Annotated in this window: 803 protein-coding genes, 7 tRNA genes, 3 rRNA genes and 30 pseudogenes (2 of these 843 running past the window's edge); 377 read left to right on the top strand and 466 right to left on the bottom strand. The window is 58.9% G+C overall.

The features are described from left to right. The 4 genes from ACYZT8_RS17040 to mhpA form a co-directional block, all read right to left on the bottom strand. On the bottom strand, positions 1-607 hold the 5' portion of the coding sequence (locus tag ACYZT8_RS17040; protein ID WP_461974418.1) for a VOC family protein. Its footprint begins 485 nt before the window's first position; the window shows 607 of its 1,092 coding nt (coding positions 1-607); it begins with the start codon at positions 605-607; its stop codon lies off the left edge, out of view. Positions 608-689: 82 nt separating this feature from the next. After that, positions 690-1,304 (bottom strand): TetR/AcrR family transcriptional regulator, encoded by a 615-nt coding sequence (locus ACYZT8_RS17045; RefSeq protein WP_461974420.1) that lies wholly within the window; start codon positions 1,302-1,304, stop codon positions 690-692. A gap of 256 nt (positions 1,305-1,560) precedes the next feature. After that, a complete protein-coding gene (locus ACYZT8_RS17050) occupies positions 1,561-2,208 on the bottom strand; it encodes a TetR/AcrR family transcriptional regulator (RefSeq protein ID WP_461974421.1) in 648 nt (215 codons plus the stop codon). Positions 2,209-2,210: 2 nt separating this feature from the next. Further along, on the bottom strand, positions 2,211-3,869 hold the full coding sequence (mhpA, locus tag ACYZT8_RS17055) for a bifunctional 3-(3-hydroxy-phenyl)propionate/3-hydroxycinnamic acid hydroxylase MhpA (protein ID WP_461974423.1): 1,659 nt from the start codon (positions 3,867-3,869) through the stop codon (positions 2,211-2,213). Positions 3,870-4,205: 336 nt separating this feature from the next. On the opposite strand from mhpA, the gene ACYZT8_RS17060 reads away from it, so the two are divergent. The 7 genes from ACYZT8_RS17060 to aqpZ all read left to right on the top strand — a co-directional run bounded on the left by ACYZT8_RS17060 (position 4,206) and on the right by aqpZ (position 15,517). Next, complete coding sequence (locus ACYZT8_RS17060; RefSeq protein ID WP_461974425.1) at positions 4,206-7,103, top strand: AAA family ATPase; 2,898 nt, start codon at positions 4,206-4,208, stop codon at positions 7,101-7,103. A 121-nt stretch (positions 7,104-7,224) separates the two neighbouring features. After that, a complete protein-coding gene (locus ACYZT8_RS17065; protein WP_461982501.1) occupies positions 7,225-7,440 on the top strand; it encodes a hypothetical protein in 216 nt (71 codons plus the stop codon). Between the two features lie 118 nt (positions 7,441-7,558). Continuing rightward, positions 7,559-9,073 carry a TolC family protein gene (locus ACYZT8_RS17070; protein WP_461974427.1) on the top strand — a complete coding sequence of 505 codons (1,515 nt, stop codon included), beginning with the start codon at positions 7,559-7,561 and terminating at the stop codon, positions 9,071-9,073. A 30-nt stretch (positions 9,074-9,103) separates the two neighbouring features. Continuing rightward, the gene (locus ACYZT8_RS17075; RefSeq protein ID WP_461974429.1) at positions 9,104-10,216 is read left to right on the top strand and encodes an efflux RND transporter periplasmic adaptor subunit; all 1,113 of its coding nucleotides are present in this window, start codon (positions 9,104-9,106) and stop codon (positions 10,214-10,216) included. After that, the gene (locus ACYZT8_RS17080) at positions 10,213-13,308 is read left to right on the top strand and encodes an efflux RND transporter permease subunit (RefSeq protein ID WP_461974431.1); all 3,096 of its coding nucleotides are present in this window, start codon (positions 10,213-10,215) and stop codon (positions 13,306-13,308) included. Before ACYZT8_RS17075 ends, ACYZT8_RS17080 begins: the two co-directional genes overlap by 4 nt. Positions 13,309-13,638: 330 nt before the next feature. Beyond that, positions 13,639-14,655 carry an AbrB family transcriptional regulator gene (locus ACYZT8_RS17085; protein WP_461974433.1) on the top strand — a complete coding sequence of 339 codons (1,017 nt, stop codon included), beginning with the start codon at positions 13,639-13,641 and terminating at the stop codon, positions 14,653-14,655. 163 nt (positions 14,656-14,818) lie between these two features. Continuing rightward, positions 14,819-15,517, top strand: coding sequence for an aquaporin Z (gene aqpZ, locus ACYZT8_RS17090; RefSeq protein WP_461974435.1), 699 nt, complete (start codon positions 14,819-14,821; stop codon positions 15,515-15,517). A 566-nt stretch (positions 15,518-16,083) separates the two neighbouring features. On the opposite strand, the gene ACYZT8_RS17095 is transcribed toward aqpZ, so the two are convergent. The 7 genes from ACYZT8_RS17095 to ACYZT8_RS17125 form a co-directional block, all read right to left on the bottom strand. Continuing rightward, positions 16,084-16,446, bottom strand: a complete 363-nt coding sequence (locus tag ACYZT8_RS17095) for a DUF6124 family protein (RefSeq protein WP_461974437.1) — start codon at positions 16,444-16,446, stop codon at positions 16,084-16,086. A gap of 507 nt (positions 16,447-16,953) precedes the next feature. After that, positions 16,954-17,508, bottom strand: coding sequence for a YdeI/OmpD-associated family protein (locus ACYZT8_RS17100; protein ID WP_461974439.1), 555 nt, complete (start codon positions 17,506-17,508; stop codon positions 16,954-16,956). 89 nt (positions 17,509-17,597) lie between these two features. Then, positions 17,598-18,731: an aminotransferase class V-fold PLP-dependent enzyme gene (locus ACYZT8_RS17105; protein ID WP_461974441.1), complete on the bottom strand. Its 1,134-nt coding sequence runs from the start codon at positions 18,729-18,731 to the stop codon at positions 17,598-17,600. 239 nt (positions 18,732-18,970) lie between these two features. After that, a complete protein-coding gene (gene mqo / locus ACYZT8_RS17110; protein WP_461974443.1) occupies positions 18,971-20,623 on the bottom strand; it encodes a malate dehydrogenase (quinone) in 1,653 nt (550 codons plus the stop codon). Between the two features lie 318 nt (positions 20,624-20,941). After that, entirely contained in the window at positions 20,942-21,652 is a 711-nt protein-coding gene (locus tag ACYZT8_RS17115; RefSeq protein ID WP_461974445.1) for a GNAT family N-acetyltransferase, read from the bottom strand. Between the two features lie 100 nt (positions 21,653-21,752). After that, positions 21,753-23,366 carry a DUF1254 domain-containing protein gene (locus tag ACYZT8_RS17120; protein ID WP_461974447.1) on the bottom strand — a complete coding sequence of 538 codons (1,614 nt, stop codon included), beginning with the start codon at positions 23,364-23,366 and terminating at the stop codon, positions 21,753-21,755. A gap of 159 nt (positions 23,367-23,525) precedes the next feature. Next, positions 23,526-24,158: a TetR/AcrR family transcriptional regulator gene (locus ACYZT8_RS17125; RefSeq protein ID WP_461974449.1), complete on the bottom strand. Its 633-nt coding sequence runs from the start codon at positions 24,156-24,158 to the stop codon at positions 23,526-23,528. A gap of 163 nt (positions 24,159-24,321) precedes the next feature. Here ACYZT8_RS17125 and ACYZT8_RS17130 point away from each other — a divergent pair, with 163 nt between their 5' ends. After that, positions 24,322-24,762 (top strand): hotdog fold domain-containing protein, encoded by a 441-nt coding sequence (locus ACYZT8_RS17130; protein ID WP_461974451.1) that lies wholly within the window; start codon positions 24,322-24,324, stop codon positions 24,760-24,762. Positions 24,763-24,918: 156 nt separating this feature from the next. Here ACYZT8_RS17130 and ACYZT8_RS17135 read toward each other — a convergent pair. Beyond that, positions 24,919-25,156 (bottom strand): annotated as a pseudogene (locus ACYZT8_RS17135) (hypothetical protein); the annotation flags it as partial. A 129-nt stretch (positions 25,157-25,285) separates the two neighbouring features. Here ACYZT8_RS17135 and ACYZT8_RS17140 point away from each other — a divergent pair. Continuing rightward, complete coding sequence (locus ACYZT8_RS17140; protein ID WP_461974453.1) at positions 25,286-25,771, top strand: hypothetical protein; 486 nt, start codon at positions 25,286-25,288, stop codon at positions 25,769-25,771. A 32-nt stretch (positions 25,772-25,803) separates the two neighbouring features. On the opposite strand, the gene ACYZT8_RS17145 is transcribed toward ACYZT8_RS17140, so the two are convergent. Next, complete coding sequence (locus ACYZT8_RS17145; protein WP_461974455.1) at positions 25,804-26,931, bottom strand: GGDEF domain-containing protein; 1,128 nt, start codon at positions 26,929-26,931, stop codon at positions 25,804-25,806. 304 nt (positions 26,932-27,235) lie between these two features. Between ACYZT8_RS17145 and ACYZT8_RS17150 the strand changes: the two genes are divergently transcribed. Continuing rightward, positions 27,236-27,679 (top strand): hypothetical protein, encoded by a 444-nt coding sequence (locus ACYZT8_RS17150; RefSeq protein WP_461954563.1) that lies wholly within the window; start codon positions 27,236-27,238, stop codon positions 27,677-27,679. On the opposite strand, the gene ACYZT8_RS17155 is transcribed toward ACYZT8_RS17150, so the two are convergent. Continuing rightward, positions 27,676-28,245 (bottom strand): YceI family protein, encoded by a 570-nt coding sequence (locus ACYZT8_RS17155; RefSeq protein ID WP_461982503.1) that lies wholly within the window; start codon positions 28,243-28,245, stop codon positions 27,676-27,678. The genes ACYZT8_RS17150 and ACYZT8_RS17155 overlap by 4 nt on opposite strands. Before the next feature lie 181 nt (positions 28,246-28,426). Here ACYZT8_RS17155 and ACYZT8_RS17160 point away from each other — a divergent pair, with 181 nt between their 5' ends. Then, positions 28,427-29,173, top strand: coding sequence for an SDR family oxidoreductase (locus tag ACYZT8_RS17160; protein ID WP_461974457.1), 747 nt, complete (start codon positions 28,427-28,429; stop codon positions 29,171-29,173). A 35-nt stretch (positions 29,174-29,208) separates the two neighbouring features. Here ACYZT8_RS17160 and ACYZT8_RS17165 read toward each other — a convergent pair whose 3' ends face one another. From ACYZT8_RS17165 to ACYZT8_RS17190, 6 genes are all read right to left on the bottom strand, one after another. Continuing rightward, complete coding sequence (locus ACYZT8_RS17165; protein ID WP_461974459.1) at positions 29,209-29,700, bottom strand: DUF2269 family protein; 492 nt, start codon at positions 29,698-29,700, stop codon at positions 29,209-29,211. Positions 29,701-29,702: 2 nt separating this feature from the next. Then, positions 29,703-30,830 (bottom strand): saccharopine dehydrogenase NADP-binding domain-containing protein, encoded by a 1,128-nt coding sequence (locus ACYZT8_RS17170; RefSeq protein ID WP_461974461.1) that lies wholly within the window; start codon positions 30,828-30,830, stop codon positions 29,703-29,705. Positions 30,831-30,958: 128 nt separating this feature from the next. After that, complete coding sequence (locus ACYZT8_RS17175) at positions 30,959-31,639, bottom strand: phosphoribosyltransferase (RefSeq protein ID WP_461974463.1); 681 nt, start codon at positions 31,637-31,639, stop codon at positions 30,959-30,961. 297 nt (positions 31,640-31,936) lie between these two features. Further along, complete coding sequence (locus ACYZT8_RS17180; RefSeq protein WP_461974465.1) at positions 31,937-32,584, bottom strand: hypothetical protein; 648 nt, start codon at positions 32,582-32,584, stop codon at positions 31,937-31,939. Positions 32,585-33,128: 544 nt separating this feature from the next. Continuing rightward, positions 33,129-34,487: an MATE family efflux transporter gene (locus ACYZT8_RS17185; protein ID WP_461974467.1), complete on the bottom strand. Its 1,359-nt coding sequence runs from the start codon at positions 34,485-34,487 to the stop codon at positions 33,129-33,131. A 118-nt stretch (positions 34,488-34,605) separates the two neighbouring features. After that, positions 34,606-36,465 (bottom strand): ABC transporter ATP-binding protein, encoded by a 1,860-nt coding sequence (locus ACYZT8_RS17190; protein ID WP_461974470.1) that lies wholly within the window; start codon positions 36,463-36,465, stop codon positions 34,606-34,608. Positions 36,466-36,640: 175 nt separating this feature from the next. On the opposite strand from ACYZT8_RS17190, the gene ACYZT8_RS17195 reads away from it, so the two are divergent. Together ACYZT8_RS17195 and ACYZT8_RS17200 are read left to right on the top strand one after the other, a co-directional pair. Next, complete coding sequence (locus tag ACYZT8_RS17195; protein WP_461974472.1) at positions 36,641-37,918, top strand: flavohemoglobin expression-modulating QEGLA motif protein; 1,278 nt, start codon at positions 36,641-36,643, stop codon at positions 37,916-37,918. Then, positions 37,887-38,390: a hypothetical protein gene (locus ACYZT8_RS17200; RefSeq protein ID WP_461974474.1), complete on the top strand. Its 504-nt coding sequence runs from the start codon at positions 37,887-37,889 to the stop codon at positions 38,388-38,390. The genes ACYZT8_RS17195 and ACYZT8_RS17200 overlap by 32 nt, the downstream gene beginning before the upstream one ends. Before the next feature lie 26 nt (positions 38,391-38,416). On the opposite strand, the gene ACYZT8_RS17205 is transcribed toward ACYZT8_RS17200, so the two are convergent. Beyond that, positions 38,417-38,692 (bottom strand): hypothetical protein, encoded by a 276-nt coding sequence (locus ACYZT8_RS17205; RefSeq protein WP_461974476.1) that lies wholly within the window; start codon positions 38,690-38,692, stop codon positions 38,417-38,419. Positions 38,693-38,970: 278 nt separating this feature from the next. On the opposite strand from ACYZT8_RS17205, the gene ACYZT8_RS17210 reads away from it, so the two are divergent. The 6 genes and pseudogenes from ACYZT8_RS17210 to ACYZT8_RS17235 form a co-directional block, all read left to right on the top strand. Beyond that, positions 38,971-39,456: a DUF6130 family protein gene (locus tag ACYZT8_RS17210; RefSeq protein ID WP_461974478.1), complete on the top strand. Its 486-nt coding sequence runs from the start codon at positions 38,971-38,973 to the stop codon at positions 39,454-39,456. Between the two features lie 811 nt (positions 39,457-40,267). Continuing rightward, a complete protein-coding gene (locus ACYZT8_RS17215; RefSeq protein WP_461974480.1) occupies positions 40,268-40,456 on the top strand; it encodes a hypothetical protein in 189 nt (62 codons plus the stop codon). A gap of 370 nt (positions 40,457-40,826) precedes the next feature. After that, the gene (locus tag ACYZT8_RS17220) at positions 40,827-41,099 is read left to right on the top strand and encodes a hypothetical protein (RefSeq protein ID WP_042932149.1); all 273 of its coding nucleotides are present in this window, start codon (positions 40,827-40,829) and stop codon (positions 41,097-41,099) included. Between the two features lie 182 nt (positions 41,100-41,281). Continuing rightward, positions 41,282-41,599 (top strand): DUF6966 domain-containing protein, encoded by a 318-nt coding sequence (locus tag ACYZT8_RS17225; RefSeq protein ID WP_461974482.1) that lies wholly within the window; start codon positions 41,282-41,284, stop codon positions 41,597-41,599. Between the two features lie 188 nt (positions 41,600-41,787). Further along, on the top strand, positions 41,788-42,093 hold the full coding sequence (locus ACYZT8_RS17230; protein WP_461982505.1) for a panthothenate synthetase: 306 nt from the start codon (positions 41,788-41,790) through the stop codon (positions 42,091-42,093). Positions 42,094-42,206: 113 nt separating this feature from the next. Further along, positions 42,207-42,521, top strand: a pseudogene (locus ACYZT8_RS17235) (phage infection protein); the annotation flags it as partial. Between the two features lie 111 nt (positions 42,522-42,632). Here ACYZT8_RS17235 and ACYZT8_RS17240 read toward each other — a convergent pair. Further along, complete coding sequence (locus ACYZT8_RS17240) at positions 42,633-43,487, bottom strand: LysR substrate-binding domain-containing protein (RefSeq protein ID WP_461974484.1); 855 nt, start codon at positions 43,485-43,487, stop codon at positions 42,633-42,635. A 106-nt stretch (positions 43,488-43,593) separates the two neighbouring features. On the opposite strand from ACYZT8_RS17240, the gene ACYZT8_RS17245 reads away from it, so the two are divergent. From ACYZT8_RS17245 to cls, 3 genes are all read left to right on the top strand, one after another. Continuing rightward, the gene (locus ACYZT8_RS17245; RefSeq protein ID WP_461974486.1) at positions 43,594-44,289 is read left to right on the top strand and encodes an FMN-dependent NADH-azoreductase; all 696 of its coding nucleotides are present in this window, start codon (positions 43,594-43,596) and stop codon (positions 44,287-44,289) included. 279 nt (positions 44,290-44,568) lie between these two features. After that, complete coding sequence (locus ACYZT8_RS17250; RefSeq protein ID WP_461974487.1) at positions 44,569-45,129, top strand: lipid-binding SYLF domain-containing protein; 561 nt, start codon at positions 44,569-44,571, stop codon at positions 45,127-45,129. An 82-nt stretch (positions 45,130-45,211) separates the two neighbouring features. Beyond that, the gene (cls, locus tag ACYZT8_RS17255; RefSeq protein ID WP_461974489.1) at positions 45,212-46,618 is read left to right on the top strand and encodes a cardiolipin synthase; all 1,407 of its coding nucleotides are present in this window, start codon (positions 45,212-45,214) and stop codon (positions 46,616-46,618) included. Between the two features lie 58 nt (positions 46,619-46,676). Here cls and ACYZT8_RS17260 read toward each other — a convergent pair whose 3' ends face one another. Further along, positions 46,677-47,366, bottom strand: coding sequence for a winged helix-turn-helix transcriptional regulator (locus tag ACYZT8_RS17260; RefSeq protein WP_461974491.1), 690 nt, complete (start codon positions 47,364-47,366; stop codon positions 46,677-46,679). A 105-nt stretch (positions 47,367-47,471) separates the two neighbouring features. On the opposite strand from ACYZT8_RS17260, the gene ACYZT8_RS17265 reads away from it, so the two are divergent. From ACYZT8_RS17265 to ACYZT8_RS17285, 5 genes and pseudogenes are all read left to right on the top strand, one after another. Continuing rightward, positions 47,472-48,413 carry a carbon-nitrogen hydrolase family protein gene (locus ACYZT8_RS17265; protein ID WP_461954588.1) on the top strand — a complete coding sequence of 314 codons (942 nt, stop codon included), beginning with the start codon at positions 47,472-47,474 and terminating at the stop codon, positions 48,411-48,413. Positions 48,414-48,460: 47 nt separating this feature from the next. Beyond that, positions 48,461-48,910 carry a GFA family protein gene (locus tag ACYZT8_RS17270; protein WP_461974492.1) on the top strand — a complete coding sequence of 150 codons (450 nt, stop codon included), beginning with the start codon at positions 48,461-48,463 and terminating at the stop codon, positions 48,908-48,910. A gap of 82 nt (positions 48,911-48,992) precedes the next feature. Next, positions 48,993-49,397, top strand: a complete 405-nt coding sequence (locus ACYZT8_RS17275; protein WP_461974494.1) for an antitoxin Xre-like helix-turn-helix domain-containing protein — start codon at positions 48,993-48,995, stop codon at positions 49,395-49,397. Continuing rightward, positions 49,391-50,083 carry an RES family NAD+ phosphorylase gene (locus tag ACYZT8_RS17280; protein WP_461974496.1) on the top strand — a complete coding sequence of 231 codons (693 nt, stop codon included), beginning with the start codon at positions 49,391-49,393 and terminating at the stop codon, positions 50,081-50,083. The genes ACYZT8_RS17275 and ACYZT8_RS17280 overlap by 7 nt, the downstream gene beginning before the upstream one ends. A gap of 133 nt (positions 50,084-50,216) precedes the next feature. Beyond that, a pseudogene (locus ACYZT8_RS17285) lies at positions 50,217-50,453 on the top strand (phage infection protein); the annotation flags it as partial. A 128-nt stretch (positions 50,454-50,581) separates the two neighbouring features. On the opposite strand, the gene ACYZT8_RS17290 reads toward ACYZT8_RS17285, so the two are convergent. Beyond that, the gene (locus ACYZT8_RS17290; protein WP_461974498.1) at positions 50,582-51,172 is read right to left on the bottom strand and encodes a TetR/AcrR family transcriptional regulator; all 591 of its coding nucleotides are present in this window, start codon (positions 51,170-51,172) and stop codon (positions 50,582-50,584) included. Between the two features lie 193 nt (positions 51,173-51,365). On the opposite strand from ACYZT8_RS17290, the gene ACYZT8_RS17295 reads away from it, so the two are divergent. From ACYZT8_RS17295 to ACYZT8_RS17305, 3 genes are all read left to right on the top strand, one after another. Continuing rightward, positions 51,366-52,079, top strand: a complete 714-nt coding sequence (locus ACYZT8_RS17295; protein ID WP_461974500.1) for an SDR family oxidoreductase — start codon at positions 51,366-51,368, stop codon at positions 52,077-52,079. A 138-nt stretch (positions 52,080-52,217) separates the two neighbouring features. Next, on the top strand, positions 52,218-52,526 hold the full coding sequence (locus ACYZT8_RS17300) for an alpha/beta fold hydrolase (RefSeq protein ID WP_461974502.1): 309 nt from the start codon (positions 52,218-52,220) through the stop codon (positions 52,524-52,526). A 104-nt stretch (positions 52,527-52,630) separates the two neighbouring features. Then, the gene (locus ACYZT8_RS17305) at positions 52,631-53,956 is read left to right on the top strand and encodes an epoxide hydrolase family protein (protein WP_461974504.1); all 1,326 of its coding nucleotides are present in this window, start codon (positions 52,631-52,633) and stop codon (positions 53,954-53,956) included. An 83-nt stretch (positions 53,957-54,039) separates the two neighbouring features. Here ACYZT8_RS17305 and ACYZT8_RS17310 read toward each other — a convergent pair whose 3' ends face one another. Further along, on the bottom strand, positions 54,040-54,369 hold the full coding sequence (locus ACYZT8_RS17310) for a DHCW motif cupin fold protein (protein ID WP_461954600.1): 330 nt from the start codon (positions 54,367-54,369) through the stop codon (positions 54,040-54,042). Between the two features lie 172 nt (positions 54,370-54,541). Then, positions 54,542-55,222 (bottom strand): TetR/AcrR family transcriptional regulator, encoded by a 681-nt coding sequence (locus ACYZT8_RS17315; RefSeq protein ID WP_461974506.1) that lies wholly within the window; start codon positions 55,220-55,222, stop codon positions 54,542-54,544. Between the two features lie 154 nt (positions 55,223-55,376). On the opposite strand from ACYZT8_RS17315, the gene ACYZT8_RS17320 reads away from it, so the two are divergent. Next, the gene (locus ACYZT8_RS17320; protein WP_461982507.1) at positions 55,377-55,802 is read left to right on the top strand and encodes a hypothetical protein; all 426 of its coding nucleotides are present in this window, start codon (positions 55,377-55,379) and stop codon (positions 55,800-55,802) included. A 51-nt stretch (positions 55,803-55,853) separates the two neighbouring features. Then, positions 55,854-56,429 carry an S-(hydroxymethyl)glutathione synthase gene (gfa, locus tag ACYZT8_RS17325; protein WP_461974508.1) on the top strand — a complete coding sequence of 192 codons (576 nt, stop codon included), beginning with the start codon at positions 55,854-55,856 and terminating at the stop codon, positions 56,427-56,429. 54 nt (positions 56,430-56,483) lie between these two features. On the opposite strand, the gene ACYZT8_RS17330 is transcribed toward gfa, so the two are convergent. After that, positions 56,484-57,440, bottom strand: coding sequence for an AraC family transcriptional regulator (locus ACYZT8_RS17330; protein WP_461982508.1), 957 nt, complete (start codon positions 57,438-57,440; stop codon positions 56,484-56,486). 198 nt (positions 57,441-57,638) lie between these two features. On the opposite strand from ACYZT8_RS17330, the gene ACYZT8_RS17335 reads away from it, so the two are divergent. Then, the gene (locus tag ACYZT8_RS17335) at positions 57,639-58,592 is read left to right on the top strand and encodes a diiron oxygenase (protein WP_461974510.1); all 954 of its coding nucleotides are present in this window, start codon (positions 57,639-57,641) and stop codon (positions 58,590-58,592) included. A 77-nt stretch (positions 58,593-58,669) separates the two neighbouring features. Then, positions 58,670-59,092, top strand: a complete 423-nt coding sequence (locus ACYZT8_RS17340) for an MAPEG family protein (RefSeq protein ID WP_461974512.1) — start codon at positions 58,670-58,672, stop codon at positions 59,090-59,092. Positions 59,093-59,209: 117 nt separating this feature from the next. Here the strand turns inward: ACYZT8_RS17340 and ACYZT8_RS17345 are convergent, their stop codons facing one another. Both ACYZT8_RS17345 and ACYZT8_RS17350 read right to left on the bottom strand, forming a co-directional pair. After that, positions 59,210-59,395 carry a hypothetical protein gene (locus tag ACYZT8_RS17345; RefSeq protein WP_461974513.1) on the bottom strand — a complete coding sequence of 62 codons (186 nt, stop codon included), beginning with the start codon at positions 59,393-59,395 and terminating at the stop codon, positions 59,210-59,212. Positions 59,396-59,537: 142 nt separating this feature from the next. Next, positions 59,538-59,732 (bottom strand): hypothetical protein, encoded by a 195-nt coding sequence (locus ACYZT8_RS17350; RefSeq protein ID WP_461954608.1) that lies wholly within the window; start codon positions 59,730-59,732, stop codon positions 59,538-59,540. A gap of 217 nt (positions 59,733-59,949) precedes the next feature. On the opposite strand from ACYZT8_RS17350, the pseudogene ACYZT8_RS17355 reads away from it, so the two are divergent. The 6 genes and pseudogenes from ACYZT8_RS17355 to ACYZT8_RS17380 form a co-directional block, all read left to right on the top strand. Beyond that, positions 59,950-60,113: pseudogene (locus ACYZT8_RS17355) on the top strand (arylsulfatase); the annotation flags it as partial. 202 nt (positions 60,114-60,315) lie between these two features. Then, the gene (napE, locus tag ACYZT8_RS17360; protein ID WP_461974515.1) at positions 60,316-60,483 is read left to right on the top strand and encodes a periplasmic nitrate reductase, NapE protein; all 168 of its coding nucleotides are present in this window, start codon (positions 60,316-60,318) and stop codon (positions 60,481-60,483) included. A 33-nt stretch (positions 60,484-60,516) separates the two neighbouring features. Further along, positions 60,517-60,777 carry a chaperone NapD gene (locus ACYZT8_RS17365; RefSeq protein WP_461974517.1) on the top strand — a complete coding sequence of 87 codons (261 nt, stop codon included), beginning with the start codon at positions 60,517-60,519 and terminating at the stop codon, positions 60,775-60,777. Beyond that, positions 60,774-63,278 (top strand): nitrate reductase catalytic subunit NapA, encoded by a 2,505-nt coding sequence (gene napA / locus ACYZT8_RS17370; protein WP_461974519.1) that lies wholly within the window; start codon positions 60,774-60,776, stop codon positions 63,276-63,278. Before ACYZT8_RS17365 ends, napA begins: the two co-directional genes overlap by 4 nt. Before the next feature lie 11 nt (positions 63,279-63,289). Continuing rightward, the gene (locus ACYZT8_RS17375) at positions 63,290-63,775 is read left to right on the top strand and encodes a nitrate reductase cytochrome c-type subunit (protein ID WP_461974521.1); all 486 of its coding nucleotides are present in this window, start codon (positions 63,290-63,292) and stop codon (positions 63,773-63,775) included. A 9-nt stretch (positions 63,776-63,784) separates the two neighbouring features. After that, complete coding sequence (locus tag ACYZT8_RS17380; RefSeq protein WP_033059988.1) at positions 63,785-64,381, top strand: cytochrome c3 family protein; 597 nt, start codon at positions 63,785-63,787, stop codon at positions 64,379-64,381. Positions 64,382-64,405: 24 nt separating this feature from the next. Here the strand turns inward: ACYZT8_RS17380 and ACYZT8_RS17385 are convergent, their stop codons facing one another. Beyond that, on the bottom strand, positions 64,406-64,864 hold the full coding sequence (locus tag ACYZT8_RS17385) for a winged helix-turn-helix transcriptional regulator (RefSeq protein WP_461974523.1): 459 nt from the start codon (positions 64,862-64,864) through the stop codon (positions 64,406-64,408). A gap of 125 nt (positions 64,865-64,989) precedes the next feature. Between ACYZT8_RS17385 and ACYZT8_RS17390 the strand changes: the two genes are divergently transcribed. From ACYZT8_RS17390 to ACYZT8_RS17410, 5 genes are all read left to right on the top strand, one after another. Beyond that, complete coding sequence (locus tag ACYZT8_RS17390; RefSeq protein WP_461982510.1) at positions 64,990-66,261, top strand: MFS transporter; 1,272 nt, start codon at positions 64,990-64,992, stop codon at positions 66,259-66,261. After that, positions 66,258-67,157, top strand: a complete 900-nt coding sequence (locus tag ACYZT8_RS17395; RefSeq protein ID WP_461974525.1) for an EamA family transporter — start codon at positions 66,258-66,260, stop codon at positions 67,155-67,157. The genes ACYZT8_RS17390 and ACYZT8_RS17395 overlap by 4 nt, the downstream gene beginning before the upstream one ends. Positions 67,158-67,263: 106 nt before the next feature. Then, positions 67,264-67,566, top strand: a complete 303-nt coding sequence (locus ACYZT8_RS17400; protein WP_461974527.1) for an ArsR/SmtB family transcription factor — start codon at positions 67,264-67,266, stop codon at positions 67,564-67,566. 152 nt (positions 67,567-67,718) lie between these two features. Next, positions 67,719-68,708 carry a zinc-dependent alcohol dehydrogenase family protein gene (locus tag ACYZT8_RS17405; RefSeq protein WP_461974529.1) on the top strand — a complete coding sequence of 330 codons (990 nt, stop codon included), beginning with the start codon at positions 67,719-67,721 and terminating at the stop codon, positions 68,706-68,708. Positions 68,709-68,736: 28 nt separating this feature from the next. After that, entirely contained in the window at positions 68,737-69,081 is a 345-nt protein-coding gene (locus ACYZT8_RS17410) for an antibiotic biosynthesis monooxygenase family protein (RefSeq protein WP_461974531.1), read from the top strand. An 81-nt stretch (positions 69,082-69,162) separates the two neighbouring features. Here ACYZT8_RS17410 and ACYZT8_RS17415 read toward each other — a convergent pair. Then, positions 69,163-69,297, bottom strand: a pseudogene (locus tag ACYZT8_RS17415) (serine dehydratase); the annotation flags it as partial. 212 nt (positions 69,298-69,509) lie between these two features. Here ACYZT8_RS17415 and ACYZT8_RS17420 point away from each other — a divergent pair. Beyond that, positions 69,510-70,181: a class I SAM-dependent methyltransferase gene (locus tag ACYZT8_RS17420; protein WP_461974533.1), complete on the top strand. Its 672-nt coding sequence runs from the start codon at positions 69,510-69,512 to the stop codon at positions 70,179-70,181. Between the two features lie 18 nt (positions 70,182-70,199). Here ACYZT8_RS17420 and ACYZT8_RS17425 read toward each other — a convergent pair whose 3' ends face one another. Genes ACYZT8_RS17425 through ACYZT8_RS17435 form a run of 3 tightly spaced genes read right to left on the bottom strand, consistent with a single transcriptional unit; the run spans position 70,200 to position 73,722 of the window. Further along, the gene (locus ACYZT8_RS17425) at positions 70,200-71,432 is read right to left on the bottom strand and encodes a nucleoside permease (RefSeq protein WP_461974535.1); all 1,233 of its coding nucleotides are present in this window, start codon (positions 71,430-71,432) and stop codon (positions 70,200-70,202) included. Positions 71,433-71,488: 56 nt separating this feature from the next. Beyond that, positions 71,489-72,586 (bottom strand): sugar phosphate isomerase/epimerase family protein, encoded by a 1,098-nt coding sequence (locus tag ACYZT8_RS17430; protein WP_461982512.1) that lies wholly within the window; start codon positions 72,584-72,586, stop codon positions 71,489-71,491. Further along, entirely contained in the window at positions 72,583-73,722 is a 1,140-nt protein-coding gene (locus ACYZT8_RS17435; protein ID WP_461982514.1) for a Gfo/Idh/MocA family protein, read from the bottom strand. Before ACYZT8_RS17435 ends, ACYZT8_RS17430 begins: the two co-directional genes overlap by 4 nt. A 227-nt stretch (positions 73,723-73,949) precedes the next feature. Between ACYZT8_RS17435 and ACYZT8_RS17440 the strand changes: the two genes are divergently transcribed. Beyond that, complete coding sequence (locus ACYZT8_RS17440) at positions 73,950-74,954, top strand: LacI family DNA-binding transcriptional regulator (protein ID WP_461982516.1); 1,005 nt, start codon at positions 73,950-73,952, stop codon at positions 74,952-74,954. Between the two features lie 75 nt (positions 74,955-75,029). Here ACYZT8_RS17440 and ACYZT8_RS17445 read toward each other — a convergent pair whose 3' ends face one another. The 4 genes from ACYZT8_RS17445 to ACYZT8_RS17460 form a co-directional block, all read right to left on the bottom strand. Next, positions 75,030-76,613, bottom strand: coding sequence for an MFS transporter (locus tag ACYZT8_RS17445; RefSeq protein WP_461974537.1), 1,584 nt, complete (start codon positions 76,611-76,613; stop codon positions 75,030-75,032). Beyond that, on the bottom strand, positions 76,610-77,692 hold the full coding sequence (locus ACYZT8_RS17450; protein WP_461974539.1) for an HlyD family secretion protein: 1,083 nt from the start codon (positions 77,690-77,692) through the stop codon (positions 76,610-76,612). Before ACYZT8_RS17450 ends, ACYZT8_RS17445 begins: the two co-directional genes overlap by 4 nt. 92 nt (positions 77,693-77,784) lie before the next feature. Further along, the gene (locus ACYZT8_RS17455; protein ID WP_461974541.1) at positions 77,785-78,195 is read right to left on the bottom strand and encodes a cupin domain-containing protein; all 411 of its coding nucleotides are present in this window, start codon (positions 78,193-78,195) and stop codon (positions 77,785-77,787) included. Positions 78,196-78,265: 70 nt separating this feature from the next. Continuing rightward, on the bottom strand, positions 78,266-79,027 hold the full coding sequence (locus ACYZT8_RS17460; protein ID WP_461974543.1) for an SDR family oxidoreductase: 762 nt from the start codon (positions 79,025-79,027) through the stop codon (positions 78,266-78,268). 254 nt (positions 79,028-79,281) lie between these two features. Between ACYZT8_RS17460 and ACYZT8_RS17465 the strand changes: the two genes are divergently transcribed. Together ACYZT8_RS17465 and ACYZT8_RS17470 are read left to right on the top strand one after the other, a co-directional pair. After that, positions 79,282-80,862, top strand: a complete 1,581-nt coding sequence (locus ACYZT8_RS17465) for a winged helix-turn-helix domain-containing protein (RefSeq protein WP_461974545.1) — start codon at positions 79,282-79,284, stop codon at positions 80,860-80,862. A gap of 65 nt (positions 80,863-80,927) precedes the next feature. Continuing rightward, entirely contained in the window at positions 80,928-81,422 is a 495-nt protein-coding gene (locus tag ACYZT8_RS17470) for a PaaI family thioesterase (protein WP_461974547.1), read from the top strand. Positions 81,423-81,586: 164 nt separating this feature from the next. Here ACYZT8_RS17470 and ACYZT8_RS17475 read toward each other — a convergent pair whose 3' ends face one another. After that, on the bottom strand, positions 81,587-82,252 hold the full coding sequence (locus tag ACYZT8_RS17475; RefSeq protein ID WP_461982518.1) for a TIGR02466 family protein: 666 nt from the start codon (positions 82,250-82,252) through the stop codon (positions 81,587-81,589). A gap of 210 nt (positions 82,253-82,462) precedes the next feature. Further along, entirely contained in the window at positions 82,463-83,059 is a 597-nt protein-coding gene (locus ACYZT8_RS17480; protein WP_461974549.1) for an eCIS core domain-containing protein, read from the bottom strand. Positions 83,060-83,168: 109 nt separating this feature from the next. On the opposite strand from ACYZT8_RS17480, the pseudogene ACYZT8_RS17485 reads away from it, so the two are divergent. From ACYZT8_RS17485 to ACYZT8_RS17500, 4 genes and pseudogenes are all read left to right on the top strand, one after another. Continuing rightward, positions 83,169-83,387 (top strand): annotated as a pseudogene (locus tag ACYZT8_RS17485) (cupin); the annotation flags it as partial. Between the two features lie 40 nt (positions 83,388-83,427). After that, on the top strand, positions 83,428-83,706 hold the full coding sequence (locus ACYZT8_RS17490) for a hypothetical protein (RefSeq protein ID WP_461974551.1): 279 nt from the start codon (positions 83,428-83,430) through the stop codon (positions 83,704-83,706). Positions 83,707-83,863: 157 nt separating this feature from the next. Next, the gene (locus ACYZT8_RS17495; RefSeq protein WP_461974553.1) at positions 83,864-84,163 is read left to right on the top strand and encodes a hypothetical protein; all 300 of its coding nucleotides are present in this window, start codon (positions 83,864-83,866) and stop codon (positions 84,161-84,163) included. A gap of 488 nt (positions 84,164-84,651) precedes the next feature. Continuing rightward, a complete protein-coding gene (locus ACYZT8_RS17500) occupies positions 84,652-85,161 on the top strand; it encodes a YkgB family protein (RefSeq protein WP_461974555.1) in 510 nt (169 codons plus the stop codon). A gap of 46 nt (positions 85,162-85,207) precedes the next feature. Here the strand turns inward: ACYZT8_RS17500 and ACYZT8_RS17505 are convergent, their stop codons facing one another. From ACYZT8_RS17505 to ACYZT8_RS17520, 4 genes are all read right to left on the bottom strand, one after another. Continuing rightward, a complete protein-coding gene (locus ACYZT8_RS17505; protein WP_461974557.1) occupies positions 85,208-86,053 on the bottom strand; it encodes a helix-turn-helix transcriptional regulator in 846 nt (281 codons plus the stop codon). An 86-nt stretch (positions 86,054-86,139) separates the two neighbouring features. Continuing rightward, positions 86,140-87,813: a tetratricopeptide repeat protein gene (locus ACYZT8_RS17510; protein WP_461974559.1), complete on the bottom strand. Its 1,674-nt coding sequence runs from the start codon at positions 87,811-87,813 to the stop codon at positions 86,140-86,142. Positions 87,814-88,050: 237 nt separating this feature from the next. After that, on the bottom strand, positions 88,051-88,710 hold the full coding sequence (locus ACYZT8_RS17515; protein WP_461974561.1) for a DUF2931 family protein: 660 nt from the start codon (positions 88,708-88,710) through the stop codon (positions 88,051-88,053). Then, a complete protein-coding gene (locus ACYZT8_RS17520) occupies positions 88,710-90,257 on the bottom strand; it encodes a T6SS phospholipase effector Tle1-like catalytic domain-containing protein (protein ID WP_461982520.1) in 1,548 nt (515 codons plus the stop codon). Before ACYZT8_RS17520 ends, ACYZT8_RS17515 begins: the two co-directional genes overlap by 1 nt. A 218-nt stretch (positions 90,258-90,475) precedes the next feature. On the opposite strand from ACYZT8_RS17520, the pseudogene ACYZT8_RS17525 reads away from it, so the two are divergent. Continuing rightward, positions 90,476-90,679, top strand: a pseudogene (locus ACYZT8_RS17525) (phage infection protein); the annotation flags it as partial. 200 nt (positions 90,680-90,879) lie between these two features. Next, entirely contained in the window at positions 90,880-91,281 is a 402-nt protein-coding gene (locus ACYZT8_RS17530; protein WP_461974563.1) for a RidA family protein, read from the top strand. Between the two features lie 3 nt (positions 91,282-91,284). Here the strand turns inward: ACYZT8_RS17530 and ACYZT8_RS17535 are convergent, their stop codons facing one another. Continuing rightward, positions 91,285-92,190, bottom strand: coding sequence for a LysR family transcriptional regulator (locus ACYZT8_RS17535; protein ID WP_461974565.1), 906 nt, complete (start codon positions 92,188-92,190; stop codon positions 91,285-91,287). Between the two features lie 192 nt (positions 92,191-92,382). Between ACYZT8_RS17535 and ACYZT8_RS17540 the strand changes: the two genes are divergently transcribed. The 4 genes from ACYZT8_RS17540 (at position 92,383) to ACYZT8_RS17555 (ending at position 95,583) form a co-directional block, all read left to right on the top strand. Next, complete coding sequence (locus ACYZT8_RS17540) at positions 92,383-92,955, top strand: chorismate mutase (protein ID WP_461974567.1); 573 nt, start codon at positions 92,383-92,385, stop codon at positions 92,953-92,955. Between the two features lie 131 nt (positions 92,956-93,086). After that, the gene (locus ACYZT8_RS17545; protein WP_461974569.1) at positions 93,087-93,527 is read left to right on the top strand and encodes a phage infection protein; all 441 of its coding nucleotides are present in this window, start codon (positions 93,087-93,089) and stop codon (positions 93,525-93,527) included. Between the two features lie 130 nt (positions 93,528-93,657). Further along, positions 93,658-94,989, top strand: coding sequence for an IS4 family transposase (locus ACYZT8_RS17550; protein ID WP_461974571.1), 1,332 nt, complete (start codon positions 93,658-93,660; stop codon positions 94,987-94,989). 165 nt (positions 94,990-95,154) lie between these two features. Then, complete coding sequence (locus tag ACYZT8_RS17555) at positions 95,155-95,583, top strand: nuclear transport factor 2 family protein (RefSeq protein ID WP_461974573.1); 429 nt, start codon at positions 95,155-95,157, stop codon at positions 95,581-95,583. A 69-nt stretch (positions 95,584-95,652) separates the two neighbouring features. Here ACYZT8_RS17555 and ACYZT8_RS17560 read toward each other — a convergent pair. Beyond that, positions 95,653-95,823: pseudogene (locus tag ACYZT8_RS17560) on the bottom strand (Lrp/AsnC ligand binding domain-containing protein); the annotation flags it as partial. Positions 95,824-95,968: 145 nt separating this feature from the next. Between ACYZT8_RS17560 and ahr the strand changes: the two are divergent. After that, the gene (ahr, locus tag ACYZT8_RS17565) at positions 95,969-97,000 is read left to right on the top strand and encodes an NADPH-dependent aldehyde reductase Ahr (protein ID WP_461974575.1); all 1,032 of its coding nucleotides are present in this window, start codon (positions 95,969-95,971) and stop codon (positions 96,998-97,000) included. 85 nt (positions 97,001-97,085) lie between these two features. Further along, positions 97,086-97,538 (top strand): hypothetical protein, encoded by a 453-nt coding sequence (locus ACYZT8_RS17570; protein ID WP_461974577.1) that lies wholly within the window; start codon positions 97,086-97,088, stop codon positions 97,536-97,538. 133 nt (positions 97,539-97,671) lie between these two features. Here the strand turns inward: ACYZT8_RS17570 and ACYZT8_RS17575 are convergent, their stop codons facing one another. Together ACYZT8_RS17575 and ACYZT8_RS17580 are read right to left on the bottom strand one after the other, a co-directional pair. Further along, on the bottom strand, positions 97,672-98,877 hold the full coding sequence (locus ACYZT8_RS17575) for an epoxide hydrolase family protein (protein WP_461974579.1): 1,206 nt from the start codon (positions 98,875-98,877) through the stop codon (positions 97,672-97,674). A gap of 104 nt (positions 98,878-98,981) precedes the next feature. After that, positions 98,982-99,434, bottom strand: a complete 453-nt coding sequence (locus ACYZT8_RS17580; protein ID WP_461974581.1) for an Ohr family peroxiredoxin — start codon at positions 99,432-99,434, stop codon at positions 98,982-98,984. 346 nt (positions 99,435-99,780) lie between these two features. Here ACYZT8_RS17580 and ACYZT8_RS17585 point away from each other — a divergent pair, with 346 nt between their 5' ends. The 3 genes from ACYZT8_RS17585 (at position 99,781) to ACYZT8_RS17595 (ending at position 102,008) form a co-directional block, all read left to right on the top strand. Beyond that, on the top strand, positions 99,781-100,698 hold the full coding sequence (locus ACYZT8_RS17585; RefSeq protein ID WP_461974583.1) for a LysR substrate-binding domain-containing protein: 918 nt from the start codon (positions 99,781-99,783) through the stop codon (positions 100,696-100,698). Positions 100,699-101,067: 369 nt separating this feature from the next. Then, positions 101,068-101,763, top strand: coding sequence for a tRNA (adenine(22)-N(1))-methyltransferase (locus tag ACYZT8_RS17590; protein ID WP_461974585.1), 696 nt, complete (start codon positions 101,068-101,070; stop codon positions 101,761-101,763). Between the two features lie 83 nt (positions 101,764-101,846). Beyond that, entirely contained in the window at positions 101,847-102,008 is a 162-nt protein-coding gene (locus tag ACYZT8_RS17595) for a DUF2986 domain-containing protein (RefSeq protein ID WP_461954647.1), read from the top strand. Between the two features lie 16 nt (positions 102,009-102,024). Here the strand turns inward: ACYZT8_RS17595 and ACYZT8_RS17600 are convergent, their stop codons facing one another. Then, the gene (locus ACYZT8_RS17600; RefSeq protein ID WP_461974587.1) at positions 102,025-102,951 is read right to left on the bottom strand and encodes a Gfo/Idh/MocA family protein; all 927 of its coding nucleotides are present in this window, start codon (positions 102,949-102,951) and stop codon (positions 102,025-102,027) included. A 195-nt stretch (positions 102,952-103,146) separates the two neighbouring features. On the opposite strand from ACYZT8_RS17600, the gene ACYZT8_RS17605 reads away from it, so the two are divergent. Then, complete coding sequence (locus ACYZT8_RS17605) at positions 103,147-103,728, top strand: hypothetical protein (protein ID WP_461974589.1); 582 nt, start codon at positions 103,147-103,149, stop codon at positions 103,726-103,728. A 766-nt stretch (positions 103,729-104,494) separates the two neighbouring features. Here the strand turns inward: ACYZT8_RS17605 and ACYZT8_RS17610 are convergent. Beyond that, complete coding sequence (locus ACYZT8_RS17610; RefSeq protein ID WP_461974591.1) at positions 104,495-105,130, bottom strand: NAD(P)H-dependent oxidoreductase; 636 nt, start codon at positions 105,128-105,130, stop codon at positions 104,495-104,497. A gap of 92 nt (positions 105,131-105,222) precedes the next feature. Here ACYZT8_RS17610 and ACYZT8_RS17615 point away from each other — a divergent pair, with 92 nt between their 5' ends. Then, positions 105,223-105,882, top strand: a complete 660-nt coding sequence (locus ACYZT8_RS17615; protein WP_461974593.1) for a TetR/AcrR family transcriptional regulator — start codon at positions 105,223-105,225, stop codon at positions 105,880-105,882. Between the two features lie 206 nt (positions 105,883-106,088). Here the strand turns inward: ACYZT8_RS17615 and ACYZT8_RS17620 are convergent, their stop codons facing one another. Together ACYZT8_RS17620 and ACYZT8_RS17625 are read right to left on the bottom strand one after the other, a co-directional pair. Continuing rightward, positions 106,089-106,268 carry a DUF1214 domain-containing protein gene (locus ACYZT8_RS17620; RefSeq protein WP_461974595.1) on the bottom strand — a complete coding sequence of 60 codons (180 nt, stop codon included), beginning with the start codon at positions 106,266-106,268 and terminating at the stop codon, positions 106,089-106,091. A 25-nt stretch (positions 106,269-106,293) separates the two neighbouring features. After that, complete coding sequence (locus tag ACYZT8_RS17625) at positions 106,294-106,860, bottom strand: hypothetical protein (protein ID WP_461974597.1); 567 nt, start codon at positions 106,858-106,860, stop codon at positions 106,294-106,296. A 528-nt stretch (positions 106,861-107,388) separates the two neighbouring features. Here ACYZT8_RS17625 and ACYZT8_RS17630 point away from each other — a divergent pair. Then, positions 107,389-107,637 (top strand): hypothetical protein, encoded by a 249-nt coding sequence (locus ACYZT8_RS17630; RefSeq protein ID WP_461954655.1) that lies wholly within the window; start codon positions 107,389-107,391, stop codon positions 107,635-107,637. A gap of 289 nt (positions 107,638-107,926) precedes the next feature. Here ACYZT8_RS17630 and ACYZT8_RS17635 read toward each other — a convergent pair whose 3' ends face one another. The 6 genes from ACYZT8_RS17635 to ACYZT8_RS17660 form a co-directional block, all read right to left on the bottom strand. Then, positions 107,927-108,748, bottom strand: coding sequence for an alpha/beta fold hydrolase (locus ACYZT8_RS17635; protein ID WP_461974599.1), 822 nt, complete (start codon positions 108,746-108,748; stop codon positions 107,927-107,929). A 264-nt stretch (positions 108,749-109,012) separates the two neighbouring features. Beyond that, the gene (locus tag ACYZT8_RS17640) at positions 109,013-109,789 is read right to left on the bottom strand and encodes an alpha/beta fold hydrolase (RefSeq protein WP_461982522.1); all 777 of its coding nucleotides are present in this window, start codon (positions 109,787-109,789) and stop codon (positions 109,013-109,015) included. A gap of 331 nt (positions 109,790-110,120) precedes the next feature. Then, a complete protein-coding gene (locus tag ACYZT8_RS17645) occupies positions 110,121-111,239 on the bottom strand; it encodes an agmatine deiminase family protein (RefSeq protein WP_461974601.1) in 1,119 nt (372 codons plus the stop codon). 23 nt (positions 111,240-111,262) lie between these two features. Further along, positions 111,263-112,360, bottom strand: a complete 1,098-nt coding sequence (locus tag ACYZT8_RS17650) for an extracellular solute-binding protein (protein WP_461974603.1) — start codon at positions 112,358-112,360, stop codon at positions 111,263-111,265. Position 112,361: 1 nt separating this feature from the next. Further along, positions 112,362-113,270 (bottom strand): N-carbamoylputrescine amidase, encoded by a 909-nt coding sequence (gene aguB / locus ACYZT8_RS17655; RefSeq protein ID WP_461974605.1) that lies wholly within the window; start codon positions 113,268-113,270, stop codon positions 112,362-112,364. 4 nt (positions 113,271-113,274) lie between these two features. Further along, a complete protein-coding gene (locus tag ACYZT8_RS17660; protein ID WP_461974607.1) occupies positions 113,275-114,327 on the bottom strand; it encodes an agmatine deiminase family protein in 1,053 nt (350 codons plus the stop codon). 135 nt (positions 114,328-114,462) lie between these two features. Between ACYZT8_RS17660 and ACYZT8_RS17665 the strand changes: the two genes are divergently transcribed. The 8 genes from ACYZT8_RS17665 to ACYZT8_RS17700 all read left to right on the top strand — a co-directional run bounded on the left by ACYZT8_RS17665 (position 114,463) and on the right by ACYZT8_RS17700 (position 126,605). Beyond that, positions 114,463-115,350, top strand: a complete 888-nt coding sequence (locus ACYZT8_RS17665) for a LysR substrate-binding domain-containing protein (protein WP_461974609.1) — start codon at positions 114,463-114,465, stop codon at positions 115,348-115,350. A gap of 601 nt (positions 115,351-115,951) precedes the next feature. Then, positions 115,952-117,190, top strand: a complete 1,239-nt coding sequence (gene wecB, locus ACYZT8_RS17670; protein ID WP_461982524.1) for a non-hydrolyzing UDP-N-acetylglucosamine 2-epimerase — start codon at positions 115,952-115,954, stop codon at positions 117,188-117,190. A 41-nt stretch (positions 117,191-117,231) separates the two neighbouring features. Next, positions 117,232-119,445, top strand: coding sequence for a hypothetical protein (locus ACYZT8_RS17675; RefSeq protein ID WP_461974611.1), 2,214 nt, complete (start codon positions 117,232-117,234; stop codon positions 119,443-119,445). Positions 119,446-119,457: 12 nt separating this feature from the next. Continuing rightward, positions 119,458-121,572: a glycosyl transferase family protein gene (locus ACYZT8_RS17680; protein ID WP_461974613.1), complete on the top strand. Its 2,115-nt coding sequence runs from the start codon at positions 119,458-119,460 to the stop codon at positions 121,570-121,572. Then, positions 121,569-124,112, top strand: a complete 2,544-nt coding sequence (locus tag ACYZT8_RS17685; RefSeq protein ID WP_461974615.1) for an NfrA family protein — start codon at positions 121,569-121,571, stop codon at positions 124,110-124,112. The genes ACYZT8_RS17680 and ACYZT8_RS17685 overlap by 4 nt, the downstream gene beginning before the upstream one ends. Positions 124,113-124,120: 8 nt before the next feature. Then, a complete protein-coding gene (locus ACYZT8_RS17690) occupies positions 124,121-124,774 on the top strand; it encodes an alginate O-acetyltransferase AlgF (RefSeq protein ID WP_461974617.1) in 654 nt (217 codons plus the stop codon). 8 nt (positions 124,775-124,782) lie between these two features. After that, entirely contained in the window at positions 124,783-125,745 is a 963-nt protein-coding gene (locus ACYZT8_RS17695; RefSeq protein WP_461974619.1) for an alginate O-acetyltransferase AlgX-related protein, read from the top strand. After that, the gene (locus tag ACYZT8_RS17700) at positions 125,742-126,605 is read left to right on the top strand and encodes an alpha-amylase family protein (RefSeq protein ID WP_461974621.1); all 864 of its coding nucleotides are present in this window, start codon (positions 125,742-125,744) and stop codon (positions 126,603-126,605) included. The genes ACYZT8_RS17695 and ACYZT8_RS17700 overlap by 4 nt, the downstream gene beginning before the upstream one ends. Before the next feature lie 11 nt (positions 126,606-126,616). Here the strand turns inward: ACYZT8_RS17700 and ACYZT8_RS17705 are convergent. Beyond that, a pseudogene (locus tag ACYZT8_RS17705) lies at positions 126,617-126,864 on the bottom strand (VOC family protein). A gap of 223 nt (positions 126,865-127,087) precedes the next feature. Between ACYZT8_RS17705 and ACYZT8_RS17710 the strand changes: the two are divergent. Together ACYZT8_RS17710 and ACYZT8_RS17715 are read left to right on the top strand one after the other, a co-directional pair. Continuing rightward, positions 127,088-127,606: a hypothetical protein gene (locus ACYZT8_RS17710; RefSeq protein ID WP_461974623.1), complete on the top strand. Its 519-nt coding sequence runs from the start codon at positions 127,088-127,090 to the stop codon at positions 127,604-127,606. A 33-nt stretch (positions 127,607-127,639) separates the two neighbouring features. Next, positions 127,640-128,296 (top strand): hypothetical protein, encoded by a 657-nt coding sequence (locus ACYZT8_RS17715; protein WP_461974625.1) that lies wholly within the window; start codon positions 127,640-127,642, stop codon positions 128,294-128,296. Positions 128,297-128,456: 160 nt separating this feature from the next. On the opposite strand, the gene ACYZT8_RS17720 is transcribed toward ACYZT8_RS17715, so the two are convergent. The 4 genes from ACYZT8_RS17720 to ACYZT8_RS17735 all read right to left on the bottom strand — a co-directional run bounded on the left by ACYZT8_RS17720 (position 128,457) and on the right by ACYZT8_RS17735 (position 132,099). Next, complete coding sequence (locus tag ACYZT8_RS17720) at positions 128,457-129,665, bottom strand: MFS transporter (protein ID WP_461974627.1); 1,209 nt, start codon at positions 129,663-129,665, stop codon at positions 128,457-128,459. Positions 129,666-130,158: 493 nt separating this feature from the next. After that, positions 130,159-130,674 carry a GNAT family N-acetyltransferase gene (locus tag ACYZT8_RS17725; RefSeq protein ID WP_461974629.1) on the bottom strand — a complete coding sequence of 172 codons (516 nt, stop codon included), beginning with the start codon at positions 130,672-130,674 and terminating at the stop codon, positions 130,159-130,161. A gap of 31 nt (positions 130,675-130,705) precedes the next feature. Then, positions 130,706-131,095: a c-type cytochrome gene (locus ACYZT8_RS17730; protein ID WP_461974631.1), complete on the bottom strand. Its 390-nt coding sequence runs from the start codon at positions 131,093-131,095 to the stop codon at positions 130,706-130,708. 38 nt (positions 131,096-131,133) lie between these two features. Beyond that, positions 131,134-132,099, bottom strand: a complete 966-nt coding sequence (locus tag ACYZT8_RS17735) for a GlxA family transcriptional regulator (RefSeq protein WP_461974633.1) — start codon at positions 132,097-132,099, stop codon at positions 131,134-131,136. Positions 132,100-132,204: 105 nt separating this feature from the next. On the opposite strand from ACYZT8_RS17735, the gene ACYZT8_RS17740 reads away from it, so the two are divergent. From ACYZT8_RS17740 to ACYZT8_RS17755, 4 genes are all read left to right on the top strand, one after another. Then, entirely contained in the window at positions 132,205-132,780 is a 576-nt protein-coding gene (locus tag ACYZT8_RS17740; RefSeq protein ID WP_461974635.1) for a thioesterase family protein, read from the top strand. Between the two features lie 75 nt (positions 132,781-132,855). Next, complete coding sequence (locus tag ACYZT8_RS17745) at positions 132,856-133,164, top strand: DUF7693 family protein (protein WP_461974637.1); 309 nt, start codon at positions 132,856-132,858, stop codon at positions 133,162-133,164. Between the two features lie 187 nt (positions 133,165-133,351). After that, the gene (locus ACYZT8_RS17750; protein ID WP_461974639.1) at positions 133,352-135,037 is read left to right on the top strand and encodes a sensor domain-containing diguanylate cyclase; all 1,686 of its coding nucleotides are present in this window, start codon (positions 133,352-133,354) and stop codon (positions 135,035-135,037) included. A gap of 127 nt (positions 135,038-135,164) precedes the next feature. Further along, on the top strand, positions 135,165-136,496 hold the full coding sequence (locus ACYZT8_RS17755; protein WP_461974571.1) for an IS4 family transposase: 1,332 nt from the start codon (positions 135,165-135,167) through the stop codon (positions 136,494-136,496). Positions 136,497-136,552: 56 nt separating this feature from the next. Here ACYZT8_RS17755 and ACYZT8_RS17760 read toward each other — a convergent pair whose 3' ends face one another. After that, positions 136,553-136,888 (bottom strand): hypothetical protein, encoded by a 336-nt coding sequence (locus ACYZT8_RS17760; protein WP_461974641.1) that lies wholly within the window; start codon positions 136,886-136,888, stop codon positions 136,553-136,555. A gap of 152 nt (positions 136,889-137,040) precedes the next feature. After that, a complete protein-coding gene (locus ACYZT8_RS17765) occupies positions 137,041-137,439 on the bottom strand; it encodes an MFS transporter (protein ID WP_461974643.1) in 399 nt (132 codons plus the stop codon). Here ACYZT8_RS17765 and ACYZT8_RS17770 point away from each other — a divergent pair. The 3 genes from ACYZT8_RS17770 (at position 137,432) to ACYZT8_RS17780 (ending at position 138,841) form a co-directional block, all read left to right on the top strand. Continuing rightward, positions 137,432-137,590, top strand: coding sequence for an alpha/beta fold hydrolase (locus tag ACYZT8_RS17770; RefSeq protein ID WP_461974645.1), 159 nt, complete (start codon positions 137,432-137,434; stop codon positions 137,588-137,590). The genes ACYZT8_RS17765 and ACYZT8_RS17770 overlap by 8 nt on opposite strands. 6 nt (positions 137,591-137,596) lie before the next feature. Continuing rightward, positions 137,597-137,887, top strand: coding sequence for a hypothetical protein (locus ACYZT8_RS17775; RefSeq protein ID WP_461974647.1), 291 nt, complete (start codon positions 137,597-137,599; stop codon positions 137,885-137,887). A 660-nt stretch (positions 137,888-138,547) separates the two neighbouring features. Further along, a complete protein-coding gene (locus ACYZT8_RS17780; RefSeq protein WP_461974649.1) occupies positions 138,548-138,841 on the top strand; it encodes a DUF3077 domain-containing protein in 294 nt (97 codons plus the stop codon). A 160-nt stretch (positions 138,842-139,001) separates the two neighbouring features. On the opposite strand, the gene ACYZT8_RS17785 is transcribed toward ACYZT8_RS17780, so the two are convergent. Then, complete coding sequence (locus ACYZT8_RS17785) at positions 139,002-139,937, bottom strand: Ppx/GppA phosphatase family protein (protein WP_461974651.1); 936 nt, start codon at positions 139,935-139,937, stop codon at positions 139,002-139,004. Between the two features lie 199 nt (positions 139,938-140,136). Here ACYZT8_RS17785 and ppk2 point away from each other — a divergent pair, with 199 nt between their 5' ends. Beyond that, positions 140,137-141,054, top strand: coding sequence for a polyphosphate kinase 2 (ppk2, locus tag ACYZT8_RS17790; protein ID WP_461974653.1), 918 nt, complete (start codon positions 140,137-140,139; stop codon positions 141,052-141,054). An 82-nt stretch (positions 141,055-141,136) separates the two neighbouring features. Here the strand turns inward: ppk2 and ACYZT8_RS17795 are convergent, their stop codons facing one another. Further along, entirely contained in the window at positions 141,137-141,595 is a 459-nt protein-coding gene (locus ACYZT8_RS17795; RefSeq protein ID WP_461974655.1) for an arsenate reductase ArsC, read from the bottom strand. A gap of 217 nt (positions 141,596-141,812) precedes the next feature. On the opposite strand from ACYZT8_RS17795, the gene ACYZT8_RS17800 reads away from it, so the two are divergent. Continuing rightward, the gene (locus ACYZT8_RS17800) at positions 141,813-142,265 is read left to right on the top strand and encodes a thiol-disulfide oxidoreductase DCC family protein (RefSeq protein ID WP_461974657.1); all 453 of its coding nucleotides are present in this window, start codon (positions 141,813-141,815) and stop codon (positions 142,263-142,265) included. Then, positions 142,262-142,630, top strand: a complete 369-nt coding sequence (locus ACYZT8_RS17805; RefSeq protein WP_461974658.1) for a DoxX-like family protein — start codon at positions 142,262-142,264, stop codon at positions 142,628-142,630. Before ACYZT8_RS17800 ends, ACYZT8_RS17805 begins: the two co-directional genes overlap by 4 nt. Positions 142,631-142,702: 72 nt before the next feature. Here the strand turns inward: ACYZT8_RS17805 and ACYZT8_RS17810 are convergent, their stop codons facing one another. Beyond that, positions 142,703-143,347, bottom strand: a complete 645-nt coding sequence (locus ACYZT8_RS17810) for an HD domain-containing protein (protein WP_461974660.1) — start codon at positions 143,345-143,347, stop codon at positions 142,703-142,705. Between the two features lie 258 nt (positions 143,348-143,605). On the opposite strand from ACYZT8_RS17810, the gene ACYZT8_RS17815 reads away from it, so the two are divergent. Next, complete coding sequence (locus tag ACYZT8_RS17815) at positions 143,606-144,667, top strand: alpha/beta fold hydrolase (RefSeq protein ID WP_461974662.1); 1,062 nt, start codon at positions 143,606-143,608, stop codon at positions 144,665-144,667. Positions 144,668-144,761: 94 nt separating this feature from the next. Here the strand turns inward: ACYZT8_RS17815 and ACYZT8_RS17820 are convergent, their stop codons facing one another. Both ACYZT8_RS17820 and ACYZT8_RS17825 read right to left on the bottom strand, forming a co-directional pair. Continuing rightward, positions 144,762-145,220 (bottom strand): metallophosphoesterase family protein, encoded by a 459-nt coding sequence (locus ACYZT8_RS17820; protein WP_461974664.1) that lies wholly within the window; start codon positions 145,218-145,220, stop codon positions 144,762-144,764. Positions 145,221-145,331: 111 nt separating this feature from the next. Further along, on the bottom strand, positions 145,332-145,931 hold the full coding sequence (locus ACYZT8_RS17825; RefSeq protein WP_461974665.1) for a TetR/AcrR family transcriptional regulator: 600 nt from the start codon (positions 145,929-145,931) through the stop codon (positions 145,332-145,334). A gap of 149 nt (positions 145,932-146,080) precedes the next feature. Between ACYZT8_RS17825 and ACYZT8_RS17830 the strand changes: the two genes are divergently transcribed. The 4 genes from ACYZT8_RS17830 to ACYZT8_RS17845 all read left to right on the top strand — a co-directional run bounded on the left by ACYZT8_RS17830 (position 146,081) and on the right by ACYZT8_RS17845 (position 150,025). Further along, complete coding sequence (locus ACYZT8_RS17830) at positions 146,081-147,181, top strand: alkene reductase (RefSeq protein ID WP_461974667.1); 1,101 nt, start codon at positions 146,081-146,083, stop codon at positions 147,179-147,181. Positions 147,182-147,249: 68 nt separating this feature from the next. Then, positions 147,250-148,038 (top strand): SDR family NAD(P)-dependent oxidoreductase, encoded by a 789-nt coding sequence (locus tag ACYZT8_RS17835; protein ID WP_461974669.1) that lies wholly within the window; start codon positions 147,250-147,252, stop codon positions 148,036-148,038. 42 nt (positions 148,039-148,080) lie between these two features. Beyond that, on the top strand, positions 148,081-148,950 hold the full coding sequence (locus ACYZT8_RS17840; protein WP_461974671.1) for an alpha/beta fold hydrolase: 870 nt from the start codon (positions 148,081-148,083) through the stop codon (positions 148,948-148,950). A 76-nt stretch (positions 148,951-149,026) separates the two neighbouring features. Further along, positions 149,027-150,025, top strand: a complete 999-nt coding sequence (locus tag ACYZT8_RS17845; protein WP_461982526.1) for an NADP-dependent oxidoreductase — start codon at positions 149,027-149,029, stop codon at positions 150,023-150,025. A 203-nt stretch (positions 150,026-150,228) separates the two neighbouring features. On the opposite strand, the gene ACYZT8_RS17850 is transcribed toward ACYZT8_RS17845, so the two are convergent. Both ACYZT8_RS17850 and ACYZT8_RS17855 read right to left on the bottom strand, forming a co-directional pair. Next, positions 150,229-150,507 carry an oxidoreductase gene (locus ACYZT8_RS17850; RefSeq protein ID WP_461982528.1) on the bottom strand — a complete coding sequence of 93 codons (279 nt, stop codon included), beginning with the start codon at positions 150,505-150,507 and terminating at the stop codon, positions 150,229-150,231. Next, positions 150,408-150,785 (bottom strand): hypothetical protein, encoded by a 378-nt coding sequence (locus tag ACYZT8_RS17855; RefSeq protein WP_461982655.1) that lies wholly within the window; start codon positions 150,783-150,785, stop codon positions 150,408-150,410. Before ACYZT8_RS17855 ends, ACYZT8_RS17850 begins: the two co-directional genes overlap by 100 nt. 10 nt (positions 150,786-150,795) lie before the next feature. On the opposite strand from ACYZT8_RS17855, the gene ACYZT8_RS17860 reads away from it, so the two are divergent. Further along, on the top strand, positions 150,796-151,020 hold the full coding sequence (locus ACYZT8_RS17860) for a winged helix-turn-helix transcriptional regulator (RefSeq protein WP_461982530.1): 225 nt from the start codon (positions 150,796-150,798) through the stop codon (positions 151,018-151,020). Between the two features lie 98 nt (positions 151,021-151,118). After that, positions 151,119-151,721, top strand: a complete 603-nt coding sequence (locus tag ACYZT8_RS17865) for a P-loop NTPase family protein (RefSeq protein WP_461974673.1) — start codon at positions 151,119-151,121, stop codon at positions 151,719-151,721. A gap of 84 nt (positions 151,722-151,805) precedes the next feature. Here the strand turns inward: ACYZT8_RS17865 and ACYZT8_RS17870 are convergent, their stop codons facing one another. Continuing rightward, positions 151,806-152,804, bottom strand: coding sequence for an acyltransferase family protein (locus tag ACYZT8_RS17870; RefSeq protein ID WP_461974674.1), 999 nt, complete (start codon positions 152,802-152,804; stop codon positions 151,806-151,808). Between the two features lie 248 nt (positions 152,805-153,052). Further along, the gene (locus ACYZT8_RS17875; RefSeq protein WP_461974676.1) at positions 153,053-153,394 is read right to left on the bottom strand and encodes a hypothetical protein; all 342 of its coding nucleotides are present in this window, start codon (positions 153,392-153,394) and stop codon (positions 153,053-153,055) included. A 207-nt stretch (positions 153,395-153,601) separates the two neighbouring features. On the opposite strand from ACYZT8_RS17875, the gene ACYZT8_RS17880 reads away from it, so the two are divergent. Then, positions 153,602-153,850, top strand: a complete 249-nt coding sequence (locus tag ACYZT8_RS17880; protein WP_461974678.1) for a hypothetical protein — start codon at positions 153,602-153,604, stop codon at positions 153,848-153,850. A gap of 449 nt (positions 153,851-154,299) precedes the next feature. Beyond that, positions 154,300-154,659, top strand: coding sequence for a DUF6124 family protein (locus ACYZT8_RS17885; RefSeq protein ID WP_461974680.1), 360 nt, complete (start codon positions 154,300-154,302; stop codon positions 154,657-154,659). A gap of 293 nt (positions 154,660-154,952) precedes the next feature. On the opposite strand, the gene ACYZT8_RS17890 is transcribed toward ACYZT8_RS17885, so the two are convergent. Then, positions 154,953-157,589, bottom strand: a complete 2,637-nt coding sequence (locus ACYZT8_RS17890) for a hypothetical protein (RefSeq protein ID WP_461974682.1) — start codon at positions 157,587-157,589, stop codon at positions 154,953-154,955. 343 nt (positions 157,590-157,932) lie between these two features. Further along, positions 157,933-158,316, bottom strand: a complete 384-nt coding sequence (locus tag ACYZT8_RS17895) for a VOC family protein (RefSeq protein WP_461974684.1) — start codon at positions 158,314-158,316, stop codon at positions 157,933-157,935. Positions 158,317-158,511: 195 nt separating this feature from the next. On the opposite strand from ACYZT8_RS17895, the gene ACYZT8_RS17900 reads away from it, so the two are divergent. From ACYZT8_RS17900 to phnE, 5 genes are all read left to right on the top strand, one after another. Next, entirely contained in the window at positions 158,512-158,994 is a 483-nt protein-coding gene (locus ACYZT8_RS17900) for an HIT family protein (protein WP_461974686.1), read from the top strand. Between the two features lie 173 nt (positions 158,995-159,167). Further along, complete coding sequence (locus ACYZT8_RS17905) at positions 159,168-160,019, top strand: putative selenate ABC transporter substrate-binding protein (RefSeq protein ID WP_461974688.1); 852 nt, start codon at positions 159,168-159,170, stop codon at positions 160,017-160,019. Beyond that, a complete protein-coding gene (locus ACYZT8_RS17910) occupies positions 160,016-160,813 on the top strand; it encodes a phosphonate ABC transporter ATP-binding protein (protein WP_461974690.1) in 798 nt (265 codons plus the stop codon). The genes ACYZT8_RS17905 and ACYZT8_RS17910 overlap by 4 nt, the downstream gene beginning before the upstream one ends. Further along, on the top strand, positions 160,807-161,634 hold the full coding sequence (locus ACYZT8_RS17915; protein WP_461974692.1) for a PhnE/PtxC family ABC transporter permease: 828 nt from the start codon (positions 160,807-160,809) through the stop codon (positions 161,632-161,634). Before ACYZT8_RS17910 ends, ACYZT8_RS17915 begins: the two co-directional genes overlap by 7 nt. After that, the gene (gene phnE / locus ACYZT8_RS17920; protein WP_461974694.1) at positions 161,631-162,398 is read left to right on the top strand and encodes a phosphonate ABC transporter, permease protein PhnE; all 768 of its coding nucleotides are present in this window, start codon (positions 161,631-161,633) and stop codon (positions 162,396-162,398) included. The genes ACYZT8_RS17915 and phnE overlap by 4 nt, the downstream gene beginning before the upstream one ends. Before the next feature lie 3 nt (positions 162,399-162,401). Here phnE and ACYZT8_RS17925 read toward each other — a convergent pair whose 3' ends face one another. The 5 genes from ACYZT8_RS17925 to ACYZT8_RS17945 all read right to left on the bottom strand — a co-directional run bounded on the left by ACYZT8_RS17925 (position 162,402) and on the right by ACYZT8_RS17945 (position 168,038). Continuing rightward, positions 162,402-162,794 carry a GFA family protein gene (locus ACYZT8_RS17925; protein ID WP_461974696.1) on the bottom strand — a complete coding sequence of 131 codons (393 nt, stop codon included), beginning with the start codon at positions 162,792-162,794 and terminating at the stop codon, positions 162,402-162,404. Positions 162,795-162,958: 164 nt separating this feature from the next. Continuing rightward, positions 162,959-163,756, bottom strand: coding sequence for a transporter substrate-binding domain-containing protein (locus tag ACYZT8_RS17930; RefSeq protein WP_461974698.1), 798 nt, complete (start codon positions 163,754-163,756; stop codon positions 162,959-162,961). A 69-nt stretch (positions 163,757-163,825) separates the two neighbouring features. Continuing rightward, on the bottom strand, positions 163,826-164,995 hold the full coding sequence (locus ACYZT8_RS17935) for an NAD(P)/FAD-dependent oxidoreductase (RefSeq protein WP_461974700.1): 1,170 nt from the start codon (positions 164,993-164,995) through the stop codon (positions 163,826-163,828). 4 nt (positions 164,996-164,999) lie between these two features. Next, entirely contained in the window at positions 165,000-166,655 is a 1,656-nt protein-coding gene (locus ACYZT8_RS17940; RefSeq protein WP_461974702.1) for an FAD-dependent oxidoreductase, read from the bottom strand. A gap of 36 nt (positions 166,656-166,691) precedes the next feature. Next, complete coding sequence (locus ACYZT8_RS17945; RefSeq protein ID WP_461974704.1) at positions 166,692-168,038, bottom strand: NAD(P)/FAD-dependent oxidoreductase; 1,347 nt, start codon at positions 168,036-168,038, stop codon at positions 166,692-166,694. A 127-nt stretch (positions 168,039-168,165) separates the two neighbouring features. Here ACYZT8_RS17945 and ACYZT8_RS17950 point away from each other — a divergent pair, with 127 nt between their 5' ends. Both ACYZT8_RS17950 and ACYZT8_RS17955 read left to right on the top strand, forming a co-directional pair. Next, complete coding sequence (locus ACYZT8_RS17950; protein WP_461974706.1) at positions 168,166-169,059, top strand: LysR substrate-binding domain-containing protein; 894 nt, start codon at positions 168,166-168,168, stop codon at positions 169,057-169,059. Between the two features lie 128 nt (positions 169,060-169,187). Next, the gene (locus ACYZT8_RS17955) at positions 169,188-170,894 is read left to right on the top strand and encodes an amidase (RefSeq protein ID WP_461974708.1); all 1,707 of its coding nucleotides are present in this window, start codon (positions 169,188-169,190) and stop codon (positions 170,892-170,894) included. A 92-nt stretch (positions 170,895-170,986) separates the two neighbouring features. Here ACYZT8_RS17955 and ACYZT8_RS17960 read toward each other — a convergent pair whose 3' ends face one another. From ACYZT8_RS17960 to ACYZT8_RS18000, 9 genes are all read right to left on the bottom strand, one after another. Then, on the bottom strand, positions 170,987-172,138 hold the full coding sequence (locus ACYZT8_RS17960; protein ID WP_461974710.1) for a carboxylate-amine ligase: 1,152 nt from the start codon (positions 172,136-172,138) through the stop codon (positions 170,987-170,989). A 319-nt stretch (positions 172,139-172,457) separates the two neighbouring features. Further along, on the bottom strand, positions 172,458-173,279 hold the full coding sequence (locus ACYZT8_RS17965) for a DUF3618 domain-containing protein (protein WP_461974712.1): 822 nt from the start codon (positions 173,277-173,279) through the stop codon (positions 172,458-172,460). Beyond that, a complete protein-coding gene (locus tag ACYZT8_RS17970; protein ID WP_461974714.1) occupies positions 173,276-173,707 on the bottom strand; it encodes a phage holin family protein in 432 nt (143 codons plus the stop codon). The genes ACYZT8_RS17965 and ACYZT8_RS17970 overlap by 4 nt, the downstream gene beginning before the upstream one ends. Then, positions 173,707-174,345, bottom strand: coding sequence for a hypothetical protein (locus ACYZT8_RS17975; protein ID WP_461974716.1), 639 nt, complete (start codon positions 174,343-174,345; stop codon positions 173,707-173,709). Before ACYZT8_RS17975 ends, ACYZT8_RS17970 begins: the two co-directional genes overlap by 1 nt. A gap of 247 nt (positions 174,346-174,592) precedes the next feature. Next, the gene (locus ACYZT8_RS17980) at positions 174,593-175,918 is read right to left on the bottom strand and encodes an OprD family porin (RefSeq protein WP_461974718.1); all 1,326 of its coding nucleotides are present in this window, start codon (positions 175,916-175,918) and stop codon (positions 174,593-174,595) included. A gap of 137 nt (positions 175,919-176,055) precedes the next feature. After that, complete coding sequence (locus tag ACYZT8_RS17985) at positions 176,056-177,405, bottom strand: GntT/GntP/DsdX family permease (RefSeq protein ID WP_461974720.1); 1,350 nt, start codon at positions 177,403-177,405, stop codon at positions 176,056-176,058. Positions 177,406-177,589: 184 nt separating this feature from the next. Beyond that, a complete protein-coding gene (locus ACYZT8_RS17990) occupies positions 177,590-177,970 on the bottom strand; it encodes a RidA family protein (protein ID WP_461974722.1) in 381 nt (126 codons plus the stop codon). A gap of 64 nt (positions 177,971-178,034) precedes the next feature. Then, positions 178,035-179,261, bottom strand: coding sequence for an MFS transporter (locus tag ACYZT8_RS17995; RefSeq protein ID WP_461974724.1), 1,227 nt, complete (start codon positions 179,259-179,261; stop codon positions 178,035-178,037). Positions 179,262-179,408: 147 nt separating this feature from the next. Continuing rightward, positions 179,409-179,990 carry a TetR/AcrR family transcriptional regulator gene (locus ACYZT8_RS18000; RefSeq protein ID WP_461974726.1) on the bottom strand — a complete coding sequence of 194 codons (582 nt, stop codon included), beginning with the start codon at positions 179,988-179,990 and terminating at the stop codon, positions 179,409-179,411. A 169-nt stretch (positions 179,991-180,159) separates the two neighbouring features. Between ACYZT8_RS18000 and ACYZT8_RS18005 the strand changes: the two genes are divergently transcribed. Further along, positions 180,160-180,315 carry a hypothetical protein gene (locus ACYZT8_RS18005; protein ID WP_461974728.1) on the top strand — a complete coding sequence of 52 codons (156 nt, stop codon included), beginning with the start codon at positions 180,160-180,162 and terminating at the stop codon, positions 180,313-180,315. A 52-nt stretch (positions 180,316-180,367) separates the two neighbouring features. On the opposite strand, the gene ACYZT8_RS18010 is transcribed toward ACYZT8_RS18005, so the two are convergent. Continuing rightward, a complete protein-coding gene (locus ACYZT8_RS18010) occupies positions 180,368-181,384 on the bottom strand; it encodes a M14 family metallopeptidase (RefSeq protein WP_461974730.1) in 1,017 nt (338 codons plus the stop codon). A 173-nt stretch (positions 181,385-181,557) separates the two neighbouring features. Between ACYZT8_RS18010 and ACYZT8_RS18015 the strand changes: the two are divergent. Next, positions 181,558-182,043 (top strand): annotated as a pseudogene (locus tag ACYZT8_RS18015) (TetR family transcriptional regulator C-terminal domain-containing protein); the annotation flags it as partial. On the opposite strand, the gene ACYZT8_RS18020 reads toward ACYZT8_RS18015, so the two are convergent. The 5 genes from ACYZT8_RS18020 to ACYZT8_RS18040 form a co-directional block, all read right to left on the bottom strand. Next, complete coding sequence (locus ACYZT8_RS18020; RefSeq protein ID WP_461974732.1) at positions 181,999-183,006, bottom strand: DMT family transporter; 1,008 nt, start codon at positions 183,004-183,006, stop codon at positions 181,999-182,001. The pseudogene ACYZT8_RS18015 and the gene ACYZT8_RS18020 overlap by 45 nt on opposite strands. Next, on the bottom strand, positions 183,006-183,704 hold the full coding sequence (locus tag ACYZT8_RS18025; RefSeq protein ID WP_461982532.1) for an ABC transporter permease: 699 nt from the start codon (positions 183,702-183,704) through the stop codon (positions 183,006-183,008). The genes ACYZT8_RS18020 and ACYZT8_RS18025 overlap by 1 nt, the downstream gene beginning before the upstream one ends. A 5-nt stretch (positions 183,705-183,709) precedes the next feature. After that, a complete protein-coding gene (locus ACYZT8_RS18030; RefSeq protein ID WP_461974733.1) occupies positions 183,710-184,423 on the bottom strand; it encodes an ABC transporter permease in 714 nt (237 codons plus the stop codon). A gap of 143 nt (positions 184,424-184,566) precedes the next feature. Further along, the gene (locus tag ACYZT8_RS18035; RefSeq protein WP_461974735.1) at positions 184,567-185,349 is read right to left on the bottom strand and encodes a transporter substrate-binding domain-containing protein; all 783 of its coding nucleotides are present in this window, start codon (positions 185,347-185,349) and stop codon (positions 184,567-184,569) included. 28 nt (positions 185,350-185,377) lie between these two features. Then, complete coding sequence (locus ACYZT8_RS18040; protein WP_461974737.1) at positions 185,378-187,381, bottom strand: aminotransferase class I/II-fold pyridoxal phosphate-dependent enzyme; 2,004 nt, start codon at positions 187,379-187,381, stop codon at positions 185,378-185,380. Positions 187,382-188,113: 732 nt separating this feature from the next. Here ACYZT8_RS18040 and ACYZT8_RS18045 point away from each other — a divergent pair. The 3 genes from ACYZT8_RS18045 (at position 188,114) to ACYZT8_RS18055 (ending at position 191,326) form a co-directional block, all read left to right on the top strand. Then, entirely contained in the window at positions 188,114-189,874 is a 1,761-nt protein-coding gene (locus ACYZT8_RS18045) for a caspase family protein (protein ID WP_461974738.1), read from the top strand. 23 nt (positions 189,875-189,897) lie between these two features. Beyond that, the gene (locus ACYZT8_RS18050; RefSeq protein WP_461974740.1) at positions 189,898-190,602 is read left to right on the top strand and encodes an NlpC/P60 family protein; all 705 of its coding nucleotides are present in this window, start codon (positions 189,898-189,900) and stop codon (positions 190,600-190,602) included. Positions 190,603-190,780: 178 nt separating this feature from the next. After that, positions 190,781-191,326 (top strand): hypothetical protein, encoded by a 546-nt coding sequence (locus ACYZT8_RS18055; protein WP_461974742.1) that lies wholly within the window; start codon positions 190,781-190,783, stop codon positions 191,324-191,326. 39 nt (positions 191,327-191,365) lie between these two features. On the opposite strand, the gene ACYZT8_RS18060 is transcribed toward ACYZT8_RS18055, so the two are convergent. Together ACYZT8_RS18060 and glcC are read right to left on the bottom strand one after the other, a co-directional pair. Continuing rightward, positions 191,366-192,001 (bottom strand): hypothetical protein, encoded by a 636-nt coding sequence (locus tag ACYZT8_RS18060; RefSeq protein WP_461974744.1) that lies wholly within the window; start codon positions 191,999-192,001, stop codon positions 191,366-191,368. Between the two features lie 106 nt (positions 192,002-192,107). Next, entirely contained in the window at positions 192,108-192,875 is a 768-nt protein-coding gene (gene glcC / locus ACYZT8_RS18065; RefSeq protein WP_461974745.1) for a transcriptional regulator GlcC, read from the bottom strand. A 234-nt stretch (positions 192,876-193,109) separates the two neighbouring features. Here glcC and glcD point away from each other — a divergent pair, with 234 nt between their 5' ends. Genes glcD through ACYZT8_RS18085 form a run of 4 tightly spaced genes read left to right on the top strand, consistent with a single transcriptional unit; the run spans position 193,110 to position 197,316 of the window. Next, a complete protein-coding gene (glcD, locus tag ACYZT8_RS18070) occupies positions 193,110-194,609 on the top strand; it encodes a glycolate oxidase subunit GlcD (RefSeq protein ID WP_461974747.1) in 1,500 nt (499 codons plus the stop codon). Continuing rightward, positions 194,609-195,673: a glycolate oxidase subunit GlcE gene (gene glcE, locus ACYZT8_RS18075; RefSeq protein WP_461974749.1), complete on the top strand. Its 1,065-nt coding sequence runs from the start codon at positions 194,609-194,611 to the stop codon at positions 195,671-195,673. The genes glcD and glcE overlap by 1 nt, the downstream gene beginning before the upstream one ends. Before the next feature lie 3 nt (positions 195,674-195,676). Next, positions 195,677-196,918, top strand: coding sequence for a glycolate oxidase subunit GlcF (gene glcF / locus ACYZT8_RS18080; RefSeq protein ID WP_461974751.1), 1,242 nt, complete (start codon positions 195,677-195,679; stop codon positions 196,916-196,918). Beyond that, the gene (locus ACYZT8_RS18085) at positions 196,915-197,316 is read left to right on the top strand and encodes a heme-binding protein (protein ID WP_461974753.1); all 402 of its coding nucleotides are present in this window, start codon (positions 196,915-196,917) and stop codon (positions 197,314-197,316) included. The genes glcF and ACYZT8_RS18085 overlap by 4 nt, the downstream gene beginning before the upstream one ends. Positions 197,317-197,481: 165 nt before the next feature. On the opposite strand, the gene ACYZT8_RS18090 is transcribed toward ACYZT8_RS18085, so the two are convergent. Beyond that, on the bottom strand, positions 197,482-197,817 hold the full coding sequence (locus tag ACYZT8_RS18090; protein ID WP_461974755.1) for a hypothetical protein: 336 nt from the start codon (positions 197,815-197,817) through the stop codon (positions 197,482-197,484). Positions 197,818-198,091: 274 nt separating this feature from the next. Here ACYZT8_RS18090 and ACYZT8_RS18095 point away from each other — a divergent pair, with 274 nt between their 5' ends. The 6 genes from ACYZT8_RS18095 to ACYZT8_RS18120 all read left to right on the top strand — a co-directional run bounded on the left by ACYZT8_RS18095 (position 198,092) and on the right by ACYZT8_RS18120 (position 203,266). After that, positions 198,092-198,868: an ABC transporter substrate-binding protein gene (locus ACYZT8_RS18095; RefSeq protein ID WP_461974757.1), complete on the top strand. Its 777-nt coding sequence runs from the start codon at positions 198,092-198,094 to the stop codon at positions 198,866-198,868. Positions 198,869-198,959: 91 nt separating this feature from the next. Then, the gene (locus ACYZT8_RS18100; protein ID WP_461974759.1) at positions 198,960-199,649 is read left to right on the top strand and encodes an ABC transporter permease; all 690 of its coding nucleotides are present in this window, start codon (positions 198,960-198,962) and stop codon (positions 199,647-199,649) included. Positions 199,650-199,662: 13 nt separating this feature from the next. After that, on the top strand, positions 199,663-200,361 hold the full coding sequence (locus ACYZT8_RS18105; RefSeq protein WP_461974761.1) for an ABC transporter permease: 699 nt from the start codon (positions 199,663-199,665) through the stop codon (positions 200,359-200,361). 9 nt (positions 200,362-200,370) lie between these two features. After that, positions 200,371-201,483, top strand: coding sequence for a succinylglutamate desuccinylase/aspartoacylase family protein (locus ACYZT8_RS18110; RefSeq protein WP_461974763.1), 1,113 nt, complete (start codon positions 200,371-200,373; stop codon positions 201,481-201,483). Between the two features lie 18 nt (positions 201,484-201,501). Then, positions 201,502-202,266 (top strand): ABC transporter ATP-binding protein, encoded by a 765-nt coding sequence (locus ACYZT8_RS18115; RefSeq protein WP_461974765.1) that lies wholly within the window; start codon positions 201,502-201,504, stop codon positions 202,264-202,266. A 91-nt stretch (positions 202,267-202,357) separates the two neighbouring features. After that, complete coding sequence (locus ACYZT8_RS18120) at positions 202,358-203,266, top strand: MurR/RpiR family transcriptional regulator (protein ID WP_461974767.1); 909 nt, start codon at positions 202,358-202,360, stop codon at positions 203,264-203,266. Positions 203,267-203,491: 225 nt separating this feature from the next. Here ACYZT8_RS18120 and ACYZT8_RS18125 read toward each other — a convergent pair whose 3' ends face one another. Next, a complete protein-coding gene (locus tag ACYZT8_RS18125) occupies positions 203,492-203,755 on the bottom strand; it encodes a DMT family transporter (RefSeq protein ID WP_461974769.1) in 264 nt (87 codons plus the stop codon). Positions 203,756-204,132: 377 nt separating this feature from the next. Here ACYZT8_RS18125 and ACYZT8_RS18130 point away from each other — a divergent pair, with 377 nt between their 5' ends. Both ACYZT8_RS18130 and ACYZT8_RS18135 read left to right on the top strand, forming a co-directional pair. Continuing rightward, positions 204,133-205,335, top strand: a complete 1,203-nt coding sequence (locus ACYZT8_RS18130; protein ID WP_461974771.1) for an NAD(P)/FAD-dependent oxidoreductase — start codon at positions 204,133-204,135, stop codon at positions 205,333-205,335. Positions 205,336-205,507: 172 nt separating this feature from the next. Beyond that, on the top strand, positions 205,508-206,959 hold the full coding sequence (locus tag ACYZT8_RS18135) for a M15 family metallopeptidase (protein WP_461974773.1): 1,452 nt from the start codon (positions 205,508-205,510) through the stop codon (positions 206,957-206,959). 207 nt (positions 206,960-207,166) lie between these two features. Here the strand turns inward: ACYZT8_RS18135 and ACYZT8_RS18140 are convergent, their stop codons facing one another. Then, entirely contained in the window at positions 207,167-207,625 is a 459-nt protein-coding gene (locus tag ACYZT8_RS18140) for a GNAT family N-acetyltransferase (protein WP_461974775.1), read from the bottom strand. Positions 207,626-207,645: 20 nt separating this feature from the next. Continuing rightward, on the bottom strand, positions 207,646-208,299 hold the full coding sequence (locus ACYZT8_RS18145) for a peroxiredoxin (protein WP_403104202.1): 654 nt from the start codon (positions 208,297-208,299) through the stop codon (positions 207,646-207,648). A gap of 397 nt (positions 208,300-208,696) precedes the next feature. Between ACYZT8_RS18145 and ACYZT8_RS18150 the strand changes: the two genes are divergently transcribed. The 4 genes from ACYZT8_RS18150 to ACYZT8_RS18165 all read left to right on the top strand — a co-directional run bounded on the left by ACYZT8_RS18150 (position 208,697) and on the right by ACYZT8_RS18165 (position 214,341). Beyond that, positions 208,697-210,070, top strand: a complete 1,374-nt coding sequence (locus ACYZT8_RS18150) for a glutamine synthetase family protein (RefSeq protein ID WP_461974777.1) — start codon at positions 208,697-208,699, stop codon at positions 210,068-210,070. A 10-nt stretch (positions 210,071-210,080) separates the two neighbouring features. Then, a complete protein-coding gene (locus ACYZT8_RS18155) occupies positions 210,081-211,472 on the top strand; it encodes an aldehyde dehydrogenase family protein (protein ID WP_461974779.1) in 1,392 nt (463 codons plus the stop codon). Between the two features lie 3 nt (positions 211,473-211,475). Beyond that, positions 211,476-212,636 carry an iron-containing alcohol dehydrogenase gene (locus tag ACYZT8_RS18160; protein ID WP_461974781.1) on the top strand — a complete coding sequence of 387 codons (1,161 nt, stop codon included), beginning with the start codon at positions 211,476-211,478 and terminating at the stop codon, positions 212,634-212,636. Between the two features lie 139 nt (positions 212,637-212,775). Further along, positions 212,776-214,341, top strand: a complete 1,566-nt coding sequence (locus ACYZT8_RS18165) for an amino acid permease (protein WP_461974783.1) — start codon at positions 212,776-212,778, stop codon at positions 214,339-214,341. 360 nt (positions 214,342-214,701) lie between these two features. Here the strand turns inward: ACYZT8_RS18165 and ACYZT8_RS18170 are convergent, their stop codons facing one another. From ACYZT8_RS18170 to ACYZT8_RS18210, 9 genes and pseudogenes are all read right to left on the bottom strand, one after another. Then, a complete protein-coding gene (locus ACYZT8_RS18170; RefSeq protein WP_461974785.1) occupies positions 214,702-215,061 on the bottom strand; it encodes a DUF6124 family protein in 360 nt (119 codons plus the stop codon). A 589-nt stretch (positions 215,062-215,650) separates the two neighbouring features. After that, the gene (locus ACYZT8_RS18175; protein WP_461954735.1) at positions 215,651-216,553 is read right to left on the bottom strand and encodes a universal stress protein; all 903 of its coding nucleotides are present in this window, start codon (positions 216,551-216,553) and stop codon (positions 215,651-215,653) included. Between the two features lie 650 nt (positions 216,554-217,203). Next, the gene (locus ACYZT8_RS18180) at positions 217,204-217,878 is read right to left on the bottom strand and encodes a hypothetical protein (protein WP_461974787.1); all 675 of its coding nucleotides are present in this window, start codon (positions 217,876-217,878) and stop codon (positions 217,204-217,206) included. A 406-nt stretch (positions 217,879-218,284) separates the two neighbouring features. Continuing rightward, positions 218,285-219,253: a tetratricopeptide repeat protein gene (locus ACYZT8_RS18185; protein WP_461974789.1), complete on the bottom strand. Its 969-nt coding sequence runs from the start codon at positions 219,251-219,253 to the stop codon at positions 218,285-218,287. Between the two features lie 119 nt (positions 219,254-219,372). Continuing rightward, positions 219,373-219,813: a GFA family protein gene (locus ACYZT8_RS18190; protein ID WP_461974791.1), complete on the bottom strand. Its 441-nt coding sequence runs from the start codon at positions 219,811-219,813 to the stop codon at positions 219,373-219,375. A 58-nt stretch (positions 219,814-219,871) separates the two neighbouring features. Continuing rightward, positions 219,872-221,215: an IS66 family transposase gene (gene tnpC, locus ACYZT8_RS18195; RefSeq protein ID WP_461974793.1), complete on the bottom strand. Its 1,344-nt coding sequence runs from the start codon at positions 221,213-221,215 to the stop codon at positions 219,872-219,874. Between the two features lie 62 nt (positions 221,216-221,277). Beyond that, positions 221,278-221,613, bottom strand: coding sequence for an IS66 family insertion sequence element accessory protein TnpB (tnpB, locus tag ACYZT8_RS18200; RefSeq protein ID WP_461974795.1), 336 nt, complete (start codon positions 221,611-221,613; stop codon positions 221,278-221,280). Continuing rightward, a complete protein-coding gene (gene tnpA / locus ACYZT8_RS18205; RefSeq protein WP_461974797.1) occupies positions 221,610-221,933 on the bottom strand; it encodes an IS66-like element accessory protein TnpA in 324 nt (107 codons plus the stop codon). Before tnpA (ACYZT8_RS18205) ends, tnpB (ACYZT8_RS18200) begins: the two co-directional genes overlap by 4 nt. A 168-nt stretch (positions 221,934-222,101) precedes the next feature. Beyond that, positions 222,102-222,532, bottom strand: a pseudogene (locus tag ACYZT8_RS18210) (bleomycin resistance protein). A 629-nt stretch (positions 222,533-223,161) separates the two neighbouring features. Here ACYZT8_RS18210 and ACYZT8_RS18215 point away from each other — a divergent pair. After that, the gene (locus tag ACYZT8_RS18215) at positions 223,162-224,844 is read left to right on the top strand and encodes a SulP family inorganic anion transporter (RefSeq protein WP_461982534.1); all 1,683 of its coding nucleotides are present in this window, start codon (positions 223,162-223,164) and stop codon (positions 224,842-224,844) included. 52 nt (positions 224,845-224,896) lie between these two features. On the opposite strand, the gene ACYZT8_RS18220 is transcribed toward ACYZT8_RS18215, so the two are convergent. The 6 genes and pseudogenes from ACYZT8_RS18220 to ACYZT8_RS18245 form a co-directional block, all read right to left on the bottom strand. Then, positions 224,897-225,337 carry a potassium channel family protein gene (locus ACYZT8_RS18220; protein ID WP_461974799.1) on the bottom strand — a complete coding sequence of 147 codons (441 nt, stop codon included), beginning with the start codon at positions 225,335-225,337 and terminating at the stop codon, positions 224,897-224,899. 309 nt (positions 225,338-225,646) lie between these two features. Then, positions 225,647-226,009, bottom strand: coding sequence for a DUF5064 family protein (locus tag ACYZT8_RS18225; protein ID WP_102615852.1), 363 nt, complete (start codon positions 226,007-226,009; stop codon positions 225,647-225,649). Positions 226,010-226,075: 66 nt separating this feature from the next. Beyond that, a pseudogene (locus tag ACYZT8_RS18230) lies at positions 226,076-226,225 on the bottom strand (carbamate kinase); the annotation flags it as partial. 290 nt (positions 226,226-226,515) lie between these two features. After that, positions 226,516-227,568, bottom strand: coding sequence for an alpha/beta hydrolase family protein (locus tag ACYZT8_RS18235; RefSeq protein ID WP_461982536.1), 1,053 nt, complete (start codon positions 227,566-227,568; stop codon positions 226,516-226,518). A gap of 205 nt (positions 227,569-227,773) precedes the next feature. Next, positions 227,774-228,050: pseudogene (locus tag ACYZT8_RS18240) on the bottom strand (hypothetical protein); the annotation flags it as partial. Between the two features lie 158 nt (positions 228,051-228,208). Continuing rightward, positions 228,209-229,177 (bottom strand): tetratricopeptide repeat protein, encoded by a 969-nt coding sequence (locus ACYZT8_RS18245; protein ID WP_461974801.1) that lies wholly within the window; start codon positions 229,175-229,177, stop codon positions 228,209-228,211. A gap of 517 nt (positions 229,178-229,694) precedes the next feature. Here ACYZT8_RS18245 and ACYZT8_RS18250 point away from each other — a divergent pair. The 5 genes from ACYZT8_RS18250 (at position 229,695) to ACYZT8_RS18270 (ending at position 233,355) form a co-directional block, all read left to right on the top strand. After that, positions 229,695-231,233 (top strand): cryptochrome/photolyase family protein, encoded by a 1,539-nt coding sequence (locus ACYZT8_RS18250; protein WP_461974803.1) that lies wholly within the window; start codon positions 229,695-229,697, stop codon positions 231,231-231,233. Beyond that, entirely contained in the window at positions 231,230-231,370 is a 141-nt protein-coding gene (locus ACYZT8_RS18255; RefSeq protein ID WP_461974804.1) for a DUF2256 domain-containing protein, read from the top strand. Before ACYZT8_RS18250 ends, ACYZT8_RS18255 begins: the two co-directional genes overlap by 4 nt. Positions 231,371-231,837: 467 nt before the next feature. After that, positions 231,838-232,182 (top strand): hypothetical protein, encoded by a 345-nt coding sequence (locus ACYZT8_RS18260; protein WP_461974806.1) that lies wholly within the window; start codon positions 231,838-231,840, stop codon positions 232,180-232,182. Between the two features lie 308 nt (positions 232,183-232,490). Next, positions 232,491-232,826: a hypothetical protein gene (locus tag ACYZT8_RS18265; protein ID WP_461974808.1), complete on the top strand. Its 336-nt coding sequence runs from the start codon at positions 232,491-232,493 to the stop codon at positions 232,824-232,826. 121 nt (positions 232,827-232,947) lie between these two features. Beyond that, entirely contained in the window at positions 232,948-233,355 is a 408-nt protein-coding gene (locus ACYZT8_RS18270) for a hypothetical protein (protein WP_461974809.1), read from the top strand. Between the two features lie 584 nt (positions 233,356-233,939). Here ACYZT8_RS18270 and ACYZT8_RS18275 read toward each other — a convergent pair. Further along, entirely contained in the window at positions 233,940-245,822 is an 11,883-nt protein-coding gene (locus ACYZT8_RS18275; protein WP_461974811.1) for a peroxidase family protein, read from the bottom strand. A gap of 691 nt (positions 245,823-246,513) precedes the next feature. Between ACYZT8_RS18275 and ACYZT8_RS18280 the strand changes: the two genes are divergently transcribed. The 4 genes from ACYZT8_RS18280 to ACYZT8_RS18295 all read left to right on the top strand — a co-directional run bounded on the left by ACYZT8_RS18280 (position 246,514) and on the right by ACYZT8_RS18295 (position 254,505). Further along, entirely contained in the window at positions 246,514-248,250 is a 1,737-nt protein-coding gene (locus tag ACYZT8_RS18280) for a type I secretion system permease/ATPase (RefSeq protein WP_461982539.1), read from the top strand. Between the two features lie 6 nt (positions 248,251-248,256). Further along, positions 248,257-249,597 carry an HlyD family type I secretion periplasmic adaptor subunit gene (locus ACYZT8_RS18285; RefSeq protein WP_461974813.1) on the top strand — a complete coding sequence of 447 codons (1,341 nt, stop codon included), beginning with the start codon at positions 248,257-248,259 and terminating at the stop codon, positions 249,595-249,597. A 1-nt stretch (position 249,598) separates the two neighbouring features. After that, positions 249,599-250,927 carry a TolC family outer membrane protein gene (locus ACYZT8_RS18290; protein WP_461974815.1) on the top strand — a complete coding sequence of 443 codons (1,329 nt, stop codon included), beginning with the start codon at positions 249,599-249,601 and terminating at the stop codon, positions 250,925-250,927. Positions 250,928-251,481: 554 nt separating this feature from the next. After that, the gene (locus ACYZT8_RS18295) at positions 251,482-254,505 is read left to right on the top strand and encodes an Ig-like domain-containing protein (RefSeq protein WP_461982541.1); all 3,024 of its coding nucleotides are present in this window, start codon (positions 251,482-251,484) and stop codon (positions 254,503-254,505) included. A 736-nt stretch (positions 254,506-255,241) separates the two neighbouring features. Here the strand turns inward: ACYZT8_RS18295 and ACYZT8_RS18300 are convergent. The 8 genes from ACYZT8_RS18300 to ACYZT8_RS18335 all read right to left on the bottom strand — a co-directional run bounded on the left by ACYZT8_RS18300 (position 255,242) and on the right by ACYZT8_RS18335 (position 262,825). Then, positions 255,242-255,895: a hypothetical protein gene (locus ACYZT8_RS18300; protein ID WP_461974817.1), complete on the bottom strand. Its 654-nt coding sequence runs from the start codon at positions 255,893-255,895 to the stop codon at positions 255,242-255,244. Positions 255,896-256,209: 314 nt separating this feature from the next. Further along, positions 256,210-256,836 carry a response regulator gene (locus ACYZT8_RS18305; RefSeq protein WP_461982543.1) on the bottom strand — a complete coding sequence of 209 codons (627 nt, stop codon included), beginning with the start codon at positions 256,834-256,836 and terminating at the stop codon, positions 256,210-256,212. A gap of 232 nt (positions 256,837-257,068) precedes the next feature. Next, positions 257,069-258,391: a purine-cytosine permease family protein gene (locus tag ACYZT8_RS18310; protein WP_461974819.1), complete on the bottom strand. Its 1,323-nt coding sequence runs from the start codon at positions 258,389-258,391 to the stop codon at positions 257,069-257,071. Between the two features lie 111 nt (positions 258,392-258,502). Continuing rightward, a complete protein-coding gene (locus ACYZT8_RS18315) occupies positions 258,503-259,477 on the bottom strand; it encodes a 5-oxoprolinase subunit C family protein (RefSeq protein WP_461974821.1) in 975 nt (324 codons plus the stop codon). After that, a complete protein-coding gene (locus ACYZT8_RS18320; RefSeq protein ID WP_201188123.1) occupies positions 259,474-260,346 on the bottom strand; it encodes a 5-oxoprolinase subunit B family protein in 873 nt (290 codons plus the stop codon). Before ACYZT8_RS18320 ends, ACYZT8_RS18315 begins: the two co-directional genes overlap by 4 nt. Next, the gene (locus tag ACYZT8_RS18325) at positions 260,343-261,716 is read right to left on the bottom strand and encodes an acetyl-CoA carboxylase biotin carboxylase subunit (RefSeq protein WP_461974824.1); all 1,374 of its coding nucleotides are present in this window, start codon (positions 261,714-261,716) and stop codon (positions 260,343-260,345) included. Before ACYZT8_RS18325 ends, ACYZT8_RS18320 begins: the two co-directional genes overlap by 4 nt. 10 nt (positions 261,717-261,726) lie before the next feature. After that, positions 261,727-261,972, bottom strand: a complete 246-nt coding sequence (locus ACYZT8_RS18330) for an acetyl-CoA carboxylase (RefSeq protein ID WP_095079351.1) — start codon at positions 261,970-261,972, stop codon at positions 261,727-261,729. A gap of 94 nt (positions 261,973-262,066) precedes the next feature. Next, positions 262,067-262,825, bottom strand: coding sequence for a 5-oxoprolinase subunit PxpA (locus ACYZT8_RS18335; protein WP_461974826.1), 759 nt, complete (start codon positions 262,823-262,825; stop codon positions 262,067-262,069). 125 nt (positions 262,826-262,950) lie between these two features. Between ACYZT8_RS18335 and ACYZT8_RS18340 the strand changes: the two genes are divergently transcribed. Together ACYZT8_RS18340 and ACYZT8_RS18345 are read left to right on the top strand one after the other, a co-directional pair. After that, positions 262,951-263,868, top strand: a complete 918-nt coding sequence (locus tag ACYZT8_RS18340) for a LysR family transcriptional regulator (protein WP_461974828.1) — start codon at positions 262,951-262,953, stop codon at positions 263,866-263,868. Positions 263,869-263,946: 78 nt separating this feature from the next. Next, positions 263,947-264,135: pseudogene (locus tag ACYZT8_RS18345) on the top strand (hypothetical protein); the annotation flags it as partial. A 114-nt stretch (positions 264,136-264,249) separates the two neighbouring features. Here ACYZT8_RS18345 and ACYZT8_RS18350 read toward each other — a convergent pair. The 3 genes from ACYZT8_RS18350 to ACYZT8_RS18360 form a co-directional block, all read right to left on the bottom strand. Further along, positions 264,250-264,780, bottom strand: coding sequence for a glyoxalase superfamily protein (locus ACYZT8_RS18350; protein WP_461974829.1), 531 nt, complete (start codon positions 264,778-264,780; stop codon positions 264,250-264,252). 453 nt (positions 264,781-265,233) lie between these two features. Then, positions 265,234-266,073: a nitrilase family protein gene (locus tag ACYZT8_RS18355; protein ID WP_461974831.1), complete on the bottom strand. Its 840-nt coding sequence runs from the start codon at positions 266,071-266,073 to the stop codon at positions 265,234-265,236. Then, the gene (locus ACYZT8_RS18360; protein ID WP_461974833.1) at positions 266,070-267,569 is read right to left on the bottom strand and encodes a purine-cytosine permease family protein; all 1,500 of its coding nucleotides are present in this window, start codon (positions 267,567-267,569) and stop codon (positions 266,070-266,072) included. The genes ACYZT8_RS18355 and ACYZT8_RS18360 overlap by 4 nt, the downstream gene beginning before the upstream one ends. Positions 267,570-267,717: 148 nt before the next feature. Between ACYZT8_RS18360 and ACYZT8_RS18365 the strand changes: the two genes are divergently transcribed. Then, positions 267,718-268,617, top strand: coding sequence for a LysR family transcriptional regulator (locus ACYZT8_RS18365; protein ID WP_461974835.1), 900 nt, complete (start codon positions 267,718-267,720; stop codon positions 268,615-268,617). Here ACYZT8_RS18365 and ACYZT8_RS18370 read toward each other — a convergent pair. Then, entirely contained in the window at positions 268,614-269,144 is a 531-nt protein-coding gene (locus tag ACYZT8_RS18370; protein ID WP_461974836.1) for a cysteine hydrolase family protein, read from the bottom strand. The two genes, ACYZT8_RS18365 and ACYZT8_RS18370, sit on opposite strands and share 4 nt — an antisense overlap. A 970-nt stretch (positions 269,145-270,114) precedes the next feature. Between ACYZT8_RS18370 and ACYZT8_RS18375 the strand changes: the two are divergent. Beyond that, positions 270,115-272,787, top strand: a pseudogene (locus ACYZT8_RS18375) (beta strand repeat-containing protein); the annotation flags it as partial. 160 nt (positions 272,788-272,947) lie between these two features. Here ACYZT8_RS18375 and ggt read toward each other — a convergent pair. Then, the gene (gene ggt, locus ACYZT8_RS18380; RefSeq protein ID WP_461974838.1) at positions 272,948-274,675 is read right to left on the bottom strand and encodes a gamma-glutamyltransferase; all 1,728 of its coding nucleotides are present in this window, start codon (positions 274,673-274,675) and stop codon (positions 272,948-272,950) included. A 150-nt stretch (positions 274,676-274,825) separates the two neighbouring features. On the opposite strand from ggt, the gene ACYZT8_RS18385 reads away from it, so the two are divergent. Then, a complete protein-coding gene (locus ACYZT8_RS18385; protein ID WP_461974840.1) occupies positions 274,826-275,341 on the top strand; it encodes a methylated-DNA--[protein]-cysteine S-methyltransferase in 516 nt (171 codons plus the stop codon). A gap of 66 nt (positions 275,342-275,407) precedes the next feature. Here ACYZT8_RS18385 and ACYZT8_RS18390 read toward each other — a convergent pair whose 3' ends face one another. The 4 genes and pseudogenes from ACYZT8_RS18390 to ACYZT8_RS18405 form a co-directional block, all read right to left on the bottom strand. Next, positions 275,408-275,995, bottom strand: coding sequence for an NUDIX domain-containing protein (locus tag ACYZT8_RS18390; protein ID WP_461974842.1), 588 nt, complete (start codon positions 275,993-275,995; stop codon positions 275,408-275,410). Positions 275,996-276,138: 143 nt separating this feature from the next. After that, positions 276,139-277,140, bottom strand: a pseudogene (locus ACYZT8_RS18395) (chitinase); the annotation flags it as partial. Between the two features lie 39 nt (positions 277,141-277,179). Further along, positions 277,180-277,815, bottom strand: a complete 636-nt coding sequence (locus ACYZT8_RS18400) for a lytic polysaccharide monooxygenase auxiliary activity family 9 protein (RefSeq protein WP_461974844.1) — start codon at positions 277,813-277,815, stop codon at positions 277,180-277,182. Positions 277,816-278,037: 222 nt separating this feature from the next. Continuing rightward, complete coding sequence (locus ACYZT8_RS18405) at positions 278,038-278,475, bottom strand: hemerythrin domain-containing protein (protein WP_461974846.1); 438 nt, start codon at positions 278,473-278,475, stop codon at positions 278,038-278,040. Between the two features lie 152 nt (positions 278,476-278,627). Between ACYZT8_RS18405 and ACYZT8_RS18410 the strand changes: the two genes are divergently transcribed. Further along, on the top strand, positions 278,628-279,059 hold the full coding sequence (locus ACYZT8_RS18410; protein WP_461974848.1) for a GNAT family N-acetyltransferase: 432 nt from the start codon (positions 278,628-278,630) through the stop codon (positions 279,057-279,059). A gap of 146 nt (positions 279,060-279,205) precedes the next feature. Here the strand turns inward: ACYZT8_RS18410 and ACYZT8_RS18415 are convergent, their stop codons facing one another. Beyond that, positions 279,206-279,556 carry a hypothetical protein gene (locus tag ACYZT8_RS18415; RefSeq protein ID WP_461954758.1) on the bottom strand — a complete coding sequence of 117 codons (351 nt, stop codon included), beginning with the start codon at positions 279,554-279,556 and terminating at the stop codon, positions 279,206-279,208. Between the two features lie 148 nt (positions 279,557-279,704). On the opposite strand from ACYZT8_RS18415, the gene ACYZT8_RS18420 reads away from it, so the two are divergent. From ACYZT8_RS18420 to ACYZT8_RS18460, 9 genes are all read left to right on the top strand, one after another. After that, positions 279,705-279,950, top strand: coding sequence for a hypothetical protein (locus ACYZT8_RS18420; RefSeq protein ID WP_169374052.1), 246 nt, complete (start codon positions 279,705-279,707; stop codon positions 279,948-279,950). Between the two features lie 21 nt (positions 279,951-279,971). Beyond that, positions 279,972-280,301 (top strand): DUF6388 family protein, encoded by a 330-nt coding sequence (locus ACYZT8_RS18425; protein ID WP_461974850.1) that lies wholly within the window; start codon positions 279,972-279,974, stop codon positions 280,299-280,301. A 35-nt stretch (positions 280,302-280,336) separates the two neighbouring features. After that, a complete protein-coding gene (locus tag ACYZT8_RS18430; RefSeq protein WP_461954760.1) occupies positions 280,337-281,041 on the top strand; it encodes a YoaK family protein in 705 nt (234 codons plus the stop codon). A 210-nt stretch (positions 281,042-281,251) separates the two neighbouring features. Then, positions 281,252-281,644 (top strand): sulfurtransferase complex subunit TusD, encoded by a 393-nt coding sequence (gene tusD, locus ACYZT8_RS18435; RefSeq protein WP_461974852.1) that lies wholly within the window; start codon positions 281,252-281,254, stop codon positions 281,642-281,644. Position 281,645: 1 nt separating this feature from the next. Continuing rightward, positions 281,646-282,008 carry a sulfurtransferase complex subunit TusC gene (tusC, locus tag ACYZT8_RS18440; protein WP_461974854.1) on the top strand — a complete coding sequence of 121 codons (363 nt, stop codon included), beginning with the start codon at positions 281,646-281,648 and terminating at the stop codon, positions 282,006-282,008. Continuing rightward, complete coding sequence (gene tusB, locus ACYZT8_RS18445; RefSeq protein WP_438658405.1) at positions 282,008-282,301, top strand: sulfurtransferase complex subunit TusB; 294 nt, start codon at positions 282,008-282,010, stop codon at positions 282,299-282,301. Before tusC ends, tusB begins: the two co-directional genes overlap by 1 nt. Further along, positions 282,298-282,633 carry a TusE/DsrC/DsvC family sulfur relay protein gene (locus tag ACYZT8_RS18450; RefSeq protein WP_461954763.1) on the top strand — a complete coding sequence of 112 codons (336 nt, stop codon included), beginning with the start codon at positions 282,298-282,300 and terminating at the stop codon, positions 282,631-282,633. The genes tusB and ACYZT8_RS18450 overlap by 4 nt, the downstream gene beginning before the upstream one ends. Continuing rightward, entirely contained in the window at positions 282,630-283,631 is a 1,002-nt protein-coding gene (locus tag ACYZT8_RS18455) for a glycosyl transferase family protein (protein WP_461974856.1), read from the top strand. Before ACYZT8_RS18450 ends, ACYZT8_RS18455 begins: the two co-directional genes overlap by 4 nt. Positions 283,632-283,721: 90 nt before the next feature. Next, complete coding sequence (locus ACYZT8_RS18460) at positions 283,722-284,723, top strand: glutathione S-transferase family protein (RefSeq protein WP_461974858.1); 1,002 nt, start codon at positions 283,722-283,724, stop codon at positions 284,721-284,723. A 131-nt stretch (positions 284,724-284,854) separates the two neighbouring features. On the opposite strand, the gene cysG is transcribed toward ACYZT8_RS18460, so the two are convergent. The 6 genes from cysG to ACYZT8_RS18490 all read right to left on the bottom strand — a co-directional run bounded on the left by cysG (position 284,855) and on the right by ACYZT8_RS18490 (position 292,514). Next, positions 284,855-286,249 carry a siroheme synthase CysG gene (gene cysG, locus ACYZT8_RS18465; RefSeq protein WP_461974860.1) on the bottom strand — a complete coding sequence of 465 codons (1,395 nt, stop codon included), beginning with the start codon at positions 286,247-286,249 and terminating at the stop codon, positions 284,855-284,857. Beyond that, positions 286,250-287,530 (bottom strand): serine--tRNA ligase, encoded by a 1,281-nt coding sequence (serS, locus tag ACYZT8_RS18470; RefSeq protein ID WP_461974862.1) that lies wholly within the window; start codon positions 287,528-287,530, stop codon positions 286,250-286,252. Positions 287,531-287,545: 15 nt separating this feature from the next. Further along, positions 287,546-287,920, bottom strand: coding sequence for a fluoride efflux transporter CrcB (gene crcB, locus ACYZT8_RS18475; RefSeq protein ID WP_461954768.1), 375 nt, complete (start codon positions 287,918-287,920; stop codon positions 287,546-287,548). Continuing rightward, positions 287,920-289,242, bottom strand: a complete 1,323-nt coding sequence (locus ACYZT8_RS18480; protein ID WP_461974864.1) for a replication-associated recombination protein A — start codon at positions 289,240-289,242, stop codon at positions 287,920-287,922. The genes crcB and ACYZT8_RS18480 overlap by 1 nt, the downstream gene beginning before the upstream one ends. A gap of 172 nt (positions 289,243-289,414) precedes the next feature. After that, a complete protein-coding gene (gene lolA, locus ACYZT8_RS18485; protein ID WP_461974866.1) occupies positions 289,415-290,038 on the bottom strand; it encodes an outer membrane lipoprotein chaperone LolA in 624 nt (207 codons plus the stop codon). 67 nt (positions 290,039-290,105) lie between these two features. After that, complete coding sequence (locus ACYZT8_RS18490) at positions 290,106-292,514, bottom strand: DNA translocase FtsK (RefSeq protein ID WP_403104285.1); 2,409 nt, start codon at positions 292,512-292,514, stop codon at positions 290,106-290,108. A 307-nt stretch (positions 292,515-292,821) separates the two neighbouring features. On the opposite strand from ACYZT8_RS18490, the gene trxB reads away from it, so the two are divergent. The 4 genes from trxB (at position 292,822) to infA (ending at position 295,609) form a co-directional block, all read left to right on the top strand. Further along, entirely contained in the window at positions 292,822-293,781 is a 960-nt protein-coding gene (gene trxB, locus ACYZT8_RS18495) for a thioredoxin-disulfide reductase (RefSeq protein WP_461974868.1), read from the top strand. 64 nt (positions 293,782-293,845) lie between these two features. Beyond that, positions 293,846-294,526 carry a leucyl/phenylalanyl-tRNA--protein transferase gene (gene aat, locus ACYZT8_RS18500; RefSeq protein WP_461974870.1) on the top strand — a complete coding sequence of 227 codons (681 nt, stop codon included), beginning with the start codon at positions 293,846-293,848 and terminating at the stop codon, positions 294,524-294,526. Between the two features lie 56 nt (positions 294,527-294,582). After that, the gene (locus tag ACYZT8_RS18505; protein ID WP_461974872.1) at positions 294,583-295,290 is read left to right on the top strand and encodes an arginyltransferase; all 708 of its coding nucleotides are present in this window, start codon (positions 294,583-294,585) and stop codon (positions 295,288-295,290) included. Between the two features lie 100 nt (positions 295,291-295,390). After that, positions 295,391-295,609 carry a translation initiation factor IF-1 gene (gene infA, locus ACYZT8_RS18510; protein WP_002553999.1) on the top strand — a complete coding sequence of 73 codons (219 nt, stop codon included), beginning with the start codon at positions 295,391-295,393 and terminating at the stop codon, positions 295,607-295,609. A 912-nt stretch (positions 295,610-296,521) separates the two neighbouring features. On the opposite strand, the gene clpA is transcribed toward infA, so the two are convergent. Next, the gene (gene clpA, locus ACYZT8_RS18515; RefSeq protein WP_007946437.1) at positions 296,522-298,792 is read right to left on the bottom strand and encodes an ATP-dependent Clp protease ATP-binding subunit ClpA; all 2,271 of its coding nucleotides are present in this window, start codon (positions 298,790-298,792) and stop codon (positions 296,522-296,524) included. A gap of 30 nt (positions 298,793-298,822) precedes the next feature. Next, complete coding sequence (clpS, locus tag ACYZT8_RS18520; RefSeq protein ID WP_461974874.1) at positions 298,823-299,206, bottom strand: ATP-dependent Clp protease adapter ClpS; 384 nt, start codon at positions 299,204-299,206, stop codon at positions 298,823-298,825. 224 nt (positions 299,207-299,430) lie between these two features. On the opposite strand from clpS, the gene ACYZT8_RS18525 reads away from it, so the two are divergent. Further along, on the top strand, positions 299,431-299,712 hold the full coding sequence (locus tag ACYZT8_RS18525; protein WP_461974876.1) for a cold shock domain-containing protein: 282 nt from the start codon (positions 299,431-299,433) through the stop codon (positions 299,710-299,712). A gap of 79 nt (positions 299,713-299,791) precedes the next feature. Here ACYZT8_RS18525 and icd read toward each other — a convergent pair whose 3' ends face one another. Then, positions 299,792-301,048 (bottom strand): NADP-dependent isocitrate dehydrogenase, encoded by a 1,257-nt coding sequence (icd, locus tag ACYZT8_RS18530; RefSeq protein ID WP_461954776.1) that lies wholly within the window; start codon positions 301,046-301,048, stop codon positions 299,792-299,794. Positions 301,049-301,542: 494 nt separating this feature from the next. Between icd and ACYZT8_RS18535 the strand changes: the two genes are divergently transcribed. The 25 genes from ACYZT8_RS18535 (at position 301,543) to ACYZT8_RS18655 (ending at position 329,980) form a co-directional block, all read left to right on the top strand. Then, entirely contained in the window at positions 301,543-303,768 is a 2,226-nt protein-coding gene (locus tag ACYZT8_RS18535) for an NADP-dependent isocitrate dehydrogenase (RefSeq protein ID WP_461974878.1), read from the top strand. Positions 303,769-303,850: 82 nt separating this feature from the next. Next, complete coding sequence (locus ACYZT8_RS18540) at positions 303,851-304,297, top strand: NUDIX hydrolase (protein WP_461974880.1); 447 nt, start codon at positions 303,851-303,853, stop codon at positions 304,295-304,297. Between the two features lie 59 nt (positions 304,298-304,356). After that, positions 304,357-305,481, top strand: coding sequence for a tRNA 2-thiouridine(34) synthase MnmA (mnmA, locus tag ACYZT8_RS18545; protein WP_461974882.1), 1,125 nt, complete (start codon positions 304,357-304,359; stop codon positions 305,479-305,481). Then, a complete protein-coding gene (gene hflD / locus ACYZT8_RS18550) occupies positions 305,478-306,101 on the top strand; it encodes a high frequency lysogenization protein HflD (protein WP_046047459.1) in 624 nt (207 codons plus the stop codon). Before mnmA ends, hflD begins: the two co-directional genes overlap by 4 nt. 127 nt (positions 306,102-306,228) lie before the next feature. Further along, positions 306,229-307,599: an adenylosuccinate lyase gene (gene purB / locus ACYZT8_RS18555; RefSeq protein WP_461974884.1), complete on the top strand. Its 1,371-nt coding sequence runs from the start codon at positions 306,229-306,231 to the stop codon at positions 307,597-307,599. A gap of 86 nt (positions 307,600-307,685) precedes the next feature. Then, positions 307,686-308,855: a ribosomal protein uL16 3-hydroxylase gene (locus tag ACYZT8_RS18560; protein ID WP_461974886.1), complete on the top strand. Its 1,170-nt coding sequence runs from the start codon at positions 307,686-307,688 to the stop codon at positions 308,853-308,855. Continuing rightward, positions 308,848-309,273, top strand: coding sequence for a GNAT family N-acetyltransferase (locus tag ACYZT8_RS18565; protein WP_461974888.1), 426 nt, complete (start codon positions 308,848-308,850; stop codon positions 309,271-309,273). The genes ACYZT8_RS18560 and ACYZT8_RS18565 overlap by 8 nt, the downstream gene beginning before the upstream one ends. A 171-nt stretch (positions 309,274-309,444) precedes the next feature. Next, entirely contained in the window at positions 309,445-310,206 is a 762-nt protein-coding gene (locus tag ACYZT8_RS18570; RefSeq protein WP_461974890.1) for a secretin N-terminal domain-containing protein, read from the top strand. A 498-nt stretch (positions 310,207-310,704) separates the two neighbouring features. Next, positions 310,705-312,030 carry an isocitrate lyase gene (gene aceA / locus ACYZT8_RS18575; RefSeq protein WP_033057066.1) on the top strand — a complete coding sequence of 442 codons (1,326 nt, stop codon included), beginning with the start codon at positions 310,705-310,707 and terminating at the stop codon, positions 312,028-312,030. A 563-nt stretch (positions 312,031-312,593) separates the two neighbouring features. Next, positions 312,594-313,007 carry an NADH-quinone oxidoreductase subunit A gene (locus tag ACYZT8_RS18580; RefSeq protein WP_003223812.1) on the top strand — a complete coding sequence of 138 codons (414 nt, stop codon included), beginning with the start codon at positions 312,594-312,596 and terminating at the stop codon, positions 313,005-313,007. A 10-nt stretch (positions 313,008-313,017) separates the two neighbouring features. Continuing rightward, complete coding sequence (locus tag ACYZT8_RS18585) at positions 313,018-313,692, top strand: NuoB/complex I 20 kDa subunit family protein (protein WP_010458867.1); 675 nt, start codon at positions 313,018-313,020, stop codon at positions 313,690-313,692. Positions 313,693-313,764: 72 nt separating this feature from the next. After that, positions 313,765-315,549, top strand: coding sequence for an NADH-quinone oxidoreductase subunit C/D (gene nuoC, locus ACYZT8_RS18590; RefSeq protein WP_461974892.1), 1,785 nt, complete (start codon positions 313,765-313,767; stop codon positions 315,547-315,549). Between the two features lie 2 nt (positions 315,550-315,551). Beyond that, positions 315,552-316,049, top strand: coding sequence for an NADH-quinone oxidoreductase subunit NuoE (gene nuoE / locus ACYZT8_RS18595; protein WP_007946422.1), 498 nt, complete (start codon positions 315,552-315,554; stop codon positions 316,047-316,049). Then, positions 316,046-317,401, top strand: coding sequence for an NADH-quinone oxidoreductase subunit NuoF (gene nuoF / locus ACYZT8_RS18600; RefSeq protein ID WP_008146041.1), 1,356 nt, complete (start codon positions 316,046-316,048; stop codon positions 317,399-317,401). Before nuoE ends, nuoF begins: the two co-directional genes overlap by 4 nt. A 138-nt stretch (positions 317,402-317,539) precedes the next feature. Then, positions 317,540-320,254 (top strand): NADH-quinone oxidoreductase subunit NuoG, encoded by a 2,715-nt coding sequence (gene nuoG, locus ACYZT8_RS18605; protein ID WP_461974895.1) that lies wholly within the window; start codon positions 317,540-317,542, stop codon positions 320,252-320,254. Then, positions 320,251-321,258, top strand: a complete 1,008-nt coding sequence (gene nuoH / locus ACYZT8_RS18610) for an NADH-quinone oxidoreductase subunit NuoH (protein WP_436274337.1) — start codon at positions 320,251-320,253, stop codon at positions 321,256-321,258. The genes nuoG and nuoH overlap by 4 nt, the downstream gene beginning before the upstream one ends. A gap of 12 nt (positions 321,259-321,270) precedes the next feature. After that, positions 321,271-321,816 (top strand): NADH-quinone oxidoreductase subunit NuoI, encoded by a 546-nt coding sequence (gene nuoI / locus ACYZT8_RS18615; protein WP_007905075.1) that lies wholly within the window; start codon positions 321,271-321,273, stop codon positions 321,814-321,816. A gap of 9 nt (positions 321,817-321,825) precedes the next feature. Next, complete coding sequence (gene nuoJ, locus ACYZT8_RS18620) at positions 321,826-322,329, top strand: NADH-quinone oxidoreductase subunit J (RefSeq protein WP_095631557.1); 504 nt, start codon at positions 321,826-321,828, stop codon at positions 322,327-322,329. A gap of 2 nt (positions 322,330-322,331) precedes the next feature. Beyond that, the gene (gene nuoK, locus ACYZT8_RS18625) at positions 322,332-322,640 is read left to right on the top strand and encodes an NADH-quinone oxidoreductase subunit NuoK (RefSeq protein WP_010458852.1); all 309 of its coding nucleotides are present in this window, start codon (positions 322,332-322,334) and stop codon (positions 322,638-322,640) included. After that, positions 322,637-324,490 (top strand): NADH-quinone oxidoreductase subunit L, encoded by a 1,854-nt coding sequence (gene nuoL / locus ACYZT8_RS18630; protein WP_461954788.1) that lies wholly within the window; start codon positions 322,637-322,639, stop codon positions 324,488-324,490. Before nuoK ends, nuoL begins: the two co-directional genes overlap by 4 nt. A 40-nt stretch (positions 324,491-324,530) precedes the next feature. Beyond that, positions 324,531-326,063 (top strand): NADH-quinone oxidoreductase subunit M, encoded by a 1,533-nt coding sequence (nuoM, locus tag ACYZT8_RS18635; RefSeq protein ID WP_461974897.1) that lies wholly within the window; start codon positions 324,531-324,533, stop codon positions 326,061-326,063. A 7-nt stretch (positions 326,064-326,070) separates the two neighbouring features. Then, entirely contained in the window at positions 326,071-327,534 is a 1,464-nt protein-coding gene (gene nuoN / locus ACYZT8_RS18640) for an NADH-quinone oxidoreductase subunit NuoN (protein WP_461974899.1), read from the top strand. Between the two features lie 287 nt (positions 327,535-327,821). Beyond that, entirely contained in the window at positions 327,822-328,172 is a 351-nt protein-coding gene (locus ACYZT8_RS18645; RefSeq protein ID WP_461982545.1) for a toxin, read from the top strand. Continuing rightward, positions 328,162-328,476, top strand: coding sequence for a helix-turn-helix domain-containing protein (locus tag ACYZT8_RS18650; RefSeq protein ID WP_094468064.1), 315 nt, complete (start codon positions 328,162-328,164; stop codon positions 328,474-328,476). The genes ACYZT8_RS18645 and ACYZT8_RS18650 overlap by 11 nt, the downstream gene beginning before the upstream one ends. Before the next feature lie 178 nt (positions 328,477-328,654). Further along, positions 328,655-329,980 carry an OprD family porin gene (locus tag ACYZT8_RS18655; protein WP_461974902.1) on the top strand — a complete coding sequence of 442 codons (1,326 nt, stop codon included), beginning with the start codon at positions 328,655-328,657 and terminating at the stop codon, positions 329,978-329,980. 164 nt (positions 329,981-330,144) lie between these two features. On the opposite strand, the gene ACYZT8_RS18660 is transcribed toward ACYZT8_RS18655, so the two are convergent. The 5 genes from ACYZT8_RS18660 to ACYZT8_RS18680 all read right to left on the bottom strand — a co-directional run bounded on the left by ACYZT8_RS18660 (position 330,145) and on the right by ACYZT8_RS18680 (position 336,572). Further along, the gene (locus ACYZT8_RS18660; RefSeq protein ID WP_461974904.1) at positions 330,145-330,477 is read right to left on the bottom strand and encodes a DUF2790 domain-containing protein; all 333 of its coding nucleotides are present in this window, start codon (positions 330,475-330,477) and stop codon (positions 330,145-330,147) included. A gap of 78 nt (positions 330,478-330,555) precedes the next feature. Then, positions 330,556-330,756 (bottom strand): co-regulatory protein PtrA N-terminal domain-containing protein, encoded by a 201-nt coding sequence (locus ACYZT8_RS18665; RefSeq protein WP_461974906.1) that lies wholly within the window; start codon positions 330,754-330,756, stop codon positions 330,556-330,558. A gap of 111 nt (positions 330,757-330,867) precedes the next feature. Further along, a complete protein-coding gene (locus ACYZT8_RS18670) occupies positions 330,868-334,020 on the bottom strand; it encodes a CusA/CzcA family heavy metal efflux RND transporter (RefSeq protein WP_461974908.1) in 3,153 nt (1,050 codons plus the stop codon). A 52-nt stretch (positions 334,021-334,072) separates the two neighbouring features. Beyond that, positions 334,073-335,266: an efflux RND transporter periplasmic adaptor subunit gene (locus tag ACYZT8_RS18675; protein WP_461974910.1), complete on the bottom strand. Its 1,194-nt coding sequence runs from the start codon at positions 335,264-335,266 to the stop codon at positions 334,073-334,075. 49 nt (positions 335,267-335,315) lie between these two features. Then, complete coding sequence (locus ACYZT8_RS18680) at positions 335,316-336,572, bottom strand: TolC family protein (RefSeq protein ID WP_461974912.1); 1,257 nt, start codon at positions 336,570-336,572, stop codon at positions 335,316-335,318. A 402-nt stretch (positions 336,573-336,974) separates the two neighbouring features. Here ACYZT8_RS18680 and ACYZT8_RS18685 point away from each other — a divergent pair, with 402 nt between their 5' ends. Then, entirely contained in the window at positions 336,975-337,649 is a 675-nt protein-coding gene (locus ACYZT8_RS18685; RefSeq protein WP_461974914.1) for a heavy metal response regulator transcription factor, read from the top strand. Continuing rightward, the gene (locus ACYZT8_RS18690; protein WP_461974916.1) at positions 337,646-339,040 is read left to right on the top strand and encodes a heavy metal sensor histidine kinase; all 1,395 of its coding nucleotides are present in this window, start codon (positions 337,646-337,648) and stop codon (positions 339,038-339,040) included. The genes ACYZT8_RS18685 and ACYZT8_RS18690 overlap by 4 nt, the downstream gene beginning before the upstream one ends. 300 nt (positions 339,041-339,340) lie before the next feature. Here the strand turns inward: ACYZT8_RS18690 and ACYZT8_RS18695 are convergent, their stop codons facing one another. Genes ACYZT8_RS18695 through ACYZT8_RS18720 form a run of 6 tightly spaced genes read right to left on the bottom strand, consistent with a single transcriptional unit; the run spans position 339,341 to position 345,277 of the window. Beyond that, a complete protein-coding gene (locus ACYZT8_RS18695; protein WP_461974918.1) occupies positions 339,341-341,083 on the bottom strand; it encodes an ABC transporter substrate-binding protein in 1,743 nt (580 codons plus the stop codon). A 47-nt stretch (positions 341,084-341,130) separates the two neighbouring features. After that, positions 341,131-341,403, bottom strand: a complete 273-nt coding sequence (locus ACYZT8_RS18700) for a DUF2160 domain-containing protein (protein WP_109629387.1) — start codon at positions 341,401-341,403, stop codon at positions 341,131-341,133. Between the two features lie 10 nt (positions 341,404-341,413). Next, on the bottom strand, positions 341,414-342,214 hold the full coding sequence (locus tag ACYZT8_RS18705; protein WP_131062347.1) for a carbohydrate ABC transporter permease: 801 nt from the start codon (positions 342,212-342,214) through the stop codon (positions 341,414-341,416). An 8-nt stretch (positions 342,215-342,222) separates the two neighbouring features. Beyond that, the gene (locus ACYZT8_RS18710) at positions 342,223-343,089 is read right to left on the bottom strand and encodes a carbohydrate ABC transporter permease (protein WP_131062346.1); all 867 of its coding nucleotides are present in this window, start codon (positions 343,087-343,089) and stop codon (positions 342,223-342,225) included. Beyond that, positions 343,086-344,183, bottom strand: coding sequence for an ABC transporter ATP-binding protein (locus ACYZT8_RS18715; RefSeq protein ID WP_461974920.1), 1,098 nt, complete (start codon positions 344,181-344,183; stop codon positions 343,086-343,088). The genes ACYZT8_RS18710 and ACYZT8_RS18715 overlap by 4 nt, the downstream gene beginning before the upstream one ends. Then, positions 344,183-345,277 (bottom strand): ABC transporter ATP-binding protein, encoded by a 1,095-nt coding sequence (locus tag ACYZT8_RS18720; RefSeq protein ID WP_461974922.1) that lies wholly within the window; start codon positions 345,275-345,277, stop codon positions 344,183-344,185. Before ACYZT8_RS18720 ends, ACYZT8_RS18715 begins: the two co-directional genes overlap by 1 nt. Positions 345,278-345,706: 429 nt before the next feature. Between ACYZT8_RS18720 and ACYZT8_RS18725 the strand changes: the two genes are divergently transcribed. After that, positions 345,707-347,542 carry a sigma-54-dependent Fis family transcriptional regulator gene (locus tag ACYZT8_RS18725; RefSeq protein WP_461974924.1) on the top strand — a complete coding sequence of 612 codons (1,836 nt, stop codon included), beginning with the start codon at positions 345,707-345,709 and terminating at the stop codon, positions 347,540-347,542. A 124-nt stretch (positions 347,543-347,666) separates the two neighbouring features. Here the strand turns inward: ACYZT8_RS18725 and cysS are convergent, their stop codons facing one another. Beyond that, the gene (gene cysS, locus ACYZT8_RS18730) at positions 347,667-349,049 is read right to left on the bottom strand and encodes a cysteine--tRNA ligase (protein ID WP_461974926.1); all 1,383 of its coding nucleotides are present in this window, start codon (positions 349,047-349,049) and stop codon (positions 347,667-347,669) included. Between the two features lie 17 nt (positions 349,050-349,066). Then, a complete protein-coding gene (locus tag ACYZT8_RS18735; RefSeq protein WP_461974928.1) occupies positions 349,067-350,767 on the bottom strand; it encodes a glutamine--tRNA ligase/YqeY domain fusion protein in 1,701 nt (566 codons plus the stop codon). Between the two features lie 276 nt (positions 350,768-351,043). Here ACYZT8_RS18735 and ACYZT8_RS18740 point away from each other — a divergent pair, with 276 nt between their 5' ends. Beyond that, positions 351,044-351,550 (top strand): peptidylprolyl isomerase, encoded by a 507-nt coding sequence (locus ACYZT8_RS18740; protein WP_415768223.1) that lies wholly within the window; start codon positions 351,044-351,046, stop codon positions 351,548-351,550. Beyond that, the gene (lpxH, locus tag ACYZT8_RS18745; RefSeq protein WP_461974930.1) at positions 351,547-352,299 is read left to right on the top strand and encodes a UDP-2,3-diacylglucosamine diphosphatase; all 753 of its coding nucleotides are present in this window, start codon (positions 351,547-351,549) and stop codon (positions 352,297-352,299) included. Before ACYZT8_RS18740 ends, lpxH begins: the two co-directional genes overlap by 4 nt. A gap of 67 nt (positions 352,300-352,366) precedes the next feature. Here lpxH and ACYZT8_RS18750 read toward each other — a convergent pair whose 3' ends face one another. From ACYZT8_RS18750 to ACYZT8_RS18780, 7 genes are all read right to left on the bottom strand, one after another. Next, positions 352,367-353,896, bottom strand: a complete 1,530-nt coding sequence (locus ACYZT8_RS18750; RefSeq protein ID WP_461974932.1) for a DHA2 family efflux MFS transporter permease subunit — start codon at positions 353,894-353,896, stop codon at positions 352,367-352,369. Between the two features lie 216 nt (positions 353,897-354,112). Then, a complete protein-coding gene (locus ACYZT8_RS18755; protein ID WP_461974934.1) occupies positions 354,113-355,318 on the bottom strand; it encodes an HlyD family secretion protein in 1,206 nt (401 codons plus the stop codon). Between the two features lie 15 nt (positions 355,319-355,333). Continuing rightward, the gene (locus ACYZT8_RS18760) at positions 355,334-356,803 is read right to left on the bottom strand and encodes an efflux transporter outer membrane subunit (protein ID WP_461974936.1); all 1,470 of its coding nucleotides are present in this window, start codon (positions 356,801-356,803) and stop codon (positions 355,334-355,336) included. Further along, the gene (locus ACYZT8_RS18765; protein WP_461974938.1) at positions 356,800-357,273 is read right to left on the bottom strand and encodes a MarR family winged helix-turn-helix transcriptional regulator; all 474 of its coding nucleotides are present in this window, start codon (positions 357,271-357,273) and stop codon (positions 356,800-356,802) included. The genes ACYZT8_RS18760 and ACYZT8_RS18765 overlap by 4 nt, the downstream gene beginning before the upstream one ends. A 376-nt stretch (positions 357,274-357,649) precedes the next feature. Continuing rightward, on the bottom strand, positions 357,650-361,318 hold the full coding sequence (locus ACYZT8_RS18770; RefSeq protein ID WP_461974940.1) for a translocation/assembly module TamB domain-containing protein: 3,669 nt from the start codon (positions 361,316-361,318) through the stop codon (positions 357,650-357,652). After that, positions 361,315-363,042 (bottom strand): autotransporter assembly complex protein TamA, encoded by a 1,728-nt coding sequence (locus tag ACYZT8_RS18775; RefSeq protein WP_461974942.1) that lies wholly within the window; start codon positions 363,040-363,042, stop codon positions 361,315-361,317. Before ACYZT8_RS18775 ends, ACYZT8_RS18770 begins: the two co-directional genes overlap by 4 nt. A 77-nt stretch (positions 363,043-363,119) precedes the next feature. After that, entirely contained in the window at positions 363,120-363,770 is a 651-nt protein-coding gene (locus ACYZT8_RS18780) for a GNAT family N-acetyltransferase (RefSeq protein ID WP_461974944.1), read from the bottom strand. A 331-nt stretch (positions 363,771-364,101) separates the two neighbouring features. Here ACYZT8_RS18780 and xthA point away from each other — a divergent pair, with 331 nt between their 5' ends. Further along, the gene (gene xthA, locus ACYZT8_RS18785) at positions 364,102-364,914 is read left to right on the top strand and encodes an exodeoxyribonuclease III (RefSeq protein WP_461974946.1); all 813 of its coding nucleotides are present in this window, start codon (positions 364,102-364,104) and stop codon (positions 364,912-364,914) included. Positions 364,915-365,121: 207 nt separating this feature from the next. Then, positions 365,122-366,462, top strand: a complete 1,341-nt coding sequence (locus ACYZT8_RS18790; protein ID WP_461974948.1) for a substrate-binding domain-containing protein — start codon at positions 365,122-365,124, stop codon at positions 366,460-366,462. Positions 366,463-366,590: 128 nt separating this feature from the next. Here ACYZT8_RS18790 and ACYZT8_RS18795 read toward each other — a convergent pair whose 3' ends face one another. After that, complete coding sequence (locus ACYZT8_RS18795) at positions 366,591-367,820, bottom strand: acyl-CoA dehydrogenase (RefSeq protein WP_461954811.1); 1,230 nt, start codon at positions 367,818-367,820, stop codon at positions 366,591-366,593. 153 nt (positions 367,821-367,973) lie between these two features. Here ACYZT8_RS18795 and ACYZT8_RS18800 point away from each other — a divergent pair, with 153 nt between their 5' ends. From ACYZT8_RS18800 to ACYZT8_RS18810, 3 genes are all read left to right on the top strand, one after another. Continuing rightward, positions 367,974-368,903 carry a LysR family transcriptional regulator gene (locus ACYZT8_RS18800; RefSeq protein WP_008148497.1) on the top strand — a complete coding sequence of 310 codons (930 nt, stop codon included), beginning with the start codon at positions 367,974-367,976 and terminating at the stop codon, positions 368,901-368,903. A gap of 206 nt (positions 368,904-369,109) precedes the next feature. Continuing rightward, entirely contained in the window at positions 369,110-369,511 is a 402-nt protein-coding gene (locus ACYZT8_RS18805; RefSeq protein ID WP_461954812.1) for a MerR family transcriptional regulator, read from the top strand. Positions 369,512-369,726: 215 nt separating this feature from the next. Beyond that, complete coding sequence (locus tag ACYZT8_RS18810; RefSeq protein WP_461974950.1) at positions 369,727-370,626, top strand: hydroxymethylglutaryl-CoA lyase; 900 nt, start codon at positions 369,727-369,729, stop codon at positions 370,624-370,626. Positions 370,627-371,280: 654 nt separating this feature from the next. On the opposite strand, the gene ACYZT8_RS18815 is transcribed toward ACYZT8_RS18810, so the two are convergent. Then, a complete protein-coding gene (locus tag ACYZT8_RS18815) occupies positions 371,281-372,978 on the bottom strand; it encodes an AMP-binding protein (protein WP_461974952.1) in 1,698 nt (565 codons plus the stop codon). A gap of 203 nt (positions 372,979-373,181) precedes the next feature. Here ACYZT8_RS18815 and ACYZT8_RS18820 point away from each other — a divergent pair, with 203 nt between their 5' ends. The 4 genes from ACYZT8_RS18820 to ACYZT8_RS18835 are packed head-to-tail and all read left to right on the top strand — an operon-like array spanning position 373,182 to position 378,749. Then, positions 373,182-374,345 (top strand): isovaleryl-CoA dehydrogenase, encoded by a 1,164-nt coding sequence (locus tag ACYZT8_RS18820; RefSeq protein WP_438658451.1) that lies wholly within the window; start codon positions 373,182-373,184, stop codon positions 374,343-374,345. 12 nt (positions 374,346-374,357) lie between these two features. Then, entirely contained in the window at positions 374,358-375,965 is a 1,608-nt protein-coding gene (locus tag ACYZT8_RS18825; protein WP_461974955.1) for a carboxyl transferase domain-containing protein, read from the top strand. A gap of 13 nt (positions 375,966-375,978) precedes the next feature. Continuing rightward, positions 375,979-376,794, top strand: coding sequence for a gamma-carboxygeranoyl-CoA hydratase (locus tag ACYZT8_RS18830; RefSeq protein WP_461974957.1), 816 nt, complete (start codon positions 375,979-375,981; stop codon positions 376,792-376,794). Then, entirely contained in the window at positions 376,794-378,749 is a 1,956-nt protein-coding gene (locus ACYZT8_RS18835; protein WP_461974959.1) for an acetyl/propionyl/methylcrotonyl-CoA carboxylase subunit alpha, read from the top strand. Before ACYZT8_RS18830 ends, ACYZT8_RS18835 begins: the two co-directional genes overlap by 1 nt. Before the next feature lie 39 nt (positions 378,750-378,788). On the opposite strand, the gene ACYZT8_RS18840 is transcribed toward ACYZT8_RS18835, so the two are convergent. Continuing rightward, complete coding sequence (locus ACYZT8_RS18840) at positions 378,789-379,436, bottom strand: LexA family protein (RefSeq protein WP_461974961.1); 648 nt, start codon at positions 379,434-379,436, stop codon at positions 378,789-378,791. A gap of 129 nt (positions 379,437-379,565) precedes the next feature. Here ACYZT8_RS18840 and ACYZT8_RS18845 point away from each other — a divergent pair, with 129 nt between their 5' ends. Further along, entirely contained in the window at positions 379,566-379,904 is a 339-nt protein-coding gene (locus ACYZT8_RS18845) for a DUF6124 family protein (RefSeq protein WP_461954819.1), read from the top strand. A gap of 483 nt (positions 379,905-380,387) precedes the next feature. Next, the gene (locus tag ACYZT8_RS18850) at positions 380,388-381,539 is read left to right on the top strand and encodes a M14 family metallopeptidase (RefSeq protein ID WP_461974963.1); all 1,152 of its coding nucleotides are present in this window, start codon (positions 380,388-380,390) and stop codon (positions 381,537-381,539) included. A 145-nt stretch (positions 381,540-381,684) separates the two neighbouring features. Here the strand turns inward: ACYZT8_RS18850 and ACYZT8_RS18855 are convergent, their stop codons facing one another. Both ACYZT8_RS18855 and ACYZT8_RS18860 read right to left on the bottom strand, forming a co-directional pair. Then, positions 381,685-382,230 (bottom strand): cytochrome b, encoded by a 546-nt coding sequence (locus ACYZT8_RS18855; RefSeq protein WP_461974965.1) that lies wholly within the window; start codon positions 382,228-382,230, stop codon positions 381,685-381,687. Next, positions 382,227-383,318 carry a catalase family peroxidase gene (locus ACYZT8_RS18860; RefSeq protein ID WP_461974967.1) on the bottom strand — a complete coding sequence of 364 codons (1,092 nt, stop codon included), beginning with the start codon at positions 383,316-383,318 and terminating at the stop codon, positions 382,227-382,229. Before ACYZT8_RS18860 ends, ACYZT8_RS18855 begins: the two co-directional genes overlap by 4 nt. Before the next feature lie 158 nt (positions 383,319-383,476). Here ACYZT8_RS18860 and ACYZT8_RS18865 point away from each other — a divergent pair, with 158 nt between their 5' ends. After that, a complete protein-coding gene (locus ACYZT8_RS18865; RefSeq protein ID WP_461954823.1) occupies positions 383,477-383,983 on the top strand; it encodes an RNA polymerase sigma factor in 507 nt (168 codons plus the stop codon). Beyond that, a complete protein-coding gene (locus tag ACYZT8_RS18870) occupies positions 383,980-384,732 on the top strand; it encodes an anti-sigma factor family protein (RefSeq protein WP_461974969.1) in 753 nt (250 codons plus the stop codon). The genes ACYZT8_RS18865 and ACYZT8_RS18870 overlap by 4 nt, the downstream gene beginning before the upstream one ends. A gap of 67 nt (positions 384,733-384,799) precedes the next feature. On the opposite strand, the gene ACYZT8_RS18875 is transcribed toward ACYZT8_RS18870, so the two are convergent. The 7 genes from ACYZT8_RS18875 to ACYZT8_RS18905 form a co-directional block, all read right to left on the bottom strand. Further along, positions 384,800-385,762: a Csu type fimbrial protein gene (locus tag ACYZT8_RS18875; protein WP_461974971.1), complete on the bottom strand. Its 963-nt coding sequence runs from the start codon at positions 385,760-385,762 to the stop codon at positions 384,800-384,802. Next, positions 385,759-388,116, bottom strand: coding sequence for a fimbria/pilus outer membrane usher protein (locus ACYZT8_RS18880; RefSeq protein ID WP_461974973.1), 2,358 nt, complete (start codon positions 388,114-388,116; stop codon positions 385,759-385,761). The genes ACYZT8_RS18875 and ACYZT8_RS18880 overlap by 4 nt, the downstream gene beginning before the upstream one ends. A gap of 105 nt (positions 388,117-388,221) precedes the next feature. After that, positions 388,222-389,010, bottom strand: coding sequence for a fimbrial biogenesis chaperone (locus ACYZT8_RS18885; protein WP_461974975.1), 789 nt, complete (start codon positions 389,008-389,010; stop codon positions 388,222-388,224). A 28-nt stretch (positions 389,011-389,038) separates the two neighbouring features. Continuing rightward, positions 389,039-389,542, bottom strand: coding sequence for a Csu type fimbrial protein (locus tag ACYZT8_RS18890; RefSeq protein WP_461974977.1), 504 nt, complete (start codon positions 389,540-389,542; stop codon positions 389,039-389,041). A gap of 3 nt (positions 389,543-389,545) precedes the next feature. Next, positions 389,546-390,082 carry a Csu type fimbrial protein gene (locus ACYZT8_RS18895; RefSeq protein WP_461974979.1) on the bottom strand — a complete coding sequence of 179 codons (537 nt, stop codon included), beginning with the start codon at positions 390,080-390,082 and terminating at the stop codon, positions 389,546-389,548. A 19-nt stretch (positions 390,083-390,101) separates the two neighbouring features. Next, complete coding sequence (locus ACYZT8_RS18900) at positions 390,102-390,632, bottom strand: Csu type fimbrial protein (RefSeq protein ID WP_461974981.1); 531 nt, start codon at positions 390,630-390,632, stop codon at positions 390,102-390,104. A gap of 22 nt (positions 390,633-390,654) precedes the next feature. Continuing rightward, positions 390,655-391,167 (bottom strand): Csu type fimbrial protein, encoded by a 513-nt coding sequence (locus ACYZT8_RS18905; protein ID WP_461959347.1) that lies wholly within the window; start codon positions 391,165-391,167, stop codon positions 390,655-390,657. A gap of 283 nt (positions 391,168-391,450) precedes the next feature. Between ACYZT8_RS18905 and zapE the strand changes: the two genes are divergently transcribed. After that, the gene (gene zapE / locus ACYZT8_RS18910; RefSeq protein ID WP_461974983.1) at positions 391,451-392,572 is read left to right on the top strand and encodes a cell division protein ZapE; all 1,122 of its coding nucleotides are present in this window, start codon (positions 391,451-391,453) and stop codon (positions 392,570-392,572) included. 196 nt (positions 392,573-392,768) lie between these two features. Further along, a complete protein-coding gene (locus ACYZT8_RS18915) occupies positions 392,769-394,073 on the top strand; it encodes a protein kinase (RefSeq protein ID WP_461974985.1) in 1,305 nt (434 codons plus the stop codon). A 133-nt stretch (positions 394,074-394,206) separates the two neighbouring features. Here the strand turns inward: ACYZT8_RS18915 and ACYZT8_RS18920 are convergent, their stop codons facing one another. Further along, positions 394,207-394,914: a YebC/PmpR family DNA-binding transcriptional regulator gene (locus tag ACYZT8_RS18920; protein WP_007946909.1), complete on the bottom strand. Its 708-nt coding sequence runs from the start codon at positions 394,912-394,914 to the stop codon at positions 394,207-394,209. 231 nt (positions 394,915-395,145) lie between these two features. Between ACYZT8_RS18920 and ACYZT8_RS18925 the strand changes: the two genes are divergently transcribed. Beyond that, a complete protein-coding gene (locus tag ACYZT8_RS18925) occupies positions 395,146-396,474 on the top strand; it encodes a type VI secretion system Vgr family protein (RefSeq protein WP_461974986.1) in 1,329 nt (442 codons plus the stop codon). 78 nt (positions 396,475-396,552) lie between these two features. Here the strand turns inward: ACYZT8_RS18925 and ACYZT8_RS18930 are convergent. Further along, a pseudogene (locus tag ACYZT8_RS18930) lies at positions 396,553-396,657 on the bottom strand (hypothetical protein); the annotation flags it as partial. Between the two features lie 170 nt (positions 396,658-396,827). Further along, the gene (locus ACYZT8_RS18935; protein ID WP_461974988.1) at positions 396,828-397,691 is read right to left on the bottom strand and encodes a LysR substrate-binding domain-containing protein; all 864 of its coding nucleotides are present in this window, start codon (positions 397,689-397,691) and stop codon (positions 396,828-396,830) included. Between the two features lie 115 nt (positions 397,692-397,806). On the opposite strand from ACYZT8_RS18935, the gene ACYZT8_RS18940 reads away from it, so the two are divergent. The 3 genes from ACYZT8_RS18940 (at position 397,807) to ACYZT8_RS18950 (ending at position 400,673) form a co-directional block, all read left to right on the top strand. Further along, positions 397,807-398,916: a 2-aminoethylphosphonate--pyruvate transaminase gene (locus ACYZT8_RS18940; RefSeq protein WP_461974990.1), complete on the top strand. Its 1,110-nt coding sequence runs from the start codon at positions 397,807-397,809 to the stop codon at positions 398,914-398,916. Positions 398,917-399,110: 194 nt separating this feature from the next. Next, complete coding sequence (gene phnX, locus ACYZT8_RS18945) at positions 399,111-399,938, top strand: phosphonoacetaldehyde hydrolase (protein ID WP_461974992.1); 828 nt, start codon at positions 399,111-399,113, stop codon at positions 399,936-399,938. 186 nt (positions 399,939-400,124) lie between these two features. After that, positions 400,125-400,673 carry a cytochrome b gene (locus tag ACYZT8_RS18950; protein WP_461974994.1) on the top strand — a complete coding sequence of 183 codons (549 nt, stop codon included), beginning with the start codon at positions 400,125-400,127 and terminating at the stop codon, positions 400,671-400,673. Positions 400,674-400,857: 184 nt separating this feature from the next. On the opposite strand, the gene ACYZT8_RS18955 is transcribed toward ACYZT8_RS18950, so the two are convergent. The 3 genes from ACYZT8_RS18955 to ACYZT8_RS18965 form a co-directional block, all read right to left on the bottom strand. Further along, positions 400,858-401,784 carry a 1-aminocyclopropane-1-carboxylate deaminase/D-cysteine desulfhydrase gene (locus ACYZT8_RS18955; protein ID WP_461982547.1) on the bottom strand — a complete coding sequence of 309 codons (927 nt, stop codon included), beginning with the start codon at positions 401,782-401,784 and terminating at the stop codon, positions 400,858-400,860. A gap of 170 nt (positions 401,785-401,954) precedes the next feature. Continuing rightward, positions 401,955-403,994 carry an oxidoreductase gene (locus ACYZT8_RS18960; protein WP_461974996.1) on the bottom strand — a complete coding sequence of 680 codons (2,040 nt, stop codon included), beginning with the start codon at positions 403,992-403,994 and terminating at the stop codon, positions 401,955-401,957. 278 nt (positions 403,995-404,272) lie between these two features. Further along, entirely contained in the window at positions 404,273-405,202 is a 930-nt protein-coding gene (locus tag ACYZT8_RS18965; RefSeq protein WP_461974998.1) for a LysR family transcriptional regulator, read from the bottom strand. A gap of 227 nt (positions 405,203-405,429) precedes the next feature. Between ACYZT8_RS18965 and ACYZT8_RS18970 the strand changes: the two genes are divergently transcribed. The 5 genes from ACYZT8_RS18970 to ACYZT8_RS18990 all read left to right on the top strand — a co-directional run bounded on the left by ACYZT8_RS18970 (position 405,430) and on the right by ACYZT8_RS18990 (position 410,202). Next, on the top strand, positions 405,430-406,398 hold the full coding sequence (locus ACYZT8_RS18970) for a TauD/TfdA family dioxygenase (RefSeq protein WP_461975000.1): 969 nt from the start codon (positions 405,430-405,432) through the stop codon (positions 406,396-406,398). Between the two features lie 4 nt (positions 406,399-406,402). After that, complete coding sequence (locus ACYZT8_RS18975; protein ID WP_461975002.1) at positions 406,403-407,161, top strand: sulfite exporter TauE/SafE family protein; 759 nt, start codon at positions 406,403-406,405, stop codon at positions 407,159-407,161. A gap of 15 nt (positions 407,162-407,176) precedes the next feature. Next, entirely contained in the window at positions 407,177-407,656 is a 480-nt protein-coding gene (locus ACYZT8_RS18980; protein ID WP_461975004.1) for a YbaK/prolyl-tRNA synthetase associated domain-containing protein, read from the top strand. Positions 407,657-408,027: 371 nt separating this feature from the next. Beyond that, positions 408,028-409,158, top strand: a complete 1,131-nt coding sequence (locus ACYZT8_RS18985; RefSeq protein ID WP_461975006.1) for a carbon-nitrogen hydrolase family protein — start codon at positions 408,028-408,030, stop codon at positions 409,156-409,158. A 3-nt stretch (positions 409,159-409,161) separates the two neighbouring features. After that, entirely contained in the window at positions 409,162-410,202 is a 1,041-nt protein-coding gene (locus ACYZT8_RS18990; RefSeq protein WP_461975008.1) for an AraC family transcriptional regulator, read from the top strand. Positions 410,203-410,551: 349 nt separating this feature from the next. Here the strand turns inward: ACYZT8_RS18990 and ACYZT8_RS18995 are convergent, their stop codons facing one another. The 12 genes from ACYZT8_RS18995 to ACYZT8_RS19050 all read right to left on the bottom strand — a co-directional run bounded on the left by ACYZT8_RS18995 (position 410,552) and on the right by ACYZT8_RS19050 (position 421,013). Continuing rightward, a complete protein-coding gene (locus ACYZT8_RS18995) occupies positions 410,552-411,382 on the bottom strand; it encodes a DUF2242 domain-containing protein (RefSeq protein ID WP_461975010.1) in 831 nt (276 codons plus the stop codon). 228 nt (positions 411,383-411,610) lie between these two features. Beyond that, entirely contained in the window at positions 411,611-413,482 is a 1,872-nt protein-coding gene (locus tag ACYZT8_RS19000) for a SurA N-terminal domain-containing protein (RefSeq protein ID WP_461975011.1), read from the bottom strand. Between the two features lie 102 nt (positions 413,483-413,584). Beyond that, positions 413,585-413,662, bottom strand: a tRNA-Leu gene (locus ACYZT8_RS19005). A 53-nt stretch (positions 413,663-413,715) separates the two neighbouring features. Continuing rightward, positions 413,716-413,988 (bottom strand): HU family DNA-binding protein, encoded by a 273-nt coding sequence (locus tag ACYZT8_RS19010; RefSeq protein ID WP_002552737.1) that lies wholly within the window; start codon positions 413,986-413,988, stop codon positions 413,716-413,718. A gap of 147 nt (positions 413,989-414,135) precedes the next feature. Then, complete coding sequence (gene lon, locus ACYZT8_RS19015; RefSeq protein WP_010458711.1) at positions 414,136-416,532, bottom strand: endopeptidase La; 2,397 nt, start codon at positions 416,530-416,532, stop codon at positions 414,136-414,138. A gap of 162 nt (positions 416,533-416,694) precedes the next feature. Continuing rightward, positions 416,695-417,978, bottom strand: coding sequence for an ATP-dependent Clp protease ATP-binding subunit ClpX (clpX, locus tag ACYZT8_RS19020; RefSeq protein ID WP_007946893.1), 1,284 nt, complete (start codon positions 417,976-417,978; stop codon positions 416,695-416,697). 112 nt (positions 417,979-418,090) lie between these two features. After that, positions 418,091-418,726 (bottom strand): ATP-dependent Clp endopeptidase proteolytic subunit ClpP, encoded by a 636-nt coding sequence (gene clpP, locus ACYZT8_RS19025; protein ID WP_046047575.1) that lies wholly within the window; start codon positions 418,724-418,726, stop codon positions 418,091-418,093. A 93-nt stretch (positions 418,727-418,819) separates the two neighbouring features. Then, positions 418,820-420,130 carry a trigger factor gene (gene tig / locus ACYZT8_RS19030; protein ID WP_461975013.1) on the bottom strand — a complete coding sequence of 437 codons (1,311 nt, stop codon included), beginning with the start codon at positions 420,128-420,130 and terminating at the stop codon, positions 418,820-418,822. Positions 420,131-420,532: 402 nt separating this feature from the next. Continuing rightward, positions 420,533-420,608: transfer RNA gene (locus ACYZT8_RS19035), tRNA-His, on the bottom strand. 79 nt (positions 420,609-420,687) lie between these two features. Beyond that, positions 420,688-420,772, bottom strand: a tRNA-Leu gene (locus ACYZT8_RS19040). A 56-nt stretch (positions 420,773-420,828) separates the two neighbouring features. After that, a tRNA-His gene (locus ACYZT8_RS19045) sits at positions 420,829-420,904 on the bottom strand. Positions 420,905-420,936: 32 nt separating this feature from the next. After that, positions 420,937-421,013: transfer RNA gene (locus ACYZT8_RS19050), tRNA-Arg, on the bottom strand. 275 nt (positions 421,014-421,288) lie between these two features. Between ACYZT8_RS19050 and folD the strand changes: the two genes are divergently transcribed. Together folD and pbpG are read left to right on the top strand one after the other, a co-directional pair. After that, complete coding sequence (folD, locus tag ACYZT8_RS19055; protein ID WP_403104728.1) at positions 421,289-422,143, top strand: bifunctional methylenetetrahydrofolate dehydrogenase/methenyltetrahydrofolate cyclohydrolase FolD; 855 nt, start codon at positions 421,289-421,291, stop codon at positions 422,141-422,143. Between the two features lie 236 nt (positions 422,144-422,379). Beyond that, on the top strand, positions 422,380-423,318 hold the full coding sequence (gene pbpG / locus ACYZT8_RS19060; RefSeq protein ID WP_461954849.1) for a D-alanyl-D-alanine endopeptidase: 939 nt from the start codon (positions 422,380-422,382) through the stop codon (positions 423,316-423,318). A gap of 57 nt (positions 423,319-423,375) precedes the next feature. On the opposite strand, the gene ACYZT8_RS19065 is transcribed toward pbpG, so the two are convergent. The 3 genes and pseudogenes from ACYZT8_RS19065 to ACYZT8_RS19075 form a co-directional block, all read right to left on the bottom strand. Next, a complete protein-coding gene (locus ACYZT8_RS19065; protein ID WP_461954850.1) occupies positions 423,376-423,591 on the bottom strand; it encodes a hypothetical protein in 216 nt (71 codons plus the stop codon). Between the two features lie 17 nt (positions 423,592-423,608). Beyond that, positions 423,609-423,815: a DUF6021 family protein gene (locus ACYZT8_RS19070; RefSeq protein WP_461975015.1), complete on the bottom strand. Its 207-nt coding sequence runs from the start codon at positions 423,813-423,815 to the stop codon at positions 423,609-423,611. 94 nt (positions 423,816-423,909) lie between these two features. Beyond that, positions 423,910-424,637: pseudogene (locus tag ACYZT8_RS19075) on the bottom strand (cysteine peptidase family C39 domain-containing protein). A gap of 167 nt (positions 424,638-424,804) precedes the next feature. On the opposite strand from ACYZT8_RS19075, the gene ACYZT8_RS19080 reads away from it, so the two are divergent. Continuing rightward, positions 424,805-424,975 (top strand): hypothetical protein, encoded by a 171-nt coding sequence (locus ACYZT8_RS19080; RefSeq protein ID WP_461975017.1) that lies wholly within the window; start codon positions 424,805-424,807, stop codon positions 424,973-424,975. Between the two features lie 75 nt (positions 424,976-425,050). Here the strand turns inward: ACYZT8_RS19080 and ACYZT8_RS19085 are convergent, their stop codons facing one another. Next, positions 425,051-425,800, bottom strand: a complete 750-nt coding sequence (locus ACYZT8_RS19085) for a TerC family protein (RefSeq protein WP_461975019.1) — start codon at positions 425,798-425,800, stop codon at positions 425,051-425,053. 26 nt (positions 425,801-425,826) lie between these two features. Next, a complete protein-coding gene (locus ACYZT8_RS19090) occupies positions 425,827-426,069 on the bottom strand; it encodes a hypothetical protein (RefSeq protein ID WP_461954854.1) in 243 nt (80 codons plus the stop codon). Between the two features lie 135 nt (positions 426,070-426,204). Between ACYZT8_RS19090 and nhaR the strand changes: the two genes are divergently transcribed. Beyond that, positions 426,205-427,104 (top strand): transcriptional activator NhaR, encoded by a 900-nt coding sequence (nhaR, locus tag ACYZT8_RS19095; protein ID WP_010458685.1) that lies wholly within the window; start codon positions 426,205-426,207, stop codon positions 427,102-427,104. A gap of 4 nt (positions 427,105-427,108) precedes the next feature. On the opposite strand, the gene ACYZT8_RS19100 is transcribed toward nhaR, so the two are convergent. Beyond that, positions 427,109-428,263, bottom strand: a complete 1,155-nt coding sequence (locus ACYZT8_RS19100) for an MFS transporter (protein ID WP_461975022.1) — start codon at positions 428,261-428,263, stop codon at positions 427,109-427,111. A gap of 278 nt (positions 428,264-428,541) precedes the next feature. Between ACYZT8_RS19100 and sstT the strand changes: the two genes are divergently transcribed. Next, positions 428,542-429,774 carry a serine/threonine transporter SstT gene (sstT, locus tag ACYZT8_RS19105; RefSeq protein WP_461975024.1) on the top strand — a complete coding sequence of 411 codons (1,233 nt, stop codon included), beginning with the start codon at positions 428,542-428,544 and terminating at the stop codon, positions 429,772-429,774. A gap of 201 nt (positions 429,775-429,975) precedes the next feature. On the opposite strand, the gene ACYZT8_RS19110 is transcribed toward sstT, so the two are convergent. Beyond that, entirely contained in the window at positions 429,976-430,485 is a 510-nt protein-coding gene (locus ACYZT8_RS19110) for a DUF1993 domain-containing protein (RefSeq protein ID WP_461975026.1), read from the bottom strand. 139 nt (positions 430,486-430,624) lie between these two features. On the opposite strand from ACYZT8_RS19110, the gene ACYZT8_RS19115 reads away from it, so the two are divergent. Continuing rightward, on the top strand, positions 430,625-431,272 hold the full coding sequence (locus ACYZT8_RS19115; protein WP_461975028.1) for a YceH family protein: 648 nt from the start codon (positions 430,625-430,627) through the stop codon (positions 431,270-431,272). Between the two features lie 172 nt (positions 431,273-431,444). On the opposite strand, the gene ACYZT8_RS19120 is transcribed toward ACYZT8_RS19115, so the two are convergent. Both ACYZT8_RS19120 and ACYZT8_RS19125 read right to left on the bottom strand, forming a co-directional pair. Beyond that, complete coding sequence (locus tag ACYZT8_RS19120) at positions 431,445-431,963, bottom strand: cupin domain-containing protein (RefSeq protein ID WP_461975030.1); 519 nt, start codon at positions 431,961-431,963, stop codon at positions 431,445-431,447. Between the two features lie 239 nt (positions 431,964-432,202). Continuing rightward, entirely contained in the window at positions 432,203-433,021 is an 819-nt protein-coding gene (locus ACYZT8_RS19125) for a shikimate 5-dehydrogenase (RefSeq protein WP_461975032.1), read from the bottom strand. A 246-nt stretch (positions 433,022-433,267) separates the two neighbouring features. Here ACYZT8_RS19125 and ACYZT8_RS19130 point away from each other — a divergent pair, with 246 nt between their 5' ends. The 4 genes from ACYZT8_RS19130 (at position 433,268) to ACYZT8_RS19145 (ending at position 435,782) form a co-directional block, all read left to right on the top strand. Then, positions 433,268-433,633, top strand: a complete 366-nt coding sequence (locus tag ACYZT8_RS19130; protein ID WP_461954862.1) for a hypothetical protein — start codon at positions 433,268-433,270, stop codon at positions 433,631-433,633. A 111-nt stretch (positions 433,634-433,744) separates the two neighbouring features. Beyond that, complete coding sequence (locus ACYZT8_RS19135) at positions 433,745-435,076, top strand: IS4 family transposase (RefSeq protein ID WP_461975034.1); 1,332 nt, start codon at positions 433,745-433,747, stop codon at positions 435,074-435,076. Positions 435,077-435,304: 228 nt separating this feature from the next. Beyond that, positions 435,305-435,499 (top strand): hypothetical protein, encoded by a 195-nt coding sequence (locus ACYZT8_RS19140; RefSeq protein ID WP_003179723.1) that lies wholly within the window; start codon positions 435,305-435,307, stop codon positions 435,497-435,499. Positions 435,500-435,599: 100 nt separating this feature from the next. After that, positions 435,600-435,782 carry a hypothetical protein gene (locus ACYZT8_RS19145; RefSeq protein WP_461954863.1) on the top strand — a complete coding sequence of 61 codons (183 nt, stop codon included), beginning with the start codon at positions 435,600-435,602 and terminating at the stop codon, positions 435,780-435,782. Here ACYZT8_RS19145 and ACYZT8_RS19150 read toward each other — a convergent pair. Further along, on the bottom strand, positions 435,779-436,840 hold the full coding sequence (locus ACYZT8_RS19150) for an AI-2E family transporter (protein ID WP_461975036.1): 1,062 nt from the start codon (positions 436,838-436,840) through the stop codon (positions 435,779-435,781). The two genes, ACYZT8_RS19145 and ACYZT8_RS19150, sit on opposite strands and share 4 nt — an antisense overlap. A gap of 175 nt (positions 436,841-437,015) precedes the next feature. Here ACYZT8_RS19150 and trhP point away from each other — a divergent pair, with 175 nt between their 5' ends. Next, positions 437,016-438,341: a prephenate-dependent tRNA uridine(34) hydroxylase TrhP gene (gene trhP, locus ACYZT8_RS19155; RefSeq protein WP_461975038.1), complete on the top strand. Its 1,326-nt coding sequence runs from the start codon at positions 437,016-437,018 to the stop codon at positions 438,339-438,341. 32 nt (positions 438,342-438,373) lie between these two features. Here trhP and ACYZT8_RS19160 read toward each other — a convergent pair whose 3' ends face one another. The 7 genes from ACYZT8_RS19160 to ACYZT8_RS19190 form a co-directional block, all read right to left on the bottom strand. Further along, positions 438,374-438,991, bottom strand: coding sequence for a hypothetical protein (locus tag ACYZT8_RS19160; RefSeq protein WP_461975040.1), 618 nt, complete (start codon positions 438,989-438,991; stop codon positions 438,374-438,376). A 37-nt stretch (positions 438,992-439,028) separates the two neighbouring features. Further along, positions 439,029-439,700 carry a hypothetical protein gene (locus ACYZT8_RS19165; protein WP_461975042.1) on the bottom strand — a complete coding sequence of 224 codons (672 nt, stop codon included), beginning with the start codon at positions 439,698-439,700 and terminating at the stop codon, positions 439,029-439,031. 84 nt (positions 439,701-439,784) lie between these two features. Then, complete coding sequence (locus ACYZT8_RS19170; protein ID WP_201205025.1) at positions 439,785-439,991, bottom strand: helix-turn-helix domain-containing protein; 207 nt, start codon at positions 439,989-439,991, stop codon at positions 439,785-439,787. Between the two features lie 9 nt (positions 439,992-440,000). Further along, positions 440,001-440,606 (bottom strand): hypothetical protein, encoded by a 606-nt coding sequence (locus ACYZT8_RS19175; RefSeq protein ID WP_461975044.1) that lies wholly within the window; start codon positions 440,604-440,606, stop codon positions 440,001-440,003. A 264-nt stretch (positions 440,607-440,870) separates the two neighbouring features. Continuing rightward, positions 440,871-441,500: a hypothetical protein gene (locus tag ACYZT8_RS19180; protein ID WP_461975046.1), complete on the bottom strand. Its 630-nt coding sequence runs from the start codon at positions 441,498-441,500 to the stop codon at positions 440,871-440,873. 124 nt (positions 441,501-441,624) lie between these two features. Further along, on the bottom strand, positions 441,625-441,966 hold the full coding sequence (locus ACYZT8_RS19185) for a hypothetical protein (protein WP_461975048.1): 342 nt from the start codon (positions 441,964-441,966) through the stop codon (positions 441,625-441,627). A gap of 30 nt (positions 441,967-441,996) precedes the next feature. After that, entirely contained in the window at positions 441,997-442,188 is a 192-nt protein-coding gene (locus ACYZT8_RS19190; protein ID WP_461975050.1) for a hypothetical protein, read from the bottom strand. Positions 442,189-442,239: 51 nt separating this feature from the next. On the opposite strand from ACYZT8_RS19190, the gene ACYZT8_RS19195 reads away from it, so the two are divergent. Next, positions 442,240-442,890 carry a hypothetical protein gene (locus tag ACYZT8_RS19195; protein WP_461982549.1) on the top strand — a complete coding sequence of 217 codons (651 nt, stop codon included), beginning with the start codon at positions 442,240-442,242 and terminating at the stop codon, positions 442,888-442,890. Positions 442,891-442,921: 31 nt separating this feature from the next. On the opposite strand, the gene ACYZT8_RS19200 is transcribed toward ACYZT8_RS19195, so the two are convergent. The 3 genes and pseudogenes from ACYZT8_RS19200 to ACYZT8_RS19210 form a co-directional block, all read right to left on the bottom strand. Next, the gene (locus ACYZT8_RS19200) at positions 442,922-453,829 is read right to left on the bottom strand and encodes a hypothetical protein (protein ID WP_461982551.1); all 10,908 of its coding nucleotides are present in this window, start codon (positions 453,827-453,829) and stop codon (positions 442,922-442,924) included. A gap of 141 nt (positions 453,830-453,970) precedes the next feature. Then, positions 453,971-454,345 (bottom strand): annotated as a pseudogene (locus tag ACYZT8_RS19205) (ESPR domain-containing protein); the annotation flags it as partial. Positions 454,346-454,804: 459 nt separating this feature from the next. After that, the gene (locus ACYZT8_RS19210) at positions 454,805-456,007 is read right to left on the bottom strand and encodes an EAL domain-containing protein (protein WP_461975052.1); all 1,203 of its coding nucleotides are present in this window, start codon (positions 456,005-456,007) and stop codon (positions 454,805-454,807) included. Between the two features lie 563 nt (positions 456,008-456,570). Between ACYZT8_RS19210 and ACYZT8_RS19215 the strand changes: the two genes are divergently transcribed. Beyond that, complete coding sequence (locus tag ACYZT8_RS19215; RefSeq protein WP_461975054.1) at positions 456,571-456,882, top strand: hypothetical protein; 312 nt, start codon at positions 456,571-456,573, stop codon at positions 456,880-456,882. 63 nt (positions 456,883-456,945) lie between these two features. On the opposite strand, the gene ACYZT8_RS19220 is transcribed toward ACYZT8_RS19215, so the two are convergent. The 10 genes from ACYZT8_RS19220 to ACYZT8_RS19265 all read right to left on the bottom strand — a co-directional run bounded on the left by ACYZT8_RS19220 (position 456,946) and on the right by ACYZT8_RS19265 (position 474,142). Further along, on the bottom strand, positions 456,946-460,596 hold the full coding sequence (locus tag ACYZT8_RS19220; RefSeq protein WP_461975056.1) for a transporter substrate-binding domain-containing protein: 3,651 nt from the start codon (positions 460,594-460,596) through the stop codon (positions 456,946-456,948). A 201-nt stretch (positions 460,597-460,797) separates the two neighbouring features. Then, entirely contained in the window at positions 460,798-464,445 is a 3,648-nt protein-coding gene (locus ACYZT8_RS19225) for a transporter substrate-binding domain-containing protein (RefSeq protein ID WP_461975058.1), read from the bottom strand. Then, complete coding sequence (locus ACYZT8_RS19230; RefSeq protein ID WP_461975060.1) at positions 464,446-465,072, bottom strand: response regulator; 627 nt, start codon at positions 465,070-465,072, stop codon at positions 464,446-464,448. Positions 465,073-465,224: 152 nt separating this feature from the next. Further along, positions 465,225-466,361 (bottom strand): EAL domain-containing response regulator, encoded by a 1,137-nt coding sequence (locus tag ACYZT8_RS19235; protein ID WP_461975062.1) that lies wholly within the window; start codon positions 466,359-466,361, stop codon positions 465,225-465,227. A 175-nt stretch (positions 466,362-466,536) separates the two neighbouring features. Next, positions 466,537-467,754 carry an EAL domain-containing response regulator gene (locus ACYZT8_RS19240; protein WP_461975064.1) on the bottom strand — a complete coding sequence of 406 codons (1,218 nt, stop codon included), beginning with the start codon at positions 467,752-467,754 and terminating at the stop codon, positions 466,537-466,539. A gap of 99 nt (positions 467,755-467,853) precedes the next feature. Then, entirely contained in the window at positions 467,854-470,649 is a 2,796-nt protein-coding gene (locus tag ACYZT8_RS19245; protein WP_461975066.1) for an ATP-binding protein, read from the bottom strand. A 6-nt stretch (positions 470,650-470,655) separates the two neighbouring features. Then, on the bottom strand, positions 470,656-471,282 hold the full coding sequence (locus ACYZT8_RS19250; protein WP_461975068.1) for a response regulator: 627 nt from the start codon (positions 471,280-471,282) through the stop codon (positions 470,656-470,658). Positions 471,283-471,433: 151 nt separating this feature from the next. Further along, positions 471,434-472,624 carry an EAL domain-containing response regulator gene (locus ACYZT8_RS19255; RefSeq protein ID WP_461982553.1) on the bottom strand — a complete coding sequence of 397 codons (1,191 nt, stop codon included), beginning with the start codon at positions 472,622-472,624 and terminating at the stop codon, positions 471,434-471,436. A 288-nt stretch (positions 472,625-472,912) separates the two neighbouring features. After that, entirely contained in the window at positions 472,913-473,143 is a 231-nt protein-coding gene (locus tag ACYZT8_RS19260; RefSeq protein WP_461975070.1) for an Arc family DNA-binding protein, read from the bottom strand. A gap of 129 nt (positions 473,144-473,272) precedes the next feature. Then, complete coding sequence (locus ACYZT8_RS19265) at positions 473,273-474,142, bottom strand: LysR family transcriptional regulator (protein WP_461975072.1); 870 nt, start codon at positions 474,140-474,142, stop codon at positions 473,273-473,275. A 96-nt stretch (positions 474,143-474,238) separates the two neighbouring features. Between ACYZT8_RS19265 and ACYZT8_RS19270 the strand changes: the two genes are divergently transcribed. Both ACYZT8_RS19270 and ACYZT8_RS19275 read left to right on the top strand, forming a co-directional pair. Next, on the top strand, positions 474,239-475,144 hold the full coding sequence (locus ACYZT8_RS19270; protein ID WP_461975074.1) for a DMT family transporter: 906 nt from the start codon (positions 474,239-474,241) through the stop codon (positions 475,142-475,144). A gap of 86 nt (positions 475,145-475,230) precedes the next feature. Beyond that, on the top strand, positions 475,231-476,643 hold the full coding sequence (locus ACYZT8_RS19275) for a hypothetical protein (protein WP_461975076.1): 1,413 nt from the start codon (positions 475,231-475,233) through the stop codon (positions 476,641-476,643). Positions 476,644-476,806: 163 nt separating this feature from the next. Here the strand turns inward: ACYZT8_RS19275 and ACYZT8_RS19280 are convergent, their stop codons facing one another. After that, positions 476,807-477,520, bottom strand: coding sequence for a FadR/GntR family transcriptional regulator (locus ACYZT8_RS19280; protein ID WP_461975078.1), 714 nt, complete (start codon positions 477,518-477,520; stop codon positions 476,807-476,809). 280 nt (positions 477,521-477,800) lie between these two features. On the opposite strand from ACYZT8_RS19280, the gene ACYZT8_RS19285 reads away from it, so the two are divergent. Together ACYZT8_RS19285 and gudD are read left to right on the top strand one after the other, a co-directional pair. Continuing rightward, a complete protein-coding gene (locus ACYZT8_RS19285) occupies positions 477,801-479,147 on the top strand; it encodes an MFS transporter (RefSeq protein WP_461975080.1) in 1,347 nt (448 codons plus the stop codon). Between the two features lie 24 nt (positions 479,148-479,171). Beyond that, complete coding sequence (gudD, locus tag ACYZT8_RS19290) at positions 479,172-480,515, top strand: glucarate dehydratase (RefSeq protein WP_461975082.1); 1,344 nt, start codon at positions 479,172-479,174, stop codon at positions 480,513-480,515. Positions 480,516-480,658: 143 nt separating this feature from the next. Here the strand turns inward: gudD and ACYZT8_RS19295 are convergent, their stop codons facing one another. After that, complete coding sequence (locus tag ACYZT8_RS19295) at positions 480,659-481,537, bottom strand: LysR family transcriptional regulator (RefSeq protein ID WP_461975084.1); 879 nt, start codon at positions 481,535-481,537, stop codon at positions 480,659-480,661. Between the two features lie 160 nt (positions 481,538-481,697). Here ACYZT8_RS19295 and ampC point away from each other — a divergent pair, with 160 nt between their 5' ends. Further along, positions 481,698-482,864, top strand: coding sequence for a class C beta-lactamase (gene ampC / locus ACYZT8_RS19300; protein WP_461975086.1), 1,167 nt, complete (start codon positions 481,698-481,700; stop codon positions 482,862-482,864). A 249-nt stretch (positions 482,865-483,113) separates the two neighbouring features. On the opposite strand, the gene ACYZT8_RS19305 is transcribed toward ampC, so the two are convergent. Both ACYZT8_RS19305 and ACYZT8_RS19310 read right to left on the bottom strand, forming a co-directional pair. Continuing rightward, on the bottom strand, positions 483,114-483,491 hold the full coding sequence (locus tag ACYZT8_RS19305; RefSeq protein ID WP_461975088.1) for a DUF6124 family protein: 378 nt from the start codon (positions 483,489-483,491) through the stop codon (positions 483,114-483,116). Positions 483,492-483,850: 359 nt separating this feature from the next. Then, the gene (locus ACYZT8_RS19310) at positions 483,851-484,414 is read right to left on the bottom strand and encodes a DUF4174 domain-containing protein (RefSeq protein WP_461975090.1); all 564 of its coding nucleotides are present in this window, start codon (positions 484,412-484,414) and stop codon (positions 483,851-483,853) included. Positions 484,415-484,594: 180 nt separating this feature from the next. Between ACYZT8_RS19310 and ACYZT8_RS19315 the strand changes: the two genes are divergently transcribed. Then, entirely contained in the window at positions 484,595-484,963 is a 369-nt protein-coding gene (locus ACYZT8_RS19315) for a VOC family protein (protein WP_461975092.1), read from the top strand. Between the two features lie 18 nt (positions 484,964-484,981). On the opposite strand, the gene ACYZT8_RS19320 is transcribed toward ACYZT8_RS19315, so the two are convergent. Together ACYZT8_RS19320 and ACYZT8_RS19325 are read right to left on the bottom strand one after the other, a co-directional pair. Next, positions 484,982-485,767 (bottom strand): sulfite exporter TauE/SafE family protein, encoded by a 786-nt coding sequence (locus ACYZT8_RS19320; RefSeq protein ID WP_461975094.1) that lies wholly within the window; start codon positions 485,765-485,767, stop codon positions 484,982-484,984. Between the two features lie 258 nt (positions 485,768-486,025). Beyond that, positions 486,026-486,775 (bottom strand): hypothetical protein, encoded by a 750-nt coding sequence (locus tag ACYZT8_RS19325; protein WP_461975096.1) that lies wholly within the window; start codon positions 486,773-486,775, stop codon positions 486,026-486,028. Between the two features lie 250 nt (positions 486,776-487,025). Between ACYZT8_RS19325 and ACYZT8_RS19330 the strand changes: the two genes are divergently transcribed. From ACYZT8_RS19330 to ACYZT8_RS19340, 3 genes are all read left to right on the top strand, one after another. Next, positions 487,026-488,174, top strand: a complete 1,149-nt coding sequence (locus ACYZT8_RS19330; RefSeq protein ID WP_461975098.1) for an aldose epimerase family protein — start codon at positions 487,026-487,028, stop codon at positions 488,172-488,174. Positions 488,175-488,415: 241 nt separating this feature from the next. Next, complete coding sequence (locus ACYZT8_RS19335) at positions 488,416-489,237, top strand: aldo/keto reductase (RefSeq protein ID WP_461975100.1); 822 nt, start codon at positions 488,416-488,418, stop codon at positions 489,235-489,237. A gap of 30 nt (positions 489,238-489,267) precedes the next feature. Next, entirely contained in the window at positions 489,268-489,738 is a 471-nt protein-coding gene (locus tag ACYZT8_RS19340; protein ID WP_461975101.1) for a DUF1810 domain-containing protein, read from the top strand. Here the strand turns inward: ACYZT8_RS19340 and ACYZT8_RS19345 are convergent. Beyond that, positions 489,703-492,063 (bottom strand): DNA polymerase II, encoded by a 2,361-nt coding sequence (locus tag ACYZT8_RS19345; protein ID WP_461975103.1) that lies wholly within the window; start codon positions 492,061-492,063, stop codon positions 489,703-489,705. The two genes, ACYZT8_RS19340 and ACYZT8_RS19345, sit on opposite strands and share 36 nt — an antisense overlap. A gap of 345 nt (positions 492,064-492,408) precedes the next feature. Here ACYZT8_RS19345 and ACYZT8_RS19350 point away from each other — a divergent pair, with 345 nt between their 5' ends. After that, positions 492,409-492,849, top strand: a complete 441-nt coding sequence (locus ACYZT8_RS19350) for a CBS domain-containing protein (protein WP_131059904.1) — start codon at positions 492,409-492,411, stop codon at positions 492,847-492,849. A gap of 131 nt (positions 492,850-492,980) precedes the next feature. Here ACYZT8_RS19350 and ACYZT8_RS19355 read toward each other — a convergent pair whose 3' ends face one another. Both ACYZT8_RS19355 and ACYZT8_RS19360 read right to left on the bottom strand, forming a co-directional pair. Further along, positions 492,981-493,604 carry a glutathione S-transferase gene (locus ACYZT8_RS19355; RefSeq protein WP_461975106.1) on the bottom strand — a complete coding sequence of 208 codons (624 nt, stop codon included), beginning with the start codon at positions 493,602-493,604 and terminating at the stop codon, positions 492,981-492,983. Positions 493,605-493,697: 93 nt separating this feature from the next. Next, a complete protein-coding gene (locus ACYZT8_RS19360) occupies positions 493,698-494,318 on the bottom strand; it encodes a cysteine hydrolase family protein (RefSeq protein ID WP_461975108.1) in 621 nt (206 codons plus the stop codon). A gap of 226 nt (positions 494,319-494,544) precedes the next feature. Here ACYZT8_RS19360 and ACYZT8_RS19365 point away from each other — a divergent pair, with 226 nt between their 5' ends. Beyond that, complete coding sequence (locus ACYZT8_RS19365) at positions 494,545-495,024, top strand: phage infection protein (protein ID WP_461975110.1); 480 nt, start codon at positions 494,545-494,547, stop codon at positions 495,022-495,024. 80 nt (positions 495,025-495,104) lie between these two features. Here the strand turns inward: ACYZT8_RS19365 and ACYZT8_RS19370 are convergent, their stop codons facing one another. Further along, positions 495,105-496,199: a DUF1615 domain-containing protein gene (locus ACYZT8_RS19370; protein ID WP_461975112.1), complete on the bottom strand. Its 1,095-nt coding sequence runs from the start codon at positions 496,197-496,199 to the stop codon at positions 495,105-495,107. A 383-nt stretch (positions 496,200-496,582) separates the two neighbouring features. On the opposite strand from ACYZT8_RS19370, the gene ACYZT8_RS19375 reads away from it, so the two are divergent. Next, on the top strand, positions 496,583-498,805 hold the full coding sequence (locus ACYZT8_RS19375) for a TonB-dependent receptor (protein ID WP_461975114.1): 2,223 nt from the start codon (positions 496,583-496,585) through the stop codon (positions 498,803-498,805). Between the two features lie 128 nt (positions 498,806-498,933). Then, the gene (locus ACYZT8_RS19380) at positions 498,934-500,469 is read left to right on the top strand and encodes an FAD-dependent oxidoreductase (protein ID WP_461975116.1); all 1,536 of its coding nucleotides are present in this window, start codon (positions 498,934-498,936) and stop codon (positions 500,467-500,469) included. A gap of 123 nt (positions 500,470-500,592) precedes the next feature. Here the strand turns inward: ACYZT8_RS19380 and hemB are convergent, their stop codons facing one another. The 3 genes from hemB to ACYZT8_RS19395 form a co-directional block, all read right to left on the bottom strand. Beyond that, positions 500,593-501,567: a porphobilinogen synthase gene (gene hemB, locus ACYZT8_RS19385; protein WP_461975118.1), complete on the bottom strand. Its 975-nt coding sequence runs from the start codon at positions 501,565-501,567 to the stop codon at positions 500,593-500,595. Positions 501,568-501,862: 295 nt separating this feature from the next. After that, a complete protein-coding gene (locus tag ACYZT8_RS19390; RefSeq protein ID WP_461975120.1) occupies positions 501,863-502,705 on the bottom strand; it encodes a PhzF family phenazine biosynthesis protein in 843 nt (280 codons plus the stop codon). A 33-nt stretch (positions 502,706-502,738) separates the two neighbouring features. Then, positions 502,739-503,437 (bottom strand): glutathione binding-like protein, encoded by a 699-nt coding sequence (locus ACYZT8_RS19395; RefSeq protein ID WP_461975122.1) that lies wholly within the window; start codon positions 503,435-503,437, stop codon positions 502,739-502,741. Positions 503,438-503,810: 373 nt separating this feature from the next. On the opposite strand from ACYZT8_RS19395, the gene ACYZT8_RS19400 reads away from it, so the two are divergent. Continuing rightward, complete coding sequence (locus ACYZT8_RS19400; RefSeq protein WP_461975124.1) at positions 503,811-504,485, top strand: histidine phosphatase family protein; 675 nt, start codon at positions 503,811-503,813, stop codon at positions 504,483-504,485. 102 nt (positions 504,486-504,587) lie between these two features. Here ACYZT8_RS19400 and ACYZT8_RS19405 read toward each other — a convergent pair whose 3' ends face one another. The 4 genes from ACYZT8_RS19405 to selD all read right to left on the bottom strand — a co-directional run bounded on the left by ACYZT8_RS19405 (position 504,588) and on the right by selD (position 508,013). Then, positions 504,588-505,424 (bottom strand): IS3 family transposase, encoded by an 837-nt coding sequence (locus tag ACYZT8_RS19405; protein ID WP_461973779.1) that lies wholly within the window; start codon positions 505,422-505,424, stop codon positions 504,588-504,590. Continuing rightward, positions 505,421-505,726 carry a transposase gene (locus tag ACYZT8_RS19410; protein WP_461973777.1) on the bottom strand — a complete coding sequence of 102 codons (306 nt, stop codon included), beginning with the start codon at positions 505,724-505,726 and terminating at the stop codon, positions 505,421-505,423. The genes ACYZT8_RS19405 and ACYZT8_RS19410 overlap by 4 nt, the downstream gene beginning before the upstream one ends. 149 nt (positions 505,727-505,875) lie before the next feature. Beyond that, complete coding sequence (gene mnmH / locus ACYZT8_RS19415; protein WP_461975125.1) at positions 505,876-506,979, bottom strand: tRNA 2-selenouridine(34) synthase MnmH; 1,104 nt, start codon at positions 506,977-506,979, stop codon at positions 505,876-505,878. Next, complete coding sequence (gene selD, locus ACYZT8_RS19420; RefSeq protein WP_461975127.1) at positions 506,979-508,013, bottom strand: selenide, water dikinase SelD; 1,035 nt, start codon at positions 508,011-508,013, stop codon at positions 506,979-506,981. The genes mnmH and selD overlap by 1 nt, the downstream gene beginning before the upstream one ends. 351 nt (positions 508,014-508,364) lie before the next feature. Between selD and ACYZT8_RS19425 the strand changes: the two genes are divergently transcribed. Further along, positions 508,365-509,321: a nucleoside-specific channel-forming protein Tsx gene (locus tag ACYZT8_RS19425; RefSeq protein WP_461975129.1), complete on the top strand. Its 957-nt coding sequence runs from the start codon at positions 508,365-508,367 to the stop codon at positions 509,319-509,321. A 24-nt stretch (positions 509,322-509,345) separates the two neighbouring features. Then, positions 509,346-510,368, top strand: coding sequence for a purine-nucleoside phosphorylase (locus ACYZT8_RS19430; protein ID WP_461975131.1), 1,023 nt, complete (start codon positions 509,346-509,348; stop codon positions 510,366-510,368). 109 nt (positions 510,369-510,477) lie between these two features. Here ACYZT8_RS19430 and ACYZT8_RS19435 read toward each other — a convergent pair whose 3' ends face one another. The 3 genes from ACYZT8_RS19435 to ACYZT8_RS19445 all read right to left on the bottom strand — a co-directional run bounded on the left by ACYZT8_RS19435 (position 510,478) and on the right by ACYZT8_RS19445 (position 512,681). Beyond that, on the bottom strand, positions 510,478-511,434 hold the full coding sequence (locus ACYZT8_RS19435; protein WP_461975133.1) for a quinone oxidoreductase family protein: 957 nt from the start codon (positions 511,432-511,434) through the stop codon (positions 510,478-510,480). 30 nt (positions 511,435-511,464) lie between these two features. Beyond that, positions 511,465-511,638 carry a DUF1427 family protein gene (locus tag ACYZT8_RS19440; RefSeq protein WP_010458583.1) on the bottom strand — a complete coding sequence of 58 codons (174 nt, stop codon included), beginning with the start codon at positions 511,636-511,638 and terminating at the stop codon, positions 511,465-511,467. A gap of 263 nt (positions 511,639-511,901) precedes the next feature. Further along, entirely contained in the window at positions 511,902-512,681 is a 780-nt protein-coding gene (locus tag ACYZT8_RS19445) for an AraC family transcriptional regulator (protein ID WP_461975134.1), read from the bottom strand. A gap of 145 nt (positions 512,682-512,826) precedes the next feature. Between ACYZT8_RS19445 and ACYZT8_RS19450 the strand changes: the two genes are divergently transcribed. Then, a complete protein-coding gene (locus ACYZT8_RS19450; protein ID WP_010458578.1) occupies positions 512,827-513,054 on the top strand; it encodes a DUF6555 family protein in 228 nt (75 codons plus the stop codon). Between the two features lie 64 nt (positions 513,055-513,118). Here ACYZT8_RS19450 and ACYZT8_RS19455 read toward each other — a convergent pair whose 3' ends face one another. The 3 genes from ACYZT8_RS19455 to ACYZT8_RS19465 form a co-directional block, all read right to left on the bottom strand. Next, positions 513,119-513,286, bottom strand: a complete 168-nt coding sequence (locus ACYZT8_RS19455) for a metallothionein (protein WP_461975136.1) — start codon at positions 513,284-513,286, stop codon at positions 513,119-513,121. An 84-nt stretch (positions 513,287-513,370) separates the two neighbouring features. Next, positions 513,371-513,826, bottom strand: coding sequence for a DMT family transporter (locus ACYZT8_RS19460; RefSeq protein ID WP_461975138.1), 456 nt, complete (start codon positions 513,824-513,826; stop codon positions 513,371-513,373). Further along, positions 513,826-514,311, bottom strand: coding sequence for a DMT family transporter (locus ACYZT8_RS19465; protein ID WP_438662538.1), 486 nt, complete (start codon positions 514,309-514,311; stop codon positions 513,826-513,828). Before ACYZT8_RS19465 ends, ACYZT8_RS19460 begins: the two co-directional genes overlap by 1 nt. Positions 514,312-514,576: 265 nt before the next feature. Here ACYZT8_RS19465 and ACYZT8_RS19470 point away from each other — a divergent pair, with 265 nt between their 5' ends. After that, a complete protein-coding gene (locus tag ACYZT8_RS19470; RefSeq protein WP_461975140.1) occupies positions 514,577-515,512 on the top strand; it encodes a LysR family transcriptional regulator in 936 nt (311 codons plus the stop codon). 119 nt (positions 515,513-515,631) lie between these two features. On the opposite strand, the gene ACYZT8_RS19475 is transcribed toward ACYZT8_RS19470, so the two are convergent. The 3 genes and pseudogenes from ACYZT8_RS19475 to ACYZT8_RS19485 form a co-directional block, all read right to left on the bottom strand. Continuing rightward, a complete protein-coding gene (locus ACYZT8_RS19475; RefSeq protein WP_461959350.1) occupies positions 515,632-516,453 on the bottom strand; it encodes a methyl-accepting chemotaxis protein in 822 nt (273 codons plus the stop codon). Between the two features lie 84 nt (positions 516,454-516,537). After that, a pseudogene (locus ACYZT8_RS19480) lies at positions 516,538-517,314 on the bottom strand (cache domain-containing protein); the annotation flags it as partial. Positions 517,315-517,549: 235 nt separating this feature from the next. Then, entirely contained in the window at positions 517,550-518,866 is a 1,317-nt protein-coding gene (locus ACYZT8_RS19485; protein WP_461982555.1) for a Na+/H+ antiporter family protein, read from the bottom strand. Between the two features lie 608 nt (positions 518,867-519,474). Between ACYZT8_RS19485 and ACYZT8_RS19490 the strand changes: the two are divergent. Together ACYZT8_RS19490 and ACYZT8_RS19495 are read left to right on the top strand one after the other, a co-directional pair. After that, positions 519,475-520,497, top strand: a pseudogene (locus tag ACYZT8_RS19490) (PDC sensor domain-containing protein); the annotation flags it as partial. Between the two features lie 393 nt (positions 520,498-520,890). Next, positions 520,891-521,403 (top strand): annotated as a pseudogene (locus ACYZT8_RS19495) (methyl-accepting chemotaxis protein); the annotation flags it as partial. A gap of 144 nt (positions 521,404-521,547) precedes the next feature. On the opposite strand, the gene ACYZT8_RS19500 reads toward ACYZT8_RS19495, so the two are convergent. Genes ACYZT8_RS19500 through ACYZT8_RS19515 form a run of 4 tightly spaced genes read right to left on the bottom strand, consistent with a single transcriptional unit; the run spans position 521,548 to position 524,143 of the window. Next, complete coding sequence (locus ACYZT8_RS19500) at positions 521,548-522,861, bottom strand: sensor histidine kinase (protein ID WP_461975143.1); 1,314 nt, start codon at positions 522,859-522,861, stop codon at positions 521,548-521,550. Beyond that, on the bottom strand, positions 522,858-523,526 hold the full coding sequence (locus ACYZT8_RS19505; RefSeq protein ID WP_030131520.1) for a response regulator transcription factor: 669 nt from the start codon (positions 523,524-523,526) through the stop codon (positions 522,858-522,860). Before ACYZT8_RS19505 ends, ACYZT8_RS19500 begins: the two co-directional genes overlap by 4 nt. A gap of 3 nt (positions 523,527-523,529) precedes the next feature. Then, positions 523,530-523,835, bottom strand: coding sequence for a PepSY domain-containing protein (locus ACYZT8_RS19510; protein WP_461954905.1), 306 nt, complete (start codon positions 523,833-523,835; stop codon positions 523,530-523,532). Beyond that, positions 523,835-524,143 carry a PepSY domain-containing protein gene (locus tag ACYZT8_RS19515; RefSeq protein ID WP_461975145.1) on the bottom strand — a complete coding sequence of 103 codons (309 nt, stop codon included), beginning with the start codon at positions 524,141-524,143 and terminating at the stop codon, positions 523,835-523,837. The genes ACYZT8_RS19510 and ACYZT8_RS19515 overlap by 1 nt, the downstream gene beginning before the upstream one ends. 184 nt (positions 524,144-524,327) lie before the next feature. Here ACYZT8_RS19515 and ACYZT8_RS19520 point away from each other — a divergent pair, with 184 nt between their 5' ends. From ACYZT8_RS19520 to tnpC (ACYZT8_RS19555), 8 genes and pseudogenes are all read left to right on the top strand, one after another. After that, positions 524,328-525,407: a patatin-like phospholipase domain-containing protein gene (locus tag ACYZT8_RS19520; protein ID WP_461975147.1), complete on the top strand. Its 1,080-nt coding sequence runs from the start codon at positions 524,328-524,330 to the stop codon at positions 525,405-525,407. An 85-nt stretch (positions 525,408-525,492) separates the two neighbouring features. Continuing rightward, a complete protein-coding gene (gene queD, locus ACYZT8_RS19525; RefSeq protein ID WP_008152165.1) occupies positions 525,493-525,849 on the top strand; it encodes a 6-carboxytetrahydropterin synthase QueD in 357 nt (118 codons plus the stop codon). Between the two features lie 229 nt (positions 525,850-526,078). Next, entirely contained in the window at positions 526,079-526,912 is an 834-nt protein-coding gene (locus ACYZT8_RS19530; RefSeq protein ID WP_461975149.1) for an alpha/beta fold hydrolase, read from the top strand. A 249-nt stretch (positions 526,913-527,161) separates the two neighbouring features. Continuing rightward, positions 527,162-528,433, top strand: coding sequence for a cytosine permease (gene codB / locus ACYZT8_RS19535; RefSeq protein WP_461975151.1), 1,272 nt, complete (start codon positions 527,162-527,164; stop codon positions 528,431-528,433). A 13-nt stretch (positions 528,434-528,446) separates the two neighbouring features. Beyond that, positions 528,447-529,694, top strand: a complete 1,248-nt coding sequence (codA, locus tag ACYZT8_RS19540) for a cytosine deaminase (RefSeq protein WP_461975153.1) — start codon at positions 528,447-528,449, stop codon at positions 529,692-529,694. A gap of 377 nt (positions 529,695-530,071) precedes the next feature. Further along, a complete protein-coding gene (gene tnpA / locus ACYZT8_RS19545) occupies positions 530,072-530,389 on the top strand; it encodes an IS66-like element accessory protein TnpA (RefSeq protein WP_461975155.1) in 318 nt (105 codons plus the stop codon). Positions 530,390-530,429: 40 nt separating this feature from the next. Beyond that, the gene (gene tnpB / locus ACYZT8_RS19550) at positions 530,430-530,720 is read left to right on the top strand and encodes an IS66 family insertion sequence element accessory protein TnpB (RefSeq protein WP_461975157.1); all 291 of its coding nucleotides are present in this window, start codon (positions 530,430-530,432) and stop codon (positions 530,718-530,720) included. Positions 530,721-530,863: 143 nt separating this feature from the next. Continuing rightward, positions 530,864-531,520: pseudogene (gene tnpC / locus ACYZT8_RS19555) on the top strand (IS66 family transposase); the annotation flags it as partial. Between the two features lie 37 nt (positions 531,521-531,557). Here tnpC (ACYZT8_RS19555) and ACYZT8_RS19560 read toward each other — a convergent pair. Beyond that, positions 531,558-532,103 carry a hypothetical protein gene (locus ACYZT8_RS19560; RefSeq protein WP_461975159.1) on the bottom strand — a complete coding sequence of 182 codons (546 nt, stop codon included), beginning with the start codon at positions 532,101-532,103 and terminating at the stop codon, positions 531,558-531,560. A gap of 332 nt (positions 532,104-532,435) precedes the next feature. On the opposite strand from ACYZT8_RS19560, the gene ACYZT8_RS19565 reads away from it, so the two are divergent. After that, positions 532,436-532,726: a hypothetical protein gene (locus tag ACYZT8_RS19565; RefSeq protein WP_461975161.1), complete on the top strand. Its 291-nt coding sequence runs from the start codon at positions 532,436-532,438 to the stop codon at positions 532,724-532,726. Positions 532,727-533,001: 275 nt separating this feature from the next. On the opposite strand, the gene ACYZT8_RS19570 is transcribed toward ACYZT8_RS19565, so the two are convergent. Further along, positions 533,002-533,994, bottom strand: coding sequence for a diaminopimelate epimerase (locus ACYZT8_RS19570; RefSeq protein ID WP_461975163.1), 993 nt, complete (start codon positions 533,992-533,994; stop codon positions 533,002-533,004). A 44-nt stretch (positions 533,995-534,038) separates the two neighbouring features. Continuing rightward, positions 534,039-534,245, bottom strand: a pseudogene (locus tag ACYZT8_RS19575) (helix-turn-helix domain-containing protein); the annotation flags it as partial. Positions 534,246-534,445: 200 nt separating this feature from the next. Here ACYZT8_RS19575 and ACYZT8_RS19580 point away from each other — a divergent pair. Further along, positions 534,446-535,597, top strand: coding sequence for an MFS transporter (locus ACYZT8_RS19580; protein ID WP_461975165.1), 1,152 nt, complete (start codon positions 534,446-534,448; stop codon positions 535,595-535,597). Between the two features lie 116 nt (positions 535,598-535,713). On the opposite strand, the gene ACYZT8_RS19585 is transcribed toward ACYZT8_RS19580, so the two are convergent. The 8 genes and pseudogenes from ACYZT8_RS19585 to ACYZT8_RS19620 all read right to left on the bottom strand — a co-directional run bounded on the left by ACYZT8_RS19585 (position 535,714) and on the right by ACYZT8_RS19620 (position 544,970). Further along, positions 535,714-538,137 (bottom strand): TonB-dependent siderophore receptor, encoded by a 2,424-nt coding sequence (locus tag ACYZT8_RS19585; RefSeq protein WP_461975167.1) that lies wholly within the window; start codon positions 538,135-538,137, stop codon positions 535,714-535,716. Positions 538,138-538,245: 108 nt separating this feature from the next. Continuing rightward, on the bottom strand, positions 538,246-539,220 hold the full coding sequence (locus ACYZT8_RS19590; RefSeq protein WP_461975169.1) for a FecR family protein: 975 nt from the start codon (positions 539,218-539,220) through the stop codon (positions 538,246-538,248). Between the two features lie 41 nt (positions 539,221-539,261). Continuing rightward, positions 539,262-539,762 (bottom strand): sigma-70 family RNA polymerase sigma factor, encoded by a 501-nt coding sequence (locus ACYZT8_RS19595; RefSeq protein ID WP_131059869.1) that lies wholly within the window; start codon positions 539,760-539,762, stop codon positions 539,262-539,264. Between the two features lie 247 nt (positions 539,763-540,009). Further along, a pseudogene (locus ACYZT8_RS19600) lies at positions 540,010-540,371 on the bottom strand (DUF6124 family protein). 427 nt (positions 540,372-540,798) lie between these two features. After that, entirely contained in the window at positions 540,799-541,293 is a 495-nt protein-coding gene (locus ACYZT8_RS19605) for a hypothetical protein (RefSeq protein WP_461975171.1), read from the bottom strand. A gap of 233 nt (positions 541,294-541,526) precedes the next feature. Next, entirely contained in the window at positions 541,527-542,363 is an 837-nt protein-coding gene (locus tag ACYZT8_RS19610) for a helix-turn-helix transcriptional regulator (protein ID WP_461975173.1), read from the bottom strand. Between the two features lie 53 nt (positions 542,364-542,416). Next, entirely contained in the window at positions 542,417-543,835 is a 1,419-nt protein-coding gene (locus tag ACYZT8_RS19615) for an aminotransferase (protein WP_461975175.1), read from the bottom strand. Positions 543,836-543,866: 31 nt separating this feature from the next. Further along, on the bottom strand, positions 543,867-544,970 hold the full coding sequence (locus ACYZT8_RS19620) for a polyamine ABC transporter substrate-binding protein (protein ID WP_461975177.1): 1,104 nt from the start codon (positions 544,968-544,970) through the stop codon (positions 543,867-543,869). 229 nt (positions 544,971-545,199) lie between these two features. Here ACYZT8_RS19620 and ACYZT8_RS19625 point away from each other — a divergent pair, with 229 nt between their 5' ends. Then, the gene (locus tag ACYZT8_RS19625) at positions 545,200-545,982 is read left to right on the top strand and encodes an enoyl-CoA hydratase (protein ID WP_461975179.1); all 783 of its coding nucleotides are present in this window, start codon (positions 545,200-545,202) and stop codon (positions 545,980-545,982) included. Next, complete coding sequence (locus ACYZT8_RS19630) at positions 545,979-547,160, top strand: acetyl-CoA C-acyltransferase family protein (protein WP_461954926.1); 1,182 nt, start codon at positions 545,979-545,981, stop codon at positions 547,158-547,160. The genes ACYZT8_RS19625 and ACYZT8_RS19630 overlap by 4 nt, the downstream gene beginning before the upstream one ends. A 71-nt stretch (positions 547,161-547,231) precedes the next feature. Here ACYZT8_RS19630 and ACYZT8_RS19635 read toward each other — a convergent pair whose 3' ends face one another. The 5 genes and pseudogenes from ACYZT8_RS19635 to ACYZT8_RS19655 form a co-directional block, all read right to left on the bottom strand. Then, positions 547,232-548,083: a hypothetical protein gene (locus tag ACYZT8_RS19635; protein ID WP_461975181.1), complete on the bottom strand. Its 852-nt coding sequence runs from the start codon at positions 548,081-548,083 to the stop codon at positions 547,232-547,234. Between the two features lie 52 nt (positions 548,084-548,135). Further along, on the bottom strand, positions 548,136-548,849 hold the full coding sequence (locus ACYZT8_RS19640) for a hypothetical protein (protein ID WP_461975183.1): 714 nt from the start codon (positions 548,847-548,849) through the stop codon (positions 548,136-548,138). Positions 548,850-549,162: 313 nt separating this feature from the next. Next, a complete protein-coding gene (locus tag ACYZT8_RS19645) occupies positions 549,163-553,674 on the bottom strand; it encodes a hemagglutinin repeat-containing protein (protein WP_461975185.1) in 4,512 nt (1,503 codons plus the stop codon). A gap of 105 nt (positions 553,675-553,779) precedes the next feature. Continuing rightward, positions 553,780-555,507 carry a ShlB/FhaC/HecB family hemolysin secretion/activation protein gene (locus ACYZT8_RS19650; protein ID WP_461975187.1) on the bottom strand — a complete coding sequence of 576 codons (1,728 nt, stop codon included), beginning with the start codon at positions 555,505-555,507 and terminating at the stop codon, positions 553,780-553,782. A gap of 108 nt (positions 555,508-555,615) precedes the next feature. Then, positions 555,616-556,221, bottom strand: a pseudogene (locus ACYZT8_RS19655) (MFS transporter); the annotation flags it as partial. Here ACYZT8_RS19655 and ACYZT8_RS19660 point away from each other — a divergent pair. From ACYZT8_RS19660 to ACYZT8_RS19670, 3 genes are all read left to right on the top strand, one after another. Next, positions 556,179-556,838, top strand: a complete 660-nt coding sequence (locus ACYZT8_RS19660) for an AraC family transcriptional regulator (RefSeq protein WP_461975189.1) — start codon at positions 556,179-556,181, stop codon at positions 556,836-556,838. The pseudogene ACYZT8_RS19655 and the gene ACYZT8_RS19660 sit on opposite strands and share 43 nt — an antisense overlap. Positions 556,839-556,936: 98 nt before the next feature. Then, positions 556,937-558,058 carry an HlyD family secretion protein gene (locus tag ACYZT8_RS19665; protein WP_461975191.1) on the top strand — a complete coding sequence of 374 codons (1,122 nt, stop codon included), beginning with the start codon at positions 556,937-556,939 and terminating at the stop codon, positions 558,056-558,058. After that, complete coding sequence (locus ACYZT8_RS19670; RefSeq protein ID WP_461975193.1) at positions 558,055-559,647, top strand: DHA2 family efflux MFS transporter permease subunit; 1,593 nt, start codon at positions 558,055-558,057, stop codon at positions 559,645-559,647. The genes ACYZT8_RS19665 and ACYZT8_RS19670 overlap by 4 nt, the downstream gene beginning before the upstream one ends. Positions 559,648-561,098: 1,451 nt before the next feature. Here ACYZT8_RS19670 and ACYZT8_RS19675 read toward each other — a convergent pair. The 5 genes from ACYZT8_RS19675 to ACYZT8_RS19695 form a co-directional block, all read right to left on the bottom strand. Beyond that, positions 561,099-562,961 (bottom strand): DUF3857 domain-containing transglutaminase family protein, encoded by a 1,863-nt coding sequence (locus ACYZT8_RS19675; RefSeq protein ID WP_461975195.1) that lies wholly within the window; start codon positions 562,959-562,961, stop codon positions 561,099-561,101. A 188-nt stretch (positions 562,962-563,149) separates the two neighbouring features. After that, a complete protein-coding gene (locus tag ACYZT8_RS19680) occupies positions 563,150-563,590 on the bottom strand; it encodes a carboxymuconolactone decarboxylase family protein (protein WP_461975197.1) in 441 nt (146 codons plus the stop codon). Positions 563,591-563,848: 258 nt separating this feature from the next. Then, positions 563,849-565,291: a mechanosensitive ion channel domain-containing protein gene (locus ACYZT8_RS19685; protein ID WP_461975199.1), complete on the bottom strand. Its 1,443-nt coding sequence runs from the start codon at positions 565,289-565,291 to the stop codon at positions 563,849-563,851. Positions 565,292-565,472: 181 nt separating this feature from the next. Beyond that, complete coding sequence (gene ycaC, locus ACYZT8_RS19690; protein ID WP_461954935.1) at positions 565,473-566,099, bottom strand: isochorismate family cysteine hydrolase YcaC; 627 nt, start codon at positions 566,097-566,099, stop codon at positions 565,473-565,475. Between the two features lie 126 nt (positions 566,100-566,225). Continuing rightward, positions 566,226-567,092 carry a pirin family protein gene (locus ACYZT8_RS19695; protein WP_461975201.1) on the bottom strand — a complete coding sequence of 289 codons (867 nt, stop codon included), beginning with the start codon at positions 567,090-567,092 and terminating at the stop codon, positions 566,226-566,228. A 104-nt stretch (positions 567,093-567,196) separates the two neighbouring features. On the opposite strand from ACYZT8_RS19695, the gene ACYZT8_RS19700 reads away from it, so the two are divergent. The 3 genes from ACYZT8_RS19700 (at position 567,197) to dkgB (ending at position 569,753) form a co-directional block, all read left to right on the top strand. Continuing rightward, on the top strand, positions 567,197-568,105 hold the full coding sequence (locus ACYZT8_RS19700) for a LysR family transcriptional regulator (protein ID WP_461975203.1): 909 nt from the start codon (positions 567,197-567,199) through the stop codon (positions 568,103-568,105). A gap of 95 nt (positions 568,106-568,200) precedes the next feature. Further along, positions 568,201-568,740 (top strand): PaaI family thioesterase, encoded by a 540-nt coding sequence (locus tag ACYZT8_RS19705; RefSeq protein ID WP_461975205.1) that lies wholly within the window; start codon positions 568,201-568,203, stop codon positions 568,738-568,740. 209 nt (positions 568,741-568,949) lie between these two features. Then, positions 568,950-569,753, top strand: a complete 804-nt coding sequence (gene dkgB, locus ACYZT8_RS19710; RefSeq protein WP_461975207.1) for a 2,5-didehydrogluconate reductase DkgB — start codon at positions 568,950-568,952, stop codon at positions 569,751-569,753. Positions 569,754-569,756: 3 nt separating this feature from the next. Here the strand turns inward: dkgB and ACYZT8_RS19715 are convergent, their stop codons facing one another. The 6 genes from ACYZT8_RS19715 to ACYZT8_RS19740 form a co-directional block, all read right to left on the bottom strand. After that, on the bottom strand, positions 569,757-572,981 hold the full coding sequence (locus ACYZT8_RS19715) for a response regulator (RefSeq protein WP_461975209.1): 3,225 nt from the start codon (positions 572,979-572,981) through the stop codon (positions 569,757-569,759). Next, positions 572,982-573,602, bottom strand: coding sequence for a response regulator (locus ACYZT8_RS19720; protein ID WP_461975211.1), 621 nt, complete (start codon positions 573,600-573,602; stop codon positions 572,982-572,984). 142 nt (positions 573,603-573,744) lie between these two features. Next, a complete protein-coding gene (locus ACYZT8_RS19725) occupies positions 573,745-574,155 on the bottom strand; it encodes a response regulator (protein WP_461975213.1) in 411 nt (136 codons plus the stop codon). Positions 574,156-574,257: 102 nt separating this feature from the next. Then, a complete protein-coding gene (gene mgtA / locus ACYZT8_RS19730) occupies positions 574,258-576,960 on the bottom strand; it encodes a magnesium-translocating P-type ATPase (RefSeq protein WP_461975215.1) in 2,703 nt (900 codons plus the stop codon). Between the two features lie 506 nt (positions 576,961-577,466). Continuing rightward, on the bottom strand, positions 577,467-578,804 hold the full coding sequence (locus tag ACYZT8_RS19735) for a lysine N(6)-hydroxylase/L-ornithine N(5)-oxygenase family protein (RefSeq protein WP_461975217.1): 1,338 nt from the start codon (positions 578,802-578,804) through the stop codon (positions 577,467-577,469). A 122-nt stretch (positions 578,805-578,926) separates the two neighbouring features. Further along, positions 578,927-579,409 carry a sigma-70 family RNA polymerase sigma factor gene (locus ACYZT8_RS19740; protein ID WP_131059844.1) on the bottom strand — a complete coding sequence of 161 codons (483 nt, stop codon included), beginning with the start codon at positions 579,407-579,409 and terminating at the stop codon, positions 578,927-578,929. A 321-nt stretch (positions 579,410-579,730) separates the two neighbouring features. Here ACYZT8_RS19740 and ACYZT8_RS19745 point away from each other — a divergent pair, with 321 nt between their 5' ends. The 3 genes from ACYZT8_RS19745 to ACYZT8_RS19755 are packed head-to-tail and all read left to right on the top strand — an operon-like array spanning position 579,731 to position 584,279. Beyond that, the gene (locus ACYZT8_RS19745; RefSeq protein ID WP_461975219.1) at positions 579,731-580,903 is read left to right on the top strand and encodes an efflux RND transporter periplasmic adaptor subunit; all 1,173 of its coding nucleotides are present in this window, start codon (positions 579,731-579,733) and stop codon (positions 580,901-580,903) included. Beyond that, positions 580,904-582,877: a MacB family efflux pump subunit gene (locus ACYZT8_RS19750; protein ID WP_461975221.1), complete on the top strand. Its 1,974-nt coding sequence runs from the start codon at positions 580,904-580,906 to the stop codon at positions 582,875-582,877. It abuts the gene before it with no gap. Positions 582,878-582,884: 7 nt separating this feature from the next. Then, entirely contained in the window at positions 582,885-584,279 is a 1,395-nt protein-coding gene (locus ACYZT8_RS19755) for an efflux transporter outer membrane subunit (RefSeq protein ID WP_461975223.1), read from the top strand. A gap of 253 nt (positions 584,280-584,532) precedes the next feature. On the opposite strand, the gene pvdP is transcribed toward ACYZT8_RS19755, so the two are convergent. Continuing rightward, positions 584,533-586,161: a pyoverdine maturation tyrosinase PvdP gene (pvdP, locus tag ACYZT8_RS19760; RefSeq protein WP_461975225.1), complete on the bottom strand. Its 1,629-nt coding sequence runs from the start codon at positions 586,159-586,161 to the stop codon at positions 584,533-584,535. Between the two features lie 376 nt (positions 586,162-586,537). Here pvdP and pvdM point away from each other — a divergent pair, with 376 nt between their 5' ends. The 5 genes from pvdM to ACYZT8_RS19785 all read left to right on the top strand — a co-directional run bounded on the left by pvdM (position 586,538) and on the right by ACYZT8_RS19785 (position 594,842). Next, positions 586,538-587,887, top strand: coding sequence for a pyoverdine-tailoring dipeptidase-like protein PvdM (gene pvdM, locus ACYZT8_RS19765; RefSeq protein WP_461975227.1), 1,350 nt, complete (start codon positions 586,538-586,540; stop codon positions 587,885-587,887). 27 nt (positions 587,888-587,914) lie between these two features. After that, positions 587,915-589,195: a pyoverdine-tailoring periplasmic protein PvdN gene (gene pvdN, locus ACYZT8_RS19770; RefSeq protein WP_461975229.1), complete on the top strand. Its 1,281-nt coding sequence runs from the start codon at positions 587,915-587,917 to the stop codon at positions 589,193-589,195. 139 nt (positions 589,196-589,334) lie between these two features. Further along, positions 589,335-590,213, top strand: coding sequence for a dihydropyoverdine dehydrogenase (gene pvdO, locus ACYZT8_RS19775; protein WP_461975231.1), 879 nt, complete (start codon positions 589,335-589,337; stop codon positions 590,211-590,213). A gap of 240 nt (positions 590,214-590,453) precedes the next feature. Next, on the top strand, positions 590,454-592,103 hold the full coding sequence (locus tag ACYZT8_RS19780) for a cyclic peptide export ABC transporter (protein ID WP_461975233.1): 1,650 nt from the start codon (positions 590,454-590,456) through the stop codon (positions 592,101-592,103). Between the two features lie 273 nt (positions 592,104-592,376). Then, the gene (locus ACYZT8_RS19785; protein WP_461975235.1) at positions 592,377-594,842 is read left to right on the top strand and encodes a TonB-dependent siderophore receptor; all 2,466 of its coding nucleotides are present in this window, start codon (positions 592,377-592,379) and stop codon (positions 594,840-594,842) included. A gap of 248 nt (positions 594,843-595,090) precedes the next feature. Here the strand turns inward: ACYZT8_RS19785 and ACYZT8_RS19790 are convergent, their stop codons facing one another. The 5 genes and pseudogenes from ACYZT8_RS19790 to ACYZT8_RS19810 all read right to left on the bottom strand — a co-directional run bounded on the left by ACYZT8_RS19790 (position 595,091) and on the right by ACYZT8_RS19810 (position 619,937). Further along, on the bottom strand, positions 595,091-596,047 hold the full coding sequence (locus tag ACYZT8_RS19790) for an alpha/beta hydrolase (protein ID WP_461975237.1): 957 nt from the start codon (positions 596,045-596,047) through the stop codon (positions 595,091-595,093). 172 nt (positions 596,048-596,219) lie between these two features. Beyond that, positions 596,220-607,985: a non-ribosomal peptide synthase/polyketide synthase gene (locus tag ACYZT8_RS19795; RefSeq protein ID WP_461975239.1), complete on the bottom strand. Its 11,766-nt coding sequence runs from the start codon at positions 607,983-607,985 to the stop codon at positions 596,220-596,222. 86 nt (positions 607,986-608,071) lie between these two features. After that, positions 608,072-609,859: pseudogene (locus tag ACYZT8_RS19800) on the bottom strand (amino acid adenylation domain-containing protein); the annotation flags it as partial. 60 nt (positions 609,860-609,919) lie between these two features. Beyond that, positions 609,920-618,946 (bottom strand): annotated as a pseudogene (locus ACYZT8_RS19805) (amino acid adenylation domain-containing protein); the annotation flags it as partial. A 256-nt stretch (positions 618,947-619,202) separates the two neighbouring features. Continuing rightward, positions 619,203-619,937 (bottom strand): thioesterase II family protein, encoded by a 735-nt coding sequence (locus ACYZT8_RS19810; protein ID WP_461975241.1) that lies wholly within the window; start codon positions 619,935-619,937, stop codon positions 619,203-619,205. Positions 619,938-620,176: 239 nt separating this feature from the next. On the opposite strand from ACYZT8_RS19810, the gene ACYZT8_RS19815 reads away from it, so the two are divergent. The 4 genes from ACYZT8_RS19815 to ACYZT8_RS19830 all read left to right on the top strand — a co-directional run bounded on the left by ACYZT8_RS19815 (position 620,177) and on the right by ACYZT8_RS19830 (position 624,463). Continuing rightward, on the top strand, positions 620,177-620,977 hold the full coding sequence (locus ACYZT8_RS19815) for a glucose 1-dehydrogenase (protein WP_461975243.1): 801 nt from the start codon (positions 620,177-620,179) through the stop codon (positions 620,975-620,977). After that, positions 620,970-622,796, top strand: coding sequence for a glycoside hydrolase family 15 protein (locus tag ACYZT8_RS19820; protein ID WP_461975245.1), 1,827 nt, complete (start codon positions 620,970-620,972; stop codon positions 622,794-622,796). The genes ACYZT8_RS19815 and ACYZT8_RS19820 overlap by 8 nt, the downstream gene beginning before the upstream one ends. 327 nt (positions 622,797-623,123) lie before the next feature. Next, entirely contained in the window at positions 623,124-623,513 is a 390-nt protein-coding gene (locus tag ACYZT8_RS19825; RefSeq protein WP_461975246.1) for a hypothetical protein, read from the top strand. A 47-nt stretch (positions 623,514-623,560) separates the two neighbouring features. Then, entirely contained in the window at positions 623,561-624,463 is a 903-nt protein-coding gene (locus ACYZT8_RS19830; RefSeq protein ID WP_461975248.1) for an alpha/beta fold hydrolase, read from the top strand. On the opposite strand, the gene ACYZT8_RS19835 is transcribed toward ACYZT8_RS19830, so the two are convergent. After that, positions 624,432-625,415: a GlxA family transcriptional regulator gene (locus ACYZT8_RS19835; protein WP_461975250.1), complete on the bottom strand. Its 984-nt coding sequence runs from the start codon at positions 625,413-625,415 to the stop codon at positions 624,432-624,434. The genes ACYZT8_RS19830 and ACYZT8_RS19835 overlap by 32 nt on opposite strands. Before the next feature lie 88 nt (positions 625,416-625,503). Between ACYZT8_RS19835 and inhA the strand changes: the two genes are divergently transcribed. Beyond that, complete coding sequence (gene inhA / locus ACYZT8_RS19840; protein WP_461975252.1) at positions 625,504-626,181, top strand: isonitrile hydratase; 678 nt, start codon at positions 625,504-625,506, stop codon at positions 626,179-626,181. 619 nt (positions 626,182-626,800) lie between these two features. Here the strand turns inward: inhA and ACYZT8_RS19845 are convergent. Both ACYZT8_RS19845 and ACYZT8_RS19850 read right to left on the bottom strand, forming a co-directional pair. Then, positions 626,801-627,601: an aminoglycoside phosphotransferase family protein gene (locus ACYZT8_RS19845; RefSeq protein WP_461975254.1), complete on the bottom strand. Its 801-nt coding sequence runs from the start codon at positions 627,599-627,601 to the stop codon at positions 626,801-626,803. A 7-nt stretch (positions 627,602-627,608) separates the two neighbouring features. Further along, the gene (locus ACYZT8_RS19850) at positions 627,609-628,097 is read right to left on the bottom strand and encodes an SRPBCC family protein (protein WP_461975256.1); all 489 of its coding nucleotides are present in this window, start codon (positions 628,095-628,097) and stop codon (positions 627,609-627,611) included. Between the two features lie 274 nt (positions 628,098-628,371). On the opposite strand from ACYZT8_RS19850, the gene ACYZT8_RS19855 reads away from it, so the two are divergent. After that, entirely contained in the window at positions 628,372-628,773 is a 402-nt protein-coding gene (locus ACYZT8_RS19855) for a lysozyme inhibitor LprI family protein (RefSeq protein ID WP_461975258.1), read from the top strand. A 138-nt stretch (positions 628,774-628,911) separates the two neighbouring features. On the opposite strand, the gene peaD is transcribed toward ACYZT8_RS19855, so the two are convergent. The 4 genes from peaD to peaA all read right to left on the bottom strand — a co-directional run bounded on the left by peaD (position 628,912) and on the right by peaA (position 633,471). Beyond that, positions 628,912-630,030, bottom strand: a complete 1,119-nt coding sequence (gene peaD / locus ACYZT8_RS19860) for a quinohemoprotein amine dehydrogenase subunit beta (protein ID WP_461975260.1) — start codon at positions 630,028-630,030, stop codon at positions 628,912-628,914. A gap of 23 nt (positions 630,031-630,053) precedes the next feature. Beyond that, complete coding sequence (gene qhpC, locus ACYZT8_RS19865) at positions 630,054-630,377, bottom strand: quinohemoprotein amine dehydrogenase subunit gamma (RefSeq protein WP_008027961.1); 324 nt, start codon at positions 630,375-630,377, stop codon at positions 630,054-630,056. A 1-nt stretch (position 630,378) separates the two neighbouring features. After that, a complete protein-coding gene (peaB, locus tag ACYZT8_RS19870; protein ID WP_131059818.1) occupies positions 630,379-631,809 on the bottom strand; it encodes a quinohemoprotein amine dehydrogenase maturation protein in 1,431 nt (476 codons plus the stop codon). A gap of 81 nt (positions 631,810-631,890) precedes the next feature. Continuing rightward, entirely contained in the window at positions 631,891-633,471 is a 1,581-nt protein-coding gene (gene peaA / locus ACYZT8_RS19875) for a quinohemoprotein amine dehydrogenase subunit alpha (protein WP_461975262.1), read from the bottom strand. 343 nt (positions 633,472-633,814) lie between these two features. Here peaA and ACYZT8_RS19880 point away from each other — a divergent pair, with 343 nt between their 5' ends. Further along, complete coding sequence (locus tag ACYZT8_RS19880; protein ID WP_461975264.1) at positions 633,815-634,171, top strand: hypothetical protein; 357 nt, start codon at positions 633,815-633,817, stop codon at positions 634,169-634,171. 48 nt (positions 634,172-634,219) lie between these two features. Here the strand turns inward: ACYZT8_RS19880 and ACYZT8_RS19885 are convergent, their stop codons facing one another. Beyond that, positions 634,220-634,474, bottom strand: a complete 255-nt coding sequence (locus tag ACYZT8_RS19885; RefSeq protein ID WP_461975266.1) for a DUF1652 domain-containing protein — start codon at positions 634,472-634,474, stop codon at positions 634,220-634,222. Between the two features lie 274 nt (positions 634,475-634,748). On the opposite strand from ACYZT8_RS19885, the gene ACYZT8_RS19890 reads away from it, so the two are divergent. Beyond that, entirely contained in the window at positions 634,749-636,239 is a 1,491-nt protein-coding gene (locus ACYZT8_RS19890; RefSeq protein WP_461975268.1) for an aldehyde dehydrogenase family protein, read from the top strand. A 138-nt stretch (positions 636,240-636,377) separates the two neighbouring features. On the opposite strand, the gene qhpG is transcribed toward ACYZT8_RS19890, so the two are convergent. From qhpG to mrdA, 5 genes are all read right to left on the bottom strand, one after another. Further along, positions 636,378-637,667: a flavin-dependent monooxygenase QhpG gene (gene qhpG / locus ACYZT8_RS19895; RefSeq protein ID WP_461975270.1), complete on the bottom strand. Its 1,290-nt coding sequence runs from the start codon at positions 637,665-637,667 to the stop codon at positions 636,378-636,380. Continuing rightward, positions 637,664-638,341 (bottom strand): subtilisin-like serine protease QhpE, encoded by a 678-nt coding sequence (gene qhpE / locus ACYZT8_RS19900; protein ID WP_461975272.1) that lies wholly within the window; start codon positions 638,339-638,341, stop codon positions 637,664-637,666. The genes qhpG and qhpE overlap by 4 nt, the downstream gene beginning before the upstream one ends. After that, positions 638,331-640,049 carry an ABC transporter ATP-binding protein gene (locus tag ACYZT8_RS19905; RefSeq protein ID WP_461975274.1) on the bottom strand — a complete coding sequence of 573 codons (1,719 nt, stop codon included), beginning with the start codon at positions 640,047-640,049 and terminating at the stop codon, positions 638,331-638,333. The genes qhpE and ACYZT8_RS19905 overlap by 11 nt, the downstream gene beginning before the upstream one ends. Continuing rightward, positions 640,049-641,953 (bottom strand): sigma-54-dependent Fis family transcriptional regulator, encoded by a 1,905-nt coding sequence (locus ACYZT8_RS19910; RefSeq protein WP_461975276.1) that lies wholly within the window; start codon positions 641,951-641,953, stop codon positions 640,049-640,051. The genes ACYZT8_RS19905 and ACYZT8_RS19910 overlap by 1 nt, the downstream gene beginning before the upstream one ends. Positions 641,954-642,188: 235 nt before the next feature. Then, positions 642,189-644,081: a penicillin-binding protein 2 gene (mrdA, locus tag ACYZT8_RS19915; RefSeq protein WP_461975278.1), complete on the bottom strand. Its 1,893-nt coding sequence runs from the start codon at positions 644,079-644,081 to the stop codon at positions 642,189-642,191. Positions 644,082-644,357: 276 nt separating this feature from the next. Here mrdA and ACYZT8_RS19920 point away from each other — a divergent pair, with 276 nt between their 5' ends. Continuing rightward, the gene (locus ACYZT8_RS19920) at positions 644,358-645,281 is read left to right on the top strand and encodes a TIGR03571 family LLM class oxidoreductase (protein WP_461975280.1); all 924 of its coding nucleotides are present in this window, start codon (positions 644,358-644,360) and stop codon (positions 645,279-645,281) included. A gap of 114 nt (positions 645,282-645,395) precedes the next feature. Here the strand turns inward: ACYZT8_RS19920 and rrf are convergent. The 5 genes from rrf to ACYZT8_RS19945 all read right to left on the bottom strand — a co-directional run bounded on the left by rrf (position 645,396) and on the right by ACYZT8_RS19945 (position 650,625). Next, positions 645,396-645,511 (bottom strand): 5S ribosomal RNA (rrf, locus tag ACYZT8_RS19925). Positions 645,512-645,670: 159 nt separating this feature from the next. After that, positions 645,671-648,562, bottom strand: a 23S ribosomal RNA gene (locus ACYZT8_RS19930). Positions 648,563-648,801: 239 nt separating this feature from the next. After that, a tRNA-Ala gene (locus tag ACYZT8_RS19935) sits at positions 648,802-648,877 on the bottom strand. A gap of 9 nt (positions 648,878-648,886) precedes the next feature. Next, positions 648,887-648,963: transfer RNA gene (locus ACYZT8_RS19940), tRNA-Ile, on the bottom strand. Between the two features lie 123 nt (positions 648,964-649,086). Next, a 16S ribosomal RNA gene (locus tag ACYZT8_RS19945) occupies positions 649,087-650,625 on the bottom strand. The 16S, 23S and 5S rRNA genes sit together here with 2 tRNA genes alongside, the layout of an rRNA operon. Positions 650,626-651,295: 670 nt before the next feature. Here ACYZT8_RS19945 and rhtA point away from each other — a divergent pair. Both rhtA and ACYZT8_RS19955 read left to right on the top strand, forming a co-directional pair. Next, positions 651,296-652,183 carry a threonine/homoserine exporter RhtA gene (gene rhtA / locus ACYZT8_RS19950; RefSeq protein WP_461975282.1) on the top strand — a complete coding sequence of 296 codons (888 nt, stop codon included), beginning with the start codon at positions 651,296-651,298 and terminating at the stop codon, positions 652,181-652,183. 168 nt (positions 652,184-652,351) lie between these two features. Next, entirely contained in the window at positions 652,352-652,633 is a 282-nt protein-coding gene (locus ACYZT8_RS19955) for a hypothetical protein (RefSeq protein ID WP_461975284.1), read from the top strand. On the opposite strand, the gene ACYZT8_RS19960 is transcribed toward ACYZT8_RS19955, so the two are convergent. Then, positions 652,620-653,192, bottom strand: coding sequence for a TetR/AcrR family transcriptional regulator (locus ACYZT8_RS19960; RefSeq protein WP_461975285.1), 573 nt, complete (start codon positions 653,190-653,192; stop codon positions 652,620-652,622). The two genes, ACYZT8_RS19955 and ACYZT8_RS19960, sit on opposite strands and share 14 nt — an antisense overlap. A gap of 92 nt (positions 653,193-653,284) precedes the next feature. Here ACYZT8_RS19960 and ACYZT8_RS19965 point away from each other — a divergent pair, with 92 nt between their 5' ends. Both ACYZT8_RS19965 and ACYZT8_RS19970 read left to right on the top strand, forming a co-directional pair. Next, complete coding sequence (locus ACYZT8_RS19965; RefSeq protein ID WP_461975286.1) at positions 653,285-654,013, top strand: SDR family oxidoreductase; 729 nt, start codon at positions 653,285-653,287, stop codon at positions 654,011-654,013. 37 nt (positions 654,014-654,050) lie between these two features. Continuing rightward, positions 654,051-654,641, top strand: a complete 591-nt coding sequence (locus tag ACYZT8_RS19970) for a 2-hydroxychromene-2-carboxylate isomerase (RefSeq protein WP_461975287.1) — start codon at positions 654,051-654,053, stop codon at positions 654,639-654,641. Here ACYZT8_RS19970 and ACYZT8_RS19975 read toward each other — a convergent pair. After that, positions 654,638-655,636, bottom strand: a complete 999-nt coding sequence (locus ACYZT8_RS19975) for a zinc-dependent alcohol dehydrogenase family protein (protein WP_461975288.1) — start codon at positions 655,634-655,636, stop codon at positions 654,638-654,640. The two genes, ACYZT8_RS19970 and ACYZT8_RS19975, sit on opposite strands and share 4 nt — an antisense overlap. Positions 655,637-655,740: 104 nt before the next feature. On the opposite strand from ACYZT8_RS19975, the gene ACYZT8_RS19980 reads away from it, so the two are divergent. Continuing rightward, positions 655,741-656,661, top strand: a complete 921-nt coding sequence (locus ACYZT8_RS19980; RefSeq protein WP_461975290.1) for a LysR family transcriptional regulator — start codon at positions 655,741-655,743, stop codon at positions 656,659-656,661. Here ACYZT8_RS19980 and ACYZT8_RS19985 read toward each other — a convergent pair. From ACYZT8_RS19985 to ACYZT8_RS20000, 4 genes are all read right to left on the bottom strand, one after another. Next, positions 656,654-658,462, bottom strand: a complete 1,809-nt coding sequence (locus ACYZT8_RS19985) for an aminopeptidase P family protein (protein WP_461975292.1) — start codon at positions 658,460-658,462, stop codon at positions 656,654-656,656. The genes ACYZT8_RS19980 and ACYZT8_RS19985 overlap by 8 nt on opposite strands. 65 nt (positions 658,463-658,527) lie before the next feature. Next, positions 658,528-659,682 carry an aminotransferase class V-fold PLP-dependent enzyme gene (locus tag ACYZT8_RS19990; protein ID WP_461975294.1) on the bottom strand — a complete coding sequence of 385 codons (1,155 nt, stop codon included), beginning with the start codon at positions 659,680-659,682 and terminating at the stop codon, positions 658,528-658,530. Between the two features lie 204 nt (positions 659,683-659,886). Then, positions 659,887-660,501, bottom strand: a complete 615-nt coding sequence (locus ACYZT8_RS19995; RefSeq protein WP_461975296.1) for a LysE family translocator — start codon at positions 660,499-660,501, stop codon at positions 659,887-659,889. A gap of 102 nt (positions 660,502-660,603) precedes the next feature. Next, entirely contained in the window at positions 660,604-660,873 is a 270-nt protein-coding gene (locus tag ACYZT8_RS20000; protein WP_461975298.1) for a hypothetical protein, read from the bottom strand. A 400-nt stretch (positions 660,874-661,273) separates the two neighbouring features. Here ACYZT8_RS20000 and msuE point away from each other — a divergent pair, with 400 nt between their 5' ends. The 4 genes from msuE to ACYZT8_RS20020 all read left to right on the top strand — a co-directional run bounded on the left by msuE (position 661,274) and on the right by ACYZT8_RS20020 (position 665,462). Continuing rightward, positions 661,274-661,837: an FMN reductase gene (gene msuE / locus ACYZT8_RS20005; RefSeq protein ID WP_219095270.1), complete on the top strand. Its 564-nt coding sequence runs from the start codon at positions 661,274-661,276 to the stop codon at positions 661,835-661,837. Between the two features lie 10 nt (positions 661,838-661,847). After that, positions 661,848-662,993, top strand: coding sequence for an FMNH2-dependent alkanesulfonate monooxygenase (ssuD, locus tag ACYZT8_RS20010; RefSeq protein WP_461975300.1), 1,146 nt, complete (start codon positions 661,848-661,850; stop codon positions 662,991-662,993). Between the two features lie 153 nt (positions 662,994-663,146). Continuing rightward, positions 663,147-664,334: an acyl-CoA dehydrogenase family protein gene (locus ACYZT8_RS20015; RefSeq protein ID WP_461975302.1), complete on the top strand. Its 1,188-nt coding sequence runs from the start codon at positions 663,147-663,149 to the stop codon at positions 664,332-664,334. A 24-nt stretch (positions 664,335-664,358) separates the two neighbouring features. Beyond that, positions 664,359-665,462 carry a sigma-54 interaction domain-containing protein gene (locus ACYZT8_RS20020; protein WP_131060111.1) on the top strand — a complete coding sequence of 368 codons (1,104 nt, stop codon included), beginning with the start codon at positions 664,359-664,361 and terminating at the stop codon, positions 665,460-665,462. Here the strand turns inward: ACYZT8_RS20020 and ACYZT8_RS20025 are convergent. Next, a complete protein-coding gene (locus tag ACYZT8_RS20025) occupies positions 665,459-665,824 on the bottom strand; it encodes an antibiotic biosynthesis monooxygenase (RefSeq protein WP_017339947.1) in 366 nt (121 codons plus the stop codon). The genes ACYZT8_RS20020 and ACYZT8_RS20025 overlap by 4 nt on opposite strands. Positions 665,825-665,919: 95 nt before the next feature. Here ACYZT8_RS20025 and soxR point away from each other — a divergent pair, with 95 nt between their 5' ends. The 4 genes from soxR (at position 665,920) to ACYZT8_RS20045 (ending at position 669,099) form a co-directional block, all read left to right on the top strand. Further along, complete coding sequence (gene soxR / locus ACYZT8_RS20030) at positions 665,920-666,387, top strand: redox-sensitive transcriptional activator SoxR (RefSeq protein WP_461975305.1); 468 nt, start codon at positions 665,920-665,922, stop codon at positions 666,385-666,387. A 269-nt stretch (positions 666,388-666,656) separates the two neighbouring features. Beyond that, entirely contained in the window at positions 666,657-667,115 is a 459-nt protein-coding gene (locus tag ACYZT8_RS20035) for a VOC family protein (RefSeq protein ID WP_461953861.1), read from the top strand. Between the two features lie 139 nt (positions 667,116-667,254). Beyond that, positions 667,255-668,130 carry an alpha/beta fold hydrolase gene (locus ACYZT8_RS20040; RefSeq protein WP_461975307.1) on the top strand — a complete coding sequence of 292 codons (876 nt, stop codon included), beginning with the start codon at positions 667,255-667,257 and terminating at the stop codon, positions 668,128-668,130. An 18-nt stretch (positions 668,131-668,148) separates the two neighbouring features. Further along, entirely contained in the window at positions 668,149-669,099 is a 951-nt protein-coding gene (locus ACYZT8_RS20045; protein WP_461975309.1) for a LysR substrate-binding domain-containing protein, read from the top strand. 153 nt (positions 669,100-669,252) lie between these two features. On the opposite strand, the gene leuD is transcribed toward ACYZT8_RS20045, so the two are convergent. Together leuD and leuC are read right to left on the bottom strand one after the other, a co-directional pair. After that, complete coding sequence (gene leuD, locus ACYZT8_RS20050) at positions 669,253-669,867, bottom strand: 3-isopropylmalate dehydratase small subunit (protein WP_461975311.1); 615 nt, start codon at positions 669,865-669,867, stop codon at positions 669,253-669,255. Next, a complete protein-coding gene (gene leuC, locus ACYZT8_RS20055; RefSeq protein ID WP_461975313.1) occupies positions 669,864-671,285 on the bottom strand; it encodes a 3-isopropylmalate dehydratase large subunit in 1,422 nt (473 codons plus the stop codon). Before leuC ends, leuD begins: the two co-directional genes overlap by 4 nt. 427 nt (positions 671,286-671,712) lie before the next feature. Here leuC and ACYZT8_RS20060 point away from each other — a divergent pair, with 427 nt between their 5' ends. From ACYZT8_RS20060 to ACYZT8_RS20095, 8 genes are all read left to right on the top strand, one after another. Then, positions 671,713-672,906, top strand: a complete 1,194-nt coding sequence (locus ACYZT8_RS20060; RefSeq protein ID WP_461975315.1) for a PepSY-associated TM helix domain-containing protein — start codon at positions 671,713-671,715, stop codon at positions 672,904-672,906. After that, on the top strand, positions 672,903-673,445 hold the full coding sequence (locus tag ACYZT8_RS20065) for a thiamine pyrophosphate-binding protein (RefSeq protein WP_461975317.1): 543 nt from the start codon (positions 672,903-672,905) through the stop codon (positions 673,443-673,445). The genes ACYZT8_RS20060 and ACYZT8_RS20065 overlap by 4 nt, the downstream gene beginning before the upstream one ends. Further along, positions 673,442-673,765, top strand: a complete 324-nt coding sequence (locus ACYZT8_RS20070) for a hypothetical protein (protein WP_461955003.1) — start codon at positions 673,442-673,444, stop codon at positions 673,763-673,765. Before ACYZT8_RS20065 ends, ACYZT8_RS20070 begins: the two co-directional genes overlap by 4 nt. Beyond that, complete coding sequence (locus ACYZT8_RS20075) at positions 673,762-674,334, top strand: DUF6162 family protein (RefSeq protein WP_461975319.1); 573 nt, start codon at positions 673,762-673,764, stop codon at positions 674,332-674,334. The genes ACYZT8_RS20070 and ACYZT8_RS20075 overlap by 4 nt, the downstream gene beginning before the upstream one ends. 35 nt (positions 674,335-674,369) lie before the next feature. Next, positions 674,370-675,296, top strand: a complete 927-nt coding sequence (locus tag ACYZT8_RS20080; protein WP_461975321.1) for a metal ABC transporter substrate-binding protein — start codon at positions 674,370-674,372, stop codon at positions 675,294-675,296. A gap of 74 nt (positions 675,297-675,370) precedes the next feature. After that, entirely contained in the window at positions 675,371-676,129 is a 759-nt protein-coding gene (locus ACYZT8_RS20085) for a metal ABC transporter ATP-binding protein (protein WP_461975323.1), read from the top strand. Continuing rightward, positions 676,129-677,028 carry a metal ABC transporter permease gene (locus ACYZT8_RS20090; RefSeq protein WP_003226663.1) on the top strand — a complete coding sequence of 300 codons (900 nt, stop codon included), beginning with the start codon at positions 676,129-676,131 and terminating at the stop codon, positions 677,026-677,028. The genes ACYZT8_RS20085 and ACYZT8_RS20090 overlap by 1 nt, the downstream gene beginning before the upstream one ends. Further along, the gene (locus ACYZT8_RS20095; RefSeq protein WP_461975325.1) at positions 677,029-678,009 is read left to right on the top strand and encodes a metal ABC transporter substrate-binding protein; all 981 of its coding nucleotides are present in this window, start codon (positions 677,029-677,031) and stop codon (positions 678,007-678,009) included. 169 nt (positions 678,010-678,178) lie between these two features. On the opposite strand, the gene ACYZT8_RS20100 is transcribed toward ACYZT8_RS20095, so the two are convergent. The 6 genes from ACYZT8_RS20100 to ACYZT8_RS20125 form a co-directional block, all read right to left on the bottom strand. Further along, a complete protein-coding gene (locus ACYZT8_RS20100) occupies positions 678,179-678,406 on the bottom strand; it encodes an MbtH family protein (RefSeq protein WP_010461182.1) in 228 nt (75 codons plus the stop codon). Positions 678,407-678,487: 81 nt separating this feature from the next. Then, on the bottom strand, positions 678,488-679,900 hold the full coding sequence (locus ACYZT8_RS20105) for a diaminobutyrate--2-oxoglutarate transaminase (RefSeq protein WP_461975327.1): 1,413 nt from the start codon (positions 679,898-679,900) through the stop codon (positions 678,488-678,490). Positions 679,901-679,977: 77 nt separating this feature from the next. Further along, complete coding sequence (locus tag ACYZT8_RS20110) at positions 679,978-680,463, bottom strand: GNAT family N-acetyltransferase (protein ID WP_461975329.1); 486 nt, start codon at positions 680,461-680,463, stop codon at positions 679,978-679,980. A gap of 193 nt (positions 680,464-680,656) precedes the next feature. Then, positions 680,657-681,925 carry an IS110 family RNA-guided transposase gene (locus tag ACYZT8_RS20115; protein WP_461973989.1) on the bottom strand — a complete coding sequence of 423 codons (1,269 nt, stop codon included), beginning with the start codon at positions 681,923-681,925 and terminating at the stop codon, positions 680,657-680,659. A gap of 297 nt (positions 681,926-682,222) precedes the next feature. Beyond that, the gene (locus tag ACYZT8_RS20120) at positions 682,223-683,548 is read right to left on the bottom strand and encodes an ATP-binding protein (protein WP_461975331.1); all 1,326 of its coding nucleotides are present in this window, start codon (positions 683,546-683,548) and stop codon (positions 682,223-682,225) included. Next, positions 683,545-684,228 (bottom strand): response regulator, encoded by a 684-nt coding sequence (locus ACYZT8_RS20125; RefSeq protein ID WP_461975333.1) that lies wholly within the window; start codon positions 684,226-684,228, stop codon positions 683,545-683,547. The genes ACYZT8_RS20120 and ACYZT8_RS20125 overlap by 4 nt, the downstream gene beginning before the upstream one ends. 339 nt (positions 684,229-684,567) lie before the next feature. Between ACYZT8_RS20125 and ACYZT8_RS20130 the strand changes: the two genes are divergently transcribed. From ACYZT8_RS20130 to dsbG, 4 genes are all read left to right on the top strand, one after another. Beyond that, positions 684,568-685,254, top strand: a complete 687-nt coding sequence (locus ACYZT8_RS20130) for a hypothetical protein (protein WP_461975335.1) — start codon at positions 684,568-684,570, stop codon at positions 685,252-685,254. 93 nt (positions 685,255-685,347) lie between these two features. Continuing rightward, positions 685,348-687,084, top strand: a complete 1,737-nt coding sequence (dsbD, locus tag ACYZT8_RS20135; RefSeq protein ID WP_461975337.1) for a protein-disulfide reductase DsbD — start codon at positions 685,348-685,350, stop codon at positions 687,082-687,084. Further along, positions 687,084-687,950, top strand: coding sequence for a TlpA family protein disulfide reductase (locus tag ACYZT8_RS20140; protein ID WP_461975339.1), 867 nt, complete (start codon positions 687,084-687,086; stop codon positions 687,948-687,950). The genes dsbD and ACYZT8_RS20140 overlap by 1 nt, the downstream gene beginning before the upstream one ends. Beyond that, on the top strand, positions 687,926-688,696 hold the full coding sequence (gene dsbG / locus ACYZT8_RS20145) for a thiol:disulfide interchange protein DsbG (protein WP_461975341.1): 771 nt from the start codon (positions 687,926-687,928) through the stop codon (positions 688,694-688,696). Before ACYZT8_RS20140 ends, dsbG begins: the two co-directional genes overlap by 25 nt. A gap of 129 nt (positions 688,697-688,825) precedes the next feature. On the opposite strand, the gene ACYZT8_RS20150 is transcribed toward dsbG, so the two are convergent. Then, positions 688,826-689,638 carry an alpha/beta fold hydrolase gene (locus ACYZT8_RS20150; protein WP_461975343.1) on the bottom strand — a complete coding sequence of 271 codons (813 nt, stop codon included), beginning with the start codon at positions 689,636-689,638 and terminating at the stop codon, positions 688,826-688,828. A gap of 220 nt (positions 689,639-689,858) precedes the next feature. Next, a complete protein-coding gene (locus ACYZT8_RS20155) occupies positions 689,859-702,842 on the bottom strand; it encodes a non-ribosomal peptide synthetase (RefSeq protein WP_461975345.1) in 12,984 nt (4,327 codons plus the stop codon). A 380-nt stretch (positions 702,843-703,222) separates the two neighbouring features. On the opposite strand from ACYZT8_RS20155, the gene ACYZT8_RS20160 reads away from it, so the two are divergent. Next, positions 703,223-703,771: an RNA polymerase factor sigma-70 gene (locus ACYZT8_RS20160; RefSeq protein ID WP_010461205.1), complete on the top strand. Its 549-nt coding sequence runs from the start codon at positions 703,223-703,225 to the stop codon at positions 703,769-703,771. 126 nt (positions 703,772-703,897) lie between these two features. On the opposite strand, the gene ACYZT8_RS20165 is transcribed toward ACYZT8_RS20160, so the two are convergent. From ACYZT8_RS20165 to ACYZT8_RS20175, 3 genes are all read right to left on the bottom strand, one after another. Next, a complete protein-coding gene (locus ACYZT8_RS20165; protein WP_461975347.1) occupies positions 703,898-704,911 on the bottom strand; it encodes a GNAT family N-acetyltransferase in 1,014 nt (337 codons plus the stop codon). Positions 704,912-705,010: 99 nt separating this feature from the next. Further along, a complete protein-coding gene (locus tag ACYZT8_RS20170; RefSeq protein WP_461975349.1) occupies positions 705,011-705,805 on the bottom strand; it encodes a substrate-binding periplasmic protein in 795 nt (264 codons plus the stop codon). Between the two features lie 93 nt (positions 705,806-705,898). Further along, positions 705,899-706,525: a TetR/AcrR family transcriptional regulator gene (locus ACYZT8_RS20175; protein ID WP_461975351.1), complete on the bottom strand. Its 627-nt coding sequence runs from the start codon at positions 706,523-706,525 to the stop codon at positions 705,899-705,901. A gap of 178 nt (positions 706,526-706,703) precedes the next feature. Here ACYZT8_RS20175 and ACYZT8_RS20180 point away from each other — a divergent pair, with 178 nt between their 5' ends. The 8 genes from ACYZT8_RS20180 to ppnP all read left to right on the top strand — a co-directional run bounded on the left by ACYZT8_RS20180 (position 706,704) and on the right by ppnP (position 716,069). Then, a complete protein-coding gene (locus tag ACYZT8_RS20180; RefSeq protein WP_461975353.1) occupies positions 706,704-708,506 on the top strand; it encodes an acyclic terpene utilization AtuA family protein in 1,803 nt (600 codons plus the stop codon). A gap of 12 nt (positions 708,507-708,518) precedes the next feature. Beyond that, positions 708,519-709,388 (top strand): SDR family oxidoreductase, encoded by an 870-nt coding sequence (locus tag ACYZT8_RS20185; protein ID WP_461975355.1) that lies wholly within the window; start codon positions 708,519-708,521, stop codon positions 709,386-709,388. Between the two features lie 3 nt (positions 709,389-709,391). Next, a complete protein-coding gene (atuC, locus tag ACYZT8_RS20190; RefSeq protein WP_461975357.1) occupies positions 709,392-711,008 on the top strand; it encodes a geranyl-CoA carboxylase subunit beta in 1,617 nt (538 codons plus the stop codon). Positions 711,009-711,141: 133 nt separating this feature from the next. Beyond that, positions 711,142-712,299 (top strand): citronellyl-CoA dehydrogenase, encoded by a 1,158-nt coding sequence (gene atuD, locus ACYZT8_RS20195; RefSeq protein ID WP_461975359.1) that lies wholly within the window; start codon positions 711,142-711,144, stop codon positions 712,297-712,299. Continuing rightward, complete coding sequence (locus tag ACYZT8_RS20200; protein ID WP_461975361.1) at positions 712,296-713,093, top strand: enoyl-CoA hydratase/isomerase family protein; 798 nt, start codon at positions 712,296-712,298, stop codon at positions 713,091-713,093. Before atuD ends, ACYZT8_RS20200 begins: the two co-directional genes overlap by 4 nt. A gap of 48 nt (positions 713,094-713,141) precedes the next feature. Next, positions 713,142-715,103, top strand: coding sequence for an acetyl/propionyl/methylcrotonyl-CoA carboxylase subunit alpha (locus ACYZT8_RS20205; RefSeq protein ID WP_461975362.1), 1,962 nt, complete (start codon positions 713,142-713,144; stop codon positions 715,101-715,103). A gap of 71 nt (positions 715,104-715,174) precedes the next feature. Then, positions 715,175-715,723: a 3'-5' exonuclease gene (locus ACYZT8_RS20210; RefSeq protein WP_461975364.1), complete on the top strand. Its 549-nt coding sequence runs from the start codon at positions 715,175-715,177 to the stop codon at positions 715,721-715,723. Positions 715,724-715,784: 61 nt separating this feature from the next. After that, complete coding sequence (gene ppnP, locus ACYZT8_RS20215) at positions 715,785-716,069, top strand: pyrimidine/purine nucleoside phosphorylase (protein ID WP_054614024.1); 285 nt, start codon at positions 715,785-715,787, stop codon at positions 716,067-716,069. Positions 716,070-716,140: 71 nt separating this feature from the next. Here ppnP and ACYZT8_RS20220 read toward each other — a convergent pair whose 3' ends face one another. Both ACYZT8_RS20220 and ACYZT8_RS20225 read right to left on the bottom strand, forming a co-directional pair. After that, positions 716,141-716,947, bottom strand: coding sequence for an MOSC domain-containing protein (locus ACYZT8_RS20220; protein ID WP_461975366.1), 807 nt, complete (start codon positions 716,945-716,947; stop codon positions 716,141-716,143). Positions 716,948-717,130: 183 nt separating this feature from the next. Continuing rightward, on the bottom strand, positions 717,131-718,066 hold the full coding sequence (locus tag ACYZT8_RS20225; protein ID WP_027925758.1) for a chemotaxis protein CheV: 936 nt from the start codon (positions 718,064-718,066) through the stop codon (positions 717,131-717,133). 462 nt (positions 718,067-718,528) lie between these two features. Between ACYZT8_RS20225 and ACYZT8_RS20230 the strand changes: the two genes are divergently transcribed. The 3 genes from ACYZT8_RS20230 (at position 718,529) to ACYZT8_RS20240 (ending at position 720,973) form a co-directional block, all read left to right on the top strand. Next, a complete protein-coding gene (locus ACYZT8_RS20230; protein ID WP_131060073.1) occupies positions 718,529-718,999 on the top strand; it encodes a hypothetical protein in 471 nt (156 codons plus the stop codon). A 424-nt stretch (positions 719,000-719,423) separates the two neighbouring features. Continuing rightward, positions 719,424-720,317, top strand: coding sequence for a sensor histidine kinase (locus ACYZT8_RS20235; protein WP_461982557.1), 894 nt, complete (start codon positions 719,424-719,426; stop codon positions 720,315-720,317). After that, positions 720,314-720,973: a response regulator gene (locus ACYZT8_RS20240; RefSeq protein ID WP_461975368.1), complete on the top strand. Its 660-nt coding sequence runs from the start codon at positions 720,314-720,316 to the stop codon at positions 720,971-720,973. Before ACYZT8_RS20235 ends, ACYZT8_RS20240 begins: the two co-directional genes overlap by 4 nt. Here the strand turns inward: ACYZT8_RS20240 and yegS are convergent. After that, positions 720,957-721,874: a lipid kinase YegS gene (yegS, locus tag ACYZT8_RS20245; RefSeq protein WP_461975370.1), complete on the bottom strand. Its 918-nt coding sequence runs from the start codon at positions 721,872-721,874 to the stop codon at positions 720,957-720,959. The genes ACYZT8_RS20240 and yegS overlap by 17 nt on opposite strands. A gap of 323 nt (positions 721,875-722,197) precedes the next feature. Between yegS and ACYZT8_RS20250 the strand changes: the two genes are divergently transcribed. Beyond that, a complete protein-coding gene (locus ACYZT8_RS20250; protein WP_461975372.1) occupies positions 722,198-722,506 on the top strand; it encodes a hypothetical protein in 309 nt (102 codons plus the stop codon). Positions 722,507-722,572: 66 nt separating this feature from the next. Here the strand turns inward: ACYZT8_RS20250 and ACYZT8_RS20255 are convergent, their stop codons facing one another. Continuing rightward, positions 722,573-723,799, bottom strand: a complete 1,227-nt coding sequence (locus ACYZT8_RS20255; RefSeq protein WP_461975374.1) for a molybdopterin molybdotransferase MoeA — start codon at positions 723,797-723,799, stop codon at positions 722,573-722,575. Beyond that, on the bottom strand, positions 723,783-724,322 hold the full coding sequence (moaB, locus tag ACYZT8_RS20260) for a molybdenum cofactor biosynthesis protein B (protein ID WP_461975376.1): 540 nt from the start codon (positions 724,320-724,322) through the stop codon (positions 723,783-723,785). The genes ACYZT8_RS20255 and moaB overlap by 17 nt, the downstream gene beginning before the upstream one ends. Before the next feature lie 81 nt (positions 724,323-724,403). On the opposite strand from moaB, the gene mobA reads away from it, so the two are divergent. Further along, positions 724,404-725,006 (top strand): molybdenum cofactor guanylyltransferase MobA, encoded by a 603-nt coding sequence (mobA, locus tag ACYZT8_RS20265; RefSeq protein WP_461975377.1) that lies wholly within the window; start codon positions 724,404-724,406, stop codon positions 725,004-725,006. A gap of 76 nt (positions 725,007-725,082) precedes the next feature. Continuing rightward, positions 725,083-725,304, top strand: a complete 222-nt coding sequence (locus ACYZT8_RS20270; protein ID WP_109633577.1) for a YgdI/YgdR family lipoprotein — start codon at positions 725,083-725,085, stop codon at positions 725,302-725,304. A gap of 69 nt (positions 725,305-725,373) precedes the next feature. Here ACYZT8_RS20270 and ACYZT8_RS20275 read toward each other — a convergent pair whose 3' ends face one another. The 3 genes from ACYZT8_RS20275 to ACYZT8_RS20285 all read right to left on the bottom strand — a co-directional run bounded on the left by ACYZT8_RS20275 (position 725,374) and on the right by ACYZT8_RS20285 (position 727,062). Then, positions 725,374-726,264: a pseudouridine synthase gene (locus tag ACYZT8_RS20275; protein ID WP_461975379.1), complete on the bottom strand. Its 891-nt coding sequence runs from the start codon at positions 726,262-726,264 to the stop codon at positions 725,374-725,376. Positions 726,265-726,335: 71 nt separating this feature from the next. Beyond that, positions 726,336-726,656 (bottom strand): transcriptional regulator, encoded by a 321-nt coding sequence (locus ACYZT8_RS20280; protein WP_461975381.1) that lies wholly within the window; start codon positions 726,654-726,656, stop codon positions 726,336-726,338. A gap of 169 nt (positions 726,657-726,825) precedes the next feature. Beyond that, the gene (locus ACYZT8_RS20285; RefSeq protein WP_461982559.1) at positions 726,826-727,062 is read right to left on the bottom strand and encodes a glutaredoxin family protein; all 237 of its coding nucleotides are present in this window, start codon (positions 727,060-727,062) and stop codon (positions 726,826-726,828) included. Between the two features lie 210 nt (positions 727,063-727,272). On the opposite strand from ACYZT8_RS20285, the gene ACYZT8_RS20290 reads away from it, so the two are divergent. Beyond that, complete coding sequence (locus ACYZT8_RS20290; RefSeq protein WP_461975383.1) at positions 727,273-728,985, top strand: cation:proton antiporter; 1,713 nt, start codon at positions 727,273-727,275, stop codon at positions 728,983-728,985. A 1-nt stretch (position 728,986) separates the two neighbouring features. On the opposite strand, the gene ACYZT8_RS20295 is transcribed toward ACYZT8_RS20290, so the two are convergent. Continuing rightward, a complete protein-coding gene (locus tag ACYZT8_RS20295) occupies positions 728,987-730,195 on the bottom strand; it encodes an ammonium transporter (protein WP_461975385.1) in 1,209 nt (402 codons plus the stop codon). A 307-nt stretch (positions 730,196-730,502) separates the two neighbouring features. On the opposite strand from ACYZT8_RS20295, the gene ACYZT8_RS20300 reads away from it, so the two are divergent. The 7 genes and pseudogenes from ACYZT8_RS20300 to ACYZT8_RS20330 all read left to right on the top strand — a co-directional run bounded on the left by ACYZT8_RS20300 (position 730,503) and on the right by ACYZT8_RS20330 (position 736,225). Further along, positions 730,503-730,817 carry an ElaB/YgaM/YqjD family protein gene (locus tag ACYZT8_RS20300; protein ID WP_090186370.1) on the top strand — a complete coding sequence of 105 codons (315 nt, stop codon included), beginning with the start codon at positions 730,503-730,505 and terminating at the stop codon, positions 730,815-730,817. Between the two features lies 1 nt (position 730,818). Continuing rightward, positions 730,819-731,208, top strand: a complete 390-nt coding sequence (locus ACYZT8_RS20305) for a phage holin family protein (RefSeq protein ID WP_461975387.1) — start codon at positions 730,819-730,821, stop codon at positions 731,206-731,208. Then, positions 731,205-731,546, top strand: coding sequence for a hypothetical protein (locus ACYZT8_RS20310; protein ID WP_461975389.1), 342 nt, complete (start codon positions 731,205-731,207; stop codon positions 731,544-731,546). The genes ACYZT8_RS20305 and ACYZT8_RS20310 overlap by 4 nt, the downstream gene beginning before the upstream one ends. A 125-nt stretch (positions 731,547-731,671) precedes the next feature. Further along, on the top strand, positions 731,672-732,835 hold the full coding sequence (locus ACYZT8_RS20315; protein WP_461975391.1) for an EAL domain-containing protein: 1,164 nt from the start codon (positions 731,672-731,674) through the stop codon (positions 732,833-732,835). Positions 732,836-732,902: 67 nt separating this feature from the next. Then, on the top strand, positions 732,903-734,234 hold the full coding sequence (locus tag ACYZT8_RS20320; RefSeq protein ID WP_461975393.1) for a deoxyguanosinetriphosphate triphosphohydrolase: 1,332 nt from the start codon (positions 732,903-732,905) through the stop codon (positions 734,232-734,234). A 156-nt stretch (positions 734,235-734,390) separates the two neighbouring features. Next, positions 734,391-734,483: pseudogene (locus tag ACYZT8_RS20325) on the top strand (response regulator); the annotation flags it as partial. 425 nt (positions 734,484-734,908) lie between these two features. Further along, complete coding sequence (locus ACYZT8_RS20330) at positions 734,909-736,225, top strand: tyrosine-type recombinase/integrase (RefSeq protein WP_461975395.1); 1,317 nt, start codon at positions 734,909-734,911, stop codon at positions 736,223-736,225. A 460-nt stretch (positions 736,226-736,685) separates the two neighbouring features. Here the strand turns inward: ACYZT8_RS20330 and ACYZT8_RS20335 are convergent, their stop codons facing one another. Further along, positions 736,686-737,270, bottom strand: coding sequence for a recombinase family protein (locus ACYZT8_RS20335; RefSeq protein WP_461975397.1), 585 nt, complete (start codon positions 737,268-737,270; stop codon positions 736,686-736,688). Positions 737,271-737,988: 718 nt separating this feature from the next. On the opposite strand from ACYZT8_RS20335, the gene ACYZT8_RS20340 reads away from it, so the two are divergent. The 8 genes from ACYZT8_RS20340 to ACYZT8_RS20375 all read left to right on the top strand — a co-directional run bounded on the left by ACYZT8_RS20340 (position 737,989) and on the right by ACYZT8_RS20375 (position 745,234). Then, the gene (locus ACYZT8_RS20340; protein ID WP_461975399.1) at positions 737,989-738,447 is read left to right on the top strand and encodes a hypothetical protein; all 459 of its coding nucleotides are present in this window, start codon (positions 737,989-737,991) and stop codon (positions 738,445-738,447) included. After that, entirely contained in the window at positions 738,444-738,671 is a 228-nt protein-coding gene (locus tag ACYZT8_RS20345) for a hypothetical protein (RefSeq protein WP_461975401.1), read from the top strand. The genes ACYZT8_RS20340 and ACYZT8_RS20345 overlap by 4 nt, the downstream gene beginning before the upstream one ends. 30 nt (positions 738,672-738,701) lie before the next feature. After that, on the top strand, positions 738,702-739,625 hold the full coding sequence (locus ACYZT8_RS20350) for a hypothetical protein (protein WP_461975403.1): 924 nt from the start codon (positions 738,702-738,704) through the stop codon (positions 739,623-739,625). A 2-nt stretch (positions 739,626-739,627) separates the two neighbouring features. After that, a complete protein-coding gene (locus ACYZT8_RS20355; protein ID WP_461975405.1) occupies positions 739,628-742,984 on the top strand; it encodes a hypothetical protein in 3,357 nt (1,118 codons plus the stop codon). 187 nt (positions 742,985-743,171) lie between these two features. Next, complete coding sequence (locus ACYZT8_RS20360; protein WP_461975407.1) at positions 743,172-743,426, top strand: hypothetical protein; 255 nt, start codon at positions 743,172-743,174, stop codon at positions 743,424-743,426. Next, positions 743,419-743,970, top strand: coding sequence for a hypothetical protein (locus ACYZT8_RS20365; protein WP_461975409.1), 552 nt, complete (start codon positions 743,419-743,421; stop codon positions 743,968-743,970). The genes ACYZT8_RS20360 and ACYZT8_RS20365 overlap by 8 nt, the downstream gene beginning before the upstream one ends. Next, positions 743,970-744,938 carry a hypothetical protein gene (locus ACYZT8_RS20370; RefSeq protein WP_461975411.1) on the top strand — a complete coding sequence of 323 codons (969 nt, stop codon included), beginning with the start codon at positions 743,970-743,972 and terminating at the stop codon, positions 744,936-744,938. The genes ACYZT8_RS20365 and ACYZT8_RS20370 overlap by 1 nt, the downstream gene beginning before the upstream one ends. Before the next feature lie 11 nt (positions 744,939-744,949). Further along, on the top strand, positions 744,950-745,234 hold the full coding sequence (locus ACYZT8_RS20375; protein ID WP_461975412.1) for a hypothetical protein: 285 nt from the start codon (positions 744,950-744,952) through the stop codon (positions 745,232-745,234). 176 nt (positions 745,235-745,410) lie between these two features. Here the strand turns inward: ACYZT8_RS20375 and ACYZT8_RS20380 are convergent, their stop codons facing one another. The 5 genes from ACYZT8_RS20380 to ACYZT8_RS20400 form a co-directional block, all read right to left on the bottom strand. Continuing rightward, entirely contained in the window at positions 745,411-746,175 is a 765-nt protein-coding gene (locus tag ACYZT8_RS20380) for a hypothetical protein (protein WP_461975414.1), read from the bottom strand. Positions 746,176-746,236: 61 nt separating this feature from the next. Next, positions 746,237-746,452, bottom strand: a complete 216-nt coding sequence (locus ACYZT8_RS20385; RefSeq protein WP_461975415.1) for a hypothetical protein — start codon at positions 746,450-746,452, stop codon at positions 746,237-746,239. A gap of 481 nt (positions 746,453-746,933) precedes the next feature. Further along, on the bottom strand, positions 746,934-747,155 hold the full coding sequence (locus tag ACYZT8_RS20390; RefSeq protein ID WP_461975417.1) for a hypothetical protein: 222 nt from the start codon (positions 747,153-747,155) through the stop codon (positions 746,934-746,936). Continuing rightward, complete coding sequence (locus ACYZT8_RS20395; protein WP_461975419.1) at positions 747,145-749,091, bottom strand: primase-helicase family protein; 1,947 nt, start codon at positions 749,089-749,091, stop codon at positions 747,145-747,147. Before ACYZT8_RS20395 ends, ACYZT8_RS20390 begins: the two co-directional genes overlap by 11 nt. Positions 749,092-749,156: 65 nt before the next feature. Then, positions 749,157-749,444, bottom strand: a complete 288-nt coding sequence (locus ACYZT8_RS20400) for a helix-turn-helix transcriptional regulator (RefSeq protein WP_461975421.1) — start codon at positions 749,442-749,444, stop codon at positions 749,157-749,159. A gap of 103 nt (positions 749,445-749,547) precedes the next feature. Here ACYZT8_RS20400 and ACYZT8_RS20405 point away from each other — a divergent pair, with 103 nt between their 5' ends. Genes ACYZT8_RS20405 through ACYZT8_RS20415 form a run of 3 tightly spaced genes read left to right on the top strand, consistent with a single transcriptional unit; the run spans position 749,548 to position 756,825 of the window. Next, positions 749,548-750,174 carry a response regulator transcription factor gene (locus ACYZT8_RS20405; RefSeq protein ID WP_094468347.1) on the top strand — a complete coding sequence of 209 codons (627 nt, stop codon included), beginning with the start codon at positions 749,548-749,550 and terminating at the stop codon, positions 750,172-750,174. Positions 750,175-750,182: 8 nt separating this feature from the next. Continuing rightward, positions 750,183-753,827, top strand: coding sequence for a transporter substrate-binding domain-containing protein (locus ACYZT8_RS20410; RefSeq protein WP_461975423.1), 3,645 nt, complete (start codon positions 750,183-750,185; stop codon positions 753,825-753,827). 49 nt (positions 753,828-753,876) lie between these two features. After that, a complete protein-coding gene (locus ACYZT8_RS20415; protein ID WP_461975425.1) occupies positions 753,877-756,825 on the top strand; it encodes an HD domain-containing phosphohydrolase in 2,949 nt (982 codons plus the stop codon). On the opposite strand, the gene ACYZT8_RS20420 is transcribed toward ACYZT8_RS20415, so the two are convergent. Both ACYZT8_RS20420 and ACYZT8_RS20425 read right to left on the bottom strand, forming a co-directional pair. Further along, on the bottom strand, positions 756,826-757,308 hold the full coding sequence (locus ACYZT8_RS20420; protein ID WP_094468350.1) for a GAF domain-containing protein: 483 nt from the start codon (positions 757,306-757,308) through the stop codon (positions 756,826-756,828). Beyond that, entirely contained in the window at positions 757,305-758,195 is an 891-nt protein-coding gene (locus ACYZT8_RS20425; RefSeq protein WP_461975427.1) for an ATP-binding protein, read from the bottom strand. Before ACYZT8_RS20425 ends, ACYZT8_RS20420 begins: the two co-directional genes overlap by 4 nt. A 168-nt stretch (positions 758,196-758,363) precedes the next feature. On the opposite strand from ACYZT8_RS20425, the gene ACYZT8_RS20430 reads away from it, so the two are divergent. Continuing rightward, positions 758,364-760,685, top strand: a complete 2,322-nt coding sequence (locus tag ACYZT8_RS20430; protein ID WP_461975429.1) for a hybrid sensor histidine kinase/response regulator — start codon at positions 758,364-758,366, stop codon at positions 760,683-760,685. On the opposite strand, the gene ACYZT8_RS20435 is transcribed toward ACYZT8_RS20430, so the two are convergent. The 3 genes from ACYZT8_RS20435 to msrB form a co-directional block, all read right to left on the bottom strand. Beyond that, positions 760,669-761,130, bottom strand: a complete 462-nt coding sequence (locus ACYZT8_RS20435) for a MarR family winged helix-turn-helix transcriptional regulator (protein WP_461975431.1) — start codon at positions 761,128-761,130, stop codon at positions 760,669-760,671. The genes ACYZT8_RS20430 and ACYZT8_RS20435 overlap by 17 nt on opposite strands. Next, positions 761,127-761,612 carry a glutathione peroxidase gene (locus tag ACYZT8_RS20440; protein WP_438659299.1) on the bottom strand — a complete coding sequence of 162 codons (486 nt, stop codon included), beginning with the start codon at positions 761,610-761,612 and terminating at the stop codon, positions 761,127-761,129. Before ACYZT8_RS20440 ends, ACYZT8_RS20435 begins: the two co-directional genes overlap by 4 nt. 188 nt (positions 761,613-761,800) lie before the next feature. Continuing rightward, entirely contained in the window at positions 761,801-762,196 is a 396-nt protein-coding gene (gene msrB / locus ACYZT8_RS20445; RefSeq protein ID WP_461975433.1) for a peptide-methionine (R)-S-oxide reductase MsrB, read from the bottom strand. Between the two features lie 226 nt (positions 762,197-762,422). On the opposite strand from msrB, the gene ACYZT8_RS20450 reads away from it, so the two are divergent. Both ACYZT8_RS20450 and htpX read left to right on the top strand, forming a co-directional pair. Continuing rightward, positions 762,423-763,634, top strand: a complete 1,212-nt coding sequence (locus ACYZT8_RS20450; RefSeq protein ID WP_461959356.1) for a pyridoxal phosphate-dependent aminotransferase — start codon at positions 762,423-762,425, stop codon at positions 763,632-763,634. 316 nt (positions 763,635-763,950) lie between these two features. Next, complete coding sequence (htpX, locus tag ACYZT8_RS20455) at positions 763,951-764,838, top strand: protease HtpX (protein ID WP_428278323.1); 888 nt, start codon at positions 763,951-763,953, stop codon at positions 764,836-764,838. 128 nt (positions 764,839-764,966) lie between these two features. On the opposite strand, the gene ACYZT8_RS20460 is transcribed toward htpX, so the two are convergent. Further along, positions 764,967-765,623, bottom strand: a complete 657-nt coding sequence (locus ACYZT8_RS20460; RefSeq protein ID WP_461975436.1) for a thiopurine S-methyltransferase — start codon at positions 765,621-765,623, stop codon at positions 764,967-764,969. 103 nt (positions 765,624-765,726) lie between these two features. On the opposite strand from ACYZT8_RS20460, the gene ACYZT8_RS20465 reads away from it, so the two are divergent. Beyond that, the gene (locus ACYZT8_RS20465) at positions 765,727-766,494 is read left to right on the top strand and encodes a DODA-type extradiol aromatic ring-opening family dioxygenase (RefSeq protein WP_461975438.1); all 768 of its coding nucleotides are present in this window, start codon (positions 765,727-765,729) and stop codon (positions 766,492-766,494) included. 243 nt (positions 766,495-766,737) lie between these two features. On the opposite strand, the gene ACYZT8_RS20470 is transcribed toward ACYZT8_RS20465, so the two are convergent. Continuing rightward, entirely contained in the window at positions 766,738-768,411 is a 1,674-nt protein-coding gene (locus ACYZT8_RS20470; RefSeq protein WP_461955053.1) for a DEAD/DEAH box helicase, read from the bottom strand. A gap of 421 nt (positions 768,412-768,832) precedes the next feature. Here ACYZT8_RS20470 and ACYZT8_RS20475 point away from each other — a divergent pair, with 421 nt between their 5' ends. After that, positions 768,833-769,624, top strand: a complete 792-nt coding sequence (locus tag ACYZT8_RS20475; RefSeq protein ID WP_461975440.1) for a crotonase/enoyl-CoA hydratase family protein — start codon at positions 768,833-768,835, stop codon at positions 769,622-769,624. 138 nt (positions 769,625-769,762) lie between these two features. Here the strand turns inward: ACYZT8_RS20475 and ACYZT8_RS20480 are convergent, their stop codons facing one another. Then, on the bottom strand, positions 769,763-770,518 hold the full coding sequence (locus ACYZT8_RS20480; RefSeq protein WP_461975441.1) for a spermidine synthase: 756 nt from the start codon (positions 770,516-770,518) through the stop codon (positions 769,763-769,765). 149 nt (positions 770,519-770,667) lie between these two features. On the opposite strand from ACYZT8_RS20480, the gene ACYZT8_RS20485 reads away from it, so the two are divergent. Then, positions 770,668-772,014: a class II 3-deoxy-7-phosphoheptulonate synthase gene (locus ACYZT8_RS20485; protein WP_461975443.1), complete on the top strand. Its 1,347-nt coding sequence runs from the start codon at positions 770,668-770,670 to the stop codon at positions 772,012-772,014. Between the two features lie 108 nt (positions 772,015-772,122). Here the strand turns inward: ACYZT8_RS20485 and ACYZT8_RS20490 are convergent, their stop codons facing one another. After that, positions 772,123-773,331 carry a winged helix-turn-helix domain-containing protein gene (locus tag ACYZT8_RS20490; RefSeq protein WP_461975445.1) on the bottom strand — a complete coding sequence of 403 codons (1,209 nt, stop codon included), beginning with the start codon at positions 773,329-773,331 and terminating at the stop codon, positions 772,123-772,125. Positions 773,332-773,395: 64 nt separating this feature from the next. Continuing rightward, the gene (locus ACYZT8_RS20495) at positions 773,396-773,611 is read right to left on the bottom strand and encodes a DUF1127 domain-containing protein (RefSeq protein WP_461975447.1); all 216 of its coding nucleotides are present in this window, start codon (positions 773,609-773,611) and stop codon (positions 773,396-773,398) included. A 96-nt stretch (positions 773,612-773,707) separates the two neighbouring features. On the opposite strand from ACYZT8_RS20495, the gene ACYZT8_RS20500 reads away from it, so the two are divergent. Beyond that, positions 773,708-774,562: a LysR substrate-binding domain-containing protein gene (locus tag ACYZT8_RS20500; RefSeq protein ID WP_461975449.1), complete on the top strand. Its 855-nt coding sequence runs from the start codon at positions 773,708-773,710 to the stop codon at positions 774,560-774,562. Here the strand turns inward: ACYZT8_RS20500 and ACYZT8_RS20505 are convergent. Beyond that, on the bottom strand, positions 774,552-775,286 hold the full coding sequence (locus tag ACYZT8_RS20505) for a sulfite exporter TauE/SafE family protein (RefSeq protein ID WP_461982561.1): 735 nt from the start codon (positions 775,284-775,286) through the stop codon (positions 774,552-774,554). The two genes, ACYZT8_RS20500 and ACYZT8_RS20505, sit on opposite strands and share 11 nt — an antisense overlap. Positions 775,287-775,410: 124 nt before the next feature. Between ACYZT8_RS20505 and ACYZT8_RS20510 the strand changes: the two genes are divergently transcribed. Then, positions 775,411-776,367, top strand: a complete 957-nt coding sequence (locus ACYZT8_RS20510) for a LysR family transcriptional regulator (RefSeq protein WP_461975451.1) — start codon at positions 775,411-775,413, stop codon at positions 776,365-776,367. 69 nt (positions 776,368-776,436) lie between these two features. Further along, entirely contained in the window at positions 776,437-776,898 is a 462-nt protein-coding gene (locus ACYZT8_RS20515; RefSeq protein WP_461982563.1) for a MarR family winged helix-turn-helix transcriptional regulator, read from the top strand. A 110-nt stretch (positions 776,899-777,008) separates the two neighbouring features. On the opposite strand, the gene ACYZT8_RS20520 is transcribed toward ACYZT8_RS20515, so the two are convergent. Then, positions 777,009-778,277, bottom strand: a complete 1,269-nt coding sequence (locus ACYZT8_RS20520) for an IS110 family RNA-guided transposase (protein ID WP_461973989.1) — start codon at positions 778,275-778,277, stop codon at positions 777,009-777,011. A gap of 228 nt (positions 778,278-778,505) precedes the next feature. Between ACYZT8_RS20520 and ACYZT8_RS20525 the strand changes: the two genes are divergently transcribed. From ACYZT8_RS20525 to ACYZT8_RS20535, 3 genes are all read left to right on the top strand, one after another. Continuing rightward, complete coding sequence (locus ACYZT8_RS20525) at positions 778,506-778,706, top strand: hypothetical protein (RefSeq protein WP_461975453.1); 201 nt, start codon at positions 778,506-778,508, stop codon at positions 778,704-778,706. A gap of 84 nt (positions 778,707-778,790) precedes the next feature. After that, positions 778,791-779,210, top strand: coding sequence for an organic hydroperoxide resistance protein (locus ACYZT8_RS20530; RefSeq protein ID WP_010461312.1), 420 nt, complete (start codon positions 778,791-778,793; stop codon positions 779,208-779,210). 32 nt (positions 779,211-779,242) lie between these two features. Continuing rightward, the gene (locus ACYZT8_RS20535; protein WP_461975455.1) at positions 779,243-780,256 is read left to right on the top strand and encodes an alpha/beta hydrolase; all 1,014 of its coding nucleotides are present in this window, start codon (positions 779,243-779,245) and stop codon (positions 780,254-780,256) included. A 176-nt stretch (positions 780,257-780,432) separates the two neighbouring features. Here ACYZT8_RS20535 and ACYZT8_RS20540 read toward each other — a convergent pair whose 3' ends face one another. Both ACYZT8_RS20540 and earP read right to left on the bottom strand, forming a co-directional pair. Then, the gene (locus tag ACYZT8_RS20540) at positions 780,433-781,002 is read right to left on the bottom strand and encodes an elongation factor P (protein WP_007943632.1); all 570 of its coding nucleotides are present in this window, start codon (positions 781,000-781,002) and stop codon (positions 780,433-780,435) included. Between the two features lie 48 nt (positions 781,003-781,050). Beyond that, positions 781,051-782,193 carry an elongation factor P maturation arginine rhamnosyltransferase EarP gene (gene earP / locus ACYZT8_RS20545; RefSeq protein ID WP_461982565.1) on the bottom strand — a complete coding sequence of 381 codons (1,143 nt, stop codon included), beginning with the start codon at positions 782,191-782,193 and terminating at the stop codon, positions 781,051-781,053. A gap of 133 nt (positions 782,194-782,326) precedes the next feature. Here earP and ACYZT8_RS20550 point away from each other — a divergent pair, with 133 nt between their 5' ends. Both ACYZT8_RS20550 and ACYZT8_RS20555 read left to right on the top strand, forming a co-directional pair. Further along, on the top strand, positions 782,327-782,737 hold the full coding sequence (locus ACYZT8_RS20550; protein ID WP_461975458.1) for a hypothetical protein: 411 nt from the start codon (positions 782,327-782,329) through the stop codon (positions 782,735-782,737). Between the two features lie 14 nt (positions 782,738-782,751). Then, positions 782,752-783,234, top strand: a complete 483-nt coding sequence (locus ACYZT8_RS20555; RefSeq protein ID WP_461975460.1) for a GreA/GreB family elongation factor — start codon at positions 782,752-782,754, stop codon at positions 783,232-783,234. Between the two features lie 5 nt (positions 783,235-783,239). Here ACYZT8_RS20555 and cysB read toward each other — a convergent pair whose 3' ends face one another. The 5 genes from cysB to ACYZT8_RS20580 all read right to left on the bottom strand — a co-directional run bounded on the left by cysB (position 783,240) and on the right by ACYZT8_RS20580 (position 787,197). Continuing rightward, positions 783,240-784,214 (bottom strand): HTH-type transcriptional regulator CysB, encoded by a 975-nt coding sequence (cysB, locus tag ACYZT8_RS20560; protein ID WP_461975462.1) that lies wholly within the window; start codon positions 784,212-784,214, stop codon positions 783,240-783,242. Positions 784,215-784,327: 113 nt separating this feature from the next. Further along, positions 784,328-784,831 carry a universal stress protein gene (locus ACYZT8_RS20565; protein WP_461955063.1) on the bottom strand — a complete coding sequence of 168 codons (504 nt, stop codon included), beginning with the start codon at positions 784,829-784,831 and terminating at the stop codon, positions 784,328-784,330. A 95-nt stretch (positions 784,832-784,926) separates the two neighbouring features. Next, entirely contained in the window at positions 784,927-785,832 is a 906-nt protein-coding gene (locus ACYZT8_RS20570; protein ID WP_461975464.1) for a 5'-nucleotidase, read from the bottom strand. Positions 785,833-785,857: 25 nt separating this feature from the next. After that, the gene (locus tag ACYZT8_RS20575; protein ID WP_461975466.1) at positions 785,858-786,814 is read right to left on the bottom strand and encodes a putative 2-dehydropantoate 2-reductase; all 957 of its coding nucleotides are present in this window, start codon (positions 786,812-786,814) and stop codon (positions 785,858-785,860) included. After that, positions 786,811-787,197 carry a thioredoxin family protein gene (locus ACYZT8_RS20580; RefSeq protein ID WP_461975468.1) on the bottom strand — a complete coding sequence of 129 codons (387 nt, stop codon included), beginning with the start codon at positions 787,195-787,197 and terminating at the stop codon, positions 786,811-786,813. The genes ACYZT8_RS20575 and ACYZT8_RS20580 overlap by 4 nt, the downstream gene beginning before the upstream one ends. Between ACYZT8_RS20580 and ACYZT8_RS20585 the strand changes: the two genes are divergently transcribed. Both ACYZT8_RS20585 and ACYZT8_RS20590 read left to right on the top strand, forming a co-directional pair. Continuing rightward, entirely contained in the window at positions 787,196-787,639 is a 444-nt protein-coding gene (locus ACYZT8_RS20585) for a PilZ domain-containing protein (RefSeq protein WP_438658199.1), read from the top strand. The genes ACYZT8_RS20580 and ACYZT8_RS20585 overlap by 2 nt on opposite strands. Before the next feature lie 162 nt (positions 787,640-787,801). Then, positions 787,802-788,878: a 3-deoxy-7-phosphoheptulonate synthase gene (locus ACYZT8_RS20590; protein ID WP_017339811.1), complete on the top strand. Its 1,077-nt coding sequence runs from the start codon at positions 787,802-787,804 to the stop codon at positions 788,876-788,878. A gap of 66 nt (positions 788,879-788,944) precedes the next feature. Here the strand turns inward: ACYZT8_RS20590 and ACYZT8_RS20595 are convergent, their stop codons facing one another. After that, positions 788,945-789,232, bottom strand: coding sequence for a GNAT family N-acetyltransferase (locus ACYZT8_RS20595; RefSeq protein ID WP_010461341.1), 288 nt, complete (start codon positions 789,230-789,232; stop codon positions 788,945-788,947). Positions 789,233-789,874: 642 nt separating this feature from the next. Between ACYZT8_RS20595 and oprI the strand changes: the two genes are divergently transcribed. Beyond that, positions 789,875-790,126, top strand: a complete 252-nt coding sequence (gene oprI, locus ACYZT8_RS20600) for an outer membrane lipoprotei OprI (RefSeq protein ID WP_002553018.1) — start codon at positions 789,875-789,877, stop codon at positions 790,124-790,126. A gap of 123 nt (positions 790,127-790,249) precedes the next feature. Here the strand turns inward: oprI and ACYZT8_RS20605 are convergent, their stop codons facing one another. The 3 genes from ACYZT8_RS20605 to ACYZT8_RS20615 form a co-directional block, all read right to left on the bottom strand. Then, positions 790,250-791,221 (bottom strand): L,D-transpeptidase family protein, encoded by a 972-nt coding sequence (locus ACYZT8_RS20605; protein WP_461975470.1) that lies wholly within the window; start codon positions 791,219-791,221, stop codon positions 790,250-790,252. A 102-nt stretch (positions 791,222-791,323) separates the two neighbouring features. Then, positions 791,324-791,617, bottom strand: a complete 294-nt coding sequence (locus tag ACYZT8_RS20610; protein ID WP_123432651.1) for a hypothetical protein — start codon at positions 791,615-791,617, stop codon at positions 791,324-791,326. A gap of 56 nt (positions 791,618-791,673) precedes the next feature. Further along, complete coding sequence (locus tag ACYZT8_RS20615) at positions 791,674-792,279, bottom strand: arylesterase (protein WP_461975472.1); 606 nt, start codon at positions 792,277-792,279, stop codon at positions 791,674-791,676. A gap of 10 nt (positions 792,280-792,289) precedes the next feature. On the opposite strand from ACYZT8_RS20615, the gene ACYZT8_RS20620 reads away from it, so the two are divergent. From ACYZT8_RS20620 to greB, 3 genes are read left to right on the top strand one after another with little or no spacing between them, the layout of a single operon-like run. Next, positions 792,290-792,973, top strand: a complete 684-nt coding sequence (locus tag ACYZT8_RS20620; RefSeq protein ID WP_109633656.1) for an ABC transporter ATP-binding protein — start codon at positions 792,290-792,292, stop codon at positions 792,971-792,973. Then, a complete protein-coding gene (locus tag ACYZT8_RS20625) occupies positions 792,973-795,477 on the top strand; it encodes an ABC transporter permease (RefSeq protein WP_461975474.1) in 2,505 nt (834 codons plus the stop codon). Before ACYZT8_RS20620 ends, ACYZT8_RS20625 begins: the two co-directional genes overlap by 1 nt. A gap of 34 nt (positions 795,478-795,511) precedes the next feature. Next, on the top strand, positions 795,512-796,009 hold the full coding sequence (gene greB / locus ACYZT8_RS20630; RefSeq protein ID WP_033057207.1) for a transcription elongation factor GreB: 498 nt from the start codon (positions 795,512-795,514) through the stop codon (positions 796,007-796,009). Positions 796,010-796,013: 4 nt separating this feature from the next. Here greB and ACYZT8_RS20635 read toward each other — a convergent pair whose 3' ends face one another. The 3 genes from ACYZT8_RS20635 to ACYZT8_RS20645 all read right to left on the bottom strand — a co-directional run bounded on the left by ACYZT8_RS20635 (position 796,014) and on the right by ACYZT8_RS20645 (position 798,530). Then, positions 796,014-796,322 carry a hypothetical protein gene (locus ACYZT8_RS20635; RefSeq protein ID WP_010461613.1) on the bottom strand — a complete coding sequence of 103 codons (309 nt, stop codon included), beginning with the start codon at positions 796,320-796,322 and terminating at the stop codon, positions 796,014-796,016. 248 nt (positions 796,323-796,570) lie between these two features. Further along, a complete protein-coding gene (locus tag ACYZT8_RS20640; protein ID WP_461955071.1) occupies positions 796,571-797,005 on the bottom strand; it encodes a DoxX family protein in 435 nt (144 codons plus the stop codon). A gap of 103 nt (positions 797,006-797,108) precedes the next feature. Next, positions 797,109-798,530, bottom strand: coding sequence for an MltF family protein (locus ACYZT8_RS20645; RefSeq protein WP_461975476.1), 1,422 nt, complete (start codon positions 798,528-798,530; stop codon positions 797,109-797,111). Positions 798,531-798,765: 235 nt separating this feature from the next. Between ACYZT8_RS20645 and ACYZT8_RS20650 the strand changes: the two genes are divergently transcribed. The 3 genes from ACYZT8_RS20650 (at position 798,766) to ACYZT8_RS20660 (ending at position 801,866) form a co-directional block, all read left to right on the top strand. Then, positions 798,766-799,575: a TatD family hydrolase gene (locus tag ACYZT8_RS20650; protein ID WP_461975478.1), complete on the top strand. Its 810-nt coding sequence runs from the start codon at positions 798,766-798,768 to the stop codon at positions 799,573-799,575. 209 nt (positions 799,576-799,784) lie between these two features. Then, positions 799,785-801,266, top strand: coding sequence for a methyl-accepting chemotaxis protein (locus ACYZT8_RS20655; RefSeq protein WP_461975480.1), 1,482 nt, complete (start codon positions 799,785-799,787; stop codon positions 801,264-801,266). Positions 801,267-801,500: 234 nt separating this feature from the next. Further along, a complete protein-coding gene (locus ACYZT8_RS20660; protein WP_461975482.1) occupies positions 801,501-801,866 on the top strand; it encodes a terminase in 366 nt (121 codons plus the stop codon). Here the strand turns inward: ACYZT8_RS20660 and ACYZT8_RS20665 are convergent, their stop codons facing one another. The 3 genes from ACYZT8_RS20665 to ACYZT8_RS20675 form a co-directional block, all read right to left on the bottom strand. Continuing rightward, positions 801,867-802,664: an acyl-CoA thioesterase gene (locus ACYZT8_RS20665; protein ID WP_461975484.1), complete on the bottom strand. Its 798-nt coding sequence runs from the start codon at positions 802,662-802,664 to the stop codon at positions 801,867-801,869. A 231-nt stretch (positions 802,665-802,895) separates the two neighbouring features. Beyond that, complete coding sequence (locus ACYZT8_RS20670; protein ID WP_461975486.1) at positions 802,896-803,663, bottom strand: CHAD domain-containing protein; 768 nt, start codon at positions 803,661-803,663, stop codon at positions 802,896-802,898. Positions 803,664-803,706: 43 nt separating this feature from the next. Beyond that, positions 803,707-803,985: a hypothetical protein gene (locus ACYZT8_RS20675; RefSeq protein ID WP_131060017.1), complete on the bottom strand. Its 279-nt coding sequence runs from the start codon at positions 803,983-803,985 to the stop codon at positions 803,707-803,709. A 223-nt stretch (positions 803,986-804,208) separates the two neighbouring features. Between ACYZT8_RS20675 and ACYZT8_RS20680 the strand changes: the two genes are divergently transcribed. Beyond that, a complete protein-coding gene (locus tag ACYZT8_RS20680) occupies positions 804,209-805,246 on the top strand; it encodes a patatin-like phospholipase family protein (protein WP_461975488.1) in 1,038 nt (345 codons plus the stop codon). A gap of 107 nt (positions 805,247-805,353) precedes the next feature. Here the strand turns inward: ACYZT8_RS20680 and ACYZT8_RS20685 are convergent, their stop codons facing one another. The 7 genes from ACYZT8_RS20685 to kdpF all read right to left on the bottom strand — a co-directional run bounded on the left by ACYZT8_RS20685 (position 805,354) and on the right by kdpF (position 814,303). After that, positions 805,354-805,944 (bottom strand): Ig-like domain-containing protein, encoded by a 591-nt coding sequence (locus tag ACYZT8_RS20685; RefSeq protein WP_461975490.1) that lies wholly within the window; start codon positions 805,942-805,944, stop codon positions 805,354-805,356. A 145-nt stretch (positions 805,945-806,089) separates the two neighbouring features. Then, entirely contained in the window at positions 806,090-806,827 is a 738-nt protein-coding gene (locus ACYZT8_RS20690) for a response regulator (protein ID WP_461982567.1), read from the bottom strand. A gap of 62 nt (positions 806,828-806,889) precedes the next feature. Next, positions 806,890-809,541, bottom strand: a complete 2,652-nt coding sequence (locus tag ACYZT8_RS20695; protein ID WP_461975492.1) for a DUF4118 domain-containing protein — start codon at positions 809,539-809,541, stop codon at positions 806,890-806,892. A gap of 139 nt (positions 809,542-809,680) precedes the next feature. Further along, positions 809,681-810,226 carry a potassium-transporting ATPase subunit KdpC gene (gene kdpC, locus ACYZT8_RS20700; RefSeq protein WP_461975494.1) on the bottom strand — a complete coding sequence of 182 codons (546 nt, stop codon included), beginning with the start codon at positions 810,224-810,226 and terminating at the stop codon, positions 809,681-809,683. 216 nt (positions 810,227-810,442) lie between these two features. Further along, the gene (gene kdpB / locus ACYZT8_RS20705) at positions 810,443-812,500 is read right to left on the bottom strand and encodes a potassium-transporting ATPase subunit KdpB (RefSeq protein WP_461975495.1); all 2,058 of its coding nucleotides are present in this window, start codon (positions 812,498-812,500) and stop codon (positions 810,443-810,445) included. Positions 812,501-812,510: 10 nt separating this feature from the next. After that, the gene (gene kdpA, locus ACYZT8_RS20710) at positions 812,511-814,205 is read right to left on the bottom strand and encodes a potassium-transporting ATPase subunit KdpA (protein WP_461975497.1); all 1,695 of its coding nucleotides are present in this window, start codon (positions 814,203-814,205) and stop codon (positions 812,511-812,513) included. Between the two features lie 8 nt (positions 814,206-814,213). Next, entirely contained in the window at positions 814,214-814,303 is a 90-nt protein-coding gene (gene kdpF / locus ACYZT8_RS20715; RefSeq protein WP_007899818.1) for a K(+)-transporting ATPase subunit F, read from the bottom strand. Between the two features lie 404 nt (positions 814,304-814,707). Between kdpF and eat the strand changes: the two genes are divergently transcribed. Then, positions 814,708-816,072, top strand: a complete 1,365-nt coding sequence (gene eat, locus ACYZT8_RS20720) for an ethanolamine permease (RefSeq protein ID WP_461975499.1) — start codon at positions 814,708-814,710, stop codon at positions 816,070-816,072. A gap of 138 nt (positions 816,073-816,210) precedes the next feature. Further along, a complete protein-coding gene (locus ACYZT8_RS20725; protein WP_094468421.1) occupies positions 816,211-816,378 on the top strand; it encodes a DUF2897 family protein in 168 nt (55 codons plus the stop codon). Positions 816,379-816,424: 46 nt separating this feature from the next. Here ACYZT8_RS20725 and ACYZT8_RS20730 read toward each other — a convergent pair whose 3' ends face one another. Together ACYZT8_RS20730 and ACYZT8_RS20735 are read right to left on the bottom strand one after the other, a co-directional pair. After that, on the bottom strand, positions 816,425-817,276 hold the full coding sequence (locus ACYZT8_RS20730) for an urea carboxylase-associated family protein (protein WP_461975501.1): 852 nt from the start codon (positions 817,274-817,276) through the stop codon (positions 816,425-816,427). A 15-nt stretch (positions 817,277-817,291) separates the two neighbouring features. Further along, positions 817,292-817,945 (bottom strand): GntR family transcriptional regulator, encoded by a 654-nt coding sequence (locus ACYZT8_RS20735; RefSeq protein WP_461975503.1) that lies wholly within the window; start codon positions 817,943-817,945, stop codon positions 817,292-817,294. Positions 817,946-818,121: 176 nt separating this feature from the next. On the opposite strand from ACYZT8_RS20735, the gene ACYZT8_RS20740 reads away from it, so the two are divergent. Beyond that, positions 818,122-818,679, top strand: a complete 558-nt coding sequence (locus ACYZT8_RS20740; protein ID WP_461975505.1) for a TetR/AcrR family transcriptional regulator — start codon at positions 818,122-818,124, stop codon at positions 818,677-818,679. On the opposite strand, the gene fabF is transcribed toward ACYZT8_RS20740, so the two are convergent. Together fabF and ACYZT8_RS20750 are read right to left on the bottom strand one after the other, a co-directional pair. Next, entirely contained in the window at positions 818,676-819,950 is a 1,275-nt protein-coding gene (gene fabF, locus ACYZT8_RS20745; protein ID WP_461975507.1) for a beta-ketoacyl-ACP synthase II, read from the bottom strand. The genes ACYZT8_RS20740 and fabF overlap by 4 nt on opposite strands. 32 nt (positions 819,951-819,982) lie before the next feature. Further along, the gene (locus tag ACYZT8_RS20750; RefSeq protein WP_461982569.1) at positions 819,983-820,777 is read right to left on the bottom strand and encodes an SDR family NAD(P)-dependent oxidoreductase; all 795 of its coding nucleotides are present in this window, start codon (positions 820,775-820,777) and stop codon (positions 819,983-819,985) included. Positions 820,778-821,263: 486 nt separating this feature from the next. Here ACYZT8_RS20750 and ACYZT8_RS20755 point away from each other — a divergent pair, with 486 nt between their 5' ends. Next, a complete protein-coding gene (locus ACYZT8_RS20755; protein ID WP_461975509.1) occupies positions 821,264-822,529 on the top strand; it encodes a chain-length determining protein in 1,266 nt (421 codons plus the stop codon). A gap of 65 nt (positions 822,530-822,594) precedes the next feature. Here ACYZT8_RS20755 and ACYZT8_RS20760 read toward each other — a convergent pair whose 3' ends face one another. From ACYZT8_RS20760 to mtnA, 43 genes and pseudogenes are all read right to left on the bottom strand, one after another. Continuing rightward, entirely contained in the window at positions 822,595-822,930 is a 336-nt protein-coding gene (locus ACYZT8_RS20760) for a ComEA family DNA-binding protein (protein WP_461975511.1), read from the bottom strand. A 110-nt stretch (positions 822,931-823,040) separates the two neighbouring features. Beyond that, on the bottom strand, positions 823,041-825,035 hold the full coding sequence (locus ACYZT8_RS20765) for a polysaccharide biosynthesis protein (RefSeq protein WP_461982571.1): 1,995 nt from the start codon (positions 825,033-825,035) through the stop codon (positions 823,041-823,043). A gap of 116 nt (positions 825,036-825,151) precedes the next feature. Then, a complete protein-coding gene (locus ACYZT8_RS20770; RefSeq protein ID WP_461982573.1) occupies positions 825,152-826,168 on the bottom strand; it encodes an MraY family glycosyltransferase in 1,017 nt (338 codons plus the stop codon). Positions 826,169-826,284: 116 nt separating this feature from the next. Beyond that, entirely contained in the window at positions 826,285-827,247 is a 963-nt protein-coding gene (locus ACYZT8_RS20775; RefSeq protein ID WP_461975513.1) for a UDP-glucose 4-epimerase family protein, read from the bottom strand. Beyond that, positions 827,244-828,497 carry a glycosyltransferase family 4 protein gene (locus ACYZT8_RS20780; RefSeq protein WP_461975515.1) on the bottom strand — a complete coding sequence of 418 codons (1,254 nt, stop codon included), beginning with the start codon at positions 828,495-828,497 and terminating at the stop codon, positions 827,244-827,246. Before ACYZT8_RS20780 ends, ACYZT8_RS20775 begins: the two co-directional genes overlap by 4 nt. A 16-nt stretch (positions 828,498-828,513) precedes the next feature. After that, positions 828,514-829,644 (bottom strand): non-hydrolyzing UDP-N-acetylglucosamine 2-epimerase, encoded by a 1,131-nt coding sequence (gene wecB / locus ACYZT8_RS20785; protein WP_461975517.1) that lies wholly within the window; start codon positions 829,642-829,644, stop codon positions 828,514-828,516. Between the two features lie 108 nt (positions 829,645-829,752). Further along, positions 829,753-830,871: a UDP-2-acetamido-2,6-beta-L-arabino-hexul-4-ose reductase gene (gene wbjC / locus ACYZT8_RS20790; RefSeq protein WP_461975519.1), complete on the bottom strand. Its 1,119-nt coding sequence runs from the start codon at positions 830,869-830,871 to the stop codon at positions 829,753-829,755. Positions 830,872-830,875: 4 nt separating this feature from the next. Continuing rightward, complete coding sequence (locus tag ACYZT8_RS20795) at positions 830,876-831,910, bottom strand: polysaccharide biosynthesis protein (protein WP_461975521.1); 1,035 nt, start codon at positions 831,908-831,910, stop codon at positions 830,876-830,878. Positions 831,911-831,944: 34 nt separating this feature from the next. Then, positions 831,945-832,730: an AglZ/HisF2 family acetamidino modification protein gene (locus ACYZT8_RS20800; RefSeq protein WP_461975523.1), complete on the bottom strand. Its 786-nt coding sequence runs from the start codon at positions 832,728-832,730 to the stop codon at positions 831,945-831,947. A gap of 1 nt (position 832,731) precedes the next feature. Continuing rightward, on the bottom strand, positions 832,732-833,346 hold the full coding sequence (hisH, locus tag ACYZT8_RS20805; protein ID WP_461975525.1) for an imidazole glycerol phosphate synthase subunit HisH: 615 nt from the start codon (positions 833,344-833,346) through the stop codon (positions 832,732-832,734). Beyond that, positions 833,343-834,482, bottom strand: coding sequence for an N-acetyl sugar amidotransferase (locus ACYZT8_RS20810; protein ID WP_461975527.1), 1,140 nt, complete (start codon positions 834,480-834,482; stop codon positions 833,343-833,345). The genes hisH (ACYZT8_RS20805) and ACYZT8_RS20810 overlap by 4 nt, the downstream gene beginning before the upstream one ends. A gap of 51 nt (positions 834,483-834,533) precedes the next feature. Then, entirely contained in the window at positions 834,534-835,745 is a 1,212-nt protein-coding gene (locus ACYZT8_RS20815; protein WP_461975529.1) for a glycosyltransferase family 4 protein, read from the bottom strand. A 285-nt stretch (positions 835,746-836,030) separates the two neighbouring features. Next, the gene (locus ACYZT8_RS20820; RefSeq protein WP_461975531.1) at positions 836,031-837,128 is read right to left on the bottom strand and encodes a hypothetical protein; all 1,098 of its coding nucleotides are present in this window, start codon (positions 837,126-837,128) and stop codon (positions 836,031-836,033) included. A gap of 62 nt (positions 837,129-837,190) precedes the next feature. Next, a complete protein-coding gene (locus tag ACYZT8_RS20825) occupies positions 837,191-838,474 on the bottom strand; it encodes a hypothetical protein (RefSeq protein WP_461975534.1) in 1,284 nt (427 codons plus the stop codon). Further along, on the bottom strand, positions 838,471-839,211 hold the full coding sequence (locus ACYZT8_RS20830; protein ID WP_461975536.1) for an acylneuraminate cytidylyltransferase family protein: 741 nt from the start codon (positions 839,209-839,211) through the stop codon (positions 838,471-838,473). Before ACYZT8_RS20830 ends, ACYZT8_RS20825 begins: the two co-directional genes overlap by 4 nt. Beyond that, positions 839,174-840,229: a nucleotidyltransferase family protein gene (locus tag ACYZT8_RS20835; RefSeq protein ID WP_461975538.1), complete on the bottom strand. Its 1,056-nt coding sequence runs from the start codon at positions 840,227-840,229 to the stop codon at positions 839,174-839,176. The genes ACYZT8_RS20830 and ACYZT8_RS20835 overlap by 38 nt, the downstream gene beginning before the upstream one ends. Positions 840,230-840,238: 9 nt before the next feature. After that, positions 840,239-840,898, bottom strand: a complete 660-nt coding sequence (locus ACYZT8_RS20840; protein WP_461975540.1) for an acetyltransferase — start codon at positions 840,896-840,898, stop codon at positions 840,239-840,241. Further along, complete coding sequence (gene neuB / locus ACYZT8_RS20845; RefSeq protein ID WP_461975542.1) at positions 840,895-841,983, bottom strand: N-acetylneuraminate synthase; 1,089 nt, start codon at positions 841,981-841,983, stop codon at positions 840,895-840,897. The genes ACYZT8_RS20840 and neuB overlap by 4 nt, the downstream gene beginning before the upstream one ends. A gap of 3 nt (positions 841,984-841,986) precedes the next feature. Continuing rightward, on the bottom strand, positions 841,987-843,141 hold the full coding sequence (gene neuC, locus ACYZT8_RS20850) for a UDP-N-acetylglucosamine 2-epimerase (protein WP_461975544.1): 1,155 nt from the start codon (positions 843,139-843,141) through the stop codon (positions 841,987-841,989). Next, the gene (locus ACYZT8_RS20855) at positions 843,138-844,289 is read right to left on the bottom strand and encodes a LegC family aminotransferase (RefSeq protein ID WP_461975546.1); all 1,152 of its coding nucleotides are present in this window, start codon (positions 844,287-844,289) and stop codon (positions 843,138-843,140) included. The genes neuC and ACYZT8_RS20855 overlap by 4 nt, the downstream gene beginning before the upstream one ends. Before the next feature lie 9 nt (positions 844,290-844,298). Further along, positions 844,299-845,279, bottom strand: a complete 981-nt coding sequence (locus tag ACYZT8_RS20860; RefSeq protein ID WP_461975548.1) for an NAD-dependent 4,6-dehydratase LegB — start codon at positions 845,277-845,279, stop codon at positions 844,299-844,301. A gap of 24 nt (positions 845,280-845,303) precedes the next feature. Then, the gene (locus ACYZT8_RS20865; RefSeq protein ID WP_461975550.1) at positions 845,304-846,521 is read right to left on the bottom strand and encodes an N-acetyl sugar amidotransferase; all 1,218 of its coding nucleotides are present in this window, start codon (positions 846,519-846,521) and stop codon (positions 845,304-845,306) included. Between the two features lie 7 nt (positions 846,522-846,528). After that, complete coding sequence (hisH, locus tag ACYZT8_RS20870; RefSeq protein ID WP_461975552.1) at positions 846,529-847,137, bottom strand: imidazole glycerol phosphate synthase subunit HisH; 609 nt, start codon at positions 847,135-847,137, stop codon at positions 846,529-846,531. After that, complete coding sequence (gene hisF / locus ACYZT8_RS20875) at positions 847,134-847,883, bottom strand: imidazole glycerol phosphate synthase subunit HisF (protein ID WP_461975554.1); 750 nt, start codon at positions 847,881-847,883, stop codon at positions 847,134-847,136. Before hisF ends, hisH (ACYZT8_RS20870) begins: the two co-directional genes overlap by 4 nt. 43 nt (positions 847,884-847,926) lie before the next feature. Further along, on the bottom strand, positions 847,927-848,448 hold the full coding sequence (locus ACYZT8_RS20880; protein WP_461975556.1) for an acyltransferase: 522 nt from the start codon (positions 848,446-848,448) through the stop codon (positions 847,927-847,929). Continuing rightward, positions 848,445-849,737 carry a lipopolysaccharide biosynthesis protein gene (locus ACYZT8_RS20885; RefSeq protein WP_461975558.1) on the bottom strand — a complete coding sequence of 431 codons (1,293 nt, stop codon included), beginning with the start codon at positions 849,735-849,737 and terminating at the stop codon, positions 848,445-848,447. Before ACYZT8_RS20885 ends, ACYZT8_RS20880 begins: the two co-directional genes overlap by 4 nt. Further along, entirely contained in the window at positions 849,738-850,844 is a 1,107-nt protein-coding gene (locus ACYZT8_RS20890) for a DegT/DnrJ/EryC1/StrS family aminotransferase (protein WP_461975560.1), read from the bottom strand. Next, positions 850,841-851,422 carry an acyltransferase gene (locus ACYZT8_RS20895; RefSeq protein WP_461975562.1) on the bottom strand — a complete coding sequence of 194 codons (582 nt, stop codon included), beginning with the start codon at positions 851,420-851,422 and terminating at the stop codon, positions 850,841-850,843. The genes ACYZT8_RS20890 and ACYZT8_RS20895 overlap by 4 nt, the downstream gene beginning before the upstream one ends. Before the next feature lie 7 nt (positions 851,423-851,429). Continuing rightward, on the bottom strand, positions 851,430-852,380 hold the full coding sequence (gene wbpB / locus ACYZT8_RS20900; RefSeq protein ID WP_461975564.1) for a UDP-N-acetyl-2-amino-2-deoxy-D-glucuronate oxidase: 951 nt from the start codon (positions 852,378-852,380) through the stop codon (positions 851,430-851,432). A gap of 17 nt (positions 852,381-852,397) precedes the next feature. Beyond that, positions 852,398-853,711 carry a UDP-N-acetyl-D-glucosamine 6-dehydrogenase gene (wbpA, locus tag ACYZT8_RS20905; protein WP_461975566.1) on the bottom strand — a complete coding sequence of 438 codons (1,314 nt, stop codon included), beginning with the start codon at positions 853,709-853,711 and terminating at the stop codon, positions 852,398-852,400. A gap of 272 nt (positions 853,712-853,983) precedes the next feature. Continuing rightward, positions 853,984-854,523: a transcription/translation regulatory transformer protein RfaH gene (rfaH, locus tag ACYZT8_RS20910; RefSeq protein ID WP_461975568.1), complete on the bottom strand. Its 540-nt coding sequence runs from the start codon at positions 854,521-854,523 to the stop codon at positions 853,984-853,986. 500 nt (positions 854,524-855,023) lie between these two features. Beyond that, positions 855,024-856,100 carry an LPS O-antigen chain length determinant protein WzzB gene (locus ACYZT8_RS20915; protein WP_461975570.1) on the bottom strand — a complete coding sequence of 359 codons (1,077 nt, stop codon included), beginning with the start codon at positions 856,098-856,100 and terminating at the stop codon, positions 855,024-855,026. A 144-nt stretch (positions 856,101-856,244) separates the two neighbouring features. Beyond that, positions 856,245-856,514, bottom strand: coding sequence for a DUF1049 domain-containing protein (locus tag ACYZT8_RS20920; protein WP_461975572.1), 270 nt, complete (start codon positions 856,512-856,514; stop codon positions 856,245-856,247). Between the two features lie 26 nt (positions 856,515-856,540). Continuing rightward, positions 856,541-856,843 (bottom strand): integration host factor subunit beta, encoded by a 303-nt coding sequence (ihfB, locus tag ACYZT8_RS20925; protein WP_461982575.1) that lies wholly within the window; start codon positions 856,841-856,843, stop codon positions 856,541-856,543. Positions 856,844-856,987: 144 nt separating this feature from the next. Then, positions 856,988-857,267: pseudogene (locus ACYZT8_RS20930) on the bottom strand (hypothetical protein). A 206-nt stretch (positions 857,268-857,473) separates the two neighbouring features. Beyond that, on the bottom strand, positions 857,474-859,165 hold the full coding sequence (rpsA, locus tag ACYZT8_RS20935; protein WP_008148721.1) for a 30S ribosomal protein S1: 1,692 nt from the start codon (positions 859,163-859,165) through the stop codon (positions 857,474-857,476). A 119-nt stretch (positions 859,166-859,284) separates the two neighbouring features. Further along, positions 859,285-859,974, bottom strand: coding sequence for a (d)CMP kinase (cmk, locus tag ACYZT8_RS20940; protein WP_131061367.1), 690 nt, complete (start codon positions 859,972-859,974; stop codon positions 859,285-859,287). Then, the gene (locus ACYZT8_RS20945) at positions 859,971-862,178 is read right to left on the bottom strand and encodes a bifunctional prephenate dehydrogenase/3-phosphoshikimate 1-carboxyvinyltransferase (protein WP_461982577.1); all 2,208 of its coding nucleotides are present in this window, start codon (positions 862,176-862,178) and stop codon (positions 859,971-859,973) included. The genes cmk and ACYZT8_RS20945 overlap by 4 nt, the downstream gene beginning before the upstream one ends. A 28-nt stretch (positions 862,179-862,206) precedes the next feature. Then, complete coding sequence (gene hisC / locus ACYZT8_RS20950) at positions 862,207-863,319, bottom strand: histidinol-phosphate transaminase (RefSeq protein WP_461975574.1); 1,113 nt, start codon at positions 863,317-863,319, stop codon at positions 862,207-862,209. A gap of 10 nt (positions 863,320-863,329) precedes the next feature. After that, the gene (pheA, locus tag ACYZT8_RS20955; protein WP_028620536.1) at positions 863,330-864,424 is read right to left on the bottom strand and encodes a prephenate dehydratase; all 1,095 of its coding nucleotides are present in this window, start codon (positions 864,422-864,424) and stop codon (positions 863,330-863,332) included. Next, the gene (gene serC / locus ACYZT8_RS20960; protein ID WP_461975576.1) at positions 864,424-865,509 is read right to left on the bottom strand and encodes a 3-phosphoserine/phosphohydroxythreonine transaminase; all 1,086 of its coding nucleotides are present in this window, start codon (positions 865,507-865,509) and stop codon (positions 864,424-864,426) included. The genes pheA and serC overlap by 1 nt, the downstream gene beginning before the upstream one ends. Before the next feature lie 258 nt (positions 865,510-865,767). Next, complete coding sequence (gene gyrA, locus ACYZT8_RS20965; protein WP_461975578.1) at positions 865,768-868,422, bottom strand: DNA gyrase subunit A; 2,655 nt, start codon at positions 868,420-868,422, stop codon at positions 865,768-865,770. A gap of 434 nt (positions 868,423-868,856) precedes the next feature. Next, a complete protein-coding gene (gene mtnA / locus ACYZT8_RS20970; RefSeq protein ID WP_461955118.1) occupies positions 868,857-869,933 on the bottom strand; it encodes an S-methyl-5-thioribose-1-phosphate isomerase in 1,077 nt (358 codons plus the stop codon). 108 nt (positions 869,934-870,041) lie between these two features. Between mtnA and ACYZT8_RS20975 the strand changes: the two genes are divergently transcribed. The 5 genes from ACYZT8_RS20975 (at position 870,042) to ACYZT8_RS20995 (ending at position 875,039) form a co-directional block, all read left to right on the top strand. Further along, complete coding sequence (locus tag ACYZT8_RS20975; protein ID WP_461975580.1) at positions 870,042-871,373, top strand: TRZ/ATZ family hydrolase; 1,332 nt, start codon at positions 870,042-870,044, stop codon at positions 871,371-871,373. Between the two features lie 61 nt (positions 871,374-871,434). Beyond that, positions 871,435-872,133, top strand: a complete 699-nt coding sequence (gene ubiG, locus ACYZT8_RS20980) for a bifunctional 2-polyprenyl-6-hydroxyphenol methylase/3-demethylubiquinol 3-O-methyltransferase UbiG (RefSeq protein ID WP_131061361.1) — start codon at positions 871,435-871,437, stop codon at positions 872,131-872,133. 3 nt (positions 872,134-872,136) lie between these two features. After that, positions 872,137-872,808, top strand: coding sequence for an N-acetylmuramic acid 6-phosphate phosphatase MupP (gene mupP, locus ACYZT8_RS20985; RefSeq protein WP_461975582.1), 672 nt, complete (start codon positions 872,137-872,139; stop codon positions 872,806-872,808). A gap of 189 nt (positions 872,809-872,997) precedes the next feature. Beyond that, positions 872,998-873,738 carry a YciK family oxidoreductase gene (locus ACYZT8_RS20990; protein WP_461975584.1) on the top strand — a complete coding sequence of 247 codons (741 nt, stop codon included), beginning with the start codon at positions 872,998-873,000 and terminating at the stop codon, positions 873,736-873,738. Between the two features lie 374 nt (positions 873,739-874,112). Then, positions 874,113-875,039, top strand: coding sequence for a GGDEF domain-containing protein (locus ACYZT8_RS20995; protein WP_461975586.1), 927 nt, complete (start codon positions 874,113-874,115; stop codon positions 875,037-875,039). A 141-nt stretch (positions 875,040-875,180) separates the two neighbouring features. Here the strand turns inward: ACYZT8_RS20995 and ACYZT8_RS21000 are convergent, their stop codons facing one another. The 7 genes from ACYZT8_RS21000 to ACYZT8_RS21030 all read right to left on the bottom strand — a co-directional run bounded on the left by ACYZT8_RS21000 (position 875,181) and on the right by ACYZT8_RS21030 (position 882,948). Continuing rightward, entirely contained in the window at positions 875,181-875,942 is a 762-nt protein-coding gene (locus tag ACYZT8_RS21000) for a TenA family transcriptional regulator (protein WP_461975588.1), read from the bottom strand. Positions 875,943-876,020: 78 nt separating this feature from the next. Next, entirely contained in the window at positions 876,021-878,480 is a 2,460-nt protein-coding gene (locus ACYZT8_RS21005; protein WP_461975590.1) for an EAL domain-containing protein, read from the bottom strand. 135 nt (positions 878,481-878,615) lie between these two features. Then, complete coding sequence (locus tag ACYZT8_RS21010; protein WP_461975592.1) at positions 878,616-880,433, bottom strand: ABC transporter ATP-binding protein; 1,818 nt, start codon at positions 880,431-880,433, stop codon at positions 878,616-878,618. Further along, the gene (locus tag ACYZT8_RS21015; protein ID WP_461982579.1) at positions 880,426-881,028 is read right to left on the bottom strand and encodes a DsbA family protein; all 603 of its coding nucleotides are present in this window, start codon (positions 881,026-881,028) and stop codon (positions 880,426-880,428) included. The genes ACYZT8_RS21010 and ACYZT8_RS21015 overlap by 8 nt, the downstream gene beginning before the upstream one ends. A 39-nt stretch (positions 881,029-881,067) precedes the next feature. Next, positions 881,068-882,009: an oxygen-dependent tRNA uridine(34) hydroxylase TrhO gene (gene trhO / locus ACYZT8_RS21020; protein ID WP_461975594.1), complete on the bottom strand. Its 942-nt coding sequence runs from the start codon at positions 882,007-882,009 to the stop codon at positions 881,068-881,070. A gap of 102 nt (positions 882,010-882,111) precedes the next feature. Next, positions 882,112-882,411, bottom strand: a complete 300-nt coding sequence (locus tag ACYZT8_RS21025) for a BolA family protein (RefSeq protein ID WP_008151216.1) — start codon at positions 882,409-882,411, stop codon at positions 882,112-882,114. Positions 882,412-882,423: 12 nt separating this feature from the next. Next, a complete protein-coding gene (locus tag ACYZT8_RS21030) occupies positions 882,424-882,948 on the bottom strand; it encodes a DUF2059 domain-containing protein (protein WP_461975596.1) in 525 nt (174 codons plus the stop codon). 191 nt (positions 882,949-883,139) lie between these two features. Here ACYZT8_RS21030 and ACYZT8_RS21035 point away from each other — a divergent pair, with 191 nt between their 5' ends. Further along, on the top strand, positions 883,140-884,534 hold the full coding sequence (locus ACYZT8_RS21035) for a class II fumarate hydratase (RefSeq protein ID WP_461975598.1): 1,395 nt from the start codon (positions 883,140-883,142) through the stop codon (positions 884,532-884,534). A 129-nt stretch (positions 884,535-884,663) separates the two neighbouring features. Here ACYZT8_RS21035 and ACYZT8_RS21040 read toward each other — a convergent pair whose 3' ends face one another. Further along, the gene (locus ACYZT8_RS21040; RefSeq protein ID WP_461975600.1) at positions 884,664-885,623 is read right to left on the bottom strand and encodes a DMT family transporter; all 960 of its coding nucleotides are present in this window, start codon (positions 885,621-885,623) and stop codon (positions 884,664-884,666) included. A 210-nt stretch (positions 885,624-885,833) separates the two neighbouring features. Between ACYZT8_RS21040 and ACYZT8_RS21045 the strand changes: the two genes are divergently transcribed. Next, positions 885,834-886,028, top strand: a complete 195-nt coding sequence (locus ACYZT8_RS21045) for a DUF6316 family protein (RefSeq protein WP_461982581.1) — start codon at positions 885,834-885,836, stop codon at positions 886,026-886,028. A gap of 138 nt (positions 886,029-886,166) precedes the next feature. Here the strand turns inward: ACYZT8_RS21045 and ACYZT8_RS21050 are convergent, their stop codons facing one another. Together ACYZT8_RS21050 and pap are read right to left on the bottom strand one after the other, a co-directional pair. Further along, on the bottom strand, positions 886,167-887,351 hold the full coding sequence (locus ACYZT8_RS21050) for a thiolase family protein (protein WP_461975602.1): 1,185 nt from the start codon (positions 887,349-887,351) through the stop codon (positions 886,167-886,169). A gap of 102 nt (positions 887,352-887,453) precedes the next feature. Continuing rightward, entirely contained in the window at positions 887,454-888,977 is a 1,524-nt protein-coding gene (pap, locus tag ACYZT8_RS21055) for a polyphosphate:AMP phosphotransferase (protein WP_461975604.1), read from the bottom strand. A gap of 207 nt (positions 888,978-889,184) precedes the next feature. On the opposite strand from pap, the gene mnmC reads away from it, so the two are divergent. Continuing rightward, positions 889,185-891,167, top strand: coding sequence for a bifunctional tRNA (5-methylaminomethyl-2-thiouridine)(34)-methyltransferase MnmC2/FAD-dependent 5-carboxymethylaminomethyl-2-thiouridine(34) oxidoreductase MnmC1 (gene mnmC, locus ACYZT8_RS21060; RefSeq protein ID WP_461975606.1), 1,983 nt, complete (start codon positions 889,185-889,187; stop codon positions 891,165-891,167). A gap of 5 nt (positions 891,168-891,172) precedes the next feature. On the opposite strand, the gene ACYZT8_RS21065 is transcribed toward mnmC, so the two are convergent. The 3 genes from ACYZT8_RS21065 to ACYZT8_RS21075 form a co-directional block, all read right to left on the bottom strand. Then, complete coding sequence (locus tag ACYZT8_RS21065) at positions 891,173-895,987, bottom strand: NEL-type E3 ubiquitin ligase domain-containing protein (RefSeq protein WP_461975608.1); 4,815 nt, start codon at positions 895,985-895,987, stop codon at positions 891,173-891,175. Between the two features lie 452 nt (positions 895,988-896,439). Next, complete coding sequence (locus ACYZT8_RS21070) at positions 896,440-896,856, bottom strand: hypothetical protein (protein ID WP_461975610.1); 417 nt, start codon at positions 896,854-896,856, stop codon at positions 896,440-896,442. Positions 896,857-897,010: 154 nt separating this feature from the next. Then, positions 897,011-897,151 carry a hypothetical protein gene (locus tag ACYZT8_RS21075; protein ID WP_461975612.1) on the bottom strand — a complete coding sequence of 47 codons (141 nt, stop codon included), beginning with the start codon at positions 897,149-897,151 and terminating at the stop codon, positions 897,011-897,013. A 413-nt stretch (positions 897,152-897,564) separates the two neighbouring features. On the opposite strand from ACYZT8_RS21075, the gene ACYZT8_RS21080 reads away from it, so the two are divergent. The 6 genes from ACYZT8_RS21080 to ACYZT8_RS21105 all read left to right on the top strand — a co-directional run bounded on the left by ACYZT8_RS21080 (position 897,565) and on the right by ACYZT8_RS21105 (position 900,199). After that, complete coding sequence (locus ACYZT8_RS21080; RefSeq protein ID WP_461975614.1) at positions 897,565-898,065, top strand: DUF4224 domain-containing protein; 501 nt, start codon at positions 897,565-897,567, stop codon at positions 898,063-898,065. Between the two features lie 68 nt (positions 898,066-898,133). Beyond that, positions 898,134-898,331 (top strand): DUF4224 domain-containing protein, encoded by a 198-nt coding sequence (locus tag ACYZT8_RS21085; protein ID WP_461975616.1) that lies wholly within the window; start codon positions 898,134-898,136, stop codon positions 898,329-898,331. A 33-nt stretch (positions 898,332-898,364) separates the two neighbouring features. After that, positions 898,365-898,607: an excisionase gene (locus tag ACYZT8_RS21090; protein WP_461975618.1), complete on the top strand. Its 243-nt coding sequence runs from the start codon at positions 898,365-898,367 to the stop codon at positions 898,605-898,607. A gap of 288 nt (positions 898,608-898,895) precedes the next feature. Next, positions 898,896-899,105 carry a hypothetical protein gene (locus tag ACYZT8_RS21095; RefSeq protein WP_461975620.1) on the top strand — a complete coding sequence of 70 codons (210 nt, stop codon included), beginning with the start codon at positions 898,896-898,898 and terminating at the stop codon, positions 899,103-899,105. Between the two features lie 105 nt (positions 899,106-899,210). After that, positions 899,211-899,606, top strand: coding sequence for a hypothetical protein (locus tag ACYZT8_RS21100; RefSeq protein ID WP_461975622.1), 396 nt, complete (start codon positions 899,211-899,213; stop codon positions 899,604-899,606). Positions 899,607-899,866: 260 nt separating this feature from the next. Continuing rightward, positions 899,867-900,199 (top strand): hypothetical protein, encoded by a 333-nt coding sequence (locus tag ACYZT8_RS21105; RefSeq protein WP_461975624.1) that lies wholly within the window; start codon positions 899,867-899,869, stop codon positions 900,197-900,199. Position 900,200: 1 nt separating this feature from the next. On the opposite strand, the gene ACYZT8_RS21110 is transcribed toward ACYZT8_RS21105, so the two are convergent. The 29 genes from ACYZT8_RS21110 to ACYZT8_RS21250 form a co-directional block, all read right to left on the bottom strand. Next, entirely contained in the window at positions 900,201-900,626 is a 426-nt protein-coding gene (locus tag ACYZT8_RS21110) for a cell wall hydrolase (protein WP_461975626.1), read from the bottom strand. Positions 900,627-900,688: 62 nt separating this feature from the next. Continuing rightward, positions 900,689-901,054, bottom strand: a complete 366-nt coding sequence (locus ACYZT8_RS21115) for a phage tail protein (protein ID WP_461975628.1) — start codon at positions 901,052-901,054, stop codon at positions 900,689-900,691. Further along, positions 901,051-901,383, bottom strand: a complete 333-nt coding sequence (locus tag ACYZT8_RS21120; protein WP_461975630.1) for a hypothetical protein — start codon at positions 901,381-901,383, stop codon at positions 901,051-901,053. The genes ACYZT8_RS21115 and ACYZT8_RS21120 overlap by 4 nt, the downstream gene beginning before the upstream one ends. Positions 901,384-901,402: 19 nt before the next feature. Beyond that, on the bottom strand, positions 901,403-902,320 hold the full coding sequence (locus ACYZT8_RS21125; RefSeq protein WP_461975632.1) for a phage tail protein: 918 nt from the start codon (positions 902,318-902,320) through the stop codon (positions 901,403-901,405). A gap of 24 nt (positions 902,321-902,344) precedes the next feature. Further along, positions 902,345-903,007 carry a hypothetical protein gene (locus ACYZT8_RS21130; RefSeq protein WP_461975634.1) on the bottom strand — a complete coding sequence of 221 codons (663 nt, stop codon included), beginning with the start codon at positions 903,005-903,007 and terminating at the stop codon, positions 902,345-902,347. Continuing rightward, positions 903,004-903,312, bottom strand: coding sequence for a hypothetical protein (locus ACYZT8_RS21135; RefSeq protein WP_461975636.1), 309 nt, complete (start codon positions 903,310-903,312; stop codon positions 903,004-903,006). The genes ACYZT8_RS21130 and ACYZT8_RS21135 overlap by 4 nt, the downstream gene beginning before the upstream one ends. Before the next feature lie 48 nt (positions 903,313-903,360). Then, a complete protein-coding gene (locus tag ACYZT8_RS21140; protein ID WP_461975638.1) occupies positions 903,361-906,960 on the bottom strand; it encodes a TipJ family phage tail tip protein in 3,600 nt (1,199 codons plus the stop codon). Between the two features lie 59 nt (positions 906,961-907,019). Then, the gene (locus tag ACYZT8_RS21145) at positions 907,020-907,607 is read right to left on the bottom strand and encodes a tail assembly protein (protein ID WP_461975640.1); all 588 of its coding nucleotides are present in this window, start codon (positions 907,605-907,607) and stop codon (positions 907,020-907,022) included. Next, entirely contained in the window at positions 907,604-908,386 is a 783-nt protein-coding gene (locus ACYZT8_RS21150) for a C40 family peptidase (protein ID WP_461975642.1), read from the bottom strand. The genes ACYZT8_RS21145 and ACYZT8_RS21150 overlap by 4 nt, the downstream gene beginning before the upstream one ends. Positions 908,387-908,388: 2 nt before the next feature. Beyond that, a complete protein-coding gene (locus tag ACYZT8_RS21155) occupies positions 908,389-909,090 on the bottom strand; it encodes a phage minor tail protein L (RefSeq protein ID WP_461975644.1) in 702 nt (233 codons plus the stop codon). A 55-nt stretch (positions 909,091-909,145) separates the two neighbouring features. After that, positions 909,146-909,490, bottom strand: coding sequence for a phage tail protein (locus ACYZT8_RS21160; protein ID WP_461975646.1), 345 nt, complete (start codon positions 909,488-909,490; stop codon positions 909,146-909,148). Beyond that, positions 909,490-912,057, bottom strand: coding sequence for a phage tail tape measure protein (locus ACYZT8_RS21165; RefSeq protein WP_461975648.1), 2,568 nt, complete (start codon positions 912,055-912,057; stop codon positions 909,490-909,492). Before ACYZT8_RS21165 ends, ACYZT8_RS21160 begins: the two co-directional genes overlap by 1 nt. 50 nt (positions 912,058-912,107) lie before the next feature. Beyond that, the gene (locus tag ACYZT8_RS21170; protein ID WP_461975650.1) at positions 912,108-912,908 is read right to left on the bottom strand and encodes a DUF6694 family lipoprotein; all 801 of its coding nucleotides are present in this window, start codon (positions 912,906-912,908) and stop codon (positions 912,108-912,110) included. 54 nt (positions 912,909-912,962) lie between these two features. Then, positions 912,963-913,175, bottom strand: a complete 213-nt coding sequence (locus ACYZT8_RS21175; RefSeq protein WP_461975652.1) for a phage tail assembly protein T — start codon at positions 913,173-913,175, stop codon at positions 912,963-912,965. Next, positions 913,172-913,597, bottom strand: coding sequence for a phage tail assembly chaperone family protein, TAC (locus ACYZT8_RS21180; RefSeq protein ID WP_461975654.1), 426 nt, complete (start codon positions 913,595-913,597; stop codon positions 913,172-913,174). Before ACYZT8_RS21180 ends, ACYZT8_RS21175 begins: the two co-directional genes overlap by 4 nt. Before the next feature lie 9 nt (positions 913,598-913,606). Next, complete coding sequence (locus tag ACYZT8_RS21185; RefSeq protein ID WP_461975656.1) at positions 913,607-914,095, bottom strand: phage tail tube protein; 489 nt, start codon at positions 914,093-914,095, stop codon at positions 913,607-913,609. 63 nt (positions 914,096-914,158) lie between these two features. Continuing rightward, positions 914,159-914,527, bottom strand: coding sequence for a DUF3168 domain-containing protein (locus ACYZT8_RS21190; protein ID WP_461975658.1), 369 nt, complete (start codon positions 914,525-914,527; stop codon positions 914,159-914,161). Beyond that, positions 914,527-915,012 carry an HK97-gp10 family putative phage morphogenesis protein gene (locus tag ACYZT8_RS21195; protein WP_461975660.1) on the bottom strand — a complete coding sequence of 162 codons (486 nt, stop codon included), beginning with the start codon at positions 915,010-915,012 and terminating at the stop codon, positions 914,527-914,529. Before ACYZT8_RS21195 ends, ACYZT8_RS21190 begins: the two co-directional genes overlap by 1 nt. Continuing rightward, complete coding sequence (locus ACYZT8_RS21200) at positions 915,005-915,343, bottom strand: phage head closure protein (protein WP_461975662.1); 339 nt, start codon at positions 915,341-915,343, stop codon at positions 915,005-915,007. The genes ACYZT8_RS21195 and ACYZT8_RS21200 overlap by 8 nt, the downstream gene beginning before the upstream one ends. Then, positions 915,340-915,672, bottom strand: a complete 333-nt coding sequence (locus ACYZT8_RS21205; protein WP_461975664.1) for a head-tail connector protein — start codon at positions 915,670-915,672, stop codon at positions 915,340-915,342. The genes ACYZT8_RS21200 and ACYZT8_RS21205 overlap by 4 nt, the downstream gene beginning before the upstream one ends. After that, on the bottom strand, positions 915,669-915,917 hold the full coding sequence (locus ACYZT8_RS21210; protein ID WP_461975666.1) for a hypothetical protein: 249 nt from the start codon (positions 915,915-915,917) through the stop codon (positions 915,669-915,671). The genes ACYZT8_RS21205 and ACYZT8_RS21210 overlap by 4 nt, the downstream gene beginning before the upstream one ends. Before the next feature lie 37 nt (positions 915,918-915,954). Further along, positions 915,955-917,121, bottom strand: coding sequence for a phage major capsid protein (locus ACYZT8_RS21215; protein ID WP_461975668.1), 1,167 nt, complete (start codon positions 917,119-917,121; stop codon positions 915,955-915,957). 3 nt (positions 917,122-917,124) lie between these two features. Then, positions 917,125-917,787: an HK97 family phage prohead protease gene (locus ACYZT8_RS21220; protein WP_461975670.1), complete on the bottom strand. Its 663-nt coding sequence runs from the start codon at positions 917,785-917,787 to the stop codon at positions 917,125-917,127. Between the two features lie 18 nt (positions 917,788-917,805). Beyond that, complete coding sequence (locus ACYZT8_RS21225) at positions 917,806-919,077, bottom strand: phage portal protein (RefSeq protein WP_461975672.1); 1,272 nt, start codon at positions 919,075-919,077, stop codon at positions 917,806-917,808. Then, entirely contained in the window at positions 919,077-920,798 is a 1,722-nt protein-coding gene (locus ACYZT8_RS21230) for a terminase large subunit (RefSeq protein WP_461975674.1), read from the bottom strand. Before ACYZT8_RS21230 ends, ACYZT8_RS21225 begins: the two co-directional genes overlap by 1 nt. Then, positions 920,798-921,283 carry a phage terminase small subunit P27 family gene (locus ACYZT8_RS21235; protein WP_461975676.1) on the bottom strand — a complete coding sequence of 162 codons (486 nt, stop codon included), beginning with the start codon at positions 921,281-921,283 and terminating at the stop codon, positions 920,798-920,800. The genes ACYZT8_RS21230 and ACYZT8_RS21235 overlap by 1 nt, the downstream gene beginning before the upstream one ends. 159 nt (positions 921,284-921,442) lie before the next feature. Next, a complete protein-coding gene (locus ACYZT8_RS21240; RefSeq protein WP_461975678.1) occupies positions 921,443-921,817 on the bottom strand; it encodes an HNH endonuclease signature motif containing protein in 375 nt (124 codons plus the stop codon). Next, positions 921,808-921,987: a hypothetical protein gene (locus ACYZT8_RS21245; RefSeq protein ID WP_461975680.1), complete on the bottom strand. Its 180-nt coding sequence runs from the start codon at positions 921,985-921,987 to the stop codon at positions 921,808-921,810. Before ACYZT8_RS21245 ends, ACYZT8_RS21240 begins: the two co-directional genes overlap by 10 nt. Before the next feature lie 273 nt (positions 921,988-922,260). Continuing rightward, on the bottom strand, positions 922,261-922,746 hold the 3' portion of the coding sequence (locus ACYZT8_RS21250) for a DUF2514 family protein (protein WP_461975682.1). Its footprint extends 24 nt past the window's final position; 486 of the gene's 510 nt are visible here — the last part of the coding sequence; its start codon lies beyond the right edge, outside the window; the stop codon is at positions 922,261-922,263.

The following is a 922,746-nucleotide window of genomic DNA, read 5'->3' on the forward strand; positions in this document are numbered from 1 at the left end:
GCACATCGCTGGGAATAAACCCGAAATGCTGCGTGTACCAGGCACAGGTCGCTTGGTAGTCGGCCACTTCGATGACGATGTGACCAAGCTTGAGGACTTCAGGTGGAGCAATCGGCGGGCGCTGCGTGGCGTTGATTCGGGGTTGCTCGTGCGCCAGATTCCAGTTCAGAGGAGCTCTATGTGCCAGAGGCTTGCCCGGCGTCTGGTCGCAGACGGCTTCCACAATGAAACCGGAAGGATCCATCAGTCTGACGTAATACCCTTTGCCAGGATGTTCCGACTTCTCTACCGATGACGCACCCGGGATTCGAGTGAGCTTTTCCAGATCTTCCAGGGACTGCACTGCAAGTCCGAACCCGATAAAACGTGCATGTTCGGCACGTTGGACACGGTAACAGTAGGCAGTCGCTTCGGTGGCCCGTAGATAGACCGTATCGGCGTCCTGCCGACTTACCGTCAGGCCGAAGTCAGTCAGGAAACGCGCCGCCTCATTCAAGTCCGGCCGTTGGAAGATCAGGTGAGTCAGATCCTGGGCCTTCACCGTCGGCTGCGGATGCCGGGCGGGCTGTTGCGTCGCCAACCGGTGCAGTTCGATTTTGTTGTTCATTGTTGTTTTCCGGTTTTTTAGGGAAAAACTGTCCCGAACCCCTGAAAAATCAGGGGTTTATTCAATCAAGAGAGTTACGAGTTCAGTCGAGAGATGGAAGTGCCGGCAACTCTTTGGTCGCCAACGCACGAGCCTCCTCTGGTGGCACACCCAATGCCCGCAGTACCAGCTCGGCGGTATCAGAGCCCGACTCGCGCCACGTTCGGTGACCTTCCAGTACCAGGAAAATCGAGCCAAGCACGCTGCTCGATAACAGCGTCAGTACCGAGAGCAATTGCTCCTGCGCAAACGTATAGCGCCCAGTGGCAAGCCCGCTCAGAAGATCCTTGGTCGCCTGGCTGCTGAACATTTCGCGCAACGCCGAATTGCTCATGGCGAACTTATGGATGAACGCGCCCCACTGGGAGTCTTCGTGCGCTCGGCGAATGAAGAATCGAATGCCATTGGCAAGGCGATGAGCGGGATCCGAGAGGGAGTCGAAGCTCTTGTTGACGCGCTCATGCATCTCCCTCGCGAGATGGCTGGCGACCGCCTCGAACAGACTATCCATGCTGTCGATGTTGCTATAGACCGTTCCGCGCGCCACGCCTGCCTCTTGCGCAAGGTCAAGGATGTTCACTTGTGAGGTGCCTCTCTCGGCGAACAGGCGAAAGGCAGCTTGATGAATGCGGCGCTGTGTTGGATTCAGGGATTCCACGGTTCTCTCTCCAGGATTACCTCATGGACTCAATTGAACACCTGTGTTCAGTTGGCGTCAACAGCATTTTTTGATCCAAAGCACGCTCGCGCCATGAAAACGGTTATAGGCCTATGATGCTGGATTATCAGACTGAGCGATTAGACCGCTGGCTGGATTTACACTTGAGAATAATGAACACGCATGTTCAGTTTCCGCGTGTCTCTGGCTCGCCTTCCTGGCAGGTGATCAAGCCGGCTTGCTGAATTACATAAGATCAAGTGGGTAGCGGCTTGCCGGCGATTTTCCTGGCTTTGGCAGGTGTGACGCCCAGTGCCTGGAGAACCATTTCGGCGACCCGCAGATCGTGCTCCGCCAATGCCCGCCCCTCTACAACCGAGCGCATGGCTCCGGTTGTGCACGACAGGACGATGTCCAGGGCGACCCCTTCGTCCTCGTAGGCAAATGTGCCCGCACGCAGCCCCTCACGCAAATCGCCCAGCACATGACCAGCCAGACGCGAGCGCATGGCCTGGTCGAAATGGATAATGCGCAGCAGCGCATTCGCCCATTGGTGGTCGGCCGCCGCCCGGCACACAAACATGCGCACACCGATCGAAAGCCGCTGTGCGCCGCAGTGCACGTCCCTGCTCATGGCGGAAATGGCATCGGAGAACTCAGCGGCCATGGCTATGCCCACCGCCTCCAGCACTTCGTCGCGAGTGCGAAAATAGTTGTAGATGGTGCCGTTGGATACCGCGGCTTCCGCAGCCACCTCGAGCAGTGCGATCTCCCCCACTTCCTTACGTGCGATAAGGCGCAATGCCGCGTCCATCAGGCCGCGACGGGTGCGCTCACGTTTCTTGTGACCTCTCGTGAGAGGTTCTTGCGCATCAGCGTCTAAAGGAAGTGTGGGGGAATGCATGATCAAGCTCGCAATCTAATGGGCTCGTTGATGGTAATGGAAACGCTGTCAGCAGTGGCGTCTTCGCTGGCCAGCAGATTCCGGCAGTCTCGAAGGAGATTGCCTGCCTCGGCGCCGGGGGCGTGGTGCATGATGATTCGGTCGGGGCGAACCACAACGAGCGTTCCCTTGGCAGCCAGCGGCAGGATCTCATGGTTCATGTCTTCGATGAAATCACAGCTGCCGCCGGAGCGTTGGCCACGTGCTCTGACCTCTAAAAAGTGACCTCCCATTTTTTCCCAGGAAATGATCTGATCAGGGGTCAGCAGTGACAACGGGTCAACGCCGAATCCAACCAGGGTCAGGTTGTCTCCAAGCGCATCGTCGCTCAGTTTGATCTGCTTTTGCAGGTTGCGAATCCAGGCCTGGGGAAACAGGCTGCCACGCACCAGCTTGTCGCCTCGGCGATGCTGCACGAACAGGCCGTGTTTGAAGGTGTTCTTCGGCTTGATGTCCAACTGTTCGAAGTACCTCCGGGTAGCGGGAGTCAACGCCAGCGTACGCATCAGGCCGTGGACAAAGAACGCTGCGATCTTGTTCTTGGGCATCACCAGACGGCCCATGAGTTTCGCCAGATTGATCATCGCCTGAGCATGGGGGCGGCGCTCTACGTCATAGCTATCGAGTATTGCAGGCGCGGCATGGCCGCGAAGGACCCAAGCCAGTTTCCAGGCAAGGTTGGCGCCATCCCGAAGTCCCGCGACGAGGCCCTGCCCCACAAACGGAGGAGTGATGTGCGCTGCGTCGCCGGCGAGAAAGACGCGCCCCTTGCTGAATCTGTTGCAGCAGCGCGCATGGAATCGATACACCGCCTTGCGCTCGATTTCCAGCTCCTGCGGGTTGATCCATGGCGCGATCAGCCGGGCTATGCTTTCCGGGCTTTCCAACTCTTCCCGGGACTCGCCGGATTGCAGCATGAACTCCCAACGCTCCCTGCCACCGGGTGCCGGCATGTGCGGCGTTGGCCGTCGCGGATCACAGAGAAACTCGATGTGATCAATCGCAGACTTATGCCGGTTCTTGACATCGACAATCAGCCAATCCTCCGCATAGGTCTGCCCATCGAACTCCTGGCCAATCAGCGCTCTGACTCTGGAGCTAGCGCCATCCGCTCCGATCAGGTACTGCGTGCGAACGGAGTGCGATTGCCCATTCTGATCCCGTACGGAGGCGACGACGCAATCCGACTCCTCGACCAGGTTCTCTAGCTCGAAGCCACCCAGGCTGGTCACGGCCTTAAGCCGGGAAACCTGGCTGCGCATCGCGTGTTCGAGATCGGGTTGATAGAACGTCACGAGTTTTGGATGGCCGTCGACGCACCCTTGGGTATTGGCTCGACCGAATTGCCCGAGGACCGGGGAGTGCATCTTCACCTCAGGGATTACGATTTTCTCGAAAGCGTCTTCCGACAAACCGGCTTGTTGCAGGATGCGCAGCGCCTCGTTGTCCAGGGCAATGGCACGAGGCATTAGTACGACGTCATGGACCTTGTCCAGTACCAGGGTCGTGACCCCATAGCGGCCGAGCAGCGCCGCGATAGTCGCACCTACCGGACCATAACCGATGATCAGCACGTCGACGGCGGTGGGAGGCAATTCGCAAACTTTCTTGTTGTTGTTCATCTTGAGCCCTTGTTGTGATTGAAGTCGTGAGACACGAGGTCTCATCGTCAGGCAAGGTGAAGGTATTCAATATTGAGAGATATTTCAATATTGATGTTTTTGTCATTATTTTTTGAGATCATGCTCAAGCCGTGTTGGGGCCAAGGGGCGAGCCGAAGTACGCGGCGTGAACCGTGTTTGCGCGTGTCCAGTTTCCGACCGGCGACGCTTGGCTTCAGAGCCGATCAGCGTTGTCATGGGAGCACTGGCCCAGGAAGCCGGGTACATCTGTTGCAGTATCGAACCCCATGTGAAGCTTCTCGGCGCACACCATGTTTTAGTCTTCAGGAATCAACCGTGGCACGTCCGCAGCTCCATCCGAACCCAGTCTTGCTCCACTTTGTCGAGTTCGAACTCGACGAGACCAACGCCTGTTTGTCACGTAATGGGCAAGCGGTGGCGTTGGCACCGACGCCCTTCACATTGTTATGCGCGCTTGCACGCCAGCCAGGGTCGCTGGTGACCAAGGATGCGTTGCTCGATGCCGTGTGGGGGCATCGGTTCGTCAGCGATTCGGTCCTGAAAACGGCCATCAGCGATTTGCGCAAAGTGCTGGGCGATGACCCCAGGCAGCCTCGCTTCATCGAGACGGTGTCGCGGCGCGGCTATCGCTTCATCGCCTCACCCTCCTCCGCACTTTCGATACCGCCTGCACCCGCAACGGTTGCAACGGCCGGCACACCTCCGCCACCGTCTTTCATCGGTCGCACCGACGAGGTTTCCAGGCTGCAACGGGCCTGGGAGCGGGCGTATAGCGGACAGCGCGCGGTGGTCTGGCTCGCCGGAGAGCCGGGGATTGGCAAGACGACGCTGATCGAATGTTTCCTCGCGAACCTTGGCGATATCGCCTGCGCACGCGGCCATTGCGTGGAGCACTACGGCGCCGGCGAGCCGTATCTGCCGGTGCTGGAGGCGTTAGCCGATCTGTGCCGTAGCGACCCCACCCTGCCGACGCTGATGCGCGCCGTGGCACCGACGTGGCTGCTGCAACTTCCGTGGCTGAGTACCACGCAGGAGAAAGACGCATTGCGGCGCGAGCTTGCCGGCGTCGGCCCGGATCGCATGCTCAGGGAAATGGGTGAGTTACTGGACCGTTACACAGAGCAGCGCCCGCTAATGCTGGTGACCGAAGACCTGCATTGGAGCGATCGGGCGACGGTCCAGCTCATCAACTATGTGGCACGGCGACGTGGCCGCGCGCGGCTGATGTGGCTGTCGAGCTTCCGCCTCGCCGAAGTGGTTGCGCTCGATCATCCCCTTAGCTCGTTGCGCCACGAACTGCGCCAGCAACGTCTGTGCGAAGAAGTGGTGCTCGACCCATTCTCGGAAACCGAGGTCGCTGACTACGTCGCGCTGCGTTCGACCTCGCTGGCACGCGATGAAGCCTTCGTGCGCGCCCTGCACGAGCGGACCGACGGTGTGCCGTTATTCGTTTCGTCAATCGCCAGTGAAGTGATGGGCCCAAAAGACGACAAAGCCACCATCGAGGCTCGGCTTGCAGATCTGGCGGTTCCCGAAAACCTCGCAGCTATCATTGATCACTACATCGCCAGACTGAGTCCGGAGCAACGTACACTCCTCTCGGCCGCAGCGGTGTGCGGGGTCGAATTCAGAATCGAAACGGTTTCACTGGCCCTCGAGCGCGACTTCGCTTCGGTGGCCCACACCTGTGAAGAGCTGATACGCGAACAGGTATGGCTCATACGGTCGCGGGCCACAGAAATTGAAGAGACGCTAGAGCCACCCCACTCTTTCCGACATGCCCTCTTCCGCCAGGTGTTGTACGACCGCACGCCGCGGTCATTGCGCACCCAACTCCATCGCCAGGTCGGCGCCGCCCTCGAACGCGAGCGCACGACCGGCGTACCGGTTGCTGCCTCGGAGCTGGCAATGCACTTCGACCGCGCCCGTCTGCCGATGATTGCGCTGCGTTACTACGCCGAGGCCGCAGAAGCCGCGCTACTGCACTTCAGCCCGGACTTGTGCATTGGCCTCACTGAGCGCGCCTTGGTCCTGCTGATGCAGGCACCCGAAGGGACGGAGCGCAATTCGCTCGAAATTACCCTGGCCACGCTGCAAGGGGTTTCGGCGTTCCACGTGTTCGGTGTCGGCAGCGAAGCCAAGAGCGCCTTCGAACGTGCATACAGGCTGCTAGCGGATGTACCCGAGCACCCCATGCGCGGTCGCCTGCTGCACGGATTCGGCTATCTGCTTGGTCTGCGCGGCGACTATGCGTTGGCGCTCGAGGTGGCGGAGCGTGCAGAAACCCTCTCCTGCGAAGCAAATGATCAAGAGCTCATGCTGGCGGCATGTATCGTCCAGGGCGAGGTGCATCACCTCCAGGGACGCACAAAAACGACTCGCCGTTGGCTGGAACGCGCCCTCGCGATCGCCGAGCCGCTGGACATCGGGACGAACGAGATTTTTGCGGCTGATCCTCAGGTCATGCTGCACGGCATGCTGGCCATAGAACTCGTGCGTTCTGGTCTGGTTGAGCAAGCCCGAGTCCATATGCAGCAGGCGGGGGTACGCGCGCAGGTGTTGCGTCAGCCCATGACCTCGCTGGTCGCCGCCTGGCAGGAGGTGTTGATCGAGGTGAGGATGGGAAACCACGTGCGTGTGGCTGCGCTGGCCGATGATATGCAGGCGCTGGTCGATGAATATTCTCTCGCCCTCGGGCGTACGGCTTGCCGCTGGTGGCGCGGCTGGGCCGACGCGCGCAACGGTGCACCGCGCGATGGCTACCGTCGCATCCGTGAGGCTTATGAAGAACACACCGGGCTTGGAATGCGCTCCGGTGCCAGCGAGGTGCTCGGCTACGCCACCGAGGCGCTGCTGCTCGCAGGTGATTGCAACGCAGCGCAAGTCGAGTTGCAGGAAGCATTTCGGGTGGGCGAGGAACTGGGCGAGCGCGTTTACCTGCCGCAGCTATTGCTGCTGGAGGCAGCGATCTCGCGAGCGCAGGGTCAGCCCGGCGCCGGCATCGCTGCGGTGCGGCGCGCGGTTGAAGAGGCTCGCGCCCAGGAAGCACCGTGGCTGGAGCTGCAAGCGCTGGTCGAACTGTGCGAGCACCCTGACGCTACGGCGGAGGACCACCAGGCATTGGCCATGCTGGTTGACCAGTCACCCGAAACTGACGGAACCGAGCTGGCAAAACGTGCGCGCTCGCTGATTCACGCTGCCAAGCCGGCATGAAGCGACGCGATTTCTCTGCGGTGAGGGTTACTGTTCCGACCGAAGCCTGACCTTTCGCTTACGACTCGAGCCAGGGGGCGGCTTACGCTGTCGTCGAACTTTCTTGCCCCCCTGGTCTGCGATGATCCTGAACCCTGAATCCAAATACCCGAGCCGCCGCTCATACGTAGTGAAACTGCGTAGCGACGCCGCGCCGGGGGCCCTGGTGGGCCGCCTCGAAAACCTGGTCACCGGACGACAGCGCGAATTTTCGTCCGCCGAAGAACTGTTGGAGTCGATTGCCTCGGACCTCGCGTTGGCAACCGGCGAGCACACGGCCGATGCCGGCGGCGAGTGAAGCCCCCACCACGAATCAGCGCTCGATATGGCGACCGAACGGCGACCCTTCGCTGACGACTTCGCGCACACCGGGCCCTACGCTGATGCCACCTCGAATTTTCACGAGTCCCAATCCGATGCCGCGACTTCCAGCTTTCCATCTGTTGACCCGCAACGGGCAGACGCCCCTGCAATATGCCGAACGCATGGTCAGCATCGTCATGGGGGCAGCGCTCGCCGCGTCTGTTGCCCTGGTCTTGACCGGTTGCTCCACCGAGGTGCTCACGCCGTCGGTAGACCTGCCGAGCCACTTCTCCGCGAGCACGGCCTCCGAAATGGAACCCGAGGCGGCATGGTGGGAGGTTTACCACGACCCGGTTCTGACGGATCTGGTGCGCCGGGCCGCGCGTGAGAACCGCGACGTCAAGATTGCAGCCGAGCGCCTGCACGCCGCACGAGCCGGCGAAACGGTCAGCCAGTCCTGGCTGTTCCCGAGCGTCGGCGCATCCGTCTCCGGCAGCGATCGCAGCAGTGGCTACAACTCGGCCACGAAACAGGGTTATCCGGATACCAAGACCACCAGTGCAGGCCTGGACGTCTCGTGGGAGCTCGACCTGAGCGGCCGTCTGCGAGCCGGCGCAGCGGCGGCTGACGCCGATGCGCTGGCTGCGGAGCACAACATGCGTGGCGTACGCCTGCTGGTGATGAGCGACGTCGTCAGCAACTACTTCACACTGGTCGGCGCACAACGCCAGGTCGCGACACTGCGCGCTATTTCCGCGATGCAGGACGAGACGTTGCGTCTGGTCGTGGCGCGCCAGCAGACGGGGCTGGCATCCGCATTCGACGTCGAACGCGCGCAGACCGACGCCTTGTCGGCGCGGGCGCAGATTCCGCCGCTGGAAACGCAGGTGGCTGTGTCGCGCCATCGTATCGCGGTGCTGATTGCCGACCAGTCTTTCAATACCGCGAACATCCAGACTTCGATCAGCGATGTGACAGTGGTGCCCGAGGCCAAGCCGGGCCAGCCCGCCGAGCTGCTGCAACGCCGACCTGACGTGCTGGCGCTGATGGCGCAACTCGATGCAGCCAATGCGCGCCGCAAGCAGGCCGCGGCCGAGTGGTTCCCGCGGCTGTTCCTCGATGCCTCCTTCGGACGCCAGGGCTTGAGCCTGAACGGCGCCGATCTCGGCGTTGCACGCTTCACCAACGTGGCGGGCCTGCTGGCAATGCCGCTCTTTAACGCCGGGCGCACGCAAGCGATCAACGATGCTGCCGAAAGTGCTCAACAAGAGGCGCTGCTACGCGCCGAGGACGGGATCGTACGGGCGCTCGAGGATGTGGAAAACGCCCTCGTCACGCTGGCGCAGGAACGCCGCCGCGCCGGGTCGCTGCAATTGGCCGCCGCGTCCGCCGAGGCTGCGCAGAACCGCGCCCAATCACTCTATAACCGCGGGCAGATCGACCTGTTGCCACTGTTGGATTCGCAGCGGGCGCGCCTGGCGGCACGCCTGAACTCCAATGAAAGCAACACCCGCCTGCTGATCGATAGCGTGCAGCTCTATAAGGCACTGGGCGGGGGCTGGCAGGTGTTCGAACAACCCTCCAATCCAACCGCATCCGCCAAAGCCGACCGGCCACCACTTTCCTAAGAATCTGTCGTTTTCCAAAGAGGAACCGTCTTGAAGAATTCCCTTACTGCGGCCGGCGCCTTGGCCGTAGCCGTCATGCTGTCCGCGTGTAGCCCCGACCAGCCCACCGTGCAGGCACCACGACCGGTGCGCACCGTTGCAATCAGCTACGACAATGCCCGCGACATCAGTCGCTACGTAGGCACCGTACAGTCGCGACATGAAGTCGACCAAGCCTTCCGCGTGGGTGGCAAGGTAGCCCAGCGCAAGGTCGATGTAGGCCAGTTTGTGCGTGAAGGCGACATCCTGGCTGTACTGGATGACGCCGACTACCGCCTCGCCGAAGAAGCGTCGCGACAACAGTGGACGGTTGCCGTCGAACAGACGCGTCAGGCCGACTCGGACCGCCAGCGCCTGACCGCTCTGAAGACTGACGGCTCGGTCAGCGCGGCCGACGCCGAGCGCGCTCAGACCAATGCCCAAACCGCGCATGCGACCTCCGAGGCCGAGGCTCGAAAGCTCGAACTCGCGCGCAACCGCCTCAAGTACACCGTGCTGCGCGCCTCGCGTAGTGGGGTCGTCACGGGTGTGCGCTTTGAGGCTGGGCAAGTCGTGCCGGAGGGTCAACCGGTTGTCTCGATCGCGAACCCGGATGAATCCGAGATCGTCATCGACGTGCCCGAGGATCAGCTAACCGTCTTCAAGGACGCGCGCTTCAAGGCCTCGCTGGCCAGTGCGCCGAACGAGGTCTTCGATGTCACGCTGCGCGAGCTGTCGCCGCAGGCGGCAGCGCAGACGCGCACCTATCGCGCGCGGCTCAAGCCGTTACAGGCGCTGCCGCTGGGCGCCACCGCCACGGTGATGGCCGAGCGAGTCATGACAAGTGTCTCTGTGGCGGCAGTGCCAGCCACTGCATTGACGCAGATTGGCGGCCAGCCGGCGCTGTGGGTGGTCACGCCCACGGGCAATGATCCGGCAGGCATCGTCGATCTGGAGCGTGTGGCAGTTTGGGGCTACCGCAATGACCAGGTGCTCGTCTCAGGGCCGCAGGCTGGCGTATTGGTCATCACTGCCGGCGTCCAGAAGATGACGTCCGGCCTGAAGGTCGCGCTTCCCGGCGCAGCGATTGTTGACGCGAACACCACACAGCAGGCCGCCCGATGAACAATTTCAACCTCACCGACTGGGCGCTGCGCCATCGCGCCATCGTTCTGTTCATGCTCCTCATTGTGGCGTTGGCCGGTGCCTTCAGCTTCACCCGGCTCGGTCAGCTGGAAGACCCGAACTTTTCCGTACCCTCCATGACCGCCATGGTCATCTGGCCGGGCGCCACTGCCCAGCAGTTGCAGGACCAGGTCCTCAACCGCATGGAGAAGAAATTCGAACAGATCGACAACTTCGAAAAGGTGGTCACCTACGCGCGTCAAGGATACGCAGGCATGACGCTCACCGTGCGCGGCGGCACTTCCAAGGCTGACCAGCGCGAAGCCTGGTACCAGGCGCGCAAGAAACTCAACGACCTGAGCCTCGAGATGCCTGACGGTGTGATCGGCCCGGTCCTGAACGACGAGTACGGCGACGTGTATGGCCTGATGTACGCGGTCAAGGGTGACGGCGTCGGTCACGCTGACCTGTCGGCCGCGGCTGAGGACATCAAGCGCCAGATGCTGAAGGTGCCGATGGTCAAAAAGATCGATCTCATCGGCAAACAGGCCAAGCGTGTCTACGTCGAGTTCTCGCACGAGCGCCTGGCCGCACTGGGCATTACCCCGCTGGCCATCGCCGACAGCCTCAAAAGCCAGAACTCAATGCTGCCCGCAGGCCAGATCGACACCCGCGGCGACCGTGTCATGGTGCGCGTGAGTGGCCAATTCGCCAGCGAAGAGGCTATCCGCAACGTGCCCATCTCTGCGGGCGGCCGGCTGATCAAGCTCGGCGACATCGCGACCGTTACCCGTGGCTTTGAGGATCCGCCGACCTACACGGTGCGCCACAACGGCCAGCCGGTGCTGATGCTCGGCATCACAATGACCAGCGACGGCAACATCGTGGACCTCGGCAAGGCGATGAACACAGCAGTCGCCAAGATCCAGTCGGAGCTTCCACATGGCGTGGAGCTGGAACTCGTGGCCGACCAGCCAACCACGGTGAAGGATGCAATCCTGGACTTCGGGCGCGCACTGGCCGAGGCGCTGATCATCGTGATCGCGGTCAGCCTGGCCAGCCTGGGCTGGCGCGCCGGACTCGTGGTTGCGGCGACGGTGCCGCTTGTGCTGGGCGGCGTGGCGCTGGTGATGCTGGCGATGGGCTGGAACCTCGAACGCATCTCGCTCGGCTCATTGATTATCGCCTTGGGACTGCTGGTGGATGACGCGATTATCGCCATCGAGATGATGGTGGCGAAGATGGAAACCGGCATGGACCGCGTAAAAGCGGCCGCCTTCTCCTATCAGTCCACCGCCATGCCACGCCTGACCGGCGCACTCATCACCGTCGTAGGCTTCTTGCCGATCGGCCTATCGAAGTCCACCACCGGCGAGTACGCGGGTGGCATTTTCTGGATCGTCGGTGCCGCGGTGCTGTTCTCGTGGATCTGTTCCGGCATCTTCACGCCGTACCTGGCAGTGAAGATGCTGCCCAACGATTTGGGCAAGCACCAGCACGCCGATCCGCACGACACGAAGTTTTACCGCAGCCTGCGCCGCCTGATCGACGCCGCCATCGAGCGCCGCTGGGTGGTCATCGGTGCGACAGTTGGCGCGCTGGTGCTTGCTCTGGCTTGCATCAAGCTGGTGCCGCAGCAATTCTTCCCCAACAGTTCGCGCCCTGAACTGGTCATTGACCTGCGCGTCAAGGAAGGCTCCTCGTTCGCCGCGACAACCGAGCAGGTCAAGCACATGGAGGAGATCCTGGCGAAGGACGAGGACGTGCGTTTCTATACCGCCTACACCGGCGCCGGTGCGCCGCGCTTTTATCTCTCGCTCAACCCCGAACTGCCGAATCCGGGATTTGCCCAGTTCGTTGTGATGACCAAGGATCTGGATGCACGCGAGCGAGTACGTTCGCGGCTGGTGGCCTCGGCTGACCAACAATTCCCACAGGCGTGGGTACGCGTGACCCGGCTCGAGTTGGGGCCTCCTGTCGGCTACCCGGTGCAGTTCCGGGTCGTAGGCCCCGATACCCAGGTGGTGCGCAAGATCGCCCGCGACGTGGAGAAGGTAGTTGCGTCCAACCCGAAGGTGCGCGACCTCCAGCTTGACTGGAACGACCCGGTGCGCACGCTGAAGGTCGAGCTTGATCAGGACAAGGCGAGCGCGCTGGGCCTCACGCCGGCCGACGTGTCGCTGGCGACCCAGACCGTGATGAACGGCGCAACCCTGTCGCAGCTACGTGAGCGCGAGGACCTGATCGACATCGTGGCCCGTGCCGTGCCAGAGGAACGCTTGAACCTCGACACACTGAAAGACATCAACCTCTACACGCGCCAGGGCACGGTGGTGCCGCTGTCACAAGTCGCACAGGTACGCGCTGAACTGGAAGAGCCGGTACTGTGGCGCCGCAACCGCGATATGGCGATCACGGTGCGTGCCGACGTGAAGGATGGAGAACAGGGTGTCTCGGTGACGCAGGAAATCCAGCCGTTGCTTAAGGACATCGAAGCCAAGCTGCCGACGGGGTACCGCATCGATGTGGGCGGAGCGGTTGAGGAAAGTGACAAGGCCAACAAGGCGCTACTCGCAGTGGCCCCGTTGATGTTAATCACTATCCTGCTGTTACTCATGCTGCAACTACAGAACTTCTCCCGCATGTGGATGGTGATGCTGACTGCACCGCTGGGCCTGATCGGTGTGGTGCCGGCGCTGCTTGTATTTCAGTCGCCGCTGGGCTTCGTCGCGATCCTGGGCATCATCGCACTGGGTGGCATGATCATGCGGAACGCAGTGATCCTGATCGATCAAGTGCAAATCGAAATCGCCGAGGGGCGTGACCCGTGGAACGCTGTGCTGGATGCCGCTATTCACCGAGCACGCCCGGTGATGCTGACGGCGCTGGCCACCGTACTCGCAATGGTCCCGCTGACGCGCAGTGTATTTTGGGGGCCGATGGCAATTGCGATCATGGGCGGCCTCACTGTGGCGACGCTGCTGACGATTTTCTTCGTCCCGGCGTTGTACGCCGCATGGTTCAAGGTGGGTCGCCAGTCGGCAGCTGATACTCAACACGTAGAGGAGAACGTCGCGCTCGCTTCCGAGTGAGCAATCATTGCACTGGGCCCTCGACACCACCGTATTAGAGAAGTTTGTTCAGCGTCGTTCTGAAAACAACCAAGGTCAGCCGTGAGGGCCCGGCAAACGTCGGCTGACGGTTTTTATTAGTGATCAGGTCTGGAAACCTACACCGCCGGACGACGCAGTATTTTAAACATCGGCTCTCGTGGCCCGCATCGTTTGAGTCTCGGCCCAATACGACAGAGATCGCGTTTTACAGCGCTGGATGCGCGCACTTGACGCCTCACGTCGTTAAGTGGGAAAACGTGCACGGCCCAAATGGAAGCGCTGGCTTACTTCAAACATCAAGGACGACGCATGAAAACCCTATTGTGCTTGCTGATCGCCACCGGCGTCGGCACCGCGTTGCAACACGCCGGTATCCCCCACGGCCTGTTGCTGGGCTCGATCCTCGCGTCCGCGTTGATCGCCAGCAACCTGCGATTCTCCCCCACCCTGCCCTTCGGCCTTGGTTACGTGCAGATCGTGCTGGGCGTCGCGACCGGGCTGATGTTCACCTCGTGGGACAACCACACAGTAGCGGCCATGTTGCCCAGCCTCGGTTTCATGTTGCTGTGCCTGACGGTCCAGAGCAGCGTGGCCGGTTTCTGGTTGTTCAGGGTCTCGGGCTGGAACCTCAAAGATTCCCTGTTATCCGTGTATCCAGGCGCACTCGCCGCCGTCTTCGACTTGATCGAGTCCGAACGCGCGTCCGGCAAAGTGATCGTTGTGCACCTGGTCCGATTGTTGTCGATCACCTTGCTCGTCAGCTTTTGCATTCCGGGGCATGTCGACATGGCGCTTGTGCAGAGCAGCCCGCTGGACTTGAGCACGGCACTGACGCTGCTGTCGCTAATCGCCATGTGCCTGTTGCTCGGCCGCTTGCTGTTGAGCGTCGGCGTGCCGGCACCGTTCATGCTCACCGCGATCGTCCTCACCGGCGCCTACATCAAGCTGGGCTACCTCGAAACGTTCCACCTGCCGCAGTGGAGTGTCGACTCTGCCGCCGTCCTCATCGGCGTGCTGATTGGCTCGAAATTCAAGGACATCACCTTCGCCGAACTCGTCCGTCATGGTCGCGCCGGGCTGATCGCCGTCGCCTTGATGCTGGTGATCGCAGCGGCGTTTGCCGGCGTGGCGGGACGGGTGATGGGCAGCGATCCCTTGTCGTTGTGGCTGGCATACATGCCGGGCGCCATCGAGACCATCGCCATCGTTGCGTTCAGCGGCGGGTTGAACGTGGTGTTCATCCTGACTCATCACTTGGTGCGGATGGTCGTGCTGCACTTTGCTCCGGCGCTGATCGTACAGGCGCGGCGGTTACGGGAAGAGTGATTGTTGAGAACGGCTGATCTTTTCTTTTTTCGGAGCGATTGCAACCCATTCCGAGCGTAAACAGAGCCTAGGAAAATGAAGCGTGATGCTTGGGAAATGTCCTACATCGGCAGCGGACATCTCTCGTTAGTGTTTCGGCTCCATCTCGATAGGACACCGTCTTATGTCTCTGTTTAAACGTTCGGCTACTGAGTTGTTAGGTACGTTCTGGCTGGTGTTTGGTGGTTGCGGCAGTGCAGTGTTGGCCGCGACGTTTCCAGGCGTGGGAATTGGTTTACTGGGTGTTTCCCTGGCGTTTGGTTTGACAGTGCTGACGATGGCCTTCGCCATCGGCCACATTTCCGGCTGTCATCTCAACCCCGCGGTCTCGGTCGGACTGGTAGTGGGTGGAAGATTTCCGGCCAAAGAACTGCCCGCTTACATCCTCGCCCAAGTGTTGGGCGGGGTAATTGCAGCAGCCCTGCTGTACTTCATTGCCACTGGCAAACCCGGCTTCGAACTGGCCAGCGGCCTCGCGTCCAATGGCTACGGCGAACACTCGCCAGGTGGCTACTCGATGGCGGCGGGGTTTGTCACAGAGTTGGTGATGACCGCGATGTTCATCCTGATCATCCTCGGTTCCACCGACAAACGTGCCCCTGCCGGTCTGGCACCGATTGCTATCGGCCTGGGGCTGACCCTGATCCACCTGATCTCGATCCCCGTCACGAATACCTCGGTCAACCCGGCGCGCAGCACTGGCCCGGCACTGATTGTGGGTGGCTGGGCGATTGAGCAACTGTGGCTATTCTGGTTGGCGCCGATGTTGGGTGCCGTCATCGGTGGCGTGACCTATCGTTGGCTGGGTAAAGACAACCGTTAACCAGTGTGGCGATGATCAGCTTTGTTCATAGAGCAAGGCGCGAAGCCATCGCCATCGGCAATTTCTGCCGCAACGCCTCCCACTGTGGAGGCGTTGTGCTTTTTGGCTGACGGGAGGAAGGGACTAAACGGGAGAGATCGTGGCCAGGGCACCAATCAAAATGGTTAACACCAGAAATCCACCCAGGAAAATTGCCATCTTGCCCATAGGGCCTCCTACATTATGAGTTTACGGTGCAGTGACTAAGCGAGTGCGGACCGTGGCGTCATTGTGAGCCTCTGGCTGGGTGCATTACAGAGGCAGATGGCGAAGGAAAATACGGATCAGAGTGAGGCCACAGGCTATGCATAAATCCCATGTAGCAGCTGCCGAGCAGCGCGAGGCTGCGTCCGAGGACGAAGTCCTCGCAAACCCGGTAAACGAGGTACTCCTGCAAAAACCAGTCGCCTGATTTTACGACTGCTTTGCAGCCGAACGCAGCCTCGCAGGCTCGACAGCTGCTACATCGGGATTTATGCCGATTTCCCTGCAGCGACGGTTTGTCCGTTCGCCACAGGGATGGTGATTTACGCTTTCGGCTCGACGTTATCCAACGCCTGGTTCACCGCCAATTCGCCCAACATCACCACTTGCGTAATCCCCAGCAAGGTCTTGCGATGGGAGTTATCCAGTAACGCCGCGAAATTGCTGAGCATGGTGGTGGCCGAACCCAGTGATTCGCTGGCGTTGGCCAGCAGGGATTCGGTGTCGTACTTGGGGTTGGCGAGGAACATGGGTTCGGGTTCGTGGGTGCTGGCCATGATGTGGGCGCCCGGATTGAGGTAGTGGTCGAGGGCGCGTTCGGCGGCGTCGTTGAGTTTTTTGGAATCGAGGGATTCGTAGGGGGATGCCGGATCAGTATCCGGTGGATTTGGCGTTGGTTTGAACATAGATGAAACTCCTGGAAGAACTAATGAGGAGCCATCACCCTTCGCTACCAAACGAATGGGAGGCGGCCATACGCGGGTTGGTAGACCGGTCCAGGAACCCGGCGCCCCGAAGGAGCCCTGCGCATGACCACCATAAAAAACAGAGATTAAAACAACCTCTGCAAAAGGTGGCGCTATGCGCCTGGAATACCGGGCTACCAAACCCGATCACTGTTTTTCAGTGACCCAGCAACGATAAAACCCGCGCCCCAGACGCACAAGCCGGCGGATTCTGTCTTACGTGTAGGGGGTGGCGCAAGGCGATGTAGCCTTGATGCGGTAACAGCAAGCTTCATTTAAACGTGCCTGAGTTTTTTTGTTTAAACGGGCTGTTGGCGAAACAATTTCCGCCCCCAAAGTAACCGAATCCCAGACACAAAAAAGCCCGCTGACCGTTATCGGTTCAGTGGGCCTTGTACTGCGTGTCACGTTAACGCGTTGTCAGGCGTATTCAACGGAATGTTCCATTTAAAAATTTTCTGCCTCGGGCGCACGGAAGGCCTTGCTGTAATAGCCGGACTGGTCGAAACAGCACACCTGCTTCTTGCCGGTTGCAAGCATATCGCAGGCATCACCAATGCGCTTTTGCCGCGTCTTGAGTTGCTTGGCTGAAGTAATCCAGTGGATCCAGTCTACTCGTGCGAGGGTCGTTGTATTGTTCCAGACTTTACGAGCCTCAGGACTGGCTGCCAGTGCTTCCTCAAAATCTGCCGGGAGGTCAGGCTCGGGTTCCTTCTTCACCGGGGTTAGCTCGAGTGTAACGATATCCCCAACGGCCACACCGGCGGCGTCGAGTAACTCGCTACTTACCTTCAGCCAATGGCTCAGCTGGCCATCGGGCTCAAGGGTTGCCTGGAAAGGTTGCCCATTGATTGTGCCTTCAACTGTCGTCCTTCCTCGCCTCGGAAGCGGTTCACTCGCGTCTCTTGGCAGTACTGCGAACGCCCACGACGTATCATTACCGGGCTTTGCCGGACGAAGAAGCTTTGCTTCGAATCGGGATTTCACATCGATTGTTGTCATTGCAACTCCTCCAACTGATACGCCTGACTACTTTCTGGCGACATCACTGCCGCGTTCAAATGCGACAGTGATGACGCCAAGTTGAGCGCTTATTTACCCATCACCTCGTCCAGTGCCTGCTCGAGGGTGCTGACCGTGCGCTCGATATTGTGCAGCTTTTCGAGTCCGAACAGACCGATGCGGAAGGTCTGGAAGTCGGCTGGCTCGTCGCATTGCAACGGCACTCCGGCGGCGATCTGCAGGCCGTGGCTGGCAAATTTCTTACCGCTCTTGATGTCGGCATCATCGGTGTAACTCACCACTACGCCAGGGGCCTGAAAGCCGGTTGCGGCCACGCTTTTGATGCCTTTGCCGGTCAACATTGCGCGCACCCGATCGCCCAGAGCCTGTTGCTCGCCGCGGACCTTGTCGAAACCGTAGGCTTGCGTCTCTTTCATCACTTCGTTAAATCGCGCGAGAGAATCGCTGGGCATGGTCGCATGGTAGGCATGCCCGCCCTGTTCGTAGGCCTGCATGATCTGAAGCCACTTTTTCAGGTCGCAGGCGAAGCTGCTGCTTTGCGTTTGTTCGATGCGCTCGAGGGCCAAAGAACTGAGCATCACCAAGGCGCAGCAAGGGGAGGCGCTCCAGCCTTTCTGTGGTGCGCTGATCAGCAGGTCGACGGCGCATTTGTGCATATCAACCCAAAGCGTGCCCGAGGCGATGCAGTCCAGCACGAACAGGCCACCCACCGCATGCACGGCGTCGCCGACGGCCCGCAGGTACTCGTCGGGCAGGATAATCCCTGATGAGGTTTCAACGTGGGGGGCGAAGACAATCTGCGGCCTCGAAGCCGCAATGGCTGCCAGCACTTCGTCCAGAGGGGGTGGGGCGTAAGCAGCCTGGCGACCCGTGTCGACCGGTCGGGCTTTCAGCACCGTGGTGGCCGCCGGGATGTTGCCCATTTCAAGGATCTGGCTCCAGCGATAACTGAACCAGCCGTTGCGTATCACGAGACATTGCTGGCCGGTGGCAAACTGTCGCGCCACCGCTTCCATGCCGAATGTGCCGCTGCCCGGGACCACCGCAACAGCCTGGGCGTTGTAGACCTGTTTCAGGGTCTTGGAAATGTTCTTCATCACGCCTTGAAATGACTGTGACATGTGGTTGAGCGAGCGGTCCGTGTAGACCACCGAGTACTCGACCAGCCCCTCAGGATCGATACCGGGATATATCTTTGACATGGGGTGACTCCTTTGGCAGAGATGTCAGTGGTATCGACCCTGCCCTAAGCCTTGGCAAATGACAAGATTGCTCGGGATTGAATTGCGACTTCTGTCGAGCGACTGGCATCACCAGTGAATGCTTATGGCCGAAAGCAGGCATGTAGGCCGAGATGAATTTACCCCTTGAAACCCCCTCCCCACAAAAAAGCCCACTGACCGTTACCGGTTCAGTGGGCTTTTTCTGATTACGCTTCTACTTACAAAGCCATATCACTAGCAGCATTAGCCTTCGGCGCCTTCGCCTTATCAGCATCAGCCGGAGCAGCAGCCGGAGCCGCCACCTGACCAATCGCCGGCGGCGGAGTCAGCTGCAACACCTTGGCGGTGTAGGCCCACTCCTGCGCAACCTTCTCAGGACTGCCATTCAGCTGAGTGCCATAGCTCGGCACGATCTGATGCAGCTTCTCTTGCCAGGCTGGCGAAGCAACCTTGTCCTTGAACACTTTCTGCAGCACGGTCAGCATGATCGGTGCAGCAGTCGAAGCACCCGGCGAAGCACCCAGCAGACCGGCAATCGAGCCGTCAGCGGAAGCAACGATCTCGGTACCCAACTTCAGCACGCCACCGGCCGCTTCATCACGCTTGATGATTTGCACGCGTTGGCCGGCTTGCCACAAGCGCCAGTCTTCGGCTTTGGCGTTCGGGAAGTATTCTTTCAAGGCGTTGAGGCGGTCTTCGTCGGACAGCATCAGTTGGCCGGCGAGGTACTCGACCAGCGGGTATTCCTTGATGCCGACCTTGGTCATTGGCCACACGTTGTGCGTGGTGGTGGTGGTCAGCAGGTCCAGGTACGAGCCTTCTTTGAGGAACTTGGTGCTGAAGGTCGCGAATGGGCCAAACAGGATGACGCGCTTGCCGTCCAGGACACGGGTGTCCAGGTGCGGAACCGACATTGGCGGTGCGCCAACGGAGGCTTTGCCGTAGGCCTTGGCCAGGTGTTGCTCGGCGAGGGTCGGGTTCTCGGTCACGAGGAACGAGCCGCCAACCGGGAAGCCTGCGTATTCCTGGGCTTCAGGAATGCCGGACTTCTGCAGCAGGTGCAATGCGCCGCCGCCCGCGCCGATGAACACGAACTTGGCGTCGGTTTCGGATTTGCTGCCGTCTTTCAGGTTTTTGTAGCTGACGCGCCAGGTGCCGTCTTCGTTCTTGGTGATGTCTTGCACTTCGCTAGACAGTTTCAAGTCGAACTTCGGCGTGGTTTGCAGGTGCGCAACGAACTGGCGGGTGATCTCGCCGAAGTTGACGTCGGTGCCGATCGGGCTCCAGGTCGCCGCGATTTTCTGGTTCGGGTCGCGCCCTTCCATCATCAGCGGAACCCACTTCTTGATCACAGCCGGGTCTTCTGAGTACTGCATGCCGGCGAACAGCGGGCTCGCTTGCAGGGCTTCGTAGCGCTTCTTCAGGAACTTGATGTTGTCATCGCCCCACACAAAGCTCATGTGCGGTGTGGAGTTGATGAACGAACGGGGGTTCTTCAGCACGCCTTGCTGAACCTGCCAGGCCCAGAACTGACGGGAGATCTGAAAGGCTTCGTTGATTTCAACGGCTTTCGGGATCTGTACGTTGCCCTTGTCGTCTTCCGGGGTGTAGTTCAATTCGGCCAGGGCGGAGTGACCGGTACCGGCGTTGTTCCAGCCGTTGGAGCTTTCCTGGGCGACACCGTCGAGGCGCTCGATCATTTCCATCGAAGTGCCAGGTTCCAGCTCGTTGAGCCACACACCGAGGGTCGCGCTCATAATGCCGCCGCCGATCAGCAGGACATCAACCTTCTTTGCCTCTTCCGCGTGAACGGACGTGATCCCCATCGACAAAGCCAGCCCCAGCAGGGCCGTGTTCATTTTCTTAAACATCTGTAGCACCTATGATAAAACGCCATCCGCCCTTCCATCCTCACTTACGGGCCCCTGGTTCACGACATTCAGGCAGGACGTCGTGGGTGCTCGTACATAAGGATTGGAGGGTGGGCACACAAGGCCGACGTGTCTCCATCGACCTCAGTTTATATGTCCCTACTGAACTGACTTTTTATCATTATTGGCTTCAGCTACTTGAGCGACATTGATCCTGCTGGCACGTCTCAGGGACGGGCAAACTGAATAGGTCAAACCAAGTTGGCGCGCAGAATATCACGGCTCGATGACCGCGCGCTTCCGAAAGGACTTATGAGTCTAGTCCAGACGGGGCTCGTTCGCCGCGTTCTGGCCCAAACGGTTCAGCACAAACACCTTGGCGTTGTGGGTCATTTGGTCCAGATGCCGGTCGCGCTGCTTTTCAGCATCGACCATCGCGCGCTTTCCGTGTTTTTGCAGCAAGTAGGTATGTATCTGCCGGACCTCTAAAGAACTGTAGATAAATGTGACATCCAAGAGTCCCATCAAGCCTTCACTGCTGTGGTCGCGGGTGTTCATCAGCACCTGCGTGCCGCGCACGCCCAGCACTTGAAAACCCATCGACTCGAACCACGGCACCTTGGCGACGGTGCAGGTCAGTTCGGCGTGCGGGTAGCGGCTGATCATGTCGTGCAACATGGCCCGCGCGACACCTCGGCGACGTTGACCCGAATCGACGGCCATGTAGGCCACGCCGCACGCGTCGGGATCATCCTTGACCGGCAGGTACAGCAGAAAGCCGATGACTTTTTCAGGGTCTTCATCGTCGGTGGCGACGATCAACTCGACCGCAATGCCCTTGGTCCCGCCGAGGGCTTCCAGGTACAGGTGCACTTCGTAGCCGACCGCGTATTGATACACGTTGTACAGCGGGTTGCTCGGCGCGATGCCGACCATGCTGATGTCGGTCAGGTTGTCGACGACCATCTGCAGGATCTGGCTGTTGATGTGCTCCGGGCACGGGGTTTGAAAGTGGCTGAGCTGGGGCATTGCGTGACGGACTCCAAGGATCAAGGCGCACCCGTGACGTGAAATGTTGGCATCGGGCGCGCCTATGATAACTGCTGTGGCAGCCTTTCCCTCGACTGACTTATCGAACCTCTTCTACTTCACCCGGACGCCAGGCCTTGGTGAAGAACGGTTCAAGCGGTCCGTACAGCCGCAAAAGCATGAACCAGCCTCTGCCCGGCAGCGTTTGAATCCAGTTGCCACGCTTCACGCCTTCCGGCTGTTGAGGGCCGAAGTAGACGGTGGTCGAGCCATCCGTATCGGCCTCGGCGGCTGGCGACGGGTAGCTCTGGCTGCCGGCGCGCGGGTAACGTTGCGGGGTATCCAGCATCGATCGGGTCTGGTTGTCGTACACGGTGAACGACCAGAAGTTGGCTTCAGGAATACCTTTTGGCAGCGTCACCTTGTAGGTCTTGGCCCCGTCGAAATACTCCTTCTTCGAGTCCAGCATGGCGAACAGATATTGCGATCCGATGCCTGGCAAACGCATCGCCATTGCCGGCGTGATGCCGGTGACGCCGTAGAAAAACGCCGAGCGAGCATCCAGGGTGCGGTAGCCCGTCGCCGGGAACGGCTTGGCACCTTCGGAGGTAATCATCGGAATGGGCGTTTCAAATTCACTGCCACTGATGAACAGGAAGTTGGACCAGGCAGAGCCCGGGTAGTAATACCAATCCGGATCACGTGGATTCATCAGCAAGCTGCGCGAGGTGGCATTCGCCGCTGCCAGCGCTTCGGTCATGATTTTCTTCATCCGCGCATCCGGGGCAAAAGGCTTGCCCTTGACGATGCCGATGGCGGCCAGTGAGCCCATCAGTTCGGCATCAAGCGTGGTTGCGGGCTCCTGTTGCACCAGCTCATTGAGCAGTTCGAAGGCGCCGAAGTCGTTCGGCGGAAGGGTGTTCATCACTTTGCCGCTGCCTTCATGGAACACCGTGGGCGTCGGCTCGACGACCTTGGCCAACGCGACCTGGCCACTGAGAAACTGCGCCACGCTGGTGCCGTAACCGCCCGCTACATAGGGATAGATTTTGGTGGTTTTCTTGATTAACTCGACCACTGGCTTGGGGTCGCTCTTGTCCATGAAAGCGCGCCCCAGGATCAGCACTTTGCTGGTAGGCGCACGTGTGACGAAATACCCGCCTTCGGGAACGGGCCCGTCGTAGCCTGGCGGCAGCACCAGGTATTTACCGCCTAGCCCCCGATCCGGCCCCGGCGCGCCGAAGTCGATCATCCAGCGCCACCAATAATCGTCCAGCGTGCCCAGCGAGTTGGGCGGAGTTTCCAGCACCATCGGCCCTTTGCTCACGTCGATGAAGCCGAGGAAATAAATGGTATCGGCGTTGGCCGTCAGGAACAGCGACTTGGCGTCCATCAATTCGGAAAAGATCAGGATCTCGTTATCCTTGACGCCGATGTCCTGGAAGCCTTTTCGAATCGCCACCGTATTGACACCCTGGAAGGTGTTGGTGATGGCATTGAACGCGTGGATGTAATCGAGGTTGTCGTAGACTTTGTCCAGTGTGTCTTTGCTCGGCATCCCGTCCTTGAAGTCCAGCGTGCCGAAACGGGTGTCGACTTTGGCGGGCGTGCTGATCGAGGCGGAAATGGGCGGAGTGTCTTGCGCGGCAAACGTCGGGAGCGTCAGTGCAATGCACGCAGCCGGGACTGTCAGAAGCTGAATGAGTGGTCTCACGGTTTCATCTCCATCAGTAATGGATTGAACGCCTGCCCTCTCTACATTGGAAAACGGCCCGATTGACTCCCACTGTTTGCGGCAGCAGATCAAGCATAGCCATACATCAACGGAATAATGGCCGTTCAGCGGAGAACGGCCTTGTTGAACCGATGTTTATCAGCCAGGAACGGCTTCATCGCTACAGATTGATCGCCAGGCCGCTTGCGCCAGCAATTTCCTGTAGTCCTTCGGACTGCCAGCCACCCTCCCCGACAACCATGCCCGGCAGTAACTGTCTGCCTGGCCAATGATCAGCGACGGCAGCAGTTCGGCAGGAAATGCTCGCAGCTCGTCGCGCCGGCCGGGTTCTGCCAGCCATTGTCCGAGCTTTTGATTGCGAGTTTTGTTGCGGCTGGCCAGTTCTTCCTTGAACGGGCCTTTGGTGACGGCGAACCGCGCGTGGTACTGAAACCGCGCCCACTCGGGTTGGCTGTCCACCCAATCGACGTAGCTGTGGACCAGCGCGTGCACGCCCTCTTCGGTTGTCTGTGCTTCGGCGAGATAGCTGTCGCGAAGCAGTGCCTGGTCGTCCAGCGCGGTGAAAAACAGCGCGGCCACCAGGCCTTCCTTGTTGCCGAAATGATGGTAGATCGCGCCCACGCTGGTATCGCATTCGGCGCGGATCATTTCGATGGTCGTGGCTTCGAGGCCTTGTTCGTTGAACAGGGCCAGGGCCTTTCTGAAGATGTCGCGCTTGAGTTCGGCTCTTCTGCCGGGGTAGCTGCGCTCGAGTAGATCTGACGTTTCCATGCTGGACAAAGGCCGAGAAAATCCATGACAAGGCAGTCGGCTGCCGATGAGAAAGCTGCGCTAGGTTGACAGATTTAACCGCGACAGAATACTGTTCCGTCACAGAATATTATTCTGTTACGGAACATCATTCTGTAAAACCCCCCCTCAGCGAGGCTTCAAAATGAGTCAGTTTCTCAGCATGTTTAACAGCGCAGGCCCGGAAGCGTTCAGCAAAATGGCCTGCCAGGTGGCGCCCTACTTCAGCACCATCAACCCGCTGATCTCGGCGTTGCGCCCGGGTCATGCCACGGTGCAGGTGCCGTTCAGCAAGGAGATCACCAACCACTTGGGCTCGGTTCACGCGATTGCGATGTGCAACGCCGCCGAGCTGGCCGCCGGGACGATGACCGACGTGTCCATTCCCGCGGGTGCGCGCTGGATTCCAAAAGGGATGACGGTTGAGTACCTGGCCAAGGCCAAAACAGACGTGACGGCGGTGGCCGATGGGGAGGCGGTGGATTGGCAGACTGAAGGCGACAAGATCGTGCCGGTGGATATTCATGATGCTGAAGGCAAGAAAGTGTTCACGGCGCGGATCACCATGAACGTTAAGCTCTCCTGAACACCCGCAGCCCTGTAGCAGCTGGCGAAGCCTGCGTCCGGCTGCGCAGCAGTCGTAAACCCTACATGCACGGTCTGCCTGATGTACCGCGTGCTCGGATTTTACGACTGCTGCGCAGCCGGACGCAGGCTTCGCCAGCTGCTACAAAGATTTGCGTTACCAGTCGTAGCTCATTTCAACCGCCGCAACCCGCTCCTGGCCGCCGTAGCAACCGAACGAATAATTGCAGTCCGAGACGTACTCGCGATCAAACACGTTTTGCACATTCAAGCGAGTTTGCAAACCACGCAGGCTTGGGTCGAGTTAGCCCCGTCAGGCGATTGAGCGCCGCTTGGGTGAAGCGATAATCCGCCCACAATGAGGCGGATACCGGCGACTGCGCTTCGTTGCGGTTGGGTTACATCGGTGGCTGGATACGGCCAAGGAAAAAGCCAGGGACAATCGCCGTTTGATCCGGCTCGACTAAAGTTGTCCCCCCGCGCGCCGACTCCTTCTGGTGAATTCACCGACGAAGGACCGTGAAATGTATTACCCCCGCGAAGCTGAAAAAGATCACCTGTTCAACCGAGTGATCCTGCTCACCGTTGCCTGCTGCGTGGTGCTGATCCTCGCCGGCATGGCTCGGCACGAGGGCATTGCCTATGCCGCCATCCGCTTGAGCCCTGTCGAGACCACTGGCACGGTGACGCAGCTGGACACCATCTTGATGAACAGCGACGGCAAAGTGATCCATTACCGCTACACCGACCACAACGGCCAGGTGCACGACGATCAATACGTCGACGAGCGTTACGCGCAAAAAGCCGCCTATGAAACCGGCGGCAGCATTGACCTGATTTACTCGCGCTGGTTACCGGGGCAGAACAGCATTGCCCGGGAGCTGAACGGCAATCGCCCCGGGTTTTACATTATGTTGGGTGGGGTATTGCTGGCGTTGTTGTTCCTGGGGATATCGGCCAGGACTCTGGGACGGATTTATGCGATGAAGGAAGAAGACCGGTTTTATTGAGGAACCGTTTACGCATTAAACCTTCCGCCCCGTTACTCCGAAACCGCCACCTGATTACGCCCACGCGCCTTGGCTCGATACAGCGCTTTATCCGCGTTATTCAGCAAACTCTGCAAATCGTTGTCGCCGATCTCCATGGCCGCAACACCCAGACTCGCCGATATGCGGTGAACCGGTCCGGTCATCAATCCACCGATAGACTGGATAAGTTGCTCGGCGATGTTAAGGGCGGTTTCAATCGCTGTATTCGGAAGCAGGATCGCGAACTCTTCGCCACCGAGCCTGCCGAAGACATCGGTATCGCGGAAGGACCGGTTGATGATCGCGCCCATTTGTCGCAAAACCTGATCGCCGACCTGATGACCGTAGGTGTCATTGATGTGCTTGAAGTGATCCATATCCAGCATTACCGCGCACAAGGGTAACTGGTTATTTTTGCAGTCATGGAACAATTGTTGGGCGTGTTCGAAAAAAGCGCGGCGGTTTTTCAGGCCGGTGAGTTCATCGGTTTGTGCGGCATACGTCGAGATTCGATGGGCGCGTTCCATTTCACGGGTTAACTGGAAGGCGGTTTCCAATGCTTCGGACAATTTGCGTGTCGCGCTGGCCACGAACGAGGCGAACACAAGTACGGCCAACGCCATGCCGATCTGCATCGCTGACGATTGAAACAGCAGCCAGAAGGTACACGGCAACAAGACCAGGCCAATCGACGCCAACGTCATGAATCGATAGGACGAGTAACACGACACGGCGCTGACCGACATGCCGACGGCAAAGAGCATGACCAACGCCTGGGACAACAGGTCGTTTGCCGGCATCACCGCTAAAGCGCCTGCCCCCCAGATACTGGCGGACAACACCAGCGTGAACCAGTATCGCTTCTCCCAGCGTTGCGGAGTGCGCTCACTTTCAGGGCAGCGAAACCAGGCAACGAACATCAGGATGCGCAGCACCGAAGATGCCGTCAGCAGGCCAATCCACCAGAAAATGACGGCGTGATCAAAGCGTTCCCAGCACAAGCCGCACAGCATGAGCGCGGCTAGAAAACTACCGAAAATCGCCGGGAATGACTGGTGGAATAGCTGATGCAATCGATCACTGCGCACCTGCGCGGCGATGAAAGTATCCTGGTCGTGCCGAAATCCTGGGCCACCCATTTGATCCGCCTGATCATGATGCTGCGACAAAAAAGACGATTGTGGCACCTTGCCACTCAGGCAAACAAACAATTAAGACTCATGGGCACGCGCTAATTCGCGGTAATGCGTCCATGCTTCTAATTGAAAGCCCCAAAAAGTAATAGCACACAAGTGCGCTCTCCATGCCTTGTAGTGATCAAGTCAAATGCCATCCCGCCATCACATGCAACTCGTCCGTCCTGCTACGCTTTTTAGGCCTCGAATGGAATCCGGCGATCATCACCCAATACTGTTGTCCCCCTGATTGTTGAGGTTGTGCAATGTGAGAGCCCAATTATTTAGCGCCATCATCACTCTGGCCGTGATCAGTGTGACGACGTATGGGTTTATGGAATGGAAGGCGAGTGAAAGCGCACGGCAGGAAGCGGTGTGCAAGACAGCAAAGCAGCATATGGAAACCCTGCAAATTCGCGCACGAGCGATGGCTGCCGGGCTGTCCGTTGACGCTTACGCCGATGCCGAGAAAGCGGAGGTCGACAAATTAGTCTCCGCCCTGGATACCGCGAAGAATGATGCCGAGGTTGAAGCCGTCATAGACGCACACGCTGCCGAGTTGCAGGCACAGGACGCCGCGTCTGACGCAGAGTTGAAGAACCAGGGGAGTCAGATATTCCTGGAACAGAAACACAAGGAACAACGGATCACCACTGACATCAAGCAGGAAATTGAACGCGCCGAGAAGGCCGTCGCTGATGCCTGTCGTTAGCGCTGCGGCGCAACCATCCGAAAACGGATGTTGATATCGTCGGAAACCACGCTATCGGCCCATTCCCCCTCACCGACTTTGAAGTCGCTACGTTTGAGCGTTAACTGGCCATCGAAGATACCGACGGCTTTCTCTGCCTTCAGGAGGACCGGAACGGCCACCTCACGGGTGACCCCTCTGAGCGTGAGTTTGCCGGTGATGGTGTAGTGGTTGTCAGCCAGCGTTTTCACTCCTGTCGACTCAAAAGTCGCCTCGGGATACTTCTGCGCGTCGAACCAGGCAGGCTTTTGCAGCTCGGTGTTCGCGTCTTCGCTGCCGGCATCGATGCTGTCGAGCTGGATGGTAAGCGCAGCATGGCCCGCTGAGGGGTTGGCCGTGTCGAAATCAAGCGTGGCCTTGAACTTGCCGAAAGTGCCATACACCCGCGAGCTGAACTGCTTGTAGGTAAAGGAGATGGTGCTGGCGGTTTCATTCACTTGCGTGTATTCGGCCGCTTCGGCACAGGGGAAAAAGCTCAAGGCAAGCGCAACAGCCAGTATGGAAATCGACGGGAATCGAGCATTCATGGGGCGCTCCGGTCGCGGCACACGCAGGCCGACGATAGGTGGACTAAAGCAAAGAACCACGGTTTGTTCCACCTCGCGCCGAGACTTCCGACCACCTGTCGGCAACGCGAGCCAGCGCCCGATGCGGCCACCCGCGCAGGTGTTTAATGACTCAAGCACTCACCGCATCGGGAGACAGGACATGAAAATCGTCGTCATCGGTGGCACCGGGCTGATCGGCAGCAAACTCTGCCAGAACCTGAAGGACCTGGGGCATGAAGCCCTGGCGGCGTCGCCGAGCACCGGCGTCAATGTCATCAGCGGTGAAGGGCTGACGGAAGCGTTGAAAGGCGCGGACGTGGTAGTCGACGTGGCGAACTCGCCCTCTTTCGAGGACCACGCGGCGCTGCACTTCTTCGAAACCGCCGGGCACAACCTGATTGCGGCGGAGAAGATCGACGGCGTCAAACACCATATTGCCCTGTCGGTCGTCGGCACCGAGCGGATGCTCGACAGTGGTTATTTCCGGGCGAAAATGGCCCAGGAAAGACTCATCCAGAAGTCGGGGATTCCCTACACCATTTTGCGGGCCACGCAGTTTTTCGAGTTTATCCATGCCATTGCTCACTCCGGGCGCGAGGAAGGCGACACCATTCACTTGACGTCCGCCGCGCTGCAACCGGTGGCCTCGGCCGATGTAGCGGCGGCACTGACGGACATCGCGCTGAAAGCGCCGATCAATCAGACCGTCGAAGTGGCTGGCCCTGAAAACCGCCCCCTCATCGAGTTCGCGAGCGATTACCTCAAGCACACCAAGGACCCGCGCCAGACCGTCGCGGACGACACGGTTCCGTACTTTGGTGCGCCGATCAATGACCAGTCGCTGACACCGGGTGCCAATCCCATCGTCGGTGCGACGCGGTTTCAGGACTGGCTTGAAACCCACTAGACGGTCAAGTCAAATAGTGAGGCGTGGCCGTTGCGCTAGACCACCGCCTCAACCAGCTGCATCGGCGACATCTTCGTGACCATCATCATCACGATCACAAACATCCCCGCAAAACCGGCCACGCCCATCCAGAACCATTTCTTGTAGACCGACCGGAATTGCGCGTCGAGCCCCTCACCGGTTTCCACCGCGCTCAGCGCCATCACGTGAAGGCGCTTCTGCAGTACCAACACCGGAAGCCACAGCGAACCCACACACAGGAAAATGATCAACGAGGTCAGAATCCACTCCGTGGTCATGGGCAGCCCCGAGACTTTCATCAGCAGATAACCCGTGGTGATCTGAATGAAGCCTGCCGGGGTGGTAATCCAGGTGTCGAAGCGCACCACCATTCTGGCCACGTGCGCGATCACTTGCGGGTTGGCCGTGCGACTCGCCGCGATCAAATAGAGGTAGGAGCCCATGCCGAACCCGAACAGAAAAATCGCGGCAATCACGTGCGTGTACTTGAGGCACAGATAGAGCATGCTCAGCCCTGCTCGTCAGAAAAGCGCACGGACAAGTGCAGGTTGGTCGGGTCGTTGATCGCGGCCATGTACTCGTCGACGCTGATCTCGCCCACGCAAGGACGGGCGCCGGGTGCCGGCGCGTAACCCGCGACCAGTTTTGCCGCCAACGCGACAGCCGCGCAGCTAGGGATTTCCGGGCCCTTGTCGTTGTGCGCGGTCAATTGCACGGTCATGGACAGGGGTTGCCCATCAAGGCCCTGCCCCTCGACGTCGATGTACATCGCACTGCGGCCATCACCGAAGCGCTCGAACCACGTTCCCCAGCGATGCAGTCGTGCCGCCCAAGCCGCAGAGTCTCGTACCAGGCCGATTCTCAGCGCCTCGGCGAGCACGTAGCTGGCCACGCCACCGAGTTTCAGCCCCGAGCCTGCCTTGAAACTCAAGGTATGGGCGCCGTAGCGGCTCGCGAAAATATCCATGTCCGGCACATCGACGTTGGACAGGACCCGGCTCCCCAATTGCGGCATCTTGCGCAGGGTCAGGTCCTGCCAGCCCGACACTTCGTGCACCTGGCCATTCTTGAGCTGCATGATCGGTTTGCCCGCGTAGGCCAGCACGCCTTCGACGGTCGAGAGGCCCGGCATCTTGGCCGAGGAAGAAATGCCATGCTTGATCGAGTCGATGCGTTTGAAGCGATAACGGTATTGATCGATGAGCGCCGACGACAGCGTCGGCACCGAACTGCAGCCACTGAGAATGGCCACGCCGGCCTGCTTTGCGCTCGCGTCGAGCACATCAATGCCATTGACGAAGGTGCGGCAGTCAGCCAAATCGCAGTAATTCACGCCCGCGTCGATGCAGCTTTGCGCGACCGCATAGGATTGCCCCTGAAACGGGCCGCCGGTATGGACCACCCACTGAATACCCATTTCGCTCAGCGTGGGCCCGAACGCGGTGCCCATGGCATCGCCGCACCAACTTTCACAAATGCGGTCGGACTGGGTTTTGAGCTCATCGATCTTGCGCTGCAACTTGTGAGAGTTGCGGCCCGAGATCACCAGTTCTACGCCCGGCATCGCGACTAAATGCCTGCAAACGATGCTGCCGAAATTTCCGTAGCCACCGATCACCATTACCCTGAGTGCCATTCAACGCTTTCCTTGACCATTGGATCGTGTAGCCAACCCGCCCGAGACTGGGCGCGGCAGAGCTTTGCTGATTTCGGATGGCCGGGCAAGCAGCGACGCACTGAAGACAATCAAATCGCCCTGCCCGCTTACCGTTGAGCGGAGCCGGACTCTCTCAGCCACGCCCGCTGCAACAACCTGATGACCTCCGCATCCGAAGTCTGGGAAAAATCCATGTACCAACGGCCGATCGACATCAGCCATTCTGGGATGAGCGGACAAATCAGCTCATCCACTTCACTGCGCAGCGCCTCCGCCGTCTCAATCGGAGCAACCGGCACGGCGACGACAATCCGAGCCGGCGCATGCACCCGCACCGCGTGGACCGCCGCCATCATCGAGGCGCCTGTCGCCAGGCCGTCGTCAATCAGAATCACCACCTGATCCTTGAGCTGCACCGGCGCGCGCGTTCCCCGGTAAACCTGCTCACGTCGCAACAGTTCCCGGGTTTCCCGGGCAACCACGGCATCAAACGTAGCCGTATCAATCGGGTGAACCCGCAGCGCGTGTTCGTTGAGGATTTGTATGCCGCCGCTGGCAATCGCGCCCATCGCGAACTCTTCATGGGACGGCACTCCGAGCTTGCGCACCAGCATCAGGTCGAGGCGAACCTCCAGGGCGGTGGCCACTTCATAGGCCACCGGCACCCCGCCACGGGGCAAGGCAAGAACAATGACGTCGGGGCGATGAGCGTATTTGAGCAGCGGTTCAACCAGACGCCGACCGGCTGCGGCCCGGTCTTGCAGGATGGTGGGCGATGAGGGACTCATTGGAAAACCTCCTCAGGCGATCACGCCTGTCGGTTTGCGTCAGATGGTCACTCTTGATTGTCAGTCTGAAGATGGCTGACAGCAAGTCCAGCCACCGATGCACCGGAGCGTATGCACCGGCGTCAGCGCGAACTCATACAGGGCTTTTCACAGAAGTGTTTAAAGTCTGGAAGCATCCGGCCTTCTGACTCAAAACAAAGCGACCTCCCCGATGCAGGTTTTAATGATCCCCTGCACAAAGAAGGTCGCGCCTGGCAGGCTCAGGACAAGCCCGCCAGTTTTACGCAGTGAACCGGCCTACCGTGCGTTCGCTACTGTCCGCGGAGAAATAGCGATGGAGTCCTGTATTTTCAGACGCTGAGTCAATGCCAGCATCGTTAGGAAACCCAGTGCGATCAGGAGCGGATACGCCATCAACAGTTCGGAGAGAGAGTATTTCCAGGCCAACGGGCGCCCGACCCCCAGCATGGCCGCATACATCCAGGACACGGCCGACAGCGAGCCGCAGAACAGCGCCATCATCCGTGCGCTGAACCCGAGATTGAGCAGGGAGCCCGCCTTTTGCAGTGCGGGCAATACCAGCCGATGCAACAAGAGGCCGTTGTAACTCAGCAACACGACAATAATCACTTTGGCGTGAAGCTTTGGATTCATAAAGTAATTCATACCTTTTTCCAGGTAATCAATACCGATGATTGCGGCACCCGTCACCCACAACGCTATCAGTGCAGCGATGACAGACTTCTGAAGACTCTCCATGTGAGCATTATCATGCTCAGTGAATGTCTTTCGTTTTAACAAGTCTCTGACCATCGCAACATCACTAGTCAATACCAAACCAATGGCCACACAACACGCCACTAAATGAATGTAAATAACACCCAATCGCAAAAATTCCATGCATTCTTTATTTTCGAGCAGGCTCATAATTGTATTTATCGCCACGGTACTTTCTCCACCTTATTCGATAGTACAGATCGATAGTTAACAGGGCATTCAACTCTTCTAAGCCCTGCGCGATCTTACTTTTATAAGATATGCCAACTCATAGACTTGGCACTGCTTAGCCCATTGATTCGCCTGGCAAACCAATGACCGGCTATTTCTTGCCTCCTGAATTTCAGGTAAAAAAATCCCCATTAGCATTCAATGCCCATGAGGTTTATTTTCCACTTCTTTTCTGCGGCTGCAGGAGCAGGTCTTGAGTGACGTGCTGCAGGATCAGAGGCCTGTGATCCCGGAATGTTCATTTTTTGAGCAGCCCACCGACAAACGGCGGTTATTGTGAACGTCCCACACGCAGGTACTAACGTATCAACTTCTCTGTCAGCCCCATGACAACTGGGCTGGTGAATGACAGGGGTTTCCAATAGTGTTTATTGGATCCATTAGTTGTTAGGTAACTTACGAAAAGTGCAATAACGAGCTGCTCGCATTTAGAATCTTACCCTACTGAAACAGTCATACTTTTACCATTGTGGTCACGACCCTACACCAACCGCTCAATCTTCTGATGCTGCCAGACCAGTTTGTAATACGCCGTCTGCAACATCAGCATCCCCAGATACGCCACCGGAAACGCCATCCATACCCCCTGCAAACCGAACTGCCCGTCCAGCACATACGCCACCGGCAACTGCACCCCGACCACGCAAAAAATCGAAATCGCCATCGGTACCAGCACCGAACCACTGGCGCGCATGATGCCGCCGACAATTGCCTGGAAGCCAAACACCAACAGACTCCAGAGCATGATGTGCAACAGATGCTCGGCTTTCGCCCGGGTGGAATCATCCGTGAGGAACAACCCCAGCAACCAGTGCGACAACAGATAACCCAGCACCACCAAACCACCGGTCAGGCACACATTGATCAACAGCCCCGTGCGCAGAATCGGCCCCATACGCTCAAGCCGCCCTGCCCCGATCGCCTGAGCACCCAGAATCGATGCGGTGATCGCAATCGATAGCGCCGGAAACTGCACGTAATTGACGATCTGCGTCACCGCCCCATACGCCGCGGTCGCCTGCGAACCGTGCTGATTCACCAGTGCCAGAATCACCAGCTCCGACACCGACAACACCACCATCTGCAACCCGGTCGGCAACCCGATGCGTAACACCTTGCCGAGAATCACCAGGTCCAGACGCATCGCCGCGAACATCTCCCGATCCGGCGCCAACGGATGCCCCTTACTGATCAACCGCCACGCCAGCCACCCCATCGCCGACAAGTTACCCGCCAACCCGGCATACGCCGCACTCTGAATCCCCATCATCGGCAACCCGAACCAACCGCGAATCAACGCCGGCGTCAGCGCCAGACCGATGCAGGTCGACACCACCAACGCGATCAGCGGCGACACCGTATCGCTGACCCCGCGCAGCAGTTGGGTGAAGAGCACGTAGACCAGCAGCGACGGCATGATCCACATCATGACGTGGGCGTAGGACACCGCATCGTCCAGAACGTCTGCCGGGGTCCCCAACCCTTGCAACGCTGGCCTGGCGAAGACGCTGCCTAGCACCGCGGCTGTCAGGCCGATTATTGCGCCCAAGAGCAAGGTTGTACCGGCGATGGCTTTCACCAGATGCGGTTCACGCGCGCCCCAGGCTTGGCCGATAAGCACGCCCGCGCCCGCGCCGAGGCCGATGACCAGGGCGATGAAGAAGAAGACGATGGGGAACATGCCGGAGACAGCGGCCAGGGCTTGGGTGCCGAGCATTTGGCCGATGTAGATGCTGTTGATGGTGCCCGACATGGATTGGAGAAAATTGGAGAGGACCATGGGCGCGAGGAAAAGGAGGTACGTTTTCCAGAGGGGGTGGTTGGTTGTGGGGGTTTGCATTGAGGGTCCGTCTCAGGTGGGGGCTCGCGGTGTGCAAATTCTACGCTAGGGAGCTGACACCAACGCGCTCCGATTTCGAGTGAGTGTCAGTTTTTTTGTGTGCGCCCCCCCTGCATCCTCACACCTGATCCATAGCCTCGACCACGCCCTTATCCTCGCCCAGGAACCCTCCGCTTTGATGGTGCCACAGCCGCGCATAGACGCCGTTCTTCCCAAGCAATTCGGTGTGAGTGCCCTGTTCGATGATGCGTCCGTCATCCATGACGATGAGCCGGTCCATGGCTGCAATCGTGGACAGCCGATGGGCTATCGCGATCACGGTTTTGCCCTGCATCATTTCATCGAGGCTTTCCTGAATGGCGACTTCGACTTCCGAGTCCAGCGCGCTGGTGGCCTCGTCAAGCAGCAGGATCGGGGCATTCTTGAGCATCACCCGGGCAATCGCGACGCGTTGGCGCTGGCCGCCCGACAGCTTGATGCCGCGCTCACCCACAAGGGTGTCGTAGCCGGTACGGCCCTGCCGGTCGCTCAGTTGGCTGATGAACCCGTCGGCCTGGGCATTGGCCGCGGCGTTGCGAATTTGCGCGTCGGTCGCATCGGGACGGCCATAGGCGATGTTGTCGCGAATGGAACGGTGCAGCAGGGAGGTATCCTGCGTGACCATGCCGATGGTGCCGCGCAGGCTTTCTTGCGTAACATGGGCGATGTTTTGGCCATCGATGCGAATCACCCCGCTGTCGACGTCATAGAAGCGCAGCAGCAAGTTGATAAGCGTGGATTTGCCGGCGCCAGAGCGACCAACCAGACCGATCTTTTCGCCCGGGCGGATGCTCAGGTTCAGGCCATCCAGCACCTGACGTTCGCCATTGTAGTTGAAGCTCACATTGTCGAAAGTTACCGCGCCGCCGGAGGTCACCAGCACGCCCGCTCCCGGCGCGTCCTGCACCTTGGCGCCTTGGGTCAGTGTCGCCATGCCATCCTGCACGGTGCCGATGCTCTCGAACAGCGAGGTCATTTGCCACATGATCCAGTGCGACATGCCATTGATCCGCAACGCCATGGCGGTGATCGCCGCCACAGCACCTGCGCCGACATCACCCTGGTGCCATAACCACAGCGCATAGCCACCTGCTGCCATGATCAACGCCACCACCAAGGCCTGGTTGACGATCTCGAACTGGCTGACCAGGCGCATCTGGCGGAAGCCGGTCTGCTTGAAATCCTCCATCGCTGCACGCGCGAAATGCGCTTCACGATTGGAGTGGGAGAACAGCTTCACCGTCGTGATGTTGGTGTAGGCGTCTGAGATACGCCCGGTCATCATCGACCGCGCATTGGCCTGTTCCTGCCCGACTTTCCCCAGACGGGGTACGAAGTACACCATGGCCAGACCGAACAACACGACCCAGGCCACGAAAGGCAGCATCAGTTTCAGAGCGAAGCCGCCGGCCAAGGCGATGATCGCAATGAAATACACGCCGATCCCGGGTGCGATCTCGATCAGGGTGAATAGCACGTCGCGCACCGCGAGCGCAGTCTGCATCACCTTGGTAGTGACGCGGCCGGAAAACTCATCGGAAAAAAACGAAAGGCTTTGCCGCAGCATCAGCCGATGGAAGTCCCAGCGCAGCCGCAACGGCAAGTTAATCGCCAATATCTGGTGCTGCACCATGGTGCGCAACGCCACCAGCCCGACACTGGCCACCATGACGATGCCCATGCCCCACAACACGCGACTTTCCTGCGCAGCCGCTTCACCGCCTGCCTGCCAGGTCGAGAGCAAGTCCACGACCTGCCCGAGGAAGGAAAACAGCCAGGCTTCATAAATCGACACAGCGGCACTGAGCAGTGCAAGCGCAAGGATGTAACCGCGGGCGCCCCGGGTACAGGCCCACAGGAAGCGAGCCAGGCCGTTGGGTGGCGGTGGTACCTCGTCAGGAGGAAAAGGGTCGAGTCTTCGTTCAAACGCACGAAGCATGGTGTTCTCCAAAACGATCAAGTGTAGGAGATTCTGTCATTGAACGGGTGCTTTGAGGGTTTTGCGAAGTTGAGGTCTGGCGCTGAACAGCAGAAGGCCCCTTGACCGGTTACAACGCAATGCATCGGAGCGGCTAAGCTTTTTCGAAGGAACCTCGTCTTTCAAGGGACACTTCATGAACAGCGCCCCCCTGTCTGAACTTGATGCCGCTCTACCCGGTCTGGCTCGCAAGATCCGCGTACTGGATGCCCTGTCCTGGCCGGATGGCGTCGAGGAAGTCTTCCTGGCGCATTGGCGCGCAGGCAAAGCAGCATTGCCTGAAGTCGAGCAGCTACCACGCGAGCACAGCGCCGACATCGCCGCGCTGGAAGCTTTTATCGGGCGTTGCGATCAGGGGCATCCCGCCGGGAACTACCTCGCCATGACAGCGCGCAGCTATGCCACTGCTGGACGCATGCTCGGTGCGATTGGCACGCCCGCCTTCACTCAATATTCATCCGCGTTGTACCGGCGCCCGGATTTCTATTATCCGAACCAGAAACTCAGCATGCTGGACGCGGCCCGTTTCTTCCTCACGACCACCGACGCCCTGCTGGGGGGTGCCCGGATTCCACCGACTCAGGCTGAGATCCCGGCCGAAGCCTTCGCCGCCTGGATGCAGCCGGAACTGGACCGTTTCTTTGGCGAGGGCCGGGTCACGGTCGTGCTCGATCCGAGCCTTGCTGCCAAGGCGATCGCCGGGGCAAGCCGCATTCGTCTGCGTAGCGGCGCACTGTTCTCTGAACTGGACAAGAATCAGTTATTGCAGCATGAGGCCTTCGTGCACGTCGCGACCGCACAAAATGGCGCGCTCCAGCCCAACCTCAAAAGCCTGGGCTTGGGAGCGCCGCGCACGACTCAAACTCAGGAAGGCATTGCCACCCTGGCAGAACTGTTCACCGGCAGTATGGACATCAGCCGATTGCGCCGCCTGGCCCTGCGCGTGCTGGCGGTCCAGCAAGCGTTGGACGGCGCCGATTTCATACAGGTCTTCGAGGGTTTTCTTGCCGCCGGCCAGTCGCAAGAGGAGTCCTTCCGCTCGACCCAGCGGGTCTTCCGTGGCGCCGACCTGCGTGGTGGTTCGGCGTTTACCAAGGATGCCGCCTACCTGACGGGTTTGCTCGGTGTTCATACCCTGCTGCGCATCGCGATCCGCGACAATCGACCGGAGCTGGTGGGTCACTTGTTTGCGGGACGCCTCAGCCTGGCGGATACCATGCGCCTGGCGCCTCTATTCGAGTCCGGCTGGCTCCAGGGACCCACCTATGTACCGGCCTGGGCCTGCGATCTACGTCTACTCGCCGCCAACCTGGCCTTCTCCGCTTTTATCGCCCAGATAAAACTGGATGTGCTCGACCTGGAGGTGCTCATGGCGTTTGCAGATGACCACGAAAACGATGCCAGCGCCCTGTGAAAACGGCACCGATACATTCACCCTTTTTCAGGAGAGAAAAATCATGCGAAGGATGATCGCAACGGCAGCACTCTTGCTGGCCTTGGGCGGGTGCGCAACATCACCCATGCAGGTTTCTGAAGCGCGGCCAGTGCCGGCCGACAAGATGTACGCGTTCAAAAGCCAGGGGACGAAAGATCCGGGACGCCTGACTGTTCTTCGTGATGACGGGTTTGTCGGTTCGGGATGTGACGCCGTGTTCTACATCGATGGTCAGCGCGCAGCCAAGATAGGTCCCGGTCAGATGGCATCTTTCGTTTTGCCTGCCGGCGAAGTGAATCTCGGTGCCGGGCTCGCCGAGTCTGGATTATGTGTGGGTGCCGCGATCAAAACCGTTGCGGCCAAGATCAAGACAGGGAAAGAAGTGATTTATCGAATCAACTGGGACACGCAAGCTTTCAACCTGGCCCCGTACGTTGAATATGGACGTTGAGCCCAGACAGCTCCGGCACACTTGTTTTATTTCAGTTCCGTTCTTATTTCGGTTCCGGGGACGAAAAATTTACTGGGATCATCGACCTTCTTCAGGTCAACCAAGGCCCGGCAAATGCAATGTGAGAATTGTTTCTGCAACGTTTCGGGGTCTTTCCATTCCATTTGCGATACCTGCAAATGTTGTCCCTCTGGCGATTTATAGCAGACACAATTGTCGAGTCGGGTGACGCCATTATCATTTGTGCTCTGACAAGCCGTGGTCAGCAAAGAGATCGCGATGAGCAAGACGAAACGTTTCATTGGCTCCCCTCCGAGGCTGTTGTGAAGGGCTGACGCTCAGCAGGATGTTGTGACCGCTGAAGGCGGTTTTACGCCATGGACGGAAAGCCCAATCTGCTCAATAAGCCCGACAGTAGAAGAAGCTTAGCTCTCATTTTGCGTCGCTCCATTCATTGGTTGTTTTTGGCCGATCTTTTGTCCCTCCCCACTCGGCTGTTTTGCAGAGCGTGGCAGCTTTGGCATCGACAACTGCTCGGTTTGATCTAGCCTTGAATGAGATCACGCGGGAGAAAAACACCATGCCCTTCGCTCTCAGAAAGCTATTTGCCGTTGCTTTGGGTGTGTTCTTTTGCGTGGCCGCTTGGGGTCAAGAGGTAGCAGACACCAATTCCCCACCGGCCATACTCCCATTGGAATCTGAGACGGGGCCAAAACTCATTGCCTATCCACCGCTCGCCGCGCCGCTCGCACGCGGAGTTGTCATTATTCAGTATCGAACCGAGCACGCCAGGATCATGTCGGTGTTTGGCAAAGTGGCCGCTGATGTCTCACCTCGTCTCGGGCACCTTCACGTGACCGTCGACGACTGGAAAGGTACATGGGCGCACACCAGTGAAGATCCGATTATTTTGGTTGGGCTGACGCCAGGTGCTCACAAGGTGCTTCTTGAGGTGGCTGATCCGAGTCATACGATTTTGACCAGTACGGAGGTGAGTTTTGTGGTTCCGGAGAAGAAACCAACGGACGCTCCCCACGTTGACGATAGCCACGCAGTGAAACCATAACTGCCGTGGGAATCAGGGGACTGACTTGAATGGCACTTACTTAACAGCTAATTCGCTGATACGGCTGAGAAATGACGGGTGTTGAAACTGCTCCAGTTGATTGTCCAGAAACGTGTCGAAAATCACTCTGACAGATTCGAGCCTCGAGCTATAAAACGATACCAAGCCTTACCCTATGCTGATGAAAACACGTCGATCAGCCAGAGCGGAGGTCAGGAAAAATGGGCATCCGAAGGTTAGTTCCATTCAGATCTGCCCCCTTAGTTCTTTTCTTCTTTGTAAATTCGACAACGAGAACTAAAAGGGAGCGCTCATTGGCAGCCCCCCTTTTCTCTAATATTCGATGAGTAAAATAGATGGTTCTTTTAGAATTTTTCTCTTCTCATGTTATTACATCTTGTCGGAAGAGCCCCACCCGCCTTTGCATCCACACGTACATCGGCCACCACTCGGATGATTCCATTTCTTCATCACGTCGCTCCACGTCGGAGGTGAGTTTCGTTCTGGCGGGGGGACGTTGCGACTAGCCTCATACATTTCAACTTTACGTCTGTATTCGTCCAGTTCATCAGTCACTTTAAAACTCCTTTCGTTTATTGAGCCTCTATCATTACTTTATTTTTTTAACCTGAGACACTGTCAGAAATAACAGTTCTAAAGAACATTTCCTAATAACCATGCTATTTTTTATTGCTTCGAGAAAAGAAAAGAGAAAGAAAGGGGGTGTTTAGTTTTGAAATAGGGTTTACACCTATTTCACCCTAACGCCCAACGAACAAAAAAAAAAAAAAGATGAACAACGGGGTCGGACTTGAATGACACTTACTCATCAGCTAACAGAAAAAATGGCTGGAGTCGAATTACCAAAGCCTACTCCGCGTCCTGCGAAGGAGGAAAAAGCAAATACATTAAGGAAGGCAACAGCGCCAACGGCAACGGCAACGGCATCCAAAATGGAAAATTGGGAAAGGAATGTACTTTGCCTACTGCGCTGGCATGACATTGAACAACAAGGTCTATCTCGACGCTAACTCAGGAGAGGTCAGCCGATAGCTGACAATGGTGTCAGATCTGGTCCTACACTCATCTCGGAATCCCTCACCTTGCCCGCCGTTCCGATGAGGCTTATAGTCCGCCCGTCGCCCAAAATGGCGATCGGGTTTGGCGACCCGAGATACGAGTGCGAGGGCGTCCTGCTTATTTGCAGGCGTCATCGCATCCGCAAAACTGCAGTCTATGGCGGTTGTGCGCGGGAGACCTCCGGGTCTGCCGGTTACTCGTTTCCGGTTCGCCAACCTGCGCACAACTGCCACCCTACTCGTTTGGCGACGATCTGTTGGCAGTCTCAACAACTAAACGAGATTTTATCTATGGAAAGATACATGCCCCTCACCGGAATCGACCTGATTCCGGCCTCCCTGCTCATCGACACCCAAGCCCCACTCGACGTCCTGCAAGCCATGGCCGATTACCGCATCCGCACGGTCACGCAGGTGCTGGAAAATATCGCCTTCCGCGCCGAGCTCGGTTGCGACACGGTAGTGTTGACGGACTTTTCCAAACTGCTGGCCATCCCCTTACGCGACGGCTGTGACTTGATGGATGTGATCGGCCGACGCTTGCGGGCGCAGGCGGCGGAGTAAATGAAAACGGGCGCCTTGTCAGGCGCCCGTTTTGTTTGTGGTGTGAGTCAAAACAATTCCAAGGCGCCCTTCACTTCCAGAGCTGACTCGTCATTGGGAGACGACATTTGCCTTATGCCACGCGACGATAATCATACGAATGGCCGACGTTGGCTGGATATACAGATTAGGTAATTTGAAAAATGGGACCAGCGACCGAGCAATTGATTGGTGTTCTAGATCAACTCGCAACCGTGCTTGAAAGCGATGGAGCCACTCACTGGAGCCAGTGGATGCGCAAGGCCAGAACCCACCTGATTAACTCTGATTATTATGGGATCGAATATTTGCTGTCAGCCTATGGTGGAATGGGCTCGCTCAATGACCTGGTACTTGGGCAAAGCCGCGTCGATGGCGTTTTTACCTGGAAGCACGGGTACGTTGAGTTGAACGAGAAATTTGATGCTTTACGCAGAGAAGCTGCAGCGCTCGCCAATTCCATAAAACGTGCGCAGGACTGACTGATTAACTCTGTGACGGGTTTGAAGCGAAGCTTCATGACCATCGGTAACCCTGCCCGAGGGCCGGCACACGCTTCGCTATTCTTGATAGAACGCGCTGCGAGCACTGTTGAGTTGAAGGCCGTCGGCACGGGCGTCGGGCGCATAGGCCTGGCTTTAGGGTTGCAGGTTGAGCGGAGGATTGAATGATGAAGATGTTACTGATGGTCGAATGTCCTAACGAACCCTTCAACTCCCTTGTCAAAGCCGGGAGGGTGGGCGAAGTGATTGAGCGCATTCTGGCGAGCATCAAGCCGGAGGCGGCGTATTTTACCGAGCAAGATGGTATGCGCGGCGGGATCTTTCTGGTCGACGTGAAAGAGCCATCCGACATCCCCGCTTTGGCCGAGCCCTTTTTTCTTAACTTCGATGCCAACTGCAAGTTCCGAATTGTGCTGAGCGCGGAGGATCTGCAAAAGGCCGATTTGGGGAGGCTCGGGCAAACCTGGGCGTAAGGCGCATCCATTGCCGCCATCGATAGTCACCATCAACTCAATGAAGTTCTCTTAAAAACTCCGGGGCGTAACATCGGCTCCATCCAAACAACTACACCCCGGAGCACACCATCATGAAACGCCAAATCCTTCTCAGCATCGCTTTCTCGGTTTTTGCAGTTAACGCTTTCGCAGCTACTTCTGCTCACCCGGTTGTCGCTGAAGGCGGCTCGGATCGTCTGATTGAAAGTCGTGTGGCTGAGGGTGGTTCGGATCGCCTGATCGAGAATCGTGTTGCCGAAGGTGGTTCGGATCGTTTGATCGAAAACCGCGTCGCTGAAGGTGGTTCCGACCGTCTGATCGAGAACCGCGTCGCTGAAGGTGGTTCCGACCGTCTGATCGAAAGCCGCGTCGCCGAAGGTGGTTCTGACCGTCTGATCGAAAGCCGCGCTGTTTAAATGAATGGCTTCACCGCGGTGCTCAACGAAAAGCCCGGCCTGATCAGCCGGGCTTTTTAACGCTCTGACTTTACTCAGCCAAGCTCCCGACAGGCAGGCCTATCAAGCCCTGCGCGTGGAGCAATACCCCACGATGAGCTGAGTGAACGCTGCCACCATCGCCTGATCCGCATCTGCCGAGGTGAACAGCCGACACTGCGCATCCGGCAAATCCGGCAACCCGTGTTCAGCCCCAAGCACCGCCAGTCCCTGCCCTAACTGACTGAGCGGCATGGGCGCGACCGCGAAGCCTGCCAGTGCCGCCGCCCGCAACCCGGCGGTGCTGCTGCACAACATTGCCGTGCGCTGGGCGATCCCCGCCTGCGCCAGCCTCGTCAGCGCGGCCTCGCGGTAAGGGCACGGCTCGGGGAACAGGGCCAACGGCAACGGCGTCGGTAACCGGGTGACGGGTTGCGCCGACCAGGCCCATACCAACGGCTCTTGCCACAGTAGCAACCCCGCTTCGCTGGTTTCGCACAGCGAACCGATGACCACTTCCAGATGCCCTTGCTTCATCAGCGCCAGTAACGAACCCGGAATGTTCACCTGCACCTCGATTTCCATCCCGGGGTACTGCGCCGCGAACGCCTGAACAGTGCGAAGCAATCGAGACTCGACAAAATCTTCGGACACCCCGATCCGCAGCCGCCCGTGGAACGGTGTGCGTGTCAGGTCTGTCCAGGCATCACGGTTCAACGCGAGGATCGTGCGCGCATAAGAGACCAGGCGCTCGCCATCGGCCGTCAGTTGCTGGGAGCGGGTGGTACGCGTCAACAGGGGTTTACCAATCTGCTCCTCCAATCGCCGCACATGGCCACTGACCGCCGACTGAGTAAGGTGCAGCTTCTGGGCGGCACGGCTGAAGCCGTCTTCATCGACGACCGTGACAAAGGTCTTGAGCAGTAGAGCATCGAACATAGTTTTATACGTGATCAATCGAACAGGAATTTACGATTTATATTTCAAATACAACTATGTTGCAATGCTCCCACCTGCCCTGCCTCCCATCAATTCAAGGTGTGCCATGACGACGCTTCTCCATATTCAGTGTTCTCCACGCAAGCAGCGTTCGGCTTCCCTTGAAGTCGCGCGTAGCTTCATTGCGCGTTATCAAGCAAACAGCCCGGACACCGAAATCATCACCCTCGACCTCTGGAACATGGCTCTGCCGGAATTCGATGATCTTGCGATGGAGGCCAAATACGCCGGGCTCAATGGCACGCCGTTGACCCCGCAGCAACAGGACGCCTGGAACACCCTGGAAGATCTGGCTGCACACCTGCACCGCGCGGATGTACTGGTGATGTCTGTCCCGCTGTGGAATTTCAGCATCCCGTACAAACTCAAGCATTTCATCGACCTGGTATCGCAGAAAGACATCCTGTTCAGCGTTGACCCGGAACGCGGTCTGGAAGGCATGCTGCACAACAAACTGGCCGTGGTGATGTACGCCCGCGGTCTGGACTTTTCAGCACAGTCGATCACACCGGCGGAGCGCTTCGACTTCCAGAAACCGTACGTGGAAGCCTGGTTGAAATTTATCGGCGTCACAGACGTGCACTCGGTGATTGTGGAGAAAACCATCCTGGGGGAAGACGTTGATTTGCGCGCGCGGGAGGCCGCGACTCAGGAGGCCAGGAGCCTGGCAGACCGATTGTCGCTGGCGCTTCAGCCCCCCCTGCCGAAAATCGATTCATTACAAACCGAAAAACTTCAATAGCCACGGCCCGCCCATACGCAGCATGGGCAAAATCCGAGAATCATCTGGCCGGCCTCCCCTGCCTCACGGTATTTACCGACGAACCCGCCCCGCCCCCAGAGGTCAAAGCAGTTGATGGCATCGCCAATGATCAAAGGCTTCTAGCCTATTTCATTCAAGGCCGAAGCCAGTCGTTCACACACTGTAGGGTGCGCCGGATTATTACAGTAGGCTCGGATTCTGCCGGGGGCAGGTGCAGACTGCTGCTCACATCCAATGCTCCCGTATCGGAGTACGAAAATGACTCAGTCAATGCGGTTCTTCCTATCCATCGTCCTCGCGACAGCCTCATTGGCATCGGCGAGTTTCCTGAACTCTGCCGGTGCGGCAACCGCCGAGGATCTGACTACCGACTCTCGGCAAGCGTTGCAAACGCTCTACAAGACTCATCCATTTGCCGAGACCATGTCGCGCAACGCCAAAGCGATACTAGTTTTCCCGAAAATCATCAAGGCCGGCCTTGTGTTTGGTGGCAGCTATGGCGAAGGCGTTTTGTTCAAAGGCAAGGCAGCTGAGGGTTATTACAACTCCGTCACCGGGTCATGGGGGCTGCAGGCCGGTGCCCAGTCTTATGGCTATGCGGTTTTCCTCATGACCGATAAAGCCGTGAACTATGTTCGCGAAACCAAGGGGTGGGAAATCGGCGTAGGGCCCACCGTCGTTGTAGTGGATGAAGGGATCTCGAAGAACCTGTCCAGTTCGACGCTGAAGGACGATGCCTATGCGTTCATATTTGACCAGCAAGGGTTAATGGCCGGGGTCAGCATCGAGGGCACGAAGATTTCCCTGATCAAGCGCTGAAAGCCGTCTATCAAGGCGCCTTGCGTTGTCTGCAAGACGCCCCGACAAAGCGTTATCACCGTCCTCGCCAAGAGGTGGCCTGATGAATCTTCTAACCAGATGCAAGGGTGTATGTATTCTTCTGGTGCTGTGCATGGCGGTGTTCCTGACACTGGTGATTTCCTGCAGTACATTGCCGAGGATAGTGCCCGACATGGCTCGCGCACCCTCTGCGCCAGTGCAACTCGACGGGGTCCACGGACCTCTGTCAGCCGAGCGCAGCAAAGCCATTCTCGACCGACTCAAGTCCACAGGCGCAGAAACCAACATCTTCGATGTGCACCTCGCTATCGAAGAATCCGTTGTCGGTAGTCCGCTAACGGAAGGAAACAAGGTCGACTTGCTGCAGGACGGCCCCTCCACCTACCAGTCGATGATCAAAGCCGTGGAAGGTGCGCGCGACCACATCAACATGGAGACCTACATCTTCGACGATGATGAAGTCGGCCAGCGCTTCGCCGCCGCACTGATCGCTCAGCAACACAAAGGGGTGCAGGTCAATCTGATCCGTGACAGCGTCGGAACCCTTGGAACACCCTCAGCGTTTTTCGCTCGATTGACCGACGCGGGCATCAAGGTGCTGGAGTACAACCCGGTCAATCCGGCGACGGCCAAAGCGGGCTGGGACGTGAACCAGCGCGACCACCGAAAGCTGCTGATAGTGGACGGCCGTGTTGCCTTTCTTGGCGGGATCAACATCAGCAGCGTCTATTCGGGGGGCTCGTTCAGCTCTCACTCGAAGACTCGCCCCAATGGTGATTTGCCCTGGCGCGATACCGACTTGCGCGTCGAGGGGCCAGTGGTTGCGGATCTGCAGAAGCTGTTCATCGAAACATGGACGACCCAGAAAGGTGAACCGCTCGCCGCTCGCCAATACTTTCCGCCACAGGAGCGCAAAGGCACCGAGGTGGTTCGCGCCATCGGCAGCTCGCCAGATGAGCCGTTCAGCCTGATCTACGCGACGCTGATTTCGGCGCTGCATAGCGCGCAGACCGAGATATGGCTGACGAACGCCTACTTTGTGCCCGATCCGCAGTTGCTGGCGGCACTCAAAGAGGCGGCGGCACGTGGCGTCGACGTCAAACTGGTGCTGCCCAGCAGCACTGATTCGTCGCTGGTGTTTCATGCCGGACGCGCTTACTACAGCGAGCTTCTGAAGGCCAACGTCAAGCTTTACGAACGCCGTGACGCGCTGCTCCACGTCAAGACGGCAGTCATCGATGGCGTGTGGTCGAGTGTCGGCTCCACCAACTTCGACTGGCGCAGCTTTCTGCACAACGATGAAGTCAACGTGGTTGTGCTGGGCACCGGGTTCGGAAAAAAGATGCAAGCGGCATTCATGGCTGATCTGGCGAAGTCGAACGAAATCAAGCTGGAAAAGTGGCAGCGCCGCTCGCTCGCGGTGAAAGCCAAAGAGCAGATGGCGCTACTCTGGGAATACTGGCTCTGAGCCGAGTGGCGCATCGCCGGGATGCGCTCTTCTGCTCCCTGATGGGTATTTCGCCAACCTACCGAGTCACTGCCGCACGGCGAGTCCCCGCAAACGCACTCGTACCCAGCCAGCGCCACAAACTCTGCGCATCTTTCACCGCGCCATCCACGCGCAACTCTTGCGACTGAAGCACCTCCTTCGGTGTGCGATCACCCGCCCACACCTCAGTCAACGCCCGCACGCTTGAATCCACAACCAGCGTCAGTTCACGCCCAGGGTCGTCGCGGCACAAATCCGCCACGCCCTGCTCTACCACCAGCCACCACGCTTGCTCGCCGGGCCGCGCATCGCGGAAGGTGAACTGGATGACCACCGGTCGCGACGGGAAGGTTTCGATGCACACGAACCGGCGCACGTCCCACATCAGCAAGCCGGCGTCGAGTTCGTCGTCGCGCAGGCGGCTGCCGATCCAGCGTGCGCCCCAGTGCCCTAGCGCCATGATGATGGGGCGCAGTTCCTCGCCCGCCTCGGTCAGGCTGTATTCCCAGACTTTGCCGGTGGCCGTGCGGTGTATGACGCCGATTTCTTCCAGATGGCGCAGCCGTTGTGTCAGCAGGTTGGTGGACATCCGGGGTACGCCGCGGTGCAGTTCGTTGAAGCGTTTGCTGCCACACAGCAGTTCGCGCACCACCAAGGGTGTCCAGCGTTCGCACAGGGCTTCGGCACCGCGGGCGACCGTGCAGAACTGACCGTAGCCTTCTTCCATCGTCTGGACTCCCGCTACTGCAACGCTTCACTTTTTGAACTAGCCCGGCCCCTTCGCCACGCGCACGCTCAAGCCTTCGAAAGCCAAAAGCCAATGGAGAACGCCATGATCAAGGTAGCCATCATTCAGCGCCCACCCGTGCTGCTCGATCGCAGCGCAACGATCACCCGAGCCGTGGAATCGGTCGCCGAGGCTGCGGTGGCGGGAGCCTCGCTGATCGTTCTGCCCGAACAGTTCATTCCGGGTTACCCGTCGTGGATCTGGCGGCTGGCAGCGGGAAAGGACGGGGCTCTAATGGGCCAGTTGCACACGCGGCTGCTGGCCAACGCCGTCGATATCGCGAACGGTGACCTGAGCCCATTGTGCGAGGCCGCCAGGGTTCACGCCGTGACGATCGTGTGCGGCATCAATGAACGCGACCGGCGCAATGGAGGCGGCACGCTCTATAACAGCGTAGTCGTTATCGGCGCGAACGGCGCCGTGCTCAACCGACACCGCAAGCTGATGCCGACGAATCCCGAGCGCATGGTGCATGGCTTCGGCGATGCGTCCGGGTTGCGTGCGGTCGATACACCGGTCGGTCGCATTGGAGCGCTCATCTGCTGGGAAAGCTACATGCCGCTGGCACGCTATTCACTGTATGCCCAAGGCGTGGAAATCTACGTCGCGCCCACTTACGATGCCGGCGAAGGCTGGATCAGTACGATGCGGCACATTGCACTCGAAGGCCGCTGTTGGGTGCTCGGCAGTGGCACCGCGCTTCGCGGCAGTGACATTCCCGAGGACTTCCCGGCGCGTGCGCAACTGTTTGCCGATCCGGAGGAATGGATCAACGACGGCGACTCGGTGGTGGTCAGTCCCCAAGGCCGGATCGTGGCCGGTCCACTGCACCGGGAGGCCGGCATTTTGTATGCGGACATCGACGTCGCACTCGTGGCACCGGCACGGCGGGCGCTTGACGTCACCGGGCATTACGCGCGCCCGGACATTTTCGAGCTGCAGGTGCGGCGCACGCCGACGACAGCGGTGCGCTATATCGACGAGTGAAGACAAGCAACCGCGTATCGCCTGGTCATTGATGAAGGAGTCATGCCATGAGCATTGAACGGTCTTACAAGGGCAGTTGTTTTTGCGGCGCGGTCGAGTTCACCGTCAGCGGCGAGCCGGCCGGAATGGGTTACTGCCATTGCGAGTCGTGTCGGCATTGGTCGGCAGGACCGGTCAACGCCTTCACGCTGTGGAAACCCGACGCGGTGCAGGTGACTCGGGGCGCTGACAACATTGGCACTTACAACATTGGCACTTACAACAAGACACCGCGCAGTTACCGTAAGTGGTGCAAGACGTGCGGCGGACACCTCTTCACTGAGCACCCTGAGCTGGGGTTGATCGATGTGTATGCGGCGGTCATTCCGGATCTTGAATACTCGCCTGGGGTTCACGTGCACTATCAGGAGACTGTGTTGCGGATCAAAGATGGATTGCCGAAGCTGAAGGATGTCCCCGGTGAATTAGGGGGGTCGGGTATCAGCTTGGAGGAATAGAATCCACTGGTCGGGCCTGCCTTGCTCTGTAGATTCAATCGATATAGTTTTGAATCTATGGATTCACAGCGAGGCACAGAACATGGCAGTCCCCCTCCAGGAACAAGCCTTCACCAAGGCCCAGTGCGTGACAGGTCTACGCGCCGCCGTTGGCATCCTCGAAAAATGGAGCGCATCCAGCGATCAGGCCTGCCGCATCCTGCGCATCTCCCGCAGCACCTACACCCGCGCCCGGCAGCGCGATCCCTCTTGGTCCGTGGCGCTGGACTCAGACCAGATGCAGCGCATCAGCTTCGTCCTCAACATCCACGCCGCCCTGCGTCTGATCTTCGACAACCCGGAAAATGTCTACGGCTTCCCGTCGATGGCCAACCACAACGAGTTTTTCAACGGGCGCAGTCCGCTCGAAATCATGGCTCAGGGCGACATGATTTCCTTGTATGAAACCTTCAAGCGCATTGACGTGCTGCGTGGTGCGCAATGGTGACGGTGAGCGAACTGGCCGAACTGGCCGGTGAGCAGCTACAGGCTTACCGATTGGTCAATTCGAAGTTTCCACCGATCACGATGTTTGATGACGTGGCGGACGCGGACGAGTTTGATGTGCTGTATCAGATTCAGGCGTTGACGAATCCCCGGCTGAAAAATGAAGTGGGTCATCTTGAGTTGATTGCGCGGGATCAGATCCCGTTCGGCATTCCTGGCTGCTCTTATGCGACGGCACCTTTTACTCACGTCAACCCGGCAGGCTCGCGATTCAGCGATGGCAGTTTTGGGGTGTTGTATCTGGCGGACTCCATGGAAACGGCGTTGGCCGAGGTGCGGCATCACCAAGGTCTGTACTGGTCGAATGTCCCGAGCCTCAACTATGAGCGGTTTGTGTTCCGGGGGTTGTCCTGCTCTTTCGTGGATGTAGCGATGAGGGATGCTGCCGCCATTGCGCTGACTGATCCTGTTTACGATCCTGACAATTACACGGAATCGCGGCGTTTGGGGAGGTCCGTTAAAGAGGCGCGATGGCCTGGTATTCGTTACCACTCCGTGCGGATGCAGGGCAGTTACTGCTGGGCGTTGATGACGCCGAAACCGGTTGTTTCAATCGTTCAAGCAGCGCATTACGAGATGGTCTGGAATGGTCAGGTGACCAGCGTCAGCAAGATTAGCGAAGCCTGAAGCGTCTAGACAGGGCCTTTCGCACTCATTGCCGACATCGATAGTCACCATCAACTCAATGAAGTTCTCATAAAAAATCCGCGGCGTAAGATCGGCTCCATACCAAAACAACTACACCCCGGAGCACAAAATCATGAAACGCCAAACTCTTCTCAGCATCGCTTTCTCGGTTTTTGCAGTTAACGCTTTTGCCGCTACCTCAACTCACCCGGTTGTCGCTGAAGGTGGCTCGGATCGTCTGATTGAAAGTCGTGTGGCTGAGGGTGGTTCGGATCGTCTGATCGAAAATCGCATCGCTGAAGGTGGTTCCGACCGTCTGATCGAAAACCGCGTCGCTGAAGGTGGTTCCGACCGCCTGATCGAAAGCCGCGCTGTATAAATGGATGGCTTTACCGCAGTACTCAAAAATGAGCCCGGCCTAACCAGCCGGGCTTTTTTACGCCCTCCATTTGCGACCGCCAGGTGCCCTTTCGGGCCTGCCTTGCGCCAGACCTCCCACTACACCGGTTTGCTCAGTGCGGCATCGATCATGAGACGCACGCCGCGCAGCACCTGAGCCGACACGTCTGGCCTGGCCTTCGCCGTGGCCCGCGCTACCGAAAGGGAGCCCACCATGGCCGCAACGATGCCCATGGCGGTGGCCAGCGCGTCGACCTCGGGATTGTTAGCGGCGACCCGGCGCTCAAACGCCCGCACCAGCACCATGTAGCCCTCGGTGTACTTCGCGCTGATCGCAGCATCCTGGCGGCCGATTTCGCTGGCGGACGCCGCCATTGCACAGTGCTCGGCGTAGTTGTCGCGGTTGTCGACGGCCAGATACTCGGACAGAAAACGGTCCAGGTCCGGCTCGCCATCGACCGTGTTCGTGTAGAGCTTGGCATTGCCCTGCTCCAGGCTCCACGCCAGTGCCTCGGCGGCCAACGCTTCCTTGGACGGGAAATGCGCGTACAGCGCACCGTGGGTCAAGCCGGCCGACTTGCTGATTTCGGCGACGCCCACCCCATCGATCCCTTTCTCGCGAAACAGACGGCTGGCGGTCTCCACCAGCGCGGCGCGGTTGGCTTCTGATTTTTCTTTCGAGATTTTCATGATGAGGTTCCTCCGTGATCATTCTTGCACACTATGATTGCACTCACAATTATCGACAAGCCAATGCCCACAGGCCTTTATTACAACTCTAATATTTGTATTGACTTTAATAAATGCGAGCACCATTATTAACGCAATGATTGCGAACGCAATCTTACAGGGCGAAAGCCTCACCCAACCAGAGCACACGATCATGAAAATAAAAAATTCCGTTGCCTTCGTTACCGGTGCCAACCGTGGTCTTGGTCTCGCGTTCGCGAAAGAACTCGTGGCACGCGGCGCGAGCAAGGTTTATGCCGGGGTGCGCAACCCTGAAGGCGTCAACATTCCGGGGGTGATTGCCATTCGCCTTGACGTCAGCGACCCGGCATCGGTTGCCGCAGCAGTGGCCCAAGCGGGCGACGTGACGCTGCTGGTCAACAACGCCGGCATCGCCCGCCTGCTGCCTTCCATGCTGGATCCTGGTCTGGTGGAAGCTGCTCGCGAAATCTTCGAAACCAATTACTACGGCGTCATGCACGTCAGCCTGGCATTCGCCCCTGTGCTTAAAGCCAACGGCGGCGGCGCAATCGTCAACGTGCTGTCGGATGCGGCCTGGATTGCGGCGCCTTTCCTGTCTGCCTACGCGGCATCGAAAGCGGCGGCGTGGAGCTTCACCAACTCACTGCGCATCGAACTTCAAGGACAGGGCACCAGCGTGCAAGGCCTGCATGTGGGCTTTATCGACACCGACCTGACCCACGGCTTTGACGTGCCGAAAGTTCAGCCATCCGACGTCGTGATCCAGTCGCTGGACGGCGTGGAAGCGGGCCTGAAAGAAGTGCTCGCCGACCAAGGGACACGCGACATAAAAGCCAGCCTGTCTACCGGGCAAGCGGCTTACCTGAATCCCGAAACAGGCGCGTAAGGAGCATACCCATGCACCTCTTCCAGCGGCTGGCCCTCGGGGCTGTCTTCGCCTTCGCAGTCAGCGGCGCCATTGCGGCGCCGGCGGCCACGCACAACAGCGCACCCAATCAATTCGTCGAAGCTGACGGCGTGCGTTATGCCTATCGCCAGTTCGGGGCAAGGCCTCGACAAGCTCAGTTCGATGAAAGTCATCGCGCCCCAAGGCGCGGCGCTGGGCAAATGGAGCGCTCCCGGTGACGGCACTTTTTCGCAATTGAGCCAGATTACCCAGCCAACCCTGGTGGTCAACGGCAGTAAGGACAGGATGGTGCCCACCGAGAACTCCTACACGCTGCAACAGCATATTCCGAATGCCAAATTGCTGATCTATCCACATTCGGGGCACGGCGCATTGTTCCAATATGCCAACGATTTCGTGTCGCAAGCCAACGCCTTTCTGAACTAACTCGAACCCATCGCGTTTGAAATCGCTTTGAGCGGCCCGCCGTTGCGGAATCCAATGTAGTCCGTCGTTGAATTTTATCGCCCCCAATTCCCTGGAGAACGACCATGTCAGCAGTATCGTTTACGGCGTTCCGGCGCTGCCTGTTAGCTGTTTCTGCAACCGCTGGTGCTCTGGCACTGGTAGCCCTCGTCTCGCCCTCTTACGCCCGGGCCAGTACGACGCCGGAGGTTGCCGCCACCGTCGAGAAGGACAGCGCCATTCGTCCTTTCAAGGTCAACATTCCTGAAGACGCAGTGGCCGATCTGCGCAGACGCGTATTGGCGACCCGTTGGCCCGACCGCGAAACGGTCAACGACCAATCTCAAGGTGTACAACTGGCCAAACTCCAGGCGCTCGTGGGCTACTGGGGTACGCAATACGACTGGCGCAAGGTCGAAGCCCAACTCAATGCCTTGCCCATGTTCGTGACCAACATCGACGGCCTCGACATCCAGTTCATCCACGTCAAATCGAAACATCCCAACGCTCTGCCGCTGCTGCTTACCCATGGCTGGCCCGGTTCGATTCTGGAGCTGACCAAGGCCATCGGCCCGTTGACCGACCCGACGGCCTACGGCGGTCGTGCCGAAGATGCCTTTGACGTGATCATTCCCTCGATGCCTGGCTACGGTTTCTCGCAGAGACCCACCGACGGCGGCTGGGGTCCCGACCGTATCGGCGCGGCGTGGGATGTGTTGGTCAAGCGCCTTGGCTACAAGCGCTACGTGTCGCAAGGTGGCGACTGGGGATCGGTGATCGCCGACGCCATGGGACGCCAGGCACCGCCCGGCTTGCTGGGGATCCACGTGAACATGCCGGCCACCGTGCCTGCCGATGTCGCCAAAGCGATCAACGACGGCACCCCGCCTCCCGCCGGTCTATCGGTCAAGGAGACAGCAGCCTATGAGTCGCTGAAAACCTTCTTCAGCAAAAATGCGGCTTACGGCGCCATGATGAGCACCCGACCACAAACGGTCGGCTATGGCTTGTCGGACTCACCCGCTGGCCTGGCCGCGTGGATGTTCGACAAATTCAACCAGTGGACCTACAGCGGCGGCGATGCGGAAAAATCCCTGACCAAGGACGAAATACTCGACGGCATTTCGCTCTACTGGCTGACCAACAGCGCGATTTCGTCTGCTCGCCTGTATTGGGAAAACAACACCAACAACTTCAATGCCGTGGAACAGAAGACCCGGGACATCAAGATCCCCGTGGCGGTCACCGTATTCCCCGGGGAAATCTATAAGGCGCCGAAAACCTGGACCGAGCGCGCCTATCCCAACCTGATCTATTTCAACGAAGTGGACAAGGGTGGCCATTTCGCGGCCTGGGAGCAGCCTGAATTGTTCGCCAGGGAACTGCGCGCAGCCTTCCGTTCGTTGCGCTAAAAGCTGCGTTGCACGGGCCTGCCTATTGTTTCTGATGGGCAGGCCGCACCACCGATTTCTGTCCGCAAGAATCGATCCCGGCGTTAATCCACAATGAACAACTTGGCTCCCGTGGTGCTGAATGATCGATGCCCCTCGGCGTTGTTGCCCACCTGATAGCTCATCCCGGCGGTGAGCGTGAACTGGCGACCATCCTCCAGTTCGGTGTGCAATTCGCCTTCCAGGCACAACAGGATATGACCTCTCCAGCACCAGTGATCGGCCAGATAGCCGGGACTGTATTCAACCATCCGCACACGCGTCGAACCGAACTGGCAGGTTCGCCACCAGGCGGTACCGGTCTGTCCAGCGTACTGGACAGGCTCGACAGTCGACCAATCGGTCGTACCAAAGGGAACAGCCGTCAGATCCATGGTTGCCTCATCAGCGAAAGAATGTCTGCGGACCGTACCCACCCAGTGATACTTTCGATAGACACAGACTCCACTCATTTATGAGATACAGGCGCCCAGGCCGGAGGTAGCTTTCGTGCGTATGGGTTGGCCTATGGCAGCCCCCGTGTTCACATCATTCCGGCCAGCCGTATCATTTTGAAGGAGAGGACCGCGAGCTTGTAGCATTGCGCTTTCGTCGAGCATCTTCCTCCTCCGTCAGCGCCTGACGAACCAGCGCCCGAGCGGCCCAGGCGGCGGCGTCGAGTGATTCTTCAACGCTCGCACGACTGATATCGCGCACGGCGATCAATGCCTCGGTACCCATCACGATCGACAGCGCCTGCTTCAGTCGTTTGCGCGCCCGGGGTGAGAGCACGTCCTTCAGTGAGTCGACAATCGGCTCGATGTAGCTCATGCGCCGTCCAGGCCGCAGCGGCGTCTCGTGGGACTCGTTCTCGAGCCACACCGTCATGAATGAACGCTCCATCACGTGCAGGCCGATCTCGTCATCGATCAATAGCTTGTTCAAGGCGTTTGCCGCCAGACCAATGCCTTTTACCGGATCGTCTCCCGGCTGCCAGAGGCGCTCCAGCGGCAGCAAGTCACGATCGGCCGCGGTCTCGCTGATCAACGCCTCGGTCGAGGGAAAGTAGCGATACGCCGTGGCGCGCGACACCATCGCGCGCTCGGCCACTTGCGAAAGTGTCGGGTTATGGCCTTCGTCGCGCAACGCGATGGCGGCATCGATCAGTGCCTGGCGCGTTCGGCGCTTCTGGTTGTCGCGGCCCTGTTCGCCGTCACCGCTGGACGGGCTTGACTTCGAATTTGGCATGGAGTAAATGAGATCCTGTCTTGTCGTGAGACTTGAGTCTCATAATAGACTCGGTATTACCAACCAACAAGAGGTCGCCCGCCCAAGCTCGCGGCGACTTCCTATCGATTGTTTCAGCAACTGAGCGCGCCGCAGGGCGCATGAGGTGAATGCCATGAATCACAACCCCCGTTCGCGGACCTGGTTTCGGCTCGCTGCCCTCTACTTTGCCATTGGCGTGATGCTGGGTGTGGCGATGGGTGCGTCCGGCGACCATTCGCTCTTCGCGGTACATGCCCATATCAACCTGTTGGGATGGGTGTCGATGGCCCTGTTCGGCATCATCGGCACAGCGCACCCGTCGATCACCGAAGGGCGCGCTGCTAAAGCACAATTCTGGACGTACAACGTTGGCGTCCCGGTGATGCTCGGCGCTCTGACGCTGCGGTTCAAGGGCTTCCCGTCAGTCGAGCCATTGATTGGCGTCGCATCAATCCTGATTGGCTGCAGCGTGCTGCTTTTTGTGTGGCTGGTGTTCTCGCGCATTGGCATGACGGCCGAGCGTTTGAGCAGCGCAACAGGCGAATCGCGTCTGTCATAACGCGCAACCGCTATTCTTATCTGGGGACACCCTGAAAAAGGAGACGCCAATATGACTACCTTGAAACTTCACCCTGCACTGGACAACGGTATCCAACCCGCCGCCGAGAACTTCACCGGTGGCACCCTGCAATGCCTGTGTGCGACCGACAAGGTCGAGGTCAAGATCGGCGCACAAACCCTGCACAACCACGCGTGTGGCTGCAGCAAATGCTGGAAACCGCAAAACGCGACATTCGCCGTCATCGCCGTGGTACCTAGGGATAAGGTCAGCGTCACGGCCCACGAAGAAAAACTGGCGATTGTTGACGAATCCGCCACCATCCAGCGCCACGCCTGCAAGCAGTGTCACGCCCATCTCTTCGGGCGCATCGAGAACAAGGACCATGCGTTTTATGGCCTGGACTTCGTCCACACCGAGCTCTCACCCCAGCGCGGATGGGCTGCACCGGGCTTCGCGGCATTCGTGTCCTCCATCATCGAAACCGGCACACCGCCCGCGCAAATGAAGGCTATTCGTGAGCGCCTGCGCTCGATCGGCCTGGAGCCCTACGACTGCCTGTCTCCGGATTTGATGGACGCAATGGCGACACATGTCGCCAAACAGAAAGGCCTGCTCCCCGCCTGATTGATCGGTCGCCGCGGTTTCTTCGCCGGGCCGCGGCCCCGGTTCAATTCCAGCTCATGCGGATTGTCTGCGCCAAGTTCCGGGCGATGTGCCGAACTGGCGCTTGAATGCACGACTGAACGCGGCTTCGGATTCGTAGCCAACAGCAAAGCCGATTTGCGCCACATTACCGCGACCTTCGCGCAGCTGTTGAGCGGCCACGTGCATACGCCAGAGCGTCAGGTATTGCATCGGTGGCTGACCGACCAATGCCGTGAAACGCTCCGCGAATACCGAACGCGACATGCCCACTTCAAGCGCCAGGGCTTCTGCGGTCCAGCCCTCGGTTGGACGAGCATGGAGCAGCGCCAATGCACGCCCGACATGCGGATCTCGCAAACCCGCCAGCCATCCGCGGCGCTCGGCCGGGAGGCTCGCGACATACTGGCTGACGGCTTCAACGAACAGCAATTCGGATAGCTTGGCGATGACCGTTGCCGAGCCGACGCGGCCCGCCGCGATCTCACTGACCGCGAAACGGAATGAGCTCTCAATCCAGGCTCCCGAAGCCGTCGCGCGTACGTCCAGTTTCAATAAGGATGGTAGCGACGAAAGCAACGGGCTGAACGGTGTTTCAGAGCCGAGGAATCCGCACAATAACTGTGTGGCGTCGCCGCCCCCGCCGTACTTGATGCGTGAAATGCCGCCGACGTCCGGCGGCTGAATAACGTCGCGCGCAGACATAGGCGCAATGCTCAGATCACTGCCAAACGTATGAACGTCATTGCGCGGCAGCAGAATGAGTTCGCCGGCCCGCACGTCGAGGGTAGCGCCATCGTCGATGCGCAATTGCATGTGCCCCACCGCGACAAAATGCGAGGCAATGATATGTCGAGGCGCTGCCAGGAACGGTTTGCAATCGTCTGCAGAGATTCTTCCGCTGATGCACCAGGGCGCAGTGAACTCCGCCTCGAGAAAGACCCCTCCAGACAGCCGAATCACCCGCAAGACATCAGAAAGCGCATCCAACACTTGCCAGCCCTCCATTCCGGAGTCCGGAGCATGTAATCAGGCGCACCGGTCATTCGCCGCCTGACCTGCGAGGCCTAGATTAGCACCAACGTGGACTCAGTGATCGAGACGATCCCCAAGCGCTTCACCCAGGATCATTGGCTCCGACGTCACCCTAATCGCCCTATCCCGATTCGACCAGGGAAGCAGGAGATCACTATGAACACCGTCGCCACCCTACCCGTCTCAGACTCGGCCAACGCCGCCCGTTATGCGCAACTTGTCAGGTCATCGAAGAAAGCCGAATGGCAGATCGATCGCGATTTGCTTCAGGACCGCAGCTTCGACTTCTCGCGCAAATTCTTGCCCGACGGACTGTCGAGGATCGACCGCCTGACTTTTCTCACCGCGCACGAGGCGCGCCTCCTCAGCCAGATTCAGGGCCGAACCTATGCGTATCTCTTTGGCCTGGTCGAGCGCTTTATCAGTGCCAAAATGCTCGATCAAGGTCGGGCCCATGTGTTTGACGATCAGCTCGCGCTCGAAGCGCTGGTGCGCTTTTCCAACGACGAGATCAAGCATCAGGAGCTGTTCCGGCGCATTGAGACAATGATGGGTACGCAATTGCCAGCGGGATACCGTCAAGTCGCCGATCCCAACGAGGTGGCGCGTGCGGTACTGGCGTCCAGCACTTGGTCGGTACTGGCGCTGACCTGTCATATCGAGCTGTTTGTGCAGACGCACTACGTGCAAAGCATCGCCCCGCGCGAAGAGTTGTGCCCACTGTTCAAGGATGTCTTCAAATTCCACTGGAAGGATGAAAGCCGGCACGTCGTACTCGATGAACTGGAGTGGAAGGCGGAGCACGCGAAACTCTCTCCGGCCGAGCGCGACCAGGCCGTGGACGATCTGATTGCGCTGGTGGCCGCCGTCGACACGATCCTGCAGGCACAATCGGCAGCCGACGCCGACTACTTCATTCGAAATGTTTCACCCTCCTTCGGTGCCGATGAGACAGCGCAAATCAAAGCCTGCGTGCTGAGCGCCTACCGCTGGCAATACATTATCTCGGGCGTGCAGCATCCGCACTTTGGCCGGCTGCTTGAGCGCATGACCACACCCGAGCAGATGTCCAGGATTCTGACCGCACTGGCACCCATCATGAGCAACTGATCGACAAGAGCCCGCCGACCGAGCCCCGGTCGGCTGCGGGATGACGTGTTGAAAATGATTGATTGAGGATGGCAGCCATGACGACACCGATGTGGATGTTGCTTGGATTTGCGACCTGGACTTTGCTGCTGTTGATGGCCACCGTCGGGGTGTATCGCTGGGTCAGAATCCTGTTCTCGAACGTGCCGATTGCCTCTTTCCGAAGCGATCAGCCCGAAGGCGAGGATTGGTATCGGCGCGGAACAAGAGCGCACGCCAATTGTGTGGAAAACCTGCCTGTCTTTGGCGCGATTGTGTGGGTGATTTCAGCCCTGGGTCTCGACGGCCCCGCAGTGAGCTACTTGTCGACCATCGTCCTGATCGCTCGCGTGTGCCAGTCTCTGGTTCACGTATGCCATGTGCAAACCGATGCGTTTGTGGCGGTTCGGTTTGCCTTCTTTAGCGTCCAGCTGGTCTGTTTTCTTGCGCTTATTGTTATGGCCGCTTGTTACGGCGTATGAGCATCTTGAACAGGGTGGTCTCTGCCAATATCCGCTGTATGAAATCCAAGAGCGCATTGCGCGACCCAACTTCCAGATGATCCACCAGCCCCCAATCCAGTCAGTGGGGGCAGAAAATCAGATCAGTCTGGCCACCAACGCGACGACGATAAAGGTCGTAAGGGCGAACGCAGCACCGATGCTGAAAGGCAACAGAAAAGCACGCACCGCAGTCGGGGCCGGGCTGCTCATTTCTTCGGCCAGAGCGGCTACATCACGGTGCAACTGTTCAATGCTGGCTTGATTCGTAGGTTGTGACGCCATGCTACTTCTTCCTTTGCGGGTCACAGGTAAACCCATGTGTGTGTGTGTGTGTGTGTGTGAACCTTTGTCAGGCAATGTGGGCCGCGCAACGGCAACACTCAAATACCGCCGATGTACGGTCCCGCTGTTGCGAACCCGGTGCTCAGAACTTTGACCAAAGACCCGCAGCGGCGACGATGGCAGTCACGATACCAGCCCCCACTGCGAACGGGTACCAGAAGGCTTCTTGCTTCAGCTTGCTTTCTTCTGCCATGAACTTGCGTGTTTCGGAGGTAAATTTCCGAATTTCAACTTGTAGTTTATCGAGCTCCAGATTGTCGCGGTCGTTTTGTAGCATAAGCCATCCTTTCGGGATTAAGCGGGCACTCTATGGCTGCTTTTCCGGGTAATCGATGAACGCAGTTAGAAGCTCCTCACCCATGCCGGTGATGCTTCGCTGTTCTGCCCTATCACTATTTCCTTTCCATCAATACCCGGATAGCAGGTAACTCCCGTTGAGTTGGAGGCAAAGTCCGAGAGCTGCGAACGAAGGTGCACTGGCTATACCTTCCGGTAGGAATGCATACCTCGTTTCACTCGCCTCGTTTGAAGCCGCAAAATTCCTGAAACCTTCGTCGAGTATCCGCCAAGCCAGAAACCGGCGAGCTTCAGCATCGACCAGATCCGGGGCGCGGTTGACGCAAAAATCGAAAAGGAAACGAAAGAACAATCAAAATAGCGGACAGTGCATCCGCCCATTTTTTTGATTGGGCGGAGATACCCGCGCATTTGTAACTTGAGGAAATAATGATTTAAGGCGTTACAACCGTTTATGACACCCAGCCATAAATGAATCACCGTCGGTCGTTAAAAGTGCGCGCCAGGAAACTTTAAAAACGTCGTGATCTAGGCTGAGTGCAAGTTAGGCGGGAGATTGCTTAATGCCATTGGTCGAAGAACGCAAACCCGAGCGCCGCAAGGAAACCCGGCTTTTCTTGTTTCTTGTCGTCTTCCTCTTTCCGCTGCTGTCGATTGCAATCGTCGGCGGCTACGGCTTTATCGTCTGGTTTTTTCAGATGTTGTACGGCCCACCTGGACCACCCAACTAATAGCCTTTTAGTAAGGCTTATTGGAGCCAGCACATGGACGAAGCCCTGCATATCGCCAGCCTTTTAGTCCTTGCCCGACCTGAATATTTCGACGCGGTCAAAGCCAACCTGCGCCTGCTGGAGGGCTTGGAGCTACACCAGGAAAGTCCTGCCGGAAAACTGGTGGTGGTCCTTGAGGCCGTGCACGAAAGCCAGATCCTTCAACGCATCGAACAGATCAACAACCTGCCGGGCGTACTCAACGCCGCGCTGGTCTACCACGAACTCCTCGAACCCGAAGGAGACATCGAATGAGCATGACCCGCCGAGCATTCGTCAAGGCGCAGGCCGCCGCCATTGCCGCCGCCGCTGCCGGACTGCCGATTGTGACCTCCGCCAGTAACCTGGTGACCGAAGCCGACTTGGTCACCCTGGACTGGAACAAGGCGCCCTGCCGCTTCTGCGGTACCGGTTGCAGCGTGATGGTCGCGACCAAGGATAACCGGGTGGTCGCCACCCATGGCGACGTCAAGGCAGAGGTCAATCGCGGGCTGAACTGCGTAAAGGGCTATTTTCTGTCGAAGATCATGTATGGCGTCGATCGCCTGACCCAGCCGCTTTTGCGCATGAAGAACGGCCAGTACGACAAGCAGGGCGAATTCCAGCCTGTCAGCTGGGAGCAGGCCTTCGACATCATGGAACTCAAATTCAAGGAAGCCTTGAAGAGCAAAGGCCCCGAATCGGTCGGCATGTTCGGTTCCGGGCAATGGACCGTGTGGGAAGGCTACGCCGCCAACAAGCTGATGAAAGCAGGCTTTCGCAGCAACAATATCGACCCCAACGCCCGACATTGCATGGCCTCGGCGGTCATGGGCTTTATGCGCACTTTCGGTATGGATGAGCCGATGGGTTGCTATGACGACATCGAAGCCACCGACGCCTTTGTGCTCTGGGGCTCGAACATGGCCGAGATGCATCCGATTCTGTGGAGCCGCGTCACTGACCGGCGTCTGAGTTACCCGCACGTGAAAGTCGCCGTGCTGTCGACCTTCGAGCACCGCAGTTTCGAACTGGCCGACATCCCGATGGTGTTCAAGCCGCAAACCGATCTGCTGATCCTCAACTACATCGCCAATCACATCATTGAAAGCGGTGCGGTGAATCAGGACTTCGTCAGCAAACACACCCGCTTCGCCAAGGGGGCCGATGACATCGGCTACGGACTGCGTCCGGATGATCCACGGGAAAAACAGGCGAAGAATGCCGACAAGGCCAACACCTGGACAGACATCGACTTCGAGCAATTCGCCGCGTTCGTCAAACCCTACACACTGGAACGCACTGCCAAGGAGACCGGCGTATCGGCTGAACGGCTCAAGAGCCTGGCCGAGTTGTATGCCGACCCCAAACGCAAGGTCGTGTCGTTCTGGACCATGGGTTTCAACCAGCACACGCGCGGCGTCTGGGCCAATAACCTGATCTACAACATCCATCTGCTCACCGGAAAAATCAGCGAGCCGGGCAACAGCCCTTTCTCGTTGACCGGTCAGCCGTCGGCCTGTGGTACGGCACGCGAAGTCGGGACATTCTCCCACCGCTTGCCTGCCGACCTGGTGGTGACCAATCCCAAACATCGTGCCACCGCGGAAAACATCTGGAAACTGCCCGCCGGTACCATTCAGCCCAAGCCTGGTTTTCACGCGGTGGAACAGAGTCGCATGCTCAAGGACGGCGTGCTCAACGTCTACTGGACCCAAGCCAGCAACAACATGCACGCTGGGCCGAACATCATGCAGGAAGTCCTGCCGGGTTGGCGTAACCCGGACAATTTCGTGATTGTTTCGGATGTCTATCCCACCGTGTCCGCCCAAGCCGCCGACCTGATCCTGCCCAGCGCCATGTGGGTTGAGAAGGAAGGCGCGTTTGGCAATGCCGAACGGCGTACACAATTCTGGCATCAGTTGGTCAGCGCACCTGGGGACGCCAAGTCGGACCTGTGGCAGTTGGTGGAGTTTTCCAAACGGTTCACCACCGATGAAACCTGGCCTGCCGAATTGCTCGCCCAGTCTCCCGATTACAAGGGCAAGACCCTGTTCGACGTACTGTTCAAGAATGGCCAGGTTGACCAGTTCCCCATTGAGCAAATGGAAGCAGGCTACAAAAACGATGAGGCCAAGGCCTTTGGCTTCTACCTGCAAAAAGGGTTGTTCGAGGAGTACGCCCGGTTCGGTCGCGGCCACGGGCATGACCTTGCGGCATTCGACCGCTACCACAGCGAACGCGGGCTGCGCTGGCCAGTGGTCGAAGGCAAGGAAACACGCTGGCGTTACCGCGAGGGGCTCGACCCCTATGTGGAGAAAGGCAGCGAAGTGCAGTTTTACGGCTACCCGGACAAGAAGGCGATCATTTTCGCCCTCCCCTACGAACCGCCGGCCGAAGCGCCAGACGCCGATTACCCGTTCTGGCTAAGCACCGGCCGCGTTCTCGAACACTGGCATACCGGCACCATGACCCAGCGTGTCGAGGAACTGTACAAAGCAGTGCCTGACGCACTCGTCTACATGCACCCCGAAGACGCCAAAGCGTTGAAGGCACGGCGAGGCAGTGAAGTGAAGTTGATCAGCCGACGCGGTGAAATCCGTGCGCGCATCGAAACCCGCGGCCGCAACAAACCGCCTCAAGGGCTGGTGTTCGTGCCGTTCTTTGATGCCAACAAGCTGATCAACAAGGTCACGCTCGATGCCACCGACCCGATCTCCAAGCAAACCGACTACAAAAAATGCGCGATCCGAATCGAGTTGGTCAGCGTGGCCTGAGGAGAACTGTCATGCCTTTTCGAATCCTGCCATGGCTCCTGCTCGCGGCGATGGGCGTGGTGAGCGCCGCCGAGGTCAATTACCCGCTCGATGCGCCTGGGCCTGACGGGCGCCGGCCCGGCGGAACCCTGACCCAGAGCCTGCCAGCCCCGCCCATCGCCAACGAAGAAAACAAGGACCTCAAGCGCGAACGCAACTACCCGGATCAGCCGCCCACCATCCCCCACAGCATTCGCGGTTATCAGATCGACATGAACGGCAACAAGTGCCTGTCCTGTCACAGCCGGGCCAACAGCGCGCGGACGCAGGCGACGATGATCAGCATCACTCACTACATGGACCGCGACGGCCAACCACTGGCGGCAGTGTCACCGCGCCGATACTTTTGCAACCAATGCCACGTGCCGCAAACAGAGGCTGTCCCTCTGGTGGGCAACAGCTTCGAGACCATCGACAAAATACTGCAAGACGACGCCAACGCCGCACAGAAACGCTGAGGAGGCAACATGAAAGCACTGTTCGCCTTGCTCAAGGATTACTGGGGCATTCTGCGTCGTCCGAGCCTCTACTACAGCCTGGGCTTTCTGACGCTGGGGGGCTTTATCGCCGGCATCATTTTCTGGGGCGGTTTCAACACCGCGCTCGAGCTGAGCAATACCGAGAAGTTCTGCATTTCCTGCCATGAGATGCGTGACAACGTATTCGTCGAGCTCAAGGATACGATTCATTACACCAACCGTTCCGGCGTACGCGCCAGTTGCCCTGACTGCCACGTGCCCCACGAATGGACGCATAAGATCGCGCGCAAGATGCAGGCTTCAAAGGAGGTGTGGGGCAAGATTTTCGGCACCATCGATACCCGCGACAAGTTCCTCACCCTGCGCCGCGAACTGGCCGAACATGAGTGGGCCAGGCTCAAGGCCAACGACTCTCGCGAATGTCGCAACTGCCATAACTTCGAGTTCATGGACTTCACACGCCAGAGCAAGCGCGCTTCTGCCATGCATTCGACATCCCTGGCCAACGGTGAGGCCACCTGCATCGACTGCCACAAAGGCATTGCTCACAAGCTGCCCGATATGAGCGGAGTGAAAGGCTGGTAAGAAGGCGGCAAGTCGACTATCGATTCACAACCCGCCGTCAACCAGCCTCACCCTGTGGCAGTCAGACGGCCCGAGTTTTTGACCGCTTGATGAGCGAACATCCATTGGCATCAGAGGCTGGCCGGACGCGTTGTCCAGCAGCACCGAACGCGTCTCCTGCGCCTCGAACAGGAAACGTTCGCCCCACTGCCTCATGCTGATCACCACCGGAAAGATCTCCCGTCCTTTGTCCGTAAGGACGTACTCCTTGTAGGCGCTTCCGTCTGACGCCGGTCGAACGTCGAACACTCCGACCTCAACCAGCGCTTTCAGTCGCGAGGCCAGAATATTCTTGGCCACGCCCAAACTCTTTTGAAATTCGCTGAACCGGCGAATGTCGTCAAACGCGTCGCGGATGATCATCAGCGACCAACGATCCCCGATCGCATCCAGTGTTCTTGCTACGGGGCATTCGCTGCTGTGCGGTGAAGTGCCTTCGACCATCGTATTTACCTTTTGGATAAGGATTGCCTAGTCTGCCGATCAATCTGGTTGCAATTTAAAACTTGATTCAGCAATAATCGAAACAAGTTGTTAATTGAAACCAGTTTAACGCCATGGAGGCGCGCATGACAGCAGACGCCCAACGTTTCTCCCGGCAGCCTTCGCCATTGCCGCCTGTGGATGCGGGTGAACGCAGCAGTATTGACCGGCCTGCGGGGCTTTCTCCGTCGCTCACGTTATTGTTTTCCGTCACCTGCGCACTGGCCGTCGCCAATGTTTACTTCGCCCAACCCTTGCTCGCCTCAATGGCTGAAAGCCTGGGCGTCACCTCAGGATTGATCGGTGTCGTGGTGACGGCCACTCAGGCTGGATACGCGCTGGGGTTGCTGTTCATCGTACCGCTGGGTGACAGAGTCAACCGTAAACGACTGATTTTGACCCAAGTGATGCTGTCTGCAATTGCGCTGGCGGCAGTCGGTGCCTCACAGCAATGGCTGGCCCTGCTGGGCGCCATGATCGTGATGGGCTTACTGGCCGTGGTCGTGCAGGTGCTTGTGGCCTATGCCGCCGTGTTGGCAACGCCCTCACAACGTGGGCAGGCCGTGGGAACCGTCACCAGCGGCGTTGTCCTGGGCATTCTTATGGCACGGTTCACCTCTGGACTGATCGCAGATCTGGCGGGTTGGCGCGCGGTTTATTTCGTTTCCTCGGGATTGATGCTGATCCTCGCGGCGGTGTTCTGGAAGGTGGTGCCTGCCGCCGTGTCGCCACGCAATAAAGAGTCCTACCTGGCGCTCATCGGCTCGCTTTTCAAGCTGTTCATGACCGAACCGGTTTTGCGGATCAGGGGCCTGCTGGCCTTGCTGATCTTTGCCGCTTTTTCCGTGCTATGGACCTCCATGGTGCTGCCGTTGAGCGCGCCACCGCTGTCGCTTTCACACACAGCCATTGGCCTGTTTGGCCTGGCCGGCGTCGCCGGTGCCCTGGCTGCCAGAAGAGCCGGTCGCTGGGCCGATCAAGGTTGGGGACAACGGGTGACCGGCCTTTCGCTGGGGGTCCTGACGCTGTCCTGGTTGCCCATCAGTTTTGCCGAGACATCCCTGATCGCGCTGGTCTTGGGAGTGGTCTTGCTCGACTTTGCGGTGCAAGCCGTCCATGTCACCAACCAGAGCCTCATTTTTGCGGCACGACCCGACGCCCAAAGTCGCATGGTCGGCGCCTACATGTGTTTCTACTCGGTCGGCAGCGCGCTGGGGGCGGCTGCCGCGACTCAGGTTTATGCGCTCTGGGGCTGGACGGCAACCAGCCTGCTGGGCGCCTTGATCAGCGCGACTGCTTTGGTGCTGTGGGTTCTCACCAGCCGTTTTTCAACGACCCTTCAAGGAAGATCAACATGAAAGCCAGACACCTGCTACTCGCCATCTCGATCACTGCCATTTGGGGCCTGAATTTCTCGGTGATCAAACTGGGCCTCACCACCGTTGACCCGCTGATACTTGCCGGCATTCGCTTCACGCTTTGTGCCCTTCCAGCGATCTTTTTCATTCCGAAACCCGATGTGCAGTGGCGCTACATCATTGGCTACGGTCTGGTCTTCGGTATCGGACTGTGGGGCGTGGTCAACCTTGGCATCAAGTCTGGGCTTTCCGCCGGCATCGCTTCGCTGGTGCTTCAATTCAGCGCGTTTTTCACCCTTCTGCTGGGCTCCTGGATATTCAAGGAATCGATTTCCCGCTACCAACTGGCGGGTATCGGTATCGCCTGCTGTGGCTTGTTGAGCATCCTCTCGATTGTTGACGGAACCGTCACGACGGCCGGGCTGATTCTGGTGCTGCTGGGAGCGGTCGCCTGGAGTGTGGCCAACGTGATCAACAAAAAAGCCAGGACCACTCAGGTTTTCGCTTTCCTGGTGTGGTCCAGCGCGTTTTCGCCCATCCCGCTTTTCGCGCTTGATTACGCTGTCAACGGCTCGACGGGTTACAGCGCCTTGGTGAATCAACTCGACTACCGTGCCGTCCTGTCGATCCTGTTCCAGGTCTACCCCAACACCCTGTTCGGCTACTGGGTGTGGAATTCACTGCTGAAACGATATCCCGTGTCCACCGTCGCGCCCTTGTCGTTACTGGTGCCGGTATTCGGACTGCTCGGTTCAGCGATGATTTTCAATGAGAGCCTGTCGCTCAACAAAATTTTCGCCGTTGTCCTCATCGTGTCGGGTCTTGGGGTTGGTTTGTATGGGCAGCGTGTACTAAGTGCGGCGCTGAGGCATTCTGGCAGACTCGGCAATAGCTAGAAAGCAGGCACCAAGACCACGATTGCCGGCGGCTGACTGCACATAACGGCAACTGGCTCTTGAATTGATATATTGACATATCGGTAAATTTCGATATCTTCAGGCCATGGAATTACTCGAAATATTCAAAGCCCTCTCGAACCGTACGCGCCTTGAAATCTTGAAAGGTTTGAAGGATCCCGCGAAAAGCTTCCCTCCGCAGGATGAGGGTGACGTTCATACGGTTGGCGTTTGCGTCAGCAGTATTCAAGAAGGCGTCGGACTGTCGCAGTCAACGGTGTCTGATTACCTTGCAACTCTGCAACGAGTGGGCTTGGTCGAAGTCAGGCGCATCGGTCAGTGGACCTACTACAAGCGGAATGAAGCAACCATCAGCGCTCTTGCCGAGATCATCGGGAGAGAGCTTTAATCTTCACCCTCAGAATATCGACAATTCCCGATATCCCTTTTTCCAGAAATAAGGTGCAGCAATGAAAGCAGTGACATAGAGAAATTCGTATTTTTTTGCCTTTTAATATCGAGATTTCCCGATATCCCTTTTTCCAGAAATGAGGCTTTACAATGAAAGCGATAATCCTTGAATCATTTGGTGGCCCGGAATCGTTCCAACTGTGCGACGTGCCCAAGCCAGTGCCGCACACGGGACAAATCCTGGTCCGGGTACACGCAACCTCCGTCAATCCGTTGGATTATCAGGTCCGACGTGGCGATTATCCCGACCTGGTACAACTGCCGGCGATTACCGGACACGACGTATCTGGCGTTGTCGAAGAGGTCGGGCCGGGTGTGACGACCTTCGCTGCGGGAGACGAAGTCTGGTACACCCCGCAGATATTTGACGGATCAGGAAGTTACGCCGAGTACCACGTTGCTGCCGAAAGCATTGTCGGGAAGAAGCCTCCCTCGCTGAGCCATCTTGAAGCGGCAAGCCTGAGCCTGGTCGGCGGAACCGTGTGGGAAGCACTGACCGTGCGTGCGGCGCTCAGAGTGGGGGAAAGCGTTCTCATACACGGCGGCGCAGGGGGCGTCGGTCATGTGGCGATCCAACTGGCAAAAGCCATGGGGGCAAGGGTCTACACGACCGTGCGCGAGGCAAACTCCGAGTTCGTCCGACGTTTAGGTGCCGATGTGGTCATCGACTACGAAAAGGAGGATTACGTCGACGCCATCATCCGGGAGACGGATGGCCGCGGAGTCGATGTCGTGTTCGACACCATCGGCGGAAACACACTGTCGCGTAGCCCCGACGTGCTCGCACAACTTGGCCGCGTGGTCACGATTGTGGACATTGCACAGCCACAAAACATCGTTCAGGCCTGGGGCAAGAACGCGAGTTATCACTTCGTTTTCACCAGACAAAACCGCGGCAAGCTTGATGAGCTGAGCGCATTGGTTGCGCGCGGTCAGTTGCGGCCACACGTTGGCGCCGTCTATTCGCTTGCCGACATTGCGCTCGCCCATGCCCGGCTGGAGAGTCCGAACAACGGTGTTCAAGGAAAAATCGCGATTGCCGTCGGGCCGTTGGCTCATCTCGTCAGCGCTAACGCTTAAACCGCTGAACTCACTTCAAGGGAACGCCATGATTTATGAGATCGCTCTACTCCCCGTTCATAAAGAACACATCGAAACGTTCAGACGTGCATTTGCCGAGGTCGCTCCTTTGCTCTGCCGCGCAAAGGGTTACCGCGGGCACTTGCTCGCGCAAGGGATCGAAACCCCCCAGTTATTCAACCTGATCGTGCGATGGCAATCACTTGAGGATCACACTCCTGGCTTCGAAGCGAGTGAAGACCATCGGGTATTCATGATGGGCTTACAGGATTATTTTTCGGAAGAACCGAGGGTCTATCATATTGAGGGGGAGGCTTTTGCTATAGACGAACACGATGACCCGAACAGCTCCGTTGATCGCCACGTCTGCTGAAAGCATTTCTTCTCTGCTGCCGGGCGGGCTGGGGTGACCCGGTCCGCTTTGGGCTCAAAGGCACCCCGGCCTCCCAATCGATCAACCCAATAACCGGGCATACCGCTCCAGATCAATATTCCCTCCGCTGACGATCACCCCTACCCGCTTCCCCTCCAGCGCCTTGCCTGAATGTCGAACAGCCGCCAGTCCCAAACATCCGGTTGGCTCGACCACCCTTAGCGCGGCTTGGTGGTGAAGCCGTTCAGTGTTGACGTGCCATTTATCAGCATCCTGGTTTTCCAGGCGGGTAAACCCATGACCGACAACGCCAGACAACTCATCCGCGCCCTGCGCATTCAACTCAACCGCGACCTGGCGCACCTGCCGCAAAAATAAGCACCGCATGTCCTATTCTTCTAACCAACCCACAACGCCAGACACCAAACATGCCCGCCCCCGAATCCACCCTCCTCGACAGTTGGCACCAAAACGCCCGATCCTGGATCGAAGCCATCCGCAGCGGCGCCATCGAAAGCCGCCTCACGGTGACCGACCAAGCCATCCTGCTGGCGGTGCTGGGCCGCCAGCCGGAGCGTGTGCTCGATCTGGGCTGCGGCGAAGGCTGGCTGTTGCGCGCGCTGGCTAAACGGGGCATTACGGCAGTCGGTGTGGATGGCGATGCGACGTTGGTCGAGGCAGCGCGGATGGCGGGCGCTTCGCAGGTGCATGTGGCGAGCTATGACGAGTTGGTGGAAGCGAAGGTGGACATCGGCCGCGATTACGATCTGATCTGCGCCAACTTCGCTTTGCTGCACCAGGACATCATCCCGCTGCTCGCCGCCATGAACGCCCTGCTCGCCCCTGGTGGTGCGCTGGTGATCCAGACGCTGCATCCGTGGGCCGTGGCGGCGGGCGATTATCAGGATGGTTGGCGGGAAGAGACCTTTGCCGGGTTCAAGGGCCAGTGGCAACCCATGCCGTGGTATTTCCGCACCTTGTCCAGTTGGCTGAATGCGCTGGACATGGCCGGGTTTCGGATGGCCGGCCTGCAGGAGCCACAGCACCCGCAAAGCCAGGTGCCGCAGTCGTTGCTGTTGGTGGCCGAGCCGCGGCAGTGAGTGTGGGCAAAGCGCTGTTCAGACAGTCGATTGAACAGCCACGGCCTGCCGCCCCTTGAACGCCTGCGCAAAGCAGAAAAATATCGCCAGGGCGAACCCGGCAGGAAACAACCAGATGCTCTTCCAGTCATGGCTACCCGTCAGGGCAAAGTGGTCGGTCACCTGCCCTGCGACCCAGAATCCGATCAGCATGCCCAGGCCGTAAGTCGCCAAAGTAATCAGGCCTTGGGCCGAGCTTCTGAAGCGTTCCGGGGCTTTTGCATCGGTGTAGATCTGGCCGGACACGAAGAAGAAGTCGTAGCAGATACCGTGCAGGGCGATGCCGGTAAACAGCATGAACGCCAAGTCGCCGTTGTTACCGTAGGCGAACAGCACGTAGCGCAAAGCCCACGCCAGCATGCCCACCAAGAGCGCAAGCTTGATCCCGAAACGGTGAATGAACAGCGGCAGAAGCAGCATGAACAACACTTCGGAAACCTGCCCGATGGCCATCTTCGCCGTCGGGTTGGTCACCCCGATCTCCGCCAGAAACGGGTTGGCATTCTGGTAATAAAACGCCAGGGGAATGCAGATCAAAATGGAGGCGATGAAGAACACCAGATAACTGCGGTCCTTCAGCAAGCTCAGGGCATCGAGCCCAAGCATTTGCTTGAGGCCGCTGCGGCCCACTTCGGGTTTCAGGGGTGCGGTGCGCGGCAAGGTGAAGCTGTAGAGGCCGAGGACCAGAGAGGCAATCGCCGACATCAGAAAGGTGTTGCGCAGCCCGCCTGACGAAATCATGGCCTGGGAATCCCAGGCAAACACAAAGCTGATCACCACACCGGCGACGATCCAGCCGATGGTGCCCCACACGCGGATGCGGGAGAACTCGAGGGCCGGGTCGCGCATCTGCCGGAACGCGACGGAATTCACCAGTGCCAGGGTCGGCATGTAGATCATCATGTATGCCAGCACGTAGGGGTAAAACGTACTGAAGTCTGGCGCTCGATACAGCTGATACAGCAACACGGCACCCACCAGGTGCAACACCGCGAGGATGCGTTCGGCGTTGAAGAAGCGGTCGGCAATCAAACCGATCACAAAGGGCGCGATGATCGCGCCCCAGGACTGGGTGGAGAACGCCATGCCAATCTGCCCGCCGCTGGCGCCCAGGTTACTGGCGAGGAACGTACCGAGGGTGACAAACCATCCGCCCCAGATAAAGAATTGCAGGAACATCATCGCGCTCAGGCGCGCGGTCATCGTGGTCATAACAGTCACCGTCTTATTGTTTTTCTTGTTGGAGAGAGAAGCGAACAACGTTGTGGTCAGGCGTCGGGCAAGCCCAGCAACCGTCGATTGAAAGCTTCGTCGGACTGCACGCTGGCAAAGTCATCGAACGCCTTCTGCGTCTTGGTGATCATGTGCTGCTCAATGAACGCCGCCCCTTGCGCGGCGCCCTGGGCGGAGTCCTTGAGACAACATTCCCACTCGAGCACGGCCCAGCCGCTGAAGTCGTATTGGGTCAATTTGCTGAAGATCGATTTGAAGTCGATCTGGCCATCGCCCAACGAACGGAAACGCCCCGGCCGCTCGACCCAACCCTGGAAACCGCCGTAGACGCCCGAGCGCGCATCGGGCCGGAACTCGGCGTCTTTGACGTGGAACATGCGGATGCGCGCGTGGTAGCGATCAATGAAGCCCAGGTAGTCCATTTGCTGCAGCAGCAGATGGCTCGGGTCATACAAAATCGCCGCGCGCGGATGGTGGTCCACCGCGTCAAGAAAACGCTCGAACGAGGCGCCGTCGTGCAGGTCTTCGCCGGGGTGGATTTCGTAGCACAGGTCGACACCGGCCTCCTCGAAACAATCAAGAATCGGCAACCAGCGTCTGGCCAGTTCGGCAAAGCCTTGCTCGACCAAACCGCTCGGACGTTGCGGCCACGGGTAGACATAGGGCCATAGCAGCGCACCGGAAAAGGTCGCGTGGGCCTTCAACCCCAAGCGCTGACTGGCACGGGCTGCCAGCTTCAGTTGCTCGATGGCCCACTCGGTGCGCGCCTGCGGCTGGCCGCGTAAATGCTCGGGGGCAAAGTCATCGAACAAGGCGTCGAACGCCGGATGCACCGCCACCAATTGACCTTGCAGGTGGGTCGACAACTCGCTGATCTCGACGCCCGCTTTAGCGCAGACAGCTTTCAATTCGTCGCAGTAATCCTGGCTTTCGGCAGCGCGCGCCAGGTCGATGTACTGCGTGCCCAGCGTGGGCAACTGAATGGCCTTGTAGCCTTGGGATGCCGCCCACTGGGCGATATTGGCCAATGTGTCGAATGGCGCTTCGGCGGACATGAACTGCGCGAGGAAGATCCCCGGGCCGAGCAGACCTGCTTGAGAAGTAGGGTTCACAGGTGAGTGCTCCGGGTTCATTGAGGGCAGACCAGTTCGGTCCATTTGGTGTCGCCACGATGATTGGCAATCACGGTTTCGATGAAAGCCATGCCGCGCAGCCCGACGTCGATGCCCGGTACGCCGGGGGCCGCGTTGCCGTCGACTTGGCCGCGAATCGCCGTGGCGAAATCGCCGTAGAGGTTGGCCATGGCTTCCAGATAACCCTCGGGATGCCCGGCCGGCAGACGCATGCGCCGGGTCGCGGCGTCGCACAACCAGGGTTGGCCGACACCGCAACGCAGCACGCGCATGGGTTGATCGAGGGAGCGATGGATCAGGCTCGACGGTTCTTCCTGACGCCATTCCAGGCCGCCCTTGTCGCCGTAGATGCGAATCTTCAACGGGTTCTCTTCGCCCGCGCAGACCTGGCTGGCAATCAACACACCGCTCGCGCCGTCGGCCATCTTGAACAGCATCGCCGCGTCATCGTCCAGTTGCCGACTGGCAATGTGCGTATTCAACATCGCGCAGAGGTGCTGGATGGGTTGGTCCGCGACGAATTCGGCCAATGAAAAGGCATGGGTGCCGATATCGCCGATGCAGCCCCCCAGCCCGGACTGCTCAGGCAGATCGCGCCAGCCGGCCTGCTTGTTGCCCTGCCCCGCCACGTCCTCGCTCAGCCACCCCTGAGGGTATTCGACGATCACCTTGCGCACGGTGCCGATCACGTCGTCACGAACCATCTGCCGCGCCTGCCAGACCATCGGATAACCCAGGTACGTGTGGGCCAGGCCATAGAGGCGATCGCTACTCTCAAGGACAGCTTTGAGCGGCAGCAACTCGGCCAGATTCAACGCTGCCGGTTTCTCGCTGAACACATGAAACCCCGCGCTCAGCGCCTGGCTGGCAATCGGGGCGTGCAGGTGATTGGGGGTGACGATGATCAGCAGCTCCATGCGCTGGTCGTCGGGCAGCGCACGCTCGGCCTCGAGCATCTGCCGCCAATCGCTGTAGCAGCGCGATGCGGACAAGCCCAGCGCAGCACCGGTGTCCTGATTGTTGCGGGCGTCGCGACTGAACGCGCCACACACCAGTTCAAAACGCCCATCGAGGCCGGCGGCCTGACGGTGGGCCTGACCGATGAAGGCACCCTCCCCGCCACCGACAAAGCCCATTCTTATTTTTTGCAGTGGAGCCTTCATCGCAACGCTTCTCTGTTTGAGGCGGTTTTACCCGGCTTTGAAGGAATGAATTCCAAGGCCGATGTAACCGGTTACATCGTGACGGAAATTTAGGCCCTGTTTGACGAGGTGTCAAACCCCGGATGAATCTTCAGGAAAATTTCAGGGTCGGGCCGACCTGCGCTAAGCTCGCCGCTGCGCAGTTCGATAACGAGGTGGTCTTGTCCAATATTCGCGAAGTAGCCAGGCTGGCCGGCGTCTCCGTCGCCACGGTGTCCCGAACGCTGAAGTCGCCTGAGCGTGTGCTTCCCGACACGCGCGACAAGGTCAATGCCGCCGTGGAAAAAGCCGGTTACAGGCCGAACCTGATGGCGGTGCAATTTCGTTCGCGCCGAACCGGCAACCTGGTGATTTTGGTGCCGACCATCGCCAACACGTTTTTCGCCAAGGTGATCAGCGGCGCGCAACAAGCCGCCCAACTCGCCGGTTATCGGCTGTTGCTGTGCGACACCCAGGGCCGCGAGGAAATCGAACGGGAGTTTGCCGAATTGGTGTACGCCCACCAGGCCGATGGCGTGATTCAGTTGCGCGCCTACGACCCGTTCGAAGCGCCCTTCCCCAGCGCCGAATTACCGCCAATCGTGAACGCCTGCGAGGTGATTCAAGGCGGGCGTCATCCCACCATCAGCCTCGATAACCGCGCAGCCGCCAAGGCCATGACCGAGCACTTGATCGAGCTGGGCCACCGCCGGATCGGCCTGATCAAAGGTCCGAAAAGCAGCCCGTTGACCCGTGATCGCGTCGCCGGTTATCAGGATGCGTTGCATCAGGCCGGTATCGCGTCGGATCCCGCGCTGATCTGCCATGGCGATTTCAGCCTGAAGGCCGGCGATGACGGCGCCGCCGCGATGCTGGAATTGCCCGACCGCCCCACGGCGCTGTTTTGCGAAAACGATGAAATGGCCATTGGTGCGTTGAAGCGCATCAAGCAACAGGGTTTGCGGGTACCCGAGGACATTTCATTGGTGGGTTTCGACGACATCCCTTTCGCGGCGTACTGCGATCCGCCCCTGACGACCATCTCGCAACCCGCCGAAACCTTCGGCCAGAAAGCCGTGGAGATGTTGATTGCGCTGATCGAGAAGAAACCGATCGCACAACGGCACGTGGTATTGCCGTTCACATTGACCTTGCGCAACAGCACGGCGGTTGCCAAGAAGCGCTGACAGCTTTTTCGGCAAGCACAACGATGGGCCCCGATCCCTTCAGCGCCCACAGGTGATGGTCATCTCACATACGGTTCACGTAGCGTGCCCTTTCGTGTGCCGCGCAAATCCGATCTTGATGGCCACCAGCACGGGAGCGGCGACCGCAAAAAGCAGGGTCACGGCGAGGAACGATGTGTCGAAGGCAATCACGGTGGACTGACCTGATACGACCCGGCCCAGCAGGCTCGCCGCCGCCCGGCCAGCAGCGACTGCATCTATCCCTTTCGCCATCAGCATGGCCGTGGTGGTGGTCATCCGTTCGATGACCGCGGCGCCTCCGGGGGTGACGCTGGTGCCGAGGACCACGGTATTGTTGACCACGTTATGCTCGATCAGGGTCTGAAGCCCTGCGACGCCCATCAGACCGCCCAATTGCCGTCCCGTATTGAACAGGCCTATGCCGCAGGCGAGGTTTCGGCGCTTGAGGTCGTTGAACGCGATCAGCGTGATCGATAGAAACAGGAAGCCAAGCCCCAGCCCGCGCAACAGAATCGCCGCCATCATGTCGTCCGTGCCGCTTTCGCTGGTCGAACCGGACAGCATCCACATCGCAACCATGATCATCAGGATGCCAAACGGCACCGTGGCGAATGGTGGAACGTGGCGGGTCTGCATAAGCCAGGCGGCAATGAGCAGCGCGCCGATAAAAAACCCGCCACTGGGCAACAGCAACAGCCCGGCATCGGTCGGCGTGAACCCGAGGACCGACAAGGCGAACGCCGGAATCAGAAACGCGCTCCCGAACAACGCGGCGCCGGCGACAAAACTGACGATAAAGGCAAAGGAAAAATCGCTGGATTTGAACAGGGTGAAGTCGAGCAGCCCTTGGCCTTTTATCAACAGTTGTTGGCCGAGAAAGGCCAGCAGAACCGCAATGCCGATCACGCTCAGCCAGACAATGCGCGGCTCCTCGAACCAGTCCCAGCGGCTGCCCTGACTGAGCACGTAGGTGAGACAAAACAGCGAGACAGAGATCAGTGCAAATCCGATCCAGTCAAACGGGCGTTGCCGGGCTTCGGCGGGTGTCGGGCGGTCTGCGATCAGCAACAATCCGATAGCCGCCAAGGCAAGCGGAATAACGCTGAAGAAGATCCATACCCAGGACTGGCTATCGATCAACCACCCCTGCAGGGCCGGGGCAATCGTCGCGGGCGCAACCACGGCACCCATGGCAAACACGGCTTGAAGGATGGGTTGATGGGCGCGTCGATAGGCGCGAAATATGATCGCCTGGCCCCCGACCAGCAGCGTACCTCCCGCGAAGCCTTGAATCATTCGCAGCGCGACCAGCACGTCGAGCTGAGCGGTGATGGCGGCCATGGCGCACGCCAGGCCCATCGCCGTGATTGCGCCGATCAGCACCTGGCGAGGATCGAAACGGCTCAGCAACCAAGGAGAAGTCATGAAGCCGATCAACTTGAGCGCGGTGTAACCGACGTCCAGCCAGGCAAATTCGTCAGGCGTCGCGTAGGTGTCGCCAATGATGTCGCTGCGACCGAGGGACAGAACCGTGCCGGCAATCGCTTCCGTCAGCGCGGCAAACACGATACCCAGCATGAGCAGGACGCCGGTCGTCGTGCTGGCGGTGCTCGGCGTGGCGGTGGCTGCCGGGTTCATGACCCGCCCCCGTTCTCAACCTCGACCCGTGCCGACAGGCCCGGCACGATACGGCCCGGCAAAGGATTATGCGCAAGGCGGATTTTCACCGGAACGCGCTGCACCACCCGCACAAAATTCCCGGTCGCGTTGTCGGTGGGCAGCAAGCTGAACGCCGACCCGCTACCGGGCGCAAAGCTGTCGACCACGCCTTCAAGTGTCTCTTCGGAATAGCCGTCCACCGTGACACGCACCCGCTGACCGGGGCGGATATGTTCGAGCTGGGTTTCCTTGAAGTTCGCCACCACCCACACATCATGGACCGGCACGATATCGAGCAAGGCAACACCCGTCGTCACGAACCGGCCAATGCGCACCTGACGGTTACCGACCACGCCATCCACCGGCGCGTGCACGACGGTGCTGTCGAGATCGATCTGAGCGAGGTCGCGCGCAGCCTGTGCCTGGGTCACCGCCGCAACGGCCGCTTCGCGCTGGGCCACCAGGACGGCGATACGTTGCTGTTGCGCCTCCACGGTGGCCGACGCGGCGGATACCGACGCCTCGGTTTTGGAGCGTGCCGCGCCGGTTTCATCGACCAGGGCCTGGCTGACCGCGTTGCTGATGATCAGTTTGCGGTTGCGATCGTGGGTCTTGTTCGCCAGGTTCATCTCGGCAGTGGCCGAGCGTCTTTGGGCTTCCGCCTGCCGAATCAGGGAATGCTGGAGCTGGGTTTCTGCATCGACATGGCTCAGGCGCGCCTGGGCAGCGCTGACATTGGCCTCGGCTTGCGCCAGCCGTGCGCGGTAGTCCCGGTTGTCGATACGGAACAGGACATCACCCGCGCGCACGGCCTGGTTGTCCTTGACTTCGACCGCCGTGACATAGCCGGCCACCTTTGCGGCGAGTGAGGTCACGTCGCCACGGACATAAGCGTTGTCGGTCGAAGTCGAGCCGCTCGAAACCGCCATGGCCCATCCGGCCGCCAACACCACCACCGCGCCGATGCACAGCAGGATCCCGATCCACTTTTTCTTGCTCTGCCGTGCCACGACCACAGGGATCTCGGTGCTTGCGCCAGCGGTTGCGTGGGAGTTCATGTTCTCATTTCCTGTTTAATGCCAAGGACCTTCAGCCGGGCAGCAGTCGCCCGCAACCCGGCTGTCGAGCGTCGATGAGCGCGTTGACGGGCTCACTTCCCGGTGGGTGTGACGAGTTCCTTTTCACTGGTGTCGAGGACGAACACCGCCAGCAGGCGTGCAGGTTTGGTGTCGCTGGCGTTGGCGCTGACCTGGTGATGGGAGCCAGGCTCCTCGACGAAGTTTTCGCCGGCGTTGTAGACCTTCTCCGGTTCGTCGTTGACTTGGCTACGGATCGCGCCCTCAAGGACGGTCGCATAGATGAAGGCTGATTTCGGATGCAGGTGCGCCGGCGACCCGGCACCCGGCCCGTACTCGACCAGCACGCCCCTCATGCTCTTGCCTGGGATGTTGGGAATGGGGCGGTCAAACACCACCGTCACCTTGCCCGCGGGCTTGTCGGCGGCCGACGCGGTGAGCGAAAACGCTGCGAAAGCTGCGGCCAGAACAAATCGGCTGAACATGGCAATTCTCCTGCGGTACAGGGTTGATAAGAGCGCGGCCCGATGTCGGGTCAACGCTTTACGGGGAGCCTTAGCGCCCCGCCTGGGACTTCGACTGAGCGAGCCAGTCCTCGAAGCGGATCGTGCCCAGGCGCGGGTTCTTGCCGGGGGTCAGCGATTGATCGTCGAGAACGGAACCGAAGTAGCGCGCATGCACATCCGGCACGACCTTGCGGTTGTCCTGGGTTGCGCGCAGAAAGCGCCGGATCAGTTCGTCGAGCGGCATGGCCTCGGGTCCGGCGACTTCGACCGTGCCATTGACCGGTGCTGCCAACACGACATCGACGAGCGCCGCCGCCACGTCGTCGGACGCCATCGGCTGGATCAGCGCCGGTGACAGGCAAATCTGCTCGTCGACGGTGGCCGCCTGCGCGATGCCGCTGACAAATTCGAAGAACTGCGTGGCACGCACAATGGTGTAAGGAACGCCGGACGCCTTGATCAGGTTTTCCTGCGCAATCTTGGCTACGAAATAGCCGCTGTCGGGAAGCCGTTCACTGCCGACAACCGACAGGGCAACGTGATGACGAACACCCGCAGCCGCTTCAGCGGCCAGCAGGTTACGGCTCGACGCTTCGAAGAAATCGAGGACGGCCTGGTCTTCCCACGACGGCGCGTTGGCCACGTCGACTACAACCTCGGTGCCATCCATCGCAGCGGCAAGGCCTTCGCGGGTGACGGCGTTCACCCCCGTGCTGGGGGACGCTGCGAGCACGTCATGGCCGCGCTCGCGGAGGTTCTTCACAAGTTTCGATCCGATGAGGCCGGTGCCTCCGATGACGACGATCTTCATGGGCTTTCTCCCTCCGCTTTTCGACGGCAAACATTGCTGTCGATGGAGTGAAGAGTGACGGCGCGCGCGGGGGAAGTCCTTGTACCGACCTTGAGTTTGTCTTTGGACAACCTTGGTTTTTCGTCCAAAAGCACAGTTGTCCGGAGGCGTCCCATGCTGGGTGCAGCGGTTTACGCGCTGCCGTATGATCGACACCACGTACCAATCGCCAGCTCGGACACGGAGTCGAGGGCGCTCGACCGGGGATATTCACCTTGCCATTTGTGTTTGAAGACTACGTGCTCGACCAAGAGCGCCGGGAACTGACCCTGCGCGGGCAAGTTGTGGCCATCGGGCCCCAGGTCTTCGATCTCTTACTGCTGCTCGTCAGCAACCGCGATCGGGTGGTCAGCAAGGACGACCTGCTCAACGCGGTATGGAGCGGTCGGATCGTCTCGGAATCGACGATCACCAGCCACATCAATGCGGTGCGCAAGGCCATCGGTGATACCGGCGAGGAGCAGCGCCTGGTGCGCACGGTCGCCCGCAAGGGTTACCGCTTTGTCGGTGAGATCAAGGTCGCCGAGACCGGCGATGCAGGCATCGACGAACGCACACCGATTGATCCGAATCCATCGCCTGCCGCCCCGCTCGTCCTACCGGAAAAACCCTCCATCACCGTCTTGCCCTTCCACAATTTGAGCGGCGATCCGGAGCAGGACTATTTCGCCGACGGCATGGTGGAGGACATCATCGCCGCCCTGTCGCGAATCCGCTGGCTGTTCGTCATCGCGCGCAATTCAAGCTTCACCTACAAGGGCCGCGCGGTGGACGTCAAAGGCGTCGGCCAGGAGCTCGGCGTGCGTTACGTGCTGGAAGGCAGCGTGCGCAAATCCGGGAACAAGGTGCGCATTACCGGGCAGCTCATCGATGTGACCAGCGGGACGCATATCTGGGCGGAACGCTTCGAAGGCTTGCTCGACGACATCTTCGAGCTGCAGGATCAAATCGCCGAAAGCGTCGTCGGCGCCATCGCACCGCAACTCGAACGGGCGGAAATCGAACGCGCCAAACGCAAGCCGACCGAAAGCCTCGACGCTTACGATTACTACCTGCGCGGCATGGCGAAACTGCACAGTGGCACCCGGGAAGACATCGCAGAAGCGCTGCCGTTGTTCTACAAGGCCATCGAACTTGATGGGGAATTTGCATCGGCCTATGGCATGGCCGCCTGGTGCCATTTCTGGCGCAAGTTGAACGGCTGGATGATCGATCGCACGCAAGAAATCGCCGAGGGCGTGCGGCTCGCGCGACTGGCGGTGGCGCTCGGTCGGGAGGATGCGGTGGCGCTGACCCGAGGCGGACACGCACTGGCCCATCTCGCCGGCGATGTCGATGGCGGCATTGCCCTGCTCGACAGGGCGCGCATGCTCAATCCCAACCTCGCCCCCGCCTGGTTCCTGGGAGGGATCCTGCGCGCACTGCACGGTGAAACAGAGGAAGCGATTGAGCATTTGACCCATGCCGTTCGCTTGAGTCCGCTGGATCCGGAAATGTTCCGGATGCAGGTGGGGATGGCGCTGTCGCATTTCTTCGCGGGGCGCTACGACATCGCGTCGAGCTGGGCGGAAAAGGCGCTGGGCAACCTGCCCAGCCTCCTCCCGCCGGTGGCCCTGATGGCGGCCAGTCATGCGCTCAGCGGACGCATGGACAAAGCGAAACTGGCGATGCAGCGCTTGCAAGAGCTGGATCCGTCGTTGCGCCTCTCCAACCTGAAGGCATGGCTGCCCATCCAGCGACCCGAGGATCTCGCACGATTCGCCGATGGACTGCGGCTGGCCGGATTGCCCGAGTGACCGCAGCCCGATTGCAGCGTTAAAATCCGCCAGGTCTGGTTCATCTGTTTGAGGAAGACCCTGTTATGTCCAGTCTCGACACTTCCCTGCAAGACACTGCCGCGCCTGATGGCGTGTGTTATGGCTGCGGCAGCAGTAATCCGCACGGGCTCCACATCAAGAGTTTCTGGCATGAAGACGGGGTGCATGTCATGGCCGAGCACGTGCCTGATGCCATGTACTGCGGCTGGCCGGAGCTGGTGTACGGCGGATTGATCGCGATGCTGGTTGACTGCCACTCAAACTGGACGGCGATGGCGTATCACTACCGGATGGAAAACCGCGAAGTCGCCAGCCTGCCCCGTATCAATTGTGTCACCGGCAACCTTGGCATCAAGTTCATCAAACCGACACCGATGGGCGTACCGCTGATCCTGCGTGCACGAGTGGAAGGTGATGTCGGGCGCAAAACGCGCGTCATTTGCGAGGTTTACGCCGGGGACGTTATTACGGCTGTTGGAGACTCGGTTTTTGTTCGCGTGGATACCGAGCAACTGGCGGCGGTTGCGCATAATCGGTAGGTGGTTTTCATGCTCCAGAGACAGTCTGTTTGGGCGCATGTCTTTTCTTGCGGAAGGGTTAAAACTGGCTAATAAAGGTCAGTCGTGCCTAGTTGCAATCGTACAATAGCGCTCATTTAGATGTTTCCTGGAAGTTAGCGGCGATTCAAGTAAATCGAATCTCTTTAAACGCCAAAGTTAAACGCAATAGAGATTCGCGGTCTCGTTCCTTCAAAACGTCGCACTGAATGCATCAGCCACGACGGAAACATGATGAATGTTCCACTTCTGGCGGCAAAAGTACTACTAAAGCCGGCAGTAAGGCAGTCTTCGACTCTCATTCGCAGAGCAGGATTGTATGTTGACGCAACCATACCGCGCGGGTCTGCAAACTCCAGATCACCTCCAACTGTCGGGTCGTCCTCTCGGCCGCCGGCGTCGACCCAGTAAACCCCTGACCAGAACGCACCAGGGTGCCCATGAAGTGAATTGCTGTGGCCTGCCTCATTTACATTTGCCCAGGCGTTGAGTTTCCACGCGAAACCGGGCTCGGTTAACCCGTATTGTTCGCTATGAACTGCCGTCAGTTGAATGGCGAACTCCGTGGCAAACTTCACCAACGCATCGCAGGCGTCCTCTCCCCATTCAGGGAAATCGTTCGCGGATTGCCAGCCGCCGTCATTGCTACGCTGCGCGCCGCTGCGATCTTGCGCCATACGCGTTTTGACAATAGCTTTCAGCTCAGCATTAAGTCTTTCTGCGTCGGGGTACTGGATACTGGCCAGGGGGGTTGTGAATAGCCGTCGAATCTTTATCAGTTCAGGATCTACTGGATTGTTGCTCGACTGCATTGCGCTTTTTCCAAGTTGTTCTAGTTGCAAAAAACTATACCGGTTGGAATAGATAGCTGATGTAAACCTTTGTGAAAAACCTTGTAATTCTCCATCACCGTAAAGCCGAGCGATTGTCGAGTGTGACCATTATCAAATGGCCAGAAGCCGTCAATCAAAGCCACGAGCCTTGTTGCTGTAGGGGCGCTCCTGAACAGGCCCCGCAATCATTCAGAAAGTCCCTTCCCGCACCCACCGTCTGACTTCGGCCTGTACGGCATAAGCCGGCGCCTCCACCGCATTGAAATCCTGTGTATACCGCTGGGCAAACCCTTCTACCCCCCATTCCTGATACTGCTGCACATGCTTGAGTTCGTGAGCCCAGAGCGCCACGTTCTCTTCAGCGGTTTGCGCATCCCGGAAGAGGATGATGTCAATCAGCGTCACGGCACCGACATCGGGGTTTTGCAATATGGCAGTGGCAGCACTGAACTGACCGTCGTTGCTGACTTTGTAGCGCGCGGTATCGAGAACGCCGGGGTCGTACCAGCGCAGCAGTTGCTCCCGGATGTTCGGTGGAATGGGTTGAGTTCCGGCGACGGCTGCTTCGGCGCGGGCTTGGGTCAGCCACAGTGCCAGGGCAGGTGACGCGATCTGGTAGATGTCATCAGGCAAGGGGCCGAGCAGCGGTCCCACGTCTGGCAGGCAGATGCAGTCGTCCAGGCACACTTGTTTCTCGCCAGTCGGACAGGCGCTGTCCTGGGCTGGCACTTCAAGCGTCAGGCAAAGAACAAACAGCGCCACCAGGCGCGTAGTGATGGGCGGCATGGGGCGCTCCAGGGGCGGACGCAGCGCGAACATCGGGTCGCAATTGATCGACGACCCGCATAGTTTTAGCGTAGTCCCGAGCAGCCCCCTCAGCGTGGTGGTCCGCCTTGTATTGCTACTGCCTGCTGGCATCGGCCACTGTAATTTGGACTCCCGCGAAAACTTTCTGGTCGTCGGTGCTTATCCACCGGGTCAGCATGCCGATATCTGCCGCGAGGTACCCAACGAGGCTCAACTGGCGAGCATCGCCACACTGGCGTTTCCCGACCAAGACCCGGGGCAAGGTTTTCAGGGCGCCGGACATCAGTATTGGGCTAGCCAGCGTTGAGCGGCAACTGGCGAGCCGGCCCCATAGACATTAGCTTCCCGTGCTGAACCTGCCTCACGCCGCTTATCAAATTTCCCTGCTCGTCCGCATCGTTTATACGTCGGCTCAAGCATCGATGAAAGACCTGTCGGGCAAAGGCAAGGCGATTCCCGTCTTCGCCGACGACGCCCAGGCCCGAGAACTCGGTGCCCGGTTAGTGCGCGACGCCGGATTTGTGCCGGTGCTTTTCCCGCTGGCGCGAGCCAATGAAGGTTTACCGGGCGGCCCGCTCAGCGGCGTCTGGAGTGACGCCGAACTCAAGCAACGGCTGGGTCCTTAGCAAGCAATCCCGGTTTATCGATCGCTTCATCTGCAACACTCTTGCTGCTTACACAGTGCATCGACCGGTTGAATCCACAGCGAAAGCCCAACACCGTCTAATCTAATAGGACACAACCACAATCACGCCTCCAGCCTCTTGATACAGGGGAAATGGGATGACCATTAAAACAGCGCGGCAATGCTCGTCATGGGTCATACCCTCCCTGCTCGCCATCAACCTGGCGCTGATCGCGGGATGTGCAGGCAAAACTGCCACGACTCGCTATGCGACCTCAAGCGTGGGCTCAAGCTGCTACGCAAAAGCGCTACCCACGGCTGGCGAAGGTGGCCTTGCCTGGGGCAACACCCTGAGCATGGCTCGCAAAAAATCGATGGATAATTGCATCCGCTATGCCGGCCGATCCGGTGGCACGCCAAATACCTGCCAGGTGGTGTTGGCGGAGTGCAGGAATTGATAGAGCGCCAGCCAAGTGGGCCGTTCAGTTCACGGTGGGTAGCAGCATACGGACGAAGTCACGTCGTGTGGCGGAGGACGCCCGTTCCACCCGTTAAAGAACGGTAATAAGGCGGACGTCCACATCAGGAAAAATCGAACAAAAACGGGGGATGAAATCGGTCTTCGAACTTACGCAAACCCGAGGAACGACAGGACAACCACGACGACCACTACTAACCCGACGATGTAGATGATGTTGTTCATGAAACCCACCTCTCAACCAGAATAGGACTGCGGCACGAGGGCTTACAACTACACGGTAGTGCACCTTTGCTTGCAATTCCATTCAGTCGCCCTCCACTTACAAGGCCAGCAGTGAGTCAAGACGATCTGCACAGTTCTCAATACGTTCAGAAGCCACGAGCGTGGGATCAAAGGCAACACTGTGTCCAATCCCAACGTAAAGCGCGCTGGGTCTGAATCCCCACACTATTGGAAGCCTGAATCATGACTACCTTGAACATTGAGAACGACAAAACGAATGGCATCTCGCAGAAAGTTTCGCTCGGGGTTAGAACCACAGCGATCGGCACCTATGGTGCTTATGTCGCTCTTGCCATCATTTACTTCTGGTTTGGCGGCATGAAATTTACGCACTATGAAGCCGAGGGCCTGGTTCCGCTGGTGAGCAACAGCCCTTTCCTGGGTTGGGTTTACAACATTTTCAGTGTCGATACGTTCTCCAGTTTGCTTGGTGTCCTGGAGGTCTCGATCGGTGTTCTTATTGCAGGCCGCCTGCTGTCGCCGAAGCTGTCATTGATCGGCGGGGCGTTGTCCGCCGGATTGTTTTTCACGACCTTGAGCTTTATGTTTTCGACACCCGGCGTGATTGAACCCGGCCTCGGTTTCCCCGCCATTTCGGTTGCGCCAGGACAGTTTCTCTTGAAAGACATCGGGTTGCTGGCCGTTTCCATCTTCGTCGCCGGCCATTCTCTGACTGCGCTGGAATCCCGCTAAACCGATGATGTGTCCTCCTGGAATGGCCTGAAACAGCTCGATGGTTTCAGGCCATTTCCCCTTCACCCTCTCCTGCCGAATCCTTCATCCAATCCCGGGGGCTGCAGCCCGTCTTGCGACGAAACGCACGAGCAAGCGCCGAAGGACTTTCATAACCGACCTCGGCGGCAATCAGCGTGATCGGTCGCCCTTCACGCAGACGCTTCTGCGCCAGACTGATACGCCAACTCAACAGATAATCTGCCGGTGTCTGTCCGATAACGGTCCGAAAATGCACGGCATAGGCTGCGCGCGACATGTTCGACTCGCTCGCAAGCCCCGCAATCGACCAGGGACGATGAGGTGCGTTGTGTATCTGTACCAGAGAGCGCGCCAGTCGCGAGTCGGCCAGCCCGGCCATCATTCCGGTACGCAACTGGTGGTGGTCGAGCAGATGTCGAATCAACAGGATGATCAGCAGTTCGAACAAGCGATCCAGCGCGGCTTCCCTGCCACAGTGTTCGCCCGCTGCCTCAACGAACATCCATCTCAACGTATCGGCCAGCAGCGGCAATTCATCCAGGGGCAGCACCAGCAAATCGGGTAACGAAGCCGACAACGGGTTATCGATACCGCCCTCAAACTCCATTGACGCGCACAGGAGTTGCGCCCCTTCGGGTTCACCGGCAAACAGTTGATGCCGGCGTGGGCGTGGCAGAAAAATCAGACTGGGCCGGGTCAGCAACAAGTCCTTGCGATCGAGCCCCAGCAACGTGACGGCACCGGCCTGAAGCAGATGAATATGACCGCGCTGGTCAGCGCCATCGTATGCCGCCATGCCGCAAAGCTTGCCGTTGTAGAAAAGATTGGCGCGCACGCCGAACTGCGACAACAGGGTAGACAGGCGATCCATGGGTGATCTCTTGGCGAGATGTAGATACGCTGCAGCATATCACCCACGGTTTGCGGTTCTATTGGGCTCATTCTCCATGCGGCGCATCACGTACAGCACCGCTCCCCAACCCGGCAAAAACACGATGCCGTGATTTCCACATCAGCCCGGGCCATTGCCAGGTCGAGTCGAGTCTTGGTAGCCGCGGCTTCAGCGTCCCGCCCCAGGCGTTTCAGGCATTCCACATAACCGTGAAGGCTCCACACATTGTCCAGATGCCAGGACGCGCGGCTGAGTGTGTTATCCATTCCGAGATCGGCCCGATAGGCGTGCAAGGCTTCTTCTACCCTGGCCTGTTCCAGAAGCAGCGCGCCCAATGCATGCCGGACCGGTTGCATCCAGCCCCATGGCTCGTCATAAGGCAGGTTGTCGTCCAATGCCAACGCCTCGCGCAAGTGCGCAAACGCGCGGTCGTGGTTGCCTTTGCGGTACTCGATTTCCCCGCGCAGCATGGCATCGGCGACCGCCAATATGTCGAGGCAGGTGTTGTTGAAAATATAACGTGTTGGCGGCACTCGGCTCAGGGCATTGATGAAGAGTTGCTGTTCGGTTTCTGCGGCGGCGACATGCCCGCAAGCCGCGTGCGCCACGCCTCTGGCGTAATGCAGCATCGCGGTGGTCACGCAGTAAAGTGCCTGGTCATTGGGCAGCGGCGTGGCGAGTATGTCCTGCCATTTGCCGAAGCGGATCTGCACGTGGACCTTCATCGACACGAAGCCTTCCAGCCAGTCGGCCATGGGCGGCTGCTCCACGCGCAGCAGCTCTTCCTTGATGGTCGCGATCAGTTGATCGGCGGCCTCCAGGGCCGGCTGGTACTGCCCGAGGAACATCGCCGAATAGAGTTTGAAGTGGTAGTTGTGGCTTCGATACAGGGTGTAGAAATTGATGGGTCCTTCCTGCTGCAGGTATTTGCTGTCGGCCTGGATCGCCCGGCTGTTGGTGATCATGGCCCCACGGTAATCGCCGCAGAGCACATCGATGTGCGACGGCATATGGCGCAGATGCCCGGCGTCCGGCACCAGATCACGCAGGACGTCGCCGGCGCGCAACGCCCGTTCCGGGTAAGGCGACATTTCAAGGGTGTGGACGTACATGTGCAGCACACCCGGGTGCGGCGCATCGCCGTGCTGCTCCATCCGCCGCAGCGCCTTCTCCAGCACGGCCACCGCTTCCAGTGTGTCGGCGCCCGGTGCCGGCGCACCGGTTTTCAGGTCCCATAATTGCCAGGGCGTGCGGTCGATCAGCGCTTCGGCAAACAGCGCAACGACGTCCAGATCATCAGGGAAGGATTTGTAGACGTCGCGCATGGCCGCCGCGTAGGCGTCGTTCCAGGCGAAGAGTTGCTCAAGGCTGGCCGCTTCATCAGCCTGATAGCGTTTATCCAGCGCCCGGATCAGCGCCTGCTCCACCGGTCTTGCGCCGTCGATATGTGCCAGCGCGGTGTGCGTCGCAAGCCGGGCGCGGGCCACGGCTTCTTTCAACTCTTGCTCTATGAACGCATCCCAACGCTTGTTGTAGTTGGGGCCCGAGGCGTAGGCAATGCCCCAGTGAGCCATCGCGCAACCGCTGTCATGTTCGATTGCCTTGTGGAAACAGCGAATGGATTCGTCGTGATTGTAGCCGTAGCACCAGATCAGACCTCGATCGAACCAAAGTTGAGCCTGGGACGAATGGGTCGTTACCGGGCGGCTGTAGGTGCCTAAATCGTAATAGTCGTGCATCGATTTATCCTCTCGATCAGAGCATGAAACCTCGCAGGAAATGCTTACGGACGGGGATGGATGAAGCGGGCTGATTTCCTGGAGACCGTTGATAGCTGAGGAGTTAAAGCATACCCCTGCGGTCCTGGCTGAGCGGTGCAGCCGACGACAGGTTTGCCCCGCACGGTCATCTGGGACTGTGGAGTAAATGAAAACGGGCTCCAGTGAGGTGCCCGTTATTTGTTGGTGTGTCGGGTTTTACCAACTGCCGTAAGGGATGCCGTATTTCTCGATGTAGCGCTTGGATTTCTCGCTGACTGGGTACGCATATTTCCCTTGGGTCTTGCCCTGACTCGGCCCTAACGGCTCAATCTCAGCTTGAGCACGGGCGACCTTGATTGTTTTCAAACATTGGTCCTCTACCCACACTTGAACAATTCCGCCAGGCGCCAAACCTACATAAACCGCGGCCCTGTAATTGGCAGTCTCCAGTGGTCTTGTCGGGCAACGCTTGTTCACAGATGCGTGCATGATCTGACGCGCTTCTTCGGGAATATCGACCCACGCATGATAGGTTTGCGGTTCGACGATCGACTGCCAACGTACGTATATGCGTTTAGGCAAATCCGCCCCAACAACTCCGCGAATACTCCCGCCGATGTGCTCGCCCCATCCACGCGCCGCTTCGGTCCCGTTCTCGGGCTCTCCACCAGACGCCCGGCCTCCACCAGTGCGGTTGAACAACTTCCCGTTAATGTCTTCAACAGCGCTGTCTTCCACCCAAACCTTCATATAGAACGGTTCGTTGAAACTGAGACTCCACCATGGGTTCTTCGGATCGTCCGAACCCGATAGTGGCTCATTTGCCTGACAGCCTATTGCCAGCAATGCTCCCAATAAGATTACGATTGATCGCATCAAAATAATCTCCAACTTGGGTCAGCAATATGAGGGTGGCGCACGCGAACGCCGTCATCCGTTGGAGCATTGGTATAGCGGATATTCGGGCCGCGTTCGCGGCTACCACCAATGGGGTTGTTCCAGTTAGCAGACATGTGGATGTACTTCAGCCTCAGCAATTTCTCCTCTTCTGGCGATGGTTTGTACTGGCCTGCGAGGACGTTGTCACAAAAAGGTTGAAGCTCTGATGGGACCGTGTAAGCAGGAGTTTCCGGAATATCATCAAACTGAACACCCTTCTCTTTCGCCAGCTTGTGCATCAAGCGCAGAGATACTACCGACAGCTTTCCACTCACCGATCTCTTCAGTTGCAAGCCTGCATAAGCTCTGAGTTTTTTGACAGCCATTCGATCTTGCTCCGCCACCGGTAACTCAGATGGTGTGGGAGTGACAATCTCCAGCATTGTGTCTGGCCAGCCTTTGGCGATCCACTTGGCTTTTTCTTGAAGAGCATCTCGATAAATGGAGGTGGTACGAATGTCTTCACCTTTATCTATTGTGAGAGCCTGCATTGGGCTCACCAATACGCATTCCTCAACCTCCTCACGATAACCACCACCAATGTCAGAATGCACACCCGGCAGGGGAATTTCCGGATGCGCCGGAACGACGCTGCTCAAAGCAAAATTCGCACGTTTTTCGTCACGAGCCGTCAATTGAACGACATCGGTGAAATATTTGCGATCCAGGTAAAGGTTAATGCCGGGAGCAACCGGGCTTTTGATATCGCCCATGTTTGTGAAACCAGCAACTGAGGGAACAGTATCAAACAGTCCAACAAAACCCATGATGATTTCACTGTTGTATTGGCTCCCAAAACTGGCGCTGAATCCCTTAGGATTGCTTCGCAACACATCTCCCAATGGCCCCTGCTTACAACGAACGACTTCATTTGCAAAATGCCTTGCTGCAGCAGCTCCGCGACTGAATCCGAATGTGTCAAAGGTGAGCGAAGTGATTTCACTGTCGGGGTTACTTTCAACTACCCGTTTGACCAGGTTTTTCAGATCGGCAAACGCTTGCTGCACCTTACTCGCTACACCGGTTGCGCCCCGTCCACTGGCCGCGTTAAGAAGGCTGTCTTCGGCTCCGGAATTGGTGCCTATCCCTTCAACATAGAGGCTGCGCACCGCCAGTTTGACTGAACCCTCACCTATGACATCTTTCGATTCAGGGTAGAGATCAAACAGCTTGGAGACATTACTGACATCATTCCCATAACTCCCTTCAGGATCTGCCATATAAGGCTTACAACTCGCATCAACATCCGCTGGCTGGATTGGATGATGCGCGCCGCAAAGCAGCCCCGAAGCCGAGTTGCCGGCATTGTTCAGCGTCCCGTCAAAGAACACCCCAATGCGCAGCGCGACCCTGACTTTTTCTTTCGCCGGCGCCGGTGCCTTGCCGTATTTCTCGTATTCCGCCCAGCGTCGGGCATGGATATCGACGGGTTTGGCTTCGTCGTATCGGTAGTTTTTCGGGGGATTGGGGACGTATCCACTCATTCCTTGATCACCTGGCTCCTTGGTACAGCGGGCGCTGAGGGTGCCACTGTGGATCCAATCAAGCAACGCGTAGCCAGAGGCCATCACCCGATGGAATTGAGCTTCGGCCATCCATTGTCGACATCGATAGTCACCATCAACTCAATGAAGTTCTCATAAAATATCCGCGGCGTAAGATCGGCTCCATACCAAACAACTACACCCCGGAGCACACCCTCATGAAACGCCAAATCCTTCTCAGCATCGCTTTCTCGGTTTTCGCAGTTAACGCTTTCGCCGCTTCCTCTGCTCACCCGGTTGTCGCTGAAGGCGGCTCGGATCGTCTGATTGAAAGTCGTGTGGCTGAAGGTGGTTCGGATCGTCTGATCGAGAATCGCGTCGCTGAAGGTGGTTCCGACCGTCTGCTCGAAAGCCGCGCTGCATAAATGAATGGCTTCACCGCAATACTCAACGAAAAGCCCGGCCTAATCAGCCGGGCTTTTTCGTGCACAACCGCAAACCCGCTATCCACACACATGGATAGTCATGACAGCTTTAACGGCTATTGATCCTCTATTCAGTCTATTAGCATCAACCACAGATAGAAGCCTCTATCGACCATCGAACTGAACAGAGGAACACAATGAACAAGCCCGAGTTTTTTGTTACGCCCGGTTATGGCGAAACCCTGCTCAACGCTTTGCATTACTCGCAAGCTTTAAAAATTGGTGATCGAGTGGAGACATCAGGCCAGGGCGGTTGGGATGACGATCTGCAGATTCCCGAATCTATCGAGGACGAGATTGCTCTGGCATTTCGCAATTTGGAAAGAACCTTGGCGACGGCGGGTGCCACTTGGGAGCATGTGGTCCACGTCAATTCTTACCATGTCGGAGGATTCCCCCCGATAGTCAACGAGACGATGGCCAGGCTGTACCGCCATTACATGCCCAACCATGCCCCCATCTGGACACAGCTCGGGGTCGCTGCGCTTGGTCTCCCAACGATGCGCATTGAAATCCGCGTGACCGCCATTGTTCCTTGAGTCTCAATGGATGGACGGCTCTTCCCGGAATGTCTGAATCACCCAATCGATGAAAACCTTTAACCGGGCATTTTGATGTCGATTGGGTGGATAGAGGACATGAAACTGCAGGGCGGGCCGAGACCAGTCTTCCAAAACGGCAACTAACTCGCCGGCGTCCAGATACGGCTGAACAACGCGCGTGAAGTGCTGCCCGATGCCCAGTCCCGCGAGCATCATTTCTTTAAGGCCGTTACCGTCATTGGTCGAAAATTCGCAGCCACCGATTTCGTATCGATGAGTGCCGTTGTTGAAAATCAAGGGTTCCGGTTTACCCGTCGCGGCAAAGAAGTAGCCTGCCTGGACATGGTTAGTCTGGAGATCGATCGGGGAAGCAGGCGTACCCATGCGTTCGAGGTAAGCGGGAGTCGCGCAGGTGACGTATTGAAGGTCGACGATCTTGCGCCCGATCATCGTCATGTCCTCCAGTTCTCCGGCACGAATGACGCAATCCACGCCCTCGCCGACGATATTTACTGGCCGGTCGCTGATACCTAAAGCAATGGTGATATCGGGATACTCGCGATGAAAATCAGGCAATGCGGGTATCAGCAGGCAATTGGCAAATGAGGCTGGCGCATCGATCCTCAAGTGTCCGCTTGGCTTAAGCTTTTTACCCCGTGCGGCGGTGTCCACTGCGTCCAGTTCGGCAATCAGACGCATCGCATGACTGTAGTATTCCAGCCCATCCGAAGTAGCGGCGACCGCACGGGTGGTTCGATGCATCAGCTTGATGCCAAGATGCTTTTCGAGGTCGGTTATCAACTTGCTGACCGTCGACCGTGGAAGCGCCAACTGGTCTGCAGCGCGGCTGAAAGAGCCTGTTTCGACAACACGTACAAATGCACGCATTGCTAAAAGTTGGTTCACTGTGATCTACCCGCCTCATGATGAACATGCAGCCTTACTGTCCATGAATCTGCACAGTGCTGACTGAAATCAGTATATTTGTTCTGCATTTCAGTCTAACTCAGTGGGCGCTCCAAGCGTTGTATGCTTGGCGTCCACCTGTAATACCCAACTCCTGAATTTGTAAGTCCTGAGTCTGATGAGGTTTTGTTTATGCCCTGCTTCCCACATATCCCGCAGCTGCTGACCTGCGCCCTGGTCGGTTTACTCGCTGGCGGCGCACAGGCGAACACGCCCGCCCCGGTGCCCGACAGTTTGCAACCGCTGCTGGTGACAATGAACGAGCGCCTGAACATTGGTGATCTCGTGGCGCTGACCAAGTGGGACAGTGGCAAGCCGATCCAGGACAGCGCCCGCGAAGCGCAAGTCATCGCCAATGCCAGGAAAATGGCCGTTAAACGAAAGCTGGACCCGGAACAGGTCGCCGAGCTGATCGCCGCACAGATCGAAGCCAACAAGCTCGTGCAGTACGGGCTGGTCGCTAATTGGCGGGCGGCCGGCAAGGCGCCTGACACCCCGCGGCCGGACCTTGCCAAGCAGATCCGCCCACAGCTGGATGAGCTGCAAAACCGTCTGTTGCAGCAATACGCCGACTTCGCGCCCTACCGCAAAGACCCGAACTGCCCGACATGGCTGGGCGAGGCACGAGCCGGCCTGATCAAGGACCAACTGCATGGTCAGGCGTTGATACGCGCTACCGGGGAGTTGTGTGTCGCGGATCAGTGACAGGGCGATGTCCGTTCGGTGCAGCCATTGACTGCGTCAATAGTCACCATTAACTCAATGAAGTTCTCTTAAAAACTCCGGGGCGTAACATCGCGTCCATACCAAACAACTACACCCCGGAGCACACCCTCATGAAACGCCAAATCCTTCTCAGCATTGCTTTCTCGGTTTTTGCAGTTAACGCTTTCGCCGCTACCTCTGCTCACCCGGTTGTTGCTGAGGGTGGTTCGGATCGTCTGATCGAAAACCGCGTCGCTGAAGGTGGTTCCGACCGTCTGATCGAAAACCGCGTTGCCGAAGGTGGTTCTGATCGTCTGATCGAAAACCGCGTCGCTGAAGGTGGCTCCGACCGTTTGATCGAAAACCGCGTCGCTGAAGGTGGCTCCGACCGCTTGATCGAAAACCGCGTCGCTGAAGGTGGCTCCGACCGCTTGATCGAAAACCGCGTCGCTGAAGGTGGTTCTGATCGCCTGATCGAAAACCGCGTCGCTGAAGGTGGCTCGGATCGTCTGATCGAAAACCGCGTTGCCGAAGGTGGCTCGGATCGCCTGATCGAAAACCGCGTTGCCTGAATGAATGGCTTTACAGCGGTACCCAACAAAAAGCCCGGCCTAATCAGCCTAATGCTGTTCACTTAAGTATTTGAGTCCAAGCCGGGCTTATCCGAAAATCCGATGCCAGACTTCTGGCATCGGATTTTTTATGTCTGTTCAACAAGATCTGCTCGACCTCGGCGACCTTTTCAACTTCTGTGACCTGAGTACTTTCACCCAAAACATTCCCATCGAGTGGGTAGCGTCTGCGCTGGATCTTTCCAGTCAGGCGACCATTCGCCGACGTCGCCTGCCCGCTGACCAAGTGCTCTGGTTGGTGCTCGGCATGGCGTTGTTTCGTGACGAGCCGGTTCATGAGGTGGCCAGACGTTTGAACATCTGCGCTCAAGGCCTGGCCACCGACCACTTATTGGCCCGCAGTGGTGTAACCGAGGCGCGCAAGCGACTCGGTGCCGATCCTGTTGAGTGGTTATTCCGCAAGACCGGGACCCAATGGGGGGCGGAGCGCTATGACGACGATGCCTGGCATGATCTGCAGGTATTCGCGGTGGACGGTGCACTTTTGCGTACTCCGGATACGCCCGAGCTTCGAGATCACTTCGGGTCGGGAAACACTCCAAGCGACCGCCAGACGCCGTTTCCGATGCTGCGCCTGGTGGCCCTGATGAATGTGCGTTCGCACGTGATCATGGATGCTCAATTGAGCCCTTATCGACGCAGTGAAATGCGCTTGGCCGACGAATTTTTGCAGCAGATCCCCGACCACTCGGTGACGCTGTTCGACAAAGGTTTCTGGGGTGCCGAGCTGCTGTCGAGCCTGAGCGGAGCAGGCATCAACCGTCATTGGTTGATCCCGGCAAAAAAAGGACTGATCTGCGAGGAAGTGGCCCGTTACAGCCAGTACGACCGTTTAGTGCGTATGAAAGTCTCGCCGCAGGCCAGAAAGCGAAACCCGGATCTTCCAACGCACTGGGAAGTACGCGAAGTCAGTTATGAAATTAAAGGCAAGGTGAAGACCGTCATGACGTCGTTGCCGGCCAAGATCTACAACACTCAAGCCGTTGCCAAACTTTACCAGGAGCGTTGGGAAATCGAGTTGGGCTTCAGAGACATCAAGAGTTCGATGCAACAGAACGCGATGACCTTGCGCAGTAAAAAAGTCGAGCTGGTCTATCAGGAAGTGTGGGGGCTTTTGCTGGCTTACAACGTGATTCGTCGAGAGGCCAGTCAGGCGGCGGTGACGTTTGGCCGGGCTCCCTCGGACATCCGTTTCAAACCCGTTTGTCAGTACATCGCCGTGCAACTGATCGTGATGGCGGCGGCTAATCCGATTTCAGCCACAGGAAGACGCTTGGCTGAGTTGAGAGCAGGGATAGGGGGATTGTTTCTGGATCACCGCCCAAGGCCTTCGAGGCCAAGGACAGTGAAAATTTCAAAAACCCGGTTTCCAGTGGACCGTAAGGCTGCTCCGCTTAAGTGAACAGCATTAGGCCTAATCAGCCGGGCTTTTTCGTGAGCTACTTTTTAGTTCATCCATATAGCCGCCGTTCGATCTTGGCGGCACTATTGAAGACTTGCGGCAGGACAACGCCGCATGCGCAACACTGAAGCGTTTTACAGAACAACAAAAATACAGGAGTTGAAAATGTCTGAACTGAAACTGCATCCCAACGCCGCAAAGTCCTTGAACCAATGGCACGACATGATCCTCAAGGGCAACTTGAGCGCCCTGCCCGAGTTGTTGGACCCACAGGCGCTGTTTCGCTCGCCCATGGCTCACAAGCCTTACCCGGGAGCACCCGTGGTCTCGATGATTCTCAACACGGTCATCAAGGTGTTTGAGGATTTTACCTACCACCGCGAACTGTCGACCGCCGACGGCTTGAGCGTAGTCCTGGAGTTCAGTGCCAAAGTCAGCGGTAAAGAGCTGAAGGGCATCGACATGATCCGGTTCAATGAACAAGGAAAAATCGTCGAGTTCGAGGTGATGGTCCGCCCATTCAGTGCCTTGCAAGCCTTGGGCGAGCAAATGGGACAACGCCTTGGCCCGTATCTGGCGGCCAGCAAGGCCTGATTACACCGCATCGTTCTGGGCGAGGTGCTGCCGGGGCCGACAGGAAACCCGAGCACCTCGCCCTCACCATCACAGCGGAAGCGGCCTGTCCTGAATGACCCGCTTCATGACGAGTGTGGAAGTAAGCCGTTGCACATTGGGTAACGTCGAAAGGCTGTCATCGTAAAGCCTCTGGAACGCCGGAAGGTCCTGGGTAACGACGTGCAGCAGATAATCCGGCTCCCCGAACAACCTCTGTGCAGGTCCGCGATGTACTTTGAATTCGCCTGGGCCGCACCCGGTCATCGGCCACCGTAACGCCAGCAAGCAACCCGCTACACTCTTCTTGCTCCGCTGCGACACCCAAGCAGCCAAACACCTGTGTCTCCTGATCTGGAGGTATCCCATGAGCGATAGCACCGAAGTCACGTCCTTCTCCGGCTGGGCCGCAACGGCGGCCGGCGCGCCATTGGAGCGTTACAGCTACAAACCCGGTCCATTGGGGGATGAGGAGGTGGAAGTCACCGTGGAATATTGCGGCGTCTGCCACTCCGACCTGTCGATGATCGATAACGAATGGGGCGTCAGCCACTACCCGTTCATGCCTGGTCACGAGGTGGTCGGCAGCATTGTGCGAGTGGGCGCGCAGGTACGCGGGCTTGAAGTGGGACAACGGGTGGGCATTGGTTGGTACAAGGGCAGTTGCATGCATTGTTCATCGTGCATTGGCGGCGATCACCATCTGTGCGGCACCGCCAAACCGACCATTATCGGGAGCAATGGAGGCTTTGCTGATCGCCTGCGTTCACACTGGGCCTGGGCGCTGGCGATACCGGGCGAACTCGACCCATCGAAGGCCGGGCCGCTGTTCTGCGCCGGCTCGACGGTGTTTAATCCGCTGGTGGAATTCGGCATCAAACCCACTGACCGGGTCGGTGTGGTGGGCATCGGCGGCCTCGGTCATCTGGCACTGCGCTTCCTGAATGCCTGGGGCTGCGAGGTCACGGCGTTTACCTCGTCGTTGGACAAGACCGACGAAGCCCGACGCCTGGGCGCGCACAACGTCATCGCCTCGACCGACAGCGACGCGCTGAACGCCATTGCCGGCACCCTGGATTTCCTGCTGGTGACCGCCAACGCCAACCTCGACTGGACGGCCATGCTTGCCACCCTGCGCGGCAAGGGTCGCCTGCACTTTGTCGGCATCGTGCCCGACGCCATTCCCGTGCATGTGTTCAACCTGATTCCCCAACAAAAAACCTTGTCCGCCTCGCCGGTCGGTTCACCGAGTAATACGGCAACCATGCTGGAATTCTGCGCACGTCATCAGATCCTGCCGCAGGTCGAGCTCTTTCCCATGAGCCGGGTCAACGACGCCATCGATCACCTGCGTAGCGGCAAGGCGCGTTACCGCGTTGTGCTGGATGCGAGTAAATAACGGACTGGCGTTGATATGGAAAACCAGACACCTGAGCCTCACCGCATCGTCTGGTCTGCTTGCAGTTCTTACGCAGGAGTTGGCAATGAACTTCAGATACTCACTTGCAGCCCTAATGATCGCCGCCAGCCTCTTTGGCTGCACCACTTCATCAGACCATGGCGTATCTGTCACGTTGGTTGCCACCCGGCAGAACACCGGGCAGATCGGCAATGTCACGCTGACAAGCTGGGACAAACAAACCGGACTCAGCTTCTTCATCAGTGGTGCTCCAAGCGGAGCGACTCTGCCCTTGCGTCTCTACTCTTTCATCCATAAAGGCAGCTGCCAGCAACCCGGGCCAGTCGCCTTTGCAATGAATGACAAGGTCAACACCACGCGCGAAGCCGTACGCGGCTGGTCGTTCTCAAGAAGCGCACCGATCGCACTGCAAGATCTGCTTGCCGGTGACTATTACATCCTCGTGCGAACGGCCCCGGAGAGTGGCAACGTCGATATTTTTTGCGGCGATATCAAGCAAGGAGGCGCAGCGAAGTAGCCAGAGCCTGGCGTCGCACCCGAGCCGTAGGGATGTGCGATTCGGATCGCTTTCACGCGTGACGATCAACGATCCGAACCGAGCCTTCCTGATCACTGCAACATCAGGTCTTCGATGCTTGTGGGCTTGTCACTTACCGCAGCGACTTGAATCCGGCGCGGACTTCCTGCGAGAAAAGCGCCGGCTGCTCCCACGCAGCAAAGTGCCCGCCTTTGGGAAGCCTGTTGTAATGCACAAGTTTGGGATAGGCCTGCTCCGACCAACTTTTTGGCGCCGCATACAGTTCATCAGGGAACACGCTAACCGCGACCGGGATGTTGACGCCCTTGACGACGAAGAATGTCGACTTGTTCTCCCAGTAAAGCCGCCCCGAGGAAACGGCTGTTTTGGTCAGCCAGAACAGCGTGATGTTGTCGAGGACGTCATCGGGTGTGAGGCCTTCCGGTTGTCCGTCAATGGAACGCGCGATCATCTCGTAACTTTTTGGATCGTGATCAAGCATGAAGGCTGCCAAGCCAACGGGTGAATCATTGAGACCTGTCAGAGACTGAGGCCGGTCGCCCATCATGATCGCGTAGCCGATGTGCTTGTAGGTGTTGGCGAGTTGGTCAGCCGCTTGCTGCTCTTCCGCGGAAAGACCACTGGGCACCGGGTCGCCGCGGAACAACGCCGCATCAAGTTCAGGCGGAATGACGCCAGGCATGTTCGAATGAATACCGATCAAGCCGGGTGGCGCCTTTACAGCCATCAGATCGACAACGATAGAACCCCAATCGCCACCTTGCGCCCCGTACCGGGTGTATCCGAGACGCTTCATCAGTTCGATGTAGGCATCGGCGATACGCTCGGGATTCCAGCCGGCCACGGTCGGTTTCTCCGAAAAGCCGTAACCCGGCATCGATGGAATCACCAGGCTGAACGCATCGGAGGCATTGCCGCCGTGTGCCGTAGGGTCAGTAAGTGGCCCGATAACTTTCATCAACTCGATGATCGAGCCAGGCCAGCCGTGCGCCATCAGTAGCGGCAACGCGTTCTCGTGTTTTGAGCGGACATGGATGAAATGGATGTCCAGACCATCGATATGGGTGATGAAGTTTGGAACTGCGTTTATTTTGGATTCGATTATTCGCCAGTCATATTGGGTCGCCCAGTGTTTGGCCAGTTTCTGGATCGTCGCCAGTTGCACACCTTGCGAGGAGTCATTGACTGTTTCCTTGTCCGGCCATCTCGTTGCTTCGATACGTCTGCGCAACTCTGAAAGTTCTGCCTCTTGGGCACTGAAATGAAAGGGGCGTATTTCAGCTGAAACACTCTTTGTTTTTGTTGGATTATTAGTCATAGCTTCAGTCTTTATTGATAAACCGAGTAACCCTAACGGGGCAGCCGCACAGGTCACTGCCGCAGCGCCGCACAACTTACGTCTGGTTAGAGAAAGTTGTTTGATCACGACGTCTGGACATTAAACGCAACGTCGATGTTGCCGCGTGTCGCCTTCGAGTAGGGGCACATCTGATCCGCAGCATGGGCGACAGCGCAAGCGACCTCATGGGGCAGACCCGGCAGCCGAACATCGAACCGGGCCTGCAGAAGATAAGCGTTCCCGGTTTGACCCAAATCGATCTCGATATCGACGGACACGTCGGCTGGAAGCGTCACCTTCAATTCTTTGGCCGCAAGGCCAACGGCTGCGATGTAGCAGGCCGACCATGCCCCGGCGAACAACTGCTCGGCCGTCGGGTGCGGTTGGGTGGCGGCGAACAAGTGGGCGGTTTTGGCGCTCCCGGGCGTTGAAAGTTCGATGTCGAGGTTGCCGTTGTGCCCGCGCGGGGTGTTGCCGGCGCTGCTCAGGGTGGTGTGAGTCTTGCCGGTCACCAGGACTTTTTCGATGTTGCTCATCAGTGATTCCTTGAAATTTTTATAAGATTTCAGACAGCACAAAAGATACGTAACTATCTGACGGCATTGATTTTATAGGCACGACCAAGGCATGGAGAAGAACGGAAAAACCGATCACCTTCGGCTTTTCCGTCCACCACCGCTCGTCGCCAAGGCGCAACGTCAGCTTTGACTTCATTGGGTCTTTGGGGGAATATTTATACATCGCACGCGATCTAATCGATCGCGATTATAAGCCATTGCCGTTTGGAGACTCAGCCATGAATACCGGAAGCAGCCACACACTGCATATGACTGCCGATCACGCTTCCCATGGCCACAACGGCAACAACTGGATCACTACTTCATGAAGCTAATCCAGCTTCGAGCCTTCTGCTCTGTGGTCGACAGAGGCAGCTTTCGTTCGGCGGCACGGGAACTGGACGCGGCCCAAAGCACATTGACCGAGTCGGTTCAAAGTCTGGAAAGAGAGCTGGGGGTCACCTTGTTGGTGCGCTCCAATCAAGGCATCAGTCTGACCCTGGCCGGCAAGGTATTCCTGACCCGGGCACGCTCGATCATTCTGGATTGTGATCGCGCTGTACAAGACGTACGACAATGGAATGGAGCGTCCGAAGGTCAGATCGCATTGGGTGTCACCGCGGAACCATTGGCGGCGTGCTTGATGCCGGTCTTCATCAGTTTTACCCGCCGATTTCCAAAAGTGCAGCTGCACGTCGCCGGTGGAAAGTCGAAGATGCTGATCGAGATGATTCGCGCTGGCCGGCTCGACTTTGTGATGTGTCCACTGAGCCCCGATGTCTGCGATATCGACCTGCAGATTGAGCGGCTTTACAGCTCGACAGCCAGTGTCATTGCGCGCAAGGGACATCCCATGGCGGAGGCTCGATCAGTGCGAGACCTGGTCGATTGTCAGTGGATCAGCGTCCGGCCGGCTGGCGTTATCGGTAGCGCGGAGAAGCACCTGATCGAGCTGTTCAGGACCCAAGGCTTACCTCCTCCGAAGATCGTGATCACCACCGAATCACTGCTGGAAATCCTGCACATCATTTGCGAGACGGATTACCTGACCATAGAACCCAGCATGCTTCCCGGCATGAAGCTGTTTTGCTCGTCGCTTATCAGCATTTCGATTCGGGAGCCGCTGGAATCAGGTGAGGTGTGCTTGATCAGCCGCCGAGTGTCACCCTTCACCCAAGTCACACAGGAACTGACCAGCATGCTGATTTCGTACTCGCGCTTGCGTCACCGAGCCAAGGGGTGAATACCGCAGGGATTACTTTGACAAATGACGAGGATCGTCACGACTGTCAATGTACTCAAGACCCAGTGGACCAGTTCCATAAACCTGAGAAATATACTCTCCCGATTTCGCCCAATGAAAATGCGGCGTATTAGCCGCGGATGCGCATTTCAGTTGATACGCAATGTAATCAATTCACTACGCTAGTCGTACGTTTCAAACGTCCCGGACTGAGGCAAAAAGAGCTCGGTTTCATTGACGTTTCGAGCATCAGATACGTGTCGAGCCAGGGCCGTGGTCGCAGGAATTTGAAATGCACGGCATTGCTCGACAGAATGGCGCCCCGATCCGCCCAAGGTTCGGGACATTCGTGGTGAAAAGGAACTGCAGTTGAACGAACAGACATTGTCCATGCGCCTGGAGCGCGTGTCGGCGCATGTGCCAGCAGGTGCGCGCCTGGCCGACATAGGCTCGGATCACGGCTACCTTCCCGTGGCATTGATGCGCCGTGGCGCCATCGCGTCGGCGGTGGCCGGCGAAGTGGCATTGACGCCGTTCCACTCGGCCGAACGCACCGTGCGCGAGAGCGGCCTGGAGCAGCAAATCACCGTGCGCCTGGCCAACGGCCTGGCGGCGATCGAGCCGGGAGACGGAATCACGGCGATCAGCATCTGCGGCATGGGCGGCGAGACCATCCGCGACATCCTCGACAGCGGCAAAACTCACCTGAGCGGCCGGGAGCGCCTGATCCTGCAGCCCAACGGCGGCGAGCAGCCGCTGCGCCAATGGCTGATGGAAAATGACTACCGCATCCTCTGCGAGGAACTGCTGCGGGAAAACCGCTTCGACTACGAAATCATCGTCGCCGAGCGCGTCGGACCGGTGATGTACACCGCCGAGGAGCTGTACTTCGGCCCGCTGCAGATGCAGGCGCGCACTCCGGCGTTCCTGGTCAAGTGGCAGCGCATACTGCGTCACAAGCAGCAGACCCTGACCCACTTCGCCCGGGCACGGCAGGCCGTACCCGAGGAGAAGCTGCAGGACGTCGCCCGGCAGGCCCGGTGGATCACCGAGTTGCTGGCTTGAAACGGGTCCAGGTTTTGTACGAACAGTCGCCGAGTGGCGATCAGGCAAGCATCATTCAAGAATTTTCCAGCTGAGCGAAAAACATGAATCGTCAGAAAAAAATAAAGCAGTTGTTAAAGGCTCACGCCAAAAAGGCCAGTGCCAAATTGGCACCGGCAAGCAAGTCCAAATACATCAGTAAAGCGGACCGATTAAAACTGGCTGCTGAATCCAGTGACGACTCAATCATTTCCCCTGAGAGCTGATCTACCCGATCGACCACTAATCGTAGAACGGCTCAACCGACACGCGACTGCCGACAAAAAAACTGTCGGCAACCAGTCGCAGCGGCTGAAGGTCCAGGTCACTGGCTTTGTCGCCAATCAGCTGTTGAAAATGTCGATACACCGCCGCGTACTCGCCCTCCTCCGATACGGCCTGGCGCACGCCGTCGATACTCAGCAGTGCACCACCGTTGTCCAGTCGCAGGACGCCTTCGGTACAACGAATCTCGATGCTCCAGAGCTCGTCATGACCGTGGTCGAAGTCGAACTCCGCGCGGACATCGAGGTGACGCGCGTCAGACATTTTGATGGAAGCGGCAATAGGCGACTGGCAGTTATTAGGGACTCGCAGTTCGGCAGACTCGACAAACAGCGGCAGCGCCAGCAGATGGGTGGCAATCGACAACGCATTGATGCCGGGATCGAAGACGCCCAGACCACCTGGTTGCCAGATCCATGCCTGGCCGGGGTGCCACTTGCGCACGTCTTCCTTCCAGTCGATCTGTACGCTTTGCAGGGTGCGGGAGGCCAGCCAGTCACGGGCGGCTTGGATGCCGGGCGCGTAGCGTGAATGCCAGGCGAACAGACCGCTGACACCTTGCTCCTGTGCCTGACTCACCAATGCCATCGCTTCACCCAACGTGGCGCACGGCGGCTTTTCTACCAACACGTGTTTGCCGGCGGCCAGCGCTTGTTGCACCAGCGCGAAGCGTCCTTGCGGCGGTGTGCAAAACGCAATCGCATCCACGTGCGGGCCGTTTTCGAGCAGCTCGCTCAGGGACCGAAAGTTCTCTACCCCGGCGCAGGGTTGCCCTTGCGTGGCGACAGACACCAACTGGAACGCGGGGTTGGCGTTGATAGCGGGGACGTGTTGATCCTGGGCAATCTTGCCGTAGCCCACCAGACCGAGACGGATCGGTTGCATCAATGACTCCTGATTTTTTGTTTTATCTTGATACGCGAATCGGCAAGACTACGTTTGTGGAACGGGGAAGTCATTGATGACGTGCTTGCGCTCCATCTGGCACGGGAGTTTGAGCACTGGTATCCCAAACGGCCAGAGCGCCACTTTTCCACTGCTATGCTGAGAACATCTGTTTCTGCACTGGGGACGAATAGCATGGCAGCACAAGGCAAGCATTCCCCGTTCACATTCAAGGCTCTGGCCTACTGGGCTGGTATTTTCCTTGTCGCTTGGGCTGCCATGAAGCTGCTCGACACTCACTTCGAGCTGACATTGCTAGCAGATACCACGAGCTGGCTGCTACGTTTTCTGGATTGGCTTTTGCTGGAAACACCCATACCGAATTGGTCGCTGCTGGTGGTTATCGCGATTTTAATCTGTACTCTGTCTGTAGCGATTTACTACGCCCGCTACACGGATGGAGTTTACGGCGAGCTCCATGAGATCGAACGAAAAGTTTACAAAATGAACAACCCTCAGTTTCCACGGCTGACAGATAACCAAACGCTACTAATGGAAGCGTTAGCCTATCATGCAAACTTCAGGAAAATTGCAAACTTAAACTCGGTTTGCAAACTTGTCTCACTCAGTACATTAGAAGTTGAAACCGGCCTAAAGCAACTTCAAGCTAAACGTCTTGTGGAGCAAAAAGTGACGCGGGGTACGTTTGGCGCCACCACTTTTGAACTGACCTTGGCAGGTAAAGATTATGCGCTGGAGCGATTTGAGCTTACTTAATATAGACAAACCGAACGTAGACTAGAGGTACTTTTTTGAGCCGAACAGTTTACCCGCTGGGGTTTTTGGCGAATGGCTTTATGAAGTAAAGCAGTAAGACGCTCTGATACATTCGCTCTTTTTCAGGAGTGAAGACTATGCGAAGTATTATCGCGGCGGAGGCGCTCTTCCTGGCCTTGGGCGGGTGCGCAACATCACCTATGCAGGGTGCTGAAGCGCGGCCAGTGCCGGCCAATCAGATGTAGGCGTTCAAAAGCCAGGGTTCGAAAGATCCGGGACGCCTGACCATGCTCCGTGATGACGGGCTTGTCGGTTCGGGATGTGACGTCGTGTTTTACATAGATGGTCAGCGCGCAGATAGGTCCCGGCCAGAAGACATCTTTCGTTTTGCCTGGCGGTGAAGTGAATCTTGGCACCGGGCTCGCCGAGTCTGGGTTATGTGTGGGTGTCGCGATCAAAACTGTCGCGGCCAACATCAAGCCAGGAAAAGAAGTAATTTACCGAATCAACTGGGATACGCAGGGTTTCTACTTGGGCCCTTACGTTGAATATAGACATTGAACCCAGACAGTTTCGGCTTGTTTCGCACGCCCCCCCTATAGTGAGTGATCGCAAACACCAAAGCGCAAGCGGGCGGCTCGCAACAACTCATCCCAAAACCAGGCAGCCTGTGTCCGCTTCGGGTTGATTGCAGCCCTTCTTGACAGGAAGAAATCGACCCATTGCTGCCTCTCACGAAAGACTGAAATCGGCCAGAAAAGGTCATTCAGGCTTTAGAAAATAAATTTTTACCCTTACTGCTGAATCGCTGGGATGCAGTAAAGAGATTGCGACCGAGGGCTTGCGCTGCGTCCAAATGAGCAGTCGGATCACGCGTTTCCGATTCGAGCAGGAGTTCAGACGTCACGACGCATGCGCCACAATAATCGAAAATTCCATGGTCAATCTGCGTCTTCATGGCATCGGCATAGCCGTGCCGCTCATAGGTTCCCCCGTCGGCTCCGCCGACACCCACAAGATGAACCTGTAGGTGGCGAAGCTTTTTAACCAGCTTGGCATCCGAACTGAAGTCGAACGCCCATCCATTGGCGAACACGCGATCGATCCATCCCTTCAGAAGCGCCGGCATAGACCACCAGTAGACGGGGTAGATCAGCACAAGGGCATCGGTGCGATCAATCCTCGCCTGCTCGGCGGCAACATCGGCGGGGGGCGGCGTCTCCCTGTGATGGACAGCGAGATCAGCCGCGGTGAACCTCGGATCGAATGCTTGCGCCGTGAGGTCCGCAATTTCAAAAGAGTCTCCGGGATCGGCCAGGGATAAGCCCTCAGCAACTTGCGCAGCGAGGCTATGGGTGAGGGACTGGGGATCGTGATGAGCAACAACGATGAGTGCGTGCATGTCGAAAACTCCTGCAACTGATTGAGGGCGAAAGGCGAACCATATATACTTTTGGTAAGTTACGCTCGTTAAGTTACTTTTGGTATATTGTTATGTCAAGCATCGAGACAAGAGAGCAGGACTCCACCCCGCAGCCGCGTCGTCGCATGTCTAGGGAGGAGAGACAACGCCAGCTGCTGGACGTCGCTTGGCGGCTGGTCCGGGAGGAAGGCACGGAGGCCTTGACGCTTGGACGGCTCGCCGAGCAGGCGGGCGTTACAAAGCCCGTGGTTTACGACCATTTCAGCACGCGGCCTGGGCTGCTGGCGGCGCTCTATCAGGAATTCGATGCACGCCAAACAGCACTCATGGACGCTGCGCTTCAGAAGAGCGAACCAACCTTGCTGAGCACGGCTACGGTCATCGCATCGTCTTACGTTGACTGCGTGCTTCTCCAAGGCAACGAGATACCCGGCGTGATCGCGGCTTTGGCCAGCTCACCGGAGCTCGAAAAGATCAAGCGCGAGTACGAAGCGGTCTTCATGAACAAGTGTCGGGTTGCCCTCTCCCCGTTCACCAAAGAGGGTGCTATCGCGCCCGCGGGTCTTCGAGCGATGCTCGGTGCAGCCGAGGCCCTGTCCCATGCCGCCGCAACCGGAGAAATCACACCCGAGCAGGCGCAGGACGAACTCCAGGAAACGATCATCGCAATGGTCAACAGAAGCGCGCGCTGTACTCATGGCCTCGCCGAGGCTTATAGGCTGGGCGACTAGTGAATCGGAATACCAGACAGCAGCTCACGTACGCATCTATCCGATGATCCACAGAACGTCCGAAAAGGGCCGATTTCTGCCCGTCGCGAAGGGCAGAAAACGACCCAAAGCAGCCGCTCAGCATGGATGGAAATTGGCCGAAAGCAACCATTCTCCCAAACCCGCTCCCGGCCCGTCCACTCACCACTGAGCACTTCTGGCTTGGGTCAATAGGTGCGGATGGTCGTCTCAAACTCGCTTTTTGGCGCTGGCAGCCAGTTGGCTTCCTTGTACTTGCCCGGTGAATCGTGCTGGATATACAGCGTCAGCGAGCTATCGGCATTGGCCTTCATGCCTTTGCTGTTCTTGGTGCCAAAAGAATAACTGCCGTTTAATCTATTGTTCACGAAAACAAGATTTATTCTGTTGGGTTTAATTATAGATAAACGTATAGTTCATAATGTAGCTACCTATTTTATTCGTACGGGCACTCACCCATACGAGCTTCATCCCCTGTTTTATATTTTTATCCAAGTCCATGTTGTTCGTGCAAAGCTCAATCCAGCGATGTGTGCTTGGATCTTCGATCCATAGACCTGCCTCGCAATGACCAAATTTCCCCCTGGAAGGCCCGGGGTATCTTATTTCATATGAAGACTTGTAACTAATAATCTCGCCAGGCAGAAGATAGGCAGCGGCGGCATAACTATTGACAGATAAAGCAAATCCTAAGCAAAACCAACCAGCAAAAGAGTTTAAAGCTTGTATTGCCGTCTTGCCCCCAGGGCGCCTATAGAGTGTTCGAGTTGCAGCGATAAGTCCAGTAATGGCACCGATTATCAGGTAGGTTGTCCATTCGGGAATTTCAGGCATTAAAACGGTTCGCGCTGAAATTTTAGAAGCCCAGCCAGCATAATAAAACCATGCGCCAAAAAGCAAAAATACTATCACTGTGACAACTATTCTTTTTGATTTATTCTCAAGTGAGCTGAGTTTCATTTGTTGTATGCTCTGCTTTTTTGACGCTCGAATTAATTGTTAAAGCGTCTTGGAGGATATTGGCGGCGACCAGGTCGTGATAGGGGCCGGCAAACGTCAGGCGTCAAATGTCACTGTTAGCATATCTAACCTGGGCAGTGCGGAACAATTGGATGGCAACAGTTCAGTGATGTCGCAACAAGCCTCGCCGCACTCGCCCAGACGACTGCTGATGAGAAGAATACGCAAATTCTACTTCGGCTGTTGTTTGAGCGTCTGCTTCTGGCCGATATCTGCCTGTTGCGAGGGGGGGGCAGAAATCGGCCAGAAGCGGACATTGGGGTAAAAATATGCACCATGGGTATGCCTACGCTCTAGGCGTAGCTGATGACCCGTTCAAGATGTCCAGCCCTCGGTACCTATCGGTGCATCACCCAAAGTCTATATCGACGCATCAAAAAAATTGAACCGCTTTTAGACACGCTCGCCTAATGATCAGCTTGTGGATAATCCCACAGGCAATTTGCCAATATCGGCATACTCCGAGAGGTGGGCAACGTGGCTAAAGACGAGAAGAAAAGCAAAGGTGAAGCTTCGAAAGCCAGCAAGGAATTGAAAGACAAGAAGTCATCACCGGCAAAGAAATCAGCTGCGGCCTCAGCTCTTTCGAAATCTTCCGAAAAGAAAGACAAGAAAAAAGATGCTGAACCAAAAAAATCTGCAAAAAAAGCTGATAGCAAGCCAGAAAAGGCTAAGAAATCAGAGAAGGCAGAAAAGCCGGCGAAAAAGAAAAAGTGACATCTGCTATCGGCTAGGGCTTTACGCCCTAGCTTCTTCAGGCTGCGTTGCCTTCGATGGTTATCAATAGATAATGCCCAACGCATCGGACACCGATCATGTCTCCTCCTACTATTAGTAAAGGGACATATTAGTAAAGGGACATATTAGTAAAGGGACAGATCTACTATCCGGAAATTTGATAATAGATCTGTCCCATTTTTCTTCCCGTTTTTCATGCAGTTGTGAAGTGCATCGGTTGCAGGTGCCGCTAGACCTCCCCTATATTTTATGGAAGGCCCACTACGCATCAGCCTTTGATGAACGCCAGCAGATCTGCGTTGATAACCTCTGGGTGCGTGGTACACATGCCGTGCGGATAGCCCTTGTAGACTTTAAGGGTGCCGTTCTTGACCAGTTTGATGGACAGCTCGGCTGAGTCGGCAATCGGTACAATCTGGTCGTCGTCACCGTGCAGGATCAGCACTGGCACTGTGATCTTTTTCAAGTCTTCGGTGAAGTCGGTTTCCGAGAACGCCTTGATGCAGTCGTAGTGTGCTTTCGCGCCGCCCATCATGCCCTGGCGCCACCAGTTCTCCTTCACGCCTTCAGAAACTACGGCGCCTTCACGGTTGTAACCGTAGAACGGAATAGGCACTTCTTTATAGAACTGTGCGCGGTTGGCAGCGAGCGCTGAGCGGAAGCCGTCAAACACGTCCAGCGGCAAACCGCCAGGATTGCTGGCGGACTTGACCATGATCGGCGGAACTGCGCCGATCAATACCGCTTTGGCCACAAGGCCGACGCCATATTGAGCGACATAGCGAGCCACCTCACCGCCGCCGGTGGAGTGGCCGATATGCACGGCGTTCTTTAACTTGAGATGAGCGACCAAAGCTGCAACGTCTGCAGCGTAGGTGTCCATGTCGTTCCCGGTTGAGGTCTGCGTTGAGCGACCATGACCTCGGCGATCATGAGCGATCACTCGATAGCCCTTGGAAACAAAGAACAGCATTTGCGCGTCCCAGTCGTCGGCACTGAGAGGCCAGCCGTGGTGGAAAACGATGGGCTGACCGGTGCCCCAGTCTTTGTAGAAGATTTCGGTGCCGTCGCTGGTGGTGAAGCTGGTCATTTCGTAATGTCCTTCTTTAGTCGGGGCCGAAGTTGCTACCTGGGCAACGTTGCTACCCATCACCATTCCCGAAATCGAACCGGCAGCCAGCGCAGTTGCGCCAACTTTGAGCACCTGCCTGCGAGAACTCGATGGGGCGTTGTATTGATCGGACACAGTACCTCCTGCTCTCGGCATCGCACGAGAGTCAGACTCAGGATCTTGGCTCAACGAGTGAGCGTGAATTAATGCTTGAACGGGTGATGCGAAAGGCTTGGGTGTTTCTCACAGAGCCTTTGCAGCGGCCTCGATGATTTGCGCGACGGGTTTTGGATTGGAAACCATGACTACGTGAGACGCGCCTTTGACCACTACCGTCTGTTTGGACTTCGCCCGCTCAGCCATGAACTTCATGGCTTGTGGGGGAATGTTCTTGTCCTTGTCGCCATAGATCCACCACGAAGGAATGGTTTTCCATGCAGCGTCCGTTGCCGCTTCGTTCAGTGCTTCCTCAGTGACGGGGCGCTGAGTAGCGGCCATCAAACGGGCATCGGCAACAGGGACGTCGGCTGCGAATTGAGCGGGAAACTTATCCTGCTGGATGTAGAGATCCTTACCGCCACCCTCCAGAGCTACTGGAGTGCCTAGCGTTGGGCCAAGGGTCGCCCCCGGGAATTTTCCGGTGAGCGCGACGGCGCTTTCACCGGCTTCAGGTGCAAAAGCGGAGACATACACCAGTGCTTTCACATTGGCTTGTCCATAGGCCGCTTCGCTGATGACCGGGCCCCCATAGGAATGGCCTACCAGCACCACCGGGCTTTTGATGCCCTGGAGCAGATTGGTAATGGATTGGGCGTCGCTTTTAACACTGCGCAACGGGTTGGCGGCAGCAATAACGGTGTAGCCATCTTTCTCAAGAATCTTGATGACGCCATTCCAACTGCTGGAGCCGGCGAAAGCACCGTGAACGAGCACAATGGTCGGTTTGGTTGTGTCGGCCATGGCTGACGTTGCGCCAGCCATCGCAGCGGAAAAGGCCAGATGGGTCACTAATTTATTCATTTTCATACAGAGTTTCTTCCAAGGGTGCACGACAGGTTTGGAGAACACCGAGCATGAATTTGAAGAGCGGGTATTTACCCACACGCTGCCTCTTCGACACGCTAAGCGATAGTCAGATTGGTGCATACGGGGGCAAGTCGATTGTACTCATGTGCTGTTACTTTCAGATCAATTACGGGTGTCGTCAGCGTCCAGACGTTGAAAGCGAGTTCGTACACGTTTAACGGCTGTTTAACGACACTCCGCGCTACCTCCCAAAGGCTACAAATCCTTGCGCCGTTGCCTACGGTGCCAGTACAGCGAAGGCATTGCGCCTTCGCTTCACTCCCGATCAAGCCACCGGCTGATGACTGGTCACACAGTGAATCCCCCCGCCACCCGCCGCGATGGCGTCGATATTCAGCTGCACCACCTCTCGGTCCGGGTACAGCTGCGACAACAGATCAAATGCTTTCGCATCTGCCGAACGATCACCAAACTCAGGCGCAATGACCGCGCCATTCACCAGGAAGTAGTTGATGTAACCCGCAGCAAAGTCCGGGTTGTTGCGGTTGAACTGACTCTTGCGTGGATTGAGTGGCGGCGACAGCGTATGCACTTGCAGCTTTCGACCGTCGGCATCGGTGGCGTTCTTGAGGATCTCCAAATGCGCCAATGTCACTTTCCGATCGTATGACTCGGGGTCGTTGTCGAGGTTGGCGATCACCACGCCGGGCTTGACGAAACGCGCGTAAAAATCGACATGAGCATCGGTGATGTCCTTGCCTTTGATGCCCGGCAGCCAGATGATTTTGCGTAAACCCAAACGCTCTTTCAGTTCTTGCTCGACCTCAGCTTTGGTCCAGTCGGGATTGCGGTTGCGGTTGATCCAGCTGCTTTCGGTCATGATCCCCGTGCCGTGGCCATCCACTTCGATACCACCGCCCTCGCCCACCAACTCGCTGCGCAGGTAACGGGCGTCCGCAGTGTCGGCCACCAAAGCGGCCAGTTGCGCGTCCTTGTCGTGCTGCTGTTTGTTGCCCCAGCCGTTGAAGTTGAAATCCACCGCGCCGAGTCCGCCTTCGCCGTCGATGACGAAGTTGGCGCCGATATCGCGCATCCAGATGTCGTCGAGTTCGGTGGTGACGTAGGTGATGTTGGTGGTGCCGCACTGTTGTTCGGCCAGGCTGCGCTCACGCTGGCGGCAGAACACGGTGACCGGCTCATAGTGGGCGATGGTGCTGGCGATCAGGCCGATAGCCGCTTGCACATGGGGCGTGAAATCCTCCCAGATGGCTTTCTGTGCGCCGAACGCGATGAAGGCTCGCTCGTGTTGGTCGCCCTCATCCGGCATGCGCCAGCGACCTTGGGTCGCCGCGTGCACTGGCGTAAGGCTGAAGCCGATGGAGGCGGCGGCGCCGAGTCCGGCAATGACCGACACCTGTTTGATGAAATCCCGACGCGTCGGCATGTGTGGATCCTTGTGTGAAGCACTCATTTTGCGGTGGCCGTCTTGAATTTTGTCCAGGTGCGCATACGCGCGCGCATGTCGGACTGAGGTATGTCCTTGCCCGGAATCAGCCGCGCATAGGTCGCTTCATCGAGGTAGATGTCCGGGTTGTTGCGCATTGTCGCATCGACGTCCGGCCGGGCTTTGGCGTTGGAGGTCGGGTAGCCGGTGAAGTTGCTGATGGCGGCCATGTTCTGCGGGCGCATGACAAAGTTGATGAACGCATAGGCGTACTCCGGGTGTTTGGCGTCCACTGGAATCGCCATGGTGTCCATCCACACCGTGGTGCCTTCGCGGGGAACGCGGTACTCGAACCGGGTGTGCTTGCCGGCACTGTCCGATGTCCGTTGTGCCTGGGTCATGTCGCCGCTGTAACCGAGGGACAGGCACAGGTTGCCGTTCACCAGGTCGGTCACGGGTTGCGACTGGAACTTGCGAATGTACGGTCGCAGTTTCATCAGCAACTCACTCGCCGCGGCCAGGTCTTCAGGCTTGGCGCTGCGTGGCTCGCGGCCCAGATAATTGAGCACCACCGCCAGCACTTCGTCCGGCGAATCGATCATCGAGATACCGCAGTCGGCAAACTTTGCGGCCAGTTCCGGTTTGAACAGCATGTCGAGGCTGTTGACCGGGGCATCCGGCGAACGCTGTTTGATCTGCTCATCATTGTAGGTCACGCCGATGGTGCCCCACGTGTAGGGGACGGTGGCCTTGCTCGACGTTTCATACTGCCGGCGCAGCTTCTGCAAACCGGGTTCGATGTCATCCACAGCGGTGAGTTTTGAGCGGTCCAGCGGCAGCAGGCTGCCGGCGCGCATCAAGCGTTCGGCGACGGTGTCGCCGGGGAAAATCAGGTCATAACCGCTGTTGCCGGCCAGCATCTTGGCTTCCAGCGTTTCGCTGCCATCCATGACGTCGTAGATCACCTTGATCCCGGTTTCGGCGGTGAATTTGGTCAACGTGTCTTCGGCGAAGTAATCGGCCCAGTTGTAGAGCCTCAGGGTTTTCTCTTCAGCATGCAGCGACGACGAGGCGATTGCCAATCCCAAGGCGCCGAGCAACAGCTTGTGGGGAATGCGCATGTCAGACTCCTTGAGTGTTCCAGCGTGCATGAAGGTGACGACCGTCCTGACTCAACAACGCCCCATACATGTCCGGGCGACGGTCGCGGTAAATGCCCCAGCTCAGGCGTTCTTCGCGCATGGCGGCCAGGTCCAGGCTGTGGACCAGCACGCCGGTGCTGTCACGGTCGGCCTCGGCGAGCAACTTGCCCTTGTGGTTGCAGATAAACGACGAGCCGTAAAAGCTCATCTGCAAGTCCGGATCGGTGGTCGCCACTTCTCGGCCGACGCGATTGGACGCCACCACCGGCAGGATGTTGGCAGCGGCATGGCCGCGCATGGTCATCTGCCAGTGGTCACGGGAATCCAGCGCGGCGCAACCCGGTTCAGAGCCGATGGCGGTGGGAAACAGCAAGACTTCGGCGCCCATCAATGCCAGGCAGCGGGCGGTTTCGGGGAACCACTGATCCCAGCAGATTCCCACGCCGATGCGCCCGAACGCGGTGTCCCAGACACGGAAGCCGGTGTCGCCGGGGCTGAAGTATTCCTTCTCCTGATAACCGATGGCGTTGGGAATGTGGGTCTTGCGATACACCCCCAGCAAGCGCCCGTCGGCATCGGCCACGCTCAAGGAGTTGAAGTAGGCATTGCCGGCCTTTTCGAACCAGCTCAGCGGCAGCACCACGCCCAATTCCTTGGCCAACGCAGCAAAGCGTTTGAGTACCTCGCTGTATCGATATTCTTCGGCCAACGCCAAATGTTTATGGCTTTGTTCGATGCAGAAGTACGGTGTGGCGAACAGCTCTTGCAACAGGATGACCTGGGCGCCCTTCGCCGCCGCTTCACGGACCAATTGCTCGGCCTGATCGAGGTTCTTCGGCAGGTCCCAGGTGCAAGGCATTTGGGTGGTGGCAATCGTCAAGAGGGTCATGGGGTCAACCCTCCACTGGCCAGGCCGGCTGTTGCTGGGTGATGCAATGCACCCCGCCGCCACCGTGGGCCAGGTGATTGATCCGCACTGGCACCACTTCGCGCCCGGGGAATGCCTGAGCCAATACTTCGGCCGCTGCGTTGTCGGCGTCGATGCCATAGGCCGGCATGATGATCGCGTTGTTGGCGATGTAGAAATTGGTGTACGAGGCACAGAAAACTTCGGCTTCGGTGTCCACGGCATCGGTGGCTTCATAGAGCTCGATCAGCTCGAACTTGCGCCCTTGGGCATCGGTGGCCAGTTCCAGCGCGCGACGGTTTTCCCGTGCAACTTCGGCGTACACAGAGTGCTTGTCGTGGGTGGCGTCCACCAGCAACACACCGGGACGCGCGAAGGCACACACGCCATCGACATGCCCGTCGGTCATGTCACCGGTCACGTAGTCCGGATCACCCGGCAGCCAGATGGTTTTCTTCACGCCGAGCAGACGGGTGAAAATCTCCTCGATCTCGGCCTTGGTCATGCCCGGGTTGCGATTGGGGTTGAGCAACACCGACTCGGTGGTGATCAGCGTGCCCTCGCCGTCGACATGAATCGCGCCGCCTTCGTTACTCAGCGGGGTGCCGAAACACGGCACGCCGAGGCGATTGAGTGCGCGACGCGCCAGGCTTTCGTCCAGGTTATGCAGCGACTTGCCACCCCAGGCGTTGAAGCGCCAGCTCACCCCGCCCAGGCCGTGTTGCGGATGACAGACGAAGCTCGGGCCGGAATCACGGCACCAACTGTCGTTGACCGCTAACGGGATCAGTTCGATGTTGGGTCCACACAGCGCTTTGGCACTCGCGACAGCCGACGGGTCGACCACCATTTTTACCGGTTCGAAACGGGCGATGGCGTTGGCCACCCGGGCGAAATCCTCTTGCACCAGCGGCAAGGTAACGCCCCACCCCGACTCCCAGAGCGCCTGGTTGTGCGGCCAGACCATCCAGGTCGCGGCGTGCTTGACCCACTCTGCCGGCATCCACCAGCCACTGTTTTGAAGTTCGCTCTGCTGCATGATAAAAAGCCCTTTAGTTAAGCCATTGTGTTCAATGAAAACTGCCTTGGCGGTCTTGGCATGCATGCTACGGCTGTAAAAAAGGGCGAACAAACGATGGATTTTGTAGAAAAGTGATTAGAGGAACTTATCGATATGCTCAAACACTGGCCTCCGCTCGGCACCCTTCGCGGCTTTGAAGCCGCCGCCCGCCTTGGCAGTTTTCACAAGGCCGCCGACGAGTTGCACCTGACCCAGTCGGCGATCAGCCAGCAGATCCGCACGCTTGAGGCCTACCTTGAGCAGCCGTTGTTCTTTCGCAGTGGGCGCAGCGTCAGCCTGACCGATGCCGGGCATGATTTGCTCAGCACCACCCAGGCGTTATTGCAGCAACTGGCAGTCGGCATTCGTCGCCTCGGGCAATACCAGAAACCCAACCAACTCGTGCTGAACACCACGCCGACGTTCGCCCGTCACTGGCTGCTGCCACGACTGGGAGATTTTCGTCGGCAGCATCCGGAGGTCGACCTGTGGATTTTCAGCACCGATGAAGTCCCGGACATGGCCACCCAGACCATCGACCTCGCGGTGCGTGATGACATCAGCTCCCAGGCCGAGTGCAGCTTCAAGGTGCTGCACGCTGACCGCCTCTACCCGGCCTGTCACCCGGACCTGTTGGCGATGCCCGTCGAGCAGCGCACCACCCTGCACGGCGAGCGGGAAATGGATTGGAGTCATTGGGCGGTGGAGGCTGGTATCGATGTCGGCCAGAAGGATCAGGGGCTGAATTTCTCCGATCCTGGCCTGCTGCTGGACGCGGCGTGCGCGGGGCTCGGCATCGCGCTGGTCAGCCAATTACTGAGTCGGTCAGCGCGGGACAGCGGACAGTTGCAACCGTTGGTGGAAGACACCATTCGCGGCCCGAACTGGGCGTTGCTGACCCACCGTGACAGCGAGAACAATCCGCTGGCGCGAAGCTTCGTCGAATGGCTGCTGAATAACCTGGAGGCATCAAGCCAGACGACGTCCGCACTTGCGACATGAATGGGTGCGCGACAGTTCGCCAGCCAAGTACGTCGGCGAAGTTCCCATTTCACAACAGAACACTCTGCCCGCTACTCTTGCGCGACAGCGCTTTTACAAGAAACTTTATTAGTTCAAAAATAATATCCAGTGTATTGTGACATTATTCAGGCGCCATATAAGTGACTGGCACTTCAAAAAACAACACCGTGAATATGCTCAATCGCGACTGTCCCAACCAAACAATAATTCACGCGCACCGACGAACGGAAACACAATAATAATCACCATTAAAATCAACCACTTAAGATGCGAATAACAACCAAAACAAAACTTGTCAAAAAACACAAAACCATAAAAAGACAGACCCTAATTACAAAAGTTTCAAACTTATTTATTAAATATAAAATCCAATATAACGCTTTAAAACATCTCTCTTCGATGCTAATAATCCGGCCGCTTCCGGGTTTACAGGCGATACACCCTCTCACACGAAGTGAACATCAGCACCCACGCTGATCCCCCGGCATTAATCAAATCCAAATAACACCCGCTTGCTCAAGTCTCAATAAAACTTGGGCCTGCAGTGTGCTGCGCACTAAAACTGCGCAAGGAAGACATCATCGCTCGTCATCATTCAAGGATTAAAATCCTGTCGATCTTCGGTACCCGTCCAGAAGCCATCAAGATGGCACCTCTGGTCAAAGCCCTCGCTGCGGAACCTGGCATTCACTCGCAGATATGCATCACCGGCCAACATCAAAGCATGCTGAAACAGGTGCTGGATCTGTTCGAGCTCAAGGCCGATTACACCCTCGATGTGATGACGCCGCACCAAACGCTCAACTCGCTGACAGCGGCGCTTTACGGGGCGATTGACCCGGTGCTGGAAGTGACCTGCCCGGACCGGGTGCTGGTGCACGGCGACACCACTTCGGCCATGGTCGCCGCGATGGCGGCGTTCCATCGCCGCATCCCGGTCGGCCATGTGGAAGCCGGGCTGCGCACCGGTGATATCTACAGCCCGTGGCCGGAAGAAATGAACCGTCGTTGCATCGACCTGGGGGCGGACATGCTGTTCGCGCCAACCCACGAGTCGCGCCAGAACCTGCTCGACGAACGCTTGCAGGGCAGCACCTTCGTGACCGGCAATACGGTGATCGACGCGTTGCAGATGACCGCGCGGCGCATTGAGCAAGACGCTGACCTGCGTGCAAGCCTGGACCGCCAGTTCTCGTTCCTGCAGGCCGGCCGCAAGGTCCTTTTGGTGACCGGGCATCGTCGGGAAAATTTCGGCGAAGGCTTCCTGGACATCTGCAAGGCCTTGAGCGAACTGGCTCGGCGTACGGATATCCAGATCGTCTATCCGGTGCACTTGAACCCCAATGTCATGGGCCCGGTCACCGAGCATCTGGGCGGCCTACCCAACGTGCACCTGATCCAGCCGCTGGATTACCTGGCCTTCGTGCGCCTGATGCAACGGGCGCACGTGATCCTCACCGACTCCGGTGGCGTACAGGAAGAAGCACCGTCCCTGGGTAAACCGGTGCTGGTCATGCGTGATGTGACCGAGCGCCCGGAAGCTGTCGCGGCGGGCACTGTGCGCCTGGTCGGCACCTCGCCAGGCTCGATCATCGCCGGCGTCAACGCGCTGTTCGATGACGACCTGCTGTGGCGTCGTTGCTCCCAGGCGGCCAACCCTTACGGCGACGGCAAGGCCAGCGCGCGCATCGTCGATGCCCTGATGGGTCGCCCGGTGGATGATTTCATCGTCGCCGGTCAGTCCTTGCCCAAGTTCCTGCACTACCCGTCAGCACAGCCTGTGCCCGAGAAAAATTACCCGGCTTTTACCTCTCGATAAACCAAACCGTTGCTCCCCTTATCAGCTCGAGATCTACCTGAATGAAGTCTTCCGTTGCCATCCAAACGGGTGCGCTCAGCGCCCTTGCCTGTGGCGTGAGCCTGCTCGCGCTCATGCCGACCTTCGCCTTGGCCGCGGACAGCCCGCTCACCCAGGCGATCAACCGACTCAACGCCGACACCCGACAAGAGCGTGAGGTGCGCTTGAGCGATCTGGGGATCGACGCACCGATCATCCTCGGCTCCACCGATGCCCGCCGCGAACTGTATTTGCCGGTGCCGGCAGGCGTGCCGCTGACGGATGCGACATTGAATTTCGACGCCAGTTACCTCAACGGCGAAGGTGGCCGCAATACGTTGCTGCTGTCGCTGGACGGTTATCCGGTGCGTGCCCAAGGGCTCAGCGAACCTCAGGGTGACGCCAGTGCCACGCTGGGCGTGGACAAGAAAGCGCGGGACAGCGGCTCAGTGCGCCTGGGCATTGCCTGGTCGTCGATCGTGTCCCGTGTGTTGTGCGAAGACGAACGTGCCATCGGCAACGTCTTGCGTATCGAGCCGGACACCCGCCTCACTTACAGCTACGACGCCAGCCAGTTACGGGACGTCGGGGCTGCGTGGACGGCATTGCCTGGCAAACCGAGGATCATGGTCGCACCGGGCACCTTATCTGCCGAAAGCTACGATTCGGCGTGGCGTCTGGGTGTGGCGCTGGAGCGGATTGGCAAGCACAGCCAGATCCTGCCCTTCCCTGCCGTACAAGACAGCGTCGACCTGAGTGGCCTGCGCATCCCGGCCGAACTGCAAGGTATTCCAGCGTTCGCCAGCCTCAACGGCAAAGGTCCGCACACCCTGGCGAACCCGGCGGAGATAGGCGCATTGCTGATGTTGGGCCAGACGCCTAACGTCCAGGCGGACCTGGCGGTCAACGACCCGCAACTGCTCAAGGCCGTCAACGAATCCCTCGACGCGCTGCAGAGCCAGATCCAGGGCCTCGACGCCACGGCAGCCAACGCCTTCACGCAATGGCGTGAACGCCATATCAACGCAGGCCTGGTCGCCGCCGGCACTGACAACGTGCGCCTGGCGCTGCTCGGCACACGTCCGGTGCTGATGATCGCACCACAAGCGACCGGCAAGGCGCTGGCCTTGTTCAGTACAGCCTGGAACAAATTGGCACGCAGTCGCCAATTGACGATCAGCGAAGCCCAGATGCCCTTGAGCACAGACGGCCGTGTGGCTTTGTCGCGGCTGGGCGGCAAGCCCGGCGCCATCGACGTGCTGGCCAAATCCGACTGGAGCACCTCGTTCCCTCTGGGCAGCGTGGCTTACGACGGTCGCTTGCCGGTGAAGGCTGTGGTCGATGTGTCTGCCGCGCCCGGCGCCTCGGACACCGCGCCGGTGGCCTCGCTGTTTCTCAATGACTATCTGATTGGTGCGCAGCAACTTGTGGCCAACGGTGAACAGCAACGCATCGAAGCACGCATCCCGCGTTATGCCGTGGGTGCCACGAACGTGCTGCGCGTGTCGTTCCAGCGCCAGCCAGTGAGTGATCGCTGCCTGGAAACACCACAAGCTTTCCCGGTGTCGGTGTTGCCGACCAGCCACATCGTGCTGGATAAAACCGCGTTAGGTGATGACTTCTCCGGCATGGCGGCGCGCTTTGCCGTGGACACGCAACTCCTGGTGCCGCAGGCCTACCTCGATCATCCGGCGAGCAGCTTGCCGCAAGTGATTTCGGTCGCCGATGCCGCTGGTGTCTCGCCGCTGCGGGCGCAATTGAAGGTCGTCACTGACCCGAAAGCCTCGGTCACGCTGGACAAGGCCTTCCTCGCCTTCGAGCTGCCGATCAAGGACAGCAAGGAATCGGTGCAGGTCGATGAGCAGGGGCGCCTGCGCATCAATCACAAGGATCAGGTGTTGCTGGACGTGCATCCCCTTAACAACCTGGCCTCGTTGCAAGTGGTCGATTCCGGCGGCCAGCACGGTCTGGTCTATCGCGCTCTGGGCAGTGATGCACCGCGCTTCGCCAAACAGATTCTGCTGAGCCGCGGCGACGTGGCCATCCTCGGTGACAACGGTGCACTGACCACCTTCGACACTCAAGATCCAAACGGCAGCCAATTGATCGACAACGAAGAACCCAAGGGCCTCGATGCCTGGCGTACACCGTCGCTGTTGTGGCTGATTCCGGGTGGCATCCTGTTGGTTCTCATCCTGTTGCTGGCTGGCCGTAACGCCCGTCGCAATCGCCAGTAACGGAACCTTTCGATGACGTCGCTCTATTGGCCCTATTGGCTGGCCCACTACTACAGCTTCCTGGAAATCTCGACCATCGTGGTCGCGGTGCTGATCCTGATCTCCAGCCTGGACGATCTGTTCATTGACCTGTGGTACTGGTCTCGCCGCCTGTTTCGCAAGTTCACCACGGACCGAAAATACCGGCCGCTGACCGTCGAGCAGTTGATGGCCCGGGATGAACAGCCGCTGGCGATCATGGTCCCGGCCTGGCTGGAATATGACGTCATCGCGCCGATGATCGAGAACATGGTGTCGACCCTCGACTACCAGAACTATGTGGTCTTCGTCGGCACCTACATCAATGACCAGCGCACCATCGATGAAGTGGAGCGCATGCGTCGGCGCTACAAGCAGCTGCATCGCGTGGAAGTCCCGCATGCCGGGCCGACCTGCAAGGCCGACTGTCTGAACTGGGTGATCCAGGCGATCTTCCTGCACGAGAAAACCCACGGCATGACCTTCGCCGGCGTCGTGCTGCACGACAGCGAAGACGTGCTGCACCCGATGGAATTGCGTCTGTTCAACTACTTGCTCCCGCGCAAGGACATGATCCAGTTGCCCGTGGTTTCGCTGGAGCGCAACTGGTACGAATGGGTGGCCGGCACCTACATGGACGAATTTGCCGAATGGCACGGCAAGGATCTGGTGGTGCGTGAAAGCATGACCGATACAGTGCCGTCTGCCGGGGTCGGCACCTGTTTCTCACATCGCGCCTTGCGGGTGCTGGCCGGGGAAACCCAGAACCAGCCGTTCAACACGGACAGCCTCACTGAGGACTACGACGTCGGCGCGCGTTTGGCCAAGGTCGGCATGAACGCGATCTTCGTGCGTTTCCCGGTGCAGTTTCGCGTGTTGCGTAAATCATGGTTTCGCAAGCCTTACGAATCGACCCTGCGGATGCCGTTGTGCGTGCGCGAATTCTTTCCCGATACCTTCCGCACCGCGTTTCGCCAGAAAGCCCGATGGACACTGGGCATCGGCCTGCAAGGCTGGGAACAAATGGGCTGGAACGGTTCGCTGGCCAACCGGTATCTGCTGTTTCGTGACCGCAAAGGCGTGGTGACGGCGTTCGTCAGCATCATCGCCTACGTGATTCTGGTGCAGTTGCTGGGCCTGATCATCCTGCGCCAGAGCGGGCTGTGGGACGTGAGTTTCCCGACGCCGTTCGAGACCAATGGCTTCATCAAATACTTGTTGCTGGCCAACGGTATTGCACTGGCCTGGCGCATTGCGCACCGCTGCTATTTCACCACCGTGCTGTACGGCTGGCAGCATGGTTTGCTGTCCATCCCGCGCATGGTCGTGGGCAACTTCGTCAACTTCATGGCCGCGTCACGGGCCTGGCGCATGTTCCTGGTCGGCAAGGTGATGAACCGCAAACTGGTGTGGGACAAGACCATGCACGACTTCCCCTCCACCGACCTGGTCGCTGCCGCACCGCGCAAGCTGGGCAGCGTGTTGCTGTCCTGGCAAGCGATCAACGAAACCGACCTGCAGAGCGCCCTCATCGAACAGAAAACCCGGCACATGCCGTTGGGGCGGATTTTGCTCAGCAACGGCTGGCTGGACGACGAGACGCTGGCGGAAGCCATCGCTTTCCAGAACGACCTGCCGCGGGTGTTCGATGTGGCCCACAAGGCACAGGAATCGACCCTTACTTTGGACGATGAATTCGCTCTGCGCTGGCGCGTGGTGCCGGTTGGCTTGAATGCCGACGGACGAGCACAACTGGCCGTGGCCAGCCCGTTGCCGGCCGAAGGCCTGCAACAAGTCAGCGAGGTGCTGGGCAGCGAACCGGTGCAGCTGATTGCCCGGGAAAGCGAAATCGTCGCGCAGTTGCGTCTACTGAACGTGCGCGATGGCCAAGCCGTGCCGGACGCCCGCGCACCACTGCTGGGTGATCTGTTGATTGAAATGGGCCTGCTGGATCGCGACGTGTTCAACCGCACCATGTTGCAGTACCGCCCGCAGCGTCACGGACGCATCGGCGACTATCTGGTGGACAGCGGCGTGCTGCCCCGCGCCACCATCGAAAAGGCCGTGGCACGTCAGCACAGCCACTACCCTGCGGAGCTTGCGACATGAATCGCCCCTTGCTGACCCTCATGGCCACGGGGCTGAGCCTGCTACCTGCGCTGGCTCACGCCGAAACGCTGCCATTGCCGTTGACCGGTCCGGCCTATGTCACCGCCAACGAGGCGTACAGCGCCTACGAGCGCAAAGACTACGACCTGGCCATCGCCAAGGCCCGCGAAGCGTTGCGTCAGCGCGCCGATATCACCCGTTTGAACACGTTGATCGTGCTGGCTCAGCGCGACAAGGACCTGCGTGATCATCCCAAGCGCTACTCCCCTTCGCGTCAGGCCCCAGGCTTCGGCGCCGCGGCCCAAGCGTTCAAGGCTTATGATCGCGATGACTTCGGTGCTGCTGCACAGGCGTCACGCAAAGCCATCGCTCAGGCACCCAAACGCATGGATTATCGATTGCTGCTGATCGAGTCGTTACAGCGCCAACAGCATTTGCAGGAAGCAGATCAGGCCACCACCCAGGCACTGGCCGTGTTCCCGGACGACGATACGTTACTGATGCGCCGCGAAGCGATTCGTCGGCAACTGGCCGCACCGCTGGCGGTTGAGGGGTATCGCGCCCTGGAGCAAGGCAACGTGCCCTACGCCGTGGACCAGGCCAGGAAAGCCGTCGCCTGGGCACCGGAGATCGGTGCCAATCAGCAACTGCTGATCAGCGCCCTGCTCGCGGCCAAGGATTACCGAGGAGCCGAGCTGGCCGCGTCCGGCGCACTGGCTCAGGACGATGGGGAAATCGCACCGTGGATTCTGCGCAGCTACGCCCTGGATCGTCAGGGCAAAACAGCAGCGGCCGAGGCTGACCTGAATCACGCCCTGGCCATCGATGGTCTTCTGGAAACGGAAACCCGCGACATTCGCTTTTTCGCCGCCGACGCCGCACTGGCCCATGGCGAACCTCAGCAGGCACTCGATCATCTACAGCGACTGACCGAAGATGACGGCGGCGAAGTGGCCCGCCGACGCACGGCCGCCAGAATGGCGCTGCGACAGAAAAACAACGGCCTTAACGCTGTTGCCCAGTTCCCGGCACCGGCGTTGAACTGTCAGGAAACGGCCTTCGGCCTGGTCTGCGATATCTGGCCGGGCAACCAGCGCGACGGCGGAACCGACAAAGCCGGCCAAGCCTACGCGGCCCTGGCCGGCAATGACCCCGCATCAGCGGTCGTCCTCGCGAACGAAGCGATTACCCGTGCGCCGCAGAATCCGGCATACCGGCGCCTGCTGGTCAGCGCCCTGAGCGACCAGAAACGTGCGCCCGAAGCCATCGCGGCGGCCAGCGAAGGTCTCAAGCTCAGCGGCGATGACGCGCGGTTGCTGGCCCAGCGTGGTCGTCTGCGCCAGCAAGCGGGTGACGATGTCGGAGCTCGCCAGGACTTTACCAAAGCCCTGGCGCTGGGCAGCTTGCCCGCTTACGAAGAGGCCAGTTTGTATAGCGCCATCGGCCAGCGCCGCACCGCACGCGAACGACTGCAACAAGCGCGAGACACGGGCGAACTGGAATCGATGAGCGACCTGCAAATCGCTTACTTGTCGGTCCAGGCCGGCGACGATGACGGTGCCCACGCATCGTTCCGCAAGGCCGATGCCGACACCCGACTCACGCCGACAGCCACGCAGGATGCGGCCTACAACGCAATGCGGGTCAACGACGACGAGCAAGCCGTCACCTACTTCAAGCGAGTCATCGACGCAAACAATGCCGGTGAACTGGACCTGTCCCCGCAGCAGCAGTTCGACACCCGTCGCGCCGTGGCCGATGTGTCGCGCACCTGGGGCTTGACCAACACCACCAGTTATCGTGGCAACAGTACCAGCAGCGGCCTGAGTTCGGCCCCGAGCGGCGGCAATAGCAGCAATGACAGCCTGCAAAACAGTACCGAATTGTCGTGGCGCCCTTTGGGTTATCGCAACGCCCGTTTTGTCGAACTCTACGGCCGCGTCACCGACACGCTGTGGAGCAAGAACAGCGATTCGGACACCGGTTTCGATGCGCTGCAAGGCGCCGTGGGTGTACGGGTCAAACCCTTCACGTCGTTGAACGTGATGGCCGCCGTCGAGCGCACGTTCCCTTTGGGATCGTCGGACGTCGACGGAGACTGGCTGCTGCGTCTGGGCTATGGCTCAAGCGTCGGGACCGATCTGCGGGTCGACGCCTCCAGCTGGTGGACCTCGCAGTTGTTCGCTGAAGCCGGTCATTACGTCAACGACTCGCGCGACTATTTCAACAGCGAATGGCAGGTCGGCCGCAGCTACGCAATCGGTGGCGCAGGTTCGCGCTGGGTGACGTTCCCCCATGTGGTGGCCGCGTTCGATTACGACTCGAAGATGAACAGCGGGACCGACTCCGACGGCAAGTCTGACTCATCGTCCGGCAAGGCGGGAGGTATCGGTGTCGGCAACAACGTCCGCTACTGGTTCCGCGAGGATGCGTACAACGCGCCCCGCTCCTATGTCGACTTCTCCTTGCAGTACCGCGTCAAGGTGCTGGGCGATGACCGCGCTCAAGGTGTCTTCGGTCGCCTGACTTATTCCTATTGAGGACTCGCATGAACATTCGATTCTGTTTGTGGTCGGGACTTGGGCTGATCCCGATGTGGGCAAACGCCGCCCCTGAAATTGCCCAACTGTACGCGCCAAAACTGCCCGAGGGTTCGGCCTGGGTGCGGGTGGTCAACCCCTCCGACACCGCCATGCACGTCCAGCTGGGCCAAGGCGCGAGCTTCGCCCTTTCTGCACAAGCCACGGTGGCCAGTCCTTTCCAGGTCGTGGACTCGCGACAACCGCTGCAAGTGACCGTCAATGGTCGCGAGATCAAAGGCCTGAGTGCGCCGAAAAGTGCGTGGGTCACGCTGATTCTCGACAGCGACCCGGCACGAGCGCCACGCCTGGTCATCGACCCACCGCTACGCGGCAAAGACCTGCGTGCCGAACTCAACGTCTACAACCTGGCCAACGGTTGCGAAAAGGCCGGAGTCAAACTGGCTAACAGTGCCCCGGTATTCAATCAGGTGCCGTTCAACGGACAAGCCCAGCGCACGATCAACCCGGTACAGGCGACGCTGGTTGCCAGTTGCGAGCAGAACACCAGCCTGCCGTTCAAGCTGGCGCCCTTCAAGGCCGGCGATCGTTATAGCCTGTTCCTGGTCGGCTCCGGGCAAGCTCCGCGCCTGATTGGCCTTGTCGACCAGACCGCGCCATGAGGCTTCAATTGAAATCTCGCCTGCCGGTTCCCGCCCTGATCGCCGGCTTGCTATTGAGCCTGTCCGGCACCCACGTTCTAGCGGCCTCGGCGGTGATTACCGGCGAAGGCGGCTGGCTGTTCCCCGCTTGGGAAAGCCTGAACAAGGTCGATAACCCAGCGGCGACCCGCAACATTGCGCTGGTGAAACAACTCCAGCAGCACCTTGCGCGGGAACACATCGGCCTGGTCGTGTTGGTGGTGCCGATGAAAGCACCGTTTTATGCCGCGCGCCTCCCCGCCGATCAGTCGTTGAGCCCGGCCGTGATACAGCGCTACGAGCACTTGCAGAGCGAACTGACTCACGCAGGCCTGACCACGCTGAACATCAAGCCCGTCCTGCAACGCACCGAACATGGCAAACAGACGGCGTTTTATCGCGCCGACTACCACTGGACAGCCTGGAGCGCGGAAAACACCGCCAACGCCACGGCGCAACTGATTACCGAGCGTTATCGCCTGCAAGGCGAACCCGGCGGTGGCGCGGTGCTGGGCCAGTGGTTCGACCGACGCGCATTCGGTGACCTGGCGAGCAATTTCCTGCCGGCGATCAAGCGCAAAGCGATTGGTCGCGACATCTACACGGTTCGCCATCAGGCAGAAAACGACTTGCTGATCGATGACGCACCGGCACCGGTTCAGGTGATCGGCAACAGCTTTGTCCAGCCTTACCTGGGCTTTACCCAAAAGCTTTCCAATGCCCTGGACCGTCCCGTCGCACTGACCTGGAATCCTGGCGATGTCGGCCCGTGGGCTACGCTGCTGCAATACCTGGAGTCGGCGGATTTTGCCCAACACAAGCCGCAAGTGATCGTCTGGCAATTCAATGAGGGCCAGTTCCACCTCGGCCCCGATGCGGCGGCCAACTGGAACGCCAAAGGCGTCACCTCGCTGAGCCAATGGCATCAGCGCATCAACAAGGCACTTCCGTGAACATTCTTGGTTACACCGCCAGTCGCGCGACCGTTGCGGGTCTGTTGTTTGCCGTCATCCTCGGCACCGGGACCGGCACGCTCTACGTGACCAACAAAAAGGCCTCGGCCCCGGACATCGTCGGCATCGTCTGGCAGCCGGATAACAAGACCGTCGGCATCAACGGCCATTGGGAAAAACTCGGGGCTCGTGAGCTGCTGGTGCAATGGACCGTCGTCGACGATCAGGCATTCATTCCCGGTACCGGCCTGCCCAGCGTACCGGTCCTCCCCGATTGGGCACGCATCGCCAAGGCCCCCTGGGCGCAAGACGTCATCCTCGGACTGGCCGGCTATTTCAGTGAGAACCGCTCACGGGACAACATCGAGCAACTGGCCGCTGTCTCGGAGCGCATCGCCAAATTACCGACACCCTTGCACGTCACCGGCTGGTATTTTCCCGCCGAAGTCGACCCCAGCTGGACCCGCGCCAAGGAGCTGCCCGCCCTGCTGGCCAAGCTACCGCGACCGTTATGGATCAGCGTGTATGACGGCGCCAATATCGGCCCCGCAGCCACCGCTGAATGGCTCAAACAGTGGTTGCCGAATGACATTGGCGTGTTCTTCCAGGACGGCGTCGGGGTCTACGCCCGCACCGCACCGGTCGCCAAAACCTACGCCGACGCTTTGCGCCAGCACCTGGGCAAGGACCGTGTGCGAATCATCGTCGAGGCCTTCCGGCCCAACTTCGGTGGTGGATTCCGCTCCGCAACCGCCGCCGAGTTGAAAACGCAATTGTCGGCCTATGACGGTTATCCGCTTTACCTGTTCGATGGACCGCACTATTTGACGCCTGAGTTGGTGGAGCAATTGGCGCGGTAACGTCAGCCGGGTTAACCCTTAACCGCCGCTTCGATCGCCGCAACGTCGATTTCCCCCATCGTCATCATGGCGTCGAACGCGCGCTTGGCCGCCGCTTGATCAGGATGGTTGATGGCGTCCGTCAGGACGCGCGGCGATAGTCGCCAGGCGCGCGAAGGATGGTTCCCACCGCACTATCAGGAAACGTCTTGGCGTAGAACGTCGCGGCGTCCAGTGCGGCACCGTCGTACCAGAGACAAATCGTGTTTTTGCTGACCATTCTGGTTCTCCAACATAGGGGAATGAATGGATCATTCTAGCTGAGGGGCCAGCCGGACTATTTCGCCTCGTCGTACACCTCCCGCCCTGAGCACGGCCGTTCTTTAGTGCCTCTCTTTAGAAGCTGACTGGGCCTTTACAAGATCTAGTACCATAAGGCCAGCATTGAATAATGGCCGGGCCCTGACATTTCAGAGAGGCCCGCAGGTATCGGGGAGTGGTTGATGTTCGGCAATGACAAGTTTGGCGGGTATGCGCTACTGGCTGGAGCGGTGGCACTCAGCGGTTGTACGTCACTCTTCCAGGGTAAGCAGTATCTCTTTCCCCGGCCGGATGAACCTTCCGCGACGGTTCGACTTAAATATGAACGTGGCGCCAGCCTGGACGCCATGACCTTCAACGAATCAGGTTGTTACGCGGGTTTCACACCATTGACCTACACCAACGATTTTTTTGAAGCGCCGGTAGCCGTGGGCAAAGAACTGGTGTTGACGTACCGGCACGTAGTCGGGGGCACTGTGTGCCAAATACCATTTTCCTTCACACCTCAAGAGGGAGCCGTTTACACGTTGAAGTCGGGTTACTGGAGTGAATCCAAACCGGGAATCCTGCCCATTTTCACGAACAATCAGTATCACTGCGGAATTGGGGTAATCAAAAAAATCGGCGCTCAGGAGAGCGTTGAACCCATTCAACAGCTGCGTATCAAGACGCGTTTTGCGTGCCTCACGTTTGTCAAATAGAAGCAAAAGACCACCGGCCCGGAGGGAGAATGCATGAGCTATATTGACACGATCAAACATGAGCTAGTCGGCTACATCAACGGCTTGCCGATCTATCATCCTCTTGAACTAAATAAAGCAGGAAGATGGGGTAAACATGACTTCTCATGCGCCCCCGACAATCTGGTTATCGGAGGTGGGGCTGGCGAACATCCGGCTATAGTTATCCACGGACTTGGATCATTAGTGGCTGCGTATATTCTTTTTTGTATTGAAAAAAACACAGAGCACTTTCCTGAAAGATTTACACCTCCACCCGAAGAAACAATTAGCCGACTCAGTGATATTGCGTATGACACAGAGGTGAACCTAGAGTTTTGCGGTTGGTCGATGAGCACAACCCGAGATTTTGTAGAACTGGCAAAATCTCCTTTACACGTAACGCCTCTTTCGCAGAAACAAAGTCCAGAGGAATGGCTGAAGGAATCGATTGGTGAATTTGTATATTTTTCCCTTCCCGAACTAAACCCCTACCATGAAGAGATCAACAACCTTCCCGGCATGGAAAACTGGCTCCCTGGTTACTGGATGTCTAACGTGACATGCCCACCGCCAAACTACATTAAAAGCAAACAGGAGTCACTTCGGGATTCTCATTTCAAAGAGCACGGTTTTTTTCGCTGGGATTATAGTTATCCGCCAAAGGAATAATAATCGTGCGCCCGGACTTACCAACCGATCACCCAGAATAAATGAATAGTCTCGCCGCGATACTCAATGAAAAGCCCGGCCTGACCTGCCGGGTTTTTTCGTGCGTCAAATAAATCAGTCCCCAATCAACACTAATAAATCAGTCCCCAATCAACACTGATTACTGGAAACCTGGCTCGGCGCAAACCGCTGACGTGACGCGAAGTTTAGGTAGCCCCAAAAGCACGATCACCACCATGGCCAGCCCCGCGACAATGGCCACACCGAAGCCTGCCTGCGCGCCATGGACGTCAATGACCAGGCCCGCCAATACGCCGCCGAGCGCTACGCCAATGCTGATGCCTGTCGACATCCACGTAAGTCCTTCGGTGATCCGGGACGGTGGAACAATGATCGTACCGAGGTTCATGACGATGACCATCGTTGGCGCGAATGACACACCGGCCACAAACAGCATCCCCGAAAGGATGTAGACGTCCGTCGAGAAAATGGGCAACACGGCTGTGACTGCCGTTATCAGTACGCCGATAAAGAACTGTTTTTCAATCGGCAAGGAAACCCTTAGCGCGCCGAACGTCAGGCCCGCGATCATGGAGCCGAGCGCATAGGCTGCCAGGATGAAGCTGGCGGACGCTGGCCAGTCTTGTGCGTTGGCGAAGGCAACAACCGCCACGTCGACCGATCCGCCAATCACACCCATCGCCAAGAGCGCCAGCACGATGGTACGAACACCGGGGATAAGCAGGATCGAACTTGCGCTCCTTTTAATGCCAACGACCACCTTCGGTTCTGTCTGGCGCTGCATAAGAAAAGCCGTCACGCCGACAACCAGCAACAAGACGGCTACAAGAGGCCCGGCTTCGGCGAAAAAGCTGACGCTCAAACCAATGGCAAGTGGGGGGCCGATGATAAAGGCGAGTTCAGTTAGCACCGTATCCAGGGAGAAGGCTGTGTGTAATTGCGGCTTGCCACGGAAAAGCTGCGACCAGCGTGCTCTTATCATGGCGGACATACTTGGCATCGTGCCCGCCAATGCCGCAAGTATAAAAAGCAGTACGGCCGGCGCTCTCATGTAAACAGCCAGTATCAACGCCAGCAACATGCCAATGCTGAAGGCCGTCACAAAAGGCAGAACCCGACTCTGCCCCCGCTGATCAACCAGTTTCGAAACTTGCGGGCCAATCAGCGCATTCGCCAAACTAAAGGTACCGGCGACCGAACCAGCCAGCCAATAAAGCCCCGTCTGCTGCACAAGCATGGTAATTATGCCGATGCCGATCATTGCCTGCGGCAGACGGGCAATGGAACTCGCGATCACCAACGCCATGACGCCCGGGGTGGTGAGAAGTTCGCGGTAGGGATTTGCCATGATTCCTCCTGTTTATACTTCGACGCTGATGAGTAGCCCGTTGCATGCGACGCAAACTAATGGGGGGCGGTATATCGGCGAGTGAACGGTGTATCTGAGCAAGCACATAAGTGCGCAGTTACAAAAACTGCAACAGCCCCACTTGCATACAGTTGAGCGTCACCATCACTTCTGGCGAACAGGGTCGATTGAAGATTTCTCGAATAGATGACGAATCAGACAGATAAGTTGAATAGTTAAAAATGACTGGGTCATGCATCCTTGCCTCCAAGAAGCAAACAACATCACTTCTATTGATTTATTACACCTACATCATGTAAGCGCAAGTCCATATAGTACTATCAGATGAAACAATGATTCTGGATTGTTTCCAGTAACAGAAAACTCAAGTTACAGCTCCGGGGACCATCAAAAACAAGAGTCTACCCATGACCCATCGAAGTCAACAACGCTCGAGAACGCCCAGTACCTCGCACCCGGAAACGCGCGCTAATCAGCTGCGACCGCTCCTGTAAACAAAACTCGGCGCCTGCCCCGGTACGTCGTCCAGCACGTCGACACGTTGCATGCCGATTTTTTCCAGCACGCCTATCGAGGCGGTGTGGGCGGGTCTGACCAGCGCAAAAACCTCAGGCACCTTCAGCTCGTCGAATCCATATTCAAGCGACACCCTGCTCAACTCAGTCGCATACCCCTGGCCCCAAGCGGACACGGCAAATCGATAACCAAGGTTCAGCCGCTCGACATCGCCGTACTTGCGCAAACCAATTCCGCCGAAACCAATGACGCCATCCGGATCAGCACGGGGGGCGATGGTCCACAGCCCGTAGCCGTGAATGGCCCAATGGCGAACCCAGTCACTCAGCAGCGTTTCAGCCTGGTCAATATGGGTCAAAGGCCCGGCCGGGTTGTATTGGTTCGTGGCAGGGTCGCCGTAAATAGCGAACAGGCCGGCCAGGTCTTCGGGTTGGGGTGGCCTTAAAAGCAATCGCGAGGTGGTTCGTTGCATCGCTTTTGATCCTTGGCGAATGTCGGGAAGCCTATTGCGGCTGAAAGGTCTGGAGGTACGCCAACAGGTTTTCGATCTTTTCCGGATCGCTGAGCCCCCAGAAAATCATGCGGGTGCCAGGGACCACTTCCTTTGGCGCTTCAAGGTACGCGGTCAAGGTTTCGCGGGTCCAGATGATGCCGGCTGATTTCATCGCGTCTGAATATTGATAATCCGTACTGCTGCCCGAAGCGCGTCCAAAAATGCCATTGAGTTGCGGCCCAAACGAACCCCGCGCCGACTCCCCGACCTGATGGCAGCCGCCGCAAATCCGCTTGAACAATGTCGCGCCCGCTTCAGCATCGCCGCCCGCGTGTGCCTGCGCGCTGAACAACCCGGCATTGAGCACCAAGGCCAGGGTGAGTGCTGCGGCTTTCTTCATGTCCTGCTCCAACTCATCTGTGGCTAATCGCTTGTAAATCAACTCGCACCCGGTTGAAATTTCTTCCGGTAAGCCGCCGGCAGCAACCCCACTCGCTGGCGGAAAAGTCTACGGAATGAATTGCCATCTTCGTAGCCCACGGCGTACGTGATGCTGTCCAGTGTCATTCGCGTGGACTCAAGCAACTGCTTGGCCTTCTCCAGACGCAGGGTTTGCAGGTAGGTAATCGGCGTGTACCCGGTAGCCTCCTTGAAGCGCCTTTTGAAGTTGCGCACGCCGAACCCGAAGCGCTGGGCGACATCGTCAATCAGCAGCGGTTGATCGAAGTGCGCCTCCAGCCAGTTTTGCGAGCGCAGGATGTCGCCATCCCCGTGACTCTTCGGCATCGACCACATGACATACACCGATTGCTCGCTGCGCACCGTGTCGACGAGCAAGTATTTGCCACATTTCTGCGCCAGATCCAATGAGGCAAACCGGCGCACGAGGTGCAGCAAAAGGTCCATGGCGGCACTCGCGCCGCCGCTGGTGATCACGCGGTTGTCCTCGCAGAGGATCTGCGTTTCCTCCAGACAGACCTCGGCATACCGACGACGAAACAGGTCTGCAAAGGCCCAGTGCGTGGTTGCCCGAACGCTATCCAGCAGGCCCGCTTCGGCCAGCATGAACGCCGCCGTACACATTGAAGCCACCACCGCACCCTGCGCGTGCTGTTGACGCAGCCATGGCCCATACGCCGAAAATGCCGGCAAGGCGTCCCTCAGGGTGAAAAGGAACCCGGGGATCAGCACCAGATCGGTTCGCGGGACCTCGTCGGTGGACAGGTCCGCGCGCAGCGTCTGCCCTCCCCACGCGGCGACATCATTGCCATCAAGGGAGGCAATGACAACTTCAAAAGGCGCAACCGCCGTGTCTGCGAACAGATTGGCGGCGCTGAGCACTTCCAGAGCCATGGTGGCGCTGGCAGCGGAACATTGGTCCGCCAGTAAAAGAGTGACGTGCATACATGAACCCATTGCGCTTTTCGCATGAAAAAAGTCATTTGCGCACCTACCTTACCTGATCCCTCCGGCCTAAAGTGCACCGGTCACTCAATCATCGGCGTACTTATGAATCTCTGGTTCCGACTGTTCCTCATGCTGTTTCGTCGTCCGTGGCGCAAGCCAGTCGATGCCCTGGACACCACCGTCATCCGCCTGCGCGTCTGGCCGCTCGACCTCGACCTCAACCGCCACGTGACCAATGGCCGTTACTTCACCCTGGCCGACCTGGGACGCATGGATTATGTGTTGCGCAGCGGTGCAATCCGGGTGGCGCTGCGCAACAAGGCGGTGCCGATCGTTGGCGATACCTGGGGAAAATTCCGTCGTGAGTTGAGGCTGTTCGAAGCCTTCGAGATTCACACCCGGATGCTTGGCTGGGACGACAAGTGGAGCTTTATGGAACATCGCTTCGTGAGCAAAGGACGCGTGGTCGGCGTCGTCGTGATGCGCGGCCTGTTCCGCGCAGGCAAAGGCACGGTTGCACCCGGCGAGTTCGCCCGGGAACTGGGATTGGCGGAGCAATCGCCACCGATGCCGCAGTGGCTGACAGACTGGTCGCAAAGCTGCAACGACATGAGCCTTGAGCTTCGAGAGGAGGAAGGTCAGCCTGCCCGGCGCCCGCGGACAGTCGAAGAGGTTTGAGGTGCCAGTTCTCCGCTGACAGCGGCAAGCGCAGACTCTATCCTGTGCACCCCCGCGACTTCACCGGAGAACTCTGTGCCACCCCTGACCGCCCGCGAGGTATACCAGCAGTTGCGCGACGCTGCGCTGGAAGTTCGACCTCTGTTGCGCCTCGCCGAACAATCCGAGCCCGGCCACGTGCAGGTCGATATCGAAGGCTGGCGCCTGAGCCTCGGTTTCGACGGCAGTCGTCTGCTGCATTGCCAACGTTGCCAGAGCCCGGACGGCCGCGAGGGTGAACTCGACCGCTGGCAACGTTACGGCACCGACCCGGTCAGTTTGCTCAGCACCTGGGAGTTGGCGCAGATTGAGCGGCTGCTGACGGAATTCAAAAACGCGGTTTGACCGCCTTCCAGTCAGGTTTGTAACGCTGCATCTGCTTCACGTCATCGCGCTAGCGAATGTTTCGCGACATCGACCTGGGCGGCTCCCCAGCGCCCGATCCACCCGGGCCATGAAAGCGCCGCCACTGGCACCCACCCGACCATTGCGCATACCATGCCGCGACTCCAAAAACTTCAGCCGGGCCCCCATGATCAAAGCCAGTCTGCGAAGCCACCTGACACTCTGGTTTGCCGGTTTGTCGCTGCTCACGCTCGTGAGCGTGGGTTTCTACGTGGGCCACATCGCCACCGAGCAGATGAAGCAAGCGAGCGGCAATGCGTTGTTGAGCACGGCAAGGTCTGCTGCCGAGTTGTTGGGCGCCCAGTTGCATGAACGTCAGCTCGAAGTGTCCCTACTCAGTCGGGCGCCGCTTTTCAAGCATGGCGACCTGGACGATCCGGATATCTTGTCGTCGATGGAGCTGCGTTCGCAGTCCCGCGCCGAGTACGCCTGGATGGGCGTGGCGGACGACAGCGGACGTGTGCGGCAAGCCGTGAATGGCCTGCTGGTGAATCAATCGGTGAAAGAGCGCCCCTGGTTTCAAGCCGGTTTGCGCGGTGCCTACACCGGCGATCCGCACGAAGCGGTCTTGCTGGCCAAACTGTTGCCGGGAACCGCCAGTGGCGAACCTTTGCGCTTCATCGATTTCGCCGCGCCGATACGCAATGCCGACGGCCAGGTCGTCGGCGTGCTGGGCGCTCATGCCCACTGGAGCTGGGTGACGCGGATTGTTGACGCGGCGGTGCTGCGAAAAGACATGACGCCTGAAGTGGAGGCGCTGATTGTCGACCGCGACGGCAAAGTGCTCTACCCGGAATCGCTCATGGGGCAACGCGTGCCAAACATGCCGCTGGCCCGGGAAAACCATTCCGACACCTCTGGCTGGTCAGTGGGCAACGGTTACCTGACCAGCGTTGTCGCGGTGCCGACGCCATCGAGTACCGACCTTGCGTGGTCCATCGCCGTACGGCAACCCCTGGACATCGCACTTCAGCCTGCACGTATTCTGTTTTACAAGTTGCTGGTGCTGGGCGTCATCGCCGCCATCGTGTTCGGCCTGGTGGCCTACTACCTGGCGCTGTACCTCAGTCGCCCGATCGAGCAGCTGGCAAAGTCAGCCAAACAGGTACAGAAACAACAACCCGGTGTGATCTTCCCCCGCGATCATTCGGTGCGAGAAATTGCCCAATTGGGCCAATCCCTTCAGGGCATGACGCAGTCCTTGCTCGGCAAGGAACGCGAGTTGCAGGAGGCCAATGCGTCGCTGGAAGCCACGGTCGCACAACGCACCGCCGCCCTCACCCGGGCCAATGCCGAGTTGTTGAAACTGGCCACCCACGATGCACTGACCGGCGTGTTCAACCGGCGGCGATTCGACGAGAAACTGGACGAGTGCAACCTGCTGTTTCAACGCACCGGACGACCCTTCGCGTTGCTGTTCATTGACGCCGACCACTTCAAGCAAATCAATGACACCCACGGCCACGCGATTGGTGATGAAGTGCTGCACCAACTCGCCCGGCTGATTCAGGACACCACCCGCGCCACCGACTTCGTCGCCCGTTACGGTGGTGAAGAGTTTGCGGTGCTGTTGCCGGAAGTCGAGGAGCCCGAGAGTCCCGAGGTCGTTGCCGAGAAAATCCGCGCCGCGATTGCCACGGCCACTTTTGCCACGGTCGGGCACGTCACGGTCAGTATCGGCATCGGGCTTGCCGAGTCATCGGACAGCAATACGACCGCGCTGATCAAACGCGCCGATCAGCAGCTCTATCAGGCGAAGTGGTCGGGAAGGAATCGGGTGGCGCAGCAGGCTCGCGTGACGGAGCGCCACTGACCGCCCCCAACACTTCAAACTCCAATGAAAAAGCCCGGCTTAGCCGTAATGCTGTTCACTTAAGTATTTGAGTCCAAGCCGGGCTTATCCGAAAATCCGATGCCAGACTTCTGGCATCGGATTTTTTATGTCTGTTCAACAAGATCTGCTCGACCTCGGCGACCTTTTCAACTTTTGTGACCTGAGTACTTTCACCCAAAACATTCCCATCGAGTGGGTAGCGTCTGCGCTGGATCTTTCCAGTCAGGCGACCATTCGCCGACGTCGCCTGCCCGCTGACCAAGTGCTCTGGTTGGTGCTCGGCATGGCGTTGTTTCGTGACGAGCCGGTTCATGAGGTGGCCAGACGTTTGAACATCTGCGCTCAAGGCCTGGCCACCGACCACTTATTGGCCCGCAGTGGTGTAACCGAGGCGCGCAAGCGACTCGGTGCCGATCCTGTTGAGTGGTTATTCCGCAAGACCGGGACCCAATGGGGGGCGGAGCGCTATGACGACGATGCCTGGCATGATCTGCAGGTATTCGCGGTGGACGGTGCACTTTTGCGTACTCCGGATACGCCCGAGCTTCGAGATCACTTCGGGTCGGGAAACACTCCAAGCGACCGCCAGACGCCGTTTCCGATGCTGCGCCTGGTGGCCCTGATGAATGTGCGTTCGCACGTGATCATGGATGCTCAATTGAGCCCTTATCGACGCAGTGAAATGCGCTTGGCCGACGAATTTTTGCAGCAGATCCCCGACCACTCGGTGACGCTGTTCGACAAAGGTTTCTGGGGTGCCGAGCTGCTGTCGAGCCTGAGCGGAGCAGGCATCAACCGTCATTGGTTGATCCCGGCAAAAAAAGGACTGATCTGCGAGGAAGTGGCCCGTTACAGCCAGTACGACCGTTTAGTGCGTATGAAAGTCTCGCCGCAGGCCAGAAAGCGAAACCCGGATCTTCCAACGCACTGGGAAGTACGCGAAGTCAGTTATGAAATTAAAGGCAAGGTGAAGACCGTCATGACGTCGTTGCCGGCCAAGATCTACAACACTCAAGCCGTTGCCAAACTTTACCAGGAGCGTTGGGAAATCGAGTTGGGCTTCAGGGACATCAAGAGTTCGATGCAACAGAACGCGATGACCTTGCGCAGTAAAAAAGTCGAGCTGGTCTATCAGGAAGTGTGGGGGCTTTTGCTGGCTTACAACGTGATTCGTCGAGAGGCCAGTCAGGCGGCGGTGACGTTTGGCCGGGCTCCCTCGGACATCCGTTTCAAACCCGTTTGTCAGTACATCGCCGTGCAACTGATCGTGATGGCGGCGGCTAATCCGATTTCAGCCACAGGAAGACGCTTGGCTGAGTTGAGAGCAGGGATAGGGGGATTGTTTCTGGATCACCGCCCAAGGCCTTCGAGGCCAAGGACAGTGAAAATTTCAAAAACCCGGTTTCCAGTGGACCGTAAGGCTGCTCCGCTTAAGTGAACAGCATTACGGCTTAGCCGGGCTTTTTCAGACAAACGCGTGACTGTGCGTTGCACTTACTGAACGTTTTTCAGCTTGACCACATCACCGGAGATCGTGGTGGTGTAGCCGGTCAGGACCCAAGCCCAGAACCAGTTTTCCTGCACCTGGGTGTTGATCATTGCGTCGCCGCCCTTGGCTTTGATCGCCGCGTTCTGGGCGCGAACAAAACGGTTGTTCTGCTGGATCGGAATCATGCCGAACAGCAACAGGCCAGTGGCCGTCGCTTCGCTGTGGCCGATCACCGTGTATTGGCTGCTTTCATAGTGCTGAGTGTTCATCGGAGTGCCGGTGCAACCCGCCAGAACCAGACCGAACAGAGTAACGGCAACCACTTTACTGAGATACTTCACTGAGAAACTCCATGAGATGTTGCCCGGGATCCATCTCTCGGGCGGCGCACACTCTAACGGATGAGATGGCCAATTGGTATCGCCGAAAACAGGCGACTACCGCCCCTTGGTTGGCGGCAGCTTTCGGTTCGGGTGGGTAAAAACGTTGCGACTCAGCTCTGAGTAACCGCGGCCTGCGAATGCACGGATGAAACAGGCTCTGGAGCAGGCTCATCATCCAGCCTGATAAACATCGCCAGCACCGGCCCCATCAGCACCACGGCGATCGAAGCACCGAACGCCACCGCCCAGTTGTTCCCCGTGATGTCCAGCAACCAACCGATTACCACCGGCGACACGGCGCCCGCCAGGGCCATGCCCGTGAAGGTGCAGGCGCTGGAGGTCGCGGAGTGTTCGTGGGACACCTCGGTGCCGATAACCCACAGCGGCGAGTCGGCCAGTTCCGAGCAGAAGAACGAGAAGCTCAGGCCACAGGCGCAGATGATCAGGTCGTGGGTGAACATCAGGGGAATCAAGCCAATGATCGAGGCCAGGAAGCCGAAGATGATCAAGTCGCACCTGTCCTGGCACAAGATTGCGCCGTGCCCGGCCAAGGATTTCACCGTGGTGTGCACCGACTTGCGCGGATACGGCGACAGCTCCAAACCGGAAGGGGGCGGTGATCATTCGGATTATTCCTTCCGCGCCATGGCCCAGGACTAGGTCGAAGTGCAGTCGCTGGGTTTCGAGCAGTTCTATGCCGCCGGTCACGACCGTGGCGCGCGGGTGCTGTATCGCATGTGCCTGGACCACGGCGACAAGGTGCTCAAGGCCGGTTTCGTCGACATGCTGCCGCAGCATTATTTGCTGAACAACGTGACGCGCCAGTGGGGGAAAATTTCCTGGCACTGGTTATTCATGACCCAGGACGTACCGACCTCGGAACGAATGATGAACGCCGATCCGGAGTTCTTCATCCGCCGCAAGCTGAATAACGTTGCAAGGATAAGCAGAGGTTAATATTATGCCCCCACGCTAGTGTTGTCCGTGAGATGCACCAAGCCCCAGCCGCAAACTGAGGCTTACAAAAGAACCGTCCCGCAAAGGCGGTTTTTTTTCGCCTGTCATTTGGGGCTTGGACATGTACGTTGCACCGGAGCCAGCGCTGCCACCTCGCCGAGCAGCGGGCCGTCTTCGTCGCTGGCGGTGCTCTTTTCAGAATATTGAGTGGCTTCATGTCGGAGTTGTAGGCAAAATCCGAGAGCTGCGTAAGGGGGTACGCTTTGTGCTCTTTTTGCCTTGCTACCGCCTTGTTGGTCCTCTCTTTGTCGGGATACTCTTCAGACGTCGCTGCACATTCAGCGATCGGGCGTGAGACCCCGGGGACAATCAAGGCGCAAAGCGCCACAGAACCTATTGCGGCGTTTTTTTCGTCAGCGACCAGGTTTTATGGCGGCTGTGCGTGGGAGGCTTTCGGGCCTACCGGTTACCTTGATTGCCGGGTCTCACACCACGCACGGCTGCCACCCACGCTTTTGAGACAGCTAAGTGGCAGTTCCTCCAATCAAGGGAACTGATAATGAACAAAATAAATCCGTCTGAAATACGTCTTCTTACCCACCTGCCTTCTGCGCGGTGCTGTCCGTCACCTATTCACCTTTGCGTCTATGGAGGTGATCAATGACCGAACCAACAGAAGCAAAAACCATTGGCTTCACCCCCTGCATCTATTGCGTAGACCGCCCACTGTTCCACGTCAGCGCCGGCGTTCCTGTCGACGCAGCACTGGCAATGGCTTCAGATCTACTGTTCCTGGCCAAGGCGCTTACAAAAGACGCCGCCTATGACAGAGAAACGGACCGTTTTTCGTGGGCCGCACATTATTTGACGGCAATGGGGAAGGCTGTGATTGACGATGTGGTCAAAGCGGTTACGCCACGACCTGAAAGAGCGAGTATGAAAGTCGCAAAATAGCGGCTGATCACTCCAGATGTTTGCCCCGACTTTGTCGGGGCTTCTGTAAGAATGCCACCGTGGCGCACAGACGCCTCGTCTTGGGCGAGTCCATTCAATGACAGAAATTGCGTCGCCGCAAAAGCCGTTTTGCATCCAGGTAAAGCCGCGCAGCATCCAATCAGTGCCTGGCCATCAACCCATGCAGCACCCCAAGCCTCAACCCCGCCTCGGAAGGTGTCATCTGCGCGATACCAAATACCTTGAACGCGGCCAGCATGACCACCAGACCGCCCGGCAAGGTACTCAAGCGATGGGTTTGCAAGCCCGCCAACCTGAGTTGATTGACATGCCCCGCCTCAAGCAGGCGCAACGACAAGCGCAGCAGGCCGCCATAGGTGATTCCGCTTTGGCCATCGTCATTCAAGCCGTTGGCCTTAAGGACTTTGGCGAGCATCCGCGCGGTACCTGAAGAGCCTATGGACTGCTGCCAACCCAGTGCACGGTAACGACGTGCGACCTTTTCAAAATGCACCGTGGCGACACGCTCGGCTTCCAGAAGGGCCTGGGCCGTAATGCACCCGCCATGAAAATAACGCGTGCCAAAAGTGCCGCTGCCAATGGCGATGCTTTCGGTCAACAGGGGCTGAGTGCCCTGCCCCAGAATCAACTCGGTGGACCCACCGCCAATGTCCACGACGAGGCGCATATTCGCGGCACTCGGTATCGTATGGGCAACGCCGGCATACACCAGTCGCGCTTCTTCATGCCCGGAAATCACGTCTATGCGAAAACCCAGGTGCCGCTCGGCACTGGTCAGAAACAGTTGGGCATTGTCGGCTTCGCGCACCGCGCTGGTCGCCACGGCGCGCACCCGTCCGGCCTCGAAACCGCGCAATTTTTTGCCGAATCGCGCGAGCGCTTGCCATCCCCGATCCAGCGCCAGTTCATCCAGCGCGCCGCCCTGGAATCCTTCCGACAAACGGACGGGCTCGCGCAGGGTTTTGACTTCCTGGATCACGATCTGCTGGTTCCGTTTGACCGACTGGCCAATCATCAGGCGAAACGCATTGGAGCCCAGGTCAATGGCCGCAAACAGGGAGGCGTCGCCTTTCATGGTGGGGATTCCTGGCAGATTCATCAGCCCGCGGGCGGGGTTGCGCTGGGTGTTCAAGACGGTTTGCGATGATCCTGCCATGCCTTAGGTGACACCAAGATGACACCGCCCTTTATTGGTCCCGCCCCTTCATCGTCACGTCTGCGTCATATCCCCCGGCCTAGCATGGACACTTCCACCTTCGGCAGGAGTTCCAGCCATGCTTCTAACCAATGACACTTTGGTGCAACGCATCCATCGTGAGCTGCTCGATCACAGCGACGAAGAACTGGAACTGGAATTACTGGAGGACGGACACGACCTCAACGCGCTGTTTGACGAGCACCTGAGCGACAACGACGAAAAGGAAGAAAGACGACGCTACTTCAGCGAACTGTTTCGTCTGCAAGGCGAATTGGTGAAGTTGCAGAGTTGGGTGGTCAAGACCGGGCACAAAGTGGTGATTCTGTTTGAAGGGCGTGATGCGGCGGGTAAAGGTGGGGTGATCAAGCGCATTACCCAACGGCTCAATCCGCGGGTTTGCCGGGTCGCCGCCCTGCCCGCACCGAATGACCGCGAACAGACTCAATGGTATTTCCAGCGCTACGTCTCACACCTGCCGGCCGCGGGTGAAATCGTCCTGTTCGACCGTAGCTGGTACAACCGCGCGGGTGTCGAGCAGGTCATGGGGTTTTGCAACGCCGACCAATATGAAGAGTTCTTCCGCACCGTGCCGGAGTTCGAACGGATGCTCGCGCGCTCCGGTATTCAGTTGATCAAATACTGGTTTTCCATCTCCGACCAGGAACAGCATCTGCGCTTTCTCAGCCGTATTCATGACCCGCTCAAACAATGGAAACTCAGCCCCATGGACCTGGAGTCCCGTCGGCGCTGGGAGGCCTACACCAAGGCCAAGGAAATCATGCTCGAACGCACCCACATCGCCGAAGCCCCGTGGTGGGTGGTGCAGGCCGACGACAAGAAGAAAGCCCGGCTCAACTGCATCAATCATCTGCTTGGGCAAATGCCTTATGAAGAGGTGCAACAGGCGATGATTGAACTCCCGGAACGCGAGCGTCAGGAAGACTATTCGCGCAATCCGACACCACCGGAAATCATCGTGCCTCAGGTTTATTGAGACCGGACAGACGGAGTTGTCTACCCCGTTTCGTGCAGCGGCAATCCCGATAGAGGTTGCCGCTCCACGCTCGCAGGGAGGATCAGGCTTGAGTGGTGTCCGGTGGAGCAACGCCAGCCTCTGCGCTTGAATGCCGAGTCTTTACAGTGACAAACATTTTGACGCGATCGTGAATTTCCTGGAGCGCGTGACGAAAAGGCTCGTGCCTCTCACTGCTTGCCGGGTCCTCAAAGTTCCACGTCATCACCTCGCCAGGGAACGACATCCTGTCGGCCTCTGCGGATGACTTGTCACACAGCGTAATGACATAGTCGAACGCCTGCCCCTCAAACTCTTCAATTGATTTGCTGTGCAACCCGGTTGTCTCGATGCCGATATGGTCGAGCGAATCGCGTGTGCGCGGGTCGACCTCGCTGCCCTCCACACCTGCGCTGAACACTTCAAAGTGATCGGAGTCGGTATGCCTGAGAAGGGCTTCCGCCATCAAGGAACGAATGTCATTTTTCGCGCAGACGAACAGAACACGGAGTTTATCGGTCATGGTCATTTCCCCTTTTTATTCGGTAGCGAGAGTGAACTGGATGAGGGTTGCGCTGATTAGAGTAGAGCAGCGTTTTTGCTTGTGGGGTGATCGGGCCGATGGGACGCACTTTCACAAGCTCCACGCTACTGGGCGTGGTGTAACAGGCAAGCCGAAAAGACTTTCGCCCTGACACGCGGGTATGATCCGGGATGCCCCCTCTTACGGCCCCCTATCCATGCCAGCGACCAGAACCCGCCCCTCTCCCGCGCCATTACTCCAGCCAGGCGAAACCGTGGTCCTGTTCGACGGCGTATGCAAGTTATGCAACGGCTGGGCAAGGTTCTTGATCCGCCACGACCACCACCGGCGCGTCCGCCTGGCGGCAGTGCAATCGCCCGAGGGGCAAGCGTTGCTGGCGTGGGCCGGTTTGCCCCTGGACCAATTCGATACCATGGCCGTGATCCGCGACCAGCACTACTGGGTGCGTTCGGATGCCGTCTTCGAAGTCATCGCCCAACTGCCAGGTGCCTGGCGCCCACTGAGACTGTTGCGCGCCTGCCCACGCAGGTTGCGAGATTGGGCATACGATCGCATTGCGCTGAATCGCTATCGGCTCTTTGGAAAATACGATACGTGCCTGCTGCCCAATCCCGACCATGAGCTTCGATTTTTGAAAACGCCCACGTGAGCGCCTTGAAACGCACCCACTGGATCGCCCGGGGAAGCCTGGCTTTCATGTTTGCCTACCACGGTCTGGTGCCCAAGTTGCTGTGGCTGAGTCCGGGCGAGCGGACCATGATTCAAGCCCATGGCATCCATCAGGTGGAGTTGTTTGCCTATGCTGCCGGGGTTGCGGAAATTGGCCTGGCCTTATGGATATTGCTCGCGCCACGCATTGCCTGGCCGCTGATTGTCGCCTCGACGGCGCTGGTTGGCCTGCTGCTGGATGTCGCGATCGTCAATCCATCCATGCTCAGGGATGCCTTCAATCCCGTCACGCTCAATGCGGCTGGACTCGCGCTGTGTGCGGTTGCCTGGAATACCAAGGCTTGAGCGAACAAATGTCAGCTGATCCGCGCGCGAGACATATCCCGGCCAAAAAGCCTGGTGCGCTAAGCAGAAAATTCACCGCTCCCAACTCGAGCCCAAAATGACACTGCAAAGATTCACTCGCTGAAAACCCGGATCCTTGTAGGCAAGGAAATCATCGTTGAAGGTCCCGAATGTACTCTGGGGCCGATGCTGTAGCCCGTGATAAAACGCGTCGATCATCTGATGGGCGAAGTCGGTGTCGCGGGGATAAGCGGCGATTACCGCTTCGCGTTGTTCGACTGTGAACAGCTCAAAACCACGTCCAGCCACGTCCATTCCCGCACCGGCCTGCACCAGGGCGATCTCTGAATGCATGTGCTCTGGAATGCCCGGCGTCGTGTGGAGCGCGACGGCGTTCCAGACTTTCTCGATGTCCCCTTCGGCGATGTGATGGCCACGCAGGAAATCGCGCGCGGCATTCGCGCTGTCCACCTCAAAGCGAAGCTGACTCTCGTGATAGATCGAGGTCAGCCCTAGGTCGTGGAACATGGCGGCGACGTAGAGTAACTCTGGATCGAAGGCCATTCCCTTGCGCTTCCCGAGCAAAGCGCCCCAGAAGTAGACGCGCGTGGAATGGGAAAACAGCAACTCGCTTTCGGTATCGCGAATGAGCTGCGTCACCTCACGGGCCATTTTGCTGTCGGGGATTTTCACGCTGAAAATGTCGTTCGTTGCCACGGTTTACCTCTGTCACAGATCGGCCCGTTGATCTTGAAAAGAGTACGCGCCACTCAGGTCGCAACACAGCGCCAATATCGCGAATTTCGAGTGCACCACTGTGTATCTCAGTGTGTCTGGCTATCCTCTTGATACATCAGTTTTCACCAGGCCCGGGATTCGACACAGGCCAGATACGTCACCGCGTTCAAATGCACTCAAGGTTTCAAGGGGCTCAGCCAGAACCCCTGGCCAACGGCTTGCAACGGAGACATCAGCATGAAGATGGCAATGCAGAACAAAAACGGTAAAACCCACCGCCGTCTGGTCGGCTCATCGATCCTGGCGTTTGCCCTGTTCGGCGCGCTCGGCACGGCCCACGCACAAACGCCCGCCGCACAGCCGGCCGCGATCAAGGCCGACGCCACTTACGCAACACCCTCCCCGTTCGGCCCGCTGAAGCACATCAAGGCCGGCCTGCTGAACGTGGCCTACGCCGAAACCGGTCCGGCCGACGGGCCGGTGGTGATTCTGCTGCACGGCTGGCCGTACGACATTCACAGCTATGACGAAGTGGCACCGCTGCTTGCGGCGAAGGGTTATCGAGTGTTGATGCCATATGCCCGTGGTTATGGCGATACGCATTTTCTTTCCGACAAAACCCTTCGCAATGGCCAACCGGCTGCACTGGCGAGTGACGTCATTGACTTCATGGATGCGCTGAAGATCAAGCAAGCGGTGCTCGGCGGTTATGACTGGGGCGCGCGCTCCGCCGGCATCGTCTCGGCGCTGTGGCCAGAACGGGTCAAGGCGCTGGTCTCGGTCAGCGGCTATCTGATCGGTAATCAGGCGGCCGGCAAAAACCCGCTGCCACCCAAGGCTGAATTGCAGTGGTGGTATCAGTTTTACTTCGCCACCGACCGCGGTCGCGCCGGGTATGAGAAAAACACCCACGACTTCGCCAAGTTGATCTGGCAACTGGCTTCGCCGAAATGGGCGTTCGACGACGCCACGTTCGACCGCAGCGCAAAGGCGCTGGACAACCCCGACCACGTCGAGATCACCGTCTTCAATTACCGCTGGCGTCTGGGCATGGTGCAGGGCGAGCCTCAATACGAGGCGCTCGAGCAGAAGTTGGCCACCGCGCCGTCGATCAGCGTGCCGACCATCACCCTTGAAGGCGATGCCAACGGCGCACCGCACCCTAAGCCTGAGGATTACGCCAAGCGTTTCACCGGCAAATACGAGTTCCGGCTGATCAGCGGCGGCATTGGCCACAACCTGCCGCAGGAAGATCCGCAGGCGTTTGCCAAGGCTGTGATTGATGCGGATCACCTCTGAGGCCGATCTGAAATAGCACCTTCACAACGACGGCCCGTTTTATTAAACGGGCCTTTTTTTTGCGGAAAACCCCCGGTGACCCTGCTAGCGAAAATTACTCCAACAGCGAGACAAGGCGCGGTTCCAGGGAGGTCTCAAGCACCTCCAGCAGCGCCACCGTCACCGGCAGCTTGAAACGCCGCCGTCCCGCGCTGCCGGGATTGAGATAGAGCTGATCGCCGCGCCAATCTATGCGGGGCTTGTGCGAATGGCCGGTGATCACCAACTTGATGGCTGAGTCGAGCTCGGCTGGGACATCAGCAATGTCATGCACCAGCAGCGTCTCCCATCCGTTGAGATCGAAACGAAGAAGGTCGGGGATGTTTTCTGCCCACGGGGCGTCCAGGTCATTGTTCCCGCGAACGACGTACAAAGGGGCAATAGCCTTTAGTTGATCGAGAATGTCGGCGTTGCCGATGTCGCCCGCGTGAATGATCCGCTCGCATCCCGCCAGGACAGCCAGGGCTTCGGCGCGGAGCAGGCCATGGGTATCGGAAATCACGCCAACTTTCATGCACGGCTCCGCAGCAGGATCAGGAATCGGAACGGAGTGTAACCCGGTGAGGGCGAGCAGCCTTGACGTGGTTTTTCTGCTGCCTGTTACAAATTGGGCTGGATCGACCGTCTATGCCCCTTCTTTGGGTTCATTGGCTGACATCACCGGCAATGAGGCCGTCATCTGTGCATGGCAGACCTCGAGTATTTCATCGGCCAGAGCCGAGTCATCCGGACAAGCACGCGACAGTATGATCGCGCCGACGGCATGCGCCAGCATGTCGATCATCTTCACTCTCGCGTCCCCGGGGGCCGCATCCGGACCCGATGGATACTTTTCTCCCAGCGTTTGCAACGTGCGCTCTATCCCGTCGGCAAACGCCGCCTTCAGCTTGTCCGGCTGACGCGCAGCGTCGCCGCACAAAGCAGCCATCGTGCAACCGCTGCCGCGCCCGTCCCGGTGATCCCTGGACACATACAAATCGATGAAACCCTGAATATCGAGCGCTTCGGCACCGACTAGCGATCGGGAAAGACTGCACGCAGAGGCCTCAGTCATCAGGTCAGCCTTCGAGCCGAAATGTTTGTAGAAACCTCCGTGGGTGAATCCGGCAGCTGCCATAAGGTCAGCCACGCCTACGCCGTCAAAACCTCGCTCGCGAAACACTTCAGAGGCTGTCTCGACGATGTGCTCCCGATTTGCCTGGGCCTGGGCCTTGGTCACTCTCACGTAAACCACCTCGTGTTCGCTGAAAACAACATGCGCCAATGATACATAGATGCTGAACGTAATCAAACTTGTTGACAGCTTAGATTGCGATCATCATCCTAATCGCAGACAACATCGCTACTCCTCAAACGGGCTCAGAAGAACACGACATGACCGACCAGAATCTGTTTACCCCTTACACGCTTGGCTCCCTGACACTATCGAACCGAATCGTCCTCGCTCCGCTGACACGCAACCGTGCAGGCGAAGGCTTCGTGCCGAGCGAGTTCGCTCCTGCCTATTACAGCCAGCGTGCCTCGGCTGGCCTGCTGATTTCCGAAGCCACGCAGATTTCCCGGCAAGGACAGGGCTATCAAGACACCCCCGGAATCTACACTCAGGAACAAATCGAGGGCTGGCGCAAAGTGACCGATGCCGTCCATGCAGAGGGCGGGAAAATTTTCCTGCAGCTGTGGCATGTCGGCCGCGTTTCACACGTTGACCTGCAAAGAAAGGGTGCCGCTCCGGTAGCACCCTCTGCGCTGCGTCCCGCGACTAAAGTGTTCGTCAACAATAGTTTCCAGGACGTTTCCGAACCGCGAGCGCTGGATATCAGCGAACTGCCCGGCATCGTCAACGATTTCCGCCAGGCGGCGGTAAATGCTATTGCGGCAGGCTTTGATGGCGTGGAAATCCATGGTGCGAACGGCTATTTGCTGGATCAATTCATCAAGGACGGTGCCAACGTGCGTACCGATGCCTACGGCGGCTCTATCAAAAATCGTGCGCGCCTGCTGCTGGAAGTAACGGCAGCGGTGGTCAGCGAGATCGGCGCTGATCGCACTGGCATTCGCCTTTCGCCCGTCTCGCCGGCCAACGGTGTCTCAAGCAGCGACCCGCAGGCGCAGTTCGATTACATCGTCGATCAACTTAATGCCCTGGACATCGTTTACCTGCATGTGGTTGAAGGCGCGACTGGCGGGCCGCGCGACGTGGCGCCCTTCGATTTTGGCGCACTGCGCCAGCGCTTCATTAACACCTACATCGCCAACAACGGCTATGACCTGGACCTGGCCACTTCCCGACTCGCTGAAGACAAGGCCGACCTGATCGCCTTTGGTCGTCCCTTCATTGGCAACCCCGATCTCGTGGAGCGACTCAAGACGGGCGCCCCACTGTCCGCCTTCAATCCAGCCACTCTCTATGGCGGCGGTGCGGCGGGATATACCGATTATCCGACGATTGCTGAGTCGAGCGCTGCTTCGAACTAAACGCAACGTGATCAAGCTTCGTGTTTTCGCATCAATCCCTATCGATATCCCTGAAAGGAGATAACACCATGACCACTCACCCCACCGTTCTGATCACCGGCGCTTCCACCGGCATAGGCGCTGTTTACGCCGAGCGCTTCGCACAGCGCGGGCACAACCTGGTCTTGGTTGCCCGCGACGCTGTTCGTCTGCAGACGCTCGCAACCAAGTTGCGCAGCGAACATAAGATTGCCATTGATGTGCTGCAGGCGGACCTGACCCAACTCAGCGATCTTGCGACCGTCGAAGCGCGCCTGCGCGACGACGCCAATATTGGCATCCTCGTCAATAACGCCGGCGCCGCGCAGTCCGGTAACTTCATCGATCAGTCCACCGACAGTGTCGCGCACCTGGTGGCCCTCAACACGACCGCGCTGGTACGCCTCGCCAGTGCCATCGCTCCACGCCTGGCCAAAGCGGGCAACGGCGCGATTATCAACATCGGCTCGGTGGTCGGTCTGGCTCCAGAGTTCGGCATGTCGGTCTACGGGGCGACCAAGGCGTTTGTACTGTTCCTTTCCCAAGGCCTTAGCCTGGAACTCTCCCCCCTAGGTGTTTACGTGCAGGCCGTACTGCCCGCAGCCACCCGCACTGAAATCTGGGAGCGCGCCGGTATCGACATCAATACCTTGAGCGACATCATGGAAGTGGGTGATCTGGTCGATGCCGCGCTGGTCGGCTTCGATCGTCGCGAGCCGGTGACCATTCCACCGTTGCATGAAGGTGAACGCTGGGATGCCCTGCAAACAGCGCGTCAGGGCCTGCTGTCGCAAATCAGGCAGTCCGCTGTTGCGCAACGATACCAAGCCCAGGTTTGACCTTTTCATAGCAGGCGGCCTCGCGATCTGCACGGAGTAGTAATGCCTCTCTTGGATACGAAAAACCACTTTGGATTGCCGGCGCCGTTCGAAAAGGCAGCGAACCAATCGATCACGGTTGACGGTATACCGTTCGTCTACCGTGACCTGGGACCCAAGACTGAGGTGCCGCTGGTTGTGTTCAATCATTGGGGCGCGGTGCTGGACAACTTCGACCCAAGGATCATCGACGGCCTGGCAAAAACACGTCGTGTCATCGCCACCGACTTCCGAGGCATCGGTGGCTCGGGTGGAACCGCACCACTGACCGTCGGTGAAATGGCTAACGATGCAATCGGCCTGATTCGTGCACTGGGGTTTGACAAGGTCGACCTGCTCGGTTTTTCACTCGGCGGATTCGTCGTTCAAGACATCGGCCTGAAGGCGCCCGAGCGGGTGCGCAGAATGATCCTCACCGGGACCGGACCGGCCGGTGGCGCAGGCATCGACAGGGTCGGTTCGGTGGCATGGCCCTTGATGATCAAAGGCTTGCTGACGCTGCGAGATCCCAAGTTCTACCTGTTCTTTACCTCGACGGTCAACGGGCGCCAAGCCGCATCGGCGTTTTTGAAAAGACTGAAAGAACGCAAGAAAGGTCGAGACAAAGGCCCGACGCCCACCGCGTTCCTACGGCAGTTGAAAGCCATCACCGCGTGGGGCAAACAGGCGCCACAGGACCTCGGTCGCCTGCGGATCCCTACACTGATTGCCAACGGCGACCACGACATCATGGTGCCTACAATCAACTCAATCGCGCTGGCGAATCGCATCCACAACGCGCAATTGATCATTTACGCAGACGCCGGGCACGGTGGAATTTTCCAACACCATGTTGATTTTGTGGCAAAGGCTTTGGCGTTTCTCGACGCCTGACAGCATCGAGTCTTATCGCATCATCGCTGTAGAGGCTAACCCTGACCTCATTCGAATTAACGAGAGCAACATCATCATGAAGGCATTTTTTATTGACCGCTACGGCAAACAAAACGGGCGTATTGGCGAAGTGCCCGACCCTGCGGTAGGTGTACATGACGTCCTGATTCAAGTGCATGCCACGAGCGTGAACCCGTTGGACTCAAAGATCAGAGCGGGCGAATTCAAACTGATACTGCCCTACTCATTTCCATTGGTATTGGGCAATGATCTGGCCGGGGTCGTGGTTCGGGTAGGCTCGGCGGTAAAGCAATTCAAGCCTGGAGACGAAGTCTATGCACGCCCGCCGGAGGATCGGATCGGGACTTTTGCTGAACTGATTGCTGTGAACGAAAACGCACTCGCGCTGAAACCTTCCAATATCAACATGGCTGAAGCCGCTTCCATCCCCTTGGTCGCTCTGACGGCCTGGCAGGTGCTGGTTGAAACCGCCCAATTGAAAAAGGGCCAGAAGGTATTGATTCACGCCGGATCCGGCGGCGTCGGCTCCATTGCCATCCAACTTGCCAAACACCTGGGAGCCTTTGTTGCGACCACCACCAGCACACCACATGTCGAGTGGGTGAAGGCATTGGGGGCGGACGTGATCATCGATTACAAACAGCAGAACTTTGAAAGCGTATTGCACGACTATGACGTGGTGTTGAACAGCCTGGGCGCCGATGTACTGGAGAAATCGCTCAAGGTTCTGAAGCCTGGCGGCCAGCTCATTTCCATTTCGGGGCCGCCGACCGCGCAGTTCGCCCAAGAGCAACGGTTGTCTTGGGTATTGAGGCAAGTCATGCGCCTGTTAAGCAGTGGAATTCAGAGAAAGGCACGCAAAAATAAAATCAGCTACGCATTCTTGTTTATGCGAGCAAATGGCACCCAATTACAAAAAATCACCGCACTCATTGAGGCCGGCATTATCAAACCGGTGGTTGACCGTTCCTTCTCCTTTGAATCAACGGCAGAAGCTTTGAGGTATGTCGAGCAAGGCAGATCCAAAGGCAAAGTCATCATAAAGATCAAATAAGTACTCTTCATAAAATGCCAGTAGATAAAGCGCATCCTGCCAAGGATAAGAATCCGTCGCCTGAACTAAATGAACCTCCCCCTCAAAACCTGCAAAAACAGGAACAGTTGCAACCGGATGTCACACCTGTTGAGCCACCAACAATCATTTGGCGAAGCTTGATGCTCGATCAGTAATGAGGAGTGGTTCGTGTAGCGACGCTATCAGCCTACGCTGGGTGAAGCACCACCGAGAGGATATGCAGGGAAATCCGTATAACCCACCTCGCCGCATCGGGTGTAATAAGTGGATCGGTCCGCTTCGTCCAACGGCCAGCCGTGCTTGAGACGCTCAACCAGATCCGGGTTTGCGATATAGGGCCTGCCGAAAGCTATCAGGTCCACTAACCCGGTATCGAGCGCAGCCTGAGGGCTTTTACGATCAGTGAATCTGCCGCACCAGATGATTGCGCCAGGAAACGCTGCCCGAACCTTGGCCAACACGGCGCGGTCGAGGTGGTGCGATTTGAACTCGGCAACGTCCATGTTTTCCTCAGGCCCAGCTCGTAGACCAGATGCAGATAGGCGACGCCGAGACGAGCCAATTGCTCGGCAACGTACAGCAAGGTTTCCTCGGTGCGAGGGTCCGCCGGAATGCCGTTGAACTTGCCGAACGGCGACAGGCGGACACCCACGCGCCCCGGGCCCAATTCACGCACCGCCGCTTCAACGACTTCCAGCAGGAAACGCACCTGTGAACTGGAGACGCGTATTTCAGGCATCTCGCAGAAGGTGTTGATCGAACAACTGCGCGCACTTGAGAAACATGGGATGGTGACCCGGCAATCCAGCGCCCTGGATCGTCAGGGGATCGAATACCTGCTCACCCCACTTGGCGAAAGCCTGCGGTCCATCCTGGAATCGCTGATCGATTGGGGCGTCCATCACGCCGAAGAACTCGACGAGGGCCACAGGCTGTTGCCATGCGAGGCTGTCGTGCGAGATCGCGTTAACTGAACCTGTATTGAACCTGATGCGGTCGCGCGCTACGTCTGCCTTTTACTGGCCATCCAAAACCGGCACAATCGCCGGCTTTTTTGCGACAGGATGTCCCCATGCAACGGATTGTAATTCTGGGTAATGCCGGCAGCGGCAAATCCACCCTCGCCCGCGCCCTCGGCAAGCGCTTGAGCCTGCCCGTGGTGCATCTGGACACGCTGTTCTGGGAGCCGGGCTGGGTCGAACCCGATGCTGAGCAATTCCGTGCACGGGTCTGCGAAGCGATCGCAGCGGATGCCTGGGTCTGTGAAGGCAACTATGCGCGGCGAACCTTCGACCTTCGCCTGCCCCGTGCCGACCTGATCATCTGGCTCGATACGCCGCGGCTCACCTGTTTCACCCGGGTGATCATGCGCAGCGTAATGAACCGCCCACGCCCAGACCTTGCAGCGGGCTGTACAGAGAAGCTCGACCGGGAGTTCTTGACCTTTCTGAACTTCGTATGGAATTTCGATCGCGGCTACCGCCCAGGTATCGAGGCGGTGCGCCTGGCCGTGGGTCCGCACATTCCTACGCTGCACTTGCGCGGCACTCGGCAGATTGCGGCATTTCTCGATAGTTTGCCCACAGCGCCTGAAACCTCCGCCCGGCCTCCACACCCCGCTCAAGGGGGCTGCCTTGGCCTGCACAAAGGTCCAGACCCAACAAGCGGTCAGTAATCCCAAAGGGCCGCAAGCCAGCGAAAGGCATCACCGTTGATTGCCACTCGGCCTCCGCTCTACGAGCACCAGCCACCAAACGCACTAAGCCGCTGTTTCGCCGCCTTGCGGTTTACCCACGCGATACCTCGCGCCAGCCCGAAGCGCATGACGGAGTTTCAGGGCCGGCCGTTCGATGGCGTAGTACGAAACGCAGCTCAACCCGAACGACAGGACCAGAACGGCGGCAACGATGTGCGCGTCGTAGGCAACGGGCCAGAAAGCGCGCAGGAAGTACATCACCACAAAGTGATTCAAAAACACGCCATAGCTGATGTCCCCGAGGAACTCGTCAACCCGATGAAACTTGAGTTTCGTCAGCACGTACACGGCCGGGATGCCTAAGGCTATGCCCGCTGTTACCTCCGCGTTAAACGGCCGGCGCTCAATCAGACCCGCTTCGATTGCCGCAAACATCAAGGCTGCCACCACGGCGGTGCCGGCGGCGATCGCCAAGCCCTTTGTCTGCGGTTTGTACAGGTAACTCCCGCACAGGAACATGAACAAGACGCCCGGCAACAGGCGGTAGCCGTACACATCGGTGTTGATGAAACCGAAACAGGCGGTCATGAACACGGCGACAGACAAGGCAAACGCAACGCCCCTCGCCTTGTAGATAATCAGGAACGGGATCACCAGGTAGAAACACATCTCAAGCCCCAGTGACCAGGCCGGCGGCAAGACAAGCGACCCCGCGACCCCGAACATGTAGAAACCGAGGGGCACCATGGGCAGGCTCTGCGCGATGTTCCTCAGCGTCAGCTCGGCGGCTTGCGGCGTGCCGGGTAGCAGGAAATAAATCACTGTGCAGGATGCGAGAAAGTAGAACAGGAACTGAGGGTAAAGCCGCAAGGCCCTGTCCATGTAGAACAGGCCGATTTTCTCCGGCGTCTTGTAGTTACGCTCGATGAGCGAAGTCATTACAAAGCCGCTGATGATCAGAAAGGAAATCACGGCAACCACGCCGGGGTTAAGCCCCGCGACCGTCTTGCCCATATGAGAAACGGCCACCAGAACGGCCAACAACAGACGAAAAGCTCCCACCCGCCCCTCCAGACGTCCTTATATTTATGGCGCGTAAACTACGTTGATTTTCGTCCTGAGAACAGGTTTTTCGTGGCGCAGGAACCTGCCTGCATCGGAGCGATATCGGTCAGGCGATCGTTGTCGTGTCGGGCTAGTCAAATGGGCCCGCACAAAAAAAAGCCCCGCAACCGAAACGCGGTGCGGGGCAAGAAATTGGTTGGTTGCGGCCAACCAAAGGAGCGCTTGAAAAACGTTTACGGGCCAGGTCAGATGCAATCCTGTGCGGCGCGTCCAAAACTCGAAGGCAGGTAGTTCGAGGCCAGCAAGTGCCGTTCGTAGATGAACACCTTGCCGCCACTGCCGGCCTTGTAGGCTTCCAGCACGTTGTCCGCGGAGACTTTGCTCGGCACCACGATCCGGTAGCTGCGCTGGGTCTGCGAGACAGTCGGGTTCAACGCACTGCCCTGCAATTTCGGTACGACGCAGTCGGCGTATTGCGCAGGTGTCTTGTGGGTCTGCAAGGTCAGCGTCGGATCGTTCGGCGCAGAGGCGCAACCGGCGAGCAACAACGAGGCAAACGCCATGACAGGCACAAACAAAGGGCGCATGAATGTCATCCTGAAAATAAAAAGTCCGGTTCATCACGCGACGGCACAGCATCGCGGGTGGTGTTCGATGGGGGCGATTTTCCAGTGATTTCCGACAAAGCAGAACGTGTGTTTCGTGATTGTCACTATTACTTCACGCAATAGTTGCGCGCCGTGCAGACTCGTACACACTCAATCACAACTGAAAAAGATCGATGAGGCCTTTCCTTGAGAACGTTTGACCTGATCCGCGACGCTGTCCTACCCGAATTCCGTGACCGGGTGGCCGAGTATTTGATCGAGTACGAAACTGTGCTGCTATGCGAAAACACGCCCGACCCGGAGGTTGTGCGAGCCACTGCCAATCAGCTGCGCGGTTATTTGCGCGGGTTGAATACAACGCGGGTGTTGGGCATGGCGGCTTGGGAGGAGCTGGATCGGCGGGTGGCGGATACGTGGCTTTTGCCTGACCAGTGACAGGTTCGGGGGGGGCGCTTCGTTGGCCGGAATTGATCCTTGATTTGATCGCCTCTCACGGCGTGCGCTTGCTGATTAAACAGGCTGGGGACGGCCTGTTTAAACGCCCTCAAGTTTACGTCCTGAAAGCTACAAAACCTTGCGCCGTTGCCTACGGCTGCGCCAGAATCCGCCGGCTTGTGCGCCTTGGGGCCCCTCGGTAACTTGATACCCGTCACTGCCCATCAGTGATCGGGTTTCGCAGCCCGGGTAATCTCTAGACGCACAACGTCTACGTCTCATGAGCAGACGCTTCATCAGGTCTGTCATTCATGTCATGGCGGCTGTGCGTGGGAGGCCTTAGGGTCTGCCGGGTTCCTAGAGTCCTGGTCTGCGAACCCGCGTACAGTTGCCACCTATTTTCGTTTCGCAGCGAATGGTGGCAGCTCCATTTCTCTAGGAGTTTTGCCATGTTCAAAGTTACGCCAAACCAACCGGACACCGATCCGGCCTCCCCGTACGAACCCGATTCAAAGAAGCTCAACGGGGCCGCCGAGCGGGCTCTCGATTTTCACTTCCCGTCGAATGCCGACATCAAAGCCACCCCGCGAACACGCAGCAGTCTGTTTTCCGTCGATCCCGAGGCCACGCCCGAAACCCTGGCGGTTTATCTGGTCGAAACGCTGGCCTCGGTCGACGTGATGGTCCATCAGTTGGTGGATCATCTGGAGGGTGAGTCGCGCTACGCCCTGCTGGGAATTTCCAACAGCATCATGGTGGCGGAGATCACCGCGAACCGGGTGTTGGATAGAATTGATCTGCCCAAGTAGGTGCGCACTGCTTTAGCGAGTGGGTAGCTGACGTTAAGCTGCGCATTGGTCCCATTTTGGGGCCGCTGCGCAGCTCAACGGGAGCAAGCGTCCACCAGAGACCGGGGGTGATGCGGCGCTCCGCCCCTCTCGCCGCTGGTAATTGCTGTCTTCAAAATCTACGCCAAACCTAAGGATCGACGTTATCCAGCGCTCGATTTACCGTCAGTTCAACCAGCATGGTGCTGCTACATCAGCAACCTTTTTGAGCTGTAACCCTCAAACTAACTACCCGCTTTTTTTCGAAGCCGAAGTCAAAGTGAAGTCAGACACCAAGCCTCAAGAGCAATTCCGGACAAAAGCCCTGTAAAGCTATTATTTGGTTTCAATAAATTGCCCCACCGACCGTTTGCAGAACAGGTCCAGATAGAACCATGCTCAGGGACAATGTACACACGCAGGATATCGTCTCGAAAAGAATAGTTGTAAGTAGTCTTTCCGCCCAATAAATTCATCCACTCTATGGATTGAGCGATGTTGAGCGGTTGATCGCTTATTTTAAGTTGATATACATTTGTTACCGCAACCAGATAGGAAAGAGATACTCCTTCCTTATCTGTGACGTAAATGGTTGCCACGCCATTTTTCAACCCAGTGACTTTGCCACCCACGACGGAAGCAGTTAAAGGTGCAGACGACGCGTAGCTGTATGGCGGAACGCCTCCTGTAGGGATACGAATATCCGTGTTACCCAAGGAGTCTCTCCCAGTCTTTGGCCACTCAGGTATTTTCATCGACAGCCCATTCAATGTCATTTGGGTCTGTTCGATCTTCAACGCAAGACGCTCGATAGCCCAAGGATCGGATACAAGACTGTGATCCTGCTTTTCTCTGACGGTGAAACGATGCTGACCTACTGAGATAGAGAGCAATGGGCTCCTCCATACGTTACTTGATCCAACTTGCACTTCCTTTAGCACCTCTACTCCGTCAAGAATTTCCAGGACAGCATCAGCGACAGCTGTCCCTTCGAGTGTCAATTGATTATCGGAAACGGTGCCATCGTTGCTTATATCTTTACCATTGGAATCGCTGGCGGAAACAATCATTGGTTTAAGCGTTTCCAGACTCCCCACCCGCATGTTCAACTCAAACGAATACCCCAAGGTACTTCCGTCACGAACAATGTTGTAGTCCGCACACACTCTACCGTCCAAGTTGGCAACCACATAGGACTTGGCGATGGTGAACCTCACCACCTTCTCAGCCGTCTGCGAGGTCAGGTCGACAAAATCGCTGGTGCTACCGCCGCTGGCCGATCCACGCCAGCGGTAGGTCACCCGATCCCCGGCCTGAGTTCCGAGAAACGGCATGATCAACGTAGCGCCGGTGGGCGGCACGTTGACCGGGTCCAGCACGTCGCTGCCAGGTTCGACTTCATCCACTTCAGGTCGTACAAATTGCGGCGCAACCTCACCCACCTGCATCCACAACGGCTGCGACTCGCGCACGCTGCGAACCAATGCATCGTCGTTGGCCACGCGGTAATAGACTTTCACCTTGAGCCCGTCGAATCGACGGATTTCCGCATTGCTCACGCTGCGCAGGATCGGCTCGTGTTCGTGAACGTCACCGACCGAGCGCGGATCATCGTAGTAGACCGTGCTATCTCCACGTTTCGCCTCCCAGATGAGATTCACCAAATCGTTTCTCTGGCGCCCGGGATACCACGGAAGTTTGACCGTCGCCCACAGCGTTTCCGGCGGCAATGTCCCGCCCGGCGCCTCATCGACACTCGGCGGCAGCAAGTGGCTGATCTCGCCCACCACATCGACGCTGGCATTTTTCGACGGCCGATTCGCCACGCCGTCGCGCACACGCTGGTACGACACGGTCGCCCAGCCCTTGGCGATCGCCTTGACCGAGGCATTGGGGATGAGGAAATCACGGTGAAACGGCACGAACTCCACCGTTTGTTCCAGCGGCCCGACCACAATCGGGCCGCCTTCGGCCGGGGTGCCGGACCAGGTCATTCGAACCTTGTCCCCGACAGCAAAGTCCGTTTCAGGCGTGTACACCCGCACGATGACATCGGCCTCCCCCAGTAGCTCAAGGTCGATCGTGTTGGTCGGCCTGCCCTCCACCAGCACCAGCGGCGCGTTCAATCGGTTGCCGCCCAGATCGACCAGCACGTAGGTGTAAGCCGCCCACGGGGCACGCTCGTCGGGGTAGTTGTTGCAACGGTCGATCACCTGATACGTGACCGCCACCCGCGGCCCGTCGCCGGCGGCTTCGATCACGGCTTTGGTGAAGGTGATCAGGATCGGATGGTTGGTCGGGTCGTCGATCTCCTCCTGCGTCACCCGGGAATGCACCACCTCCTGACTGCCCCAGCGCGCGATGATGCGATCGTACACCGTGATGTTTTCGTACGGCTCGATGCGCATCTGCACGCCCTGCTCCGCCATGCTGGGGTCAACGCCGTTGGAGATGTCCGGGGTCAGCGTGTACTTGAGCCCGTCGTGACCCGGTTCGGGACTGTCGTCCAGACCGCCGGGACGGGTGCGTTTGACCAACAGAGTCAAAGTCGGCGTGGAATCTTGCGGCCCTTGGGTCGGGCGGGTGATACGGTAAAACACCGGGGTGGCGTCACCGTCGAGGATAAAACCTTCGGGGATGCGAAACACCACGTCCTTATTGAGCTCGCTCCCCAGCTCGATGGTTTTGCTCCACACCGGGGCGCTGCTGTTGCCCCAGAACATCTCCACCCGATCGCCGATGTTCATCGTTTCCCACGCGTTGATGATCACCTGCAGATCGCCCTCCACCGCCCGCAGCGGGATGCCGCCGTCGTAGGGCGGCTGGTCCGGCATCTCCGTCATGCCAGGAATATAGGGTGGCCTGAGGACGGCGGAAATTTTATCCAACTCGAGGGGGGATGGGCTGGTCATCGTGAGGCTCCTTGGGCTGGCGGACTGGGCCAACTGATGGAGGTATCACACAAGGTTTGGCGGGGGGCTGGCTACTGTCAGATCTGACAGTGGCGACGAGTGGTTCGGATTAATAGATGCGTGCGCATCCTCGTTTAACCGTTCACCTACATTGTGGCGAGGGGATTTGGCGGATCGCCGCCCCGCGCCGTTCGGCTGCGAAGCAATCGTAAATCCAGACAACTCGTTCTGTCTGAACGAACAAGGGGGCCGCTGCGCGACCCACGGGGATAAATCCCCTCGCCACAGTTTTTTGCTCGACTGAAGATTTTCTTAAGCCAACGGCATCAGCCTCATACCGGGCTCAAACGGGGTTGAAGCAATAAGCAGCCAGTTTGTTGCCATCCAGATCACGGGCATACGCAGCATAGGCGTTCGGCGCCCAGCCACGCGGTCCCGGGAGGCCTTCACACGTGCCGCCAGCGGCCAATGCGGCGGCATGAAACGCGTCGATGGCCGCACGCGTCGGCGCCTCGAAACTTACGGTCACGCCATTGCCGACGCTGGCCGGTGCGCCGTTTGCCGGTTTCAGAACGAAGAACGCCGGTGCGTTCTCGCCCCAGATAGAACCGTTGTCGCCGAGGTCTGCGATACGCTTCTGGCCAAGTTCGCCCAGTACGTTGTCATAGAAATTGCGGGCCTTGCTCAAGTCATTGGTGCCGACTGTAACGTGAGTGAATACGCTCATTTTTATAGCTCTTCGTCAGGTTGAGAATGACGCGTACGGCGTCGTGGTTTCGACCAAGAATGTGCCCCGGTCATTTGAAAGAACAGTGATGAATCGGCATTAATCCGATGCGAAGAGCGCATAGACACAGCGGTGCCCTTCACAACAGCCGATGCCTTGATACTCTGTGTGCCTCATGATCATGGACATCAGCACATGGAAGTAGCATCACAATTCGTCATTCTTGAAACCACCCACTGGCTTCTCAATCATCACCTGTCATCGGCGCTTCCCGGCTATCTGATGCTGGGGTCGAAGACTCACGTCAACTCGCTGGCTGAACTCCCCGACGCTGCGCTGGCGGAGTTGGGTGGGCTGATGGCCAACATCCAGAAAACCCTTGAATTGCAACTGAAGCCGAAGTGGCTGTACATCAGTCGATTCGGGCATGACCCTGGCTACCCGATCCACTTTCACTTCATTCCGGTGTACGCCTGGGTCGAGGCGCTTTTCTGGAAGGATGCCAGGTACAGGCTTTTGCAGACATTCGCTAGTATCGAAAACGCCCAGACACTGACTGACGGAGCGGAACTGACGCTGTTTATCTGGCGTGAATTTGGAGAAAGCCCGGAGCCGCCGGCAGTTCAAGGGCCGTCAATCGACCGGGTCATTGATGATTTACGCAAAGCATTCAAATAGGGGCAGCGAGTTTGTCTGTTCTGGGGCGATTGCCTCCCTTCACGACACATATTGATTAGGTCAAAAGCGGTTAATATCGCTGCGCTTCGTCTACCCTCACAACGCGCCAGTCAGCAATCAGCCTGTGCCGGGCGCATCGATATTCTATTTGTTCATTTCACCGGAGAGCTTCCATGCTCAAGCGTACCCTGGCATTGGCCGTCGGCTTTACCCTGTCTTTTGGCAGCCTGTTGGCGCAGGCCGCGGACACCCTGAAAGTCAGCGCGATTCCCGATGAAGCCCCTACCGAATTGCTGCGCAAGTTCAAGCCGCTCGGCGCTTATCTGGAGGAAAAACTGGGCATGAAGGTCGAGTTCGTGCCCGTGAGCGACTATCCGGCCGTGGTCGAGGCGCTGGCCACTGACCGCATTGACATGGCGTGGCTGGGCGGTTTCACGTTCGTGCAGGCGCGCCTGAAAACCGGCAATGCGATTCCGCTGGTGCAGCGCGAACAGGACGCCCAGTTCACCAGCAAATTCATCACAGCCGACCCGAACGTCAAATCCCTCGCCGACCTCAAGGGCAAGACCTTTGCCTTCGGCTCGGTGTCCTCCACATCGGGCAGTCTGATGCCGCGCTATTTCATGTTGAAGGACGGCATCAAGCCGGAAACCTACTTCAGCCGCGTGGGCTACTCCGGCGCGCATGACGCCACTGTTGCCTGGGTCCAGGCCGGCAAGGTGGACGCCGGGGTGCTGAACGCCAGCGTGTGGGAAAAACTGGTCGCCGCCGGCAAGGTCGACACCAACAAGGTCAAGGTGTTTGCGACCACCCCGGCCTACTTCGATTACAACTGGACGGTACGCGGGACCCTCGATCCGGCGCTGGCGGCGAAGATCAAGGCAGCTTTCCTCGCACTCGATCCGGCGAACCCGAAGGACAAGGAAATTCTCGATTTGCAGGCTGCCAGCCGATTCATCGAAACCAGCCCTGACAATTACAAAGGCATCGAGGAAGCCGCCCGCGCCGCCGAACTGCTGAAATGACATTGCGTCTGACCCAGATCAGCCTGACTCACATCAACGGCGTCCAGGCGTTGCGTGACGTGAACTTGCACATTGGTGTCGGGGAACAGGTCGCCGTCATCGGCCCGTCCGGCGCCGGCAAGTCGAGCCTGCTCAACTTGCTGGCCACCGCCCTGCGACCGGACAACGGCGAGTTGCAGGTGCTTGGCGAGCGAGCGTGGCAACTGTCTGCCCGCCAGCGCCAGCGTCTTCGCGCACGTATCGGTCTGATCCATCAATCGCCGCCACTGCCGCCACGCCAACGCGTGGTCACCGCAGTGCTGGCCGGAAAACTGGGTCAATGGGGCCTGGGCAAGAGCCTGCTGAACCTGCTGCATCCGCTGGATATTCCCGGTGCACGCGCGGCACTGGCCAGGCTCGACCTCGGCGACAAGTTGTTCGCGCAATGCCAGCAACTGTCGGGCGGACAGCTTCAGCGCGTGGGCATTGCCCGGGTGTTGTATCAAGCGCCCGAGGTGTTGCTGGCCGATGAGCCGGTATCGGCGATGGACCCGGTATTGGCCGAGCACACGCTGTCGGTGCTCTGCCGCCATGCCCGGGAGCACGACGTCACCCTGGTCGCCAGCCTGCATGCGGTGGAGTTGGCCCTGGCGCACTTTTCGCGGATCATCGGCCTGCGTGACGGGCAGATCCTGTTCGACCTTGCGGCCAGCGACGTCGATCGCGAGCTGCTCGACACGCTTTACGCCAACGAACAACTGCAATCCTCGCCGGTGCCTCCCGTTTCCTTGAGTGTGCAGATTCCCCGATGCTGACGTCTGCCACCCGCGACCCTGCCGCCCTGCCCCGCCTGCTGCTCAGCCTGCTGGCAATCGCCCTGCTGTGGCCGGGCATCCGCTACAGCGAGTTGGACCTCAGCGTTCTGGTGGCGAGTGACAGTCAGAGCGAGATGGGCCGGTTTGTATCGGACTTTTGGCCACCGGCCCATGGCGGAGAGTTCATTGAGCTGCTGTTGCAAGCCACCTTGCAGACCCTGGCCATCGCCACGGCCGGCATGGCCCTGGCGTTGCTGTTGGCCGTCCCCGCCAGCCTGCTGGCCAGTCGCGCCCTGTCACTGTCGGCTGCCTCCCGTGCCGGTCGCCCCAGCTTCGGCGGCCAACTGCTGCGTTGGCCGGTACGCGGGTTGCTGATTTTCTTGCGCAGCGTGCCGGAAATCGTCTGGGCCCTGCTGTTCGTGCGCGCCGTCGGCCTCGGCCCTACGGCTGGGGTGCTGGCCATTGCGATTACTTACAGCGGCATGCTGGGCAAGGTCTACGCGGAAATTTTCGAGTCGGTGGACCAGCGTCCGGCCCACGCGTTACTGCGCTCAGGCAGCGGTCGGCTCGCCGCGTTTTGCTACGGGATCCTGCCCAATGTGGCGGCGGAGCTGATGTCGTACACGGTGTACCGCTGGGAGTGCGCGATCCGCGCCTCGGTGGTGATGGGCTTCGTCGGTGCCGGTGGTTTGGGCCAGCAAATGGATCTGTCGTTGCGCATGTTCGCTGGTGGTGAAGTGGCCAGTCTGTTGCTGACGTTTCTCTTACTGGTGCTGCTCGCCGATCAACTCAGCCGCCTGCTGCGCTGGAGGCTGGCATGAATCGCCTGATCAACCTGGCCCTGATCCTTTTGATCGGCATCGCGGTCGTCGTGTCTTTCAGCTACTTGAACATCGACCTTGGCGAGCTCGGTGCCGCCGGCAACCTGAAGCAGATGGGGGCCTATGCGCAACGTTTTCTCAGCCCGGACCTGAGCGCGGGTCATCTGCAAGCCATCGGCCACGGTGCCTTGGAAACCATTGCCATGTCCGCCCTCGGCACCCTGCTCGCGGCGGTGTTCGGTCTGCTGTTGGCACTGCCCGCAGCCGGGCGCTTCGGCTGGCCTTTTCAGAGTGCGTCGCGTCTGGTGCTCAATGCCTTGCGCGCGGTTCCGGAACTGGTGTGGGCCGCGCTGATGGTCCTGGCCGCCGGACTCGGTCCCAACGCCGGCACTCTCGCGTTGGCCCTGCACACCACTGGCGTGCTCGGTCGGTTGTTTGCCGAAGCACTGGAAAACACCCCGCCAGAACCGGCCGAAGCCATCCGCCTGCAGGGCGGAAATGCCGTTTGGGCGTTCTGTTACGGCACGCTGCCCAACCTGTTTCCGCAGCTAGTGGCCTACATCCTGTACCGCTGGGAAAACAACATCCGCATGGCCAGTGTGCTGGGTTTCGTCGGCGCTGGTGGTTTGGGGCAAATGCTGTATGTGAGCCTCAGCCTGTTCCAGGAAGCTCAAGCCAGCACGGTGATCCTGGCCATGCTGCTACTGGTCTTCGCCGTCGATTCATTGAGCAGCTGGAGCCGTCAACGTTGGGTCAAGGCTTGATGGTTACTCCTCAGAACGCCCCGAGGACTCACGATCGTGCGGGTAGTGTCTGATGAGCGCAAACGCCGGCAACCAGGACTCGCGACGCACGATCCAGCTTTCGTAGGTTGGCATCAGTTGGTCAGGGGCATCGAGAGATCCCAGGTTCACTTCGATTTCGTCGTCGGTGCGTGCGAAAACAGACGAGCCGCAGCGGGGACAAAAATGCCGCCCGGCGTAGTCACGTGTTTCGCCCTCGATCTTCACCGCCTCCTGAGGAAATATCGCGCTGGCATTGAAAAGGGCCCCGTGATGCTTGCGGCAGTCAAGACAGTGGCAAAGACCAACCCGGTATGGCCGTCCTGACGCCTCGATTCGTACATTGCCGCACAGGCAGCCTCCGGTGAATCGGTCCATGTTGAGTCTCCTCTGAATCAAGCGGTCGAAGTGTTTACAAGGAGCGCCGTCGGGCGTTCGGACGAGAAAGACATCGAGAAACAGGTGGTCGCTGCATTGGCAGATGCAGCGGCCGGTCGCTAGATAAAATCAGACGTTATTAAGGTCTCCCCCGCTGCTGGATATCAGTGTGGCCAGAGATCGACCGGAAAGTACTTCTCCGAAATTTGCGTGTACTTGCCCGAAGCATGCAACTGCGTGAGCGCCACATCGATTCGCTCTTTGAGTACGGTGTCACTCTTGCGCAGGCCCGCGCCGATACCCAGGCCATAGAGCAACGGGTCCATCTTGACGCTGCCGGTGCCCTTCTCCTCGTACGCCAACCCGTCCTCGGACTTCAGGAAATCGATGTCGCCGAGTTTGTCGAGGAACATGACGTCAATACGACCCGCCAGCAAATCCGCGTTGCAGTCGTCCTGCGTGGTGTAGATGCGGATGTCCGAGGTCTTGCCGTAAGCGGTGCGGATGAACTCGGCGTTGGTGGTCGAGCCCTGCACACCGATGGATTTACCCGCCAGACCTTCCGGTGTCAGCGTCAGGTTGACGTCCTTCGCGGCGACGAAAATGCCTGTCGTCTCGTAGTAAGGACGCGAGAAGGCGATGACTTTCTGCCGTTCCGGGCTGATGCCCATTGAGTTGAAGAGCACGTCGAATTTGTTGGCCAGCAGTGCCGGAATGATGCCGTCCCAGGCCACTTCCTTGATCTCGCACTCGGCTTTCATCTGCTCGCAGAGCGCTCGGATCAGGTCGGGCTCGAAACCGGTGTATTGCCCGGTGGGTGTCTTGACCAGAAACGGCGGATACGGCTCGGCGGCCACACCGAAACGCAGCTTATCGTCCGCTGCGCTGGCCGCAGCCGTAAAGGAACTCAACGTCATGCCGATTGAGGCCAGTAAAACCAGATTGCGGAATATTCGTTTCATGGTCGATCCTTTTTTTTCAGGAGGATGGTTGCGAACAGAACGATTCAACATCAGTACAAAAAATCTTTTCTAAGCCCCGGCTACCGGCAACGGCAGCCATCCCTGGATCGCTTGCCAATCTGACTCGAGGGCCGCAAAACGTGAGAGCGAGAACGTGGACAGGTCGGCGAAACTGCACTCTCCGTCGACAACCAGATCGCGGATGGCATGACCGCTCGCCGGCGAGAGCCCGAACCCGACACCGGACATCGTCGCGACGGTGACGTTATCCAGCGCCGCGGGACGATCGATGACGGGACGACCATCCGGGGTGTTTTCGATGAACCCTGCCCAACTGCGAATCACCCGTTTGTGCGCGATCTTGGGGAACAGTTCGGCCAGCCGCTTGGCGATATTGCATTGCAGGGGCGTCGACTGCGGACGCGTGCCGCGCAGATCGGCGAGTTCGACCCATTCGTGCGGGCCGCCACCGTACGCGAGGTTGCCGCGCAGGGTTTGCCGGCCATACAGCCCGTTACCGTCCACACCACCCACCTCCAATAACGGGAGCGGTTCGGTCACGATCATCTCCGCACGCGCGGTGACCAGCGGAATGTCTACGCCCAGTTGGGCTGCCAATTCACCGGTATGCGGGCCGGCGGCAATCACCAGGTGGTCGCAGGCGATCAGGCCTTGTGCCGTGCGCACGCCCGTCACGCGGTCGCCATGGCGTTCGATGGCGACGACGGGCGTGTGTTCGAGAACGCGGCCGCCGAGATTTTGCAGTGCCCATGCGTAGGCCTGCAGGGTGCGATGCGGATTGGCGTGGCCGCCGAAATGGTAGTAGTAGCCCGCCAACACGTTATCGCCCGCGAAGGGCACGAGTTCCCGCACCTCCTGAGGGTCCAGGAGGTCAGCGCGCAACCCATAATACTGGGCTTCGTCCACGACTTTTTTGTCGAGTGACAACTGGTGTTCGGTGAGATCGATGCTGATGCGGTCCGGGCGATATTCGGTCGGGTAACCGAGCAGTTCGTCCATCATTGGCCACAGTCGCTGTTCCTCAAGAAACAGCGGACTGTGGTGGTGCGAACACCCGCCGCCGTTACGGCCCGAGGCGCCCCAGCCAATCAAGTTGGCGTCGAGAACCAGCACATCGACGCCATCGCGTGCCAGCCACCAGGCGGTGCTCAGTCCGGTCACGCCGCCACCGACGATGACGACGGACGCACGGTTGGACGATTTTTTGACTGCCTGCATGGTGTCAGACCTCGTTCTGCGACGGGTTTATGTGATCGACAGCATCCTGCGGGCGCCTGGCCACGGTCTGCTGCCCGGTGCACAGCCAGAACGGCGTCCACTGTGACGGCATGTCAAACCAGGCATCCCAGCGGCTGTGCATCGACGGCGCTTCCTCGATCTGGCCAATCTGCTGCAGGGACAGCGGACGGACCGGCGGGCGAAACGAGGCCAGCGCAATTTCGCCGACACTCAGACCAGCACCGATGCCGAGCAACGCCGCCACCTGTTCGCGGCAACGACGTCCCTGGCAGGGTCCCATGCAGGCGCGGGTGAGCCGCTTGGTCACATCCGGGTGGGGTGAGTCGTTTTTCATAGTGTTTTGCAAGGCGGCGTCTGCGGGTGTCCAGTCGAGATAACGCGGTGGTTGCTGGCCGAGGATTTCGCTGGCCGTGACCTCTTCGCACAGGCAAACGAAGGGTTCGTTCTGTGCATGGACGGTGGACGCGCGCACCCAGGCCTCGCGATGGGCCGCAACGTCGCAGACCGGCACGTCTGGCACCGACGCCATGTCGTTCTGCGCAACGTCCACACCCAACGCAGCCAGCGCGGTGTGCGCGGCGATCCGCCCTTCGCGCCGGGAAACCGTGTCGTCGAGGCTTTTCGAGGCCCAGACGCCGGCGCAGTCGCCCGCCACCAGAACGAACGGCAACGACGTGCGCTGTGCCGAGTCTATGTCGGGGACGTGGCCGCCGCGGTCGGCCTGAAATGACGTGCTGCATCCAGCTGCCTCGATCAGTTCGATCGCCGGAATGGCTGCCACTGCCAGCAGCACCGTGTCGCATTCGATCTCGGTCAAAGCTCCGCCAACGGGGCTACCCGCCGCGTCGACAGAGACCGCTGTAATCCGTATGACGCCGAAGGCATCCCCGGCTGCTTCGCGAACGACATGCCCGGTCAACACCTGAGCGCCCTGCTCGACCAACAGCCCGAGCAGCGCGGAATCGCCACTCACCTGCCCGGCCTGTTCAATGATCGCCGCAATGTGCACGCCCTTGCTGATCAGCGCGTGGGCCGACACCAGCGCTTGTGTATCGCTGCCGATCAGCACGGCACGCTTGCAATCCAGCGCCTCGTAAACCGTCGCCAGCCGCTGCGCAGCGCTGACGCCCATCACGCCGGGGCGATGCCACCCGTCGAAGGCGAGGCCCATGTCCCGCCTTCCGGCGGCGACGATCACCTGCTTGAAGCGCAGCAGATAGGCGTTTTCGGCATCGGCGAGGCCGGCGACGGCGCCCTCGATCCACGCCGTGGTGCGTTGCTGAGGAAACAGGCCCCAGACCGCCGTGCCGAGCCGCACGTCGACCCCGGCTTCGAGCGCCTCGGCGATCTCCGGGCGGGCATCGAGCAGCGTCTGCAGCACGCTGTTGTGGTTGGAAACCGCAGCGCCCATTCGGCCACCAAAATGCAGCGGCACCTCTTCGCCCATGGTTTCGAGGGGCACCGGATTTTCATCCACCAGGGTCACGCGCAGGCCCTGGCCGGCGGCGGTCAATGCGGCAGCGAGGCCGGCCGGGCCGGCGCCGACGATGAGAATATCGGTCTCGTCGCTGATCGGCGGTGCTTTGCCGGCCAACGACGCTGGATCGTAGTAAATGTTGGGTGCGATAGGTCGTTTCACGGTGTTTCCCCCGGAATGTGGGCGCGTGGGTTGGGTCTAGAACAGCGAAGACGGCGGCTTGACGTCGCCCTCGGCGAATCGCGACAGACGCAGCTGGCGCATGTCCAGTCCCGGGTTGCCAGAGTGAATCCAGTCAGCCAGGGTCTTGCCCACGATGGGGCCCATGGCAAAGCCGTGGCCGCAGAATCCGGTGGCGACCGCCAAACCGCGCGGCGACGTTTGCGCGTCGATGACGGGAATACCGTCCGGCAAGACATCGATCGCGCCAGCCCATCGGTCGGCGATCTGCGTGTTCACCTGCCCCGGGAATGCGGCCTTGAGCGCGTGCATGGCGTGTCCCAGCCCCTTGTCATTGGGGTGGACAAGCGGATTGCGCTGGTGAATGCCCGCGCCGAGCCGCGACGCTTCCGACCACGGCATGCGCTGGTGCAGATCGGTCAGGCACGCCCCGTTCAGATTGAAGCGAAAGGATTTACGCTGCGCCCACAACGATGGCGCATACCAATGAAGTGCGCGCAGATGGCCAAGCGTCATGTCGACATCGACATGGGCGTCGTCGGCGATGTTGAAGCTGCCATCCAGCCGTTGCCGGAAGCCCACGCCGTTGGCGATCGTCGAGATACCGCTCAGCGTCGGGCCGGCCGTGGTACGCGCCACCGTCCCCCTGACCAGCTGCTGCGGCAGGGAGATGCCAAGCATTTTCAGCAGGCGGAACGTCGTGACCCCGGCGGCGCACACCACCGTTTTCGCCTTCACGTAGCCACGCTCGGTTTCAACGCCGACGACCTGGCCGGCAGCGACATCGATGCCTTTGGCGCCGCACTGTTCGACGATGTGTGCACCCAGTTCACGGGCGCGCATTGCGAACGCACGCGCCACCAGCGTGGGCTCCGCCTGACCATCGCTGGCGGTAAACAAGCCACCCAGTTGCGGGACGGCGTAACCGGGCAGTTTCTTGGCCACTTCACGCGGCGACAGCATCACGGTATCGAGCGAAAAACTGCGCGCGACCGACAGCCACGATTCGTATCCCTCACGCTCAACTTCATTGCCTGCAACGAACAGACAGCCGTCGTTGCGCCATCCCAGGTCGGTCTGGAGTTCGTGTTCCAGCGAACGCCAGAGCTCGATGCTGGCTTGCATCAGCGGCACTTCGGCCTCGTCCCGCGATTGCTGGCGAACAAAGCCCCAGGCGCGTGACGATTGCTGCCCCGCCAACAGGCTTTTTTCCAGCAGAAGAACCTTGGCGCCCGCTTTGCTGAGGTAGTACGCGCACGCGCACCCCATCAGACCGCCGCCGATGATCGCCACGTCGACTTCACGAGGCAGGAGGTCTTCCCTGGAGGCCGGGACTTTGGCCAATGCCGCTGCTGGAGTGTTCATAAGGGTAACCGTCAGGTTGAGAATGACGCGTAGCGCGACATCGCTGTTTCGGCTAAGAATGTGCCTCGATCATCCGAAGTTACAGTGATGTATCTGCATTAATCCCATGCGAGGAGCGCATAGAAACATGAGCCGCCAACTGCCATCCATCGAGCTTTTGCAGGCCTTCCTGACGGTTGCGAAGACGGGCAACTTTGGCAAGGCGGGTGAGCAACTCAACCTGAGCCAGAGCGCGGTGAGCCGGCAGATTGCGCAGTTGGAAGCGCGTCTGGATAACCGCCTGTTCGAGCGGCACACGCGCAAAATCGTGCTCACCGCCGAAGGCCGATCACTGGTACCGGTGGCGGAGCAGGTCATCGGCCTGCTGTCGGATGCCTCGCACATGCTTGCCTCAGTGGGAAGAAGTGTCAGCTTGCGTGCCCATCCGACCATGGCGGCGCGGTGGTTGATTCCGCGGCTGACGGCGTTTTATGCGTTGCACCCGGAAGTGACCGTCAGCGTCGACACGGTGTATCACCGCTTCCCCGACTTTGCGTTCGAGTCGATCGACGCCATGATCGCGTACGGCACCGCCACCTGGCCCGACTTCGAAGCGCTGGAGTTGTGGGAGGAGGAATTGATTCCAGTGTGCTCGCCGGCATTGCTCGTCGGGACCACCCCGGAAGAGGTGCTCAAGACCGGGCGGCTGGTGGACTCGAGCATGGATCGCCTGGACTGGCGCCGCTGGGAAGAGTATTACCCGGGCTCGACCGGAACCGATAACGCCCATCTGACGTTCGATACGCTGGAGTCGGCGATCGTCGCCGTGAAATGTGGTCAGGGCATCGCGCTCGTCGACGCCGTGCTCACCCGCGATGAATTGCTCACCGGGCAACTGACGCGCCTGCATGCTGGCCGCATCATCACGGGCGGACGCTACACGCTGGTCTATCCAAAGCGAGTGAAGCGCTCAAGCGGCTTTTGCGAGTTCCTCGACTGGCTGGAACAGGAAGTGCCCGGCCAAACCCGAAACAGCGCCTAAACCGTTTCACCGTTTCCTTCTGCGCCCGCCTTGGTGCTAAATAGAACGCCCAGGCTCCAAGTCCAGACCCTGTCGCGTATTGCCGTGCAACGAGAAACCGATATGAACACCCATTTTGAGACAACAGCATGATCGAAGTCACCGAAGTTTCCATCGCCCAACTGCGTGCGGCGCTGGAGTCTGGCCAGACCACTGCGGTTGAGCTGGTCCAGGCCTATCTCGCCAGGATCGACGCCTACGACGGCCCCGACACGCCGACCGCGCTCAACGCCCTGGTGGTGCGCAATCCCGAAGCGTTTACGGAAGCGCAGGCGTCCGATGCCCGTCGGGCCAAGGGCGAAACGCTGGGTCCGCTGGATGGCATTCCCTACACGGCAAAGGACAGTTATCTGGTGAAGGGCCTCACGGCGGCGTCTGGAAGTCCGGCCTTCAAGAACCTGATTGCCTATCGCGATGCGTTCACCATCGAACGGCTGCGCGCCGCCGGGGCGATCTGCCTGGGCAAGACCAATATGCCGCCGATGGCCAATGGCGGCATGCAGCGCGGGGTCTATGGCCGTGCCGAGAGCCCGTACAACGCTGACTACCTGACAGCCCCTTTTGCCTCGGGCTCCTCGAACGGCGCCGGGACTGCAACCGCCGCCAGTTTTGCGGCATTCGGCCTTGCCGAAGAAACCTGGTCGAGCGGACGCGGCCCGGCCTCGAACAATGGCTTGTGTGCCTACACGCCTTCGCGCGGGGTGATCTCGGTGCGCGGCAACTGGCCGCTGACGCCGACAATGGACGTGGTCGTGCCGTACGCCAGAACCATGGCGGACCTGCTCGAAGTGCTCGACGTGGTGGTGGCGGAGGATCCCGACACACGGGGCGATCTGTGGCGGATGCAACCCTGGGTGCCGATTCCGAGCGTCGCTTCGGTGCGCCCCGCCTCCTATGCCGAGCTGGCCGTGAACACCGATTCACTCGCGGGGAAACGCTTCGGCGTTCCGCGCATGTACATCAACGCAGACCCCGAAGCAGGCACCAGCGAGGCGCCGGGAATCGGTGGCCCGACAGGGCAGAAAATCAACACCCGCCCTAGCGTGATCAGCCTTTGGGAAGACGCACGCAAGGCACTCGAAGCGGCTGGCGCCGAGGTGATCGAAGTCGAGTTCCCGCTGGTCTCTAATTGCGAAGGTGATCGTCCTGGTGCGCCAACCGTGTTCACCCGCGGCCTGGTGTCCAAGGAATTCCTGCATCATGAGTTGTGGGACCTGTCGGCCTGGGCGTTCGATGATTTCCTGCGGGCCAACGGTGATCCGAAACTGAACCGTCTGGCCGATGTCGACGGACCGCTGATTTTCCCGCACGACCCTGGCACCCTGCCCAACCGCGAAGACGACCTTGCCGCCGGCATGGACGAATACGTGAAGATGGCCGAGCGCGGCATCACGCCGTGGGACCGGATCGTCACGGTGCCTGACGGCTTGCGCGGACTGGAAGAGACCCGTCGAATCGACCTTGAAGACTGGATGGATCGGCTGAACCTTGATGCGGTGCTGTTCCCGACAGTGGCCGACGTCGGGCCGGCGAATGCCGATGTCGATCTGCAGTCGGCAGACATCGCGTGGAGTAACGGGGTGTGGGTCGCCAACGGCAACCTCGCCATCCGTCACCTCGGTGTTCCGACGGTCACGGTGCCGATGGGCGTCATGCCGGACATCGGCATGCCGGTCGGGCTGACATTTGCCGGCCGAGCCTATGACGATTCAGCGCTGCTGCGCTTTGCTGCGGCGTTTGAGTCGGTTGGCTCCAAGCGCTTGGTTCCGCCTCGGACACCGCCGTTGCAGGGCTGAAAAGCTACGAGCGGGACTTCAGCCGAACAAGCCCCCTGTGGTGAGGGGATTTATCCCCTCGCCACAAAAGCCCTCTCGCCAAGTGCCCGCGCTTAGATAAGCGCCACTTCACTGATGCACGGCGCTTGCGACGTTTCCATCAGCAACTGCCCCACCACGTCCGACAGAGCGCTTTGCACATCCTTCCCACCACGCAAGGCTCGCGCATAGGCGCTCCTCTGCCGATCTGCACTGGTCCCATCTCGAAGAATCCGGCGGGCTTGGGCAAATACGTTCTCCACACCCATCTTTTGCGCAGTATCGCCAAGGATCTGTTGCGCCCTGAACAGCCATTGCCCGGCAGAGAACGGCCGGTCGTAACCTTCAATGATGAAGGCTGCGTGGATGCCGGATCGTTTCGCCCGCCACCGATTTTCCTTGAGAATCCATTGCGACGCCTGCGAATAACTCGCCCCGGGGTGAGGTTGATCAATGGCATGGGCAACCAGTAATCGAAACAAGGAGGCAATGCACAACACGTCATCCAGGCGTGGACAAGCATCCGTCATCCGCATCTCCAACGTCGGGTACTTCGCGGCGGGTCGTAAACCCCACCAGCAATCGCCCGCCTGCTTGATCGTGCCGGTGCGGATCAGCAAGGCGACGTAGGCGTCATAGGCGTCTTGATCTTCGAAGAACTCCGGTATGCCCATCCGCGGCCACTCATCGCACGCCGTCTGCCGGTAGCTCATAAAGCCGCTGTCGGCGCCGTCCCAAAAGGGTGAAGACGTACTCAGTGCCAACAACAATGGCATCCACGGCAAGACTTCGTTCATCACCCGAATGCGATCCACATGCCCTGGCACTTCAACATGCACGTGCAGGCCGGACAGCACGCTGCGCCTTGCCACGCGCTGGTAGTCTTCAAACAATTGAAGAAAGTGAGGTTGGTCCGTGGCTTGTTGCAGGCGCCAATCCGCCAACGGATGGCTCCCGGCACTGACCAGTCCCAGACCGAACCCTTCGAGCGTGTGCCGCAACCTGGTGCGAGCAGAAAACAGGTACTCCGTTGCTTGCGCGACTCGGGTGAAAATGGGCGAAGCGACTTCGATTTGCCCCCGGAACATCTCATGCGCGAAGCAATCGCCCAACACCACCTGGCACGCCTTGATCGAAGCGTCGGGAGGCTTCTCGGCCATGCATCGGGTGTCCAGGTCCATGATGAAGTATTCCTCTTCAATGCCAAACTTCAGGTGTTTGTCCATCGATGCTCCTCTTGCCTTGCGCATTGCAGTCGGGTGATACCCGCAACGGCTGATGCCGGTCAGTTAAGCAATTTCTGCGTAAACGTCGTTTTCTAGCAGCTGGCGAAGCCTGCGTTCGGCTGCGCAGCAGTCGTAAAATCAGACCATGCGGTGTATCAGAAAAACCGCGCGACGAGGATTTACGACTGCTGCGCAGCCGAACGCAGGCTTCGCCAGCTGCTACAAAGATTGCGTCGTGGCTGAACTTGCTTAACGGGCCTCGGCAATCGGATGAAAAGCGGGAAGTTTGTGCCAGACTTCCCGCCTTTCATGCAGCCCTTTATGTGCCCAAACCTCGGGACAGATCGGCTGGTGTATCGGAGGCTGCGCGGTACTCCCCTTCCGGTTTGGTCTCTACTTCCGAGTGATCGGTGGTTTTGGTCACGGTGTCGCGCACGGCTTCGAATCCCTCCCTTGCCTGCTGCTTTACCTTGTCGGCAAGGCCTGCGCTGGTTTTGCCCATGTAGCGTTGCTCGGTCGCTGTCGAAGGCAACGCCGCGCCCAACATGGCGCCCAAGGCGATCCCTGCTGCGGCAACCATCAGCGGTTGCTCCTTCAACAACTGACTGAACTGATTGCCCAGCACCTGCGTATTGCGCACCAATCGGTCACTGACGTCATGCACGGCATGGCTGATGTTGTCGCTGGCAGCACCCAGGTTATCCCCCAGATGTGCAGCCTTGCTCTTAACGTTTTGATAACCGTCCTTGAGCGTGTCCGCCGTTTGATGCAAATGGTCGCGTGCACTGTCGATGCCGTCAGCCAGGCCATCGGCCCATTCGCCAACGGTGTTCTGGTCCGGGCCGACTCGATAGCCTGGACGGGGTGACGGTGGCCGATTCTGGCTCATCATCAACCACAGCAAACCGACGGATGTCAGGACGGCGGGAACCGGATTATTGCGAACGCTGGTGCCCAGGTTTGTCAGGAATGTCGTGCCGTTGCTCTGCATCAGCGTCAGCGCCTGATCGAACATCTGGCCAGGGGTGAACTTGCTTTCCAGCGCATCAACGATGTTGCCGATACTCGCCCGCTGCGCGTCGATTTCACGCTCGATGGTTTCGGGGCTTTTTGCCGCTTCGATGTCGAATTCACTGTTCATGAGACTTTCCTCCGCAGCGCTTCCTGGTCTTTGTTCAAAGCATCCAGCGTGCGATCAGGCTTGAAGTTGGACGGCTCGAATTGTTTTTTCCCTGACTGCAACATGGCGAATCCAACGATCATCACCACAACGCCGACAATCAGTGCCGCCAGCCACGGCGCCATCATGGTGCTGAGGCCGTAGACCGCGGACATCAACAAAATGATGAACCCCGCCAGCAGTACAATTGCCCCCCCGGCGACACCGGCAATCCCGGCTTTGAGCGTCGTGAGACTGGCTTGAAGCTCGGCTTTGGCCAACGCCAGTTCCTTGGTGAACAGCGCGGGCACTTCACGGGATAACTGACGTAACAGCCCGACGACCGAGGCGTCATGATCTGGCGCGTGCACCGGTCTTGAGCCTGGAAAATCTGGTTCTTCTCTGTTCATCACAGTGCTCCATTGAAATTTGTCGAACCCGGTGTCGAAGTGGTTGCGAAGTTCGAAGGGTGGTCTTGCTCGTTCGGCGAGGCCGGCGTAATGCCAGGGTTTGGATCGCTGCGTGATGCAACGGAGGTTTCATAGGGCCGATGTGCACCAAAACCGCCGGACGGTGGCATTGAGTGACCGGTTGCAGGGTTGTCGGCATCGTGGAATGTCGCCGCCGGGGAACTGCCGGCTTTCAGGAACCGCGATAGGCCGAAGCCCAGCGCAATGCTGCCGGCAATGAACAGCCCTGGATTGCTGCGGGCCAGTTCGGCTCCGTCATGGAGCAGCTGTTCGGCACTTTTGCCGCGCAGGTTTCCGGCCAGGCCACTCATGGAGTCCGCCATGTCTGCCAGGTAATCGGACATGCCGAGCGTGTCCTTGCTTTCAAGTTCGGAGACGACTGATTTCGCTCCCTTGGCCAAGGCCTCGATCTGATCGGCTGCAGTGTCGCGGTATTGGCCGAACTGCGCGTCTGCCTGTTGTCGCGCGCCCTCAAGTGCTTCTGTCACGTCCTCCTTCAAGTGTTCAAAGCCCTGCTCCGGCCCTGCGGAATCGGGCTTATCTGGCTGACTCCCGGTCGTGCTGTCTGAAGTATTCATGTCATCCCTCGCCTTCTGTCTGTAAACAAGCGTTCCGGGAGTTCGCAGTGAGTGCTGTCTCCCTCACTGCAGATGACGAAGGTGGGTGATGGGGAGTTCCAACGGAATGATGAGTGATGCGTTCAGTTCGTCGCTTGGTGGCGGTTACTGACTTGGAGGTGGTATCGAGGTGGGGTACATATCCGCTCCTCCGATAACGGCGGCATAGGCGGCCGTTACCGCAGAAACGGATACGCCCCCAAAAGGGTTACATCAACGAAAGCGTGTAGTTAATGATGAATCGATTCTGATCCACATTCCGCCCAGCATCAGTGTTTGACTTGCCATTACGCAAGCTAAACCCGAGCCCCTTCAGCGACCCCGATTGCAGCACGTAATCAAGCGTCATATCACGCTCCCACTCAGACTGATCACCCGCATTTTGCGTCTTGATCCCCGTCCCCTTCAGATACACGATCGTCGCCTTCAACCCCGGCACACCCAAAGGCGCAAAGTCATAGCTGTACTGACCGAAATTGGTCTCCTCACCCGCCCGGGCAAAGCTTTGGATCATCCGGTCTGTAGGCAAGTAAACACTGCCACCACCCGCCCCTTTATCGATCAGGCTGCCCTGGTTCGGCTGAACGAAGTTGCTGCCATCGCCCACCTGCTGGTGCCCCAGCGACACCGCATGACCACTGTTGGCATAGGTCACCATCGCCACCCAAGTGTTGTTGTCGATTTCACCGTTGTTGTCCTCGGTATAACCCGACACCCGATAACCTTGCGCCCTGCCCGCAGCAGAACTGTTGGCCCCCGTCGACGTCGTGCGGAAATAACGCAGATCAGTGGTAAAGGAGCTTTTGGCGTCGATTGGCAGGACGTGCATCAGGCCGAAAAAGTTCTGGTTGTAGAAATCCTCCATCTGCGCAAAGTAATACTGCGCCTTCAGGTCCTTGGTGACGTTGTAGTCACCCCCGGCGAAATAAAACTTGTTGCTGTCCTGGGTGCTGCCCGCCACCGACAAGCCGGTACGGTCAGTCGAGGCACGACCGACCGCGTGTTCAAGCACACCACTGGTCAGCATCAGGCCATCGATGTCGTTAGAGGTGACCTGCGCACCCGTGAACGATTGCGGTAATACCCGGGCATCGTTCGAGATCAGGATGGGCAACTTCGGCAGCAGCGTGCCGTAGCGAAATTCGGTTTTTGAAACGCGCATTTTCGCCGTCGGGCCGAAGCTGCTCCAGGCATCCGCTGCACCGTCGCCATCGGTCGGGATCATACCGCTACCGTTGTGGCGCCCGGTGCCGCTGTCCAGCGTTACGCCGAGCAGCGCCTGGGCATCGATCCCGAACCCGACCGTGCCTTGAGTAAACCCGGACTCGTAACGCAATACAAAACCCTGGGCAGCCTCCTCGGTTTTCGAGGGCTCGGCGGCGCCGTCGCGGTTATCACTGTTGAAGTACAAAGTGCGCATCGACAGGCTGGCTTTGCTGTCTTCGAGAAAACCGTGGGCGGCAGAGTCGGCTGCCTGAGCGCACAGGGAACCTGTGGCCAACAAGAATGCGGTGGGGATTGCTCGCTTGAACATACGGTGCTCCAGGGTGATTTTTTGTTTTTTTAAGTGTTTAGCGACCGCTCTCCGCCGCTGGCCCCCAACAGCGGCGCGCACGATGACGCGCTCGATGGAGACCATGAGCCTTGAGCAATGCGATCGGGATGTTCGGGTCAGATCAGGTAAGAAAGACCCACGGTCAGCGCGAAAGCGACCACCGAAATAATGGTTTCGAGTACGGTCCAGGTCTTGAAGGTCTGGGCGACGGTCATGTTGAAATACTCCTTGATCAACCAGAAGCCACCATCATTGACGTGGGAAAAGATAACCGACCCGGCACCGGTCGCCAGCACCAGCAGCTCCGGATGCGGATACCCCAGACCGATGGCCACCGGCGCCACAATCCCCGACGCGGTGGTCATCGCCACCGTGGCGGACCCGGTGGCGATGCGCATCAACGCCGCAAACAGCCAGCCCATGAGCAGCGGCGACAGATGAAATTCATCGGCGAGGCTGACGATCTGATTGGTCACGCCGGCGTCCACCAGAATCCGGTTCAAGCCACCGCCGGCACCCACCAGCAAGGTAATGCTGGCGGTCGGTGCCAGGCATTCGTTGGTGAACTTGAGGATCGATTCGCGGTTGAAGCCCTGGGCGAGGCCGAGGGTCCAGAAACTCAGCAGGGTCGCCAGCAGCAAGGCGATTACCGAGTTGCCGATGAACAACAGAAACTGGTTGAAACCGCTGCCCGGCGTGGAAATCAGGTTGGCCCAGCCACCGATCAGCATCAGCACCACCGGCAACAAAATCGTCGCCATGGTGATGCCGAACCCCGGCAGGCTGTCGCGCGGTTCGCGGTCGAGGAACTGGCGTTCCAGCGGGTTTTCCGCCGGCAGTTGAATGCGCGGCACGATGAATTTGGCATACAGCGGGCCGGCGATGATCGCGGTCGGAATGCCGATCAGAATCGCGTAGAGCAAGGTCTGCCCCACCGACGCCTGATACACCTGCACCGCCAGCATCGCCGCCGGGTGCGGCGGCACCAGGGCATGCACCACCGAGAGACCGGCGACCATCGGCAAGCCGACCATCAGGATCGACACCCCAACCCGTCGCGCCACGGTAAAGGCGATCGGCACCAGCAACACAAAACCGACCTCGAAGAACAGCGGCAACCCGACCAGGAAGGCGATGCACACCATGGCCCAGTGCGCGTTCTTCTCGCCGAACCGGTCGATCAAGGTCCGCGCCACCTGCTCGGCGCCACCGGACTCGGCCATCATCTTGCCGAGCATCGTGCCCAGCGCCACCACCAGCGCAATGTGCCCCAGGGTCTTGCCGACCCCGGCCTCGTACGCACCGACCACGCCGGACGGCGGCATGCCGGCGAGCAGCGCCAGGCCGATGGACACCAGGGTGATCACGATGAAGGGATTGAGTCGGTAACGGGCGATCAGAACGATCAGGGCAATGATGGCGATGGCGGCATACACCAGCAGCCAATAGCCGAAGGACAGGGTCATGCGGTACTCCTCGAAAGGGTCACGTCGAATGGGTTGTGAAACTCATAAAACATTTCGAGAGGTGATTTTCAAACGAGGCGAAACTAATTTTCGTAGAGGGATAAGGCTTGTCGCACAGAGGCATGAGTCGTCGTTGTTTTTGAAACTGGGTCAGGCGGATTTTCATCACACCTGACCCGAAACCTCAGGCTTTTGCTGCCATCGCCGTGACTTCCACCCGCATGCCTTCGACCGCCAGCGCGGCCACACCAACGGCGGCACGAACCGGCCACGGCTTGGTGAAGAAGCGCTTGTAGACCTCGTTGAACGCGGCGCGGTCGGCCATGTCGGTAAGGTAGATGGTCAGGTGCAGAACCCGGTCCATGGAACTGCCGGCGCGCTCCAGCGCGACCTTCAGCGCCTGCAGCGTGCACTCGCTTTGCAGAGTGATGTCGCCCAGCTCCAGGCTGCCATCGGCGTGGGTAGGGATTTGGGTGGAGACCAGAATGCCGCCGAAACCGGCGACGTCGGAGGAGATGGAGTCCGTATCGGGATCGGGGGTGAAAGTGATGTCTTGGTTTGCCATAAGGATCTCTTGCTTGAGGTGGTAACGCCTTTAGTGCGGCCAGTTTACAGCCTGTTGACCACGCCTATTGCAAGATTGCTCGATGTCCAGGCTTGAAGCCATGGGCGCTGGCTAACCAGACCAGGGACAGACCGAGTAGCGCCAATACCAGCAATGTCGGAGGAAAAGAACCGGGCCCCGCATGTTCCAGCAACAAGCCACCCACAACGCCACCGCCGGCCACTGCCAGGTTGAAAATAGTCACCAGCATTGACTGTGCGACATCGGCACCGTCACCCGCCGTATCGGCGATGGCTGTCTGTAGTAGCGTGGGAGCGCCACCAAATGTCAGCCCCCAGATTGCAACGCTCAGAAGCACAAAATCGGGAGAACTGCCTGCCAGTCCCAACACCAGAGCGGCGATCGCAAAGCCTGCCAGGCTCAGCAGCGTCAGCACACGTAAACCCCGATCCACCCACATTCCCGTCACAACGATGCCAAGGATGGAGCTGATACCGAAGAGCAGAAGCACAAGGTCGATCCGCTGGCCAAGCCCGACGGAAACCAGAAATGGCGCGATGTAGGTGTAAAGGATGTTGTGCGCAAGCATCCAAACGAAAATCACCAACAGAATCGAACACAGACCCGGGGTCAGCAGTATTCTGCGGATCGGCTGGCGCTGACGTTCGGTTTGTCCCGCGTAGTCAGGTACCCCAAAACGCACCCACACGAACAGCAGTAAAGCGAGGGCCGACATGATCCAGAACACGCCACGCCAATCAAACAGAGTACCCAGCCACGTGCCTAGTGGCACACCGAGGCACAACGCAACGGGTTGACCGATGCCCACCACCGCCAGAGCCCTTCCCTGCAAATCATGGGGCACCATGCGTCGCGCATAACCCGCCAACAGCCCCCATATCACGCCCGCCGCCATTCCGGCGATGAACCGCGCGACCAGGGTCAATAGGTAGTGAGAGGACAACGCCGTCACGGTGTTGAAGACCAGCAGCCCGCCAATCGCCAACAGAAACAACGGCCTCCTGCGCCATTTTCGCGTAGCCACAACAACCGGGATTGCTGCCACCACCGAGCCCAAGGCATAGAGTGTGACCAGTTGACCCGCCATGGCCTGCGTGACGCCAAGCCCCTGCGCGATCAAAGGCAACAGGCCGGCGGGCATGGTTTCCGTCATGATGGTAATGAAGCCAGCCATCGTGAATGCCAATAGCCTCCACACAGGCAGCCTTTGCGCAGAAGGCGCTTCTTCGAAGCTCGTTGTTATCGATCCATTGTCGCGGTGGGTGGTCATCTTAGTCTCCCTGATAATAAATACATTCCTGTTCTCCTGATGGCTGGTTGATGTGAATGTGCCTTATGGAATGATCATTCCAAAACCAGACAAAAAAAGCCTGCGTCTCGCAGACTGCTACTTGCGCATGACAACAGCCGTCCTGGATTACAACGCGTCCATCGCTACATCAACCACATCCAGCAAGCGTTGCCGACGGTTCTGGCTGGCGCTGCCTTTACTCAATACACGAAGGCCCTGGATCGTGTTCACGATAAAGCGTGCAAGTGCGCGAGGGTTCTTGTGCATGGCGATTTCGCCTTCTGCCTGACCGCGGATGAGCGCACGCTCCAGCGCTTTCTCCAGACGCAGAAAGTTGCCGGATACCAACTCAGCGACGGCTTCATCCTGCCCGGCCAATTCCAGGGAGGCATTGGCGACAAGACAACCCCGTTGTCCGGCATCGCCAAGTTCATCATTCACGATTCTCATCAGCAACTGCTGGATCAGTCCTTTGACTGAACCCGGCTCTTGAAGAAGGACTACGTTCGCAGCAGTCAGATCGTGATACCGGCGCAGCGCATGTTCGTACAATCCATGCTTGCTCTCAAACGCGTTATACAGGCTGCTTCGAGACAGCTTGGTACCGTCAACCAGATGTTGTATCGAGGTGGCGCAATAGCCGAGTTGCCAAAAAACCTGCATGGCTGCTTCGACTATTTCGTCATGCTCAAACTCCTTGGGGCGCATCGGGCAATCCTTACTGGAATGATCATTCCAGAAAGCTACTGGCTTCTTTTACACTCGTCAAGGATCGCTTGAAGCGCTGGCTGATCAGATGCCGGAGTCACCGGGAAAAAATCTCGAACTCCATCCATATCGCTGACGTCCAATGTGTAGGTCAACGGAGGTACGCGCGATGAACAGCGATGACAGTGTCAATGACACCGAAAGGGATCGGAAAGACAGGGACGCCGAAGAGGTCGATCCAGCAACGCTTCCCGAAGAGGAGGAAGCAGAGGCGCAGAGGCGGAAAATAGCCGAGATAGAACGCAAAGTAGCGGATGGAAACTAGCGTGACGGCCACCCCCGCTTTTGTTCAGCGGGGGTGGCCGGATGCTCTGTGCCTAGTTCGGGTCCAGCAGACCGCCGGTCCAGTTACGCGACACACGGCGTCCGGTGAATTTCGCCACGACCATGCCCTGCGATACCAATCGATCCCGGTAGCGTGTGACCATCCGCCCTGCTTGCTCGGCCACCAGCACCACTTCGGAAGACGGATCACCGGGGCGCCGCAGAATCCGCGCAAACCGCTGCCCTTCCTCGACAAAATCGCCCAGTTCCTTTTCAAAGATCAGCACCCCGGGTTGCGGGGCGAGGATGGTCTCCATCTGCCCCATTTCCATCACCTCGACGGGCCAGTCTCCGGGTGACAACGCCTCATCGATGACCCCGCAACTGCACAGCCAGGCGTACAGTCCTGCGGCGTCCTGCTCGGCCAGCCGATCGCTGACATCGCCCTGCCCGCGCAGCTCCAGGGTCGCGGCCATGCGCTGGTCGGTGACGCCATCGCGCAGCCACGGCGCAATGATGGTTTCTTCGAAGGAGCCGTCACCGCCGTCATCCCAGATGATCGCCACATCCATCTTCATCGCCGCCGCCAGTTCGCGACCTCGGGGCCAGAAACTACGGTGCACGTAGAGGTACGGCAAGGCCTCGTCATCGGTGTGCAGGTCGAGCATCACATCCGCGGTGGCCGCCAGTTGCACCAGTTTTTTTTGCCATTCCTGGACGTTGGTCGAAGGTCGCTCCATCGCGGCGGACTGGTCGAACGCACGGTTGAAGTTATGCCCGGTCGCATCGTGGAAGCGACCGAGAATCCGCCCTTGGCGAAACTGCCCGATGCCCAGGGGATTGGCTTGCGGCACCACCGTCACACGGCCCTTGAGCCGCCCCTCGGCCTCGACGACGTGAAGCCGCTGCATCAACAGGTGCAGCACCAGCATCCCGGCAATTTCATCGGCATGCACGCCGGCCTGCAAATGCACCTTCGGCCCGCTGCCGTCGCCCTCGAAACGCCACGCGCCGACCGGCACCGCTTCGCCGTTATTGTTGCGAACACTGAACGAAATATCCTGCGCCATCTGCTTGTCCTCCCCCGTCATGAACGTTAAAAACCGGTGCATCGCGGTGGCCGACACTGGAGATTGAACGGATGTTCAACTAAGCTCGCCAACCAGGCACTGCACCCAAGGATTCCCTTGTGACAACCCCCTCTCCAAAGAACCGTCGCGCAGAACCCGATGAGCGCCGCGAAATGCTGGTGGCCGCCACGGTGCGTTGTCTGGTGCGTGACGGTCATGCCGGCATTTCCGTGCGCCGTATCGCCACTGAAGCCGGGGTGTCCGTCGGCCTGCTCAATCACCATTTCGGCAGCATCGATGCGCTGATTGCCGACACGTACCAGAAGATCGCGAACGAACTGACCACCGCCCTGCTCCATGAGATCCAGCAGGTGGGCACCCCGGCGGAAAAGATGGACGCGTTTCTCAAAGGCTCTTTTTCGCCAAGGGTCATGGACCCGCAATTGCTGAGTGTCTGGGTGGTGTTCTGGAGCCTGATCCGGCACTCCGAACACGTCAGCCTGTCCCACGAAAAAAGCTACCGCGCCTACCTCGACCTGCTGCGCCAGCTGCTCGATGACATGGCCGCCAGCGAAGGCTTCGTGATCCACGACACGCGCCTGGCCGCCATCGGTTTATCGGCGATGCTCGACGGACTCTGGATCGAGTGGTGCCTCAACCCCGAAACCTTCAGCCCCGCCAACGGCCTCCATATCTGTCGTTGCTGGATAAAGGGGCTGCGTCACGGAGCATTCAGCGCCGACGACGTCTTGTGATGGGTGACGACCGAAGATCATCGCCAGGGTGCCGCTGACCGCGATCAGCCCGGCACCGATCATCAGCGACACGTCCATCAGCGTGCCCCAGATCAGACTCGACAGCAGAAACGCCCAGATCAGCCCGGTGTATTCAAACGGCGCCAGCAAGGTCGCGGTGGCCCGCCGAAAACTGGCGAACAGCAGGAACTGACCGATACCGCCCACCAGACCGGCAACCAGCATTCCCAGCCAGGCTGGAGTGGGTGCCGGGGTGTGCGTCCAGGGCAACGCGACCGTCATGCACAGCACAAACACCACGTTGGTGATCAGCATCTGTTCCAGCACTGAGGTCTGGTCATCCACCTGACGCAACTGGATGTAAGTGAACGCCCAGCACATTGCTGCCAGCAGTGTCAGCACAATCGGCCATGGATCGGCGATGTTGCTCGGACGGCAGGCGATGATTACCCCGACAAAACCGATGATCAGGGAAAACCACTGCCAGCCGCTGGAGCGCTCCTTGAGAATCACCGCCGCCAGCACCGTGACCATGATCGGCGCGGAAAAATACAGGGTGGTCATTTCCGCCAGCGTCAGGTCCCGGGCGGCCGTGTAATACAGCAGCCAGGCGACAATCGACAGCAAACCGCGCACCACCAGCAAACGTCGGCTTGGTGAACGCCAGGCCCGCTGGACCAGACGCAGGCGCCCCGCCAACAGGCAGGCAACGACCACCACCAGGCTGCGCCAGAACAGAATGGTGACCACCGAATAATCGGCCACCAGCCACTTGATCACAGCGTCCTGCAACGCCAGGAACGCGTACCCCAACGTGCACAGACCAATGCCCTGCAGCGACCGGTCGACGACCCCTGACGTGCTCATTACACCGACCTGCGCACGGGCGTCCCGCGCCGTTCGGCAAAGGCAAACAGCGCCTCGATCAGGAACGTCAGACAGACATAAACCCCGGCCACCAGCAACAGCGGCTCATAGACTTGCAGGGTTTGCGCCCGAACCACGTTGGCCGCGCCCAGCAGATCGACAATCGCAATCGTCGAGGCCAGGGCCGTGGATTTGAGCAACATCACGGTCTCCCCGGCCAGTGTCGGCAACAGCAACCGTAGCGCCCGAGGTAAGCGTACCCGCAGCAGCGATTGGCGCGGTGTCATGCCAAACGCCGAGGCTGCTTCCATCTCGCCTTTGGGCACCGCCAGCAGACCGCCGCGAATCACTTCGCCGACATACGCGCCCACCGACAACACCAGGGCGAACACGATGTACCAGTATCCGTCGCGCAAATAGGGCCAGAGAAAACTGCCGCGTATCAGCGGGAACTGCGCAAAGAGGCTGCCGAGCCCGTAGTAGAAAATGTAGATCTGGATCAGCAACGGTGTGCCGCGGGTTACGCTGGTGTAGAACAGGCTGACCTTGGCGATCACCTTGTTTTTCGAGATCCGCGCCAGCGCCACCAGCACCGCCAAGGTGAAACCGAACACGCTGGAAATCAACAGGATGGTGATGGTCGTTTGCAGTCCCCGGCCCAACAGCGCCGCGTATTCAACTATCCACGCTGGAATCATTTCATTCACTCAGCCAAAGGCATCCAGCGACGGATACGCCGCTCGAGCCGTCCAGACAGGTAGTTGGACACCAACGTCACCGCGTAATACATCGCCGCGGCCGTGAGGTAGAACAACAAGTAATGACGCGTCGAACCCGCCCCTTGCTTGGCGGTGTACAACAGCTCGTTGGTGCCGACCACGCTGATCAATGCGCTGTCCTTGATCAGGTTGATCCACAGGTTGGCCATCCCGGCCATCGCGTACGGCGCCATGATCGGCAACGTGACGCGCCGGAACAGGCCGAAACCGCTCAGGCCGAATGCCCTCGCCGCTTCGATCTGGCCGAAAGGGATCGCCTGGATCGCCGCCCGGAAAATCTCCGAGGCGTAGGCGCCCTGCACCAGGCCCAGCACCACGATGGCGGCCAGCGGACCGCTGACATTCATGACGCCGTAGCCCATCTGGGTCATCAGCGAATTGAGGAGCATGGAGCCGACGTAGTACAGCAACAGGATCAGCAGCAACTCCGGAATCGCGCGGAACAAGGTCGTGTAACCGCGCATCAGCGCCGCAATGGGTTTTGGCGCGCCAAGCTTCAGGCAGGCCACCACTAGACCGATGAACAGCCCGACCACAAAGGCCCCGGCCGATATTTGCAGGGTCATCCAAAGACCCTTCAACAGCGCACCGCCCCATCCTGTTTCGCTGAAGTTGATCAATTCGAACATGGCTGGCATTTCAGTCTCCAGTTAGCGCAATCACTGTCTGACGCAATACCTTGTGGGAGCGGCGGTGCGGCGATCCGACTTGCCCGCGATGGGACCCTTGAGGCCGCCAAAAGCATCGCGGGCAAGCCCGCTCCCACAGGTTCCGAGTCAGGTCAGAAGGCAGGTTTCACGCTGGTACCGAAGTAGTGTTGCGACAGGTCGTCATAGTCTTTGCTGGCCAGCAAGGAGGTGATGGCCTTGTCGAGCTTGGCCTTGAGTTCGGCATCATCCTTGCGCAGGCCGGCGCCTACGCCTTTACCGAAGATCGGGTCATACGGCACGGCGCCGAGGTATTCCAGATTGCTCGCATCGGGGGTCTGCACGAAGGCCGCCATGGCCGTGCCGTCGGCCATCATCAGGTCGATGCGACCGGCAATCAGGTCGGCGTTGGCCGAGTCCTGGGTGTCGTAATACTTCACGTCGGCGATTTTTTCGTAGTACTGCTTAAGGTAACTGGCGCTCACCGTCGAGTTCTGCACGCCGATGATCTTGCCCTTGAGGTCATCCGGGTACTTTTTCACCGACGTGCCTTTCGGCCCGACAATCGCGATCACCGAATCGTAATAGGCCTTGCTGAACGCGATCTGTTTCTCGCGTTCTTCAGTTACCGACATGGAGGAGAAAATCACGTCGATCTTCTTTGCCAGCAGCGACGGAATGATCCCGTCCCACGCCACTTCCTTGATCTCGCACTCGGCTTTCATTTCGCTGCACAGTTTGTGGATCAGGTCGACTTCAAAGCCTTTCCATTCACCGTTGGCCTGCTTCTCGGTGTACGGCGGATAGGGTTCGGCCGCGACCGCGAACCTGATCGGCTGCGCTTGGGCCGCGCTCATCCCGGCCAGCAACACGCAGGCCACGCCCGTAAACCAGTTTGCCAAACGTCGATTTCCCATGATTTTGCCCCGTCTTTTTATGATGTTATTAGCGAGTCTGATGAGCGTTGACGAATTGCCGGCAACGCTCGCTGCGTGGGTGTACGAACACTTCGTCCGGCGTACCGGCTTCCTCGATCAGCCCTTGGTGCAGATAGGCGACTTTGGAAGAGACATCGCGGGCGAACGCCATTTCATGAGTCACCAGGATCATGGTCCGGCCTTCTTCCGCGAGGGAGCGGATCACCCGCAGCACTTCGCCGACCAGTTCCGGGTCGAGTGCCGAGGTGGGTTCATCGAACAGCATGACCTTGGGCCGCATGGCCAGGGCCCGGGCGATGGCCACCCGTTGTTGCTGTCCCCCGGAGAGAAACGCCGGGTACTCGTTGCGCTTGGCCGCAAGCCCCACGCGTTCAAGCAAGGCTTCGGCCCGTTCAGTGGCCTCCGCACGGCTTTCACGCAGGACCTGGGTCGGGGCTTCGATGAGGTTTTCCAGCACCGTGCGATGGGGCCAGAGGTTGAAGTTCTGGAACACCATGCCCAGGCTCGAACGGATGCGTACCAGTTGCTTGGCGTCCTTCACCAGCGGCGTGCCGGGACGATCAAAGTTCAGGTGAATGCTTTCGCCGTCCACCAGAATGCGCCCCTGGTCCGGCACTTCGAGCATGTTGATGCAGCGCAGCAAGGTGCTTTTTCCCGAGCCACTGGCACCGATCAGCGAGATCACATCGCCTTCGCGGGCCGTCAGGGAAACGCCTTTGAGGACCTCGATATTGCCGAAGCGTTTGTGCAGGCCATCGACCTCGATCATGGTCTTGGTCGTGACGGGAGCAACCACCGCTTCGCAAGTGACACGGCAGATTACCGGTCGCGGCGCTTCGCCTTTCAATACCAGGACAAAGTCGCGAATACGCTGGCAGGCCTGGGCCAGTCGTTCTTCACCGAGGGTGAACGAGAGCCGCACAAAACCTTGGGCCGGCTCGCCGAAAGCCGCCGCATCCAGCACCGATACATGCGCTTCACGCAGCAGACGCCAGGCGAATTCCAGCGAGGTCAGGCCGGTGTCGCGCACGTCCATCAATACGAACATACCGGCATCGGGGTTGAGCACTGAAATCCCCGGGCAATCCGACAGGCTGCTCACCACCAGATCGCGACGCCGACGATAGATATCGCGCATGCCGTGGGTCACGTCCTCATGGGCTTGCACGGCTTTGAGCGCAGCCTCCATGACAAAACCCGGCAAGCCGTAAAGCATGCTCAACACCATGGTTTCGGCGTGCGCCACGAGGGCTTCATCGGCGACGATCCAGCCGGTTCGCCAACCCGTCATGGCATGGGATTTCGACAGACTGCCGATCACCACGCACCGCTCAGCCATGCCCGGCAACGCCGCCAGGCTGAGGTGCTCGCGTTCGAAGGTCAGGCTTTCGTAGACCTCGTCCACCACGACCCAGAGGTCATGCTGGATGGCGAGGTCGGCGATGGCTTGCAGCTCTTCGCGGTTGAGTACTACGCCGGTGGGGTTATTCGGATTGGAGAAGAACATCGCCCGGGTGCGCGGGGTAATGGCCTTGGCCAGCACGGCGGCATCGAGCCGGAAACCCGAATCCGCGGAGCACGGCACACGAACCAACGTGGCGCCGGAAGCCTTGAGCGTCGCCTCGTAAGTCACGTACATCGGGTCCAGGGCAATCACTTCGTCGCCGGTATTAAGCAGGCACATCGAGGTGATGAACAGCGCGTTCTGTGCCCCCGCCGAGATGATGACGTTTGGCGCTGTCACCTCGCGGTCGAACAGCTGGCTGTACCGGGCGGCGATGGCTTCGCGCAACGCCTGGCGACCGGCGATCTCGGTGTAGTGGGTGTCTCCCTCACGCAGTGCATGAATCGCGGCATCGGTGATGAAATCGGGGGTGGGGAAATCCGGGTCGCCGACGCTGAGAATGATCACATCCTCACCACGACGCTGGGCTTCAAAGGCCGCATTGTGAATATCCCAGGCGGCAACGCCGTCGCCTGAAATCCACTCAACAAAGGGAGAAAACCGCATGCCAGTGCCTCGTTCGAAAAGAAGAAACGCAAGCCCGCGCAACCAGCCGGGGAGGTGGAACGAACATAGTCGAAGCTGAACACTCGTTCAACAGAAAAATGACCAAGGTTCGCGTTCAGCGTAAACAGGTCGTTTTTACGACAGTCGTGCCGTTTCCATGTCCTGGATCGGCGGTGAGTTCGAGGAACTTCGCAAGCCGCACATTATTGTCGTGAGCGGACTGCTTTGGTTCTTCATTCGAAGTTTCAACTGCGGCGTCAAGAGTCTCCTGCAGACCCTGATTATTTCTTTTCACATAGCATTAAGCACATTAACTGTTTCAAAAATGACTCTGCTGTTTCAAGCTTGGCACACTTATTTGTAACGCAAGTAAGACACTTAAAACCCAGAAGCCGCAGAGCTCAATAACTCTCGCTCTAAATCTAAAAATTCGCACCCTGTAATTGCTTTAATTGCAGAAACCAACATTTTTTAATTTTATATAAAATCATATAAATCATTAGCTTATTAATATCACTAATCAGCAACAACTGACCCAACTGAAAAATGGCGCCTTCATTCCAATTCATCATAAAAAAAATTCGAACTAATTTAACGCCTCTAATATGCTCAACACGACAGCACTTGTTTCAACAACATGCCCTCTCAAAGGCCAGACGCTAATAGTCCACTACTCAGAAACTCACTTTGAACGTCGCCGGCAAAGTTCGCTGTCACTGCAAGGGAATGAACATGAAAATTAAAATTCTGTGTATACATGGCATTGGCCACGAAGAGGCAGACGAGAGTTTTCAGAAGTCCTGGCACCGGGCGATTACCACGGCGGTGTCGCGGGTGGCGCCGAGTGCGGACCTCGAGCTGGATTATTTTCAATACGACGAGCGCTTTTCCTCCAGCGGCCTGGGTGCGTCCGACATCGCCGAGGCTACGCTGCGCCTGCTGACCAGCGCGGTCATCCATTCAGTGGGTGACGTGTTCCGGCGCAACCGGGGCATCGGTCAGTTTCCCGACCGCCTGCGCTGGACGGCCGGCATGGTCGCCCAGTGGTCGGCAGACGAGGCGCTGCGCACCCAATTGCGTAAGGATCTCGCCGACGTTATCAGCGCTTCGCAACCGGACATCGTCTGCGCGCACAGCCTGGGTACGCTGGTCGCCTATGACACGTTCCGTCGGGATCCCTCCCTGATGAGCAACCGAGTGCTGATCACGTTCGGCTCGCAGATTGCCAACCCGGCGGTACGCGAAACGTTTGGCGGGCGCATCGAGGGAATCGACGACGCGCGCAAGTGGTACCACCTCTACAACGAGCACGATCAGGTGTTTACGGCGCCGCTGTATCTGCGCGATACCAACTTCACCCAGGTCATGACACCGTTCGACAAACCGGGGGACGTCCTCAATCACGATGCGACTTTTTACCTCGGCCATGCCGAAACCGTGACCAATGTCTGGGGCCCCCTTTTGCAGGCTGGCAGAGCGAGAGGTTTCGACAAACGGCTCGCCGCCGTCGACAAGTCACTGGGCATTGCCGTTCCCAAGGCGCGTACGGTACGTCGCTCGCGGGACAAGGCCTTGCTGATCGGCATCAACAACTACCCCAACCCTTCAGATCGACTCGAAGGCTGCGTCAACGACGTTTTCCTGATGAGTTCATTGTTGCAAGAGTCAAAATTTTCGCCGGACGATATCCGCGTCGTACTCGACGACCGTGCTACGGCCGCCGGCATTCGAGATCGCCTGCATTGGCTGCTCGACGATGCCCAGGCGGGTGATCGCCGGGTGCTCTTCTATTCCGGTCACGGTGCGCAGATTCCCAATACCAACGCCGCGGGCGAAGCCGACCGCATCGACGAGTGCCTGTGCCCGTGGGACTTCGACTGGACGCCGGCACGCGCCATCGTCGACAACGACTTTCGCGACCTCTACATCCAGCTTCCGTACGACACGCAGTTCATCACGATCTTCGATTGCTGCCATTCCGGCGGCATGACGCGTGAGGGCGCTCGGCGCGCTCGAGGGCTGACGCCGCCGGATGACATCCGCCACCGCGCGCTGCGCTGGGAACCAGGGTTGCAGATGTGGGTGGAGCGTGACTGGGTGAAACGGGCTCGCAAAAGTGCCCAGAAGGCCGAGGCCGCCAATACCGTGAGCAATCGCGAGGGTATCCGCCGGGTTGGCCAGGCCATCGCGGTGCGCGGTTACGACGACAAGCTCTACAACAAACGACGCGATGCCTACAGGCACGAAGGCCCCTTTCTGCCGATCCTCATGTATGCCTGCGCCGAATCCCAACTGTCTTACGAATACCGTCACGGCGTTATTTCGTACGGAGCGTTCACCTACGCGCTCGCCCAAACGCTGCGTTCATCCAAACAGAGACCGACGTTCAATGCCCTGGTTCGTGCGACGGGCAAGCTCCTGGCCGACCTGGGTTATGACCAGAAACCGGCGATCGTCGGGCCAAAGAATTTGCTCGGCAAAGTCGTTCCCTGAGTCGCCATCGTCTGGAGGTTGATATGAGCAGTGAAACCGTAAGAAGTATTCAGCAAGCGCTGATTGCCGACGGCTTTTTTCCCGGCGAAGTGGATGGAATCTGGGGGCGCAGAACCATCGCCGCGGTAAAAGCTTTTCAAGAAAGCGTTGGACTTGAGGTGGATGGCATCGTCGGCCCCAGAACCTCTGCCGCCTTGTTTTCAGATGTCGACCATGTGCCGGCGGGCCCGCTATTGCCGTGGCTGGCGGAAGCAGAAAATTTGATCGGCACCCGGGAAGTTCTTGGCGCCAAGGACAATCCCACCATTCTGGATTGGGCCGACGATCTTGACCTTCACTATGCCGGGGACGAGGTGCCTTGGTGCGGACTTTTTGTCGCGCATTGCGTGGGTTCGACGATGCCCGAAGAAGTGCTTCCTTCCAATCCCCTGGGTGCGCGGCAATGGGAAAAATTTGGCGAATCGACGGTGCCACGGCTGGGGGCGGTGATGGTGTTCTGGCGTGAATCAAAAAGCAGCGGCAAAGGCCATGTCGGGTTTTATACCGGCGAGGATAGTAAGGCGTATCGGATTCTGGGCGGCAATCAAACGGACAAGGTGTGCCTGACATGGGTAGGCAAGGATCGATTTCTCAAAGCGCGCTGGCCGCGCAAGGCGACCTCTTTGGGTGGAGGTGACGCAATAATCGTCATGAACAGGACCTCGGATTTGTCCAGAGACGAAGCTTGAGGGTTAGCGAAATCGAATCACGTCCCCCATAAAACGGGTGCTTTTAATAAAGCATCCGTTTTTGTCGGCTGCCGGACAAGTGCGCAATGCATCTCTGACCGACGTTAAAAGCCAGTTGCTAGCCATCTGCCATCAGTCGATAATCCTGCCCCCGTAAACACTCACGCAAGGAAACGCCGTGAAAAAATTTCTACTGCTAGTCCCCCTGTTCGCCGTGTTGCTGCAAGGTTGTGGCGTGACCATGACCCGTTACGAGCCGAGCTTCGAAAACGTCCAACAGCTCAAGCAGTCCCCGCCCCTGCAATCGATCAGCAATGCTCAGGTCAAGGCGGATGCCGGTCAGGGTTCATTGTCCGTGCGGGCCAACCCGATCAGTTCGCCGAGCGGCAGCATCACGCAACATATACAGGATGCGATTACCGAAGAGCTGGGCCGGGCGGGCTTGCTGAACCCACAGGCTCAGCGACATCTGGATGTGCTGGTGGTCAAGAATGAGCTGACCGCAGGCATGGGCACTGGCACGGGCCAGCTTGCTGCACGCTTTACGTTGCTCAAGGGCAACGAGGTGGTTTACGACGCGACCAAGGATGTCAGCCGCCAGTGGGACAGCAGCTTTTTCGGTGCCATTGCGATCCCCAATGCCGCCAATGCCTACAACCCGATGGTGCGTGATTTGCTGAAGACGTTGTACAGCGACCCGCAGTTCATTCAAGCCCTCAAGTAAGGGCAAAAAAAGAGCCGCTTGTGCGGCTCTTGTTTTTTGTCAGGCCCGCGGCACGTTTGCATCGAGTGCCGAGTACTTGAGGCTTTTGCTCTCGACCACTTGCTTGAGCAGCGCATTGACCTGGCGGCTGAAGGTATCGCTGATTGCCTCTTTAGGTGTGTTGGCCATCAACGGCACGAACCAGATGCCCATCCAGGTATTGATTCCGTCATGGTTGCTCGCATTAGTCAGCGTCTGCCCTTGCGAATCCAGCGTCTCCAGACTCATGGTGTATTGGTCGGTTGCCAGTGTCGGGATGACGGTAAACGTCAGGCCACTGATAAATGCCATGACCAACTGACCACCGCCCGGTGGATGGTTGTAAACCTTCAGGCGCAGATTGTAATCACCTGGCTGTTTCTGGAACTCGTCCAGTGTGACGCGACCGAAAAGGCCGGAATCGGTCAGTACTTTTTGCAGCTCAGGCTTTAGCATGTCGCGTGCTTGCGGCATTTCAACGGCCGAAGCGCTTTTTGGCTCGCCTTGATAGAAATCGAAGTCTACGTAGACGTTCGGTTTGTTCGAATAACTGGACATCGACGGCAAATTGACCGGAGCGACTTCATCTTTGGTGAAGCTGGCGCAACCACTTAGCCCGAGCACCAAGGCTAACCCTAGAATTTTCCCAAATTGCATGACAACTCCCTTAAATGATGGCATAGCGCCTCCATTCGGAGGGCTGGCGCGAATTCTAGAGCGTTGCCGGCAATAGTAAAAGGCCATCACTGAAAAACGGGATACCTCACGCCCACCCTTCAAGCCGCAGCGTGGCACGGACCAGACGCTGCTCCTCGCGTTCAATCTCCCTGAGGTTCTCGCAGATACTCTGGATATGCGCGATGGCGGCCTTGCGCGCCTGCTCCGGCATGCGGCCGGTGACGGCGTTGTAAAGCCGGGCATGCTGTCGGTCGATCTGGCGCTTTTGCGGTGCGCGGTGGTAGAGGTTGTTGACCGAGGCAAACACAGTGTTGAGCAGCAAGTCTGTCAGCGAGCGCAAGGTTTGCACCAGCACCGGGTTGTGCGAGGCCTCGCAGATCGCCAGATGAAACGCATGATCCAGTCGGGCGTGTTCGCTCGCCTCCATCGACCGCGTGTGAGCATCGAGCAACGCTTCGTAGCTTCGGGTGATGAGGACAAAATCCGCTTCGGTCCCACGCAATGCGGCCAGGCGAGCGGACTCGCCCTCAAGCAGGCTGCGGACTTCGAACAAATCGTAAAGCGTGCGCGGTTGTGAGCTGAACAGGTGCATCAGCGGCGACGTGGCACCATGGCCCGACAAATCCGCCACAAACGATCCCTTTCCCTGCTCCGTGTTAATGATCCCCCGGGCGCGCAACAACTTCAGCCCCTCGCGAAGCGCCGTGCGGGATACACCGAGTTTTTCGGTCAGGCGCCGTTCCGAAGGCAACAACTGCCCGGTCTTCAGTACCCCGTCCACGATCAGGCGTTCTATGCGTTCACACACCACGTCTGCAACTTGTGGATTACGGGTCATTTGCGCACTGCCCATCGAACCTCCAACTGGTATGACCAGCCTCGCCGGTAAAACCCCATTCGCTCGAATACAACCTTAACTGCATGTTTAACCAACTATTTTTACCAGAAGTAAAGAAATAGCCCCTGAGGAACTGGTTCGACCAGTCGAACAACACATGGACAGTAGGACGCGTCGGGCCAATGATGCAAGTCAGCTGTCACCGGAAACAGACCTCTAATAAAAACAACTGAGGGTCGTGAACCGCCTATGAACATCCTCTACGACGAACGCGTCGACGGCGTTCTGCCTGATGTCGACAGAGCGGCCCTGCTGCAAGCGCTGCACGTTCGCTTGCCAGACCTGGAAGTCCTGCATCAGCAGGAAGAACTCAAACCGTACGAATGCGACGGACTGTCCGCTTACCGCACCACGCCGATGCTGGTGGTGCTGCCGCGTCATATCGACGAAGTCCAGGGCGTGCTGAAACTCTGTCATGAGTTTCACGTCCCGGTGGTCGCTCGCGGTGCCGGCACCGGTTTGTCCGGCGGTGCATTACCGCTCGAGAAAGGCGTGCTGCTGGTGATGGCGCGCTTCAATAACATCCTGCACATCGACCCCGCCGCGCGCACGGCGCGGGTTCAGCCGGGCGTGCGCAATCTGGCGATATCCCAGGCCGCCGCGCCGTTCGGCTTGTACTACGCGCCGGACCCCTCCTCCCAGATCGCCTGTTCCATTGGCGGCAACGTGGCGGAAAACGCCGGTGGCGTGCATTGCCTGAAATACGGTCTGACGGTGCACAACCTGCTCAAGGTCGACATCCTCACCGTCGATGGCGAACACCTGACCCTGGGTTCCGAAGCGCTCGACTCGCCCGGGTTTGATCTGCTGGCGTTGTTCACCGGTTCCGAAGGCATGCTGGGGGTGATCACCGAAGTCACGGTCAAACTGTTGCCCAAACCACAGACCGCCAAAGTGCTGCTGGCAGCATTCGATTCCGTGGAAAAAGCGGGGCGCGCGGTAGGCGACATTATTGCCGCTGGCATCATTCCCGGCGGCCTGGAAATGATGGACAACCTGGCCATTCGCGCCGCCGAAGACTTTATCCACGCGGGGTATCCGGTCGACGCCGAAGCCATTCTGCTGTGCGAACTCGATGGTGTTGAAGCCGACGTTCACGATGACTGCGATCGCGTGCGCCAGGTGCTGGAACAGGCCGGCGCCACCGAAGTCCGCCAGGCCCTGGATGAGGCGGAACGCGTGCGCTTCTGGGCCGGGCGCAAGAATGCGTTCCCAGCGGTGGGCCGCCTCTCGCCGGATTATTACTGCATGGACGGGACGATTCCGCGCCGCGAACTGCCCGGCGTGCTGCAAGCGATTGCCGCGCTGTCGGCCGAGTACGACCTGCGCGTGGCCAACGTTTTCCACGCCGGCGATGGCAACATGCATCCACTGATTCTGTTCGATGCCAACCAACCCGGCGAACTCGATCGCGCCGAAGCCCTGGGTGGCAAGATTCTGGAGTTGTGCGTGAAAGTCGGCGGCAGCATCACCGGTGAACACGGGGTCGGCCGCGAGAAAATCAATCAGATGTGCGCGCAGTTCAACAGTGATGAGCTGACGCTGTTTCATGCCGTCAAAGCCGCGTTCGATCCGGGCGGCCTGCTCAATCCCGGCAAGAACATTCCCACCTTGCACCGCTGCGCCGAGTTCGGCGCGATGCACGTTCATATGGGTCAGTTGCCCTTCCCGGACCTGGAGCGTTTCTGATGCGCAGCGAACACGATATCGATGACAGCGGCGCATTGCTGGAGCAGGTCAACCAGGCGCTGCAAAACTCTACGCCGCTGCGCATCCAGGGTTCCAACAGCAAGGCGTTTCTTGGGCGCATCGCGGCGGGTGAAGTACTCGACACACGCAGCCACCGCGGCATCGTCAGCTACGACCCGACCGAACTGGTGATCACCGCACGCTGCGGCACACCGTTGGCAGAACTGGCCGAGGTGTTGGACGCGGCGCAGCAGATGCTGCCGTGCGAACCGCCCTCCTTCGGTGACGGCGCCACGGTGGGCGGGATGATTGCCACTGGGCTGTCCGGACCACGGCGCCCGTGGTCAGGATCGGTCAGGGACTTCGTCCTCGGGACACGGGTCATCACTGGTCACGGCAAGCATTTGCGCTTCGGCGGCGAAGTCATGAAAAACGTTGCCGGCTACGACCTGTCGCGCTTGATGGCCGGCAGTTATGGCTCGTTGGGTGTGATCACCGAAGTCTCGCTCAAAGTCCTGCCCAAACCTCGGCAAGCTCTAAGCATCAGCCTTGAGATGGACAGCGATCGCGCCTTGCTGCGCCTCGCGGAATGGGGGCAGCAACCGCTGCCGATCAGCGCCGCGTGTCACGACGGTCAGCGCCTGCACCTGCGACTTGAGGGTGGCGAAGGCTCGGTGAAGGCGGCGCACGACCGATTGGGTGGCGAGTTGCTGGAGGCTTCGTATTGGGCGGATCTCAACGAACATCGCTTAAGTTTCTTTGATGAAGACCAGCCGCTTTGGCGCCTGTCCGTCCCGCACCACACGCCCCGGCTTTCCCTCCCCGGCCTGCAAATGATCGACTGGGGCGGCGCCCAGCGCTGGCTCAAATCCGATGCGGAAGCAGCGTTCATTCGCAAGGTCGTCGATGAGGTCGGCGGGCATGTGACCTGCTACAGCCACGGTCTGATCGACAGTCCGTTCCAACCGCTGCCCCCGGCACTGATGCGCTACCACCGCAACTTGAAGGACCAACTCGATCCACGGGGCATCTTCAACCCCGGTCTCCTGTACGCGGAGCTTTGACCCATGCAGACAACCTTGAGCGAACAGGCCCGCCAACTGCCCCGCGCCGAAGAAGCCGAAAGCATCCTGCGTACGTGCGTGCATTGCGGTTTCTGCAATGCCACCTGCCCGACCTATCAATTGCTCGGCGATGAGCTGGACGGGCCGCGTGGGCGCATCTACCTGATCAAACAGGTACTGGAAGGCAACGAGGTCACCCAGAAGACCCAACAGCATCTGGATCGCTGCCTGTCTTGCCGTAATTGCGAAACCACCTGCCCCTCGGGCGTCGACTATCACAACTTGCTCGACATCGGCCGCGCGGTGGTCGATGCGGCCGTGCCGCGTTCACTTGAGCAGCGCTTGTTGCGCGAAGGCTTGCGCAGCGTCGTGCCCAATCCGGGACTGTTCAAAGCGCTGGTCAGCAGTGGTCAGGTGTTCCGTGCGTTGCTGCCGAACACGCTGCAAGCCAAGTTGCCGCGCCACGTGTATCCGGCCAGGCAACGCCCGACCACCCGCCATGCGCGGCAGGTGCTGATGCTCGAAGGTTGCGTGCAGCGGAGTCTGTCGCCGAACACCAATGCGGCCACCGCGCGCGTCCTCGATCGACTGGGGATCAGTGTCACGCCGACTCGCGAGGCCGGCTGCTGCGGCGCCGTCGATTATCACCTGGACGCACAGGCGGCGGGCCTTGATCGCGCCCGCCACAACATTGATGCGTGGTGGCCGAGCATCGAACAAGGTGCCGAGGCCATTGTGCAAACCGCCAGCGGTTGCGGTGCCTTTATCAAAGACTACGGCCACCTGCTCAGCACCGATCCGGCGTATGCCGAGAAGGCCAGGAAGGTCAGTGCGCTGGCCAGGGATCTGGTTGAAGTACTGCGCGACGAGCCGCTGGAAAAACTCGGCATCCGCAGCGATCAGCGCCTGGCGTTCCATTGCCCCTGCACCTTGCAGCACGCGCAAAAACTCGGCGGTGCGGTTGAAACGCTGCTGACGAAACTGGGTTTCAATCTCACGTTCGTTCCCGACAGTCACCTGTGTTGCGGCTCGGCTGGCACCTATTCGCTGACCCAACCCGAGCTGTCCCGACAACTGCGCGACAACAAACTCAATGCGCTGGAAAGCGGTCATCCCGACGTCATTGTCACGGCCAATATCGGCTGTCAGTCACACCTCGACGGTGCGGGCCGAACCCCTGTCCGCCACTGGATCGAACTGGTCGAAGCCGCGTTGCCCTCCTCGAGCCCTGGAGTATTCCCATGAAAAGCAAAGCCGTACTGAGCCAGACCGAAGTCAGTCAGATTCTCAGCGCCGCACGCACTGAAGCGCAGAACAATCAATGGGCCGTGACCATCGTGATTGTCGATGACGGCGGCCATCCTCTGGCCCTCGAACGCCTCGACGGTTGCGCGCCCATCAGCGCCTACATCGCCACCGAAAAGGCCCGCACCTCTGCCCTGGGTCGGCGTGAGTCGAAAGGTTATGAAGAGATGGTCAACGGTGGCCGCCACGCGTTTTTGTCAGCGCCGTTGCTGACCTCCCTTGAGGGCGGCGTGCCGATTATTGTCGATGGGCAGGTGATTGGCGCGGTGGGTGTGTCCGGCGTTAAAGCCGAGCAGGATGCGCAAGTGGCCAAGGCCGGGGCGCAGTGTCTGAACTGAAACGAACACCTGATCAACGCCGCGGAACCTGTGGGAGCGGGCTTGCTCGCGAAAGCGGTGTGTCAGGGGACATCAATGTTGAATGTGCTGCCGCCTTCGCGAGCAAGCCCGCTCCCACAATAGGTTCCGCTTAACTGACTGGCATCAGGCTTTAGGCCGCTTCTTTCACTTACGCGCCAACTTGTACCGCACGCACTCCTCATAAAAACTCTCACGCACATCCGCCGGCTTGAACCGCGACTTGCTGTCGTAGGTCTGCTCGGTGATGCCCATCGCCATCATGCGCATCCACGCCTTGCTGAATTTGTAAGCCTGTAACTTCTGACGAGCGGCATACAGAGAGACCCCGGCCAACTTGAGTTCCTGGGCTCTCGCCGCCGTCCCTGCCCCCCAGCTGCACATATACCGATCATTGGATGCCAATTCCCTGGCCAGGGCAGAGGCTGCAACACTGGCCAGGGCGAACGAGATCATCATGACAAATACACTTCGCAATTGCATTCCGCCTAACCACCTGAAAGTGAAGTGATTTTGGCGACAACTTCGAGGCTTCGGGGCCAGCAAAATGCCTCTTTTTCGTCCTGATTGACTGGCTGGGTGACATCACTCTGCCTGATTCCATTCGTCTAATTTTGATATGATTTTTTTCACTATCTTGCGCTATGAAATAATACGTGTCATTTATAGCCACGCAAAATCATCAGGACTGATCCACCGCCAGATCGGACGGCAGTGACCCGCACCACCCCAACGCCCCCCCCCAGGAGTCAACAATATGAACAAGACAGAACTTCTAGGCGCTCTGGCACTGTGCGCAGCAAGCTTCCTGGCACACGCCGACGAAGACAGCCTGCGTATCGGTATCGAAGCCGCCTACCCGCCCTTCTCTTTCAAGACGCCGGAGGGCAACGTCAGTGGTTTCGACTACGACATCGGCAACGCCCTGTGCGAAGAGATGAAGGTCAAATGCGAGTGGGTCATCCAGGAATTCGACGGCATGATCCCGTCGCTGAAAGTGCGCAAGGTCGATGCGGTGCTGTCGTCGATGTCGATCACTGAAGACCGCATGAAGTCCGTCGACTTCAGCAAAAAGTACTACCACACGCCGGGCAAGTTCGCGATGAAGGCCGGCAATGTGATCAACGACCCGCTGGTTGATCTCAAGGGCAAGAAAGTCGGCGTGCAACGCTCCTCGACCTATGATCGTTTCGCCACCGAGCAGCTTGAAAAAGCCGGGGTCGCGGTGGTGCGTTACGGCTCGCAAAATGAAGCCTTCCTCGACCTGGCGTCGGGCCGACTGGACGCCACGCTCGCCGACATCGTCAACACCGATGAGAGCTTTATCAAAACGCCGGCGGGCAAGGGTTTCGCCCTGACGGGACCGGACATCAACGACCCGAAATACTTCGGACGCGGCGCAGGGATCGCAGTGCGCAAGGGTGACAGCGTGAACGTTGCACGTCTCAGCGCAGCGATTGATGCGATCCGCGCCAATGGCAAGTACCAGCAAGTGATGAACAAGTATTTCGCCTTCGATATCTACGGCGAATAAACGCTGACCCGCAACCCCGGCGGCGACCGTTTGCAGGTGCCGTCAGGGTCTGTCTCGCGCGCTTTTCGGCGCTCGCTTGAGGAACTTCATCATGCTTCACGGCTACGGATCGAGCATTCTCGATGGCGCCTGGCTGACTATAAATCTGGCCCTGACCTCCATGGCCATGGCGATTGCCCTGGGCCTGATCGGTGCAGCCTTTCGTTTGTCGCCGCTTAAATGGCTGGCGATGCTGGGCGAAGGCTATACCACCCTGATTCGCGGCATCCCTGACCTGGTGCTGATCCTGCTGATCTTCTACGGCGGCCAGGATCTGGTGAACCGCATCGCCCTGGCGCTCGGTTACACCCGCTACATCGACATCAATCCTTTTATCGCCGGCGTCTGCACCATGGGCTTCATTTTTGGCGCCTACCTCTCGGAAACCTTTCGCGGCGCCTTTATGGCTATCCCCAAAGGTCAGGGCGAAGCCGGCATGGCCTATGGCATGAGTGGCGCGCAGGTGTTCTGGCGGATTCTGGTGCCGCAGATGATTCGTTTCGCCATTCCCGGGTTCACCAACAACTGGTTGGTGCTGACCAAATCCACCGCGCTGATCTCGGTGATCGGCTTGCAGGACATGATGTTCAAGGCCAAGAACGCTGCGGACGCCACCCATGAACCGTTCACGTTTTTCCTCGCGGTGGCGGCGCTGTACCTGATGCTGACCAGCCTGTCATTGCTGGTGCTGCGCTATCTGGAAAAACACTACTCGGTCGGCATCAAAGCCGCCGAATTGTGAGAGGACTACGCCGATGATTCTCGACTACAACCTGATCTGGGAAAACCTGCCGCTGTATCTCAATGGCGCGCTGGTGACCCTCAAAGTACTGCTGATTTCCCTGGCGTTTGGCCTGGTGCTGGCGGTCCCGTTGGCACTGATGCGGGTGTCCCGTTCACCGCTGATCAACTTCCCGGCCTGGCTCTATACCTACGTGATTCGCGGCACGCCGATGCTGGTGCAATTGTTCCTGATCTATTACGGCCTGGCGCAGTTTGCAGCGGTACGTGAAAGCGCGCTCTGGCCCTACCTCTCCAGTGCGACCTTTTGCGCCTGCCTGGCCTTTGCGATCAATACCAGTGCCTACAGCGCGGAACTGCTGGCCGGCAGTTTGAAATCAACGGCCCACGGCGAGATCGAAGCCGCCAAAGCCATGGGCATGTCGCGCTTCACCCTGTACCGCCGCATTTTGCTGCCGTCGGCCTTGCGCCGGGCACTGCCGCAGTACAGCAACGAAGTGTTGATGATGCTGCAAACCACCAGCCTGGCGTCGATCGTCACCCTGGTGGACATCACTGGCGCCGCGCGAACGGTCAGCTCGCGGTTTTATCTGCCGTTCGAGGCGTTCATCACGGCCGGCCTCATCTACCTGGCCCTGACCTTCATTCTGGTGCGTCTGTTCAAGCTGGCCGAGCGCCGCTGGCTGGCGTATCTGGCACCGCGCAAGCATTAAGGAGCTGTTATGGAGCACATTGAATACCTGTTGCCGTGGAGTGCTTCGGGCACCGAACGGCGCCTGTCGCTGTTTCGTTTTGGCAGCGGGCCGCGCAAGGCGTACATCCAGGCCTCGCTGCATGCCGATGAATTGCCGGGAATGCGCGTGGCGGTGGAACTCAAACGGCGTCTGCGGGTGCTGGAAGAGCAAGGACGCTTGAACGGGGTCGTCGAGTTGGTGCCGATGTCCAATCCGATTGGTATTGCGCAGATGTTCCAGGCCACCCATCAGGGTCGCTTCGAGTTCTCCAGCGGCAAGAACTTCAATCGTGATTTCCCGGAGTTGACCGAAGCCGTGGCCGCGATGGTGAAAGGCCAACTGGGCGATGATGCCGACGTCAACACCGCACTGATCCGCCGCGCCATGGCCGATGTCCTCGCCGACATCCCGCCCGCCACCTCGGAACTCGATGGCCTGCGCCGCCTGTTGCTGCAGCATGCGTGTGACGCCGATGTGGTGCTGGACCTGCACTGCGACTTCGAGTCAATCATGCTGCTTTATGCCATGCCGCAACACTGGCCACGTTTGCGCTCATTGGCTGCTCGCCTGGGTGCCGGTGCCGCCCTGCTGGCCGAAGATGCCGGCGGCAGCGCCTTCGATGAAGCCTGCGCGATCCCTTGGTTACGCCTGGCCGAGCTGTTTCCTGAAGCGGCCATTCCGATGGCGTGTGTCGCCACCACCATCGAATTGCGTGGCATGGCCGACACCGAGCGTGAGCAATGTGTCGACAGCGCCGAGGCGATTCTCGGCTATCTCGCCGACCAAGGCCTGATCAGCGGTGACTGGCCCCAGGCTCCGTTATCCGCGTGTGAAGCAACGCCATTCGCCGGGACGCAATACGCCTATGCGCCGCACCCCGGCGTGGTGAGTTTTCTGCAACCGCTGGGCGCCCGGGTCAGGGTTGGCGATCCGCTGTTCGAAGTGCTCGATCCGCTGAACGATCAACACAGCATCGTGCGTGCCAGCACCGACGGCATCCTTTATGCCCGCGAACGCCTGCGTTTTGCCCAGCCCGGTTTGTGGCTGGCCAAAGTCGCCGGCACCCGCCTCATTCGCCAGGGTCGCTTGCTCAGCGACTGACACCAGAGAGTGAACAGCATGTACAAACTTGAAATCCAGAACCTGCACAAAAGCTACGGCACCCACGAAGTGCTCAAGGGCGTGTCCCTGGAGGCGAAAGCCGGTGACGTCATCAGCCTGATCGGCTCCAGCGGCTCCGGCAAAAGCACCTTCCTGCGTTGCATCAACCTGCTGGAGCAGCCCAACGCGGGCAACATTGTGCTCAATGGCGAGCCACTCAAACTGGTGGCCAACAAACGCGGCGGGCTCAAGGCTGCCGAACCCAAACAGTTGCAACGCATGCGTTCGCGGCTGTCGATGGTGTTTCAGCACTTCAACCTGTGGTCGCACATGAGTGCCCTTGAAAACGTCATGGAAGCCCCGGTGCATGTCTTGGGCATGGGCAAGAAAGAAGCCCGGGAAAAGGCCGAGCATTACCTGAACAAAGTCGGCGTGGCGCACCGCATGGACGCTTGGCCGGCACATATGTCGGGCGGTGAGCAGCAGCGTGTGGCGATTGCCCGCGCGCTGGCCATGGAGCCGGAAGTGATGCTGTTTGACGAACCGACTTCAGCACTTGACCCGGAACTGGTCGGCGAAGTGCTCAAAGTCATGCAGGACCTGGCCCTCGAAGGCCGCACCATGGTGGTCGTGACCCACGAAATGGGCTTCGCCCGCGAGGTTTCCAATCAACTGGTGTTCCTGCACAAAGGCCTGGTCGAAGAGCGCGGCAACCCCCGTGAAGTGCTGGCCAATCCACAGTCCGAACGTCTGCAGCAGTTTCTGGCCGGCAGCTTGAAATAATCCGGCAGGCACCTTTCAGCGCTGCGCACCAACGGTTGGCATCGGATACACTCCGGCCAACCTCATGCACTCAGGAACTGTTGAGCCGGATATGCCGACCCCATCGAAAAACACCACGGTCTATGCCGCGCCGGTGATGCGCAAACTGGCGGAAATCGTTGCCGATTTGCCGCCGTCGTTGCGCAAGGTGGCGGATTTTATCCTGCGTCATCCGCTGAAGGCCGCGACGCTGACGATCGAGGAGATGGCGCACGAAACGTCCACCTCGCCCGCCGCGGTCAACCGCTTGGCCAAGGCGCTGAACCTGGGTGGCTACACCGGCATGAAGGCAGAACTGGTCACGACGTTGCAGCAGATGGTGTCGCCAGTCGACAAGCTGCGCAACGAACTGGCGCATCGTCCGGACGGCGCGTTTGGCCTGCACGAGCAGATCCAGAGCGCCAGCAGCAACCTGGCCACGGCGGCGACCAACAACCATGAAGAGACCTTTGAAGCGTTCGTCACCTGCCTGACCCAGGCGCGCAAAATCTACATCCTGGGCTTTGGCAACAGTGTCTACTTTGCCGGCCTCGCCGCCTCGACCCTGATGCCCTTCTGCGCGGACGCCACCGCCATCAGCATGGAGGGCGGCAACGAAAACGCCGCTTACCGCCTGGCCGCGATCACCGATCAGGACGTGTTGCTGGCGATCTCTCTACCGCGTTATTCCCTCGACACCCTGCAACTCGCCCGCTTCGCCAACGAACGTGGCGCTTCGGTACTGGCCATCACCGATTCACCCGCCTCGCCGCTGACCAACATCGCCGAACACACGCTGTTTGCCCCGGCCGACCATCCGGTGCTGACCAGTTCCAACATCGCAGTGCTGGCCTTGATCGAAGGATTGGTCGCGGGCGTGATGGCGCGCAACAAGGAAGCCGTCAAGCTGGCGACCGAATTGACCGAAAGCGTGATGGCTTACCTGCACGTTCCCGGCAGCGGTAAATCGTCGAAAAAGTGATGACGCTCAGTTAAGCCATAACGCGAACCGTAGCAGCTGGCGAAGCCTGCGTTCGGCTGCGAAGCAGTCGTGAAATCAGACGATGCGGTGTTTCAGATGGACCGCAAACCCAGGTTTCACGACTGCTTCGCAGCCGAACGCAGGCTTCGCCAGCTGCTACACAAATTGCGTGATCGCAGAAATGGTTTAATTGATCGGCATTAGGCGCCGAACCGGCCATCTTCATCAATTTCCCGAGACCAGCCTGAGCCCGATCACGCCGGCCAGAATCAGCACGATGCAGCCGATACTCAGCGCCGTCGTGGCGTCGCCCAGTACTGCCATTCCCAGAATCGCGGTGCCCGCCGCGCCGATGCCGGTCCAGACCGCGTAGGCCGTGCCTACGGGCAGTGAGTTCAGTGAAAGCGAAAGAAGAAAGACACTCGATAAACCGGTCGCCGCGGCAATCAGCCCGGGGATTAATCGCGTGAACCCTTCAGACCTTTTCATGTAGAAGGCAAATGCGATTTCGAGAATGCCGGCGATACCCAGTAATACCCAAGGACGCGCAGTTGCCCCTGCGACTTCAACACTTAGGTCTTAGCGGGGTATACGTTGGTATGACTATTCCACCCTCAAGTCCGCGTATCTTGTAATAACAACAGGCTCTGTCACGGAGCACTCCACATGACTGTAAAAATCGCTCGCCGCCTCCCGCTAATACCTTGGTATATCTTTCGCCCACTGAAGTATGACTTTGCTGAACCGATGTAGAAGTGCGCCCGGAAGAATCCGTCAATACCATGCCGTCACAGCGGACGACTACCGTCCCGCCAACTTGAAGAACACCTTCAAGACTATTGACCACTTCTTTTCAGGAACAAATCATGAAACAGCAAATTCTGGTTATCGGCGCGGGGTTCGGTGGTGTATGGAGCGCATTGAGCGCGGCCCGTCTGTTGGACATGCACAACCGTAATGACGTGGAAATCACCCTGCTGGCGCCCCAGGCGCAATTGCGCATACGTCCCCGTTTCTACGAAGTCGACGTGCACAAGATGTTCGCGCCCCTGGACGCGCTGTTTGATTCGGTGGGTGTGCGTTTCGTCAAAGGCATGGTCGAGCGCATCGACGAGCAGACAAAGACCGTTGGCTACCGCGATGAAACCGGACGCGAGGGCACGTTGAGCTACGACCGTCTGGTGTTGGCGGCCGGCAGCCAGTTAGCCCGTCCGAAGGTGCCAGGCCTTGCCGAACACGCCTTCGATGTAGATCAAATCGAAGCCGCGGTGCGCCTGGAAGACCACCTGAAATCCCTGAAGAACCGCCCCGCCAGCGTTGCCCGTAACACAGTGGTGGTCGCGGGTGGCGGTTTTACCGGTATCGAAACCGGCACCGAAATGCCGGCACGCCTGCGGGCGGTGCTCGGCAACGATCAGGACGTGCGCGTGATCATCATTGACCGTGCGCCGCAGATCGGCGCGACGATGGGTGACGGGATTCGCCCATCGATCATCGAGGCGTCCGAACACCTGGGCGTCGAATGGGTGGTCAACGCCAGTGTCGCGGCGGTAGACGCCAACGGCGTGACCCTCGCTGATGGCCGCCACATTGAGAGCCAAACGGTGATCTGGACCGTCGGTTTCCGCGCCAGCCCCCTGACCGAACATTTGACCAGTGATCGCGATCCCCAAGGGCGCTTGCACGTCGACGCAAACCTGAAGGTGTTGGGTCAGAAGCACGTCTATGCCGCCGGCGACGTCGCCTATGCCGCGACCGACGACCTTGGCAACTTCGCCGCGATGTCCTGCCAGCACGCGATCTCCCTGGGCCGCCACGCCGGGAATAACGTTGCTGCGGATCTGCTGGGTGTCGAGCCGACCCCTTACCGTCAGCCGAAGTACGTAACCTGCCTCGACCTGGGTGCCTGGGGCGCGGTGTTCACTGAAGGCTGGGATCGCCAGCTCAAACTGGTCAAGGACGAGGCCAAGGAGCTCAAGACGCAGATCAACACCCAGTGGATTTACCCGCCGGCAGCCGATCGTGCCACCGCACTGGCAGCGGCTGACCCGATGATTCCGGTGGCCTGAAACCTGGCCTGAATGTGGCGCCCGTGACAGCATCGCGGGCGCCTTTGCTTTCGCCCATAATTCTTGTTCCCCGACATGAATCAGCCAGACACAGGCACTCATGGTTTAAGATCCGTTTGAAGTGTTCTCCTGAATCGACAAAAACTTCATGCGCTTAAACCTGAAGGTTCGTATGCCCTCCTCGCTACCACTCCCGGTTCAATCGCGCCGCCGCCCGTGGCTGCGATCACTGCTGTTGCTGAGCATCATCTTTCCAGGCATGGCCCGTGCCGAGCCCAGACCCGAAAACATGGTCTATTTGCGCACGATTGATCCGACCATCGAACAAGACATTCGCTACGCCAGCGCCCACAACTTCACTGGACACTCACTCGACGGTTACGACGCGTCCGAGTGCCTGCTGTCGCTGGACACCGCCAACGCCCTCGCCCGAGTGCAACAGGCACTTCAATCACAAGGCTACGGCTTGAAAGTGTTCGACTGCTATCGACCCAGCCGGGCCGTGGCCGATATGGGCCGCTTCGCGACTGAGCCGGGCGACCCGCGCAAGGCCGAGTTCTATCCGCGCGTGGACAAACAGGACTTCTGGCGGCTGGGGTATGTGGCACGGGTGTCGAATCACTCCAGGGGCTCGACCGTGGACCTGACGCTGACCGGTCCCAAGGCACTGCCCGCCGACACCTGGACACCCTCGGCGGCACAAAGCGATTGCACCGCGCCTTACGCCCAGCGCTGGCATGACGGAGCACTCGACATGGGCACCGGGTTCGATTGCTTCGATGAGCGCGCCCATACCGCCAACCCGACCATCAACGCGACCGCGAAGGAAAATCGCCAGCGACTCACCAGCGCCATGGAAAAAGAGGGATTTGCCGGGTACTCGAAAGAGTGGTGGCACTTCACTTTTGGTGGAGAGGGAGCGCCGAAAAACGTGATGGATTTTCCCATTACGCCGCTGAGTGCCAGCGAAGTGCTGGACACCAGTCAGCAGCTGATTGTGGTTACCACAAAAAACTGGGATGACATCCAGGGCACTGCCCAGCGTTATGAACGGGCTGGGGGAAGTTTTCGAAAAGTCGGCGATGGGTTTGCCGTGGTGGTTGGCAAGAACGGGATGGCTTGGGGCAAGGGTTTGGGCAACGTTGAGGCCGGTGAAGGACCGGTCAAACGTGAAGGTGATGGAAAAGCGCCTGCCGGGATCTTCAAGCTTGGGACGGCGTTTGGCTACGACACGACGGCCGAGACAAAACTGCCTTACTTTGCGCTTACATCGACCACAGAATGCGTGGATGACAGCACATCCAAACGCTATAACGAACTGGTCGACGGGGCGGCGATAGCCAGGGACTGGAATAGCTCTGAGCATATGCGCAAAGAGGATGGTTATCGCAAGGGCATCTTCATCGAGCACAACACACCGGCGGCTCCGGGTTCAGGTTCGTGCATCTTTTTCCATATCTGGCGGGGGTCTGACTCGCCTACGTTGGGGTGTACGGCGATGGATCAGGGGGATATTTCGCGGTTGTTTGAGTGGCTGGATCCTCGCGAGTCTCCGATGCTGGTGCAGATGCCTGAGGCGCAATATGAGCAATTGCGTGGACGCTGGAAGTTGCCGCAGCGTTGATGGGCCACTACGTTCCAGCTGGGTAACCACGGAGCCCCTGTAGCAGCTGCCGAGCAGCGCGAGGCTGCGTTCGGCGACGCAGTCGTCGTGAAATCAGGGCGCGCGGTGCATCAGGATGTCCGCATGCGCAGGTTTTACGACGACTGCGTCGCCGAACGCAGCCTCGCGCCGCTCGGCAGCTGCTACATGGGGTTCGGCGGGCTTTGGTCAGCCCTGTTTCAGATCGAGGCAGTAGGTGTAATAACCCGGGTCGCGCACGTAACCCAATGACTCATACAACCGCTGCGCCGTGAAATTATCCGTGGCGGTTTCCAGCACCATGCCTTTGGCGCCTGTTGACAGCGCAAAGGCTCGGGCAGCGTTCATCAGTAACCTCCCCACGCCCTGCCCCCGGACCTCGGGGGCAGTGAACAGGTCGCTGAGCAGCCAGGTCCGGTGGGCGTCGATGGAGGAAAACGTCGGGTACAACTGGACGAACCCCAGTGCATCGCCGATGGAGTCCGATGCGAAGAAAATCACGGACTCATCCCGGGCGATGCGTTCGGCGATGAAGTCCCGGGATTGCGGAAGGTTCGAGGGCTGGCCGTAGAAGCCTCGATAAGCGTCGAAGAGGCTGGCGATTTTGTCGATGTGCGTTGCGTCGACGCGCAAGACTTGGACGGCCATGCTGAGGGGCTCCGTATTGATTACTTCGGTTGCGCTACCGTGCGCAAATAAGGTTTCACCGTTTTGAAACCATCCGGGTATTTCTTCTTCGCGTCCTCGTCGGACACCGAAGTCGGAATGATCACGTCTTCACCCGGACGCCAGTTAACCGGTGTCGCAACGGTGTGCTTGGCGTTCAATTGCAGTGCATCGAGCAGGCGCAGCACTTCATCGAAGTTGCGTCCGGCACTCATTGGGTAGATGAGCATCGCCTTGACCTTTTTGTCCGGCCCGATGATGAATACGGACCGCACCGTAGCGTTGTCCACGGCAGTGCGGGCGCCGCCGCTGGCATTCGGATGGATCATGTCGTAGAGCTTGGCCACCACCAGGTTCTCGTCGCCGATCATGGGGTAGTTGACCGCATGCCCCTGGGTTTCTTCGATGTCTTTGGCCCAGCTCGCATGATTGCTGACCGGGTCGACGCTGAGCCCGACGACCTTGGTGTTGCGTTTGTCGAACTCCGGCTTGAGCCCTGCCATATAACCGAGTTCAGTGGTGCACACCGGGGTGAAGTCCTTGGGGTGCGAGAACAGGATCGCCCACTTGTCGCCGATCCACTCATGGAAATGCAGCGTGCCTTCGGTGCTTTCGACGGTAAAGTCCGGCGCTTCGTCGCCAATGCGGATGGTCATGATCGTTCTCCTGACTGTGAGTCCGTAGGGAAGCCGTCAGAACGAATGTGGCTGTTCCAACGGCATTCGGGATCTGTGTTGAACCGGTCAACGCGGATCAGTATAGGAGACGCTTCAAGACATGCCGGTGACCGGCGTATTCACTTTGTAAGTCCTTGATTCAGGCCTTTGAAGGCAGCTCAGGCAACACCGCCAGCGCTGATGTCCTCGCCAGCAGATAGTAGCCCGGCCTGATTCCTCAAGTTTCGATCACCGAAACTTGCGTTTATCGGCCTTAAGCTAAGCTAAGAGCAGCTTATTGCACACGATGCTCGCGTCTGCAGGTTTTGGGGTTTTCTGGAGAGCGTCTGCAACAGCTATTTCAGATCGGCCCAACCCATTCACGCAGGACTACGTGATGACCGAGCCCCTCCTCAGCTTTGACCAACTCAAGCGTGCTGCCGCCTCCGGCGAGATCGATACCGTTCTGGTGTGCATGGTCGACATGCAAGGCCGACTCGTCGGCAAGCGATTCCAGGTCGAGTTTTTCATCGACAGCGGCCATGAAGAAACCCACTGCTGCAATTACTTGCTGGCCGACGACATCGACATGGAACCCGTGCCGGGTTACGCCGCTGCCAGTTGGAGCAAGGGCTATGGCGACTTTGTCCTCAAGCCCGACATGTCGACGTTACGGCGAGTGCCTTGGCTCGAGTGCACGGCGCTGGTGCTGTGTGACGTGCTCGATCATCACCATCGGCGCGACCTGCCGCACAGCCCGCGAGCGATCCTGAAAAAACAGATCGAGCGCCTGCGCGAACGCGGCTACACCGGCATGTTCGCCTCTGAACTTGAGTTCTATCTGTTCGACGAAAGCTACGAGGCCATCCACGAGCGCAACTACCACAAGCCAAAAACCGCCGGCCACTACATCGAGGATTACAACATCCTCCAGACCACCCGCGAGGAGCCGGTGCTGCGGGCGATTCGCAAACATCTGCAAGCCTCCGGCATTCCCGTGGAAAACTCCAAGGGTGAATGGGGGCCGGGCCAGGAAGAGATCAACATCCGTTACGCCGACGCGCTGACCATGGCCGACCACCACGTCATCATCAAGCACGCCTGCAAAGAGATCGCGCAGTTGCAGGGCAAGGCGATCACGTTCATGGCCAAGTGGCGGTATGACGCCGCCGGTTCCAGCAGCCACATCCACAATTCGCTGTGGGACAAGAACGCGAAGAAGCCGCTGTTCTTCGACGCCAAGGCTGAGTTTGGCATGTCGAAACTGATGCGCGCCTGGGTGGCCGGGCAGCTGAAATATGCCAACGACATCACCTGCTTTCTCGCGCCCTATATCAATTCCTACAAGCGTTTTCAGGCCGGCACGTTCGCGCCGACGCGGGCGGTCTGGAGTCGGGACAATCGCACCGCAGGCTTTCGTCTGTGCGCAGAAGGCAGCAAATCCATCCGCATCGAATGCCGCATCGGCGGTGCCGACCTCAACCCTTATCTGGCCTTCGCTGCGTTGATCGCCGCGGGGCTGGCCGGTATCGACGAGAAGCTCAACCTCGTGCCGCCCTTTGAAGGCGATGCTTACGTGGACGAGCACTTGCCTGAAGTGTCGAAAACCCTTCGCGAAGCCACCGCCGCACTCCAGAACTCAACGATGCTGCGTGAAGCGTTCGGGGATGAAGTGATCGACCACTACGTGCACACCGCCGAATGGGAGCAGAAAGAGTACGACCGGCGCATCACCGACTGGGAATTGCAGCGCGGTTTCGAGCGCTATTGAGAACGCCATCATGACTGCAACGATTCAACTCATTTCACCGGTCGATGGTCGGGTCTACGCCGAACGTCGCTGTGCCGATGCTGCACAGATCGAGCAGGCATTGACGGCTGCCGCAACGGCCCAGACGCAATGGAAACGCCGGCCACTGAGCGAACGCGCCGATTTTTGCAGTGCTGCGGTGGACGCGATGCTGGCCATGAAGGACGAGATTGTCCCGGAACTGGCCTGGCAGATGGGCCGCCCTGTGCGCTTTGGCGCGGGCGAACTGCGCGGCTTCGAAGAGCGTGCCCGGCATATGATCGCCATTGCGCCTGAAGCGCTGGCAGCGGTGGAACCCACGCCTGTCGCCGGTTTTCGAAGGCATATCAAACGTGAACCGCTCGGTACGGTGCTGGTCGTCGCACCGTGGAATTACCCCTATCTGACGGCAGTGAATACGATCATTCCGGCGCTGATGGCCGGCAACAGCGTCATCCTCAAACACGCTTCGCAAACGCTGCTGGTGGGTGAACGGTTCGCCGAAGCGTTTCGCCGCGCCAATCTGCCCGAAGGACTGTTCCAGAACCTGCTGCTCGATCATCGCCAGACCGGCGAGATCATTGCCTCCGGCCGCGTGCACCAAGTGAACTTCACCGGTTCGGTTGGCGCCGGCAAGGCCATGGAAACCGCCGCCACGGGCCGCTTCCTCGGCCTGGGCCTGGAACTCGGCGGCAAGGATCCGGCCTACGTCCGCGCAGACGCCAATCTCGAACACGCCGTGGAAAACCTGGTGGACGGCAGCTTCTTCAATTCGGGGCAAAGCTGCTGCGCCATCGAACGAATCTATGTCGATGCAAAAATCTACCCGGCGTTTGTCGAGCGATTCGTCGCACTGACGAATCAATACGTGCTGGGCAATCCACTGGACGAAGCCACCACACTCGGTCCGCTGGTGAACCCGGGCGCTGCTGAATTCGTGCGCGGACAAATCGCCGATGCGCTGTCCAAGGGCGCCAAGGCGCTGATCGATCCAAAGGCCTTTCCCTTCGACGCACCGGGCAGCGCCTACCTCGCGCCGCAGGTGCTGGTCGACGTCAACCATCACATGTCGGTGATGCGTGAGGAAAGCTTTGGTCCGGTGGTCGGCATCATGCCAGTGGCCGGCGACGACGAAGCCATTGCCTTGATGAACGACAGCGAGTTCGGGCTCAGCGCTTCCCTCTGGACCCAAGACCTCGCCGCCGCCGAACGCCTGGGCAACGAGATCGACACCGGCACCGTGTTCATGAACCGCTGCGATTACCTCGACCCGGCCCTGGCCTGGACCGGCGTGAAGAACAGCGGGCGCGGCGTGACGCTGTCGCGCCTGGGTTACGAACACCTGACCCGAGCCAAATCCTTCCATTTGCGCCACGAGATCTGAGCCATGAGCCTGACCGGGAACTGGAACTACCCCACGAGCATTCGCTTCGGTGTCGGCCGCATCAGCGAGCTGGCCGAGGTCTGTCGCAGCCAGGGTATCCAGCGACCGTTGCTGGTCACCGACAGCGGCCTGGCCCGCGCCCCGATCACCACGGCAGCGGTTGACGCCTTGCGCGCTGCCGGCCTCGGTGTCGCGCTGTTTTGCGACCTCAAGCCCAATCCGGTCGAAGCCAACCTGGCGGGCGGGCTCGATGCCTGGCGCGCCGGCCAGCACGATGGCGTGGTCGCCTTCGGCGGCGGCAGCGGCCTGGACATGGGCAAACTCATCGCCTTCATGAGCGGCCAGACCCGACCGGTGTGGGATTTCGAAGACATCGGCGACTACTGGACACGCGCCGACGAAAGCCAGATCGCCCCGGTCATCGCGGTGCCGACGACCGCAGGCACAGGTTCTGAAGTCGGCCGCGCCGCCGTGATCATCGACGAGCGTACCCACACCAAACGCATCATCTTCCACCCGAAAATGATGCCGCGCGTGGTCATCAGCGACCCGGCCCTGACCGTCGGCATGCCGGCAAAAGTCACCGCCGGCACGGGCATGGATGCGTTGGCGCATTGCCTGGAAGCCTACTGCGCGCCCGGTTTTCACCCGCTGGCCGATGGCATCTCGGTGGAAGGCATACGTCTGGTGGCCAGCGCTCTGGTGCGCGCCGTCCACACGCCTTCCGACCTTGATGCCCGCGCGCAAATGCTCGCCGCCGCCGCGATGGGCGCCACTGCATTTCAAAAAGGTCTGGGCGGCATGCACGCCCTTTCGCATCCGGTCGGCGCGCTGTACGACACCCATCACGGCATGACCAACGCCACCTTCATGCCCTATGTATTGCAATTCAATCGCCCGGCCATCGAAGAGCGTATCACGCGCCTGGCGGCTTATTTACGCCTGCCTTCGCCGGGGTTCGACAGTTTTCTGGCCTTCATCCTCAAACTGCGCAAGGACATCGGCGTGCCGCATACGCTGGTTGAGTTGGGCGTGGATGATCGCCAGGCCGATCTGATCGCGGACATGGCAATTGTCGACCCTTCTGCCGGCGGCAACCCGGTGCCATTGACGCGGGCCGGCGCGGCACAGATTTTCGACGCGGCGTATCACGGCCGTCTCTAGAGCAGTTGCCTGTGCTGGCGCATGACTAACACTCGGCGCGTGGACAGGGTTGGAAACAGGAGCAGTACGACAAGGGGTTGAAGGCCAGACCATCCGGGACCCGGATGGATGCGTATCAAAACCTGAAGGGGCACACAACATGAATCCAGCAAGTCAGCCCGGCACGAGCGCGCCGCAAGACGATGACGTCAAGGTGTTGCACAGCATGGGCTACGCCCAGCAGCTCTCGCGACGCATGGGCGTTTTCTCAAACTTTGCCATTTCCTTTTCGATCATCTGCATCCTCTCGGGGGGCATCAACTCACTCGCCCAGGGCACCTCCGGCGCAGGCGGTGCGGCCATCGGCATCGGCTGGCCGATCGGTTGCCTGATCTCCGGGGTCTTCGCCATGGCCATGGCGCAGATCTCCTCAGCGTACCCCACCGCTGGCGGCCTCTATCACTGGGGCTCGATTCTCGGTAACCGCTTCACCGGCTGGCTGACGGCCTGGTTCAACCTGTTGGGACTGGTGACCGTGCTCGGCGCGATCAACGTCGGCACTTACTACTTCTTTTTCGGCGCCTTCGGACCGGCACTGGGCATGGAAGACACCATCACGACACGGATGATTTTCCTCGCGATTCTGACCGGTATCCAGGCCTTGTGTAACCACCTGGGCATTGGCCTGACCGCGAAGCTCACCGACTTCTCAGGCTACCTGATCTTCGCCACGGCACTCGCGCTGACCATCGTCTGCCTGATCTCGGCGCCCAGCTATGAGTTCGCCCGGTTATGGACCTTCGGCAACTATTCCGGCGAAGCGGGCGGCAGCGTCTGGCCACAAGTCTCGAACGGCTGGATCTTCATGCTCGGCCTGCTCTTGCCGATCTACACCATCACCGGCTATGACGCCTCCGCGCACACCTCGGAAGAAACCCGCAACGCCGCCATGTCCGTGCCTCGCGGCATGGTCATGTCGGTGGTCTGGTCGTTGCTGTTCGGCTGGGTCATGCTCAGCTCCTTCGTGCTGATGCTGCCGAGCATGGACGAAGCCGCGAAGCATGGCTGGAGCGTGTTTTTCTGGGCGATGGACACGCAAGTGAACCCGACGGTAAAAACGGCGCTGTACGTGGCCATTTTCATCTCGCAATTCCTCTGCGGCCTGGCGACCGTGACCTCGGTCTCACGCATGATCTTCGCGTTCTCCCGTGACGGCGGCCTGCCCTTCTCCAAAGCACTGGCCTCAGTCTCGCCAACCCTGCGCAGCCCGGTGGCCGCAATCTGGACCGGCGCTACCCTCGCGGTGCTGTTCGTCTGGGGCTCGTCGGTGATCTCGATCGGCGAAACACCGGTCTACACCATCGTCGTGTCCTGCACGGTGATCTTCCTGTTCTTCTCCTTCGTCATCCCCATCATCCTCGGCCTGTTTGCCTACGGGACGTCGAAGTGGCCGACCATGGGCCCGTGGAACATGGGACGCTTCTGGTACACCGTGTTCGCGCTCCTCTCGATCCTCTCGATGGTGATCATCTTCATCATCGGCATCCAGCCACCGAACGATTGGGCGCTGTACATCACCATCGGCTTCCTGGTGCTGACGGCCATCGTCTGGTTCGGCTTTGAAGCCCGACGTTTTCAGGGGCCGCCGATGGGGGATTTGATCGTCAAGCGCCAGGCTGAAATTGCTGCGGCGGAAGAGGCGCTAAACAAACGCGCCGGAGAGTGATCCAAGCAGTTAGCCGTAACGCGGTCTTTGTAGCAGCTGGCGAAGCCTGCATTCGGTTCGGGCCGCGTTCGGACGAAGCAGTGGTAAAACCTGAGCATGCGGTCTTCCTGAAACACCGCATCGCCTGATTTCACGACTGCTGCGCAGCCGAACGCAGGCTTCGCCAGCTGCTACAGATCGCGTTCAACATTAACCGAGCGACCTTAACGCTAAGCGCCCCGCTTTTATGAAAACAGATAGACAGAACGATGAACAACCTGTGGCGAGGGAGCTTGCTCCCGCTGGCCTGCGCAGCAGGCCCATCTGTCAGGGCCACATCGCAGCTAAGTGAAAGCAAACCCCCTCTCCACATAACAGCAACTACTTAGGCGGCTCAACCTTATCCAACACCCGATTCGCCGTAATCTCCGCCACCATGATGCTGTTCGAAATGCCCAGCAAGGCATAACGCGACTCCCCCTCCAAATGATCCACCAACTGATGAACCATCACATCGACCGACGCCAGCGTCTCGACCAAAAAAACCGCCAGGGTTTCGGCAGAGGCTTCTGGGTCCACGGAAAACAGCTTACTGGATGTACGCGGGGTGGCTTTGATATCGGCGTTTGATGGGAAGTGGAAGTCGAGAGCGCGTTCGGCGGCTTCGTGGAGTTTTTTTGAATCGGGTTCGTATGGGGAAACTGGATCGGTGTCTGGTGGATTCGGTGTGGCCTTAAACATATTTCTGTCTCCAACATATGGAGCCGTCACCGAACGCTGCTAAACGTGAGGTGGCAGCTGTGTGCAGGTTAGCAGACCGGCAGAGACGAATCCGGCGCGCCCGAGGGCGCCCTGCGCACAGCTACCATAAGTGCAGGCATGAAATGACCTGACTGTCTGGATGCAGATACGCTTCGTCACGACGGGCTGCTAAACCCGATCACTGATGGGCAGTGACACGAATCAAGTTACCGAGCGACCCAAAAGCGCACAAGCCGGCGGATTCTGGTGCAGTCGTAGGCAACGGCGCAAGGTTTTGTAGCTTTCAGGACGTAACCTTGAGGGCGTTTAAACACGCACCCTCAAGAGTTGTTGAATAAGCGGCACGCACTTCCTACAAACGGCGAAAACTTCGAAAATATCCAAGAAGCCACTGCCGTATTTGTAAGGCTGACTGTCACAAATGTGGCAGCAACATGGCGTCTTGAATCAGTCGGCTATCGGCCAAAAGCAGACGGCCAGACGTGTTCACCTCGTCAACATTCTCCGTAAAACAAGGCCGTGATAGTCAGTTGCTGCCCGCATCAAAGTGCGAACCTGAAGACTGTTCCTACTGATCTACTTGCCCCTTTATAACCAAAACATTGCAGGGCACCTTATACAGCACGTGCTCTGTAGTACTGCCAATTAGCTTGTGCAGCCCTTTTCGATGCATATCTCCCATTATGAGCACATCGGCTCGGCTATGAGCTGCGAAGTCGGACATCACCTTGGTTGGCGACCCTTCAATGAAGTGCTGTCGCTCAGAGGGTACGTGGTAGCTGTCAGCTAACGTAATGAAGGACTTATGCAGTGACCGACGTACTTCGTTGCTGAAGCCTGGCATCGTCACCGCACCGGCGCCGGCGTCAGAGATGTGTGTTTGCGATGGATCGAAGGCGTGCAGTAGGTGCAGCTCGGCATTGCACTGGATTGCCATCCGTTGCGCAGCCAGGATGATGTGATCGTTGATATCAGTGATCTGGTGCTCTGGATGCGACAAATCCACTGCTGCCACCACCACCCGTGGAAGTGGACACCTGACTTCGCTGACCAAATGAACAGCAACCGGACAATCGCGTATCAGGTGCCAATCCAGAGGCGTGACGAATACGCGTTTGAGCGCTGACTCGTGGTGTACGTCTTTGATAACCAGGTCCGGTTGCAAGTTTGTCACATGCTGAAGGATTTCTTGCAGTACGTTCCGAGCCAATGCAACCTCGGTGGTCACCGTAATGCCATTGCCGCGTATCAGTTGGGCTTCATCTTGCAGCCATTTCTGGTTCTCTTGCTGACAGATCTCGCGAAATTGCTTATTCCCGCTCATCAACCCCAAGATGCCGACATCTTCGATAAACACCGCGATATGCAGCACTGCACCAGTGGCTTTGGCAAGTGCGACTGCCCGCTCTAACGCTGGCGTGTGACGCATGGCTGGACCGACAATCAGAAATAGGCGTTCATATTGGCTCATGTCGCACCTCCAGCATTCTGGGTTATCCGTTAGTTTGCGCCGGCACTCTCTTACGCCACACTACTGGCGACTTTCTACCGCCTCGATTTCCCTGATCGACAATACCAATATACGCCTGCATTCGGTAAACGCGCGCGTAGCGAGTCGACCTGCTCACCTATCCACCCCATCACCCTGGATGCGCACATGTCAGCCCTATTCAAGCCAATCCCCGAAGACGATTTTCTGGAGATTCAGGCCTGCTTTAGTCTGTCGACGACCTACTGAACCGGCACATTGAGGCGTCAAATACTATTGGCAAGAACAAGATGATGGTCGGCCCTCCAATGACTTTCGACTTCTGAGAATGACCGGTTTTTGGCCGTTTTTCTGCCTGTCGCGACCGGCTAAAAACGACCCAAAGCAGCCGGTGGGAACAAGGGGGAGGTAGATAGAAGCGTACACGGCAATCACTGGCGCCCGTGCAATAAATGATTGGGGTCAGAAATGGCACATCAACACATCCGTTACCGCAGGCGATCCGAAGGCCGCCTACGACTTAATATTGATTGCAATGGCTTGGCCTGCCATAGAAAGTTTTGGCGTTCCGGAATTTGCTTATGCCAAAAAAATCCCTGGCGCTCCCATAGCATCTGCCGCGATCCACAACCTTAATAGCAATCTGTTTGGACAGTCGATCCTAAAGAAGAGCTTGTACAGCTTATATTCTGGTGGGTTATGTTGGTGCGGGCGCCATTATTCAATCGATCAAGATTTTTGTTATTGTTATCATTGATCATTTGCATGGCTCCCATCAAATTTTTATCTGAAGCCTCTTGCCGCTGCTGGGCCAATGCGGCCTCCGCACGCTCGTCACTTGCGACTCTGGACGCCTTCGCTCGTTCATCTTCAGCACTCTGCTGTTGTAGCTGAAGTAAACAATTACCAAACTCAGGCGTGTTGGGCGTGAACCCAAAGTCCTGCTGACATGTTGCTTTGGCGTTTTGAATATTTGCCTTCATCTGGTGGTTTTTGATGTCGTCCATCTGTTTTTGTTTTAATTCCGCATCCTTCGCGCTTATGCACTGAAAATTCAGATCGGCTGTTGCATAGCGAGCGGGGCCAGATGGCTCTGACGTTATCTTCCCTATGACGGGTGGAGCGCCATTGTGTTGACAGAACTGCTCGATTTTTTTGCGGCATGTCTCGACTGCATTGTCTGCTGAAAAGTCAAAAAAACTCCCGGTGGCACTACATCCGTAACGACTTTCGCTCAGTGTATTAATCGTGCCAGACGCACAACCAGTCAAAATCGCGAATGCCGCAGCAGCAAAAATTATCTTCATCCCTTCCTTCCTCAGTTATCGGAAAACTTAAGAGTACGCAGTGTGAAAACTCTAGACGAAACCCGGATTACTTGCCGCTCGGTCTGGACGCTTGCGCCGCTTCGGACTCAAATGCCATCCAATGGCAGTTATAGCCGCCCGGCCACAGCCTTAGAGCACTTCTAGGGGTTATTTTGGCCGGCATGATCTTGCGCAAAATCACGATCGTTTGAACACAACGTTGACCGGCAGCTTCTGGCCGATTGCTGCCCGTCACGATGGGCCATAACCGACCGAGGCTGCGTAAGCATCGATTGTCGGGGGGGCTGCTGGCGCTGGCGAGTGAATTGGCGTTGCCGGAGACGTCGCGAATTTCCTTGCATGAGGTGGGGACGCATTAAAAAGACGTCCCGCAGATGCTTATGCGCTAGCCTTCCAGTGTTCGCAGTTTTTCCTCGAAGTAGCGGATTTGCGCAACGTCATCGGGGTCGAACTGCCTGAGTATCTGAAGAGCTTTTGTATAGCCGTCGCGCGCCTTGGCAGTGTCGCCGTGAGCCTCGTAGACCCTTGCAAGGTTGAAGTAGCGCAAAATCACTTTGGGGTGGTTCTCTCCGAAAGTTGCGCGGTCACTGTTCAGCGCCTTAGTCAGGAAGGCTTCAGCTTTGTCGTACTGGCCCAGGCCGCGATAGGCGTCGCCGAGGTTGTTCCAGCGGATGGCGACCGTCGGATGGTGGGGACCATGCAGGGCCATGTCGATATCCAGTGCTTGTTGAAAAAGCGGCAACGCGGCCTGGTGGTTGCCCTGGGCGTTATAGGCATTGCCCAGGTTGTTTAGTGAGACGGCTACCGAAGCGTCGTGTTCTCCCAGCAGTCGCTTCCTCAACGCGATATTTTTGCGCAGGTTTTCGAAACCTTCTTCATACCGACCCAGTTTGCTCTGCGCGGTACCGATGTTGTTGTAGCTGTCGGCAATCAGCAGGTCATCTGCGCCAAGTACCGCGAGGCGCATTTTCAAGGCTTTTTCATAGTAGCCAAGAGCAGTTTCGAGATTGCGTTGTCGTTCGTGAAAATAGCCGAGGTTGTTCCAGTAGGTCGCCTGTTGCACGATGGATGCCTGTCCGTTCTGTTTAGCCGCCTTTAGTGCCTGGGTGACCAGATGGATCGCGGTGCGTTCATCGCCCAGCACGGACACTGCCAGCGCCTTGATATTCAATACCTCGGTGTTGGCGGGGTCGGTTTCAAGCACGCGGTCCGCTTCCTCAATGGTCGCCTGGTATTGTTCCGTCTCGAAAAGGCTTACCACTTTGTCGCTCGCTGCCACTGTGGCAGCCTCAGCGCTAAACATCATGAAGAGCAGTGATAACGGTAATAGAGCTTTCAGCCCGCGAATGTGCATGGAGGTCCTTTTGTTTGAAATGTAAGCGTCCAGCCAACACGCATTCCGAACTCGCACATTCGAGACCGACGGCGTCCGCATAGGCACCTAACGGGCGATATGACCAAGCAACATTTCTGTTATCGATCAGGCTGCCATTGTGAGTACCTTGGGAGATCTTCCCCATCCAGCCACGCTACGTCCTGCTCCGTCCAGATGTGATACTTGGGCCTAGAGCCAGGCTCCTCGTCTAACGTCGCAACGCGCACGATCATTGCAACTGAGCCCTTACGCTCAGCTGCAAGGTGCGATCCGCAGTGGGAGCAGAAGTGCCGAATCTTGCCAGGAGATGACTCGAAAGCCCTCAATGCGTCCAAGCCTTGAGTCCATTTAAAATGCCCTCTCAGCACCCCAGCTGTGGAGACATAAGCAGCAGCATGGGTCTTCCGGCAGGTACTACAATGACAATGGCTAATTGGCGTATCAATGCTATCGATCTCATAACCTACAGCCCCACATGCGCAGCTTCCTTTCATTTTCATCCTTCGATTTCGACACAGTGCGAAAATTATGGTCACCATCGTAAATCGAACCAACAAGCTGTGACTAGAATCCTACGCGGAACGCATGCCTCCGGGATCACGCCCCGCGCAACCAAACCGGTTGCCAGTTGTGTGGCAGCAATTGATCGATTTCACTAGCCCGATGTGTCGGCAGGCGCGTGAGAACGTCTTTCAGATAGGCATACGGATCATGGCCATTCAGCCGCGCAGACTGGATCAAGCTCATCCAGGCATGCAGCGCATCCATCACAGGCACAGCCTTTTCTTGCCGTATTCGACGGCGTAAATCCGGTTCCAGGTCGCGGACGTCACTTTCGATTTCGTAAAGCAACTGGATGTAGCGCAGGGCCTGCTCGGCGAGCATGCTCTTGTTGGTGGCATGCAGTTCGAAGAACTTGCGCCGCGCATGGGCCATGCAGCCGATCTCGGTCACACCGAGTTCGAAGCTGGCCTTGTAACCGCCAAAATCGTCGCAGACTAACTTGCCTTTCCAGCCTTGCAGGAAGTTGCGAGCATGCTCACCGGCGCGGCTGGGGCTGAAGTCGTAGACGACAGCGGCTGTTTCGCAGAACTGGCTGGTGGCGTAAGCCCAGACATAAGAACGGTGGGTTTTCTTCGTGCCCGGAGCGAGCATCTGTACGGGTGTTTCATCCGCGTGCACGACCTGCTGCCCGATAACTACGTCACGCAGGGTATCGACCAGTGGCTGCAACTGCACGCCCGTAACGCCGACCCATTGAGCCAAAGTTGAACGCGAAATCGCCAAGCCAGCTCGACCAAAAATCGATTCCTGACGGTAAAGCGGAAGATGATCAGCGAACTTCGCGATCATGACGTGGGCAAGTAATCCGGCAGTCGGGATGCCCTTGTCGATAACTTGCGCTGGCACCGGCGCCTGGATCAGTGTTCCGCAGTCATCACAAACCCACTTGCCACGAACATGGCGCTCAACGGTGAACACGCCCGGCGTGTAGTCCAGCTTTTCGCTGACATCTTCACCGATGCGTTTAAGCGCACAGCCGCATGGGCAGTGAGTGTTGTCCGGTTCGTGATGGATCAAGGTGCGTGGGAACTCTGCCGGCAATGCAGTGCGCTTGGGCTTTTGCTTTTTCTCAGTTGTCGCTGGCGCAATTTGCAAGGCATGAAGCTCGGCCTCAATCGCCGCGATATCGGTATCGATCAGGTCATCCAGCAGGCTGGCCTGCTGAGGATTCATCTGCTCGCTACGCTTGGCAAACTTCAAACGCTTGAGCTGTGCGATCTCGTGGGTCAGCTTTTCGATCACCGTTTGATCGCGGTTGATCTTCTTGCCCATGGTCTCTACCGTCTTGCCCATGGTCTCCACTTGCGACAGCAACTGCGCAGCGAATGCACGCAGTTGGTTGGGAGTCATTTGATCGAAATTGGGCGAGGAAGTCATGCCTCGGATTTTACCAAAGCAGACCGCTTGCAACAGCAAACCAAGACGCGAATTAAAGTTTTTTAAAGCAGCGTGATTACACCGCCAGCGCCAACACGTTGCCAAGGTAGGCCGAGCACCAAGGCCTGAAGTTGCTCGGTATCCAACTGCATTTCGCTGCCTTGTCGAAGGCCTGGCCAGTGAAACTTACCCTGGTTCAAGCGACGTGCAGCCAACCAAACGCCGATCCCATCGTGTACCAGCGCTTTCATCCGAGTCGCGCGGCGATTGGCAAAAAGATAAGCACAGTGCGGCTTCGCCGCACCGAAGACCTCGATCACCCTGGCCAGCGCAGTCTCGGTACCGGCGCGCATGTCCATGGGCTCGGTGGCGAGCCAAATGGCGTCGATACGGATCATCGCAACAAGTCTCGAAGGAAAGCGGCGCAGGCAGCAGCATTATCGGTCGGCCAGTTCACTTTGACGGTGCCGCGTGGGTGCAGGATCTCAACGCTGATATTCGATGAAGGTGGGTGTGCCGTTATCTGCATGGGCAATGGAATGAATGCTGGTTGGAGCGCTGAGCTTTTGTGCGCGTGCACTCGAATCCATTTGTGGACGAGGTTTGCGTTGAGGCTATGGCTGAGGGCGACGCCGGCAATCGAAGCGCCAGGCTGGGCACACTCTTGAATGACCTGAGCCTTGAAGGATTTGGAATAGGAACGACGTGTTGGCTGCATGGCATACCCGCTTAAAAGGCTAGAACTGGTGCCCACTTAAATTTAAGTGCACACCATGTCCTGGCTTTGCGCGGTTGGGTAGATGACTTGGCCGGACGCATACTTTGAAATGGAGATCTGGCTCACAGCTGTTTACGACCCGACGCTGACGGTCGGATTGGCTCAGATTTAGATTGAGCAAGTCGATCGTTCGCCCAGCCGTTCTACCAACCTTACAAGGTAACCGTCGTCATCCTGGACGATGAATTCGCGCTGGCCAACTTCTACGTCTTCGGCCCGATACCAAGTGTCTTTGCATTCTTGATAGAGGGGAAATCCAACCTATCAAGTTTTTGGATGATGGGTGCGCCAGCCTCAACATCAATCTGTAGGTTTATGCCTCTTCCAAACGGCTTATTCAGCGGCGCAGTCAGCCATTGACACGCAGCCGAATCAACCTGCTCAAGCATTACTTGTGCACCATTTAAATCAAGGTACGCAAATCCATCTTCCGGACGTTGATAAGCTACTTTGAACCCTAGGCAAGAAACCCAAAAAGCTAAGATGCTATTTAGGTTGGTTACCATTAACTCCGGAACCAGTTTGTTACGTTCGAACATGAGATGACTTCCATTTCACGAGGCTTATTGTTGCTGCGGCAGGTTCTACACTTATGACTTCGATGCCACGATAGGATCGTGGCGAGCATGATGATGCACGGTCAGGAGGGAATTATCGAGTCGCGTTGAGTGGCTGCTTCTGGCGGTTCTCTGCCGATCATGGTCACAAAGCGTTCTGTTCAATCCGATGCAATCGGTGGTCAGAATGGCTTCCCCCGCTCCTGACAATAGATCTACCTCTGCCGCGTCACTCATTTGTCTCAGTCTTGCTCCTGATTGCGTCCTGATGGTCCCAGCCCTGGCGGAAAAGTTATTCCGGTAAGGGGTAATGTTTTTGGTACCTGACCGTCCAAAGCCCTACTCGTCCGACGCAATAAGATAAATGAAATCCTGCTTGCCGAATCTGCCTTCGGCTTTGCTGCTGGAGGTGCGTCATGACCCACTTTGAACCAGGGGCGAAGGCCTTCTATAGCTGCAATATTGCCGGCGGCACGCGCCTAGCAGCCGTTGATGCAGATCATGACGGCGGCCTTGTTAATCTGGTTGGCTTTACGATGAGGAAAAAAGGAAGGAAAGTGAAAGGAAGTCATTCGGTATTTCCTGTAGATGAACCAACCGAGAGAAGCAGTGTGGAACCGCATCTGAAGACTTCGAAGGCAGCGCACTCCGACACCGCTCCACTTCGCCTCGACATAGTATCGGGGCTCACGGCTGCCGCGGTCGTACTGCCCAAGGCAATGGCCTACGCGACTGTCGCGGGTTTGCCTGTTGCCGTCGGTCTGTATACGGCCTTCGTCCCGATGCTGATCTACGCACTCCTTGGAACGTCGCGCGTACTCAGTGTCAGCTCCACTGCTACGCTGGCGATCCTGGCCGGTGCGCAGATCGGCTTGGCCGTACCGGACGGCGACCCAGGGAAGCTGATCACGGCAAGTGCAACGCTAACCGTGTTGGTTGGCGCGATGCTGCTCCTGGCGCGAATAATACGCCTGGGATTTCTTGCGAACTTCATTTCCTCCCCGGTGTTGAGCGGCTTCAAAGCGGGGGTCGGGTTTGTCATCGTGCTGGACCAGGTGCCAAAACTCCTCGGCATCCACATCGCAAAACAAAGTTTTTTTGTCGACTTCCTCAACATAGTGCATCACGTGCCGGAGAGTTCCCTGATCACGCTCGCGGTAGCGGCGGCGGCGTTCCTGATGCTCATCGCGATGGAGCGCCTGTGGGCACATTCGCCGGCGCCATTGATTGTGGTCGGGGGGAGCATCGCCGCCTCATGGTACTTCGGCTTGCAGGCTCTGGGAGCTTCGACGGTCGGCGTGATTCCACAAGGGTTACCATCATTTACGTTGCCTGATCTCGCGCTGATCGAGCAGATGGTACCGGGTGCGCTCGGGATCGCGCTGATGAGTTTTACCGAAACGATTGCGGCGGGGCGCGCTTTTGTCCGGCCCGGCGATCCCCCCATCGATGCGAACCGCGAGTTGATCGCCACCGGTCTCGGTAACCTCGGGGGTGCTCTGCTCGGCGCGATGCCGGCCGGTGGCGGCACCTCACAGACGGCCGTTGTACGCGCCACCGGAGGGCAGTCTCAGGTGGTCTCGATCGTCACTGCTGGCGCGGCTTTTGCCACTATGTTGCTGCTCTCCGGACTACTCGGGTTTCTACCTCACGCCACGCTGGCCGCGATCGTCATCTACTACTCGGTCGGGCTGATTCAGCCGCGAGAGTTCCTGGCTATTCGGAAGGTGCGTCCAATGGAGTTCCACTGGGCGCTCGTAGCCATGGTGGGTGTCCTTTTGTTTGGCACGCTTCAGGGGATCACTGTGGCGATCGTCGTATCGTTGCTCAGTCTGGCCTACCAGACTGCCCGTCCGCACGTGTACGTCCTTGGTCGCAAGCGTGGCACCGACGTGCTCCGCCCCTTGTCAGAGGAACACCCAAATGACGAGACTTTTGAGGGATTGATGATTGTGCGACCGGAGGGACGCCTGTTTTTTCTCAACGCTGACTATGTGAAGGAACAGATCATCGCGCTGGAGAGACAGTATCAGCCGCGTGTGGTTGTCTGGGACATGAGTGCGGTGTCCGACATCGAATACTCGGCACTGCAGGCGCTCATAGAGGGTGAGAAAAGCTTGGCCGAGCTAGGCACCAGTCTTTGGTTGGCGGGGTTGAATCCCGGCGTACTTGAGATGGTGCGACGTGCCGGGTTCGACGAGAAGCTTGGGAGCGAACGTATGCTGTTCAATGCCCAAACAGCGATCGAGCGCTATCTATCACAGAACCCAACCCAGGTGAACGCCGCGCAGTAGCTCTTGTGTGGGACGCGCATTTCCCGTTAGAAACGAGCCTAGGGCAGACGCTCTAGGACTTGTGGTCGTCGTTATTCGAGTGGAAAAACTGATAAATATGGTTGACCACAGCGAAGAAGACACCCGTGGATAAGCCGCACATGAGGATGCCGGTCAAGCCCTCCATCAACCCGAACTGACGCCAGGGTTTCGCCAGCACCACGTCACCGTAACCAATCGTCGCATAGGTCACTCCAGAGAAGTAAAACGCCGTTTCGAGATCGGGCAGACACCCCTGCCACACATAGAATGCCCCCCAGATCGAGATCGCCAACAAATGCAGCAGAATCATATAGCAGGCAACCCACACCAACCGCGTGCTAATGGCCCCTACATGCGTCATCAGAACATTTCCCCTGTAGTCCAGAAACCTGAGCATCAAGGCCAAACCGACTGCATGCAAGACCACGGTAACGGCCGCCAGCCCCCATGCGAAAAAGATGCTTGAATACATCAAGTGCTCCTCTAGGATGTCACCCCGACAGGCCGAGATCCTTCCTTAAACACTCTGGCAGCAAGGTGACTTGAGTTCGAGCCTCACCTTCAATGAATTGCTTCATGATTGTCCCGGTTACTTCATAGCGCAGTTGAGCCTGGCAAACGCACTCAACCTCTCAAACCCGCCAGACCAGCAAGCATGAACATAAGCGGACCATTGAGCAGGCGTGACTCGAAACGTCCCGCAAATATGCTGTAGGTAAGGAGGAAGGCGGCAAGCAGGGCTAAGTTCTGATACATCGATGACCTGCTTGTTCAGGGTGGCTTATTCCAGATGCTCTGGTTTGACCGTGTCCCCAGACTTCATATCCAGCTGCACCCGCACGTCTTCGAACATCGCATCGTAGTCCTCGTGCATCGAACCGATGCTACTCAGCGCCTTAGGGATGCCGTACTTCTCCGCGATTTTCGTGACGTTGCTGGCGAAGTTGTAAGCCTGATCCTTTGGCAGGAAGAATGTTTCTTTTAGCTCCTTGCCCTGAATGCTGCCGTGCATCGTAAACAGCATGCCTTTACCTTCCTTGGGATCCTGGCTGACTTCATAGTCGATGCACACGTTGTAACTGACATCATCCTTGTTCAGCGCGTGGCGCTCGAAGTGCATGTGACCGGGCTTGAACGTAGCCATTGTTGTCTCTCCTTCAAAAGGGCATTGAATCAGGACAGACCTCACGCCGGCCCACAGAGTTTCTTTCTATCGCCAGCTAATACCAGGCGTCGCTGTACTGATATGGGTGCCGGCCTTGCCCTGTACGATCGCTTCGATGTCCGAGAGTGAACCTATCACCGCGACCTTGCCAGTATGGCGGGCGAACTCACAGGCGGCCTGGACCTTGGGTCCCATTTTAGTTGGCCGACGGGAATGCACCACGATGGCAAGTCCATTTGTTTACAGTGTTCGATTTGTGGCGAGGGTAACGCGGGGCGTAAAGGAAAAACAATTGGGTCAGCGGTCGCATTCTCGTACCAGGGTAAAAAGTGAAGGTCTGCTTCTGGCCGAAAGCAGCTATTCGAAACCAGCCGCTTCCAACCCAGAGCGCTCCCCCCTGGCCAACCGTTCTGACAGTTTGCGCAGGCGCTGAAACTGCTCCGCCGTTTTTTTTGCTGAGCTACCGCACTTCTCCCACCACGATTCTACAAACGACCTTCTTTGTAGATAGACGACTGAAGAAACTCTGCTATCAGCGATGCAACCTGCTGTTGAATCACCCCACGCGAGCGAGCACCGTCGCCATCCCGGCAAATAATGCCATCGCCTGGCACGTCTTCTTCGAGCATTGCTTCCGCGCCAGGTTTGCACACCGACAAGAAGCTGAAGTGGCTTGCGTCGCTGATTTCGACGTAACGGCTTGATGCCGGAGGCAAACGTTTGGCCAGGTTGGCGGACTCCAACTCAGCAGGGAGTTCGCGCGACGGTACGCCGGCGGCGATCACCAGCGCTGGTATCGGCAGCGCGGCCAAGCTTTCATCGGTCATGCCCCGTGAAAGGCCCAAGTCCAATGTAACCACGGCGGTGACGCGTTTATCGCGCAAATCGGCGGTCAACGCGGCCTTTGATTCTGAGGTGCTTGCAGGGTTTATCTTTTCATAGACGGTGCAACTTGCTAACTGCGGGTGGGCTTTGCAGTCATGGGCGAAGCGGTCTGGATCGAAGCGAGCACCGGCGATTTCCAAGGCGGTCCAGCCGCCGAGTGAATGGCCTACCACTGCAATTCGGTCATTGTCGACCAAGCCGAATTTTTCGGGTTGAGCCATGACGCTATCAATGGCTCGGCGCACATCAACGGGCCGCTGCCATAACTGCGCCGCAGCTTGAGGGCTACGGTCATGAGTGGTGGTGCCAGGGTGGTTGATTGCGGCGACGATGTAACCCCTTTGAGCCAGAGCACTGGCAAGCCAGATCTGGTTGCTCCAGTTACCTCTGTACCCGTGGGAGAGCACCAACAATGGATGTTTGCCAGCAGCGGGCGGCGCGTCACGAACGGCAGACGCCCCGACGAACACCACATCATCGCCAATCATTTGCGTGGCGGCGGTCGTTGCGCTGGGGTACCAGACGACCATCTCCAGTGAGCGGTCATTCTGCGAGTCCGGCAGTGTGGACGATTGGAAGCCGACAGGGTTCTCGTCAGCGAGTGCGAGGGTAGTCAGCCAGCTCAACAACAGGGCGCAGAAAGCTATTTTCAATGTCGTTTCTTCCTTGATTAGACAAGTGCATGGCAGCCTGAACCCGCCGTCAGGCGCATCCATCCTCGTGCGGAGTCGAAGCTAATGTGGCTGCATGTAAGCACGGACATTAAAGTCCATATTCGAACCGCCGCGCATAACTTTATCGTTAGCGCTATTCGCGGTCTTTAATGAGAAGGCTGAGCGGCCGCTTTTGGCTGTGGATTCAACCGGTCGATGCAACAGGCAAAAACAGGTTTGGGTTACCGCTTACTCTCTGATCGCATCTATACACCCCCTGCCGCCGATCCCGATGCAAATCATTACGCGCACTAATCCGCTTATTCCGCGCCTCAGCGAGGTTAAGTGTCGCCAGCAAAATCTGCTCCCCCCTGCTCCGCCGGCCCGGCCAACGGGTAACCGTCGGCATCAACGATCACAGAACCTTGCACCCAACTAACCCCGCGTTCATGCCCATGCCGATCACACGCGGCGATGAATACCCAACCCCTTTTTTCTGCTTTTTTCTGTGATCAACGGTGCAGTCGTTGCCTGATCCGTCCTTATCGCGGGGCAAGTCCGCTCCCACGCTACTCTCGAAGTGTGGACTGTTCGGGAGCCGGCTTGCCAGCGATGAGGTCAGCAATGGCAACACAAGGCTTCAACCAGCAGTTGGCACTAATACGACAGGCACCCGGATGGTCGGAATATCCTCGCCCGCCGGCACCAGGTAGGGATCCTGCATGGGTAGGCCGTCCACTGCCGACACCACGAGACTGTCGATCACCGGATCGCCGCAGCTCTTGACCAGATAGGCCTTGGAACGGGGCTGCCCAGCTGTGAACCGGTAAAGCACGGTGACCGTGAAGGTCTGACCGGATGCCTTAACATGCTGGAACACTGAAGACATCAACAAGCGGTCGCGCTGCTGGCGTACCAATCGTTCGGTCCACAATCGGTTGTATTTCTGCACTTGCCCGGCGTCGAGTTCGAGCCCTCGCGCCAACAGTGGCTGCATCGCCTGCCAAGCTGGGTCGCCATACTTCTGTGTCGCATCAATGTAAAGCTTCAAGGCCCCGGGTACATCGTGCGCACCGCCCTGCCCGTGCTCCATCATCCCACCCAGCGCCACCGCACCAGCTCGTCCCCCCAGGCGGTAGTAATCACGGGCTTTAATCGAATCAGCTGGCTCGCCCACCCCGTCGCGCGCCATGCGCCCGAGTTCGACATAGGCGTAAAGGTCATCCTTTGCCGCTTCGAGATACAGACCGCGGGCCATACCGATGTTCTGAGTGACACCGTTGCCGCTTTCGTAAAACGTGCCGAGCACATGCCGGCACATCGCATTGCCAGCATCGCTGCCCTCCTTGACCATCTCCAGACTAGCGGGTGCAACACTCCTGCTGTAAATGGCTGCACGACAGGCCTTGCTCTGGCTGTCGTCCCGTGTGTAATCGAAGGTGCCAAGCGGCTCGTAACGGTTGCGCCGTTCTTCAAGGTTGAGCTCCATCGGAGTCGGCTTGTGCCGTGCCGCCTTGATGTAGTCGGCGGTGCTCTTGCCCATGTCGTCGATGCTCTGGCAACCGGCCAGGGCGAACATCAGGCCAATCGATGCGAGGTTTCGGGTCATGCTTTATCTGTGTCCATAATGCACGGCGGTAGCTCGTGCGGGTGATCCATGGGTGGCCTGGCGAACGCGTTAGCGCGGTGGGCACAAGGGGCGGATCCTATGTGTCGCGCGCAAAGCTCGCAAATGTTGAGCACTGGCGAATGAGTGACGGTGGACTCCAGAGTTATTCACCCGAGAAGTAACGAGCCGTTCAACTAATGGGCGTTCGAAGTGCAGCTTTTGGGCGTTTTGTGCCCCTTGCAACAGGCAGAAATCGGCCAGAAGCGGACATTACAGGTCGTAAGCGTCCTGGGTTGTTCTGTCAGCGCCGGTGATCCTGATACGTCGCTCTGCGAGCAGCATCCGCACCCAATCAGAAAAAATTGCTGGCGTTTCCCCGCCAAAACCACACAAGAAAATTGTACATTTCCTTATTCTTGTACAAGAATTAGTACCCTCCCTTCTTAAAAAACGTTCTGTGGATCAAATCTACGAAGTCATTGGGCCTTTACGCTCACCATCAACTGGAACCTGCTTGATGAATAGGACTCGCCGATTATGCCTCGTCTTAGGCGACCAATTATCCTTCGACCTCGCCTCTCTGCAGGTGCTAGATAAAGAGAGCGATATGGTGCTCTTGGTCGAGGTGATGGAAGAAGCCAGCCATGTCCTCCATCATCCGCAAAAAATCACTTTTATTTTCAGCGCTATGCGGCACTTCGCCGAAGCTTTGCAGCAGAGGGGAATCAGGGTGCAGTACGTGACGCTCGATGATCCGGAAAATACTGGATCAGTGCCGAGCGAGTTGCACCGCTGGCAGGCACACCTACAGCCGGATGAACTCCACATGACGGAGTGCGGTGACTGGCGTCTGGAGCATTCACTCAGGGACTGTGGCTTGGCTATACAGTGGCATTCCGATAGTCGCTTTCTTTGCACACGTGCCGATTTCTCTAACTGGGCGCAAGGTAAAAAACAGCTACGCATGGAGTTCTTTTATCGAGAGATGCGCCGCAGGAGCAGGTTGTTACTCAATGGTGACGGCAGCCCGATCGGAGGCGCCTGGAACTTTGATGCGGAAAACCGCAAGGCATTGCCCAAGGGAGTCAGGCCTCCTTCGCCAGCCCGTTTTACGCCAGATGCAATCACCCAGGATGTGCTTGCGTTAGTGGCAAAAAACTTCTCCAGTCACTATGGTGTCCTCGACACGTTCGACTATCCGGTAACCCACGCCGAAGCTCAGGCCCTATGGGATTACTTCCTCGACTGGGGCTTGGCGGCCTTCGGCGACTATCAAGACGCCATGGCTAGCGATGAACCCTTTCTGTTCCATGCCCGTATAAGCGCGGCGCTCAATATTGGCTTGCTGGATCTTCGCCAGCTTTGCAGCGATGTGGAGTCTGCGTACTGGTCCGGCAGCATTGCACTCAACGCCGCCGAAGGCTTTATTCGACAACTGATCGGCTGGCGTGAGTATGTCCGAGGCGTCTACTGGCTGAAGATGCCTGACTATGCCCATGGCAATGCCTTCGGTAATACGAGGTCGCTTCCAGAGTTCTACTGGACAGGTGAAACGCAGATGAACTGCATGCGCCAAGCCATCAGCCAGAGCCTTGAGCACGCCTACGCTCACCACATCCAACGGCTGATGGTGACCGGCAATTTCGCACTGCTCGCCGGTATCGCACCGAGTGAAATATGCGAGTGGTATCTGGCTATCTACATGGACGCCTTCGACTGGGTGGAGCTACCCAATACACTGGGCATGGTCATGCACGCCGATGGCGGCTATCTAGGTTCTAAACCCTATTGCGCGAGCGGCCAATACATTAAGCGCATGTCCGACTATTGTCGTGGCTGCGCCTACAAAGTGAGCGAAAGCACCACAGACGATGCCTGCCCTTTCAACGCGCTCTATTGGCACTTCCTAATGCGTCACGGCGACCGCCTGCGCGGCAATCAACGCATGAGCATGATTTATAAAAACCTCGACCGTATGCCTGAATCCAAACAACAGGCGCTTTGGCAGCGCGGCCAGTTGTTGCTCAACAAATTAGACAACGGTGAGACGTTGTGAAAAAAAGTGAGCTACCAGTCAAAACTTGCGCGTGCTGCGGCCTTCTCTTCACATGGCGCAAGAAATGGGCTCGCTGCTGGGAGGAAGTGCGCTACTGCTCGGAACGTTGCCGACGTAGTAAGTCTATTGAACGCTAACTTATAAAACAGACCCTCAAAGGGCCATTTTTACATTTTAATAAAAGGTCAGGTTGCAGTCAGGTCTCAACGTTATTAGTGCCTTGTTCAGCTTTCCGCGCATAGCAGGGGCCCTGATCTCAATAGGTACCAGCTTGCCGAAATTCATTAACCGACAACAGATGCTCCATGGAGTATGCCCTCTATTTGCCCATTGCTGCCCATCGTGAAGGGCGGCAATTGGCCGGTTCCAGCCCTTCGTGAAAGGCAGAAATCGGCCAAAAGCGGTCAGTCGGCGGATGAAATTTGGCTTGTACCAACCCACGATGTTGTATGTAATTCCACGCCAATTCAGTGCATAAAGTGGTTCGCAGGTATGGAAGCCAGTACCCTCACATTTCAAGAGTTGTTTCGTCCGGGCAGCGCCTCAAATGGCTACACCGTGGCCCGAACGATGCTCCTCCGATTTTCTGATAAACGAACGTTCGTTGCTCAATGCTATCGTTATGGCTGCTGGTGGACATTCCGACTTTATGGGTTGTTTCGTTAAGGGCTTTCAAGAGCAAAACAAACAATCTAATTCTCGTCTGCTATTACGCGAGCCCGCTGAAACAGAAAGCGGTCGGATACTCCTTTACATCTGCCCCGAGTGCGGTGACATCGGGTGTGGCGCCTACGCAGTATCTGTTCGCCAAAACGATGACTGTTTCACGTGGGATTCCTTTGCTTACGAGAACGGCTATGAAGAACCTCAAATCATTGAAGGAGTCGGCCCCTTCACATTTGAGAAGCATGCCTATGAGGCAGCTATCAACGATGCGGCTGCTTTCTAGAAAGTAATTCAACCTGCGCTGCTAAAGCAGGCCGATTGTGTCCGTCGACCGTCGCTTTTGGTCGATTTCGGTCAGTCGTGATGGGCAGAAATCGGCCAGAAGCACTCATTCAGCATCGGATTTTTGCCAGCCTGCTGGGAGCGATTTCGGCTGGTGTGACATTACGCCCCCAGAAGATCCTCTTTTAGTGGAAAACAGAGACGTCCCCTCACCGTCCCTCAGGCCCAATGATAGAATCTTGTTTTGAAAAAGGAGTTTCATCTGTGGAGGCTGAAAAAAAGAGTTGCCCCTACTGCGCGGAAGTCATCATGGCTGAAGCCATTTTATGCAAGTACTGTCAATCCGACCTCAGGCAGAAAATACGGATCCCACCTGGGGGGCCACTATCGTCAGAAAAGAGAATGGGCCCTGTCAGCAAGGTTCTCGTTGGAATCATTGTTGCCTTCACCTTGTACTTGGCTTTCAGCTTTTATGTCAGTGACACGCCAGAAGACAAGGAAAGAATGCAGGCCCAAGATGCCGTCGAACTATGCCGCCAGGAAGTAGACAGCTACTCCGGCCCGGCGGTCGGTAAAAGCGTAATCGCAGAAATTTGTCGAAAGCTGGAGGACGAATTCCGCAAGAGTTTTGGCCGCGCACCATAGGAAAAGCCGATTACGAAGCCCGCCACGGAGCGGGGCTTTCTTTGCCTTTGGCAGCCATCAGCTGCCCACAGAAACACACTCAACGTATCCTGCTGAAAAACAAGATTGAAAAGGATTTCGAATGAAAACTGATTGGCAACAAATTCGAGAAATGATGAACACTGTTATCGATAGCTGTGAGCAGATCGAATCGGCAGGATTCAATGAGGAACATCGCTCCGCGACAGTGAAAATCAAAGGCGTCGATTACACTGTTCAGGAGTTTTTAATCAGTGCCTGGACGCTCCCGGAGAACATTCGCTACCAAATCATTCGTGAGCGTCATGAAGCTGGAAATGACCTTCCCTACGTTCCCGAAGCAGCCCGCATTCTTGTCTCAATGGCACAGGCTTGTGCGGAATTGGTCGGAGCAGCCGACACGGCACCAGCTCAGAAAGCTATCGCAGGAATGAATCGTTGGTACAAGGCCTACGCTGTACCGCATATGACTGCAGCCATCGGGCTGGCAAAAAAACGATCTGACGCTTAGATTCACGAGCAATCACCTGGCGCAGACGGATCTGTCATCTCTGGTTTGAACGTCTCCTTTGGGTCGTTTGTTGCCCTTCGTGATCCACAGCAATCATGCAGAAGAGCTCTGTTCCGGCTTGGCCGCTCCCGCCATGTTTGCAGACATGGATTTGTCTTGCCCCTTCCTTACCACGCCATCCGGGAAAACCTAAGTAGCCGGCGCGCCCAAGGGCGCCCTGCGCACAGCTACCATCAAAATGCAGGCGCACAGCCTGACTGATAGAAGCGTCGTACCTCTCAGGTTATCCACCGCTGCTAAACCCGATCACTGATGAGCAGTGACACGGATCAAGTTACCGAGCGGCCCAAAAGCGTACAAGCCGGCGGATTCTGGTGCAGTCGTAGGCGTAACCTTGAGGGCGTTCAAACACGAACCCTCAAGAGTTGAATAAGCTGACGCGTGCTTCCTACAAGCAGTGAAAACTTCCAGGAAGCGGAGTTACTCCGCGTACGGAAAGATCTCAGATGGTTGATAAAAAAGGGAGGGCATCCATTGCCCTCCCTCCTCTGTACACGCTCCCTGCGCTAATACTGATCAGGACCTCAAGTAGCCAGAATGAAGTCTGTGGCAGTGATTGTTGTTGCGTCGCCCACACCTATCAAGCGGATGGACTCAGCTCCTGCGGAGCTGATCAAGGTATCCGCACCGACATCGGTGATGATGACGGTGGCGGCAAAGGTCGCAGCTGTGACGCCGAACGCGGAAATATCGAGCAGGTCCTGGCCTCCCGCCGCGTTGGCATCGAAGTTGAAGATCTGATCGGCCCCGAAGCCCGCTGCGAACAGGAAGACATCGTTGCCATTGCCGGCATCCATGAGGTCGTTGCCGGCCCCACCCGTGACCGTATCGTTGCCAGCACCGCCATCGATAGAGTCACTGCCGATGCCACCCAACAAGGTGTCGTTACCGATACCACCGAGCAGCGTGTCGTTGCCATCGCCCCCCTGAAGCAGGTCGGTGCCGATACCGCCATCCAGAACGTCATTGCCAAGCCCGCCCAGCAGCGTGTCGTCGCCTATGCCACCATCCAATGTATCGGTCCCGTCACCGCCGTCGAGGCTGTCATTGCCAGTACCGCCGTTCAGGATATCGGTGCCAATGCCACCCAGCAGTTGGTCGTTACCGGCGTCGCCATTGAGCGTGTCGTTACCGGCGTTGCCAGTGAGGATGTCATCGCCGCCTTCACCACTGAGGGTGTCATTACCTGCCCCACCGGTGATGACGTTGTTCGACACGTTGCCGTTGCCGATGAAGTTGCCGACTCCGGTAAAGGTCAGGTTCTCGACGTTGGCGCTGAGTGTGTAGCTGGCCAGCGACGTCTGCACGGTATCCGTACCGCCACCCGCCGCCTCGACCACCGCGTCCGCGGCCACATCGACGATGTAGGTGTCGTTGCCGGCGCCCCCCACCAACTGGTCAGCGCCCGCACCGCCATTGAGGACGTCGTTGCCGCCCCCGCCGGTGAGGGTGTTGGCCAGCGCATTACCGGTACCGATGAAGTTACCGACCCCGGTGAAGGCCAGGTTCTCGACGTTGGCACCCAGCAGGTAGCTGGCCAGACTGGTTTGCACCAGGTCGGTACCGCCACCCGCCGCCTCGGTGACGGTGTCACCGACGTTGTCGACCACAAACGTGTCGTTGCCGACACCGCCGTTCATGACATCCACGCCGAGCCCGCCGTTGAGGACGTCGTTGCCATCCCCGCCATTGAGGATGTCGTTACCAGCCCCGCCGGTGAGGGTGTTGGCCAGGGCATTACCGGTACCGGTGAAGTTGCCGACGCCGGTAAAGGTCAGGTTTTCGAGGTTGGCACCCAGAGTGTAGCTGGCCAGGGTCGTCTGTACGGTATCCGTACCGCCACCCGCCGCTTCAACCACCACGTCCGCTGCATCGATGACGTAGGTATCGTTGCCGGCTCCCCCAATCAACTGGTCTGCACCCGCACCGCCATTGAGGACGTCGTTGCCGACCCCGCCGGTGATGGTGTTGGCCAGCGCATTACCGGTACCGGTGAAGTTACCGGCACCGGTGTAGGTCAGGTTCTCGACGTTGGCAGCGAGCAGGTAGCTGGCCAGACTGGTTTGCACCAGATCGGTACCGCCACCCACCGCCTCGGTGACAGTGTCACCCACGTTGTCGACCACAAAGTTGTCGTTGCCGGCACCGCCGTTCATGGCATCCGCGCCGAGCCCACCGTTGAGGATGTCGTTGCCGTCCCCGCCACTGAGGACGTCGTTACCGACCCCGCCGGTGATGGTGTTGTCCAGCGCATTACCGGTACCGGTGAAGTTACCGGCTCCGGTGTAGGTCAGGTTTTCGACGTTGGCACCGAGCACGTAGCTGGCCAGACTGGTTTGCACCAGATCGGTACCGCCACCCACCGCCTCGGTGACGGTGTCACCAACGTTGTCGACCACAAAGGTGTCGTTGCCGGTACCGCCGTTCATGGCATCCGCGCCAAGCCCGCCGTTGAGGATGTCGTTGCCGTCCCCACCACTGAGGACGTCGTTACCGACACCGCCAGTGATGCTGTTGGCCAGCGCATTACCGGTACCGGTGAAGTTACCGGCACCGGTATAGGCCAGGTTCTCGACGTTGGCACCGAGCAGGTAGCTCGCCAGACTGGTTTGCACCAGATCGGTACCGCCACCCGCCGCCTCGGTGACGGTGTCACCGACGTTGTCGACCACAAAGGTGTCGTTGCCGGCACCGCCGTTCATGGCATCCGCGCCGAGCCCGCCGTTGAGGGTGTCGTTGCCGTCTTCGCCATTGAGGATGTCGTTGTCGTCTCCGCCGTTGAGAATGTCGTTGCCAGTGCCGCCCAACAACAGGTCAGAACCCGCCAGGCCATTGAGCGTATCGTTCCCGCCCAGGCCATTCAGCACATCGTCGCCCGTGCCGCCCGTGAGGGTGTTCGCCCCAGCGTCCCCCGTAAGCACCACGCCAGGCGGTACCACCGCCGTCGCCGCAGAGGTCACCGTCTCCAGCGTGCCGAAGCCATCGGTGTAGCTCACGATCACCCGCAGTTGCAGATTGCCCTGCGCCCCACCAGGGGTGAAGGTCGCAGCGGTCGCGCCGTTAATGTCGGTGAAGGAAGTGCCGGTACCTTGCTGCCATTGGTAGCTGAAGGTGCCCAGCCCATCCACATCGGCAATCCCGGCCGTCAGCGCGGTCAGCACCTGCCCTTGTTCCGGTGTCGTGTCGCTGATCAGCAACGCGCCTGTCGGTGCATCGTTGACGTTGGCCACCGGGTCCGAAGGGTCGGACGCCACGCTTTCGGCCACACCGAAGTCATCCACGTAACTGACCACCACGCGCACCTGATCGCCGACCTGATCCTGAGTCAGCGTGAAGGTGCTCCCGGTGGCGCCGACGATGTTGACGAAGCTCACCCCATTGGTCGCCTGCCACTGGTAGGTGAACTGCGGATTGCTGAGACCATCAAGGTCGATGATGCTCGACGGGTCAGCGGTCAACACTTGGTTCTGCACCAAAAGTCCGTTGACGGCCGGCCCTGCGGTCGGTGTGCTGTTCCCCGACGAGTCGACGATCTCCAGCGTGCCCTTGGCATCCTGATACACCGCCCGGACGCGGATGTTCAGGCCCGCCACATCGTCCGCCACCCGGTAGGTGGTGCCGGTCACCCGCGAAGCTTCGCCGGCGGCGATAACGGTGATGTCTTCATAGATGCCCGTGCCAGGGATGTTTTCCACCTGCCAGTAGTAAGCCACCGCACCGGTTACCGCGCCGGTTGGATTGACCCCACTTACGCTGTCCGCATCGTGTACCGCTCGATTACTGACGCGCAGCAACTGGCCGGCCACAGGCGTATCGTCACGCAGACCGGTAGCATCATCGAGGATCGCCAGATGACCCGATGGGCCCTCGTTCAAGGCGGTGCCAACGCCGGAAGACTGCGCCAGGTCAGAGAACTGCAGACGCTCGATGCCTGTCAGGCGATCGACACCGTCACGCCCCGCCACCAGGTCGGTCACGATGACAGTATTGCCCTGGACCTCGACGAGGTATTCCGTCGAATTACCGGAGAACAATGCGGTGTCGAAGCGGTCATTGCCGGTCAGAATCTCCCGCTTGATGATCAACTGACCCGGGTTGTAAGTACCGTTGAGCATGAACGGCACCAGCGGTTCCATGCTGTCGAACGTGGCGATTTCCGGGCCGGTGCCATCAATGTTTGCCCGCACGCTGATGCGTACGTTCAGCCACTTGTCACCATCGATGATGTCGTCACCACCGCGGCCTTCGATAAGGTCGCTGCCGCTGCCACCGAGGATGATGTTGCCGCCGTCGAAGAACGTCGCTCCGGCCGGCAGCACATCCGCCAGGCCGTCGATCAGATTGATGTTGGTCAGCACACTGCCGGTCGCTCCTGCGCTGGGTAGCGAAGTTGCGTCTTCGTTATCACCGCGCAGAAAGTCACCGTGCGCCGAACCCGACAGCCCTTCCATAATGTCGAAACGCACGAGCGCCGAGGCACCCGAGCCCGGCACCGGAGGTACATCGAAAAAGCGGTCGGTGAAATCGATGGACACGCCTTGGGCGAGGTCCTTGAAGGTCGCCCAGTCAAAGCCCGAGCCGCCGATATAGCGGTCCCCGAAGCCGAGACTGCCGACCATGATATCGTCGCCGCCTTCGCCGTTGAACTTGTCGTTTTCGCCAGCGCCGATGAACACGTCGTGGCCGACTATAGGATCGTTGCCGAGCGGGTCGAAATTGTCGCCAGGTGCACCGTCCGAGGTGCCCTTCTCGATCCAGTCGTCGCCTTCGTTACCCATGTCTTGTTCGTTGGCTTTACTGCCCAGAATGAAGTCGTTGCCGTGGCCACCAATGGCCTCGGAGGCGTCTTCACCGGTGACGATGAAGTCATTGCCGAACCCGCCAATGATCAGGTTGACGCCGTTGCCACCGTGCAGCACGTCGTTGCCGTCGCCACCCTGAATGTTATCGTCGCCACCGCGGTCGGTGATGATGTCGTCGCCGGCGCCACCGCGCAGTTGGTCATTGCCGTCACCGCCTTCGATGCGGTCGTTGCCGCCGTCACCCCATACGGTGTCATCGCCTTCACTCGCTATGAGGATGTCTGCACTGTTGGTACCGCCCAGCACGATGTGCTCGTCACCGGTGTACTTGATGTAATTGGTGTCCGTCCCTGCGGTCAGCGGGTTGTCGCGGAACACCACCTGCTCGCCGTTCTCGCCAAGTGGATCGGCGTTGCCCAGGCCATCGTTGTACTGCTTGCTCTGGTCCCTTTCCAGATAGAACCCCGGGTCCGAGAACACCAGGCCTGGCAAGTGCGTGGCCGAGGTGTTGGCCATGATCAGCTTGGCGAACGAGTTGCTTTCCAGTTCGGCGTTCATCGACAGGCCAGCGGTACGCTCCAGGTAGTAGAAGCGGTCACCGTCCTGCAGTTTTTCCAGCTGGTTCTCGAACACGAAATTGAAGGTTGAGCCGAGCATGCCGCCGAACGGTGTTTTCTCTTCGGCCAGGCCGCCGATCCAAAGATCGATGGCGTCGACACCCGTGATCGTCACACCCTTCAGATCGTCGGCAGTACCCAGCACCCCGTCCTTGCCAGCCCGCGTCACGTTGGCCCAAGTGCCAGTGCCGTTGAGGAAGTCCAGGCGATCGGATGGTTCGTTAACACCCCCATCGCCAAATACCAGCAACATCGCCGCGGCGCGTTTGGCTTCCAGCGTGGTCGCCGCCGTGATCGTGCCATGCGTGCCATAGGCCGCGATGAAGTTGATCAACGACTCCGGATGTTTGAGGTGTTGGACCAGGTCGACCCAGCTGGTGTACGGCTTGAGTTGGGTATCACCGGTCTGGCTGTAGATGTCGCGGCGGATTGCGTTGAGCGAGGGGATCCCCACGTCACGGCCACGGGCGATGTTGATCGCCGGCAGGTCGAGCGGCAGGCCAAGCAGGTTACTGCGTAGCGCCTCGGTAACGAACTCGTCGATTTCGTTACCGGCTTGCCGGGTCACCCCGCGAATGATCGCACTGGTCGCATCCTCTGGCGTCACGCCACTGGCGGCGTACGCCAACGGGTTGAGGAACGCCGCGATCAAGCCGAGCTGCTGATCGGGATCAGCGCTGTTCGGATCGCCCACCACGTTGAAATTGCCGTCGTAGCGATCGACGGTCTCGGTCAGCATCGAGTGGCCAAACCGGTACACGGTGTGAGCGAACTCGGCAACGATCGAGGCATCGAGGTCGACGTCATAGACTTGGGTCGGTGCGAAGAACAGGTCGACTCGGGGGTTGATGGTCCGTGCAAACTCCTCGAACACCAGGTGCTGATACTGCATCTCGGTGCCGAACTTGGCCGCCTGGAACAAGCGCTCGCCATTCCACACCAGTGCATCGATCTCGGCCTGGTTGGCGGGCAACCCGCTTACCGGAGTCAGCAGCCACTCGTTGAGGAAGGCCAGGTCAGCCGAGTCGAGGACGGTGTCCATCGTCTGCGCAACCAGCCGATTGTGCTCGGCGTGGAAGATCGCATGCACCGCGGTCAGGCCGATGTTCTCGTTGACCCTGCCATCGCCAGCGATGTAGTGCGCATCCAGCAGTTCGTTGTCGTAAGCCAGGTTGGCCCCGGTCTGCGGATTGACCGGCACTGCGTTGCCTATGTTGGAATCCGCGTCAGGCACGAGCACGCCACCGCTGAACACCGGCGCTGCATTGTGGGCAATGTCGGCGAGGAACTGGTGACCGGTGCGCACCGCATTGGTCAGGTCGACGGGAGCAAGCGGATTGCCTTCGACCAGAACGTCATCAGCCGTGCCGCCAAGACCATCAGCCCCTTTCATCACGACCATCGGGAAGCCGTTCGGCCCCTTGATGAAATTGCCATAGTCGTCGGTCGCCAACAGCGGCGAGTTACCGACGTCGGCATCGGTCAGGCGGATACCCAGGATGTCATTGGCCTGCGCCTTGACCACCTTCCAGGTCGCCATGCCTCCGATTTCGGTGTCGTCTGCGGTGCCAAACTTGCCATCCGCCCCCAGATCACGGTTAGTGATCAGCCTGCCGGTCGCGATGGGACCGTCACCGGTCATCTCATAACCGCGCAGGAACACCTGGTGCGAGGGGTGCGAGCTGTAGGTCTGGTTCTGGTCCACAAACGGTGAGGTGGTATTAGTGTGCTCACGGACATCGTCGGCCGTGCCGAGCACGCCATCCGCCCCTGGCTGGTTGGTCGCGCGGGTCAGCACCATGAAATTGGTGTGGCCGCCTGGTACATACAGCGGATCATCCGGTTGCAGCGGAATGTAGACGGTGCCCGAACCACCCTTGGTGAGCAGGTCCAGACCATGGTCGAAGAACTGCCCGAAGAAGGTCATCCAGGCATTGAACGGCGCGGACAACCCCGCATCCGCGGTGGTGTTCTCGAACAGATACACATCGTGGTCGTCGCCCGTACCGAACTGACCATCCATGCCGGGGCTGGCGACGATCCGTACGCCATCCTTGAGCACGTCATCGTTACCGCTACCCGCTACGCCGAAGTCGAGATGACCGTTCGCCCCCGGGTCGTAAGCCGTGGCATACGCCGCCGGGTTGTTCGACGTCTGGTCGACGATCAGATTACTGATGGTGCGCGGCTGCGAGTCAAACACAGCCCCGCTGGTTTGCTGATAGGACGATCCCGGGATGGCCGGCGAGCCGGGGCCGAAGAATCCGGCAGGAGCACCTTCGGCCGGATTGAAGACCGGATCGGTCAGCCGCGGAAAGACGTTATCGGCAGCACCATATTGGGTGTTGTTGATGCCATTGAGGTTCATCAGGTTGTTGTTCGATCCATCGACCGCACGCAAGCCCAAGGGTGCGCGGATATTCGGGATCAACGAGAGGATGTCCTGACCGGCCGCGTCAGCCTCGGCAATCTTGATCTGATCAAGAATGAAGTTGAGGTCGGAGCGGACCATGTGAAGGCCCTCGCCGCCCTCGGTGGCATTGACGACGGGTGTCGGGGCCGTCGGCACAACAGGCGCGCCGGGAGCCACCACGGCTGTCGGTTGCGAGAACACCACTTCAGTGGTGCCATGACCATCCTGGTAGATTGCCTTGACCCGCAACGACAACCCGGCGAGATCAGGAGAGACCTTGAACGAGGTGCCGTCGGCACTCTGGAACGCCAGGTCACCGGCAGGTAGCAGGATGATGTCCTCGAACACGCCAGTGCCTGGATCGGCCTCGAACTGCCAGTAGTAGGACACCGAGGAGTTGTTCAGAGTCCCCCCGACGTTGTTGGCATCGGTCACCCCGGCCACGTTGACGGTCAGCATGTCGCCCACCGTAATCGCCCCGCCGTTTCCATCGGCGATGGTCGGTCTGCCAACCGGTTGAGCATTGAGCCCCGTCACCAGTTCTCGCTGGTTGTCGGCGAACTGCAGGCGTTCGATATGCATCAGGGTATCGGTGCCGTCGCGCCCCACCACGGTATCCGTCACCGTCCAGACATCGTCCGCCACATTGGCCGTGCCGCGAGTGTCTTGAGTCACCGTGTACTCAGACTCAAGCCCGGAGAAAATCGCGGTGTCGAAGGCTGCCCCGCCCGTCGAGGTACCGGGCAGGATTTCCCGCACGGCCTTGAGCTGACCCGGGTTATAGGTGCCATCGAGCATGAACGGAATCATATCGACCATGCTGTCGAAGCTGGCAATCTCGGGACCGGTATGGTTGACGTCACCTGGGCTATAAACCGCAATCCTGACGTTGAGCCATTTGTCGCCGTCGATCAGGTCATCGCCCCCGCGACCTTCGATCAGGTCACTGCCATTGCCACCCAGAATGATGTTGCCAGTGGCAAAGCCTGTGGTCGGCAGACCGGCATCGGCCAGGAACTGCGCCAGTCCGCGGATCAACGCGACATTGGTCAGTGCACTGCCGGTAGCACCACCGTGGTCGAGGATAGTGGCCGCATCGACATTATCGCCTTTGAGCACATCGCCGAACTTCGAACCGGACAAACCTTCGACCTCGGCAAACCGGTCGAGGATCGAGGCCGGCGATGCGCCGACCGGATTGAACGGCCCGTTATTCTGGTTTGGCGCGTTGCCGTGTGGCTGCGCCAGCGCGGCCATGGTCAGGTCAACGGTCACGCCGACCCTGTCATTTTTGTGGGTCACCCAGTCGAAACCGGACATGCCGTCCATATTGTCCTGGGCATCGCTGCCGACAAAGATGTCATCGCCACCCTCGCCGATCATTTCGTCGAAGCCACCACCCCCTATAAAGATGTCGTTGCCGATCGTATCGTCATTGAGCAACGGCGAGGCGTTATCACCAGGCGCACCGTCCTGCGTGCCCTTCTCGATCCAGTCATCGCCTTCGTTGCCGGTGGCTGGCAGGTTGGTCTTGGCACCAAGGATGAAATCGTCACCCTGGCCGCCGAAGGTGGTGCTGACGTCTTCGGTGGTGATGATGAAGTCCTGACCATCGCCACCCAGGATCAGATTGCCCCCAGCCAGCATGCTACCGGCCACGATCACATCGTTACCGGCGTTGCCTTCCAGACGGTTGTCGCCAAACGAGTCGGTAATGATGTCATCGCCCGCGCCACCCAGTACCGCATCGTTGCCGGCACCGCCTTCGAGGCGATCGTTGCCGCCGTCGCCGTAAAGGGTGTCATCGCCGTCACCGGAAATGATGATGTCGTTACCAGCGGTGCCGCCCAGGACCACATGGTCTTCACCGTTGTACTGCAGATAATTGTTGTCTGCACCCGGGGTGTCGGGGTTGTCGCGGATCACCAGCTTCACGATTTCCACGCCGTTGATCATGAGGCCGCCTGTCGGGTCGGCTTTGCCATCCGAGCCCAGGCCAGTGAACTGATTGGCCTGATTCACTTCGAGGGTGAACGTCGGCGTCAGGAACACGGTGTTCGACAGGTGGGAGACATCGCTGTTGAGCATGATCAGCTTGGCAAAGGAGTTGTTTTCCAACTCGGTGCCGAAGTTCAGGCCTGCGACGCGCGACAGATAGTAGAAGCGGTCGCCGTTCTGCAACGCCTCCATTTGAGTTTCAAACACAAAGTTGAAGGTTGAGCCGAGCATCCCGCCAAACGGCATTTTCTGCTCGGCGAGGCCACCGACCCAGAAGTCGATGTCGTCCACACCGGTGGTGGTCACACCGTTGACCATGGCGTAGATACCCGAACTGTTAAGAAAGTCCAGGCGATCCGCTGTAGTGGCGGTAAAGGTACGCTCATTGATAGTGCCGGCGTTGATCACCGCGCTGCCGCCAAACACCAGGGCCGCGGCGATCGCACGCATCTCGACCAGCGTATCCACATCGGCTGCATTCAATGCCCCATGGGTGCCGAAGGCCGCAATGAAGTTGACCAGTGATTCGGGATGCTTGAGGTTGTCGGCCAGGTCGGCCCAGCTGATGTACGGCTTGAGCTGGCTGTCACCCGTCGTCTGGTAGAACTCACGCCGCGCCTCGTTCAATGTGGGGATGCCAGTGTCGCGACCACGCGCCAGGTTCAGGGCCGGCAAATCGAGCGGCAGCCCCAGCAGGTTGTTGCGCAACGCTTCGGTGACGAACTCGTCGATCTCGTTGCCCAACTGACGGGTCACACCGCGAATGATCGCCCCTGCCGCTTCGTCCGCAGTCGCTCCGCTGCCGGCGAACGCCAGCGGGTTAAGGAAGGCCGCGATCAGACCCATTTGCGAGTCCGGGTTGTTCGGGTCAGTGAGCAGCGGATTGAACTCGGGGTCGAAGCGATCGACCGTCTCGGTCAACATCGAGTGACCGAAGCGGTACACCACGTGGGCGAACTCGGCGAGGATGGCAGGGTTGATCGAGGTGTCATAACCGTTGGGTGCGAGGAATTCATCGATCTGCGGCTGAATGGTCCGCGCGAACTCCTCAAACACCAGGTGCTGGTACTGCATCTCGGTGCCGAACTTGGCGGCCTGGAACAGGCGTTCGCCGTCCCACACCAATGCTGCGATTTCGGCGAGCGTAGCCGGCATCGCGGCGACGTCGTCCACCAACCACTCATTGAGGAACGCCAGATCGCCCGCGGCCAATATGGTCTGCTTGGATTGCTGAACCAGGCGGTTGTGCTCGGAATGGAACACATGGTGCACGGCGGTCAGGCCGATGTTCTCGTTCACCCGGCCATCACCGGCAATGTAGTGAGCATCGAGCAGTTCGTTGTCATAGGTCAGGTTGTTGCCGCCCGCGCCAGCGGGCTGCGCATTGCCGACATCGGTGTCGGTATCAGCCTGCAGAACCCCACCGACCACGACCGGCGCGGCATTGTGGGCGATGTCGTCGAGGAAGCCATGCCCGGTGCTCACGGCGCTGGCCAGACTGATCGGCGCATCCCGGTTGCCTTCGACCAGTTGAGTGACGTCATCAGCCGTCCCGGCAATACCGTCGTCACCGTTGCTGACGCGCATCACCACCTGCGGCATGCCGCTCGCCCCCCGAATGAAATTGCCATACGCATCGGTTGCCAGCAGCGGTACGTTGTGCACATCGGCGTCGGTGAGGTTGATGCCGAGAATGTCACGGGCCTGGGCTTTCACCACTGCCCATGTCGCCATGCCGCCACTCTCGCCGTTGCCATCATCGGCCGTGCCGAACTTGCCATCGGCGCCGAGATCGCGGTTGGTAATCAAGCGTCCCGTTGCAACAGGGTCACCTGCCGCGTTCAGGACGTACTCGCGCAGGAACACCTGGTGGGACGGGTGCGAGCTGTAGGTCTGGCTCTGGTCCACAAATGGCGAGGTGGTATTGAGCTGGCTATCATCGGCCGTGCCGACGATGCCGTCCGCGCCGGCGGTACGCACCGCGCGCGACAGCACCATGAAGTTGGTCGGGCTGCCCGGTACAAACAACGGATCATCCGGTTGCAGCGGAATAAAAACGATATCGGTACTGCTCTTGGTGACCAGGTCCAGGCCGTGGTCGAAAAACTGGCCGAAGAACGTCATCCACGAGTTGAAGCCGGCGGTCAGGCCGACGTCAGGCGACTGGTTGGGAATGAAGAACACTTCCTTGTCGTCGGCGGTGCCGAACACGCCGTCCAGGCCGGGGCTGATCACCGGGTCGGCGCCGCCGTTCGCCGCAACCGCGGCAGGGTTGTTGGCGGTCTGGTCGTTGATCAGGTTACTGATAATCCGCGGCTGCGGGTCAACCACATTCCCGGTCCCGGCATAGGCCGCTCTATAAGAAGCGTCCAGCAGGCGCAGGAAGGAATTGTCCGCGGCGCCAAATTCAGTTTGCCCGGCGACCAGGTTGTTGTAGCTGCCATCGACGGTTCGCAGGCCGAATGGGACCTGCGTGTTGGGTAGCAAATCACTGAGGCTGGTACCGGCCGCATGCGCTTCTGCGATGAAGATTTGCTTGAGGATGAATTCCAGGTCCGACTTGTTGAAATTGGCCATTTCGATTGCCCTCGATCTATATGGGAAAGGCTCGGGACGAACAAATCCTCCCGCGCCAAGTCACGTGCTGGCTTGCGCAGTTCTTTTTTTCAGTATTTGGCGAGAGCAGGCCTGGGGCAGGCAAAACCGTCCCCTGCGCCGGTGAATGCGCGCCTGGAATTCGCTGGATGAATGGCTCGCTGAGCGATCAGGCAGAGCGATTCCGGGCCGCTGGTGGGCCATGGAATCGGGAAGTCGAAGCGAACTTCCTGAATAACTCCGTCACGGTGCTACAGAACGAAATGATCGACATGTCTTGCTCCTTCAGGAACACCGTGCCTTGCACTTTCGAAGCGATGGCAGGCTTCAGACGGGCGCCCTTGCACATGACTAAAGTTGCATAGCCATGCGCTGTCAATATTACGACGCAAAAAACGACGATTGGCATTTGAAATGCCAACTTACTGTTCCTTAAGGAGATATAGATATTTATAACAACTGCTAGAGCGAAATGTTATTTCAAACTGTATCGCTAGAGAGACAAACGCCACCTACGCTGCTGCCTTGAACGCAAATATTTTTTGAACTTTTTTGAGAGCGCTAGAGCTTGTGTCGACGAGCTGTCTGCGCAACCACATCTAGGGTCCGGCACGACATTTGCTGCAACTGTTTTGCCTCAAGGGAAACTCGATTTCGGAGAGGGACTATGAACATGCACAAGCAGTCGAACACCCGCTCCGAACTGGCCGACGCAATTTTTCGCCTGCGCCGCAGTTTTTATTCTCTGGCAGGGTTCAGTGGCGTCATCAACGTCATGATGTTGACGCCAGCCATCTACATGTTGCAGGTCTATGACCGGGCCTTGGTCAGTCGCAACGTCACGACATTGACGATGCTGACCTTACTGGTGATCGGACTGTTCTTGCTGATGTCCACACTGGAATTGGTCCGCACCCGCGTGTTGATCCGGGTCGGCAACTGCCTCGACATGGACCTTAACCGACGCGTCTTCACTGCTGCGTTCGAGCGCAACCTGAGCCGCGCCGGAGGTAATCCGGCCCAGGCCCTTCAAGATCTCGCGCAGGTTCGTCAGTTCCTCACCGGCAATGCCCTGTTCGCTTTTTTCGATGCGCCCTGGACACCCCTGTACTTGCTGGTTGCCTATCTGATCCACCCGCTGCTCGGACTGATCACCCTGATCGGCTCGCTGATTCTGGTGTTCCTGGCTTATCTCACCGAAAAGGCGACGCAAAAGCCGCTGGCCGAAGCCAATCAGGCCGCCCTCTCCTCCGCCTGCTATGCCAACAACAACCTGCGCAACGCCGAGGTCATCGAGGCCATGGGCATGCTGCCGTCGATTGGCAAGCGCTGGTACCAAAGCCATTTGCGCATCCTGGAAATGCAGACCCTGGCCTCCGACCGTGCCGCCCTGATCAGCAGCACCGGGCGCTTCGTGCGTATCACTTTGCAGTCGCTGATCCTCGGCGCCGGCGCACTGCTGGCGATCGAAGGCAAGATCACCCCCGGGATGATGATTGCTTGCTCGATCCTCACCGGCCGAGCGCTGGCCCCGGTGGAACAAGTCATCGCGTCGTGGAAGCAACTGCTCGGTTGCCGTTCGGCCTGGGGCCGGCTCAACGAGATGCTTGAAGACTATCCGCGCCGGCCACCCAGCATGTCGCTGCAGCGGCCGCTGGGCATGCTGGCGGTGGAGAATGTGTATGCCGGCGCCCCTGGCACCAGCAACACGATTCTGCGCGGGGTGAGCTTCAACCTCTCCCCCGGCGAAAGCCTTGGCATTATCGGCCCGTCCGCCTCGGGTAAATCCACCCTCGCCCGCCTGTTGGTCGGCGTCTGGCCGGCACAGGCCGGCAAGGTGCGCCTGGACGGCGCAGACATATTCACTTGGAACAAGGGCGAACTTGGCCCCTGGCTCGGTTACCTGCCACAGGATGTGGAGCTGTTCGAGGGCACCATCGCCGATAACATTGCGCGCTTTGGCGAAGTGGACAGCGACGCAGTCATCCGCGCCGCCAGAACGACTGGAGTGCACGAGATGATCCTGCGTTTTGCGCAGGGTTACGAGACCCGTCTGGGCACCGATGGCAGCCCGCTTTCCGGTGGCCAGAAGCAACGCATCGCCTTGGCCCGTGCGCTGTATGGAGAGCCCAACCTGATTGTGCTGGATGAGCCGAACGCCAACCTCGACGACGTCGGTGAAAAGGCCCTGGTCGATGCACTGGCCCAACTCAAGGGCCGTGGCGCCACCGTCATTCTGATTTCCCACCGTCCCAACGTGCTCTGCGCCGTCGATAAGGTGCTGATGCTGCGCGACGGCGGCGTGCAGATGCTTGGCACACGTGACGAAGTATTCGCAGCGCTGCGCAAGACCAATGTGATGCCTGCAGGCGCGTCGACTCCACTGGCCTCCGTCAAAGCACGGGAGTGACCGATCATGCAAATGAACCAACACATCGAGATGATCCACACCGATCCCAGAAACGTGGTGGATCTGGACGTCGGTAAACCCATGCGCAGGGGCATTTGGCTGGTGCTCGCCGGCTTCGGGGGATTCCTCCTGTGGTCCTGGCTGGCGCCGCTGGATGCCGGCGTGGTAGCGACAGGCACGGTAAAAGTCACCAGCAATCGCAAAGCCGTGCAGCATCTGAGCGGCGGCACCGTGGAAGCCATTCTTGTACGCGAAGGCGATGCAGTGAAAAAAGGCCAGGAGGTGGTTCGCCTCGACTCGCTGCGTGCCGTTGCCGAACAGGGCGCAGTCAGCGCCCAGTACATCGTCAGCAAGACTGTGGAAAACCGCCTGGAAGCAGAACGTGACGGCCGCGATGTAGTGAACTACGACCCCGAATTGCTCAAGCGCTTCGGGAATGACCATCGCCTGGTGGCCGCCATGAATCTGCAACAACGTTTGCTGGATACCCGGCGCGCCGGCCTCGCTGGCGAAATCAGCATCCTGCAGGAAAACCTCGCGGCGTCGGCAGTGCAGCTCAAGGGGCTGCAGCAGGTCTATGGCGCCCGCGCCTCGCAGATCAACTTCCTCAACCAGGAACTGCAAGGCACCCGCGTGCTGGCGGCCGAAGGTTACGTGCCGCGCAACCGCCTGCTTGAGCTGGAACGCAGCAATGCCGACCTCTCCGCAGGCCAGGCCGAAAACCTCAACAACATCGCTCGAATCCGGAGCCAGACCACCGAAATCAAGTTGCGCATCCTGCAGCGCCAGCACGATTACCAGAAGGAAGTCGAATCGCAGCTCACCGACACCGCCAAGGAAAACACCACCCTGGCCGACCGCTTGCGTGCGCTGGACTATGAAGTGACCCACACGGTGATTCGATCGCCCATCGACGGCATGGTCCAGTCACTGAGCATCGCGACCATCGGCGGGATCATTCAGCCCGGCTTCAAGATCATGGAAATCGTTCCGGACAATGAACCGCTGCAGGTCGACGCGATGATTCCTGTACAGGCCATCGACAAGATGGTCCCCGGCCTGGCCGTGGACATTGCCTTTCCGGCCTTCAACCATGCCCAGACGCCCAACATACCCGGCCGCGTGAAGACCGTCTCCGCCGACCGCCTGCTCGACGAGGAAAGCAAGCAACCGTTCTACCTGGCTCAGGTAGAAGTCACGCCCGATGGCATGAGCCTGCTGGGCAGCAATCACATTCGTCCCGGTATGCCCGCCAGCGTCACCATCAAGACCGGCGAGCGCAACTTGATGAGCTACCTTCTCAAACCCATGCTCGAGCGTGTCGACAGCTCGTTCAAGGAGCAATGAAATGGACCGTCATTGCCTGATCTTCTGCCTGCTGGGGTTGTCCCTCCCGGCCAGTGCCATGGACCTCAAACAAGCGTGGGATCTGTTGCAGTACCAGGGCCCCGTCTACCGCGCCGCTGTGCATGAAAAAGAGGCGGGTCTGGAAAACCGCGCCATCGGCCAGGCCGGCCTGCTACCGCAGATCAGTGCCTCGGCCTACGACAACAAGGTCAATGGCACCCAGCGCCAGAGCGGCATCGAAAGGGATCTCGACTACGACTCCAAGGGCGCTAACGTGCGGTTGCGCCAGCCGCTGTTCAACAAACAGAAAATGGCCGAGTACCGCCAAGGCAATCAGCGCGCCGACTACAGCGTCGCGGTGTTCGATGCCAAGAGTCAGGACGCCGCGGTGCGCCTCGCCGAAAGTTATTTCGACGTGCTCCTGGCCAGCGAAACCATCGTCCTCGCCAAGTCCAAGCTGAGCGCCTTCGATGAGCAACTCGCCTCGGCGAAACGGCGCATGGAGCTGGGGGCCGGCACCGTCACCGACATCGACGAATCGGTCGCTCGCCGAGACCTCGCCGAAGCCGAGCTGATCGAAGCTCAGGACAACCTGATCAATGCGCGCCGCAGCCTTGAGGAATTCATCGGAGAACCCCCCGAATCGCTGATCACCTTGCGTCCGAGCTTCGATACGCCACCACTGCAACCGAGCAACCTGCAGGACTGGCTGATCAAGGCTCAGACCGATAGCCCGCTGATCCATGCGCGCCGTCATAGCAGCAATCTCGCTGAAGAAGAAGTGAAGCGCGCGAAGGCTGGTCACTGGCCGACACTCGATTTCGTTGCCGGCTACACCGCGGGCGATAGCCAATCAATCTCCGAGCTCAATCAACGCAACCGCTACGGCTCAATCGGGCTGGAAGTCAATTTCCCGCTGTACAACGGTGGCGGTACCAGCGCACTGACACGCCAAGCCAGCGCCAACAGTTTCAAGGCCCTGGACGAGCTCGACGCCACGCGACAAGAAGTCATCTCCGGAACCACCCGCGAGTATGCCGGCATACACAGCGGCGCCAAACGTATTCATGCGCTGGAGCGGGCCGTGGAGTCCAACGAACGCTCACTGACTTCCACACGCAAGGGCTTCAAGGAAGGCGGCACCAGCACCAATTCGGACGTCCTCAACGCCCAGGAGCTGCTCTTCGTTGCGCGCCACGATCTGTTCGAGGCCAAGTTGCGCTACTTGATGTCCCGTCTGCGCCTGGCCTCTTCGGTGGGCAGTCTGGGCGACGATGACATCGATCAGATCAACAACTACCTTGGCCCGGAACTGCTGGTCACTAACTGAAGTTCGCCTGTCGGCCGGTCGAGTCAAACGATGGCTTGTGGCGAGGGGATTTATCCCCGTTGGGCTGCGAAGCAGCCCCCCCCCGAGCCAAGTAATTTGCTCTGTCTGACATAGACCGGCGTCCTGGCTTGGGCAACCCTGACACTCCCCACATCGACTTATAACCGTACCCTGAACCGCGTTAACTTTTTGCTGCCGCTGAAGCTGCGGCGGCGATTATTGACGGATTTTAACTGTCGAAAACGGGCCACCACCCTTCCCACAAGTGGGGAACTACACCCACCGACAACGGGGGTTTTCACCCAATAATAGGAATAACCCCCCATCCTATTCTTTGATCATTTGTCACACTTTGAGCCGCCGGTCAATGAAGTTGAACTTTTCCTTCGGCCTGCTGTAGTGGCTCAATTGTTGCTGGACCCCTTGTACCCGCATTAGCTGTCGTCCCGAACATGGAGACGGCGGGGCATCACGCGAGGGCTGAAAAAATGAAACGCGCAAAACCACCCTGCAATTCCGTCTACTTTCTGCGCAGATCAAGCCTGCCCTGCGCGATGCTCCTTTCCCTCAACACCGCCAATGCCGTGCCGCTCGACGATGTCAGCCAGCCGCCACCGACGGACCCCTCGGCGTATACCAATCCGCCCGCCGACCCTGCGGCAGCACTGGAAGCCTTGAAAACAATGCCGTCGACCAACCAGGGCGCGATTGCCCTGCCCAACGGCGCGTACGGTGACCGCAACACCCCGCGCGCGGGCAACGCGCTGCCGCCGAGCCTGCAAACCTCGTTCAAAGTCCCCACCAACGGCAAACCCAGCCCGTTGTTCGGGGCGCAACCCTTCACCCAGCAACTGCTGCTGCTGGAGGAATTCGGCACGGAAAAACTCGACCCGACCCTGCCCGCGCCGACACTGACATTCCCGGTGCCCCTTGCCGGCCCGGCGCCACAGCAGGACCCGGACAACATCGCTCGCAGCGGCCCGTCGAGCGCGGCACTGGAAGCCTTCATGCGCCAGCCCGGGCTTTACCCGTTTCCGTCGCAATACTCCAACGTGCTGGATCGCAACCCCTGGAAATCGCAGATTGAAGCCTTCCTCAACCGCCATCCGGTAGGTTCGCCGGCCGAAGGTCGTCCGCCAGGAAAAGGCTGGTCCCATCAACGCTGGAACGAGTTCTACCCGCAGGTCGCCTTCAAAACCGTGCAAGCGGGCGCCAAACTCAACGGCGGCATGCGCGACCGCCGACAAATGCACAACTACGCCGTCGGTGAGTTCGGGCCTGGCGGTCTCTACTACCAGACCTCGGACATCCCGACCACCACGGGCACCACCAAAGGCATCGACACCCGTTTTCACCCCAAAATGCCGATTCAGAACCACAAAGCGCTTTGGACCTTCGACGGCACCTTTCCTACAAAACTGCTGATGGTGCGCTACGGCCAACCGGTGCTGATGCGTCACTACAACGCCCTGCCGATCGACCCTGCCGCAAACATGGGTTTCGGCCTGCACACCCTCAGCACCCACGAACACAACGGCCACAACCCGGCCGAAAGCGATGGCTATACCAATGCGTTTTTCTTTCCGGGGCAGTACTACGACTATCGCTGGCCAATGCAACTGGCAGGCTACGACACCATCAACACCAAGGCTGAAGATCCTCGCGCGGCGTTCCCCTGCGCCCCGGGCGAAACCTTGTTCGTCAACGACACCACCCCGGGCCTGAAGACCTGCAACAACGGCACCATCAAGATCCGCGGCGACTGGCGCGAAACCATGAGCACTCACTGGTTCCACGACCACATGCTCGATTTCACCGCGCAGAATGTCTACAAGGGCAACGCGGTGATGATGAACTACTACAGCGCCCTGGATCGTGGCAACGAGGCGGTCGAGGACGGCGTCAACCTGCGCCTGCCCAGCGGTTCGGCGCTGCCCTGGGGCAACCGCGACTATGACGTCAACCTCATGGTGGCTGACAAGGCCTGGGATAAGAACGGCCAGCTGTGGTTCAACCCGTTCAACACCGACGGCTTCCTCGGCGATCAGATCCTGGTCAACTGGCAGTACCAGCCGCGCCTGAACGTGCGCGCGCGCAGCTATCGTTTCCGCATACTCAACGGCTCGGTGTCGCGCTACTTCAGGATGGCGCTGGTGCGTGAAATCGCCGGCAACAGTGGCGAATTTCCGGGGCCGGCAGGTTCCGGTGTGTCCTATGCCCGCGTGCCATTCCACCTGATCGGCAACGACGGCAACCTCATGGAACACGCCGTGCCGTTCGACGGAAGCATGGACATGGATGGCGATGGCGACTTGCAGGACCACAACGCTATCCTGCCGACCCAGGGCATCGCCGAGCGTTACGACATCATCGTCAACTTCGCGAAGAACGGGATCAAGACCGGCGACAAGCTGTACTTCGTCAACCTGATGGTGCACCAGGGCGGCAGGGGTCCGGAGATAGAACCGGTGAGCCTGGCCGACGTACTGTCCGGGAAGTACAAAGCGGTGCTCAAGCTGGGTAGCAAAGGTCTGGAATGGGACGGTGGCGACCCGGTTGTGGGCAAATTCATGCAATTGGTGGTTCAGCCTTACAGCGGCACGGATGTGAGCATGAACCCTGCCGAGTACGAGCCAGCCAAACCGGGCAAGGCGGCGGGTAAAATCATGATTCCGCTGACTCTCAACCGTGACGATCCGACGGTGCAGGCCAAACTCAAACTGGCGCGGCATCGCGAGTTCATCTTCGGTCGCTCCGATGGCACCGACGAAGAACCCTGGACCATCAAGACCGACGGTGGTTTTGGCCTCCAGATGGACGCACGGCGAATCAGCGCCGCGCCGCAACTGGCCAACGGTCCGACGGATGCCGGGTTCTCCGGCGACGGCACCCTCGAAGTCTGGAAAATCAAGAACGGCGGCAACGGCTGGACCCACCCGATACATGTGCATTTCGAAGAAGGCATCGTCCTCAACCGCGACGGCAAGGCGCCGCCGGAATGGGAAAAATGGGCACGCAAGGACGTTTATCGCATTGGCGAAGGCATCGACAGTTCGGTGGACGTGGAAATAGCCATTCGCTTCCGCGAGTTCGCCGGGACCTACATGGAGCACTGCCACAACACCCAGCATGAGGACACTTCGATGCTGCTGCGGTGGGACATCGAGAGGCCCGGCCAGTTCCAGTTGATGCCAACGCCCCTGCCCGGCTGGGACGGCGTCACCTATGTGAACTCTGCAGCGCTGCCGACCTTCCGCACGGGCGAAGGCGAAAACAAAAAACCGGTCGCCAAACCCGACAGCGCCACCAGCAGAGACGGCAAACCGCTGACCATCAATGTCCTGGCCAACGACACCGACCCTGACGGTAATGTGCCACTTAAAGTGGTGGGTCTGACGCAACCGAGCGCTGGCAAGGGCACGGTCACGGTCAGCACCGACGGCGTACGTGTGATCTACACACCACCGCCCACAATCGCCACGTCGTTCGTCGCCAGCTTTACCTATCAAGCCAGCGATACCAAGGGCGCGGTGTCGACACCGGCGACGGTGACCGTGGCGGTCTCGGCACCTCGCTGACGTGACCGCAACGCCGCTGGCCTGCTCAGGAATTGCTTGAAGGGCTGCTCGCAGCTTCGCAGGTTGCGTTCCTGGGCGGAAATCTCAATGGGTCGATAGCTGCCTGTATGCGGCAGCTATCGATTCCAGCCATTCGCGACCGGCAGCATTCGGTCCAGAGATTCTAACGGTCAGTACAGGTTTGGCGCCTCCGAAACCAACTTGAAAATGTCTCCCCAGTTCAGAGGAAACATCCCCATAAACGGGCTTTATTTACCCCAATCCTATATAGAAATAAGTCCAAAAATTGGTTACACCGGCAGGACTTATAGGCTCTTAACGTTTGGCATAAAGTTTGCTGAAAGTTAATTAGCACCTTAATCGAGAGAGTAAAGCTGCTTCAACCGGGTCAGCGGCACTCCCAAGGCATATGCATTAAATAGGTAATTAAATACCCACGCCCAAGTTCGCCGCTCATAGTACTTTGCTATTTTATGGAGCTACCGCCATGCCCCATGAGTCGATAACGCTTACGTCTGTACTCATTCTTCTAATTTTTACGATAGGGGTAGGCTGGAATCTTATCGGCTTGTTGTTCGATTAAGAATAAACGGTAAACACCACAACTTCGTACTGCCTTGATGTCCTCTATGGCTGCTTGCTGCCCGTCGCGACAGGCCGAGATCGGCCAGAAGCAGACATTCGGCATCAGGAAACAACAGTGAAGAACCGTCGAATGATTTTATCGCGTTGCCGCCTACCAGAATTTCCACCATGGCTTGTGCGGCAGTGGCAGGTCATGAAGGCGCAGGTACCAGATACGCGGCTTGAGGGCATTGTCCCACGGGCAAATTCCGAGGTATTCGCTCAACGCTTCATAACTCAAACGGTTGCTTAACCCAAACTCCGGCACTTCCACCTCGCGATCTCCCAGATAGTAGATCTTTTGCCGCTCATCCTCAGGGCAATCATCTTCCTCAAGGTAAAATTCAGCTGATGCCCAGCGTTCTTCAAACGGTTTCAAGGGCCCGAATTGCTGCACCGGGCTATCGCATGAATGCAGTCGTGATCGCGTCAGAACTCCGTTCTCGATGAACGCGTAGCCGTAGGTGCCTCCGGAGTCGTATTGGCAGAACGGGATGATCATTGCTGGCGAGCCCAGAGTTCGATGCAATTCGCTGGCGTTATAGTGAGGATTTTCCAGCAACGGCATAGTCAGCGCGTCGCTGCTGATCACCCAGATATCGCCGTATTGCTCAACAGCCACCTCATTAGTCTGGCGAGTGTCGAAGCGCGGGGGGCATTGATCGAGCACCTCAGCGCGCTTGTTGAACAGATCAGACACCACCTGCTGAGGATTGAAGTCGATCTGCGAAGTTCGGAGTGCGATTGCCGCTTGCGAAACGCCCACGTGGGTATCCTTACTGAGGGTTTTTGAAGGTTATACGGACAGATGTATCGGCCCTGCTGCTTTGGGCTTTAGTGCTCGTTGAATGAAAGAAAACTCATCAATTGTTTGGCTAAGCTGCTGGTAACAGTCGAATGTGATCGTCCGCTCTGGGTCGATAGGCGCCCTTTACGACAGACAACATTCGGCCCAAAGTTGACAGCCTGCAATATCATCCTCCGAGTAGAACCCACACTTGTAACCGGTACGTTTTCTGAGTGACCGCCCGCACTTTTTGTGCCGTGGTACCTTGCCAGTTACAAGAACACCACGCTCATTTATATAAGATTATTACGCTTGGCGAAGTCGGCCAGATAAACCACCGATTTCACGTTGAGTTTTTCGATCAGGCGAGTTTTATAGGTACTGACGGTCTTGTTGCTTAACAACATGGCATCGCCGATTTCCTTGTTACTCAGGCCTTGGGAAAGTTGCTGCAAAATCGTCAGCTCTCGGTCGGATAGGCCGCGGATCAACTCAAGCTCAGTGGAATCGATATCAACCCGGCGTACGGAATTGCCCACCAGGTTGGGAAAGAACGTATAACCCGCCATGAGCGCTTTGATCGCTTTGCTCAATTCGCTAAAATCTTCGGTTTTCGAGATATAACCGGCAGCGCCCGCCTTCATGCAGCGCATGGCATAAAAGGCGGCGGACTGGGCGGTCAATACCAGAATCTTGCTCGATAGCCTCAGCGCGCCGATCCGGTTGATGACTTCCAGTCCATCCAGACAGGGCATGGCGATATCCAGCAGGATCAGTTGCGGGTGATGCTGGCGAGCCAGTTGCACCGCATCGGCGCCATTGTCAGCCTCGGCGACGACTTGAAATTGCTCATACTCCAGCAGTACCTTCACCGTCGCCCGAATAAACGGATGATCGTCTACAACCAACGCTCTATACATATGAACCTCTCTGCAAGAAGCACCGGAAAACTCCGGTGAGGGAATGTCATGCGTTTGCGATTGCATCCGGCCAACGCGGCATGATGCTGTTGTAGCGGGTATCTTGGTGGAGACTGGCGGAGAACGGCCAGAAGCAGTCACTGGCAACCCATCAGCGAATTCGAAATGAGCTTCCCATTGCCCGCTCCACTTTGTTAGAGCAGGCGGGTACGGGATGAGTGACTGCAAAACTCTACTCTGCCAACCGTAACTTCAACCGGCTTCGATGGGATAAGCCTGCTTGCAAGGCAAATGCAACTATCACGGTAGATGGCGCGGAAAAGCTGCTCAGTCCGCCGCCGGAAAACATCAACGCAAGACCCAATGCGGTGGCGCCAAACCAGGCCGTCAAGCCCACCGGGTTAAACGCGGCCACCCGTTCGAGCGCTGCCACGTCACATCGTCCGTAGACAATCTGCGCCAACGCCACGCCCACCCAGGCCACCACGAAAATCCCCTGATAGGCCAACGCCTTGAGGATGTAGGAAAACACGTCTGCGAGCATCAAGCCGTAGACGATCACCCCCACCGCCACTGCCCACACCAGGTACGAACCGCGAAGGCCAAATCGACCAAAGAACGCCTGCATGTTCAGGGTCGCCAAGTAATAGTTGGCGGTGTTGATCCGGGTTTGCGTGGCCCAGACAAACAGCAATCCCCACAGGCCCATCAACTGCAAAATCGCCATCACCACCGAGACTTCGTTCAGCGCACCTTCGTGGGGAATGCTGCTGACCAGGTAAATGCCCGCCGCGCCATTGAGCAGAAACGTCACCGCGTAGAACGGCATGCCGAAGTTCCAGCGACCGTGGTACTCGGCATCTTCAGGCTTGCCGAAACGCGCATAGTCGAAGGTGAACAGCATCAACACCCAGACGCCCATGTAGGCGACAAAACAATCCCACCAGCCGAATGCACTCGGCGTTGCCGGGCCGAAATCCAGCCATTGCGGCTGGTAGCCATAACGGCTGATCGATAGCCCCACCGCCACCAGCAAACCACCGAGGTACACCGGTAACAACACGCCGTTGAGCTTGTCCAGCCAGTGCTGCACGCTGCCCAGGATCATCGGCACGCTGTAGAGCACCACCACCAATGCCGCCAGCGGATAGACCAGGTCCGGGTACAGGTGATTGAGCGCGACGGCGATCACCGAACCCTCGAACACCGCGTAATAGATCGCGGTCGAGAAGAAAATCAACGTCGCCAGGCACGCCCCGGTGCTGCCGAACAACAGCCGTGAAAACAACGCCACCGACAAACCGCTGCGAATCGCAAAGCGGCTGAGCACGCTGTTGACCAGTCCATAACTGATCACCGACAGGACCATGCCAATCAGCGCATTGCGCGCACCGAACGACAACGCCAATGAAGCACCCACCACGATGTAAAACATCGCACTGCACACCGCCCACCAGGCCATGGTCAGGGACAGTCGACCCATGCGCGCTTCGGTGGGAACAGGATGATGCGCCGGGTCTTGCCCGGTTTGACTTGATTGCGATAAAGCGGCCATATGCGTGAACTCCAAAACCAGTCAAAGGTTGAAGCGCGGGCAGCCGTCACCGCACCGAAGTGCGGCGCTGGCGTACCGTTTGGCATGGCCCGCGCTAGACGGCGGGCAGAATCAGGAAGGGAACAGCTTGCTCAGGCAGCTGAGTTTTTTCTTATAGGAACGTCGCGCTTCCAGCGCCTCTTCGAGGGTTACCGCGACAAAGCGGGCCTTCTGGTTGGGTTGCATCTGGCCGATCAAATCGAGGTCGGCGCTGATCACCGTGCCAATCATCGCGTAGCCGCCACCGGACACCGCATCACGGTGCAGCACGATGGGTTCGAGCCCGGCGGGTACTTGGATCGAGCCGATCGGGTAGCAACTGTCGACGATGTTCGACGGATCGGAACCGGCGCCGAACGGCTGCTCCCGGGGCTGAAAGCTCAGCGCGCTGCCGCCCTTGAAGCGATAGCCGATGCGGTCGGCTTCCGAACCGACCGTCCACGGCTCGGCGAAAAAGCTCTTCGCCGCCGATTCGGTCAAGCGGTGGTAGTACAAACCGGGCACCACCCGCAGGGTGATTTCGCCACCCAATGATTGCCGTAACGCCATGGGCAAACTGGCCCCGGCGCGGCTCTTGCCACTGGCGATGCCCACCGGCAATTCGTCGCCTGCAATCAGGCGTCGCCCCTGAAAAACGCCGAGCGCGCCCAGCGCATAGGTGGAGCGACTGCCGAGCACCACCGGCACATCAATGCCGCCGGCCACCGCCACATAAGCGCGGGCACCAGCCTTGGGAAAGTCAAAGCGCAGCACTTGCCCGGCCTTCACGGTGAACGCGGTGTCGTGGTGCATTTCCACACCATCGACCCGTGGCGTCATGTGCGCGCCGCTGACCGCCACCAATGCATCCTGCTGAAACTCCAACTCAGGCCCGAGCAGCGTGCATTCCAGCGCCGCCAAACCTGCCGGGTTGCCGACCAATTGATTGGCCGCGCTCAAGGCGTATTGATCAAGCGCGCCGGACGGAGGAATGCCCAAGTGGTAATACCCTTCACGGCCCAGGTCTTGTACCGTAGTGGCGAGGCCGGGTTTGAGGACCTTGATCATGCCAACACCTCCTGCAACGACTTGGGATAGCCAACGGGATCGGCAAGGAACGCGTCCAGCGAAAACTCCACCGGCCGAATCCGCAGATCAAAGCAACCGGCTTCCACTTCGGCCACCGCGTGGTCGTAGGCTTCACGGTCCATCGGTTTGAACTGCACGATGTCGCCTGGACGGAAAAACACCATGTGTTCTTTCAGGTACGCGAGGTTCTGTTGCGGGTCGTAGATCGGCGCGGGCGTGACGCCAAACATCTGATAGCCGCCGGCGCCGCGCACTGAGTAAATGCAACCAAAGCAACCGCCGTGACCAAGGGTCAATTTCGGTGTGTCGGTGCGCGGGCGCAGGTACTTGGGCACCTGCAACTGACGCTCGCGCTCGACCATCTGGAACATGAATGGCAACCCGGCAACGAAGCCGACCATCGAGACAAACCACGGCGCGCCACTGTGGGCCGCGATGAATGCATCGACGTCGGCCAGGCCGTTGATTCGTGCGGCGTATTCCAGGTCCGTGGCGCTCGGGTCTTGATGGCGGTCGCGAAAACGCATCAGGGTTTCGTGGGTCCAGGGGTCGTTGTAGAGCACGGGAATTTCGATGATCCGCGTGTGCAACGTGCGCTCGGCGACGGCCCCGGCCTCGGCGATTTTTACCGCTTCGAGCAAGGTGTGAGGGGCAATGCGATCCGGGTCGAAACGAATCTGGAATGACGCGTTGGCCAGGCAGATATCGAGCACGCCATCCAGCGCCAGCCGTTCCACGGCGCGGGTGACGGCCAGGCCTTTGAAGAACGCGTCCAGGGACATGCTGTCGCTGACTTCGGCAAACAAATGCTCATCGGCGCCAAAGCTGTACCGGATGGGAGTACTCATGCTTCACCTCCGCTACGGCGCTCGGCCAGCCAGGTTTCCAGGGTGCCGGTGTGAAAGTTGGCGCTGTGTAGCCACGGTTGTTTCAGCAATTCACCGTGCAACGCCAAGGTGTTGGCCATGCCGGTGAGCGTGGTGTGCGCCACCGCCATTCGCGCTCGGGCCAGGGCTTCGGCGCGATCCGCACCGTGAACAATCAGTTTGGCCAGCAGCGAGTCATAGTACGGCGGCACGCGGTAGCCTTGATACAGATGCGTATCGACGCGAATGCCCTCGCCATTCGGCCAGATCAGTTCCTCGACCAGGCCTGGACTCGGGAAGAAATCCCGCGCCGGGTCTTCAGCGTTCAGGCGCATCTGCAGGGCGGCGCCGTTGAGTCGGATGTCGCTTTGCTTGAAGCCCAGCGGCTCGCCACCAGCGATGCGCAACATGGCCTGGACCAGGTCGATGCCCGTGATCAGTTCGCTGACCGGGTGCTCCACCTGAATCCGCGTGTTCATCTCGATAAAGAAGAACTCACCGGTAGCATCGTCATACAGATATTCCAGAGTGCCGGCGCCCTTGTAGCCCAGAGATTCGGTCAGGCGCACGGCGCTGGCGCACAGCGTATCCCGTTGCTGCTGGCTGAGGACTGGCGACGGCGCTTCTTCGAAGATTTTCTGCCGGCGCCGTTGCAGCGAACACTCGCGCTCAAACAAATGCACGGCGTGCTGACCGTCGCCCAGCACCTGCACTTCAATATGCCGGGCCCGGCTGATAAACCGCTCCAGGTACACTGCGCCATTGCCAAACGCCGCTTGGGCTTCGCGCTGGGAACGGGGGAATTCTTCGCTCAGTTGCTCGGCGTTTTCCGCCAGCCGAATACCGCGCCCGCCGCCACCGGCTGAAGCTTTGATCAGCAGCGGGAAGCCAACGGATTCGGCAGCCTTGAGCGCCGATTCAACGTCAAACAGTTCACCCGGCGAACCCGGCACCACCGGCACGCCAGCGGCTTGCGCCGTGCGACGCGCCTCGGCCTTATCGCCCATGCGCCGGATCGTCTCCGCGCTCGGGCCGACGAAAATGGCGCCGGCAGCCACCACTGCTTCGGCGAAATCGGCGTTCTCCGACAGAAAGCCGTAACCGGGATGCACTGCGTTGGCGCCCGTGGCTTTCAAGGCGCCGAGCAAGGCCTCGACGTTCAGGTAACTTTTGTCGGCACGGGCCGGGCCGAGAATGTGCACCTCATCGGCCATGCGCGCAGCCTGGGAATCGACGTCCGCCTCGCTGCACGCGGCAACGGTGGGAATGCCCAGTTCCTTGGCAGCGCGGATAATCCGCACGGCGATCTCGCCACGGTTGGCGATCAGCAATTTATGAATGGCGTGGGTCATGATCGCGCCCTCACTCGTCGTCGAGTGTTGCGACGACTTGACCCGGCTCCACCGGATCACCGTCTTCTACCAAAAAGGCACTGAGGCGACCGGCCGTCCCGGCGGTCAGTTCGGAGAACTGCTTCATGACCTCGATAAGGCCAATCACCGTATCGGCGCTGACCTGCGCGCCAACCTCGACGAAGTTCGCCGATTCCGGGGTAGCTTTGCGGTAGAAGGTCCCCGGCAACGGGGTGATTACAGTGTGTTCGGCCATGTCTGTTCCTCTTGGAATAGTTGTAGAAAGGCAGGCAAAAGGTGAATCGGTGGGCATACCCTGGCGTCTGTGTGCCAGGTGTTTTCGTTCAGTCTCAGCGCGGTGCTCGGACCTCTATGCCCGCGCCATCAAGTGCATGACGCGTGGCTTCGACCAACGCCAAGGCACCCGGCGTGTCGCTGTGCAAACAGATGGAATCGAATTCAATCGCCAGGTCTTCGCCCTCGACGGTGCGCACCACGCCTTGTTGGCAAGCACGCAGCACTCGCTCGGCGACGTGGCCCGGGTCGTAAGCCCGCACGTTGCGGGTGAAGACGATGGAGCCGCTGAGGTCGTATTCGCGGTCGGCGTAGAACTCGCGGATCACCGGTTGGCCGAGTTCCGTGGCAACCCGCCAGATCACCGAATCGGGCATGCAATACAGCAGCAACTCCGGTTCCAGACGTTGGAGGCTCTCCACCAGCAAACGCGCGGCCTCTTCGTCTCGGGCCAGGTGCATGTAGAGCGCGCCGTGGGGTTTGATGTGTTGCAGGGCCACGCCTTGAACCCGGGCGAGTTCACGCAAGGCGCCCAACTGATAGAGCATGTCGTCGACCAGTTCCTGGGCCGGCGCATTGATGTGCCGACGACCAAAACCAACCAGGTCGCGAAACCCCGGATGCGCGCCGATGGCCACGCCCAGGCACTTGGCCTGCTCAACGGTGCGACGCATGGTGCTGGGGTCGCCGGCATGAAAACCGGTGGCGATGTTGGCCGAGCTGATAAAGCCCATCAGCTCATTGTCGACGCCATCGCCGATGGTCCAGGGGCCAAAGCCTTCGCCCATGTCCGAGTTGAAATCTACTGCCTGCATGACGCTTGCTCCCGACGCTTGTGACTTCATGCAGGTCAAGTTAAATTCCTGTTAACCCCTTGGGAAGATCTATTATCAGATAGGGCATCTTCTGAAAAACAGATACCTCGTTACCCGGAGTGCTCATGTCCCTGACCCTGCGCCAAGTCCGTTATTTCGTCGCCACCGCAGAGATCGGGCAAATCTCTCAAGCCGCGATTCATCTGAATATTTCCCAGTCAGCGGTGACCACGGCGATCAAGGAACTGGAAGGCATCCTCGGCACGCTGTTGTTCCAGCGCTCGGCCCAGGGCATGAGCCTGACCGACGCCGGGCGGCACTTTTTGAATCGGGCCTACGTGATTTTGCGCAGCGTCGATGATGCGTTGAACAGCCCGTTGCCGGACATCCGCGCCAGTGGCGTGTTGCACTTGGCGGCGAGCTACACGGTGATCGGTTATTTCCTGCCGCACCATTTGCAGCGCCTGGAACACTGGCATCCGGACGTGGCCATTGAAGTCCATGAACAGGAACGGCAATCGATTGAACAAGGCTTGTTGGAAGGTCGTTTTGATATGGCCGTGGTGCTCACCGCCAACCTCACGCACCCGGACATCGTTTCAGAGATTCTCTTCAACTCCGAACGGCGATTATGGCTGCCCAGCCACCATCCGTTGCGCGAACGCTCGGCGGTCAGCCTCGCCGACGTCGCGAAAGAACCCTACATCCTGCTGACCGTCGACGAAGCCGAACAAAGCGCCATGCGCTACTGGGAACATGCGAATCAGCAGCCAAACGTGCGATTGCGTACCAGTTCGGTCGAAGCGGTGCGCAGCATGGTCGCCAATGGCAGCGGCGTGGCAATCCTCTCGGACTTGGTGCACCGCCCCTGGTCACTGGAAGGAAAACGCATCGAAACCCTGACAGTCACCGACAAAGTGACGCCGATGAGTGTCGGACTGGCGTGGCATCGCGAGCGCGAATTCAGCCCGGCGATGCAGGCGTTTCGTAACTATTTCCACGATGCATTTTTGGCGCCGCAACAGCTGTCTGCGCGACGCTGAAAACAGCGAAAACCATGCACTCCTTTTGTTGATTTACGATGAGAGCTTTGGGCCATTTCGGGTCTGTTGTGACGGGAAGGCCTTGACCCAACCATGTACGGTACTCACACGCCACGGAGAACCAAGGCATCGCTGATCTATCGAAGTACAAAGAACTTAAGAGCAGTCCAACTCTTGCTGGGTCATACAAAGCTCGAAAGCACTGTCAGGTACTTGGGCATCGAGGTTGATGATGCTCTGGAAATGGCAGAGCAAACAGAAGTCTGACCATTCACTGCGACGGTCTAGGCCAGACCGTTGGTATCCGACCCATAGCAGCCGGTTGTGACAGGTCTCAAACGACCCAATGCGGACTGGGTCTCCCCAGCCCGCAAACCAGGATCAGCTTTGGCAGAACCGGATTCGATTGCCGAATGGGTCATAGACTTCAAGAACTTTGCCCCAGTCCTGCTGAACAATAGCCGGGCGTCCATTTCCGTAGCGTTTGCCCTGTAACTCGTCCCGCAGCAGTTCGATATTTTGCATCGGAACAAATATCGTCGATCCCGGGCTCGCATCGCCATGATGTTCAGAAAGATGGAGCTGCAAACCGTTTCGGTTTATCCCCAGATACAGCGGTAGATCAGCTTCGAACCGATGCTCGAATTCGACGCTAAAACCTAGAAAATCAAGATAGAACTCACGCGCCTTGGTTTCGTCAAACATCCGCAAAATCGGGATTGCTTTGTCGAATGTAATCGCGGGTTGGGTATCTTCCAGGGGAAGCATGGCTGACGCTGTGTTCCAGTCCTTGTAGCCCAGCTGGTGCGCTACCGTTTCTAGAGCCGTGGAGTGAGTCACTGCTTGATTGCGCGACTCTAGCGAGGCACGCAGCCTCTTGGCCATCTGCTTGGCTTGTTCGATTGAAAACATCGTTCCTCCTGTAGCCGAGGCATTCTGGTGCTCGCGTTGCCAAACCTCGACTCTCAAGAGATGCGACAGGATTTGGGAAGAGAAGAAATGCTTTCACCTATCCTTTCGGAAGCGAGCGGCAGGCAGCATCAGCCCGCCCTGATGATACACAGCAGCTCCCGCCAGCGAAAGTTCTCCCGGTTGCATGTCTCCGGCGCGAATTATCAGTCCGCTTTTGGCCGTTTCCTGCCCTTCGCAACAGGTAAAAATCGACCAATTGCGGTCGCTCAACAGGCTAACCCTCGCTTAAGGACTAGCCGAGTGATATACCGCTGTTGGGTCTGATGCATGGTAAAAACAGGCAGTCTCATGATGCGATTCTCAATTTATTCCCGCCATGTTTGCAGACATGGATTTGTCTTGCCCCTTTCCCACCACGGCATCTAGTAACCGAAACAGGAGCGGACTACCGCTTCACTCCTCGACACATCCATACAACCCCTGCCGCCGATCCCGGTGCAAATCATTACGCGCACTAATCCGCTTGTTCCGTGCCTCGGCGAGGTTAAGTGTCGCCAACAAAATCTGCTCGCCTCCCTGCTCCGCCGGCCCGACCAACGGGTAACCATCGGCATCGACGATCACCGAACCTTGCACCCAACCAACCCCGCGTTCATGCCCATGCCGGTCACACGCGGCAATGAACATCCGGTTGACCGACGCATTGGCCTGAACGCGCACCACTTCCGCCGGACGTTCGGTAGGTGGCCGTGGTCCATCGGGCCAGTTGACCGGCGCGCAAAGAAGGTCAGCGCCGGCCAGTGCCGGGAGTCGCACCCACTCCGGGAATTCCAGGTCATAGCAAATCAGCATGCCGATCCGTCCATGAGCCGTTTCGACCACCGGCGGCGCGTCGTTACCGGCGCTGAAGATTTCGCTTTCAGCATCCCAGAGGTGAGCTTTGCGGTACACGGCACGCAGGCCTTGGGCATCAATCATTGCCGCACTGTTGGCCAGCTCATCGTCCTCCAGCCGTTCGCAAAAGCCGCCGACCACGACGAGGTTCAGCTCGCGGGCGAGTGCCGCCCACAGGTTCAAGGTCGGTCCTTCAACTGTTTCTGACAAGGACAATGCTTCGCTGCGGTCGTTGAACACATAGCCGCTCTGCACCAATTCGGGCAGCACCACCACTTGAGCACCCTGCAACGCCGCTGAGCGTATCGCACGCTCAGTCAACGTCCGGTTGTAAGCAAGATCGCCTATTTTCGGTGCCACCTGGCAGCAGGCGACCACAGTATTTTTCACGCTGTTCAACGCCCCTCCTCCGCAGGCTGATGAGCCATGGAAACTATGTCGCTTTCAGAGATCGAGTCGATGATCCGGCGTTCGTATTCAAGGTCGATCGAACGGCTAAGGAGGTAATACGTAAGACCTGAAACCACCAGGCCCACCAGCCAGGCGATGTCCACGCCTTCGAGCATGCGCGCCAGCGGCCCGACGAACACCTCTTTACCGGCGGCGGCATCGAAGATGTAGAAGAACGGCACCATCGCGGCAAAACCGATCAGGTACGAAACGATTCCGCGAAATTGCCAGGCGCCATAAATGCCCTTCGGCGTGAAGAAGTGCGGGATGGCGTAGCGGCCTTTGCGCACGAAGAAGTAGTCGACCAGATTGACGGCGGTCCAGGGCACGAGGAAGTACAACAGCAGCACGAGGAAGGTGTTCAACAGGGCGATGCCATCGCCTTTGATCGACAGTACGCAGGTCAACAGGATGAGGCTGATCGCGGTGATGGACATCACTCGGGCGCGGGGTGTCGGCGTGATCTTTTTGATCGAGTCGACGCCCGTCAACAACGTCAGCATGGCGCTGTAGGTATTGAGCGCGATGATCGGCAGAAAGCCCGCCACCGAGACGGTGACCAGCACATTGCCCAGGCCCGGAATCATCGACGATCCGACCTGGTTCAGCGCCACCAGCGCGTCCGCCGCTTTCAACTGCTGCGCGAGCCAGGCGCCGAGGCCGATCATCCAGCTGCCCGACAACGATGCGCCGATGAACACGGCGGCAATCAGTTTCGGCCGGCTGGTGTTTTTCGGCAGGTACCGGGAATAGTCGGAGACATACGGCGCATAGGAGATGTTATAGCTCGCGCCGATGGCAAACAGCGTGGCGAACGCAACCCAACTGAAGCCCAGATCGGTCGCCGGTGTGACGCCTTCCTGGCCTGCACCGAACATCAGTGCAATGGTGACCAGCGCATACAACGGCAAGGTTGCCAACAACGCCCACTTGAAGGCTTTGTGCATCAGGTCGTGACCGTAGATCGACAGCAACGCGCCGATCAGCACCACGGCAATCGCGACGATGGTCGGGTCGATGCCGAAGACATGCTCCAGGCCGTTCATGATCAGCGAGATGTTCACCACGTTGAAGCCGACGAACACAAACATGGTCGCCATCAACGCCAGGATCACGCCGCGATAGCCGAACTGGGCACGGGACTGGATCATTTGCGGAAGGCCCATTTCCGGACCTTGCGAGCCGTGGAAGGCCATGAAAATGGTGCCGAACATGATCCCGAGCGCACCGGCCACCATCGTCCACAGCGCCGACAATCCGAGGCTCGGGCCGACAAAACCGATGGAGATGGTGAAGAAGTGGAAGTTGCCCAAAAACCAGAAAGGCCCCTGGCTGCTGAGCTTGGCGTGACGTTCGTTTTGCGGAATGTAATCGATCGAGTGGCCTTCGATGGCCAACCCGCCACTCGCCTCGATGGCGTGCGCAGAATGAGGAGACCCTGACATACGATTGTTCCTATGCAGTTGATTGTTGTTTTTATGGGCAAAGCGCCGGTTTCATTGCAATGTAGGGCCTGGGTCAGGGCTGTAAAATATCGCAGGCACACTGTTTACATAGATCGGCGTCTATGTGAGTGAACATTGAGGGACACCCATGCTGGGCACTGTATCGGAGCTGGATCTGCGCTTGATCCGGGTATTTCTGACCGTCGTTGAGGCGGGCGGCATCTCGGCCGCGCAAACCGCGCTCAACACCACGCAGCCCACCATCAGTGCGCAATTGGCGACGCTGGAAGCGCGGGTGGGATTTCGCCTGTGCGAGCGAGGGCGCGGTGGATTTTCGGTGACGCCCAAGGGCGGCCAGTTTGTCGAGGCGGCGCGCCGATTGCTGGCGGCGGCAGAAGGCTTCCGGGTTGAAGTCCAGCACATCAATCGCAAGGTGTCCGGCAATATCAACATCGGGCTGCTCGGTCAGATCGACCCCGTTGCCAACAAGAAAATCGCCCTGGCCATCGCGCGTTTGCGATCCCGCCATGAAGGCCTGTATTTCCACTTCACGGAACTGTCGTCGTCATTGTTGGAAGAGAAAATCATCAATAGCCATATCGATCTGGCGATCGGTTACTTCTGGCACCGCTTGCCCAACATCGATTACTTCCCCTTGTTCCAGGAAACCCAGATCGCCTACTGCGCCCCTGCTCATCCGCTGTTTGAGCAAGTGGGCGAGCTGACCCGGGAGGACGTCAGCGATTTCGATTGGGTCTGGCCCAGCCACCCCTTGCCGGAAATGCCCGCGCCCACCTCGATCGAACGCCTGAGCGTGCTCACCGACAGCATGGACGGTGCCGCGTTGCTCATTCTGTCGGGCCAGCATCTGGGCTTTCTGCCGCAGCACTATGCGGCGAAGCATGAACAACTGGGGCAGTTGCATCCGCTGAATCCCGAGCTGCTGCGTTATGAGGTCGGTTTTCATGCGGCGGTTCGGCATTCGGCGCGTCAGCGTGATTTGGTGAGCGCGTTCCTGAATGAGCTGATCGATATTTTCGCTGCTTAAACGCGTATTTCGCTGGTCGGGATGACATCGATCCGGGCCACCGAACCGGACAGGCGCTCCAAGTCCTTATTGTGTTCTGCGATGATGTCATCGGCACGCATGTTGCCGTTGTCGACAGTTGAATGGGCGTCGGCAGCGAGCACTACGTCGTAACCCAACGAGTGTGCCTGGCGAACAGTAGCGTTAACGCAATAGTCGGTTTGTAGACCGCATATGATCAGGCGATCAACGTCGCGCTTTTGCAGCAGTTGGCGCAGATCGGTCTGATAGAAAGAGTCCGGTGTGGTTTTGCGTATGCGCAGGTCCTGGAGTGATGTCTCCAGCCCGTCCGCCAGTTGCCAGCCTTTGGAATCGTGCTTGAGCAGGTCACCCTCCTCGTGCTGGATGAAGATGACTGGAGTTTCAGCATCGCGAGCCTTGGCACTGAGAGCGTTGATGTTCTCGATGACGCGTTTGATCTCAAAGCATTCGTACTCGCCAGCGCACAAGGCGTGCTGGACGTCGATGATCAGCAGTGCAGTGGTCATGGGCTCAGGCCTTAAAGTAGTCCTTCAGATTAAGGGGTACGCCACCTGCTCCCTGGGGCCGAGCGAAGAGTGCGTACCGTCGATAATGCCGCAAAACACCCACGATGGAATAGCTTGAAATCGTTGCTTATCAGCGAATTTGTCCAGTCGGGCAAGGCCCGCCCCAACGCCGCTACGCTGAATTGAAAATTCATTAAAGCACATCAACTATGACGACATTATTTGATCTATTGTAACGAGCAACATTAAACACTCCCGAACAACAATAAGTGTGGCCAGACCTGACCCATTGCTTTAGGGTGAATCTTCGATATCGAGAAGTTTCGCCAGGGACTGCGACCTGTTTAATGACAGGACTGCGGCTTTGCCGCTGGCTCTTAATGGATTTCAGCCAGTGACGTGTAAGTAATACCGGATCGTTCTTTTGGAATGTTATGGGCGCTTACAATCCTGATTCCCGCTGATGCCGTTACATCCATTGAGAACACATGATATGAGTGACAATAAAGTCCTTGTCTTGCGCACTTGCGCCAACGACATGTCGGACCATGCCGGCCAGGTCTGGCCGGAGGCTGGCCTGATGGTGTGCAAGCACTGGAAGCCCAGCAGAAAACTCGAGAACGGCCTGGTCGGTTTATTGTGGGGAGAAGGCTCCTCTACGCAACTGAGTTTGCGAGCCGACGCCAGATGGATCGTGTGCGAAGTTAATATTGAGCACATTATAAAACTTGAAGAAAGCGGCATGATCAAGTTCCCGGAAGCGGAAGTTGTTCACACCGGCACGCAAGAAAGTTCGATCCATTACATTGCAGCGCACATCGAAAACTATCCAGCATCGAACATTACTTCAATCGACACTGCACTTGAATCACCCAACAAAACTTCCAGCCGCGAATTCGAAAGTCGGCGAACACAGGGTTACAGTCCTCCTGGCATCGGCGCTAAAACCGACGCCTCGCAAACATTCGAAACGGCTGTTTACGGCAGTACGCTCACCGGAGGGCATCAAAGTTATCTGCTGGCGGGTTACGGCAGTACGGAAACGGCCGGCGGCCAGAGCTCATTGATTGCCGGCTACGGCAGCACCTTGACGGCCGCCGACAGCAGCTCACTGACCGCCGGTTATGGCAGCACGGAAATGGCCGGCGATGAAAGTTCGCTGATCGCCGGGTATGGCAGCACGCAAACTGCCGGACAGAAAAGCACGTTGACCGCCGATTACGGCAGCACCCAGACCGCTCAGGACGGCAGCACGCTCATTGCGGGTTACGGCAGTACCGAAACGGCGGGAAATGACAGCTCGCTGACTGCCGGCTATGGCAGTACGCAAACCGCCCAGGATGGCAGCGCCCTTACCGCTGGCTACGGCAGCACCGAAACTGCTGGATCAGAAAGCGCCTTGATTGCCGGTTACGGCAGCACGCAAACGGCGGGACAGGACAGCACGTTGACGGCGGGTTATGGCACCACCCAAACCGCCCAGGACAGCAGCGCCCTCACCGCCGGCTATGGCAGCACCGGCACGGCGGGACCGGAAAGTTCCTTGATCGCCGGTTACGGCAGCACCCAAACTGCTGGCCATGAGAGCACTTTGACCGCTGGCTATGGCAGTACCCAAACAGCGCAGGAGAATAGCTCACTCACGGCGGGTTACGGCAGCACCGCAACGGCCGGTTCGGACAGTACGTTGATTGCCGGTTACGGCAGTACGCAGACAGCCGGCCATGAAAGCACCCTAACCGCCGGGTATGGCACCACCCAGACCGCGCAGGAGAGCAGCTCTCTCACGGCAGGCTATGGCAGCACCGCAACGGCCGGGCACGACAGTTCGCTGATCGCCGGTTATGGCAGCACGCAGACAGCCGGTTATGAGAGCACTTTAACTGCCGGCTATGGCAGCACTCAGACCGCCCAAGAGAGCAGCTCTCTGACGGCAGGCTACGGCAGCACCGGAACCGCCGGATACGCCAGTTCCCTGATCGCCGGTTACGGCACGACCCAGACTGCCGGCTATGAAAGCAGCCTGACGGCGGGATATGGCAGCACCCTCACCGCCCAGGAAAGCAGCTCCCTCACCGCTGGCTACGGCAGTACCGAAACTGCCGGTGGCGACAGCTCGTTGATTGCCGGATACGGCAGCACTCAGACCGCCGGTTATGACAGCAGTCTGACCGCGGGCTATGGCAGCACCCTCACCGCGCAGGACGGCAGTTCCCTCACGGCGGGTTACGGCACCACGGAAACCGCCGGGCATGAGAGTTCTCTGATCGCCGGCTACGGCAGTACCCAGACGGCGGGATATGAAAGCCACCTGACCGCCGGTTATGGCAGCACGCAAACTGCGCGGGAAAGCAGTGTCCTGACCGCAGGTTATGGCAGTACCGCTACAGCGGGCGGCGATAGCTCGTTGATCGCCGGCTACGGCAGCACGCAAACCGCCGGCCACGACAGCACGCTGACGGCAGGTTACGGCAGCACCCTCACCGCCCGGGAAAATAGCTCACTGACCGCGGGCTACGGCAGCACCCAAACGGCCGGATACAAAAGCACCCTGACCGCTGGCTATGGCAGTACCCAGACGGCTCGGGAAAGCAGTGTCCTTACCGCCGGCTACGGCAGTACCGAAACCGCCGGCAGCAACAGTTCGCTGATCGCTGGCTACGGCAGCACGCAAACAGCAGGCTACGAGAGCACGCTGACGGCAGGTTATGGCAGCACACTCACCGCTCAGGAAAACAGCTCCCTCACCGCCGGCTACGGCAGTACCGAAACCGCCGGCTACGAAAGTTCGCTGATCGCCGGTTACGGCAGCACGCAAACCGCCGGTTACGACAGTACGTTGACGGCGGGTTACGGCAGCACCCTCACCGCTCAGGAAAACAGCACCCTGACGGCCGGCTATGGCAGCACCGAGACCGCGGGGCAGGACAGTTCGTTGATCGCTGGCTACGGCAGCAGCCTGACCAGCGGCATCCGCAGCTTTCTCACGGCCGGATACGGCAGCACGCTGATCAGTGGATTGCGCAGTGTCTTGACCGCTGGTTACGGCAGCAGCCTCACCTCCGGCATGCACAGCACGTTGACCGCCGGATACGGCAGCAACCAGATCGCCAGCCATCAAAGCTCACTGATCGCCGGCCCTGACAGTACGCAAATTGCCGGGCACAAAAGCATGTTGATCGCTGGCAAGGACAGTTCACAGACCGCCGGTTATCGCAGCACACTCATCGCGGGCGCGGGCAGCATCCAGACTGCTGGCGACCGCAGTAAGTTGATCGCCGGTAAAGACAGCACCCAAATCGCCGGCGATCGCAGCAAACTGCTGGCGGGCAGCAACAGCCACCTCACGGCGGGTGATCGCAGCAAGCTGACGGCAGGTGACGACTGCACGTTGATGGGCGGCGATAAAAGCGTTTTGACGGCGGGCAAGAACAGCATCCTGGTGGGCGGCGCTAGCAGCAAGCTCATTGGCAGCCTGGGTTCGACGCTGACCGGAGGCGAAAATGCGACGCTGATTTTCCGTTGCTGGAACGGCAAGCGCTACAAGAATGTCGTGGCGCATACCGGCAAGGATGGCGTGGAAGCGCATGTGCCGTATCAGGTTGATGAGGCGGATAACATCGTCACCAAGCCTGACGAATGACCCTCAATCGTTGTAGCAGCTGTCGAGCAGCGCGAGGCTGCGTTCGGTGAGCGAAGTTCCACGACGGCTTCGCCGCCGAACGCAGCCTCGCGTTGCTCGGCAGCTGCTACAGGTCGGTAGGGCCACCCTCGCAGATTGAGGGTGGCCATGGTGTTACAACTCAGTAACCAAGCGACAACCCGGTATTCCTGCGCGGGTCATTGGCCCCGTAGAAGCGGTTCTTGCCCACCGGTTTGCCTTCCAGTGAAGGCGCGCCCACCAGAATCGCCGCCACATGGTTGGCATCCTGCGGCCCGGCAAACTTGTGCCCCCAGCTTTCGAGCATCTTCACCGTGTCCGGACTGGTGGTGAAGGTCTCCAGGTTGGTTTCTTCCGGCAGCCATTGCTGGTGGAAACGCGGTGCATCGACCGCCTCCTGGATGTTCATGCCGTAGTCGATCACGTTGAGGATGGTCAGCAAGGTCGCGGTGATGATGCGACTGCCGCCGGGGGTGCCGACGACCATGACCACTTTGCCGTCCTTGGTGACGATGGTCGGGCTCATGGACGACAGCGGTGCCTTGCCGGGAGCGATGGCGTTGGCTTCGCCTTGCACCAGGCCGTACATGTTGGGCACGCCGATTTTCGAGGTGAAGTCGTCCATTTCATCGTTGAGGATGACCCCGGTTTTGCTGGCCATGACCCCGGCACCGAACCAGTCGTTGAGGGTGTAGGTCACCGACACCGCGTTGCCCCATTTGTCGACGATGGAGTAATGCGTGGTGTTGCTGCCTTCATGGGGCGCTACGCCGGGCTTGAGTTCACTGGATACAGCGGCCTTTTTCGGATCAATCGCGGCGCGGATTTTAGTCGCGTAGTTTTTGTCCAGCAGGTGGGCGATCGGGTTTTTCACGAAGTCCGGGTCGCCGAGGTAGCTGTTGCGGTCCACATAGGCGTGGCGCATCGCCTCGATCTGGTAATGCATGCCTTGAGCCGAACGGTAGCCCAGGTCTTTCATCGGGTAGCCGTCGAGGATGTTCATGATCTCGCAGATCACCACGCCACCGGAGCTTGGCGGTGGTGCCGACACCACGTGATAACCCCGGTAGTCGCACTCGATCGGCGCCAGTTCACGGGTCTTGTATTTGTCGAGGTCGGCCTGGGTAATGATGCCCTTGTTGGCCTGGCTGGAGGTGACGATGGCGTCGGCCACCCAGCCTTTGTAGAAACCGTCTTCGCCCTTCTCGGAAATTTCCCGCAGGGTTTTCGCCAGATCCTTCTGCACCAGTTTTTGCCCGACCTGCATCGGTTCGCCGTTGCTCAGGAAGATCGAGCCGGAATCCTTGATGTCCTTCTTGAACACGTCGGTGGCGTACTCCAGCAGTTCGACATCGCCCTGCTCCAGCACAAAACCGTCTTCGGCGAGTTTGATGGCCGGGGCGATGACTTCCTTGCGGGGCTTGGTGCCGTATTTCTTCAGGGCCAGTTCCATGCCGGACACCGTACCGGGCACACCAACGGCCAGGTGGCCACGGGTGCTCAGGTCCGGCACCACATTGCCCTCTTTGTCGAGGTACATGTTGGCGGTGGCGGCAAGGGGGGCTTTTTCGCGGAAATCGAGGAAGGTCTTGCGTCCGTCCGCCAGCTGAACGGTCATGAAACCACCGCCACCCAGGTTACCCGCAGCGGGATAGACCACCGCCAGCGCATAACCCACCGCGACAGCGGCATCGACGGCGTTGCCACCGTTCTTGAGCACATCGACGCCCACATGGGAGGCCAGATGCTGGGCCGTGACGACCATGCCGTTTTCGGCCGCGACCGGGGCTACGGAGGCCGCGTAGGCACTGAGGCAGCTGAGCGCCAACGAGGTCGCAATCAGCGATTTGGCAAAAGGTTCGAACTTCATGAGTCGGTCTCTTTTTGTTTTTAGGCTCTGTTTAAAAACGGAGAAAGCGTTTCAATAGCAGTAGGCAGTATGGCTGGGATTGCGTATTGCGCCTCCTCGTCGAGGCAGTATGCTTGGCCTCTGTTCAGCCCTTCTGCGGAGTTCGCCGGCATGACCTACACCTTCACCACCATGGCGTCTCCGGTCGGCGAGCTGAAGCTGGTCGCGAAAGATTCAAGACTGGCGGCCATCCTCTGGGAAAACGACAAACCGAACCGGGTTCGGCTTGGCCCGATGAGCGAAGCACCGGATAACCCGATCCTCATACGCGCCGCTCAGCAGCTGCAGGAATACTTTGCCGGCACGCGAAATCACTTCGAGCTGGAACTGGATTTTGCCGGGACGGACTTTCAGAAGAAGGTGTGGCAGGCGCTGCTGACCATTCCTTTTGGCGAAACGCGCAGTTACAGCGAGATTGCCGAGCAGATTGGCAATCCGAGCGCCGTCCGGGCGGTGGGCGCGGCGAATGGCAAGAACCCGATCTCGATTATTGCGCCGTGCCACCGGGTGATCGGGGCGTCCGGGAAACTCACCGGGTTTGCCGGCGGGCTTGAGGCGAAGGAACGGTTGCTGACTCTGGAGGGTTGCGAGTGGTCAGGGGCCTTCAGAACGGGCGATCTATTCTGACTGACCAAAACACCTGTAGCAGCTGTCGAGCACCGCGAGGCAGCTGCTACAGGGGGTAGGTGTCGTTCAGATGAAGATATTTTTCATCGCCGCATACTGCAGCAGCATGATGGTCTTCGCATCGCAGATCTCCCCGCGATAAAACGCCTCGAGCGCCTCGTCGAATGTCCACTCCAGCACTTCCAGTTCTTCGGTCTCTTCTTCCAGCCCACCGCCCTCGCTGACTTTCGACGCGGCGTCATATTCTGCGATGAAGAAATGCAGTTTTTCGGTGACCGAGCCCGGGCTCATGTAGGCCTCGAACACCTTTTGCACGTGGTGAACGCGATAACCAGTTTCTTCTTCCGCTTCGGCGCGAATGCGTTCTTCAGGTGCCGCACCTTCGAGCAGCCCCGCCGCCACTTCGATCAGCAAACCATCGTGGCCATTGACGAACACCGGTAGCCGAAACTGACGCGTCAGCACCACGGTTCTTTTCTCGCGGTTGAACAGCAGAATCGCGACGCCATTGCCACGGTCGTACACCTCGCGGGTCTGGCGCTGCCAGTCGCCGTTATTACGCTGATAGTCGAAGGTGATTTTCTTCAGCAGGTACCAGTCGTGGGACAACACCTGGGACTCAATGATGTTGACCCGTTCGGCTGTGTTCGCCATCACAACGCATCCTTTTTTCGTCAGAAGATCCCCATGGTAGGCGAAAACGAAAAAGCCCGGCATCTCTGCCGGGCTTCTTTTTACTGCAGGCTGGCGACGTCAGGCATCGCGCTGCTTTCTTCGTGGAAAGAGAGCTGCTTGCCATTGATCAACGGCCCGTAACGACGGCTGAACTCCCAGTTGTAAGGCACATGGTCTTTGTTGACTCCATTGTCCCAGTTCACCGACCAGGTCATCAGGCCCTTGATCGAAAGCCCCTTGGCGTCGAGACGCTTGAAGGCATTCACCACTGCCGCAGGGTTGATCACGTAACCGGTGGCCGCCGCGTCGACGTTGGCGGGCAGGCCGATCACGAACTTGTCCGCAGGAATTTTGGTGAACCCACGAGCTCCGCTCACCAGACTTTCGGTCAGGTAAAAGAGGAAGTCCTCTTTCAGCGCGTCGTTGTTCTGGGCAATCCACGCGCCGTTACCGTTATTGGTTTCCTGCACCCAGATTCCGTCACCGCCCTGGTTGTAATACTGCGGCGCGATGAAGTCGTAATAACCTTCCAGGGCCTGGAGGTAGCCGACGTATTTGCCGCCAGTGGTCAGGTACGGAAACTCCGGCGCCATGCTGATGATGAAGTGTTTGCCTTCACCGGCGTAATGGTCTTTGACCCGTTTCAGTGCGGCAGGCAGGACAGTTTTGTTGTCGGCGAAATCAATCGCACTCTGTTCAAGATCGATGTCCAGCCCATCGAAGCCGTAGGTTTCCACCAGACGGATGATTTCATTGGCCAGTGGCAGTTCGTTGCCTTTGTGCAACTCGATGTGCGCATCGGCGCCACCGAGGGAAATCAGCACCGCCCTGCCCTGGCTGTTCAGCACGCCGACCTGACGACGGAACTCAGCATCAGACAGGTTGTACGGCTTGAAGGTCGGGATACCGTTGCCCTTCATGAAGGCCACGGCCACCACGTTGTAATCCTTGGGCACATCCTGCAGCGCAATGTTGCCGAACTGGCCGCGCTGGTAACCGTCGCTCGGCCCGGCGGGCCAGTTGTGCCAGAAGCCCATGAGGATCTTTTTGCCGGCAATGCTCGGCATCAATGACGCCGCGTCGGCGAGTGGCGATTTCAGTAACGTAAAGTCGAAAGTTGACATGTTCTATTCCTTGAACGTGTGGAGTTTGATACCGCTGGCCTATTTGAAGTCCACGTCGAACGCTTGGTAAAAGGCGTTGCCGGTGTTGGCCACGATCCACATCAGCACAATCACGTGATGGCCTTTTTTGTTACCCGGCAATTTCACTTCGTGGTTGACCTTGGCCTTCATCTCGGCGGAATGGCTGTAGTACGGGACCTGGGTATAGAAGTCGTCGAAGAACGATTTCGGCTCCAGTTGCGCACGGCTGATGCGCTGTTTCGGGTTCCAGCCATCCTTGGTGATGAACCAGCTGTAGCCACGGGTAACGTGAGGGGCGGTGTATTCCCAGGTGACCTTGAAGGTCTGGCCCGGATCGACATTCAACAAAGGCCAGGTGAATGGGCGGCCGAGTTTGAGGCTCATTTCTTCGTTGGTGAAGTTGATGCAGTCACGGGCATCAGACTTGCCACCGCTGAGGATCAAGCCGTCGGCGGGTGGCGCGACACTGTCGCTGTCGGTTTGGTAAGGCGCCGGAAATGGCCCGGCCGTCAACGACGGGAAATTCTTGCCGCCTTCCATTTCGTTGACTTGCCAGTTACCCAGCAGCCCCTGTTCTACGGCCACCGCACCGCGGCTGGAAGGGAATGTGACACGACCGTGTCGAAGTTGAGGTTGAGTCTGTGGTTGGTTCATTTTTATCACTCCGTTGATTTAAGAACTCTCCTTCCTGAGGAGAGGCCTTCAACCTAACGGAGCTGTTTTTTTTGTCCATCGACCCATTATTGGCCCGGATGAGTCCGCCGTGGCAGACCACCCGAAAATACTGGATATAAAACCAGTACTCCAATCCAAGTCCTACGTCCCGTGTAGCAAATGGATTACAGCGCAAGGCAGCAATTGGGGACTTCGTGCGGCCTAGGAAAGCTGCGCCCTGTATTCCTTCTCGTACTGGCCGGCCAGGGACTCTTTCTGCTTGTCGTCGAGCAGTTTGCCGGCCATCTGGAAGAACTTCTGCTCTTCCTCTTCCAAGTGGTGATGGACCTTCTCGGAAAGCTTCTTGGCGGTCGCCAGCCAGGCCGGGCTGGACATTTCCGTCTCATCCAGCTCTTCCATCATTTCGTCCATTTCGTGATGCTCGGAGATGGCATGGCGGCTGAGGTCGACGCCGTTGTCGAACTCCATCAGCGGAATGTAGAAATGGCGCTCTTCGGCGGTTTCGTGGGCCTGGAGTTCGGACTTCAGCTGCTTGTAAGCCTCGACCCTTTCCGGGGTGTCGCCGCTGGTCTTGATGAGCGCTTTGGCATAGGTGCGTTGACGGTCGTGACTTTCACGCAGGGCTTCAAAAATATTCACGGGTGATCCTCATTGGCCGCGTTCTGGAATGACGCTGTTTAGGCTAGACATCCGGGCGCGAGCGAGGGTTCCACTCAAGAGACTGGAACAACCGCCGGGACACACGGTAGGCTTGCGGATGTTGCCCCCTCATGGCCATAAGGATTGAGCTGATGGAACTGCGAATCGAACAGTCGCAAAACCCCACCGAAGACGAAGAGCAGGCAATTCTGCTGCCGTTGCGCGCCTATAACGCCTCAAAGGCCGGCGTCTCGAAGCAGGAGCCCATTGCCCTGCTGATCCGCGACGAACACGACGAGATTCTCGGCGGTCTGCATGGTCGGGTTTTTTACAGGTGGTTGTACATCGAGTTGCTGTCGGTGCCGGAACAGGGCCGAGGGCAGGGCTTGGGCACCCAGCTGATGCGAATGGCCGAAGAGCTGGCACGGGAGAAGGAATGCGTCGGGATATGGCTCGACACCTTCGACTTCCAGGCGCCGGAGTTCTACAAGAAGCTGGGCTACAGCGAGGTAGGCCAGATTGTCGACTATCCGCCGGGGCATAAGCGCTTCTTCTTCCAGAAGCGCCTGATCAACGACGTGTAACCCGCTCATATGATCCACACCCTTCAACTGTGGGAGCTAGCCTGCTGGCGATAGCGTTGGGTCAGTCGACATCTCTGTTGAATAACAAACCGCTATCGCCAGCAGGCTAGCTCCCACAGTTGGACGGTGTGGGTCAACGCCTCAATTCAGAGGCAGGTTGCCAGCGCCGCCAGACGGCGCTTGGCCACAAAGTCGTCCTGCTGCGCGTAGTAACTCAACACCGTGCCTGACGCATCGGTGGTCACGTCCACGAAGGACTCCGCCGAACGCGTGTAAACGGTGGACCCGCTCTTCTCTCCAGGCTGCAGATACGCGCCGGCATCAACACCGAACACCGCCTCGTCCTGCCAGGAAAACTGCACGCACTGGGCGACGACTTTTTCCGGTTTGTCCGATTTCAGGGTTTTGTAAGGGGCTTTGGTGCGGGCATCGTTCATCACCGAGCCGGCGCATCCCGCCAGCAACGTCACGGCCAGCGCCACCATCAGAATTCGCATTGTGTTCGCTCATCAAGAAAAAGCGGACTGTATCACCGTGGCACAGCGTATCGTTCTGCTTTACTTCATTTATACCGCGACACCGAGTGACGATTCGCGCACCCTGTCGCGCCATTAACGTCGCATCGCCCATTTTTCTGGAAAGGTCATGACCCCCAACGCCGAATATTACAAACCGACCGCCGAATACGCTGACAAGCTGATCAGCCAGATCGGTCAGACACCGTCCTGGATCGCCAAGCGAATTGGCGTCACCGACAAACGTATCCGTTACATCCTCGACGGCGAACGCACCGTCAAAGGCGAAACCACGCCGATCCAGATGACCTATCCCGAGCAGTTTGCGCTCGAGTGTCTGGCGGCTGCGGCCAAGGCCAAGAAGCAGTCTTCGTAACCCCAGCCTCAAGGAGCGACCATGGCGGCAACCGAACAGCAACACGAGCAGGCACTGAAGAAGTTTCTCGATGAGCGCCCCGAGCTGCGCGTCGAACTCGACAACCTCAACCCGCTGTTGGCTCAGGCCAAGGGCGAAACTGCGGCGCAGTACCGCGACGAGCGCTTGCATGAGGCCTTCGAAGCCGAAGCCGAGCGCCTGGGTTTGTTTGCCTGGGAGCTCACGCTGCAACTGACCGCCGCAACGCCTGAAGACTACGAGACTCAGCGCCTGGAAGTGCACAAGGAAGTGGCCGAGATGGCTGGTATGGACTGGCTGGAGTATTGCGAGTTATATGGATTGAGCAAGTGACCACGACGGTCGCTGCCTGAGGACGACTTCCGCCGATGTTGCCATCCCTCTCAACTTCTCGCGCCAGTCCGGGCCATCTGCATATCCAGAAATGGCGCGGGCGCATCGGCATGGCACTGGTGGCCGCGCTCTCGGTACTCGCCGGCATGACCGATGCCATTGGCTTCATGGCCAGTGGCGATTTTGTCTCCTTCATGAGCGGCAACACCACCCGCCTCGCCGTGGCCATCAGCGACGGCGATCTCGGCCTGACCTTGCGTCTGTTGATTCTCGTGGCGACCTTCATCGTCGGCAACGCCCTGGGCATTGTCGTCAGCCGCCTCGGTGGCCGCCGGGCGCTGCCCTTGCTGCTGTGCATCGCGATGTTGCTCTGCGGCGCCGCGGCCTGGCCTTATGACGAACAATTGCCGGCGCTGCTGGCTGCCATCATCGCCATGGGCATGCTCAATGCCGCGGTAGAAGAAGTGAACGGCCTGCCGGTCGGCCTCACTTACGTTACCGGCGCCCTGTCGCGCTTCGGCCGCGGCCTGGGGCGATGGATGCTCGGTGAGCGGCGCAACGGCTGGCGTGTTCAGTTGATTCCCTGGACGGGCATGTTTGCCGGTGCCGTGCTTGGCGCGGTGCTGGAACATCACCTTGGGCTCAAGGCATTGTTTGTCAGCGGGTTGCTGGCGGGGGTGATCGGGTTGCTGTCGCTGAAGATTCCGCGGCGGTGGCAGTTGGGGTATATGCCTCGTTGATTGTATTGATTGTTCGGGCCTCATCGCGGGCAAGCCCGCTCCCACAGGGATCTGTGTAATGCCTGGGATTGCAGTTTCACCACAAAACCTGTGGGAGCGGCGGTGCGACGATTCGACTTGCCCGCGATGGGGCCCGCACAGACAACATCGATTTAGCCGCACCCGCGATAAAGCTTTATCATGCCCACAGTTTTGCTGATCGAGTCCGTCATGAAGTTCGCCATCGCGCTGTTTTCCGCCGCCCATGCGCCCTCCTCGCGCCGTGCCTTGCTGTTTGCCCAGGCTGCGCTGGCCGGCGGGCATGAGATTGTCCGGCTGTTTTTCTATCAGGACGGCGTCTACAACGCCTCTGACAGCGTGGTCACCCCGCAGGATGAGCTGGACCTGCCCAAGCAATGGCGCGCGTTTGTTAGCGAGCATCAATTGGACGCCGTGGTGTGTATCGCCGCCGCCCTGCGCCGTGGCGTGTTGAACGAAGAGGAAGCCGGGCGCTATCAGCGTGACGCCGCTTCCGTGAGCGCGCCGTGGGAATTGTCCGGCCTCGGCCAGTTGCATGACGCGGTGCAGGACGCTGACCGCCTGATCTGTTTCGGAGGCGCGTGAGATGGCTAAATCCTTGTTGATCATCAGCCGTCAGGCCCCGTGGTCCGGGCCGAACGCGCGGGAAGCGCTGGACATCGTGCTGGCCGGCGGCGCGTTTGACCTGCCGATCGGCTTGCTGTTTCTCGATGACGGGGTGTTCCAGCTTGCCGCGAAACAGAACGCCAAGGCCCTGCAACAGAAAGACCTGAGCGCCAACCTGCAAGCGTTGCCGATGTTCGGTGTTGAAGACCTGTTCGTCTGTGGTGACAGCGCCGCCGAACGGGGTCTGGACCTCAACGGTCGGTCGCTTGAAGAAGCCCAGGTGCTGGCCGCCCAGGAAATCACTGCACTTATTGACCGTTACGACCAGGTGATCACCCTCTGATGTCGACTTTGCATGTGTTGTCTCATTCCCCGTTCGGCGATGACCGCCTGACCAGTTGCCTGCGTGTAATCGGCGCCAACGACGCGCTGTTGCTGACCGGCGACGCGGTGTATGCGTTGCAGCCAGGCACTGTGCCGTTCAACGCGCTGAATGCTCGCCCGTTGAAACTGTTCGTTCTGGCCGAAGACGCCCAGGCTCGTGCGCTGGAGATTCCCGACGCAGCCGAGTCCATCGATTACCCGGCCTTCGTCGAGCTGTCGATCCACTACGACAAGGTCAACAGTTGGCTATGAATTCCCTGACCGTCGGCGCACGCGCCATCGAGTTGGACAAGGACGGATTCCTGGTCGAACTCAGCGACTGGTCCAATGAAGTGGCCACCGCCCTCGCCGCTGCAGAAGACATCGAGTTAAGCCCGGAGCACTGGGAAGTCCTCGAATTGCTGCGCAGTTTCTACAGCGAATTCCAGCTGTCCCCGGCCACTCGCCCGCTGATCAAGTACACCGCGCTGAAGCTCGGCCCGGAAAAAGGCAACAGCCTGCACCTGAACCGACTGTTCAAAGGCACCCCTGCCAAACTCGCCGCGAAACTGGCGGGCCTGCCCAAACCGACGAATTGCTTATGACCGACTATCCAGCGCTGACCCTCGAAACGCCCGCCGAACACCCGTTCGCCCAGTTCGTACGGATCCTCGGCAAAGGCAAGCGTGGCGCCCGCGACCTGACTCGCGTCGAAGCGCGGGAAGCCATGGGCATGGTGCTCGATGACCAGGTCGAGGACACCCAGCTCGGCGCGTTCTTGATGCTGTTGCGGCACAAGGAAGAAAGCGCCGAGGAAATGGCCGGGTTCACCGAAGCCCTGCGTGAACGGCTGAACCCGCCAGCGCTAGCGGTGGATCTGGACTGGCCGACGTATGCCGGCAAAAAGCGTCATCTGCCGTGGTACCTGCTGGCGGCCAAATGCCTGGCGCAGAACGGTGTGCGCATTTTCATGCACGGCGCGGGCGCCCACACGGCCGGCCGGCTGTACAGCGAGCAACTGCTGGACGCGTTGAACATCCCGCTGTGCCGCGACTGGCAACAGGTCGGCACGGCACTGGATAACGGTGGCCTGGCGTTCATGCCGCTGGTGGATTGGGCGCCGCAACTTCAGCGCATGATCGACCTGCGCAATACCTTGGGCCTGCGGTCGCCGATCCATTCGCTGACGCGGATTCTCAATCCGTTGGGCGCTCGCTGCGGCCTGCAAAGCATTTTCCACCCCGGTTACCAGGCGGTGCATCGCGATGCCAGCGGCTTGCTAGGCGACACCGCGATTGTGATCAAGGGCGATGGTGGCGAAATCGAGATCAACCCGGACGCCGACAGCCACTTGTACGGCACCACGGGCGGCGAAAGCTGGGACGAGGAATGGCCGCAGTTGTCGAGCCAGCGCCACGTCAAACCGGCCTCGCTGGAGACTGAGCATTTGAAAGCCGTCTGGCGCGGTGATGTGGTCGACAGCTACCCGCAAATGGCGATGATCTCGACCATGGCCCTCGCGTTGCGTGGCCTCGGACAGACTCGCGAACACGCCTTTGAAACCGCCCAGCAGTATTGGGACGCTCGGAACAGATCGATTTAACCGATCATAACCCTGCAATCTTTGCGCTATTTTATCGAACCTATGCGAATAGACTCCTCTCCAACGCTTATCGGTTTAGGAGTCTTGAACATGGGTTTGTTAGTTGAAGGTCGCTGGCAGGACCAGTGGTACGAAAGCAGCAAGGACGGCGCATTCCAGCGTGAACAGGCGCAACGTCGCAACTGGCTGACCGCCAACGGCAAGCCCGGCCCGACGGGTGTCGGTGGTTTTGCAGCCGAGGCCGGCCGCTATCATCTCTACGTGTCCCTCGCCTGTCCGTGGGCGCATCGCACGCTGATCCTGCGCAAACTCAAAGGCCTCGACAACCTGATCGACGTCTCGGTGGTCAGTTGGCTGATGCTGGAAAACGGCTGGACCTTCGACCAGAACCTGGGCTCGACCGGCGACAAACTCGATCACTTCGACTTCATGCACCAGCGCTACACCGCTGACACCGCCGACTACACCGGCCGCGTCACCGTGCCGGTGCTCTGGGACAAACAGCAGAATCGCATCGTCAACAATGAATCGGCGGAGATCATCCGCATGTTCAATGGCGCTTTCGATGACCTGACCGGCAATGACCTGGATTTCTATCCGGCACCCCTGCGCGGCGAGATCGATGCGTTGAATGAGCAGATTTATCCGGCGGTGAACAACGGCGTTTATCGCGCCGGGTTCGCGACTTCGCAGACGGCTTATGAAGAGGCATTTGATGATGTGTTTGCCGAGCTGGATCGGCTGGAGTCTTTACTCGGCGCCAATCGTTACCTGGTCGGTGAGTACCTGACTGAAGCTGATATCCGCCTGTTCACCACGCTGATTCGCTTTGATGCGGTGTACCACGGTCACTTCAAGTGCAACCTGCGCCGGATCGCCGATTATCCGAATCTGTCGAACTGGCTGCGGGAGATTTACCAGTGGCCGGGGATTGCCGAGACGGTGGATTTTCAGCACATCAAGAATCACTACTACGGCAGCCACAAGACCATCAACCCGACCGGGGTGGTGCCGAAAGGGCCGGCGCAGGATTTCACGGCACCGCATGATCGGGCGCGGTTGAACGGGAAAGGGGTTTGGCGTAAAGCCTGACAGACGATCGTTCCCACGCTCTGCGTGGGAATGCCGCCATGGACGCTCCGCGTCCGCTTCCGACACTGTGACGCAGAGCGTCACGGGATGCATTCCCACGCGGAGCGTGGGAACGATCAGTTCCGGGGTATTCAGACCTGCGCCTGAGCGCCCTCGAACCACGCCAGTTTCTCGCGCAATTGCACCACTTCCCCAACGATCACCAGCGTCGGCGCATGCACTTCATGCTCCGCCACCAGCCGTGGCAAATCGGCCAGCGTGCCGGTAAACACCCGCTGATTGACCGTGGTGCCCTGCTGAATCAACGCCGCCGGGGTGTCCGCCCCGCGACCATGCTTGATCAACTGCTCGCAGATGATCGGCAAGCCCACCAGCCCCATGTAAAACACCAGGGTTTGCGCCGGCGCGACCAGGTCGGCCCACGGTAAATCGGTGGAGCCGTCCTTCAAGTGCCCGGTGACAAATCGCACCGACTGCGCGTAATCACGATGAGTCAGCGGAATACCGGCGTACGCCGCGCAACCGCTGGCGGCCGTGATACCCGGCACCACCTGGAACGGGATGCCATGAGCCGCCAGCTCTTCGATCTCTTCACCGCCGCGACCGAAAATGAACGGATCACCGCCCTTCAATCGCACAACCCGCTTGCCTTGCTTGGCCAAATCCACCAATTGCTGGTTGATCTGATCCTGCGGCACGGCGTGATCGGCGCGACGCTTGCCGACGTAAATCCGCTCGGCATCGCGACGGCACAAATCGAGAATCGCCGGGGCGACCAAACGGTCATACAGCACCACATCGGCTTGCTGCATCAGACGCAAGGCACGAAAGGTCAACAGGTCGGGATCACCCGGGCCGGCGCCCACCAAATAGACTTCGCCCGTTGCAGTCGGTGCTTCACCGGCAATTTTCGCCAGCATCAAGCGTTCGGCTTCAGCGCCCTGCCCGGCCAGTTGCCGGTCGGCAATCGGCCCCTGGAATACATCTTCCCAGAACGCCCGACGCTGCTGCACATCCGGGAACAGGCCTTTGACCTGACTGCGAAAACGCGCCGCCAGGCCGGCCAGTTGACCGTAGGTGGAAGGAATCCAGGTTTCCAGCTTGGCGCGGATCAACCGCGCCAGTACCGGCGCATCGCCGCCGCTGGACACCGCAATAATCAAGGGAGACCGGTCGACGATCGCCGGGAAGATCACGCTGCACAAGGCTGGCGCATCCACCACGTTGACCGGCACGCAACGCCGATGGGCATCGGCGGAGACTTGCGCGTTCAGCGGTTCGTCGTCGGTGGCGGCAATGATCAGCCCGCAACTGTCCAGGTCCGTTTCCGCGTAGCCCCGTAACAGGCACTCTCCACCGCTGCCGGCAACCAGTTCGCGCAGTTGCGGTTCGATTTCAGGTGCGACCACCCGCAGCAGCGCACCGGCTTCGGCCAGCAGGCGGGATTTGCGCAAGGCAATCTCCCCCCCGCCGACGACCAACACACGACTGCCGCGAAGGTTATGAAACAGCGGCAGATAGTCCATTTAGCCGATGACCTCGAGGCCACCCATGTACGGTTTCAGCACTTCAGGCACACGGATCGAACCGTCGGCCTGCTGGTAGTTTTCCAGCACCGCCACCAGCGTACGACCGACCGCCAGGCCGGAACCGTTCAGGGTGTGAACCAGTTCAGGCTTGCCGGTTTCCGGGTTGCGGAAACGCGCTTGCATACGACGGGCCTGGAAGTCGCCGCAGTTGGAGCACGACGAGATCTCGCGGTACTTGTCCTGGCTCGGGATCCACACTTCCAGGTCGTACGTCTTGACCGCGCTGAAGCCCATATCGCCAGTGCACAGTGCAATAGTGCGATATGGCAGCTCGAGCAGTTGCAGGACTTTTTCAGCGTTGGCCGTCAGGCCTTCCAGTGCTTCCATCGAGGTCGACGGCTCAACGATCTGGACCATCTCAACCTTGTCGAACTGGTGCTGACGGATCATGCCGCGCGTATCACGACCCGACGCACCGGCTTCGCTGCGGAAGCACGGGGTGTGGGCGACGAACTTGATCGGCAGCAGTTTCGAATCGACGATCTCGCCAGCAACAATGTTGGTCAGCGACACTTCAGCGGTCGGGATCAGGTACAGATCGGCTTCGCCTTCGCGGCTGATCTTGAACAGGTCTTCTTCGAACTTCGGCAGCTGGCCAGTGCCCTGCAATGCTGGCGCTTGAACCAGATAAGGCGTGTAAGCCTCTTCGTAACCGTGTTCGCTGGTGTGCAGGTTGATCATGAACTGCGCCAGGGCGCGGTGCATGCGGGCAATCGGGCCGCGCAACAGGGCGAAACGGGCGCCGGACAGCTTGGCGGCAGTTTCGAAGTCCAGCCAGCCGAACTTCTCGCCCAGGGCCACGTGGTCCTGAACCGGGAAATCGAAAGCGGTCGGGGTGCCCCAGCGGCGCACTTCGACGTTGCCGTCTTCGTCATCACCGATGGGTACGGATTCGTGCGGCAGGTTCGGGATGCCGAGCAGGATCGAATCCAGGTCGGTCTGGATCCCGTCCAGCTCGACTTTACCAGCGTTCAATTCGCCCGCCATGCGCTCGACGTCGGCCATCAACGGCGCGATGTCTTCGCCGCGCTGCTTGGCCTGACCGATGGATTTGGAACGTGCATTACGCTCAGCCTGCAATGCTTCGGTGCGGGTCTGGACGGTCTTGCGCTGTTCTTCCAGCGCTTCGATGCGCGCAACATCCAGCGTGTAGCCACGGGATGCCAGGCGGTCCGCTACGTCCTGAAGGTTGCTACGTAACAGTTTGGAATCGAGCATATCGGTCTCTCGTTATCAAAGTTTGGTCAAGGACAGGCCAGCCCAGGTAGCGAGCAGCCCGCCGAATACGCTGATGGCAGCATAGCCCAGGGCTAGCGGCATTTGCCCGGTTTCGAGCAGGCGCACCGTATCCAGTGAAAAGGATGAAAAAGTCGTCAGCCCCCCGAGGAAGCCAACCATCAACCCGGCGCGCACCTCAATCGGAACCTCCGGGCGGATCAAAAACAGACCGTATAGAACGCCGATCAGCAGACAGCCGACGATATTAACGGCCAGCGTCGCGGTATAGAAGTGCCGCGGCCAATTAGCGTTGACCCAATTACCGGTGGCAAAGCGCAACAGTGTCCCGGCGACACCGCCGACGGAGACAGCAATGACCAAAGGAATCACTATTTTCTCCGCTGCCGGGGGCTGAGACGATCAAGTTGTGCGAGGTGATTGAGCTTTTCGCCGATCTTCAGCTCCAGGCCGCGAGGCACCGGTTGATAGAACGGTTGCGGCTCGAGCTCTTCCGGGAAGTAGTCTTCGCCAGCGGCGTAAGCGTCCGGCTCATCGTGGGCGTAACGGTATTCATCGCCGTAACCCAATTGCTTCATCAGCTTGGTCGGTGCGTTGCGCAGGTGCAGCGGCACTTCCAGCGAACCGTGCTCGGTGGCGCTGCGCATGGCGGCTTTGAAACCCATGTACACCGCGTTGCTTTTCGGCGCGCAGGCCAGATAGGTGATGGCCTGGGCCACCGCCAATTCGCCTTCGGGACTGCCGAGGCGCTCCTGCACTTCCCACGCCGCCAGGCACAGGCTCAGGGCGCGCGGGTCGGCGTTGCCGATGTCTTCGCTGGCCATGCGCACCACGCGCCGGGCCAGGTACAGCGGATCGCAACCGCCGTCGATCATCCGTGCGAACCAGTAAAGCGCGCCGTCGGGATTGGAGCCGCGCACCGATTTATGCAGCGCGGAAATCTGGTCGTAGAACGCTTCCCCACCCTTGTCGAAACGCCGACGGGTATCGCCAAGCAGGCTTTGCAGCAGATCGACGCCGATCTCGCTGTTGTCTTCGGCCAGGTCCGAGGCGTTTTCCAACAGGTTGAGCAGACGTCGGCCATCGCCATCCGCAGCGGACAACAGCATCTGGAAGCCTTCATCGCTGAGGGTCAGTTGCCGCTTGCCCAGGCCACGCTCTTCGGTCAGCGCGCGATGTACCAGTTTGCGCAGGGCCGCTTCGTCGAGGCTTTTGAGCACGTAGACGCGGGCCCGGGAGAGCAAGGCATTGTTGAGTTCGAACGAGGGGTTTTCCGTGGTCGCGCCGATGAAAATCAGCGTGCCGTCTTCAACGTAGGGCAGGAATGCATCCTGCTGCGACTTGTTGAAGCGATGCACTTCATCGACGAACAGGATGGTGCGCTTGCCGTATTGGCCGGCCTGCTGCTTGGCGATTTCCACCGCGTGACGGATTTCCTTCACGCCGGCCAGGACTGCCGAGACCGTTTCGAAGTGCGCATCCGAGACTTCCGCCAGCAACCGCGCCAGAGTGGTTTTGCCCACGCCCGGCGGGCCCCAGAAAATCATCGAGTGCAGGGCACCCTGCTCCAGCGCTTCGCGCAAAGGCTTGCCGCGAGCGAGCAGGTGTTCCTGACCGACGTACTCGTCCAGATTGGCTGCACGCAGGCGTGCGGCCAAGGGTTGAGCTATCGGGGCACTGCGAAACAGGTCCATCACGTGCGGTTGAAACCTCGCTTTATTACGCAGTTCTCAAGTCTGGCGAAATCCTGTGGCGAGGGAGCTTGCTCCCGCTGGACTGCGCAGCAGTCCCATTTTTGGGGGCGCTTCGCGCCCCAGCGGGAGCAAGCTCCCTCGCCACACAAGCCCGTTCCCACAGGTTTGCGTTTTACTCTTGGATCACGTCCGCGCCTTTAGGGATGTCGAACTTGAACTTGGACGCCGGGATCGGTTCGTTGGCCTTCACGCCGGTGAACAGGATGTTGGTGCGCTGTCCGACGCTGTCGATCAGTTGCATGTCATTGACCAGGCCATTGCGGAACGACAGGCGCAGGCTGTCGAACAGGGTGTCCTTGGTTTTCGGCTTCAAAGTGAAGTCGATCACGCCGCCGGCCTCCTTGGCGCTGATGGCGAAGCTCTCGCTGATCTTCGACACATCACCGGACAGCAGCAACGCCGGGGTCTGGCTCAGACGCAGGTCGAGGGTCTTGATGGTGGCCTGTTCCAGGTCCGGGTCCCACAGCGTCACTTTCTTGCCGTCGGAAACCACCACTTGCTCGTTCGGCGCGTCGGTGTGCCAGTAAAACAGGCCAGGACGCTGCAGGGACATTTGCCCGGCCGTTTCCTGCAATTGGGTGCCACCGCCATCCAGCGTCAGCTGAGAGAAGCGTGCAGTCAGGGTCTGGGATTTTTCCAGCAGTTGGGTCAGACGTGCCACGTCCTTGTCATCGGCGTGGGCCGAGAGCGTGGTCAAAGCCAGTACCGGCAGCAACAGCATGCGGATAAGACGCATGGGAGTCCTCATAACATTCGTGGGAGTTCGGGCGGCGCATGTCTGCGCAGCCCTTTCAAAAATCAAATCAGTCGCGTACCGGGCCAGGTGCCAGGACTTCACGCGAACCGTTGGTATTCATGGACGTCACGACCCCGGCCATTTCCATGGCTTCGATCATGCGGGCGGCGCGGTTGTAGCCGATTTTCAGCTTGCGCTGAACCGCAGAGATGGACGCGCGGCGGCTTTCCAGAACGAACTGCACCGCTTCGTCATAGAGCGCATCGGATTCGCTGTCTTCGTCGCCACCGCCACTGCCGCCGTCGAAACCGCTACCGGCTTCTTCGACACCGGCCAGGATCTCGTCGTTGTATTCCGGTGCACCGCGCAGTTTCCAGGCTTCAACCACCCGGTGAACCTCGTCATCGGACACGAACGCACCATGGACACGGATCGGCAGGCTGGTGCCCGGCGGCATGTAAAGCATGTCACCGTGACCCAGCAGTTGTTCGGCGCCGCCCTGGTCGATGATCGTCCGGGAGTCGATCTTGCTCGACACCTGGAACGCCATACGCGTCGGGATGTTGGCCTTGATCAGACCGGTGATCACGTCAACCGACGGACGCTGGGTCGCGAGGATCAAGTGGATACCGGCCGCACGGGCCTTCTGGGCGATACGGGCAATCAGTTCTTCAACCTTTTTGCCGACGATCATCATCATGTCGGCGAATTCGTCGACGACCACGACGATGGTCGGCAGCTTGGTCAGCAGCGGCGCTTCGTCGTGAATGCTTTCGCGCTTGTACAAAGGGTCGGTCAGCGGCGTACCGGCGTCCTGGGCTTCCTTGACCTTGGCGTTGAAGCCCGACAGGTTTCGTACGCCCATCTTCGCCATCAGTTTGTAGCGACGCTCCATCTCCGCCACGCTCCAGCGCAGGGCGTTGGCCGCGTCCTTCATGTCGGTCACGACCGGGCACAGCAGGTGCGGAATGCCTTCGTAGATCGACAGTTCAAGCATTTTCGGGTCGATCATGATCAGCTTGGCGTCTTCCGGGCCGGACTTGAACAGGATAGACAGGATCATCGCGTTCACGCCCACCGACTTACCGGAACCGGTCGTACCGGCCACCAGCAAGTGCGGCATTTTCGCCAGGTCGGTGATGACCGGCTTGCCGCCGATGTCGTGGCCCAAGGCCAGGGTGACCGGCGACTTGAAGTTGTCGTACTCAGGCGTCGACAGCACTTCGGAGAACCGCACGATCTGGCGGTCCTCGTTGGGAATCTCGATACCGACGGTGGTCTTGCCCGGAATCACTTCCACCACACGAACGCTGGTCACGGCCAGGGAACGCGCCAGGTCTTTCGCCAGATTGGAGATGCGACTGACTTTGACGCCGGCGGCTGGCTGGATTTCGTAACGGGTAATGACCGGGCCCGGGTGGATCGAATCCACCGAGACTTCGACGCCGAATTCCTTGAGCTTGATTTCCAGCAAGTGGCCAACGGCGGCCAGCGACTCTGGGGAATAGTTGAGTTGTTTCTTCTCGGCAGGGTCGAGAATCGAGATCGGCGGCAAGGTGCCTTCCACGGCGCTGTCGACGAACAACGGCGCCTGTTTCTCTTTCTCCACGCGCTTGCTCGGCGCTGCCGGCTTGGGCGGTGCTGGCGCGATGACGGGCGGCACCTGCTTCTCGCGGTCCGACATGTGCTTGCTCAGGGCCTGTTCACGCTCGATCAGGCGTTCCTTGACCTTGGCTTGCTCGCGCTTGTCCGTCACCGTCGGGGCGACCACGTCATGCACGCGATCGTCGACCTCACGCAATTGCGCAACCAACTGTTTGCGCTCGACACGGGCGGCCCACCAGCGATTGGCCGCGCCCTGGAACAGTTCGAACAGGTCGAGGGTGATCTTGCCGGTGACGTCCATCACCTTGAACCACGACAGGTCGGTGAACACCGTCAGGCCGAACAGGAACAGCGCAATAAACAACAGTGTGCTGCCCTGAATGTTCAGCGCGTTCCTGGCCAGGTCGCCAAGGCTTTCGCCCAACGCGCCGCCAGCACCGGCCGGCAGACCGGTCGCTGCATGGAAATGGATATGCGCCAGGGCCGCGCCCGACAGCACCAGAAACACCAGGCCGATCAGGCGCCAGGAGAACAGCCAGCCGCTCCACTGCCACTGCTCGTGGCGCTGACGGAAGATCTGATACGCCTTGATCGCCAGCAACAACGGGAAGATGTAGGCGAAGTAACCCAGCACCATGAACAGGATGTCGGCGCTGTAGGAGCCGACCGGCCCGCCGAAGTTCTGCACGTCGTCGATCTTGCTGTTATGGCTCCAGCCCGGATCGTCCTTGCCATAGGTCAACAAGGCCATCATCAGGAACAGGCACAGGCCGCCGATGGCGATCAATGCACCTTCCTTGAGCCGGTAGTGCAAGTGCTGGCGCCAGAGTGGAACGACGACTGTTTTGGGTGCTGCGGTGGATTTCTTCAAAACGCTTCTTTTCCTGCGCCCAAGGCGCGTCCATCTGTTGAATGACTATAAAAAACTGCCCAATCCAGGCAGGTAAAAAAGTTAACACGCGCAACTGGGACTACTTTTAACACTGCACCCCGGTTTTTATAAACACGGTAAGCACAGCTAATTTTGTTACAACCACTGTTACAGACGGCATTGTACGGGTTTGTTCGCCCGATGCCATGTTTGAAGCCCTTCGGTGTAGCATAGCCAAACGCACATTACGCGCGGTTCAATTTGAGCATGCATTCTCTTTTGTGACAAAGGCTTATGAGGTGTTTTTATGAGCGAACCGAAGCATTCCCGCCTGATCATTCTGGGTTCCGGCCCTGCCGGATACAGCGCAGCCGTTTATGCCGCACGCGCCAACCTCAAACCCGTTGTCATCACCGGCATACAGGCAGGTGGCCAGCTGACCACCACCGTCGAAGTCGATAACTGGCCCGGCGACGTCGAGGGCCTCACCGGCCCGGTGCTGATGGAACGCATGCAAAAACACGCCGAGCGCTTTGCTACAGAGATTGTTTACGACCATATCCACACCGCCAAGTTGCAACAGCGCCCGTTCGAGTTGATCGGCGATGGCGACACTTACACCTGCGACGCGCTGATTATCGCCACCGGTGCTTCCGCGCAGTACCTGGGACTGCCTTCGGAAGAAGCGTTTGCCGGCCGAGGGGTTTCGGCCTGCGCCACGTGTGACGGATTCTTTTATCGCAATCAAGTGGTCGCCGTCGTCGGCGGCGGCAACACCGCGGTTGAAGAAGCTCTGTACCTGTCGAACATCGCCAAGGAAGTCCACCTGATTCACCGGCGCGACAAGTTGCGTTCGGAGAAGATTCTTCAGGACAAACTCTTCGAAAAAGCCGCCAACGGCAATATCCGCCTGCACTGGAATCAGAATCTCGATGAAGTACTGGGTGATGCCAGCGGCGTGACCGGCGCCCGCCTGCGCGACAGCAACACCGGCGAAACCCGTGAATTGGAGCTGGCCGGCGTGTTCATCGCCATCGGCCACAAGCCCAATACCGACCTGTTCGAGGGCCAGCTGAAAATGCGTGACGGCTATCTGCTGATCAGGGGCGGCAGCGAAGGCGATGCCACGGCCACCGAGATCCCGGGCGTGTTCGCCGCCGGCGACGTGGCCGATCATGTTTACCGACAGGCCGTGACCTCCGCCGGGGCTGGCTGCATGGCCGCGCTGGACGCCGAGAAATACCTCGACGACATTCCCACCGTTTGACGGCACACTTTACGGCGGGCCCACCAGCCCGCCACCGCCCTCCCCTTCTGCAAGCCCGGATGCCATGCTGACTTGGTTACAACGCAACACCCTGACCTTCCCGCCGCTGGAAAAAGCCATGCGCGACCCCAACGGACTGTTGGCCGCGGGCGGCGATCTGTCTGCCGATCGTCTGATTCAGGCGTATCGCCACGGCTGCTTTCCATGGTTCTCGGAGGGCCAACCGATCCTTTGGTGGTCGCCGGATCCACGCACCGTCCTGTTTCCCGACGAACTGCATGTCTCTCGCAGCCTGAGTAAATTGTTGCGCCAACAACGCTATCAAGTGACCTTCGATCAGGATTTTGCTTCGGTGATCAGCGCCTGCGCCGCCCCCCGCGAGTATGCCGACGGGACCTGGATCACCGATGCGATGCAGACCGCTTATCTCGAACTGCACAAGCGTGGCTACGCGCATTCCGTCGAGGTCTGGGACGATGGCGTGCTGGTGGGCGGGCTGTACGGCCTGGCGATGGGTCAGCTGTTTTTCGGCGAGTCGATGTTCAGCCGCGCCGACAACGCTTCGAAATATGGCTTTGCCACCCTGGTGCGACATCTGAAAGACTCGGGTTTTGTGCTGATCGACTGCCAGATGCCAACCGACCATCTGCACAGCCTCGGCGCCCGAGCGATTCCTCGCCGCGACTTCGCCAATTTTCTCGCGCAGCACCTGGATCAACCCAGCCGCGCAACCTGGGTTTGCTGAGCGACTTTTGCGCGCGTGGCTTACACTTAATTCAAAGCTTATCCCGAGGGTTGATCATGACCGAGTTGGCGCGTTTGAAGTTTTATGCCACTCAGCCCCACTCTTGCAGCTATCTGCCCGAGGAGCAGGCCACGACGCTGTTCCTCGACCCTAGTCAGCCCATGGATGTGCATGTCTACGCAGACCTGTCTGAAATGGGTTTTCGTCGCAGCGGCGATCATCTCTACCGACCGCATTGCCAGAATTGCAATGCATGCGTCCCGGCACGCATCCCCGTGGCGCAATTTACCCCCAACCGTCAGCAGAAGCGCATCTTCAAGCGCAACGCCGACCTGCAAGTGCGCCCGGCCAGACCGCAATTCAGCGAAGAGTATTTCGATCTCTATCAGCGCTACATCGAACAGCGTCACGCCGATGGCGACATGTACCCGCCGAGCCGCGACCAGTTTTCGACGTTCCTGGTGCGTGACCTGCCGTTCTCGCGTTTTTACGAATTTCGTCTCGAAGGCCGGCTGCTGGCGATCGCCGTGACCGATTTGCTGCCGAACGGTCTGTCGGCGGTTTACACCTTCTACGAACCCGATGAAGAACGGCGCAGCCTGGGTCGCTACGCGATCCTCTGGCAAATCGGCGAAGCCCGGCGCCTTGGGCTGGAAGCGGTCTACCTCGGCTATTGGATCAAAAACTGCAAAAAGATGAGCTACAAGACGCAATATCGCCCTATCGAACTGCTGATTAATCAGCGCTGGGTCATCCTGAACTAGAACCCCTTGGCTTAAACCCCATTTTTCGGGCACAATGCACGCCGCTTTTGCCTGGCGCAGTTGCACCGGGCCATTCATTGGACACCGAGGGCTTTACTGCATGTCGAAAGAAGACAGCTTCGAAATGGAAGGCACTGTCGTCGACACCCTGCCCAACACCATGTTTCGTGTGGAGTTGGAAAATGGGCACGTCGTAACCGCGCATATCTCCGGCAAGATGCGCAAGAACTACATTCGTATTCTTACCGGTGACAAAGTGCGCGTCGAGCTGACGCCCTATGACTTGAGCAAAGGGCGCATCACTTACCGCGCTCGCTAATCAAGTCAATACAAGACGCCCGGCTTATGCCGGGCGTTTTTGTTTGTGCGGTCTGGTGGTTTTTTTGGTTCTTGGGCTTTGGGCTTTGGGTGTATATCCGTTGCTGCGGTAACGGCTGAATATGGTTTCGCTCTTACAGCGAGTCCCTTTTTCAAACGCCAAAAAGGAACCAAAAGGCTTTGCCCCGGCGTACGGCACTTCGCTAAAGCTCAGTGTTCCCTCGCTTCGGTATCCATCAGGGGACATCGCCTACGGTCTGCTTCGCGACGACCTCCTCTCGATGTGTTCGGCTTCGCCGAACGGCGCTACGCGCCTAATCCCCTGATGAACACCTACGCTCGGCCTGCCGAAGGGGCAAAAGGTCAAAAGCAGGATCAACGTCAAAAGCCACAGCCACAGCCACAGCCACAGCCACAGCCACAGCCGAAGCCGAAGCCAAAGCCGAAGCAAAAAATCAAAAAATCGCAGCCTCGTTTCACTCGACAACCCCCTACAAGGGATGCGGTTGAGCGTATGTACGCGCGCTTTTCACCACTCATCAGGCCGAGCGTTAGCTCGCCTTCAGCTCTTGATCTTGATCTGCCCGCCCCTTTCGGGAGGCTGAGTGGAGGTGTTCATCCGGGGAGTGGCGCGCAGCGCCGTTCGACGCAGTCGAACACGCTGCATGTAGGTGCAGCGAAGCCAACCGGAGGGCAGTGTCCCCGGATGGATACCGGAGCGAAGGTACGCCGAGCCCAGGCGAGGGGCCGGACGCTTGGGGCGAGCGTTTTTTTGCTTACTTTTTTTAGGCGCTTGTAAAAAAAGTGAGTCGCCGTAAGGGCGAAACCCTAAGTAGCCGTTACCGCAGAAATGGATATACACCCAAACTAAAAAAGGCGCCTTTCGGCGCCTTTTGCTTTGTCGCGGTTAACGTCAGGCCATTTCGGCCGTGGTTTCGAACTCGAAGGTCAGCTCGCCGTCCTTGAGGTCGATGTGCACCACGCCACCATGGTCGGCCAGTTCGCCGAACAGGATCTCTTCCGCCAGCGGACGCTTGATCTTGTCCTGGATCAAACGCGCCATCGGCCGAGCGCCCATCGCCGAGTCGTAACCACCCGCCGCCAGCCAGCTGCGCGCAGCGTCGGTCACTTCCAGCTGCACGCGCTTGTCTTCCAACTGCGCCTGAAGCTCGGTAAGGAACTTGTCCACCACACTTTTGATGACCTCATGACTGAGGCGACCAAACTGGATAATGGTGTCCAGACGGTTGCGGAACTCCGGCGTGAAGCTCTTCTTGATCACTTCCATCGCATCGGACGAGTGGTCCTGATGGGTGAAACCGATCGAAGCACGTGCTGCGGTTTCGGCACCGGCGTTGGTCGTCATGATGACGATCACGTTACGGAAGTCCGCCTTGCGCCCGTTGTTATCGGTGAGCGTACCGTGGTCCATGACCTGCAGCAGCAGGTTGAAGACTTCCGGATGCGCCTTCTCGATCTCATCGAGCAACAGCACGCAGTGAGGCTGCTTGGTGATGGCTTCGGTCAGCAGACCGCCCTGATCGAACCCGACATAGCCAGGAGGTGCACCGATCAGACGCGATACAGTGTGGCGCTCCATGTACTCGGACATGTCGAAACGAACCAGCTCGATGCCCAACGCCTTGGCCAGCTGACGCGCCGCTTCGGTTTTACCGACACCGGTCGGCCCTGCGAACAGGAACGAACCGACAGGCTTGTCAGGCGACTTGAGGCCGGCACGGGACAGTTTGATCGCGGTCGACAGAGAGTCGATGGCGGCATCCTGGCCAAATACGGTCAGCTTCAGGTCACGCTCAAGGTTACGCAGCAGCTCTTTGTCGGAGCTGGTGACATGTTTAGGCGGAATCCGCGCGATTTTCGCAACGATGTCCTCGACCTGAGGCACTTCGATGCGTTTCACCCGTTTCTCGATCGGTTGCAAACGCTGGTAGGCACCCGCCTCGTCGATGACGTCGATGGCTTTGTCCGGCATGTGCCGGTCATTGATGTAGCGTGAAGCCAGTTCGGCGGCCGCACGCAACGCTTCATCGCTGTATTCGATGTTGTGGTGCGCTTCGAACCGACCTTTGAGGCCGCGCAGGATGCCGATGGTGTCTTCCACCGAAGGCTCCGACACATCGACCTTCTGGAAGCGCCGGGCCAAGGCACGGTCCTTCTCGAAGATCCCACGGAATTCCTGGAACGTGGTCGATCCGATGCAACGGATATCGCCCGACGACAGCAGCGGTTTGAGCAGGTTCGAGGCATCCATGACGCCACCGGACGCGGCACCCGCACCGATAATGGTGTGGATTTCGTCGATGAACAGGATCGCCTGCGGACGTTTTTTCAGCTCATTGAGCAGCGCCTTGAAGCGCTTCTCGAAATCGCCACGGTACTTGGTCCCGGCCAGCAAGGCGCCCAGATCGAGGGAATACACCACGCTGTTGGCCAGAAGGTCCGGCACCTGGTTGTCGACAATACGTTTGGCCAGGCCTTCGGCAATCGCGGTTTTACCCACGCCCGCCTCGCCCACCAGCAGCGGATTGTTTTTGCGACGACGCGCCAGGATCTGCGCGACACGCTCGACTTCCAGCTCACGGCCTACCAATGGATCGATACGACCCTGGCGCGCGAGTTCGTTGAGGTTGCTGGCATAAGCATCCAGAGGATTGCCTGAAGAAGAAGACTCACCGCCCTCGTCGTCCTGCATATCTTGCTCACCTTCAGAGTGATCGCCATGCCCCGGCACTTTGGAAATGCCATGGGCGATGTAGTTGACGACATCAATGCGCGCAACGCTCTGCTGTTTCAGCAGGAACACTGCCTGACTCTCTTGCTCACTGAAGATGGCGACCAGCACGTTGGCGCCAGTCACTTCGCGTTTGCCCGAGCTCTGTACGTGGAACACAGCACGTTGCAGTACACGCTGGAAGCCCAGGGTTGGCTGGGTTTCGCGATCCTCATCATGAACGGGGATCAATGGCGTGGTGGAGTCGATGAACTCCTGCAAATCATGCTTGAGTTTGTCGAGGTTTGCGCCGCAGGCACGCAAAACGGTGGCGGCAGCCTCATTATCCAATAGGGCCAGCAGGAGGTGTTCGACGGTCATGAATTCATGACGCTTCGAACGAGCCTCCTTGAAGGCAAGATTGAGGGTGACTTCGAGCTCGCGGTTTAACATAGCTTCACCTCATACCCAAGTGGTCGGCGATTAACCGTCCTTCTCGATTTCACAGAGTAGCGGATGCTGGCTTTCCCTGGCGTACTGGTTGACCTGCATGGCCTTAGTCTCGGCGATGTCGCGGGTAAACACTCCACATACTGCCCGTCCTTCTGTATGGACGGCCAACATGACCTTGGTCGCCAGCTCCCGATTCAGGTTAAAAAACACCTCGAGCACTTCGACGACGAAATCCATCGGTGTGTAGTCATCATTGAACAAAACCACCTTGTACATCGGTGGCGCCTGTAATGCAGGCTTCGCCTCCTGAACAGCAATGCCTGCGGAATCGTCGTCTTGAGTCCCCGGGTGATCTTTCTGGAGAACCGGGCGATCCTGATTGAATGTTAGTCGAATCTGGCTGATTGCATGCATGGAAAGAAAGGTTCGTCAGTTGTGCAAATACAGTGGTGGGGGCGGCTAGGGACGATTTCAACTCCGACCGCCCGGTCACCTTGACTATCGGGAAAACGGTGTTACAACCAATAGAGCCCACAGTGGGTAAAAAAGGTCCGCGGAGTCAATCTTATTTAAGGATCTGACTGCGGATGTACTGGATGATACTCCAGTGATGGAGTCTGTTGCAGAGGGATATGGGTATGTCAGTCGGTAAGGTGAAATGGTTCAACAATGCCAAAGGATTCGGTTTCATTAACACCGACGCCAGAGAAGGTCGCGACGAAGACGGTCATCTTATTGATTTCTTTGCCCACTATTCAGCCATCGAGATGGACGGATACAAGACCCTCAAGGCCGGGCAAATCGTAAGCTTCGAAATCGTTCAGGGCCCCAAAGGGCTGCACGCAGTGAAGATCGGCTTTGCCCCTTCCGCCAGCGAACAGACTGCGCCTGTTACCAAACAGGAAACAGTGTCGAACTGACGCAACCGATCATCCAGTCATAAAAAAACCGCCCGACTCAATCACTGAATCGGGCGGTTTTTGTCGTGCGTGAACTCGCTTACATGTGCGAGATGAGCGCATCACCGAACGCAGAAGACGACAGCAGTTTCGCGCCTTCCATCAAACGGTGGAAGTCATAGGTCACGGTCTTGGCCGAAATCGCGCCGTTGGTGCCCTTGATGATCAGATCCGCCGCTTCGGTCCAGCCCATGTGGCGCAGCATCATTTCAGCGGACAGGATCAGCGAACCCGGGTTGACCTGGTCCTTGCCGGCGTACTTCGGCGCGGTACCGTGGGTCGCTTCAAACATGGCAATGGTGTCGGACAGGTTGGCACCTGGCGCGATACCGATACCGCCCACTTCCGCCGCCAGGGCGTCAGAGAGATAGTCGCCGTTCAGGTTCAGGGTCGCGATCACATCGTATTCGGCCGGGCGCAGCAGGATCTGCTGGAGCATGGCGTCGGCGATGGCGTCTTTGACGATGACGTTCTTGCCGGTTTTCGGGTTCTTGAACTGCATCCACGGACCACCGTCGAGCAGGGTCGCGCCGAATTCTTCAGCGGCCACTTCGTAGGCCCATTCCTTGAAGGCACCTTCGGTGAACTTCATGATGTTGCCTTTGTGCACGATGGTCAGCGAGTCGCGGTCGTTGTCGACCACGTACTGCAACGCCTTGCGCGCCAAACGCTTGGTGCCTTGCAACGAAACCGGCTTGACGCCGATACCGCAGTTCTCGTCGAAACGGATCTTGGTAACGCCCATTTCTTCTTTGAGGAACTTGATGACCTTGGTCGCTTCCGGCGAACCGGCTTTCCATTCGATACCGGCGTAGATGTCTTCCGAGTTCTCACGGAAGATCGTCATGTCGACGTCGCCTGGTTTCTTGACCGGGCTAGGCACGCCTTCGAACCAGCGCACAGGGCGCAGGCACACATAAAGGTCGAGTTGCTGACGCAGGGCCACGTTCAGGGAACGAATGCCGCCACCGACCGGGGTGGTCAGAGGGCCCTTGATGGAAACCACGTAATCCTTGACCGCGTCCAGGGTTTCCTGGGGCAGCCAGGTGTCCTGATCGTAAACCTGAGTCGCTTTCTCCCCGGCGTAGACTTCCATCCAGGAAATTTTGCGCTCGCCGCCGTAAGCCTTCTTAACAGCAGCATCGACAACCTTGATCATGACCGGGCTGATATCAACGCCAATACCATCACCTTCGATGAAGGGGATGATCGGGTTGTTAGGAACATTGAGAGAATGGTCCGCGTTGACGGTGATTTTGTCGCCGACTGCTGGAACCTGAATCTTCTTGTATCCCATGCTGAACTCCATTGTTTGGATTGAACATCTGGCTTCGTTCGAGCGTACCCCAGTTAAATCGGCACGCAAACCCTATGTTCCATCCATATGCCGCAAAGCTGCACAGTTCGCGACGTACAAGCCTGAAAGCAAAGGGAAAAGCGCCAAACTCAAGCACGGTGCAAGACTCTACGCCCCACTCGCCCCTGCGACCTTTAGACCAATGGACGACAATCGTTACGTATGAACCATCGGCAGATTGCCAGCTACCTATGTATAATGCCGCCCGCTGACCACAGAGTCACGACGGCCGACCTCTCTATTACGAGACTTTGGGCCCGAAAAAGCCGGACTGTTACCGCAGTCCACCCGCTTGACGCTCGACCGATGCACCCAACATCACCGCAAAGAAACCTCGACATTCGGCTCATGGATGACTTTGAACGAACGCGCTTACACGGCGCCCCTCGAGTTTCTGCGCACGCTTTAGCAAAGAAGAGAGAGTTAATCCGAATATGCCCACCCGCTCGAAGATCATCTATACCTTCACCGACGAAGCTCCCGCCCTCGCCACCTATTCACTGTTGCCTATCGTAGAGGCTTTCACCGCCTCCGCTGATATCGCCGTGGAAACCCGCGATATCTCTCTTGCAGGGCGCATCCTGGCCAGCTTCCCCGAGCAATTGGGTGACAAAGCCGTAGCCGACCACCTCGCCGAACTGGGCGACCTGGCCGTTACGCCTGAAGCCAACATCATCAAGCTGCCGAACATCAGCGCCTCGGTTCCGCAACTGCAAGCCGCGATCAAAGAGCTGCAAGCCCAGGGCTTCGCACTGCCGGACTACCCGGAAACCGTGACCACCGACGCCGACAAGCTCGCCAAGTCGCGTTACGACAAGATCAAGGGCAGCGCCGTGAACCCGGTTCTGCGCGAAGGCAACTCCGATCGTCGTGCACCGCTGTCGGTCAAGAACTACGCGCGCAAGCACCCGCACAAAATGGGCGCCTGGGCTGCTGACTCCAAGTCCCACGTCGCGCACATGAGCACCGGCGATTTCTACGGCAGCGAAAAAGCCGCCCTGATCGACGCCGCTGATACCGTCAAAATCGAACTGATCGCTCAAGACGGCACCACCACCGTCCTGAAAGAAAAGACCACCGTTCAAGCCGGTGAGATCCTCGATTGCGCGGTCATGAGCAAAAACGCTCTGCGCAGCTTCATCGCTGCCGAGATCGAAGACGCCAAGCAAAAAGGCGTGCTGCTGTCGGTTCACCTCAAAGCCACCATGATGAAGGTCTCCGACCCGATCATGTTCGGCCAGATCGTTGCCGAGTTCTATAAAGACGCACTGACCAAGCACGCTGACGTGCTGGCACAGATCGGCTTCAACCTGAACAACGGCATCGGCGACCTGTACGCTCGCATCAAGGCCTTGCCGGCCGAGCAACAAGCGCAGATCGAAGCGGACATCCAGGCGGTCTACGCCGTTCGTCCGTCGTTGGCCATGGTCAACTCCGACAAAGGCATCACCAACCTGCACGTGCCGAGCGACGTCATCGTCGACGCCTCGATGCCGGCCATGATCCGTGACTCCGGCAAAATGTGGGGCACTGACGGCCAGTTGCACGACACCAAGGCTGTGATCCCGGATCGCTGCTACGCCACCATCTACCAGGCGGTCATCGAAGACTGCAAGCTGCACGGCGCTTTTGATCCGACCACCATGGGCAGCGTGCCAAACGTCGGCCTGATGGCGAAGAAAGCCGAAGAGTACGGCTCGCACGACAAGACTTTCCAGATCAAGACCAACGGCGTTGTCCGCGTGACCGACAGCAAAGGCAGCCTGCTGCTGGAGCAATCGGTTGAAGCCGGCGACATCTTCCGCATGTGCCAGACCAAAGACGCGCCGATCCAGGACTGGGTCAAACTGGCCGTCAACCGTGCTCGCGCAAGCGCTACGCCAGCGATTTTCTGGCTGGACCCGATGCGCGCTCACGACGGCGTTGTGATCGAGAAAGTTCAGGCTTACCTGAAGGATCACGACACCTCCGGCCTGGACATCCGCATCATGTCGCCAGTCGACGCGATGGCCTTCACCCTGGGTCGCACCCGCGAAGGCAAGGACACCATTTCGGTGACCGGCAACGTACTGCGCGACTACCTGACCGACCTGTTCCCGATCATGGAACTGGGCACCAGCGCCAAAATGCTGTCGATCGTTCCGCTGATGAATGGCGGCGGTCTGTTCGAAACCGGCGCCGGCGGTTCGGCACCGAAGCACGTTCAGCAGCTGCTGGAAGAAAACTTCCTGCGCTGGGATTCCTTGGGCGAGTTCCTGGCCCTGGCCGCCTCCCTTGAGCATTTGGGTGTTACTTACAACAACCCGAAAGCGCTGGTGCTGGCCAAGACCCTGGACCAGGCCACCGGCCAGTTCCTGGACAACAACAAGTCGCCATCGCGTAAAGTCGGCAACATCGACAACCGCGGCAGCCACTTCTACCTGGCGCTGTACTGGGCTCAAGCCCTGGCGACCCAGACTGAAGACACTGCACTGCAAGCGCAGTTCGACCAGTTGGCCAAAACCCTGACCGAGAACGAAGCAACCATCGTTGCCGAGCTCAACGCCGTTCAGGGCAAGCCAGTGGACATCGGCGGTTACTACCACGCCAATGCCGAGCTGATCAGCAAGGCCATGCGCCCGAGCAACACCTTCAACGCCGCGATCGCTGCGCTGGTTTAAGGTTGTAAGGATGCAAAGAAGCCCCGGCCCAGTGCCGGGGTTTCTGTTTGTGGCACACACAACACAACACCGAGGTATTTTTATGGATTGGCTACCCCACATCACCGTCGCCACCATCGTCGAAGACAACGGCCGCTTCCTGATGGTCGAAGAAACCAAGCACGGACGAACGGTGCTTAACCAGCCCGCCGGCCACCTTGATCCAGAGGAAACCCTGATCGAAGCCGCCGTGCGCGAAACCCTGGAAGAAACAGGCTGGGACGTCGAGGCGACCGGCGTGGTGGGTATCTACCTCTACACCGCCCCGAGCAACGGTGTGACTTATCAGCGGGTCTGCTTCACCGCAAAACCTCTGAAACATCACCCCGACTATCAACTGGACGACGGCATTGTCGGCGCCAAATGGCTAACCCGTGACGAACTGCTGGCACAGCGCGCAAACTGGCGCAGTGAGCTGATCATCCGCTGTATCGATGATTATCTGGACGGTAAACACTTCGGTCTCGAACTGATCCGCCCTTCTCTTTAGCCTTGTGGGCTGCGGCCTGCTAGAATCGCGTCCTTTTTCAAGACACTCATTGAATCCCTATGCGTGATCCAGCCCCTTCTGACACACAAAAGAAGCGCGTCATTGTCGGCATGTCCGGCGGCGTGGACTCTTCCGTTTCCGCCCTCCTGCTGATCGAGCAGGGTTATGAGGTGGAAGGCCTGTTCATGAAGAACTGGGAAGAAGACGATGGAACGGAATACTGCACCGCCATGGACGACCTGGCAGATGCTCAGGCCGTGTGCGACAAAATTGGTATCAAGCTGCACACCGCCAACTTCGCCGCCGAGTACTGGGACAACGTGTTCGAGCATTTCCTGGCCGAATACAAGGCCGGTCGCACACCGAACCCGGACATCCTCTGTAATCGTGAGATCAAGTTCAAGGCGTTCCTCGACTACGCCATGGTGCTGGGCGCCGACCTGATCGCCACCGGCCACTACGTGCGCCGCCGTGATATCGAGGGTCGCACCGAGCTGCTCAAGGGCCTGGACCCGAACAAGGACCAGAGCTACTTCCTGCACGCCGTCGGCGGTGAACAGATCGCCAAGACCCTGTTCCCGGTCGGCGAGCTGGAAAAGCCAGAAGTGCGCGCGATTGCCGAGAAACACGATCTGGCCACCGCGAAGAAAAAGGACTCCACGGGGATCTGCTTTATCGGCGAACGCCGCTTCAGCGACTTCCTCAAGCAGTACCTGCCGGCCCAGCCGGGCGAGATCAAGACCACCGAAGGTGAAGTCATCGGCCGTCACCATGGCTTGATGTATCACACCATCGGTCAGCGCCAGGGCCTGGGCATCGGCGGCTTGAAAGACGCCAGCGACGAGCCGTGGTACGTGCTGATCAAAGACCTGGAACACAACGAGCTGATCGTGGGCCAGGGCAATGACCACCCTTACCTGTTCTCCCGCGCCCTGCTCGCCTCGGACATTTATTGGGTCAACCCGATCGACCTGACCGAGCCACGCAAGCTGACCGCCAAAGTCCGTTATCGCCAAAGCGATCAGCCCTGCACGCTGGAAAAAACCGCCACCGGCTACCGCGCCACCTTCGATGACCCGCAGCGTGCGGTCACCCCGGGCCAGTCCGTGGTGTTCTATGACGGTGAAATCTGCCTGGGCGGCGGCGTGATTGAAGTCGCAGAGCCATGGAGCAGCAAGGCATGAACCCCACTCAGGAGCAACTGACGGCGCTGGGCGGCGTGTTTCTCGCCGCCGTCCTCGTCGACAAGATTGCCAAGACCGGCCAGACCACCGAAGCCGGCCTGACCTGCATGCTCGGCAGCCTGCTGATTCGCGACCCCAAGGACACCCTGGAAGTGTACGGCGGCGACGACATCAATCTGCGCGAAGGCTATCGCGCATTGATCGGCGCCCTGGAACGCGACCCGAGCACCTTGCAGCGCGAACCGCTGCGCTATGCGCTGGCGATGCTCGGCCTGGAGCGTCAATTGGCCAAACGCAACGACATGCTCGACGTGATCGGCAAGCGTTTGCCGCAGATTCAATCCCAGGTCGAACACTTCGGCCCGGCGCACGAAAACGTGATTGCCGCCTGCGGTGCGTTGTACCAGGACACCCTGAGCACCTTGCGCCAACGGATTCAGGTCCACGGCGACATGCGCAACCTGCAGCAACCGAGCAACGCGTCGAAAATCCGCGCCTTGTTGCTGGCCGGCATTCGCTCTGCGCGCCTGTGGCGGCAGCTGGGCGGTCATCGCTGGCAGCTGGTGATCAGCCGTCGCAAGTTATTGAAAGAGCTTTACCCGCTGATGCGCAGCAGCTGAACCGCGCCCGCCACACCGCTTTGTAGTCAGTAACGCGTAATACGCTGGTCAGTTGGCAACGGACCGGCGGATTTTTTCATGTATGATACGCGCCCCATTTCGTTGCCCGACTGTCCGAGAACACCCCATGCAGCTTTCTTCGCTCACTGCGGTTTCCCCTGTTGACGGCCGCTACGCCGGCAAAACCCAGGCCCTGCGCCCAATTTTTAGCGAGTACGGCCTGATCCGTGCTCGCGTTCTGGTTGAAGTGCGCTGGCTCCAGCGTCTGGCCGCTCACCCTGGCATCAGCGAAGTGCCGGCGTTCTCCGCCGAAGCCAACGCTGTGCTGAACACCCTGGCGGACAACTTCGCTCTGGAGCACGCCGAGCGTGTCAAAGAGATCGAACGCACCACCAACCACGACGTAAAAGCCATCGAATACCTGCTCAAAGAGCAGGCGGCCAAGCTGCCGGAACTGGCCAAGGTCAGCGAATTCATCCACTTTGCCTGCACCAGCGAGGACATCAACAACCTGTCCCACGCCCTGATGCTGCGCGAAGGCCGTGATGACGTGATGCTGCCGCTGATGCGCCAGACCGCTGAAGCCATCCGCGAACTGGCCATCCGTTTCGCTGACGTGCCAATGCTGTCGCGCACCCACGGTCAACCGGCTTCGCCGACCACCTTGGGCAAAGAACTGGCGAACGTGGTTTACCGTCTGGAGCGTCAAATCGCTCAGGTCGCTGCCGTTCCGCTGCTGGGCAAGATCAACGGCGCTGTCGGCAACTACAACGCTCACCTGTCGGCCTACCCTGAGATCGACTGGGAAGAAAACGCCCGCGCCTTCATCGAAGACGAGCTGGGCCTGGGCTTCAACCCGTACACCACGCAGATCGAACCGCACGACTACATTGCCGAGTTGTTCGACGCGATCGCACGTTTCAACACCATCCTGATCGACTTCGACCGCGACATCTGGGGCTACATCTCCCTGGGTTATTTCAAGCAGCGCACCATCGCTGGCGAAATCGGTTCGTCGACCATGCCGCACAAGGTCAACCCGATCGACTTCGAAAACTCCGAAGGCAACCTGGGTATCGCCAACGCACTGTTCCAGCACCTGGCGAGCAAGCTGCCGATCTCCCGCTGGCAGCGCGACCTGACCGACTCCACCGTGCTGCGCAACCTCGGTGTCGGCTTCGCCCACAGCGTGATCGCTTACGAAGCCAGCCTCAAAGGCATCAGCAAACTGGAGCTCAACGCCCAGAAGATCGCTGCCGACCTGGACGCGTGCTGGGAAGTCTTGGCCGAGCCGATCCAGACCGTGATGCGTCGCTACAACATCGAAAACCCGTACGAAAAACTGAAAGAGTTGACCCGTGGCAAGGGCATCAGCCCTGAAGCACTGCAAACTTTCATCGACGGCCTGGACATGCCAGCCGCCGCCAAGGCCGAGCTGAAATTGCTCACCCCGGCGAACTACATCGGCAATGCCGTGGCACAAGCCAAACGCATCTGATCGACCGCTTTACCCGTTTGAGACGCCCGGCAGCGCCGGGCGTTTTTATTCCCGTCTGAAAAGTGCATTTTTTCAATAGGTTACACATGAATCCTGACATTCCTCTTCAACTTCTGGGCGGCATCACGGCGCGCGAGTTCCTGCGCGACTACTGGCAGAAAAAACCCCTGCTGATCCGTCAGGCGATTCCTGAATTCGAAAGCCCGATCGACGCCGACGAACTGGCCGGCCTGGCGCTGGAAGAAGAAGTCGAGTCGCGCCTGGTGATCGAGAACGGCGAGCGTCCTTGGGAATTGCGCCGCGGCCCGTTCGCCGAAGACGAATTCAGCAAACTGCCGGAACGCGACTGGACCCTGCTGGTTCAAGCGGTTGACCAGTTCGTACCGGAAGTCGCTGAACTGCTGGAGAACTTTCGCTTCCTGCCGAGCTGGCGCGTCGATGACGTGATGATCAGCTTTGCTGCCCCTGGCGGCAGCGTCGGTCCGCACTTCGACAACTACGACGTGTTCCTGCTGCAAGGTCACGGCAAGCGCAACTGGAAAATCGGCCAGATGTGCGACTCCGAGAGCGCGCTGCTGCCACATGCAGACCTGCGTATCCTGGCTGATTTCGAAGCCACCGATGAATGGGTGCTGGAACCGGGCGACATGCTTTACCTGCCGCCGCGCCTGGCCCATTGCGGCGTGGCCGTCGATGACTGCCTGACGTACTCGGTCGGTTTCCGCGCACCGAGCGCCGCTGAAGTGCTGACTCACTTCACCGACTTCCTCAGCCAGTTCCTGACGGACGAAGAGCGTTACACCGACGCCGACGCCCTGCCTGCGGTTGATCCGCATCAGATCCAGCACGACGCCCTCGATCGCTTGAAAAGCCTGCTGGCCGAGCACATGAGCGACGAGCGCCTGCTGCTGACCTGGTTCGGCCAGTACATGACTGAACCGCGCTACCCGGAACTGGTAGTGGGCCCGGAAGAGATCGAAGAAGACGACTTGCTCGCCAGCCTGGAACAAGGCGCGATTCTGATCCGCAACCCGAGCGCCCGCCTGGCCTGGTCCGAAGTTGATGACGATTTGCTGCTGTTCGCCAGCGGCCAGAGCCGTTACCTGCCGGGCAAGCTGCGCGAGCTGCTGAAACTGATCTGTGCTGCCGACTCGCTGCACACCGACAACCTGGGCGAGTGGCTGAGCGATGAAGACGGTCGCGGCCTGCTGTGCGAACTGATCAAGCAAGGCAGCATGGGGTTTGCCGATGAATAAAATTCACGTACGTGTCGCAGACTGGCAGAAGGATATCGCCGAGATCCGGCGCATTCGTGAGACGGTGTTCATTGCCGAGCAATGCGTTCCACCCGAGCTGGAATGGGATGCCGATGACGCTACGGCGGTGCATTTCCTGGCCTTCGAAGGCGACTTTCCGATTGGCACCGCACGCCTGCTGCCCGATGGTCACGTCGGCCGGGTATCGGTACTGAAAGACTGGCGCGGCTTGAAGGTTGGGGATGCGCTGATGCACGCGGTAATCGGTGAAGCCGACAAGCGCGGGCTGAAACAGCAGATGCTGAGCGCACAGGTGCAAGCCACGGCGTTCTATGAGCGCCTGGGGTTCAGCATGGTCAGTGAGGAGTTCCTGGAAGCCGGGATTCCGCATGTGGACATGGTGCGTCATTCGGCTTAATTCCCTGTGGCGAGGGAGCTTGCTCCCTCGCCACAGAGGCCATGAAGAACACCACAAAACGCCCCGCCATCTTCGGATGCCGGGGCGTTTTGCTGTCTGCGATTCAACTTGCCCCACGCCGGGCCGACAAACTGGCAATATCAACACTTCAAGAAGTCGGAGATAACGGATATGTCCCTACGCACCCTGCTCACCACGCTGCTGCTGACCTGCAGTTTTTCAGTCATGGCAGCCACCGAGATCGTGCCCCTGAACTACCACACCAGCGCCGACATGCTACCGATGGCACAGGATTTCATCGGCAAGGATGGCCAGGTCAGCGCCTACGGCAACCAACTTATCGTCAATGCCGATCAGCGCAAGATCGACGAACTTAAAGCCCTGATTTCGCAACTCGACACCCAACCCAAACGCCTGCTGATCACCGTCGACACCAACGAAAACAACTTCCAGGGCGATCAGGGTTATTCGGTCAACGGCGCCAAACCGAGCCAGACGCGCATCATCAATCGCAGCACCGACAGCCGCGATGGCGGCATCCAGCAGATTCAGGCCAGTGAAGGCGCACCGGCACTGATTCAGGTCGGCCAGAGCGTACCGCTCACCAGCAGCCAGACCGACTCCTATGGCGACCTGCGCAGCCAGACCGAATACCGCAACGTCACCCAGGGTTTCTACGTCACTGCCAGCGTAACCGGTGACATCGTTCACCTGTCGATCAGTACCAACCGTGACCGCATTAGTCAGGAACGTCCCGATGTAGTGAATGTGCAAAGTACCGACACAACTGTCACGGGGCGGTTGGGAGAGTGGATCACTCTGGCCGGCGTGAATCGCCAGACTCAGGCCGATAAACAGGGCCTGACCCGCAGCTACGCGACTCAGGGCCGGGATGACATGACCCTGCGGGTAAAAGTCGATACTTTGGACTAAACCACCGAAAACTGACTGATTAGTCGTATTAGACCAAAGATGTAGTGCCTTAAAAAAAGCACTACAAAACGTTTGACGATCGAAAAAAGCAAAGGCATGATGGCCTCGCTCCCGCTAATCAGGGGCCCTGGCAAGGGCCTTCGAAGCGCTGCTCGCATCTACCCCGCGAGCCGTTTCGTGTCTGTACCGCCCACAAGGTGTGTTTGACGAGGTTGCCGACTGGAACGAAGTTGTCCCGAGGGACGGAAGCGTAATTAGGTAACCCGGCTCCACACTGAAGTTCGTACAAAGGCCCACGACGCCCGAATGCGCTCGCCAGTTCGCCCTTACCTGCTCACTTCCCCTCGAGCCCATCGTTCATCCCGTCGCCAACCCCGCCGAATCCGACTTGACCACCTAAGCTTCTGGTCAGCGAGCAGCCTTTTACGCCCCTTTGATCTGCGTATTTGGCAGGAGCAGGAATTTTCCACCCAGACCTATGCGACGAGGTTTATCTCCATGGCACTGACACGCGAACAGCAAATTGCAGCCCTCGAAAAAGATTGGGCTGAAAACCCACGCTGGAAAGGCGTGACACGCGCTTACTCCGCTGCTGACGTCGTCCGCCTGCGTGGCTCGGTTCAACCTGAGCACACCTTTGCAAAACTGGGCGCCGAGAAGCTGTGGAACCTGGTCACCCAGGGCGCCAAGCCATCCTTCCGTCCTGATAAAGATTTCGTCAACTGCATGGGCGCCCTGACCGGCGGCCAGGCTGTGCAACAAGTCAAAGCCGGTATTCAGGCGATCTACCTGTCGGGCTGGCAGGTTGCTGCGGACAACAACTCCGCCGAATCGATGTACCCGGACCAGTCGCTGTACCCGGTGGACTCGGTTCCAACCGTGGTCAAGCGCATCAACAACTCGTTCCGTCGTGCTGACCAGATCCAGTGGAAAGCCGGCAAAGGCCCGGGCGACGAAGGTTACATCGACTACTTCGCACCGATCGTGGCTGACGCCGAAGCCGGTTTCGGCGGCGTACTGAACGCTTACGAGCTGATGAAGAGCATGATCGAAGCAGGCGCCGCCGGCGTTCACTTCGAAGACCAACTGGCTTCCGTGAAAAAATGCGGCCACATGGGCGGCAAGGTACTGGTTCCTACCCAGGAAGCTGTACAGAAGCTGACCGCTGCTCGTCTGGCGGCTGACGTTGCCGGTACTCCGACCATCATTCTGGCGCGTACCGATGCTAACGCGGCTGACCTGCTGACTTCCGACTGCGACCCATACGACCAGCCATTCGTGACTGGCGAACGCACCCAGGAAGGCTTCTACAAAGTGCGCGCGGGCCTGGACCAGGCAATCGCTCGCGGCCTGGCTTACGCTCCGTACGCCGACCTGATCTGGTGCGAAACCGCCAAGCCGGATCTGGACGAGGCTCGTCGCTTCGCTGAAGCGATCAAAAAGGAATACCCGGACCAACTGCTGTCGTACAACTGCTCGCCTTCCTTCAACTGGAAGAAAAACCTGGACGACGCGACCATCGCAAAGTTCCAGCGCGAACTGTCCGCCATGGGTTACAAGCATCAGTTCATCACCCTGGCCGGCATTCACAACATGTGGCACAGCATGTTCAACCTGGCGCACGACTACGCCCGCAACGACATGACTGCCTACGTGAAGCTGCAAGAGCAGGAATTCGCTGATGCTTCCAAGGGCTACACCTTCGTGGCTCACCAGCAGGAAGTGGGCACCGGCTACTTCGACGACATGACCACCGTGATTCAAGGTGGCTCGTCTTCGGTGACCGCGCTGACCGGTTCGACTGAAGAAGAACAGTTCCACTGATCTGCTTCGCCTGAGCAAACGGCCGTTGCGGACCGGATAGAAAGCTAACCGCAACGCCGCACATCTGACGCCCCGACTGGTTCGGGGCGTTTTTTTGCCCGCGATTTATCGATCACCGCAAAACCCTGTGGGAGCCGGGCTTGCCCGAAAATCGTGCGCAAAATCATTGATCCAGAGCATTTTCCCGATCAGGAGAAGAAGGTAAAACGACCCTGCCCACAACTTGCAGTAAGGCGCATATAAGACAACTTCCCGGCCAATAACCCGTTAAACAGTTAGAAAACCACGCCAAACAATATTGATTATCATTTAGCCGTAACTATGTTCGTTACATTCCCTACAAAACAATATTGGTGAAAACCCGGCTAATGCCCGCAACGCATGGGCCGCGGGGCTTTGGAGGCACGCTATGTCCTTATTCCATTAAATAATTTCGCTATCTGAATTTTACTTGCACCGTGTTGTGCCATAAAATCAGCGGAATTGATTGCTGCGACATATCGTCACTGCGTTGTTTCTTTTTCAAGCTCAGAGACCTTTGCTCTCTGTTAAGGATTACCAGCATGCCCGAAGCGACAGGACTCATGGCCCACAACTGGGGCTTTGCCATTTTCCTTCTGGGCGTCGTCGGCCTTTGCGCCTTCATGCTTGGTGTCTCAAGCCTCCTCGGGTCAAAAGCCTGGGGCCGCAGCAAAAACGAACCGTTCGAGTCCGGCATGCTACCTACAGGTGGCGCCCGCTTGCGGCTATCAGCCAAATTCTATCTGGTCGCGATGCTCTTCGTGATCTTCGATATCGAAGCCCTCTTTCTCTTTGCCTGGTCTGTGTCCGTCCGCGAAAGCGGCTGGACCGGATTCGTCGAAGCTCTCGTTTTCATAGCAATTCTGTTGGCAGGTCTTGTCTACCTGTTCCGAGTGGGCGCCCTTGACTGGGCTCCGGAAGCTCGTCGCAAGCGGCAGGCGAAGCTGAAACAATGAGGCTTTGGCAATGCAATACAATCTCACCAGGATCGACCCCGATGCTCCTAACGAGCAGTATCCGATTGGCGAGCGGGAAACCGTTTCCGATCCGTTAGAAGATCAAGTTCACAAAAACATTTTCATGGGCAAGCTCGAAGACGTGCTTAACGGCACCGTCAACTGGGGGCGCAAGAACTCCCTGTGGCCGTATAACTTCGGTCTTTCGTGCTGCTACGTGGAAATGACCACCGCCTTCACGGCGCCCCACGACATCGCGCGCTTTGGCGCCGAAGTTATCCGGGCATCGCCGCGCCAGGCGGATTTCATGGTTATCGCCGGTACCTGCTTCATCAAGATGGCGCCGATCATTCAGCGTCTCTACGAGCAAATGCTCGAACCTAAATGGGTTATCTCCATGGGTTCGTGCGCCAACTCCGGTGGCATGTACGACATCTACTCTGTCGTTCAAGGGGTGGACAAGTTCCTGCCCGTGGACGTCTACGTGCCTGGCTGCCCGCCCCGCCCTGAAGCTTTTCTGCAAGGCTTGATGCTCTTGCAAGAGTCGATTGGACAGGAGCGTCGTCCGCTTTCCTGGGTCGTCGGCGATCAAGGCGTGTACCGCGCCGAGATGCCTTCGCAAAAGGAACAGCGCCGCGAACAGCGAATCGCAGTCACCAACCTGCGCAGCCCCGACGAAGTCTGATCCAGATCTGCTTCTTTAATAGAACGAGACACTGGCTTCATTCTTTACGTTGACCGAAAGCGATAAATAACCATGACTACAGGCAGTGCTCTGTACATCCCGCCTTATAAGGCAGACGACCAGGATGTGGTCGTCGAACTGAATAACCGTTTTGGCCCCGAGGCGTTCACCGCCCAGCCTACCCGCACCGGCATGCCGGTGCTTTGGGTTGCCCGTGCCAAACTCATCGAAGTCCTGACCTTCCTGCGCAACCTGCCCAAGCCGTACGTCATGCTCTATGACCTGCACGGCGTGGACGAGCGTCTGCGCACCAAGCGTCAAGGGCTGCCAAGCGGCGCCGACTTCACTGTGTTCTATCACTTGATGTCGATCGAACGTAATAGTGACGTAATGATCAAGGTCGCCTTGTCCGAGAGCGACCTGAGCGTGCCGACCGTGACCGGCATCTGGCCGAACGCCAACTGGTACGAGCGTGAAGTGTGGGACATGTACGGCATCAACTTTGCCGGCCACCCGCACCTGACCCGAATCATGATGCCGCCGACCTGGGAAGGTCACCCGCTGCGCAAAGACTTCCCGGCCCGTGCCACCGAGTTCGATCCGTTCAGCCTGACGCTGGCCAAGCAACAGCTTGAGGAAGAAGCCGCACGCTTCAAGCCTGAAGACTGGGGCATGAAGCGTTCCGGCGCGAACGAGGACTACATGTTCCTCAACCTCGGTCCTAACCACCCTTCCGCGCACGGTGCGTTCCGCATCATTCTGCAGTTGGACGGTGAAGAGATCGTCGACTGCGTTCCGGACGTCGGTTACCACCACCGTGGTGCCGAGAAGATGGCCGAGCGTCAGTCCTGGCACAGTTTCATCCCGTACACCGACCGTATCGATTACCTCGGCGGCGTGATGAACAACCTGCCGTACGTGCTCTCGGTCGAGAAGCTCGCCGGCATCAAGGTGCCCGAGAAGGTCGACGTCATCCGCATCATGATGGCCGAGTTCTTCCGGATCACCAGCCACCTGCTGTTCCTGGGGACTTACATCCAGGACGTTGGCGCCATGACGCCGGTGTTCTTCACGTTCACCGACCGTCAAAAGGCGTACACGGTGATCGAAGCCATTACCGGTTTCCGTCTGCACCCGGCTTGGTACCGCATCGGTGGCGTCGCTCACGACCTGCCGCGCGGCTGGGAAAAACTGGTCAAAGACTTCGTCGAGTGGATGCCAAAGCGTCTGGACGAATACCAGAAGGCCGCACTGGACAACAGCATCCTGCGTGGCCGGACCATCGGCGTCGCCGCCTACAACACCAAGGAAGCCCTGGAATGGGGCGTCACCGGTTCCGGCCTGCGTTCGACCGGTTGCGATTTCGACCTGCGCAAGGCTCGTCCGTACTCCGGCTACGAGAACTTCGAATTCGAAGTCCCGCTGGCGGCCAATGGCGATGCCTACGACCGTTGCATCGTGCGCGTCGAAGAAATGCGCCAGAGCCTGAAGATCATCGAGCAGTGCATGCGCAACATGCCGGAAGGCCCGTACAAGGCGGATCACCCGCTGACCACGCCGCCGCCCAAAGAGCGCACGCTGCAGCACATCGAGACCCTGATCACGCACTTCCTGCAAGTTTCGTGGGGCCCGGTCATGCCGGCCAACGAATCCTTCCAGATGATCGAAGCGACCAAGGGCATCAACAGTTATTACCTGACGAGCGATGGCGGCACCATGAGCTACCGCACCCGGATTCGCACCCCAAGCTTCCCGCACCTGCAGCAGATCCCCTCGGTGATCAAAGGCAGCATGGTCGCGGACTTGATCGCGTACCTGGGTAGTATCGATTTCGTTATGGCCGACGTGGACCGCTAAGCATGAACAGCACGCTTATCCAGACAGACCGTTTCACCCTGAGTGAAACCGAGCGCTCGGCCATCGAGCACGAGCTGCATCACTACGAAGACCCGCGCGCGGCGTCGATCGAAGCCCTGAAGATCGTCCAGAAGGAACGTGGCTGGGTGCCTGACGGCGCGCTCTACGCCATCGGCGAGATCCTCGGCATCCCGGCGAGCGACGTTGAAGGGGTGGCGACGTTCTATAGCCAGATCTTCCGTCAGCCAGTCGGTCGCCACATCATTCGCGTCTGCGACAGCATGGTCTGCTACATCGGCGGCCATGAGTCTGTGGTCAGCGAAATCCAGAGCAATCTGGGCATCGGCCTGGGTCAGACCACCGCCGACGGTCGTTTCACCCTGCTGCCGGTCTGCTGCCTCGGCAACTGTGACAAGGCGCCGGCGTTGATGATCGACGACGACACTTTCGGTGATGTGCAGCCTGCCGGCGTTGCCAAATTGCTCGAGGGCTACGTATGACCCTGACTTCCTTCGGTCCTGCCAACCGCATCAAGCGGTCAGCCGAGACTCACCCGCTGACCTGGCGTTTGCGGGACGACGGCGAAGCCGTGTGGCTCGACGAGTACCAGGCCAAGAACGGTTACGCCGCTGCTCGTAAAGCCTTCGCTGACATGGCCCAGGACGATATCGTCCAGACCGTGAAAGACTCCGGCCTCAAAGGTCGCGGCGGTGCAGGTTTCCCCACGGGCGTTAAGTGGGGCCTGATGCCCAAAGACGAATCCATCAACATCCGCTACTTGCTGTGCAACGCGGACGAGATGGAACCGAACACCTGGAAAGACCGCATGCTGATGGAGCAACTGCCCCATCTGCTGATCGAAGGCATGCTGATCAGTGCTCGCGCGCTGAAAACCTACCGTGGCTACATCTTCCTGCGTGGCGAATACACCACCGCCGCCAAGCACCTCAACCGTGCCGTGGAAGAAGCCAAGGCAGCTGGCCTGCTGGGTAAAAACATCCTGGGCAGCGGCTTCGATTTCGAACTGTTCGTCCACACCGGCGCCGGGCGTTACATCTGCGGTGAAGAAACCGCACTGATCAACTCCCTCGAAGGCCGCCGCGCCAACCCGCGCTCCAAGCCGCCCTTCCCTGCCGCCGTTGGCGTGTGGGGCAAGCCGACTTGCGTGAACAACGTTGAAACCCTGTGCAACGTGCCGGCGATCATTGCCGACGGCGTGGACTGGTACAAATCGTTGGCCCGCGAAGGCAGTGAAGACATGGGCACCAAGCTCATGGGCTTCTCCGGCAAGGTCAAGAACCCGGGCCTGTGGGAATTGCCGTTCGGCGTCACCGGTCGCGAGTTGTTCGAAGACTACGCCGGCGGCATGCGCGACGGCTACAAGCTCAAGTGCTGGCAGCCAGGCGGCGCCGGTACCGGTTTCCTGTTGCCGGAGCACCTGGACGCACAAATGTACGCCGGCGGCATCGCCAAAGTGGGCACCCGTATGGGTACCGGCCTGGCCATGGCGGTGGACGACAGCGTCAACATGGTTTCCCTGCTGCGCAACATGGAAGAGTTCTTCTCCCGTGAGTCGTGCGGTTTCTGCACCCCGTGCCGTGATGGTTTGCCGTGGAGCGTCAAGCTGCTGCGTGCGATCGAGAACGGTGAAGGGCAAGCCGGCGATATCGAGACCCTGCTGGGTCTGGTCGGTTTCCTCGGCCCAGGCAAGACCTTCTGTGCTCACGCACCGGGCGCCGTGGAGCCGTTGGGCAGCGCAATCAAATACTTCCGCCATGAGTTCGAAGCCGGCATCGCGCCTACCAGCGCCGTCGTCCCGCCTCTGGCAAGGCCGATCGTAGTCGGCGCGTAAACGCTTAAAAAGGCGAAGGGTCCGTGCCCTTCGCCTTCTCGTTCGATGACGCCTTTTATGGGCTGTTTGGATTCGGACGAATAACAAGATTCCATTAGCCACGCCCGCTGACACCGGGCCAACGAAGAACTTTGAACCATGGCCACTATCCACGTAGACGGCAAAGAGCTCGAAGTCGATGGGGCAGACAACCTGTTACAGGCATGTCTGTCGCTAGGCCTCGATATCCCTTATTTCTGCTGGCACCCAGCCCTAGGCAGCGTTGGCGCTTGCCGCCAGTGCGCGGTAAAGCAGTACACCGACGAAAACGACAAGCGTGGTCGGATCGTCATGTCTTGCATGACGCCTGCCACCGACGGCAGCTGGATCTCCATCGACGACGAAGAAGCGAAAGTGTTTCGCGCCAGCGTCGTCGAATGGCTGATGACCAACCACCCTCACGACTGCCCGGTCTGTGAAGAAGGCGGTCACTGCCACCTGCAAGACATGACCGTGATGACCGGCCACAACGAGCGCCGTTACCGCTTCACCAAGCGTACCCACCAGAACCAGCAACTGGGCCCGTTCATTTCCCACGAAATGAACCGCTGCATCGCTTGCTACCGCTGCGTGCGCTTCTATAAGGACTACGCCGGCGGCACCGACCTCGGTGTGTTCGGCGCCCACGACAACGTGTACTTCGGTCGCGTTGAAGACGGCACCCTGGAAAGCGAGTTCTCCGGCAACCTCACCGAGGTCTGCCCGACCGGTGTGTTCACCGACAAGACTCACTCCGAGCGCTACAACCGCAAGTGGGACATGCAGTTCTCGCCGAGCATCTGCCATGGCTGCTCCAGCGGTTGCAACATCTCCCCGGGCGAACGCTACGGTGAACTGCGTCGTATCGAAAACCGTTTCAACGGTTCGGTAAACCAGTACTTCCTGTGCGACCGTGGCCGTTTCGGCTACGGCTACGTCAACCGCGAAGACCGCCCGCGTCAGCCAAAGCTGGCCAACGGCGCCAAGCTGACCCTCGACGAAGCGCTGGACAAAGCCGCTGACCTGTTGCGCGGTCGCAACATCGTCGGTATCGGTTCGCCCCGTGCCAGCCTTGAAAGCAACTACGCGTTGCGCGAACTGGTCGGCGCCGAGCACTTCTACTCCGGTATCGAAGCCGCCGAGCTGGAACGCATTCGTCTGGTCATGCAGGTGCTGAAAGACAGCCCGCTGCCGATCCCGAACATGCGCGACATCGAGGATCACGATGCGATCTTCGTTCTCGGTGAAGACCTGACCCAGACCGCTGCCCGTGTGGCGCTGTCCCTGCGTCAATCGGTCAAAGGCAAAGCCGAAGACATGGCCGACGCCATGCGCGTTCAGCCTTGGCTCGATGCTGCGGTGAAGAACATCGGTCAAAACGCGCTGAACCCGCTGTTTATCGCCAGCCTGGCTGAAACCAAGCTCGACGACATCGCTGAAGAATGCGTTCACGCGGCTCCAGATGATCTGGCGCGCATCGGTTTCGCCGTGGCTCACGCCCTCGACGCCAGCGCGCCTGCCGTTGAAGGCCTGGACGCTGAAGCCGTTGAACTGGCCAAGCGCATTGCCGACGCCCTGCTCGCGGCCAAGCGTCCGCTGATCATTGCCGGTACTTCCCTGGGCTCCAAAGCCTTGATCGAAGCTGCCGCCAACATCGCCAAAGCCTTGAAGCTGCGCGAGAAGAACGGTTCCATCAGCCTGATCGTGCCAGAGGCCAACAGCCTCGGCCTGGCCATGCTCGGTGGTGACTCGGTCGACGCCGCGCTGCAAGCGGTGATCGACGGCAAAGCCGACGCCATCGTCGTGCTGGAAAACGATCTGTACACCCGCACCGACAAAGCCCGTGTTGATGCTGCCCTGAACGCCGCGAAAGTGGTGATCGTGGCGGACCATCAGAAGACCGCCACCAGCGATCGCGCGCACCTGGTTCTGCCAGCCGCCAGCTTCGCTGAAGGCGACGGTACTTTGGTCAGCCAGGAAGGCCGCGCCCAGCGCTTCTTCCAGGTCTTCGACCCGACTTACCTCGACGCGAGCATCCTGGTTCACGAAGGCTGGCGCTGGCTGCATGCCCTGCGCGCCACCCTGCTGAACCAGCCGATCGACTGGACCCAACTGGACCACGTCACTGCTGCCTGCGCCGCGAGCACGCCACAACTGGCGCGTATCGTCGACGCTGCGCCGTCCGCCGCGTTCCGCATCAAAGGCCTGAAACTGGCGCGCGAACCGCTGCGTTACTCCGGTCGTACCGCCATGCGCGCCGACATCAGCGTGCACGAACCGCGTACTTCCCAGGATAACGACACCGCGTTCTCGTTCTCCATGGAAGGTTACTCGGGCTCGGTCGAACCGCGTCAGCAAGTGCCATTCGCCTGGTCTCCGGGCTGGAACTCGCCGCAAGCCTGGAACAAGTTCCAGGACGAAGTCGGTGGTCACATCCGTGCTGGCGACCCGGGCACCCGCCTGATCGAAAGCACCGGTGACTCGCTGAACTGGTTCGCCAGTGTTCCGCGCGCGTTCAACCCGGCTCAAGGCACCTGGCAGGTTGTGCCGTTCTTCCACCTGTTCGGCAGCGAAGAGAACTCTTCCAAAGCCGCGCCGGTTCAGGAACGCATTCCGGCCGCTTACGTCGCTTTGGCCAAATCCGAAGCCGATCGCCTGGGTGTCAATGACGGCGCCATGCTCAGCTTGAACGTCGCTGGCCAGACCTTGCGTCTGCCACTGCGCATCAACGAAGAGCTGGGTGCCGGCCTGGTCGCCTTGCCGGCCGGTATTGCTGGCATTCCGCCAGCGATCTTTGGCAAATCCGTTGACGGTCTGCAGGAGGCAGCTCAATGACCTGGTTCACGCCTGAAGTGATTGACGTGATCATCGCGGTCCTCAAGGCCATCGTGATTCTGCTCGCCGTGGTGGTGTGCGGCGCGCTGCTGAGCTGGGTCGAGCGTCGTCTGCTCGCCCTCTGGCAGGACCGTTACGGTCCGAACCGCGTCGGCCCGTTCGGCGCGTTCCAGATCGCGGCCGACATGATCAAGATGTTCTTCAAGGAAGACTGGACCCCGCCGTTTGCCGATAAAGTGATCTTCACTTTGGCACCGGTCGTGGCCATGAGCGCCTTGCTGATTGCCTTCGCGATCATCCCGATCACCCCGACCTGGGGTGTGGCGGACATCAACATCGGCATCCTGTTCTTCTTCGCCATGGCCGGTCTGTCGGTCTACGCGGTGCTGTTCGCCGGCTGGTCGAGTAACAACAAGTTTGCCCTGTTGGGCAGCTTGCGGGCCTCGGCACAAACCGTGTCGTACGAAGTGTTCATGGGCCTGTCGCTGATGGGCATCGTGATCCAGGTTGGCTCGTTCAACATGCGCGACATCGTTGAATACCAGGCGCAGAACCTGTGGTTCGTGATTCCGCAGATCTTCGGTTTCCTGACCTTCTTCATTGCCGGCGTCGCCGTGACTCACCGTCACCCGTTCGACCAGCCGGAAGCGGAGCAGGAACTGGCCGACGGTTACCACATTGAATACGCCGGCATGAAATGGGGCATGTTCTTCGTCGGCGAGTACATCGGCATCGTGTTGATTTCGGCGTTGCTGGTGACCTTGTTCTTCGGTGGCTGGCACGGTCCGTTCGGCATTCTGCCGCAGATCCCGTTCATCTGGTTCGCACTGAAAACCGCGTTCTTCATCATGTTCTTCATCCTGCTGCGCGCCTCGATCCCGCGCCCACGGTATGACCAAGTGATGGATTTCAGCTGGAAGTTCTGCCTGCCGCTGACCCTCATCAACATGCTGGTGACCGCTGCGATCGTGTTGCTCAACACGCCCGCCGTCGCGGCTCAGTGAGGATAGAGAATCATGAAGTACATTTTTGACATCGTGCATGGCTTCTTCACCCAGCTTCGCAGCCTGGTGATGATCTTCGGCCATGCCTTCCGCAAGCGCGACACGCTGCAGTACCCGGAAGAAGCCGTGTACCTGCCGCCGCGCTTTCGTGGGCGTATCGTCCTGACCCGCGACCCTGATGGCGAAGAGCGTTGTGTAGCCTGCAACCTGTGCGCCGTGGCGTGCCCGGTCGGTTGCATCTCGCTGCAGAAAGCCGAAACCGAAGACGGTCGCTGGTACCCGGACTTCTTCCGCATCAACTTCTCGCGCTGCATTTTCTGCGGCCTCTGCGAGGAAGCCTGCCCGACCACCGCGATCCAGCTGACACCGGATTTCGAGATGGCCGAGTTCAAACGTCAGGACCTGGTTTACGAGAAAGAAGATCTGCTGATCTCCGGCCCCGGCAAAAACCCTGATTACAACTTCTATCGTGTTGCAGGTATGGCGATTGCCGGGAAGCCGAAAGGCTCCGCGCAGAATGAAGCCCAGCCGATCAACGTGAAGAGCTTGCTGCCTTAAGGAAGAAAGATGGAATTCGCTTTCTATTTCGCATCGGGTATCGCTGTGGTGTCCACGCTTCGCGTGATCACCAACACCAACCCCGTGCACGCCCTGCTCTACCTGATCATTTCGCTGATCGCCGTGGCCATGACGTTCTTCGCCCTCGGCGCACCGTTTGCCGGTGTTCTGGAAGTGATCGCCTACGCTGGCGCCATCATGGTGCTGTTCGTGTTCGTGGTGATGATGCTGAACCTGGGCCCGGCCTCGGTTCAGCAAGAGCGCGTCTGGCTCAAGCCCGGCATCTGGCTCGGCCCGGTCGCCCTCGGCGCCCTGCTGCTGGTTGAACTGCTGTACGTGCTGTTCAGCGACGCCAGCGGTCAGGCCATCGGCCACACCACCGTAGACGCCAAGGCCGTGGGCATCAGCCTGTTCGGTCCTTATCTGCTGGTGGTCGAACTCGCCTCGATGCTGCTGCTTGCCGCAGCTGTCACGGCGTTCCACCTGGGCCGCAACGAAGCCAAGGAGCAATGACGATGCCTGCTATCCCTCTGGAGCATGGTCTGGCGGTCGCCGGCATCCTGTTCTGCCTCGGTCTGGTCGGCCTGATGGTCCGCCGCAACATTCTCTTCGTGCTGATGAGCCTGGAGATCATGATGAATGCCTCCGCTTTGGCCTTCATCGTCGCCGGTAGCCGCTGGGGTCAGCCGGATGGACAGATCATGTTCATCCTGGTGATCAGCCTGGCAGCCGCCGAGGCCAGTATTGGCCTGGCGATTCTGTTGCAGCTGTATCGCCGCTTCCACACTCTCGATATCGACGCTGCCAGCGAGATGCGCGGATGAATCTTCTCTATCTGACTTTCGTATTCCCTCTCATAGGTTTCCTGCTGCTGTCGTTCTCACGCGGCCGCCTTTCGGAAAACCTGTCGGCGCTGATTGGCGTCGGTTCCATCGGCCTGTCTGCCATCGTCACGGCTTATGTGATCTGGCAATTCAACGTCGCGCCACCAGAAGGCGGTCACTACACCATGGTGTTGTGGCAGTGGATGGCGGTGGAAGGCTTCACGCCGAACTTTGCGCTGTACCTGGATGGTCTGTCCCTGACCATGCTCGGTGTCGTGGTCGGCGTCGGCTTCCTGATCCACCTGTTCGCGTCCTGGTACATGCGCGGTGAAGCCGGTTACTCGCGCTTCTTCGCCTACACCAACCTGTTTATCGCCAGCATGCTGTTCCTGGTCCTGGGCGATAACCTGTTGTTCCTGTACTTCGGCTGGGAAGGCGTGGGCCTGTGCTCGTACCTGTTGATCGGTTTCTACTACAGCAACCGCAACAACGGTAACGCCGCACTGAAAGCCTTTATCGTCACCCGCATCGGCGACGTGTTCATGGCCATCGGCCTGTTCATCCTGTTCGCACAACTGGGCACGCTGAATATCCAGGAACTGCTGGTGCTGGCACCGCAGAAATTCCAGGCCGGCGACTTCTGGATGGTCATGGCCACCCTGATGCTGCTGGGCGGCGCTGTCGGTAAATCCGCGCAACTGCCGCTGCAAACCTGGCTGGCGGATGCGATGGCCGGTCCTACTCCGGTTTCGGCACTGATCCACGCCGCAACGATGGTAACCGCCGGTGTCTACCTGATCGCCCGTACCCACGGCCTGTTTGCGTTGGCGCCGGACATCCTTCACCTCGTTGGCGTTGTTGGTGGTGTGACCCTGGTGCTGGCCGGTTTTGCCGCCCTGGTGCAGACCGACATCAAACGTATCCTCGCCTACTCGACCATGAGCCAGATCGGCTACATGTTCCTGGCGCTGGGCGTTGGCGCATGGGATGGCGCGATCTTCCACCTGATGACCCACGCCTTCTTCAAGGCGCTGCTGTTCCTCGCGTCCGGTGCGGTGATCGTTGCCTGCCACCACGAGCAGAACATCTTCAAGATGGGCGGCCTGTGGAAGAAACTGCCACTGGCCTACGCCAGCTTCATCGTCGGCGGCGCGGCGTTGTCTGCCCTGCCTCTGGTGACCGCAGGCTTCTACTCCAAGGACGAAATCCTCTGGGAAGCGTTTGCCAGCGGCAACCACGGTCTGCTTTACGCAGGTCTGGTCGGCGCGTTCATGACTTCGCTGTACACCTTCCGCCTGATCTTCATCGCGTTCCACGGTGAAGCGAAGACCGAAGCACACGCCGGTCACGGCATCGCTCACTGGCTGCCACTGTCGGTGCTGATCGTCCTGTCGACCTTCGTCGGCGCAATGATCGTTCCGCCGCTGCACGGTGTGCTGCCACAAAGCGTCGGCCATGCCGGCGGCGAAGCCAAGCACAGTCTGGAAATCGCTTCGGGCGCCATCGCCCTGGCCGGTATCCTGCTGGCCGCGCTGCTGTTCCTCGGCAAGCGTCGTTTCGTCACTGCAATCGCCAACAGCGGCATCGGCCGCTTCCTTTCGGCCTGGTGGTTCGCTGCCTGGGGCTTCGACTGGATCTACGACAAACTGTTCGTCAAGCCATACCTTGCGATCTGCCACGTACTGCGCCAAGACCCGCTCGACCAGACCATCGGTCTGATCCCGCGTATGGCCAAAGGCGGCCACACCGCCCTGAGCCGTACCGAAACCGGTCAACTGCGTTGGTACGCGGCATCGATGGCAGCCGGCTCCGTGCTGGTCATCGGCGCCATCGTGCTGGTAGCGGTCTGAATATGAACCTTGCGAACTTGCGAAAGGAATTGAGCCCGTCATGATTCTGCCTTGGCTAATCCTGATCCCCTTCATCGGCGGCCTGCTGTGCTGGATGGGTGAGCGCTTCGGCGCTACCCTCCCCCGCTGGATTGCGCTGTTGACCATGACCCTGGAACTCGCGCTCGGCCTCTGGCTGTGGGCCCACGGTAATTATTCATTTGCTCCGGCGCCTGGCGCCGATCCGACCTGGGCGCTTGAGTTCAAGCACATCTGGATCGAGCGCTTCGGCATCAGCGTGCACCTGGCCCTCGACGGCCTGTCGCTGTTGATGATCCTGCTGACCGGTCTGCTGGGTATCCTCTCGGTACTCTGCTCGTGGAAAGAGATCCAGCGTCACGTTGGCTTCTTCCACTTGAACCTGATGTGGATCCTGGGCGGTGTCGTCGGCGTGTTCCTCGCCCTCGACCTGTTCATGTTCTTCTTCTTCTGGGAAATGATGCTGGTGCCGATGTACTTCCTCATCGCGCTCTGGGGTCACAGTTCTTCGGACGGCAAGAAAACCCGGATCTACGCGGCGACCAAGTTCTTCATCTTCACTCAGGCGTCCGGCCTGATCATGCTGGTGGCGATCCTGGGTCTGGTACTGGTCAACTTCAACAGCACCGGCGTGATCACGTTCAACTACGCCGACCTGTTGAAAACCAAGATGTCGCTCACTACCGAGTACATCCTGATGCTCGGCTTCTTCATCGCTTTCGCGGTGAAGCTGCCGGTCGTGCCGTTCCACTCCTGGTTGCCTGATGCTCACGCCCAGGCGCCAACAGCGGGTTCGGTCGACCTGGCCGGTATCTTGTTGAAGACTGCTGCTTACGGTCTGCTGCGTTTCGCCCTGCCGCTGTTCCCGAATGCCTCGGCCGAGTTCGCGCCGTTCGCCATGACCCTGGGTCTGATCGGGATCTTCTACGGTGCGTTCCTGGCCTTTGCCCAAACCGACATCAAGCGCCTGATCGCCTACTCCTCCGTTTCCCACATGGGCTTCGTGTTGATCGGCATCTACTCCGGCAGCCAACTGGCGCTGCAGGGCGCGGTAATGCAGATGCTGGCGCACGGTCTGTCGGCCGCGGCACTCTTTATCCTCAGCGGTCAGCTGTACGAGCGCACCCACACCCGCGACATGCGTGAAATGGGTGGCCTGTGGTCGAAGATCGCTTACCTGCCGGCCATCAGCCTGTTCTTTGCCGCCGCGTCCCTGGGCTTGCCGGGTACGGGTAACTTCGTCGGTGAGTTCCTGATCCTGATCGGCACGTTCCCTGCCGCCCCATGGATCACGATCATCGCGACGTCCGGTCTGGTGTTCGGTTCGGTCTACTCGCTGATCATGATCCACCGTGCCTACTTCGGCCCGTCCAAATCGGACGCGGTGTTGCATGGCATGGACGGTCGCGAACTGATCATGGTGGTCGGTCTGGCGGCGCTGCTGATTTACATCGGCGTGTACCCGCAACCGTTCCTCGACACCTCTGCCGCGACGATGCATGGCGTGCAGCAGTGGCTCGGCACCGCCTTCACTCAACTCGCTTCGGCCCGGTAAGAGCGCTATGGAATTCACGACTCAACACTTTATCGCGCTTGCGCCGTTGTTGATCACCAGCGCCACGATCATCGTGGTGATGCTGGCGATTGCCTGGCGCCGCAACCACTCGCAGACCTTCCTGATTTCCGTGGCGGGTCTGAACCTGGCGTTGCTGTCGATCCTGCCAGCCCTGAAGGTCGCGCCTCTGGCCGTGACCCCGTTGCTGCAGATCGACACCTTCGCTTGCCTGTACATGGCGCTGATCCTGGTCGCCACCCTCGCCTGTGTGACCCTCGCCCACGCCTACCTCGGCGATGGCGGTTCGGGCTACCCGGGCAACCGTGAAGAACTTTACCTGCTGATCCTGATGGCCGCCGCCGGTGGCCTGGTACTGGTCAGCGCGCAGCACCTGGCCGGGTTGTTCATCGGTCTGGAACTGCTCTCGGTACCGGTCTACGGTCTGGTGGCTTACGCCTTCTTCAACAAGCGCTCGCTGGAAGCCGGTATCAAGTACATGGTGCTGTCGGCCGCCGGTTCTGCGTTCCTGTTGTTCGGTATGGCCCTGCTGTATGCCGACTCCGGCAGCCTGAGCTTCGTCGGTATCGGCCAGGCGTTGGCGGCTACGGGTCTGCCAAGCTCGCTGGCGCAACTGGGCCTGGGCATGATGCTGATCGGTCTGGCGTTCAAGCTGTCGCTGGTCCCGTTCCACCTCTGGACCCCGGACGTTTACGAAGGTGCTCCGGCCCCGGTGGCCGCGTTCCTCGCCACCGCTTCGAAAGTCGCCGTGTTTGCAGTGATGGTGCGTCTGTTCCAGATCTCGCCGGCGGCGAGCAGCGGTGTACTCAGCGACGTGCTGACCATCATCGCCATCGCGTCGATCCTGTTCGGTAACCTGCTGGCCCTGACCCAGAGCAACCTCAAGCGTCTGCTGGGTTACTCGTCCATCGCTCACTTCGGTTACCTGCTGATCGCCCTGGTGGCGAGCAAGGGTCTGGCCGTGGAAGCCATCGGCGTGTACCTGGTCACCTACGTCATCACCAGCCTCGGCGCCTTCGGCGTGATCACGCTGATGTCCTCGCCGTACAACGGCCGTGACGCGGACGCCCTGTACGAATACCGCGGCCTGTTCTGGCGCCGTCCGTACCTGACCGCCGTACTGACTGTGATGATGCTGTCCCTGGCCGGCATCCCGCTGACCGCGGGCTTCATCGGCAAGTTCTACATCATCGCCACCGGTGTCGAATCGCACCAATGGTGGCTGGTCGGTTCCTTGGTACTGGGCAGCGCCATCGGCGTTTTCTACTACCTGCGCGTGATGGTCACCCTGTACCTGATCGAGCCGAACCTGCGTCGCCACGATGCGCAGCTGCACTGGGAACAACGTGCAGGCGGCGTGATGCTGCTGGCCATCGCGCTGGTGGCATTCTTCCTCGGCGTCTACCCACAACCACTGCTGACGCTGGTTCAGCAGGCAGGTCTGGCGGGCTGATCGCCCGGCGATATCTGGCTACAAACAAAAACGGCACCTTCGGGTGCCGTTTTTGCGTTTGTGGGATCGTGATTTTCAAGCATCGATTTATGCAGGTCTTCCAGGTCAGTCCCACTGCCAAGTATTCCCTCTTCTTTGTCGAATGCTCTCACCGCACGGGTCGACTTGTCCTACAGGTGTTTTTACAACCGGGGTCTACCGTTGAAAACGGGAACGAAAAGGACGGCTTCGATGCCTTGACCAATTCGATTATCGGGACAACACTATACGTAGGTAGCGTACAGAACATGGATGCTCTTTTTATCGAATTACCTATGTTTCAGAAACATCGAGACGATTACCTGGATGACGATCTGTTTCGCAGCTTTCAACTGGAGTTGCTGAGGAATCCGGAAGCGGGCGATCTCATTGAGAACACTGGTGGGCTGCGCAAAATCCGCTTCTGCGATCAACGACGAGGCAAGGGCAAGCGCAGCGGATTACGGGTGATTTATTACTGGTGGTCAGGCTTCGATCAATTCTGGCTGTTCACCGTGTACAACAAAAACGAGCAAGACGACCTGTCGCCCTCCCAGAAAAAAATTTTCAGGCAAGCGCTGGAAAGAGAAATCAACACGAGATCCCACTATGAAACGTGACATTTTTTCCGAACTGATGGATGGCCTCGAAGCTTTGGCGGATGAGCGCCAAGGCAAAATCACTTTGCGAACCCACAAGGTTCAGTTGCCAAAACTGGTGCCCATCACTGCCGAGGAAGTGGTAGCCATCCGCCAACAGCTCAACCTCTCCCGGTCTGTGTTCGCCATGTATTTGCGCACCAACACCCGAACCCTCGAGAACTGGGAACAGGGACGGGCAATACCCAATGCCCAAGCCACGACACTGATCCGTCTGGTTGAACGTTTTCCGCAGACCATCGAACAGCTCGCGGCGCTGACTTGAGTCACCGCGCACTGTACCCACGCACATGACGAAATTGTAATAACCCCATCACCTTGGCGTTATCCGCAGATTGCAACGATGTCACCCGGCGACCACGCGGGTGGGCCCTGCCCTCCCGCCGAACAATAAAACCCACGCCGAAGAACGTTCCAGTTCTGCCGATCCCAAGGAGTGCTTGATGGTTAACAATACAAAAATGTCTATGGCGGCTTTAGCCGTGGTGGTCGGTTCGGGGCCGACCCTGGTGTTTGCGGAGGATAAGGCCGAGGGGTTTATCGAGGGCAGCAGCCTGACGCTGCTCAACCGCAACTACTACTTCAATCGTGATCACCGTGGCGGCCAGTCCAGTCCCACCGGCAACGGTTATTCCGAAGCCTGGGCCCACGCCATCATCAGCAAGTTTGAATCCGGGTTTACGCAAGGCACAGTCGGGGTGGGTGTCGATGCGTTTGCGATGATCGGGTTGAAGCTTGATACCGGTGACGGCCGCAACGGAGGTCGCAGTTCGTTCGACGTACTGCCGGTCAACAGTGACGGCCAGGCGCGGGACGAATACACCAAGGTCGGGGGCGCTGCGAAAGTGCGGGCGTTCGATACGGTGATCAAGGTCGGCGATGTGTTCCCGGCCAATCCGGTGGTTGCAGCGGGCGACTCGCGATTGCTACCGGAAAGCTTTCGTGGCGTGACCGCGACCAACACCAGCATCGAAGGCTTGTCAGTACAGGGCGGTCGCTTGCACGCCATGAGCCAACCGGTGTCCAGCGACATGCACGAGAACTTTGCCACCTTTTACGCCGGCCCGGTCAATTCGCCGTGGATCGCTTACGGCGGCGGTGACTATTTGCTGAACAAGAACCTCAGCTTCAGCCTGTATTCCAGCCGCCTCAAGGATGCCTGGAATCAGTATTACGTCGGTACTGCGTGGACGTACCCACTGTCGGATGACCTGTCATTGTTTGGGGGCCTGAACTACTACAAGGCTGTCGACGAAGGCAAACAACTGCTCGGCGAGTTCGACAACAACATCTGGAGCGGCCGCGTCGGGGTGAAACTCGGCGCGCACTCCGTGGCCCTCTCGCACCAGCGCAACAACGGCAATGACGACTTCGATTATCTGCGTCAGTCCGACTCGATCTTCCTCGATAACTCCATCCAGTACAGCGACTTCAACTCACCCAAGGAGCGTTCCTGGATGGTGCGGTATGACCTCGACATGAGCAGCTACGGGGTACCGGGGTTGTCGTTCATGACCCGTTACGCCCGTGGCACCGACGCCGACTATTCCAACGCCAACGCCGTGTACATGCGCCGCGATGCCGACGGCAATCCGCTGACCGACCAGAAACGCTGGGAGCGCGACATCGAAGTCAAATACGTGGTCCAGACCGGTTCACTGAAAGATCTGTCATTGCGCCTGCGTCAGGCCAATACCCGCGCCACAGCGTTCGAGTCGGACCTGGATGAAGTGCGAGTGATTGTCGAATACCCGTTGGCCATTCTCTGAGTTAACCCTTCATACCCATTCACCTTTAGAAGCTCCTTGCTCCTTTGGTAAGAGGTGAATCCTTTGGCGTCCTTCGGGGCGCCTTTTTTATGACCCCGCCAAACCACCCCAATAAAAAACCCGACTCATTCAACATGAACCGGGCGATTCGACTGTCACATTTCTCAACCACCGCGCTGACGGCAATCCCCCGCCACGCTGTACTTGATCGTATTCAGTTCCCCCTGTGAATCCTCATAAGTCATGGCGGTGGGAACCACAGCACATGCCGCCGCCGGCCGCACAACGCTCACCACCTTCACCACATCAAGTTTCATCCCGTATTCATAGTCTTTAACCACTGGCGCGCGCTTGCCCCGGTCGGCGGCGTATTGCTCCATGGCTGTGGTGTTGGCACTGAGCATTTTCTCGAATGTCCTGTCACCGCCACCTTCAGCAAACACGTTCAGGGACATAGTCATGACTGCGGAGAACACAATCGGCTTGATCAACTTCATAGCTTTTACCCTCAAAACAGACTCATAAAAAAGCCCGTCATCGGCACTCGATGACGGGCTTGTTCAAGTGCGGCACGCTTACAAGTCTTGGGTCTTGTCGTCCTTTTTTTCATTCACGACGACGGGATCACGCGCCTGCTCTTTAGCGACAAACAGCTCCACCGAGCGGTCATTGGACGCCATCATTTTTTTGAAGGTTCTGTCGCCGCCGCCTTCTGCCATGGTCAGAGATGACATCAGCAACGCCGCTGTAAACATGCTCAATTGTGCAAATTTCATTGTTGATTCCTCGTTTGATTAACTAACGGAATCAGGTTAACAATCCGAACCTATCGCCACGGTGGCGGGGAAATTACATATCCGTTATGTGGCACAAAACCTGTTGGAGAACTATGTAGCGGGTATTACGTCCTCTTCACGGCGATGCGCCAGCTGATACAGCGCAGGCAATATCAGCAGCGTCAGAATTGTCGAGGACAGAATCCCGCCAATCACCACCGTCGCCAACGGCCGCTGCACTTCCGCCCCCGTGCCGGTCGCCAAAGCCATGGGAATGAAGCCCAGGGACGCCACAAGCGCCGTCATCAACACCGGGCGCAATCGCGTTAGCGCGCCTTCGTTGATCGCATCACTGAGTGAACGCCCCTCCTCCCGCAAATTGCGGATGAACGCGATCATCACCAACCCGTTGAGCACCGCTACCCCCGACAGCGCAATGAAACCGACGCCCGCCGAAATCGACAGCGGAATATCCCGCAACCACAACGCCATGACGCCGCCAGTCAACGCAAACGGAATCCCGGTGAATACCAGCAAGCCGTCCTTAAGGTTGTTGAACATCATGAACAGCAGCCCGAACACCAGCAACAAAGCCACCGGCACCACAATCTGCAAGCGTTTGGCCGCCGACTGCAATTGCTCGAACTGCCCGCCCCAGTTGGTCCAGTAACCCGCCGGAACCTGAACATCGCGCTCGATCACCTTACCGGCCTCTTTAACGAAAGAGCCAATATCCCGCCCACGCACGTTGGCGCTGACGATCACCAGCCGTTTGCCGTTTTCGCGGCTGACCTGATTCGGCCCGAGCACCAGATCAAGGCTGGCGACCTCCTTGAGGGCAATGAAGCCAATCTGATCGGCAGCGTCATTCAGGGGCGCCGGCACCGGAATCAACAGCGCCGACAAGCCTTCGATGTCCTTGCGCATGGCATCGGACAGACGCACCACCATGTCGAAACGCCGATCGCCCTCATACAATGTCCCGGCCTGACGCCCGCCCACCGCCACGGCAATGGTGTCCTGCACATCACCGACGTTGAGCCCGTAACGCGCAGCCTTGTCGCGATCGATGTTGATGGTCAGCACCGGCAAGCCAGTGGTTTGTTCGACTTTGACCTCGGACGCGCCGTTGACCTTCTGCATGGCGGCGGCGATCTTCGTCGCCGTGGCGTTGAGCACGTCCATGTCATCCCCGAACACCTTTACCGCCACATCACTGCGCACGCCGGAGATCAGTTCGTTGAAGCGCAACTGGATCGGCTGCGACAGTTCATAGTTGCTGCCCGGCAGCATCGCGGCGGCTTGTTGCAGTTCGGCCATCAGGGTCTCGCGGGACTTGCCCGGATCCGGCCACTGCTCCTTCGGTTTGAGCATCACGTAGCTGTCGGAGATGTTCGGCGGCATCGGGTCGGAGGCGATTTCGGCGGTGCCGGTACGGGCGAACACACGCTCGACTTCTGGCACCTTGTTGAGGATCAAGGTCTCCAGACGCTGCTGCATATCCACCGATTGCGTGAGGCTGGTGCCCGGCACGCGCAAGGCTTGCAAGGCAAAATCGCCCTCACTGAGGCTCGGCACAAACTCGCTGCCCATGCGACTGGTCACCACGCCACTGAGCGCAATCACCCCGAGTGCCATGCCCACGGCCAGCGCCCGATGGCTCATCACCCAGGCCAGCGCCGGTGCATATACCCGCCGCGCACCGCGCATGACCACGCCTTCCTCTTCTTTGACTTTGCCGGTGACAAACAGCGCAATGGCTGCGGGGACGAAGGTCACCGACAACAGCATGGCGCCCAACAGCGCGATGACCACAGTGAAGGCCATCGGGTGGAACATTTTCCCTTCGACTCCGCTCAAGGCGAAGATCGGCAGGTACACGACCATGATGATCAACTGGCCGAAAATCAGCGGCCGCCGCGCTTCTTTGGCGGCCGCGAATACTTCGTGGAAACGCTCGGAACGGCTCAGCAAACGCCCGTGATGCTGCTGCGCATGGGCCAGCCGTCGCAGGGTGTTTTCGACGATCACCACCGCACCGTCGACGATGATGCCGAAGTCGAGAGCGCCGAGGCTCATCAGGTTGGCGCTGACCTTGTTGGTGAACATGCCGGTGAAGGTAAACAGCATCGACAGCGGAATGACCATCGCGGTGATCAACGCCGCGCGGATGTTGCCCAGAAACAGGAACAGGATCGCAATGACCAGAATCGCCCCTTCCACCAGGTTCTTCTTCACCGTGGCGATGGCCTTGTCCACCAGGTGCGTGCGGTCATACACCGGAACCGCGATCACGCCTTTGGGCAGGGAACGGTTGATCTGTTCAAGCCTGGTAGCCACTGCCTGGGAGACGGTTCGGCTGTTCTCGCCGATCAGCATGAACACCGTGCCAAGCACCACTTCGCGACCGTTTTCGGTGGCGGCACCGGTACGCAGTTCGCGACCGATGTCTACGGTCGCGACGTTCTTGATCCGGATCGGCGTACCGTCGACGTTGGCCATCACGATATTGGCGATGTCGTCTGTACTTGCCACTTGCCCTGGTGCTCGAATCAGCAACTGCTCGCCGCTGCGCTCGATGTAACCGGCCCCGACGTTGGCGTTGTTGCGCTCCAGCGCCGTGACCAAATCGGTGAGGGTCAATTTGTAAGCCGCCAGCCGCTTCGGATCGGGGGCGATTTGGTATTCCTTGGCGAATCCTCCGATGGTGTTGATCTCGGCCACACCGGGGACGTTGCGCAATTGCGGCTTGATGATCCAGTCCTGAATCACCCGCAGGTCGGTCGGCGTGTAGGCCGTTCCATCGTCCTTGAGCGCACCTTCCTGCGCTTCCACCGTCCACAGGAAAATCTCGCCCAGCCCCGTGGAAATCGGCCCCATCAGCGCTTCCGCACCCTCGGGCAATTGCTCCTTGGCGATCTGCAAACGCTCGTTGACCAATTGCCGGGCGAAGAACAGATCGGTGCCGTCCTTGAAGATCACCGTGACCTGCGACAGCCCCGAACGCGACAGCGAACGGGTCTGCTCAAGCGCCGGCAAGCCGGCCATCGCGGTTTCAATCGGGAAGGTGATGCGCTGCTCGGTTTCCAGCGGCGAGAACCCGGCCGCGCCGGTGTTGATTTGCACCTGGACGTTAGTGATGTCCGGCACGGCGTCGATCGGCAGCTTTTGGTAGCTGGCGATGCCGAGGCCGGCCATGAGGAGAACGGCGAGCAGCACGATGATGCGCTGCTCGATGGCAAACTGGATCAGGCGTTCGAACATGAGAACCTTCCGGTCGAGGGTGACAGATCAGTGGGAACCTTCAGCGTGCCTCTCAATGAGAGTGCTCGGCCGAGGCTTTGCCCAATTCCGATTTGAGAACGAAGCTGCCGGCACTCGCGACTTGTACGCCCGGTTCCAGCCCTTGGGTGACTTCCACCAAACCGGCCGCGCGACTGCCCAGCTCCACGGGTTGCGCCTTGAAGCCGTCGTCGGTGCGCACGAATACCGTGGGTTTGTCCTCGACGGTCTGGATCGCGATTTCAGGTACGACGACCTTGGCCTGGCGACTGTCGGTAGCAACCAGCGCGGTAACGAACAGGCCGGGGCGCCACGAGCCTTGCGGATTTTCCAGGGTCACGCGAACCGTTGCAGTGCGGGTCTGTTCACCGAGCAAACTGCCGACGTAGGCCACGGTGCCGACGACTTCGGCATTGAGTTCCGGGGCACTGACGGTGACCGGTTTGCCCACCTGCACCTTGGTCAGATCCTTGGGCGAAACGCCGAATGTCACCCACACCCGGGACAAATCCGAGAGCGTGAACGCGTTGCTGGTTTCGTCGACCACCTCCCCCGGCGTCAGGTGTTTTTCCACCACCACGCCGTCGAACGGTGCGCGCAACTCATAACGATTGCCGCCAGTGGCAACCATGCTGCCGCTGAGCACGCTGATTTTCTGTCGCGAATTATTCAGGGCGATTTCAGCCTCTTCCAGTGCCTGGCGTGCCTGAAGGAAATCCTGCTCGGCGGAGATTTTGTCCTGCCACAGTTTCTTCTCGCGTTCGTAGGTGGTGCGCGCCAAGGTCAGGCGACGCTGTGCGGCAGCCTGTTCGCTGCGCTGATCGGAGATCTGCTGACTGGCGATCACCGCCAGCAACTGGCCCTTCTTCACCGACTGCCCAAGATTGACCGACACCGACTCGACCACGCCGGGGACGCGCGGCACCACGTGCGCGGTGCGGTCTTCGTCAAAGCGCACTTCGCCGGGGAACGGCAAGCCGAGGCTGATGTTCTGCGCCCGCGCTTCAGCCAGTTGAATGCCCGCCGCGGTGATCTGTTCGGCGCTCAGCTCCAAGTGCCCTTCTTCTGTATGTTCACCGTCGGCTGCTGCGCCTTCTTCAGCGTGATCGGCGTGTTCCGCAGCTTCATCGGCATGAGCGTCGATGGACGCATTACCCGGCCACATCGAGCCAATACCAATGCCCAGCGCCAACGTCGCTGCAGCAACCACGATCAGTTTTTTTTCCATGGAAACTCCTCTGCGCCATGCCATCGCGCAGTGATCAAAAAGATGAAATTCAGAGGATGACGGCGAGGTCGCCGAAAATGCGTTCGATGCGTACACGGGCGTCCGTTGCTTCGCTGACGGCCTGGATGTACTGGCTGCGGGCGCTGATCAGGGTGCGCTGGGCGTCGAGCACGTCGAGGAAACCGAACTTGCCCATTTCGAAGCCGCGCGTGGCGCTGTCCACAGCGCTTTGCGCGGCGGGCAGAATGGTCTGATTGAACGCCTGGACTTCGCCGTTGGCGGTCTGCCACTGCGCCAAAGTGGTCTGGATTTCCGTGCGCAAACGCAGCTCGGTGGCGTTGCGCAGATCCCGTGCCTGATCGCTGCGTCGCGCTGCCGCCAGCACGTTGCCCTGATTGCGGTTGAACAACGGGATTGGCATCGACAGCCCGACCACGTTGACCCGCTCGCGCTCGGTTTCGCTGTATTGGCTGCCGATGCTGACGGTGAGATCGGGAATACGCTGGGACTTTTCCAGCCCTAAAGATGCCTCGCGCTGGTCGATCTGCAACGTGGCCAGACGCAACTCGGCGGTCTCATTCAGGCGTTCAAGCAAGCGCGTGGACGGCGGCACGGCAGGCATGTTTTGCGCGGCCGTCTGCACCGTGGTCGAGGTTGGCAGCGGCGCGCCCATGACCTGCGCCAATTGTTGGTAGGCGTTGGCCTGATCGCGCTCGGCACGGCTCAGTTCAAGGCGCACTTCGGAAAGTTGCACTTGCGCTCGCGTGCCTTCGACCGGCGACGATTTGCCGGCGTCGATACGCCCCTTCGCCACCCGCAAACCGTGTTCGGCCAGCGCTATTGATTGGCGGGACAACTGCAAGCGTTGCTGCGCCGTCAGGGCACTGTTGAACGCCTGAATCACATCGGCGCGCAAGGCATTGCGCTTGCGCTCCAGCTCGATCCCGGCGGCATCCTGCGCACGGCTGGCGACGTCGATCCGCGCCCCGCGTTTGCCGCCCAGTTCTATCGGCTGGCTGAGCATCACCGTGGTGGTGCGTGAGTTGCGCCGGGTGTCTTCGGCCTCCCACGACACTTCGGGGTTAGGCATCAGACCAGCCTGTTTGCGCTCACCCTCGGCGATGCCGATTTCCCACTGCGCGGCGGCCAGATCCGGGTTGCCGGCGAAAGCTGTTTGCAAGGCTTGGTCGAGGGTCAGGGTCGAGGCTTGCGCAAGACCCGTACCGGCCAGCAATGCCATGCTGCTGGCGATTAAAAAGCGCTTTTTCAGGCGTGATCGCGCCGTCAGTTCTATTAAACCGGGCAAGGGAGGAGTTCCTTTTTAATTAATGCCGCCACGGTAGGGTTTTTAACTTATCGACAAGGTGACTGGAACATTACAAATCCGTTATCCACGGTTGACGGAAGTTGTTTTGCTCTAGGATGCCAAGTGCGAGTGGCATTACCGCAATACATGGAAACAAATACACGGTAGTTATCCGCTGAACAGCACTTGCCTGAATCAAAGTCATGGGGATTTCAGCTTTTTGCTGCGACAGGCTGTCGCGGACAGCCGATTTAAAGGCCTCAACCGTTGACCCTGTAGCCACTTCAGCCTTTATCGTGCACGCCACTCAGTTATTGATTCCAGTCCGGAAGCCCTTACAAAAACAACAACTTTCCCGACCACCTTAATTAAATATCCATTAAATAAAAGTGGTAATAAGTCATGCGAATCCTTGTCGTCGAAGACGAGCTTAAAACTGCCGAATACTTGCATCAGGGTCTGACGGAAAGTGGTTATATCGTCGATCACGCGGCAACCGGTGCCGATGGTTTGCATCTGGCGCAACAGCAGGCGTATGACGTGGTGATTCTGGACGTCAACCTGCCGGAACTGGATGGCTGGGGCGTGCTGGAACAGCTGCGGCGCACCCACTCGACACGGGTGATGATGCTCACCGCACGCGGGCGTCTGGCCGATAAGATTCGCGGCCTGGATCTGGGTGCCGATGACTATCTGGTGAAGCCGTTCGAGTTCCCGGAGTTGTTGGCACGAGTGCGCACGCTGATGCGGCGCAGCGAAAACATCCCGGTGCCGCAGGTACTTAAAGTCGCCGACCTGGAACTCGATCCCGGCCGTCATCGCGCCTTTCGTGGCGAGCAGCGCATCGACCTGACCACCAAGGAATTCGCCCTGCTGCATCTGCTGATGCGCCAGTCCGGCGAGGTGCTGACCCGCACGCAGATCATTTCGCTGGTGTGGGACATGAATTTCGACTGCGACACCAACGTGGTCGAAGTGTCGATCCGTCGATTGCGGGCGAAGATCGACGACCCGTTCGACAGCAAATTGATCCACACCCTGCGCGGTGTCGGCTATGTGCTGGAGGCGCGGGAATGAAGCCGGCCAGCCTGTCGATGCGCCTGGGTCTGACGGTGAGTATTCTCGGCGCACTGTTGGTGGTGTTTCTGGCGATCCTTGCGTATTTCGCCCTGACCCATGAGCTGAATGCGCTGTCCCGGGACAGTCTGGAAAAGAAGATGGCCCAGGTCGAGCACAGCCTGTCGCTGTACGTCGATGCCAATGAAGTCAGTGGCAAGCCGCACATCCTGCTCGATCAGGTCATGGGGCATGACAACCTGACGCTGACGATTTATGACGGCTCAAACCTGCGCTCGCCACTGCTTAAATCCGGCTCGGGCCTGACTGATCCACGGGTTGAACTGAAAGCCGTGCGAGCCACCAACGATCAGCTGACCTACTCCGACAGCACCGACGCTGAAGGCAAGAAATTCCTCACGGCCTCGAAGTTGATTCGTCTCAAGGACGGCAGCAGCGTGCCGGTGTTGCTATCGATGGATAACGCCCACGATCAGGCACTGCTCAGCGCTTACCTGCGCTCGACGCTGATTGCCTTGCCGTTGCTGCTGATCTTCATCGGTCTCAGTGCCTGGGGCGCAGTGCAGCGCGGGCTGGCGCCGATGCGCGAGTTTCGCAAAGTGGCGGCGATGGTCTCGACCCAGGATCTCGACCATCGGCTGTCGGTGGTGAATATGCCGCAGGAACTGAGCGAACTGGCGCACGGCATCAACTTCATGCTGCATCGGCTTGATGCCGGGGTGCAGCAGTTGTCGCAGTTCTCCGATGACCTGGCGCATGAGCTGCGCACCCCGATCAATAACCTCATGGGCAAGGCACAGGTGACGTTATCCCGCGAACGTACGACCGAGGAATACAAAGACGTTCTGGTGTCGTGCATCGAAGAGCTGGAGCGTGTGGCACGGATTGTCTCGGACATGCTGTTTCTCGCCCAGGTCAGCCACCCTTCGGCACTGGTGCCGTTCGAGTCGATTGCGCTGGAGGAGGAAGCGCTGAAAGTCGTGGATTTGTTTTCACTGTCGGCACAGGACAAGCAGATCCATTTGACGGTGCTGGGGAACGCGCAGGTATTGGGCGACCGGTTGATGATTCAACGGGCGATTTCGAATTTGCTGTCCAACGCACTGCGCCACTGCCCGAGCGGGAAAACGGTGACGTTGTTGATTGAGCAAGGCGCAAATCAGGCTTCGTTGCTGGTGAGCAATCCCGGCGCGGGGATTGAAGCGCAACACTTGCCGTATCTGTTCGACCGTTTCTATCGCGTCGACAGCAGCCGCTCGCGCTCGCAGGGCAGCACCGGGCTGGGCCTGGCGATTGTGCGCTCGATCATGTGCCTGCATCAGGGGGTAGCGGAGGTCAAGAGCTTGCCGGGGGCGGTGACGGTGTTCCGATTGGGGTTTCCAGCGATTTGAGGATGTGGCGCTCTGAGGCATCAGACTTGAGCTCTGCGCTGTCGGGGCCGGCCTCATCGCGGGCAAGCCCGGCTCCCACAGTGATCACCGTCGTCCGCAGAATGTGTGAGCACCCCTGAAACCTGTGGGAGCGAGCTTGCTCGCGATAGCGGTGTGTCAGGCAACAGAAGTGTTGAATGTAAATCAGCTATCGCGAGCAGGCGGATCATTGTGGGAGTGAGCCTGCTCGCGATAGCAATGGATCAGGCACAAACAAAAACGGCACCTTTCGGTGCCGTTCGCCTTTCTCAGTACAGAAGCTTACTTGCGTGCTTCCGCCCACGATTTCAACAGCTCGTTGTAGCTCACGGTTTCACCCTTGGGCTTCTCGTTCGCCAGTTTCGGCTTCGGTGCACCCGGCTGATCGAACCAGTATTGCGCATCCCGCTCCGGGTTCATTTTCGGTGCGCAGGTGGCTTGCGCCTTCGAGCGTTCCAGACGCGTCATGATCGCGTCCTGATCCTTGGCCAGGCCATCCAGTGCCTGTTGCGGAGTCTTCTCGCCGCTGGCCGCTTCCGCGATGTGGCTCCACCACAGTTGTGCCAACCGCGGATAGTCCGGCACGTTGGTCCCGGTCGGGGTCCATTGCACGCGGGCCGGGCTGCGATAGAACTCGACCAGACCACCGAGTTTCGGTGCCAGGTCAGTCATGGCTTGCGAGTTGATGTCCGACTCACGAATTGGCGTCAGGCCGACAATGGTTTTCTTCAGCGAGACGGTTTTCGACGTCACGAACTGCGCATAGAGCCAAGCCGCCAGTTTCTGCTTCTCAGGCGTGGACTTCATGAAGGTCCAGGAACCCACGTCCTGATAACCCAGCTTCATGCCCTCTTCCCAGTACGGGCCGCGTGGTGACGGCGCCATGCGCCATTTCGGCGTGCCGTCGGCATTCATTACCGGCAGGCCCGGTTTGGTCATGTCGGCGGTAAACGCGGTGTACCAGAAGATCTGCTGGGCGATGTTGCCTTGGGACGGCACCGGACCGGATTCGGAGAAGGTCATGCCCGCTGCTTCCGGTGGCGCATAGGCTTTAAGCCAGTCGACGTATTTGGTGGTGGCGAACACCGCCGCCGGGCCGTTGGTATCGCCGCCACGGGTGACGCTGGAACCGACCGGGTGGCAATCCTCGACACGGATGCCCCACTCGTCCACCGGCAAACCATTGGGAATGCCCTTGTCGCCGGCACCGGCCATGGAGAACCAGGCATCGGTAAAGCGCCAGCCCAGGGACGGGTCTTTCTTGCCGTAGTCCATGTGCCCGTAGACACGCTTGCCGTCGATCTCCTTGACGTCTTCGCTGAAGAACTTGGCGATGTCTTCATAGGCCGACCAGTTCACCGGCACGCCCAATTCGTAGCCGTACTTTTCCTTGAACTTGGCTTTGAGCTCAGGCCGTTCAAACCAGTCGGCACGGAACCAGTACAGGTTGGCGAACTGTTGGTCAGGCAATTGGTAGATCTTGCCATCCGGCGCGGTGGTGAACGAGATGCCGATGAAGTCTTTGATGTCCAGGGTCGGCGAAGTGAAATTCTTGCCTTCGTTGGCCATCAGGTCGGTGATCGATTCGGTCTTGCCATAGCGAAAGTGCGTACCGATCAGGTCCGAGTCGTTGACCCAGCCGTCATAGATGTTCTTGTCCGATTGCATCTGGGTTTGCAGCTTTTCCACCACGTCGCCTTCCTGCAGCAAGTCGTGGGTCAGCTTGATCCCGGTGATCTCGGTAAAGGCCTTGGCCAGCGTTTTGGATTCATATTCGTGGGTCGCAATGGTTTCCGAAACCACCTTGATGCTCATCCCGCGAAACGGCTCGGCGGCCTTGATGAACCACTTCAGCTCTTCGAGCTGCTGCTCTGGCGTGAGGGTGGACGGTTTGAATTCGCTGCCGATCCATTTCTTCGCGGCGTCTTCGTAGGCATCGGCCCAGGCCGAAGCGCTCAGACCGCTGAGTGCCAGCATGGCTGCCAATGAAATGCTATGTCGCAGCTTATTGTTTTTGTCGAACATAGAGACCTCCTTATTGAGTTTCGGAGCAACATTGCCGAGCGATTCGACTAGCCCCAACGCATCACAGCCAACAGCCACACCAGGGACAACGCGAACGCAACCCAGATGCTCCAGTCGGTGACGCCGATTACCAGCAAGTGCAGGTAGGCGCTGCCGAGAAGACCGATAAACAGCCGATCGCCACGGGTGGTGGCAATCGGCAGAAAACCACGCCGAGGGACACTCGGCGAACGTAATTCCCACGTCGTCATGCCCGCCAGAATCAGGCCAATGGCGATGAAGAACGCCGCAGTGGGGACAGTCCAGCTCATCCATTCCATCATCAGCTCCTCAGACCCGGCCCAGGGCAAAGCCCTTGGCCACGTGGTTGCGAACAAACCAGATCACCAGCATGCCTGGCAGGATAGTCAACACCCCCGCCGCCGCCAGCACGCCCCAGTCAATGCCGGATGCCGAGACCGTGCGGGTCATTACCGCCGCAATCGGTTTGGCGTTTACCGAAGTCAGGGTTCGTGCGAGCAGCAGTTCGACCCAGGAAAACATGAAGCAGAAGAACGCCGTCACACCGATCCCGGAGCCGATCAGCGGGACAAAAATCTTCACGAAGAACTTGGGGAAACTGTAGCCGTCGATGTAAGCGGTTTCGTCGATTTCCTTCGGAACGCCAGACATGAAGCCTTCCAGAATCCACACCGCCAACGGCACGTTAAACAGACAGTGGGCCAGCGCCACCGCGATGTGCGTGTCGAACAAACCAATCGAAGAATAGAGCTGGAAGAACGGCAGCAAAAACACCGCCGGCGGCGCCATGCGGTTGGTCAGCAGCCAGAAAAACAGGTGCTTGTCTCCGAGAAAGCGGTAGCGCGAGAACGCGTAAGCCGCCGGCAACGCCACGCTCAGGGAGATGATCGTGTTCAGGCTCACGTAGTACAGCGAGTTGAGGTAACCGGTGTACCAGGCCGGATCGGTGAAGATCACTTTGTAGTTGGCGAAGGTGAAATCCTGCGGAAACAACGTCAGGCCGCTGAGGATTTCGGTGTTGCTCTTGAAGGACATGTTCAGCAGCCAGTAGATCGGCACCAGCAGGAACAGGATGTAGATCAGCAACGGAATAAGCTTTCTTTTACTCATGGCAGACCTCAGCGGTTGGCGTCAGAGTGAGTCATGGCGGTGTAGAACAGCCAGGACACCAACAGGATGATCAGGAAGTACACCAGCGAGAAAGCCGCCGCCGGGCCGAGGTCGAACTGCCCGATCGCCATTTGCGTCAGGGTCTGGCTGAGGAACGTCGTAGCATTCCCCGGCCCGCCGCCCGTGAGCACGAACGGCTCGGTGTAGATCATGAAACTGTCCATGAACCGCAGCATCACCGCGATCAACAGCACGCTCTTGAGCTTGGGCAGCTGGATATGTCGGAAAACCGCCCAGGCCGATGCCCGATCAATCCGCGCCGCCTGGTAGTACACGTCCGGAATCGCCCGCAACCCGGAGAAGCACAACAGCGCCACCAGCGACGTCCAGTGCCAGACGTCCATCACCAGCACCGTGACCCAGGCGTCCATGGTGTTCGCCGCATAGTTATAGCTGATGCCCATCGCATTGAGGCTCGATCCCAGCAGGCCGATGTCGGCCCGGCCGAAGATCTGCCAGATCGTCCCGACCACGTTCCACGGGATCAGCAGCGGAATCGCCAGGATAATCAGCACCAGCGACGACCAGCGGCCCTTGGTCGGCATGGTCAGGGCGATGCCAATGCCCAAGGGGATTTCGATCAGCAACACGCAGGCGGAATAGATGAATTGCCGCAGCAGCGAGTCGTGCAGGCGTGGATCAAGCAGCACCTGCTTGTACCAGTCGGCGCCGACGAAGTAGCGGCTGGACTGGTCGAAGATGTCCTGCACCGAGTAGTTGACCACGGTCATCATCGGGATCACCGCACTGAATGCCACCAGCAGAAACACCGGCAGGACCAGCCACCAGGCCTTGTTGTTCTGCACCTTGTTCATGGCTGCGTCTCCAGCAGGTAATCGTCGGCATAAACCATCAACCACTGTGCCGGAAAGTTGATGTAGGCGGTTCCCTCAGGCACTGGCTTGTCTTCGGCAAGGCGCACTTTCAGCGTGGCGCCGTCGAGGTTCAGGGTCATGATCTTGTAGGTGCCGAGGTCTTCGACATGTATGACTTGTGCCTGCATCGCGTCATCGAACGGTTCGTCCCACACATGCACGAACTCGGGACGGATGCCGACCTTCAGGGTTTTCCACTCAGACTCGGCGATGCGTTTCAGTTGCGAGTCGGACAAAGGCAGATGCGTTGACGCAAACCCGACACCACCCGGTTGCGGCTGCACCTCGATCAGGTTCATCCCCGGACTGCCAATGAAATAGCCGACAAACGTGTGCGTCGGCCGCTCGAACAACTCGCGCGGGGTGCCGAATTGCACGATCTGGCCGCCGTACATCACCGCGATCTTGTCGGCGAAGGTTGAGGCTTCGAGTTGATCGTGGGTGACGTAGACCATGGTGATGTTGAACTGCTCGTGGATCTGCTTGAGCTTGCGTCGCAGCTTCCACTTCAGGTGCGGGTCGATCACCGTCAGCGGTTCATCAAACAGGATCGCCGAGACGTCGTCGCGCACCAGCCCACGGCCCATGGAGACTTTCTGTTTTTCATCGGCGGTGAGGTTGCTGGCCTTTTTGCTCAGCAGCGCCTGAAGGTCGAGGACTTCGGCGATTTCCCGCACCTTGGTGTGAATTTTCGCCTCGGCCATGCCCTGATTGCGCAGCGGGAAGGCCAGGTTGTCGAACACCGTCATGGTGTCGTACACCACCGGAAACTGGAAAACCTGGGCGATGTTGCGCTTCTCCGGCGTCAGGTCGTTGACCGCTTTGCCATCGAACAGGACATGACCCTGGGACGGGCTGAGCAACCCGGAAATGATGTTGAGCAAGGTCGACTTGCCGCAGCCCGATGGCCCGAGCAAGGCATAAGCACCGCCCTGTTCCCAGACGTGGTCCATTTCGCGGATCGCGTAATCCTCGGGGCCGGTCGGCGTGCGGGTGTAACTGTGGGCGAGGTTCTGCAAACGGATTTCGGCCATCAGGCAACCCTCGCGATGCGGCGACCGGGCGCCTGGACCAGCCGCCCCTGCGCATCGAACACAAACAGTTTATGGGTCGGAATATAGATCCGGATCGGCGCATCGACGTCGTATTCGTGGACCCCGGGCAAGTGCAGCACCAACAGGAAATGCTCGTTGCGCACGTGCAGGAAGGTTTCCGAACCGCTGATCTCGGCCACCTCCACCGTCACGGCGAGTTCGAGGTCATCGTCGTTGCTCGGCACCAGCGAGATATGGCTGGGGCGCACGCCGAAGCGGAACTCGCCCTCGCCCACCGGGCGCAGGTCCACGTTCAACGGAAAGTGCACAAAATTGGCGAAGCTCACTTCGTTGCCGGCGATGCGGCCCGGCATCAGGTTGATCGGCGGCTCGGAGAACAGCTCCGCCGCCAGCACCGTTTGCGGTTGGTGATAGACCTCGGAGGACTTGCCGCTCTGGACCACCCGGCCTTCGTGAAGAATGGTCGTGGTGCCGCCCAGGGCCAGCGCTTCGTTGGGTTCGGTGGTGGCGTAGATGGCGATGGTGTGCCGGGCCTTGAACAGCTCGCGCATTTCCTGACGCAGTTCTTCGCGCAGCTTGTAGTCGAGGTTCACCAGCGGCTCGTCGAACAGGATCAGCTCGGCATCCTTGACCAACGCGCGGGCCATCGCGGTGCGCTGTTGCTGGCCGCCGGAGAGTTCCAGCGGATAGCGCTGGAGGAATTTCTCGATGCGCAGCATCTTGGCGGTTTCCAGCACTTTGCTCTGGATCAGCTCGTTGGAGACACCGCCCTGGCGCAAGGGCGAGGCGATGTTCTCGAACACCGTCATGGTCGGGTAATTGATGAACTGCTGATAGACCATAGACACATTGCGCAGACGCACCGGGCGCTGCGTGACGTCGACGCCGTTCATCAGGATGCGACCGCTGTCGGGCTTGTCCAGACCGGCCATCAGGCGCATGAGGCTGGTTTTGCCGGACAGCGTGCGCCCGAGCAAAACGTTGAAGGATCCGGGTTCAAAACTAAGGCACGCATCGTCGATCCAGGTCTGGCCCTCGACGGTACGGCTGACGTGCTCCAGGGTTAATGACATGGCTCGGCCTTTTTTATTATTTGGAGTCAAGCGACCCAAGCTGTAGAGCGAGTTTCATGCCAGAAAACGTAAGTTATTGAACCACCGTGAAAATCTTCGAGACAGCGGCAAAACCGCGTTCGTTGCTGAACAGAAATGAACAACCACGACTGAACAATTGAACAGTCCAGCCGTTGACAATGAACAATAGTGAACAACACTCTACAGATGGTTTTGTGACACGATTATCCGAATTCGCCACGATCCTGTAGCAGCTGGCGCAGCCTGCGTTCGGCGACGCAGTCGTCGTGAAATCAGGTGGCGCGGTGTGTCAGGATGACCGCACATGCAGGTTTTACGACGACTGCGTCGCCGAACGCAGGCTTCGCCAGCTGCTACATGAATCGCGCTGCACATAACAAAAATAATAATGCTCAGAGATCGACTGCCATGGCCGCACCTGCCTCGCCGCTCTCCCACGACGCCATCATCCAGGACTCCTGGTCCCGTTGCCGTGCGTTTGGCCTCAATCATCAAAGCGCACCGGCGTTCGACCAGCTGCCGGCCGAGGGCATCGCCCAGTTGCTGGAGAGCCAGCATTCCCTGGTGCAGACCACACATCAGGAAGTCCTGCCGTATTACGAAAACATCCTGAGCAATTCCAACTGCCTGATCATGCTCGCCGACAATCAAGGCCAGGTGCTGACGTCGTGGGGTACCCAGCGTTTTATCGAGCCGAACCTGACTCGCGGTTTCAGCGCCGGCGCCAGCTGGATGGAACGCTGCAGCGGCACCAATGCGATCGGCACCGCCCTCGCCTGCGAACAAGCAGTGCATATCGAACACGATGAACATTTCCTCAAGGCCAACCGCTTCATGACCGGTTCCGCCGCGCCGATTTTCGATGCCGAGCGCAAGGTGATCGCGGTGCTGGACGTGTCCAGCGACAGCTACCTGCCGCCGTCCCACACCCTCGGCATGGTCAAGATGATGAGTCAGACCGTGGAAAACCGGCTGATCCTCAACCTCTTTCACGGCCAGCATTTCCAACTGACCTTCAACACCGGACTGAACAACCTCGACAGCCAATGGGCCGGTTTGCTGATTTTTGATGAGACCGGTCAAGTGCTGTCCGCCAACCGCCGGGCCGATAATTTGTTGGGCATCAGCCTGTCTCGGGTCAGTGTCGAGAGCCTGTTCAAGGTGTCGCTGCTGGAACTGCTGAATCAGCCGGATGGCCTGCCCTTTGCGCTGCAAGCCTCTGGACGCAACCGTTTTCAGTGCCTGTTGAAACGGCCGAAACAGGTGCCGATTCAAGCTAGAGTCTTCGCGGAACCGGCCGTGGCCGCACCCGCTGCGATCAGCCTCAATACGCTGCATTTCGGCGACAGTCGCGTGGAAAAAGCCGTGCGCCAGGCCGAACGTTTGCTGGAAAAAGACATTCCACTGTTGATTCACGGGGAAACCGGCGTCGGTAAGGAAGTCTTCGTCAAAGCCTTGCACCAAGCCAGCTCCCGGAGCAAACAGTCATTCATCGCCGTCAACTGTGCAGCGATCCCCGCCGAACTGGTGGAATCCGAGCTGTTTGGCTACGAGAAAGGCGCGTTCACCGGCGCCAATCAGAAAGGCAGCATCGGGCTGATCCGCAAGGCTGATAGAGGCACGCTGTTCCTCGATGAAATCGGCGACATGCCACTGCCGACTCAGGCGCGGTTGCTGCGGGTGTTGCAGGAACGTTGCGTGCAACCGGTGGGCAGCAGCGAGTTGTTCCCGGTGGATATCCGGATTATTTCGGCGACCAACCGCTCGCTGCGCGAGCAGGTTCAGTTGGGCCGGTTTCGGGAAGATCTTTATTACCGGATCGGCGGTTTGACTCTGGAATTACCGCCGCTCAGGGAGCGCAGCGATAAACAGGCGCTGTTCAAGCGCCTGTGGGAACAGCATCGCGAGCCATCGCAGTGGGCTGGGTTAAGTCGGGAGGTGATGGAGTTGTTCGGCCGCCACCCGTGGCCGGGGAATTTAAGGCAGGTCAGCAGCGTGATGCAGGTGGCGCTGGCCATGGCCGAGGAACAACCGGTGCGGCCGGAGCATTTGCCGGATGATTTTTTTGTGGATCTGGAGATGGAACCGGTGGATTCGCCGGAGCCGCTGGCGGTGGACTTGAATGATGTGGAGGATTTGAATCGGCAGTTGCAGGCGGCTGGGGGGAACATCTCGCACCTCGCCCGCAGACTCGGGGTGAGCCGCAATACCCTGTACAAGCGATTGCGGCAGTCAGGAGACTGATCGTTCCCACGTCGAGGCGTCGAACCGTCCGCGTGGGAATGCAGCCCGGGACGCTCCGCGTCCCTGCAAAGCCGAACGCGGAGCGTCCGTTGAGGCATTCCCACGCAGAGCGTGGGAACGATCATCAGTCAGCCAATCGCCAGGTCGTACCACCCTTCCCGTCTTCCAGCACCACGCCCATGGCGGTGAGTTGGTCGCGGATACGGTCGGACTCAGCCCAGTCTTTACCGGCACGAGCCGCCAGACGCGCAGCAATCAACGCATCAACCTCAGCAGCATCAACCCGCCCTTCAGCACCGGCCTGCAGGAAGTCATCCGCCTCAAGCTGCAACACGCCCAGCACACTGGCCAGTTCCTTCAGGCGCGCCGCCAGACCCGCCGCTGCATCGAGATCGCTCTCACGCAGACGGTTGATCTCGCGCACCATCTCGAACAGTACCGCGCAGGCTTCCGGCGTGCCGAAGTCGTCGTTCATCACCTGGGTGAAACGCTCGACAAAGGCTTCGCCGCCCGCCGGCGCCACGTTCGGCAGGCCTTTCAACGCATGGTAGAAACGCTCGAGCGCGCCTTTGGCGTCCTTGAGGTTGTCTTCCGAATAGTTGATCGCGCTGCGGTAGTGGCTCGACACCAACAGGTAACGCACGACTTCCGGGTGGTACTTTTCCAGCACGTCGCGAATGGTGAAGAAGTTGTTCAAGGACTTGGACATCTTCTCGCCATTGATGCGAATCATGCCGCAATGCATCCACGCGTTGGCGTAGGTCTTGCCGGTGGCCGCTTCGCTCTGGGCGATTTCGTTTTCATGGTGCGGGAACTCGAGGTCGCTGCCGCCGCCATGAATATCGAAGGTCTCGCCGAGGCAGCAGGTCGACATCACCGAGCACTCGATGTGCCAGCCCGGCCGGCCGTCGCCCCACGGCGATGCCCAGCTCGGCTCGCCCGGCTTGGCGCCTTTCCACAGAACGAAGTCCAGCGGGTCCTGTTTCGACTCGTCGACTTCGATCCGCGCGCCGATGCGCAGGTCTTCGATCTTCTTGCGCGACAGCTTGCCGTAGCCCATGAACTTGGCGACGCGGTAGTACACGTCGCCATTGCCCGGGGCGTAGGCGTAACCCTTGTCGATCAGGGTCTGGATCATCGCGTGCATGCCGGGTATATGCCCGGTGGCGCGCGGTTCCATGTCCGGCTTCTGGATGTTCAGGCGCGCTTCGTCTTCGTGCATCGCCGCGATCATGCGCTCGGTCAAGGCTTCGAACGACTCGCCGTTCTCCTTGGCCCGATTGATGATCTTGTCGTCAATGTCGGTGATGTTGCGCACATAAGTCAGGTCGTAGCCGCTGAACCGCAACCAGCGGGTCACCAGGTCGAACGCGACCATGCTGCGGCCGTGGCCGAGGTGGCAGTAGTCGTACACGGTCATCCCGCAGACGTACATGCGCACCTTGTTGCCATCCAGCGGCTTGAAGACTTCTTTGCTCTTGGTGAGCGTGTTGTAGATCGAAAGCACTTTTGAGGTTCCTTGAATCACTGGCCCCACGAATCACGCAAGGTCACGGTACGGTTGAATACCGGAGCACCTGGTTTCGAGTCTTTGATATCCGCGCAGAAGTAACCTTCGCGCTCGAACTGGAAACGGTCTTCCGGCTGTGCATTGGCCAGCGAAGGCTCGGCACGACAACCAGTGAGTACTTGCAGCGAGTCAGGGTTGATGTTGTCCAGGAAACTGGCGCTGTCTTCGGCCTTTTCAGGGTTCGGCGAGCGGAACAGGCGATCGTACAGACGCACTTCGCACTCGATGCTGGCCGCCGCCGGCACCCAGTGCACCACGCCTTTGACCTTGCGGCCTTCAGGGTTCTTGCCCAGGGTTTCCGGATCGTAGGAGCACCGCAGTTCGACGATGTTGCCATCGGCATCCTTGATCGCTTCGTCGGCACGGATCACGTAGCTGCCGCGCAGACGCACTTCGCCGTTCGGCTCCAGGCGCTTGTAGCCTTTTGGTGGCTCTTCCATGAAGTCATCGCGGTCGATGTAGATTTCACGGGCGAACGGCAGCTTGCGCACGCCGAGTTCTTCTTTCTGCGGATGACGCGGCAACTCGAGGTTGTCGACCTTGTCTTGCGGGTAGTTGGTGATCACGACTTTCAACGGACGCAGCACGCACATGGCGCGCGGGGCGTTCGCGTCGAGGTCCTGACGGATGCTGAACTCGAGCATGCCGAAGTCAACCACGCCGTCGGAACGGTTGGTGCCGACCATGTCGCAGAAATTGCGGATTGACGCCGGGGTGTAGCCACGGCGGCGGAAGCCCGACAGCGTGGACATGCGCGGATCGTCCCAGCCGAAAACGTGCTTTTCATCGACCAGTTGCTTGAGCTTGCGCTTGCTGGTGATGGTGTAGTTCAGGTTCAGACGGCTGAACTCGTACTGACGCGGGTTCGCCGGAACCGGCAGGTTCTCGAGGAACCACTCGTACAGCGGACGGTGGCTTTCGAACTCCAGGGTGCAGATCGAGTGGGTGATGCCTTCGATGGCGTCCGACTGACCGTGGGTGAAGTCGTAGTTCGGGTAGATGCACCACTTGTCACCGGTCTGGTGGTGGTGAGCATGACGGATGCGGTACATGATCGGGTCGCGCAGGTTCATGTTCGGCGAGGCCATGTCGATCTTGGCCCGCAGCACGCGTGCGCCGTCCTTGAACTCGCCGGCCTTCATACGGGCGAACCAATCGAGGTTTTCTTCTACGGAGCGGTCGCGGAACGGGCTGTTCTTGCCCGGCTCGGTCAGGCTGCCACGGTATTCCTTGGCCTGTTCAGGGCTCAGGTCGTCGACGTAGGCCTTGCCGGCCTTGATCAGCTCGACGGCCCAGTCGTGCAACTGGTCGAAATACTGCGAGGCATAGCGCACTTCGCCGGACCATTCAAAGCCCAGCCATTTGACGTCGCTTTCGATCGCGTCGATGTATTCCTGGTCTTCCTTGGCCGGGTTGGTGTCGTCGAAACGCAGGTGCGTGACGCCGCCAAATTCCTGGGCCAGGCCGAAGTTCACGCAAATCGACTTGGCGTGACCGATGTGCAGGTAGCCGTTGGGCTCAGGCGGGAAACGGGTGACGATCTGCGTGTGCTTACCCGAGTCCAGGTCCGCCTGGATGATCGGGCGCAGGAAATTGACCGGCACGGCAGGGCCGGTCTTGGAATTCGAGGTAGGGTCGACAGTGGGCTTGCTCATAGGATCCTTGAACGTACAAGTGCGCGGCCAGTTGGCCAAATCAAAGCGGCTGTTAAAACAAAGGGGCTTATCATAGCCGATGCCGTCAAGTCGCTGACAGTACAGGCCCGAAAACGGCTGCATTTAATCGGATGCAAATGAAAAACAGCCTCGAAATTCGCGCCCGGCACGCTAAACTGCGCACCTTGGCTGTTGCTGGCCAGACCGGTTGAGGGCTTCAATGCCCCGAAACCCACGAATTCATATAAAACGCATCTCCTAAAAGAGTCCACGATCATGACCCAAGTCAAACTCACCACCAACCATGGCGACATCGTCCTGGAACTGAACGCTGAAAAGGCACCGCTGACCGTTGCCAACTTCATCGAGTACGTTAAAGCCGGTCACTACGAAAACACCGTTTTCCACCGCGTCATCGGTAACTTCATGATCCAGGGCGGCGGTTTCGAGCCAGGCATGAAAGAAAAGAAAGACAAGCGCCCAAGCATCCAGAACGAAGCCGACAACGGCCTGCCGAACGAGAAGTACACCGTGGCCATGGCTCGCACCATGGAGCCGCATTCGGCTTCCGCCCAGTTCTTCATCAACGTGGCTGACAACAGCTTCCTGAACCACAGCGCCAAGACCACTCAGGGCTGGGGCTACGCCGTGTTCGCCAAAGTCGTTGAAGGCACCGACGTTGTCGACAAGATCAAAGGTGTTTCCACCACCATGAAATCCGGCCACCAGGACGTACCAGCAGAAGACGTGATCATCGAGAAAGCCGAGATCATCGAAGCGTGATACTGCTGATTTCAGACTTGCATCTGGAAGAGGAGCGCCCGGACATAACCCGGGCGTTTCTGGATTTGCTCGCCGGACGCGCCCGCTCGGCGAGTGCGCTGTACATCCTGGGCGACTTTTTCGAGGCGTGGATTGGCGACGATGCCATGACGCCGTTCCAGCGCTCCATCTGCCAGGCCCTGCGCACGCTTAGCGACAGCGGCACGGCGATTTTTCTGATGCACGGCAATCGCGACTTCATGCTCGGCCAGGCCTTTTGCAAACAGGCCGGCTGCACGTTGTTGAAAGACCCGAGCGTCGTGCAGTTCAACGGCGAGCCGGTGCTATTGATGCACGGCGACAGCCTCTGCACCCGCGACGAGGCTTATATGAAGCTGCGTCGCTACCTGCGAAACCCGATCACCCTGTTCATCCTGCGCCACCTGCCCTTGCGCACGCGGCATAAACTGGCGCGCAAGCTGCGCAGCGAAAGTCGAGCGCAGACACGGATGAAGGCTAATGACATTGTGGATGTCACGCCGGAAGAAGTGCCGCGGATCATGCAGGCCTATGGCGTGAAGACCTTGATCCATGGTCACACCCATCGCCCGGCCATTCACAAGTTGCAGATTGGCGAACAGGCCGCCAAACGGATTGTACTGGGGGATTGGGATCGTCAAGGGTGGGCGTTGCAGGTGGATGAGCAAGGGTTTGCGTTGGCCCCCTTCGACTTCGCCCCGCCGCCACAACTCGCAGCCCCCACGAACTGACAGGCCACCACAGGGGTTCTGTGATTGTTTCAAGATTTAAGTCAAACACCTATCCACTGTGCTGGACTTAATGGCCGGAGGTAGCAGGCCCCGCCTTCGCCGCAAACGGCGGTTTTGCCAGCCACACAATCACGATCAACCCCATAAACGCCCACCCCAGCAGCGTGAAATAATCCACGGTGGAGAGCATGTACGCCTGGCTGGTCAGCACATGATCCAGCTGCGCATACGCCGGGTTGCTCGCACCGCCCAGTGCATTCAGCGCCTCGCGGGTCGCGGGCTCATACGTGCTGATGCTTTCGCTCATATAGGCATGGTGCTGATCTGCCCGGCGGATCCAGATCCACGTGGTCAACGACGCCGCAAAGCTACCGCCCAAGGTCCGCAGGAACGTCGCCAGGCCGGCGCCGTCGGCGATCTGGCTCGGTGGCAGGTCCGACATCAGGATGCTCAAGGTCGGCATGAAGAACAGCGCCACGCCAATGCCCATGAACAGTTGCACCAGCGCGATGTGCTGGAAGTCCACTTCGTTGGTGAACCCGGCGCGCATGAAGCAGCTCAGGCCAATCGCCAGGAACGCCAGCCCGGCCAGCAGCCGCAGGTCGAACTTGTGCGCGTACTTGCCGACAAACGGCGACATCAACACCGGCAGAATCCCGATCGGCGCCACCGCCAGCCCCGCCCACGTCGCCGTGTAACCCATCTGGGTTTGCAGCCATTGCGGCAGGATCAGGTTGATGCCAAAGAAACCGGCGTAACCCAACACCAGCACAATGGTGCCGATGCGGAAGTTGCGGTAAGCAAACAGCCGCAGGTTGACCACCGGGTGCTTGTCGGTCATTTCCCAGATCACGAACACCGCCAGCGCAATCACTGAAATGGCCGCGCCGATGAGGATGAAATTCGACTCGAACCAATCGAGGTCGTTGCCCTTGTCGAGGATCACCTGCAACGCACCGACGCCAATGATCAGTGTGATCAAACCCACGTAATCCATCGGCTGACGGCTGGTTTCCACCGGACGCGCCTTGAGTTGCTGGCGCACCACCATCACCGCGAAGACGCCGATCGGCACGTTGATAAAGAAGATCCACGGCCAGCTATAACTGTCGGTAATCCAGCCGCCAAGGATCGGGCCGGCAATCGGCGCGACCACCGTGACCATCGCCAGCAACGCCAGGGCCATACCGCGCCTCGCCGGGGGATAGACCGCGATCAGCAGCGTCTGGGTCATCGGGTACAACGGACCGGCGACCAGGCCTTGCAGCACCCGGAAGCCAATCAGCTCGGGCATCGAGGTCGAGATACCGCAGAGGAACGAGGCCAGTACAAACAGAACAGTCGCCCAGAGAAACAGCTTCACTTCACCAAAGCGCCGACTGAGCCAACCGGTCAGCGGCAGCGCAATCGCATTGCTCACCGCAAACGAAGTGATCACCCAGGTGCCCTGCTCCGAACTCACGCCCAGGTTGCCGGAAATCGTCGGCAACGCCACGTTGGCGATGGTGGTGTCGAGCACCTGCATGAAGGTCGCCAGCGACAGGCCAATGGTGGCGAGCAGCAGGCTGGGCGGCGTGAAAGACGCGTTATTGCTCATCGCAAATCCTTTGAAACCTGATTGGCGCTGCGCCTGTTACAGACGCAGCTGGCCTTGTAGGAGTGAGCCTTTGTGGTGAGGGAGCTTTTGTGGCGAGGGAGCTTGCTCCCGCTGGGTTGCGAAGCGACCCCAAAAGCTTTACGACTGCTTCGCAGCCGAGCGGGAGCAAGCTCCCTCGCCACAAAGGCTCGCTCCCAAGGGTCGATGTGATGGCAATCAGCGCTGCACGGTTTTGCTGACCGCTGCGCTGTTGTCGTGGATCAACTGCGTGATCATCGCGTCGGCCTCGGCCAACTGACGGTCGTAGACGTTGGTGCTAAACGACGCCTTTTGCGGCGGCTGTTGCGCCAGCACCGGGCCGCTCTGGTCGTGCAGGTTCACGTCGACCTGGGTCGACAACCCCACCCGCAACGGGTGCTTGGCCAGTTCTTCGGCGTTGATGTGGATCCGCACCGGCACCCGCTGCACGATCTTGATCCAGTTACCGGTGGCGTTCTGCGCAGGCAGCAAGGCAAACGCGCTGCCGGTACCGGCGCCGAGGCTGTCGAGGGTGCCGCTGAACTTCACGTCGCTGCCGTACAGGTCGGCCTCGATGTCCACCGGCTGACCGATGCGCATGTCACGCAGCTGGGTTTCCTTGAAGTTGGCGTCGATCCACAGCTGATCCAGCGGAATGACCGCCATCAGCGCCGTCCCCGCCTGGACGCGCTGGCCCAGTTGCACGGAACGTTTGGCGACATAACCGGTGACCGGCGCGATCAAGGTGCTGCGGGAGTTGTTCAAGTAGGCCTGACGCAATTGCGCGGCAGCGGCCATCACGTCCGGATGCGACGAGACCACGGTGTCATCCACCAGCGCGCTGGTGGTTTTCAGTTGCTGCTTGGCGTTGGCCAGGGCGTTTTGCGCCGAAGTCAGGTCGTCGCGGGCGTGGGACAGTTCTTCCTGGGAAATCGCACCGCCAGCGGCGAGGTTTTTCCGGCGATTGAAGTTGTCCTGGGCCTTCTGTACTTCGGCTTGCTGGGCGTTGACCTGGGCTTTCATGCCGTCGACGTTGCTGTACAAGCCACGAACCTGACGCACGGTGCGGGCCAGATTGGCCTGGGCACTTTGCAGACCGACTTGGGCATCATTCGGGTCAAAGTTGATCAGCACCTGGCCTTCATGGACCAGGTCACCATCATCGGCGCCGATACTGACCACGGTGCCAGTGACCAGCGGGGTGATTTCCACCACGTTGCCGTTCACATAAGCATCGTCGGTGCTTTCATTCCAGCGCCCGTAGAATTCGTGATAACCCCAGACGCCGACACCGGCGAGGATCACCACGATCGCCAGCACCACCAGCATGATTTTGCGTTTGCGCGGGTTGCTGGTGTCTGGAGTGTTGTCAGGGGTTTGTGTTGTCGTTTCGGCAGTGGCCATGACAAATACCTTGAATTAGTTGTGCTGCGTGGCTGGGAGTGCGTTGGCTGCGGTCAGGGTTTCGCCCTGGAAGCCGCCGCCCAGCGCCTGCATCAGTTGGATCGACAGGTCGATCTGCTCGGCATTCAGGTTGGCCAGCTGACGCTGGGCCTGGAGCAATTGCTGCTCGATACTGAGCACGTCCAGGTAGTTACCGATGCCGGAACCGTACCGCTGGACCACCGTGTTGTAAGAATCCTGGGCAATGTCGGTGGCGTGTTGCTGCGCCCCGATCTGCCGGCCGATGTCGCGCAACTGGTTGATGGTGTCGCTGACATCGCCCAGCGCTTTCACCAGGCTTTTGTTGTACTGCGCCACCGCGAGGTCGTAATCGGCATCGCGCGAATCGAGGTCGGCACGCAGGCGGCCGCCATCGAAAATCGGCACCGAGATGGTCGGCGCAACATTGAAGAAACGGCTGGCCGAACCAAACATCGCATCACCCAGCAACGACTCGGCACCGGCCGCGGCGCTCAGGTTGAGGTTGGGGTAGAACTGGGTTTTGCCGGCGGCGATGTTCTTGCTCGCGGCTTCGACCCGCCAGCGTGCGGCCACCAGGTCTGGACGACGACCGAGCAATTCGGCCGGCAGTACCGATGGCAACGCCACGGCGCTGGCTTGAAGGATCTTCGGACGGGCGATTTCATTGCCGCGATCCGGGCCTTTGCCGAGCAGCACGGCCAAGGCGATTTTCGCGCTTTGCAGGCGTTTTTCGGCGTCGATCAGGCTCGCTTCGGAGCTGGCCTCCAGGCTTTCGGTTTGCTGGAACTGGTACTGGCTGTCGATCCCCGAACTCAGGCGACGCTGGCTCAGGTCGAGCATTTGCTTGGTGCGCTTGAGGTCTTCATTGGCCAGGTCATAGACGATGTGCGCCTGACCCAGGTCGCTGTAGGCGCGGGCGACGTCGGCAGACAAGGTCAGTTGCGCAGCCTGCTGATCGACTTCGGCAGCACGGGCCTCGCCCAACGCCGCTTCCCAGGCATCGCGCTGACCGCCCCAAAGGTCGAAGTTGTAGTTGAAACTGGCACCGATGTTACGCACGGTGGAATACGTGCCGCCCTGCCCGCTCGGGTCTTGATCCCGGGCCAGGCGCGAACGGCTGACACCGGCGCTGGCATCGAGGGTCGGCATGCGCGCAGCGTCGGCGGCATACGCGGCGGCGCTGGCCTGGTGGGCGCGAGCGTCGGCGATTTGCATGTCGGGGCTGTCGTGCAGCGCTTCGCGGATCAAGCCGTCGAGTTGCGGGTCGCCGAGGCTTTTCCACCAATCACTTTTCGGCCAGGCCGCGGGCGACAGGGTCACGCCGCTGAGGGATTGCCCGGCCTTGAGGTTTTTCGCATCGAGGCTGACGCCTTCGGTAGTCAGGCCGCTGTAACTGGCGCAACCGGCCAGGGTCATGGCCGCCAGGATCAGGCTGAGGCCGGCACGCAGGGTTTTACTGCTCATTGGTCACCTACCCGCAGCAAGGTGATCGAGTCACCGGCTGCTACCAGCATTTTCTTGAGAATCTGTTCCAGGGTTTTCAGCTCATCCGGGGTGATTGCGCCGGCCAGTTCATTCATCGCGTCGGCGCCGATCTCCGGCAGGCGGTCAGTCAATTGCTGGCCTTGTCCGGTCAGCACCAACTGCACCTGACGGCGATCAGCTTCGGAACGTTGGCGGGCGAGGAAACCTTTCTGTTCCAGACGATCGAGCATGCGGGTCATCGAACCGCTGTCCAGCGACAAGTGACGGCACAGCTCGGCCGGGGTATCGACGCCAAACTGGGCCATGATGATCAGCACTTTGAACTGCGCAGCGGTGATGCCGTGGGGCTCCATGTGCGTGTCGATGATCCGGTCCTTGAGCAGCGCAGCGCGCCCGAGCAGAAGGCCGAGATGACAAGTGTGGAATGCGTCCGGGGTGAAATGTTTCATCTGACCACCAATTAGCTGCCTAGGCAGAGAATGTATGTCGAGATGTTACTGCCTAGGCAGCCAATGTCAACGTAATAGTTAGGATGCTTGCTATTTAGCTGATAAATGGCTGAAGACTGATCGTTCCCACGCTCTGCGTGGGAATGTCTCTACGGACGCTCTGCGTTCGGCTTGGAAGGGACGCGGAGCGTCCCGGGCTGCATTCCCACGCGGAGCGTGGGAACGATCAGTGACGCGGATTTCTGTGATGAACACTCTGACGCCATCGCGGGCGAGCCCGCTCCCACAAGGATCTCGCTGAACCTGTGGGAGCGGCGGTGCGGCGATCCGACTTGCCCGCGATGGGAGCGACTCGGTTTCGGAGGGAAATGCGGGTTTAGAAATCCCGCTTGTAGAAGATGTCCAGCGAACTGGCCACGCCGCCGGCGGCTTCGAGGTAGACCTTTTTGCTCAGCTTGTAGCGCAAGGCAATGGTGTTGGCCGGCTCAAACACGCCAACGCCATAACGCAGGCTGAGTTTTTCCGAGATGTTGCCGCTGGCCACGACGCTGGTGGTGTTGCCGCTGCCCTGGGTATCGAGCTGGAAATCTTGGATCCCCAGGTCGTTGGCCAATTTGCCGGTCACCCCCGAACTGCCCATCAAGCCCAACCCGAGTGCCGCCTGGGCCAGCATGTTGTTGTCTTCACCGCTGGTGCTTAGCGGACGCCCCAGCACCAGATAGGACAAGGCCTGCTCCTGGCTCATCGCCGGCTCGGAAAAAATCTGCGTGGTCGGCTGCTCGGCGCTGCCGCTGAGGCGAATCCCGGCGATCACGTCGTCGGTCTGGCGAATCGCTTCGATGTCCAGATACGGCTGGTCAATCGGGCCGGCGAACAGCAGCCGCGCACGCCGCACCGTCAAACGCTGACCGTATGCCCGGTAACGCCCATCGTTGAGCCAGAGCTCACCGCGGGTGTCCATGTTGTCGCCGATGTGCACATGCCCTTGCAGGTTGGCGGTCAGGCCAAACCCGGCAAAACTGAGTTTGTCCTCACCCACCACCACGTCGATGTCCATCTTCATGGCCAGCGGCGGTTTGCCCTCTTCGGTCTGCTGGCCGACGATCACCGTGTCATCGGAGACTTTGACCGTCGACGGCGGCAACTCGCGCACGGTGATCGCGCCCTTGGGCACCAACACTTTGCCGGCGATCGCCAGTTTGTCGTCCTTCATCGAGATCTTCAGGTCCGGCGCCACTTCGAGCTTGGCGTACGGTTCGACGGTGACGGGCAACTGCGAGCCCTTGAGCGTCAGGTCCACCACCAGCGCCTGACCCCAGGCGATGTTGCCGCTGAGACTGCCCTGCCCGCTCTTGCCGCTTTTCCAGCCACCGTTCAGCTGCACCGTTTCCCCGGCGATCAGCGCTTGAACCTGCAAGCCCTGCACCTCCATCGGCAATTCAGGCCCGGACACTTCGCCGTCGCTGAGCAGCAAATTGCCGTTGACCTGCGGCGCCAGCAGATCGCCGGAGAGCGTGCCACTGCCGTTCAAGCGCCCGGTGAGTTTCTCGACCATCGGGACAAACGGCCGCGCCACCGACAGATCCAGGCCACTGAGACGAAACGACCCCACGAGCGGTTTGTTTTTCGGCAGCGGATTGATTTGCGCCTGCACCATCAGCTCGCCGAGCTTGCCGCCGACGAAGTTAAGGTCGGTGTCGATGCGTTTGGGCGTGAGTTTGCTGGTGAGTTTCAGGGTCTGGTACGGGAAGTCCAGCCAATGATCCTTTTCCTTCATGCGCAACGTGCCACCGCTGGCATCGACGCTGATCTGGCCGTTCGGGCCGCTGGCCGGCAGGTCCAGTTGCAGGTCGGCGTTGAGTTTGCCCTTCCAGGCGAAATCTTTCGGCAGCCATTGCGCGAGGCTTTCAATCGGGAATTGCTTGAGGTGATAACGCAGCTTCGGCTCCGGCATCAAGCGCTGGTCTTCGCCACACAGGCTGGCCGGGCCGGACATCCAGCAATGGGCGCCGAAGTTGATCTTGCCGTCCGCCAGCCGTTCAAGTTTTGCCGGGGCTTGCAGCTTCCAGTCCTGACCGCCGGCCTGGATATCACCGCTGACCAGGCGGCCGCGCCAGTTGCCCTTGTCCAGCGAACCGTCAAGGCCGAGTGCCAGTTTCAGCTTCGGTCCTTGCAGGTCGAGGGCGAGTTTCTGGTTCTTGATATCGCCCTGACCGCTGGCCGTCAGCGTGCCCAGCGAGGTGTCGCCAGCCTGAATGCCGCTGCCCTTGAGGTCGATTTTCGCCCGTTGCGCGCCGTCGAGGGTCGCGTCCAGGTTCAGGCTTTGCAGGCGATTGTCCTCGAAGGCCAGTTGCGTACCTTGCAACCCGAGCTTGCCTTGCGGCGCCTTCAGCGTACCGGCGACATCGACGCGACCGTTGAGCTGACCGCGCAATTGCGGCCAGAGTTGGGCCAGGCGTGGCAGCTTGATGTCGATCTGGCCGGCGAGCTTCTGTTGCAGGCTGCCCTTGCCGGTGATGCTGTTGTCACCGAGACGGATTTGCAGCGCGTTGAGGTTCCATTGTTCACCAGCACCATCGGCCTTGGCCTGGATCACCGCCGGTTGCCCGCGCAGTTTGCCTTTCAGGTCCAGGTCGGCGGTCAGGCTGAGTTTTTCATTCTTCATCTCGCCTTGGCTGCGCAACGGTCCGGCCAGCGTACCCGGCAACTCCGCGACCCAATACGCAGGGTTGATCGCCGACAGGTCGAGCGCAGTGTCCCAGGCTATGCCATCGGCAAATTGCAGGTTCAGATGCCCGACGGCCTTGCCCTGCCCGGCTTCGAGTTGAATCTGTTGCAGATAGATTTTCGTCAGATCGCCGCTGAACGGGCTGTTGAGGCTGAACGCACCTGCCGGGCCGTCGAGCGCCGCGTTGAAGTGACCGATGTATTTTCCGTCGGTGTAGGAGACTTCACCATTGAAGCGGCGTAACGCAACTTCTGGCTCGTCGATCAGCGGATAGAGGCTGTGCCAGGGGAAATCCAGCCAGTCGATCTTCGCGTCGGCGCTCAGGCCTTTGCTCCAGTCGAGGTTGCCGGTGAGCTTGAGGTTTTGCTTGTCGTTGGCGGTCAGGTCGAGGCCGGCAATCTGCGCGCCGTTGGCGTCGACCTTGCCTTGCAGCAACAGCGCGACCGGGCCTTTTTCAGCGGGCAATGTAGCTTTGCCGAGCAACTGGTAACCGTTTTTCAGGTCGCCGTCGCCGGTGAGTTCCAGTTGATTGAGTTGCAGCGTGTCCGGCAGATCGGCGCTGGGTTTGAAGCCGTCGGCGGTGATCCGTACTTTGGCCGGAAGGTTGTCCACCAGCGGTTGCAATTCGCCGGTCAGTTGGCCGTTCAAGTAACCGCTGCTGTCGGCTTTCAGGTTCAGGGTTTTCAGCAGGTCGCCGTCCACCTTCAGGGCCAACGCCCAAGGCTCGGGCGCTGGCAGGGTCAACGTGCCTTCGGCCTTGAGCGGCCAGTTGCCGGAAGGTTGCAACAGGCCGGACAGGTTCAGGCTGAGCTCGTCACGCTGCAACTTCACCGAGTCGATCTGCAACCCTTGCGCCGTCCAGTGCGCGGCCAGTTGCAAGCCTTTGAGTTCTTCGCTGCCGTTGAACAGCAGGCTGCCGACCTGCACATCGCCCAGTTCGATCGCCAAGGGCAGGTTCAAATCCGGGAGCGTGATCGGCCCGCTGCTTGCTTCTTCGGTACCCGGCGGGAATTGCAGGCTGACCTGATCGGCCTTCAATTGCTCGATGCACAAAGTCATGCGCGTCAGGCACAGCGGTGACCAGGCGAATATCGGTTTGCTCAGCTCAACCCGGCTGGTGTCCTGCTGCCACAGCAGATGATCGGCACTCCACTGCCCGCCCAACCGGCCCTGGAAATTCTCCACGGTCAGACCCGGCACAAAGCCAAGCGCCCAACGGCTGCCCGTGGCCGTGCCCAGTACTGAGGTCACGGTCAGGACGACCAGCACAAGCAGCGCCAGAATCGCCAGCAGCGTTATTTTCAAACCACGATTCACAGCTCAGGCCCCATGGAAAAGTGCAGTCGAATGCCGCCGTCGTCGTCCATCGCGTGGGCCAGGTCGAGGCGAATCGGCCCTACCGGGGAAACCCAGCGCACGCCGATGCCGACGCCAGTCTTGAGGTTCGGCAGTTCGAGTGTATTAAAGGAGTTGCCCTGGTCAACGAAGGTCGCGACCCGCCATTTTTCGGCGACCGAGTACTGGTACTCGACGCTGCCGGCGATCATGTAGCGACCACCGATGCGGTCGCCCTCGGAGTTTTCCGGGGACAGGCTCTGATAGTCGTAGCCGCGCACGCTCTGATCGCCACCGGCGAAAAAGCGCAATGACGGCGGCACGGACTTGTAGCCGTTGGTGGCGCTGCCGCCAACCTGCACCCGACCGAGGAAACGGTGTTTATCGAAGACCGTGGTCAAGCCTTTGACCAATGCGGTGCCATAGACCAGGTTGTTGTCCGAGCCCAAGCCTTCCTTCGCCACTTTGGTCTCGAATTCCAGGCGATAGCCGTTGTGCGGGTCGATGCGGTTGTCGCTTTTCAGGTAGGAATAACTGACGCCGGGCATCAGCAACGTGCTGAGCCCCGAGTCGTCGCCGAGCCGGTATTCCTCGCGCTGCCATTTGAGCGACACCACACGCTGCCAGCCGCTGGGCAACTTGCTGTGCCACTCGGGACCGACGGTCAGGAGTTTGCTGAGAGAGTCCTTGTCGGCGATCTCTTCGTTTTGATAACCGCCGGCGAAGCGCAGTTTGTCGGTCAGCGGCGGGTCCAGGGGGATGTCGTAGAACACCCCGACGTTCTGCCGTGGTGCCGAGATTTCAGTCTCCCAGCCATAACTGTGCCCCTGTGGGTTGACCCAGTGCCGGGTCCAGTTGGCCTTGACCCGGGGACCTACGTCGGTGGAATAACCAAGCCCCAGGCCCATGGTCCGTGGTTTGCGGGTTTCGAGTTTGACGTCGACCGGGATCACATCGTTCTTCGACGCCGTCGGTGCCGCATCCACCCGCACACTTTCGAAATAGCCGCTCGATTGCATCGCCTGGTTGAGCTCGGCGATCAGTTCGGAGTCGTAAGGTGCGCCTTCCTTGAACGGCACCATGCGTCGCAGCAGGTCTTCGTCGAATGGCGTATCGCCCTCGAAACTGACCTTGCCCAAGGCATAACGCGGACCGCTGTCATAGACGAGGTCGATGTCGGCGACACCGGCGCGCGGGTCTACCGACAATGTCTGATGAGTGAAGTGGCCGCTGAAGAAGCCATAGCGCGAGGCCTGATTCTGGATCAGTTTCTTGGCGTCTTCATAACGGCCATGGTTTAGCACCGCGCCGGTTTTCAGCGCAGCGCTTTTGGGCACACGAAAGGCTTTGAGGGAGGCCGCCGGGCCGTCGATGCGAATCGTGACATTGCGCAAATGCACCGGCTCGCCGGGATCGATGTTGAGGATCAGGCGCGGCGTCTTGCCGCCCTTCACGTCGCTGTCGATCTGCGGCTGGTAATAACCCAAGGCCTGGGCGGCCTTGCGCGCCTGTTCCTCGGCGCCACGACTGAAGCGCAGCAAGGCTTCTTCGTCACGATCGCCGAGGCTGCCGATATAGCCCTCTATATTGGCTTTCAGTTCATCGTTGGACGGTTTGATCCGCACATCCAATTCACTTTGCGCCAGTGCCGCGCAGCTGGTGAACAGCATCAGCACGCCACTGGTAATTCTTCCTGGAAACTTCATAGGCGCGGATGCTATCACGAGCGTGGGAGCGTGATAGAGCCTGGCATGCAGTGAAAGTTCTACCGAAAGTTTTACCTTTAAGCCGTTGCTGTTTGTAACACCTGGGGATTGGCGTGGAAAAACACGTGTTCGCGAATCGGTCCTACGGCGACCTCGCCAATTTCCTCATAGCCCTGGCGCTTATAAAACTCAAGATAACGAGGATTCCCGGTATCAAGGATCACGCCTTGGGAAGTTTCATCCACGGCGCACCAGTTGTGTACCGCTTGCAGCAGTTGCTCGCCGAAGTGTTTGCCCTGGAACTGCGGATGAATCCCCAGCAACGGCAGGACGTGCACCGAATCGGACGGCACGCAGGCCGAAACGGCGGCGTGGTAATCGAGGTAGCGGCGGGTGCAACGAAAACCGGTGCTGAGCACCATGCGCAGACGCCAGGCCCAACTTTCAGTGATGCCCAGCCGACGTTGCGGTGGGGCTATCAGGGCGATGCCGATCAGGCGGTCGTTGACCAGCAGGCCGATGGCCGGCAAATCCTGAAGAAAGTGTTGTTTGACCAACTCGCGCACCGTCGCCCGCACACGATGTTCATAGCCGGGACGTTCGGCCTCGAACAGGTAGCTGAAGGTCGGTTCGTGCCGGTAAGCGTGGTAAAGCAGGGAGCGCGCTTCGTGGGCGTAGCCGCTGTCGAGCATGTGGATATCGGCAATGGCGGTCGAGGTTTCGGGCATAACGGTAGATCTCCCCGGGGCGTCGCTCAAAATGGCGGCGCTCTTATTGGTACGAGCCTTTGGGTGGTATTACAGTTCCCCCCACAGGTATAGACCAAGGCTGGATCTTCATCGACTGGACTGGCCTCTTCGCGGGCAAGCCACGCTCCCACAGGTTCTGTGGCGTGCACAAATTTTGTGTTCACTCGAGAACCTTGTGGGAGCGAGCTTGCTCGCGAAGAGGCCCTGACTGCCAATACAGATCTGACAGAACAAGGTAACTCCCCTGCCTCAACACTGGCCCGATTCCTACAGGTCAGCTAGCATCGCCCTTTTGCCAGGACTGCCGACCATGAAGATCGTCTCCTTCAACATCAACGGGCTGCGCGCTCGCCCCCATCAGCTGGCGGCGCTGATCGAAAAGCACCAGCCAGACGTGATCGGGCTGCAGGAAACCAAGGTCCACGACGACCAGTTCCCGCTGGCCGAGGTGCAGGCGCTGGGTTATCACGTGTATTTCCACGGGCAGAAAGGCCACTACGGCGTCGCCCTGCTCTCCCGCCAGGAACCGATTGCGCTGCATAAAGGTTTCGCCACCGACGACGAAGACGCCCAACGACGCTTCATCTGGGGCACGTTCGCCGACGCCAATGGCGTGCCGGTGACCATCATGAACGGCTATTTCCCACAGGGTGAAAGCCGCGATCACCCGACCAAGTTCCCGGCCAAGGAACGTTTCTACGGCGACCTGCAGCAATTGCTGGAAAGCCAGTTCAGCAATGAACAGCCGGTGGTGGTGATGGGCGACGTGAACATTTCACCGGAAGACTGCGACATCGGCATCGGCCCGGACAACATGAAACGCTGGCTGAAAACCGGTAAATGCAGCTTCCTGCCGGAAGAGCGCGAGTGGATGGCCCGCTTGAAGAACTGGGGCCTGGTGGACAGTTTCCGCCACTTGAACCCGGACGTGGCCGACCGTTTCAGCTGGTTCGACTACCGCAGCCGCGGCTTTGAAGACGAGCCCAAGCGCGGGCTGCGGATTGACCTGATCATGGCGTCCCACGGGTTGTTGCCACGGGTCAAGGATGCGGGCGTGGACTACGAACTGCGCGGGATGGAAAAACCCTCGGATCATGCGCCGATCTGGCTTGAGTTGAGCTGATCGTTTCTTGCTGATCGTTCCCACGTCGAGGCGTCGAACCGTCCGCGTGGAAATGCAGCCCGGGACGCTCCGCGTCCCTTCAAGAGCCGAACGCAGAGCGTCCGTTGAGGTATTCCCACGCAGAGCGTAGGAACGGTCACTGTCATCTTTCGGACATCTTACTGACTTATTCTCCCGGCACTTCCTTTGGCCAAATAAGGTGCCGGCATGACGCTGCGCATGTTGTTCCTGTTGATGCTGTGCGCCTTTTTGCCATTGACGGCGTCGGCGGGCGATTTGCCGACACCCGAAAACGGCCCGGTCCTGCGCATCCAGGGCTCCAACACCATCGGCGCCGCGCTGGGGCCGGCGCTGGTCGAAGGACTGTTGCGCGAACAGGGCTTGCTCAAGGTCCACAGTGAAGTCCCGGACAAAGCCAACGAACAACGCATCGTCGGCGAAACCGTTCAGGGACGCCGAGTGGTGGTGGAAGTCGCGGCCCATGGTTCCAGCACCGGGTTCAGCGCCCTGAAAACGTCCTCCGCCGACCTCGCCGCCTCCTCGCGCCCGATCAAGGACGTCGAACGCTCAGACCTCAAAACCCTGGGTGACTTTAAAAGCCCCGGCGCCGAGCAAGTCATCGCCATCGATGGGCTGGCAATCATCCTTCATCCGCAAAACCCACTGAATCAACTCAACACCGAACAATTGGCGCAAATTTTCAGCGGTGAAGCCAAAACCTGGGAAGAACTCGGCGGCAGTGGTGGGACGATTCATCTATATGCGCGGGATGATCAATCGGGCACGTACGACACCTTTAAGGAATTGGTCCTCAGTCGACGTGGGAAAACGCTGCATAGCGCCGCGAAACGCTTCGAATCCAGCGAGCAATTGTCCGACGCTGTCAGCCAGGATCCGCAAGGTATTGGTTTTATCGGTTTGCCTTATGTGCGACAGGCCAAAGCCGTGGCGATTGCCGACGGCCAGTCCCAGGCCATGCTGCCGCTCAATAGCCTGATTGCGACGGAGGACTATCCGCTGTCCCGACGGCTGTTCTTTTACCTGCCGCCAAACGGGAAAAATCCTTGGGCGCAAGCGCTCGTGGCGTTTGCGCAAAGCAACAAAGGCCAGGCGATTGTCGCGGACAACGGCTTTATCGCGCAGACCGTGCAGGCCATGAGTGTCACGCCCAACGCATTGATGCCCGAGGGTTATCAGGCGCTCAGCCGCCATGCGCTGCGGCTGTCGGTGAATTTTCGTTTTGAGGAAGGCAGCGCGACGCTGGACAACAAGGCCCGACAAGACCTGTCGCGGGTACTCGACTATATAAAGCAGCGCGACAAAACCAATCGACAGGTGACGCTGGTGGGGTTCGGCGATGCCAAGAGCGATCCGGCGCGTGCCGACCTGTTGTCGAAACTGCGGGCGATGGCGGTGCGGCGGGAACTGGTTAAAAACGGCGTGGTGTTTCGCGAGATTCGCGGCTTTGGCGCCGAGATGCCGGTGGCGGCGAACAGTGCGGATGAAGGGCGGATCAAGAATCGGCGGGTTGAGGTTTGGGTGTATTGAGTTGAAATGAGGACAAATGTGGCGAGGGAGCTTGCTCCCGCTGGGCTGCGAAGCGGCCCTCCTTACTCCTGAAAAGCAGGGGACTGCTGCGCAGTCCAGCGGGAGCAAGCTCCCTCGCCACATAACTGTTAGTTCCCGCTGCGCATCATCTCTTTCGGCACGTACTTGCCAATCTCGAACTTGCCGATCGCCGCGCGGTGCACTTCGTCCGGGCCGTCGGCCAGGCGCAGGGTGCGCTGCATCGCATACATGTAGGCCAGCGGGAAATCGTTGGAAACCCCTGCCCCGCCATGAATCTGAATCGCCCGGTCGATCACCCGCAAGGCCACGTTCGGCGCGACGACCTTGATCTGTGCGATCTCGCTCTTCGCCACCTTGTTACCGGCGGTGTCCATCATGTACGCCGCTTTCAACGTCAGCAGGCGTGCCATGTCGATTTCCATCCGAGAGTCGGCGATCTTGTCGATGTTGCCGCCCAAACGTGCCAACGGCTTACCGAACGCGGTGCGGCTCACCGCACGTTTGCACATCAACTCCAGCGCACGTTCGGCCATGCCGATCGAACGCATGCAGTGGTGAATCCGGCCCGGGCCAAGGCGACCCTGGGCGATTTCGAAGCCGCGTCCTTCGCCCAGCAGGACGTTTTCGTACGGCACGCGGACGTTTTCAAACAGCACTTCGGCGTGGCCGTGAGGCGCGTCGTCGTAGCCGAACACCGGCAACGGACGAACGATCTTCACGCCTGGGGCATCCACCGGCACCAGAATCATCGAGTGCTGAGCGTGGCGTGGCGCGTCCGGATTGCTCAGGCCCATGAAGATCAGGATCTTGCAGCGCGGGTCGCAGGCGCCTGAGGTCCACCACTTCTTGCCGTTGATCACCCACTCGTCGCCATCACGCACAGCGCGGGCGGCCATGTTGGTGGCGTCGGACGAAGCCACGTCCGGTTCGGTCATGGCGAACGCCGAGCGGATCTCGCCGCGCAACAGCGGTTCGAGCCAGCGTTGCTTCTGTTCTTCGTTGGCGTAACGCACCAGCACTTCCATGTTGCCGGTGTCCGGTGCGGAGCAGTTGAAGGGCTCAGGGCCGAGCAGCGAACGGCCCATGATTTCCGCCAGTGGCGCGTATTCGAGGTTGGTCAGACCGGCACCGAGTTCGGACTCAGGCAGAAACAAATTCCACAACCCTTCAGCCTTGGCCTTGAGTTTGAGCTCTTCCATGATTGCGGTCGGCTGCCAGCGATCGCCTTCGGCGACCTGGCGCTCGAACACCGCTTCAGCGGGATAAACGTAGGTGTCCATGAACGCGGTCACGCGCTCACGCAGTTCCTGAACCTTGGGCGAATAAGCGAAATCCATGAGCAGATACCTTCTTGGGCAGAGGTTGTTTAGGTCATGCAATCGATGCTAGAACAGCTACGAAAATTTACCTAGCCTATTCTCGGCGTGTATTAACATTCATCACCGATATATGATCGGGTGATTGAGACCCAACAATAAGAGTGCAGCGCAATGAATCTGAGCAAGGTCGACCTCAACCTTTTCATCGTCTTCGACGCGATCTACACCGAAGCCAACCTGACCCGCGCCGGGCAGATTGTCGGCATTACTCAGCCAGCGGTCTCGAACGCTCTGGCCCGCCTGCGCGAGACTTTCAACGACCCATTGTTCGTGCGTACGGCGCAAGGCATGGTGCCGACGCCGATGGCGCAAAACATCATCGGGCCTGTGCGTAACGCCCTCTCCCTGCTGCGGGTGTCGGTGCAGGAAAGCCGGATTTTCAACCCCTTGCAGGCGGTCAAGACGTATCGCATCAGCATGACCGACCTGACCGAAGCGGTGATTCTGCCGCCGCTGTTCCAGCGCCTGCGCCGCCTGGCGCCAACGGTGATCATCGAAAGTTTTCTGTCCAAGCGCCGCGAGACCACCAAGGAACTGGCGGCCGGGCGTCTGGATTTCGCCGTCGATGCGCCGCTCAACACTGACCCGCAAGTGCGCCACGTCAAGTTGATGGAAGACCGTTACGTGTGTGCGATGCGCAAGGGCCATCCGCTGGCGGGTAAAGAGAAATTCACCCTCGATGATTATCTGTCGCTGACGCACATCCATATTTCCAGCCGCCGCAGCGGCCTGGGCCATGTCGACCTGGCTCTCGGAAAAATGGGCATCCAGCGCAAAATTGCCCTGCGTTCCCAGCATTACCTGATGGCGTCCCAGGTGTTGCAGCAGACCGACATGGTCATGACCGTGCCGGAACGCTTTGCACGCCGCCATGACTTGTACTCGGTGAACCTGCCGGTCAACGACGTGCCGCCGGTGGAAACTCACCTTTACTGGCACGAAAGCACCGACCAGGACCCGGCCAACCGCTGGATGCGCGAACAGATGATCGAGTTGTGCCAGCAAGTGACGGCGCATGAGAAGAAGCTCGATAAGGTGTAGGGCTTTGCACCGCGTTATCGTTCTTCGTCGGAACGCCGCCCGGAGCAAGCCCGCTCCCACAGGTATCGCGCTATACCTGTGGGAGCGGGCTTGCTCCGGGCGGCGTTCCGACGATGAGGCCAGCGGCAACACTAAAGATCAGCGCCCCTTGACGTAAACGTCAACCTGCCATTAGCTTAGCGCCATGACCTTTTTCGAGCGCTTCCATGAGCAGCCAGACCTATAGCATTTCCGACCTCGCCCGCGAGCTCGACATCACCACGCGGGCCATTCGCTTTTATGAAGAGCAAGGCCTGCTCAGCCCTGAGCGTCGTGGCCAGGAACGCGTTTACACGCCCCGTGACAAGGTCAGCCTGAAGCTGATCCTGCGGGGCAAGCGCATTGGCTTCTCTCTCGCCGAGTGCCGCGAGCTGATCGAACTTTACGACCCCACCGGCGGCAATCAAAAACAGCTGCAAACCATGCTGAGCAAGATCGCCGAGCGCCGCGAACAGCTGGAGCAGCAGATGCTCGACATCGAGCAGATGAAGCTGGAACTGGACACGGCGCAGGAGCGCTGCACCCAGGCGCTGGAGCAGACGATCAAGAGCCAACAACCCGTTCAATAAACACCCCGGATACCTGTAGGAGCGAACTGTGGCGAGGGGATTTTTCCCCGTTGGGTCGCGAAGCGGCCCCTAAAACCTGAGACCACGTGTCTCAGATAAACCGAATTCACCGGTTTAGCGACTGCTTCGCAGCCGAACGGGGATAAATCCCCTCGCCACAGTTCGCTCCTACAGGGTTCTCTGAACATTCAGACAGTCAGCACAGGTCGATTCCCATGTCCCTACCCACTCACGTACGCCTGGTCGAAGTCGGTCCTCGCGACGGTCTGCAAAACGAAGCCCAACCCATCAGCGTTGCCGACAAGGTGCAACTGGTCGATGCGCTGACTGCCGCAGGCCTCGGCTATATAGAAGTCGGCAGTTTCGTTTCGCCCAAGTGGGTGCCGCAAATGGCCGGATCCGCCGAAGTCTTTGCGCAGATCCAGCGCAAACCGGGCGTGACCTATGGCGCACTCGCCCCCAACCTGCGCGGGTTTGAGGATGCAATTGCGGCCGGGGTCAAGGAAGTCGCGGTGTTCGCGGCAGCCTCCGAAGCGTTTTCCCAACGCAACATCAATTGCTCGATCAGCGAAAGCCTGGAGCGCTTCGTGCCGATCATGGACGCAGCCAAACAGCATGGCGTCAGCGTGCGCGGTTATGTGTCCTGCGTGCTGGGCTGCCCTTACGAAGGTAACGTTGAGCCTGCACAAGTGGCCCGGGTCGCCCGCGAGCTCTACGCCATGGGCTGTTATGAAGTCTCCCTGGGCGACACCATCGGCACCGGCACCGCTGGCGCGACCCGCGAGATGTTCGAGGTGGTCTCGGCCGAGGTGCCGCGTGAAAAACTGGCCGGGCACTTCCACGACACCTACGGCCAGGCCATGGCCAACATCTACGCCAGCCTGCTGGAAGGTATCGCGGTGTTCGACAGCTCCATCGCCGGCCTCGGCGGCTGCCCCTACGCCAAGGGCGCCAGCGGTAACGTGGCCACCGAAGACGTGGTTTACCTGCTCAACGGCCTGGGCATCGAGACCGGCATTGATCTGGACGCTTTGATTTTGGCCGGTCAACAGATTTGCACCGTGCTGGGGCGACCCACCGGTTCGCGCGTGGCCAAGGCTCGCAGCGCACAGTGAGGCGTGCGGGTGTTACCGCTGCGTCTGGAATGTGGGGCACAAGCGAGTAACACGGAAACAAATTGTCTGGTTTTGTCTGAAGGAAAAATCCGACAAAAACCTAAAGCGTTGATTTATAAGGTTTTTTAAAAGTTGGCACGGCTTCTGCTATCTCTACTGCATAACAAGAACAAAAAAAGCGGCAAACCTAATAAAAATAAGACGTAACGACTCTGACATAACAAAAACAACACGGCAGAGACGCAGCTAACAGATTTTTTTGGAGAGGATGTGCTTTTCAGGGTGCTTTTCGGAGTAACCCGCAACCGGGCAGAGAACAATAAAACTACCCTCAGGTAGCTCCCGAACTGGTTGGATCGCTCAGCGAAAAAGCAGGTCAGCGCTCAAAAAAATACGTTTGCTCTTGATCCCGGATGGGGATCGACAAAAACAGCGGTAAAGGGTCACGGTCACTAAAAACAAAAACAGACCGCCCCTCAATAATAAAAAAAGAGCACGCGCAACGAAAAAATTAAAGGGGAGCTTCGGCTCCCCTTTGTGCTTTCTGCGATTCAGGTTTTCACCACCGTCCCTGTGGGAGCCAGCCTGCTGGCGATTGCGGTGGTTCAACACTCCGCTATCGCCAGCAGGCTGGCTCCCACAAGGGAGAATTTGTCAGACCTGGTTTTCGCGCAATTCCTCAATGCTGATCTCGCGCATCCGGAATTTCTGGATCTTGCCGGTCACGGTCATCGGAAACTCTTCGACGAACTTGAAGTAACGCGGCGTCTTGAAGTGCGCGATGCGCTCCTTGCACCAGGTTTGCAGTTCCTGTTCGGTAGCACTGTGGCCCGGGTGGAATTTGATCCAGGCGACAATTTCTTCGCCATAGCGCGAGCACGGAATCCCGATCACCTGCACGTCCGCCACCGCCGGATGGGTAAAGAAGAACTCTTCCAGCTCACGCGGGTAAATGTTCTCACCGCCACGGATGATCATGTCCTTGTTGCGTCCGGCAATGCACACGTAACCCTCGTCATTCATGCTCGCCAAGTCGCCGGTGTGCATCCAGCCTGCCTGATCGATGGCTTCTGCGGTGCCTTGCGGGTTGTTCCAGTAACCGAGCATCACGCTGTAACCGCGGGTGCAGAGTTCGCCAATGGTGCCGCGCGGCACCAGGTTGCCGGCCTCGTCGATGATCTTGCTTTCCAGTTGCGGCTGGGTCCGGCCGACGGTGGTGACGCGCAGTTCCAGTCCGTCTGACGGCCCGGTCTGCAATGACACGGGGCTTGTTTCCGTCATGCCGTAGGCAATCTGCACCTCGCTCATGTGCATGTCACTGATGACCCGGCGCATCACTTCGATCGGACAGGTCGCCCCGGCCATGATCCCGGTGCGCAGGCTCGACAGATCGAATTCGGCGCGTTTCGGCTGATCGAGCATGGCAATGAACATGGTCGGCACGCCGTAGAGTGCGGTGGCTTTTTCTTCAGCCACCGTGGTCAGCGTCAACAGCGGATCGAATGCATCATTGGGGTAGATCATGGTGCTGCCGTGGGTGATGCAACCGAGGTTGCCCATGACCATGCCGAAGCAGTGATACAGCGGCACCGGAATCACCAGGCGATCATTGGCCGTCAACCCGAGGCTTTCGCCCACCATGTAACCGTTGTTGAGAATGTTGTAGTGGCTGAGGGTTGCGCCTTTCGGAAAACCGGTGGTGCCGGAGGTGTACTGGATGTTCACCGCCTGATCGAAATGCAGGCTGTCCTGGCGCTCGCGCAATTGTTCGGCGGAGACGCTGGCGGCGAGATCGGCCAGTTGCGACCACGGCAGGAAACCCGACGGTGGCTGCGCATCCAGACTGATGACGCCGCGCAATTGCGGCAGCCTCTCGCTCTGCAGCTTTCCGATGGATTGCTCCGCCAGCTCAGGCACCAGGCCTTGCAGCATCCCGTGATAGTCGGATGTCTTGAACGCACCGGCGCAAACCAGCCAATGGCAGCCGGATTGCTTCAATACGTATTCGAGTTCTGAACTGCGATACGCCGGGTTGATGTTGACCAGGATTACACCGATTTTCGCGCTGGCGAACTGGCTGATGCACCACTGCGCGCAATTCGGCGCCCAGATTCCGAGGCGGTCACCGGCCTGCAAACCCAGCGCCAACAGGGCTCTGGCGTGCAGGTCGACGGCGTCGGCCAGTTGCTGCCAGGTGTAGCGCAATTGTTGATGGCGCACGACCAGCGCCTCTCCGTTCGGATATTGCGCGACGGTCTGATCGAACTTCTCGCCGATGGTCATTGCCAGCAAGGCTTTGTCCTGAGATCCACGGGTATAGCTGCGCTGCGGGCTTGCACTGGGTTGATCCATGACGACCCCTATTGTCTTTATTAGTGGGTGTTACGGCGGCTCCCACAGGGTTGGCTCGCCTTCTATGAACTGGCTCTACTCTCGCTCAAGTTGACGTTAACGTAAAGGGTGATTGACAGCCATTCGTCACAGGCTTACGTTAACGTAAAGGTGAGAGCCGATTGACGGTCTCACCAACCGATAAAAAAGCCAAAAGGTGACCCATGAGCTACCCATCCCTGAACTTTGCCCTCGGTGAAACCATCGACATGCTGCGCGATCAGGTTCAGTCCTTCGTCGCCAAAGAGATCGCCCCGCGCGCCGCTCAGATCGACATCGACAACCTGTTCCCGGCCGACCTGTGGCGCAAATTCGGCGACATGGGCCTGCTGGGCGTTACCGTGCCGGAAGAGTATGGCGGCGCTGGGCTGGGTTACCTGGCGCACGTGGTGATCATGGAAGAAATCAGCCGCGGTTCGGCGTCGGTCGCTCTGTCTTACGGCGCCCACTCCAACCTCTGCGTCAACCAGATCAACCGCAACGGCAACCACGAGCAGAAAACCAAGTACCTGCCGAAGCTGATCAGCGGCGAGCACATTGGCGCCCTGGCCATGAGTGAACCGAATGCCGGTTCCGACGTGGTATCGATGAAGCTGCGCGCCGACAAACGTGGTGATCACTACGTGCTTAACGGCAGCAAAACCTGGATCACCAACGGCCCCGACGCCAACACCTACGTGATCTACGCCAAGACCGACCTGGAAAAAGGCCCGCACGGCATCACTGCCTTCATCGTCGAACGAGACTGGAAAGGCTTTAGCCGCAGCAACAAATTCGACAAGCTCGGCATGCGGGGTTCCAACACCTGCGAGCTGTTCTTCGATGACGTCGAAGTGCCGGAAGAAAACATCCTCGGCATCCTCAATGGCGGCGTGAAAGTGTTGATGAGCGGCCTCGACTACGAACGCGTTGTGCTGTCCGGCGGCCCGACCGGGATCATGCAGGCTTGCATGGACCTGATCGTTCCTTACATCCACGACCGCAAGCAGTTCGGCCAAAGCATCGGCGAGTTCCAGCTGATCCAGGGCAAAGTCGCTGACATGTACACCCAACTCAACGCCAGCCGCGCTTACCTGTATGCCGTGGCCCAGGCGTGCGAGCGCGGCGAAACCACCCGCAAGGACGCCGCCGGCGTGATCCTCTACAGCGCCGAACGCGCCACCCAAATGGCCCTCGACGCGATCCAGATTCTCGGCGGCAACGGCTACATCAACGAATTCCCGGCCGGTCGTCTGCTGCGTGACGCCAAGCTGTACGAAATCGGCGCCGGCACCAGTGAGATCCGTCGCATGCTGATCGGTCGCGAACTGTTCAACGAAACCCGCTAAACGGAGCTGTCCATGGCTATCCTGCATACCCAGCTCAACCCCCGTTCGGCGGAGTTCGCGGCCAACAGCGCGGCGATGCTCAAACAGGTCGACGCCCTGCACACCCTGCTCGCCCAAGTGCAGCAAGGTGGCGGCCCGAAGGCGCAAGAACGCCATACCTCGCGGGGCAAGTTGTTGCCTCGTGAGCGAATCAATCGCCTGCTCGACCCGGGCTCACCGTTTCTCGAGATCAGCCAACTGGCGGCTTATGCGGTCTACGGCGAAGACGTTCCAGCCGCTGGCGTGATTGCCGGGATTGGCCGCGTGGAAGGCGTCGAATGCATGATCGTCGCCAACGACGCCACCGTGAAAGGTGGCTCGTATTACCCGCTGACCGTGAAAAAACACCTGCGCGCCCAGACCATCGCCCAGCAAAACCGCTTGCCGTGCATCTACCTGGTGGACTCTGGCGGCGCCAACCTGCCGCGTCAGGATGAAGTGTTTCCGGACCGTGAGCACTTCGGGCGGATCTTCTTCAACCAGGCCAACATGAGCGCCATGGGCATTCCGCAAATCGCCGTGGTGATGGGTTCCTGCACCGCCGGTGGCGCGTACGTGCCAGCCATGGCCGACGAAGCGATCATGGTGCGCCACCAGGCCACCATTTTCCTCGCTGGCCCGCCGCTGGTGAAAGCGGCGACGGGTGAAGTGGTCAGCGCCGAAGACCTCGGCGGGGCTGATGTGCACTGCAAGATTTCCGGTGTCGCCGACCACTACGCCGAGAGCGATGAACACGCCCTGGCCATTGCGCGGCGCAGCGTCGCCAACCTCAACTGGCGCAAACTCGGTGAACTGCAACAGCGCACGCCCATCGCCCCGCTCTACGCCAGCGACGAGTTGTACGGCGTGGTCTCGGCCGACGCCAAGCAACCGTTCGATGTGCGCGAGGTGATCTCGCGGCTGGTCGACGGTTCGGTGTTCGATGAATTCAAAGCGCTGTTCGGGACCACTCTCGTGTGCGGCTTCGCGTATTTGCACGGCTACCCGATCGCGATCCTCGCCAACAACGGCATCCTGTTCGCCGAAGCCGCGCAGAAAGGCGCGCACTTTATCGAACTGGCCTGCCAGCGCGGCATTCCGTTGCTGTTCCTGCAAAACATCACCGGTTTCATGGTCGGCCAGAAATACGAGGCCGGCGGCATAGCCAAGCACGGCGCGAAACTGGTGACCGCCGTGGCGTGCGCCAAGGTGCCGAAATTTACCGTGATCATTGGCGGCAGTTTTGGCGCCGGCAACTACGGCATGTGCGGGCGCGCTTACGATCCGCGCTTCCTGTGGATGTGGCCAAATGCACGCATTGGCGTGATGGGCGCCGAACAGGCGGCGGGCGTGCTGGTGCAAGTCAAGCGCGAGCAGGCCGAGCGCAGTGGCCAGGGTTTCAGCGCTGAGCAGGAAGCCGAGATCAAGCAACCGATCCTCGATCAATACGAAGAACAGGGCCACCCTTACTACTCCAGCGCACGGCTGTGGGACGACGGTGTCATCGACCCGGCGCAGACCCGCGACGTGTTGGCCCTGGCCTTGTCCGCGTCGCTGAACGCGCCTATCGAACCGAGCCGCTTCGGCGTGTTCCGGATGTGATCGGGAGAAAATCATGAGCGACTTCAACACCCTCGAACTGCTGACCGACCCGCGTGGCTTTGCCACCCTGTGGCTCAGCCGTGAAGAAAAGAACAACGCGTTCAACGCCGAGATGATCCGCGAACTGATCCTCGCGCTGGACAAGGTGTCGACCGATGCCAGCCTGCGCTTTCTGCTGGTGCGCGGCCGCGGCAAGCATTTCAGCGCCGGCGCCGACCTGGCCTGGATGCAGCAATCGGCCGAACTCGATTACCACACCAACCTCGACGATGCCCGGGAACTGGCGGAGTTGATGTACAACCTCGCCAAGCTGAAAATCCCGACGCTGGCGGTGGTGCAAGGCGCTGCATTCGGTGGTGCGCTGGGCCTAATCAGTTGCTGCGACATGGCCATCGGCGCCGATGACGCGCAGTTCTGCCTGTCGGAAGTGCGCATCGGCCTGGCCCCAGCGGTGATCAGTCCGTTCGTGGTGCAAGCCATCGGCGAACGTGCGGCACGTCGCTATGCGCTGACTGCCGAGCGTTTCGGCGGACAACGAGCGCGGGAAATCGGCTTGTTGTCGGAGAGTTATCCGATCGCTGAACTGGAACAGAAAGTCGAACAGTGGATCGACAACCTGTTGCTCAACAGCCCGGCCGCCATGCGCGCCAGCAAGGACTTGCTGCGCGAAGTCGGCCACGGCGCGCTGACCCCGGCGCTACGCCGCTACACCGAAAACGCCATCGCCCGCATCCGTGTCAGCCCCGAAGGTCAGGAAGGCCTGCGGGCATTTCTGCAAAAACGTCCGCCGAGCTGGCAAGCCGAAACCACCACCAAGGAGCCGCGTTGATGAGCGCACCTGTTCTCACCACCCTGCTGGTGGCCAACCGCGGCGAAATCGCTTGCCGGGTGATGCGCACCGCCAAAGCCCTGGGCCTGACCACCGTGGCTGTTCACAGCGCCACTGACCGTGAAGCCCGACACAGCCGCGAAGCAGATATCCGCGTCGACCTCGGTGGCAGCAAAGCCGCTGACAGTTACCTGCAAATCGACAAACTGATCGCCGCCGCCAAGGCCAGCGGCGCTCAGGCGATCCATCCGGGTTATGGCTTTCTTTCCGAGAACGCCGGGTTCGCCCGTGCCATCGAAGCAGCTGGCCTGATTTTCCTCGGCCCGCCCGCCTCGGCCATCGACGCGATGGGCAGCAAATCCGCCGCCAAAGCCTTGATGGAAACCGCCGGCGTGCCGTTGGTGCCTGGCTATCACGGCGAAGCTCAGGACCTCGACACCTTCCGCGACGCCTGCGAACGCATCGGTTATCCGGTGCTGCTCAAGGCCACGGCGGGCGGCGGCGGTAAAGGCATGAAAGTGGTTGAGGACGTCAGCCAGTTGGCCGAAGCCCTGGCCTCGGCGCAACGTGAAGCGAAGTCCTCGTTTGGCGATTCACGGATGTTGGTGGAGAAATACCTGCTCAAACCGCGTCACGTGGAAATTCAGGTGTTCGCCGATCAGCACGGTAACTGTCTGTACCTCAACGAACGTGACTGCTCGATTCAGCGCCGTCATCAGAAAGTCGTCGAAGAAGCGCCCGCTCCAGGCTTGAGCCCGGAGCTGCGTCGCGCCATGGGTGAAGCCGCCGTGCGTTCGGCACAGGCCATCGGCTATGTCGGTGCCGGCACCGTGGAGTTTTTGCTGGATTCGCGCGGCGAGTTTTTCTTCATGGAGATGAACACTCGTCTACAGGTCGAGCACCCGGTGACCGAAGCGATCACCGGCCTCGACCTGGTGGCCTGGCAGATACGCGTGGCTCGCGGTGAAGCGTTGCCGATGACCCAAGAGCAAGTTCCACTGATCGGCCATGCGATTGAAGTGCGGCTGTACGCCGAGGACCCGAGCCATGATTTCCTGCCGGCCACCGGGCGCCTGGAGTTGTATCGCGAATCGGCTGAAGGCCCGGGACGTCGGGTTGACAGCGGTGTGGAGGAAGGCGATGAGATCTCGCCGTTCTACGACCCGATGCTCGGCAAGCTGATTGCCTGGGGCGAAGACCGTGAACAAGCGCGGCTGCGGCTGTTGAGCATGCTCGATGAGTTTGCGATCGGCGGGCTCAAGACCAACATCAACTTCCTGCGCCGGATCGTCGGCCATCCGGCGTTTGCGGCGGCGGAACTGGATACCGGGTTTATTCCGCGTTATCAGGAGCAATTGCTGCCGGAGCCTGCGGACCTTAGTGATGATTTCTGGCAAGCCGCCGCTCAGGCGTTTTCCCAGAGTCAGGTGAGTCCTCCACGCACTGATGACCTGAGTTCGCCTTGGGGTGTGGGCAATGGTTTCCGCGCCGGGCTGCCGAGGGAAATTACCCTTCACTTGAGTTGCGAAGGACAAGACCGGGCGCTGACATTGGGTAACGTTGATGCCCACACCGCACAACTCAAGGGCGAACAACTGCTGACCGAGCACAACGGCGTGCGTCGCCAGCACCGGGCAATCCGTCGTGGCGAGGTTGTGTACCTGCAATGGGAAGGTGAATTGCGCCGCATCGAGGCTTACGACCCGATCAGCGCCGTCGAAGCCAGTCACAGTCATCAGGGTGGGCTCACCGCCCCCATGAACGGCAGCATCGTGCGTGTGCTGGTCGAGGCCGGGCAAACGGTCGAAGCCGGGGCGCAACTGGTGGTGCTGGAAGCGATGAAGATGGAGCACAGCATTCGCGCGCCCCACGCCGGGGTGATCAAGGCGCTGTATTGCCAGGAAGGCGAGATGGTCAGCGAAGGCAGTGCATTGGTCGAACTGGAAGAAGCGTGAAATGAAGATCGGTCCTACGCATTGCGCGGACCGATCTGATTAGAACTTGGCCGTTGCCTGAACCACTACGCCGAGAATTCGGCACTCTTCGGTAAAAAGGGCTTTCGGATACGTCGGATTGAGCGGGACCAGGTAACGCTGCCCGCCCTCTTCTATCAGCTTGCGAAAAATCGCCTCGATGCTGTCCGACCATTGCGCGATCACCAGCTTCCCGGGTTCCGGCACAATGGCCGGGTCCACCAGGATCATCATGCCCTCGGCAATGCTGATACCGCTGGGTGCGGTCATCGCATCGCCGACCACCTCGAGCCAGAATGCCGCGCCCTGAGCGTGGTAATCGGTCAGTTCGAAACGCGGCTTGCCGTAGACCGACAGCTCACCGTCACGCACCTCGGCAGGTACGCGCCACTCACTGACCGGGTAACGGAAGTACGGGTTGTACTTTTGCGTCAGGGACATCTCGTCGTCCTGCAGCACCAAAGGCTCCCGAATCACCATCGCCACTTCCAGAAAATCCATCCCGAGCGCCCGCAAGACACGATTCATGTCCTCGATGCTCGGCTGACGGCGTTTATTCAGCCAGTGACCCACGCCGCCCTGGGACATCCCGAGGCGATCGGCGAGTACTTCCTGAGTGACTTTGAGCTCACTCATCTTGGCTTTGACCAACTCAATCCATTTATCCATGGGCGGCACGATACGTGGCGTACTCCGAGCAACAAAACACAAATTGTAGTATTTAAATTCTCGTCACAAATACAGTTCGTACTAGGATTGGTTCACGGATCTGAATCTATCACGGAGCTTGCCCTCACCATGACGTTACCCAGCAATGACCTGTCGGATATGCAAATGGACACCACCCTCACCTCGCCCAAAGGCAACGCCGCCGCGCAAAAAGCCTTGGACTATTACTTGAAACCAACTGTGTCAGAGGCGGTGGTCGAGGAGCGATTTTTTGATGTAAACCCTGCCGTCAGCGGGGAAGAGGCGCTGGTGCATGCGTCGGATCTGTTGCGTTGTGCCGCGGCGACCGCCTACGAGTCGGCCAGCAACCTGCACGGCGCGAGTCGGGACCTGGCCTTTTCGACGGTGCATATGATCGACATGGCCAAGGCGATGATTGATCGTTCTTTACAGGGACAGAGCGTCTGAATCAGACGCACGTTTTGAAGAAGAGAGGAAAGAATTTTCCAATCGCGCAGATAAAATCATTTGACTTGCAAACGAGAATGATTATTATTGCATGCAGCTGGTCGCGAGATCAGTCGATGGACCAAGAGACCTTAGGTCGGTCTTCTGGACTATCTCCTCATCAGGCTAATCACGGTTTTTGACCCGGCTTTTTGCCGGGTCTTTTTTTGCCAGTTATTCTGGCTTTGGCTTCAGGCTAATGAAGTCTTCAGGTGTTGCGAATTCAATTGGCGCGGATGATATCAAAAGAATATCGATTGGCAAGAGAAGCCCGGCATCATTGGCCCAAACTAATGAAAAATAGCACTTGAGAATCAATTGCACAGTCTCTAAGCTGCGTCTGCGTCAAGGAGGACGCCCCCACTTTCACCCCGCAATTTCCCCCGGTTTTTCCCTTCCCAGCGTGTAAAGTAGCAGCCATAAAATCATATTCAGGAATCGACTATGACCGTGGCTAAATCCTCTTTCGACATCAGCGCAAATTTTGACAGTGGCAACATTGAAGTGCTGGACATCAGCAATCCGCTTCAAGCCTTGCTGGCCATCAAACCAGACACCCGCAGCCAGCATTTCCAGTGGTTCCATTTCAAGGCCAGCGGTCTGCACGTCGGTCAGGAGCACTGGTTTCGTCTGAACAATGCCAGCAAGTCTTCATACAACAAAGCCTGGGACGGTTATCAGGCCGTAGCGTCCTATGATCACGTCAACTGGTTCCGCGTACCGACTATCTTCGAAGGCGATTGCCTGCGTTTCAGCCTTGAAGCCACCGCCACTCACGCCTGGTTTGCCTATTTCGAACCCTACAGCCGTGGCCGTCACGACTGGTTGATCGAGCAGGCGCTGACCAAGGCCGGCACTCAATTGCTGGCCACCGGCAAAAGCGCCGAAGGCCGTGACATCCAGTTGCTGCGTAAAGGCACCGGCGCCGAAGGTCAGCGCAAGGTCTGGATGATTGCCCAGCAGCACCCCGGCGAACACATGGCGGAGTGGTTCATGGAAGGCGTGATCGAACGCCTGGAAAAGCACGACGACCCGGTACTGAACAAACTGCTGGCCAGCGCCGACCTGTACCTGGTGCCAAACATGAACCCGGACGGCGCCTTCCACGGTCACCTGCGCACCAACGCCATGGGCCAGGACCTGAACCGCGCATGGCAGAGCGCCAGCCAGGAAATCAGCCCGGAAGTGCTGTTCGTTCAGCAACAAATGGAAAAGCACGGCGTCGACTTGTTCCTAGACATCCATGGCGATGAAGAAATCCCTTACGTGTTCACCGCCGGTTGCGAAGGCAATCCAGGCTATACGCCGCGGATCGAAAAACTCGAAGAGCATTTCCGCAGCCACCTGAAACACCTGACCAAGGACTTCCAGACCAAGCACGGGTACACCCGCGACGAACCGGGCAAAGCCAACATGACGCTGGCCTGTAACAGTGTCGGTCAGAAGTACGACTGCCTGTCGCTGACGCTGGAGATGCCCTTCAAGGACAACAACGACGCGCCGAACGCACTGACAGGTTGGTCAGGCAAGCGCTCCAAGCAGTTGGGCAAGGACGTGCTGACGACCGTTGCCGATATGATCGATACCGTGCGCTGATCACCCGGTCCATGTAGCAGCTGGCGCAGCCTGCGTTCGGCTGCGAAGCAGTCGTAAATCAAACACCGCGGTCCTTCAGATAAACCGTGGTGTTCCATTTACGACTGCTTCGCAGCCGAACGCAGGCTGCGCCAGCTGCTACAGGCTAGCCGCGATCCTTCCCTCGCAACATGCTGTCCAGCACGTCATCGCGCCGCACCCAACCGTGAAACAACGCTGCCGCCAGATGCAGCAACACGGTCAGAAACAGCAGGTACGCCAGATACCCGTGAGCCTTGCGCAAAAACGCAAACATCTGCGCATTGGCCGGCAGGATCGACGGCAATTGAATCGAACTGCTCAGCATCACCGGGTCCCCGGCCGCCGAAATCATCGCCCAGCCCAGCAGCGGCAAAATCAGCATCAACGCGTACAACAAAACATGCGAAGCCTTGGCTGCCAGTGCCTGCCAACCCGGCAAGTCCGCCGGCAACGGTGGTTGTTGCGTGGAGAAACGCACCACCAGACGCACAATCACCAACAACAAAATCGCGACACCCAAGGGTTTGTGCAGATGGATCAGCCACTCATGACGTTCGGACACCGAGGCCACCATCCCCGCGCCAATAAACAGCATCGCGATGACCATCAGTGCCATCAGCCAATGCAGCAGCCGCGCCAACGGCGCGAAATGGTTCGGTTGAGCGCTCATTGATGAGCCTCCTGTTTAGCGTTGGCGGCAGGCAACTGATTGACTTCACTGGTGCGGCGCAGATAGGAACTGGCGTAACCCGCTGAGCGAGCGGCAAGCAACGGGTCATCGGAGCCTTCGATACCGGCCGGCAATACGAGCGGGTCGTAGTTGATGTCGCGGCACTCGCCATCGAGTTGCGGTTGAGTGCGTTCAAGCACCAGGGTGCCGGCGTTCACGACTTTGCGACCGTCAGGCCAGGCCTTGCTAGCGTCGTTGACCGGATCACCGGGGTTCGCCAGGGTGATGTTCAACTGCCAACGCAACGGCCCGGCGGACAAACGCTGAACCAGGTCTTTTTCAAGGAAGTCAGCCCCCTCAGGCGCGGTGGCACCCGCCGCATCCTGTGCAATCGGCGTCATGCTCCAGCGCACCGCTTGCCGCTGACCGGACGCATTGACCAGATAAAACGCGTTGACGCTGTTGTACGTCTCCGTCGCGTAACTGGCGGAAGGCTTGGCCGTCTTGATCCAGGCCAGAAACGGCGCGGCTTCCGGGTGAGCGCCAAAGAAGGCCGGAACCGCCGCAGGATTCGGCTTGCCGGTGGCCGGGTCCGGCGACTGAGCCTGCTGCAATTGATAGAACGCTTCTGGCGTGCCCACCGGGAACACCGGCATGCTGTTCATCCCGGTGCGCCATTGCTGGCCGTTAGCCTGAGTGAAACGCAACGCCATGCTGCGGATCGGCACGCTGTTGTCAGGCGAATAAGGATTGCCCGCAGGCAAGGCGAAACGCCCGACCACCGGGGTTTGCGCCTCATTGAACACCTGCGCACTGGAATAAGTGCGCGCCTCGCCGCTGCTCTCGAAATGCCCGATCACGCACACCCCTTTGGAGTGATTACGCCGGAACCCCGGGTGCACGCCATTGTTGGTTTCCAGCACGTTGATCAGTTTTTTCGGCGTCAGACGCTGTGGGTCAAAGGTGCCGTTGACGTAGGCAAAAGCCCCGGCCAACGAAGCAACCACCACTGCAATGGCGGCCAGGCGCAACGTCAGGCTTGCGGTACTCAGCGGTGGCCGGGTGGGCGGTGATGAACGATCTACCATGAATGACTCCAGGGCCATCGGCCACAAGTGAGAAGGATCAAGCAGACGAACCGCACACAGGTTTATTCCATCGCGCGGTATTTATTTTTCCAAGCGTGGAATAACCTCGAATACCGGGCGTCTCCCTAGTCCACAGCGTAGTGACTAGTCAGAACTTCATGAACGATATCGACGAACAACTCAGAGAAATCATTCCCAGATTGCGGCGGTTTGCCGTGTCGTTGACACGCAATCCCAGCAGCGCGGACGATCTGGTGCAGTCGAGCCTGGAGCGCGCCCTCTCCAGTTGGGGCGACAAACGCCCCGAAGGCGACTTGCGCGCCTGGTTGTTTTCGATACTTTATCGGCAGTTTCTCGACGCCCACCGACGCTCCCGGCGTTATGCGCGGATGCTCGAATTCTTTACCGGCCGTGACGATGCCCAGCCGTCGGTAGAACGCACCGTGATTGCCCAATCAACCCTGCAAGCCTTCGACCGGCTCACCACTGAACAGCGCGCACTGCTGCTCTGGGTGTCGGTGGAAGGTTTGAGTTACAAAGAGGTCGCCGAGATTCTCGACGTCCCCACTGGCACCGTGATGTCCCGCCTGTCCCGCGCCCGTCAGGCCCTGCGCCAACTCAGCGACGGCGAAATCACCAGCCCTTCTTTGCGGATACTCAAATGATCAGCATGCCCCCGAGCGAACGCGACCTGCACGCCTACGTCGATCATCAGCTCAATGACGCCGACCGACGCCTGGTCGAGACTTACCTGGCCAGCAATCCTGAAACCGCCGCGCGAGTACGCGACTGGCAGCAGGACGCCCAACAACTGCGCGCGGCCATGAGCGGCGCTTTGCACTATACGGCCAACCCGGGCCTCGACCCGGCGCTGATTCGCCAACGCCTCAAACGCCAGTCCCGCCGTCACTTAGCTAGCGCTGCGGTGCTGTTGATTGCGGTCAGTGTCGGCGGATTGAGTGGCTGGCAGGCGCGGGAAATGACGCTAACCAGCGCGTCACTGCCGATGACCGATGCGATGCAGGCCTACCGCTTGATCGCCCAGCAAGGCATCCTGCCGGCCGACTACAAGGTCAGCGACGACGGCGATATGCAGGGCTGGCTCGACCGTTATTTCAGCCACGCCAACCGTCTGCCGGACCTGGCGAGTTCAGGTTTCAAACCGGTCAGTGGCCGTTTGCTCAGCACCGAGCAAGGGCCGGCGGCGATGGTGGTTTACGAGGACCAGGGTGGGCACAAGATCAGCTTCTACGTGCGACCGCCAGGGCCGAAAAACAACTTGTTGCCCCGTGGCAGTCGCAGCGATGGCGAGTTGCAGGCCGAGTACTGGTCCGGTGCCGGCTACAACTATGCGATGGTCAGCCCGAGCGATACGCCAGCGGCGCAGATGCTCAAGCAAACCACCCAGTTCTGACCACACCGCAATCCCCCTGTGGGAGCGAGCCTGCGAGGCTGCTACAAAGTCGGTGGCGTTCTCGACATCAAAACCCGACATCAAGGATCACGCTGTCCAGATAAGTCCCGGCCGGCGGTGTGGTCTGGTCGGTGTAGATTTTTGCGTTGTAGTTAAACACCTGGCTGCCCGTCCCCAAGCCATTGCCGGGATTCACCTCCGCGTCTGAACTGGCCCGACGCGCACTGCCGACACTGCCCCAGCGGGTGGTGCCGGCACTTTTGAAGATGTCGTAGGCCAGGTAATTGGCGCCGGAGATCATCCGTCGGCGCCCGCCGATACCGGCCGCATGCTGGCCGTCGTCCAGCCCCACGGTGTAGGCGCTGCCCTTGGTGCAGGCCAGGTTGATGGTCTGGCCGGTGACGGCGGTGAAGCCGCTGACCACCGGCGCACTGCCGAAACTGATGTTCGGCGCGGTGATGGTGCAGTCGTTGGCCACGGTCATATTGACGGTTACCGTCGCAGTGCCACTGCCGATGTCGCGCCCCAGGCAGATGCTGCCGGCACCGATGCCCGCACAATAATTCCAGCTCCAGAAAATACTCAGGGTCTCGCTGTAGACGCCCGCCGCCACGTTGCTGCCGATGGTCGTTCGCAAATAAACGGGCGCGGTTTTCGGTATCACACTGCCCAGCAGGCCGAGCGCATCGATGATGCCATTGCGGGCGAAATCGAATGCCACGCCACGGGTGATCGGGTAGCTGGTGCTGTTGTCGGCATACAACGTATAGCCGATAACGTCCCCGGTCGGCCCGAGCAAGCCGGATTGAGTGGACGTGACGGTGGCGTAGAAGTGGTCATTATTAGTCAGCAATGACAGCAGTGAGCCGGTGCAACTCAACCCCGCATTGGGGGTGGAACTGGTTTGAGCCGTGGTGCGCACCGCAATCGAACTCTGCGAACCGAAGGCCGCCGCTGTGGTGCTGACCACGGAGCACAACGCCCAGGCGTACCCCGGCAGCCAGAGCGCCAGCAACACCAGCCATTTCATTGGCACACCAACGGGCCGATCAGCGGGACCTGATCCTGATTCAAGTCCACGGCGAACTGCACCTGACAGGTCTTTCCATCCGCCAGGGTCACCCGCAAGCTGTTGTGCTTTTGAAGGTTTTCCAGGTACACCAGACCGTCCCAGCCGACCACGGTTTGTGCGCCGCTCTGCTCGTGCACAACGTTGCTGCCCAAGGGCAATTCCTGTTGCTGCGCATCCACCAGCACGATGCTCGCAGCGATCACCTTGGTGAGTGGAAACTCCAGCAAATAACCGCTGCCCCGGCGTACCGCGATCCGCTGCTCGACATTGGGGCTGCGCACGTTAGCCGGCAGATTCAGCGGATCGATTTCGTATTTGCCACGGTAATAGGCGCTGCTCCAGGGTACCAGCAAGTGGCCGTTGCGATCCGTCTGACCCACCTGCTGGTTTTCGTAGCGCACGGGAATGTCCGCGTAACCCTCGGTGCTGACCACCACAAAAGCATCGTCGATCCGGTTGGCCGCGAATACCTGACGGTCCATCCAGACCAGCGAACCACTGGCATCGGCCCACCGGGTTTCGGCGTCGCTGTTGCCATAGACCCCCGCCTGCAACTGCACCGATTGCAGGCGCCAGGTCAGGTCGGCCTGGCGATAATCCGGGCCATCGCCATGGGCGTAACCGAGGTTGAAACCCACCCCGCCTTCGGTGGGCACCGCGCGACTGTAGTTGACCCGCTGCTGGTTTTGCCCGGTCTTGCTGCGCTCGCTGCTGATGGCCAGGCTGCCGCGCAGATCGAACGGGATCACCAGTTGCGCCTGGACCGCCCAGTTGCTGTCACCGATTTCCCGATTGGCCGACAAGTAGAAACTGCTGTTGCGCCACAAGGGTTTGCTCCAGGTCAGGTTAAGCAGCCGGGTGCGCGAATCATCCGCCGCACGCACATCGAAATAACCGACGCCGAGGCTGCCCCACGTGTCGAGGTTGAGGCTCAGGGTCGCTTGTTCGCTACGTGTGCTCAGGGTGGTGTAAGGGCTGTCGACGACGGTCAGGTCGGCGTACTGATCGCGACGTTGCAGGCGTTGCCAGAAGAAGCTGTAGCGCTGACTGCTGTACTGATAGCCGAGGCTCAACTGCTGACCGCTTTCGCCGTCGAAACGGCTTTGGCTGAGCGCGGTATTGAGCACCCCGAAATTGCCCAGTCGCAGGTTGCCGCCCACGCCGCCGAGGCTCAGGGAATCCGACGCTTCGGCATGGCTTTCCAGGGTGAGGTTATCGCTCAGACCGTAACGCAGGCTGCCGGACGTGACACCGGGGCCGTAGCTGAAATCGCGCAGGCCGTAGTCCCGGCGCAAGGTGCCCGCCGCCACGGAAAAATCGCTCAGGCCTTTTTGCAGCAAGCTGCTGGTGACGTAGAACGGCACCGTGGTCGAGACCTGTCGGCCCAGCGCATCCGTCGTGACCACGACCGCTTCTCCGGCGCCGTTGATGAACGGGATGTTGGTCAGTGTGTAAGGACCGGGTTGCAGCTCGGCGCTGCTGGATTTGTAGCCGTTGATGAACAGGTCCACCGAGGACGGCACGGCCGCTTCGCCGGCAAACTGCGGCAAGGGATAGGTCACCAGATCCGGGCGCACGCCGAAGTCACGGGACACTTGCACCCCGCCCAGGCGCACCGAGCTGCTCCACGGTAGCGCGCCGCTGACCAGGTCGCCGGCCTCATAGGTCAGCAATCGCTCGTCATCGGAATAACGCCAGGTGGTGTCGTACCGCAGGTAACCATTGCTGCGCGCACTCACCGCTTCCCCCGACAATGTGCGGCGGAATTGCCCGGTGTTGGACAGCGTGCCCCAGCTGTCGAACAGCCGCACTTCGTTCCACGCTGCGAGGTAAGTACCGGCGTCATCGGTGTCGTTGAGGTACAGGTCATAGTTGAGCAAGGCCCCGAAACTGCTCAGGGCCGGGGTTCGCGGATAAGCTTGGCGGTTGCCGACGAACTGCTCCGGCAGCCAGTCTGGCGGCACCTCCAGCAGCAATCGTTGAGCGCCACTGTCGTACTCGCTATGCAGGCCCGGGACGCTGTCGAGGTCGACTTCGGTGCCGCTGTTTTCGGGCAGCTTGATGCCGGTGTCGCGCAATGCGCTGGCCGGCAGAAAAAACCGCCCGCCCCGTTGCTCCACCGCCACGACTCGTCCGGTATTCATTTGATTGACCACCAATTCCAGAAACAACTGTGCATCGGCAACAGCCTCCATGCCGCTGGGCGGGGGCGGCAGATCACCGGCCCCTGTTTGAGGGGCGAACACCAGCCAGTACGCGCAGCTCACTGCCCACAACGGCCGCTGGAAACTGCGAGCCAGGCCTTGGCTCATTCGCGCATTTGGTCCGTCTATGGACAGATTCCTCTTTGTCACACTCACACAATCCCCGTAGCTGCTGGCGAAGCCTGCGTTCGGCAGCTGCTACAAGGGATGTGATTAACGTGTTGGGGTAATGCTCTGAACCTGCGGCGCGCCGTTGACCCGTACCTGCAACGCCGGATTGGCGGCCATCGGTCCCGGTGCCGACCAGCGCATGATTGCGCCAGGCAGCACGTAACCCAACAGGCCTTCCACCAGCGGCTGGGTCTGACTGCCTTGCTTGAGCGCCACATCGGTCAGTCGCGCATGCACCGCGCCCTGATTGCGCACTTCGACATAGGACCGACCGTCCACCGCCACCGTGCGCCAACTCAGATCCGGCAAGCCGACGCCTTTGGGATCACGTTGACGGGTGGTGTCTTCCTTGCTCCAAAGCCCCGCGCCATAGGCGAACAACGGCACCGAATAACGCATCTGAAAACGAATCGCCGCAGCGGTCTTGCCGTCTTCGGACGCGGGGGTTTTAGCGGTGGGAATTTCATCGATGATGATGCGGTAAGCCAGTTCCTGCCCCGGTGGAATCTCCCGGGTGCGGGTCAGACGCACGAGTTGTTTCTGACCGGGTTCAATCTTCGCCACCGGTGGGCTGCCGATTACATCGCGCTGATTCTGATACTGATCGTTGAAGCCGCTCTGGCTCCAGGCGAACACGCGGATCTGCAGGTTGGCGGTCTCATTGCCACGGTTTTCCAGCCACAAGGCACTGGCTTGTTGATCGGCCTCCAGCACCGGGTCGATCGGCCAGATCAGCACCGAACTGGCGGCCTGCGCCTCAACCGTCCCCAGCGACAACATCGCCAACACCGCACAACGCATGATCGAATGCCGCAGCGAAGGTGAACTCATAAGCCTGCTCCCTATTCAAAACGACGCATTACCACGACAGCTGCACTTGCAGCACATCGCTGTACGTCCCCCCAGGCTGATCGCCCGGTAATTGCACCCGTCCATAGATCGGCAGGCTGATGTTATTGGCATCGGTGTAGGCCACGGCGACACTCTGGCCGATCCCCAGGCTCTGGCTGAACGCCGCATCACGAAACAGCTGGTACGCCACACGGTTACTGCCGGTCGTGAGCTGCATATGCCGCCCGCTGCTGTTGTACTGGCCGCCATCGACACTCATGTTCATCGTCACCCCTGGTGTGCATTGCAACTGCACCCCGGCGCTCAACGCCACTTGCACCGTGCTGGTGGCCAAGGCTGACTGGCTGCCGAAGTTGAGGCTGCCGTAATTCGATACGCCGCCCACCACCAGGCACCCGGCGGTGACCGTGGCGCTGACCTGAAAACTCTGGCTGGTCACCGCCGCCAGCGGCAACGGCACGCTCCCCGCACACAGCAGGAACAGCGCCGCATAGCGGTGCTTTTGCGTCATCGATTAGAACGTCAGTTCGACGGCAACGGTGTCGGTGTAGGTGCCGGCCGGTAGCCCGGCCTTGCCCACGGCTTTACCGTAGAGGTTCACGGTTTGCGCCACACCGGTGCTGGTTGTGAGGTTGATCACCCCGTCGATGGCCAGAATCTGCGAATGCCCGACGTCGGTGTACAGGTCATACGGCACATAGTTGCCGCTGCCGTCTGCCAGGGCTCGGGTGCCGCCGGAAGACAAGCCGTCATGGGCACCCGCCCGGACCTTCACGGCCGGCGTGGTGCCGCTGGAACACAGAATCGACAACGCCCCGCCACCACCACCCAGCACTTGCGCATTGGCGGTGGTGAACAGGCTGTTTTCGGTGCCGAAATTCAACGCACCGAAGTTCAGGCCGCTGGAACCGCCGGCACCGTTGACCTGACAGCTGCTGATCAGAATCAGACTGGACGTGATCTGGCCGGTGACCGTGGTGGCGGCATGGGCACTGGACGCCAGCGTCAGGCCGAGCAATGACAAACCTATCCTTGATGCAAGCACGTGCATGGTGTCCGTCCTCTACGGGTTACCAATCCAGCGTCACCGTCAGGGTGTCGGTATAGACACCGCGCGGTAACGCACGGGTATTCGCCACCACCGAGCCAAATACCGGGATCGGTATCCGGGCCCCGCTGGTGACGGCGAAATTGTGTTGTTGGCCGATGCTGTAGCGCTGATTTGCGGAAGCATCGAGGAACAATTGATAAGGGATGGTCTGACTGCCATTGCTCAGGCGTCGAGTCGTGCCGTCGCCATGGGCACCGCCATCGATGGTGACGGTGAACCCGGTGACCGAAGGGTTGCAGACGACGTTCAGCCTGCCGTTATCGCCGCCGAGGCTGGCGTTGATCGGGCGATTCCAGGTCGGGCCTTGCTGGCCGAAATCAAGCGTGCCGAAATCGCTGGCCAGAGTGCCGGGGGCGGCATCATTGGTGACTTCACAACCGGCGGTAATGGTCAGCCGCGCATGTATCTGCCCGCTGACCGCGGCTTGCGCGTCGTCGGCCAGCAGAACCAGTGTGCTCACGGCGATAACCCTCCAGTGCCTGCTTGTCATGGCGCCAACCCCCCGCTCCTCACTACCAGGTGACCGTCACTTTCAGCACATCTGAATAGCGGCTGGCACGGGGAATCTCCGCCAGCCGTTCGATACGCGCATACAGGGGCAAATCCACTGAACCGGAATCCGGTACTCGGCCACTCACCGGCACATTCACCGCCAGCGGGATCAACCGCGCAGGGTCCTGGTAGAGCCTATAAGGGATGGGCTTGCTGCCGGCGGAATCCGCCATGTAACGCACTTCACCGACGCCACCGTGTTGGCCGCCGTCAACGCGGAATTGATAAGGGGTGTCGGGGTTGCATTCGAGCCTTGGCAGTCGCTCATTCATCAGCGCCGCGCCCAGCGGTCCGGCCGGGTCATCCAGCCGCGCGGTACTGCCGAAGTCGAGCACACCCAGTTGCTCGATTCCTGCCTGACGTTGTTGCCCGACCAACTGACAGCCGCGCTGTACGTCGACGCGTACGTCAACCTGAAGTTCTGCTGCCAATACCTGCGCGCTGAGCGTCACACCTGTGACTGCCAATACCATAATTCCATTCACGGCCCCATTCCTTGCGTGTGGTGGCGACTAGACATCAGGGTAGCTACGCAACGGAATTTCGCCAGCCGCTAAGCATCGATGAATCCCTGCAACGGGCGTTTTTTACCGGAACTTGGCCGAAAAACACCGATATAACGGCCTAAAAATCTCTACAAACCGCAGAGTCCTGTCGAGATAGGGTCGACATCACTGGAAGGTAAATTCACCCTTTGGTTACACTACGCCGCCGCAGCTCGGGAAGCCTGCCTGACGATTACGGGGTGACATCACAGTGGCCGTTCGACCGCCCAACCGTTCGCGACTCACACCGCGCTGGCCGACGCTTCGCCGCTTGTTCGGCAAGGCATCGGCTGCACCCGCCAGTGCGTCCGGTCGAGTGATCCATGATTACTTTCGTCACCACGCTCACGCTCAGGGTTACACCCTCAGCCATAGCCAACAGCGCGTGATCGACTGCATGGCGCAACACGCCACGGCACTGCTCGGTAATTCGGCAAAAGCACTCCCCGGCCTTTACTTGCATGGTGCGGTCGGTCGCGGCAAGAGCTGGCTGCTCGACGGATTTTTCCAGGCCATCCCTATCGCGGAAAAACAGCGCCTGCACTTTCATCAGTTCTTTGCCCGACTGCACCAGGGCATGTTCACTCACCGTGATCAGCCCGATGCGCTGGTCGTCACCCTCGATGAGTTGCTCAGCGACTGCCGTGTGCTGTGTTTCGACGAATTCCACGTCCACGACATCGGCGATGCGATGCTCATCACCCGGCTGTTCAAGGCCTTGTTCCAACGGGGCATTCTGCTGCTGGTGACCTCCAATTATCCGCCCGAAGGTTTGTTGCCCAACCCGCTCTATCACGCGCGCTTCAAACCGGTGATCGACTTGATCCATGCGCGCATGCAGGTCATGGAGGTTGGCGGGCCCCATGACTATCGCAGCCAGATGAGAACGCATGCGCATCAGGTATTTACCCATGGCCGCTACGTCTGGCCGGGCACCGTGGCGCAACGTCAGGCGCTGGACCTGCCCGAACGCGGCGCACCGGCCCTGCAACTGCCGGTCGGCGCACGGCACCTTCAAGCGCGACGTTGCGAACAACGCACCATCGGTTTTACCTTTGCCGATCTGTGCGAACACCCCACGGCGGTCATGGATTACCTGGAGCTGTGCCGGCGTTTCGATCACTGGATCATCGACGAGTTGCCCAGCCTGGCAGAGTGCTCGACGGCGGCGCAGCAGCGTTTCATTAACTTGATCGACGTTTTGTACGATCAGGACAAGCACCTGACGTTGCTCGGTGAGCAGTCGTTGCGTGAAAGCCTTGGGGGCGATGCGATTGACCTTGCGCGGACGCGGAGTCGGTTGGGGCAGTTGGTCGAGGTCAGGGAGCCGTAGTTTTTGTGTTGCAGCACCGGCCTCATCGCGAGCAGGCTCGCTCCCACATTAGTTCGCGTCCGCCCGGGCAACTCGGTCAACTGTTGGAGCGAGCCTGCTCGCGAAGGCGGCCTCACAGGCAACATACCTTTCCCGCTATCATGTCGCCCATTTCCAGGCCCCCGCGCCCTCCACTCGATCAATAGCGAACCCGTCAATGGATACCCTCGCCCAACTGCGCGCCGGCCAACTCTCGGGCATCACCCGTCTGGATCTGGCCTGCGGCCTGACCGAATTTCCGCGAGAAATCTTCGACCTGGCGGACTCGCTGGAAGTGCTCAACCTCAGCGGCAACGCCTTGAGCAGCCTGCCGGATGACCTGCATCGCCTGACCCGTTTGCGCGTGCTGTTTTGCTCGGACAACCTGTTCACCGAACTGCCCGCGAGCCTCGGTCAATGCACCGCGCTGACGATGATCGGCTTTAAGGCCAATGCCATCGAAACGGTCCCCGCCGCTGCGCTGCCACCGCTGTTGCGCTGGCTGATCCTGACCGATAACCGACTGCGTGAACTGCCCGCCGAGCTGGGTCAACGCCCACACCTGCAAAAACTCATGCTCGCCGGCAACCGCTTGCAGCGCCTGCCCGAAAGCATGAGTCATTGCCATCGACTCGAACTGATCCGCATCGCCGCCAATCAACTGACCGAGCTGCCCGAGTGGCTGCTGACCCTGCCGAGCCTGACCTGGCTGGCCTACGCCGGTAACCCGCTGGAAACCGAAGCCGACGCGGCGGCACTCGATGCCACGGCGAGCATTCCGTGGGCTGAGCTGCGCCTGGAGCAACAACTGGGCGAAGGCGCTTCAGGGGTGATTCATCGGGCGCGGTGGGAACGACTGGCGACTCAGGTTGCGGTCAAACTCTACAAAGGCGAAATGACCAGCGACGGCTCACCGTTGCATGAGATGAACGCCTGCATCACCGCCGGCATTCATCCCAATCTGATCCGGGTCGAAGGCCGGATCGTCGGGCATCCCGAGCAGCAGGCCGGGCTGGTGATGCAACTGATCGACCCGAGTTACCGCAATCTGGCCGGATTGCCGAGCCTGGCGTCCTGTACCCGCGACGTCTATGCCGATGACACCCGTTTCAGTGCCGAGGTGGCGCTGCGCATGGCTCGCGGCATCGCCTCGGTGGCCGAGCATTTGCACCGCCAAGGCATCACCCACGGTGACCTCTATGGCCACAATATTTTGTGGAACGAGCACGGTGATTGCCTGTTGGGGGACTTTGGCGCGGCGTCTTTCCATGCGACGTCCGACAGCCTGGAAAGCCGTGCGCTGCAACGGATCGAAGTGCGGGCGTTTGGGGTTTTACTGGGGGAATTGCTGGAGCGGATCGACTCGGGGTTGAGCGATGAAAGGCGCTTGCAGCTGGAGGAGTTGGAACAGCGATGCTGTCAGCTGGATGTGCTGGCGCGGCCGGGGTTTAGTGAGATTGTGCGGGGGTTAGGCGCGTCCTGACAGCTACATACAAAACCTGTGGCGAGGGAGCTTGCTCCCGCTGGACGGCGGAGCCGTCCCCAAAGCGACGGCTGCTGCGCACCCGAGCGGGAGCAAGCTCCCTCGCCACAAGTCAACATAAGTCTGAAGAGGCTTAACCGGCCAAACCAACAAACATATCCTGCACATCATCATGGTTATCCAGGCCTTCCAGGAACGCCTCGACTTCAGCCATCTGCTCGTCACTCAAACCGGTCACTGGGTTTTTCGGCTGATAACCCAGCTTGGCCGACAACACGGTAAAACCTTGCTCAGGCAGCGCCTTCTGAACGGCGTCCAAGTCCGCAGGCTCGGTCAGGAACAGGGTCGTGCCCTCTTCTTCACCTGGCTCGAAATCCTGGGCACCGGCTTCAATCGCGGCCATTTCCGGATCGGCGTCAGGGCTGTCCGGGGACGCTTCGATCATGCCCACATGGTTGAAGTCCCACGCCACCGAACCGGAAGCGCCCAATTGGCCCTTGCGGAAGGCCACGCGGATTTCAGCGACGGTGCGGTTGATGTTGTCAGTCACGCATTCAACGATCAGCGGCACCTGATGCGGAGCGAAGCCTTCGTAGGTCACGCGATGGTACTGCACGGTTTCGCCCAACAGGCCCGCGCCTTTCTTGATCGCGCGATCCAGGGTTTCCTTGGGCATCGAGGCTTTCTTGGCCTGCTCGACCACCAGGCGCAGGTGTGCGTTGGTGGCCGTATCGGCACCGTTGCGCGCAGCAATGGTGATTTCTTTTACCAGTTTGCCGAAGATCTTGCCCTTGGCGTTAGATGCCGCTTCTTTGTGTTTAACCTTCCACTGTGCGCCCATTACTCACTCTCTTATCTGTGGCGCCGAGACATCTATTGGCCGACGCTTTGCGCAAGTTTATACGGCCTAAAGTTGGCAATCGACCAAAAATTCCACCCGGTTCACCGGCATGACCAATCGACATCTTCACCAGCAGTTGTAGGGCGATTCTGAAAAGTCGATTTGCGGTGACTATAAAGGCCCATGGTTTCGTACCCTCTGCGCCCATATTCCATGGCAGAAGCGCGTTCGATGCACAACGACAAGGAAAGTCCCTTTACCCTGACCCTCCTGGACAGTGGTTTGAGTCTGCAGGTGTTGCAGTTCAATGGCCGGGAAAGTCTCAACCAGCCCTATCGTTTCGAGATCGAAGTGATCGGCCTGGCACCGGCCATGAACCTCGAGCAGTTGCTGCAGCAACCGGCGTTCCTGAGCCTGGGGGATGAGACCGGCATTCATGGCCTCCTGCACAGCGCCAGTCGCGAGTATCGTGGCCCGCTCCGAGTCGGCTACCACTTGGTATTGGTGCCCTGGCTTTTACACCTGGACCGGCACCCTTGCCGTCGGGTCTTTCATCAACTCGGCGTGCCCGCCATCCTGCGCCAGCTGCTCGCAGAAAATGCGATCTCCGAAGACAGCGTCCGTTTTGAACTGCCAAACGGGCGCTACCCGGTGCGACCGTTCTGCATTCAGTTTGATGAGACCGACCTGGCGTTCCTGCAACGGCTCTGCGAAGAAGAAGGCATCCACTATCACTTCGAACATCAGCGCGACGGCCACGTGCTGGTGCTGGCGGATGACAGCCTGAGCTTCCCCCAGGAACCGCTGCTGATGCCGTTTTACGACGAGTCCCCCCATCGCAGCGACGCGCCGGTGATCAGTGAATTATTCCAGCGTCACGCCACGCCTCCGATCACCGCATCGCCTGCGCCGCAACAGCTCGAGCGTGAGCAATCGAGTCGTCGATCACTCGAACGCCTGCGCTGCCGACACCGGCAGATACAAGGGCAAAGCAATCACAGTGATCTGCGCAGTGGATGCATCGTGCAAGTGTCGGAACATCCGATCCCGAACTTCAACGATCAGTGGCTGCTGACCGAGATCCGGCATCAGGGCCAACAGCCGTCGATTCTTGCCGAGGACACCTTCGACATGACCCGGCGTTACAGCAATCAGTTCAGCGCCATTCCGTGGTCCACGGTGTTTCGCCCCGCGCTCACGCAGGCCAGACCGAGTATTCCGGGTTATCAGACGGCGCGAGTGCTGGGCCCGCTCGGGCAGCCGGCGGTGCTGGATGCACAAGGGCGGATAGAAGTACGGTTGTGGCCCACCGCGCAGGCCGATGACGATCAATCCAGCGGCCTTTGGCTACCCGTGGCCCTCGCCGCGCCGGACGGTCGGATCGATCTGTCCTGGCTGCCGCTCGGCGGCACCGACGTGCTGATCAGTTTTCTCGACAGCGACCCGGATCGCCCAGTGCTGTGTGCGGCTTCGAGCAACCCGCCAGCGCCTCGAATCGCTCGCCAGCCACGCGGCGATGGCCGCTTGCTGCTCGATTGGCTGGTCAACCGTCAGGACTGATCAGCCCTTGTCAGCCTTGTCAGCCTTGTCAGCCTTGTCAGCCTTGTCAGCCTTGTCAGCCTTGTCAGCCTTGTCAGCCTTGTCAGCCTTGTCTGAGGCGGCCGAGAACCTGGCTAGATGCACGTCCAGATGCCTTGGCCGGTACCGTGAATGCTCTGCGCGCTCCTTGCGGCAGATGGCGTTGTGCTTGTGCGAACAGCGTTCGCGGCGGGTGGTGGCGACGAGCCTTGTGTAGGCAGGGCCGGCCCCTTCGCGGGCAAGCCCGCTCCCACAGGGATTTATGTTGGCCACAGATTTTGTATACGACGCAAAATCTGTGGGAGTGAGCCTGCTCGCGATGCAGACGCCTCGGTTTACCTGACTGGCGCCAACTCGAAAAACGCCCGAATCAAACGCAAATCCCGCCGCCGTTCCATACACCCGATCATGTGCCGATTGACCAACCCTTCACCCAGAATCGGCACCGCCGCTACCCGCGGGTCATGACTGACTTCCACCGACGACACCACCCCGACACCCAACTCCGCCGCCACCGCCTCGGTCACCGCCTCGCGACTGTCCAGTTCCAGCAACACCCGAGGATTGACCGACGCAATCGCGCAAGCCTCGTCGAACGTACGTCGGGTAATCGAATTCGGCTCACGCAATACCATGATCACCTGATCCAGCTCCTTGAGCTTCACGCCCTTGGACGCCTTGGCCCAGGGATGACTTTCAGGCACCAGCGCGCAAATCCGTGATTCGTTCAACGCTTGCAGGTGCAAGCCTTTGCGCGGCTCGACTTCAGTCAGCACCGCCACGTCGGCATGTTCGGACAACAACGCCGCCAGCGTTTCCTGAGCATTGCCCAACCGCAGATTCACGGTGATTCCCGGATACCGCGCCCGCAAACTGGCCAGCATCGGCATCACCATGTGCGGTCCGTCCGCTGCCACTTCCAGGCGCCCGGTCAGCAACTGTCGATTCGCTTCCAGCAGCACCTGCGCTTCCTCGGCGAGGCCGAACATTGCCCGGGTGATCGCCGCCAGCTTGGTGCCCTCCTCCGTCAGTTCCACGCGTCGCGCGGTGCGACGCAGCAAGGTGATTTGGTAGCGCTCCTCCAGGGCCTTGATGTGCCCGGTGACCGCCGGTTGGCTGATGAACAGCCGCTCGGCGGCGCGGGTGAAGCTGCCTTCGCGGGCCACCGCGTCGAACGCTCGAAGCTGGAACAGGTTCATGGATAACTCTCACTGATGGCTGGCATAACAACAAACAATTTGATTGATAGCACCCGAAATTGCAATTTATGTCCCGTAGCGTCATCCCACAGAGAGCTTTTGCGAGGACACAAGAATGAGCACTGCCGAGCCAATCCTGCTCACCCCCGGCCCACTGACCACATCGGCCCGCACCCGTCAGGCGATGATGGTCGACTGGGGTTCATGGGATGACCGCTTCAATCAACTGACCGCCAGCCTGTGCGAACAATTGCTGACGATCATCAACGGCGGCGACAGCCACCACTGCGTACCCCTTCAAGGCAGCGGCACCTTCGCCGTCGAAGCAGCCATCGGCACCCTGGTGCCCCGCGACGGCAAAGTACTGGTGCTGATCAACGGCGCCTACGGCAAACGCCTGGCGAAAATCTGCGAAGTGCTCGGCCGCTCCTTCAGCACCTTCGAAACCGCCGAAGACGAACCGACCACCGCCGCCGACGTCGACCGTCTGTTGCGCGCCGATGCGAGCATCACCCACGTCGCGTTGATTCACTGCGAAACCAGCACCGGCATCCTCAACCCGCTGCCGGAAATCGCCCACGTCATCGCGCAACACGGCAAACGCTTGATCATCGACGCCATGAGCTCGTTCGGCGCGTTGCCGATCGACGCACAACAGGTACCCTTCGACGCGCTGATCGCCGCTTCGGGCAAATGCCTGGAAGGCGTGCCGGGCATGGGTTTCGTCTTCGCTCGCAAAGACGCGCTGGCCAACGCGGCCGGCAACTCGCACTCCCTGGCGATGGATTTGTTCGACCAGCACACCTACATGGCCAAGACCGGCCAATGGCGCTTCACGCCGCCGACCCACGTGGTCGCCGCGTTGCACGAAGCCTTGCTGCAATACAACGAAGAAGGCGGTTTGCCGGCGCGGCATCAGCGCTACGCCAACAACTGCCAGGTGCTGCTCGATGACATGGCCAAACTCGGCTTGCGCAGTTTCCTGCCTGCCGCGATCCAGGCGCCGATCATCGTCACTTTCCACGCGCCGAAGGATCCGCGTTACCAGTTCAAGGAATTCTACGAACGGGTCAAGGCCAAGGGTTTCATCCTCTACCCCGGCAAACTGACCCAGGTCGACACCTTCCGCGTCGGCTGCATCGGACACGTCAACCAGGCCGAGATGCACGCGGCCGTGGCGGCGGTGGCCGAAGTGCTCCGCGAAATGGAAGTCCTCGAAATCTAAACCACACCGACTTGTAGCAGCTGTCGAGCTGCGCGAGGCTGCGTACGGCTGCGGAGCAGTCGTAAAACCATCCACCTCGGTGTTTCAGGTGGACCGCGTTGTCAGGGTTTACGACTGCTCCGCAGCCGAACGCAGCCTCGCAGGCTCGGCAGCTGCTACAGGGATCACCATTCCCAATACAGGATTTGATCACCATGAATTACGCAAACCCAACCAAACTCCAGGCCGCCATCCTCGACTGGGCCGGCACCGTGGTCGACTTCGGCTCGTTCGCGCCAACGCAGATTTTTGTCGAAGCCTTCGCCGAGTTCGACGTCCAGGTCTCCATCGAGGAAGCCCGCGGGCCGATGGGCATGGGCAAGTGGGACCACATTCGCACCTTGTGCAATCAGCCGGAAGTCGCCGAGCGCTATCGTGCCGTGTTCGGCCGCACACCGACTGACGATGACGTCACCGCGATCTACAAGCGCTTCATGCCGTTGCAAATCGAGAAAATCGCCGAGCACTCGGCACTGATTCCGGGCGCACTCGACACCATCGCCAACCTGCGTCAGCAAGGGATCAAGATCGGTTCCTGCTCCGGTTACCCGAAGCAGGTCATGGACAAGGTGGTCGAACTGGCCGCCACCAACGGTTACGTCGCCGATCACGTGGTCGCCACCGACGAAGTGCCTAACGGCCGCCCATGGCCGGCTCAGGCACTGGCGAACGTGATTGCGCTGGGCATCGACGATGTCGCGGCCTGCGTGAAGATCGATGACACCGTGCCGGGCATTCTCGAAGGTCGTCGTGCCGGCATGTGGACCGTGGCGCTGATCTGCTCGGGCAACGCGCTGGGTCTGGACTACGAAGGCTTCCGCGCCCTCGGCAGCGACCAACTCGACAGTGAACGCAAACGCATCCACGCGATGTTCGAAGGCTCGCGGCCGCACTACATGATCGACACCATCACCGATTTGCCGGAAGTGATCGCCGACATCAACAAGCGTCTGGCCAAGGGTGAGATGCCGCAAAGCAGTTGATAACGACATTGCCCCCTAACAAAGCGCCAGCTCCGTTACGGAACTGGCGCGTTTTTTAGCAATCACTTGAGCCAGAGCATTGAACGCCCCAATTGCCACAGGCAAATCCACCAAAGCGGATTACAGTTAGAGAACACCGTCGAACAAGAACGGTGGGCTTTAGACCTGACCTGTGAGGAACACCGTATGCCGTGGAAGAATTCCGACTCACGCTACAGCACCGTGTCGATCGCGCTGCATTGGTTGATGCTGGTTTTGCTGGCGCTGGTTTACGCCTGCATCGAATTTCGCGGGGTCTTTCCCAAGGGCAGCGGTGGCCGGACGTTGATCGTTGAATCGCACTTCATGCTCGGCTTGACGGTCTTCGTGCTGGTCTGGTTGCGGTTGTTCGCGCGCAGCCTGGGCCCGGCACCACAGATCTTTCCGGCCTCGCCCCACTGGCAGACCGTGCTGGCCAGACTGATGCATTGGGCGTTGTATATTTTCATGATCGCGATGCCGATTCTCGGATGGCTAGTGACCAGCGCCAAGGGTCATCAGGTGATGTTTTACGGCTTTGATCTGCCGTTGCTTATCTCGGAGGACAAGGTGCTGGCCAAACAAATCGAGGGCTGGCATGTGTTGGGCGGCACGATCGGGTATTGGCTGATCGGCCTGCACGCGGTGGCGGGGATTTATCACCATTATGTGGTGGGCGATAACACGCTGCTGCGGATGATGCCCAAGCGTGGGTGAAACGCCATGCGAAAGTTGCGGGGCCAGTGATCATTTGTGGCGAGGGAGCTTGCTCCCGCTGGACTGCGGAGCGGTCCCAAAATCTTCGCATGCGGCCTGTCAGATTCGATTTTATTGTCGGAGTGGGGACGCTCCGCGGCCCAGCGGGAGCAAGCTCCCTCGCCACAAAAAGCCCATTCGCACTCTAGGTTTTTGGGCTGAACCCACGGCGGCCCTGCAAGCCGCCGGTGTGGATGAAGATCAGGCGCGTGCCCTTTTCGAATCTTCCAGCCTCGACTTGTTGCTTGAGCATCAGCAAAGCCTTACCCGTGTACAGCGGTTCGAGGGGGACACCCGTGACCTGTTCGGTCTGGTCGATGAAGTCGAGTAGCAGCGGATCGACTTTGGCAAAGCCGCCACGGCTGGCGTCGAACAGTTCATAAGCCGATTCCTGCAAACCCGCCTCTCGTACAATCGATTCAACCTGCTGCGCCACGCCATGATCGTCTGGCACCGCCAACGCACCATACACCGGATGTTCGCCCGCCTCGGCCAGCGCCAGGCCCGCCAGGGTCGTGCCGGTTCCGCAGGCCAGCCACCAGCCGTCGTAGTCGCTCCAACCGAGGCTGCCCAGTTGATCGAGGACCATTGGTTTCAACTGCATGCAGCCTCGCGCACCACGCAGACCGCCGCCACCTTCGGGCACTGGACACAGGTCCGGATACTGCGCCTGCCACGGCTGCCAGAAACCCGGTTGGTGTCGCGCGCGATAGCCGCCATAACCCAACCAGTGCAACTGCATGCCGAACGCTTGCAAGTCCTTCACCGTCGGCGTTTCTTGCGGATGACCGCGCAGCAGGCCGACAGTGGTGAAACCGAAGCGTTTGCCCGCCGCGGCCAGTGCGTGCAGGTGATTGGAATGGGCACCGCCGAGGCTGATGAGGCCTTGGGCTCCGGTTTGGTCAGCGGCTTCGAGGTGTTCGATGAGCTTGAACCACTTGTTGCCGCTGATCAGTGGGTCGATCTGGTCGAGGCGCAGGATGGCGACTTCGATGCCGGCCGAGGTGAGCCAGTCGAGGTGAAGGGGTTCGAGTGGGGCTTGGGGTAACCAATCGGTTGGAGGGGAAAGCATGGGCGTCTGATTGTGCTCGGAAAGAGCCAGCATTCTAGTCGCTCATAGGCAGCCATCGCGAGCAAGCTCGCTCCCACAGGGTCTTGTATCGGTCACAAAATTTGTGAACAACACAGAACCTGTGGGAGCGGGCTTGCCCGCGATGGCCATTGGCAGATTTGGCCTGCTAATTACAACTCGGCAGCCAACCGCGAACCCTGATTGATCGCGCGCTTGGCATCCAGCTCCGCCGCCACGTCCGCGCCACCGATCAAATGCACGTTCTGCCCCGCGGCCACCAAACCTTCCTGCAACTCACGCAATGGATCCTGCCCGGCGCAGATAACGATGTTGTCCACCGGCAGCACCTGCGGCTCACCGGTTTCGCCGATGCGGATGTGCAGGCCTTCGTCGTCGATTTTCAGGTACTCGACGCTGTTGAGCATCTGCACCTGCTTGTTCTTCAGACCGGTGCGATGAATCCAGCCGGTGGTCTTGCCCAGGCCGTCACCGACCTTGGATTTCTTGCGTTGCAGCAAGAACACCTCGCGAGCCGGTGCATGCGGTTCAGCCTTGATGCCGGCGACACCGCCGCGCGCTTCCAGACGCGTATCAATGCCCCATTCCTTCCAGAACGCTTCGCGGTCCAGACTGGTGGCCACGCCTTGGTGAACGAGGAATTCCGACACGTCGAAACCGATACCGCCCGCACCAATCACCGCTACGCGTTTGCCCACCGGCTTACGCTCCAGAATCACGTCCAGGTAGCTCAATACTTTGGCGTTTTCAACGCCAGGAATCGCTGGGGTTCTTGGGGCGATGCCGGTGGCCAGGATGATTTCGTCGTAACCGCCCTCAACCAGTTTTGCCACGTCGACACGGGTGTTCAGGCACACCTCGACATTGGTGGTCTGCAGCTTACGGTTGAAATAGCGCAGGGTTTCAAAGAACTCTTCCTTGCCCGGTACGCGCTTGGCAACGTTGAACTGACCGCCAATTTCGCTGGCCGAATCAAACAGCGTCACCGCGTGACCACGTTCAGCCGCCACCGTTGCAGCGGACAGGCCCGCAGGACCGGCACCGACCACGGCGATTTTCTTGATCTGCTGCACCGGCAGGTAATTGAGTTCGGTTTCATGGCAAGCGCGCGGGTTCACCAGGCAACTGGTCAACTTGCCGCCGAAGGTGTGATCCAGGCACGCCTGGTTGCAACCGATGCAGGTGTTGATTTCATCGCCACGGCCAGCGGCTGCCTTGTTGACGAAGTCCGGGTCGGCGAGGAACGGCCGCGCCATGGAGACCATGTCGGCGTCGCCTTCGGCCAGAATCTGCTCGGCCACTTCCGGGGTGTTGATACGGTTGGTGGTGATCAGCGGAATGTTCACCGAGCCACGCAGCTTGGCGGTGACTTTGCTGAACGCCGCACGCGGTACTTTGGTGGCGATGGTCGGAATCCGCGCCTCATGCCAGCCAATGCCGGTGTTGATGATCGTCGCACCGGCCTGCTCGATGGCTTTGGCCAGGGTCACGATTTCTTCCCAGGTGCTGCCGCCTTCCACCAGATCGAGCATCGACAGGCGGAAGATGATGATGAAGTTCGGGCCTGTGGCTTCGCGTACACGACGGACGATTTCCACCGGCAGGCGCATACGGTTTTCGTAGCTGCCGCCCCAACGGTCGGTGCGGTGATTGGTGTGGGCGGCGAGGAACTGGTTAATGAAATAACCTTCCGAGCCCATGATCTCGACGCCGTCGTACTCGGCTTTTTGCGCCAGGGTCGAACAGGTGACGAAATCGCTGATCTGCTTCTCGATGCCTTCCTCGTCCAGCTCTTTAGGTTTGAACGGGTTGATCGGCGCCTGAATGGCACTCGGCGCGACTTGTTTCGGGCTGTAGGCATAACGACCGGCGTGGAGGATCTGCATGCAGATCTTGCCGCCCGCCTCGTGCACCGCGCGGGTCACGATCTGGTGCTTGAGCGCTTCTTCCTCGGTGGTCAGTTTGGCCGCACCGGAATACACCCCGCCCTCATCGTTCGGGCCAATGCCGCCAGTAACCATCAGGCCAACACCGCCGCGAGCACGCTCGGCGAAGTACGCCGCCATGCGTTCGAAACCGCCGGGCTTCTCCTCAAGACCGGTGTGCATCGACCCCATCAAGGTGCGGTTGCGCAGCGTGGTAAAACCCAGGTCCAGCGGGGCCAACAGGTGCGGGTAATGAGCGGCGGCCATTTGTAACTCCACATCGAGCGATCACGGAAAAAGTGCAGGAGCTCTTCGGCTCCTGTCAGTCATGTTGGACAGACTAAGAGTCGCGCCCTTGTCACTCAATGACCGAAACTGACAACTTATTGATCCAAATGTGCAGCGCCCGCCGCAGGCACTCATCGTTCAGCCTGGACTGAGTGCCATAATCCAGGGAGGCCATTACTGAGGAAAGCGCAGGCAGGGAGTAGTGTGACCAGGGCAAAAATACTGGCATTCAAGAACTGACCACGGCTGGCAGCCACCTAGAGCGTCAGTGCATGCTTTCGATCAAGGCTCTCGCCAAAGCCACGGATCACCTCCAATAACGACTTCACTCGCAGCGGCAGATTCCCCGCCGGGTACACCGCGTGCATCTGCGGGCTCTCACCGCCGCTGGAGGTGAGCGTGTACTCGGGACAGACCCGAAGCAGGCGCCCCGCTTCCACTTCGGGCTCCGCCAGCCAGTCCGCCAGGCGGGCGATCCCCATGCCCGTCAGGGCCGCCTGGAACACCGCCACACCGGAGCTGAAACGAAACTTCGGATGAACCCGAAAGCTGATGGCCTGCTCCTCACTGCGAAAGTTCCAGTCTTTGAGAATCCGGGGTGCCGTATGCAGGATCAGCGAGTGTGCCTCCAACGCCTCGATGGAATCAGGCATCCCGCGCCGCTCCAGATACCCGGGGCTGGCATACAGATAACGTGAATAATTCCAGAGCGGATAGCCGATCAACTCACTGGATTGCGGAAACGCCCCGCGAATCGAGAAGTCCAGCTTACTCTTGGCCGGGTCGATGGTCTCATCGGTGAAAATCACATCGACGTTTACCTCTGGATAGCGCTCGCAGTACTGCGCGATCAACCGGGGCAATACCCCATGTCCGAGAAACTCGGGGGCGGAAAAACGGATCCAGCCGTAGGCCAGGCCGCTGAGACCGGCCAAGTCTTCATCCGCCTCACGTTGCAGATCCAGCATTTTATAAGCGTGGGGCAGCAAGCGCTCACCCGCCTCGGTCAAGCTCACGGCATTGGACGAACGATTGAACAACTTGATCCCGACACTTTCCTCCAGGGCCTGAACGGCACGGGTCAGCGAGCTGGGGGAACGCCCCAGCGTTCGTGCCGCCGCGATGAAGCTGCGCTTGCGAGCTACCGTCGCGAACGCTTCAAACTCCCCCAGCATATCCAGCGCCATTCACCACCTCATTGCAGATTTCACAACGTGGCATTGCAACATAAAACCCTCCCTTCCGTTAGCCTTCCCTTTCAACCCACAAGGAAGTAGGCAAACAGGAGCAAAAGGACGTGTCAAATCTGGATGAAATAGTTGGGAAATCCGCGGACCGTATCGGTGAAGAAATTCGTCAACGGCCGGGGAAAAAATCAGCGACTTCGATCCGACAGGAGATAGCGCAAATTCATGTGTCGTTCGAAGAACAGCGCACTCTTCAAGCCGGCCTGGCATCGCTGGCCGTGACCGACAGCGCCTCGGGCATCCGCCGCATGCCGGCTTTGGGGCAGTTGCTGGAGCGCGCCCTGTGCGCCGAAAAAATCCAGCGGCTGCGCAACTTTCCCCAGGCCCGCGAGGTGGCGATGATCGTCAGGGGGCTGCCACTGGACCCGCAACTGCCCGCTACACCCTACGACATGAAGCCGGGTATCGAGGACCTGTCGGTTCTGGCCGGAGCTATCCTGTCCGTGCTGCAAACCCTGCAAACCCGTCCGGTGGCGTACGAGGGTGAAAACGACGACACGGTGTTCCGCCACGTATCGCCCAAGCACAAGCGAGAGACTGAAAAGAGCTCCTATGGCTCGCGTATGGACCTGGGCATGCATGTCGACAATCCTCACCTGCCTTTGACCTGCGAACCCGTCTCGCAGTTGTCGGCCTGTCCGGAATACCTGTCCCTGACCGGTCTACGTTGCGAGCTCGGTGTGCCGACGCGCATCGTCGCCATTGGCGACGTGCTGGCCATGCTGCCAGCCTCTGTCGAAGAAGAATTGTCACGACCGCACTTCGCCATTCGCCGACCGGCCTCCTTCGGCAAACAGGGTAATGTGCTGGAAAACGTCCCCCTGCTGTACAGAAGCGCAACCGGTAGCCTGTATTGCCGCTACAACAAGGCCAGTGTCTCAGCGACCTGCGCCAACGCGCAGTTTGCCCTGCAACTGTTCGCCGCCGCCGCCAATCATCCCGATGTCGTGCACCACATTTTGCTGCAACCGGGGGACATGCTGATCTTCAAGAATCAGAAAACCCTGCATGCCCGGGACGGTTTTACTCCCCGCTACGACGGCCACGACCGCTGGATGCTGCGCGTCTTCGGGGTCAACGACCCGGCACGCGTGGTGCCGCTGGCTCCTGACCAACCCTTCATCGTCAGGGCCTGATTTCATGGTCGATATTGTCATCCTTTGCGTGTTCGCCTTCGCCGCCGGCCTCATCGATGCGGCGGTGGGCGGCGGCGGACTGATCCAGATACCCGCGCTGTTCAACGTGCTGCCCACGGCACAGCCAGCGGCGCTGCTGGGTACCAACAAGGTCGCGGCAGGCTTCGGCACCGCATTCGCGGCCCGGTCCTTCGTGCACAAGGTGGTGATCGACTGGGGTCTGGTGATCCCCGCCGCCTGTGCGGCCTTTGTGATGGCCTTCTTCGGAGCGGCCACGGTGTCGTACGTGCCTCAGTCGGTGATCCGGCCGGCGGTGCTGGTGTTGATCGTGCTGATGGCGATCTACACCTTTTGGAAAAAGGACTTCGGCACCCTGCACAAACCCATGCGTATCGGTACCCGGGAGAAATTGCTGGCGATTGTCATCGGCGGCGCGATCGGTTTCTACGACGGACTGTTCGGTCCCGGCACCGGCAGCTTCCTGATCTTCCTGTTTATCCGCTGCTTCGCCTTTGACTTCTTGCATGCCTCGGCGTCAGCCAAACTGGTGAACATCGCGACCAACGTAGCGGCGCTGATATTCTTCATTCCAACGGGCAATGTGCTCTACCTGATCGCCATCCCCATGGCGGCATTCAACATCCTGGGCGCGCTGACCGGTACCTGGCTGGCGGTTCATAAAGGTGTGCCCTTTGTTCGAGCCCTGTTCCTGGTGTTGCTGGTGATCCTGATCAGCAAACTGTCCTACGACTTGCTCCTGTAAACCTGAGGAAACTACATGCATCCCATGTTCGATCGCCTGGTGGCGCTACTCGATGCCCGCGCAGCCTCCTACCGGGTTTTGATGCACGATGCCGAGGGCCAGTCGGCGCGGGTCGCCGAAATCCGTGGCACCGAGCCCGGTCAAGGCGCGAAGGCCATGCTCTGCTCGCTCAAGGGTCAGTCTGAACCGTATGCCCTGTTGATACTGCCAGGGGACCAGAAGCTCGACATGAAGAAGGTCGGAGCGGCCCTGGGCGGAAAAAAAGCCGAGTTGGTGAAAGCCGAAACCGTCATGGAACTGACCGGATGCCGCATCGGCGCCATCCCTCCTTTCGTCTTCGATGAACGGATTCAATTGATCGTCGACCCGGCCCTGACCACAGGCTACGGCGAAATCGCCTTCAACGCCGGTCGGCTGGATGCGTCGATGGTGCTCGATACGCGGGATTATCTGGCGATTGCCAAGCCTCGGTTGCTGGATATCACACAAGACTGAGCGCAGCTACTGCCTGGGGAGTGCCGCTCAACAGGCTGAACGCAGTCCCTGTGGGATTCTGGCTTGCCAACGAAGCTTTATGTCGATCATAAAGGCCTCTTCGCCGGCAAGCCCTGTTCCGCAGGGACAGCACGCACAAATCGAGCTTCGCCAGCGACAGCTCCCACCCCACCCACCCGATGGCGCCCGCGCCTATAAACTGGTAGACAAATACCAGCCTGAATGCTGGGGCAATTATCTACTTGATTCTGGAAGACAGATTTTTTAAACCAAGAGGTGATCCTATCCCCAACGCATTGTTTTGCCGTAGTCTCGTCCCAGCTCTGCTCGCAAAAGCCATACCCCTGCACTAAGGCCATTGACTGTTTTCCATGCGCAAACTTCTGTACCTGACTTTCTCCATGGCATTGATTGCCGCCCTAACGACCTACGCCATGTGGGCCGCGGATCGTCCGGCGGGTCATTACCTGTCGGACCTGCGGATCAATCTCGCGGTCGATCAAGGCACACCCGCTGATCGCGGAAACCTGCTGGGCATCCAGCCCGAGCTGTTCCCCACCGACTATCAAAGCCCCGAACGCCTGCACCGCAAGCTAGCCGCCTATTTGCAGAAAGCCCAGGACCAGGGCTTGCTGAATGACAAGACCATCGTCGTGCTGCCCGAACACATCGGCACCTGGCTGATGGTCAGCGGCGAGAAAGATGAGCTGTACCAGGCGACCACATTGAAGGAAGCGATGAACTGGCTGGCGGTGAGTAATCCCGTGCAGTTCGTCCGTGCACTGATCAGCGCCAAGGGCGACAGTCGCCTCGACGACGCCCACTTGCGGATGAAGGCCAAAGGCATGGCCAAGGATTATCAGGCACTGTTCGGCGGGCTGGCGAAGGAGTTCCACGTGACCCTGGTGGCCGGCACGATTGTGTTGCCCGAGCCGAGCATCATCGACGGTTCGCTGAAAGTCGGCCACGGCGCGTTGTACAACAGCAGCGTGGTGTTCGGTCGTGATGGGCTGCCGGTCGGCCAGCCGCAACGCCAGATGCATCCAGTGTTTGCTGAACAAGACGTTATCGAAGCCAATGGCGAGCATACGCTCAACGTCGTCGACACCCCGGCAGGACGCCTGGGCGTGCTGATCGGCAGCGACAGTTGGTACCCGGACAATTACCGCAAACTTGACGCACAGGGCGCCCATCTGGTGGCTGTCCCCGCGTATGTCGTCGGGCGTGACACCTGGGACAAACCGTGGCGTGGTTACAAGGGTTTGTCGACGCCTGGCTCGGTCAGTCTCAAGGCTGGTGAGCTCAGTGAAGGCCAGGCTTGGCATCGTCTGACGCTGACCGGCCAACCGCCGAGCAGCCAGGCGATTGCCGGCATGAGCGTGTTTCTGCGCGGTCAGTTCTGGGACAAGGGCAGCGCGGGTCAAAGTTTTCTCAGCAACAACGGGCAACAGTTCGCCGACGGCAATGCCCGTGGCGCGCGTTTGCTGAACCTCTGGTTATAAACCATGAAACCGCTGCCGATGCGCCTCGGGGATCTGTCGGTAGGCTTTGTTCATAGCCTGGCCGACGCCGTGCGCAGCCATGGCATGGATCCGCAGCCTCTGCTTGAGCAATACGGCCTCGATGCAGCGCGCCTGGCCGAAGCGGGGGCCCGGCTGTCGATCCCGCGCTACATGCGCCTGGGTCACGGGGCCATTCAACTCACCGAAGACCCGGCGCTGGGTTTGCGCATGGGCCAGCTCAGTCGCCTGAGTCAGGCCGGCCTGGCGGGAGTCACCGCCGCTCAGGCACCGACGGTTCGAGAAGCGGCGCGTTGCCTGATTCGATTCGAAGCCTTGTATGGCTCCAACTATCGGGGCCAGTCGAGTTTCCACGAAGACGCTCAGGGCGCATGGCTGCGGTTCTACTCCATCAGCCCTTACAACGCCTACAACCGCTTCGTGGTGGATTCGATCATCGCCGGGTGGTTGCACCAATTGTCCAGCGTGAGCCCTGCCCCGCTTCGCGCAGAGCGGATCGAGATCGAGTTCTGCGAGCCGGATTACCGTGAGGCGTATGCGGTGCTGGGCGATTGTCCGATGCAATTTGGCGCCGAACAGAATCAGCTGCGCCTGAGTCTGGCCAGCCTCGCCCAACGCAACCCGGAGCATTGCCCGAGCACCTGGCGACACTTGCTGCAACTCTGTGAACGGGAACTGGAGCAACTGACACGCACCCGCAGCCTGCGTGAACGCATCACTCAGTTGCTGGGGCCGTTACTCAATGGTGGCCGGGAACCCGACCTGGAAGAAGTGGCGGCACGCCTGAAGCTGCCGACCTGGACTTTGCGTCGCAAACTCGCCGAGGAAGGCACGCAGTTTCGCGCCATTCTCAACGACACTCGCCGCGACCTGGCCATGACCTACATTCGCGACACTGAACTGGCGTTCGGTGAAATCGCCTACCTGCTGGGTTTTGCCTCAGCCGAAGCCTTCCAGCGAGCCTTCAAACGCTGGAACGGCCAGACACCCGGCGAGTTTCGCCGCAGTCATCGCCAATCCGCGTGATGCTTACAGCTCTGTAGCGTCTTCCGCTGGTTCCAAGGGGTCCAGTTCAAACGCCTGATACTCGAGCAGCTCTTCTTGATAATCGTCCATTGTGAAATCCCCCTGTCGCTCGTTAAAAAAATGCCTGAATAAATGACCCACGCCCTGAGCATAAAGTGCCCGCGTGAAAGAAAAATGACGCAGGCGCACCGCTCAGCGGCTACTTATAAAACGTAGCAGGCGATCAGGAATTTATCACAGGATTTTTTCGACAGAGGCTGTAGGACTACAGCCCGGGTTGACGCGGATCAATTTAAAACCATCACGGGATCGGTGTTGTCTCACTCGATCCCGTTGCGTCAGGCGCCCATTACTGGCGGGTGACGGGCATCGCCGGAATCGGCTCGGTCGGTGGAGGCAGGTTCGATTGGGCCGGTGGCGTGACAGTTTCCGTGGACGTCGCCGGTTCGGGGTTTCCGGCAGGGGTAATCGGCGCAGTTTCTGGCGGTGGTGCGACAGGCTCCGAGGCGGCTGGTGCTGGTGCCGGTTCAGCCGCAGGCGCTGGCTCGGCAGCAGGTGTCGGCGTCGGCGCCAAAGGCGCTGGAGCAGCCTTGACCTCAGGCACGCCCAGGTCAGTTTTAGGCTTCTCGACGATGTGCGCAGCCTTCTTCGCTTCCGGCGGCAGGAACAACTCGACCAGCGCAAAGAAACGCTCGTAGAACTTGGCCGACGAGACGGTTTCGCTGGCAACCTTGACCATCGAATCGTCGGACGAGCCGATCGGCATCGATACCGAGCCCAACACGCCCACACCCACGCTGGCGGAGTTGTTGGTCTTCTTCAGTGCATAACGGTCCTGCAGGGCGTTGGCGAACATGGTCGCATGATGGCCCTCACTGCCGTCATCGGCACAGACCACACTGAAGCTGATCTCCATGTGGGTCTCGCCGGTCTGCTGGAAGCTTTTGTGTCCGCTGACCAATTTCGGGTCGGCGCTGGTAATGATGTAGCCCTGGCTGAGCAACGCCCGACGGGCGGCTTCGCACGTCTGCGCATCAGTCACCGGGTAATTGCGCGAAAACGTCCCGGAGTCATCGAAGTTCTCATGCTCATAGATGGGGGTTTTCTTCGACGAGCAGCCGGCAACAGCGGCCAGCAACAGCGCCAGCCCGGCAACACGCATGGGAATTGATTTAAACATTGAACATCCTGAGGAAAACAGTCCGGGGCGTATTGTGCAACAGATCGATGCTTAGCGGAGCATCGATTAGTGTCTTAAAACATTTACATGTTTACTGACTGTCGTTTATGGGAAAAGTCGTACGGCAAATACGCAGGCGACGGATATCCAACCGTGTTTTCTCTGCACCCATAAAAAACCCCGGCCTTTCGGCCGGGGTCTTTGTGTAGCGGGCCACTCAGTCGAGCATCAGAAACGCTTGATCTCGGCCTGGCTTTCCAGCTGTTTGCGGTAGGCCGCAAAGTCCTGCTGGCCAATGCGCGAGGCGAGGAAGCGACGGTATTGAGCCTTCTCTTCGTCGGTCGGCGCTGCGGCTTCGTTCACGCCGTTCAGGCGCACGATCACCAGGCTACCATCGGCCAGGGTCACGCTGTTGAAGGTCGGCTTGTCCTTGGCGGTCGGCTTCGGCATGCGGAACAGCGCTTGCAGCACAGTTGGGTCAATCCCTTCCTGAGCGCGAGTAGCAGCTTCAGTCACTTTCCAGTTCTGACCGTCAATCGCCTTGTTCAGCGGGGTCTTGCCATCGCGCAGGCTGGCGATCAACTCATCAGCCTTGGTCTTGGCGGCAGCACTGGCGTGCTCCTTGGCCAACTGCGCACGAATGCTGGCATTCACGCTTTCAAGCGGCAGTTGAGCAGGCTTCAAGTGCTCCTTTGCGCGCAGCACAATCACGGTTTCCGGATCCAGCTCGATGGCGGTGCTGTTAGCACCTTCGTCCAGCACTTCAGGACTGAATGCAGCAGTGACCACGGCACGGTTGGCCGAAACACCCTCGCCACCCTCGCGGCCAAACGGCTTGGAGGTGTGAACAGTCAATTTCAGGTCTTGCGCCGGTTGGGCCAGGTCGGAAGATTCGAACGAAGAGTCTTCCAGTTGCTTGGTCGCTTCGACAAAACGCTGCTCGACCTGCTGGGTTTTCAGTTCGCGGGTCAGCTTGTCTTTCAGGCTGGCAAGCGTCGGAACTTCCGGTGCTTCAACGCCCAACAGTTTGATCAAGTGGAAGCCGAAGTCGGTGCGAACCGGCGCCGACACCTGGTCCTTGGCCAACGCATACAGCGCTGTTTCGAACGCTGGATCGTAGACACCAGGGCCTGCGTAGCCCAAGTCACCGCCGTTGTTCGCCGAACCTGGATCCTGGGAGAATTCCTTGGCCAGCGCCTCGAATTTCTCGCCTTTGGCCAGACGCGCCTGAACTTCTTCGATCTTCGCCTTGGCTTGTGCCTCGGTCACCTTGTCGTTCACTTCGATCAGAATGTGCGCAGCCCGGCGTTGCTCGGACAGGTTGGCGATTTCTTTCTGATACGCCGCCTGCAGGTCTTCGTCCTTGACGGCGACCTGATCAAAGAAGGAAGACTTCTTCAATTCGAGGTAATCGATGACGACCTGATCCGGCGTCATGAATTCCTTGGCGTGTTCGTCGTAATAGGCCTTGACCTCATCGTCAGTCAGCTTCACCGCTGCCGGGTCAACCTTGACGTTCAGGGTAGCGAAATCGCGGGTCTGTTTTTCCAGACGGGCGAAGGCCAGAACCTGTGCATCGGTGACAAAACCGCTACCCGCCAGACCAGCACGGAGCTGACCGATCAGCATTTCCTGAGCCAGCATCTGGCGGAATTGCATGCGGCTGTAGCCAAGTTGACGAATCACCTGGTCGAAACGCTCTGGACTGAATTTGCCGTCGACCTGGAATTCAGGCGTTTGCAGGATCACTTGGTCCAAAGCCGCTTCGGAGAAAGCGAATTTCGATTTTTCTGCGCCTTGCAGCAGCAGTTTGCGGTCGATCAAGCCTTTGAGGGCCGATTCGCGCAGCATTTTTTCGTCGAGCAAGGAAGCGTCGAAATCCTTGCCCAGCTGTTGCATGAGCTGACGGCGTTGCATATCGACCGCCTGGCTCAGCTCGTTCTGGCTGATTTCTTCGCCGTTGACCTTGGCCGCGTCATTACGACTGGTCGTGGCCTGAAAAATGGCGTCGAAACCGGTCAAAGCCATCAGTGCAACGATGACTCCGATAATGGTCTTGGCAATCCAGCCTTGTGAATTGTCCCTGATATTCTGCAGCATGCGTCCCCCAGAAACGGTTGAACTTCAAAATTAGGCAACCGTGGAGCGTGGGTAGAATCCGGATAGAAGAAAGGCGCATCCGAGGATGCGCCTTCTCGTAACTGGCGGAGCGGACCAAGGGTTCGAACTTGCGACCCTCGGTGTCTCGGACCGGCAACTTGCCGACTGGACTACCGCTCCGCTGCCAGGTCAGGCATGACCCCGACCCGGATAGGCAAAAACCTGAAACGAACTTAGTTGACAGCTTCTTTCAGTGCTTTACCGGCTTTGAAACCTGGTTTTTTGGCTGCAGCGATTTCCAGCGTCTTACCGGTCTGTGGGTTACGACCAATGCGAGCTGGACGATCGGTGACGGAGAAAGTACCGAAACCAACCAGAACAACAGAGTCGCCAGCCTTGAGAGCGCCAGTGACGGATTCGATTACAGCGTCCAGCGCACGGCCAGCAGCAGCTTTCGGGATATCAGCGGATGCAGCGATAGCATCAATCAGTTCCGACTTGTTCACTCTAAGTCCCCTTATATCTATTTGAGTATGATTCTAAGTTTTTTGGTGAAAGCAAAAACGAGTGCTGAATGGCCTACAGACACTTAAGAGCCGCTTTATAACAAGGGCTCTAAAAAGCTGTCAACAAGCCACCCAGGCAAATGCGTACTAATGCGTGCTAATTCTTTCCTTAGAGTCAGACTCGCGTTTTTCATCCTTTGCAACTATCTCTGGAACCACATCTGGCAGCGGCTCCGGCGCGTATTGCAGCGCAATTTGCAGGACCTCGTCAATCCATTTAACCGGTTTAATCTGCAGATCTTGCTTGATATTGTCAGGAATTTCCTTCAGATCGCGTACGTTCTCTTCAGGAATGATCACTGTCTTGATCCCGCCACGGTGAGCAGCCAACAGTTTTTCCTTCAAACCGCCGATCGCCAACACCTGGCCACGCAGGGTAATTTCACCCGTCATCGCGACGTCTGCACGCACCGGGATCCCGGTCAATGCCGACACCAGGGCCGTGCACATGCCTACGCCGGCGCTAGGACCGTCCTTCGGGGTCGCCCCTTCCGGCATGTGGATGTGCGTGTCGCGCTTCTCGTGGAAGTCCAGGGGAATCCCCAGGCTCTTCGCGCGGCTGCGGACAACGGTCAGCGCGGCGGTGATCGATTCGACCATCACATCGCCCAGCGAACCGGTCTTGATCAACTGGCCTTTACCCGGCACGACAGCGGCTTCAATAGTCAGCAACTCGCCACCCACCTGAGTCCATGCCAGCCCGGTTACCTGACCGATCTGATCCTGCGATTCGGCCAGACCGTAGCGGAATTTGCGCACACCCAGGAAGTGTTCCAGCATCTCGGCAGTTACCTTCACCGAGAAGCGTTTTTCCAGTGCATGCTCTTTGACCGCCTTGCGGCAAACCTTGGCAATCTGGCGCTCCAGCCCACGTACACCGGCTTCGCGGGTGTAGTAGCGGATGATGTCGCGGATCGCTTCGGCGTCGAATTCCAGCTCGCCTTTCTTCAAGCCGTTGGCCGTAATCTGCTTTGGCGAAAGGTATTTGACAGCGATGTTGATCTTCTCGTCTTCGGTGTAACCCGGCAGACGAATCACTTCCATCCGGTCGAGCAGCGCCGGAGGGATGTTCATGGAGTTCGAGGTGCAAAGGAACATCACATCGGACAGGTCGTAGTCGACTTCCAGATAGTGATCGTTGAAGTTGTGGTTCTGCTCAGGGTCGAGCACTTCCAGCAACGCCGACGCCGGATCGCCACGCATGTCGCTGCCCATTTTGTCGATTTCGTCGAGCAGGAACAGCGGGTTGCGGACGCCCACTTTTGTCATCTTTTGAATCAATCTTCCTGGCATCGAACCGATGTAAGTCCGGCGATGACCACGGATTTCCGCTTCATCACGTACGCCACCCAGGGCCATACGGACGAATTTGCGGTTGGTGGCGTGAGCGATCGACTCCGCCAGAGAGGTTTTACCCACCCCCGGAGGACCCACCAGGCACAACACAGGCCCGCGAATTTTCTTCACGCGCTTTTGCACGGCGAGGTATTCGAGGATCCGCTCTTTGACTTCTTCCAGACCGTAGTGGTCTGCATCGAGAATGTCTTCTGCGCGCGCAAGGTCCAGACGTACTTTGCTCTGAGCCTTCCACGGCACCTGAACCAGCCAGTCGATGTACGAACGCACCACTGTCGCTTCCGCGGACATTGGCGACATTTGTTTCAGCTTGTTCAACTCACCCTGGGCTTTGGCCAAGGCATCTTTCGGCAGACCGGCGGCATCGATACGCTTTTTCAGCTCTTCGATTTCGTTGTGGCCTTCGTCGCTGTCGCCGAGCTCTTTCTGAATGGCCTTCATCTGCTCATTCAGGTAGTACTCGCGCTGACTGCGCTCCATTTGTTTTTTGACACGACCGCGAATGCGTTTTTCGACTTGCAGCAGATCGATCTCGGCATCCAGCAACGCCAGGACGTGCTCGACCCGGGCCGACAAATCGATGATTTCGAGGATTTCCTGCTTCTGCTCGATCTTCAGGGCCATGTGGGCGGCCATGGTGTCGACCAGGCGGCCTGGCTCGTCGATGCTGTTGAGCGACGACAGGACTTCAGCCGGAACTTTCTTGCCCAGCTGCACGTATTGTTCGAACTGAGCCAGCAGGCTGCGCACGAACACTTCCGACTCGCGCTCAGGCGCGTCGACTTCGTCGATCAGCGAGACTTCGGCACGGCAGTGGCCGTCCACTTCGCTGAAGCGCTCCACGGCGCCTCGCTGTTCGCCTTCGACCAAAACCTTGACGGTGCCGTCAGGCAGCTTGAGCAGCTGCAGAACGGTCGCAATTGTACCTACGCGATAAAGTGCATCTTCACCGGGATCGTCGTCAGCAGGGTTTCTCTGAGCCAGCAGAAGGATCTGCTTGTCGCCCGTCATCGCGGCCTCGAGGGCTTCGATGGATTTCTCGCGCCCCACGAACAGCGGGATAACCATGTGCGGATAAACCACAACATCACGCAATGGCAGGAGAGGCAATTCGATGGTTGTCTTCATGATTTCGCCTCTACGGCGGCCATAAGGCCGTAAACAGATGGAAGTAAGCTTGAAACCAAGATGGGGGCTGCTTTGAAAAAAAACAAGCGCAAAGAGGGTGTTAAAAACGCTTTAAAAGAAAAGGGGCCCGAAGGCCCCTTCTTTGTTCCAGCTGCCTGACGCTTAAGCGTCTGGCGCAGCCTTGGCAGCAGGCTCACTGTTTTCGTAGATATACAGTGGCTTGGACTTGCCTTCTATAACGCTTTCGTCGATCACTACTTTACTCACCTCGGATTGCGAGGGGATTTCATACATAGTGTCGAGCAATACACCTTCGAGAATCGAACGCAGTCCACGGGCACCGGTTTTGCGTTCCAGGGCACGTTTGGCGACCGATTTCAGCGCGTCGGCCCGGAATTCCAGGTCCACGCCTTCCATCTCGAACAGCTTGGCATACTGCTTGGTCAGAGCATTTTTCGGCTCGGTGAGAATCTGCATCAACGCAGCCTCATCAAGCTCGTCCAGCGTGGCAAGAACCGGCAGACGACCGACGAATTCCGGGATCAGACCGAACTTGACCAGATCGTCAGGCTCGACTTCACGCAGGGATTCACCGACTTTCTTGCCTTCTTCCTTGCTGCGCACTTCCGCGTTGAAACCGATGCCGCCCTTGGTGGAACGGTTTTGAATAACCTTTTCCAGACCGGAGAATGCACCACCGCAGATGAACAGGATGTTACGGGTATCGACCTGAAGGAATTCCTGCTGCGGATGCTTGCGACCACCTTGAGGCGGAACGGAAGCGACCGTGCCTTCGATCAACTTGAGCAGGGCCTGCTGCACGCCTTCACCGGAAACGTCCCGGGTGATCGACGGGTTGTCAGACTTGCGCGAGATCTTGTCGATCTCATCGATGTAGACAATGCCCATCTGGGCTTTTTCCACATCGTAATCGCACTTCTGCAACAGCTTCTGAATGATGTTCTCGACATCCTCACCCACGTAACCCGCCTCGGTGAGGGTGGTTGCGTCGGCGATGGTGAACGGAACGTTCAGCAAGCGAGCCAGTGTTTCGGCAAGCAGGGTTTTACCCGAGCCTGTCGGGCCGATCAGCAAGATGTTGCTTTTGCCGAGTTCGACGTCGTCATTCTTTTTGTCGCGCTGGTTCAGACGCTTGTAGTGGTTGTACACCGCTACGGCCAGAACCTTTTTCGCACGCTCCTGACCAATCACGTACTGATCAAGGATGCCGCTGATTTCTTTAGGCGAAGGCAATTTATGCGCGCTGCTTTCGGCCTGGGCTTCCTGCACCTCCTCACGGATGATGTCATTGCACAGGTCGACGCACTCGTCGCAGATAAAGACCGAGGGGCCGGCAATCAATTTGCGTACTTCATGCTGGCTTTTGCCACAGAAGGAGCAATAGAGCAGCTTGCCGTTGTCCTCGCCGTTGCGGGTGTCAGTCATTCGTTCGATCCAAATCCGATAGGCTTGCAACACAAGATGAAGGCTATTGCGGGCTTTTTCAAGCCCGCAGGTGATCGGACCAGCCGACCCACCCTATTTTGAGCTGCTTATTTTAAGCGGGGCGCTGACTGATCACTTCATCGATCAACCCGTACTCACGCGCGGCTTCTGCACTCATGAAGTTATCGCGGTTGGTATCACGCTCGATCTCTTCAAGCGTGTGCCCGCTGTGCTTGGCCATCAGCGTGTTGAGACGCTCGCGAATGAAGAGGATTTCCTTGGCATGGATTTCGATATCCGACGCCTGCCCCTGGAAACCGCCCAGTGGCTGGTGAATCATCACGCGCGAGTTCGGCAGGCAGTAGCGCTTGCCAGGAGCACCGGCTGTCAGCAGAAACGCGCCCATGCTGCACGCCTGACCGATACAGGTGGTCGACACGTTGGGTTTGATGAACTGCATGGTGTCGTAGATCGACATGCCCGCTGTCACCGAACCGCCCGGGGAGTTGATATAGAGATGGATGTCCTTGTCCGGGTTTTCCGCTTCAAGGAACAGCAGTTGCGCACAAATCAGGTTAGCCATGTAGTCCTCTACCGGGCCAACCAGAAAGATCACTCGCTCCTTGAGAAGACGCGAGTAGATGTCGTAGGCGCGCTCGCCACGAGCGGACTGCTCGACAACCATCGGGACCAGGCCGCCTGCGGCCTGGATATCAGAGTTCTGCTGAATATACGAATTACGGAACATGCTCTGCAGTCACTCCCAAATAGTTATGTCTTGAATACGCATAAGCCAGCACGAAGGCTGGCTTATGGTGTGTGCTTCTTACCGCAAAAACGATCAGTCGGCTTGTGGAGCTTCTACCGGCTTGACTGCTTCTTCGTAAGAGACCGATTTGTCGGTCACGCTAGCTTTCTGCAGAACAGTATCCACAACTTGTTCTTCCAGCACAACTGAACGGACTTCGTTCAGTTGCTGGTCGTTCTTGTAGTACCAGGACACAACCTGCTCAGGCTCTTGGTAGGCCGAAGCCATTTCCTGAATCATTTCGCGAACGCGGGCTTCGTCAGGCTTGAGGTCGAATTGCTTGACCACTTCAGCCACGATCAGACCCAGCACAACGCGGCGCTTGGCTTGTTCTTCGAACAGCTCGGCCGGCAGTTGGTCAGGCTTGATGTTACCGCCGAACTGCTGAACAGCCTGCACGCGCAGACGGTCAACTTCGTTGGACAGCAGAGCCTTAGGCACTTCGATCGGGTTGGTGGCCAGCAGACCGTCCATTACCTGATTCTTGACCTTGGATTTGATCGCCTGACGCAGCTCGCGCTCCATGTTCTTGCGAACTTCGGTGCGGAAGCCTTCCAGACCCGTTTCCTTGATGCCGAATTGAGCGAAGAACTCTTCGTTCAGCTCTGGCAGTTTTGGCTCGGAAACGGTGTTCACGGTAACGGTGAACTCAGCAGTTTTGCCCGCCAGGTCGAGGTTCTGATAGTCCTCTGGGAAGGTCAGGTTCAGAACACGCTCTTCGCCGGCTTTAGCGCCAACCAGACCATCTTCGAAGCCAGGGATCATGCGACCCGAACCCAGAACCAGCTGAGTACCTTTGGCGGAACCGCCAGCGAACACTTCACCGTCAACCTTGCCGACGAAATCGATGTTCAACTGGTCGTCGTTCTGAGCAGCGCGATCGGCTACTTCGAAACGGGTGTTCTGCTTGCGCAGCACGTCCAGCATTTTGTCCAGATCGGCATCAGCCACGTCAGCGCTCAAGCGCTCTACGGTGATACCGTCGAAGCCAGCAACGGTGAACTCAGGGAACACTTCGAAGATAGCGACGTATTCCAGATCTTTGCCGGCTTCCATCGATTTAGGTTCGATCGAAGGAGCGCCAGCCGGGTTCAGTTTTTGCTCGACAACAGCTTCGTAGAAGGAAGACTGGATCACATCGCCTACGGCTTCCTGACGCGCATCAGCACCGAAACGGCGCTTGATTTCGCTCATTGGCACTTTGCCTGGACGGAAGCCAGCAATCTTGGCCTTTTGGGCGGTCTGCTGCAGACGCTTGTTGACCTGAGTCTCGATGCGCTCAGCCGGCACGGTGATGCTCATGCGGCGCTCAAGAGCGGAAGTATTTTCAACAGAAACTTGCATGGATATTCCTCGTTGCACAGACGTTAGCCGGCCGTTTCCGACCCCAGAATCAAGGGCATGCATTCTAGTGGGTCAAACTCAAGAAGTCACCCTACTGAAAACGGGTAAAAAAGCAGCAGGCAATTTATAGGCGAGGGACAAACGGTTGTGCCTCGCCCTGTTAGCAAATACAGCCAGTCATGCCAGGGCTCTGCACCAATCCTTCTATATATAGAAGAACTGCCAATCATCTCCCTGACAGCCGATCTTGCGAGCAAGGTCGGCGGGTGGCGCGGCATCATCGAGAAACATAAATACGACGAAACACCCCGCCCCTGCGACCCAAGACATGCAGCCGTTTAACACTCGAACCGCTAAAACAAAAAAGGCGCCAGACTGTTAAATCTGGCGCCTCTCGAAATATGGGGTGGACGAAGGGGATCGAACCCTCGACAACGGGAGTCACAATCCCGTGCTCTACCAACTGAGCTACGCCCACCATATTGCCTTGCAAAGAAGCCAAAACGACTCCCTTACTGCGCCCCAACCAAGCCAGCCGGCTTGAGTGAAGCTTTATTTGGTGCGGATGAAGAGACTCGAACTCTTACACCTTGCGGCGCTGGAACCTAAATCCAGTGTGTCTACCAATTCCACCACATCCGCGTTTGAAGCTGTTAAAGCAAAGGCGCCAGACTGTTAATCTGGCGCCTTTCGAAATATGGGGTGGACGAAGGGGATCGAACCCTCGACAACGGGAGTCACAATCCCGTGCTCTACCAACTGAGCTACGCCCACCATATTGCGCTACTTGTGCCAAAGCTGCCTAATGGCGCACCCGGCAGGACTCGAACCTGCGACCATCCGCTTAGAAGGCGGATGCTCTATCCAGCTGAGCTACGGGCGCCTTATTAATCTGTACTCTTGGAGGACTACAAACTAAGAGCTTTCCAGCCTCACAGAACCGTAATTCCGCTCGACCTTCTCATCCAGTGCTAGGCTGTGCCCGACAAGTGCGACGAATAGTATAGAGCGCCCCGAAGGCCGTCAAATCCTTTTTATAAAAAATTCATTTAATTAAAGGGCTTAGAGGAATTTGCAGACCAAGCGCCTTTGCCCTCACCGCATGACATGCGAGAATGCGTTCTCTTTTTTTCCCCTCTCGATGGTTAATCACGCGCAATGACTGCACAACTAATCGACGGCAAATCGATCGCCGCCAGCCTGCGCCAGCAGATCGCCAAACGAGTCACCGAGCGTCGCGAGCAAGGCCTGCGCACACCGGGCCTCGCGGTGATCCTGGTCGGCAGCGATCCCGCCTCTCAGGTTTATGTCTCGCACAAGCGTAAAGACTGTGAAGAGGTCGGCTTCATTTCCCAAGCCTACGACCTGCCTTCCGAAACCACTCAAGAAGCACTGACCGATCTGATCGATCGCCTGAACGACGACCCGGCAATTGACGGCGTTCTGCTTCAGCTTCCGTTGCCTGAACACCTGGACGCTTCCAAATTGCTGGAACGCATTCGTCCGGATAAAGACGTCGACGGTTTCCACCCTTATAACGTCGGTCGCCTGGCCCAGCGCATTCCGCTGCTACGCCCGTGCACCCCTAAAGGCATCATGACCCTGCTGGAAAGCACCGGTGCAGATCTTTACGGGATGGACGCCGTCGTTGTCGGTGCGTCCAACATTGTTGGCCGTCCGATGGCGATGGAATTGCTGCTCGCCGGTTGCACCGTGACCGTCACCCACCGCTTCACCAAGGATCTGGCTGGCCACGTCGGCCGTGCCGATCTGGTGGTCGTCGCCGCCGGCAAGCCGGGTCTGGTCAAAGGTGAGTGGATCAAGGAAGGCGCGATCGTGATCGACGTCGGCATCAATCGTCAGGAAGACGGCAAACTGGTCGGTGACGTGATCTACGAAACCGCCCTGCCCCGCGCTGGCTGGATCACTCCGGTACCAGGCGGTGTCGGCCCGATGACGCGTGCTTGCCTGCTGGAAAACACGCTGTACGCGGCGGAAACACTGCACAGCTGAGTGCTCGCTTCGAAGTAAACGATGGAAAAAAGAACCCCGCCAATGGCGGGGTTCTTTATGCCCGTGGCAAAAGGTCGACCATCCGCCGGAAAATGACTTTTTTTTCATGTTTCCGAAGGCTTTCATCTCCTCCTTGAACAACCATCGACAGTTATTCAGCCATACTCCAGAATGTCGCGCTTTTACGAAATAGCCCGTTACATAACGGCGTATCAACACCTTATGAGTCTGCCAGCGTGAAAATCCCTCTTTCCATCCTGAGCCTATTTTTTGCATTTACAGGGACGTTCATCACGCCAACGGTCAATGCCGCGGAAACGACCGCAGCACCCCGAGAAGCGAAACAACTCAAGCTCGCTTCCGGCAGCTCTTTGCTGCTGGATATGCAGACCAACAAAGTCATCTATGCCAGCAACCCCGATGTGGTTGTCCCTATCGCTTCCGTCAGCAAATTGATGACCGGCCTGGTCGTGGTTGAGGCCAGGCAGAACATGGACGAATACATCAACATCAACATCAGCGACACACCAGAAATGAAAGGCGTGTTTTCCCGGGTCAAACTCAAAAGCGAATTGCCGCGCAGGGAAATGCTGCTGATCGCCCTGATGTCCTCGGAAAACCGTGCAGCCGCGAGCCTGGCTCATCACTATCCGGGCGGCTATGTCGCATTCATTGCCGCGATGAACGCCAAGGCCAAGGCGCTGGGCATGACCAGCACCCACTTCGTCGAGCCGACGGGCCTCTCCCCTCGTAACGTCTCTACTGCCCGCGACCTGAGCAAACTGCTGATCGCGGCGCACAAGTACCCGTTATTGACCGAGTTGAGTACCACCAAGGAAAAAACCGTCACGTTCCGCAAACCCAACTACAGCCTGGGTTTCCGTAACACCGACCATTTGGTCCGCAAGCCAAACTGGGACATCAAGCTGACCAAGACCGGGTTCACCAATGAAGCCGGTCACTGCCTGGTGTTGGTGACCAGCATGGGCAATCGCCAGGTGGCGCTGGTGATCCTAGACGCCTTCGGCAAGTACACGCATTTTGCCGATGCCGCCCGCATCCGCAGCTGGGTGGAAACCGGCAAAGGCGCAGACGTGCCATCGGTAGCCTTGCAGTACAAATCGGACAAGAATCTCAAGCATCGTCAGAGCGGCGTTGTTGAAGCTTCGAAATAAGTCAGCGACAGCAAACAAAACAAGCCCCGATCATTCGGGGCTTTTTTTCGTCTGGCGTTAATCGTTGGGTAAAGGCATCTGATCGTCATCCGGAATGCCATCCCCGGCGCTTGGATCTTTCATGCCATGGGAATGCTCCGTCGGGACCACCATCGGACGCGCCAAAGGATCCCTTAACGGATCGTTCGGATCCATCACCGGATCAACCCCCTTCTCGGGCGTTGTGGGAACACTGTCCGGACGCTTGTCGTTGAAACTCGAATCAGTAGACATACGCACCTCACCAGGGGTTAGGGTTTCAGATCAGCGAGTGGGTCGTAAGGCTTCGCCGGAGCCTTGGGATTGTCGCCCGCCTTTACATCCAAGGGCGCCTTGGCTGGCCCGATGGGATCGACCTGAGGGTCGGCGAGATCCGGCGAATCGGGGTCGAAACCCAGCTCGTCGCCTGAAGAATGCTCAGACGAATGCGGGCCGTCGGGGGTATTGGAATGTGCCATGGGGCGCCTCCTGGGATCTGGCCCGGAGAAACCGGGCCTTGTCCTTTAGAGGCCATACATGCCCGACGGTGCCGGGCAGATGACGAACGGAAACCTACTGCTCGGTCAGCGCCTTCTTCGCCCGTGCGGCGGCCTGTTCCTGACCGGCCTGGCCAAGATCGCTCGCCGCCTTCAGCCAGCGTTGCTGATCGACGTTGGCCGGGATCTGATTGGGCTTCTGGATGAGTACGGCCCAGCCGCCGGCGTCTTTGAACGATGACTCAAAAGAACTGAAGCTCATCAAATTGCGGCGATTCATGCCCGCACGCAGCAACACCGTCTGCTTCTGGCGGTTGTAACCGGCGAGAATGGCGTAACGCGGTTCAGCCCAGAGCGCCGAGCCTTCAGTGAAGCGCACCATCACCGGATAGCCGGCCGCGACCTGGGTCAACAGCGCAGGCAGATTGCTGTCGAGGGGATAAACCACCATCCCGTACTCACGAGCAAGGTTCTGCATGTTCTGCTGCAACTGTGCTTCGGCGCCCGGCACATGCAGGGGTTTTTCGAGTAACCCGGGTGTAATCACGATGCCCTGCTGCGACAGCATGCTGGCCAGCACCTGAGGCCCGCTTTGATAGTCCTGGCCCCGGTAGAACGTGCCGCTGAGTTCGACACGTTCCGGCAGACGCTTGATCTGCGGCGCGACACTCCCCGCGCAGCCTGCCAATCCTGCAACGCAGCCGACAATCAGCGCCGCCGTTCGAATTCGAGAAAATACCCGCACGATCATCACTCTCTTGTTCAGACGCCAGGCAACACGCTCCCGGCTTGGCCGTCGATCATAGGACGCCACGGGACGGCGGTATAGCCTTAACCTGCAGTCGAGCGCATTCGATAGAGCGAACTGGTTGATGACAGCCGACCTTTGGTCAATAGCCTGAAACACAGCAACGACTAGACTGTCATTTGCAGAGAGTGTGTGCCCGCGGCAGGGCAAAGAGGAGGCACTGATGAGCCTGACAATGACAATCGTGATGTTGATTTCCGGCTGGCTGGCGGTGGCCGCCGCTATGTTGTGGGGCGTTTTACGGATTACCCGTCGGCACCATCACCACCCCGCTCAATCGGCGCCTGTGGCGCAAACCGATAAACCGCCAACACGTCACGCGACCGCGCACTGACCCTTTTCGGACACGCAAACAAAAACGGCCGCCTGGGCTCTTTCGAGCGCAGGCGGCCGTTTTGTTTATCGCCGGTTAAGCTTCAGCCGCTATTTTCCTCTGCTTGGCCCGACGCGACATCATGTTCAACCCCTCGATCGTCGCCGAGAAGGCCATGGCGGCGTAGACGTAGCCCTTAGGCACGTGGGCACCGAAACCTTCAGCGATCAGCGTCATGCCGATCATGATCAGGAAGCCCAGCGCCAGCATCACCACCGTCGGGTTGTCATTGATGAACTTGGCCAGAGGATCAGCCGCCAGCAACATCACCAGCACCGACACCACCACGGCGATGATCATGATCGGCAAGTGCTCGGTCATGCCCACAGCGGTAATGATGCTGTCGATGGAGAACACCATGTCCAGCATCAGGATCTGACCGATCGCAGCAGCAAAGCCCAGGGTCACGGTCGAGGTAGCCGACATCGGATCATCCGGTGCCGGGTCCATGCTGTGATGGATCTCGGTCGTCGCCTTCCACAACAGGAACAGGCCACCAGCGATCAGGATCATGTCCTTCCAGGAGAACGCGTGACCAAGGATATCGATCACCGGCTCAGTCAACTGGACGATAAACGCGATGGTGCTCAACAGGCCCAGTCGCAGAATCAACGCCATACCGATACCGATGCGGCGTGCTTTCTGCCGATGCTGCTCCGGCAGCTTGTTGGTCAGGATCGAGATGAAGATCAGGTTATCGATGCCGAGCACGATTTCCATGACGATCAGCGTGGCCAGGGCGACCCAAGCGGTGGGGCTTGCAGCAAGTTCTAAAAGGTATTCCATGTGTCAGTCCTGACTCGTTAAACGGTTTAGATTTCCTGGGACGAAGATTCGGTTTTCTTCTTGTCTTCGTCCGATGATTCTTTCTTGCTGATCAGTCCGCCGGTGGCATCACTGATCGCTTGTTCGGCGGCTTTGTGGGTGTCGTCGATCGCCTGCTTGGCAGTCTCGGCAGCCTTGCCCATCAATTGCTGAGCGCTTTTCTCGGCCTGGTCGCAACCGGCCAATACCAGTAAAGACGTAATCAACAGCGCCGTGGTTTTAAGCTTCATGATGCTTTCCTCGATAGAACAAAACGGGTCGAAACGATGGCCCGTTGATAGCGAGGCATTCTAGGGACGCAAACACTTCAGGAAAATTCGTATTTTCAGCGGTTATACTTCGGTTTTTACGAACTGTAGGTCGTCATGCTCAATTATCGGCAATTGCATTACTTCTGGGTGGTGGCCAAGACCGGCAGCATCGTACGCGCCTGCGAGCAGCTGAACCTGACGCCACAGACCATCAGCGGGCAGATTTCCTTGCTCGAACAAACCTATGGCATCGAGCTGTTCCGACGTGTCGGCCGGCAGCTTGAGCTAACGGAGGCCGGACGTCAGACCCTGCCTTATGCCGAGCAAATGTTTCAGCTGGGGGGCGAACTGGAGTTGATGCTGCGGGCGCAACCCAACGAACAGCAGATCCTGTTTCGGGTTGGCGTGGCGGATGTGGTGCCCAAATCCATCGTTTATCGCCTGATCGCGCCGACCATGGAATTGAGCGAGCCGCTGCGCATCACCTGTCGCGAAGACAAACTCGAACGGTTGCTCGCCGACCTGGCGATCCAGCGCCTGGACCTGGTGATTTCTGACAGCCCAATGCCATCGCACCTGGACATCAAGGGGTACAGCCAGAAACTCGGTGAATGCGGGATCAGCTTCTTCGCCACCGCTGAACTGGCGGCGCAGTACGGCCAGGATTTTCCCCGCAGCCTGCACGGCGCACCGCTGCTGATTCCCGGGCCGGAAACCGTGGTGCGCAGTCGTTTGCAGCGCTGGTTTGCCGAGCAGCAGATCCAGCCGCGCATCGTCGGTGAGTTCGACGACAGCGCGCTGATGCAGGCTTTCGGTCAATCGGGCAGCGGGATTTTCATCGGCCCGAGCGTGATTGCCGACGAAGTGAAACGCCAATATGGCGTGGAGTTGATTGGCCAGACCGACGCCGTGACGGAGTCGTTCTACGCCATTTCGGTGGAACGCAAGGTCAAGCACCCCGGCATTGTGGCGATTACCGAAGGTGCCCGACGCGAGCTTTTCACCGAGCTGTGAAAGGTCAGGCGCAGACTTCGCGCGGCTTCATGGTCATCAGCGCCATGGCCAGGAGAATCGACACCAGGATAAACGCGGCTGCCGCAAAACCCAGCCCGCCCAGGCCAACGCTGTCGATCACCCGTCCGCCGACCATCGCGCCCAGGCCGATGCCGAGGTTAGCCCCGGCAATGTTCAGCGACGCGGCAAAGGCCGGAGCCTCGGGCGCCGCCTTCATCAATCGCACATGGCTGACCAGGAACAATGCGGCCTGGGTCACGCCCCAAATCCCCATCGCCGCCGCCAGACCGAGGGGCGAATGAATGTTCGGCACCAACGCCACCATGCCGGCGATCATGAATGCGCAGAACATCATCGAAGCCATCAGCGGATGACGATCCACCGCACGGCCGCCCAACGAGTTGCCGATCAAACCGACCGCACCAAAGCCCATCAGGCACCAGCCGACCACCGTGCCGTTGAAACCGGCGAGGCGTTCAAGGATATCCGCGAGGTAGGTGTAAGCGGTGAACATGCCGCTGAACACCAGGACCGACAGCAACACATGACCCAGCATCAACGGGCTGCGCAGGATCTTGAACTGCGAACGGAAGCTCACCTGATGCTGATGCAGGTTGGTTTTCGGCAGGTAGATAAACAGCAGCAACGCCTTGGCAAACGCGATCACCGCCAGAATGCCGAAGGCACTGCGCCAACCGAACGCATCGGAAATCAGCGTGCCGACAGGAATACCGAACACCGTGGCACAGACGATGCCGAAACCGATCTTGGCGATGGCCCGCCCGGCGTAGTCCGGCCCGACGATGTCCACGGCGGTTTCACTGGCCAGCGCCCAGAACACCGGCAGCCCCAGTGCGGGGATCAGCCGGGCGATGGACATTACCCAGATGTTCGGCGCAAACGCCGCGAGGGTGTTGGCCAGACCGAACATGATCAGCACCGAGATGAACAGCTTGCGCCGCTCGAACCTGGCGAAGTACGCAGTCAGGAACGGCCCGAACGCCGCAACGGTGAAGGCGAACAAGGTCACCAGCAAACCCGCCTGGGGAATGCTGACTTCAAGGTCTCGGGCAATCGCCGGCAACAGGCCGACGATGATGAACTCCGTGGTCAGCACCGTAAAACCGGCGGCCGACAACAGAAGGATGGGCAACAGCATGCAGAACTCCAGAAAACGACGACACCAGCGATAGCCCGAAGGCCCACTGGCATGACTTGAAAATGAGGATGCGCAATCTTAACAGAGTGTTTCCGATCAGGGTTGCACGAACCTGCCGATCTCGTGAACACGCGGGCGGCAGATCGTCACAGGTCTGAAGGATGAAGACCACGCTGTGATAAAGTCCGCGCCCTGCGATACGTACACCCTGTTCATCCGCCCTTTAATGGCCGCGATGTCGCGACACCCCCGCACCTAATAATCAGAGATGCCGTTTTATGACCGCTTCATCCCCTTCGCTATTGCAACGCCTGAAACGCTTGAGCCTGGTCTCGCAAATCATCATCGGCCTGGTCGCCGGGATTGCCTTGGCGCTGTTTGCGCCGGACGTGGCGAAGTCCACGGCGTTCATCGGCAAGGTCTTCGTTTCGGCACTGAAAGCCGTCGCGCCGATTCTGGTGTTCGTGCTAGTCATGGCCTCGATCGCCAACCATAAGCACGGCCAGGAAACCCACATCCGGCCGATTCTGTTTTTGTACCTGCTGGGTACTTTTGCCGCTGCGGTAGTCGCGGTCGTTGCCAGCATGATGTTCCCGTCCAGTCTGGTGCTGTCCACCCAAGACGTCGCCGTGACCGCGCCGGGTGGTATCAGCGAAGTGTTGCAAAGTCTGCTGCTCAGCGTGGTCGACAACCCGGTCAGCGCGCTGATGAATGCCAACTTCATCGGTATTCTGGCGTGGGCGATTGGCATGGGCGTTGCGATTCGCCATGCCGGTGACACCACCCGCGAGGTGCTCGGCGACTTGTCAAATGGCGTGACCCTGATCGTGCGCCTGGTGATTCGTTTTGCGCCGCTGGGGATCTTTGGCCTCGTCGCCTCGACCCTCGCCACGTCCGGCTTCGGCGCGTTGCTCGGTTACATGCATCTGCTGGCCGTGCTGCTGGGCTGCATGCTGTTTGTGGCGCTGGTGATGAACCCGGTGATCGTGTTCTGGAAACTGCGTCGCAACCCTTATCCGCTGGTACTGACCTGCTTGCGGGAGAGCGGCATCACCGCGTTTTTCACCCGTAGTTCGGCGGCGAACATTCCGGTCAATCTGGAACTGAGCAAGCGCCTGGGCCTGCACGAAGACACTTACTCGGTGTCAATTCCGCTCGGTGCCACCATCAACATGGCTGGCGCGGCGATCACCATTACCGTGCTGACGCTGGCGGCCGTGCATACCCTGGGCATCGCCGTGGATATTCCGACCGCCATTCTGCTCAGTGTGGTGGCGGCGATCTGTGCGTGCGGCGCTTCGGGTGTAGCCGGCGGTTCGTTGTTGCTGATTCCGCTGGCGTGCAGCCTGTTTGGCATTCCGAGTGAAATCGCCATGCAGGTGGTGGCGGTCGGTTTCATCATTGGGGTGTTGCAGGATTCGGCGGAGACCGCGCTGAACTCGTCCACTGATGTGCTGTTCACCGCCGCGGCGTGCCTCGGTGAAGAAGCAAAAGTAGAACGCTTGGCGTAACACCTTGTCCCTGTGGGAGTGAGCTTGCTCCGGGCGGCGTTCCGAAGATAGCGGACTGTCAGCCAGCATAAATGTTGAATGTAAGGCCCTCATCGCGAGCAAGCTCGCTCCCACAGGATCTGCGGTGCGGATGAACAATGCGCACCCATGAAAAAGCCCCCGCAACCTAAGGCTGCGGGGGCTTTTTTGTACCTGAGCGGTTTAGAACGCGCCCATGTAATCGCGCTTGCCCACTTCCACACCGTTGTGACGCAGCAATGCGTAAGCGGTGGTGACGTGGAAGAAGAACTGCGGCAGGCCGTAGGTCAGCAAGTAAGCCTGGCCACTGAAGCGCTTCTCTTTCGGCGTGCCTGGACGCGTCACGATCTCGATGCCTTCCTTGCCGTCGATTTGCTCAGGCTTGATCTCGCCGATGTAAGCCAGAACCTTGGCAATCAATGCTTGCAGTTCAGCGAAGGTGGTTTCGGTATCGTCATATTTCGGCACTTCGATCTCGGCCAGGCGCGAGGAAACGCCTTTGGCGAAATCAACAGCGATCTGCACCTGACGCACCAGCGGGAACATGTCCGGGTACAGGCGGGCTTGCAGGAAAGCGTTCGGGTCAATGTTCTTGGCGGTAGCGTGGGCTTCGGCCTTGTTCAGAACGTCGCTCAGGGCGTTGAGCATTTGTTTGAAAACCGGAACGGAAGCGGCATACAGGGAAATGGTCATGACAGTCTCGTGTGGTGACAGGAGGGAAACGTGGGCCGATTATAGCCATGCCCGCCCCTCCTGCGGCTTGTCTTTTATCCAGCAAGGATTAGGCTAGGCGGCTTCGACTGCATGCTTTCACGGCAAAGGGAAAAGCGCGATGAGCACTGAGCAAGAAACGACCTTCGACGAGCCGCGGCTCAACAGCACGGAAATCCGCATTCTGGGCTCATTGATCGAGAAGCAGGCCACCAGCCCGGAAACGTATCCGCTGACCCTTAATGCGCTGGTGATTGCCTGCAACCAGAAAACCAGTCGCGAACCGGTGATGAACCTTACCCAGGGTCAGGTCGGCCAGAGCCTGCGCGCCCTGGAAGGTCGTGGCTTTACCAAACTGGTGATGGGCAGCCGTGCCGATCGCTGGGAGCATAAGGTCGACAAGGCGCTGGAACTGGTGCCGGCCCAGGTGATTCTGGCGGGACTGCTGTTTCTGCGCGGCCCGCAGACGGTCAATGAACTGCTGACCCGCAGCGGCCGCATGCATGATTTTGAAGACGCCGAGCAGGTGGTGCATCAACTGGAACGGCTGATTGCTCGTGGTCTGGCGTTGTTGATTCCACGTCAGGCCGGGCAACGCGAAGACCGCTACATGCATGCGTTGGGTGATCCGGCGGATATCGAGGTCATCCTTGCTGCCCGGCAAAATCCGTCCGAACGTGGTGCCGGCAGCGGCGTGTCGGTTGAGCGGATCGAAGAGCTTGAGGCACGGATTGCGGCGCTGGAAGAACGCCTGGCCCGCCTCGAATAACCAACGCGATCCCTGTAGCAGCTGTCGAGCCTGCGAGGCTGCGTCCGGCTGCGCAGCAGTCGTAAATTCGGAAAGCAAAATTTACCTGACACACCGCAGCGCATGATTTTACGACTGCTGCGCAGCCGGACGCAGCCTCGCAGGCCCGACAGCTGCTACAAGATCGGCTCCATTATTCGCCATCCCAGTAATCCACGCCGTCGCCCGGCCGGGCGATGGCGACGAAGCCTGAGGCATTGCCTTCGGCGTCGACCTTGAAGTCGTCCATCACCGCGTATTTGCCGGAATCGGGGTACTCGCAAATCTCCGGCGATTGCTGGGTGCTGACGGCCAGGTAGCGCAGCTCGCCATTGCTGTTGTTGATAATCTGGTGCGCAGCTTCAGGACCGCCCGGCGGGCAGGCGATCACGTCACCGGCGCGGATCGGAAAACGCTCGGCACCGAGGCGAACCTCCCCTTCCCCGGCCACGACGTAAAACATCTCCTCGTTGACCCTATGACTGTGAAACGGGCTGCCACGCATGCCTGGTTCCAGCACATACAGGCGATATCCCAGTTTCTGAGCACCCAGCTGCTGACCGACGCGGGCCATTCTCTGCTGATAGCGGCCGGCGGTTTCACCGGTGGGCGCCAGGGCTTCGGGCAACGGTTCAAGTTCGACCTGATTCAGGTTGAGAATGGGGGGATGCATGGAAACCTCGGTCACGGTTTGTTTGTCGGGGCGACAAGTCTTGGCTTGCTGGCGGGGAGTATAGGCGGGGAATGTTGCGGCAACTGACTGGGTATGACTCAAGGACGAATCGCGGCCATCGCGGGCAAGCCCGCTCCCACATGGATTGGGTTGCCCACAAAAGTTGTGGTCTACTCAGATCCTGTGGGAGCGGGCTTGCCCGCGATGGCGCCAGTACTGTCAACAGAGAACCGGAAGGTTCAGCCGCGGGCAAACTCTACCGCTTTCTTAAACTGCTCATCCGTCGGCCGCACGCCGGTGTACAGGACAAACTGCTCCAGCGCCTGAATCGCGATCACTTCCAGCCCGGTAATGACGCGTTTCCCTTCGGCACGACCACGCACGATCAATGGTGTTTCCGAGGGAATCGCCACCACATCGAAGACCGTCTCGGCAGCAGCGATGGTTTGAGCATCGAACGCCAGTTGATCGGCCTCCGGCCCGCCGCTCATGCCGATCGGCGTAACGTTGATCAGCATCTGTGGGCGCTGCCTGCCCAGTTCCGCTTGCCACTGATAACCCAGCGATTCAGCCAACGCACGCCCGGCGCGCTCGTTACGGGCCACGATCAGACCATTTTTATAGCCGCCATCGCGCAATGCACTGGCCACGGCCTTGGCCATACCGCCGCTGCCGCGCAGGGCAAAGGTCGATTCCTTCGGCACCAGATGGGTTTCAAGCAGCTGGGCGATGGCGATGTAATCGGTGTTGTAGGCCTTGAGGTGGCCATTGGTGTTGACGATGGTATTGATCGATTGAATGGCCGCCGCGGAAGCGTCCAGTTCATCAACCAGCGCAATGCAGGCTTCCTTGAACGGCATCGACACGCCACAGCCACGAATGCCCAGTGCGCGAATACCACCAACGGCACCTGGCAAGTCCTGACTGCTGAACGCTTTGTAGTAGAAATTCAGGCCCAGTTGTTCATACAGATGATTGTGAAACCGCAGGCCGAAATTGCCGGGACGCCCGGAAAGCGACATGCACAGTTGGGTGTCTCGGTTGGGGTTCATCTGCATGAAACATCTCCTTCTATAAGCACTTTCAGATGGACGGGATTAGCCATTCCATCGCGTTCTGATCGATCATGACAGCGTGCCTGCGCAGGTTCGCAAGAGCCGTAAAGAAGCCGGTACAGACCTTACACAAAATTTACCCAACGGCTGTGCTGATTTTCAAAAAACCGCTGTCTTAGATGTATCCCCGCGACAATCCTTGGGTCTATTGCAGACACAAGCGCCGGGTCGAAGAACCGAGGAATTATCATGATCCGTAAACTCCCCACAGTTGCCTTGCTGCTCGGTGCTCTTGCTATTACAGGGCAGGCAGAGGCTGGCGGCGGTCACGGTTGGCAGGGTCCAGCGGTATTTGGCGCGATCGTTGGTTCGGCAATCGTCGGCTCGGCCATCATCAACAGCAACCGGCCGGTCTATGTACAGCAACCGGTATACGCCCAGCCACAGCCGGTTTACATACAACAGCCGCCACCGGTTTATTACCAGCCTGCACCGGTCTACGTGCAGCAACCGGTCTACTACGCGCCACCGCCGGTTTACTACGGCCCGCCACGTGGTTATTACGGTCCACCGCGCGGTTACTACGGCCCTCCCCACGGTTATGGTCGCTGGTAACAGCGTTCATCAGGCCCCGCCTTATCAGCGTAATGCTGTTCACTTAAGTATTTGAGTCCAAGCCGGGCTTATCCGAAAATCCGATGCCAGACTTCTGGCATCGGATTTTTTATGTCTGTTCAACAAGATCTGCTCGACCTCGGCGACCTTTTCAACTTCTGTGACCTGAGTACTTTCACCCAAAACATTCCCATCGAGTGGGTAGCGTCTGCGCTGGATCTTTCCAGTCAGGCGACCATTCGCCGACGTCGCCTGCCCGCTGACCAAGTGCTCTGGTTGGTGCTCGGTATGGCGTTGTTTCGTGACGAGCCGGTTCATGAGGTGGCCAGACGTTTGAACATCTGCGCTCAAGGCCTGGCCACCGACCACTTATTGGCCCGCAGTGGTGTAACCGAGGCGCGCAAGCGACTCGGTGCCGATCCTGTTGAGTGGTTATTCCGCAAGACCGGGACCCAATGGGGGGCGGAGCGCTATGACGACGATGCCTGGCATGATCTGCAGGTATTCGCGGTGGACGGTGCACTTTTGCGTACTCCGGATACGCCCGAGCTTCGAGATCACTTCGGGTCGGGAAACACTCCAAGCGACCGCCAGACGCCGTTTCCGATGCTGCGCCTGGTGGCCCTGATGAATGTGCGTTCGCACGTGATCATGGATGCTCAATTGAGCCCTTATCGACGCAGTGAAATGCGCTTGGCCGACGATTTTTTGCAGCAGATCCCCGACCACTCGGTGACGCTGTTCGACAAAGGTTTCTGGGGTGCCGAGCTGCTGTCGAGCCTGAGCGGAGCAGGCATCAACCGTCATTGGTTGATCCCGGCAAAAAAAGGACTGATCTGCGAGGAAGTGGCCCGTTACAGCCAGTACGACCGTTTAGTGCGTATGAAAGTCTCGCCGCAGGCCAGAAAGCGAAACCCGGATCTTCCAACGCACTGGGAAGTACGCGAAGTCAGTTATGAAATTAAAGGCAAGGTGAAGACCGTCATGACGTCGTTGCCGGCCAAGATCTACAACACTCAAGCCGTTGCCAAACTTTACCAGGAGCGTTGGGAAATCGAGTTGGGCTTCAGAGACATCAAGAGTTCGATGCAACAGAACGCGATGACCTTGCGCAGTAAAAAAGTCGAGCTGGTCTATCAGGAAGTGTGGGGGCTTTTGCTGGCTTACAACGTGATTCGTCGAGAGGCCAGTCAGGCGGCGGTGACGTTTGGCCGGGCCCCCTCGGACATCCGTTTCAAACCCGTTTGTCAGTACATCGCCGTGCAACTGATCGTGATGGCGGCGGCTAATCCGATTTCAGCCACAGGAAGACGCTTGGCTGAGTTGAGAGCAGGGATAGGGGGATTGTTTCTGGATCACCGCCCAAGGCCTTCGAGGCCAAGGACAGTGAAAATTTCAAAAACCCGGTTTCCAGTGGACCGTAAGGCTGCTCCGCTTAAGTGAACAGCATTACGCCTTATCAGCGGGGCTTTTTTGTGACCGTTCGTCGGCGAAGGTCTGGAAAAATCGCGTCAAGGTCGTTGTCGGGACAGTGTTGGCGGTTCAAGTTGGCAAGATTGACTGGACCGCCCTTCCCCCGTATCGGGAAAAACGTTCATATTTATGTCATGGCAGGTCCGCAAGCTTGGATCTGTCCGTAAACAACAGGTTGATAAAAACAAGGACGACCTCATGCCCACGCAAAACCCGCACCGCATTGTCGGCTTGTGCACCTCCAGCAAGGTGTACAACGCTTTGACCGAACTCAAGCACCTGGAAGGCCATCGCAGCGCCAAGTTTCTTTCGTTGCTGGCAGAAAACCTGGTGCGCAAAGGCCTGCTCAACGAGCAGGAAGTGGTTCATATGCTTGATCTGGTGGTCGACTGAGCACAAAACTCACTGACGTCAATGACGACTATCGAAAGCGTTGATTGTCCGTTCGAGTGGCAGGTCCGTAAGGTAGCTCCATCGATTGATGGAGGTACTTATGTCCCAGGTTCAAATCATGTCCGTAATCGGCAGCGCCGTTCCCGCATCGCTCAGAGAGCTAGGATTGCTCGCCTGTTGGTATCTGGTGCAGGACGGCGAACCGATCAGCGGACCGCTCACTTCGCTGCCGGCCGCCAAGGCACTGTCGCAACGGATCGGCCAGGGTCAGCTCAGCGCTTAAGGCAGCTGAATCCTCGGCTTGGTCTCGAGGAAGATGTCCCAGCTCGACATGAACAGCGCCGCGATCAGCGGCCCGATGACAAAGCCGTTCAGGCCGAAAATCGCCAGGCCGCCCAGGGTCGAGATGAGGATCAGATAGTCCGGCATCTTTGTATCCTTGCCCACCAGGATCGGACGCAGCACATTATCCACCAGCCCGATCACAAACACCCCGAACAACCCCAGCACCACACCCTGCCAGATCGCCCCGGCGAACAGGAAGAACGCTGCCACCGGTGCCCAGACAATCCCCGCCCCCACCGCCGGCAACAGCGATAGAAATGCCATCAATACCGCCCAGAGCAATGCGCTCGGGATGTCCAGAAACCAGAAAATCAAACCGCCCAATGCGCCCTGTGTGATCGCCACCAGCAGGTTGCCCTTTACGGTCGCCCGAACCACGCGGTTGAACTTGAGCTGCAAGCGGCGCTTCTGGTGTTCCTGCAGCGGTATGGCGGAGCGAACTTTACGGGCCAGTTCGGCGCCGTCTCGCAGAAAAAAGAACAGCAGGTAGAGCATGATGAAAAAGCCGACCACAAAATCGAACGTGCCCTGACCGAAACTGAAGACTTGCGTGGCGAAAAACTCATTGCCCGTCACCGCACTCTTGATGATTTTCTCCCGCAGCCCGTCCAGCTCACCGACGCCGGCCCGGTCAAGCAAATGCTGGAAGTACGGCGGCAAGCTGTGTTTGAAGTTCGTCACGTACCCCGCGATATCCAGTTCGCCGCTTTCGATACTCTTGTAAAGCGAAGCCCCTTCCTGAACCAGCAAGATACTGAGGATGATCACCGGCAAAATCGCGATCACCAGACAGACGCTCAGGGTAAGCAGCGACGTCAGGTTGCGCTGCCAGCCGAACTTCAGTTGTATCCGGCGTTGCAGTGGCGCGAACAGAATCCCCAGGATCACCGCCCAGAACACCGCGCCGTAGAATGGCAGCAAAATCCAGATAAAGGCGACAGTGACCACCCCGAGCAGGATCACCAGCGATTTGTTGTGTACCGTCTCTTCGTTCATGTTCGATCCATCTCAGCGCGCAGGGGTAACGCTCTTGTATTGAAGAGCCGTACTAATGCTTAGTCCGCCACGGTTCGCGCGAGTGCCATCCGTTTGTTCATCAAGCATAGATCCAGATCAATGAACCCCGCGGACAAGCCGATTACCCTCCCCGGCTTTTGCGATCGACACTGCCATGACGCTCCTTGCTCCAGAACTGCTCGCTCCCGCCGGCACATTGAAAAACATGCGCTACGCCTTCGCCTACGGTGCCGATGCGGTCTACGCCGGCCAGCCGCGTTACAGCCTGCGGGTGCGCAACAACGAATTTGATCACGCCAATCTCGCGCTCGGTATCAAAGAGGCTCAGGCGCAGGGCAAGCGTTTCTACGTAGTAGTCAACATTGCGCCGCACAACGCCAAGTTGAAGACTTTCCTGAACGACCTTGCACCGGTTATCGCCATGGCCCCGGACGCGCTCATCATGTCCGACCCCGGCCTGATCATGCTGGTACGACGGCACTTTCCGCAGATGCCGATCCACCTCTCGGTGCAGGCCAATACGGTGAACTGGGCCAGTGTCGAGTTCTGGCAGCAACAGGGCCTGAGCCGGATCATCCTTTCGCGGGAACTGTCGCTGGAAGAAATCGCCGAGATTCGCCAACAAGTCCCGGCGATGGAGCTGGAGGTATTTGTCCATGGCGCGCTGTGCATGGCCTATTCCGGCCGCTGTCTGTTATCGGGTTACATGAACAAGCGCGACGCCAACCAGGGCAGTTGCACCAACGCCTGCCGCTGGAAGTATTCGGCGACGCAAGCCACGGAAAACCAACTCGGCGAAATCGTTCAGCAGTTCCGGCCTGAGCCGACCCTGGGCCTCGGCGCGCCGACCGATCAGGTATTCCTGTTGCAGGAAGCCAATCGCCCGGACGAACTGATGCCGGCCTTCGAGGACGAGCACGGCACCTACATCATGAACGCCAAGGACCTGCGCGCCGTGCAGCATGTCGGACGGCTGACGCAGATGGGCGTGCATTCGCTGAAGATCGAAGGCCGGACCAAATCGCACTTTTATTGCGCACGCACCACGCAGGTCTATCGCCGCGCCATAGATGATGCGGTTGCCGGTCGCGAGTTCGATCGCAGCTTGATGACGGACCTGGAGTCCCTGGCCCAGCGCGGCTACACCGAAGGTTTCCTGCGTCGGCACGTGCATGACGAATACCAGAACTATCAGCACGGCAGCTCGGTTTCAGAGCGCCAGCAGTTTGTTGGCGAGTTGACCGGTGAGCGTCGTGATCGCTGGGCGCAAGTGAAGGTAAAGAACCGGTTTAGCCTGGGCGATCACCTGGAACTGATGACACCCCAAGGTAACTTCCACTTCGATCTGCATCAGTTGCAGAACGTCAGAGGCGAGCCGATCAACGTGGCGCCAGGGGATGGGCATACGGTGTATGTGCCGATTCCGGATGCGGTGGACTTGCGGTACGGGTTATTGATGCGAGATGTGAACGTCGTTTAGCGCTTGCCCTCCCCGCTGACACACGCCATGTGTCAGCGGACGTTAAGGCAAGGCTGGATGACTTTCTTCAACCCGTCGTTGTTTTGTGGCAATGAAAACGTAGCGGTCAACGGCTTGCCGCCCTCTTTGGGGGCCAGCAAAATCTGCAAGGGTTGGCCACGTGAGGCATCACTCGCCCAGTAAGCCAACTCATCGCGCGGGATGGCTGTGTAAAGCGAAAAAATCGTGCCCAACTGGAATACCCCGCCATCAGTCCAACTGCCGGAAGTCTGGTGATCGACGGCGGTGCGTGTGCCGGTCGTGACTCGCATTGCCCCCGCTGCTCCCGGACCTTCAAATGGACCGCTGTTGAAACCCAGCGACTCTGGTGCAATGTGTAGCGTAAGTCCGGCCTCTGGGTTCTCGGGGTGGCAGCTGATTTCCAGATTGGCCTTGGTGTGATAATCGCCGTAAGCACTGTCGCCGTAAGTAGTCGCACTCAGCATGGGGCCATCGACATAAGGTCGCTCAACCAACCACACGGGGTGCGCCGAGCTAATGACATGAATGCCATCAGCAGACTCGCTCACTGTTTGTGCATAAGCATCGAAATGTGAAAAACAGAGGGCAACGGACAAGGTAAAGGTGAGGGTTTTAATAGAGCGAATCATAGAGGTGTTCATCCGAATTAATTTACCTTTACACAAACTATTTGCAGCTGTAACCGTCGGGCATTGTGACGGTGTAATTGCGTTGTACGCGGTCCTGGAAATTCAGGTTCCGCAGGCCCTGTTCCACCAGAAAGACTTCGACCTTCTCTCCTCGGCAGTCATCGTTATAGGACGACACCCGAAGCAGGTACACCGCACGTTTGCTCGCTTCATCCCGGGCAGTGGCAGTAAAGGTGGTCAGCGTGGTGTAGCCGGTTCGCTCCGAGGTACCCACCGGGCCATAGGCAGTGTTTGGCGTGCTGGTGCAGATCAGCCGGTCGTCTTTCTTCTTGTTGTTCTTGCACACGGTCGAGGTGCTGGTTGCCACCTGCCCGTACTCTGTCGCGGTGTAGCGGTAAGTCACTTGCCGGCTGCTGATATCGAGGGTGATGGTCATTTTGATCGGCGAATGGTTCTTGGGCAGGCTAGCGTCGGTAAATACCTCCCGGAAGCCTTGGTCTTTCAGCGCGTTGACCATATCGCGCAGGTAGTAGCGGGCATTAAGTGCGTTTTCATCACTGCCACCTGTGGACGTCACAAGTACAGTTGCCTGTCGGTCAAAGTGATAGTCCGGATCAGGTGTTGCATTGATTGCCACGTCCATTTTCGTGGCACAGCCACTGAGCAACGCCGTCAGCAATAACAGCATGCAGAACAAAAACCGGGTCATGAAGTAGCCGCCTTGCAACTAAGGATTTAATAAAAGTTAAACGGTTGAGCCTCGCGATAAACAACTCGCCGTCATTGGCAAGGCTCAGTCTTTCTGAAATTCCAGCAGGTCGCCTGGCTGGCAATCGAGCGCGGCGCAGAGCTTGTCCAGGGTGGCGATCTTCACCCCCTTGACCTTGCCGTTTTTCAGCAACGATAGATTGGCCTCGGTGATGCCCAGTAAGGCAGCCAACTCTTTCGAGCGAATTTTCTGCGTAGCCATGACAACGTCAAGGCGAACGATAATGGTCATTATATTGTTCTATATGTATTGACTTTGCTCATCGCTGAGCGCTTTGGCATCGCGCATGATAATGGAAAACACGCAGAGTAATAGCCCTTTGACGATCTCGTACGCGGAAGCGGAGGACAGGCCAATCGAGACCTTGAGAATGCCTTGCCCCGGAGGCAGGTCCATGGACAAGACCAGACCTTGCAAGGTTTCCATCAGGGGGTAGGTAGCCGGCAAAATGATGCACAACACACCGATGCGCCACAGGATACTGATGTTACGGTCGGTCCAGGTTTCGCCGCGGGACAAGCGCAGGAAGAACAACCCGGTCAGCCATAGCGCATACGCCGATAGCAGCTGGGGCAGGAAGTCCAAAACGACGATCAGCGCCGTAACCAGTGACGAGAGATACGTATCAGGGTTAAGCAGCGCATCTTCGGCAAAGGGGTCGAGCAGTTGCGGAGCGTTTTCGGCGAAAGCTGCGAGCAGTGCGGCCAGCATTTCATCCTTGTTATAGATCCAGAGCGTGGCGTTAGAGCCGACCTCAATGATACCCATGGCCCAGACCAGTAACGCGGCCAGCAGTCCGATCCAATACATGCGTTGCAGCGCCAGGTAGTTTATGCGGGTGTTCATGCACAGTTCCTTACTGAGCGTTTATGAACATTTATTCTCGATTATAAATTATCTAATTACAATAAATAATTACATTTAACGAGACCGCCCAACGGTTCACTGTCAACGCTCCGCCGTGGGTAGTCAGGCCACTCCGCTGTTCGACCGGATCCACAATAGAGGGATTCGGCGTGGACGTGCCTCGTACAAATCGACCGGTTGAATCCACCGTTCACTCGTCACCCACCGCCGCCCCTGCTCAGTGGGTTCGAATAAAAATCTGGACTAGCAGCTGGTTACTTGCCCCGCATCAATCCTGTTGACGCGCCCTTTGTCCGACCGGGTCCACAGCCAGTTATAGACGTCATACCCGCCTTCGCACTTGCCTTGCTTTTTGCCCTGGAAGTCGAAAGTCCGCCATGCGCCGGCCTGATGTGAAGGCATCCCAAGTACGTTTTGAAAAGCTGCGTCCGTGGAGCCAAGCCATAAGTGATTGGCAAGCGACGGGGGCTGCAGCTGTACCGGTAACGCAGGACAGTCGATGCTCGGCTGGACAGACTCGAATTGCTCGGCGATAACTCCCGTCACAGCGTGACTGGCGCCCCCCATCTCACCGTTTGAGATGATCCATATCCGCACGCCGATAGTTGGCTGGCTGTAGCACAACCAATAAACACTGTCACCGGCGTCGCCTCGATGCGCGATGGTGCCAATGGACGCTTCGCTCATCACCTGCGCCAGTGTTGTTTTTTCGAACTGAACAACGAACGCCCCAAACGTTGCACTTTTTGAAGGCGCTTTCTTCAGTGAGGCTGGCCATTGGATTGCATCGAATGCTCCGTTGGGCGGTGCAATAGCGGCTGTCGCGCTTAAGGCGATACAGAAGGATCCGAAAAACAACGATACTTGCTTCATTGCACGCCTCCGTTTCTTAACTGTTCACTTAACCTTTCGGCAGAGTTTGAAGGGGATTTCCCACGCCATCACCCACAGCGATTTGCCTGAGGGTATAGGCGCCAAGATGTACTGCGCGACTGACTCAAGAAGTCAGCGTTACCTTTTCATCGGGATTTTTCTGCATCATGCATTCCCCGTAAGGGTTGGTGTCGCCCTGGCGTTGTCGGCAGATCCATCTTTCGCCCTTGATCATGATAAGGACGGGCTCCAGTTTGTAGTTCAACTGGATATAAGCATTGGCGACCTCGATCGCCGCCGGACATGCACGTTGCTTCGACTGCGTGGTGACTGCATTGACGCCAAGGCCGTTCGTGGCCGATCCACAATAGAGGGATCCGGTGTGGGCCTGCGTTGTCCCGGGGATGGACAACGCAAAGCCAATCGCAAAAAGGGAAAAGACAAAATCAGTGTGTCGCATCAGCATTGACTCACAAGTTGATATCGAAGGTCTGCATCACGATTTCGTAGGTAACAGCAACGCCTTGACGGTCTTGTCAAAGTAAGCCACCTGAAGGGGGTAATCCTTCCCCAGCAGTTTGCCTTCGCCATACCAGGTGATGCCGCCCAGGTTCAGGACCAGACCGTTGCTGCCAAACTCGAATACGCTGCCCACCGAGCTGCTGAAGAGGAAGCGACTGTCATCCATTTGCAGCAGCTTGTACTGCGTGTCCGCGGGCGGCAGTTGATCCTTGATGCGTTGCAGGTAAGTCGGTGCCAGACGGGCAAACAACTGCCCAGCGCGCTCACGGTATTGCGGTATCGTCAAACCGGGACTGCGTTGCAACTCGGCGGCGATCAAGGCAAACACATCGGCATTGGCCCGCGCCTCGGCCAACTTGATCGACAGCGCCGTGGCCAACAACGCGTTATCAACCTGCAGCGACGATTTCTCCGGATGCCCATCGGCCGCCGGCGTCGTGACGGGGCGCATGAACTCGGCCACATTGACCGGAGACAATACGGTCGTTGCCAGATACGCCGCACAGGCCGTGGCCTGCCCTGCCTGGTCGCCATTGATAAACAGCGAGAACTGGCTGCCTTGTTTCGGCAACTTCTCTGCGTCAACCCCTGCCTGCTTGAGGAAGGCGTTGACCTGCTCCTGTTTCACTTCGCCCCTGGCCAACGCGCAAAGCTGCTCCATCGCCGGCGCATTGCGCTGCCCGTTAAACTTCGGCGACAACTCGAATATCGCATCATGAATCACTGGCAAAGCGGGAATGTTGAGCCAGTTGGTCTTGACGTCCGCGGGTCTGTTGATCAGGAACTTGTCGTAACCGGCCAGTGCCAACAAAGTGATCAGTGTGGTGACGAAAATTGTTTTTATGTTCATGGTTTTTTGCCTGAGTAAAAGTCGGATAGGGACGTATCAAAAACTGCCATCACCACTGATAACCAACACCCACGGCCACTCCTACCTGGCGCTGCGAGTCGGTAGAGCCCTGCAACTTGGTCAGCCACCGCCCATTGCCGGACAAATGTGAAACACCGAAGGCAACCGACGCTTGACCGCGATAGGTACTGGCAGCCACCGTCGTCATGCTTGCACCCGGCGAGGACGATTGCGGCATGCTGGCCATTGCCATTGCACCGGCAATCCCCGCGCTGAGAATGTCGTCTTGCTTCTTGATGTCATCTTTCAGCTCCGAATAACGCTGGTCGGTGTAGGCATTGGCGCTGTCGGTAATGCCCGCCACGCTCTTGGTCAACTGGTCGTAGTTCACTGCGTCCGTGCCGCTGGTGCCTGCAGCGATGTTGGTGAGCTGCCGCTCATTGCCCACGCTGCCCACCGATACGCTGTTGTCGCGATCAGCCACCGAATTGGCACCCAATGCCGTGGCGTTCTTCGCCGAAGCCTTGGCCCCGTTGCCCACGGCGACCGAGTTTTCCCCCGTGGCCTGAGACCTGGTGCCGACCGCCGCGCTGTTTTTGCCCGACGCCACCGCCCCCGTACCACCGGCGATCGAATCGACGCCAGTGGCTTTCGGTTTGGCTGCCGCGCTGGTGTTGTTCACCTGGAACATGCCGTCGGTGCCGTTCTTGATGTTGGAGACATCACCCTCGACGACGCTGATGCGGGCACCCTGCTGAACCGCATTGCCACCGAGGTTGGCGATCGAGTCATCCGTGTATTGCTTGGACTCGGTAACTGCACCGTCGAGCTGGCGCACGTTGACCGCATCGTTGGCGTCCTTGCCGTCGGCAACGTTGCTGACCGTGCGGGTTGCGCCGGTCGCTGCATTGCCCACCGACACCGTGCCCGCGGTCTGGTTGTTAGCCCCCGAATACTTGCCGCTGTAAGTCTCTGCACCACGCCCCTCATCGCTGGAACCGCTGCCCAGTGCCACACTGCCGTCGGCGGAAGCCTTGGCGTCGTTGCCCACCGCTACCGAGCTGTTACCCGACGCCTGGGCTTTGGGACCCAAGGCCATCGCGTCAGTACCGGTGGCCGCAGAGTCGGCACTGGTGGAATTGACGTGCAAATACTTGATGCCACCTCCTGAGCCGATAAGATTCTCGAGGCCGCCGACCCGACCGCCCAGGCTAGTGATGTCCGTAGTGTTTTGATCCACTTGATCACCGACCCACTTCAGTTGCGCCACGTTGACCGCATCGTTGTCCTGGGTGCCTGCCGCCACCCCGGTGAGCTTGCGATTGCCCTGCGCCGTGCCGAAGCCGATCTCGCCGACCGACGTCTGCGGTGCCGCCAATCGATAGGCGCTGTAATTCGTCTCGGCGCCGACCGTGGTCACCGAGCTCGAGCCAAGCGCCACACTCATGGCATGACTGGCATTGGCACCGGCACCCAACGCGACCGATTGCTCAGCTGAGGCCTGGGCTGCGCTGCCCATGGCGATACCGGAAGCCTGCAACACCTGGGTGTTTCGACCGATGGCAATGCCACCGGCAGCGGCCAGACCGACAGTGGCCTGATTACCGATACCCACACCGTTGTCACCGTTGACCACGGTGGCCGGACCGACCGCAACCGACTCGGCACCGCTGGCGAGTGAGTCCGCAGGGTTGGTCGAGTTGGCGTGGAAATAACGGGTGCCGGTCGAACTCAAGGAGCCCATCGCTCCGGTCAATTGACGCAGGTTCACGGCGTCATGGGCTTCGGTGGCATCCGCCACGTTGGTGATCTGCCGGTAGCTACCGGCCTTGCCCACCGACACCGAGCCGAGCAAGGTGGCATCCGAGGTGTCATAAATGATCGCCCCGCTACCGACCGGGATGGTGCCGGTGGTCGGTGCCAGGGCACGGTCCGCGACCGAGCCTTCGCCCAGCGCGATACCGCCCGATACTTGAACCTGACTCTGACGTCCCAGTGCCACACCACCATCAGCGGCCGCATTGGCGCCCGAGCCGGCGGCGAACGAGTTGGCACCTGCGGCAATGGACGCGGGGCCGATTGCGACGCTGTCCAGGCCGGTTGCGCTGCTGTCGGCAAGGACCGAATTGCTGTGGAAATACTTGATGCCGGTGCCGTTGTTGACGATGTTATCGACGCTTTGGTTGGTCGCGAACAACTGCGAGCCATTCACCGCATCGGTGCTGGTGCCGTTCAAGGCACCGGCAGCGACGTTGGTCAATTTAACCGCGGTTCCCGCAGGGTTGAAGGTCACTTGAGTCTTGGTGCTGGCGTCGTCGTATTTCACGGCGACGGCGGCGGTGTTGGTCAGACTCGTGTTGAGATTGTTCAGTGCTGCGCCGACGTTGTTGCTGGCCAACGGACCGGAGTTGGTGCCATTGACGCTGATGCTGTTGGTGGAATAGCTCGGTGCCGTCCATGTGCCTGCGGTCGCATCAAGTGCAGCGCCGCCGCCCAGCGCGGTCGCTGTGTCCTGCCCCACTTTATTCAGTTGGCTGACGTTGACGGCATCCGTGGCACTGGAACCGGCGGCAAGACCGGTAAGGCGACGGCCGTTGGCGCCGTTGGCGATGTTCACTTCGCCCCCGGTCGCCGCACCGCCGACACCATAAGCCGCATTAGCCAGGGTTGCGCCAGTGGCCGAGGAGTTCGAACCGAGCGCTACGCCGTTGGCAACGGTTGCACTCGCGGTCGGGCCGATGGCTACGCTGTCGAGGCCAGTTGCAGTGCTGTCGGCCAGGACCGAGTTGCTGTGGAAGTACTTGATGCCGGTGCCATTGTTGACCAGGTTATCGACTTGAGTACCCAGGCCATCGACAGCCGTGTTGGTCGAGAACAATTGACTGCCATTGATGGCATCGGTGCTGCTCGCCGACACTCGGCCGGCGGCCACGTTAGTAACCTGCCGCTCATTGCCCATGCTGCCCACGCTCAAGACGCCAGTCGGAGTCGCACCGGCGTAATTGAACGTGGTGCCGTTGACCACACCCGTGGCGGTCGCGTTGGCGGCAGCCGTGGTGGCGCCATTACCCAGTGCGATGGAATTGGCGGTGCCGGCCACGGCACCGCTGCCGATCGCCACACCGTTGGCCGCCGTGGCGCTGGCGGCCGGGCCGACGGCTACGCTGTCCAGACCGGTTGCAGTGCTGTCGGCGAGGACCGAGTTGCTGTGGAAATACTTGATGCCGGTGCCGTTGTTGACCAGGTTATCGACTTGAGTACCCAAGCCATCGACAGCCGTGTTGGTCGAGAACAACTGACTGCCATTGATGGCATCGGTGCTGCTCGCCGACACTCGGCCGGCGGCTACGTTAGTGATCTGCCGCTCATTGCCAAGGCTGCCGACACTCAAGACGCCGGTCGGAGTCGCACCGGCGTAATTGAACGTGCTGCCGTTGACCACACCCGTGGCGGTCGCGTTGGCGGCAGCCGTGGTGGCGCCATTACCCAGGGCGATGGAATTGGCGGTACCGGCCACGGCACCGTTGCCGATCGCCACGCCGTTGACCGCTGTGGCGCTGGCGGCCGGGCCGACGGCTACGCTGTCCAGGCCGGTTGCGCTGCTGTCGGCGAGGACCGAGTTGCTGTGGAAATACTTGATGCCCGCACCATTGTTGACGAGGCCATCGACGGTCTGGTTGGTCGCAAACAGCTGCGAGCCATTCACTGCATCGGTGCTGGTGCCGTTCAAGGCACCTGCCGCGACGTTGGTCAACTTGACCGCGGTGCCCGCCGGGTTGAAGGTCACTTGAGTCTTGGTGCTGGCGTCGTCGTATTTCACCGCCACCGCAGCCGTGTTGGTCAGACTGGTATTCAGATTGGTCAGGGCTGCGCCGACGTTATTGCTGGCCAATGGACCGGTATTGGTGCCGTTGACGCTGATGCTGTTGGTGGAATAGCTCGGTGCCGTCCATGTGCCTGCAGTCGCATCAATTGCAGCGCCGCCGCCCAGGGCCGTCGCGGTGTCCTGCCCCACTTTATTCAGTTGGCTGACGTTGACGGCATCCGTGGCACTGGCACCGGCGGCTAGGCCGGTAAGGCGACGGCCACTGGCGCCGTTGGCGATGTTCACTTCGCCCCCGGTCGCCGCACCGCCGACACCATAAGCCGCGTTAGCCAGGGTTGCGCCAGTGGCCGAGGAGTTCGAACCGAGCGCCACGCCGTTGGCCACGGTCGCACTCGCGGTCGGGCCGATGGCTACGCTGTCGAGGCCGGTTGCTGTGCTGTCGGCCAGGATCGAGTTACTGTGGAAGTACTTGATGCCCGCGCCATTATTGACGAGGCCATCGACGGTCTGGTTGGTTGCGAACAGCTGCGAGCCATTCACTGCGTCGGTGCTGGTGCCGTTCAAAGCACCGGCGCTGAGGTTGGTGATTTTCACCCCGCCGGCCGGTGCGCCGACACCGCCGGTCGCTCCCAGGGTGATGGCGTTGCCGCCGACCGCATCGTATTTCACTGCGATATTGGCGGTGTTGACGGTGTCGGTGTTCAGCGCCGTCAACGCACCCGCTACGCTGGTTTGCGCAGTGGCTGCCCCGACCGCACCGGTGGTGCTGATCGCGTTGATCTGCTGACTAAAGCCAGTAATGCCCGTGGCCGGCGAGTAAGTGGCGCCGCCACCCAGGGTGCTGGCCGAGGTGTTGCCCAATGTGGTGGTTTGGGTGCCGACCGCATCGACTGCCGTGTTGGTGGCGAACAGTTGACTGCCGTTGACCGCATCGGTGCTCGCGGCAGTGACTTGGCCAGCCGCTACATTGGTGACCTGACGTTCGTTACCGACACTGCCCACGCTCAATACACCGATTGGAGCAGCGCCTGCGTAAGTGTAAGTGGTGCCATTAACCACACCCGTTGCGGTGGCAGTCGCCGCCGCAGTGGTTGCGCCACTGCCCAAGGCCACCGAATCGGCAACGCTGGACACGGCACCATTACCGATGGCGACCGCATTGGTTGCCGTCGAACTGGCGGCCGGGCCAACTGCCACGCTGTCAGTGCCGGTTGCAGTGCTGTCGGCGAGGATCGAGTTGCTGTGGAAATACTTGATGCCCGCGCCATTATTGACGAGGCCATCGACGGTCTGGTTGGTCGCAAACAGCTGCGAGCCGTTCACCGCGTCAGTGCTGGTGCCGTTCAAGGCTCCGGCGCTCAGGTTGGTGATTTTCACCCCGCCGGCCGGTGCGCCTGCACCACCGGTCGCTCCCAGGGTGATGGCGTTGCCGCCGACCGCATCGTATTTCACCGCGATGTTGGCGGTGTTGACCGTGTCGGTATTCAGCGCCGTCAACGCACCCGCTACGCTGGTTTGCGCAGTGGCTGCTCCTACTGCCCCGGTGGTGCTGACACTGTTGATCGGCTGACTGAAACCAGTAATCCCCGTGGCCGCAGAGTAAGTGGCGCCGCCACCCAGGGTGCTGGCCGAGGTGTTGCCCAATGTGGTGGTTTGGGTGCCGACCGCATCGACCGCCGTATTGGTGGCAAACAGTTGGCTGCCGTTGATTGCGTCGGTGCTAGTGGCCGTGACTTGGCCAGCCGCTACGTTGGTGACCTGACGTTCATTACCGGCACTGCCCACGCTCAATACACCGATTGGAGCAGCGCCTGCGTAGGTAAAGGTGGTGCCGTTGACTATCCCACTAGGCGTAGCGGTTGCGGCGGTGGTCGTTGCGCCATTACCCAGCGCGAGGGAGTTCGCCACACTGGCCACAGCACCATTACCGATGGCGACCGCATTGGTTGCCGTCGAGCTGGCGGCCGGGCCGACCGCCACACTGTCAGTACCCGCGGCAGTGCTGTCGGCCAGGGTCGAGTTGGCGTGGAAATACTTGAGGCCGTTGTTGATGATGTTATTGATGCTTTGGTTGGTCGAGAACAACTGCGAGCCATTCACTGCATCGGTGCTGGTGCCGTTCAAGGCTCCGGCGCTGAGGTTGGTGATTTTTACCCCGCCGGCCGGTGCGCCTGCACCACCGGTCGCCCCCAGGGTAATGGCGTTGCCGCCGACCGCATCGTATTTCACCGCGATGTTGGCGGTGTTGACCGTGTCGGTATTCAGCGCCGTCAATGCACCGGCAACGCTGGTTTGCGCAGTGGCTGCACCGACCGCACCGGTGGTGCTGATCGCGTTGATCGGCAGACTGAAGCCAGTCAGTCCCGTGGCTGGCGAGTAAGTGGCGCCGCCGCCCAGGGTGCTGGCCGAGGTGTTGCCTAAAGTAGTGGTTTGGGTGCCGACCGCATCGACTGCCGTATTGGTGGCGAACAGTTGGCTGCCGTTGACCGCATCGGTGCTCGCGGCAATGACCTGGCCAGCCGCTACATTGGTGACCTGACGTTCGTTACCGACACTGCCCACGCTCAATACACCGATTGGAGCAGCGCCTGCGTAAGTAAAGGTGGTGCCATTAACCACACCCGTTGCGGTGGCAGTCGCGGCCGCAGTGGTTGCGCCACTGCCCAAGGCCACCGAGTCTGCAACGCTGGAAACAGCACCATTACCGATAGCGACCGCATTGGTTGCCGTCGAGCTGGCGGCCGGACCGACTGCCACGCTGTCAGTGCCGGTTGCAGTGCTGTCGGCGAGAACCGAGTTGCTGTGGAAGTACTTGATGCCCGCGCCATTGTTGACGAGGCCATCGACGGTCTGGTTGGTCGCAAACAGCTGCGAACCGTTCACTGCATCAGTGCTGGTGCCGTTCAAGGCTCCGGCGCTCAGGTTGGTGATTTTTACCCCGCCGGCCGGTGCGCCTGCACCACCGGTCGCTCCCAGGGTGATGGCGTTGCCGCCGACCGCATCATATTTCACCGCGATGTTGGCGGTGTTGACTGTGTCGGTGTTCAGCGCCGTCAACGCACCCGCTACGCTGGTTTGCGCAGTGGCTGCCCCTACCGCACCGGTGGTGCTGACACTGTTGATCGGCTGACTGAAGCCAGTAATGCCCGTGGCCGGCGAGTAAGTGGCGCCGCCACCCAGGGTGCTGGCCGAGGTGTTGCCCAACGTGGTGGTTTGGGTGCCGACCGCATCGACTGCCGTATTGGTAGCGAACAGTTGGCTGCCGTTGACCGCATCGGTGCTCGCGGCAGTGACCTGGCCAGCCGCTACATTGGTGACCTGACGTTCGTTACCGGCACTGCCCACGCTCAACACACCGATGGGAGCAGCGCCTGCGTAAGTGTAAGTAGTGCCATTGACCACACCCGTTGCGGTGGCAGTCGCCGCCGCAGTGGTTGCGCCACTGCCCAAGGCCACCGAATCGGCAACGCTGGACACGGCACCATTACCGATGGCTACCGCATTGGTTGCCGTCGAGCTGGCGGCCGGGCCGACTGCCACACTGTCAGTACCCGTGGCAGTGCTGTCCGCCAGGACCGAGTTACTGTGGAAGTACTTGATGCCCGCACCATTGTTGACGAGGCCATCGACGGTCTGGTTGGTCGCGAACAACTGCGAGCCGTTCACTGCATCAGTGCTGGTGCCGTTCAAGGCACCGGCACTCAGGTTGGTGATTTTCACCCCACCGGCCGGTGCGCCTGCACCACCGGTCGCTCCCAGGGTAATGGCGTTGCCGCCGACCGCATCGTATTTCACCGCGATATTGGCGGTGTTGACTGTGTCGGTGTTCAGCGTCGTCAATGCATCCGCTACGCTGGTTTGCGCAGTGGCTGCCCCGACCGCCCCGGTGGTGCTGATCGCGTTGATCTGCTGACTAAAGCCCGTCAGACCCGTGGCCGGCGAGTAAGTGGCGCCGCCGCCCAAGGTGCTGGCCGAGGTGTTGCCCAGCGTAGTGGTCTGGGTCCCCAGATTACTGACGGCAGTATCGGTCGCAAAAAGCTGCGAGCCATTCACTGCATCAGTGCTGGTGCCGCTCAAGGCACCGGCGCTCAGGTTGGTGATTTTCACCCCGCCGGCCGGTGCGCCGGCACCGCCGGTCGCCCCCAGGGTGATGGCGTTGCCGCCGACCGCATCGTATTTCACCGCGATATTGGCGGTGTTGACTGTGTCGGTGTTCAGCGCCGTCAATGCATCCGCTACGCTGGTTTGCGCATTGGCTGCGCCTACCGCACCGGTGGTGCTGATCGCGTTGATCGGCAGACTGAAGCCAGTCAGTCCCGTGGCTGGCGAGTAAGTGGCGCCACCACCCAGGGTGCTGGCCGATGTGTTGCCCAGCGTAGTGGTCTGGGTCCCCAGATTACTGACGGCAGTATCGGTCGCAAAAAGCTGCGAGCCATTCACTGCATCAGTGCTGGTGCCGCTCAAGGCACCGGCGCTCAGGTTGGTGATTTTCACCCCGCCGGCCGGTGCGCCGGCACCGCCGGTCGCCCCCAGGGTGATGGCGTTGCCGCCGACCGCATCATATTTCACTGCGATATTGGCGGTGTTGACCGTGTCGGTATTCAGCGCCGTCAATGCATCCGCTACGCTGGTTTGCGCAGTGGCTGCCCCGACCGCCCCGGTGGTGCTGATCGCGTTGATCTGCTGACTAAAGCCCGTCAGACCCGTGGCCGGCGAGTAAGTGGCGCCGCCGCCCAGGGTGCTGGCCGAGGTGTTGCCCAACGTGGTGGTTTGGGTGCCGACCGCATCGACTGCCGTGTTGGTGGCGAACAGTTGACTGCCGTTGACCGCATCGGTGCTCGCGGCAGTGACTTGGCCAGCCGCTACATTGGTGATCTGACGTTCGTTACCGGCACTGCCCACGCTCAATACACCGATGGGAGCAGCGCCTGCGTAAGTGTAAGTAGTGCCATTGACCACACCCGTTGCGGTTGCAGTCGCCGCCGCAGTGGTTGCGCCACTGCCCAAGGCCACCGAATCGGCAACGCTGGACACGGCACCATTGCCGATGGCGACCGCATTGGTTGCTGTCGAGCTGGCGGCCGGGCCGACCGCGACACTGTCAGTGCCCGTGGCGGTGCTGTCCGCCAGGGCCGAATTGGCGTGGAAATACTTGAGGCCGTTGTTGATGATGTTATTGATGCTTTGGTTGGTCGAGAACAACTGCGAGCCATTCACTGCATCAGTGCTGGTGCCGTTCAAGGCACCGGCACTGAGGTTGGTGATTTTCACCCCACCGGCCGGTGCGCCGGCACCGCCAGTCGCCCCCAAGGTAATAGCGTTGCCGCCAACCGCATCGTATTTCACCGCGATGTTGGCGGTGTTGACCGTGTCGGTATTCAGAGCCGTTAACGCCCCCGCTACGCTGGTTTGCGCAGTGGCAGCCCCGACCGCCCCGGTGGTGCTGATCGCGTTGATCGGCAGACTGAAGCCAGTAATGCCCGTGGCCGGCGAATAAGTGGCGCCGCCGCCCAGGGTGCTGGCCGAGGTGTTGCCTAACGTCGTGGTCTGGGTCCCCAGATTACTGACGGCAGTATCGGTCGCAAAAAGCTGCGAGCCATTTACCGCATCGGTGCTGGTGCCGTTCAAGGCACCGGCGCTGAGGTTGGTGATTTTCACCCCGCCGGCCGGTGCGCCTGCACCACCGGTCGCTCCCAGCGTAATGGCGTTGCCGCCGACCGCATCATATTTCACCGCGATATTGGCGGTGTTGACTGTGTCGGTATTCAGCGCGGTCAACGCACCCGCTACGCTGGTTTGCGCAGTGGCTGCCCCGACCGCACCGGTGGTGCTGATTGCGTTGATCGGCAGACTGAAGCCAGTAATGCCCGTGGCCGGCGAATAAGTGGCGCCGCCGCCCAGGGTGCTGGCCGAGGTGTTGCCTAACGTCGTGGTCTGGGTCCCCAGATTACTGACGGCAGTATCGGTCGCAAAAAGCTGCGAGCCATTTACCGCATCGGTGCTGGTGCCGTTCAAGGCACCGGCGCTGAGGTTGGTGATTTTCACCCCGCCGGCCGGTGCGCCTGCACCACCGGTCGCTCCCAGAGTAATGGCGTTGCCGCCGACCGCATCATATTTCACCGCGATATTGGCGGTGTTGACTGTGTCGGTATTCAGCGCGGTCAACGCACCCGCTACGCTGGTTTGCGCAGTGGCTGCCCCGACCGCACCGGTGGTGCTGATTGCGTTGATCGGCAGACTGAAGCCAGTTATGCCCGTGGCCGGCAAGTAGGTGGCGCCGCCGCCCAGAGTGCTGGCCGAGGTGTTGCCCAACGTAGTGGTCTGGGTCACCACATTATTGACGGCAGTATTGGTGGCAAAGAGTTGGCTGCCGTTCACCGCATCAGTGCTGGTGCCGTTCAAGGCACCGGCGCTGAGGTTGGTAATTTTCACCCCGCCGGCCGGTGCGCCTGCACCACCGGTCGCGCCCAAGGTAATGGCGTTGCCGCCGACCGCATCATATTTCACCGCAATATTGGCGGTGTTGGTCACGCTGGTACTCAGATTGGTCAATGCCGCGCCGACGTTGCCGCTAACCAACGGGCCGGTATTGGTACCGTTCACGCTGATGCTGTTGGTGGAATAGCTGGGCGCCGTCCATGCGCCTGTGGTTGCGTTGACTGCCGCACCGCCACCCAGGGCTGTTGCCGTGTTTTGCCTGTCTGTAAACAATTGGCTTCCATTCACAGCATCAGTGCTGGTGGCGTTCAAGACGCCGGCCGCGACGTTAGTCAACTTGACCGCGGTACCCGCTGGGTTGAAGGTCACCTGGGTTTTGGTAGCCGCGTTGTCATATTTCACCGCCACGGCGGCCGTGTTGGTCAGGCTGGTATTGAGGTTGGTCAGTGCTGCGCCGACGTTGTCGCTGATTAACGGACCGGTGCTGGTGCCGACAGCGTTGATGCTGTTGGTGGAATAACTGGGAGCGGTCCATGCCCCGGAGGTCGCATTGAGTGTCGCGCCGCCACCCAGGGCTGTCGCCATACTCTGGCCTAATTTATCGAGCTGGCTGACGTTGACGGCATCCGTCGCATTGGCACCGGCGGCAAGACCGGTAATACGGCGGCCGGCGGCGCCGTTGGCGATGTTCACTTCCGCCCCTGCCGTGCCGCCGACACCATAAGCCGCGTTGCCCAGTGTCGTGCCCGTTGCGTTTGAACTAGAGCCCAGGGCAACGCTAGCGAGAGAACTCGATTTACTATTCCATCCCAAAGCCAGAGCATCAGTAGCCTCAGCTGTACTTGCGGGGCCCACAGCGACAGCATTCTGTTGGTTAGCCTTACTTAAGTAGCCCACAGCTATAGCACCAGTACCCGAAGCGGCACTTGTTTGGCCCACAGCGACAGTATTAGCTCCCGAAGCGTCAGCTCCAGCACCTCCTGATGCTCCAATGCCTAATTGAGTCGCGTTACTTCCGAGGGCGTATACCGCAGTGTTAATTCCCCCCAGCGAGAAAACAGCCAGCGCAACAGCACACGCTCCAGACGTTTTCAAACCTCGCTTACGCAGACCTGCCGGGCCGCTCTTGGTCTTCTTGCTGGCAAGTTCCGAAGCAACTACCCAGCAACACATCGACGTGTTCCAGACAACAGAAAATATTTTATTCATCAATGTATTGGCGCTGGGCCAACCTCCGAAACTGCGTCATCCATGGCGTGATGACGTCCGCTTTTAATTCAATCCTTGATATGCAAAACCCAGTAAAAACGATGCCTCAATCCTGAAAACGACAAGAATCGAAGCTTCGCCTTATGTAAAAAACAGGCACCACCAAGGAACTACGAGAGCTTATTGTCTCGACTTACCAAGGGGATTAAGTTAGGAAATTTCCTGCTGCTTGTAGGAAATTTCCTGCCTAACGAATATCAATCGATTTCACGGAAGCAATTCGGAGACAGTCTAGGCGATTGGACTCTTCTAGATATTTATTGAAAAAACACTAATGATCGGCGACCAACATTTATCAAGAACGATTCGTCATTGCTAATCACTACCACTTTAATCTGCGTGCATATCATGAAGACTTGCAGGACGCCTACTCGATTAGGTCGTTCAATAACTTACCGATCAACTAACGGCAGCCATTGACTGAAGATCCAGCCAATTCAATAACCCCGCCGCCGTCATCGCACGCGCACACAAATAGCCCTGCCCTTGAGTACACCCAAGTTCCAGCAATACCTGACGCTGTTCTTCAGTTTCGATCCCTTCGACCACCACCGACATGCCCAACGCTTCACCCAGCGCCAGGGTGCTGCTGATCACTGCGCGGCAACGGGGTTCTTGCTTGAGCCCGCGAACGAATTCGGCGTCGAGTTTGATTTCGTTGAACGGCAGTTGGCACAGACGCTGAAGCGACGAAAACCCCGCGCCGAAATCATCGATAGACAGGCTGCAACCCATCATTCGCAGGCGTACCAGACTTTCAAGACCGGTCGCAGGGGCTTCGATCAGCCCGGTTTCGGTCAGCTCGAAAGTCAGCCCTGAACCGGGCATTTCATGAGCACTGAGCATCGATTTGATCCGGCACGTGAGTTCGGCGTTGACCAGTTGCGCAGCCTGCAGATTGAAGGAGACGTTCAGGTCGATTCCCTGATTGAGTGCCTGGCGCTGAAGCCACAACCCTTGTTCCAACTGCAGGAACAGCAAGTCATCCATCAACCCGCAACGCTCGATAACCGGCAGGAACACCGCGGGCGGCAGTACACCTTTGAACGGATGGTGCCAACGGGCCAAGGCTTCGACACTGCACACTTCACCGGTCAGCAGGTTGAATTTGGGCTGAAAGTAAGCCTGCAACTGCTGGCCGGCAAAGGCGCGGCGCACCTCTTCTTCGGTGGCCAGCGCAGCAACAGGAAGCACGACTGGCTCGTCAATGGGATCGCTCAGGTGTTTTGCCAGCAATAGCTGCAGAGCATCCAATTGCAGAGGCTTGCTGACATAGCCCAGCAGCACCATCCCTGACAGCGAAACCAACTGCCCCACTGCCTGACGCACATCTGCCGACAGTGAACTGCTGATGATGATCGACCCCGCCAGACGGGATCGGCCCACGCTCTGCAGAAGCTCCAGACTGTCCACACCGCCCATGCGCAGGTCACACAGGGTGATATCCACCGGACCGACCTGCTCGAGTATCGAGTGGGCTTGCGCGCCATCAGCGGCAACGAAGACTTCCTGACAACCGGACTGCCACAGCATGTTGACCGCAATCGAGCGATGGAAGGCGTTGTCGCCAAGAACCAGAACACGTAACGGGAGCATGGGCATGGAAGCGGCTCACTCTGTAAGGAATGAACCCATTGTCCGGACATGGCCGGCGTGTATCTCTAGGAAACTTCCTTCTGAATGTAGGAAATTTCCGAACGTCACGGCGCTTGGGGGATTGCGACGTATGGTCGGAGGATTGTTTGCTCCTTGCGAAATTTCCTACAGACAGATTGTTGTATCCATCATTAATGTTTAGCGCAAGATTGAATGTAGTTATCGGCCCACTCCCCCAAGATAGAATCCGACATGAGTAAAGAGCGAAAACAACTACGGGTATTACTCAGGCGACACGAAGAAAACCTCAAGCTATTGACCGCACATAGCGAATCGTGGCGAGGCGAAGATCGCGATAGAGGCGCCGAAACCCTGCAGAACCTTACACAACAAATGGAAAGACTGTTGCTGCAACTGAAGAAACGAAAGGGTTGCAAACTAACGGACTGATCCTGCCCAGTGTCTTGCACTAATAATTACTCTTGTCGAAACCTTGAGTCAGGCCGCGATCTTCCAGTCTTTTTATTCCCCCCCACAATCCGCACACATCAACTACTCGGAGATAGGCAGTGGCTGGCGAAACTACACTTCACCCACGCGAAATCATTACTTTGGAGTTGGAAAAACACAAAGAACGTTTTTTTGCAGACGGAAAAACAATCCAGAACATTCCGGCCGGCCAAAGCGGGGTTCATTCAGTACGGCATGTCACTGGCCATCACAAGACGCAGCAAGTCGTCCGCACAAAACTCGCACGCGCCCTGCGCGAGCATGCTGAAGCCGGGCGCACGCTCAAGGAGGCTGCCAGAGCCATGAGGATGAAAATCGATAAAGCGCGACTGATCGCCAGAGAAGACGGGATCGTTTTCAACATCGAATAACCCGTGCCGCGCTCCCCATCAGAAGCAGTAGCGCTCGTGAATTTGCAACGCTACCGCCTGGATCTACATTGCCGGATCACCGATGCGCTGCTCCAGCGTTTGCGCCAACCGCTCCATCGCTTGCTGCAACGCATCCACGGCCTGAGTCAACTCAGTGGAGTCCGCCCCCATGCAGGCGGCTTCCAACTGCTCGCAGCACTGGATCAAACGGCTCGCCTTGATGATTCGTGCGCCGCCCTTGACCCGATGGGCCAGATCGGAAAGTCCCGGCAAGTCATGCTCACCGAACAATTTGATCAGCCGCAACATGTCCTCTTCGTTACTGGTGCCCAGATCCCCAAGCAAGTTCTGGATCGCGGCGCGATCGCCACGGGTCAGTTGCTGCAAGCTGGCCAGGTCGATGTCGCCCTCTATCTCGTCAACCTTCCTGCCCACCGGCAATAAGTCAGCGCCAGGTTGAACCGAGGCGAGTCGGGCGCTCAGATCCCCGAGACTGATCGGCTTGAAGAGGCAATCGTTCATCCCCTCTGCCAGGCAGCGGTCTTTTTCATCCGGCTGGGCATTGGCGGTGAACCCCAGAATCAGGCAAGGCTTCGCATCCGAAGACCTTTCTTCATCACGAATGGCCCGCGTCAGCTCATAACCGTTCATGACGGGCATGTTGCAATCGGTGATCACCACATCGAAGTTGCCGTTGCGCCAGGCGCGCAGGCCGTGGGCACCATCTTCCGCATCGCTGACGTCGTGCCCCAGATAGCTCAATTGCTGGGAGAGCAGCAAACGGTTAGCCGGGTAATCGTCGATGACCAGGATGTTGAGCACCCCCGCCTGAGACTCCAGTTCGACCGGCGACAACTCGGCAATGGGCATGGGTTGCAAGACAAGCAGGTCGAGGTGGATATCAATTTGCGTCCCCTTGCCGAGTACGCTGGTCAGGTGCAATTGCCCCTGCATCATTTCACACAGGGTACGGCAGATGACCAGGCCCAGCCCCGAACCACCCCGCGGCGACTGGTGATTGTTGCTGGCCTGACCGAAAGGGCTGAACAACTGCTCTTGATCCCTGGCGCAAATACCAATGCCGGTATCCTTGACTTGCACATGAAGCGCCAGACGTTCGCCGCCCGCGCCGGGCACGGCCTGCACGCTCAAGCGTACCTCGCCTTCATCGGTAAACTTGATTGCGTTGCTCAGCAGGTTGGAAAGAATCTGTTTGAAGCGCAGCGGATCGATCAGGACATCGCAACTGGCCTTGAGGTCAAAATGCAGCAATAACCGCACACCTTTCTGCCGTGCCACGCCTTCGAACATCCGCACCACCGATTCGACCTGCTCACGCAGACTGGCCCGTTCCGGCGCCAGGGACAGGCGACCGGATTCAATGCGTGCAATATCGAGAATGTCGCCGATCAGGTCCAGCAGCCCCCGCGCCGCGCCAGAGGCGACTTCGATGGCAAACCGGTCCATGACGCCTTGGTCGGCCCTCTTCATCGCCAGTTCGAGCATGCCGATCACGGCATTCATCGGGGTGCGGATTTCATGACTCATGGTGGCCAGGAAGGTGGTTTTCGCCCGATTGGCGTCATCGGCACTTTTCTTGGCATTTTGCAATTCATCGAACAATCGCTGACGGTCGCTGATATCGATCCAGCCGGCGATGATACCGGCGACCACGCCGTCACTGGTGTGATACGGCAACATCCAGTGATACACCGTGTGGACCACGCCGTCTTTGTGGGTGTAGGTACGGTCCTGTATCCATCGCGTGCCCTCCTCCATCACCCTGATGTACTCGGCCTGAAAGGTCCGAGCATCGGAAGGACCGATCAGTATGCTGTCGGTAATCTGCTGGCCCATCACTGTCTCGCGTGGGACGCCCAGCACGTCCAGGTAAGCAGAATTACAACTCACCAGCCGCCCCTGACGATCACGGACGTAAATCGGGTGGGGCGTGCCGTCGATCAGGACGCGCATGAACTCCATCTGATCGTTGAGCGCCAGCTCGGCCTTTTCACGTTTGGACATCAACTGGCGCAAGTAAATGATCCAGCCCACGGCCACCATCAGCAGCAGCGCGAACAGGACAAACCCTTGAATGACCGCTGAGCGATGGTGCAGCCAGCTGCCATTATCGATCACCACGTCGTGGTGCCAGCGGCCCGTCAATTCATCCAGCTCTTCCGGGGGGATGCTTCGCAGGGCCTTTTCCAGGATCGAATACAACTCCAGTGCCCCTCGGTCGGTGGCGAAGCCGGTCTGGACCAACTGCGAACCGACGATACCGGCCACGCGCAGTCGGCCGCGGTACGCGCGCAAAATCAAGTAACGCCCGTTGATCAGCGAATTGATGGCACCGTCTGCCTCCCCTTTGGCCACCAACGCCATGGCTTCGGCCGCTGTCGTTGTCTTGATCAGTTGTATGCCGGGGAATGTCTGGCTGATGAAATCAAGTAGGGCATTGCTGCGCCGAATGGCCAGTTTTTTACCGACCATGTCCTCCAGTCTTTCGGGGCCGCCCGACTCGTCTCGAGTGACCAGCACAAACGGGTTGGTCAAATAAGGGCGGGTGAACCGCAGCTGGCTTTCGCGTTCGGCACTGGGAATGAACGACGCGATCAGATCGGCATCACCGCTTCTGATTTTCTCGATCAACGGATTCATCGAATCGCCGCGCAGCACATCGAACTTCAAACCGGTGCGCTGGCTGATCTTGGCCAGGACCTCGGCACTGATCCCCCGGAACTCACCCTGCTCGTCGAAGAAAGATACCGGGGCGAGGCTGTCGTTGACGGCCACGGTCAGACGCGGATGCTTTTTCAGCCAACGTTGTTCGGCCGCACTGAGCTGAAGTGGATGCAGACCGCTCATGCTCATGTCGCCGGCACTCCAGCGGCGCAGAATCGTCATGCGATCGGTGGTGGGGATCGCCGCCAGCGCGGCATTGACGATGGGCAACAATCGACTGCTGCTCTGGTTGACTGCGAAGGAGAAATGCGTGGTGTACACGCCCGGCAACGTTACCAGGCGCACATCATTGAGGAAGTGTTTGCTGACCAGATAGTGGGAACTGATGAGATCCCCCAGGAAGGCATCCGCCTGACCGAACGCCACAGCACCGATAGCGCCTTGGGCCGAAGGGTAAAGCTGCAGCTCAGCCTTGGGATAAGCGGCACTGACGCTGTCTGACGGCTGATAGTGGTCAAGTATGGCCAGGCGACTGTCGGCGAGGTCTGGCGTCAACACCGGGTCGACGCCACTGCGGGTGACCAGTACCGACGGGGCGTCTACATAGTCACTGGTCAGCGCCAACGCTGGATCTTGCGCATCGCAACCATTGGCAGTGCCCACCAGATCCAGCTCACCGCGCTTGAGTGCCTGGATCACCTCGGCCCGAGAGTCGTAACGACGAACTTCGATCTTGACGTGCAACAGGTTGCCCAGCATCTCTGCGTAATCAGCTGTGATCCCCTCGTAATCCTGGCCATTGGTGACGATATCGAAGGGTGGATAGCCCGGCGCGGACACGCCCAGGCGCAGTGAGCTCTTGTTGCGCAACCAACGCCAGTCGGCGTCATCCAGAGGCACGGCATAACGCTCGCCATTCGAACGGCCAAAGAGATTCAGGGATTGCACCTGGGCCTCTACTGTCGGAATACTTCCCAATGGGCTGAGCAAAAGCGCCGCAAGCAGATAGTTACGCAAGAGAATTTTCATTCAGATCAGACTATTACGCTTGGCGAAGTCCGCAAGATACACCACCGGACTCACGTTGGTTTTTCGGTTTTACAGGTACTGACGGTTGCCCGGATTCCAATTGTCGGGGCGTGCGGTGAGTATCTATGGGAAATTTCTTTCTGGATGTAGGAAATTTCCCAAGAGCAGGCGCGCGTTCCTTTGCAGCGCCACCGCCGGGATCTACAGTGCCGGATCAACCAGGCGCCGCTCCAGCGTTTGCGCCAATCCTTCCATCGCTTGCAGCAACGCATCCACAGCCTCTGTCAACAAGGCAGAGTCCGCCCCCAGACAGGCCTCTTCCAGCTGCTCGCAGCACTGGATCAAACCGCACGCCTTGATGATTCGTGCGCCCCCCTTGACCCGATGGGCCAAATCGGAAAGACCCGACAGGTCATGCGCGCTGAACAGTTTGATCAGCCGCAGCATGTCCTCTTCATTACTGACAGCCAGATCGCCAAGCAAATGGTCGATGGCGCTGTTATCGCCACGCGTCAATTGCTGCAGGCTACTCAGGTCAATGTCGCCTTCAATCTCGTACACCCGCCCGCCAACGGACCGTGACTCGGTGCTGGGCTGTACCGAAGCGAGTCGGGCACTCAGATCCCCGAGACTGATCGGCTTGAAGAGGCAATCGTCCATCCCCTCTGCCAGGCAGCGGTCTTTTTCATCGGGCTGGGCATTGGCGGTAAACCCCAGGATCAAACAAGGCCTGGCACCCGAAGCCTTTTCCTCATCACGAATGGCTCGCGTCAGCTCATAACCGTTCATGACGGGCATATTGCAGTCGGTAATGACCACATCGAAGTTGCCATTGCGCCAGGCGCGCAGGCCATGGGCACCGTCTTCGGCGTCGCTGACGCCGTGGCCGAGGTAGCTCAACTGCTGGGAGAGCAGCAAACGATTGGCCGGGTAATCGTCGATCACCAGGATGTTGAGCACCCCCGCCTGAGACACCGGTTCAGCCACTGGCAACTCGGCAGCAGGCAATGGTTGCAGGATAAGCAGGTCGAGGTGGATATCAATCTGCGTGCCTTTGCCCAGCAAGGTGGTCAGGTGCAATTGCCCCTGCATCATTTCACACAGGGTACGGCAGATGACCAGGCCCAGCCCCGAACCACCCCGAGGTGACTGGTTATTATTGCTGGCCTGACCGAAAGGGCTGAACAACCGCTCCTGGTCCCTGGCGGAAATACCAATGCCGGTATCCTTGACTTGCACATGAATCGCCAACCGCTCGCCGCACACGTTGGGCGCAGCCCGCACACTCAGACGCACCTCGCCTTCGTCGGTGAACTTGATGGCGTTGCTCAGCAGGTTGGAAAGAATTTGTTTGAAGCGCAGCGGATCGATCAGGACATCGCAACACGCCTTGAGCTCGAAATCCAGCAACAGTCGCAAACCTTTTTGCCGTGCCGCGCCTTCAAACATCCGCACCACCGATTCGACCAACTCACGCAGGTTGGCCCGTTCCGGGGCCAGGGACAGGCGTCCGGATTCAATGCGTGCGATATCGAGAATGTCGCCGATCAGGTCCAGCAGCCCGCGCGCCGCGCCAGAGGCGACTTCGATGGCGAACCGGTCCATGACGCCTTGATCAGCCTTCATCATTGCCAGTTCGAGCATGCCGATCACCGCATTCAACGGGGTGCGGATTTCGTGGCTCATGGTTGCCAGGAAGTTGGTTTTTGCCCGGTTGGCGTCATCGGCAATTTTCTTGGCATTCTGTAATTGATCGAACAGAAGCTGGCGTTCGCTGATATCGATCCAGCCGGCAATAATGCCGGTGACCACGCCGTCGCTTGTGCGATACGGCAACATCCAGTGATACACCGTGTGTATCGTGCCGTCGGTGCTGGTGATGGCGCGATCCTGAATCCATCGCGTACCGTCCTCCATCACCTTCATGTATTCGTCATGATAGATCTGAGCGTCGGCATGACTGAGCAGTTCGGTGTCGGTAATCTGCTTGCCCATCACCGTCTCGCGTGGGACTCCCAACGCGTCCAGGTATGCGCAGTTACAACTCACCAGTCGCCCCTCACGATCACGTACATAAATCGGGTGAGGCGTGCCGTCGATCAAGACGCGCATGAACTCCATTTGATCGTTGAGCGCCAACTCGGCCTTTTCGCGTTTGGACATCAACTGACGCAAGTAAATGATCCAGCCCACGGCAACGATCAACAACAGCGCGAACAGCACAAAACCCTGAATGATCGCTGTGCGGTTGTGCCGCCAGTTGCCGCTATCGATCACCACGTCGTGGTGCCAGCGGCCCGTCAATTCATCCAGTTCTTCCGGGGGAATGCTTTGCAGCGCTTTGTCCAGGATCGAATACAGCTCCAGGGCCCCGCGATCGGTGGCGAAGCCGATTTGCGCCGACAACACGCCGACGATACTGGCCATACGCAGGCGGTCGCGGTAGTCGCGCATGATCAAGTAACGCCCATTGATCAGCGCATTGATGGCACCGTCCGCATCCCCCTTGGCCACCAATGCCATCGCATCGGCTGAAGTCGGTGTCTGTATCAACTGAATGTCCGGATAATTTTGGTGGATGAAATCATGCAGCGCATTGCCGCGCCGCAGTGCCAGTTTTTTGCCGACCATGTCCTCCAGTTTTTCGGGGCTGCCCGATTCGTCCCGAGTGACCAGAACAAACGGGCTGGTCAAATAAGGGCGAGTGAAACGCAGCTCGCTTGCTCCTTCGGTACTGGGATTGAACGCCGCCACCAGATCGGCTTTTCCCTTTTTGATCAGCTTGATCATGTTGTCCGTCGAGCTGCTGCGCAGCACATTGAATTTCAAACCGGTACGCTGGCTGACCTTCGCCAGGACCTCGGCACTGATGCCCCTGAACTCCCCTTGCTCATCGAAAAACGATAGGGGAGCGAAGCTATCGTTGACTGCCACCGTCAGGCGCGGATGTTTTTCCAGCCAGCGTTGTTCAGCCGCACTGAACTGAAGTGGATTAAGACCGGTAACGCTCATGTCACCGGCGCTCCAACGGCGCAGGATGTTCATGCGATCAGTGATGGGGATCACCGCCAGGGCGGTATTGACGATGTGCAGCAAACGACGGTTGCCCGGTTGTATGGCAAAGGAAAACTGCGTCGCATACACGCCCGGCAGCGTCGTCAGGCGGACGTCGTTCAGGTAGTGCTTGTTAACCAGATAGTGGGTGCTGATGAGATCACCCACGTAGGCATCCGCCTGACCAAACGCCACCGCACCGATTGCGTTCTGGGCCGAGGGGTGAAGCTGCAGCTGTGCCTTGGGATAGGCCGCACTGACGGCGTCCATCGGCTGAAAGTGGTCAAGCATGGCCAGGCGACTGTCAGCCAGGTCTGGCCTCAACATCGGGCTGCCACTGCGGGTCACCAGCGCCGACGGGGCCTGCGCATAGGCATTGCTCTGCGTCAGTTCCGGATCTGCCCCGTCGAAACTATTGGCGGTGCCCACCAGGTCCAGCTCACCGAGCTTGAGTGCCTGGATCACTTCGGCTCGAGAGTCGTAACGACTAACCTCGATCCTGGTGTGCAACATGGTGGCCAGCAGCGCGGCGTAATCAGCCGTGATCCCTTCGTAATCCTGGCCATTAGTGATGATGTCGAAGGGCGCATAGTCCGGCGCGGACACACCCAGGCGCAGTGAGTTCTTGTTGCGCAACCAACGCCAGTCCGTCTCGTCCAGAACGACCGCATAGTTCTCGCCATTCGAACGACCGAAAAGGTTCAGGGATTGCGCCTCGGCCTGTGCTGACGAAACACTTCCCCATTGACCGAATAAAAGTAAGGCCAGCAGACAGTTGAGCAGAAGAGTTTTCATTTAGACCAGATTATTGCGCTTGGCAAAGTCGGCCAGATAAACCACCGATTTAACATTAAGTTTTTCGATCAGACGGGTTTTATACGTACTGACGGTCTTGTTGCTTAACAACATGGCATCGCCGATTTCCTTGTTACTCAGGCCTCGGGCAAGTTGCTGCAAAATAATAAGTTCACGATCGGACAATTCGCGGATCATCTCCGTCTCAGTGCAATCGACATCGCATCGACGTACGGAATTGCCTGCCAGGTTGGGGAAGAAGGTATAACCGGCCATGAGCGCCTTGATCGCTTTACTCAATTCGCTCAGATCGTCGGTTTTCGAAATATAACCGGCAGCGCCCGCCTTCATGCAGCGCATGGCATAAAATGACGCTGGCTGGGCGGTCAATACCAGGATCTTGCTCGACATTTTCAGTGCGCGGATCCGGCTGATGACTTCCAGTCCGTCCAGGCCAGGCATGGCGATATCCAGCAGAATAAGTTCCGGGTCATGTTGACGAGCCAGTTGCACCGCATCGACGCCATTGTCAGCCTCGACGATGAGTTCGAATTGCTCATGTTCAAGCAACATTTTCACAGCCGCCCGAATGAACGGATGATCGTCTACAACCAACGCTCTATGCATATGAACCTCTCTGTAAGACGAACCAGAAAATACCGGCGACTCGAAGGGTCATGCATACAAAGAGTATGGTACAGATCACCCGCTAATGCGGCCCTCATTACTAGTTATACGGCAGCCATATCGAAACCCTCCAGAACCTGCAATCGTCGTTTTCAAGCGGGTGATGACAGCTTCTGCAACCACCGCATGAACCGCTGGGCATCCATTGGACGAGCCAAGTGAAAACCCTGTCCAAACGAACACCCCATCTCCACCAGCCCGTCATGGATAAGCTGGCTGCCGACGCCCTCGATGACCAGACTCATGTTCAGCGCCCGGGCCAGCGCCACAGTGCTGGTGACCATCGCCCGGGTGTGCGGCTCGGTAATGGACCGGACGAGTTGCCCGTCGAGCTTGAGTTGGTTGAAGGGCAGTTGGCTGAGCAGTTTCAACGATGAAAACCCCGTGCCGAAGTCATCGATCGACAGGCTGCACCCCATCATGCGCAAGCGCAGCAGGTTTTCCCGGGTCACCTTCGGGGTATCGAGCAAACCGTTTTCAGCGACTTCAAACAACAACGTCGCCCCCGGAAAATTGTTGCACCTCAAGACGCGACGAATGTGGTCGGTCAGGTCATTGCGGGCCAGTTGCGAAGCGTGAAGATTGAAGGCCAGTTCCAGCTCCCGGCCGGACTGGCGCAATGCATTCAGCAGCCCCATCCCTTGCTCAAGTATTTGCTTGAGCATTTCGTCGATCAGGTCATAAGCCAGCACAGCTGCCAGAAAGTCTTTGGGCAATAACAGACCTCTGACCGAGTGCTCCCAACGCGCCAACGCTTCAGCTCCGGCCAATGCGCCGCTGTTCATCTCGAACTTGGGTTGGAACCAGGCTTTGAACTCCCCCAACGCCAGGCCCCGACGTACATCCTCTTCACTGGGCAGTTTGTGTGGCGACGACGGATCAGCCTCCGCAGGCAAGCTGCAGTGACCAAAGCGGTGCAAGAGGCCTTGCAACGCATACAACTGGGTGGGCTGGCTCAGGAGCCCAAGCAACGGCAGTCCCGACAGACAGGTCATCTGTTCGACTGCGCGGCGCACCTCCGGCCGCAACTCACTGCACACAACAACAGCGCGAACCCTGTCGCTCTGCCCCACAGAGCGCAGAAAATCCAGACACTCAAGGGCTGTAACACTCAGGTCGCAGAGCACAATATCAACGCCCCCCGCCCGGTGAATATGTGCCATCGCCTGTTCGTGACCATCAGCCTGCAAAACGTCGCTGACGCCCAGATGCTGCAGAGCCGTGACCAAGCTATCGCGTCGTAGCGACTGACTGTCTAAAACGAGAACGCTAGGAGAATCCATCTCGCCGATTACTCTGAAATAACGTGAAGCCAAAATTTTGGCAATTTGGTGCCACTGCCAACCAAGGATGCATCTCTCTGATACGTAATATATTTACTGGCAGCTGCCGGTTAAGCATCGATCAGTTAATGGCCGAGAACCTGCCGCCGACCGTCTGTTGAAGGTTTAGCCAATGCAATAAATCTGCTCCCGACATTGGCCGCGCGCACCAATAGCCTTGCCCTTGCGTACACCCAAGGTCCTGCAGCACTCGCCGCTGCTCTTCGGTTTCGATGCCTTCCACGACCACAGCCATGCCCAACGCTTCGCCCAGCGCCAGGGTGCTGGTGATAACGGCGCGGCAGCGCGGCTCGTGCATCACGCCACGAACAAACCCGGCATCGAGTTTGATTTCGTTGAAGGGCAACTGACACAGCCGCTGCAGCGACGAAAACCCCGCGCCAAAATCATCGATCGACAGTCCGCAGCCCATCATTCGAAGACGCGTCAGTCTTTCCAGGCTGGCGGGAGGTACTTCTAGCAGCCCCGTTTCAGTCAGCTCGAACGTCAGCCCTGAGCCGGGCAAATCATGAACATCCAGAACCAGGCGGATCCGGGGTATGAGATGGGCGTTGGCGAGTTGCGAGACCTGCAGATTGAAAGCGAGATTGAGCGAAAAGCCCTGCGCCAGTGCCTGCCGCTGGATGCTCAAGCCTTGTTCCAGTTGCATAAAAAGCAGTTCATCGAGCAGACCACACTGCTCGATGACCGGTATGAACACAGAGGGCGGGATGACGCCTTTGACGGGATGATGCCAACGCGCCAACGCTTCGATGCTGTAAACCTCACCCGTCAGCAGATTGAATTTTGGCTGGAAAAAAGTCTGCAATTGCCGCCGTGAAAATGCCTGACGCACATCATCTTCATTGACCAATGCTGCAACAGGAGGCGACACGGGTACGGCTAAGGATTCGTTCTTCTGTTTTTCCAGTAATGCCTGCAGTGGACGCAACGGTGAGGATTCATTGAAGTCACCCAGCAGTACCATCCCCAACGGCGAAACAATCTGTCTCACCGCCCGAAGCACTTCCGCTGGCAGTGGACTGCAGATGATGATTGCCCCCATCAGGCCTGATCGGCCGACGCTCTGCAGCAGTTCCAGGTTATTCACCCCCTCGAAGCGCAAGTCGCACAGCGTAATGTCCACCGGACCCTCATGCTCGATCATCGCGAGGGCTTGCACCCAGTCAGCAACGGTGAATATCTCCTGACAATCTGGCTGCGAACGCATTTTGCCCGAGATCAATCGCTGAAAGTGGGGGGCACCAAGAACGAGGATACGTAACGGACGCATGGGCATTGGCAGGGGCTCACAATCGAAGATGTGAACCCATTGTCGGGACTTGGCCGATGTGGATCTTTAGGAAATTTCTGCCTGAATGTAGGATTTTTCCGACAATCACACCGCAACAACGGACACCTGCGTTACGTCAGCACTCATGTGCAACTCAAGCGTTTGCGCCAATTGCTCCATCGCCTGCTGCAGTGCATCGACCGCCTCTGTCAACGATGCAGACTCTCCCCCCGTACAGACCGCTTCCAACTGTTCGCAGCACGAAATCAAGCCATTTGCCTTGATGATTCGTGCACCGCCCTTGATCCGATGTGCCAGATCGGAAAGACCCGGCAAGTCATGTTCGCCAAACAGCCTGATCAGACGCAACATGTCCTCTTCGTTACTGACGGCCAGGTCGCCAAGCAAATTGTCGATGGCGGCAGGATCGCCACACGTCAGTTGCTGCAAGCTGCTCAGATCGATGTTGCCGCCGGTCTCGAAAGTCTTCCCGCCACGCTGTAATGACTCGGTGCAGGGTTGCACTGAGGAGAGTCGAGCACTCAATTCCGCGAGGCTGATGGGTTTGAACAGGCAATCGTCCATCCCTTCGGCCAGGCAACGATCCCTTTCCTCTGGCTGTGCGTTGGCAGTGAACCCCAGGATCAGGCAAGGCTTGGCGCCTGACGATTTTTCTTCATCGCGAATCGCTTGCGTGAGTTCGTAACCGTTCATGACCGGCATGTTGCAATCGGTAATCACCACATCGAAGGAACCGTTGCGCCAGGCGCGCAAGCCATGAGCACCGTCCTCTGCGTCACTGACCCCATGACCGAGATAGGTCAATTGCTGGGACAGCAACAAACGGTTGGCCGGATAGTCGTCGATCACCAGAATGTTGAGCGCCCACCCCTGAATGGCCAGCTCAGGCACCGGCAACGCGGTAGTGGGCAAGGGTTGCAAGGCGAGCAGGTCGAGAGAAATATCAATCTGCGTACCTTTGCCCGGTGCGCTGCTCAGGTGCAGTTGCCCCTGCATCATTTCACACAGGGTACGGCTGATGGACAGTCCCAGCCCCGAACCACCGCGCGCCGGCTGGTGACTATTGCGGACCTGAGTGAAAGGACTGAATAACTGCGCCTGGTCCTGTGCGCAAATACCAATGCCGGAGTCCTTGACCTGTACATGAATCGCCACGCGCTCGTCAGACTTGCCGGGCCCCGCTTGCACGCTCAAGCGCACGCTGCCTTCGTCGGTAAACTTGATTGCGTTGCTCAGCAGATTGGACAGAATCTGTTTGAAACGCAGCGGATCGATCAGCACGTCGCGATTGGCCTGCGGGTCGAAATCCAGCAGCAGGCGCAACCCTTTTTGCCGTGCCACACCTTCGAACATACGCGTCACCGATTCCACCAACTCGCGTAAACACGCACGTTCCGGTGCCAGAAAAAGACGTCCGGACTCAATTCGCGCGATGTCGAGAATATCGCCGATCAGGTCGAGCAACCCCCGCGCCGCGCCTGACGCAACCTCGATGGCGAACCGGTCCATGATGCCCTTGTCAGCCTTCTTCATCGCCAACTCGAGCATGCCGATCACCGCATTCATCGGGGTGCGGATTTCATGGCTCATGGTTGCCAGGAACGTTGTTTTCGCCCGATTGGCCTCATCGGCGCCTTTCTTGGCACTCTGCAATTCATCGAACAAGCGCTGGCGTTCGCTGATATCGATCCAGCCGCCAATCATGCCCGTGACCACGCCATCGCTTGAACGAAAGGGCAGGATCCAGTGGTAAACCGTATGGACTACACCGGTTTTCGCTCTTAAAACCCGATCCTGAATCGCCCGGGAGCCCTCATCCATCACCCTCAGGTACTCTTCATGAACGGCCGTGGTGTCGGCATAAAAAAGCTGTGGGCTGTCGGTGATTTTTTTGCCGATCATCGTCTCGATACTGGCCCCCACCACGTCAAGGTAGACCGAGTTGCAGCTCACCAGCCGCCCTTCGCGGTCACGGACATAGATCGGGTGCGGGGTGCCATCGATCATGGCGCGCATGAATTCCATCTGGTCGTTGAGCGCCAACTCTGCCTTTTCGCGGGTAACAATCAATCGACGCAGGTAAATGATCCAGCCCACGGCTGCCAGTAATAACAGCCCGAAGAAAATGAAACCCGGAACGATCGCCGCCCGACTGTGCAGCCAGATACCGTCATCCACGACCACGTCGTTGTGCCAACGCCCGATCAAGTCCTCCAATTCTTGCGCAGGAATGCTTTTCAGGGCTTTGTCCAGGATCGAATACAACTCCACTGCCCTGCGGTCGGTGGCGAAGCCCACCTGGACGGACAGCAAACCGAAGGTACTGGCCATGGCCTCCCGCGCTCCCGGGCTCTGCGACTCGATCCGACCGACAAACACATCCGGATTGGTCAAGTAAGCTCGAGTGACCCGCAGTTCTGCATCCTTTTCAACGCTGGCGTTGAACGCCGCGATCAGATCGGCGTCGCCCTGATTGATGTGCCTGATCAACTCGCCCATCGAATGACCACGCACCACATCGAACTTCAATCCGGTGCGTTGACTGATTTTAGCCAGAACATCGGCGCTGATCCCTCGGTACACACCCCACTCGTCGAAGAAGGATACGGGGACGAGGCTATCGTTGACGGCCACTTTCAATCGAGGGTGTTTTGCCAGCCAACGTTGTTCCGCATCACTGAGACCCAGCGCCGAAACGTCCGGTTGCATTGGGCTCGTGCTGCGCAGCCAGTGCGAGTCCGACTCCTGCGGACCGATGATGAAATTCTCGTCATTAGAGCGACTGGTCAGTTTCAGGGTTTGCACACCGGCACAGACCGGCAAAACACTCCCCAACTGGCCGAGTACAAAAACAGCAAGCAGATAATTACGCAGAGGCATTCTCATTCAGATCAAGTTATTCCGCTTGGCAAAGTCGGCCAGATAGACCACCGACTTGACATTAAGCTTTTCGATCAAACGGGTTTTATAGGTACTGACGGTCTTGTTGCTTAATAACATTGCATCGCCTATTTCCTTGTTACTCAGGCCGCGTGCAAGTTGTTGCAAAATCATTAACTCACGATCGGACAGACACCGAATCAAATCCAGTTCAGTCGCATCGATATCATTTCGGCGTACGGAATTACCTGAAAGATTGGGGAAAAAAGTATAGCCCGCCATGAGTGCCTTGATCGCTTTGCTCAGCTCACCCAATTCGTCAGTTTTTGAAATATAACCAGCCGCCCCTGCCTTCATACAGCGCATGGCATAAAATGCCGGCGATTGGGAGGTCAATATCAGTACCTTGCACGGAAGTTTCAGCGCCACAATCCGACTAATGACTTCCAACCCGTCCAGTTTTGGCATGGCGATGTCCAGCACGATAAGCGCCGGGACATGCTGGCGAGCCAGTTGCACCGCATCCGCACCATTATCAGCCTCGACGATCAGATCGAACTCCTCTCTTTGAAGCAGAATCTTTACCGTTGCCCGAATGAATGGATGATCGTCCACAACCAACGCTTTATGCATTTGAACCTCGCTGTATTACGCACCGGACAACACCGATGACGGAAAGGTCATGCATCAAAAGATAACGGAATATATAGCCGGACAATGAAGCTCACCTCTACATCATTCGCCAGTCGTCTCGAATTACTTTCCGACCCTGCGACCGTTATTATTATTTGCACATTTCCCGATTCTGTAGCCATTGCATGAGCCGACTCGAATCCATTGGCGGCGCCAAATGAAAACCCTGACCCAATACGCAGCCGATCTCCATCACTGCCTCTCGAATGGCCTGACTGCTAACCCCCTCGATGACCAGGCTCATGTTCAGTGACCGCGAAAGTGCCAAGGCGCTGGTGACCATCGACCGGGTGCGCGAATCAGTTGTGTCCTGGACGAGTTGGCCGGCGAGTTTCAATTGATTGAAGGGTGACTGGCAGAGCAACTTCAGCGAAGAAAACCCGAGGCCGAACCCATCGATTGAAAGACCGCACCCCATGGCGCGCAGGCGCAGCAGGTTATCCTGGGCAACCGGAGGAGCGCCGAGCAAACCATTTTCTGCCACTTCGAACAACAATGTCGCTCCCGGAAAATTGTGGCACTTCAGGCGACCAAGAATGTGGTCGGTCAGGTCATTACGGGTCAGTTGCGAGGCATGAAGATTGAATCCAAATTGCAGACTAAGGCCAAGCTCGCGCAGTGCAAGCAACAGACTCATCCCTTGCTCAAGCATTTGCTTGAACATCTCATCGATGAGGTCATAAGCCAACACGGCTGCCAGGAAATCTTTGGGCAGCAGCAGCCCCCTTACAGGATGTTCCCAACGCGCCAGCGCCTCAACCCCCACCACCGCACCACTGGTCATCTCGAACTTGGGCTGGAACCAGGCTTTGAAAGCACCCGACGCCAGGCCGTGACGGACTTCCTCTTCACTGGGCAGTTTGTACAACGGTGACGGATCAATGGCAGACGAATGGCGTCGGTGCCGATAGCGATGCAACACACCCTGCAATGAACCGGGCTGCATGGGTTGGCTCAACTCCCCGAGCAACTGCAACCTCGAAAAACAGGTCATCTGCCCCACGGCACGACGCATTTCTGGCCGTACCTCACTGCTCAACGCGACAGCGCGAACCATGCCGTTCTGACCGACAGTGTGCAAAAAACCCAAGCAGTTAAGGTCCGTGTTACGCAGGTCGCAGAGCACAATGTCCACGCCCCCGGGTCGATTGATCTTCGTCATAGCCCGTTCGGTACTATCCGCCTGCAAGATATCGATGACTCCCAGGTGTTTTAGCGCACTGACCAAGATGCCACGCTGAATCGATTTATCTTCTAAAACAAGAACGCTAAGTGAGTCCATCTTCACTAGTTGCTCTACCAATACTGAAGGCAGAATTGTGGCAACGTCCCACCGCTCCAGACGAAGGATTCATCCTTCTGTCTTGTAGGAAATTTCCCACAAGACCGTTAGTGTATTTAGCACCCCTATGATTTCCCAGCGACTGCCTGAAACATCGACGGCCGCTTTTGGATCCATTCCGAACACTTTGATAGATCGGATGAGACTAAGAAACCGATGTTTTTCGACTCTTAGACATGAACAGGTTCCGAACATAAGACTACGTACCGTAAAAACAAAGTTGAGCCATCAGACGAATCCCGTTTCTGCTTTGGTCGTCCCTGTCGAGCTTTCCAGGGCAAGTACTTCACGAATCAACAAGAATCTAATTTCATCATCAAGTTCACTCATGGATATATCCGCTAATGCACGTTCCATTCGAGCGACAATTTCACCGTTCAAGCTTCGCCTGTTTGCCTTGGCAGCGCGCTTTAACTTCAGACGTAAACCTTCAGGTAGCCGAAGAACAAATGTCGTCATTACCAAACCCTTAAAAACAAACAGAATCCGATAGTCTGGCGCCTGACAGCTTGAATTCTATGTAGGGCTTTTCCTGCTACAGCTCGAGAAATTTCCTACGACCAGCAGTGCATCGCTCGAAACTTCGGCCTACCCCGGTAAAAACTCCTCACGCAACATCGCCACAAACGCTTCCCGCGCCGGGTGAACCCCGGCGTTTTCATGCCAGTAAAAAAGGTTGTCGATGGCCGTCAGCTCAGGAAACTCATATCCCGCGCACCCTGCCCCTTTCGCATACTGGTCAAACACCCCTTTGGGCACCAGCGCGATCCCAGCCCCGGCGCTGACGCACCCGACAATCGCCCCATAACTCGCCAGGCTGACAATCGGCAGCGCCTGCCCTTGCCGCAACAACCAATACTCCAGTGCCGCCCGATAAGGACAGCCTTGCGGCCACATGAACACGGTCTTGCCCTGCAAATCGGCGATATCGCGCACCGGCCCCAGCGATGTCGAGGCAATCAGCAGTAACTCTTCGCGGTACATCGGCGTGCGCTTGAGTTGCGAGCGCTCGACATCCACCGCGACGATCGCGCCGTCGAGCCGATGATTGAGGGTGTCATCGAGCAGTTGGCTCCAGGTGCCGGTGGTCAGCTCCAGCGCGACGCCCGGATAACGCTTGTGAAACTTGGCCAGCAGGCGCGGCAGACGACCGGTGGCCGAGGACTCGATGGCACCAATACGCAGCGGCCCGGACGGTTCGGCCGAAGGATCCACCGCACGCTTGGCTTCAACGGTCAGCGCCAGAATCTTCGAGGCGTAAGACAGAAACGTTTGCCCCGCCGGGCTGATGCGCAAGCCTCGGCCCTCGCGTAGAAACAGCGCCACACCCAACTCGGCTTCCAGCGACTTGATGCGTGCCGTGATGTTCGATGGCACGCAATGCAACAGCTCCGCCGCCCGGGCGATGCTGCCGACCTCGGCAACGGTTTTGAACATGCGAATCTGCGCCAATTCCATACATCACCTAAAGTGAACAGTTGACGCAGTATAAGTCAGTTGTGGCGAACGGTTAGCCTTCCGATACTCGGTGCATCAACCCACCGGTGATCGACCATGAAGCCCTCCCCACACACCCTTAAAATCCTCCTGGCCATGGCGTTTGTCGTCGGCTGCTGGGGATACTCGCCGACCGGCATTCACATCGGATTACAAGCCTATGACCCCGGTCATTTGGCGCTGCTGCGCTTTCTGATCGCGTCGGTGTTCATGGCAATCGTCGCCGCGTTCAAAGGCATCAGCTTGCCGAAGCTTCGCGATCTGCCGCTGCTGTTCGTCCTTGGTTTCTTTGCCGTGAGCCTGCACCACGTCGCACTCAATATCGGCCAGCAAAGTGTCAGCGCCGGCGCTTCCAGTGTGTTGGCGCAATCGACGCCCTTGTTCAGCACTTTGCTGGCGCGGTTCGTGTTCAAGGACCGGGTCAGCGCCTGGCGCTGGGGTTGTGTTTTATTGGGATTGATCGGCGTGGTGATTGTGGTGGCCGGTGATCGCGGACTGGGCAGCATTGATGCGCAGGGTTTGCTGATCTTGCTGGCGGCGGTGTCGTGGAGTGTTTACTTCGCACTACAGAAGCATCATTCCGGGCGCTACGACGGTTTGACGCTGGTCTGTTACACGGTCTGGTCGGGCACGGCGCTGCTGCTGATTTATCTGCCGGGGTTGGCTGACAAGGTCGTCAGCGCACCGATGCCTGTGCAACGGGCAGTGCTGGCGTTGGGCGTGTTTCCCAGCGCCCTCGCCTACCTGGCCTGGGCATTTGTGCTGGCCCACATCGACTTGAGTCGGGCGACGATGACGCTGTATCTGATTCCGCCGACGGCCATGGCCATTGCGGCTTTTGGCTTGGGTGAGCAGCCGACGCTGATGGTCGGGATCGGTGCGGTTGTGGTGCTGATCAGCGTGCTGGCGCTGAACCTGGAGCGGCGCCCTGCGATCATCGCAGTGCAGCCCGCCCGACCATGATTGCAAGCAATGCCGACTAAAGAATTGCCGGGGGATGCCGACCACTTCAGTTCACATGTATGTGGCGCGTATCGCCTGGAATGCCTATGACCCGCTTCGTTGTTGTCGGTTTGTTAACGTTGCTTTCAGGTTGCGCCAGTGCGCCTGCACCCGTGGCCAAGGCACCTTCATTGACGGTGGAGGAAGTGCTCAAGGAGCCGCTGCTGGCAAACTCGATAATGCGCGATGAGGGGATGCTCAGCTTTCAGGTGAGCATTCCCGCGCGAGATCTGAAAACCACGCAATCGACGCAATCGACGTTGCAGATTCAAGCAAGCTGCGACGCCACCCGCGCAAGCCTGGTGTTCATGCAGACAACGTTCGTCTCCAGCACCCGGCCCATTTCCCGCAAGTTGGAAATGAACAACCCGTTGTCCCCGGCACTGGTGGCACGTCTGGCGCAGAACCCGAGCTTCACCACCGCCTGCGCTCAGACCTCCCCGTCGGACTGGCGGATTGTTTCGGGAAGCGGCGCGGAACGCCGGCTGATGATCGACCGCAACAGCATCAAGGTTGAAGGACCTTCCCGATTGTTCTGGGGCGCGGTTGATGAGCCAGCCCTTCTGACCGACGCCGATTACAAAGTGTTGTTTGGCCAAACCCGCAACCGCTATCAGGCCGACTGCACGCGCCAGACCTACCGGGTACTGAGCGTTTTTAAACTGGACGAAAAAGACCAGATCACCCGGGGAACGGTGCTCTCCGACAGCGCAGAAAAAACCTTCGGGCAAAGTGCTGATGTCCGCGAGTTGCTGAATGCTGCCTGTGCGCCGGCGCCGCAACTCTCGACGCTGGCCCTCTACTCGCCCCGCAACAAAGTCGCGCCGACCTATGAGTCCGGCCCCGTTAAAGCCGACGTGCTCAAGTCAATTGCCGATCTGAATCTGCCACCGCCGCAGAAGGCGATCAAACATGTCGTCTTCAAATCACACAACACTGGCTACCTGGGCAGCGCGCCCTCGCAGAGCGAGCAACGCTATGAAACCGATCCACAGAGCGGTCAACTGCAATTGCAGTGGCCAGGCAAGGTGTCGGAGACCCGCTCCGTCAATTTCAGAGGATTGCTGACCCTGCGCCTCGACAGCCAGCACATCGACCGTCAGTTGCCAGTGTCCTATGCAGTCGATACCGAAAAACTGACGTTCACCGGCGACTGGCGAGCGATGGTTGTCGGTTCATCGTTGGGGTATCAGATCACTCAACAACGCCGCAGTACGCTCAAAGGCAACTCGGTTAATGTGGAGAGCCTTAACTGTGTGGTCGAGCGTCAGATCGAGGCTTCGCAGGTCAACTCATCGTTGCAGGGCAGCGCAAAGGAGTTGGGGTGCAAGCTTGAAGGTGGCGAGCTGAAAGCAACCGCCACGATGTACTACCTTCAGGATTATGGTTACTTCTTCCGGACTCGCTATCAAGTCGGGTGGATAACGGATGTGCGAACGAACCTGATCAGCGTCGAGTGAAACACTCGTCATAAAAAACCCGGCACATTGGCCGGATTTAACAAGATGGTCAGCCTGACCGAGAAGCCCTGCAGGTTTACGCGTGCAGGGCTTTTCTCGTTTTCGGCACAGGATCTCTCGTGAACACGATGACCCTTCTCGGTGTCGACTGGACAAACGGTCGTCAGGCGCCGGCCGAAAACCGGTCACGGCTGTTGGTCAGGTGCAGCCACATGGCGGCGCGCGCGGCGTCCGGGTCTTGCCGTTTGATCGCGTTGAGGATCGCCTCGTGCTCGAGGTTGGCCAGTTGCCCCAATTTGCTCAAATCCGCCGCGCCACGCTCGGCGGCGTTGACCCGTGTCCGCGGAATCATGGCGCTGCCCAAGTGCTGCATGATTTCGGTGAAGCACACGTTGCCGGTGGCTTCGGCGATCAGCAGGTGGAAGCGTTTGTCGGCCTCGACGCAGCTGTCGTTGTTGGCGAGCAGGCTTTGATAGTCATCCAGCGCGTCGCGCATCTGCATCAACTGATGATCGGTGCGACGGCTCGCTGCCAGCGCGGCGGCCTGGGTTTCCAGGCCCATGCGCAGCTCCAGAATGCTGCGCACCCCCAGCGCGGTGTCGACATTCAATCGCAGCCCCTGCTCCGGTGCGCGCTCGATCACAAAGGTGCCGATGCCGTGCCGGGTTTCCACCAGGCCTGAAGCCTGCAACTTCGAGATCGCCTCACGCACCACCGTGCGACTGACCCCGTGTTCCTGAACAATCGTGTTCTCCGACGGCAGCTTGTCCCCCGGCAACATTTGCCCGAGCAAAATGCTCTGGCTCAGTTTGACCACCAGGTCATGGGCCAGGTTGTGGGTGCGCTTGCGGGCAGGCGCGTCGAGGTCTTCTTGCATGGCGATCATCCGGAAGCAGGGCTATCGGAATCGTAGCACTGCGCTCGGCTGGAATCTCCAGAAAACCAAGATCAACTTGTATGACAACACTCAACAAATGCCCAACATAGACTGTCATAAAAACGCAGAAAACCATAAAAAGAATAAAAAACTTGAGAAAAAGCGCCATTTTGTTGGACGAGAACGCTTGCACGACGAAAAAACCTAGTTGTATGATGTCTATCAACATCGCAACACCCAGCCACACCCCGCATAAAAATAATCAGTGGGAGAAAACCAAGTGAATACATCCATATCCGGGATGCACGAGGGAGCCGATTCGGTCCTGAAGTCCGCCATCTCGAAAGTGAAACGCCATGTCCTGCCGCTGTTCGTCATCATGTTCATCGTCAATTACATTGACCGCGTGAACATCGGCTTCGTCCGTGCCCACATGGAGCAGGACCTGGGGATCGGCGCTGCCGCCTATGGCCTTGGTGCCGGCCTGTTCTTCATCGGTTATGCACTGTTCGAAGTCCCCTCCAACATGCTTCTGCAAAAAGTCGGCGCACGTATCTGGCTGACCCGCATCATGCTGACCTGGGGTCTGGTCGCCGCGTGCATGGCCTTCATCCAGAACGAAACCCACTTCTACATCCTGCGATTTCTGCTGGGCGTGGCGGAAGCCGGGTTCTTTCCCGGGGTGATTTATTACTTCACGCGCTGGTTGCCAGGCGTTGAGCGCGGCAAGGCGATTGCGATTTTTCTCAGCGGTTCGGCCATTGCCTCGTTGATCTCCGGCCCGTTGTCCGGGTTGCTGTTGCAGATCAGCGGATTCGGGATGCACGGCTGGCAATGGATGTATTTCATTGAGGGGATGTTTTCAGTCGGGCTGTGCGTGTTCGTGTGGTTCTGGCTGGACTCAAAACCCCACGACGCCAAATGGCTGACCCGCGCCGAGCAAGATGCGCTGGTCAAAGCCATCGATGACGAGCAACTGGCCCGCGAAGCGGCAACGCCGATCAAGCCGTCGTTGGGCACGTTGCTTAAAGATCGCCAGATCATCCTGTTCTGCCTGATTTATTTCTTCATCCAGCTGACCATCTATGCCGCGACCTTCTGGCTGCCGAGCATCATCAAGAAGATGGGCGACCTCAGCGACATTCAGGTCGGGCTGTTCAACTCGATCCCATGGTTGCTGTCGATCGTCGGCATGTACGCCTTCGCTTCGCTGTCGGCCAAATGGAAAAACCAACAGGCCTGGGTCGCCGCTGCCCTGCTGATCGCGGCGGCCGGGATGTTCATGTCTACCACCGGCGGGCCGATCTTTGCCTTCGTTGCGATCTGCTTCGCGGCGCTGGGTTTCAAGTCCGCGTCGTCGCTGTTCTGGCCGATCCCTCAGGCTTATCTGGATGCGCGGATCGCGGCGGGTGTCATCGCGCTGATCAACTCGGTGGGCAACCTTGGCGGCTTCGTTGCACCGACCACGTTCGGCCTGCTCGAAGAACACACCGGCTCCATTCAGGGCGGGCTATATGGCCTGGCGGCGACATCGATCATCGCCGCGATCATCGTTTTCGCCGCGCGCAATACACCGAAAACCGCACCTGCCGTTGCACCGGGCAAACCAGCGCCCAATCACGCCTGAACCTCTGTTTTGAAGGACAAGAAAATGAACCCACAAGACACCGCAAAAGCCCCGATCATCACCAGCATGCAGGTGGTTCCGGTGGCTGGTCACGACGGCATGCTGCTCAATCTGAGCGGCGCCCACGGCCCGTTTTTCACCCGCAACATTGTGATCCTCAAGGACAACGCCGGTCACACCGGGGTCGGCGAAGTGCCGGGGGGCGAGCGCATTCGCCAGACGCTGGAAGACGCACGTTCGCTGGTGGTTGGCAGCCCGATTGGCACGTATCAGAAGATTCTCAACCAGGTGCGCCAGACCTTCGCCGAGCGTGATGCCGGCGGTCGCGGTTTGCAGACGTTCGACCTGCGTATCACTATTCACGCGGTCACGGGCCTGGAAGCCGCCCTCCTCGACTTGCTCGGTCAGCACCTGGACGTGCCGGTCGCGGCCCTGCTCGGCGAAGGCCAGCAACGCGACGAAGTGAAGATGCTCGGTTATCTGTTTTATGTCGGTGATCGCAATGAAACCGATCTGGCCTATCGCAGCGAACCAGACGCCGACAACGACTGGTTCCGCGTGCGCCACGAGAAAGCCATGACCGCCGACGCCGTGGTGCGCCTGGCCGAGGCCGCGCACGCCCGTTACGGCTTCAAGGACTTCAAACTCAAGGGCGGCGTGCTCAGCGGCGACGAGGAAATTGAAGCGGTCACCGCGTTGGCCGAACGCTTCCCTGACGCACGAATTACCCTCGATCCGAATGGCGCGTGGTCACTCAAGGAAGCCATTCGACTGTGCCGCGATCAGCATCACGTGCTCGCCTACGCCGAAGACCCGTGTGGGGCAGAAAATGGCTATTCGGGCCGCGAAGTGATGGCTGAGTTTCGTCGCGCCACGGGCCTGAAAACCGCGACCAACATGATCGCCACCGACTGGCGGGAAATGGGCCACGCGATCCAGTTGCAATCGGTTGATATCCCGTTGGCCGATCCGCATTTCTGGACCATGCAGGGCTCGGTTCGTGTGGCGCAGATGTGCCACGAATGGGGCCTGACCTGGGGCTCGCACTCCAACAATCACTTCGATATCTCCCTGGCGATGTTCACCCATGTCGCGGCGGCTGCGCCGGGTGAAATCACTGCAATCGATACGCACTGGATCTGGCAGGACGGCCAGCGCCTGACCAAGGCTCCGCTGCAAATCGTCGGTGGTTGCGTGCAGGTGCCGAAGAAACCGGGGCTAGGGGTTGAACTGGATCTGGATCAGTTGGCCAAGGCTCATGAGTTGTATAAAGGCATGGGATTGGGCGCGCGGGATGACAGCGTGGCGATGCAGTTTCTGATTCCGGGGTGGACGTTTGATAACAAGCGGCCGTGTCTGGTGCGTTAATCCTTCGAAACCACCTCACTCCCTGTGGGAGCGGGCTTGCCCGCGATGAGGGACTGACCTACAACATTGATGTTGACTGACAGGCCGCCATCGCGGGCAAGTCGGATCGCCGCACCGCCGCTCCCACAGGATTTGCATTCATTTCAATTCATCTTGGACGCTTGCAGCAGCCACTCCTTGAACATCGTCATCGCCGACGTTTCGGGGCGCGACTGCAAGCGGGTCAGCCAATAGCTGCCAGTGGTGATGCCGATGTCGAACGGTTGCTCGATCGCACCCACCGCCAGTTGCCGGGCGAACATCAGCGGCGGCGCCAAGGCAATACCTGCGCCCTGCAACGCAGCTTCCATCATGGCGAGCGAGGAGTCGAAGACGATGCTCTTGGGCGGCGGCGTATTGGCCGGCAACCCGGCGGCCAGAAACCACTCGGGCCACTCGTCTGTGCGGTAGGAACGCAACAGTGTGTGCTTGAGCAGGTCGGCGGGCTCTTGCAGCTGCGCGGCTATTGGCGGAACGCAGAGCACCGACAACGGCGCTTCAATCAGCCTCAAAGCCTCGATTCCGTGCCAGGCGCCGGCGCCAAAACGGATGGCGTAATCCAGCCCTTCGGCGGCCACATCCACCCGGTTATTGTTGGTCGACAGGCGTAAATCTATGTACGGATGTTTCGACTGGAAGTCCGCCAGCCGCGGCAACAGCCAACCCACCGCAAACGTCCCCACGGCACCCACGGTGACCACTTCACGAAAATGCCCACCCTCGAATCGCTCAAGGGTTTCGGCAATCCGGTCGAAGGACTCGCGCAATACCGGCAGCAAGGTTTCGCCTTCACTGGTCAGCATCAAGCCGCGGGGCAAGCGTTTGAACAGCGTCACGTTAAGCTGGGCTTCAAGGCTTTTGACTTGATGGCTGACCGCCGCAGGCGTGACGAACAACTCCACCGCCGCCCGAGTGAAGCTCAAATGGCGCGCAGAAGCCTCGAAGGCGCGTAATGCATTCAGCGGCAGATGAGGACGAATCATGCCCACTCCCAAATTTTTCTAATGGCTTACCCGAAATATCGTCGTTTGTCGATTGCCGCCCGACTGCCTAGATTTGGCGCGCCCGTCAGCCGTCCGGTTTTAAATCCGTTCGGAGTGTAGCGGGTAAAGTAATGGCAACTCATGGAGAGTGGTTCCAATCATGTACAAATTTAATCTGCCAAGACTTGCGTCCTTCAGCGCTTTCGCCCTTTTGCTTGGTGCAAGTCACTGTATGGCCGCAACAAAATCCGACGATCAACTCGACGCTTTGGTGAAAGCCGCCATCGGGCCGGTGATACAGGAACAAAATATCCCTGGCATCGCGGTCGCGATCACCCTGAATGGCCAGCAGCATTACTTTAACTACGGCGTGGCCTCGAAAGAGGACGGCAAAGCGGTCAGCAAGGACACGCTTTTTGAAATCGGTTCGGTGAGTAAAACCTTTGCCACCACGTTGGCTGCCTACGCCCAGACCAGCGGCAAACTGTCTTTGTCTGACCGGGCCAGCCAGGTTTGGCCTGAGTTGAAAGGTAGTGCGTTCGACAGCATCAGCGTGTTGCAACTCGGCACTTACACCGCTGGCGGGCTGCCGTTGCAGTTCCCCGACGAGTCCGATCATCCAGACAAAATGCTCGCCTACTTCAAACAGTGGAAACCTGTGTATGCAGCCGGCACCCACCGCCAGTATTCGAACCCCAGCCTTGGGCTGTCCGGTTATCTGGCGGCCAAAAGCATGGGCCAGCCGTTCGATGAGTTGATGGAAAAGACCCTGTTGCCGAAACTTGGGCTCAAGCACACCTACCTCAAGGTACCGCAGGATCAGATGGAGCTTTACGCCCAGGGTTACGGCAAGGATGGCAAACCGGTGCGGGTGAGCCCGGGGGCGCTGGATTCGGAAGCGTATGGCGTGAAAACCAGCGCTGCGGATTTGCTTCGTTATGTTGAAGCCAACCTGAAACCGGCAACGCTGGAAAAGCCCTTGCAGCAAGCGATTGCCCTCACTCACAGCGGTTACTACACCGTGGGCGAGATGACGCAGGGGTTGGGGTGGGAGCTCTATAACTATCCGGCCAGCCTCGATACGTTGCTGAGTGGCAACTCGACGGAAATGGCGATGGAGGCTCATAAAGTCCAGTGGCTGAACCCGCCGCAACCTGCGAAAGACGCAGCATGGTTCAACAAGACCGGGTCGACGGGTGGTTTCGGCGCTTATGTCGCGTTCGTGCCTTCGAAAGACATCGGCATCGTTATCCTGGCGAACAAGAATTACCCGAATCCGGAGCGGATCAAGATTGCTCACAAGATATTGAGTGCCCTGACTGAATAACCCAGAGCAACTCGATCCCCGGCAAACACGATCCCCTGTAGCAGCTGCCGAGCAGTGCGAGGCTGCGTTCGGCGACGAAGTCGTCGCAAAACCTGCGCATGCAGTACTCCTGAAACACCGCGCTGGCTGATTTCACGACTGCTTCGCAGCCGAACGCAGCCTCGCAGGCTCGGCAGCTGCTACAAATATCGTTCGACAATAAAAATGGGCGACCCGTTTGAGGTCGCCCATTGTCGTTATTACGTCAACTCAATGCCGAGTCGGCGGCCGGGCGTCAGGCCCATCGTTTCCCGGATCAAGATTGTCCCGAGCCTGATTCACCAACAACTCCGCAATCCCTGCCAACTGCTGTATCGCCCCCAGCACAACCCGGTTCGAGCCATCCAGCTTACCGGCAAAACTCACAATCACGGCATTCAGTGAAGCAAGGGTTTCGCTGGCCTGGCGCAAGAGGGTGATGGTGTCGACCCCGGGGGCGATGCTCAAAATCTGTTTGATCGGGACGGAAAGCCTGGGTTTGCGCACGCGGATGCTGGTGTCGCGCCCGGTCGTTTCGCCAAGGCGAACGAGCTTCAGGTGGCTGGCATCGGTTGGGCGTTGCGCATCATTTTTGCCGAACTTCTTCATAGACGAGGCTCCTTTCTGGCCATTGGTATTGTTCGTCCCTGGATCCCTCAGTGTTGCGGACTCCCACGTCCTACCGCGAGTTTTGCGGTGGCTGACGAAGGCTAACGGTGCGCTCTGACAGAAACCAGTTCATGAAGTCCGACAGGACTTGCAGGAAATTTCCGAGACCAATGAAATCAGTACATCACCCCACGGTACACCCGTTTTTTTTGTAGCAGCTGTCGAGCAGCGCGAGGCTGCGTTCGAGCACGAAGCGGTCGCAATCCAGAGAATGCGGTTTGCCTGAAAGCAAGCAGTTGCAGGTTTTACGACTGCTGCGCAGCCGGACGCAGGCTGCGCCAGCTGCTACACGGGGATGTTCAATCGTCCGGCATTTCCGGGGGCTTGGTGGGTTTCGCCGGTTTACCCGGTTTTGCGCCCTTGGCACCTGTAGCGGCCGGTTCGGCGACAACGGGCGTCGCGACTGTCGGCGGTGCGGCTTCTTTCTCGGTCGCCGGCAGGGCATCGATGGTGTCGAAGATTTTCTTCAAATCGACCGACTTTGATTCATCCCCCGAACTCTCGAACTTCTTCTCGCCGTCCTTGCCCACCAGGATGACTTTGGGCAACGCCCCCGCGCCAAGTTTCAGCGAGCGGATCAATGCCATAGTGTCCTGTGGACCGAGGTCCTTGCCGTCGAGCTGACCGGACATGTTCAGCACCGTGTACACCCTGATATTGCGCTGGGCGATACCTTCCTTGTTGGCCGGATCGTTCAGCGAATTTTTCAGGCCCACCCAGACCGGGTTAGCGGTGTTGGGAGCAATCACAATCAGTGGTCGGGCCCTGCCCTTGTCGATGTCCAAAGGTGAGCCGTCTTCGGCGGCGAGCAAGGGGCCGGCGAAAGCCAGCAAGGTAGTCAGGGTCAAAGACCTGATGAGCATGCGCATCTCCTTTTGATATCCACGCTCTAATGATTGCGCATCGCGGCGATCGTTCCGGGTGACGCACCGCAATTGTGTTCCGCCTTGTCCCAAGCTTAGGTCAGGGCGGTCATTGCGCAACAGCTTGAGCTAATCTCATCGCTCATAACGAGCCGCCTGATCCGCCGTGAGGACCCCGCCATGAGCGCTCAGTTGAACCACACCATCGTCTGGTGCCGAGACAAACAGATCTCCGCCCATTACCTCGCCGAGATCCTCGGCCTGCCTCGTCCCGAGCCGTTCGGGCCGATGCTGATCGTCAAGCTCGACAATGACGTGTCGCTGGATTTCTACGACAACGATCCGCCAATCGCCTCCCAGCACTACGCGTTTTTGATCGGTGAGGATGATTTCGATGCCGCGTTTGCTCGCCTGCAAGCGCGCAAGCAGCCCTGGTGGGCTGACCCCGGCAAGCAACGGCCCGACGAGATCAACGATTACGGTGGTGGCCGGCGGGTTTATTTCGATGACCCGGACGGGCATCTGCTGGAGATTCTCACGCGGCCCTGAGGCGGGAGCCGTGCCGGTTCAGAACGCCAGTTTGTAGCCGATCAGCACCAGCATCGTGGCCAGGCAAGGGCGCAAAACTTCGTCGGAGATGCGACCGGTCAAATGGCTGCCCAGGTAGATCCCCGGCAGCGAACCGATCAGCAAATAACCCAGCACCTGCCAATCCATGTTGCCCATGCTCGCATGGCCCAGGCCAGCGACCAGAGTCAGGGGGACGGCGTGGGCGATTTCCGTGCCGACGAGGCGGCGCGTCGGCAGCAGCGGATAGAGGATGAACAACGCCACAGTGCCAAGGGCGCCGGCACCAATGGAGGTCAGCGCGACCATGGTGCCCAGCACCAGACCGGTGATGACCGTCAGGACATTCAGGCGCGAACCGCTGGGGTTGTATTGGCCGCCCGCACGTTTGTGGGCGAAGTCGAGCAGGCGTTTTTTGAAGAAAATCGCCAGTGCCGTGGCAAACAGTACGAAGCCCAGCGCCTGTTTGATGACGGCGTTCATTGCATCGGGGGAAGTCTGCAAACTGCTCAGGAACCACAGCGTCAGCGCTACCGCCGGCACGCTGCCGAGAGTCAGCCAGCCAGTAATCGCCCAGTCGATGTTGTTGTTCTTGCGATGAACCAGCACACCGCTGGATTTGGTAATGGCCGCGTACAGCAAGTCAGTGCCCACCGCCGTGGCCGGGTTGATACCAAACCAGAGCAGAATCGGGGTCATCAACGAACCACCGCCCACGCCGGTCATGCCGACGATGAAGCCTACTACCAATCCTGCAACCACCAACCCGAAGTTAACGAAATCCATTAACACGCCCGCACAAAACACATGAAAAAACTGGCCCGCAGCATAGCGATTTTTCTTATAACCACTTATATCGATACGGACTATCGTTATTCCACAACACATCATTCACCCCTGTGTACCCAATTCCCCTGTGGGAGTGAGGCTGCTCGCGATGATGACGGACTAACAGGCAACATTGATGTCGACTGATCCACCGCTATCGCGAGCAGGCTCGCTCCTACAGGGGGACGCGGTGTAAGTGAGTGTGGTGAGGTGGATCTACTGCACCGGCAAGAAATTCAAAAACAGCAAACTCTGCGCATAGTTCAGGCCGATCCGCCGATAACGCTCGTCCAGCATCTGCGTAAGCAGGTCCAGCCGCGCGACGATCTTGCCGAACTCCACGGCAAAACTCAGGTTGCTGCCCTCCTCCGAAATTTCGTTGGAGAACAGCAAGGGCTCGCCGTTTTTATTTTGCCGCTGGCTCAGGATCCAGGTGGCTTTCTCGATGTTGCGTGCGGCGTTGCTGACGAAGGTCGGGTTGATCGCATCGGTCATGTAGAACTCGAGGCGATTGCCGTGGGCCGTGACCAGCATGCTGCCGATGGCATAGATGAAGGCGCCGACCCGGTCGCCAAGAAACTCCGGGCTCATGGCATAACTCAGTGCCGCCAGGTCTTTCTTGCCGCCGAGGGTGGGCAGCGGCTGTTGCTGTTCGATGGCCAGGCGCACTTGCTTTCCGGCGGTGCGGGCGTCGAGGAAACCGGATTTTTTTAACTCGTCCGGGTTGCGCAGGTAGAGCTTGCTCATCAGCAAATAAAGGCTGTCGAGGTTGTCGCGCATGGCCAGGGTCGCCATGCGGTCGACGCTAGTCTGGAGGAATTCCTGGGGCGTGCCTTCACGAAACTGGCTGACGATGTCGCTGCCCTGTTGCTGGCTGCAACCGCTGGCGAAGAGCATCGACAGGCTGGCCAGCAGCAGGCATTGGCGACGTATTGATGACGTGAAGCAGGGTAAAACTCGAGCCATGGGTGCTTGAACTTGGGCATTGGCCGACGGTGGGGATCGCCGCAGGCTGGCCAAGGATAGAGCCGCCAAAGCTGAAAAAGTGCAGTGCCGATGGTCCGTAAACACCGACTCTCGGTACGACCAACATCTAATTAGTCATACTTTATAATTGCAACGCTCCGCACATAAGCTATAAATCCTCCCTTGATCAAATACTAAATCGATTTTTAGTATGACTAATAACTCAAAAACAAAAAAAGGAAGGTCAACTATGCTGCAATCCCGACACCTGCTCTCCGGCCTTGGACTGTCCCTGATGATCGCCACCCTCCCCACTCAAGCGGCTAGCCTGTCCAGCGAACACAAAGCGTTCGGCAAGACCAACGACGGCACACCCGTCGAGCAATACATCTTGCGCAACAGCCACGGCCTGCAAGCCACAATCATTACTTACGGCGGCATTTTGCAGTCGCTCAAGGTGCCGGACAAAAACGGTAAGCTCGACGATGTGGTGCTGGGTTTTGACGATGTTCAGAGCTATCAGGGCGGCACAGCGTACTTTGGCGCGACCATCGGGCGTTTCGGCAATCGCTTGGCCAACGGCGCGTTCGAACTGGACGGCAAACGCTATCAGGTGCCGCTCAATGACGGTTCCAACTCGCTGCACGGCGGCCCGCAGGGTTTTGACAAACACGTGTGGAAAGCCCAGCCGAGCAAAGGCAAGGATTCGGTGGGCGTGACCCTGACGTACCTGTCGGTGGACGGTGAAATGGGCTTCCCCGGCAACCTCAAAACCGAGGTGACCTACAGCCTCACCGAGAACAATGAGTTGCGCATCGACTACAAGGCCAGCACCGATAAACCCACCGTGCTGAACCTGACCAACCACAGCTATTTCAACCTCGCCGGTGCAGGTAATGGCGATGTGCTGAAACAGCTCGTGACGCTGCATTCGACCCACTACACACCGGTCACCGCCAAGCTGATTCCTACCGGTGAACTGGCCCCGGTCGCCGGTACACCGATGGACTTCACGCAGCCCACCGCTATCGGCAAAAACATCAAGGCCGATCACCCGCAACTGAAATTCGCCGAGCCGAAACAGGGCGGCTTCGATTTCAACTGGGCTCTGGACGCCAAGGGCGACGTGGGCAAGCTGGCCGCCGATGTCAGCGACCCACTCTCCGGGCGCCGCTTGCAGCTCTACACCACCGAACCCGGCGTGCAGTTTTACACCAGCAACTTCCTCGACGGCACGGTCAAGGGCAAGGGCGGCAAGGTTTATCCACATTGGGGCGCGTTTACGCTGGAGACTCAGCACTATCCGGACTCCCCCAACCAGCCGGGCTTCCCTTCCACCCGACTCGATCCGGGTAAAACCTATACCCAGAGCACAGTGCTGAAGTTTTCGGCTAACTAACCATCCGACATCGCGCGATCACGTAGCAGCTGCCGAGCAGCGCGAGGCTGCGTTCGACTGCGGAGCAGTCGTAAACCCGGTTTACGCGGTTTTCCTGAAAGAACCGGTTGCCTGATTTTACGACTGCTCCGCAGCCGAACGCAGCCTCGCGCTGCTCGGCAGCTGCTACACACCTACGGAACCACCGGGGTATTCTGCTGCCAACTAATGAGCACATATCGATTCGAAAAAGGAGGTTTTCATGCGGACCCTCGAATTGGCCGGCGTCAACGTCCCGGTCATCGGCCAAGGCACCTGGCGCATGGGCGAAGATCCCTTGCAACACCGCCAGGAAGTCGCCGCGCTGCGCCTGGGCATCGAGTTGGGCATGACCCTGATCGACACCGCCGAGATGTACGCCGAAGGCGGCGCTGAGGAAGTGGTCGGCGAAGCCATCGCCGGTCTGCGCGACAAAGTCTTTCTGGTCAGCAAAGTTTACCCGCACAACGCCAGCCGCAAAGGCATCCCCCAGGCCTGCGAGCGCAGCCTGCAACGTCTGAATACCGATTACATCGATTTATACCTGCTGCATTGGCGCGGCCAGTATCCGCTTGAAGAAACCGTCGAAGCCTTCGAACGCCTGCGTGAAGACGGCAAGATCGGCCGATGGGGCGTGTCCAACTTCGACGTCGAGGACCTGGAGGAATTGAACTCACCGGCCTGCGCCACCAATCAGGTGCTGTACAACCTGGAAGAGCGCGGCATCGAATTTGACCTGCTGCCGTGGTGCCAACAGCATCATCAGCCGTTGATGGCATACTGTCCCATCGGTCAGGGAGGAACGATGCTGGCCCATCCGGCACTCAAACAGATTGCCGCCCGTCACGCCGTGACGCCGGCCCTAGTAGCACTGGCATGGATTCTGCGACAGACAGGCGTGATCGCCATCCCCAAAGCGGTCAAACCTGAACATGTGCAACTGAATGCGCAGGCCGCGCAATTGCGGCTCAACGACGAGGATCTGAAGGCGCTCGACCACGCGTATCACGCGCCACAACGCAAGCACCGGTTGGCCATGGTCTGAGCCATCGCGGTAGTGTCAGAGGGCTTCTGCATGAGAAGCACTGATCAGCTCGACGCCTTTAATTTGCCGCGTTTTATCCAGGCTCAAGACCCTGTGTACAACCGGGTTCTAGAAGAACTGCGCGCTGGCCACAAACGCAGTCACTGGATGTGGTTCATCTTCCCGCAGTTCGCCGGGTTGGGCGGGAGCGAGATGTCCCGACACTTTGCCATTCGTTCCATCGAGGAAGCCGTGGCTTATCTGAATCATCCGCTGCTGGGTTCGCGATTGCGCGCCTGCACACAACTGGTGCTGAACATCGAACAGCGCTCGGTTGCAGGCATATTCGGCCATCCCGACGATCTCAAGTTTCACTCCTCCATGACGTTGTTCGCCCAGGTGGCCCCCGCAGATAACCTCTTCAACCAGGCACTGGATCAGTATTTCCACGGCATTCTGGACGACTGGACGCTGTTGCTGCTGGACTCAAAACAGGCCCAGTTGCCCACCAATCAAGGTTGAGAAGTCGTCGTCCACGAAAGGCAGGATGGCATCCGCCACCGGTTGCAGTTGTCGGGTGACGTAATGGTCGTAGTCGATGGGCGCGCTGCGAATCTCCAGCGGCTCAGGCCCGGCGACGCTGATCACGTAGCTGATCCAGCCGCCGTTCTGGTATTGCCGCGGGCGGCCCTGCTGGTCGTTGTACTCATCAGCGATCCGCGCCGCACGGACGTGGGGCGGCACGTTGCGTTCATAGTCATCCAGGGTACGGCGCAGGCGCTTGCGGTAGATCAGGCGATCATCGAACTCACCGGCCAGGGTTTTTCGCACGTAATCGCGCACGTAATCCTGATACGGCTTGCGATGGAAGATCCGCGAGTACAGCTCCTGCTGGAATTGCCGGGCCAGCGGCGACCAGTCGGTGCGCACGGTTTCCAGTCCCTTGTAGACCATTTCGTCGGTGCCATCGGCGCGGGTGACCAGCCCGGCGTAACGCTTCTTGCTGCCCTCCTCGGCGCCTCGAATGGTCGGCATCAGAAAGCGTTTGTAGTGAGTCTCGAACTGCAATTCCAGGGCGCTTTCCAGCCCGTATTCCTGCTGCACATGCTCGCGCCACCACTGGTTGACGTGGTCCACCAGCGCGCGGCCGATCTGCGCGGCTTCTTCCTGGCCATGGGCGCGACGGAGCCAGACGAACGTCGAGTCGGTGTCGCCGTAAATCACCGTGTGCCCCTGGGCTTCGATCAACTGCCGGGTGCGCAGCATGATCTCGTGGCCGCGCAAGGTGATGGACGAGGCCAGGCGCGTATCGAAAAAGCGACAACCGCTGGAACCGAGCACGCCATAGAAGGCGTTCATGATGATCTTCAGCGCTTGCGACAGCGGCGCGTTGTGTTCGCGCTTGGCGGTCTCGCGGCCTTCGGCAACCCGGGCAACGATTGCCGGCAGGCAATGCCGGGTCCTGGAAAAACGCGCACCACGGAAGCCCGGCACGGACTCGCTGTCGTCGGGATGCTGCAAGCCTTCGATCAGCCCGACCGGGTCAATCAGGAAGGTGCGGATAATCGACGGATAGAGGCTTTTGTAATCGAGCACCAGCACCGACTCGTACAACCCGGGTTGTGAGTCCATGACAAAACCGCCAGGGCTGGCCTGCGCGGGCTTGTTCCCGAGATTCGGCGCCACGAAGCCCTGGCGGTGCATCAGCGGCATGTAAAGGTGGGTGAATGCCGCCACCGAACCGCCACTGCGATCCGCTGGCAAACCGGTGACGCTGGCGCGTTCCAGCAGGAAGGTCAGCAGTTCGGTCTTGGCGAAAATCCGCGTCACCAACTCGCAGTCCTTGAGGTTGTACTTGGCGAGCGCCGGTTTGTCCTCGGCGAACATGCGGTTGATTTCGTCCATGCGCTGGTACGGCGTGCTGATCGCCTTGCCCTCGCCGAGCAGGGTTTGCGCGACGTTTTCCAGGCTGAATGAGGGAAAGCTCCAGGTCGCCGAGCGCAGGGATTCGATGCCGTCGATGATCAGCCGGCCGGCGGCGGAGGCGAAGTAATGGTTGCGGCTGCCATGTTCGCGCCACTGCATTTCTTCGCCGCCACGCCCCAGTTTCAGCGGTACGCCCAGCTGCCGGGCGTGTTGGTGCAGCACGCGCAGGTCGAACTGCACGACGTTCCAGCCGATGATCGCGTCGGGGTCATGCTGGGCGAACCATTCGTTGAGCTTTTTCAGCAGCAGGGTTCGGGAGTCGCAGTATTCGAGCTGGAAATCCACCTCGCTGTCGTCGCCATTCGGCGGCCCAAGCATGTAGACCTGGCGCTCGCCGCAGCCTTCCAGGGCAATGGAGTACAACTCGCCCTGAGCGGTAGTTTCGATGTCCAGAGAGACCAGTCTGAGGTTGGGCCGGTAGTCGGGGGCCGGTTTCATTTGTGCGTCGAGCAGCAGGCCGTCGGCACTTGGCGTGCCACCGAACAAGACAGGTGCGGTGATGAAGCGCTCCATCATGTAGCGTTCCGGCGGGCGCACGTCGGCCTCGAACATCTCGACGCCGGATTTACGCAGCGCGGTTTCCAGGCGCATCAACTGACCGTGTTGCTGGCAGTACAGGCCGAGCACCGGACGGTGTTCGAAGTCCTGGAGGGCCAATGGTTTCAGCTCGACATTTTTTTCGCCGCGCAAAACAGCCTCGGCCTGCTCGCGCTGGGCTGCCGGGATGAAGGCTACCGATGGTTGATGAGGCAGACGGATACGCTGGGGACCGATGTCGGTCGCCAGCCAGAACTCGACTTGCGTACCGGCCGGGGTGTCGCGCCAATGCCGGGTCAGGACAAAACCCTGCTGTAAATCCACCACTGCAACCTCAAGATTTGATTCAGGCGGCAATTCTACGCGTCATTGCGGGGGATAGCCCTCACCGCGAGGTGGATGCATTCCCTGTAGGAGTGAGCCTGCTCGCGATAGCGGTGGACCAGTCAATGCAAGTGTCGCCTGATACACCACTATCGCGAGCAGGCTCACTCCTACAAGGGGTTTGTGTCGGCCCATGGATCAGTGGATAACTGTGGAATGTTCCGGGTTTTCGGAAGAAAAACCGCCCAATGACGTTTTTTGAGCGTTATCTGCCGCTTTGCGCCTTGCCCTCAGCGCCCGGGTCTACGATTCTTCAATAACAACGACAACACCTGAGAAATTGCCATGAAAACCGTCGCCCAACTGCTGAAGTTAAAGGCTGAACAGAATCATGAAGTCCACATCATTGCACCGCATCAAATGGTGCTGGAAGCGTTGATGGTCATGGCCGCGAAAAACGTCGGCGCCTTGCCGGTCGTGAAGAATGGCGAGGTCGTCGGCATCATCAGCGAACGTGATTACGCGCGCAAACTTGTGCTCAAGGGCCGCTCCTCCGTCGGTACGCCGGTCGAAGACATCATGGTGTCGCCGGTCATCACCGTGGACACCCATCAAACCGTCGAAACCTGCATGGGCATCATGTCCGACAAACGCCTGCGGCACTTGCCGGTGGTGGAGAACGGGCAATTGATCGGTTTGCTGTCAATCGGCGACCTGGTCAAGGAAGCCATCGCCGAACAGGCTGAATTGATTCGGCAGTTGGAGCAGTACATTCGCGGCGAATAGTTCCGAAACACCACATTCCCAATGTGGGAGCGGGCTTGCTCGCGAAAGCGGTGTGTCAGTCAATGCAAGTGTCGACTGATACACCGCTTTCGCGAGCAAGCCCGCTCCCACATTTTGATTTGCGGTGTTCTTCAGGTTGGCCAATGCCGGGCGAAGACCGGGGCCAAGGTGGGGTGGTGGTCGATTCGCGTCAGCCATGCGTAAAAGCCGGGCCGGGCATTGCGCAGATGCTCGCGACTGCCCGCCCACCGCGTCACCACCGCCGCCAGCACATCCAGTGCGCCTGGCGTCTCGTCGTCCAGATACAACTCGCCCGAGAACTGATCGGCAAACACCTCCCAACTCCAGTGCAACCGTCGGCGGGCGCCGGCCATGAGGTTTTCCATGGACGCCGCATCCGCGTCGACCAGCCAACGCTCGGGGTAATCGATGATGCCGATGGCCGCGTAGCAATTGCTGACGATGTACACCAGGCCGCGAATGGCCTGATCGCGCTCGGCGGGCGTTTTCGACAGAAGATTCGACTCCGGAAACGCGAGCCCCAGATGAATCAGGATCGCCGCGCTCTCGGTCAGAATGCTGCCGTCGGGCAACTGCAAGGTCGGAATCTGCTTGAGCGGGTTGAGCTTCTCCAGGGCTTTGGCAGCCTCTGGAGACGACTCGACGTCGATGAAGCGGTAAGGGATTTCACAGAGCTCGAGTGCGGCCTCTATCGCAGCGGCGCCAGAGTTCTGGTGTCCGTAGAGCTGGTACATGATGCGGCCTCCTGGCGAGACGATAATGTAGTCAGTAGAGGCGCCGCTTGCCGGCCTCGTTCCATGGCACTGCGAATATAGCGGCTGAACGCGCTATCCCAGCGCCGCGATCAACTCTGCGGTCGTGACAATCGAGTGGGCATAGGTCGGACCATTGATCTCATGGGCGGCGTGCATCGCCTCTGCGCTGAAAGCGGCCGTGGCATCGCGCACCAGCGTCACGTGATAACCCAGTTCGGCGGCGAACCTGGAGGTGCTTTCGATGCAGGTATTGGCGAGCATCCCCACCACCACGACCTTGTCGATCCCGTGTTGTTTGAGCAGGTAGTCCAGATCGGTGTTGGCGAAACCGCTGCCACCCCAGTGTTCCTTGACGATCACGTCACCGGCTGCGGGCTGAAAGTCCGGGTGCCATTCCCCGCCCCAGGTTCCGGCGGCAAACACTTGCGCATGGCTGGCGCCTTGTTGATAGGGGCTGGGGTGTTTCCAGCGCGCCAGTTCATCGGGTTCGGCGCGGTGATGCGGAACGTAGAAAACCTGGATGCCGGCCTTGCGAATGGCCGCCACCACGGTCTTCAGGTTGGCCAGCGTGCCGACGCTGTCAGCCACCGGTTGAGCGCGGCCATGGAGTTTGCCGCCCTCGCTGAGGAAGTCGTTGTAGGGATCCACCAACAGCAGGCCGGTGTGGGCGGGAACATAGGAACTGGCATTCATGATCGATTCCTCAAGGGCAAAGGCACGCGCCAGCTATCCAGTGTAGAAGCGTCGATCGCCCAGGCCGTAGCCATCCGACGACTGAACCATCACGCCGACGTGGGGGGCATCGCGCTACCTATCATTGCCGTCGATGTTCACCATCACCTCAATGAAGTTCTCATAAAAAATCCGCGGCGTAAGATCGGCTCCATACCAAAACAACTACACCCCGGAGCACAAAATCATGAAACGCCAAATCCTTCTCAGCATCGCTTTCTCGGTTTTCGCAGTTAACGCTTTCGCCGCTACCTCTGCTCACCCGGTTGTCACTGAAGGCGGCTCGGATCGTCTGATTGAAAGTCGTGTGGCTGAGGGTGGTTCGGATCGTTTGATTGAAAACCGCGTTGCCGAAGGTGGTTCGGATCGTCTGATCGAAAATCGCGTTGCTGAAGGTGGTTCGGATCGTCTGATCGAAAATCGCGTCGCCGAAGGTGGTTCGGATCGTCTGATCGAAAACCGCGTTGCCGAAGGTGGTTCGGATCGTCTGATCGAGAACCGCGTTGCCGAAGGTGGTTCCGACCGTCTGATCGAAAACCGCGTTGCTGAAGGTGGTTCGGATCGTCTGATCGAGAACCGCGTTGCCGAAGGTGGTTCCGACCGTCTGATCGAAAACCGCGTTGCTGAAGGTGGTTCCGACCGTCTGATCGAAAGCCGCGCTGTATAAATGAATGGTTTTACCGCGGTACTCAATGAAAAACCCGGCCTCATCCGCCGGTTTTTTTTACGCCTGTTTTTTGCGGCCGGTCACTTGCCCGCCCGCGTCATGCATCGCTGATAACGCTCATCGACCCGCTTGGCGAACCACGCTGTCGTGAGTTTGCGAGTGATTTTGGGACTTTGCAGCACGATCCCCGGTAACACCGCCCGAGGCAACGGCCGACCTTCCGCCTTCTCCGCCAGGTCGAACACCCGCGTATAGAGCTGCGTGTCCTCGAACTGAAGGTTTTTGCCCTCCTCCAGTTGATCCCGAATGGTCGTGTTGCGCATGCCCAATTGCTTGCCAAGGGTGCGCACCGCCACTTCCGTGGTACCGGGCATGATCGCGTCGTAGCGGACCAGATCGCCATCCAGAGCCAAGGGGATGCCAGACGCACGACTCACCGCGTTCTGAAACGCCGCATTGCGGCTGGCGTACCAACCGGCGTTGAAATCGGCGAAGCGATACAGCGGCTGTTTGTAGCTCACCGGGTACCCGAGCAAGTGGGCGATGCCGAAGTACATGCCGCCACGACGGCTGAACACCTCACGACGGATCGAGCCGTTTACCGGATACGGATAATCCCGCGCCTGTTGCTCGGCGAAGTCGATGCTGACCTGCATCGGCCCACCGGTGTGCACGGGGTTGAGCCCTCCAAACAAGGTCCGCCCCATGGGCACAATGCCAATGAAGTCATCGAAAATCGCGCTGAGTTCTTTTTCGCTGCGCGCCGCATTCAGCCGGTCGCTGTAGCTTTTACCGTTGGATGAACTGACCTGCAGTGCACCGCTCACCAGCAGGCTGGGGATGTGGACTTTGGCGGCACGACGGTCGATCTCTTCACGGGCGATCTTGCCCAGGCCCGGCACGGGTGGGTCGACCTGGAAGGTCGACTCCTGCTCCGTGACCGCAAGTACCGAACACAAGTTTTGCGTGGAGGGATAGATGTTCTGCGCGGCAAATGCGGTGTAGATGTCCGTGGCCCAGCCTTGGCGGTCAACGGTTTTGGCCGGCAGCAGACGCACGATCTCGGCCTTGACCTCGGCGGGTTTGCGGGCCGGCAACTCCTGAGTGCGCTGGGAGCCGCAACCGGCCAGAACCAGCAATGCCGCGACACTCATGATCAATCGATTGGCTTGCATGGTGCTCCATCAAATCTGCTGAACCGGGTTAACCATACGATCAATGGCATGGCGCAGGCTATGACTCCTGCTGAAACGCCCCGTTCCGTAGCAGCTGTCGAGCCTGCGAGGCTGCGTTCGACTGCGAAGCAGTCGCCAATCCTGCGTACGCGGTTTACCTGATAGACCGCAGTGCTTGAATTGACGACTGCTTCGCAGCCGAACGCAGCCTCGCGCTGCTCGACAGCTGCTACAGGTCCCGCCTCATCCTGTGTAATGACAAAATGATTGCGCAACGTTACTGCGAAATCCTATCATTCGCGCCTGGAGTCGCATTTGCGCAAGGAGTTCCCGCGCCGTCACTTTCTTTTTTCTCACCGGCGGCGTGCCGTCAGGAATGAAACATGACCACTCCAGCCCGACTCGGCGCCCCTTTCCGCCCGACACTCCTCGCCTTGTTTTGCTCCCTGTCCGTGACTGCCTACGCCGCAACGCCGGCCACCGCCCCCGAAAATGAAGGCAAGTCGCTGGTGCTGGACGAGGTCAACATCAACGCCCAGGCCCCATCCCCTTCTGCCCTGCCCCCGGTGTTTGCCGGCGGTCAGGTGGCGCGCGGCGGGCAACTGGGTGTGTTGGGAAATCAGGACATCATGGACGTGCCATTCAGCGTGTCGTCCTACACCGAGCAGCTGATTCAGGATCAGCAAGCCGAAACCGTCGGCGACGTGCTGCTCAACGATTCTTCGGTGCGCCAGGCCACCGGTTTTGCCAACCAGGCGCAGGTGTTCGTGATTCGCGGCCTGCCGCTCAATGGCGATGACATCTCCTATAACGGCCTGTACGGCGTACTGCCGCGGCAAATCATTTCCACCGATGCGCTGGAGCGCGTCGAAGTATTCAAAGGCCCGAACGCGTTCATCAACGGCGTGACCCCGACCGGTTCCGGCATCGGCGGCGGCGTGAACCTGCAACCCAAGCGCGCCGGCGATGTGCCGTTGCGCCGCTTCAGCACCGACATCAGCAATGACGGCCGGGTCGGCGAGCACCTGGACATCGGTCAGCGGTTCGGCGAAGACAACCGCTTCGGCGCCCGGATCAACCTCGCCCAGCGCGAAGGCGACACCGCCGTCGACGACGAGAACCAGCGCTCCAAACTGTTCGCGATCGGCCTGGATTATCGCGGCGACGCGCTGCGCCTCTCCGGCGATTTCGCTTATCAGAAGCAACGCATCAACGGCGGACGCAACTCGGTGTTCCTCGGCACCGCGACGCACATCCCGGACGCGCCGTCGGCCGACACCAACTACGCGCCGAAGTGGGGTTTCACCGAGATCGAAGACACCTTCGGCATGCTGCGCGCCGAGTATGACCTGAACGACAACTGGACTGCCTACGCAGCGGGCGGTGCCAAGCACACCCGTGAAACCGGTCGCTATAACTCGACCACCCTCGTGGGCAACGACGGCACCGCAACCACCACCGGCTCGTTCATTCCCCATGACGAAGACAACAAAAGCGTCATGGCGGGCCTGAACGGTCGCTTCCAGACGGGCCCTGTCAGCCACAAACTCAACTTCGGCCTGGCCGGGATCTGGACTGAACAGCGCAGTGCCTTCGATTTCGACCTGACCCGCTACCCGAACAACATCTACCACCCGGTTGAAACGCCGGCGCCACAGGGCGGTTTCGATGGCGGCGACCTGCACGACCCGGGCATCACCGGCAAAACCTTCGTGCGCAGTGGTGCGGTGTCCGACACCCTGGGCTTCTTCGATGATCGCCTGCTGCTGACCGTCGGCGTGCGTCGCCAGCAGATGGTGGTTCAAGGCTATGGCTATGCCGACTACGGTTCCGGCAGTCGTACCTCGTCCTATGACGAATCGATCACCACGCCGGTCTACGGCATCGTGTTCAAACCGTGGGACCACGTGTCGTTCTACGCCAACCGCATCGAAGGCCTGGCAAAAGGCCCGACGGCACCGACATCAGCGGGTGGCCGTGTGGTCATCAATGGCAATGAAGCCTTTGCTCCGGCGCGGTCGAAGCAAATCGAAGCCGGTGTGAAAGTCGACATGGGCACCTACGGCGCCAGCCTCGGTGTGTACCGGATCGAGCAACCGGCCGACGGCTTTACCCAAGTCGTCGATGCCACCACAGCGGTCTTTGTGCGTGAAGGCGAACAGGTCAACAAAGGCGTCGAGCTGAACGTCTTCGGCGAGCCGATCGAAGGTCTGCGCCTGATCAGCGGCCTGACCGTGATGGACACCGAACTGAAGAAAACCGCAGGCGGTCTGAACGACGGCAATCGCGCCATCGGCGTGCCGACCTTCCAGTTCAACGCCGGCGTGGATTGGGATGTCCCGGGCCTGCAAGGAGTCGCGCTGGACGCACGGATGCTGCGCACCGGCGGTCAGTACGCCGATGCCGCAAACAACCTCAGCCTGCCGACCTGGAACCGCTTTGATGCCGGCGCTCGTTATGCCTTCAAAGTCTCGCAGAAGGATGTGACCGTGCGCCTCGGCGTCGACAACCTGACCAACGAAAAATACTGGGAATCGGCACTGGGCGGTTACCTGACCCAGGGCGAGCCACGGGTGGCGAAGTTGTCCGGCACCATCGACTTCTGATCACTGCCGCCCAACGAAAAAAGGCCCCGCAGCTTCACGGCTGCGGGGCCTTTTTCCGTTGGGCGGCCAGCCTTTTCATATCCCCGGGCTAGACCATACTTGAGCCACACACCGAGGAGGAAAGGCCCATGAACCGTAGCGACGTACTGATCGTCGGCGCTGGCCCGACCGGGCTGGTACTGGCGCTGTGGCTGAGCAAACTGGGGATTCGGGTACGGATTATCGACAAGACGTCGGCCCCCGGCACCACGTCGCGGGCGCTGGCCGTCCAGGCGCGGACGCTGGAGCTTTACCGCCAACTCGACCTCAGCGATGCCGTGGTGAAGAAAGGTCATCGGGTGGCCGCAGCGAATTTCTGGGTCAAGGGCGAGCCCGTGGCGCGCTTGCCGTTGACCCGCATCGGCGAGGGGCTGACGCCTTACGCGTTCCTCGAGATATTTCCTCAAGACGAACACGAACAGCTGCTGATAGAACGCCTCGAAGGGTTCGGCATCAAGGTCGAACGCAACACAGAACTCGAAGGTTTTGAGGAAACCGGCGATGGCATCAGCGCAACGCTGCGCTTGCACGATGGCCAGCAGGAGGTCTGCCAGGCGTGTTACCTGGCGGGTTGCGACGGCGCCCGGTCCATCGTGCGCAAGACCCTGGACACCGGTTTTCCCGGTGGCACCTACCAGCAGATTTTCTATGTGGCCGACGTGCAGGCGCGCGGGCCGACGTTCAACGGCGAACTGCACCTGGACCTGGATGAAGCGGACTTTCTCGCCGTGTTTCCGTTAGTCGGTGAAGGCCGTGCCCGGTTGATCGGCACCGTGCGCGATGAGCGCGCCGACCGTGCTGAAACCCTCGGGTTTGCCGACGTCAGCAGTCAGGCCATCGAACATCTGAAAGTGCAGATTGATCAGGTGAACTGGTTCTCGACGTATCGCGTGCATCACCGCGTGGCGGATCACTTTCGCAGCGGTCGCGCGTTTCTATTGGGCGATGCCGCGCATGTCCACAGCCCGGCGGGTGGCCAGGGCATGAACACCGGGATCGGCGATGCCATCAACCTGGCCTGGAAACTGGCGGCGGTATTGAGCGGCGGCGCCACGGCCACGCTGCTCGACACGTACGAAACCGAACGCATCGCCTTTGCCCGCAAGCTGGTGGCCACCACCGACCGAGTGTTCAGCTTCGCCACCGCCGAAGGGCGCATGGCCGATTTGCTACGCACCCGACTGGCGCCATTCCTGATCCCCAAAATGGCCTCGTTCGAGGCGTCCCGCGAGTTTCTGTTTCGTACCGTGTCGCAAATCACCCTCAACTATCGTGGGACAGAATTGAGCACCGGTGTCGCGGGGCACGTTCATGGCGGCGACCGCCTACCCTGGGCTCACGACGGTGAGGGAGACAATCTCGAATCGCTGAAGTGTCTGTCCTGGCAGGTACATGTGTATGGCGACACCAGCGACGAAATGATCGCCTGGTGCATTGAGCATCACCTGCCGTTGCACGTATTCGGTTGGCGGCCGGCGTTTGAAGCGGCGGGATTGGTGCATAGCGGCTTTTATCTGTTGCGACCGGATACGTATGTGGCGATTGCCGACAACTCGGCCGATCCGAAGGTGATCGAGCGGTACTTCAAGGAGCATGGGATCAGGCCGTTTTTTGGCAGCCCCTGAGACCACCACATCCCCCTGTGGGAGCGGGCTTGCCCGCGATGGCGTCGTGTCAGTCGACACATGTATTGACTGACATACCGCTATCGCGGGCAAGCCCGCTCCCACAGGAGGTATGTGTCGGGTTTAGATCCCGGCCAATGCGAGGTCCATCGCAAAGTAGGTAAAGATCAAATCCGCCCCCGCCCGCTTGATCGCGCCAAGGCTTTCACGCACCACGCGATCCTCATCAATCGCCCCGGCCTGCGCGGCGAATTTGATCATCGCGTACTCACCGCTGACCTGATACGCCGACAGCGGCAACCGCGAAACCTCGCGGATGTCGCGGATGATGTCCAAGTACGCGCCGGCCGGTTTGACCATCAGCGCGTCGGCGCCTTCCTGCTCGTCCATCAGTGATTCGCGCACCGCTTCGCGGCGGTTCATCGGGTTCATCTGGTAGCTTTTGCGGTCGCCCTTGAGCGCGCTGCCGCCGGCTTCGCGGAACGGGCCGTAGAGCGCGGACGCGAATTTGGTCGAATACGCCATGATCGCGGTCTGGGTGAAACCGGCTTCGTCGAGCGCCCGGCGAATGGCCTGGACCTGACCGTCCATGGCGGCTGACGGGGCAATCACATCAGCACCCGCCCGGGCCGCCGCCACGGCTTGTTTGCCGAGGTTGATCAGGGTCTGGTCGTTGTCGACTTCATGGTTGTGCATTACGCCACAATGACCGTGATCGGTGTATTCGCAGAAGCAGGTGTCGGACATCACGATCATCTCTGGCACCGCATCCTTGGCGATGCGCGACATGCGCGACACCAGGCCGTTGTCGCTCCAGGTGTCGCTGCCGCTGCTGTCCAGATGATGGGACACGCCGAACGTCATCACCGACTTGATCCCGGCCCGGGCGTAGCGCTCGATTTCACCGGCCAGTTTCGACTCCGGAATGCGCATCACGCCCGGCATGCTCTTGATCGGCACGAAGTCGTCGATTTCTTCCTCGACGAAAATCGGCAGCACCAGGTCGTTCAAGCTGAACTCGGTTTCCTGGAACAGGCTGCGCAGGCTCGCATTGCGGCGCAGACGGCGTGGACGTGCTTCGGGGAACTGGCTGGACATGAGGGGTTCCTGAAAAGCGGAGGACGAGACGAAAGTCGTAGGGGGCGAAGCTTATGCCCTGCAAGGCGCGAGACACAAACCTCGATCGCTCAAGACTGCTTTACCGAGGCCGCAATAATCGCGCGGATACAACGCTTGCTCACAGGTTTGATCGTTCCCACGCTCCGCGTGGGAATGCAGCCAAGGACGCTCCGCGTCCCAGAAGCGTGACGCAGAGCGTCACAAGAGGCATTCCCACGCGGAGCATGGGAACGATCGTAAACACAAAACCGCGTAGGAGCAGGCTCCCACAGGTTTAGATTTCCAGCACGCCAGAAATACAGGTCACCACAGCACCGCCAATCCAGATTTCATCCCCCACCTGCTCCACCTGAATGCGCCCGGCGCGGCCCATGGTCAGGCCCTGGCTGACCACGTAAGACGCCGGCGCCAGACCTTCTGCGAGCAACCACTGCGCAATCCCGGCATTCAGGCTACCGGTGGCCGGGTCTTCCGGCATGCCGTCGCCGGAGATGAACGCACGCACTTCAAACTGCGCGTCATCGCCATCTCGTTCGGGGTTCCACGGCGCGATCACACCGACGGCCAGGCCAAGCATCTGTGAATGATCCGGTTGCAAATCCAGCACCTGCCGGCGGTCCTCGACCATCACCGCCAGCCAGCCGGCACCATTATCGACCCACTGAGTCCGGACAATCGCGCCTGGCTCCAGCCGCAGTCCGCGGCGCACACGCTCGACCACCTCGGCTTCCAGCGGCCCTGTCTTGATCAACGGCGGCGCGAGAAAGGCCAGCTCCGCACCTTGCCTGCGGACCCGTACCAGACCGACGCCACACTCCTGAATGATCTCCTCGCCCTTGGGCACGCCACCGGCCTCAAGCCATGCGTGACAGGTGCCCAGCGTCGGGTGACCGGCGAACGGTAACTCGTTGAGGGTGGTGAAGATCCGCACACGATAGTCGGCGCGAGGGTCGCGCGGTTCGAGGATGAACGTGGTTTCGCTGAGGTTGGTCCAGGTCGCGAACGCTGCCATGCGTTCATCGCTGAGCCTGTCTGCGCCGAACACCACCGCCAACGGATTGCCCTTGAGCGCTACGCGGCTGAAGACATCTACTTGCTTGAAATCGAATGAACTCATTGCCTGCCTTGGTCTTGATGAAATCGAAGAGGTTTACTTGGGAATTTCCAGCCCGCGGATCACCGCCGGCCGCGCCAGAAAGCGCTCCAGCACGCGAGTGACGTTGGGGAAATCCTTGATGCCCACCAGATCGCCGGCTTCATAGAAGCCGATCAGGTTGCGCACCCACGGGAACGTCGCAATGTCGGCGATGGTGTAGCGTTCGCCCATGATCCAGTCGCGTCCTTCCAGACGGCCATCAAGCACTTTCAGCAGACGTTTGCTTTCGTCGACATAACGATCACGCGGACGCTTGTCCTCGTAGTCCTTGCCGGCGAATTTGTTGAAGAAACCGAGCTGGCCAAACATCGGCCCGATGCCGCCCATCTGGAACATCAACCACTGGATCGTCTCGTAACGCGCCGCCGATTCCTGCGCCAGCAACTGGCCACTTTTGTCGGCGAGGTAAATCAGGATTGCCCCGGACTCGAACAACGGCAGGGGTTTGTCATCGGGACCGTGGGGGTCGAGGATCGCCGGGATCTTGTTGTTGGGGTTCAGGGACAGAAACTCGGGGGACATCTGATCGTTGGTGTCGAAGCCAACGCGATGAGCCTCGTAGGGCAGCCCGGTCTCTTCCAGCATGATCGAAACCTTGACGCCGTTGGGGGTCGGCAAGGAGTACAGCTGGATCCACTCAGGGTATTGGGCCGGCCATTTTTGAGTGATCGGGAACGCAGACAGATCGGTCATCGCAAGCATCCATGGACAAGGAAAGGGGTTGAGCATAATCCAGGATCACCGCCGAATGGTTGAGATCTTTTGAGGCTATCAATCTGGCTGATGAGCAAGATCAAACGATTCCAGTCTATTGCCGGCGCCTCCCCGTGTACCGTGTCCATAAATCCGCAACATGCTGTCGATAACCTCTGCTGCAACCCATGCAAGGTTACCGATCCATTGCGGCGCACTCGCCGGAATCGAACCAAATGGGCTTCAGAGGACTCTGAGCTGTGCCCTTTCGGAAACGGACCGGCCCAACGACATGGAAAACACCCGATGCTGGGAGCTCGCGGTGTAAAGGTTTGTCAGCCTTAACCGAATGCGCTGAAGATCACCTATTCAAATGATGAACCTTTTGAAACTCGTTAAGCACTTCAAGCAACGCGCGTATGTCGTCCTGCCCTCCCTGCTGGCGGCGAGCGCGTTGTTTCTGTCGCTGGAGTCCAGCGAAAGCCGCGCCCAACCGGCTGACGGCACCCAGACCCTGGTATTCCTGCGTCACGCGGAAAAACCCGAAGGCGGCCTGGGTCAGCTCAACTGCCAGGGCCTGAACCGCGCCATCGATCTGGCCACCTTGCTGCCGGAAAAATTCGGCAAGGCCAATTACGTATTTGCCGCCAACCCGACGCGTAATGTCGAGGAAGGTGAACTGGACAATTCCTACAGCTACATCCGTCCCCTGATGACCATCAGCCCCAGCGCCATCAAGCTCGGTTTGCCGGTGAACATCAACTTTTCGGCCAACGACACCAGCGACCTCGCGGACGAATTGCTCCACGACAAGTATCACAACTCGGTCATCTACACGGCCTGGTCCCACGGTTACCTGCCTGAGCTGATCAACAAGGTCGCGGGAGATGCGGTTGGCAAGAAACAGAAGATCACCGAAGACTGGGAGTCCAGCGATTACGACTCGCTGTTTGTGCTCACGCTGACCTGGCATAACGGCAAGGCGAGTCTGGTGAGCCACAGTTACAAGCAAGGGTTGGATAATGGGCGGGAGACTTGTCCGACGTAAGCTGTCGGATATCTTCCAGGCATCAGAGTTTATAGTGCCAATCAGGGCCCCATCGCGGGCAAGCTGAACTGGTCAAGTAAATCCGGACACCGGTTACGGTGCTTATGCCGCTTTTTGCTCCATAGCTAGTGGCGACAGGTAGTTGTTGTAGCTGTGGAGCCTGGTGCGGTTGTAGTACATGAAGAAACGCGTCATATCAGTTTCGGCTTCCTTGACCGTGCTGTAGCCGTTACGAGGGACCCATTCTGACTTTAGCGTGCCGAAAAAGCGTTCTGTCGGCGCATTGTCCCAGCACTGCCCGCGACGACTCATGCTTTGCAAAATGTCATGGCGTCTCAGCTCTTCTTGAAACTTGCGACTGGTGTACTGACAACCCTGATCCGAATGGAACATTACTCCTGACGGGCATTTACGAAGCTCTGTCGCCATCCGTAGCGCCTTGCTGACCAGGTTCGCGTCGTTGACCAGAGAGAATGCCCAACCGATGACCCGGCGTGCATACAAGTCGATCACGATGGCCAGATGAACCCAACGTTTACCCACCATCAGGCTTGTAACATCGCCACACCAGACCTGATTGACTGCGGTCGGTTTGAAATTGCGCTTGAGCAAATTGGGTGCGACGAACGCTTCAACCCCTTTGGATCTGAATAGGTGCGGCTGGCGTTGTTTACTGACAATGTTGGCCTCTCTCATCAATGCTCTAACAAGGCTTCTTCCGGCAGATATATCTAGTGCCTTCAGGTTTTTGCTGATCGCTCTGGAGCCCAGGGCTTCCCGACTTTCGCTGTGCAACTCGACCACTTTCTCTTTGAGTTCTTCGCGTCTGATCTTTGGCTTGGCGCGCCGCTGCATCCATTCATAAAAGCTGCTGCGCTTCACATCGAAAACGCGACACAGGGTGGCGGTCGGAAATGACTCTCTTAGCTCCGCGATCATCGAAAACGATCGGGGTCCGACATCAAGAGAGCGGTAGCCTTTTTTAAGATTTCGGCTTCCAGTTCCAGGCGTTTGATCTTGGCTTTCAATTCCTGAATCTGGCGCTGATCCTCAGTAATTGCCTTGGTGCCCTGAACGGGTTGCCCTTTGCGCTCCTTGCGAACCTGCTCGACCCACCGCCGCAGGGCGGTAGGTCCAATACCTAAAGACGCGCAGACATCTGGAACGGGGCAATTATCGTCAATTACCATGCTGGCTGCACGATGCTTGAATTCGCGGGAATAGACCTTTCTTTCGTTCATGGAACCTCCAAATTGGCGAAATCATATCGCCCTTAAGAGGTGTCCGGAATTATTAGGCCAGTTCAAGCCCGCTCCCACAGGGTTTTGTGTTTACCACAGATCCCTGTGGGAGCGGGCTTGCCCGCGATGGGGTCGGCAACACCAACACATTACTGCCGGCTGATCTGCCGCTCACGCAGGTATTCAAGAACCGCACCCTTCTCCCCCGCAAACTCAATCCGCGAACCCTTCTTCTCCCGCTGAAACGCATACATCGGATCGTAATACTCACGCAGCAACCCTTCGATCCAGCCCCGATGCAAATCCACCGCCCCGCTGTTCGCCTGCTCCGCCAGCGCATCCTCCATCAGGATCAACATCCGCCGGTGCCGTTCACCGCCCAGACGTTTCTGTACGTTGTTCAAGCTCTCCAGCAAACGCTCGGAAAACAGCGCAAAACCCTCATCGCCATGCACGCTGATGAACTCGGCACACAAGTCCACGACGTAATCGCGCAAGATCCTTTCGACCCGCCCTTCCAGGCTGTCTTCCAGCCAGACCATCGGGAACTCTTGCATGCCCTGAAAGAGCGGCAACGGCAACGCGCAACTGCCGATCGCGCGGCTCTCGTCTTCCAGTACAAACTGCTCGATGCCATGGGCGCGCTTCTTCAGCACGTCCACCGCCAGGCGGTTTTCAAAGTCGATATTGGAAGGTTGGCCAGTGGCGCGTTTGCCGAAGCTGGAACCGCGATGATTGGCGTGACCTTCGAGGTCCAGCCCGTTGCGCAGTTGCGTGAGCACCTCGGTCTTGCCGGTGCCGGTCATGCCGCCCAACAACACGAAATCGCACTGGGCAACGGCCTGATCGACCGTGTCCAGCAAGAAGCTGCGCATCGCCTTATAGCCGCCACCGACGCGCGGGTAGTCAATGCCGGCCTCGTCCTTGAGCCACTGCTGGACGATCTGTGAACGCAAGCCGCCGCGAAAACAATACAAATAACCATCAGGATGCGCCCGGGCAAAATCGGCCCAGGCCTGGATGCGTTCGGCCTTGATCTCGCCGGACACCAATTGATGCCCCAGCGTAATCGCCGCTTGCTGGCCGTGCTGCTTGTAGCAGGTGCCGATCCGTTGCCGCTCGTGGTCATTCATCAGCGGCAGATTGACCACACCGGGGAAAGCCCCTTTGTGGAATTCGACCGGCGCGCGGGCATCCATCATCGGCCGGTCGTTGAGAAAGATGTCGCGGTAATCGGTGAAGTCGATTGACATCAAAACACCTCGACCGCGTTGGTCTGTCGCTCGACAAGTTCACCGATCGGCTCAAGGACCAGGCCCAGTTCGGCAGCCACTTTGAGGAACTGCTCGTTGCCTTCAGGCGTGACCGCAACCAGCAGGCCGCCGCTGGTCTGTGGATCACACAGCACCCGTTTATGCAGTTCCTGCACGCGCCCGACCTTGCTGGCGTAGCTGTCGAAATTGCGCAAGGTGCCGCCCGGCACGCAGCCCTGATCGAGGTAGTACTCGACACCCGGCAGACGCGGGACACGGTTGTATTCGATCCGCGCGGTCACGTTGCTGCCATCGGCCATTTCCACCAGGTGCCCCAGCAAGCCGAAACCGGTGACGTCGGTCATCGCCGTCACGCCGTCGAGCTTGCCGAAGCGGCTGCCGGGTTTGTTCAGCGTGCACATCCAGTCGCGGGCCAGGCCGATGTCGGCCGTGCGCAACTTGCCCTTCTTCTCGGCGGTGGTGAGGATGCCGATGCCCAGCGGTTTGGTCAGGTAAAGCAGGCAACCGGCGGTGGCGGTGTCGTTGCGCTTCATGTGGCGTTTTTCCACCAGCCCGGTCACCGCCAGGCCGAAGATCGGCTCCGGCGCGTCGATGGAATGCCCACCGGCCAACGGAATGCCCGCCTCGTCACACACCGAACGGCCGCCGCGAATCACTTCCCGGGCAATCTCCGGGGCAAGCACGTTCACCGGCCAGCCGAGGATCGCAATCGCCATCAACGGATCACCACCCATGGCGTAGATATCGCTGATCGCATTGGTGGCGGCGATGCGGCCGAAATCGAACGGGTCGTCGACGATTGGCATAAAGAAGTCGGTGGTCGAGACCACGCCGCGTTCTTCGTCGATCGCGTACACCGCCGCGTCATCGCGCGAGGCGTTGCCGACCCAGAGTTTGGGGTCGAGGTTCTGCGCACCGCTGCCGGCCAGAATCACCTCCAGCACCTGGGGCGAAATCTTGCAGCCACACCCTGCGCCGTGGCTGTATTGGGTCAGACGAATCGGCTCGCTCATGGGGGAATAACCTCGTGAAGACAATGGGGTGGAGTCTACAACAACCACGCAACCGATCGTTCCCATGCTCCGCGTGGGAATGCCTCAACGGACGCTCTGCGTTCGGCTTTGGATAGGACGCGGAGCGTCCCGGGCTGCATTCCCACGCAGAGCGTGGGAACGATCAAGCGTTAGCCCAACTTTTTGACCGAAACGACAATAAAAACCCTTATTTCGTCGATTTTTCATGGAATTGAAATAATTGGCACCCCTTGTGCAAACGTTTGCGAGTCGCCAATACCGACGTTTTCACGACATAACCGCGCAAGCCCGAAGAACCGGGCTTTTGATCCGCACGAAAAGGGACTTTTAATGCACCGCACGTCCAGCCGCGTGACTTGCTCGCGCACTGTTGCTGTTTCCTTGCTGCTGGCCAGCGTTACAGGACTACTCAGCAGCACCGTTTTGGCGCAACCCGCCCCCGCCGAAGAATCCGCCCAGGGCGAAACCCTCAGCCCCGAAGCCAGCCCGCCGAAAAAAGGTGTGTACCTGTCGGACTGGTTCAACCAGGACCTGACCGTCATTGGCAGCAAAGACATCAGTTTCGGCCCGCTACCGGCCGACGATATTTACCTGGAATACGAGTACTTCGGGCGCAAGGGGCCGTTCGAGTTGTACGGCTACATCGACATCCCGAAGATCTTCGACATCGGCAACAGTCATGACAAAGGCGTGTGGGACCACGGCTCGCCGGTGTTCATGGAGCACGAACCACGGATCTCCATCGACTACCTCGCTGGACGCCGCCTGGCCATCGGGCCGTTCAAAGAATGGTACGTGGCGTTCGACTGGATCTACGACCACGGCAGCAACAGCGCCAACCGCGCCAATACGCTGTACAGCGGCCTGGGCACCGACATCGACACCCACTCGCGAGTCAACTTGTCGGCGAACTTCTATGGGCGTTATCAGTGGGAAAACTATGGCGCCAGCAACGAGTACTCGTGGGACGGATACCGGGCGCAGCTCAAATACATCGTGCCCATCAGCAGCTTCAGCAACGGCGCGTCGCTGACGTACATCGGCTTCACCAACTTCGATTTCGGCTCGGACCTGCACAAGGACAACCCGGCCCGCACCGCCAACGCAACCGTCGCCACCAACGTGTTGCTGTACTCGTTCACCCACTTGCGTTTCACCCTGGTCGGCCGTTACTTCCACAACGGTGGCAACTGGGAGGATGGCAGCGAGTTGAATTTCGGCGACGGCAACTTCCGCGCTCGCTCCAATGGCTGGGGTTACTACGCCGGCATCGGTTATCAGTTTTAACGCGTGTTTGAACCTGGAGGTTTTATGAATGCATTGATGCGTATTTCCCTGACCTGTTTCGCCCTGCTCTCTTCCACGGCCTGGGCGAGTGAAGCGCCGATCCAGCCAAAAGTGATGCTGATCACCATGTTCGCCCCCGAGGCGCAAAACTGGATCGATCGCCTCGAATTGAAGCAGGAAGTTCGAGTGCCGGGCCTCTCCGCCGAGTACCCGACCATTCGCTGCAATGCGCAGCAGGTGTGCCTGATGGTTACCGGCATGGGCCAGACCAACGCCGCCGCTTCGACACTGGCCCTGGCCCTGTCGCCAAAATTCGACCTGCGTAAAAGCTATTTCCTGATCGCCGGGATCGCCGGCATCAGCCCGAAACACGGGACCATCGGCACCGCCGCCTGGGCGCATTACCTGGTGGAGTTCGGCACCCAGTGGGAACTGGATTCCCGGGACGCGCCGAAAGACTGGCCGACCGGTTACATCGGCATCAACACCAAAGGCCCGAACGAAAAACCGCCACTGGACTACAAGACCGAAGTTTTCGAGCTCAATGCGAAGTTGCAGGCGAAGGCGTTTGCCCTGACTCGCAACGTCGAACTGAGCGAGAGCAAGGAATCGGCAGCGTGGCGCAAGAAATATCCATCGGCCCCGGCCAATCAGCCGCCGGTGGTAACCCGGTGCGACACGCTGGCGGGCAACACCTGGTTTTCCGGGACGCGTTTGAGTGAGCGTGCTGAGGTCTGGACCCAACTGCTGACCGACGACAAAGGCGAGTACTGCACGACGCAACAGGAAGACAACTCGACCTACGAAGCGCTGCTGCGGGCGAGTCATGAAGGGTTGGTGGATGTGCAACGCCTGGCGGTGGTGCGTGCGGGCTCCGATTTTGATCGACCGGCACCGGGCCAGAGCGAAGTGGATAACCTGCTCAAGTATGCGGATCAGGGCGGGTTTGTGCCGGCGCTGGAGAACCTGTACCGGACGGGGAATCCATTGGTGCAGGAAATTTTGAACAACTGGTCGACGTGGGAGAACGGTGTTCCCGAGGTTTGAGTTCGGCTTGAGGACGCCTTCGCGAGCAGGCTCGCACACAGGGTTTGCCCAGAACCTGTGGGAGCGAGCCTGCTCGCGATAGGGCCAGAACATCCAACATCAATATCGGTTATGGCAACAAAACCACCTTGTCGCCAGCCCCCTGATTCACCTCCGCGTACCGCTCCAACCCCTCCGCCAACGGCGATTCAAACAACCCTTCCGGCAACGGCAACAACCCCTGATCAAAGAACTTGCCGAACTGATCAAGCATCGCCGCGCAAGCCTGGACGCCATACAACAACGAATTGATCCCCACCACCGAGCCACCCTTGCGATACAACGCCAGCGCTGGCAATTGCACCATGCCGTCTACCGGTGCAGCGATGATCGCGATGCGACCGAACGTCGCCAGCGCCGGAACCGAGGCCGGTAGCCAGAAACCGGTGGTGTCGAAGATCACGTCGGCGCCGCCGGCATACACGGCATTCACCTGTGGACCCAGGTCTTCCGGTTTATCCAGTTGCAGCGTCTGATAACCCTGTGCCTGCAAATCCTTGACCTGCTCGGGCCGCCGCGCCGCCGCCAGTACTTGAGCGCCACGCACTTTGGCCAACGCCAACGCGGCACTGCCGACCGCCCCGCCGCCGATCACCAACAGCCGCGTTCCGGCCGTCACCAGACTGCGCTCCAATGCATCCCACGCCGTGGTGTATGGCACGCCGAGGCTGGCGGCCTGGGCGAAACTCAGATGGGTGGGTTTGAGCGCCACGCCATTGGCCGGCAGTTTGACGAATTGCGCATGGGAGCCGTCGGCAAAGAAACCCAATTCACGGCCGGTGCCCCAGACTTCCTGACCGATCAACGCTTGCGGTCCTTCAACCACCACACCGGCGAAATCCCGACCGGGAATCCGCGGCAAGGTGGTGTAGGGAAAACGCCCCAGCACGTTCTTCACGTCGCTGGGGTTAAGGCCGGCCGCCTTGATCTGGACCAGCACTTCATCGGCGCCGGGAACGGGGGTCGGAACATCGACATAGCGCAAGCCCGAGAGGTCGCCGGTCTTGTCGAATTGCAGTGCTTTCATGGGAGTTTCCATCGCATCAAGGAAGGGGTTTCAGGAGACCCAGCCGGCTACCAGTTGCCGACCCATGGGCCATAACTTTTCGCCAGCGAGCATGCCCAGCAGGCCCACCAGGGCAATGGCCGGTGGGGCGGGAGAACGAAAATCCAGTGCGCCGTAGAGCAATCCGACGCCCAGACCGATGACCAGCGAGATGAGGTAGCTCATGGCAGACTCCGTGGGCAATTAAGGTATGCCCAAAGTCTAGAGCGAGGTGACGGCGGGCATCGGCCAAGTGCTTCTGAATATCGGCCAAGGCGCTAATGCCAGATGCAACACAACCTTGTAGCAGCTGGCGAAGCCTGCGTTCGGCTGCGCAGCAGTCGTGAAATCAGACAACGCGGTCCATCAGGAATACCGTGCAAGCAGGTTTGACGACTGCTTCGCAGCCGAACGCAGGCTTCGCCGGCTGCTACAAGGTTTCGTGATGGCTAGACAGGGCGTTGGCTCGTCGCAAACTGCGAAGGCGCGACACCCAGTTCCCGGCGGAACATGTCGCTGAAGCTGCTCGGCGAATAGCCCAGTTCCCGGGCAATCGTGCTGACTGGCACACCCTGAATCAACTCCGCCGCCGCGGTCGCCAGTTGCACCTGGCGCCGCCATTCGGCGAAGCCCATGCCCAAGCCGTCCTTGAATAGCCGCGCCAGGGTGCGCACGCTGGCACCGGCGTTTTCCGCGTGCTGCTCGAAGGGAATGTCCAGCGAGGGCGCGGCCATGACCGCCTGACACAGGTTCATCAGGCGCCGGTCGGAATCATCCGGCAACGGGATTTTCAACAGCGAACGCCGGGCGCGCCTAAGCTCCAACAAAGCCAGGCCGACCAGCGCGTCGTAATACTCGGGCGCGCCATCGTCGCCCTGCTCCACCAGCCCGACGATCAGCTCACGCAGCAGCCCGCCGACTTCGATCACCTGAACACTGTCATCCAGCGTGGCCGCCAATGAGGGCCGCAGGTAGATGTTGCGCATCTGCAGGTCCGAGACCACACGAATGCCGTGCGGCACGCCCGGCGGCAGCCAGACCGCCCGTTGCGGCGGCACCACCAGCGCCTCATGGGGCGTTTCGACCCACATGACACCGCTCATTGCGTACAGTAATTGGCCCCAGACATGTTCGTGCGGCTCGACGTACATGCCGCGCGGGTACGTACGCGCCAGTGGTTGCACGGGCACATCGGTGTCACTCAGGTCGGGAGGGGCGGCGAGGGCCATGGGCAATGATCAGTGGGGTTTTCAGGTATTGCATGGTAACGGCGCGCAGGCCTTGTCGCCACTGACGGCAGCCGTCTGACAATCGGAATGAATTTTCCGTAACCCCGACGATCCTTGTATTACCACAGGGAGGAATACGGGCTTTATGAACAACGCAAAACTTTTCGTCATTGAATACACCCTTCATGGCGCGCCAAAGTCTTTCATTATCCGCCTGGACAAAATGGACAACGCGGAGGCTTGGCACTGGGCCAGTTGTGATGCGGGGGTCGGACGAATCCCTCGCTTTGGCCGAGAGAAGGTGCAAAAAACCAGCAAGCCGCTGGCGGAGAAATTCGGCATCGAAAACGTGACATGGCGGCCGGCGGGCTGAGGATTCAAGGGGGGACCAGACATTAAAATGTGGAGCCCGAGTGGCTCCACTTTATGTTGATGAGCTATTTGGCGTGGGCGCACTTGCAGCCCTTGCTCGCACACTCCTCGCCATGTTCGTGGTGCTTGGCGCACGCTTCACAGCAATAGTGTTTGCCGTGACGCGCTATCGGGTGTTCGCCGAGTTTGCAGGAGCATTTGGGGCAGTCGCATTTACTTTCACTGTCGATCATGAGTCTGACTCCATGGGTGTGGTCGTCGCGGGCGGCTAATGCGCACCTCAGTCATCAGTGTAGGAGCTACAAAATGGCTCGGGGTTACTCGCTCCGTGTGCTGCTGCGATACATAAACAGCAGCGCCAGCGCCAGGCACATCATCGCCAGCATCCGGCTGCTCGACAACTCGATCGCCGGGTTACCCAGCCAGCCGAAGTTGTCGATCAACATTCCCATGCCCAGTTGCCCGACGATCACGGCCACGGTCGCCACCGCAGTGCCGACCCGCGGCACTGCGCCGACCATGACTATCATGTAGACCACGCCGAACAAGGCGCCGCTGAGTTGCCATTTCGGCACATCCAGCAGGCTCACGGCATGGGCCGGTTCGAAAAACAGGATCAACAACCCGGTAACCACTGCACCCACCGCGAAGGTCAGCAAACTGCTGCGCAACACGCCGACGGTTTCCCCCAGACGCCCATTGATCGCCGCCTGGACACTCAACACCGCGCCGGCGGCCACCACCACGGCCAACAAAATAATCAGATTCATCATCAACCCCGAGCAATCAGAACAAGTGCCGCGACAATCAGCAGCAACGCCAGCCAACGCTCACCGTTGACCTTTTTGCGGGTGGCGCCGAACCAGCCGAAGTGGTCGATCAGCACGCTTTTGCCGACCTGCCCGGAGAGGATCGCGATCATCGTCATCGCGATCCCGATGTGCGGCGTGGCCAGGGTCAGCACCACCACGTAGATCGGCCCCAGGAATCCGCCGATCAATTGCCAGCGCGGCAAAGTGTTCAACGCCGGACCTTGTTGCTTGCCGCTGAACAACAGCAATAAAAACAGAATCGCCGAGCCGACGCCGAAGATGCTCAAGGTCGCCCATAAGTGCCCGACCTGAACCCCGAGCGGCCCGAGCAGACCGGCCTCCACGGAAAGACCCATGCCGGCGAGAATCACCAGTGGCAGCAGCAAGAGGCGCAGCCCTGGTTTGGTCGCCGGCGCTGCAGCGATGTCGATTGAAGAAGATTGCATAGGAAAACCTGCCGATTATCAGATAAGGCGCAGATTCCTGTGGGAGCCGGGCTTGCCCGCGATGACGGTCTACCAGTCAACATTGTGGCGCCTGATGGGCCGCCATCGCGGGCAAGCCCGGCTCCCACAGGGAATTGCGGTGTTCTATTGATTCAGCGACAGGCATTAACCCGCCGGATGGCGCGCATTATCGGCTGGCGATCCTTTGCGATAAATGGGAGCATCCGGACAACACTTTTGCGCAACCCGCACAGCAGGATGGATCATGCACGGCCTCAACGAGCTGGGATTCAAGGCACTTCGGCTGTTTGTCGCGGTGCTCGACCATGGCAGTTTTTCCGAAGTCGCCCGCCGCGAGGGCCTGGCGCCCTCTTCGATTTCCCGCCAAATCCAGTTGATGGAACAGGCGCTGAACCAGCAATTGCTCTACCGCCACACGCGCGCCGTCACGCCCACCGAAGCGGGACGCATGCTCGGCCATCACGCGCGGTTGGTGCTGGTGCAGCTGGAGGAAGCCGAGCAGGCCTTGCAGGAACAGCAAAGCGACCCTAGCGGGCTGGTGCGAATCAACGCGCCCGTGGTCTTCGGGCAACGCCATCTGACGCCGTGGCTTGGGCAGCTGTGCGAGCGCTATCCGAAACTGCAACTGGATATCCAGCAAACCGACAGCTACGTCGACCCGTTGCAGGAAGGGGCCGACTTACTGTTTCGCATCGGCCCGCTGCACGATTCGAGCATGCAGGCGCGGATTCTGGCGCCCCATCGCTTTCAAGTCGCCGCCAGCCCGGCCTACCTCAAGCGCCACGGCACGCCGCAACATCCCGAAGAGCTGGCGGCGCATCAATGCCTGGCTTACAAGGGCGTGACCGGTCAGCAGCGCTGGTTTTTCCGCAAGGACCCGCAGGACTGGACGCCCTACTCAGTCAAAGGGCCGATCACCGGCAACCACGCCGACACGCTGACTCAAGCCGCCGAACAAGGCCTGGGGCTGGTGATGTTTCCTTCGTGGCTGATTGGGGAGGCGGTGTGCAACGGCACGCTGGTGCCGGTGCTGGGGGCGTATCAGGTGTCCAACAGCCTTGAGCCGCAACAGATTGCGGTGCTGTGGCCGGGCAGCCGACGGTTGTCGGTGAAGGTTCGGACGGTGATTGATTTCTTTGTGGAATGCTTTGGTGCGGTGCCCTACTGGGACCGGCCCTGACAACACATAACCCTGTGGGAGCGGGCTTGCCCGCGATAGCGTCAGGTCAGTTGGCATCATGTCGAATGTGCCGGCCTCATCGCGGGCAAGCCCGCTCCCACAGGATCTTTGCCAGCCTGTCAGATTCGGAACTGTCCAACCAGTTTACCCAGGCGCTGACCAAGGTCGGCGAGGCTGCGTGAGGTTTGCGCGCCGAGCTGGGTTTCGTCAGCAACGTTGTCCACCGCCACAGCGATTTGATGCACGCTGCGGTTGATCTCTTCGGCCACGGCAGTCTGCTCTTCCGCCGCGCTGGCGATTTGCGCGTTCATCGAGTTGATGGTGCCGATCAGTTGCGCCATGGTGTCCAGCGATGCACCCGCTTCATTGGCCTGGGCCGACGTGCCATCGCCCGCCTCGCTGGAACGACGCATCGCTTCCACCGCCGACTGGGTTCCGGCCTGCAAGCGGTCGATCATGCCCTGGATTTCCTGGGTGCTGATCTGCGTGCGACTGGCCAGCGCCCGCACTTCGTCAGCCACCACCGCAAAACCGCGACCCGCTTCACCGGCGCGCGCGGCTTCAATCGCGGCGTTCAGGGCCAACAGGTTGGTCTGTTCGGCAATCGAACGAATCACCCCCAGCACGCTGACAATCGACGACACGTCTTTTTGCAGGCTGTCGAGGGACACGCCGCTGCTGCGAATGTCGTCCACCAATGCATGAATTTTCACGATGCTGCCAGCCACCACACGCTTGGCGGCCTGGCCTTCTTCGTCGGTTTGCTGGGCAGCGACCGCCGCGTTTTGCGCGCTTTTCGCCACTTCCTGAGCGGCTGCCGACATTTCGTTGATCGCCGTGGCGACCTGATCGGTCTCGTGACGCTGACGTTCCATGGCTTGATCCGAGCGCTGGGCCTGATCGGAAACCTGATTCACCAGGCCGGTCAATTGCGAAGTCATTTCGGTGATCTGGCGCACCAGGCTGTGGATCTTATCGACGAAGCGGTTGAACGAGCCGGCCAGTTCGCCGAGTTCGTCCTGGCTGGTGATGGTCAGGCGACGGGTCAGGTCGCCCTCGCCCGCCGCGATGTCATCGAGGTTGGCTTTCATCAGGTTCAGCGGACGCAAAATGGTATTGGCCAGGAGCAGCCCGACCGCCGCAATCACCAGCAACATCACCGCCGCGAGACCGGCAATGGTCAGCACCACGCCTTCCATCCGCTCCTGCACCTTGGCCTCGACCAGCGCGACTTGCGCTTCGATACCGTCGAGGTTCACCGACGTACCGACCGCCATGTCCCACTTCGACAGGTATTCGGTGTAGCCCAGTTTTGGCACCAGCACTTGGGTATTGCCGGGCAGTGTCGAGCTGTATTGCAGGTAGTGGGTGCCGTCTTTGGCGACTTTCACCAGGTCGCGGTTGACGTAGACGCCGTTCGGGTCGCGGTTGTCCTTGAAGCTCTGACCCACGCCGTCAGGGCTGTTGGCCTTGAACAGGCGCACGGTGTTGGAGTCGTAGCCGAAGAAGTAGCCGTCCTTGCCGTAGGTGATGCTCGACAGCAGCTTGATCACCTGCGCCCGCGCCGCGTCATCGCCAGGGGCGGCCGCCTCGTAGAGCGGTTTGATCGTGGTCATGGCCACGGCGACGTAACTTTGCAGGGTGGCCTTGGCATCGCTGAGCAGGCGCTGGCGGGTTTCCTCGACCTCCTTGCGGGCCTGCTCCTGCAGAATGAACAGCGTGGTCAGGCTGATGACCAGCGCAAAGAGCAACACCGGGAGGACGGCAAGGGACAGGACTTTAGCCTTCAGGCTCATGCGCATGACGGTTCACTCTTTTGATTTTGTTGGCGTGGTTAAAGGCTTTAACGGCACGCCGGACCAAAAGTTGAATCCGGGGGGAGCATTGCAATCTCCCTGTGGAAGAGAACTTTTGTGGCGAGGGAGCTTGCTCCCGCTGGGTTGCGAAGCGACCCCAAAAGCTTTGCGACTGCTTCGCAGCCGAGCGGGAGCAAGCTCCCTCGCCACAAAGGCTCTCTCCCACAGGGGATAGGTGTTTTTACAGGACCATCGCGGCCACCCAGCCGAACGCCAGCAGCGGCAGGTTGTAGTGCAGGAAGGTCGGGACCACGGTGTCCCAGATGTGGTGATGCTGGCCGTCGATATTCAGGCCGGAGGTCGGGCCCAGCGTCGAGTCCGAGGCTGGCGAACCCGCGTCGCCCAGGGCGCCCGCCGTGCCGACGATGCACACGATCGCGATCGGGCTGAACCCCAGTTGCACGCACAACGGTACGAAAATCGCCGCCAGAATCGGCACGGTGGAAAACGACGAGCCGATGCCCATGGTCACCAGCAGGCCGACCAGCAACATCAGCAGCGCACCGATGCCTTTGCTGTGACCGATCCACGACGCCGACGCTTCAACCAGCGTTTGCACCTCGCCGGTGGCTTTCATCACTTCGGCAAAACCCGAAGCAGCGATCATGATGAAGCCGATCATCGCCATCATCTTCATGCCTTCGGTGAACAAGTCGTCGGTGTCGCGCCATTTCACAATGCCCGACACCGAGAAGATCAGGAAACCCGCCAGCGCGCCAATGATCATCGAGTCCAGCAGCAGCTGAATGATGAACGCCGCCGCGATGGCCACGCCGGCGACCATCAGGCTGAGCGGGTTGTACTCCACCGCGACCTGCTCGACCTTCTCGATCTTTTCCAGGTCGTAGACGCGCTTCTTGCGATAGCTGATGAACGCTGCCGCGAGGCCAACGACCATGCCCAGTGCCGGAATGCCCATGGCATGGGTCACGTTGATACCGCTGATGTCGACGCCGCTGCGGGCAACGTTGGCCAGCAGGATCTCATTCAAGAAAATGTTGCCGAAGCCCACCGGCAGGAACATGTACGGCGTGATCAGGCCGAAGGTCATGACGCAGGCGATCAAGCGCCGATCCAGTTGCAGTTTGGTCAGCACATATAAAAGCGGCGGCACCAGCAGCGGAATAAAGGCGATATGTATCGGCAGTATGTTCTGCGAAGCGATGGCCACCACCCACAGCAAACCGATCAGCAGCCACTTGACCTGACGGCCACCGCTGGCGTGTTGGCGATCAACCATCATCAGGGCTTTGTCCGCCAGGGCATGGGCCAGGCCGGACTTGGCAATCGCCACGGCGAACGCGCCGAGCAAGGCGTAAGACAACGCGACCGTCGCCCCGCCACCGAGGCCGCTATTAAAGGCTTTCAGGGTGGCGTCGATGCCCAGGCCACCGGTCAAGCCACCGACCAGGGCGCCGACAATCAGCGCGATCACTACGTGCACGCGGGACAGGCTGAGGACCAGCATGACGCCGACCGCGGCAATTACAGCATTAATCATCGTTACCTCAGGGCAAGCGAAATGAGCTCAGCCGGCAGTCTGCGAAGAGCCGCCAGCGGATTGGAGAATGGGTTTTATTAGAGGGCGCGCACTGTGCCGCAGAGTCGGCCCGGTGTCAAAGCGGATGGGCCTGGCCTGTATGTAATGAGCCACGAAATTCCTGTGGCGAGGGAGCTTGCTCCCGTTCGACTGCGCAGCAGTCGCAAATTCAGCCTCCGCCATCTCAGTACTTGGGGGCGCTTCGCACCCCAGCGGGAGCAAGCTCCCTCGCCACAAAGGTAGCCGACCAACGGAGCTTCATCATTCAGGAACTGCCATAAAGAAAGCCAATTCGCAGCCGTTACAGTGCAAAGTCTCAGATAAATATCGAATAAGGACGTCTCTCCATGTCGCTCAGACAACTTTCCATCCAATGGAAAATCACCCTGCTGGCCGGGCTGTGCCTGGCCGGCATCGTGACCCTGCTGGTGGGCCTTTCGCTGTATCGCATGGAGCACAGCTCCGAGATGGTGAAAGCCTCGAGCATGGAGATGCTCACCGAAGCCGCTCAGGCCCGGATCGAATCCCAGGGTGAAAACCAGGCACTGGTGATTCGTCAGCAGTTCATGGACGCCTATCAATACGGCCACGGCTTTTCGCGTCAGGTGCTGTTCCTCCGCGATCAGGCGGAAAAGCGTTTTCTGGATGCCTTCGACCTGCGTGAGGACCTGACCCGTCAGGTCAAGTCGGCGCTGCAAGCCAACCCGGAGTTGCTTGGTCTGTCCCTGGTGTTCGAAGCCAACGCACTGGACGGCAAGGACGATCTGTTCGCCGGCCAAGCTGAGCTCGGCAGCAATGACAAGGGCCGCTTTGCCCTGTACTGGTCGCAACCGACGCCAGGTAAAGTGACGTCGATGGCGCTGCCGGAAAGCGACATGGCCGACACCAGTGCCGGCCCCAGCGGCGAGCCGGCCAACGCCTGGTTCACCTGCCCACGCACCACGCTCAAACCGTGCGTGATCGAACCGTACTTCTATGTGATCGACGGCCAGAACGTGCTGATGACCAGCATCGTCTTCCCGCTGATGGTCAACGGCAAAGTCATCGCCTCGCTGTCGGTGGACATCAACCTCAACAGCCTGCAGGCCATGAGTCAGGGCGCGAGCAAAAAGCTCTATGACGGCCAGACCGGCGTCAGCATCATCAGCCCGGTCGGCTTGCTCGCCGGTTACAGCCGAGACGCCAGCAAACTCAGCCAGCGCCTCGACGCCGTCGACAAAACCAACGGTGCCGAGCTGATTCGCATGCTCGCGACCAGCAGCAAGACCGAAAGCCTGCACAGCAATCAGCAACTGAAAGTGCTGTCGCCGTTCCAGCCGATTCCCGGCGGAAAATCCTGGGGTGTGTTGCTCGACGTGCCGGAAAAGGTCCTGGTCGGCCCGGCCGAAGCCCTGAAAAACCAACTCGATGACAGCAACAGGTCCGGCACCCTGGTTGAACTTGGCCTCGGCGTGCTGGCCGCGTTGATCGGTTTGCTGCTGGTGTGGCTGATGGCGCGCAGCGTGACCAAACCGATCCTCGGCGTGGCGCACATGCTCAAAGACATCGCCAGCGGCGAAGGCGACCTGACCCGGCGCCTGGCTTACGACAAGCAGGACGAACTGGGCCAGTTGGCCGGCTGGTTCAACCGTTTCCTCGATAAACTGCAACCGATCATCGCCGAAGTGAAACGCTCAGTGCAGGACGCCCGCAGCACGGCGGACCAATCCTCCGCCATCGCCACGCAGACCAGCGCCGGCATGGAGCAGCAATACCGTCAGGTCGATCAGGTCGCCACCGCGTCCCACGAAATGAGCGCCACCGCCCAGGACGTCGCCCGCAGTGCCGCGCAAGCCGCCCAGGCCGCGAAAGATGCCGACCAAGCGACTCGCCGGGGCCTGACCGTGATCGGCCAAACCACCACCAGCATCGACAACCTCGCCGCCGACATGAGCGCGGCGATGGTGCAAGTCGAAGGCCTGGCGGCCAACAGCGAGAAAATCGGTTCGGTCCTGGAAGTGATTCGCGCCATCGCCGAGCAGACCAACCTGCTGGCCCTCAACGCCGCGATCGAAGCAGCCCGTGCCGGTGAGGCCGGACGTGGTTTTGCGGTGGTGGCCGATGAGGTGCGCAATCTGGCGCGACGCACGCAGGAGTCGGTTGAAGAAACCCGTCTGGTGATCGAGCAGTTGCAGAGTGGTACGCAGGATGTGGTCGGATCGATGAACAACAGCCATCGGCAGGCGCAAGGCAGCGTCGAACAGGTGGGCCAGGCGGTAACCGCACTACGCCAGATTGGTGAGGCGGTGACGGTGATCAGCGACATGAACCTGCAGATTGCCTCTGCTGCCGAAGAGCAGAGCGCGGTGGCCGAGGAGATCAACAGCAACGTGGCGACGATTCGGGATGTGACGGAGTCGCTGTCGGGACAGGCGAATGAGTCGGCGCGGGTGAGTCAGTCGTTGAATAGCCTGGCGAATCAGCAGCAGAGTTTGATGGATCAGTTTCGCGTTTGACCCGATTTCTGTATCCGCATGAACTAATGTGGGAGCGGGCTTGCCCGCGATGGGGCCATAACATCCAACATCTGTGTTGACTGTTAGATCGCCATCGCGGGCAAGCCCGCTCCCACAGGTTGATCAGTGAACTTCAGATCGCTGTCAGCGTTTGGGGAGTTTGATGACGACTTTCAGGCCGCCCCATTCGCTTTCCTCCAACCTCATCACCCCGCCCCACGTGTCGACGATGTCGCGGACAATCCCCAGCCCCAACCCATGCCCATCGGTCTGTTCATCCAGCCGTGTTCCCCGATCAAGCACCTGATCGCGCTGCACCTCGGGAATTCCCGGCCCATCATCTTCCACGCTCAGCTCAAACCCTTCAGCCGTCTCGACCACGCTCAACCGAACCTCGGCATCCGCCCATTTGCAGGCGTTATCCAGGAGATTGCCCAGCAATTCCAGCAGGTCCTCGCGATCCCACGGCAGCTGCAATCCGGCCGGTGCGCGGTAGCTCAGGTTCAGGTGTTCGCCGTGAATCATGTTCAACGTCGCCAACAACCCCGGCAATTCGGCATCGCAATCAAACAACGCCCCCGGCAGCGCATCGCCGGACAACCGGGCGCGAGTGAGTTCGCGATTGAGTCGCTGCTGGACCTGCTCCAGTTGCGCCGTGAGGAGCTTGCGCAACTCGGGATGAGCGTCGAGCTTCTCGCTTGAAGCCACGCTCAGCAGCACCGCCAATGGCGTTTTCAGCGCATGCCCAAGGTTGCCCAAGGCATTGCGTGAACGCTTGAGGCTGTCTTCGGTGTGAGCGAGCAAATGGTTGATCTGCGCCACCAGCGGCTCCAGTTCCACCGGCACCTGATCATCGAGTTGCGAGCGCTGGCCCTGCTGCAACTGGGCGATTTGCTCACGGGCCTTTTCCAGTGGACGCAAGGCGCGGCGCACGGTGAGCCGTTGCAGCAGCAGAATCAGCAGCAAACCCGCCAGTCCGAGACCCAGACCGAGCTGTTGCATGCGCCGGAAGCTCTCGCGTACCGGCGTGTAGTCCTGCGCCACGCTGATCGAAATCGACTGCCCGAGCCGCCGATAATCCGAACGCAGAACCAGCAATTGCTGGCCTTCCGGACCGAGTTGCAGGTTGCTGTGCAGGCCGGGATGGTCGAGTGGCGGCAACTCCTGATCCCACAACGAGCGGGAGCGCCAGTGCTTGTCGGCAAAATCGATACGGAAGTAATGCCCGGAAAACGGCCGTTGATAGGCCGGCGACAGATGCCGCTCATCCAGTTGCAGCCCCTGCGGCCCGCGCACCAGCGCCACCAACAGGTTTTCACTGTCGTTGCGCAAACCGTCTTCGAGGTAGCGCTGCAGCCCCATTTCGAACAACCACAGGCTGGTTTGCGCCAGCACCAGGCCGACAACCACCATTACGCTGATCAGCCCCAGGCTCAAGCGGCGCTGAATCGACCTCACTGCGCTTGCCCGCCGAACAGGTAACCCTGGCCGCGACGGGTTTCGATCACGCTGCGTCCGAGCTTGCGCCGCAGGTGGTTGACGTGAACTTCGAGCACGTTGGAGTCGCGCTCGGTTTCACCGTCGTAGAGGTGTTCGGCGAGGTGACTTTTGGAAAGGATCTGCTCGGGGTGCAGCATGAAATAGCGCAGCAGGCGGAATTCAGCAGCGGTCAGCTGAATGTCAGCGCCGTCGCGCGTCACGCACTGACGACCTTCGTCCAGATGCAACCCGGCCGCCTTGAGCGTCGGCTGGTTGGCGTGTCCATGGGAGCGGCGCAACAACGCCTGAACCCGCAGGTGCAGCTCTTCGGGGTGGAACGGTTTGGTCAGGTAATCGTCGGCGCCGGCCTTGAGGCCTTCGATGCGTTCGGCCCAGGAACCACGCGCCGTGAGGATCAGCACCGGCGTCGCCAGACCACCGGCCCGCCATTGCGCCAGCACCTCAAGCCCCGGCAACCCTGGCAGGCCGAGGTCGAGGATGATCAGGTCATATGGCTCGCTGCTGCCCTGATACACGGCGTCACGTCCATCGGCCAGCCAGTCGACGGCATATCCCTGCCGGTTGAGGCCGGCCATCAATTCGTCGGCCAGCGGCACGTGGTCTTCCACCAGAAGCAAACGCATCGATCAATCTTCCTTGTCTTTCAGTAACTGGCCAGTGGCGGCATCGAGGTCCAGTTCACGGACCACACCTTCAGCGGTCAGCAACTCGACTTCATAAATGTAGACGTCGTGTTTTTCTTCAAGCTCGGCCTCCAGCAATTTGGACCCGGGATACAGGTCCAGCGCCTTTTGCAGCAGCTGCTCCAGCGGCAGGATCACGCCTTGCTGGCGCAAGCGCAGGGCTTCATCCTGATCCAGGTCGCGGGCCATGACGACCGAACAAAACGCCAGAAGCACCAGCGCCATGCGTGAAAACGAAAACACCTTCATTACGTATCCTGATGATCCTTGAGAACCTGCCCGCTGACAGCGTCTAATTCCAGATCCCACTCAATGCCTTGTGGGTCGCGCAGCTCAACCTGGTAAATGTACTTGCCGTACTCTTCTTCCAGCTCGGTTCCGCTGATAGTAGAGCCGGGGTGTTTGGCCAAAGCGGTGGCGTTGAGCTTCTCGAAAGACACAATGGTACCAGCGTCGCGCAGCCGCAGGGCTTCATCGGGGTCCAAGTCACGAGCGTGGGCGAGGCTGACGGTCATGCCGATGATGGATGCGGTGAACAGGGCAGTCAGGATTTTCATGGGGTGTCTCCGTGTTTTTTATGTGTTGCGTACGGGGGGCACCTTAGCGAGCTGAACTTAACTGAAACTGAATTGCCATCATTGGTGATGACAGCGCGACATCACCGGACTGCACAAACCCAAAAGGTTTTGCATCACCCACACCTGTTTATAATCCCCCCGCTTGCCAGACATCGAGACCGGTATGACCGCCATCCACATCAAATTCCCTTCCCTGACCCTCAAGGCCGGCCCTCGTGCCTTGGCGCGCATCCGTGAAAACGGCCTGAGCGCCGCCGATGTCGGCACGCTGCCGGGTGCCGCTGGTGGGCCGAAAGCCTTGGGGATTCAAGGTCTGGACCTGGCGTTGTTTGGCGAATGGCTGCCGGCCGCGCCGCGCGAGCGCGCATTGATCGGTGCCTCGGTGGGCTCCTGGCGCTTCGCCAGCGCCTGCCTGCCGGATGCCGCCGAAGGCATTCGGCGCCTGGGTCATCTGTACACCGAACAGAATTTCGCCAAGGGCGTGACCATGGCGCAGATCAGCCAGAGCTCCCGGCGCATGCTCGATGAACTGCTGGACGGCCGCGATGCGTCGATTCTGGACAATGCCCATTACCGCCTGAACATCATGGTGGTCAAAAGCCACGGCCTGCTCGCGGACGACCATCGCGGCCGCCTCGGGCTGGGTTTGTCGTCGGTGATCGCCGACAACCTGCGCGGTCGGGCGCGACTGTCGCGGCACTTCGAACGTCTGATCATCCACGACCCGCGCCAGGCCCCGCCGGTCAACGCACTCAACGATTTCCCATCGCGCTTCGTCGCGCTGAATGCCGGCAACCTGCGCCAGGCCCTGCTCGCTTCGGGCTCGATCCCGATGGTGATGGAAGGCGTGCGTGATCTGCCGGGTGCCGGCGCCGGGACCTTTCGCGATGGCGGCCTGCTCGACTATCACCTCGACCTGCCCTACAGCGGCAACGACATCGTGCTGTATCCGCACTTCACCGACCGGGTGATTCCCGGCTGGTTCGACAAGACCTTGCCGTGGCGCCGTGCCTGCCCTGCGCGGTTGCAGAATGTTCTGCTGCTGGCGCCGTCGAAGGACTACCTGGCGCGCCTGCCCTACGGCAAGCTGCCGGACCGCAACGACTTCAAGCGGTTCATGGGCGATGCGCCGAGCCGGCAGAAATACTGGCGTAAGACGATGGACGAAAGCCGTCGCCTCGGTGACGAGTTCCTCGAACTGGTCGCCAATGGTCGCCTCAGCGAGCGCTTGCTGACCCTTTAGTCAGTGTTTTGCCCGGCGCTCTGGTAAACTCGCCGCCTGCCCACATCGCCGCGGCGATCGCCACCTGACAGAGCTGAAAATCACTGTGGAAATCTTCAAAGAGTTTACGTTCGAATCCGCCCACCGCCTGCCTCACGTACCGGAAGGCCACAAGTGCGGGCGCCTGCACGGTCACTCGTTCAAAGTCGCGATTCACTTGAGCGGCGACCTTGATCCGCACACCGGCTGGATCCGCGACTTCTCGGAAATCAAGGCAATCTTCAAGCCGCTCTACGAGCGCCTGGACCACAACTACCTGAACGACATTCCCGGTCTGGAAAACCCGACCAGCGAAGTGCTGGCCAAGTTTATCTGGAAGGAATTGAAGCCCCTGCTGCCGGAACTGAGCGCGATCCGTATCCACGAGACGTGCACCAGCGGCTGCATCTATCACGGCGAGTAACCCGCTCTAAAAGACAACGCAAGCCCCCTGTAGGAGCGAGCCTGCTCGCGATAGCGGCCTTTCAGTCACATTGATGCTGTGTGTGCTGACGCCATCGTCGGAACGCCGCCCGGAGCAGGCTCACTCCCACAGTGAGGATGCGTTTCGTCAGTGATACAAAAAACAGCCTTCATCGGCTGTTTTTTTATGCCTATGCTTTTTGGCTCGAACACGCCAAGAGGACATCCCCATGAGGAATGACTGGCCGCTGGCTCAGACCTATCGCTTCAACGGGCACTCCGTTCGCTATGCCGTACGGGGCGACGGCCCGCCGCTGGTGTTTGTGCACGGCACGCCCTTTTCGTCTTACGTGTGGCACCGCATCGCTCCCCACTTCATCGCCACGCACCGGGTGTATTACTTCGACCTGCTGGGTTATGGGCAATCCGATAAAATCGTCGGCGACGTATCGTTGGGCGTGCAGAACGAGCTGTTGGCGAACTTGCTCGATCACTGGGGCCTGGAGCGGCCGGACGTGGTGGCTCACGACTTCGGCGGCGCCACCGCGCTGCGCGCGCACCTGCTGAACGGCAAGGATTACCGCAGCCTGACGCTGATCGATCCCGTGGCGCTGACGCCGTGGGGTTCGCCGTTCGTGCAGCATGTACGCCAGCACGAAGCGGCGTTCAGCGGACTGCCCGATTACATTCAGCGAGCGATCGTGCCGGCCTATATTCGCGGGGCGATCAAGCGCGACATCCCCGATGAAGAACTCGACCCGTATGTGCAACCGTGGCTGGGCGATCCCGGGCAAGGGGCGTTCTATCGGCAGATTGCGCAAATGGATGAGCGTTATACCCGTGAGGCCGAACGGCTGTACCCGACGGTGCGTTGCCCGGTACAGATTCTGTGGGGCGAGGATGATCAGTGGATTCCCATCGAGCGCGGACGGGCGCTGCATCAGATGATTGCGGGGTCGCAGTTTCACCCCATCCCCAATGCCGGGCATCTGGTTCAGGAAGATGCGCCGGAAGCCATCGTCGCGGCGCTGCTGCGATTCCTGCCCCTGCATCAATTCCCCTGACTAAACCGAATCCCTGTGGGAGCGGGCTTGCCCGCGATAGCGGAGTGACAGTCATTACATGTGCCGACTGACCCACAGCTATCGCGGGCAAGCCCGCTCCCACATGGGTTCTATGCTCTGTCAGGTGCACCGCTTTTGTGCCTTCCTCCGCGTCAATGCCGCCGGCTCGGCTATACATAACTAAGCCATCCCCGCTTGGCACGACCACTGCAACCCCTCCCGCGTCCCCCATTCAGCAAGGAACGCCACATGACGCAAAAAGATCCGGGCAACGATTACCCCCTCAGCGAAGTGCCGATGCATGCCCGCAAGGGCCTCGCCTCCACGGCCATGGTGCTGCTGGGTTTCACCTTCTTCACGGCCACCATGTTCGCCGGCGGCAAGCTCGGCGTGGCGTTCAGTTTTGGCGAGATGATGACGGTGATTATCGTCGGCAATCTGCTGCTGGGGATCTACGCCGCCGGCCTGGGTTACATCGCCTTCAAAAGTGGCCTGAATTCGGTGTTGATGGGGCGCTTCTGCTTTGGTGAGGTTGGCAGCAAGCTCAGCGACTTGATCCTCGGTTTCACCCAGATCGGCTGGTACGCCTGGGGCACGGCCACGGCCGCCGTGGTGCTGGGCAAGTATTTCGAATTGAGCGAAGGTGCCGTTCTGGGCTTGATGGTGCTGTTCGGCCTGGCCTTTTGCGCAACCGCGTATGTCGGTTATCGCGGGCTGGAAATTCTCTCGTACATCGCGGTGCCGGCAATGATGTTGCTGTTGATGCTATCGATGTGGGTCGCCACGGTGAAAGTCGGTGGGCTCGGTGGGCTGCTCGCGGTGGTCCCGACAGGTACGCTGGACTGGTCGACCGCAATAACCCTGGTGTTCGGCACCTTCGTCAGCGGCGCCACCCAGGCGACCAACTGGACGCGCTTCTCCCGGTCTGCCCGGGTCGCGGTGCTGGCGAGCCTGATCGGCTTTTTCATCGGCAACGGCCTGATGGTATTGATCGGCGCCTACGGGGCCATCGTCTACCAGCAACCGGACGTGGTCGAAGTGCTGCTGTTGCAAGGTTTCGCCATGGCCGCGATGGCCATGTTGCTACTCAACATCTGGAGCACCCAGGACAACACCATCTACAACTTCGCCGTCGCCGGCTGCAACCTGTTGCGCACCGGTCGTCGCAAAACCGTGACCCTGGCCGGCGCGGTGATTGGCACATTGCTCGCGCTGCTGGGCATGTACGACATGCTGGTGCCTTATCTGATCCTGCTGGGCACGGTCATTCCGCCGATAGGCGGGGTCATCATGGCGGATTTTTTCTTCCGCTACCGTGGTCAATATCCTCGTCTGGCCGATGCTCGACTGCCGGCATTCAACTGGCCAGGTTTAACCGCCTATGCCGTCGGCACCATCGCCGCATTCAGCTCGCCCTGGATCGCGCCACTGGTAGGGATTGCCGCTGCCGCGCTAACGTATGTGTTACTGACCAGCGTACTGGGTGCCCGTGCCGCTGAAGCTCCATTACAAGATCTATAAAAGGATTCGCCTGATGCACATCATCAACGCCCGCCTGCGCAACCAAGAAGGCCTGCATGAGTTGCACCTGGAAAACGGCCTGATTCGCACCATCGCCCGTCAGACCGAAGCCCCGACCCTGGGCCCCGACGACCTCGACGCCGGCGGCAATCTGGTGGTGCCGCCCTTCGTCGAACCACACATTCATCTCGACGCGACCCTCACCGCCGGCGAACCACGCTGGAACATGAGCGGCACGCTGTTCGAAGGGATCGAGTGCTGGGGCGAACGCAAGGTGACCATCACCGAAGAAGACACCAAGACCCGCGCCAGGAAAACCATCCAGACCCTCGCCGCCCACGGCATCCAGCATGTGCGCACCCACGTCGACGTCACCGACCCGCAACTGACCGCGCTCAAGGCGATGCTCGAAGTGCGTGAGGAAAGCCGTCACCTGATCGACATGCAAATCGTCGCGTTCCCGCAGGAAGGCATCGAGTCCTATCGCAACGGACGCGAGCTGATGGAAGAAGCGATCAGCATGGGCGCCGATGTAGTCGGGGGTATTCCGCACTTTGAATACACCCGCGATCAGGGCGTCAGCTCGGTGAAGTATCTGATGGACCTGGCCGAGCGCACCGGCTGCCTGGTGGACGTGCATTGCGACGAAACCGACGACCCACATTCACGCTTTCTGGAAGTGCTGGCCGAAGAAGCCCGCAGCCGCGACATGGGTTCGCGGGTGACCGCCAGCCACACCACGGCCATGGGTTCTTATGACAACGCCTATTGCGCCAAACTCTTCCGCCTGCTCGGGCATTCAGGGATCAGTTTTGTCTCGTGCCCCACCGAAAGCATTCACTTGCAAGGGCGCTTCGACAACTTCCCGAAACGCCGGGGCGTGACCCGGGTGAATGAGTTACTGGAAGCGGGGATGAACGTGTGTTTCGGCCAGGACTCGATCGTTGACCCGTGGTACCCGCTGGGTAACGGCAATATCCTGCGGGTGCTGGAAGCCGGCCTGCACATCTGCCACATGCTCGGTTACCGCAACCTGCAAAGTGCGCTGGACCTGGTCACCGATAACAGTGCCAAGGCCATGAACCTTGGGGACCGTTATGGGCTGGAGGCCGGACGGCCGGCGAATTTGCTGATTCTGTCGGCGGACAGCGACTACGAGGTGATCCGCAGTCAGGGATTGCCGCTGTATTCGGTTCGCGATGGCAAGGTGTTGATGAAGCGGACGATGCCGGTGGTGGAATTCAGTGGTGGTTTGAGCTGAGACTTGCGTTGAATCTGATGGCCTCTTCGCGGGCAAGCCTCGCTCCTACAGGGATTTGTGAACGACACAAATCCTTGTGGGGGCGGGCTTAAGTTTGGCCGCTACTGCAAATGAAGAAGCGCCGAAAGGCGCATTCTCAAATCACAGCTATTCCGCATCCATAATTCATTTGACCGGCGAGAGCTTAAGGAAAAAGTGATCAAGCCCGTTGCGGCCCTAAACGATTCAGTTTGCAAAACTTAGCATTTCATCGACTAGAACCGCCGATAGCTTAATTGTAAGCGTCCAGCCAACACACCTTCCGGACTCCAGCATTAAGGGCGATGGTGTCCGCGTATTTTTAAGCGGACGCGATCGCCCTTAACGTCAGGATTTCCATGCGCCAACGAAGCTCTTACCCGAAACCCTTCAAGGCCCAGGTTGTTCAGGAATGCCTGCAACCGGGCGCAACCCTATCTAGCGTTGCCATCAGCCACGGCATCAACGCCAACGTTATCCGCAAGTGGCTACCGCTTTACCGGGATCAGCCGCCAGCGGCGTTGCCGGCTTTCGTCCCATTGAGAGCTACGCCCAAACGGCAGGCTGAAGCGTCGGCGATCATTGAGCTGCCGCTTGGCGAGCAATCGATCACGGTGAAATGGCCAACTTCCGATCCTGAAGGCTGCGCCCAATTTGTCCGTGGACTTACCCAATGATTCGCATCGACGCCATCTGGCTCGCCACCGAGCCCAGGACATGCGTGCCGGCACTGAAACTGCGCTGGCCAGGGTGATCGCGGTGTTTGGTGCGGCGAAGCCGCACTGCGCCTATCTTTTCGCCAACCGCCGCGCCACTCACATGAAAGTTCTGGTGCATGACGGGTTTGGCGTCTGGCTGGCTGCTCGCCGATTCAATCAAGGCAAGTTTCACTGGCCCGGCATTCGACAAGGCTGCGAGATGGAGCTGGATACCGAACAACTTCAGGCCTTGGTACTTGGCCTACCTTGGCAACGCGTTGGGGCTGGCGGTGCAATCACACGGCCTTAACGCCCGCCATTAGCCCATTGGTCTATCGCCGCGAACGGCCTGCTCTGGCAAAATTCGCGGCATGACTTCCTCGCCCAACCTCGACCAAATGTCCCCCGAGCAACTGCGTGCCCTCGCGGCGCAGTTACTGTCGCAGGTTGATTCGTGCGGGCGAATATGCACGCAACTTTCTTGGCCAGTGGAATGGCAAGCTGGTGTGCGACGATTTCGCCGGCTACAAAGCAAGTTTCCAGCAAGGCATCACCGAAATCGGCTGCATGGCTCACGCCCGCCGCAAGTTTTTCGATCTGCACGCGACCAACAAAAGCCAACTGGCCGAGCAGGCGCTGCACTCAATTGGCGGGTTGTACGAAATTGAACGGCAAGCGCGGGAGATGACCGACGAAGATCGCTGGCGAATACGCCAGGAAAAAGCGGCACCCCTTATCGACGCACTGCATACCTGGATGATGGCCCAGCGCGACCTTGTGCCCGAAGGGTCGGCTATCGCCAAAGGGCTGGATTACAGCCTCAAGCGCTGGACGGCACTGACTCGATATCTCGAGGATGGCGCTGTGCCCATCGATAATAACGCGGTCGAAAATCAGATAAGGCCGTGGGCGCTTGGACGCTCGAACTGGTTGTTCGCCGGGTCACTACGCAGCGGTAAGCGGGCAGCTGCGATCATGAGCTTGATCCAGTCGGCGCGCATGAATGGGCATGATCCGTATGCCTATCTCAAAGATGTGCTGACGCGGCTGCCGACGCAGCGTGCCAGTGAGATTGATCAACTGCTGCCCCATCAGTGGGTGCACGCCTGAGTTTGAGGCGAGGAGCGACATTAACTCAGGAGGACATCTATTTTTTGGCGCAGCTACTCGACGGGACGTCTGCGATAAGGCCGGGCGTTTCTAAAGCAGAGAGCAGTCGAATCACTCCACCGCATTTCCCGTCATGCCGGTCAAGATACGCCTCATAGTCCTTACCCGCCTCAGGAACAAATACTCTGGCAGGTGGCACACAAAACGCTTGGTCGGTGACCAATTTCACCACGACCACAGAAGGTTTTCCTGCGGGGATAACAAACTCGGAGTAAGACTCGCCATAGCTCAGACGATCGCTTCTCCATGACGCGGGCATTCCTACACTTCGTTTGGTGTGTTGTCCTACGGTGGAGTTGATCTTATCTGCAACGGTATAACCGTAGGCAAAAAGAGGTTCTTTACTCGAAGCGCAGTCTTGCCCTGGATTGATTGCGACGGGCAAACCGTTGTTTCCAAAAAGACGGATCCGTGCGGTGGTTGCCTGATCGTAGGGCTGTTCTTGTATAGGCTGCTCATAATTAGTAGAACCGCAGCCACTTAGCAATAGAGCAGAAAAAAGGGCCAGCAAACGGATTTTCAAAAACTACTCCTTGGTTCAGATATCAGACCGTTATCGGCAAGTTTTTGAATACCTAAATGTCCCCACCAACGCAATCTGAAAGCAATCTCGAGGGCAAGGCTTTGAAGGACGTGCTCACGCGCCTACCGACGCATCGGGCGAGCACTATGCAAAGCTGCTGCCACATCGATCGGCGCCTGTTTAACATCACAAGGTGTGTTGGGCAGACGCTTACGCTTAATTGACGATATAAATATTATAAACCGTTCTAAAAAACTGTCAGTTATTACAGGTGTAGCAAGCTTGGCGAGCAACTAGAATTTGGTTTCATTAATGAAATTTGGATTTTGATCATGGACAGTATAAAAGCGCAGGCAGAACTCAATAAAATTGGTTTAGGCAATACAGTCGAAATCTGGGGTGTGTTTGACGGCGGCCAGACCCTTACTAATCGAATAGAAAAACTCCTTCGCTTCGATACGATATGTGTGACTGTAGAGCGCCCAACAAGGAGGGTTCTGGAGGGGGAACAGGAAGGTGAAGTATTAAATTATTCAGCTATATATTCCATTGAAAAACCTGAATCGCACGCAGCACATGAACCATTTGGAGGCTTGCGGAACTTGCCCAGAGGAGTACGTTAAATTTACGCTCACTTTAGATCTCAAGCCTGTTTAAGACAGACTAGTTAAAATGTGCAAGAGCTAAGATTCAACATTTTAGTCTTGTGCCTTATTGTACTTATAGGATTAGGAAAAAATTTGGCAAGGTCTGCAGCACAAGAATACTGAAAGTATTTTTCGAGTCTTTAAACATGCTCGGCATCATGACGTTCGAAAAACAAGCCTGCTTCCACAAGGATTTGTGAGCGACACAGATCCCTGTGGGAGCGGGCTTGCCCGCGATGACGGCCTACAATTCAACCCATCAACTGAGCCGTACCGAATAACCTGACCCGACTCAATTCCCCCTCCGACTCCTCCAACAAAATCGGCGCCGTGCCGCCCGGCATCACCACTTTGACCTCTCCCGCCGTCACCCAACCCACCCGCCACGCAGCACACGCCACCGCACTGGCGCTGGTGCCCGACGACGCCGTCGGCCCTTCCCCACGTTCGAACACCCGCGCCACCACTCGCCCCTCGGACTCAAGCATCGCCCATTGCAAATTCACCCCCGCCGGACACGGCTGCCCTGCTCCGGCCGGTGCGGCGTAGGCAATGCGCATCAAGCCTTGGGCCAATGGCGGTTCACGCATCTGCTCATTACTTGGCAACGTGTCGGCATTCGTCAGCAGCGTCACGCAATGCGGATTGCCGATGCGCACAAACTGACTGCGGTTCCAGGCAGGCTCAAGCGCCGACAACGGCTGCACATGGCTGACTTCGCGAGCATTCAGCGTCACGCCTTCAACCTCGTGCGCGCCCACGGCTTGTGGCCCGAACGAAGGTTTGCCCAGATCCAGCCAAAACCCTTGCACGTCGTCGACTTCAGCGGGTTTCACCGAAGTTTCCACCGGCGAAACCGCATCGCGCTTGTCGTGATGAACCCGCAGCAGGCACGCCTCCTCCTGAGGCATCAATCCTTGCTCGCTGAGCGCCTGGGAAAAAATCGTCAGCCCATTGCCACTGCGCTCGGCCAGGGTGCCGTCGGTATTGACGATCAACAGATCAAAGGGCGGCGACGATTGAAACGGCCCCACCAGCAGCCCGTCGCAACGATGGTCTTTACTGCCCGGCGGTTGTGTGCCGGGCGCCCAACGGCAGAACGCCTCGATGGCCGCCAACGCCCAGCACTCACGGATTTGCGCAGCATGGCTGGCCTGGTCAGGCAAATCGATACCGCTACCGCGCACGGCGTCGGGCGCCACCACCGCGTAGATATTGCCTCGAGCATCGTAGAACGGCGTCATGGTCGGTCCTGAAGTCAGCCTGAAAAGTGCCTGTACTGTAGGCGTCAAACTACTGCGATGAAATACCGCCCCGGTGTCACGCCAAACGTACGCCGGAACATGGCAATGAACGCGCTGACATTGTCGTAGCCCAGTTCCAGCGCGATGGTTGTTACCGGGACGTCTGCGGCAAGCAACTCCAGTGTCCGAAGCAAGCGTGCGCGTTGACGCCTTAGGCTAAAGGTGAAGCCGGTTTCACTGACAAAGCGCTGGGTTTGTTCGACATTCTGCAAGTACGCGACAAATCCTTGCGGGCGTTGTGCGAACAACGGTGATACCCGCACTCGCGATTGTGGGTCAGGCTGTGCAACGATGTCGCCCTGCCTGACCGCAAACCTGCGCGGACGCTGACCGAACCCTATGGGTAAGTCACTGTCCCTTGGGAACGCGACGTTTTTTGCCAAGGATCGATATGACCAACCTCAATACCCAAGCCTCATTTGTTCCCGGACGCCTGGAGCAGATGTCCACCCGCATTGCGTTTTTCATTGCCGGCCTGGGCATCGCTGCGTGGGCGCCGCTGGTGCCATACGCCAAGGCACGGGCCGGGCTCGACGAGGGAACGCTCGGGCTGTTGTTGCTGTGCCTGGGGGTGGGCTCGATTCTGGCGATGCCGATGGCAGGCCTCTTGTCCACCCGTTTCGGCTGTCGTCGAGTGGCGACCGGGGGAACGTTATTGATCTGCGTAGCGTTGCCGTTATTGGCAACGGTGTCGTCGATACCGGCATTGATCGCCACGTTGTTCATGTTCGGTGCTGGCCTGGGCACGGTGGATTCAACGGTGAACCTGCAAGCGGTGATCGTCGAGCGGGCCAGCGGCAAGAACATGATGTCGGGGTTTCACGGGATGTTCAGCCTCGGCGGGATTGTCGGCGCGGCGGGTGTCAGCGCCCTGCTTGGCTTGGGTCTGTCGCCGTTGGGTGCGATGGCGGTGGTGATTGTCGTGCTGGTGCTGGCCTTGCTCAAAGCCGCGCCGCACCTGTTGCCTTATGGCAGCGAAAGCTCGGGACCTGCGTTTGCGGTGCCCCATGGCATCGTGCTGTTTATCGGCGGCATGTGCTTCATCGTGTTCCTGGCCGAAGGCGCGGCGCTCGACTGGAGCGCAGTATTCCTGACGCAGGAACGCGGGATCGACACGGCGTATGCGGGGTTGGGTTACGCGGCGTTTGCGCTGACGATGACCGCCGGGCGGTTGACCGGCGACAGGATTGTCCGGCGCCTGGGCGCGACGCGGGTGATGGTGTTCGGCGGCCTGACGGCGGCGGCCGGTCTGGCGTTGGCGACGTTTGCACCAGCCTGGGAAACGGCGCTGGTCGGTTATGCGTTACTGGGTGCGGGTTGCTCGAACATCGTGCCGGTGCTGTACACCGCGGTCGGTAAACAGACGGTTATGCCTGAGCATATTGCGGTGCCGGCCATTACCACCTTGGGCTACGCGGGGATTCTCGCGGGCCCGGCGGTGATCGGCTTTATTGCCCATGGCAGCAGTTTGAGTTTTGCGTTTGGGTTGATGGCGGTGCTGTTGGTGGCCGTGGCCATTGGTGGCAAGGTGTTGAAGGTCTGATAAAGCTATCGCCAGCAGGCTGGCTCCCACAGGGGATCTTCAGTGAACACAAATTCTGTGTTTAGCAGAGATCAATGTGGGAGCCAGCCTGCTGGCGATGGGGTCACCCCGGTCTATCAGAACCCGACGCTGGCCTGCACAAAGAACGTGCGCGGTGCACCCACGTACATCCCCGAGTTGTTGTCGCTGGAACGGGTGAAGTACTGCTTGTCGAAGACGTTTTTCACCCCGGCGCCAACTTTCAGGTTCGACAGTTGCGCGCCGAAGTCATAGCCGCCACGTACGTTCCAGGTGACGTAACCCGGAATGTCACCGTACTGACCATCGGCGGTGCCTTCGGTGATGTAGTTGTTGGTGAAGCTGCCATCGGCGTTCACCGCCACGCCCGGTGAGCGCTGCTTGGACTGGGCAAAGGCATCGAGGTTGTAGGTCCAGCGGTTGATGCCGTAACGCAGGCCGGCGGTCGCTACCTGGCGCGAGTAGAACGGCAGGTCACGGCCCTTGAAGCCTGGAATTTCACCTTCATACACGGCGCGGGTGTAAGTGAACCCGGCGTTGGCGGTCAAGCCGTCGAGTCGTGGGTCCAGCGCTGCCATGTTGTAGTGTACCGACGCCTCGATGCCCCGGTGCGTGGTCGCGCCGAGGTTGGTCCAGCCCGCGTCGTTGCTGATGTACTGCAACTCTTTATCGAAGTCGATGTAGAACGCCGTCAACTCGCCGCCCCACACCTCATTGTTGTAGCGCGTGCCGACCTCATAGGTCTTGGCCTTTTCCGGCTCCAGGCCATTGGCCGGTTCATCCCCCGCGCCCCCCTGACCGAGCTGGAAATACTGCAGGCTGCCAAACGAGGTTTCGTAGTTGGCGAACAGCTTCCACTCTTCCGACAGGTGATACATCACGCTCAGGGCCGGCAGCGGCTCGTTGCTTTCGATGCTGCGGTTCTTCTCCGGCACGCGTCTGCCAGCGGTGTCGAGCACGGCGCGGTCGTGCCAGTCGGTGCTGATGTGTTCGAAGCGGATGCCGGGGGTGATGGTCCAGTTGCCGATATCGATTTTGTTGTCGACGTAGACCGAGTTGGCTTCAGTGCCACCGGTACGGTCCTGGTATACATGCCCGTCCGAACCCGGACGAATCACCGGCTCGTTGTTGACCAGCGCCAGGCGGCTCGCCTGTTCGTGCATGGCTTCCTTGAGGTAGCGATAACCGACACTGACTTCCTGGGTGGTTGGGCCGACGTCGAACACTCGAGACACCCGTGGTTCGATGCCGACGGTGTAGTAAGTGCGCGGGAACGAGCCCAGGGTTTTCTGATCGCGAGCGGCGATGTTGCTGCCACGGAAGCTGTCGGTGTAGTAAGTCAGCACTTCGGCCTGGGTGCGATCGTCGAGTTGCCGCGTCCACTTGAACGAGACATCCTTGCGGCGCCCGCTGAAGTTGTCGTTGTTACGGTCGGACTGAAACGGATTGGCGTCGTACTGCGCCTGGGTCAGGCCGCCGGGCATGTCGGCGCTGGCGTCATAGTAGTGAAAGTTGAGGCTGAAATCGTCGACATCGGTCGGTGCCCAGTGAGTCTTGAGAATCACGTCGTCGATGTCATTGCCGTTGTTGCGCTCGCGGTAACCGTTGCCGTTCACGCCCGAGTACAACAACGCCACGCCGATGCCATTGTCTGCGGTGCCGCCGAGGAATGCGGTGTCGATGTGCTTCCAGCCGCCGTGCTGGGAGGTTTCCAGGGTGGTGCCGATTTCACCGGTGGCTTTCTCCGGGATCGCCCGCGTCACGAAGTTGATCACGCCACCGACGTTCTGCGGTCCATAACGCACGGATCCGGCGCCGCGCACCACGTCGATGCTGTCGAGGTTGCCGGAGGAAATCGGCGCCATGGACAGCTGCGGCTGGCCGTACGGCGCGAAGGCTGCCGGCACGCCGTCGATCAACACCGTGGAGCGTGGCGACAGGCGCGAGGTCAGGCCGCGCACGCCGACGTTCAGGGAAATGTCGCTGCCGCCGGTGCCGTTGGCGTCCTGCACTTGCACGCCGGGCACGCGCTTCAACACGTCGCCGACGTTCATGGCGCCCTGCTCGACCATCGCTTCGCGGCGGATCACGGTCCGTGCGCCGGGATGGTTCTGCACCACCGCTGCGTTGGCATCACCGAGCCAGTCGCCGACCACTTTGATGTCGGTCACGCCCAGTTCGATCGGGCCAGCGCCGGCGGAAGTCGGCGCGGGCGTCAGGGTCACCGAACCTTCATCGATCTGATATTGCAGGCCGCTGCCTTGCAGCAATTGGCGCAAGGCCTGTTCCGGCGAGAGGTCGCCGTCGACGGCTGGCGCCTGTTTGCCGGCCACCAGTTCAGGACTGAAGAAAACCTGCAGCGACGTTTGCTGACCCAGCTCACTCAACGCCTGGCCCAACGGCTGCGCAGGAATATGGATGCCATCGGCGGCGAATGCCTGCGGAAGCGCAGCACTGACAGCCAGGGCGAGCGCGAGCCGCAACCAAGGGGAATTGTTATTTTTAGCGGTGGTTTTCTTCACGTCGAACATTGTCCTGTAGATCGCAAGAGTGTGCGGCTGTTAATGCAAACCAGTTGCAGTTGGACAAGAAGACGAAGAACTCAAAAAAAACCTGAATCGGTTTGGAAATTAATTGGAAATTATTTCCTGACTGCCGTCATCGAGGGTCCGCACGGCCACCGGAAGGATGCTCGGCAAGGCCTTGAGCAGTGCGTCGGTGTTGTCGGATTTGAACACGCTGGTCAGGCGCAGATTGCCCACTTTGTCGTTGCCAACCGTGAGTGGCTTCTCGCGGTAGCGCGAGACTTCTGCGGCGACCTCGCTGAGGCTGGCGTTGTTGAACACCAGTTTGCCGCTGCGCCACGCGGTCAGTTCTGCCGGATTGACCGCGTAAGCGGCAGCAACCACGCCTTTGGCATCGACGCGAGTGCCGAGGCCGGCGGTAAGGCTGACGACATCAGGCCCCTGGCCCTGAACCTTGACCGTGCCCTGCTCCACCACCACCCGGGTTTCAGTCAGGTCACGGCGCACATCGAAGCGCGTGCCGGTGACCGTCACCTTGCCGCTCCCCGCCTCGACCACAAACGGTCGGCTGGCATCGTGCTCGACGCTGAACATGGCTTCGCCTTCAGTCAGCTCGATGCCGCGACGGTCCTTTTCATAACGCACCTGAACGCGGCTGCGACTGTTCAGGTCAATCACCGAACCGTCGGGCAACGCCACATGACGACGCTCGCCCAATGCCGTGGAATATTCGGCGGTGTACGTCGCCGGGTGATTCAAACCGCTGAACAGCCCCAACCCAAGTGCCACGGCCAACACACTGGCCGCCACCGCGTAACGCACCAATGGCTGACGTTTTCGACGGGCCGGCGGGGTTTCGCACAGGGCTTGCAGACGCTTGGCGGGCAGCAGATCGGCCGCCGTCCACAGCCCCTGGAGCAGTTGAAATTCGTCGCGATGCTGAGGATGTTCAGCCCGCCAGGCTTCGAAACGCCGGTATTCCTCGACGTCCACGGCCGGTTCCTGCAAACGCACAAACCACCGCGCCGCGTCGTCGCGAACCGTTGTTTGCCCGCACGCACAATCACGAGTATCCATCATGGAAGTTCCTGTTTGGCTGGGGGGGTAGAAGGCGCGGCCGATCATGGGTGCAGTCCGTCGAGGCGGTCGCGCAGATGCCGCAAGGTGCGGATCATATACTTTTCCACCATGTTCTTGGACAGTCCCAGGCGTTCGGCGATTTCCGCCTGGGTCAGGCCTTCGATCTTCTGCCAGACGAACACTTTGCGGCAGTTGACCGGTAACTCGGTGAGCGCCCGTTCGATGGAATCAGCCAACTGGATCGCATGCATGAAATGCTCCGGGTCGCCGGACGACGACACACTGTGATCAACCGCCTCCGACTCCATGGCGCCCCGCCGGTCCTCACGCCGATAACCATCCACCGCGATGTTGCGCGCGGTCTGGTGCAAATACGCCCGAGGTTGCTCCACCGCCGACGAATCGGACTCAAGCACCCGCACGAAGGTGTCGTGGGCCAGGTCCTCGGCCTGCTGACGATTTCTCAGGCGACGGGTCCAGGTGCCAACCAACTCTTCGTAATGCTCGAAAAAGCCGTGTCTGCGGGGCAACTTGGGGGTCATTGCGGTGTGCTGTGGAGACGGGGCGTGAATAGTAATGCTTCCTATTAAGGGGAAGCAATGGATTCCACTTGGGATGGTGTTGCCGTTAGTCAGCCAAAGGGTCCTTTCAAACCGGAATTGATTTTGTGGCGAGGGAGCTTGCTCCCGCTTGAGTGCGCAGCACTCACAAAATAATCGAACATGACGAAGATTTTGGGGCTGCTACGCAGCCCAGCGCGAGCAAGCTCGCTCGCCACATAGTCCGTGACTACTTGGGCACTTCGACGTTATCCATCATCCGGTTCACCGCCAGTTCCGCTTGCATGATATCTGCTGGATTCCCAGCGCCGTATGCCGATGCGGTCCTTCCAGGCAGGTCGCAAAATCGGCAGTCATGACGCTGGCCGAGGCCAGTGATTCGCAGGTGTGTGCCAGCAAGTCTTCGTCTTTGATGTCCGGTGCGATCATGAACATGGTGCTCGGTTTTCGAATGACCGGGATTTTGAGGGCGGCGGGGTTGAGGTAGTGATCGAGGGCGCGTTCGGCGGCTTCGTGGAGCTTCTTTGAATCGAGTGATTCGTAGGGGGATGCCGGATCGGTGCCTGGCGGGTTTGGAGTAACTTTGCACATATTCACACTTTCCTGATTGGGCAGCCACGCCTCGCTACTAATACGAGGGGTGGCGGCTGTACGCAGGTTAGTAGACCGGGGAAGAGTGCGAAAGCCGGCGCGCCCGAGGGCGCCCTGCGCACAGCCACCATCAGGTACAGGCATGGAAATACCTGTCTGACAGACGCTTGTGCACACTTTCTCAAACCTCGGGCTACTAAACCCGATCACTGGGAATCAGTGACGGGGATCAAGTTACCGAGGGCGTCCAAAGCGCACAAGCCGGCGGATTCTGGCGTAGTCGTAGGTAATGGCGCAAGGCGTTGTAGCTTTCAGGAAGTAACCTTAAACACCGTTAAACATGTACTCCGAACAGGCACCGTCATCGCGAGCAGGCTCACTCCCACAGTTGATCGAGTTATCCGGACGAACGCTGTTGCCGGTGATGTCACCAGAAGCAGTAAACCAGCGACACGGCAGCGGCAATACCAAACGCTCCCAGCGCCTTTGCCGGCAAGTATCCAGTGAATCGCGGCAACGGCAAATCCGAAAGCACGGCGTGGTGAGGGCGTTGGCGCATGAACGCCCGGTAGGCGTATCGAAAGCCAATCAACAAAAACAGCAAGATCGCGCCCAGGGCCAACCCGCGAGTAATCGCCGGCTTGATTAAAGGCGCAGGGGAGTCTTCCTCGCACGCGGCGCTGTCAACTTCCACGACCGTGATTCGCCCGTAATCCGTGGCAAGCCAATGTTCGCCTTTAATGATCGACGCCTGTTGCTCCAGATCCAGCGCCTGATATTTCCAGAGCGTCGATGATCCTTCCCGACAATAGGTGAATGCTGCAGGGTTGGAGGCGGCAACAATACACGCGTCGTCGATGCCGAGTTTTTTCAGGGTCTCGACAGCCGGTCTTGTGAAGTCCAGTTCGATGACAGGAATCATCCCGGTGGCAGACGTCGCAGTCGAAACCAACAGGCTCCCGGTAGCGCAGAGGGCTGAAATTTTCAAGGTTGGATGCCCCTTGTTTTGCAATATTTTTTGTTGTTTGAGCGCGGCTGCAACCTGCCTGCCTCAGTCTAGAACTCTAGTTGAACCTCGACGAGTTGCGACCCATCGACCCTCAAAGTCGGATCGCCGCACCGCCGCTCCCACAGGGATCTTGTTTGGCGGTTGGATCAGTGCTTGCGCAGCCACTCGATAAACAATGCAAACAGTTCCGACTGTGAGCCGATATTCAACTTCAGATAAAGATTCTTGCGGTGCATGCGCACCGTTTCCGGGGAGATGCTCATCTGGCTGGCCGTGGACTTCACGGAATGCCCCCGGAGCACCATGTGCGCCACTTCCCGCTCGCGCTCGGTCAGCAAGTCGCAGCCGAAATGCTCGAAGGCGGACTGCACGCGTTGCCTGAGATCGTCACGCACGCCTTGATTGGCCGTGCTGTGCTGTAAACCCAGGCGTCCGAACTCGCTGATGAATTCCCGCACCAGCGGCTCAACTGCTCGCAGCAAATTCAGCTGTTCCACCCGCAGACCTTCCCCGCCAAAGCCTTGAAACAGGCTCACCGACACCTTGGTGTCATTGCCGGTATCGACAATATAAAAACTGTCTTCCGAACTCCCGGCCTTCAAGTAGTAAGTCTTGTAGTACTCACTGTCGAAGAAGTTGTCCGGGGCAATGTCCTCCAGGTGATAAAACCCTTCGGCCAGCCCCTGTTCCACCGCCAGGCAAAACGGGTCGAGCAAGTAGCCACCGGAAAAATAGCGGTCGATGATCGACTCCCGGTATTTTTCCGGAATGCCCCGCTGATACAACAACTGCGGCGGGCGGTCCTTGTGCTCCAGGCTGATCATCACCGACTCGATGGACACCAGATGCCCGAAGGCCGACGCCAGGAAATGCAGCGCGTCGGGCTCATCGATGTGGGCGAACGCCTGACGCATGTCGCCGTGCCATTTATGCAAGGCGCCGAAGGGCAAGGCGATCAGCGTATCGTCGTTTGGTTTGCTCATGCCCCGCAGTCTAGCGGGTGAACCGGCACCTGTTAACCGCGGAGTCGACGAACTCATTGGCCGAAGTACTGGCCGTTTTGCTCGAGTTCGCCCGCCACTTCAAGAATGCACACCCGCAAGGTCTCGACGATTTCATCGACCTGCGCACAGGACAGAATCAGCGGCGGCGACATGACATTAAGGTGCATGATCGGCCGCACCAGCAGCCCTCGGGCCTGCGCCCGGGAATGAATCATTTCGCCAATGTTGATCTCGTCGGCAAACAACGCCTTGGTGCGTTTATCGGCGACGAATTCCACGCAGGCCATAAACTTCTGGCAGCGCACATCGCCCACCAGCGGCAAGTCGCTGAGTGTCGCCAACCGCTGTTCCAGATAAGCGCCGACCACATCGACATGCTCCAGCAGGTTTTCCCGCTCGATGATTTCAATGTTCTTCAACGCCGCCGTGCAGCAGACCGGGTGGCCGCTGTAGGTGAAGCCGTGGGTGAAGCAGCGGCCCGTGCCGGGCTCGGCGATGACTTTCCAGATACGGTCGGAAAAGATGCAGGCGCCCAGCGGCAAGTAAGCCGACGTCAGCCCTTTGGCCGTGGTGATGATGTCCGGCTGAACATCGAACAGATCCCAGGAGGCGAAAAACTTGCCCAAACGCCCGAACGACGTCACCACTTCGTCGGCGACAAACAGAATGTCGTAGCGCTGGCAGACTTCCCACATGCGTTTCAGATAACCCTTGGGCGGAATAATCACGCCACCGGAGCCCATGATCGGCTCGGCAAAAAAGCCCGCCACCTGGTCCGCACCGATGGACAGAATCTTGTCTTCAAACTCCTTGATCAGAAACTCGAGAAACTGCGCCTCATCCATGCCATCCGGCGCCCGGTAAGGATTGGGGTTGGAGATGTGGTGAATCTTGTCGTTGGCGTAATCGAACTCCGGCACACGGTCGGCAGCCTTGTTGCCGATCGACATCGTCAGGGTGGTGGAGCCGTGATACGCGTTGAAACGGGCGATGACGTGCTTCTTTTCCGGTTTACCGCGGCAGTTCTGATAGTACTGAATCAAGCGGTACGCGGTGTCCACGGCGGTGGAGCCGCCGGTGGTCAGGAACACATGGTCGAGATCACCGGGCGCCAGGCTGGCGAGTTTCTCGCACAACTGGATGGCGACGTTGTTGGACATGTCGGAAAACGGGTTCGAGTACGCCAGTTGACGGACTTGGTCGGCAATCGCCAGTGCCATTTCTTCACGGCCCAAACCGATGTTCGTGCACCACATACCGCCGACCGCGTCGAGAAAGCGGTTGCCCTCGGTGTCGTAAATATAAGCACCGTCACCGGCAACGATGTTCAGGGCGCCCTGTTCGGCGTGTTCGTCGAACATGTGATAACCGTGCATGTAGTGCGCCTTGTCGGCTTTCACCAGTTGCGCGTTATCAACGTCAGACACAACTTTCTTGATTGGAGTCGCCATGCAAAAAACCTCAAACCGAAAAATTAAACGATCAAATCCCGCTCTTCACCGTGCTCCAGACGCGAGTCATGGCGCGCATGTCTTTCGCATCCTGGGTTTTCTGCGGAAACAGCCGCTGGCGAGTCTCGTCATCGGGATAAATCGCCGGGTTGTTGCGCACATCGGCGTGCACCAACGGCGTGGCCGCCGCATTGCTGTTGGCGTAATGAATGTAGTCAGTCACGTCCGCCATCACTTGTGGCTGCATCAAGTAATCCAGGAACTTGTGTGCGTTGGCCACGTGTGGCGCATCGGCGGGGATGTACAAGTTGTCGAACCAGATCAGTGAACCTTCCTTGGGAATGAAATAGGCCAGTTTGATCTTCAACTTGGCCTCTTCGGCACGGGCCATGGCGGTCGCGTAATCGCCCGACCAGGTCATGGCCATACACACATCGCCATTGGGCAGGCTGGTCAGGTAGTTGACCGAGTCGAACTTGCGAATGTAGGGCCGGACTGACAAGAGCAAGTCCTGAGCGGCTTTAAGGTCTTCGGGCGCGGCGCTTCTCGGGTCTCGTCCCAGGTACTTCAGGGCCAGTGGAATGACCTCAGTGGGCGCATCGACCAGGGTCACGCCGCAATCGGCGAAGCGCGAGACGATTTTCGGATCGAAGATCATCGCCAGCGAGCCAATCGGCGCGTCCGGCATGCGTTCCTTGATTTTGTCGACGTTGTAAGTAATGCCGTTGCTGCCCCAGGTATAGGGCGCCGAGTACAACGTGCCGGCATCAAACCCCTGCAAGTCCTGCAAGACTTTCGGGTCCAGGTTGGTCCAGCCCGGCAGCAACTTTTTATCGAGCGGCTGGAACACTTTGGCTTTGATCAGCGGGGGCGCGAGGGAGGCGTTCAACACCACCAGGTCATAACCGGAGTGGCCGGTGAGCAACTTGGCCTGAACCGTTTCATAGGCATCAAAGGTGTCGTAAATAACCTTGATGCCGGTGGCTTTCTGAAAGTCGGCAATGGTTTTTTCGCCGATGTAATCCGCCCAGTTGTACAACCGCAGCGTGTTGTTATCGTCCACTTCGGCGGCGTGGACGCCTGCCGACAGCGGCGCGATTAACGCACCAAGCATCACCAAGAAGGCCTTGCGCATAGCAAATTCACCTTATCAAGCGAGTTCCGATCTGGATGAGCGGATGAATCCACTATTGAGCGATTCAGCCAACGGCACCATACCCCGAATGGGTGTGTGATCCGGTTTGCGGCGCTCGCGACTGTCCGACATGGCAAAAAGCAGCAGTTTCGTTGACTTGTTTTGTCATAGATCCAGCGCGGGTCCCGCGCTTAGAGTGCCCCTCATAGAGATCACCCAGGGCACGTACATGAACGACCTGATCAAACAAGAACGACACGAAGGCGTCCTGACGCTCACCTTTGACCGCCCCGACAAACTCAATGCGCTGAATAACAGCATGTATACGCAGCTGGCCGACCTGTTGCTGGCCGCTGACGAAGACGCCGAAACCGGCGTGATCATTCTGACTGGCGGAGCCTCGTGCTTTACCAGCGGTAACGACCTCGCAGACTTTCTCCAGCATCCGCCAACCGATCTGGACAGCCCGGCGTTCCGCTTGATGCGCGTGGTCATCCACCTGCAAAAACCGTTGATCGCGGCCGTGTGCGGAGCGGCCATCGGGATCGGCACCACCCTGCTTCTGCATTGCGATCAGGTGCTGGTCACCCGCAATACGCGGTTGCGCACGCCGTTCGTCAACCTGGGCCTGTGTCCGGAGTTCGGCGCCAGCCTGCTGCTGCCGCGCCTGCTCGGTCATGCCCGGGCGGCGCGCTTGCTGTTTTGGGGAGACAGTCTGGACGGGGCCGCCGCCGTCGCGTGCGGGTTGGCCAACGAACTGTTCGACGACGGGCAGCAGTGCCTGGCGGCCGCAGAGCATATGGCTCGTCGCCTGCTGGCGCTCCCCCAGGAAGCTCTGCGTCAGTCCCGGCAATTGCTCAAACAGACGTCGATGCCGGAACTGCAAGCCACCCTTCGCCAAGAGAATTTGCTGTTCATCAAACGCCTGAAAACCCCTGAAGCGCAGGCGGCGTTGAACGCACTCCTTAATCGCAGCACCGAAAAGAACCCCTCTACAGGAAAGCCTTCATGAACACCCCAGACGTATTTGTTGTCAGCGCCGCACGCACCGCCATCGGCTCCTTTGGCGGCTCGCTCAAAGATGTGCCGCTGGCCGATCTGGCGACCACGGCCGTCAAGGCAGCCCTGGAGCGGTCCGGCGTGGACCCGGCGCAAATCGGCCATCTGGTGATGGGCAATGTGATCCCGACCGAAACCCGCGACGCCTACATTTCCCGAGTCGCCGCGATGAACGCCGGCATCCCGAAGGAAACACCCGCCTACAACGTCAACCGCCTCTGCGGCTCCGGCCTGCAAGCGATTATCAGCGCGGCCCAGACCTTGATGCTCGGCGACGCCGAAATCGCGATCGGCGCCGGTGCCGAATCCATGAGCCGCGGCCCGTACCTGATGCCGTCCGCCCGTTGGGGCGCGCGCATGGGCAACGTCCAGGCCATCGACTACATGCTGGGCATCCTGCATGACCCGTTCCATGGCATCCACATGGGCATCACCGCCGAGAACATCGCCCAGCGCAACGGCATCACCCGCGACATGCAGGACGCCCTCGCCCTGGAAGATCAAAAACGCGCGGCGTTCGCGATCGCCAATGGCTACTTCAGTGAGCAGATCGCTGCGGTCGAAATCCGCGGTCGCAAGGAAACGACGCTGTTCAGCATCGACGAACACCCGCGTTCCACCTCCCTGGAACAACTGGCGCAGATGAAGCCGGCGTTCAAGAAGGACGGTTCAGTCACTGCCGGCAATGCCTCGGGATTGAACGACGGTGCCGCAGCACTGGTCATGGCCACCGGCAAGGCAGTTCAGGCCAACAACCTGCGCCCTCTCGCCCGTCTGGTCAGCTACGCCCACGCCGGTGTCGAGCCGGAGCTGATGGGCCTGGGCCCGATTCCCGCCACGCGCCTGGCACTTAAACGCGCAGGCCTGACCACCGCCGATATGGACGTGATCGAAGCCAACATCGCCTTCGCCGCCCAGGCCTGCGCGGTCAGCCAGGAACTGGATCTCGACCCGGCCAAGGTCAACCCGAACGGCTCGGGCATTTCCCTCGGTCACCCGGTGGGCGCGACAGGGGCAATGATTGCCACCAAAGCCATCCACGAACTGCACCGCGTCAACGGCCGGTATGCGCTGGTGACCATGTGCATTGGTGGTGGTCAGGGGATTGCGGCGATTTTTGAGCGGGTTTGAGTGTTAGAGCGATGTCCGGTGCAATGCCGGACATCGCAAGACAGAAGTCTTCAGCAACTCCGACGCCAGCATCACAATGCGCTGAGCATATGCTGAATGGCTTTGTGGCCAGACTTCGGGGCATCGGTAAAAAAGTCCGCGATACGCGCCGCGAACTTCTGAGTGTTTTGAAAGGATTCATTCATTGTCAAAGCGGTGTCATTAATCGAGACCATGACGTAAGCACTCTGCCCACTGCCAATAAAGCCGATAGACGCGTGATCATTGCCGTGATGCAAGATGATTAAAAGAGAGTCGCGGGCAATCGGGCACTTTTCCACTTCCCATTCAGGTGGCTCATTTCTGCCGAAAGCCTGAGTGAGTCTGGATAAGAATGAAGCTCGCCGAGTCGCCTCCCCCTGTAACTGCTGTTTAGCCAAAACCAGCACTTTGCTCCAGGCAACGACATCGTAGGAAACAGGATAATCACGACATTCGTACGAGCGTGAATCTTCGCAGGGAAAAGATGTGCCCTCAGTCGCAGGTGCATATTTGAAACCCTTTGAGGCAGACATCTCCTCTTTGTACTTGCTCAGAAAGCCCTGAACACTGGCAACAGCTGAACTGGACATCAGACAAGGATCTTCAGTACCTGTCGGCAGATCAAAATAAAGATCATCGAAAATCAATGCTCCCGGGGACCGGTCAAGCGGCGTACCATCATTGACCCAGCCAATACCTGAACGCTTGGTTTGCTGCTCATCAAATTGCTCCAGCAAGCTAATGAGCTGATCACGCTGAACGGCATCAGCCATTATTTCAGAGAGCAAAGCCGCGGAAATTTCGTATCCGCCTTGTGTTTCCAGATCAGCCTCGAACCCCCTCATCTCGCGAAGCGCATGGGCAAGTTCGGCATTTGAAAGTTGAGGTCTGGCATCAGTCATAAATTTACTCTACCTCCCGGCAGTCCGTAGCGCAAAGCGCAGCCATGACCACTTATCGTCGAGGGTCATAGCGAGCAGAAAACGCCTGTGCGTCTGCTCCGCTGAAATGGAAATACTCATCAGGACGCCCTCTGCGCCAAACCGCAGTGATACGTCCGTTGTTGGGCGATAGACGGCGCATTTTGCAGCCGTATTGATAGAAATCGATGAGTTTACTGCCCCCTTTCGGATCAGCATGCAGCAATAACTCTCCGTCATCACCCTCGTCCAAAGCAGCTTGAATGGTGCAATCAATCAACGCCTTGGCAACCCCACGAACCGCTGGCTGACGCAAGAATTGCTCATACAGTTCCGAGGGTGCATCCGATAGATACCAGGTAAAGGCACGCTGTCGCTCGACACCCTGCACATTGCAATGAAGCTTCGGTACAAGGGAAAGCATGCCGATGGGGAATGTTTGCTCCCCCTTTGAAACCACGACACACATGGCCTTGCCGTTCTCGGAGGCGTTGCCAGGCATCCTCGTGAGGTAGTTGTGAACAGCCACGAGCTTCAGGTAATTGGGCCAGCGCCATCCGACGTCAGCACGGGTTTTCTGACTCCTTGAGCTGTCATGGGAGTAATAGCGATTGACGATGGGTTGAACCGTTTCGTGCCATTGCCTGGCAAGAGCTTCGGTCATGGGTACGACACTGACTTTCACCTGGAAGGGTGTTCCGCAGGCGTCGCTGGCGAGCAGCGACACGATGGGCCGCTGTAGCGGCATAAGTAAGCTTCCTTGCACATATGAGCTGAAAGAGTTTGCAGACGTTGATTTGCTGCTACTCAAGCTAGCATAGGGTTTGGAATATCGCGCCGGGCGGCATTGTTCATAATGTTTCTAACGTTTAACCGCCAGGAACATTAAGAGAAACAGGGGGTGGGATGGGTGTTCAGCAAGTTTCCGGAAGCTACAGCGCATCGCGCCATTTCCTACAACCGCTCGAGACTCCATGGCGATAGTGATGACTTGTCACCATGGAGCCAAGAGCGGAATTTAACGTAGCGGGTACTCGGGATTACCGACCCGCCCATTTGACCTAGATATTTTTTTCGTCGATCCCGGCCTGTAACGATTGGCTGTCGTAATGACCGCCAAAGGTGGCAGGACCCAGTTTGACGCTGTGCTCGCCCGGTGTTGAAACAACCGGTTTACCGGCTTCACTTTCTGCCTTTTCAGGCAAATCCAGACCGGCGTTGACCCCGTAATCACTGTTGCTCACGCTCGCTGTGCTGACCTCGGAACCACCCAGGTCAACGCGGCCTTCAGTGGCCGCAATCCGTGCGCCGGTCAATTGCGTTGTACCGTCCACCTTCAGGTTCACACCTTGGGAGCCATTGATACCGGAAGCCTGGCCGACGCTGTCTTTATGCGTGTAACCGCCCTCCAGTTTCAGTGTCGGTTTGTAGTCGGTCCCGCCCAGCTTTTTGTTATCGGCCACTTTGTCCTTGTCGGCCGGTGCAGCCTTCTTGCCCGTCAGGCCGAGGTCCAGATCAACCTTGAAGCGGGTCTGGCTGTCCTGGCGACTTTCCACGTTCAAGTCACCGCCCACCTTGCCGCTGACAGTCGCCGCATCAATCCGCGCCCCCGCCAGATGTGCGTCACCAGCGCTGTTCAACACCACACTGTCGGCCTTGATCTGGCTGTTCTGCTGGGTCGCGCCTTGCTGGTAATCCACGCCAACCTTGGCCCCGGCATTAAAGCCGTGATCACGGGTGGCGACGTTCTTTTCATCCGTGACAACCGGTGTGCTGTTGCTCAGGTTGCCGCCGGCATTCAGCGCCACATTCCAGTTGGTGCGGGTCTGAGTGGATTCAGCCGATTCCTGATAAATGCCGCCGCTCTGCGCATCGAAGCTGACGCTCGGGGCGTTGACCTGGGTGCCTTGCAGGTGGATCGCATCGCCGCTCAGGGCAATTTTGTCCTGGCTGTTGAGCTGGCTACCGGTCAAGGTCCGGGTCGTTTCACTGACCCGGCCGATGTTGAAATTGCCGCTCACATTGCCGCCCTTGTCAGCACTTTTCTCTGTGCTGGTTTTGCTGCCGCCCACCTTGAGGCCACCGCCGAGGTTGCTGCCGGTCGCGGTGTGGGTGTCGGTCGCCGCTTGCAGATCGAGTTTGCCGCCAGCCTTCAGGTCAATGCCGCCCAGCGTGTCGACCTTCGTCCCTTGCAGGGTCTGATCGCCACCGCTGCTCAGAAGCACTGGACCTTTGCCCTGAATACTCGACACTTGAGCCTGACTGTCCCGGGTCTGTTTGCCGGTGTGATCGAGCTGGAAACCGGCGCCCAGATCGACATTGGTGCCGTTGGTGCCCGGCGCAGTGCCGACGTTCAACGAGCCGCTGCCGCGCAGGCTGGAGGTGTCGCTGCTCTGGCGATCATTGGCTTGATTCAGCGCCAGTTCACCACCGGTCTTGATCGAAACACCGCCCTGCCCGCCATCAAAATGGCTGCCTTCGAATCGGCCATCGCCGCGCAGGTTGATGTTCACCCCTTCGCTGCCGGCATAGCTGCCGACCACGGCGCTGGAAGTGTCCTTGTGCGTCTGACTGCTACCGCCCGCGCCGCTGCCGGCGACGTTCACGTCCTCACCGGTTTTGGTGTAGACCCGCACGTCGGCCTTGGCGTCCAGCGCCTGATCGGTGCTGCTGTGGGTATTGCTCGTAGCGCTCGCCACCAATGTATCGGCGCTGATGTTTACCTTGCCCGCGCTCGCCTGGTACTGAGTGCCCTGGTCCCGCAAGGTCCCGGCCACGTTCACGTCCACGGTGCCGCCCTTGAACTGGCTGACCACTGCGTTGCCAGTCTGCTCGGTGTGGCTGGCGTTCTGATGACCGATCGCGAGGTCGATGCCCACATTCGGCTGGCCGAGATTGGCCAGTGCATCCTTGTCCGGCACTTTGCCGGCCAACACATCCTTGACCGCTCCGGCGATCGGCCGGGCGATGTCCTTGTACTCGACGTTGGCGCCAATGTCCGCCGACCAGTTGCTGTCTTTATGGGTGCTGCTGTCGGTGTTGTTCGCGGCGCGATTGTCGACATCGACCGCCGCGACATTCAGACCTTTTCCGCCATCAAGACGCGCGCCTTCGGTGGTGAGTTTGCCCGTGTTGATGTTCAGGTTACCGCTGCTCTGCACGTCGGTGGTTTGCGCCGTGGTTTTGCTCGTGGTGTCTTGCGAGGTGGTGTGCGCGAAATCGACGCCGCTGCCGGCGCGGTCGAGGCCACCGGTGTAATAGAAGCCGCCGCTGGTGCTGGTTTTATCCGTCGAAGTGCTGTGGCTGTCCTGCTCGGCCAGCAGCGAGACATTTTTGCCGGTCAGCGTCGCGTCGCCGTGGGTCGCCTTGACCTCGGCGCCTTTGAGCGTCAGGTCGCCGCCCGCCGCCAATTGCACTGTGCCGCCGCTGAGGCTTGAGCCCTGCTGTTTGACGTCGTTGCTGGTCACGGCTTGTTGCTTGTCTTCGTAATGCACACCGGCACGATACTGGCCGGCACCCGGAGCGTTTTCCTTGGCGTAGGCATCGAAGCCGCGCGTCTCGGTGGTCGTGCTGCTGTCGTGGGTATCTTGCGCGGAATGCACCTGCACATCTCCCGCCGCGTCCGCACTCAGAGTGCCACCAGCCTTGACCGTGGAACCGGCCACTTCAATGTCCTTGGCGCTCTTGAGCGTGAGGTTGCTGTCCGACGTCAGCTCGCTGCGCACCGTGCTGCTGTCCTTGGCGTTCTGCCGGGTTTCATCCTTGGTGATGCCGAAGAACTTGCTGTCCTTGTCGTGGTTGTTGGCGTGGGAAGTGTCCTGCACACCATCGATCACCAGCGAACCCTTGTCGCTGATGACGCTGGATTCAGTGCCGCCGCGCACCTGGCTGCCGCTGATGCGTACGTCATCGGCCTTGACGATCAGCTTGCCGGCCGCGTTGATTTTACTGCCCTGATTCTGGGTCTTGCCCTGATCGCCGTCGCCGGTCTTGCCGAAGAAACCGCCGCCCACCAGATCGCCCGAATAACGGTTGTCGCTCGTGCGCTGAGTGCGGCTCGCGCTGGTGATTTCCAACTGTTTTCCCGCGAGGTTTATGTCTCCGGCGCTGTTCAGCTCAACACCTTCGGAACGCAGCAACGCGGCGGTCTGCAGGGCGATGTTGCCGCCCTTCAATTGACTGGTGATGCTGCGCTGCTCTTCACTGCGGGTGTCCCAATCGGCTTTCCACAGGTGTTTACGGTGGTTGCCCTGATCGGTCTGGGTGTGGCTTTCGGTGGCAGCGCTCAGGCGTAAATCATCGCCGCTTTGCACGCTAAGATTCTTTGCCGCTTCGATCTTGGCGGCCTTCAATTCGGTGTCACCAGCGGACGACAGTTGTGCGTCTCGGCTGGCGAGAATCTGGCTGCCGTGTTGGCGTGAGTCGCTGTCGGTCTGCGTGCGGTCGTAGGTTTCCCAGGTAATGCCGATAGTGCTGTTGTTCCAGTTTTCGCGTTTCTCCTGGAGATGACGGCTTTCGACGGTGGTCAGGGTCAGGTTACGTCCGGCGTCGAGTTTGACGTCGCGACCGCTGACGTCGGCGGCGGCCAGGGTCAGGTCTTTGCCGCTGTGCAAACCAACGTCGCCCTGACTACTGCGCACACCTGCCCGGACCACATCGAGGCTGTTCGGAACCGCTTGACCGCTGATGCTCAAATCGCCTGCCGAGCGGATCTGCACGCCATCGCGGCCCGCGACCTGTACCGGCCCGACCCGCACGCCCGCACCTTCAGCGGTGCTGACGATGTTGATGCGCCCGGCCTGCATGGCGCCAAACAGGCTGGCGTCGATGCGTTGATCGCTGGTGTTGCCGGCTGGGTCAACAGCTTTCACCTGGCCCGAGGCGTAATCCACCTGATTGCGGCCGACGGTGAGGTTCATCTGATCCCGAGCGTTGAGGCTGCCCTGGCTGTCGATGCGTGGGGCGATCAGGTTGATCGAGCCCTCACGGTTTTGCAGTCCCGCGCCCTGAATCTGCAACGTGCCGGAGGCATCACGGGTGCTCAGGGCTTGCAGCTTGCCGTTGTTCAATTCGGGGCGGCCGACCACCAGATTGGCGTTCGGCGTGTTGATGAAACTGCCGCCGTTCACCGAGATACCGTTGGGGTTGGCCAACACGTAATCGGCGGAGCGGCCGAAGATTTCCTGGGCACCGTTGATGGCCGATGCGTTGCGGCTGACCACTTCGTTGAGGATCACGCTCGCGGCCTGGCCCTGGAGCTGCGGGTTGGCAGCCAGTTGCCCGGCGAGCTGGGACTGCCCGGCCTGCAAGGCGTTGTTCAACACCAGGCCTTGGCGATCCACGTTGTAATCGAGGAACTGGTTATGCGACAGGCCCGCGCCATTGGGCGCAACGATATTGACGATCGGCACGCCGCCCTGGGTTTGCAGTTGCGCGGTGCCGCCGGGGCCCGGTGCGACCACCACGCCACCCGCGAGGGCGCTTGGCAGATGGGCAATCAGGAACAGGCTGGCAATCGCCCAGCGCAGTTTTCCCCGAGGGGAAAGATGAAACGCAAATGTTTGTTCAGGCATAGGAACCTCTCAATAAAAGTGCGGCATCACGTTGCGCGTTGGGATGATTGCCGAGGCTGTCGCGCACAGGTCCGACGGCTGAATGTTTATAGGGTGAGGCGGTGGTCATATCTGCAACCCCACGCGCATCAGCCAGGTCTCTGGCTCATGCCTTAAACCGCTGGGGGTGTTGAGGCTGCGTTGGTAATCGACGTCTACTTGCAGGTTTTTCCAGCTCAGGTTGACCCCGGCGCTGGCACCGCTCAGGCGTTGCCCCTGGGTGCCGTGGTCGGCCTTGATCCAGCCGTTGTCCAGACCCAGGCGCGGGGTGACTTGCACCGGAAATTCGCTGCGCAACGGCAGACGCAAGGTATTGCGCCAGATCGCACCGCTGGCCCCGGACGCACTGTTGACCCGGTAACCGCGCACCGCGGAATCGTCGGTGCCGAGCAGTTGTTCGATAGCGGGCAGCGGATCGGGGCTGTACTGCACGTTCAACTGGCTTTGCCATTGCCATGTCTGCTGGCCGAACCGGCCGTTGCGCCACTGGCTGAGGCCGGCGCGGTACTTGCGAAACTGCGCCTTGGGCAGGTTGCTGACCTGGCGCTGTGCATCGTCGTCGGCACCGAGCCAGCGCAGGCCCTGGGCGTAATTGACGTCCAGGTTCCAGACGGCACTGTTAAGCCAGAACAGGTTCAAACCGGCTTCGGCCACGGTCAGGGTCGGGCTCTGGATACCGAGGCGAACGTTCTCCAGATAACTGTCGACGTCTTTGTGGGCCAGTTGCAGGTTGGCGCTGAGTTGACGACTTTGATCGCGCCACAACACCCGGTCGGCGCGCACGCTGAGCTGGTCGGTGATGCCGGTGCTGTGGAATTTCAGGGTGCTGAGTTTGAACGGCGCGCGGTATTCGGCATGGCTGGCGAATACGCTATAGGTCCAGTAACCGTAAGGAATGGCGTAGTAAACACTGGCGTTGCGGCTGTAGCGGTCGCCGCGATTTAGGGTGTCGCTGACGCTCACGTTGAGTGCGTCGTTGAGCTCCAGTGGGCTGTCGAGACTCAGGCTCAAGGTGTCGCGATCACGCCCGGTGCTGGCGCTGCCGAGGTTGTCGACGCCCAGGCCCAACGTCCAGCGAGACTGCCCCTGAGTGCGCGAACGCAGGATGATCCGCGAGGCACCGGGCTGGGTGCCGGGGGCGATGTCGACGGTCAGGTCAAGCGAACGCAAGCGGTTCAACTGATCCAGGCCTTGCTCAAGATCACGCAGATACAGCGGCTTGCCGAGCATCCCGGGGAACGCTCCGCCGAGGGACACCGGCAGGCTCTGGTCGGCCAGTTCGATGGACTCGACGTAACCTTCATCAACCACAATATCCAGCGATTGCCCGGCTACCGGTGCGCTGCGCAGGTACGGCCGACTGGCAATGTACCCCGCTTCCACGTACAGGCCGGTGATGGTCGCCAGCAGATGGTTGATCTGGCCGACGCCCATGCAGGACGACAGTTGCGGTTTGATCCGTTCGTTGAGCGTTTGGCTGCTGATCAGGGTGACGCCGCCCACGCGCGTGCCGCTTAGGGGCCAGCAGCGTTCATCAGCGGGCACACTGGCGGAGACGGCCGGCGCCACCGGCGCCGGACCAAAGCTGCCGCGTTCCAGTTGCCGACGGCGCTGGTCCAGTTGCAGTTGTTGCAGATCGCGCTGTTGCTGTTGTTGCTGGCGCAGCACTTCCTGACCTGGTCCGGAAGGCTCTGCCGCCTGGAGTGCAGAAGCACTCAGGCTCAACAACGAAGCCAACAACAGCGTGCAAGGCGAGGATCTACGACGAGGTACAACGCGAAACGAATCCGGCACTCAACATCCCTGTCATCATCAAATGGCTTAATGCCATCCCATCAATGCGGGTGATAGTCAGATCGTTCCTACACAAATGCAAGAATTTGCCTACAACGCTTACATTTCTTAAACAATTGGTTTGCGTGCTGTTCTCGCCAACACCAAGGCGAGCGCGCCGCACAGCAGCAACGTTTCGCCCAATGCCTGGCTCCAGGCTGCAAGCATCAGCCCACTGCCGATCAACAGGTAATACAGCAAACCAAACAGTGCGCCGGCCGTACCCAGTCGATCGCCATAGTTGGCCAAAGCGGAGCCAAGGATGTTAGGGATTGCCATGCCGAATGCCAGCACCACCAGCAGCATCGGCAGCACAAACAGACCGCTGCCCTGCATGAGCCAGACGCCCAAACCGCCCGACAATGCCAACGCTGCCGCAAGCCGAATCAGCTGCGGCCCCTTGAAATCGCGATGCAGCAATCGTTTGTTGAGCCAGGCGCCAAGGCCGGAACCCAAGGCCAGGATCACACCGCTGTAGCCGAACCATTGCGCACTCAAGTCCAGTCGTTGAAACATGAATGGGCCGAGGCTGTAGTAGCTGAACAACGCAATGTTGAACAGCGCCACCAACAGCGTCGAGCGCCAGATATCGCGGTCTTGCAGCATTCGCCACAGCGTCTCGAACAGCGCGGGTGTCGTTACATTTTGCGGTCGGGTTTCCGGCAGGGTGCACGCGCATCACCCTCGCGCAGCAGTTGTGCCTGTTACCGCCCTCCCGTGCGGCGTGGATTCCGCCGGGGGTTGAACACCGCGCCGTGATGCAGCAGAGCGTCGACTACCGCTCCATTTACCTGACAGCGGAGGTGTGCGCCGAGCTGCCGCAGCAGGTCTGCGTGATTGAAGTCAGCCCGTTGCTGCGGGCGGTGCTGGAACCGATTGCGCTCGCCGACTTCGACACCGATTGGCTGCAGGGCAAATTCGTTCATCTGTTGGGTCTTTGCCTGAGCGAAATTCGCGAAGCGGTCCAACAATCGATGCTGTTGCCTTTGCCGTGGGACAAACGTCTTGCGCCGCTATTGGCAACCCCCGAACGACTGCCGCCGGAACTTCAGGTGCTGGAAAAACAGATCGGCGCCAGCGGCCGCACCATCGGGCGAATCTTCCAGCGTGAAACCGGCATGAGTTATCAGCAATGGCGCCAGCAGTGGCGGCTGATGCGCGCCATGGAACTGCTCGTCACCGGACGCAGCATCAGCTACAGCGCTTTCGAATCGGGATTTGCCAGTGACAGCGCGTTTATCGCGTTCTTCAAGGACATGACCGGCACCACCCCTGGCCATTGGCTCAAGTAAGCACCTGACGATCGGCAACAGAAATCATTTGCCACAAAATATTACCTACGTCATATTACGCATGTAATAAAGACCCGCTTTCCACAGGTATTCACTCAATGACCAGCATGCCCAGCCTTGAACACGACGTCGCTGTCCCGGTCAGCAAACCCAAGCCTCCCCTGCTCAAACGGCTGATCCTGCTGACGGCGGCCATCGCTGCTCTGGTGTTTGCCGGCCTGTACGCGACTCATTGGTGGACTGCCGGCCGTTTCATCGAAGAAACCGACGATGCCTATATCGGCGGCGACGTGACGGTGATCGGCCCGAAAGTCGCGGGGTACATTGAAGAAGTGCTGGTCACCGACAATCAGAAGGTCAAGGCCGGCGATGTGCTGATCCGCCTCGACTCCCGCGACTACCGCGCCAACCTGGCCAAGGCCGAAGGGGCGGTGGCTGCCGAAGAAGCGTTACTCGCCAACCTCGACGCCACCGAACAACTGCAACACGCGGTGATCGGCCAGGCCCGCGCCGGCATCGATGCCGCTGGCGCCGAAACCGCCCGCTCACGGGACGACAATGCGCGCTACAAAAAACTGGTCGGCAGCAATGCGGTCTCGGTGGAAAGCGCCCAACGCGCCGACGCCACGTTCAAAACGGCGCAGGCGCTCAGCTCGCGAGCCCAGGCCGAACTGCTGGCAGCACAACGTCAGCTAAACGTAATTGCAACGCAAAAACAGCAAGCCCGCGCCGCGCTGATGCAGGCCCACGCCGAACGTGATCTGGCGCAATTGAACGTGGGTTACACCGAACTGAAGGCCCCGGTAGACGGCGTGATCGGCAATCGTCGGGCGCGGGTCGGCGCTTATGCTCAAGCAGGTTCGCAGCTGCTGTCGGTGGTGCCATCCAGTGGCCTGTGGGTCGATGCCAATTTCAAGGAAGATCAACTGGCGCACATGATTCCGGGTCAACGGGTGATCATTCATGCTGACGTGCTTTCAGGACAGGAATTCCACGGCCATCTGGGCAGCCTCGCGCCGGCCAGTGGCTCACAGTTCAGCGTGCTGCCACCGGAAAACGCCACCGGCAACTTCACCAAAATCGTTCAGCGCGTGCCGGTGAGAATCATCCTTGATCCGGCCGATGGCGTGCTCGGTCACCTGCGGCCAGGCTTGTCGGTGACCGCTGAAGTGGACACCCGCAAAGAACCCGAAAACACAGCCGTGGCCAGCGCGCCATGAGCAGCGCCCTCGCCGCCCCTGCGCAACCGTTCAACGCTGCCAGCATGACAACGGCGACCAAGGTCTTCGCCTTCGCCACCATGTGCATCGGCATGTTCATTGCGCTGCTGGATATCCAGATCGTTTCCGCCTCGTTGCGGGACATCGGCGGCGGGCTCTCCGCCGGAACTGACGAAACGGCGTGGGTGCAAACCAGTTACCTGATCGCCGAAATCATCGTGATTCCGTTGTCTGGCTGGCTTTCGAGGGTGTTCTCGACGCGTTGGCTGTTTTGCGCTTCAGCGGTGGGTTTCACCTTGGCCAGCCTGCTATGCGGCGCGGCCTGGAACATCCAGAGCATGATCGCCTTCCGGGCCCTGCAAGGCTTTCTCGGTGGTTCGATGATCCCGTTGGTGTTCACCACCGCGTTCTTTTTCTTCACCGGCAAACAACGGGTAATCGCGGCCGCGACCATCGGCGCCGTGGCTTCGCTGGCACCGACCCTGGGGCCGGTGATTGGTGGCTGGATCACCGACATTTCGTCCTGGCACTGGCTGTTCTACATCAACCTGGTGCCGGGTATTTTCGTCGCGGTGGCGGTGCCGATGCTGGTGAAAATCGACCAGCCGGAACTGTCGCTGCTCAAGGGCGCCGACTACGTGAGCATGGTGTTTATGGCGCTGTTTCTCGGCTGCCTGGAATACACCCTCGAAGAAGGTCCACGCTGGAACTGGTTCAGCGACAGCACTATTTTGACCACCGCGTGGATCAGTGGCCTGGCCGGTCTGGCCTTCATCGGCCGAACCTTGCACGTGGCCAATCCGATCGTCGATTTGCGCGCCTTGAAAGACCGCAACTTCGCCCTCGGCTGTTTCTTCTCGTTCGTCACCGGGATCGGCCTGTTTGCCACGATTTACCTGACACCGCTGTTCCTTGGCCGGGTGCGTGGCTACGGTGCGCTGGACATTGGTCTGGCGGTTTTCTCCACCGGGGTGTTCCAGATCATGGCGATTCCGCTGTACGCCTTTCTGGCCAATCGCATTGACCTGCGCTGGATCATGATGACCGGCCTTGGGCTGTTCGCGCTGTCGATGTGGGATTTCAGCCCGATCACCCATGACTGGGGGGCTAAAGAATTGATGCTTCCGCAAGCACTGCGCGGAATTGCCCAGCAACTGGCGGTGCCGCCAGCGGTGACATTGACCCTCGGCGGACTTGCGCCGGCTCGGCTCAAACATGCTTCGGGGCTATTCAATCTGATGCGAAACCTGGGGGGCGCCATCGGTATCGCTGCGTGTGCGACCATTCTCAACGACCGCACCAACCTGCACTTCACCCGGTTGGCGGAACATCTGAACAGCACCAATGAAGCGCTGAATCAATGGCTGTCCCAGGTCGGCAACAACTTCGCGGCCCTCGGCCAGAGCAGCGATGCCGGCGTCACCGCCAGCCTGCATCAGCTCTGGCTGCTGACCTACCGCGAAGCCCAGACCCAGACCTACGGCGACGCGTTTCTGATGATCATGGTCTGCTTCATCATCGCCACGGCGATGGTGCCCTTGATGCGCAAGGTGCAACCACCGGCCGCGCCGTCAGCAGACGCGCATTGAGAAAGCCTTGGGGCGTATACGTTCGATTCATATCACTGGAGGCTGCACAGCCTCCAATCAACTATTAACTTCGACGCGCTCTCTTCTCTCGGCACTTTTCGACAATTCGAACGTAGGCAGTTGCTTAAGGGATAGACTCACGCAGAACAAATAGAGTATTTTTCATACCCGAACGATCGAATCTTCGCCGAACTCACAACTCGCCTGCTTCCACCATCCGCCCAGCCCCAAAAACAAGATAACTAATGCAGAGAGAGTTAAATGCTTGCAACGAGAAAAGTACAAGGCCCGGGACGTTACAAGCACGCCCGGGCTTTGCACTCAAGCTACTTAATTAAGTAAATTTTTATGAGCGGCAACATAACTGCCATCATCGCTGTAAAGATCACTGCAGTGCCCATAGGTAATTTTATATACCGTTTGCAAGCCAGATAAATTGACAGCAGTCCGCACACAACGACATAAACGTACGAAAATACGAATCGTGGAGAAGTCAAGTCTGCCGCACTAGGAAAGCGTCATGAAATACATCTGAGAGAATATCGCTCCATAATCAACCTCCCCCTAAGTAGACAGTAAGCCACGGACCAACCATTATGACCACAATAACTATAATAGGCAGAACAACAAGATGAGTGTATGTTTCAGAAACAGCGAAACCGAATTTTACTCGCATCAGCCATACTGCAGACTTATAAAAAAACGCCATCACCAGACTTAACACACACGACACTAATATCAACATATGCCACCTCGATAGACCTAGCACACAAAAAAACGTGAAAATATTAAAAATCTTAATTTAAGCAAAGCTAATTATTATTTAAACGCCTTTTTTACTTTATGGTTTAGTGTGCATCAAGTCGACCAGCATTCCCAGTGACTCCCCCCCTGTAAACGCAACTCCAGATGCGGCCAAAGCTCTAGCTATACCAGCTGGCCCCATCACCGCCCCCCCGGGGCTCCCGCACCTGTAGCCGCTGCAAAATCTCTACCCGAGAACTTCCCCCCACCTAACATTGAACCCGCGTATCCAGCCGCACCAGCCGCAGCACCTGCTACAGCTCCCGGAACTCCATAGGCACCATTCACAGCTTCGATTTCCGCCGATGAAAGCTCACGCATTAGCACTCTCCTTTATAGTATTTAATTTTCTAGCAACATCAAACAATCTTCTGAGCAGGCATTTTCAAACTTGTAAAAATACACAGTCAATAAATTGTTTCCCGCAGGGCGCATCGCCCTGACAAACAACAACTCCACCATAAATATACATTAGGAATACACCTCCTTATTAGCCCGGCCATTTTAAAATACAAAAGGCATCAACAGTCAACGACATACGAAACAAGAATTGTCTTATACACATGTAAAAAACGCAGACAAACGAATATAACTCTTGATTATTTAAACCGAAAGAAATTAAAGATTCTGCCTTTTTTCTTATGTCGCTATTGAGTTTGAACCACAATCTGTGACTTCAAATCACTTACCATTGAGCCAATGATCGAACTCATGCCTTTGAAATCATCGGTACTGCACAGTGCACTGGGGTTGTTAAACTTCATGTGGCGACGGACGACCACCGCTCCAGGCTCTTTCGAGTATGTTGAGATGTATTCAATTTTTTCATGGCGCAAGGTTATCGACTTAGGCACCGCGACAATACTGACCTCTTTTGCAAACTCAAAGCGCGCCTGCTCTTCTGTCACTCCCGAGATGCAGGTAAAGGACTGAACGCGATCGCTCTCGGCTGCGAAAGCAAAAACGTTTTGTGCAATGCCACCCGCGAAACTACTCATCGTGGGAATGCCTGTAGGTCCTGGAAAGCCAACCAGCTTCTCCGACTGTCCGACCATTTGTATTGAAAGTTCGTTATCGTTCGCCTCAAGTTCGGTCGCGATGAACGTTCCTTTACCTGTCTGGCCGTAACTCGTCAGAACTTTTTGCACCAACTGGTTTCGATCAACAGGGCTCATGGACTTAATGGCATAGCGATTGAACTCTGCCGGCCAGCCTGTGATTCGGGATGAGTGAGTAAAGTCGGCATCACCGTTGATGCTTACCTTGAACACCGTATTGTTCTCTACCTTTCCTTCCTGGGTGGAGGGTGTGCGTCCCAGCGTTCCAGCCTTGCTAAAAACGACGGGTTTATCCAGGTCAAAAATGGGCAGATAACCACCTGCAATTCCCTCCGCAGTGGAGTCCAGATACAAGTCCAGACTCGGTATGTAGGTGATGACGTGATCGAGCACTCCCAGCGTCGGGACCTTGGGCAAGGTATAGGCATTACCAGAGTTGATAAGCGCAGGCGTGCTTTCTATAGCCATGGCGTCGAGCAATGACTGCAATAACACTACGTGATCCTTACAGTCTCCATAGCGATTGGCCAGAATGCTGTCGACAGGATTTGGAACTACACCACCCGCCCCCACATAGACTGCAACATAGCGGATGTTTTTTCGCACCCAGTCGCTCAAGGCAATCGCCTTGTCCCGAGGGTTATCGAGATTGGCTGTGATCGTTTTTGCCAGCTCACCGATTTCTGCCGTCACACGGCTCTTCGCCCGAGAGTCGTAAGCCTCGGCAAAGACTTTGAAGTCAGCGAACGTCGAAACTGCCAGATATTGACCATAGTCCTGATAGGCGACGGAGCCACTTTCAATACGATCTTTTTTGCCGGGAATGTAGTCCCAGCGATATATTTTGCGTCCCGCCGCAACCACAGGATCACGGGCCTTGAAGCCTCGGGCATCGGCATCCAATGGCATGCTTTGCGGCAAATCATAAATAAGGGTGTATTGCTTGGTGGGGTGAAACGTGGGGTACGACAGCGCCTCGAACTGCTTGGGGAACAATGCAGTGGTGCGCTGTGTTTTGAATTGGATGATTAGGCGATCGCCGACAGCGACTTCCGGAAAGATGACGACTTTGACCCGTGTGTCCTGGAACATTGGCGCATCGGATGAGCCACGCTCTTGTTGTTCCTTGATCTGATCAGCCTTGACCGATATTTTCCGGCCATCCGGCTTCTGGGTGTAAGCCTCAACGACATCCAGGCTTTCCAGTGTCTGGTTGTAGCTCAACGGGCGTTGCGAATATGCCTTAATGGCTCGCTCTTCGTTGATCAGCACCACGATGTCATTGGTGGCGACAAAGCTGCCATCTGCGTTGATGACATGGGTTCGAACATCTTTCTCGATCGTGATCGAGGAATCGGTACCATCATCCTTGGCAACTGCAGTGTTCAGCGCAAAAACCAATACCGCTATTGAACCAACCAACCGTACAGGAAAAAAAACTGCGAACCGCATAAAGATCCATCTTTATAAATGATATTCGTTCGCAGTATAAGGCAATTAGCTGTCATTTGTAACAGCTTTGAAACAATCAGTAACAGCTGCCGACTTAATGTTGAATCTGCTTGCTCCCTGTCACGGCGATGGTGCCCTTGATGCGCAAGGTGCAACCACCGGCCGCGCCGTCAGCAGACGCTCACTGATCAGGCTTGAGGCATTTTGCGGAAGCCTACCGCCAGACGGTTCCAGGCGTTGATGGTGGTAATGGCCACGGTCAAGTCGACCAGTTCCTTGGGGCTGAATTCGGACGCCGCCAGTTCGTAGTCCTCATCCGGCGCATGGGTCTGGCTCAGCAGCGTCAAGGATTCAGTCCATGACAGCGCCGCACGTTCACGCGGGGTGAAGAACGGCGTTTCACGCCAGGCCGACAGGGTGTACAGACGACGCTCGTCTTCGCCGCCCTTGCGGGCATCGGCGCTGTGCATATCCAGGCAGAAGGCGCAGCCGTTGATTTGCGAGGTGCGCAGTTTGACCAGTTCGATCAGGGTCTTTTCCAGCGGCAGCTTCGACACCGCGGTTTCCAGCGCGATCATGGCTTTGAGTGCGTCTGGCGATGCGGTGTAGAAATCGATACGAGGTTTCATGGTGGACTCCAATAGCAAGTGCGGGTGGAGCTAAGTTAGTCCTGACGGCGCCGATGACAAATAGCCAATATCTCAGAAGTCGAGGAGGCCATTGAAGGATGTGGCGACGGTGGATTGCTGATCCGCAACTTCTGCGGCGGCCCTGCTGCCGCTATCGCGAGCAAGCTCGCTCCCACAGGGGTCTTCAGTGACAACACAATCTGTGTTCACACAGCTCAAATGTGGGAGCGATCCGCATAGCGGCCAGCCACCGAAAAACTAAGCCCGATTACGCAACCACTGCAAAAACCCTTTCTTCGCCACCACCTTCGGCACGTCTTGGGTCAGGGACTGCGCCTTGTGCAAGCGGAAATCCAGCAACGCCTTCATCGCCTCGCTGATGTCATGCCGCGCATCCAGGCACGGTTTGAGGTAGTCCTTCTCGATCCGGTACAAGCTGCACGCGGTCTTGGCGCTGAACTCTGCCGGCAGCGCGGTATCGGACAACACCCCGCCCTCGCCGATCACCTCGCCCGGCCCCATGCGCCCGGACTCGAACTTGACCCCGCCACGGCTCAACTGCACCGAGACCACACCCGATTCGATGATGAACAGGTGATCGCTGACCTCCCCCGCCGGCAGGATCATTTCACCGGCGCGGAAGGTTTGCAGCTTCATGTTCTGGCTGAAGGTGTCTTTCTCTTCCTGGCGCAGGGTCGAGAAAATGTTCGAGCTGTCCAGCAGCGCCCGCGGCCGTGACAGCTCGGCAGGCGCGTTGGATTCGACGCTCGACAACAGGCTGACACCGGACGCTTGCAAGTGCCGGTACGCCAGGTCGAACAGCAGATTGCGGACCATGCGCTTCTGATCCATGGAGACCACGAAGCCGCTGATTTCGTACTCCACGCCACTGGCGCTGGAACCCTTCAACGATACGTTTGGCGCCGGCTTGTTCAACAGAAAACGGCAACCCTGCATCGCCCGCTCCAGCGCGTCGAGCACCGTTTGCGGGCGCGCGTGCGGGCTCAGTTGCAGGCTGATAGAGACGCCGAACATATCGCTCGGTCGGCTGAAATTGATGATCTTGGCCTTGGCCGCCAGCGAGTTGGGAATCACCGCCATGCTGCCCTGGGAGGTTTGCAGGCGCGTGGCGCGCCAGTCGATGTCAGTGACCCGGCCTTCGGTGCCGTCGATGGAGATCCAGTCATCCAGTTGATAGGGTTTGGTGGTGTTGAGGACGATCCCCGAAAACACATCGCTGAGGGTGCTTTGCAAGGCCAGGCCGACGATGATCGCCAACGCACCGGAGGTGGCGAGCACCCCTTTGACCGGCAGTTCGAGCACGTAGGCCAGGGCGGCGATGACGGCGATCAAGAAGATCACTGCACCGAGCAAATCTTGCAGCAACCGCCCGGTGTGCCCGACCCGCTGCATCATTACCGCACCGATCAGCACCGTCAGAGTACGCGCGCCGAACAGCCACCAGCCGATCTGCAACCCCGTGGCTGCCAGGTGCAGCGGCACGTTATCGGCCCAGGGCGCCGGCTCCAACGGGTTCAAGCCTTCGTTGAACAACAAGATGCTGAACAGCGCGAAAATCACCAGCCGCACGACCAGTTTCCAGTTGCTGCCGTTGGCACTGATCAAGCGCCACAATCCGAGATCGATCAGGATCAGGACCAGTGCGCAGATCAATGGGTGATTGGTAAGCAGTGACAGCATCAAGCGACTCCAGCCATGTACGGATGGGCACAGTGTAGGAGCAATTGCGGATCTGATAACACCACAAAAAACTGAGGGAGCCGGCTTGCTGGCGATGGCGGTCTGACAGTCACTGAATTGTTGACTGCTCTACCGCTATCGCCAGCAAGCCGGCTCCTACAGGGGTGATGTGTGTCAGTGATTACTTGCTGTCGGTCAGGGCGTTGTAGCTGGTGAACAGGTTGCGGTAGTCCGGGATGTGGTTGGAGAACAAGGTGCCCAAGCCTTCCACGTCGTTGCGCCAGTCGCGATGCAGCTCACAGGCCAGGCCGAACCAGGTCATCAACTGCGCGCCGGAGGACGACATGCGGTCCCAGGCCGATTGACGGGTCAGTTCGTTGAAGGTGCCGGAAGCGTCGGTCACCACAAACACATCGAAGCCTTCAGCCAGGGCAGACAGTGCCGGGAAGGCCACGCACACTTCTGTCACCACACCAGCGATGATCAACTGCTTCTTGCCAGTCGCCTTGATCGCCTTGACGAAGTCTTCGTTGTCCCAGGCATTGATCTGGCCGGGACGGGCAATGTACGGCGCGTCCGGGAACAGTGCCTTGAGTTCAGGCACCAGCGGGCCGTTCGGGCCGGTTTCGAAACTGGTGGTGAGGATGGTCGGCAGTTTGAAATACTTGGCCAGGTCAGCCAGGGCCAGCACGTTGTTCTTGAAACGGTCAGGCTCGATGTCGCGCACCAGAGAAAGCAGGCCCGCCTGGTGATCGACCAACAGAACGGCGGCGTTATCCTTGTCGAGTCGTTTGTAAGAAGTAGTCATGGGAGTAATCCTCGCTTTTTATCGATGCCGAACGGGTCGGTTTGAATGAATCCTGATGTCCGTTAAAACGCGGCCAGACAAGGGTAGCCCCCAGGTCCGGCACGCCAGCGCAGTACAACAATGTGTTCAATCGCTCATCCGACCGAACCGTCCGGACTGGAAGTCAGCAAAGGCCTGATGAATCTCTTGCTCGCTGTTCATCACGAACGGGCCGTGACCGACAATCGGTTCGTCGATCGGCTCGCCGCTGAGCAGCAACACCACGGCGTCGTTATTGGCTTCCAGGCTGAGCTGATGGCCATCGCGTTCGAACAACGCCAATTGCCCTTCTCGCACCAGTTCCTGGCCGTTGACCAGAACCGTGCCGCGCAGCACCACCAGCGCGGTGTTGCGACCTTCGTGCAAGTCCAGGGTCAGCGACTTGCCGCCGCTGAGGCGCAGATCCCAGACGTCGATCGGCGTGAAGGTGCGCGCCGGACCGGTGTGGCCATCAAATTCGCCAGCGATCAAGCGCAGGCTGCCGGCCTTGTCCTTGAGCCGGATACTCGGGATGTCGCCATCGAGAATCGTCTGATAACCGGCATCGGCCATTTTGTCCCGAGCCGGCAGGTTGACCCACAGCTGAACCATTTCCAGGGTGCCGCCGCTCTTGGCGAACCCTTCGGAGTGGAACTCTTCATGGAGAATCCCCGACGCCGCGGTCATCCATTGCACATCGCCAGGGCCGATCTTGCCGCCGCTGCCGGTGGAGTCGCGGTGCTCCAGTTCGCCCTTGTAGACGATAGTCACTGTTTCGAACCCGCGGTGCGGATGCTGACCAACGCCACGACGTTCGGTGGTCGGGGTGAATTCGGCGGGGCCTGCATGATCGAGCAGCAAAAACGGGCTGATGTGTTTACCCAGGTTGTCGTAGGAAAACAGCGTACGAACCGGAAAACCGTCGCCGACCCAGTGGGTCCGTGGGCTGGTGTAGATACCGATGATGTTTTTCATCCTGCCTCCAAATTCGTTGTTTGACGCGATGGACAAAGCTTAAAACCGCTGCCTTTGATGCACTAGACTGCAAAAATCAGCCTTAGCGTTCTATCTGGAGAACGATGGTGGAAGACCTCAACACCCTGTACTACTTCACCCAAGTGGTGGAACACGGCGGTTTCGCTCCGGCAGGGCGGGCGCTGGACATGCCCAAATCCAAGCTCAGCCGGCGCATTGCCGAGCTTGAGGAGCGCCTCGGTGTACGGCTGCTGCACCGCACCAGCCGGCACTGTTCGCTGACGGAGATCGGCCAGGCGTATTACCAGCGCTGCCAGGCCATGCGGGTGGAAGCGGAAAGCGCCGCCGAACTTATCGAACGCAATCGCTCCGAGCCACAAGGGCTGGTGCGCATCAGTTGCCCGACGGCGCTGCTTAACTCCTGGGTCGGGCCGATGCTGACCCGCTACATGCTCAAGTACCCGTTGGTGGAGTTGTTCATCGAGAGCACCAACCGCCGGATCGACCTGATCCACGAGGGGTTCGACATTGCCCTGCGGGTGCGCTTTCCACCGCTGGAAAACACCGACATGGTGATGAAGGTGCTGGGCAACAGTACGCAGTGCCTGGTGGGCAGCCCGGCCTTTCGCGAACGCCTGTCATCGCCCGCCTCCCCGGCCGACCTCAGCGGTTTGCCGAGCCTGCACTGGGGCGCGGCACAACGTGAATATCAGTGGGAACTGTTCGGCGCGGACGGCGCCAGCGCGATGATTCGACACGCACCGCGCATGGTCACCGATGACCTGTTGGCCTTGCGCCATGCCGTGCTCGCCGGGATCGGCGTTGTGCACCTGCCAAGCGTGGTGGTACGCGATGACATAGCCGCCGGGCGATTGGTTGAACTGGTGCCGGGGTGGGCGCCGAAATGCGGAATCGTGCACGCGATCTTTCCGTCACGTCGCGGGCTGCTGCCCTCGGTCAGAGCGTTGATCGACTTTTTAGGCGAGGAGTTCAGCCACAGCGATATCGCTTGAGGACTCGACACACGGGGCTGGCGGAGTTTTTATTTCGGACATAATATCGATCCGGATTACAACCATAATATCCGCTCCCGCCTGAGGACATCATCATGCAAAGCCCCAACCGCGACGCCACCCTCGCCCAATGGATCGCCCAGGAACAGGCCATGCGCTCGCGTCTGGCCGAGCCGGGCAGCTTGTCCATGGCCGAAGTCAGTGCGCTGTCGCCCGCCGAGTTTTTCGAGGGTATCGGCGACGGTGAACTGCCTTCACCGCCCATCGGCGCCTTGATCGATTTCATCCCGATCGAATGGTCGGCCGGGCTGTTCATTTTCCAGGGCACGCCGGATTCGCGGCATTACAACCCGCTGGGCAGCGTGCATGGCGGCTATGCGGCGACCTTGCTGGACTCGTGCATGGGCTGCGCGATTCACACGCAGCTGAAGAAGGGCCAGGGCTATACGACGCTGGACTTGCGCATCAGCTACGTGCGCGCATTGACCGGTGCCAGCGGACCGGTTCGGGCCGAGGGCAAAATCGTGCATCTGGGCCGTTCCACCGCGCTGGCCGAGGGGCGGATTTATGATGTGGATGGGCGGTTGTATGCGACGGGCTCGACCACTTGCATGATTCTTGAGGCTCGGGGGTAAGGCTTAAGATCGAAAGATCGCAGCCTCGTTTCACTCGACAGCTGCTACAGGGGGATTGCGTACTGTGTAGCAGCTGTCGAGTGAAACGAGGCTGCGATCTTTTGATTCATGACTTGCGGTAAACATTGCTTTGCCCATCCAGCGGTTTTTCCCAGGGAGGCAGCCGGGGATACTCGTGTCCATTCCCACTGCAACCCCTGGAGTCATTGATGTCTATTCCCGCATTCGGTCTCGGTACCTTTCGCTTGCAAGGCCAGGTGGTCATCGACTCGGTGAGCACCGGCCTCGCGCTGGGTTACCGGGTGATCGACACCGCGCAAATCTACGAGAACGAAGCCGAGGTCGGCGAGGCCATTGCCGCCAGTGGCATCGCCCGTGAAGAGCTGTTCATCACCAGCAAAATCTGGGTCGCCAACTTCGCCAAGGACCGGTTGATCGACAGCCTCAAAGAGAGCCTGCGCAAACTGCAGACCGACTACCTGGACCTGACGCTGATCCACTGGCCGTCCCCGGAAGATCAAGTGCCGGTCGAGGAGTTCATGGGCGCCTTGCTCGAAGCCAAACGACTGGGCCTGACCCGGCACATCGGCGTCTCCAACTTCACGGTCGCCCTGATGCAAAAGGCAATTGCGGCAGTCGGCGCCGAGAACATCGCCACCCACCAGATCGAGCTGCACCCGTACCTGCAAAACCGCAAGGTCGTCGAGTTTGCCCAGCAGCAGGGCATCCAGATCACCTCCTACATGACCCTGGCCTACGGCGAGGTGTTGAAAGACCCGGTCATCCAGCAAATCGCCGATCGTCTACAGGCAACCCCGGCCCAAGTCACACTGGCCTGGGCCATGCAGCTGGGTTACGCGGTCATCCCCTCCTCCACCCAACGCGCCAACCTGCAAAGCAATTTACAAGCGTGCGCTCTGCAGTTGAGCGAGGCCGACATGGCGTTGATCGCAAGCCTGGATCGCGGCCATCGACTAACCAGCCCGAAAGGCATCGCGCCGCACTGGGATTAAGCGTCAGCTCTGCTCAAGGCTCTGATCGAGACTTCGCATTGCATCCTGTAATTGATCGACGGCCTCGTCGATCAATGCGGCGTGACCGGCGCCGCAAGCACGTTCCAGCGCGACACAACACTCGATCAGCCGCTGGGCCCGGACCATGCGCGCACCACCCTTGATGCGGTGCGCCAGGTCATGCAGAACGGGGAGATTGTTGCCAGCGTGGGCTTGAAGCAGGTGTTCACGGTCATCCCGATTGGTCACTGCCAGTTCGCGCAGCAATTGATTGATCAACGTCCGGTCTTCACCGACGTATTGCTCCAGCTCGCTCAAGTCGATCTCGGACGATGAGGGTTGTTCGCTCGTCGTCTCTACAAACCGGTCAGCCAGCCACACACTCAGATCCGCCAGCCGAATGGGTTTGAACAAACAGTCGTCCATACCCGCTTCAAGACACTGGACCTTTTCTTCAGGTTGCGCATTGGCGGTAAATCCCAGAATCAGCGTTGACGGCAGACCTTGCGCGCGCTCTTCATCGCGTATCGCGCCGGTCAATTCATAACCGCTGAGATTCGGCATATTGCAGTCAGTAATGACCACATCAAATTCGTTTGCACGCCACAGTTCCAGCCCTTCCCCGCCATCCTCGGCCTCCATCACGCGATGCCCCAGGTAGCTCAGTTGACTTGAGAGCAACAAGCGATTGGCCGGGTAATCGTCAACCACCAGAACCGTCAGTGACCGCGTGGGGACCTGCCCCCCCACCCTGTTCACCGATTCACCAGCAGGCAGCGGTTTCAACGCGATCAGCGACAGGCTGATCTCGACCTGCGAACCCTGTCCGAGGACGCTGTGCAGCACCAGCCGGCCGCCCATCATTTCGCACAACGTGCGGCTGATCACCAACCCCAGGCCGGAACCCTTGCGAGCAGATTGCTGGCTGTTTCCGGCCTGAACGAACGGACTGAACAACCGCTGCTGGTCGGCCGCGCTGATGCCAATGCCAGTGTCTTGAATAAGCACATTCACCGCCAAATGCCCTGACGTACCGGGTGCTACCCGCAGCGTCAGACCCACTTCGCCTTCGCGGGTGAACTTGATCGCATTGCTCAACAGATTGGACAACACTTGCTTGAAGCGTGTGGGGTCGATCAACACCTCTCGATCACTGCGCGGGTCCAGATCGACGCGCCACGCCACGTGCTTTTCCCGGGCAAGTCCTTCAAAGACCCGGCACACCGACGCCACCAGATCACGCAGATTGACGCGCTCGGGGGTCAGCGATAAATGACCGGACTCAATGCGCGCGATGTCCAGAATGTCGCCGATCAACGCCAGCAACTGCTGCGCAGCCGTGGAGGCGACTTCGAGGGAGACGCGATCGGCGACGCCCTCTTCCGCACGCTTGCCGGCCATTTCCAGAAAGCCGATCAGGGCATTGATCGGTGTACGGATTTCATGGCTCATGGTCGCCAGAAACGTGGTTTTGGCACGGTTGGCATCATCCGCGGCGTCCTTGGCCTCCTGTAACTGCTGCATCCACTGCTGACGCTGGCGAATTTGCCGACGCTGCCAGGCGATCCAGCCAAGGGCCAGCAACAACAAAGCTCCCGCTGCGGCAAAACCCTGCAAAATACCTTGGCGATGACGCAGCCAATAACTGTCATCGACCACCACATCATTGCTCCAGCGAGCGATCAGATCGTCCATTTCTTCGGGCGAAATGCTCAGCAATGCCTTGTTCAAAATCGAGTGCAACTCCGATTCATCACGGCCGGTTGCCATGGTGATACGCGCCGGTTCATCGCCTACGGTGCTGCTGATCCGTAAACGCCCCTGGTAATACCGGGCAATCAGGTAACGGGTCATGAACAATGAACTGAGCGCGGCATCGGCCTGCCCTTTCGCTACAAATTCCAGACCTTGGGCCGGGTTTTGTACGTCCACCATCTGCACCTGCGGCGCCCGCGCCTGAATGAACGCACGCATCGGGTGACGGGGATAAATCGCCAGGCGTTTACCGGCCAGATCGTCCAGCGTCTTCGGGCTACCGGAGGTCGTTGCACTGACCAGCGTGTACGGAAAGGTCACATAGGACCGGGTAAAGTGCAGTTCGTTTACGTCTTTGGTCTCGGGGATGATGGCGGCCAGAAGATCAATCTCTCCGGCCTTGAGCCGCTGGATCTGCTGGTCCAGGGATTCGCCTCGCAGCACTCGGAAATTCAAACCGCTGCGTTGGCTGATCAGCGTGAGCAATTGCGCCGTCAACCCACTGAATCGCCCCTCGGGATCGTAGTACATCAACGGTGCAAATTTCTCCACAGCCCCCACACTGACTGTCGGATGCTGATCCAGCCAGCGCTGTTCACTCTCACTCAGACTCACGCGCTGCTGTCCCGCCACTTTCGCCCTGCCCGCACTCCAGCGCTGTTCGATGACCGAGCGCTGCTCCATGGGGATCGCCGCCAGCGCCTTGTCGATGAGGTGCTTCAGCGGCAGGTTGTCCCGAGCCAGCGCGAAGCCGAACGGATTAGCGTCGAGGCCCGACGGCCCCACCAGATGAACGGAATTGAAGTAGTTGTTGTTGATCAGGTAATTGGCGCTGATGAGGTCACCGAGGTACACGTCATCCAGCCCATACGTCACTGCCCCAAGTGCATCGAGCGCTGACGGATAACGTTGCAGGCTGGCCTCGGGATAGAACGATTCAACGGTCTGCGCCGGCAGATAATCATCGACCATGGCAATGCGTTTACCGGCCAGATCTTCGGGCATGCGCTCGTCCAGTCGGGTGACCAGCATCGGCTGATCTTCAGCATAGGCATTTGAGAGGTTCAGCTCGGGGTCGGCCAGTTCGAAGTTGTTCGAGGTCCCGAGCAGATCCAGTTCACCGTACTTAAGGGCCTCCATGGCCGCCTCACGCGTGGCATAACGCAGCACCTCGACCCGCACGTTCAGCAGTTGCGCGACCAGCGCGGCGTAATCGGCGGTGATGCCTTCCAGCTCATCGTGATTGCGCCTCACCTCGAACGGCGGGTAGTCCGGCCCGCTCACCCCGAGGCGCAACACACGCTTGTTGCGCAGCCATTGGCGGTCCTGTTCCTCCAGAGGGACCTCGTAACCTTCCACTGTGGAACGCCCCAGTAGCTGCAAGCGCTCAGGCTCGCCGGCCGTCGAAGCCAACACCGACGGTACGAGGCACACCATCAGGATCAGCAGCAAGATACGCACGGTCGGGCGCACTCAGATCAGGTGATTGCGTATGGCGAAATCGCGCAAGTACACCGCCGAACTCAGTCCGAGCTTTTCGATCAAGCGAGTCTTGTAAGTGCTGACAGTCTTGTGGCTCAGGTGCATGAGCTCTGCGATCTCTTTGTTTTTAGTGCCCCGGGCCAGGTACTGCAGGATGGTCAGTTCGCGGTTTGAGAGTTTGTCGATCATCTGCTTTTCGCTGTGTTGCAGCATGTCCACCGGCCCGGTGGGTAGCTGTGCGAAATAGGTATAGCGCGCCATGACGGCTTGCACTGCTTTGTGCAAATGGCTCAGATCATTGGTCTTGGAGACATATCCCAAGGCCCCGGCGCGCATGCAGCGTTCCTGAAAAAACAGCGGATCCAAGGAAGTGAACATCAGCACCACACACATCCATCCGTTGACTTTGATTCGCTCCAGCACATCCAGGCCGTTGCCGCCGGGCATGACCAGATCCAATATGACCAGATCGACTGCCTGCTCACGGAGTATCGTCAACGCTTCCCCAACGCTTGCCGCCTCATGAATCCGTTTGAAACCTTCCCGCTCAAGTACAAGCTTGACTGCGGCGCGAACCACCGGATGATCGTCCACAAGCAGCGCTGACTTCATGACAACTCCCTGTGCAAAGACTCGACGAATGCCCGCCGGATAACACCGGGGCAGACACAACGGCTGCGCCAAGACTCTTGCATGTGGCGAAGGCAGAATCTACCTGTAAGAAATGACAGTCCCGACGAACGGTAAGCCGCCATCACCCGGCATACCGCTGATAGCGCTCCTGCGGCGATGTATCGATGATCGTCATCAGCCGCTGGATGCACAGCAGATCAGGCAGCGCTGCGTGGCTCACCTGAATCTTCTGGTGCCCGTAGTCCTGGACCAACGGCAACTGCGCCCGTTGGCCGTCGAAAATCAAAACGTGGCGAACCTGCCGGTTATCGAGGAAGTACCCGAGCAAATCCAGCTCGCCTGTCGCAAGAGCGGCATTGACGACCACCAGGTCGAACGGTTCGCAACCGTACTCGATCAGGGTCAGCATTGACGCAAGCCCCTCCACCGGCGCCACCCGGTAATAGTCGAGTTGATTGAACAGCCGTTCGATGATCATCCGCTGGAAGTGCTGCTCGTCGGCGATCAGGATGCGTAAGGCTTTATTCGGCATCGTAGCCTCTTGGGTGATAGCTGGTTTTTGATGCGGCGAGGCTACGGGAGGCGCGCAGAGGTTTCTGTAGGACTTTTCCTAAATGACTGCAGATTTCGGTAATTACTGCCATCCAAACCGCCAAATGTAGAATCCCTTCACCGCTTGAGTCAGCCCCATGTACGCCAGCAGAATCACCGGCAAGAACACGAAATACAGCGACGGCAGCGCCTGCAATTTGAAGTAGTGCGCCAACGGCCCCATCGGCAAGAAGATGCCGACCGCCATGATGATCCCGGTCATGACCATCAACGGCATCGCCGCACGGCTTTGCAGAAACGGGATTTTCGGTGTGCGGATCATGTGCACGATCAACGTCTGGGTCAGCAGCCCGACCACGAACCAGCCGGACTGGAACAGGGTTTGATGGTCCGGGGTGTTGGCGTCGAACACGTACCACATCAGGGCAAACGTGGTGATGTCGAAGATCGAGCTGATCGGGCCGAAAAACAGCATGAAGCGCCCGACATCCGCTGGCTGCCAACGCTGCGGCTTGCTGAGCATTTCTTCGTCGACGTTATCGAACGGGATGGCAATCTGCGAAATGTCGTACAGCAGGTTTTGCACCAGCAGGTGCATCGGCAGCATCGGCAGGAACGGGATGAATGCACTGGCCACCAGCACCGAGAACACGTTGCCGAAGTTCGAGCTGGCGGTCATCTTGATGTACTTGAGCATGTTGGCGAAGGTCCGGCGCCCTTCCAGCACGCCCTCCTCCAGCACCATCAGGCTCTTTTCCAGAAGAATGATGTCGGCCGCTTCCTTGGCGATGTCCACGGCGCTGTCCACTGAAATACCGATGTCGGCGGTGCGCAGCGCGGGGGCGTCGTTGATGCCGTCGCCCATGAAACCGACCACGTGGCCGTTACCTTTGAGCAACCGCACGATGCGTTCCTTGTGCGACGGCGTGAGTTTGGCAAAAACGTTGGTGGTCTCGACCGCGACTGCCAGTTGGGCGTCGCTCATGCGCTCGATGTCATTGCCCATCAGCAGGCCTTGTTGCTCCAGGCCGACTTCGCGGCAGATCTTCGCGGTCACCAGTTCGTTGTCACCGGTCAGCACTTTCACCGCAACGCCGTGAGCGGCCAGCGCCTTCAGGGCCGGGGCGGTGCTTTCTTTCGGTGGATCGAGGAAGGCGACATAACCGATCAACGTCAGCTCCTGTTCATCCGCCAGGCTGTAGGTGTCGCGGCCTTCGATCATGGGGCGCGCGGCGACGGCGACCACTCGCAGGCCCTCAGCATTGAAGGCGGCAGTGACCTGGCGAATCCGCGCCAGCAGTTCCTCGGTCAGTGCTTCGTCAACCACGCCGTGTCGCACCCGCGTGCACACCGCCAACACTTCCTCCACCGCGCCCTTGCAGATCAGCAGATGCGGCTGCTCGTGCCGGGCAACCACCACCGACATGCGTCGCCGGGTGAAGTCGAACGGAATTTCATCAACCTTGCGAAACGCCGTGCCGACCTTCAGTTCACGGTGGATTTCCACGTGTTCCAGTACTGCCACGTCCAGCAGGTTTTTCAGGCCGGTCTGGTAGTAGCTGTTGAGGTAGGCCATTTCCAGCACGTCGTCGGAGTCGTTGCCCCAGACGTCGACATTGCGCGCGAGGAAGATTTTGTCCTGGGTCAGGGTGCCGGTCTTGTCGGTGCACAGCACGTCCATGGCGCCGAAGTTCTGGATCGCGTCGAGGCGTTTGACGATGACTTTTTTACGCGACAGGAACACCGCGCCTTTGGCCAGGGTCGAGGTGACGATCATCGGCAGCATTTCCGGGGTCAGGCCCACGGCAATCGACAACGCGAACAGCAGCGCCTGGGTCCAGTCGCCTTTGGTGAAACCGTTGATGAACAGCACCAGCGGCGCCATGACGAACATGAAGCGGATCAACAGCCAGCTGACTTTGTTGACGCCGGTCTGGAACGAGGTCGGTGCGCGATCGGTGGCGCCGACCCGCTGGGCCAAGGCACCGAAATAGGTGTTATTGCCGGTGGTGAGAATCACCGCCATCGCCGTGCCGGACACCACGTTGGTGCCCATGAACAGGATGTTCTCGAGGTCCAGCGGATTGCGCGTATCGCTGTTCTGCTGGCGCGGAAATTTTTCCACCGGCATCGATTCGCCGGTCATCGCGGCTTGGCTGACGAACAGGTCCTTGGCGCTGAGCACCCGGCAATCGGCGGGAATCATGTCACCGGCTGACAGCACAATCAGATCGCCCGGCACCAATTGCTTGATCGGCAGTTCGGTACGTGGCGCATCCCGGCGCATCACCGTGGCGGTGTTGCTGACCATCGCCTTGAGCGCGTCGGCGGCCTGGTTGGATTTGGTTTCCTGCCAGAAGCGCAGCAAGGTCGAGAGCACCACCATCGAGAAAATCACGATGGCGGCTTTCATGTCCTCAGTCAGCCAGGAGATCACCGCGAGCAACGTCAGCAACAGGTTGAAGGGGTTTTTGTAGCAGTGCCAAAGGTGCGTCCACCACGGCAGTGGCTGCTCATGCTCGACTTCGTTGAGGCCGAATTGCTCGCGCAGGGTGTCGGCTTCCACTTCACTCAAGCCGTCGGTGTGGCTGCCGAGTTTTTTCAGCAATGGGCCGGTGTCGCTGTTGGCGGCGGTGACCAGGGTTTGCGCCAGCGTCGGCGGCACTTCGCGGCTGACCGTGGTGTCGGCGAAACTTTCCAGCAGCGCCAGTCGGCGAAAGTGCCGGCCGATGTGACGGGTGCGCAGGAACCCGGCGAAGAATTCCTTGAGCAGAGTAAGGTTCATGGCGTTGCCCCCAGGGTCAGCCGGGAGACCTTCGAGCAGGCGTGTCGAGTCGCTGCGATGACGACAGGAACGTCGAACATCACACACGGTCAAGCGTCGATGAGAGAGAGGTCGGGACACGGCCAAGGAGTGGCCGCGATCGGGATTCCGCTGCTCGCTATCAGGCGAGACAACGGCACGACAGGCTGCGCGTTATCTTGCCGGGAAGGTGCCGGTTATCGAAACCGGCCGACTACTGTCACTCGAACAAGTACCCACTGAGGGTCTCCGCTATTGATGAAAACGCGCGAAGCTTACGCCCCGATTTCTGGAGAGTAAACGAAGGAACGGCGGGTGGTGGGGGAATTGCGGGGTTCTTCAGGAAGGGTTCAGGATCGAGGTCTGATCGTTCCCACGCTCCGCGTGGGAATGCAGCCCGGGACGCTCCGCGTCCCATTCAAAGCCGAACGCAGAGCGTCCGTTGAGGCATTCCCACGCGGAGCGTGGGAACGATCAGAATGAGGGGATCAGCTGGCTGTCGCTAGCAACAAATCCACCACCGACCGACTATGCCCACGGTGCTTGCCATGGTCATACAACGACCCGGCAATCTCATCCGCGCGAATCGGCAGGATCGACAACAATGTGTCGCTCAAACCATGGCTCGCCTGGCAGAAGCCCTGCATATAAATGCCGGCCTTGCAGCGTTCGTCGGTGATCAGTTTGTAGTTGCGATCCACCTCGAAATCACCCAGGTATTGCTCCAGCGGCGCCAGCAGCTTGCGGTGCATCTGGCGTTCGTAACCAGTGGCCAGAACCACGGCGTCGTAAAGACGAACCGTCACTTCACCGGTGGCATTGTTGCGCACCGCCAGTTCGATGCCGCGCTCGGTGGCGGTGGCTTTTTCGATAGTGGTCAGGGTACGGAACGCATGGCGCGCGATGCCCGAGACTTTCTGGCGATAGAAGATCCCGTAGATGCGTTCGATCAGGTCGATGTCCACCACCGAATAGTTGGTGTTGTGGTACTCGTTGACCAGACGCTCGCGCTCGCTGCTCGCCTGCTGGAACACCAGATCGGTGAACTCCGGCGAGAACACTTCGTTGACGAATGGGCTGTCGTCCGCCGGTTTCAGTGCCGAGCCACGCAGGATCATGTCCACCTGCACCGACGGGAAGCTGTCGTTCAAATCGATGAAGGCTTCCGCCGCGCTTTGGCCGCCACCGATGATCGCGATGCTCATCGGCTGATTGCTCACGCAGGGCTGCTTGGCCATCTGCGCCAGGTACTGGGAGTGGTGGAACACGCGGCCGTCATCCTTCAGCGCCTTGAACGCTTCGGGAATGCGCGGCGTACCCCCGGTACTGACCACCACCGAACGGGTGGTGCGTACATGTTGATGCCCCGTTGAGTCGCGAGAGATCACCCGCAGCGCCTCAACCTGGTGATTGTGCAGCACCGGCTCGATGGTCAGCACTTCTTCGCCGTAGCGGCTCTGGGCTTCAAACTGGTCGGCGACCCAGCGCAGGTAGTCGTTGTACTCCATGCGGCACGGATAGAACGTGCCGAGGTTGATGAAGTCCACCAGGCGACCGTGATGCTTGAGGTAGTTGACGAACGAATACGGGCTGGTCGGATTGCGCAGGGTCACCAGGTCCTTGAGGAAGGAAATCTGCAGCTCGCTCTGGGTCGACAGGGTGTTGCCGTGCCAGCTGTAGTTGGCCTGCTTGTCGAGAAACAGTACATCCAGTTCGCCCTGGTTCGGCCCGCGCTCTTGCAGAGCGATGGCCAGCGCCAGGTTCGAAGGGCCGAAACCGACGCCGATCAGGTCGTGAACGATGGGCGATGCAATTGCCTGTGTCATTTCCAGTGTCCTCTGGATGAACCCCTCAACAAGGGGAATAAGCCTAAGTGACCTGATGCAGGACAGCAGGTCGTCTGTTGAGTAGGAACGAGGACAATGAAAAAAAATTTAGAGAGAAGGGATCAATGGGCGTCCCACTGCCGCATCCGCACGCGGCAATGTTTCATGGCATTGACGATGTGCTTCTCCACCAGCGCGCGCGAGATGCCGAGTTGTTCAGCAATTTCCGGATGAGACAGGCCATCGATCTTGCGCAGCAGAAAACTTTCGCGACACAGGCGCGGCAATTCCGCCAAGGCACGCTGGAGCATTTCCAGGCGCTGACCGTGGTCGAGGCAGTTGTGCGGCGATGGCGTGAAGTAGCGCTCTTCGTTGTCGAGCACATCCAGCGACTCGACCTGGCGCAAGGCATTACGCCGATGATCGTCGATCACCAGGTTCAGCGCGGTGCGATAAAGGAAGGCCCGGGGCTGTTCGATCGGCGTGTCACTGGAACGCTCCAGCACCCGCAGATAAGCGTCATGCACCACATCTTCGGCGACCTGACGGTTGCCTAGCTTGGCGTTCAGGAAACACACCAGCTCGCGATAGTAGTTTTCCAACATGACTCCCGGCCGCACAGGGTGCGGTTTCTGTCCTTGAGCCACCTCGGCGACCGCCGAAAGAGGCAGTGGCAAGATGGTGGCAGTTCGAGCCGCGTAATTTATAGTAATTCTCATATAGATTTAAAGTGTTGGTTTGACTTACCCGATAAATAGTCATGTGCTACACCTGTAACGCTTTGTGTCCGCGCCTAAATTCCCCGCCACTTTCCTCGTTAACAGGACAGCTTCCCGTGTCTGTCGGCTCCCCGACAGCGTTCGGCTGTCGCCGGTTTACGTGCGCAGGTTGAACGACGGGCCGATATCCATTGGCCGGAACCCTGCATGAAACGTCCCCGACAGACCCGACGCGCCCTGCTTGTAGCACTTTGTCTGATCCCCGTTATCGCCATCGCCGCCTGGCAAGTGATCCCGCCTGGCCGGGATAAATTCGCCACCGTGCAAGTCAGCCGTGGCGACATTGAAAGCAGCGTCACCGCGTTGGGCACCCTGCAACCGCGGCGTTATGTCGACGTCGGCGCCCAGGCGTCCGGGCAGATCCAGAAGATTCACGTGGAAGTCGGCGACGTGGTCAAGGAAGGCCAACTGCTGGTGGAGATCGATCCGTCCACCCAGCAGGCCAAACTCGACGCCGGACGCTTCTCCATCGAGAACCTCAAGGCGCAGCTTCAGGAACAACGGGCATTGCACGAACTGGCCCGGCAGAAATTCCAGCGCCAGCAGAACCTCAAGGCCGGCGGCGCGACCCGCGAAGAAGACGTGCAAACCGCCCAGGCCGAGCTGCGCGCCACCCAGGCCCGCATCGACATGTTCCAGGCGCAGATTCGTCAGGCCCAGGCCAGCCTGCGCAGCGATCAGGCCGAACTCGGTTACACGCGGATTTACGCACCGATGGCCGGCACCGTGGTTGCCCTCGACGCCCGGGTCGGCCAGACCCTCAACGCCCAGCAGCAAACGCCGCTGATTCTGCGCATCGCCAAGTTGTCGCCGATGACGGTGTGGGCCGAAGTCTCGGAAGCCGACATCGGCCACGTCAAACCCGGCATGACTGCCTGGTTCACCACCCTCAGCGGCGGCAACCGACGCTGGAGCAGCACCGTTCGGCAAATTCTGCCGGTGCCGCCCAAGCCGCTGGATCAGACCAGCCAAGGTGGCGGCAGCCCCTCCAGCTCGAGCAAAAGCGGCAGCGCGCGCGTGGTGCTGTATACGGTGTTGCTGGACGTCGATAACGCCGACAACGCGTTGATGGCGGAGATGACCACCCAAGTATTTTTCGTTTCGGATCAGGCGAAAAACACCCTCACCGCACCCGTCGCGGCATTGCAGGCCGGCGCTGAAGCCAATAAGCAAATTGCACAGGTCGTGGCCAAAAACGGCAGCATCCAGCAGCGCGACGTGCGCACCGGCATCAGCGATCGTTTGCGGGTGCAGATCCTCGACGGTTTGCAGGAAGGCGATCACCTGCTGATCGGCCCGGCCGACGGGAGTGGCGGCTGAATGCAGACGCCTCTGATCGACCTGCAGGACATTCGCAAAGCCTACGGCGGCGGCGATTCACCGGAAGTTCACGTGTTGCGCGGCATCGACCTGTCGATCCATGCCGGGGAGTTCGTGGCGATTGTCGGCGCCTCCGGTTCCGGCAAGTCGACGCTGATGAACATCCTCGGTTGCCTCGACCGCCCCACGTCGGGCGAATACCGTTTCGCCGGGCAAAACGTCGCCGCCCTCGACAGCGACGAGCTGGCCTGGCTGCGCCGTGAGGCCTTCGGTTTTGTGTTCCAGGGTTATCACCTGATCCCGTCCGGCTCGGCCCAGGAAAACGTCGAGATGCCGGCCATCTATGCAGGCTTGCCAGCGGCCGAACGCCACGCCCGCGCCGCCGCCCTGCTCGACCGTCTCGGCCTGGCCTCGCGCACCGGCAACCGCCCGCATCAGCTCTCCGGCGGCCAGCAACAACGGGTGTCAATTGCCCGCGCCTTGATGAACGGCGGCCACATCATCCTCGCCGACGAACCCACCGGCGCCCTCGACAGCCACAGCGGCGCCGAGGTGATGACCCTGCTCGACGAACTGGCGAGCCAGGGCCACGTGGTGATCCTCATCACCCACGACCGCGAAGTCGCGGCCCGGGCCAAACGCATCATCGAAATTCGTGACGGGCTGATCATCAGCGACAGCGCCCACGACAACCCTGAGGCGCAAGCCTCGGCCAACCCCGGCGCGCTGCAAGCGGTGGATCTGCGCAAACGCCTGACCGAAGGCGCAGAAGCCACCGGCGCGTGGAAAGGCGAACTGATCGACGCCGTACAAGCGGCGTGGCGGGTGATGTGGATCAACCGCTTTCGCACGGCACTGACCTTGCTCGGCATCATTATCGGCGTGGCGTCGGTGGTGGTGATGCTCGCCGTCGGCGAAGGCAGCAAGCGCCAGGTGATGGCGCAAATGGGCGCCTTCGGCTCGAACATCATTTACCTCAGCGGCTCCTCACCGAACCCGCGTACGCCGCTGGGCATCGTCACCCTGGATGATGTCGCAGCGGTGGGCAGCCTGCCGCAGGTGACGCGGATCATGCCGGTCAACGGCCAGGAAGCCGGGGTGCGTTTCGGCAACCTCGACCACTTGAGCTACGTCGGCGGCAACGACACCAACTTCCCGGCCATCTTCAACTGGCCGGTGGTGCAAGGCAGCTATTTCACCCAGGACGATGAACGTAACGCCGCAGCGGTTGCGGTGATTGGCCACAAGGTGCGGGCCAAGTTGCTCAAGGACGTGGCCAACCCGATCGGCCAGTACATCCTGATTGAGAACGTGCCGTTCCAGGTGGTCGGTGTGCTCGCGGAAAAAGGCGCCAGCTCCGGCGACTCCGACAGCGACGACCGCATCGCCATCCCGTATTCCGCCGCGAGTGTGCGGCTGTTTGGCACCCACAATCCCGAATACGTGGCCATCGCCGCCGCCGACGCCCGCAAGGTCAAAGAGACCGAAATCGCCATCGAGCAATTGATGCTGCGCCTGCACAACGGCAAGAAGGATTTCGAACTGACCAACAACGCCGCGATGATCCAGGCCGAAGCGCGCACGCAAAACACCCTGTCGTTGATGCTCGGCTCGATTGCCGCGATCTCGCTGCTGGTGGGCGGAATCGGCGTGATGAACATCATGTTGATGACGGTGCGCGAGCGGACGCGGGAGATTGGTATCCGCATGGCCACTGGCGCCCGTCAGCGCGACATCCTCCGTCAGTTTCTGACCGAAGCGGTGATGCTGTCGGTGGTCGGCGGGCTCGCCGGGATCGCCCTGGCGCTGATCGTCGGTGGCGTGCTGATCCTCAGCGAAGTCGCCGTCGCGTTCTCCTTGATAGCGGTACTCGGCGCCTTCGGCTGCGCCCTGGTCACCGGTGTCGTCTTCGGCTTCATGCCGGCCCGCAAAGCTGCCCGACTCGACCCGGTCACGGCCCTTACCAGTGAATGATCTCTCCATGAAGCCGCAACTGAGTTTACTGACCCTCTGCCTGTTGCTCGGCGCCTGCGGCTCTCCCGCCCAGCGCCCGGACAGCGGCATTGCGTTGCCCTCCTCCTGGCAATCGCCGCAAACGCAAAGCGCCACCCGCAGCAACCTGCAATGGTGGACGCAGTTCGGCAGCCCGCAGCTGGATCAACTGATCGAGCAGGCGCGGGTCGGCAGTTACGACCTGGCAGCCGCCATCGCGCGGGTGCGCCAGGCGCAGGCTGAAACGGTGGTGGCCGGCGGTTCGCTGCTACCCGAAGTCAAGGCTGCCATGAACGCCAATCGGCAAAAACTGCTGCGCGGCAACGGTTACAGCCAACTCGACGCCGACAGCGACAACAAGGCCGTTGATTACTTCAACGCCAGCCTCAGTGCCAGTTACGAAATAGATTTCTGGGGCGGTCAACGGGCTTCCCGTGACAGCGCGCAATTCGCTTTGCAGGCCAGCGAGTTCGATCAGGCAACCGTGGAATTGACGCTGCTCAGCGGCGTTGCGAACACCTACGCGCAGACCTTGTCGCTGCGTGAGCAAAGTCGCATCGCCGAGCTGAACCTGGCGAACGCGCAGAACGTGTTGAAACTGGTGCAGACGCGTTTTGATTCAGGCTCCGCGACCGCGCTGGAACTTGCGCAACAGAAGAGCCTGGTGGCGGCGCAACAACGGCAATTGCCGCTGGTGCAGCAACAGGCGCAGGACGCGTTGATCGGTCTGGCCGCCCTGCTCGGCCGGCCGGTCCAGGAGCTGGCGCTGGGTCAGGAGCGCTTTGAGCAACTGTCATGGCCGACCATCGCGGCGGGCGCCCCCAGCGAGCTGCTCACCCGCCGCCCGGACATCGCCCGTGCCGAAGCGCAGCTGTCCGCCGCACAAGCCAACGTCACCGTCGCCCGCGCCGCGATGCTGCCGAAGGTGACCTTGAGCGCCGAACTGGGGTCGGGAGCCGATCAGGCGGCAGACATCCTGCGCAGTCCTTTCTACAACCTCACCGCCGGATTGCTTGCGCCGGTCTTCAACAATGGCCGCTTGAGTGCCGAGCGCGACAAAGCCACGGCCCGCCAGGAGGAATTGCTGGAGACCTATCGCGGGTCGATCATCAACGGCTTCGCCGACGTGGAAAAAGCCCTCAACAGCATTCGTGGGCTGGATGCACAGCGTCAATGGCAAAGTGAGGAACTGAACCAGGCGCAGACCGCATTCAATATTGCGCAAAGCCGTTATCAGGCCGGGGCCGCGGATTTGCTGACGGTGCTGGAGACCCAGCGCACACTGTATGCGGCGCAGGATTTGAATGTGCAACTGCGATTGTCGCGGTTGCAGGCGAGTATTGCGCTGTACAAGGCGCTGGGTGGTGGGTGGCAGGTTTTGTGATTTGTGTCGCCAGTGAGTCCGCTTTCGCGAGCAAGCCCGCTCCCACAATGGACCTGTGTTCGCAGGACTAAATGTGGGAGCGGGCTTGCTCGCGAAGAGGCAGGAACATCCAGCACCAATGTCACCTGCCGAATAGCTATCGCGAGCAGGCTCACTCCCACAAGGTTATGTGTCGTGCCCAAATCATGCGGCACACATAAAACCTGTGAGAGCGAGCTTGCTCGCGATTGAACGATAACGCGGTATCAGTTGCTTAGGTGGTCACCGGCTTGGCCTTCAAATGCCGCGCATACCAAGGCCGCTGCGGCACTTTGCGGAACAGGTCCGCCAGTTTTTTCTCGTCTTCGCCAAAGGTAATGCGCAGCGCCAGCTTCATGGTTTCCGGGTCCATCTCAACCGACTTGCCCGTCTGCAACCCCGGCGTCGTACTGCAGCCATGGGTGCTCGGCCCGAGCCACGGATCATTCACCTCAACCCAACGCCCCGGCGCAAACCACGCCACGCCGTTAACCTCCAGCCGACTGACCTCCCCCGGATGAAAGCGCTCGTGCGCACGGAACCAGTCTTCCAGACGATCATCGATCCAGCCGTGGAAATGCCAGAACACCGGGTTCACGTGGGAGGAAAACGGGTCGCCGAGAAAATCGTTTTCCGGCGCATACCAGCGCGCGGAGAAGTCTGCCGGATCCCGCGCAAACGGCACCGGCTGGCCATTGGACGGATCACGCGGCACCGAGGCCCAGCGCATGTGCAGCCAGTCATGCAGCCCCAACTCAACCTCTGAACCGAACTGCCCCAAGGTGAGCTTCGACAGATAGCGCGGATCACGGTAGCGCGACTCCCAGACCTGGAAGTTGCTGTGATACGTCTCGGCGGTCTTGATGTCGCTGACCCATTGCGAGTACTCGGCATCGTCGTCGGCCTGCCAGGTCGGCGGCAGCGCGGTGCCGTCGTGGTTGTCGCAGTAATTGGCAAAGCCGATGCGATCGCGGGCCAGTTCCGGCTGCGGCAACGGAAAGTGCTGCCATGAGGGCAAATCCTGCATCGACCGCGCCGTGCCGAGCATGTGGCGGTGCATGAAGAAAAAGTCCACGCCCGAGCCATTGCGATCTTTGCGCGCGCCACGGGCATCACGCTCCTGATCCCGCGGGCCGGGCTGCCAGCCAATGCCACGCAATGCGTTGCGCTTGTCTTCGGACAGGGTGTGCCACTTGTCCCGCGAGGCATGCCAGAGCTGGTGAAACAGCCGATGCTCGGCGGAAACCAGCCAGGCCAGCAGCGGTGCGTTGAGACCGGCGCGCTCGCGGGCTTCGGGGAAAACCCGTTTCACGGCAATGAAACGATTGTCCTGCGCGGTCATCATCAGCGGGCGATCGAGATTCAACACCCGGCCGCTGAGCGTACCGCTGCCGGCATTGCCGAAACCGGCCCAGACTTCGTCCAGCGCCATGCTGAATTCGTAATCCGGCGTGCCGTTGGCGGCATTGGCACTGACCAAACGCCAGCTCAACTCGGCCGGCTTGGCTTCCGCCAGATCGCCCAGCACCCGGTAGCGAGGCTCATCACTGGAGCGCAAACGCTGGGCGGTGTCGAGGAACCCGATCAAGCCGCGACCTTTGTGGCCGACGTCGAGAAACAGTTCCAGCCCGTCCCGTGACAGGCCTTCGATACCGGCGTCACGGCCTTCGAAACGGATCTGCCAGACGCCGCGCAAGGTGTTCGCCAAATGCTGGCCGGCGACATTCGCCACATCGAATGAAGCTTCGCCGGGGGTGATCGTCGGATCCGGTTTCGCCCATTCACGATGCCCATAAAAAGCCGCAGGCACGGCGGCGCCGGTCAGCGCCAGGCCTGCCATGAACCATCGTCGAGAAATCGTCATTGCCCTACCTGTGTCAGCCATGAAGCAGGCTTTATCCAAGCTAGAACGTTTGTTGCCTCTACAAATTTATGGTGCCCCCGAAAGATCGTTCCCACGCTCTGCGTGGGAATGCCTCAACGGACGCTCCGCGTTCGGCTTTGGAGGGGACGCGGAGCGTCCCGGGCTGCATTCCCACGCGGAGCGTGGGAACGATCAAGCATCGCCAGCAGGCTGGCTCCCACAGGTGATCTGTGTCGTTCACAAATCCCCTGTGGGAGCCAGCCTGCTGGCGATGGGGGCATCAGCCCCACTAAATTTCTAACTGAGCCACTCGTTCTTCCCAGATAGCAAAGGCCCCTGCGCCCGCACCGGGGCGGCGAACCTGACTGAGATGGCAATGACAAAACCACGTTCGAAAAAGGCTCTTTACATCGGCCTGCCGCTGGCCCTGGCGATCAGTGCCGGGGCAGGCTTTGCGGCCTGGGATTACGGGTTCAAGGACAATCCCGGTTACCCGGTAAAAGTCATGAAACAGGCCGATGAGCTGCAAGAACGCCTCCTCTCCTTCGACAGCCACGTCACCGTCCCGCTGGACTTCGGCATCGCCGGCAATGAAGCGGACAAGGACGGCACCGGGCAATTCGACCTGGTCAAGACCGGCCGTGGACGCTTGTCCGGCGCGGCCCTGACGATTTTCGGCTGGCCGGAAATCTGGAACGGCGCCAACGCCCCGCATCGCCCCACCGCCGGTTTCGTCGACGAAGCCCGGTTCGAGCAGGAAACCCGCTACAAAATCATCAGCACGATGGTTCGCGACTTCCCCAACCAGGTCGCCATCGCCTACACCCCGGACGACTTCCGCCGCCTGCACGGCGAAGGCAAGTTCGCGATCTTCATGAGCATGCTCAACGCCTATCCGCTGGGCAACGACCTGAATGCCCTGGACACGTGGGCCGCTCGCGGCATGCGCATGTTCGGTTTCAGTTACGTGGGCAACAACGCCTGGGCCGATTCGTCCCGACCGCTGCCGTTCTTCAATGATTCGCGAGACGCCCTCGGTGGCCTGTCGGAGATCGGTAAGCAGGCCGTGCATCGCCTGAACGACCTCGGCGTGATCATCGATGTGTCGCAGATGTCGACCAAGGCCCTGGAGCAAGTCGCCAAACTGAGCCGTACCCCGATGGTCGCCTCGCACTCGGCACCGCGTGCACTGGTGGACATCCCCCGCAACCTCAGCGACCAGGAAATGCAACTGATCAAAAACAGCGGTGGCGTGGTGCAGATTGTCGGCTTCCCCACCTACATCCGCCCGCTGAGCCAGGCCACCCAGAACAAACTCAACGCCCTGCGCGCTCGCTTCGACCTGCAACCGTTGCAAGGCCTTGAGATGGCGCTGATGCCGGGTGACCCGATCATCACCGTCTGGTCCGAACAACGTTTCGGCGAGTACGCCAGTCAGCTCTATGCCATCGTCGACGAAGAACCGAAAGCCACGCTCAAGGACTACGGCGACGCGATTGACTACGCGGTGAAGAAAATCGGGATCGACCACGTCGGCATCAGTTCCGACTTCAATGACGGCGGCGGCCTGGATGGCTGGAAGGATGTCAGCGAAGCACGCAACGTCACGGCCGAGCTGATCAGTCGCGGCTACAGCGAGGCCGATATCGCCAAGCTCTGGGGCGGGAATTTCCTGCGGGTGTGGGACCAGGTGCAGAAGTCGTCCAGACCGGTGGCGAAAAACTGATTCCCCTTGCATAAGCGAACCGAGCTCATGACTAACCGCCGTTCATTCCTCAAGCAGGCCGGTATTCTCGCGGCGGGCCTGCCGCTGAGTTCTGCCGTGAATCTGCCGGCGCTGGCTGCCAATCCTGCGCCGCTGTCCAAGGACAAATGGGCGCAATTGCGTGCATTGTTCAACCAGGATCCGGACTACCTGCACTTTGCCAACTTTCTGGTGACGTCCCACCCACGGCCGGTGCGTGAGGCGATTGAACGCCACCGCGCCAACCTCGACCGCAACCCGGGCCTGGCAATGGACTGGGACTTGGGCGAAACCGAAAAACGCGAGCAAGCGGTTCGCGTCTGGGCCGGTCGTTACCTCAAGGCCAAGCCTGAGCAAATCGCGCTGACCGGCAGCACTACGGAAGGCCTGTCGCTGATCTACGGCGGCATCCATGTGCGCCCGGATCAGGAAATCCTCACCAGCGAGCATGAACACTACGCCACCAACTACGCCTTGGGTTACCGCCAGCAAAAGGACGGGGTCAAGGTGCGCAAGCTCAAGCTGTTCGAGAACAGCCACAACGTTTCGGTGGACGAGGTGCTGGGCTCGATCGCCAAAGGCATCCGCCCCGAAACCCGCGTGCTGGGCATGACCTGGGTGCAGTCCGGCAGCGGCGTGAAACTGCCGATTGGTGAGATCGGCAAACTGGTGGACGAACGGAATCGCAACCGCGAGGAAATGGACCGCATCCTGTATGTGGTCGATGGCGTGCACGGTTTCGGCGTCGAAGACCTCGACTTCCCTGACATGCATTGCGACTTCTTCATCGCCGGCACCCACAAATGGATGTTCGGCCCTCGCGGTACCGGGATCATCTGCGCCCGCTCCGCTGAGCTCAAGGATGTGACGCCGACGATTCCGACGTTCTCCGAAGCGACCACCTTCTCGACCATCATGACCCCGGGCGGGTATCACAGCTTTGAACATCGCTGGGCCCTGGACGAAGCGTTCAAACTGCATTTGGAACTGGGCAAGTCCGAGGTGCAGGCGCGCATTCGCGCCCTCAACACCTACGTGAAAAACCGCTTGCTGGAACACCCGCAAGTCGAACTCGTCACGCCAATGAGCCCGGACCTGTCGGCCGGTTTCACCTTCTTCCGGATCAAGGACCGCGACTGCGAAAAAGTCGCCGTGCAGTTGATGGAAAACCGCGTGGTCTGCGACTCGGTGGACCGCGACGTCGGCCCGGTCATTCGCATCGCCCCCGGCCTGCTCAACACCGAGAACCACATCGACCGCTTCATGACGCTACTGAGCAAAACCACCTGATGCTGAACTCTGTGGCGAGGGAGCTTGCTCCCGCTGGGCAGCGAAGCGGCCCCAAAGAAAGGGACTGCTACGCAGTCCAGCGGGAGCAAGCTCCCTCGCCACAGGGGCACCTCCGTTTTCTTTTAAATTGAGACGACTCATGAACCGAGATCTACTGACCCTGCCGCTCAAGGCACTCGCCCTGACCGCCCTCCTCGCCGGCCTCCTGCCAACCGCTGCCCAAGCCGCCACCGCCCCGCAACCCGGCAAGGTGTTCAAGGACTGCCGCGATTGCCCGGAAATGGTCGTGTTGCCGGCCGGCACCTTCAACATGGGCACGCCGGACGATGAAGTCGGTCGCGAGCCCGACGAAAGTCCGATGCACGCAGTGACCTTCGCCAAGCCGTTCGCCATGAGCCGTTTCCAGGTCACCGCCGGTGAATGGGACAGTTACGTGCGCGAGAGTGGCGTGACCATCGCCAACGGCGATACCCGGCCGGGTCGCGAGTGCGTCGCCAGCAAACCGCGTTACCCACAAGGCCCACGTCAGCCGGCGGTGTGCATGAACTTCGATGACGTGAAAAATTACGTCGCCTGGCTCTCGAAAAAGACCGGGCAGAAGTACCACATGGTCAGCGAAGCCCAACGCGAATACGCCGCGCGCGGCGGCACCAAGGGGCCGTTCCCCTTCCCGTTCGATGAAGGCAAGGAATACAGCATCAGCAAACACGCCAACACCTACGGCCCGGCGGACGGTTACAGCTACAGCTCGCCGGTCGGCAGCTATCCACCCAACGCGTTCGGCATGTACGACATGCACGGCAATGTCTACGAATGGGTCGAAGACTGCGAGCACCCGAACTACGTCGGCGCACCCACCGATGGCAGCGCGTGGGTAGAAGCCAAGTGCGAAGCGGTGCGCATTCGTGGCAACGACTGGGGCGAAGCGCCGGTGTTCTCCCGCTCCGGCAACCGCAACAGCCAGTACCCGCAAGAGCGTGGCGACTGGATCGGTTTCCGTATTGTGCGTGATCTCTAACCTGGTACACGCCCCATGCTTTGATCGTTCCCACGCTCCGCGTGGGAATGCATCCGGTGACGCTCTGCGTCACATTCACCAGCGGAACGCGGAGCGTCCCTGGCGGCATTCCCACGCGGAGCGTGGGAACGATCATCTGTGTAGTGACAGCAAGCACCGCCAGTCGGCGACCTTGTAAATTAACCCTTCGATCAGACGTTCTACTGGGTATCTGCCTTTATACCCAAGGAACTGTCTTCCATGACCCAGCCTCCCCGTGGCGCCATCGGCGAGTTGTTCGCCCTGCTGAAACCGTTTCGACTCATCGTCGCCGCGTCCATTTTCCTGGGCATGGTCGGCGGCTTGAGCGTCACGGTACTGCTGGCGACCATCAACAACGCCCTGCATTCGGACACCGGCCTGACCCAGGGCGTCGTCGCCTTGTTCGCCGGCCTGTGCCTGCTGGCGCTGTTGACTTCGATCTGCTCGGACATTGGCACCAACTATGTCGGCCAGCACATCATCGCCAGGCTGCGTAAACAGCTCGGTGAAAAAGTCCTGTCGGCACCGATCGAGCAAATCGAACGCTATCGCAGCCACCGCCTGATTCCCGTGCTGACCCACGACGTCGACACCATCAGCGACTTTGCCTTCGCCTTCGCCCCACTGGCGATTTCCCTCACCGTGACCCTGGGCTGCATGGGTTACCTGGCCATTCTGTCCTGGCCGATGTTCCTGATCATGGTCGCCGCGATCCTGATCGGCACGGCGATTCAGGCTTACGCCCAGAGCAAAGGTGTGCAGGGTTTCATGGCCGCCCGTGACGCTGAAGACGAGCTGCAAAAGCACTACAACGCGATTGCCGATGGCGCCAAGGAACTGCGCATCCACCGTTCGCGTCGCCAGCGCATGTTCGTTTCGGGCATCAAGGCCACGGCCGATTTCATTTGCAAGACCCAGGTGCGCTCGGTCAACACCTTTGTCATCGCCAAGACTTTCGGCTCGATGCTGTTCTTCGTGGTCATCGGCCTGGTGCTGGCGCTGCAATCCTTCTGGCCAAGCGCCGACAAGACCGTGATGAGCGGCTTCGTGCTGGTGCTGCTTTATATGAAGGGTCCGCTGGAGCATTTGATCAGCACGTTGCCGATTGTCAGCCGCGCGCAGATTGCCTTTCGCCGGATCGCTGAGTTGTCCGAGCAGTTTTCCACCCCCGAACCACATTTGCTGCTCAGCGATCAGGGCAACGTCGAGCAAGCCGTGCATGAACTGAAACTGGCCGATGTGCGATTCGCCTTCCCGGCTGCCGAAGGTGCCGCACCGTTCCAGCTCGGGCCGGTCAACCTGACGATCAAGCAAGGCGACATCACCTTTATTGTCGGCGAGAACGGTTGCGGCAAGACCACGCTGATCAAGTTGCTGCTGGGCTTGTACACGCCGCAACAGGGCGAAATCCGCGTGAACGGCGAGGCGATCGATGCGCAGAACCGAGACGACTATCGCCAGTTGTTCACCACGATCTTCGCGGACTATTACCTGTTCGATGATGTGGTCCAGGGCGATCAGCACATCCCCGAAGACGCCAACAAATACCTGCAACGCCTGGAAATCGCGCACAAGGTCAGCGTCAAGGACGGCAACTTCACCACCACCGACCTCTCCACCGGCCAGCGCAAGCGCCTGGCCCTGGTCAATGCCTGGCTCGAAGAGCGCCCGGTGCTGGTGTTCGATGAATGGGCGGCCGACCAGGACCCGACCTTCCGCAGGATTTTCTATACCGAGTTGCTGCCGGACCTCAAGCGCCTGGGCAAAACCATCATCGTGATCTCCCACGATGACCGTTACTTCGATGTGGCCGACCAGTTGGTGCGCATGGAAAGCGGCCGGGTTGTCACCGAACTCGCCCCTGCCTGAACACTGCACACCTGTGTGGTGAGGAGATTCCTGTGGCGAGGGAGCTTGCTCCCGCTGGGGCGCGAAGCGGCCCCGAAAATGGGACTGCTACGCAGCCCAGCGGGAGCAAGCTCCCTCGCCACAGAGAAGTCCTCTGACCGCAGAACCGTGTCGTTTCATCTTTCTGAAATTTATTTGACGGGTTTCTTTCCGGTTTTCCGTTCGTGCCGCGTCTAATAATCATTCTTATTAACAAAAACTCTGCACAACACTTTTCAGGAGCTCAGGTAAGTAATGCGACCTCAACCACGCCGCACACCTCTCGCGTTGGCTGTACAACGCCCGACATTGCATCGCACCCTGTTCACCAGCGTACTGCTGACCGCCACCTTGCTGGGGAGCTCGATGGCCAATGCTGCACCTGTAAAAGTGAATATTGCCGTGCAGCCGCTTTCCAACGCGCTGACCGAGCTCGGCATGCAGACCAACCTGCAAATCCTCTACAGCCCTGATCAGGTGGCCGGCATCAAGTCCCGTGCAGTGTCCGGATCGCTGGAGCCGTCCGAGGCCCTGAGCGCCTTGCTCAAAGGCACCGGCATTTCTTTCCAGATCAATGGCAACAGCGTCACCCTGGTATCCGGCGGCGGTTCGGGCCTGCAACTGGGTGCGACCACGATTTCCGGCCAGGCCCTGGGCCTGACCACGGAAGACACCCACTCCTACACCACTGGCGCCACCACCACCGCGACCAAGCTGCCGCTGACCCTTCGCGAAACGCCACAATCGGTGACCGTGGTGACCCGTCAGCAAATGGACGATCGCGGCGCACAGAGCGTCGGCGATGCGCTGCGCAACACCCCCGGTATCACGTCGCAGAAGTACGACAGTGACCGTACCGAATTTTCCGCCCGTGGCCAGGCCATCACCAACTTCCAGTACGATGGCGTCAACACCATCTACGACGGTGTGTACGGTGAAAACCCGAACAACAGCGACGACTCGGCGAGCCTGGACCACATCGAAGTCATCAAGGGCGCTACCGGTCTGATGACCGGTACCGGCGACCCGTCCGCCACGGTCAACCTGATCCGCAAGAAGCCGACCAAGGAATTCAAGGCCTCGGTCAGCGCCACCGCCGGCCGTTGGGACAAATACCGTGCTGAAGGCGACATCTCCGGTTCGCTGACCGATTCGGGCAACGTACGCGGCCGCTTCGTGACCACGTATCAGGACGCCAACTCCTACCTGGATCACTACAGCCAGAAGAAAGACCTGTTTTACGGCGTCCTCGAAGCCGACCTGACCGACGACACCCTGCTGACCTTCGGCATCGACAAGTCCAGCGCGACCCCGCGCGGATCGTCGTGGACCGGTAACCCGACGTACTTCGCCGATGGCGGCCGTACCGAGTTCCCGCGTCACTTCAACCCGGCTGCCGACTGGAGCCGTCGTGATTTCGACAGCACCACCTACTTAGCATCGCTGGAACAAGCGCTGGCCAATGACTGGAAACTCAAAGTCAGCCTGGATCAGAAAACCACCGATCACGACACTCAACTGGCCTCGGCCAGCGGCGGTAACCCGAACCGCGCCACCGGTGAAGGCATGTTCATGTACTGGGGTCGCTGGGAAGGCCATCGCGTGCAGAACACCGCTGACGTGAACGTCTCCGGTCCGTTCAGCCTGGGTGGTCGTGAGCACGAATTGGTCGCCGGTGTCATGGCATCCCACTCGCGTCAGACCGGCGCGACTTACGACACCAGCGCGTTCTCCCAAGTACCAGGCAGCATCTACGACTGGAACGGCGAGCTGCCGAAACAGGAATTCCCGAAGAACGGCAAATACGAACGCACCCAGAGCCAGAACGGCGTTTACCTGGCCACGCGTCTGCGTCCGACCGACGACCTGTCGTTCATTCTCGGCACCCGTCTGAGCACCTTCAAGTACAACGAAGACTACAGCTATAACCCGGGCGCCGGTCAGACCGACACCCACGCCAGCTACAAGGAACATGGCGTCGTCACCCCTTACGCCGGTGTGGTTTACGACCTCAACGACACGTACTCCGCGTACGCCAGCTACACCAATATCTATCAGCCGCAAATCTACAAGGACGCCAACGGTTCGACCCTGGAACCGGTTGAAGGCAACGCTTACGAGACCGGTCTGAAAGCGGCCTACTTCGAAGGCAAGCTGAACGCCAGCCTGGCCTTCTTCCGCATCGAGCAGGACAACGTCGCCCAATCGATCGGCACCAACCCGGTCACCAACGAAGGCATTTACAAAGCCATCGACGGCGCGACCACCAAAGGCGTGGAACTGGAACTGGCCGGTGAACTGGCCGAGGGCTGGAACCTGTCCGCCGGCTACACCTACGCCCGCACCCGTGACCAGGACGAGCAACGGATCTTCGGCTACCCGCTGTCCACCACCCGTCCTGAACACGTCGTGCGCACCTTCACCACTTACCGTCTGCCGGGTGTGATGAACAAATTCACCGTCGGCGGTGGCGTGAGCTGGCAGAGCGCGTTCTACGGCAAAATCTACAGCGCCAGCGTGGGCGACTACACCCAGATCAAGCAAGGTGGCTACACCCTCGTGGACCTGATGACCCGTTACCAGTTCGACGACCACCTGAGCTTCACCGTCAATGCCAACAACGTCTTCGACAAGAACTACCTGACGGGCCTGGGCAACTTCGATACCACGTTCTACGGCGAGCCGCGCAACGTGCAGGTCACCGCGAAGTATGACTTCTGAGTCGTGAGCTGAAATGAACAATGTCCGTGTCGTGAGATGCGGGCATTTTTTTTGGGCCATAGATTTGTGGTGGATGTGAGTTCGCCATCGCGGGCAAGCCCGCTCCCACAGTTTTAGTGGCGTTCACATATCCCTGTGGGAGCGGGCTTGCCCGCGATGGCCATTGTCGACTCACCAGAAATCCCCGAGACCGGGCACAAAAAAACCGCCACCCCTGATCCAGGCATGGCGGTTTTTTTCACTTGAACTCAAACCCGCGAACGCACCCACCCCGCCACTTCCGAGTGAATCCCCTCAACTTCCCCCAGCAACCCCGCCATGCGCATAAAGTCATGGGTCATCCCCGGCTGCTCCAGCAACGTCACCTCATTCCCCGCCCCGCGCAACCGCTCGGCATACGCCGCCCCTTCGTCATGCAACGGATCATGCCCGGCCAGGTACACCAGCGCCGGTGCTACGCCCGACAAATCCGCCGCCAGCAACGGCGAGCAACGCCAATCCGCGAGGTCCGCTGGCGTGCGCCCGTAATGCGCGTAGAACCAGTCCAGCGTCGGCGTTTCCAGCAAATAGCCCTCGGTGAAATCCCGATGGGATGCACGCTTGGTGGTCGCGTCCGTCACCGGGTACAGCAACACTTGCGCCCTGGGTTTCAACGTCAGTTCCTCTGGCTCACGCACGGCCATGATCGATAACACCGTGGCCAACGTCGCGCCCACGCTGTCGCCCACCAGCGCCACCCTATTCGCGTCCAGCCCCCGCGCCGCGCCTTCGCGCACCAGCCAGTTCCCGGCATCGCAGGCGTCCTGCACCGGCGTGGGGAAACGCCACTCAGGTGCGAGTCGATAATCCACGGTCAACAGCGCAAACCCGCCTTGGGAGGCCAGTCGCCGGCACAGCGCATCATGGGAATCCAGGCTGCCGACCACATAGCCGCCACCATGGAAATACAACACCACCGGCTGCAACCCGTCGACCGCTTGCCCATCGCGATATAGCCGCGCCGACAAACTGTGGCCGTCCCGCGCGGCGATGGTGAAGTTCTCGCAAGACACGCTGTCCAGCGGCACATCGAGAAACCCGGAGGAGGCTTCAAAATCGATCCGCGCCTGTTCTGGCGACTGTTCATGCATCGCGCGACTTTTGCCGGTCATCCGGCCGAACTCGGCGAGTTCGAGAAATGCTTCAAGTTCTGGCAACACGGCCATGGGACGAATCCTTCTACTCAAATAGGTCAATACAAAATCTTGAAACCAGCGAGAAACCTGTGGCGAGGGAGCTTGCTCCCGCTGGGCTGCGAAGCGGCCCCACTCTCTACCTGAAAAGCAGGGGGACTGCTGCGCAGTCCAGCGGGAGCAAGCTCCCTCGCCACAATTGTTTTTATGCCGTGACCATGCGGTGTTCCAACAAGTCTTCAAGCTCATCAAGCAACTCGTCACCGCGCAGCAGTTCGTAATGCCCACCGGCCAACAACCGATCCACACCATGACTGCCAACCTGAGACTCGAACACCCGACGTTCATCCTCGCGTTCAGCCACCCACCAGCGATGGGCCGAGGCCTGGATCGCCGGCAGTTGCCGATGCGCCAGCGCCAGTTGCTTGAGGCGTGAGCCGGTGGCGAAGATCTGCGTGAGCTCCCCCGCACCCAATGCAGCTTGCTCATTGGAACCGTGCAACGCTGCTTCAATCGCGGCGATGGAGCCCTCGCGTTCACTCAAGCCAGCGGCTTTCAGCGCGATCAGCGCCTGAGCCTCATCGGCTGGCAAACCCAGCACAAACTTCAGGAAATCACCGAGGTCCTCGCGCCAGTCCCCCGCTTCTGCAGTGCCGGCCACGTAGCTGTCGACCAGCCCGGCAAACGCCACAGTTTCACCCTGGGTTTCCAGCTCATGAGCGACCAATTGCGTCAACGCGCCGCCCAACGACCAGCCCAGCAAGTAATACGGTCCCTTGGCCTGCTGACTGCGAATCCGTACCGCATAGGCTTGCGCCATGGCCAGCAGCGACTCGTCCTGCCAGTGCGGGTCGAGCAACATGCGGCATTGCACGCCGTACACTGTGCGCCGGCCTTCCAGACGACGGGCCAGCGGTTCGTAATCGAATACCGTGCCGAAACCGGCATGCAGGCAGAACAGCGCCGGCACATTCGGGATCCGTGCATTCAACGCCAACAATGGGTCCGGCGCCGCTGCAACCGGCTCGGCAGCCTGATAGCCACTGAGTTCGGCAATGCACGGCTTCTGCATCAAATCCCGCAGCTTCAACTCAAAGCCCAGTTGCGGCTGACTGCGCACCCGCGAGATGACTTTCAGCACCTGCAACGAGTCGCCACCCAGTTCGAAGAAATTGTCGTCGATGCCCACTTGCGGCACGCCGAGCACTTCTTGCCAGATCGCGGTCAGCGCCGTCTCCAGATCGTTGCGCGGCGCACGATAGCCGCCGAGTGCCCATTCAGGCGTCGGCAGTGCTCGACGATCGAGCTTGCCATTGGCCGACAGCGGGAAGCGTTCCAGCACCATGATCCGCGCCGGCACCATGTAATCGGGCAGTTGCGCTTGCAGTTCAGACTTCAAGCGACGGTCCAGCCCGACAGCACCGGCCGCCACCACATAACCAACCAATTGCTTGCCGGTCGGCGTGTCATGCACCACCACGGCGGCATCCTGCACGCCGGCGCAATCACGCAGACGCGCTTCGATTTCGCCCAGCTCAATGCGAAAACCACGGATCTTCACTTGCTGGTCGAGACGTCCCAGGTAGTCGATCAACCCGCACTCGCGCTGGCGCACCAGGTCGCCGGTGCGGTACATGCGGCCACCGGCCTCGAACGGATCCGGGATGAAACGTTCGGCACTCATGCCTGGACGCTGGTGATACCCGCGCGCCAGGCATTCGCCGCCCAGATACAACTCGCCGCTGACACCGACCGGTAACGGATTGAGGTCAGCGTCGAGCACATACAAACCACGCCCGGCCACACCACGACCGATCGGCGCATACGCTGCGTCGCAGGTTTCGCTGACTTCGGCACGCCACAACAGCGGCGTGACCACGGTTTCGGTCGGACCATAACCGTTGACCAGACGCTGCGGACGCAAGGCGCGTTTGACCTGTTCGAAGCTGGCCTCCGGCACCGCATCACCGCCAAAGCAATACACCTCGACCGCCGGCGGATTGCCCAGACGCTCAGCCACTTCGGCCATCTGTTGCAGGTACGCCGGCGGGAAGCAGGCCACGGTGACGCCGTGACGCTGCATCACTTCCAGGGTTTGCTCCGGGGTCCACAGACTGTCCTCGCGGATCACCAGGCTGCCACCGGCCAGCATCACGCTCAGCCAACGCTCCTGAGCCCCGTCGAAGGCAAACGACATGAAGTGCAACTCGCGGCTGCGTGGCGCCAGTTCATAGAGTTCGATGATGCCGCGGCAATGCCGGGCAATCGGCCCCCGCGCCACGGCCACGCCCTTCGGCTGGCCGGTGGAACCGGAGGTGTAAATCAGGTACGCCAGATGCCCCGGCAACGGCTGTGAAAACGGGCACGCAACGTTGTCGGCAACACTCAATTGATCGAGCAGCAGACGTGGCGGGCTGTCGGCCAGGGTCAGTCGATCACCCAGATCGCTGTCGCAGAGCAACAGGCTCGCCGCCGAATCGCTCAACATGTAGGCCAGTCGCTCAGCCGGGTACGCCAGGTCCAAAGGCAGATAAGCTGCCCCCGCCTTGAGCACCGCGAGGAAGGCAACGATGGTACGTTCGGAGCGCGGCAATGCCACCGCCACCAGGCTTTCCGGGCCAATACCGCAACCGATCAATTGCTGCGCCAGCCCATTGGCCTGCGCCTCAAGCTCGGCATAACTGACTTCCCGATCTTCACAGATCAAGGCGATTTTCTGCGGCTGCGCTTTTACGTGTTGATTGAACGCATGCAGCAAATCAGCGTTGTCGTCGGACACCTGCGACAGACTCAAACGCGCTTGCGGCAAACCAATGTTGCCGAGCAGGCACATGGCGTCCTCCGGCAACGCACGCAACAGCCCTTCGAGCTGCGCACGAATCCGCTGCACTTCCACGTCACTGAAGCGATCACGCAGGAACAGGTATTCGACTTCCAGGCCTTCTTCGTTGGCGCTGACCATCAAGTCCATCGGGAAGTTGGTGACGCCGCCGCTGCCGACTTCGGCAAAGCGCAACTCACCTTCCTCGCCGCCTTTCAAGGCACGGTCCACCGGATGGTTTTCGAACACGATGATGCTGTCGAACAGGCCCTGGCCACCCTGCCCGGCCCAACGCTGGATGTCCGACAACGGCGTGTGCTCGTAGTCGCGCACCATCAGGTTGTAATCCTGCAAGTCGCGCAGCCACTCGCCCAACGGCTGTTGCGGATCAAGCGTCTGGATCACCGGCAAGGTGTTGATGAACAAGCCGAGCATGTCCTGCGCGCCAGCCAACCCGGTCGGACGCCCCGCCACCGTAGCGCCGAACGCGACGCTGCGCTGGCCGCTGTGACGTTGCAGCAACAGCAGCCACGCGCCTTGCACCAAGGTGTTGAGGGTCACGCGCTGACGCTTGGCGAAGGTGTGCAGTTTGCGCGTCGCTTCGGCGTCGAGGTTGCTGTACATCACGCCGTGACCGGAGCCGGTCGCACCGGAAGCCTTGGCCAGAATGGTCGGCTCTTCGAGCAGCGCCAGACGCTCACGCCAGAAGCCTTCCGCCTGCGCACCGTCCTGACGTTGCAGCCAGGCGATGTAGTCGGCGTAGCGACCGGTCAGGGTCGGCAGGCTGTCGTTGTGGTACAGGCGCAGCATGTCGCCCAACAGACGCGAGGCGCTCCAGCCGTCGAGCAACAGGTGATGGTAAATCCAGATCATCTGGTAACGGTCATCGCCCAGACGAACCAGAATGAAGCGCATCAACGGCGGGCAGCTCAGGTCGAAGCCCTTGGCCTGTTCCGCAGCCGCTAGTTCGCTCAGCGCCTGCTCGGTGTCGGTACGGTCACGCCAGTCCAGTTCTTCAATCGGCAATTCGACGTCGGCGAACACTGCTTGCAGTGGATCGGCCAGGCCATCGCGCCAGCGGAACGCCGCGCGCAGCACCTCATGACGCGCAACCAGCGTCTGCCAGGCCGCACGGAAACGCGGCACCTGCAAACCGTCGACCGCAACGCTCAATTGGTTGACGTAGGGGTTGAGCTCCGGTGAATCGAGGCAATGGAACAGCATGCCTTGCTGCATCGGCGACAACGGATACAAGTCTTGCAGACCCTCGCGGGCAGCGCTGTCGATGTGCGGCACCAGCGAGAACGCTTCGACTTTTGGCGCTTCGATCAATGTTGCTTCACGGCTGGTCGCCACCGCAGCGAGCGCACGAATGGTCTGCTGTTCAAACAATTGCTTCGGACTGAACACCAGCCCGCGCTGCCCGGCGCGGCTCACCGCTTGCAGCGAGATGATCGAATCACCGCCCAGTTCGAAGAAGTTCTCGGTGACACCCACCGACTCCAGCCCCAGCAATTCCTGCCAGATCTCCACCAGCAACGCTTCGGCCGGTGATGCGGCGGCCACGTGATCGTGGTTCTGCCGAGTGGCTTCCGGCGCTGGCAGGCCTTGGCGATCGAGCTTGCCGTTCGGCGTCAGTGGCAACGCGGCCAGGCACATCAGGTGCGCCGGCAGCATGTGCGCCGGCAGACGGCTGCGCAGGTGAGCCGTCAGCGCTTCCCGCAAATCCTGCTCATCGGCGAGCGGATCACGCGGCACCACGTAACCGACCAACTGGCGGCTCACCGGGCCTTCGCGATCGATCACGAAGGCTTCACGCACGCCTTCGTGTTCGAGCAGGCAGGCTTCGATTTCGCCGAGTTCGATACGGAACCCGCGAATCTTCACTTGCTGGTCGATGCGGCCGAGGTATTCCACGACGCCGTCGGCACGGAACCGCGCGAGGTCGCCACTGCGGTACAACCGCGCGCCCTGCACGAACGGATCCGGCACAAAGCGTTCAGCGGTCAGGTCCGGACGTTGATGGTAACCACGGGCAACGCCCTCGCCGCCCAGGTACAACTCACCCGCGACGCCAACCGGCAACGGCTGCAAACCGCCGTCCAGAATATAGGCGCTGCGGTTGCCCACCGGTCGGCCAATCGGCATGAACGCCGAGTCGAATTCGGTATCCGGGTACGCCAGCCAGATCAGCGGCGTGATCACCGTTTCGGTCGGGCCGTAGCCGTTGATCAGGCGTTTGGGTTGCAGCACTTGCTGGACTTCATCGAACGCGTGCTTGGCCATGCCTTCACCGCACGGGGTGTAGGAGCGGATCGGCAAATCACGCCCCGCTTCGCCCTTGAATTCGGCGATCTGCCCCAGATAGGTCGGGGTGAAGCAGGCGATGGTGATGCCGTGCTTTTCGATCTCGGCGCAGGTGCGCTCCACGCTCCACAACTCGTCGTCGCGCGGCATGACTGCCGAACCGAACACCAGCGGTGTCAGCCAGCGTTCGTGGGCGCCGTCGAAGCTGATCGAGGCGAATTGCAATTCGCGATCATCCGGGGTCATGCCGTACAACTCGCCGATCGACAGGCAATGCATGGCCAACGGACCGTGGGCCACGCTGACGCCTTTCGGCCGCCCGGTGGAGCCCGAGGTGTAAATCAGGTACGCAAGGTTTTCACCGCAAGTCAGGTTGACCGGATTGGTGTCCGCCATGAGCTCCAGCGGCTCGCGGTCGATTTCCAGCACCGGCAGGCCTTCGGGCAACGGCAGTTTTTCCCGCAGCCACGATTGGCTGATCATCAGCGAAATGCCGCTGTCTTCCATCAGGTAGCGCAGACGTTCAGTCGGGTACGCCGGGTCCAGCGGCACGTAAGCGCCGCCGGCCTTGAGGATCGCCAGCAGGCCAACGATCATCTCCGGCGAACGCTGCATCGCCAGGCCAACCCGCACTTCCGGGCCAATGCCCAAGTCGCGAAGACGATGGGCCAATTGGTTGGCGCGGCGGTTGAGTTGGTCGAAGCTCAATTCCAGATCGTTGAAGATCAGCGCCGTGGCGTCCGGGCGAATGACCGCTTGGGCCTCGATCAACTGATGCACGCACAGCGGATTTTCCGCCGCAGTGAATGCCGGGTTCCACTGGACCAACTGTTGCGCACGTTCCGGCGCGGTCAGCAGGTCCAGTTCACTCAATGCAGCCTGTGGCGCGGCGACCATCGCCGCCAGCAGCGCGGCCAGATGCTCGCTCATGCGGGCAATCGCTTCGCTGCTGAAATGGGCGCACTGGTAGCTCCAGTTCAGGCTCAACTGACTCTCGGCGGTGGCCGCCAGGGTCAGCGGGAAGTTGGTGCGCTCGTGGTTCTGCGGGATCGAGAAGCTCAAACCGGCCGGCGCACCCTGTTGCAGCGCTTCGGCCACCGGGAAGTTTTCGAACACCAGCAGGCTGTCGAACAGCGGTTCACCGGCACGGCCGGCCCAGCGCTGAATGTCACCCAATGCGGTGAATTCATGCTCACGCAGTTCGAGGTTCTGTGCCTGCAAGCGGGTCAGCCACTGGCCGACGCTTTCAACCGCGTCCGGGCTGCTGATCACCGGCAAGGTGTTGATGAACAGGCCAAGCTGGCTTTCGGCACCCGGCAAGTCCACCGGCCGCCCCGCCACGGTTGCGCCAAACGCGACGCTGCGTTGGCCGCTGTAGCGTTGCAGCAACAGCGCCCAGGCCCCTTGCACCAAGGTGTTGAGCGTCACTTTCTGCTGACGGGCAAACTCGCTGAAGCGTTGGCTGGTGGCGACATCGAAGGTCTGGCGATGGTCGGCAAATTCCGCCGTCGACAGGTTTTTACTGTCGCCATGGGCCAGGCTCTGCGCCAACAAGGTCGGGTTGTCGAGGGTCGCCAGTTGCTCGCGCCAGAAGATCTCGTCGGCGTGAGCATCCTGACGTTGCAGCCAGCCGATGTAATCGGCGAAACGCCCGGTCGGTGCCTGCACATCCTGCCCGGCATACCGCTGCAAGACTTCGCTCAACAGCAGCGAATTACTCCAGCCATCGAGCAACAGGTGATGGTGGGTGTAGATCAGTTGCTGACGCTCATCGTCGAGGCGCACCAGGGTCAAGCGCATCAATGGCGCCCGGGTCGAATCGAGTTGCAGGCGCTCTTTGTCGATCAGTTGCGCCAGCGCTTCGGTCTGATCTTTGCGGGCGCGCCAGTCGAGGCAGGTCATCGGCAATTGCAGATGACGATGCACCAGTTGCACCGGCGCTTCGAAACCGTCCGGGAAGTGGAAGCTGCTGCGCAGAATCGGGTGGGTGTCGAGCACCGCTTGCCACGCGCGGCCCAAACGCTCGGCGTCGAGGCCACGGGCTTCGACACTGAGCTGATTGACGTACGCGCCGGGCTCCGATTCGTAGAGGCTGTGGAACAGCAAACCAGCCTGCATCGGCGACAGCGGATACAGGTCTTCGATTTTTTCCGGCGGCACGGGCAGGCCATCGAGTTGCGCCTGGGTCAGACGCGCCAACGGGAAGTCCGCCGGGGTCACGCCGCCCGCGCCATCGCTCAGGCAATGGGCGATCAGCGCCAGCAATTCACGCTGGTAATCCGCGGCCAGCGCTTCGATTTCACACAGGTCAAAGCATTCGCGGCTGAAGGTCCAGTCGAGTTTCAGTTCACCGCCATACACCTGACCGTCCACCGACAGCCAGTTCGGCAACGGTGCGTCCGCCGATTGCGCGGCACCGCTGGATTCCTTGGCCGGGGTGAACAGTGCGTCTTCGGCGAAGCTTTGGTCGAACTGGCCAAGGTAGTTGAAGGTCACCCGCGCTTGCGGCAACGCGGCCAACGCCGCTTGGGTCGTGGCATCGCCCATGTAGCGCAACAGGCCGTAGCCCATGCCTTTGCCGGGGATCTCGCGCAGTTGCTGCTTGATGGCCTTGATCGAACCGGCAAGGTCGGCGGTCGGCGTAAGGCGCACCGGGAACAGGCTGGAGAACCAGCCGACGGTGCGGGTCAGGTCGATGTCGTCGAACAGCTCTTCGCGGCCGTGACCTTCAAGCTGAATCAGCGCCGATGCGTCACCGGTCCAGCGGCTGAGGGCGCGGGCCAGTGCGGTCAGCAGCAAATCGTTGACCTGCGTGCGGTAGATCGCCGGCGCCTGTTGCAGCAACTGGCGAGTCTGCTCGCGGTCGAGGCCGATGCTGACGCCCTGTCGCAAATGCCCGGCCTGACTGGCTTGAGCATTGGCCGCTGGCAGCGAATCATTGGCGACGCTCAACTGCGCCTGCCACCAGTCCAGTTCGCTGGCAGCGGCTTCAGAACGTGCGTACGCGTCGAGTTTGTCGGCCCAGGCCTGGAAGGCGCTGGTCTTCGGTGGCAGATCTTGCCCTTGGTAAGCGGCCTGCAAATCTTCCAGCAACACCCGCCACGACACACCGTCCACCGCCAGGTGATGGATCACCAGCAGCAACCGCTGCGAACCATCGGCCTGGGCGATCAACGCCACGCGCAGTAGCGGACCGTCTTGCAGGCTAAGGCTGCGCTGCGCTTCATCGCACACCGATTCCAGGGATTCATTGCTGGCGACGCGGGCGGTCCAGAGCATGTCGATGACATCGGCACTGTCGGAACCGACATAGCGCGCCGACCATTGGCCATCGACCTGACTGAAGCGCAAACGCAGCGCGTCGTGCTGCTTGAGCAGGCGTTGCAGCGCCGCTTGCAGGCGTGGCAATTCGAGGGTTTCGCGGGTTGTCAGCAGCACCGCCTGGTTCCAGTGTGCACGTTGCGGAATCGGCTCGTCGAAGAACCAACGCTGGATCGGCGTGAGTTTTTGCAAGCCTTCAACCGGCCCTTGTTGCGCCAGCGGAGCGGCCTGCTCTTTCACCACGGCGGCCAGGGCTTGCAAGGTTTGCTGCTGGAACAGGTCACGCGGTTGCAGGCTCAGGCCTGCACGACGGGCGCGGCTGACCACCTGGATCGAAATGATCGAGTCGCCGCCCAGTTCGAAGAAATTGTCCTGACGCCCGACCTGCTCCACGCCCAACACGTCTTGCCAGATCTGCGCCAGCACCTGTTCGTTTTCGCTGCGCGGTGCTTCGAAGGCGCGTTGACTGACTTGCGCGGTCGGTGCCGGCAGGCGTTTGCGGTCGAGTTTGCCGTTGGGGCTCAGGGGCATTTGCTCGATCAGTACGGTCTGTGCGGGCACCATGTAATCCGGCAGGCTGGCGAGTAAATGGCTTTTCAGGGTTTCGCGCCACGCGCCTTGTTGCTCGGCATCGGCGCTGACCCATTTGCGGTCCTGCGGCACTAGGTACGCGACCAGTTGCTTGCCGCTTGGGCCGTCGAGGGCCAAGACCACGGCTTCCTGCACGTCGGCATGTTCTTGCAGGCGCGCTTCGATTTCGCCCAGTTCGATGCGCAAACCGCGAATCTTCACTTGATGGTCGATGCGCCCGCAGTAGTCGATGGCGCCGTCAGCGCGATAACGCGCCAAGTCACCGGTGCGGTACAGACGCTCGCCGCTGCCGAACGGATCGACCACAAAACGCTCGGCGGTCAACGCACCACGACGGTGGTAACCGCGGGCCAGGCCGACGCCGCCCAAATACAACTCGCCCACCGCGCCCAGCGGCAACGGTTGCAGTTCGCTGTCGAGGATGCAGGTGCGCAGGTTGGCGATTGGACGGCCGATTGGCACGCTGTCGCGGCCCTCTTCCACGCACGTCCAGTGAGTCACGTCGATGGCCGCTTCGGTCGGACCATAGAGGTTGTAGAGAGTGGCTTGCGGCAGGCTGCGCAGGGTCTGGCGTTGCAGCTCCATCGGCAGCGCTTCACCGCTGCAAATGATCCGTTGCAGCGAAGTGCACGCCAGCGCCTCGTCAGCACCGATAAACGCCGAGAGCATGGATGGCACGAAGTGCAGCGTGGTGATCGCCTGCTCGACGATCAACGTGGCCAGACGTTGCGGATCGCGATGTTCGCCCGGCGCGGCGATCACCAGGGTGGCGCCCTTCATCAGCGGCCAGAAAAACTCCCACACTGACACGTCGAAACTGAACGGCGTCTTTTGCAGCACGCGGTCGCTCGGCAGCAGGTTATAGGCTTGCTGCATCCACTCCAGACGGTTATGCAGCGCCACATGACGGTTGCCCGCGCCTTTCGGTTTGCCGGTGGAACCGGAGGTGTAAATCACATAGGCAAGGTTTTCCGCGATGGCCAGGTTGGGCAGATCAGCGCCCGGCAAGTCGCTCAGCCAATCGGCGTCGGCGTGCAGGCACAAGGTGCGCACGTTGTCGGGCGTCGGCAATTGCGCCAGCAGATGCTCCTGAGTCAGCAACAAAGAAATGCCGCTGTCTTCGATCATGTAGCTCAGGCGATCAACCGGGTATTCCGGGTCCAACGGCACATATGCGCCGCCAGCCTTGAGAATCGCCAGCAGGCCGACGACCATTTCAAACGAACGGTCGCAGGCAATCCCCACCAGCACTTCCGGGCCGACACCCTGGGCACGCAAGTGGTGGGCCAGGCGGTTGGCGCGCAGGTTCAGCTCGGCGTAACTCAGGGACTGGCCCCGGAATACCAACGCCGTGGCCTCAGCGTTTTCAACCACGCGTGCTTCGAAATGGCGCTGCACGCAGACTTCACCCGGATAGGCCTGAGCGGTGTCGTTGAGATCGTTGAGGATGCGCAGACGCTCGTCGGCCTCCAGCAACGGCAACTCGGCGAGCGGGCATTGCGGATTCGCCAGCACCCCGGCCAACAGATTGCGCCAGTGCCGCGCGAGGTGCTCGATGCGTTCAGCGTCGAACAAATCGGTGGCATAGGTCAGGCTGGCGAACAGCTTGTCGCCCTCCTCTTGCGTGTCCAGTTGCAGGTCGAATTGCGTGGTGTGCGCCGTGGCATTCAATGCCTCGACGCGCAGGCCGGCGAGCAAGCCGCTGACCGCCGCCGGTTTGGCTTGCTGGTGGTTGAACATCACCTGGAACAACGGGCTGTGGCTCAGGCTGCGTTCACCTTGCAGCGCCTGCACCAGACGCTCGAACGGCAAGTCCTGATAATCCTGGGCATCCAGCGACGCGGCGCGGGTCTGGTCGAGCAATTGGCTGAACGGCAGACGTCCATCCAGTTCAGCACGCATCACTTGGGTGTTGACGAAGAAGCCGATCAACCCACGGGTTTCCGCGCGATTACGGTTGGCAATCGGCACGCCGACGCGCAGGTCGGACTGGCCGCTGTAGCGATAGAGCAACGCCTGGAAACTCGCCAGCAACAGCATGAACGGCGTGACGCCGCGCTGTTTGGCCAGGCTCATCAGGCCGCTGGCCAAGGTCGGGTCGAGGGCGAAATCCAGTCGTGCTCCGCGCTGGCTCGGTTGCGCCGGGCGTGGACGGTCGGTCGGCAATTCGAGCAACGGTTGTTCGCTGCCCAGGCAGTCGCGCCACCAATTGAGTTGGCGTTCCAGTTCGCCCGCGTCCATCCAGCGGCGCTGCCACATCGCGTATTCGGAATACTGGATCGGCAGTGCTTCCAGCGCTGCCTGTTGACCTTGGCAATGCGCGGCGTAGAGCCGGGAAAACTCTTCGACCAACACGCCCATCGACCAGCCATCGGTGACGATGTGGTGCAGGGTCAGCAACAGCACGTGGTCTTCGGCATCGAGTTGCAACAGGCTGACCCGCAACAGCGGACCGTGCTGCAGATCGAACGGCCGGGCGATTTCCTGTTCGACGCTGTGCATCGCCTGATCGAAGCGTTGATCCTGAGGTTCGCCACGCAGGTCGATCTGCTCGATGGGCAGCGAGGTGAACTCGGCCAGTGTCTGCACCACCTGCCCGTCATCCTCGACGAAACGGCTGCGCAAGCTCTGATGCCGCTCCAGCAGCACATCGAAACTCTGCTGCAATGCCGCGACATTCAGCGGCCCGTGCAAACGCAACGCAGCCGGAATGTTGTACGCCGAGCTGTGCGGATCAAGCTGCCAGAGGAACCATTGACGCTGCTGCGCATAGGACAGTTCGAAGGTCGTTTGCGGCTCGGCGGCAGGCGGAATCGGCAGTTGGCCGAAGCTCACGCCCTGCTCTTGCATGCGGATCAGAAACTCGCGGCGCTTGTCGGCAGGCAGGCCGGCGAAGCGGCTGGCGATACGCTGGGCAGTGGTGTGTTCCATCAGTTGATCTCCATCTCGTCGAGAAGCGACTCAAGCGCATCAAGACGTGCATCGTTGTCAGCCGGGGCGTGTTGCCCGGCCATGGCGGCATAAGCCTGCAGGTCGGTGGATTCGAACAGCGCGCGCAGCGGCAGCTCGATGCCCAGTTCCAGTTCCACGCGGGCACTGGCCTGGGCGGCGAGCAGCGAATGCCCGCCCAATTCAAAGAAGTTGTCGCGTCGGCCGATCTGCGCCACGCCCAGCACCTCGGCCCAGATCGCGGCCAGTTGCTGCTCAAGGTCGCCCTCGGGGGCTTCGAACGGACGCTGCCATTCCTGCGCATCGGGCACCGGCAAGGCCTTGCGGTCGAGCTTGCCGTTGCTGGTCAATGGCAAGGCGTCGAGCAGCAGCCAATGGCTCGGCACCATGTAATCCGGCAGATCGACCTTGAGCTCGGCACGCAGGTTGTCGCGCCAGGCAATCGGGTCAGTCGGGGTTTGTTCGGCGACTACATAGGCGCACAGCTGCGGCCCGCCGTCGCCGGCATGCACGCTCAACACGGCTTGGCGCACGCCCGGCTGGGCCAGCAACGCAGCCTCGATTTCCCCCAGTTCGATGCGGAAACCACGGATCTTCACTTGCTGGTCGATCCGTCCGAGGTAATCGATGCTGCCGTCGGCACGCTGACGCGCCAGGTCGCCGCTGCGATAGAGGCGCTGCGAGGCCTCGAATGGGCTCGGTACAAAACGCTCGGCTGTCAGGTCGAAACGCCCGTGATAACCGCGGGCCAGACCGACGCCAGCGATGTACAACTCGCCCGCCACACCCACCGGCACCGGTTGCAACTGGCTGTCGAGCAAGTACCAGCGCAGGTCGCGGATCGGCAGGCCGATTGGACTTTGTGCCTTGCCGTCGAGGTCGGCCAAACGGATGGCGCGATAGGTCACGTGCACCGTGGTTTCGGTGATGCCGTACATGTTGACCAGGGTTGGCTGCTGGTCGCCGAAGCGTTCGAACCAGGGACGCAGGCTCGCGACTTCCAGGGCTTCGCCGCCGAAAATCACCTGGCGCAGCGCCATGTTTCGTGGGCTGGCGCAGGCAATCGGCAACAACTGGCGGAACGCGGTCGGGGTCTGGTTCAACACCGTCACGCCTTCATCACAGAGCAAGCGGTGGAATTCCTGCGGTTCGCGGCTGATGTAATACGGCACGATCACCAGACGCCCGCCGGTGCACAGCGAACCAAACAGCTCCCACACCGAGAAGTCGAAGGCGTAGGAATGGAACAGGGTCCAGACATCGTCCGCGCCGAAGTTGAACTCGCCAGCAGTGGCCGTGAGCAGACGCCCGACGTTGCCATGGCTGAGCAACGCGCCTTTTGGCCGGCCGGTGGAGCCGGAGGTGTAGATCACGTAGGCAAGGTTGTCCGGGGTCGCCAGCGCTGGCAGGTTGTCGTCGCTGAACGCGTCCAGCTGCAACGATTCCAGGCTCAGCACCTGCACGCCGTCCCGGGCCGGCAAACCGTCGATCAAGTGCTGTTGGGTCAGCAGTAGCGTGATGCCGCTGTCTTCGATCATGTAGCTCAGGCGCTCGGCCGGGTATTGCGGATCGAGCGGCACGTAAGCGCCGCCAGCCTTGAGAATCGCCAGCAAGCCGATCACCAGCGGCATCGCCCGCTCGGTGGCGATACCGACCCGCACTTCCGGCCCGACGCCCTGCTCGCGCAGTTTGCGCGCCAGTCGGTTGGCCTGAGCGTTGAGTGCGGCGTAAGTCAGTTGCTCGCCTTCGTAGACCAGCGCAATTGCATTTGGCCGTTGAGCGGCTTGCGCTTCGAACAACTGGTGCAAGGTCGATGACGTCGGTTGTGCCTGGAACGATGGGTTCCAGTGCTGCACCAGAGCATCGCGCTGCGACCCGTCAATCAGTGGCAGTTCGGCGACGCGTTGCTGCGGATCGCTGACCACCGCGCGCAGCAGGTTCAGCCACTGTTCGGCGAGGCGCTTCATCGACGCCTCGTCGTACAAATCAGTTGCGTAGGTCAGGCTGGCATCCAGCGCTTCGCCTTGCTCTTGAGTATCGAGCACCAGATCGAATTGCGTGGTGTGTTGCTGCCAGTTCAGACGTTCGACCTGCAAGTCTGCAACCGTACGCTCGACGCTCGCGCCCAACTGCTGCTGATGGTTGTAGAGCACCTGGAACAATGGGCTGTGATTCAGGCTACGGTCCGGCTGCAAGGCATCGACCAACTGCTCGAACGGCAAGTCCTGATTCGCCTGGGCGCCCAACGCCACCTGCTTGACCTGTTGCAGCAGCGTGCTGAAGGACTGCTGCCCATCGATCTCGGCGCGCAGCACCTGTGTGTTGATAAAGAAGCCGATCAGGCCTTCGGTTTCGAGACGCGAACGACCGGCGCTCGGCACGCCGACGCTGATGCTCGACTGCCCGCTCTGGCGATGCAGCAAGGTCTGGAAACTCGCCAGCAACAGCATGAACAAGGTCACTTGCTGGTCCTGGGCGCGTTGACGCAAACCGGCGAGCAAGTCGCGATCCACGTTGAGCATCAGGCTGGCACCCCGCTCGGTGCGACGGGCCGGGCGGGTCAGTTCGCTCGGCAATTCCAGCGGCGCCTGGCTGCCAGCCAGTTGCTCGCTCCACCACGTCAGTTGGCGCGCACCCTCCCCGGCCTCCAGCCAGTTGCGCTGCCAACGGGCGTAGTCGCTGTAGTTCACCGGCAGGCTGTTGAGGTTGGCGGCGTTACCTTCGACGGCGGCTTGATAAAGCGCGCTGAACTCATCGACCATGACCTGCATCGACCAGCCATCGGCAGCGATGTGGTGCACGGTCAGTACCAGCACGTGTTCGTCGGTATTCACTTGCAGCAGCAACACGCGCCACAGTGGACCGTTACGCAGGTCGAACGGACGGGCGATTTCTTCGGCCACCGCCGTGTCGACCGAGGCTTGATCGAGGGTGCGTTGCTCCAGTTGCAGCGCCATTGTGTGGTGCAGCACCGGCCGCGCCTGCTGGCCATCCTGTTCAAAGGTGGTGCGTAGGGTTTGGTGACGGGCCTGCAACTGGGCGAAGGCTTCGCGCAGGGCGTCGCGGTTCAGCGGGCCTTTGAGGCGCAGCGCGGCGGGAATGTTGTAGGCCGGGCTCTGCGGGTCCAGCTGCCAAAGAATCCATTGGCGTTGTTGGGCGTACGAAAGAATTTGCGGTTGATCGACCGGCGCACGTTGCAGGACCGGTTGGCCGCTGGCATTCGCTTGCGCCGCACGTTCGGCAAATTTCGCCAGATTCGCAGCGGAAAACAGGCTGCTCACCGACAATTCGAGCTGCAACTGCTGCCGCACCCGCGAGATCACCTGAAGCACCAGCAACGAGTGCCCGCCCAACTCGAAGAAATTGTCGTCGCGACCGACTTGCTCGACCTGCAGCACGTCCTGCCAGATCAGCGCCAGTTGCGTTTCCAGCCCTTCGACCGGGGCCACGAAATCACGTTGGCCATCGCTGCCCTCGGCACGTGGCAACGCTCTGCGATCCAGTTTGCCGTTGTTGTTGAGCGGCAGTTTCGGCAGAAGGACCAGGTGATTCGGCACCATGTATTCCGGCAGCGACTGACGCAGAACGGCTGTGAGGCTTTCCAGATAGTCAGTTTGAGAATCCACCGCGCCGCAGGCCACGATGTACGCCACCAGCTGCGTGCCGTCCTGAGCGATGACTGCCGCTTCGCGCACGTCTTCATGGGCTTGCAGGCAGGCTTCGATCTCGCCCATTTCGATGCGGAAACCGCGAATCTTCACTTGATGGTCGATGCGGCCGACGTATTCCAGATTCCCTTCGGCGTTATAACGCGCCAAGTCACCGCTACGATACAAACGCGCGCCCGGCTCACGGGCAAACGGGTCCGGCAGGAAACGTTCAGCGGTCAGCGCCGGGCGATCGAAGTAGCTTTGCGCGAGACAGGCCGGGGCGCCGATGCACAGTTCGCCAACGCCGCCGGACGGCAGCAATTGACCCGCCGCGTCCAGTACGTACAGCGCACGACCGGCGATGGCGCGACCAATCGGAATACCAAACGCGTCGTTGGCATCGTCGAGACGGCACTCATGCACGCTGGACACCACGGTCGCCTCGGTCGGGCCGTAGGTGTTGAGCAGCCGTACATGGCTCAAACCCGCCTGATGCCACAAGCGCAGGCCTTCGACCGACATCGCTTCGCCGCCGACGTGAACCTGGCGCAAATCACCCAGATTACGCACCACGCCGCTCGCGCATTCGCGGGCCAGCAAGTACCAGTAAGCGGCCGGCAAGTCCGCCACGGTCACGCCTTGCTGGACGATTTCAGCGGCGAGGCGACCGGCGTCCCACACGTCATCGCCGCGCATGATCAGCGCCGCGCCGACGCACAGCGCCGGGAAGCACTGCTCGACGAAACCGTCGAAACTGAAGGTCGCGAACTGCAACACACGGTCCGACGCCGACAGCACCGAATAGTCGGCGGCGGTCTGGCAGAACTCACGCAACGCCCCGTGGGCGATGGCCACGCCTTTGGGTTGGCCGGTGGAGCCGGAGGTGTAGATGATGTAAGCCAGATCGTCGGCGACCGCGTAGTTTTGCGGATTGCTGTCCGGGTAACCGGCGCTGTCGTCGAGGGTTAATCGTCCCGGCACATCTTCCAGCAGACCGGACTCGCACAGCAGCAGGTCGAGACGGCTGTCATCGATCATGTACGCCAGGCGTTCCGTTGGGTATTTCGGGTCCAGAGGCACATAGGCGGCGCCACTTTTGAGCACCGCCAGCAGGCTGACAATCAGTTGCGGACCACGGTGCAGCGCCAGACCGACACGCGAGCCAGGACCGGCACCGTTCTCAATCAGACGATGAGCCAGGCGATTGGCCTGCGCGTTCAACTGCGCGTAGCTCAGGGACTGGCCATCCACCTGCAACGCCAGTGCATGCGGGGTAGCGGCGGCCTGAGCGGCGATGTGTTCGTGGACCAAAAGTGTTGTGGATAACTCGATCGTAGGCGGTTGGCTGATCGCGAGCAGCGCCTGTTTGCCGTCGACATCGAGCAGCTCCAGCGCGCCCAATGCGGCGTCCGGCTGCGCCACCAGTTGCGTCAGCAGGTGCTGCAAATTGGCCGACAACTCGGCGACTTGAGCGGCACTGAACCGCGCCGCGTCGTAGCTGAAGTCCAGGCTCAGGCCTTCACCCAGTTCGACGCCCAGGGTCAGCGGATAATGGGTGCGTTCGTGGTTGTGCAGGTTGCCGAACGACAGCCCGGCCGGCGCGCCCTGTTTCAACGCCTCGGCCACCGGGAAATTCTCGAACACCAGCAGGCTGTCGAACAGCGCCGCCCCCTGCTGCCCCGCCCAACCCTGAATGTCGTAAAGCGGCACATGCTCGAACTCGCGCATGGCCAGGTTCAGCCCTTGCAACTCGCCCAGCCATTGGCTGACGGTGCAATCGGGCTTCATCGCGCAGACCAGCGGCAGCGTGTTGATGAACAACCCAAGCTGCTCTTCGATCCCCGGCAACGGTGCCGAACGCCCGGCGACCGTCGCCCCGAACACCACGCAATCCTGACCGGTGTAGCGATGCAGCAACAGGCTCCACGCCGCTTGCAGCAACGTGTTCAGGGTGACTTTCTGCTGGCGGGCGAACTCGGCCAGGCGTTGGGTCGCGCGGCTGTCGAGGGCGACGCGAAGCTCCTCGCTGCCCTCGGCGCCAACCGGTGGTCGCAGCGCTTCGGCCAGCAAGGTCGGTGCTTCCAGCGGTGCCAATGCAGCTTTCCAGAATTGCTCGCCAGCGACGGCGGACTGCTGCTGCAACCAGTCCAGGTAATCTCGGTATTGCCCGGTCGGCGCCGGCAACGACTGGCCAGCGGCGTAGTGCTGGATCACTTCGGCCAGCAACTGCGCGTTGCTCCAGCCGTCCATCAAAATGTGGTGACTGGTGTAGATCAGGTGCCAGTCACCCGCGCCCATACGCACGAGTTTCAAGCGGAACAGCGGCGCGCTGCCCAATTCAAAACCCTGCGCACGTTCGGCGTCGGCCAGCGCATCGGTGTCGGTGGCGTCCAATACCTCAAGCGGCAGCGCAACCTGACGGACAATCGCCTGATGCGCGGTGTCGAGGCCTTGCCAGTGGAAGCTGCTGCGCAGGATGTCGTGACGTTCCAGCGCGGTTTGCCAGGCTTGGGCAAAACGCTGCGGGGCGAGGCCCTGGATGTCCAGACGCAACTGGCTGATGTAGGCGCCAACTTCGGGCTCGTACAGGGTGTGGAACAGCATGCCCTGCTGCATCGGTGACAGTGGATAAAGGTCTTCAAGGGTCGCGACCGGCAATCCGTCGAGTTGCGCCTGACTGATGCGTGCCAGAGGGAAATCCGACGGCGTGGCCTGCGGCACTTCAACGCCGCAGCAGTGTTCGATCAGCGCGTTGAGCTCAAGCGCGTAATCGTCCGCCAGACGCTGGATGGTCGCCGTGTCGAACATCTCGCGGCTGAAACCCCAGCTCAGTGCCAACTCACCGCCGTAAACCTGGCCTTCGACCGTCAGCCAGTTACCCAACGGTGCCGATGGATCCTGGGCCACGCCGTTACCTTCGGTGGACGGCACGAACATCGCGGCGTCGTCGAACTGGCGGTCGAACTGCCCCAAGTAGTTGAAGGTGATGCGCGGTTGCGGCAACGCGGCGAGTTCGGCGCGAATCGCTGGCGTTCCGAGGTAGCGCAATGCGCCATAGCCGAGGCCTTTGTCCGGCACGGCGCGCAGTTGTTCCTTGATGGTTTTGATCGACGCGCCGAGGTCTCCCGACGGCATCAGCTTGACCGGGAACAAGCTGGTAAACCACCCGACGGTGCGGGTCAGATCGATGTCGTCGAACAGGTCTTCGCGGCCGTGGCCTTCGAGCTGAACCAGCGCGCTGCCCTGCCCGCTCCAGCGGCAAACCGCGCGTGCCAGCGCAGTCAGCAGCAGGTCGTTGACCTGGGTGCGATACGCCGCCGGGGCTTGTTGCAGCAGTTTGTGGGTTTGCTCGGCGTCGAATTTGATCTCGAGTTTGTGCTCGAAGCGGTTTTGCAGCACGCCGGCTGGGCGGTCGCATGGCAGATCGTTTGGAGCGTCGTGCAGTTGGGCCTGCCAGTGACCAAGGCTGTTTTCAAAGGCTGGAACGTGCGCTTGCAGACGTGCGACCCAGCGCTGATAGGTGCTGGTTTTCGCCAATTTCACGGTGCTGCCGCTGTAGAACTGCTGAAGATCTTCCAGCAGCACGCGCCAGGAAACACCGTCCACTGCCAAGTGATGAATGACCAGCAGCAAACGCTGGGTGCCGTCGGCCATCGCCACCAGCAGCGCGCGTAGCAACGGGCCATTGTGCATATCGAGACTGCGTTGGGCTTCATCGCACAAGGCGTTGAGCGCTTCGACCGATTGCGCCTGGCGTTGCCACAACACCGACTCCGTGGTCGGCGCCGCATAGGCTTGCTGCCAACCTTCGGCGGTCTGTTCATAGCGCAGGCGCAAGCTGTCGTGATGGGTCAGCAATTGCTCGAATGCGCGGTCCAGCGCCTCGACGTTCAACGCCTCGCGCGGCACCAGCAGCAGCGACTGATTCCAGTGCTGACGCTCGGGGATCGCTTGTTCGAAGAACCACTGTTGCACCGGCGCCAACGCTACCGCGCCAACGGCCGGGCCTTGCTCGATCAACGGCTGCTCGCCGCTGCGGGCAGCCTGGGCCAGGCTGCGGATGGTCTGATGCTGGAACAGGTCCTTGGGGCTCAACACGATCCCGGCCTGACGCGCACGGCTGACCACTTGCATTGAAACGATGGAGTCACCGCCCAGTTCGAAAAAGTTGTCTTCAAGACCGACGCTGTCGATGGCCAGCACGTCCTGCCAGATCGCGGCGAGGGCTTTTTCCATCACGGTGCGCGGTGCAACGTGTTCCCGTTGTTGCTGCGAGCCGTCAATCGCCGGCAAGGCTTTGCGGTCGAGTTTGCCGTTGGGGGTCAGCGGCAGCTGCGTGAGGAAAAGTAGAAACGACGGGACCATGTAGTCCGGCAGATGCTGACGCAGTGCTGTTTTCAGGGATTCACGCAGGGTTGCTTGCGCATCAGTGTCATCCACCAACGTCGAATCGGTTGGCACGATGTAGGCGACCAGTTGTTGACCGTTGACGCCGTCCTGCGCCAACACCGCCAGCTCGTGTACGGTCTCTTGCTGCAACAGCCGCGCTTCGATTTCACCCAGCTCGATACGGAAGCCACGGACCTTGACCTGATGGTCGATGCGCCCGGCGTATTGCAGCGAGCCGTCGGCCTGATATCGGGTCAGGTCTCCGGTGCGGTACAGCCGTTCGCCGTTGCTGGCGAACGGGTTTGGCACATACTTTTCAGCGGTCATGCCCGGCCGTGCAAGGTAACCGCGGGTGATGCCCGCGCCCGACAGGTACAGCTCGGCGGTCACGCCTTGCGGCACCGGTTGAAGGTCGGCGTCCAGCAAATAGCTGGCGGTGTGCTTGAGCGGTCGGCCGATGTTCGCGCCACCACCGGCCTCGCGTCGGGTCCAGGTGGAATAAGTGGTGTCTTCCGACGGCCCGTACAGATCGTAGACGTGCTCGACGGTCGGCTGCTGATACAGCGCTTCCACCAGGCTTTGCTTCAGCGGCTCGCCGGCAAGGTTGATGATGCGCACGCTCGGCGGGATCTGCCCGTCGCGCTGCAAGGCATTGATCGCCGACGGCACCGTGTTGATCAGGCGCACCTGATCCCGGGCCGGCAAGTGCGGTAATTCCAGGGCGTTGCGGGCGATGATCACCGAGCCGCCGTTGGCCAGGGTCACAAACAGTTCCCACACCGACAGGTCGAAACACACCGACGTCGAAGCCAACACACCCTGGATGTCTTCGCGGCTGTAGACCGATTTCGACCAGTCGATCAGCGCCAGCACGTTGCGATGGGCGATGGCCACGCCTTTTGGTTTGCCGGTGGAGCCGGAGGTGTAAATGACGTAGGCGAGGTTATCCGGCGTGACACGGGTAGCCGGCGCGCTGGTTGGGTAAGCCGCCCACGTCATGTCTTCCATGAGCAGCACTTGCGTATCGGCTGCCACGGTCAAGGTCGAGGCGACCGATTGCTCGGTCAGCAGCACCAGGGCGCGGCTGTCTTCCAGCATGTAGGCGACGCGTTCGGCCGGGTAATCCGGGTCCAGCGGCACGTAAGCGCCACCGGCCTTGAGCACGGCGAGCAGAGCGACCAGCAAGTTATCGGAACGCTGCATGGCCACGCCGACCCGGACTTCCGGACCAACGCCCAACGCGATCAGCTTGTAGGCCAGCCGATTGGCCTGACCGTCGAGTTCGGCGTAGGTCAGTTGCTTGGTGGCAAAAGTCACTGCCAATGCGTCCGGACTGGCCGCGACTTGCTGGCTGATCAGCTCATGGATGCACAGGTCCTGAGCGAAGCTTTCGTCAGCGCGATTCCAGTCATGCACGATGCGCTGGTATTCGGCGCTTTCAAGCAACGGCAAATCGCTGATGCGTTGCTGCGAATCGCTGACCATCCCTTGCAACAAATGCATCCAGTGCTGCGCCATGCGCTCGATGGTCGCAGCGTCGAACAGGTCGTTGGCGTATGTCAGCGCGGCGTGCAGCTTGCCGCCCTTTTCATAGGTGTCGAGGGTCAGGTCGAACTGCGTGGTGCGCCCTTCCCACTCGATCACGCCCAGCGCCAGACCGGAGGCGGTGCTGACCGTGGAAATGTCCGCGACTTGCGGCTGGTGGTTGTACATCACCTGAAACAGCGGCGTATGACTAAGGCTGCGCTCCAGCTTCAACGCCTCGACCAGACGCTCGAACGGCAAGTCCTGATGAGCCTGGGCACCGAGGGCGGTTTCCTTGATGGCGCGCAGCAACTCGTCAACGCGGGTCTGGCCGTCGAGCTGGCTGCGCAGCACCTGGGTGTTGACGAAGAAACCGATCAGGCCTTCGATCTCGGCGCGGTTACGGTTGGCGATTGGCACACCGACGCGGATGTCGGTCTGCCCGGTGTAACGATGCAACAGCGCATTGAAAGCGCCGAGCAACAGCATGAACAGGGTGATGTTGTGTTTCTGCGCCGTGGCCCGCAGCTGCTCGGCCAGTTGCGCGTCAACCGCGAATTCGTAACGGGTGCCGCGATAGCTCGGCATCGCCGGGCGCGGGTGATCGGTGGGCAGTTCCAGCACCGGGTGTTCGTCGCCCAGTTGCGCCTGCCAGTAGTCGAGTTGGCGCGCCTGTTCGCCCGCCTCCAGCCAGCGGCGCTGCCACAAGGCGTAGTCGCTGTACTGGATCGGCAAGGCTACGAGTTGCGGTTCCGTGCCGGCATCAAAGGCGTCGTAGCAGCGGATGAATTCGTCGATCAGCACGTTCATCGACCAGCCGTCGGAAACGATGTGGTGCAGGGTCAGCAGCAGGACGTGTTCTTCGTCGGCGAGCTTGAGCAAGGTGACGCGCAACAGCGGGCCGACCGAAAGATCGAACGGCAGCACTGATTGTTGCTCGGCCGCGTGGGCGACTGCTTGCTCGCGCTCAATGGCCGGCAACGCGCTGAAATCCACCTGATCAATGACCAGCGGCGCACTGGCCGGCACTTGCAGCAAGGTGTCGTCGGCTTGGCGCTGGAACACCGTGCGCAGGGTTTCGTGGCGTTCAACGAGGCTGGCGAAGGCTTGCTCCAGCGCGGACAGGTTCAACTGCCCGGTCAGACGCACCGCGCCGGGCAGGTTGTAGGCGCCGCTTTGCGGATCCAACTGCCAGAGAAACCACATGCGTTGCTGGGCGTACGACAGCGCCTGGCGATCCTCGGCGTCCACTCCGGCAGGAATGGGGAACCGGGCGAAATCAACGCCTTCCTTTTGCAAGGCCGCAAGGAACATCTGGCGCTTTTCCAGGGGCAACCCGATAAACCGGCGAGCAAGTTTCAAGGAGTCTTCAGCATTCATTTCTAAGCATCCGGATCAGTGGCGGGAAGCACAAAGGCACGTCGTCCCTGTAAAACGAATACAGACCGGGAAAATTAACGAATGAGAACAAGTATCAGAAAGGAGGTGGAGCGCGGAGTGTCAGGGCGCCATAAAACCCTGTGGGAGCGAGCTTGCTCGCGATGGCGGCCTGTCAGTCACATCTATGTTGAATGTGATGCCGCTATCGCGAGCAAGCTCGCTCCCACAGGGGGATTGGGTGATGTTTGGGATTGAGTCAGGCGCTGGCGGCCATGGCGTGTCGGCGATGGTGCACGTCGAGCTGATCCTTGATCACCCGCAACACCTTGGCTTCATGCTCATGGATAAAAAAGTGACCGCCGGCCAGCATGTCCACGGAAAAGCTGCCGTGGGTTTCCTTGCTCCAACCGATCAACTGCTCGGTGGTGGCGCGGTCGGCCTTGCCGCCGAGCACGTGCACCGGGCACTTGAGCAAGGGACGCTGCTGCGGTTCGAAGCGCCCGCAGAGCAGGAAGTCCGCGCACAGGACCGGCAGAGTCAGGCTCATCAGCTCGTCGTTAGCCAGCACTTCTTCGCTGGTGCCATTGAGGGTGCGCAGTTGATCGATCAATTCGGCATCAGTTTTGGGCTCAGCGAAACCGCGATCATAGTCGGCCCGCATCGTCGGCGCAGCCGTGCCCGAGGCGAATAGCGCCACCGGTTCCGGGCAGCCCAGCGAGCGAAACGCATGGGCCATTTCGCAGGCCAGCAAGGCGCCCAGGCTATGGCCGAACAACGCGTACGGCGCCTTGAGCGTGGCTTTTTGTTCCTGCGCGAGTTGCAGCGCCAGGCGCCGCATGTCGGTGTGCAACGGCTCGCCATACCGCGCGCCACGGCCCGGCAGTTCCACCGGTTGCAGCTTGAGCCACTCCGGCAGCTTTCGCCGCCAGCGGCTGTAGACCATGGCGCTCGCACCTGAATAGGGCAGGCACAGCAATGTCAGCTGGGTCACCGGGCTTACCTCGAAAAGTTGTCTATCAAGAGAACGGATGAGCGCCGCATAGAATTAGTCGTACACATAACCCTGTAGGAGTGAGCCTGCTCGCGATGGAGCCAGCGTAGTCGCCTCCTTTAATCGTTCCGCACAACACAAGGGAACGACAGGTGACGAAACTTTCATGGTTTGCCCTGAACTCTCGCCAGCACCCGCCAGTCAGCTGATTAAGCCCTCAACTCAAGGCGCCAACGCTGATGCAGATTTCTCTCGACCAACAAGTCGCCCTCGTCACCGGCGCCAGTTCCGGCATCGGCGCAGGCGCCGCCAAGGCTTTGGCCGCCGCCGGGGCCGCGGTGGTGATCAACTACAACTCCCAGCCCGCTCCCGCCGAGGAATTGGCCCGGCAGATCAATGCTGAGGGCGGTCGGGCCATCGCCATCGGGGCCGACGTTTCCCAGGAAGCAGACGTCGAACGGCTGTTCGCGCAAACCCTCGAAGCGTTCGGTTCGCTGGACATTCTGGTCGCCAACTCCGGCATGCAAAAGGACGCCAATGCGGTGGACATGAGCCTCGCCGACTGGAACCAGGTGATCGGCGTCAATCTCACCGGCCAGTTCCTCTGCGCCCGTGCCGCCCTGCGGATTTTCAACCGGCAAGGTATCCGTGAAGGCGTGTCCCGGGCGGCCGGCAAGATTATTCACATGAGTTCGGTGCACCAGCGGATTCCCTGGGCCGGCCACGTCAATTACGCCGCGTCCAAGGGCGGCGTGGACATGCTGATGCAAACCCTCGCACAGGAAGTCAGCCACCAGCGCATCCGCATCAATGGCATCGCGCCGGGAGCGATTCGCACGGCAATCAACCGCGCGGCGACTGAAGGCGCGGCTGCCGAGGAACTGCTCAAACTGATCCCTTATGGTCGAATCGGCGACGTCGAGGACATCGCCAACGCAGTGGTCTTCCTCGCCTCCGATGCCTCCGACTACATCGTCGGCACCACCCTGTTCATCGACGGCGGCATGAGCCTCTATCCGGAGTTTCGCGGCAATGGCTGATCATCATCTCGAACGACAAAGCGCCATCGACGCCCACGGCATCATCGGCGACATGCGCAGCGCGGCACTGGTCAATGACAAGGGCAGCGTGGACTTTTTCTGCTGGCCGGAATTCGACAGCCCGTCGATCTTCTGCTCGCTGCTGGACACGCCCGAGGCCGGTATTTTTCAACTGTCGCCGGACTTGCCCGATGCCCGTCGCGAACAGATCTACCTGCCCGACACCAACGTCCTGCAAACCCGCTGGCTCAGCGACCGCGCCGTGGTTGAAGTCACCGACCTGCTGCCGATCGGCGACAGCGAAGATGATCTGCCGGTGCTGATGCGCCGGGTTCGGGTGGTCAGCGGCCAGGCGACCTTTCACATGCGCTGCGCCGTGCGGCATGACTACGCTCGCGCCAAGACTCGCGCGCGCAAGGATAAAAAAGATGTGGCGTTCGAGGCTGACGGTCAGCCGTCTCTGCGCCTGTCATCGGATCAGACCTTAAGTATCGACGGCAACGCGGCAGTGGCCGAGTTCACCCTCAAACAAGACCAGAGCGCCGAATTCCTCCTCGGCGGCATCGATGACCCGCGTTTCAAGGAAGGCGCCGCCGGAATGTGCCTGGAACGTACGCTGAAGTTCTGGCGCGACTGGAGCGGTCAATCCAACTACCGCGGTCGCTGGCGGGAGATGGTCAATCGCTCGGCCCTGGCCCTGAAGCTGCTGACCTCGCGCAAACACGGCGCGATCCTCGCCGCCGCCACGTTCGGCCTGCCGGAAACGCCCGGCGGTGAACGCAACTGGGACTACCGCTACACCTGGATCCGCGACGCCTCGTTCACCGTCTACGCCTTCATGCGCCTGGGCTTCGTGCAGGAGGCCAACGATTACATGGGCTGGCTGCGCGGGCGGGTCAGCGATTGTCATGGCAAATCGATGAAGCTCAACATCCTCTATGCCATCGACGGCTGTCAGGAACTGCCGGAAACCGAACTCTCGCACCTGTCCGGCCATGGCGGCGCGACACCGGTACGCATCGGCAATCAGGCGTACGATCAGGTCCAGCTCGACATCTTCGGCGAGCTGATGGACGCGGTTTACCTGGTCAACAAGTACGGCGACGCCATCTCCCATGAGGGCTGGAAACACGCGGTGGAAGTCGTGGATCAGGTCTGTGAAACCTGGCAGCAAAAAGACGTGGGCATCTGGGAAATGCGCGGCGAGCAGCATCATTTCCTGCACTCGCGGCTGATGTGCTGGGTCGCCTTGGACCGAGCCATTCGCCTCGCCTCCAAACGCTCCCTGCCCGCCCCGTTCACCCGTTGGGACCAGACCCGCCAAGCGATCCACGCCGACATCTGGGAGAACTTCTGGAACGAAGAACGCGGGCATTTCGTCCAGCACATTGGCGGCACCGCGCTGGATGGTTCGATGCTGCTGATGCCGCTGGTGCGCTTCGTCAGCGCCAAGGACCCGCGCTGGCTCTCGACCCTCGAAGCCATCCAGAAAACCCTGGTGCGCGACGGCATGGTCTACCGCTACCGCAACGAAGACAGCCAGATCGACGGCCTCGACGGCACCGAAGGCGCCTTTGCCGCGTGTTCGTTCTGGTACGTCGAATGCCTGGCCCGGGCGGGTCAGGTGGAAAAGGCGCATCTGGAGTTTGAACAGTTGCTGAGGTACGCCAACCCGCTGGGGTTGTACGCCGAAGAATTCGACAGCCATGCGCGGCATTTGGGCAACACGCCGCAAGCGCTGACGCACCTGGCGCTGATCAGTGCGGCGAGTTTTCTGGATCGGAAATTGAGCGGGGAGAAGAATTACTGGCAGCCTTGAGACCGCGTCGCCTCCTTCACACAAAACCAACCGAATGCCACTGTCCGCCAAAACGTGTCAGAAACGTCGCTTTTCACGACGCAGCTTGTAGGAACAATGCTAATCCGCGAAGAACTTAAACATCGCCTATCTGACAAAACACACCTCGCCACAAGCGTGAATAGGCCTAACGCCGACAAATCTAAACAGAACCTGCTGTTTACCCAAGCAACACCGGGTTCCTACACCCGGAAATACCTTGTTGCCAGCCGTTACATCCCCCCCTAACATCCACGCTCAACGGGTGCAGCGGAGCTGCCCAATAAAACCCGAATTCAAGGAAACAGAATGAGCCAGCGTATCCACCGCCACATCGACTCACCACTGCGTTCAGGCCTGAACCGCAACGAATTGTGGGAAGCCCAGGACAAAGGCCTGATCAAATGCTGGGAAATCGGCCGCCAACGCGCCGCCCGCTTCCCCGAACTCGCCCGACGCAGCCTTGCCGGCGAACTTCCCGTACTGGGCTGGAAAGGTGGCGTCAGCCGCAGTCTGAAGAAACTCGAAAAATACGGATCCCTCAAGTACCTCGCCCAATGGCAGGGCTTGCGCGGAGAGGATCTGGATGTTGATCTGGATGAAGAGCGGGCCCTGACGTGTTCGCGGACCAGGATGATGGTGACGTTTACGCCGGATCGGTCGAAGTACTTCAATCAGGTGGCGGAAGTCGAAGCCTGAGGCCGCCGATTTGCATCGGTTTCAAAAACACACATCTGGAGTGTCCGATGAACAATGAAACGTTGATCCAATACACCACAACCCCGGTTTTGACGGTCGCCTACGAAGAACACGGTCCCACCACCGGCGACCCCGTCATCCTCCTCCACGGGTTTCCCTACTCCCCCCGCGGCTACGACGAAATCGCGCCGGCCCTCGCGGCAAAGGGCTACCGCGTCATCGTCCCGTACCTGCGCGGCTACGGTCCGACCCGTTTCAACAGCCCCGATACCCTGCGCTCCGGCCAGCAAGCCGCCCTCGCCCAGGATCTGCTGGACTTGATGGACGCGTTGGCCATAAAAAAAGCCGCCCTCTGCGGCTACGACTGGGGCGGTCGGGCGGCGTGCATCGTGGCAGCGCTTTGGCCGGAGCGGGTTCGTTGTCTGGTGACCGGCGACGGCTACAACCTTCAAAACATTCCCCATTCCACCCAGCCGCGGGACCCGGAAACCGAACATCGCCTCTGGTATCAGTATTACTTTCACACCCCGCGCGGGGTCGAAGGGCTGACGAAAAATCGCCAGGATTTGTGCGAATTACTCTGGAAGTTGTGGTCTCCGACCTGGGCCAGAGGCCCTGAGCGCTACCCGCTGAGCGCGCCGGCCTTCGACAACCCGGACTTTGTCGAGGTGGTAATTCACTCGTACCGTCACCGCTTCATGTACACGCCAGGCGATCCGGCGCTGGAGTGGATGGAAGAAGCGCTGACCCGACAGCCGCCGATCAGCGTGCCGACGATTTCCCTGTGTGGGGCCGACGATGGCGTCGGCCCGGCAGAGGAGGTCGATGACGACATCGAGCATTTCACTGGATTTTACGAGCGCCGAGTGCTGGCGGGCGTCGGCCATAACATCCCCGAAGAAGCACCCGAAGCGACACTCAAGGCATTACTGGATCTGCTTCAGCGCTGACAGAGAACCGCTCGCGATACGCTTGTGGGGTCACACCCATGGCCCGCAGGAAACTGCGTCGAAGCGTCTCTTCACTGCCGAACCCGCACTGCACCGCCACTCGCTTGATCGGCAGACCGGTATCACTGAGCAAGCGTCGCGCCGTCTCGACCCGGATCAGTTCAATGGCTCGCGCCGGCGTCTGGCCGGTGTCGGCGCGGTAATGGCGAACGAAGCTGCGTTCGCTCATACCGGCCTGCAAGGCGAGGGTCGGAATGCCAAGGTCCATGGTGAGATGTTCGCTGATCCAGACGTGAAGCTCGTCGAACCGACTGCCTTCCTTTTGCAGAGACAAGGTCACGCTGAACTGCGACTGACCGCCCGGCCGCTTGAGGAACACCACCAGTTGCCGGGCGACTTCCAGGGCCATCGTGCGCCCGAGATCCTCTTCGACCATTGCCAGCGAAAGGTCGATGCCGGCCGTGACGCCGGCCGAGGTCCAGACCGGGCCGTCATTGATGAAGATCGGATTGGGTTCGACCCGCAACTGCGGATGTTGCTGCGCCAATTGCTCGCAGCGGGTCCAGTGAGTCACCACCCGCCGACCATCGAGCCAACCACTGGCCGCCAGTAAAAACGCCCCGGTGCACACCGATGACACCCGCCGACACGCCGTCGCATGTTCACGCACCCACGCCACCAGTGGCAGATCTTCCGCCGCCGCGTAAACACCCCAGCCGCCAGCGACGATCAAGGTGTCGCTGCCTTGCTCCGGCAACGGCTCGGCCAACAGCGCCAGCCCCGCCGACGACATCACCGCCCCGCCACCACTGGCAATCACCTTCGGCGCATAGGGCGGCGGCAAGCCTTGTTGGCGGGCGATATCGTTGGCCGAGGCGAACACCTGCAACGGCCCGGTAACGTCGAGCAATTGCACGTTGGCGAACGCGAGCACATGAATGGTTTTAGACATTTGGCGTAATTCGTGGGGTGATTGGCGTATACGCCAGATCCTACGAGCCTAGAGTGAAGGCGTCCACCCACTTCATGAGAAAAACACCATGACGTTGCAGATCGGTTTTCTATTGTTTCCACAGGTTCAACAACTGGACCTCACCGGCCCTTACGACGTGCTGGCCTCGCTGCCGGACGTGAAGGTGCATCTGATCTGGAAGGACCTGGTGCCGGTCACTTCAAGCACCGGGCTGGTGCTGAAGCCGACCACCACCTTCGACGATTGCCCGGCGCTGGATGTGATCTGCATTCCCGGTGGCAGCGGTGTCGGCCCGTTGATGGAGGATGAACAAACATTGGCCTTCATCAAGACTCATGCGGCCAACGCGCGTTATGTCACGTCGGTGTGTACCGGGGCGCTGGTGCTCGGCGCGGCCGGTCTGCTGAAGGGCAAACGCGCGACCACTCACTGGGCTTATCACGAATTGTTGGCGCCGTTGGGGGCAATCCCGGTGAAGGATCGGGTAGTGCGCGACGGCAATCTGCTGACCGGTGGCGGGATTACCGCAGGGATCGATTTTGCCCTGACCCTGGCGGCCGAGCTGTTCGATAAAGACACGGCGCAACTGGTGCAATTACAACTGGAATACGCCCCGGCACCGCCGTTCCAGGCAGGCAGCCCTGAAACAGCACCGCAGAGCGTGTTGGCAGAAGCTCATCGACGTGCGGCGCCATCGCTGCAGCAACGCACGCAGATCACTGAACGGGCGGCCGCCAGACTGTAGGTGTACTTTTCGACAGGCGAAAAAAAAACCCGCCTAAGCGGGTTTCTCAAGACCATTTTCGACATCCTGTCGGCAGCCGTCCTGGCCAATGGCCGATCATCCCTAATCCTGAGCACTCCCTGTGCTTCAGTTGATGGATTCAGAATAAGCGCATCGGTGAAGCATCAAAAGACGACATACCCTTCAGCCGTTGTAAGCCTTTGACCATTTGAGCCTGAAACACCACCCTTGTAGCAGCTGTCGAGCTTGCGAGGCTGCGTCCGGCGACGCAGTCGTCGTGAAATCAGCCCCCGCGATGTGTCAGGAAAACCGCATTTGCAGGGTTTACGTCGACTTCGTCGCCGAACGCAGCCTCGCAGGCTCGGCAGCTGCTACACAGGATCGCAGTTTTCTGCAGACGAAAAAAAACCCGCCGAAGCGGGTTTTCCCAAGACCATGTCGACTCCCTGTCGGCAGCGAATCCTTGCTAATGGTCGATCGTCCGTGATCCTGGAGCACTTCCTGTGCTTCAGTTGATGAGGCTAGATTACGCTTCGGATCCAATGTGCAATAGACGACATAGCTACCATCGCGTGTAAGACATTCGCTATACCCGCCCTTCCGAAAACCCTTAGACGGGTCAGGCAATCAGCAGGGAAGCAGCGAGTTCAGCGGCCTGCAGCTGACCTTGCGCCGCTACGACATCGTTATCCTCGAGAAACCACGCGGCCGACAAACCGGCAAACGCCGACACCCATTGCAGCAGCCGTTGACGTTCAAGTCCCGCAGCTTCAGTCACTACCCCGATTTGCCGTTGGAAGCGCTGCGGATCAGTCGCCGTCGGCAATTCGGGATTGCAGATCAGGTTGGCGTAGTCGAATCCGCGCTCGCCGATCACTCGCTTGGGATCGATGGCCAGCCAGCCTCGCGGGCCGAAATCCAGAACATTGTCGTGATGCATATCGCCGTGCAAAACCACCACATCCTGCGGCTCGGCGAGCAACGCTTCGGCGGTTTTCAGGCTGAGTAAGTAAGTGCCGCCCTGCTGCTCGGCCGCCAGGCGTAAAGAAGCGAACCATGACGATAAGGGAACCAGTGGAGGTGGCGATGAGGGACGCGGTGCGTGCAGCCGAGCCAACGCCGCACACAGGATCCGGCTGGCCTCGTCATCCTGGCCGTTGAGCGCCATGTGCATCAGCGCTCGCTCGCCTTCGGCACGCTCCAGCACCAACGCATCGCCATGATGAGCGTAAACCCGCGCGGCACCCTCGCCGTCCCACCAGGTCATCAGCAGATTGCCGAACTTTTCCTCGGCATCGACGGCGATCTTCAACATGGCCGGCGAATTCCCCATCCGTACCGGCAGCAAACGACTGCCGGGTGTGATGATCGGTTCGCCGTCCGGCACCAGGGCCCAGCGTTTCAACCAAGGTTCAAACATGCAGCCTTTACTCTCCCTGAAGCCTGCGAGCCTTGTCCGTATCTACAAGAAACTGTTCGATATTGCTCATCTGCTCATCCCAGCCACGGCTGTCCATGCGGAACGCCTTGAGCCTGCGGGTTTGCGGGATGTGATCGAAACCGGACTCAGTAACCTTCAACAAAGTGCCTTCATCCATGTCTTCGAGCTCGAACTTCACCAGAGTGGTGGGCTCCTGAGAGTAATCGATCTCGGGCTCAATCGCATACGGGTGCCAGCGAAACGAAAACACCCGCTCCGGCTCGACCCGTTCCACCAGCACATTCCACAACATGTGTTCATAACCGGGGTAGGTGACCTGCCCCTGGGTCCATTCACCGGCGACAAAGCGCTTGCCCTCCAGCGCCACGCCAAACCACTGCCCGAAGGCTTCGGCATTGGCCAGCACGCGCCAGACGTGCGAGCGCGGCGATTTGAGCAGGATTTTCCTTTCGATGCGATCTGATGCTGGATTCATAAGCCACCTCCTGTACTGAACAGTAGGCCTGTAAGACCACAAGACCAACCTTAAAGTTGTATCAATGGAGAGTTGTTATCAAGCATGTCTGAAATATTCGGCTGCATTTGCAGTGGTAAATTCTGGCTCGCAGACGAATGCCTGGTAAAAAGGGGCGGACCGTCGACGCAGACAAGCCATGTGACTAAAGAGGTTGCGCCTGACTTCGTAATGGATTGACCACCCTCTTCGCTACACTGCATCCCGACTTTTACCCCTCACAGCGAGAATCACTATGCACCCACGCCTCCTTCTGGCGCTGACACCTTTGCTGTTCCCCACCGTTGTTCACGCGGCGGACTGCGACTACGCCACCGACCAGGCCACGATGAATCAGTGCGCGGCGCAGCAGCACAAGGCGGCGGATAAGGAATTGAATGCGCTTTACCAGCAGATCACCAACCGTTTGAAGAGCAATCCGGACAGTAAAAAGCTGCTGCTGGGGGCGCAGCGTTCGTGGATTGCGTTTCGGGATGCCGAGTGCAAGTTTTCGGCGTCTGCGGTGGAAGGCGGGAGTGTGTATCCGCTGGTCTACAGCAATTGCGTGACGGAATTGACCAAGGCGCGGGTGGAGACTTTCAAGAATTATCTGAAGTGTCAGGAAGGGGATATGAGTTGCCCGGTGCCTGGGGTTTGATTCTCTAGCGCCTGTCAGGGCCTCTTCGCGGGCAAGCCCGCTCCCACAGGGTTCAATGATGTTTACACAATAGTGATCACACTGAAGATCCACTGTGGGAGCGAGCTTGCTCGCGATGGCGTCAGTTCTGACGCCACATTACCGGACAAATATCTGCGCAGTCGTGATCGCCATATCCCCACCCGGTAATTTGATGTTGCCGATCTGCTTCATGCTCTCGGGATCAAAGATCGCCACATCATTAAACGTCCCCGCCAGATAGATCTTGCTGCCGTCCTTGTTGAAGGAAATGCAGTAGTAGGAATGATCCAGCGTCGCCGCCTGCAGCATTTTCTTCTCCTTGATGTCGTACTTCGCCAAGCGATTCAGCACGCCGAACATCAGGTTCGGATCCTTCGGTGAGCGCATGCCACTGAAGTAGATTTCCGTCAGCGGGCCGAAGTCGGTGGTTTCGGTCTTGCCGGTTTTCAGGTCGATGCTGAACAGCCCATACAGGTATTCGGCGGTCAGAGGATCCTGTTTCTTGTCCTTGAATTTCGCGGTGGTGTAGAGCAGCGAGAAGTCATGGCGATAGGTCTGCTGGTTCCACACGTAAAGCACATCCGGGGCGCTGTAGTTCACTCGTTTCCAGTGACGGCTGGGAATCAGCACGTCGAACTTGCCGGTCTTCACATCGACCTTGTAGACATCCGCCCCCGCCACGTACAGCGTGCCGTCGTCACCGCTCTGCATGATCGTCAGCTGCCGTGGCGCCGGGAAACTGCGCACGGGTTTGGCGTCCAGACCGGCGTCGGTGGCGTACACGTCGAGCCGGGGTTGCTGCACTTCGTAGCGGTCGTTGAGCATCAACGTCGGGTTGGCGATGGCGAACAGTTCCTTGCCGTCGTGGCTGAGGGTGAAGGCGAACATCGACTTTGCTTTCTCCCCCGGCTTCTGGGTGATGCTGGCGTGGAACACCTGCTTACAGCTGTCGAGTTCGACGCCATAGACATCGGCGTAGTGATTGTTCAGCACGTAAACGGTCTTGCGATCCGGCGACAGCTGCACGGTGCCAGGGCCGAAGGCGTCCGGCATCTTGCAAGTCTTAAGCACCGTGTCGGTGGCCAGGTCGATAACGTGCAGGTTATTCGGGTAATTGGTGGTCACCATGTACTCGTGACCATCTTGCAGAGCAGTGTTTTCATCGGCCAGAACAGTGAGCGAACAGACGCTCAGGATGGCGAATGCGGCCAGGCCGCAGGCTTTGATGCTGTGCATGCTGGAATCCTTCTGAAATCCGATCACTTGTCTTTTGGAAAGACAGTCCCGAGGTTGCGCCAGTTGTCGTTGGACGCCTGGGCATCCTTGTTCCAGTCCGGGTAGGTGCTCATCATGTCGGGCACCTGGGCCGGCCACCAGCACGGGTCAGAGCAGCCATACAAGTCGGCTTCCATCGGCTGGCACAGCGACGACACACCGCCAAACGCGTCGATCTCCCAACCCGGGTCGGTGGTCGAGGCGCAGCCCGCGACAGAGCTCATCGCCACCACTTCTTCGATACGGTTTTCGGCCGCGGCCTCATCGAGTTTCAACGCTTTGTTATTGATTGCCTTGAGATGTTTCATATCAGTGAGCCTTGCGCGGAGTGATGTAGCTGCTGATAAACGCAGGGTTGTGGGCCATGATCCGGGTGTAGACCTCGATGCCGAAGTCGACCCAGTCACGCATCAGTTCGCAGTAGTGATAGGTCGGGTGGGTCGGGTCGCCGTAACGGGCGTAGCTCTCGTGGTAGCAGCCGCCGGAGCAGAGATTGCGGATCTGGCAGTCTTCGCAACCGGTGTTGGTGCGGTCCAGGCGCTGAGACAGGAAGTCGTTCAACTCCACCTGTTTCACTCCGCTGTGGACGTTGCCGAAAGTCGGCAGACTCGAACCGGTAAAACGATGGCACAGGTTCAGTTCGCCCTTGTGATCCACCGCCAGCATCTTCAGGCCCGCGCCGCAGGGCAGGGCTTTTTTGTGGCCTTCGTGGATGTCGGTAATCAGCTGGTGCAGGTTGGAGAAACCGATATTTCGGTGTTCCAGCGCCGCCTCCAGATAACGTCGACCGAGCTTCTTCATGTTGGCGAAGACTTCGATCAGCTCGTCGCTCGACAGGTTGAACGTGCTGATGTCGCCGGAGGTCACCGGGGCAAATCCGACTTCGGCGAACCCCAGTTCGTTGAACAGGTGATCCCAGATGGTTTCGACGTCGGTGACGCCGGTGGTCAGCGTGACCCGAGCGCCCACCGGACGGCTGTTGTAGCGCGACAGCAGCATCTCGGCCTTGCGCCGCACCACGTCATACGTGCCCTGCCCGCCCACGGTGATGCGGTTGCGGTCGTGCACGGTTTTCGGCCCGTCGATACTGACTGACAAGCCGAAGCGGTGGGCATTGAGGTAGTCCACGGTCTCTTCGGTGAGCAGCGTGGCGTTGGTGGTCATGACGAACTCGACGAACTTGCCGGCCTCGCGAAAACGCTTCTCGCAATAGTCGACCATGTACTCGATCAGCTTGCGGTTGCTCAGCGGTTCGCCACCGAAAAACACCACGGTGAAACGCTCTTCATCCGGCGATTCGCGCAGCAGCATTTCCACCGACGCGACCGCCGTTTCGACGTCCATCTTCTTGCCGGCCGACGGTTTGTCGAGGTCTTCCTTGTAGCAGTAGGTGCAGCTCAGATTGCAGCCAGTGTTGACGTTGAGCACCACGGTGTTGATTGCCGTGCGCTCGACCCGTTTGGTACCGATGTCCGGGGTCAGCGGCGAGCCGTCGCTGACCAGCTCCAGGGACATCAGCTCACGCAGCGTCTCGGTGATTTCCTCGCCGTTGAAACGCGAAGCCAAACGCTGGATCAGGTCGTCCGACGAACAGCCGGGACCGCGCAACGTATCGATGATGGTGCCGGTCAATTCATCGCTGGCGAACAGCGAACTGCTGGGAATGTGAAACAGCATGCGGTCGGCATCGACGTGCACTTCATGCAGGTTCCGCTCAACCAGATTCAAAATAGCGCCCATTGCAACCTCCTGTGCAAACCCCGTTTGACGGGGCCTGCGGTCATTCCGAAAAAGTGTCTGAAGCCTGTGGTTTCAGCCAACTCATGGAATGGGTGGATTGTTCCAGCGTTGCACAGTGACGATCATGTGGCCCTCGCCGGTCAGGGATTTCCCTGCGTCGTCGACCGCGGCGATCACCTTCAGGTTGCCGGCATTGTTGGTGGACATTTTGCGTTGCGGGTTCGGCCCGGCATCGCCCGGTGTGAACACGCCGCTGTCAGCCTGCATGGTGCCGGCGAACTTGACGTCTTCGTCTTCCTTGGCGCGGTCGTCGAAGGCTGCGACCGACCACTGCGCCGGGAACACGCCGATGCGATACGGCTTGCCGTCAGCGCCCTTGCCCCAGGCTTCGGCATCGAAACGGCCCTGGACTTTCGGCGTCGAACCACCGCCCTCGCCGATCCGCGCCACTGAGAACTCGGGCACGACTTTGACTTCGTTGATCTTGCTGTAGACCGACAGGGTCGGGCCTTTCAGGGTGCCGACGGTGACGTTGCGCAGGCCCGGTTGGGCGTTGGCGGCGGCCTTGAGTTTGACCTTGATGCGATCAGGGCTTTGCTCGACGACTTCAACCACTTCCACGCCTTTGCCGAAGTTCGGTTTACCGGTAAGACCGCTGCCGATCAGGGTGACTTCAGTCTCGGCGCCAGCCTTCAGGTAACCCGGTTGAACCGCCAGCAAACGACTGCTGCCCTGCTTGGCGGCGACGAAGTCCAGCCCGCGCTCGTCATGCTCGGCCTCAAACATACGGCCCTGCATCGCATTGCCTTGAGCGGCGAACACCTGGCGCATGGTTACGCCGTCGATGGTCACGTTGCCGCGCCATTCGTAACCGGTGTAGAGAATCGCGCTGCCGTCGCCATTGAACGGGCTGCCGTCGGCGTATTGGCCTTTGACGCTGACCTTGAAGGTGTCGCTGCCATCGGCGGTGACGCTCATCACGCCAGCCAGTTCGCCTTTACCCGGCAAGTGGCCGCTGAAGCTCCAGTCGCCCACCAGCGCTTGGGCTTTCGGCGCGCTGCTCAGCCATTTTTTCCAGGCCGGGTTGTCCAGCGGATAACGCTTGGCCAACAGCGGCACCATGTCTTTTCGAGCCAGGTCGAACCAGTCGCGGTCACGAGACAGGGCCTGGTATTCCAGGGACGGCCACTGGCCGAGGTGGAAGTTCACCAGGCGTTCCCATTCCTGGGCCGGACGCCGTTGCAGGGCTACCCGCGCACCGGAGTGGCAGCGGCCGCACATCTGGCTGGTCTGGTCGTCGAACTTCTCGACGGTATTGAGTCGACGCTCCAGCGCATAACGCACGCCATCGGTCTCGCTCGGCGCCAGGCCCTGGGTGTCGGCCAGGTATTTGACCAGGGTGCGGCGGTCGTCATCGCTGATCTGCAAACCGTGCATGGTCTGCATCCGGGCGATGCTCATCAGCCAGCCTTCCGGGGTTTTGCGCTGGTGGCTGATGCGGCTCAGGGCATTGTCGGCTTCGGGGGTGTGACAGCCCTGGCAGGTTTCCTTGAGGATGGTCTGGGCGTCGCGGGCTGCCAGGCTGTCAGGCGAATGCAGCGCCACACACGCGGCCACGGCCAGCAGACTGGCGCTCAGGCCTGATCGGAGTCTTCTCTTCATCAACGTCGAACCTCGCACGGTGCTTTCTTATTTTTGTGGCTTATCGTTTTTATGGTTTCTGCCGTCGGCGGCGCACCGCTGACGGAGGCAAGAGAAACGTCTGCGATGAGCAATACACGGAGCGTGCCAGCTTACGTATAGCCTTTTTTATCAAGCAGTTATGCAAAGACAAAGCCTTTTAATCGCGTCTGGGCGAGTTCACCTGCGTCTAATATCGCGACAGGTGTTGCAGTCTGAGACAAGCATAGGTGTCCCGACCGGAACAGTTCATCGCCCGACGATTGACGGCCGTTGCAGGCGGGTGCGAAATGGGTGTTCACCGATTGCCACGAGGGATAACAAAATGGCAAGCATCACTGTCCTGGCGGGGGACTTTCTGCAGGGTGATGGAGAGTACAGAGACGGCGTTTTTACCCTTAGAACGTCGCTTCACCCGTGGCCCGGCATCACCCTCCCGCTCTCATCGTTCAAGCGCGTGGAGGTCGCCAACGAGGAATCGATCAACAACATCAAGGACGCCATTGGCTTCGGCGTGGCGGGTGCGATGCTGTTGGGGCCTATCGGCGCGATTGCCGGGTTCATGTTGGCCGGCAAGGAAACCGAAGTGACCTTCCTGGCGACGCTCAAAGATGACAAAAAGCTGTTGGCTGCCGTAGATGGCGCCACGTTCGAAGAGATTTCGCGGAAAATACCCGCTTGAAAAGTCGGCGCTAGCCGCACCACCTTAGTGGTGCGGCGTGTCGCCACTTCAGCTAAAGGACGTCGGCTGAATGCCTTTGTGAGCTTCGATTTCCAGCCGCATGTCCGCCACCAGCGAGGCGATCGCATGGGGGCTGTCCAGTTCCCATAGCGGAACATGGGTCGCCACCAAGTCTACTTTGCCAGTCATGCAATCACAGACCCGAATCGTCAGCGTCTGGTCCGCCTCCACGCTGCATGTGCAGACGCCGGGCAACATGCTGTGTTCAATGATGTTTTGAATTTCCAGGGTTGAAAGGAACATCGTTACCTCCCTTACGCCAGATGTGTGGCCGGGTAAATGCTCCTTCATATCACCCACCGAGCCTGAAAATTCTAGTCCTGAACACTGAGCGCCTCAAGACCACAAGCGGGTCGCTCGTCGTCTCATGCTTGTCGCAATTTGCAACAGCCCTGCAGCGTCCGCGATTGCCTTGAGCGATCCAAAACCCCGGTGGTCAAGGGCGCTGCTGCCTTTGCAGGGACTTGGCACAGCCATTGCGAAAGCCTCGTTCTCACGAACAACAAGAGGTCTCGCCATGCCCCTCCCTTATTTGCTTCCCGACACTTGCGCCTTCATCCAACGCGCCCCTCGCATGCTCATCGGCGGTGACTGGGTCGAGGCCGCCGACGGCCAGACCATGCCCCTGCACAACCCGGCCACCGGTGAAGTGCTGTGCGTGGTGCCACGGGCCACGCCCGAGGATGTCGACCGCGCCGTGCTCGCCGCTCGTCAGGCCTTCGATGATTCGGCCTGGACCCGCACTCGCCCACGGGAGCGGCAGAACCTGTTGTGGAAGCTCGCCGACCTGATGGAACGCGACGCCGAACTACTGGCGCAACTGGAATGCCTGAACAACGGCAAAAGCGCGGCGGTGGCCCAGGTGATGGACGTGCAGTTGTCCATCGATTTCCTGCGCTACATGGCGGGCTGGGCGACCAAGATCGAGGGCTCCAGCGTTGAAGTGTCGTTGCCGCTGATGCCCAACGATCAGTTCCACAGCTTCATCCGCCGCGAAGCAGTGGGCGTGGTCGGCGCCATCGTCGCCTGGAACTTCCCGCTGCTGCTGGCCTGCTGGAAACTCGGCCCGGCCCTGGCCACCGGTTGCACCATGGTGCTCAAACCCGCCGACGAAACCCCGCTGACCGCGCTGAAACTCGCCGAACTGGTGCTGGAGGCCGGTTATCCCGAGGGCGTGTTCAACGTGGTCACCGGCACCGGCATCACCGCAGGCTCGGCGCTGACCCACAACCCGCTGGTGGACAAGCTGACCTTCACCGGTTCCACCGCCGTGGGCAAGCAGATCGGCAAGATCGCCATGGAGTCCATGACACGGGTCACCCTCGAACTGGGCGGCAAATCGCCGACCATCGTCATGGCCGATGCCGACCTGAAAACCGCCGCGGCCGGTGCCGCCAGCGCGATTTTCTTCAATCAGGGCCAGGTGTGCTGCGCAGGTTCCAGGCTGTATGTGCAGCGCAAGCATTTCGACAATGTGGTGGCGGACATCGCCGACATTGCCAACGCCATGAAGCTCGGTAACGGGCTGGACCCGAGTGTCGAGATGGGGCCGCTGATCTCGGCGCGGCAGCAGGAACGGGTTTACGGCTACATCGAAAAGGGCCGGGAAAGTGGCGCGACAATAGCCTGCGGCGGCGAGCAGTTCGGGCCGGGGTTCTTCGTCAAGCCGACGGTGATTGTCGATGTCGATCAGAAGCACTCGCTGGTGCAAGAGGAGATCTTCGGCCCGGTGCTGGTGGCGATTCCGTTTGATGATGAGGCCGATGCGCTGCGCATGGCCAATGACAGTCCTTACGGGCTGGGGGCGAGTATCTGGTCGAACGATCTGGCGGCGGTGCACCGGATGATTCCGCGGATCAAGTCAGGCTCGGTGTGGGTCAATTGCCACAGTGCCCTGGACCCGGCACTGCCGTTTGGCGGGTACAAGATGTCGGGGGTCGGGCGGGAAATGGGGTATGCGGCGATTGAGCATTACACGGAGTTGAAGTCGGTGTTGATCAAGCTCTGATCTGCGGCGACCTTCAGACCGCCTTCGCGGGCAAGCCCGCTCCCACAGGTTTTGGAGTGAAGCTGCAATCTGCGACACACACAAATCACTGTGGGAGCGGGCTTGCCCGCGAAGAGGCCAGACCGGTCGATACAAATGTCAGGGTTTGAATCCCTGCGCCAACAACCAACTCCTGATCATCCTGCCCTGCTCCACCGTCAACCCGGCCAACGCCTGCTCGGCCGACTCGGTCCGCAACCGCCGCACCAACGGCGCCAGCTCAACCCCTTGCACATGCCAGATCCCCAGCGGCTGATCCGCCGTGATCACCACCTCGGCTTCACCCACAAAACCATCCTTCAGCACCGGCGCCCGCTCAATCCTCAACGCTCCAAAATCCGCCTCGGCATGAGCAACCTCAGCATCCGGCCACCGCCGCCGTGCCTGCCAGAACGGCAGCTCCTGCCACCTCTGCTCATCAGCATAAAAATCCCGGCCGATCCGCGCAAAGCGCAAAAACAACTGCTCCACCCGCTGCCGATGAAAGCGCTGGGCCAGCGCCGCACGTTCCGGTTTGCGCAACAACGTGTTGATCACCGTGGGCGCCTGTAACGCTGAAGACAGCGACTGAAAAATCCCGTTGCCCGACAGCGGATCCACCGCCATCGCCGCATCGCCTACCCGAATCCAGTGATCGCCACACACCTGCGGACTCAAAATCGCCGTGCTGCTGCGCGCATGCAATTGAAGATCGATCTCAGGCCCGGCACCGAAAAACTCACGCGCCAATGCCGAGCCCTGACGTCGCCCGCGACAGTAATCCAGCAACGTTGCCTTGCCCGGCAACTCAGCGCTGGCGACGTCCACTGTCCATTGCCAATAACACTGACCGTCGGCCCGCCGGGCCATCCAGGCCCAGCCGTCCTCAAGGCTTTCCACCGCGCTGGCGGTGCTGCCCGACGTGCCTTGCCAGCGATTGAGCAGGCTGACCGTCTCCGGCCCGCGCAGGCCTTTGCCAAGCGCGGGTGCCTGACGTCCACGGGCTTCCACCAGAAAATCCGCATTCAGCGCCTCGTGCCCTTCAATCTCGACCCTGTGCCCCGAAGCGGATGTCTGGACGGTCAGCACCCGACCTTCGATCAACTCAACGCCAGCCAATCGCAGGTCTTCGCGCAAGCCTCGGTCGAAGCTCGGACGGTCCAGAAGAAACTCGATGTTTTGCGCATGCTGCTGACCGTTCCACGACACCTGCCGCTGGGAGGGCAACGCCGCATCCGCCAACGCCTGATGTAGGCCCGCACCGCGCAACGCGTCCAGCACCCGCACCGAAACGCCTTCCAAAGCCGCAAACCGTCGCCACTCGCTGACCAGCGTCACCGCATAACCGAGCCGCCGCAAACCCAGGGCGACCGCTGCTCCGGCGGGACCGGCGCCAAGAATCGCAATCATGGCCCGAAGCGCCGTTCAGGGCCGCGATAACGGGCGTGCTCGCGCAGCCATTCGATGACGTGTTCGTTGCTCGCTTGGGGATGTGCAACCAGGAAACTCGCAATGTGCCCGCTCAACGCCGCGCACCCAAGGCTTGCACCAGACTGCCCCGGATAAGTCCCATGCACGCACGCCGCAAAATCGGCCTGGGCACTGTTGAGCCACGACCATTCATGCTCGGTGCAACGCGCATCGCCGGTGACTCGCAGCACCTGGGGGTAGTTCGCCGGAAACACGCCCTCACCCTGCGCCGGGCTGGAGGCACACAGCAAAATGCCTCGCGCCACCGCCGCCGCGCAGGCTTCGCGCAACAGGCTTCGATCCTGACGCAAGCCGAGGCTCAAATTGATCAGCCGCACGTCCTGCGCCACCAGCCAGTCAATCGCGGTGGCGATCTGCAAGGCGCTGGTGACGCCACGCTGATCAAACACTTGCCCCACGCAAAACACCGCCGCAGGCGCCCGTCGTCCGATGGCCTCGATCACCGCACTGCCATGACCGAGCGGGTCGTCACGCAAGTCGCTTTCGGCCAGGCCGTCCTCCAGCAGCGAAAAGCGTCGCCCCGCGATCACCTGCACCCGTTGCGCCGCCGAATGTCCGCTGTCGACCACGCCAATCCGCGGCTCAGGCTTCATGCAGCACCGTTTTCGAAGTGAGCACACCGTCGAGCAATTCAAAGCGCAAATCGGCATCGGCCAGCGTGGAAGGTCGATGGCTGATGAGGATCCGCGTACGCCCGGCAAACAGTCGGTCGATGGCCTCGATCACTTCGCGCTCGGTGGCTTCATCCACCGCCGAGGTCGCTTCGTCCAGCACCAGAATCAGTGGGTCCTGCAACAACGCACGGGCGATGGCGATGCGCTGTTTCTGCCCGCCGGACAGTTGCTGGCCGCGTTCGCCCAGCGGGCTGTCGAGACCTTCGGGCAACGACTCGATCAGGCTGTCGAGTTGCGCGAGCCGTGATACTTCGGCAATCGCTTCGCGGCTGGCGTCCGGCACCGCGTAGGCGAGGTTGTCGGCCAGGCTGCCGCGAAACAGCACGATGTCCTGACTGACCACGGCAATCCGTCGACGCAGCTGGAACAGGTCCAGTTCCCGCAGGTCGACTTCCCCTAGCAGCACCCGGCCGGATTGTGGATCGTGATGCCGTTGCAGCAGGTCAATCAGGGTCGATTTACCGACCCCGGATCCGCCGCTCAGGGCGACTTTCAAGCCATAGGGAATTCGCGCTTCGATACCGCGCAAAGTGGTTGGGCGACCTGGATGGCTGAAGTGCACGTCGTCGAAACGCAGCTCGCCGGAGGTCGGCATCGGTTTGGGTTCAACCGGTGTGAGAACGGTCGGTTCTTCACCGCGCAATTCCATCACCCGTCCCAGGCTGACGGTCATTCGCTGAATAGCGACATAGAGCCCGAGCAAGCTCTGAACCGGTCCGACCGCCATCCCGAGATACGTGGAAAACGCGATCAGCGCGCCCAGTTGCCAGGTGCCCTGCACCACCCAATAACCGCCAATCAAAAACGCGCAGGCCCGGGACAATGACGTCAGCGTGCCGGGCACCGCCTGAGTGAAAAACTCGGTGACTTGCAGGCGCAGCAACTGGCTCATGTAGCCTTGACCGAGTGTCTCAAGCCGTCGCGATTCACGTTGTTGCTGGCCGGCAGACTGGATGAATTTCATCACCGGCAACGTCTCGACCATGAACGAAGACATGTCCGCCGAACGCTCGCGCAACTGCCGCACATCACGCTCGACCTTGCGCCGCATCCAGCGCAGCCAGAGCACGTCGAGGGGAATCAGCACCAATGCCAGCAGCGAGAGTTTCCACGACAGCGTCAACAGCATCGCCACCGCCACCACCAGGCCAATGACGCTCGATACCGCCGAGAACAGTGAATCCACCGCGAAGCGCTGGATCTCCGCGACGTCGCCATCGAGGCGCGACATCAGGTCACCGATGCGCCGCTGCCCGTAGAAACTCGGCGACAGGGTTTGCAGATGTCGATATAGATCATCGCGCAGACTGAACAGAATCCGCCCGGACAACCGTGTGTGCAGGTAGCGATTGATCCCCGACAGCGCCGTGCCGAGCAGGCCGGCGAGTATCATCAACCCGGCAATCAGCACCAGCATCGGAAAGTTTTTCGCCAGCAAGCCATCGTCGATCAGCAGTTTGGTCAGCCACGGTTGCACCAGCACCAGCGACGAGGCGCACACCGACAAACCGAGCAGCCCGGCAATCGCCAATCGATGGGGTCGCACAAAACTGTAGAGCCAACGCAACGCCGCTTGCAGGGCTTCGGGGTTCTTGCTGTCGATCAGCCGAACGATCAAGCGCTGCATCACGAGCGCAACTGTTTGAGCTTGCGATACAGGGTCGCGCGGCTGATGCCCAAGGCGTCGGCGGCGGCCGAGACGTTGCCCTGATGGCTGTCCAGGGACTGGCGAATCAGCTCCAGTTCGTTTTCGCGGATGCTGCCCGACGCCGGGCGTTCAGTAGCGGTCAGTTCGTCGAGCATGCTGTCGGGCAAGTGGTCGAGGGTGAGCACCGTGTCCCCGGGTTCACGCATGGCCAATGCGGTGCGCAAGACCATTTCCAGTTGGCGGATGTTGCCCGGCCAATGGTAGCCGTCGAGCAAACGGCTCAGATCGTCGTGCAAGACGACGGTCGATGCATCGAGCCTGGTCAGCAGTCGGCTGACCAGGCCACTGAAATCGTCACGCTCGCGCAGGGCCGGGAGCATCACGCTGATGCCGTTGACCCGGTAGAACAGGTCTTCACGGAAGTGTTTGTCTTCGACCAGGCGCTTAAGGTCTCGATGGGTGGCGCAAATCAGTGCGACGTCGATGTCTTGTTCCTCGCCGGCACCCAGCGGTGCGACTTTACGGTCCTGCAACACCCGTAGCAGTCGGGCTTGCAAGGCCAACGGCATGTCGCCGATTTCGTCGAGGAACAACGTGCCGCCGTGGGCCTGTTGCAGCCGCCCGATCATGCCGCCACGACGGGAGCCGGTAAAGGCGCCTTCGCGGTAGCCGAACAGTTCCGACTCGATCAGGCCTTCAGGGATCGCCGCGCAGTTCACCGCGACAAAAGGTTTGTCGCAGCGGGTTCCGGCCATGTGCAGGGCGCGGGCGATGACTTCTTTACCGGTGCCGGTTTCACCGAGCAGCAACACCGGCAATTCATTGGCCAGCCCTTGGCGGGCCATGCGCAAGGCCCGGGCGTAACGGACATTACTGCCGGCCAGGGATTCGAGATCCGGTTGCGGTTTGGCGGTTTTGGCGGTGCTGCGCGGTGGCGTGCTGACGTTGATCGACCGCTGTGGCGCACGCAGGGTTTTGTAGAAGAATTCGCCTTTGGCGGTCTGCAAACTGCCGACGCCGCCCTGATGCAGACGCGACAGCAGTTGCAGGCCATCGACACCCAGAAACTCTTCGCAACGTCGACCGACCAACGCCGAACGCTCGGCACGCAACAACTGACAGGCCTGGGCGCTGACCGCAAGGATCTGTCCGCCGAGGCTCACTGCCAACAGGCCCTGCCACGGGGATTCGAGGTACTGCCGACGGCTGTGGAAGGCCAGGACTATTTCGTCCGGATAGCTGGCATTGAACACGCGGCTTTCGATCTGGCTGACGGCCATGGCCAACAACGCGGTGCTGTCATGCACGCGGCCGAGGGGGCCTTCGCGGGTCAGGTCGAGGACGCCGAGGATGTCGCCTTGGGGGCAATGGATCGGCACCGATGTGCAGGAGAAATCGCTCAGACGGTCGAGGTAATGCTCGCCGCAATCGATCATCGTTGGCCGGGCTTCCACCAGTGCGGTGCCCAGTGCATTGGTGCCGCGAGCGGCTTCGCTCCAGCAGGCGCCGAGGGTGATGTCTTGCAGGCCGCTGCCCTTGAGGCGGTCAGCGCGACCTTCGACGGCGAGAATGGTGGCGTCGGAATTGGCCAGTATGATCAGGCCTTCCTTGCCTTGGCGTTCGGCCAGGTAATCGATCGCCGGCAAGGCGGCGTCGATCAGCAGGCGATTGCTCGCCAACAGCACGTCCAGACCCACGCTCGATTCCAGCGCCAGTTCGTGCTTGGCGTTGAAATGCACGCCATGGCTGAGACTGCGCCGCCACGACGCGTCGATTTCTGCCCGCAGCACGCCATCGGGGACTTCGCCCTCGAGATGGAGCTTTTCCCGGGCCAGCCGGGCTTCGCGGTGCAGCTTGGGAGGAGTTGTTTTTATTAGCGTCATCAAGCGCTCCGGATCGGTCCGCTTTGCGCTTTTTTTAATTCAGCGCCCTGGCGCAATCTTTACGTTAACGTCAGGGCGATGGCAAGTGTGTTTCATCCGTTGCACCGCGTTATCGCTCTTCGCGGGCAAGCCACGCTCCCACAGGTTCTGCGTCGTGCACAAATTTGTGGTTCAACTCGGTCACTGTGGGAGAGGGCTTGCCCGCGAAGGCGATTTACCAGACACCATCAATCGCTTAGACGTGGGGGTCGCCCGGTATTTTGCTCGGGGTGGCGTATTGCGGTTTCAGGTGACCGTCCTGATCGAGTAACCAGGCGTCCATGATCTGCCGCACGACCGGGCCGGCAACGCGGCCACCGGCCTCACCGTTTTCGATCATCACCGAGATGACGATCTTCGGATGCTCGGCCGGGGCGAAACCGACAAACAAGGCATTGTCGCGGTTACGCTCCAGGGTTTTCGCCCGGTTATAACGCTCGCCCTGCTTGATCGCGACGACTTGCGCGGTACCACTCTTGCCGGCAATGCGGTACTGGGCGCCCTGCGCGGCCGCTCGGGCAATCCCGCGAGCGTCGTGCATCACCATTTGCATGCCGTGGTTGACCTGCTCCCAGTCACGCGGGTCCTTGAGCAGGATGTTCGGCATCGGGTGCTCGTCCACCGGCGCTACGCCGTCCACGGTCTTGGCCAGGTGCGGTCGGTTCCAAACGCCTTTGTTGGCGATCAGCGCGGTGGCCTGGGCCAGCTGCAGCGGCGTGACCTGCATGTAACCCTGGCCGATGCCGAGGATCACCGTTTCGCCCGGGAACCATGCCTGACGACGAGTAGCACGCTTCCAGGCCTGGGATGGCATCAGCCCGGCAGACTCTTCGAACATGTCCAGCGAGACCTTCTCGCCGAGGCCGAACATCGCCATGTAGTCATGTAGTCGATCGATGCCCAGCTTGTGGGCCAGGTCATAGAAGTAAGTGTCGTTGGAGCGCATGATCGCCGCGTCCATGTCTACCCAACCGTCGCCGCTGTGGTTCCAGTTACGGTATTTGTGATCGAAGTCCGGGAGTTGGTAATAGCCCGGGTCGAAGACGCGAGTCTGAGGGGTGACGACACCGGCATCGAGGCCGGCAATGGCCACCTCCGGCTTGATGGTCGAACCCGGCGCGTAGAGGCCGCGCAGGACACGGTTGAACAGCGGCCGATCGATGGAATCGTGCAGCGCCGCGTATTCCTTGAAGCTGATGCCAGTGACGAACAGGTTCGGGTCGAAGCTGGGCTTGCTGACCATTGCCAGCACTTCGCCAGTCGAGGGGTCTAATGCCACTACTGAACCACGACGATCGCCCAAGGCTTCCTCAGCCGCCTCCTGAAGTTTGACGTCCAGGCTCAGGACTATGTTTTTACCGGGGATCGGATCAGTGTGCTTGAGCACTCGCAGTACGCGGCCCTGGGCATTGGTTTCGACTTCTTCGTAACCCACTTGGCCGTGCAATTCGGACTCGTAGAACTTTTCGATGCCGGTCTTGCCGATGGATTGGGTACCCCGGTACTCCACCGTATCGAGGACTTTGGATTCTTTCTCGTTGATACGACCGACGTAGCCGATCGAGTGTGCGAAGTGTGCGCCCATTGGGTAATGGCGGACGAATTGGGGCTCGACATCGATCCCCGGCAGTCGGAACTCGTTGACCGCGAGTACCGCGATTTGCTGCTCACTGAGTTCATAAAACAACGTGACAGGCACAAACGGGTGGCGCGCCTGCTTCATTGCCTTGTCGAACAGCGTCCGGTCCTCGGCGGGCAAGTGCAGGAGGTTGACCACCTCGTCGAGTTCTTCTTTGACGTCGGAGGCGCGTTCGCGGGTGATGGTCAGGTTGAAGCTGGGCCGGTTGTCTGCGAGGACGACACCGTTGCGGTCGTAGATCAGCCCTCTCGTAGGGGTGATCGGCAAGACATGTACGCGGTTGTTTTCGGAGATGGTCGAGTGATAGTCGAACTCGACCACTTGCAACACATACATACGCACGACGAGTGCGCAGGAAATGGCGGCGACGAACAAGGCGCAGGCGATCAACCGTTTGTTGACCAGGCGCGTCTCTTTTTCGTGGTCCTTGATGGGTATCGGTTCGGGCATTTCTGCAGCAGCTCTTTGACTAAAAAAGGGGGGTGCCGATCCGTAGGCTTGAAATCTGTCCGTGAAAAAACGAGCTGCACCATACCAAAAACCGTAAGGTCACTTTAGTGCGATTTTCTCGAACGGTTGTCCTTGAGGGCCAAAACGATAATCGGTGTTTTCGCTAACTCGTGCGTTTTGCTCAAGATTGATATTCCGACTCATGCATTTTTCTTGCGGATGGGCCTGTAGATACTGGGTGCATGTCATTCCACTTTGTTGTTTGGGAGTCTTTTCATGCATCCACGATTTCACCGATTACTTGGCTCGAATGGGTTTTCCATCGGACTGGAACTGCCGCTGGATAACGATTGGTCCAGTGATGGTCAGCGGCTACGGATTGAGGAGGAGCGGCCTTTCGGTGTCCCTGATTTGAAGCAGCACGCGGCGATGGCTAGATTGGCTGATAACGCCGGTTTTCGAGCATTTTGGGTACGTGATGTGCCGGTTTATGACCCCAACTTTGGCGATGCTGCACAGGTCTTTGAAACCTTTTCCTACCTTGGGTATTTGGCCGGGATCACTGAAAACATCCTGTTGGGTACGGCGGCGGTTGTACTGCCATTGCGTCAGCCTTGGCTTACGCTCAAGGCCGCCAACAGCGTCGATGAATTGAGTGACGGACGTCTGCTCCTTGGGGTCGCGAGTGGCGACCGGCCGATGGAGTATCCGTTGTTTGGCGTGGACTACGATCAGCGCGGGGAGATTTTTCGCGAGACGGTTGAGCTATTGCGCAGCCAAGGTGAAGGCCGTTTGCCCGAAGGTGCTCGTCTGTTGCCGGAGCGAGATCAGCCGGTGCCATTACTGGTTGCGGGTCTTGGTCAACAATCCCCTGCCTGGATTGGCCAACACATGGACGGCTGGCTCGCCTATCCGGGTACTCCGGATGAGCATCGGCGCCGAGTGGGGCTGTGGCGGGAAGTCGGAGGCAATAAACCCTACATCAGCTTCGTTCACCTGGATCTATCCGCCAACCCTCATGCGCCGATGCGACGTGTGCGGTTCGGTGGCAGCTGTGGACGGTTGGCATTGATTGATGAGCTTCAGGCGCTGCGTGACGCGGGGGTTCAGCATGTTGGCTTACATCTGCGCCGTAGCGAGCGACCGGTGGCCGAAGTTATTGAAGAGATCGCTGAATACGTTCTGCCGAAGTTTCACTGACGGTGCTGCTGGAACCTGGGATAGTCGTGGGGCTATCCCTGTTTTTGTCACGCCACTTTCCTGCGGGCAAAACAAAACCCCAACTGCTTGCGCAATTGGGGTTTCGGAATTTAGTCTTGACGATGACCTACTCTCACATGGGGAAACCCCACACTACCATCGGCGATGCATCGTTTCACTGCTGAGTTCGGGATGGGATCAGGTGGTTCCAATGCTCTATGGTCGTCAAGAAATTCGGGTACTGAGTCGTGACCTGTTGGTCTCGCTTCAGCAAATTGGGTATGTGACAGCTTTCGGTGTTTTGCGAGCATCTCGAACTTTCGGTTCGTTTCGTCTTCACACACCGCAATCTGATGCTCTTTCGAGTAGTCAAATTGCTTGGGTGTTATATGGTCAAGCCTCACGGGCAATTAGTATTGGTTAGCTCAACGCCTCACAGCGCTTACACACCCAACCTATCAACGTCGTAGTCTTCGACGGCCCTTCAGGGGACTCAAGGTCCCAGTGAGATCTCATCTTGAGGCTAGTTTCCCGCTTAGATGCTTTCAGCGGTTATCTATTCCGAACATAGCTACCCGGCAATGCCACTGGCGTGACAACCGGAACACCAGAGGTTCGTCCACTCCGGTCCTCTCGTACTAGGAGCAGCCCCTCTCAAATCTCAAACGTCCACGGCAGATAGGGACCGAACTGTCTCACGACGTTCTAAACCCAGCTCGCGTACCACTTTAAATGGCGAACAGCCATACCCTTGGGACCGGCTTCAGCCCCAGGATGTGATGAGCCGACATCGAGGTGCCAAACACCGCCGTCGATATGAACTCTTGGGCGGTATCAGCCTGTTATCCCCGGAGTACCTTTTATCCGTTGAGCGATGGCCCTTCCATACAGAACCACCGGATCACTAAGACCTACTTTCGTACCTGCTCGACGTGTCTGTCTCGCAGTCAAGCGCGCTTTTGCCTTTATACTCTACGACCGATTTCCGACCGGTCTGAGCGCACCTTCGTACTCCTCCGTTACTCTTTAGGAGGAGACCGCCCCAGTCAAACTACCCACCATACACTGTCCTCGATCCGGATAACGGACCTGAGTTAGAACCTCAAAGTTGCCAGGGTGGTATTTCAAGGTTGGCTCCACGCGAACTGGCGTCCACGCTTCAAAGCCTCCCACCTATCCTACACAAGCAAATTCAAAGTCCAGTGCAAAGCTATAGTAAAGGTTCACGGGGTCTTTCCGTCTAGCCGCGGATACACTGCATCTTCACAGCGATTTCAATTTCACTGAGTCTCGGGTGGAGACAGCGCCGCCATCGTTACGCCATTCGTGCAGGTCGGAACTTACCCGACAAGGAATTTCGCTACCTTAGGACCGTTATAGTTACGGCCGCCGTTTACCGGGGCTTCGATCAAGAGCTTCGCGTTAGCTAACCCCATCAATTAACCTTCCGGCACCGGGCAGGCGTCACACCCTATACGTCCACTTTCGTGTTTGCAGAGTGCTGTGTTTTTAATAAACAGTCGCAGCGGCCTGGTATCTTCGACCGGCATGGGCTTACGCAGTAAATGCTTCACCCTCACCGGCGCACCTTCTCCCGAAGTTACGGTGCCATTTTGCCTAGTTCCTTCACCCGAGTTCTCTCAAGCGCCTTGGTATTCTCTACCCAACCACCTGTGTCGGTTTGGGGTACGGTTCCTGGTTACCTGAAGCTTAGAAGCTTTTCTTGGAAGCATGGCATCAACCACTTCGTGTTCTAAAAGAACACTCGTCATCAGCTCTCGGCCTTAGAATCCCGGATTTACCTAAGATTCCAGCCTACCACCTTAAACTTGGACAACCAACGCCAAGCTGGCCTAGCCTTCTCCGTCCCTCCATCGCAATAACCAGAAGTACAGGAATATTAACCTGTTTTCCATCGACTACGCTTTTCAGCCTCGCCTTAGGGACCGACTAACCCTGCGTCGATTAACGTTGCGCAGGAAACCTTGGTCTTTCGGCGTGGGTGTTTTTCACACCCATTGTCGTTACTCATGTCAGCATTCGCACTTCTGATACCTCCAGCAAGCTTCTCAACTCACCTTCACAGGCTTACAGAACGCTCCTCTACCGCATCACCTAAGTGATACCCGTAGCTTCGGTGTATGGTTTGAGCCCCGTTACATCTTCCGCGCAGGCCGACTCGACTAGTGAGCTATTACGCTTTCTTTAAAGGGTGGCTGCTTCTAAGCCAACCTCCTAGCTGTCTAAGCCTTCCCACATCGTTTCCCACTTAACCATAACTTTGGGACCTTAGCTGACGGTCTGGGTTGTTTCCCTTTTCACGACGGACGTTAGCACCCGCCGTGTGTCTCCCATGCTCGGCACTTGTAGGTATTCGGAGTTTGCATCGGTTTGGTAAGTCGGGATGACCCCCTAGCCGAAACAGTGCTCTACCCCCTACAGTGATACATGAGGCGCTACCTAAATAGCTTTCGAGGAGAACCAGCTATCTCCGAGCTTGATTAGCCTTTCACTCCGATCCACAGGTCATCCGCTAACTTTTCAACGGTAGTCGGTTCGGTCCTCCAGTTAGTGTTACCCAACCTTCAACCTGCCCATGGATAGATCGCCCGGTTTCGGGTCTATTCCCAGCGACTAGACGCCCTATTAAGACTCGCTTTCGCTACGCCTCCCCTATTCGGTTAAGCTCGCCACTGAAAATAAGTCGCTGACCCATTATACAAAAGGTACGCAGTCACCCAACAAAGTGGGCTCCCACTGCTTGTACGCATACGGTTTCAGGATCTATTTCACTCCCCTCTCCGGGGTTCTTTTCGCCTTTCCCTCACGGTACTAGTTCACTATCGGTCAGTCAGTAGTATTTAGCCTTGGAGGATGGTCCCCCCATATTCAGACAAAGTTTCTCGTGCTCCGTCCTACTCGATTTCATGACTAAGAGATTTTCGCGTACAGGGCTATCACCCACTATGGCCGCACTTTCCAGAGCGTTCCGCTAATCTCAAAGCCACTTAAGGGCTAGTCCCCGTTCGCTCGCCACTACTAAGGGAATCTCGGTTGATTTCTTTTCCTCAGGGTACTTAGATGTTTCAGTTCCCCTGGTTCGCCTCTTAAGCCTATGTATTCAGCTTAAGATAACCATCTTATGATGGCTGGGTTCCCCCATTCAGACATCTCCGGATCAAAGTCTGTTTGCCGACTCCCCGAAGCTTTTCGCAGGCTACCACGTCTTTCATCGCCTCTGACTGCCAAGGCATCCACCGTATGCGCTTCTTCACTTGACCATATAACCCCAAGCAATCTGGTTATACTGTGAAGACGACATTCGCCGAAAATTCGATAATACTCAATTAAGAGCAACTCACAAATTTTACCTTAGCCTGATCCGTTACCAGTGAAAGTAACGTTCAGTCTATCTTTCTATCACATACCCAAATTTTTAAAGAACGATCTAATCAAAGACTAGAAATCAATATTCACTTCAGAATATTCATTTCTAAACTCTAACAGCAGAAGCAGTTAATGGTGGAGCCAAACGGGATCGAACCGTTGACCTCCTGCGTGCAAGGCAGGCGCTCTCCCAGCTGAGCTATGGCCCCATACAAAATTGGTGGGTCTGGGCAGATTCGAACTGCCGACCTCACCCTTATCAGGGGTGCGCTCTAACCAACTGAGCTACAGACCCAATTTCGAGCGCGTAACTGTTAGCGTTGAGCTATCAGCTTGGAGCTTAAAGCTGCTTCTATCGTCTTCTTCAATGAATCAAGCAATTCGTGTGGGAACTTATGGAGCAGCTGATGTCGTCGATTAAGGAGGTGATCCAGCCGCAGGTTCCCCTACGGCTACCTTGTTACGACTTCACCCCAGTCATGAATCACACCGTGGTAACCGTCCTCCCGAAGGTTAGACTAGCTACTTCTGGTGCAACCCACTCCCATGGTGTGACGGGCGGTGTGTACAAGGCCCGGGAACGTATTCACCGCGACATTCTGATTCGCGATTACTAGCGATTCCGACTTCACGCAGTCGAGTTGCAGACTGCGATCCGGACTACGATCGGTTTTCTGGGATTAGCTCCACCTCGCGGCTTGGCAACCCTCTGTACCGACCATTGTAGCACGTGTGTAGCCCAGGCCGTAAGGGCCATGATGACTTGACGTCATCCCCACCTTCCTCCGGTTTGTCACCGGCAGTCTCCTTAGAGTGCCCACCATGACGTGCTGGTAACTAAGGACAAGGGTTGCGCTCGTTACGGGACTTAACCCAACATCTCACGACACGAGCTGACGACAGCCATGCAGCACCTGTCTCAATGTTCCCGAAGGCACCAATCCATCTCTGGAAAGTTCATTGGATGTCAAGGCCTGGTAAGGTTCTTCGCGTTGCTTCGAATTAAACCACATGCTCCACCGCTTGTGCGGGCCCCCGTCAATTCATTTGAGTTTTAACCTTGCGGCCGTACTCCCCAGGCGGTCAACTTAATGCGTTAGCTGCGCCACTAAGAGCTCAAGGCTCCCAACGGCTAGTTGACATCGTTTACGGCGTGGACTACCAGGGTATCTAATCCTGTTTGCTCCCCACGCTTTCGCACCTCAGTGTCAGTATCAGTCCAGGTGGTCGCCTTCGCCACTGGTGTTCCTTCCTATATCTACGCATTTCACCGCTACACAGGAAATTCCACCACCCTCTACCATACTCTAGCTTGTCAGTTTTGAATGCAGTTCCCAGGTTGAGCCCGGGGATTTCACATCCAACTTAACAAACCACCTACGCGCGCTTTACGCCCAGTAATTCCGATTAACGCTTGCACCCTCTGTATTACCGCGGCTGCTGGCACAGAGTTAGCCGGTGCTTATTCTGTCGGTAACGTCAAAACAGCAAAGTATTAATTTACTGCCCTTCCTCCCAACTTAAAGTGCTTTACAATCCGAAGACCTTCTTCACACACGCGGCATGGCTGGATCAGGCTTTCGCCCATTGTCCAATATTCCCCACTGCTGCCTCCCGTAGGAGTCTGGACCGTGTCTCAGTTCCAGTGTGACTGATCATCCTCTCAGACCAGTTACGGATCGTCGCCTTGGTGAGCCATTACCTCACCAACTAGCTAATCCGACCTAGGCTCATCTGATAGCGCAAGGCCCGAAGGTCCCCTGCTTTCTCCCGTAGGACGTATGCGGTATTAGCGTCCGTTTCCGAGCGTTATCCCCCACTACCAGGCAGATTCCTAGGCATTACTCACCCGTCCGCCGCTCGCCACCAGGTACAAGTACCCGTGCTGCCGCTCGACTTGCATGTGTTAGGCCTGCCGCCAGCGTTCAATCTGAGCCATGATCAAACTCTTCAGTTCAAACATCTTTGGGTTTTTAAGAAACCCTAAACTTGGCTCAGCAATCGTTGGTTACATCTTTGATTTCTCGCGGAGTAACTTGTGATGCTGATAATCTTGTTGACTATCAGTCTGACTCCACAAGCACCCACACGAATTGCTTGATTCAGTTGTTAAAGAGCGGTTGGCTAAGATCTTTCGTCTCAACCGAGGCGCGCATTCTACAGCAGCCTCTGTTGCTGTCAAGCGGTTATTTTCAGAAGTTTTCAAAGTTTCCTTTGCAACTTCAACCACTTGCGCTTCCGATCTCTCGTTAGCGGGAGGCGAATTCTACAGCGTTACTCGCTGCTGTCAACACCTCTTTTTCTCCGCTTTCGACCGAGAAGATCGAACCGTCAATCAAGCCCTACAACCCCGCTTGACCAACTCCTTCTGGGCTTCGATGACCTGAAGCAACTCGCTGCCGAAAACTGCGTAACTCTTTGTTTACCAAGGAGTTTTCCGTTTCGACTGCGCCGGAAGTGGGGCGAATTATAGACTTCCAGAATCTGCCGTCAACCCCTGATTTGGTTTTTCTATCAGGATGTTCAAAATCATTGCTTATATATAGACGCAACCGTCACGAATGCGCAGTATATTGCCCAACACACAGAGCAATACTCTCGCCTCCCACTTCGGACGATGCCACGTAATGAATGACCATCCCCGCAGCCTCGCCTCGACCCTGTTCTCGGTTGGCCTGCTATTAATAGCCATGGCGTCGATCCAGTCCGGAGCTTCATTGGCCAAAAGCATGTTCCCTATCATCGGCGCTCAGGGAACCACCACCCTGCGGCTGATCTTCGCCAGCGTGATCATGCTGCTCCTGTTGCGCCCATGGCGGGCGAAGCTCACTGCAAAGTCCCTGCGTACCGTCATCGTCTACGGGATGGCACTGGGCGGCATGAACTTCCTCTTCTATATGTCTCTGCGCACCGTCCCCCTGGGGATTGCCGTAGCCCTGGAGTTCACCGGACCACTTGCGGTGGCTATCTATGCCTCACGCCGCGCGATCGACTTTTTGTGGATAGCCCTGGCTGCCATCGGCTTGCTGTTATTGATACCGACAGGAGCGACGACTGCTGGGATCGATCTGGTAGGTGCCGGATATGCCTTGGGCGCGGGTGTCTGCTGGGCACTGTACATCCTGTTCGGCCAGAAAGCAGGCGCCGACAATGGCGTGCAGACTGCAGCACTGGGAGTGATGATTGCCGCACTGTTCGTCGCCCCTATCGGCATCGTTCATGCCGGTGCCGCCCTGCTGACCCCGTCATTGATCCCCGTGGCGATCGGTGTCGCCCTTCTGTCCACCGCCCTGCCCTACACGCTGGAGATGGTCGCTCTGACCCGAATGCCGACCCGGACCTTCGGTACATTGATGAGCATTGAACCCGCTTTCGGCGCTCTGTCAGGTTTGCTGTTCCTCCACGAGTACCTCACGCTGTCACAGTGGATGGCGATCATGTGCATCATTCTGGCTTCTGTAGGAGCGACCATGACCATGGGAAGTGCTGCCAAGCCTGCGGTCGCGGCAGATTGACACGGGATTTGACGCAGGTCTGGTATTTGCCGCTCAATTAGGCCATGTTTAGGCACGTAACCCAGTGTCAGACATGGATTTTTCAGGATAGGGATATCAGAACGCTTTAATCGAAAGCGAATGCAGCCAGACCCGGACACGAGATCCGGGAACGCTATAAGGACAGTAATGAAACGAATTTTGCTACTGATCGCCGTACTTGCAGTTGCGGGCTGCGCGGCGACATCGAAAACACAAGTCAAACATGGCAAGAAAGGGCTGCATATCAACTGTTCAGGGCTCTCGTCATCCTGGGACAAGTGCTACACCAGCGCCGCCAACTCGTGCGCGCCCAAGGGTTACAAGGTCATCGCCAAGTCGGGGGATACGGTGGAAGAGCCAGGCGATTATCCATTTGGTCTCAACCCTGCCGGTTATACCAGCCGAAGCATGATTGTTATCTGCAAGTAGATTGATGCCGCCCGGCAATCTGGTGGCCAATCTCATCGTGACTAGACTTAAGCACGGTGCGCTGAATGTCTGGAGTGGCCAACATTCGCGCTACGACCAACGCACCGATGCATTGCGACAGCACCGACCATGCCAGGCTGTCGCTTTCCAGGATCCTCGCCCAACTCTCCTGCAGCTGACAAATCCAGATCTCCGCCTGCTGGCGAATAGCGATATCTGAACGGGCAATTTCGGCTCCCAATACCGGTAACGCACAACCGGACTCCGGGTGCTCGACATGGGCCATGCTCAGGTAATGCTTGAGGCAACGTTCCAGTCTGTCGCGATCCTGATCAGCTCCCAATCGCTCCAGGCTTTGGCACAACTCGCGCTCGACGATCGAAGCGAACAGTTCGTCCTTCGACGAAAAGTGACTATAGAAAGCGCCGCCACTCAAGCCGATCGCCTTCATCAAGCCGTCGACACCCACCGTGGAAAAACCGGATTTCTTGGCTAACACAGCGCTGCTGCTCAACAGCTTCTCTTTGGTTTCCAGCTTGTGATTGGCCGAGTAACGCATCGCCTTGCCCTCTGGATTGATCGTCTTGACGCCTGCCGAATCGTAGCATAACGTTCGTTCAGTTAACGATCGTTTAGCAAAGGGATCTACCCATGAATAACAAGAAGGTCGTACTGGTTGTCGGCGCAGGTGATGCCACCGGCGGCGCCATTGCCAAGCGTTTTGCGCAGGAAGGTTTCATTGCCTGCGTCACTCGTCGCAGCGCGGACAAACTCCAGCCGTTAGTTGATGCAATCAAGGCCAATGGCGGTGACGCCCACGGATTTGCCTGTGATGCACGCAAGGAAGAGGACGTGATTGCGCTGGTCGAGCAGATTGAAACCGAGATCGGCCCCATCGAGGCGTTCGTTTTCAACATCGGCGCCAATGTGCCGTGCAGCATTCTCGAAGAAACCGCCCGCAAGTATTTCAAGATCTGGGAAATGGCCTGTTTCTCGGGTTTTCTCAATGCTCGTGAAGTGGCCAAGCGGATGGTCAAGCGTCAACGCGGTACGATTCTGTTCACCGGCGCCACCGCCGGCCTGCGCGGAGCGTCGGGATTTGCAGCGTTCGCCGGCGCCAAGCACGGGATTCGTGCGCTGGCTCAGAGCATGGCCCGCGAACTGGGGCCGATGAACATTCACGTCGCCCACGTCGTAGTCGACGGCGCCATCGATACTGACTTCATTCGCAACAGCTTTCCGGAGAAGTACGCGACCAAGGACGAGGACGGCATCCTCAATCCCGAGCACATCGCCGAGAACTATTGGTACTTGCATAGCCAGCCGCGGGACGCCTGGACTTTCGAGCTGGATCTGCGCCCCTGGAACGAACGCTGGTAAGCCCCCCCCCTACAACAATAAGCAGAGCGCACCGACCATGAGCAAAACCGTGGAGTTCTTTTTCGATCTTGGCAGCCCCGCCACCTACCTGGCGTACACCCAATTGCCGAAAATCTGCGAGCAGACCGACAGCCAGCTGATCTACATACCGATGCTGCTGGGTGGGGTCTTCAAAGCCACCGGCAACGCATCACCGGCAACCATCCCGGCCAAAGGTCGCTACATGTTTCAGGACCTGGACCGCTACGCCAAACGTTACGGCGTACCACTGAAGTTCAACCCCCACTTTCCCATTAATACCCTGATGCTTATGCGTGCCGTCACGGGCATGCAGCTGCGTCATCCCGAACGCTTCCACGCGTTTATCGATTGCCTGTTCAACGCACTCTGGGTCGAGGGTCGCAGCCTCGATGATCCCGCGACCGTTGCAGCGGTGCTGACGCAAAACGGTTTCGATCCGAACGAGGTATTGGCACTCACCGCTGACGAGGAAGTCAAAACCGCTCTCAAGGACAACACCGAGAAAGCGATCCAACGAGGCGTATTCGGCGCACCGTGCATGTTTGTCGGTGATCAGATGTTCTTCGGTCAGGATCGGCTGGACTTCGTCCTTGAAGCCCTGAGTTAAATCTCGACGACCAAGCGACCTTGAGCCGCTCCAGTAGCGAGCAGCTCATGGGCGGCCCCGGCGGTTTGCAATGTGAACTGCCGCGGGTCGAGCAACGGTTTCAGCTTACCGGCCTCAATCAACTGCGCGGCTTCACGTAGAATCTGCCCGTGATGCTCTCCTCCCTTGCCAGTCAACAAAGGCAACAAAGTGAACACCCCGGAGTAGGTCGCGCCCCGAAACGACAACGGCGCCAAACTGTGTTGCCCCCACCCGAGGCAGCTCACGACATGCCCCTGATACACCCGAGCGGCCTTGAAAGAAGCATCCAGCGTTTCGCCGCCCACCGTGTCGTAGACAATATCGAACCCCTCTCCCACCGTGTGCTCCGCCACATAGTCCTCGACCGAGGACTTGCGGTAATCAATAAATGTCGCACCGAAGCTTTCGATGATCGCCTGTTGCGCCGTCGAGCCAGTGGCGAACACTTCAGCTCCAAAGGCCCGGGCTATTTGTACCGCCACATGCCCGACACCACCCGCACCGCCGTGAATCAACACCTTCTGACCCGCCCGAACCCGAGCCCGGTCAACCAATCCTTCCCATGCCGTAATCAGCACCAACGGCAACCCTGCAGCCTCACGCATGCTCAGATTGCCCGGCTTGTGCGCCAGCAGCCGCGCATCAACCACCGCGAACTCCGCTAGTGAACCTTGCGCACCGCCGATTCCGGTCGCCATCGCGTAGACCTCATCACCCGTCAGCCATCCGCTGACACCCTCTCCCAACGCCTCAACCGTCCCCGCCAGATCCATGCCCAGCACCGCCGGCAACGGCTGACGAGCATGAGCAGCCTGCCCCGAACGAATCTTGGCATCCAACGGGTTCACCCCACTGGCTTTGATCCTGACCAACACCTGACCCGGTCCAGGCACAGGCCGCGGGATGGAAACCAAGCGTAACGGCCCATTGGCCGATTCAACAATCAGAGCGCGCATTTCAAGTGAGTCAGTCATTTCGCAAATTCCCGTCAGAGGTGGCTGTAGGACTGATCTTCCTCTCACTCACTCATGCCGATAAGACGCTATATAGCTATAGTGACCATGCCCATTTGGCATCAATGAGAAACCCCGTGGACAAACTCCATGCAATGGCCATCTTCGTCCGGGTCGTCGAACGCGGCAGCTTTTCTGCCGTGGCCCGGGAGATGCAGACCAGCCAGCCGACCATCAGCAAAGTATTAAGAGCCTTGGAAACTGAACTGGGCGGGAAGCTGATTTCACGCAGCACGCGCCAGCTCTCGCTGACTGACGAAGGTCAGCGGTACTACAGCGAATGCCGACAAATCCTTGCGGCGGTGGACGCGGCTGAACACAGCTTTCAATCAGGACGCGAAACCGTTGCCGGAAACCTGAAGATCGGTTCCTCCGTCAGTTTCGGGCGCTTGCAGATTGCACCGCGACTCCCAGGGTTTCTGAAACTACACCCCCAGGTTCAGATAGACCTGCAACTCAGTGATCAGAATCAGGACCTGGTCAGCGAAGGCCTGGACGTTACGTTCAGAATCGGCGAGTTGACCGACAGCACCCTCATCGCCCGCCATATCGGCACCACCCACCGGGTGACCGTCGTAGCGCAGGGCTATCTCAAGCAACACGGCCAGCCGACAACACCGGACGAACTGCGCGGACACAATTGCCTGCAATTCAACCTGCTGAACAGTCAGAACCTATGGATTTACGAGCGAGGCGCCCAACGTCACGAAGTAAGAATCAAGGGCAATGCGCAAAGCAACAACTCCGAGGCGATCCGCGAGATGGTGTTGGGAGGACTGGGGATTGCGTTGTCGCCGGTGTGGTTGTTCAGTGAGGATCTGAACGCCGGTCGAGTGACCGCGATTTTGCAGGACTACACCGCGCAGTCTTTACCGATTCATGCCATGTCCCCGGCGAATCGTCGCCAATCCGCCAGGGTCAAAGCCTTTGTCGACTACATGAGTCAGGCACTCGAAACAGCGCCTGAACTTCAACCGGTCAAATAGCCGCAGTGCGGGTGTTCAGCCACTCGAGGGCCGCGCCATCCAGCAACGGGGCCAGGCGCTCGCGCACCTCGGCGTGGTAAGCGTTGAACCACTGCTTCTCGTCCAATGTCAGCAGCGACGGTTCCAGGCAGCGGGTGTCGATCGGGCACAGGGTCAGGGTTTCGAATTTCAGGAACTCGCCGAATTCGCTCTTGCCTGCTTCGCGGTTCAGCACCAGGTTCTCGATCCGCACACCCCAACGGCCCGGACGATAAGTACCTGGCTCGATCGATGTGATCATGCCCGGTTGCATCGCAGTTTGCGGGGCAGCGGCGGCCTGATAGGCGATGACTTGCGGACCTTCGTGAACGTTGAGGAAGTAGCCAACGCCATGGCCAGTACCGTGACCATAGTCGACGCTTTCGGCCCAGATCGGCGCGCGGGCAATCGAATCGAGCAACGGCGAGAGAATGCCACGAGGGAATTGCGCACGGGACAACGCAATGACGCCTTTAAGCACCCGCGTACAATCGCGCTTCTGCTCATCCGTCGGCGTACCGACCGGCACCATCCGCGTGATGTCGGTGGTGCCGCCCAGGTATTGACCGCCGGAGTCGATCAGCAACAGACCGTCGCCCTCGATCACCGCGTGTTCTTCTTCGGTGGCGTGGTAGTGCGGCATCGCGCCATTGGCATTGAATGCGGCAATGGTATTGAAACTGAGCGAAACATACCCCGGACGTCGGGTACGCGCGGCCGTCAGGTGTTCGTCGATGGTCAGTTCAGTGATGCGCTCACGACCCAACGCCGTGTCAAGCCAGGTGAAGAATTCGCACAGCGCCGCGCCATCCTGTTCCATGGCCTGACGAATGTGCTCGGCATCGGCCAGGCTCTTCTGTGATTTGGCCAAGGTGGTCGGGTTCAGACCTTCGACCAGTTTCACGCCGCTGTTCAGGTTATCCAGCAAACCGGCCGTCACCCGCGCCGGATCGACTTGCAGGCTCGCGCCACTTGGCACAGCACTCAAGGCGTCTGCCACTTCGCTGTAATCGCGCAGGGTTACGCCGTCCTGTTCGAGGACCGCACGCAGCTCGGCATCGACCTTGCTCAGGGCCACGAACAGAGTGGCCTGCTCCTGGCTGATCAAAGCGAAAGAAACGAATACCGGGTTGAACGACACGTCGCCGCCACGCAGGTTGAACAGCCAGGCGATGTCATCGAGGGTCGCAATGAAGTGCCAGTCAGCATCACGAGCCTTCAAAACCTCACGCAGCTTGGCGAGCTTTTCACCCCGGCTGACGGTTGCCTGAGGCGGCAAGTGTTGATAGATCGGTTCGTTCGGCAGCGTCGGACGGTCACTCCACACTTCGCTCAACAGGTCCATGTCGGTGCGCAGGCGTGCGCCGCGTTCTTCCAGTTTGCCACCCAGCGTACGCGCCGACGCCACGGCCATCACCGCGCCATCCACCGCAACAACGCCGCCTTCAGGGGTTTGCTCGGCCAGCCAGTCCAGCGGACCAGGCTGGCCCGGTTGCAGCTTGACCAGTTCGATGCCGCTGCCGTTGAGTTCCTTGGTCGCTTGCTCCCAATAACGGCTGTCGGCCCAGACACCGGCAAAGTCCGGGGTAACGATCAGTGTGCCGACCGAGCCATGAAAGCCCGACAACCACTGACGCCCTTGCCAATAGCCCGGCAGGTATTCCGACAGGTGCGGGTCGGCCGACGGCACCAGCAGGGCATGAATGCCCTCCCGGCTCATCAGTTCGCGGGTTTGCGCCAGGCGCTCGGGCACCGATCCATTGATCGAAAGCTGCGTACTCATCATGTCTCCTGCTAATCACTTCATCATTATTGTTGAGTGCCGATCAACGCCGGCACTGTCAGGCCTTATTGCCAGAATGCCGGGGCACTGGCGCAGGCTGTTTTAATCAGTTTTACCGCTTGGTCGATGTCCTGCTCGGTGGTGAACCGGCCGAGACTCAAGCGGATGGTGCGACTCGCCGAGCGGGCGTCATGCCCCAGGGCCAGCAGCACATGGGAAGGTGCATTGCTGGCGGAGTTACAGGCCGAGGTCGCGGAAAACGCGATCGAGCTGCTCAACGCCGCGGAATTGAACTCGCCTTCGTTGAAGGTCAGGCTCAAGGTATGGGGAATGCGTTGGGTCGGGCTGCCATTGAGCCGAACGCCGGGGATGCTCAGCAGTTGCTCGAGCAAGCGTTCGCGCAGCCTCACGATCGTGGCCTTTTCTTCCTCGAACGCGGCGGCCGCCAAGGCGAAGGCCACGCCCATGGCGGCGATCTGGTGAGTCGCCAGGGTCCCGGAACGCAAACCGCCCTCGTGACCGCCACCGTGAATCTGCGCCTGCAAACGCTGCTGCGCACGCGGGCCGACGTACAGGGCGCCGATGCCTTTGGGGCCGTAAATCTTGTGCGCCGAAAACGACATTAGGTCCACTGGCAATACAGCAAGATCGATCGCGACTTTGCCCGCGCCCTGGGCCGCGTCGACATGGAACAGTGCATCACGATCACGCACGATCTGGCCGATGGCCGCGATGTCATTGACCGTACCCAGTTCGTTGTTGACCAGCATCAGCGACACCAGAAAGGTGTCCTCGCGCATCGCCTCGCTGACCGCTTGCGCAGTAATCAGGCCCTCGGCGTCAGGCACCAGATAGGTCACGGCAACACCGGCGTCCTGCAATTGCTTCGCCGTGTCGAGGATGGCCTTGTGTTCGATCTGGCTGGTGATGATGTGGCCGCCCACCCCGCGAGCCTGGGCCACGCCCTTGAGGGCAAGGTTGTTCGATTCGGTGGCGCCGGAGGTCCAGACGATCTGTTCCGCCTGGGCGCCGACCAGTTCGGCGACCTGGCGCCGCGCCTGCTCGACCGTTTGCCGGGCCTGTTGGCCGAACGCATGGGAGCTGGACGCCGGGTTACCAAAGTTTCCGTTGAAACCCAGACACTCGACCATGACTTTGATGACCCGCTCATCCACCGGCGTGGTGGCGGCGTAGTCGAAATACAGAGGACGTTTATTCATAGAAAACTCGCAGAGCATGTTCCGGGATCAGGAGGCTCGTCACTGAACCATCAAGGCGCAACCTCGTGAGCTGCGCCGACCGTTCAGAGCGTTAGAAATACCTGATCGGAGGCCGTTAAAGAAGAACAACTTCATTTAAAAGTGCGTAGGAACGCTCCTGAAGTCGAGCTTAACAGGCATCGGCCAACCGGTTGAAGCGATGTGTCAGCTAAAGCTCTCGAGCAACAACGGATACAGCGAAGCCACCAACAGCAAGGCCATGCCCCAGTTGAACAACCGCAGCCAGCGACGATCCTTCAACACATTGCGCAACAACGTGCCGCAACCGGCCCAGACGCCGACGCTCGGCAGGTTGATCACGGCGAAGACCGCGGCAATTACGATCACATTGGTGAAGTAGCCCTGCATCGGCGTGTAAGTGCTGATGGCACCGATGGCCATGATCCACGCCTTGGGATTGACCCACTGAAACGCCGCCGCCCCCAGGTAGCTTATGGGTTTGCTGTCGCCCTTTTCACTCTCGGAGACCGGACCTGAATGGGCGATTTTCCATGCCAGGTACAGCAAGTACGCCGCACCGACGTAACGCAGCACCGTATAGAGCAATGGATAGGTTTGAAACACCGCGCCCAGACCGAAACCGACTGCCACGACGAGCACGAAGAAGCCGCAAGTGATGCCCAGCATGTGCGGGATGGTGCGGTGAAAGCCGAAGTTCACGCCCGATGCCAGCAACATGGTGTTGTTGGGGCCGGGGGTGATCGAGGTGACGAGGGCAAACAGGGCGAAGCCCATCAGCAGATCGAGCGAGAGCGTCATGAGCGGCAGTCCAGTCAGGGTCAGTCAGGTGTTGACCCTATCGCACGCCTCGGGGGAAACCCATGGACAGTTACGTGAAACTTCGAGCGGTACAGTTTTCGATCAGCTAGGACGACCGTGAAGCTGTACAGCACGTTCGGCGTTCATTTCGCCTCGTTTGTCGAAACTGAACGATTTTTGCGGCTGGCCGAGCAATTCGGCTTTTTTCGCATGGTACTCGTCGAAGGACAGACCACGACGATTCAGGTCTTCCAACGCCAGTTCGCGACTTTCTTCAGCGGTGTACGGCCGCAATTCGGGCGAAACATGGCTGGCACATCCGGCGAGAACGGAGACCGCGAGCAGCAAGAAAGTGGCGATTAGAGGTTTCATGTCTGGCGTCCTGGCATCTGGGTTCGGGGCAATGAACACAGGCTACTCGCGCCCTTCGATGGGCAGAAATCAACGCTCTCGATAGTGGCTATCGAATTTGCCTAATGACGTTCAGCGAGCCCCCTATATATCTCTAAACGATCTATAAATATTAATTTAAGGTCTTTTGAGGAATAACAACGAGCCTCTATAACAACTCCATCGCCTCCACGCACTGTTGCTCACGCAACTGTTTGCCAGGCAACAGTCATTCAACAAACAGCCCTCGAAATCGCACAGCGCCCACTGACCGATGCGCTGCAAGCCCCGTAAAACGGGGCCTGTAAGGATTGGTACAGCTCTTGCTCAACTCAGTGACTTATCACTGCTCCCTGAGCAACTGTTTAAAAAGGAACTGATCATGTCGCGTCCATTGAAAGTCGTTGCCCTCTCCGGCGGTACCTGGCGTCCGTCTCGCACCTTGGTGCTGACCCAAGCGTTATTGGCCGAGTTGGCCGAGCAATTGCCGATCGAGAGCAAGCTGATCGAGCTGGGCGACATCGCCCGGCCATTGGGCGCCGCGCTGTCGCGCCAGGAATTGAGCGCCGAGATCGAAGCCGAGCTGCAGGCCATCGAGAACGCCGACCTGCTAATCGTCGCAGCACCGGTTTATCGCGGTTCCTACCCGGGCCTGCTCAAGCACTTATTCGACCTGATCGACCTCAATGCGTTGATCGACACGCCCGTGTTGCTGGCCGCCACCGGTGGCAGCGAACGGCATGCGCTGGTGCTCGATCATCAGTTGCGGCCGCTGTTCAGTTTCTTCCAGGCCCTGACCTTGCCGATTGGCGTCTACGCCACCGAAGCCGATTTTGCCAATTACCAAATAACCAGTGAGCCCTTGAAGGCCCGCATTCGTCTTGCTGCAGAACGCGCCGCGCCGTTGTTCGGCGTACACCCCAAAAATCTGCTGAAAATCGCTTAAGGATTTCTTCATGGATGTTTTCTGGTTCCTGCCGACCCACGGCGACGGCCATTACCTGGGCACCACTCAGGGCGCGCGCCCGGTGACGCTCAACTATTTGAAACAAGTGGCGCAGGCCGCTGACAGCCTTGGCTACCACGGCGTGCTGATTCCTACCGGGCGCTCCTGCGAAGATTCGTGGGTGATCGCCTCGGCGCTGGTGCCGTTGACCGAACGCCTGCGGTATCTGGTGGCGATCCGCCCCGGGATCATCTCGCCGACGGTCTCGGCACGCATGGCCGCAACGCTGGATCGGCTGTCCAATGGCCGTTTGCTGATCAACGTGGTGACCGGTGGTGACCCGGATGAAAACCGCGGTGACGGCATCTTCCTCGATCACAGCGAACGCTACGAAGTCACCGACGAATTCCTGCAGATCTGGCGTCGCGTGCTGCAAGGCGAATCGGTGGATTTCGAAGGCAAACACCTGCAAGTGCAGAACGCCAAGGCGCTGTATCCGCCGGTGCAGAAACCGTATCCGCCGCTGTACTTCGGCGGTTCATCCGAAGCGGCCCATGAACTTGCCGCCGAGCAGGTTGATGTCTACCTGACCTGGGGTGAACCACCGGCCGCCGTTGGGGAAAAACTCGCTGATGTGCGTGAGCGTGCAGCGCGAAACGGTCGCACGGTGAAATTCGGGATTCGCTTGCATGTGATCGTTCGCGAGACGGCCGAGGAGGCCTGGAAAGCGGCGGACAAACTGATCGAACACATCAGCGACGAGACCATCGCCGCGGCGCAGAAGTCGTTCTCGCGTTTCGACTCCGAAGGCCAGCGACGCATGGCCGCGTTGCATGACGGGCGCCGCGACAACCTGGAAATCTCGCCCAACCTGTGGGCCGGTGTCGGTCTGGTACGCGGCGGTGCCGGGACGGCGCTGGTCGGCGACCCGCAGCAAGTGGCGGCGCGGATCAAGGAGTACGCAGACCTGGGCATCGAGAGTTTCATCTTCTCCGGTTACCCGCACCTCGAAGAGGCTTACCGCTTTGCCGAGCTGGTGTTCCCGCTGTTGCCTGAGCCGTACGCGAGCCTGGCGGGGCGCGGTGTTACCAACCTCACCGGGCCGTTTGGCGAAATGATCGCCAATGACGTACTGCCCACCAAAGCCACGGCCTAAAAAGCAAACCCTGGCTTTGATCGTTCCCACGCTCTGCGTGGGAATGCAGCCCGTGACGCTCCGCGTCACTGGACGCGGAGCGTCCCTAGAGGTATTCCCACGCGGAGCGTGGGAACGATCAGAATCTGCGTCCAATTCACTGAGGAACCCCGCGTGACTGCCAAGCCGCAAAGCGCCCTGTTGTCCCCGTTGCAGACCGCCCGCCAATTGGCCGCCGAGTTTGCCTTGACCGCTGTCGAGCGCGACGAGCGTGGCGGTACGCCCAAGGCCGAACGTGACGCGCTGCGTCATAGCGGTCTGCTCGCGTTAAGCATTCCCGTCCAGTACGGCGGCCTCGGCGCCAGCTGGAGTGACACCCTGAACATCGTGCGCGAGTTCGCCAAGGTTGACAGTTCGATCGCGCATGTCTTCGGCTTCCATCACCTGATGCTCGCCACCGTGCGCCTGTTCGCCAAGCCCGAGCAGTGGCAGCCGTGGTTTGAACAGACCGCGCGCAAAAACTGGTTCTGGGGCAATGCCCTCAACCCGCTGGACACCCGTACCGTGGTGAAAAACCTCGGTGGCTGGCGCGAGTTTTCCGGCAAGAAAAGTTTCTGCTCCGGTGCCACTGACTCGGAAATGCTGATCGCCTCGGCCGTTGACGAAAGCGCCGGCGGCAAACTGTTGATAGCTGCGATTCCAAGCGGTCGCAGTGGCATCACCCTGCACAACGACTGGAACAACATGGGCCAGCGCCAGACCGACAGCGGCAGCGCGACGTTCGAACGGGTGCGGGTCGAGGAATCGGAACTGCTGCTCGATCCGGGTCCGCTGAGCACACCGTTCGCCTGCCTGCGACCATTGATTGCCCAACTGACCTTTACCCACATGTTCCTTGGCATTGCCGAAGGGGCTTTCGAAGAAGCGCGGCAATACACGCTCACCGAAACCCGTCCGTGGCACAAATCCAACGCGCAGGACGTGCGTCAGGATCCTTATGTGCTCGGCCATTACGGCGAGTTCTGGGTCGATCTCGAAGGCGTTCGACTGCTGGTGGAACGCGCCGCCGAGTTGCTCGACAAGGCGTGGGCCAAAGGCCCGAATCTCAGCGCCGAAGAACGCGGGCATCTCGCCACGGCCATCGCCACCGCGAAAGTCGCGGCAACGCGTAATGGCCTGGAAATCTGTAGTCGTTTGTTTGAAGTCACTGGTGCGCGCTCGACCCATGCCTCCCTGCGACTGGACCGCCACTGGCGCAACCTGCGCACGCAGACCCTGCACGACCCGGTGGATTACAAACTCCATGAACTGGGTGACTGGGCGTTGAACCGGTCCCTGCCGATCCCGACATTCTATTCATAGCTTTCCATTCATGGAGCCTGCCTGATGCAACTTCTGACCTTACCGCCCTCGCCCGCTCTGGCCACTTCGATCCGCGCGACCGCGCAGGTGTTCGAAGACCCTAAATCCCAGGCCTTGCTCGCGCACATTCAACAAGTCGCACCGAGTGAAGCCAGCGTGCTGATCATCGGCGAAACCGGCACCGGCAAGGAGCTGGTGGCCCGACATATCCATAACCTCAGCGCCCGGCGCAACCGGCCGTTCGTGGCGGTGAACTGCGGCGCGTTCTCTGAATCGCTGGTGGAGGCCGAGTTATTCGGCCATGAAAAAGGGGCATTTACCGGCGCCTTGAGCGCCAAGGCCGGCTGGTTCGAAGAGGCCGATGGCGGCACCTTGTTCCTTGACGAGATCGGCGATCTGCCGATGGCGATCCAGGTCAAGTTGCTGCGCGTGCTGCAAGAGCGAGAAGTGGTGCGCCTCGGTTCGCGCAAGAGCATCCCCATCGACGTGCGAGTGCTGGCAGCCACCAACGTGCAGTTGGAGAAAGCCATCAACGCCGGGCATTTCCGCGAGGATTTGTACTACCGGCTCGACGTGGTCAGCCTGGAACTGAGCCCGTTGCGCGATCGCCCTGGCGACATCCTGCCGCTGACCCGGCACTTCGTCGAAGCCTACAGCCAACGCCTGGGTTACGGCACCATCACCATCAGCAAAGAGGCCGAACTGAAACTGCGCAGCTACAGCTGGCCGGGCAACATCCGCGAACTGGAAAACGTGATTCACCACACCCTGCTGATCTGCCGCAACGGCGTGATCGAACGCGATGACCTGCGCCTGTCGAACATGCGTATCGAGCGTCAGGACGATCACCACAGCAACGTCGACGACTCACCGGAAGCCTTGCTCGACCGGGCCTTTCAAAAGCTCTTCGAGGAACAGGCTGGTGCGCTCCACGAGAAAGTCGAGGACGCGTTGTTGCGAGCGGCTTATCGCTTCAGCCATTACAACCAGGTGCACACCGCCGCCCTGCTCGGCTTGAGCCGCAACGTCACGCGCACACGGCTGATCAAAATCGGCGAACTGGCAGTGAACAAGCGCCGGCCCACGGAAAACGTTCAGGGTGAGCGCTTGATGCAGTTGTCGATTTAACCCACTAGATTGCAGTGCAGCGCGTCGTCGTGGCTACGTTCCAGACTGTGCAACACCTGGAACGAGCCGAACGTCACGGTTTTCGCCTGATGCGCGCGGATCAGCTGCCAGAAATCCTGCTCGCCGCTTTCAAAACTCTGAAATGCGGCCTCCCCCGCCTCGCGAGATTGCCATTGCAGGTAATTGAGCACCCGCCGGCCGTCATCGCTGGCCTGGATGCTGGCACTCAGGAACCCGCTGTAGCCTTGAGCCAGCCGTTCAGTCTGCTTTGATAATGCCGACACCAACGCGGGTTGCTGATGGGGTTCGATCTCGAACTCGATCAACTGGGTGAAGCTGCGATTTTTCTCTGGCGCTTGCATGAAGAGTCCCCACTGACGTGTAAGCCGGACCTTGCGATCCGAAGGCCTGCAGGGTAAAACCTCAAGTTAACTAGAGGTCAAGAGGCATTTTTCAAATGATCACCTCGGAACATCTGCACAAGGAACTCACCGTCGGCCAATTGGCTGCACGTAGCGGCGTGGCGGTCACGGCGCTGCACTTTTATGAATCCAAGGGTTTGATCAAAAGCAATCGCAATCAGGGCAACCAGCGGCGCTATCCACGGGAAGTTTTGCGCCGGGTGGCGTTGATCAAAGTGGCCCAGCGGTTGGGGATTCCGTTGGCGGAGATTGGCGAGGCGCTGAAAACCTTGCCGGATAACCGCGCACCGACGGCGGCGGACTGGAAGGTGTTGTCGGCGCAGTGGAGTCGGGATCTGGATGAGCGGATCAACCAACTTGTGCTGCTGCGCGATCGGCTGAATGGCTGCATCGGGTGTGGGTGTTTGTCGATGGAGGCGTGTCCGTTGCGTAATTTTGGCGATGTGCTTGGGGAACAGGGGCCGGGGGCGCAGCTGCTTGAATCGGGGACTGACCCGAAATAGCGGTGTGCCCATCGCGGGCAAGCCACGCTCCCACAGGTTTTTGTGTTGTTCGCAATTTTTATAAACGACACAAACCTGTGGGAGCGTGGCTTGCCCGCGATGGCGTCCTCATGGTCAACAAAAGCTTAGAACCCTGCGCGGTTGATGGCTGAACAGTGATGCTGCTGCTCGTCGGGCACTCGGTTGCGCAAAAGGCGCTGACCTATAGTTATCCGACCGGAAATCGGCGAAGGAACACCTTCAACTCACAACAACAAGGGAGCACCGTCATGAGCGTCAAACCCATTCCAGAGGGTTATCACAGCATCACGCCTTATCTGGGCATTCAGAAAGCGGCCGAAGCCATCGAGTTCTACAAGAAAGCCTTCGGCGCCACCGAAGTCATGCGCCTGTCCATGCCTGATGGCAGCATTGGCCACGCCGAACTGCGCATCGGCGATTGCCCGATCATGCTCGGTACGCCGTGCGATCAGGGGCCGTTGAGCAATCCCGACACGTCGCCCTCCGTGGGGCTGCACTTGTATGTGAACGATGTGGACAAGTCCTATAAACAGGCGATTGCGGCGGGCGGCACGGTGGTGTCCGAGGTCAAGGATCAGTTTTATGGCGACCGTTCGGGGACGTTGAAAGATCCCTATGGGCATTTGTGGTTCCTGGCCACACGCAAGGAGGATTTGACTCAGGAGCAGATTGAGCAGCGGGCGAAGGAGATGTTTCAGCAGGGTTGAGCCCACTGATCGTTCCCACGCTCTGCGTGGGAACGATCTTGGTTGTACACACTTCATGAACAAGCGCACCACGCTTTGCGCCTTGCCCCCGGCGCGCAACACTTTCAGGATGCAGGCAACTACAACAAGGACTCGCCCCATGTTCGCCGGATTCCTGAAAGACCAGTGCCACGTCAATGGTGTGGACATTGCCTACCGCATCGGCGGCAGCGGGCCGGGCCTGCTGTTGCTGCACGGTCACCCGCAGACCCACGTCATCTGGCACAAGGTCGCCGAACAACTGGCCGAACACTTCACCGTGGTCGCCGCCGACCTGCGCGGTTACGGTGACAGCGGCAAACCGCCGGCCAACGATCACCACACGAACTATTCCAAACGTGAAATGGCCAAGGACAGCGTCGAGTTGATGAAGTCCCTGGGCTTCGAACAGTTCTCGGTGCTCGCCCACGACCGAGGTGCCCGCGTGGCCCATCGTTTGGCGCTGGATCATCCCGATACCGTGCAACGCATGGTGCTGCTGGACATCGCACCGACCCTGTCGATGTACGCACAAACCAACGAAGCCTTCGCCCGCGCCTATTGGCACTGGTTCTTCCTGATCCGCCCGGCACCGCTGCCGGAAACCCTGATCGAAGCCGACCCCGAAGCCTATTTGCGCAGCGTGATGGGCAGCCGCAGCGCCGGGCTCAAACCGTTCACGCCCGAGGCCTTCGGCGAATACCTGCGCTGCCTGAAACTGCCGGGGACCGCGCGCGGCATCTGCGAGGACTACCGCGCCAGCGCCAGCATCGATCTGGAACATGACCGCGTCGATATCAAGGCCGGCCATTATCTGCACCTGCCGTTGCTGGTCCTGTGGGGCGCCGAAGGGACGGTCGGGCGCTGTTTCGCGCCGCTCAAGGAATGGCAACACGTCGCCACCGACGTCCGTGGCAAAGCCCTGCCCGCCGGCCATTACATCGCCGAAGAAGCTCCCGAATTGCTGCTCGGCGAAGTGCTGGGTTTCCTGCGCTGATCACTGCGTCCCGCTGCTATGCTGGCGGCTCATGCCGCCAGTGTTCGCTCTGCCATGACCACCAAGAAAGACAACGTGCCCCTACCCGAAGACCTGCGTGTACTCCTCACCGTGATCCGCAAGAGCGGTTTCGCCGCCGCTGCCGATGAGCTGGGCCTGTCACCCGCCTACGTCAGCAAGCGCATCCAGATTCTCGAAACCACCCTCGGCACCCGCCTGCTCCATCGCACCAGTCGCCGCATCGCCCTGACCGAGGACGGTGAACGGGTCCAGCGCTGGGCACTGCGCATTCTCGATGACTTCCAGCAACTGCACGACGAACTCTCCGACGCCCACGACAGTCCTCGCGGGCGCCTGCATTTGTGCACGAGTTTCGGCTTCGGCCGCATTCATGTGGCGCCGGCCCTGTCGTTGTTGGCCGAGCGCTACCCGGATCTGGAGATTCGCCTCGACCTGTTCGACCGGGTGGTGGACATCGTCAGTGAAGGCTTTGACCTGGAGATCCGAGTCGGCGATGACATTCCCGGTCAGCACATTGGCCGGCAGTTGGTGAGTAATCGACGGGTGCTGTGCGCGGCCCCGGCCTATCTGCAACGTCGAGGCACGCCGCAGCTGCTGAGCGATCTGGAGCAACACGACTGCCTGGTGCTCAAGGAGCGCGACAACGCATTCGGCGTCTGGAACCTGGAACACGACGGCGTTCTGGACAGCGTGAGGGTCAGCGGGCCGTTGTCGTCCAACAGCGGGGAAATCGTCTTGCAGTGGGCACTGGATGGGCGCGGCGTGTTGCTGCGCTCATTGTGGGATGTGAAGCCGCTGCTGGAACAAGGACGGCTGGTGCAGTTGCTGCCCGAATACACCCAGAGCGCCAACGTCTGGGCGGTGTACCCGACGCGGCTGGCGTATTCGGGGAAGCTGCGGGCGTGTGTGGAGTTTTTGCAGGAGCATTTCAAGGGGTTGTCGGTGTAGCCACAATAGCGCTTCTTGCTGAAGCGATGAGTAACCTGTGGCGAGGGAGCTTGCTCCCGCTGGACTGCGCAGCAGTCCCCTTCTTTTTGGAGGGAAGAGGGGCCGCTTCGCGGCCCAGCGGGAACAAGCTCCCTCGCCACAAGATCAGGATTGTCAGGACAACCAAGGGTTGGCAGCCAGGTGATTGCGTTCGAAGGTTTTGATTTGCTCGCTGCGCTGCAAGGTGCTGCCGATGGCGTCGAGGCCCAGCAACAGTGCGGTTTTGCGCAAGGTGTCGATCTCGAACGGGATGACCCGACCGTCGTGGAGGCGAATCTCTTGAACTTCCAGATCGACATTAATCAGCGCGCTGTCCGGCTCACTGACCACTTGCCCAAGCCGCTGTGACACCGCCTCTTCGAGGGTAATCAACAACACCCCGTTACGCTGGCAGTTGTCATAGAAAATCCCGGCAAAGCTACTGCCGATCAGCGCCCGAATCCCCATCTGCTTCAAACCCCACACCGCATGCTCACGGCTCGACCCGCAGCCAAAATTCGGCCCGACCACCATGAAGCTTGCACCCTGCCATGCCGGTTTGTTCAGCACGAACTCGGGGTTCAGCGAACCGTCCGGCATAAACCGCAGGTCAAAAAACAAACCACGATCCAGCCCGGCGCGATCGATGCCCTTGAGAAACTGCTTGGGCATGATCACGTCGGTGTCGATGTTGGCAGCGAGCATCGGCGCGGCCTTGCCGGTGAACTGGGTGAAAGGTTGCAGGCTCATGCGCGGTCTCCTAAGTGACGGATGTCGGTCAAGCGACCGGTGATCGCCGCGGCGGCGACCATGGCCGGACTCATCAGGTGCGTGCGCGCGCCCGCGCCCTGACGGCCTTCGAAATTGCGGTTGGTGCTGGAGGCGCAGCGGTCGCCCGGTGCCAGCACGTCATCGTTCATCGCCAGGCACATGGAGCAGCCAGACTGCCGCCACTCGAACCCGGCCTCGATAAAGATTGCCGCCAAACCTTCGGCTTCAGCCTGGTTTCTCACTTCGGTGGAACCCGGCACGATCATCGCCCGCACGTGCCCGGCGACGTGTTTGCCCCGCACCACGCTGGCGGCGTCGCGCAGGTCTTCGATGCGCGCGTTGGTGCAGGAGCCGATAAAGGCGTGGCTGATGACGATCTCGCTGAGCGGCATGCCGGCTTCGAGGCCCATGTAGTTCAGGGCACGGCGCATGTCCTGACGCAGGATCAGGTCGCTGACGTCTTGCGGGTCCGGCACGCGCGCGCCAATCGGTGACGCCTGATCCGGGCTGGTGCCCCACGTCACCATCGGTTCCAGGGTGCTGGCGTCCACCCGGACTTCGCGGTCGAAAGGCGCGTTCGCGTCGCTGTGCAAGGCCCACCATTTCTCGACCGCTTGCTCCCACAACGCGCCTTTGGGTGCACGGGGCTTGTCCTTGAGGTAGGCGAAGACTTTCTCGTCCGGGGCCATGAATGCGCCTCGCGCCCCGGCCTCGACGGCCATGTTGCAGATGGTCATGCGCGCTTCGACGCTCAACGCATCGATGGTCGAGCCGCGAAACTCGATGGCGTACCCGGTAGCGCCCGACGCGCCGATCTGGCCGATCAGCGCCATGATCACGTCCTTGGACGTCAGCCCCGGCGCCAACTCGCCATCCACCGTCACGCGCATGCTTTTCAGGCGTTTGTAGACCAGGGTCTGGGACGCCAGCAGGTGCTCAATCTCCGAAGTGCCGATGCCGAAACCGAACGCACCGAGGGCGCCATAGGTGGTGGTGTGGCTGTCGCCCGCCGCGATCACCATGCCCGGCAGAATGAACCCCTGCTCCGGCGCAATGACGTGTTCGATGCCCTGGCGTTTGTTGAGGATGTCGAGCAACTCGATGCCGAAGTCCTGGCAGTTTTCCGCGAGGTACGACACTTGCCGCGCGCCACCGGGGTCCGGCATGGCGGCGATGCGCACCGGGGCGGTGGGGTTGACGTGATCGACCACAGCCAACGCGGTTCCGGCACGCCAGACCCCGCGCCCGGCCTCGCGCAAACCGCTGAACGCCTGGGGGCTGGTGTATTCGTTGATGACCTGGCGATCGATGTACAACAGGACGTGGCCCTGGTCATCGAGGCGACACACCGTGTGGGAATCGATGTGTTTGTCGTAGAGGGTTCTTGCTGGCGTCATGGAGGGGCTCGCTCAGGCTCGCGGGTGAAAGGCGTCTGAGTTCCATCTTAGGGAGTGGGCCATCCCCATCAATGGCCGGAGAGTGATCCCGTGAACCATGGTTCGTGTTGGATCGAGGCCCCCCCGTCCTGAAGTGAATGCAAATCCCTTGTGGGAGCGGGCTTGCTCGCGAAAGCGGTGTGTCAGTCGACATTGATATCGACGGACAAGACGCCTTCGCGAGCAAGCCCGCTCCCACAGGGGATGGTGTGTTGGCAGGAACGGGAAACATTTACTTTCATATACCGCTTCGGGATTTCCGTTCCTCATCCGTCCTATATAGATGCAGTCAGTCCGCGTAGGCAAAAGCCACGGGCCGGCCTTTCATGGACCTCATCGCTGGGAAGCCCGCAGCAGAGGCCCTCTCATCGAAACAAGACCTTTAATCATGTCGAAGAAATCCCGCTCAAAACTCTGGTTTCTGGTCCATAGCTGGCTGGCCTTGCCGATCTGGTTTTTCGTGCTGATCGTCTGTGTCACCGGCACGCTGGCGGTGGTCAGTCAGGAAATCGTCTGGCTGGCCAACCCGCAAATGCGCGCCAGCCAACCCACGGACGATGCGCCGCTGCTCAGTTATGACCAGATCATCGCCGCCATCAAGAAGGCGGAACCGAACACACTGGTCGAGGGCATCAGCCGGCCCGACGAGTCGCACTTCGCCCTCGATGTCAACGTCAGCTACCCCGATGGCCGCTCGTTGACGGTTTACGTCAACCCGTACACCGGCGTAATTCAGGGCACCGCCCCGCCATTCAATTTCCAGGCCTTCACCCGTGCATTGCATGGCTGGTGGCTGGTGCCGTTCACCAACGGTTACAGCTGGGGCTGGTACCTGGTGTCGTTCCTGAGCCTGCCGTTGCTGGCGTCGCTGGTGACCGGACTGGTGGTCTACAAGCGTTTCTGGAAAGGCTTCTTCCGGCCGACGTTGCGCATCCGTCATGGCGCGCGGATTTTCTGGGGCGACTTTCACCGCCTGAGTGGCATCTGGTCGATCTGGTTCATCGCGGTGATTTCCATCACCAGCACCTGGTTCCTGATTCAAGCCTTCATGTTTGATAACCAGGTGTCGATTTCCACCGCGCCGGTGGCGCTTGTGGTCCCCCGTGAGAGCGTGCCGGTGAGCACCGATGGCTCGCCCGCGCCGATGATCAGCCTGGAGGCGGCGATTGCCCAGGCCAAGGAACGCATCCCCGGCCTGGAAGACAGCTTCGTCAGCATGCCCGCCAATGCCTACAGCTACCTGACCGTGGGCGGTCGCAGTTGGTATCCCTTGATGTTCCAGACCGCCGAGATCAACCCGTACACCGGCGATATCGCCGCCACCCGCCTGCTGTCGGACCGTTCCGGCCTGGAGTTGGTGACCGAATCCATGCGGCCGTTGCACACCGGTGATTTCGGCGGCATCTGGATCAAGCTGATCTGGTTCTTCTTCGGTTTGATCCTGAGCATGATGGTGCTCAGCGGCCTGTTGATCTGGACCAAACGCACCGCCCTGGCCACGGCCAATGCCCTCAAGCGCAAAGACAAACGTCCGCGCGCGGTCGTCGTCACAAGCCGTGAAACCACGGAGGTCAGCCAATGAGCCTGTTCGCCGCCGACAAACCGGCCTCGAAACTGAGCCGCTTCTGGCACAAATGGCGCTTCCACATCAACGTTCTGCTGTTGCTGGTGCCGCTGGGGTTCATGCCCAAGTACTTTGCCGACGCGGCGCTGTTTCGCGGCGACACCGGGCTCGGTGAGCGGGAGATCGGTGAAGTGAAGGTCGGCCCCTGGAGCCTGCGCCTCGCCGAGTTGCGCAACGAAGCACCGACCCTCGATGGCCCGGCCGGCTACATGAAGAACTTCAACGCGGCCCTGTGCGACAGCTGTCGCGATCAGGTCAAGGCGACGTACCTGCGCATCGGCAAACCCCGCAGCCTGCGCGCCGCCGGGGTGATTTTCTTCGGCACGCCGTACCGCATGGGCGCCATGCTGCCGATCCCGGACAAAACCAAAGCCGACGCCGAACTGTGGATCACCATGGAAGGCTGGGACGGCGCGATGCATCAAGCGTCGATCCCGCTGAGCCAGGCATCCCCCGCCACCCTCGCGTGGCTGAACAAACAAGGAGGCAAACCATGACGCTACGATCTCTGAACGCGGCTTTGCTGGTGCTCTGCGCCGGTTTCAGCGCCAGCGCCCTGGCCCACAACCCGATGTGCGAATGCAAAGCCATCGACGCAGAACAAATCCAGTGCACGGGCGGTTTCTCCGACGGCAGCGGCGCGCCGGGGGTGACGCTGGACGTGATCGGCTACGACGAAACCATCCTGGTGCCGGGCAAGCTCGGCGCCGATTCGACCCTGACCTTCAAGAAGCCCGGCGCCGAGTTCTACGTGCTGTTCGACGCCGGCCCCGGCCACGTCGTCGAGATCGACCAAGCGGACATTCAAGCCCCATGAGTACGCCTACTACGCACGTCGTCCGCCCGGCCGGTGCCGGCCATGAAACCCTGTTTGTGTTGCTGTTGTGCCTGATGATCCTGGCGGTGGCCGGCTCGGTGGTTGCCTGGCGCCATGAGTCTCAGGAAGTCAGCAGCGTCACCAGCCATCAACTGGATGCCCGCCGCGACCTGAGCGCGTCCGAGCAAGGGATCTACGCCGACCTGCGGGTGACGCTGGACGAAATTCATTTGCTGCGCCAGGAACAGCAAGCGTTGCCGACACCCCAGAATCTTGCCGATGAAGGCTTTGCGCCGTTTGCCCAGGACGCCAGTTCCGTCAGTCGTGGCGGCCATGCCTGGCAGTTGCTCGACGCCAAGGCTTACTTCGGTCAGAGCCAGACACCCGCCGTGGCCGGTTCGTTTCTGATGCGCCTGACTGCCGACGACGATGCGCCGGACGTCTGGCTCAACCGCGGCAAAGCCCTCGCGGCCCCGACCGATCTCACTGACGCCGCGCTCGAAAGCGCTGGCTGGCAGCAGATCGTCGCGCAATTCGATGCCGGCGTGACCCGCCAGCACCGGCACTGAACCCTCGCCTTCACCCGAGAGAAGACCGCTTTCCCATGCCTATTTCATCTCTACGCTCTTTCCTGCGCCTGACAGTGGTTGGCGTGCTGGCTTGCCTGCTGACGCCACTGGCCAGCGCCGACGAGGCCAAGCGCCTGCGCATCGGCATCACCCTGCACCCTTATTACAGCTACGTGGCCAACATCGTCGGTGACAAAGCCGAGGTGGTGCCGCTGATTCCGTCCGGGTTCAACCCGCACGCCTACGAGCCCCGCGCCGAGGACATCAAGCGCATCAGCGGACTGGACGTGATCGTGCTCAACGGCGTCGGTCATGACGACTTCGCCGACCGCATGATCGCCGCCAGCGAAACCCCGAACGTCCCGGTGATCGAAGCCAACGAAAACGTGCCGCTGCTGGCCGCCACCGGTGTCGCCGCGCGCGGCGCCGGCAAAGTCGTCAACCCGCACACCTTCCTGTCGATCAGCGCTTCCATTGCCCAGGTCAACAACATCGCCCGGGAACTGGGCAAACTCGACCCGGCCAATGCCAAGACCTACACCCAGAACGCCCGTGCCTACGGCAAACGCCTGCGGCAGATGCGCGCCGACGCCCTGGCAAAACTGACCCAGGCGCCGAACGCCGAACTGCGGGTGGCCACTGTTCACGCAGCTTACGACTACCTGCTGCGTGAATTCGGCCTGGAAGTGACGGCCGTGGTTGAACCGGCCCACGGCATCGAGCCGAGCCCGAGCCAGCTGAAAAAGACCATCGATCAACTGCGGGAACTGGACGTGAAGGTGATCTTCTCGGAGATGGATTTCCCGTCTACTTACGTCGAGACCATCCAGCGTGAGTCAGGGGTCAAGCTGTACCCGCTGTCGCATATTTCCTATGGCGAATACACCGCCGACAAGTATGAGAAGGAAATGACCGGCAACCTCAACACGGTGGTCCGGGCGATTCAGGAGTCGGGGAAATGACGGCGAAAGAAACCATCAGCGATTCCCCTGTGGGAGCGAGCATGCTCGCGAAGAGGGAGTGTCAATCGACATCGATGTTGACTGACCCACCGCAATCGCGAGCAGGCTCACTCCTACAGGGTTCGGGGCCGACGCTGGACTTTGCGGAGGTCAGTTTGACGCTGGGGCGCACGACGATCCTCGACAACGTGACGTTTCAAGTCCAGCCCGGCAGCGTGCATGCGCTGGTGGGCCCCAACGGTGGTGGCAAGAGCTCGCTGATCAAGACGCTGCTCGGACAGATGCCGCACCAGGGCCGTTTGAGCCTGCAATGGCCCGGCACTCCCGGGACCATTGGCTACGTGCCTCAGGCGCTGGAATTCGATCGCGGCCTGCCAATGACCGTCGACGATTTCATGGCCGCGATGTGTCAGCGCCGTCCCGCATTCCTCGGTTTGAGCAAGCATTACGCGGCAGCGATCGGTGAAGCGCTTGAACGCGTCGGCATGCAGGACAAACGCAAGCGGCGCATGGGCGCGTTGTCCGGCGGTGAGCGTCAGCGCGTGTTGCTCGCTCAAGGGTTGATCCCGGCACCGCAGTTGCTGGTACTCGACGAACCGATGTCGGCCCTCGATGAGGCCGGTATCCAGGTGTTCGAACGGCTGCTCGGCGACTGGCGCCAGAGCGGCATCACTGTGCTGTGGATCGAGCATGATCTGGAAGCGGTCGGGCGTTTGGCGGATCGCGTCACCGGGCTCAATCGCCGGGTGCTGTTCGATGCCACGCCCAAGGAAGCTTTGACGCCGGAGCGTTTGCTGACCCTGTTCTCCACCCATCCACGGAGCGCTGCCTGATGAGTTATGAAGCCTTTCGCTTGATGGTCCAGGGCTGGGCGTCTTCGGGTTACCTGCCCGAAGCGCTGGCCTATGGATTTGTGGTCAACGCGCTGCTCGCCGGGTTGCTGATCGGCCCGGTGCTGGGCGGTCTGGGCACGTTGGTGGTGGTCAAGCGCTTTGCGTTTTTCTCCGAAGCGGTGGGTCACGCGGCATTGACTGGCGTGGCCATCGGCATCCTGCTCGGCGAACCCTACACCGGGCCTTACGGCAGCCTGTTCGGTTACTGCCTGCTGTTCGGCATCCTGCTCAACTACCTGCGTAACCGCACCGGGTTGGCGCCGGATACGTTGATCGGCGTGTTTCTCTCGGTGTCGCTGGCGCTGGGCGCGAGCCTGCTGCTGATCCTGGCGGGCAAGATCAACGTGCACATCCTCGAAAACGTGCTGTTCGGTTCGGTGCTGACGGTCAACGGCAATGATCTGCTGGTGCTGGCCATCGTCGGCTCGCTGGTCATGGCGTTGGCCTTGCCGCTGTACAACCGCATCATGCTGGCCAGTTTCAACCCGCAACTGGCGGCGGTACGCGGTGTGGCGGTGAAGACCCTGGATTATCTGTTTGTGATTCTGGTGACCCTGATCACCGTGGCTGCTGTGAAAGTCATCGGCGCGATTCTGGTCGGTGCGCTACTGGTAATTCCAGCCGCGGCAGCACGTTTGCTCAGCCAGTCTCTGAAGGGTTTCTTCTGGTGTTCGGTGCTGATCGCCACGGTCAGCACACTGTGTGGAATCCTCGCGCCGATCGTCTTCGACCTGCCTATTCCGTCCGGTGCCGCGATCATTCTGGTGGCCGGTATCGCTTTTGCTCTGGCCGCCATTGCGCGTGGCGTCGTTCCAAGTCTGAAAGGGAATCTCGGATAAATGTCTTTTACTTTGCGTCAATTGACCCTGGCCGTGGCCCTGTGTGGACCCGCTTCGTTCAGCGTGCACGCCGTCGACCAATTTGAACCGATGCGCATGCTGGCCAGTCATGGTATCGGCAATACCGCGCTCTTCGCCGCAACATCGACGCACAAGGTGCTGGTCCTGGCTTCGTTGCCGGTTACGTTTGGCCTGGGCAGCGTGCTGCTGGAGGGCACCGATGTCGCCATCGAGCGCGCGGCACCGGCCAACCTGCCCGGGACACGGCAGACGGCGTACTTCACCGGCCGTGGCGCTCCGGCGCTGGCCAAACTGGCGACCGACGCCGATGCGGTGATCGGTCTGCGCTCATTGTGGCCGGACGACCCGCTGTACCCGAACGCTCGTCGCAGCAACATCCGCATCATTGAAATCGATGCCGCCCGCCCGGTGGACGGCGCCCTCGCCGGCATCGCCGTGCAGCCGGGCAACAAGGTCGACGGGTTGAACAGTCAGCCGTGGTTTTCCAGCAACAACATGGGGCGCATGGCGGATGTGATGGCGGCAGACCTGGTGCGCCTGGCGCCCGAGGCCAAGCCGAAAATCGAGGCTAACCTGGCGGCGTTGAAGCAACGGCTGCTCAAGCTCAGCGCGGACAGCGAAGCTCGTCTGGCCAGCGCCGACAACCTCAGTGTGATGAGCCTGAGCGATCACTTCGGCTACCTGATCGGCGGGCTGAATCTGGAGCTGATCGGCCTCGATGCACGCCCTGATGCCGAATGGACACCTGAAGCGCTCAAGCAATTGGGCGCGACGCTGAAGGACAATGACGTGGCGGTGGTGTTGCATCATCGACAGCCGTCGGATGCGGTGAAAGCGGTGATTACTGAGTCTGGCAGTCGGCTGGTGGTGTTGAGTGTGGACGCGGCGGATCCGGTGGTTGAGCTGGAAGGGAATGTGGATTTGCTGATCAAGGGGTTGAGCGGTAAACCCGCTACCTAAGATGATCGTTCCCACGCTCTGCGTGGGAATGCCTCAATGGACGCTCTGCGTCCGCTTTGGGACGCGGAGCGTCCCGGGCTGCATTCCCACGCAGAGCGTGGGAACGATCTCTAGCAAAAAGCCCGCTGACTGCTAACAGTCCAGCGGGCTCCTTTTTTTGCGCCGTGCCTTAATTAGCCACTGCCGCCTGCTCATCCATCTTCTGACGCAAGCTCAACGGACGCATATCGGTCCAGGTCTCTTCGATGTAGGCCAGGCATTCCTTTTTCAGGCCGCTCTTGCCCACGGTGCGCCAGCCGGCAGGCACGGCTTTGTAGTCGGGCCAGATCGAGTACTGCTCTTCGTGGTTGACCACGACCTGAAAGAGGATGTCCTCGCGGTCGAATACTGACGTCATGGTGTTTCTCCATCGCTGTAGGGTGGGCTGCACAGCGTGTGCAGCCGGTATGTAGAAGGAACGTTCTGCCGCTCGAAAAATTTAGAGGCTGGCGGTGGCAGCGGCCATGGCCCGGCCGAAAATCTCCGCCACCCGATCGATTTCCGCCGCGGTAATCACCAGCGGCGGCAGGAAGCGCACCACGCCGCCATGACGGCCACCCAGCTCAAGAATCAACCCGCGCTTGAGGCATTCACGCTGCACCAGCGGCGCCAGGCGTCCGAAAATCGGTGGATGACCCAATGCATCGGGCGTACCCGTCGGATCGACCAGTTCAACGCCGAGCATCAAGCCGCGCCCGCGAATGTCACCCAGTTGCGGGAAGTCCCGCTGCAGGATGCGCAGGTGTTCGCTCAAGCGTTCACCCATGGCGGCGGCGTGCTCGCAGACCTTGTGTTCGGTCAGGTAACGCATCACCGCAGAACCCGCGGCCATGGCCATTTGGTTGCCGCGGAACGTCCCGGCATGGGCGCCCGGCAGCCAAGTGTCGAGCCAGTCGCGATAGACCACCACCGCCAATGGCAGGCTGCCGCCGATGGCTTTGGACATCACCACCACATCGGGAATGATTCCGGCGTGCTCGAAGGCGAACATCTTGCCGGTGCGGGCGAAACCGCTCTGGATTTCATCGACGATCAGCGCCACGCCGGCCTTTTCGGTGATGCGTCGCAGGCCGCGCAACCAATCGAGATCGGCCGGGATCACCCCGCCCTCGCCTTGCACTGCCTCGACGATCACCGCCGCCGGCAATTGCACACCGGCCTCCGGGTCATTCAGCAGGTTTTCCAGGTAGCTCAGGTTGACCTTCACCCCTTGCGCGCCGCCGAGCCCGAACGGGCAGCGGTAATCGTAGGGATAGGGCATGAACTGCACGCCGTTGCTGAGCAAGGCGCCCAATGGCTTTTTCGGCCCCAGGCTGCCCATCAGGCTCAACGCGCCCTGGCTCATGCCGTGATAACCGCCCTGGAACGACAGCACGGTGCTGCGTCCGGTGGCGGTACGCACCAGTTTCAGCGCGGCTTCCACCGCGTCGGTGCCGGTCGGGCCACAGAACTGGATCTTCGCTTGCGCGGCCAGGGCCGGTGGCAGCAGACCGAACAGGTCCTGGACGAACTGATCCTTGACCGGCGTGGTCAGGTCGAGGGTGTGCAGCGGCAGTTCATCGGTCAGCACTTGCTGGATCGCTTCGATCACCACCGGATGGTTATGCCCCAGGGCCAGGGTTCCGGCACCGGCCAGGCAGTCGATGAAACGGCGGCCTTCGACGTCTTCGACATAAATACCCTTGGCGCGTTTGAGCGCCAGGGGAATGCGCCGCGGGTAGCTGCGGGCATTCGATTCCTGCTGGTTTTGACGGGCCAACAGCGGCGATTCGTTGAATTGATAAAGCGTCTCGGCCGGCGCCGGAGTGATCCGGGCCGACTGATCTTCCATAAGGCTGGTAGCGACTGACATCTCTCGACCCCTCAATAAGGTTTTCCTGTTCTGGAAACGCATCAGGGCGCCGAGGATTTAGACCCTCGATCAGCTTTCTATGAAGGCAGTGTCAGTGCTTTGTGCATGGGAATGGCGTGGAGCCCGGCCACGGTGAAGATTTCGGCGCAGGGCCGGTAACCCAAATGACGGTAAAAGGCCTCGCTGGTGCGGGTGCTGTTGAGTCGTGCATGCGCCAGCCCTTGGTTGATCAACCAGCCTTCGAGGTCGTGTATCAGCGCCTCTCCGGCACCGCGACGAAACCATTCCGGCTGCACGTAGCAGAACGCAACCTTGCCGGTGATCCCTGCCATGGCGACACCGACCGGTTTGTCCTGCAACAGGGCGATGTTCAGGTACAACCGTTGGTCGGTCAGCCAGGGTTGCACGTGTTCGATGGTTTTGTTGTGGGTCCAGGTGGCAACTGTTCGCGGGTCGTTGCGGTGGTCGAGCGCGCAGCCGACACGAATGGAGCGCTCGACGATCCGGCTGATGATGCCGGCGTCGGCGGGGGTTGCCTTGCAGATGTGAATCGATGCTTCCATGGCGCTGTTACCTCAATCCATTGAGAAAAAGCTGCCGGGGACGATAGCGCTGTGGCGAGTGGGTGGCTAATGGAGAGAAGTTACATTTGATGTGCAACACAGCCCCCTGTGGGAGCGAGCCTGCTCGCCATAGCGGTCTATCTGCCACATCAATGCTGGATGTGCTGCCGCCATCACGCCCTGAGCCTTTCCGTCAACGCGATTTTGCTGTGTTCAGCTCGCTGGTCAACGGCGAGCCGTGCCGGAGCAAGGCCTGTAAATAAACCTTTTCGTCGTACACGGTGCTGGTCTTCCAGCACCGATAAACGATCCGGATCCACTTGAACGCCAAGGCCCTGAGGGCGGCTTGGTAAGAGCAGCCTTTGGCCCTTTGCTGGCGATAATAAGCTTCTGCCCACACCGATTGATTGATGCTGTGTGCAGCCCACTCAACAAAGGTCTGGCGCAAAAAAGTTGCGCATTGATAGCGCCAATGAACGACTTTTTTCTTGCCGCTACGTTCGGTAACCGGTGCGATCCCGGCGTATCGCTGCATCGAACTGGCATCCTTGAAGCGATCTCGCTGCTCACCAAAAGCCACCATCAACCGTGGCGCAAGCTGCTGCCCCGCGCCGGGCAAGGCCTGGAAGAGGCGGTAGTCGGCCAGGGTATTGGCGGTTTTTTCGATCTCCCGATCAAAGTCTTTGATCGCCGTGATGACCCCTTTCAGTTGCGAGACCAGGGCCAGCACATACAGCGCTGAAGGACTGACCACGCCTGGATCTTCAGTCAACGGCATGGCTTTGGTGATCAACGCCAAACGCTGCTGATTGAGTTCAGCATGGCGAACATTATGCGCGTGAAGGAACTTCAAAACGCTGGCCGGCCGAGCGCGCTTAAGCACTTCAAATGTCGACCAGCGCGCCAAAAACTCACAGAAAACCAGCGTGTCATGGTCATGAAACAGCTCAAGAGCCAACGGATAATACTGTTTGAGCATGCAGACCAGACGGTTGCTGATCTTGACCCGGTCATCGACCAGCCCACGGCGATGTTCGGTCAGACTGGCGAGCGAACGCATGGCGGAGCTTTGCTGGACCAGTTGAGGAAACCGTTCTGGGTGATTCAGCAACAGCTCAAGCGCCCATTGAGCATCCGTTGGATCATCCTTGGCGCCACTGGGGACGAAGGTTTTACGGTGCCGGGCCAAGGTGCTCGGATTGATCGGAAAGATACAAAAAAACTCATATTTTTGCAGAGCCGCTATCAGTGGCCCTTTGTTCAGCTCCACGGCGACCGCGATCGGGCCACCGTAACGTTGATGCAGCGACTTGGCCCAGCGATCAATCGACTCGGGCTTGTGGTCGATGACCTCGAAACTCCGCTGAGCCTCTCCAGTTATCTGCAAACAGATGTCGTGCTTGGCATCTGCCCAATCAATTCCGATATAAGCAGTGAACCTCTGAGACAGGAGCGTTTGCATGGAACACCTCCACAGGCGCTAAAGTACATGCAGGGACATGCATGCTTGCGTCCAGCGAAGGCGATATAGAGAGCCGTGTCGGGCTTTCCCTGAGAATTCGTTAGAGGGCGCAAGCGCACCTGTGGGCTCGAAGGTGATGGCGTAATCATCGAGTGCTTCGCGAGCATATTCGTAGCCCGCAGGTGCATGTTCCTTCCTCGCCGACAGCGAACTTCCAGCGAAGTCAGTATGGAAGAGAAAGGAACGGACTACCTATATCGCGAGCAGGCTCGCTCCTACAGGGGATTGGGGTGTTGGTTAGAGGGGTTGTAATGGCATGGTCAACTCAACCCGCAACCCATCCGGGCGGCTGTCGAAATGCAGGGTGCAGCCGCAGCGCTGAACAATCGCCTGAACAATCGCAAGGCCCAATCCGCAGCCGGTGCTCTGGCCGTGGCGCCAGAAGCGTTGGGTCAGGTGTTGCAGGTCGTCTTCGGCAATCCCCGGGCCGTGGTCGCGGACCAGAAAGCGCGCACGACTGCCGGTGGTTTCCAGGCTCAGTTCCACCGCCCCATCGCCCGGGGTATGGCGCAGGGCGTTGTCCAGCAGGTTGCGCAATGCGGCGATCGACAGCACCGCGGGCATTTGCACCGGCGCATCGGAAAACTTCGCCGGCATTTGCAGCTTGATCCGCCGACGATCGCCACTGGCAGCATCCTGGATCGCCAGTTTCGCCACTTGCTCGGCGCTGCATTGCACACCGTCATCGAAAGACAGGCTGCCCTCGACCCGCGCCAGCAGCAGCAATTGCTCCAGCGTGCGGTGCATGCGGTCGGCGCCCTCCTCGGCTCGGGCCAGGGACTGATCCCGGGCCGCGCCCTCGGTCATGCGCGCCACTTGCAGGTGGGTTTTGATTGCTGTCAGCGGGCTGCGTAATTCGTGAGCCGCGTCGCCGGTCAGGCGGCGTTCGCGTTCGATGGTCTTGCCGATGCGCTGGAACAGCTGATTCTGGGTGTCCAGCAACGGTTGAAGCTCGCTCGGCAACGGCTGAATTTGCAAGGGCTCAAGAGAGTCGGCGCTGCGCCGCATCAAGGCATCGCGCATCCGGTTCAGCGGCGCCAGCCCCTGGCCGATCCCCAGCCACAACAGGCACAGGCAGCCTAGCAACGCCACGCCCACCGGCACCGAAGCGGCCAGCAGGATCGACATGTTCAGCGCCTCACGCTCGATTTGCCGGTCAGCGGTGGTGATGCGCAAATCACCGCGGGCCAGGGTGAAGCTCCGCCACGGAGCACCGTCGATCATCTGATCGTGAAAGCCCATTTTCTCGGCTTCCAGGGTTTGTTGCGGGTCGGTGTGACTGCGGGCGAGGATTTCGCCGCGCAACGAGCTGACCTGGCAGGCCATGCCACCAGGAATATTAAGCTGTTCAGCACTGAAATGGGTGCCCTCGCCCTTGCTCGGCAACGCCGGCAATTGCTCCATCAGGCCGGCGACCATGCGCGCCGATGCCACCAGCCGCTGGTCGAGGGAAAACATCATTTGGTTGCGCAGGTCGCTGAGCATCCAGGCTGCCGCCAGGGCCCAGATCAGCGCAAAAGCGGCGCCGAGCGTCAGGCTCAGGCGCAAACGCAGGCTCATCACTTTTTCAATTCCTCTCCACCATCGGCCGGCCCCAGGCGATACCCCAGGCCGCGCACGGTCTCGACAATGCCATTGCCGAGTTTGCGCCGCAGGTGATGGATATGCACGTTGAGGGCGTTGCTCTCCAGCTCATCATTGAAACCATAAACGCTGTCCTTCAGTTGCTCAGTGGACAGCACCCGACCACGGTTATGCAACAAGGCCTGCAACAGCGACTGTTCACGGCGCGAAAGGTCGACGGACTGACCGCCGAGCATGGTTTCGCGGCTGCTCGGGTCGTAGGTCAGACGGCCATGTTCGATCAGGTTGACGCTACGCCCCGCCACTCGTCGCAACAAGGTGTGCAGGCGTGCGGCGAGTTCACGCAGGTCGAACGGCTTGAGCAGGTAATCGTCGGCACCGGCCTGTAACCCGTCGACGCGGTCGGTGACCGAGTCCCGTGCCGTGAGGATCAGCACCGGAATCTCCAGACCACTGGAACGCAACTGCTGCAACAGTTTCAAGCCGTCCTCATCGGGAAGGCCAAGGTCGAGCACCATGACGTCGAACTCAGCCACCTTGAGCATCGCACGGGCCGAGGATGCCGTCGCCACATGCTCCACGGTCAAGCCCTGGGCAGTGAGGCCAGCGACAATGCCGCTGGCGATCAGCTCATCGTCTTCGCAAACCAGTACGTGCATGGGAGCCCCCTTAGCAAAAAAGCGAGTCAAGCAGGTGAGGATTAAGGCTGAATTATGACGAGCGAGTCAGCGGACGAGAAGCACATTCGTAATATTGAACCAAAGAGTAGTCACTAAAAACTATAGCGCCAGCCTGACAACTTACTCTTTACACCCTTATTAAAACCAAACACCCGGATTCAACTTGAAACATACAACCACCCAACACCCATTCTAATTATCAAACACTAACGCTAATCTAACATCATTGAACAGCAGCAACTTCAATACGATTAACACACTCATAAAATCGCGCTACCGCACTGTAGCGCCATTTAAATAAACGAAAGGAATCAAACAATGACAACCCTGAAAAACTTTGTAGCCGTCGACTGGCGCGACGGGCTCGACCGCATCCATTTTTTCTTCAAGGACGACGAAACCTATTCTCGTTTCGATCTTGGGGACAACTGTGTCGGAGAGGGTTACCCTTGTAGTGTTTACGGTAACTGGGACGACTTTTCCCAGCATGCAAAAGACGTGCGATGTGGATTTACCACCTCGGGGCTTGATTGGGACGGGGCTGGTGGCGATCTTCTCGTGTTGTTCTACTACGAAGGCAAGACACCGATGGTGTGCAGGTACTCCCAGGGTAACGACTGTGTCGTTACCAAAACGCCTGTTTCACAATCCATATGGGCGCCGTTGAAACCTTACTTCGACAAGATTGTTGGTGTCATGTGGTTGGAGGAATCGGGGCGCAGGTTTGTTTTCTGGATACTGCTGAACGACGGCAACTATCTTAGTTATAACGCTTACACGCAAGAGCTGCACATCAAGCCCCTCAAAGGTTCCTACTGGGCATATTTAGAAAAATACAAAGGCCGCATGATTACCGCTGTAAAGAACGATGCGCCACTGCTCGACACCTACTTTTATATCTTTCTGACCAACAATCAGTACCTGAGATATGACTGTGATAATCGCGTTGTCACAGGCCCATTCGACGTCAACGAAGCGACATGGCGGGGTCTGATTCCAAGCTGAACACTGACTCGTCTGTGAACCTGGCGCGGTTAATCATCGGTTAATCGCCGCCTCCCATTGTGCACCTCACTTGCACAGGGATAAGGCTTACCCATGCGTCGACTGTTTCTGTTTTTTGTTCTCTTGATCTCGGGTGTGGCCCAGGCAGGGACCAATCCGTTCGATACCAAACCTGAATTCCTGCCGGTGGAAAAGGCCTTTGTCTTCACCTCCGAGCGCCTTGAATCGGGTGAAACACAGCTCTACTGGCAGATTACCGATGGTTATTACCTTTATCAGAAACGCCTGAAATTCGAGGGGTTGCCCCCGGAGCAGCATCCGCCATTACCTGAAGGCGAAGCGCACAGTGATGAGTTCTTCGGCGAACAGCAGGTCTATCGCCAAGGTCTGGATCTGAAGATTCCGGCGGGCGCCACCGGTCAGATCAAGGTGGGCTTCCAGGGCTGTGCCGATGCCGGTTTGTGTTATCCGCCGCAAACCCAGGTCGTGGATCTGGGTGGCAGCGTCGCGGTCGCCACCAACGAAGCACCGGATCAAGCCTTGGCCAGCGGCCTGCAACAACGGGCGCTGGGCTGGAGCGTGCTGGTGTTCTTTGGTCTGGGCCTGTTGCTGGCCTTCACCCCTTGCTCGTTGCCGATGCTGCCGATTCTGGCCGGGTTGATCGTCGGCAGCGGGGCTACGCCCAAACGCGGTTTCGCCTTGGCGACCAGTTACGTGGTGAGCATGGCCCTGATATATGCGGCAATGGGTGTGCTGGCCGCGCTGCTTGGTGCGAACCTTCAGGCCCTGTTGCAGAACCCGTGGCTGCTGGGCAGCTTCGCGGCGATATTTGTCCTGTTGGCGTTGCCGATGTTCGGTTTCTTCGAGCTGCAACTGCCGGTGGCCGTGCGTGATCGGCTGGAAAATGTCTCGCGCAATCAACGCGGCGGCAGCCTGATCGGTGCCGGTGTGCTGGGCGCCTTGTCGGGGTTGCTGGTCGGCCCGTGCATGACGGCGCCATTGGCCGGCGCGCTGCTTTACATCGCGCAAAGTGGCAATGCGCTGCATGGCGGCCTGATTCTGTTCGCCATGGGCATCGGCATCGGCGTGCCGCTGCTGTTGCTGGTAACCGTGGGCAATCGCTTCCTGCCCAAACCCGGTGCCTGGATGAACCTGCTTAAAGGCGTGTTCGGTTTCCTGTTCCTTGCCACCGCGCTACTGATGCTGCGCCCGGTGCTGGATCAATCCCTGTGGATCGGTTTGTGCGGCGCGTTGTTGCTGATCGCCGCCTACAGTGCGTGGAAACAGTCGGAAGGTTTTGGTCGCGTCGCCCATCTGTTCGGCGCCAGTGCGCTGTTGCTCGGGATTTGGGGCGGTCTGCTGCTGATCGGCGCCGCCGGTGGCAGTGATGATTTGCTCAAACCGTTGCAGGTCTACAGCGCTTCAGCTTCTTCCGGTAATGCCGCTCGCCCGACCGGCCATGAGGCGTTCACCACGATTAACAGTCCGCAAGCGCTGCAACAGGAACTGGACGCCGCCCAGGCCCAGGGCCAATGGGTGCTGCTGGACTACTACGCCGACTGGTGTGTGTCGTGCAAGGTCATGGAAAAACAGGTCTTCGGCAAAGCCAATGTGATGGCAGCGCTGAGTGATGTGCGCTTGCTACGGCTGGACGTGACCACCGACAATGCCGCCAGCCGCGAACTGCTCGGCCGTTATAAAGTGCCGGGGCCACCGAGTTTTCTGTGGATCGGTGCAGACGGCCAGGAGCGCCGCAGCCAGCGCATCACCGGTGAGGTCGATGCCGATACTTTCCTGCAACGCTGGACCACCACCCGAGACGCTCGTTAATGCTGACTTTTACCCTCGGCACCTTTGCCATCGCGCTTAACCATTTGCTGCTGATCAGTGCCTTGGCACTGGCGACGTTTGTCGGCTGGCGGGTGGCCAAGCGCGGTGGCGAAAATCCCGAGTCAGCGCTGTTCAGCCTGTTTTTGCTCGGCATGTTGGCGGCGCGGGTGGGTTTCGTGGTCGCCTACTGGTCGCACTATCGCAACGATCCGTGGCAGATCATCGACCTGCGCGATGGCGGCTTCCTCGCCTGGCCCGGGGTGATTGTGCTGCTGCTCACCGCGCTGTTTCGCGGTTGGCGTCGACCGGGTTTGCGCCGCCCGCTGGGTTTCGGCGTGGCCAGCGGGTTGGCGTTCTGGCTGCTGGCGACCTTCTCCCTGAGTATTTACGAACAAGGCACGCGCCTGCCGGAAATCGCCCTGCGCAATGCCGCCGGCGAAACCGTGCAACTGGCGGACTACAAGGGCGGGCCGTTGGTCATCAATCTCTGGGCCACCTGGTGCCCGCCGTGCCGTCGGGAGATGCCGGTGCTGGAAAACGCTCAGCAACAGCGCCCGGACCTGACCTTCCTGTTCGTCAATCAGGCCGAAAGCATGCAAAGCGTCAGCACCTTTCTCGAAACCCAGGGCCTGAGCCTGACCAACGTGCTGTTCGACGGCAGCGGTCGATTGGGTCAGGCCGTGGGTTCCATGGCATTGCCGACTACGCTGTTCTATAGCCCCGACGGTCGATTGCTGGGCAGCCATTTGGGCGAACTCTCGGACGCCAGCCTGGCCCGCGCCCTGGAAAACTTCGACACACCTTCTCCTGCCGTACCGGCCACCTCTTCAAGGAAACTGCCATGCCCCGCCTCCGCCACCTGCTGACCCTGACCCTGGGCGCAGCGTTGCTGCACCTGCCGTCGGTGCAGGCCGCCGAAGAATTGCCTGAGGCGATCAAGAAGATCGAAGCCAAGGGCGCAAAAATCGTCGGTCAGTTCGACGCACCGGATGGTCTGCGCGGTTATGCCGCGCAGTACCAGAGCCGCGGCATGGCGCTGTACCTGACCCCGGACGGCAAGCACGTGTTGCTCGGTAATTTGTACGACGCCGACGGCAACGACCTGAGCAGCGCGCCGTTGCAGAAGCTGGTTTACGCACCGATGGCCAAGGCAGTCTGGGGCAAGATGGAAGCCAGCAACTGGATCGGTGACGGCAACAAGGATGCGCCGCGCGTCGTCTATCTGTTCAGCGATCCGAACTGCCCTTACTGCAACATGTTCTGGGAACAAGCACGACCATGGGTCAAGGCCGGCAAGGTGCAGCTGCGGCACATCATGGTCGGGATCATTCGCGAAGACAGCCCGGGCAAATCCGCCGCACTGCTGGCCGCCAAGGACCCGAGCAAGGCGCTGGAAGATCACGAAAAGTCTGGCAAGAGCAGCTCGCTGAAAGCCTTGAAGGACGTGCCGCCGGCAATTCAGGCGAAACTCGCGGCGAACATGCAGCTGATGGAAGACCTGGAACTGCAGGCCACCCCGGCGATTTTCTACATGGACGACAAGGGCGAGCTGCAACAACAGCAAGGCGCGCCTTCGCCGGACAAGTTGGTGAAGATTCTCGGGCCGAAGTAGTTCGCTTCAGAGACTTGGTGACCATACCGACCCCATCGCGAGCAGGCTCGCTCCTACATTGGAATGCATTCCCCTGTGGGAGCGAGCCGGCTCCGGGCGGCGATCCGACGATGGGGCCAGCAAGATCGACTAATGTCTCTCGGCTAAAAACGCCAACAACACCTCGGTCACAAACTGCGGATTCTCCAGATTGGAGATATGCCCCGCCTCCGGCACCAGCACATACCGGCAACCGATCAACTCCGCCATTTCCTTCGTTTCCGACGGTGGCCGCGGTTTGTCCTGATCGCCGCACATCACCAGCGTGGTTTCAGGATTCAGTTCGCCCAGACGCGGCAACAGATCCTCCCGACCAAACGTAATCCGCCCCATCGGCACAATGCTTTCACGCAGACGCTCGGACGGCAGCGCCGCCAGTTTGGCGCGGAAATCCTGATACAGCGCCGACTGCGGATCGATCCCCGGACGGAAGAAAATCGGCACCACAATGTCGAGCAGCTGCGGTGAGATCACGCCGGTATCTTCGATCTGTTTGAACAGCGAGAAATAGTATTGACGAGTCGGTTCCGGCTCGACGCCCACGTAGGTGTCCATCAGCACCAGGCCGTTGATCCGCTGTCGCGCGGACAGCGCCAGTCGAACACCCCACATGCCACCCACCGACAGACCGACCAGCGTGACACGATCAACGTCCAGATGATCGAGCAGCGCCAAAGCCTGACGGGCAATGTCATCCAGCGATTGAGTGCCTTCGGGAAGTGGCCCGGATTCACCGTGGCCCCACAGGTCCAGGGCAATGACCCGGTGGTGTTGCGACAACGCAGCAATCTGCGGCGCCCACATGGCCTGGTCCCACAGGTAGCTGCCGGCCAGCAATACTGCCGGGCCGGTGCCTTGATCGATGTAGTGAAGGGCTTGTCCGTCAATCGTTACGAAGGGCATTAGCTGTCTCCTTTGTGAAGGGAATTCAACAAAAAAAGCAGAGGCAGCCTGAGCCGGTCCGAAGCGGCAGTCAACGCGCAAATTCGCGCAAATTTCGATGACGCCTTCGCGGGCAAGCCCGCTCCCACAGGTATCTAAGGTGTCCACAAATTATGTGTACACCATCGCCCCCTGTGGGAGCGGGCTTGCCCGCGAAGGGGCCCGCGCAGACGCTAGAGAATTACAGCCCCTCCAGTTCCGCCATCAGGTCATTCAGGCGATCAACCTTCTCCTCGGTGATGTCACTCGCCGCCAACCCATCAATGTACTCGGCCAACTCCGCCACGGTGCTGCACTCGAACATCGCCCGCAGCGGCACATCACGTTGCAGAGATTTTTGCACCCGCGAAGCAATCTGCGTTGCCAGCAACGAATGACCGCCCAGCTCGAAGAAGTTGTCGCGCACACCCACCTGCTCGACCTTCAGCACCTCGGCCCAGATATCCGCCAACGTCTGCTCCAGCTCATTGCGCGGCGCCTGATAGTCCTGGCTTTGCAACTGCCCGATCTCCAGCGCCGGCAGTGCCTTGCGATCGAGTTTGCCGTTGGCATTGAGCGGCATCCGGTCCAGCCACAACCAGTGCAGCGGCACCATGTACTCCGGCAGTTCGGCGCGCAGGCGTTGCTTGATGCGCTCCAGGCGTTCAGTCGGGTTCAGCGCCGAGTCAGCCGCCACCAGGTAGCCGACCAGATGCTTGCCGTTCACCCCTTCCTGCACACCGACCGCCGCTTCGCGCACTTCCGGTTGTTCATGCAGACGCGCTTCGATTTCACCCAGTTCGATGCGGTAACCGCGAATCTTCACTTGATGGTCGATACGCCCCACGTATTCCAGCACACCGTCACTGCGCCGACGGGCCAGGTCGCCGGTGCGATACAGGCGATCCCCCGGCGCGCCGAACGGGTTAGGCACAAACACCTGAGCGGTGCGCAATGGATCGCTGACATAACCGCGCCCGACCCCGGTGCCGGCGACACACAACTCGCCCACCGCACCTAACGGCACCAGTTCCAGCGCGCCATCGAGCAGGTACAAACGGTTGTTGTCGGTTGGCGTGCCGATCGGCAGATAACTGCCTCGGGTCGAGGCCATGTCCACGCGGAAGAACGCCACGTCGTCCGAGCATTCCGCCGGGCCATAGGCATTCACCAGCCCGATATCCGGGTAGCGCAATAGCCATTGATGCGCCAGTTCCGGCGGCATCGCTTCACCGGTCGGCAACATCCAGCGCAGACCGTCGAGGCACATGCGCTCCTGGGCGAGCATGCCCTGAATCAGCGACGGCACGCTTTCCAGTACCGTGATGCCCTGGGCCGACACATGCGCCAGCAACCCTTGCGGATCATGGGCAATGGTGTTCGGCACGATGTCCACCCGCGCCCCGAACAGCGGTGCAGCGAGGAACTGCCAGACCGAAATGTCGAAGCTTTGCGAAGCGGTCTGGGCGATCACGTCGGCATCGCTCAAATTCAGGTACGGCACTTTACTCAACTGGTTGTTGAGCATGCCGCGCTGCTCGACCATCACGCCTTTCGGCAAACCGGTGGAACCCGAGGTGTAGATCACATACGCAAGGTTATCCGGGCCACTGTAAATACCCGGATTCGTCACCGATGCATCGCTCGCTTGCACCTCTTCCCAGACCAGCAACTTCGGCCGGTTGGCGCAACTGAATTCCTCCAGCAGCGCGACCGCCTGTTCACGACAGGCCTCAGTGCAGACCAGCAACGGTGTGCGGCTCAGGTCGATGATCCGGCTCAGACGCTGGCTCGGCAGTCCCGGGTCCAGCGGCAGGTAACCCGCGCCGGCCTTGAAGCTGCCGATGATCATGCCGAGCAAATCGAGGTTGCGTTCAGCCAGCAACGCCACCGGTTGATCCAGCCCGACCCCGGCCGCGATCAACCCATGGCCGAGACGGTTGCTGCGCTGGTTCAGCTCAACGTAGCTGTGTTGCTGATCCAGGCAACTCGCCGCAATCCGCTGCGGATGTTCAGCGACCTGCGCTTCGAACAACGCGACATAACTCTGCTCCAGCGGGTAATCGTGCCCGCTCTGGTTGCAGCCATGGATCAGAAAATCCTGTTCCTCGGCGCCCAGCAACGGCAGATCGGCCATGTCACCATGGAAACCGTCGACCAGTGCCAGCAGCAAACGCTTGAACTCGCCGAGCATGCGCTCGACGGTCGATTCATCGAAATAACGCTGGTCATAAGACAGGTGCAGGCCCAGGTCATCGCCCGGATAGCAGACCGCCGTCAGCGGGAAGTTTGTGTGGGTGCGGCCCGAATCCGACGTGGCGTTGAGGCTCTGCGCACGGTCCAGCACTGAGACTTCCACCGGCGCGTTTTCGAACACAAACAGGCTGTCGAACAGCGGCTGGCCCTTGGGCAGTTCGCTTTTTTCCTGGATGCTCACCAGCGGCAGGTATTCGTACTCGCGCAGTTGCATGTTGCTGTCGAGCAGACCGCTGAGCCACTGGCGCACGCTGACACGCTTGTCGTCTTCGGGCATTTTCACCCGCAGCGCGATGCTGTTGATGAACAGCCCGACGGTGCGCTGCATTTCCGGCATTTCCACCGGACGCCCAGCCACAGTGACGCCGAACAGCACGTCACGATCACCGCTCAAACGCCGCAGGACCAAGGCCCATGCCGCTTGGGCGAAGGTGTTGATGGTCAGTTGATGCGCCTGCGCCAGTTCACGCAGTTGCGCACCGTCGCGAGCATCGAGACGGGTGTAGCGGTCACCGACGATCATGCCGCCGCTTTCACCGGCATGTTCGCGCAGGAACGGCCGGTCGCTTGGAATCGGCGTGGTCCGCTCGAAACCTTGCAGGTTAGTTTTCCACCACTGCCGCGCCTCGGCCAGGCTCTGGCGTTGCAGCCAGCCAATGTAGTCGCGATAACGTGGAGGTACGGCCAGTTGTGCCTCTCGACCTTCGCCGAGCGCGGTATAGATTTCGAAGAAATCGTTCATCAACAGCGAGCGGCACCAGGCATCGATGAGGATGTGGTGGTTGCTCATCATGAACCAGTAACGCGCAGCGCCGACCTTGATCAAACGCAGGTGGAACGGGGCCTGATTGAGCAGATCGAACCCGGCCTCGCGCTCGCTTTTGAGCAGTGTTTGCAGTTTCGGCTCCTGTTCGGCTTCGGCAATCGCGGTCCAGTCGAGGACTTCGATCGGCGTAGTGCCGGGTTTGTGGATCACTTGCAGCATGTCTTCGCCAACGTTCCAGCAGAACGATGCGCGCAGGGCTTCGTGGCGGGCGATCACCGCTTGCCAGGCCTGGGCGAAACGCTGCGGATCGAGTTCGCTGTTGATGCGGTAGCGATCCTGCATGTAGTAGAGGCCGGTGCCCGGTTCCAGCAAGGTGTGCAGCAGCATGCCTTCCTGCATCGGGGTCAGCGGGTAGACGTCTTCGATGACGGCGGCCGGAATCGGCAGCGCATCAAGCTGTGGCTGGGTCAGTCTGGCCAGCGGGAAGTCAGACGGCGTCAGGCCGCCGGCATCGTCCTGCAAGCAATGTTCGATCAGGCTTTGCAGTTCGCCCAGGTAAGCGTTCGCCAGGTCGGTGATGGCTTGCGGATCGTGACGCTCGGCGCTGAAGGTCCAGCGCAGCACCAGTTCACCGCCATACACCTGGCTGTCGACGCTCAGCTCATTGGGCAGCGGCGCGTGCGGATCGTGGGCCGCGCCGACGGGCTCGTCCAGTGGACGGAACAACGCGTCCGCACCGAAGCTCTGGTCGAACTGACCGAGGTAGTTGAAGGTGATCGGTGCCGCCGGCAACGCAGCCAGGGTCTGGCGACTCAGGTCATCGGCCAGATAACGCAGCACGCCATAACCCAGGCCTTTGTGCGGCACGGCACGCAGTTGTTCCTTGATCGCCTTGATCGAAGCGCCCTGCCCGTTCGCCGGTACGAGGCGCAGCGGATAAGCGCTGGTGAACCAGCCGACGGTGCGGGTCAGGTCGATCTCGTCGAACAGGGTTTCGCGGCCGTGGCCTTCGAGTTGAATCAACGCCGATTCCTGCCCGCTCCAGTGGCACAGTACCCGAGCCAACGCGGTCAGCAGCAGATCGTTGACCTGGGTGCGATAGGCGCTCGGCGCCTGTTGCAGCAGTTGGCGGGTACGCTCGGCATCCAACCGCACGCTGACGGTTTGTGCATGACGGTTCTGCTGGCCACCTTGCGAACGATCACACGGCAACTCAACGCTCGGCCCGGCCAATTGCGACTGCCACCAGCTCAGTTCTTCGCGCAGGGACTCGCTGCCGGCATAGGCCTGCAAGCGTGCGGCCCAATCCTTGAACGCACTGGTTTTCGCCGGCAGTTTGACCGACTCCTCGGCGTCCAGTTGACGGTAAACGGTTTGCAGATCGTCCAGCAAAACACGCCACGAAACGCCGTCCACCACCAAGTGGTGAATGGCGATGAACAGCCGTTGTTCGCCCTCGGGACCATCGACCAGCAGCACGCGGATCAGCGGCCCGTGTTCGAGGTCGAGGCTGCGCTGGGCATCGGCGAACAGCGCGGCGCATTTGTCCATGGACGAGACGCGCACTTGCCACAGCACCGGCACGTCGGAAATTGCTTGGTGCTCGGCGCGCCATTGCGCGTCGGTCTGGGTGAAACGCAGACGCAACGCATCGTGCTGTTCGATCACCGCCAGCAACGCTTGCTCCAGGCGATGGGCTTCCAGCGTTACGGTCGGTTCCAGCAGCAACGCCTGGTTCCAGTGCTGACGCTGGGGAATGTCGGTGTCGAAGAACCAGTGCTGGATCGGCGTCAAACGTGATTCGCCGGTGAGCAAACCCTGCTCGGCGGTGACCTGCTCGGTGCGGGTCGCCACGGCAGCCAGAGTCTGTACGGTCTGGTGCTGGAACAAGTCCCGCGGACTGAAATGAATGCCCTGCTGCCGCGCACGGCTGACCACCTGGATCGACAGGATCGAATCGCCGCCCAGTTCGAAGAAGTTGTCGTTGAGGCCCACTTGCTCAACGTTCAACACTTCGCACCAGATACCGGCCAAGGTCAGTTCCAGTTCGTTGCTCGGCGCCACATAGTGCTGACGGTTCAGCTCCGGGTCCGGCGCCGGCAATGCGCGGCGGTCAAGTTTGCCGTTGGCGGTCAGCGGCATGCTGGCGAGCAGGATCAGGTGCGTCGGCACCATGTAATCCGGTAATTGCGATTTGAGGTGAGTCTTCAGCGCTTCGCGCAGTGCCGCTTGTTGCGTTTCGTCCTGCTCGGCGACGTCGCTCACCAGATAGCCGACCAGTTGTTTGCCGCTCGGTGCGTCGAGGGCCAGGACAACAGCTTCGCGGATCGACTCATGCTCCAGCAGACGGGTTTCGATTTCACCGAGTTCGATGCGGAAACCGCGAATCTTCACTTGATGGTCGATACGCCCGAGGTATTCAACCAAGCCATCGGCACGCTGGCGCACCAGGTCGCCGGTGCGGTACAGACGCCCGCCATCGGCGGCGAACGGATCAGCCACAAACCGCTCGGCGGTCATGCCCGGACGCTGGTGATAACCCTGCGCCAGACCGGCACCGCCGACATACAACTCGCCGGTCGCGCCTTGCGGCACCAAGGCCAGGTCCGCGTCGATGATGTACGCCACCCGCGCGCCGATCACGCTGCCGATCGGCACGCTGCCCAAGCCTTCTTCCAGTTGTTCAGGTGCCAGACTGGCCAGCGGCATGACCACGGTTTCGGTCGGGCCATAGGCGTTGAAGAACAGGCTCGGCTTGAACGCCGCACGAATTCGGGCCAGGTGTTCGCCGGTCAGGGCTTCGCCACCCGTGATGCACATGCGCACCGGCAGGGTTTCGCCCTGGGTCGCTAGCCACTGCGCCAATTGGCTGCCGTAGCTTGGGGTGAAGCCGAGGATGTTGATGTGGTGACGACGGATCAGGTCGCAGATTTCTTCCGCGTCCCACTGACCCTGGGCGCGCAACACAACTTGTGCGCCACTCAACAGCGGCACCAGCAAACGCTCGGTCGCGGCGTCGAAGTTGATCGAATAAAAATGCAACTCGCAATCGTCCAGGCGCATGCCGAAACGCTCGATCACGGCGCGGCAATGCATGGCGATTTCGCCGTGGGACACCACTACGCCTTTCGGCTTGCCGGTGGAGCCCGAGGTGTAAATCAGGTACGCCTGATGTTGCGGCAGGCTGATAAACGGCAGCTCGGTGGCCGGGTAATTGGCCAACTCGGCGGCGTCCTCTTCGAGGCACCAACGGGCGACGGTTGCCGGCAACTCACCGAGTGCGTCGAACATGGCCGCATCGCTGAGCAGCAAACCGATGCCGCTGTCTTCGATCATGTAATGCAGGCGATCGAGCGGGTATTCCGGGTCCAGCGGCACATAAGCACCGCCGGCCTTGAGGATTGCCAGCAGGCCGATGACCATTTCCAGCGAACGTTCAAGCGCCAGGCCGACGCGAACCTGCGGGCCAACACCACGCTCGCGGAGCATCCAGGCCAGGCAATTGGCGCGGCTGTCGAGTTCGGCGTAGCTCAGGGTTTCACCCGCAAACGTCAGCGCCGGGGCATCTTTGCGCGCCAGCGCCTGCTCGCTGAACAGATGATGGATGCATTGATCCAGGCGATGTTCACCCGGCCCGACGCCAAGGCTATCCAGCAGCTTTTGCTGTTCCGTGGCTTCGAGCAACGGCAGTTCGCTGAGGCGCTGTTGCGGATCGCTCAGCAGCGCGTCCAGCAGATTGCGCCAGTGCCCGGCCATGCGCGCAATGCGCGGCTCATCGAACAAATCGGTGCTGTAGGTCAGGCAGCAACCCAATCGATGATCGAGGTCGGTGACTTCCAGGTTGAGGTCGAACTTGGTCGCGCGGGCATCGTTGGCCAGGTACTCGACGGTCATGCCGGCCAGGGTTCGGCTCTGCTGGAACTCCCAGCGCTGCACGTTGCACATCACTTGGAACAGCGGGTTGTACGCGGCACTGCGCGGTGGTTGCAACGCCTCCACCAGATGATCGAACGGAAGGTCCTGATGGGACTGGCCTTCGATCACGGTGTGGCGCACCTGCTCGAACAACTCGCCCACGGACATCTGCCCGTCGAGCTGGCAACGCAGCACCTGAGTGTTGAGGAACGCACCGATCAGCCCTTCGCTTTCCGGGCGAATCCGGTTGGCCACCGGCGCGCCGATGCGCAGGTCGGTCTGGCCGCTGTAGCGGTAAAGCAGCACGGCCAGCGCGGCGGTCATGGTCATGAACAGGGTCAGGCCGTTTTGCGCATTGAAGGCGCGAACCCGTGCGGCAAGGTCATCGCTCAGGTCGAAGCGGAACAGTTCGCCCTGATGGCTTTGCACCGGCGGACGCGGACGATCAGCCGGCAGTTCCAGCAGCGGATGTTCGCGGCCCAGTTGTGCGGTCCAGTAATCGAGTTGGCGCTGACGTTCGCCGGACTCCAGCCACTGGCGCTGCCAGACGCTGTAATCCAGGTACTGCACCGGCAGCGGTGCCAACGGCGATTCGCGGTCATCGACGAACGCTTCGTACAGCGCGCTCAGTTCCCGGGCGAAGATGTCCATCGCCCAGCCTTCAGTGACGATGTGGTGCAGGGTCAGCACCAGATAATGTTCGTGCTCGGCGGTCTTGACCAGGCAGGCGCGCAACAGCGGACCGGTTTCCAGATCGAACGGTTTATGCGCCTCGTCGTCGGCCAATTGCTGTACGCGTTGCTCGCGGCTGTCGGCGTCCAGCGTCGAGAAATCTTTCCAGTCCATGCGCATGCCGGTTTCGGCATGCACCCGTTGCTGGGCCACACCGTCGAGGCTCGGGAACGTGGTGCGCAGGGTTTCGTGACGCATGATCAGCGCTTGCAACGCCGCTTCGAAACGCCCGACGTCGAGTACCCCGCGCAAGCGCGCCATGCCGCCGACGTTGTAGGCCGGGCTGTCCGGCTCCATCTTCCAGAGGAACCACATGCGCTGCTGGGAATAGGACAGCGGCACCGGTTGGCTGCGGTCGACTTTCTCGATCGGCGGTTGCTGGTTGGTTTTACCGCTGGCCTGGATCAATTGCACCTGTTCGGCGAAGGCGCCCAGTTCGCTGTTTTCGAACAGCGCGCGCAACGGCAATTCGACGTCGCAGGCCTGACGGGTTCGGGAAATGATTTGCGTGGCGAGCAACGAATGACCGCCGAGGGCGAAGAAATCATCGCGCAGGCCGATCTGTTTTTGGCCGAGCACTTCACGCCAGATGCCGGCGATTTGTTGTTCCAGTGCGGTCACGGGTTCGACGTGTTCGCGCACCTGCCACTGCGGTTCGGGCAAGGCACGACGGTCGAGTTTGCCGCTCGGGCTCAGGGGCATTTCGTCCAGACGCATCAGCTGCGCCGGAACCATGTATTCCGGCAGCTCAGCCGCCAATGCAGTTTTAAGGCGGGCGGTTTGGGAGTCTTCGGTTTCGCTGGTTTCGGTGGCGGTGTAGTAACCGATCAACTGGCCGCCAGCGGCAGTCTCGCGCACCAGCACCACGGCTTGGGCGACGCCGTCCTGGGCCAGCAGACGCGCTTCGATTTCTTCCGGTTCAACGCGGAAGCCACGCAGTTTGACCTGCTGATCGAGGCGCCCGAGGTATTCGATCACACCGTCAGCGGTCCAGCGCGCACGGTCGCCGGTGCGGTACAGACGCGCGCCCTGCTCGCCCAGCGGATCGACCACAAAGCGTTCGGCAGTCAGGGACGGACGACCGAGGTAACCCCGGGCCAGGCCAATACCGCTGATGCACAGTTCACCCGGCACACCGGCCGGCAGCGGATTGAGGTCGCTGTCGAGCACGCGGCAGACCACGTTGCCCAACGGACGGCCAATCGGCGAGCGCTCGCCATCGGCGCTGGTGCAGTGCCAATGGGTGACGTTGATCGCGGTTTCGGTCGGGCCGTAGCGGTTGTGCAGTTGCACGGCCGGCAAGTGTTCCAGCACGCGGTTGCGCAGTTCGGCGGGCAAGGCTTCGCCACCGGAGAACACCCGACGCAGGCTGGTGCATTCGGCCGTCAACGGCTCATCGATGAACAACGAAAGCAGCGGCGGTACGAAGTGCAGCGTGGTCACGCCGTATTGCTGAACCAGTTGCGCGATGCGATGCGGATCGCGGTGCTCGCCGGGACCGGCGATCAGCAAGCGTGCGCCAGTGATCAGCGGCCAGAAGCACTCCCATACCGACACGTCAAAACTGGTCGGCGCTTTTTGCATCAGCACGTCGGTGTCGTTCAAACCGTAGGTGTTCTGCATCCATTGCAGCCGCTCGGCGAGGGCTGCGTGGGTGTTGCCGACGCCCTTCGGTTGACCGGTGGAACCCGAGGTGTAAATCACGTAGGCCAGGTTGTCGCCGTGCAAATGCAGGCCCGGCGCCTGGCTTGGCCAGTTCTCCAGATGCAGCGCATCCATGGCGATCACGCTGACGCCGTCGGTTACCGGCAAGCGATCCAGCAATTGGGTTTGGGTCAGCAGCAATTCGGCGCCGCTGTCGCTGAGCATGTAGGCCAGGCGCTCGGACGGGTAATCCGGGTCCAGCGGCACGTAGGCGCCACCGGCCTTGATGATCGCCAGCAGGCCGATCAGCAACTGCGGCGAACGCTCGGCGGCGATGGCCACGCACACGTCCGGGCCCACGCCTTTGTCGCGCAGGTAATGGGCCAGGCGGTTGGCCTGGGTGTGCAGTTCAGCGAAGTCCAGTTGTCCGCCGTCCCACATCAGCGCGGTGCGTTCCGGGGTCAGGCTCGCTTGTTCGTTGAGCAGTTCCGGCAGCCATTGGCTGGCCGGCGTGCACGGTGCGACGCTCCAGGCGGTGTGTTGGCCGTGTTCGCTTGGGGTCAGCAGAGGTAGGTCGCCGATGGCGGTTGTTGGTTGCTCACAAATGGCCCGCAGCAGGTTGCTGAAGTGCCCGGCAAGACGTTCGATGGTCGCCGCGTCGAACCGTTCGCTGGCGTAGTCGAAGGACAGGCTCAGGCGACCTTTCTGGTCTTCTTCGCTGTGCAGTTGCAGGTCGAACTTGGCTTCGCGGCTGTGCCACGGCAGCTCTTCGGCGAGCAATCCAGGCAGACGGCGCAGTGCGCTCAAATCCCGTTGCTGATGGTTGAACATCACCTGAAACAGACCTTGCTCGCGAGCCTGCGGGAACGCTTCGAGCAGTTGTTCGAACGGCAGATCTTGATGCGCTTGCGCGCCGAGCGCGGCCTGACGGGTTTGCGCCAACAGCTCAACGAATGGCTGACGCGAATCCACCTCGGCGCGCAGCACTTGGGTGTTGATGAAGAAGCCGATCAGCCCTTGGGTTTCCAGGCGTGGGCGGTTGGCATTCGGCACGCCGATGCGGATGTCGCGCTGGCCGCTATAACGGAGCAGCAGGCTCTGGAATGCGGCGAGCAACAGCATGAACGGCGTCGATTCATGCGTTTGGGCGGTCTGGCGAATGGCGTCGCTCAAGGTCGCGTCCAGCTTTATGGAATGACGAGCAGCGCTGTGAATGTGCTGGGCCGAGCGTGGATGATCGGTGGCCAGACTCAGGGTTGGATACTCTTCACCCAACTGCGCTTTCCAGTACGCCAGTTGGCGCTCACCCTCGCCCTGCGCCAGCCATTGACGCTGCCAGCTGCCGTAGTCGGCGTAGTGCGTGGGCAATGCCGGCAGCGTCGCGGTTTGTCCTTGGGACGCGGCGGCGTACACACGCGAGAACTCGTCGATCAGCACATTCAGCGACCAGCCATCGGCGATGATGTGGTGCATCGTCACCAACAGCTGATGGTCCTCATCGTCGAGGCGTACCAGCGTCACCCACAGCAGCGGGCCTTTCTCCAGATCGAACTGGGTACGCGCTTCGTCTTCACGGATTTGCAGCGCGCGGGCTTCACGCTCGGCGGCGGGCAGGTCGCTGATGTCGATCAATTGCAGGTTGAATTCGCTCGCCGCTTCGACCTGCTGCAGCGCCACGCCATCACGCTCGAAGAACCGTGTGCGCAGGGATTCATGACGCTCGATCAGTTGCTGGAAACTTGTGCCCAAGGCGTCCTCATCCAGCTCACCGCGCAGGCGCAAAGCGCCGGGAATGTTGTAGGCGCTGCTCTGCGGGTCGAGCTGCCAAGTGATCCAGAGACGGTTTTGCGCAAGGGATTGAGGCATCGGTTCGTTGCGCGACAGCGTGGTGATCGCACCTTGGGCCAGGCCGCCATCTTGTTGCAACTGAGCGACAGCGGCGGTGAACGCGCCAAGGGTTGGCGCTTCGAACAGCAGGCGCAGGTTCAGCTCCAGACCCAGTTCTTCACGCAGACGCGCAACCACTTGAGTGGCGGCGATGGAATTGCCACCGAGCAGGAAGAAGTGATCGTCGGCGTTGACCTGCTTGACCTGCAATTGCTCGCACCAGATCTCGCCAATCAGGGTTTGCAGTTCGGAACTTGATTGGGCTTTGGATTCGTCCTGAACGTGCGACGACGGGAACAGCGCATAGCTGTCGAGGCTACCGTCCGCCAGGTGATTGCGGCAGGTCGAACGTTGCAGTTTGCCGCTGGAGGTCTTGGGCAACGCGCCCGGATTGAGCAACACCACCACGCTCGGCGCTTCCTGATACGCCTCGGCCACGGCTTGGCGGATGGCTTTGACCAGGGCGTCGGGCGGGAGGATTTTCTGCACACTGCGGCTGATTTCTGCGGCGATGCCGATACCTTCCTGACCGTCGACGCTGACGGCGAAAGCGGCGACGCGACCTTTGCGCACCACCTCCACTTCGCGCTCGACGGTCTGCTCGATGTCCTGCGGGTACAGGTTGTGACCGCGCACGATCAGCATGTCTTTCAGGCGCCCGGTGATGAACAGTTCACCGTCACGCATGAAGCCCAGGTCGCCAGTACGCAGCCAGGTCCGGTCGTTGTGCTGAACGAAGGTTTTGGCGCTGGCCTCGGGGTTGCGCCAGTAGCCATGGGCGATGCTCGGTCCGGCGGCCCAGACTTCGCCGATCGCGTTGTCGGCGAGTTCATTGAGGGCGACCGGGTCGACAATCAGCACCGCGTGATCCGGCTGACTGATGCCGCAGCTCATGATCGCGCTGCCGTCGCCAGCCTCTGCACGGTTCTGTGCCAAAGCCTGATCGTCCACACGCAGGTTGCCGATGCCCTGACCGCGCGGGGTTCCGGCGACGAACAAGGTGGCTTCGGCCAACCCGTAAGACGCCATGAAGCTGTCGGTAGTGAAACCACACGCCGCGAACTTCTCGCCAAAGCGCTCGAGGGTGTCGAGACGAATCGGTTCGGAACCGGAATACGCCACGCGCCAGCCGCTCAGGTCGAGGCGTTCCAGTGCCGATTCGCTGACGCGTTCGCTGCACAGGCGATAGGCGAAATCCGGCCCGCCGCTGATGGTGCCGCCGTATTCGCTGATTGCTTCCAGCCAGCGCAATGGCCGACCGAGGAAGTACGCCGGCGACATCAGCACGCACGGCACACCGCTGAAAATCGGCTGCAACAGACCGCCGATCAGGCCCATGTCGTGGTACAGCGGCAGCCAGCTGACGATCACGTCATCCGGGTTCAGATCGATGCCGAAACCATGACGGATCAGCAGTTCGTTGGCCACCAGGTTGCCGTGGCTGACTTGCACACCTTTGGGCAACGCAGTGGAACCGGAGGTGTATTGCAGGAACGCGATGTGGTCGTCGGCAAGGTTCGGCTCGATCCAGCTGTCGGCCAAGGCACCGTCGAGGGTGTCGACGCACAGCAGCGGCGGCGCACCTTCAATTTGCTGCAATGCGTCGCGCAGACCGGCGCTGGTCAGCAACAAGCGCGGCTCGGCGTCGCTGATGATCGACAGCAGGCGTTCCTGGTGATGACGTTTAGTCGACTCCGGCGGATAAGCCGGCACCGCGATAACACCGGCATACAGGCAGCCAAAGAATGCCGCGACGTAATCCGGGCCGCTGGGAAACAGCAGCACGGCACGATCGCCGAATTCAGCCTCGGCCTGCAACGCACCGGCAATGGTTCGCGCCCGCTGATCCAGCTCGCGATAACTGAGGACCACAGCCTGATCCGGGGTTTCGGCGAGAAACCGCAAGGCCACCCGATCCGGCGTCAGGGCCGCGCGGCGCTGAAGGGCTTGGACCAGATTGCTTGGGAGTTCGAACGCGTCGGTCATGAGGTTTCCTGCCTGAATTCGGCTTGCAAATGGAATCGGTTTTCTAACGTCACGCCCATAGAAGGGCATGCAGGACGCGGTCTTCGCCGACTGCGCAAGGCATTGGGAATGCTGTTTTGGCCGGGATTTACCCTGCACCTTTCACCAATGAGAACGGATGACGTCTTGAAATAATTAGTCGGCAGGCTTGATCGTCAATGGGGCTACGGGTGTCGCAAGCGAGTGCGACAGCGTGTCGCAGTTCTCACTCTGCACCATCGAGATGCATTAATTCTCTTTCTCAATTGACAATCATTATCATTCAGCATAATTTGTCGCTCGATGTGTAGGCCGGCCCCCCCTCGCCGTCCCACCAACCTATTGGCAGCAAGGTGATTTCCATGACGGAACAAGTATCCACAAGCAGGTGCGATTCACCGCTACTTCAGGCCTTTGTCGACAACCGACTGATTCTGGTCAAAATTGCAGCGCGGATTACCGGCTGCCGGTCGCGTGCCGAAGACGTGGTCCAGGATGCGTTTTTCCGCCTGCAATCGGCGCCGCAAATCACGTCGTCCTTCAAGGCTCAGCTCAGCTATCTGTTCCAGATCGTGCGCAACCTGGCGATCGACCACTATCGCAAACAGGCGCTGGAGCAGAAGTATTCCGGGCCGGAAGAGGAAGGTCTGAACGTGGTGATTCAGGGCGCGTCGCCGGAAACCTCGCACATCAATTTCTCGACCCTGGAAAACATTGCCGATGCGCTGACGGAGCTGCCGAGCCGCACCCGTTACGCCTTCGAGATGTACCGCCTGCACGGCGTGCCGCAAAAAGACATCGCCAAGGAACTCGGCGTCTCGCCGACCCTGGTGAACTTCATGATTCGCGATGCGCTGGTGCACTGCCGCAAGGTGTCGGGGAATCGTGTGGATACTTTTGCCCGTCGTTAAGACCTTAAATTTTCAGCGCCTCCATCGCGGGCAAGCCCGCTCCCACAGGTTCAGCGCTAACCCTGTGGGAGCGGGCTTGCTCGCGAAGGCTGGCTCAAGACCGCTACAGATCTTGAGCCATAAACATCACGCCAACGCGCACCGATCAAAAAACCGCTCACGCCCCAGCATCATCAACGCCGCGCGCTTATGCGGGAAGTCGAACTCTTTCTCGCAGTGGTAACCCTGGTCCTGCATATACCCGATCATCTTCGCGTTGTCGGCACGAGGCTCGGCGACTACTCGCTGGGTGCGCGGATCGTCGAGAAACAGGTAATGCGTCAGCGCCGATAACCAGCTCGCCACCTTGTGCGGGCCACGCTGATTTTCTTCGCCCACCAGCATGTGAATACCGCGGTCGTAATCGCCGGCGTCATAGAACGGCGCGATGCGATCTTCCTTGGCCCAATAGGCTTCGAAATAGGCGAACGGCTGATCATCGAAACAACCGATCAGCGTCACCGTGTGCGGGTCCGCGTCAAGCTTGTCCAGGTATTCGCGGTGTTGCTCGAGGCTGCCCTCCTCCTGCCAGAAACTCGCCACCCGCGGGCTGTTCTGCCAGCGATTGAAACGTGCCAGGTCGAGGTCGATGTCCACCGTACGCAGGGAAATCCAGGCACCGAGCCGCGCATCGAAGCGCCGATAGACTTCACCCTGTGGTTTTATCGGTCGCAGTGGATGACGTTTGCCGCCACTGATGACCATGCGCTGGGGATAACAGGCTGTCAGCGACTCGCCCAGCCAAGGCTGAGGCAACTGCCAGAACAGCGTGCGCTCGCAGCGGTATTGGCCGGTGGTTTCCGTGGCAATCAGCAAACCGCTCGACAAGGCGTCGGTGGGCGATTGCTGAAGTTGGAAAGTCACCTGCTGACACGCTGGATCACGGGCGAACAGCCAATAACAGGTAACCCAGAGCGCCTGGGTTTCAGACGTGTCGAAGTGCTGTTCTACCTGCACCTGCAACGCGGGTTCACGGCTCAGGCGCAGCTCGATCAGCGGCCGCCCTTCCAGGCTGAGGTGCAGGCGATTCTCGGTTTCATCAGCTACAAGACGGCTTCCATCGGGCAAGGCCAGGGCAGTCAGGTCATTCAGATTGGGCATGGGTCGGGCTCACGATAATCGTCGACAGTTCAACCATGTGACGTGAGCCGGGGCTGGAAATTTAAGCGAAGTCGCGAATGACGCGACCTGCGGTGCCCTTCAGGGTTTGGGCACCGGCACCACCGCAATCTTGTACGGATCGAAAATCTTCAGCATCTGGCCATTGTCCCGCAACCCTTGCAGCAACTTGCCGAACGCTTCGCCGCTGATGGGCGCGGCCGGACGCAGGATCGCGTAATGGTGATACACCTGATCGATGCGCTGGGACACCAGCAACTGATCAGCCACTTGCTCGTTGCGCAGCAGGTAATCGCTCAGGTAGGAGCGCGTCACCAGGGCAACGTCGGCCCGACCACGCAGCACCATCAGCAGGTTGCTGTCATGGGAGTAAGTCAGCGTGGCGTTGTAGTTCTGCGCGAGGAATTTCGGGTCGGCATTGAAGTTGGCGAACTCATAGTGGTAGCCGCTGAACAGGGCCAGACGCTTGCCGGTGAGGTCGGCAAAATAGCTTTGCTGGCGATCGGGCTCACGTTGCGCGACGAAAATCTCAGCGTCTTCAAGGCCCATGTCGACGCTGGTGTGGGGAATGTCCTTCCAGCCCCAGTCCGGGTTCTCGAAAATGGCCATATCGACCCGACCCTGCTTGAAATCACCGAACCGTCGGGGAATCGAAGTCGGCACCAGAACAAACTGATAGTCGCTCTGCAATTGATTCAAGGCTTCCACCAATTGCGGCAGCAGGCCCGTGTCGGCACCGGATTCGGGGCGCACGGTATACGGCGGGAAATGTGCGGCACCGACACGCACCAGTTGCGCGGCCTGGGACGGCAACACCCAGACTGCCACGAGCGACGCCAGCAAAAGCCGCGTAGCCGTCCTAATTGGCGAAGACATCAAAACAACCCACTCCCCAAAAAAATTCGCATCAATGCATTCAAACTAGGCGGTTTCGGCCACTTAGCCAGTTTCCTGCAGACACATGACAACTTATTGCTTCTCTTCGAGCACAAGTATCAATGCTTCATCGGCCAATTGATCGAGGCTCATGCTGCCGCCGGCTCGAAACCAGGTGGTGGTCCAGGACAACGCGCCCGTGAGAAAACGTCGCGTGATGAACACATCACCGCGGATAAAACCGGCGTCCTTGGCTTCACCCAGCACTTGCAGCCAAAGTGCTTCATAAATATCGCGCAACGCCAGCACTTGCGCCTGTCCGTCTTCAGACAGCGAACGCCACTCATACACCAACACCGCCATGGCCTCGCCGCTGCCGCCCATGATCGACTGCAATTCGCAGCGAATCAGCGCCAGCACCCGCTCGCGCACGTTGCCGGCCTCGGCCAGGGCTGCGTGCATCAACGCCGTGTTGTAGCGAATGGTCTCTTCCATCACCGCGCGCAGGATCTCGTCCTTGCTTTTGAAGTGATGAAAGATGCTGCCCGACTGAATGCCCACGGCACCGGCCAGATCGCGCACGGTGGTGCGTTCATAGCCTTTGTTGCGGAACAGGTGAGCCGCCACTTGCAGCAGTTTGCCGCGGGCGCTGTCAGGGTCGGTCAATTGGCCGTTGTCGACCAATTCGCGCATGACCCTCAGGGCTTTTTGCTCGTCCACCCGTTCTCTCCTACAGTCGATCAATCAAATGCGCCGCCCACCGTTAAAACAGTGGGGTTGCGCGGGCAATTTAAGCTGGCGACGGCAACCAAGCAAGCGCTTGGGCAGAAGATATTTCAGCCGTTTACAAACCAAGCGCTTGCTTGGTAGTCTCGACGCACTTCTGTCGGAGGTGGTTATGGAATTGGCTACGCCTGAAACAATTCGCATCGGATGCGCCAGCGCGTTCTGGGGCGACACCTCGACCGCCGCCGCGCAACTGGTGGAAGGTGGTCGCCTGGACTACCTGGTCTTCGATTATTTGGCCGAGATCACGATGTCGATCATGGCCGGCGCACGGATGAAAGATCCGCAGGCCGGCTACGCGGGCGACTTCATCGAAGTCCTAAGCCCACTGCTGGGGCAACTCGCCGAACAAAAAATCCGCGTGATCAGCAACGCCGGTGGAGTCAATCCACAGGCCTGCGCCGCCGCCCTGCAAGCGGCCTGCGACAAGGCCGGGGTGGCGCTGAAGATCGCCGTGCTGCTGGGCGACGACCTGCAACCTCAGTTCAAAAAGCTGAGCAGCAGCGGCCTCCATGAAATGTTCAGCGGCGCTTCCTTGCCCCCGATGTGCGTCTCGACCAATGCCTACCTCGGCGCACCGGGCATTGTCGAAGCCCTTCGATTGGGTGCCGACATTGTCATTACCGGACGCGTGGTCGACAGCGCGGTGGTCAGTGCCGCGCTGGTGCATGAATTCGGCTGGTCCTGGCATGACTACGACAAACTGGCCCAGGCCGCATTGGCCGGGCACATCATCGAATGTGGCGCCCAGTGCACAGGCGGCAATTTCACCGATTGGCGCGACGTGCCCGATTACGAACACATTGGCTTCCCCATCGTCGAAGTCAGCGCCGACAGCCAGTTCATCGTCAGCAAGCCCGAGGGTTCCGGCGGCCTGGTCACGCCACTGACCGTCGGCGAACAAATGCTCTATGAAATCGGCAATCCACAAGCCTATCTGCTGCCTGACGTGGTCTGCGATTTCACCCAGGTCAAACTCGTGCAACAAGGTAAAAACGCGGTTCAGGTGCATGGCGCCAAAGGCTTGCCGCCGACCGATCAGTACAAGGTCAGCGCGACTTATCCGGACGGTTTCCGCTGCACCGCCAGTTGCCTGATCGCCGGGATCGATGCGGTCGACAAGGCGCGTCGAGTCAGCGAAGCCATCATCAACAAGACCTCGGACATCTTCAGCCTGCGCGGCTGGGCGCCCTTCAGCGAAGTGAACATCGAACTGCTCGGTAGCGAAGCCACTTACGGCCCTCACGGTCAACGCCAGGACAGCCGTGAAGTGGTGATCAAACTCGCGGTGCGTCACCCGAGCAAACAGGCATTGATCGTGTTCTCCCGGGAAATCGCCCAGGCCGCCACCGGCATGGCGCCGGGGCTGACCGGGATTGTCGGCGGACGGCCGACGGTGTATCCGCTGATCCGGCTGTTCTCGTTCCTCATCGACAAAACCGCCTGCACGCTGGAAATTGATCTACAGGGCCAGCGCCATCCGTGCGCCCTGCCCGCTGTCGATGTGCTCGACCCGGATGACTTGCCCGTACCGTTCGACCCGCCGCAACCCACAGGCCGCGCCGATGCCAGCGTGCCCCTGATCAAACTCGCCGTGGCCCGCTCCGGCGACAAGGGCAATCACAGCAACATTGGCGTCATGGCCCGTGAGCCCGAGTACCTGCCATGGATCGCCGAGGCCTTGACGCCCGAGGTGATGGTCGACTGGATGAGCCACGTCCTCGACCCGGTACACGGACGTGTCGAGCGTTGGTATTTGCCCGGCACTCACAGCTTCAATTTTCTCCTGGAAAACGCCCTCGGCGGCGGCGGCGTGGCCAGCCTGCGAATCGATCCGCAAGGCAAAGCCTTCGCCCAGCAGTTGCTGGATATCCAGATTCCGGTGCCCCAGCGCATCGCCGACCAGGTCAACTAGAGGACTGTCGCCATGGCGTACGATTCGATTTTCAAAGCCGATCTGTTTGCAGGCCAAAACATCATCGTCACCGGAGGCGGCAGCGGCATCGGCCGGTGCACCGCCCATGAGCTGGCGGCGCTCGGTGCCCATGTGCTGCTGGTTGGGCGCAAGGCTGACAAGTTGAAAAGCGTGGCCGCCGAGATTGCCGAGGACGGTGGCAAGGCGGATTGGGCCACCTGCGATATCCGTGAAGAAGAAGCGGTCAAGCACCTGGTCAGCGAGTTGATCCGCAAGCACGGTCCGATTCACGGGCTGGTCAACAATGCCGGCGGCCAATACCCTTCACCGCTGGCCTCGATCAATCAGAAGGGTTTCGAAACCGTGATGCGCACCAACCTGGTGGGCGGTTTCCTGATGGCCCGGGAAGTGTTCAATCAGTCGATGAGCAAACACGGCGGCGCCATCGTCAACATGCTCGCTGACATGTGGGGCGGCATGCCCGGCATGGGCCACTCGGGCGCCGCGCGTTCCGGTATGGACAACCTCACAAAAACCGCTGCCTTCGAATGGGGATATGCCGGGGTGCGGGTCAACGCGGTGGCACCGGGCTGGGTGGCATCGAGCGGCATGGACACCTACGAAGGTGCGTTCAAAGCAGTGATTCCAACCTTGCGCGAACACGTGCCGCTCAAGCGCATCGGCACTGAATCCGAAGTCAGCGCGGCGATTGTTTTCCTGCTCAGCCCGGCGGCGGGGTTCGTCAGCGGCAGCACGCTGCGCATCGACGGTGCGGCGAGCCTTGGCGGTCGGGCATGGCCGATTCACAAGGCGCAGAACAGCGAGTCGTACAACGGCTTCCATCGAGCGTATTTGCCCGACGTACTCAAGGACAAGGAATAAGCCATGCCGGTGATCCAGTCCCAAGTCGACCCGTTCAGTGAACAGTTCGCGCAGAACCGCAGCGCGATGCTGGTCGGCATCGAGCAGGTCCGCCAGCTCGAACAAAACCTGCTGAACAAGGCGGCCGAAGCCAAGCCCAAATTCGACAAGCGCGGGCAGTTGCTGCCCCGTGAACGCCTCAACCTGCTGCTTGACCCAGGCGCACCGTTCCTCGAACTGGCGAGCCTGGCCGGTTACAAACTGCACGACGACAAAGACGGCAGCTCGGCCGGTGGCGGTTTGATCGCCGGGATCGGCTACGTGTCCGGCGTGCGGGTGTTGGTGGTGGCGAACAACAGCGCGATCAAGGGCGGGACCATTTCCCCCAGCGGACTGAAAAAGTCCCTGCGCCTGCAACAGATCGCCATGGAGAACAAACTGCCGGTGATCACCCTCGCCGAGAGCGGCGGCGCGAACCTCAATTACGCAGCCGAGATTTTCGTCGAAGGCGCGCGCAGTTTTGCCAATCAGGCGCGGATGTCGGCCATGGGGCTGCCGCAGATCACCGTGGTCCACGGCTCGGCCACGGCGGGCGGGGCTTATCAGCCGGGTCTCTCGGATTATGTGGTGGTGGTGCGCGGCAAGGCGAAGCTGTTCCTGGCCGGCCCGCCGCTGCTCAAGGCCGCCACCGGAGAAGTCGCCACCGATGAAGAACTGGGCGGCGCCGAGATGCACGCGCAAACCGCCGGCACCGCCGAATACCTGGCCGAGAATGATGCCGATGGCGTGCGCCAGGTGCGCGAGATTGTCAGCCTGTTGTCATGGAACGAGCAGTTGCAATGGTTGCCCGAACGGCAGTGGAAAGAACCCCTCTACCCTATCGATGAGCTGTTGGGACTGATCCCGGACGATCCGAAAAAGCCCTACGACGTGCGTGAGATCATTGCGCGGATTGCCGACGGTTCGAGCTTCCTCGAGTTCAAGGGTGAGTTCGATCAGCAGACCATTTGCGGTCACTTGCACATTCAGGGCCGCGCCTGCGGATTCATCGGCAACAATGGCCCGATCACGCCCAAAGGCGCGAGCAAAGCGGCGCAATTCATTCAGCTGTGTGACCAGAGCCGGACACCGCTGCTGTTTTTCCACAACACCACCGGGTTCATGGTCGGCACCGAATCGGAACAGCAAGGCGTGATCAAACACGGCGCGAAGATGATTCAAGCGGTGGCCAACGCCCGGGTGCCCAAACTGACCATCGTCGTCGGCGGCTCCTATGGTGCCGGCAACTACGCGATGTGCGGCCGCGGCCTCGACCCGCGTTTCATCTTCGCCTGGCCCAACAGCCGCACCGCCGTGATGGGTGGAGCCCAGGCCGGCAAGGTTTTGCGAATCGTCACCGAGGCCAAACAACTCAAGGACGGCCTGGTGCCCGACCCGAAAATGCTCGACATGCTGGAACAGGTCACGGCGCAGAAACTCGACAGCCAGTCCACCGCGCTGTATGGCAGCGCCAGCCTGTGGGACGACGGGCTGATCGACCCCCGGGATACCCGGACCTTGCTCGGCTACTTGCTGGACATCTGTCACGAGGCCGACGTGCGGCCACTGCAAACCAACAGTTTTGGCGTCGCGAGATTTTGATTGATCGTTCCCACGCTCTGCGTGGGAATGCAGCCCGGGACGCTCCGCGTCCCAAAAGCGGACGCAGAGCGTCCAAAGAGGCGTTACCACGCAGAGCGTGGGAACGATCGGGTCCGTCAGGAGAACAATAAAAATGATCTTCACCCAGGAACACGAAGCACTGCGTCGCACGGTCCGCCAATTCGTCGAGCACGAGATCAATCCTCACGTCGAGGAATGGGAAAAGGCCGGACGCTTCCCGATCCACGAGATCTTCCGCAAGGCCGGCGACCTCGGCCTGCTGGGGATTTCCAAACCGGAACAGTTTGGCGGCATGGGCCTGGACTACAGCTATTCGATCGTCGCCGCCGAAGAGTTCGGCACAATTCACTGCGGCGGAATCCCGATGTCCATCGGCGTGCAGACCGACATGTGCACGCCCGCCCTCGCCCGCTTCGGATCCGATGAATTGCGCGAGGAATTCCTGCGTCCGGCGATTACCGGCGAACAGGTCGGCTGCATCGGCGTCTCCGAAGTCGGCGCAGGTTCCGACGTGGCCGGTTTGAAAACCACCGCCCGCAAGGACGGCGACGACTACGTGATCAACGGCAGCAAAATGTGGATCACCAACTCGCCGAGCGCCGATTTCATCTGCCTGCTGGCCAACACCTCTGACGATAAACCGCACATCAACAAGTCGCTGATCATGGTGCCGATGAACACCCCGGGCATCAGCCTCAGTTCGCATCTGGACAAACTCGGCATGCGCAGTTCGGAAACCGCCCAGGTGTTTTTCGACAACGTGCGCGTACCGCAACGCAACCGCATCGGCCATGAAGGCGCGGGCTTCATGATGCAGATGCTGCAATTTCAGGAAGAACGTTTGTTCGGCGCGGCGAACATGATCAAGGGCCTGGAATACTGCGTCGACAGCACCATCGAGTACTGCAAGGAACGCAAAACCTTTGGCAGTGCGCTGATCGACAATCAGGTCATCCACTTCCGCCTGGCCGAACTGCAAACCGAAATCGAATGCTTGCGGGCGCTGGTCTATCAGGCCACCGAGCAATACATCAAAGGTCAGGACGTCACGCGCCTGGCGTCGATGGCCAAACTCAAGGCCGGACGCCTGGGCCGCGAAGTCAGCGACAGCTGCCTGCAATATTGGGGCGGCATGGGCTTCATGTGGGATAACCCGGTGGCCCGCGCTTACCGTGACGTTCGGCTGGTGTCGATCGGCGGCGGTGCCGACGAAATCATGCTGGGGATCATCTGCAAACTCATGGGCATCCTGCCGGGGAAAAAGAAATGAGTGCTCTGCCGGTTTGCCAAACCTTGTTGTTGGAATCGCATAACGGCGTGCTGCACATCACCCTCAATCGCCCGGAAAGTCGCAATGCCATGAGCTTGCAAATGGTCGCCGAACTGCGCGCGGTGCTGGCAGCAGTGCGTGATGATCGGGCCGTTCGGGCATTGGTGATCGGCGGTGCCGGCGGGCATTTTTGTGCCGGCGGCGACATTAAGGACATGGCCAATGCCCGGGCTCAAGGCTCCCAGGCCTATCGCGATTTGAACCGAGCGTTCGGCGCGCTGCTGCAAGAGGTCCAGCACACGCCGCAAGTGGTGATCACGGTGCTGCAAGGCGCGGTGCTCGGCGGTGGCTTGGGGCTCACCTGCGTCAGCGATGTTGCCCTGGCCGATCACAATGCGCAGTTCGGTCTGCCGGAAACCAGCCTCGGCCTGCTGCCCGCGCAGATCGCGCCGTTCGTGGTCCAGCGCATCGGCCTGACCCAGGCGCGCCGGCTGGCGCTGACGGCGGCGCGTTTCGATGGCACCCAGGCGCGGCGCATGGGGTTGGTGCACTTTGTCGAGCATGACGCGCAAGCCTTGGCCGAGCGCCTCGATGAAATTCTCGCCCATGTGTTGTGCTGCGCGCCGGGGGCGAATGCCACGACCAAAAAGCTGTTGCTGGCGAGTGCGGGACAGCCGTCGGACGCCTTGCTGGATGAGGCGGCCGAGTGGTTCAGCGAAGCGGTGACCGGGGCTGAAGGGATCGAGGGGACGATGGCTTTCGTGCAAAAGCGTAAACCGGGGTGGGCCCTCTAAAAGCATCGCTGGCAAGTCGAATCGTCGCACAACTTAAGGGAACAACCCATGCCCGGACTCAGCAAAATCCTGATCGCCAACCGCGGTGAAATCGCCTGCCGCATCCAGCGCACTGCCCACGCCCTGGGCTACCGCACCGTTGCCGTATTCAGCGATTCCGACGCCGACGCCCTGCACGTCCAGATGGCCGATGAAGCCGTGAACATCGGCCCGGCCCCGGTGCAGCAGTCCTACCTGAACATCCCGGCGATCATCGACGCCGCCCGGCGCAGCGGTGCCGACGCGATTCATCCTGGCTACGGCTTCCTCTCGGAAAACGCCGAGTTCGCCCTCGCCTGCCAACACGCCGGCATCACCTTCATCGGCCCGAGCCCCGAAGCGATCGAGTTGATGGGCAGCAAGCGACTGTCGAAACTCGCCATGCTCGCTGCCGGCGTGCCATGCATCAAAGGCTATCAAGGCACCGAACAGGACGACGCGACCCTGAGCCGCGAAGCCGAGCGCATCGGCTACCCGCTGATGATCAAGGCCAGCGCCGGCGGTGGCGGACGCGGCATGCGCCTGGTGCACAGCGCCGACGACTTGCTGGAACAGCTGCGAACCGCGCGCTCCGAAGCCCTGCACGGGTTTGGCAGCGACGAACTGATCCTCGAACAAGCGCTGATTGATCCGCGCCACGTCGAGGTCCAGGTGTTCGGCGACCAGCACGGCAACCTGATCTACCTCGGCGAACGCGACTGTTCGATCCAGCGTCGCCACCAGAAAGTCATCGAAGAAGCCCCCTGCCCGGTGATGACCACCGAGTTGCGTCAGGCCATGGGCGAAGCGGCGCTCAAGGCCGGACGCGCGGTGAATTACGTGGGCGCCGGCACCGTGGAATTCCTGCTGGATGCGCGCGGGCAGTTCTACTTTCTGGAGATGAACACGCGACTGCAAGTGGAACACCCGGTGACTGAGTTAATCACCGGCCTCGATCTGGTGGCCTGGCAACTGCACGTCGCCGAGGGCCTGCCGCTGCCGTTGAGACAGGAAGAGGTGCAGCTCAACGGGCATGCCATGGAAGTGCGCTTGTACGCCGAAGATCCGGCTCAGGGCTTTTTGCCGCAAACCGGTCGAATAGAGGCTTGGGAGCTTGCATTGCAAAACGGTGTGCGGATCGATCATGGCTTGATCGAAGGTCAGGACATCAGTCCGTTCTACGATCCGCTGCTGGGCAAAATCATCGCCCATGGCGCGACCCGTGAAGAGGCCCGGCGCAAACTGCTGCGGGCGGTGCAGGACAGCGTGCTGCTGGGCGTCCAAAGCAATCAGGGCTTGCTCGCCAGCCTGCTGCAACACCCGCAGTTCATCAGCGGCGAATTCAGCACCGGGTTTATCCCGAACTGTTTTGCCGACCATCCCTGCCTGCATCCATCAGTACCGAGCGCCGAAGAACTGGCCATTGCAGCTGCGCTGTTCTATCACGCTTCGGCGCACGTTCATCCCGCGCCGCTGGCCGGCTGGCGTAGCAACGCCAGCGTGCCCCTGCATTATCGAATCGGAATGGAGAATCAGGACTGGCCGGTGGAACTGAACGCAGTGCCTGACGTGCCTTACCGCTTGCAAGTCGGCGACCGAACCCTCGAATTGAAGGTCATCCAGTGCGACGGGCACTGGGCAACACTGATGATTGACGGCATCCGCCAACGCCATGCCTACAGCCTCGCGGCCGGGCAACTCTGGCTGTTCACCCGCCCCGGCAGCCTGCGACTGGTCGATCGCACCCAAACGTTGGTCAGCAGCCAGGCCAGCGTCAGCTCCGGCACCCTCAAGGCGCCCATGGACGGGGCGATCGTCGACGTACTGGTCAGCGAGGGCAGCCCGGTCAGTAAAGGTCAGCTGCTGGTGGTGCTCGAAGCGATGAAAATGGAACACCCGCTCAAATCAGGCATCGACGGGGTGCTTAAACGCTTACAGGTCCGGGTCGGCGATCAGGTGAAAAATCGTCAGATTTTGTTGGAGGTCGAATAAGCCGCTAGGCGGATCCGTCGGCTTTGGCTACGCTCAAGCCCTATCAGGACGCGGATACCAGGAACCCTGCGATGCCTCACTGGCTGGTGATCGATCTGGAAGCCACCACCGATGACGGTGGCTGGCCAGTAACGGAAATGGAAATCATCGAAATCGGTGCCACTCTGGTGGACCGAAAAGGTCGCGAAGTGGATTATTTCCAGTGCTTCGTGCGGCCATTGCGGCGGCCGTTGCTGACGCCGTTTTGCCGGGAACTCACGCACATCACTCAGGCTAACGTCGATGCAGCACAAACGCTGAGCGAGGTCTGGCCGTCATTCGAGCAATGGCTTGGTCAGCATCAATCAGTTCTGGAGGGCTGGGCCAGTTGGGGCGATTACGATCGCAAGCAACTGCTTCAGGAATGGCAGCGACTGCAATTGGACAGCGTTCTTGGCCGCGTCCCGCACATGAATCTCAAACAGCGCTTTGCCAAGGCCCTACGCCTGGAGCGCCCGCTGGGACTCAATGGGGCCCTGCAACTGGTGGGCATGCAGTTCAATGGCCAACAGCATCGAGCGCTGGAGGATGCGCGCAATACGGCGCGTTTGTTGCCACAGGTTTTCCCCGTGGAGAGGTGACGGCATTCGAGGCCTTGTGCATACTGGCCAGCCCTTTTTAGCCCTTTTCGAGGAATCGCCCATGTTTAAAGTCAACGAGTACTTCGACGGCACCGTCAAGTCGATCGCCTTTGGCACCGCTGAAGGTCCTGCGACCATTGGCGTCATGGCTCCGGGCGAATACGAATTCGGCACCAGCCAGCGCGAAATCATGCACGTGGTGACCGGCGCTCTGACCGTCAAACTGCCTGACAGCAGCGACTGGGAAACCTTCGCCGCCGGTAGCCAGTTCAACGTACCGGCCAACAGCAAGTTCCAGCTGAAAGTGGCCGTCGACACTGCTTACCTGTGCGAATACCGCGGCTAAAACCCCGGGTTTTCACAGCGAAAAAAAATGCCCGCGTCCTTTTGGGACGCGGGCATTTTCATTCAGTCTGTTTATTCCAGGATCGTCACCGGCATACCGACTTCAAGTTGGCCGTTGCTGTCGTTGACCAAATTCTGCCCGAACATCGCGCCGTCGGCCTCGGAACGGTACTTCTGCAACGTGGCCAGAGGTTCGCGATCATCGCTGCGCTGACCGGTTTGCGGGTCGATGGTGGTCAGGATGCAGCGCGAACAGGACTTGACCACGCGGAACTCGACATCGCCGATGCGAATGCGCTTCCAGCTGTCTTCGGCATACGCCTCGCTGCCCTCGATTACCAGGTTTGGTCGAAAGCGCAGCATTTCCAGCGGGCGCCCGACCTTTTGTGACAAGTCTTCCAGGGACGCCTGCCCTATCAGCAACAGCGGGAAACCATCGGCGAAGGCCACCTGATCGTCGTCTTTGCCGTAGCCCGCTTGAGTGGTGCGCGCGCGATTCAGAGGAATTTGTACCAGTCGCGTCGGCTTTCCGATGAACTCACTGACCCAGGCACCGGCCTCATCACCGGCATCGGGCACGCGCAGACTGTCTTTGAAGATCGTCACGCCGCGCAGTTCAGCGTCGCTGGCCGGCAAGGCAATGTCGATCGCGGAGCGACCTGGAGCACTGAGGGTCAGGCCACCGTCGGCATTCCACAGCGCCGACAGCTGACTCATCTGCCCCACCGCGCGCTGGGTCAGGAAGCGCCCACTGGCCTCGTCCACGAGCATCCAGCGTCGATCACCGTCCAGTCCCAGCTTGTCGAGGCTGACCTGTTGCAGGGTCTCGCCCTTGCCGGATTTCAACGGATAACGGTAAAGCGCGCTCAGACGCAACATGGCCAGCTCCCTGGTGGGCAAAAAACGTCACCCTATACGAGCTTGATCGCCGAATCAAAGGCTGAAAAAACCTGTGGGAGCGAGCTTGCTCGCGATAACGACGGAACAGTCAACATTAGTGCTGAATGCGACACCGCTATCGCGAGCAAGCTCGCTCCCACAAGTTGATTGCTCAGGTCCAGATCAGGCTGGCACTTCGTCGAGCATCAGGCGTTGACGCACCACGTCGACGAGTTTGTCCGGCTGGAACTTGGAGAGAAAGTTGTCGCAGCCGACCTTCTTGACCATCGAGTCGTTGAAGCTACCCGACAGCGACGTATGCAGCACCACGTACAGGCCACGCAGACGCGGGTCGTTACGGATTTCGGTGGTCAGGCGATAGCCGTCCATTTCCGGCATTTCCGCGTCGGTAAATACCATCAGCAGTTTGTCGGTCATCGACACGCCCGTATCGGCCCAGGCCTTGAGCATGTTCAGCGCTTTCAAACCGTCGCTGGCGATGTGCATCTTCACGCCCAACTGGCCCAGGGTGTCGCGCAATTGCGACAGGGCGACGTTGGAGTCGTCCACCAGCAGCACTTCACGACCACGGGCGCGTTCCAGCACCGGGTCGTCGAGTTTCTCGCGCGAGACCTTGGCGTTGTAAGGCACGATTTCGGCCAGGACTTTTTCGACGTCGATGATTTCCACCAACTGATCGTCGACCTTGCTGATGGCCGTCAGGTAATGCTGGCGGCCGGCGCTGGTGGGCGGCGGCAGAATGGCTTCCCAGTTCATGTTGACGATGCGGTCCACGCCGCCCACCAGGAATGCCTGCACCGAACGGTTGTACTCGGTAACGATGATCGTACTGGTAGGGCTCGGTATCAGCGGACGCATGCCGATGGCCTGGGACAGGTCAATCACCGGCAACGTCTGCCCACGCAGGTTGACCACGCCGCAGACAAACGGATGGCGCTGGGGCATCAGGGTCAGCTTCGGCAGTTGCAACACTTCCTGCACTTTAAAGACGTTGATCGCGAACAATTGCCGACCGGCCAGCCGGAACATGAGAATTTCCAGGCGATTCTCACCCACCAGTTGCGTGCGTTGGTCTACCGTGTCGAGAATGCCGGCCATTAATGACTCCTGGGCTTGTACTGATGAATTCACTAAAGAGGGTTATCGGCTGTTTTTGCCAGATCTTGACCCTGAGACAAAATGCCACGATCGGGCATTGATGTCACATTAACATCATGCTTTACTGGCGCAGTGATTTCATCTGCTTCATCCCCTGCGGCGCGACCTCGGTTTGCACGTTAGGTTCCCCTGTGTAAGGGATTCCCCTAGTAACAATCAGGCCCAACCTGATATTCGCAATATCCAATAGCCATTAATGTGACGCCATTCTCATTGCATGAACGGAGTCAGGCTTTTGTGTGCGATCGCAGGTAAGTGGCCATCCACCCTCTCGAGTTCCCCAGCCTGCACCCAGGCCTGCCGGAGCGCGATCTCATGCCGGCACGGCAGCATCGGGTCGCAGGACATCTTCGTCGACACACACGACATTCCCTCATTTGACATGACGTTGTGGAGATAAGCATGCCGAACGACCCTAAACAGTGGGCTCAGCGCTTTCCGGAGTTTCTCGTCGAGGCTGAAACACTCTTGGCCAAATCGGAGGAGTGCCTTAGCCATCTGCAGTTGATCAGCAATGACAAGGACGCAATCGATTGCATGCTCAGCAGCCTCCTCAAATTGGCCAGCAAGGCCGATGCTCTGGCACTGGAAGCGGTATCCGAATTTTCGCTGCACATCCATGGCCTGTTGAACCACGCCCAAAGCCACATGGAACTGCACGACCAGGCCCTGGGTGCGCTGAAGGACTGCTTCACGCTGATGGCCTGGCAACTCGAACTCATCGATCAAACCACCGGCCAACTCAGTCTGGATGACAGTGAACAGACTTCCCTGATCGAAGCTTTTGCTTTTCAGGTAGGGCAAAGCCATTTTCAATTACCGGTTAATTCCAAACCGTTCACGCTCGTTACCTATTCGGAGCGGCAGGCTTAATTAGCCAAATAACAATGCGGTGCTGCGTATTCTTATTGCCATGATGCCGCTCATTAACTTGAGTGCGCTCATGTCGCAATTGAATATTTCATATCTGTCAACGACAGTTCGATACAAATAACCACCCCTCCTTCGTAAAACTTTTTCCATTGTGGAACTATCGTCCAGAACTTTTAATTCCTGACCGAATAGACATATATAGCAGGCGCGACCGACGGTATCTTAAGTGGTATTATGCCGACCATTAGTTGACGCCAATTAATGGCAAAGTGATTCCAGATGAGAGTAGCCCGATAAGTTAAAGGCTGTAGTTTCAACCCTGGACTGCACTGCTTGCGACGAGTCACTACAGATTTTCAGACAGAGACCCGTCAACCACGATGGCCGGTCTGCCCGCAGCGAACATCCATTGGCTCCATCCGCTATGTACGCCAGTCTCAAGTCAATCACCCTATGGCCACCCTCCCAAAAAAACGCGCGGCGGTTCACGCTTTTGCTGTGCACCGGCTCGGCACTTGGCAGCCTGCTGGTCTTCAGCCTGTCTGTTCCACTGCCGTTGGGCCTGCTGATACTCAATATTGCGGCGCTTGCCTGTGTCTGGGCGCAACATTTCCTGTCGCGCAAGTCGATAAAATTTCAGCCGCAAGAGCTGGCCGACCGTCTGCTGGAAGTACAGGAAAACGAACGTCATCGGCTAAGCCGTGAACTGCACGACGACATCGGCCAGTTGCTGACAGCTGCAAAACTTCAAAGTGAATGGCTCAAACGCCGGATGCCTGAAGACATGCAGGGCCAGTACTCGGTGCTCTGCGACACACTGGACGAAACCCTGGCAAAGGTTCGTGATGTCTCGGCCATTCTCAATCCCAGGCAGTTGGCCAGCCTCGGGCTGGAAGCCAGTTTGCGTGCGCATCTGCTCAAGACCCTGGCCAATACATCGATGCACTGGAGCCTGGAATGCCATCAACGCTTGACTGGCATACCCGAGGAAATGGCGGTGGCCGCTTTTCGGATAACCCAGGAAGCGGTGACCAATATTCTGCGTCACGCCGAAGCGAAAAACCTGTTGATCCGCCTGCAACGCATGCCCCAGGGCCTGGCGCTGTTGATCAGTGATGATGGGCTGGGGTTCGCGCCAGCAGCAGATCCCGGTCGAGAGGGACAGCGCGGGATGGCCGGAATGGTGGAACGGATCGATCAATTGGGCGGTACTTTGGCGGTGACCAGCGAGCCGGGCAAAGGCACTCAAATCGAAGCACTCTTTCCCTGGGCGCCCCGTGCGCTCGAACGGGCCAGTACGAATAAGGTTATGCATTGACTTGTAACTTACTTCTGGTGGATGACCACTCGCTTATCAGGGCAGGCGTGCGCGCTCTGGTGCTGGATATTCCCGGCTACGCGGTTATTGGTGAGGCCAATGACGGCTCGCAGTTACTCGAGATGGTCGAGAAGCTGTCGCCTGACATCGTTCTTCTGGATATCTCCATGAAAGAGACCGGCGGCCTCGAAGCCTTGCAACGACTCAAGCGGGTACGCCCGCACAGCAAGGTGCTGATCCTGTCGATGCACACCGACCCCGCCCTCATCATGCAGGCGCTTGAGTCCGGTGCTCATGGCTATTTGCTCAAAGACACCACGGCCACCGAGCTGGAACATGCCCTGGATGCCTTGCGCAATAACGAACGCTACCTGAGCCCGGCCATTGCCCACACCGTCATCAACCAGGCGCTGATCCGCAACCAGAAACATCAGCCCCAGCCTGCGGATTCGCACAATCTGACGGCCCGTCAGCTGGAAATCCTGCGACTGATTGTTCGTGGCAAATCCACCCGGGAAATCGCCAATGGCCTGGGCCTCAGTATCAAAACCGTCGAGACCCACCGCTCGCAGATCATGAAGCGCCTGCAGATCTATGACGTGGCCGGCCTGGTACTGTTTGCCGTGCGCGAGCAAATCATCAGCCTGGACGACTAGTCGTACTCGAAGCACTCAGCAGCGGCGAGTTCTGCGGCAGATGCACGCGCAATGCCGCTGGACGTGCCGAGAATCGCAGGCTCTCGCCCTCGATGGGTTCGCCATCCAGATTGATGTAGAGGCCTTCCGAGACCTTGATTTCGACCCATGGCAGACGAGCTCGCACAAACATGTTGTCGATGCCAAAGCCATCGGCCAGCAACGTTTTCAACGTACCGAGCAGTTCCTGCGGCGCAGGCAAAATGCTGATATCCAGCAGACCATCGTCAGCCAGCGCCTCCGGGCACAGCACATGACCGCCGCCAGCCTGTCGGCCATTACCGATCCCCAATGCCAATAGTTGACCGCTCCAATGGAAGTCCGGCCCCTGCAACTCGCCGTAGGCGGCATGCAACTCGCTGAAGCGCGATAACCCGGTGAACAGATAGGCGGCGCCCCCAAGGACTTTTTTCAAGTCCTCCGACGTATTCGCCGTGACCTGGCTACCAAAACCGCCGGTGGCCATATTCAGGAAGACCTGACCGCCAACCTCCCCCAGATCGATCGCTTGCGGGGCAGCGTCCAGAAGGTCCAGCGCCAGATCGGGTTCCAGGGGCACACCGGCGGCGCGAGCAAAATCGTTCGCGGTGCCCAGCGGCATCAGCACCAGACTGGCCTGCGTTGAATGCGCTGCCATGGCCTCGGCGATATCACGCAAGGTGCCATCACCGCCGCCGGCGATCAGTTGCGTATAGCCCGCGCTCAGCGCTTCTTCTACCAACCGCTGCGCATCACCCGCCTCCCAGGTTAGCCGGACAGCCAACTCCCAGCCCTGCTGGCGCTTAACGTCGACGGCCGCACGGACCTCCTCGTTGAGTGCCTGCTTGCCGTGCAGAATCAACAGCGCCTTGCGCTCACTCATTGTTGTCGCTCCCATGATTGGAATCCATATGAGAGATGTTGACCTTGCCACCCCCTACAAAAGTTGCAAGGAATTGAATTTTTTTGACGCGCGCAGCCTTACGGTCCTACAGGGGGGGATATTTTCTTACAGGATGTGAGGAATCGGCTCAATTGACCAACCTTGGCGATTGGTACACCTTGGTGTCCGCGTTATCAGTCATCAACATTAAATACACAGGGATGTGCAAGCAATGAGTAGACCCTCTTCAAGGGCCGCACAAAGCGCAAGCAACATTATTGGCGGCCAACCAAAGGGCTTTAAAGCAAGGAGCGTTTTAGTCCATGCAAAGTCATGACATCAGGTTACCCATCAGTCAGGTCGCACCATTGCCAGAAAGTCGCGCCAATCATCAGGCTGAAATCAATAACAGCGCAAAGCCCGCCGGAGGAGTTGATATGGAACCTCGCGTCATTGAACTCGAGACACACCTCAAATACATCCGAAGAGACATGGAAGAGGTCCGTGGTGATGTTAAAGCCATCAAACACAGGCTGGCCTATTCTGCGGGGGGAACAGCCGTTGTCCTGGGGCTGCTGGGCTGGGTCGCCAACAGCCGCTTCGATCAGGTCGTGTCACTTCTGGCACGTTAAACGCTAGCCCTGCTCGCAAGTCCCGGCGCGATCAACCGGGCTTGTGTGGCAAGACTTTGGCCAGGATCAGCCCAGGACTTCGCTCAGCGGAATGAAGTTCACGTAATCGCCTTCGATCAACGTACGGTCTTCCAGCACTTCAACCAGGCCATCAGCCCAGGCGGCACTGCGAAGCACCCCAGAGCTCTGGTTTTTGTAGATGATTGCCCGACCATTCTCCAGGCGCCCACGCAAATACTCTCGGCGATTGCCAGCCTTGGGCCAGTCGAACCCTGCCGGCACCTGAAACTTCAACGGTTCAACCTCTTTTACACCTTGGCGGCGCAAGAGATAGGGCCTGGCCAACAAGGCAAACGTAACCAGTGTCGACGCAGGGTTGCCGGGTAAACCAATCACAGGCACGCCGCGAAAATGACCGAACGTCAGCGGTTTGCCTGGTTTGATGGCAAGTTTCCACAGGGTCAACTCACCCTCTTCGCGCAAGGCGATGCCCAGAAAATCGGCCTCCCCTACAGAAACACCGCCGGTAGAAAGGATCAGGTCGACATCCTTCAACTCGCCAAGGCGGGCACGCGTGGTCGCTAAATCATCAGGAAGAATACCGGCATCGATCACCTCACAGCCCAAGCGCTGCAACCAACTGCACAGCAGCACGCGATTACTGTTGTAAATCTGTCCCGGCCCGAGGGGCTGGCCCGGCTCTATCAATTCATCCCCTGTGGACAGGACGGCAACACGAACCTTGCGCACCACGTCCAGCTCAGCACATCCCAGCGACGCGGACAGGCCTTGCTCGATAGGCCCGAGGCGCGTGCCCGCCGGCAAAACAAGCTCACCAACGGTGGTTTCCTGGCCTTGTGGCCGGATATTCTGACCCGGGGTCATTGTCTCGATAAAACGGACACGCTCATCCGCCTGGACCTCGGCGTTCTCCTGCATCTCGACGCAATCGGCCCCTGCCGGCACAGGCGCGCCGGTAAAGATCCGGGCGCACGTACCTGGCCTCAACGTTTCAGGGGCCTGGCCAGCAAAAATCTTCTGACTGACCACCAACGGTTCTCCCGCCCAGTCAGCGATGCGCAAGGCATAGCCATCCATCGCACTGTTCGGCCAGGGCGGCAGATCAAGTGTCGAGACCAGGTCGTCGGCCAGTATGCGACCTTGAACCTGCGCCAACGGCAAGCGCTCACGCTCACGTATCCTTGATGACTCAGCCATTTCCAGCAAACGCGCCAATGCCACCTCGACAGCCATCAGGCTGCCGGTTTTGCCGGGCTTACCCACGGGATTCACAAGGATCGGCCTGTTTCAGATGAGCGACAAAATTGCAGGGACGGTGCCGCGAATCCAGCTGTTCGGCGAGGATGCCATCCCAGCCAGTGCGCACAGCGTTGGTCGATCCCGGCAAACAGCAGACCAGCGTGCCATTGGCCAAACCCGCCAAGGCTCGGGACTGGACAGTCGAAGTGCCGATGTCCGCGACCGAAATCTGCCGGAACAGCTCTCCAAAACCATCGACCTGCTTGTCCAGCAGGCAACTCACCGCTTCCGGCGTGCTGTCGCGCCCCGTGAACCCGGTACCGCCGGTAATCAAGACCACCTGCACGACATCATCGGCAATCCAGGTGGCGACTTGCGCGCGAATTTTGTAGAGGTCATCTTTAAGCAAAACCCGAGCGGCCAAGTAATGGCCGGCATCGCTCAAGCGGTCGACGAAGACCTGTCCTGACGTATCGGTTTCCAGGGTGCGGGTATCGCTGACAGTCAACACCGCGATGTTGAGCGGCGCGAAAGGTACATCAGCCTTGGCTTTCATAGGCTCGTCCAGTTGTAGGATAAACAGCCCGGTGTTATATCACAGCGCCCCGTTTTTTCGCCGCCCCCATGGAGACTTGCCATGACCTCGAATACACATTTGCCGCCCTGCTCCGTTCTGCTCCTGGCAGGTGGCCGAGGCCAACGCATGGGCGGTCAGGACAAGGGTTTGCTGGAATGGCATGGCGAGCCGCTGATTGCGCACCTGCATCGCAAGACCCGCGCGATGAGCGACGACCTGATCATCTCCTGCAACAGGAACCTGGAAAAATACGCACCTTACGCTGATCAACTGGTCCATGACGACGAAGGCGACTTCCCGGGACCCATGGCCGGCATTCGCGCTGGCCTCAAGGCCGCACGCCATCCCTATCTGATGGTGTTGCCGTGCGATGTGCCGCGCATTGACGCGGCCCTGCTCTACAGCATGCGCGACACCGCCCGCCAACATCCGGACAAACCGCTGATGCTGCGCCACAACGAACACTGGGAACCGCTGCTGTGCATTATCCCCACGGCACTCTCGGCAGCGTTCGAAAGTGCCTGGAACGACGGCGAACGCAGCCCGGGTCGCCTCATGCGCAAAATTGGCGCTACCGCCCTGCAATGCCCCGACAACGACCCTCGCCTGGCCAACCTCAACACGCCAGAGCTATTAAGTGCACACAACACTGTGGCAGACTGACACGAGAAGGAACTTGCGCGCGTTGTATACGTCTCAAGCTCAGTTACCAAAAGAATTCATTTTCGGAGACACACTCATGACTCAACGGACCCTCGCCACTTTCATGCTCGCACTGGGCCTCGCGACCCTCGCCGGTTGCGCCTCGCCTACAGTGATCACCTTGAATGACGGTCGCGAAATCCAGGCCGTCGACGCACCAAAATACGACGACGAATCGGGTTTCTACGAGTTCGAACAGCTGGACGGCAAGCAAACCCGCATCAACAAGGATCAGGTTCGTACCGTTAAAGAGTTGTAATCTTTACGGCACCACCGGATACAGAAAAGCCCGCTTATCGCGGGCTTTTTCGTGCCTGAAGCATTGTGATCACCATTGCAGGGTGATGGTGCTCTCGAATTCACGATGCTGGCCAGTAACCGGGTCGACAAACCGCAGCCCCTGAGCCAGGAGTTTCAAGGGATTGGCATAGTCATCCTCAACATCCTTGAGCACCTGCGGGTAGAACGGGTCGTTGCAGATACTGGCGCCCAACGCGGTCATATGCACCCGCAACTGATGTTTTTTACCGGTCACCGGGTAAAGTCCATACCGCCAGAGATCGCCGTTCTTCTCACGGACCTCGACTGCAGTCTCGGTGTTGCTGACGCCCGGACCTTCCTGCATGCGAAAGAACGGTTCGCCATCGACCAGCCGACTCTTATGAACCAATGGAAAAGTCAGCTCAGGCAATGCTTGGGCGATTGCTTCGTAGCGTTTTTCGATATTCCGTGTAGGAAACAATGACTGGTAAGCCGAGCGACTCTCCGGGTTTGCTGAAAACAACACCAGTCCCGCCGTATGCCGGTCGATGCGATGCAAAGGCACCAGATGCGGGTTATCCAGTCGACGGATCAACCGTCGCAACAATGTCTGCTCCACGTATTCGCCAGCAGGCGTCACTGGCAGAAAATGCGGCTTGTCCGCTACCACCAGGTGTTCGTCGGCGTACAGGATCGACTCGACCACCGGGATCGGTTTTTCGTCCGGCACCTCACGAAAGTAATGAATTCGCAGGCCTTCCTTGTAACGCAAATCAAGAGCAATCGGATGACCGTGCCCGTCAAGCACGCGACCGCGAGCAATTCTGTCCAGCCATTGTTCACGACCGATAGCACTGAAGTGTTCGCACAGGCAATCGAGCACGGTCTGCCACGGACCCGGCGGCAAGTAGAGCGTGCTGGCCTGGTTGTGTGCAGCAGAAAAAGATGAAGTGGACATTCGAACGCTCAGACCCTCAATACAGGGAGGCATTATCCAACAGTGGCCGGAGCGGACCTAGAAAAGAATCCTCAAGCCGCCGGTATCTGCGTGCGCGCCGCCGCCTCGGTGAACTCTTTCAGCCAGCGCAACACATCGACCGCTTCCCAGCGACCTGGATCATAAAGCGCATACAACAACCCCTGATAACCCACGACATCCAGCTGCCGGTGATAACCCCCGCGTTGGAACAACGCTTCGATTTCGGCAAAACAGGTATTGAAGTGCAGTTTGTTGAAGGGTGTTTTTCCTTCCAGGACCAAACCATCCAGGCGCAATTCGAGGACCGCCTCACGCACAACATCGGCCGACATCCGGTTCACGCTGTTTTTCAATTGTTCGACATTGACCAAGGCTCATCCCTCTGACTTCCGGGATCGCTTGCCCAAACCCGAAACAGGGAAAAGCACGGCAGGCGATCAGAATAACTGTACAGACATACAGTAACTCAATAATCAGCCTTTCGCCAATGCATGAAACGTGGAGCGCGACGGGCGGGGGCGATGCCGACAGCGCCGGGGATTAGCGCAAGAACGCTGCAACCTGATCGGCATCGAATGGCCAATCAAGCTCTGCGCCGTTATCAAAACGCTTCAGTACCGGAATACGTAAACCGTATTTCTCGACCCAGTCTTCGTTTTCTGCAATATCGACCAGTTCAACCAACAAACCGTACTCGACAAAATCGATCAGCATGGCTTCAGCGATTTCACAGAGATGGCAACCAAGGGTGCCGAAAAGCTGACATTCAGGAGGCATGACAACAAGACCAGACAAGTTAGGCGCTCATTCTAGGCCCGTCAGCAACCGCAGTCGAGCCAACACCCCCAGACGTCTGGACAGCGGCCAATTTCAAAAGATTTCGGTAAATCCCTGACTCAAATCATTCATGCCCAATCTCATTTACGCGATGCTCACAGCCATTTTGCCTCTACGCTTGAGTAGTCCCCCCCATCACCGGAGTGTTTAGTGTTCGCCAACCTCTTGATCATCCTCGCCTCCTCCCTGGTGGTGATTGCACTGTTCCAGCGCCTGCGTTTGCCTCCGGTGCTGGGCTATCTGTGCGTAGGGCTGATGATCGGGCCGACGGCGTTCAACTGGGTGAATGAAAGCGAAGAGTTGCCAGACCTTGCCGAACTGGGGGTGGTGTTCCTGCTGTTCTCCCTTGGCCTGGAGTTTTCCCTGTCGAAAATGATCGCACTGCGTCGGGTGGTGTTTGGCCTGGGCAGCCTGCAAGTGTTGGTGTCCGGGCTATTGATGGGGGCATTGCTGATCCTGTTCGGCATGCCGACGACGCCTGCCCTGTTACTCGGAGCCGGCCTGTCGCTGTCTTCCACCGCTATTGTCAGCAAGGAGCTGGGCAGCCTCGGTGAGATTTTCAGCAGCCACGGTCAGAACGCCATCGCCGTGCTGCTGTTTCAGGATGTGGTGGCGGTGCTGCTGTTGACCCTGGTGCCGGTGTTCGCCGGCAACAGCGATCAGGTCTGGTATTGGGCATTGCCGATAACGCTGGGCAAGACCCTGGTGCTGTTCGGCGGTCTGCTGCTGGCCAGTCGCTGGTTGCTGCCCCGCCTGTTCCATGAAGTCGCCGCCGCCCGCTCCCCGGAGCTGTTCGTGCTGCTGGCGCTGGTCATTGTCTTGCTGACAGCGTGGCTGACTCACCTGCTCGGCCTCTCCCCTGCCCTGGGTGCATTTCTCGCTGGCATGCTGCTGGGGGAAAGCCACTATCGGCATCAGATCGAGGCTGACATCCGCCCGTTCCGCGACATCCTGCTCGGGTTGTTTTTCGTCAGCATCGGCATGCTGATCGACTTGCAGCTGTTTGCCAGCCACGGCCTGCTGATCCTCGGCCTGACGCTTGGGTTACTGCTGATCAAGGGCGCAGTGGTCGCGTTGTTGGTCAAATGGCGCGGCAGCGACGGCGAAACCGCCTGGCGCAGCGGCCTGGCATTGGCTCAGGGTGGCGAGTTCTGCTTTGCGCTGATGGCACTGATGCAGCAAAACAAAATGATGCCAGCCGACTTCGGAGGCCTTCTACTTGCCGCGACATTCTGCTCGATGCTGGTCACCCCTTTGCTGCTGCGCGCGGCGCCTTACCTTGCGACACGCCTGCATCGCAACCCCAACGAAGAAGTCAAACTGGCAGAAATCAGCGCGCTCAACGCCGATTTGCACAACCACGTCGTGATCTGTGGCTATGGTCGCGTGGGGCAGTCGATCGGCCGCGCGTTGCGCAATGCGCTGCAACCTTACCTTGCCCTGGACACCGACCCGGTGCGTGTCCAGGAAGCCGCCGTCGGTGAAAACTGTGTGCATTACGGTGACTCGCAGCGCGGTGAACTGCTGCTGGCGGTAGGCCTGGCGCGCGCCAGGCTGCTGGTGATTGCGGTCGACCAGACCGACATCGCGCTACTGATTCTCCAGGAGGCGCGCCGATTGAACTCAACCGTTCCGATTCTGGTACGCACCCGGGACGACAGCCAACTGGCCGAGTTGAAAGCGGCCGGCGCCAGCGAAGTCGTTCCGGAACTGCTGGAGTCGAGCCTGATGCTTGCCTCCCACGCACTGATCATGCTGGGTTTACCCGCGCATCAGGTACAGGAGCGGGCCGACCAGATACGGCATGACCGCTATCGTCTGCTGCACGGTTTTTATCCCGGGAGCGACGATGAAGAAAAGTGAGTCAGTCCTGGCTCACGGCGCCGATCTTGTGCACCGACAAGTCCGCGCCGTAATACTCCTCTTCCTGGCTCAGGCGCAGACCATGCAACGCCTTGATCACGCCATACACCACAAAACCGCCGAGCAGCGCCACGATCACTCCCAGCGACGTGCCGATCAATTGGCTGATCAGGCTCACCCCGCCCAAACCACCCAATGCGCTCTGGCCGAAGATGCCACAGGCGATTCCGCCCCAGACACCGCACAAACCATGCAACGGCCAGACACCCAGCACATCGTCGATGCGCCATTTGACCTGAGCCGCGGTGAAGCACCAGACAAACATTGTCCCGGCGATCACACCCGTGATCAGCGCGCCCACCGGGTGCATCAGGTCAGAACCGGCGCAGATCGCCACCAACCCGGCCAGCGGGCCGTTATGCAGAAAGCCCGGGTCATTGCGCCCGACAATCAACGCCGCGACGGTTCCCCCGACCATGGCCATCAGCGAATTCACCGCCACCAATCCGCTGACGCCTTGCAGCGTTTGTGCGCTCATGACGTTGAAGCCGAACCAGCCGACGATCAGGATCCACGAACCCAATGCCAGGAAGGGAATGCTCGACGGTGCAAAGGCCACCAGTCGCCCTTCGCGATAGCGCCCTTGCCTTGGCCCGAGCAACAACACCGCCGCGAGCGCCAGCCATCCACCCATGGCATGCACCACGACGGAGCCCGCGAAGTCGTGGAAGCTGGCGCCAAAACGCTCCAGCAACCAGGCTTGCAGCCCGAAGTTGCCGTTCCAGATCATGCCTTCAAAGAACGGATAAATGAACGCGACGATCAGCGCCGTCGCACACAACTGCGGGACGAACCTGGCGCGCTCGGCAATGCCTCCGGAAATGATCGCGGGAATCGCCGCAGCAAAGGTCAGCAGAAAGAAAAATTTCACCAGCCCGTAGCCGTGATCGGCATTGATCACCGCCGCCGGTTGCATGAAGGTGACCCCGTAGGAAATCCAATAGCCTATAAAGAAGTAGGCCAGGGTCGAAATCGCGAAGTCGCTGAGGATCTTCGACAAGGCGTTGACCTGGTTCTTTTGTCGAACCGTGCCGACTTCAAGAAAGGCGAAACCGGCGTGCATGGCCAGAACCATGACTGCACCGATAAGAATGAACAACGTATTGGAGCTATGGACCAGACTGTCCACAGCGCTTTGCAGATTTTCCATGGAGTTGGCAGACCTGAAGGCTAAAAAAAAGCACCAAAGCGGTTCGCGCAGCCCGTTTATGCACCAAGTTGCGGCCCGCCAGGATCAACCCATTGATCCCGATGAACCGCTTTGGCGCACAAGGCCGGAACCTTCACGCGAGTTATGATTGTTTGAATCAGGTTTTTCCTGAAATCATGCCCGGCAACAGCGCAACGGCGCGGGCTGATGCACCATGACGTAGCAAAAGTTGTACCAGTCATTTGTACTGAACCTTCACACTGGGCTCATACTCGAACGTTTCAGAAGCCACTTACGGAGATCACCAATGGCCAGCATCAAAGCAAAGACTGCTCAAGAAATCCTGATGAACGATTTTCAGACATTGGTCAGCGACACCGAACGGTTGCTGGAACACACCGCGACTCTGGCTGGCGATCAGGCCGATGAGCTGCGAAGCCAGATCCACGAAAGTCTGCTGCGTGCCCGCGAAACCCTGAAACTGACCGAAGATTCCCTGCGTGAACGCGGCCAGGCCGCCGTTACCGCTGCCGAAGATTACGTCCAGACCAATCCATGGCAATCGGTCGGGATCGCAGCGGGCGTCGGCTTTCTGATTGGCCTGCTGGCCACTCGGCGCTGATATGTCTATCGGTGAATCTGGCTCGTCCGCGACGGGCACAAGCTCTTCATCGCGGCGCCTGGGTGCCGCTTTTCTTGGACTGTTGCACAGCCATGTCGAACTGTTCGGCATCGAGTTGCAGGAACAAAAAGCGCGCACCGTAAGCCTGTTGCTGTTTGCAGGTTTGGCGCTGGTCTTTGCCTTGCTGTTGCTGGTGGGATTGTCGACGCTGGTGCTGATCCTGTTCTGGGACACCTACCGCCTGCCAGCGATCGTCGGGCTCTGCGTGTTCTACTCTCTGGCTGCAGTATTCTGTGGCATGCGCCTGAAGGCGGCGATTTTCGATGAGTCCTCGCCCTTCCACGGCACCCTGGAAGAATTGGCCAACGATAGGGAGCGTCTGCTGCCATGAGCCTGCCTGAACTGCCCCATAACAGCTCGCGCACCGAAATGCGCAAGGCGCTGATACGCCTGCGCATGGAAATGCATCGCCAAGAAATTCGTCACGAATCCGCGCAACTGCTGCAACCCTTGCAGCGGGTTCGCGGGATGACGCAAAACCTGCACGATGGCTTCGGCATCAAGCACGCCCCGCTCTGGGGCATGGCGGCCGTGACGCTGCTCGGTTTTCTGACCGGTAAAGGCGCCAAGAGTGGCGGTCCCAGCAGCCTGACTCGCCTGGTTCGCCTGGGCACGACGCTCGGGCCTTTGATCAAACTGGTCATGCAAGGCTCTTCGCGCAAAGACTGAATAGCCACTATCTGGCTGCATTCTTGCAACACCACCGGGATTAACCTCTTTATCGAGAGGTTCAATCCTGTGTGCCTACCCGGAATGCAGGTTAATCCAAAAAAAGACCTTACTAAGGAGGCCTCGTGATCGACGGGCAACCGCTCGCCTGCTTTCAGCCATTTATCGATACCGCCACGGGTCGAATCGGGGGAGTGGAAGCACTGGGTCGACTGCGTCAGGCCGACGGTCAACTGGCCTCGGTGGGACCGCTGTTCGCCGATCCGCGAACGCCCGCCATCGCCCTTCGTCATCTTGATCGCCAGATTCGCGACAATGCCCTGAGCCGTCTGCATGAAGCGCCTTCGGACTGGTTTCTGAGCCTGAACATATCGCCACGCTGGATCAATCGTTTACGGCCGAACCAGGCTCTGCCGAGCCTAAAGCAATTGAGCCGGCACAACGTCGACCCGCAACGCATCGTTTTCGAGATCACCGAACTGGGAGGCAACATCCAGCGCCTGGCCGACGTCGCAGCACGCTATCGAGAGGCCGGGGCACGGATTGCCATCGATGATTTCGGTGCTGGCTACTCGCAACTTGATCGCGTACTGGCACTGCAACCGGACATCCTCAAGCTCGACATGCGCCTGTTTCAGGCCGCGGCATTGGGCGGCCCCAGTAGCGACGTGGTGAAAGCTCTGGCGCAAATGGCCGAGAAAACCGGCTGCTGGATCATCGCCGAAGGGGTGGAAACCGAGGCTCAACTCAATTTCGCCCTGGAATGCGGTTCACGTTACGTACAGGGGTTTCTATTCGCCCGGGCGCAGGTGGACTTCTTTGCCACCGACGCCTTTGTCGAACGTTTCGCGCAACTGCGCCAACGCTATGTTCAGCAGAAACTGGGCGAACGCGGTCGACTGATGATCATGCGCCAGCAACTCTGCGAACTGATGACCATCCTGCAAGCCTGGGCCCTGGCCCGTGCGCCACTGAGCGCCTTGCCACAACTGCAAGCATTTCCCTGGCTGCTGCGTTTCTATCAATGCGACCGTCACGGCACCCAGTTGACGCCCAATCTGGAATGGCGCAACAACGGCTGGGAAGCCGATAACCGCTACCTGGGCCATAACTGGTCGTGGCGACCGTACTTTTATCACTTGCTGGCCGAGGGCTGGGAAGAACGACGCCTGACACTGTCCACGACCTACCGCGATGCCACCAGCAATCAGTATTGCCTCACCGCCGGGCAATTTTTCGACAATGGCGAGCGACTGCTGCTCATCGACATCGACGCCGCCGGGCTCTAGTTCCGCTTGCAGGCGCAGGCACGAACCCGGAAGCTAGAGGCTCAGTCACCTGACGGAGAGTCCAGCCTTGGATTGGCAAACCCTGCTTACCCGCGAACGCCTCGGAAAGCCTCTGCACAGCCCGGAAGAACTCGGCCGCAGCCCTTTTCACAAAGACCACGACCGCATCATTTTCTCGGGTGCTTTCCGCCGCCTCGGGCGCAAGACTCAGGTTCATCCGGTGTCCAGCAATGATCACATCCACACGCGCCTGACCCACTCGCTGGAAGTCAGCTGCGTGGGACGGTCGCTGGGCATGCGCGTCGGTGAAACCATTCGCAGCGCCCTGCCCGATTGGTGCGAACCGAGCGACCTGGGGATGGTGGTGCAATCGGCTTGCCTGGCCCATGACATCGGCAACCCGCCCTTTGGGCATTCCGGCGAAGACGCGATCCGTCACTGGTTCCAGCAGGCCGCCGGCCGTGGCTGGCTGGACGCCATGAGCGAAGTCGAACGCAATGACTTCCTGAATTTCGAAGGCAACGCCCAAGGCTTCCGGGTGCTCACTCAGCTTGAGTATCATCAGTTCGACGGCGGCACCCGGCTGACCTACGCCACGCTGGGCACCTATTTGAAGTACCCATGGACGGCAAAGCACGCCGATTCATTGGGTTACAAGAAGCACAAGTTCGGCTGCTATCAGAGCGAACTCCCGCTACTGGAGCAGATCGCTCTTAAACTCGGCCTGCCGCAACTGGAGGAGCAGCGTTGGGCGCGCCATCCGCTGGTGTACCTGATGGAGGCTGCGGACGACATCTGTTACGCACTGATCGATCTGGAAGATGGCCTGGAAATGGACCTGCTGGAGTACGCCGAAGTCGAGTCTTTGTTGCTCGATCTTGTGGGCGATGATCTTCCGGAAACCTATCGCCAACTCGGCCCAATGGATTCGCGTCGGCGCAAACTGGCGATCCTGCGGGGCAAGGCCATCGAACACCTGACCAATGCCGCCGCCCGGGCTTTTGTCGAGCAACAGGAATCGCTGCTGGCGGGCACACTGCCCGGCGATCTGGTGGAGCACATGCATGGTCCGGCCAAGCGCTGCGTCTTGAATGCCAAAGACATGGCGCGCAAAAAGATCTTCCAGGACAAGCGCAAAACGCTGCACGAGATCGGTGCCTACACCACTCTCGAAATCCTGCTCAACGCGTTCTGCGGCGCGGCACTGGAACAACACAACGGTCGAACACCGTCCTTCAAGAGCCGCCGCATTCTCGACCTGCTGGGCAACAATGCGCCCGACCCTCACGGTCCTTTGCACACCTCGTTCCTGAGAATGATCGATTTCATCGCCGGCATGACCGACAGCTACGCCAGTCAAATGGCACTGGAAATGACCGGTCGTTCAAGCCACGGATGAGCAGGCATCGATCAGCCGCGTCAGGGCCTCCTGAACGGCTGATCGATTTTCCGCGCATTATTCATTTCAATCCCGGCGTCAACAGAATCGCCCACACCGTGTGCAGAGCCGACTGATCGATTGAACGGCCTGATCGCGAAATAATCTGAAAGAACAGCCGGCCAACACGGACTGCCGTTGTTGGGTTACTTGATCAAGCCCCTGAAACAATCAGACTTTAGAAACTTATTGACCTTGGCTTCATTATAAAAACACCGCAACAACCACACACCAAACCAAACATTTAAAACACAAGTAAAACGCTATCAACCAACCTGCCCGATGACTCAGACACGCATACAACACTTGCATACGTCCTCATGCAAAACCTAGTTGATCCGTAGGCCGATTCTTCTTCCGCCGTAGGAATTGTCCTATATTGCCACTACAGGCCCGTCAGTTCATGCCCCCTTCAACTATCTGAGCTAAGGTGCCCGCTTTATTTGAGCGCGTATGGGATTTGATTATGAAGTCCTGCCACCATCGGTGATTTCAACCACCTAGACTCAAACCCCTATATATGTAGGGTTTTGCGCTTCATTACGTATCAACATACCCCTTTTTTTCGTTGTCCGCTACAAAATAACGGGGTACTTTAGGGGTATCTACACCTTTCATCGCCTTCGGATACCCCCATGACAACGAGCCCCAACACTTCAGCCAAACGAAAGGCCGATAGCCCCGAAAACATCGCAGTCATTATCAAAGAGCTGAAGAAGCCCGGTAAGTATTCGGAGGGAACTATCAAAGGTTTGTTTCTGCAAGTAAGTACCACTTCGCAGTTATGGAGGCTCAAGTTTTTCTTGAACGGCGAAGAGGGTTTGTATTCCGTCGGCGCGTACCCAGACATCACCGTCGACAGGGCTCGAGAACTGGCACAGGAAGCCCGGACCGCCATAGCCCAAGGAATTCATCCATTAAAGGCGAAGGCCGCCAAGAAAGAAGCGCAGCAAGCCATGGAAGCAAACACGTTCCGCAAGGTCGCCGAACAGTGGCTGGACTTCAACTCGCACTTGGCACCGAAGACCGTCTCCGGGCACCGCGGCGCACTGAAAAACCACCTGAATCCTGTAGTCGGTGATGTGCCGGTGACTGAGATCGCCGTCCGCCACGTTAGGGCGGTTCTGGAACGCCTGGCCGCCTCCCCCACCGCGCAACGCTACGCGCTGACCCTGATGAAGATGATCCTCGGCTACGCCATGGACCACGAAATGGTCGGCCAGAACGTCGCCATAGGGCGCAAAGGACTGCTGAAGAAACATGAAACCAAGAGCCACGCGGCGCTGACTGAAGAGGACGAGCTGGCCGAATTCCTGCGCCGCCTGAACAACTACGTCGCCTACAACGACCCCGTGATTTCGGCACTGTGGTTGCTGGTACTGCTGCCGGTGCGCCCTGCCGAACTCACTGCCATGGAGTGGCCGCAGATAGATTTCGATAAGGCCGAGTGGCGCTTCGTGGTGCCCAAGACCAAACAACTCCTGATCGTCCCCCTACCTAACCAAGCTGTCGCCCAACTGCGTGCGCTCCAAGAGCACAGCCAGGCACTGAACAGACGAGGGATACCCAACACCGCACCCTTCGGGAAAACCGCCGTCAGCGAAGCCACTGCCCCACCGACTTGGGTGTTTCCGTCATCGGGGAAGTACGGCGTGCCAATCTCCGCCGACACCCTGCTGGTACGAATACGTACAGGGCTAGGGTATGAGCGCGGCACCATCACCAGCCACGGATTCAGGTCGACGTTCCGCAGCTTGGGGCATGGAAAGCTGGATATCGACCCAGTCGTTCTGGAGGCCTGCCTTGGCCATCGCCTACCGCATACCGGGGGTCTAGGGGATACGTACATGAGGTCGCCCCTACTAAGCCAAAGACGACTAGCCATGCAGGCCTGGGCGGACTACGTCGAAGGGCTCTGGGAAAAGGCTACCGGCCTCGGGTGCTCGAAATGACAGCTTTTAGAGCTTGGTCGCGTCTGTGCTGACCTTGAAGTCAGGAAATAGGCATAGCTTAGATTGTTATAAGCACTTACTTCTTAGCGCTGATTGGCACAAGAGGCTGGTTTTTATTACCTGGGGCCTCTGGATTATTAGGTGGCTGGCACAGGTGATAAAAATGCACAGGGTCCAGAATAGAGCGCTTCGGCACAGGGCGATTATCCCTTTTATTACCTTTATTACTCTCTCTAGTAGTAGAAGTATAAAGAAGTGAGTGTACAGGTTTGTACATGGTGTATATGTGCTGTAAAAGCGTAAAAGCGCTGGAATGCATTTCAGGTAATAAAGGTAACAACGGGTTTTGTGCTGACCGCTCTATTCCGGCACTTACAGCCCTGTATTAGCTCTTTATTAGGCTAATACAGGGCTAATACGATCTAATACTTGGAAGAATAGACAGCTCGGTCATTGCCCGCTATACCGGCCGCTTCCACTCTTTGTTCCAGTGACGCTTGACCGTGGCAAGGCTCATCCCTGAGCTCGCAACAATTTCACTCTGTGTCCTACCCATACCTTTCAATCGCTGTACGAGGATAGTGGTCCCAGTGGCTTCTGGCCTGCCCAGCTTCTTGCCGTCGGCCTTGGCCCTCGCCAGCCCGGCGTTTGTCCGCTCAATCAGTAGGTCCCGCTCGAACTCCGCAACAGCCCCCAACACCTGCATGGTCATCTTGCCGGCTGAGCTAGTGAGATCAGCGCCGCCCAGTGCAAGGCAGTGAACGCGAACGCCCATCGCCGCCAGCATATCCACTGTGCCGCGGACATCCATGGCATTACGACCAAGTCGGTCGAGCTTTGTGACGATCAAAACGTCTGACTTCTCCAGGCGCTCCAGAAGCTTCGCAAACTGCGGACGCTCCATAGCTACCGTGCTGCCTGAGATCGTCTCCACGATCACGCGCTGGGCCTCAACAGCGAAGCCTGCGGCCTGTACTTCCTGCACCTGGTTGTCGGTGGTCTGGTCTGCGGTGGAAACACGGGCATAAACAAACACGCGGCTCATTATCTAGATCCCCTACATTGTGGGTGTCAACAAACGTAGTGTCACCTTAATAGAGTGTCAACAAAGGGTCAAGCCATGATTGTTGCTACCTAGTATCAGCCCGACAGAAGGTAGCATCTAACGTTCGTTTGTTGAGCCAAGGTAAACAGGGCCATGCCTCCCAAATCATCGCGCAGCGCTGCAAACATTCATCGTCGATCGTTCGAGTCGTCGAACTTGAAGTCTGGTCGGCGGGGCTGCTGGCTGGGGGCTGCCAGGAAAGGGCCAGGTGGTTGGATTATCGAGGCACCGTATACCCCCATCGGGTCTTTTATTTCACGTCACACACGTAATCCAATAGTGAAAGGTCGCAGATATTTTCTAAAATCCCGATAGCGCTTAGCGTTTAAATCCAAAGGCTAACCCTGCCTATTCCGCCAACTTTCCAAAAAATAAAAATTATAATTTTTAGCTGCCTCCAGCCTAATAACGCTTTGCTAGACGCCTCGCAACTTAAAATTAAGCCACTAGGCTCCCGCTAATTTTAACTGCCGCCATTAACCCAACTTAAAAAGCTGCCTGTTTTAACACTGTGCCGCTTAACCACTAAGCATGCGGACACCTCCCCAATGCTATTTTCATGCCATGACAAATACCGCTCGTCTGATGATACGTGATAGCGTTGCATTTGAGGAGTAGTCTGGATCTCACCAGAAACCTGACTGGGGAGGTCGGGGACATGCAAACCATCATCACCACGCAGCAGCTGGCCAGCCTCGCAGGGCTCGACCCCTCCTATTTCACCTTGCACCGCGCCGAGCTACCGGGGGCCTTCGATGTGCCATCCGCCAGTCCACAAGGTGGCCGACCTGCCAAGGCCTACAACCTCGAGGACATCGCCGGCTTCATCCTGAACGAAACCAGTTTTCTGACTGACGCCGAGTGCCGTTTGCGTGTGGCCTTGAGCGCCAACCCGCGCAAGAGGAAATCGCCGATGGCCCGTTTCTACGATGCTCACACCCTGTTCGAAATCGACGGTGTCCTGGAAGTGGTGCCCCGTGACCACGGCGCCCTGTCGCCCGACATGCGCGCAAAGGTCGAAGCCTCGATGGCCCAGGAGCAGACAGCGCTCCATGCCCGGCGTGCCAAGCGTCAACCCCGCCCTAAAACCCACGCCACGCCTGGAGAATTCCAATGACTTTCCTCGAAGCGCTGATCGATTACTACGACCCGACAAACCCGGAGCCTGCCGTGGACCACGCCCAGTTCCTCGCCGCTGAGTTCGCGGCGATGGACGCCGGTAAATATCACCCGGCTGTGCGACCCGTCCGTGGCGTTGACCCGGAATCCGACCCGTCCATGGTGCAGTACGACCGTGCTATCGCGTCCCTGTCGCCCGACCCAACACCCACCTTGCACTAACTGCCGGCCGGTGCCGGGGGAGTTACCGAAATGGCCACGATTATGGAAATGCTCAACCAGGGCCTCGGCGGGCTGAATACGCCGCTCGGTCAGCTCGGCACAAGCCTGCTTGCCCAGTCCGGGCCGCAACAAGGCAACCCAGGCGGCGGTGCTCGCCTCGGCCAGGCCTTGGCGGGCATGTCCGAACTGCAGCGTGCGCAAGCCCTGCAGCAATACCGAGAACAGATGATTGCGCAGCAACAGGCGGCACAAAACTTTCAAGTGCAGCAGGCCCAGGCCAAGGCTGAACAGCAGCAACGTCAACAACAAGCGTTCGCTGATCCTGCTTTACAGCAGCAACTCGGGCCGATGGCGAAGCAGTTGGCAGCGATGGGGATCGACCCCGACACGATCCTGAAAGCTAACAACAACGAGGCGCTACAGGCTCACGGGGCTGCGCAATTGCAGCAGCAACAAGCGCAGTTTGCCCAAACCCAAGCCCGCATAGGTGCCGGTGGTCAACCACCCGGCCCGAAACAGCCCGCCAATCGCCAGATTTACGAAGAGCCTCTGGAAAATAATTTGATCCAGAAGCACATCTATGACCAGGCCACCAACAGCTACAAGCCGCTCGGCAAGCCTTATCAGCGGTTCGCCCCGACCAAGGCCGACCCGTTGCAGGATCTGCTCGGTGAAGTGATGCCCGACGACAATACCAGTGCCGGTCCAGCTGTGCCGGGCCTTCCGGGCTCGAATGTATCCTCTACGCCGCCACCGCAGGGCGCTGAACTGCTCATGCACGGCAGTGGGTCGAACCCAATGGCTCGCAAGCCCGCCAGCCCGCCTGCTGCACCTACGGGTGATCTGGCTGCTGCAAAAAGCGCAATTGCATCAGGTAAGTCGCGACAGGCCGTAGTGGCTCGACTCACCCAGGCCGGGTACACCGCCGCGCAGATCCAGGCTGCGGGGATCTGATCATGGCCCTGTCCTTCGACGACCTGCCCGACACTGTGCCAAGTGCTGACGGTCTGTCTTTTGATGATCTGCCGGACGAGCCGGCTGGCTTGGCAGCCCCGTCTGCACCTGCACCCGCAGACATCGCTCTGCCCAACCGAACAGCCGGCCAATGGGTAACGGACATCGGCGGGAGCGTCGGACGCGGCGCTTACAACTTGTTCGATGCCGCTGCCGGTCTGGGCGACATCGCCACAGGCGGCAACGCCACACCGTGGCTCGCCCAACATGGTCTGGATTCCAAGGCGGCGCGTAAGGTGCTGGACGACGAAATGTCACCACAAGCCAGAGCGCAGCAACAGGAAGTAGCTAACGCTAAAGGCTTCGGCCCGACCGTCGCGGCGATGCTGCAAAACCCGGCGTACACCGCAGGTCAGATCGTCCAAGCCGTGCCAACCATGGTCGTCGGCGGTGTCGCTGGCAAATCCGCCGCGCTCGGTGCCAAAGCGTTGGGGATGAATGCAGGGCGCGCTGCACTGGTCGGTGCAGGTACAGGTGAAGGCCTTGCAACTTCGGGGCAGCTCGCGTCCCAGGTGGTGCAGCAAACAGGTGATCTGACACCGGCACAGACCGCGATGGCGCTCGGTGCAGGTGGACTCACCGGCCTTATCGGTGCCGGGTCCGCTGGGTTAGGTGGTCGCCTTGGCGCGGCTGATATCGATGCCATATTGAGTGGCGCTGCTGGCCCCGCCGCTGGTCGTAGCATGCTCGGCAGGTTGGGTATTGGCGCTGGTATGGAAACCGGCGAAGAGGCGCTGCAATCGAGCCAGGAACAGGTCATGCAGAACGCCGCGCTGGGCACTCCATTGACCCAAGGTGTCGGCAATGCCGCAGGCCAAGGTGCGTTGCTCGGCGGGCTTATGGGCGGCGCGGGTGGCCTTCGTCGCCCGAACATGACTGCCCCACAGTCGCCCCCTGTGCCCATGCCGGCGCAACAGCAGCAGGGCCAGGCCGCGCCAGCATTTACTACGCAGGCCATGCCAGCGCCTACCCAAGCGAACAGCGCCACCCCAAGCGCACCACAGGCGCCTGCAGCGTCAACTACTCCATTCGCTGGTTCGACCAATGTCCGCCCTTTGTTCGAGTCGATGGGCATGGATCAGACGCAGATGGACAAGAGTCTGGACCTGCTGCGCGATGTTGAACCCGACATTCAAGCTGGACGCCGCGACACTATCAGCTGGGAAGAAACAGGCCGGCTCGCCGCGCTGACCGGCACCACTGTCGAGAAGCTGCGCAAGCACCGCGTAGGTGTCGCGTTCAATGCTGAAGAACAAGTCGCGGCCACTCGTCTGCTGAAAGACCAGACGTTAAAAACCCTCGAACTCGGCAGCAAGATCACAGCCGGCACAGCTGGCGAAATCGACCAGGCCAATTTCCTGCAAGCGCTCGCGGATCTGCGCACGACGCAGAAAGCCGTAATGTCCAGCCGTGCCGAGATTGGTCGGGCGATGTCCGCCATGCGCGCCGATGTCACCTCGATGAAGGAAGCCAGTCGGATGCTGGAATCTGTCGGCGGTGCCCAGGGCGCCAAAGCGATCGCCGACGCGTTGACCACTGCCGCCCGTGTGGGTGGTGTAGAGGCTGCCAACAAGATGGCACGGGCCTCTGGGTCTGATGCTTTCTGGACGTTTTACAAATCCGCGTTGCTGTCGTCTCCGGACACGCACGTCGTCAACATGGTCAGCAACCTGTTCACCAGCGGCATGCAGGTACCGACTCGACTCCTTGCGGGGGGTATTGGTGCCGTCAAGCGCGTTGTTGGCTTGAATGGTGAAACCCGCATGGGCGAAGCGGGCTACCAACTGGCTGGGATGCTCGAGGGATCAATCAACGGTGCCAAAGGCGCAGTGAACTCATGGCGTACCGGCGAAGACGCATTCGGCGGCAACAAGGCCGAGATTTACCGCACGGATTACCCAGGCCAGAAGGTGTGGGGTGTGCCGCTGCGCCTACTGCAATCGGAAGACGCGTTCTTTAAGAACCTCAATGATGGTATGGAGCGTTATTCAGTCGCCTACCGCATGGCTTCCCAAGAGCTGAAAGGTCAAGGTCCAGCCGCAGTACACAAGCGTGTGCAAGAGCTGATCGCCAACCCGCCGAAAGAACTGACTGAGGCAGGGCAAGATGCGGCGCTGTTCCACACGTTCAACAACAACGCCGGAAAACTCACCCAGGCGGTGAACAACCTGCGTCACTCGCTGCCGCACGGCACCGGCAACTTGGTGGTTCCATTCCTGAAAACTCCCGCGAACCTCATTACCTACGCCGTCAAACACAGTCCCGCCGCGCCGATTTTCAAAGAGGTCCGCGCCGACCTGAAAGCCGGTGGTGCGAAGCAGGAAGAAGCGCTTGCCCGGATGGGCATCGGCTCGTTGTTGATCTCCCTCGGTGCTGTCGGTGCCATGAACGGCTCGCTCACTGGTGGCGGCCCTGAGGATCAGAAGGAGCGCCAAGCGTGGCTCGCTGCCGGAAATCAGCCGTACTCGATGAAGGTCAAAGGCAAGTGGTACGCCTATAACCGGATCGAGCCGCTGGCCTCGCTTGTCGGCGTTGCTGCCGACATTGCTACTGGTGCCGAGGATCAGCATCTGGGGTTGGCTAGCATCTTCAAAGCAGTCGGCCGCAACTTCACTTCCAAGACGTGGCTGCAAGGGCTCTCCGGCGTCATGCAGGCGATGTCCGACCCTGACCGCTACGGCGAAAGTTTCCTCGCTCGCACTGGTGCCACTCTGGCGCAGCCGGTCACGCTGCTGAGCCACCTTGGACGATATCAGGACCAGTACCAGCGCGACAGTGACCGGGGCAATTTCCTTGACCAACTCAAGTACCGCCTGCCCGGTGAGACGTTCGGCCGCGAGTCCTTGCCGGTCAAAACTGACCACTTCGGCCAGCCGATGATGGAAGCGCAGCGCCAGATTGGTCGTGCCGGCCCGATCCCGATCAGCACACCTTCAGATGATCCCGTCAGAGTCGAGGCCGCTCGCATCGGCTGGGTGCCGGGGGCAATGCAAAACCACTTCACTATCTCGCTTAAGGAACGAGGCAAAAAACGCTACGAATTGACGGATGACCAGCTGCGTGAATTGAACGAGTTGGCCGGCGCCAGGATGCACGCCGCTGCGAAGAACCTGATGCGCACCCGGTACTGGGATTCCCTCGACGACGACGAGCGTGCTGACCAGTTAGACAAAATCATGAAGGGCGCCCGAGCAACCGCCAGGCGCGCATTTGTGCCATTTCTGGAACGCGGGAAGAGAGGGTTGATCGACCTCTATCGTAAACAAACCACCAGTTGGAAAAAGACCCAAGGGGGGTAAGAAATGAATACCGAGATTGAAATGCTTAAGGCGAAAGAGGCTGTCGCCACAGCTGTCAGAAAGGTAGCCGAGCTGACAGACGTTGGACTTCAGTTACATGGTGAGGATCTGCGCCAACTGGCTAGAGGACTCGTGACCGCGCTTCGAGGGCTCAGGACCGCCAACGAACACTGCCGGGAGTTAAGAAATGACCACTAGACACGAAGTCGATGTCGCCACCGCTGCCGTGACGAAAGCACGGGCCGACCTCGACGAACTCTTGCGCATCGAGCGGCTACTCGAAACCGAGCTGCCGACCGCTCGCGCTTTGCTACAGGTATCAGAAAAGCAACTGCGCGAGTTGACTCGTCCCAGTGCGGCAGCGATTCGCGAAGCCGAGCTGCAACTGCTGCACAGCAAGATCACTGAGGCAAACCAAAATGGGGAATGCAGTCATGTTTGATGCCGGGGAACTGAGAAACTTGCGCCGCGAGGCCGAGATCAATCACATCGATTTTTCGCGGGCGAAGATCCGCGCCGCCAAAGACGGGGGCTATGTCGTGGTTTTCGACCCGCCGCTGTACGACCTGGGCTCTGTGCTGCTCGATCCACCCGGCGAAGTCGACGCCCGTACCGCGGCGATTGCCGAGGGCGAAATGCTCATAGGGCTGATAAAGATCCAGCGGGCCGAACGCTACCGACTACGCACAGGGCGTGTGTTCGGTTGGTCACAGGACCAAATCAGTCGCCGCCCTCTGGCCGCTGCCGAGGTCGACGAATACCTGGCCAGCATCACCCACAGAAAAGAGGTCGCCAAGCTGCAACGTGAGTTGGCGCAGGTTCTCGAATCGAACGCCAAAACCGCCGCCAGCAATGCCGGTGCCGACGAGCTGAAGAGCCGCTACGGCCTGACCAAGCGTAAGACCGCAGAGAAACAGAAGGGTGACTCGGCACCAGCCAGCGCCAAACCCAAACGCGCACCATCCCGCACAGGAGCGAAAGTCTAATGGCCGGTAACGAAGAGTTTGATATCAGCGAATCGATGGCGGCAGAGCTGACCGGCTCGCTCGGTGTGCCCGACAACGCCACCACTGATGATGTGCTGCCCACTGATCTGGCCAGCGCTGTAGAGGGGCACGACCGCCACATCGCAGAGCGAGACATTCCGGTCAACAACGACGTGGATGACACCCGCGAGGCTGCCGACCAGCGCGACGTCGAGCAGGACCAATCCCAGCAACGTGGTCGTAAAGTGCCGCTCGCTGCGCTGCAAGAAGAGCGCCAGAAACGTCAGGCGCTTGAGCTGCAACTGCAGGCGCAGGCTCAGCAGCTGCAACAGCTCCAGGCTCAGCAGCAGGCCGCACAGCAGGCACAATTGCAGGCGCAGCAGGAAGCTGAAATTCCATCGTTTGAAGATGACCCTCAGGGGTACATCCTCGCGAGGGAAAAGCAGTTCAAGCAGGAGCTTGAAAACCTGAAGGGCGGTCAAGTTGAGCAACAGCAGGCCGCACAGTTTCAGGCGCAGCTCGAGCAAGACAGAGCAGCTGTATTGCCGGCATTGGTCGAGACGGAAACGCAGTTCATGGCGGCTCACCCGGACTACCAGCAAGCCCTTGATCATGTGCAGCAGAACGTTGAGTCCAGCCTGCGACAGATGTATCCGCAAGCCGACCCGACCCAATTCGGGGTTTTGAGGACCGCTGCCCTGGTGCAGTTCACCAAGCAGTGCCAGTCGAACGGCGTTAACCCATGCGAGCACATCTACCAGCGCGCTCAGCAGCTCGGTTTCAAAGCTGCCAGCCGTGCCCCGCGCAAAGCGCCCAACACCAGCCTGAGTGACGCCCACGGCAGTGCCCGCGCACCGGACGAAAAGGGCTCGATGTCCGTGTCCCAGGTCAGCGAAATGACCGAGGCCGAGTTCGACAAGTTCTGGAGCCAGATGAAGTCGGATTCGGCTGTGAAGCCGGCGTACTGAGGGGGTGTGCCATGCCACGACATTACGAAAAAGTGCCAAGGCCTCTTCGCGTCGAGACGCTGCTACGGTGTCTGCAAGAAGATATCGAGCACTACGGTGGCGAGGACGTAAAGCAGCGTCGGCGTTTGCTGCTACGTGGCTTTCGTGCGGGGTTCTGGGTGGCACTCGAGAGGCCGGGATTGGAAGAGGTCGCCCGGACGCTGCGCGCCGAGTTGTTCGGTCACCCGGTGGTGCTGGTGGCCACTGCCGAAGAAGACGATGAACTGTGCCAATCCGGCACTGACAGTGAGGTGTGAAATGATCGACAAGCGCGATGGCGTGACGAAGAAACCGGTGAAGCCAGTGGAGTATTTCCAGCAGGCGAATCCCGGTAAACGGCCACGGGGTAACGGTGGGAAGAAAGGCAAATGACCGGTGTGCAGCACAGACGACAAGGGCGCCCATGGAGAGCGCCCTTTTTGTTTTGCCGGTGTTAGAACTCCATCGGCAGGTGTTGTTTGGGGCCGACCCACTTGAAGGCGCCATGTACATCGTTGAGGATTCCCTGAAGTGCGCTCAACGACTCCACTGAGACGTCGACCTCCCCAAAGTGACCGTCTCCCATCGTCGAACCGTAGCGAGAGCCGCCCAAGTTGTCGAGGACGAGTGCGTTTGAGGGCTGGAGTTTGAGGGGCTTTTCTCCCGGGCCTAATGCTCGTACACGATCCTCCATATGGTGTGCACTGTTGCGGACACCACGTAGGTCTGGGAAAAATTCAACTATCTGTTCATGAATCTTGGCAATCTCACCCGGAACGCCCTCGGTCTTGGAGAGCACACCTAAATACTTGTCGAACCCGTCGAGAGCGAAGAGGAATGCCTTGGCATAAATTAACTGCGCCGCTTGCGCAAACGCCGATGGTGGTCGACCGGCGCTCCATCGTTCATGTTTGAAGCGGATGTCCGCCTCGAGGACGATGTTCATGTAGTCTACATTGCCATTGAAACCAATCTGTGGCATGGCTGCCTGAATGGCCTCTTGCAGTATCTCGTTACGTCGATGGGAACCCTGCTTGCGCGCTTCAGGGGTGTAGAGCGCAGCGACCTGCTGCTCTGCCTGCGCAAATAAATTGAGGGCGACATTGGCGTCCAAGAACTGTCGCTGAAGCCCGTACAGCAATGGGTCGATCTTCAATGTCCAGTCAAAGTCCTCATAATCCAGTCGAATGCCAGGAACGACTATTTCAAAAACCAACACTGCACACCTCCTTATGCAAGAACGCTTTGATCGGCCAGTTTAGTGTGCATCTGCGAACTTGCTAGCGGTGTTGCTGCACCAGTTTCGCTAGGCCTTGGCGGATGTGCCCTTCGTTCGAGCTGATCGCTTGCAGGGCGCCACGGACGTTCTCGGCGGCCACGGAGTGGCCCTGCTGCTCGACCAGCAGCGTAAGCTCCATGATCGCGGCTTCGAGTGCCAGCTGATTGTTGTAGAGGCGTTCAAGGGTTGCAGGCAGAGAGTATTCAGGTGCTGGCATGGTTTCGACTCCGTTCGAGGAAACCGCAAGCGTAGCAGTACAGGGTGAAGAGCGGGCGCGGCATGGCAGATATACAACTATGCTTCTTTCCTTATACATCGACGTCGATCATTCAGCCTTTGCATGGAGTAAGAGCGCATGAAATGGAGCCTCGTTGTGCTGGGCGTCACGTTGATACTCAACGGCTGTGCGATGTCTTCCAAAACCTACACCCCTGATGGCCGCGAAGGGTTCAGCATCAACTGCTCAGGTTCAGCCTTGGATTGGGGCAAGTGCCTCGAGAAGGCCGGTTCTCTGTGCGGTGCACGCGGGTATGAAGTCTTGGAAAGATCTGGCGACACAGGGAGCGTGATCGGGGGTGGCCAATACAGCTTGTACGGCGGATCGGTCATAACCAGGACCATGCTCATTGTGTGCAAGTAGGGCTTCGGTGGTGTGCGCGTGGCGCGCCTAGCTGATTTCAGTAGTTGTCGTATTCAGGTTAAGCGCAGGCATCATCTGCCACCGCTCGCGCATTGTGGATCTCTCGCCGACTCGCACCTCGCTGCGCCTCGAGGACTTCGAGGTGCGACAGCGCCACGTCGCACAGTGCTTCCTGTTTCCGGCTTGCTTCGACGGACCACTGGTATATCCCGCCGACCACCAGCACAACGAGCGCGAGCTGCATGCCGCGCCCCAGCCATTCAATCCAGTCAACTTTCATCGTCTCCACCCTCGAACGGCGGCATACCCTCAGGGGCGATGCCGTCTTTGATGTAGTCAGTCCACACGGTGTCGGGTCGTTGGTCCCACCAATCAGGATTGTCCGAACACCAGCACTTGCGGTTTGGGTTGGTCGAGGGCTTGCCCTCTTTGTCGGGTTTGAACAGCTGCTTGAATCCGAGTTTGACCAGCATGCCCGGCAGTGTCTGAGGACTGATGCCATAGGCCTTCATGGTCGATTCATAGGTGGGTACGCCCGCCAGCTGGATGAAGATGCTCTGGCAGCGCACGAGCTGCTTGGCGAAGGGGCCTTCTCGTCCGGCGATACGCTCTTCCAGCCAGTTGATGCCGTGCCCGCGTGCGGCCCTCTGCATTGCTCGAGCGGCGTCCGTTTGCGGCACTGGTGCGTGTGCGTCCCAGTCGGAAGGGAATTCCCAGTTAGCCAGAACGTTCGCCAGCGCTGGCGCACCGGGGCCGTCAATCCAGTCGATCAACTCCTTGTAGTACTGGTCGCTCTGACGATCAGCCAGGCAGCGCAGCACCGCGATCCGGCCGTCTTTTTCCATCAGTGGCAGTGCATCGGCATGGTTCGAGGTGATGATGTAGTGGGCGATGTTTTTGATTTCCTTGGACGCTACCCCTTTGCCTTCGAACTGCATCGTTGGCTCAGAAATGGTGTTCTTGAATTCCTCAACCGCGTCCTTGTCCTTGGGTCCAATTCGCACTTCGTTGATGAAGATGATCCGCTTGTGCAGGATGCTGTCGTTGAACTTCGACGTCAGGATCTTGCTGCTGCCGCTGGTCAATACCAGAGGGGCGCCGAACACCTTCGAGATGAGTCGGCCTAGCAAGTTTTTCCCTACGCGGCCTTGTTGCGAGTACAGCAGGACGGCGGTTGGCATCTTGATTTCCGGCGTCTGATACAGCTGTGCCAGCCAGCACAGGAAGAAGGTCACGCCGACCACGTCACCACCCGCCAGGTACATCAGGTGGTTGGCCAGGATCGCGATGTCCTCGGCCGTGGCGCTGGTGTTGCGCTCGGCCATCGTTTGCTTGAGCTGGTGCCAGCGGTTGAATACGTCAGGGCAATCGTCGGTGTCCTGAAACGCGGCCTTGCTGGTCGGTTCCATGACGATACGCCTGACCACCCGGCGGTCGGGCTCATTCCACTGCCACCAGATGTCCCCAGCCGGCGCCTGCTTCCACGTCATGTTGCCGTCGTTGTCTGCAGTCAGTATCTGGATGCCGCCGTAGTGCTTGGCGCAATACTGGCGCATACCTTCCTTGCAGAATGTGTCACCGCTTTCGATGTGGTAGGCAACGACCTTGCCACCGGAGGCCAGCATCACAAAATCTTCGCTGATGTAGCGAAGGATTTCGCGGGACTCAAGATCAATATCTCCAGCCTTGGGGAGTCGGTCGGTGGGCTGTGGGGTCACCTGCCGGCCAGCGCTCGAGGGCGCCAAAGGCAGTGGGGTTGTGCTCGCCCCAAACGGCACTTCGATATTTGGCACAAGGGGCGGGTGGGCTTCGTCTTCTGCCTGTTGCTGGGCTTCGTCGCGGGCGTTTCTGGCCTCGGTAGCGGCTGCACTGATCGACTGGATACGGTCGACGTCGCCACGCTGCTGTGCGTCTTCCATGGCTTGTCTGGCGATCGCGGCAAGGGCGTCCTGCTGGTCGCTGTCCTCGGTGTCCAGGGCCGCGTTGAAGGCTGACAACCAGGCGTCAGCATTCCACTCTATGGGTTCGTTGGCCGCTGGCTGTGGGTCCACGTTGAAGGACACGGCGGAGGTGGTCGCTGTGCCTGTGATCGATTGCACAGGTGCTGGCAGCACCGACAGGGCCGGATTACGCTTGGCCTGAAATTGCGCGGCGAGGTCGAAAATCGACGGCTTGAGTCGGTGACTCGCGGACGCGGTCGAGCTATAATTACTCATCAGGAAATACCCCTTAACCCCTTTGAGTTCGCGCTCCTTGGGGTTTTCTTTTGTCCGTAGGAAATTCAAGCGGGCTGGCTGGCACCGTCGAAGGCCGCCAACGGGCTGGCCACAGGGCGCGCAGCAGCGCGCGCAAGAATGAAGGCGTCCACCTCGCTCTTCAGCCATGCGACCTTGCCAGCGCTGCCGTTGCGGCGCGGCGGTCCGACCTCTACGGGTGCCTTGAGCCAGCCAGCGGCGACGTATTTGTCCAGGGTTGTGCGGCTGCCGATGCCCAGTGCGTACATCACGTCTTCCGGGGGCATCAGGACATCGACGGTTGCGACGACTTCTCGGGTGCGGGCTCTGCTCATTTCAGATACTCCTGCCGGGGTAGCTTTCGGGGTACATCATCGAGCGGCCAGCTTTAGGAGCCTTGGTTTAGAGCGCCTGTTTGCACATGTGCCGCAGTTGATTATGAACTCCGTTTTTATTGTCGACGATCACCCTGTCATCCGTCTTGCCGTCCGAATGTTGCTCGAACATGAGGGCTACAAAGTCGTCGGCGAAACTGATAATGGGGTCGACGCCATGCAGATGGTTCGTGAATGCATGCCCGACCTGGTCATTCTCGACATCAGCATCCCCAAACTGGATGGACTCGAAGTTCTCTCTCGTTTCAACGCAATGAGTACCCCCCTGAAAACACTGGTATTAACGGCCCAGTGCCCGACACTTTTTGGTATCCGCTGCATGCAATCTGGCGCATCAGGTTATGTATGCAAACAGGAAGACCTGAGTGAATTGGTGAGCGCAATCAAGGCAGTACTTTCAGGTTACAACTATTTTCCCAGTCAGGCCTTGAATCCTGTTCGTGCTGACGATGAGCGATACGCCGACTTGGAGTTATTCAAGTCAGTCAACGACAGGGAGTTGATGGTATTGCAACTTTTTGCCCAGGGTCGGACTAACAAGGAAATTGCCAAGGGCATGTTTCTGAGCAACAAGACTGTCAGCACCTATAAAAAACGCCTTATGCAAAAACTCAAAGCCAAGTCACTCGTTGAACTCATTGATATGGCAAAACGCAACGCGTTAGTGTGAGAGACAGGATGCCCAGTCGTATAAAGGATTATCTGATACTGCTGACCGCGGTTTTATGCCTGAGCACCTCAGCGCACGCGGTACAGACGGCGAGCGAGCATTACACCCTGCTCAGCCGTTCAATGACCGGACACATGGAAGTCCAGCTGGATAAATCGCAACAACAATGGCTTAACACCAAGCGTGAACTGATTCTGGGCACCTCTGCCCCCGACTATCCTCCTTTCGACCTGACCGTCAGCGGCCATGACTACGAAGGCTTCACCGCTGACTACGCGGGCATCCTGGGCAAGACCACTGGTTTGCCAGTCAAGGTTCAGCGCTACGCTTCACGGGGAGAGGCGATCGAGGCATTGGAAAAAGGTGAGGTCGACATGCTCGGTAGCGCCAATGGTTTCGAAGCCCGCAATGCCGACATTGTGCTGTCCACACCCTATGCCGTGGATCAACCGGTTCTGGTGACGCGAGAAGGAGAAACCAGGTCCCTGAGCGATGGCCTCGCCGGGCTGCGGCTGAGCATGGTGTATCACTATTTACCGCTGGACGAAGTCAAGGCCCTGTACCCGAAAGCGATCATCACTTCCTACCCCTCCTACCAAAATGCAATCAATGCGGTGGCTTTCGACCAGGCCGATGTTTTTCTTGGCGACACCATTTCCACCCATTACATGATCAACAAGGGGTATCTGAACAACATCCGCATGGCCAACTTCGGTAAACACGAAGCCCACGGTTTCAGCTTTGCCGTGCATCGGGACAACCCGGATCTGCTCGAGATCATAAACGCAATCCTCAAAGCGACCCCTGGCAACGAGCGAGAAAACATTGCCAAACGCTGGAGTGCGGGCAGTGACATGCTTCTCACCGATCAGAAACTGCAACTCACCGACCGCGAAGAACGCTGGCTGGCGCAACATCCAGTCGTACGCGTCGTGGTCAACGAAGCTTTGGCACCGCTGACTTTTTTCGACAGCAACGACAATTTCCGGGGCGTCTCCGCCGACTTGCTCGAGCTGATCAGATTGCGCACCGGTTTGCGCTTCGAGATCCATCGCAGCCGCAACGATGACGAGATGATCGAGCAGGTCAACAGCCATCAGGCCGACCTGATCGCCGCTCTCCTCCCCAGCGCGCAGCGTGAAACGATGCTGAACTTCAGCCGTCCTTATCTGGAAAACTCCGTTGTGCTGCTGACTCGCAAAGCGGCCGGCAGCCCGTCAAACCTGACGCAGCTCAAGGACCAGCGCCTGGCCATCGCCCAAGGCAATCCGATTGTGGATTACCTGCGCCGCGAGTTCCCGCGAATTCATCTGATCGAAACGCCGGACACCTTTAGTGCCGTGGAACTGCTCGCCGAGGGTCAGGCTGAAGGTGCAGTGAGCTCATTGGTGATCGCCAACTATTTCATCTCATCGCGAATTTTCGAGCACACACTCCAAATCAGCACCACCATCGGCACCCGGCAAGCCGCGTTCTCCCTGGCAACCGGACGCGACGCCAAAGAGCTGGGCTCGATCCTCGACAAGGCACTGCTGAGCATCGCGCCGGAAGAGCTGGGCATAATCAACAGCCGCTGGCGAGGCTACTCGTCCGCCTCGCAAAGTACCTGGCGCAATTATCACCGGGTGTTCTATCAGATCGTTCTCGGTATCGGCTTGCTGCTGCTCATTTCCGTGACCTGGAACGCTTACATGCGTCGCCAGATCAATCAGCGGCTGGCCGCCGAACTCGCCCTGAACGACCAGCTCGAATTCATGCGATCGCTGGTCAACGGAACGCCTCATCCCATCTATGTGCGTGATCGCCAGGGCTTGCTGCAAAGCTGCAACGACAGTTACCTGGAGACCTTCGGCGCCAGACGCGAAGACGTGATGGGTAAAAACGTCATGCAGGGCGGCATGAGCAACTCATTTGAAGCGCATAGATATCAGGCCGATTACCAACGCGTCGTGGCCGAAGGGACGCCGTTGATTCTCGACCGGCCATTGCATATCGGTGACCGCACGCTGACGATCTATCACTGGATACTTCCCTACCGGGACTCCAGCGGTGAAGTGCAAGGCATCATTGGCGGCTGGATCGACATCAGCGAGCGCCGACAACTGCTCGATGACCTGCGTGCCGCAAAAGAGCGTGCGGATGAAGCCAACCGCGCCAAAAGCACCTTCCTGGCGACCATGAGTCATGAAATCCGAACGCCGATGAACGCAATCATCGGCATGCTCGAACTGACCCTCAAGCGTATCGATCACAGTCATCCGGATCGCCCGGCCATTGACGTGGCCTACCACTCGGCGAAAGACCTGCTGAACCTGATCGGGGACATTCTTGATATTGCGCGAATTGAATCCGGTCGCCTGAGCCTGAGCCCGGAACGCGTCAACCTGAGGGAAACCGTGGCGTCGGTGGTGCGGATCTTCGACGGACTGGCACGCCAGAAAAATCTTGGCCTGCGGCTGGACTTCAACCCTGCCGAACCACCCTCCGACGTCCTGCTGGACCCGATGCGCTTCAAGCAAGTGCTGTCCAACCTGGTGAGCAACGCCATCAAGTTCACCGAACAGGGACAGGTCCGGATTGTGGTCGAGCTGCATCCGACCGACGAACCCGAGCGGATGTTGCTGCAGCTGCAGGTTCAGGACAGCGGGGTCGGGATCAGTGAACAGGATCAACAGCGTTTATTCGAGCCTTTTGCCCAGGCCGACAATGCCGGGCAATCCGTCAGAGGCGGTGCGGGGCTTGGCCTGGTGATCAGCCGCAGTCTGTGCGAGATGATGGGCGGCAGCCTGCAATTAAGCAGCCAGGCCGGTATCGGTACTCAGGTCGAGGTCTCGCTGAACCTTGCAACGCTGCCACCCGAGCGGGCGACGAAAACCGCCGAGCCGCCTATTCATACAACCGCGGCGGTGCTGAACGTCCTGGTGGTCGACGACCATCCCGCCAATCGCTTGCTCATGTGTCAGCAACTGGAGTTCCTGGGGCATCGCTCCAGCGCCGCACCGGATGGCGAAGCGGGGTTGAAAGCCTGGAAGGACGAGTTGTTCGATCTGGTGATCGTCGATTGCAACATGCCGATCATGGATGGTTACGAACTGGCTCGCACCATTCGCCACCACGAACAGCAAACCCGGTGCCGGCCTTGTACCGTGCTGGGGTTCACCGCCAATGCACAGCCGGAAGAAATCCAACGCTGCAAACTCGCCGGAATGGACGACTGCCTGTTCAAACCCCTCAGCCTGACAGCCTTGAGTCAATGGGTTGGAGGCGTTGCGCCGATGGTCCGCGCCCCGGCCTTCAGCCTTGCAGGACTGCACCTGTTAACGGGTGGCAGCCCGGCACTGGACCAGCGATTGTTGTCCGAATTACTGAACAGCAATCGTCTGGACCGGCAAGAATTGCTGGCGTTATCCCCCTCAGAGGACCGGCAGTCGTTCATCGACGTTGCCCACAAAATCAAGGGCGCAGCGCGAATCGTCCAGGCCTGCCGACTGATCGACAGCTGCGAGGCGCTCGAAAACGCCTGTCATGAAGTGTTCCACCCTGACGAAGTCGTCAATTGCACCAAGGCCATGGAGCTCGCCATGCTCGAACTGGAGCAGGCATTGCAACAACAGATAGGCCAAAACGACGAAAGCAGAATGACGGAGCCTTAACTATGCTTGGACGCTGAGCAGTGTGTTAAACATCATGGAGAGACCTGCAATGCCCAGCCCACTGCGCCCGGATCAACGCCGGTTTCCCCTGCACATCCATATCAGTGTGATGTTCACCTTCCTGCTATTGCTGACCGGCGTGGTGCTCGGCATCTTCAATTATGGACAAACCACGCAGATCATTCTGTCCAGCAGTGAAAAGCTCTTCGACCGCATCGAGCAGGATGTCCGCCTGGACCTGCAAGGCACCTATGAGCCGATTAGTCATCTGCTGAGCCTGCTGGCGGACTACCCGGCGACCCGGGCACCCAATCTGGAGCAGCGACTGGCGTTGCTTCAGCCCTTCAGCCAATCGCTCAAGGACAACCCCAACCTGGCATCGTTGTACCTGGGCTACGGCAATGGCGACTTTTTCATGGTTCGCCCCCTGCGGACCACAGCCCTGAGAACCGCTTTGAACGCCCCGGACACGGCGGCGTTTCAAGTCTGGAGCATCGAGCACAGCGGCAGCAGTGGTCAGATCCGCTCCCAATCCCTGTTTTTTGATCAATCCCTGACTCTCCTCAACCGGCAGGACAATCCCGACGAAAGCTACGATCCTCGTACCCGCGCCTGGTTCTCCAGCGCGCTCGGCGATGTGGACCAGATCACCACCGAACCCTACGTTTTTTTCTCCACCCACAACGTCGGCACCACCCTCGCCCGGCGCAGTGGTGAGCAGGCGGTGATGGGTGCCGATCTGACACTGGCGGAGTTGTCGGCTACCCTGGCCAAACATGTGGTAACGCCCCATACAGAAATCGTTCTGTTCGATGCCCAAGGCAACGCGATCGCCTACCCCGACAGCAGCAAGCTGATCATCGACGACCAGACCGCTCGCCTGAACAAGGCGGCCGACCTGAGCCCCGGCCTCGGAGCCCTGCTCACCCGTCCTCCCGCCGGTAATCGTCTGGACGCCGCCGGTCGTCAATGGATTGTGGCGCGCAGCAGCATGACGGAGGGCGGCCCTCAGGGCCTGCAATTGGCGGTGCTGGTGCCAGAGGACGAATTGCTCGCCGATGCCTACCGCATGCGGTGGCAAGGCGCGCTGATTACCCTGGCGACATTGCTGCTGTGCCTGCCCGTGGGATGGTTGACTTCAAGAGTCCTGGTCAAGCCGCTTCGCACGCTGGTGCAGGAAGCTGACGCGATTCGCAGTTTCAACTTCAACTTTCCGCTCAGTCGGCGCTCGCCGGTGCTCGAAGTTGATCAACTGAGCGTGTCGATGGCGCGGATGAAGGACACCCTCGGCAGTTTCTTCAAGATCACCGATAGCCTGAGCGCCGAGACCCGCTTCGCGCCGTTGTTGCAGCGGGTGCTGTTTGAAACCGTGAAGATCGGGCAAGCCCAGGCCGGTCTGATTTACCTGCGCGAACGGGACAGCGATCGCATGGAGCCCCAAGGCCTGGTCATCAATGACACGTCACAGGCATTGCCTTCGTTCGGTGTTCAAGGGCATGAACTCCAGGACCCGCAGAGCCCCCGGTGGCTGCAGCAGTTATCGAATGCCGACAATGTCGTCACCAATCTGGGTTTCGAACAGGCAGGGGATTTGCAGAAGGTAATGCTCGCGCTGGAAAGCCCGCGGGTTCACCTGATCGGCATCCGCTTACACAATCGACACAACGAAACCGTGGGCTTGCTGATCCTGCTGCTGGCCGACAGTGGCACACAAAGCGACCTGGAAAAACTTCGCCCGGACCGCATCGCGTTTCTCCAGGCTGTTTCCGGTGCGGCCGCCGTGAGCATTGAGAGCCAGCGTCTGCAAGCCAAACAGAAACAACTGCTGGACGCCTTCATTCAACTGCTGGCCGGTGCGATCGATGCCAAGAGCCCCTACACCGGCGGTCACTGCCAGCGCGTGCCGGAGCTGACCCTGATGCTTGCCCAGGCCGCTGCCGCCAGTCAGGCCCCTGCCTTCAGCGACTACCAACCCACCGAAGACGAGTGGGAAGCGCTGCACATTGCGGCCTGGCTGCACGACTGCGGAAAGGTCACGACGCCTGAATACGTGGTCGACAAAGCCACCAAGCTTGAAACCCTGAACGACCGCATCCACGAAATCCGCACCCGCTTCGAGGTCCTCAAGCGCGATGCCTGGATCAACTATTGGCAGGCCATCGCCCTGGGCGGTGACGAGCAGCACCTGGCCCAGTTGCGCAATGCCAACCTCGCCGGGCTGGATGATGATTTCGCCTTCGTCGCCCGCTGCAATCTGGGCGCAGAGGCCATGGCCGAGGCCGACCTGCAACGTCTGCGCAGCATTGCCATGCGCAGCTGGACCCGAACCCTGGACGATCGACTCGGCGTGTCCTGGGAAGAAAACCGCCGTCAGGCACGAACCCCGGCGCCGACCTTGCCAATCAACGAACCGCTGTTGGCGGATAAGCCCGAGCACTTGTTCGAACGCGCCGAAAGCGAGCTGATCCCGGAAGACAACCCCTGGGGTTTCAAGCTCGATGTGCCGCACTACAAGTACAACCGGGGCGAACTCTACAACTTGAGCATTGCCCGAGGCACGCTGACCCGCGAGGAGCGTTACATCATCAATCACCACATGGTGCAGACGATCCTGATGCTCAGCCACTTGCCCTTCCCCGGCCACCTCAACAACGTCGCGGAAATCGCCGGCGGCCATCACGAGAAAATGGACGGTACCGGTTATCCCAAACAGTTGAAACGCGAAGAAATGAGCCTGCCAGCAAGGATGATGGCGATCGCCGATATTTTCGAAGCGCTGACCGCCGCCGATCGCCCCTACAAGAAAGCTAAAACGTTGAGCGAAGCGCTGGGCATCATGGCCACCATGTGCCGTGACGCCCACATCGATCCGGAGTTGTTCGGCCTGTTCATCAACGCCGAAATCTATTTGCAGTATGCCGACCGATTCCTCGATCCACGACAGATCGATGCAGTCGACCCGTCAAGTCTGCTGGTCAAGGCAGGCTTGAGGGCGTGATCAGCAATCGGTCAGTCGCAGGAAAATCGCCGCCAGTTGCTCGATACCGGCTTGATCGTCAGCGGTAAACCGCGCCAGGCTCGGACTGTCGAGGTCCAACACGCCGATCAGGCGACCGTCCTTGACCAGCGGCACGACCAGCTCGCTGTTCGATGCACTGTCGCAGGCAATGTGCCCGGGGAACGCGTGAACGTCTTCGACAAGTTGGGTCTGCAAGGTCGCCGCCGCCGTCCCGCATACGCCGCGACCGAACGGAATGCGTACACAGGCGATTTGCCCCTGAAACGGGCCCAGCACCAGTTCTTCGTTGCGATTGAGGTAGAAACCGGCCCAGTTCAGGTCGTCGAGCTGGCTGTACAGGAACGCCGAAAACTGTGCGGCGTTGGCGATAAAGTCACGCTCGTCCGCCAGTAACGACTCCAGCTGCGCCCATAACATGCCGTAACCGTCCAGGCCTTGGCCGCTCTTCTGTAAATCGATCATGCTTTGTGCTCCAACAGCTTCAGCCCCACCCAATAGCGGGCAAATTGATACGCGCAACGTCCATTGCGATTGCCCCGGCCGGTAGCCCAGCGCACGGCGAGGATGTCCAGTTCTTCGTTACGCTGCCACTCAAGGCCGGATTTCCCGGCCAATTGACCGATCCAGTGCTCGACGACGTTAAGGAAGTGCTCTTGAGTAAACGGATAGAACGACAGCCACAACCCAAAACGGTCCGACAGCGCGATTTTGTCTTCCACCGCCTCGCTGGGATGCAGTTCGCCATCGACCCTTTTCCAGTTTTCGTTATCGCTTTCCTTCTCCGGCACCAGGTGGCGACGGTTGGAGGTGGCGTAGAGCAAAACGTTATCCGGCGCCTGTTCCAGAGAACCGTCGAGCACGCTCTTGAGCACGCGATAGTCGCCTTCGCCCGACTCAAACGACAGGTCATCGCAGAACAGCACGAAACGCTGAGGCAGCTTGGCGATCTTTTCGACCACGCGCGGCAGGTCCGCCAGGTGATCGCGCTCGATCTCGATCAGCCGCAGGCCGGCCTTGGCATGCTCGGACAGCAAGGCGCGCACCAGAGACGATTTGCCAGTGCCGCGCGAGCCCCAGAGCAGTGCGTGGTTGGCGGGCATGCCGTCGAGGAACTGCTGGGTATTGCGCCCCAGTTGCTCCACTTGCCGGTCGACACCGATCAGGTCGGTCAACCGCGTGTCGAGGCTGACGTGCAGCGGCAGCAGAAAACCGCTGCGGCCCTCGCGTTGCCAGCGTGCAGCCAGGCATTGTGTCCAGTCGATGGCTTGCCGATGTGCAGGCAGGAGCGGTTCGATACGGGCCAGGACGGCATCGGCGCGTTCAAGAAAAGCATTCAATCGGGAATCCACGTCTTCTCCTCGGACACGTTCACAGTGATGATGGCATTACAGCGACGGTACACAGCGTTCGGTGTCCGGTTCATCCCTTGTTGCACTAGGGCTCGCGAGAACATCGGTATCCATGCATGATCGACTATGCTTGAGCAGCGAAGGGAAACGGAAGTGGTTCAACACCCCATGGATATCAAATTCACTCACCGGCTGTCATACAAGCAAGCCAGGTTGACTGTGCTGGTCGGGTTTATTCTGGGCACGCTGCTCAGTCTGCTGCAAATCGGCATCGATTATGCCAGCGAAGACGCCTCCATCAACCGCGAAATACTGTCTTTGCTGGAAATCAGCCATAACCCCGCGTCCCGCATCGCCTACAACATTGACGCCGAACTCGCTCAGGAACTGACGATGGGCCTGCTGCGCTCACCGGCGATCGTCGGCGGGCAACTGACTGACAACAACGGTACCGTTCTGGCCAGCGTCAAACGTCCGACCCAGCAAAACAATTACCGGATGATCAGCGACTTCCTGTTCGGCGCCAACCGCCAGTTTGAAGACCGCCTCTACCTCGACCACTTGCCGGACGAATCCCTCGGCACCTTGCGACTGGAAGTCGATACCTACGCCTACGGCAGCCGCTTCCTGCGCCGGGCCGAGGTGACGCTGCTCAACGGCTTCGCTCGCAGCCTGCTCCTGACCGGCATCCTGTTGGCGCTGTTCTACGTGATGCTGACAAAGCCGCTGGTACGGGTCATCCGCGAACTCAGCGGACGCGATCCGCGCAGCGTGGAACCGACCTGGCTGGAATACCCGAGCGGGCATAAAAACGATGAAATCGGTGTGCTGGTCAAAGTGGCCAACCAGCAATTCGAGAACATCGCTACCGAAATCCAGCAGCGACGTAACGCTGAGAACCGCCTGACCGACTACCTCGGGCAACTGGAAAACATCGTCTCGGCGCGCACAGCGGAACTCAAGGCGATCAACGCCAGGCTCAGCCAATCCAACCAGGAACTGGAAGTCGCGCGCAGCACCGCCCTCGATATGGCCGAAGCGCGCTCGGTATTCCTCGCCAATATGAGCCATGAAATCCGTACGCCGCTCAACGGCCTGCTGGGCATGATCGCGCTCTCGCTGGACGGCCCGCTCAATGCCGAACAACAGCAACAGCTGTCCATCGCACATGATTCGGGCAAAGTCCTGGTGGAACTGCTCAACGATATTCTCGATCTGTCGAAATTCGATGCAGGCCAACTCGAACTCGAACACATTCCGTTCGACCTCGGGTCGCTGATCGAAGACACCGCCAACCTGCTGTCGCAGAACGCCGCGCCCAGCGTCGAGTTGACCTGCCTGATCGATCCGCACTTTCCAGCGTTGGTGCTGGGGGACCCGACACGCGTCCGGCAGATCGTCAGCAACCTGTTGTCCAACGCCCTCAAGTTCACCCGTTTCGGTCGGGTCGATGTGCGTCTTTCAACGTTTGAAGATGGCGTCAGAATCGAAGTCTGCGACACCGGTATCGGGATTGCCCAGGATGCCCAGGTCAAAATCTTCCAGCCCTTCACGCAGGCCGGTGCCGGCATTACCCGACAATTTGGTGGGACCGGGCTGGGCCTGGCGCTGACCTATAACCTCTGCGAAGCCATGCAGGGGCGCCTGACCATCAGCTCGGAAGCGGGTTTCGGCAGCCAATTCTGCGCCGACCTGCCTTTACCCTCCCACACCCGGGCCATGTCTCCACAGCCTTTGCCGGGCAAGGTCATCGCGATCACTGCGGCCAACAGTGGCCTGTCGGAACTGTTGAAAAATCTGTTGCCCGGCTGGGGCCTGGACTACCAACAACGCTCCATTGATGACTCGTTTATCGGGCTCGACCCGGATGTGCTGATCACTGACTGTCCCGAATGCCTGTTTGGCCTGCGTCCGACCCTCGACGCCCCGATTCTGCTGGTGACCGCCTATGGCAGCTTTATGCCCAGCGAAGAAGCGAGTGCCCTGGCGCCCCTGCAACAACAGGCACGACCTCTGGCGCGCAATGCGCTTTACCAGACATTACGCCGGGTGCTGCAGCCGGAAAGCAACCTGATCAACGGCGCCCGGGTCGAAGCCCTTACCCCGCAACGGCGCGGACGCGTCCTGCTGGTCGAGGACAACCCGGTCAATCAGTTGGTGGCCAAGGGCATGCTCGGCAAACTCGGTTGCGAGGTGATCGTCGCCGCTCACGGTGCCGAAGCCCTGGATCAGCTTGAGCACAGCGAATTCGATCTGGTGCTGATGGATTGCAACATGCCGGTGATGGATGGCTATGAAGCCAGTCGGCAAATCCGCCGCAGCGGGCGCTGGCCACAATTGCCCATCGTTGCCTTGACCGCCAACGCCATGTCCGAGGAACGCGAACGCTGCCGTGTGGCGGGCATGAGCGACTACCTGGCCAAACCCTTTCGCCGTGAAGAACTGGCCGCCCTGCTCGACCTGTGGATACCCACTACGACAGCGCTTTGATTTGCCCCAACAGGTGATCCAGACCGTCGCGCAGATCATTCAGGCGATCCAGATCGACGCCACTGTCACACAACAACCGGGCCTTGAGCGGCCCGACCTGATCACGCAAGGCCTTGCCGTTGGGCGAAAGACTCAGGTGCACCTCACGCTCATCGCGGGCCGAACGCTGGCGCTGCACCAGTTGCAGCTGCTCAAGACGCTTGAGCAACGGCGTCAGGGTGCCGGAATCCAGCGCCAAGCGTTCGCCCAGCGCCTTGACCGTCGGCTGTTCCGGCGCCGCCTCCTGCCATTCCCACAACACCAGCATCGCCAGGTATTGCGGATAAGTCAGGCCAAGTTGATCAAGCATCGGCTTGTAGGCGCGGATCACCGCTCGCGAGGCCGCGTACAGCTTGAAGCACAGCTGGCTGTCGAGCTTCAGGGAGTCGACTGACAAGGTGTTCATTTGAGCAGGGCTTCGATCTCGCGGCTCAGGTCCTGCGGTTTGGTCGCCGGCGCGAAACGCTTGACCAACTGGCCGTCCTTGCCGATCAGGAACTTGGTGAAGTTCCACTTGATGCCTTGGGAACCCAACACGCCCGGTGCACGTTTTTTCAACTGCACGAACAGCGGATGGGCGCCGGCGCCGTTGACATCAATCTTCTTGAACAGCGGAAAGCTGACACCGAAGTTCAACTCGCAGAACTCGGAAATCGCCCCTTCGTTACCCGGCTCCTGTTTGCCGAACTGATTGCAGGGAAAGCCGAGCACCACCAAGCCTTGATCCTTGTAGGTCTGCCACAACTCCTCAAGGCCTTTGTATTGCGGGGTGAAACCGCATTTGCTGGCGGTATTGACCACCAGCACGGCTTTGCCGGCGAAATCGGCCAGGGTCTTTTGTTCACCTTTGATGGTGGTCACCGGGATGGTCAGCAGGTTGTCGCTCATGGCTTGGGCTCGAAATGAAGGAACAAGCACTGAACATAGCGAGCAATTGAATTGTGTGCAATTTAAATTATTAAACGCTGATCATCTGCAGGAGCGAAGCTTGCTCGCGAAGGCGTCCTGACATTCAACATTGATGTTGACTGACCCGACGCCTTCGCGAGCAAGCTTCGCTCCTACAGGGGCCTGCGTCAGGCGCGCGGCACCAGGTCCAGGCACACCGAGTTGATGCAATAGCGCAGACCGGTCGGTGGCGGGCCATCCGGGAACACGTGCCCCAGGTGCGCCTCGCACTTGGCGCAGACCACTTCAGTGCGGATCATGCCGTGGCTGACGTCACGGATCTCGACCATCGCACTTTCACCGATCGGCGCGTAGAAGCTCGGCCAGCCACAGCCGGAATCAAACTTGGTTTTCGAATCGAACAGCGGTTCACTGCAGCAGATGCAGTGGAAGACGCCGTCAGTTTTGGTGTCGTTGTATTTGCCGGAGAACGGCCGTTCGGTGCCCTTGAGGCGGCAAACGTTGTACTGCTCTGGATCGAGCATCGCCTTCCATTCTTCCAGGGTTTTTTCCAACTTTTCCATCGTCACACCTCAGCAGTTGAAAAAGCCCGATCTGTACCTTTTCCACGGATCGGGCGGCACGTATGATTGCGCCTCGTCAAACGCCAGTCTGGCAGCCAGACCACGCGCATTCAAACGGATTTATGGGTGCTGCCTCTCAAGGCGTCAGGCCTGTGTGAATACGCAGGATTCCCAGCACGGTCGTTCATACGCCGCCTGGATCGTTCATTTTCGGGAACACATCGCCATGCAGGTCAGCAAATCGAACAAGCTCGCCAACGTCTGCTACGACATTCGCGGCCCAGTGCTCAAGCACGCCAAGCGCCTGGAAGAGGAAGGTCATCGCATCCTCAAGCTGAACATCGGCAACCCGGCGCCGTTTGGTTTCGAAGCGCCGGACGAAATCCTCCAGGACGTGATCCGCAACCTGCCGACCGCTCAAGGCTATAGCGACTCCAAGGGCCTGTTCAGCGCGCGCAAGGCCGTCATGCAGTACTACCAGCAGAAGCAGGTGGAAGGTGTCGGCATTGAAGACATCTACCTGGGTAACGGCGTTTCCGAGCTGATCGTGATGTCGATGCAGGCATTGCTGAACAATGGCGACGAAGTGCTGGTGCCAGCGCCCGACTATCCGCTGTGGACTGCCGCAGTGAGCCTGTCCGGCGGCAACCCGGTGCATTACCTGTGCGACGAGCAGGCCAACTGGTGGCCGGACCTGGCCGACATCAAAGCCAAGATCACCCCGAACACCAAAGCCCTGGTGATCATCAACCCGAACAACCCGACCGGCGCGGTGTATTCGAAGGAAGTGCTGCTGGGTATGCTCGAACTGGCTCGTCAGCACAATCTGGTAGTGTTCTCCGACGAGATCTACGACAAGATCCTGTACGATGACGCCGTGCACATCTGCACCGCGTCCCTGGCGCCGGACCTGCTGTGCCTGACCTTCAACGGCCTGTCCAAGTCCTATCGCGTTGCCGGTTTCCGTTCCGGCTGGATCGCCATTTCAGGCCCGAAACACCACGCCCAGAGCTACATTGAAGGCATCGACATGCTGGCCAACATGCGCCTGTGTGCCAACGTGCCGAGCCAACATGCGATCCAGACTGCACTCGGCGGTTATCAGAGCATCAATGACCTGGTGTTGCCGCAAGGTCGCCTGCTGGAACAGCGCAACCGCACCTGGGAATTGCTCAACGATATTCCGGGCGTAAGCTGCGTCAAGCCGATGGGCGCGTTGTATGCGTTCCCGCGGATCGACCCGAAAGTCTGCCCGATCCACAACGACGAGAAGTTCGTGCTCGACCTGCTGCTCTCCGAGAAGCTGCTGGTGGTACAAGGCACGGCCTTCAACTGGCCTTGGCCGGATCACTTCCGTGTCGTGACCTTGCCACGGGTGGACGATCTGGACATGGCCATCGGCCGGATCGGCAACTTCCTCAAAACCTACCGCCAGTAAACTGATATTCACCGTGCGACGCGCGCGTCTGTCGCACGGTGATTAATTCAGCAACATATCTTTGCACCCCGCCCTACATCACTGCGCTTATCGCTGACTGATGCTTCGTTTCGTGGTCGCGTCTAGCAAAGACGGGGCCTGCGACGCGAATTGACTGTCAAACGCTTCCGGCATCCCCGTCGGAAATGCCCTTCAAGCAGCTAGACTGTTGCCGTAGGACACAGTTTGAAATAGTCACTCGGTTGAATAGCCCGGTGCAGCACCTTATATACCCCGCAGTACGCTACATCTTTAGCATGAGGAGATTTCTACAACCATGATGCGCATCCTGCTGTTTTTGGCCACTAACCTGGCGGTCGTGCTGATTGCCAGCATCACCCTGAGCCTTTTCGGCTTCAACGGGTTCATGGCGGCCAACGGGGTTGATCTCAACCTCAATCAGCTGCTGATTTTCTGTGCGGTCTTTGGTTTCGCCGGTTCGCTGTTCTCGCTGTTCATCTCCAAGTGGATGGCGAAGATGAGCACCAGCACCCAAATCATCAGCCAGCCGCGCACCCGTCACGAGCAATGGCTGCTGCAAACCGTCGAGCAACTGTCCCGCGAGGCCGGGATCAAGATGCCCGAAGTCGGGATTTTCCCCGCCTACGAGGCCAACGCATTCGCCACGGGCTGGAACAAGAACGACGCACTGGTCGCGGTCAGCCAGGGCTTGCTCGAGCGTTTTACACCGGACGAAGTGAAGGCCGTTCTGGCCCACGAAATCGGCCACGTGGCCAATGGCGACATGGTCACCCTGGCATTGATCCAAGGCGTGGTGAACACCTTCGTGATGTTCTTCGCACGGATCATCGGCAACTTTGTCGACAAGGTGATCTTCAAGAATGAAGAAGGCCAAGGTATTGCCTACTACGTGGCGACCATCTTCGCCGAACTGGTCCTGGGCATCCTGGCCAGCTCCATCGTCATGTGGTTCTCGCGCAAACGTGAGTTCCGCGCAGACGAAGCCGGTGCACGCCTGGCCGGCACCAGTGCAATGATTGGCGCCTTGCAACGCCTTCGTGCCGAACAGGGCCTGCCAGTGCACATGCCGGATACGCTGAATGCCTTTGGCATCAACGGTGGCATCAAACAAGGGTTCGCTCGCATGTTCATGAGCCACCCGCCGCTGGAAGAGCGTATTGACGCGTTGCGTCGTCGGGGCTGATTGGCTTCGCACTAAAAGAAAAGGCCCGCAGTGAATGCGGGCCTTTTTTTGGTCTGCTGATTGATGCGGTGTTCATTCAGGCCCCATCGCGAGCAAGCTCGCGATGGGGCCAGCAAAATCAACACATCTTAATGGCTGGAAACCCGATAAACCCGCTCTTCAAGCCGAGTGACGCCATTCTCGGCAAACTTCCAGCTCTCGCCCAGCACATCCTGGTCTTCCAGAACCTTCAGCTCCCAGGTCGCCCCGAACAACCGTTGCACTTCATCATCCAGCACGGCAAACGGCGGGCCGTCCATTTGTGACTGGTCGTAATCCAGGGTGATCAAAATTCCCAGCGAATCCTTCGGCAGAATCCGCTTCAGATGCTCGGCGTACTGCTCACGCATCGTCGGCGGTAAGGCGATCAACGCCGCGCGGTCATACAGCGCACTGCAATCGGCGACATCGCCAGCCGTCAACGCGAAAAAATCACCACACCAGACCTCGATCGAACCCGCACGATAGACCGTGAAAGGGCCCTGGTCGCTGACATCCGGGTCAAATTGATGCTCGTGGAAAAAGTCTTCCACGGCCTTTTCCGACAACTCGATACCCAACACTTCGTGACCGCATTTCGCCAGCCACAGCAGGTCCAGGCTTTTCCCACATAACGGCACCAGTACGCGCGCACCCTCCTCCAGGCCCAGCTGCGGCCAGTACCGTTGCAGATATGGATTCACTTCCGGCAGGTGAAAGCCGATCTGATTCGACGTCCACCGCTTGTGCCAAAACTCCGGCTGCATAATTAATCCCGAAAATTCGATCAAAAGACCCTAAAACTTATATTAGATTTAGATCAATGATCTGACTGAAGATGCTGCCATCTTACCCCTCAGGAGGTCATTCATGTTCCCCAGCCTGTACATATCCCATGGCTCGCCCATGTTGGCACTGGAACCGGGCGCCAGCGGACCCGCCCTGGCTCGCCTCGCCGCAGAATTACCGAAACCGAAAGCTATCGTGATTGTGTCTGCACACTGGGAAAGTAACGAGTTGCTGGTCAGCGGCAATCCCCGGCCTGAAACCTGGCATGACTTTGGCGGTTTTCCCAAGGCCTTGTTCGAGGTGCAATACCCGGCGCCCGGCGATCCACAGCTGGCGGCAGAGGTTGTGGAGTTATTGAAGGCTGATGGTCTGCCGTCGCACATCGATGTCAAGCGGCCGTTCGACCACGGGGTCTGGGTGCCGTTGTCATTGATGTACCCACAGGCCGACATCCCTGTGGTGCAAGTCTCGCTGCCCACCCGTGGCGGCCCTGCCCTGCAAACCCGGGTCGGCCACGCCCTGGCCAGCCTGCGCGACCACGGCGTGTTGTTGATCGGTTCTGGCAGCATCACCCACAACCTGCGAGAACTGGACTGGCATGCCGGCCCGGAAAGCGTCGAACCGTGGGCCAGGACGTTTCGCGACTGGATGATTGAAAAACTCGCGGCCAACGATGAAACCGCGCTGCACGATTATCGTCAACAGGCGCCCAATGCGGTGCGCAACCATCCCAGCGATGAGCATTTGCTGCCGTTGTACTTTGCTCGCGGGGCTGGGGGGGAGTTCGGGATTGCGCACCAAGGGTTCACAATGGGGGCGCTGGGGATGGACATTTATCGCTTTGACTGACCGGTAGACCGAGTCGCTCCCATCGTCGGAACGCCGCCCGGAGCCGGCTCGCTCCCACAGTAGATCTTCAGTGAACACAATATCTGTGTATTACAGAGATCCCCTGTGGGAGCGAGCCGGCTCCGGGCGGCGTTCCGACGATGCGGCCCACTCGGTCTCCAGCCCATGCACAAACAGCAGGCCAAAAAAATCCCCGAACCAGTCGGGGATTTTTTATGTTCGATCAATCAGCTCAAGAGCGGATCAATCTTCGCGATAGCGACGCAGCTTCAACTGCTTACCGGCAACGCGAGTGTCCTTCAGCTTGGTCAGCAGACGCTCCAGACCATCTTCCGGCAGCTCGACGAGGCTGAAGCTGTCACGCACCTGGATGCGACCGATTGCTTCGCGAGCCAGACCACCCTCGTTGAGGATGGCGCCCAGCAGGTTCTTGGCAGCGATACCATCACGCGCACCCAGCGCGGTACGGCAACGAGCACGACCTTCGGCCAATGGAACCGGAGCACGACGCTCACGATCACCACGGTCCGGACGATCACCGGTACGCTCTGGACGATCGCCACGCGGTGCGTTGTTCGGCACCAGTGGACGTTCTTTCTCAATTGCAGCCAGGGTCAACGCTTGAGCGTTGGTTGCCTTGCGCAGCAGAGCAGCGGCCAGTGCACGCGGGGTGCAACCGATGTCGGCAGTCAGGCGATCCAGCAGATCACCGTGAGTCGATTCGGCATCAGCCACCAGCGGCGACAGGCTGTTGGTCAGTTTCTTGATGCGGGCATCGAGAACGGCCTGAGCATCCGGCAGGCGGACTTCGGCAACTTTCTGACCGGTTACACGCTCGATCACTTGCAGCATGCGGCGCTCACGTGGAGTCACCAGCAGCAGTGCACGACCTTCGCGACCGGCACGGCCAGTACGGCCGATACGGTGAACGTAGGATTCCGGGTCGTAAGGCATATCAACGTTGAACACGTGAGTGATACGCGGAACGTCCAGGCCACGAGCAGCAACGTCGGTCGCCACAACGATGTCCAGACGGCCATCCTTGAGGGATTCGATCACGCGCTCACGTTGGTTCTGAGCAATGTCACCGTTCAGCGCAGCGGCTTTGTAGCCTTTGGCTTCCAGGGCACTGGCCAGGTCCAGGGTCGCTTGCTTGGTGCGCACGAACATGATCAGGGCGTCGAAGTCTTCCACTTCCAGCAGGCTCAATACAGCCGAGGTCTTCTGGTCAGCGTGAACCAACAGGTGAGCCTGTTCGATCGCGGTAACGGTCTGAGTCTTGGTCTGGATCTTCACGTGTTGCGGATCGCGCAGATGGCGTTCGGCAATGGCACGGATCGACTGTGGCAGGGTGGCCGAGAACAATACGGTCTGACGGGTAGGTGGCAGAGCCTTGAAGATAACTTCGAGGTCGTCCATGAAACCCAGTTTGAGCATTTCGTCCGCTTCGTCGAGAACCAGGTGGTTCACGGTCGACAGGACTTTTTCGTCACGACGCAGGTGGTCGCACAGACGGCCCGGCGTGGCGACAACGATCTGTGCACCATTACGGATTGCTTTCAGTTGTGGACCCATAGGGGCGCCGCCGTAAACGGCCACAACGGTAACGCCCGGCATTTGCTTGGCGTAGGTTTCGAAAGCGGTTGCTACTTGCAGCGCCAACTCACGGGTTGGCGCCAGGATCAGGGCTTGCGGCTCGCGCTTGGCAGGATCGATGCGGTGCAGGATCGGCAGGGCGAACGCGGCGGTTTTACCCGTACCGGTTTGCGCCTGACCAATCATGTCTTGACCGGCCATGATGATCGGGATCGATTGCTGCTGAATAGCCGAAGGCTCTTCGTAGCCAGTCGCGATGACGGCTGCAAGAATATTCGGATTAAGATTAAAAGCGGCGAAGCCGCCGGTTTCCTGGGTCATGGGTCTGCCTCTAAGTGCATCCGCAAAGACCCATGCTCCAAAGCTGCGCATGCCGTGTAAGACTCAAGAGTCGCCCTGGCTGCTTTGTCGGCGGGGATTTGCGAAAACGAATGAATGAAAAAGATTCGTCAAGGGAGAGTCCGCTGTGCGGACGTGCAGCCGAAGCTGACTTCGGGAAATTGCGCTACCTAAACGCGGCCCGGTTAAAGGCCGGCGCGCACTATACCGGAATTCGCCCAAAAAGGGAGCATTATTTGTCGGAAAACTGACGTATACACCGTTGTGTCACAGGCTTTGCGGATAATCGTGCAACGGTCTATTTTTCAAAAGCCCGGCCCTGCTGGCGATGGCGCTAAAACGGTTCATCCTTGTGACGCAGACCTTCGGTCTGGCACACCCTTCCCGCCCGAGGAAATGCTCCATGAATCAGCCCGGCTCCAGTCGTGTCACCCGTGAAAAACACGGCCATGTCCTGATGATCGGCCTGGATCGTGTGGCCAAGCGCAACGCCTTCGACCTCGACCTGCTCAACGAACTGAGCCTGGCCTACGGCGAGTTTGAGGCCGACAGCGAGGCGCGGGTGGCGGTGGTGTTTGCGCATGGGGAGCATTTCACCGCAGGGCTTGACCTGATCAATGCCAGCGCGGCCCTGGCCGAAGGCTGGCAGGCACCGCCCGGCGGTTGCGATCCGTGGGGCGTGTTTGCCGGCCCCCGGGTGAGCAAACCGGTGATCGTCGCCGCGCAAGGCTACTGCCTGACCATCGGCATCGAGCTGATGCTGGCCGCCGACATCAACCTCTGCGCCAGCAACACCCGGTTTGCCCAAAAGGAAGTGCAGCGCGGGATCTTCCCCTTCGGCGGCGCCACGTTGCGTTTGCATCAAGTCGCCGGCTGGGGCAATGCCATGCGCTGGCTGCTGACCGGCGATGAATTCGATGCTCACGATGCCTTGCACCTGGGATTGGTGCAGGAAGTCATGGCCAGCGAGGATTTGCTGCCACGGGCCATTGAATTGGCTGAGCGGATTGCCCGACAGGCACCGTTGGGGGTTCAAGCGACGTTGATGTCTGCCCGGCAGGCCCGTTACGAAGGGGAAACGGCTGCGGCGCAGGGGTTGCCGCCGTTGGTGAAGAAGTTGCTGGCCAGTGAGGATGCCAAGGAAGGTGTGCGGTCGATGATCGAGAAGCGGCCGGGGGTCTTCAAGGGCTGCTGACAGATTTGCTTTTGTGGCGAGGGAGCTTGCTCCCGCTGGGCTGCGAAGCGGCCCCAAAATCTTCGCAATCAATGCAAATCTTGTGAGTGCGGTGCACTCAAGCGGGAGCAAGCTCCCTCGCCACAAGACCTCATCGCATCATGTCGCCGGGCGAATCGCCTTGATCAACGACTGCAACGAATACCCCAATCGCGGCGCCAGCCCTTCAGCCCGGGAGATCAGCCCGTCCATGTCCAGTTCCTGATCCAGCTCGGAAGGTACAAGCAAAATCACGTTGCCCTCCTTCACTGGCAACTCCCAGTAGTGCCGGTGATAGAGGCCACGCAACAACGCCGCGCCCAACGGTTTGCCGTCGTCGGTCGCCCATTGATTGATCACCAGCCAGCCGCCCGGATTCAAGCGCTTCTGACAGTTTTCCAGAAAATTCCAGGCCAGATGCCCGACACCCGGGCCGACATCGGTATAGAGGTCGACGAAAATCAGGTCCGCTGGTTCAGCGGTATCGAGCAATTCCAGAGCATCGCCAACGCGGATATACAGCCGCGGATCGTCATCCAGCCCAAGGTATTCGATGGCCAGGCGCGGTACGTCCGGGCGCAACTCGATGGCTTCGACATCTTCAAGCGGCAGAAACTTGAGGCACGCCTGGGTCAGCGTGCCGGCGCCGAGGCCGAGAAACAGTGCGCTTTCCGGCTGTTCGTGGCACAGCGCGCCAATCAGCATCGCCCGGGTGTAATCGTACTCGAGCCAGCTCGGGTCAGCGGTGAACACGCAGCTCTGCTCGATGGCATCACCGAACTCGAGAAAACGGTAATCGGCCACTTCCAGCACGCGAATCACGCCAAACTCATCCTGTACCTCGGCGAGCAGATGCTCGACGCGCTCCTCAGTCATTTCGTCTCCTGATCGTCGCCGAGTCCGGCAACGCGACAAACCGCAACATGAAGCGGCAAAGGCGCGATTGTCCGCGAAGCAACCGGAACAGGTCACGCACTAATTTGCTGATAACATGAACGTCCGAGCGTAAAACAACCGAGACCGTGATGAGCCAACCCTGGAGCCCTGACAGCTGGCGCGCCCTGCCGATCCAGCAACAACCCCACTACCCCGACGCGGCGCATTTGCTGCAGGTCGAGCAAACCCTGGCGAGTTACCCGCCACTGGTATTTGCCGGTGAGGCCCGGGAGTTGCGCCGTCAGTTTGCCCAGGTCACCCAGGGCCGCGCGTTTCTGCTGCAAGGTGGCGACTGCGCCGAAAGCTTCGCCGAGTTCTCCGCTGCGAAAATTCGCGACACCTTTAAAGTCCTGCTGCAAATGGCGATCGTCATGACCTTCGCCGCGGGTTGCCCGGTGGTCAAGGTCGGGCGCATGGCCGGCCAGTTCGCCAAGCCTCGCTCGGCCAACGACGAAACCATCGACGGCGTGACCCTGCCCGCCTACCGTGGCGATATTGTCAACGGTATCGGTTTCGACGAAAAAAGCCGCGTGCCGGACCCGGAGCGTCTACTGCAGTCCTACCACCAGTCCACGGCCACCCTGAACCTGCTGCGCGCTTTCGCCCAGGGCGGTTTTGCCGACCTGCATCAAGTGCACAAATGGAACCTGGACTTCATCGCCAACTCGGCACTGGCGGAAAAATACAGCCACCTGGCCGATCGCATCGATGAAACCCTGGCCTTCATGCGCGCCTGCGGCATGGACACTTCGCCGCAACTTCGCGAAACCAGTTTCTTCACCGCCCACGAAGCGCTGCTGCTCAACTACGAAGAAGCCTTCGTGCGCCGCGACAGCCTGACCAACGATTACTACGATTGCTCGGCGCACATGCTGTGGATCGGCGACCGCACCCGTCAACTCGACGGCGCTCACGTCGAATTCCTGCGCGGCGTGAATAACCCGATCGGGGTCAAGGTCGGCCCAAGCATGAACCCGGAAGACCTGATTCGCCTGATCGACGTGCTCAACCCGGACAACGACCCGGGCCGCTTGAACCTGATTGCGCGGATGGGCGCAAACAAGGTCGGCGATCACTTGCCGGCGTTGATCCGTGCAGTGCAGCGTGAAGGCAAGCAGGTGCTGTGGAGCTCGGACCCGATGCACGGCAACACCATCAAGGCCAGCAGCGGCTACAAGACCCGCGACTTCGCGCAGATCCTCGGTGAGGTGAAGCAGTTCTTCCAGGTTCATGAAGCGGAAGGCACTTATGCCGGCGGTATCCACATCGAGATGACCGGGCAGAACGTGACCGAGTGCATTGGTGGCGCGCGGCCGATTACTGAAGACGGGTTGTCGGATCGGTATCACACCCATTGCGACCCACGGATGAATGCTGATCAGTCGCTGGAATTGGCGTTTTTGATCGCCGAGACCTTGAAACAAGTCCGCCGTTAAATGATCGTTCCCACGCTCCGCGTGGGAATGCAGCCCGTGACGCTCTGCGTCACTGGACGCGGAGCGTCCCTAGAGTCATTCCCACGCAGAGCGTGGGAATGATCGGACTCAATCCACCCGCAACCGCGCCGCACTCGCCCGCGGGCAATTCAGCTGAACCTGCTCAAGCCCCAGCCAATCCGCCATCTGCCGCAGATTGACCGCCAACGCCAGCATCCCCTCTTCGTCCAGCCCCGGTTCCTCCTCATGAACGGCATGCACCGCCAACCGGCCCAACGCTCGCTCGGCGCGCAGATCAACCCGTGCGGCAATCCGTTCATTGTGCAAAAACGGCAGCACGTAATAGCCGTAGACCCGCTTGTCCTGCGGCGTATAAATCTCCAGTCGATAACGGAAATCGAACAACCGCTCGGTGCGGCTGCGCTCCCAGATCAACGAATCAAACGGTGATAGCAAGGCACTGGCCTCGACCTTGCGCGGCACTTTCGGCCCGGGCAAGCAATAGGCCGGTTGTCGCCAGCCCTGAACCTCGCAGGCCAGCAACTCACCCGCCTCTAGCAGTTCCGCCAGACGTGGCCGACTGTCTGCCGGGTTCAAGCGAAAATAATCGCGCAGGTCCTTTTCCGTGCCGACACCCAATGCCGTCGCGGCATGCAGCAACAGCCCGCGCTGAGCCTCGGCCTCATTGAGCAACGGTTGTTGCAGAACCGCTGAAGGAATTACCCGTTCCGGCAGATCGTAAAGCCGCTCGAATCCACGGCGGCGGGCGACCGTTACTTCTCCGGCGGCGAACAACCACTCCAGCGCATGTTTTTCAGCGCTCCAGTCCCACCATGGACCTGCCCGTTCCTGACGGGTCGACAAGCTTCCGGCACCCAGTGCGCCCAGTTCCTGAACTGAGGCCAGCACCCGGCGAATCGTGTCCTGCTGCTCGCGGCCGAATTGCGCCAGTTGCTGATAGATGTCTTCGCCGCGCGTCGCACGCTGCATGCGCCAACGCATCAACGGGTACATCGACATGGGCAGCAACGAAGCTTCATGGCCCCAATACTCGAACAACGTGCGACGTCGGCCCTGACTCCAGGCAGCCTGATCGAGCAAATCGGAGGAGTAATTGCCGAGGCGAGAAAACAAGGGGAGATAGTGCGAACGCACTAACGCATTGACCGAATCGATCTGCAGGATGCCCAGGCGTTCGATCATCCGGTTGAGCTGAACCGGTTTGATCGCCGCTGGCGGTTGCCGCCCGTTGAACCCTTGGGCGGCCAGCGCCAGACGTCGAGCCTGTTTGAGGGTAAAGGACACTGTTGCGGGCATGAGCATCTCCTTGTCTGCTCGCAACCTACCTCACCGTAGAGGGGTTTGTGTAGCAATGGCCTCATCATTTATGCATCGGATCGTCCCAGAACGGTCTGATCGATTCATTTTCCACATCTGCACGACTCACGCCGATGTCCTTCAATGCTTCGTCGCTCAGGCTCGCCAGCAACTCACGCTCACGGTGAAGTTCGTACCAGCGACTAAACTTGTGCAGCAGATCGGAAACCGCGTGGATTGAGAATTTTTCTGCCGTTACATGCTCGTGTTGACCTTTCATCTTGTTGCCCTCCTTTAGGGATGGCTCAAGTCTCGCCTCAAGGCTAAGATCAATCCAACGAATGTTTCTGATGGTAACCATCTCGGAGATTGATGGATGTCGGCGTACCCAAGTATCGATACTGATGTGCTGCGCACCTTCGTCGCCATCGCCGACCAGGGCGGGTTTACCCGTGCCGGTGAAATGGTCAACCGCACGCAGTCAGCGGTGAGCATGCAGATGAAGCGTCTGGAGGAAGACGTGTTGCAGCGCCAGCTGTTCGAGCGTGATGGACGTCAGGTCAAGTTGACCGCCGAAGGCCAGGTATTGCTCGGTTACGCGCGGCGCATCCTCAAACTCCACAGCGAAGTCTTTAATACCCTGCGCGAGCCGCATATGGTCGGCACCGTGCGCATCGGTACGCCTGATGATTACGTGATGCGTTTTCTGCCAGGGATCCTGTCGCGCTTCGCCAAGTTCTATCCGCTGATCCAGATCGAAGTTCACTGCGAATCAACCAAGCAACTGTTGCAGCGCCAGGACCTGGATTTGTCCATCGTCACCCGTGAGCCTGGTACTGAAATCGGCCAGTTGCTGCGCAAGGAGCGATTCGTCTGGGCCGAAGCACAATGCTACAGCGCCCACGAGCAGACGCCGCTGCCATTGGCGATGTTCAACAGTGACTGTTTCTGCAGACTGTGGGCATGCAATGCGCTGGACGCCATGGGTCGCGATTACCGTATTGCCTACAACAGTTCGAGCCTGTCGGCGTTGATGGCGGTGGTCAGTGCGGGCCTCGCGGTGACCGCGCAACTGGAAAGCCTGATCACACCGGACATGCGCATCCTCGGCGCCGCCGAAGACCTGCCGCTGTTGCCGGAAGCCTGCATCATGCTGGTGCGCAACCTGCACAACCCGTCACCGATCACCGAGTGCCTGGCCGAGCACATCGTCGAAGGCTTCAAACTTTAAACGCAAGCATCACCGCGCACAGCACCAGGAAACCGCAGAACAACCCCCGCAATAGCCGCTCCGGCATGGCGTGGGCGATCTTCACGCCCCAGCTGATGCTCATCAATCCGCCGACGGCCAACGGCAACCCGATCATCCAGTCCACTTGATGGTGCACCGCATAAGTCACCAGCGTGACACCGGTGCTGGGCAGCGCCAGAGCCAGGGATAAACCCTGGGCCACAACCTGGGTGGTGCCGAACACACTGGTCAACACCGGCGTCGCCACGACCGCACCGCCGACCCCGAAAAGCCCGCCCATGGTGCCGGATGCCGCACCGAGCACGCCCAACCATGGCCAGGAATAACGCATCTGCGCAGAAGCCGGCGCGTTGGCGGTGAACATGCGCACAAGGTTGTAGGCCGACAGGGCAATCAGGAAGGCGACAAACCCCACGCGCATGGTTTGCGCGTCGATGCCTACCGCCCAGATCGAGCCGATCCAGGCGAAGCAGAAACCCATCGCGGCCAATGGCAAGGCGTGATGCATTTCGATGCGGTTGCGCTGGTGATAACGCCACAACGCCAGCATCACATTGGGCACCACCATGACCAACGCCGTACCTTGGGCAATTTGCTGATCGAGACCGAACAACACACCGAGCAACGGAATCGCGATCAATCCACCGCCAATGCCGAATATCCCGCCGAGTGTTCCCAGGGCTGCGCCAAAGGCCAGATACATCACGAACTCAATCACAGGCGATTTCCCTTTTGTCAGATGATTCATCCTACGCAGTCGAGGCTGGCGGGGAAACGCACAGCAACGCACAATGGCTGTGCCAACTTCGCACAAGCACCGACAAATCATGAACCCCAATCAATTGACCGATCAGCTCGACCTGTTCCTTGATGTGCTGGAAACCGGGAGTTTTTCCGCGGCGTCCCGCCGGCATCCGCTGACGCCCTCGGCCGTGGCGCGGCGTATCGACAGTCTCGAAAATGCGGTCGGCAGCCAACTGTTCATTCGCAGCACCCACGCCGTGCGCGCGACGCCCGCGGGCCTGGCGTTTGCCGAACGGGCGCGACGGATCGTGGCGGAATTGCGCCTGGCCCGCGCCGAAGCCGTGTCCCTGAGCAGCGCGCCGGAAGGCTTGATCCGGATTGATGCGCCGGCGGCGTTCGGCCGACGGCATCTGGCGCCGGTGATCGCCGACTTCCTGATGCTCTACCCTGGCCTGGACGTGCAATTGCACTTGATCGACAGTTTTGTCGACATGCAGGGGCTGAATCTCGGCAAGGTTGATCTGGTGCTGCGCGCCGGGCAAATGGCCGACACCCGGCTAGTGGCCACGCCGCTGGCGGGTATGGTGCGCATCGCCTGCGCCAGCCCTGAATACCTGAAACGTCACGGCGTCCCGACCGATCCGGCGCAGTTGATCGAACATGACGGCCTCGACTGGGACGGCCTGGCCCCACCCTTCGCCTGGCGCTTTGAACGCGACGGCCACATGCACCTGCATCGCCCGGCGCGAATCCGCATGAGCGCCAACAACGCCGAGGCGCTGGTCTGCGGTGCCCTGGCCGGATTGGGCATCGCGCATTTGCCCACGTGGTTGGCCAGTGAATACCTGTTGCGCGGTGAATTGCTGCCCCTGTTTTGTGAAAACGGCCTGCCACCCCCGGAAACCACCGGCATCTACGCGCTGCGCCTGTCGCAACAACCCAATTCCCGCAGCCGCTTACTGCTGGAATACCTGAAAACCCGATTCAGCCCCATTCCGCCGTGGGATCTGGCCCTGCAAAACACGCTGGTCCATCACTAGGCGAGAATTATCTGGCGCATTAAAGATTCGCCCGCTAGATTCATGAAGATCACTGATCAAGGCTTTGAAATGAACACCGACCGCAACACCCCGGATAACTGCGACGACCTGCTGCTGGACAACCAGGCGTGTTTCGCCCTGCATTCCACTTCGCTGCTGATGACCAAGGTGTACAAGCCGCTGCTGCAAGCGCTGGGCCTGACCTATCCGCAGTATCTGGCGATGATGGTGCTGTGGGAGCGGGATGGTTTGACCGTAGGCGAAATCAGCACGCGACTGCTGACAGACCCCGGCTCACTGACGCCTTTGCTCAAACGCCTGGAGGTCGAAGGACTGCTCAGTCGCACCCGTAGCCGTGAGGATGAACGGGTGGTGATTGTCGAGTTGACCGAACAAGGTCGTGCCTTGCGGGACAAGGCGCGCACCGTGCCCCAGTGCATCCTCGGCGCAAGCGGCATGACGCTTGAGCGATTGCAGAAACTGCAAGCGGAGCTGCAAGTGCTGCGCAGCAACCTCCAAGACAGCCTCTAATCCTCCAACCACCACAAATCCCCTGTGGGAGCGAGCCTGCTCGGGATGGCAGTGTGTCATTCAGCATTGATGTTGACTGACATACCGCCATCACGCCCTGAGCCTTTCCGTCAACGCGATTTTGCTGTGTTCAGCTCGCTGGTCAACGGCGAGCCGTGCCGGAGCAAGGCCTGTAAATAAACCTTTTCGTCGTACACGGTGCTGGTCTTCCAGCACCGATAAACGATCCGGATCCACTTGAACGCCAAGGCCCTGAGGGCGGCTTGGTAAGAGCAGCCTTTGGCCCTTTGCTGGCGATAATAAGCTTCTGCCCACACCGATTGATTGATGCTGTGTGCAGCCCACTCAACAAAGGTCTGGCGCAAAAAAGTTGCGCATTGATAGCGCCAATGAACGACTTTTTTCTTGCCGCTACGTTCGGTAACCGGTGCGATCCCGGCGTATCGCTGCATCGAACTGGCATCCTTGAAGCGATCTCGCTGCTCACCAAAAGCCACCATCAACCGTGGCGCAAGCTGCTGCCCCGCGCCGGGCAAGGCCTGGAAGAGGCGGTAGTCGGCCAGGGTATTGGCGGTTTTTTCGATCTCCCGATCAAAGTCTTTGATCGCCGTGATGACCCCTTTCAGTTGCGAGACCAGGGCCAGCACATACAGCGCTGAAGGACTGACCACGCCTGGATCTTCAGTCAACGGCATGGCTTTGGTGATCAACGCCAAACGCTGCTGATTGAGTTCAGCATGGCGAACATTATGCGCGTGAAGGAACTTCAAAACGCTGGCCGGCCGAGCGCGCTTAAGCACTTCAAATGTCGACCAGCGCGCCAAAAACTCACAGAAAACCAGCGTGTCATGGTCATGAAACAGCTCAAGAGCCAACGGATAATACTGTTTGAGCATGCAGACCAGACGGTTGCTGATCTTGACCCGGTCATCGACCAGCCCACGGCGATGTTCGGTCAGACTGGCGAGCGAACGCATGGCGGAGCTTTGCTGGACCAGTTGAGGAAACCGTTCTGGGTGATTCAGCAACAGCTCAAGCGCCCATTGAGCATCCGTTGGATCATCCTTGGCGCCACTGGGGACGAAGGTTTTACGGTGCCGGGCCAAGGTGCTCGGATTGATCGGAAAGATACAAAAAAACTCATATTTTTGCAGAGCCGCTATCAGTGGCCCTTTGTTCAGCTCCACGGCGACCGCGATCGGGCCACCGTAACGTTGATGCAGCGACTTGGCCCAGCGATCAATCGACTCGGGCTTGTGGTCGATGACCTCGAAACTCCGCTGAGCCTCTCCAGTTATCTGCAAACAGATGTCGTGCTTGGCATCTGCCCAATCAATTCCGATATAAGCAGTGAACCTCTGAGACAGGAGCGTTTGCATGGAACACCTCCACAGGCGCTAAAGTACATGCAGGGACATGCATGCTTGCGTCCAGCGAAGGCGATATAGAGAGCCGTGTCGGGCTTTCCCTGAGAATTCGTTAGAGGGCGCAAGCGCACCTGTGGGCTCGAAGGTGATGGCGTAATCATCGAGTGCTTCGCGAGCATATTCGTAGCCCGCAGGTGCATGTTCCTTCCTCGCCGACAGCGAACTTCCAGCGAAGTCAGTATGGAAGAGAAAGGAACGGACTACCTATATCGCGAGCAGGCTCGCTCCCACAGGGGATTTGTGGTGTCCCTGCTGATTTCGATTCACACCTTCAAAAATTTTTCCGCTGAAAAATCCTGCCGCGACCGCTCTAACTCAACACATCCAATCAAAACCCTTCAGAAAGACAAAACTTTTTCAGAAATTTATATTGCGCGCTAAATATTTGCGCGATACATTCACCTCGCACTTACTTAGCGCGCAAACATTTAGCGCAAAAAATCAAATCCAAACGAGGCTCACACCATGCAAACTCTCTACACCGCAATCGCAACCTCCACTGGCGGCCGTGACGGTCGTGCGGTTTCCAGTGACAACATCCTCGACGTCAAACTCGCGACTCCGAAAGAACTCGGTGGTGCCGGCGGTGCTGCGACCAACCCTGAGCAATTGTTCGCAGCCGGCTACTCCGCCTGCTTCATCGGCGCGCTGAAATTCGTCGCCAGCCAGACCAAACGCAGCATCCCGAACGACGCTTCGATCACCGCCCATGTCGGCATCGGCCAGATCCCGGGTGGTTTCGGTCTGGATATCGACCTGCACATCAGCCTGCCGGGTCTTGAACAAGCCGACGCGCAAAGCCTGGTCGAGGCTGCCCACCAGGTCTGCCCGTACTCGAACGCTACCCGTGGCAACGTCGATGTGCGCTTGCACGTTACCGTCTAACCGCTGACAACCAGACCGAACAGGAAACGAACATGAACACTTTCAGCAAAGTCTTGACCGGCACCCTTCTCGCTTTGTCCATCAGCAACGCGTTTGCCGGCGATGGGGTTGAACACAACACCCAAGCCTTCCTCGACGTTCTGAATGCGGGCACCGGCAAACCGATGGAACAACTCACCCCCAAGGAAGCCCGCGCGGTGTTGGTGGGTGCGCAAGCCTCGGTGAAACTGACACTGCCAAAAGCCGATGTCAGCGAGAAGACCATTCAAGTCGACGGCCAACCGCTCAGCCTGACCATCGTCCGGCCGGCCGGGGTCAAAGGTGAGTTGCCGGTGTTCATGTTCTTCCACGGCGGTGGCTGGGTGTTGGGGGACTTCCCGACCCACGAACGTCTGGTTCGTGACCTGGTAACGGGTTCGGGTGCAGCGGCGGTGTTCGTCAATTACACCCCGTCGCCGGAAGCGCATTACCCGGTGGCGATCAACCAGGCTTACGCTGCAACCAAATGGGTGGCCGAGCACGGTAAAGAGATCAACGTCGACGGCAAGCGCCTGGCCGTGGCCGGCAACAGCGTCGGTGGCAACATGGCGGCCGTGGTTGCGCTGATGGCCAAAGACAAGGGCACCCCGGCGATCAAGTTCCAGGTGCTGCTGTGGCCGGTGACGGATGCCAGCTTCGAAACCGCGTCCTACAACCAGTTTGCCGAGGGGCATTTCCTCACCAAAAACATGATGAAGTGGTTCTGGGACAACTACACCACCGATGCCAAGCAACGTAACGAGATCTACGCCTCACCGCTGCGGGCAACCACCGCGCAACTGAAGGGCTTACCTCCTGCGCTGGTGCAGACGGCCGGTGCCGACGTGTTGCGCGATGAAGGTGAAGCCTATGCCCGCAAACTGGACGAGGCTGGGGTGCCGGTCACGTCGGTTCGCTACAACGGCCTGATTCACGATTATGGTTTGCTGAATGTGGTGAGCCAGGTGCCAGCGGTGCGCTCCGCGATGTTGCAGGCGTCGCAAGAACTCAAAGTACATCTGAAATAAAAAACCTGTGGGAGCGAGCTTGCTCGCGATGAGGCCCTGTCATTCAAATTGATTTCGACTGACATGCCGTCATCGCGAGCAAGCTCGCTCCCACAGTGTTCATCACCGTCTGAGACTGCATCAGGCACAAAAAAGCCCGACTCAATGGTCGGGCTTTTTCATTCCTGAAGCTGTGCTTATTTAGCACGGCCTTTGTAGGAACCGCCTTCGCGGGTATCGATCTCGATCATGTCGCCGATTTCGATGAAGTCAGCAACCGACAGCTCGGTACCGTTCTTCAGTTTGGCAGGCTTCATCACCTTGCCGGAAGTGTCACCGCGAGCGGAACCTTCGGTGTAGTCAACCTGACGCACGATGGTGGTCGGCAGTTCTACGGAAACCAGACGCTCTTCGAAGAAGATCGCTTCGCAAACATCGGTCATGCCTTCTTCAACGAAAGGCAGAACGGCTTCGATGTCTTCAGCGTTCAGCTCGTACATGGTGTAGTCAGTGGTGTCCATGAACGTGTAGGTGTCGCCGCTGATGAAGGACAGGGTCGCTTCTTTGCGGTCGAGGATTACGTCGTCCAGTTTGTCGTCGGCGCTGTAAACGATCTCGGTCTTGTAACCGGTCAGCAGGTTTTTCAGCTTGGTCTTCATGATCGCGCTGTTACGACCGGATTTGGTGAATTCAGCTTTCTGAACCAGCCAAGGATCGTTTTCGAGACGGATCACGGTACCGGGTTTCAGTTCTTTACCAGTTTTCATTGCGAATATCCGAATTTGGATGGGATTTACAAAAATCTAGGCCGCGTATCATATCCAATTTACATAAAACTGTACCAGCGCCGCGGCAAGATCGGCCTGCAAGGCCTGTTCCAGACACCACGTCTCGGCGTGTTTTTGCAGCTCTGGCCAGTGTTTACGGGTTGTGCGCCAGTGGTCGGACATATCCTGACCGGCATTCCACGCTCGCCAAAGACCACTGATCGCCTCGCTAGCAGGCTCGGACAGGCCTCGGATGTACAGAGTCAGGAAGGCATCGAGCTTGTCCAGGTGGATGTCTTCGTCCTGCTGATAGATGTGCCAGAGCAGCGGCCGCCCCGCCCATTGCGCGCGGACAAAGGAATCTTCGCCACGCACGGCGTTGAAATCGCAGCACCAGAGCAGATGGTCGTATTGATCCTGTCGGACGAACGGCAGCACTTGCACGGTCAACTCACCGCGCACGTGCACCGCGCCGGCCGCCAGCTGATCAACACCGAGCCAGCGTTCGACATCCCCGAGAATCCGGCCTTCGGGCACCAGCAAATGCGTGGGTATCGAATCGGCGGCCATCACCTCCAGCCAACTGGCCAATCCCGCATTTTCGTAGGCAAACAACGAAATCAGCTGTGAGTTCGGTGCGGGATCAATCCCCAGGCCTTGCAGGAATGCTCGCTGTGCCTCGGGGTTTTGCTGAAACTGCCTGCGACGTTCAAGCAATCCGCTTTCACGCAACAAACCACCCGTGCCTTTCTGAAATCCCGGAAAGAAGAAGTACTTCTGCACGCTCTTGTACTTCACCGACGGCAAACCGTGACAGCCGATCACCCAGTCTTCAGCGCTCAAGTAGTCGAGGTTCATCCACAGCGGCGGCTTTTCCCGCGAGGCCATGGCGTCCATGTAGGCGCCTGGCAACTGGCAGGCGAATGCGGCAATCACGACATCGGCGGCTTCAGTGGGTTGCCACTCGGCGGGCCACTGACGCACCTCGACACCCTGTTGCCATTGCTGCGCGGCGCTGATGTCGATTTCAGGACAAATACGTTCGAAGGCCCGCAGGTCATCGACCCACAAGCGCACTTCCACGGCATGCTCGGCAACCAGCTGTCGGGCCAGACGCCAGGTCACGCCGATGTCACCAAAATTGTCGACCACGGTGCAAAAAATATCCCAGCGGGTTTTCACTTGAGGCATTTCAGGCATTCCAGGCTCCCGTTGGCAAAGGCGCCGATTGTCCGCATAAATTACCTCGCGCAGAAGAGCCGACGGCGATTAATCTTCGTGCGACAATCGCCATTCGCCCGCGACCACCCGCCAGGAGGCAGCCATGCCCTACCGTCCCAACCCGCGCCGCCCGTTGCCGATTCAGCTCAATGCGCTGCAATTGACCGGCAGCATTGCCCTCGGCCTGTGGCTTGGATTTCTCGCGATCGCACTGACCTGCTGGCTCGCCTCGCGCCTGCTGTTCAGCGAGCAACTCGCGCCTGTCGCCGCCGCGGTAGACCAACTGGCCAAGCCGCCGGTGGTGGTGCAACCGGTGCCGGACATCCCGCCGCAAAGCCCACTGTTTGAACAGTACGAAGAGAACCTGCGCAAGAACGAGCAGCAGCAACGGATGGATCAGGCCCGCAGCACCCGCCGCAATCTGTCCAATCCGAAATGCCAGTTCTGGCTGCAACAGGACCAGAACGCGCCGAGCGAAAAAAGCCGCGCCAACGTCCTGCAATTCTGCGACTGACCATGAAGCTCTCTATGCACAAACAAACCGTCCACCAGTTGATTATCGACAAGCTTCGGATCGATCTCGACATCGCCGAGCGTGCCGCGCAAACCGCGTACGAAACCGCGACCCACGAAGAAAACATCGCCGAAAACAAGTACGACACGTTGGGCCTAGAAGCGTCTTACCTGGCGGCTGGACAGGCCAGGCGTGTGGAAGAAATCCGGCAGTCACTCGTGCTTTGCCAGAACCTGACCTTACGTCCGTATGACGAACAACGCGGAATCGAAGTCGGCGCCCTGCTCGGTCTGGAAGACGAAAAGGGTCGTGAGCAGTGGCTGTTTCTGGCCCCTGACGCGGCGGGTCTGAAAATCGATATGGTGGGGCAAATGATCACCGTCATCACCCCTCGTTCACCGCTGGGCAAAAGCCTGCTGGGCAAGTTCGAAGGGGACGAGGTGGAGATTCTGGTGGCGGGTGCTCGGCAACAGTTTGCTGTCACCGAGGTGATTTAAGCGGATTAATGGACCGGCAGTTCGACGCCGTCGAACAGCTCTTCCAGTTCCTGCTTGTTGTGGCACTGAATGGCCTTGGCCATGACTTCGCGGGTCAGGTGCGGGGCGAACTTCTCGATGAAGTCGCACATGAAACCACGCAGGAAGGTGCCACGACGGAAACCGATTTTGGTGACGCTGGATTCGAACAAGTCGCTGGCGTCGAGCATGACCAGGTCGCTGTCGAGTTTGGCGTCGACGGCCATTTTCGCCACGATGCCCACGCCCAGGCCCAGGCGAACGTAAGTCTTGATCACGTCGGCGTCGGCCGCGGTGAACACCACTTTCGGCGTCAGGCCGCGATGGCTGAACGCTTCGTCAAGTTTCGAACGGCCGGTGAAGCCGAACACGTACGTCACGATCGGGTATTCGGCCAGGGCTTCGAGGGTCAGCTTCGACAGCTTGGTCAGCGGGTGTCCCTGAGGCACGACCACGCAGCGGTTCCAGCGGTAGCACGGCATCATCACCAGATCACCGAACAGTTCCAGCGCTTCGGTGGCGATGGCGAAATCCACAGTGCCGTCAGCGGCCATTTCGGCGATCTGCATCGGCGAACCCTGGTGCATGTGCAGGGCAACGTCCGGGTACTGCTTGATGAAATTGCTGATCACCGGCGGCAATGCATAACGGGCCTGAGTGTGCGTGGTGGCGATCGACAGGGTGCCTTTCTTCTCGTTGGAGAATTCCTGGGCGATCTGCTTGATGCTTTCAACCTTGCGCAGGATTTCGCCAGCGGTGGTGATGATGCGCTCGCCGGCCGGGGTGACGCGGGTCAGGTGTTTGCCGCTGCGAGCAAAAACCTCGACGCCGAGTTCGTCTTCCAGCAGACGGATTTGCTTACTAATACCCGGTTGCGAGGTGTACAAACTTTGGGCTGTAGCGGAAACGTTGAGGTCGTGGTGCGCCACTTCCCAGATGTAGCGCAGTTGTTGAAGCTTCATATGAATCCCTCAAAGCAGGTAGACGCCACGGGCATCAGCGACGGTATATAACTATATTAATGGTTTGAAGAATAAATCTAGAACTTTTTTGTCAAATTGCCACTATTCGTGTTCTAGCGATCGCTTTGGCGACGACGCTCCACCAGCGGCACGAGATAGACCGGGACCCGTGCCAACTGCAACACCCGCGCAGCGGTCCGGCCCAATGGCGTTTCCGCACCTGCACCATGGCTATGACTACCTACGATCAACAAATCCACCGAGAGTTTCTGCGCCTGGTCGAGAATCACCTGCGACGGGTCACCCTGCAGCACCCGCACCGCCTGAATCCGCTCCAGGTCCTGCTCCCCTTCATCCCCCAACTCTTCACGAAAGCTGTCGAGCACCCGCTGCTCGATACTGGCGATCACCGTGCTCAGGCCCTGACTGTGAAACTCGCTCAAGGCCTGCTCATCGAGGTAACTCTGCAGCACGGACTCGGCAAACAAACCCATGGGCTCAACCGCGTGCACTACATACAAGTCGGCATTAAATGTCCGCGCTAACGCCAGGGCATGCTGCATCACCAACGGTGCATACAGGCCGAGGTCAGTGGCATACAGCATTGAACGAATCATATGACCTCCTCGCGTGCCAACATGGCGGAGATTTGATTCAGCTTAGCAGTGCCTTGGCGAGTACGACGGCCCGCGTAACGCGTTGAACCGTGGGCTTAAACCTTTTGCTCGTTGCTTATGCCGTGAGGCACGTGACCGGTGGCGACCACTTCACGAGCCAACTCGCAATGGCCAGCCTGATCGTCGAAAAACACGTCGGCGGCGAACGCTTCGAGAAACGCCGACTTGGTCAGCCCGCCAAGAAACAGCGACTCGTCCAGTCGAATGTCCCATTCGCGCAACGTACGGATCACCCGTTCATGGGCCGGCGCCGACCGCGCCGTCACCAGGGCGGTGCGGATCGGACAGGCGTCATCGGGAAACTCACGCTGCAACAGATTGAGGGCGGCGAGGAAGCCTTTGAATGGCCCGCCGCGCAAGGGCTCGCGGGCAGACTCACGTTCGCTGGCTTGAAACGCTTCCAGGCCACCGGACTGATAGATCCGCTCGGATTCGTCGGAGAACAGCACCGCGTCACCATCGAAGGCGATGCGCAGTTCATCGCTGGCCGCACGGCTCGCACCGCCCGACAAAATGGTCGCTGCGGCGAACCCGGCATCCAGCGCGCTGCGCACGTCTTCGGCATGGGTGGACAGAAACAGGTCGCAACCAAAGGCCTTGAGGTACGGATAAGGACTGCGTCCGCCGACAAACGCCGCGCGGGAAATCGCCAGGCCGTAATGATCAATCGAGTTGAACACCCGCAGGCCGGTGTCGGCGCTGTTGCGCGAGACCAGGATCACCTCGACCCGGGCGCGACCGAGGCTGGCGTTCAGGTTCAGCAGTTTTTCCACCAACGGAAACGCATCACCGGGCTCGAGGATTTCGTCTTCGTGTTCGATCTGATATTGCCGGTAGGCCTCGACGCCGCTCGACAGATAGACCTTGTGACTTTCGCTCAGGTCGAACAGTGCCCGCGACGAAATCGCCAGCACCAGTTTGTCGTCAATCGTCTTTGCCATGCCCTTCCCCCTCAGGTTGATCGACTTACGTGTTGCGTCGATCGATAAAACTCAAGCTGCGATACAAGGCTTCGATACGCGGCAATTCGCAGCCGGCGGCCTTGGCTACCGCCAGTGGCCGGGCATAAATCGCCGCCAGTTCCAGCGGTCGTTTGTGCAGGAAATCGTGGTACATGCTCGGCCAGTAGTCCGGCATTTTTTCGGTCATCATGAACAGATAGTCCGCGTAACCGGCCGGCATGTCGTGACCGCAGGCCTTGGCGCCCTGAACCACTTCGGCCATCAAGGCCTTGATCAGTTCCCGGCTGTCGGCATCGGCCATCAACGGCGTGGTGCCCGCCCCGAGCAGTACCGACAGGCCGTTGTAAGGGATATTCCAGACCAGTTTCTGCCAGCGCGCCTGATGCAGGTTCGGCATGGCCTGAGAGTCGATGCCGGCGCTGCGGAACAAACCTGCGCCCTCCTCGACAATCGCCATGCGCGCCTGTTCATCGGTGGCGGGGCCACTGTGGTAGCCGACATTGACCGCGCCGAGCGCCTGATGGGTGATCGCGCCGGGGCCGGTGCGATGGACGCAGATAAGGCAGAGCCCGCCGAGCAGGTGCAAGGAATCCGGAAGCAAGGCGCGCAGACTGTCTTCGACATCCAGGCCGTTTTGCAGCAACAGCACCTTGGCGTTCGATGCCGCCGCTTGAATGATCGCCGGTGCCAGATCGGCATTGCTGGTGGTCTTGGCGCCGACCAGCAACCAGTCGCAGGCGGGCATGTCTTCAGCGGATGAATAGGCCTGAACCGGGTTCAGCGTCAGCGCGCCATGCACTGCACTGTCAACTTGCAATCCGCGCTCGGCGACCGCTGTAAATTCACTGCGCAACAAGAAGTGCACATCGTAACCGGCACGCGCCAGCATCACCCCGTAGAACCCGCCGATCGCGCCGGTTCCGATAATACCGATTGTCGGTTTGGCAACTGCCCCCATCATGGCAACTCCTCTGCAATTCGACTGAGCGCCTGGCGCACGGCTTCATTGAGCCCGCTGCTGGTCAGGCGCGACTGTACTGGCCCGAAGAACTCGCCGTCGCGCACCACAAACAGCGCCGGCAAATGAAAAACCTGATAACGCTCGACCACCCCGCCATTGTCCCCGGCATCGATCCAGCACAGCCGGTCGATTGCCAGATCGAGTCTTGGCAATTGCTCGCGGGCAAAACGGCAACTGGCGCAGCCGACACTGGTGAAAATCACCAGCGACACTCCGCTCATCGCCAGCAGCCGTTGGTCGGCGTCGAAATCAGTCAGTTCCAATTCGACCACTATACTGGGGGAAACAATGTCAAATGGCCGACACATGGAGTCCGTGTTCATGGGACGTTTTATTCCTCATCCTGACGATGTGCCCGTCGAATTAACGTTGCTGAAACCTGAGTGTATTTCGCGACAACAGCTGCACACTATCAGCCTCGGGGGCATGGCTTGCAATTACCACCGCGCGTGGCGTCACGGTACGGCGCTGGAAGTGCGCATGCCGACCTTGAACCCCGATTTGCGTTTTCTGGGCTATGTAGCCTGGTGTCTGCGGCGCAAACGCGGTTACCTGGTGGGCATTGCCTTTGTTGACGAACAGATGATGTTCAGTGCCCGGATGGGCGAGCAGGTGTGCCAGATCGAACGTTATTGTCGCCTGCATGACGCCCACGACGATCTGCAGGAAACCCAGGCGCTGGCACTCGAATGGGTCCAGCAACACGCCGACGAATTCTCCCACGACACGGTTCGCAAGGCATTTGCCCAAGCTGTGCTGGACTAAAGGACGTAATCAATTCGCGGCGAATGCCCCCAAAACCGCTGTCTGCCCATTGTCGAGCAGGCGCGTAACGCGCTAAGGTTCGGCTCCCCGACGCGCTTAATTTGCTGTGCTCCGCCGCGCGGGTTCGCTGGCGGCCGGCACCCGTGACCTGACGAGTAAACGATGGCTGATTTACCGATCAACGACCTAAACGTCGCCTCCAACGAGACCCTGATCACTCCCGATCAGCTCAAGCGTGATATCCCTCTGAGCGACGCTGCCCTGCGCACCGTCACCAAGGGCCGCGAAGTCATTCGCAACATTCTGGATGGCACCGACCACCGCCTGTTCGTTGTGATCGGGCCTTGCTCGATCCACGACATCAAGGCTGCCCACGAATACGCCGAGCGCCTGAAAGTGCTCGCCGCAGAAGTGTCCGATACCCTGTATCTGGTCATGCGCGTGTATTTCGAGAAGCCACGCACCACCGTCGGCTGGAAAGGCTTGATCAACGACCCGTACCTGGATGACTCCTTCAAGATTCAGGACGGTCTGCACATCGGTCGTCAGTTGCTACTGGACCTGGCCGAGATGGGCCTGCCGACCGCCACTGAAGCCCTTGATCCGATCTCCCCGCAATACTTGCAGGACCTGATCAGCTGGTCGGCCATCGGCGCACGCACCACCGAATCCCAGACTCACCGCGAAATGGCTTCCGGCTTGTCTTCGGCTGTCGGCTTCAAGAACGGCACCGATGGCGGCCTGACGGTAGCGATCAACGCCCTGCAGTCGGTTTCCAGCCCGCACCGTTTCCTGGGTATCAACCAGGAAGGTGGCGTGTCGATCGTCACCACCAAGGGCAACGCCTACGGTCACGTCGTACTTCGCGGCGGCAATGGCAAGCCGAACTATGATTCGGTCAGTGTCGCGCTCTGCGAGCAAGCGCTGAACAAGGCGAAGATCAAACCGAACATCATGGTCGATTGCAGCCACGCCAACTCCAACAAAGACCCGGCCCTGCAACCGCTGGTGATGGAGAACGTCGCCAACCAGATCCTCGAAGGCAACCAGTCGATCATCGGCCTGATGGTCGAAAGTCACCTGAACTGGGGCTGCCAGGCCATCCCGAAAGACCTCGCCGACCTGCAATACGGCGTGTCGATCACCGATGCCTGCATCGATTGGTCCGCGACTGAAAACACCTTGCGCAGCATGCACGCCAAGCTCAAGGATGTGCTGCCGAAACGCGCTCGCACCTGATCGCTTTTCGCCGCACACAAAAACGCCGGGCTTGACCCGGCGTTTTTGTGTGTTCGTATTCTGAGGTTACTGGCTCAGCTTGGCGGCATGCCGCTGGTGACGCTCCATGTAGCGTTCCACATAGGAACACGAAGGAATGACGGTGTAGCCCATTTCCTCGGCGTACTCCAGCGCCTTCTCGGTCAAGGCTGCCGCAATGCCGCGACCACGCAATGCGTTGGGCACGAAGGTGCGATAGATATCCAGGGTCTGTTTCCCCAGATCCATATAGGTCAGGTAGGCACGATGACCGTCCACACTGGTCTCGAACTGATGACCAGCCTGGTCATGGTGGATGGACAACGCCTCGCTCATCACTACTCCTCGCGGGTCTGGAATTCTGACCCCTACCTTACCGATGTTTTTCCGGCGAAGGAACATCTACGCCACCCCGTGCCTGAATGGACACCGAGAAGAGCTGCACCGATCTCGCGCAACCTGGCACGTATCAAATAGTAGGCACCATTGGCAGAAATGCTCAAGGTACGCTCGTCATCGCGCACAGGTGGCGGGTGCTGCTCCGGGTTACGCAGGGACGGCTCGACCGAAGGGATCCCCGGGTCGATAGCCTGAACATTGCCGGATGTTGAGTCTTAAGACGAACGCGCGCTCTTAAAGTCACCATCAAGATGGTTAAAGATTATGAGAGCCACGGCGCAAAATCCGAACAGAAGTATGGACGAATCCATATAGACAGACTTTAGCCAAGATTGAGAAAAACAGCGCTGAGTGCACGGAACTTTTTTTCGCCGGCTCGCTCAGCTCGGGCCTCCCAGCTGGATATTTTTTAAACAATGCAGTTAAAAGTTGCTCGAAAAAGAATCAACGCCTACAATTTTTTTTGCTTCTTGCTACACGTCAGTTTACTTACTAGAAGTAATGGGTAGTATGTACGCCGGCCATTTCCTCACTCTGAGGAGACAGCTACTTAATAGAAAGTCCTTGAAGGGGAACACGATGAACAACGTTCTGAAATTCTCTGCTCTGGCTCTGGCCGCAGTTCTGGCTACCGGTTGCAGCAGCGTATCGAAAGAAACCGAAGCACGTCTGACTGCTACTGAAGACGCAGCAGCTCGCTCCCAGGCTCGTGCAGACGAAGCTTACCGTAAAGCTGATGAAGCTCTGGCTGCTGCTCAAAAAGCACAACAGACTGCTGACGAAGCTAACGAGCGTGCTCTGCGCATGCTGGACAAAGCTAGCCGCAAGTAATAATCCTTCGGGATTGTTATCAAGCCGACCCATTTATGGGTCGGCTTTTTTATTGCCTGACGTTTCCTGTCGGCAACAAAAAACCCGCCGACGCGGCCTGCGTCGGCGGGTTCTTTTCAAGCGTTACTGCAGCGGGTCGATCGGCGCACTCGTCACCATCGGCGCGGAAGTGTTCGGTACTCCGATTTCCACCGGCAGGCCATCCTCAGCGGCAACCACATCGCGAACCACATCCCAGTTCATGCGCAGGTTATTGGTGATGTCCTCACGCTTGAGCATCGCGTTGATCACCGCCGTGTGTTTGTCGACCACAGAAGGGTTGCCCTTGTCGTCCAGCGGTGTGTGCGCTTCCAGATAGACCTTGCCACCACTGACGCCGAATTTGTACGGATCGCTGAGGATGCGTACCGACGTACCGACCGGCACCATGCCCGCCATTTCCAGCACGTTGTTGTTGAACATGCGGAAGCAGCCGTGGCTGGTGCGCATGCCGATGCCGAACTTCTTGTTCGAACCGTGGATCAGGTAGCCCGGTGTGCCCAGGGTGAACTTGAACGGCCCCAGAGGATTATCCGGGCCTGCCGGCACGACGTTCGGCAGCGGATCGCCATCAGCGGCGTGCTCGGCCTTGATCGACGCTGGAGGGGTCCAGGTCGGGTTCGGCGTCTTGGCGATGATGCTGGTATGGGCAATCGGCGAGCCCCAGCCTTCACGACCGATACCCAGCGGGAAGGTGTAGACCACGTTCCGGCCTTTCGGGAAGTAGTAGAGGCGGTATTCAGCCAGGTTGATGACGATGCCTTCACGCGGGCCCGGCGGCAGGATGAAGCGCGTCGGCAGGACGATCTCGGTACCAGCGCCCGGCAGCCATGGATCGACGCCAGGGTTGGCCGCTACCATTTCCGTGTAGCCCAGATCATAGGTGGTGCCAAGGTCGGCGAAGGTGTCTTCGTACTTGGCCTTGATCACTTGCACCTGGCCGATGATGTCTTCACCGGGTGGTGGCAGGGGCAGCTCCAATGCGGCTACGGGGCCCGCCACGCAAAGGGCGGCGAGAGACAGGCAGCGGGTGACGGCAGGAAAACGCGGCAACATCCGGAAAATCCTTCGCATGATCGACAAGGGTATAAAAACGCGATTGTACACCGGCATCCAGAATTTCGGGGAGTTGGCCGATAGCAAGCTATCTTTGACGCTTTACAGCTCGAACCGCAACTCTGGCCAGATCGGCGAGGTGCCGCGTTTCTGTGATTCCAGGATGGCCCGGCACAGCGAACACAGGCGCTGGTCCTGGAACACCCGGCGTTCGACACTCGACCAGCGCGGTTGCGCGGGCAGCAGGCTCCCGCACAAGGTTCGATCGGCCGAGCCGCCCAGCTCCAGCTGTCGGGTCACCAGATGCACCCGCACTTCCTGGCAGGCGAACAGATCCAGCTGTTCGTCAGGCTCGATCAGTTGATAGGCAAAAAGGGACCAGGCAGGACGCGGCATCGGGGGCTCCAAATCGGGGGCGCCACCTTAGCCGAAACACCGCCGCTAGAAAAGCGTCAAAGCAGCGGTTTCAGTGTCGGCCAGACATTTTCCAGCAACTTGTCCTGAGCCCCGACCGCCGGGTGCAATCCGTCGGCCTGCATCAAGTCCGGATGACCGCCCACGCCGTCGAGAAAAAATGGCACCAGCGGGATGTTTTTCTCGTCGGCCAGCGTGCTGTAGACCTTTGCAAAAGCTTCGGTGTAACGAACGCCATAGTTGGGTGGCAGCTGCATGCCGAGCAGCAGCACCTTGGCACCACTGGCGCGAGAGCTGTCGATCATCGCCGCAAGGTTTTGTTGCAATTGCGTTGGCAGCAATCCGCGCAGCCCGTCGTTGCCGCCCAACTCGAGGATCACCAGCTCAGGCTTATGCTCTGCAAGCAGCGCGGGCAGGCGCGCCTGGCCTCCGGCGCTGGTGTCGCCGCTGATGGAGGCGTTCACCACTTTATCGTCGAAACCTTCGCGCTTGAGCCGTTGCTCAAGCAACGACACCCACCCCAAGCGGGTATCCAGTCCGAAACCGGCGCTGATACTATCGCCAACGATCAGGACTGTACCCGCCGCTGCGTTCTGGGCCATGCACATCAAGGCCAGGCCAGCACTCAAAAACCACACTCGCATCGGATTCTCCATGGGCGCAAGCATTCTCACCGCGAAGAACCTCAGCAAAGTGGTTCCCAGCGCGGAAGGTGAACTGACTATCCTGCACGAACTCAGCCTGGAACTGAACAAGGGCGACAGCCTGGCCATCGTCGGCGCCTCCGGTTCCGGCAAATCCACCCTCCTCGGTCTGCTCGCCGGCCTTGACCTGCCGAGCAGCGGTGAAGTCACCCTCGCCGGCCAAGGCCTGAGCAATCTCGATGAAGACCAGCGCGCGCGCATTCGGGCCGAGCATGTCGGTTTTGTGTTTCAGTCCTTTCAACTGCTGGACAGCCTCAACGCACTGGAAAACGTCATGCTGCCGCTGGAACTCGATGGCCGCAAAGACGCCCGTGAACGTGCCACTCAATTGCTCCAGCGGGTTGGCCTGGGCCAGCGCCTGACCCATTCGCCGCGCCAGCTCTCCGGTGGCGAGCAGCAGCGCGTGGCGATTGCCCGGGCGTTTGCCGCCGAACCCGATGTGCTGTTCGCCGACGAACCCACCGGCAACCTCGACAGCCACACCGGCGAGCGCATCAGTGACCTGTTGTTCGAACTCAACCAGGAACGCGGCACGACCCTGGTGCTGGTGACCCACGACGAACGCCTGGCACATCGCTGCCGGCGCCTGATCCGCCTTGAAGCCGGCCTGCTGGTCGCCCCTCTGGAGCCTTGATGGCACGCCTGCCGCTGTTGCGCCTGTTCAGTCTTGCCATCCGCCAACTCCTGCGCGACGCCCGCGCTGGTGAATTGCGCGTGCTGTTCTTCGCCCTGGTAGTCGCCGTGGCAGCGAGTACCGCCATCGGCTACTTCGGTGCCCGCCTGAACGGCGCCATGATGCTGCGCGCCACCGAGTTTCTCGGCGCCGACCTGTTGCTTGAAGGCAGCTCTCCCGCGCGGCCCGAACAGATCAAAAGCGGCACGGAACTGGGCCTCGAACACGCTCAAGTGGTGGAGTTCTCCAGTGTCATCGCCACTGACAACGGCATTCAGCTGTCCAGCATCAAGGCGGCCGACAATGTGTATCCGCTGCGTGGCGAACTGAAAAGCGCCCCGGCCCCTTTCGCCCCGGAGGAGTCCGGTGGCGGACCGAAACCCGGCGAAGCCTGGGTCGAAGCGCGGCTGCTGACCGCGCTCGATTTGAAGATCGGCGACAGCATCGATGTCGGCCTGCGCACCCTGAAACTGGCACGCGTCCTGACTTACGAACCGGACCGTGCCGGCAATTTCTACAGTCTCACGCCGCGCGTGCTGATCAACCTCAGCGACCTCGCCGCGACCGGCGTGGTGCAACCGGGCAGCCGGGTCAGTTACCGCGAACTCTGGCGCGGTAAAGCCGAAGCCCTGGAAACCTATCGTCAACTGATCAAACCCGGCCTGGCCGCCAACCAGCGCATACAGGATGCCCGCGACGGCAACCGGCAAATCGGCGGCGCGCTGGGCAAGGCCGAGCGTTACTTGAACATGGCCAGTCTGGTGGCGGTTCTGCTGTCCGGCGTGGCCGTGGCGCTGTCGGCGACGCGCTTCGCCACCCGCCGTTTCGATGCCAGTGCCTTGCTGCGTTGCCTGGGTCTGTCGCGCCGGGAAACCATGGTGCTGTTCAGTTTGCAGCTGACGGTACTCGGCCTGCTCGCCAGTCTCAGTGGCGCCCTCCTCGGCTGGCTCGCACAGCTTGGATTGTTCGCGTTGCTGCATGATCTGTTGCCGACCGATGTGCCACCGGGCGGGCTGTTTCCAGCCATTGCCGGGATCGGCACCGGGCTGGTGGCATTGGCCGGTTTTGCCCTGCCACCGCTGGCTGCACTCGGTCGAGTGCCACCGTTACGGGTCCTGCGTCGGGACATGCTGCCGATTCCTTCCAGCACCTGGATGGTCTATGGCGCCGCCTTGGGCGCCCTCGGCCTGATCATGTGGCGCCTGAGCCTCGATCTGGTGCTGACCTTCGCCCTGCTCGGCGGCGGCGTGATTGCGGCGTTGATCCTCGGTGGCCTGCTGTTGCTGCTGCTCAAAAGCCTGCGCCGGATGCTGGCACGCGCTTCATTGCCGTGGCGCCTAGGCCTGGGCCAACTGCTGCGTCATCCTTTGGCGGCAGCGGGACAATCCCTGGCCTTCGGCCTGATCTTGTTGTCCATGGCGCTGATCGCATTGCTGCGCGGCGAATTGCTGGATACCTGGCAGAACCAGTTGCCGAAAAACGCGCCAAACTATTTCGCCCTGAACATCTTGCCCGCCGACAAACAGGCCTTCACCGATCGCCTGATCGAACTGTCAGCCCAATCAGCGCCGCTGTACCCGGTCGTGCCCGGACGCCTGATCAGCATCAACGGCGAGCCGGTGCAGGAAATCGTCAGCAAGGATTCGGCAGGTGATCGGGCCATCCAGCGCGACCTGAGCCTGACCTGGGCGGCGGACATGCCGGCAGGCAACAAACTCACAGCAGGCAACTGGTGGAGCGAACAGCCACCCGACGACGTGCCTGGCGTATCAGTGGAAGGCAAGGTTGCCGAAAGCCTGAAACTCAAGCTCGGCGATCACATGGTCTTTACCGTTGGCGGGGTCAATCGCGAAGCGAAAGTCACCAGCCTGCGGGAGATCAACTGGGACAACTTCCAGCCGAACTTCTTCATGATCTTCCAGCCAGGCACGTTGAAGGATCTGCCGGCGACCTACCTGACCAGTTTCTACCTGGCGGCGGGTCACGATCAGCAGATTGTCGACCTGTCTCGGGCCTTCCCGGCGGTGACCATTCTGCAAGTGGAAGCCTTGCTGGAGCAGCTGCGCAGCATCCTCGCCCAGGTCACCCTGGCGGTGGAGTATGTGCTGCTGTTTGTATTGGCGGCGGGGATGGCGGTGTTGTTCTCGGGCTTGCAGGCGACCCTCGATGAACGTATTCGCCAAGGTGCGCTGCTGCGAGCACTGGGGGCCGAACGGCAACTGCTGGTCAAGGCACGGCGAATCGAGTTCGGCTTGCTCGGCGCGGTCAGCGGTTTGTTGGCGGCACTGGGTTCGGAACTGGTGAGCCTGGTGCTTTACCGCTACGCCTTCGACCTGCCGTGGCATCCGCATCCGTGGCTGCTGGTGTTGCCGTTGATTGGCGCGGTGCTGATTGGCGGCGCTGGCGTGTTCGGTACCCGTCGCGCGTTGAACGCCAGCCCCCTGACAGTGTTGCGCGAGGGTTGATAGACTCAAGGCCTTTCCATCACAAGAAGTTGCCATGAGCCGTTATCGCCCTCCCCGCACTGCTGGCACCGCGCTGATCACCCCCGAAGGTGAAGCGCGGATGCGGGCCGAGTTCCATGAGCTCTGGCATGTCCGTCGGCCTCAGGTGACGCAATCGGTCAGCGAGGCGGCGGCGCAGGGTGATCGCTCGGAAAACGCCGAGTACACCTATGGCAAAAAGATGCTGCGCGAAATCGACAGTCGCGTGCGCTTTCTCACCAAGCGGCTCGAAGCACTGAAAGTCGTCAGCGAGAAGCCCAGCGACCCGAACAAGGTTTACTTCGGCGCCTGGGTCACCATCGAAGATGAAGACGGCAAAGAGTCACGCTACCGCATCGTCGGGCCGGATGAGCTGGACTTGAAACTGGGCCTGATCAGCATCGACTCGCCACTCGCCCGCGCCCTCATCGGCAAGGCGCTGGACGCCGAGGTTCGGGTCCAGACGCCGACCGGTGAGCAGTGCGTGTACATCGTGGCAATCGAGTATCTCTGAAGCCTCAACGGCGCGTAATCAAACCTTGCCGGGCAACCCGGGTCAGTTGCCTGATCACTTCTGGCGCCTCTTCGACGCTGGGGGATTGAATCACCGCCAGATCAAAACTGTCGCTGGCAAACCGCGCCAGTGATTCGCCGTCTTCGACAAACTGGATCAGGAACGCCGCGGGCCCGCCAGTGCGACGTGGCCAGCCATCGAGGTAACGCAGGAGCGTCGGCTGATGTTTTCCGCCAAGCAGGATTTTTGGATTGCGCTGGGTGAGGTGTGCCGTGATCGGCGCGGGGCGTACAACAGGGCTTAGTGCATTCATTGTGTCGTGTCTCTGCCTCAAAAGTCTGCATGGCAGGTGAGAGGCAACACCGAACCAGCGCTTTAGCGGTATTTCGAAGCCTGTTTCAAGCTTCTATCGGCAACTGGATGAGTCACCTGGCGCCCCGCAAGTAGCTGTTTAAATCGGCGCATGAGCAGCATCCTAGAGAAGCTGACCGGACAGTGTCAAGAATGACGCGCAACAAAAAAGGCCCGCGCAATGCAGGCCTTTTCGTTGAGCCAGAGCGGTCAGTCAGCGATGGCGCGGTCTACCGACAATTTGCCGGCACCCTCGATCAGTACCGCGATGCTGCCGCCGAGCAAGGCCAGGGCGAATTCATAACCGTTGTTGGACATGAACAGACCGTGGCTGATGTGCACAGTGAAAATGGCGACCAGCGAAAGGAAGGCCAGACCCAGTGCTGCCGGACGTACCAGCAGACCGATGATCAGGGCCAGACCGCCGAAGAACTCAGTACCACCGGACAGAATCGCCATCAGCTGACCCGGTGCCAGACCCAGGCTTTCCATGTACTGCGCGGTGCCGGCAATGCCGTAACCACCGAACATGCCGAAGAGTTTCTGCGCGCCGTGAGCGGCGAAGATGATGCCGACGAAGATCCGCAGAACGGTCAAGCCGTAGCCAGCGCGGGTAAACAGTACCTTGTTGATCAGTGAGCTCATGCTGTGTCATCCATAGTGATTGTGTGTTGGTTGGCCGCTATATTAATCGATTAATCCAATGTTAAAATCGCAATTTTTGCGACATAACAATCAGCTTAGTCGATCACTTGCGTGAGGCAACTTTTTGCCCCTGGGGCTCCAACGACTCCCTTTCACGATCGAACGCCAAGTAATACTTGTTCACGCTATTAACATAGCTGACGACGCCCATTCCCACCTGCTCCATGGCAATGCGCTCGACCTGGAAGAACCACTGATTGGGATTCAGGCCGCGCCGCCGGGCTTCGGCGCGCATGCCTTGAACCCGTTCCGGTCCCATGTTGTATGCCGCCAGCACGAACGCCATGCGCTCGCGCTCGTTGAGTTTGGGACTTGCGAAGAACTTGCGACGGATCATCGCCAGGTACTTGGCACCGGCCTGAACGTTGGCGTCGAGGTTCTGAATGTTGTTGACCCCGACACGCTGGGCTGCGGATGGAGTGATTTGCATCAGTCCGGTGGGGCCGCTGCCGCTGCGGGCATTGGGCTGCAGCGCGGATTCCTTGAAGGCCAGCGCCGCCAGGTTCAGCCAGTCCATGCCTTGGGCATCAGCGTGCTTTTGCAGCACTGGGCGAAGTTTTTCCAGACGCTGGCGATCAGCCTTGGCCAATGGATAGTGCACTTGATACAGGCGTCGATAGATTCGCAGGAACGCCGCATCCTGGTCCGACGGTTTCTTGTAGGTTGTCAGGAAGCGATCAATGCTCGCGCGCAGCATCGAGGCGTCACGGCGCACGAACCAGTATTCCTCGCCCGGCTCGCTGATCAGCACCTGCTTGTCGAAGCGCAACTTGGGCAGGATCTTGCCCCAGCGTTCGGCAATCGGTTGCTCGACGATGGTCAGGTGAAAGATCCCGCCCTGGACCATTTCCAGCACATCCTCGACGGCAAGACTGGGGTCGACCCATTCGATTTTCACCGGAGCCAGTTTGTGCAGGGCGAGCTTTGAATTGATCTGACTGACCGCGTCCCCGGCGGCACTGCCGGTGGGCAGCGCCAGGGTTTTACCCGAGAGTTGTTCGACTCGGGTGTAACGGCGTTCACCTTTGATGCCCACCAGCACTAACGGGATGTTGCTGGCAATCGGTTCGCTGCTGCTGACCGCGTGGCCCGGTTGAAAATCGAGCAGTTCCCCCGGAGCAACCAGGTCACCCTCCCCGCGCTGCAAGGCACCGAGCAGTTGATCCTTGGCTTTGGGAATGATCTTGAGGGTGATTTCCTGACCGTCACGGGCGTGACCGTTGAGGTATTGCTCGAAGGCACGCAGGCGGTGATATTCGACGCCGATGGCCTGGCCCTGGACTTCGCCGGAACTGTTGCGGCTCTGGTTGACCAGCACCCGCAACACACGACTGCTGCGAATCTCCGTCAGGTCACGGACCTTGGCCGCCGGCACGGCCTGCAGTGGGCCGGCCAGACGCGCAACCGCCGGCATCGGCAGCAGCAACGAACAACACAGCAATAGCAAAATCGAGGGACGTGTCATCCACTCTCCGGAAAGAATACTGGGCCGACTTCACGAATTTTCATGAAATCGAACGACAGAAACAGAGCGCCTTGAGCGCTGACAAAGTGCGAAAGACTGGCACAGTGATGGCACCTTGACCACCCCGGCGTGTCTCGCGGCATCAAGAGACAGCTTTAACTCGTTGTAGTTCTTGGCTTTTCTTATAAATCTACAGCTCTGATATGCTTTCCGGCCTTTGGTCCGAGGTAGCACCATGCAACTCATCGATATCGGCGTCAACCTGACCAACCCCAGTTTTGGTGATAAGCACCAGGCCGTACTCGATCGCGCGTATGCCGCGGGGGTCTGCCAATTGGTCCTGACCGGCACCAGTGTCGAGGGCAGCGAACAGGCACTGGAACTGTGCCGGGAGCTGGACGAGTCGGCTCAGCGGCTGTTCGCCACCGCAGGCATTCACCCTCACTCGGCCAGCGACTGGAACGCCGACAGCGCCCAGCGCCTGCGCAGTTTGCTCAAGGAACCCAACGTGGTGGCGGTGGGTGAATGCGGGCTGGATTTCAATCGCGATTTCTCGCCGCGCCCACAGCAGGAAAAAGTCCTCGAAGAACACCTGGCGATGGCGGTCGACCTGCAATTGCCGGTTTTCCTCCATGAGCGCGATGCCAGTCAGCGACTGCTGGAAATCCTCCGCGATTACCGTGATCAGCTGCCGGCCGCGGTGGTGCATTGCTTCACCGGGGAAAAGAAGGCGCTGTTCAGTTACCTCGATCTGGATTTGCACATCGGCATCACCGGCTGGATCTGCGACGAGCGCCGGGGCACGCATCTGCATCCGCTGGTCAAGGAGATCAAGCGCGGGCGTTTGATGCTGGAGAGCGATGCGCCGTATCTGCTGCCGCGCAGCTTGCGGCCCAAGCCGAAGAATGGCCGCAATGAGCCGGCGTATTTGACGGAAGTGCTGCGGGAAGTGGCGTTGCATCGTGGTGAGACGGAAGAGGATCTGGCTGCTCATACCACTGCCTGCGCACGGGTCTTCTACGGCCTGCCCTCAATCCCCCAGTAACCAAATTTCCCATTGTGGGAGCGGGCTTGCTCGCGAAGACGGAATATCAGTCCACATCTACATCTACTGACCCACCGCCTTCGCGAGCAAGCCCGCTCCCACATTTGGATATGTGGTGCTCGTTGACCTGCATCAACATCTGAGTTCCTGCATAGCGGCACAATGCTGGCACCTTGCCAATGCTGTTTCCGCTATCAGAGAAGACCTCCATGGGTGCCTGGCTTAGCAATATCTCGCTGAAATACAAATTCTGGGCGGTCAATGCAGTCGCCTTCTTCACCACCCTTTTGCTTGTGCTGTACGCCGTGCAGCTCGAACAACAAGCCCGCAGCCATGCCTCCCAAGCAGCGGCTCAGGCTCAGGCACGCTTGCTCAACGCCTGGCCTGCCGGGCAACCGCTGCCCAAGGCCGATCATCTGCTGGTTTTCACTCACGGGCAGGCACCGTTGCTGAACGGGCAGCCGATACTGGAACTGGCCGATGCCAATGGCTGGGTCGAGATCAACGTCATGCCGCTGTTCGGCGACAACCCGTTGATGGGCGCCGAGGTGATCTCTCGCCCCGACGGTCAGCAACTCGCAGTGGTCGCCTATGGCCCGAGCCTGAGCCAGGTGTTCGGCGAACGATTCGCCAACTACGCGGTGGCGGTGTTCATCCTGATGCTGGCGATGCTGGGCGCTTCGCAGTTGTTGATCCGGTTCCTGCTGAGTCAGCTCAATACCTTGAAAGACGTGATGCTCCACGTCGAGAAAACCGGCGACCTGTCAGCCCGTGTGCCACTGGCCTGCAAGGACGAAGTCGGGCAGATGGCCAATGCCTTCAACGCAATGCAGGCCGGATACCAGCGAGTGGTCAACACCGTCGCCAGCACCGCCCGGCAATTGGATGTCGGTGCGGCGCGACTGGCCTCGAGCATGAACGAGGTGCGTCACGGCATGCTCGGCCAGCAAAGCGAAACCGATCAGGCGGCCACGGCGATCAACGAAATGACCGCCACCGTCTACCACATCGCCCAGCACGCCGGCGCGACCCGCGACCTCTCGCAAACCGCGGACACCTTGGCCGGCAGCGGACAGGAAGTGGTCAGTCGGGTACAGAAATCCATCGCCGGGTTGTCCAGCGGCGTGCAGCAGACAGCCGAGATGATCCAGCGCCTCGCCGAGGACAGTCAGAAAATCAACGGCGTGGTCAGCGTGATTCACAGCATTGCCGAGCAGACCAATCTGCTGGCGCTGAACGCAGCGATTGAAGCGGCCCGGGCCGGCGAAATGGGACGCGGCTTTGCGGTGGTCGCCGATGAAGTGCGCAACCTGGCCAAGCGTGTCCAGACGTCCACCGACGAGATCACCCTCATGGTGTCCGCGCTGCAGTCCGGGACCCGGGACGCGGTGGACTTCATGCAGGAAAGCTCGTTCAAGGCCGACGACTGCGTGCAACAGGCCCAGGAGGCTGGCGTCGCATTGGCGCAAATCACCAGCGCCGTGGCGCAGATGCGCGAAAGCAATACACAGATTGCGGTGGCGGCCGAGCAGCAGAGTCAGGTGGCGGAAGAGATGAACCGGGCGGTGGTGAGTATTCGCGATGTGACCGAGAACACCGTGCAGCAGACGGTGGACTCAGCGACCACCAGCAATGAATTGGCGGCGCTGGCTGGGGAATTGAACAAGGCGATCGGGCAGCTCAAGCTTTGAGGGCCACTTCGCGGGCAAGTCGGATCGCCGCACAGCCGGTCCCACAGGTAGTGCGCAGACTTTGAAATAGCGCTAATCCTGTGGGAGCGAGCTTGCTCGCGATAGCGCCAGCCTGGCCAACATCAATTCCGACCATGACGAACTATCACTCCAATAGCCAACCTCGATTCGCCGCCCGCTCTTGCCCCGCCTATTCTTCAATCATGTGTTCAACATGGATCGAGGATTAGCATCATGGGCAAACGTCACCCCAACCTTCCCGCCTGGCAATGGCGCGCCTACCCGGGCAATCACCAGCACCCGACCAATCTGGTGTTGCACCTGATTGCCGTGCCGCTGTTCATCGTGGCGTTTCTGCTGATTGTTTCCGGGGTGTTCGGCCTGAATTTCGCGAACTTTGCCATCGGTGTCATTGGCGTGATCGCCGCATTGGGCCTGCAACGCCACGGCCACAGCCTGGAGGCCCAAGCCTCCGAGCCGTTCAGTGATCGCAAAGATGCGCTATCGCGTTTGGTGGTCGAGCAGTTCCTGACCTTCCCACGGTTTTTCCTGAGCGGCGGCTGGTGGCGCGCCTGGCGTGAGCGCCACCGTCGTCATTGATCAGGCGAAAATCGTTACCGTCTGTCGGCTCATGGCGATCAGTCGACCATCCGCGCTCCACAGTTTCGCGGCCGCATGACCGTAGCCGTCGGCGCCATGCTCGATTTCAACCAGGTATTTGCACCAGTCCAGCGTGCTCAGCTCAAGCACCCGCTGGACGAATTCGATGGTCCAGGTCAGCGTGCTGCCCATCGCCGGTTTGTTCAGGTGCGGCAACAGGGCCGGAGGCCAGGCGTCGACCAGTGCCAGAATATGCGACTCGCTGACCGCCTCTTCCTTCACATCCCCACGCAAACGCACCCAGCCACCCATCTCGCGGGATTTATTGCCGGTAAACGGCAGGCCGCCGACACTCCAGCGCATCGCCAGATGCTGCATGAATTCCGGGAGTACGCCTTTGATGTACGGCAGCTCCTGACAGTCGTCCCAGTGTTTCATCTCAGGTGCCGGCTCGGCCGCGACCCTGACTTCGGAAGGCCGCGAGGCGCCGAAGCTGCCCTGGATCAACGTCACCACCTGCCCCTTCTGCATGGCCCGGCCCAGCACCTGGCTCACGGCTTTGCCTTCGCGCAACACATCGACTTCAAAACTGACCGGCACTTCGGGTTCGACCGGTCCGACAAAGGTGATCGCCAGCGAACGCACCGGTCGGTCCGCCGGGACTTTTGCGCGCATGGCTTCGTATTGCAACGCGGCCACCAAACCACCGAAACTGGCACGCCCCTGAGCCCATCCGGCCGGGATAGACAGCTCCAGCGGCTGGCTGCGGACGGCATCGAGCAGATCGGAAAAACGCATGGAGACCTCGGTACGGAAAAAGGATGGAGGGATCTTAACCAGCCAGGGAGGCCGGCACAGCGCTTATTCCGGCCAAAAGTACTGACAGATGAGCCGCGCCTGACTCTGACTCAACACCGATCAACTGTGGGAGCGAGCCTGCTCGCGATAGCGATCTGTCAGCCAGCCCTGATGCCGACTGATACACCGCTATCGCGAGCAAGCTCGCTCCCACAGGGATTTGCGGGGGTTTCAGGACTTGAAGCAGGCTGCGCTGAGTTTGTCGAGGACGCGGTCGGCGCGCTCTTCGGCCTTGGCCATGGTGGTTTTCCAGACCGCGACGCAAGGTTGCAAATCGGCTTCCTGTTCGGCCCTGGCCAGCCATTGCCAGCAGTCGTGCCAGTCGCCCAGCGCACCTTGCGCAGCCTTCAAACGCGGCATCGCAGCCTTGGGCAATCGATCAAGTTCGGGATAGGCTTCGATGCCGTAGCGCACGCGCTTGATCAGCAGGCGCAAGCGATGGCGATCGTGGGTTGGGTCGTGCAACGCCTGATCTAGCTTCTTCCATTGTTTGGCCAGGCGTTTTTCGATGCGTTTGCGCAAGCCCTTGAGCAAGCCCTGACGCTGGGAAGCGCGCAGAAAACGCGGAAAGGCGTCGAGGATCATCAACAACTGCGTCACTTCGGGGCTGGTCGCTACCGCCGGATAAGCTTCAGCCATCTGCGCCATGCGCCGTTGCGCCGCCTCCGGTTGATCGTGCTGGAGCAAGTACGCCGCCAGCACCTCGCGATCCCGCAAGGGCGTGGTCAGCTCGCCAACCCGAGACGCCGCCGCTTCCAGCTGCTCGACCCCGGGAAGCCCGCGCAATGGCCGCAACAAGCTGCGCAACCGGCGAACCGTAGTGCGCAGGTCGTGCAACGCCTCCGAGTCAGTGCGCGCACTCAGGCGTGCCTGGCAGGCCAGCAGACGAACTTCCATACCCAGAACTTGAGCCACCAACCGATCAACCAAGGCAGGCATTTTTTGCTCCCTGAAATGAATTTCCCCAAGCCTAGATCATGCCTCAACGGCCGGCGCGCGACTCACGAATATAGAAGCGCGCTTTCTCGGCCTTCTTGGTGCAGCCTTCGAAGCCTTCGAATTGCTGTTGGGTCTTGGCCGCCGTCAACAGCGACAGGGCTTTGGAGTAGCTGACGGTGCCGGCGAAACCCTCAGCCTTGGCCAGGTCCAGTTCATGCCACGCGGCATCGAGCCCGCCACCGCAACTGTCACGATAAGCGGTTTTGCCGGCACAACCGGCGAGTGCCAGGGCAATCAAAGGTACACAGATCCAGGCTTTCATCACTCACACCTCAAAAATAGGTAAACAGTCGTGCAGGTAAGACGGTCTGGCGCCTGAAAAGTGCCTTGGCCCCGCCGCGCAAACTGCCAGCGCTCGCGAGAATACCCATGTGCCGCCATGGAGTGTCGAAAAAACGACGCTCTCGGCCCGCCGAGCGACCTTGGCGATTGAAGCGCGCCCCTTGATGGGTGCATTGTTGAACCTTGTCAGACGAGGGCGATTCATGAAAAAGCGTGTCGCGCTGGTGTTGGGCTCGGGTGGAGCCCGGGGTTATGCCCATATCGGTGTCATTGAAGAAATCGAACGGCGCGGCTACGACATCGCCTGCATCGCGGGATGCTCGATGGGCGCCGTGGTCGGCGGAATCTACGCCGCAGGTAAACTCGATGAGTATCGCGACTGGATCGAAAGCCTGGACTACCTCGACGTTTTGCGTCTGGTGGACGTCAGTTTTCGTCTGGGCGCTATTCGCGGGGAGAAGGTGTTCGGGCAGATCCGCAAGATCGTCGGCGAGATCAACATCGAAGACCTGCGCATCCCCTACACGGCGGTGGCCACCGACCTCACAAACCAGCAGGAAATCTGGTTCCAGGAAGGCTGTCTGCACCAGGCCATGCGTGCCTCGGCGGCGATTCCCAGCCTGTTCACACCCGTCATGCAGGGCAATCGCATGCTGGTGGACGGCGGCATCCTCAACCCTTTACCGATCGTGCCCGTGGTATCGAGTCACTGCGACCTGATCATCGCGGTCAACCTCAATTCCACCAACCAGCGTCACTATCAACTGCCAGTGATCCAGCGCCCGGCGGCGTTCAAGACCCGGTTCGACAGCCTGATCAACTCGCTGGGTTCAAAAATGCCGTTCCGCCGCAAGCAGGCGGAGCAGTTGCTGCTGCTGGAGAAGGAAGCGTTGATGGCAGAAGCGGCCGACATCAACCCCTGGATCGAATCTGCCGAACCCGAAGCCCAGCAACCGGCGGCCGCTCCCGAACGCGAAGGCGCGCCGAAGTCCGCCACCGGTTCTTTCATCATCGACAACGTGGGGCCGGCGTCCTTGCTGGACCTGATCAACCAGAGCTTCGAGGTGATGCAGACGTCATTGGCGCAGTACAAGATCGCCGGGTATCCGCCGGATATCTTGATCAACGTGCCGAAACGGGTGTGCCGGTTTTTCGAGTTTTACAAGGCGCCGGAGTTGATCGCGCTGGGGCGCGAGATTGCTCGGGATACGCTGGATCGGTATGAGAATGAGCGGGACTGAAACAGTGATGCTCAATGTGCCAAAGTGGTTGCTGCATCACTTTGGCCAAAACACATCGAAGGGAGTTGACTTTCAGCTCCCCTGGATGATTTTAAGGACGAGTACTTTTACAAATTCCTGCCCAATGCAGTAAAGACATGACCACCGTCGTTTGTCTGTTCAATACCGCTTTTCATGTCCTTCGTGTAGTAATTGAGTCCTGTCCCTATCGGGTCGGGCGGTGGTGGCTCTGGTTTTTCCGATGAACCCGTCGTCGACCAAAACTGCCCACCCTCCAAAGGCCACCGATTGCCAAAGCGTTGATAAAGAACCCTCAAATCATTGATATCTGAAAGTTGCACTCGTTCTCTATTGGCATCTTCCATTAAAGAACGCAGCCTTGCAGTGCCAAAATGGAAAAAGGCTTTCCCGTACGGGATATTCACGATGTAACGTTTGGATTGCCCCGTCGCGTCAGTGACCTCCACGGTGACCTTGCCCGAGCGTAAAGCTCTGACTACACCCTCCTGATTGACATGAGCGATGCGCGCATTATCCACCTTGTAAAAATACGGTTTCTTGCCGCCTGTAGGCTGACGTTGAAAAGTGGTATCTGGCGCTGAGTCCGGCTCCAGATCCGGGAATAACTGCAGTGAATGAACCATTCCCGATATAAACGCTTGCGACTCATCCATTACCAAGGGTTTGCGGTCTTCCATAACGGCTCCAATTCAATAAACCGATTGAGTTTTTTGACCGAAGCCACCTTTGCTCGCAGTGTCAGTGACGTCGCAAAGGGAAGATACGACTACCCATCTCTTCTTCATACCTGACATAAATGACAGTCCCGACGAACGGCAAGTATCAAGAGCTACCTTTAGTACTTGCAATTGGAGCCTGACCGAAAGAATCCTCTCCACTCAACAACCGATACCCAACCCCCGCCTCGGTAACGATAAACCGCGGCTGAGTCGGATCATCCGCCAGCTTCTGCCGCAAATGCCCCACCACTATCCGCAAGTAATGACTGTCCTCGGTATGCGTCGGCCCCCAAATATCTTTCAGCAACTGCTGCTGCGTGATCACCCGCCCGGGATGCCGCGCCAGTTGCGCAAGCACCGCATACTCCTTGCGAGTCAGCGCGACTTCGGTGCCTTCGAGCAGCACCCGGCGATAGGCCAGATCCACGGTCAACGGGCCAAATGTCAGCGCCGCTTGCTGGGCCTCGCCAGCGGGCGCCTGTCGCAACAGGGCGCGCACCCGGGCAAGGAACTCCTGAATGCCGAACGGCTTGGTCACGTAGTCGTTGGCACCGCCATCGAGCGCTTCAACCTTCTGCCCTTCGCTGGCACGCACCGAGAGCACCAGCACCGGCACCGTCGACCACTCGCGAAACTCGCGCAGCACTTGCTGGCCGTCCATGTCCGGCAGGCCGAGGTCGAGCACCAGCAAGTCGGGTTTGTTCAACGCCGCCTGGGCCAGGCCTTCGTTGCCGGTGCCGGCCTCCAGCACTTTGTAGCCCTGGGAGGCGAGGCTGATGCGCAGGAACTTGCGGATCTGCGGTTCGTCGTCGATGACCAAAATGGTCGCGGTCTGGCTCATGTTTTCTGATCGCAGCATGGAGATGTCCAAAGGGTATCAGGCTTCACTTTCAATGCTCACTTTCAGCCCTCATTTTCAATGTCTGGCTGCGCCTGCAATGGCAAGTGCAGCGTGATGCAGGTGCCGCGCCCTTCGATGCCGTCTGCGACGCTGATCCGACCGCCATGCGCGCCGACCATGCCCTGACAAATCGCCAGCCCCAACCCCGTGCCCTGCCCGCCCCGATCACCGCGCGCAGCGGTGTAGAACATGTCGAAAATCTTCGCCCGCTCATCCTCCGGAATCCCTGGCCCCTCGTCGCTGACCGAGAAAAACAGCTCGCTGTCATTGGCTCCGGCACGTAATTGCAGACGGCCGTGAGGCGGGGAAAAACGCGCGGCGTTTTCCAGCACGTTGACCAGCGCCTGCTCGATCAACGCGGCGTGCACGTACAGCAGCGGCAATTCGGCTGGCACTTCGGTCGTGACCTGCAACGGCGCCAGCACCGCGCGCAGGCGATTGAGTGAACTACCGACGATGTCCGCTGGTGAGACCCAGTCCCGCGCCAGCTTCAACGCGCCGTGACCAAGGCGAGTCATGTCCAGCAGATTCTGTATGTAGCGGTCGAGGCGCTCGGCCTCATCGCGGGTGCCTTCGAGCAGTTCAAGGCGATCCTCCTGCGGGATGGCGTCACCGAGGGCCAATAGGCTGTCGATGCTGCCGCGCATGGAAGTCAGCGGCGTGCGTAAATCGTGAGACACCGACGCCAGCAAGGCACTGCGCAACTGCTCGGTTTCGCCGTGCAGGCGCGCCGCTTCCAGGTCTTCGGCCAGTTGCGCACGCGCCAGTGCCTGAGCCAGCGGCTGACTCAATGCCGTCAACAAACGCCGACGCTGGCCGCTTAGTGTCTGGCCTTCTTTGGCACACACGCCGAGCAGCGCCAACGGTCCGTCTTCCACCGACAACGGCCACCACCACCAACGCCCGAACGGCAGCGTGCCAGTGCCCGCGCCTGCTGGCTGGTCGTGTTGCCAGGCCCAATCGGCGGCGGCGCGCTCGGCTTCGGAAAACTCCAGCGGGCCGCCGGTTTCGACTTTCCAGCCTGCCGGGCCGTCACGATTGAGCAGGCACAGTTGCAATTCGCTCCAGCCGTTAAGGTGCTGGGCCGCGGCGCTGATCACGGCCTGGCGATCAGTGGCGGCGGTGAGTTTGCGCGACAGGTCGAGCAGTTCGGTGGTCTCTTCCTGGGTGTCACGCAATGCCTGTAATTGCCGCCGTTGCCGCGCCGCGAGGTTACCGGTGAGGGCCGCCATCAGCAGGAAGAACAGCAAGGTCAACACGTCTTCTTCGCGCTGGATGCTGAAGGAGAAGGTCGGTGGGATGAACAGAAAGTCATAAGTCAGAAACGACAGCGCCGCACAGGCCAGCGCCGGGCCAAGGCTGCTGCGCACCGCCACCAGCAACACCGCGGCGAGGAACACCAGCGAGATATTCGGCAGCGGCAAAACGCTCGCCACTGCCCAGGCCAAAGCACTGGCCAAAATCGTAGCCACCAGGGCCAGCGCGTAATCGAACCACACCAGCGACTGCGTTGATCGCTGGCGTGGCTGGTCCTGTTCGTGATCGCTGTCGAGGACGTTGATTTCCAGCCCGCGGGCATGACGCAACAAACGCGCTGCCAAGCCGCCACCGAACAGCCGACGGCGCAATCGCTGCCGGGACTGACCGACCAATACCAGACTGGCGCGGCGCTCGGCAGCGTGTTGGATCAGCGTCTTCGCGACTTCGCCTGCGCGCAGCAACACCACTTCGCCGCCAAGACGTTCTGCCAATTGCTGAGCACTTTGCAGGCGCAGGCGCGATTGCTCGTCGCGCACGCTGCCGTTGTCCACGTGCACCAGGCTCCACGGCAGATGCCGCCGCTGGGCAACGCGGCTGGCGTGACGCACCAGGCGTTCGGCCTGAGCATCGCCATCGACGCCCACCAACAATCGACCGCGCACCGCTGGCGCGGCTTGACCGAGCTGGCGATAACCCTGGGCCAGGTCATTGTCGACTTGAGCGGCGGCGGTTTGCATCGCCAGTTCGCGCAGGGCGGTGAGGTTGGTCTGGGTGAAGAAGGCATCGATGGCCGCCCGCGCCTGTTCCGGCACGTAGACCTTGCCGTCGCGCAGACGCTCAAGCAGTTCGCGCGGCGGCAGGTCGATCAACAGCAGTTCGTAGGCCTCTTGCAGCACCCAGTCCGGCAGGGTTTCGCGAACCTGCACGCCGGTGATCCCGCGCACTTGATCGTTAAGGCTTTCGAGGTGCTGGACGTTGACCGTGGTGAACACGTCGATGCCGGCGGCCAGCAATTCCTGGATGTCTTGCCAGCGCTTGGTGTGGCGGCTGCCGGGGGCGTTGCTGTGGGCCAGTTCGTCCACCAACACCAGTTTCGGTTGGGCGGCGAGCAGGCCGTCGAGGTCCATTTCTTCGAGCATCACGCCGCGGTATTCCGAGCGCACCAAAGGCTGTTGCGGCAAGCCGCCGAGCAGCGCTTCGGTTTCGGCGCGGCCATGGGTTTCGACCACTCCGGCGATGACTTTCACGCCTTGGCGCAATTGGGTGTGGGCTGCTTGCAGCATGGCGTAGGTCTTGCCGACACCGGGCGCGGCGCCGAGGAAAACCTTGAGCCGGCCACGGCCATCGCGGGGCAGGTCTGCTAACAGCGCGTCGGCGCGGCCGGAGTCACTCATGCTTTGGGATCTCTTATTTCAGGTGTTTATGTGGTGATTGTTCTGGCGCCATCGCGGGCAAGCCCGCTCCCACAGGGATCTTCGGTGTTCACAGAACCTTGTGGGAGCGGGCTTGCCCGCGAATGGTAGCGTCACCGATCTACAGGTTTTCCAGCGCCGCATTCAACTCCAGCACATTGACCACTGGAGGACCAACGAGCGGCTTCTCGATATGCGCATCCATCAATTGCTGGAGGGTCGCCACCGGCAGATTCCGCGCCGCCGCAACTCGCGCCAGTTGATAGGCAATCGCGGCCGGTGGCAAGTGGGGATCGAGGCCGCTGCCAGAGGTGGTCAGCATGGCCAATGGCACCGGGCCCTGACCTGGCACCAGCAGTTTGTTGGCATCGTCAATCACACGAGTCGCGAGCGCCGGGTTGCTTGGCGAAAGGTTGCTGGCGCTGCTGGACACGGTGGCAAACGCGCCGGCGGATGGCCGTGGGTGGAACCAGGCATCGCCGACAAAGTCCTGAGCAATCAGCGACGAGCCACGGACTTTGCCATCGGCGTCGCGCACCAGGCTGCCATTGGCTTGATCCGGGAACGCGACCTGGGCGACGCCGGTGACGACCAAGGGGTAAGCGACGCCGGTGATCAGGGTCATCAGCACGAGCAGGCTCAGGGCCGGACGTATCATTGTGGACATTTCAGAATCCTCGAATTCGGTGAACATTCATCACTGTGAAGGCAAACACACCACCTGTGGCGAGGGAGCTTGCTCCCGTTCGACTGCGAAGCAGTCGTCAACCCGGCAAATGCGGTGTGCCTGAACAAATGCGGTGTCTGGGAGGGGGCTGCTTCGCAGCCCGGCGGGAGCAAGCTCCCTCGCCACAAAAAGCAGCTCCCCTCCGCTTATCAACCGCTAAACCAGATGCAACGCCGTCAACAGCATGTCGATCGCCTTGATCCCCACAAACGGCACCAGAATCCCGCCCAGTCCATAGATCAACAGATTGCGTCGCAACAGCGCCGCCGCACTCGCCGCCTGCACTCGCACACCCCGCAGCGCCAGCGGAATCAGCACCACGATGATCAAGGCGTTGAACACAATCGCCGACAGAATCGCGCTCTGCGGACTGCTCAGGTGCATGACGTTGAGCACGCCCAATTGCGGGTAGATCGAGGCAAACAACGCCGGCAGGATGGCGAAGTACTTGGCCACGTCGTTGGCGATGGAAAACGTCGTCAACGCACCACGAGTCACCAGCAATTCCTTGCCGATTTGCACCACGTCCAGCAGCTTGGTCGGGTCGCTGTCGAGGTCGACCATGTTCGCCGCCTCGCGTGCCGCTTGCGTGCCGTCGTTCATCGCCATGCCGACGTCAGCCTGGGCCAGGGCCGGGGCGTCGTTGGCGCCGTCACCGCACATGGCAACCAGGCGACCGTCGTTCTGTTCGTGGCGAATGCGCGCCAGTTTTTTCTCTGGCGTGGCCTCGGCCAGCACGTCATCGACGCCCGCTTCGGCGGCGATGGCGGCGGCGGTCAGCGGGTTGTCGCCGGTCACCATGACCGTGCGGATCCCCAGTTTGCGCAGCTCGGCGAAACGCTCGCGGATACCGGGCTTGACCACGTCCTTGAGGTGGATCGCGCCGAGCAATTTACCCTCGGCGCAGACCAGCAACGGTGTGCCGCCGCTCTGGGCGATCTTGTCGATTTCCCGGGACAGGGCCGGGGCCAGATCAGCGCGTTTGAGGCCGACGAAAGCCAGCAGCGAATCCACCGCGCCTTTGCGATACACGCGGCCTTGATAATCGACACCGGACAAGCGGGTTTCGGCGCTGAACGGCACCGCGGTCAACACGTCAGCGGAGGGCTCAGGTTGCGGATGAGTCCCACGCAGGTACTCAACGATGGACTTGCCTTCGGCGGTGTCATCGGCCAGCGAAGCGAACAACGCACCTTCGGCCAGCTCCTTCGCGGTCACGCCGGGCGCTGCATAAACAGCGGTGCAGCGACGGTTACCGAAGGTGATGGTGCCGGTCTTGTCCAGCAGCAGGACGTGCACGTCCCCCGCCGCTTCCACGGCGCGACCGGATTTGGCGATCACGTTCAGGCGCACCAGACGGTCCATCCCGGCGATACCGATGGCGGACAACAAACCGCCAATGGTGGTCGGAATCAGCGTGACCAATAACGCCACCAGGAACACCAGCGGCAGGCTGCCGTTGGCGAAGTGGGCGAACGGTTGCAGGGTGACGACCACCAGCAGGAAGATCAGGGTCAGGCCGATCAGCAGGATGTCGAGCGCGACTTCATTAGGCGTTTTTTGCCGTTTGGCGCCTTCGACCAGAGCGATCATGCGGTCCAGTGTCGACTCGCCGGGGTTGGCAGTAATGCGCACCAGCAGCCAGTCAGAAACCAGGCGGGTGTTGCCGGTGACGGCCGAACGGTCGCCTCCGGACTCACGAATCACCGGCGCGGATTCACCGGTAATCGCCGCTTCGTTGACCGCGGCGATACCTTCGATGACCTCGCCGTCACCGGGGATCATTTCCCCAGCTTCAACGCGCACCACATCGCCTTTGCGCAGGCTGGTCGCCGGCACCACTTGAAAGGTGCCGTTGCTGGTTTTGCGGCGGGCGCTCAAGCCTTCGCTGCCGGCCTTGAGGCTGTCGGCGCGGGCCTTGCCGCGACCTTCGGCCAGGGCTTCGGCGAAGTTGGCGAAGAGCACGGTGAACCACAACCACAGTGCGATTTGCGCAGCGACGAAGGTCGGCACGGCGCTGTCGGGAATGAAGCACAGCACGGTGGTCAGGACAGCGGTCAGTTCGACCACCAGCATCACCGGCGCACGCTGCAATTGCCGTGGGTCTAGCTTGACGAAGGCTTGCACCAGCGCCGGGCGCCAGAGGGCCGAGATCGCGGTTTTCGGTTGTTCCGGCGCCTTGGCGACGACGGTTTTGCTTACAGGCATATTCATGATGGATTCCTTAGAAGCCCATACTCAAATGTTCAGCAATAGGGCCCAGAGCCAGCGTTGGCAGGAAGGTCAAACCACCCACCAGCAAAATGGTCACGGTCAGCAGGGTCACGAACAGCGGGCCATGCGTCGGGAAGCTGTTCTGACCGATCGGTGCGGTTTTCTTCATCGCCAGGCTGCCGGCCAACGCCAGTACCGGGAGGATGTAACCGAAGCGACCGATCAACATGCCAAGACCGAGCATCAGGTTGTGGAACGCCGTGTTGGCACCGAAGCCGCCGAACGCCGAACCGTTGTTGGCACTGGCCGAGGTGTAGTTGTAGAGCAACTGACTGAAACCATGGGCGCCGGGGTTACTCACCGAGGCCACTGGACCGGGCAGGCTCGCAGCAATCGCACCGAGCACCAACACGCCGACCGGCATCACCAGCAAGGTCACCACCAGCAACTGGACTTCCCTGGCCTGCAGTTTTTTGCCGAGGTATTCCGGCGTGCGACCGATCATCAGGCCGGCGAGGAACACCGCGATCAACACGTTGAGCAACATGCCGTAGAGCCCGGCGCCGACGCCGCCGAAGATCACTTCGCCGACCATCATGTTGACCATCGCGACCATGCCGCTCAGCGGGTTGAGGCTGTCGTGCATGCCGTTGACCGAGCCGTTGGACGCCGACGTGGTCGTCACCGACCACAGCACCGTGGCGGTGGTGCCGAACCGTGCTTCCTTGCCTTCCAGCGGCGCGGTCTGTTCGACGGCGACGTTGTTCAGGGTCGGGTTCGGTTGGTATTCGGCCCACAGCGAAGTCGCACCGCCGATCAGGAACAGCGCCAGCATGCAGGCGATGATCGCGCGGCTCTGACGCAGGTCTTTCACGTAGTGGCCAAAGGTGAAGACCAGGGCGACCGGGATCAGGATGATCGAGGTCATCTCGAACAGGTTGCTCCACGCCGTCGGGTTCTCGAACGGGTGCGCCGAGTTGACGCCGAAGAAGCCACCACCGTTGGTGCCCAGTTGCTTGATCGCAATCTGGCTGGCGGCCGGGCCCAGTGGAATCACCTGGTCAACACCCTGCATGGTCACGGCATTCACGTAGTGCGCGAAGGTTTGCGGCACGCCCTGCCAGACCAGATACAGCGCCAGCAGCAGACACAGCGGCAACAGGCCGTAGAGGGTGGCGCGGGTCATGTCGACCCAGAAGTTGCCGAGGGTCTTGGTCGACTTGCGACCGATACCGCGACACAGCGCAACCAATACCGCCAGGCCGGTGGCGGCGCTGACGAAGTTCTGCACGGTGAGGCCGACCATCTGACTCAAGTAGCTCAGGGACGCTTCACCGCTGTAGGCCTGCCAGTTGGTGTTGGTCATGAAGCTGATGGCGGTGTTGAACGCCAGCGTCCACTCCTGGCCCGGCAGGTTCTGCGGGTTCAGTGGCAAGTGGTCCTGAAACAACAGGATCACAAACAACAGCAAGAAGCCCGCAAGGTTGAAGGCGAGCAAGGCCAGGGTGTATTTCTGCCAGCTCTGTTCGACCTGCGGATCAACGCCGGCCACCCGATAACAGCCACGCTCCACAGGTCCCAGGATCGGTGTCAGCCAGGTGCGCTGACCTTCCATTACCTTGTAGTAGAACCGCCCGAGGAACGGTGCCGGTATCAGCACCAAGGCAAAGAAGGCCAGGATCAGCCAATAGTCATAACTGTGCATAGCCGCTCCTAGTTCCGGTCCGCGCGCAACAGCGCAACCAACAGATAAATGAACAGCCCCACTGCGAGTAGCAGTGACACCCCGTCCAGAACGCTCATGGAAGTTCTCCGTGTTACGGCGTATTGCCGCGTGTGGAGTCATTGTCGGGAGGGAGGCTGTAAAGGAGCGAGATCGAGGGGGTTGGCTGGGCATAAAGAAAGAGTAAAGAGTGGGTTTATGCCGGCGTTACAGCGTTGTTTTGGCAGGGCCCATCGCGGGCAAGCCCGCTCCCACAGGGATCGGTGATGTATCGACAAACGCATATCCTTGTGGGAGCGGGCTTGCCCGCGATGGCGGCATAACAGACGACGCTGCCCCCAACTGGCGCACAAAAACCGCTCATCCAGCGCCAAACATCCCCGATACGACGTGTTTTTACGCTTTACGACTGCCATCACAACACTGGCACGCCCACTGCAAACGCCCTCCCCGAAGCTGTCCAAACCGTTCAGGGAGCAAAGGCATGAACACACAACTCAAACCCACGCTGGGCACGTTGCACTTGTGGGGTATTGCCGTCGGGCTGGTGATCTCCGGTGAGTATTTCGGCTGGAGTTACGGCTGGGGCGTGGCCGGCACACTCGGGTTCCTCGTGACCTCGTTTATGGTCGCCACCATGTACACCTGTTTTATCTTCAGTTTCACCGAGCTGACGACAGCGATTCCCCATGCCGGCGGCCCCTTTGCCTACAGTCGCCGCGCCTTTGGCGAGAAAGGTGGATTGATTGCCGGGCTGGCGACGCTGATCGAATTCGTCTTCGCCCCGCCGGCGATTGCGTTGGCAATCGGCGCTTATCTGAATGTGCAATTCCCCGCCCTTGACCCGAAACATGCAGCGGTCGGCGCTTACATCGTGTTCATGGGCCTGAACATTCTCGGGGTGAAACTGGCCGCAACCTTCGAGTTGATTGTCTGCGTATTGGCCGTGGCGGAACTGCTGGTGTTCATGGGCGTGGTCGCCCCGGCGTTCAGCTTCAGCAACTTCGCACTCAATGGCTGGGCCGGTTCCGATGTGTTCGGGGCGCCGGCGATTGCCGGGATGTTCGCGGCGATTCCTTTCGCCATCTGGTTCTTCCTGGCGATCGAAGGTGCCGCCATGGCCGCCGAAGAGGCCAAAGACCCGAAACGCACAATTCCCAAAGCCTACATCAGCGGTATTCTGACCTTGGTGTTGCTGGCCATGGGGGTGATGTTCTTTGCTGGCGGCGTCGGCGACTGGCGCACCCTCTCGAACATCAACGACCCGTTGCCGCAAGCGATGAAAACCGTGGTCGGCGAAAGCTCGGGCTGGTTGCACATGCTGGTCTGGATCGGCCTGTTCGGCCTGGTGGCGAGTTTCCACGGGATCATCCTCGGCTACTCACGGCAATTCTTCGCCCTCGCCCGCGCCGGTTACCTGCCAGCGTCGCTGGCCAAACTGTCGCGCTTCCAGACCCCGCACCGGGCCATCATTGCCGGCGGCGTGATTGGTATTGCTGCGATTTACAGCGACGGTTTGATCAACCTCGGTGGCATGACGCTGACCGCGGCAATGATCACCATGGCGGTGTTTGGCGCGATCGTGATGTACATCATGAGCATGCTCAGCCTGTTCAAGCTGCGTAAAACCGAACCGAACCTGGAGCGCACTTTCCGCGCGCCGTGCTACCCCTTGGTACCGTTGATTGCACTGCTGTTGGCTGCGGTGTGCCTGGTGGCGATGGCCTGGTTCAACACCTTGATCGGGTTGATCTTCCTCGGCTTCATGGCTGTGGGCTTCGTGTACTTCATGCTCACGGCGCAGTTGCGCGCGGATGCGCCGGCGGACGCGATGTTGACCGGGCTCTAAACAGTCGCGGTGCTGCTGTCATATCAGGCATAGAATGGAACGACTGCGATGGAACCAGTGCGAAAATTCATCGCTCAAAGTGGTATGCACGATCGATTGGCGAAACCCGTCAATCGGCCTGCCCTCAAGGAGAGCCCTATGCCCTGGTATGCCTGGTTGATTCTGGTCGTTGCAATCGGCTCGATCGTTGGTGGTTTGATGATGCTGCGTGACACCGCCAACAAGGTCGACCTCACCGAAGAGCAACGTAAACGTGTCGCTGAACGCAACGCGGAAGCGGATGCCAAGGATGCGCAGGACCGCTAAAAAACAAACCCTGTCGTTCTTAAATGAATGACAGGGTTTTGCGTCTCTACTGTTCCCAATCCGCCTTGGCAATGTGCAGGCCATGCAGCCCTTTGTACGCTGCACGCTCCGGCTGGCTCCATCCCTCGAGCAACGAATCCTCCAACTGATAAATTTCCACCCCTAGCGGGCGACAGACGCTCAGCGGGTCCTGCGCATCCGGCCCCCACATGGCCAGCGACAGATCACCGCCCGGACAGGTCGACAGCGCGCACAACAAATCGATCTCGGCAAAGAACTCCAGATAATCGCCCTTCTGCGCCGGACAGGCTTTCATGAAGTACATGTCGTCATGATTCAGGCCCGTGCACTGGAAGATGTTCAGCACGTCGTGCACGTCGAACTCGGTCAGGCCATGGGGCAATACGGCGCGAGTCAGGTTGGAGTGGCAGTGGTGATGGAAATCCTCGCCGGTGAGCATTTTGTTCACATAGGGATCGCAGCGAGTACCCAGCAAATCGTGCAAACGACCGCCATGTTCGTCGATGCCGTAACCGGCCAGGCTGTCGTCGGTGATGGTCACCAGTGGCCGTAAAAACGGCAGGTTCGACCAGAGCCGGTCATGGGTGCTGACGTGCGCGCCCTGCAGCTGCCGGGTCCGGGCCGCCCATAGCCGCTCGCGCGGATCGTTGGCATTCCAGACGTTGAAGTCGCCCACTTGCGGGCCGACCGGTGTGGTCACGCGAAACACGTGTCCGGCCGGCACGTTCCATGCCCGACCGGTGCGGATCGGCACTTCGAACTGCTCGATCAGCGTACGACCCTCCTTCATGTCGCGGATCCGTTCGTAGAAGGCTTTGTCCACCTGCAAGGCCGAGCCTTTGCTGACTTGATAGGCCGCCGGATAGTCTTTGTACATGGCAAGAGTCCTCGATCATTGACGGGAAATCGGTGCAAGCATCTGCAACAGGAGGTGTTCGGAATCGTTCAGATAAAGGCTCATGGCGTCCTCCGCCGCGGCTTTGTCGCCCTCGGCCAGCAGGTCATGGATATGCCGGTCGCGAGCCAGCCAGGGCGCCTGAAAACGTGACTCATCGGGCGCGGTGCAGAACGCCAGGCGCAGTTGCGCAACAACGTTGGTGAAAAACTCATCGAACAATGGGCTGCGCAGTAACCCGACGATGTGTTGATGAAACGCCAGGCTGTGAGTGCCGACGGCGCGCCAGTCCTCGCGCTCCCGGGCAAGTTCGGTGGCCTCCAGAGCCTCGAGCATTCGCTCGGACTGGTCCTCGCGAAGTGGCTGGCTAACGTTGATGGCCTGCAACTCCAGCGTGCGTCGAACCTTAAACAGATCCCGCACATCATCCACGCCCAGCCGGCGTACCATCACGCCCTTGTTGCGCACGTAACGGGTCAGACCATCCTGCCCCAGACGGTGCAACGCTTCGCGAATGGTGTTGCGAGAGGCGTTGTAGGCAGACACCAGATCGTTTTCCACCAACGCCATGCCAGGCAACAGGCGACCGCCAATAATGTCGGCGCGTATCTCCAACGTGATGTGGTCGGCCAGGGACAGTCCACTGTTCATGCTCATCGCCTCGTGATTGTTCAACAATCGTCAACTGACCAGTAATCACTATTCGTGCCAGTTCATTCAACGCGGCAGGACGGAGTTGGACGCATCTGCATGCTTTTTAGAAGTAGAAGTACAGTCACCATCCCATTTTCATTGGTTAAGATGGCGCATTGTTGCGGAGATTCCAGATGCGTTACTCGCAGGACCATAAAGCCCAGACCCATCAACGCATCATCAAGGAAGCATCAGCGCGATTTCGCCGTGACGGTATTGGCGCGACCGGCTTGCAACCCCTGATGAAAGCATTGGGCTTGACCCATGGCGGTTTCTACTCGCATTTCAAGTCCAAGGATGAGCTGGTGGAGAAGGCCCTGCAGGCCGCCGCCGATCAGTGCGACGCCACTTGCGCCGAGCTTTTCGCTCAGGACCGCCCGCTGGAAACGTTCATCGATACCTACCTGTCCGAATGGCACCAGACCACGCCCGATGAAGGCTGCCCGCTGCCCACCATGTCATCGGAACTGGGCCTGCGCGGACAACCCAGCCCTACCTCTGACGTGGTGCTCAATGCAAGGCTTGAACAAGTGCAAGGCACGCTTGAAGGCGAAGATACCGCCGACCGCAGCATCTTCATTATGTCTGCCTTGGTCGGGGCGTTGCTGCTATCACGCAGTGTCGAGAACCCAGAGCTGGCCCAGCGGATTCTCGACGTGACACGCGAGTTTCTCAAACAGCCCCAGGACTAATCCTGCCAGCGCTTGAACAGCACGCTGGCATTAACCCCGCCAAACCCGAAGCCATTGGACAGTGCGTACTCGATCGCCATCGGCCGCGCCTGACCGTGGACGATGTCCACACCTTGCGCCGCCGGATCCGGGTTTTCGAAGTTGAGCGTGGGCGGCACGATTTGATCGCGGATCGCCAACAGCGTGAAAATCGCCTCAATCCCGCCTGCCGCACCCAGCAAATGCCCGGTGGCGGACTTGGTCGACGTCACGGCGACCTTGTTGTCCGAACCGAACAATGACTTGATGGCAGCCAACTCTCCCAAGTCCCCGACCGGGGTCGAAGTCGCGTGAGCATTGAGATGCTGCACCTGCGCTGCAGAAATACCTGCCTGAGCCAATGCCAGTGACATCGCCCGGCGCGCACCGCTGCCATCTTCCGGGCCGGCAGTCAGGTGGTAGGCGTCAGCACTGGTGCCGTATCCGACCAGCTCGGCCAAAGGTCTAGCACCACGAGCAAGAGCATGTTCCAGTGATTCGATCACCAGAAGACCAGCTCCCTCGCCCATCACGAAGCCATCACGGCCACTGTCGAACGGCCGTGAGGCGCGCTCCGGTGTTTCGTTGTAACCGCTGGACAAGGCACGTGCCGCCGCGAACCCGGCCAGACTGACCCGATCGATCGCAGCCTCAGCGCCGCCACATACAGCGATATCCGCCTCACCACAACGAATCAGCCGTGCGGCATCGCCAATCGCCTGGACCCCGGCCGCGCACGCCGTCACCGGAGCACCCAACGGACCTTTGAAACCATGCTGGATCGACACATGACCGGCCGCGAGGTTGACCAGAAACGAAGGAATGGTGAATGGCGACAAACGTCGCGGGCCGCGGGTGTCCGTGGTTCGGACCGCATCGGCAATTGCGCCGAAGCCACCCACGCCCGAGCCGATAATCGTCGCGGTGCGTTCCTGGGTCTTGGCGTCCAGCGCTTGCCAACCAGCCTGCTCCAGCGCCTGACGCGCGGCCTCCATGGCAAACATAATGAAGCGGTCCATCTTCTTCTGTTCTTTGGGTGGTGTCGCCCGATCCGGGTCAAAACCCGCTTCGGGATCTTCCGCCACGCTGAGCACTGCGCCACCGACCTTGGCCGGCAGATCGGTAACCACGTCGTCAGGCAAATTACGCAACCCGGAGCGCCCGGCCAACAGACGCTCCCAGACCGCTTCGACACCGCTACCGAGCGGAGACACCAGGCCCATGCCCGTTACAACTACTCGACGATCACTCATACCGCAATTACCTCAAGCCGATTGAAGGCGCCTCACTTGTAGCGCGTGGCGGCCGTACTTTTGGAAAGATTCGGGGCCATGACCAGACGGGCTTTTACAAAGTCATCCCAGTCGGAGGCGTTTGGCAACGATGGAATGGTGATCAGCTCACCTTGGTCCAGACCGGACAATGCCGCATCGACCATTTCACCTGCTTCCATCACCATTTCTGCGGGGATCTGAGAAGCGTCGATACCCGAGCGCTCCCAAATTTCGGTGCGTGTGACGCCTGGCAACACGGCCTGAACCTTGACCCCGGTACCGTCCAGTTCCGCGTTCAACGACTGGGTCAGACTTAACACATAAGCCTTGCTTGCGCTGTAGGTCGCATTGAATCGCTCAGGAAACAACGCCACCACCGAGGCGATATTGATAATCGAGCCGCGGCCTGCCTTGGCGAAAGCGGCGGCCGCTGCCGATGCCAGGCGTGTGACGGTGGTGACGTTAAGTTGAATCAGTTTTTCCATCTGGTCCATGTCGGAATTTGCCAACAGACCGTCTGCGGCGACACCGGCGTTGTTCAGTAACAGGCTGATACTTGAATCGCTACGCAGACGCTGTTCGAGCTTCAGCACGTCATCCTTTTGCGTCAAATCAGCCTTAAGCACCTCAACCTGAACGCCGTGCTCGGCGCGCAACATGCTCGCTGCGGCCTCCAGACGTTGCTCGTCGCGAGCGACCAGCAACAAATCAAAACCGCGCGCAGCCAATCGCTCAGCGTAAACGGCCCCGATGCCGGCTGAAGCACCGGTGACGAGGGCTGTACCTTGAGTCTGGACAGAATTCATGACAGTGCTCCTGAGAGGAAGGGAAACCTGTTCGCCTGACTCCAGCAGATCGCCAGGCGCACATAGATTATAGGCACAATCCAATAAAAATATTACACGCGTAATTTTCATTCCGATGGATGGCTGCTCATTCATCTTTCCTACCGAGACACATCGACTGTCGTCCTTTGCTACCCCAACTTTCGCAAAGGAAATCGCGTTAGAAAAAATCAATCGAAGTAAGCATAGTCAACGCGCGTGCGCGAACGCGTTGACTTGTGTCTCGCTCAACGGGCCAGAGGTAAACGTTGCTCTACTGAAAATGGGATAAGAGTTTTCTGAAATTCGGCGAAGGTGTCTATTTCGGGAAATTGAAGCCGTTTCGCCCTTGCGGTGAAACGCTCAATGAGCAAAAATGAAAATGTAAGTCGATGTGTTATCTAACTAAATATTGCGACTAGCCCCCAGGCACGTTTGGTTAAAGTGTCTATGACGTTTGAGCGAGCGATGAATACTCCAGCCAACATATTGCATGACAATAAACTCGACGTGATTGAAATCAGGGAAGTGGTACAAAGCATCTGGAAGCAGCGAGCTGTCGTTTTACTGTTTACTGGTATTGGATTTGCTGCGGCGCTTACCTATGCATCGCTTGTCACTCCGGAATTCGAAATCAGCACGTCTATCAGACCGGTAGGAATTACTGATCTCGATGAGCTCAATGAGTCTGGCCTCTACAAGATAAGCCCGCTGGAAGCACTACAGAGAATCGGCTCCGCCATGGAGTCGTATGATGTCAGGTTGAAGTTTTTCACGGCTAATCCGCAGTATCTGGCACCCATTCGCGGACCGGGCACTTCGATAGAGCAGGCGGTTGAATCGTTCAATAGAAGCGCTTTCACCGTAACGCAGAGTGACTCAAAAAAGAGCGCACGCCTGTCAGACACCATAGATCTGACGTTAAAATATCCGAAGGGTATTGACGGCGTGGGTATTGTAAATGACTTCACAACGTTCGTAGTCTCAAGTGAAAAAGATAAAATCGAATCCAACTTGAGAACCTTGATTAATAACCGGATCGACAGGATAGAGAAAAATCTTGATTCCCAGAAAGCGGCTTATGAGGCTAATACGAGCGCAGATATAGCTCACCTTCTTGAGAAGGATGAAATTAAAAAGCAAAAGCTACAGGACGAACTGAAAGCATTGCGCCAACAGCTGCAAACCCGTAAGCAAAACCGTATCAAGGAACTTGACGAAGCTATAGGGATTGCCAAACAACTGGGTATTACAAAACCTTCCACACCCTCATCCCTGGCTGAAATGGGGAGCAGTAGAGAAGGCAACACTGTACGCACCGAGGTTAATAACCAGCAAATCCCACTTTACTTCATGGGCCAGTTAGCTCTTGAAGCAGAGCGCTCAACTTTGGTTTCTCGTCGCTCGGATGATTTTACCGAGCCCCGCATTGACCAAATTCAAAAAGAACTCAGCCTTTTGGCTACCAACCGCGAGGCGGGAGCCCTGAAAGAGCGTGAAAATCCAGAACTGTTCGTCAAAGGCTTTGTGGACAGTCGTGCAGATCTCGCACGATTGAAAAGTCTGACTATCAACTTCGATCAACTTGAGTTGGTCCGTATTGATAAACCTGCGTCGGAACCTCAGTCACCGATAAAACCAAGGAAAACTCTAATCGTCGGATATGGTCTTTTGCTTGGTTTATCTCTAGGTGTAGCGCTAGCGTGGGGTCGACGTGCGTTTAGATTGCTGTAAATAGGGCCTGGATATTTGATCGGATAGAAGGCCGGCAGCTGCCGGCCCCTATCACTTTTTATTGCTTAGTTCGCTGAAATTTTTTCGCGATTTTTATCCAGTATCGCCTTCCCGATTCCTTTCACTTCCAACAACTCATCTACCGATGCGAAAGGCCCATTGCTTTCCCGATAAGCAACAATAGCTTTGGCTTTCGCTTCCCCCACTCCCGCCAATTCTCGCTGCAAGGTCGGCGCGTCCGCCTGATTTAAATCGACTTTGTCCGATTGGAGCTTGGGTTCTACCCCCATCGTAAGTGGGGCGTTGCCGGCCTCTGACTTGACCGTTGGCGCAGCGATTGCGGCAATAGAGGTGCTGGTGAGCAGGGCAAAAACCAGAGAGTAGAAGTAACAAGTACGCATATGAAGCTCCATGACATCGATTGGGAAAGCAGCTTTTCCGAAGCTGCCACCTCAATTTAGGCGATGTCTGGAGACTGTCAAAAATGTGTCTATTGCAGGATGTGAAACAATCAGGGTTCGAGGCGACGTTGCTGGTAGATCCAGTCGACAATCTCGCCATCGGGGGTATAGCCACTGACGGTCTCGCGCAATATTTGGCGCACTCGAGCATATTCATCTTGCTCAACGGCTTTCAGCAATTCACTCAAGCGCACTTTAAGCACATCCCAAGGCAAGGAATCCTCGTTGGCGCTCATGATCATCGGGTGTTGGGTGGCTTCGACATTGTCGCCAATCAACAACTCCTCGTACAACTTCTCGCCCGGGCGCAAACCCGTAAACTCGATTGAAATATCACCCTGTGGATTCTTTTCAGAACGAACACTCAAACCCGATAGATGGATCATCTTCTCCGCCAGTTCGACAATTCGAACCGGCTCGCCCATGTCCAAAACAAACACATCACCGCCCCGCCCCATTGAGCCGGCTTGAATAACCAACTGCGCTGCTTCAGGGATGGTCATGAAATAACGAGTAATTCTTGGATGGGTGACCGTCAAGGGTCCACCCGATTTGATCTGTTTGTGGAAAAGGGGAATGACGGAACCAGAGGATCCTAAAACGTTACCAAAGCGAACCATGGTGAACCGAGTTTTGTTTATTTGGGAAATATGAGCTGTATCACCGAAAAACACCGGTGCAACTTCGTGACTCAACGCCTGCAACGTCAGTTCGGCAAGACGCTTGGTACTCCCCATTACATTGGTTGGACGGACCGCCTTATCTGTAGAGATCAACACAAAGTTTGCAACACCAACTTGTAAAGCAGCCTGCGCGGTGCTTAGAGTCCCTATAACGTTGTTCAATATACCTTCAGCGATATTGTGTTCCACCATAGGAACATGTTTATAAGCGGCCGCGTGATAAACCGTGTCGATTCGCCAGGTCGTCATGACATCCCGGAGCTTTTCCTGATTGCGCACAGACCCCAGAATAGGCAACAGTCGTGTAGACAGCGACTCTCGCTGAACCCGTTGTTCAAGTTCTGACAGGATCGAGTACAAATTAAACTCGCTGTGCTCGAACAAAAGGAGGGACGTTGGTTTCAACGATAGGATTTGGCGACAGAGTTCCGACCCGATTGATCCCCCCGCGCCAGTCACCAATACATTTTTTCCGGTAATACAATGCTCCAGCAGGTCGGCCTGCGCCGGGACGGTATCGCGCCCCAACAAATCGGCGATATCAACCTCCTGAATGTCATCAACTTTCACTCGCCCGCTTGCCAGGTCCATGAAGCCAGGGACGCTACGCACATGTAACGGAAATTGCTCCAGAAAGCCCAGTACTTCCCGCCGACGGCCACGATTGGAGGAAGGAATTGCCAGCAGGACTTGTTCCGCCCCGGTGGCGTCGATCATGTCTTGAATATGCTTGGGCTTATACACTTGCAACCCGGCAATCACGCGATCAGCAATGTTGCTGTCATCATCGATAAACGCGACGGGCCGCATCACTCGCCCCATGCGCAAGGCCGCTACCAATTGGTTGCCGGCAGCGCCAGCACCGTATATGGCGACCCGGGGAAGGCCGTTGTCGCGATTGTAAAACGGTACGTGCAGTGAGGCAGCAAACCAGTCCCCTAGAAAGTACTGGCGCATAATCAAACGCAACCCGCCAATCATGATCAAGCTCAACCACCAATAGTTGAAAACGATTGAACGAGGCACCGTGACCGTGTGATCGCTATACCAGAATACGACCAGCGCCAGCAGCAAAGAAGACAGGCTCACAGCCTTGGAAATGGCGATGAGCGCATCGTTGCCAAAGTAACGCATCACGGCACGATACATACCAAAACGAATGAAGATTGGAATGGCAACTACAGGTGCAGCGATGAAAAGCCAAGGATGAGTTTCGACAGGTCCTGCGGCATCCTCGATTCCCAGACGAACCAAAAATGCCAACCACAGGGCAAGCCAGACTAAGACAACATCGGTAACTACCTGAAGCGCACGCTTATAGCGTCTCGGCAACCCCAACATTTTTGTTCTTAGCATATCCATAAACCCTTTGTGCACTGCGGCAACTCCTAGACCTATTCCATTTCCAGAGTGTACAGCAGCGTCACTCTACGCTCGAGAAAACAACAACAGAAAATAGCCCGGATCGGGCCTGATGATTAAGGTTTTTCGAGCTCCCCGGCATGGAATTTGATCGCCAACGCAATCAGCGGTAAATAAGCCACTATCAGCCCCAGTACACCGTCCATTTTCCACCAGGCAACACACACGGCCACCGGAATCAACCAAAATACGTTGATAGCCACGACGGTCAGGGTGACAGGCAAATGGCGCCCGTACACACGCGAGGCAAACTGATAAGCGTGACTACGATGCGCCTCATACACTTTGTCGCCCCGCAACAAACGTCGCCCCAACGTAAATGTCGCATCGACAATGAAAACACCTAACAAAATCAGCCAGACCCACAGAAGACCTGGATCGATCCAGGCAGCTTGCAAGGACAGGATGGCGAGAATCAACCCGAGAAAACCACTGCCGGCGTCACCCATGAAAATCCGGGCGGGAGGGAAGTTCCAATAAAGGAATCCAATCACTGCCACCACCAGCAACAATGGAGCGATCATCAATTCTTGCTGCCCCGTCAGCCAATAAACCAGGCACGCGCCAAGGCACGCGCACACGGCTTCGACGCTGGCGATTCCATCAATGCCATCCATGAAGTTGTAGAGGTTGAGCATCCATACCAGATAGATAGCGGCCAGGACATGCCCAGCCCAACTCAGATCAAACACCTCGCCTGCCACCTGGATGGGCGGCATACCGCCCATCCAGGCAAGGGCCCAGGCTGCGGCACTAAAGTGCGCCAACAATCGCCATCGGGCCGCTATATGTCCGTGATCATCAAGAAAACCTACAGTAGCTACCAGCAATCCCGCGCCCAAAATTGACCAGGCGCTCGACCATTGAAGTGCGTCCCAGAACGCTAAAAGAGGGATCGCGATCAAAAAACTGAGCACGATCGCCACTCCGCCACCGCGGGGTGTCGGTACAGAATGGGAACTGCGCACGTTGGGCATGTCCATCAAACTGCTCGCAATCGCGTAACGACGCAGCAACCAGGTCATCACGAGCGAAGCCACCGCAACCGCTGCAAACAGCCACCAAATTGTAATCAACGATTCTATTCCTGAAGCAAAAGGTCACTACCGGGCTGACCGGCCATGTCCCTGGATAAAAGAGGCCGTAGCCCGCCAATTTTTATGACGACGGGTTCAACGTCGATGACAAATCACCCGCTGCTTTTCAAGAAATGCCGGGCCGTAACAATCAAGGACTGATCTACGTTGTTAGGAGGTTCCCAGCCCAACAGCTCACGATTCTTGGTGATGTCGACTTGAAGCGAACCACACAACCTTTGGGAAAGATCTTTTTTGCCCAATACAGCGGCCCCCGTTTCCAGCATCCAGCACGGAACCGGTAGCAAGCGGGCAGGCGCCCCCAATGCAGTGCCCATCCTGCGCAACAATTGGGAAGTAGAAAGATCCTCGCCATCGCTCACCAGAAAGGTCTGGTTTGCCGCCGCTGGGTGATCGACACAGACAACAATCAAATCGACAAGGTTATCCAGTGCGACAAGGCTGCGCCGGTTATGTATTGAACCAAAAGGTAACGGTATGCCCTTATTCAACCAGCGCATCATGCTGAGAAAGTTGGCTTTTACGCCAGGGCCATAGACCAGGGGAGGACGCACGATCACCACCTCCATTCCGGTTCGGTCAGCGAGCACCCGCAACGCTTGTTCGGCTTCCATTTTTGAAATGCCGTAAGGATCAACGGGCCCCGGCACCGCATCAGCAAAAAAAGGCGAGCCGAGTACAGTTCCTTCTCCATTGACCTTGATCGAACTTATATAGACAAACCGCCGTACTCCCGCGTCTGCTGCTTGCGTCGCGAGGTTAAGTGTTCCGGCAACGTTGATCCGACGAAACTCCGTTAGCGGATCCTCGGACGTATCATTCATCACATGGACACGGGCCGCACTGTGGATAACCGCATCAACGCCAGCCAGGGCCTCGGTCCAATCGGTATCGCCGTCTAATGCAGATACCAGCGTTTGCGTCGTCGAGGTGGGCAGTTCTGGCAAGGGTTGCCGTAGTGCCACTGTCAATGGCCTGACATTATCTTTCGAGAGGCGTTGATGAATCGCCCCGCCAACGAAGCCAGACACTCCCGTTAAAAGTATCCTGCTCATCGTTTTTCATTCCTTCTCAGGCTGGCTGTGCGAAATAGCGATTCCAGACGATCAAACAATCTGGCTTTTGAAAAATTCCTGATATAAAACGCCCTGCCCGCCTCTCCCATGGTTTCTCGCTGGTGAGGGCTGAGCTCAGCCATCGTTCGGACGATGCCTGCCAATGCCAGAGAATCTCCCGAGCGGCAGGCCATTCCCGCTCCAGACTCGCTGACCACGCGAGCCGCCTCGCCATCGATCATGGCGATGATCGGCTTGCCTGAGGCCAAGTAGGCCTGAACCTTACCGGGGATGGTTTTCTCGAAGACTTCGTTGGTCTTCAACGAAACGAGTAACGCATCGGCTTTGGCAAACAATGGCGGCATCTTGTCCAGCGAGTGCCGCCCCAGGAGGAAAATATTGGTTAACCCTCGCGCCGAAACTTCGTCATGCAGCCAACCGCTGACGCGGCCGTCACCCACGATCACCCAGCGAACGGGTATTTCGTTGCCGACCGACTCCGCCGCGTCAAGAATGGCGGGAAAATCCTGGGCCTCTCCAATGTTTCCAGCAAAAACCACAGTAAAAACCGAGTCATCAGATTGAAGAAGATCAGACTCTTCACTGGATGCGCAGGAGAAGTCGTCCTCAGCCCAACTGGGAAAGTAAACCAGACGTTCATCCGAAATAGACTTTGTGCAGTACTTTCTGACATTCTCATCAAATGACTTCGACTGCATCAGTAAATAGTCAGTACGGTTGTAAATGAAAGAAACCATTTTACCGACCAACGACAACAGTCTTGGATTCTTTATTATGCCAACGGCACTAAGCGTTTCTGGCCAAAGATCAAGAACCCACACGAACACCGGAGACTTCTTCAACCATCCGATTACCAGAGCCGGAATAGCAGCCATGATTGGCGAAACCGCATATACAAAAATCGCATCGGAATTGCGCCCACGTAGCTTCCATGCCCCGATAACCGAAGCACTGACAAAGAATGAGAGATAGTTGAGCGCTAGGGAAATACTACTGGTACCGCGCGCGAGCATTGGAACACGGTAGATTTTGGCGCCGAAATACGCAGAAAACTTCTCGGGGTCACTTTCGTATTCCTTGAACATTTTTCCCTCAGGATAATTGGGGAAACCTGTCAGCACTGTCACCTCATGGCCTTTTGCAACAAAGCCCTCGACCATGTTATTGATGCGCATGTTTTCCGGCCAGAAGTATTGACTGACCACCAAAATCTTCAGTGACTTATCCATCAAATCTTACGCCCACTCAGTACTGTCGCCATACCGTACGCATTACATAATCACGATAACTGTGGATGATACGCACCACCTTTTCGGCAACATTCGGCATGCTGTAATCCGCCACCAGCCTCAACGTACGATCGGCGCCACGGCTCTGCGACTCCAATATTTGCAAACCCTGCAGGACTCGTTCGACATCCAGTCCGACCATCATCACCGCTGCTTCTTCCATACCTTCCGGGCGTTCATGCGCTTCGCGAATGTTCAGCGCCGGGAAGTTTAATATCGAAGACTCTTCATTAATCGTGCCGCTGTCGGACAGGACCGCTTTAGAAGAGAGTTGCAGTTTGTTGTAGTCCTTGAATCCCAAAGGTTTCAACAGCCGCACGTTTTCGTGGAAAACGATACCCATGGCATCGACACGCTTTTGCGTACGAGGATGCGTAGATACGATGACAGGCAAGCCATAATCAGCAGCCACCGTATTGAGTACATCGACCAGTTTCAGGAAGTTTTTATCTGAATCAATATTTTCCTCACGGTGTGCACTGACCACAAAAAACTTGCCTACCTCGAGGCCCAGACGAGTTAACACGTCCGACGCTTCAATACCCTCGAGATAATGATGGAGCACTTCAAACATCGGGCTGCCGGTTTTAATGACCATATCCGAGGGCAGCCCCTCCCTCAACAAATAATCACGCGCGATACTGCTGTAGGTGAGGTTGATATCAGCAGTATGGTCGACGATTCTCCGGTTAATCTCCTCGGGGACTCGCATATCGAAACAGCGATTACCCGCTTCCATATGAAAGGTCGGTATCTTGCGGCGCTTGGCAGGGATAACTGCCATGCAGCTGTTGGTATCTCCCAACACCAGTAATGCCTCGGGGCTTTCTTCTGCCAATACCCGATCCACTGCAATAATTACATTACCGATGGTCTCTGCGCCCGTCTGCCCTGCGGCATTGAGAAAATGATCGGGTTTGCGAATGCCAAGATCCTGAAAAAAAATCTCATTCAATTCATAGTCATAATTCTGCCCTGTATGGACGAGTACATGATCACAAACCTGGTCCAGTTTCGAAATAACGCGAGACAATCGAATTATTTCAGGACGCGTACCAACAACAGTTAATACTTTTAATTTTTTCATTATAACGCTCTATGCAAATACAACGAAACCGAGCAAGGTGACCAATAGGTCTCTGAACCTGCAACAACCCTCGGCACAGGTAAACCATGCCCCGTCTTCCAAAAACAACTAGACTTCAACCCCTACTGGTCGAGCGTAAGTATCCGGGTGCAACCGATCAAATATTTCATTGGCCCACAACATGACGATCAACTCGTCGTCACCGATATTAGTAATATCGTGCGTCCATCCAGGCACCGTTTCGACGATGACGGGTTTTTCCCCACAGGTAACCAACTCGTAAAACTCACCAGACACAACATGGCGAAAACGAAAGCAAGCTTTGCCTTTAATGACCAGAAATTTTTCAGTCTTCGAATGATGATAGTGGCCACCACGCGTCACGCCCGGGTGAGCGGTAAAGTAAGAGAATTGACCGCTATCACTGGTTTTCAGCATTTCGACAAAGACACCGCGGGGGTCTTCATGCTTGGGTACTTCATACGTAAACTGTTGCGCAGAGAAATAGCTTACATAGGTAGAATAAAGAGCACGGACCAATCCTTCGCCAACCGGTGGCGTCACCAAATTGACCCGGCTTTTGGCGAACGCTTCCAGCTGATTAGCCAGCGAACCGACACTGATGCTGTAGCAAGGCTCGACCTCGACGAAGGAGTCTGCGACAACTTGCAAGTCCAACGCGGCAATAAATTTAGCGATAACATCATCAATATAGACAAGAGTGATCAACGCGTCAGGATCATTAATCTTGATCGGCAACCCATTGACGATATTGTGACAGAACGTCGCCACTGCAGAGTTGTAGTTAGGTCGGGCCCACTTGCCAAAAACATTGGGCAAACGGAAAAGATATATTTTAGAACCTAACTCATCCTTCAACGAAAGCAACGCTTGTTCTGCGAGAAATTTGCTAACGCCGTACGGATTATCCAGCTGAGCCTGGATGGAAGAGGTGTAAAGAACCGGAACAGGGGCGCCGCTTGCTCTAATCGCGTCACAAAGTGCAAGAGTGAGATCAGTATTTCCCGTTGTGAACTCGGTCTCAACTTGAGGCCGATTAACACCCGCCAAGTGAAAAACGAAGTCCACTGAAGAAACTAATTCAGGCAAAATGGCGATATCATCGGCCCGATTGAAAGTTACAACTTCAACGTCTTTTCGTTCACTCAAATGAGCAACAAGATTCCTGCCTACAAAGCCGTTAGCCCCGGTGATCAAGACTCTCATCCATTCACTCCTCAGGCACGGCGTGCTCACCACGCTTGATGGCTTGCATGAATTCGAGTTTCAGTAGCAGATTCTGCATGCCTTCGATGTCCAAACGTTCGGTGTTGTGAGAGTTGTAATCCTCGGTCGTGGAAATCTTTTCCTCGCCTTCCTCGACGAACTTCGAATAATTCAGATCGCGCAGGTCGGGTGGCACTCGGTAATATTCACCCTTGTCTTCGGCACAGGCCATTTCCTCCCGACTTAGAAGGGCCTCGTACAGCTTTTCGCCATGGCGGGTCCCGATCACTTGAATCGGATGCCGAGGTTTCCCGAGCATCTGTGTGAGCGCTTTTGCCAAGGTGTCTACTGTCGCTGCAGGCGCCTTCTGAACAAACAGATCACCATTTTTACCGTGCTCGAACGCATACAAAACAAGGTCGACCGCGTCAGAGAGCGTCATCATGAAACGGGTCATGTTTGGATCGGTGAGCGTTAACGCCTTGTCAGCGCGAATTTGCTCAATGAACAACGGAATGACAGACCCACGAGATGCCATGACATTGCCGTATCGAGTACCGCAGATGATGGTCTTCTTATCATCTACATTCCGAGACTTTGCAATCATTACCTTTTCCATCATCGCCTTGGAAATCCCCATGGCATTGATCGGGTAAACAGCCTTGTCGGTGCTCAGGCAAACCACTCGCTTGACCAAATTCTGGATAGCCGCCTCCAGCACGTTTTCAGTGCCAATGACGTTCGTCTTTACGGCCTCCATCGGGTGAAATTCACATGAAGGCACTTGCTTCAATGCTGCTGCGTGGAAGATGTAGTCAACCCCACGAGTCGCATTCAAAATGCTCTGGTAATCACGCACGTCACCAATATAGAACTTCAGCTTAGAGTTGGAGTATTGCTTGCGCATGTCATCCTGCTTCTTCTCGTCACGACTGAAGATGCGGATTTCAGCGATGTCACTGTCGAGGAAGCGTTTCAGAACAGCGTTCCCGAAAGAGCCAGTGCCACCAGTGATGAGGAGCGTTTTTCCGCCGAACATATTAGACCCTAGAGTAATGCGCGTAATTCGATGATTATTTGACAGATTTCAGCGCTGAGTAAATCAGCTCATCCTTTTGTGACGTATCAGGGTAGCTGATCAAAACTGCCCTGTAAGTCCCTTTGAACACAAAAAGACTACCGGCAGCGACTCCGACGACACCGCAGGTCTCGATGACCTTGCCTATGTCGGCCAACGACCCTGCCCCACCTAAAATGGTGATCGGAATTCTCACGCTCTGACGTAGCTTGAGGGCCAACCCGAGGTCATAGCCCTTCATGCGCCCATCGTTATCGATCGAGTTGATGACAATTTCACCGGCCCCGAGCCGTTCAACTTCTGCAGCAACTTCAAAAACGTCACGTTTGGAATTACGCGTTCCGTTATGAGTCCAGACATCATAACTGCGCGCCAAGAGTCGCTGCTTGACGTCAAGTACGACGACAACGCTCTGTCGCCCGATTTCTTCAGAAATTTGAGAGATGAGCTTGGGGTTATCAATCGCGGCAGAACTGATCGCTACTTTCTCTACCCCGAGAGAAATTATTTTCTGAGCTTGTTCTGCTGTACGAATCCCCCCCCCATAACACAACGGCATGCGGCATTCAGACGCCAAATGGGCAATACGGCGGTAATCTGGCTCAACCCCTTTAGCAGTCGCATCGATATCGAGGACGATCAGTTCATCAGCTTCTTTTTCGTTGAAAATCTTCACCGCGTTGATCGGATCACCAACGTATTTCGGCTCTTTAAAGCGAACGGTTTTTACTAACCCACCTTCCTGAATCAAGAGGCAGGGAATGATTCTAGGCCTCAACATTTCACAACTCCGCAAAATTCTTCAGAAGTGCCACACCATAATGGTGGCTCTTTTCTGGATGGAACTGCACGCCGAAGACATTGCCTATCGACACTGCACAGCTGAAGTCCAACCCATAGGAAGCCGTAGCAGCGATGTTTTCCTGTTGAAAACACTCAAAATAATAGGAATGAAGAAAGTAGAAACGCGGGTTCGTCTGGAAGTCTGTGAACAGAGGGCAGCCTGGAGCGGGCGATACGTCATTCCAACCCATATGTGGCAACGGCAAATCAGCCAGGTTCTCGGCTGAACTGAAACTGCGAACGCGCCCAGGAATCCAGCCCAACCCCGGCAGCCTTCCTTCGTCACTGGATTCGGCCAGCATTTGCATGCCCACACAAATACCGATGACAGGAACGCCCTGATTGAGAACCAGGTCATCCAGCGTTTGCCGCATGCCAGAATCATTGAGTTGCTGCATCGCATGATCGAAAGCACCGACACCCGGGAGAATCAGTTTGGTTGCACCCGTTAAGCTTTCCGCATCTTTAGCAACCGACACAGGAATGTGCAAACGTTTATAAACGTTTACGAACGCCTGGATATTACCCAACCCGTAATCAATGATCGTAATCATCTGAACAGCCTTCTCTCCAACCCGAGCGCGCTCATCACTCGCGAGCCAATTCCGATCATGAAACGCTTGTTGTTGTAATCGAGACATTTTTTGTTTGGACCGTCGAAGATCTGTTGAAGCTCTTCCACCGTCAGATCAAGTTTATTGGCAACGTACTCGAATTCAGACTTGAGAAACTGCTCATCCAGTTCCGGCTTCGCGATACGTTCAAGTGCAGCCTCGCGAGTCATTTGCCCAGTCATGATCAAGCTGGAAAAATGCGCACGACGTTTTTCGTAACCAAACTTGCGTGGCATCCAGTAATCTTCATAGAAACGAGTAAATCGCGACTCATGATGCTTATGCTGAAATTTTTTCCAACCGAAGAGCCTTCCCAATGTTTCCTCGGCTTCGGCCTTCACATAAGGCACCAGGTTCAAAGGCTTTACCACTTTCATGCCGAGGACGTAGCGGTAGTACAGTTTGTACAAAAGAATATCTACAATGGGAAAACTTTTTAATGGTCTCTTCCCGAATTTCGCGTGGATATCCTTAATCAGCAACTTGTCGATTCCCGGATAACCGCCCCACTCTTCGGGTTCTCGGCAGCACTCTGTAGAATAATTCCCGCCGGTCAACACATACTTTATCTTATGTGCTTTGGCAAACTTGTATAGCGCAGAAAAAAACGCGGTATCCTGAGGCAGATCCTGATCCGACACCTGAGATTTAAGGAAGGCAACCTGAAGATCTTTCATTTCCTCCCAATTGATCACTTCCGTGTACAGGTCCAGTTTCAGACCATCTACCAACTTCTCAATATTGCCGACTGCCTGATCGGTATTCCATCCAGCGTCAACGTGAAAAAGCAGAGGCCGCAAGCCCATCTTCTCTTTCGCGATGTAGCTAACATAAGAGCTATCAAGGCCACCGCTTAACCCAATAATGCAATCAAATTCACGGTCTTTTCCATCCGCCTTGATTTTCTCGGCCATTTTCATCAGCTCGCTTTCGCCGCGCTGGTCAAAGTGCCAATTGGGAGCGATGACTGTCTCAAAATTCTGGCAATAGTCGCAGCGCCCACGCTCGTCAAAAGTTACATTAGGATCTGATGTATCCATAATGCAGCAGCTGCAAATCTTATAATCTTTACTCATGAGCAACCCCATCCAATAAAACAAACCCCGTAGCATGGCTGATCATCGAGATCACTTTACAGCCACGAGATCTGAATAAACTTTTAAAACCCTGTCGGCATTTTTTTCCGGGTTGAAATTGTCTTCCGCGAGCTTTTTCGCGTTTGCTCCCATCCGCCCTATTTCTGAGCGGTTTTGAGAAAAATAGCTGATTGCATCCGCCAGCTTGACTGGATCCTTAGGCGGAACAGCGATACCCGTCTCGTAATCCAGCAATGTATCGGGACGAGGCTTACTCACTGCGGCGATACAAGGCACTCCTGAGAATGCTGCCTCGAATACAGGTCTGCCAGGGGCATCAAAATGGGATGGAAAACAAAGAACATCGATCCGTTCATACACGCTTTGTATATCGATCGTAGGACCAAACATATGAAAAACGGATTGCAGAGAGTATTGGGAAATTAAAGATTGAAGCTCCAACTCTACATCCTGGGCGAAACCCGCTTTCTTTATAAGCCAGGATTTCAGACCACCGCCAACACGCGTGGAACCGCCAATAATCACAAATTGAACGTTTTCGCCTCGTTCAATGACCAATTTTGCCGCTTCGATCAAGTCGAATAGGCCTTTTGAATGGTGCAAATTGCCGACGAACCCGATTTTGATCGCGTCAGTCTGAAGCTGGTCCAGCCTCAAGACCATAGATTCATCCCTGACACTGGCACTCGATGGCGTAAACGAATTTTGAACCACCGTCACATTAAAATCAGGGGGTAACGTTGAACGCACGTTTTCATCAATGGCAATAATTGCGTTGACACGGATCTTGAGCTTTTCGAAAAGCCACCGGCAGCGAAATGACTTTGGATCGGACCAGGTTAGCGATCGCACATGAACAACCACGGGCACTCTGAATAGAAGCCGGGCCAACAACAAAGGCAATATTTCCGTTAATTCATTTACATGAATGAGGTCAATATCCTTCCAGCGACGCCTTGCCTGAAACAGCGAAACAATAGTAAACGGCAAGTAAGATAATTCTCTCAGCAGGATCAACCACCGACTACCTCGATAATGTCCATACAATGTATTATCAAAGCGGGTCAAACCAACTGTCGCTATATGGTCCCGCGCTACCTGCTTGTAAAAGTTCAATGCAGTACCACGCACGCAGACGAAATACGGCTGAACATCACGAGTAGACAAAGTCCTCACAAGCTCAAAAAGGCTTCTGGAGGCCCCGCCGAAAGGCCCCACACCATCAATGTAAAGAACGTTCATTCTGAAAAACTCTGCGACAACTTGAAAAGCAACCCTGTATACAAAATATCGTCCTCAGCTCAGCCACTGTTATATACATTCGTGATCTGCGTTACTGGCGGCCTGCAGGAACCATCTTCATCCCTGTAAACTTGCGTCGAAAAAGGTACATCGCGCTCACAGGATACCTGAATCAGTGCAGCTTTCGTAGACGCTGGAAGGTGTCATACACAGCCGTTCGCGAAAAACACGTGGTACGCCCGCAAACGCTGCTGCGCATGGGCTGTGCCTCATCCCTGCCAGTGCTTATACCTTGCGAGGAAGCCTGCTGGAGAGGCGGGAATCTATTTCGTCCCCAACCGTCGTCACCACCGCTGGCTTGGATGGCGACCTCGAAAGCACCAGGCAGAGTAGGAAAAACACCGGGTAGAAATAACGCGGTGCATAGATGGGGCTCAGCACAAAAACGGCACAGTAAATGACTGCGACGAACACTAAATCATCACTTAATCGTAATCTGCCCTTAAGCAATACCAGGCAAAAAACCAGGAAGGCTGCGATGCAGTGCGATGTCACCACGAAGTCATTGTATAGATCGACTGGCGACAGAAGGTGATCAGCCTTGAAAATCAAACCATACATCGCATGCAGAGCCTTTGGCACAAAGACCAGGAAATACAATCCCTGATTCTGCAGCTGGATAAACTGCGTATACAAACCACTCCCTTCATTCTCCATACCGCCCATTTCGGCAATATCGGTAATGCCAGAAAAAAAGCCTAGCATCAACCAATAAGTCACTGACAGGCCGAGCAAAAGAATGGCTAAAAACCAGCCACGGCGGTTGCGAAGAAAGTTTACGGGGGAAAACGTCAGAAATACGAGTATCACAAAAAGCGTAAATTGCCAGCGGACAAAGAAAGAACATATCAAGCACAACACGAGGTATCCAAGCTGCTTTTTTCGAACCCAAGTAACCATAAAAGCCATGGCCAACATTGAAATAATTTCTTTGTTAATCGAAATCAAACTAAAAAAAGTTATCGGGCTTAGAAACAACAAAAACACGGTGAGTCCAAGACGCGTAGGCTCGTTGCCTTTACCGACCAGCTTTATGGACCAAAACAGAATAAAGATATTGACCAGCATTACCAAAAACCGGTTGCCATCTACTGATTCCAATAGTAACAACGGTCCAAGATAATTATTACCGACAGAAACCATCTCAGAAACAGAAGAAAAGCTACTTTCCAGATAAGCTTTTTCGTACGTCAAGGAATCTGCATAAAACTGAAAATCAATCACTCCGTCCAGGGCGTCATTGCCAAAAACAAAGAAAAAAATAATCGCCAGAGCGGCATAGACAGACAAATAAATAGTTGATTTTCTTATATATATTTGCACATCAACCTCTCATCCTCGGCACCAATTTTTGCCACTTGTTAAAAAAAGGAAAATGCGCATGGTTAGTGTTTAATCGAGCCATTGAGCATGGTATATACCCAAGACTCCGCGGTTGTGTCGCCGATTTGAATTTCCGGGACAATTTTTCCTGTATGCAACTTTTCTTCGATCCACGCGATGATAGGCTGAACCTCCTGCGGAAGGACCGACGCGAAACCGGATTCCCTTTCGTATTCGTACAGGCTCTCGATACTGCCCCCTTTGTTTAAAAACGGATTGAGCAGAGCGGATGGAATACCAAACCACGAAGCCTCGATCACCACGGTACTCATATCCGTAATATGAAGATCGACTTGAGAGAGTAGCAGTGGCAACGGCATGATGCTTGCCTTGTGCCACTCAACTGCCGTGCCGGAAAACTGTGCAGACAAGTACTCTTCGCAGGCAGCCCCCTCGTCCCCCCTCAACTGGACAGGATGCAGTCGCAACAACCAATTATATTTATCACTGGTGGACTTGATAACCGACTCCAGGGCATTGCACATCACCTTGTTGAAGCTCTCTTCAGGATAGTAGTGAATGTGCAATCCCCATTGGAGCGCCACCAGAATTACAGGTTTGTCATCGCGAAATATTCTGGGGTGATCCTGCCTGGCTGTTTCAACGAATGGATCTTCTGCCTGTGCGTTGCTAAATCGCTGAAACCATGGATGTCCAACGACAGTGACCGTAGCCCCCTTATCGGGTGCCCAGGCCCGCAGGACTTTCGCACTGGCCTGATCCCAACATAGAAAGCCATGCGGGAGATCCCCAGGCGCTGCAGACTTGGCCAATAATTCCCCGTACCACAGGTCATTCTTATCGATGACACCATGCTGATAATCGTAAACAGGGATTGCCATGATTCGGCACGCTCTGCACAACGCGGGCTCGGGTTGAATGCCAATCACGAGTTTTGGCTGAACGGCGCGAAGAATTTTCAGCCAGATATTTGTTCTTTTTGAAGCGACCCATTGGGCGCTTTTCTTGTCGCCGAACAACCTGGCGAAGACGCGACCAAAAAGCGCAACAATAATAAACGAACGATTGAAAGCAGCGGGAGAATTGTAGGCCTGATCGCCGATCAATTTACTATATGGCGTCGCTATCGATTGCACGCTCATATTACGGAGCAGACAGATATCGACAATCGTATCAATGATGGGGGAATAGGCTTTCCCCTTATAGCCGTACCCACAATTGGCATCATGCCGAATGCATAAAACTTCGGATTCTCTCAACTTACCCCATCCGCTGGGAGTGAGAATTGCGGATATAAACGTTTGCAATTTCAAGAAAAGCATCATCTGATGCGCTCACCCATCAGCACATCACACAAGCTGAAATCGATACGATTATCAATATCTACCGACTGCTCGGCTGTCATGATATAGGCACGACTGTTAGCCATAAAAAATCCTTTCTCTCGCACAAAATCATCCGTTTTTGCCAAGTAAATCGAGCCATTCAAACGATAGTAGTCCGGTAAGTCCTGGCTGCGCTTGTTAAGAAGTTCCGGGCGCAAAAAATTTGCCATGCTCCCATCCGCCCCCAGCACATTGCTCCACAACGGAGAATGTTCGCATGGGCAGACGCTGACAACGCTGGCGGCATTCGTATCGTCCATCAACTGCACCGCTTCGCGGATGTTTTCCGCACTCCGTAACGGAGAGGTCGGCTGGAGCAGCATCAATCTTTTCGGTGTGATGCCCTCTTCCGCCAGTAACTCCAGCGTATGAATTAAAACATCGAAAGTAGAGGCGGTGTCCGTCGCAAGGTCCGACGGGCGTTTCAAGATTCTTATGCCTAGCCGCTTCCCTTCAGCGAGGATCGCGTCATCGTCGCTGTTGACAACTATCAGGCCACTGACACCACTGTCCTTGGCCGCTTCAAGTGTCCAGCGAATCAATGGCTTGCCTTGTAGCTCCATGAGATTTTTCCCGGGGAGACGTTTACTCCCTCCCCGGGCCGGCACGATAAACAACACATCCAGACTGCTTTCAGCACTATCCATTGAACAGCCCGGTGATATCAGATTGAGCACGGTGGAAGTCTTCCATGCGGCCGATGTCCAACCAGTACTCATGTATGGGAAACGAATTTACAGATTCACCCTTGGCTATCTGTTGGCTCAAGAGTGTTGGCATGTCTATGCGCGTTCCAGGCTGGACACTTTTTACCAACTCCGGTGAGAGCAAATAGATGCCGGCGTTGATAAAAAACTTATGCACCGGCTTCTCGACCATTGAAAGAATTCGATGACCTTCACTCTGAATAACGCCGTAGGGGATACAGTGTTCGTACTCGCGAACACACATGGTGGCCACACAGGGCTGATCATGATTGAACTCAAGCAAGTTCTGAAAATTGAGAGTAGTCAGCAAGTCGCCGTTCATCATGAACAGTGGCAGATTGATTTCGTCATGGGGTAATAAACCGAGCGCGCCCCCAGTCCCCAACGGCTCATCTTCATGAACGTAACGAATGCTGACCCCCCAACGGCTGCCATCGCCGAAGTATTCGCGAATCATTTCCGGCATGTAATGGGTGGAAACGAAAAACCGGTGAAAGCCCGCACTGATAAAACTTTCCAGAATCAGTTCGAGAATGGGTTTGTCGCCAACCTTGAGCAGTGGTTTAGGGCAATGTTGCGTCAATGGACGTAACCGTGAACCAAACCCCCCGGCCATTAAAAATACCGGATTGTCGTACTGTTTTTTTTGCATCAGCCCATGGAGGGTTTCCAGACCTACGACTCGCTGCTGCGCGTCCACTACCGGCAGTTGCAGCAATTGATGCTTTTCCATTACGGCCAGAATGCGTTCCTTGCTCCACCCCCGCTCAACGGTCTGCGGCGAAGCGCACATTACGTCGCGCACTTTAATGTCCAGCGGCAGATGTTTAAGCAGACTGCGTCGCACATCTCCGTCAGTCATGGTCCCCAACAGGCGACCCCCAGCATCTACAACCAAAACAATACGCAAACCCTCACGATCAAGCGTCGCGACCGCTTCCTCAAGGGACGTTTCCGGGCTTACGAGTACTGATTTCCATTGCTGCATAAAATACTCCTAGTCTTCCTTCGAGGCGTCTTTCTTGCGCCCCGCAGGACCAAACAAAACCTGTCGAGCCTCGAGGTTCCTGGTCAGGGTCGCACCAGCCCCTACAACTGCTGCCGTTGCGACTGTCAGTCCCTGGATCACAGTGGCGCCACTACCAATGAATGCGCCATTTTCCACCTGCACGCTTCCACAGAGCGTGGCTCCAGGCGCGACGTGAACATCCTCGCCCAACCGGCAATCATGATCAATTCCGGCGCGGGTGTTAATGATCGAATTAGCGCCAATCACCACGTCGGCCTGAATGATTGCACCCGCCATGACCTGGACGCCTTCCGCAAGGCGCGCGGTGGCGTCCACCCACGCCAAGGGATGCACGAGAACCGGGAACCGAAATCCCCGCGCGCTCAGCCGCTGGAATACTTTCTTTCGCCCGGTCCCGCCAACGAGTTGCCCGAGACCGTTCACCAGCTCTATGGATCCGGGGTCAAGGGCGTCAAGGGCCGAGTCACCGCCTAGAATCGAAATACCGCGCCATTGGCCACCCGCCTGATCTGCCAATACCGGATCACAGACCCCCAGCACGTCAAATCCGGCAGACTGGACAAGCGACAAAAGGACCTTGGCGTGGCCGCCGGCCCCCAGGATCACCAAAGGTTTTTGAGCGTTCAAGGCTCGAGATTCTCACCGACCGCATAAGCCTTTGCTGCACGTGTACCCACCAACCCCCACAACGCCGTCGGCACCATACCCTGCCCGCTTCTTGCTGTCGTCAAATGCTCGCGGGTCAGGACTTCGCCTGCTTCAATCGGGCAAGCCGCGACCACTTGTTGGCGAGCAGCCTTGCGGGTGTCCCACTCGCTTTCCTGCGGAGCCTTGGCTCCGTCCCCAAGCGCCTGCTGCAACGCCCGAATATCCGACACCATCGCCTTGAGTTCATGAGGCTCGAGGGAAGCCAAATGATCCGGACCCGGCATGGACCTGTCCAGCGTGAAATGTTTTTCGATCACTCGCGCTCCGCGAGCGACGGCAGCAATGGAAATCAGACTGCCCTCGGTGTGATCCGAATACCCAACCTCAAGCCCGAATGCAGAGGCTAGCGTATCCATCGCCCTCAGGTTGACTTCCGCCCAAGGGGTTGGGTATTGGGAAGTGCAGTGGAGCAGCGTCACGTGCCCGAGCAACCTCGCGCGCGCATCACGGCTGCCCCAGCAGCGCCAGACATCGTCCATGTTCTTCGGTTCTTCAGTGAACGCGAGGGCATGGGCCACAATGGCCAGTGCCTGCTCCACCTCGGCAAGGGTAGCCATCCCGGTCGACAGGATCAGTTTCTTTCCAGTACGCGCAAACTGCCACAACAACGGAGCGTTTGTCAGTTCACCCGACGGTACTTTGAACAACGGCATACCCAGACCGCAAAGAAACTCCAGGCTGTCGCTGTCGAATGCCGTCGAAAGAAAATCAATTCCCTTCTGGTGAGCGTAGCTTTGCAGTTCCGCATGCCACTCTCTCGGCAACTCGAGTTTCTTCAGCATCGATAACTGGCTTTCTGCTTCATCTGTACTTTTTTTCTGATAAGCCGCTTTGGCAAGATGCTTTGCAGCAAGTTTGGCAGCATCAAATGTCTGAAACTTGACTGCATCTGCGCCGGCGTCGGCTGCTGCATCTACTAATGCAAATGCCAAGGCCCGGTCACCATTATGATTCACGCCTGCTTCGGCGATGATGTACACCGTATCTGTGTCAGTCTGCTTCATAGGTCAGCTCAAATCATGGAATGATTTATGGGACGCCCCGTCGTATAGCTTCAGGACCGTCAGGATTGCCTCGCAGGCATGGCCCTTGCCATAGGGATTAACCGTCGTTTTACAGTCTGCGGCAAATTCGGATGACAACGCCTTGCGAAGCGCCTGTTCGATCGAATCGCGATCAGGCTCACAATGCAGGACAGAGTCGGCAGCCAACCTACCCTTCTGACGCACGCCGATGTCAACGCTTGGAATACCGAACGCCGGGACCTCGATGATCCCACTCGAAGAATTACCCACTACCGCAGAGGCCATGGAGATAGCAGACAGATAACGCCTGAAGCCCAACGAGGGTATCGCCAGGACTCGCTCTGGCTGACGCTGTGCATAGGCCTCGAGCAAAGGAATAATCGCCCGGCCGCCATTGTCGGCATTGGGATAGGTCAAGATGATTTGATGGTCAGGAAACTCGTCCAGCGCCTCGGTAAGCGCGATGAAGCTTTCCCGAGGGCTTTCTTCCATCAAGGTGACAGGGTGGTACGTGACGACCAGGTAGGGCGAATGCAGGGGGAAATCGAGACTCGCACGAAGTTCCTCTGCACTCATTCTTGGCGCACGCACCAAGTGATCGATACCGACGGCCCCAACGTTGAAAACACGCTCGGGCGACTCCCCCATCTGGATAACGCGATTACGATAGGTCTCGGTGGCTACAAAGTGCAGGTAAGCCATTTTGGTAATGGCATGTCGAATGGCATCGTCATAAGCACCCTCGGTAATTTCACCACCGTGAAGGTGGGCAATGGGAATACGCATGACCAAGGCAGTCTGCGCGATCGCCAACGCCTCGAAACGGTCGCCGAGAATCACCAGCAGGTCCGGACGCAGCCGATCAAGTGCGTCGGCAAAACCTAAAGTGCCGACGCCCATTGATTTTGCGATGCCCACGGCGGAGTCAGATGAAAGCAACATCTCAACCTTGGCGTCGATGTCAAAACCATCCTCCTCAACCTGGCGCCAGGTTTCACCAAATTCGGGCGACAGATGCATGCCACTGACAATGACCTGCAGCTGAAATTCGCTGCTCGACTGGAGATCTTTGAGCAACCAGTAAAGCAGTCCGTACTCCGCCCTTGAACCGGTAAACACAGCAATAGTGCGTTTCAACCTTGTGTCTCCGGCACAACGCTACTTGGCAAATTGACAATGCGCGCGGATAACCACTCGGAGTTTGTGAGATCGCCGTGCAGGCACCGCGAATAAAGCGGCAGGTCGCTCATCAACTTCCAGATCGGCCGGGTCATGACGCCATTGTCATTAGTAGCCTTCAGCAGCGCGTCCCTCTGAGCACTGTTGTCGCAAATGACAGCGTTCAGCCAGTAGTTGGACCGGCAGCCTTCAGGCTCTTTAACGAACTGCAAATCACCGCCCTCGAACAACTGGGCATAGCGTGAGGCCAGTTCACGTTTAGACGCAATAAAGTGTTCAAGCTGCTCCAGCTGCGCACACCCCAACGCCGCATTGAGGTTTGGCAGACGATAGTTGTAGCCGAGCTCGTCATGCACGTACTCGTAGGGATGAGGCTGTTTGGCAGTCGTCGTAAGGTGCTTGGCGCGAGTGCCTAACGCTTCATTAGCCAGAATCATCCCACCGCCGCCCGTAGTGATGATCTTGTTGCCATTAAAACTAAGGGTTCCCAAGCTACCGAAGCAGCCCGTGTGTTTACCTTTGTACAAACTGCCGAGGGATTCCGCGGCGTCTTCGACCAGAACCAGCCTCCAACGAGCGCATACATCCACCAGATCATCCAGTTCAACCGGATGACCGAAGGTATGCATCGGCAGGCAGGCACGCACGATTTGCCCGGTCGGCTTATACCGGCACACGCCATCAGAATCCAACTGTGCATTAGCCTCCAGCCAGATCTCGAGCGCCTTCGGCGATAACCCCAACGTATGACGATCAACATCGACAAACACCGGCTCTGCAGCGCAATAGGCTATTGCATTGCACGTTGCAACAAACGTCAGAGATTGAGTCACCACCAAGTCACCGGCTTTGACCCCCGCCAACAACAGAGCGGCGTGCAGTGCCGCCGTACCGTTCACCGTCGCAACTGCGCGAGGGCTGCCGGTGTATGCAGCCATATCTCGTTCAAAACGATCCACGAAGGCGCCCACGCTTGAAACGAACGTCGACTCGATGGTTTCCACCACATAATCACGCTCATGTCCCGAAAAAACAGGCGCGTGAAGTGGAATGAAATCGTTCGTACGGTATTGCGAACGTACAAACTGGATTAGAGAGTCGAACATAGAAGCGCCTCAAACGTTGTAAATATCGGCTTTGTATTTGGCCAGGTTCTCGGGAATCAACAACCAGTCGATTGTCTGTTGAAGACCTTGTCGAATGTCATACTTCGGCTCGAAACCAGTCAGCCCTTTTATTTTCGTGTTATCGCACCACAAGCGGAATACTTCCGACTTGCCGGGACGAATTCGCTGCTCATCCGTCAGAAACTCGACGTCACTGTCCATCAGCTCACGGATGAGATTAAGCGTGTCACCAACAGATATTTCATAGTTGGAACCGATGTTGACGACTTCCCCCACCGCCTCATTACAACGGGCCAGCTCGAGAAACCCGCGGCAAGTATCTGCGACGTAATTGAAGTCACGCGTCGGGGTGGTATCACCGAGTTGAATCTGTTTTTTGCCGCTGGCAATCTGGGTAATGATGGTAGGGATTACGGCCCTTGCAGATTGCCGCGGACCGTAGGTGTTGAAGGGACGCGCAATAGTCAAAGGCAAGTCGAACGAGTTGTAAAAACTCATCGCCATTGCGTCGGCACCAATCTTCGAAGCACTGTAAGGCGACTGCGCCTGCAAGGGATGCTTTTCGTCGATCGGCACATATTGTGCGGTACCGTACACTTCGCTGGTGGAAGTATGGATAACACGCTGAACGCCGTTTTCGAGAGCAGCCTGGCAGATGTTCAACGTACCCTTGATGTTGGTATCGACGTAACTATCGGGGGCCACGTAAGAGTAAGGAATAGCAATCAGCGCCGCCAGGTTGAAGACGACATCAACATCTTTTGTAATGTGTTTACAGTAATGTGGATCACGCACATCCCCACTCAATACTTCGATGCTTTTCAAGCAATCGACACTTTCCAGCCAGCCCCAGTAATTAAAGGAATTATACTGAGACAGCGCCTTGACTTCATACCCTTCGCGCACTAGCAATTCGGTCAGGTGAGAACCGATAAAGCCGTCAGCGCCTGTAATTAATGCCTTCTTCACTTTAAACCCCTCTTATCAAACGACTCAGGCCTTCCAGATGGGTTTCTTCAATTCCCACCCGGTAGGGGTGTTCTCCCAGAGGTGAGGCGTTCTGAACTTCTCAATCACTTCGGTAAAAAGCTCTTCAGAGATCCCCATATACTCCAGGCATTGCTTTTGATAAATCTTGGGGTACTCACCATCGAAGCGCTTGATTAGCGATATGCCCTCATCCCGGGTGATATCGCCATTACGAATTTCTTGCGCCGCATCATAAGTCGCGCGACCGATACCAAACTTGATATACGTCGTATAGTAATGCAACCAATCGATCATATCGTCCAGAGAGCTGTACTTACTGAAGCTGCCCTCGGTCCTGTGATCATTCGGCATGAAGTCAGAATTTTCGACAGAGAAATAGTAGGTCTCTTGGGGATGCCACTTCATGTAATAACCAAGGTAGTGAACCTCAGTACCAACCTCCTGAAGCTTGTACGGACTCACTGGCAAATAAGCTTCAAGATCTGCGGGCGTGAATTTATACCTTTCCATCAATTCCCGCGCACTGACGCCACCCAAGTACAAATCGTCCAGTTGCCTATCGGCAGAGTAGTATTTTGGGTCACGGTTTGGCTTGTCGTTATCCTCGATAGCATTGCCGTATTCAGCTTCGTTCTCGCCGAAGATAACCAGAGGGATGCCAAGCAATGCAGACATTTTTGGGGCCAGGTTCTTCTGCCCAAGAATGAAGGGTTGAAACGGATGGCAGAGGTCTACAAAGGCGTGACGCGTCAGCGTACGGTGCACTTGTTTGTTCTGGTGATACGTATAGTTCGCGAAACCAGCGTTGAGCCAAGCGTCAAAGTTGAACCGACCTATGTCTGTATAAAGTGCAGGTGGCCACGTGACAAGAATAGGGTTCATGTTGTACTTAAACTTGAGGACATGCGCGGCCATCACGCTATCCTTCCCGCCACTGCCTGGAACTACGACGTCATAACTTCCATCATTCCGTCGATGGCGGTCGCACAGATCTCGCAACTCACGTTCGCGTTCGGACCAATCAATCGACTTTTTCTTTTCAGCAAAGTTACAAGCATCGCAAACGCCGTGCTCATCGAAAAAAATAGCTTTTTTAATCTCGCCCGGTTTGTTTTTGAACTCCACAGTCGACGAAGGCCGCTGGTTGTTCATCGAGCATTTTTTGCAAAACTGGATATCTAACGGAAGACCGTAGCGTCCAAACAATTCTTGATTATTCATTCCGGACTCACAAAGCTAAAAAGTTTTCAAAAATACGAATACCGGTTTCGCGACTTTTTTCTGGATGGAACTGTACGCCAAAAATGTTCCCGCGTTGTATTCCAGAAACGAACTGATGCCCTGCGTAGGTTGTCAGGGCAATAACATCCGTATATTTCTGTACTTCGAAAGAGTGCATAAAATAGAAAAGATCGGTCGGACTCACGCCTTTCAACAATGGCGATTCATTCACGATTGACACAGTGTTGAAACCCATATGCGGCACAACGCCTTTGCACTGCATAGGTCGCACTTCACCGAGTACCAAACCGAGCCCGGTGCTTTCGCCATACTCAAAACCAACCTTGCTGAGTACTTGCATGCCGAGACAGATGCCGAGCAACGGACGGTCGGTTGTCGCATATTCAACAATCGCCTCCGCCATGCCCGATTCGTTCAGCTCGCGCATGCCATCTACGAAACTGCCAACGCCAGGCATAACCAGCTTATCGACGCCTACTAGATCCTTAGGGTGTTTGACTACCTTAACCTTGGCGCCTGCACATTCGAGCGCCTTGGCCATACTGAACACGTTGCCAGCGGCACCGTAGTCAACTACACCTATCTGCTGACTCATACTGCTACCTCCACACCATGCTCGATCAAGAAGCGTTTAACGTCCCCAATCGTGGTTTTATCATAATGAAGAACTGAAGCCAGGGCTATACCGCTAGGTTTGGCCCGTTGTGCAAGATCCAGAATATGCTGAAGCGTCCCGGCGCCACTGGCCGCGACCACAGGGATGTTCACCGCTTCCACTACTGCTTGTACAAGGGCGATATCAAAACCGCGTTGACGACCATCACAATCAACGGACTGCAGGAGGATTTCCCCCGCACCACGTGCCTCTGCTTCTTTGGCCCACAAAACAACGTCGCGGTCAGTCGGTATACGACCACAGTCGGTGTAGCACACCCAGCTATTTTCGGTGATTCGTTTAGCCTCAATATTCACAACGACAGATTGCCCGCCAAAAATTTTAGCTGCAGCGTCGATTCTGGACGGGTCTTCGATTGCCCCGGTGTTAATGACGACCTTGTCCGCACCGTGGTGGAACAATTTAGAGAAATCATCTGGGGTACGCACGCCACCACCGACAGCAAAAGGAACGAGGATCCTCTTGGCCGTTTCTGAGATCAACTCATGAAGAATTTCACGTCGATACAAGCTCGCGACGATGTCGATATAACAGATCTCGTCGGCACCCTGTTCATAATATTTATAGGCCAGGTCGCCCGGGTTGCCCATCTTTCGCAGCCCCTCAAAATGGACAGGTTTTACAACCTGTGGAGGCTTAACGTCTAGCTTCGCAATTACTCGCATATTTCACTCTCAAAATATAGTCGGCACAGAGAACCGAAAACCATTATAAGACCGCATCGTTCGCGATTTTTTTTCGTCGGATAAGTTTCGCCGGAACGCCTCCCCAAATCTCATCCGACGGAATATTCTTAGTGATCACGGAGTTCGCCCCTATGACCGAATTCCTCCCGATAGTGACGCCAGGGCTGATGAAGACATTGGCGCCAATCCAGCAATAGTCACCGATCAAAACATTACCTTGTTTCTCCGGCGGGCTCGCTGCGGAGAAGTCGGCGTCCGCGTCGGCTGACTGTGTATACACCCTCACATTGTGGGAGATGCGACAGCCAGCACCGATCTTTACCGTACACCCTGATACTGCCTGGACGGTCGATAAACCGCCAATATAGCTGCCCTCCCCGACCTCAATTGTACCGTCCCCGTAAAATTGAATATAAGCACCATTAAAGCCAAAACTTTTATGCAAATCATATTTATTGCGAAAGGTTGTATATGTTATCTCCCAGCCCACGAGGCGAAGAAAATCCAGCAACCTCGCGGCAACGCGATAGACAACAACCCTCATCTTGAAAAGCCTCGATTTACAATCAACGACAGCGAGGAGGTTACTTTAGACCATGGCATGTCATATATGCGTCGCGACAACAACCATGCAAACGAAAATAGCACTGCCTCGGAAAGTGCATAGGCGATGGCAGCGCCTTTCAAGCCGGCCAGCTTAACAAAAGCAATAGTGACCAGGACAGAGAAAACACCCGTACACACAGTTACTAGTGAGACGCTGCTGGTGCGAGAGGAAAAAAAGAACAGCCCTGCAATCGACAGGTACATTCCCTTGAAGGTCTGCCCAAGGAAAAACCAGAATACGATGTCTTTAGCAGCGTCAAAATCTTTCCCGACCACCGCAGAGAAAAACAGCTCGCAAAATCCGACTGCTACTAGCGCCAACGCTATAAAGGTCAACCACACCAGGTAAGTCACGCCAACAACTTCCAACCGGGCATCATCGGTATTTTCTTTGAGTTTTGCATACAACCACGGGCCATAGACCTTGATAAACGCGTCGGCGATCAGCCCCATGATCATCCCGATCTGAAGCGCGAGGGTGTAGATGCCGACCGCGTGCACATCAAGCATATTGGCAATGATGAACCGGTCCGCGACCACCATCACCAGTCCACCAATCACGTGCGGAATGAGAGGCACACCGAATTTCAGCGCGTCGGTAACCTGACCTTCACCTGCCTTGGGGCGACTCAGCTCGCTATTCAAAAACAAACCAATCAACGCCAGGACGCCAAAAACGGCCGTTGCAATGACCTGTCCCAGTACCCGCCCTTCCCAAGCCATCAAAAAACCAAAAATACAAATCAACGATACGCCAGCATTCACCAACCCTTGGGAAACCTGGAAGACGCCATACTGCTTGGCAACGCCACGTACCTGCCAAAGCGTAAGTTTGATATTGATGAGGAACTGCAAACCTGAGATCAGAACGGCAATCAGCAACCATTCATAGGGCAGGTTCGTCGGTTCTTCGAACCATTTACCGAACACGGCCACCAGGGCAAAAATCACCGCCGTGCTGACAAAAAGGATCCCGACGCACGCCCCTACGTATCGAGACAGAACGCTCTTTTCCAACTCAAAATAACGAACGCCGATCGCCCCATGCACACTCAACCCAGTCAGGGTGCCGAAGAGGTTGACCATGATGCCGAACATGGCGACGACCCCATAGTCAGTGGGTGTCAGCGCACGCGTCAGAAACGGCAGAAGCAGAAAAGGAATTCCGGCATTGATGATATTCGCGCCCAGAAATATCCCTGCATTACCGAACAGTCTTTTATTCATTCATGACTCAATGCTCAATACGCTTTGCAAACCGAACACCACCTGCTCAATCACAGGAAAGACGTCAGCGCTCATCGGGAGGCTCATGACCCGCTGTGCAACAGCAGTGGAAACAGGCGTATCTGCCGAAGAACCAAAACGACGGTAGACGGGCTGCTCGTTCAAGGGCACCGGATAGTGAACGGCTGTAGGAATCCCTTTGAGTTTAAGAGCGGCCTGGACCTCGTCTCGTTTGTCGACCATCACGGTGTATTGTGCATACATGCTGGTGCGGTCGGACTTTTGCTGTACCCGTTTGACTCCCAGCTCATCCATCGCTCGGTTGTATTGAGCACCCGCCGCGATCCGCTGCTCTACTTCCCACTCAAAACGTTCAAGCTTGGCCAGTACGATGGCGCACTGAAGCGTATCCATACGTCCACCCAGACCAATACGGGTATGCAAATATCGCTGACTTTGACCATGCACACGAATTTCCCGACAGGCTTGGGCGAGCGCATCATCGGAAGTAAATATCGCCCCGCCGTCGCCGTAACAACCTAGAGGCTTGCTTGGGAAAAAGCTGGTACAACCCAAGGTCGACAAGTTGCAACTCTTGCGCCCCTTGTACTCGGCTCCGAAACTTTGCGCCGCATCCTCGATGACTGGAATATTTCCATGACGAGCAGCAATTGCATTGATTTCATCCATATCCGACGGTTGCCCGTAGAGGCTCACCGGCATAATCGCCTTCGTCCTGGACGTTATCGCAACCTCTAATTTTTCAACATCTATATTGCACGTTATCGGGTCGATATCGACAAATACGGGCTTCGCACCCAAGAGGACAATCACCTCAGCGGTTGCGGCGAATGTAAAGGGCGTTGTAACGACCTCGTCGTCCGGGCCCACACCCAGCGCCATCAGGCTAATCAGGAGCGCATCGGTGCCACTGGACACTGTAATGCAGTGCTTGGCACCGGTATAACTGGAAAGCCGCGATTCAAGCTCGGCTACTTCAGGCCCCATAATATACTGGCCATGTTCCAGCACATTATTCATTCGAAGTTGAATCTTCGATTTCAACGCTTCGTATTGAGTTTTTAAATCGACGAACGGAATATTCATGCGTCAAGGCACTCCAAAGTCTCACCTACCAACTTATAGCGCTGCGCCGTATGGGGGCAGGTGTACTCACCTTCTCCCGCCAGCATTAGCGGAATACGCTCACCTTGCTGACTCATCCAGCCAATATGCTTTGCTGGCACACCGGCAACCAAGGCGTAAGGTTTGACATCTCTATTGACTACAGCACCAGCGGCAATGAAAGCATATTCACCAATGGTCACTCCGCACACTACCGTGCAATTGGCGCCCAACGTGACGCCTTTTTTCACGACAGTGTCACGATACTCATCTTTGCGTGACACTGCGCTTCGCGGGTTGTAGACATTGGTAAACACCATGCTCGGCCCACAGAAAACATCATCTTCAAGTGTAACGTTGTCATACACCGAGACATTGTTCTGTATCTTCACGTTGTTGCCGATTACAACGCGATTACCCACGAAGACATTTTGCCCTAATGAGCAATCCTTGCCGATACGGGCCTCTGCGCAGACATGCACAAAATGCCACACGCGCGATCCACTTCCGATCTGCGCACCGTCGTCAACAATTGCCGAGGGATGTACCTGATAGGTCATATAGCTCTCATTGACTCAAGGTGTTAAGAAAGGGATGGCCTTCATCGTCAGACGGCTTGCTGATGCCAGATGAGCGGATGGTCTCTACTGTTTCCACGCAGTGTCGGGCATCTTGCAAGCCATACCCACGGCCCGCCAATATTTCTTGGTAGCTGACGGTATGAAGATCAGTGAAACCTTCCGAAAACTCGATTTCCTCGCCGTCGACTGTAATCGAACGATACGTCGGTTTTTTACCTTTCACGACGTCAGGCAAATCGTTGGCATCGATAGATAGAAACCAGCGAACACGGGCCTTTTCGTATTCCAGATAGCCGGCAGCTTTATATTCGCTGACAAAATGCACCACATTGCGCTGAAGGTTGCCGAAAATGAAATGGAGCATGTCGTAAAAGTGCACACCAATATTGGTAGCTACTCCAAAGGACTTGCGTGGGTCGCCCTTCCAGCTCTCCATATACCACTTGCCGCGTGACGTGATGTATGTGAGTTCGACGTCATACTTCGTTTCTCGACTTTCAACCGCGACCTTGTTTTTCAGCGCAAGGATTGCCTGGTGATGACGAAGTTGCAAAATATTATAGACGCGCTTACCGGTTTCCTTTTCGACCAGTGCAAGCTCATCAAGATCTTCGACTGTTGGAACCAACGGCTTTTCACAAATAACATCACACCCCAATCGAAGTCCGGCAGCGATATGGGAGTGATGTAAATAGTTCGGCGAGCAAACTGCTACATAATCCAACGCAGTATCGGCATCACGCTTCAGGCGGCAAGCGTGATCGTAAAACCTCTCAAACTGGGTAAAAAAATCACTTTCCGGTGAGAGGCTGTCGATGATACCAACGGAGTCGTTAATGTCGTAAGCGGACACCAATACGTTACCGGTGTCCTTAATAGCGCGCATATGGCGAGGTGCTATATAACCAGCTGCACCGATCAAGGCAAAACGTTTCAAGAGGATGACTCCGTCGATTAGGCTTTAATGATATGGGCTTCTGGAGCGCGATACTTGCCACGCGTATCGACCAACAACGTTGAATGCTGGCGAATCAATTCATAATCAAATTTGTCATGATCGGTGGCCAGTACGACTGCATCGTAAGATGCCAGTTTCGTCGCGGAAAGCTCTTCACTGGTGAGATCAAAGTGGTGCTCTCGCATTTTCGGAAAAACCGGAACGTGCGGATCACAATAGGAAACAACCCCGCCTTTTGCTTCAATCAATTCCATGATTTCGACTGACGGCGATTCACGCATATCATCGACATTTTTCTTGTATGCGATCCCGAGAATCAACACTTTGCTGCCTTTCAGTGCCTTCCCGCTTTCATTCAGTCCGTCCATCAGCTTACTGAGGACATACTCAGGCATCGCCTTGTTGACTTCACCGGCCAACTCGATGAAACGGGTGTGCAAACCGTATTCACGCGCCTTCCAGGTCAAATAGAAAGGGTCGATCGGGATGCAATGACCGCCAAGCCCTGGCCCCGGGTAATACGCGGTAAAGCCGAAAGGTTTGGTAGCGGCAGCATCGACGACTTCGAAAATGTCGATACCCATTCTATCCGCCACAACCTTCATTTCGTTTACAAGGCCAATGTTCACCGCGCGATGGATATTCTCCAGAAGCTTGGTCATTTCGGCAGCTTTGGTCGAACTGACTGAAACAATCTGGTCGATAGCGTGCTCATAGAGAGCCACTCCCACTTCAAGGCAAGCGGGAGTATGCCCACCGATCACTTTCGGGATGGTTCGGGTTTCGAAATTAGGATTGCCCGGATCTTCTCGCTCGGGCGAGTAAACGAGAAAAATGTCTTCGCCTGCACGCAATCCACCTTCCTGGATGCGAGGGAGCAATTCCTCTTCAGTCGTCCCCGGATAAGTCGTGCTCTCCAGGGAAACGATCTGCCCAGCGCGCAGAAAAGGCTTGATGGCATCAGTGGTATTAACCACAAAGCTCATGTCAGGTTCGCGATACTTGTTCAGCGGAGTTGGAACGCAGAGGATAAGGGCGTCGCACTCGGCGACACGCTTGAAATCTGTCGTAGCTTCGAAGCCGCCATCGCAAGCGAGTGCAATTTTTTCACTGGGAATATGTTCGATATAGCTCCGGCCGGCATTCAGTGCATCGACCTTGGACGTATCAATATCGATGCCGAGGACCTTGAACCCGATTGCATTGTAGCGAAGCATCAAAGGCAGACCCACGTAGCCGAGGCCGACAATACCGATGATGGCCTCTTTTTTCTTGAACTTAGCGACGCTCGCCTGCTTTATGCCTGACATCAACCAAAACTCCGTTAAATTTCATCTTAGTAAGCAACTGAACACACTTGAATCAACACCGCCGTACTACCGCCGCATTAGCGGACCGAAATTCTCACCAAGCGAGGACCACCTCCGAAATCAGTACATTCGGACGCGATGAACGCTTCGCCAGCAAGGACCCACTTTGCGGCCCTCAAGCAGACACGCTACCGCCCCAGGATTTAGCGTCAGCTTCCTCAGAACGAACCTAACAACCCTGCAACAACTCTGCAGGTCGAAGACCTCTCTCCCTAATGCCTGGCAATTGTTGTGAGCGGCACGCTGACGCACTGCTGCCTGTTAAGCATGCCAATCAACAAAATAACGCGCTGTTCACCGTCCATTTCCTTGAAAATTGCATCCATCTCCGCAAACCCACCGCTTACGACCCGAACCGCTTCTCTCTCCATGAACAGAGGAATTTCTAGTCCTTCTGTTCGCTGTTGCATCCTCCAAACCACCTCATCGCTTACGGTGGCCGGTTTCCCGCCAAATCCAACGATGTGACTCACGCCACGCGTAGACCGCAAAGGCCCCCAGCTACATTCATCACTAAGCTGGATAAACAAGTATCCGGGGAAAAGCGACTCGATATTCCTGTGCAGACGCCCACCGACGAGAGTCTGCTGAATGCACGTAGGTCGAACACACACATAACCCTGTCGGACCAGGTGTTCCTCCGCCCGCTTGTCCTGCCGGGGCTTGCACTGCACCAGATACCAGCTCCTGGCATCAATCGGCCGGACGATGGCAGTTGAGACAGAATGATCAAACCCCTTCTCTTCGTTCATTCGACCGCCCATCCTAAAACAAGCACAGCAAGCTCAAGGAAAACGAGGATCGCACAAGATGCCTAGCCTGCCACCAAGCATGACGAGGCGATTTTCTGCTCCATGCATCTTCCTGACTACGCACGGGGTGTAGCTCGATGCTTCCGCACCCTGGCCCCCGCAAAGCTCATATTATGCCTGCTATCTCCGAGGATGGCTTTCAGATATTTACTCCTTCCATCACACCACTCTTCTGAGGCAGCTGATAGGTTAAGGTACATTTCAGCCAGACCGCTCCTCTCGCCGGACGCGAAAAACCCATTTCAGACTTGGCGTTCGACACTGGACGCCAAAGCAAGGCCCTCAATGTCAGTCCGCCCTCAGTAGGAAAAGACACGCTCCAAAAAGAACTCTCTAAAAAAATGTCCAACTCAACGCGCGTAACAAACGCGCATCGAGTGAGATGTTAAATGAATGCAACATGAATACGATGCCCATCTCAGCGAGCGAGCTACATTGCCTTATGCGTCCTCTCGCACCATCAACTCTCTCGGATTAACGGAGCGCAAAAAGAAGATTCGCATAAGAGCAATCAATATACCGAGCGCCAAACCACCGACAATGCCTGCCAATACAATAATTTTCTTTTTGTTTTTTACCGGAGTATCGAGCGCTGCAATATCACCATCCTGACGACCGACCGAGACACTTGCGGGGTCGATGCTCAACGTATTATAAAATTCAAGCCTGCTTTGCAGTTTTCGTAAATCGGGAATGAACGCATCGTATGAAGTTCGCGACTGCAGTACGTTTATCTCTGCCTGTAGCGCCTTGCTACCACGCCGGTACGCCAATGATTCATCCTCGACGCCCGCATTAGCCAACAAGGTATTCGGGGAGGCCTGTGGATTTGTCAAACCAATAGATTCCGCGATACGCAATGCCTCACGCAACTGGTTAATTCGATCCTCGCGCGCTACAGGAGCAGCTTCGCGCATACTTACTATTTTTTTCTCAAGATCATGCGCCCGGACCGAGGACTCTCGCGTTATGTTCAGGATTATTTCAGCTTTGGCTACTTCTTTGACCCGCTCAACATAGGCTTTAACCAATGCCGCAGCTTTTTCTGAATTCTGACTTTGGAAAGCAACAGAGTAGCGAGGGGGATTCCCCTTATCTGCACCTATTACCAGCGTCTGAGAGAAATTTTTATAGAGCTGACTTACTGATTCTTTACGCGAAGTCTCAGACAACGAAGGCAGATAGAACTCCTTGAAAAAATCCTGACGAAAGGACTCTGCCTCCAGATTTCTCGTGAATACAGCGTATATCTCATTGACCGTGTAAGGCTTAAAATCCGCGTCACTCGCGCTCCGTCCGGCATTAAAACCAGCAATCCCGCTTTGGGTCGGCGGAACAATATAAAGTTTAGCCTCATAAATCGGCGCTATTATCGAGATACTCGCGTAGGCGTAAACCAACGCGGCTACCAGCACCGCCACGCCGATGATTATGAACTTTTGCAGCCATAAATCTTTTACGAGAGCCACCAAGTCAACTTCATCTTCAACTCTTATATCGGAACGAGCTTTCAACATATAAGCACTCTTGTTTTAATTCAGCCTAGTCGATCGACATGGCAGATCAACCTTGCGAAGGGACCGTGATGAGGCCGGACACGCCAGCAAAACTCAAAAACTCCCAAGCCGATCCAAACGACTCAATCCCACCTCATTGAGACATCAAAGTCTTGATTCTGATTTACGACTGAAAGTTACACCACGCACTGCGCTGTAACGACGGCGAACCCCTTTAAACCAAACCAGTGCCGGGCTGACCACCATGCCTGTCAGCAACGCCAGCAATACCCAAGCCGATACTGGCAACTGGGGCGTAGCCCAACCTAAAAAAAACAATGAGACCGCTTGCCGGTTTTCAAGAAAAAACAGTGCAACAACAAACCCCACAACCAACAACAACGCCGCGAGGATTGCACGTTTAAAATTTCGCACGGAAAACCTCCAGTTCTTCAATGAATCTAGAGATCAGCATGCTCTTCCTCCTCTTCATTCACCCGATCCCGTAATTCTTTCCCCGGCTTGAAATGCGGAACAAACTTTCCGTCAAGACTCACCGACTGCCCAGTCTTCGGGTTGCGCCCCACGCGCGGCGCGCGGTAGTGAAGGGAGAAGCTGCCAAAGCCCCGAATCTCAATTCGATCCCCAGTGGCCAGACATTGGGACATTTGTTCAAGCATAGTCTTGATTGCCAGCTCCACATCTTTCGATGAGAGCAAGCCTTGATGGGTGACAATTCGTTCGATCAACTCCGACTTCGTCATATTTTTCCCTTCTTTTTCAAGCATCTAGGAAAAGCGTTTCAAAGGTTTTAGCATGCCCAACTGAATTTGAACAGCCCGGATTTTGACAAATTTGCCGCAAGAAGCCGACCAATTTCAGGCCAACGTGAATCACCCCCACAGTCCTCATTTGCAAATAACCAACATGGTGCGCGTCAGATAACCCGCAGGGTTGAAGCCAAACGGATATTCATCTTCGTCTTTGACATCATCAGACCTCGTCACCACCCTGTAGCCTGCGCGCTTGCATTCTTTGGCAGCTCGCTTCTGACATTTCTCCCCACCCCGACCCCAGCCCGAAACAATCAACCTCGATACCACTCAACCCACGCACTGCATGGGTAGTTGCGCTGGTCGCACACCCCACCAGTGTCAGTATTGCCATGACGACAATGAGCATGCTCATGCGCTTCTTTATGCAGGATGCAGGGCACTCCGCCCCGCTGTCGTTCGCTTGCGTCTAAGACTAGCTGCAATTAAGCGATTGATCCCGTTAAAGAAAAAGACACCTTGTTACCACAATTGGTTTCACCTCATTTGCCATACGACCCGCCAAATCCCGCCCACAAAAAGGGCGACCGAAGTCGCCCTTTTTCTATGGTCTGACAGAACTTAGTTCTGTTTTTCCATTTGTGCACGCAACAGGTCGCCCAGAGTGGTAGGACCAGCAGCGATGCTATCCGAAGGCTTGTCTTTCAAGCTTTGGATGGCTTCTTTCTCTTCAGCATCGTCTTTCGACTTGATGGAGAGCTGGATTACACGGCTCTTGCGGTCAACGCTGATGATCTTGGCTTCTACTTCCTGGCCTTCTTTCAGAACGTTGCGCGCGTCTTCAACGCGGTCACGGCTGATTTCGGAGGCTTTCAGAGTCGCTTCGATATCGTCGGCCAGAGTGATGATGGCGCCTTTAGCGTCAACTTCTTTCACGATGCCTTTAACGATTGCGCCTTTGTCGTTCTCTTGAACGTACTCGGAGAACGGATCGCTTTCCAGTTGCTTGATACCCAGGGAGATGCGCTCGCGCTCTGGGTCAACCGACAGGATAACGGTGTCCAGCTCGTCGCCCTTCTTGAAACGGCGAACGGCTTCTTCGCCCACTTCGTTCCAGGAGATGTCGGACAGGTGAACCAGACCGTCGATGCCGCCGTCCAGACCAATGAAGATACCGAAATCGGTGATCGACTTGATGGTGCCGGAGATTTTATCGCCCTTGTTGAACTGGCCAGAGAAATCTTCCCATGGGTTAGATTTGCACTGCTTGATGCCGAGGGAGATACGACGACGCTCTTCGTCGATGTCCAGAACCATAACTTCCACTTCGTCGCCGACTTGTACGACTTTCGAAGGGTGGATGTTCTTGTTGGTCCAGTCCATTTCGGAAACGTGTACCAGGCCTTCAACGCCTTCTTCCAGCTCAGCGAAGCAGCCGTAGTCGGTCAGGTTGGTTACACGAGCGGTAACGCGAGTGCTTTCTGGGTAACGGGCTTTGATAGCAACCCATGGATCTTCGCCCAGTTGCTTGAGGCCCAGGGAAACACGATTGCGTTCGCGATCGTACTTCAGAACCTTGACATCGATCTCGTCGCCAACGTTGACGATTTCAGAAGGATGCTTGATACGCTTCCAAGCCATGTCGGTAATGTGCAGCAGGCCATCGACGCCACCCAGATCGACGAATGCGCCGTAATCGGTGAGGTTCTTGACGATACCTTTGACTTGTTGGCCTTCCTGCAGGGATTCCAGCAGAGCTTCACGCTCGGCGGAGTTCTCGGCTTCGAGGACGCTGCGACGGGAAACGACAACGTTGTTGCGTTTCTGGTCGAGTTTGATGACCTTGAATTCCAGCTCTTTGCCTTCCAGGTGCGTGGTATCGCGCACAGGACGGACGTCAACCAGAGAACCTGGCAGGAACGCACGGATGCCGTTAACGTCGACAGTGAAGCCGCCTTTAACCTTACCGTTGATAACGCCCTTGACCACTTCTTCGGCTGCGAAGGCTGCTTCCAGAACAATCCAGCATTCAGCGCGCTTGGCTTTTTCACGGGACAGCTTGGTTTCACCAAAGCCGTCTTCAACCGAGTCCAGAGCAACGTGAACTTCGTCACCGACGTTGATAGTCAGTTCGCCAGCATCGTTGTAGAACTGCTCAAGCGGGATGAGTGCTTCAGACTTCAGGCCAGCGTGAACGGTTACCCAGCGAGCTTGGTAATCGATATCAACGATAACACCGGTGATGATGGAGCCTGCCTGAAGGTTCAGGGTTTTTAGGCTTTCTTCAAAGAGTTCCGCAAAGCTTTCGCTCATTTTAATTCCTGATGATAAGGGCGAAGAATACGCCCATCTCCACATCCCAGACGACGTGGGTTACGTTCATTTAAAGAAACAAAGCAGGACTATGACTGGTCCCCTGCAGAGTCTCTTGGTCACCCGGCGATATCGCGGAGTGCGATCTCACTCATGATGCGTTCCAGCACCTGATCGATGGATAATTCCGTGGAATCCAGCTGTATGGCGTCAGCCGCCGGCTTGAGCGGGGCTACCGCTCGCTGGGTGTCACGCTCATCACGTGCACGTATCTCATCTAGCAGACTCGACAGACTAACACCATCGACTTTGCCCTTCAACTGCAAGTATCGACGGCGCGCACGCTCCTCGGCACTGGCAGTGAGGAATATCTTCAGTGGCGCGTCCGGGAAAACCACCGTGCCCATGTCGCGACCATCAGCGACCAGACCCGGGGGCTCCTGAAACGCCCGCTGGCGTTGAAGCAGAGCATCGCGAACGGCCGGCAATGCAGCCACTTGGGAAGCCCAGGCACCAACCTGTTCATTGCGCAAATCATCAGTGACATCGTCGCCTTCGAGGATGATTCGCTGCGGATGACCTTCGGTCGCTCCGACGAACTGCACGTCCAGATGAGCGGCCAGCAGTTTTAGCGACTCTTCATTGGTCAGGTCAACGCCATGGTTTCGCGCAGCGAACGCCAACAGACGGTACAGCGCACCGGAATCCAGCAAGCACCAGCCCAGGCGCTTGGCCAGAATCCCGGCAATAGTGCCCTTGCCCGAACCGCTAGGCCCGTCGATGGTGATGACCGGTGGCTTGATATTCACGACTGAGCCTCTTGTGCAACACGGATGCCGACCTGCGCGCACAGCGCGAGGAAGTTCGGGAACGACGTCGCGACGTTGGCACAGTCATGGATGCGAATCGGTGCAGTGGCGCGCAGTGAAGCGACGCTGAAGGCCATGGCAATCCGGTGATCGCCGTGACCATGCACTTCGCCGCCGCCGATCAGGCCGCCGTCGATGATGATGCCGTCCGGGGTCGGTTCGCATTTGACGCCCAGCGCGAGCAGGCCGTCGGCCATGACCTGGATACGGTCCGACTCCTTGACTCGCAACTCCTCAGCGCCGCGCAATACGGTGCGCCCTTCGGCACAGGCCGCGGCCACGAACAGCACCGGGAATTCGTCGATGGCCAGTGGAACCAGCGCTTCGGGAATCTCGATACCTTTGAGTTTAGCTGCACGTACGCGCAGGTCAGCCACAGGCTCGCCGCCCACCTCACGCTGGTTTTCCAGAGTGATGTCAGCGCCCATCAGACGCAGAATGTCGATCACGCCGGTGCGGGTCGGGTTGATGCCGACGTGCTCAAGCACCAGCTCCGAACCTTCGGCGATCGACGCGGCGACCAGGAAGAACGCGGACGAAGAGATATCGCCCGGCACTTCAATATGGGTCGCCGTCAGCTTGTGGCCGGACTCGACCGACGCGGTAGCACCATTGACAGCGACCGGATAGCCGAAGCCACGCAGCATGCGCTCGGTGTGATCGCGAGTCGGAGCCGGCTCGGTAACGGTGGTCTTGCCTTCGGCGTACAGGCCGGCCAGCAGCAGGCAGGATTTAACCTGGGCACTGGCCATCGGCATGGTGTAAGTCAGGCCTTTGAGCTTGTTGCCGCCACGAATAGTCATCGGCGGACGACCTTCGGCGGCGGTTTCGATCACGGCACCCATTTCACGCAGCGGATTGGCCACGCGATTCATCGGGCGCTTGGACAGCGAAACATCGCCGGTCAGGGTGCTGTCGAAGTCTTGCGCAGCGAGCAGGCCCGACAACAGACGCATCGAGGTGCCGGAGTTGCCCAGATAGATCGGGCCCGGCGCAGGCTTCAAGCCATGCAGGCCGACGCCGTGAATGGTCACGCGACCGTGGTGCGGACCTTCGATCACTACGCCCATGTCACGGAAGGCTTGCAAGGTCGCCAGAGCATCTTCGCCCTCGAGGAAACCTTCGACTTCGGTGACGCCTTCGGCCAGGGAGCCGAGCATGATCGAACGGTGGGAAATCGATTTATCGCCCGGTACACGAATCCGCCCAGTCAGGCGGCCACCAGGTTGTGCCAGGAAAATCAGGTCGTTGGAGTTCATAGCGTCCACATAAGCCCGGCGTGCCAGGATTTTACTGAAATGTTCGCGGGCAACCCGGGCGCGAGTGAACACGCCCAACAATTGGTGCCCATCCCCTGCATCGACCGCGTCGCGCAAGGCGTCGAGGTCGCTGCGAAATGTATCGAGTGTGCGCAGGACAGCTTCGCGGTTGGCGAGGAAGATGTCGTGCCACATGACCGGGTCGCTACCCGCAATTCTTGTGAAATCGCGGAAACCGCCGGCAGCGTAACGGAAGATCTCAAGGTTTTCATTGCGCTTGGCCAGTGAATCGACCAGACCGAACGCCAACAAGTGCGGCAAATGGCTGGTCGCCGCCAACACTTCGTCGTGACGCTCGACCTGCATGTGCTCGACATCGGCACCCAATTCGCGCCACAAACGGTCGACCACGGCCAGCGCGCCCGGATCGGTTTGGTCCAGCGGCGTCAAAATCACCTTATGGCGACGGAACAGTTCGGCATTGGAGGCTTCCACCCCGCTCTGCTCGGAACCGGCAATCGGATGGCCCGGCACGAATCGCGTCGGCATGCCGCCAAACGCCTCGGTCGCGGCACGCACCACATTGCCTTTGGCGCTGCCGACGTCGGTCAGAATCGCTTGCCCCAGGTCCATGCAGGCCAATCGGCCCAGCATTTTTTCCATGGCGAGGATCGGCACGGCGAGTTGAATCACGTCTGCGCCCTGACAAGCAATCGCCAGGTCTTCTTCGCAACGATCCACCACGCCCAGCTCAACCGCCAGCTTGCGCGATTGCGGGTCAAGATCGACCCCGACCACTTCGCGGCACAGGCCACTTTCACGCAGCCCCTTGGCAAACGAACCGCCGATCAACCCCAGACCGACCACCACCAGGCGACCGATCATAGGTTCAGCAGATTGCAGTGCAGTGACATCAACCACGAGCCAGAACCTTGGTCAGCGCCTCAAGGAAGCGGCTGTTTTCCGCCGGCAAACCGATGGTGATACGCAGGTGGTTCGGCATGCCGTAGTTGGCCACCGGACGCACGATCACGCCTTCGCGCAGCAACCCCTGGAAGATCGGCGCAGCCACCTGCCCCATATCGACGCAAATGAAGTTGCCCTTGGACGGAATCCAGCTCAGCCCCAGCTCACGAAAACCCACTTCCAGTTGCTGCATGCCGGATTCGTTCAGGCGACGGCTTTCAGCCAGGTAATCGGTGTCTTGCAGCGCAGCGCACGCAGCGGCCAAGGCCAGGCTGTTCACGTTGAACGGCTGACGCACGCGGTTCAGCACATCGGCGACTACGGCGGTGGACAAGCCATAACCGACGCGCAGCGCCGCCAGACCGTAAGCCTTGGAGAACGTGCGCGAGACCAGCAGGTTCGGGTACGCGGCCAGGAAGTCCAAGCCATCCGGCAAGTCGCCACCTTCGGCGTATTCGATGTAGGCCTCATCCAACACTACCAGCACGTGCTCAGGCACATCCTGCAGGAATTCATCCAGCGCTTCGGCACCGAACCAGGTCCCGGTCGGGTTGTTCGGATTGGCGATGAACACCACGCGGGTATCGGCATCGATCGCGGCCAGCATGGCCGACAGATCATGACCCCAGTCTTTGGCCGGGATCACTTTGGCCGTAGCGCCGACGGCTTGCGTGACGATCGGATAGACCGCAAACGCATGCTCGCTGAACACCGCGTTCAGGCCGGGCGCCAGATAAGCGCGCGCCACCAGCTCAAGAATGTCATTGGAACCATTGCCCAGCGTCACCTGATTCAGCTCGACGCGGCATTGTTCGGCCAACAGAGTCTTGAGCGCAAAACCGTTGCCGTCCGGATAGCGGGTCAGCTCGGCCAGTTCTTCGCGAATGGCCGCCAGCGCCTTTGGACTGGCGCCCAACGGGTTTTCATTGCTGGCCAGCTTGATGATTTTGGCTGGATCGATGTTCAGCTCGCGCGCCAGTTCGTCCACGGGTTTGCCCGGAACGTAAGGCGAAAGTTGTTGCACGCCCGGCTGTGCCAGAGCGAGGAAGTCACCACTCATTTGCTACCCCTTAGAGAACTGCTTTCGGGTAGGAACCCAGCACTTTGAGTGCTACTGCTTCCTGACTGATCTTTTCCAATACACCTTTGATCAACGGATCACGGTGGTGGCCGACGAAGTCGATGAAGAACACGTAGGTCCATTTACCGCTGCGCGACGGACGCGTCTCGATTCGCGTCAGGTCGATGCCATTGTCGTGGAACGGCACCAGCAACTCGTGGAGCGCACCAGGCTTGTTGCTCATGGAGACGATGATCGACGTCTTGTCGTCGCCGGTCGGCGGCACTTCCTGGCTGCCGATCATCAGGAAGCGCGTGGAGTTGTCCGGGCGATCCTCGATTTTTTCGGCCAGACGGGTCAACCCGTACAAGCCTGCCGCCATGTCGCCGGCAATCGCCGCCGAGTTCCACTCACCCTTGACCCGCTTGGCCGCTTCAGCGTTGCTCGAAACCGCCACGCGCTCGACATTCGGGTAGTGCGCGTCCAGCCACTTGCGGCACTGGGCCAGGGACTGGGCGTGGGAGTAGATGCGACTGATGCTGTCGGTCTTGGTGTTTTCACCGACCAGCAAGTGGTGGTGAATCCGCAACTCGACTTCGCCACAGATGACCATGTCGTGTTCGAGGAAGCTGTCGAGGGTATGGTTGACCGCGCCTTCGGTGGAGTTTTCCACCGGGACCACGCCAAAGTTCACCGCACCGGCCGCCACTTCGCGGAACACTTCATCGATTGCCGCCATCGGCTTGCTGATCACGGCGTGACCGAAGTGTTTCATGGCAGCGGCTTGGGTAAAGGTGCCTTCAGGGCCGAGGTAAGCCACTTTCAGCGGCTGTTCAAGGGCCAGGCACGAGGACATGATTTCGCGGAACAAGCGCGCCATCTCTTCGTTGCCCAGCGGCCCCTGGTTGCGCTCCATCACGCGCTTGAGCACCTGAGCTTCACGCTCAGGACGATAGAACACCGGCACTTCGCCTTCGGCCAGCGAGGCCATCTTTACTCGCGCAACTTCCTGGGCGCAGCGTGCGCGCTCACTGATCAGCTCCAGGACTTTGGTGTCCAGAGCATCAATGCGAACGCGCAGTGCCTTGAGTTCTTGCTCAGACATTAGCCGTGTTCCTTCTCGAACTCTGCCATGTACGAAACCAGTGCGTTGACCGCAACGATGTCGACGGCGTTATAGATGGAGGCACGCATGCCACCCACGGAACGGTGACCCTTGAGGTTCAGCAGGCCACGCTCTTCGGCACCGACCAGGAATGGCTTGTCGAGACGATCGTCAGCCAGGCGGAACGGCACGTTCATCCACGAGCGATCCGACTTGTTGATCGGGTTGCTGTACAAGCCGCTGGCGTCAATGAAGTCGTACAGCGTGCGCTGTTTAACTTCGTTGAGCTTGCCGATGGCTTCAACACCACCCTGCTCTTTCAGCCACTCGAATACCAGACCCGACAGATACCAGGCCAGGGTTGGCGGAGTGTTGTACATCGAGCCGTTATCGGCCGCGACCTTGTAGTTGAGCATGGTCGGGCACAGGGAACGGGCGTGACCCAACAGGTCTTCGCGAACGATGTTGACGACGATGCCGCTCGGGCCGATGTTTTTCTGTGCACCGGCGTAGATCATGCCGAAGCGCGAAACATCGATCGGACGCGAGAGAATGTCGGAAGACATGTCGGCGACCAGCGGGACTTCACCGGTTTCCGGGACCCAGTTGAATTCCAGGCCGCCGATGGTTTCGTTCGGCGCGTAGTGAACGTAGGCCGCATCTTTCGACAGGTTCCATTCGTTCTGACCGGGAATAGCGAAATAGTCGTAAGGCTTGGCGGTAGCGGCAACGTTGACGTTTCCGTAGCGCGACGCTTCTTCAATGGCTTTCTGCGACCAGATACCGGTATCGATATAGTCGGCAGTGCCGCTTTCCGGCAACAGGTTCAGAGGGATCTGAGCAAATTGCTGGCTGGCGCCGCCTTGCAGAAACAGCACTTTATAGTTCGAGGGGATATTCAGCAGATCACGCAGATCCTGCTCGGCCTTGGTCGCGATGGACACGAACTCATCACTGCGATGGCTCATTTCCATGACCGACAGGCCCTTGCCGTGCCAATCAAGGAGTTCACCCTGGGCGCGCTGCAGGACAGCTTCGGGAAGTGCCGCAGGACCGGCACAGAAGTTATAGGCTCTCTTGCTCACATCCAATCTCGCTCTGATTTGGTGGTATCACGCAATAAATAATCAGCGACACAGACCTTATTTGGAACAAGCTTTTGTGGGAGCTGGCTTGCCTGCGATTGCATCACCGCGGTGCACAAGACACACCGCGGTGCCTGCATCGCGGGCAAGCCCGGCTCCCACAAAGGCCCTTTCACACAAGATCTTCGCGGGTGTCAAAATTTTCTCAAGGGACAAACAACAAGGGGGCGAATTTTCATCCGCCCCCTGTTTGTCCACTTACTCTTGTGGCTCTTCGTCAGCAGCGGCGTCGAGTTGCTGATCTTCAACAACGTCGTCGATCACGACTTCGCCGTCGAACACCGCACCCTCTTCACCTTCCAGCTCTTCGCCTTCGACTTCCGATGGCTCCTGCACCCGCTCCAGACCGACCAGCGTTTCATCACTGGCCAGTTTGATCAGGGTCACACCCTGGGTGTTACGACCCAGACTGGAGACTTCGTCAACACGGGTACGAACCAGGGTGCCCTGGTCGGAAATCAGCATGATTTCCTCGCCGTCGAGCACCTGGACTGCACCGACCAGACGGCCGTTACGGTCGTTGCTGACCATGGCGATAACGCCCTGGCCGCCACGTTTGTACTCAGGGAACTCGGAGATCGCCGTGCGCTTGCCGAAACCACGGGCCGAAGCAGTAAGGATCTCGCTGCCTTCTTCCGGGATCAGCATGGAAATCAGCTTCTGGCCTTCTGGCAGACGCATGCCGCGAACACCGCGAGCGGTACGGCCCATGGCGCGAACGTCGGTTTCCTTGAAGCGAGTGACCTTGCCGCCGTCGGAGAACAGCATGACTTCGCGCTCGCCATCGGTAATGGCGGCAGAAATCAGTACGTCACCTTCGTCCAGCTCCAGCGCGATCAGGCCGACGCTGCGTTGACGGCTGAAGGATTCCAGCGGGGTCTTCTTCACGGTGCCTTTGGCAGTGGCCATGAAGATGAAGTGTCCTTCGGTGTATTCCTCGACCGGCAGCATGGTGGTGATGTATTCATCACTGTCCAGCGGCAGCAGGTTGACCAGCGGACGACCACGGGCAGCGCGGGACGCTTCCGGAATTTCGTAGGTTTTCAGCCAGTACACTTTGCCTTTGCTGGAGAACAGCAACAGCGTCGTGTGGCTGTTGGCGACCAGCAGGTGAGCAATGTAGTCCTCATCCTTCACGCCGGTTGCCGATTTGCCTTTACCGCCACGACGCTGAGCCTGGTACGCAGCCAGCGGCTGGGTCTTGGCGTAGCCACCGTGGGAGATGGTCACGACGCGCTCTTCTTCCGGGATCATGTCACCCAGGGTCAGGTCGAGACGGGCATCGAGAATTTCGGTGCGGCGCACGTCGCCGTATTCGGCGCGGATCACTTCCAGCTCTTCGCGGATCACTTCCATCAGGCGCGTGGCGCTGCTGAGGATGCGGATCAGTTCGCCGATCTGGTTGAGGATCTCTTGATACTCGGCCAGCAGCTTTTCGTGCTCCAGACCGGTCAGACGGTGCAGACGCAGTTCCAGAATGGCTTGCGCCTGTTCCGGCGACAGGAAGTACTTGCCTTCGCGCAGACCGTATTGCGGGTCCAGGGTCTCTGGACGGCAAGAGTCGGCACCGGCGCGCTCAACCATCGCGACCACCGCGGAAGATTCCCACGCGGTCTTGATCAGCGCTTCCTTGGCTTCCGACGGCGTCGGCGAGGCCTTGATCAGAGCGATGACCGGGTCGATGTTCGACAGGGCAACCGCTTGACCTTCCAGGATGTGGCCGCGTTCGCGCGCTTTACGCAGTTCGAACACGGTACGGCGGGTAACGACTTCGCGACGGTGACGAACGAAGGCTTCCAGGAGGTCCTTGAGGTTCAGGATCCGCGGACGGCCGTCGATCAGCGCAACAATGTTGATACCGAATACGGCTTGCAGCTGGGTCTGGGCGTAGAGGTTGTTGAGGATCACCTCAGGCACTTCGCCGCGACGCAGCTCGATCACGACGCGCATACCGTCCTTGTCGGACTCGTCGCGCAGCTCGGTGATGCCTTCGAGCTTCTTCTCTTTTACCAGCTCGGCGATCTTCTCGATCAGGCGGGCCTTGTTCAGCTGGTAAGGGAGTTCGGTGATGACGATCTGCTGACGGCCACCGACCTTGTCGATGTCTTCGATCATCGAGCGGGCGCGCATGTAAATGCGCCCGCGACCGGTGCGGTAGGCTTCGATGATGCCGGCGCGACCGTTGATAATCGCGGCGGTCGGGAAGTCCGGACCAGGGATGTATTGCATCAGCTCATCGATGGTCAACTCAGGGTTGTCGATGAGGGCCAGGCAACCGTCGATGACTTCACCGAGGTTGTGCGGCGGGATGTTGGTCGCCATGCCCACGGCGATACCGCTGGAGCCGTTGACCAACAGGTTTGGAATACGGGTCGGCATGACCGCCGGGATCATTTCGGTGCCGTCGTAGTTCGGCACCCAGTCCACGGTTTCTTTATGCAGGTCAGCCAGCAGCTCGTGCGCCAGCTTGGTCATGCGCACTTCGGTGTATCGCATGGCGGCGGCGTTGTCGCCGTCCACGGAACCGAAGTTGCCCTGACCGTCTACCAGCAGGTAACGCAGCGAGAATGGCTGCGCCATCCGGACGATGGTGTCGTACACCGCGGTATCACCGTGGGGGTGATACTTACCGATTACGTCACCGACAACACGGGCAGATTTCTTGTACGGCTTGTTGAAGTCGTTGCCCAGCTCGCTCATCGCGAACAGCACACGCCGGTGCACGGGCTTCAAGCCATCGCGCGCATCCGGCAGGGCACGCCCGACGATTACGCTCATCGCGTAGTCGAGGTAGGACTGCTTCAGCTCGTCTTCGATATTGACCGGGAGGATTTCTTTGGCCAGTTCGCCCATGAGAAGCTCGATTCCTTTTTCTGGTGAAACTTCGTCACATCCATATGGGACGAACGAAGCTCGCCGCTGCAGGCTGAGTGCCATGCACCGACTTACGACAAATCAACAAGATGAACCATGGATTTGCGCAGTAAAGACAACCCCGTGGGACTGCCTCGGAAAACGCCGGATGTTATCACAAGAGCCGCCACGCACCTATCCCCCAGATGCGCATGGAGTGTAGTTAGTTGACTGGTGGCAGGCTGAAAGGGGACGAGAGAGGCTTAGAGGGTTGCCGAATGCAGAATTCAAGCTGATTTATTGACTTTGCGGGCCTCATCGCGGGCAAGCCCGCTCCCACAGGGTTCATGGCATGCCCGGGATTTTCGGTACGACACAGAACCTTGTGGGAGCGGGCTTGCCCGCGATTGCGATATTTCAGACACCAGAAAAGGTCAATGCAGACGCTTGCGGCACATCAACTGCGCCATTTTCGCGGTGTCCGGGCGCTCGACGATGCCTTTTTCGGTAACGATCGCATCGATCAGGTCTGCCGGGGTCACGTCGAACACCGGGTTGAACGCATCGACATCCGCCCCGACCCGCTTGCCGCCGACTTCCAGCAACTCGCGACCATCGCGTTCTTCAATAGGAATCTCATCGCCGCTGGCCAGGTTCATGTCGATGGTCGAACTCGGCGCCACCACCATGAAGCGAACGCCGTGGTGCATGGCGTTGACCGCCAGCTGATAGGTGCCGATCTTGTTGGCCACGTCGCCATTGGCGGTAATCCGGTCGGCGCCGACGATCACCCAGGTCACGCCTTTGGTTTTCATGATGTGCGCGGCGGCAGAGTCGGCGTTGACGGTCACGGGAATGCCTTCATTGGCCAATTCCCATGCAGTCAACCGCGAACCTTGCAGCCATGGGCGGGTTTCGTCGGCGTAGACGCGCTCGACCATGCCTTCGATAAAGGCCCCGCGAATCACCCCCAGGGCCGTGCCGAAGCCGCCGGTGGCCAGTGCGCCGGTGTTGCAGTGGGTCAGGATGGCCTGAGCATTGCCCTGGTGCTTGCGGATCAGGTCTACACCCAGTTGCGCCATAGTCAGGTTGGCTTCGCGATCGCTTTCATGAATGGCGATGGCCTCCGCCTCCAGCGCCGCCAGAGGGTCGGCATTGCCCTTGAGACGATCAAGGCGGTCACGCATGCGGGCCAAGGCCCAGAACAGGTTCACCGCCGTCGGACGGGAATCGGCCAGCAACGCGTAATCCTCTTCCCACGCGGCCTGCCAGTCACCGCCCTCGGCAATGCGGGCGCGGGCTGCCAGCACCATGGCATACGCGGCACTGATGCCAATCGCCGGCGCGCCGCGCACCACCATCGAGCGAATGGCTTCGGCCACGCCAGCGGCGCTGGTGTAGGCGATCCACGTTTCCTCGAACGGCAAAATACGCTGATCCAGCAGGTACAGGACGCCATCACGCCAATCGATGGCCTTCACCTTCTCCGCAGCCAACAGTCGATCGCGCATCCCACACCCCGCACTCATGAACAAAAGCCGCCGATTATAGCGATCCCCCCGCCAAGACGCTCGGGTATACTTCGCCATCCTTTACAAAAGCACTGGAACCGACCTTCGATGCCGAACACTGCCGCTGCGCTCGACCTGTTATTGCTGCCGACCTGGCTGGTACCCGTCGAACCCGCTGGTGTTGTCCTCAAAGAGCACGGCCTGGGCATTCGCGACGGGCGTATCGTGTTTATCGGCCCACGGTCGGCTGCGCTGAAGCTTAACGCAACCGAAGTACGTGAGTTGCCGGACATGTTGCTCTGCCCCGGCCTGATCAATGCCCACGGGCATGCAGCGATGACACTGTTCCGGGGCCTGGCCGACGATCTGCCTCTGATGACCTGGCTGGAAAACCACATTTGGCCCGCCGAGGCCAAGTGGGTCGATGAAGCCTTTGTACGCGACGGCACGGACCTGGCCATCGCCGAGCAGATAAAAGGTGGCATCACCTGCTTCTCTGACATGTATTTCTTCCCGAAGGTTGCCAGCGAGCGAGTGCATAACAGCGGCATTCGCGCACAGATTGCGATTCCGATCCTCGACTTCCCGATTCCAGGCGCCAGCACGGCGGACGAAGCCATTCGTCAGGGCGTCGAGCTATTCGGCGATCTCAAGCACCACGAGCGGATCAAAGTCACGTTCGGCCCCCATGCGCCCTACACCGTTGGCGACGAAAACCTGGAAAAAATCCGGGTGATCGCCGAAGAACTGGACGCCTCGATTCACATGCACGTCCATGAAACCGCTTTCGAAGTGCAGCAATCGGTCGAGCAGCGCGGTGAACGCCCACTGGCTCGACTTGGCCGTCTGGGCCTGCTCGGGCCGCGCTTCCAGGCCGTTCACATGACCCAGATCAGCGATGAAGACCTGGTGTTGCTGGTAGAAAGCAACACCAATGTGATTCATTGCCCTGAATCCAACCTCAAGCTGGCCAGCGGCTTCTGCCCGGTCGAGCGCCTGTGGCAGGCCGGCGTCAATGTCGCCGTCGGCACCGATGGTGCGGCCAGTAACAATGACCTCGATTTGCTCGGCGAAACCCGTACTGCCGCGTTGCTGGCCAAGGCTGTCGCCGGTTCGGCCACCGCGCTGGACGCCCATCGCGCGCTGCGCATGGCCACGCTCAACGGCGCCCGTGCGCTGGGGATCGAGGCTGAAGTCGGTTCGCTGGAAGTCGGCAAAGCCGCGGACATTGTGGCATTCGATCTGTCGGGCCTGGCGCAGCAGCCGGTCTACGATCCGGTTTCGCAGCTTATATACGCCACCGGCCGGGACTGCGTGAAACACCTGTGGGTCGCCGGCAAGCAACTGCTCGACGACCGTCGCTTGACCCGCCTGGACGAAGAACAGCTCTGCGCCACGGCCAAGGCCTGGGGTCAACGCATCAGCGGCCACACCGAATAGTAAGCCCCCCGGACTGAACACCGGGGCAACAGGATTTTTCAAGTTTTAGAGGACTTAAACCATGAGCAACGTCGACTACGCCGAAATCGCCAAATTCGAAGCCCTGGCCCATCGCTGGTGGGACCGTGAAAGCGAGTTCAAACCGCTGCACGACATCAACCCGCTGCGGGTCAACTGGATTGACGAGCGGGTCAGTCTGGCCGGCAAGAAAGTCCTCGATGTGGGCTGCGGTGGCGGCATTCTCAGTGAAGCCATGGCCCAGCGCGGTGCTACCGTCATGGGCATCGACATGGGCGAAGCGCCGCTGGCGGTCGCGCAATTGCATCAGCTGGAATCCGGCGTGAGCGTCGAATACCGGCAGATCACCGCCGAAGCGCTGGCAGAAGAAATGCCCGAGCAGTTCGACGTGGTCACCTGCCTGGAAATGCTGGAGCACGTGCCGGATCCATCGTCGGTGATCCGCGCCTGCTTCAAAATGGTCAAACCGGGCGGCCAGGTGTTCTTCTCCACCATCAACCGCAATCCGAAGGCGTATCTGTTCGCCATCGTCGGCGCTGAATACATCATGAAGCTGCTGCCACGCGGCACCCACGACTTCAAGAAATTCATCCGCCCTTCCGAGCTGGGTGCCTGGAGCCGCATGGCCGGCCTGACCGTCAAGGACATCATCGGGCTGACTTACAACCCGCTGACCAAGCATTACAAACTGGCGGCCGATGTGGACGTCAACTACATGATCCAGACCCTGCGGGAGGAATAGCCGATGCGTATCAGAGCAGTCCTTTTCGACATGGACGGCACGCTGCTCGACACCGCGCCGGACTTCATTGCTATCTGCCAGGCGATGCGTGCCGATCGCGGCTTGCCGCCGGTGAACGACAAACACATCCGCGACGAGATTTCCGGCGGCGCCAAGGCGATGGTCGCCGTGACCTTCTCCATGGACCCGGAATCCCCGGGCTTTGAAGAGCTGCGCCTGGAGTTCCTCGAGCGCTACCTCAAGGATTGCGCGGTTCACAGTAAGCTGTTCGACGGCATGGGCGAACTATTGGCCGATATCGAGAAAGCCAACCTGATCTGGGGCGTGGTGACCAACAAGCCTGTGCGCTTCGCCGAGCCGATCATGCAACGACTGGGGCTGGCAGAACGCTCGGCGCTGCTGATCTGCCCGGATCATGTGAAGAACAGCAAGCCGGACCCGGAGCCGTTGATCCTGGCGTGCAAGATGCTCGACCTGGACCCGGCCAGCGTGCTGTTTGTGGGCGATGATCTGCGCGATATCGAGTCCGGTCGCGATGCCGGCACCAAGACCGCTGCGGTGACCTACGGGTACATTCACCCGGATGACAATCCTCGGCACTGGGGGGCGGATGTGGTGGTTGATCATCCGCTGGAGTTGCGCAAGGTGTTGGATAGCGCCCTCTGTAGCTGCTGAGTACCGCAGATTTTGTGGCGAGGGAGCTTGCTCCCGCTGGGGCGCGAAGCGCCCCCTCCACCTACAACCAAATTCTGTCAGGCACACCGTATCTGCTGATTTGGCGACTGCTTCGCAGTCGAGCGGGAGCAAGCTCCCTCGCCACAGGTTCGGTGTCCGCCTTTGTGTTGAATTGTTGTGAGGTTTCTTATGTTTGATTATTCCGCCCGCCCTGAATTGCTCAAGGACCGGATCATCCTGGTCACCGGCGCAGGTCGCGGCATTGGCGCTGCGGCTGCGAAAACCTACGCGGCTCATGGTGCAACCGTACTGCTGCTAGGCAAGACCGAGGCCAATCTGACTCAGGTCTATGACGAAATCGAAGCCGCCGGGCATCCGCAACCCGCGGTAATCCCGTTCAACCTCGAAACCGCGCTGCCTCATCAATACGATGAGCTGGCCGCGATGATCGAAACAGAGTTCGGCCATCTCGACGGTTTGCTGCACAACGCGTCGATCATTGGACCGCGCACACCGATCGAGCAACTGTCCGGCGAGAACTTCATGCGCGTCATGCACGTCAACGTCAACGCCATGTTCATGCTCACCAGCACCTTGCTGCCCCTGCTTAAGCTCTCCCAGGACGCTTCGGTGGTGTTCACCTCCAGCAGCGTCGGTCGCAAGGGTCGTGCGTATTGGGGCGCTTATGGCGTGTCCAAGTTCGCCACCGAAGGCCTGATGCAAACCCTGGCCGACGAAGTCGACACCGTGGCACCGGTGCGTTCCAACAGCATCAACCCGGGAGCCACCCGCACCAGCATGCGCGCCCAGGCCTACCCGGGTGAAAACCCACTGAACAACCCGACACCCGAAGAGATCATGCCGGTCTACCTTTACCTGATGGGCCCGGACAGCACGGGCATCAACGGCCAGGCTTTCAACGCTCAGTAACAACCGCACGTCGCTTTTTGTGTCGCGTCGAATTCCCGACGCGGCACTCAAAGTGCCTTCTAACTACGTCCGTTTCAGTCAAATGGCCGTCGCCCTTTTGGGCAAAAAATCATCAAAACTCTCTCAAGATATTGATTTTGAATGCTTTTTATTAGAAGGAACTCATTGGCATGACTTTCGCTCTAAATTTGCTCAGACACGCCGTGTGAAAGCAATCGGGCAGACGCCGCAGTCGATAGGTTACTAATCTTCGATAAAGCGGACTAAACTTGCGCCAAATGTCCTACGGGACTGATGGACCAGTATGACGCGCAGCCCAAAGCCGCTCTCACCCAGCCTGTAAGACAGCCTTACTGCTTAGGGGCTCACGCCATATGAAATCACCATCCCAGACCAACGCAATTGACTTCGACAGCGCCAAATTGCAACGCCTGGGCTTTGGTCAGCAACCTCCCATTCTGGAGCGGCCATTCAGCCTTGCACAATTGCGCCAGCAACTCGGCCAGCAGCTGCAAACCAGTCTTGAGCCACAACGCATTCTCGGACTTTTCTTCCGCGAAATTCAGCGCCTTGTACCGCTGGACGCGCTGAATTTTCAGCACCCGGCCAGTGACTTGCGCCTGGAGTTCGGTCAGCGCGGCCATCATTCAGTCACCTATTGCCTCAGCCATGACGGCGAGAACCTGGGTGAGCTGGTGTTCCGTCGTAATCAGCGATTCAGCGAATACGAACAGGGCAATCTGGAGTCGTTACTGTCCACGCTCCTGTTCCCGATGCGTAACGCCCTGCTCTACCGTGCCGCGACTCAAAGTGCATTGCGCGATCCATTGACCGAAACCGGTAACCGCGTTGCCATGGATCAGACCTTGCAGCGTGAAATAGAGATGTCGCGCCGCCACTTGATGCCGTTGTCGCTGCTGATGCTCGACATCGATCACTTCAAAAACGTTAACGATAATTACGGCCACAGTGCGGGCGATGACGTACTCAAGGCTGTCGCAGCCGCGATCAAAAACCAGTTGCGCAATGTGGACATGGTGTTCCGGTTTGGGGGCGAAGAGTTCCTTATCCTGCTGTCCAACACCAGCCGGGAAGCCGCCGCCATGGTCGGCGAACGACTGCGGTTTGCCGCGCAGGCCCAGAACTACAAGGCCGATGGCAATATGGTCGAGCTGACAGTCAGCCTGGGTTGCTCGACTCTGCTGCCCGGCGAGTCTGCCGAGAGTTTGTTACGACGGGCCGACAGCGCGCTGTATGTCGCCAAACGCGAAGGGCGTAACCGGTTGGCCATGGCGGGTTAAAACTTTATAGCTGCGCCGCATACCAATGTGGGAGCGGGCTTGCTCGCGAAAGCGGATTGTCAGTCAACATCATCGTTGAATGTCAGTCCGCCTTCGCGAGCAAGCCCGCTCCCACATTTTTTGGTGCGTGTTGCCTATGGATCAGCTTTCGGCCAATGCCATGCGCTCACGCGCGACCGGTGCCTTTTCTGAGTGTTCCAGTTGCATGCAGCGCTCCAGAAACAGGTACATGTAGTCGTAGCTCTTGCAGACCGCCTCGCGCAACTCCACTTGCAGGGATTTGCTCGGGTTCATGCCTGCCAGCGTGCAGATGATTTCCAGCGCTTCCCATGGATGGGCATCGTCGTACTGGGCGTGCATCTTCAACCACTTCATGGCCCGCTTGCGATCTTCCTCCGGAAACGCTGCCGCGTAGACACCATTGGAACAGACCAGTGCAGACCACTCCCCGGTCGCGCCTTCGATGGCGTAGTTGGTCGCGGCAATGGCGACAATCAACGAATCCGCCGAACTGGTGTGCCAGCACCAATGGCTTAACGCATGTAACTCAGGGGCAACCTGTTGCGCTTGAAGGTCTTCCAGGCTCACACCATGAGCCCGACTCCAGTTCACCCAGTAATCGGCATGGTTAAGTTCGACACGAATGTTACGCATCAACCAGCGACGCGCCATGTCTTCGCCTGGATGGCGGGCAAAACGGGTTTTTGTCAGGTTTTGTGCCATGTATAACGCGAACTGTTCAACTACGGGCCAGCCACCGATAAGGTACTGACGCATGGTTTTTGCGCTGAGTTTATTGTCTCGCATGCGCTGATACAGATCGTGTTCGACAACCCGGCGCTTACTCTCGCTGCAATCCTTGATGAGCTGTTGCGCCCAGGCGGGATAACTTGCAGCTTCCATGAGTGGTCCGGTTCGGTTGAATGTGTCGATCACTGTCGGGCTCCTTTTGATTGTGATTGTTAGGATCAGCAAGAGATTTCAACGGAACGTGCCGGGCGCCTTGAACAACAAAGGTTGAGGCCTGGCAGGACGACTTTGCAAACTATCGCAGGTAAACAGATGCGGGCGTTCAATGACATACCCTTGAGCGAAATCCACCCCGATCTCCAGCAATGCCTGCTCGATCTGGGGTGTTTCTACAAACTCGGCAATCGTACGCTTACCCATGACATGGCCGATGTGGTTGATCACTTCGACCATGGCGCGGTTAATCGGGTCGTCCAGCATATCCTTTACGAAACTTCCATCGATCTTCAAGAAGTCTACAGGTAAATGTTTCAAGTAGGCGAATGAGGACATCCCGGCGCAGAAGTCATCCAATGAAAAGTGGCAGCCTAAACCTTTGAGTTCATTGATAAATCTAATTGCACTTCCCAGATTTGAAATTGCACTGGTTTCTGTAATTTCAAAACAAATCATTTCAGGTGGAATAGACCATGCAACAAACTGTTCCCTCAGGAAGTCCAGAAACGCGTCATCTCCGATAGTAGTGCCTGACAGATTAATCGCACACATCGCCAAAGGACCTTTGCGCTCTTCGGCTATACATTGGGCAATGATCTTGAAGACGTTCTGCACTACCCAACGATCAAGTGCAGTCATCAAACCATAACGCTCTGCGGCCGGAATAAAACTATCAGGCAATATCATGCGCCCGGCTTCATCATGTAGACGCAACAGGATTTCTATATGCCCGCCGCCGCGCTCGGTATGTCCAAGGGGGGCGATTTCCTGGGAGTACAGGCAAAAGCGGTCCTCTTCCAGTGCCATGTGCAGGCGCTGTACCCACGCCATCTCACCGAATCGCAGCGACAGCTCCGAATCATCGGCGTTATACACCTGAACACGGTTACGCCCCTTTTCCTTGGCCATGTAACAGGCCATATCCGCGGCACGCAGCGAAGCTTCGAGGGTTGTCGGGGTTTGCGCGATATGAACCATCCCGATGCTCACGGTCGTGACGAATGGCCGGCCTTTCCAGACAAAGTGCAGGTTCTGCACGGTATGGCGCAGGCTCTCGGCAATTTTCTCGGCCGCTTCCGGCGGACAGTTTTCCAGCAAAATGCCGAATTCGTCACCGCCCAGCCGGGCCAGGGTGTCGCCTTCGCGCAGGCCCGACTGCAACAGCGCGCAGATATGCCGCAGCAGCTCGTCACCCGCCGCATGGCCGCAGGTATCGTTGACCAGTTTGAACTGGTCCAGATCAAGGAACATCAAGGCGTGGCGCCCGGCGTACCGCGTCAGGTTGTGCAACGCCTGCTCCAGGCGATACTCGAACTCGCGACGATTGGCCAGCCCGGTCAAGGCGTCATGGGTCGCCTGCCAGGACAGATTGGCAATGTACTGCCGCTCCTGAGTCATGTCATGCAACACCAGTACGGCGCCACTGACCTTGCCGGTATTGCGGATCGGCGCCCCGACCAGGGTGACCGAGACCGTGCTGCCATCCAGGCGCTGGATCAGCTTGGAATGTTCGCTGCCGCCGCTGAGCTGACCGCTCAAAATGTGCTCGATTAGGGTAAAACCATCAGCCTGGGCGTTTTCATCCAGCAGATTGAACAAGGCTGCCAGCGGCAAACCGATGGCTTGCTCGCCTTTCCAGTGAGTCAACGCTTCGGCAGCCGGGTTCATGTAGGCGATTGCACCGTCGACATCCGTGGTGATCACCCCGTCACCGATGGATTGCAGGGTGATCTGCGCGCGGTCTTTCTCCAACTGCAATGCCTCGGCAAAGGCATGGCGCTGCTTGAGCAGTTTGTGCGTGCGCATCAGGGCCAATGCAATCAAACCCAGGGCCGTGGCCAGGTTTGTCACCAGCAGCAGGCGCAGAATCAAGCGCGAGCCCTCGCCCAAGGCATCGCTGAAGGCTTTGGCAGCAGGCGTCACACCATCGTTGATCTCAAATATCTGGTCTTTCCAGCGTTTGATGTCGGCGTCCGAAGCCTGGCGCTCGGTAATGCGCTGATGCATCTCCCGGGCGACGTTATCGAGTTGCACCAGGTACGCGTCACCCACCGTCCAGCGGTCGATGGCTTTTTCCAGGTAGCTGAAATGCCGGAAATTGAGGTACAGCCAGATCAGGCTGGAGACGTCGTCGGGGTGATTGCCACCCTTGAGAATTGCCACCCGCGCGGATTCGATATTCGGTGGCTGGTGATCCAGCGCCACGCGCAACTCGTGGCCACCCTGCGGTACGGCAATCGCGTTCTGGTACTTGTGGAAAATGGCCTCATCGCGACTGTCCGCGTAGAGATTGAGGTAATAGATGGCGTCCTTCTGGCCCTTGGACCACAGGCTTTCCCCGGCCACATAGCCGCGAACCGCCGAAAGTACATAAAGACTGACCCCGCCCAACAGCGCTTGAAATAGCACTACGGCAATAAATGGCCAGACGATGCCCAATAACCTTGGGGTTCCGAGAGTCCGCTTTTGCTTCATGAGGTCCCTTGCATTAGCACTGCCAGATCATCATCCAACGTGATCGCTACAGCTAGACTAGGGTGCGTATTGGATCCCGGCAAGCCAGCGCCGATATTTGTGCGCAATCTGGCGTCAACCTGGCACGAACTGTCATTAATGCTGCTGCAAATGCCCATAAAGTTTGGCGTACAAACCACCTTCGGCAATCAGTTGCTGATGGTCACCATCCTCGGCAATTTGCCCACCGTCGAACACTAGCACCCGATCGGCCTGCTTCACCGCCGACAACCGATGCGCAATGATCAGCGTGGTGCGGTGGCTCAGGAACCGCGCCAGCGCCTGGTGCAGGTTGTATTCGGTGGCCGCGTCCAGCGCCGAGGTGGCCTCATCGAGAATCACTACCTTGGGTTCGGCCAGCACCATCCGCGCGATCGCCAGCCGTTGCCGCTGGCCACCGGACAAACGCACACCTGAACGTCCGACAATGCTGTCCAAACCATCAGGCAACGCTCGAACAGTTTGGTTCAGCTGGGCAATTTCCAGCGCTTGCCAGCACGCCTCGTCGCTGCGCACACGGCCCATCGTCAGGTTGGCGCGAACGGTGTCGTTGAACAGCGCGGGGTGTTGCAGGACCACGGCGACGTTTTCGCGCACGGTCTCCAGGCCGATTTCTTGCTGGGTCGAGCCACCGAAACGGATGGTCCCGGCGAGGGGCGTGTACAACCCGAGCAGCAATTGCACCAGCGTGCTTTTGCCGCCGCCACTGGCGCCGACGATCGCCACTTTCTCGCCGGGGGCGATGGAAAGGTCCATCTGGTTCAACACCAACTCGTCACCGTACCCGAAACTCAAGCCCTGGACTTCGATGCCCACGGTGTCCCGCCCCTGGAACGGATCGACACCGCCGGGGTATTGCGGCTCATCGGCGCGGGCCAGCAGCTCGTTGATACGCGACAGCGCACCGCCCGCGGCGTAATAGGCGTACTGCAAATTGAGCAGCTGCTCCACCGGACCGATCATGAACCACAGGTAGCTGAACACCGCCAGCATCTGGCCGATGGACAAGTCGGAGAACAACACGGTGAGCATCGCCGCTGCGCGAAAAATATCGATGCCGAACTGGAACAGCAGGCCACTGGCGCGGTTCGACGCATCCGTTTTCCACTGTGAGTTCACCGCGTAATCGCGCACTTCCCGGGCTCGTTGGCCCAGACGCCCGAGGAAAAACCCCTGACGGTTACCGGCGCGTACTTCCTGAATCGAGTCGAGGGTTTCGGTCAGGGCCTGGGTGAAACGCGAGGTGCTGTCGTTCTCGAGTTTCTTCAGGTGCTTGACCCGCTTGCCCAGTTGCACCGTGGCGTAGATCACCAGCGGATTGAACAGCATGATCAGCAGCGCCAGCTTCCAGTGCATCCAGATCAGGATGCTCGCGGTGCCAACCAGGGTCAGCATCGCCACCAGGAATCGACTCAGTGTCTCGCCGACAAATTTGTCCAGCGTGTCCAGGTCCGTCACCAGGTGCGTGGTCACCGTGCCGCTGCCCAGGCTTTCGTACTCGCCCAGGGAAATGCGCTTGAGCCGTTCGATCAGCCGTATGCGGATGCGATACACGATGTCTTTGGCCAGCGCCGCGAACAACTTCGCCTGCACCACGTTGAACAGCAAGGCGCCACAACGCAGGAACAAGGTCACCAGCAGCATCAGGCCGATATAGCCCGCCGCTTTCTGCCAGCCTTCAGGCAACGCGTGGTTCATGATTTTCAGCGCGGAATCGCCGTGCCCCAGCAGCACTTCGTCTACCAGCAAGGGCAGAAGCAGAGGAATCGGCACGCTGCACAGGGTGGCCAACACCGCCACGCCATTGGCGATCCACAGGGATTTTTTATGGTGAAGGGCCAAGCGACGTATTTCAGCCCAACTCAATCGATCGACACGCTTGGGAGCTGGCGTGTCATCGGGCACGTCATGCACAGGCAGCGCGCTCCAGCCAGCGGCCGAGCAACGGAGACAATACGCTGAGCGGCTGATAGCCATTGGTCAACAGCGCCAATTGCCCATTACGTTCGGCCAACAGCGTAGGGAATCCGGCGATGCCGAGGTCCTGGACCCAGGTGAAATCGGCAGCGGTCGCGGCGTGCTGATCGGCACGGTCGAACGCGGCGGCAAACTCGATGCGTGGCAGGCCGGCTTGCTCGGCCAACTCGACCAGCACACTGGCGTGGGTGACGTCTCGACCTTCAGCATAGAACGCGTGCTGAATCAGCCCGAGCAGTTTCCACGCGCAATCCGGTGCCAGGTTGCGTGCCGTCACCAGCGCCCGGCACGCAGGCTCGGTGTCATAGACAAATCCGTCAGGCAGCGCGCCTTCGATTTTGAACGGTTGGCCGGTGGCCTCGGTGACGGCTTGCCAGTGCTCAAGGATATAGCGCCGGGTGGTCGGCTCCAGCGCCGCACCGCTGCCAGTGCGCAAACCGCCCACCACCAGATGCAATTCCACCCCCGCCGCGTGCGCCTGCTCGACCAGCGCGTTGGCGACGGGCGCAAAGCCCCAGCACCAGGAACACATAGGGTCCATCACATAGAGCAGGCGTTGGGCAGACATGGTTCAAGCCTCTGAAGGAGTTTGCTTGTAGTTGTAGCCGATCGGGTGAGGCAGGTTGCGCGCCTTGGCCAGTTCGATCTGATTCTGCCGATCAATGGCGCTGCGACGGGTTTTCTCGCTCAGCGTATCCCAACAATGCGGGCAGCTGATGCCGGCCACATAATGCTCGGACGCGCGGTCTTCTACGCTCACCGGCGTACGACAGGCATGACATTGATCGTAGTCGCCTTCGCTGAGGTCATGGCGCACGGTCACGCGGTTGTCGAACACAAAGCAGTCGCCCTGCCATTTGGTTTCTTCCTGCGGTACCTCTTCGAGGTACTTCAGAATGCCGCCCTTGAGGTGATAGACCTCGTCGAAACCCTGGCTGAGCATGTAGCTCGACGCCTTCTCACAACGGATGCCGCCGGTGCAGAACATTGCGACTTTCTTGTGCACGGCCGGGTCGAAATGGGCTTTGATGTAGTCGGGGAATTCGCGAAAACTGGTGGTTTTCGGGTCGATGGCGCCTTCGAAGGTGCCGATCGAGACCTCGTAATCGTTGCGGGTGTCGATCAACAGCACTTCAGGATCGCTGATCAGCGCATTCCAGTTCTGTGGATCGACGTAGGTGCCGACCTTTTTGTTCGGGTCCACACCTTCGACGCCGAGGGTGACGATTTCTTTCTTGAGTTTGACCTTGGTGCGGTAGAACGGCTGGTCGTCGCAGTACGACTCTTTGTGGTCGATATCGTCCATGCGCGGGTCGTTCTTGAGCCAGGCCATCAGCCCGTCAATGCCCTCACGGCTGCCGGACACGGTGCCGTTGATGCCTTCTTCGGCAATCAGCAGCGTGCCTTTGATGCCGTTGTCGACCATGGCTTGCAGCAATGGCTCGCGCAGGGCGACGTAGTCTTCCAGAGTGACGAACTTATACAGTGCCGCCACGACAATCTGTTGTGTCATGGGTGATTCTCCAGGTGGCTACCCTCGTAAAGGGTGAACCGGATTCCAAAAAAAACGCGCCGGGTGAGCGGCGCGTTGCGGATTCTAGCAAAAAACGTGGGTTTAATGCTTGCTGCCGCCCGCACAGGTCGGCGAGGCCGGAGCCGCGTCGATCTGTGCCCATTCTTCCGGCGTGTAGGTATGCAGCGCCAACGCATGGAACTCACCCATCAGCTCGCCGAGCGTGCCGTAGACTTTCTGGTGACGCTTGACGCGGTTGAGCCCTTCGAACTGCTGGCTGACCACCACAGCCTTGAAGTGGGTCTGCAACCCACGGCTGTGCATGTGGCTTTCATCCAGCACTTGCAGATGCTGCGGCTGCAACAGGCCCAGCGTCGATTCGATGCGTTGTTGCATGGTCATACCCAACTCCGCTTAAGGCTTTTTCTTGGCTGGAGCGGCGGCGCCTTTAGGCTCCAGCTCGGCAGTCATGTCAGCCAGCAGTTTGTTGACCACAGGCACCGCGCTTTCCAGCTTGGCTTGAGTCATCTGGGCCGATTGCTGAGTCAGCTGCGGCATTTTTTCCAGGACTTTCTTGCCCAGTGGCGACTGGTAGAACGCGACCAGGTCTTTCAGCTCCGATTCGCTGAAGTTGGTGGTGTAGAGCTTGACCATGTCCGGCTTCAGCTTGTTCCAGCCAATGGCTTGGTCCAGCGCGGCGTTGGCTTTGGCCTGGTAGGTTTCCAGCAAGGCTTTTTTCGACTCAGGGGCTTTGGTCTGTTGAAAGCGCTGAGCGAACATTTGCTGCACTTGCATGTACACCGGAGTGCCCAATTTGTCAGCGTGCGCCAGGGTCAGGAAAGCTTCGGCACTGGCGTTGTGGCTGGCGGTATCGGCAAAAACAGGGCCGCTGGCGCAAACCAGTGCAACCGCGGTACAGATGGCACGAAGACGAGTCATCGAGTTTCCTTTTCTAGCAGGCGAGGTAAAACCCCAAGGGCGTCCATTCTGCGCCTAAAAAAGTGTGTCACTCAACCCCAAGCCTTGTCAGGCCTGAATTAGAGGGGGTGAACGGTCAAAATCCAGACTGATGGAACCACGGCCGGCGATCACGGCCTAAACTGCGCTATCGACCTACAGGAGTGTGCAAGATGAGCCGTATCGAAACCGACAGCCTTGGCCAGGTGGAAGTCCCGGATGAAGCCTACTGGGGCGCTCAGACGCAACGCTCGCTGATTAATTTCGCCATTGGCAATGAACGCATGCCGCTGGCCGTGCTGCACGCACTGGCCCTGATCAAGAAAGCCGCGGCGCGGGTCAATGACCGCAACGGCGACCTGCCCGCCGACATCGCCCGCCTGATCGAACAGGCCGCCGACGAAGTGCTCGACGGCAGCCACGACGACCAATTCCCGCTGGTGGTCTGGCAGACCGGCAGCGGCACCCAGAGCAACATGAACGTCAACGAAGTGATCGCCGGTCGCGCCAACGAACTGGCCGGCAATCCGCGTGGCGGCAAAACACCTGTTCACCCCAACGATCACGTCAACCGATCCCAAAGCTCCAACGACTGCTTCCCGACCGCCATGCACATTGCCACCGTTCAGGCGGTGCAGCAGCATCTGCTGCCGGCAATAAGTGAACTCTCTGGCGGCCTGGCCGAGTTGTCGGCGCGGCACATGAAACTGGTCAAGACTGGTCGTACCCACATGATGGACGCCACGCCGATCACCTTCGGCCAGGAACTCTCGGCGTTCATCGCGCAACTGGATTACGCCGAACGGGCGATCCGCAGCGCATTGCCGGCGGTCTGTGAACTGGCGCAGGGCGGCACCGCGGTCGGCACCGGGCTGAACTCACCCCATGGTTTTGGTGAGGCGATCGCTGCGGAATTGGCCGCCCTCTCCGGCCTGCCGTTCGTCACCGCGCCGAATAAATTCGCCGCGCTGGCCGGCCATGAGCCGCTGACCACCCTGTCGGGGGCGCTGAAAACCCTCGCCGTGACCCTGATGAAAATCGCCAACGACTTGCGGCTGCTGGGTTCCGGGCCGCGTGCAGGTTTTGCCGAAGTGAAACTGCCAGCCAACGAGCCGGGCAGCTCAATCATGCCGGGCAAGGTCAATCCGACCCAGTGCGAAGCGCTGTCGATGTTGGCGTGTCAGGTCTTGGGCAACGACGTCGCCATTGGTTTTGCGGCGAGTCAGGGGCACTTGCAGCTGAACGTGTTCAAACCGGTGATCATCCACAACCTGCTGCAATCGATCCGCCTGCTGGGCGATGGCTGCAGCAACTTCCAGCAGCATTGCATCGCCGGGCTTGAACCGGATGCGGCAAAAATGGCTGAACACCTTGAACGTGGATTGATGCTGGTGACCGCGCTGAATCCGCATATCGGCTACGACAAATCGGCAGAGATTGCCAAGAAGGCCTACAACGAGGGGCTGACGTTGCGTGAAGCGGCGTTGCAGTTGGGGTATCTGACGGATGAGCAGTTTGATGCCTGGGTAAGGCCGGAGAATATGTTGGAAGCTGGCGCCAAGGGCTGAATCTAGTCGTGACTGGCAGTCCGCCATCGCAGGCAAGCCAGCTCCCACAGGTTTTGTGTCGTTCACGGAAATTGTGACCGGCGCAAAACCTGTGGGAGCTGGCTTGCCTGCGATGAACGATAACGCAGTTTAACTGGCCGCCATCCGCACCTTGCGAGCCTTGAGCCCGGCAATCAACGACGGCCCCAACGCCACCAACGCCGAACCCACCACCACCAACACCGCCCCGCCATACCCCAGACCATTGATCGTCTCGGCATGCACGTACTCCGGCCACGCCCACGCTGCCACGGCCACCGCGCCAAACGTCACTAACGGCGTAATAGCCAGTGTCGCACTGACCCGCGAAGCTTCCCAATGGGCCAGCGCTTCGGCAAAGGCGCCATAGGCGATCAAGGTGTTCATGCAGCACGCCAGCAGCAACCAGCCTTGCAGCGGACTCAATTGCAGTGCTTCCAGCGGATGCACCCACGGCGTCAGCAACAGCGCGCAGAACAGGTAGATCACCATCATCACCTGCAGCGAATTCCACACCGTCAGCAATTGCTTCTGCCCCAGCGCGTAAAACGTCCAGACCGTCGACGCCAACAGCACCAGCAACACGCCCGCGGTGTAATCGGTCAACGAGGTCAACAACTCGGTCAAGCGTTGATTAAAGAAAAGTGCGAAGCCAATCAGCAGCACCAGCAAACCAATCCCCTGCCCCACACTGAACCGTTCCTTGAACACAAACAGACTGGCGATCAGCAACATGATCGGGCCCATCTGCACCACCAGTTGCGCGGTGCCGGGGCTGAGCAGGTTCAGGCCCATCAGGTACAACACGTAGTTGCCGACCAGACCGAGCACCGCCATCAACACCAGCCAGCCACCGCGCGGGCCGAGGACTTTGCGGCTCGGCAAGCGTTTGGTCGCCGCCAGATAAATGAACAGACACCCACCGGACACCGTCAGGCGAAACCAGGTCACCGTCACCGGGTCCATCACCAGCAGGACCTGTTTGAGTTTGATCGGCAGGATTCCCCACAGAACCGCGGTCAACAAGGCCAGGAACAGACCGTAAACCCAGCGACCGGATGAAATGTGCATGCGAACCCCAAAGCCAGATGGCAAGAAACACCATTCTAGGCGCAGAGCCCGGCGCGACACAGGGACAGTTGGCGACTGGCCGCGAATGAAACTGTGCAGGTCGCACCATTAATTTGGCGATGTGCCGTCGATCAGTTGCTCAGGCGCCGCAAGTGGTTCATGCATAAGCTCATTGGATCCGCCAACTGGAACAACCTTCAGGAGATTGCCATGTACGGCATGCGCGCCCAGGACAACGCCCCCGCCACGCACTTTCGCTGCGACCGGGTGTGTCGTGTGAATGGGGAGTTGTATTTCAGCACCCGGGAAAACACGCTGGAGGGGCCGTTTGATAATCCGCAGGCGGCAGAGCGGGAGATTCAGGCTTATATCGCGCGGATGCAGCTTGTGGGTGCCCACAGTTAGACCGAGGCGCCTGCATCGCGGGTAAGCCCGCTCCCACAGTGATTGGCGGCGATCAAAAATATCGCGTTCGCCACAAAACCTGTGGGAGCGGGCTTGCCCGCGATGGCTATTTCACAGTCGCTACAAATTCTGAGGTTTTTAACGCACCGCTTCAAACAACCCGGTCGCCCCCATCCCGCCACCCACACACATGGTGACGACGCCGTAACGCAAATTACGTCGCTGAAGTTCTCGCACAATGTGCCCGACCTGACGCGACCCCGTCATGCCGAACGGGTGACCAATGGAAATCGAGCCGCCATTGACGTTGTACTTGTCGTTATCGATCTCCAGGCGGTTGCGGCTGTACAGGCACTGCGAAGCAAACGCTTCGTTGAGTTCCCACAGATCAATGTCGGCCACCTGCAAACCCTTGGCCTTGAGCAATTTCGGCACCGAGAACACCGGACCGATGCCCATCTCGTCCGGCGCGCACCCGGCCACCGTGAAACCACGGAAGAATGCCTTTGGCTTGAGTCCCAGTGCCAGGGCTTTTTCCAGGCTCATGACCAGCGTCATCGAAGCCCCATCGGACAGTTGCGACGAGTTACCCGCCGTCACCGAACCGTCCTCGGCAAACACCGGTTTCAACCCGGCCAGGCTTTCCAGGGTGGTGTCCGGGCGGTTGCAGTCATCGCGATCGACGATCCCGTCGAGGATCTGGATCTGACCGGTGGCCTTGTCTTCAACCCGGTACTTCACCGCCATCGGCACGATTTCATCATCGAACAAGCCAGCGGCCTGAGCCTGAGCCGTCCGCTGCTGACTTTGCAGGGCATACAGATCCTGCTCCTGGCGACTGACGTTGTAGCGGCGTGCGACGATTTCGGCGGTCTGGCCCATGGGGAAGTAGATGCCCGGCACCTGCTCTTTCAGAAGCGGGTTGATCAGGTTGTCGGTGTTGACGCTTTTCATGGTCAGGCTGATGGATTCGACGCCACCGGCCACGATGATGTCGCTGCAGCCCGATGCGATCTGGTTGGCAGCGATGGCGATGGCCTGCAAGCCCGATGAGCAGAACCGGTTTAGGGTCATACCGGCGGTGCCGATACCCAAACGCGACAACACCGCGACGTTGCGACCGATGTTGTAACCCTGGGCGCCTTCGTTGGAGCCCGCACCGACGATGCAATCCTCAACGCTGGCCGGGTCGATCCCGGTACGCGCCAACAAGGCATCGACACAATGCGCCGCCATGTCATCGGGACGGGTCTGGTTGAACTTGCCGCGAAAGGATTTGGCCAGGCCGGTCCGCACGCTGTCGACGATCACCACTTCACGCATGGCATACCTCATTGTTGTTGTCGGTTGAGAGTGGACCGAGCATAAGTCCACCCCATAACCGACCGCGACAATCATTCACCCCGCGTATGCGTAACCATCGGCTCACGGCTTGTGTTTTTTGGCCTTCTTGTCGTGCTTGTCTGATTTCTCGAACGCTTCTTCCAGCGCCTGGTTGATCGTGCGCAGGACCTTGACCCGGGCCCAGCGCTTGTCATTGGCCTCCACCAGGGTCCACGGCGAGATTTCGGTGCTGGTGCGGTCAACCATATCGCCGACGGCCGCGCGGTAAGCGTCCCACTTGTCCCGGTTGCGCCAGTCGTCTTCAGTGATCTTGAAACGCTTGAAGGGGATTTCTGCTCTCGCTTCGAAACGCTCCAGTTGCGTCTCCTTGTCGATGGCCAGCCAGAACTTGACCACGATGACGCCCGACTCGTAAATCTGCTCTTCGAAATCATTGATCTCGCTGTAGGCCCGCAGCCAGTCCGCGGGCGGACAGAAGCCTTCGACTCGCTCCACCAGCACACGCCCGTACCAGGAACGATCGAACACCGTGAACTTGCCCTTGGCCGGAAGGTGTCGCCAGAAGCGCCACAAATACGGTTGCGCCCGCTCCTCCTCGGTGGGCGCGGCAATCGGCACGATGCTGTATTGGCGTGGATCGAGCGCCGCCGCGACGCGACGAATCGCCCCACCCTTGCCGGCCGCATCATTGCCTTCGAACACCGCGACCAAAGCATGGCGCTTCATGCGTTTGTCGCGCATCAGGCCCGAGAATCGTGCCTGCTCGGTAATCAGTTGCTCTTCGTAATCGTCCTTGTCCAGTTGTTGGCTCAAGTCGAGGCTGTCGAGCAGGTTCAACTGATCGACATGGATCGGCAGTGGCGCAGCGTTGACTTTGGCGGGATGAATCCTGGATCGCTTCAAGGCACTTTGCAGACCTTCGAGCAGGATTTTGCCCACTGCCAGACTGCGGTAATGCGCATCCACGCCTTCAATCACATGCCAAGGCGCGTAGTCGCGGCTGGTACGGCGCAACACGCGCTCGCCGTACTTCACGAATTTGTCGTAGGTCCGGGATTGTTGCCAGTCCAGCGGACTGATGCGCCAGCTGTGCAAGGGGTCGTCGGCGAGTGCCTTGAGGCGCGCCTTCATTTGCTTCTTGGAGAGGTGAAACCAGAACTTGAAGATCAGCGCGCCTTCGTCGCAGAGCATTTTTTCAAAACGCTCGGACTGGTTGATCGCTTGATCCAGTACCGCGTCCTTGAACAACCCATGGACACGGCCCTGCAGCATCTGGCTGTACCAGTTGCCGAAGAAAACCCCCATGCGCCCCTTGGCCGGGAGCATCCGCCAATACCGCCAGGCCGGAGGGCGCGCCAATTCTTCATCGGTCTGCTGATCGAAGGTGCGGACTTCGATCAGGCGCGGGTCCATCCACTCGTTGAGCAACTTGACCGTCTCGCCTTTGCCGGCGCCTTCGATGCCGTTGATCAGGATGATCACCGGAAAGCGCTTTTGCTGCTGAAGTTCGAACTGCGCTTCGAGCAACGCTTCACGCAGCGCCGGTTCTTCAGCTTCGTAAGTTTCTTTGTCGATGGCGTGACCGATTTCAGCAGATTCGAACATGGATGGCTCCCTTCCCGGATTGAGCAAGACTAGCGGATTGAGCCGCTAGTCAGCAGAGAAAATTCCCTGCGACTTGGGCTTGAGTGGATAGGGGGCTTGCCACAAAGCAACTATTTTCCCAGACACCCCCACTGTGGCACTTGCCATGGATCAAGCACCGCCACGGCGATCAGCTAGAATGGCCGCCTTGCCGTTGCCGAGCCTGCCATGAAACCTGTATTGCCTCACGCCCAACTTGACTGGGACGACCAGGGTCGCCCGTATTCGCGGGTGTTCGACGACGTCTATTTTTCGGACAAGTCAGGCCTTGAAGAAACCCGATACGTATTCCTCGAACAAAACGGTTTGCGCGAACGCTTCGCCGCGTTGCCGGACGGCGGGCGATTGGTCATTGGCGAAACCGGTTTCGGCACCGGGCTTAACTTCCTCTGCGCCTGGCAGCTGTTCGAACAGCACGCGGTGGCCGGGGCGCGACTGCATTTTGTCAGCGTCGAAAAGTACCCGCTGAGCCAAACAGACTTGCAGCGGGCCCTGGCCTTATGGCCGGAACTCAAACCGTTTGCCGATCAATTGCTGGCGCAATACGTGGCGATCCATCAAGGCTTCCAACGGCTGGTTCTGGACAAGGGTCGCATCACGCTGACGCTACTGATCGGCGATGCGCTGGAGCAACTGCCGCAACTGGACGCACAAATTGATGCGTGGTTTCTCGATGGTTTTGCCCCGGCAAAAAACCCCGACATGTGGACCGCCGAACTGTTCGCCGAACTGGCGCGTCTGGCCGCGCCCGGCTCGACCCTCAGCACTTTCACCAGTACCGGTTGGGTACGCCGCCTGCTGAACGCGGCGGGCTTCAAGATGAAGCGCACGCCCGGCATCGGCCACAAATGGGAAATCCTGCGCGGCGTGTTTCTCGGCTGGCCTGAAGACGCCCCGACAGCCGCCGCCCCAAAACCCTGGTTTGCACGCCCGAGACCAGCAACCGGCGAACGTCATGCGCTGGTGATCGGCGCAGGCCTGGCCGGTTGCGCCACCGCCGCCAGCCTGGCGGCGCGAGGTTGGCGCGTCAGTTTGCTGGAGCGGCACGATGCACTCGCGCAGGAAGCTTCGGGTAATCCACAGGGCGTGCTGTACCTCAAGCTTTCGGCCCACGGCACGGCATTGTCGCAGTTGATTGTCAGTGGTTTCGGCCACACCCGGCGCCTGCTGGAGCATTTGCAGCGCAGCGTCGACTGGGACGATTGCGGCGTGCTGCAACTGGCCTTCAATGCCAAGGAAGCAGAGCGTCAGGCGCAATTGGCGCAAGCGTTTCCCGAAGATTTGCTGCACACGCTCGATCGAGAACACGCCGAGATTCGCGCGGGGATCGCGTTGCAATCGGGTGGTTTGTTTTACCCCGAAGGCGGTTGGGTGCATCCGCCAGCCCTGTGCGCATGGCAAGCGGCGCATCCAGATATCCAGCTCCTGCCCCATCACGATGTACTGGAATTGCGTCGTGTGGAGGGGCAATGGCAAGCGTGGGATGGCCACAGGTTGCTGGCCAGCGCGCCGATGGTGGTGCTGGCCGGTGCTGCAGACATCAAGCGTTTCGACTTCAGCAGCGATTTGCCGCTCAAACGTATTCGCGGACAGATCACCCGCCTGCCCCAGACACCTGCAAGCCAGAGCCTGAGCACCGTGGTGTGCGCCGAGGGTTATGTTGCGCCGGCCCGCCTGGGTGAACACACCCTGGGCGCGAGTTTCGACTTCAACAACGACGACCTGACGCCCACCACCGCCGAGCATGCCGGCAACCTGCAGATGCTCGAAGAAATCTCCCTGGACCTGGTCGCCCGACTCGGCGCAGACGCCTTACAACCCGAGGCACTTGAAGGTCGCGCAGCGTTTCGCTGCACCAGCCCGGATTACCTGCCGATTGTCGGCCCTTTGGCTGACAGCCAGGCCTTCGCCCACGCCTACATCGCCCTGAGCAAGGATGCCCGGCAAACGCCGGACATCCCTTGCCCATGGCTGGACGGCATGTACGTCAACAGCGGCCACGGTTCGCGAGGACTGATCACCGCGCCGTTGTCTGGCGAGTTGCTGGCAGCCTGGCTCGACAACGAACCGCTGCCGTTGCCCAGATCCGTGGCCGAGGCCTGTCATCCAAATCGCTTTGCCTTGCGGCGACTGATTCGAGGCAAGGCTTGAGGCGTTCAATCCAGTGCAAAGCAAGTCCTTGACTCATCAGCCTTAATGGCCGCCTCGGTCAGACTCTTTAACAAAGCAGTCTCGGCCTTCTTCAACTCAGCTGCGATGCCGTCGACCTGTGGGCGATAGCCCGCGCCAAGCGTCGCCTCGTTTTCGAAGGCCGTTTCCATCCGCACGTGAAAGGGGGCAGTCAGGTCGGTGAACTGTTTGCCATGATGCTGTCGCAAAAAGTCGCTCCAGAATGTGCGGCCACAGATGTAAGTCGATAGTTCGGATGAGATTTCTTCGGTAATCACCTTGTTGTAGGCAACATCCAGATCATTGGCTTTTACACCACTTAGCGATGCATAACGCATATGCCTGGGCTGACCGACCAGTTCGAGCCTGTCGACCAGGCCGGTGCGATAAGCCAGCTCCACTTCCACTGCATCGAGTGCAGGATCAGCCTTGGCCTTTTCCCGAGCCATTCTGGAAAGACTATCCAGACGGAACAGGCTTCGTCCGAGTCTCAATAACCGAGCAGCCTGATCATGGGCATTCGCGGAATGTCGAACCACCCTGTCGATCTCGACGGCGACCTCAAGATTGCTGAAGATCGCCGCCGCGTCATCGGCGCAATTGGCTTTCACTGCCATCGACAGCAATTGAGTGCATAACGCCGAGTCAGCCTGAGTCGCCTCAATGACACTCCAGACCCGCCGGGTCATGTCTTCGTTCACAAAGCGGCTATCCGCCGAGTTCCCGACTTCTGCCAGCAATTCAAAGAACTCTTTCGAACCGGGTTCGTTCTTCAGCGCCAGCCATGCACGATTACGACCGGCATAGGTCTCTTCAGCCGGTTTGGGCATCCACAGGTCGCGAGCCCTTTGATCATTGAGCACCGCGGTTTCATTTTGCAGTAGCCCCAACCCGATGCCGGTTCTGTTTCGGTAGGTCTGCAGGCTTGTACGGCTCGCCGCGGATATGGGGTTATGGCGCAGATTGATCGCCAGAGCGAATCGCTGAGGGAGTTGGAACAGCCACTGAGGCAACTCCCGAATCTGGTTTCCCCGCAGGTCCACAAAGTCCAGATACGGCAAGCGGGAAAGCCCGACAGGCAGTTCCGTCGCGTGAGTATCGCGCAGGAGCAGTACTTGTAGATCCAGCATTTTGCTGACATCAATCGTGGCCCCCAAACGATTGCCGCTGAGCCCCAACGTGCGCAAATTGCGCATGTCGGCCAGTTTACGCAAGGTGTGTTCGGTCAGCGCTATCTGGTTACCCCCCAGCCTCAAGTGCTGGAGGTCAGGCATGTGCGACAACACTTCAGGCAATCGTGTGAGTTGATTGCGGTCCAGTTCCAGAGTGACAAGCCGTTTGAACGGTTTGAGGAAATACGCCAGTTCATCGCCCGCCTGCATGTCCTTGATTGAAAGGCTGCGCACATGGGCGACATCCTGTTCGGTCAGCGTTGGCAACGGGCCTGCAGGGTTGCGCTCCAGCGCGAGCGCAGTAGAAGGCTGATTTTGCCAGGCTATCCGGCGCCAGCATTTTTCGATGGCATTGGCCACCTGACGACGGCTGACACGGATATCGTTGAGCGACCCCGGTAGCTTCTTCATTTGCACTTCATCGTCACGCCAGGTGTACAACACGCCGAGCAGGTTTTTCAGTTGCTGTTGCAGCTCCTTGATTCGATTCACCCGCTGCGTCTGGGTGCTGCCGGCGTTGTCGAGAAACGACGAAACCTGAGCATCCGTGAACAACGGATAGAGCTTTTTGACTTTACGAATCAAGCCCTTTGCATAAGAGCCCGCGGTGGGGGGATCCGCCTGGACACAGGCAGAAAGGTGCTTCGGTGTTTCACTGCGCTCACCCCGTAGCACCCGGCCAGCATGTGCCGGATCGCCGCTGGCGGCCCTCGACAAGCGTGACCGTAGCGTCGGAACATCCAGCCTGTCGGTGCCAGTGAATCCCATGCGGGTGCGCTGGGCGGCAGACAATGCATCCAGTATCGACTCAAGCAGTGTGTCGCTCGTCAGCGTGGAAGACACATTGCCATTGGTTTGGGTGACTTGATAGCCGTTGGACGTCTTGACGATTACCCCGCGCGCCTGCGCATCTGCCTCGCCCACGCTGTCCAGCAAGGTACCGGTCGCTGAACCCTGTCGCACTTCAAGTCGACAGCTGTTATCCCAGCCTTGCACCCTATCCATCATCCCGATCGTCAGCTTGTCGGTGTCGGCATTGGCCAGTTGCGGGAGATGCAACCCGGTGAGCGCACGGTCCTGCCTGATCAACGCCTGTGCCTCATTGACCTGCCGGGCGAGATCCACTCCGAGGATCTTGCGGTCACGCAGAAAGCTGCGATCTATACCAGAGGCGTTATCCAGCAGTTCCTGACACACCTTTGTGGGAAGGTCAGCGGCGTGCTCGCGCAGTATCGCCACGTTACCGGTGGCGGTACCGTCCCAGGTTTTATAGAGCCATTGAAACAGCGGCTGGCGATGACTTTTTAGGCGTGTCGCGATCCTCTTTGCCAACAGCTGCGATTTCGATTCAGTGGTCGTGCGACCGATGATGCCCTCCACTTCTTTCGGATAGAGGCCACTGATGACAGTATCGAGCAGTTTCCCCGAATCCAGATCCGACTGAAGGACGTGCATGCTGTTGACGTCATCATCGTATGGTCCTGTCTCGGGGAAGCGGGACACGACCAGGTCCTCCTTGTCGCGCACTTCAATGAAGCGCTCCGCCGGCCAGCCGGGCAGCCTCGGCAGTGTATGCAGTTGCTCCTGAATGAAGTCCTTGTTCGCGGTCTCTCCCCGCTCCATTGCCGCGACCATCGAGGTAATGCGGCGGTCAATCCTGAAGCGCTCGACACAGTCGTTCAGCCGTTGCGGTAACTTGAGGTGGCTTTCATGGAGCTGGTGCAACTTGCCAGGCGTCATGTCGGTGATGTCGGCAATCGCTTCCAGATCACTGCCGAGATCGCCCAGACGCGGGTCCGTTCGCCCCAATGCATAAGCACCGTCGCGCCATTCGTGCGCGTGTTCATAAACATGCCGCCAGCCACCTTCCACATTTCGTTCCACTGCAGGCTGGAAGGCGTCAGTGCGCACAGGATGATTGAGGGTCCATGCCGATCCCGCAGCGTTGCGGGTGGCTCGATAAGGCGCTCCTTCCATGACGATCGACGTCTGTCCGGCATGCCGGTAAAGCCCTTGCGAATCAGGTTGCACGTCAACTGGCAGAGCCGTGGTCTGTTTATAGGGTTCGAAGTCGGGTTTCCATAGTCTTGCTTTGCCATCAGCACGAGTGATGGCCTCAAAACCGTCGAAGAATGCCGCCTGCTCCTTCACACCCTTACTGATAGCTGTCGCGACGACTTTTCCGCCGATGGCAAAAGCAGCCAGCTGCGCGATGTTTTCCACAGCACTCAGCAAGTGGGACAACGCCTCGGCGCGCTCGCTGTGCGACCAGTCAACCACACCCTCATACACCTCGCTGACGATGTCGACGACAGCCGCTCCCAGCATCAATTGGCCAACCACGGGTACGAAAAAAGCAGCTGCGTTCAATAAAAGAAGACCGCCATCCAGCAATGTCTGAAGGGTTTTTTCTCGTTGTTGCTCATCGACATCTTCAGTCGGCACGGCAAGCATTCGCGCGTTTTTTTGAGTCGTGCTGACAAAAGTACTGAAGAAAAAATCGGCAAGGCAAGTGTCGGCGGGAGCGGCAGCGAGCGTGCCCGAGGACTTGTCCTTGTCAAACTGGGTAAAAAAACCGGTTTTATCGTGGCCGTTCAGGTACTGCTCGGCGAACGACTTTCTGTAGTTTTTGCTTTGCAAATGGAGGGTAAGGTAGACCTTGAACTCATCCAGCGAGTCGTATTCATACAGCGGTCGCCGGGGTTCGTTCGGCATGTAAACCACACATCGGGCCTTCGGCGCGGTATCGATGGAGGCTTTGGTAAATACCAGCGCCCCACAGATGCAGGTGTCATGAATCATCAAGCCCTGCCACTGCACCGGCCCGCCATCAAACAGTGCGCCTTTGGTTTGAGCCGCAGGGAGATCCTGATCGATCACACTCAGCAGCATCGTGTAAGCAGCGGGAGTGATGTTCTTTTTCAGGGAGGCCACGTGGAGGGCGACTCGCATGTCCAGCACCTTCAACCGCCGGATGTCCGCGACACTGGCCCGAGTATCGACAGGCGCATCAATTGCGGGTTTGGCCGGCAATGCCAGGGCCTCGTCGATATGGCGCTGATAGCGGGCACCCAGGTCGAGTTCACGACAGAGTTTGGCGAATTTTTCAGGGGTTATTTCAGCGCCTGATTGCGCCTGTTCATTGATTCGTATGACCGAGTCCGCCGGAATACCGCCGCTCGTCGCTTCCTCAGCGGTGAAGTTTTCCATGGCCGCCTGGAGCAGGCTCCGCGAGGTGGTAACTTCTTCTTCCGCGGAACCGAAGATTGGGAGCACACCTGTTGACGAGTAGGTTTTTTTTGTGATGTCCAGCGTGTCCCGCTCGACGTCGAAATCGTTCGTCCATTTACCCTTGAGGAACCCGGTCAGTTGCTCTTTGCAGAACGCGTCCAACGGCTTGAGCTTTTTAAGCGCCTCTGTGACCTTGCCCTGGGCAGCAAAAGACTGCTCGAACGAAATCTTCAAAGCCTGCACCACGTTCAGATCTGCAGTCGCCAACCATTGCGGAATAGATGCTTGCAGCACTTGCGCCTTGTCCAGATCGCCTGTGTGTTCCAACAACGCTTCGAGACGTTGTGCCGATGTCATTGGCACCGCCACGGGGGCGGTTGTGGAAGTCGTAGCCGGCATGAGCAATATCCTTATTGCGTTATGAGACGACCAGTTTAGGAAGCCCGTCAGGCAATTGATAATTCGAATACCGGGTTGAATTGCAGCGCATCCAAGCAGCTACTTCTATGCATCCCATCAATAATTACCGCCACGGGCAAAGCCATTTCTGCCGTGCCTGCCATTCGTCCGGCAATCCCTGCTTATAACTTATCGTTCTAAAACTCCCACAACCGAGGCGGGTCAGTTTCTGAGTACCCGCCGTTTTGGCCGGGTATCGATAAACCCTCCCCAACGGAAAAACCGGTAAGGACTTTATGTGCGGATTAGCTGGCGTTTTTGGTCCGGGGGTTTTAAAGGGCTTCAGGGGGTATTCCCCCCCCTAAATCCCCCTAAAAAACGCAGGAATGGTACAAAAAGTGGTACGAGCATTTACCGGATTTTTAATTATTTCCTGTTCGAAATCGCGTCCGTTAGCGGCGACCCAAAGCAGCCTTGAGATACCTGTGTAGCACGTTGGTTTTCTGCTCACACATGCTGATCAAAGTAGCGGCATCGTCATGCTGAAAGTTGCGGAGATGATCCTTGTAAACATCCTCGAACTTTTCTATAGGGAGCTGTTGCTCCACGCCCTCGTCATCATCCTGGTCGCTTTCATATGGTTCGTTTTCGACCGCATATCGACCGGCATACATCATCGCCACCAGTTCTAGGGCTTGGGTATGACTGAGCCTATTGAGCGAATCCCGGAGCACCTTTTCTTCTGGGGTAGGGTCTTTGAGGATGCTTTCCAATATTTGATCTCGGGTTTGATCCTGAGGGATCGCCGCTAGTCGCGCTTCCGACAAAATAATGATTTCGCGAACTGTTGCATCGGACAGATGTTGCATCACGGCTCCTAGGATTCAAATGAAGGAAGAATAATACACCGCGAATGGCGCATTGCTCCCACGGCGTCGTGCCGAGTCAAACCCTCACATTGCGCAAAATCGCAAGTTGGCCTCCCCATGCGTCCTGCCGATTGAACATCAATCCCAAAACTTTCTATTCGTCGCTCCATTCCGGCAAGTCCACAGTCTGACTTGCCAGCTCATGGGTACAGTCGCCGAGAAATTGAATGCAGCCATCGATCACGAACGAATGGCAGACACAATCACCATCAGCCCAGCAATACCGCACCAGCACCGAAGGCGTGAAGGTTGGCTTCTCAACATCGCCATTTCAGCCCCAGCGCGGTTCGGGCACATCGCCGTGCATGACTCGATGCACCATTTCGCAGCCCGGGCATTCAAACCAGAGACTCCCCTCATCTGTGGTGACCAGCACGGATGACACTCTGCGAAAGGCTGTCATGGCAAATTTTTGAAGAAAATATGGTGGCCGAGCTTCAGCGCCCGCCTGACGCCCCTCACCCGATCAGAGGGTTGGCAAAGTGGCTGCGTGTATGACCACTCTGCATTCAATGCGTCCCTATGACGCTCTTTGTCAGGCAACTTCCTGCTAACCTTCTAGACTCCCTCGAGCGGAATCGACTCGGAGGGCACGTCAAAATCGGGCAGGGCTCGTATTGAATTAGATAGGCACGCATGATCTGGGGGATGGCAGTGTTCTTAACGAAGGACGAAGTGGTCGACCTAACTGGTCACGAACGGCCAGCAATTCAAGCGCGCTGGCTTCGATCCAATGCAATACCGTTTATTCTCGGGGGAGACGGGCACCCCAAAGTCCCCAAGCAATCACTGTTAGACAAAATCGATGGCGGCAGCTCCGATAATGAAGAGCCAGAAGCGCAGGGTTGTGGGCTGGTCGATGTAAAGGAAAACTGGGACAAGGTGTCTGAGTCCATTATGGCCGATATCTTGGGTACAACCAGGCGAGCCTTGCAAGGGAAACGCGCCAGAGCCGTATTGCCAGAAGGCGTGTGGTCAAAAGTCGACGGATCAATTCTGTATAGCGTGAAGCGATATGAGGCATTTTTAGATGCTTATTGGCCCGCTTACACACCTGTTACGGATACTTTAAAACCCAACGCGACTAATCTAAGACGCCCGCGGAACGCGACGACCACCCAAGCGAAACCCATCATGTTGCTCGTGTGAAACTATTCCTTCAAATTTACTCGCACCGCGAAAAGAGCCGAATCCGAAAAAATTTGCGAGGCCAAATTATGTTTTTGACCAAAGAGGAAGTAGCAGAGCTCACTGGCTATAAGAAGCCAAGCGCTCAAATCAAGTGGTTCCAGGTACAGCAAATCGGCCTTGCAGTCGGCGGTGATGGTCATCCCAAAGCGCTACGCCAGACTGTTATCAACCGTCTTGCCGGCCAGACCGCAAAGAAGAAAAGCCCTGCGCTCCGCCTGAAATAATAGCCAGTACAAGCCCCAACCACGGATGAGATCATGAGCAAACTGACCCTCGCAGAGTGGGCTTCTGACCACTTTAGGACCCCTCCTAGCCCCAATACTCTCCGCAAATGGGCCCGCGAAGGAAGAATCACCCCTGCACCAATCAAGCACGGCCGGAGCTACTACGTCGAGCCCAACGCGTACTACCGTGAACCCGAGAAGCTTGGGAGAGGAAGAACCTTAGGTCGGAGTCTGATTGAAAGAATAGAGGCTGATCGAAAAAGGCTCGGGCTTTGAAAATCCTAGCCAAAATCACAGTAAAACTGGGGAGGCTCATGGAGGCTGGGGAGCTGCGTTATGACAGCAATAGAGCAAGTCTGGAGCGGTAAAAAATATGGATTGAAGAAGGCGAAATTACCGGAGAGATTACCCTGAGGAATTTAGTTCGTGGACGTACACTCGGCGGTGATGGGCACTAACCACCCATTGCTCGCGAAGATGCTTAGGATTGATTGATTTGTGAGAGCCATGAGGAAATTCATTGTCACCACAGCTACCCTCCCCTCTTTCACGGAGGAAATCGTGATGCCCGACTCAGACCTGCTCCCTTCCCTTCTTCACAAGATCAATGAAAACCAACTCGCCCTTGAGGCAGCCATCATGGAACTGACCTTGTTGGTAGAAAGCCAGGGCTCAACAACCGCGGGCAACAATGTTCGCGGCGCCTTGGGTGTGATCGGCCAGAATGAGGAATTCATCAAGATGACGCTGGCGGTGCTGATGACGCCGGAATGACCACCGTCGAAATCAAAAGACCATTATATTTTTTTCCAATGATTCCAATTTTCACAATCAGAATCTATGCTCGGCTCTTACCACCCCTCACGGATTTGGCTTGGAATGGATATCATCAAAATCATATTGTCGATTGGCCTAGGCTTGGTAGCAGCTTGGGCATTCCTGCTGTTTATAGGCTTATGCATCCAGCTCAATCAAGCTCGCTTAAATTGGACTGAATGCAATCGAACGCCAATCGCTCAAAATGTTGTCTTCAATTGCGCATTGAAAGTACTTGGCCTTAGTCAATTAGATCGATTGACGTGCGGCATTTTTATTTTCAACGCTCTGATGCTCTGGCCTCTAAGCCTCGTTTTCGGCATCCCCGTAGTAAAAACTTTCCGCGCTCGCGAGCGGCGCGCGCTTGAGAACCCGATAGCTGATCGGAATGAAGCAAAGCTCTCGTCGACGCAAACCTCATTGATGAGCGAATCTCGACCTCTCGAAATGCGCCAATGATGCAGCAGTACTAACGGGATCGGCTTACAGGCCTTGTATTTCAAAGGTATGCATTGGCGACTGTCTAAAACCCTTGCCCGACTTTAGCGCCTTTCGGACCAATGAAACCGAGAAAGGTCGAGGTAGTTTTAGACAGTGTTTCACCCCACCCCTGGCGTCCTGCCGACCGAACACAAACCCAAAAATCTACTGCTCGTCGCCTCACCCTCGCTCGAATTCTGCGCCTCGATTACTGTATATCCAAACAGTACAAATAAGGCATGAGTGTGGACCCCCTCGAAATCGAAGACACCAGCGACTGGCTGGGCTGCCCAACCGCATTGGAAACCATCAAGCATTACGCGAGCATGCTCGAGGAGGACATTCAGGAGCTGAAGCTGGAACTGCGTGCGGCGAAGGAAAACATTACCGGACTCATTGCCATGAACGACCAGCTGTCCTCCGAAATCCAGCGTAAGAACATTTGGATGGCAAACCTGCAAACCCAGACATCGGAGCAACTGAGCGAGATCAGTAGCTTGAAGTTGGTTAAATCACAAAATGAGTCCTGCAGCGGCAATTACAGGAAGCACTCAGAAAGAAGTAGCCCTTAGCTCACTGTACGCCCTTGAAAAAAACATGACCGCCGAGCTTCAGCGTCTGCTTCGCCTTTGCCGCCCAGCCCGGAGCCTTCTTCATGGCGATCGCGTAATAGTGCGTGGCGCCGCCGGTGGGATCAGGCACCTTGCCGTCGATCACCTGGTCAGCAGCAATCCGCGCTTGAGCCAATTCACGAAACGGGATCGCCTTGGCGCCGCTCAAGGACGGATAGTTCGGGTCGCTTTTATTCCAGCAGCTGAACTGATACGGCGCCTGGCAGACACCGGCATAGCCCTCGCCCCACCACGACTTGGTCTTGCCGTCGTTCACACGGTTACGAATCGTCCAGGCCACGGCAATTTGACCGGCCAGGCTTTCGCCACGAGCCTCGCCCCACAGCGTGCGCGAGAGGATGTCGCGGTCTTTCTCGGTAACTGGCATCACTTTTCTCCAGGCAAAAAAAATCCCGCTCGATGGCGGGTGCTCTGTGCTGCTGTTTCGCTCTACATTAGGTCGATCGACCGGGCTTCCGGGTCAGCAATGATCACTGGCACTACCGGCTCAACAGGCCAAACCGGCGCGGCGTACCAGGTCGGCTGGGTTGTTACTTTTCCAAGATCGAATTTGTATTTTTTCCATGCCTTGAGATTGATCAGCAGTGCGGCCTGCTCCGCTTCGTCCGCTTCGGTCGCTTCGCCGATGTCGATACCGAAGCCGATCGTATCGATGCGCTCCTGAATGCGGGCAATTTGTGCCAAAGCCTTGGAGTTTCTCGCGGCCAATTCTGTTTTTGCAGCGGCCAGTTGCACGGCTTGGGCAGCGGCCTCTTTCATGGCTTTGGTGATGAGTTGGGACCAGTCGATATTCATTGAATTTCCTCGGACATTGCCTCTACTTCGGGTGGAAGCGGGAGCGGAAATGCAACTGGGCCGTCCGTTACGTTTTCCAGCGGAGCTGGGAATGCTTGCTCAGGGCTGAAATTCCACGGGTTCGGCAGGCACAACGCCACCGTCAGCTCGCCATTGATGCGTTCGACGTTTCCCGAAAACCACTCCGAAGAAATGGCTTCGTGAGGAAGAGTGTCGCCTTCATTAACCAACGACAGATCGAATTCCTCTCCGCTGACAATCAAAACTTCGCCCCGCTTGATCACTGAAAGCGTATCGTCGCGACGTTGCGGGCTTAATATAATTTTCATGCGATTAGAGCCTCATGGATTAAAACCAACGACCAATAGCAATAAGATCGAGTGTTACTGTTCGATTTGCTGAATTCGTCTCTAGGAGATAAATCAGAGGTGTTTGCGTTAGAGTTGGGGCAGCACCTTGTGAGTTCCAACCGGCACCACTAGATGAGGCTGTTACTTGTGAAACGCTGGGAAGGGTGCCAACGAATGCTACAGCCCAATTGAGACGGGGAACAGGGTCAACACTGATGAATAGTGCTCCAGCCGGAACTGTTACGGAGTTAGTCCCAAGGTTAATAAAACGACGACAAATCATTGTGCCGTCCGCCCATTTTGTGTAGGAACCGTTTGCATTCGTACCACTTTCAATAATAGCACCAGTAGGCACACCTCCTGCTTGCGAGACAGTTCCTATGATAGGGGCGACTGCTGCGCTACCAAGACCTAAACCTGTACGAGCCAAGGCTTGAGTTGCACCACCAGTCCCACCTTGACTAATACTAAGAGCGGTCGTCATCCCTGTGAGGGATGTAATGTCAGCGTTCACACCAGACTTTGCAGCGACAATACCGGCTCTAGCCGTTGCGTCCGTTGTACCCCCAGTACCACCTTTATTCACAGGCAGGACATCAAAGTTGCCTGTTGTACCAAGTGCCGCCAACTTCGTGCCGTAGGTGTTGACCAGCGCCCGCAGCGCATCGGCCGATTCCTTGACGTAGCCCTGCAGGGGTGCAAGCGCATAACCGCCGGCGGCGTTAGTTGCGCCCTGGTAGTTCGGCGAGATCGACATCGCGGTATCACTCGCAATGTTGGTTACTTCGTACCATCCACCGTCGGGCCCGCGAAAACCATCGCCCGCGCGGCCATTGGCAATAAACGCAGTTCCGGCACCAATCACAGCATTGGAATTTTGGGTGACAGAGACCGTTCCTGATTTGTACCAGGGCATTGAATATCTCCAGAAATGGAAGGATCAGGCCAGCAATTTGGCGCAGAGGAATGGACGGTGACCTTGGTCAGTCCAGGCGTTTGTCGCGAGGCTGTACATAATGATTCGGCTATTGGCGTAATCGACGCCCAACGCACAGCCGCCCCCTGATGAGGCGTTGTGACAATTCAGGGCGAACGGGTTGAGGGAAATGTGCTCGCCCGCGCCGAGGAGCTTGCTGATCCCCCACAGGTATCGCCGACCTACACTCAATTCCTCGGAACCGAGGTAAGTCCAGTTTCCCGCGGCGGAGGTCACGACGACGGCGGGTGCTCCACTGTCATAGACCAGAGCGGCGTTCTGATCCCAAAGCCGCAATCCATACGCAGCGGTGCCCATGGATGTCCAGGCGGCTACGAAGTAAGTCCCGCCCAGTGTCCCGTAGACGACCGATGCCTTCATGGCGAACCCCGTCCAGTTGCCTGGGCCTCCGGTGAACCAGACCGATATAGGCACCTGAATTGAGCCAGATTGTGTGGGCCGCACAAACACCAGCGGCGGATCGGCGCTGGTTATCGCGCGCGCGAACACGGCTGATGCTGTACCGCTGCCCGAGTAAGATCCCTTGGTCAGCATGCAAAGCCGGGGGGCCTCGGCGTCGATCTGAACAAACGCGCCATTGTTTATGCTTTGAAAACCGAAACTCATACGTTGAACCTCACCGCGTAGCCCTTGGCGACAATCCTTGTTTGACCGACAGAGGGGCCAGCCGAAGGGTTCTTGGCTGCGACAGTTACCTGCCCCGCTGAGGTGGTGACGTAAGGGTAAGACTTGGTGTTGCCCAGGCCGTCGTCCTCCGCCAGCTGCACATCCTGCGCCCTGGTTGGGATTATCATGAAAACGCAGGTGGATGGATTGAAGCCGGGGATGCTGATCGTGTAGCTGGGCGTAGCTCCACTGAAGTCGATCACGCCCTGCCAGATCACCTGGTACGTAAATGAATTGGTATCCATAGAGAGCATTCCACTCTCATCAAAAACGCGCATTCCATATGCCATGTTTTACCCCAAGTAACCGAGACGTACGCGAAGTACGCTGTTAGCGTCGTAGACGGAAACGTTCAGCGAATTGATCACCAATCGGCCCTGCCCTGGGACGACGCCATTGATCTCCAGCGTTCCATCCTTATTGAGAATCCAACCCTGCTGCCCGGCGATGTAGTTCGTGGAACTGATGTAGCTGCCGATCTTGGCGTTGGTGATGGTGCCGTCCGCGATGAAAGCCGAGTTGATGAACACCTGGCCACCCTGCACCGCAAACGGAACCGAGATGGCACCGCCGGCCATGCTGTTGACGATGGCGAACCGATCCGCGCTGACCAAGAACTGGCTTTGCAGTCCGGCACCGGTGTTCTCGATGCCCAAGCCAATGCCGGCGGCGATGTACTTGCCGTCAGCCGCGACCTGCATCTTCACCGACCACATGGTGGTCAACTTGCCGGCAGTGTCGGCGTAGGCCGTCGACGTCTGCTGAATGGCGGCCGCGTTTTGCCCGACCGACACATTCAGCTGATCGATCTTGGTGGCCGTTGCCGACTGATTGGTGGCGACCACTTGTTCCAGTTCGGTGATGTTGGCCGCGTTCTCGCCGATGGCGACGTCGAAGGTGGTGATCCGCTGCGCGAACGCCTCGTTTTCGGAACTGCGCACCTTGGATTCCGAAGCGATAGCCGCGGTACTGGTCCAACCTTTCAGTGCGTCGGCCAGATCCCCTTCCCCGCTGTCGTCTCGCGACGATGCCCGTAGTGCTTGGAAAGCAGTTGCCTGGGCGGTGACGACCCCGTCGAGCTCGGTTATGTCCTGAGTGTTGAAGGCCACCTGTTGCGCCAGCCCGTTCGCCGTCTCGATTGACTCACCGACATCCAGCCAGTAGGTCGCATTAGGCGGCGGGGTGTTGATTGGCACCTCGCCTTTGGCCTGAAAGATGTGTCCGTCCGCCACAACCATCTGGTCTTTCTCGTAGACCTGATCCGGTTTGTAGGCGGCTAGGCCATCCAGCGCGTCAATCTGGTCCTGAAGGCCGGGGATTTTGTTGATCTCATCCAGCAGGTCCTGGCCAACTTCCGTCTCGGTGATCTGGCCGGCGATCATTTCCAAGATGGCCGAGGCGTCAGAGCTCGACTGGCCCATGACCCCAAGCCCGATTGGATAGAACGGACCAATGTTGCCGGTACGGTCAACCAACCGCGCCCAGAAGAAGAACGTCACGCCGGCACGAAGGCCTTGCATTGAGTACTCTTTCTGCGGATAGGCCAGATCTGCCAGCTTGGTGGCCGCCTCCAGACTAGTCGATGCCCCGTACCAGATCTCCGTGCGCTGGGTATCCTCGGCACCAGCCGGGAAGCCCCACTTGAGATTGATGCCGAACAACAGCGGTGTGGCGATGAGGTGAGTAACAGATGGTGGAAGGCCGGTTTTGCCGAGCAAGTCGGTCAGCACAGAGTTGGTTGGGATGGATGAAACATTCATCGCACTGACCGCCCGCACCCTAGCCAAGTATTGGCCGGAGTAAATCCCTCGTACATCCACGGCCAACTCGCCCGTGCGCGGAACCTTGATCCACTCCCGCGCGCCCCAGCGCCATTCGACGTCATACCCGACAGCACCTGGAGCGGCGTCCCAGGCAATAGTCATGTTGGTGACGGCAATGCCTTGCTCAATCACGACGTGCTGACTGAGCAGCACCCGCGCCGGCGCCTCTTGTGTCCCGATCGGAATCCCACTGATCGGACGCGTATCTACAACAGCGCCGAAGTCGATTGCATCGAACTTGCTCGGTTCGTGCTGGATAGCCTCGATCTGGAACTGATGCCACTCCGGGCGCGTGACGTTGCGCACATAAAACTGCATCACCTTCAGGTCGTCGAAGTCGATCACCCAGCCACACTCCGCCTCGGGCACTTCGCTGTAATCAGCCATGACCGTGACAGCCCGCCCGACAAACGACTTGATGACGCGCCCTTCGGATTTCCCGCTTGGCAGGTTCAGCAGCAGGCGAGCTCCGGTGGGAATCTCTAGATCACGATCCAGCATAATCACTCGGCCGTTCACCGATGAAATCCGCCCGCCATTCGCGCGGCCGGCCAGCATTGGGTCGCCTACAGCGATCACCTGGCCCGGCTTGGGGATGTGTCCGTCCAACCCGACACGGAATGTACCGCCCCGGGTTTGCAGTTGCTCGGTCAACAGCGCCCACTGGCCAGCGCGCTGGGCCTGCCCCAGCGAGGTACACCCAAAAGCATCGACGGCAAGCTCTCGCACTGAGCCCAGTTCGCTCAGCGCTTCGTCGTCGAATACCGGCTCTTTGTCAGTTTCAAAGCCTTGGCCGGGGTTGTCCCAAGAAACCATGGCGTTGGTGTGCCGATCGCGCCAGCGCGTGCCGTCGTACTGGATGGCACCGTTGTTGAGGATCTGTGCCGGGCTGTAGCTGAACACCGGGTCGCCGGGCATATCGGCGTTGACGACGACTTGACTACCGTCCCAATAGGCCATGCCGTGGAAGATCGAGGCCAGGTCCTGCAACACCGCGTAGGCTTCGGCCTGCTTCTGAAAGTACAGGTTGCAGGTAAAGCGCGGTTCCTGCCCGCCTTTACCGTCCGGCACCATCTGGTCGCAATACTGAGCGATCCGGTACAGCGACCAGCGATCCACCATCGTTGCGTCAATTCGCTCACCGAGCCCGTAGTACGGGTGCAGCACCAGGTCATAAAAGACCCAGGCCGGGTTGTTCGTATATGCCTCTTTGAACGTTCCGTCCCAAACGCCATTGCTGGTGCCGGCGCCGCCGGTGGCATAGGTTCGGGCTTCAGGGTTGTAGTTGGTCGGAACGCGCACGATGCGACCGCGCATCAATACCGCAATTTTGGCGATATCGCCGCCGAACTGCTGGGCGTCGTATTCAATGCAGCCAACCGACGTCAGCGGGTATTCCTGGTCGCTGTCAACAACCTCGGCAACGGCCTCCACGACCATGCCATCCTGCACAAGCGAGCTGTTCGCTTCCGGTGTAAGGCGTCGGGCTCGGATCGTCCAGCTAGCGCCCTCTGGCAACTCAAGGCGGTGCGACCGCTCGTACTTGGTGATGTTTTTCCGATCGACAAACGAGGTCAGGACCTGGACATAGGGGCCGTTGTCGGTGGAGATGTCAACGGCATAATCGATGCGCACGCCATTGATGTTGCCGCTCGAGTCCTGGCTCTGAAGCTGCGGCCAACTGAAGCGAAGACGCACTGCATCGATCATTGCGTTGTTGATCGTGTGCAGCCAAGGCGCCGTGGTCAGCAGCTCTTGGCCCACGGCAATTTCGTTGCTCGACTCGGACACGCCCGCAAGGCGCGCTTGATTGAGTTCGCCCGAGCGGAACTGCCACTTCACGCCTGGATAGTTGATGGTCCCGTCCGCAGCCTGAATAGGCGTGCCATCCAATCGCACGGACTGCAGGCCATTCACAGGACCGACGATCGGCCCCCAGCTCCAAAGGTAAACGATGCGAGCAGTGGCGATCGAAGGGACGCTGTTGGTAGCGATGCTCGGCTGTTTCTGCTTTGCCTGGCCGCCCTTTGCGCCCATCACCGACTGGCGTTTCTTCGCTACTGCGCCCATTCAGGGATCTCCATAAATGCAAAAACCCGCCGAAGCGGGTTGTGGGTGTTACCGAGGGATCAGATGTTGTCTTGCGTGTAGATGCCACCAGACTCTACGGCCCCGCCGATCTCCCGCTCGCCGTAGAGCAGTGGGTAGGGGTTGCCCTGGGCGATGGTCGTGACGGCGCTGCCGAAGCCATAGCTCGGGTTGTTGCCGTCCTCATTTTTGTCGCTGGTGTTGGCCTTGGTCGTCGGAGACAGCATTTGCACCACACCGCCCAAGCCAACAGCAGCGCCGGCGGCCAGCAGGCCCATGCCCAGCGTAGACGTGGTGCCACCAGTGAACAGTCCGGCGACTACCAAGGCTACGCCAAGCAGGGTCTGAAACATGCCAGCCTGCTTGCTTCCTTGAATGATCGGCATGATGCGGATCGCACTTGGCTCTGCCGACTTGAGATCGAGTTCCTCTTCGCCGACGTTTCGTTCGTCAATGAACACCGCGAACACCAGTCCACGTTCTTCGGCGCTACGCAGGAATTGCTCGAAGCCCGGCTTCATGTTGCACAGCGCGCTCATGGCATCACGAAAGCCATACAGGTCGAGCAAGTACTCGCGGCCAAAGCGCTTGCCCAGCACCCCGCCCAGCTTGATGGTCGTCATTGTCATGGGCGGTAGTCCTTATGCCTCAGTATCAATTTCACCCGGTTGGCCTGCGACCAGCCGAAGATTTCACGCCCGGCCAGGCGACCTGCCATGTGGTGGTAGATGAAGGGACCTGAGCCGCCAAGCCTTGCTGCTGGCTCGCTGACAAACGCGGGCTCGTCTCCCAAATAGATCGCGGCGTGGTTGGGGTGGAAACATGGGCGCCCGGGTGTTGGAATTTGCAGAACCAACATGTCTCCGCGCTGGGCAGTTTCAACCTGGTAGAAACCCGTGGCCTTGAAGTTGTCTTCATACAGGCTTGGACCGCGCTCGTCCTCCCACCACAGGTCATGACGCTCAAAGTTAGGCAGCTGCAGACCAGCCTCTCGGGCGTACCAGTCGCGGCACGCAGCCCAGCAATCCAGCAGGCCATGGGAGAAGTCGCGCGCCAGCAGAGGTGCCTGAAACCCTGTCGGATTGAACCACTCGAACTCACCGCCAGGCCAACCCACGATTCCCCAGGGAAGCTCATGCAATTCGCAGCTGACGCGATCAGCCATGCTCGGCGCCGGCGCTTTGTCCGGATGGCTGTGGATGATTGCGACGACGGCCCCGAGATCCTCGGCGGCGGCCAAGTCGCGCTCATCGATCTGAAAATTCTCCCGGGCGGACTTCGCTTTGTTGCCGCAAGGGACATAAACGCGGCCAGATTCAGTGCTGACCAAAACACCGCACGCCTCGGCGGGGTAATCACGCTCGGCGTGAGCACGGATCTCTGCCTGCAATTTTTGATTGATCCGCATGATTACCTCGAAGATGCGATCAGGCTCGCGCCCATGGATCCGCCAAATCGACGGGTATTGCCGCGAAGCTTGCAGCTGCTCCACCAACCGCCACAGCGATCAAGTGCAGGGTTGTCCGTGGGCTCATTCTTTTTCGTGAACATTGCGGCGCCTATGTACGCACACGCCTCGCCCCGATAGCCGCCCCGGCAAGCCCAGCGGCAGAGCTTGGTGATCTGCTGCGAGGGCAACATCTGCCCTTCCATGTCCGTAGGGCCAGAAAGGTCAAAGGTCAGCGACTCAAATGTTTCGGAAGTCTTCTGCTCGATGTACCAGAGGTTGATCTTGCTCTGGTTGCTGGCAGTGGGGTTGCCGTCAGGGAAGTTGGCTGCATCCAGGAAGTGGCGGAACGTTTCGATGACGCGGACCTTGGCGCCAGCCAGGTCCCGGAACTGCAAGCACAGCGCCGTCAGGGCTCCACGCACACCGCCCAGTTCGTTGGCCACCTGCAAGGTGGGCGAAGCTGGCCGGCCATCACCGCGGATATCAAAACCCTTGGCGGTGATCTGAAGCGGGGAATACAGCTGGCCCTGCCAGATGATGTCGCCTTCCTGCGCGTGACCGTGGAAACGCCACAGATTCGCGCCAAGTCGCGTAGCGTCGAGCTCGAATAGGCGTATCTGGTTACCCGGCTCAAGTTTTTGGATGTCTGCGTTGTAATTCATAAGGCTCCAAAAACGACAAACCCCGCGCTTGGCGGGGCTCAGCAGTTGTAAAATATCAGGGTCGGAATACTTGTTTGAAGGTGGCGCTGAGGGTGAACAGCCCCGCCCCCTGCGCATTTAGCTTGTAGCCGTTTGCGCTGTATCGGCCTTGGGTTCCTCCCGGCGGTGTCCAGAGGAATGACTTGTATCCCTCGTGACGATCGAGAAAATCTCGAACGCTCTTCAGGTCATCCCCAGGGATCATTTGGCCGACAACACTGATATCCCAAGACTGCGACTTGGTGTTGATGCCTACCCCGCCAGCCTGGGTGTATCCGTCTCCAAAGTCGTTTTCCCAAGTGCGCTGGCTGACATCGCCGTTGGCACCAATGCGCGTGCAATATCCAAAAGTCTCAGCCATTACACGCGCCTCCAGAGCACACCGCCCTGCTGGGTTTCCCGAGTGATGATCCGGATCACGTCAGCTGTGAACGCCTTGCTCATTGCTTCTCCCTGCTGCTGAGCCTGTTGATCACTCACGCCGCTCTGGGCTTGGACGGTGATCGGAGCGCTGATACTGATCGAGGCACCCCCTCCACCTGTGGACGGGGCGTTCATTCGATCGAGCGTACGATCCAACTTGGCACTAGTTTCGGCAGTCGTTACCCGCTCACCCTTCTGCAATAGCCAGGTGCCCGTCTCCGGAACCGCGTCGATGCCGTCGTGCGCCATGCCAGCCAGTGCCGCACTTGCGACACCCGCAACCATGGGCGCCGTGGCTGCAGCAGCAGCGGCAGCAGCTGCTGGAGCCGCAGCGGGACCAATGATAGGAATCGCAGCCGTCGAGGCGAACGCCGCGAGGCTGGCTTGAAAGGCGGTTGCCTGTGCGTTGGCAACCAATGCCGGTACTGCACTCGCTTGAGTGGCCTTGCCCACCAGCAGCTGCACACCTTGATAGATCAGCCACTGGGCCGCCATGTCCGTTAGCGCGTTGAGCGTTGACTTGGCGAAGTTCGCTACCAGGTCCCCGAGCGCATCGCCCGCATCCTCTGCACCACTTGCTACATCAGCCAGAAAGTTGCCGAGCCCGTCAGTGGCATCATCCAGAATGGAAGCCGTTACATCGGCAGCCTGTGAGGTGTAGTCCTGAGCCTCATCAACATAGTTTTGCCAGGCATCGCTCACCCCATCCATCCAGTTGGACTGGGCAATATCGATGTTTGCGTAATACTCCTGCTGCAACTCCAGGCGCTCTGAAAGAGCGTCCTTGAGCATCCCTGTTTCCGTTTCGTACAGGCTCGCGCTGATATCGCCAGCATTGAATTGCTTTTGCAGATCGGCCATCTGCGCGTTGAAATCTTGCTGGATGGCCAGGTCTTGCTGAAGCCGTTCACGGGCTTTATCACCCATGCCGGCGCCAGCCAATTCACTATCAAATCCGGATTTGGTAGTGGCGTTGGCCGCCTTCAGATTGGCGAGGTACGTGGATGACTTGGCCTCCTCCTCGTTCGCAAGCTTGAGCTTTTCCAGAACATCAAGTTCTGCCGCGAGACTCTCCAAACGCTTTTGTTGCTGAGCATTGATTCCAACCAGCTTTCCTGACGCAATCTCAAACCGGAGCTTGTCGATTTCAGTAGCTTTTTTCTGGGCATCGGTAGAGGTGTTGATCAGGGCGATCTGCCGCTGAAGGTCCGTTTCGGCGCTACTGAATGTGTCGTTTAACTTTTTGGCAGCGCTTTCGGCTTCTTGCGCTGCCTTCTTCGCCTTTTCAAGGGCTTTGGGGTCAATGCCGCTACCGGCTCCTGGCGCAATGGAACTCGTTGTCGCAGCAACCTCGGCAGCCGCTTTTTTGGCGTTCTGGACATAGTCCTTAAACTTATCACCCGCGAGCGGAGCAGTAAGGCTTTCATCGATGCTCGCGGCCGCTTGTGCGGCGATGCTGAAGTTTATCGACGCTTCATCTCGAAGGCGTGCGCTGTCTGCAATGAATTGGTCAGCTGTTTCACCAATAGTTATGCTGGAGAGGCCTGAAGCCAGGCTGCTCATAAGCGAAGACATATGAGCTACGGCAGTCGCGTAGAGTCCTACAAGAGTGTTCCCGAGGATTTCAAACACGCGAACAACGCCATCCCCTGCGTTTACTACAAACGCTGAGGTTTCTACCAACTTGTTACCCAGATCGCCTACGGCACCGCTCAAACCGCCGGCGTCCTTTGCCGATTGATTTACGTCTTTTGAAAACTGAGCAAGTACCGGCAGAAACTCAGCGGCAAGCATGGTCTTGCCGGACGTGATGTACTGGCCAAGACCTTGCATCTCAATGCCGAACTGCTTTGCGGCGGCGATGGTTTTTTCATCCATTACTACGCCAGCGTCTAATGCGGCCTGGCCGAGCTCGTCAAACGCCTTGCCGCTATTACGAAGTAATGGAACAAGGGCGGTCGAGTCATTGGCAATGGCTTCCATATAGAACGTCATTTCTTTCTGGTTGACGTTCGCCTTTTCGAGGCTTGTGACGTACAGCGCCAATGCTTCTTTGCTGTTCAGCTTTTTAAAACTTTCGGCAGTTACACCAACTTTAGGTGCAATGTTCTCAAAAAAGTCCTTCAGTTCACCGCCGCCAGTGCTCGCAAAGTCCCCCATCTTGTCGTTTGTGTCTTTGAAGATGTCCGACAGTTTGTCTTGCTCAACGCCAACGCTCCGGGCGCCAGCAGCGTATTTCTGAAATTCAGTGGTTCCGAGCCCGGCAAGTGCCGCCTGGTTGGATATCTCTTTGGCAACACTTGCTGAATGCACTACCAGAGCAGTGAGAACTGCCGGGATGCTGCCAATAGCAGCACCAACACCTTTCGCGAGGTTATCGAACGATTTGCCTATTTCCGCATTCCGTTTTTTTGCCTCTTGGCTTGCTTTGTCGAGAGGACCTGTGAAAGCGCCAATCTTAGCGACCAGGTCCAGCGTCAGTGTTCCCAGTGATCTGCTGGCCATGTAGTTTCCTCGAGCATAAAAAAACCCGCCGGAGCGGGTCTTTCATGGGATTATTGATATCGACTTCTTAACAGATCCAATCGTTTCTGATTTGAATCCGTAAATAAGACGGAGTCGAACATCGACTTTTTATCTGGACCATCAAGGTTTACCACCTCAACAGTAAACACGGCATCGCTAGGTGGATCTACCTTGCCCCAATCATTGAACCTGTTTGGCAGAAGACTCCAACTATTCTCCTCACCCGGCTCCAATCCACCGCTGATTTCGTAGTTAAAATCTTCAACAAGCCAAGGCACTGACCTTCCGGGAGAAGCAATCGTCCCTTTGAAGTAAGCGCGTGAAACAGCTGTAGAAGTTCCATTTTTAACTGTGATTTCGATTACAGGTTGAGGCTGTGAAGAGTACTTCTCTTCTCGTAGGTAGAACCTGGATTTTGATACAGTAAACTTGGCGAGCTGGCTTTTTGCTTGTTCTGAGTTCGCCTTCTTGCTGATCAGTTCATCAATCTCAATTAGCGCCTGCTTCTTTTCTTTAGCTTCCCTTTCGACCCTGATAGCGCTAGCGGTCGCCGAAACCTCAGCAGCAGTTTTACCGTTTAAGCTAGAAAGAAGATCAGACGTTACGTCATTTGATTTCTTCTCTCCTCGTAAGACGCTTGCCATATCCACATTGCTCAAAGCGATCAGCTGAACGTCAGACTCAAATTGCTTCCTTTTGTCGGCCGGAAGCTTTTCAGAGACTTCCTGAACTGACTTTTTCATTGCTGCCTCTGAGCTTCCATCCAGCTTCGGCTCTCCACATCCGGCGATAAGAAGCACTGGTATCGCAACTGCAAGCACCTTCCACATTGGTTATCCCTCACGTAATAGTGGCTTGAGGATATCAATGTTTTGGTGCACACGTTAAAACCACACCTCCATAGCTTCATCGAGGCCCAGCTCTCGCTCCCGCTCATGGGGGATAAAGTCCGTGATCTTGAAGCCGCCGTCCTTGCTGTGCCGGTTGGCATAAATCGCCGACAACAGCGCGACACTTCGCTCAATCCGCAAGCCCATGTTCAACGAACCGCGATCCCTGCGGTATACGGCCCAACGGTTGAACTCAAGAAGGCTCACTCTTTCTTGGGCTTCCGCGACCGTGGCACCGAGCGTGATGGCGATTTCGTGCCAGAGCTCTTCAAGGCCGGAGAGCTCTTCGTCTTTCCCAGGTTGTTCACCTCGAAGATTGCGGCCAGCAATGCGACGGTCAGGCGCCCATCCAAAGCGCCGCGTTCGGGATCTGCTGCACCAGTGATGTCTCCTACGGCAAACACTGGGCTGCCTTCTTCGTCGCACACGCTGGCCGCGATTCGGCCGGCGAGGCTGTCATGCTTTCCGTTCAAGGCTGTGACGTCGCTGATTGCAGCCTGGTATCCGAGGGGTCGGATAAATACGGTGGCCTTTAGCTCGTCGTCACCCTGCATCCAGGTGATTTCCTTCTCCACCGGCCGGCCCGTAAAGGCGCCGACCGATTTCAAGCTTTCGAGTGTAAGTTTCATTCGAGCCCCTTAAACAGTGGTCTTACGAATCCAGGCCGAACCACCAGAGCGCTGAATAGTCGCCGCGGTGCTGACCACGGCATTGGCGGCGAAATCGAACGGGAAGTCCGAGACGTAACCGCGGAAGGTGAACCAGGTGCGCGTCTCTGGCAATTCAAAGGCATCGGCAGCCACTGTCGGTGCTTCGGTGCCGTCGGACCAGCCCACCGCCCAATCGATGGTGGTATCGCCGTTCGCTTCGGAAAGCTGGTGCAGGCGAATATGGCTCGCGTTGTTCGGATCAGCGTTCACAGTCAGCGAAGCCTGGCCCGGGGTGCGCAACCCTTTCTTGTAGCTGCGCTCCTGGTCTTCCAGGCAGGTATCTTCGATCTGGTCAGCCGGCGCACCGCCCGGGCTGAACGCGGTTGCGCATTCAATGGCCAGCACAGTTTTGGGGCCGGTACCGGACAGCGGCGGGACGAGTGCGTAGATTTGGGTTCCTTGGGAAAGGATCGACATGGCGTTCTCCAAATGTCGGGCATAAAAAAACCCGCACATGGCGGGCCTGGGATTAGGGTTTTGCTATCTGGGTACAAGCCAGTCGATGTCGAAGCTCGACCGGTAAAGGTTTGTCGCTGTGTCCTTGTCCTCGCCGCCCCAGCGAACGACGTTTGCCTTCAGCTCGATGGCATGCGCTATGGCGTCGGTGACGGCCCGGGCAGATGATGCAGTAGCGGCGTATACATCAACCTGCAGCGTGAAGCCGTCCAAGTCTGGGCGGCCCGCCAAATAGTTCTCAGGGCTCCCGGTGACCAGTTGCCAAACGGCATATGGCTTGACCACGCCTTCCGGCGCCTCGCCGAACGGATACAGCCTGTGAGGCGTCACCCCGAGCAGAGCGCGAACGCCAGGGTCAGCTGCACTCACGGTGAATATTGGTGCTGCTGGCATCAGCTACTCCCGGACGCCTTGGCCGCTCGCCTGATGGCACGATCAATGGCTTTTTCGTATTCGGTTATGAAGGTGTTGGTCGCTTCGCTGATGTTGTCAGCGAGAGCTTTCCGGGCAAACGGTTGAGCGCGCATTTTCGCGGTACCGAACTCAATCAGACGCCAATGCGGTGTTGGTGAGTTGGCCGACGTGTCGCCGCCATTTTTCAGCACCGCGCCGTGCAGGATCCCGACCCTGAAACCGAGATCACCGCTCGCTTTGAACAACTTCCCGTTCCAGCGGAGCGCGACGTTGTCCGCTATCGAGCGGCCTGTTTCGGGGTCGTCGATTCTCTTGGCGCCTTCTTTCATCTTGTCGGCTACCAACTGTGCCGCCTTGCGTAGCGCGGAACGCCCGCCCTTGCGCTTCATGTCATAACTGATGGCTTCGAGTTTCCCAACCAGCGAGTCGATGCCCACCAGGCTGAACTCGATGCTCTCAGCCATCATTCAACCCCTTCGCCACCAATATGGTGAGGTACTCCAGGCCCGACACCGGATCGGGCATCGGCGGGCCTTGAATGTTGTAGACGTCGCCGCGGTGCAGGATGCGCATTGTGGGCAGTACCCCAGGGCGATATCGGATGACCATGCGGCTCGATGCTTCGGATTGGCCGGCCTGCGCCGCGATCAGGTCGCGAGCGCTGAGTAGTTCGACCGAAGCAGGAACCTTCTCCCAGACCGTCGTCCAGCCCTCGATCTCTTCGCCGGTGCCCGGGTCCTGTGCAGGGCCAAGCGCCTGAAAGGTGATCCGGTGACGCAGATCACCGGCCCTCACAGAATCACCATTGGATCAGGCGGCCCGGACCAGTTCCGAGACGACCAAAGCAAAGACTCAACGGCCATCGGAACTTCGGCGGTAATGGTGCCGACAACTACGGCTTCGCGGTTTGCATATGAATGGCCAATCAGCAGCAGCAGCGCCGCCTTAAAGCTTGCCGGGAAATCCTCAACCTCCAGCAGGATTGGGTTGTCGCAAAACCAGAGTGCCCAGGCCAGTGCTGACTCGGCGTAAAGGATTATGAGTTCGTCTTCGTCCTCATAATCCACGCGCAAGTGCTTGCGAATCAGCTCAATCGGGAGCAGATCAGCAGCGGCTACGGTCATTTTTTGGCGGCCTTTTCCTTCGCCTTAGCATCTGCATCGGCTTTCGCCTTGGCTTCTGCGTCAGCTTTTTCCTTTTCGAGTGCTTCGGCTTTCGCCTTGGCATCTGCTTCATCATCGACGTACTCGGCCAACTTCATACCAACCAGCGCTTCGGCGATATCGTCGGAAACTGGTCGAACCTCATGCTGATCGAAAGTACCGGCGTAAAAATGGGAGAATTGTTGTAAGGCTCGAATCTTCTTCATCTTCAATCCGGGGCAGTTTCCTACCCCGGCCCTGTGGTTATGGGGTTGGTACGGTGAAGGTGCCTTTGATGATTGCGGTCGGACGGTAGTGAGTGACCGCCAGGCGCTCTTCGCAAAGGATGGTCAGCATGTTCTTCACGAAGTTATCGCGATCTTGGTTGCTGATCTCGATGGTAGCGTCCATGCGATCCCAGATTTGCGAAGCAAGATCGAAACCGCCGACGGTGAAGGTGCCCTGGGCCTGGGCCTTGGTGGCCACCACTGGCAGGCCCCACATGACTTTCGCAGCAAACGCGGCCGGACCACCGAAGATGTAACGACCATCAGCATCTTTCAGCAGAGCGATGGCGTGCCAGTCACGAGGATTGAGGATGAGGCCCGACGCCTCGAATTCCGATTCGCTGGTCTGGAAAATTGCGTGTGCAATTTGGTCCGCGCGGGTATCGCCTGTGGCGTTCAGGCCAGTGTCGTAAAGACTCGCCACTTTGTTGAGGCCGATCAGGTTGTCGCCGAGGCCGTCACCGTTGAGCAACTGACCTTCTTCCACCAAGTCCAAACCGAACAGCAGACGACCGTTCACGTAGGACTCCAGCATCGGAGCATCGTCCATGATCTGGCGCGAGGCCTGAATCCAGTGGGCGATGGTTCTGACGTTGGCGGTTTCTTTTGTGAAGGTCAGTTGCGATTCGGGCTTGAGCGCACCTTCGGCAACTGGAGCCGCGCTGTTGGTGAACACGTTTTCGCGCACGTACTCGATTGCGTTTGACGTGGTTCGGCCCTGGGCAAGCAAGTCACGGATGGTAAGACGGCGCAGGCCCGGCATCAAAATGCCTGGGTTCTGCTGTGGTTGCACAAGGGCGCCAGCAGATGGTGCGCCGGAACCGAGGGCCTTGCTGAAGCTTTTGACATCAACCTTGCCGGTGCTGGAGCCGTTCCAGCCTTTTTTGAGATCTTCGGCAGCCTTCTCGGCAAAGGATTTCTTGCCTTCGGGATTGTCGAGACCGCCGCTTGCAAGTTTCGACTCCAGGTCGAACAAGCGGGTGCCGGCGGTCTTCAGATCATCTTGAACAGTTTGCAGGTCGCCCTGCAATTTCTTGCTGATCTCACCGGTGCTGGTGATTTCTTTCTTCTGCGCGTCGAACAAGTCGGTCATGTTCTTTTGCGCGTCTTCGATTGCCTTTTGAATCTGGGCCAATTCGGACATGGTTTATTTTCCTACAGATGGGAAGGACTTGATGCGCTCCAGGAGCGCGGTGATTTCGCCACCTTCGGAATCACTCCGAACTGCGGACTTGAACCGGGCGATGAAGCCCAGCGCTTGCGACTTCGAAAGGCCAGCCGAATCCCTCAGCCAGTGCTCTACATCGCGAATAGTTGCGATCGACTCCATGCTTTTCATGGATTCAATGGTCGCCTGCTCGTTGGCGGGAAAGGTGCAGATGCTGATCTCGCGTAGTGCCTGCACGTTACTGAAAGCGCGCCCTGTGTCGATGATTGCGTAGTCGTCCTTCGTCACCGTGAAGCCAACCGACATACCCTCAACCGTCTTGTGCTCCATGGCGGCACGGAGATCGTTGGAAACAGACAAGCCAGGGGTCAACTCACCAATAACAATCAGCCCCTTGCTGTCCTCTTCCAGGTTCTGCCACTTGCCTACCGGTAACTCCCAGGTCTGGTGATTGAAGAACATGCCGACCTGACGGCTTTGCGAGGACAGGGCCTTCTTGTAAGCGCCAGGCAGGATGATGTCGCCGTCCGAATCGATGACATCAAAGACACTGGCGTACCCCTCGAAAACCCCAACCTTACCGTCAGAGGAAAACTTGATTTCGGTCTCGGTAAAGGCCAAGGTTTTTTGGATATTTGACATTGGGTAGCTCCAGAAAAACTAAACCCCGCTCGGGGCGGGGTTCGTTTTGCCAAGTTGATCAAGTGGCACGTTCTGTGACTGGCGCGTGGCGACGTCGCCACCAGGCAGCTTGGGCCGGTTGTTGACGCGGCGGCCCTCGTTAGGCGTCAGCAACCCCGTTTCAATAAGCGTTTTCAAATAGGTCGCCCGGGCAGTCGAGTCGCCGCTCAACAGACCGTCACGGTTGTGCTCGGCGTGGATTCGGCCCAGGTCGGAAGGCTTGATAAGCCACCGAAGAATGCAGCCCTCCCAGATCTCCAAGTAGGGATCGAGGGCATACTGAAGAAACCCCAGGTTCTGTTGCTCGATGCCGGTGCCCCAGCTCGTGGACTTTTCAACATCGCCCACCAGGTGCGGCGGCACCCCAAAGAACCGGGCCAATTCGCTGACTTGAAACTTGCGAGCAGCCATCGTTTCCGCGTCTTGCGGGCTCACGCCGATGGGTTGGGTTGTAAACCCGCCCTCCAAGATCCAAAGCCGTTTCTTGACCGGGCCGCCGGAGATCTCTTTGAAGTTCTCCTCCACCTGAGCGCGCTGATCCTTGTTTAGGACCTTGCCTTCCCCAGTCATAAGTAATTGGGGAGACTTCGCGCCATTGGCATAGAAGTCGCGCTGCTGGTCTTCCATCGCCACCGCAACGCTCGCTGTTTTGGCTGCGAAGGCGATAGGAGAAAGCCCGACGAGTCCGTTGAAGCCGAAGCCTTTGAGGTGAAATATCTCGCTTTGCTTGAAGTCGGCGTACTCGGTGTCTCGTCGATATCGGTAGACGATCCGCTTCCCCTCTAAACGAACATCCATGTTGACCGACATCAGCGGTACAAGGCTGATGACATCGCCGGCGCTGTTGCGCTCAACCAGGGCGTACGCGTTTCCGTAGTAGCAAAGCTGCATCGTCATCGCGACACGGAAGTCGAAGGCCGTCATGAAATCGTTGGGTCGGTATTTCAAAAGTCGGGCGAGTGGGTTGTCCAATCCAACCTTGGTCCGGTCCTCCCCTTTCGTTTCGAACACGTCCAATGGCATGCAGGCCGTGACGCTTGAGATAAGACGAACGCAGGCAAACACCGTTGCGATTTGCAGGGAACGCTCATCGGTTACAGAGGAGTCGCCAACTTGGCCGGTAGCGGAGACTGGTCCCGTCTGCGAGCCTTTATCAGGCGTCGACAATCGACCGCCAACAAAGAAGCTTGCCATACGCGCCCAGAATGGACTGCGAGTGCGCAGGTCAATGCTGTAGTCGGTGTCTGCCATTACATACTCATCGGTCTGGAGAGGAAGTCGTCGACAGAGCCCTGCACATCTGCGTTAGCGTGGATGCGGCCTATCGTCATGATCAGCGCGACTGCGCCGTCGATCTTGTTGTCGTCACCCTGCTTGATGGGCCTCACGACGTCGTCGTTGCCAGGCATGTTTTTGCCGATCACGTTTGCAATGCACCAGGTCATGATTGGGTTACCGTCGTGATGGAATCGGCCGGCGGTGATTGCCGCCTCGAGTTCCTTCATCGGGTCCGACATGTTGGTGTAGTTCTGTGTAATGGTGATCGGGTTGAAGCCCTCGTCGTCCAGGTCATGACTCAAGCCGGTCGCGCCGTGTGGGTCGATCGGGCTTTCGCGAACTGGCGCCTGGTGATTGGCTTCCTTGGTGTCTTCGAGGATTTCGCGGTAATCAATCTCGGCGCCGTCGGTAACCTCCAGATGCTTGGAGTTCACCCAGGCCTGGAACCGTTCGGACATGCGCTTGTTATCGGTGTTGAATGCGGTGTCATACGGCACCCAGAATTTCGGGGCCACGCTGTAGTAGTGGGTCTTGCCATCGATGACCCGCCAGAACAGACGCGCCCGCGAGTTCATGTCCAGCTTGCGCGCCAAGTCGAAGCCTGCAATCCACTCCTGCCCCTCGAACTGCTCGAGCGTGAGCGTGGTGTCTTCGCACGACTTCCAGTCTTCCATGTTGAAGAAGCCGGATTTCGCGCTAACCCAGAGGTTCAGGTGCTTCGTCTTGAACGTGTTCGCGAAGCGAGCCGAGCGAATTGCCCTGGCTTGCTGGCTCTCCAAGTACTCTTGGAACACCGAAACCCCGTGGTTCGGGTTGGCCTTGGCCAGCATCTTCGGATCGGTCCAGTCATCACCCTCATCGAGCGTCCAGATCCAGCCGAACAGCTCTTCGTCAGGCACGGTGCCCGCCAGCATCTCGACGACCTGGCGGCGCTTGTCGTAACACGGGCCTTCGATATCGGCGCCGGCGGTGGTGATGATGAACATCAGAGGCTGCCGACGTGCGCCCATACCGGTGAGCATGGTGTCGTACTGGGCCGATGTTGGGTGTTCGTGGTATTCGTCGACGATCGCGCAGCTGGGTGATGCACCGTCGCCTGGGTTGCCAATCAGTGGTTCGAAGCGGCTGAAGTCGGACGGAATGTTCATGTTCGAGGCGTTGACCTCGATGCCCGCGGCCTGAATGAGCATGGGCGACTTGCTCACCATAAGCTTGGCCGGGCGGAATACCTCCCACGCTTGCTTCTCGGTGGTCGCACCGGCATACACTTCGGCGCCGAACTCGCCGTCGGCAACGAACATGCTGATGCCCACGCCGCCCGCGACAACGGATTTGCCGTTCTTTCGAGGCACTTCCCAGTAGCTTTCACGGAACCGGCGGTGGCCGCCCTTCTTTTTGACCCAGCCAAACGTGACGGCCAGGCCAAACAATTGCCAAGGCTCCAGGCTGATCAGCTGACGCTTGAATGCCCACTCCCCCTTTGTATGGGGCAGGAGCTGCATCAGCTTGAGCTTCTTCTCCGCCTTGATCGGATCAAACTTGAAGCGAAACCCACGCTTACGGCTGGCGGCCAGATCGTCGAAGTGACGCTGCACCGCCTGGTGGATGTAACGACATGCCGGCACTTTTCCACGAAGCAATGACCGACCCCACGCCGTCGCCTTGTCGACGTTGGGGTGGGCAGATTTGGTCATCAGCTACTCAGTAGTTTGGCGAATTCGTTGGTTTCCTTTTCCTTGTTGCCGCCGATAAGGCGCGTGCGGCTGGCAGGATCCAGACCCAGCATCGAGCCGAAGGTCACCATCTGCCGCATGGTTTCATTGGCGGCGGTCAGCGCAGGATTCTTCATCGGCCCGCCGGTGGCACCGGTGACCACAATGCCGTTGGCCTGGATAGATTCCTGCGCGAGCCGCCAGTTGTCGTAGGCGTTACAGAAGGCCTCGACGTTGTGCAGGTCCGTGATAGCGACCACGTTTTCACGTAGCAGCTCGGGAACAATCATGTTCCACATGATCGCGGCCCGAGGGCTGAACCACTCCGGCGGGTCGATCTGGCTGATCTTGGAAAACTGGGGCTCGGCTGTATTCATCGCGCGCTTGCCGGGGTTGCCGGCGAGTGCTTTCTTGGCCGTTGGCTTGGGTTTGCGACCACGGCCGGCGACCGTGGCGGTGCCTCCCATCGCGCAACTCCTGAATTTTTAATTTCGCGGGTGTAAGAAAACGATTGAGGGCGCGGTCTAGAAGCCAAAGGCCCTGGACTTTCGACCCTCCCCCCGCCCGTGGACGCGAATCCGTCTCATTTGGTCGAATTTCACTGTTTTTTCGAGGTTTTTCTGCTTTCAGCGCCGCGCATTGCCGAATCCACCGTCCTCGGCGGCCGTCTTGACCGAGTGACACGGTCCGCACAGGCTCTGCCAGTTGGTCTTGTCCCAGAACAGGACCATGTCGTTGCGGTGTGGGATGATGTGGTCGACATCGGTGGCCACGACCACCAACCCGCGTGCCGTGCAATGCCGACACAGCGGGTGTTTGGCGAGGAACCCAGCGCGTGCCTGCTGCCACTTGTAGTTGTAGTGTCGCTTCGTGCTGCTCTCCCTTGGCTTGGCACGGACCGCACTCTTCAATAGGTGAGCGTGATCATCACAGTAGCGAGGGTTGCGAGTGAGTGCGGTGCAGCCCTGGGCGTTGCACGGCTTCTTCGGCCTCAGCGGCATGGCGATCCATCCATGTACGTGAGTGGCTGAGCATCCGGATCCTCTGGCTCATCCTCGCCCATCGCTTGTATCAGCAGGTCCAGCCTCTCGGCTACCTGACTCATCGACTGGGCGGCGCTCTCCTGAGCGGTCACCAGTCTTTCCAGCAATGAGATCAATGGATCGTTCATATGCCACCTTGCTCCACTTCTTGATCCACTCGCGCCGGGCGGCGCATCCGCTGCATGCCATCACTTAACCTGCTCGACCGTCACCGAGCCGCGCAGGCCCCGCGTATACACCTCATCGCCTGCACGGTTAGCTCGGAATGGCCTCGGGGCGAATACCGCGATACCTCTAGCGGTGTCGCACCAGATGACGCAATCAACCTCATTGCCGTTCACATAGACACGGCGGATGCCTCGGCCATCGTTGTAATGGTGAAAGCTTTCTGACCTGGCCACTCAATCACCCCTTCTATCTTTAACTGCGGCGTTGTATGCAGCCTCGCACGCAAGGCCAGCTATTCGACTTCGGTCAAGCGCTTCTGCCAGCCTTCCCGCTGTTTCGTCAGCGCCTCGACGCAGTTCGGCAAGCAGAACAGTAAGGTCTTCTCTTGCCTTGCCTCCGCTGGCAACCTCGGCAGCACAGGACTTTCGCTTGGCAAGGAGGTCGGTGATTTGCTGCTGCAGGCTGCGAGCACGGCCATCAGCAATAGCAACGGCAGCCGTAACGCGCTCAGTCTTGGCTTTCGCATCGTCGGAGACTCGGTTGATGTCGTCAGTAAGTTCGCGCTGTAGGCGCAAGGTGTTGGTGAGCGAGGTCACACGGGCGGCGGCAGTGTCGCGCTCTGCGGTAACAGATGCTCGATCATCCTTCACGCTGTCCAGACGGAACGCCAAGTAGCCAATAGATACCAGGGCAGCCAATCCGAACCACAGCCAGATCGG

The sequence above is a fragment of the Pseudomonas sp. LB3P93 genome, from assembly GCF_054898025.1.

Coding starts and splice junctions, on each gene's coding strand:
- ACYZT8_RS17050 (WP_461974421.1), bottom strand. CDS start 2,208: ATGCATTCCCCCACACTTCCTTTAGACGCTGATGCGCAAGAACCTCTC.
- mhpA (WP_461974423.1), bottom strand. CDS start 3,869: ATGAACAACAACAAGAAAGTTTGCGAATTGCCTCCCACCGCCGTCGAC.
- ACYZT8_RS17065 (WP_461982501.1), top strand. CDS start 7,225: ATGATCCTGAACCCTGAATCCAAATACCCGAGCCGCCGCTCATACGTA.
- ACYZT8_RS17070 (WP_461974427.1), top strand. CDS start 7,559: ATGCCGCGACTTCCAGCTTTCCATCTGTTGACCCGCAACGGGCAGACG.
- ACYZT8_RS17080 (WP_461974431.1), top strand. CDS start 10,213: ATGAACAATTTCAACCTCACCGACTGGGCGCTGCGCCATCGCGCCATC.
- ACYZT8_RS17085 (WP_461974433.1), top strand. CDS start 13,639: ATGAAAACCCTATTGTGCTTGCTGATCGCCACCGGCGTCGGCACCGCG.
- aqpZ (WP_461974435.1), top strand. CDS start 14,819: ATGTCTCTGTTTAAACGTTCGGCTACTGAGTTGTTAGGTACGTTCTGG.
- ACYZT8_RS17095 (WP_461974437.1), bottom strand. CDS start 16,446: ATGTTCAAACCAACGCCAAATCCACCGGATACTGATCCGGCATCCCCC.
- ACYZT8_RS17100 (WP_461974439.1), bottom strand. CDS start 17,508: ATGACAACAATCGATGTGAAATCCCGATTCGAAGCAAAGCTTCTTCGT.
- ACYZT8_RS17105 (WP_461974441.1), bottom strand. CDS start 18,731: ATGTCAAAGATATATCCCGGTATCGATCCTGAGGGGCTGGTCGAGTAC.
- mqo (WP_461974443.1), bottom strand. CDS start 20,623: ATGTTTAAGAAAATGAACACGGCCCTGCTGGGGCTGGCTTTGTCGATG.
- ACYZT8_RS17115 (WP_461974445.1), bottom strand. CDS start 21,652: ATGCCCCAGCTCAGCCACTTTCAAACCCCGTGCCCGGAGCACATCAAC.
- ACYZT8_RS17125 (WP_461974449.1), bottom strand. CDS start 24,158: ATGGAAACGTCAGATCTACTCGAGCGCAGCTACCCCGGCAGAAGAGCC.
- ACYZT8_RS17130 (WP_461974451.1), top strand. CDS start 24,322: ATGAGTCAGTTTCTCAGCATGTTTAACAGCGCAGGCCCGGAAGCGTTC.
- ACYZT8_RS17140 (WP_461974453.1), top strand. CDS start 25,286: ATGTATTACCCCCGCGAAGCTGAAAAAGATCACCTGTTCAACCGAGTG.
- ACYZT8_RS17145 (WP_461974455.1), bottom strand. CDS start 26,931: ATGGGTGGCCCAGGATTTCGGCACGACCAGGATACTTTCATCGCCGCG.
- ACYZT8_RS17155 (WP_461982503.1), bottom strand. CDS start 28,245: ATGAATGCTCGATTCCCGTCGATTTCCATACTGGCTGTTGCGCTTGCC.
- ACYZT8_RS17160 (WP_461974457.1), top strand. CDS start 28,427: ATGAAAATCGTCGTCATCGGTGGCACCGGGCTGATCGGCAGCAAACTC.
- ACYZT8_RS17165 (WP_461974459.1), bottom strand. CDS start 29,700: ATGCTCTATCTGTGCCTCAAGTACACGCACGTGATTGCCGCGATTTTT.
- ACYZT8_RS17170 (WP_461974461.1), bottom strand. CDS start 30,830: ATGGCACTCAGGGTAATGGTGATCGGTGGCTACGGAAATTTCGGCAGC.
- ACYZT8_RS17175 (WP_461974463.1), bottom strand. CDS start 31,639: ATGAGTCCCTCATCGCCCACCATCCTGCAAGACCGGGCCGCAGCCGGT.
- ACYZT8_RS17185 (WP_461974467.1), bottom strand. CDS start 34,487: ATGCAAACCCCCACAACCAACCACCCCCTCTGGAAAACGTACCTCCTT.
- ACYZT8_RS17190 (WP_461974470.1), bottom strand. CDS start 36,465: ATGCTTCGTGCGTTTGAACGAAGACTCGACCCTTTTCCTCCTGACGAG.
- ACYZT8_RS17195 (WP_461974472.1), top strand. CDS start 36,641: ATGAACAGCGCCCCCCTGTCTGAACTTGATGCCGCTCTACCCGGTCTG.
- ACYZT8_RS17200 (WP_461974474.1), top strand. CDS start 37,887: ATGACCACGAAAACGATGCCAGCGCCCTGTGAAAACGGCACCGATACA.
- ACYZT8_RS17205 (WP_461974476.1), bottom strand. CDS start 38,692: ATGAAACGTTTCGTCTTGCTCATCGCGATCTCTTTGCTGACCACGGCT.
- ACYZT8_RS17210 (WP_461974478.1), top strand. CDS start 38,971: ATGCCCTTCGCTCTCAGAAAGCTATTTGCCGTTGCTTTGGGTGTGTTC.
- ACYZT8_RS17220 (WP_042932149.1), top strand. CDS start 40,827: ATGGAAAGATACATGCCCCTCACCGGAATCGACCTGATTCCGGCCTCC.
- ACYZT8_RS17225 (WP_461974482.1), top strand. CDS start 41,282: ATGGGACCAGCGACCGAGCAATTGATTGGTGTTCTAGATCAACTCGCA.
- ACYZT8_RS17230 (WP_461982505.1), top strand. CDS start 41,788: ATGAAGATGTTACTGATGGTCGAATGTCCTAACGAACCCTTCAACTCC.
- ACYZT8_RS17240 (WP_461974484.1), bottom strand. CDS start 43,487: ATGTTCGATGCTCTACTGCTCAAGACCTTTGTCACGGTCGTCGATGAA.
- ACYZT8_RS17245 (WP_461974486.1), top strand. CDS start 43,594: ATGACGACGCTTCTCCATATTCAGTGTTCTCCACGCAAGCAGCGTTCG.
- ACYZT8_RS17250 (WP_461974487.1), top strand. CDS start 44,569: ATGACTCAGTCAATGCGGTTCTTCCTATCCATCGTCCTCGCGACAGCC.
- cls (WP_461974489.1), top strand. CDS start 45,212: ATGAATCTTCTAACCAGATGCAAGGGTGTATGTATTCTTCTGGTGCTG.
- ACYZT8_RS17260 (WP_461974491.1), bottom strand. CDS start 47,366: ATGGAAGAAGGCTACGGTCAGTTCTGCACGGTCGCCCGCGGTGCCGAA.
- ACYZT8_RS17265 (WP_461954588.1), top strand. CDS start 47,472: ATGATCAAGGTAGCCATCATTCAGCGCCCACCCGTGCTGCTCGATCGC.
- ACYZT8_RS17270 (WP_461974492.1), top strand. CDS start 48,461: ATGAGCATTGAACGGTCTTACAAGGGCAGTTGTTTTTGCGGCGCGGTC.
- ACYZT8_RS17275 (WP_461974494.1), top strand. CDS start 48,993: ATGGCAGTCCCCCTCCAGGAACAAGCCTTCACCAAGGCCCAGTGCGTG.
- ACYZT8_RS17280 (WP_461974496.1), top strand. CDS start 49,391: ATGGTGACGGTGAGCGAACTGGCCGAACTGGCCGGTGAGCAGCTACAG.
- ACYZT8_RS17290 (WP_461974498.1), bottom strand. CDS start 51,172: ATGAAAATCTCGAAAGAAAAATCAGAAGCCAACCGCGCCGCGCTGGTG.
- ACYZT8_RS17295 (WP_461974500.1), top strand. CDS start 51,366: ATGAAAATAAAAAATTCCGTTGCCTTCGTTACCGGTGCCAACCGTGGT.
- ACYZT8_RS17300 (WP_461974502.1), top strand. CDS start 52,218: ATGCCTATCGCCAGTTCGGGGCAAGGCCTCGACAAGCTCAGTTCGATG.
- ACYZT8_RS17305 (WP_461974504.1), top strand. CDS start 52,631: ATGTCAGCAGTATCGTTTACGGCGTTCCGGCGCTGCCTGTTAGCTGTT.
- ACYZT8_RS17310 (WP_461954600.1), bottom strand. CDS start 54,369: ATGGATCTGACGGCTGTTCCCTTTGGTACGACCGATTGGTCGACTGTC.
- ACYZT8_RS17315 (WP_461974506.1), bottom strand. CDS start 55,222: ATGCCAAATTCGAAGTCAAGCCCGTCCAGCGGTGACGGCGAACAGGGC.
- ACYZT8_RS17320 (WP_461982507.1), top strand. CDS start 55,377: ATGAATCACAACCCCCGTTCGCGGACCTGGTTTCGGCTCGCTGCCCTC.
- gfa (WP_461974508.1), top strand. CDS start 55,854: ATGACTACCTTGAAACTTCACCCTGCACTGGACAACGGTATCCAACCC.
- ACYZT8_RS17335 (WP_461974510.1), top strand. CDS start 57,639: ATGAACACCGTCGCCACCCTACCCGTCTCAGACTCGGCCAACGCCGCC.
- ACYZT8_RS17340 (WP_461974512.1), top strand. CDS start 58,670: ATGACGACACCGATGTGGATGTTGCTTGGATTTGCGACCTGGACTTTG.
- ACYZT8_RS17345 (WP_461974513.1), bottom strand. CDS start 59,395: ATGGCGTCACAACCTACGAATCAAGCCAGCATTGAACAGTTGCACCGT.
- ACYZT8_RS17350 (WP_461954608.1), bottom strand. CDS start 59,732: ATGCTACAAAACGACCGCGACAATCTGGAGCTCGATAAACTACAAGTT.
- napE (WP_461974515.1), top strand. CDS start 60,316: ATGCCATTGGTCGAAGAACGCAAACCCGAGCGCCGCAAGGAAACCCGG.
- ACYZT8_RS17365 (WP_461974517.1), top strand. CDS start 60,517: ATGGACGAAGCCCTGCATATCGCCAGCCTTTTAGTCCTTGCCCGACCT.
- napA (WP_461974519.1), top strand. CDS start 60,774: ATGAGCATGACCCGCCGAGCATTCGTCAAGGCGCAGGCCGCCGCCATT.
- ACYZT8_RS17375 (WP_461974521.1), top strand. CDS start 63,290: ATGCCTTTTCGAATCCTGCCATGGCTCCTGCTCGCGGCGATGGGCGTG.
- ACYZT8_RS17380 (WP_033059988.1), top strand. CDS start 63,785: ATGAAAGCACTGTTCGCCTTGCTCAAGGATTACTGGGGCATTCTGCGT.
- ACYZT8_RS17385 (WP_461974523.1), bottom strand. CDS start 64,864: ATGGTCGAAGGCACTTCACCGCACAGCAGCGAATGCCCCGTAGCAAGA.
- ACYZT8_RS17390 (WP_461982510.1), top strand. CDS start 64,990: ATGACAGCAGACGCCCAACGTTTCTCCCGGCAGCCTTCGCCATTGCCG.
- ACYZT8_RS17395 (WP_461974525.1), top strand. CDS start 66,258: ATGAAAGCCAGACACCTGCTACTCGCCATCTCGATCACTGCCATTTGG.
- ACYZT8_RS17400 (WP_461974527.1), top strand. CDS start 67,264: ATGGAATTACTCGAAATATTCAAAGCCCTCTCGAACCGTACGCGCCTT.
- ACYZT8_RS17405 (WP_461974529.1), top strand. CDS start 67,719: ATGAAAGCGATAATCCTTGAATCATTTGGTGGCCCGGAATCGTTCCAA.
- ACYZT8_RS17410 (WP_461974531.1), top strand. CDS start 68,737: ATGATTTATGAGATCGCTCTACTCCCCGTTCATAAAGAACACATCGAA.
- ACYZT8_RS17420 (WP_461974533.1), top strand. CDS start 69,510: ATGCCCGCCCCCGAATCCACCCTCCTCGACAGTTGGCACCAAAACGCC.
- ACYZT8_RS17425 (WP_461974535.1), bottom strand. CDS start 71,432: ATGACCACGATGACCGCGCGCCTGAGCGCGATGATGTTCCTGCAATTC.
- ACYZT8_RS17430 (WP_461982512.1), bottom strand. CDS start 72,586: ATGAACCCGGAGCACTCACCTGTGAACCCTACTTCTCAAGCAGGTCTG.
- ACYZT8_RS17435 (WP_461982514.1), bottom strand. CDS start 73,722: ATGGGCTTTGTCGGTGGCGGGGAGGGTGCCTTCATCGGTCAGGCCCAC.
- ACYZT8_RS17445 (WP_461974537.1), bottom strand. CDS start 76,613: ATGAACCCGGCAGCCACCGCCACGCCGAGCACCGCCAGCACGACGACC.
- ACYZT8_RS17450 (WP_461974539.1), bottom strand. CDS start 77,692: ATGAACTCCCACGCAACCGCTGGCGCAAGCACCGAGATCCCTGTGGTC.
- ACYZT8_RS17455 (WP_461974541.1), bottom strand. CDS start 78,195: ATGTTCAGCCGATTTGTTCTGGCCGCAGCTTTCGCAGCGTTTTCGCTC.
- ACYZT8_RS17460 (WP_461974543.1), bottom strand. CDS start 79,027: ATGAAGATCGTCGTCATCGGAGGCACCGGCCTCATCGGATCGAAACTT.
- ACYZT8_RS17470 (WP_461974547.1), top strand. CDS start 80,928: ATGTCCAGTCTCGACACTTCCCTGCAAGACACTGCCGCGCCTGATGGC.
- ACYZT8_RS17475 (WP_461982518.1), bottom strand. CDS start 82,252: ATGCAGTCGAGCAACAATCCAGTAGATCCTGAACTGATAAAGATTCGA.
- ACYZT8_RS17480 (WP_461974549.1), bottom strand. CDS start 83,059: ATGCCGCCCATCACTACGCGCCTGGTGGCGCTGTTTGTTCTTTGCCTG.
- ACYZT8_RS17495 (WP_461974553.1), top strand. CDS start 83,864: ATGACCATTAAAACAGCGCGGCAATGCTCGTCATGGGTCATACCCTCC.
- ACYZT8_RS17500 (WP_461974555.1), top strand. CDS start 84,652: ATGACTACCTTGAACATTGAGAACGACAAAACGAATGGCATCTCGCAG.
- ACYZT8_RS17505 (WP_461974557.1), bottom strand. CDS start 86,053: ATGGATCGCCTGTCTACCCTGTTGTCGCAGTTCGGCGTGCGCGCCAAT.
- ACYZT8_RS17510 (WP_461974559.1), bottom strand. CDS start 87,813: ATGCACGACTATTACGATTTAGGCACCTACAGCCGCCCGGTAACGACC.
- ACYZT8_RS17515 (WP_461974561.1), bottom strand. CDS start 88,710: ATGCGATCAATCGTAATCTTATTGGGAGCATTGCTGGCAATAGGCTGT.
- ACYZT8_RS17520 (WP_461982520.1), bottom strand. CDS start 90,257: ATGAGTGGATACGTCCCCAATCCCCCGAAAAACTACCGATACGACGAA.
- ACYZT8_RS17530 (WP_461974563.1), top strand. CDS start 90,880: ATGAACAAGCCCGAGTTTTTTGTTACGCCCGGTTATGGCGAAACCCTG.
- ACYZT8_RS17540 (WP_461974567.1), top strand. CDS start 92,383: ATGCCCTGCTTCCCACATATCCCGCAGCTGCTGACCTGCGCCCTGGTC.
- ACYZT8_RS17545 (WP_461974569.1), top strand. CDS start 93,087: ATGAAACGCCAAATCCTTCTCAGCATTGCTTTCTCGGTTTTTGCAGTT.
- ACYZT8_RS17550 (WP_461974571.1), top strand. CDS start 93,658: ATGTCTGTTCAACAAGATCTGCTCGACCTCGGCGACCTTTTCAACTTC.
- ACYZT8_RS17555 (WP_461974573.1), top strand. CDS start 95,155: ATGTCTGAACTGAAACTGCATCCCAACGCCGCAAAGTCCTTGAACCAA.
- ahr (WP_461974575.1), top strand. CDS start 95,969: ATGAGCGATAGCACCGAAGTCACGTCCTTCTCCGGCTGGGCCGCAACG.
- ACYZT8_RS17570 (WP_461974577.1), top strand. CDS start 97,086: ATGAACTTCAGATACTCACTTGCAGCCCTAATGATCGCCGCCAGCCTC.
- ACYZT8_RS17575 (WP_461974579.1), bottom strand. CDS start 98,877: ATGACTAATAATCCAACAAAAACAAAGAGTGTTTCAGCTGAAATACGC.
- ACYZT8_RS17580 (WP_461974581.1), bottom strand. CDS start 99,434: ATGAGCAACATCGAAAAAGTCCTGGTGACCGGCAAGACTCACACCACC.
- ACYZT8_RS17585 (WP_461974583.1), top strand. CDS start 99,781: ATGAAGCTAATCCAGCTTCGAGCCTTCTGCTCTGTGGTCGACAGAGGC.
- ACYZT8_RS17595 (WP_461954647.1), top strand. CDS start 101,847: ATGAATCGTCAGAAAAAAATAAAGCAGTTGTTAAAGGCTCACGCCAAA.
- ACYZT8_RS17600 (WP_461974587.1), bottom strand. CDS start 102,951: ATGCAACCGATCCGTCTCGGTCTGGTGGGCTACGGCAAGATTGCCCAG.
- ACYZT8_RS17605 (WP_461974589.1), top strand. CDS start 103,147: ATGGCAGCACAAGGCAAGCATTCCCCGTTCACATTCAAGGCTCTGGCC.
- ACYZT8_RS17610 (WP_461974591.1), bottom strand. CDS start 105,130: ATGCACGCACTCATCGTTGTTGCTCATCACGATCCCCAGTCCCTCACC.
- ACYZT8_RS17615 (WP_461974593.1), top strand. CDS start 105,223: ATGTCAAGCATCGAGACAAGAGAGCAGGACTCCACCCCGCAGCCGCGT.
- ACYZT8_RS17625 (WP_461974597.1), bottom strand. CDS start 106,860: ATGAAACTCAGCTCACTTGAGAATAAATCAAAAAGAATAGTTGTCACA.
- ACYZT8_RS17635 (WP_461974599.1), bottom strand. CDS start 108,748: ATGACCAGCTTCACCACCAGCGACGGCACCGAAATCTTCTACAAAGAC.
- ACYZT8_RS17640 (WP_461982522.1), bottom strand. CDS start 109,789: ATGAATAAATTAGTGACCCATCTGGCCTTTTCCGCTGCGATGGCTGGC.
- ACYZT8_RS17645 (WP_461974601.1), bottom strand. CDS start 111,239: ATGCCGACGCGTCGGGATTTCATCAAACAGGTGTCGGTCATTGCCGGA.
- ACYZT8_RS17650 (WP_461974603.1), bottom strand. CDS start 112,360: ATGCGCATTCCCCACAAGCTGTTGCTCGGCGCCTTGGGATTGGCAATC.
- aguB (WP_461974605.1), bottom strand. CDS start 113,270: ATGACCCTCTTGACGATTGCCACCACCCAAATGCCTTGCACCTGGGAC.
- ACYZT8_RS17660 (WP_461974607.1), bottom strand. CDS start 114,327: ATGCAGCAGAGCGAACTTCAAAACAGTGGCTGGTGGATGCCGGCAGAG.
- ACYZT8_RS17665 (WP_461974609.1), top strand. CDS start 114,463: ATGCTCAAACACTGGCCTCCGCTCGGCACCCTTCGCGGCTTTGAAGCC.
- ACYZT8_RS17675 (WP_461974611.1), top strand. CDS start 117,232: ATGAAGTCTTCCGTTGCCATCCAAACGGGTGCGCTCAGCGCCCTTGCC.
- ACYZT8_RS17680 (WP_461974613.1), top strand. CDS start 119,458: ATGACGTCGCTCTATTGGCCCTATTGGCTGGCCCACTACTACAGCTTC.
- ACYZT8_RS17685 (WP_461974615.1), top strand. CDS start 121,569: ATGAATCGCCCCTTGCTGACCCTCATGGCCACGGGGCTGAGCCTGCTA.
- ACYZT8_RS17690 (WP_461974617.1), top strand. CDS start 124,121: ATGAACATTCGATTCTGTTTGTGGTCGGGACTTGGGCTGATCCCGATG.
- ACYZT8_RS17710 (WP_461974623.1), top strand. CDS start 127,088: ATGTTCGGCAATGACAAGTTTGGCGGGTATGCGCTACTGGCTGGAGCG.
- ACYZT8_RS17715 (WP_461974625.1), top strand. CDS start 127,640: ATGAGCTATATTGACACGATCAAACATGAGCTAGTCGGCTACATCAAC.
- ACYZT8_RS17720 (WP_461974627.1), bottom strand. CDS start 129,665: ATGGCAAATCCCTACCGCGAACTTCTCACCACCCCGGGCGTCATGGCG.
- ACYZT8_RS17725 (WP_461974629.1), bottom strand. CDS start 130,674: ATGCAACGAACCACCTCGCGATTGCTTTTAAGGCCACCCCAACCCGAA.
- ACYZT8_RS17730 (WP_461974631.1), bottom strand. CDS start 131,095: ATGAAGAAAGCCGCAGCACTCACCCTGGCCTTGGTGCTCAATGCCGGG.
- ACYZT8_RS17735 (WP_461974633.1), bottom strand. CDS start 132,099: ATGCACGTCACTCTTTTACTGGCGGACCAATGTTCCGCTGCCAGCGCC.
- ACYZT8_RS17740 (WP_461974635.1), top strand. CDS start 132,205: ATGAATCTCTGGTTCCGACTGTTCCTCATGCTGTTTCGTCGTCCGTGG.
- ACYZT8_RS17750 (WP_461974639.1), top strand. CDS start 133,352: ATGATCAAAGCCAGTCTGCGAAGCCACCTGACACTCTGGTTTGCCGGT.
- ACYZT8_RS17755 (WP_461974571.1), top strand. CDS start 135,165: ATGTCTGTTCAACAAGATCTGCTCGACCTCGGCGACCTTTTCAACTTT.
- ACYZT8_RS17770 (WP_461974645.1), top strand. CDS start 137,432: ATGATCAAGTCGCACCTGTCCTGGCACAAGATTGCGCCGTGCCCGGCC.
- ACYZT8_RS17780 (WP_461974649.1), top strand. CDS start 138,548: ATGACCGAACCAACAGAAGCAAAAACCATTGGCTTCACCCCCTGCATC.
- ACYZT8_RS17785 (WP_461974651.1), bottom strand. CDS start 139,937: ATGAAAGGCGACGCCTCCCTGTTTGCGGCCATTGACCTGGGCTCCAAT.
- ppk2 (WP_461974653.1), top strand. CDS start 140,137: ATGCTTCTAACCAATGACACTTTGGTGCAACGCATCCATCGTGAGCTG.
- ACYZT8_RS17795 (WP_461974655.1), bottom strand. CDS start 141,595: ATGACCGATAAACTCCGTGTTCTGTTCGTCTGCGCGAAAAATGACATT.
- ACYZT8_RS17800 (WP_461974657.1), top strand. CDS start 141,813: ATGCCAGCGACCAGAACCCGCCCCTCTCCCGCGCCATTACTCCAGCCA.
- ACYZT8_RS17815 (WP_461974662.1), top strand. CDS start 143,606: ATGAAGATGGCAATGCAGAACAAAAACGGTAAAACCCACCGCCGTCTG.
- ACYZT8_RS17820 (WP_461974664.1), bottom strand. CDS start 145,220: ATGAAAGTTGGCGTGATTTCCGATACCCATGGCCTGCTCCGCGCCGAA.
- ACYZT8_RS17830 (WP_461974667.1), top strand. CDS start 146,081: ATGACCGACCAGAATCTGTTTACCCCTTACACGCTTGGCTCCCTGACA.
- ACYZT8_RS17835 (WP_461974669.1), top strand. CDS start 147,250: ATGACCACTCACCCCACCGTTCTGATCACCGGCGCTTCCACCGGCATA.
- ACYZT8_RS17840 (WP_461974671.1), top strand. CDS start 148,081: ATGCCTCTCTTGGATACGAAAAACCACTTTGGATTGCCGGCGCCGTTC.
- ACYZT8_RS17845 (WP_461982526.1), top strand. CDS start 149,027: ATGAAGGCATTTTTTATTGACCGCTACGGCAAACAAAACGGGCGTATT.
- ACYZT8_RS17855 (WP_461982655.1), bottom strand. CDS start 150,785: ATGCCTGAAATACGCGTCTCCAGTTCACAGGTGCGTTTCCTGCTGGAA.
- ACYZT8_RS17865 (WP_461974673.1), top strand. CDS start 151,119: ATGCAACGGATTGTAATTCTGGGTAATGCCGGCAGCGGCAAATCCACC.
- ACYZT8_RS17875 (WP_461974676.1), bottom strand. CDS start 153,394: ATGCGCCCTTTGTTTGTGCCTGTCATGGCGTTTGCCTCGTTGTTGCTC.
- ACYZT8_RS17885 (WP_461974680.1), top strand. CDS start 154,300: ATGTTCAAAGTTACGCCAAACCAACCGGACACCGATCCGGCCTCCCCG.
- ACYZT8_RS17890 (WP_461974682.1), bottom strand. CDS start 157,589: ATGACCAGCCCATCCCCCCTCGAGTTGGATAAAATTTCCGCCGTCCTC.
- ACYZT8_RS17895 (WP_461974684.1), bottom strand. CDS start 158,316: ATGAGCGTATTCACTCACGTTACAGTCGGCACCAATGACTTGAGCAAG.
- ACYZT8_RS17900 (WP_461974686.1), top strand. CDS start 158,512: ATGGAAGTAGCATCACAATTCGTCATTCTTGAAACCACCCACTGGCTT.
- ACYZT8_RS17905 (WP_461974688.1), top strand. CDS start 159,168: ATGCTCAAGCGTACCCTGGCATTGGCCGTCGGCTTTACCCTGTCTTTT.
- ACYZT8_RS17910 (WP_461974690.1), top strand. CDS start 160,016: ATGACATTGCGTCTGACCCAGATCAGCCTGACTCACATCAACGGCGTC.
- ACYZT8_RS17915 (WP_461974692.1), top strand. CDS start 160,807: ATGCTGACGTCTGCCACCCGCGACCCTGCCGCCCTGCCCCGCCTGCTG.
- phnE (WP_461974694.1), top strand. CDS start 161,631: ATGAATCGCCTGATCAACCTGGCCCTGATCCTTTTGATCGGCATCGCG.
- ACYZT8_RS17925 (WP_461974696.1), bottom strand. CDS start 162,794: ATGGACCGATTCACCGGAGGCTGCCTGTGCGGCAATGTACGAATCGAG.
- ACYZT8_RS17930 (WP_461974698.1), bottom strand. CDS start 163,756: ATGAAACGAATATTCCGCAATCTGGTTTTACTGGCCTCAATCGGCATG.
- ACYZT8_RS17935 (WP_461974700.1), bottom strand. CDS start 164,995: ATGCAGGCAGTCAAAAAATCGTCCAACCGTGCGTCCGTCGTCATCGTC.
- ACYZT8_RS17945 (WP_461974704.1), bottom strand. CDS start 168,038: ATGAACACTCCAGCAGCGGCATTGGCCAAAGTCCCGGCCTCCAGGGAA.
- ACYZT8_RS17950 (WP_461974706.1), top strand. CDS start 168,166: ATGAGCCGCCAACTGCCATCCATCGAGCTTTTGCAGGCCTTCCTGACG.
- ACYZT8_RS17955 (WP_461974708.1), top strand. CDS start 169,188: ATGATCGAAGTCACCGAAGTTTCCATCGCCCAACTGCGTGCGGCGCTG.
- ACYZT8_RS17960 (WP_461974710.1), bottom strand. CDS start 172,138: ATGGACAAACACCTGAAGTTTGGCATTGAAGAGGAATACTTCATCATG.
- ACYZT8_RS17965 (WP_461974712.1), bottom strand. CDS start 173,279: ATGAACAGTGAATTCGACATCGAAGCGGCAAAAAGCCCCGAAACCATC.
- ACYZT8_RS17970 (WP_461974714.1), bottom strand. CDS start 173,707: ATGAACAGAGAAGAACCAGATTTTCCAGGCTCAAGACCGGTGCACGCG.
- ACYZT8_RS17975 (WP_461974716.1), bottom strand. CDS start 174,345: ATGAATACTTCAGACAGCACGACCGGGAGTCAGCCAGATAAGCCCGAT.
- ACYZT8_RS17980 (WP_461974718.1), bottom strand. CDS start 175,918: ATGTTCAAGCGAGCAATCCCCACCGCATTCTTGTTGGCCACAGGTTCC.
- ACYZT8_RS17985 (WP_461974720.1), bottom strand. CDS start 177,405: ATGACCCTGTCCTTCGGCTATTGGCTGCTGGTGTATGCCGCCATCGCC.
- ACYZT8_RS17990 (WP_461974722.1), bottom strand. CDS start 177,970: ATGGCAAACCAAGACATCACTTTCACCCCCGATCCCGATACGGACTCC.
- ACYZT8_RS17995 (WP_461974724.1), bottom strand. CDS start 179,261: ATGACCACCCACCGCGACAATGGATCGATAACAACGAGCTTCGAAGAA.
- ACYZT8_RS18000 (WP_461974726.1), bottom strand. CDS start 179,990: ATGCGCCCCAAGGAGTTTGAGCATGACGAAATAGTCGAAGCAGCCATG.
- ACYZT8_RS18005 (WP_461974728.1), top strand. CDS start 180,160: ATGAACAGCGATGACAGTGTCAATGACACCGAAAGGGATCGGAAAGAC.
- ACYZT8_RS18010 (WP_461974730.1), bottom strand. CDS start 181,384: ATGGCGCAGGATATTTCGTTCAGTGTTCGCAACAATAACGGCGAAGCG.
- ACYZT8_RS18020 (WP_461974732.1), bottom strand. CDS start 183,006: ATGAGCACGTCAGGGGTCGTCGACCGGTCGCTGCAGGGCATTGGTCTG.
- ACYZT8_RS18025 (WP_461982532.1), bottom strand. CDS start 183,704: ATGATTCCAGCGTGGATAGTTGAATACGCGGCGCTGTTGGGCCGGGGA.
- ACYZT8_RS18030 (WP_461974733.1), bottom strand. CDS start 184,423: ATGCCAGCCATGTTCGAATTGATCAACTTCAGCGAAACAGGATGGGGC.
- ACYZT8_RS18035 (WP_461974735.1), bottom strand. CDS start 185,349: ATGGGAAATCGACGTTTGGCAAACTGGTTTACGGGCGTGGCCTGCGTG.
- ACYZT8_RS18040 (WP_461974737.1), bottom strand. CDS start 187,381: ATGCGGTTTTCTCCCTTTGTTGAGTGGATTTCAGGCGACGGCGTTGCC.
- ACYZT8_RS18045 (WP_461974738.1), top strand. CDS start 188,114: ATGAAAATTAAAATTCTGTGTATACATGGCATTGGCCACGAAGAGGCA.
- ACYZT8_RS18050 (WP_461974740.1), top strand. CDS start 189,898: ATGAGCAGTGAAACCGTAAGAAGTATTCAGCAAGCGCTGATTGCCGAC.
- ACYZT8_RS18060 (WP_461974744.1), bottom strand. CDS start 192,001: ATGCAATTTGGGAAAATTCTAGGGTTAGCCTTGGTGCTCGGGCTAAGT.
- glcC (WP_461974745.1), bottom strand. CDS start 192,875: ATGGGCAGTGCGCAAATGACCCGTAATCCACAAGTTGCAGACGTGGTG.
- glcD (WP_461974747.1), top strand. CDS start 193,110: ATGAACATCCTCTACGACGAACGCGTCGACGGCGTTCTGCCTGATGTC.
- glcE (WP_461974749.1), top strand. CDS start 194,609: ATGCGCAGCGAACACGATATCGATGACAGCGGCGCATTGCTGGAGCAG.
- glcF (WP_461974751.1), top strand. CDS start 195,677: ATGCAGACAACCTTGAGCGAACAGGCCCGCCAACTGCCCCGCGCCGAA.
- ACYZT8_RS18085 (WP_461974753.1), top strand. CDS start 196,915: ATGAAAAGCAAAGCCGTACTGAGCCAGACCGAAGTCAGTCAGATTCTC.
- ACYZT8_RS18090 (WP_461974755.1), bottom strand. CDS start 197,817: ATGCAATTGCGAAGTGTATTTGTCATGATGATCTCGTTCGCCCTGGCC.
- ACYZT8_RS18095 (WP_461974757.1), top strand. CDS start 198,092: ATGAACAAGACAGAACTTCTAGGCGCTCTGGCACTGTGCGCAGCAAGC.
- ACYZT8_RS18100 (WP_461974759.1), top strand. CDS start 198,960: ATGCTTCACGGCTACGGATCGAGCATTCTCGATGGCGCCTGGCTGACT.
- ACYZT8_RS18105 (WP_461974761.1), top strand. CDS start 199,663: ATGATTCTCGACTACAACCTGATCTGGGAAAACCTGCCGCTGTATCTC.
- ACYZT8_RS18110 (WP_461974763.1), top strand. CDS start 200,371: ATGGAGCACATTGAATACCTGTTGCCGTGGAGTGCTTCGGGCACCGAA.
- ACYZT8_RS18115 (WP_461974765.1), top strand. CDS start 201,502: ATGTACAAACTTGAAATCCAGAACCTGCACAAAAGCTACGGCACCCAC.
- ACYZT8_RS18120 (WP_461974767.1), top strand. CDS start 202,358: ATGCCGACCCCATCGAAAAACACCACGGTCTATGCCGCGCCGGTGATG.
- ACYZT8_RS18125 (WP_461974769.1), bottom strand. CDS start 203,755: ATGAAAAGGTCTGAAGGGTTCACGCGATTAATCCCCGGGCTGATTGCC.
- ACYZT8_RS18130 (WP_461974771.1), top strand. CDS start 204,133: ATGAAACAGCAAATTCTGGTTATCGGCGCGGGGTTCGGTGGTGTATGG.
- ACYZT8_RS18135 (WP_461974773.1), top strand. CDS start 205,508: ATGCCCTCCTCGCTACCACTCCCGGTTCAATCGCGCCGCCGCCCGTGG.
- ACYZT8_RS18140 (WP_461974775.1), bottom strand. CDS start 207,625: ATGGCCGTCCAAGTCTTGCGCGTCGACGCAACGCACATCGACAAAATC.
- ACYZT8_RS18145 (WP_403104202.1), bottom strand. CDS start 208,299: ATGACCATCCGCATTGGCGACGAAGCGCCGGACTTTACCGTCGAAAGC.
- ACYZT8_RS18150 (WP_461974777.1), top strand. CDS start 208,697: ATGACCGAGCCCCTCCTCAGCTTTGACCAACTCAAGCGTGCTGCCGCC.
- ACYZT8_RS18155 (WP_461974779.1), top strand. CDS start 210,081: ATGACTGCAACGATTCAACTCATTTCACCGGTCGATGGTCGGGTCTAC.
- ACYZT8_RS18160 (WP_461974781.1), top strand. CDS start 211,476: ATGAGCCTGACCGGGAACTGGAACTACCCCACGAGCATTCGCTTCGGT.
- ACYZT8_RS18165 (WP_461974783.1), top strand. CDS start 212,776: ATGAATCCAGCAAGTCAGCCCGGCACGAGCGCGCCGCAAGACGATGAC.
- ACYZT8_RS18170 (WP_461974785.1), bottom strand. CDS start 215,061: ATGTTTAAGGCCACACCGAATCCACCAGACACCGATCCAGTTTCCCCA.
- ACYZT8_RS18175 (WP_461954735.1), bottom strand. CDS start 216,553: ATGAGCCAATATGAACGCCTATTTCTGATTGTCGGTCCAGCCATGCGT.
- ACYZT8_RS18180 (WP_461974787.1), bottom strand. CDS start 217,878: ATGAAGATAATTTTTGCTGCTGCGGCATTCGCGATTTTGACTGGTTGT.
- ACYZT8_RS18185 (WP_461974789.1), bottom strand. CDS start 219,253: ATGCACATTCGCGGGCTGAAAGCTCTATTACCGTTATCACTGCTCTTC.
- ACYZT8_RS18190 (WP_461974791.1), bottom strand. CDS start 219,813: ATGGTGACCATAATTTTCGCACTGTGTCGAAATCGAAGGATGAAAATG.
- tnpC (WP_461974793.1), bottom strand. CDS start 221,215: ATGACTTCCTCGCCCAATTTCGATCAAATGACTCCCAACCAACTGCGT.
- tnpB (WP_461974795.1), bottom strand. CDS start 221,613: ATGATCCGTATCGACGCCATTTGGCTCGCCACCGAGCCCATGGACATG.
- tnpA (WP_461974797.1), bottom strand. CDS start 221,933: ATGCAGCCAACACGTCGTTCCTATTCCAAATCCTTCAAGGCTCAGGTC.
- ACYZT8_RS18220 (WP_461974799.1), bottom strand. CDS start 225,337: ATGTATTCAAGCATCTTTTTCGCATGGGGGCTGGCGGCCGTTACCGTG.
- ACYZT8_RS18225 (WP_102615852.1), bottom strand. CDS start 226,009: ATGGCTACGTTCAAGCCCGGTCACATGCACTTCGAGCGCCACGCGCTG.
- ACYZT8_RS18245 (WP_461974801.1), bottom strand. CDS start 229,177: ATGACCCGAAACCTCGCATCGATTGGCCTGATGTTCGCCCTGGCCGGT.
- ACYZT8_RS18250 (WP_461974803.1), top strand. CDS start 229,695: ATGAATAGGACTCGCCGATTATGCCTCGTCTTAGGCGACCAATTATCC.
- ACYZT8_RS18265 (WP_461974808.1), top strand. CDS start 232,491: ATGGCTGAAGCCATTTTATGCAAGTACTGTCAATCCGACCTCAGGCAG.
- ACYZT8_RS18270 (WP_461974809.1), top strand. CDS start 232,948: ATGAAAACTGATTGGCAACAAATTCGAGAAATGATGAACACTGTTATC.
- ACYZT8_RS18275 (WP_461974811.1), bottom strand. CDS start 245,822: ATGGCCAATTTCAACAAGTCGGACCTGGAATTCATCCTCAAGCAAATC.
- ACYZT8_RS18280 (WP_461982539.1), top strand. CDS start 246,514: ATGCACAAGCAGTCGAACACCCGCTCCGAACTGGCCGACGCAATTTTT.
- ACYZT8_RS18285 (WP_461974813.1), top strand. CDS start 248,257: ATGCAAATGAACCAACACATCGAGATGATCCACACCGATCCCAGAAAC.
- ACYZT8_RS18290 (WP_461974815.1), top strand. CDS start 249,599: ATGGACCGTCATTGCCTGATCTTCTGCCTGCTGGGGTTGTCCCTCCCG.
- ACYZT8_RS18295 (WP_461982541.1), top strand. CDS start 251,482: ATGCTCCTTTCCCTCAACACCGCCAATGCCGTGCCGCTCGACGATGTC.
- ACYZT8_RS18305 (WP_461982543.1), bottom strand. CDS start 256,836: ATGTATAGAGCGTTGGTTGTAGACGATCATCCGTTTATTCGGGCGACG.
- ACYZT8_RS18310 (WP_461974819.1), bottom strand. CDS start 258,391: ATGGCCGCTTTATCGCAATCAAGTCAAACCGGGCAAGACCCGGCGCAT.
- ACYZT8_RS18315 (WP_461974821.1), bottom strand. CDS start 259,477: ATGATCAAGGTCCTCAAACCCGGCCTCGCCACTACGGTACAAGACCTG.
- ACYZT8_RS18320 (WP_201188123.1), bottom strand. CDS start 260,346: ATGAGTACTCCCATCCGGTACAGCTTTGGCGCCGATGAGCATTTGTTT.
- ACYZT8_RS18325 (WP_461974824.1), bottom strand. CDS start 261,716: ATGACCCACGCCATTCATAAATTGCTGATCGCCAACCGTGGCGAGATC.
- ACYZT8_RS18330 (WP_095079351.1), bottom strand. CDS start 261,972: ATGGCCGAACACACTGTAATCACCCCGTTGCCGGGGACCTTCTACCGC.
- ACYZT8_RS18335 (WP_461974826.1), bottom strand. CDS start 262,825: ATGCAGGCAGTAGATTTCAACTCGGACATGGGCGAAGGCTTTGGCCCC.
- ACYZT8_RS18340 (WP_461974828.1), top strand. CDS start 262,951: ATGTCCCTGACCCTGCGCCAAGTCCGTTATTTCGTCGCCACCGCAGAG.
- ACYZT8_RS18350 (WP_461974829.1), bottom strand. CDS start 264,780: ATGTTTTCAATCGAACAAGCCAAGCAGATGGCCAAGAGGCTGCGTGCC.
- ACYZT8_RS18360 (WP_461974833.1), bottom strand. CDS start 267,569: ATGTCAGGGTCTCCTCATTCTGCGCACGCCATCGAGGCGAGTGGCGGG.
- ACYZT8_RS18365 (WP_461974835.1), top strand. CDS start 267,718: ATGCTGGGCACTGTATCGGAGCTGGATCTGCGCTTGATCCGGGTATTT.
- ACYZT8_RS18370 (WP_461974836.1), bottom strand. CDS start 269,144: ATGACCACTGCACTGCTGATCATCGACGTCCAGCACGCCTTGTGCGCT.
- ggt (WP_461974838.1), bottom strand. CDS start 274,675: ATGAAGTTCGAACCTTTTGCCAAATCGCTGATTGCGACCTCGTTGGCG.
- ACYZT8_RS18385 (WP_461974840.1), top strand. CDS start 274,826: ATGACCTACACCTTCACCACCATGGCGTCTCCGGTCGGCGAGCTGAAG.
- ACYZT8_RS18390 (WP_461974842.1), bottom strand. CDS start 275,995: ATGGCGAACACAGCCGAACGGGTCAACATCATTGAGTCCCAGGTGTTG.
- ACYZT8_RS18400 (WP_461974844.1), bottom strand. CDS start 277,815: ATGAACCAACCACAGACTCAACCTCAACTTCGACACGGTCGTGTCACA.
- ACYZT8_RS18410 (WP_461974848.1), top strand. CDS start 278,628: ATGGAACTGCGAATCGAACAGTCGCAAAACCCCACCGAAGACGAAGAG.
- ACYZT8_RS18415 (WP_461954758.1), bottom strand. CDS start 279,556: ATGCGAATTCTGATGGTGGCGCTGGCCGTGACGTTGCTGGCGGGATGC.
- ACYZT8_RS18420 (WP_169374052.1), top strand. CDS start 279,705: ATGACCCCCAACGCCGAATATTACAAACCGACCGCCGAATACGCTGAC.
- ACYZT8_RS18425 (WP_461974850.1), top strand. CDS start 279,972: ATGGCGGCAACCGAACAGCAACACGAGCAGGCACTGAAGAAGTTTCTC.
- ACYZT8_RS18430 (WP_461954760.1), top strand. CDS start 280,337: ATGTTGCCATCCCTCTCAACTTCTCGCGCCAGTCCGGGCCATCTGCAT.
- tusD (WP_461974852.1), top strand. CDS start 281,252: ATGAAGTTCGCCATCGCGCTGTTTTCCGCCGCCCATGCGCCCTCCTCG.
- tusC (WP_461974854.1), top strand. CDS start 281,646: ATGGCTAAATCCTTGTTGATCATCAGCCGTCAGGCCCCGTGGTCCGGG.
- tusB (WP_438658405.1), top strand. CDS start 282,008: ATGTCGACTTTGCATGTGTTGTCTCATTCCCCGTTCGGCGATGACCGC.
- ACYZT8_RS18450 (WP_461954763.1), top strand. CDS start 282,298: ATGAATTCCCTGACCGTCGGCGCACGCGCCATCGAGTTGGACAAGGAC.
- ACYZT8_RS18455 (WP_461974856.1), top strand. CDS start 282,630: ATGACCGACTATCCAGCGCTGACCCTCGAAACGCCCGCCGAACACCCG.
- ACYZT8_RS18460 (WP_461974858.1), top strand. CDS start 283,722: ATGGGTTTGTTAGTTGAAGGTCGCTGGCAGGACCAGTGGTACGAAAGC.
- cysG (WP_461974860.1), bottom strand. CDS start 286,249: ATGGACTATCTGCCGCTGTTTCATAACCTTCGCGGCAGTCGTGTGTTG.
- serS (WP_461974862.1), bottom strand. CDS start 287,530: ATGCTCGATTCCAAACTGTTACGTAGCAACCTTCAGGACGTAGCGGAC.
- ACYZT8_RS18480 (WP_461974864.1), bottom strand. CDS start 289,242: ATGGACCTGTTTCGCAGTGCCCCGATAGCTCAACCCTTGGCCGCACGC.
- lolA (WP_461974866.1), bottom strand. CDS start 290,038: ATGCGTCTTATCCGCATGCTGTTGCTGCCGGTACTGGCTTTGACCACG.
- trxB (WP_461974868.1), top strand. CDS start 292,822: ATGAGCGAACCGAAGCATTCCCGCCTGATCATTCTGGGTTCCGGCCCT.
- aat (WP_461974870.1), top strand. CDS start 293,846: ATGCTGACTTGGTTACAACGCAACACCCTGACCTTCCCGCCGCTGGAA.
- ACYZT8_RS18505 (WP_461974872.1), top strand. CDS start 294,583: ATGACCGAGTTGGCGCGTTTGAAGTTTTATGCCACTCAGCCCCACTCT.
- infA (WP_002553999.1), top strand. CDS start 295,391: ATGTCGAAAGAAGACAGCTTCGAAATGGAAGGCACTGTCGTCGACACC.
- clpA (WP_007946437.1), bottom strand. CDS start 298,792: ATGTTAAACCGCGAGCTCGAAGTCACCCTCAATCTTGCCTTCAAGGAG.
- clpS (WP_461974874.1), bottom strand. CDS start 299,206: ATGCATGCAATCAGCCAGATTCGACTAACATTCAATCAGGATCGCCCG.
- ACYZT8_RS18525 (WP_461974876.1), top strand. CDS start 299,431: ATGTCAGTCGGTAAGGTGAAATGGTTCAACAATGCCAAAGGATTCGGT.
- icd (WP_461954776.1), bottom strand. CDS start 301,048: ATGGGATACAAGAAGATTCAGGTTCCAGCAGTCGGCGACAAAATCACC.
- ACYZT8_RS18535 (WP_461974878.1), top strand. CDS start 301,543: ATGCCCACCCGCTCGAAGATCATCTATACCTTCACCGACGAAGCTCCC.
- ACYZT8_RS18540 (WP_461974880.1), top strand. CDS start 303,851: ATGGATTGGCTACCCCACATCACCGTCGCCACCATCGTCGAAGACAAC.
- mnmA (WP_461974882.1), top strand. CDS start 304,357: ATGCGTGATCCAGCCCCTTCTGACACACAAAAGAAGCGCGTCATTGTC.
- hflD (WP_046047459.1), top strand. CDS start 305,478: ATGAACCCCACTCAGGAGCAACTGACGGCGCTGGGCGGCGTGTTTCTC.
- purB (WP_461974884.1), top strand. CDS start 306,229: ATGCAGCTTTCTTCGCTCACTGCGGTTTCCCCTGTTGACGGCCGCTAC.
- ACYZT8_RS18560 (WP_461974886.1), top strand. CDS start 307,686: ATGAATCCTGACATTCCTCTTCAACTTCTGGGCGGCATCACGGCGCGC.
- ACYZT8_RS18565 (WP_461974888.1), top strand. CDS start 308,848: ATGAATAAAATTCACGTACGTGTCGCAGACTGGCAGAAGGATATCGCC.
- ACYZT8_RS18570 (WP_461974890.1), top strand. CDS start 309,445: ATGTCCCTACGCACCCTGCTCACCACGCTGCTGCTGACCTGCAGTTTT.
- aceA (WP_033057066.1), top strand. CDS start 310,705: ATGGCACTGACACGCGAACAGCAAATTGCAGCCCTCGAAAAAGATTGG.
- ACYZT8_RS18580 (WP_003223812.1), top strand. CDS start 312,594: ATGCCCGAAGCGACAGGACTCATGGCCCACAACTGGGGCTTTGCCATT.
- ACYZT8_RS18585 (WP_010458867.1), top strand. CDS start 313,018: ATGCAATACAATCTCACCAGGATCGACCCCGATGCTCCTAACGAGCAG.
- nuoC (WP_461974892.1), top strand. CDS start 313,765: ATGACTACAGGCAGTGCTCTGTACATCCCGCCTTATAAGGCAGACGAC.
- nuoE (WP_007946422.1), top strand. CDS start 315,552: ATGAACAGCACGCTTATCCAGACAGACCGTTTCACCCTGAGTGAAACC.
- nuoF (WP_008146041.1), top strand. CDS start 316,046: ATGACCCTGACTTCCTTCGGTCCTGCCAACCGCATCAAGCGGTCAGCC.
- nuoG (WP_461974895.1), top strand. CDS start 317,540: ATGGCCACTATCCACGTAGACGGCAAAGAGCTCGAAGTCGATGGGGCA.
- nuoH (WP_436274337.1), top strand. CDS start 320,251: ATGACCTGGTTCACGCCTGAAGTGATTGACGTGATCATCGCGGTCCTC.
- nuoI (WP_007905075.1), top strand. CDS start 321,271: ATGAAGTACATTTTTGACATCGTGCATGGCTTCTTCACCCAGCTTCGC.
- nuoJ (WP_095631557.1), top strand. CDS start 321,826: ATGGAATTCGCTTTCTATTTCGCATCGGGTATCGCTGTGGTGTCCACG.
- nuoK (WP_010458852.1), top strand. CDS start 322,332: ATGCCTGCTATCCCTCTGGAGCATGGTCTGGCGGTCGCCGGCATCCTG.
- nuoL (WP_461954788.1), top strand. CDS start 322,637: ATGAATCTTCTCTATCTGACTTTCGTATTCCCTCTCATAGGTTTCCTG.
- nuoM (WP_461974897.1), top strand. CDS start 324,531: ATGATTCTGCCTTGGCTAATCCTGATCCCCTTCATCGGCGGCCTGCTG.
- nuoN (WP_461974899.1), top strand. CDS start 326,071: ATGGAATTCACGACTCAACACTTTATCGCGCTTGCGCCGTTGTTGATC.
- ACYZT8_RS18645 (WP_461982545.1), top strand. CDS start 327,822: ATGGATGCTCTTTTTATCGAATTACCTATGTTTCAGAAACATCGAGAC.
- ACYZT8_RS18650 (WP_094468064.1), top strand. CDS start 328,162: ATGAAACGTGACATTTTTTCCGAACTGATGGATGGCCTCGAAGCTTTG.
- ACYZT8_RS18655 (WP_461974902.1), top strand. CDS start 328,655: ATGGTTAACAATACAAAAATGTCTATGGCGGCTTTAGCCGTGGTGGTC.
- ACYZT8_RS18660 (WP_461974904.1), bottom strand. CDS start 330,477: ATGAAGTTGATCAAGCCGATTGTGTTCTCCGCAGTCATGACTATGTCC.
- ACYZT8_RS18665 (WP_461974906.1), bottom strand. CDS start 330,756: ATGAAATTTGCACAATTGAGCATGTTTACAGCGGCGTTGCTGATGTCA.
- ACYZT8_RS18670 (WP_461974908.1), bottom strand. CDS start 334,020: ATGTTCGAACGCCTGATCCAGTTTGCCATCGAGCAGCGCATCATCGTG.
- ACYZT8_RS18675 (WP_461974910.1), bottom strand. CDS start 335,266: ATGGAAAAAAAACTGATCGTGGTTGCTGCAGCGACGTTGGCGCTGGGC.
- ACYZT8_RS18685 (WP_461974914.1), top strand. CDS start 336,975: ATGCGAATCCTTGTCGTCGAAGACGAGCTTAAAACTGCCGAATACTTG.
- ACYZT8_RS18690 (WP_461974916.1), top strand. CDS start 337,646: ATGAAGCCGGCCAGCCTGTCGATGCGCCTGGGTCTGACGGTGAGTATT.
- ACYZT8_RS18695 (WP_461974918.1), bottom strand. CDS start 341,083: ATGTTCGACAAAAACAATAAGCTGCGACATAGCATTTCATTGGCAGCC.
- ACYZT8_RS18700 (WP_109629387.1), bottom strand. CDS start 341,403: ATGGAATGGATGAGCTGGACTGTCCCCACTGCGGCGTTCTTCATCGCC.
- ACYZT8_RS18705 (WP_131062347.1), bottom strand. CDS start 342,214: ATGAGTAAAAGAAAGCTTATTCCGTTGCTGATCTACATCCTGTTCCTG.
- ACYZT8_RS18710 (WP_131062346.1), bottom strand. CDS start 343,089: ATGAACAAGGTGCAGAACAACAAGGCCTGGTGGCTGGTCCTGCCGGTG.
- ACYZT8_RS18715 (WP_461974920.1), bottom strand. CDS start 344,183: ATGGCCGAAATCCGTTTGCAGAACCTCGCCCACAGTTACACCCGCACG.
- ACYZT8_RS18720 (WP_461974922.1), bottom strand. CDS start 345,277: ATGTCATTAACCCTGGAGCACGTCAGCCGTACCGTCGAGGGCCAGACC.
- ACYZT8_RS18725 (WP_461974924.1), top strand. CDS start 345,707: ATGGCCGCACCTGCCTCGCCGCTCTCCCACGACGCCATCATCCAGGAC.
- ACYZT8_RS18735 (WP_461974928.1), bottom strand. CDS start 350,767: ATGAGCAAGCCCACTGTCGACCCTACCTCGAATTCCAAGACCGGCCCT.
- ACYZT8_RS18740 (WP_415768223.1), top strand. CDS start 351,044: ATGACCCAAGTCAAACTCACCACCAACCATGGCGACATCGTCCTGGAA.
- ACYZT8_RS18750 (WP_461974932.1), bottom strand. CDS start 353,896: ATGAGCAATAACGCGTCTTTCACGCCGCCCAGCCTGCTGCTCGCCACC.
- ACYZT8_RS18755 (WP_461974934.1), bottom strand. CDS start 355,318: ATGGCCACTGCCGAAACGACAACACAAACCCCTGACAACACTCCAGAC.
- ACYZT8_RS18760 (WP_461974936.1), bottom strand. CDS start 356,803: ATGAGCAGTAAAACCCTGCGTGCCGGCCTCAGCCTGATCCTGGCGGCC.
- ACYZT8_RS18765 (WP_461974938.1), bottom strand. CDS start 357,273: ATGAAACATTTCACCCCGGACGCATTCCACACTTGTCATCTCGGCCTT.
- ACYZT8_RS18775 (WP_461974942.1), bottom strand. CDS start 363,042: ATGAAGTTTCCAGGAAGAATTACCAGTGGCGTGCTGATGCTGTTCACC.
- ACYZT8_RS18780 (WP_461974944.1), bottom strand. CDS start 363,770: ATGCCCGAAACCTCGACCGCCATTGCCGATATCCACATGCTCGACAGC.
- xthA (WP_461974946.1), top strand. CDS start 364,102: ATGAAGATCGTCTCCTTCAACATCAACGGGCTGCGCGCTCGCCCCCAT.
- ACYZT8_RS18790 (WP_461974948.1), top strand. CDS start 365,122: ATGACGCTGCGCATGTTGTTCCTGTTGATGCTGTGCGCCTTTTTGCCA.
- ACYZT8_RS18795 (WP_461954811.1), bottom strand. CDS start 367,820: ATGGATTTCGCTTATTCGCCCAAGGTTCAGGAACTGCGTGAGCGCGTG.
- ACYZT8_RS18800 (WP_008148497.1), top strand. CDS start 367,974: ATGAATCTGAGCAAGGTCGACCTCAACCTTTTCATCGTCTTCGACGCG.
- ACYZT8_RS18805 (WP_461954812.1), top strand. CDS start 369,110: ATGAGCAGCCAGACCTATAGCATTTCCGACCTCGCCCGCGAGCTCGAC.
- ACYZT8_RS18810 (WP_461974950.1), top strand. CDS start 369,727: ATGTCCCTACCCACTCACGTACGCCTGGTCGAAGTCGGTCCTCGCGAC.
- ACYZT8_RS18815 (WP_461974952.1), bottom strand. CDS start 372,978: ATGGATCAACCCAGTGCAAGCCCGCAGCGCAGCTATACCCGTGGATCT.
- ACYZT8_RS18820 (WP_438658451.1), top strand. CDS start 373,182: ATGAGCTACCCATCCCTGAACTTTGCCCTCGGTGAAACCATCGACATG.
- ACYZT8_RS18825 (WP_461974955.1), top strand. CDS start 374,358: ATGGCTATCCTGCATACCCAGCTCAACCCCCGTTCGGCGGAGTTCGCG.
- ACYZT8_RS18830 (WP_461974957.1), top strand. CDS start 375,979: ATGAGCGACTTCAACACCCTCGAACTGCTGACCGACCCGCGTGGCTTT.
- ACYZT8_RS18835 (WP_461974959.1), top strand. CDS start 376,794: ATGAGCGCACCTGTTCTCACCACCCTGCTGGTGGCCAACCGCGGCGAA.
- ACYZT8_RS18840 (WP_461974961.1), bottom strand. CDS start 379,436: ATGGATAAATGGATTGAGTTGGTCAAAGCCAAGATGAGTGAGCTCAAA.
- ACYZT8_RS18845 (WP_461954819.1), top strand. CDS start 379,566: ATGACGTTACCCAGCAATGACCTGTCGGATATGCAAATGGACACCACC.
- ACYZT8_RS18850 (WP_461974963.1), top strand. CDS start 380,388: ATGACCGTGGCTAAATCCTCTTTCGACATCAGCGCAAATTTTGACAGT.
- ACYZT8_RS18855 (WP_461974965.1), bottom strand. CDS start 382,230: ATGAGCGCTCAACCGAACCATTTCGCGCCGTTGGCGCGGCTGCTGCAT.
- ACYZT8_RS18860 (WP_461974967.1), bottom strand. CDS start 383,318: ATGGTAGATCGTTCATCACCGCCCACCCGGCCACCGCTGAGTACCGCA.
- ACYZT8_RS18865 (WP_461954823.1), top strand. CDS start 383,477: ATGAACGATATCGACGAACAACTCAGAGAAATCATTCCCAGATTGCGG.
- ACYZT8_RS18870 (WP_461974969.1), top strand. CDS start 383,980: ATGATCAGCATGCCCCCGAGCGAACGCGACCTGCACGCCTACGTCGAT.
- ACYZT8_RS18875 (WP_461974971.1), bottom strand. CDS start 385,762: ATGAAATGGCTGGTGTTGCTGGCGCTCTGGCTGCCGGGGTACGCCTGG.
- ACYZT8_RS18880 (WP_461974973.1), bottom strand. CDS start 388,116: ATGAGCCAAGGCCTGGCTCGCAGTTTCCAGCGGCCGTTGTGGGCAGTG.
- ACYZT8_RS18885 (WP_461974975.1), bottom strand. CDS start 389,010: ATGAGTTCACCTTCGCTGCGGCATTCGATCATGCGTTGTGCGGTGTTG.
- ACYZT8_RS18890 (WP_461974977.1), bottom strand. CDS start 389,542: ATGACGCAAAAGCACCGCTATGCGGCGCTGTTCCTGCTGTGTGCGGGG.
- ACYZT8_RS18895 (WP_461974979.1), bottom strand. CDS start 390,082: ATGCACGTGCTTGCATCAAGGATAGGTTTGTCATTGCTCGGCCTGACG.
- ACYZT8_RS18900 (WP_461974981.1), bottom strand. CDS start 390,632: ATGACAAGCAGGCACTGGAGGGTTATCGCCGTGAGCACACTGGTTCTG.
- ACYZT8_RS18905 (WP_461959347.1), bottom strand. CDS start 391,167: ATGGTATTGGCAGTCACAGGTGTGACGCTCAGCGCGCAGGTATTGGCA.
- ACYZT8_RS18915 (WP_461974985.1), top strand. CDS start 392,769: ATGGATACCCTCGCCCAACTGCGCGCCGGCCAACTCTCGGGCATCACC.
- ACYZT8_RS18920 (WP_007946909.1), bottom strand. CDS start 394,914: ATGGGCGCACAGTGGAAGGTTAAACACAAAGAAGCGGCATCTAACGCC.
- ACYZT8_RS18925 (WP_461974986.1), top strand. CDS start 395,146: ATGCACAACGACAAGGAAAGTCCCTTTACCCTGACCCTCCTGGACAGT.
- ACYZT8_RS18935 (WP_461974988.1), bottom strand. CDS start 397,691: ATGAACCTGTTCCAGCTTCGAGCGTTCGACGCGGTGGCCCGCGAAGGC.
- ACYZT8_RS18940 (WP_461974990.1), top strand. CDS start 397,807: ATGAGCACTGCCGAGCCAATCCTGCTCACCCCCGGCCCACTGACCACA.
- phnX (WP_461974992.1), top strand. CDS start 399,111: ATGAATTACGCAAACCCAACCAAACTCCAGGCCGCCATCCTCGACTGG.
- ACYZT8_RS18950 (WP_461974994.1), top strand. CDS start 400,125: ATGCCGTGGAAGAATTCCGACTCACGCTACAGCACCGTGTCGATCGCG.
- ACYZT8_RS18955 (WP_461982547.1), bottom strand. CDS start 401,784: ATGCTTTCCCCTCCAACCGATTGGTTACCCCAAGCCCCACTCGAACCC.
- ACYZT8_RS18960 (WP_461974996.1), bottom strand. CDS start 403,994: ATGGCCGCCGCTCATTACCCGCACCTGTTGGCCCCGCTGGACCTGGGT.
- ACYZT8_RS18965 (WP_461974998.1), bottom strand. CDS start 405,202: ATGGCGCTGGATATGCTGGGGGAGTTTGAAGCGTTCGCGACGGTAGCT.
- ACYZT8_RS18975 (WP_461975002.1), top strand. CDS start 406,403: ATGGTCGATATTGTCATCCTTTGCGTGTTCGCCTTCGCCGCCGGCCTC.
- ACYZT8_RS18980 (WP_461975004.1), top strand. CDS start 407,177: ATGCATCCCATGTTCGATCGCCTGGTGGCGCTACTCGATGCCCGCGCA.
- ACYZT8_RS18985 (WP_461975006.1), top strand. CDS start 408,028: ATGCGCAAACTTCTGTACCTGACTTTCTCCATGGCATTGATTGCCGCC.
- ACYZT8_RS18990 (WP_461975008.1), top strand. CDS start 409,162: ATGAAACCGCTGCCGATGCGCCTCGGGGATCTGTCGGTAGGCTTTGTT.
- ACYZT8_RS18995 (WP_461975010.1), bottom strand. CDS start 411,382: ATGTTTAAATCAATTCCCATGCGTGTTGCCGGGCTGGCGCTGTTGCTG.
- ACYZT8_RS19000 (WP_461975011.1), bottom strand. CDS start 413,482: ATGCTGCAGAATATCAGGGACAATTCACAAGGCTGGATTGCCAAGACC.
- lon (WP_010458711.1), bottom strand. CDS start 416,532: ATGAAGACAACCATCGAATTGCCTCTCCTGCCATTGCGTGATGTTGTG.
- clpX (WP_007946893.1), bottom strand. CDS start 417,978: ATGACTGACACCCGCAACGGCGAGGACAACGGCAAGCTGCTCTATTGC.
- clpP (WP_046047575.1), bottom strand. CDS start 418,726: ATGTTCCGTAATTCGTATATTCAGCAGAACTCTGATATCCAGGCCGCA.
- tig (WP_461975013.1), bottom strand. CDS start 420,130: ATGCAAGTTTCTGTTGAAAATACTTCCGCTCTTGAGCGCCGCATGAGC.
- folD (WP_403104728.1), top strand. CDS start 421,289: ATGACTGCACAACTAATCGACGGCAAATCGATCGCCGCCAGCCTGCGC.
- ACYZT8_RS19065 (WP_461954850.1), bottom strand. CDS start 423,591: ATGTCTACTGATTCGAGTTTCAACGACAAGCGTCCGGACAGTGTTCCC.
- ACYZT8_RS19070 (WP_461975015.1), bottom strand. CDS start 423,815: ATGGCACATTCCAATACCCCCGACGGCCCGCATTCGTCTGAGCATTCT.
- ACYZT8_RS19080 (WP_461975017.1), top strand. CDS start 424,805: ATGAGCCTGACAATGACAATCGTGATGTTGATTTCCGGCTGGCTGGCG.
- ACYZT8_RS19085 (WP_461975019.1), bottom strand. CDS start 425,800: ATGGAATACCTTTTAGAACTTGCTGCAAGCCCCACCGCTTGGGTCGCC.
- ACYZT8_RS19090 (WP_461954854.1), bottom strand. CDS start 426,069: ATGAAGCTTAAAACCACGGCGCTGTTGATTACGTCTTTACTGGTATTG.
- nhaR (WP_010458685.1), top strand. CDS start 426,205: ATGCTCAATTATCGGCAATTGCATTACTTCTGGGTGGTGGCCAAGACC.
- ACYZT8_RS19100 (WP_461975022.1), bottom strand. CDS start 428,263: ATGCTGTTGCCCATCCTTCTGTTGTCGGCCGCCGGTTTTACGGTGCTG.
- sstT (WP_461975024.1), top strand. CDS start 428,542: ATGACCGCTTCATCCCCTTCGCTATTGCAACGCCTGAAACGCTTGAGC.
- ACYZT8_RS19110 (WP_461975026.1), bottom strand. CDS start 430,485: ATGACCATTTCCCTGTATGCCGCTTCCGTTCCGGTTTTCAAACAAATG.
- ACYZT8_RS19115 (WP_461975028.1), top strand. CDS start 430,625: ATGAGCACTGAGCAAGAAACGACCTTCGACGAGCCGCGGCTCAACAGC.
- ACYZT8_RS19120 (WP_461975030.1), bottom strand. CDS start 431,963: ATGCATCCCCCCATTCTCAACCTGAATCAGGTCGAACTTGAACCGTTG.
- ACYZT8_RS19125 (WP_461975032.1), bottom strand. CDS start 433,021: ATGCAGATGAACCCCAACCGAGACACCCAACTGTGCATGTCGCTTTCC.
- ACYZT8_RS19130 (WP_461954862.1), top strand. CDS start 433,268: ATGATCCGTAAACTCCCCACAGTTGCCTTGCTGCTCGGTGCTCTTGCT.
- ACYZT8_RS19135 (WP_461975034.1), top strand. CDS start 433,745: ATGTCTGTTCAACAAGATCTGCTCGACCTCGGCGACCTTTTCAACTTC.
- ACYZT8_RS19140 (WP_003179723.1), top strand. CDS start 435,305: ATGCCCACGCAAAACCCGCACCGCATTGTCGGCTTGTGCACCTCCAGC.
- ACYZT8_RS19145 (WP_461954863.1), top strand. CDS start 435,600: ATGTCCCAGGTTCAAATCATGTCCGTAATCGGCAGCGCCGTTCCCGCA.
- ACYZT8_RS19150 (WP_461975036.1), bottom strand. CDS start 436,840: ATGAACGAAGAGACGGTACACAACAAATCGCTGGTGATCCTGCTCGGG.
- trhP (WP_461975038.1), top strand. CDS start 437,016: ATGACGCTCCTTGCTCCAGAACTGCTCGCTCCCGCCGGCACATTGAAA.
- ACYZT8_RS19160 (WP_461975040.1), bottom strand. CDS start 438,991: ATGATTCGCTCTATTAAAACCCTCACCTTTACCTTGTCCGTTGCCCTC.
- ACYZT8_RS19165 (WP_461975042.1), bottom strand. CDS start 439,700: ATGACCCGGTTTTTGTTCTGCATGCTGTTATTGCTGACGGCGTTGCTC.
- ACYZT8_RS19170 (WP_201205025.1), bottom strand. CDS start 439,991: ATGACCATTATCGTTCGCCTTGACGTTGTCATGGCTACGCAGAAAATT.
- ACYZT8_RS19175 (WP_461975044.1), bottom strand. CDS start 440,606: ATGAACACCCGCATAAACTACCTGGCGCTGCAACGCATGTATTGGATC.
- ACYZT8_RS19180 (WP_461975046.1), bottom strand. CDS start 441,500: ATGAAGCAAGTATCGTTGTTTTTCGGATCCTTCTGTATCGCCTTAAGC.
- ACYZT8_RS19185 (WP_461975048.1), bottom strand. CDS start 441,966: ATGCTGATGCGACACACTGATTTTGTCTTTTCCCTTTTTGCGATTGGC.
- ACYZT8_RS19190 (WP_461975050.1), bottom strand. CDS start 442,188: ATGGATGACAGTCGCTTCCTCTTCAGCAGCTCGGTGGGCAGCGTATTC.
- ACYZT8_RS19210 (WP_461975052.1), bottom strand. CDS start 456,007: ATGCCCATGCTCCCGTTACGTGTTCTGGTTCTTGGCGACAACGCCTTC.
- ACYZT8_RS19220 (WP_461975056.1), bottom strand. CDS start 460,596: ATGAAAATTCTCTTGCGTAACTATCTGCTTGCGGCGCTTTTGCTCAGC.
- ACYZT8_RS19225 (WP_461975058.1), bottom strand. CDS start 464,445: ATGAAAACTCTTCTGCTCAACTGTCTGCTGGCCTTACTTTTATTCGGT.
- ACYZT8_RS19230 (WP_461975060.1), bottom strand. CDS start 465,072: ATGCATAGAGCGTTGGTTGTAGACGATCATCCGTTCATTCGGGCGGCT.
- ACYZT8_RS19240 (WP_461975064.1), bottom strand. CDS start 467,754: ATGCCCATGCGTCCGTTACGTATCCTCGTTCTTGGTGCCCCCCACTTT.
- ACYZT8_RS19245 (WP_461975066.1), bottom strand. CDS start 470,649: ATGCCTCTGCGTAATTATCTGCTTGCTGTTTTTGTACTCGGCCAGTTG.
- ACYZT8_RS19250 (WP_461975068.1), bottom strand. CDS start 471,282: ATGCATAAAGCGTTGGTTGTGGACGATCATCCATTCATTCGGGCAACG.
- ACYZT8_RS19255 (WP_461982553.1), bottom strand. CDS start 472,624: ATGGACTCACTTAGCGTTCTTGTTTTAGAAGATAAATCGATTCAGCGT.
- ACYZT8_RS19260 (WP_461975070.1), bottom strand. CDS start 473,143: ATGACGACATTTGTTCTTCGGCTACCTGAAGGTTTACGTCTGAAGTTA.
- ACYZT8_RS19265 (WP_461975072.1), bottom strand. CDS start 474,142: ATGGAATTGGCGCAGATTCGCATGTTCAAAACCGTTGCCGAGGTCGGC.
- ACYZT8_RS19270 (WP_461975074.1), top strand. CDS start 474,239: ATGAAGCCCTCCCCACACACCCTTAAAATCCTCCTGGCCATGGCGTTT.
- ACYZT8_RS19275 (WP_461975076.1), top strand. CDS start 475,231: ATGACCCGCTTCGTTGTTGTCGGTTTGTTAACGTTGCTTTCAGGTTGC.
- ACYZT8_RS19280 (WP_461975078.1), bottom strand. CDS start 477,520: ATGCAAGAAGACCTCGACGCGCCTGCCCGCAAGCGCACCCACAACCTG.
- gudD (WP_461975082.1), top strand. CDS start 479,172: ATGAACCCACAAGACACCGCAAAAGCCCCGATCATCACCAGCATGCAG.
- ACYZT8_RS19295 (WP_461975084.1), bottom strand. CDS start 481,537: ATGATTCGTCCTCATCTGCCGCTGAATGCATTACGCGCCTTCGAGGCT.
- ampC (WP_461975086.1), top strand. CDS start 481,698: ATGTACAAATTTAATCTGCCAAGACTTGCGTCCTTCAGCGCTTTCGCC.
- ACYZT8_RS19305 (WP_461975088.1), bottom strand. CDS start 483,491: ATGAAGAAGTTCGGCAAAAATGATGCGCAACGCCCAACCGATGCCAGC.
- ACYZT8_RS19310 (WP_461975090.1), bottom strand. CDS start 484,414: ATGCTCATCAGGTCTTTGACCCTGACTACCTTGCTGGCTTTCGCCGGC.
- ACYZT8_RS19315 (WP_461975092.1), top strand. CDS start 484,595: ATGAGCGCTCAGTTGAACCACACCATCGTCTGGTGCCGAGACAAACAG.
- ACYZT8_RS19320 (WP_461975094.1), bottom strand. CDS start 485,767: ATGGATTTCGTTAACTTCGGGTTGGTGGTTGCAGGATTGGTAGTAGGC.
- ACYZT8_RS19325 (WP_461975096.1), bottom strand. CDS start 486,775: ATGGCTCGAGTTTTACCCTGCTTCACGTCATCAATACGTCGCCAATGC.
- ACYZT8_RS19330 (WP_461975098.1), top strand. CDS start 487,026: ATGCTGCAATCCCGACACCTGCTCTCCGGCCTTGGACTGTCCCTGATG.
- ACYZT8_RS19335 (WP_461975100.1), top strand. CDS start 488,416: ATGCGGACCCTCGAATTGGCCGGCGTCAACGTCCCGGTCATCGGCCAA.
- ACYZT8_RS19340 (WP_461975101.1), top strand. CDS start 489,268: ATGAGAAGCACTGATCAGCTCGACGCCTTTAATTTGCCGCGTTTTATC.
- ACYZT8_RS19350 (WP_131059904.1), top strand. CDS start 492,409: ATGAAAACCGTCGCCCAACTGCTGAAGTTAAAGGCTGAACAGAATCAT.
- ACYZT8_RS19355 (WP_461975106.1), bottom strand. CDS start 493,604: ATGTACCAGCTCTACGGACACCAGAACTCTGGCGCCGCTGCGATAGAG.
- ACYZT8_RS19360 (WP_461975108.1), bottom strand. CDS start 494,318: ATGAATGCCAGTTCCTATGTTCCCGCCCACACCGGCCTGCTGTTGGTG.
- ACYZT8_RS19365 (WP_461975110.1), top strand. CDS start 494,545: ATGAAACGCCAAATCCTTCTCAGCATCGCTTTCTCGGTTTTCGCAGTT.
- ACYZT8_RS19370 (WP_461975112.1), bottom strand. CDS start 496,199: ATGCAAGCCAATCGATTGATCATGAGTGTCGCGGCATTGCTGGTTCTG.
- ACYZT8_RS19375 (WP_461975114.1), top strand. CDS start 496,583: ATGACCACTCCAGCCCGACTCGGCGCCCCTTTCCGCCCGACACTCCTC.
- ACYZT8_RS19380 (WP_461975116.1), top strand. CDS start 498,934: ATGAACCGTAGCGACGTACTGATCGTCGGCGCTGGCCCGACCGGGCTG.
- hemB (WP_461975118.1), bottom strand. CDS start 501,567: ATGTCCAGCCAGTTCCCCGAAGCACGTCCACGCCGTCTGCGCCGCAAT.
- ACYZT8_RS19390 (WP_461975120.1), bottom strand. CDS start 502,705: ATGAGTTCATTCGATTTCAAGCAAGTAGATGTCTTCAGCCGCGTAGCG.
- ACYZT8_RS19395 (WP_461975122.1), bottom strand. CDS start 503,437: ATGACCGATCTGTCTGCGTTCCCGATCACTCAAAAATGGCCGGCCCAA.
- ACYZT8_RS19400 (WP_461975124.1), top strand. CDS start 503,811: ATGATGAACCTTTTGAAACTCGTTAAGCACTTCAAGCAACGCGCGTAT.
- ACYZT8_RS19405 (WP_461973779.1), bottom strand. CDS start 505,424: ATGATCGCGGAGCTAAGAGAGTCATTTCCGACCGCCACCCTGTGTCGC.
- ACYZT8_RS19410 (WP_461973777.1), bottom strand. CDS start 505,726: ATGAACGAAAGAAAGGTCTATTCCCGCGAATTCAAGCATCGTGCAGCC.
- mnmH (WP_461975125.1), bottom strand. CDS start 506,979: ATGTCAATCGACTTCACCGATTACCGCGACATCTTTCTCAACGACCGG.
- selD (WP_461975127.1), bottom strand. CDS start 508,013: ATGAGCGAGCCGATTCGTCTGACCCAATACAGCCACGGCGCAGGGTGT.
- ACYZT8_RS19425 (WP_461975129.1), top strand. CDS start 508,365: ATGCACCGCACGTCCAGCCGCGTGACTTGCTCGCGCACTGTTGCTGTT.
- ACYZT8_RS19430 (WP_461975131.1), top strand. CDS start 509,346: ATGAATGCATTGATGCGTATTTCCCTGACCTGTTTCGCCCTGCTCTCT.
- ACYZT8_RS19435 (WP_461975133.1), bottom strand. CDS start 511,434: ATGAAAGCACTGCAATTCGACAAGACCGGCGACCTCTCGGGCTTGCGC.
- ACYZT8_RS19440 (WP_010458583.1), bottom strand. CDS start 511,638: ATGAGCTACCTCATCTCGCTGGTCATCGGTCTGGGCGTCGGATTGCTC.
- ACYZT8_RS19445 (WP_461975134.1), bottom strand. CDS start 512,681: ATGGCCCTCGCCGCCCCTCCCGACCTGAGTGACACCGATGTGCCCGTG.
- ACYZT8_RS19450 (WP_010458578.1), top strand. CDS start 512,827: ATGAACAACGCAAAACTTTTCGTCATTGAATACACCCTTCATGGCGCG.
- ACYZT8_RS19455 (WP_461975136.1), bottom strand. CDS start 513,286: ATGATCGACAGTGAAAGTAAATGCGACTGCCCCAAATGCTCCTGCAAA.
- ACYZT8_RS19460 (WP_461975138.1), bottom strand. CDS start 513,826: ATGATGAATCTGATTATTTTGTTGGCCGTGGTGGTGGCCGCCGGCGCG.
- ACYZT8_RS19465 (WP_438662538.1), bottom strand. CDS start 514,311: ATGCAATCTTCTTCAATCGACATCGCTGCAGCGCCGGCGACCAAACCA.
- ACYZT8_RS19470 (WP_461975140.1), top strand. CDS start 514,577: ATGCACGGCCTCAACGAGCTGGGATTCAAGGCACTTCGGCTGTTTGTC.
- ACYZT8_RS19475 (WP_461959350.1), bottom strand. CDS start 516,453: ATGACTTCGCAATTGACCGGCCTGGTGAATCAGGTTTCCGATCAGGCC.
- ACYZT8_RS19505 (WP_030131520.1), bottom strand. CDS start 523,526: ATGCGTTTGCTTCTGGTGGAAGACCACGTGCCGCTGGCCGACGAATTG.
- ACYZT8_RS19510 (WP_461954905.1), bottom strand. CDS start 523,835: ATGAAGGTGTTTTCGTTTTCACGCATGGCGCTGGTGCTTCTGGCGTTT.
- ACYZT8_RS19515 (WP_461975145.1), bottom strand. CDS start 524,143: ATGAAAATCCTGACTGCCCTGTTCACCGCATCCATCATCGGCATGACC.
- ACYZT8_RS19520 (WP_461975147.1), top strand. CDS start 524,328: ATGACCGCCATCCACATCAAATTCCCTTCCCTGACCCTCAAGGCCGGC.
- ACYZT8_RS19530 (WP_461975149.1), top strand. CDS start 526,079: ATGAGGAATGACTGGCCGCTGGCTCAGACCTATCGCTTCAACGGGCAC.
- codB (WP_461975151.1), top strand. CDS start 527,162: ATGACGCAAAAAGATCCGGGCAACGATTACCCCCTCAGCGAAGTGCCG.
- codA (WP_461975153.1), top strand. CDS start 528,447: ATGCACATCATCAACGCCCGCCTGCGCAACCAAGAAGGCCTGCATGAG.
- tnpA (WP_461975155.1), top strand. CDS start 530,072: ATGCGCCAACGAAGCTCTTACCCGAAACCCTTCAAGGCCCAGGTTGTT.
- tnpB (WP_461975157.1), top strand. CDS start 530,430: ATGCGTGCCGGCACTGAAACTGCGCTGGCCAGGGTGATCGCGGTGTTT.
- ACYZT8_RS19565 (WP_461975161.1), top strand. CDS start 532,436: ATGGACAGTATAAAAGCGCAGGCAGAACTCAATAAAATTGGTTTAGGC.
- ACYZT8_RS19570 (WP_461975163.1), bottom strand. CDS start 533,994: ATGACGCCGTTCTACGATGCTCGAGGCAATATCTACGCGGTGGTGGCG.
- ACYZT8_RS19580 (WP_461975165.1), top strand. CDS start 534,446: ATGACCAACCTCAATACCCAAGCCTCATTTGTTCCCGGACGCCTGGAG.
- ACYZT8_RS19590 (WP_461975169.1), bottom strand. CDS start 539,220: ATGATGGATACTCGTGATTGTGCGTGCGGGCAAACAACGGTTCGCGAC.
- ACYZT8_RS19595 (WP_131059869.1), bottom strand. CDS start 539,762: ATGACCCCCAAGTTGCCCCGCAGACACGGCTTTTTCGAGCATTACGAA.
- ACYZT8_RS19605 (WP_461975171.1), bottom strand. CDS start 541,293: ATGATTCCTGTCATCGAACTGGACTTCACAAGACCGGCTGTCGAGACC.
- ACYZT8_RS19610 (WP_461975173.1), bottom strand. CDS start 542,363: ATGAGCAAACCAAACGACGATACGCTGATCGCCTTGCCCTTCGGCGCC.
- ACYZT8_RS19615 (WP_461975175.1), bottom strand. CDS start 543,835: ATGGCGACTCCAATCAAGAAAGTTGTGTCTGACGTTGATAACGCGCAA.
- ACYZT8_RS19620 (WP_461975177.1), bottom strand. CDS start 544,970: ATGCGCAAGGCCTTCTTGGTGATGCTTGGTGCGTTAATCGCGCCGCTG.
- ACYZT8_RS19625 (WP_461975179.1), top strand. CDS start 545,200: ATGAACGACCTGATCAAACAAGAACGACACGAAGGCGTCCTGACGCTC.
- ACYZT8_RS19630 (WP_461954926.1), top strand. CDS start 545,979: ATGAACACCCCAGACGTATTTGTTGTCAGCGCCGCACGCACCGCCATC.
- ACYZT8_RS19635 (WP_461975181.1), bottom strand. CDS start 548,083: ATGACTGATGCCAGACCTCAACTTTCAAATGCCGAACTTGCCCATGCG.
- ACYZT8_RS19640 (WP_461975183.1), bottom strand. CDS start 548,849: ATGCCGCTACAGCGGCCCATCGTGTCGCTGCTCGCCAGCGACGCCTGC.
- ACYZT8_RS19645 (WP_461975185.1), bottom strand. CDS start 553,674: ATGCCTGAACAAACATTTGCGTTTCATCTTTCCCCTCGGGGAAAACTG.
- ACYZT8_RS19665 (WP_461975191.1), top strand. CDS start 556,937: ATGACCAGCATGCCCAGCCTTGAACACGACGTCGCTGTCCCGGTCAGC.
- ACYZT8_RS19670 (WP_461975193.1), top strand. CDS start 558,055: ATGAGCAGCGCCCTCGCCGCCCCTGCGCAACCGTTCAACGCTGCCAGC.
- ACYZT8_RS19675 (WP_461975195.1), bottom strand. CDS start 562,961: ATGCGGTTCGCAGTTTTTTTTCCTGTACGGTTGGTTGGTTCAATAGCG.
- ACYZT8_RS19680 (WP_461975197.1), bottom strand. CDS start 563,590: ATGAAACCTCGTATCGATTTCTACACCGCATCGCCAGACGCACTCAAA.
- ACYZT8_RS19685 (WP_461975199.1), bottom strand. CDS start 565,291: ATGCTGTCACTGCTTACCAATCACCCATTGATCTGCGCACTGGTCCTG.
- ycaC (WP_461954935.1), bottom strand. CDS start 566,099: ATGACTACTTCTTACAAACGACTCGACAAGGATAACGCCGCCGTTCTG.
- ACYZT8_RS19695 (WP_461975201.1), bottom strand. CDS start 567,092: ATGAAAAACATCATCGGTATCTACACCAGCCCACGGACCCACTGGGTC.
- ACYZT8_RS19700 (WP_461975203.1), top strand. CDS start 567,197: ATGGTGGAAGACCTCAACACCCTGTACTACTTCACCCAAGTGGTGGAA.
- ACYZT8_RS19705 (WP_461975205.1), top strand. CDS start 568,201: ATGCAAAGCCCCAACCGCGACGCCACCCTCGCCCAATGGATCGCCCAG.
- dkgB (WP_461975207.1), top strand. CDS start 568,950: ATGTCTATTCCCGCATTCGGTCTCGGTACCTTTCGCTTGCAAGGCCAG.
- ACYZT8_RS19720 (WP_461975211.1), bottom strand. CDS start 573,602: ATGAAGTCAGCGCTGCTTGTGGACGATCATCCGGTGGTTCGCGCCGCA.
- ACYZT8_RS19725 (WP_461975213.1), bottom strand. CDS start 574,155: ATGCCGAATAAAGCCTTACGCATCCTGATCGCCGACGAGCAGCACTTC.
- mgtA (WP_461975215.1), bottom strand. CDS start 576,960: ATGAACCTTACTCTGCTCAAGGAATTCTTCGCCGGGTTCCTGCGCACC.
- ACYZT8_RS19735 (WP_461975217.1), bottom strand. CDS start 578,804: ATGACACAGGCAATTGCATCGCCCATCGTTCACGACCTGATCGGCGTC.
- ACYZT8_RS19740 (WP_131059844.1), bottom strand. CDS start 579,409: ATGTTGGAAAACTACTATCGCGAGCTGGTGTGTTTCCTGAACGCCAAG.
- ACYZT8_RS19745 (WP_461975219.1), top strand. CDS start 579,731: ATGAAACGTCCCCGACAGACCCGACGCGCCCTGCTTGTAGCACTTTGT.
- ACYZT8_RS19750 (WP_461975221.1), top strand. CDS start 580,904: ATGCAGACGCCTCTGATCGACCTGCAGGACATTCGCAAAGCCTACGGC.
- ACYZT8_RS19755 (WP_461975223.1), top strand. CDS start 582,885: ATGAAGCCGCAACTGAGTTTACTGACCCTCTGCCTGTTGCTCGGCGCC.
- pvdP (WP_461975225.1), bottom strand. CDS start 586,161: ATGACGATTTCTCGACGATGGTTCATGGCAGGCCTGGCGCTGACCGGC.
- pvdM (WP_461975227.1), top strand. CDS start 586,538: ATGACAAAACCACGTTCGAAAAAGGCTCTTTACATCGGCCTGCCGCTG.
- pvdN (WP_461975229.1), top strand. CDS start 587,915: ATGACTAACCGCCGTTCATTCCTCAAGCAGGCCGGTATTCTCGCGGCG.
- pvdO (WP_461975231.1), top strand. CDS start 589,335: ATGAACCGAGATCTACTGACCCTGCCGCTCAAGGCACTCGCCCTGACC.
- ACYZT8_RS19780 (WP_461975233.1), top strand. CDS start 590,454: ATGACCCAGCCTCCCCGTGGCGCCATCGGCGAGTTGTTCGCCCTGCTG.
- ACYZT8_RS19785 (WP_461975235.1), top strand. CDS start 592,377: ATGCGACCTCAACCACGCCGCACACCTCTCGCGTTGGCTGTACAACGC.
- ACYZT8_RS19790 (WP_461975237.1), bottom strand. CDS start 596,047: ATGGCCGTGTTGCCAGAACTTGAAGCATTTCTCGAACTCGCCGAGTTC.
- ACYZT8_RS19795 (WP_461975239.1), bottom strand. CDS start 607,985: ATGGAACACACCACTGCCCAGCGTATCGCCAGCCGCTTCGCCGGCCTG.
- ACYZT8_RS19815 (WP_461975243.1), top strand. CDS start 620,177: ATGCAGATTTCTCTCGACCAACAAGTCGCCCTCGTCACCGGCGCCAGT.
- ACYZT8_RS19820 (WP_461975245.1), top strand. CDS start 620,970: ATGGCTGATCATCATCTCGAACGACAAAGCGCCATCGACGCCCACGGC.
- ACYZT8_RS19825 (WP_461975246.1), top strand. CDS start 623,124: ATGAGCCAGCGTATCCACCGCCACATCGACTCACCACTGCGTTCAGGC.
- ACYZT8_RS19830 (WP_461975248.1), top strand. CDS start 623,561: ATGAACAATGAAACGTTGATCCAATACACCACAACCCCGGTTTTGACG.
- ACYZT8_RS19835 (WP_461975250.1), bottom strand. CDS start 625,415: ATGTCTAAAACCATTCATGTGCTCGCGTTCGCCAACGTGCAATTGCTC.
- inhA (WP_461975252.1), top strand. CDS start 625,504: ATGACGTTGCAGATCGGTTTTCTATTGTTTCCACAGGTTCAACAACTG.
- ACYZT8_RS19845 (WP_461975254.1), bottom strand. CDS start 627,601: ATGTTTGAACCTTGGTTGAAACGCTGGGCCCTGGTGCCGGACGGCGAA.
- ACYZT8_RS19850 (WP_461975256.1), bottom strand. CDS start 628,097: ATGAATCCAGCATCAGATCGCATCGAAAGGAAAATCCTGCTCAAATCG.
- ACYZT8_RS19855 (WP_461975258.1), top strand. CDS start 628,372: ATGCACCCACGCCTCCTTCTGGCGCTGACACCTTTGCTGTTCCCCACC.
- peaD (WP_461975260.1), bottom strand. CDS start 630,030: ATGCACAGCATCAAAGCCTGCGGCCTGGCCGCATTCGCCATCCTGAGC.
- qhpC (WP_008027961.1), bottom strand. CDS start 630,377: ATGAAACATCTCAAGGCAATCAATAACAAAGCGTTGAAACTCGATGAG.
- peaB (WP_131059818.1), bottom strand. CDS start 631,809: ATGGGCGCTATTTTGAATCTGGTTGAGCGGAACCTGCATGAAGTGCAC.
- peaA (WP_461975262.1), bottom strand. CDS start 633,471: ATGAAGAGAAGACTCCGATCAGGCCTGAGCGCCAGTCTGCTGGCCGTG.
- ACYZT8_RS19880 (WP_461975264.1), top strand. CDS start 633,815: ATGGCAAGCATCACTGTCCTGGCGGGGGACTTTCTGCAGGGTGATGGA.
- ACYZT8_RS19885 (WP_461975266.1), bottom strand. CDS start 634,474: ATGTTCCTTTCAACCCTGGAAATTCAAAACATCATTGAACACAGCATG.
- ACYZT8_RS19890 (WP_461975268.1), top strand. CDS start 634,749: ATGCCCCTCCCTTATTTGCTTCCCGACACTTGCGCCTTCATCCAACGC.
- qhpG (WP_461975270.1), bottom strand. CDS start 637,667: ATGATTGCGATTCTTGGCGCCGGTCCCGCCGGAGCAGCGGTCGCCCTG.
- qhpE (WP_461975272.1), bottom strand. CDS start 638,341: ATGAAGCCTGAGCCGCGGATTGGCGTGGTCGACAGCGGACATTCGGCG.
- ACYZT8_RS19905 (WP_461975274.1), bottom strand. CDS start 640,049: ATGCAGCGCTTGATCGTTCGGCTGATCGACAGCAAGAACCCCGAAGCC.
- ACYZT8_RS19910 (WP_461975276.1), bottom strand. CDS start 641,953: ATGACGCTAATAAAAACAACTCCTCCCAAGCTGCACCGCGAAGCCCGG.
- mrdA (WP_461975278.1), bottom strand. CDS start 644,081: ATGCCCGAACCGATACCCATCAAGGACCACGAAAAAGAGACGCGCCTG.
- ACYZT8_RS19920 (WP_461975280.1), top strand. CDS start 644,358: ATGCATCCACGATTTCACCGATTACTTGGCTCGAATGGGTTTTCCATC.
- rhtA (WP_461975282.1), top strand. CDS start 651,296: ATGAATGACCATCCCCGCAGCCTCGCCTCGACCCTGTTCTCGGTTGGC.
- ACYZT8_RS19955 (WP_461975284.1), top strand. CDS start 652,352: ATGAAACGAATTTTGCTACTGATCGCCGTACTTGCAGTTGCGGGCTGC.
- ACYZT8_RS19960 (WP_461975285.1), bottom strand. CDS start 653,192: ATGCGTTACTCGGCCAATCACAAGCTGGAAACCAAAGAGAAGCTGTTG.
- ACYZT8_RS19965 (WP_461975286.1), top strand. CDS start 653,285: ATGAATAACAAGAAGGTCGTACTGGTTGTCGGCGCAGGTGATGCCACC.
- ACYZT8_RS19970 (WP_461975287.1), top strand. CDS start 654,051: ATGAGCAAAACCGTGGAGTTCTTTTTCGATCTTGGCAGCCCCGCCACC.
- ACYZT8_RS19975 (WP_461975288.1), bottom strand. CDS start 655,636: ATGACTGACTCACTTGAAATGCGCGCTCTGATTGTTGAATCGGCCAAT.
- ACYZT8_RS19980 (WP_461975290.1), top strand. CDS start 655,741: ATGAGAAACCCCGTGGACAAACTCCATGCAATGGCCATCTTCGTCCGG.
- ACYZT8_RS19985 (WP_461975292.1), bottom strand. CDS start 658,462: ATGAGTACGCAGCTTTCGATCAATGGATCGGTGCCCGAGCGCCTGGCG.
- ACYZT8_RS19990 (WP_461975294.1), bottom strand. CDS start 659,682: ATGAATAAACGTCCTCTGTATTTCGACTACGCCGCCACCACGCCGGTG.
- ACYZT8_RS19995 (WP_461975296.1), bottom strand. CDS start 660,501: ATGACGCTCTCGCTCGATCTGCTGATGGGCTTCGCCCTGTTTGCCCTC.
- ACYZT8_RS20000 (WP_461975298.1), bottom strand. CDS start 660,873: ATGAAACCTCTAATCGCCACTTTCTTGCTGCTCGCGGTCTCCGTTCTC.
- msuE (WP_219095270.1), top strand. CDS start 661,274: ATGTCGCGTCCATTGAAAGTCGTTGCCCTCTCCGGCGGTACCTGGCGT.
- ssuD (WP_461975300.1), top strand. CDS start 661,848: ATGGATGTTTTCTGGTTCCTGCCGACCCACGGCGACGGCCATTACCTG.
- ACYZT8_RS20020 (WP_131060111.1), top strand. CDS start 664,359: ATGCAACTTCTGACCTTACCGCCCTCGCCCGCTCTGGCCACTTCGATC.
- ACYZT8_RS20025 (WP_017339947.1), bottom strand. CDS start 665,824: ATGCAAGCGCCAGAGAAAAATCGCAGCTTCACCCAGTTGATCGAGTTC.
- soxR (WP_461975305.1), top strand. CDS start 665,920: ATGATCACCTCGGAACATCTGCACAAGGAACTCACCGTCGGCCAATTG.
- ACYZT8_RS20035 (WP_461953861.1), top strand. CDS start 666,657: ATGAGCGTCAAACCCATTCCAGAGGGTTATCACAGCATCACGCCTTAT.
- ACYZT8_RS20040 (WP_461975307.1), top strand. CDS start 667,255: ATGTTCGCCGGATTCCTGAAAGACCAGTGCCACGTCAATGGTGTGGAC.
- ACYZT8_RS20045 (WP_461975309.1), top strand. CDS start 668,149: ATGCTGGCGGCTCATGCCGCCAGTGTTCGCTCTGCCATGACCACCAAG.
- leuD (WP_461975311.1), bottom strand. CDS start 669,867: ATGAGCCTGCAACCTTTCACCCAGTTCACCGGCAAGGCCGCGCCGATG.
- leuC (WP_461975313.1), bottom strand. CDS start 671,285: ATGACGCCAGCAAGAACCCTCTACGACAAACACATCGATTCCCACACG.
- ACYZT8_RS20060 (WP_461975315.1), top strand. CDS start 671,713: ATGTCGAAGAAATCCCGCTCAAAACTCTGGTTTCTGGTCCATAGCTGG.
- ACYZT8_RS20065 (WP_461975317.1), top strand. CDS start 672,903: ATGAGCCTGTTCGCCGCCGACAAACCGGCCTCGAAACTGAGCCGCTTC.
- ACYZT8_RS20070 (WP_461955003.1), top strand. CDS start 673,442: ATGACGCTACGATCTCTGAACGCGGCTTTGCTGGTGCTCTGCGCCGGT.
- ACYZT8_RS20075 (WP_461975319.1), top strand. CDS start 673,762: ATGAGTACGCCTACTACGCACGTCGTCCGCCCGGCCGGTGCCGGCCAT.
- ACYZT8_RS20080 (WP_461975321.1), top strand. CDS start 674,370: ATGCCTATTTCATCTCTACGCTCTTTCCTGCGCCTGACAGTGGTTGGC.
- ACYZT8_RS20085 (WP_461975323.1), top strand. CDS start 675,371: ATGTTGACTGACCCACCGCAATCGCGAGCAGGCTCACTCCTACAGGGT.
- ACYZT8_RS20090 (WP_003226663.1), top strand. CDS start 676,129: ATGAGTTATGAAGCCTTTCGCTTGATGGTCCAGGGCTGGGCGTCTTCG.
- ACYZT8_RS20095 (WP_461975325.1), top strand. CDS start 677,029: ATGTCTTTTACTTTGCGTCAATTGACCCTGGCCGTGGCCCTGTGTGGA.
- ACYZT8_RS20100 (WP_010461182.1), bottom strand. CDS start 678,406: ATGACGTCAGTATTCGACCGCGAGGACATCCTCTTTCAGGTCGTGGTC.
- ACYZT8_RS20105 (WP_461975327.1), bottom strand. CDS start 679,900: ATGTCAGTCGCTACCAGCCTTATGGAAGATCAGTCGGCCCGGATCACT.
- ACYZT8_RS20110 (WP_461975329.1), bottom strand. CDS start 680,463: ATGGAAGCATCGATTCACATCTGCAAGGCAACCCCCGCCGACGCCGGC.
- ACYZT8_RS20115 (WP_461973989.1), bottom strand. CDS start 681,925: ATGCAAACGCTCCTGTCTCAGAGGTTCACTGCTTATATCGGAATTGAT.
- ACYZT8_RS20125 (WP_461975333.1), bottom strand. CDS start 684,228: ATGCACGTACTGGTTTGCGAAGACGATGAGCTGATCGCCAGCGGCATT.
- ACYZT8_RS20130 (WP_461975335.1), top strand. CDS start 684,568: ATGACAACCCTGAAAAACTTTGTAGCCGTCGACTGGCGCGACGGGCTC.
- dsbD (WP_461975337.1), top strand. CDS start 685,348: ATGCGTCGACTGTTTCTGTTTTTTGTTCTCTTGATCTCGGGTGTGGCC.
- ACYZT8_RS20140 (WP_461975339.1), top strand. CDS start 687,084: ATGCTGACTTTTACCCTCGGCACCTTTGCCATCGCGCTTAACCATTTG.
- dsbG (WP_461975341.1), top strand. CDS start 687,926: ATGCCCCGCCTCCGCCACCTGCTGACCCTGACCCTGGGCGCAGCGTTG.
- ACYZT8_RS20150 (WP_461975343.1), bottom strand. CDS start 689,638: ATGCCCTTCGTAACGATTGACGGACAAGCCCTTCACTACATCGATCAA.
- ACYZT8_RS20155 (WP_461975345.1), bottom strand. CDS start 702,842: ATGACCGACGCGTTCGAACTCCCAAGCAATCTGGTCCAAGCCCTTCAG.
- ACYZT8_RS20160 (WP_010461205.1), top strand. CDS start 703,223: ATGACGGAACAAGTATCCACAAGCAGGTGCGATTCACCGCTACTTCAG.
- ACYZT8_RS20165 (WP_461975347.1), bottom strand. CDS start 704,911: ATGCCCAATCTGAATGACCTGACTGCCCTGGCCTTGCCCGATGGAAGC.
- ACYZT8_RS20170 (WP_461975349.1), bottom strand. CDS start 705,805: ATGTCTTCGCCAATTAGGACGGCTACGCGGCTTTTGCTGGCGTCGCTC.
- ACYZT8_RS20180 (WP_461975353.1), top strand. CDS start 706,704: ATGGAATTGGCTACGCCTGAAACAATTCGCATCGGATGCGCCAGCGCG.
- ACYZT8_RS20185 (WP_461975355.1), top strand. CDS start 708,519: ATGGCGTACGATTCGATTTTCAAAGCCGATCTGTTTGCAGGCCAAAAC.
- atuC (WP_461975357.1), top strand. CDS start 709,392: ATGCCGGTGATCCAGTCCCAAGTCGACCCGTTCAGTGAACAGTTCGCG.
- atuD (WP_461975359.1), top strand. CDS start 711,142: ATGATCTTCACCCAGGAACACGAAGCACTGCGTCGCACGGTCCGCCAA.
- ACYZT8_RS20200 (WP_461975361.1), top strand. CDS start 712,296: ATGAGTGCTCTGCCGGTTTGCCAAACCTTGTTGTTGGAATCGCATAAC.
- ACYZT8_RS20205 (WP_461975362.1), top strand. CDS start 713,142: ATGCCCGGACTCAGCAAAATCCTGATCGCCAACCGCGGTGAAATCGCC.
- ACYZT8_RS20210 (WP_461975364.1), top strand. CDS start 715,175: ATGCCTCACTGGCTGGTGATCGATCTGGAAGCCACCACCGATGACGGT.
- ppnP (WP_054614024.1), top strand. CDS start 715,785: ATGTTTAAAGTCAACGAGTACTTCGACGGCACCGTCAAGTCGATCGCC.
- ACYZT8_RS20220 (WP_461975366.1), bottom strand. CDS start 716,947: ATGTTGCGTCTGAGCGCGCTTTACCGTTATCCGTTGAAATCCGGCAAG.
- ACYZT8_RS20225 (WP_027925758.1), bottom strand. CDS start 718,066: ATGGCCGGCATTCTCGACACGGTAGACCAACGCACGCAACTGGTGGGT.
- ACYZT8_RS20230 (WP_131060073.1), top strand. CDS start 718,529: ATGCCGAACGACCCTAAACAGTGGGCTCAGCGCTTTCCGGAGTTTCTC.
- ACYZT8_RS20235 (WP_461982557.1), top strand. CDS start 719,424: ATGTACGCCAGTCTCAAGTCAATCACCCTATGGCCACCCTCCCAAAAA.
- yegS (WP_461975370.1), bottom strand. CDS start 721,874: ATGAGTGAGCGCAAGGCGCTGTTGATTCTGCACGGCAAGCAGGCACTC.
- ACYZT8_RS20250 (WP_461975372.1), top strand. CDS start 722,198: ATGCAAAGTCATGACATCAGGTTACCCATCAGTCAGGTCGCACCATTG.
- moaB (WP_461975376.1), bottom strand. CDS start 724,322: ATGAAAGCCAAGGCTGATGTACCTTTCGCGCCGCTCAACATCGCGGTG.
- mobA (WP_461975377.1), top strand. CDS start 724,404: ATGACCTCGAATACACATTTGCCGCCCTGCTCCGTTCTGCTCCTGGCA.
- ACYZT8_RS20270 (WP_109633577.1), top strand. CDS start 725,083: ATGACTCAACGGACCCTCGCCACTTTCATGCTCGCACTGGGCCTCGCG.
- ACYZT8_RS20275 (WP_461975379.1), bottom strand. CDS start 726,264: ATGTCCACTTCATCTTTTTCTGCTGCACACAACCAGGCCAGCACGCTC.
- ACYZT8_RS20285 (WP_461982559.1), bottom strand. CDS start 727,062: ATGCCTCCTGAATGTCAGCTTTTCGGCACCCTTGGTTGCCATCTCTGT.
- ACYZT8_RS20295 (WP_461975385.1), bottom strand. CDS start 730,195: ATGGAAAATCTGCAAAGCGCTGTGGACAGTCTGGTCCATAGCTCCAAT.
- ACYZT8_RS20300 (WP_090186370.1), top strand. CDS start 730,503: ATGGCCAGCATCAAAGCAAAGACTGCTCAAGAAATCCTGATGAACGAT.
- ACYZT8_RS20305 (WP_461975387.1), top strand. CDS start 730,819: ATGTCTATCGGTGAATCTGGCTCGTCCGCGACGGGCACAAGCTCTTCA.
- ACYZT8_RS20310 (WP_461975389.1), top strand. CDS start 731,205: ATGAGCCTGCCTGAACTGCCCCATAACAGCTCGCGCACCGAAATGCGC.
- ACYZT8_RS20330 (WP_461975395.1), top strand. CDS start 734,909: ATGACAACGAGCCCCAACACTTCAGCCAAACGAAAGGCCGATAGCCCC.
- ACYZT8_RS20335 (WP_461975397.1), bottom strand. CDS start 737,270: ATGAGCCGCGTGTTTGTTTATGCCCGTGTTTCCACCGCAGACCAGACC.
- ACYZT8_RS20340 (WP_461975399.1), top strand. CDS start 737,989: ATGCAAACCATCATCACCACGCAGCAGCTGGCCAGCCTCGCAGGGCTC.
- ACYZT8_RS20345 (WP_461975401.1), top strand. CDS start 738,444: ATGACTTTCCTCGAAGCGCTGATCGATTACTACGACCCGACAAACCCG.
- ACYZT8_RS20350 (WP_461975403.1), top strand. CDS start 738,702: ATGGCCACGATTATGGAAATGCTCAACCAGGGCCTCGGCGGGCTGAAT.
- ACYZT8_RS20355 (WP_461975405.1), top strand. CDS start 739,628: ATGGCCCTGTCCTTCGACGACCTGCCCGACACTGTGCCAAGTGCTGAC.
- ACYZT8_RS20360 (WP_461975407.1), top strand. CDS start 743,172: ATGACCACTAGACACGAAGTCGATGTCGCCACCGCTGCCGTGACGAAA.
- ACYZT8_RS20365 (WP_461975409.1), top strand. CDS start 743,419: ATGTTTGATGCCGGGGAACTGAGAAACTTGCGCCGCGAGGCCGAGATC.
- ACYZT8_RS20370 (WP_461975411.1), top strand. CDS start 743,970: ATGGCCGGTAACGAAGAGTTTGATATCAGCGAATCGATGGCGGCAGAG.
- ACYZT8_RS20375 (WP_461975412.1), top strand. CDS start 744,950: ATGCCACGACATTACGAAAAAGTGCCAAGGCCTCTTCGCGTCGAGACG.
- ACYZT8_RS20385 (WP_461975415.1), bottom strand. CDS start 746,452: ATGCCAGCACCTGAATACTCTCTGCCTGCAACCCTTGAACGCCTCTAC.
- ACYZT8_RS20390 (WP_461975417.1), bottom strand. CDS start 747,155: ATGAAAGTTGACTGGATTGAATGGCTGGGGCGCGGCATGCAGCTCGCG.
- ACYZT8_RS20395 (WP_461975419.1), bottom strand. CDS start 749,091: ATGAGTAATTATAGCTCGACCGCGTCCGCGAGTCACCGACTCAAGCCG.
- ACYZT8_RS20400 (WP_461975421.1), bottom strand. CDS start 749,444: ATGAGCAGAGCCCGCACCCGAGAAGTCGTCGCAACCGTCGATGTCCTG.
- ACYZT8_RS20405 (WP_094468347.1), top strand. CDS start 749,548: ATGAACTCCGTTTTTATTGTCGACGATCACCCTGTCATCCGTCTTGCC.
- ACYZT8_RS20410 (WP_461975423.1), top strand. CDS start 750,183: ATGCCCAGTCGTATAAAGGATTATCTGATACTGCTGACCGCGGTTTTA.
- ACYZT8_RS20415 (WP_461975425.1), top strand. CDS start 753,877: ATGCCCAGCCCACTGCGCCCGGATCAACGCCGGTTTCCCCTGCACATC.
- ACYZT8_RS20420 (WP_094468350.1), bottom strand. CDS start 757,308: ATGATCGATTTACAGAAGAGCGGCCAAGGCCTGGACGGTTACGGCATG.
- ACYZT8_RS20430 (WP_461975429.1), top strand. CDS start 758,364: ATGGATATCAAATTCACTCACCGGCTGTCATACAAGCAAGCCAGGTTG.
- ACYZT8_RS20435 (WP_461975431.1), bottom strand. CDS start 761,130: ATGAACACCTTGTCAGTCGACTCCCTGAAGCTCGACAGCCAGCTGTGC.
- ACYZT8_RS20440 (WP_438659299.1), bottom strand. CDS start 761,612: ATGAGCGACAACCTGCTGACCATCCCGGTGACCACCATCAAAGGTGAA.
- msrB (WP_461975433.1), bottom strand. CDS start 762,196: ATGGAAAAGTTGGAAAAAACCCTGGAAGAATGGAAGGCGATGCTCGAT.
- ACYZT8_RS20450 (WP_461959356.1), top strand. CDS start 762,423: ATGCAGGTCAGCAAATCGAACAAGCTCGCCAACGTCTGCTACGACATT.
- htpX (WP_428278323.1), top strand. CDS start 763,951: ATGATGCGCATCCTGCTGTTTTTGGCCACTAACCTGGCGGTCGTGCTG.
- ACYZT8_RS20460 (WP_461975436.1), bottom strand. CDS start 765,623: ATGCAGCCGGAGTTTTGGCACAAGCGGTGGACGTCGAATCAGATCGGC.
- ACYZT8_RS20465 (WP_461975438.1), top strand. CDS start 765,727: ATGTTCCCCAGCCTGTACATATCCCATGGCTCGCCCATGTTGGCACTG.
- ACYZT8_RS20470 (WP_461955053.1), bottom strand. CDS start 768,411: ATGACCCAGGAAACCGGCGGCTTCGCCGCTTTTAATCTTAATCCGAAT.
- ACYZT8_RS20475 (WP_461975440.1), top strand. CDS start 768,833: ATGAATCAGCCCGGCTCCAGTCGTGTCACCCGTGAAAAACACGGCCAT.
- ACYZT8_RS20480 (WP_461975441.1), bottom strand. CDS start 770,518: ATGACTGAGGAGCGCGTCGAGCATCTGCTCGCCGAGGTACAGGATGAG.
- ACYZT8_RS20485 (WP_461975443.1), top strand. CDS start 770,668: ATGAGCCAACCCTGGAGCCCTGACAGCTGGCGCGCCCTGCCGATCCAG.
- ACYZT8_RS20490 (WP_461975445.1), bottom strand. CDS start 773,331: ATGCCCGCAACAGTGTCCTTTACCCTCAAACAGGCTCGACGTCTGGCG.
- ACYZT8_RS20495 (WP_461975447.1), bottom strand. CDS start 773,611: ATGAAAGGTCAACACGAGCATGTAACGGCAGAAAAATTCTCAATCCAC.
- ACYZT8_RS20500 (WP_461975449.1), top strand. CDS start 773,708: ATGTCGGCGTACCCAAGTATCGATACTGATGTGCTGCGCACCTTCGTC.
- ACYZT8_RS20505 (WP_461982561.1), bottom strand. CDS start 775,286: ATGTATCTGGCCTTTGGCGCAGCCCTGGGAACACTCGGCGGGATATTC.
- ACYZT8_RS20510 (WP_461975451.1), top strand. CDS start 775,411: ATGAACCCCAATCAATTGACCGATCAGCTCGACCTGTTCCTTGATGTG.
- ACYZT8_RS20515 (WP_461982563.1), top strand. CDS start 776,437: ATGAACACCGACCGCAACACCCCGGATAACTGCGACGACCTGCTGCTG.
- ACYZT8_RS20520 (WP_461973989.1), bottom strand. CDS start 778,277: ATGCAAACGCTCCTGTCTCAGAGGTTCACTGCTTATATCGGAATTGAT.
- ACYZT8_RS20525 (WP_461975453.1), top strand. CDS start 778,506: ATGGAAGAGAAAGGAACGGACTACCTATATCGCGAGCAGGCTCGCTCC.
- ACYZT8_RS20530 (WP_010461312.1), top strand. CDS start 778,791: ATGCAAACTCTCTACACCGCAATCGCAACCTCCACTGGCGGCCGTGAC.
- ACYZT8_RS20535 (WP_461975455.1), top strand. CDS start 779,243: ATGAACACTTTCAGCAAAGTCTTGACCGGCACCCTTCTCGCTTTGTCC.
- ACYZT8_RS20540 (WP_007943632.1), bottom strand. CDS start 781,002: ATGAAAACTGGTAAAGAACTGAAACCCGGTACCGTGATCCGTCTCGAA.
- earP (WP_461982565.1), bottom strand. CDS start 782,193: ATGCCTCAAGTGAAAACCCGCTGGGATATTTTTTGCACCGTGGTCGAC.
- ACYZT8_RS20550 (WP_461975458.1), top strand. CDS start 782,327: ATGCCCTACCGTCCCAACCCGCGCCGCCCGTTGCCGATTCAGCTCAAT.
- ACYZT8_RS20555 (WP_461975460.1), top strand. CDS start 782,752: ATGCACAAACAAACCGTCCACCAGTTGATTATCGACAAGCTTCGGATC.
- cysB (WP_461975462.1), bottom strand. CDS start 784,214: ATGAAGCTTCAACAACTGCGCTACATCTGGGAAGTGGCGCACCACGAC.
- ACYZT8_RS20565 (WP_461955063.1), bottom strand. CDS start 784,831: ATGATTCGTTCAATGCTGTATGCCACTGACCTCGGCCTGTATGCACCG.
- ACYZT8_RS20570 (WP_461975464.1), bottom strand. CDS start 785,832: ATGGCAAAGACGATTGACGACAAACTGGTGCTGGCGATTTCGTCGCGG.
- ACYZT8_RS20575 (WP_461975466.1), bottom strand. CDS start 786,814: ATGATGGGGGCAGTTGCCAAACCGACAATCGGTATTATCGGAACCGGC.
- ACYZT8_RS20585 (WP_438658199.1), top strand. CDS start 787,196: ATGGGACGTTTTATTCCTCATCCTGACGATGTGCCCGTCGAATTAACG.
- ACYZT8_RS20580 (WP_461975468.1), bottom strand. CDS start 787,197: ATGAACACGGACTCCATGTGTCGGCCATTTGACATTGTTTCCCCCAGT.
- ACYZT8_RS20590 (WP_017339811.1), top strand. CDS start 787,802: ATGGCTGATTTACCGATCAACGACCTAAACGTCGCCTCCAACGAGACC.
- ACYZT8_RS20595 (WP_010461341.1), bottom strand. CDS start 789,232: ATGAGCGAGGCGTTGTCCATCCACCATGACCAGGCTGGTCATCAGTTC.
- oprI (WP_002553018.1), top strand. CDS start 789,875: ATGAACAACGTTCTGAAATTCTCTGCTCTGGCTCTGGCCGCAGTTCTG.
- ACYZT8_RS20605 (WP_461975470.1), bottom strand. CDS start 791,221: ATGTTGCCGCGTTTTCCTGCCGTCACCCGCTGCCTGTCTCTCGCCGCC.
- ACYZT8_RS20610 (WP_123432651.1), bottom strand. CDS start 791,617: ATGCCGCGTCCTGCCTGGTCCCTTTTTGCCTATCAACTGATCGAGCCT.
- ACYZT8_RS20615 (WP_461975472.1), bottom strand. CDS start 792,279: ATGCGAGTGTGGTTTTTGAGTGCTGGCCTGGCCTTGATGTGCATGGCC.
- ACYZT8_RS20620 (WP_109633656.1), top strand. CDS start 792,290: ATGGGCGCAAGCATTCTCACCGCGAAGAACCTCAGCAAAGTGGTTCCC.
- ACYZT8_RS20625 (WP_461975474.1), top strand. CDS start 792,973: ATGGCACGCCTGCCGCTGTTGCGCCTGTTCAGTCTTGCCATCCGCCAA.
- greB (WP_033057207.1), top strand. CDS start 795,512: ATGAGCCGTTATCGCCCTCCCCGCACTGCTGGCACCGCGCTGATCACC.
- ACYZT8_RS20635 (WP_010461613.1), bottom strand. CDS start 796,322: ATGAATGCACTAAGCCCTGTTGTACGCCCCGCGCCGATCACGGCACAC.
- ACYZT8_RS20640 (WP_461955071.1), bottom strand. CDS start 797,005: ATGAGCTCACTGATCAACAAGGTACTGTTTACCCGCGCTGGCTACGGC.
- ACYZT8_RS20645 (WP_461975476.1), bottom strand. CDS start 798,530: ATGACACGTCCCTCGATTTTGCTATTGCTGTGTTGTTCGTTGCTGCTG.
- ACYZT8_RS20650 (WP_461975478.1), top strand. CDS start 798,766: ATGCAACTCATCGATATCGGCGTCAACCTGACCAACCCCAGTTTTGGT.
- ACYZT8_RS20655 (WP_461975480.1), top strand. CDS start 799,785: ATGGGTGCCTGGCTTAGCAATATCTCGCTGAAATACAAATTCTGGGCG.
- ACYZT8_RS20660 (WP_461975482.1), top strand. CDS start 801,501: ATGGGCAAACGTCACCCCAACCTTCCCGCCTGGCAATGGCGCGCCTAC.
- ACYZT8_RS20665 (WP_461975484.1), bottom strand. CDS start 802,664: ATGCGTTTTTCCGATCTGCTCGATGCCGTCCGCAGCCAGCCGCTGGAG.
- ACYZT8_RS20670 (WP_461975486.1), bottom strand. CDS start 803,663: ATGCCTGCCTTGGTTGATCGGTTGGTGGCTCAAGTTCTGGGTATGGAA.
- ACYZT8_RS20675 (WP_131060017.1), bottom strand. CDS start 803,985: ATGAAAGCCTGGATCTGTGTACCTTTGATTGCCCTGGCACTCGCCGGT.
- ACYZT8_RS20680 (WP_461975488.1), top strand. CDS start 804,209: ATGAAAAAGCGTGTCGCGCTGGTGTTGGGCTCGGGTGGAGCCCGGGGT.
- ACYZT8_RS20685 (WP_461975490.1), bottom strand. CDS start 805,944: ATGGAAGACCGCAAACCCTTGGTAATGGATGAGTCGCAAGCGTTTATA.
- ACYZT8_RS20690 (WP_461982567.1), bottom strand. CDS start 806,827: ATGAGCCAGACCGCGACCATTTTGGTCATCGACGACGAACCGCAGATC.
- ACYZT8_RS20695 (WP_461975492.1), bottom strand. CDS start 809,541: ATGAGTGACTCCGGCCGCGCCGACGCGCTGTTAGCAGACCTGCCCCGC.
- kdpC (WP_461975494.1), bottom strand. CDS start 810,226: ATGTCCACAATGATACGTCCGGCCCTGAGCCTGCTCGTGCTGATGACC.
- kdpB (WP_461975495.1), bottom strand. CDS start 812,500: ATGAATATGCCTGTAAGCAAAACCGTCGTCGCCAAGGCGCCGGAACAA.
- kdpA (WP_461975497.1), bottom strand. CDS start 814,205: ATGCACAGTTATGACTATTGGCTGATCCTGGCCTTCTTTGCCTTGGTG.
- kdpF (WP_007899818.1), bottom strand. CDS start 814,303: ATGAGCGTTCTGGACGGGGTGTCACTGCTACTCGCAGTGGGGCTGTTC.
- eat (WP_461975499.1), top strand. CDS start 814,708: ATGAACACACAACTCAAACCCACGCTGGGCACGTTGCACTTGTGGGGT.
- ACYZT8_RS20725 (WP_094468421.1), top strand. CDS start 816,211: ATGCCCTGGTATGCCTGGTTGATTCTGGTCGTTGCAATCGGCTCGATC.
- ACYZT8_RS20730 (WP_461975501.1), bottom strand. CDS start 817,276: ATGTACAAAGACTATCCGGCGGCCTATCAAGTCAGCAAAGGCTCGGCC.
- ACYZT8_RS20735 (WP_461975503.1), bottom strand. CDS start 817,945: ATGAACAGTGGACTGTCCCTGGCCGACCACATCACGTTGGAGATACGC.
- ACYZT8_RS20740 (WP_461975505.1), top strand. CDS start 818,122: ATGCGTTACTCGCAGGACCATAAAGCCCAGACCCATCAACGCATCATC.
- fabF (WP_461975507.1), bottom strand. CDS start 819,950: ATGAGTGATCGTCGAGTAGTTGTAACGGGCATGGGCCTGGTGTCTCCG.
- ACYZT8_RS20750 (WP_461982569.1), bottom strand. CDS start 820,777: ATGAATTCTGTCCAGACTCAAGGTACAGCCCTCGTCACCGGTGCTTCA.
- ACYZT8_RS20755 (WP_461975509.1), top strand. CDS start 821,264: ATGAATACTCCAGCCAACATATTGCATGACAATAAACTCGACGTGATT.
- ACYZT8_RS20760 (WP_461975511.1), bottom strand. CDS start 822,930: ATGCGTACTTGTTACTTCTACTCTCTGGTTTTTGCCCTGCTCACCAGC.
- ACYZT8_RS20765 (WP_461982571.1), bottom strand. CDS start 825,035: ATGGATATGCTAAGAACAAAAATGTTGGGGTTGCCGAGACGCTATAAG.
- ACYZT8_RS20775 (WP_461975513.1), bottom strand. CDS start 827,247: ATGAGCAGGATACTTTTAACGGGAGTGTCTGGCTTCGTTGGCGGGGCG.
- ACYZT8_RS20780 (WP_461975515.1), bottom strand. CDS start 828,497: ATGGATAAGTCACTGAAGATTTTGGTGGTCAGTCAATACTTCTGGCCG.
- wecB (WP_461975517.1), bottom strand. CDS start 829,644: ATGAAAAAATTAAAAGTATTAACTGTTGTTGGTACGCGTCCTGAAATA.
- wbjC (WP_461975519.1), bottom strand. CDS start 830,871: ATGAGAGTCTTGATCACCGGGGCTAACGGCTTTGTAGGCAGGAATCTT.
- ACYZT8_RS20795 (WP_461975521.1), bottom strand. CDS start 831,910: ATGTTCGGCGGAAAAACGCTCCTCATCACTGGTGGCACTGGCTCTTTC.
- ACYZT8_RS20800 (WP_461975523.1), bottom strand. CDS start 832,730: ATGTTGAGGCCTAGAATCATTCCCTGCCTCTTGATTCAGGAAGGTGGG.
- hisH (WP_461975525.1), bottom strand. CDS start 833,346: ATGATTACGATCATTGATTACGGGTTGGGTAATATCCAGGCGTTCGTA.
- ACYZT8_RS20810 (WP_461975527.1), bottom strand. CDS start 834,482: ATGAGTAAAGATTATAAGATTTGCAGCTGCTGCATTATGGATACATCA.
- ACYZT8_RS20815 (WP_461975529.1), bottom strand. CDS start 835,745: ATGAACGTTCTTTACATTGATGGTGTGGGGCCTTTCGGCGGGGCCTCC.
- ACYZT8_RS20825 (WP_461975534.1), bottom strand. CDS start 838,474: ATGATGCTTTTCTTGAAATTGCAAACGTTTATATCCGCAATTCTCACT.
- ACYZT8_RS20835 (WP_461975538.1), bottom strand. CDS start 840,229: ATGCAGCAATGGAAATCAGTACTCGTAAGCCCGGAAACGTCCCTTGAG.
- neuB (WP_461975542.1), bottom strand. CDS start 841,983: ATGAAGCAGACTGACACAGATACGGTGTACATCATCGCCGAAGCAGGC.
- ACYZT8_RS20855 (WP_461975546.1), bottom strand. CDS start 844,289: ATGTTCGACTCTCTAATCCAGTTTGTACGTTCGCAATACCGTACGAAC.
- ACYZT8_RS20865 (WP_461975550.1), bottom strand. CDS start 846,521: ATGAATAATCAAGAATTGTTTGGACGCTACGGTCTTCCGTTAGATATC.
- hisH (WP_461975552.1), bottom strand. CDS start 847,137: ATGAGTCAGCAGATAGGTGTAGTTGACTACGGTGCCGCTGGCAACGTG.
- hisF (WP_461975554.1), bottom strand. CDS start 847,883: ATGCGAGTAATTGCGAAGCTAGACGTTAAGCCTCCACAGGTTGTAAAA.
- ACYZT8_RS20880 (WP_461975556.1), bottom strand. CDS start 848,448: ATGAGGGTTGTTGTCTATCGCGTTGCCGCGAGGTTGCTGGATTTTCTT.
- ACYZT8_RS20885 (WP_461975558.1), bottom strand. CDS start 849,737: ATGAATAAAAGACTGTTCGGTAATGCAGGGATATTTCTGGGCGCGAAT.
- ACYZT8_RS20890 (WP_461975560.1), bottom strand. CDS start 850,844: ATGAATATTCCGTTCGTCGATTTAAAAACTCAATACGAAGCGTTGAAA.
- ACYZT8_RS20895 (WP_461975562.1), bottom strand. CDS start 851,422: ATGACCTATCAGGTACATCCCTCGGCAATTGTTGACGACGGTGCGCAG.
- wbpA (WP_461975566.1), bottom strand. CDS start 853,711: ATGTCAGGCATAAAGCAGGCGAGCGTCGCTAAGTTCAAGAAAAAAGAG.
- rfaH (WP_461975568.1), bottom strand. CDS start 854,523: ATGAACGAAGAGAAGGGGTTTGATCATTCTGTCTCAACTGCCATCGTC.
- ACYZT8_RS20915 (WP_461975570.1), bottom strand. CDS start 856,100: ATGTTGAAAGCTCGTTCCGATATAAGAGTTGAAGATGAAGTTGACTTG.
- ihfB (WP_461982575.1), bottom strand. CDS start 856,843: ATGACGAAGTCGGAGTTGATCGAACGAATTGTCACCCATCAAGGCTTG.
- rpsA (WP_008148721.1), bottom strand. CDS start 859,165: ATGAGCGAAAGCTTTGCGGAACTCTTTGAAGAAAGCCTAAAAACCCTG.
- ACYZT8_RS20945 (WP_461982577.1), bottom strand. CDS start 862,178: ATGATCGGTCGCCTGGTGGTGGTCGGTCTGGGGTTGATCGGCGGTTCG.
- hisC (WP_461975574.1), bottom strand. CDS start 863,319: ATGAGTGGTGACTTCCTCGCTCTGGCACAGCCGGGCGTGCAACAACTT.
- pheA (WP_028620536.1), bottom strand. CDS start 864,424: ATGTCTGAGCAAGAACTCAAGGCACTGCGCGTTCGCATTGATGCTCTG.
- gyrA (WP_461975578.1), bottom strand. CDS start 868,422: ATGGGCGAACTGGCCAAAGAAATCCTCCCGGTCAATATCGAAGACGAG.
- mtnA (WP_461955118.1), bottom strand. CDS start 869,933: ATGCGCGATCGACTGTTGGCTGCGGAGAAGGTGAAGGCCATCGATTGG.
- ACYZT8_RS20975 (WP_461975580.1), top strand. CDS start 870,042: ATGCCGAACACTGCCGCTGCGCTCGACCTGTTATTGCTGCCGACCTGG.
- ubiG (WP_131061361.1), top strand. CDS start 871,435: ATGAGCAACGTCGACTACGCCGAAATCGCCAAATTCGAAGCCCTGGCC.
- mupP (WP_461975582.1), top strand. CDS start 872,137: ATGCGTATCAGAGCAGTCCTTTTCGACATGGACGGCACGCTGCTCGAC.
- ACYZT8_RS20990 (WP_461975584.1), top strand. CDS start 872,998: ATGTTTGATTATTCCGCCCGCCCTGAATTGCTCAAGGACCGGATCATC.
- ACYZT8_RS20995 (WP_461975586.1), top strand. CDS start 874,113: ATGAAATCACCATCCCAGACCAACGCAATTGACTTCGACAGCGCCAAA.
- ACYZT8_RS21000 (WP_461975588.1), bottom strand. CDS start 875,942: ATGGAAGCTGCAAGTTATCCCGCCTGGGCGCAACAGCTCATCAAGGAT.
- ACYZT8_RS21005 (WP_461975590.1), bottom strand. CDS start 878,480: ATGAAGCAAAAGCGGACTCTCGGAACCCCAAGGTTATTGGGCATCGTC.
- ACYZT8_RS21015 (WP_461982579.1), bottom strand. CDS start 881,028: ATGTGTTCCTGGTGCTGGGGCTTTGCGCCCGTCGCCAACGCGCTGGTC.
- trhO (WP_461975594.1), bottom strand. CDS start 882,009: ATGACACAACAGATTGTCGTGGCGGCACTGTATAAGTTCGTCACTCTG.
- ACYZT8_RS21025 (WP_008151216.1), bottom strand. CDS start 882,411: ATGACCATGCAACAACGCATCGAATCGACGCTGGGCCTGTTGCAGCCG.
- ACYZT8_RS21030 (WP_461975596.1), bottom strand. CDS start 882,948: ATGACTCGTCTTCGTGCCATCTGTACCGCGGTTGCACTGGTTTGCGCC.
- ACYZT8_RS21035 (WP_461975598.1), top strand. CDS start 883,140: ATGAGCCGTATCGAAACCGACAGCCTTGGCCAGGTGGAAGTCCCGGAT.
- ACYZT8_RS21040 (WP_461975600.1), bottom strand. CDS start 885,623: ATGCACATTTCATCCGGTCGCTGGGTTTACGGTCTGTTCCTGGCCTTG.
- ACYZT8_RS21045 (WP_461982581.1), top strand. CDS start 885,834: ATGTACGGCATGCGCGCCCAGGACAACGCCCCCGCCACGCACTTTCGC.
- ACYZT8_RS21050 (WP_461975602.1), bottom strand. CDS start 887,351: ATGCGTGAAGTGGTGATCGTCGACAGCGTGCGGACCGGCCTGGCCAAA.
- pap (WP_461975604.1), bottom strand. CDS start 888,977: ATGTTCGAATCTGCTGAAATCGGTCACGCCATCGACAAAGAAACTTAC.
- mnmC (WP_461975606.1), top strand. CDS start 889,185: ATGAAACCTGTATTGCCTCACGCCCAACTTGACTGGGACGACCAGGGT.
- ACYZT8_RS21065 (WP_461975608.1), bottom strand. CDS start 895,987: ATGCCGGCTACGACTTCCACAACCGCCCCCGTGGCGGTGCCAATGACA.
- ACYZT8_RS21070 (WP_461975610.1), bottom strand. CDS start 896,856: ATGCAACATCTGTCCGATGCAACAGTTCGCGAAATCATTATTTTGTCG.
- ACYZT8_RS21080 (WP_461975614.1), top strand. CDS start 897,565: ATGGCAGTGTTCTTAACGAAGGACGAAGTGGTCGACCTAACTGGTCAC.
- ACYZT8_RS21085 (WP_461975616.1), top strand. CDS start 898,134: ATGTTTTTGACCAAAGAGGAAGTAGCAGAGCTCACTGGCTATAAGAAG.
- ACYZT8_RS21090 (WP_461975618.1), top strand. CDS start 898,365: ATGAGCAAACTGACCCTCGCAGAGTGGGCTTCTGACCACTTTAGGACC.
- ACYZT8_RS21095 (WP_461975620.1), top strand. CDS start 898,896: ATGCCCGACTCAGACCTGCTCCCTTCCCTTCTTCACAAGATCAATGAA.
- ACYZT8_RS21100 (WP_461975622.1), top strand. CDS start 899,211: ATGGATATCATCAAAATCATATTGTCGATTGGCCTAGGCTTGGTAGCA.
- ACYZT8_RS21105 (WP_461975624.1), top strand. CDS start 899,867: ATGAGTGTGGACCCCCTCGAAATCGAAGACACCAGCGACTGGCTGGGC.
- ACYZT8_RS21110 (WP_461975626.1), bottom strand. CDS start 900,626: ATGCCAGTTACCGAGAAAGACCGCGACATCCTCTCGCGCACGCTGTGG.
- ACYZT8_RS21115 (WP_461975628.1), bottom strand. CDS start 901,054: ATGAATATCGACTGGTCCCAACTCATCACCAAAGCCATGAAAGAGGCC.
- ACYZT8_RS21120 (WP_461975630.1), bottom strand. CDS start 901,383: ATGAAAATTATATTAAGCCCGCAACGTCGCGACGATACGCTTTCAGTG.
- ACYZT8_RS21125 (WP_461975632.1), bottom strand. CDS start 902,320: ATGCCCTGGTACAAATCAGGAACGGTCTCTGTCACCCAAAATTCCAAT.
- ACYZT8_RS21130 (WP_461975634.1), bottom strand. CDS start 903,007: ATGAGTTTCGGTTTTCAAAGCATAAACAATGGCGCGTTTGTTCAGATC.
- ACYZT8_RS21135 (WP_461975636.1), bottom strand. CDS start 903,312: ATGGATACCAATTCATTTACGTACCAGGTGATCTGGCAGGGCGTGATC.
- ACYZT8_RS21140 (WP_461975638.1), bottom strand. CDS start 906,960: ATGGGCGCAGTAGCGAAGAAACGCCAGTCGGTGATGGGCGCAAAGGGC.
- ACYZT8_RS21145 (WP_461975640.1), bottom strand. CDS start 907,607: ATGACAATGACGACCATCAAGCTGGGCGGGGTGCTGGGCAAGCGCTTT.
- ACYZT8_RS21150 (WP_461975642.1), bottom strand. CDS start 908,386: ATGCGGATCAATCAAAAATTGCAGGCAGAGATCCGTGCTCACGCCGAG.
- ACYZT8_RS21155 (WP_461975644.1), bottom strand. CDS start 909,090: ATGAATTACAACGCAGACATCCAAAAACTTGAGCCGGGTAACCAGATA.
- ACYZT8_RS21160 (WP_461975646.1), bottom strand. CDS start 909,490: ATGGCTGAGACTTTTGGATATTGCACGCGCATTGGTGCCAACGGCGAT.
- ACYZT8_RS21165 (WP_461975648.1), bottom strand. CDS start 912,057: ATGGCCAGCAGATCACTGGGAACACTGACGCTGGACCTGGTCGCTAAG.
- ACYZT8_RS21170 (WP_461975650.1), bottom strand. CDS start 912,908: ATGTGGAAGGTGCTTGCAGTTGCGATACCAGTGCTTCTTATCGCCGGA.
- ACYZT8_RS21180 (WP_461975654.1), bottom strand. CDS start 913,597: ATGAAACTTACACTCGAAAGCTTGAAATCGGTCGGCGCCTTTACGGGC.
- ACYZT8_RS21185 (WP_461975656.1), bottom strand. CDS start 914,095: ATGTCGATCCTTTCCCAAGGAACCCAAATCTACGCACTCGTCCCGCCG.
- ACYZT8_RS21190 (WP_461975658.1), bottom strand. CDS start 914,527: ATGCCAGCAGCACCAATATTCACCGTGAGTGCAGCTGACCCTGGCGTT.
- ACYZT8_RS21195 (WP_461975660.1), bottom strand. CDS start 915,012: ATGGCTGAGAGCATCGAGTTCAGCCTGGTGGGCATCGACTCGCTGGTT.
- ACYZT8_RS21205 (WP_461975664.1), bottom strand. CDS start 915,672: ATGACCGTAGCCGCTGCTGATCTGCTCCCGATTGAGCTGATTCGCAAG.
- ACYZT8_RS21210 (WP_461975666.1), bottom strand. CDS start 915,917: ATGAAGAAGATTCGAGCCTTACAACAATTCTCCCATTTTTACGCCGGT.
- ACYZT8_RS21215 (WP_461975668.1), bottom strand. CDS start 917,121: ATGTCCGAATTGGCCCAGATTCAAAAGGCAATCGAAGACGCGCAAAAG.
- ACYZT8_RS21220 (WP_461975670.1), bottom strand. CDS start 917,787: ATGTCAAATATCCAAAAAACCTTGGCCTTTACCGAGACCGAAATCAAG.
- ACYZT8_RS21225 (WP_461975672.1), bottom strand. CDS start 919,077: ATGGCAGACACCGACTACAGCATTGACCTGCGCACTCGCAGTCCATTC.
- ACYZT8_RS21230 (WP_461975674.1), bottom strand. CDS start 920,798: ATGACCAAATCTGCCCACCCCAACGTCGACAAGGCGACGGCGTGGGGT.
- ACYZT8_RS21235 (WP_461975676.1), bottom strand. CDS start 921,283: ATGGGAGGCACCGCCACGGTCGCCGGCCGTGGTCGCAAACCCAAGCCA.
- ACYZT8_RS21240 (WP_461975678.1), bottom strand. CDS start 921,817: ATGCCGCTGAGGCCGAAGAAGCCGTGCAACGCCCAGGGCTGCACCGCA.
- ACYZT8_RS21245 (WP_461975680.1), bottom strand. CDS start 921,987: ATGAACGATCCATTGATCTCATTGCTGGAAAGACTGGTGACCGCTCAG.